At 71.1% G+C, this 900,208-nt stretch carries 831 protein-coding genes, 11 tRNA genes, 11 pseudogenes and 2 riboswitches (2 of these 855 running past the window's edge); of the genes and pseudogenes, 370 read left to right on the top strand and 483 right to left on the bottom strand.

Annotated elements, in window-relative coordinates; genetic code table 11:
* Together ACYQ1L_RS06105 and guaB1 are read right to left on the bottom strand one after the other, a co-directional pair.
* On the bottom strand, positions 1-873 hold the 5' portion of the coding sequence (locus tag ACYQ1L_RS06105; RefSeq protein ID WP_460005767.1) for a hemolysin family protein. 441 nt of this gene lie to the left of the window's left edge; only the first 873 of its 1,314 coding nucleotides appear in the window; its start codon is at positions 871-873; its stop codon lies off the left edge, out of view.
* 158 nt (positions 874-1,031) lie between these two features.
* Positions 1,032-2,495 carry a GMP reductase gene (gene guaB1, locus ACYQ1L_RS06100; RefSeq protein ID WP_460003345.1) on the bottom strand — a complete coding sequence of 488 codons (1,464 nt, stop codon included), beginning with the start codon at positions 2,493-2,495 and terminating at the stop codon, positions 1,032-1,034.
* Between the two features lie 237 nt (positions 2,496-2,732).
* Here guaB1 and ACYQ1L_RS06095 point away from each other — a divergent pair, with 237 nt between their 5' ends.
* Complete coding sequence (locus tag ACYQ1L_RS06095) at positions 2,733-6,431, top strand: multifunctional oxoglutarate decarboxylase/oxoglutarate dehydrogenase thiamine pyrophosphate-binding subunit/dihydrolipoyllysine-residue succinyltransferase subunit (protein WP_460003344.1); 3,699 nt, start codon at positions 2,733-2,735, stop codon at positions 6,429-6,431.
* 7 nt (positions 6,432-6,438) lie between these two features.
* Here the strand turns inward: ACYQ1L_RS06095 and ACYQ1L_RS06090 are convergent, their stop codons facing one another.
* The 4 genes from ACYQ1L_RS06090 to ACYQ1L_RS06075 are packed head-to-tail and all read right to left on the bottom strand — an operon-like array spanning position 6,439 to position 10,123.
* Entirely contained in the window at positions 6,439-7,782 is a 1,344-nt protein-coding gene (locus ACYQ1L_RS06090; protein WP_460003343.1) for an APC family permease, read from the bottom strand.
* Between the two features lie 29 nt (positions 7,783-7,811).
* The gene (locus ACYQ1L_RS06085) at positions 7,812-9,125 is read right to left on the bottom strand and encodes a GNAT family N-acetyltransferase (RefSeq protein WP_460003342.1); all 1,314 of its coding nucleotides are present in this window, start codon (positions 9,123-9,125) and stop codon (positions 7,812-7,814) included.
* A 57-nt stretch (positions 9,126-9,182) separates the two neighbouring features.
* Positions 9,183-9,428 (bottom strand): alpha-ketoglutarate decarboxylase, encoded by a 246-nt coding sequence (locus ACYQ1L_RS06080; protein ID WP_460003341.1) that lies wholly within the window; start codon positions 9,426-9,428, stop codon positions 9,183-9,185.
* Positions 9,425-10,123, bottom strand: coding sequence for a sigma-70 family RNA polymerase sigma factor (locus ACYQ1L_RS06075; protein ID WP_460003340.1), 699 nt, complete (start codon positions 10,121-10,123; stop codon positions 9,425-9,427). The genes ACYQ1L_RS06080 and ACYQ1L_RS06075 overlap by 4 nt, the downstream gene beginning before the upstream one ends.
* Before the next feature lie 63 nt (positions 10,124-10,186).
* Between ACYQ1L_RS06075 and aroA the strand changes: the two genes are divergently transcribed.
* Genes aroA through bcp form a run of 3 tightly spaced genes read left to right on the top strand, consistent with a single transcriptional unit; the run spans position 10,187 to position 13,117 of the window.
* Complete coding sequence (aroA, locus tag ACYQ1L_RS06070) at positions 10,187-11,524, top strand: 3-phosphoshikimate 1-carboxyvinyltransferase (RefSeq protein WP_460003339.1); 1,338 nt, start codon at positions 10,187-10,189, stop codon at positions 11,522-11,524.
* A gap of 5 nt (positions 11,525-11,529) precedes the next feature.
* Positions 11,530-12,603, top strand: a complete 1,074-nt coding sequence (gene rsgA, locus ACYQ1L_RS06065; protein ID WP_460005766.1) for a ribosome small subunit-dependent GTPase A — start codon at positions 11,530-11,532, stop codon at positions 12,601-12,603.
* 37 nt (positions 12,604-12,640) lie between these two features.
* Positions 12,641-13,117, top strand: a complete 477-nt coding sequence (bcp, locus tag ACYQ1L_RS06060) for a thioredoxin-dependent thiol peroxidase (RefSeq protein WP_460003338.1) — start codon at positions 12,641-12,643, stop codon at positions 13,115-13,117.
* Positions 13,118-13,150: 33 nt separating this feature from the next.
* On the opposite strand, the gene ACYQ1L_RS06055 is transcribed toward bcp, so the two are convergent.
* A complete protein-coding gene (locus ACYQ1L_RS06055) occupies positions 13,151-13,555 on the bottom strand; it encodes a hypothetical protein (protein ID WP_460003337.1) in 405 nt (134 codons plus the stop codon).
* 248 nt (positions 13,556-13,803) lie between these two features.
* On the opposite strand from ACYQ1L_RS06055, the gene ACYQ1L_RS06050 reads away from it, so the two are divergent.
* Positions 13,804-14,052 (top strand): WhiB family transcriptional regulator, encoded by a 249-nt coding sequence (locus ACYQ1L_RS06050; protein ID WP_045249333.1) that lies wholly within the window; start codon positions 13,804-13,806, stop codon positions 14,050-14,052.
* 111 nt (positions 14,053-14,163) lie between these two features.
* Here the strand turns inward: ACYQ1L_RS06050 and ACYQ1L_RS06045 are convergent, their stop codons facing one another.
* Both ACYQ1L_RS06045 and ACYQ1L_RS06040 read right to left on the bottom strand, forming a co-directional pair.
* Positions 14,164-15,648, bottom strand: coding sequence for a sensor histidine kinase (locus tag ACYQ1L_RS06045; protein ID WP_460003336.1), 1,485 nt, complete (start codon positions 15,646-15,648; stop codon positions 14,164-14,166).
* A 63-nt stretch (positions 15,649-15,711) separates the two neighbouring features.
* The gene (locus tag ACYQ1L_RS06040) at positions 15,712-16,095 is read right to left on the bottom strand and encodes an Rv3235 family protein (protein WP_460005765.1); all 384 of its coding nucleotides are present in this window, start codon (positions 16,093-16,095) and stop codon (positions 15,712-15,714) included.
* Between the two features lie 138 nt (positions 16,096-16,233).
* Here ACYQ1L_RS06040 and ACYQ1L_RS06035 point away from each other — a divergent pair, with 138 nt between their 5' ends.
* Positions 16,234-16,830, top strand: a complete 597-nt coding sequence (locus ACYQ1L_RS06035) for a hypothetical protein (protein ID WP_460003335.1) — start codon at positions 16,234-16,236, stop codon at positions 16,828-16,830.
* A gap of 76 nt (positions 16,831-16,906) precedes the next feature.
* On the opposite strand, the gene ACYQ1L_RS06030 is transcribed toward ACYQ1L_RS06035, so the two are convergent.
* Positions 16,907-17,185, bottom strand: a complete 279-nt coding sequence (locus ACYQ1L_RS06030) for a helix-turn-helix domain-containing protein (protein ID WP_460003334.1) — start codon at positions 17,183-17,185, stop codon at positions 16,907-16,909.
* 98 nt (positions 17,186-17,283) lie between these two features.
* Here ACYQ1L_RS06030 and ACYQ1L_RS06025 point away from each other — a divergent pair, with 98 nt between their 5' ends.
* Positions 17,284-17,901, top strand: a complete 618-nt coding sequence (locus tag ACYQ1L_RS06025) for an SAF domain-containing protein (protein WP_460003333.1) — start codon at positions 17,284-17,286, stop codon at positions 17,899-17,901.
* On the top strand, positions 17,898-19,148 hold the full coding sequence (locus tag ACYQ1L_RS06020; protein WP_460003332.1) for a CpaE/TadZ family protein: 1,251 nt from the start codon (positions 17,898-17,900) through the stop codon (positions 19,146-19,148). Before ACYQ1L_RS06025 ends, ACYQ1L_RS06020 begins: the two co-directional genes overlap by 4 nt.
* Before the next feature lie 25 nt (positions 19,149-19,173).
* On the opposite strand, the gene ACYQ1L_RS06015 is transcribed toward ACYQ1L_RS06020, so the two are convergent.
* From ACYQ1L_RS06015 to ACYQ1L_RS06005, 3 genes are read right to left on the bottom strand one after another with little or no spacing between them, the layout of a single operon-like run.
* Positions 19,174-20,397 (bottom strand): pyridoxal phosphate-dependent aminotransferase, encoded by a 1,224-nt coding sequence (locus tag ACYQ1L_RS06015; RefSeq protein WP_460003331.1) that lies wholly within the window; start codon positions 20,395-20,397, stop codon positions 19,174-19,176.
* Between the two features lie 35 nt (positions 20,398-20,432).
* On the bottom strand, positions 20,433-21,119 hold the full coding sequence (locus ACYQ1L_RS06010) for a GntR family transcriptional regulator (RefSeq protein WP_460003330.1): 687 nt from the start codon (positions 21,117-21,119) through the stop codon (positions 20,433-20,435).
* Positions 21,120-21,170: 51 nt separating this feature from the next.
* Positions 21,171-22,115 carry a carbamate kinase gene (locus tag ACYQ1L_RS06005; RefSeq protein ID WP_460003329.1) on the bottom strand — a complete coding sequence of 315 codons (945 nt, stop codon included), beginning with the start codon at positions 22,113-22,115 and terminating at the stop codon, positions 21,171-21,173.
* Between the two features lie 146 nt (positions 22,116-22,261).
* Here ACYQ1L_RS06005 and ACYQ1L_RS06000 point away from each other — a divergent pair, with 146 nt between their 5' ends.
* Together ACYQ1L_RS06000 and ACYQ1L_RS05995 are read left to right on the top strand one after the other, a co-directional pair.
* Positions 22,262-23,752 (top strand): cytosine permease, encoded by a 1,491-nt coding sequence (locus tag ACYQ1L_RS06000; protein ID WP_460003328.1) that lies wholly within the window; start codon positions 22,262-22,264, stop codon positions 23,750-23,752.
* Positions 23,753-23,772: 20 nt separating this feature from the next.
* A complete protein-coding gene (locus tag ACYQ1L_RS05995; RefSeq protein WP_460003327.1) occupies positions 23,773-24,258 on the top strand; it encodes a nucleoside deaminase in 486 nt (161 codons plus the stop codon).
* Between the two features lie 67 nt (positions 24,259-24,325).
* Here ACYQ1L_RS05995 and secA read toward each other — a convergent pair whose 3' ends face one another.
* Complete coding sequence (gene secA / locus ACYQ1L_RS05990; protein WP_460003326.1) at positions 24,326-27,127, bottom strand: preprotein translocase subunit SecA; 2,802 nt, start codon at positions 27,125-27,127, stop codon at positions 24,326-24,328.
* Between the two features lie 249 nt (positions 27,128-27,376).
* On the opposite strand from secA, the gene ACYQ1L_RS05985 reads away from it, so the two are divergent.
* Both ACYQ1L_RS05985 and ACYQ1L_RS05980 read left to right on the top strand, forming a co-directional pair.
* Positions 27,377-27,970, top strand: a complete 594-nt coding sequence (locus tag ACYQ1L_RS05985; RefSeq protein ID WP_460003325.1) for a PadR family transcriptional regulator — start codon at positions 27,377-27,379, stop codon at positions 27,968-27,970.
* Positions 27,971-28,060: 90 nt separating this feature from the next.
* A complete protein-coding gene (locus ACYQ1L_RS05980; protein ID WP_460003324.1) occupies positions 28,061-29,395 on the top strand; it encodes a coiled-coil domain-containing protein in 1,335 nt (444 codons plus the stop codon).
* 91 nt (positions 29,396-29,486) lie between these two features.
* Here ACYQ1L_RS05980 and hpf read toward each other — a convergent pair whose 3' ends face one another.
* From hpf to mtrA, 5 genes are all read right to left on the bottom strand, one after another.
* Complete coding sequence (hpf, locus tag ACYQ1L_RS05975; RefSeq protein ID WP_159576459.1) at positions 29,487-30,140, bottom strand: ribosome hibernation-promoting factor, HPF/YfiA family; 654 nt, start codon at positions 30,138-30,140, stop codon at positions 29,487-29,489.
* A gap of 155 nt (positions 30,141-30,295) precedes the next feature.
* Entirely contained in the window at positions 30,296-30,976 is a 681-nt protein-coding gene (locus ACYQ1L_RS05970; protein ID WP_460003323.1) for a ComF family protein, read from the bottom strand.
* 94 nt (positions 30,977-31,070) lie between these two features.
* A complete protein-coding gene (locus ACYQ1L_RS05965) occupies positions 31,071-32,771 on the bottom strand; it encodes an LpqB family beta-propeller domain-containing protein (RefSeq protein WP_460003322.1) in 1,701 nt (566 codons plus the stop codon).
* Positions 32,768-34,465, bottom strand: a complete 1,698-nt coding sequence (gene mtrB / locus ACYQ1L_RS05960; RefSeq protein WP_460003321.1) for an MtrAB system histidine kinase MtrB — start codon at positions 34,463-34,465, stop codon at positions 32,768-32,770. The genes ACYQ1L_RS05965 and mtrB overlap by 4 nt, the downstream gene beginning before the upstream one ends.
* 58 nt (positions 34,466-34,523) lie before the next feature.
* Positions 34,524-35,204, bottom strand: a complete 681-nt coding sequence (gene mtrA / locus ACYQ1L_RS05955; protein WP_460003320.1) for an MtrAB system response regulator MtrA — start codon at positions 35,202-35,204, stop codon at positions 34,524-34,526.
* Between the two features lie 198 nt (positions 35,205-35,402).
* Between mtrA and ACYQ1L_RS05950 the strand changes: the two genes are divergently transcribed.
* From ACYQ1L_RS05950 to ACYQ1L_RS05915, 8 genes are all read left to right on the top strand, one after another.
* Complete coding sequence (locus ACYQ1L_RS05950) at positions 35,403-36,833, top strand: glycerophosphoryl diester phosphodiesterase membrane domain-containing protein (RefSeq protein ID WP_460003319.1); 1,431 nt, start codon at positions 35,403-35,405, stop codon at positions 36,831-36,833.
* On the top strand, positions 36,830-37,528 hold the full coding sequence (locus ACYQ1L_RS05945) for a DUF4129 domain-containing protein (RefSeq protein ID WP_460003318.1): 699 nt from the start codon (positions 36,830-36,832) through the stop codon (positions 37,526-37,528). The genes ACYQ1L_RS05950 and ACYQ1L_RS05945 overlap by 4 nt, the downstream gene beginning before the upstream one ends.
* Before the next feature lie 44 nt (positions 37,529-37,572).
* Positions 37,573-38,754, top strand: a complete 1,182-nt coding sequence (locus ACYQ1L_RS05940) for a DUF4350 domain-containing protein (RefSeq protein ID WP_460003317.1) — start codon at positions 37,573-37,575, stop codon at positions 38,752-38,754.
* A 176-nt stretch (positions 38,755-38,930) separates the two neighbouring features.
* Positions 38,931-39,854, top strand: coding sequence for an AAA family ATPase (locus ACYQ1L_RS05935; RefSeq protein ID WP_460005764.1), 924 nt, complete (start codon positions 38,931-38,933; stop codon positions 39,852-39,854).
* A gap of 19 nt (positions 39,855-39,873) precedes the next feature.
* A complete protein-coding gene (locus ACYQ1L_RS05930) occupies positions 39,874-41,184 on the top strand; it encodes a DUF58 domain-containing protein (RefSeq protein WP_460003316.1) in 1,311 nt (436 codons plus the stop codon).
* Positions 41,185-41,352: 168 nt separating this feature from the next.
* Positions 41,353-41,772: a Fur family transcriptional regulator gene (locus ACYQ1L_RS05925; RefSeq protein WP_460003315.1), complete on the top strand. Its 420-nt coding sequence runs from the start codon at positions 41,353-41,355 to the stop codon at positions 41,770-41,772.
* An 84-nt stretch (positions 41,773-41,856) separates the two neighbouring features.
* Positions 41,857-44,100 carry a catalase/peroxidase HPI gene (katG, locus tag ACYQ1L_RS05920; RefSeq protein WP_460003314.1) on the top strand — a complete coding sequence of 748 codons (2,244 nt, stop codon included), beginning with the start codon at positions 41,857-41,859 and terminating at the stop codon, positions 44,098-44,100.
* A gap of 171 nt (positions 44,101-44,271) precedes the next feature.
* The gene (locus tag ACYQ1L_RS05915) at positions 44,272-45,048 is read left to right on the top strand and encodes an aquaporin (RefSeq protein ID WP_460003313.1); all 777 of its coding nucleotides are present in this window, start codon (positions 44,272-44,274) and stop codon (positions 45,046-45,048) included.
* A gap of 24 nt (positions 45,049-45,072) precedes the next feature.
* Here the strand turns inward: ACYQ1L_RS05915 and ACYQ1L_RS05910 are convergent, their stop codons facing one another.
* Complete coding sequence (locus ACYQ1L_RS05910) at positions 45,073-46,065, bottom strand: stage II sporulation protein M (RefSeq protein ID WP_460003312.1); 993 nt, start codon at positions 46,063-46,065, stop codon at positions 45,073-45,075.
* A 16-nt stretch (positions 46,066-46,081) separates the two neighbouring features.
* On the opposite strand from ACYQ1L_RS05910, the gene ACYQ1L_RS05905 reads away from it, so the two are divergent.
* Positions 46,082-46,927: an RDD family protein gene (locus ACYQ1L_RS05905; RefSeq protein ID WP_460003311.1), complete on the top strand. Its 846-nt coding sequence runs from the start codon at positions 46,082-46,084 to the stop codon at positions 46,925-46,927.
* A 49-nt stretch (positions 46,928-46,976) separates the two neighbouring features.
* Here ACYQ1L_RS05905 and ACYQ1L_RS05900 read toward each other — a convergent pair whose 3' ends face one another.
* Positions 46,977-47,183 carry a DUF3499 family protein gene (locus ACYQ1L_RS05900; protein WP_292718085.1) on the bottom strand — a complete coding sequence of 69 codons (207 nt, stop codon included), beginning with the start codon at positions 47,181-47,183 and terminating at the stop codon, positions 46,977-46,979.
* A 49-nt stretch (positions 47,184-47,232) separates the two neighbouring features.
* Here ACYQ1L_RS05900 and ACYQ1L_RS05895 point away from each other — a divergent pair, with 49 nt between their 5' ends.
* Positions 47,233-47,679, top strand: a complete 447-nt coding sequence (locus ACYQ1L_RS05895) for a hypothetical protein (RefSeq protein WP_460003310.1) — start codon at positions 47,233-47,235, stop codon at positions 47,677-47,679.
* Between the two features lie 49 nt (positions 47,680-47,728).
* Here the strand turns inward: ACYQ1L_RS05895 and ACYQ1L_RS05890 are convergent, their stop codons facing one another.
* The 3 genes from ACYQ1L_RS05890 to ACYQ1L_RS05880 form a co-directional block, all read right to left on the bottom strand.
* A complete protein-coding gene (locus ACYQ1L_RS05890; protein ID WP_460003309.1) occupies positions 47,729-49,129 on the bottom strand; it encodes a DUF5719 family protein in 1,401 nt (466 codons plus the stop codon).
* The gene (locus ACYQ1L_RS05885) at positions 49,126-52,347 is read right to left on the bottom strand and encodes a glycosyltransferase (protein ID WP_460003308.1); all 3,222 of its coding nucleotides are present in this window, start codon (positions 52,345-52,347) and stop codon (positions 49,126-49,128) included. The genes ACYQ1L_RS05890 and ACYQ1L_RS05885 overlap by 4 nt, the downstream gene beginning before the upstream one ends.
* A 124-nt stretch (positions 52,348-52,471) precedes the next feature.
* Positions 52,472-52,786 (bottom strand): WhiB family transcriptional regulator, encoded by a 315-nt coding sequence (locus ACYQ1L_RS05880; RefSeq protein ID WP_159576474.1) that lies wholly within the window; start codon positions 52,784-52,786, stop codon positions 52,472-52,474.
* 211 nt (positions 52,787-52,997) lie between these two features.
* Here ACYQ1L_RS05880 and ACYQ1L_RS05875 point away from each other — a divergent pair, with 211 nt between their 5' ends.
* The 5 genes from ACYQ1L_RS05875 (at position 52,998) to ACYQ1L_RS05855 (ending at position 59,261) form a co-directional block, all read left to right on the top strand.
* Positions 52,998-54,404 carry an O-antigen ligase family protein gene (locus ACYQ1L_RS05875; RefSeq protein WP_460003307.1) on the top strand — a complete coding sequence of 469 codons (1,407 nt, stop codon included), beginning with the start codon at positions 52,998-53,000 and terminating at the stop codon, positions 54,402-54,404.
* On the top strand, positions 54,401-55,696 hold the full coding sequence (locus ACYQ1L_RS05870; RefSeq protein WP_460003306.1) for an O-antigen ligase family protein: 1,296 nt from the start codon (positions 54,401-54,403) through the stop codon (positions 55,694-55,696). The genes ACYQ1L_RS05875 and ACYQ1L_RS05870 overlap by 4 nt, the downstream gene beginning before the upstream one ends.
* Positions 55,697-55,822: 126 nt before the next feature.
* A complete protein-coding gene (locus ACYQ1L_RS05865; RefSeq protein ID WP_460003305.1) occupies positions 55,823-57,709 on the top strand; it encodes a glycosyltransferase in 1,887 nt (628 codons plus the stop codon).
* Complete coding sequence (locus tag ACYQ1L_RS05860) at positions 57,706-58,668, top strand: glycosyltransferase family 2 protein (protein WP_460003304.1); 963 nt, start codon at positions 57,706-57,708, stop codon at positions 58,666-58,668. The genes ACYQ1L_RS05865 and ACYQ1L_RS05860 overlap by 4 nt, the downstream gene beginning before the upstream one ends.
* Entirely contained in the window at positions 58,668-59,261 is a 594-nt protein-coding gene (locus ACYQ1L_RS05855) for a hypothetical protein (protein ID WP_460003303.1), read from the top strand. Before ACYQ1L_RS05860 ends, ACYQ1L_RS05855 begins: the two co-directional genes overlap by 1 nt.
* A 38-nt stretch (positions 59,262-59,299) precedes the next feature.
* On the opposite strand, the gene ACYQ1L_RS05850 is transcribed toward ACYQ1L_RS05855, so the two are convergent.
* Genes ACYQ1L_RS05850 through ACYQ1L_RS05820 form a run of 7 tightly spaced genes read right to left on the bottom strand, consistent with a single transcriptional unit; the run spans position 59,300 to position 66,990 of the window.
* A complete protein-coding gene (locus tag ACYQ1L_RS05850; protein WP_460003302.1) occupies positions 59,300-60,040 on the bottom strand; it encodes an ABC transporter ATP-binding protein in 741 nt (246 codons plus the stop codon).
* On the bottom strand, positions 60,040-60,834 hold the full coding sequence (locus tag ACYQ1L_RS05845; RefSeq protein ID WP_460003301.1) for an ABC transporter permease: 795 nt from the start codon (positions 60,832-60,834) through the stop codon (positions 60,040-60,042). Before ACYQ1L_RS05845 ends, ACYQ1L_RS05850 begins: the two co-directional genes overlap by 1 nt.
* A 52-nt stretch (positions 60,835-60,886) precedes the next feature.
* Positions 60,887-62,839 carry an acyltransferase family protein gene (locus ACYQ1L_RS05840; RefSeq protein ID WP_460003300.1) on the bottom strand — a complete coding sequence of 651 codons (1,953 nt, stop codon included), beginning with the start codon at positions 62,837-62,839 and terminating at the stop codon, positions 60,887-60,889.
* A 50-nt stretch (positions 62,840-62,889) separates the two neighbouring features.
* Positions 62,890-64,026 (bottom strand): UDP-galactopyranose mutase, encoded by a 1,137-nt coding sequence (gene glf / locus ACYQ1L_RS05835; RefSeq protein ID WP_460003299.1) that lies wholly within the window; start codon positions 64,024-64,026, stop codon positions 62,890-62,892.
* A gap of 56 nt (positions 64,027-64,082) precedes the next feature.
* Complete coding sequence (locus ACYQ1L_RS05830; protein WP_460003298.1) at positions 64,083-65,399, bottom strand: nucleotide sugar dehydrogenase; 1,317 nt, start codon at positions 65,397-65,399, stop codon at positions 64,083-64,085.
* Positions 65,399-66,490 (bottom strand): non-hydrolyzing UDP-N-acetylglucosamine 2-epimerase, encoded by a 1,092-nt coding sequence (wecB, locus tag ACYQ1L_RS05825; RefSeq protein WP_460003297.1) that lies wholly within the window; start codon positions 66,488-66,490, stop codon positions 65,399-65,401. Before wecB ends, ACYQ1L_RS05830 begins: the two co-directional genes overlap by 1 nt.
* 47 nt (positions 66,491-66,537) lie before the next feature.
* Complete coding sequence (locus ACYQ1L_RS05820) at positions 66,538-66,990, bottom strand: acyltransferase (RefSeq protein WP_460003296.1); 453 nt, start codon at positions 66,988-66,990, stop codon at positions 66,538-66,540.
* Between the two features lie 89 nt (positions 66,991-67,079).
* Here ACYQ1L_RS05820 and ACYQ1L_RS05815 point away from each other — a divergent pair, with 89 nt between their 5' ends.
* Genes ACYQ1L_RS05815 through ACYQ1L_RS05795 form a run of 5 tightly spaced genes read left to right on the top strand, consistent with a single transcriptional unit; the run spans position 67,080 to position 72,943 of the window.
* The gene (locus tag ACYQ1L_RS05815; protein WP_460003295.1) at positions 67,080-68,045 is read left to right on the top strand and encodes a dTDP-glucose 4,6-dehydratase; all 966 of its coding nucleotides are present in this window, start codon (positions 67,080-67,082) and stop codon (positions 68,043-68,045) included.
* A complete protein-coding gene (locus tag ACYQ1L_RS05810) occupies positions 68,042-69,157 on the top strand; it encodes a DegT/DnrJ/EryC1/StrS family aminotransferase (protein ID WP_460003294.1) in 1,116 nt (371 codons plus the stop codon). Before ACYQ1L_RS05815 ends, ACYQ1L_RS05810 begins: the two co-directional genes overlap by 4 nt.
* Positions 69,154-69,786 carry an imidazole glycerol phosphate synthase subunit HisH gene (gene hisH / locus ACYQ1L_RS05805; protein WP_460003293.1) on the top strand — a complete coding sequence of 211 codons (633 nt, stop codon included), beginning with the start codon at positions 69,154-69,156 and terminating at the stop codon, positions 69,784-69,786. The genes ACYQ1L_RS05810 and hisH overlap by 4 nt, the downstream gene beginning before the upstream one ends.
* Positions 69,786-71,774, top strand: a complete 1,989-nt coding sequence (locus ACYQ1L_RS05800) for an N-acetyl sugar amidotransferase (protein ID WP_460003292.1) — start codon at positions 69,786-69,788, stop codon at positions 71,772-71,774. Before hisH ends, ACYQ1L_RS05800 begins: the two co-directional genes overlap by 1 nt.
* Positions 71,771-72,943 (top strand): glycosyltransferase family protein, encoded by a 1,173-nt coding sequence (locus ACYQ1L_RS05795; protein WP_460003291.1) that lies wholly within the window; start codon positions 71,771-71,773, stop codon positions 72,941-72,943. Before ACYQ1L_RS05800 ends, ACYQ1L_RS05795 begins: the two co-directional genes overlap by 4 nt.
* Here ACYQ1L_RS05795 and ACYQ1L_RS05790 read toward each other — a convergent pair.
* The gene (locus tag ACYQ1L_RS05790) at positions 72,918-74,072 is read right to left on the bottom strand and encodes a glycosyltransferase family protein (RefSeq protein ID WP_460003290.1); all 1,155 of its coding nucleotides are present in this window, start codon (positions 74,070-74,072) and stop codon (positions 72,918-72,920) included. The genes ACYQ1L_RS05795 and ACYQ1L_RS05790 overlap by 26 nt on opposite strands.
* A gap of 113 nt (positions 74,073-74,185) precedes the next feature.
* Between ACYQ1L_RS05790 and ACYQ1L_RS05785 the strand changes: the two genes are divergently transcribed.
* Genes ACYQ1L_RS05785 through ACYQ1L_RS05770 form a run of 4 tightly spaced genes read left to right on the top strand, consistent with a single transcriptional unit; the run spans position 74,186 to position 78,968 of the window.
* Positions 74,186-75,418, top strand: a complete 1,233-nt coding sequence (locus ACYQ1L_RS05785) for a glycosyltransferase family protein (RefSeq protein WP_460003289.1) — start codon at positions 74,186-74,188, stop codon at positions 75,416-75,418.
* Complete coding sequence (locus ACYQ1L_RS05780) at positions 75,402-76,577, top strand: glycosyltransferase (protein WP_460003288.1); 1,176 nt, start codon at positions 75,402-75,404, stop codon at positions 76,575-76,577. The genes ACYQ1L_RS05785 and ACYQ1L_RS05780 overlap by 17 nt, the downstream gene beginning before the upstream one ends.
* Before the next feature lie 2 nt (positions 76,578-76,579).
* Complete coding sequence (locus ACYQ1L_RS05775) at positions 76,580-77,746, top strand: glycosyltransferase family 4 protein (protein WP_460003287.1); 1,167 nt, start codon at positions 76,580-76,582, stop codon at positions 77,744-77,746.
* A gap of 1 nt (position 77,747) precedes the next feature.
* Positions 77,748-78,968 (top strand): glycosyltransferase, encoded by a 1,221-nt coding sequence (locus tag ACYQ1L_RS05770; RefSeq protein ID WP_460003286.1) that lies wholly within the window; start codon positions 77,748-77,750, stop codon positions 78,966-78,968.
* On the opposite strand, the gene ACYQ1L_RS05765 is transcribed toward ACYQ1L_RS05770, so the two are convergent.
* Positions 78,969-80,075 carry an acyltransferase family protein gene (locus ACYQ1L_RS05765; RefSeq protein WP_460003285.1) on the bottom strand — a complete coding sequence of 369 codons (1,107 nt, stop codon included), beginning with the start codon at positions 80,073-80,075 and terminating at the stop codon, positions 78,969-78,971.
* Between the two features lie 130 nt (positions 80,076-80,205).
* Here ACYQ1L_RS05765 and ACYQ1L_RS05760 point away from each other — a divergent pair, with 130 nt between their 5' ends.
* Together ACYQ1L_RS05760 and ACYQ1L_RS05755 are read left to right on the top strand one after the other, a co-directional pair.
* Complete coding sequence (locus ACYQ1L_RS05760) at positions 80,206-81,267, top strand: glycosyltransferase family 2 protein (RefSeq protein WP_460003284.1); 1,062 nt, start codon at positions 80,206-80,208, stop codon at positions 81,265-81,267.
* Between the two features lie 59 nt (positions 81,268-81,326).
* Positions 81,327-82,415, top strand: coding sequence for a glycosyltransferase family 2 protein (locus ACYQ1L_RS05755; RefSeq protein ID WP_460003283.1), 1,089 nt, complete (start codon positions 81,327-81,329; stop codon positions 82,413-82,415).
* 13 nt (positions 82,416-82,428) lie between these two features.
* Here ACYQ1L_RS05755 and ACYQ1L_RS05750 read toward each other — a convergent pair whose 3' ends face one another.
* Genes ACYQ1L_RS05750 through ACYQ1L_RS05735 form a run of 4 tightly spaced genes read right to left on the bottom strand, consistent with a single transcriptional unit; the run spans position 82,429 to position 86,927 of the window.
* Positions 82,429-84,225: an ABC transporter ATP-binding protein gene (locus ACYQ1L_RS05750; RefSeq protein WP_460003282.1), complete on the bottom strand. Its 1,797-nt coding sequence runs from the start codon at positions 84,223-84,225 to the stop codon at positions 82,429-82,431.
* A 10-nt stretch (positions 84,226-84,235) separates the two neighbouring features.
* Positions 84,236-85,222 carry a Gfo/Idh/MocA family oxidoreductase gene (locus tag ACYQ1L_RS05745; RefSeq protein ID WP_460003281.1) on the bottom strand — a complete coding sequence of 329 codons (987 nt, stop codon included), beginning with the start codon at positions 85,220-85,222 and terminating at the stop codon, positions 84,236-84,238.
* The gene (locus ACYQ1L_RS05740; protein ID WP_460003280.1) at positions 85,222-86,319 is read right to left on the bottom strand and encodes a DegT/DnrJ/EryC1/StrS family aminotransferase; all 1,098 of its coding nucleotides are present in this window, start codon (positions 86,317-86,319) and stop codon (positions 85,222-85,224) included. The genes ACYQ1L_RS05745 and ACYQ1L_RS05740 overlap by 1 nt, the downstream gene beginning before the upstream one ends.
* A complete protein-coding gene (locus ACYQ1L_RS05735; RefSeq protein ID WP_460003279.1) occupies positions 86,316-86,927 on the bottom strand; it encodes an acyltransferase in 612 nt (203 codons plus the stop codon). Before ACYQ1L_RS05735 ends, ACYQ1L_RS05740 begins: the two co-directional genes overlap by 4 nt.
* 83 nt (positions 86,928-87,010) lie before the next feature.
* Here ACYQ1L_RS05735 and ACYQ1L_RS05730 point away from each other — a divergent pair, with 83 nt between their 5' ends.
* Together ACYQ1L_RS05730 and ACYQ1L_RS05725 are read left to right on the top strand one after the other, a co-directional pair.
* A complete protein-coding gene (locus tag ACYQ1L_RS05730) occupies positions 87,011-87,697 on the top strand; it encodes a glycosyltransferase family 2 protein (protein WP_460003278.1) in 687 nt (228 codons plus the stop codon).
* 5 nt (positions 87,698-87,702) lie between these two features.
* Complete coding sequence (locus tag ACYQ1L_RS05725; protein ID WP_460003277.1) at positions 87,703-88,062, top strand: DUF2304 domain-containing protein; 360 nt, start codon at positions 87,703-87,705, stop codon at positions 88,060-88,062.
* 15 nt (positions 88,063-88,077) lie between these two features.
* Here ACYQ1L_RS05725 and ACYQ1L_RS05720 read toward each other — a convergent pair whose 3' ends face one another.
* The 5 genes from ACYQ1L_RS05720 to rfbA all read right to left on the bottom strand — a co-directional run bounded on the left by ACYQ1L_RS05720 (position 88,078) and on the right by rfbA (position 95,087).
* Positions 88,078-90,006: a DUF6541 family protein gene (locus tag ACYQ1L_RS05720; RefSeq protein ID WP_460003276.1), complete on the bottom strand. Its 1,929-nt coding sequence runs from the start codon at positions 90,004-90,006 to the stop codon at positions 88,078-88,080.
* A complete protein-coding gene (locus tag ACYQ1L_RS05715; RefSeq protein WP_460003275.1) occupies positions 90,003-90,740 on the bottom strand; it encodes an ABC transporter ATP-binding protein in 738 nt (245 codons plus the stop codon). The genes ACYQ1L_RS05720 and ACYQ1L_RS05715 overlap by 4 nt, the downstream gene beginning before the upstream one ends.
* Positions 90,737-91,642 carry an ABC transporter permease gene (locus tag ACYQ1L_RS05710; RefSeq protein WP_460003274.1) on the bottom strand — a complete coding sequence of 302 codons (906 nt, stop codon included), beginning with the start codon at positions 91,640-91,642 and terminating at the stop codon, positions 90,737-90,739. The genes ACYQ1L_RS05715 and ACYQ1L_RS05710 overlap by 4 nt, the downstream gene beginning before the upstream one ends.
* A gap of 103 nt (positions 91,643-91,745) precedes the next feature.
* Positions 91,746-94,151 (bottom strand): FG-GAP-like repeat-containing protein, encoded by a 2,406-nt coding sequence (locus ACYQ1L_RS05705; protein WP_460003273.1) that lies wholly within the window; start codon positions 94,149-94,151, stop codon positions 91,746-91,748.
* Positions 94,152-94,217: 66 nt separating this feature from the next.
* Positions 94,218-95,087 (bottom strand): glucose-1-phosphate thymidylyltransferase RfbA, encoded by an 870-nt coding sequence (gene rfbA, locus ACYQ1L_RS05700; protein WP_460003272.1) that lies wholly within the window; start codon positions 95,085-95,087, stop codon positions 94,218-94,220.
* Positions 95,088-95,175: 88 nt separating this feature from the next.
* Between rfbA and rfbB the strand changes: the two genes are divergently transcribed.
* Positions 95,176-96,174 carry a dTDP-glucose 4,6-dehydratase gene (gene rfbB / locus ACYQ1L_RS05695; protein WP_460003271.1) on the top strand — a complete coding sequence of 333 codons (999 nt, stop codon included), beginning with the start codon at positions 95,176-95,178 and terminating at the stop codon, positions 96,172-96,174.
* On the top strand, positions 96,174-97,604 hold the full coding sequence (locus ACYQ1L_RS05690) for a sugar nucleotide-binding protein (protein ID WP_460003270.1): 1,431 nt from the start codon (positions 96,174-96,176) through the stop codon (positions 97,602-97,604). Before rfbB ends, ACYQ1L_RS05690 begins: the two co-directional genes overlap by 1 nt.
* A gap of 23 nt (positions 97,605-97,627) precedes the next feature.
* Here ACYQ1L_RS05690 and ACYQ1L_RS05685 read toward each other — a convergent pair whose 3' ends face one another.
* The gene (locus ACYQ1L_RS05685) at positions 97,628-98,698 is read right to left on the bottom strand and encodes a glycosyltransferase family protein (RefSeq protein ID WP_460003269.1); all 1,071 of its coding nucleotides are present in this window, start codon (positions 98,696-98,698) and stop codon (positions 97,628-97,630) included.
* Between the two features lie 139 nt (positions 98,699-98,837).
* Here ACYQ1L_RS05685 and galE point away from each other — a divergent pair, with 139 nt between their 5' ends.
* Complete coding sequence (galE, locus tag ACYQ1L_RS05680; RefSeq protein ID WP_460003268.1) at positions 98,838-99,866, top strand: UDP-glucose 4-epimerase GalE; 1,029 nt, start codon at positions 98,838-98,840, stop codon at positions 99,864-99,866.
* 79 nt (positions 99,867-99,945) lie between these two features.
* On the opposite strand, the gene ACYQ1L_RS05675 is transcribed toward galE, so the two are convergent.
* From ACYQ1L_RS05675 to ACYQ1L_RS05640, 8 genes are all read right to left on the bottom strand, one after another.
* Positions 99,946-101,394, bottom strand: a complete 1,449-nt coding sequence (locus ACYQ1L_RS05675; RefSeq protein ID WP_460005763.1) for an LCP family protein — start codon at positions 101,392-101,394, stop codon at positions 99,946-99,948.
* A 5-nt stretch (positions 101,395-101,399) separates the two neighbouring features.
* Complete coding sequence (gene purE / locus ACYQ1L_RS05670; protein ID WP_460005762.1) at positions 101,400-101,867, bottom strand: 5-(carboxyamino)imidazole ribonucleotide mutase; 468 nt, start codon at positions 101,865-101,867, stop codon at positions 101,400-101,402.
* A 155-nt stretch (positions 101,868-102,022) separates the two neighbouring features.
* Entirely contained in the window at positions 102,023-103,147 is a 1,125-nt protein-coding gene (locus tag ACYQ1L_RS05665; RefSeq protein ID WP_460003267.1) for a 5-(carboxyamino)imidazole ribonucleotide synthase, read from the bottom strand.
* Positions 103,148-103,244: 97 nt separating this feature from the next.
* The gene (locus ACYQ1L_RS05660; RefSeq protein ID WP_460003266.1) at positions 103,245-103,802 is read right to left on the bottom strand and encodes a PH domain-containing protein; all 558 of its coding nucleotides are present in this window, start codon (positions 103,800-103,802) and stop codon (positions 103,245-103,247) included.
* Between the two features lie 77 nt (positions 103,803-103,879).
* Positions 103,880-104,548 (bottom strand): O-methyltransferase, encoded by a 669-nt coding sequence (locus ACYQ1L_RS05655; protein WP_460003265.1) that lies wholly within the window; start codon positions 104,546-104,548, stop codon positions 103,880-103,882.
* A 31-nt stretch (positions 104,549-104,579) separates the two neighbouring features.
* Complete coding sequence (locus ACYQ1L_RS05650; protein WP_460003264.1) at positions 104,580-105,620, bottom strand: CPBP family intramembrane glutamic endopeptidase; 1,041 nt, start codon at positions 105,618-105,620, stop codon at positions 104,580-104,582.
* A complete protein-coding gene (locus ACYQ1L_RS05645) occupies positions 105,613-106,686 on the bottom strand; it encodes an SdpI family protein (protein WP_460003263.1) in 1,074 nt (357 codons plus the stop codon). Before ACYQ1L_RS05645 ends, ACYQ1L_RS05650 begins: the two co-directional genes overlap by 8 nt.
* Before the next feature lie 46 nt (positions 106,687-106,732).
* A complete protein-coding gene (locus ACYQ1L_RS05640) occupies positions 106,733-107,092 on the bottom strand; it encodes a GntR family transcriptional regulator (RefSeq protein ID WP_460003262.1) in 360 nt (119 codons plus the stop codon).
* Between the two features lie 156 nt (positions 107,093-107,248).
* Here ACYQ1L_RS05640 and ACYQ1L_RS05635 point away from each other — a divergent pair, with 156 nt between their 5' ends.
* Positions 107,249-107,719: a DUF4442 domain-containing protein gene (locus tag ACYQ1L_RS05635; protein ID WP_460003261.1), complete on the top strand. Its 471-nt coding sequence runs from the start codon at positions 107,249-107,251 to the stop codon at positions 107,717-107,719.
* Between the two features lie 51 nt (positions 107,720-107,770).
* The gene (locus ACYQ1L_RS05630) at positions 107,771-109,039 is read left to right on the top strand and encodes an APC family permease (protein WP_460003260.1); all 1,269 of its coding nucleotides are present in this window, start codon (positions 107,771-107,773) and stop codon (positions 109,037-109,039) included.
* On the opposite strand, the gene ACYQ1L_RS05625 is transcribed toward ACYQ1L_RS05630, so the two are convergent.
* The gene (locus ACYQ1L_RS05625) at positions 108,993-109,796 is read right to left on the bottom strand and encodes a helix-turn-helix domain-containing protein (RefSeq protein ID WP_460003259.1); all 804 of its coding nucleotides are present in this window, start codon (positions 109,794-109,796) and stop codon (positions 108,993-108,995) included. The two genes, ACYQ1L_RS05630 and ACYQ1L_RS05625, sit on opposite strands and share 47 nt — an antisense overlap.
* 229 nt (positions 109,797-110,025) lie before the next feature.
* On the opposite strand from ACYQ1L_RS05625, the gene ACYQ1L_RS05620 reads away from it, so the two are divergent.
* The gene (locus ACYQ1L_RS05620) at positions 110,026-110,565 is read left to right on the top strand and encodes a VOC family protein (protein ID WP_460003258.1); all 540 of its coding nucleotides are present in this window, start codon (positions 110,026-110,028) and stop codon (positions 110,563-110,565) included.
* Between the two features lie 43 nt (positions 110,566-110,608).
* Here the strand turns inward: ACYQ1L_RS05620 and ACYQ1L_RS05615 are convergent, their stop codons facing one another.
* From ACYQ1L_RS05615 to nhaA, 4 genes are all read right to left on the bottom strand, one after another.
* Complete coding sequence (locus tag ACYQ1L_RS05615) at positions 110,609-111,493, bottom strand: SGNH/GDSL hydrolase family protein (protein WP_460003257.1); 885 nt, start codon at positions 111,491-111,493, stop codon at positions 110,609-110,611.
* 84 nt (positions 111,494-111,577) lie between these two features.
* Positions 111,578-112,846, bottom strand: a complete 1,269-nt coding sequence (locus tag ACYQ1L_RS05610) for a histidine--tRNA ligase (RefSeq protein ID WP_460005761.1) — start codon at positions 112,844-112,846, stop codon at positions 111,578-111,580.
* A 48-nt stretch (positions 112,847-112,894) separates the two neighbouring features.
* Complete coding sequence (locus ACYQ1L_RS05605; protein WP_460003256.1) at positions 112,895-113,620, bottom strand: nucleoside triphosphate pyrophosphohydrolase; 726 nt, start codon at positions 113,618-113,620, stop codon at positions 112,895-112,897.
* A complete protein-coding gene (gene nhaA, locus ACYQ1L_RS05600; protein ID WP_460003255.1) occupies positions 113,610-114,821 on the bottom strand; it encodes a Na+/H+ antiporter NhaA in 1,212 nt (403 codons plus the stop codon). The genes ACYQ1L_RS05605 and nhaA overlap by 11 nt, the downstream gene beginning before the upstream one ends.
* Before the next feature lie 177 nt (positions 114,822-114,998).
* Between nhaA and ACYQ1L_RS05595 the strand changes: the two genes are divergently transcribed.
* Positions 114,999-117,620, top strand: coding sequence for a phosphoenolpyruvate carboxylase (locus tag ACYQ1L_RS05595; RefSeq protein ID WP_460005760.1), 2,622 nt, complete (start codon positions 114,999-115,001; stop codon positions 117,618-117,620).
* Positions 117,621-117,698: 78 nt separating this feature from the next.
* On the opposite strand, the gene ACYQ1L_RS05590 is transcribed toward ACYQ1L_RS05595, so the two are convergent.
* From ACYQ1L_RS05590 to ACYQ1L_RS05565, 6 genes are all read right to left on the bottom strand, one after another.
* Entirely contained in the window at positions 117,699-120,677 is a 2,979-nt protein-coding gene (locus ACYQ1L_RS05590) for an aminotransferase (protein ID WP_460003254.1), read from the bottom strand.
* A 51-nt stretch (positions 120,678-120,728) separates the two neighbouring features.
* Complete coding sequence (locus ACYQ1L_RS05585) at positions 120,729-121,325, bottom strand: gamma carbonic anhydrase family protein (protein ID WP_460003253.1); 597 nt, start codon at positions 121,323-121,325, stop codon at positions 120,729-120,731.
* 43 nt (positions 121,326-121,368) lie between these two features.
* On the bottom strand, positions 121,369-121,527 hold the full coding sequence (locus ACYQ1L_RS05580; protein WP_460003252.1) for a hypothetical protein: 159 nt from the start codon (positions 121,525-121,527) through the stop codon (positions 121,369-121,371).
* A gap of 112 nt (positions 121,528-121,639) precedes the next feature.
* Positions 121,640-122,392: an NUDIX hydrolase gene (locus ACYQ1L_RS05575; protein WP_460003251.1), complete on the bottom strand. Its 753-nt coding sequence runs from the start codon at positions 122,390-122,392 to the stop codon at positions 121,640-121,642.
* Complete coding sequence (mfd, locus tag ACYQ1L_RS05570; protein ID WP_460003250.1) at positions 122,389-125,967, bottom strand: transcription-repair coupling factor; 3,579 nt, start codon at positions 125,965-125,967, stop codon at positions 122,389-122,391. The genes ACYQ1L_RS05575 and mfd overlap by 4 nt, the downstream gene beginning before the upstream one ends.
* A gap of 193 nt (positions 125,968-126,160) precedes the next feature.
* On the bottom strand, positions 126,161-127,702 hold the full coding sequence (locus ACYQ1L_RS05565; protein ID WP_460003249.1) for an HNH endonuclease signature motif containing protein: 1,542 nt from the start codon (positions 127,700-127,702) through the stop codon (positions 126,161-126,163).
* A gap of 267 nt (positions 127,703-127,969) precedes the next feature.
* Here ACYQ1L_RS05565 and ACYQ1L_RS05560 point away from each other — a divergent pair, with 267 nt between their 5' ends.
* The gene (locus ACYQ1L_RS05560; RefSeq protein ID WP_460003248.1) at positions 127,970-128,566 is read left to right on the top strand and encodes a hypothetical protein; all 597 of its coding nucleotides are present in this window, start codon (positions 127,970-127,972) and stop codon (positions 128,564-128,566) included.
* Positions 128,567-128,620: 54 nt separating this feature from the next.
* Here the strand turns inward: ACYQ1L_RS05560 and pth are convergent, their stop codons facing one another.
* Both pth and ACYQ1L_RS05550 read right to left on the bottom strand, forming a co-directional pair.
* Positions 128,621-129,202, bottom strand: a complete 582-nt coding sequence (gene pth / locus ACYQ1L_RS05555; protein ID WP_460003247.1) for an aminoacyl-tRNA hydrolase — start codon at positions 129,200-129,202, stop codon at positions 128,621-128,623.
* A gap of 94 nt (positions 129,203-129,296) precedes the next feature.
* Positions 129,297-129,920, bottom strand: coding sequence for a 50S ribosomal protein L25/general stress protein Ctc (locus ACYQ1L_RS05550; protein ID WP_460005759.1), 624 nt, complete (start codon positions 129,918-129,920; stop codon positions 129,297-129,299).
* A gap of 36 nt (positions 129,921-129,956) precedes the next feature.
* Here ACYQ1L_RS05550 and ACYQ1L_RS05545 point away from each other — a divergent pair, with 36 nt between their 5' ends.
* The gene (locus ACYQ1L_RS05545) at positions 129,957-130,091 is read left to right on the top strand and encodes a hypothetical protein (RefSeq protein WP_268892371.1); all 135 of its coding nucleotides are present in this window, start codon (positions 129,957-129,959) and stop codon (positions 130,089-130,091) included.
* Positions 130,092-130,107: 16 nt separating this feature from the next.
* Entirely contained in the window at positions 130,108-130,233 is a 126-nt protein-coding gene (locus ACYQ1L_RS05540; protein WP_460003246.1) for a hypothetical protein, read from the top strand.
* Between the two features lie 72 nt (positions 130,234-130,305).
* On the opposite strand, the gene ACYQ1L_RS05535 is transcribed toward ACYQ1L_RS05540, so the two are convergent.
* The 11 genes from ACYQ1L_RS05535 to ACYQ1L_RS05485 form a co-directional block, all read right to left on the bottom strand.
* Positions 130,306-131,019 carry an ABC transporter ATP-binding protein gene (locus ACYQ1L_RS05535; protein ID WP_159576530.1) on the bottom strand — a complete coding sequence of 238 codons (714 nt, stop codon included), beginning with the start codon at positions 131,017-131,019 and terminating at the stop codon, positions 130,306-130,308.
* Positions 131,006-131,929 carry an ABC transporter ATP-binding protein gene (locus ACYQ1L_RS05530; protein ID WP_460003245.1) on the bottom strand — a complete coding sequence of 308 codons (924 nt, stop codon included), beginning with the start codon at positions 131,927-131,929 and terminating at the stop codon, positions 131,006-131,008. The genes ACYQ1L_RS05535 and ACYQ1L_RS05530 overlap by 14 nt, the downstream gene beginning before the upstream one ends.
* Complete coding sequence (locus tag ACYQ1L_RS05525; RefSeq protein WP_460003244.1) at positions 131,926-133,131, bottom strand: branched-chain amino acid ABC transporter permease; 1,206 nt, start codon at positions 133,129-133,131, stop codon at positions 131,926-131,928. The genes ACYQ1L_RS05530 and ACYQ1L_RS05525 overlap by 4 nt, the downstream gene beginning before the upstream one ends.
* Positions 133,128-134,144: a branched-chain amino acid ABC transporter permease gene (locus ACYQ1L_RS05520; RefSeq protein ID WP_460003243.1), complete on the bottom strand. Its 1,017-nt coding sequence runs from the start codon at positions 134,142-134,144 to the stop codon at positions 133,128-133,130. Before ACYQ1L_RS05520 ends, ACYQ1L_RS05525 begins: the two co-directional genes overlap by 4 nt.
* Positions 134,145-134,238: 94 nt before the next feature.
* Entirely contained in the window at positions 134,239-135,462 is a 1,224-nt protein-coding gene (locus ACYQ1L_RS05515; protein WP_460003242.1) for a branched-chain amino acid ABC transporter substrate-binding protein, read from the bottom strand.
* A 297-nt stretch (positions 135,463-135,759) separates the two neighbouring features.
* Positions 135,760-136,803: an alcohol dehydrogenase catalytic domain-containing protein gene (locus tag ACYQ1L_RS05510; RefSeq protein ID WP_460003241.1), complete on the bottom strand. Its 1,044-nt coding sequence runs from the start codon at positions 136,801-136,803 to the stop codon at positions 135,760-135,762.
* A gap of 63 nt (positions 136,804-136,866) precedes the next feature.
* Positions 136,867-137,595: a fumarylacetoacetate hydrolase family protein gene (locus tag ACYQ1L_RS05505; RefSeq protein ID WP_460003240.1), complete on the bottom strand. Its 729-nt coding sequence runs from the start codon at positions 137,593-137,595 to the stop codon at positions 136,867-136,869.
* The gene (locus ACYQ1L_RS05500; protein ID WP_460003239.1) at positions 137,595-138,389 is read right to left on the bottom strand and encodes an SDR family oxidoreductase; all 795 of its coding nucleotides are present in this window, start codon (positions 138,387-138,389) and stop codon (positions 137,595-137,597) included. Before ACYQ1L_RS05500 ends, ACYQ1L_RS05505 begins: the two co-directional genes overlap by 1 nt.
* Positions 138,386-139,798: an MFS transporter gene (locus tag ACYQ1L_RS05495; protein ID WP_460003238.1), complete on the bottom strand. Its 1,413-nt coding sequence runs from the start codon at positions 139,796-139,798 to the stop codon at positions 138,386-138,388. The genes ACYQ1L_RS05500 and ACYQ1L_RS05495 overlap by 4 nt, the downstream gene beginning before the upstream one ends.
* Before the next feature lie 202 nt (positions 139,799-140,000).
* Positions 140,001-140,792 (bottom strand): IclR family transcriptional regulator, encoded by a 792-nt coding sequence (locus ACYQ1L_RS05490; RefSeq protein ID WP_460003237.1) that lies wholly within the window; start codon positions 140,790-140,792, stop codon positions 140,001-140,003.
* Positions 140,793-140,836: 44 nt separating this feature from the next.
* On the bottom strand, positions 140,837-141,898 hold the full coding sequence (locus ACYQ1L_RS05485; protein WP_460003236.1) for a D-2-hydroxyacid dehydrogenase: 1,062 nt from the start codon (positions 141,896-141,898) through the stop codon (positions 140,837-140,839).
* Between the two features lie 127 nt (positions 141,899-142,025).
* Between ACYQ1L_RS05485 and ACYQ1L_RS05480 the strand changes: the two genes are divergently transcribed.
* Both ACYQ1L_RS05480 and gndA read left to right on the top strand, forming a co-directional pair.
* Positions 142,026-142,931 (top strand): NAD(P)-dependent oxidoreductase, encoded by a 906-nt coding sequence (locus tag ACYQ1L_RS05480; protein ID WP_460003235.1) that lies wholly within the window; start codon positions 142,026-142,028, stop codon positions 142,929-142,931.
* A gap of 48 nt (positions 142,932-142,979) precedes the next feature.
* Positions 142,980-144,434 (top strand): NADP-dependent phosphogluconate dehydrogenase, encoded by a 1,455-nt coding sequence (gene gndA, locus ACYQ1L_RS05475; protein WP_460003234.1) that lies wholly within the window; start codon positions 142,980-142,982, stop codon positions 144,432-144,434.
* Positions 144,435-144,491: 57 nt separating this feature from the next.
* Here the strand turns inward: gndA and ACYQ1L_RS05470 are convergent, their stop codons facing one another.
* The 4 genes from ACYQ1L_RS05470 to ACYQ1L_RS05455 all read right to left on the bottom strand — a co-directional run bounded on the left by ACYQ1L_RS05470 (position 144,492) and on the right by ACYQ1L_RS05455 (position 148,155).
* Positions 144,492-145,187 (bottom strand): ABC transporter ATP-binding protein, encoded by a 696-nt coding sequence (locus ACYQ1L_RS05470; protein ID WP_460003233.1) that lies wholly within the window; start codon positions 145,185-145,187, stop codon positions 144,492-144,494.
* 27 nt (positions 145,188-145,214) lie between these two features.
* Positions 145,215-146,747 carry an ABC transporter permease gene (locus ACYQ1L_RS05465; RefSeq protein WP_460003232.1) on the bottom strand — a complete coding sequence of 511 codons (1,533 nt, stop codon included), beginning with the start codon at positions 146,745-146,747 and terminating at the stop codon, positions 145,215-145,217.
* Positions 146,748-146,878: 131 nt separating this feature from the next.
* Positions 146,879-147,502: a BBE domain-containing protein gene (locus tag ACYQ1L_RS05460; protein ID WP_460003231.1), complete on the bottom strand. Its 624-nt coding sequence runs from the start codon at positions 147,500-147,502 to the stop codon at positions 146,879-146,881.
* A gap of 11 nt (positions 147,503-147,513) precedes the next feature.
* The gene (locus ACYQ1L_RS05455; RefSeq protein ID WP_460003230.1) at positions 147,514-148,155 is read right to left on the bottom strand and encodes an FAD-binding oxidoreductase; all 642 of its coding nucleotides are present in this window, start codon (positions 148,153-148,155) and stop codon (positions 147,514-147,516) included.
* A 76-nt stretch (positions 148,156-148,231) separates the two neighbouring features.
* Here ACYQ1L_RS05455 and ACYQ1L_RS05450 point away from each other — a divergent pair, with 76 nt between their 5' ends.
* Both ACYQ1L_RS05450 and ACYQ1L_RS05445 read left to right on the top strand, forming a co-directional pair.
* On the top strand, positions 148,232-148,966 hold the full coding sequence (locus tag ACYQ1L_RS05450) for a response regulator transcription factor (RefSeq protein ID WP_460003229.1): 735 nt from the start codon (positions 148,232-148,234) through the stop codon (positions 148,964-148,966).
* A gap of 28 nt (positions 148,967-148,994) precedes the next feature.
* The gene (locus ACYQ1L_RS05445; RefSeq protein WP_460003228.1) at positions 148,995-150,593 is read left to right on the top strand and encodes a sensor histidine kinase; all 1,599 of its coding nucleotides are present in this window, start codon (positions 148,995-148,997) and stop codon (positions 150,591-150,593) included.
* Positions 150,594-150,609: 16 nt separating this feature from the next.
* Here the strand turns inward: ACYQ1L_RS05445 and ACYQ1L_RS05440 are convergent, their stop codons facing one another.
* From ACYQ1L_RS05440 to ACYQ1L_RS05415, 6 genes are all read right to left on the bottom strand, one after another.
* Complete coding sequence (locus ACYQ1L_RS05440; protein WP_460003227.1) at positions 150,610-152,133, bottom strand: FAD-dependent oxidoreductase; 1,524 nt, start codon at positions 152,131-152,133, stop codon at positions 150,610-150,612.
* A complete protein-coding gene (locus ACYQ1L_RS05435; RefSeq protein WP_460003226.1) occupies positions 152,130-152,993 on the bottom strand; it encodes an FAD:protein FMN transferase in 864 nt (287 codons plus the stop codon). The genes ACYQ1L_RS05440 and ACYQ1L_RS05435 overlap by 4 nt, the downstream gene beginning before the upstream one ends.
* Before the next feature lies 1 nt (position 152,994).
* Positions 152,995-153,474 (bottom strand): FMN-binding protein, encoded by a 480-nt coding sequence (locus ACYQ1L_RS05430; RefSeq protein ID WP_460003225.1) that lies wholly within the window; start codon positions 153,472-153,474, stop codon positions 152,995-152,997.
* A gap of 70 nt (positions 153,475-153,544) precedes the next feature.
* Positions 153,545-154,582, bottom strand: coding sequence for a ribose-phosphate diphosphokinase (locus ACYQ1L_RS05425; protein ID WP_460003224.1), 1,038 nt, complete (start codon positions 154,580-154,582; stop codon positions 153,545-153,547).
* Between the two features lie 9 nt (positions 154,583-154,591).
* Entirely contained in the window at positions 154,592-156,019 is a 1,428-nt protein-coding gene (gene glmU / locus ACYQ1L_RS05420; protein WP_460003223.1) for a bifunctional UDP-N-acetylglucosamine diphosphorylase/glucosamine-1-phosphate N-acetyltransferase GlmU, read from the bottom strand.
* 1 nt (position 156,020) lies between these two features.
* Positions 156,021-156,092: transfer RNA gene (locus tag ACYQ1L_RS05415), tRNA-Gln, on the bottom strand.
* A gap of 113 nt (positions 156,093-156,205) precedes the next feature.
* On the opposite strand from ACYQ1L_RS05415, the gene ACYQ1L_RS05410 reads away from it, so the two are divergent.
* From ACYQ1L_RS05410 to ACYQ1L_RS05400, 3 genes are all read left to right on the top strand, one after another.
* Positions 156,206-156,742 (top strand): GNAT family N-acetyltransferase, encoded by a 537-nt coding sequence (locus ACYQ1L_RS05410; RefSeq protein WP_460003222.1) that lies wholly within the window; start codon positions 156,206-156,208, stop codon positions 156,740-156,742.
* Positions 156,743-156,749: 7 nt separating this feature from the next.
* Positions 156,750-157,259: a MarR family winged helix-turn-helix transcriptional regulator gene (locus ACYQ1L_RS05405; protein WP_460003221.1), complete on the top strand. Its 510-nt coding sequence runs from the start codon at positions 156,750-156,752 to the stop codon at positions 157,257-157,259.
* A gap of 80 nt (positions 157,260-157,339) precedes the next feature.
* A complete protein-coding gene (locus ACYQ1L_RS05400) occupies positions 157,340-158,089 on the top strand; it encodes an SDR family oxidoreductase (protein WP_460003220.1) in 750 nt (249 codons plus the stop codon).
* A 69-nt stretch (positions 158,090-158,158) separates the two neighbouring features.
* On the opposite strand, the gene ACYQ1L_RS05395 is transcribed toward ACYQ1L_RS05400, so the two are convergent.
* Both ACYQ1L_RS05395 and ACYQ1L_RS05390 read right to left on the bottom strand, forming a co-directional pair.
* Positions 158,159-159,115, bottom strand: coding sequence for an NADP-dependent oxidoreductase (locus ACYQ1L_RS05395; RefSeq protein ID WP_460003219.1), 957 nt, complete (start codon positions 159,113-159,115; stop codon positions 158,159-158,161).
* A gap of 17 nt (positions 159,116-159,132) precedes the next feature.
* Positions 159,133-160,086 (bottom strand): aldo/keto reductase, encoded by a 954-nt coding sequence (locus ACYQ1L_RS05390; protein WP_460003218.1) that lies wholly within the window; start codon positions 160,084-160,086, stop codon positions 159,133-159,135.
* Positions 160,087-160,202: 116 nt separating this feature from the next.
* On the opposite strand from ACYQ1L_RS05390, the gene ACYQ1L_RS05385 reads away from it, so the two are divergent.
* Complete coding sequence (locus tag ACYQ1L_RS05385; RefSeq protein WP_460003217.1) at positions 160,203-161,159, top strand: pseudouridine synthase; 957 nt, start codon at positions 160,203-160,205, stop codon at positions 161,157-161,159.
* Here ACYQ1L_RS05385 and ACYQ1L_RS05380 read toward each other — a convergent pair.
* The 5 genes from ACYQ1L_RS05380 to ACYQ1L_RS05360 form a co-directional block, all read right to left on the bottom strand.
* On the bottom strand, positions 161,146-161,805 hold the full coding sequence (locus tag ACYQ1L_RS05380; protein WP_460003216.1) for a methionine ABC transporter permease: 660 nt from the start codon (positions 161,803-161,805) through the stop codon (positions 161,146-161,148). The two genes, ACYQ1L_RS05385 and ACYQ1L_RS05380, sit on opposite strands and share 14 nt — an antisense overlap.
* Positions 161,805-162,878, bottom strand: coding sequence for a methionine ABC transporter ATP-binding protein (locus ACYQ1L_RS05375; RefSeq protein WP_460003215.1), 1,074 nt, complete (start codon positions 162,876-162,878; stop codon positions 161,805-161,807). The genes ACYQ1L_RS05380 and ACYQ1L_RS05375 overlap by 1 nt, the downstream gene beginning before the upstream one ends.
* A 115-nt stretch (positions 162,879-162,993) precedes the next feature.
* Positions 162,994-163,905: a MetQ/NlpA family ABC transporter substrate-binding protein gene (locus tag ACYQ1L_RS05370; RefSeq protein WP_460003214.1), complete on the bottom strand. Its 912-nt coding sequence runs from the start codon at positions 163,903-163,905 to the stop codon at positions 162,994-162,996.
* Positions 163,906-164,020: 115 nt separating this feature from the next.
* The gene (locus ACYQ1L_RS05365) at positions 164,021-165,829 is read right to left on the bottom strand and encodes a Na+/H+ antiporter (protein ID WP_460003213.1); all 1,809 of its coding nucleotides are present in this window, start codon (positions 165,827-165,829) and stop codon (positions 164,021-164,023) included.
* A gap of 111 nt (positions 165,830-165,940) precedes the next feature.
* The gene (locus tag ACYQ1L_RS05360) at positions 165,941-166,525 is read right to left on the bottom strand and encodes a helix-turn-helix domain-containing protein (RefSeq protein ID WP_460003212.1); all 585 of its coding nucleotides are present in this window, start codon (positions 166,523-166,525) and stop codon (positions 165,941-165,943) included.
* Between the two features lie 75 nt (positions 166,526-166,600).
* On the opposite strand from ACYQ1L_RS05360, the gene ACYQ1L_RS05355 reads away from it, so the two are divergent.
* Positions 166,601-167,563, top strand: coding sequence for an NAD(P)/FAD-dependent oxidoreductase (locus ACYQ1L_RS05355; RefSeq protein WP_460003211.1), 963 nt, complete (start codon positions 166,601-166,603; stop codon positions 167,561-167,563).
* Here ACYQ1L_RS05355 and ACYQ1L_RS05350 read toward each other — a convergent pair.
* Positions 167,544-169,364, bottom strand: coding sequence for an ABC-F family ATP-binding cassette domain-containing protein (locus ACYQ1L_RS05350; protein WP_460003210.1), 1,821 nt, complete (start codon positions 169,362-169,364; stop codon positions 167,544-167,546). The genes ACYQ1L_RS05355 and ACYQ1L_RS05350 overlap by 20 nt on opposite strands.
* A 43-nt stretch (positions 169,365-169,407) precedes the next feature.
* Positions 169,408-170,175 (bottom strand): biotin--[acetyl-CoA-carboxylase] ligase, encoded by a 768-nt coding sequence (locus ACYQ1L_RS05345; protein WP_460003209.1) that lies wholly within the window; start codon positions 170,173-170,175, stop codon positions 169,408-169,410.
* 135 nt (positions 170,176-170,310) lie between these two features.
* Between ACYQ1L_RS05345 and ACYQ1L_RS05340 the strand changes: the two genes are divergently transcribed.
* Both ACYQ1L_RS05340 and ACYQ1L_RS05335 read left to right on the top strand, forming a co-directional pair.
* Entirely contained in the window at positions 170,311-171,900 is a 1,590-nt protein-coding gene (locus tag ACYQ1L_RS05340) for an acyl-CoA carboxylase subunit beta (protein ID WP_460003208.1), read from the top strand.
* On the top strand, positions 171,897-172,121 hold the full coding sequence (locus ACYQ1L_RS05335) for an acyl-CoA carboxylase subunit epsilon (RefSeq protein WP_460003207.1): 225 nt from the start codon (positions 171,897-171,899) through the stop codon (positions 172,119-172,121). The genes ACYQ1L_RS05340 and ACYQ1L_RS05335 overlap by 4 nt, the downstream gene beginning before the upstream one ends.
* 246 nt (positions 172,122-172,367) lie before the next feature.
* Here ACYQ1L_RS05335 and ACYQ1L_RS05330 read toward each other — a convergent pair whose 3' ends face one another.
* The 5 genes from ACYQ1L_RS05330 to ACYQ1L_RS05310 form a co-directional block, all read right to left on the bottom strand.
* Positions 172,368-173,375 carry a hypothetical protein gene (locus tag ACYQ1L_RS05330; protein ID WP_460003206.1) on the bottom strand — a complete coding sequence of 336 codons (1,008 nt, stop codon included), beginning with the start codon at positions 173,373-173,375 and terminating at the stop codon, positions 172,368-172,370.
* A complete protein-coding gene (locus ACYQ1L_RS05325) occupies positions 173,372-174,598 on the bottom strand; it encodes a sensor histidine kinase (protein WP_460003205.1) in 1,227 nt (408 codons plus the stop codon). Before ACYQ1L_RS05325 ends, ACYQ1L_RS05330 begins: the two co-directional genes overlap by 4 nt.
* Before the next feature lie 61 nt (positions 174,599-174,659).
* The gene (locus ACYQ1L_RS05320; RefSeq protein ID WP_460003204.1) at positions 174,660-175,325 is read right to left on the bottom strand and encodes a response regulator; all 666 of its coding nucleotides are present in this window, start codon (positions 175,323-175,325) and stop codon (positions 174,660-174,662) included.
* A 100-nt stretch (positions 175,326-175,425) separates the two neighbouring features.
* Positions 175,426-176,685 carry a class I SAM-dependent RNA methyltransferase gene (locus tag ACYQ1L_RS05315; RefSeq protein WP_460003203.1) on the bottom strand — a complete coding sequence of 420 codons (1,260 nt, stop codon included), beginning with the start codon at positions 176,683-176,685 and terminating at the stop codon, positions 175,426-175,428.
* A gap of 40 nt (positions 176,686-176,725) precedes the next feature.
* Positions 176,726-178,786: a phosphocholine-specific phospholipase C gene (locus ACYQ1L_RS05310; protein ID WP_460003202.1), complete on the bottom strand. Its 2,061-nt coding sequence runs from the start codon at positions 178,784-178,786 to the stop codon at positions 176,726-176,728.
* Between the two features lie 175 nt (positions 178,787-178,961).
* Here ACYQ1L_RS05310 and ACYQ1L_RS05305 point away from each other — a divergent pair, with 175 nt between their 5' ends.
* Positions 178,962-179,621, top strand: a complete 660-nt coding sequence (locus tag ACYQ1L_RS05305) for a Maf family protein (RefSeq protein ID WP_460003201.1) — start codon at positions 178,962-178,964, stop codon at positions 179,619-179,621.
* Positions 179,622-179,746: 125 nt separating this feature from the next.
* Positions 179,747-181,516, top strand: coding sequence for an acetyl/propionyl/methylcrotonyl-CoA carboxylase subunit alpha (locus tag ACYQ1L_RS05300; RefSeq protein ID WP_460003200.1), 1,770 nt, complete (start codon positions 179,747-179,749; stop codon positions 181,514-181,516).
* Positions 181,517-181,589: 73 nt separating this feature from the next.
* On the opposite strand, the gene ACYQ1L_RS05295 is transcribed toward ACYQ1L_RS05300, so the two are convergent.
* Positions 181,590-183,038: an NAD(P)H-quinone dehydrogenase gene (locus tag ACYQ1L_RS05295; protein WP_460003199.1), complete on the bottom strand. Its 1,449-nt coding sequence runs from the start codon at positions 183,036-183,038 to the stop codon at positions 181,590-181,592.
* 95 nt (positions 183,039-183,133) lie between these two features.
* Between ACYQ1L_RS05295 and ACYQ1L_RS05290 the strand changes: the two genes are divergently transcribed.
* Genes ACYQ1L_RS05290 through ACYQ1L_RS05280 form a run of 3 tightly spaced genes read left to right on the top strand, consistent with a single transcriptional unit; the run spans position 183,134 to position 185,909 of the window.
* Positions 183,134-183,964 (top strand): purine-nucleoside phosphorylase, encoded by an 831-nt coding sequence (locus tag ACYQ1L_RS05290; RefSeq protein WP_460003198.1) that lies wholly within the window; start codon positions 183,134-183,136, stop codon positions 183,962-183,964.
* Complete coding sequence (locus ACYQ1L_RS05285) at positions 183,961-185,652, top strand: phospho-sugar mutase (protein WP_460003197.1); 1,692 nt, start codon at positions 183,961-183,963, stop codon at positions 185,650-185,652. Before ACYQ1L_RS05290 ends, ACYQ1L_RS05285 begins: the two co-directional genes overlap by 4 nt.
* Positions 185,653-185,654: 2 nt before the next feature.
* Positions 185,655-185,909 (top strand): HPr family phosphocarrier protein, encoded by a 255-nt coding sequence (locus ACYQ1L_RS05280; RefSeq protein ID WP_460003196.1) that lies wholly within the window; start codon positions 185,655-185,657, stop codon positions 185,907-185,909.
* Positions 185,910-185,921: 12 nt separating this feature from the next.
* On the opposite strand, the gene ACYQ1L_RS05275 is transcribed toward ACYQ1L_RS05280, so the two are convergent.
* On the bottom strand, positions 185,922-187,856 hold the full coding sequence (locus ACYQ1L_RS05275) for a BglG family transcription antiterminator (protein ID WP_460003195.1): 1,935 nt from the start codon (positions 187,854-187,856) through the stop codon (positions 185,922-185,924).
* A 159-nt stretch (positions 187,857-188,015) separates the two neighbouring features.
* Between ACYQ1L_RS05275 and ACYQ1L_RS05270 the strand changes: the two genes are divergently transcribed.
* The 9 genes from ACYQ1L_RS05270 to ACYQ1L_RS05230 are packed head-to-tail and all read left to right on the top strand — an operon-like array spanning position 188,016 to position 196,441.
* Entirely contained in the window at positions 188,016-188,321 is a 306-nt protein-coding gene (locus ACYQ1L_RS05270) for a PTS sugar transporter subunit IIB (protein ID WP_460003194.1), read from the top strand.
* A complete protein-coding gene (locus ACYQ1L_RS05265; RefSeq protein WP_460003193.1) occupies positions 188,318-188,599 on the top strand; it encodes an HPr family phosphocarrier protein in 282 nt (93 codons plus the stop codon). Before ACYQ1L_RS05270 ends, ACYQ1L_RS05265 begins: the two co-directional genes overlap by 4 nt.
* Positions 188,599-190,248, top strand: coding sequence for a phosphoenolpyruvate--protein phosphotransferase (gene ptsP / locus ACYQ1L_RS05260; protein ID WP_460003192.1), 1,650 nt, complete (start codon positions 188,599-188,601; stop codon positions 190,246-190,248). Before ACYQ1L_RS05265 ends, ptsP (ACYQ1L_RS05260) begins: the two co-directional genes overlap by 1 nt.
* Before the next feature lie 54 nt (positions 190,249-190,302).
* Entirely contained in the window at positions 190,303-191,859 is a 1,557-nt protein-coding gene (locus ACYQ1L_RS05255; protein ID WP_460003191.1) for a PTS mannitol transporter subunit IIBC, read from the top strand.
* Positions 191,860-191,886: 27 nt separating this feature from the next.
* Complete coding sequence (locus tag ACYQ1L_RS05250) at positions 191,887-192,318, top strand: PTS mannitol transporter subunit IIA (RefSeq protein ID WP_460003190.1); 432 nt, start codon at positions 191,887-191,889, stop codon at positions 192,316-192,318.
* Entirely contained in the window at positions 192,318-193,466 is a 1,149-nt protein-coding gene (locus ACYQ1L_RS05245; protein ID WP_460003189.1) for a mannitol-1-phosphate 5-dehydrogenase, read from the top strand. Before ACYQ1L_RS05250 ends, ACYQ1L_RS05245 begins: the two co-directional genes overlap by 1 nt.
* Positions 193,467-193,519: 53 nt before the next feature.
* Positions 193,520-194,137: a GNAT family N-acetyltransferase gene (locus ACYQ1L_RS05240; RefSeq protein ID WP_460003188.1), complete on the top strand. Its 618-nt coding sequence runs from the start codon at positions 193,520-193,522 to the stop codon at positions 194,135-194,137.
* Positions 194,138-194,186: 49 nt separating this feature from the next.
* The gene (locus ACYQ1L_RS05235; RefSeq protein ID WP_460003187.1) at positions 194,187-195,491 is read left to right on the top strand and encodes a flavin-containing monooxygenase; all 1,305 of its coding nucleotides are present in this window, start codon (positions 194,187-194,189) and stop codon (positions 195,489-195,491) included.
* Entirely contained in the window at positions 195,488-196,441 is a 954-nt protein-coding gene (locus ACYQ1L_RS05230) for an NAD-dependent epimerase/dehydratase family protein (protein WP_460003186.1), read from the top strand. Before ACYQ1L_RS05235 ends, ACYQ1L_RS05230 begins: the two co-directional genes overlap by 4 nt.
* Before the next feature lie 15 nt (positions 196,442-196,456).
* Here ACYQ1L_RS05230 and ACYQ1L_RS05225 read toward each other — a convergent pair whose 3' ends face one another.
* The 11 genes from ACYQ1L_RS05225 to ACYQ1L_RS05175 form a co-directional block, all read right to left on the bottom strand.
* The gene (locus ACYQ1L_RS05225; RefSeq protein ID WP_460003185.1) at positions 196,457-196,777 is read right to left on the bottom strand and encodes a DMT family transporter; all 321 of its coding nucleotides are present in this window, start codon (positions 196,775-196,777) and stop codon (positions 196,457-196,459) included.
* A complete protein-coding gene (locus ACYQ1L_RS05220) occupies positions 196,774-197,187 on the bottom strand; it encodes a DMT family transporter (RefSeq protein ID WP_460003184.1) in 414 nt (137 codons plus the stop codon). The genes ACYQ1L_RS05225 and ACYQ1L_RS05220 overlap by 4 nt, the downstream gene beginning before the upstream one ends.
* Positions 197,174-198,052 carry a carbohydrate kinase family protein gene (locus ACYQ1L_RS05215; RefSeq protein WP_460003183.1) on the bottom strand — a complete coding sequence of 293 codons (879 nt, stop codon included), beginning with the start codon at positions 198,050-198,052 and terminating at the stop codon, positions 197,174-197,176. The genes ACYQ1L_RS05220 and ACYQ1L_RS05215 overlap by 14 nt, the downstream gene beginning before the upstream one ends.
* Entirely contained in the window at positions 198,045-199,160 is a 1,116-nt protein-coding gene (locus tag ACYQ1L_RS05210; protein WP_460003182.1) for an adenosine deaminase, read from the bottom strand. Before ACYQ1L_RS05210 ends, ACYQ1L_RS05215 begins: the two co-directional genes overlap by 8 nt.
* 66 nt (positions 199,161-199,226) lie before the next feature.
* Positions 199,227-200,522 (bottom strand): thymidine phosphorylase, encoded by a 1,296-nt coding sequence (locus ACYQ1L_RS05205; protein WP_460003181.1) that lies wholly within the window; start codon positions 200,520-200,522, stop codon positions 199,227-199,229.
* A complete protein-coding gene (locus tag ACYQ1L_RS05200; RefSeq protein ID WP_460003180.1) occupies positions 200,519-200,914 on the bottom strand; it encodes a cytidine deaminase in 396 nt (131 codons plus the stop codon). The genes ACYQ1L_RS05205 and ACYQ1L_RS05200 overlap by 4 nt, the downstream gene beginning before the upstream one ends.
* Positions 200,915-200,923: 9 nt before the next feature.
* Positions 200,924-202,210, bottom strand: coding sequence for an ABC transporter permease (locus ACYQ1L_RS05195; protein WP_460003179.1), 1,287 nt, complete (start codon positions 202,208-202,210; stop codon positions 200,924-200,926).
* Complete coding sequence (locus tag ACYQ1L_RS05190) at positions 202,207-203,586, bottom strand: ABC transporter permease (RefSeq protein WP_460003178.1); 1,380 nt, start codon at positions 203,584-203,586, stop codon at positions 202,207-202,209. The genes ACYQ1L_RS05195 and ACYQ1L_RS05190 overlap by 4 nt, the downstream gene beginning before the upstream one ends.
* Complete coding sequence (locus tag ACYQ1L_RS05185; RefSeq protein ID WP_460003177.1) at positions 203,583-205,100, bottom strand: ABC transporter ATP-binding protein; 1,518 nt, start codon at positions 205,098-205,100, stop codon at positions 203,583-203,585. Before ACYQ1L_RS05185 ends, ACYQ1L_RS05190 begins: the two co-directional genes overlap by 4 nt.
* 117 nt (positions 205,101-205,217) lie before the next feature.
* Positions 205,218-206,336 (bottom strand): BMP family lipoprotein, encoded by a 1,119-nt coding sequence (locus ACYQ1L_RS05180; protein WP_460003176.1) that lies wholly within the window; start codon positions 206,334-206,336, stop codon positions 205,218-205,220.
* Between the two features lie 232 nt (positions 206,337-206,568).
* Entirely contained in the window at positions 206,569-207,684 is a 1,116-nt protein-coding gene (locus tag ACYQ1L_RS05175; RefSeq protein WP_460003175.1) for a mannose-1-phosphate guanylyltransferase, read from the bottom strand.
* Positions 207,685-207,909: 225 nt separating this feature from the next.
* Here ACYQ1L_RS05175 and sdhC point away from each other — a divergent pair, with 225 nt between their 5' ends.
* From sdhC to ribH, 13 genes are all read left to right on the top strand, one after another.
* Positions 207,910-208,344: a succinate dehydrogenase, cytochrome b556 subunit gene (gene sdhC, locus ACYQ1L_RS05170; protein ID WP_159576596.1), complete on the top strand. Its 435-nt coding sequence runs from the start codon at positions 207,910-207,912 to the stop codon at positions 208,342-208,344.
* Positions 208,344-208,799 (top strand): succinate dehydrogenase hydrophobic membrane anchor subunit, encoded by a 456-nt coding sequence (locus ACYQ1L_RS05165; protein WP_460003174.1) that lies wholly within the window; start codon positions 208,344-208,346, stop codon positions 208,797-208,799. Before sdhC ends, ACYQ1L_RS05165 begins: the two co-directional genes overlap by 1 nt.
* A gap of 87 nt (positions 208,800-208,886) precedes the next feature.
* Positions 208,887-210,713 carry a succinate dehydrogenase flavoprotein subunit gene (sdhA, locus tag ACYQ1L_RS05160; RefSeq protein ID WP_460003173.1) on the top strand — a complete coding sequence of 609 codons (1,827 nt, stop codon included), beginning with the start codon at positions 208,887-208,889 and terminating at the stop codon, positions 210,711-210,713.
* Positions 210,713-211,486 (top strand): succinate dehydrogenase iron-sulfur subunit, encoded by a 774-nt coding sequence (locus tag ACYQ1L_RS05155; protein ID WP_460003172.1) that lies wholly within the window; start codon positions 210,713-210,715, stop codon positions 211,484-211,486. Before sdhA ends, ACYQ1L_RS05155 begins: the two co-directional genes overlap by 1 nt.
* A gap of 87 nt (positions 211,487-211,573) precedes the next feature.
* Positions 211,574-212,563, top strand: coding sequence for a YihY/virulence factor BrkB family protein (locus ACYQ1L_RS05150; protein WP_460003171.1), 990 nt, complete (start codon positions 211,574-211,576; stop codon positions 212,561-212,563).
* Between the two features lie 9 nt (positions 212,564-212,572).
* Positions 212,573-213,466, top strand: a complete 894-nt coding sequence (locus tag ACYQ1L_RS05145) for an exodeoxyribonuclease III (RefSeq protein ID WP_460003170.1) — start codon at positions 212,573-212,575, stop codon at positions 213,464-213,466.
* A 48-nt stretch (positions 213,467-213,514) separates the two neighbouring features.
* Complete coding sequence (gene trpS / locus ACYQ1L_RS05140; protein WP_460003169.1) at positions 213,515-214,519, top strand: tryptophan--tRNA ligase; 1,005 nt, start codon at positions 213,515-213,517, stop codon at positions 214,517-214,519.
* 26 nt (positions 214,520-214,545) lie between these two features.
* Positions 214,546-215,115 carry a GNAT family N-acetyltransferase gene (locus ACYQ1L_RS05135; protein ID WP_460003168.1) on the top strand — a complete coding sequence of 190 codons (570 nt, stop codon included), beginning with the start codon at positions 214,546-214,548 and terminating at the stop codon, positions 215,113-215,115.
* Positions 215,116-215,159: 44 nt separating this feature from the next.
* Positions 215,160-216,035 carry an Fpg/Nei family DNA glycosylase gene (locus ACYQ1L_RS05130; RefSeq protein ID WP_460003167.1) on the top strand — a complete coding sequence of 292 codons (876 nt, stop codon included), beginning with the start codon at positions 215,160-215,162 and terminating at the stop codon, positions 216,033-216,035.
* 81 nt (positions 216,036-216,116) lie between these two features.
* Positions 216,117-216,266, top strand: a riboswitch (FMN riboswitch).
* Positions 216,267-216,317: 51 nt separating this feature from the next.
* A complete protein-coding gene (gene ribD, locus ACYQ1L_RS05125; protein WP_460003166.1) occupies positions 216,318-217,400 on the top strand; it encodes a bifunctional diaminohydroxyphosphoribosylaminopyrimidine deaminase/5-amino-6-(5-phosphoribosylamino)uracil reductase RibD in 1,083 nt (360 codons plus the stop codon).
* Positions 217,400-218,074 carry a riboflavin synthase gene (locus tag ACYQ1L_RS05120; protein ID WP_460003165.1) on the top strand — a complete coding sequence of 225 codons (675 nt, stop codon included), beginning with the start codon at positions 217,400-217,402 and terminating at the stop codon, positions 218,072-218,074. The genes ribD and ACYQ1L_RS05120 overlap by 1 nt, the downstream gene beginning before the upstream one ends.
* Positions 218,071-219,360, top strand: a complete 1,290-nt coding sequence (gene ribA / locus ACYQ1L_RS05115; RefSeq protein ID WP_460003164.1) for a GTP cyclohydrolase II — start codon at positions 218,071-218,073, stop codon at positions 219,358-219,360. The genes ACYQ1L_RS05120 and ribA overlap by 4 nt, the downstream gene beginning before the upstream one ends.
* Entirely contained in the window at positions 219,357-219,830 is a 474-nt protein-coding gene (ribH, locus tag ACYQ1L_RS05110) for a 6,7-dimethyl-8-ribityllumazine synthase (RefSeq protein WP_460003163.1), read from the top strand. The genes ribA and ribH overlap by 4 nt, the downstream gene beginning before the upstream one ends.
* Positions 219,831-219,857: 27 nt before the next feature.
* Here the strand turns inward: ribH and ACYQ1L_RS05105 are convergent, their stop codons facing one another.
* From ACYQ1L_RS05105 to ACYQ1L_RS05085, 5 genes are all read right to left on the bottom strand, one after another.
* Positions 219,858-220,844: a Gfo/Idh/MocA family protein gene (locus ACYQ1L_RS05105; RefSeq protein ID WP_460003162.1), complete on the bottom strand. Its 987-nt coding sequence runs from the start codon at positions 220,842-220,844 to the stop codon at positions 219,858-219,860.
* Complete coding sequence (locus tag ACYQ1L_RS05100; RefSeq protein ID WP_460003161.1) at positions 220,841-222,556, bottom strand: alpha-glucosidase; 1,716 nt, start codon at positions 222,554-222,556, stop codon at positions 220,841-220,843. Before ACYQ1L_RS05100 ends, ACYQ1L_RS05105 begins: the two co-directional genes overlap by 4 nt.
* Positions 222,553-223,425 carry a carbohydrate ABC transporter permease gene (locus ACYQ1L_RS05095; protein WP_460003160.1) on the bottom strand — a complete coding sequence of 291 codons (873 nt, stop codon included), beginning with the start codon at positions 223,423-223,425 and terminating at the stop codon, positions 222,553-222,555. Before ACYQ1L_RS05095 ends, ACYQ1L_RS05100 begins: the two co-directional genes overlap by 4 nt.
* 2 nt (positions 223,426-223,427) lie before the next feature.
* Complete coding sequence (locus tag ACYQ1L_RS05090) at positions 223,428-224,351, bottom strand: carbohydrate ABC transporter permease (protein ID WP_460003159.1); 924 nt, start codon at positions 224,349-224,351, stop codon at positions 223,428-223,430.
* Positions 224,352-224,412: 61 nt separating this feature from the next.
* Positions 224,413-225,708 (bottom strand): ABC transporter substrate-binding protein, encoded by a 1,296-nt coding sequence (locus ACYQ1L_RS05085; protein ID WP_460003158.1) that lies wholly within the window; start codon positions 225,706-225,708, stop codon positions 224,413-224,415.
* 226 nt (positions 225,709-225,934) lie between these two features.
* On the opposite strand from ACYQ1L_RS05085, the gene ACYQ1L_RS05080 reads away from it, so the two are divergent.
* From ACYQ1L_RS05080 to ACYQ1L_RS05035, 10 genes and pseudogenes are all read left to right on the top strand, one after another.
* Positions 225,935-226,963 carry a LacI family DNA-binding transcriptional regulator gene (locus ACYQ1L_RS05080; protein WP_460003157.1) on the top strand — a complete coding sequence of 343 codons (1,029 nt, stop codon included), beginning with the start codon at positions 225,935-225,937 and terminating at the stop codon, positions 226,961-226,963.
* Positions 226,964-227,010: 47 nt separating this feature from the next.
* Positions 227,011-227,373, top strand: a complete 363-nt coding sequence (locus ACYQ1L_RS05075) for a Fe-S protein (protein ID WP_460003156.1) — start codon at positions 227,011-227,013, stop codon at positions 227,371-227,373.
* A 158-nt stretch (positions 227,374-227,531) separates the two neighbouring features.
* A complete protein-coding gene (locus ACYQ1L_RS05070) occupies positions 227,532-227,846 on the top strand; it encodes a hypothetical protein (protein WP_460003155.1) in 315 nt (104 codons plus the stop codon).
* A gap of 18 nt (positions 227,847-227,864) precedes the next feature.
* Complete coding sequence (locus ACYQ1L_RS05065) at positions 227,865-228,233, top strand: hypothetical protein (protein WP_460003154.1); 369 nt, start codon at positions 227,865-227,867, stop codon at positions 228,231-228,233.
* Positions 228,223-228,555 carry a hypothetical protein gene (locus ACYQ1L_RS05060; RefSeq protein ID WP_460003153.1) on the top strand — a complete coding sequence of 111 codons (333 nt, stop codon included), beginning with the start codon at positions 228,223-228,225 and terminating at the stop codon, positions 228,553-228,555. The genes ACYQ1L_RS05065 and ACYQ1L_RS05060 overlap by 11 nt, the downstream gene beginning before the upstream one ends.
* 22 nt (positions 228,556-228,577) lie before the next feature.
* On the top strand, positions 228,578-229,171 hold the full coding sequence (locus tag ACYQ1L_RS05055; protein ID WP_460003152.1) for an RNA polymerase sigma factor: 594 nt from the start codon (positions 228,578-228,580) through the stop codon (positions 229,169-229,171).
* Between the two features lie 203 nt (positions 229,172-229,374).
* Complete coding sequence (locus ACYQ1L_RS05050; protein ID WP_460003151.1) at positions 229,375-230,205, top strand: hypothetical protein; 831 nt, start codon at positions 229,375-229,377, stop codon at positions 230,203-230,205.
* A 179-nt stretch (positions 230,206-230,384) separates the two neighbouring features.
* Positions 230,385-231,843: pseudogene (locus ACYQ1L_RS05045) on the top strand (MFS transporter).
* 176 nt (positions 231,844-232,019) lie between these two features.
* On the top strand, positions 232,020-233,549 hold the full coding sequence (locus ACYQ1L_RS05040; protein ID WP_460003150.1) for an APC family permease: 1,530 nt from the start codon (positions 232,020-232,022) through the stop codon (positions 233,547-233,549).
* A 79-nt stretch (positions 233,550-233,628) separates the two neighbouring features.
* Positions 233,629-235,572 (top strand): primary-amine oxidase, encoded by a 1,944-nt coding sequence (locus ACYQ1L_RS05035; protein WP_460003149.1) that lies wholly within the window; start codon positions 233,629-233,631, stop codon positions 235,570-235,572.
* A 25-nt stretch (positions 235,573-235,597) separates the two neighbouring features.
* Here ACYQ1L_RS05035 and ACYQ1L_RS05030 read toward each other — a convergent pair whose 3' ends face one another.
* Complete coding sequence (locus ACYQ1L_RS05030; RefSeq protein ID WP_460003148.1) at positions 235,598-236,521, bottom strand: LysR substrate-binding domain-containing protein; 924 nt, start codon at positions 236,519-236,521, stop codon at positions 235,598-235,600.
* Positions 236,522-236,634: 113 nt separating this feature from the next.
* On the opposite strand from ACYQ1L_RS05030, the gene ACYQ1L_RS05025 reads away from it, so the two are divergent.
* From ACYQ1L_RS05025 to ACYQ1L_RS04995, 7 genes are read left to right on the top strand one after another with little or no spacing between them, the layout of a single operon-like run.
* A complete protein-coding gene (locus tag ACYQ1L_RS05025) occupies positions 236,635-237,915 on the top strand; it encodes a flavin-containing monooxygenase (protein ID WP_460003147.1) in 1,281 nt (426 codons plus the stop codon).
* Entirely contained in the window at positions 237,915-238,367 is a 453-nt protein-coding gene (locus ACYQ1L_RS05020; RefSeq protein ID WP_460003146.1) for a RidA family protein, read from the top strand. Before ACYQ1L_RS05025 ends, ACYQ1L_RS05020 begins: the two co-directional genes overlap by 1 nt.
* A complete protein-coding gene (locus tag ACYQ1L_RS05015; protein ID WP_460003145.1) occupies positions 238,364-239,038 on the top strand; it encodes a DUF1028 domain-containing protein in 675 nt (224 codons plus the stop codon). Before ACYQ1L_RS05020 ends, ACYQ1L_RS05015 begins: the two co-directional genes overlap by 4 nt.
* Positions 239,031-240,239, top strand: coding sequence for a M20 family metallopeptidase (locus ACYQ1L_RS05010; protein WP_460003144.1), 1,209 nt, complete (start codon positions 239,031-239,033; stop codon positions 240,237-240,239). The genes ACYQ1L_RS05015 and ACYQ1L_RS05010 overlap by 8 nt, the downstream gene beginning before the upstream one ends.
* Complete coding sequence (locus ACYQ1L_RS05005; RefSeq protein ID WP_460003143.1) at positions 240,236-241,717, top strand: aldehyde dehydrogenase family protein; 1,482 nt, start codon at positions 240,236-240,238, stop codon at positions 241,715-241,717. Before ACYQ1L_RS05010 ends, ACYQ1L_RS05005 begins: the two co-directional genes overlap by 4 nt.
* 8 nt (positions 241,718-241,725) lie before the next feature.
* Positions 241,726-242,181: a hypothetical protein gene (locus ACYQ1L_RS05000; protein WP_460003142.1), complete on the top strand. Its 456-nt coding sequence runs from the start codon at positions 241,726-241,728 to the stop codon at positions 242,179-242,181.
* A 44-nt stretch (positions 242,182-242,225) separates the two neighbouring features.
* Positions 242,226-242,429: an AsnC family protein gene (locus tag ACYQ1L_RS04995; RefSeq protein ID WP_460003141.1), complete on the top strand. Its 204-nt coding sequence runs from the start codon at positions 242,226-242,228 to the stop codon at positions 242,427-242,429.
* A 16-nt stretch (positions 242,430-242,445) separates the two neighbouring features.
* Here the strand turns inward: ACYQ1L_RS04995 and ACYQ1L_RS04990 are convergent, their stop codons facing one another.
* The 3 genes from ACYQ1L_RS04990 to ACYQ1L_RS04980 form a co-directional block, all read right to left on the bottom strand.
* Positions 242,446-243,396, bottom strand: coding sequence for a hypothetical protein (locus ACYQ1L_RS04990; protein WP_460003140.1), 951 nt, complete (start codon positions 243,394-243,396; stop codon positions 242,446-242,448).
* 64 nt (positions 243,397-243,460) lie between these two features.
* The gene (locus ACYQ1L_RS04985; RefSeq protein ID WP_460003139.1) at positions 243,461-244,846 is read right to left on the bottom strand and encodes an HNH endonuclease signature motif containing protein; all 1,386 of its coding nucleotides are present in this window, start codon (positions 244,844-244,846) and stop codon (positions 243,461-243,463) included.
* A gap of 238 nt (positions 244,847-245,084) precedes the next feature.
* Positions 245,085-246,953 carry a phosphoenolpyruvate carboxykinase (GTP) gene (locus ACYQ1L_RS04980; protein WP_460003138.1) on the bottom strand — a complete coding sequence of 623 codons (1,869 nt, stop codon included), beginning with the start codon at positions 246,951-246,953 and terminating at the stop codon, positions 245,085-245,087.
* Between the two features lie 111 nt (positions 246,954-247,064).
* Between ACYQ1L_RS04980 and ACYQ1L_RS04975 the strand changes: the two genes are divergently transcribed.
* Complete coding sequence (locus tag ACYQ1L_RS04975) at positions 247,065-248,504, top strand: helix-turn-helix domain-containing protein (protein ID WP_159576615.1); 1,440 nt, start codon at positions 247,065-247,067, stop codon at positions 248,502-248,504.
* Positions 248,505-248,517: 13 nt separating this feature from the next.
* Here ACYQ1L_RS04975 and ACYQ1L_RS04970 read toward each other — a convergent pair.
* A pseudogene (locus ACYQ1L_RS04970) lies at positions 248,518-249,512 on the bottom strand (winged helix DNA-binding domain-containing protein).
* A 221-nt stretch (positions 249,513-249,733) separates the two neighbouring features.
* On the opposite strand from ACYQ1L_RS04970, the gene ACYQ1L_RS04965 reads away from it, so the two are divergent.
* Genes ACYQ1L_RS04965 through ACYQ1L_RS04955 form a run of 3 tightly spaced genes read left to right on the top strand, consistent with a single transcriptional unit; the run spans position 249,734 to position 252,604 of the window.
* A complete protein-coding gene (locus tag ACYQ1L_RS04965) occupies positions 249,734-251,146 on the top strand; it encodes a ferredoxin reductase family protein (protein WP_460003137.1) in 1,413 nt (470 codons plus the stop codon).
* Positions 251,147-251,183: 37 nt separating this feature from the next.
* The gene (locus tag ACYQ1L_RS04960; RefSeq protein ID WP_460003136.1) at positions 251,184-251,723 is read left to right on the top strand and encodes an FMN-binding protein; all 540 of its coding nucleotides are present in this window, start codon (positions 251,184-251,186) and stop codon (positions 251,721-251,723) included.
* Entirely contained in the window at positions 251,720-252,604 is an 885-nt protein-coding gene (locus ACYQ1L_RS04955; RefSeq protein ID WP_460003135.1) for an FAD:protein FMN transferase, read from the top strand. Before ACYQ1L_RS04960 ends, ACYQ1L_RS04955 begins: the two co-directional genes overlap by 4 nt.
* A gap of 27 nt (positions 252,605-252,631) precedes the next feature.
* Here ACYQ1L_RS04955 and ACYQ1L_RS04950 read toward each other — a convergent pair whose 3' ends face one another.
* The 6 genes from ACYQ1L_RS04950 to ACYQ1L_RS04925 all read right to left on the bottom strand — a co-directional run bounded on the left by ACYQ1L_RS04950 (position 252,632) and on the right by ACYQ1L_RS04925 (position 258,555).
* Positions 252,632-253,648, bottom strand: a complete 1,017-nt coding sequence (locus tag ACYQ1L_RS04950) for a sensor histidine kinase (protein WP_460003134.1) — start codon at positions 253,646-253,648, stop codon at positions 252,632-252,634.
* Positions 253,645-254,313, bottom strand: coding sequence for a response regulator transcription factor (locus ACYQ1L_RS04945; protein ID WP_460003133.1), 669 nt, complete (start codon positions 254,311-254,313; stop codon positions 253,645-253,647). The genes ACYQ1L_RS04950 and ACYQ1L_RS04945 overlap by 4 nt, the downstream gene beginning before the upstream one ends.
* A gap of 72 nt (positions 254,314-254,385) precedes the next feature.
* Positions 254,386-255,837: a glyceraldehyde-3-phosphate dehydrogenase gene (locus ACYQ1L_RS04940; RefSeq protein WP_460003132.1), complete on the bottom strand. Its 1,452-nt coding sequence runs from the start codon at positions 255,835-255,837 to the stop codon at positions 254,386-254,388.
* 231 nt (positions 255,838-256,068) lie between these two features.
* Positions 256,069-257,034, bottom strand: a complete 966-nt coding sequence (murQ, locus tag ACYQ1L_RS04935; protein WP_460003131.1) for an N-acetylmuramic acid 6-phosphate etherase — start codon at positions 257,032-257,034, stop codon at positions 256,069-256,071.
* Positions 257,024-257,917, bottom strand: a complete 894-nt coding sequence (locus tag ACYQ1L_RS04930) for an N-acetylglucosamine kinase (RefSeq protein WP_460003130.1) — start codon at positions 257,915-257,917, stop codon at positions 257,024-257,026. Before ACYQ1L_RS04930 ends, murQ begins: the two co-directional genes overlap by 11 nt.
* A gap of 62 nt (positions 257,918-257,979) precedes the next feature.
* Positions 257,980-258,555 (bottom strand): hypothetical protein, encoded by a 576-nt coding sequence (locus tag ACYQ1L_RS04925; protein ID WP_460003129.1) that lies wholly within the window; start codon positions 258,553-258,555, stop codon positions 257,980-257,982.
* Positions 258,556-258,648: 93 nt separating this feature from the next.
* On the opposite strand from ACYQ1L_RS04925, the gene ACYQ1L_RS04920 reads away from it, so the two are divergent.
* Both ACYQ1L_RS04920 and ACYQ1L_RS04915 read left to right on the top strand, forming a co-directional pair.
* Positions 258,649-259,233, top strand: a complete 585-nt coding sequence (locus ACYQ1L_RS04920; RefSeq protein WP_460003128.1) for a TetR/AcrR family transcriptional regulator — start codon at positions 258,649-258,651, stop codon at positions 259,231-259,233.
* A gap of 91 nt (positions 259,234-259,324) precedes the next feature.
* On the top strand, positions 259,325-261,328 hold the full coding sequence (locus ACYQ1L_RS04915) for a primary-amine oxidase (RefSeq protein WP_460003127.1): 2,004 nt from the start codon (positions 259,325-259,327) through the stop codon (positions 261,326-261,328).
* Positions 261,329-261,341: 13 nt separating this feature from the next.
* Here the strand turns inward: ACYQ1L_RS04915 and ACYQ1L_RS04910 are convergent, their stop codons facing one another.
* A complete protein-coding gene (locus ACYQ1L_RS04910) occupies positions 261,342-262,268 on the bottom strand; it encodes a LysR family transcriptional regulator (protein WP_460003126.1) in 927 nt (308 codons plus the stop codon).
* 77 nt (positions 262,269-262,345) lie between these two features.
* Between ACYQ1L_RS04910 and ACYQ1L_RS04905 the strand changes: the two genes are divergently transcribed.
* Both ACYQ1L_RS04905 and ACYQ1L_RS04900 read left to right on the top strand, forming a co-directional pair.
* On the top strand, positions 262,346-264,112 hold the full coding sequence (locus tag ACYQ1L_RS04905; protein ID WP_460003125.1) for an FAD-binding protein: 1,767 nt from the start codon (positions 262,346-262,348) through the stop codon (positions 264,110-264,112).
* A 134-nt stretch (positions 264,113-264,246) separates the two neighbouring features.
* Positions 264,247-265,203: an AraC-like ligand-binding domain-containing protein gene (locus tag ACYQ1L_RS04900; RefSeq protein ID WP_460003124.1), complete on the top strand. Its 957-nt coding sequence runs from the start codon at positions 264,247-264,249 to the stop codon at positions 265,201-265,203.
* Positions 265,204-265,215: 12 nt separating this feature from the next.
* Here the strand turns inward: ACYQ1L_RS04900 and nirD are convergent, their stop codons facing one another.
* On the bottom strand, positions 265,216-265,602 hold the full coding sequence (gene nirD / locus ACYQ1L_RS04895) for a nitrite reductase small subunit NirD (protein ID WP_460003123.1): 387 nt from the start codon (positions 265,600-265,602) through the stop codon (positions 265,216-265,218).
* 183 nt (positions 265,603-265,785) lie between these two features.
* Here nirD and nirB point away from each other — a divergent pair, with 183 nt between their 5' ends.
* From nirB to ACYQ1L_RS04880, 3 genes are read left to right on the top strand one after another with little or no spacing between them, the layout of a single operon-like run.
* Positions 265,786-268,410 carry a nitrite reductase large subunit NirB gene (nirB, locus tag ACYQ1L_RS04890; RefSeq protein WP_460003122.1) on the top strand — a complete coding sequence of 875 codons (2,625 nt, stop codon included), beginning with the start codon at positions 265,786-265,788 and terminating at the stop codon, positions 268,408-268,410.
* A complete protein-coding gene (gene cobA, locus ACYQ1L_RS04885; RefSeq protein WP_460003121.1) occupies positions 268,407-269,189 on the top strand; it encodes a uroporphyrinogen-III C-methyltransferase in 783 nt (260 codons plus the stop codon). Before nirB ends, cobA begins: the two co-directional genes overlap by 4 nt.
* Entirely contained in the window at positions 269,189-270,328 is a 1,140-nt protein-coding gene (locus ACYQ1L_RS04880; protein WP_460003120.1) for a uroporphyrinogen-III synthase, read from the top strand. Before cobA ends, ACYQ1L_RS04880 begins: the two co-directional genes overlap by 1 nt.
* 101 nt (positions 270,329-270,429) lie before the next feature.
* Here the strand turns inward: ACYQ1L_RS04880 and ACYQ1L_RS04875 are convergent, their stop codons facing one another.
* The 3 genes from ACYQ1L_RS04875 to ACYQ1L_RS04865 are packed head-to-tail and all read right to left on the bottom strand — an operon-like array spanning position 270,430 to position 275,706.
* Complete coding sequence (locus ACYQ1L_RS04875) at positions 270,430-271,992, bottom strand: FAD-dependent oxidoreductase (RefSeq protein WP_460003119.1); 1,563 nt, start codon at positions 271,990-271,992, stop codon at positions 270,430-270,432.
* Positions 271,989-274,271, bottom strand: coding sequence for a molybdopterin oxidoreductase family protein (locus ACYQ1L_RS04870; protein WP_460003118.1), 2,283 nt, complete (start codon positions 274,269-274,271; stop codon positions 271,989-271,991). Before ACYQ1L_RS04870 ends, ACYQ1L_RS04875 begins: the two co-directional genes overlap by 4 nt.
* A 10-nt stretch (positions 274,272-274,281) precedes the next feature.
* On the bottom strand, positions 274,282-275,706 hold the full coding sequence (locus ACYQ1L_RS04865) for an MFS transporter (protein WP_460003117.1): 1,425 nt from the start codon (positions 275,704-275,706) through the stop codon (positions 274,282-274,284).
* Between the two features lie 136 nt (positions 275,707-275,842).
* Here ACYQ1L_RS04865 and ACYQ1L_RS04860 point away from each other — a divergent pair.
* The 8 genes and pseudogenes from ACYQ1L_RS04860 to ACYQ1L_RS04825 all read left to right on the top strand — a co-directional run.
* Positions 275,843-276,181 (top strand): annotated as a pseudogene (locus tag ACYQ1L_RS04860) (nuclear transport factor 2 family protein); the annotation flags it as partial.
* A 69-nt stretch (positions 276,182-276,250) separates the two neighbouring features.
* Positions 276,251-277,414, top strand: a pseudogene (locus ACYQ1L_RS04855) (ABC transporter substrate-binding protein).
* 117 nt (positions 277,415-277,531) lie between these two features.
* Positions 277,532-278,392 (top strand): ABC transporter permease subunit, encoded by an 861-nt coding sequence (locus ACYQ1L_RS04850; RefSeq protein ID WP_460003116.1) that lies wholly within the window; start codon positions 277,532-277,534, stop codon positions 278,390-278,392.
* Complete coding sequence (locus ACYQ1L_RS04845) at positions 278,379-280,178, top strand: branched-chain amino acid ABC transporter ATP-binding protein/permease (RefSeq protein ID WP_460003115.1); 1,800 nt, start codon at positions 278,379-278,381, stop codon at positions 280,176-280,178. Before ACYQ1L_RS04850 ends, ACYQ1L_RS04845 begins: the two co-directional genes overlap by 14 nt.
* Entirely contained in the window at positions 280,175-280,867 is a 693-nt protein-coding gene (locus tag ACYQ1L_RS04840) for an ABC transporter ATP-binding protein (protein WP_460003114.1), read from the top strand. Before ACYQ1L_RS04845 ends, ACYQ1L_RS04840 begins: the two co-directional genes overlap by 4 nt.
* Positions 280,868-281,039: 172 nt before the next feature.
* Positions 281,040-281,468, top strand: coding sequence for a VOC family protein (locus ACYQ1L_RS04835; RefSeq protein ID WP_460003113.1), 429 nt, complete (start codon positions 281,040-281,042; stop codon positions 281,466-281,468).
* A 75-nt stretch (positions 281,469-281,543) separates the two neighbouring features.
* On the top strand, positions 281,544-282,341 hold the full coding sequence (locus ACYQ1L_RS04830; RefSeq protein ID WP_460003112.1) for a potassium channel family protein: 798 nt from the start codon (positions 281,544-281,546) through the stop codon (positions 282,339-282,341).
* A gap of 195 nt (positions 282,342-282,536) precedes the next feature.
* Positions 282,537-283,931, top strand: coding sequence for an HNH endonuclease signature motif containing protein (locus tag ACYQ1L_RS04825; RefSeq protein ID WP_460003111.1), 1,395 nt, complete (start codon positions 282,537-282,539; stop codon positions 283,929-283,931).
* Between the two features lie 38 nt (positions 283,932-283,969).
* Here ACYQ1L_RS04825 and ACYQ1L_RS04820 read toward each other — a convergent pair whose 3' ends face one another.
* Both ACYQ1L_RS04820 and ACYQ1L_RS04815 read right to left on the bottom strand, forming a co-directional pair.
* Positions 283,970-284,506, bottom strand: a complete 537-nt coding sequence (locus ACYQ1L_RS04820; RefSeq protein ID WP_460003110.1) for a DUF3465 domain-containing protein — start codon at positions 284,504-284,506, stop codon at positions 283,970-283,972.
* A gap of 36 nt (positions 284,507-284,542) precedes the next feature.
* Positions 284,543-284,947 carry an SDR family oxidoreductase gene (locus ACYQ1L_RS04815; protein WP_460003109.1) on the bottom strand — a complete coding sequence of 135 codons (405 nt, stop codon included), beginning with the start codon at positions 284,945-284,947 and terminating at the stop codon, positions 284,543-284,545.
* Here ACYQ1L_RS04815 and ACYQ1L_RS04810 point away from each other — a divergent pair.
* The 4 genes from ACYQ1L_RS04810 to ACYQ1L_RS04795 all read left to right on the top strand — a co-directional run bounded on the left by ACYQ1L_RS04810 (position 284,895) and on the right by ACYQ1L_RS04795 (position 290,044).
* Positions 284,895-286,013, top strand: a complete 1,119-nt coding sequence (locus ACYQ1L_RS04810; protein ID WP_460005758.1) for an APC family permease — start codon at positions 284,895-284,897, stop codon at positions 286,011-286,013. The genes ACYQ1L_RS04815 and ACYQ1L_RS04810 overlap by 53 nt on opposite strands.
* An 84-nt stretch (positions 286,014-286,097) precedes the next feature.
* Complete coding sequence (locus ACYQ1L_RS04805; protein ID WP_460003108.1) at positions 286,098-286,940, top strand: MoaF C-terminal domain-containing protein; 843 nt, start codon at positions 286,098-286,100, stop codon at positions 286,938-286,940.
* 1 nt (position 286,941) lies between these two features.
* A complete protein-coding gene (locus ACYQ1L_RS04800; RefSeq protein WP_460003107.1) occupies positions 286,942-288,591 on the top strand; it encodes an amidohydrolase in 1,650 nt (549 codons plus the stop codon).
* A 163-nt stretch (positions 288,592-288,754) separates the two neighbouring features.
* A complete protein-coding gene (locus tag ACYQ1L_RS04795) occupies positions 288,755-290,044 on the top strand; it encodes an MFS transporter (protein WP_460003106.1) in 1,290 nt (429 codons plus the stop codon).
* Between the two features lie 98 nt (positions 290,045-290,142).
* Here the strand turns inward: ACYQ1L_RS04795 and ACYQ1L_RS04790 are convergent, their stop codons facing one another.
* Together ACYQ1L_RS04790 and ACYQ1L_RS04785 are read right to left on the bottom strand one after the other, a co-directional pair.
* The gene (locus ACYQ1L_RS04790; protein ID WP_460003105.1) at positions 290,143-290,643 is read right to left on the bottom strand and encodes a hypothetical protein; all 501 of its coding nucleotides are present in this window, start codon (positions 290,641-290,643) and stop codon (positions 290,143-290,145) included.
* A 137-nt stretch (positions 290,644-290,780) separates the two neighbouring features.
* Entirely contained in the window at positions 290,781-291,113 is a 333-nt protein-coding gene (locus tag ACYQ1L_RS04785; protein ID WP_460003104.1) for a PadR family transcriptional regulator, read from the bottom strand.
* 167 nt (positions 291,114-291,280) lie between these two features.
* On the opposite strand from ACYQ1L_RS04785, the gene ACYQ1L_RS04780 reads away from it, so the two are divergent.
* Genes ACYQ1L_RS04780 through ACYQ1L_RS04770 form a run of 3 tightly spaced genes read left to right on the top strand, consistent with a single transcriptional unit; the run spans position 291,281 to position 295,295 of the window.
* Positions 291,281-292,813 (top strand): class I adenylate-forming enzyme family protein, encoded by a 1,533-nt coding sequence (locus ACYQ1L_RS04780; protein ID WP_460003103.1) that lies wholly within the window; start codon positions 291,281-291,283, stop codon positions 292,811-292,813.
* Positions 292,810-294,126 carry a beta-ketoacyl-[acyl-carrier-protein] synthase family protein gene (locus ACYQ1L_RS04775; protein WP_460003102.1) on the top strand — a complete coding sequence of 439 codons (1,317 nt, stop codon included), beginning with the start codon at positions 292,810-292,812 and terminating at the stop codon, positions 294,124-294,126. The genes ACYQ1L_RS04780 and ACYQ1L_RS04775 overlap by 4 nt, the downstream gene beginning before the upstream one ends.
* Positions 294,123-295,295: an acyl-CoA dehydrogenase family protein gene (locus ACYQ1L_RS04770; RefSeq protein ID WP_460003101.1), complete on the top strand. Its 1,173-nt coding sequence runs from the start codon at positions 294,123-294,125 to the stop codon at positions 295,293-295,295. The genes ACYQ1L_RS04775 and ACYQ1L_RS04770 overlap by 4 nt, the downstream gene beginning before the upstream one ends.
* 73 nt (positions 295,296-295,368) lie before the next feature.
* Here ACYQ1L_RS04770 and ACYQ1L_RS04765 read toward each other — a convergent pair whose 3' ends face one another.
* A complete protein-coding gene (locus tag ACYQ1L_RS04765) occupies positions 295,369-296,841 on the bottom strand; it encodes a DHA2 family efflux MFS transporter permease subunit (RefSeq protein WP_460003100.1) in 1,473 nt (490 codons plus the stop codon).
* 92 nt (positions 296,842-296,933) lie between these two features.
* On the opposite strand from ACYQ1L_RS04765, the gene ACYQ1L_RS04760 reads away from it, so the two are divergent.
* On the top strand, positions 296,934-297,629 hold the full coding sequence (locus tag ACYQ1L_RS04760) for a winged helix-turn-helix transcriptional regulator (protein ID WP_460003099.1): 696 nt from the start codon (positions 296,934-296,936) through the stop codon (positions 297,627-297,629).
* Positions 297,630-297,644: 15 nt separating this feature from the next.
* On the opposite strand, the gene ACYQ1L_RS04755 is transcribed toward ACYQ1L_RS04760, so the two are convergent.
* The 3 genes from ACYQ1L_RS04755 to ACYQ1L_RS04745 form a co-directional block, all read right to left on the bottom strand.
* Positions 297,645-299,150: a GMC family oxidoreductase gene (locus ACYQ1L_RS04755; RefSeq protein ID WP_460003098.1), complete on the bottom strand. Its 1,506-nt coding sequence runs from the start codon at positions 299,148-299,150 to the stop codon at positions 297,645-297,647.
* A 4-nt stretch (positions 299,151-299,154) separates the two neighbouring features.
* A complete protein-coding gene (locus tag ACYQ1L_RS04750) occupies positions 299,155-300,588 on the bottom strand; it encodes an aldehyde dehydrogenase family protein (RefSeq protein ID WP_460003097.1) in 1,434 nt (477 codons plus the stop codon).
* 116 nt (positions 300,589-300,704) lie between these two features.
* Entirely contained in the window at positions 300,705-301,871 is a 1,167-nt protein-coding gene (locus ACYQ1L_RS04745) for a DUF998 domain-containing protein (RefSeq protein ID WP_460003096.1), read from the bottom strand.
* Between the two features lie 34 nt (positions 301,872-301,905).
* Between ACYQ1L_RS04745 and ACYQ1L_RS04740 the strand changes: the two genes are divergently transcribed.
* Positions 301,906-302,556 (top strand): HAD-IA family hydrolase, encoded by a 651-nt coding sequence (locus ACYQ1L_RS04740; RefSeq protein WP_460003095.1) that lies wholly within the window; start codon positions 301,906-301,908, stop codon positions 302,554-302,556.
* A gap of 11 nt (positions 302,557-302,567) precedes the next feature.
* Here ACYQ1L_RS04740 and ACYQ1L_RS04735 read toward each other — a convergent pair whose 3' ends face one another.
* From ACYQ1L_RS04735 to dhaK, 4 genes are read right to left on the bottom strand one after another with little or no spacing between them, the layout of a single operon-like run.
* Positions 302,568-303,212: a DUF6226 family protein gene (locus ACYQ1L_RS04735; protein WP_460003094.1), complete on the bottom strand. Its 645-nt coding sequence runs from the start codon at positions 303,210-303,212 to the stop codon at positions 302,568-302,570.
* A gap of 20 nt (positions 303,213-303,232) precedes the next feature.
* Positions 303,233-305,728 carry a phosphoenolpyruvate--protein phosphotransferase gene (ptsP, locus tag ACYQ1L_RS04730; protein WP_460003093.1) on the bottom strand — a complete coding sequence of 832 codons (2,496 nt, stop codon included), beginning with the start codon at positions 305,726-305,728 and terminating at the stop codon, positions 303,233-303,235.
* Between the two features lie 51 nt (positions 305,729-305,779).
* Positions 305,780-306,418, bottom strand: a complete 639-nt coding sequence (gene dhaL, locus ACYQ1L_RS04725) for a dihydroxyacetone kinase subunit DhaL (RefSeq protein ID WP_460003092.1) — start codon at positions 306,416-306,418, stop codon at positions 305,780-305,782.
* 24 nt (positions 306,419-306,442) lie between these two features.
* Entirely contained in the window at positions 306,443-307,438 is a 996-nt protein-coding gene (gene dhaK / locus ACYQ1L_RS04720; RefSeq protein ID WP_460003091.1) for a dihydroxyacetone kinase subunit DhaK, read from the bottom strand.
* A 279-nt stretch (positions 307,439-307,717) separates the two neighbouring features.
* Between dhaK and ACYQ1L_RS04715 the strand changes: the two genes are divergently transcribed.
* From ACYQ1L_RS04715 to ACYQ1L_RS04705, 3 genes are all read left to right on the top strand, one after another.
* Positions 307,718-308,485, top strand: coding sequence for an IclR family transcriptional regulator (locus ACYQ1L_RS04715; RefSeq protein WP_460003090.1), 768 nt, complete (start codon positions 307,718-307,720; stop codon positions 308,483-308,485).
* 94 nt (positions 308,486-308,579) lie between these two features.
* Positions 308,580-309,179 carry a TetR/AcrR family transcriptional regulator gene (locus ACYQ1L_RS04710; RefSeq protein ID WP_460003089.1) on the top strand — a complete coding sequence of 200 codons (600 nt, stop codon included), beginning with the start codon at positions 308,580-308,582 and terminating at the stop codon, positions 309,177-309,179.
* Entirely contained in the window at positions 309,176-310,966 is a 1,791-nt protein-coding gene (locus ACYQ1L_RS04705; protein ID WP_460003088.1) for an alpha/beta fold hydrolase, read from the top strand. Before ACYQ1L_RS04710 ends, ACYQ1L_RS04705 begins: the two co-directional genes overlap by 4 nt.
* 28 nt (positions 310,967-310,994) lie before the next feature.
* On the opposite strand, the gene ACYQ1L_RS04700 is transcribed toward ACYQ1L_RS04705, so the two are convergent.
* Both ACYQ1L_RS04700 and ACYQ1L_RS04695 read right to left on the bottom strand, forming a co-directional pair.
* Complete coding sequence (locus tag ACYQ1L_RS04700; RefSeq protein WP_460003087.1) at positions 310,995-311,504, bottom strand: phosphoribosyltransferase; 510 nt, start codon at positions 311,502-311,504, stop codon at positions 310,995-310,997.
* Between the two features lie 65 nt (positions 311,505-311,569).
* Positions 311,570-312,007 carry an Lrp/AsnC family transcriptional regulator gene (locus tag ACYQ1L_RS04695; RefSeq protein ID WP_201298646.1) on the bottom strand — a complete coding sequence of 146 codons (438 nt, stop codon included), beginning with the start codon at positions 312,005-312,007 and terminating at the stop codon, positions 311,570-311,572.
* A gap of 151 nt (positions 312,008-312,158) precedes the next feature.
* On the opposite strand from ACYQ1L_RS04695, the gene ACYQ1L_RS04690 reads away from it, so the two are divergent.
* The 7 genes from ACYQ1L_RS04690 (at position 312,159) to ACYQ1L_RS04660 (ending at position 320,714) form a co-directional block, all read left to right on the top strand.
* Positions 312,159-313,301: a thiamine pyrophosphate-dependent enzyme gene (locus ACYQ1L_RS04690; protein ID WP_460003086.1), complete on the top strand. Its 1,143-nt coding sequence runs from the start codon at positions 312,159-312,161 to the stop codon at positions 313,299-313,301.
* Complete coding sequence (locus ACYQ1L_RS04685) at positions 313,298-314,356, top strand: alpha-ketoacid dehydrogenase subunit beta (protein ID WP_460003085.1); 1,059 nt, start codon at positions 313,298-313,300, stop codon at positions 314,354-314,356. The genes ACYQ1L_RS04690 and ACYQ1L_RS04685 overlap by 4 nt, the downstream gene beginning before the upstream one ends.
* Complete coding sequence (locus ACYQ1L_RS04680) at positions 314,353-315,843, top strand: dihydrolipoamide acetyltransferase family protein (protein WP_460003084.1); 1,491 nt, start codon at positions 314,353-314,355, stop codon at positions 315,841-315,843. The genes ACYQ1L_RS04685 and ACYQ1L_RS04680 overlap by 4 nt, the downstream gene beginning before the upstream one ends.
* Positions 315,844-315,895: 52 nt before the next feature.
* Positions 315,896-316,315 (top strand): pilus assembly protein CpaE, encoded by a 420-nt coding sequence (locus tag ACYQ1L_RS04675; protein ID WP_460003083.1) that lies wholly within the window; start codon positions 315,896-315,898, stop codon positions 316,313-316,315.
* Positions 316,316-316,392: 77 nt separating this feature from the next.
* Positions 316,393-317,916, top strand: a complete 1,524-nt coding sequence (locus tag ACYQ1L_RS04670; RefSeq protein WP_460003082.1) for an ATP-dependent DNA ligase — start codon at positions 316,393-316,395, stop codon at positions 317,914-317,916.
* 228 nt (positions 317,917-318,144) lie between these two features.
* Positions 318,145-319,791 (top strand): thiamine pyrophosphate-binding protein, encoded by a 1,647-nt coding sequence (locus ACYQ1L_RS04665; protein WP_460003081.1) that lies wholly within the window; start codon positions 318,145-318,147, stop codon positions 319,789-319,791.
* 59 nt (positions 319,792-319,850) lie between these two features.
* Positions 319,851-320,714 (top strand): PhzF family phenazine biosynthesis protein, encoded by an 864-nt coding sequence (locus ACYQ1L_RS04660; RefSeq protein WP_460003080.1) that lies wholly within the window; start codon positions 319,851-319,853, stop codon positions 320,712-320,714.
* Here the strand turns inward: ACYQ1L_RS04660 and ACYQ1L_RS04655 are convergent, their stop codons facing one another.
* Both ACYQ1L_RS04655 and ACYQ1L_RS04650 read right to left on the bottom strand, forming a co-directional pair.
* Entirely contained in the window at positions 320,715-321,161 is a 447-nt protein-coding gene (locus ACYQ1L_RS04655) for a VOC family protein (RefSeq protein ID WP_460003079.1), read from the bottom strand. It lies immediately after the preceding gene.
* 106 nt (positions 321,162-321,267) lie between these two features.
* Positions 321,268-323,136 (bottom strand): FAD-dependent monooxygenase, encoded by a 1,869-nt coding sequence (locus ACYQ1L_RS04650; protein ID WP_460003078.1) that lies wholly within the window; start codon positions 323,134-323,136, stop codon positions 321,268-321,270.
* Between the two features lie 154 nt (positions 323,137-323,290).
* On the opposite strand from ACYQ1L_RS04650, the gene ACYQ1L_RS04645 reads away from it, so the two are divergent.
* On the top strand, positions 323,291-324,016 hold the full coding sequence (locus ACYQ1L_RS04645) for an IclR family transcriptional regulator (protein WP_460003077.1): 726 nt from the start codon (positions 323,291-323,293) through the stop codon (positions 324,014-324,016).
* A 139-nt stretch (positions 324,017-324,155) separates the two neighbouring features.
* Here ACYQ1L_RS04645 and ACYQ1L_RS04640 read toward each other — a convergent pair whose 3' ends face one another.
* Positions 324,156-325,553 carry an MFS transporter gene (locus ACYQ1L_RS04640; RefSeq protein ID WP_460003076.1) on the bottom strand — a complete coding sequence of 466 codons (1,398 nt, stop codon included), beginning with the start codon at positions 325,551-325,553 and terminating at the stop codon, positions 324,156-324,158.
* Positions 325,554-325,709: 156 nt separating this feature from the next.
* Between ACYQ1L_RS04640 and ACYQ1L_RS04635 the strand changes: the two genes are divergently transcribed.
* The 9 genes from ACYQ1L_RS04635 (at position 325,710) to ACYQ1L_RS04595 (ending at position 334,965) form a co-directional block, all read left to right on the top strand.
* Positions 325,710-327,242, top strand: coding sequence for a fumarylacetoacetate hydrolase family protein (locus tag ACYQ1L_RS04635; RefSeq protein WP_460003075.1), 1,533 nt, complete (start codon positions 325,710-325,712; stop codon positions 327,240-327,242).
* Positions 327,239-327,946: a GntR family transcriptional regulator gene (locus ACYQ1L_RS04630; protein ID WP_460003074.1), complete on the top strand. Its 708-nt coding sequence runs from the start codon at positions 327,239-327,241 to the stop codon at positions 327,944-327,946. Before ACYQ1L_RS04635 ends, ACYQ1L_RS04630 begins: the two co-directional genes overlap by 4 nt.
* Before the next feature lie 82 nt (positions 327,947-328,028).
* Positions 328,029-329,579 (top strand): 5-carboxymethyl-2-hydroxymuconate semialdehyde dehydrogenase, encoded by a 1,551-nt coding sequence (gene hpaE, locus ACYQ1L_RS04625; RefSeq protein ID WP_460003073.1) that lies wholly within the window; start codon positions 328,029-328,031, stop codon positions 329,577-329,579.
* A 38-nt stretch (positions 329,580-329,617) separates the two neighbouring features.
* Positions 329,618-330,784: a 3,4-dihydroxyphenylacetate 2,3-dioxygenase gene (gene hpaD / locus ACYQ1L_RS04620; RefSeq protein WP_460003072.1), complete on the top strand. Its 1,167-nt coding sequence runs from the start codon at positions 329,618-329,620 to the stop codon at positions 330,782-330,784.
* Positions 330,781-331,569 carry a 2-keto-4-pentenoate hydratase gene (locus ACYQ1L_RS04615; protein WP_159576680.1) on the top strand — a complete coding sequence of 263 codons (789 nt, stop codon included), beginning with the start codon at positions 330,781-330,783 and terminating at the stop codon, positions 331,567-331,569. The genes hpaD and ACYQ1L_RS04615 overlap by 4 nt, the downstream gene beginning before the upstream one ends.
* Positions 331,554-332,357, top strand: coding sequence for an HpcH/HpaI aldolase family protein (locus ACYQ1L_RS04610; protein ID WP_460003071.1), 804 nt, complete (start codon positions 331,554-331,556; stop codon positions 332,355-332,357). Before ACYQ1L_RS04615 ends, ACYQ1L_RS04610 begins: the two co-directional genes overlap by 16 nt.
* Before the next feature lie 58 nt (positions 332,358-332,415).
* The gene (locus ACYQ1L_RS04605; RefSeq protein ID WP_460003070.1) at positions 332,416-332,820 is read left to right on the top strand and encodes an MFS transporter; all 405 of its coding nucleotides are present in this window, start codon (positions 332,416-332,418) and stop codon (positions 332,818-332,820) included.
* Positions 332,821-333,012: 192 nt separating this feature from the next.
* On the top strand, positions 333,013-333,744 hold the full coding sequence (locus ACYQ1L_RS04600; protein WP_460003069.1) for a DUF6882 domain-containing protein: 732 nt from the start codon (positions 333,013-333,015) through the stop codon (positions 333,742-333,744).
* Between the two features lie 18 nt (positions 333,745-333,762).
* Entirely contained in the window at positions 333,763-334,965 is a 1,203-nt protein-coding gene (locus tag ACYQ1L_RS04595; protein WP_460003068.1) for a HupE/UreJ family protein, read from the top strand.
* 59 nt (positions 334,966-335,024) lie between these two features.
* On the opposite strand, the gene ACYQ1L_RS04590 is transcribed toward ACYQ1L_RS04595, so the two are convergent.
* On the bottom strand, positions 335,025-335,915 hold the full coding sequence (locus ACYQ1L_RS04590; protein WP_460003067.1) for a bifunctional methylenetetrahydrofolate dehydrogenase/methenyltetrahydrofolate cyclohydrolase: 891 nt from the start codon (positions 335,913-335,915) through the stop codon (positions 335,025-335,027).
* Complete coding sequence (glyA, locus tag ACYQ1L_RS04585; RefSeq protein ID WP_460003066.1) at positions 335,912-337,186, bottom strand: serine hydroxymethyltransferase; 1,275 nt, start codon at positions 337,184-337,186, stop codon at positions 335,912-335,914. Before glyA ends, ACYQ1L_RS04590 begins: the two co-directional genes overlap by 4 nt.
* Positions 337,187-337,220: 34 nt before the next feature.
* A riboswitch (ZMP/ZTP riboswitch) is annotated at positions 337,221-337,303 on the bottom strand.
* Positions 337,304-337,549: 246 nt separating this feature from the next.
* On the opposite strand from glyA, the gene ACYQ1L_RS04580 reads away from it, so the two are divergent.
* The 6 genes from ACYQ1L_RS04580 (at position 337,550) to ACYQ1L_RS04555 (ending at position 345,329) form a co-directional block, all read left to right on the top strand.
* Complete coding sequence (locus tag ACYQ1L_RS04580) at positions 337,550-339,064, top strand: APC family permease (RefSeq protein ID WP_460003065.1); 1,515 nt, start codon at positions 337,550-337,552, stop codon at positions 339,062-339,064.
* A 153-nt stretch (positions 339,065-339,217) separates the two neighbouring features.
* Positions 339,218-340,393, top strand: a complete 1,176-nt coding sequence (gene nagA / locus ACYQ1L_RS04575; protein ID WP_460003064.1) for an N-acetylglucosamine-6-phosphate deacetylase — start codon at positions 339,218-339,220, stop codon at positions 340,391-340,393.
* A gap of 509 nt (positions 340,394-340,902) precedes the next feature.
* Positions 340,903-342,918, top strand: a complete 2,016-nt coding sequence (locus ACYQ1L_RS04570) for a sigma-70 family RNA polymerase sigma factor (protein WP_460003063.1) — start codon at positions 340,903-340,905, stop codon at positions 342,916-342,918.
* Between the two features lie 135 nt (positions 342,919-343,053).
* Entirely contained in the window at positions 343,054-343,488 is a 435-nt protein-coding gene (locus tag ACYQ1L_RS04565) for a YrdB family protein (protein WP_460003062.1), read from the top strand.
* Positions 343,489-343,495: 7 nt separating this feature from the next.
* Positions 343,496-344,917 (top strand): FAD-binding oxidoreductase, encoded by a 1,422-nt coding sequence (locus tag ACYQ1L_RS04560; protein WP_460003061.1) that lies wholly within the window; start codon positions 343,496-343,498, stop codon positions 344,915-344,917.
* On the top strand, positions 344,910-345,329 hold the full coding sequence (locus tag ACYQ1L_RS04555) for an NUDIX hydrolase (RefSeq protein ID WP_460003060.1): 420 nt from the start codon (positions 344,910-344,912) through the stop codon (positions 345,327-345,329). Before ACYQ1L_RS04560 ends, ACYQ1L_RS04555 begins: the two co-directional genes overlap by 8 nt.
* 37 nt (positions 345,330-345,366) lie before the next feature.
* Here the strand turns inward: ACYQ1L_RS04555 and ACYQ1L_RS04550 are convergent, their stop codons facing one another.
* From ACYQ1L_RS04550 to ACYQ1L_RS04540, 3 genes are read right to left on the bottom strand one after another with little or no spacing between them, the layout of a single operon-like run.
* Complete coding sequence (locus ACYQ1L_RS04550; protein ID WP_460003059.1) at positions 345,367-346,146, bottom strand: glucosamine-6-phosphate deaminase; 780 nt, start codon at positions 346,144-346,146, stop codon at positions 345,367-345,369.
* Positions 346,139-347,191, bottom strand: a complete 1,053-nt coding sequence (locus tag ACYQ1L_RS04545; protein WP_460003058.1) for an ROK family protein — start codon at positions 347,189-347,191, stop codon at positions 346,139-346,141. The genes ACYQ1L_RS04550 and ACYQ1L_RS04545 overlap by 8 nt, the downstream gene beginning before the upstream one ends.
* On the bottom strand, positions 347,188-348,339 hold the full coding sequence (locus ACYQ1L_RS04540; RefSeq protein ID WP_460003057.1) for an ROK family transcriptional regulator: 1,152 nt from the start codon (positions 348,337-348,339) through the stop codon (positions 347,188-347,190). Before ACYQ1L_RS04540 ends, ACYQ1L_RS04545 begins: the two co-directional genes overlap by 4 nt.
* Before the next feature lie 283 nt (positions 348,340-348,622).
* Between ACYQ1L_RS04540 and ACYQ1L_RS04535 the strand changes: the two genes are divergently transcribed.
* Complete coding sequence (locus tag ACYQ1L_RS04535; RefSeq protein ID WP_460003056.1) at positions 348,623-350,107, top strand: L,D-transpeptidase; 1,485 nt, start codon at positions 348,623-348,625, stop codon at positions 350,105-350,107.
* A 67-nt stretch (positions 350,108-350,174) separates the two neighbouring features.
* Here the strand turns inward: ACYQ1L_RS04535 and ACYQ1L_RS04530 are convergent, their stop codons facing one another.
* The gene (locus ACYQ1L_RS04530) at positions 350,175-352,394 is read right to left on the bottom strand and encodes an NADP-dependent isocitrate dehydrogenase (RefSeq protein WP_460003055.1); all 2,220 of its coding nucleotides are present in this window, start codon (positions 352,392-352,394) and stop codon (positions 350,175-350,177) included.
* A gap of 210 nt (positions 352,395-352,604) precedes the next feature.
* Between ACYQ1L_RS04530 and ACYQ1L_RS04525 the strand changes: the two genes are divergently transcribed.
* Both ACYQ1L_RS04525 and ACYQ1L_RS04520 read left to right on the top strand, forming a co-directional pair.
* Positions 352,605-353,057 (top strand): GNAT family N-acetyltransferase, encoded by a 453-nt coding sequence (locus tag ACYQ1L_RS04525; protein ID WP_460003054.1) that lies wholly within the window; start codon positions 352,605-352,607, stop codon positions 353,055-353,057.
* 393 nt (positions 353,058-353,450) lie between these two features.
* Positions 353,451-354,296, top strand: coding sequence for an endonuclease domain-containing protein (locus ACYQ1L_RS04520; RefSeq protein WP_460003053.1), 846 nt, complete (start codon positions 353,451-353,453; stop codon positions 354,294-354,296).
* Between the two features lie 120 nt (positions 354,297-354,416).
* On the opposite strand, the gene ACYQ1L_RS04515 is transcribed toward ACYQ1L_RS04520, so the two are convergent.
* From ACYQ1L_RS04515 to ACYQ1L_RS04485, 7 genes are all read right to left on the bottom strand, one after another.
* Entirely contained in the window at positions 354,417-356,225 is a 1,809-nt protein-coding gene (locus ACYQ1L_RS04515; RefSeq protein WP_460003052.1) for an ABC transporter ATP-binding protein, read from the bottom strand.
* Positions 356,222-358,129, bottom strand: a complete 1,908-nt coding sequence (locus tag ACYQ1L_RS04510) for an ABC transporter ATP-binding protein (RefSeq protein WP_460003051.1) — start codon at positions 358,127-358,129, stop codon at positions 356,222-356,224. The genes ACYQ1L_RS04515 and ACYQ1L_RS04510 overlap by 4 nt, the downstream gene beginning before the upstream one ends.
* A 523-nt stretch (positions 358,130-358,652) precedes the next feature.
* On the bottom strand, positions 358,653-359,159 hold the full coding sequence (locus tag ACYQ1L_RS04505) for a methylated-DNA--[protein]-cysteine S-methyltransferase (protein ID WP_460003050.1): 507 nt from the start codon (positions 359,157-359,159) through the stop codon (positions 358,653-358,655).
* A 1-nt stretch (position 359,160) separates the two neighbouring features.
* Complete coding sequence (locus ACYQ1L_RS04500; protein ID WP_460003049.1) at positions 359,161-360,735, bottom strand: AlkA N-terminal domain-containing protein; 1,575 nt, start codon at positions 360,733-360,735, stop codon at positions 359,161-359,163.
* Between the two features lie 368 nt (positions 360,736-361,103).
* Complete coding sequence (gene purH, locus ACYQ1L_RS04495; protein ID WP_460003048.1) at positions 361,104-362,711, bottom strand: bifunctional phosphoribosylaminoimidazolecarboxamide formyltransferase/IMP cyclohydrolase; 1,608 nt, start codon at positions 362,709-362,711, stop codon at positions 361,104-361,106.
* A gap of 23 nt (positions 362,712-362,734) precedes the next feature.
* Positions 362,735-363,331, bottom strand: a complete 597-nt coding sequence (gene purN / locus ACYQ1L_RS04490; RefSeq protein WP_460003047.1) for a phosphoribosylglycinamide formyltransferase — start codon at positions 363,329-363,331, stop codon at positions 362,735-362,737.
* Positions 363,332-363,386: 55 nt separating this feature from the next.
* Positions 363,387-364,649 carry a cell division protein PerM gene (locus ACYQ1L_RS04485; RefSeq protein ID WP_460003046.1) on the bottom strand — a complete coding sequence of 421 codons (1,263 nt, stop codon included), beginning with the start codon at positions 364,647-364,649 and terminating at the stop codon, positions 363,387-363,389.
* A 170-nt stretch (positions 364,650-364,819) separates the two neighbouring features.
* Between ACYQ1L_RS04485 and ACYQ1L_RS04480 the strand changes: the two genes are divergently transcribed.
* Entirely contained in the window at positions 364,820-366,286 is a 1,467-nt protein-coding gene (locus tag ACYQ1L_RS04480; protein WP_460003045.1) for an NCS2 family permease, read from the top strand.
* Between the two features lie 86 nt (positions 366,287-366,372).
* On the opposite strand, the gene ACYQ1L_RS04475 is transcribed toward ACYQ1L_RS04480, so the two are convergent.
* A complete protein-coding gene (locus ACYQ1L_RS04475; protein ID WP_460003044.1) occupies positions 366,373-367,128 on the bottom strand; it encodes an MBL fold metallo-hydrolase in 756 nt (251 codons plus the stop codon).
* A 70-nt stretch (positions 367,129-367,198) separates the two neighbouring features.
* On the opposite strand from ACYQ1L_RS04475, the gene ACYQ1L_RS04470 reads away from it, so the two are divergent.
* Positions 367,199-368,149 (top strand): GlxA family transcriptional regulator, encoded by a 951-nt coding sequence (locus ACYQ1L_RS04470; protein ID WP_460003043.1) that lies wholly within the window; start codon positions 367,199-367,201, stop codon positions 368,147-368,149.
* 84 nt (positions 368,150-368,233) lie between these two features.
* Here ACYQ1L_RS04470 and sucD read toward each other — a convergent pair whose 3' ends face one another.
* A complete protein-coding gene (gene sucD, locus ACYQ1L_RS04465; protein ID WP_460003042.1) occupies positions 368,234-369,136 on the bottom strand; it encodes a succinate--CoA ligase subunit alpha in 903 nt (300 codons plus the stop codon).
* A gap of 28 nt (positions 369,137-369,164) precedes the next feature.
* On the bottom strand, positions 369,165-370,331 hold the full coding sequence (gene sucC / locus ACYQ1L_RS04460; RefSeq protein WP_159576719.1) for an ADP-forming succinate--CoA ligase subunit beta: 1,167 nt from the start codon (positions 370,329-370,331) through the stop codon (positions 369,165-369,167).
* 199 nt (positions 370,332-370,530) lie between these two features.
* Here sucC and ACYQ1L_RS04455 point away from each other — a divergent pair, with 199 nt between their 5' ends.
* Together ACYQ1L_RS04455 and ACYQ1L_RS04450 are read left to right on the top strand one after the other, a co-directional pair.
* Positions 370,531-371,202 (top strand): TetR family transcriptional regulator, encoded by a 672-nt coding sequence (locus ACYQ1L_RS04455; RefSeq protein ID WP_460003041.1) that lies wholly within the window; start codon positions 370,531-370,533, stop codon positions 371,200-371,202.
* A 114-nt stretch (positions 371,203-371,316) separates the two neighbouring features.
* Positions 371,317-372,549: an acyl-CoA dehydrogenase family protein gene (locus ACYQ1L_RS04450; protein WP_460003040.1), complete on the top strand. Its 1,233-nt coding sequence runs from the start codon at positions 371,317-371,319 to the stop codon at positions 372,547-372,549.
* Between the two features lie 278 nt (positions 372,550-372,827).
* Here the strand turns inward: ACYQ1L_RS04450 and ACYQ1L_RS04445 are convergent, their stop codons facing one another.
* Complete coding sequence (locus ACYQ1L_RS04445) at positions 372,828-373,331, bottom strand: hypothetical protein (RefSeq protein WP_439903018.1); 504 nt, start codon at positions 373,329-373,331, stop codon at positions 372,828-372,830.
* Between the two features lie 58 nt (positions 373,332-373,389).
* Here ACYQ1L_RS04445 and ACYQ1L_RS04440 point away from each other — a divergent pair, with 58 nt between their 5' ends.
* A complete protein-coding gene (locus ACYQ1L_RS04440; protein WP_460003039.1) occupies positions 373,390-374,841 on the top strand; it encodes a phytoene desaturase family protein in 1,452 nt (483 codons plus the stop codon).
* 116 nt (positions 374,842-374,957) lie between these two features.
* Positions 374,958-376,001 carry an ATP-dependent DNA ligase gene (locus ACYQ1L_RS04435; protein WP_460003038.1) on the top strand — a complete coding sequence of 348 codons (1,044 nt, stop codon included), beginning with the start codon at positions 374,958-374,960 and terminating at the stop codon, positions 375,999-376,001.
* 51 nt (positions 376,002-376,052) lie between these two features.
* Here the strand turns inward: ACYQ1L_RS04435 and ligD are convergent, their stop codons facing one another.
* A complete protein-coding gene (gene ligD, locus ACYQ1L_RS04430) occupies positions 376,053-377,108 on the bottom strand; it encodes a non-homologous end-joining DNA ligase (protein WP_460003037.1) in 1,056 nt (351 codons plus the stop codon).
* Between the two features lie 47 nt (positions 377,109-377,155).
* Positions 377,156-378,046 carry a LysR family transcriptional regulator ArgP gene (locus ACYQ1L_RS04425; RefSeq protein ID WP_460003036.1) on the bottom strand — a complete coding sequence of 297 codons (891 nt, stop codon included), beginning with the start codon at positions 378,044-378,046 and terminating at the stop codon, positions 377,156-377,158.
* 71 nt (positions 378,047-378,117) lie between these two features.
* Here ACYQ1L_RS04425 and ACYQ1L_RS04420 point away from each other — a divergent pair, with 71 nt between their 5' ends.
* On the top strand, positions 378,118-378,795 hold the full coding sequence (locus ACYQ1L_RS04420; protein WP_460003035.1) for a LysE/ArgO family amino acid transporter: 678 nt from the start codon (positions 378,118-378,120) through the stop codon (positions 378,793-378,795).
* Positions 378,796-378,813: 18 nt separating this feature from the next.
* Here the strand turns inward: ACYQ1L_RS04420 and ACYQ1L_RS04415 are convergent, their stop codons facing one another.
* On the bottom strand, positions 378,814-379,398 hold the full coding sequence (locus tag ACYQ1L_RS04415; RefSeq protein WP_460003034.1) for a MarR family winged helix-turn-helix transcriptional regulator: 585 nt from the start codon (positions 379,396-379,398) through the stop codon (positions 378,814-378,816).
* A 97-nt stretch (positions 379,399-379,495) separates the two neighbouring features.
* Between ACYQ1L_RS04415 and idi the strand changes: the two genes are divergently transcribed.
* The 7 genes from idi to ACYQ1L_RS04380 are packed head-to-tail and all read left to right on the top strand — an operon-like array spanning position 379,496 to position 385,117.
* On the top strand, positions 379,496-380,050 hold the full coding sequence (gene idi, locus ACYQ1L_RS04410; protein WP_460003033.1) for an isopentenyl-diphosphate Delta-isomerase: 555 nt from the start codon (positions 379,496-379,498) through the stop codon (positions 380,048-380,050).
* Positions 380,047-381,102 carry a polyprenyl synthetase family protein gene (locus tag ACYQ1L_RS04405; RefSeq protein ID WP_460003032.1) on the top strand — a complete coding sequence of 352 codons (1,056 nt, stop codon included), beginning with the start codon at positions 380,047-380,049 and terminating at the stop codon, positions 381,100-381,102. Before idi ends, ACYQ1L_RS04405 begins: the two co-directional genes overlap by 4 nt.
* Entirely contained in the window at positions 381,099-381,992 is an 894-nt protein-coding gene (locus ACYQ1L_RS04400) for a phytoene/squalene synthase family protein (protein ID WP_460003031.1), read from the top strand. Before ACYQ1L_RS04405 ends, ACYQ1L_RS04400 begins: the two co-directional genes overlap by 4 nt.
* Entirely contained in the window at positions 381,989-383,536 is a 1,548-nt protein-coding gene (crtI, locus tag ACYQ1L_RS04395; protein ID WP_460003030.1) for a phytoene desaturase family protein, read from the top strand. The genes ACYQ1L_RS04400 and crtI overlap by 4 nt, the downstream gene beginning before the upstream one ends.
* Positions 383,536-383,865 (top strand): lycopene cyclase domain-containing protein, encoded by a 330-nt coding sequence (locus tag ACYQ1L_RS04390; protein WP_460003029.1) that lies wholly within the window; start codon positions 383,536-383,538, stop codon positions 383,863-383,865. Before crtI ends, ACYQ1L_RS04390 begins: the two co-directional genes overlap by 1 nt.
* On the top strand, positions 383,862-384,227 hold the full coding sequence (locus tag ACYQ1L_RS04385; protein ID WP_460003028.1) for a lycopene cyclase domain-containing protein: 366 nt from the start codon (positions 383,862-383,864) through the stop codon (positions 384,225-384,227). Before ACYQ1L_RS04390 ends, ACYQ1L_RS04385 begins: the two co-directional genes overlap by 4 nt.
* Positions 384,224-385,117, top strand: coding sequence for a prenyltransferase (locus ACYQ1L_RS04380; protein WP_460003027.1), 894 nt, complete (start codon positions 384,224-384,226; stop codon positions 385,115-385,117). The genes ACYQ1L_RS04385 and ACYQ1L_RS04380 overlap by 4 nt, the downstream gene beginning before the upstream one ends.
* A 25-nt stretch (positions 385,118-385,142) precedes the next feature.
* Here ACYQ1L_RS04380 and ACYQ1L_RS04375 read toward each other — a convergent pair whose 3' ends face one another.
* The 7 genes from ACYQ1L_RS04375 to poxB form a co-directional block, all read right to left on the bottom strand.
* On the bottom strand, positions 385,143-385,502 hold the full coding sequence (locus ACYQ1L_RS04375; protein ID WP_460003026.1) for an iron chaperone: 360 nt from the start codon (positions 385,500-385,502) through the stop codon (positions 385,143-385,145).
* Positions 385,503-385,585: 83 nt separating this feature from the next.
* On the bottom strand, positions 385,586-386,275 hold the full coding sequence (gene rplA / locus ACYQ1L_RS04370) for a 50S ribosomal protein L1 (RefSeq protein ID WP_159576730.1): 690 nt from the start codon (positions 386,273-386,275) through the stop codon (positions 385,586-385,588).
* An 11-nt stretch (positions 386,276-386,286) separates the two neighbouring features.
* Positions 386,287-386,718, bottom strand: a complete 432-nt coding sequence (gene rplK, locus ACYQ1L_RS04365) for a 50S ribosomal protein L11 (RefSeq protein ID WP_045250755.1) — start codon at positions 386,716-386,718, stop codon at positions 386,287-386,289.
* Positions 386,719-386,967: 249 nt separating this feature from the next.
* Positions 386,968-387,993, bottom strand: coding sequence for a transcription termination/antitermination protein NusG (gene nusG / locus ACYQ1L_RS04360; protein ID WP_460003025.1), 1,026 nt, complete (start codon positions 387,991-387,993; stop codon positions 386,968-386,970).
* A gap of 55 nt (positions 387,994-388,048) precedes the next feature.
* Positions 388,049-388,324 carry a preprotein translocase subunit SecE gene (gene secE / locus ACYQ1L_RS04355; protein WP_159576732.1) on the bottom strand — a complete coding sequence of 92 codons (276 nt, stop codon included), beginning with the start codon at positions 388,322-388,324 and terminating at the stop codon, positions 388,049-388,051.
* A gap of 39 nt (positions 388,325-388,363) precedes the next feature.
* Positions 388,364-388,436, bottom strand: a tRNA-Trp gene (locus ACYQ1L_RS04350).
* A gap of 190 nt (positions 388,437-388,626) precedes the next feature.
* Positions 388,627-390,351 carry a ubiquinone-dependent pyruvate dehydrogenase gene (gene poxB, locus ACYQ1L_RS04345; RefSeq protein WP_460003024.1) on the bottom strand — a complete coding sequence of 575 codons (1,725 nt, stop codon included), beginning with the start codon at positions 390,349-390,351 and terminating at the stop codon, positions 388,627-388,629.
* Between the two features lie 116 nt (positions 390,352-390,467).
* Here poxB and ACYQ1L_RS04340 point away from each other — a divergent pair, with 116 nt between their 5' ends.
* On the top strand, positions 390,468-391,118 hold the full coding sequence (locus ACYQ1L_RS04340; RefSeq protein WP_460003023.1) for a hypothetical protein: 651 nt from the start codon (positions 390,468-390,470) through the stop codon (positions 391,116-391,118).
* 93 nt (positions 391,119-391,211) lie between these two features.
* On the opposite strand, the gene ACYQ1L_RS04335 is transcribed toward ACYQ1L_RS04340, so the two are convergent.
* Positions 391,212-392,069 carry a LysR family transcriptional regulator gene (locus ACYQ1L_RS04335; RefSeq protein WP_460003022.1) on the bottom strand — a complete coding sequence of 286 codons (858 nt, stop codon included), beginning with the start codon at positions 392,067-392,069 and terminating at the stop codon, positions 391,212-391,214.
* Between the two features lie 75 nt (positions 392,070-392,144).
* Here ACYQ1L_RS04335 and ACYQ1L_RS04330 point away from each other — a divergent pair, with 75 nt between their 5' ends.
* The 3 genes from ACYQ1L_RS04330 to ACYQ1L_RS04320 all read left to right on the top strand — a co-directional run bounded on the left by ACYQ1L_RS04330 (position 392,145) and on the right by ACYQ1L_RS04320 (position 393,480).
* Positions 392,145-392,831 (top strand): LysE family translocator, encoded by a 687-nt coding sequence (locus ACYQ1L_RS04330; protein ID WP_460003021.1) that lies wholly within the window; start codon positions 392,145-392,147, stop codon positions 392,829-392,831.
* Positions 392,832-392,900: 69 nt separating this feature from the next.
* A complete protein-coding gene (locus tag ACYQ1L_RS04325; protein ID WP_460003020.1) occupies positions 392,901-393,257 on the top strand; it encodes a dihydrofolate reductase family protein in 357 nt (118 codons plus the stop codon).
* Entirely contained in the window at positions 393,250-393,480 is a 231-nt protein-coding gene (locus ACYQ1L_RS04320; RefSeq protein WP_460003019.1) for a dihydrofolate reductase family protein, read from the top strand. Before ACYQ1L_RS04325 ends, ACYQ1L_RS04320 begins: the two co-directional genes overlap by 8 nt.
* Positions 393,481-393,579: 99 nt before the next feature.
* On the opposite strand, the gene ACYQ1L_RS04315 is transcribed toward ACYQ1L_RS04320, so the two are convergent.
* The 5 genes from ACYQ1L_RS04315 to gabT form a co-directional block, all read right to left on the bottom strand.
* Entirely contained in the window at positions 393,580-394,941 is a 1,362-nt protein-coding gene (locus tag ACYQ1L_RS04315) for an NAD-dependent succinate-semialdehyde dehydrogenase (protein WP_460003018.1), read from the bottom strand.
* 64 nt (positions 394,942-395,005) lie between these two features.
* Positions 395,006-396,469: an NAD-dependent succinate-semialdehyde dehydrogenase gene (locus tag ACYQ1L_RS04310; RefSeq protein ID WP_460003017.1), complete on the bottom strand. Its 1,464-nt coding sequence runs from the start codon at positions 396,467-396,469 to the stop codon at positions 395,006-395,008.
* A 56-nt stretch (positions 396,470-396,525) separates the two neighbouring features.
* Positions 396,526-397,413 (bottom strand): universal stress protein, encoded by an 888-nt coding sequence (locus ACYQ1L_RS04305; protein ID WP_460003016.1) that lies wholly within the window; start codon positions 397,411-397,413, stop codon positions 396,526-396,528.
* Positions 397,413-398,819, bottom strand: a complete 1,407-nt coding sequence (locus ACYQ1L_RS04300) for a flavin monoamine oxidase family protein (RefSeq protein WP_460003015.1) — start codon at positions 398,817-398,819, stop codon at positions 397,413-397,415. Before ACYQ1L_RS04300 ends, ACYQ1L_RS04305 begins: the two co-directional genes overlap by 1 nt.
* Positions 398,820-398,942: 123 nt before the next feature.
* Entirely contained in the window at positions 398,943-400,304 is a 1,362-nt protein-coding gene (gene gabT / locus ACYQ1L_RS04295) for a 4-aminobutyrate--2-oxoglutarate transaminase (RefSeq protein WP_460003014.1), read from the bottom strand.
* 112 nt (positions 400,305-400,416) lie between these two features.
* Here gabT and ACYQ1L_RS04290 point away from each other — a divergent pair, with 112 nt between their 5' ends.
* Entirely contained in the window at positions 400,417-401,907 is a 1,491-nt protein-coding gene (locus ACYQ1L_RS04290) for a helix-turn-helix domain-containing protein (protein ID WP_460003013.1), read from the top strand.
* A gap of 5 nt (positions 401,908-401,912) precedes the next feature.
* On the opposite strand, the gene ACYQ1L_RS04285 is transcribed toward ACYQ1L_RS04290, so the two are convergent.
* Complete coding sequence (locus tag ACYQ1L_RS04285; protein ID WP_460003012.1) at positions 401,913-402,611, bottom strand: MBL fold metallo-hydrolase; 699 nt, start codon at positions 402,609-402,611, stop codon at positions 401,913-401,915.
* A gap of 90 nt (positions 402,612-402,701) precedes the next feature.
* On the opposite strand from ACYQ1L_RS04285, the gene ACYQ1L_RS04280 reads away from it, so the two are divergent.
* The gene (locus ACYQ1L_RS04280; RefSeq protein ID WP_460003011.1) at positions 402,702-403,265 is read left to right on the top strand and encodes a TetR-like C-terminal domain-containing protein; all 564 of its coding nucleotides are present in this window, start codon (positions 402,702-402,704) and stop codon (positions 403,263-403,265) included.
* A gap of 109 nt (positions 403,266-403,374) precedes the next feature.
* The gene (locus ACYQ1L_RS04275) at positions 403,375-404,034 is read left to right on the top strand and encodes an amino acid deaminase (RefSeq protein ID WP_460003010.1); all 660 of its coding nucleotides are present in this window, start codon (positions 403,375-403,377) and stop codon (positions 404,032-404,034) included.
* A 64-nt stretch (positions 404,035-404,098) separates the two neighbouring features.
* Here ACYQ1L_RS04275 and ACYQ1L_RS04270 read toward each other — a convergent pair whose 3' ends face one another.
* Entirely contained in the window at positions 404,099-405,550 is a 1,452-nt protein-coding gene (locus ACYQ1L_RS04270) for a helix-turn-helix domain-containing protein (protein WP_460003009.1), read from the bottom strand.
* A gap of 245 nt (positions 405,551-405,795) precedes the next feature.
* Between ACYQ1L_RS04270 and aceB the strand changes: the two genes are divergently transcribed.
* Together aceB and rraA are read left to right on the top strand one after the other, a co-directional pair.
* Positions 405,796-407,400, top strand: coding sequence for a malate synthase A (aceB, locus tag ACYQ1L_RS04265; RefSeq protein ID WP_460005757.1), 1,605 nt, complete (start codon positions 405,796-405,798; stop codon positions 407,398-407,400).
* Positions 407,401-407,516: 116 nt separating this feature from the next.
* On the top strand, positions 407,517-407,981 hold the full coding sequence (gene rraA, locus ACYQ1L_RS04260; RefSeq protein WP_460003008.1) for a ribonuclease E activity regulator RraA: 465 nt from the start codon (positions 407,517-407,519) through the stop codon (positions 407,979-407,981).
* A 5-nt stretch (positions 407,982-407,986) separates the two neighbouring features.
* Here the strand turns inward: rraA and ACYQ1L_RS04255 are convergent, their stop codons facing one another.
* Positions 407,987-408,457, bottom strand: a complete 471-nt coding sequence (locus tag ACYQ1L_RS04255) for an Lrp/AsnC family transcriptional regulator (protein WP_460003007.1) — start codon at positions 408,455-408,457, stop codon at positions 407,987-407,989.
* A 165-nt stretch (positions 408,458-408,622) separates the two neighbouring features.
* Between ACYQ1L_RS04255 and kynU the strand changes: the two genes are divergently transcribed.
* Together kynU and ACYQ1L_RS04245 are read left to right on the top strand one after the other, a co-directional pair.
* Positions 408,623-409,891 carry a kynureninase gene (kynU, locus tag ACYQ1L_RS04250; RefSeq protein WP_460003006.1) on the top strand — a complete coding sequence of 423 codons (1,269 nt, stop codon included), beginning with the start codon at positions 408,623-408,625 and terminating at the stop codon, positions 409,889-409,891.
* Positions 409,892-409,942: 51 nt separating this feature from the next.
* Positions 409,943-410,392 carry a hypothetical protein gene (locus ACYQ1L_RS04245; RefSeq protein ID WP_460003005.1) on the top strand — a complete coding sequence of 150 codons (450 nt, stop codon included), beginning with the start codon at positions 409,943-409,945 and terminating at the stop codon, positions 410,390-410,392.
* 36 nt (positions 410,393-410,428) lie between these two features.
* Here ACYQ1L_RS04245 and ACYQ1L_RS04240 read toward each other — a convergent pair whose 3' ends face one another.
* Complete coding sequence (locus tag ACYQ1L_RS04240) at positions 410,429-410,860, bottom strand: MarR family winged helix-turn-helix transcriptional regulator (protein ID WP_460003004.1); 432 nt, start codon at positions 410,858-410,860, stop codon at positions 410,429-410,431.
* Entirely contained in the window at positions 410,853-411,275 is a 423-nt protein-coding gene (locus ACYQ1L_RS04235) for an SRPBCC family protein (RefSeq protein ID WP_460003003.1), read from the bottom strand. The genes ACYQ1L_RS04240 and ACYQ1L_RS04235 overlap by 8 nt, the downstream gene beginning before the upstream one ends.
* 198 nt (positions 411,276-411,473) lie before the next feature.
* Here ACYQ1L_RS04235 and ACYQ1L_RS04230 point away from each other — a divergent pair, with 198 nt between their 5' ends.
* The 3 genes from ACYQ1L_RS04230 to ACYQ1L_RS04220 all read left to right on the top strand — a co-directional run bounded on the left by ACYQ1L_RS04230 (position 411,474) and on the right by ACYQ1L_RS04220 (position 416,363).
* The gene (locus ACYQ1L_RS04230) at positions 411,474-412,676 is read left to right on the top strand and encodes a pyridoxal phosphate-dependent aminotransferase (protein ID WP_460003002.1); all 1,203 of its coding nucleotides are present in this window, start codon (positions 411,474-411,476) and stop codon (positions 412,674-412,676) included.
* A 39-nt stretch (positions 412,677-412,715) separates the two neighbouring features.
* Entirely contained in the window at positions 412,716-413,723 is a 1,008-nt protein-coding gene (locus ACYQ1L_RS04225; RefSeq protein WP_460003001.1) for a LacI family DNA-binding transcriptional regulator, read from the top strand.
* 126 nt (positions 413,724-413,849) lie between these two features.
* Entirely contained in the window at positions 413,850-416,363 is a 2,514-nt protein-coding gene (locus tag ACYQ1L_RS04220; RefSeq protein ID WP_460003000.1) for a GH32 C-terminal domain-containing protein, read from the top strand.
* Between the two features lie 61 nt (positions 416,364-416,424).
* On the opposite strand, the gene ACYQ1L_RS04215 is transcribed toward ACYQ1L_RS04220, so the two are convergent.
* The 17 genes from ACYQ1L_RS04215 to paaA form a co-directional block, all read right to left on the bottom strand.
* Positions 416,425-416,823 (bottom strand): VOC family protein, encoded by a 399-nt coding sequence (locus ACYQ1L_RS04215; protein WP_460002999.1) that lies wholly within the window; start codon positions 416,821-416,823, stop codon positions 416,425-416,427.
* A 154-nt stretch (positions 416,824-416,977) separates the two neighbouring features.
* Positions 416,978-418,114: a UDP-N-acetylmuramate dehydrogenase gene (locus ACYQ1L_RS04210; protein WP_460002998.1), complete on the bottom strand. Its 1,137-nt coding sequence runs from the start codon at positions 418,112-418,114 to the stop codon at positions 416,978-416,980.
* A 1-nt stretch (position 418,115) separates the two neighbouring features.
* A complete protein-coding gene (locus tag ACYQ1L_RS04205) occupies positions 418,116-418,517 on the bottom strand; it encodes a MaoC/PaaZ C-terminal domain-containing protein (protein WP_460002997.1) in 402 nt (133 codons plus the stop codon).
* Positions 418,514-418,996: an FAS1-like dehydratase domain-containing protein gene (locus tag ACYQ1L_RS04200; protein WP_460005756.1), complete on the bottom strand. Its 483-nt coding sequence runs from the start codon at positions 418,994-418,996 to the stop codon at positions 418,514-418,516. The genes ACYQ1L_RS04205 and ACYQ1L_RS04200 overlap by 4 nt, the downstream gene beginning before the upstream one ends.
* Positions 418,997-419,081: 85 nt before the next feature.
* Positions 419,082-419,813, bottom strand: coding sequence for a GntR family transcriptional regulator (locus tag ACYQ1L_RS04195; protein WP_460002996.1), 732 nt, complete (start codon positions 419,811-419,813; stop codon positions 419,082-419,084).
* 49 nt (positions 419,814-419,862) lie between these two features.
* Entirely contained in the window at positions 419,863-420,780 is a 918-nt protein-coding gene (locus ACYQ1L_RS04190) for a PfkB family carbohydrate kinase (RefSeq protein ID WP_460002995.1), read from the bottom strand.
* Positions 420,777-421,619 (bottom strand): carbohydrate ABC transporter permease, encoded by an 843-nt coding sequence (locus tag ACYQ1L_RS04185; RefSeq protein WP_204964627.1) that lies wholly within the window; start codon positions 421,617-421,619, stop codon positions 420,777-420,779. The genes ACYQ1L_RS04190 and ACYQ1L_RS04185 overlap by 4 nt, the downstream gene beginning before the upstream one ends.
* 1 nt (position 421,620) lies before the next feature.
* The gene (locus tag ACYQ1L_RS04180; protein ID WP_204964628.1) at positions 421,621-422,502 is read right to left on the bottom strand and encodes a carbohydrate ABC transporter permease; all 882 of its coding nucleotides are present in this window, start codon (positions 422,500-422,502) and stop codon (positions 421,621-421,623) included.
* A gap of 62 nt (positions 422,503-422,564) precedes the next feature.
* Positions 422,565-423,851, bottom strand: coding sequence for an ABC transporter substrate-binding protein (locus ACYQ1L_RS04175; RefSeq protein WP_460002994.1), 1,287 nt, complete (start codon positions 423,849-423,851; stop codon positions 422,565-422,567).
* A gap of 35 nt (positions 423,852-423,886) precedes the next feature.
* Complete coding sequence (locus ACYQ1L_RS04170) at positions 423,887-424,891, bottom strand: SIS domain-containing protein (protein WP_460002993.1); 1,005 nt, start codon at positions 424,889-424,891, stop codon at positions 423,887-423,889.
* A gap of 242 nt (positions 424,892-425,133) precedes the next feature.
* The gene (locus ACYQ1L_RS04165) at positions 425,134-425,919 is read right to left on the bottom strand and encodes a sulfite exporter TauE/SafE family protein (protein WP_460005755.1); all 786 of its coding nucleotides are present in this window, start codon (positions 425,917-425,919) and stop codon (positions 425,134-425,136) included.
* Between the two features lie 109 nt (positions 425,920-426,028).
* On the bottom strand, positions 426,029-426,814 hold the full coding sequence (locus ACYQ1L_RS04160) for an enoyl-CoA hydratase/isomerase family protein (RefSeq protein ID WP_460002992.1): 786 nt from the start codon (positions 426,812-426,814) through the stop codon (positions 426,029-426,031).
* 57 nt (positions 426,815-426,871) lie between these two features.
* Positions 426,872-428,098, bottom strand: a complete 1,227-nt coding sequence (gene paaE / locus ACYQ1L_RS04155) for a 1,2-phenylacetyl-CoA epoxidase subunit PaaE (RefSeq protein WP_460002991.1) — start codon at positions 428,096-428,098, stop codon at positions 426,872-426,874.
* Positions 428,098-428,592 carry a 1,2-phenylacetyl-CoA epoxidase subunit PaaD gene (gene paaD, locus ACYQ1L_RS04150; protein WP_460002990.1) on the bottom strand — a complete coding sequence of 165 codons (495 nt, stop codon included), beginning with the start codon at positions 428,590-428,592 and terminating at the stop codon, positions 428,098-428,100. Before paaD ends, paaE begins: the two co-directional genes overlap by 1 nt.
* The gene (paaC, locus tag ACYQ1L_RS04145; RefSeq protein ID WP_460002989.1) at positions 428,589-429,422 is read right to left on the bottom strand and encodes a 1,2-phenylacetyl-CoA epoxidase subunit PaaC; all 834 of its coding nucleotides are present in this window, start codon (positions 429,420-429,422) and stop codon (positions 428,589-428,591) included. The genes paaD and paaC overlap by 4 nt, the downstream gene beginning before the upstream one ends.
* Positions 429,419-429,724: a 1,2-phenylacetyl-CoA epoxidase subunit PaaB gene (gene paaB / locus ACYQ1L_RS04140; RefSeq protein ID WP_460002988.1), complete on the bottom strand. Its 306-nt coding sequence runs from the start codon at positions 429,722-429,724 to the stop codon at positions 429,419-429,421. The genes paaC and paaB overlap by 4 nt, the downstream gene beginning before the upstream one ends.
* The gene (gene paaA / locus ACYQ1L_RS04135) at positions 429,721-430,689 is read right to left on the bottom strand and encodes a 1,2-phenylacetyl-CoA epoxidase subunit PaaA (RefSeq protein WP_460002987.1); all 969 of its coding nucleotides are present in this window, start codon (positions 430,687-430,689) and stop codon (positions 429,721-429,723) included. The genes paaB and paaA overlap by 4 nt, the downstream gene beginning before the upstream one ends.
* A 171-nt stretch (positions 430,690-430,860) precedes the next feature.
* Between paaA and paaI the strand changes: the two genes are divergently transcribed.
* A complete protein-coding gene (gene paaI, locus ACYQ1L_RS04130; protein WP_460002986.1) occupies positions 430,861-431,298 on the top strand; it encodes a hydroxyphenylacetyl-CoA thioesterase PaaI in 438 nt (145 codons plus the stop codon).
* On the top strand, positions 431,295-432,596 hold the full coding sequence (paaK, locus tag ACYQ1L_RS04125; RefSeq protein WP_460002985.1) for a phenylacetate--CoA ligase PaaK: 1,302 nt from the start codon (positions 431,295-431,297) through the stop codon (positions 432,594-432,596). The genes paaI and paaK overlap by 4 nt, the downstream gene beginning before the upstream one ends.
* Before the next feature lie 23 nt (positions 432,597-432,619).
* Here the strand turns inward: paaK and ACYQ1L_RS04120 are convergent, their stop codons facing one another.
* Both ACYQ1L_RS04120 and ACYQ1L_RS04115 read right to left on the bottom strand, forming a co-directional pair.
* Positions 432,620-434,206 carry a 5-oxoprolinase subunit B/C family protein gene (locus ACYQ1L_RS04120; RefSeq protein ID WP_460002984.1) on the bottom strand — a complete coding sequence of 529 codons (1,587 nt, stop codon included), beginning with the start codon at positions 434,204-434,206 and terminating at the stop codon, positions 432,620-432,622.
* Positions 434,203-434,958: a 5-oxoprolinase subunit PxpA gene (locus ACYQ1L_RS04115; RefSeq protein WP_460002983.1), complete on the bottom strand. Its 756-nt coding sequence runs from the start codon at positions 434,956-434,958 to the stop codon at positions 434,203-434,205. The genes ACYQ1L_RS04120 and ACYQ1L_RS04115 overlap by 4 nt, the downstream gene beginning before the upstream one ends.
* Before the next feature lie 288 nt (positions 434,959-435,246).
* On the opposite strand from ACYQ1L_RS04115, the gene ACYQ1L_RS04110 reads away from it, so the two are divergent.
* The gene (locus ACYQ1L_RS04110) at positions 435,247-435,633 is read left to right on the top strand and encodes a hypothetical protein (RefSeq protein WP_460002982.1); all 387 of its coding nucleotides are present in this window, start codon (positions 435,247-435,249) and stop codon (positions 435,631-435,633) included.
* Here ACYQ1L_RS04110 and ACYQ1L_RS04105 read toward each other — a convergent pair.
* Positions 435,630-435,773, bottom strand: a complete 144-nt coding sequence (locus ACYQ1L_RS04105) for a hypothetical protein (RefSeq protein ID WP_460002981.1) — start codon at positions 435,771-435,773, stop codon at positions 435,630-435,632. The genes ACYQ1L_RS04110 and ACYQ1L_RS04105 overlap by 4 nt on opposite strands.
* A 240-nt stretch (positions 435,774-436,013) precedes the next feature.
* Here ACYQ1L_RS04105 and ACYQ1L_RS04100 point away from each other — a divergent pair, with 240 nt between their 5' ends.
* The 4 genes and pseudogenes from ACYQ1L_RS04100 (at position 436,014) to ACYQ1L_RS04085 (ending at position 438,715) form a co-directional block, all read left to right on the top strand.
* The gene (locus ACYQ1L_RS04100) at positions 436,014-436,331 is read left to right on the top strand and encodes a transposase (protein WP_460002273.1); all 318 of its coding nucleotides are present in this window, start codon (positions 436,014-436,016) and stop codon (positions 436,329-436,331) included.
* Between the two features lie 5 nt (positions 436,332-436,336).
* Positions 436,337-437,278, top strand: coding sequence for a transposase (locus tag ACYQ1L_RS04095; protein ID WP_460005739.1), 942 nt, complete (start codon positions 436,337-436,339; stop codon positions 437,276-437,278).
* A 21-nt stretch (positions 437,279-437,299) separates the two neighbouring features.
* Positions 437,300-438,142, top strand: a pseudogene (locus ACYQ1L_RS04090) (ApeA N-terminal domain 1-containing protein); the annotation flags it as partial.
* A complete protein-coding gene (locus ACYQ1L_RS04085) occupies positions 438,143-438,715 on the top strand; it encodes a HEPN domain-containing protein (protein WP_460005754.1) in 573 nt (190 codons plus the stop codon).
* Positions 438,716-438,723: 8 nt separating this feature from the next.
* Here the strand turns inward: ACYQ1L_RS04085 and paaZ are convergent, their stop codons facing one another.
* The 4 genes from paaZ to ACYQ1L_RS04065 are packed head-to-tail and all read right to left on the bottom strand — an operon-like array spanning position 438,724 to position 443,681.
* On the bottom strand, positions 438,724-440,847 hold the full coding sequence (paaZ, locus tag ACYQ1L_RS04080) for a phenylacetic acid degradation bifunctional protein PaaZ (protein ID WP_460002980.1): 2,124 nt from the start codon (positions 440,845-440,847) through the stop codon (positions 438,724-438,726).
* A 16-nt stretch (positions 440,848-440,863) separates the two neighbouring features.
* Positions 440,864-441,742 carry a 3-hydroxyacyl-CoA dehydrogenase family protein gene (locus tag ACYQ1L_RS04075; RefSeq protein WP_460002979.1) on the bottom strand — a complete coding sequence of 293 codons (879 nt, stop codon included), beginning with the start codon at positions 441,740-441,742 and terminating at the stop codon, positions 440,864-440,866.
* A complete protein-coding gene (locus ACYQ1L_RS04070; RefSeq protein WP_460002978.1) occupies positions 441,739-442,494 on the bottom strand; it encodes an enoyl-CoA hydratase/isomerase family protein in 756 nt (251 codons plus the stop codon). The genes ACYQ1L_RS04075 and ACYQ1L_RS04070 overlap by 4 nt, the downstream gene beginning before the upstream one ends.
* Entirely contained in the window at positions 442,494-443,681 is a 1,188-nt protein-coding gene (locus ACYQ1L_RS04065) for a thiolase family protein (RefSeq protein WP_460002977.1), read from the bottom strand. The genes ACYQ1L_RS04070 and ACYQ1L_RS04065 overlap by 1 nt, the downstream gene beginning before the upstream one ends.
* A gap of 148 nt (positions 443,682-443,829) precedes the next feature.
* Between ACYQ1L_RS04065 and ACYQ1L_RS04060 the strand changes: the two genes are divergently transcribed.
* On the top strand, positions 443,830-444,471 hold the full coding sequence (locus ACYQ1L_RS04060) for a TetR/AcrR family transcriptional regulator (protein WP_460002976.1): 642 nt from the start codon (positions 443,830-443,832) through the stop codon (positions 444,469-444,471).
* A 76-nt stretch (positions 444,472-444,547) separates the two neighbouring features.
* Here ACYQ1L_RS04060 and ACYQ1L_RS04055 read toward each other — a convergent pair whose 3' ends face one another.
* Positions 444,548-445,189: an MIP/aquaporin family protein gene (locus ACYQ1L_RS04055; RefSeq protein WP_460002975.1), complete on the bottom strand. Its 642-nt coding sequence runs from the start codon at positions 445,187-445,189 to the stop codon at positions 444,548-444,550.
* Between the two features lie 236 nt (positions 445,190-445,425).
* Between ACYQ1L_RS04055 and ACYQ1L_RS04050 the strand changes: the two genes are divergently transcribed.
* Both ACYQ1L_RS04050 and ACYQ1L_RS04045 read left to right on the top strand, forming a co-directional pair.
* Complete coding sequence (locus ACYQ1L_RS04050) at positions 445,426-445,605, top strand: hypothetical protein (protein WP_460002974.1); 180 nt, start codon at positions 445,426-445,428, stop codon at positions 445,603-445,605.
* A gap of 55 nt (positions 445,606-445,660) precedes the next feature.
* On the top strand, positions 445,661-446,884 hold the full coding sequence (locus tag ACYQ1L_RS04045) for a DNA polymerase domain-containing protein (protein WP_460002973.1): 1,224 nt from the start codon (positions 445,661-445,663) through the stop codon (positions 446,882-446,884).
* Positions 446,885-446,960: 76 nt separating this feature from the next.
* On the opposite strand, the gene ACYQ1L_RS04040 is transcribed toward ACYQ1L_RS04045, so the two are convergent.
* Positions 446,961-447,179 carry a hypothetical protein gene (locus ACYQ1L_RS04040; protein WP_460002972.1) on the bottom strand — a complete coding sequence of 73 codons (219 nt, stop codon included), beginning with the start codon at positions 447,177-447,179 and terminating at the stop codon, positions 446,961-446,963.
* 394 nt (positions 447,180-447,573) lie between these two features.
* Here ACYQ1L_RS04040 and ACYQ1L_RS04035 point away from each other — a divergent pair, with 394 nt between their 5' ends.
* Together ACYQ1L_RS04035 and ACYQ1L_RS04030 are read left to right on the top strand one after the other, a co-directional pair.
* On the top strand, positions 447,574-448,239 hold the full coding sequence (locus ACYQ1L_RS04035; protein WP_460002971.1) for a GntR family transcriptional regulator: 666 nt from the start codon (positions 447,574-447,576) through the stop codon (positions 448,237-448,239).
* Positions 448,240-448,416: 177 nt separating this feature from the next.
* On the top strand, positions 448,417-450,993 hold the full coding sequence (locus ACYQ1L_RS04030) for a PEP/pyruvate-binding domain-containing protein (RefSeq protein ID WP_460002970.1): 2,577 nt from the start codon (positions 448,417-448,419) through the stop codon (positions 450,991-450,993).
* Between the two features lie 78 nt (positions 450,994-451,071).
* Here the strand turns inward: ACYQ1L_RS04030 and ACYQ1L_RS04025 are convergent.
* The 6 genes from ACYQ1L_RS04025 to ACYQ1L_RS04000 form a co-directional block, all read right to left on the bottom strand.
* Positions 451,072-451,145 (bottom strand) — tRNA-Met (locus tag ACYQ1L_RS04025).
* Positions 451,146-451,169: 24 nt separating this feature from the next.
* Positions 451,170-451,241 (bottom strand) — tRNA-Thr (locus tag ACYQ1L_RS04020).
* Between the two features lie 109 nt (positions 451,242-451,350).
* Positions 451,351-452,145, bottom strand: a complete 795-nt coding sequence (locus ACYQ1L_RS04015; protein WP_460002969.1) for an inositol monophosphatase family protein — start codon at positions 452,143-452,145, stop codon at positions 451,351-451,353.
* Positions 452,142-453,212, bottom strand: coding sequence for a hypothetical protein (locus ACYQ1L_RS04010; RefSeq protein WP_460002968.1), 1,071 nt, complete (start codon positions 453,210-453,212; stop codon positions 452,142-452,144). The genes ACYQ1L_RS04015 and ACYQ1L_RS04010 overlap by 4 nt, the downstream gene beginning before the upstream one ends.
* Positions 453,213-453,338: 126 nt before the next feature.
* Positions 453,339-454,130: an enoyl-CoA hydratase/isomerase family protein gene (locus tag ACYQ1L_RS04005; RefSeq protein ID WP_460002967.1), complete on the bottom strand. Its 792-nt coding sequence runs from the start codon at positions 454,128-454,130 to the stop codon at positions 453,339-453,341.
* Positions 454,131-454,239: 109 nt separating this feature from the next.
* Positions 454,240-454,731, bottom strand: coding sequence for an FBP domain-containing protein (locus tag ACYQ1L_RS04000; protein WP_460002966.1), 492 nt, complete (start codon positions 454,729-454,731; stop codon positions 454,240-454,242).
* A gap of 125 nt (positions 454,732-454,856) precedes the next feature.
* Here ACYQ1L_RS04000 and ACYQ1L_RS03995 point away from each other — a divergent pair, with 125 nt between their 5' ends.
* Positions 454,857-455,237 (top strand): VOC family protein, encoded by a 381-nt coding sequence (locus ACYQ1L_RS03995; RefSeq protein ID WP_460002965.1) that lies wholly within the window; start codon positions 454,857-454,859, stop codon positions 455,235-455,237.
* A 59-nt stretch (positions 455,238-455,296) separates the two neighbouring features.
* Here the strand turns inward: ACYQ1L_RS03995 and ACYQ1L_RS03990 are convergent.
* The 5 genes and pseudogenes from ACYQ1L_RS03990 to ACYQ1L_RS03970 all read right to left on the bottom strand — a co-directional run bounded on the left by ACYQ1L_RS03990 (position 455,297) and on the right by ACYQ1L_RS03970 (position 460,178).
* Positions 455,297-455,378: transfer RNA gene (locus ACYQ1L_RS03990), tRNA-Tyr, on the bottom strand.
* A gap of 109 nt (positions 455,379-455,487) precedes the next feature.
* Complete coding sequence (locus tag ACYQ1L_RS03985) at positions 455,488-456,492, bottom strand: LacI family DNA-binding transcriptional regulator (RefSeq protein WP_460002964.1); 1,005 nt, start codon at positions 456,490-456,492, stop codon at positions 455,488-455,490.
* A gap of 89 nt (positions 456,493-456,581) precedes the next feature.
* Positions 456,582-457,355, bottom strand: coding sequence for an alpha-L-rhamnosidase-related protein (locus tag ACYQ1L_RS03980; RefSeq protein ID WP_460002963.1), 774 nt, complete (start codon positions 457,353-457,355; stop codon positions 456,582-456,584).
* Between the two features lie 49 nt (positions 457,356-457,404).
* Positions 457,405-458,688: pseudogene (locus ACYQ1L_RS03975) on the bottom strand (family 78 glycoside hydrolase catalytic domain); the annotation flags it as partial.
* A 185-nt stretch (positions 458,689-458,873) separates the two neighbouring features.
* Positions 458,874-460,178 (bottom strand): MFS transporter, encoded by a 1,305-nt coding sequence (locus ACYQ1L_RS03970; RefSeq protein ID WP_460002962.1) that lies wholly within the window; start codon positions 460,176-460,178, stop codon positions 458,874-458,876.
* 9 nt (positions 460,179-460,187) lie between these two features.
* Between ACYQ1L_RS03970 and ACYQ1L_RS03965 the strand changes: the two genes are divergently transcribed.
* On the top strand, positions 460,188-460,472 hold the full coding sequence (locus tag ACYQ1L_RS03965; protein ID WP_460002961.1) for an FGGY-family carbohydrate kinase: 285 nt from the start codon (positions 460,188-460,190) through the stop codon (positions 460,470-460,472).
* Positions 460,473-460,611: 139 nt separating this feature from the next.
* On the opposite strand, the gene ACYQ1L_RS03960 is transcribed toward ACYQ1L_RS03965, so the two are convergent.
* Both ACYQ1L_RS03960 and ACYQ1L_RS03955 read right to left on the bottom strand, forming a co-directional pair.
* On the bottom strand, positions 460,612-461,016 hold the full coding sequence (locus ACYQ1L_RS03960; RefSeq protein ID WP_460002960.1) for a hypothetical protein: 405 nt from the start codon (positions 461,014-461,016) through the stop codon (positions 460,612-460,614).
* Positions 461,013-461,366, bottom strand: a complete 354-nt coding sequence (locus ACYQ1L_RS03955) for a hypothetical protein (RefSeq protein WP_460002959.1) — start codon at positions 461,364-461,366, stop codon at positions 461,013-461,015. Before ACYQ1L_RS03955 ends, ACYQ1L_RS03960 begins: the two co-directional genes overlap by 4 nt.
* Positions 461,367-461,561: 195 nt before the next feature.
* Between ACYQ1L_RS03955 and ACYQ1L_RS03950 the strand changes: the two genes are divergently transcribed.
* The gene (locus ACYQ1L_RS03950; RefSeq protein ID WP_460002958.1) at positions 461,562-462,179 is read left to right on the top strand and encodes a hypothetical protein; all 618 of its coding nucleotides are present in this window, start codon (positions 461,562-461,564) and stop codon (positions 462,177-462,179) included.
* Between the two features lie 147 nt (positions 462,180-462,326).
* Here ACYQ1L_RS03950 and rpoC read toward each other — a convergent pair whose 3' ends face one another.
* The 3 genes from rpoC to ACYQ1L_RS03935 all read right to left on the bottom strand — a co-directional run bounded on the left by rpoC (position 462,327) and on the right by ACYQ1L_RS03935 (position 471,601).
* The gene (gene rpoC / locus ACYQ1L_RS03945) at positions 462,327-466,193 is read right to left on the bottom strand and encodes a DNA-directed RNA polymerase subunit beta' (RefSeq protein ID WP_460002957.1); all 3,867 of its coding nucleotides are present in this window, start codon (positions 466,191-466,193) and stop codon (positions 462,327-462,329) included.
* 49 nt (positions 466,194-466,242) lie between these two features.
* Positions 466,243-469,743, bottom strand: coding sequence for a DNA-directed RNA polymerase subunit beta (rpoB, locus tag ACYQ1L_RS03940; protein WP_460002956.1), 3,501 nt, complete (start codon positions 469,741-469,743; stop codon positions 466,243-466,245).
* 268 nt (positions 469,744-470,011) lie between these two features.
* Positions 470,012-471,601, bottom strand: a complete 1,590-nt coding sequence (locus ACYQ1L_RS03935) for a glycoside hydrolase family 3 protein (RefSeq protein ID WP_460002955.1) — start codon at positions 471,599-471,601, stop codon at positions 470,012-470,014.
* Between the two features lie 120 nt (positions 471,602-471,721).
* Here ACYQ1L_RS03935 and ACYQ1L_RS03930 point away from each other — a divergent pair, with 120 nt between their 5' ends.
* The 4 genes from ACYQ1L_RS03930 to ACYQ1L_RS03915 all read left to right on the top strand — a co-directional run bounded on the left by ACYQ1L_RS03930 (position 471,722) and on the right by ACYQ1L_RS03915 (position 474,455).
* A complete protein-coding gene (locus tag ACYQ1L_RS03930) occupies positions 471,722-472,588 on the top strand; it encodes a spermidine synthase (RefSeq protein WP_460002954.1) in 867 nt (288 codons plus the stop codon).
* 161 nt (positions 472,589-472,749) lie between these two features.
* Complete coding sequence (locus ACYQ1L_RS03925; protein ID WP_159576796.1) at positions 472,750-473,277, top strand: hypothetical protein; 528 nt, start codon at positions 472,750-472,752, stop codon at positions 473,275-473,277.
* 81 nt (positions 473,278-473,358) lie between these two features.
* A complete protein-coding gene (locus tag ACYQ1L_RS03920) occupies positions 473,359-473,847 on the top strand; it encodes a SprT-like domain-containing protein (protein ID WP_159576797.1) in 489 nt (162 codons plus the stop codon).
* Positions 473,844-474,455, top strand: coding sequence for a hypothetical protein (locus ACYQ1L_RS03915; RefSeq protein WP_460002953.1), 612 nt, complete (start codon positions 473,844-473,846; stop codon positions 474,453-474,455). Before ACYQ1L_RS03920 ends, ACYQ1L_RS03915 begins: the two co-directional genes overlap by 4 nt.
* Here the strand turns inward: ACYQ1L_RS03915 and ACYQ1L_RS03910 are convergent.
* From ACYQ1L_RS03910 to ACYQ1L_RS03890, 5 genes are all read right to left on the bottom strand, one after another.
* Positions 474,379-475,839 carry an ABC transporter permease gene (locus ACYQ1L_RS03910; RefSeq protein WP_460002952.1) on the bottom strand — a complete coding sequence of 487 codons (1,461 nt, stop codon included), beginning with the start codon at positions 475,837-475,839 and terminating at the stop codon, positions 474,379-474,381. The two genes, ACYQ1L_RS03915 and ACYQ1L_RS03910, sit on opposite strands and share 77 nt — an antisense overlap.
* A complete protein-coding gene (locus ACYQ1L_RS03905; protein WP_460002951.1) occupies positions 475,836-476,624 on the bottom strand; it encodes an ABC transporter ATP-binding protein in 789 nt (262 codons plus the stop codon). The genes ACYQ1L_RS03910 and ACYQ1L_RS03905 overlap by 4 nt, the downstream gene beginning before the upstream one ends.
* Positions 476,625-476,735: 111 nt before the next feature.
* On the bottom strand, positions 476,736-477,515 hold the full coding sequence (locus ACYQ1L_RS03900; RefSeq protein WP_460002950.1) for a permease prefix domain 1-containing protein: 780 nt from the start codon (positions 477,513-477,515) through the stop codon (positions 476,736-476,738).
* Position 477,516: 1 nt separating this feature from the next.
* Positions 477,517-477,864, bottom strand: a complete 348-nt coding sequence (locus ACYQ1L_RS03895; protein ID WP_460002949.1) for a PadR family transcriptional regulator — start codon at positions 477,862-477,864, stop codon at positions 477,517-477,519.
* A gap of 89 nt (positions 477,865-477,953) precedes the next feature.
* Positions 477,954-478,454, bottom strand: a complete 501-nt coding sequence (locus ACYQ1L_RS03890) for a carboxymuconolactone decarboxylase family protein (RefSeq protein ID WP_460002948.1) — start codon at positions 478,452-478,454, stop codon at positions 477,954-477,956.
* Positions 478,455-478,539: 85 nt separating this feature from the next.
* Between ACYQ1L_RS03890 and ACYQ1L_RS03885 the strand changes: the two genes are divergently transcribed.
* Positions 478,540-479,421, top strand: coding sequence for a LysR family transcriptional regulator (locus ACYQ1L_RS03885; protein ID WP_460002947.1), 882 nt, complete (start codon positions 478,540-478,542; stop codon positions 479,419-479,421).
* Positions 479,422-479,477: 56 nt separating this feature from the next.
* Here ACYQ1L_RS03885 and ACYQ1L_RS03880 read toward each other — a convergent pair whose 3' ends face one another.
* Genes ACYQ1L_RS03880 through ACYQ1L_RS03865 form a run of 4 tightly spaced genes read right to left on the bottom strand, consistent with a single transcriptional unit; the run spans position 479,478 to position 483,464 of the window.
* A complete protein-coding gene (locus ACYQ1L_RS03880) occupies positions 479,478-480,116 on the bottom strand; it encodes a response regulator (protein ID WP_460002946.1) in 639 nt (212 codons plus the stop codon).
* A 56-nt stretch (positions 480,117-480,172) separates the two neighbouring features.
* Positions 480,173-481,366 (bottom strand): sensor histidine kinase, encoded by a 1,194-nt coding sequence (locus ACYQ1L_RS03875; RefSeq protein WP_460002945.1) that lies wholly within the window; start codon positions 481,364-481,366, stop codon positions 480,173-480,175.
* 32 nt (positions 481,367-481,398) lie between these two features.
* Positions 481,399-482,544: an AMP-binding protein gene (locus tag ACYQ1L_RS03870; protein WP_460002944.1), complete on the bottom strand. Its 1,146-nt coding sequence runs from the start codon at positions 482,542-482,544 to the stop codon at positions 481,399-481,401.
* Between the two features lie 2 nt (positions 482,545-482,546).
* Positions 482,547-483,464, bottom strand: a complete 918-nt coding sequence (locus ACYQ1L_RS03865) for a 1,4-dihydroxy-2-naphthoyl-CoA synthase (RefSeq protein WP_460002943.1) — start codon at positions 483,462-483,464, stop codon at positions 482,547-482,549.
* Between the two features lie 174 nt (positions 483,465-483,638).
* On the opposite strand from ACYQ1L_RS03865, the gene ACYQ1L_RS03860 reads away from it, so the two are divergent.
* A complete protein-coding gene (locus ACYQ1L_RS03860; protein WP_460002942.1) occupies positions 483,639-484,622 on the top strand; it encodes an o-succinylbenzoate synthase in 984 nt (327 codons plus the stop codon).
* A 12-nt stretch (positions 484,623-484,634) separates the two neighbouring features.
* Here ACYQ1L_RS03860 and ACYQ1L_RS03855 read toward each other — a convergent pair whose 3' ends face one another.
* On the bottom strand, positions 484,635-485,255 hold the full coding sequence (locus ACYQ1L_RS03855) for a TetR/AcrR family transcriptional regulator (protein WP_460002941.1): 621 nt from the start codon (positions 485,253-485,255) through the stop codon (positions 484,635-484,637).
* A gap of 138 nt (positions 485,256-485,393) precedes the next feature.
* Between ACYQ1L_RS03855 and ACYQ1L_RS03850 the strand changes: the two genes are divergently transcribed.
* Together ACYQ1L_RS03850 and ACYQ1L_RS03845 are read left to right on the top strand one after the other, a co-directional pair.
* Entirely contained in the window at positions 485,394-488,198 is a 2,805-nt protein-coding gene (locus ACYQ1L_RS03850; protein WP_460002940.1) for an MMPL family transporter, read from the top strand.
* Entirely contained in the window at positions 488,195-490,174 is a 1,980-nt protein-coding gene (locus tag ACYQ1L_RS03845; RefSeq protein WP_460002939.1) for a YhgE/Pip domain-containing protein, read from the top strand. The genes ACYQ1L_RS03850 and ACYQ1L_RS03845 overlap by 4 nt, the downstream gene beginning before the upstream one ends.
* A gap of 185 nt (positions 490,175-490,359) precedes the next feature.
* Here the strand turns inward: ACYQ1L_RS03845 and ACYQ1L_RS03840 are convergent, their stop codons facing one another.
* The 7 genes from ACYQ1L_RS03840 to ACYQ1L_RS03810 all read right to left on the bottom strand — a co-directional run bounded on the left by ACYQ1L_RS03840 (position 490,360) and on the right by ACYQ1L_RS03810 (position 498,458).
* Positions 490,360-491,538: an SLC13 family permease gene (locus tag ACYQ1L_RS03840; protein WP_460002938.1), complete on the bottom strand. Its 1,179-nt coding sequence runs from the start codon at positions 491,536-491,538 to the stop codon at positions 490,360-490,362.
* Positions 491,539-491,596: 58 nt separating this feature from the next.
* Complete coding sequence (gene ccsB / locus ACYQ1L_RS03835; protein ID WP_460002937.1) at positions 491,597-492,589, bottom strand: c-type cytochrome biogenesis protein CcsB; 993 nt, start codon at positions 492,587-492,589, stop codon at positions 491,597-491,599.
* A 9-nt stretch (positions 492,590-492,598) separates the two neighbouring features.
* Positions 492,599-494,380 carry a cytochrome c biogenesis protein ResB gene (gene resB, locus ACYQ1L_RS03830; RefSeq protein ID WP_460002936.1) on the bottom strand — a complete coding sequence of 594 codons (1,782 nt, stop codon included), beginning with the start codon at positions 494,378-494,380 and terminating at the stop codon, positions 492,599-492,601.
* 37 nt (positions 494,381-494,417) lie between these two features.
* The gene (locus ACYQ1L_RS03825; RefSeq protein WP_460002935.1) at positions 494,418-495,179 is read right to left on the bottom strand and encodes a cytochrome c biogenesis CcdA family protein; all 762 of its coding nucleotides are present in this window, start codon (positions 495,177-495,179) and stop codon (positions 494,418-494,420) included.
* A 10-nt stretch (positions 495,180-495,189) separates the two neighbouring features.
* Positions 495,190-495,864 carry a TlpA family protein disulfide reductase gene (locus tag ACYQ1L_RS03820; protein ID WP_460002934.1) on the bottom strand — a complete coding sequence of 225 codons (675 nt, stop codon included), beginning with the start codon at positions 495,862-495,864 and terminating at the stop codon, positions 495,190-495,192.
* An 89-nt stretch (positions 495,865-495,953) separates the two neighbouring features.
* Complete coding sequence (locus tag ACYQ1L_RS03815; RefSeq protein ID WP_460002933.1) at positions 495,954-496,964, bottom strand: 1,4-dihydroxy-2-naphthoate polyprenyltransferase; 1,011 nt, start codon at positions 496,962-496,964, stop codon at positions 495,954-495,956.
* A gap of 174 nt (positions 496,965-497,138) precedes the next feature.
* Positions 497,139-498,458, bottom strand: a complete 1,320-nt coding sequence (locus ACYQ1L_RS03810; protein ID WP_460002932.1) for an aminotransferase class I/II-fold pyridoxal phosphate-dependent enzyme — start codon at positions 498,456-498,458, stop codon at positions 497,139-497,141.
* Positions 498,459-498,660: 202 nt separating this feature from the next.
* On the opposite strand from ACYQ1L_RS03810, the gene ACYQ1L_RS03805 reads away from it, so the two are divergent.
* Genes ACYQ1L_RS03805 through ACYQ1L_RS03795 form a run of 3 tightly spaced genes read left to right on the top strand, consistent with a single transcriptional unit; the run spans position 498,661 to position 500,457 of the window.
* Complete coding sequence (locus ACYQ1L_RS03805; protein ID WP_460002931.1) at positions 498,661-499,713, top strand: DUF222 domain-containing protein; 1,053 nt, start codon at positions 498,661-498,663, stop codon at positions 499,711-499,713.
* Positions 499,707-500,084: an HNH endonuclease signature motif containing protein gene (locus ACYQ1L_RS03800; RefSeq protein ID WP_460002930.1), complete on the top strand. Its 378-nt coding sequence runs from the start codon at positions 499,707-499,709 to the stop codon at positions 500,082-500,084. Before ACYQ1L_RS03805 ends, ACYQ1L_RS03800 begins: the two co-directional genes overlap by 7 nt.
* Positions 500,065-500,457 (top strand): hypothetical protein, encoded by a 393-nt coding sequence (locus tag ACYQ1L_RS03795; RefSeq protein ID WP_460002929.1) that lies wholly within the window; start codon positions 500,065-500,067, stop codon positions 500,455-500,457. The genes ACYQ1L_RS03800 and ACYQ1L_RS03795 overlap by 20 nt, the downstream gene beginning before the upstream one ends.
* Positions 500,458-500,509: 52 nt before the next feature.
* On the opposite strand, the gene ACYQ1L_RS03790 is transcribed toward ACYQ1L_RS03795, so the two are convergent.
* The 3 genes from ACYQ1L_RS03790 to ACYQ1L_RS03780 are packed head-to-tail and all read right to left on the bottom strand — an operon-like array spanning position 500,510 to position 501,932.
* The gene (locus ACYQ1L_RS03790; protein ID WP_460002928.1) at positions 500,510-500,908 is read right to left on the bottom strand and encodes a hypothetical protein; all 399 of its coding nucleotides are present in this window, start codon (positions 500,906-500,908) and stop codon (positions 500,510-500,512) included.
* A gap of 51 nt (positions 500,909-500,959) precedes the next feature.
* On the bottom strand, positions 500,960-501,442 hold the full coding sequence (locus ACYQ1L_RS03785) for a hypothetical protein (RefSeq protein ID WP_460002927.1): 483 nt from the start codon (positions 501,440-501,442) through the stop codon (positions 500,960-500,962).
* 37 nt (positions 501,443-501,479) lie between these two features.
* Positions 501,480-501,932 carry an Lrp/AsnC family transcriptional regulator gene (locus tag ACYQ1L_RS03780; protein ID WP_460002926.1) on the bottom strand — a complete coding sequence of 151 codons (453 nt, stop codon included), beginning with the start codon at positions 501,930-501,932 and terminating at the stop codon, positions 501,480-501,482.
* A 72-nt stretch (positions 501,933-502,004) separates the two neighbouring features.
* Here ACYQ1L_RS03780 and ACYQ1L_RS03775 point away from each other — a divergent pair, with 72 nt between their 5' ends.
* Positions 502,005-503,432 carry a DUF6421 family protein gene (locus ACYQ1L_RS03775; RefSeq protein ID WP_460002925.1) on the top strand — a complete coding sequence of 476 codons (1,428 nt, stop codon included), beginning with the start codon at positions 502,005-502,007 and terminating at the stop codon, positions 503,430-503,432.
* A gap of 139 nt (positions 503,433-503,571) precedes the next feature.
* Positions 503,572-504,273: an SDR family NAD(P)-dependent oxidoreductase gene (locus ACYQ1L_RS03770; protein ID WP_460002924.1), complete on the top strand. Its 702-nt coding sequence runs from the start codon at positions 503,572-503,574 to the stop codon at positions 504,271-504,273.
* A gap of 13 nt (positions 504,274-504,286) precedes the next feature.
* Here ACYQ1L_RS03770 and ACYQ1L_RS03765 read toward each other — a convergent pair whose 3' ends face one another.
* The gene (locus tag ACYQ1L_RS03765; protein WP_460002923.1) at positions 504,287-504,955 is read right to left on the bottom strand and encodes a TMEM175 family protein; all 669 of its coding nucleotides are present in this window, start codon (positions 504,953-504,955) and stop codon (positions 504,287-504,289) included.
* Positions 504,956-505,098: 143 nt separating this feature from the next.
* On the opposite strand from ACYQ1L_RS03765, the gene ACYQ1L_RS03760 reads away from it, so the two are divergent.
* On the top strand, positions 505,099-506,166 hold the full coding sequence (locus ACYQ1L_RS03760) for a threonine aldolase family protein (protein WP_460002922.1): 1,068 nt from the start codon (positions 505,099-505,101) through the stop codon (positions 506,164-506,166).
* Positions 506,167-506,216: 50 nt separating this feature from the next.
* Here ACYQ1L_RS03760 and ACYQ1L_RS03755 read toward each other — a convergent pair whose 3' ends face one another.
* Positions 506,217-506,843: an NUDIX hydrolase family protein gene (locus tag ACYQ1L_RS03755; RefSeq protein WP_460002921.1), complete on the bottom strand. Its 627-nt coding sequence runs from the start codon at positions 506,841-506,843 to the stop codon at positions 506,217-506,219.
* Positions 506,844-506,963: 120 nt separating this feature from the next.
* On the opposite strand from ACYQ1L_RS03755, the gene ACYQ1L_RS03750 reads away from it, so the two are divergent.
* The gene (locus ACYQ1L_RS03750; protein ID WP_460002920.1) at positions 506,964-507,656 is read left to right on the top strand and encodes an alpha/beta hydrolase; all 693 of its coding nucleotides are present in this window, start codon (positions 506,964-506,966) and stop codon (positions 507,654-507,656) included.
* On the opposite strand, the gene ACYQ1L_RS03745 is transcribed toward ACYQ1L_RS03750, so the two are convergent.
* Positions 507,620-507,931 carry a hypothetical protein gene (locus tag ACYQ1L_RS03745; protein WP_460002919.1) on the bottom strand — a complete coding sequence of 104 codons (312 nt, stop codon included), beginning with the start codon at positions 507,929-507,931 and terminating at the stop codon, positions 507,620-507,622. The genes ACYQ1L_RS03750 and ACYQ1L_RS03745 overlap by 37 nt on opposite strands.
* Before the next feature lie 342 nt (positions 507,932-508,273).
* Between ACYQ1L_RS03745 and ACYQ1L_RS03740 the strand changes: the two genes are divergently transcribed.
* From ACYQ1L_RS03740 to ACYQ1L_RS03730, 3 genes are all read left to right on the top strand, one after another.
* The gene (locus ACYQ1L_RS03740) at positions 508,274-509,980 is read left to right on the top strand and encodes an ABC-F family ATP-binding cassette domain-containing protein (RefSeq protein WP_460002918.1); all 1,707 of its coding nucleotides are present in this window, start codon (positions 508,274-508,276) and stop codon (positions 509,978-509,980) included.
* Between the two features lie 119 nt (positions 509,981-510,099).
* Complete coding sequence (locus ACYQ1L_RS03735) at positions 510,100-510,741, top strand: NADPH-dependent F420 reductase (protein ID WP_460002917.1); 642 nt, start codon at positions 510,100-510,102, stop codon at positions 510,739-510,741.
* A gap of 38 nt (positions 510,742-510,779) precedes the next feature.
* Positions 510,780-510,962 carry a PspC domain-containing protein gene (locus ACYQ1L_RS03730; protein ID WP_159576823.1) on the top strand — a complete coding sequence of 61 codons (183 nt, stop codon included), beginning with the start codon at positions 510,780-510,782 and terminating at the stop codon, positions 510,960-510,962.
* Between the two features lie 24 nt (positions 510,963-510,986).
* On the opposite strand, the gene ACYQ1L_RS03725 is transcribed toward ACYQ1L_RS03730, so the two are convergent.
* Positions 510,987-511,397 (bottom strand): DUF6157 family protein, encoded by a 411-nt coding sequence (locus ACYQ1L_RS03725; protein WP_460002916.1) that lies wholly within the window; start codon positions 511,395-511,397, stop codon positions 510,987-510,989.
* Between the two features lie 116 nt (positions 511,398-511,513).
* Between ACYQ1L_RS03725 and ACYQ1L_RS03720 the strand changes: the two genes are divergently transcribed.
* Genes ACYQ1L_RS03720 through ACYQ1L_RS03710 form a run of 3 tightly spaced genes read left to right on the top strand, consistent with a single transcriptional unit; the run spans position 511,514 to position 517,960 of the window.
* Entirely contained in the window at positions 511,514-516,379 is a 4,866-nt protein-coding gene (locus ACYQ1L_RS03720) for an ATP-dependent helicase (protein WP_460002915.1), read from the top strand.
* A 47-nt stretch (positions 516,380-516,426) separates the two neighbouring features.
* On the top strand, positions 516,427-517,194 hold the full coding sequence (locus ACYQ1L_RS03715) for an EI24 domain-containing protein (RefSeq protein WP_460002914.1): 768 nt from the start codon (positions 516,427-516,429) through the stop codon (positions 517,192-517,194).
* Positions 517,187-517,960 carry a DNA-formamidopyrimidine glycosylase family protein gene (locus ACYQ1L_RS03710; RefSeq protein WP_460002913.1) on the top strand — a complete coding sequence of 258 codons (774 nt, stop codon included), beginning with the start codon at positions 517,187-517,189 and terminating at the stop codon, positions 517,958-517,960. The genes ACYQ1L_RS03715 and ACYQ1L_RS03710 overlap by 8 nt, the downstream gene beginning before the upstream one ends.
* A gap of 121 nt (positions 517,961-518,081) precedes the next feature.
* On the opposite strand, the gene ACYQ1L_RS03705 is transcribed toward ACYQ1L_RS03710, so the two are convergent.
* Together ACYQ1L_RS03705 and ACYQ1L_RS03700 are read right to left on the bottom strand one after the other, a co-directional pair.
* Positions 518,082-518,489 (bottom strand): transferase, encoded by a 408-nt coding sequence (locus tag ACYQ1L_RS03705; RefSeq protein WP_460002912.1) that lies wholly within the window; start codon positions 518,487-518,489, stop codon positions 518,082-518,084.
* A 172-nt stretch (positions 518,490-518,661) separates the two neighbouring features.
* A complete protein-coding gene (locus tag ACYQ1L_RS03700; RefSeq protein WP_460002911.1) occupies positions 518,662-519,093 on the bottom strand; it encodes a hypothetical protein in 432 nt (143 codons plus the stop codon).
* Positions 519,094-519,178: 85 nt separating this feature from the next.
* Between ACYQ1L_RS03700 and ACYQ1L_RS03695 the strand changes: the two genes are divergently transcribed.
* Positions 519,179-519,886: a helix-turn-helix transcriptional regulator gene (locus ACYQ1L_RS03695; RefSeq protein ID WP_460002910.1), complete on the top strand. Its 708-nt coding sequence runs from the start codon at positions 519,179-519,181 to the stop codon at positions 519,884-519,886.
* A gap of 39 nt (positions 519,887-519,925) precedes the next feature.
* Positions 519,926-520,708, top strand: coding sequence for a LysR family substrate-binding domain-containing protein (locus tag ACYQ1L_RS03690; RefSeq protein WP_460002909.1), 783 nt, complete (start codon positions 519,926-519,928; stop codon positions 520,706-520,708).
* An 84-nt stretch (positions 520,709-520,792) separates the two neighbouring features.
* Here the strand turns inward: ACYQ1L_RS03690 and ACYQ1L_RS03685 are convergent, their stop codons facing one another.
* From ACYQ1L_RS03685 to ACYQ1L_RS03670, 4 genes are all read right to left on the bottom strand, one after another.
* A complete protein-coding gene (locus ACYQ1L_RS03685; RefSeq protein WP_460002908.1) occupies positions 520,793-523,345 on the bottom strand; it encodes an ATP-dependent Clp protease ATP-binding subunit in 2,553 nt (850 codons plus the stop codon).
* 108 nt (positions 523,346-523,453) lie between these two features.
* Positions 523,454-523,891: a VOC family protein gene (locus tag ACYQ1L_RS03680; protein ID WP_460002907.1), complete on the bottom strand. Its 438-nt coding sequence runs from the start codon at positions 523,889-523,891 to the stop codon at positions 523,454-523,456.
* Positions 523,892-523,894: 3 nt separating this feature from the next.
* Positions 523,895-524,365, bottom strand: a complete 471-nt coding sequence (locus ACYQ1L_RS03675; RefSeq protein ID WP_460002906.1) for an SRPBCC family protein — start codon at positions 524,363-524,365, stop codon at positions 523,895-523,897.
* On the bottom strand, positions 524,362-524,724 hold the full coding sequence (locus tag ACYQ1L_RS03670; RefSeq protein ID WP_460002905.1) for an ArsR/SmtB family transcription factor: 363 nt from the start codon (positions 524,722-524,724) through the stop codon (positions 524,362-524,364). Before ACYQ1L_RS03670 ends, ACYQ1L_RS03675 begins: the two co-directional genes overlap by 4 nt.
* A gap of 164 nt (positions 524,725-524,888) precedes the next feature.
* On the opposite strand from ACYQ1L_RS03670, the gene ACYQ1L_RS03665 reads away from it, so the two are divergent.
* Complete coding sequence (locus ACYQ1L_RS03665) at positions 524,889-525,617, top strand: glutamine amidotransferase-related protein (protein ID WP_460002904.1); 729 nt, start codon at positions 524,889-524,891, stop codon at positions 525,615-525,617.
* Between the two features lie 38 nt (positions 525,618-525,655).
* On the opposite strand, the gene ACYQ1L_RS03660 is transcribed toward ACYQ1L_RS03665, so the two are convergent.
* Positions 525,656-526,138, bottom strand: coding sequence for a glutaminase (locus ACYQ1L_RS03660; protein WP_460002903.1), 483 nt, complete (start codon positions 526,136-526,138; stop codon positions 525,656-525,658).
* A 212-nt stretch (positions 526,139-526,350) separates the two neighbouring features.
* Here ACYQ1L_RS03660 and ACYQ1L_RS03655 point away from each other — a divergent pair, with 212 nt between their 5' ends.
* The 3 genes from ACYQ1L_RS03655 to purU all read left to right on the top strand — a co-directional run bounded on the left by ACYQ1L_RS03655 (position 526,351) and on the right by purU (position 529,760).
* The gene (locus ACYQ1L_RS03655) at positions 526,351-527,613 is read left to right on the top strand and encodes a discoidin domain-containing protein (protein WP_460002902.1); all 1,263 of its coding nucleotides are present in this window, start codon (positions 526,351-526,353) and stop codon (positions 527,611-527,613) included.
* A gap of 36 nt (positions 527,614-527,649) precedes the next feature.
* Complete coding sequence (locus ACYQ1L_RS03650; RefSeq protein WP_460002901.1) at positions 527,650-528,744, top strand: hypothetical protein; 1,095 nt, start codon at positions 527,650-527,652, stop codon at positions 528,742-528,744.
* A gap of 164 nt (positions 528,745-528,908) precedes the next feature.
* Positions 528,909-529,760: a formyltetrahydrofolate deformylase gene (purU, locus tag ACYQ1L_RS03645; RefSeq protein ID WP_460002900.1), complete on the top strand. Its 852-nt coding sequence runs from the start codon at positions 528,909-528,911 to the stop codon at positions 529,758-529,760.
* A 100-nt stretch (positions 529,761-529,860) separates the two neighbouring features.
* On the opposite strand, the gene ACYQ1L_RS03640 is transcribed toward purU, so the two are convergent.
* From ACYQ1L_RS03640 to ACYQ1L_RS03630, 3 genes are all read right to left on the bottom strand, one after another.
* Entirely contained in the window at positions 529,861-530,904 is a 1,044-nt protein-coding gene (locus ACYQ1L_RS03640) for an NAD(P)H-dependent flavin oxidoreductase (protein WP_460002899.1), read from the bottom strand.
* A 30-nt stretch (positions 530,905-530,934) separates the two neighbouring features.
* Positions 530,935-531,864 (bottom strand): EamA family transporter, encoded by a 930-nt coding sequence (locus tag ACYQ1L_RS03635; protein ID WP_460002898.1) that lies wholly within the window; start codon positions 531,862-531,864, stop codon positions 530,935-530,937.
* A 196-nt stretch (positions 531,865-532,060) separates the two neighbouring features.
* Positions 532,061-533,218 carry an alcohol dehydrogenase catalytic domain-containing protein gene (locus ACYQ1L_RS03630; protein ID WP_460002897.1) on the bottom strand — a complete coding sequence of 386 codons (1,158 nt, stop codon included), beginning with the start codon at positions 533,216-533,218 and terminating at the stop codon, positions 532,061-532,063.
* A gap of 410 nt (positions 533,219-533,628) precedes the next feature.
* On the opposite strand from ACYQ1L_RS03630, the gene ACYQ1L_RS03625 reads away from it, so the two are divergent.
* On the top strand, positions 533,629-534,420 hold the full coding sequence (locus ACYQ1L_RS03625; RefSeq protein WP_460005753.1) for a tryptophan 2,3-dioxygenase: 792 nt from the start codon (positions 533,629-533,631) through the stop codon (positions 534,418-534,420).
* Between the two features lie 4 nt (positions 534,421-534,424).
* On the top strand, positions 534,425-535,297 hold the full coding sequence (locus tag ACYQ1L_RS03620; protein WP_460002896.1) for an amidohydrolase family protein: 873 nt from the start codon (positions 534,425-534,427) through the stop codon (positions 535,295-535,297).
* 25 nt (positions 535,298-535,322) lie between these two features.
* On the opposite strand, the gene ACYQ1L_RS03615 is transcribed toward ACYQ1L_RS03620, so the two are convergent.
* Both ACYQ1L_RS03615 and ACYQ1L_RS03610 read right to left on the bottom strand, forming a co-directional pair.
* Positions 535,323-535,946 carry a histidine phosphatase family protein gene (locus ACYQ1L_RS03615; RefSeq protein ID WP_460002895.1) on the bottom strand — a complete coding sequence of 208 codons (624 nt, stop codon included), beginning with the start codon at positions 535,944-535,946 and terminating at the stop codon, positions 535,323-535,325.
* An 18-nt stretch (positions 535,947-535,964) separates the two neighbouring features.
* Complete coding sequence (locus tag ACYQ1L_RS03610; RefSeq protein ID WP_460002894.1) at positions 535,965-536,360, bottom strand: DUF5684 domain-containing protein; 396 nt, start codon at positions 536,358-536,360, stop codon at positions 535,965-535,967.
* A 137-nt stretch (positions 536,361-536,497) separates the two neighbouring features.
* On the opposite strand from ACYQ1L_RS03610, the gene aspS reads away from it, so the two are divergent.
* From aspS to ACYQ1L_RS03595, 3 genes are all read left to right on the top strand, one after another.
* Positions 536,498-538,297: an aspartate--tRNA ligase gene (aspS, locus tag ACYQ1L_RS03605; protein ID WP_460002893.1), complete on the top strand. Its 1,800-nt coding sequence runs from the start codon at positions 536,498-536,500 to the stop codon at positions 538,295-538,297.
* Between the two features lie 7 nt (positions 538,298-538,304).
* Positions 538,305-538,826, top strand: coding sequence for a GNAT family N-acetyltransferase (locus ACYQ1L_RS03600; RefSeq protein ID WP_460002892.1), 522 nt, complete (start codon positions 538,305-538,307; stop codon positions 538,824-538,826).
* A gap of 135 nt (positions 538,827-538,961) precedes the next feature.
* On the top strand, positions 538,962-540,017 hold the full coding sequence (locus ACYQ1L_RS03595) for a MerR family DNA-binding transcriptional regulator (RefSeq protein ID WP_460002891.1): 1,056 nt from the start codon (positions 538,962-538,964) through the stop codon (positions 540,015-540,017).
* Between the two features lie 28 nt (positions 540,018-540,045).
* Here the strand turns inward: ACYQ1L_RS03595 and ACYQ1L_RS03590 are convergent, their stop codons facing one another.
* Complete coding sequence (locus ACYQ1L_RS03590) at positions 540,046-540,498, bottom strand: hypothetical protein (protein ID WP_460002890.1); 453 nt, start codon at positions 540,496-540,498, stop codon at positions 540,046-540,048.
* 175 nt (positions 540,499-540,673) lie between these two features.
* On the opposite strand from ACYQ1L_RS03590, the gene ACYQ1L_RS03585 reads away from it, so the two are divergent.
* The 4 genes from ACYQ1L_RS03585 to ACYQ1L_RS03570 are packed head-to-tail and all read left to right on the top strand — an operon-like array spanning position 540,674 to position 544,621.
* Positions 540,674-541,819, top strand: coding sequence for an ABC transporter substrate-binding protein (locus ACYQ1L_RS03585; RefSeq protein ID WP_460002889.1), 1,146 nt, complete (start codon positions 540,674-540,676; stop codon positions 541,817-541,819).
* Positions 541,816-542,733: an ABC transporter permease gene (locus ACYQ1L_RS03580; RefSeq protein ID WP_460002888.1), complete on the top strand. Its 918-nt coding sequence runs from the start codon at positions 541,816-541,818 to the stop codon at positions 542,731-542,733. The genes ACYQ1L_RS03585 and ACYQ1L_RS03580 overlap by 4 nt, the downstream gene beginning before the upstream one ends.
* Entirely contained in the window at positions 542,730-543,527 is a 798-nt protein-coding gene (locus ACYQ1L_RS03575) for an ABC transporter permease (protein ID WP_460002887.1), read from the top strand. Before ACYQ1L_RS03580 ends, ACYQ1L_RS03575 begins: the two co-directional genes overlap by 4 nt.
* Positions 543,524-544,621: an ABC transporter ATP-binding protein gene (locus ACYQ1L_RS03570; protein WP_460002886.1), complete on the top strand. Its 1,098-nt coding sequence runs from the start codon at positions 543,524-543,526 to the stop codon at positions 544,619-544,621. Before ACYQ1L_RS03575 ends, ACYQ1L_RS03570 begins: the two co-directional genes overlap by 4 nt.
* Before the next feature lie 94 nt (positions 544,622-544,715).
* On the opposite strand, the gene ACYQ1L_RS03565 is transcribed toward ACYQ1L_RS03570, so the two are convergent.
* The 11 genes from ACYQ1L_RS03565 to ACYQ1L_RS03515 form a co-directional block, all read right to left on the bottom strand.
* A complete protein-coding gene (locus ACYQ1L_RS03565; RefSeq protein ID WP_460002885.1) occupies positions 544,716-547,184 on the bottom strand; it encodes a bifunctional lysylphosphatidylglycerol flippase/synthetase MprF in 2,469 nt (822 codons plus the stop codon).
* The gene (locus tag ACYQ1L_RS03560) at positions 547,181-548,482 is read right to left on the bottom strand and encodes an alpha/beta hydrolase (protein ID WP_460002884.1); all 1,302 of its coding nucleotides are present in this window, start codon (positions 548,480-548,482) and stop codon (positions 547,181-547,183) included. The genes ACYQ1L_RS03565 and ACYQ1L_RS03560 overlap by 4 nt, the downstream gene beginning before the upstream one ends.
* A gap of 151 nt (positions 548,483-548,633) precedes the next feature.
* Positions 548,634-549,389, bottom strand: coding sequence for an amino acid ABC transporter ATP-binding protein (locus tag ACYQ1L_RS03555; protein WP_460002883.1), 756 nt, complete (start codon positions 549,387-549,389; stop codon positions 548,634-548,636).
* The gene (locus ACYQ1L_RS03550) at positions 549,386-550,177 is read right to left on the bottom strand and encodes an amino acid ABC transporter permease (protein ID WP_460002882.1); all 792 of its coding nucleotides are present in this window, start codon (positions 550,175-550,177) and stop codon (positions 549,386-549,388) included. Before ACYQ1L_RS03550 ends, ACYQ1L_RS03555 begins: the two co-directional genes overlap by 4 nt.
* A gap of 19 nt (positions 550,178-550,196) precedes the next feature.
* Complete coding sequence (locus tag ACYQ1L_RS03545) at positions 550,197-551,018, bottom strand: basic amino acid ABC transporter substrate-binding protein (protein ID WP_460002881.1); 822 nt, start codon at positions 551,016-551,018, stop codon at positions 550,197-550,199.
* A gap of 254 nt (positions 551,019-551,272) precedes the next feature.
* Positions 551,273-551,575, bottom strand: a complete 303-nt coding sequence (locus ACYQ1L_RS03540) for a Dabb family protein (RefSeq protein ID WP_460002880.1) — start codon at positions 551,573-551,575, stop codon at positions 551,273-551,275.
* Positions 551,572-551,889, bottom strand: coding sequence for a glutaredoxin family protein (locus ACYQ1L_RS03535; protein ID WP_460002879.1), 318 nt, complete (start codon positions 551,887-551,889; stop codon positions 551,572-551,574). The genes ACYQ1L_RS03540 and ACYQ1L_RS03535 overlap by 4 nt, the downstream gene beginning before the upstream one ends.
* On the bottom strand, positions 551,886-552,188 hold the full coding sequence (locus ACYQ1L_RS03530) for a rhodanese-like domain-containing protein (protein WP_460002878.1): 303 nt from the start codon (positions 552,186-552,188) through the stop codon (positions 551,886-551,888). The genes ACYQ1L_RS03535 and ACYQ1L_RS03530 overlap by 4 nt, the downstream gene beginning before the upstream one ends.
* Positions 552,189-552,337: 149 nt before the next feature.
* Positions 552,338-552,436 (bottom strand): 30S ribosomal protein bS22, encoded by a 99-nt coding sequence (locus ACYQ1L_RS03525; RefSeq protein WP_003792170.1) that lies wholly within the window; start codon positions 552,434-552,436, stop codon positions 552,338-552,340.
* Positions 552,437-552,571: 135 nt separating this feature from the next.
* Complete coding sequence (locus ACYQ1L_RS03520; protein WP_045272966.1) at positions 552,572-552,766, bottom strand: helix-turn-helix domain-containing protein; 195 nt, start codon at positions 552,764-552,766, stop codon at positions 552,572-552,574.
* Between the two features lie 153 nt (positions 552,767-552,919).
* Positions 552,920-553,342, bottom strand: a complete 423-nt coding sequence (locus ACYQ1L_RS03515) for an ArsR/SmtB family transcription factor (protein ID WP_460002877.1) — start codon at positions 553,340-553,342, stop codon at positions 552,920-552,922.
* Between the two features lie 75 nt (positions 553,343-553,417).
* Between ACYQ1L_RS03515 and ACYQ1L_RS03510 the strand changes: the two genes are divergently transcribed.
* Together ACYQ1L_RS03510 and ACYQ1L_RS03505 are read left to right on the top strand one after the other, a co-directional pair.
* Positions 553,418-554,848: a TrkH family potassium uptake protein gene (locus tag ACYQ1L_RS03510; RefSeq protein WP_460002876.1), complete on the top strand. Its 1,431-nt coding sequence runs from the start codon at positions 553,418-553,420 to the stop codon at positions 554,846-554,848.
* A complete protein-coding gene (locus ACYQ1L_RS03505) occupies positions 554,841-555,512 on the top strand; it encodes a potassium channel family protein (protein ID WP_159576867.1) in 672 nt (223 codons plus the stop codon). The genes ACYQ1L_RS03510 and ACYQ1L_RS03505 overlap by 8 nt, the downstream gene beginning before the upstream one ends.
* Before the next feature lie 40 nt (positions 555,513-555,552).
* On the opposite strand, the gene proC is transcribed toward ACYQ1L_RS03505, so the two are convergent.
* A complete protein-coding gene (proC, locus tag ACYQ1L_RS03500; RefSeq protein WP_460002875.1) occupies positions 555,553-556,389 on the bottom strand; it encodes a pyrroline-5-carboxylate reductase in 837 nt (278 codons plus the stop codon).
* A 110-nt stretch (positions 556,390-556,499) separates the two neighbouring features.
* Between proC and ACYQ1L_RS03495 the strand changes: the two genes are divergently transcribed.
* Positions 556,500-557,471, top strand: coding sequence for a cation diffusion facilitator family transporter (locus ACYQ1L_RS03495; RefSeq protein WP_460002874.1), 972 nt, complete (start codon positions 556,500-556,502; stop codon positions 557,469-557,471).
* A gap of 15 nt (positions 557,472-557,486) precedes the next feature.
* Positions 557,487-558,377: an alpha/beta hydrolase gene (locus ACYQ1L_RS03490; protein ID WP_460002873.1), complete on the top strand. Its 891-nt coding sequence runs from the start codon at positions 557,487-557,489 to the stop codon at positions 558,375-558,377.
* An 85-nt stretch (positions 558,378-558,462) separates the two neighbouring features.
* On the opposite strand, the gene ACYQ1L_RS03485 is transcribed toward ACYQ1L_RS03490, so the two are convergent.
* Positions 558,463-558,894, bottom strand: a complete 432-nt coding sequence (locus ACYQ1L_RS03485) for a nucleoside deaminase (protein ID WP_460005752.1) — start codon at positions 558,892-558,894, stop codon at positions 558,463-558,465.
* 252 nt (positions 558,895-559,146) lie between these two features.
* Here ACYQ1L_RS03485 and ACYQ1L_RS03480 point away from each other — a divergent pair, with 252 nt between their 5' ends.
* From ACYQ1L_RS03480 to upp, 3 genes are all read left to right on the top strand, one after another.
* On the top strand, positions 559,147-559,734 hold the full coding sequence (locus ACYQ1L_RS03480; protein ID WP_460002872.1) for a hypothetical protein: 588 nt from the start codon (positions 559,147-559,149) through the stop codon (positions 559,732-559,734).
* Positions 559,731-559,931 (top strand): DUF6186 family protein, encoded by a 201-nt coding sequence (locus ACYQ1L_RS03475; protein WP_460002871.1) that lies wholly within the window; start codon positions 559,731-559,733, stop codon positions 559,929-559,931. The genes ACYQ1L_RS03480 and ACYQ1L_RS03475 overlap by 4 nt, the downstream gene beginning before the upstream one ends.
* 79 nt (positions 559,932-560,010) lie before the next feature.
* A complete protein-coding gene (gene upp, locus ACYQ1L_RS03470) occupies positions 560,011-560,643 on the top strand; it encodes a uracil phosphoribosyltransferase (protein WP_460002870.1) in 633 nt (210 codons plus the stop codon).
* Positions 560,644-560,856: 213 nt separating this feature from the next.
* Here the strand turns inward: upp and ACYQ1L_RS03465 are convergent, their stop codons facing one another.
* Together ACYQ1L_RS03465 and nadE are read right to left on the bottom strand one after the other, a co-directional pair.
* Positions 560,857-564,504, bottom strand: a complete 3,648-nt coding sequence (locus ACYQ1L_RS03465) for a TM0106 family RecB-like putative nuclease (RefSeq protein ID WP_460005751.1) — start codon at positions 564,502-564,504, stop codon at positions 560,857-560,859.
* A gap of 128 nt (positions 564,505-564,632) precedes the next feature.
* A complete protein-coding gene (gene nadE, locus ACYQ1L_RS03460; RefSeq protein WP_460002869.1) occupies positions 564,633-565,451 on the bottom strand; it encodes an NAD(+) synthase in 819 nt (272 codons plus the stop codon).
* A gap of 74 nt (positions 565,452-565,525) precedes the next feature.
* On the opposite strand from nadE, the gene ACYQ1L_RS03455 reads away from it, so the two are divergent.
* The 5 genes from ACYQ1L_RS03455 to ACYQ1L_RS03435 all read left to right on the top strand — a co-directional run bounded on the left by ACYQ1L_RS03455 (position 565,526) and on the right by ACYQ1L_RS03435 (position 571,176).
* Complete coding sequence (locus ACYQ1L_RS03455; RefSeq protein ID WP_460002868.1) at positions 565,526-566,083, top strand: phosphorylase family protein; 558 nt, start codon at positions 565,526-565,528, stop codon at positions 566,081-566,083.
* Positions 566,084-566,173: 90 nt separating this feature from the next.
* Positions 566,174-567,778, top strand: a complete 1,605-nt coding sequence (locus ACYQ1L_RS03450; protein WP_460002867.1) for a carboxyl transferase domain-containing protein — start codon at positions 566,174-566,176, stop codon at positions 567,776-567,778.
* Positions 567,779-567,782: 4 nt separating this feature from the next.
* On the top strand, positions 567,783-569,819 hold the full coding sequence (locus tag ACYQ1L_RS03445) for an acetyl/propionyl/methylcrotonyl-CoA carboxylase subunit alpha (protein ID WP_460002866.1): 2,037 nt from the start codon (positions 567,783-567,785) through the stop codon (positions 569,817-569,819).
* Entirely contained in the window at positions 569,816-570,334 is a 519-nt protein-coding gene (locus tag ACYQ1L_RS03440; RefSeq protein WP_460002865.1) for a MaoC family dehydratase, read from the top strand. Before ACYQ1L_RS03445 ends, ACYQ1L_RS03440 begins: the two co-directional genes overlap by 4 nt.
* Positions 570,334-571,176, top strand: coding sequence for an HpcH/HpaI aldolase/citrate lyase family protein (locus ACYQ1L_RS03435; protein WP_460002864.1), 843 nt, complete (start codon positions 570,334-570,336; stop codon positions 571,174-571,176). The genes ACYQ1L_RS03440 and ACYQ1L_RS03435 overlap by 1 nt, the downstream gene beginning before the upstream one ends.
* A gap of 30 nt (positions 571,177-571,206) precedes the next feature.
* On the opposite strand, the gene ACYQ1L_RS03430 is transcribed toward ACYQ1L_RS03435, so the two are convergent.
* The 4 genes from ACYQ1L_RS03430 to ACYQ1L_RS03415 form a co-directional block, all read right to left on the bottom strand.
* Positions 571,207-572,823, bottom strand: coding sequence for an alkaline phosphatase family protein (locus ACYQ1L_RS03430; protein WP_460002863.1), 1,617 nt, complete (start codon positions 572,821-572,823; stop codon positions 571,207-571,209).
* 166 nt (positions 572,824-572,989) lie between these two features.
* A complete protein-coding gene (locus tag ACYQ1L_RS03425; RefSeq protein WP_460002862.1) occupies positions 572,990-574,624 on the bottom strand; it encodes a phospholipase C in 1,635 nt (544 codons plus the stop codon).
* A gap of 161 nt (positions 574,625-574,785) precedes the next feature.
* Positions 574,786-575,910, bottom strand: coding sequence for a DmpA family aminopeptidase (locus tag ACYQ1L_RS03420; RefSeq protein WP_460002861.1), 1,125 nt, complete (start codon positions 575,908-575,910; stop codon positions 574,786-574,788).
* Complete coding sequence (locus tag ACYQ1L_RS03415; protein ID WP_460002860.1) at positions 575,907-577,229, bottom strand: APC family permease; 1,323 nt, start codon at positions 577,227-577,229, stop codon at positions 575,907-575,909. Before ACYQ1L_RS03415 ends, ACYQ1L_RS03420 begins: the two co-directional genes overlap by 4 nt.
* Here ACYQ1L_RS03415 and ACYQ1L_RS03410 point away from each other — a divergent pair.
* Positions 577,201-577,818 (top strand): TetR/AcrR family transcriptional regulator, encoded by a 618-nt coding sequence (locus ACYQ1L_RS03410; protein WP_460002859.1) that lies wholly within the window; start codon positions 577,201-577,203, stop codon positions 577,816-577,818. The genes ACYQ1L_RS03415 and ACYQ1L_RS03410 overlap by 29 nt on opposite strands.
* A 9-nt stretch (positions 577,819-577,827) precedes the next feature.
* Here the strand turns inward: ACYQ1L_RS03410 and ACYQ1L_RS03405 are convergent, their stop codons facing one another.
* Positions 577,828-578,406 (bottom strand): TetR/AcrR family transcriptional regulator, encoded by a 579-nt coding sequence (locus tag ACYQ1L_RS03405; RefSeq protein WP_460002858.1) that lies wholly within the window; start codon positions 578,404-578,406, stop codon positions 577,828-577,830.
* 34 nt (positions 578,407-578,440) lie between these two features.
* On the opposite strand from ACYQ1L_RS03405, the gene ACYQ1L_RS03400 reads away from it, so the two are divergent.
* From ACYQ1L_RS03400 to ACYQ1L_RS03385, 4 genes are all read left to right on the top strand, one after another.
* Positions 578,441-579,664, top strand: a complete 1,224-nt coding sequence (locus ACYQ1L_RS03400) for an acyl-CoA dehydrogenase family protein (protein ID WP_460002857.1) — start codon at positions 578,441-578,443, stop codon at positions 579,662-579,664.
* A gap of 81 nt (positions 579,665-579,745) precedes the next feature.
* A complete protein-coding gene (locus ACYQ1L_RS03395; protein ID WP_460002856.1) occupies positions 579,746-580,006 on the top strand; it encodes a hypothetical protein in 261 nt (86 codons plus the stop codon).
* A 61-nt stretch (positions 580,007-580,067) separates the two neighbouring features.
* On the top strand, positions 580,068-581,888 hold the full coding sequence (gene glmS, locus ACYQ1L_RS03390; RefSeq protein ID WP_460002855.1) for a glutamine--fructose-6-phosphate transaminase (isomerizing): 1,821 nt from the start codon (positions 580,068-580,070) through the stop codon (positions 581,886-581,888).
* Positions 581,889-581,968: 80 nt separating this feature from the next.
* Positions 581,969-583,141 (top strand): thiolase family protein, encoded by a 1,173-nt coding sequence (locus ACYQ1L_RS03385; RefSeq protein ID WP_460002854.1) that lies wholly within the window; start codon positions 581,969-581,971, stop codon positions 583,139-583,141.
* A gap of 64 nt (positions 583,142-583,205) precedes the next feature.
* Here the strand turns inward: ACYQ1L_RS03385 and ACYQ1L_RS03380 are convergent, their stop codons facing one another.
* The 3 genes from ACYQ1L_RS03380 to ACYQ1L_RS03370 all read right to left on the bottom strand — a co-directional run bounded on the left by ACYQ1L_RS03380 (position 583,206) and on the right by ACYQ1L_RS03370 (position 587,832).
* On the bottom strand, positions 583,206-586,208 hold the full coding sequence (locus ACYQ1L_RS03380; protein WP_460002853.1) for an AAA family ATPase: 3,003 nt from the start codon (positions 586,206-586,208) through the stop codon (positions 583,206-583,208).
* 15 nt (positions 586,209-586,223) lie between these two features.
* Positions 586,224-587,396: an exonuclease SbcCD subunit D gene (locus tag ACYQ1L_RS03375; RefSeq protein WP_460002852.1), complete on the bottom strand. Its 1,173-nt coding sequence runs from the start codon at positions 587,394-587,396 to the stop codon at positions 586,224-586,226.
* Positions 587,397-587,523: 127 nt separating this feature from the next.
* Positions 587,524-587,832, bottom strand: coding sequence for a GNAT family N-acetyltransferase (locus ACYQ1L_RS03370; protein WP_460002851.1), 309 nt, complete (start codon positions 587,830-587,832; stop codon positions 587,524-587,526).
* Between the two features lie 325 nt (positions 587,833-588,157).
* Here ACYQ1L_RS03370 and ACYQ1L_RS03365 point away from each other — a divergent pair, with 325 nt between their 5' ends.
* The 5 genes from ACYQ1L_RS03365 (at position 588,158) to ACYQ1L_RS03345 (ending at position 591,338) form a co-directional block, all read left to right on the top strand.
* A complete protein-coding gene (locus ACYQ1L_RS03365) occupies positions 588,158-588,889 on the top strand; it encodes a winged helix-turn-helix domain-containing protein (protein WP_460002850.1) in 732 nt (243 codons plus the stop codon).
* Positions 588,890-588,965: 76 nt separating this feature from the next.
* Entirely contained in the window at positions 588,966-589,913 is a 948-nt protein-coding gene (locus tag ACYQ1L_RS03360) for a DNA-3-methyladenine glycosylase family protein (protein ID WP_460002849.1), read from the top strand.
* A 43-nt stretch (positions 589,914-589,956) separates the two neighbouring features.
* Positions 589,957-590,373 carry a VOC family protein gene (locus ACYQ1L_RS03355; RefSeq protein ID WP_460002848.1) on the top strand — a complete coding sequence of 139 codons (417 nt, stop codon included), beginning with the start codon at positions 589,957-589,959 and terminating at the stop codon, positions 590,371-590,373.
* A 41-nt stretch (positions 590,374-590,414) separates the two neighbouring features.
* A complete protein-coding gene (locus tag ACYQ1L_RS03350; protein ID WP_460002847.1) occupies positions 590,415-590,828 on the top strand; it encodes a VOC family protein in 414 nt (137 codons plus the stop codon).
* A gap of 93 nt (positions 590,829-590,921) precedes the next feature.
* Complete coding sequence (locus tag ACYQ1L_RS03345) at positions 590,922-591,338, top strand: VOC family protein (RefSeq protein ID WP_460002846.1); 417 nt, start codon at positions 590,922-590,924, stop codon at positions 591,336-591,338.
* Positions 591,339-591,374: 36 nt separating this feature from the next.
* Here the strand turns inward: ACYQ1L_RS03345 and ACYQ1L_RS03340 are convergent, their stop codons facing one another.
* Positions 591,375-592,097 (bottom strand): MarR family winged helix-turn-helix transcriptional regulator, encoded by a 723-nt coding sequence (locus ACYQ1L_RS03340; protein WP_460002845.1) that lies wholly within the window; start codon positions 592,095-592,097, stop codon positions 591,375-591,377.
* 94 nt (positions 592,098-592,191) lie between these two features.
* On the opposite strand from ACYQ1L_RS03340, the gene ACYQ1L_RS03335 reads away from it, so the two are divergent.
* Positions 592,192-594,360, top strand: a complete 2,169-nt coding sequence (locus ACYQ1L_RS03335) for an MMPL family transporter (protein ID WP_460002844.1) — start codon at positions 592,192-592,194, stop codon at positions 594,358-594,360.
* A 25-nt stretch (positions 594,361-594,385) separates the two neighbouring features.
* Here ACYQ1L_RS03335 and ACYQ1L_RS03330 read toward each other — a convergent pair whose 3' ends face one another.
* Together ACYQ1L_RS03330 and ACYQ1L_RS03325 are read right to left on the bottom strand one after the other, a co-directional pair.
* Positions 594,386-595,849 (bottom strand): MFS transporter, encoded by a 1,464-nt coding sequence (locus ACYQ1L_RS03330; protein WP_460002843.1) that lies wholly within the window; start codon positions 595,847-595,849, stop codon positions 594,386-594,388.
* Positions 595,850-595,954: 105 nt separating this feature from the next.
* On the bottom strand, positions 595,955-597,286 hold the full coding sequence (locus tag ACYQ1L_RS03325; RefSeq protein ID WP_460002842.1) for a M20/M25/M40 family metallo-hydrolase: 1,332 nt from the start codon (positions 597,284-597,286) through the stop codon (positions 595,955-595,957).
* Positions 597,287-597,423: 137 nt separating this feature from the next.
* On the opposite strand from ACYQ1L_RS03325, the gene ACYQ1L_RS03320 reads away from it, so the two are divergent.
* Positions 597,424-598,185 (top strand): SDR family NAD(P)-dependent oxidoreductase, encoded by a 762-nt coding sequence (locus ACYQ1L_RS03320; protein WP_460002841.1) that lies wholly within the window; start codon positions 597,424-597,426, stop codon positions 598,183-598,185.
* Between the two features lie 125 nt (positions 598,186-598,310).
* On the opposite strand, the gene ACYQ1L_RS03315 is transcribed toward ACYQ1L_RS03320, so the two are convergent.
* Both ACYQ1L_RS03315 and ACYQ1L_RS03310 read right to left on the bottom strand, forming a co-directional pair.
* Complete coding sequence (locus tag ACYQ1L_RS03315; RefSeq protein ID WP_460002840.1) at positions 598,311-599,585, bottom strand: HNH endonuclease; 1,275 nt, start codon at positions 599,583-599,585, stop codon at positions 598,311-598,313.
* 117 nt (positions 599,586-599,702) lie between these two features.
* On the bottom strand, positions 599,703-600,215 hold the full coding sequence (locus ACYQ1L_RS03310; protein ID WP_460002839.1) for a methylated-DNA--[protein]-cysteine S-methyltransferase: 513 nt from the start codon (positions 600,213-600,215) through the stop codon (positions 599,703-599,705).
* Positions 600,216-600,354: 139 nt separating this feature from the next.
* Here ACYQ1L_RS03310 and ACYQ1L_RS03305 point away from each other — a divergent pair, with 139 nt between their 5' ends.
* From ACYQ1L_RS03305 to ACYQ1L_RS03290, 4 genes are all read left to right on the top strand, one after another.
* Positions 600,355-600,813: a carboxymuconolactone decarboxylase family protein gene (locus ACYQ1L_RS03305; RefSeq protein WP_460002838.1), complete on the top strand. Its 459-nt coding sequence runs from the start codon at positions 600,355-600,357 to the stop codon at positions 600,811-600,813.
* A gap of 33 nt (positions 600,814-600,846) precedes the next feature.
* The gene (locus ACYQ1L_RS03300; RefSeq protein ID WP_460002837.1) at positions 600,847-601,749 is read left to right on the top strand and encodes a sigma-70 family RNA polymerase sigma factor; all 903 of its coding nucleotides are present in this window, start codon (positions 600,847-600,849) and stop codon (positions 601,747-601,749) included.
* Between the two features lie 139 nt (positions 601,750-601,888).
* Positions 601,889-602,251, top strand: a complete 363-nt coding sequence (locus ACYQ1L_RS03295; RefSeq protein WP_460002836.1) for an ArsR/SmtB family transcription factor — start codon at positions 601,889-601,891, stop codon at positions 602,249-602,251.
* Positions 602,248-603,423: a cation diffusion facilitator family transporter gene (locus ACYQ1L_RS03290; RefSeq protein WP_460002835.1), complete on the top strand. Its 1,176-nt coding sequence runs from the start codon at positions 602,248-602,250 to the stop codon at positions 603,421-603,423. The genes ACYQ1L_RS03295 and ACYQ1L_RS03290 overlap by 4 nt, the downstream gene beginning before the upstream one ends.
* Before the next feature lie 98 nt (positions 603,424-603,521).
* On the opposite strand, the gene ACYQ1L_RS03285 is transcribed toward ACYQ1L_RS03290, so the two are convergent.
* Positions 603,522-603,659, bottom strand: coding sequence for a hypothetical protein (locus ACYQ1L_RS03285; RefSeq protein WP_460002834.1), 138 nt, complete (start codon positions 603,657-603,659; stop codon positions 603,522-603,524).
* A gap of 112 nt (positions 603,660-603,771) precedes the next feature.
* Here ACYQ1L_RS03285 and ACYQ1L_RS03280 point away from each other — a divergent pair, with 112 nt between their 5' ends.
* Positions 603,772-604,380: an endonuclease/exonuclease/phosphatase family protein gene (locus tag ACYQ1L_RS03280; protein ID WP_460002833.1), complete on the top strand. Its 609-nt coding sequence runs from the start codon at positions 603,772-603,774 to the stop codon at positions 604,378-604,380.
* A gap of 124 nt (positions 604,381-604,504) precedes the next feature.
* Here ACYQ1L_RS03280 and ACYQ1L_RS03275 read toward each other — a convergent pair whose 3' ends face one another.
* Together ACYQ1L_RS03275 and ACYQ1L_RS03270 are read right to left on the bottom strand one after the other, a co-directional pair.
* Positions 604,505-605,107: a hypothetical protein gene (locus ACYQ1L_RS03275; RefSeq protein ID WP_460002832.1), complete on the bottom strand. Its 603-nt coding sequence runs from the start codon at positions 605,105-605,107 to the stop codon at positions 604,505-604,507.
* A 4-nt stretch (positions 605,108-605,111) separates the two neighbouring features.
* Positions 605,112-606,380 (bottom strand): ammonium transporter, encoded by a 1,269-nt coding sequence (locus tag ACYQ1L_RS03270; protein WP_460002831.1) that lies wholly within the window; start codon positions 606,378-606,380, stop codon positions 605,112-605,114.
* A gap of 200 nt (positions 606,381-606,580) precedes the next feature.
* On the opposite strand from ACYQ1L_RS03270, the gene ACYQ1L_RS03265 reads away from it, so the two are divergent.
* Together ACYQ1L_RS03265 and ACYQ1L_RS03260 are read left to right on the top strand one after the other, a co-directional pair.
* The gene (locus tag ACYQ1L_RS03265) at positions 606,581-607,624 is read left to right on the top strand and encodes a zinc-dependent alcohol dehydrogenase family protein (RefSeq protein WP_460002830.1); all 1,044 of its coding nucleotides are present in this window, start codon (positions 606,581-606,583) and stop codon (positions 607,622-607,624) included.
* 142 nt (positions 607,625-607,766) lie between these two features.
* Positions 607,767-608,879 carry a fatty acid desaturase family protein gene (locus ACYQ1L_RS03260; RefSeq protein ID WP_460002829.1) on the top strand — a complete coding sequence of 371 codons (1,113 nt, stop codon included), beginning with the start codon at positions 607,767-607,769 and terminating at the stop codon, positions 608,877-608,879.
* A gap of 13 nt (positions 608,880-608,892) precedes the next feature.
* Here the strand turns inward: ACYQ1L_RS03260 and ACYQ1L_RS03255 are convergent, their stop codons facing one another.
* The 6 genes from ACYQ1L_RS03255 to ACYQ1L_RS03230 all read right to left on the bottom strand — a co-directional run bounded on the left by ACYQ1L_RS03255 (position 608,893) and on the right by ACYQ1L_RS03230 (position 618,165).
* Positions 608,893-610,113 (bottom strand): RNA polymerase sigma factor, encoded by a 1,221-nt coding sequence (locus ACYQ1L_RS03255; protein ID WP_460002828.1) that lies wholly within the window; start codon positions 610,111-610,113, stop codon positions 608,893-608,895.
* The gene (locus tag ACYQ1L_RS03250) at positions 610,110-610,469 is read right to left on the bottom strand and encodes a YciI family protein (protein WP_460005750.1); all 360 of its coding nucleotides are present in this window, start codon (positions 610,467-610,469) and stop codon (positions 610,110-610,112) included. Before ACYQ1L_RS03250 ends, ACYQ1L_RS03255 begins: the two co-directional genes overlap by 4 nt.
* A gap of 220 nt (positions 610,470-610,689) precedes the next feature.
* A complete protein-coding gene (locus tag ACYQ1L_RS03245) occupies positions 610,690-611,100 on the bottom strand; it encodes a pyridoxamine 5'-phosphate oxidase family protein (RefSeq protein WP_460002827.1) in 411 nt (136 codons plus the stop codon).
* An 18-nt stretch (positions 611,101-611,118) separates the two neighbouring features.
* The gene (gene mgtA / locus ACYQ1L_RS03240; RefSeq protein WP_460002826.1) at positions 611,119-613,770 is read right to left on the bottom strand and encodes a magnesium-translocating P-type ATPase; all 2,652 of its coding nucleotides are present in this window, start codon (positions 613,768-613,770) and stop codon (positions 611,119-611,121) included.
* Between the two features lie 37 nt (positions 613,771-613,807).
* The gene (locus tag ACYQ1L_RS03235) at positions 613,808-616,240 is read right to left on the bottom strand and encodes a phosphoketolase family protein (protein ID WP_460002825.1); all 2,433 of its coding nucleotides are present in this window, start codon (positions 616,238-616,240) and stop codon (positions 613,808-613,810) included.
* Positions 616,241-616,242: 2 nt separating this feature from the next.
* Positions 616,243-618,165 (bottom strand): heavy metal translocating P-type ATPase, encoded by a 1,923-nt coding sequence (locus ACYQ1L_RS03230; RefSeq protein WP_460002824.1) that lies wholly within the window; start codon positions 618,163-618,165, stop codon positions 616,243-616,245.
* A 129-nt stretch (positions 618,166-618,294) separates the two neighbouring features.
* Here ACYQ1L_RS03230 and ACYQ1L_RS03225 point away from each other — a divergent pair, with 129 nt between their 5' ends.
* On the top strand, positions 618,295-618,735 hold the full coding sequence (locus ACYQ1L_RS03225; protein ID WP_460002823.1) for a universal stress protein: 441 nt from the start codon (positions 618,295-618,297) through the stop codon (positions 618,733-618,735).
* 36 nt (positions 618,736-618,771) lie between these two features.
* On the opposite strand, the gene ACYQ1L_RS03220 is transcribed toward ACYQ1L_RS03225, so the two are convergent.
* Together ACYQ1L_RS03220 and ACYQ1L_RS03215 are read right to left on the bottom strand one after the other, a co-directional pair.
* Entirely contained in the window at positions 618,772-619,413 is a 642-nt protein-coding gene (locus tag ACYQ1L_RS03220) for a response regulator (RefSeq protein ID WP_460002822.1), read from the bottom strand.
* A 52-nt stretch (positions 619,414-619,465) separates the two neighbouring features.
* A complete protein-coding gene (locus ACYQ1L_RS03215; RefSeq protein WP_460002821.1) occupies positions 619,466-620,212 on the bottom strand; it encodes an SDR family NAD(P)-dependent oxidoreductase in 747 nt (248 codons plus the stop codon).
* Between the two features lie 261 nt (positions 620,213-620,473).
* Between ACYQ1L_RS03215 and ACYQ1L_RS03210 the strand changes: the two genes are divergently transcribed.
* The 6 genes from ACYQ1L_RS03210 to ACYQ1L_RS03185 all read left to right on the top strand — a co-directional run bounded on the left by ACYQ1L_RS03210 (position 620,474) and on the right by ACYQ1L_RS03185 (position 626,703).
* A complete protein-coding gene (locus ACYQ1L_RS03210; RefSeq protein WP_460002820.1) occupies positions 620,474-620,914 on the top strand; it encodes a universal stress protein in 441 nt (146 codons plus the stop codon).
* Positions 620,911-621,306, top strand: a complete 396-nt coding sequence (locus ACYQ1L_RS03205) for a pyridoxamine 5'-phosphate oxidase family protein (RefSeq protein WP_460002819.1) — start codon at positions 620,911-620,913, stop codon at positions 621,304-621,306. The genes ACYQ1L_RS03210 and ACYQ1L_RS03205 overlap by 4 nt, the downstream gene beginning before the upstream one ends.
* An 85-nt stretch (positions 621,307-621,391) precedes the next feature.
* Complete coding sequence (locus tag ACYQ1L_RS03200) at positions 621,392-623,047, top strand: GAF domain-containing sensor histidine kinase (protein ID WP_460002818.1); 1,656 nt, start codon at positions 621,392-621,394, stop codon at positions 623,045-623,047.
* Positions 623,048-623,133: 86 nt separating this feature from the next.
* Positions 623,134-625,719 carry a zinc-binding dehydrogenase gene (locus tag ACYQ1L_RS03195; RefSeq protein WP_460002817.1) on the top strand — a complete coding sequence of 862 codons (2,586 nt, stop codon included), beginning with the start codon at positions 623,134-623,136 and terminating at the stop codon, positions 625,717-625,719.
* Between the two features lie 85 nt (positions 625,720-625,804).
* Positions 625,805-626,251: a universal stress protein gene (locus ACYQ1L_RS03190; RefSeq protein WP_460002816.1), complete on the top strand. Its 447-nt coding sequence runs from the start codon at positions 625,805-625,807 to the stop codon at positions 626,249-626,251.
* Between the two features lie 2 nt (positions 626,252-626,253).
* A complete protein-coding gene (locus tag ACYQ1L_RS03185; protein WP_460002815.1) occupies positions 626,254-626,703 on the top strand; it encodes an SHOCT domain-containing protein in 450 nt (149 codons plus the stop codon).
* 28 nt (positions 626,704-626,731) lie between these two features.
* Here the strand turns inward: ACYQ1L_RS03185 and ACYQ1L_RS03180 are convergent, their stop codons facing one another.
* Entirely contained in the window at positions 626,732-627,664 is a 933-nt protein-coding gene (locus tag ACYQ1L_RS03180; RefSeq protein ID WP_460002814.1) for a LysR family transcriptional regulator, read from the bottom strand.
* Between the two features lie 78 nt (positions 627,665-627,742).
* Between ACYQ1L_RS03180 and ACYQ1L_RS03175 the strand changes: the two genes are divergently transcribed.
* Positions 627,743-629,311 carry an aminotransferase class I/II-fold pyridoxal phosphate-dependent enzyme gene (locus ACYQ1L_RS03175; RefSeq protein ID WP_460002813.1) on the top strand — a complete coding sequence of 523 codons (1,569 nt, stop codon included), beginning with the start codon at positions 627,743-627,745 and terminating at the stop codon, positions 629,309-629,311.
* A gap of 4 nt (positions 629,312-629,315) precedes the next feature.
* Here ACYQ1L_RS03175 and ACYQ1L_RS03170 read toward each other — a convergent pair whose 3' ends face one another.
* Complete coding sequence (locus ACYQ1L_RS03170; RefSeq protein WP_460002812.1) at positions 629,316-630,017, bottom strand: NADPH-dependent F420 reductase; 702 nt, start codon at positions 630,015-630,017, stop codon at positions 629,316-629,318.
* 158 nt (positions 630,018-630,175) lie between these two features.
* The gene (locus tag ACYQ1L_RS03165; RefSeq protein ID WP_460002811.1) at positions 630,176-630,703 is read right to left on the bottom strand and encodes a hypothetical protein; all 528 of its coding nucleotides are present in this window, start codon (positions 630,701-630,703) and stop codon (positions 630,176-630,178) included.
* Between the two features lie 76 nt (positions 630,704-630,779).
* On the opposite strand from ACYQ1L_RS03165, the gene ACYQ1L_RS03160 reads away from it, so the two are divergent.
* Entirely contained in the window at positions 630,780-631,427 is a 648-nt protein-coding gene (locus ACYQ1L_RS03160; RefSeq protein ID WP_460002810.1) for a hypothetical protein, read from the top strand.
* Between the two features lie 25 nt (positions 631,428-631,452).
* Here the strand turns inward: ACYQ1L_RS03160 and ACYQ1L_RS03155 are convergent, their stop codons facing one another.
* From ACYQ1L_RS03155 to ACYQ1L_RS03140, 4 genes are all read right to left on the bottom strand, one after another.
* Positions 631,453-632,373 (bottom strand): S1C family serine protease, encoded by a 921-nt coding sequence (locus tag ACYQ1L_RS03155; RefSeq protein WP_460002809.1) that lies wholly within the window; start codon positions 632,371-632,373, stop codon positions 631,453-631,455.
* An 84-nt stretch (positions 632,374-632,457) separates the two neighbouring features.
* The gene (locus tag ACYQ1L_RS03150; protein WP_460002808.1) at positions 632,458-632,715 is read right to left on the bottom strand and encodes a DUF6510 family protein; all 258 of its coding nucleotides are present in this window, start codon (positions 632,713-632,715) and stop codon (positions 632,458-632,460) included.
* A complete protein-coding gene (locus tag ACYQ1L_RS03145) occupies positions 632,715-633,479 on the bottom strand; it encodes an FAD-binding oxidoreductase (RefSeq protein ID WP_460002807.1) in 765 nt (254 codons plus the stop codon). Before ACYQ1L_RS03145 ends, ACYQ1L_RS03150 begins: the two co-directional genes overlap by 1 nt.
* A complete protein-coding gene (locus tag ACYQ1L_RS03140; protein WP_460002806.1) occupies positions 633,467-634,066 on the bottom strand; it encodes a molybdopterin-dependent oxidoreductase in 600 nt (199 codons plus the stop codon). Before ACYQ1L_RS03140 ends, ACYQ1L_RS03145 begins: the two co-directional genes overlap by 13 nt.
* Before the next feature lie 242 nt (positions 634,067-634,308).
* On the opposite strand from ACYQ1L_RS03140, the gene ACYQ1L_RS03135 reads away from it, so the two are divergent.
* From ACYQ1L_RS03135 to ACYQ1L_RS03120, 4 genes and pseudogenes are all read left to right on the top strand, one after another.
* Positions 634,309-635,880 carry a Na+/H+ antiporter gene (locus ACYQ1L_RS03135; protein ID WP_460002805.1) on the top strand — a complete coding sequence of 524 codons (1,572 nt, stop codon included), beginning with the start codon at positions 634,309-634,311 and terminating at the stop codon, positions 635,878-635,880.
* A gap of 111 nt (positions 635,881-635,991) precedes the next feature.
* Positions 635,992-636,933 carry a GlxA family transcriptional regulator gene (locus tag ACYQ1L_RS03130; protein ID WP_460002804.1) on the top strand — a complete coding sequence of 314 codons (942 nt, stop codon included), beginning with the start codon at positions 635,992-635,994 and terminating at the stop codon, positions 636,931-636,933.
* 316 nt (positions 636,934-637,249) lie between these two features.
* Positions 637,250-638,365 (top strand): DJ-1/PfpI family protein, encoded by a 1,116-nt coding sequence (locus ACYQ1L_RS03125; protein ID WP_460002803.1) that lies wholly within the window; start codon positions 637,250-637,252, stop codon positions 638,363-638,365.
* A 114-nt stretch (positions 638,366-638,479) separates the two neighbouring features.
* Positions 638,480-639,294 (top strand): annotated as a pseudogene (locus ACYQ1L_RS03120) (amino acid permease); the annotation flags it as partial.
* 77 nt (positions 639,295-639,371) lie between these two features.
* On the opposite strand, the gene ACYQ1L_RS03115 reads toward ACYQ1L_RS03120, so the two are convergent.
* The 3 genes from ACYQ1L_RS03115 to ACYQ1L_RS03105 are packed head-to-tail and all read right to left on the bottom strand — an operon-like array spanning position 639,372 to position 642,702.
* Positions 639,372-640,217, bottom strand: coding sequence for a transglutaminase family protein (locus ACYQ1L_RS03115; RefSeq protein ID WP_460002802.1), 846 nt, complete (start codon positions 640,215-640,217; stop codon positions 639,372-639,374).
* Positions 640,214-641,143, bottom strand: coding sequence for an alpha-E domain-containing protein (locus ACYQ1L_RS03110; RefSeq protein WP_159576958.1), 930 nt, complete (start codon positions 641,141-641,143; stop codon positions 640,214-640,216). Before ACYQ1L_RS03110 ends, ACYQ1L_RS03115 begins: the two co-directional genes overlap by 4 nt.
* Entirely contained in the window at positions 641,137-642,702 is a 1,566-nt protein-coding gene (locus ACYQ1L_RS03105) for a circularly permuted type 2 ATP-grasp protein (protein WP_460002801.1), read from the bottom strand. The genes ACYQ1L_RS03110 and ACYQ1L_RS03105 overlap by 7 nt, the downstream gene beginning before the upstream one ends.
* Positions 642,703-642,922: 220 nt before the next feature.
* Here ACYQ1L_RS03105 and ACYQ1L_RS03100 point away from each other — a divergent pair, with 220 nt between their 5' ends.
* The 3 genes from ACYQ1L_RS03100 to ACYQ1L_RS03090 all read left to right on the top strand — a co-directional run bounded on the left by ACYQ1L_RS03100 (position 642,923) and on the right by ACYQ1L_RS03090 (position 644,176).
* Positions 642,923-643,351 (top strand): Hsp20/alpha crystallin family protein, encoded by a 429-nt coding sequence (locus tag ACYQ1L_RS03100; protein ID WP_460002800.1) that lies wholly within the window; start codon positions 642,923-642,925, stop codon positions 643,349-643,351.
* Positions 643,352-643,368: 17 nt separating this feature from the next.
* Entirely contained in the window at positions 643,369-643,659 is a 291-nt protein-coding gene (locus ACYQ1L_RS03095; protein ID WP_460002799.1) for a hypothetical protein, read from the top strand.
* A gap of 199 nt (positions 643,660-643,858) precedes the next feature.
* Positions 643,859-644,176, top strand: a complete 318-nt coding sequence (locus ACYQ1L_RS03090) for a hypothetical protein (protein WP_460002798.1) — start codon at positions 643,859-643,861, stop codon at positions 644,174-644,176.
* A 42-nt stretch (positions 644,177-644,218) separates the two neighbouring features.
* On the opposite strand, the gene ACYQ1L_RS03085 is transcribed toward ACYQ1L_RS03090, so the two are convergent.
* The gene (locus tag ACYQ1L_RS03085; RefSeq protein ID WP_460002797.1) at positions 644,219-644,551 is read right to left on the bottom strand and encodes a carboxymuconolactone decarboxylase family protein; all 333 of its coding nucleotides are present in this window, start codon (positions 644,549-644,551) and stop codon (positions 644,219-644,221) included.
* A gap of 130 nt (positions 644,552-644,681) precedes the next feature.
* Between ACYQ1L_RS03085 and ACYQ1L_RS03080 the strand changes: the two genes are divergently transcribed.
* Positions 644,682-645,578, top strand: coding sequence for a helix-turn-helix transcriptional regulator (locus tag ACYQ1L_RS03080; RefSeq protein ID WP_460002796.1), 897 nt, complete (start codon positions 644,682-644,684; stop codon positions 645,576-645,578).
* Between the two features lie 2 nt (positions 645,579-645,580).
* Entirely contained in the window at positions 645,581-646,567 is a 987-nt protein-coding gene (locus ACYQ1L_RS03075) for an aldo/keto reductase (protein WP_460002795.1), read from the top strand.
* 74 nt (positions 646,568-646,641) lie between these two features.
* On the opposite strand, the gene ACYQ1L_RS03070 is transcribed toward ACYQ1L_RS03075, so the two are convergent.
* Positions 646,642-647,166 carry an NADPH-dependent FMN reductase gene (locus ACYQ1L_RS03070; RefSeq protein ID WP_460002794.1) on the bottom strand — a complete coding sequence of 175 codons (525 nt, stop codon included), beginning with the start codon at positions 647,164-647,166 and terminating at the stop codon, positions 646,642-646,644.
* A 564-nt stretch (positions 647,167-647,730) separates the two neighbouring features.
* On the opposite strand from ACYQ1L_RS03070, the gene ACYQ1L_RS03065 reads away from it, so the two are divergent.
* Positions 647,731-648,159, top strand: a complete 429-nt coding sequence (locus ACYQ1L_RS03065; protein WP_460002793.1) for a MarR family winged helix-turn-helix transcriptional regulator — start codon at positions 647,731-647,733, stop codon at positions 648,157-648,159.
* 58 nt (positions 648,160-648,217) lie between these two features.
* A complete protein-coding gene (gene hrpB / locus ACYQ1L_RS03060) occupies positions 648,218-650,821 on the top strand; it encodes an ATP-dependent helicase HrpB (RefSeq protein WP_460002792.1) in 2,604 nt (867 codons plus the stop codon).
* Here hrpB and ACYQ1L_RS03055 read toward each other — a convergent pair.
* The 9 genes from ACYQ1L_RS03055 to mmuM form a co-directional block, all read right to left on the bottom strand.
* Positions 650,818-651,552: an ABC transporter permease gene (locus ACYQ1L_RS03055; RefSeq protein ID WP_460002791.1), complete on the bottom strand. Its 735-nt coding sequence runs from the start codon at positions 651,550-651,552 to the stop codon at positions 650,818-650,820. The genes hrpB and ACYQ1L_RS03055 overlap by 4 nt on opposite strands.
* Complete coding sequence (locus ACYQ1L_RS03050; RefSeq protein WP_460002790.1) at positions 651,549-652,322, bottom strand: ABC transporter ATP-binding protein; 774 nt, start codon at positions 652,320-652,322, stop codon at positions 651,549-651,551. The genes ACYQ1L_RS03055 and ACYQ1L_RS03050 overlap by 4 nt, the downstream gene beginning before the upstream one ends.
* A gap of 154 nt (positions 652,323-652,476) precedes the next feature.
* Positions 652,477-653,067 (bottom strand): TetR/AcrR family transcriptional regulator, encoded by a 591-nt coding sequence (locus tag ACYQ1L_RS03045; RefSeq protein WP_460002789.1) that lies wholly within the window; start codon positions 653,065-653,067, stop codon positions 652,477-652,479.
* Positions 653,068-653,076: 9 nt separating this feature from the next.
* Positions 653,077-654,576, bottom strand: a complete 1,500-nt coding sequence (locus ACYQ1L_RS03040) for an L-serine ammonia-lyase, iron-sulfur-dependent, subunit alpha (protein ID WP_460002788.1) — start codon at positions 654,574-654,576, stop codon at positions 653,077-653,079.
* The gene (locus tag ACYQ1L_RS03035; RefSeq protein WP_460002787.1) at positions 654,573-656,180 is read right to left on the bottom strand and encodes a sensor histidine kinase; all 1,608 of its coding nucleotides are present in this window, start codon (positions 656,178-656,180) and stop codon (positions 654,573-654,575) included. The genes ACYQ1L_RS03040 and ACYQ1L_RS03035 overlap by 4 nt, the downstream gene beginning before the upstream one ends.
* Positions 656,177-656,989, bottom strand: coding sequence for a response regulator transcription factor (locus ACYQ1L_RS03030; protein WP_460002786.1), 813 nt, complete (start codon positions 656,987-656,989; stop codon positions 656,177-656,179). The genes ACYQ1L_RS03035 and ACYQ1L_RS03030 overlap by 4 nt, the downstream gene beginning before the upstream one ends.
* Positions 656,990-657,014: 25 nt before the next feature.
* Positions 657,015-659,090 (bottom strand): glycosyltransferase family 39 protein, encoded by a 2,076-nt coding sequence (locus ACYQ1L_RS03025; protein ID WP_460002785.1) that lies wholly within the window; start codon positions 659,088-659,090, stop codon positions 657,015-657,017.
* Positions 659,087-660,358 carry a glycosyltransferase gene (locus tag ACYQ1L_RS03020; protein ID WP_460002784.1) on the bottom strand — a complete coding sequence of 424 codons (1,272 nt, stop codon included), beginning with the start codon at positions 660,356-660,358 and terminating at the stop codon, positions 659,087-659,089. The genes ACYQ1L_RS03025 and ACYQ1L_RS03020 overlap by 4 nt, the downstream gene beginning before the upstream one ends.
* Before the next feature lie 99 nt (positions 660,359-660,457).
* Positions 660,458-661,378: a homocysteine S-methyltransferase gene (mmuM, locus tag ACYQ1L_RS03015; RefSeq protein ID WP_460002783.1), complete on the bottom strand. Its 921-nt coding sequence runs from the start codon at positions 661,376-661,378 to the stop codon at positions 660,458-660,460.
* Between the two features lie 101 nt (positions 661,379-661,479).
* On the opposite strand from mmuM, the gene ACYQ1L_RS03010 reads away from it, so the two are divergent.
* On the top strand, positions 661,480-662,334 hold the full coding sequence (locus ACYQ1L_RS03010; RefSeq protein ID WP_460002782.1) for an IclR family transcriptional regulator: 855 nt from the start codon (positions 661,480-661,482) through the stop codon (positions 662,332-662,334).
* On the opposite strand, the gene ACYQ1L_RS03005 is transcribed toward ACYQ1L_RS03010, so the two are convergent.
* The 3 genes from ACYQ1L_RS03005 to ACYQ1L_RS02995 form a co-directional block, all read right to left on the bottom strand.
* A complete protein-coding gene (locus tag ACYQ1L_RS03005; protein WP_460002781.1) occupies positions 662,328-663,080 on the bottom strand; it encodes an IclR family transcriptional regulator domain-containing protein in 753 nt (250 codons plus the stop codon). The two genes, ACYQ1L_RS03010 and ACYQ1L_RS03005, sit on opposite strands and share 7 nt — an antisense overlap.
* Positions 663,081-663,154: 74 nt before the next feature.
* Positions 663,155-664,282 carry an alanine racemase gene (gene alr, locus ACYQ1L_RS03000; protein WP_460002780.1) on the bottom strand — a complete coding sequence of 376 codons (1,128 nt, stop codon included), beginning with the start codon at positions 664,280-664,282 and terminating at the stop codon, positions 663,155-663,157.
* A complete protein-coding gene (locus ACYQ1L_RS02995; protein WP_460002779.1) occupies positions 664,279-665,826 on the bottom strand; it encodes an amino acid permease in 1,548 nt (515 codons plus the stop codon). The genes alr and ACYQ1L_RS02995 overlap by 4 nt, the downstream gene beginning before the upstream one ends.
* 287 nt (positions 665,827-666,113) lie before the next feature.
* Between ACYQ1L_RS02995 and ACYQ1L_RS02990 the strand changes: the two genes are divergently transcribed.
* Entirely contained in the window at positions 666,114-667,169 is a 1,056-nt protein-coding gene (locus ACYQ1L_RS02990; protein WP_460002778.1) for a homoserine dehydrogenase, read from the top strand.
* 85 nt (positions 667,170-667,254) lie between these two features.
* Positions 667,255-668,619: an aldehyde dehydrogenase family protein gene (locus ACYQ1L_RS02985; RefSeq protein WP_460005749.1), complete on the top strand. Its 1,365-nt coding sequence runs from the start codon at positions 667,255-667,257 to the stop codon at positions 668,617-668,619.
* Between the two features lie 69 nt (positions 668,620-668,688).
* Here ACYQ1L_RS02985 and ACYQ1L_RS02980 read toward each other — a convergent pair whose 3' ends face one another.
* Positions 668,689-669,117 carry an Lrp/AsnC family transcriptional regulator gene (locus ACYQ1L_RS02980; RefSeq protein ID WP_460002777.1) on the bottom strand — a complete coding sequence of 143 codons (429 nt, stop codon included), beginning with the start codon at positions 669,115-669,117 and terminating at the stop codon, positions 668,689-668,691.
* A gap of 104 nt (positions 669,118-669,221) precedes the next feature.
* Between ACYQ1L_RS02980 and ACYQ1L_RS02975 the strand changes: the two genes are divergently transcribed.
* The 7 genes from ACYQ1L_RS02975 to ACYQ1L_RS02945 all read left to right on the top strand — a co-directional run bounded on the left by ACYQ1L_RS02975 (position 669,222) and on the right by ACYQ1L_RS02945 (position 673,929).
* Positions 669,222-670,421, top strand: a complete 1,200-nt coding sequence (locus ACYQ1L_RS02975; RefSeq protein ID WP_460002776.1) for a trans-sulfuration enzyme family protein — start codon at positions 669,222-669,224, stop codon at positions 670,419-670,421.
* Positions 670,422-670,582: 161 nt separating this feature from the next.
* The gene (locus tag ACYQ1L_RS02970; protein ID WP_460002775.1) at positions 670,583-671,680 is read left to right on the top strand and encodes an IS1249 family transposase; all 1,098 of its coding nucleotides are present in this window, start codon (positions 670,583-670,585) and stop codon (positions 671,678-671,680) included.
* 284 nt (positions 671,681-671,964) lie between these two features.
* Positions 671,965-672,228 carry a hypothetical protein gene (locus tag ACYQ1L_RS02965; protein WP_460002774.1) on the top strand — a complete coding sequence of 88 codons (264 nt, stop codon included), beginning with the start codon at positions 671,965-671,967 and terminating at the stop codon, positions 672,226-672,228.
* The gene (locus ACYQ1L_RS02960) at positions 672,225-672,386 is read left to right on the top strand and encodes a hypothetical protein (RefSeq protein WP_460002773.1); all 162 of its coding nucleotides are present in this window, start codon (positions 672,225-672,227) and stop codon (positions 672,384-672,386) included. The genes ACYQ1L_RS02965 and ACYQ1L_RS02960 overlap by 4 nt, the downstream gene beginning before the upstream one ends.
* Positions 672,386-672,727 (top strand): hypothetical protein, encoded by a 342-nt coding sequence (locus ACYQ1L_RS02955; protein ID WP_460002772.1) that lies wholly within the window; start codon positions 672,386-672,388, stop codon positions 672,725-672,727. Before ACYQ1L_RS02960 ends, ACYQ1L_RS02955 begins: the two co-directional genes overlap by 1 nt.
* Before the next feature lie 462 nt (positions 672,728-673,189).
* The gene (locus tag ACYQ1L_RS02950) at positions 673,190-673,648 is read left to right on the top strand and encodes a tyrosine-type recombinase/integrase (protein ID WP_460002771.1); all 459 of its coding nucleotides are present in this window, start codon (positions 673,190-673,192) and stop codon (positions 673,646-673,648) included.
* 17 nt (positions 673,649-673,665) lie between these two features.
* Entirely contained in the window at positions 673,666-673,929 is a 264-nt protein-coding gene (locus ACYQ1L_RS02945) for a hypothetical protein (protein WP_460002770.1), read from the top strand.
* Here the strand turns inward: ACYQ1L_RS02945 and ACYQ1L_RS02940 are convergent.
* From ACYQ1L_RS02940 to ACYQ1L_RS02860, 17 genes are all read right to left on the bottom strand, one after another.
* A complete protein-coding gene (locus tag ACYQ1L_RS02940; RefSeq protein WP_460002769.1) occupies positions 673,926-674,138 on the bottom strand; it encodes a hypothetical protein in 213 nt (70 codons plus the stop codon). The two genes, ACYQ1L_RS02945 and ACYQ1L_RS02940, sit on opposite strands and share 4 nt — an antisense overlap.
* A complete protein-coding gene (locus tag ACYQ1L_RS02935; RefSeq protein ID WP_460002768.1) occupies positions 674,135-674,344 on the bottom strand; it encodes a hypothetical protein in 210 nt (69 codons plus the stop codon). The genes ACYQ1L_RS02940 and ACYQ1L_RS02935 overlap by 4 nt, the downstream gene beginning before the upstream one ends.
* Positions 674,341-674,988 (bottom strand): M15 family metallopeptidase domain-containing protein, encoded by a 648-nt coding sequence (locus ACYQ1L_RS02930; RefSeq protein ID WP_460002767.1) that lies wholly within the window; start codon positions 674,986-674,988, stop codon positions 674,341-674,343. The genes ACYQ1L_RS02935 and ACYQ1L_RS02930 overlap by 4 nt, the downstream gene beginning before the upstream one ends.
* A complete protein-coding gene (locus tag ACYQ1L_RS02925; protein ID WP_460002766.1) occupies positions 674,985-675,746 on the bottom strand; it encodes a hypothetical protein in 762 nt (253 codons plus the stop codon). Before ACYQ1L_RS02925 ends, ACYQ1L_RS02930 begins: the two co-directional genes overlap by 4 nt.
* Before the next feature lie 13 nt (positions 675,747-675,759).
* The gene (locus ACYQ1L_RS02920; RefSeq protein ID WP_460002765.1) at positions 675,760-677,433 is read right to left on the bottom strand and encodes a hypothetical protein; all 1,674 of its coding nucleotides are present in this window, start codon (positions 677,431-677,433) and stop codon (positions 675,760-675,762) included.
* On the bottom strand, positions 677,430-677,804 hold the full coding sequence (locus ACYQ1L_RS02915; RefSeq protein WP_460002764.1) for a hypothetical protein: 375 nt from the start codon (positions 677,802-677,804) through the stop codon (positions 677,430-677,432). The genes ACYQ1L_RS02920 and ACYQ1L_RS02915 overlap by 4 nt, the downstream gene beginning before the upstream one ends.
* On the bottom strand, positions 677,792-679,048 hold the full coding sequence (locus ACYQ1L_RS02910) for a hypothetical protein (protein WP_460002763.1): 1,257 nt from the start codon (positions 679,046-679,048) through the stop codon (positions 677,792-677,794). Before ACYQ1L_RS02910 ends, ACYQ1L_RS02915 begins: the two co-directional genes overlap by 13 nt.
* Before the next feature lie 27 nt (positions 679,049-679,075).
* Complete coding sequence (locus tag ACYQ1L_RS02905; protein ID WP_460002762.1) at positions 679,076-679,582, bottom strand: hypothetical protein; 507 nt, start codon at positions 679,580-679,582, stop codon at positions 679,076-679,078.
* Positions 679,583-679,624: 42 nt separating this feature from the next.
* Complete coding sequence (locus ACYQ1L_RS02900; protein ID WP_460002761.1) at positions 679,625-680,041, bottom strand: hypothetical protein; 417 nt, start codon at positions 680,039-680,041, stop codon at positions 679,625-679,627.
* A 2-nt stretch (positions 680,042-680,043) separates the two neighbouring features.
* Entirely contained in the window at positions 680,044-680,403 is a 360-nt protein-coding gene (locus ACYQ1L_RS02895; protein WP_460002760.1) for a hypothetical protein, read from the bottom strand.
* Positions 680,400-681,068 carry a hypothetical protein gene (locus ACYQ1L_RS02890; RefSeq protein WP_460002759.1) on the bottom strand — a complete coding sequence of 223 codons (669 nt, stop codon included), beginning with the start codon at positions 681,066-681,068 and terminating at the stop codon, positions 680,400-680,402. Before ACYQ1L_RS02890 ends, ACYQ1L_RS02895 begins: the two co-directional genes overlap by 4 nt.
* 20 nt (positions 681,069-681,088) lie before the next feature.
* Positions 681,089-682,693: a phage major capsid protein gene (locus ACYQ1L_RS02885; RefSeq protein WP_460002758.1), complete on the bottom strand. Its 1,605-nt coding sequence runs from the start codon at positions 682,691-682,693 to the stop codon at positions 681,089-681,091.
* A complete protein-coding gene (locus ACYQ1L_RS02880) occupies positions 682,690-683,772 on the bottom strand; it encodes a hypothetical protein (protein WP_460002757.1) in 1,083 nt (360 codons plus the stop codon). The genes ACYQ1L_RS02885 and ACYQ1L_RS02880 overlap by 4 nt, the downstream gene beginning before the upstream one ends.
* A gap of 59 nt (positions 683,773-683,831) precedes the next feature.
* Positions 683,832-685,538: a hypothetical protein gene (locus tag ACYQ1L_RS02875; RefSeq protein WP_460002756.1), complete on the bottom strand. Its 1,707-nt coding sequence runs from the start codon at positions 685,536-685,538 to the stop codon at positions 683,832-683,834.
* The gene (locus ACYQ1L_RS02870) at positions 685,526-685,846 is read right to left on the bottom strand and encodes a hypothetical protein (RefSeq protein ID WP_251439158.1); all 321 of its coding nucleotides are present in this window, start codon (positions 685,844-685,846) and stop codon (positions 685,526-685,528) included. Before ACYQ1L_RS02870 ends, ACYQ1L_RS02875 begins: the two co-directional genes overlap by 13 nt.
* Complete coding sequence (locus ACYQ1L_RS02865) at positions 685,843-686,130, bottom strand: hypothetical protein (protein WP_460002755.1); 288 nt, start codon at positions 686,128-686,130, stop codon at positions 685,843-685,845. Before ACYQ1L_RS02865 ends, ACYQ1L_RS02870 begins: the two co-directional genes overlap by 4 nt.
* A 279-nt stretch (positions 686,131-686,409) precedes the next feature.
* Positions 686,410-686,586, bottom strand: coding sequence for a hypothetical protein (locus ACYQ1L_RS02860; protein WP_460002754.1), 177 nt, complete (start codon positions 686,584-686,586; stop codon positions 686,410-686,412).
* Positions 686,587-687,223: 637 nt separating this feature from the next.
* Between ACYQ1L_RS02860 and ACYQ1L_RS02855 the strand changes: the two genes are divergently transcribed.
* Entirely contained in the window at positions 687,224-687,487 is a 264-nt protein-coding gene (locus ACYQ1L_RS02855) for a helix-turn-helix domain-containing protein (protein ID WP_460002753.1), read from the top strand.
* On the opposite strand, the gene ACYQ1L_RS02850 is transcribed toward ACYQ1L_RS02855, so the two are convergent.
* Together ACYQ1L_RS02850 and ACYQ1L_RS02845 are read right to left on the bottom strand one after the other, a co-directional pair.
* Positions 687,453-687,525, bottom strand: a tRNA-Arg gene (locus ACYQ1L_RS02850). The two genes, ACYQ1L_RS02855 and ACYQ1L_RS02850, sit on opposite strands and share 35 nt — an antisense overlap.
* Before the next feature lie 113 nt (positions 687,526-687,638).
* Entirely contained in the window at positions 687,639-688,280 is a 642-nt protein-coding gene (locus ACYQ1L_RS02845) for an asparagine synthase (RefSeq protein ID WP_460002752.1), read from the bottom strand.
* 133 nt (positions 688,281-688,413) lie between these two features.
* Here ACYQ1L_RS02845 and ACYQ1L_RS02840 point away from each other — a divergent pair, with 133 nt between their 5' ends.
* Complete coding sequence (locus ACYQ1L_RS02840) at positions 688,414-689,265, top strand: SDR family NAD(P)-dependent oxidoreductase (RefSeq protein WP_460002751.1); 852 nt, start codon at positions 688,414-688,416, stop codon at positions 689,263-689,265.
* A 10-nt stretch (positions 689,266-689,275) separates the two neighbouring features.
* On the opposite strand, the gene ACYQ1L_RS02835 is transcribed toward ACYQ1L_RS02840, so the two are convergent.
* From ACYQ1L_RS02835 to ACYQ1L_RS02825, 3 genes are all read right to left on the bottom strand, one after another.
* A complete protein-coding gene (locus tag ACYQ1L_RS02835) occupies positions 689,276-690,067 on the bottom strand; it encodes a GntR family transcriptional regulator (RefSeq protein WP_460002750.1) in 792 nt (263 codons plus the stop codon).
* A gap of 100 nt (positions 690,068-690,167) precedes the next feature.
* On the bottom strand, positions 690,168-690,698 hold the full coding sequence (locus ACYQ1L_RS02830) for a gluconokinase (protein WP_460002749.1): 531 nt from the start codon (positions 690,696-690,698) through the stop codon (positions 690,168-690,170).
* Positions 690,699-690,715: 17 nt separating this feature from the next.
* A complete protein-coding gene (locus tag ACYQ1L_RS02825; protein ID WP_460002748.1) occupies positions 690,716-692,176 on the bottom strand; it encodes a GntP family permease in 1,461 nt (486 codons plus the stop codon).
* 136 nt (positions 692,177-692,312) lie between these two features.
* On the opposite strand from ACYQ1L_RS02825, the gene ACYQ1L_RS02820 reads away from it, so the two are divergent.
* The 3 genes from ACYQ1L_RS02820 to ACYQ1L_RS02810 all read left to right on the top strand — a co-directional run bounded on the left by ACYQ1L_RS02820 (position 692,313) and on the right by ACYQ1L_RS02810 (position 695,334).
* Positions 692,313-693,035 (top strand): FadR/GntR family transcriptional regulator, encoded by a 723-nt coding sequence (locus ACYQ1L_RS02820; RefSeq protein ID WP_460002747.1) that lies wholly within the window; start codon positions 692,313-692,315, stop codon positions 693,033-693,035.
* Between the two features lie 104 nt (positions 693,036-693,139).
* Entirely contained in the window at positions 693,140-694,414 is a 1,275-nt protein-coding gene (locus tag ACYQ1L_RS02815) for an alpha/beta fold hydrolase (RefSeq protein WP_460002746.1), read from the top strand.
* An 89-nt stretch (positions 694,415-694,503) separates the two neighbouring features.
* Positions 694,504-695,334 (top strand): VOC family protein, encoded by an 831-nt coding sequence (locus ACYQ1L_RS02810; protein ID WP_460005748.1) that lies wholly within the window; start codon positions 694,504-694,506, stop codon positions 695,332-695,334.
* A gap of 59 nt (positions 695,335-695,393) precedes the next feature.
* On the opposite strand, the gene ACYQ1L_RS02805 is transcribed toward ACYQ1L_RS02810, so the two are convergent.
* The 3 genes from ACYQ1L_RS02805 to ACYQ1L_RS02795 are packed head-to-tail and all read right to left on the bottom strand — an operon-like array spanning position 695,394 to position 700,599.
* Positions 695,394-697,382, bottom strand: coding sequence for a DUF2264 domain-containing protein (locus ACYQ1L_RS02805; protein WP_460002745.1), 1,989 nt, complete (start codon positions 697,380-697,382; stop codon positions 695,394-695,396).
* Entirely contained in the window at positions 697,379-698,551 is a 1,173-nt protein-coding gene (locus ACYQ1L_RS02800; RefSeq protein WP_460002744.1) for a LacI family DNA-binding transcriptional regulator, read from the bottom strand. The genes ACYQ1L_RS02805 and ACYQ1L_RS02800 overlap by 4 nt, the downstream gene beginning before the upstream one ends.
* Positions 698,548-700,599, bottom strand: a complete 2,052-nt coding sequence (locus ACYQ1L_RS02795; protein WP_460002743.1) for a heparinase II/III domain-containing protein — start codon at positions 700,597-700,599, stop codon at positions 698,548-698,550. The genes ACYQ1L_RS02800 and ACYQ1L_RS02795 overlap by 4 nt, the downstream gene beginning before the upstream one ends.
* 142 nt (positions 700,600-700,741) lie before the next feature.
* Between ACYQ1L_RS02795 and ACYQ1L_RS02790 the strand changes: the two genes are divergently transcribed.
* The 7 genes from ACYQ1L_RS02790 (at position 700,742) to ACYQ1L_RS02760 (ending at position 707,306) form a co-directional block, all read left to right on the top strand.
* Entirely contained in the window at positions 700,742-701,761 is a 1,020-nt protein-coding gene (locus ACYQ1L_RS02790) for a hydroxyacid dehydrogenase (protein ID WP_460002742.1), read from the top strand.
* A 60-nt stretch (positions 701,762-701,821) separates the two neighbouring features.
* Complete coding sequence (locus ACYQ1L_RS02785; protein ID WP_460002741.1) at positions 701,822-703,108, top strand: ABC transporter substrate-binding protein; 1,287 nt, start codon at positions 701,822-701,824, stop codon at positions 703,106-703,108.
* 145 nt (positions 703,109-703,253) lie between these two features.
* On the top strand, positions 703,254-704,186 hold the full coding sequence (locus ACYQ1L_RS02780; protein WP_460002740.1) for a carbohydrate ABC transporter permease: 933 nt from the start codon (positions 703,254-703,256) through the stop codon (positions 704,184-704,186).
* Positions 704,186-705,097, top strand: coding sequence for a carbohydrate ABC transporter permease (locus ACYQ1L_RS02775; protein ID WP_460002739.1), 912 nt, complete (start codon positions 704,186-704,188; stop codon positions 705,095-705,097). The genes ACYQ1L_RS02780 and ACYQ1L_RS02775 overlap by 1 nt, the downstream gene beginning before the upstream one ends.
* Entirely contained in the window at positions 705,094-705,816 is a 723-nt protein-coding gene (locus tag ACYQ1L_RS02770; RefSeq protein WP_460002738.1) for a DUF624 domain-containing protein, read from the top strand. Before ACYQ1L_RS02775 ends, ACYQ1L_RS02770 begins: the two co-directional genes overlap by 4 nt.
* Before the next feature lie 44 nt (positions 705,817-705,860).
* Positions 705,861-706,256, top strand: coding sequence for a VOC family protein (locus ACYQ1L_RS02765; RefSeq protein ID WP_460002737.1), 396 nt, complete (start codon positions 705,861-705,863; stop codon positions 706,254-706,256).
* Between the two features lie 81 nt (positions 706,257-706,337).
* Entirely contained in the window at positions 706,338-707,306 is a 969-nt protein-coding gene (locus ACYQ1L_RS02760; protein ID WP_460002736.1) for an aldo/keto reductase, read from the top strand.
* 22 nt (positions 707,307-707,328) lie between these two features.
* Here ACYQ1L_RS02760 and ACYQ1L_RS02755 read toward each other — a convergent pair whose 3' ends face one another.
* The 3 genes from ACYQ1L_RS02755 to ACYQ1L_RS02745 all read right to left on the bottom strand — a co-directional run bounded on the left by ACYQ1L_RS02755 (position 707,329) and on the right by ACYQ1L_RS02745 (position 709,618).
* Positions 707,329-708,141 (bottom strand): isocitrate lyase/PEP mutase family protein, encoded by an 813-nt coding sequence (locus ACYQ1L_RS02755; RefSeq protein WP_460002735.1) that lies wholly within the window; start codon positions 708,139-708,141, stop codon positions 707,329-707,331.
* A 67-nt stretch (positions 708,142-708,208) separates the two neighbouring features.
* Positions 708,209-709,306 (bottom strand): FUSC family protein, encoded by a 1,098-nt coding sequence (locus ACYQ1L_RS02750; RefSeq protein ID WP_460002734.1) that lies wholly within the window; start codon positions 709,304-709,306, stop codon positions 708,209-708,211.
* 102 nt (positions 709,307-709,408) lie between these two features.
* The gene (locus ACYQ1L_RS02745; protein WP_159577006.1) at positions 709,409-709,618 is read right to left on the bottom strand and encodes a DUF1653 domain-containing protein; all 210 of its coding nucleotides are present in this window, start codon (positions 709,616-709,618) and stop codon (positions 709,409-709,411) included.
* Between the two features lie 164 nt (positions 709,619-709,782).
* Between ACYQ1L_RS02745 and ACYQ1L_RS02740 the strand changes: the two genes are divergently transcribed.
* Entirely contained in the window at positions 709,783-710,394 is a 612-nt protein-coding gene (locus ACYQ1L_RS02740) for a TetR/AcrR family transcriptional regulator (protein ID WP_460002733.1), read from the top strand.
* Between the two features lie 149 nt (positions 710,395-710,543).
* Here the strand turns inward: ACYQ1L_RS02740 and ACYQ1L_RS02735 are convergent.
* From ACYQ1L_RS02735 to ACYQ1L_RS02720, 4 genes and pseudogenes are all read right to left on the bottom strand, one after another.
* A pseudogene (locus tag ACYQ1L_RS02735) lies at positions 710,544-711,667 on the bottom strand (Gfo/Idh/MocA family protein).
* Entirely contained in the window at positions 711,664-712,488 is an 825-nt protein-coding gene (locus ACYQ1L_RS02730) for a sugar phosphate isomerase/epimerase family protein (RefSeq protein ID WP_460002732.1), read from the bottom strand. Before ACYQ1L_RS02730 ends, ACYQ1L_RS02735 begins: the two are co-directional and overlap by 4 nt.
* 257 nt (positions 712,489-712,745) lie before the next feature.
* Positions 712,746-714,944, bottom strand: coding sequence for a carbohydrate-binding module family 20 domain-containing protein (locus ACYQ1L_RS02725; protein ID WP_460002731.1), 2,199 nt, complete (start codon positions 714,942-714,944; stop codon positions 712,746-712,748).
* 303 nt (positions 714,945-715,247) lie between these two features.
* Positions 715,248-715,958: a lysophospholipid acyltransferase family protein gene (locus ACYQ1L_RS02720; protein ID WP_460002730.1), complete on the bottom strand. Its 711-nt coding sequence runs from the start codon at positions 715,956-715,958 to the stop codon at positions 715,248-715,250.
* Positions 715,959-716,321: 363 nt separating this feature from the next.
* Here ACYQ1L_RS02720 and ACYQ1L_RS02715 point away from each other — a divergent pair, with 363 nt between their 5' ends.
* Positions 716,322-716,702, top strand: coding sequence for a helix-turn-helix domain-containing protein (locus ACYQ1L_RS02715; protein ID WP_460002729.1), 381 nt, complete (start codon positions 716,322-716,324; stop codon positions 716,700-716,702).
* A gap of 60 nt (positions 716,703-716,762) precedes the next feature.
* Complete coding sequence (locus ACYQ1L_RS02710) at positions 716,763-717,278, top strand: PIN domain-containing protein (RefSeq protein ID WP_460002728.1); 516 nt, start codon at positions 716,763-716,765, stop codon at positions 717,276-717,278.
* A gap of 143 nt (positions 717,279-717,421) precedes the next feature.
* Here the strand turns inward: ACYQ1L_RS02710 and ACYQ1L_RS02705 are convergent.
* Positions 717,422-717,535, bottom strand: a pseudogene (locus ACYQ1L_RS02705) (SDR family oxidoreductase); the annotation flags it as partial.
* Positions 717,536-717,574: 39 nt separating this feature from the next.
* Positions 717,575-718,767 (bottom strand): IS3 family transposase gene (locus tag ACYQ1L_RS02700; RefSeq protein WP_460002727.1). Its coding sequence is split into 2 segments (ribosomal slippage): positions 717,575-718,480 and positions 718,483-718,767, totalling 1,191 coding nucleotides; the frame shifts between segments, so codons are not numbered across the junction.
* Positions 718,768-718,919: 152 nt separating this feature from the next.
* Between ACYQ1L_RS02700 and ACYQ1L_RS02695 the strand changes: the two genes are divergently transcribed.
* Positions 718,920-719,309 (top strand): hypothetical protein, encoded by a 390-nt coding sequence (locus tag ACYQ1L_RS02695; RefSeq protein ID WP_460002726.1) that lies wholly within the window; start codon positions 718,920-718,922, stop codon positions 719,307-719,309.
* Positions 719,310-719,350: 41 nt separating this feature from the next.
* Here the strand turns inward: ACYQ1L_RS02695 and ACYQ1L_RS02690 are convergent, their stop codons facing one another.
* Both ACYQ1L_RS02690 and ACYQ1L_RS02685 read right to left on the bottom strand, forming a co-directional pair.
* Positions 719,351-719,944 carry a cadmium resistance transporter gene (locus ACYQ1L_RS02690; protein ID WP_460002725.1) on the bottom strand — a complete coding sequence of 198 codons (594 nt, stop codon included), beginning with the start codon at positions 719,942-719,944 and terminating at the stop codon, positions 719,351-719,353.
* A gap of 138 nt (positions 719,945-720,082) precedes the next feature.
* Complete coding sequence (locus ACYQ1L_RS02685) at positions 720,083-720,748, bottom strand: Chromate resistance protein ChrB (RefSeq protein WP_460002724.1); 666 nt, start codon at positions 720,746-720,748, stop codon at positions 720,083-720,085.
* Between the two features lie 1,078 nt (positions 720,749-721,826).
* Between ACYQ1L_RS02685 and ACYQ1L_RS02680 the strand changes: the two genes are divergently transcribed.
* A complete protein-coding gene (locus tag ACYQ1L_RS02680; protein ID WP_460002723.1) occupies positions 721,827-722,786 on the top strand; it encodes a LysR substrate-binding domain-containing protein in 960 nt (319 codons plus the stop codon).
* 471 nt (positions 722,787-723,257) lie between these two features.
* Here the strand turns inward: ACYQ1L_RS02680 and ACYQ1L_RS02675 are convergent, their stop codons facing one another.
* Genes ACYQ1L_RS02675 through ACYQ1L_RS02660 form a run of 4 tightly spaced genes read right to left on the bottom strand, consistent with a single transcriptional unit; the run spans position 723,258 to position 726,814 of the window.
* A complete protein-coding gene (locus ACYQ1L_RS02675) occupies positions 723,258-724,400 on the bottom strand; it encodes an amidohydrolase (RefSeq protein WP_460002722.1) in 1,143 nt (380 codons plus the stop codon).
* On the bottom strand, positions 724,393-725,064 hold the full coding sequence (locus ACYQ1L_RS02670; protein WP_460002721.1) for a DUF1028 domain-containing protein: 672 nt from the start codon (positions 725,062-725,064) through the stop codon (positions 724,393-724,395). Before ACYQ1L_RS02670 ends, ACYQ1L_RS02675 begins: the two co-directional genes overlap by 8 nt.
* Positions 725,061-725,498: a RidA family protein gene (locus tag ACYQ1L_RS02665; RefSeq protein ID WP_460002720.1), complete on the bottom strand. Its 438-nt coding sequence runs from the start codon at positions 725,496-725,498 to the stop codon at positions 725,061-725,063. The genes ACYQ1L_RS02670 and ACYQ1L_RS02665 overlap by 4 nt, the downstream gene beginning before the upstream one ends.
* Positions 725,495-726,814: a flavin-containing monooxygenase gene (locus ACYQ1L_RS02660; protein WP_460002719.1), complete on the bottom strand. Its 1,320-nt coding sequence runs from the start codon at positions 726,812-726,814 to the stop codon at positions 725,495-725,497. The genes ACYQ1L_RS02665 and ACYQ1L_RS02660 overlap by 4 nt, the downstream gene beginning before the upstream one ends.
* 213 nt (positions 726,815-727,027) lie before the next feature.
* Between ACYQ1L_RS02660 and ACYQ1L_RS02655 the strand changes: the two genes are divergently transcribed.
* Positions 727,028-728,392, top strand: a complete 1,365-nt coding sequence (locus ACYQ1L_RS02655) for an MFS transporter (RefSeq protein ID WP_460002718.1) — start codon at positions 727,028-727,030, stop codon at positions 728,390-728,392.
* Here the strand turns inward: ACYQ1L_RS02655 and ACYQ1L_RS02650 are convergent.
* Positions 728,358-729,236 (bottom strand): LysR family transcriptional regulator, encoded by an 879-nt coding sequence (locus tag ACYQ1L_RS02650; protein WP_460005747.1) that lies wholly within the window; start codon positions 729,234-729,236, stop codon positions 728,358-728,360. The two genes, ACYQ1L_RS02655 and ACYQ1L_RS02650, sit on opposite strands and share 35 nt — an antisense overlap.
* Before the next feature lie 119 nt (positions 729,237-729,355).
* Between ACYQ1L_RS02650 and ACYQ1L_RS02645 the strand changes: the two genes are divergently transcribed.
* The 3 genes from ACYQ1L_RS02645 to ACYQ1L_RS02635 all read left to right on the top strand — a co-directional run bounded on the left by ACYQ1L_RS02645 (position 729,356) and on the right by ACYQ1L_RS02635 (position 731,898).
* Positions 729,356-730,243, top strand: coding sequence for a PfkB family carbohydrate kinase (locus ACYQ1L_RS02645; RefSeq protein ID WP_460002717.1), 888 nt, complete (start codon positions 729,356-729,358; stop codon positions 730,241-730,243).
* A 74-nt stretch (positions 730,244-730,317) separates the two neighbouring features.
* On the top strand, positions 730,318-731,226 hold the full coding sequence (locus ACYQ1L_RS02640; RefSeq protein ID WP_460002716.1) for a pseudouridine-5'-phosphate glycosidase: 909 nt from the start codon (positions 730,318-730,320) through the stop codon (positions 731,224-731,226).
* Between the two features lie 69 nt (positions 731,227-731,295).
* Positions 731,296-731,898 carry a phosphoribosylanthranilate isomerase gene (locus tag ACYQ1L_RS02635; RefSeq protein WP_460002715.1) on the top strand — a complete coding sequence of 201 codons (603 nt, stop codon included), beginning with the start codon at positions 731,296-731,298 and terminating at the stop codon, positions 731,896-731,898.
* Positions 731,899-731,927: 29 nt separating this feature from the next.
* Here the strand turns inward: ACYQ1L_RS02635 and ACYQ1L_RS02630 are convergent, their stop codons facing one another.
* Positions 731,928-733,160 (bottom strand): amidohydrolase family protein, encoded by a 1,233-nt coding sequence (locus ACYQ1L_RS02630; protein WP_460002714.1) that lies wholly within the window; start codon positions 733,158-733,160, stop codon positions 731,928-731,930.
* Between the two features lie 138 nt (positions 733,161-733,298).
* Between ACYQ1L_RS02630 and ACYQ1L_RS02625 the strand changes: the two genes are divergently transcribed.
* Both ACYQ1L_RS02625 and ACYQ1L_RS02620 read left to right on the top strand, forming a co-directional pair.
* Positions 733,299-733,922, top strand: a complete 624-nt coding sequence (locus ACYQ1L_RS02625) for a hypothetical protein (protein ID WP_460002713.1) — start codon at positions 733,299-733,301, stop codon at positions 733,920-733,922.
* A complete protein-coding gene (locus ACYQ1L_RS02620) occupies positions 733,922-734,365 on the top strand; it encodes a hypothetical protein (RefSeq protein ID WP_460002712.1) in 444 nt (147 codons plus the stop codon). The genes ACYQ1L_RS02625 and ACYQ1L_RS02620 overlap by 1 nt, the downstream gene beginning before the upstream one ends.
* Positions 734,366-734,382: 17 nt before the next feature.
* On the opposite strand, the gene ACYQ1L_RS02615 is transcribed toward ACYQ1L_RS02620, so the two are convergent.
* From ACYQ1L_RS02615 to ACYQ1L_RS02565, 11 genes are all read right to left on the bottom strand, one after another.
* Complete coding sequence (locus ACYQ1L_RS02615; protein ID WP_460002711.1) at positions 734,383-735,309, bottom strand: ribokinase; 927 nt, start codon at positions 735,307-735,309, stop codon at positions 734,383-734,385.
* A 156-nt stretch (positions 735,310-735,465) separates the two neighbouring features.
* The gene (locus ACYQ1L_RS02610) at positions 735,466-736,269 is read right to left on the bottom strand and encodes an SDR family oxidoreductase (RefSeq protein ID WP_460002710.1); all 804 of its coding nucleotides are present in this window, start codon (positions 736,267-736,269) and stop codon (positions 735,466-735,468) included.
* On the bottom strand, positions 736,266-737,234 hold the full coding sequence (locus tag ACYQ1L_RS02605; protein ID WP_460002709.1) for a nucleoside hydrolase: 969 nt from the start codon (positions 737,232-737,234) through the stop codon (positions 736,266-736,268). The genes ACYQ1L_RS02610 and ACYQ1L_RS02605 overlap by 4 nt, the downstream gene beginning before the upstream one ends.
* Complete coding sequence (locus ACYQ1L_RS02600; RefSeq protein WP_460002708.1) at positions 737,231-738,196, bottom strand: nucleoside hydrolase; 966 nt, start codon at positions 738,194-738,196, stop codon at positions 737,231-737,233. Before ACYQ1L_RS02600 ends, ACYQ1L_RS02605 begins: the two co-directional genes overlap by 4 nt.
* A 197-nt stretch (positions 738,197-738,393) precedes the next feature.
* Complete coding sequence (locus ACYQ1L_RS02595; protein WP_460002707.1) at positions 738,394-739,371, bottom strand: nucleoside hydrolase; 978 nt, start codon at positions 739,369-739,371, stop codon at positions 738,394-738,396.
* A 1-nt stretch (position 739,372) separates the two neighbouring features.
* Positions 739,373-740,317 carry an ABC transporter permease gene (locus ACYQ1L_RS02590; protein ID WP_460002706.1) on the bottom strand — a complete coding sequence of 315 codons (945 nt, stop codon included), beginning with the start codon at positions 740,315-740,317 and terminating at the stop codon, positions 739,373-739,375.
* A complete protein-coding gene (locus ACYQ1L_RS02585; RefSeq protein ID WP_460002705.1) occupies positions 740,314-743,115 on the bottom strand; it encodes an ATP-binding cassette domain-containing protein in 2,802 nt (933 codons plus the stop codon). Before ACYQ1L_RS02585 ends, ACYQ1L_RS02590 begins: the two co-directional genes overlap by 4 nt.
* Before the next feature lie 106 nt (positions 743,116-743,221).
* A complete protein-coding gene (locus tag ACYQ1L_RS02580) occupies positions 743,222-744,265 on the bottom strand; it encodes a BMP family lipoprotein (RefSeq protein ID WP_460002704.1) in 1,044 nt (347 codons plus the stop codon).
* On the bottom strand, positions 744,262-745,344 hold the full coding sequence (locus ACYQ1L_RS02575; protein ID WP_460002703.1) for a LacI family DNA-binding transcriptional regulator: 1,083 nt from the start codon (positions 745,342-745,344) through the stop codon (positions 744,262-744,264). The genes ACYQ1L_RS02580 and ACYQ1L_RS02575 overlap by 4 nt, the downstream gene beginning before the upstream one ends.
* Before the next feature lie 110 nt (positions 745,345-745,454).
* A complete protein-coding gene (locus tag ACYQ1L_RS02570; RefSeq protein ID WP_460002702.1) occupies positions 745,455-747,095 on the bottom strand; it encodes an adenine deaminase C-terminal domain-containing protein in 1,641 nt (546 codons plus the stop codon).
* Between the two features lie 206 nt (positions 747,096-747,301).
* Positions 747,302-748,479, bottom strand: a protein-coding gene (locus tag ACYQ1L_RS02565) for an IS3 family transposase (RefSeq protein WP_460002701.1) whose coding sequence is annotated in 2 segments (ribosomal slippage) — positions 747,302-748,210 and positions 748,213-748,479 — 1,176 coding nt in all. Because the reading frame shifts where the segments join, the coding sequence is not laid out codon by codon here.
* Between the two features lies 1 nt (position 748,480).
* On the opposite strand from ACYQ1L_RS02565, the gene ACYQ1L_RS02560 reads away from it, so the two are divergent.
* Positions 748,481-749,542, top strand: a complete 1,062-nt coding sequence (locus ACYQ1L_RS02560; protein ID WP_460002700.1) for a tyrosine-type recombinase/integrase — start codon at positions 748,481-748,483, stop codon at positions 749,540-749,542.
* Positions 749,543-749,582: 40 nt separating this feature from the next.
* Here ACYQ1L_RS02560 and ACYQ1L_RS02555 read toward each other — a convergent pair.
* From ACYQ1L_RS02555 to serS, 6 genes are all read right to left on the bottom strand, one after another.
* Positions 749,583-749,671: transfer RNA gene (locus tag ACYQ1L_RS02555), tRNA-Ser, on the bottom strand.
* A 64-nt stretch (positions 749,672-749,735) separates the two neighbouring features.
* Positions 749,736-751,004 (bottom strand): LCP family protein, encoded by a 1,269-nt coding sequence (locus ACYQ1L_RS02550; protein WP_460002699.1) that lies wholly within the window; start codon positions 751,002-751,004, stop codon positions 749,736-749,738.
* Between the two features lie 32 nt (positions 751,005-751,036).
* Entirely contained in the window at positions 751,037-752,311 is a 1,275-nt protein-coding gene (locus ACYQ1L_RS02545) for an LCP family protein (RefSeq protein ID WP_460002698.1), read from the bottom strand.
* Between the two features lie 53 nt (positions 752,312-752,364).
* Positions 752,365-752,449, bottom strand: a tRNA-Ser gene (locus tag ACYQ1L_RS02540).
* 135 nt (positions 752,450-752,584) lie between these two features.
* Positions 752,585-753,424 (bottom strand): HAD family hydrolase, encoded by an 840-nt coding sequence (locus ACYQ1L_RS02535; RefSeq protein WP_460002697.1) that lies wholly within the window; start codon positions 753,422-753,424, stop codon positions 752,585-752,587.
* Positions 753,421-754,725 (bottom strand): serine--tRNA ligase, encoded by a 1,305-nt coding sequence (gene serS / locus ACYQ1L_RS02530; protein WP_460002696.1) that lies wholly within the window; start codon positions 754,723-754,725, stop codon positions 753,421-753,423. Before serS ends, ACYQ1L_RS02535 begins: the two co-directional genes overlap by 4 nt.
* A 114-nt stretch (positions 754,726-754,839) precedes the next feature.
* Between serS and ACYQ1L_RS02525 the strand changes: the two genes are divergently transcribed.
* On the top strand, positions 754,840-755,835 hold the full coding sequence (locus tag ACYQ1L_RS02525) for a diacylglycerol/lipid kinase family protein (RefSeq protein WP_460002695.1): 996 nt from the start codon (positions 754,840-754,842) through the stop codon (positions 755,833-755,835).
* A gap of 78 nt (positions 755,836-755,913) precedes the next feature.
* Here the strand turns inward: ACYQ1L_RS02525 and ACYQ1L_RS02520 are convergent, their stop codons facing one another.
* The 3 genes from ACYQ1L_RS02520 to ACYQ1L_RS02510 all read right to left on the bottom strand — a co-directional run bounded on the left by ACYQ1L_RS02520 (position 755,914) and on the right by ACYQ1L_RS02510 (position 758,579).
* Entirely contained in the window at positions 755,914-756,615 is a 702-nt protein-coding gene (locus tag ACYQ1L_RS02520; protein WP_460002694.1) for a hypothetical protein, read from the bottom strand.
* A 70-nt stretch (positions 756,616-756,685) separates the two neighbouring features.
* Positions 756,686-758,146: a cardiolipin synthase gene (gene cls / locus ACYQ1L_RS02515; RefSeq protein ID WP_460002693.1), complete on the bottom strand. Its 1,461-nt coding sequence runs from the start codon at positions 758,144-758,146 to the stop codon at positions 756,686-756,688.
* 256 nt (positions 758,147-758,402) lie between these two features.
* Entirely contained in the window at positions 758,403-758,579 is a 177-nt protein-coding gene (locus tag ACYQ1L_RS02510; protein ID WP_201298663.1) for a hypothetical protein, read from the bottom strand.
* A gap of 157 nt (positions 758,580-758,736) precedes the next feature.
* Between ACYQ1L_RS02510 and ACYQ1L_RS02505 the strand changes: the two genes are divergently transcribed.
* On the top strand, positions 758,737-759,957 hold the full coding sequence (locus tag ACYQ1L_RS02505; RefSeq protein WP_460002692.1) for a DUF4192 family protein: 1,221 nt from the start codon (positions 758,737-758,739) through the stop codon (positions 759,955-759,957).
* A gap of 49 nt (positions 759,958-760,006) precedes the next feature.
* Here the strand turns inward: ACYQ1L_RS02505 and lysS are convergent, their stop codons facing one another.
* The 11 genes from lysS to hpt form a co-directional block, all read right to left on the bottom strand.
* Positions 760,007-761,560 (bottom strand): lysine--tRNA ligase, encoded by a 1,554-nt coding sequence (gene lysS / locus ACYQ1L_RS02500; protein ID WP_460002691.1) that lies wholly within the window; start codon positions 761,558-761,560, stop codon positions 760,007-760,009.
* A gap of 218 nt (positions 761,561-761,778) precedes the next feature.
* Entirely contained in the window at positions 761,779-762,489 is a 711-nt protein-coding gene (locus ACYQ1L_RS02495) for a DUF2520 domain-containing protein (RefSeq protein ID WP_460002690.1), read from the bottom strand.
* On the bottom strand, positions 762,486-764,378 hold the full coding sequence (locus ACYQ1L_RS02490) for a PH domain-containing protein (RefSeq protein ID WP_460002689.1): 1,893 nt from the start codon (positions 764,376-764,378) through the stop codon (positions 762,486-762,488). The genes ACYQ1L_RS02495 and ACYQ1L_RS02490 overlap by 4 nt, the downstream gene beginning before the upstream one ends.
* Positions 764,375-765,019, bottom strand: a complete 645-nt coding sequence (locus ACYQ1L_RS02485; RefSeq protein ID WP_460002688.1) for a PH domain-containing protein — start codon at positions 765,017-765,019, stop codon at positions 764,375-764,377. Before ACYQ1L_RS02485 ends, ACYQ1L_RS02490 begins: the two co-directional genes overlap by 4 nt.
* Entirely contained in the window at positions 764,982-765,494 is a 513-nt protein-coding gene (locus ACYQ1L_RS02480) for a DUF3180 domain-containing protein (protein WP_460002687.1), read from the bottom strand. Before ACYQ1L_RS02480 ends, ACYQ1L_RS02485 begins: the two co-directional genes overlap by 38 nt.
* Positions 765,491-766,048: a 2-amino-4-hydroxy-6-hydroxymethyldihydropteridine diphosphokinase gene (gene folK, locus ACYQ1L_RS02475; RefSeq protein ID WP_460002686.1), complete on the bottom strand. Its 558-nt coding sequence runs from the start codon at positions 766,046-766,048 to the stop codon at positions 765,491-765,493. The genes ACYQ1L_RS02480 and folK overlap by 4 nt, the downstream gene beginning before the upstream one ends.
* Positions 766,045-766,470, bottom strand: a complete 426-nt coding sequence (gene folB, locus ACYQ1L_RS02470; RefSeq protein WP_460002685.1) for a dihydroneopterin aldolase — start codon at positions 766,468-766,470, stop codon at positions 766,045-766,047. The genes folK and folB overlap by 4 nt, the downstream gene beginning before the upstream one ends.
* A 144-nt stretch (positions 766,471-766,614) precedes the next feature.
* Entirely contained in the window at positions 766,615-767,406 is a 792-nt protein-coding gene (gene folP / locus ACYQ1L_RS02465) for a dihydropteroate synthase (RefSeq protein WP_460002684.1), read from the bottom strand.
* The gene (gene folE, locus ACYQ1L_RS02460; protein WP_460002683.1) at positions 767,403-767,996 is read right to left on the bottom strand and encodes a GTP cyclohydrolase I; all 594 of its coding nucleotides are present in this window, start codon (positions 767,994-767,996) and stop codon (positions 767,403-767,405) included. The genes folP and folE overlap by 4 nt, the downstream gene beginning before the upstream one ends.
* Positions 767,997-767,999: 3 nt before the next feature.
* The gene (gene ftsH, locus ACYQ1L_RS02455) at positions 768,000-770,000 is read right to left on the bottom strand and encodes an ATP-dependent zinc metalloprotease FtsH (RefSeq protein ID WP_460002682.1); all 2,001 of its coding nucleotides are present in this window, start codon (positions 769,998-770,000) and stop codon (positions 768,000-768,002) included.
* Between the two features lie 115 nt (positions 770,001-770,115).
* Positions 770,116-770,667 (bottom strand): hypoxanthine phosphoribosyltransferase, encoded by a 552-nt coding sequence (hpt, locus tag ACYQ1L_RS02450; protein ID WP_460002681.1) that lies wholly within the window; start codon positions 770,665-770,667, stop codon positions 770,116-770,118.
* 121 nt (positions 770,668-770,788) lie between these two features.
* Here hpt and ACYQ1L_RS02445 point away from each other — a divergent pair, with 121 nt between their 5' ends.
* Positions 770,789-771,388, top strand: coding sequence for a DUF937 domain-containing protein (locus tag ACYQ1L_RS02445; RefSeq protein ID WP_460002680.1), 600 nt, complete (start codon positions 770,789-770,791; stop codon positions 771,386-771,388).
* 89 nt (positions 771,389-771,477) lie between these two features.
* On the opposite strand, the gene tilS is transcribed toward ACYQ1L_RS02445, so the two are convergent.
* Positions 771,478-772,467 (bottom strand): tRNA lysidine(34) synthetase TilS, encoded by a 990-nt coding sequence (gene tilS / locus ACYQ1L_RS02440; RefSeq protein ID WP_460002679.1) that lies wholly within the window; start codon positions 772,465-772,467, stop codon positions 771,478-771,480.
* Positions 772,468-772,562: 95 nt separating this feature from the next.
* Here tilS and ppa point away from each other — a divergent pair, with 95 nt between their 5' ends.
* Positions 772,563-773,054: an inorganic diphosphatase gene (gene ppa / locus ACYQ1L_RS02435; RefSeq protein WP_460002678.1), complete on the top strand. Its 492-nt coding sequence runs from the start codon at positions 772,563-772,565 to the stop codon at positions 773,052-773,054.
* Positions 773,055-773,154: 100 nt separating this feature from the next.
* Here ppa and ACYQ1L_RS02430 read toward each other — a convergent pair whose 3' ends face one another.
* Together ACYQ1L_RS02430 and ACYQ1L_RS02425 are read right to left on the bottom strand one after the other, a co-directional pair.
* A complete protein-coding gene (locus ACYQ1L_RS02430) occupies positions 773,155-773,937 on the bottom strand; it encodes a M23 family metallopeptidase (RefSeq protein WP_460002677.1) in 783 nt (260 codons plus the stop codon).
* An 18-nt stretch (positions 773,938-773,955) separates the two neighbouring features.
* Positions 773,956-774,519, bottom strand: coding sequence for a hypothetical protein (locus tag ACYQ1L_RS02425; RefSeq protein ID WP_460002676.1), 564 nt, complete (start codon positions 774,517-774,519; stop codon positions 773,956-773,958).
* A 256-nt stretch (positions 774,520-774,775) separates the two neighbouring features.
* Between ACYQ1L_RS02425 and ACYQ1L_RS02420 the strand changes: the two genes are divergently transcribed.
* From ACYQ1L_RS02420 to ACYQ1L_RS02410, 3 genes are all read left to right on the top strand, one after another.
* A tRNA-Glu gene (locus ACYQ1L_RS02420) sits at positions 774,776-774,848 on the top strand.
* A gap of 27 nt (positions 774,849-774,875) precedes the next feature.
* Positions 774,876-774,949: transfer RNA gene (locus ACYQ1L_RS02415), tRNA-Asp, on the top strand.
* 78 nt (positions 774,950-775,027) lie between these two features.
* A tRNA-Phe gene (locus tag ACYQ1L_RS02410) sits at positions 775,028-775,100 on the top strand.
* Positions 775,101-775,979: 879 nt separating this feature from the next.
* Here ACYQ1L_RS02410 and ACYQ1L_RS02405 read toward each other — a convergent pair.
* Positions 775,980-776,300: a hypothetical protein gene (locus ACYQ1L_RS02405; protein WP_460002675.1), complete on the bottom strand. Its 321-nt coding sequence runs from the start codon at positions 776,298-776,300 to the stop codon at positions 775,980-775,982.
* A gap of 258 nt (positions 776,301-776,558) precedes the next feature.
* Here ACYQ1L_RS02405 and ACYQ1L_RS02400 point away from each other — a divergent pair, with 258 nt between their 5' ends.
* Positions 776,559-776,774, top strand: coding sequence for a hypothetical protein (locus ACYQ1L_RS02400; protein WP_460002674.1), 216 nt, complete (start codon positions 776,559-776,561; stop codon positions 776,772-776,774).
* A gap of 329 nt (positions 776,775-777,103) precedes the next feature.
* On the opposite strand, the gene ACYQ1L_RS02395 is transcribed toward ACYQ1L_RS02400, so the two are convergent.
* The 7 genes from ACYQ1L_RS02395 to ACYQ1L_RS02365 form a co-directional block, all read right to left on the bottom strand.
* Positions 777,104-777,916 (bottom strand): glucosamine-6-phosphate deaminase, encoded by an 813-nt coding sequence (locus ACYQ1L_RS02395; RefSeq protein ID WP_460002673.1) that lies wholly within the window; start codon positions 777,914-777,916, stop codon positions 777,104-777,106.
* 90 nt (positions 777,917-778,006) lie between these two features.
* A complete protein-coding gene (locus ACYQ1L_RS02390) occupies positions 778,007-778,708 on the bottom strand; it encodes an SGNH/GDSL hydrolase family protein (protein WP_460002672.1) in 702 nt (233 codons plus the stop codon).
* 8 nt (positions 778,709-778,716) lie between these two features.
* Positions 778,717-779,712, bottom strand: coding sequence for a DUF4862 family protein (locus ACYQ1L_RS02385; protein ID WP_460002671.1), 996 nt, complete (start codon positions 779,710-779,712; stop codon positions 778,717-778,719).
* A complete protein-coding gene (locus ACYQ1L_RS02380; RefSeq protein WP_460002670.1) occupies positions 779,709-780,398 on the bottom strand; it encodes an N-acetylmannosamine-6-phosphate 2-epimerase in 690 nt (229 codons plus the stop codon). The genes ACYQ1L_RS02385 and ACYQ1L_RS02380 overlap by 4 nt, the downstream gene beginning before the upstream one ends.
* On the bottom strand, positions 780,395-781,372 hold the full coding sequence (locus ACYQ1L_RS02375; protein ID WP_460002669.1) for an ROK family protein: 978 nt from the start codon (positions 781,370-781,372) through the stop codon (positions 780,395-780,397). Before ACYQ1L_RS02375 ends, ACYQ1L_RS02380 begins: the two co-directional genes overlap by 4 nt.
* A complete protein-coding gene (locus ACYQ1L_RS02370; RefSeq protein WP_460002668.1) occupies positions 781,365-782,492 on the bottom strand; it encodes a Gfo/Idh/MocA family protein in 1,128 nt (375 codons plus the stop codon). The genes ACYQ1L_RS02375 and ACYQ1L_RS02370 overlap by 8 nt, the downstream gene beginning before the upstream one ends.
* Positions 782,489-783,430, bottom strand: coding sequence for a dihydrodipicolinate synthase family protein (locus ACYQ1L_RS02365; protein ID WP_460005746.1), 942 nt, complete (start codon positions 783,428-783,430; stop codon positions 782,489-782,491). The genes ACYQ1L_RS02370 and ACYQ1L_RS02365 overlap by 4 nt, the downstream gene beginning before the upstream one ends.
* 263 nt (positions 783,431-783,693) lie before the next feature.
* On the opposite strand from ACYQ1L_RS02365, the gene ACYQ1L_RS02360 reads away from it, so the two are divergent.
* The 8 genes from ACYQ1L_RS02360 (at position 783,694) to ACYQ1L_RS02325 (ending at position 793,175) form a co-directional block, all read left to right on the top strand.
* On the top strand, positions 783,694-785,295 hold the full coding sequence (locus ACYQ1L_RS02360; protein ID WP_460002667.1) for an ABC transporter substrate-binding protein: 1,602 nt from the start codon (positions 783,694-783,696) through the stop codon (positions 785,293-785,295).
* Positions 785,296-785,363: 68 nt separating this feature from the next.
* A complete protein-coding gene (locus tag ACYQ1L_RS02355) occupies positions 785,364-786,323 on the top strand; it encodes an ABC transporter permease (RefSeq protein WP_460002666.1) in 960 nt (319 codons plus the stop codon).
* Positions 786,323-788,284: a dipeptide/oligopeptide/nickel ABC transporter permease/ATP-binding protein gene (locus ACYQ1L_RS02350; protein ID WP_460002665.1), complete on the top strand. Its 1,962-nt coding sequence runs from the start codon at positions 786,323-786,325 to the stop codon at positions 788,282-788,284. Before ACYQ1L_RS02355 ends, ACYQ1L_RS02350 begins: the two co-directional genes overlap by 1 nt.
* Entirely contained in the window at positions 788,281-789,288 is a 1,008-nt protein-coding gene (locus tag ACYQ1L_RS02345) for an oligopeptide/dipeptide ABC transporter ATP-binding protein (protein WP_460002664.1), read from the top strand. The genes ACYQ1L_RS02350 and ACYQ1L_RS02345 overlap by 4 nt, the downstream gene beginning before the upstream one ends.
* A complete protein-coding gene (locus ACYQ1L_RS02340; protein WP_460002663.1) occupies positions 789,285-790,388 on the top strand; it encodes a Gfo/Idh/MocA family protein in 1,104 nt (367 codons plus the stop codon). The genes ACYQ1L_RS02345 and ACYQ1L_RS02340 overlap by 4 nt, the downstream gene beginning before the upstream one ends.
* A complete protein-coding gene (locus tag ACYQ1L_RS02335) occupies positions 790,385-791,383 on the top strand; it encodes a Gfo/Idh/MocA family protein (RefSeq protein WP_460002662.1) in 999 nt (332 codons plus the stop codon). The genes ACYQ1L_RS02340 and ACYQ1L_RS02335 overlap by 4 nt, the downstream gene beginning before the upstream one ends.
* Positions 791,380-792,444, top strand: a complete 1,065-nt coding sequence (locus ACYQ1L_RS02330) for a Gfo/Idh/MocA family protein (protein ID WP_460002661.1) — start codon at positions 791,380-791,382, stop codon at positions 792,442-792,444. Before ACYQ1L_RS02335 ends, ACYQ1L_RS02330 begins: the two co-directional genes overlap by 4 nt.
* Before the next feature lie 50 nt (positions 792,445-792,494).
* On the top strand, positions 792,495-793,175 hold the full coding sequence (locus tag ACYQ1L_RS02325) for a FadR/GntR family transcriptional regulator (RefSeq protein WP_460002660.1): 681 nt from the start codon (positions 792,495-792,497) through the stop codon (positions 793,173-793,175).
* A 274-nt stretch (positions 793,176-793,449) separates the two neighbouring features.
* Here the strand turns inward: ACYQ1L_RS02325 and ACYQ1L_RS02320 are convergent, their stop codons facing one another.
* Positions 793,450-794,346 (bottom strand): transposase, encoded by an 897-nt coding sequence (locus ACYQ1L_RS02320; RefSeq protein WP_460002659.1) that lies wholly within the window; start codon positions 794,344-794,346, stop codon positions 793,450-793,452.
* Positions 794,347-794,396: 50 nt separating this feature from the next.
* Positions 794,397-794,714 (bottom strand): transposase, encoded by a 318-nt coding sequence (locus tag ACYQ1L_RS02315; RefSeq protein ID WP_460002658.1) that lies wholly within the window; start codon positions 794,712-794,714, stop codon positions 794,397-794,399.
* Between the two features lie 378 nt (positions 794,715-795,092).
* On the opposite strand from ACYQ1L_RS02315, the gene ACYQ1L_RS02310 reads away from it, so the two are divergent.
* On the top strand, positions 795,093-795,608 hold the full coding sequence (locus ACYQ1L_RS02310; RefSeq protein WP_460002657.1) for a GyrI-like domain-containing protein: 516 nt from the start codon (positions 795,093-795,095) through the stop codon (positions 795,606-795,608).
* A gap of 53 nt (positions 795,609-795,661) precedes the next feature.
* Here the strand turns inward: ACYQ1L_RS02310 and ACYQ1L_RS02305 are convergent, their stop codons facing one another.
* Positions 795,662-795,907: a hypothetical protein gene (locus ACYQ1L_RS02305; protein WP_460002656.1), complete on the bottom strand. Its 246-nt coding sequence runs from the start codon at positions 795,905-795,907 to the stop codon at positions 795,662-795,664.
* Between the two features lie 173 nt (positions 795,908-796,080).
* On the opposite strand from ACYQ1L_RS02305, the gene ACYQ1L_RS02300 reads away from it, so the two are divergent.
* Positions 796,081-796,686: a GNAT family N-acetyltransferase gene (locus ACYQ1L_RS02300; protein ID WP_460002655.1), complete on the top strand. Its 606-nt coding sequence runs from the start codon at positions 796,081-796,083 to the stop codon at positions 796,684-796,686.
* 6 nt (positions 796,687-796,692) lie between these two features.
* Here ACYQ1L_RS02300 and ACYQ1L_RS02295 read toward each other — a convergent pair whose 3' ends face one another.
* The 3 genes from ACYQ1L_RS02295 to ACYQ1L_RS02285 all read right to left on the bottom strand — a co-directional run bounded on the left by ACYQ1L_RS02295 (position 796,693) and on the right by ACYQ1L_RS02285 (position 798,192).
* Positions 796,693-797,019, bottom strand: a complete 327-nt coding sequence (locus tag ACYQ1L_RS02295; protein WP_460002654.1) for a DUF7882 family protein — start codon at positions 797,017-797,019, stop codon at positions 796,693-796,695.
* An 8-nt stretch (positions 797,020-797,027) separates the two neighbouring features.
* The gene (locus ACYQ1L_RS02290) at positions 797,028-797,726 is read right to left on the bottom strand and encodes a response regulator transcription factor (RefSeq protein WP_460002653.1); all 699 of its coding nucleotides are present in this window, start codon (positions 797,724-797,726) and stop codon (positions 797,028-797,030) included.
* Positions 797,727-797,880: 154 nt separating this feature from the next.
* Entirely contained in the window at positions 797,881-798,192 is a 312-nt protein-coding gene (locus tag ACYQ1L_RS02285; RefSeq protein WP_460002652.1) for a DUF7882 family protein, read from the bottom strand.
* 231 nt (positions 798,193-798,423) lie between these two features.
* On the opposite strand from ACYQ1L_RS02285, the gene ACYQ1L_RS02280 reads away from it, so the two are divergent.
* Positions 798,424-799,794 (top strand): MFS transporter, encoded by a 1,371-nt coding sequence (locus tag ACYQ1L_RS02280; RefSeq protein WP_460002651.1) that lies wholly within the window; start codon positions 798,424-798,426, stop codon positions 799,792-799,794.
* A gap of 134 nt (positions 799,795-799,928) precedes the next feature.
* Here the strand turns inward: ACYQ1L_RS02280 and ACYQ1L_RS02275 are convergent, their stop codons facing one another.
* The 9 genes from ACYQ1L_RS02275 to ACYQ1L_RS02235 all read right to left on the bottom strand — a co-directional run bounded on the left by ACYQ1L_RS02275 (position 799,929) and on the right by ACYQ1L_RS02235 (position 806,549).
* Entirely contained in the window at positions 799,929-800,567 is a 639-nt protein-coding gene (locus ACYQ1L_RS02275) for a helix-turn-helix domain-containing protein (RefSeq protein ID WP_460002650.1), read from the bottom strand.
* A 69-nt stretch (positions 800,568-800,636) separates the two neighbouring features.
* On the bottom strand, positions 800,637-800,786 hold the full coding sequence (locus ACYQ1L_RS02270) for a hypothetical protein (protein WP_460002649.1): 150 nt from the start codon (positions 800,784-800,786) through the stop codon (positions 800,637-800,639).
* Between the two features lie 5 nt (positions 800,787-800,791).
* Positions 800,792-801,214, bottom strand: coding sequence for a hypothetical protein (locus ACYQ1L_RS02265; protein WP_460002648.1), 423 nt, complete (start codon positions 801,212-801,214; stop codon positions 800,792-800,794).
* A complete protein-coding gene (locus tag ACYQ1L_RS02260; RefSeq protein ID WP_460002647.1) occupies positions 801,211-801,810 on the bottom strand; it encodes a TetR/AcrR family transcriptional regulator in 600 nt (199 codons plus the stop codon). The genes ACYQ1L_RS02265 and ACYQ1L_RS02260 overlap by 4 nt, the downstream gene beginning before the upstream one ends.
* Before the next feature lie 51 nt (positions 801,811-801,861).
* Positions 801,862-802,773, bottom strand: coding sequence for an NAD-dependent epimerase/dehydratase family protein (locus tag ACYQ1L_RS02255; RefSeq protein ID WP_460002646.1), 912 nt, complete (start codon positions 802,771-802,773; stop codon positions 801,862-801,864).
* Entirely contained in the window at positions 802,770-803,414 is a 645-nt protein-coding gene (locus tag ACYQ1L_RS02250; protein WP_460002645.1) for a dihydrofolate reductase family protein, read from the bottom strand. The genes ACYQ1L_RS02255 and ACYQ1L_RS02250 overlap by 4 nt, the downstream gene beginning before the upstream one ends.
* 174 nt (positions 803,415-803,588) lie before the next feature.
* Positions 803,589-804,686: an ABC transporter substrate-binding protein gene (locus tag ACYQ1L_RS02245; protein ID WP_460002644.1), complete on the bottom strand. Its 1,098-nt coding sequence runs from the start codon at positions 804,684-804,686 to the stop codon at positions 803,589-803,591.
* Positions 804,687-804,762: 76 nt separating this feature from the next.
* The gene (locus ACYQ1L_RS02240) at positions 804,763-805,695 is read right to left on the bottom strand and encodes an ABC transporter permease (RefSeq protein ID WP_460002643.1); all 933 of its coding nucleotides are present in this window, start codon (positions 805,693-805,695) and stop codon (positions 804,763-804,765) included.
* Positions 805,692-806,549, bottom strand: a complete 858-nt coding sequence (locus ACYQ1L_RS02235) for an ABC transporter ATP-binding protein (protein WP_460002642.1) — start codon at positions 806,547-806,549, stop codon at positions 805,692-805,694. Before ACYQ1L_RS02235 ends, ACYQ1L_RS02240 begins: the two co-directional genes overlap by 4 nt.
* 189 nt (positions 806,550-806,738) lie before the next feature.
* On the opposite strand from ACYQ1L_RS02235, the gene ACYQ1L_RS02230 reads away from it, so the two are divergent.
* Positions 806,739-808,397, top strand: a complete 1,659-nt coding sequence (locus ACYQ1L_RS02230; protein ID WP_460005745.1) for a sensor histidine kinase — start codon at positions 806,739-806,741, stop codon at positions 808,395-808,397.
* Positions 808,394-809,107, top strand: a complete 714-nt coding sequence (locus tag ACYQ1L_RS02225) for a response regulator (RefSeq protein WP_460002641.1) — start codon at positions 808,394-808,396, stop codon at positions 809,105-809,107. The genes ACYQ1L_RS02230 and ACYQ1L_RS02225 overlap by 4 nt, the downstream gene beginning before the upstream one ends.
* Positions 809,108-809,307: 200 nt before the next feature.
* On the opposite strand, the gene ACYQ1L_RS02220 is transcribed toward ACYQ1L_RS02225, so the two are convergent.
* The 5 genes from ACYQ1L_RS02220 to ACYQ1L_RS02200 all read right to left on the bottom strand — a co-directional run bounded on the left by ACYQ1L_RS02220 (position 809,308) and on the right by ACYQ1L_RS02200 (position 816,779).
* Positions 809,308-811,227, bottom strand: a complete 1,920-nt coding sequence (locus ACYQ1L_RS02220; protein WP_460002640.1) for a S53 family peptidase — start codon at positions 811,225-811,227, stop codon at positions 809,308-809,310.
* Positions 811,228-811,391: 164 nt separating this feature from the next.
* Positions 811,392-812,954, bottom strand: a complete 1,563-nt coding sequence (locus ACYQ1L_RS02215) for an aldehyde dehydrogenase (NADP(+)) (protein WP_460002639.1) — start codon at positions 812,952-812,954, stop codon at positions 811,392-811,394.
* Positions 812,954-814,144, bottom strand: coding sequence for an acyl-CoA dehydrogenase family protein (locus ACYQ1L_RS02210; protein ID WP_460002638.1), 1,191 nt, complete (start codon positions 814,142-814,144; stop codon positions 812,954-812,956). Before ACYQ1L_RS02210 ends, ACYQ1L_RS02215 begins: the two co-directional genes overlap by 1 nt.
* Positions 814,141-815,298 carry a CaiB/BaiF CoA transferase family protein gene (locus ACYQ1L_RS02205; protein ID WP_460002637.1) on the bottom strand — a complete coding sequence of 386 codons (1,158 nt, stop codon included), beginning with the start codon at positions 815,296-815,298 and terminating at the stop codon, positions 814,141-814,143. Before ACYQ1L_RS02205 ends, ACYQ1L_RS02210 begins: the two co-directional genes overlap by 4 nt.
* Positions 815,299-815,309: 11 nt before the next feature.
* Positions 815,310-816,779 (bottom strand): flavin monoamine oxidase family protein, encoded by a 1,470-nt coding sequence (locus tag ACYQ1L_RS02200; protein ID WP_460002636.1) that lies wholly within the window; start codon positions 816,777-816,779, stop codon positions 815,310-815,312.
* 178 nt (positions 816,780-816,957) lie between these two features.
* Here ACYQ1L_RS02200 and ACYQ1L_RS02195 point away from each other — a divergent pair, with 178 nt between their 5' ends.
* Positions 816,958-817,632, top strand: a complete 675-nt coding sequence (locus ACYQ1L_RS02195; RefSeq protein ID WP_460002635.1) for a TetR/AcrR family transcriptional regulator — start codon at positions 816,958-816,960, stop codon at positions 817,630-817,632.
* 95 nt (positions 817,633-817,727) lie between these two features.
* Here the strand turns inward: ACYQ1L_RS02195 and ACYQ1L_RS02190 are convergent, their stop codons facing one another.
* The 4 genes from ACYQ1L_RS02190 to ACYQ1L_RS02175 all read right to left on the bottom strand — a co-directional run bounded on the left by ACYQ1L_RS02190 (position 817,728) and on the right by ACYQ1L_RS02175 (position 820,386).
* A complete protein-coding gene (locus tag ACYQ1L_RS02190; protein ID WP_460002634.1) occupies positions 817,728-818,069 on the bottom strand; it encodes an SHOCT domain-containing protein in 342 nt (113 codons plus the stop codon).
* Positions 818,070-818,201: 132 nt separating this feature from the next.
* Positions 818,202-818,864 carry a response regulator transcription factor gene (locus tag ACYQ1L_RS02185; RefSeq protein WP_460002633.1) on the bottom strand — a complete coding sequence of 221 codons (663 nt, stop codon included), beginning with the start codon at positions 818,862-818,864 and terminating at the stop codon, positions 818,202-818,204.
* The gene (locus ACYQ1L_RS02180; RefSeq protein ID WP_460002632.1) at positions 818,861-820,075 is read right to left on the bottom strand and encodes a sensor histidine kinase; all 1,215 of its coding nucleotides are present in this window, start codon (positions 820,073-820,075) and stop codon (positions 818,861-818,863) included. Before ACYQ1L_RS02180 ends, ACYQ1L_RS02185 begins: the two co-directional genes overlap by 4 nt.
* Positions 820,076-820,194: 119 nt before the next feature.
* Positions 820,195-820,386, bottom strand: a complete 192-nt coding sequence (locus ACYQ1L_RS02175) for a hypothetical protein (RefSeq protein WP_460002631.1) — start codon at positions 820,384-820,386, stop codon at positions 820,195-820,197.
* 102 nt (positions 820,387-820,488) lie between these two features.
* Here ACYQ1L_RS02175 and ACYQ1L_RS02170 point away from each other — a divergent pair, with 102 nt between their 5' ends.
* From ACYQ1L_RS02170 to ACYQ1L_RS02140, 7 genes are all read left to right on the top strand, one after another.
* Positions 820,489-820,887 (top strand): RidA family protein, encoded by a 399-nt coding sequence (locus tag ACYQ1L_RS02170; protein ID WP_460002630.1) that lies wholly within the window; start codon positions 820,489-820,491, stop codon positions 820,885-820,887.
* 275 nt (positions 820,888-821,162) lie between these two features.
* Entirely contained in the window at positions 821,163-822,650 is a 1,488-nt protein-coding gene (locus ACYQ1L_RS02165; RefSeq protein ID WP_460002629.1) for an HNH endonuclease signature motif containing protein, read from the top strand.
* 152 nt (positions 822,651-822,802) lie between these two features.
* Entirely contained in the window at positions 822,803-823,753 is a 951-nt protein-coding gene (locus ACYQ1L_RS02160) for an ABC transporter ATP-binding protein (protein WP_460002628.1), read from the top strand.
* Positions 823,754-823,755: 2 nt separating this feature from the next.
* Positions 823,756-824,574, top strand: coding sequence for an ABC transporter permease (locus ACYQ1L_RS02155; protein WP_460002627.1), 819 nt, complete (start codon positions 823,756-823,758; stop codon positions 824,572-824,574).
* A gap of 1 nt (position 824,575) precedes the next feature.
* On the top strand, positions 824,576-825,832 hold the full coding sequence (locus ACYQ1L_RS02150) for a sensor histidine kinase (protein WP_460002626.1): 1,257 nt from the start codon (positions 824,576-824,578) through the stop codon (positions 825,830-825,832).
* Positions 825,829-826,488: a response regulator transcription factor gene (locus ACYQ1L_RS02145; RefSeq protein WP_460002625.1), complete on the top strand. Its 660-nt coding sequence runs from the start codon at positions 825,829-825,831 to the stop codon at positions 826,486-826,488. The genes ACYQ1L_RS02150 and ACYQ1L_RS02145 overlap by 4 nt, the downstream gene beginning before the upstream one ends.
* 52 nt (positions 826,489-826,540) lie before the next feature.
* Positions 826,541-827,704, top strand: coding sequence for a polysaccharide deacetylase family protein (locus ACYQ1L_RS02140; protein WP_460002624.1), 1,164 nt, complete (start codon positions 826,541-826,543; stop codon positions 827,702-827,704).
* 33 nt (positions 827,705-827,737) lie between these two features.
* Here ACYQ1L_RS02140 and ACYQ1L_RS02135 read toward each other — a convergent pair whose 3' ends face one another.
* A complete protein-coding gene (locus ACYQ1L_RS02135) occupies positions 827,738-828,910 on the bottom strand; it encodes a glycosyltransferase (protein WP_460002623.1) in 1,173 nt (390 codons plus the stop codon).
* A gap of 170 nt (positions 828,911-829,080) precedes the next feature.
* On the opposite strand from ACYQ1L_RS02135, the gene ACYQ1L_RS02130 reads away from it, so the two are divergent.
* The 3 genes from ACYQ1L_RS02130 to ACYQ1L_RS02120 all read left to right on the top strand — a co-directional run bounded on the left by ACYQ1L_RS02130 (position 829,081) and on the right by ACYQ1L_RS02120 (position 832,586).
* Positions 829,081-829,344, top strand: a complete 264-nt coding sequence (locus ACYQ1L_RS02130) for a glutaredoxin family protein (protein ID WP_460002622.1) — start codon at positions 829,081-829,083, stop codon at positions 829,342-829,344.
* Positions 829,345-829,412: 68 nt separating this feature from the next.
* On the top strand, positions 829,413-830,789 hold the full coding sequence (locus tag ACYQ1L_RS02125; protein WP_460002621.1) for an MFS transporter: 1,377 nt from the start codon (positions 829,413-829,415) through the stop codon (positions 830,787-830,789).
* 57 nt (positions 830,790-830,846) lie between these two features.
* Positions 830,847-832,586 (top strand): aldehyde dehydrogenase family protein, encoded by a 1,740-nt coding sequence (locus tag ACYQ1L_RS02120; RefSeq protein WP_460002620.1) that lies wholly within the window; start codon positions 830,847-830,849, stop codon positions 832,584-832,586.
* A 33-nt stretch (positions 832,587-832,619) separates the two neighbouring features.
* Here the strand turns inward: ACYQ1L_RS02120 and ypfJ are convergent, their stop codons facing one another.
* A complete protein-coding gene (gene ypfJ / locus ACYQ1L_RS02115) occupies positions 832,620-833,510 on the bottom strand; it encodes a KPN_02809 family neutral zinc metallopeptidase (protein WP_460002619.1) in 891 nt (296 codons plus the stop codon).
* Between the two features lie 84 nt (positions 833,511-833,594).
* On the opposite strand from ypfJ, the gene ACYQ1L_RS02110 reads away from it, so the two are divergent.
* Positions 833,595-834,587, top strand: a complete 993-nt coding sequence (locus tag ACYQ1L_RS02110) for a malate dehydrogenase (RefSeq protein WP_460002618.1) — start codon at positions 833,595-833,597, stop codon at positions 834,585-834,587.
* Between the two features lie 264 nt (positions 834,588-834,851).
* Here the strand turns inward: ACYQ1L_RS02110 and ACYQ1L_RS02105 are convergent, their stop codons facing one another.
* Together ACYQ1L_RS02105 and ACYQ1L_RS02100 are read right to left on the bottom strand one after the other, a co-directional pair.
* Positions 834,852-835,082: a GIY-YIG nuclease family protein gene (locus tag ACYQ1L_RS02105; protein ID WP_460002617.1), complete on the bottom strand. Its 231-nt coding sequence runs from the start codon at positions 835,080-835,082 to the stop codon at positions 834,852-834,854.
* Between the two features lie 146 nt (positions 835,083-835,228).
* Positions 835,229-836,269 (bottom strand): NAD(P)-dependent alcohol dehydrogenase, encoded by a 1,041-nt coding sequence (locus ACYQ1L_RS02100; protein WP_460002616.1) that lies wholly within the window; start codon positions 836,267-836,269, stop codon positions 835,229-835,231.
* A gap of 139 nt (positions 836,270-836,408) precedes the next feature.
* Here ACYQ1L_RS02100 and ACYQ1L_RS02095 point away from each other — a divergent pair, with 139 nt between their 5' ends.
* The gene (locus tag ACYQ1L_RS02095; RefSeq protein ID WP_460002615.1) at positions 836,409-836,894 is read left to right on the top strand and encodes a recombinase family protein; all 486 of its coding nucleotides are present in this window, start codon (positions 836,409-836,411) and stop codon (positions 836,892-836,894) included.
* Between the two features lie 15 nt (positions 836,895-836,909).
* On the opposite strand, the gene ACYQ1L_RS02090 is transcribed toward ACYQ1L_RS02095, so the two are convergent.
* From ACYQ1L_RS02090 to ACYQ1L_RS01980, 23 genes are all read right to left on the bottom strand, one after another.
* Complete coding sequence (locus ACYQ1L_RS02090; protein ID WP_460002614.1) at positions 836,910-837,572, bottom strand: hypothetical protein; 663 nt, start codon at positions 837,570-837,572, stop codon at positions 836,910-836,912.
* 31 nt (positions 837,573-837,603) lie between these two features.
* Positions 837,604-838,185, bottom strand: a complete 582-nt coding sequence (locus ACYQ1L_RS02085) for a hypothetical protein (protein ID WP_460002613.1) — start codon at positions 838,183-838,185, stop codon at positions 837,604-837,606.
* A 35-nt stretch (positions 838,186-838,220) separates the two neighbouring features.
* A complete protein-coding gene (locus tag ACYQ1L_RS02080; protein WP_460002612.1) occupies positions 838,221-839,432 on the bottom strand; it encodes a hypothetical protein in 1,212 nt (403 codons plus the stop codon).
* 5 nt (positions 839,433-839,437) lie between these two features.
* Positions 839,438-839,776, bottom strand: coding sequence for a hypothetical protein (locus ACYQ1L_RS02075; protein ID WP_460002611.1), 339 nt, complete (start codon positions 839,774-839,776; stop codon positions 839,438-839,440).
* A 205-nt stretch (positions 839,777-839,981) separates the two neighbouring features.
* Positions 839,982-840,755, bottom strand: coding sequence for a hypothetical protein (locus tag ACYQ1L_RS02070; protein ID WP_460002610.1), 774 nt, complete (start codon positions 840,753-840,755; stop codon positions 839,982-839,984).
* Positions 840,756-840,838: 83 nt separating this feature from the next.
* Positions 840,839-841,126, bottom strand: coding sequence for a WXG100 family type VII secretion target (locus ACYQ1L_RS02065; protein ID WP_460002602.1), 288 nt, complete (start codon positions 841,124-841,126; stop codon positions 840,839-840,841).
* Between the two features lie 115 nt (positions 841,127-841,241).
* Positions 841,242-842,132: a hypothetical protein gene (locus ACYQ1L_RS02060; RefSeq protein ID WP_460002609.1), complete on the bottom strand. Its 891-nt coding sequence runs from the start codon at positions 842,130-842,132 to the stop codon at positions 841,242-841,244.
* Positions 842,129-842,764, bottom strand: coding sequence for a hypothetical protein (locus ACYQ1L_RS02055; protein ID WP_460002608.1), 636 nt, complete (start codon positions 842,762-842,764; stop codon positions 842,129-842,131). The genes ACYQ1L_RS02060 and ACYQ1L_RS02055 overlap by 4 nt, the downstream gene beginning before the upstream one ends.
* Positions 842,751-843,299 (bottom strand): hypothetical protein, encoded by a 549-nt coding sequence (locus tag ACYQ1L_RS02050; protein WP_460002607.1) that lies wholly within the window; start codon positions 843,297-843,299, stop codon positions 842,751-842,753. The genes ACYQ1L_RS02055 and ACYQ1L_RS02050 overlap by 14 nt, the downstream gene beginning before the upstream one ends.
* An 8-nt stretch (positions 843,300-843,307) precedes the next feature.
* Positions 843,308-844,567 carry a hypothetical protein gene (locus tag ACYQ1L_RS02045; RefSeq protein ID WP_460002606.1) on the bottom strand — a complete coding sequence of 420 codons (1,260 nt, stop codon included), beginning with the start codon at positions 844,565-844,567 and terminating at the stop codon, positions 843,308-843,310.
* 2 nt (positions 844,568-844,569) lie between these two features.
* Positions 844,570-844,911, bottom strand: coding sequence for a hypothetical protein (locus ACYQ1L_RS02040; protein ID WP_460002605.1), 342 nt, complete (start codon positions 844,909-844,911; stop codon positions 844,570-844,572).
* The gene (locus ACYQ1L_RS02035) at positions 844,866-849,530 is read right to left on the bottom strand and encodes a type VII secretion EssC family protein (RefSeq protein WP_460002604.1); all 4,665 of its coding nucleotides are present in this window, start codon (positions 849,528-849,530) and stop codon (positions 844,866-844,868) included. The genes ACYQ1L_RS02040 and ACYQ1L_RS02035 overlap by 46 nt, the downstream gene beginning before the upstream one ends.
* Positions 849,531-849,594: 64 nt before the next feature.
* Complete coding sequence (locus ACYQ1L_RS02030) at positions 849,595-850,881, bottom strand: RDD family protein (protein ID WP_460002603.1); 1,287 nt, start codon at positions 850,879-850,881, stop codon at positions 849,595-849,597.
* Positions 850,882-850,993: 112 nt separating this feature from the next.
* Positions 850,994-851,281, bottom strand: coding sequence for a WXG100 family type VII secretion target (locus ACYQ1L_RS02025; RefSeq protein WP_460002602.1), 288 nt, complete (start codon positions 851,279-851,281; stop codon positions 850,994-850,996).
* 107 nt (positions 851,282-851,388) lie between these two features.
* Positions 851,389-852,144, bottom strand: coding sequence for a hypothetical protein (locus ACYQ1L_RS02020; protein WP_460002601.1), 756 nt, complete (start codon positions 852,142-852,144; stop codon positions 851,389-851,391).
* Entirely contained in the window at positions 852,132-853,901 is a 1,770-nt protein-coding gene (locus ACYQ1L_RS02015) for a serine/threonine-protein kinase (protein WP_460002600.1), read from the bottom strand. Before ACYQ1L_RS02015 ends, ACYQ1L_RS02020 begins: the two co-directional genes overlap by 13 nt.
* Positions 853,898-855,391 carry an FHA domain-containing protein gene (locus ACYQ1L_RS02010; protein WP_460002599.1) on the bottom strand — a complete coding sequence of 498 codons (1,494 nt, stop codon included), beginning with the start codon at positions 855,389-855,391 and terminating at the stop codon, positions 853,898-853,900. Before ACYQ1L_RS02010 ends, ACYQ1L_RS02015 begins: the two co-directional genes overlap by 4 nt.
* Positions 855,391-856,215, bottom strand: a complete 825-nt coding sequence (locus ACYQ1L_RS02005) for a PP2C family protein-serine/threonine phosphatase (protein ID WP_460002598.1) — start codon at positions 856,213-856,215, stop codon at positions 855,391-855,393. Before ACYQ1L_RS02005 ends, ACYQ1L_RS02010 begins: the two co-directional genes overlap by 1 nt.
* On the bottom strand, positions 856,212-857,564 hold the full coding sequence (locus ACYQ1L_RS02000; RefSeq protein ID WP_460002597.1) for an RDD family protein: 1,353 nt from the start codon (positions 857,562-857,564) through the stop codon (positions 856,212-856,214). Before ACYQ1L_RS02000 ends, ACYQ1L_RS02005 begins: the two co-directional genes overlap by 4 nt.
* Entirely contained in the window at positions 857,561-859,969 is a 2,409-nt protein-coding gene (locus ACYQ1L_RS01995) for a transglutaminase TgpA family protein (protein ID WP_460002595.1), read from the bottom strand. Before ACYQ1L_RS01995 ends, ACYQ1L_RS02000 begins: the two co-directional genes overlap by 4 nt.
* The gene (locus ACYQ1L_RS01990) at positions 859,966-861,234 is read right to left on the bottom strand and encodes a DUF58 domain-containing protein (RefSeq protein ID WP_460002594.1); all 1,269 of its coding nucleotides are present in this window, start codon (positions 861,232-861,234) and stop codon (positions 859,966-859,968) included. Before ACYQ1L_RS01990 ends, ACYQ1L_RS01995 begins: the two co-directional genes overlap by 4 nt.
* Positions 861,235-861,317: 83 nt before the next feature.
* A complete protein-coding gene (locus tag ACYQ1L_RS01985) occupies positions 861,318-862,289 on the bottom strand; it encodes an AAA family ATPase (protein WP_460002593.1) in 972 nt (323 codons plus the stop codon).
* 69 nt (positions 862,290-862,358) lie between these two features.
* Positions 862,359-868,439 (bottom strand): Ig-like domain-containing protein, encoded by a 6,081-nt coding sequence (locus tag ACYQ1L_RS01980; RefSeq protein ID WP_460002592.1) that lies wholly within the window; start codon positions 868,437-868,439, stop codon positions 862,359-862,361.
* A gap of 208 nt (positions 868,440-868,647) precedes the next feature.
* Here ACYQ1L_RS01980 and ACYQ1L_RS01975 point away from each other — a divergent pair, with 208 nt between their 5' ends.
* Complete coding sequence (locus tag ACYQ1L_RS01975) at positions 868,648-869,181, top strand: hypothetical protein (RefSeq protein ID WP_460002590.1); 534 nt, start codon at positions 868,648-868,650, stop codon at positions 869,179-869,181.
* A gap of 25 nt (positions 869,182-869,206) precedes the next feature.
* On the opposite strand, the gene ACYQ1L_RS01970 is transcribed toward ACYQ1L_RS01975, so the two are convergent.
* The 4 genes from ACYQ1L_RS01970 to recQ all read right to left on the bottom strand — a co-directional run bounded on the left by ACYQ1L_RS01970 (position 869,207) and on the right by recQ (position 877,199).
* A complete protein-coding gene (locus ACYQ1L_RS01970; RefSeq protein ID WP_460002589.1) occupies positions 869,207-869,773 on the bottom strand; it encodes a DNA-3-methyladenine glycosylase I in 567 nt (188 codons plus the stop codon).
* Between the two features lie 139 nt (positions 869,774-869,912).
* On the bottom strand, positions 869,913-871,973 hold the full coding sequence (locus ACYQ1L_RS01965; RefSeq protein WP_460002587.1) for an acyl-CoA dehydrogenase family protein: 2,061 nt from the start codon (positions 871,971-871,973) through the stop codon (positions 869,913-869,915).
* A gap of 157 nt (positions 871,974-872,130) precedes the next feature.
* Positions 872,131-874,821 (bottom strand): aminotransferase class I/II-fold pyridoxal phosphate-dependent enzyme, encoded by a 2,691-nt coding sequence (locus tag ACYQ1L_RS01960; RefSeq protein WP_460005744.1) that lies wholly within the window; start codon positions 874,819-874,821, stop codon positions 872,131-872,133.
* A gap of 299 nt (positions 874,822-875,120) precedes the next feature.
* Complete coding sequence (gene recQ, locus ACYQ1L_RS01955) at positions 875,121-877,199, bottom strand: DNA helicase RecQ (protein ID WP_460002586.1); 2,079 nt, start codon at positions 877,197-877,199, stop codon at positions 875,121-875,123.
* A 154-nt stretch (positions 877,200-877,353) separates the two neighbouring features.
* Here recQ and ACYQ1L_RS01950 point away from each other — a divergent pair, with 154 nt between their 5' ends.
* The gene (locus ACYQ1L_RS01950; protein WP_460002585.1) at positions 877,354-877,665 is read left to right on the top strand and encodes a GNAT family N-acetyltransferase; all 312 of its coding nucleotides are present in this window, start codon (positions 877,354-877,356) and stop codon (positions 877,663-877,665) included.
* Positions 877,662-878,603 carry a pirin family protein gene (locus ACYQ1L_RS01945; RefSeq protein WP_460002584.1) on the top strand — a complete coding sequence of 314 codons (942 nt, stop codon included), beginning with the start codon at positions 877,662-877,664 and terminating at the stop codon, positions 878,601-878,603. The genes ACYQ1L_RS01950 and ACYQ1L_RS01945 overlap by 4 nt, the downstream gene beginning before the upstream one ends.
* 137 nt (positions 878,604-878,740) lie before the next feature.
* Here ACYQ1L_RS01945 and ACYQ1L_RS01940 read toward each other — a convergent pair whose 3' ends face one another.
* The 7 genes and pseudogenes from ACYQ1L_RS01940 to ACYQ1L_RS01910 form a co-directional block, all read right to left on the bottom strand.
* Positions 878,741-879,505, bottom strand: a complete 765-nt coding sequence (locus ACYQ1L_RS01940; RefSeq protein ID WP_460002583.1) for an ABC transporter permease — start codon at positions 879,503-879,505, stop codon at positions 878,741-878,743.
* Positions 879,506-879,548: 43 nt separating this feature from the next.
* Positions 879,549-880,316 (bottom strand): annotated as a pseudogene (locus ACYQ1L_RS01935) (ABC transporter ATP-binding protein); the annotation flags it as partial.
* A 2-nt stretch (positions 880,317-880,318) separates the two neighbouring features.
* Positions 880,319-880,684 (bottom strand): DUF1048 domain-containing protein, encoded by a 366-nt coding sequence (locus tag ACYQ1L_RS01930; protein WP_460002581.1) that lies wholly within the window; start codon positions 880,682-880,684, stop codon positions 880,319-880,321.
* Between the two features lies 1 nt (position 880,685).
* Positions 880,686-881,042, bottom strand: a complete 357-nt coding sequence (locus ACYQ1L_RS01925) for a PadR family transcriptional regulator (protein WP_460002579.1) — start codon at positions 881,040-881,042, stop codon at positions 880,686-880,688.
* Between the two features lie 182 nt (positions 881,043-881,224).
* Complete coding sequence (locus ACYQ1L_RS01920) at positions 881,225-881,674, bottom strand: hypothetical protein (protein ID WP_460002578.1); 450 nt, start codon at positions 881,672-881,674, stop codon at positions 881,225-881,227.
* Between the two features lie 139 nt (positions 881,675-881,813).
* A complete protein-coding gene (locus tag ACYQ1L_RS01915; protein ID WP_460002577.1) occupies positions 881,814-882,977 on the bottom strand; it encodes an acyl-CoA dehydrogenase family protein in 1,164 nt (387 codons plus the stop codon).
* Between the two features lie 163 nt (positions 882,978-883,140).
* On the bottom strand, positions 883,141-884,106 hold the full coding sequence (locus tag ACYQ1L_RS01910; RefSeq protein ID WP_460002575.1) for a M15 family metallopeptidase: 966 nt from the start codon (positions 884,104-884,106) through the stop codon (positions 883,141-883,143).
* Here ACYQ1L_RS01910 and ACYQ1L_RS01905 point away from each other — a divergent pair.
* The gene (locus ACYQ1L_RS01905; protein ID WP_460002573.1) at positions 884,039-885,721 is read left to right on the top strand and encodes an Rv2578c family radical SAM protein; all 1,683 of its coding nucleotides are present in this window, start codon (positions 884,039-884,041) and stop codon (positions 885,719-885,721) included. The genes ACYQ1L_RS01910 and ACYQ1L_RS01905 overlap by 68 nt on opposite strands.
* A gap of 15 nt (positions 885,722-885,736) precedes the next feature.
* Here ACYQ1L_RS01905 and ACYQ1L_RS01900 read toward each other — a convergent pair whose 3' ends face one another.
* Positions 885,737-886,570, bottom strand: a complete 834-nt coding sequence (locus ACYQ1L_RS01900) for an aggregation-promoting factor C-terminal-like domain-containing protein (protein ID WP_460002571.1) — start codon at positions 886,568-886,570, stop codon at positions 885,737-885,739.
* A gap of 277 nt (positions 886,571-886,847) precedes the next feature.
* Between ACYQ1L_RS01900 and ACYQ1L_RS01895 the strand changes: the two are divergent.
* Positions 886,848-887,291 (top strand): annotated as a pseudogene (locus tag ACYQ1L_RS01895) (GNAT family N-acetyltransferase); the annotation flags it as partial.
* A gap of 21 nt (positions 887,292-887,312) precedes the next feature.
* On the opposite strand, the gene ACYQ1L_RS01890 reads toward ACYQ1L_RS01895, so the two are convergent.
* Positions 887,313-889,304, bottom strand: a complete 1,992-nt coding sequence (locus tag ACYQ1L_RS01890; RefSeq protein ID WP_460002570.1) for a DEAD/DEAH box helicase — start codon at positions 889,302-889,304, stop codon at positions 887,313-887,315.
* Between the two features lie 320 nt (positions 889,305-889,624).
* Here ACYQ1L_RS01890 and ACYQ1L_RS01885 point away from each other — a divergent pair, with 320 nt between their 5' ends.
* The 5 genes from ACYQ1L_RS01885 to xdhC all read left to right on the top strand — a co-directional run bounded on the left by ACYQ1L_RS01885 (position 889,625) and on the right by xdhC (position 896,474).
* Complete coding sequence (locus tag ACYQ1L_RS01885; RefSeq protein WP_460002569.1) at positions 889,625-890,527, top strand: aldose 1-epimerase family protein; 903 nt, start codon at positions 889,625-889,627, stop codon at positions 890,525-890,527.
* A gap of 87 nt (positions 890,528-890,614) precedes the next feature.
* A complete protein-coding gene (locus tag ACYQ1L_RS01880) occupies positions 890,615-891,370 on the top strand; it encodes an IclR family transcriptional regulator (protein ID WP_460002568.1) in 756 nt (251 codons plus the stop codon).
* A 315-nt stretch (positions 891,371-891,685) separates the two neighbouring features.
* Positions 891,686-893,260 (top strand): xanthine dehydrogenase small subunit, encoded by a 1,575-nt coding sequence (locus ACYQ1L_RS01875; RefSeq protein WP_460002567.1) that lies wholly within the window; start codon positions 891,686-891,688, stop codon positions 893,258-893,260.
* Positions 893,257-895,644, top strand: coding sequence for a xanthine dehydrogenase molybdopterin binding subunit (gene xdhB, locus ACYQ1L_RS01870; protein ID WP_460002565.1), 2,388 nt, complete (start codon positions 893,257-893,259; stop codon positions 895,642-895,644). The genes ACYQ1L_RS01875 and xdhB overlap by 4 nt, the downstream gene beginning before the upstream one ends.
* Before the next feature lie 2 nt (positions 895,645-895,646).
* Positions 895,647-896,474 carry a xanthine dehydrogenase accessory protein XdhC gene (gene xdhC, locus ACYQ1L_RS01865; RefSeq protein WP_460002564.1) on the top strand — a complete coding sequence of 276 codons (828 nt, stop codon included), beginning with the start codon at positions 895,647-895,649 and terminating at the stop codon, positions 896,472-896,474.
* Positions 896,475-896,492: 18 nt separating this feature from the next.
* Here xdhC and ACYQ1L_RS01860 read toward each other — a convergent pair whose 3' ends face one another.
* From ACYQ1L_RS01860 to ACYQ1L_RS01845, 4 genes are all read right to left on the bottom strand, one after another.
* Positions 896,493-896,993, bottom strand: a complete 501-nt coding sequence (locus tag ACYQ1L_RS01860) for a tetratricopeptide repeat protein (RefSeq protein ID WP_460002562.1) — start codon at positions 896,991-896,993, stop codon at positions 896,493-896,495.
* A 45-nt stretch (positions 896,994-897,038) separates the two neighbouring features.
* A complete protein-coding gene (locus ACYQ1L_RS01855; protein WP_460002560.1) occupies positions 897,039-898,256 on the bottom strand; it encodes an endo-1,4-beta-xylanase in 1,218 nt (405 codons plus the stop codon).
* A gap of 146 nt (positions 898,257-898,402) precedes the next feature.
* Positions 898,403-899,932, bottom strand: a complete 1,530-nt coding sequence (locus ACYQ1L_RS01850; protein WP_460002559.1) for an NCS2 family permease — start codon at positions 899,930-899,932, stop codon at positions 898,403-898,405.
* A 25-nt stretch (positions 899,933-899,957) separates the two neighbouring features.
* A protein-coding gene (locus ACYQ1L_RS01845; protein WP_460002558.1) for a nucleoside deaminase crosses the window boundary here: on the bottom strand, positions 899,958-900,208 show its end. 280 nt of this gene lie beyond the right edge of the window; 251 of the gene's 531 nt are visible here — the last part of the coding sequence; its start codon lies beyond the right edge, outside the window; its stop codon occupies positions 899,958-899,960.

Genomic DNA, 900,208 nt, shown 5'->3' with positions numbered 1-900,208 from the left:
GCGCAGCGGCTCGGAGGAGAGGGCGCCGACCGGCACCTCGGTGCGGCGGTCCCTGGGCACCGACACGGCGGCCTTCAGATGCACCACGCCGGTGATGTCGTCCAGATCCTCGGCGTACACCGGGAAGCGACTGTGCCCGGTGCGGCGGGCCAAGCCGATCACGTCGTCGGCGGAATCGGCCGCGGCGATCGCGTGCATGCTGGGGCGCGGAGTCATCACGTCGCCCGCGGTGAGTCGGGCGAACCCGAGGCTGCGGTCCAGCAGCGTCGCCGTGTCCTCCTCGAGCACGCCGGCGCTCGCCGAGCGGCGCACGAGCGAGCTCAGCTCCTCGGCGGAGCGGGCGCCGCTGAGCTCCTCCTTGGGCTCGATGCCCATCGCCCGCAGCACCGCGTTGGCGCTGCCGTTCAGCAGGGCGACGACCGGGCGGAACACCCAGGTGAACGCGGTTTGGAACGGGATGACGAGCTTGGCGGTCGCGACGGGCAGCGCCATCGCGAAGTTCTTCGGGACGAGCTCGCCGAGGATCATCGACAACATCGTGGCGACCGTCATGGCCGCGACCACCGCGATCGTGACGGTGACCGGCTCGGGGATCCCCCAGACCGTCAGCACCGGGCGCAGCAGGTTCGACAGCGCCGGCTCCATCGTGAAACCCGTGAGCAGGGTCGTCAGCGTGATGCCGAGCTGGGCCGAGGACAGGTGCGTAGACGTGATCTTCAACGCCGCGATCGTCATGCTCAGCCGGCTCTCGCCGCGCTCCCGCCGGGCCTCCAGGTCCGCGCGGTCGAGGTTGACCAGAGCGAACTCGCTGGCCACGAACAGCCCCGTTCCGATGATGAGCAGAAGCCCCACGCCCAACCAGATGTAGTCCATCACGGTGTCACCTCCGCCGAAGCGGAGAGCGGGCAGTGGGGCGAGGTACTACTGGAGGGAGGGTCGTCCATGGTGCGCACGAGTCTACTGGCACCGCGCGGCCGCGAACCTGCGCGATCGCCCGATGCCGCACGACGAGGGCGTCGGCCGCGCGGGCGTCACCAGCTGACCGGGAGCGCCTTGCCCTCCTCGTACCCGGCGGCCGACTGCAGCCCGACCAGGGCACGCTCGTGGAACTCCGGCACCGACGAGGCGCCGGCGTACGTGAAGGAGGAGCGCACGCCGGAGGTGATCATGTCCAGCAGGTCCTCGACGCCGGGCCGCAGCGGATCCAGGTAGATCCGCGAGGACGAGATGCCCTCCGCGAACAGCTCCTTGCGCGCCCGCTCGTACGCGTCGAGACGACCGAAACGCGCCTGCACGGCCTTCGTCGAGGCCATGCCCCAGGACTCCTTGTAGATGCGGCCGTCCGCGTCGGTCTGCAGCTCGCCCGGGGCCTCGATGGTCCCGGCGAACCAGGATCCGATCATCACCGACGCCGCGCCCGCGGCGAGCGCCAGCGCGACGTCGCGCGGATAGCGCACTCCCCCATCGGCCCACACGTGGGCGCCTGCCTCGGCGGCCGCCTGTGCGGTCTCCAGCACGGCGGAGAACTGGGGGCGCCCGACCGCGGTCATCATCCGCGTGGTGCACATCGCGCCCGGCCCCACGCCGACCTTGAGGATCGATGCGCCCGCCTCCACGAGGTCGCGCACGCCGTCGGCGGTGACGATGTTGCCCGCCACGATGGGGATCCCGAGCTCGAGCGCCGCCACCGTGCGCAGCGCCTGGAGCATACCCGCCTGGTGGCCGTGCGCGGTGTCGACCACGAGCACGTCCACCCCGGCGGCGGCGAGGGCCTTCGCCTTCGCGGCGACGTCGCCGTTGATGCCGACCGCGGCGGCGACCGCAAGACGGCCCGACGCGTCCACGGCCGGGCGGTAGAGGGTGGAGCGCAGCGCGCCGCGCGCGGTCTGCGTGCCCACGAGACGCCCGTGCTGCAGCACCGTCACCATCTCGGCCTCGACGGCGGTGATCGCGTCGAACGCGGCGCGCGGGTCGGCCACGTCCTCCGCATCCAGCGACGGCGAGTCGGCGCGGGTCAGGTCGCCCAGCTGCGCGTCGCGCAGCGCCGTCGCGAGCCGGGTGGCCGGCAGGACGCCGTGGATGGCGTCGGCGTGCAGTCCGTCGGGGCCGCCGGGCGCATCGGCGACGACGATGCCGCGCCCCTCGGTGGCAGGCATCAGCCGGAGCGCGTCCTCGACGGTGGCGAGGGGCGACAGCACGATCGGCGTGTCCCACGCGACGGGCTGGCGCTTGACCCAGCGGATCGCCTCGTCCAGCTGCTGCAGGGGCATGTCCTGCGGCAGCACGCCGATCCCGCCCCGGCGGGCGAGCGTCGCGGCGAGCCGCGGACCGGTGACCGAATTCATGTTCGAGGACACGAGCGGGATGGTCGCCGGGGTGCCGTCGTGGGGCGCGAGATCCACCTGCAGCCGGCTCGTCACATCGGAGTGACGCGGCACCAGGAACACGTCGGAATACGTGAGGTCGACCATGGGGAGCTCGCCGGAGAACTGCATGGTCTCAGGGTAGCCGTCCGGTCTCCTCTCCGTCCGGCGACCTGCCACGGCACGGCCCGCGAGCGCGCCGGCGGAGCGGTCCTCGGAGCCCCGGCGGATCGGACCCGCCGGAACCTCCGCGCGGGGGCCCGGTACGGGTCGTCGACACGTTAGGCTTGACACCCGGATGAGTGGCCATACCCGGAGACCACCGGGGACGGATCCCACCGATTCAGCGATGAAAGAGGGCGATCGAGCGTGTCGAGCCAGGTGACCGGCGTCGGGACTTCTGGAGATGGAGAGTTCGGGGCCAATTCCTGGCTCGTCGACGAGCTGTACGAGCAGTTCACGGTCGACCGCAACTCCGTCGACAAGGAGTGGTGGCCGGTTCTCGAGAACTATCGTCCGTCCGAGGCGGCGACCGCCGCTCCGTCCGCACCCGCGGCCCCCGGCACCGCCACGCCTGCGCCGGCGTCCGGTGCGCACCCGGTGACCGCACCGGTGCCGGTGATCGGCCAGCAGCCGGTCGCCCGCACCACCACGAAGCCGGCGCGTCAGGCGCCGATCCCCGCGCAGGCCCAGGACCGCGCCACCGGCGAGCCCGGCGCCGAGCAGCACGAGGACGTCGTGACGCCGCTGCGCGGCATGCCGAAGACCCTCGCCGCCAACATGGACGAGTCGCTGACCGTCCCGACCGCGACGAGCGTGCGCACCGTCCCGGCGAAGCTGATGATCGACAACCGCATCGTCATCAACAACCACATGTCCCGCACGCGCGGCGGCAAGGTCAGCTTCACGCACCTCATCGGCTGGGCGCTGATCCAGGCGCTGAAGGACTTCCCGAGCCAGAACGTCTACTACGCCGAGGTCGACGGCAAGCCCAGCGTGGTCGCCCCCGCGCACATCAACCTCGGCATCGCGATCGACATCCCCAAGCCCGACGGCACCCGCGCCCTGCTCGTCCCGTCGATCAAGCGCGCCGAGACGCTGACCTTCAGCGAGTACCTCTCCGCCTACGAGGACCTCGTCGTCCGCGCCCGCGGCAACAAGCTGACCGCCGCCGACTTCCAGGGCACCACGCTCTCGCTCACCAACCCCGGCGGCATCGGCACCGTGCACTCCGTGCCGCGCCTCATGAAGGGCCAGGGCTGCATCATCGGCGCCGGCGCGCTGGAGTACCCGGCCGAGTTCCAGGGCTCCAGCCAGAAGACGCTGGATGTGCTCGGCATCGGCAAGACCATCACGCTCACCAGCACCTACGACCACCGCGTCATCCAGGGCGCCGGATCCGGCGAATTCCTGAAGAAGGTGCACGAGCTGCTCATCGGCGAGCGCGGCTTCTACGAGGGCATCTTCCGCGCCCTCCGGATCCCCTACGCGCCGATCCGCTGGAACAAGGACATCGCGGTCGACCTGGCGGAGCGCATCGACAAGACGGCGCGCGTGCAGGAGCTCATCAACTCCTACCGCGTGCGCGGCCACCTCATGGCCGACATCGACCCGCTCGAGTACGTGCAGCGCACCCACCCCGACCTCGAGATCGAGACGCACGGCCTGACGTTCTGGGATCTGGACCGCGAGTTCGTCACCAACGGCTTCGGCGGCCAGCGCCAGCTCAAGCTGCGCGAGATCCTCGGCGTGCTGCGCGACTCGTACTGCCGCACGATCGGCATCGAGTACATGCACATCCAGGATCCGGAGCAGCGTCGCTGGTTCCAGGGCAAGGTCGAGGTCAAGTACGTCAAGCCCGGTCACGACGAGCAGCTGCGCGTGCTCAGCAAGCTCAACGAGGCGGAGGCGTTCGAGACCTTCCTGCAGACCAAGTACGTCGGCCAGAAGCGCTTCTCGCTCGAAGGCGCGGAGTCGCTCGTCCCGCTGCTCGACGAGATCCTGCAGGGCGCGGCCGGTGCGGGCCTGGACGGCGCCGCGATCGGCATGGCGCACCGCGGCCGCCTGAACGTCCTCGCGAACATCGCGGGCAAGACGTACGGCCAGGTGTTCCGCGAGTTCGAGGGATCCACCCTCCCGGGCAACCAGCGCGGATCCGGCGACGTCAAGTACCACCTGGGTAAGGAGGGCACGTTCATCGCCGACGACGGCGCCGAGCTGCCGATCCTCCTCGCCGCGAACCCGTCGCACCTGGAGACCGTGGACGGCGTGCTCGAGGGCATCGCGCGCGCCAAGCAGGACCGCAAGCCGATCGGCACCTTCACCTGGCTGCCGATCCTCGTGCACGGCGACGCGGCCTTCGCCGGCCAGGGCGTCGTCGTGGAGACCCTGCAGATGTCGCAGCTGCGCGGCTACCGCACCGGCGGCACGATCCACGTGGTCGTGAACAATCAGGTCGGATTCACCACGCTGCCGAACGACTCGCGCAGCTCGGTGTACGCCACCGACGTCGCCAAGACGATCCAGGCCCCGATCCTGCACGTCAACGGCGACGACCCCGAGGCCGTCGTGCACGTCGCGCAGCTCGCGTTCGAGTACCGCGAGCAGTTCCACCGCGACATCGTGATCGACCTCGTCTGCTACCGCCGTCGCGGGCACAACGAGGGCGACGACCCGTCGATGACGCAGCCGCTCATGACCGACCTGATCCAGGCCAAGCGCTCGGTGCGCAGCCTGTACACCGAGGCCCTCGTCGGCCGCGGCGACATCACCCAGGAGGAGTACGACCAGGCCAAGGCCGACTTCCAGAACCGCCTGGAGATCGCCTTCGCGGAGACGCACGCGGCGGAGACCGGCGCCACGCCGATCGCCCCCGACCTGCCGCCCGTGGACGAGCAGATCGGCACCCCGGAGGTCACCGGCGTCCCGCTCGAGGTCATCCACCTCATCGGAGACGCGCACGCGAACAAGCCCGAGGGCTTCACCGTGCACCCGAAGCTGCAGCAGGCGATGGACAAGCGCGTCGACATGAGCCGCAACGGCGGGATCGACTGGGGCTTCGGCGAGCTCCTCGCGTTCGGCTCGCTGCTGGTCGAGGGCACGCCGGTGCGCCTGGCCGGCCAGGACTCGCGCCGCGGCACGTTCGTGCAACGGCACGCCGTCCTGCACGACCGGGCGAACGGCCAGGAGTGGCTGCCGCTGGCGAACCTCTCGGACAACCAGGCCCGCTTCTTCGTGTACGACTCGCTGCTCAGCGAGTACGCCGCGCTCGGCTTCGAGTACGGCTACTCGGTGGAGCGCCCCGAGGCCCTGGTGCTCTGGGAGGCGCAGTTCGGCGACTTCGTCAACGGCGCCCAGTCGGTCATCGACGAGTACATCTCCGCGGCCGAGCAGAAGTGGGGCCAGCAGTCGAGCGTCGTGCTGCTGCTGCCGCACGGCTACGAGGGCCAGGGCCCGGACCACTCCTCCGCCCGCATGGAGCGCTTCCTGCAGCTGTGCGCGCAGGACAACATGACCGTGGCGCGTCCGTCCACCCCGGCGAGCTACTTCCACCTGCTGCGGCGTCAGGCGTACGCGAAGCCGCGCAAGCCGCTCATCGTGTTCACCCCGAAGGCGATGCTGCGTCTGCGCGGCGCGACCAGCGCGGTGGAGGACTTCACCCAGGGCCGTTTCGAGACGGTCATCGACGACACCCGCGAGCTGGACCGGAATGCCGTCAAGCGCGTCATCTTCCACTCGGGCAAGGTGCACTGGGATCTGCTCGCCGAGCTCGAGAAGAACCCCAACCCGGAGATCGCCCTCGTGCGGGTCGAGCAGCTGTACCCGGTGCCGCTGCGCGCACTCAAGACCATCGCCGACACCTACCCGAACGCCGAGATCGTCTGGGTGCAGGAGGAGCCGGAGAACCAGGGCGCCTGGCCGTTCCTCGCCCTGCACTTCCAGACCGTGCCGGGACCGCGCGTGGTGCGCCCGATCACCCGGCCCGCCTCGGCGGCGCCGTCGACCGGATCCTCGAAGGTGCACGCGCGCGAGCAGGCCGACCTGCTCGCACGAGCCCTGACCCTCTGAGCCCGGCTCAGGCCACCGACGCGGTGTCCCGGTTCTCCGGGGCACCGCGTCGTCGTTCCCGCCCGCGGCGCACGAGCGTCACCGCGACCGCGATGCCCGCGACCACGACCGGCACCACGAGGGCGGCCCCGGCGAGCAGCAGCAGGCCGATCGTGCACAGCGACGCGATCACGGCCATCCACCAGCCGGGCGTGCGCCGGGGCAGGATCCGGATCGCGGCGATCATGCCGATCGTGTACACGGCGACCATGCTCGCGGTGTGGATGAGGATGAACGGCTGCAGGTCGAAGCCCGTCGCCCACGACACCGCGAAGTAGGCCAGCACCAGCACCATCGACAGCATCAGCGCCCGGCGCGGGACGGCGCCGGACTCCACGCCCTTCGCGAACCAGCGCGGCAGGTCGCGGTTGGACGCGAGCGACGCCCCCAGCTTGCCGAACGCCGCGAGGTACACGTTGAGCACGCCGAGCGCCACCACGGCCGACACCACGCCGATGAGCGTGGGCGCGGCGCGCACCCCGCCGGACTCCGCGAGGTCCAGCAGGACGACGTCGCCCCTGCCCGCCCCCTCCCCCAGCGCGCCGACGGTGACGAGCTGCAGCGCGAGGTAGCACCCGCCGGCGAGCACCAGCGTGATCGCGGTCGCCAGCGGGATGGTGCGCCGGGGCCGGGCGAACTCGCCGGAGATGTGGGTGCCCACCTCCCATCCCGCGAACGCCCACACGAACATGACGATCGCGGTGCCGACGCCGCCCCAGCCGTGCGGCAGGAACGGCGTGAAGCTCTCCGGCCGCACCGCGGGCGCCGCGACCGCGACCACCACGACCACGATCGCGAGCAGCAGGCCGGTGAGCAGGAGCTGCAGCCATCCGGTGAGCCGCACCCCGAACAGGTTCGCCACGAACGGCACCAGGAGGAACCCGAGCGCCAGCCATGGGATGCCGGCCCGGTCGATCCCGACGACTGTCGCGATGTAGCGGGCGCCGAGGACCGCGACGACGGGACCGCCGGCGGCCACGCCGAAGAGGAACCAGTATCCGGTGGCGCGGGCGGCCGTGGGGCCCAGCGCGGTGCGCGCGTAACTGGCGACGCCGCCGGGGTCGGGATGGCGTGCGGCGAGGGCCGCGAAGGCGCCGGCGAGCGGCACCGCGAGCAGGGTGATCACCCCGACCGCGATGAGGCTGGCGGGGCCTGCGGTCTTCGCGGCGAGTCCCGGCAGCACGAGCAGGCCGGTCCCGAGAACGGACGCCAGATAGAGCGCGATGCCCGGCGCGAGACCCAGGCCCGCGCGCCCGTCCTCCGGGGTCAGTCCGGTGCCGTCGGCGCCCTCTGCCGGGCGGATCGCAGTCATGGCTCGACGGTAGCGGGGGCGTCGGACATTCAGTACCAGATGCTGAGCGAGGGGGCCGTGGGGAGACCGAGGGCGTTCTCGAGCTGCGCCGCGGTCCGGAACGTCGCACCGATGCGACCGGCCGCGTGCAGGGTCGTGGCGCTCACCCCGCCGAGGCACAGCGAGCTCAGGGCGTCCACGCCGAGCTCGACGTCCGGGTCCTCGGTCGTGGACTCGACGGTCGCCGTGCCGTCGGCCGCGATCCGCAGACGCCAGGAGCCCTCCGCCAGGCCGAGCGGATCCGTCACGCGCAGGACGGCGTCCAGAGGCGCGCGATAGCCGCGGGACCGCAGCACCACCGGGACATCCAGGATCCGGAGCCACCCGTGGTCGTGCACGACGGTCTGCACCGCGCGCTGGTCCGCCACCAGCCACGGCAGCGGGTCGTCCACCGGGCGGAGATCGGCATGCACGGTCCGGATGAGGTCGTGGTTGACCGCGAAGGCCCACAGCGCGCGCAGCGCCTCCGGCGTCTCCGCATCGAGGTGTCGCACCAGGAGGTCCGCGCCGAACTCGTCGCGCAGTTCGTCGAGCGTGTAGGCGAGCACGCCGCAGGTGCTGCCGTCGGCGTCGACCGCGCGGACGCCGCGCACCGCGCGGGCCTTCTCGTCGCCGGGCACGAGCCCCGCCATCCGCCGCCAGCGCAGCGGCCAGCCCGGGATGTCGCCGACGCGGGTGCGCCGGGTGCGCTCGTGCACCTCGTCGAGCGCCGTCATCAGTGCGTCCGGCTCGAGGTACTCGACCGTCACTGCGTCGCCTGCGGGCAGGGCGATCCCGCGGGCACGCCGCGCGTCGACCTGCAGGCAGGCGACCGGGACCGCGGCGCCGAATCCGTACCGGCCGTAGATCGTCGCCTCGGTGGCGGTGAGACCGGCGATCGGCACCCCGGCGTCCGCGGCCGCGCGCAGCTCGCCCTCGAGCAGGTTCCGGGCGATCCCGCGGCGGCGGTGGGTCGCCGAGACGGTGACCGCGCTGATCGCCCACAGGGGCAGGTGCGCTCCGGCCGATCCCGGCACGGTCATGGGGGTGATCCAGGAGCTGACCGTCGCCACGGGAAGCGCGTCCGCACCGGCATCCGCGGCGAAGACCCCGATGTTGCGCCGCTCAGTCATCATCTCGCGCATGAGCGCGATGTTCTCGTCGCGCGGCTCGCTGTCGAGGAAGCCCCGGGCGTCGGCGCGCGCGAAGGCACGGGCGGCGACCGGATCCGTCATGTCCACCGCGCGGTAGTCGAGCCCGGCGACGCTCAGCCGCTCCTGGGAGCGGGGGTCGGCCGGGACGGTGCGCGCGTCGGAGGTGTGCATGATCTCAGCGTATCCAGGCGGCAGACGCCCGGGATCGCCGTCGACGACAGGACGAGGTCAGTGGACGGCGGCCTGCACGGCGCGCAGACGCGCCAGCACCTGGTCGCGCAGCTCCTCGGGCGCGGTCTCCTTGCATGCCCGCGACACGACCTCGGTAAGCGTGGTGGCGACCAGAGCCTCCTCTGCGCACGACGTGCAGTGCTCGAGATGCTCGCGGATGTCGGAGTGCTTCGTCTTGCACATCTCGTTGCGGAGGTACTCCTCCAGGTCCTGCCGCGCCTTGGCGCACCCGCAGTCCGTCATTTCGTGCTCCTCGTGCCGGCCGCGGCGATGCCTCGCTCCGCGGCGTACTCCGCCAGCAGCTCTCGCAGCATGCGGCGCCCGCGGTGCAGGCGGCTCATCACGGTGCCGATGGGGGTCTTCATGATGTCGGCGATCTCCTGGTAGGCGAAGCCCTCGACGTCGGCGAGGTACACCGCCAGCCGGAAGTCCTCCGGGACCGCCTGCAGGGCCTCCTTGACGACGGAGGCGGGCATGCGGTCGATCGCCTCGGCCTCAGCCGAGCGACTGTGCGTGGCCGTAGTCGACTCGGCGCCGCCGAGCTGCCAGTCCTCGAGCTCGTCGATCGTGCCCTGGTAGGGCTCGCGCTGCCGCTTGCGATAGATGTTGATGTAGGTGTTCGTCAGGATCCGGTAGAGCCAGGCCTTCAGGTTCGTACCCTGGGTGAAGCTCGACCACGAGGCGAACGCCTTCACGAACGTCTCCTGCACCAGATCCGCGGCGTCGGAGGGATTGCGCGTCATGCGCATGGCGGCGGCGTAGAGCTGATCCATGAAGGGGATCGCCTGCTCCTCGAATTCCCGGCGCGCGGAGGACTCCGCGTCGGGCTGCGCGTCCAGCGGTGCCTGATCGTTCATCGCCAGCCAGTCTAGGCCGTCGAGATCGAGGTGCACCGAGCCGTCCAGGTCGAGGGGCACTCGCTCGAGCGTCGCCAGCATGGGCCCGTCCTTCTCCGTCTTCCCGCGGTCTCCGATCGGAGGCCTTCAGTAGGGTAGGAACCGATGAGCGCTTCGACGTATTCCCCCGCACCGCGCGGCCGCTGGTCGGCGCCGCGTGCCGCCGGTGTCCTGCACGCGCAGCTGCGCGTGCCCGGATCCAAGTCGCTCACGAACCGCGAGCTCGTCGTGGCCGCGATCGCCGACGGTCCTGGCCTGGTCACGGCTCCCCTGCACTCCGACGACTCCGCCCGCATGATCGACGCCCTGCGCGCCCTCGGCATCGGGGTCGAGGAGGAGCGCGGCTCCGGCGAGTTCGGCCCCGACCTGCGGGTCACGCCCGCGCACCTCACCGGCGGCGGCACGGTCGACTGCGGTCAGGCGGGCACGGTCATGCGCTTCATCGCCCCGCTGGCCGGCCTCGCCGACGGCGACGTGCTGCTCACCGCGCACGAGTCCGCCCTGCACCGGCCGATGGGCGCCATGATCCACGCCCTGCGCGATCTCGGCATCGACGTGGAGGACCACGGCAGCTGGTCGCTGCCGTTCACGATCCGCGGCCGAGGCCACATACGCGGCGGCCGGGTGGAGATCGACGCCTCCGCGTCCAGCCAGTTCGTGTCCGGCCTGCTCCTCGCCGCCCCCCGCTTCGACGTGGGCCTGCACCTCGTGCACACCGGGGCGCGCCTGCCCAGCATGCCGCACATCGACATGACCGTGGAGTCGCTGACCCGCCGCGGCATCAAGGTCACCCGGCCCGCGCCCGGCGAGTGGATGGTGGAGGCCGGCTCCCCGCGCGCCCGCGAGACCGCGATCGAGCCCGATCTGTCCAACGCCGCGCCGTTCCTGGCGGCGGCCCTCGTCGCGGGCGGAGAGGTGTCGATCGCCGGGTGGCCGAGCCGCTCCACGCAGCCGGGCGCGCTGCTGCCGGAGCTGCTGGCACCTCTCGGCGCCGCGGTCCACCGCAACGGCGACGTGCTCACGGTCCGCGGCACCGGACGGATCCGCGGCGGCGAGTTCGACCTGTCGGCCGCGGGCGAGCTCGCACCCACCTTCGTCGGGCTCGCAGCCCTGGCCGAGGCGCCGACGACGATCACCGGGATCGGGCACATCCGGCTGCACGAGACGGACCGGATCGCGGCGCTGGCGGGGAACCTCCGGGCGCTGGGCGGCGAGGCGGAGGAGCTCGAGGACGGCATCCGGATCATCCCCGCCGAACTGCACGGCGGAACCTGGCCGGCCCACCACGACCACCGCATGGCGACCACGGGAGCGCTCATCGGCCTGCGCGTGGCCGGCGTCGAGATCGACGAGATCGGCACCACCGCGAAGACGCTCCCGGAGTTCACCCAGCTGTGGGAGCGGCTGCTGGCCGGCGTCGCCCCGGGGAGCGAGAGGGCGTGAGCTGGATGGACGGCGTCTGGGACGACGGGGACGGCGAGGACGACCTCGACGACTTCGACGAATCCCAGATCCGGACCCGGCCGAACCCCAAGGCCAATCGCCCGCGCACCAAGCGTCGTCCCGCGCACGCCGACGCCGAGATCGGGCGCGTGCTGGGCGTCGACCGCGGACGCTACGCCGTGCTGCTCGGCGAGGGGACCGACGAAGAGCGCACCATCACCGCCGCGCGAGCGCGCGAGCTCCGGCGCACCGCGATCGTCACCGGCGACGCCGCCCGGGTCGTCGGCGACACCTCGGGCGAGGAGGGCACCCTGGGCCGGATCGTCGGGATCCTGGAGCGCTCCTCGCTGCTGCGCCGGAGCGCGGACGACACCGATCAGGTGGAGCGCGTCATCGTCGCCAACGCCGACCAGATGCTCATCGTGGTCGCGGCCGCGGATCCCGAGCCGCGCGAGCGCCTCGTCGACCGCTACCTGGTGGCGGCGCTCGACGCCGGTATCCGCCCGCTGCTCGTGGTCACCAAGACGGACCTGGCCGATCCGACCGAGTTCCTCACGCACTTCGCCGGTCTGGATCTGCAGGTCTTCACCAGCGCTCAGGGGCGCATGCCGGTCGACGAGATCGGCGCCGCGCTCATCGGGCACTCCACGGTCTTCGTGGGGCACTCCGGGGTCGGCAAGTCGACGCTCGTGAACGCCCTGGTGCCCGGGGCGGGCCGCGCGACCGGCCATGTGAACGAGGTCACCGGCCGGGGCCGGCACACCTCGTCGTCGACGGTGTCGCTGCGCTACGTCGCCCCCGCCCTCGCGCCGGGTTCGTCCCTGGGCTCCGGGTGGGTCATCGACACGCCGGGCGTGCGCTCGTTCGGCCTCGGGCACGTGGATCCGCAGAACATCCTGGCCGCGTTCACGGAGCTGGCGGCGATCGCGGAGAACTGCCCGCGCGGCTGCACGCACCTGCCCGACGCGGAGGACTGCGCGCTCAACGAGGCCGCCGCCGACGGCGCCCTCGGGGACGCCGGACTGGCGCGCCTGGAGTCGCTGCAGCGGCTGCTCGCCACGTTCGCCGACAAGCTCTGACCGCTCCCCCGGTCGCGCGGACGGGTAGCCTGGAGGAGTGACTGCACAGCGCCTCGAACCCGGCACCACCGCGCCCGACTTCACCCTCCAGGACCAGGACGGAGCTTCCGTCTCCCTGCACGATCTCCGCGGGCGCCGGGTGATCCTGTACTTCTACCCTGCGGCGATGACCCCCGGCTGCACGACCGAGGCGTGCGACTTCCGCGACAGCCTCTCCTCCCTCCAGGGCGCCGGCTACTCGGTGCTGGGCGTCTCCCGGGACGACGTCGCGAAGCTCAAGCAGTTCGCCGAGCGCGACGGCCTCTCGTTCCCGCTGCTCAGCGACGCCGATCTCGCCGTGCACCGCGCCTACGGCGTCTGGGGCGAGAAGAAGAACTACGGCAAGGTCATCGAGGGCGTGATCCGCTCGACCTTCGTCATCGACGAGGACGGCGTCATCGAGCACGCGCTCTACAACGTCAAGGCCACCGGCCACGTGGCTCGGATCCGCAAGCTGGTCGGCCTCGCGGCCTGACGCCAGACGGTCCGCACCTTCGAGCGGACGACGTCACTCCTGCTCGGCGTCGGCCTGTCGGCGCGCCTCGGCGCCCGCGCGCCGCGACAGCAGGAACAGCAGCACCACGCCGATCGCGGCCGGGATGAGCAGCGACAGCACGAACAGCGTCGGGAACGGCCGCAGGCCCACGGCGCTGAGCGCCACGGCGATGGCGAGGATCTGCCCCACCATCCCGCCGCTACGGCCGTATGAGCGGCCGCGCAGCACCGCGTACGCGAGCACCGCGAGTCCTGCGGCGCCGATCAGGCTGAGGCCGATGAGCCCCAGCGCGGACGGCAGCGATCCGGCGTCTCCGGCGCTGAGGTCGAAAACCTCGATCAGCGTGATCACGAGCAGTGCGACCGCCTCCAGGGCGAGCAGGGCCGCCGCGGCGATGGTCAGTCTCGACGGGCGCATGGCGGCTCCTGGAGTCTCGGGGTCGGCGGCGGTTCGCTCGCGGTTCCGCTGCCGTTCACACGCGGTCCAGAAAAACCTTGATCGTTAGCCTTTCATGTAAGAGAATAGATGACAGCCATGTGCTCCCACAGCGGCGTGGGGCGAGCATCTGCTCGCATCACCGATGGGCGTCGGCCCCCGAACGCCGCCTATGCATTCCGGGCACGCGAACGTCGCGCGCCCACGACATTCCACACCGAGGAGCCCCCATGGATTGGCGCGACAAGGCCGCCTGTCTCACCGTCGACCCCGAGCTGTTCTTCCCCGTCGGGAACACCGGTCCGGCCGTCGATCAGATCGAGAAGGCGAAGGCCGTGTGCGCCCGGTGCACCGTCACCGAGGTCTGCCTGCAGTACGCCCTCGAGTCCAGCCAGGACTCGGGCGTCTGGGGCGGTCTCAGCGAGGACGAGCGACGCGCCCTGAAGCGCCGCGCCGCGCGCGCCCGTCGCGCCGGCTGATCCTCCGCTGCTGAGCCGTCGGCCGCTGAGCTCGTCGAAGCGCCCGACGCCCGAGGCGTCCGATGCCCATCCGATCCGGGCCCTTCGACGGGCTCAGGGACCGGATCCGGCTCAACCGTTGACCCAGCGCATCGGGATGTCGATCGTGACGGTGGTCCCCTCGCCGTCCGATCCCTCCCAGACGATCGTGCCGCCCAGCTCACCCTGGATGAGGGTGCGGATGATCTGCGTGCCGAGTCCCTGACCGATCCGCCCCTCGGGCAGCCCGTGTCCGGTGTCGCGGACGATCACCCGCAGGTTCTCGTCGGTGCGCTGCGCCTCGATCGTGACGAGCCCCTCCTGGCCGGCCAGACCGTGCTCGACCGCGTTTGTCACGACCTCGGTCAAGGCCAGCGCCAGCGGGGTCGCGTACTCGCTCGGCAGCACGCCGAAGCGCCCTGTCGACTGCGTGCGCGCCCGCGTGCTCGGCGCCGAGGCCACCTCCGCCACGAGCTTGAGCACGCGCGCGAACACCTCGTCGAAGTCGACCTTCTGCGCGAGCCCCCCGGCGAGCGTGTCGTGCACGACCGCGATCGACTCCACCCGGCGCATGGCCTGCGTGAGCGCGTCGCGCGCCTCCTCGGAGTGCGTGCGCCGCGCCTGGATCCGCAGCAGCGACGCGACCGTCTGCAGGTTGTTCTTCACGCGATGGTGGATCTCGCGGATCGTCGCATCCTTGGTGATGAGCTCCTGCTCCTGATGGCGCAGCTCGGAGACGTCCCGGCACAGCACGATCGCGCCGATCCGGGTGCCGTGGTCCTTGAGCGGGATCGCCCGCAGCGACACCGTGACCCCCCGCGCCTCCACGTCGGTGCGCCAGGGCGCGCGGCCCGTCACGACCACGGGCAGCGATTCGTCGACCTGCCTCGACGGCGGGACGATCCGCGTGGTCACCTCGACCAGGGACTCCCCCTCGAGCTCCTCATCGAAGCCCATCCGGTTGAACGCGCTCAGCGCGTTCGGGCTCGCGAAGGTCACGACGCCGTCCACGTCGATGCGGATGAGCCCGTCCGACGCGCGCGGGGCGCCGCGGCGCGGCGACGTAGGGGCGGACGGGTCGGGGAACTCGCCCACCGAGATCATGCGGAACAGGTCGTCGGCGGCCTCGTTGAACGTGATCTGCTGGCGGGACGGCGTGCGCGCCTCGCCGAGGTTGGTGTGACGGGTCAGCACTCCGATCGGCGGGGCCGGCTCCGCGTCCTTTCCGCGCGCCCGCACGATCGGCACGGCCCGCACCCGCGTCGGAGTCTCCTCGAACCAGTCCGGATTGGCGGAGTCGACGATCTCCGCCGTGTCGAACGCGCCCTGCACCTGGGTGCGCCACTGCGGCCGCACCCGCTCCCCCACGATGTCGCGGTAGAACAGCGTCGCCGCGCCGCTGGGCCGGGTGTGCGCGACCGCGATGAAGGATCCGTCGGCCGTCGCGATCCAGATGACGATGTCCGCCGAGGCCAGATCGGCCAGCAGCTGCCCGTCGCCGGCGAGACGATGCAGCCACTCGACGTCTTCGTCGTCGAGGCAGCCCTGGGCGTGGGCGAGATCACTGAGTGTCGACACCCTGACAGCCTAGGGCGTGTGCGGCGTCCTCATCGGCGCGCCGAACCCGGCCGGCGCGCGCTGTCAGAGGATGGCGAGCGACGTCGCGCGCCAGCGCCGGTCGAGGCCCTCCAGGCGCACCGCCACCGCGCGGGCGCGCCCGGGCGTCTGCACGATCAGCGCGGCCTCGACAACGCCGTCGGCGGGCTCCGACACGTGCGTGGACAGGATCCGGAACACCGGGCGCGCCGGGGCGACGCCCCGCGCGCTGCGTGCCCGCGCCGACAGGTTCGCCCGCGCCGTGAGCACGAGGAATGCGTCCTCCGTGAGCCATCGGGCGAGCTGATCCGCCTCGCGCACCCCGGCGAGCACCTCGAGGACGCCGCGCGTGATGCTCTGCAGCAGCGGCGCCGGATCCGGCAGCTCCGCGCTCGGCGTGGGCTGCGGCGCGAAATCCTCGAGCGTCATCATCTGCGTATCCCCCCTTCGCCACGGAACATGGCGTGTCTGGCATTCGAGCACATCCGCACGGCGTTCGGGGCGCACGCGGCGAGGAATGTGGATAACCCGTATATCGGGCGCGCCGGTTCCCGTACGCTCGTCGGCATGGAATGGGACCGGCTCTTCGAAGACCTCGAGGATCAGATCGCCTCGGGCTGGGAGGCCGAACGCGCGGCGCTGGACGCCGAGACGGAGCGGCTGCGCATCGCGCGGCTGGATCTGCGCACCCGGCTGGGCGTGCTCGCCGACGAGGGGTCGACCGTCACCGCGGTGCTCACCGACGCCACCCGGGTGCGCGGCCGGCTGCGCGCCGTGGGCGCCGACTGGGCCGCCGTGCAGCCGCACGAGGCCGCGGGGCTGTCGCTGCTGCCCGCGCACGCCGTGGAGCTGTGGTCGCTCGATCACGGGGCGCTGCTCACCAGCGGCGCCGCCGCCGAGCCGCTGTCCCCGCTGCGGGAGCGGATGACCTTCGGGTTCGTGGTCCGCGACCTCGCCCGCCGTCGCAGCGGGGTCACGCTGAGGACGCGTTCGGGGGCGGTGCTCGCCGGCACGATCGACCGCGCGGGCGCCGACCACCTCGATCTGGCGCTGCACGACGCCGGGTCCCCGCGGCGAGCCAGGGCGGTCACCGGCTTCCGCGTGGTGCCGTTCGCCTCGGTGCTCTCGATCGGCACCGACGCCCCCGCTCCCGGCCTCTCCTGAGCGCCGCCGGGCTGCGCAGGTCACGAGCAGCAGCGGTGGAAGACCACCGGGAATCGGGTCGCGGCGGGCCCCGTGCTCACTCCCCGCGGCGCACCGGAGGACCCCACAGCTCCGGGAAGCTCGCGGCATTCGCCTGCCGCCACAGCGCCCGGCGCCGGGCGTCCTCGGCCTGGTCCGCGAGGTACTCGGCGATCGAGTCCTCCTCGACCCGCCAGGCTCCCGGAGCGCCGAGGCGCGCGCCCCGCAGACGGCCCTGCAGGATCAGTTCGACGATCTCCTCCGCCTGCACGCCGAGGAGCTCGGCGACCTGAGCCGGAGCGAGATAGCGCGGGGCAGCAGCGGAAGCGTCGGGCATGCACCCCATTGTGCTCCGCGCGGGCCCTTCGGCGGCGCGGCGCCGTGCGCTGTGGATAACTTTTCCGGCACGGATCCGGATTCTGTGACCATGGCCCCATGAGCACCGCACGAGCAGGGCGCCGGCCCTGGACCGATCTGCGCTTCTTCATCGGCCTCCTGCTGATCGTCGCGTCCGTGGCCGGGGTGTGGCTGATCGTGGGCGCGGCCAAGCAGACCAGCCCTGTCCTTCAGGCCGTGCGCACGATCGTCCCTGGCGAGCCGCTCACCTCGGCCGATGTCCGCGTGGTCGATGTCGTGCTCGGGTCCGCAGGCGCCGGGTACCTGACCCCGGCGACTCTCGAGCCCGGGCTCATCGCCACCCGCACGATCAGCGAGGGGGAGCTCGTGGCGTCGGCGGCCGCGGCGGACGCCGACGAGGGGCGCACCACGTCGGTCGTCGTGCGCAGCACGGTGCCGGTGCCCGCCGCGGTCGCGACCGGCTCGACGGTCGAGCTGTGGGAAGCCGAGCCCCTGGCCGAAGGCAAGGGTTTCGCCGAGCCCCGGGTGCTGCTCTCGGAGGCCACCGTGGCCTCCGTGGACCGCGACGACGGCCCGCTCTCGGCGAAGGCCACCACGCTCGAGCTCGTGGTGAGCCGAGCCGAGGTCGGAGAGGTGCTCGCCGCCATGACCGGCGGCTCGTCCCTGTCCGTCGTCCCGGTGGGAGCGCGCTCGTGACCGCCGTCGTCCTCGCCCTGCCATCCGAGCGGGCGGAGCTCCTGGCGGAGGAGCTGCAGCTCGCCGGCGTCGAGGTGCTCGCACGCATCGCGCCGGAGCACGCTGCACGCCTCACGGCGCGCGCCGAGGAGCTGCGCGACGCCGACGCACTCCTGCTTCCCGCCGAACGGGCGTGGCTCAGCGGCGCCCTGCGGAACGCCTGCGACCGCGCAGGGGTGCGGATCGTGACGCTCGGCGACGGACCCGCCGCAGCGCGGATCGCACGCCGGCACGGTCTCGGCACGCCGCTGCCGGCCGGCGCGAGCGGATGGGATGTCGCGGACGCGCTGCGCCCCCGGGCCGACCGCGGCGAGACGGTTCCGGAGGCGGCGCCCGAGGATGCGCGGACCGAGAGCCGCCTCGTCGCGGTGTGGGGCCCGCACGGCGCACCGGGCCGCAGCACGGTGGCCGTGCAGCTGGCCGCGCTCCTGGCCGCGCCCGACCGCGGCGTCGCGCTCGTCGACGCGGACACGCACGCCCCCGCGATCGCGCTGATGCTCGGGCTCACCGATGACGGTCCCGGCATCGCTGCGGCATGCCGGCGCGCCGACCTCGGGCTGCTCGACGGCGCCGAGCTCAGCCGGCTCGCCACCCCGGTCGAGACATCCGGGGGCACCGTCGACGTCCTGGTCGGGATCAACCGGCCGGCCCGCTGGCCCGAGCTCTCCCCCGCGCGCCTGCGGGCCGCCCTCGAGGCGTGCCGGCGCTGGAGCGCGATCACGGTGGTCGACGTCGCCGCCTCCCTCGAGGCCGACGAGGAGATCGTCAGCGACCTGGACGGCCTGCGCCGCAACGCCGCCACCCTGACCGCGCTGCACAGCGCCGATCGCATCGTCGCCGTCGCCGCGGCCGACCCGCTCGGCATCGCCCGCTTCGTCCGGGGCTACGCCGAGCTCCGTGCGGAGGTCGGCGACGTGCCGGTCACCGTCGCCGTGAACAAGGTGCGCCCCGGTCCGCTCGGCATCGACGCACGCGGCCAGATCCGCCGCGCCCTCGACCGCTTCTCGGGCATCCGCGACGTGCACTTCCTTCCCTACGACCAGCGCGCGCTGGACGCCGCGGCGCTGCACGCACGCCCGGTCGCCGACGTCTCGGGTCGCTCGGCGTTCACTGCCGCCATGCGCACGCTCGCGGGAGCTCTGCAGCGCGACGAGCAGGCGGGGCCGGCGACCACGCGCAGGGCGCGGCGCGAGGCCGCCACGATGTGAGCACCGGGCGGCCCCCGATCGCCGGCTACTGCTTGTAGCTCGCCAGGAAGTTGCCCAGCCGCTCGATCGCCTCGGTGATCACGCGCGGCTCCGGCAGAGTCACGACCCGCAGGTGATCCGGCGTCGGCCAGTTGAAGCCGGTGCCCTGCACGAGCAGGATCCGCTCCGCGACGAGCAGGTCGTAGATGAGCTTCGCGTCGTCGTGGATCTCGTGGACGTTCGGATCCAGCCGCGGGAACGCGTACAGCGCCCCCGCCGGCTTGACGCACGTCACACCGGGGATGGCCGAGAGGCCCTCCCACGCCGCGTCGCGCTGCAGGTGCAGCCGACCGCTCGGCGCGATCAGCGCCTCGATCGACTGCACCCCTCCCAGCGCGGCCTGCACGGCGTGCTGCGCAGGCACGTTCGGGCAGAGCCTCGTCGACGCCAGCAGCGTGATGCCCTCGATGAAGCCCTTGGCGTGCTGCTGCGGGCCCGTGATGACCATCCAGCCCGACCGGAATCCGGCGACGCGATACGTCTTGGAGAGCCCGTTGAACGTCAGGCACAGCAGGTCGGGCGCGAGGGTCGCGGTCGAGATGTGCTGCGCGTCGTCGAACAGGATCCGGTCGTAGATCTCATCGGAGAGCAGCAGCAGATCGTTCTCTCTCGCGACCTGCACGATGCCCTCGAGCACCTCGCGGGAGTACACCGCCCCGGTGGGGTTGTTGGGGTTGATGACGACGATGGCCTTGGTACGGGGGGTGACCTTGGAGCGGAGGTCCTCCAGATCCGGGTTCCAGCCGTTCTCCTCGTCGCACAGGTAGTGCACGGGGGTGCCGCCGGCGAGGCTCGTCATCGCGGTCCACAGCGGGTAGTCCGGTGCGGGGATGAGCACCTCGTCCCCCTCGTCGAGCAGGGCCTGCATCGTCATCGTGATGAGCTCGGAGACGCCGTTGCCGAGGTACACGTCCTCGGGGTCGACGAGCGGGAAGCCCTCGACCTGCTCGTAACGGCTCACCACCGCGCGACGTGCGGAGACGATGCCCTTGCTCTCGCTGTAGCCGTGAGCGGTGGGCAGTGTCGCGAGCATGTCGCGCACGATCTGCTGCGGGGCCTCGAACCCGAAGATGGCGGGATTGCCCGTGTTCAGCTTGAGCACCGTGTGACCTGCTGCCTCCAGCCGTGCCGCCTCGGCGAGCGCGTTTCCGCGGATCTCGTACAGGACGTTCTTCAGCTTGGAGGACTGGTCGAAGGTTCTCGGGGTCATCGGGCAAGATTACCGCCCGCGGGAGCCCCGGCCGGTCACGCCGGGTTCGACGCCGGTGCCGTGCGGATCGTCCCGGTGCGCAGCGCCTCGGCGTGCGCAGCCCGTTCGCGACGGCTGCTCTCCACATGCGCCGCGGCGAGTTCGGCGGCACGCTCGCCGTCGCGCATCCGGATCGCCTCGAACAGCGCGACGTGCTCCTCGCTGATGTGCTGGAGATCGTCGTGCTGCGACAGCGCCCAGCGCAGCCGGCTGCGGATGCCGCGCATCATGTCGCTCAGCAGCCTGTTCTCGGCGAGCTCGGTGACGATCTCGTGGAAGTCCGCGGCGGCACGCCGGGATCCGATTCCGTCCCCGGAGCGCGCCCCGGTCTGCTCCGCCTCGAGCGAGAGCTCCAGCCGCGCGAGCCCGTCTCGGCGATGGCGCTCCGCCGCGAGGCGGAAGGCCAGCGGCTCGAGCACGGCGCGCACCTCGTCGAGGTCGGCGAGATCGGCATCGGTGAAATCGCGCACGACGGCCCAGGTGTGCGGGCGCAGCTCCACGAGCCCCTCCGCCTCGAGCACCTTGAGGGCGTCGCGCACCGGCACTCTGCTCACTCCGGACTCGGCGGCGAGGTCGCGTTCGATGAGACGGCTGCCGGGAGCGCGCACGCCGTCGAGGATCGCGTCGCGCAGCCACGTCACGATCCTCGCGGATTCGAGCTGCCGTTCATCCTTGCTGGTCACGGCACCATTCTTCCATCGAACCGGCGGACGCCCCCGACGGCGGCGCGCCGGTCAGACCTTCGCCGGCTCCACCCAGCGGATGCCCTCCTTGAGCGTGGGCACGATCTCCGTGCCGATGCGCCGGGCGAGCAGGTCGTCCAGCCGGTCCAGCGGACCGATGAGCGCACGCCCGCCGGCGCGGGCCACCCGGATGGCGGCGTCGATCTTCGGCTGCATCGAGCCCTCGGCGAATTTCATCGCGGCGACGGCGTCGGCCGAGGCGGTGTGGATGTCGCGCTGCTCCGGGGTGCCCCAGTTCTCGCTGACGTAGTCGCCGTCGGTGAGCATGATGAGCGTGTCGGCCTGGATGTCCTCGGCGAGCGCGGCGCTGGCCAGATCCTTGTCCACGACGGCCTGCACGCCGATGTGGCGGCCCTTGGAATCGATGCGGACGGGCACGCCGCCGCCGCCCACGCACACGGCGAGGCTCCCGGCCTCGAGCAGGCGACGGATCAGCGGAGCCTGCACGATCGAGAGCGGCAGCGGCGAGGGCACGACCCGACGGAACGAGTTGCCGTCCTTCGCGATGGTCCAGCGGTACTCCGCGGCGGCCTCGGCGGCGTCGTGCGCGGAGTACTGGGGACCGATGAGCTTGGTCGGGCGGACGAAGGCCGGGTCGGCCTCGTCGACGACGGTCGTGGTGATGACACCGGCGACCTCGCGCTCGCCGCCCAGCGCGTTGGAGAGCTCCTGCTGCACCACGTAGCCGATCATGCCCTGCGTCTCCGCACCGAGGAGGTCCAGCGGATACGCCGCGACGTCCTGGTAGGCGAGGTTCTGCAGCGCGAGGAGGCCGACCTGGGGCCCGTTGCCGTGGGTGATGACGACTTCGTTCTCCCGCGCGAAGGATGCGAGCGCCTCGCAGGCGGCCTTCACGTTGGCGCGCAGGTATTCGGCCGTCATCGGCTCGCCCCGGCGGGCGAGGGCGTTGCCCCCGAGTGCGACTACGACACGCATCTGGTCTCTCCCTCTGATGTGGCCTCTCGGCGTCGACCCCGCCCGCTCCCCGGACCCTCCGCGGACGGCGGCGCCTGCCGCCTCCGCTGCCGTCCGCACTCCCCCGCCCGCACGTGCCCCTGCCGTGCCGACAGATATGGATGACGATGTCCACAACCCCCATCGACCCCGCCCTGGTGGATCCCGGCGCCGAGCGCGTCGCAGAGTACTCACGGCGCGGGTACGCGGATGACGTGCTGCCGATCCGCCCGCAGGACCGCACCTGGCGGACCACGCAGTTCATCACCGTGTGGATGGGCCCGATCCACAACATCCTCTCCTACTTCACCGTCGTCGGCTTCTTCGCGCTGGGGCTCTCCGCCTGGCAGGTCGTCGCCGCGATCATGATCTCGGCGGTGATCGTCTCGATCGGCTACATCCTCAACGGCCAGGCGGCCGCGAAGTACGGCGTGCCGTTCGCGATGCAGCTGCGCGAGGCCTTCGGACACAAGGGAGCACTGCTGCCGACGTGGATCCGCGGCATCATCGCCGGGGTGGTGTTCTTCGGGCTCACCACGGTGTCGTCGGCCAAGGCCTTCGACGTCGTGTTCGCCACGATCTTCCCGGGCTACATGGACATCGGAGGCGGCGGGACGATCCTGGGCCTCGCGATCCCGACCGCGATCTCCTACCTGGTCACGTGGGTGATCACGGTCGCGCTCTTCCTCGGCGGCCAGAAGTTCCTCGGCCGGTTCAGCACCTGGGCCAACCCGGCCGTGTTCGTGCTCGTCGTGATCGCCGTCGTGCTCGCCGTGGTCAACGCGGGCGGCTTCGGCCGGGTGTTCGCCTTCCAGGCCGTGCACAGCGCCGTGACCCCGCTGATCTTCATCAGCTGCGTGTCCGCGCTGGTCTCGAACGGGGCCGGTCCCATCGTCAACACCGGCGACTACACGCGCAACGCCACGTCGATGCGGGCGCCCGCCATCGGCTTCCCGATCGGCGTGATCGGCTCGTACATCCTGTTCACCCTCGTCACCGTGTCGTTCATGGCGTCGCTGCAGGTCGCGACCAGCGGGAAGTTCGACATCAACAGCCCCGGCGTCTTCGTGCAGGCCATCAACTCGATAGGCAACCCGTTCGTCGTGGTGCTGCTCATCCTCGCCATGAACGTCGGCGCCATCGCCTTCTGCGTGTTCGGCAACATGCTCCCGGCGGGCCTGCAGCTTACGGCGCAGATGCCGAAGGTGTTCACCGTCAAGCGCGCCGCGGTGCTGTCGGCCGTGCTCGGCACGCTGATGCTGCCGTGGGTCTTCCTGGAGAACACCGCGGTGCTGTTCCTGTTCTACTCGTTCATCGGATCCATGTTCGGCCCGATCGCCGGCATCATGCTCGCGTCCTACTTCATCGAGCGCCGCAGGACGCTGGACCTGGACGGCATCTACGCCGACTACAAGGGCGGGCAGAAGGGATCCCTGCCCCCATACAACTGGCGGGCCGTGGGGCTGCTGATCGTCAGCTTCCTCGTCACCATGGCCGGCACCGTGCTCACGAACGTCGACTTCCTGGTGCAGATCAAGAACCTCGCGTTCTTCTCCGGCCTGCTCATCGGATTCGCCGGATACACGATCCTCACCCTCGCCGCCCGTCCGCGGCGCTGACCCGCACGAAGGAGACACCCATGAGCACCACTCCGCCGGCCGACGTCCTGGACCGCTACTTCGGTCCGGCCGTGCAGGCCACCCTCGACGGACTGCGCGCCGGAGACGGCGGCCCCTTCGGCGCCACTCTCGTCGACCCCGAGGGCGAGATCGTGGTCGCCGTCGGCAACACGGTGCTGCGCGAGACCGACATCTCCGGGCACGCCGAGATGGTCGCCGTGCGCGAGGCGTGCAGGAAGCTGAACACGCTGGACCTGTCCGGCCATGTCATGTATGCGACGTGCGAGCCCTGCCCGATGTGCGTGGCGGTGATGATGTGGGCGGGGATCACCACGTGCTATTACGCCTCCACACACGTCGACGCCGGCGAGCACGGGTTCAGCGACCTGCATCTGCGCCGCTACCTCGACGGCAGCGACACCTCGACGCTCGACATGATCCACCTCCGCAGCGGACGAGACGACTGCGCCTCGATCTGGACCGAGTTCGAGCGTCTCAACGGCTGACGCAGGACGACGCAGAAGGCCGGCACCCGAGCGGGTGCCGGCCTTCTGCGCGTCCTGACGGGACGGGTTACTTCTTGCGGCCCTGGGCGCGCCGCTCCGCACGGTTGGCCGGGGCGGCGTCACCGCCATCCACGCGCTGTCCGAACGCACCGCGAGCGGCCGGCTGGGCGGCCTCCTCGCTGTCGGCCTGGGCGCGCGCGGCGGCCTGGCGGAGGCGGTCCGTGGCGGCCTGCTGCACCTGGCCGCGCTCGTTGCGCACCTCGACGTCGCCCGCGTCGTTGGGTGCGGAGTACTCCAGGCGCTGGTCGCCCGCCGACTCGGCGAGCCCCTTCGCCTCGACCTCGGTGATGCCTTCGTCGCCGGCCTGGCGCACCTCGACCTCGAGGTTGTAGAGGTAGCCGACCGACTCCTCCTTGATCTGGCCCATCATGGCCTGGAACATCGCGTAGCCCTCGCGCTGGTACTCGACCAGCGGGTCGCGCTGCGCCATCGCCCGCAGACCGATGCCGTCCTTGAGGTAGTCCATCTCGTAGAGGTGGTCGCGCCAGCGGCGGTCCAGCACCTGCAGCACCACGCGGCGCTCCAGCTCGCGCGTGGCAGCCTCGCCGAGCGCCGCCTCGCGCTTCTCGTAGGCGACCATGGCGTCGGAGACCAGCTCGCGCTTGAGCCCTTCGGCCGTGATGCCGCCCTTGCGCCCCCCGGCCTCGGCGACGACCTCGTCGATCGTCACGTCGACCGGGTAGAGCGTCTTCAGCTCGGTCCACAGGCTGTCGAAGTCCCAGCTCTCGGTGTGCCCCTCGGAGGTGTGGTCGTCGACGATCGCGCCGATCGCATCCTCGATGAAGTGCTTGACCCGGTCGGCGATGTCGTCGCCCTCCAGGATGTGCCGACGGTCGGCGTAGATCGCCTCGCGCTGGCGGTTGAGCACGTCGTCGTACTTGAGCACGTTCTTGCGCATCTCGGCGTTGCGGGCCTCGACCTGGCTCTGCGCGCTGCGGATCGCACGGGTCACCAGGCCCGACTCGATCGGCATGTCCTCGGGGAAGTTCGTGCGAGCGAGGATGGCCTCGGCGGCGCCTTGCTGGAACAGCCGCATCAGGTCGTCGGTGAGGCTCAGGTAGAACCGGCTCTCGCCCGGGTCGCCCTGGCGGCCGGAACGACCGCGGAGCTGGTTGTCGATGCGGCGCGACTCGTGCCGCTCGGTGCCGAGCACGTAGAGGCCGCCGGCCTCGACGACCTTCGCGCCCTCCTCCTCGACCTTGGCCTTCATGGCCTCGTAGGTCTCTTCCCAGGCCTGCTCGTACTCCTCCGGCGTCTCGACCGGATCCAGCCCGCGGGACTTCAGCTCCTGCACGGCGAGGAACTCGGCGTTGCCGCCGAGCATGATGTCGGTGCCGCGACCGGCCATGTTCGTGGCCACCGTCACGGCGCCGAGGCGTCCGGCCCGGGCGACGATCTCGGCCTCGCGGGCGTGGTTCTTCGCGTTCAGGACCTCGTGCTTGATGCCGCGCTTGCTCAGCAGCCGGGAGAGGTACTCGCTCTTCTCGACGCTGACGGTGCCGACGAGCACCGGCTGGCCCTTCTCGTGACGGGCGGCGATGTCCTCGACGACCTGCGCGAACTTCGCCGTCTCGTTCTTGTAGACGAGGTCCGGCTTGTCCTGGCGGATCATCGGCTTGTTCGTGGGGATCGGCACCACGCCGAGCTTGTACGTGGACATGAACTCGGCCGCCTCGGTGTCGGCGGTACCGGTCATGCCGGCGAGCTTCTCGTACAGGCGGAAATAGTTCTGCAGCGTGACGGTGGCGAGGGTCTGGTTCTCGGCCTTGACCGGCACGCCCTCCTTGGCCTCGATCGCCTGGTGGATGCCCTCGTTGTAACGGCGTCCGACCAGGATGCGGCCGGTGTGCTCGTCGACGATCATGACCTCGTCGTTCATCACGACGTAGTCGGTGTCGCGCTTGAACAGCGCGAGCGCCTTGATCGAGTTGTTCAGGAACGAGATGAGCGGGGTGTTCGCCGACTCGTACAGGTTGTCGATGCCGAGGTAGTCCTCGACCTTCTCGATGCCGGGCTCGAGCACGCCGACCGTGCGCTTCTTCTCGTCGACCTCGTAGTCGACGTCGGGCTCGAGGGTGCGCGCGATCTTGGCGAACTCGGCGAACCAGCGGTTGGCCTCCCCCGACGAGGGGCCGGAGATGATGAGCGGCGTGCGCGCCTCGTCGATGAGGATCGAGTCGACCTCGTCGACGATCGCGAAGAAGTGGCCGCGCTGGACGAGGTCCTCCTTGCGCCAGGCCATGTTGTCGCGCAGGTAGTCGAAGCCGAACTCGTTGTTCGTGCCGTAGGTGATGTCGGCGTTGTACTGCTCGCGACGCACCTCCGGCGTCTGCCCGGAGACGATCACGCCCGTGGTCATGCCCAGGGCGCGGTACACGCGGCCCATGAGCTCGGACTGGTACGAGGCGAGGAAGTCGTTGACCGTGATGACGTGCACGCCCTTGCCGGCGATCGCATTGAGGTAGGACGGGAAGGTCGCCACCAGGGTCTTGCCCTCACCGGTCTTCATCTCGGCGATGTTGCCCTCGTGCAGCGCCGCGCCGCCCATGATCTGCACGTCGTAGGCGCGCATGCCCAGCGTCCGCTTGGCGGCCTCGCGGACGGCGGCGAAGGCCTCCGGCATCAGCTGGTCGAGCGTCTCGCCCTTCTCGAACCGCGCCCGCAGTTCGGCGGTCTCATTGCGGAGGTCCTCGTCGCTGAGCTTCGCGAAGTCGTCCTCGAGCGCGTTGACGGCCTTGACGACGCCGTTCAGGCGACGCAGGATCCGTCCCTCGCCCGCGCGCAGCAGCTTCTCAAGAGGATTCGCCACGGATTCCATCTCCCTAGGGGTTCTGTGCCCGATCTGTTTCGGGGCCCGCGCACGTCGCGCGCACGGCATACGGGTTCATGTTACCGGCCCGTGACCTCGGGATCCTGTGCACGGGCGTCGGCCCGGCTGCGTTCGCTGCGAGCGTCATGGAAGCCCTGACGTGCGGCGGTGACACGCCGCACCTCGGGAGCGCTCCAGGGTTTCCGCGTATGCATATACTCGGCAACAGATTCCGGAAGGGACAAGCCGATGTCGGTGCGCCAGAGCCTCCTCGCCATCCTCGACCAGGGCCCGTGCTACGGGTACCAGCTGCGGGCGGAGTTCGACCGCCGTACCGGCTCGACCTGGCCCCTCAACGTCGGGCAGATCTACAACACCCTGGAACGCCTGGAGCGCGACGGACTCGTGGAACGCAGCGAGGCGGACGACCAGGGGCACGTGTACTGGGCGATCACCGACGCCGGGTCCGCAGAGGTCGCCGGGTGGCTCTCCTCCCCCGTCGAGCGCGGAGGCGGCGCCAGGGACGAGCTCGCGATCAAGCTCGCCGTCGCGGCGACCCTGCCGGGCGTCGATGCGCCCGCCGTGTTCCGGACGCAGCGGGCGGCCTCGCTCGCCCGGCTGGAGGAGTTGCGCCGCGCAGCCCCGGCGGACGCCGCCGCAGACGGCCCGGAGGACCTCGCCAGGGCCCTCGTCGCAGACGCCCTGATCCACGCGGCCGAGGCGGAGGTGCGCTGGCTCGACCGTGCCGAGCAGCGCCTCGCGGCGCATCCGCAGCACACCCTGGCGCTGGAGCTCTCGACCGAGCGCCCGAAACGCGGGCGGCCGGCGCGCGCCGTGGTCTGACCCCGCGGGAGGCCTCGCCGTCCCCGACTGATCGCCGAGGGCGTAGCGGATCCACAGCCCCGCCACGGTCCGGGACCATAGGATCGGCCCATGGCCGGTTTCTGGGGCAGACGCAAACGTGAACAGGAAGAGCTGCAGGCTCAGGACGCGGATCTGGCGCGCCGTGCCGAACAGGCGATCGTCGCCGCGGACGAGCGGATCCGCACCGCGGCCGACGAACTCGCCTTCGCCGCCGCCGAACTCGGCGACGAGATGACCGCCGACTTCCGGGCAGCCCTGGACGCGGTGCGCACGCACATGGGCGAGGCGTTCCAGCTGCATCAGCTCAACCACGATGAGATCCCGGACACGGCGGAGGAGCTGCGCACCCGCCACGCGCGCATCGTCCAGCTGTGCCAGTGGGCTGAGGACCTCATCGACGAGAAGTCGGCCGCGATCGCCGACGCGGTGACCCGAGTGCGCAACGCGCCGCAGGTGGTCGCCAAGGTGCGCGCGGACGCCGCGGCCCTCGAGGCGAGGGTGCCGCAGGCGCAGGCGACCGTGGACCGCCTTGCGACCCGCTACTCCGACACCGCCATGCAGCGCATCGCCAAGAGCGCCGAGGAGGCCGCCCAGCTCGTGGTGTTCGCGAACCACGGCGCCGATGTGTTCGAGCGCCGCCGCGACGCCGGCCGCAACCAGGAGGCGGTGCTCGCCCTCGAGACCGCCACCGAGGCCACGCGCCGTGCGTCCGCGCTGCTCGACGCCGTCGACGACTTCGAGATCGAGGCGCTGCGGGCCGAGTCCACCCTGGCCGAGGTCGTCGCCGACTCCCGCAACGACCTCGCGGCCCTGCCGAGCGCGCCCGACGCGCCGGCGGTCGCGGCTGCGGCGCTCGCGCTGCAGCAGGCCCTCGACGCACTGGCACCGGCCGGGAGCCGCACCGACCCGTTCGGCGAGCTGACCCGGCTGCGCGCCGCGAACACGGCGCTGGATGCGGCGATCGCCGCCGCCCGCTACCGCGCGGAGCACCCGCTGCCCACGATCGACGCCGTCCGGCACGCCCTCGACGACGCGGACCGACAGCTGGGCATCGCACGCGGGCTGATCGAGGGGCACCGCGGCTGGATCGGCGCCGACGCCCGCACCCGTCTCGCCGAAGCCGAGCGCCTGCGCGTGGACGTGCCCTCCCTGCTGCCCGCCGAGGAGACCCGCGAGGAGGCCCTGAGCACGGCGCGGCGCATCGCCCAGCTGGCCGCCGAAGCGCTGCAGCTGGCACAGCGGGACATCGACTCCTCCCGCCCGAACCAGGGCTGGGGCGGCGGCAACGGCTGGGGCGGCGGGAACGGCTGGGGCGGCGGTCGCGGCTCCGGCGGCGGCGACATCGTCTCCGGCGTGCTCGGCGGCCTCGTCATCGGCGGCCTGCTCGGCGACATCTTCGACTGACCCACCGGACACGAAGGAGCGGCCCGGAACCGAAGTCCCGGGCCGCTCCCCTGTCAGCGGATCCTCTCTCCGGGGACCCTCGCCCGCAAGCTCAGCCGACCAGCTCCTCGGCGGGAGCCGCCTGCGTGGTGAGCGAGATCACGCCGTAATCCCAGCCCTTGCGGCGGTAGACGACGCTCGGGTGGTCGCTGCGCGCGTCCACGAACAGGAAGAAGTCGTGGCCGACGAGCTCCATGCGGTCCACGGCCTCCTCGACCGTCATCCACTCCGGCTCGAACTTCTTGGTGCGGATCACGACCGGGGAGTACTCCTCCTCGACCTCCACCGTCGGGATGGATCCGGTGGACACCGCACGCAGGGTGTCGACGGAGACCGGGTGCACGTCGATGCCGGAGAGCTCGCCGGTGCCCTTCTCGAAGCGCGCGCCGCGCGGGTGGTGCCGTCCGTCGATGCGGCGCTCCTTGGCCCGTCGCACCTGCTCGATGAGCTTGTCGACGGCGAGGTCCAGCGCGACGAACTTGTCCGCGTCGCGCGCCTCGGCCCGGACCAGCGGGCCCTTGCCGATCAATGTGAGTTCGACGGTCTCGTCCTCGACATGACCGCCGCGATAGGAACGATGAGTGACCTTGACGTCCAGGCTCTGCGCCTTCGTCGCAATCGTCGCGATCCGCGCGGTCTTCTCCTCGACCACCGCTCGGAATCGATCGCTGATGCCGACTCCGACACCGACGATGTTCGTTTCCATCCTGACCTCCTTGTTCCGGTCCGCCCGGCCAAGGGCGGACCGTGGTCGCCTTTGTGAGTCCCCACCGTAGTCGCCGTTTCCCGCGATGTCATCCACTATTCATCTGTGTGTCGTAGGGATCCGCTGCGCACCTCACCCGACCCCCGCTCGCCCCCTCATCCCCGCCGTGGCGTCGCGGCGACGGCGACCGCTCCCACCACCCGGAAACCGGCGGCCCGCAGCGCGCGCACGGCCTCGGCGGAGGTCGCGCCGGTCGTGACCACGTCGTCCACGACGAGCGCGGTGAGCCCGGCCCCTGCGCGAGCCGCGACCAGGGCGCCGTCGAGGTTGCGTCGTCGTTCCCGTTCGCCGAGACCGCGCTGATCCTGCATCCGGCGGGCCGGGACGAGGGCGCGCCGCACCGGGATGCCGGTGGTGCGCGCCAGCGCATCGGGCAGGCGGAATCCGCGCCGTCGGAACGCCGCCCGCGATGTCGGCACGGGGACCACCAGGTCGATGCGCCGGGGTCCGCCGACGTCGGCGCGCACCGCCTGCACAGCGGCGGCGAGCGCCGGGCGCAGCAGCCGGATGAGCGACGTCTGGCCGTCCTCCTTGATGGTCCGCAGCACAGCGGCGGCCGGCCCCTGGAACGCGAGACCCGCGCGCAGCGGCACGTCGCCCGCCCGCACGCGGACGGGGCACGGCGCGAGAGCGGCCTCGCATGCCGGGCACAGTGCCGTCCCGGCGACTCCGCATCCCGCGCACACCGAGGCGAAGACGAAATCGGCGACCTCGCGGATCAGCCGGAGAGCCCTGTCGCGGGCTGCGGGCGCGAGGGACGGGATCGTGGAAGGCATCCTCCGAGCATGCGCCGCTCCCGCCGGGCAGCGGAGCGCCGGCCGCATCCGGTGCGCAACGCGCCCGACGTCGCTCCTGTGCAGGGCGATCGGGTCAGCCGCCGAGCTGCACGGCGAGCACCTTGACGCCCGTTCCCTCCTGCTGCCAGTTGGGCCCGCTGCGCTGATACAGCACTCCCCCGCCCAGGACGCGCACGTTCGCGGTCGGCGACGCGGGCGCGAGCGTCTGAGCGGCATCGGGCGCGTCGATCGTCTTGGCGGGTCCGCCGACCTGCTGCTCGCGCAGCACCAGGTTCGAGCCGTCGGCACCCAGCACGCCCACCGTCGTGTCGTCGAGCCACGCGACGTTCACGGCGCCGCTGGGCCAGGCGATGACGTTCACCTGACCCAGCGCGGTCGGCGCGCCGCGGTCGTCACGCGTGATCGCGAAGACCTCCACCCGGAACTGGCCGCCCGCGACGACGGCCATGGCCAGCCGCGCACCGTCACGACTGACCGCGAACGAGGTGGCCTGGGCCGCATCCTGGGGACCGGCGATCGGCCGGGGCGCCACCGACGTGGACCAGGCGTCGATCGATGCCGGCGACTGCGCCGGAACGGTCCAGATGTAGCCGAACGGGTCCAGGGTGGGCGCGATCAGCCCGCCGCGGCCGTCGATCTGGTCGATCTTGCCGTCGGCGATCGCGTACACGACGCCATCGGCACCCTGCACCGCCACCCGCTGCGCGCCGCTGGCGGCGCTGATCGATCTGATCGGCTGCGGGAACCCCTGCACCTGGGCGGAGACGCCGCCGATCGGCGCGAGGGCGCCGCCGGCGAGGAAGCCGAAGCCCTTGTCGGTGAGCACGAGCGGCCGGGGATCGACGGCGGTCGACGCGGCGGGGATGGTTCCGGCGTTCGTGTCGCGGCCGGCGATGGTGATCTTGACCTGCTGCACGCCGATGCCGATCAGGCTGTGCTCGAGCTGCGTGCGCATCCGCGACAGCGTCACGGGATCCACGTCGAGCGCCGCATCGGTGAGCACGATCTCGGCGACCTGCGACTCCGGAGTGACGGTGTTGCGGGCGAGCGCCACATCGCCGGTGAACGCCGTGCGCACGCCGTTCGCGAGCCACGGGCTGGGCTTGCCGCCGACGAGCGACTGCACGATGCGGCTCGCCGTGTTCTCCCGCTTGGGGAACCACCGCACGTCGGGCACCAGATACGTCCAGGTCGGGTCGAAGTACTGCAGCGAATAGGGCGCGAACACGTCGGCCGCCGCGAAGGAGTCGGCGTCGAGCACGATGCCGTCCGGAGCCTGCGAGATCCGCCACTGGCCGTTCTTGTTCTTCTCCAGGGCGAACGGGAGCTCTGCGGCACGGCCGACGGGCTGCCCCGAGTACGCACCGGTCTCGTCGACCGTCGCCGTCTGCTGCAGCGCCAGGTGCACCGTGGTGGAAGTCGTCTCCTTCGTGACTTCCGGCGCGTCGTAGCGGCGCTCCGCCGAGCCCGTGTCGATCGTCACCCCGGCATCCGGCTTCCACTTCTGCGCCTCGCCGGATGTGAGGAACTGCCGGGCGATGCCCCAGCTGTCCTTCGGACTGGATGCGGCGTCGATGAAGCCGCGGACGATCTCCTTGGGATCCATCCCGTCGGACGGCCCCTGGGGCACGAACGCGAGATCGGAGCCTCCGTCGCTCTGATTCGCGGCGAGGCCGGGGCGCACGTCGCCGGTGACCGGGAGCGACGCGCAGGCCGTCAGCGCGAGCAGCGCGAGAGCGACCGCGGCGCCGCGGACGATCCGTACGATCCTCATGACTCCTCCTCGCCGTCCTCCGACTGCCGGGCCGATGCGCGCGCCGCGCCCGCCGGCGAGATGGTGATCGGGTCGGTGCTCACGCCGATCTCGGCGATCGCGTCGATCGGCTCCAGAGGCACCGGTGACGCCCCATCGAGCGGCCGCGATCCGCGCGGCAGGGTGAGCACGAAGTTGGTGCCCTCCCCCGGGCGAGACCACACCGTCAGCGTGCCGCGGTGCAGCCGGGCGTCGCCCAGGGCGATCGAGAGTCCGAGCCCGGTGCCTCCGATCGTGCGCTGCCGGGACGGATCCGCCCGCCAGAACCGGTCGAACACCCGCTCGGCGTCCTCGGGCCTCATCCCCAGGCCCTGATCGCGCACGCCGACCGCGACCGCGTTCTGATTGCTGTCCACGGTGATCACGATCGGGCGCCCCTCGCCGTGCTCGATCGCGTTCCCGATGAGGTTGCGGAGGATGCGCCGCACGCGTCGCGGATCGAGATCGACCGGGGTGTGGCCACCGGGCGCGACGAAGCGGAGCTCGGTGTCGTGCGTCTGCGCGAGCGGGCGCATCTCGTCGACCAGGTCCTCCGCGAGATGGGCGAGGCTCGTCGCCTCGGTCTCCAGCTGCACGGATCCGGCGTCGTAGCGGCTGATCTCCAGCAGATCGGCGAGCAGAGTGTCGAACCGGTGCACCTGGGTCTGCAGCAGCTCCGCCGTGCGGGCAGTGGTCGGGTCGAATTCCTCACGGCGGTCGTTGAGCATCTCGGCCGCGAGGCGGATGGTGGTCAGCGGGGTGCGCAGCTCATGCGAGACGTCGGAAACGAACCGCTGCTGCATGAGGGACAGCTCGCCGAGCTCCTTGATCTGGGCCTCGATGCTGTCCGCCATCGCGTTGAAGGAGCGCCCGAGCGTGGCCAGCTCGTCCTGGCCGTGGACGGGCAGGCGCACGTCGAAGTCGCCCCCGGCGAAGCGGGCGCTCGTGTCCGCCGCCTCGGTGATCGGCTGCACCACGGTGCGCAGGGAGAACCAGGCGATCAGCCCGATCAGCGCGACGAGCACGATGCCCGCGATCCACAGACTCCCCTGGACCAGCACGAGCGTCTGCTCCGTGTCCGTCAGGTCGTACGCGATGTACAGCGCGTACGACCCCGTCCCCGAGCCCGCGGCGGTCAGCTGCTGTCCGACGAGGAGCCCGGCGTGCTGGGATCCGTCGGCGTCGCGCAGCGCGACCGGCTGCCACCACTGCTTGGTGCCGTCCTTGGCCACGCGCTGCTGCAGCTGGTCGGTGACGAGCGCGTCCCTGTCGAAGCCGTTGAGCGTGAATCCGGCCGACGACGGTCCGGAGTCGAGCGGGAAGACGCCGACCACCCGCGACGACGACACCGTCTGGACGGTGTCGCTGACATCGCGCAGGAGCCCGATCACGGCGGTCTGCGTGCCCTGCGTGTTCGCCGAGCTGAGGACCGCCTGCGCCGACTTCGCCGCGCGCTGCGCGTCGTGCAGCGCCTGATCCTTGCGCGCCTCCCAGAGGTTGTTCTGCACCGCGAGCGCCATCAGCACGCAGGTCACGAGCACCGCGACGCTGGTGAGCGCCAGGGCGATGACCAGGGTGCGGAAGCGGAGCGACTGGCGCCAGAGCCGCGCGATCCGCCTGCTGCTGCGGCGCGCACCGCGCACCGCCGCATTCGCGAGCGCCACGGTGTTCGTCATCGGCGGATCTTCATCGACGGAAGTGCTCTGCAGCGGTGGTCGCGGCGGACGTGCCGGGTCAGACCACGCTCCCTGCGCGGTATCCGACGCCGCGCACCGTGGTAACGATGCGGGGGTTGTCCGGGTCGAGCTCGACCTTGGCGCGCAGGCGCTGCACGTGCACGTTCACCAACCGAGTGTCGGCCTTGTAGTGGTAGCCCCAGACCTGCTCCAGCAGCATCTCCCGGGAGAACACCTGCTGCGGCTTGGAGGCCAGGGCGACCAGCAGCTGAAACTCCAGCGGCGTCAGCGCGATCGGTGTTCCCGCCCGCCGCACCTCGTGCGCGTCGACGTCGATCGTGAGATCCCCGATGCGCAGCACCTCGCTCGTGGACTGCGGCGTCGGACGTAGCCGGGTGCGGATGCGCGCGACGAGCTCCTTCGGGTTGAACGGCTTGACCATGTAGTCGTCGGCGCCGACCTCGAGTCCGCGCACCACGTCCGCGGTGTCGCTGCGGGCCGTGAGCATGATCACGGGAACGCCGGACTCGGCGCGGATGCGGGTGCAGATCTCGATGCCGTCCATACCGGGCAGCATGAGATCGAGCAGCACGAGGTCGGGACGCTGGCTGCGCCATTCTTCCACGGCCTTGGCGCCGTCCGCGCAGAACACGGGCTCGAAGCCCTCCGTGCGCAGCACGATGCCGATCATCTCGGCCAGGGCCGTGTCGTCATCGACCACGAGGATGCGTGAGGTCATGGGCGGGCAGTCGTCTTTCGGATCTCGTTTGTTCGGATCGCTTCGGGCGCGTGCGAGGCGCGGATCGGCGCCCCCCACGTCGGACCAGCGTACTTCACCGCTCGCCGAACTCGTCGGATCCTGCCGCGGCGTCCATCGCGGCCGGATCCCGGTCCCGGTGGTGTGACACGATGGACCCACACGCGAACCGGAGGACTCGTGAGCCAGCAGAGTGTGAACGCGCAGGGCTGGACCCCTGCCCCCAAACCGGGCCTGATCCCGCTGCGCCCGCTGGGTTTCGGCACGATCCTCGGCAAGTCGTTCGCGGCGCTGCGGCACAACCCGAAGGTGCTGTTCGGCTTCGCGGTCGTCGTGCAGCTGCTGGTCGCGATCGTGATCCTCGCCGTCATCGGATCCGTCGCATTCGCGACGCTGAGCCGGCTCGAGACCGTGCAGCCCGGCAGCGAGGAGTGGACCACCCTGTCCATCGGCTCGGCGGCCTTCATCGGGCTGGCAGGCCTGGTCATGGGACTCTTCTCCGTCGCCTTCACGGCGATCGTGCAGGGGATCGTGGCGGCGGACGTGCGCGCCGCCGTGCTGCGCGAGAGCGCGACGCTCGGCGCGCTCTGGTCCCGCGTGCGCCCGGCCGCCTGGCGCCTGATCGGCTACACGCTGCTGTACGGCGCCGGCGCTGTGGTCGCGGTCCTGCTGATCCTGGGCGTGCCGGTCCTCGCGATCGCCGTGCCCACCGGCTTCGACAGCACCGGCATCGGCATCTCCGTGCTCGTCATGCTGCTCGGCATTCCGGTGCTCCTCGCGCTCTCTGCCTGGATCGGCACGAAGCTCATGCTGGTGCCGTCCCTGCTGGTGCTGGAGCGGGCCCGCGTGCGGGAGGCGATCGTCCGCTCCTGGCGGCTCACCCGCGGTCGGTTCTGGTTCGCGTTCGGGATCGTGTTCCTGATCGGTCTGATCATGTACATCGGAACCCAGGCCATCAGCTTCATCGGGAACCTGATCACCGGCCTGTTCGGTCCGGTGCTCAACCCCACCGGGATGACCCAGATCTCCTTCACCGCGAGCGCGATCGTCGGTCTGGTGATCACCCAGATCCTCGTCGTGGTCCTGCAGTCCATCAGCGCGGTGGTGCAGTCGACGGCGGGCGCGCTCGTCTACATCGACTGCCGGATGCGGTACGAGGGGCTGGACCAGGATCTGATGGCGGCGATGGAGCGCCGCGCCGCGGGCGTCGATGACGGTTCGGATCCGTTCCGCACCGATCCGGCGCGGGCCATCCGCGCCGGGTTCCGTCCGCCCCGGGCGGTGCCGTACCCGCTGCCTCCGGGTCCCGCGCAGGGGTACCCGGCGCCCGCGGGATACGCGCCGCCACAGGGGTACGCCGCACCGCAGGGGTACGCGGTGCCGCAGGGGTACCCGGTGCCGCAGGGGTACGCCGCACCGCAGGGATACGCCGCACCGCAAGGCTCTCCTGCACCGCAGGGGTACCCGGCAGCGCCGCCGCCGTACGCCGCTCCGGCCTCCGCGCCCGCCGCGCCGCCGCCTCGCGTCGCCCCGATCCCGCCCGCGCAGGACAGCCCGTGGGCGCCGACACAGGATGACGGCTGGGCCGCGCCCGGATCCGATCGGCCATGACCCGAGCCTCCGCCCGTCTCGCGCGACTCGCCCACCCCGGGGCCTACGGGATCGCTCTCGCCGTGATCCCGCTGATCCCGGACGGCGACGCGGCGCGCGAGCTCGCGGAGAAGGAGCTCGCCAAGCCGGAGTACCAGGCGGCGAAGCCCACGCTCATCGATCAGTGGGCGCGCGCGATCGTGGACTTCCTGATCCGACTGTTCACGCCCCAGCACGCGACCGACCTCGGCCCGTGGGCGGCGATCGTGCTCGGGGCCATCCTCGTCGGGGCGCTGATCGTGGTGCTCCTGATCTGGGGGCGCCCGCGGCGCTCGCAGTCGCGCCCGTCGCGCTCGGTGCTGCTCGGCTCGGCCGACGACCGCTCCGCCGCCGAGCTTCGCGCCGATGCGGACCGCGCCGCGCGGGACGAGGACTGGTCGGAGGCGATCGTGCTGCGCTACCGCGCGATCGCGCGCTCCCTCATCGAGCGCGACCTCATCGCGCCGGCGCCGGGCGCCACAGCGCAGACCATCGCCCGTGAGGCGGCCGTGCCGTTCCCCTCCGAACGGGAGGCGCTGCACGACGCCGCAGTGGCCTTCGACGACGTCCGCTACCTCGGCCGCGCCGGAACCGCCGAACTGTACCGGGCGCTCGCCGGCACGGACGACCGGCTCCGCGCCCTGCGCCCCGTGCTGCCCGAGGCGGTGCCGGCATGACGGCCGCGCCACCGGCAGCTTCGGCACGCGCCGAAGGCGGTGCGATGGCGGCCGCCGCGGCAGCGGGCACGCTCGTGCGCGTCCCCGGCCGCGGGCGGCGGGTGCTCGGCTGGATCGTCGTGATCGGCCTCGTCCTCGTCGCCACCGCGGCCGGGCTGCTGCTCAGCGCGCCGTCGGTCGCACAGCGCGACAGCCTGGATCCGGAGCGTCCCGGTCCCGGCGGCATGCAGGCACTCGCCCAGATCCTGCGGCAGCAGGGTGTGACGGTCGACGTCGTCCGCAGCCGCGCCGACGCCGAGCACCGGCTCGACGACCGCACCACGCTCGTCATGAGCGATCCGTATCCGCTCACCGACGCGGCCGCCGGGAAGCTGATCGACGCGGCGAGCGACGTGGTGCTGGTCTCGCCGAGCGCCCGCATGCTGCGGATGCTGGATCTCGGCGCGTACGCGTTCCCGTCCTCCCCGCCGACCGTCCGCCCCGACTGCTCCGTCGCCGCCTTCGCGCACGTGGGCACGATCGCGCCGGGACAGCTGTTCGCTCCGGCGCCGGGCGTCACCGCCTGCTTCGGGGACGACGACGGCGCGGCCGTGCTGATCGCGGACGCGGACGGCGGACGCCGCGCGATCGTCGACGGCGCCGCGCTGTTCACCAACGAGCGGCTCGCCCAGCACGGCAACGCAGCGCTCGGCCTCGCCCTGCTCGGGCATCGTCCGCACGTGATCTGGTACGTGCCCTCGTACGACGACACCGACCGCGAGGACGTCGACGTGCCGAAGAGTCTCGCGGATCTCACCCCCGGCTGGGTGACCCCAGTGATCGTGCTGGGCATGTCCACGGCTCTGCTCGCCGCCGTGTGGCGCGGGCGCCGGTTCGGTCCGCTCGTCGCGGAGACCCTGCCGGTGACGGTCCGCGCCTCCGAGACGATGCTCGGCCGCGCCCGGCTCACCGCGAAGGCGGCCGACGCCGCACACGCCGCGGAGGCACTGCGCGCGGGAACTCTCGCCCGCCTGGCCTCCCGGCTCGGGCTCGCCGCCCGCGCGGACCCGGGGGCGGTCGCCGACGCGGCGGCGGACCGGATCCGCGTCGATCGCGCCGCCTGCCGCGCCCTGCTGGCGGGCGGGCTGCCGGGCACCGACGCCGAACTCGTGCCCTACGCCCGCCGCCTCGCCGAGCTGGAGACCGCCGTCGAGAACGCCGTCCGCATCGAAAGGAGCAGCCCGTGACCGACCGTGAGGGCTACCGCCCCGCATCCACCGCCGCGCCGGGATACCCGCCGGCGCCGCCCGCACCTCCCGCCGCGCCGGCGCCGGCCGTGCAGACGGGTGCGACGACGGCCGCCGCATCCGCCCCGTCGACGCCCGCGGCGCCCGGATCCGAGGACGCGGCACTGCGGCAGGCCATGCAGCGCGTGCGCGCGGAGGTGGACAAGGCCGTCGTCGGCCAGGCCGGCACCGTGACCGGGCTGCTCGTCGCCCTGCTCGCGCGCGGCCACGTGCTGCTGGAGGGTGTGCCCGGCGTCGCGAAGACGCTCGTGGTGCGCTCGTTCTCCCGGGCGCTCGGCCTCGACACGAAGCGCGTGCAGTTCACGCCCGACCTGATGCCCGGCGACGTCACCGGGTCCCTCGTCTACGACGCGCGGACCGGTGAGTTCGAGTTCCGCCGCGGCCCGGTGTTCACGAACATCCTGCTCGCCGACGAGATCAACCGCACCCCGCCGAAGACGCAGGCCGCGCTGCTCGAGGCCATGGAGGAGCGCCAGGTCTCCTCCGACGGCGCCAGCCTGCCGCTGCCGGACCCGTTTCTCGTCGCGGCGACGCAGAACCCGATCGAGCACGAGGGCACCTACTCCCTGCCCGAGGCCCAGCTCGACCGCTTCCTGATGAAGCTCGTCGTCGGGATGCCCGAGCGCGACGCCGAGGTGTCGGTGCTGCGCCGCCACGCCGACGGCTTCTCCCCTCGCGAGCTCACGGATCTGCATCCCGTGGTCACCGCCGAGGAGATCCTCGCCGCGCAGCAGGCCGCCGGGAGGGTGCAGGTGACGGACGACGTGCTCGGCTACGTGGTCGACCTCGCCCGCGCCACCCGGCAGTCGCCGTCGGTGCAGCTCGGTGCCAGCCCTCGCGCGTCCACCGCGCTGCTCGCCGCGGCGAAGGCGTGGGCGTGGCTGAACGGCTCGACCGCGGTCACCCCCGACCACGTGCAGACCATGCTGATCCCCGTGTGGCGGCACCGCCTGCAGCTGCGTCCCGACGCCGAGATGGAGGGCGTCTCCGCGGACGCCGTGCTGACGAGCGTGGTGCAGCAGACCCGCGTGCCGATCTGAACCCCGGAGCCGCCGCATCATGTTCCTCACCGGCCGCCTGGTGATTGTCGCCGCGTTCGGCGTCGTGCCGATCGTGCTGCTCGGCATGCTCGGAGCGCCGCCGTGGTTCGTGCTGCTCGGCTGGCTCGCGCTGTGCGCGGTGCTGGTCGGGATCGACGTGCTGCGCGCCGCCGCGCTCGGGGCGCTGCGCATCACCCGCGAGGTGCCGAACCGCGGCCGCCAGCTCGAGCCGGTCGCCGCGGCGGTCATCGTGCAGAACCTCGGCGAGCGCCCCCTGCGCGGGTGCCTCCGCGACGCTTGGCAGCCGACCGCCGGTGCCGCCGCGCGCGGCCGCGCGCGGCTGGACGTGCCCGCGGGCGAGCGGCGCCGGCTGACGATCGCGCTGCTCCCCCGGCGCCGCGGGGAGCTGAGCAGCGAGTTCGTCGCCGTGCGCTCGACCGGACCGCTGGGGCTGGCCGGGCGCCAGGGCCGGCACAGGGTGCGCGGCGCGATCCGGATCCTCCCGCCGTTCACGTCGCGCCGGCACCTCCCGTCGCGCCTGGCGCGGCTGCGCGAGCTGGACGGCAACACCAGCGTGCAGGTGCGCGGCCAGGGCACCGAGTTCGACTCGCTGCGCGAGTACGTGCGCGGCGACGACGTGCGCTCGATCGACTGGCGCGCCACCGCCCGCGCCGGCACGACCATGCTGCGCACGTGGCGGCCGGAGCGCGACCGCCACGTGGTGATCCTCATCGACACGGGCCGCACGGCGGCCGCCCGCGTCGGCGATGGCACGCGGCTCGACGCGGCGTACGAGTCGGCGCTGCTGCTGGCCGCGCTGGCCCAGCGCGCCGGCGATCACGTGCACCTGCTGCTGTTCGACCGCGCCGTGCGCGCCCGCGTCAGCGGCGTCGAGGGACCGGCACTGCTGCCCGCGCTCTCGGACGCGATGGCGCCGGTGCACGCGCGCCTGGTCGACACCGGCTGGGGTGCGGCGTTCGCGGCGATCCGCACCGTCACGACCCGCCCCTCCCTCATCGTGGTGCTCACCGCGCAGGACGCGGTGGAGGGCGCGCGCTCCTTCCTCGGCGCGTTCCCGAACGTCTCCCGCGCGACGACGATCCTCGTCGGATCCGCGACCGACGTCTCGATCGACGACCTCGTGCGGGCCCGCGATTCCCGGGAGGACGTGTACCTCGCCGCCGCGGCGGAGCGGACCCTCGCCGACGCCGCCCGGGTCGCCGATGCGATCCGTCGCGCGGGGGCCGAGCCGCTCGCCGCGGATCCCGACGACCTGCCGCCGCGCATCGCCGACCGCTATCTCGAGCTCAAGGCCGCCGGCCGCCTCTGACGCCGGCCCCACCGCGTCCCCCAGATCGCGAGACTGCAACGGAGCGACGAGACCGCGACAGTCTGCTGCAGTCTCATAGCGTGGGTGCAGTCTCGCGGATCCAGCGGGGCGACACGCCCGCGCACCCACCTTTTCCTGAATCATTCAGAAAAAGACTACGGTGGGCGCATGGACACCTCGGCGATCATCCGCGGCGCAGGGCTGCGGGTCACGGTGCAGCGCATCGCCGTGCTGCAGGCGCTGGCGCTCGCGCCGCACAGCTCGGCGGACCGGATCCACAACGCGGTCGCCGGTGCCGACATCGCCCTGCCGACCGTGCACGCGATCCTCGGTGATCTCGCCGCGGCGGGGATCATCCGCCGGGTGAGCCTGCCCGATGCCGACCGCGCGCTGTTCGAGGTGGAGCCGCACGACAACCACCACCACATGCAGTGCGTGCGGTGCGGCCGTCTGGAGGTCGTCGCGTGCGCCGTCGGCGCTTCCCCGTGCCTGCACCCCTCCGAAGACCACGGCATGCGCCTGTTGGAGGCGTCCGTCACCTATCGCGCGATCTGCGCCGCCTGCGACGAGGTGCACACCGCCGCCTGACCGAGAATTGCGCCGCCCGCTCCGGATGCGTCCGGAGCGGTGACCGCCGCACCGTGACCGACCCCAGAAGAGAAAGGATCTGCGATGTCACTCGACACTGCATCCGAGATCAGCACCGCATCCGCGAACGCCGCGGAGTGCCCGATCGATCACGCCGGCACGTCCCGGCCCGCCGGCCGCCGCACCGGCAACACCGACTGGTGGCCCGAGCGCCTCAACCTGCGCCAGCTCGCGAAGAACCCCGCGGTCGGAGACCCCTACGATGAGGACTTCGACTACCGCGCCGCGTTCGAGGCGCTCGACCTCGACGCGGTGAAGAAGGACATCGCGGCCCTGCTCACCGAGTCCCAGCCGTGGTGGCCCGCGGACTTCGGCCACTACGGCCCGCTCATGATCCGGATGGCCTGGCACTCTGCGGGCACCTACCGCGTGTTCGACGGCCGCGGCGGCGGCGGAACCGGCCAGCAGCGCTTCGCCCCGCTGAACAGCTGGCCCGACAACGTGGGCCTGGACAAGGCCCGCCGCCTCCTCTGGCCGGTGAAGAAGAAGTACGGCAAGGCGCTGAGCTGGGGCGACCTGATGATCCTCGCCGGCAACGTCGCGCACGAGGAGATGGGCATGCCCACCTTCGGCTTCGCGGGCGGCCGTCCGGACGTGTGGGAGCCGGACGACGACGTGTACTGGGGATCCGAGAAGATCTGGCTCGACTCCAGCGCCCGGATCTCGACCGACGAGCAGGGCGAGCGCTCGCTCGAGAAGCCCCTCGCCGCCACCATGATGGGTCTCATCTACGTCAACCCGGAGGGCCCCGAGGGCAACCCGGATCCGCTTCTCGCCGCGAAGGACATCCGCGAGACGTTCGGGCGCATGGCCATGAACGACGAGGAGACCGTCGCCCTCATCGCGGGCGGGCACACGTTCGGCAAGACCCACGGCGCCGCCCCCGAGGCCGGCAACGTCGGCGAGTCGCCCGAGGGCGCCCCGATGGAGCAGATGGGCCTGGGCTGGAAGAGCAGCCACGGCACCGGCCACGGCATCGACGCCATCGGATCCGGTCTCGAGGTCACCTGGACCTACCACCCCACCCGCTGGGACAACGAGTTCTTCCACATCCTGTTCGCCTACGACTGGGAGCTCACCACCGGCCCCGGCGGCGGCAAGCACTGGAAGCCGAAGGACGGCGCAGGCCTCGACATGGTCCCCGAGTCGCAGGGCGGGGGCCGCCGCGAGCCGCGCATGCTCACCACCGACCTGGCGCTGCGCGAGGACCCGATCTACCGCGAGATCTCGCTGCGGTTCAAGGACGACCAGGCGGCGTTCACCGACGCGTACAGCCGCGCCTGGTTCAAGCTCACCCACCGCGACCTCGGCCCGAAGAGCCGCTACCTCGGCCCCGAGGTCCCCGCCGAGGACCTGCTCTGGCAGGATCCCGTGCCGGCGCACACCGGCGCGCTCATCGGCCCCGCCGAGATCGCCGATCTGGAGCAGCGCATCGCCGCCACGGGCCTCAGCGTCTCCGACCTCGTCTCCACCGCCTGGGCCGCGGCCGCGTCCTTCCGCGGCAGCGACAAGCGCGGCGGGGCGAACGGCGGCCGGATCCGCCTCGAGCCGCAGCGCAGCTGGGAGGTCAACCGCCCCGCCGAGCTCGCGCGCATCATCCCGGTGCTCGAGGGCGTGCAGGAGGCGTTCAACGCCGCCGGCGGCGCGCAGGTCTCCTTCGCCGACCTCGTGGTGCTCGCCGGCAACGTCGGCGTGAAGCAGGCCGCCGCCGCGGCCGGACGCGCGGTCGAGATCCCGTTCACGCCGGGGCGCACCGACGCGACGCAGGAGCAGACCGATGTCGAGTCCTTCATGTACCTGAACCCGCAGGCCGACGGCTTCCGCAACTACGTCAGCGACGTGGCGCGCGCCATCCCGGCCGAGCAGCTCCTCGTCGACCGCGCGAACCTGCTCACGCTGTCCGCGCCGGAGATGACGGTGCTCGTCGGCGGTCTGCGCGTGCTCGGCACCAACTGGGACGGATCCGCCTACGGCGTGCTCACGAAGACCCCGAGCGCGCTCACGAACGACTTCTTCGTGAACCTGCTCGACCTGAACACGACGTGGAAGCCGCTGGATCCCGGATCCCACGCGTTCCAGGCGACCGACGACGTGACCGGCGAGAAGACGTGGGTGGGCACGCGCGCCGATCTGGTGTTCGGCTCGAACTCCGAGCTCCGCGCGCTGGCCGAGGTCTACGCCAGCGACGACGCCCGGGAGAAGTTCGTCGACGACTTCGTGAAGGCGTGGGTCAAGGTCGCCGAGCTCGACCGCTTCGACGTCCGCTGACCTCGAGGATCGATCCGGATCCGGTCCCTGAGCCCGTCGAAGGGCCTGGATCCGGAACCACGACGGCCCGTCCCGATCCGGGGCGGGCCGTCGCCGTTGCCGGGCGCGCCGCGGCTTCGCCGGTAGTCTCGCTCACGGACGGCGCCGCGGCGCCCGAGAGCAAGGAGTCCCATGTCCTCCCCCATCGACGCATCGGCGGCCCCCGCGTCGCCGCTCGTGCCGCGCCTCGTCGCCGAGGGGCTGGGCACCTTCCTGCTCGTCGCCGCCGGAATGGGCACGGCCCTTTTCGCGTCGGGCCGGTTCACGGATCCCGGGGCGCAGAGCGCGGTCTACCTCGCCGTGGCGTTCGCCGTCGGCCTGTCGGTGCTGGTGGGCGTCTACGCGTTCGGTCCGATCTCGGGCGGTCATTTCAACCCGGCCGTGACGCTCGGCGCGGCTGCGGCGGGCCGCATCGCCTGGAAGGACGTCGGGCCGTACATCGTGGCGCAGTGCGTCGGCGGCGTCGTCGCGTCGACGGTGCTCACCCTGATCGGCACGTTCGGGCCCGACGGCTGGCTGCCCCGCGCGCAGGACGCGGGCTTCGCGAGCAACGGCTGGGGGACGCTCTCCCCCGGCGGCTTCGGCGCCTGGGCGGCGATCATCGCCGAGGTCGTCTTCACCGCCCTGTTCCTGTTCGTGATCCTCGGGGTCACCCACCCGGTGCGCGGCACGCCTTTCGCGGGCATCGCGATCGGCCTCACCCTGTCCCTGGGCGTGCTGGCGACGCTGCCGATCGACAACGCCTCCCTGAACCCGGCCCGCTCGCTCGCCACCGCGATCTACGGCGGCGTCGGCCCGCTCGCGCAGCTGTGGGTGTTCCTCGTGTTCCCCAGCGTCGGGGCCCTGATCGCGGGCTTCGCCTACCGCGCCCTCTTCGACGGGCGCGGCCCCGGCGAGATCCGGAGCTGACGCCACCGGCTCGCCGGAACAGGCTCAGCCCGCGGTGAGCGTCGGCGTGCCCGCCTCGAACTCGGTGAGGTCGCCCGTTTCGCCGAGGTGCTGCGCGCGGCGCCCCAGGATCAGCATGTAAGCGAGGAACACCGCCAGGGCGAGCGCGCCGATCCCGATCTTCACGGGCCAGGGCAGCCCCCATCCGGTCACGAATCCCTCGACCAGGCCGGAGAGACCGAGCGCGAAGACGAGGCCCAGCGCCACCGTGCCGAGGGAACGTCCGGCGGCGGCGAGCGCCTCGCCCCTGCTGCGCTCCCCGGGCACCAGCCATGCCCAGAAGATCTGCAGGCCCGCCGCGGCGGCCACGAAGATGCAGGTCAGCTCGAGCATGCCGTGCGGCAGCAGATAGAGCACGACGACGTCGCCGCGCCCGTAGGCGAACATGACGCCGACGGCCAGGCCGACGTTCACGGCGTTCTGCATGAGGACCGTGACCGGCCAGATCCCGGTGATGCCGAGCAGCACGCACTGCGCGGCGATCCACGCGTTGTTCGTCCACACCATGCCCGCGAACTCCGCCGCGGGGTTCTCGGTGTAGTAGTCGGTGAAGGCGTGCTCGGTGTAGTGCTTCAGGTCGGCCTTGGATCCGAGAGCCGCGACGAGAGCCGGATCCGAGGTGATCCAGATCGCGACCACGACGATCACGGCGAGGCTCGCGAGCGCGATGACGAGGGTGGTCCAGCGCAGCCGGTACAGAGCCGCGGGGAGCTGACGTGTGAAGAAGCGACCCGTCTGGCGCAGCACGTTGTCGCCCTGCCCGGTCAGGCGCAGCCGTGCGCGGGCGAGGATCGTCGACACGTGAGCGCTCTGCGGCGAGGAGCCGACGGAGCTGCGAAGGTCCGCGAGATCGGCGGACGCGGCACGGTATCGCGTGATCAGCTCGTCGACGCCGGCGCCGTCCAGTCGCTCCCGGCTGAGCTCGTCCAGGCGCGCCCACTCGCGGCTCCTGGCATCGGCGAGTGCGTCGGCGTCCACCTGCTTTACTGTACTCATGTCGGATGCCGCGCTCCCGAGCACCGCCGCGAGCGCGCACTCGGCGGCCCTCGACCGCGACGATGAGGTGCTCTCCGGCGAGGCGGTGGCCATCGAGGTGCAGCCGGTCGGGCTGTTCTTCCGGGCGCTGGGCGCGCTCATCGACGGTGCGCTGTGCTGGGCCGTGTTCGCCGGCTACCTCGTGGTGCGCCTCTGGCTCATCGTCACCGTCGGCGACCCCGCCCTCGACCGGATCCTGAGCGTCCTGGCGCTGGTGACCGCGTTCGTCGTCCTGCCCTGCGCGATCGAGACCCTCACGCATGGACGCAGCCTCGGCCGGCTCGCCGTGGGCGGCCGGATCGTGCGGGTCGACGGCGGTGCCGCCGGGTTCCGGCACGCCTTCATCCGCGCCCTCGTCGGCGTGTTCGAGACCTATCTCACCTTCGGCGCCGTCGCCTTCCTCACCGCGGCGTTCACGGCGCGCTCGCAGCGCCTCGGCGACCTCGTCGCCGGCACGTACAGCCAGAAGGTCCGCACCCCGCGGCTGAACCCGCGCCCGATCGCGATGCCGGCGGGGCTGGAATCCTGGGCCGCGATCGCCGACGTCGCGCGCATGCCCGATCGCCTCGCCCGACGCATCTCGCAGTTCCTCGACAGCGCGCCGCAGCTGCTGCCCGCCGCGCGCGCCCGGATCGCGTACGAGCTGCTCGCGGAGGCATCGGCGTACATCTCGCCGGTCCCGACGGCGCCGCCCGAGGCCGTGCTGGTCGCCGCGACCGTGCTGCGCCGGGAGCGCGAGAGCCGCGCGCTGCGCATCGCGGACGAGCGCGTGCGGAAGCTCAGCGGCGTGGACGTCGGCGGCTGAAGGTCGCGCCCAGGAACCGCCTGTGGATCGACGCTCTTCGGCGGATCCGTCAGGCCTGCAGCGTCTCGTGCCGGACGACGATCCAGCCGGCCGGCACGGAGAGACGCTCGGCGTGGATGGCGCACAGGTCGTGCGCGTGCGGGTCGTTCTCGACGCCGAGGGGGCCGAGCGCGGCCATCTGGTCGCCGTAGTCGTAGGTGAGGGTCGCCACGGCCTCGCGCGCGCAGCCCACCTTGGAGCAGAGTCGTCCGTACATCCCCTTCAGGGTAGCGGCCGGCATGCCGCCCGCCGCTTAGACTTGCCGCATGCGCCGTGCCCGTGGAACCCGTCGTGCCGCCGTCGCGCCGCGCCGCGGTGACCGCCACGGCCGGCACGGCCGCCTGGGCCGGAGTTCGGTCGTCCGCCCGCCGCTGCCGCCGCTGGACAGCCGCCTCGACACGTTCGATCTGCACGTCGGATCCGCGGTGGAGCTGCTGCGCTCGATGTGGCCCGAGCTGCGTCCCGTGCGCATCGAGATCGCCGCGATGCCGGCCCACGCCGATCCGGACGGCCTGCCCCGCTGGCTCGTGGACACCGCCGCGCAGCGCATCGTGCTGTTCCGGGTGCCGATCGAGCGGCTGCTCGAGCCCGGGCACGACGACGCGGCCCACCGCCGGGTCGCCATCGAGGGCGCGGTCTTCCGTGCCGCTGCGCAGTACATCGGACGCGAGCCGTGGGAGCTGGACCCGCGCGGCTTCGACACCGACGAGTGACGTCTCCGGTCGGCGCGCTCGACGCCCCGGCGGCCGCGCCCGCAGTCGGCTAGCGCTGATACACGGTGATGGGCGCCGCGGCGGCGTCCGCCGCCCACACCGGGTAACCCGCCAGCCGTCCGGTGCCGGAGTAGACCACGGCCGCCCGCACTGCCGTCGGCGACGTCAGCGTGTACACGGTGGAGGCGCCCACCGCGACCGTGGCCGCGCCGCCCGCCTTGAGGGCGATGCTCTGCGCCTTGCCCCCGCCGACGGGTGAGACCTGCACGGTCGTGGGCTGATCGGATGCGTTCTGCAGATGCAGCTGCGGCGACGGGCCGTCCGCCACGGCGAACGCGGTCTCCCCGGTGATCACCGGCGCGGGCGTCATCCAGGCGAAGTCCGAGCCCTTGACGAACCCGGTCGTCTGCCAGGCCGCGGCGACGACCGGCGAGGTCGCCGTCACGTCGATCGCGTACAGTCCGGGCTTCAGCGCGGAGAAGTTCACGGATCCGACCTGACCGGCGCGGAGCTTCACCGTCTTGGGATCCCCCACCCGCGATCCGTCCGCGGCGCTGCGGGCCTGCAGCGTCACCGCGGCGTCGGCATCCGGCGCCAGCAGGCGCACGGCGGTGGAGGCGTTGTCGTCGTCGTCGGAGCCCACGACCGCGTGCACGCCCAGCAGCGAGAAGTCCTTGAGCGGCTGCGCGATCGCCTCCTGCACGTCCACCCCGACGGGGTCCAGTGTGCGGATCAGGCTCGATTGCAGCGCCGCCCGCACCGGCGCTCCGCTGGAGGTCACCTTGACGACGGGGCTGCTCTCCCCGGCGGAACCCGCGACCAGGGGCACGGTCGACTGCGTCCGCGGGGGGACGACGAGCTCGGACGAGTGCGTACCGCCCTGGGAGCCGTACTCGGTGAGCACCACGTTCGCGGTCACCGCGCCCGGGTTCGCGATCATCAGGATGTCGCCCGAGCCGGTGGTGCCGGCCCCGCCCACGATCCACGACTCCATGCTGGGCGGCCGGCACGGCGAGGCCGCGAAACCGGCGAGGTCGTCGGCGCTCACCGTCAGCGACTGCGCCGCGGCGGCGAGCGCGGGCTTGCGGCCGTCCGGCGGGGCGCTGAATCCGGGAGCGGCGCCACCGTCCTGCACCCCGGACATGCCGAGCTGGATCGGGGTCAGCGTGGAGGATCCGGCGGCGCCGCTGACGAGCCGGGGCGTCGCCGCCACGCTGAGCTGCGTCGCCTGCGTGGCGTCGCGCCCGATGGCGAGGAAGGATCCGGTGCAGCTGAGCAGCGTGTCGCCGGCGACGGGCGTGACCCTGGCGTGCTGCGGAGCGTGCGCGATGGTGGGCCAGGCGGTCGGGATCGCGACGGCGGCACCCGCCACGCACGCGGCGGAGACCACGGCGCCGGCGATGAGACGGGCACCCGTGGCGATGACACGGGCGGAGGTCCTGGTGCTCATTCGTCGCCCTCCTTCGCGGACGCGGATCCGGGATCCCCGTGGGCGGCGCGCGCCACCTCAGCCGGTTCGCCGTGCTCGATGTCGGCATCCGCCGGGGTGTGTTCCTGGGGCTGGGCCTCGGAGGGAGCCGCCTCGGGTTCCTCGGGCGCGCTGCCCTGCGGTTCCTCGGGCTGCGGCTCGGAGGGAGCCGCCTCGGGTTCCTCGGGCGCGCTGCCCTGCGGTTCCTCGGGCTGCGGCTCGGGCGCGGCGTCCTGTGTCTCCTCGGGCCGCACCTCGGCTCCGTCCTGCGCCTCTTCGGCTGCGGCCCGGTCCGCCTCGCCCGGAGCGACCGCGCCGGGGATCACCAGCGACGCCGCGGGGGCCTTGCGCTTCCGGGGCGTGCGCACCGGTCGTTCGCGTTCCGGCTTGGACTTCGCCGGCCGGGGTGCACGCTCGGGGAGTACGCCGATCGCGCGCGGGACGCCGCGTGCCGCGCGGCGGGACGCACGGGTCGGGATGGACAGCAGCAGCGCCGCGATCAGCACGACGAGCTCGACCGTGACGACGAGCTGCGCGGTGGCGCGCTGGCCCGTGCTGAGCTCGGCGCGGGGCGAGGGCTCGGCCTCCATGCGCCAGAGCACGCCGCGGGGCGTCTCCCCCACCCGCACGAATCCGGTGCGCTGGTCCAGCGCGGTCGCCGACTGCAGCCGCAGCGTCCGTGCGGCCGAGGTCTCCTTCTCCGCCGCGGATTCCACGAGCACGAAGCGCACGCCGAGCGCGCCCAGCGCCTTGGGAGCATCGAACTGCCGCGGCGACACGAGATCCACGGAGAGCTCGGAGATGTCCGCGCCCTGCACGGCGGTCGCCGTGGTGAGCATCGTCGCCTGCGCTCCGAGCGTCGCGCTCGCGCCCCAGACCACGGTGGTCGCGAGGGAGCCGTTGGGCTGCGCGCTCAGCACCAGGGTGCCCAGCTCTCGATCGGCGCGCGCCTGCGCGTTCACATAGGCGGGCAGAGTCGTCAGGGCGCCGCGGTGGATCGCCGCATCGCCGGTGACGAGCGCGACGCCGGTCGGCACCGCGCAGACCACGACCCCGACGGCAGCGACGACCGCGGCGAGACCGCGCCACGCGGGGCGCGTGATCGCGCAGTCCAGCGTGACGAGCGCACCCCCGAGTGCACCGATCCAGGCGAGGCTGAGCGCCGTCCCGGGCCAGATCGGCACCGGCTGGGATTGCGTGAACGCGACGGCGATGCCCACGACCGCGAACGCCGTGGCGAGTCCCGCCGCGGCGACGAGAAGGGAGCCGATCCCGACGCTCCAGCGCCGCGTGATCGTCGAGACGAGCGCCAGCAGGCCGAGCGGGGCGACGAGCCAGAGCACCCAGGGAGCGCTCTGCACCTGCAGAAGCGCCGGCCAGCCGGCCTGGTCCATCGTCGGCAGCCCGCTCAGCAGCGCCAGCCGACCGGCGGCATCCGGGGTCGCCTGCGGCGCGGCCACGATCGCTCCCGGATCCGACAGCAGGCTCCACAGCGTGCCGTGCGCCGCCTGCCAGATCGCCAGCGGCGCGAAGACGACCACCGCCGGGATCAGCACCCACACCATACGCACGGCGCCACGCACCGAGCGACGGGCCAGCAGCCACACGATCGCGATCAGCCACAGCAGCACGAACGCCGGGGCGAGCGATGGAGCGCAGGCGAGCCCGGCCGCGATCAGCAGCGACGCCGCGCCGGCAGCGCCCCAGGAGCGGTGGGCGACGAGGGCGGTGTGGAAGACCCAGGGCAGCAGCAGGTGCAGCAGCACGGCGGCGGGACGCCCTTCGGAGAGCGCCGCGAGGAACGTCGGGGCGAGCGCCCACACGGTGCCGGCGAGGATCCGCAGTCCCGGACGATCGGTGATCCGTGTGGCGGCGAACCAGCCGCCAAGCATCGCGAGCGGGAACGCGGCGACCCACAGCAGGACCAGCGCGAACGAGGGCGACCCCGGCCACAGCGACCCGAGCATCGCGATGACGCCGGCGAACGGATCCGCGGGGCCGACTACATCGACTCCGAAGCCGCGCAGGCCGTAGGCGGCGTCGCGCCACAGCGCCGCGACGGTCTGCCGCAGCGGCAGCAGGGCGCCCCCTCCGAGGGCCGGCCACGCCAGCAGCGACGCGAACAGCGCCACGCCGGCGACCAGCGCCGCGAGCACCGCCCAGGCGCCGCCGCCGGAGAAGAAGCCGAGCTCCTCGTGCACGCCCGCCTCGGTGCCGTGGCCGTCGTCGAGGCGCTCGCGCAGCTGCGACCGCGTCATCCGCAGCGGTGCGATGCTCGCCCACGTCGCGCTGCGCTCCGCGCGGATCGCCCGGCGCGAGCGAGCCACGGCGGCGCCGGAGGCCATCGCGACCGCGGCCGCGCCCCACTCCGGCAGCACCGCGGCGGGACGCTTGCCGGTGAGATGCGTGATGGAGCGCCAGAGCGCGAGCGGCAGCAGCGAGAGCCAGTGCAGCGGAACGGCAGCAGCGGGCGCATAGCTCAGGCGGCGGTGCAGCTGCGCACGACGTCGGGCGAACGCATCGGCAGCCGTGCCCTCCGTCGCGGCGGCGTCGTCGACAGCGATGCGGGCCCCCGCCGCCAGCACCATGCGTCCGCCGGCCAGACGCGCACGGATGCCGAGGTCGAGGCCCTCGTCGCGCCCGCCCAGGCCGGGGTCCGGACGCAGCCCGCGACCCGCTCTCACCAGCATGCCGCGCACGTCCGCGCCGAGCGCGTCGTCCTGTCCGTCGTGCTGGCCCTGATCGAGCTCGCCGCGCGCGGGATCGACCGCGCGTCCGAATCGCGTCATGCTCTGCCCGAAGGACGCGATGCGGTGCTCGTCGACATCGCTGAGCAGCTTCGGCGCCGCGATCGCCGCGGCGGGCGAGCGCTCCAGTGCGCCGGCGAGCTGCTCGAGGGCGGCGGGAGCGGGCGCGCAGTCCTCGGTGAGGATCCACAGGGCCGCATCCTTCGCGACGCGGGGAAGGGCCAGCGCCACCGCCGAGGCGAGCGTCGTCGACGCCTTGGTCTCGATCACGGCTTCCGCCGCCTGCGCGACGCGCGCACTGCTGCGGAGCGCTGAAGAGGGCCCGCAGGCGACGATCGTCAGCGCGTCGGGCCGACGCGTCTGCGCCGCAAGCGCATCGAGGGCGCGCAGCAGGCGCGCGAGGGAGGTCGACCCCGGACGGGCGACGAGGACGGCGTGTACACGGGCAGACATGACGGGGTCAGCCTAAGCGGGCAGGCGTGGCGGGTCGGATTCCGGCTGGGCGCGTCCCCGATTTCCCGGCGGACGCATCAGTGCGCAGCGGATCCCGTCCCGGTCGACGGGCCCCGTCGACGCCTCAGACGGCGCGGCGCTTGAGCTTGCGGCGCTCGCGCTCGGACAGGCCGCCCCAGATGCCGAAGCGCTCGTCGTTGTTCAGCGCGTACTCGAGGCACTCCCCTCGGACGTCGCAGGAGGTGCAGATCCGCTTGGCGTCGCGGGTCGATCCGCCCTTCTCCGGGAAGAAGGCCTCCGGGTCGGTCTGGGCGCACAGCGCCTCGCTCTGCCAGGCGAGGGCGTTGTCATCCTCGGTCGGACGGCGGACGCCCGGCACCCCCAAGTGGACCGGATCGACGAACCAGTCGTCGGGAACGTCTGAACGGTAAGCCGTCATGTCGCCCTCTCCCTCGTTTCCCCCCGGGTGCCCCGCGGGCCGCGTCGCATAACTAATTACACCCGTGTCATTCCCGTGGGTCAAGTCGCGGATCGTAAACCCTCAAGCATCCGTTGAACGTTCTTCGACGCACCCGGCGTGTCGCATCGGCGTGTCGGAGACCGGCTCGTGCTCCCGCCCGGCGAAGGCCCGCGGGGTACTCTGAACCACGATGGCGCAGCACTCCCGACTCTCCACGGCACCCCCGCCGAGCGCACCGGCACGCGAGTCCACCGGGCACCTGCTGCTGCGCGCGCACATCGTGCTGCTGCTGTTCGGCGTGTTCGCGCACACGGCGGTGTTCAACCTCCTCGGCCTCGACGGGGCAGCGGTCGTGCTCGGCGTGCTGCTGCTGGGCACCCTGGGCCTCGCCGTGCCGCGGATCGTGCTGGCGCGCCCGGTGCGGTTCCCCTGGCGGCGGCTGCCATGGACCGCCCTCGGATACCTGGCGCTCGCCCTGCTGTCCGTGCTGTGGTCGGGCTGGCCGGCGGCGACGCTGCTCACGTGGGCGCTGAATGCGCCGATCACCGTGGTGGCGCTGTTCATCGCGTTCACGCTGAGCTGGCACGAGATCGCGCGCGCGCTCGCCAGCGCGCTGAAGTGGGTGATCGGCCTGTCGCTGCTGCTCGAGCTGTGGGTCGCCCTGGTCCTGCGCCATCCGCTGCTGCCGTTCTTCTCCGACCTGCCGCCGGGCAGGCCGGATCCGCACTGGTACTGGGTGCGCGGGGATCTGCTCGACGGCGGACGGGTGCAGGGCATCGTCGGAAACTCCAACACCCTGGGCATCCTGTGCGCGATCGCGCTCGTGGTCTTCGCGCTCCTGTACGCGCAGGGGGCGCGACGGCGGCCCGCGCTGCTCGTCTGGATCGTGCTGGCGGGGTTCCTGCTCCTGCGCGCCGGATCCGCCACGGCGTACGCCTCCCTCGCCGTGGGGGCGCTGGTGCTCGGCGCCGCGCTCCTCATGCGCCGCGCGGAGACCCCGCGTGGCCGGGGCAGGATGTACGCCCTGTTCAGCGTCGTGGCGCTCGTCGGGGCAGCGGCGATCTGGCTCGCACGGGACGCGATCTTCGGGGCCCTCGGCAAGTCGAGCGACCTCACCGGCCGCGTCGAGATCTGGCGCAAGGTGTGGGAGCGCGCCGTGCAGCACCCGGTGTTCGGCAACGGCTACTCCTCCCCCTGGGTTCCCTGGGACCCGGCGTTCCACGGCTGGATCGTCGACCATCGCATCACCGTGTTCATGGCGCACAACATGTGGCTGGACGCGTTCCTGCAGCTCGGCGCGGTCGGCGTCCTGCTCATCGCCATCGTCTTCTTCGCCTTCGCGTGGCGGGCGTGGTTCTTCGCCGTCGACCGGCCGCGATGGGATCTCGTGCGCGACCGTCCGTACGCTGCGCTCTCCCTGCTGCCGACCGTGCTCGTCGCGATGCTCCTGGTGCTCGGCCTCGCCGAATCCACGCCGATCATGCTGTGGGGCTGGCTGCTCGTGATCCTGCTGTCGTTCAAGATGAAGATCTCGCCGTTCGTGGGATCCGGTCCTGGCGAGGGCGCGCCGCCGCAGTCGCGCCGGCGGACCGCATGACCACTCCCCGGCGGCGATTGGCGAGGACGCTCGCCTCGGTCGAGATGGCCCGCGCCTACACGACCTGCGCGCTGCTGTCGGTGTTCGGCTCGTTCGCGATCGGCGCGTTCACGTCGCCGGCCACCCGGAACACGATCATCGCCGTGCTCTGCGTGATCGGCCTCGGGATCCTGTGGGTGCGGCGGGAGGAGCTCAGCCCGCTGCGCATCGCGCCGTCGACCCTGCTCGCCTTCCTCGCCTGGACCCTGACCAGCACGCTCTGGTCCACCGCGCCCACCGCGACCGTGAAGGGCTGGGCCGCCCTCGCCGGCTACGCGATCATCGCCGTGGTCATCGGCCACATCAGGGACACCCTGCAGACCGTGCGGGCGCTCGGCGACGCCCTGCGGATCCTGCTCGCCGCGTCGGTCATCGCCGAGATCATGAGCGGCATCCTCCTCGACATGCCGTTCCGCTTCCTCGGGATCCAGGGCAGGCTGGCCGAAGGCGGACCGATCCAGGGGCTGTTCGGCACGCGCAACATGCTCGGGCTCATCGCGGTGATCGCGGTGATCACGTTCGTCGTGGAGTGGCGTTCGCAGTCGCTCGCCGCGGCCATCGCGATCCCCTCGGTCGTCGTCGCCGGGTTCCTCGCCCTGTTCTCGGCCTCCCCCACCGTGCTCGTGCTGGCCACCGTCGTGGGCATCGCGAGCGTGGCTCTCGTGATGGTGCGCCAGACGGCACCCGCGAAGCGCCGCCCGCTGCAGTGGACGATCGGCACCGGCGTGCTGGTCGCCCTCATCGCGGCGGCGGTGCTGCGCCAGCGCATCATCGCCCTGCTCGACGCCGGGAGCGACTTCAACAATCGGGTCGAGCTGTGGACGACGCTGCTCGGCTACGTGCAGCAGCGCCCGTCGCAGGGATGGGGCTGGTTCGGACTGTGGAACGACGACCTGTATCCGTTCAACAGCATCAACTACTTCACGAACGACCATCACGGCAGCGCACTGAACGCGTTCTTCGACGCCCTGCTGCAGGTCGGCGGCGGGGGCCTGCTGCTGTTCAGCCTGCTCGGCGGCATCGCGCTGGTGCGGGCCTGGCTCGTCGCGAGCGTGCGCCGCTCGGTCGTCTACGCATGGACTCCCCTGGTGCTCGTGGCGCTGGCGGTGGACTCGGCGTTCGAGAGCTTCACGCTCACCGGCCCCGGCTGGTTCCTGCTCGTGCTGTGCGCGCTGCGCGCCGGGCAGTCGCGATCCTGGCGGGAGAACATCGACGCGGTGCAGACGAGCTCTACGCCGCTGCCCGATCGCTGAGGCGTCGGCACCGCGCGAGGCACGGCGGAACACGAAGGAGCGACGGGTAGTCTGGTTGGAGCCGCGGTTCAGCGCGCAACTCACCTCATTGGAGCCTCCGTCTTGACCCACGTTCTGCAGAATGTCGTGTTTCCCCTGGAACGGGACCCAGACCTTCTTCCGCTCTACACGGATCCCGAGACTTGGTCGGTCATCGATGACGCGCCCGTGCGCTTCTCCGCGCGCGCTCACCTCGGCGACGTGCTGGGGCGGTCTCGCGCACGGATCGGCGCCGGACGCCGGATCTCCTTCGCGTCCTATTTCAACGCCTTCCCCGCCTCCTACTGGCAGCACTGGACCGAGGTGCGCACTGTCCGGCTGACGGTGCGCACCCAAGGGCGCGCCACGGTGGTGGTGTACCGCTCGACCGGAACCGGAATTCGGCAGCGCATCGCAACGCGCGAGGTCGACGGCACCGCCGAGAGCGCTTTCGACCTCACCCTGAACCAGTACAGCGACGGTGGCTGGATCTGGTTCGACATCGTGACCGACCGCAACGAGGCCACGTTCGAGGGCGGCGAATGGACGACCGAACACGAGCCGGTGCGCGTGGGCAAGGCATCTTTGGGGATCACGACGTTCAACAAGCCCGACTATTGCGTACGAACCCTCCGTGCGCTGATCGACGCCCCGGACGCCCTCGAGGTCATCGACCGCATCTTTGTCATCGATCAGGGCACGCAGCGCGTGGACGAGCGGGATGAGTATCCGGCGATCGCTGAAGATCTCGGGGATACGCTGCAGATCATCACACAGCCGAACCTGGGCGGATCCGGCGGCTTCTCGCGAGCGATGCTGGAGACTCTGCAGCGCCCGGATAGCGATTTCGTGCAACTGCTCGACGACGACGTCCGGATCGAGCCGGAGTCGCTGCGCCGCTCGATCACGTTCGGTCGCTTCGCCACGGTGCCGACCCTGGTCGGGGCGCACATGTTCGATCTGCTCGACCGGCCCAAGCTGCACGCGTGGGCGGAGGTCGTGGACCAGGCGCCGTTCATGTGGCGCACCCTGTTCCAGGAGGACATGCCGCACGACTTCTCGGCGACGAACCTCCGCCAGGACCCGATCCTGCACATGCGCTTGGACGCGGACTACAACGGCTGGTGGATGTGCCTCATCCCCGTCGAAGTGATCCGTGCTGTCGGTTTGTCCCTGCCGGCGTTCATCAAGTGGGACGACGCCGAGTTCTGCCTCCGCGCCGGCGAGGCCGGATTTCCGACGGTGTCGCTGCCCGGCGTCGCGCTCTGGCACGTGTCGTGGGTCGGCAAGGACGACTCGATCGACTGGCAGGCCTATTTCCACGCCCGCAATCGGATCGTGAGCGCACTTCTGCACTCGCGCGTGCCGCAGGGCGGCACGCTCATCCGGCATAGCCGTCGTGTCGACCTCAAGCACTTGATGATGATGCAGTACTACCCCGTCGCTCTCCGGATGAAGGCGCTCCGCGACGTGCTGTCCGGACCCCGACACCTCCGCGAGAACCTCGGCACCGCGATGCCCGAGGCGCGTGCTCTCGCCTCCTCGTTCCCGGAGACGCGGACATACAGCGATACCGGGGTGCCGATGCGCACTCGCCAGGGGCGTATCGAGCTGCGGCCCACCAAACCACAGGATCTCGACAATCCGACCGGTCTGCGGCTCCGGTGGTTCACGGCCTACACGCTGCTCGCGCACTGGTTCCGCGGCAGCAGCCCCCGCGACGAGGAGATGCCCGAAGTCGAGTTCGGCAAGGGAGACGCGCACTGGTGGCGGGTACCGTGCTTCACGAGCGCCCTCGTCAGCGCCGCCGACGGTTCGGGGCACAACGTCTACATCCGCGACCGCCGGAAGTTCCGCTCCCTGCTGATGCAGAGTCTTCGCCTGCACCGCGAGCTGCAGCGCCGCTGGCCTCAGCTCCAGCAGGAGTACCGGGACGCCCTGCCCGAGCTCGTCTCGAGCGAATCGTGGCGGTCGACCTTCGAGGAGAGCGCATGACCCCGGTCGGTACCGGCTTCGACCCGTCCACGGCGACGATCGTGATCGTCACCTTCAACCGCTCGCATCTGCTGCAGGGACTGCTGGAGAGCATCGTGCGGATGGACCCGAAGCCCGGCAGAGTCGTCATCATCGACAACGCCTCCTCGGACGACACCACCGACGTGGTCGACAGCTTCCGCTTGCGCATCGGCACCGAGATCGTGTACCGCCGCCTGGAGACGAACACAGGAGGATCCGGCGGGTTCAGCGAGGGCATGCGCACCGCGTACGAGCTCGGATCCGAATGGATCTGGATGATGGACGACGACGTGGAGGTGCTTCCGGACGGCCTCGCCCGCATGGGCGCCTGGGCGCCGCGCTTCAAGAGCATCCAGGGCCGGCGCTACGACTACGACGGCAGCGCGTTCTACTGGCAGTACCGGATCGCGGAGAGGATGGGCATCCCGATCCCGTTCGCCCCGGCGGGCTTCGACGCCACGGGCTTCAAGCCGATGAACAGCGGCTGCTTCGAGGGCATGTTCATCCACCGGTCGATCGTCAAGGAGATCGGGCTCCCCGATCCGCGCTTCTTCATCTACTGGGACGATCAGATGTACGGCTGGCTCGCCTCCCGCCGCACCCAGGCCGTGATCGTGGACGAGTTCGTGCTCCGCCGCACGCGCGAGATCCGGCAGTGGGACATGGGCATCCGGCACATGAACGCCTCCAGCAACGCGTACCGGTACTACATCATGCGCAACCGCGCGTACCTGAAGCAGTACTACCGCGTGCACGAGGTCTACAACCCCGTGCTGTTCGGGCTCGGCACCGCGATGACCTTCGCCAAGGAGCTCATCCGCCTGATCTTCGTCGAGCGCACCGTGCGCGGCACCAGCAACCTGTTCCGCGGTCTGCGCGACGGCGGGAAGATCGGCCGCGACCGCAGCTGGCGCCCCATGCCGGCCCTGGAGGACTGATGAGCGAGCAGAAGCCGGAAGCCGTCTGGATCTTCCCGGAGGAGCCGAAGCGGCGCGGCGGCCGCATCGCCCTGATCATCGGGCTGGTCGTCGCGGCGCTGATCGCCGCCGCCGTCGTGGTGCTCTTCCTCATCCCGCACGGCGACGGAGCACCGGCGCCGACGCCGACCCCCTCGGCCTCCGCGTCGACGTCGGCGACCCCGACCGTCTCGCCCCGTCCGACGACCACCCCGACCGCTCTGCCGACGACCCCGGCGACCACGCCGCCGCCAGTTCCGGATCCTTCGGTCGACCAGTTCCGCACCCAGGTGCAGCCGCGTCTGGACGATGCGTCCCGCGGTCTCGGCATCGCGCAGGGCCAGAGCGGCGACACGGCCGTGCAGGTCATCGACTCGCTGCAGACCGACGCCCAGTACCTCGCCGGGCAGGCCCCGCCGTCCTCGATCGCCTCCGCCTGGGGCCAGGCGGTCAACACCTACGCGACGAAGCTGCAGGCGCTGCGCGCGGCGTATGCGGGCGGCACGGATGCGTCCGCCGCGCTCGCCGACGCGCGATCCGCTCTCGAAGGGCTCCGCGGGCTCGTCGGGCTCTGACCCCGCGACGGCTCCTGGGCGATCGTCATGACGAGCGCTCAGGAGTTGTCGGCGTTGTACCGGTCCAGCACCTCGGCGATCGGCGCATCCAGCACGAGGGCGCCCTTGTCCAGATACAGCCCCCGCGTGCAGAAGCGACGCAGGTCCTTCTCGTTGTGCGAGACGAAGAACAGCGTGCGACCGTCGGCGAGCAGCTCGTCGATGCGCCGGTAGCACTTGTCCCGGAAGGCCTTGTCGCCCACCGCGAGCACCTCGTCGACGAGCAGGATGGGCTCCTCGAGCTGCGACACCACGGAGAACGCCAGGCGCACCTTCATGCCGTTGGAGAGGTGCTTGTACGGGGTGTCCTGGAACTTCTCCAGCTCGGCGAAGTCGATGATGTCGTCGTAGCGCGCGGAGACCTCGGCGCGCCCCATGCCGTGCAGCCCCGCCGTGAGGCGGACGTTCTCGCGCACGGTGAGGTCGCCGACGAACCCGCCGGTGAGCTCGATGAGCGGTGCGACGCCCCCGTGCACGCGCACGTGCCCCTCATCGGGCAGCAGCACGCCCGCGACGAGCTTCAGCAGCGTCGACTTGCCCTGTCCGTTGCGGCCGACCACTCCGATCGCCTCGCCGTGGCGCACGCGGAACGACACGCCCCGCAGGGCCCAGAACTCCCCCGGGCGATTGCGCCGCTTCTTGCCGGCGAAGAGGTCCTTGACACTGCGCCGGCCGCGTCGGCCCAGGCGGAACCGCACGCCGAGCCCGTCGACCTCGATCGCGGTGCGCTCCTCGGCCATCACAGCTCCTTCAGCACGTCGCGCTCGAGCGAGCGGAAGGTGAGCAGGCCGAGCGCGAGGAAGACCAGGGTGACGACGGCGCCGATGATGACCGGCTCCGGTTGCCACTGCCCCGGGAACAGGCCCACGCGGTACAGCGTGAAGATGCCGGACAGGGGGTTGAGCGCGCCGAGGAAGTGCAGCTGGTGCGGCAGGTCCCGGAAGCCGTAGATGATCGGCGAGACGTAGAACAGGGCGCGCAGGATCAGGGCCGTGGTGCGCTCGAGATCGGTCCAGAGCACGCACAGCGGGGCGATGAGCAGGCCGAGCCCGATCAGCAGCACGGTCTGCCAGATCATCGCGACCGGGAACAGCAGCAGCGACCAGTTCGCCTGCGCGCCGGCGAACACCGCGAAGAGCACCAGCACCGGGATCGCAAAGGTGAACTCCAGGCCCTTGGTGAGGATGACGCGGACCACCCAGATCGACCGCGGGATCGCCGTGGAGCGGATCAGCCGCGCATCCTTCTTGAACGCCCGGGTGAACTCGCCCACCGCCGTGTTGAACCACACCCAGGGCAGCAGCGCCGTGATGAGGAAGACGATGTAGGGCTGCTCCCCGACCTGACCGCGGTGGAACACCTGGGTGAACACGAACCAGTAGATGGCGCTCATCACGAGCGGATCCAGGACCGACCACAGGTATCCGAGCACGCTCGTCGCATACCTCACCCGGAGGTCGCGCGCCGACAGCAGCCAGAGGGAGTGGAAGTAGCGTCGGGAGATCCCGCCTCCGCGCACTTCGGTCACCGTCACGCTCCGATCCTATCGAGGCCCGGGACGGCCACCCGGCGCCGCCTCGCGGCGATCACGACAGCCTCGTCAGCTGGGCCCGCAGAGGACCGGCGAGCCGGGTCGTGAAGGCATGGGTGAGGTGGTTGTCGTCCAGGTAGAGCGCGAGGTTCCCCGAGCGCGTGATGCAGCGGCCCTGCGGGCAGATCCACGGGGTGAAGTCCACCGGGATCACGCGGTCGCCGAGACCGTCCACCGGGTTGCTCGCGGCGAGCGCGGACCCGACGGCCCGGTCGCAGTCGAGCCGGTCCAGCGCGCACTGGTACAGATCGGACTGCGAGCGCGGGTTGTCCCGGACGGCGATCACCGCGATGCCGGCAGCCTGGAACTCGTCCACGAGGTCGGACGCGCCCTCGATCAGCTGCTCCCCCGGGTCGTCGGCGACGGCCGCCGTCATCACCGTGTAGACCGCGGCGGGCTTGAGCGCGACGACCTGATCGATCGCCGCCCTCCGCCAGTCCGCGCACTTGTCGGCGAGCTCGGTCCCGGGCGGGTGATCCGCGAGCGAGCAGCCGCCGTGCAGGAGCGAGACGAGGCCCCACCCCTTCTGCTCCGCGACGGGCATCAGCGCGCCGAGCATCTGCTCCGTGTGCGAATCGCCGACGGCGACGACGAGCGTGGCCGCATCGGCCGCGCCCGGAGTCTGGGCGCAGCCCTCCTGGAGCGACTCGTCCTGCGGCGCCAGCCGTCCGGAGCACGCCTCCTCCAGGGAGACCCACTCGTCGTCCAGGTCGATCGGCTGCGGGACGAGCGGCCCGGTTCCCGGCGGCGCTGCGGTCTTCGCCACATCGCTCGTGTCGCGCGCTGCGGCGGCGGCCTCATCCGCCTGGATCCGGGTGATCGTCTGCCACGGGACCAGGACGGCCGCGACGAGCACCACGCACGCGAGCAGCACGCCCGCGTTGCGCTGCCACGCGCGCGGTGCGCCCGCCCTCGGCATGAGCGGCTTCTCGACGCACACGCGCAGGATCCGGGCCATCACGAAGGAGGCGGCCACGACCGCGGCCCCGGTGAGGATGTCGGCCCGCGTGCGGCCCAGCACGGTCAGGGTCAGGATGAGGATCGGCCAGTGCACGAGGTACAGCGCGTAGGCGTCCTTGCCCATCGCGCGGATGGGCCGGGCCCCGAGCAGACGCGAGGGTCCCCAGCCGCCGTCGTCCGCGCCGCCGATGATGACGAACGCCGTGGCGAGGACCGGCCACAGCGCCAGATAGCCGGGGAAGCCCCCGCGGACGTCGATCACGATGCCGCAGATGAGGATGGCGATGAGCCCGATCCAGCCGAGCACGGCGCGCACGGCCTTCGGCAGCCGGATGCTCGGGAGCGCCAGCGCCACCAGCGACCCCGCCGCGAACTCCCAGAGGCGGGTGCGGGTGTCGAAGTACGCGAGCGTCTGGATCTCCTGCGTCTCGATGATCGAGAAGGTCAGCGAGCCGGCGAAGACCATGCCGAACAGGATCGCGAGGATCACCGTCGGCGAGCGCTTCAGCCGGCGCGCGAGGACGGCGCCGAGGAGGAAGATGAACGGCCAGAGCACGAAGACCTGGCCCTGCACGGAGAGGGACCAGAAGTGCTGCAGCGGCGAGGGCAGCGCCTGATCCCGCGCGTAGTAGTCCACCCCCGTCGCCGCGAGCACCCAGTTCTGCACGTAGCCGACGCTGGCCCATCCCTCGCGCCACAGCTGCGGCCAGGCGGTGGCCGGCATGAGCAGCCAGGCGGCGCCCAGGACCGCGGCGATCGTCACCGCGGCGGCGGGCATCAGCCTGCGGAATCTCGCGAGCAGGAACGCCGGGATCCGCAGCGCCTCGCCGTCGCGGACGCGCCGGGCGAAGCTGAGCGTCAGGAAGAAGGCCGAGACGATCAGGAAGACGTCGACGCCGCCGGAGACCCGGTCGAACCAGACGTGGTAGACGACGACAAGGACGACGGCCACGGCCCGCAGACCGTCGATGTCGTTGCGGTACGCCATGCTCGGCGCGGAGTCCCCCCGACCTCCGCGAAGGGCGGAAGTCGACGCCGTCATGCGAGCTGGTTGTTCCACATCGACAGTGCGGACCCGATGGCCATGTGCATGTCCAGGTACTGGTAGGTGCCCAGGCGACCGCCGAAGAGCACGTCCTGCTCCCCCTTCGCGAGCTCGCGGTACGCGAGCAGCCCGGTGCGGTCGTTCGCGGTGTTGACCGGGTAATAGGGCTCGTCGCCGCGCTCGGCGAAGCGGGAGAACTCGCGCATGATGACGGTCTTGTCCGTCGGGTAGCGGTCGGCGCGCTCCGGGTGGAAGTGCTTGAACTCGTGGATGCGCGTGAAGGGGACGTCGGCGTCGGGGTAGTTCATCACACTCGTGCCCTGGAAGTCGCCCACGTCGAGCACTTCCTCCTCGAGGTCGATCGTGCGCCAGCCGAGCTCGCCCTCGGCGTAGTCGAAGTAGCGGTCCACGGGGCCGGTGTAGACGATCGGCACCTGGCCGACGGTCGCCTTCTTGTTCAGCGGCTGCGTCTCGTCGAAGAAGTCGACGTTGAGCCGCACGTCGATGTTGGGGTGGTCGGCCATCCGCTCGAGCCACGCGGTGTAGCCGTCGGTGGGAAGCCCCTCCCACGTGTCGTTGAAGTAGCGGTTGTCGTAGTTGTATCGCACCGGGAGCCGGCTGATGATGGACGCCGGCAGCTCGCGTGCATCGGTCTGCCACTGCTTGGCGGTGTAGTCCTTGATGAAGGCCTCGAACAGCGGTCGGCCGATCAGGCCGATTCCGCGCTCCTCGAGGTTCTTCGCCTCGTGCGCGTCGAACTCCCCGGCCTGGGAAGCGATCAGTGCCCGCGCCTCGTCCGGCGTGTACGCGGCGCGGAAGAACTGGTTGATGGTGCCGAGGTTGATCGGCAGCGGGTACACCTCGCCCTTGTGCGTCGAGTACACGCGGTGCACGTAGTTCGTGAAGGTCGTGAAGCGGTTCACGTACTCCCACACCGTCGGGTTCGACGTGTGGAAGAGATGAGCTCCATAGCGGTGGACCTCGATGCCGGTGGTCGGCTCGTCCTCGCTGTACGCGTTGCCGCCGATGTGATGACGGCGGTCGATGACCGTGACCTTGCGGCCCGCCGCGGCGGCGCGCTCGGCGATGGTGAGGCCGAAGAAACCCGACCCGACGACGAGAAGATCCATTCCCCCATCGTATCGGCGCGTACCTGAGCGCCGGTCTCAGGGGCGCGCGAGCGGGGTCAGACCACGGCCTCCGCGACGACCTCCGCGGCGCCGAGCACGAGGCGGGGCGTGCCCGCCCAGAGGGACGCGTCCGTGGCGGCACGCCCGTCCACGAGCAGTCGGACCCCGGGGACGTCCTGGGGGCTCAGCGCGCGGTACTCGGCGTGGTCCGTGTGCAGGATCGCCAGGTCCGCCTCCGCACCCATCGTGTGGGGCTCGAACCCGAGACGCGTGAGCTCGGCGTCGGTGTACAGCGGGTCGTGCACGGTCACCTGGGCGCCGCGCTCGCGCAGCGCCTGCACGAGCGGGAAGACGCCCGAGAACGCCGTCTCCTTGACGCCGCCGCGGTAGGCGGCGCCGAGCACGACCGCCCGCAGGCCGGCGAGCGGGCCGAGCACGCTCGCCGCCTGCGACACCATGCGCTCCGGCATGGACTCGTTCACGGCGCGGGCCGTGCGCACGATGTCCGCGTCGGGATCGGTCGAGAGGTAGAGCTTCGGGTAGACCGGGATGCAGTGACCGCCGACCGCGATCCCCGGCCGGTGGATGTGACTGAAGGGCTGCGAGTTGCAGGCGTCGATCACCTGGTAGACGTCGATGCCGTGGGCGGCGGAGAACAGCGCGAACTGGTTGGCCAGGCCGATGTTCACGTCCCTGTACGTGGTCTCCGCGAGCTTGGCCAGCTCCGCGGCCTCGGCGGTGCCCAGATCCCAGACGCCGTTCGGCCGGGCGAGGTCGTCGCGCGGATCGAACTGCAGCACGCTCTCGTAGAACGCCCTCGCGCGGCGCGCCCCCTCTGCGGAGAGGGCTCCGATCAGCTTCGGGTACTTCCGGAGGTCGGCGAAGATCCGCCCCGAGTAGACCCGCTCGGGCGAGAAGACGAGGTGGAAGTCCTCCCCCTCGGTCAGGCCGGATCCCTCTTCCAGCATCGGCGCGAACCGATCGCGCGTGGTCCCGACCGGCAGGGTCGTCTCGTAGCTGACGAGCGTCCCCGGCGTGAGCTCCGCCGCCAGGGCGCGCGTCGCGGCGTCCATCCAGGCGAAGTCGGGGAGGCTGGTCACCTCGTCGACCACGAGCGGCACCACCACGACCACGGCGTCGGCGCCCGGGACGGCCTCGGCGTAGTCGGTGGTCGCGCGCAGCCGGCCCGCGGCGACGACCGCGGCCTGCTTGTCGGCGAGCCCGGCCTCGCCCGGGAAGTGCGGGACGCCGGAGTTCACCGCCTCGACGGTCTCCGCGCTGACGTCGACGCCGATGACGTCGTGCCCGGATTCGGCGAACTGGACGGCGAGGGGGAGCCCGATCTTGCCGAGGGCGACGACGGCGATGCGCATCAGTTTCCTTCCGTCTGCGAATGGGCTTGCCGCGCATTCCGCAGTATCTCGACGACCCGCTCGGCGGCGTGGCCGTCTCCGTAGGGCTCAGCCGCGGTTTCAGCCGGTCGGCTCCGCGACGCCGCTGCCGCGATCTCCTCGGCGGTTCCGGTAAGAATATTCCATCCCAGCTCGACCGTCTCCACCCACTCCGTCTCGGTGCGGACCGTGGTGCACGGGATGCGCAGCAGGAACGCCTCCTTCTGCAGACCGCCGGAATCCGTGATGACACCCGCGCTGGACAGCACGGCGGCGATGAGATCGGGATACGCGAGCGGTGCGTGCGCGATCAGGGACCCGGTGCTCAACGCGATCCCGTGTTCGGCCGCCTTCGCGACGACCCGGGGGTGCGCGAGGAGCACGACCGGACGGTCGAGAGCGGCGAGACCGCCCACGATCTCCGCGAGGCGCGCCGGGTCGTCGGTGTTCTCGGCTCGATGGATGGTCGCGACATGGAACCCGCCGGGCGTGAGGCCGAGCTCGCGCACGAGGGCGGAGGGCGACCCCTGCAGCTCGTCACGGACCTGCAGGAGGACATCGGTCATCACGTCACCGACCAGCACCGTGCGCTCGGCCAGGCCCTCCCTGGTGAGGTGCTCCACCGCGACGCGGGTGGGCGCGAGCAGGAGGTCCGCGGCGTGGTCGGTCATCACCCGGTTGTGCTCCTCGGGCATGCGTCGGTTGAAGCTGCGGAGCCCGGCCTCGAGGTGGGCGACCGGGATGTGCATCTTCACGGCGCTCAGAGCAGCGGCGACCGTCGAGTTCGTGTCGCCGTAGACGAGGACCCAGTCCGGTCGATGCTCATCGAGCACCCCGTCCAGCGCCGCCAGCATCGCCCCGGTCTGCACTCCGTGGCTGCCGCTGCCCACGCCGAGATGCACGTCCGGGGCGCCGATGCCGAGGTCCTCGAAGAAGACGTCCGAGAGCATCGGGTCGTAGTGCTGTCCGGTGTGCACGATCACGTGCTCGACGCCCGCCGCGACGGCGGCGCGGTGGATGGGAGCGAGCTTGACGAACTGCGGGCGCGCACCGACGACGCTGACGATCTTCACGGATCAACTCTATGCAATGCCCGCCTCCGCCCATCGGCGGTCGCGGTTCACTCCGCCAGTCGCCGCGCCGCGCCCTCGAAGACCCGCGCCGGGACACCGCGCAGCACGCTGAACGGGGGCGCCACGGTGTTCTCGGTGACGACGGCCCCCGCCGCGACCACGCTGTGATCGCCGATGTCCGCGCCCATCAGGATGACGGCGTTCGCGCCGACGTGCACCCAGCGGCCGATCCGCGTCGGCCTGCGCACGATGGTCTTCGCGCGCTCGCTCACGCAGCGCTCCACCGTGGAGTGCGTATAGATCTGCGCCCCCGCCGAGACATCGCAGCCCTCGCCGATCGTCAGACCGCCGCTCCCGTCGATCACCGTGAACGCCCCGATCCAGACGTCGGCGCCGATGACCGGCTCTCCGACGATCCAGGCATGCGGATTGAACCTGTTCCCGGACAGCCCGTGCCACTCCGGCACCTCCGGCGCCGCGTCCGTCCTGCCATCGCTCACGGGGGTCTCCCTCTTCATCATCTATGCTACGTACGGGCCGGTCCGACCCGACGGTCGGAGGCAACGATCTCCTGGGAGTCTTCACGTCCATGTCTGTGCGTTCCAAATCGATCCTGATCACCGGCGGGGCCGGCTTCATCGGCAGCCATCTGGTGGACCGGCTCATCAAGGACGAGCCGCGCCGGATCACGGTCGTGGACAACTTCTTCCTCGGCAGCCTGGACAACCTGGCCCAGGCCCGCGCCGCCCGCGACGACATCGACATCATCCGCCTCGACGCCGCCGACCTCGCCGCGATGCAGGACGTCGTCACCAGCCACGAGATCGACACCGTGTTCGATCTCGCGGTGATCCCGCTGCCCACGTCGCTCACCTACCCGGCGTGGACCGTGCAGACCAACGTCGGCATCGCGACGACGTTCTGCGAGATCGCCCGCCGCGGCCTGGTCGAGCGCCTCATCCACCTGTCCAGCTCGGAGGCCTACGGCTCTGCCCGCTACATCCCGATGGATGAGGGCCACCCGCACGACGCCATCACGCCTTACGCGGCGAGCAAGTCCGCGGCCGATCACATCATCGAGTCGTACGTGCAGACGTTCGGGATCGACGCGACCGTGATCCGCCCGTTCAACAACATCGGGCCGCGCCAGAACCCCGGCTCGTACGCCGGCATCGTGCCGATCATCGTCCGCCGTGTGCTGGACGGCCAGCCGATCGAGATCTTCGGCGACGGCGAGCAGACCCGCGACTTCATCTTCGTGAAGGACAGCGCCGACCTCATCGCCCAGGTGCACGACTCACCCGCGTGCCGCGGACAGGTCCTGAACGTCGCGACCGGCGTCGAGACCTCCGTCAACGAGCTGATCGCCCGCATCCTCGCGCAGATGGGCCGTCCCGATCACCCCGTCTTCCACACGGAGGAGCGTCCGGGCGACGTGCGCCGCCACCTCGCGGACGTGTCGAAGCTCGAGTCGCTGCTCGGGCATCAGTCGCCCCGCCTGACGGACGAAGCCCTCGGCGAGACCATCGACTGGTATCTCTCCGTCCTCTCATGAGACTCAACATCCCGCTCACCGGCGCCCCGGAGGTCGAGGCCGTCCGTGAGGTCATCGAGTCCGGCTATCTGACGCAGGGCGCGAAGACCGCCGCGTTCGAGGCATCCATCCGCGACTACACGTCGGCCCGGCACGCCGCGGCGGTCAGCTCCGCGACGACCGGCCTGCACCTCGCTCTGGTCGCGCTCGGCGTGCAGCAGGGCGATGAGGTGATCATCCCCGGGTTCAGCTTCCCCGCGACGGCCAACGCCGTCGTGCAGCAGGGCGCCGTCCCCGTGTTCGTGGACATCGAGGAGAGCACGTTCAACCTCGATCCGTCGCAGCTCGACGCCGCCGTGACCGAACGCACCCGCGCGATCATGCCGGTGCACGCCTTCGGGCTGTGCGCCGACATGGATCCGATCAACGCCGTCGCGGCCCGGCACGGCCTGCCCGTCCTGGAGGACGCGGCGTGCGCCCTCGGCGGCACGTATCGCGGCCGGCACGCCGGGACGCTCGGCACGGCCGGGGTCTACTCCTTTCACCCGCGCAAGATCATCACGACCGCCGAGGGCGGGATGATCACGACCGACGACGACGATCTCGCCGCGCGCATCGCCGTGCTGCGCGCGCACGGCGCGGTCCGAGGCGAGCTGTTCATGGAGTTCGTCGACGCCGGCTTCAATTACCGTCTGAGCGACGTGCACTCGGCGATCGGCCTGGCCCAGATGCAGCGGATCGACGAGATCGTCTCCGGTCGCCGGGAAGCCGCCGCCGCCCTGCGGGATCGGCTCGACGGCATCGCAGGCGTGACGCTCCCGCACGCGCCCGAGGGGATCGCGCACACGTACCAGTCGTTCGTCGTCCTGCTCGACGACGACATCGATCGCGACGAGGTGATCCGGAGGATGCGCACGCGCGACGTCGAGACCACGCTCGGCACGTACGGCATGCACCTGCAGCCGTACTTCCGCGAGCGTTTCGACATCCCGGATGAGCGCCTGCCGCACACCACGCGCGCCCACCACCAGGCGCTCACGCTGCCGCTGTATCCGCAGCTGGAGGAGGGCGACATGGATCGGATCGCCGTGGCGCTCCGGCAGAGCATCGCCGAGAGCGGGAGGAACCGGTGAGCGCCGCGGATGTGACGATCGTCGACTACGGCGTCGGGAACCTGGGGTCGCTGCGCAACGCCCTCGCGAAGGTGGGCAAGCAGGCAGACGTCACCGGGGACCCCGCGGCCGTCCGCTCCGCCCGCCGCCTCATCCTGCCGGGCGTCGGGTCCTTCGACGCCGCGGTGGAGCGACTGACTTCGAGCGGTCTCGCGGACGCCATCGCGTACGCCGCCCGCGAGCGCGCGATCCCCGTCGCCGGCGTGTGCCTCGGCATGCAGCTGATCATGGACGGCAGCGACGAGGGCGTGCTCCCGGGGCTCGGCCTGATCGCGGGCCGAGCGCGGCGCTTCCCCTCCGAGATCGACGGATCGCGTCTGCTGGTCCCGCACATGGGCTGGAACACGGCCGTGTCCGCGAAGGCATCGCGTCTGGCTCCGTCGCTCGGCGAAGGAGGACGCTTCTACTTCGTGCACTCCTACGCGGTCTTCCCGGAGCACGAGTCCGACGTGCTGACGTGGAGCGACTACGGGATCCGCTACGCGTCCTCCGTGGAGCACGAGAACGTCATCGGCATCCAGTTCCATCCGGAGAAGAGCCACCGCTACGGGCTCACTCTTCTCGGCGAGTTCGCGTCGACGGAGGTCTGATGCACGTCTATCCCCGCGTGATCCCGGTGCTCCTCCTCGACGGGGAGCGTCTGGTCAAGACACGCACGTTCGGCGATGCCCGCTACGTCGGCGACCCCGTGAACGTGATCAGCATCTTCAACGACCTCGAGGTCGACGAGCTGATGATCCTCGACATCGGCGCGGCGCGCGGGCGCACGCCCGCCCCCCTGGAGCTGCTCGAGCGCATCGCGACCGAGGCGTTCATCCCCCTCGCCTATGGCGGCGGGGTGGAGACGGTCGCGCAGGCGCAGGCGATCGTCGCCGCCGGGTTCGAGAAGATCGTCGTCAACACCGCAATCCTGACCGCACCGGACGCCGTCAGGGAGATGGTCGCCGCTCTCGGCTCGCAGGCGATCGTCGGCTCCGTCGACGTGCGCGGCGCGCACGGCGAGTACATGGTGTACACGTCAGGCGGCAGCGAGCAGGCCGAGATCACTCTCGAGGAGTGGGTGTCGCTGGCCGGACGCCTCGGCGTGGGCGAGATCCTCGTGACGAACATCGATCGCGAAGGCACCCGCGAGGGCATCGACCTCGACGCGGTGCGGATCGTGGCCGACCTCGCCACCGTTCCCGTGATCGCCCACGGCGGCGCCGGCGCCCGCACCGATCTCGTCGCACCGATCGAGCACGCGGGCGCATCGGCGGTCGCCGCCGGCACGGCGTTCGTGATGCAGTCCGGACACGAGAGCGTGCTCATCAACTACCCGACGCGTCCGCAGATCGACGAGCTGTTCGGGCACCTCTTCGACGGTCGCGGCGAGGTCGTCGCCACCACGGCGGGCACGCACGAGTGGGATCTCGAGGCCGCACAGCGATTCCTCGACTCCCCCGAGGTGTGCACCCGCTGCCTCATCACGAGCGACGTGCCGGGCGCCGCGTTCGACGCCGACGGCGTGTGCTACTACTGCCACCTTCACGACTCCTTGGATCGGCAGTACCCGATCGGCCCGGAGAGCGAGAAGGCGCTCGACAAGTTCGTCGCCGAGCTCAAGGAGGCCGGTCGCGGCAAGAAGTACGACTGCATCATGGGCGTCAGCGGAGGAACCGACTCGTCGTTCCTGGCGCACCTGCTCGTGTCGAAGGGCGTCCGCCCGCTCGCGGTCCACTTCGACAACACGTGGAACTCCCCGACCGCGACGTCGAACATCTTCGCCGTGCTGGACAAGCTCGGCGTGGACCTCGAGACGTACGTCGTGGACAACGCCGAGTACGACGACATCTACCACTCGTTCATGCTGGCGGGCGTCAAAGACATCGAGGCTCCGACCGACATCGGCTTCATGGGGGTGCTCTACCGGGCAGCCGAGAAGCACGGCATCCGGCACATCGTCGAGGGACACTCGTTCCGCACCGAAGGCGTCTCCCCGATGGGGTGGCTCTACATGGACGGCGGTTACATCAAGGGCGTTCACCAGAAGTTCGGCCGGCTTCCGATGAAGACCTACCCCAACCTCGACTTCGCGCACTTCGTCAAGTGGTCCGCGTTCAGCCGCATCCAGCGGACGCGCCCGCTGTACTGGATCGACTACAACAAGGAGGACGCGAAGCGCTTCCTGGCGGAGCGGTTCGGCTGGCAGTGGTACGGCGGACACCACCTGGAGAACCGCTTCACGGCCTTCTACCACACCTACTTCCTGCCCACGCGGTTCGGGATCAACTTCCGTCAGATCGAGCTCTCCGCGCTCGTCCGCTCGGGCCAGATGGACCGCCTCGTCGCGGCCGCCCAGTTCATCGAGCCGAGACACGGCGATCCCGAGCTCATCGCGATGGTCAAGAAGCGCCTCGGCTTCGACGACGCCGGATTCGAGCACGTCATGACCATGCCGAAGAAGGAATACACGGACTATCCGACCTATAAGCGGCGCTTCGAACTGCTGCGTCCGTTCTTCTGGCTGATGTGGAAGCTCGACCGCGTTCCGAAGAGCTTCTACGTCAAGTTCTGCATCCCGCGGCGCGACCGGCGATGAGCGACCCGGCGACGGTCGTCTTCCGACGGCAGAAGGCCCTCCTGCGCGTCTGCTCCGTGCTGTTCAAGCCCTTCGCCTTCTTCACCCGCAGGATCGACTGGGTGGTCGGCCCCGAGGACATCGCATTGATGGCCACGCACATCGCGGGCGCGCTTCCGCGCAGCTACACCGCGATCCACGCACGCAATCCGTTCTACTCTGTCGCGTATGACGCCGTGATCCAGAAGCCGTCGCGCGCACTCGGCGGCAGGCTCGAGGTGTGGCGTCGGCTCTACGGCGGCCCGGTGCTGCTGGCGTGGCTGATGAATCGTGCGCGCGGTTTCATCTACGTCGGCGGAGGCGCGTTCCTGGAGGGCCACCACGACGAGCGCGACTTCGAGTTCTCCTTCATCCGATCGCATGGCCGCCGGCTCGTCTGCTACTTCACGGGCAACGACATCCGGTCGCCGAAGCTCTCGCTCGAACGCGCCGCCCGCACCGGGCGGCCCAACATCGGATCCATCCTGACCACGATCGACCCGGTGTTCGCGACGCCGGAGTACGACGAGGCCCGCCGGCTCCGCGCCGAGGTCGCGGAGCGTCACGCGGAGGCGATCTTCACCGCCCGGGTCGACCAGCTCGGCTACATCTCGGGCCCCACGCACCCGTTCCTCTACTTCTACCCGGATGAGCAGTTCGTCGACGAGACAACGAAGTTCGACGCCCCGGAGACCATCGTCGTCGTCCACGCGCCGTCCAATCCCCGGCTCAAGGGGACGGACGCGGTACGGGATGCGATGGCACGGATCGTCGCGGAGAATCCTCACGTCGAGTACCGCGAGCTCATCGGCGTCCCGCACGAGCAGGTGCTGGCGGCGCTCGACGACGCGCACATCGCCCTCAACGAGTTCTACGCTTCCGTCCCCGGAGTGTTCGGCGTCGAGGCGATGGCACGCCGATGCGTCCTGGTCACCAGCGCCGACGTCGCGGACGAGCCCGACCTGGGCGAGGACGCCGTCGGAGCGTGGGCGGTCGCCGACGTGGCGAATCTCTACGACGTGCTCTCCGCCGTGATCGCGCATCCCGAGCGGATGGCCGCGCAGGCGGAGCGAGGCCTGCAGTGGGCCCGCCGCCATGCCTCCGCGACGGCGAGCGCCCGGCAGCTCAGCGAGGTGCTCGGCTCGAGATGATCGCCTGCACCGCGTCGGCCCAGGTCTCGACCTGCGACTGAGCGGACTGCGCGCGCGCGGACTCGTGGACGGCCGCCTTGAACGCGTCCACGCGGTCCGGGGTCAGCCCGTCGAGCGCCGCGCGGATGCTGGCCTCCTCGAAGTCCGAGGTGACGATCCCGGCCCCCGTCTCGCGCACGATGCGCGCCATCTCGATCGACGGACCGACGATGATGCCCAGACGCGCCTGCACGAAGTCGAAGAACTTGTTCGGCAGTGCGAGCGCGTTGTTCTCGCTCGTCGGCGGGAGCACATGGATGCCGACGTCGTAGGCCTGCAGCTGCCCGATCAGCTCCGACTGCGGAACCGGCTCGTGGATCGTGATCCTGCTCCCGAGTTCCGCCGCGAGCCGCTGCAGCTCCGCACGATCCGTCGGCGGGTTGTACGTGAGGTACAGGTCGAGGGTGACATCGGCCGAGGAGGCGGCGACGGCCCGCATGATCTCCGCGAGACCGCGCTCCTTGAACGGGTTCCCGCTGTGGACGAGGCGGATGGGAGCGCCCGTCGGAGTCGCCTCGGCCTCGCGATACGGCGCCGCATTCGTGACCACGCCCGGCGCGAGACCGTAGTCCCGGTATCTCTCCGCGATCGCCGCGCCGACGGTCGTCGATGACACGGCCCGTGAGGCGAAGCGGCGGATCAGCCAGGTCCAGTAGCGGCGCTGCCTCTGGCCGAGCGTCGAGTCGTCGACCGGCAGCCCGGGATAGAACTCGTGCAGGTCGGCGTGCACCCGGGACGGCCCGGCGATCGCGAGCGCGACGCCGATCGTCTCGGCGTCGTTCGCGAGGACGGCGTCGAAGCGCCGACCGGAGAGGAGCGTCCGTGCCTGCTTCACGAGCGGGTGCTGCCGGTACGTCCAGCCGAACCACTCGCGCTCCCGCGCCACGCCGTCGACGAGGTCGCCCAGCCGGCCCCGGGGCCGCGCCCGCGAGAGATCCAGCTCGACATGATCCGCCACACGAGGGTCGGGCTTCGGACCCGGTGAGCAGGTGGTCACGTCGTACTCGTCGACGAACCGCCGCACCTGCTTGATCACCCGGGGATCGATGCTGATGTCGTCGAACGAGAGGATGAGCAGCCGCGCACGCATGCCCGAGAGTCTACGGGCCCGCCCCGGCGTCCGTGGCGGCTCGGCTCACGCCCCCACGGTTCCGGATAGACTCGACCCATGCCCGGCACGCGACAGGAACATTCGGGGGCCGAGTGAACCGCAACGGCTACCCCGCGTGGCTCAACCGCCTGATCGACCGGATCGCGGACTCGCCCACCAGCCTGATCGGGAAGGTCGCGGCCCGTCGCATGGGCCGTCCGGCACCGCGCGGCACCGTGCCGGCGACCCGTTTCGATGACCGCCCGACCCGCGTGCTGATCGCGCCCGTCAACTACTCGGGACAGGCCCTCGCCTGGGCTCGGGCCCTCGAGAAGGCCGATCCCCTCATCTCGGCGCGCAGCATGGCCGTCGACGTTCCCGGTGGGTTCTCCTTCGCGTCGGATCTCGTCGTCCCCGTGGGCACGTACCACAACGATCCGGATTGGCAGCGTCGGCAGTTCGCTGCGGCGACCTCCGCCACGCATGTGCTCATCGAGGCGGAGGAGCCGCCGTTCGGACGCCTCCTGGGGCGTTCCGTCCAGGCGCAGGCCGACGCCCTGACGGCAGCGGGCGTCGACGTCGCCTTTCTCGCGCACGGCACCGACGCGCGCCTTCCGTCGCGCCACATCCGCAACAACCCCCTCTCGTACTACCTGGACGACAGCGTGTATCTGCCGCGTGCCGAGGAACTGGCGGCCAGGAACATCGCGCTGCTCGAGCGCAGTGGCCGGCCGGTCTTCGTGTCCACGCCCGACCTGCTGGTCGACCTGCCCGGCGCGGTGTGGTGCCCGGTCGTGATCGATCCCGAGCGGTGGAGGACGGATCGTGCGACGACCAGTCGGTCGCGGCCGCTCCGCGTCGCCCACGCTCCCTCCGTCGCCGCCACCAAGGGCACCGCGATGATCCTGCCGGTGCTCGAGCGTCTCGCCGCCGAGGGCCTGATCGAGCTCTCTCTGATCCAGGGCGTCCCGTCCGCCCAGATGCCCGCGGCCTTCGCACGCGTCGACGTGCTGCTCGACCAGTTCCGGGCAGGCTCCTACGGCGTCGCGGCATGCGAGGCCATGGCAGCCGGATGCGTCGTCGTGGGGCAGGTGTCCGATCAGGTCCGCGAGGTCGTGCGTCGCACGACGGGCCACGACCTCCCGATCATCGAGGCGGATCCGGACACCCTGGAGCAGGCGCTGCGGGAACTCGCCGCGCGCACCGACCTCGACGGACTGCGCGCGCAGTCCGTGGCGTTCGTGCGGGCCGCGCACGACGGGACGCTGTCGGCGCGGGCTCTGAAGGACGCGTGGCTGACCGGCTCGACGATCCCGGGAAGGGGAGCGGATGCACAGCGCGGCTGAGGCGGCATGGAAGCGGCTCCCCAAGCCGGCGCAGGACGCGATCGCCTCGGGCGTGGATCGCCTGCGAGGGGTGCGGATCCCCGCACCCCCGGTCCCCGATCTCAGCAAGCCGTACCGCATGCTCGTGGGGCCGGTGAACTATGCGGGCCAGGGCTTCCGATGGTCCCGCGCCGCGGAGACGTCCGGGCTGGTCTCCGCGCGCAACTACGTCCACGCCGCGAACAACCCCTTCGCGTACGGCGCCGACCATGTGGTCTCGTGGCGCACCGCCGAGCATTCGCGAGCCTGGCAGCGCGCGATGCTCGACGACATCCGCGACAACTACACCCACGTGATGATCGAGGCCTGCTTCCCCCTTCTCGGAGGCATGTTCTCGGGCGATGTGCGCCGCCAGGTCGAGGTGATCCGGAACGCGGGCGTCCGCGTGGGCATCGTCGGCCATGGCAACGACGTCCGGCTTCCGTCGACGCATGTGCAGGGCAATCCGTGGTCGCAGTTCCGCGACAACGAGGAATGGGTGGCCGCGCACCTCGTCGAGGACGTGGTCGAGAAGAACCTCGCCCTGATCAAGGATCTCGACGCCCCGACGTTCGTGTCGACCGCCGGGCTGCTCGTCGATCTGCCTCGCGCCGACTTCCTCGGGGTGGTCATCGAGCCGGAGCGCTGGGCGTCGGATGCCGGGCTGCTGCAAGGGAAGCGGCTGCGCGTCGTGCACGCGCCCACCAACCCGGCCGTCAAGGGCACGGATCTGATCGCCCCCGCCGTGTCGAGACTGGTCAACGACGGCGTCATCGAATTCACCGAGATCCGCAACGTTCCGAATGAGGAGATGCGCCGGGTCTTCGCCGAAGCGGATGTGATCCTCGATCAGTTCCGGGTCGGCGACTACGGCGTGGGCGCCTGCGAGGGCATGGCCGGCGGCAGGCTCGTGCTCACGTACGTCACCGATCAGGTTCGGCAGGAGGTCGAGAGTCATGCCGGCATGCCCCTGCCCATCCCCGATGTCACCGTCGACACCCTCGAAGACGTGCTGCGCGACATCGCGTCCGACCGCGATCGCTACCGCTCGCTCGCCGCGACGGGCCCCGAGTTCGTCCGGCGGCTGCACGACGGCGCGTTCTCGCGGGACGTCCTGATGCGCCGTTTCTTCGAGGCCTGATCGTGCGCGTCCTCATCGCCTCTCGGATCTACCGCCCCGAGCCCTCCGCCGCGTCCCAGTTCCTCGGCGCCGTCGCCGACGCCCTGACGGAGAACGGCGACGACGTCACGGTGCTCACGGCCAGGGCTCCGCGAGGCATGCGCGACGGGAAGCGCGTCGAACAGGTGCGCACCTTCCCGGTTCTGCGTGATCGCGAGGGGTACGTGCGCGGCTACCTGCCCTACCTGAGCTTCGACGTGCCGCTCGCGCTCCGGCTCCTCGTCGCCCCCAGGCCCGACGTCGTCTTCGTCGAGCCTCCGCCCACGACCGGCGCGGTCGTCCGCGTCATCTGCGCCCTTCGGCGCATTCCGTACGTGTACGACGCCGCTGACATCTGGTCGGATGCGGCGCACATGGCGACGAGTTCCACCCTGGTGGTGCGTGCGCTGCGCGCCCTGGAGCGCTTCGCCCTGCGCGGGGCGGCGCACCGCGTGACGATCTCCGCCGGTGTCGTCGCGCGGCTGCGGGAGCTCGGTGTCGACGGCCCGGTGACGGTGACCGGCTTCGGCGCCGACACCACCGAGTTCTCCTACCGACCTGCCCCCTCGGGCAGGACGTTCGTCTACGCCGGCAGCTACTCCGTGTGGCACGGCACCGAGATCCTGATCGACGCGTTCGCGGATTTCAGCCGCTCGCACCCCGGCTACACGCTGACGTTCATCGGCAACGGCACAGAGCGCGCCGTGCTCGAAGAGCGCGCCCGGCAGCACGGCGTCCTCGACGGCATCACGTTCCTGGACGCGGTCCCCGCGCCCGAGCTCCTCCCCCACCTCTCGTCCGCCGTGGCGAGCCTCGCCACGCTCCGTCCTGGGACGGCATACGCATACGCGTTCGCGACGAAGACGTACTCGTCCCTCGCCGCCGGCTGCCCCGTGATCTTCAGCGGACCGGGTCCCACCGGACCGTTCCTGCGCGAGGCCGACCATCATGTGCGCGCCGGGTGGGCGTGCGCCTACGACGCCGGCCGTATCGCGGAGGCGATGCGCAGCGCGGCCGATGATCCCGCCACACCGCAGCAGCGTGAGGATCTGAGCCGTTGGACCGACCGCACCCACTCCCTCCGCGCGGTGGCCCGACGTGTCGCGGATGTCCTGCATGCCGCCGCCCGACGCAAGAGAAGGAACGCGTGAGATGCCGTCCCTGATCTCCCGCACCGCGGGCTGGCTGGTGCGTCATCGCTCCGCTCTGCCCCGCTGGGCGACCGCGCTCATCGAAGCCCCCGCCCGGAACCCCGACGGGCTCGCCGCTCGGCTGGCGCTCCGGGTCCTCGGCGGCGGTCCCGCGCCGCACACCGACGTGCCCACGACGCCGATCCGCGTGCTGATCGCGCCGACGAACTACTCCGGGCAGGCGTACCGGTGGGCGCGTGCGCTGGAGGCCGCGGACCCCGCCATCGGCGCCCGCAACCGCGCGGAGCAGATGCCCGGCGGATTCGACTTCCCGGCCGACGTCCTGGTCCCCTATGCCGCGTCGCAGAGCTCGCGGTCCTGGGCCGATGACGAGTACGAGGCGGTGCGCGGGTTCACTCATGTCCTCATGGAGGCGGAGCGACCCCTCTTCGGAAAGAAGTTCGATCGTGACCCCGCCGCCGAGCTGGCGGCGCTCGCCCGCGACGGCATCTCGACCGCCTATCTGTGCCACGGCACCGACATCCGCGATCCGGACCATCACGCCGCCCGGACGCCGTGGTCGATGTACCCGGAGGATCCGCGCACCGCCGTTCTCCGGGACGACGCGCGTGCCAACCTGGATCTGCTCACCCGGCATCGTCGGCCGACGTTCGTGTCCACGCCGGATCTTCTCGCGGACGTTCCCTGGGCGACGTGGTGCCCCGTGGTGGTCGACACCGCGACCTTCCGACCGGGACCCGAGCCGTTCCGCGGCGAGACCGTGACGGTGATGCATGCGTCGAGCAACGCGGTGCAGAAGGGGAGCCACTGGATCGAGCCGGCGCTGCGCCCGCTGATCGAGGACGGGCGGATCGCGTACCGCCTCCTCACCGCGACGCCCGCGGCCGAGATGCCCGCCGCGTTCCGCGCCGTCGACATCGTCATCGACCAGTTCCGCGTCGGCTCCTACGGCGTCGCCGCCTGCGAAGCGATGGCGAGCGGGCGCGTGGTCGTCGGTCACGTGCTGCCCGAGGTCCGGGCGCATGTCGAAGACGCGACGGGGCTGGATCTGCCGATCGTGGATGCCACGCCCGACACGCTGCTCGACGTCGTGTCCGCGCTGCTGCGCGACCCGGAGAGGGCTCGTCGCATCGCTGCCGAAGGACCGGCGTTCGTCGAGGCCGTGCACTCCGGCCCGGCCAGCGCTCGCGTGCTGATCGAGAACTGGATCGAGCGCGCCTGATCAGACGGCGGCCGAGTCGAGACGAGCCGCGGTGCGCCGGTCCTTCCATCGGCGCATCCGCTTCTCCAGCGGGCGCTCGACGAACGAATGCAGCGCCCACGCGAGGGTGATGTCCACCGCGAGGATCGCGGCGAACCACAGCACGTTGTGCCATGCGGGTCCCTGCGGGCCGAAGATCCGCAGTGCGAGGTAGATCACGGTCGCGTGAACGAGGTAGAACGCGAACGACCACTCGCCCAGCTTCACCTGCAGCCTGGACTCGAACCAGGAGCGCTTGCCCGCGAGCGTCTTCTGCGCGAGGGCGACGATCGCGACGGCGCAGGCCAGGGTGAACAGCTCGTTCCCGAACGCGGGGATGAGCGAGATGAGAGGCACGGTGAGGCCGGTGTGCGACACGAACACGATCGCGAACACGACGCCGATCATCGCCGCGATCCCGACCGCGGGCGGGATCCGCAGCCGCCAGCCGGATCGGATCGCCCACGCCAATGCCATGCCGAGCGCGAACTCCGACACCCGCACGATCGGCAGCGGCAGCGCCGCGAGTGCGGAACCGGGCAGGAGCAGCGCCAGGCCGCGGTAGGTGAACGCGCAGACGATCACTCCCCCGGCGAAGATCAGCGCGCCTCGCCGCGAAAGCCGCATGAGCACGCGCGAGATCCAGGGATGCAGCGCGTAGAAGAAGGCCTCGCAGGTCAGCGTCCATGCGGCGGGATTGCCCGAGAAGAGGATCTGAGGCGCGTTCCACCAGCCCTGCAGCAGGACGACCGACAGCAGCAGGATCCCGACGTCGAACGGCTTCAGGAAGCTGCCCTGCGGAATCGCGGCCATCGTGTAGAACACCGGGATGGCGAACACCAGAGCGACGATGTGCGACGGCCAGATCCGCGCGAAGCGGCGCCAGTAGAACGTCGACGTCGACACGTCCGGACGAGCCGACCAGGTGAGCACGAAGCCCGACAGCACGAAGAAGAAGGTCACACCGAAGTACCCCTGCGCGAAGACCGTCGAGATCACGCCGGGCAGCGGGGCGAACACGAGCATGTGGTACAGGAAGACCAGGAACGCCGCCCACCAGCGCAGTCCCGTCAGGCCATCGAGGCGCACGGTGCGCTGCGAGAGTATCGACCGCGTGTCCAGGATCCGGCTTCCTTCCAGGGGGAGAACCGCGACTGCGGCCCCGCCAGTCTACCCGGGGGCGACAGGAAGCCGCCGGAACGCGAACTAGGATCGACGGATGGGCACCCCGGACGTCGACGTCATCATCGCCGTGCACTCTGCGACACGGCCCATCCGACGAGCGGTCGCTTCCGTGCTGGCCGGCGGCACCGCCTCGGTGCGGGCGATCGTCGTCGCCCACAACATCGATGAGGAGATCATCCGGCGCAATCTCGCCGACCTCGCCGATGACGAACGGGTCGTGCTGCTGCACCTCGCCGACGGGATCCCCTCTCCTGCCGGTCCGATGAATCACGGGCTCGACCACGCGACCGCGGACTACTTCTCGTTGCTCGGCTCGGACGACGAGCTCGCCCCGGGAGCGATCGACCGATGGCTGGCCATCGCTCGGAAGCAGCACGCGTCGACGGTTCTGGCGCGGATCGACCGCGAGCTGAGCGGCCCGGATCCGATGCCGCCCACCCGCCGACGACGCACGGCAGACCTGGATCCGGTCAAGGACCGCCTCGCCTACCGCTGCGCGCCCCTCGGCCTGGTCTCGCGCGAGCGTTTCGGCGACCTGCGCTTCACGCCCGGGCTGCACTCGGGCGAGGATCTCGAATTCACCGCGCGGCTGTGGTTCACGGGTGAGCACATCGCCTACGCCCGCGCCGTCGCCGGGTACGTGGTGCACGAGGACGGCACGGATCGTGTGACCTCCGCCGCACGACCGGTCGCCGAGGATTTCGCCTTCTTGCGTGCGATCGAGGATTCGTCCTGGTTCGCCCGACTCGGCCGCCGTGCGCGGCGCGCACTCGGGGTGAAGAACCTCCGCCTGCACGTCTTCGATGCGATCCTGCTCCGGCTGCGCAGCCCCGAGGGCCTCGCGCCGCACAGGGATGCGCTGATCGCGGTCATCGCCCAGATCGAGCGCATGTCGCCAGGGGCCATCGCGCTCCTCTCGCGGGCCGACCGAGCGGTCTTCGACGCCCTTCGGGCGGAGAGCCCGGACCCGGAGCGCATCGAGCAGCTCCTCGGCTCCCGCTGGGCCGGCGGCGTCGACGCGCTGCTGACCCGCAATCCGCTGCGCAGCCTGCAGGCGCAGGCCCCCCTGCGCACCCTGCGCGCGATGACGCCCTGAGCGATGACGCCCTGAGCGATGACGCAGGAGGCCTCCGCGCCGCGGCTATCATCGAAGGCGTGGGAGCGCCTGTGGTCGACGTGTGCATCGCCGTCCATGCGGCGACCCGGCCGATCGCGCGCGTCGTCGGCTCGGTGCTCGACGGCACCGCGGCGCCGGTGCGCGTCACGGTCGTGGCGCACAACATCGATCCGGCCGTCATCGGCGAGAATCTCGGAGCACGCCTCGACGATCCCCGCGTGCGCCTGCTGAGTCTGCGCGACGGCATCCCCTCCCCGGCGGGACCGCTCAATCACGGTCTCGATCACGCCGACGGCGACTTCGTCGCGGTCGCCGGCTCGGACGACGAGTTCGCCCCGGGCGCGATCGACTCCTGGCTCCGGGTCCAGGCGCGCACCTCCGCCGAGATGGTGATCGGAAGGGTACGGCTCGCGAACGGTCGGACGGACCCCTACCCTCCCGTCCGCAACGGACGACGCCTGGCGTCCCTGGACGGGCGCAAAGACCGTCTCTCCTATCGGAGCGCGCCGTTCGGCATCGTCGACCGGCGCCGTTTCGGCGCATTGCGGTTCACACCGGCTCTGGCTTCCGGCGAGGACATCGCGTACAGCGGGAGGATCTGGTTCTCCGGTGCGCGAATCGCATACGACCTCGAGGGTCCGCCGTACATCATCCACGGCGATGCCGGCGATCGGGTCACGCACGCGCCTCGGCCCGTGGCCGCGGACTTCGGCTTCCTGGACGCCGTGGACGGTGCCGACTGGTTCACGGCGCTCGACGCGCCCTCCCGGACCGCGATCGTCGTGAAGTACCTCCGGATGAACGTCATGGACGCGATCGCCGTGCGTCTGACCGACGTCGACGGCTTCGAGTCGCATCGTCGCCCGCTGATCGGCGTCATCGAACGCCTGCACCGGATGAGCCCGGACGCGTTCCGTGTGCTGTCCCGAGCCGACGCGATGCTCCTGCGGGCCGTGCGGGACGAGGACACGACCGTGGAGCGGCTGCACGCCCTCGTGCGCGCCCGGGCGGACCATCGGCGCCCTGAGGCCCTGCTCACGAGCAGCCCCCTGCGCCTCTTCGATCGACAGGCTCCCCTGCGCACCCTCGTCGCCGGCGTGCGTGCGATGTCGACGCCGCAGCGCTGACGCCGCGCCGACGTCAGAGGTCGAGTTCGCGCGCGAGACCGGCCAGAAGCACCTGCTCCGCGAAGGCCGGCAGCGACGAGGCCACCTCGAGGAACGTGCCCGACGACGCGATGACGCCTTCGTCGACGTAGCAGATCCGGTCGTAGTCCTTGATGGTCGACAGGCGATGCGCCACAGAGATCAGCGTCACCTCGCCCTGCAGCTCGCGGATCGACTTCGTGACCTCGTCCTCGGTCTTCGTGTCGAGCGAGCTCGTCGCCTCGTCCAGCACCAGCACCAGCGGGTCGGTGTACAGCGCACGGGCGATGCCGAGGCGCTGCTGCTGACCCCCGGAGAGCGACACTCCGCGCTCCCCGATCCGCTCGTGGATGCCACCGGCGCGCGCGTCGACGAGGGAGCCCAGCTGAGCGCGCTCGAGCGCGTGCAGGACCTTCGCCTCGTCGATCTCGTCGGTCCAGGTGAGAGCCACGTTCTGAGCGATCGTGCCGTCGAAGAGCGCGACGCGCTGCGGCACGTAGCCGACCCGGCCGCGCCATTGCCGCAGCACCGACTTCAGCGGATCGCCGTCGATCGTGATCTCGCCCTCGGAAGCCTGGCTGAGACCGAGGAGGAGATCGATCAGGGTCGACTTCCCGGCGCCCGACGGCCCGACGATGCCCAGGGAGCTGCCGAGCGGAATCGTCAGCGACATCCCGCGGATCACGTCCTCCTCCGCGTTCGGATAGCGGAATCGGACGTCGTCGAGTCGCAGCTCCCGCGGGTTCTCGGCGAGCACCGCCGTGTCGGCGGGCGCCTGGGACACCTTCATGTCCGCTTCCGCCGCCGTGAGATCGCCGATGACGTCCTGCGCCGAGGGGATGCTGGCGACCGCCTGCACGAGTCCGCCCTGAATGCCGTTGATCGCCGGGATGAGCCGGAAACCCGTCGCCGCGAAGAGCGCGACCGAGGAGAGCGCGCCGGCAAGACCGCCCTGCACGAAGGCGAAGCCGCCGATGAGGATCACGCCTCCGATCAGGGCGGCCTCGAACACGAAGCCGGGGACGACTCCGAGGAAGGATCCGTTCGCCCGCGCGCGGACCGAGCGGTGCCGGTTGGTCGTCACGAGGTCGGCGACCTCGGACAGCCGGTTGCGCAGGCTCAGCTCCTTCAGCGCCTCGATCATCTCGGTCATCAGGATCGCGACCCGATAGCTGTAGGTGAGGTTCACCTGGGCGGCCTCGAGAGCTCGCTTGGTCACGACCAGGTGCACCACCACCGCGATGAGGGTCAGATACACCAGCGCGATGATCGACGTCATCGGGTTCGCCGCGAAGAGCACCGCGATGATCAGCACGAACGTGAGCGCGGAGCTCGGGACCCTCATCAGCGGCAGGATGAAGCCCGCCATCGTGTTCGCGATGCCGCTGTCCGCGATCCGCGTGATCTCCGCCACCGAGCGCTTGGAGCGCTCTTCCCAGCTCGAGTTGATGTACGCCTTGAACATCCGGTCGCCGATCTCGAGCTCGTACTGCGCGAACCGACGAGTCGCGAACCAGTGCACGATGACCGTGAGCGCGGACTTGACGATGATCAGCACGCAGGCTCCCAGGCCGACGAGAGCGACGCTCCCCGAGGGGATCTCGCCGATCACCGGCAGGCGCAACGACCCGCCGGTGAGGGCCGGGCCGATCATCACCGCGAGCAAGGACATGGCGGCCACGTCCAGGATCGTGATGAGGCTCGTGACGACCATGTAGCCGATGAAGTACTGCTGGGCGCCCTTGGGCAGCAGCGGAATGAGGCTCCGGAGAACCGGCCAGATCTGCTTCATCGCGAGACGCTCAGAACGCCACGGAGGCGCCGGACGTGGCGGACGCGAGAGCGCCCTCCACGACGGTCAGCGTGTGCTGGCCCTGCGCCATGGTGACGACGTCGCTCGGCTTGCCGAGGACGGCGTCGCGGAACGCCTCGTGCTCGGCCTTCAGCGGCTCGCGCTTGGCGAACGCGAACCGGGTGATGTCGCCCTCGGAGACGCCGCGGAAGGAGGAGATCGACTCCCACTCCAGCGGGATCGTGCCATTGGCGAAGAAGGTGAGGTCGCCGGTCGCCGTGTCCGCGATGAACGTGCCGCGGTCGCCGGTGACGACGGTGACGCGCTCCTTCATGGGCGAAAGCCAGTTCACCAGGTGGTTCACGATCACGCCGTTCGCCAGGCGTCCGGTCACGGTGATCATGTCCTCGAACTCGCGTCCGCTCTTGTGCGCGATCTGCGCGAAGATCGTGGCGTACTCGCTCTGCGCGACCCAGCTGGTGAGGTCGATGTCGTGGGAGGCCAGGTCCTTGCCCACGCCCACGTCGGCGATGCGCGCGGGGAACGTGCTCTGGCGGCGCGTCGCGATCTGGTAGACGTCGCCCAGCTCGCCGGCCTCGAGCCGGCGGCGCAGCTCCTGCAGGGCGGGGTTGAAGCGCTCCACATGGCCCACGGCGCCGACGAGACCGCGGGACTCGAACGCCTCGACCATGCGCTGGCCGGCCTCGACGCTGTGCGCGATCGGCTTCTCCACGAGCGTGTGCACGCCCGCCTCCGCCAGCTTCAGGGCCGCGTCCTCATGGAACCGGGTCGGCACGGCGACGACGGCCATGTCGATCCCCGCCGCGATCAGCGATTCGATGTCCGGCAGCACGCCCAGATCGCCGCCGACGCCGTGCGGGTCGCCGCCCGGGTCGGCGATCGCGACGAGGTCCAGGCCCTCCACCTCGCGCAGCACGCGGGCGTGGTGGCGCCCCATCATGCCGACGCCGAGAAGGCCGACGCGCAGATCCCCCATCAGGCGCCCGCTCCCGCGACGGCGTTCACGGCGGCCACGATCCGCTCCAGGTCTCCCTGGGACAGCGACGGGTGCACCGGCAGCGACGCGACCTCACGGGCCGCCCGCTCGGTCTCCGGCAGCTCCAGGCCGGGAGCGTACGGGGCCAGCGACGGCAGGCGGTGGTTCGGGATCGGGTAGTACACGCCCGCGCCGACGTTGTGCTCCTCCTTGAGGGCCTTCACGAAGCCGTCGCGGTCCTCGGGCACCCGCACGGTGTACTGGTGGTACACGTGCACCGCGCCGTCGGCGACGGCCGGCACGACCACGCCTTCGAGGTGCGCGTCCAGGAACGCGGCGTTCGCCTGACGCGTCTTCGTCCAGGCGTCGACCTTGGTCAGCTGGACGCGGCCGATCGCCGCGTGGATGTCGGTCATCCGGGCGTTGAAGCCCACGACCTCGTTCTCGTACTGCCGCTCCATGCCCTGGTTGCGCAGGAGCTTGACGTTGCGGGCGATCTCGTCGGTCGCCGTGGAGACCATGCCGCCCTCGCCGCTGGTCATGTTCTTCGTCGGGTACAGGCTGAACATCGCGAACTCGCCGAAGGTGCCCACCGGGCGCCCGTCGAGCGACGCGCCGTGCGCCTGCGCGGCGTCCTCGTACAGCGCCACGCCGCGCTCCGCGGCCAGCGCCTCCAGCTCGCGCATGCGCGCCGGGTGCCCGTACAGGTGGACGGGCAGGATCCCCTTGGTCTTCGAGGTGATCGCGGCGGCGACCGCCTCCGGGTCCAGCGTGAAGGTCTCCGGCTCGATGTCCACGAACACCGGCGTCGCGCCGGTCAGCGCCACCGAGTTGCCGGTGGCGGCGAAGGTGAAGGACGGGACGATGACCTCGTCCCCCGGTCCCACGCCCGCGGCGAGCAGACCCAGGTGGAGGCCCGCGGTGCCGGAGTTCACGGCCACGGCCGGACGGCCCTGGACGAAGTGCTCCGAGAACTCCGCCTCGAACGCCGCGACCTCGGGGCCCTGGGCGACCATGCCGCTGCGCAGCACGCGGTCGACCGCCTCCCGCTCCTCGTCGCCGATGATCGGCTTGGCCGGGGGAATGAACTCGCTCACGCGTTCTCCTTTGTCAGAATGCCATCCTGCTCGACATAACGGTCGCCGCTCTGCGGGCAGATCCAGATGCCCGGCTCATCGCCGGCGGCCAGCGGGACGCCGGCCTCGCCCACCCAGCCCAGGCGCTTCGCGGGCACGCCCGCGACCAGCGCGTAGTCGGGCACGTCCTTCACGACGACGGCGCCGGCGGCGACCGTGGCCCAGGCGCCGATCGTCACGGGCGCGACGCACGTGGCGCGCGCGCCGATCGCGGCACCCTTCCCGATCGTGACGCCGACCGGCTCCCAGTCGTGCGCGCTCTTGATCGTCCCGTCCGGGTTGATCGCCCGCGGATACGTGTCGTTGGTCAGCACGACGGCCGGACCGATGAACACGCCGTCGCCGAGGCGCGCGGGCTCGTACACGAGGGCGTAGTTCTGCACCTTGCAGTTGTCGCCCATGACGACGCCGGTGCCGATGTACGCGCCGCGCCCGACGATGCAGTTCTCTCCCAGCTGCGCCTGCTCGCGCACCTGCGCGAGGTGCCAGATCGAGGAGCCGTCGCCGATGACGGCATCGGCGGACACATCGGCGGATTCGACGATCCGCACACCGGGACGGGAGCTCACGCGGCTTTCTCCTCGCTGTCGAGCATTCGGGGTACCGAGTCATCCTAACGGGCGCGTCCAGCGATTCCTGCGAAGATGGTGGGGTGACCCCACCGACGAAACCCGACCCTCACACCTGGGTCGTCGTCCCCCTGTACAACGAGGAGTCCGTGATCGCGGACGTGATCGCCGGTCTTCTGCCGTTCTTCCCGAACATCGTCTGCGTCGACGACGGCTCGACCGATCGGTCCGCGGCCGTCGCCCGCGCAGCCGGCGCACGTCTGGTCGAGCACCCGATCAACCTCGGACAGGGCGCCGCGCTGCAGACCGGCATCGAGTTCGCCCTCGCGCACCCGTCGTGCGAGTACATCGTGACCTTCGACGCCGACGGCCAGCACCGGGTCGTCGACGCCATCGAGATGGTCGCGGCCGCGCGCTCGCAGGACGTGGGCATCGTCTTCGGGTCGCGCTTCCTGGACGACCGGACGAAGCCGGGCTGGGTCAAGCGCGTCGTGCTGAAGACCGCGGTCTGGGTCACGAACCTGACCACGAGCATCAAGCTCACCGACGCCCACAACGGCCTCCGCGTGATCCGCCGGGACGCCGCCTCCCAGATCCGGCTGAAGCAGGATCGCATGGCGCACGCGACCGAGATCGTGCTGCAGCTCGGCCGCACGGGGCTCCCCTGGACGGAGTACCCCGTGGAGCTGCTGTACACCGACTACTCGAAGTCCAAGGGGCAGTCGGTGCTGAACTCCGTCAACATTCTCGTCGATCTGCTCGTGAGGTGACCGCCATGTGGATCCAGATCCTGCTCATCCTCGGCGTCGTGCTGATCGGCGCCGTCTTCATGCGCCGCACCGGCGCCGACAGCCACCTCGCCATCCGGCGGATGGTGTACGGCGTGTTCATCCTCGTCGCCGTGCTCTCGATCCTGTTCCCGGCGTGGCTGACGTGGGTGGCGAACCTCGTGGGGGTCGGGCGGGGCACCGATCTGCTGCTCTACGCCCTCGTCCTGATGTTCCTGGTCTTCGTGTACACCCAGTCGCGACGCAACTCGGCGCAGCAGCGCCGGCTCACCCTCCTGGCCCGACGCATCGCGCTCCTCGACGCCCTCGAGCACGAGAAGCCGGCCGATGAGGACGCGCAGGGCTGAGCCCGGACGGGGACGTCAGCGGCAGGCCGTGATGCGCCAGAGCGACGCGTCGCCCTCGTGCGCGACCCTCTCGAACCCGTCGCGGCCCGCGAAGTCCGTCATGCCCGGCATGACGTACTGGCCCGGCCCCGTCGATCCCGGACCGAAGTCGAGCACGTAGCCGGGGTCGCCGTATGCGTGCAGCGCCGCGCACACCTTCGGGTCCTCCGCCGCGTCGCGCAGGCCCTTCGCCAGGGTCTGCCACGCCTCCGTCTGCGGGGGCGACCAGGTCCGGACCACGATGTCGCGGGTCGAGATCAGATACGCGAAGCCCGTCCCGGTCGAGGGGTTCCCGATGAGCAGGGCGTCGGCCGGGACGAGATCCGGCAGCCGCTTCAGGAGCCGGTCCTCGTCCGTGCTCAGATAGCTGCGGGCGTTCATGGCGTAGCGCGACTGCAGATCCACGTCCGCGCCGATCCGGAGCTGGACGACGGGGACGGCGACGACCACGGCCGCTCCGAGGACCGCCGCCGCGGCCAGCGCCGCGCCCGGCAGCAGCGCGCCGCGGCGCACCGGCAGACGCCCGGCCACCGCGCGGATCCCCGCCGCGAGGCCGATCGCCGCGAGCGGGACCACGACGAGCGGCGCGAGCGCGGCGATCCGGAAGGAGTCGCCGTACCAGGGGCCGGTCAGGATCCGCTTGACGACCGGCAGGTCGGTCGCGACGGCGAGCACGTAGAGCAGCGCGAGGATGCCCCACAGCGCCACGAGCCATCGCGAGCGGCGACGACGCGCCGCGTCCACCAGGCCGAGGAGCATCAGCACGCTCATGGCGAGGGCGCCGGGCACCCCCGACTGGCTGTTCGCGAGCACGTCGAGCGCCGCGCCCGGCACGGAGCGGTAGGAGCGCCAGAGCACCGGGCCGAGCGACCACGCGAAGTAGGTCCAGGTCGCCGCCAGCGCCGAGCCGCCGAGGAGGAGGCCGCCGGTGGCGACCAGGTGCGCACGCCTGCCCACGACGCCCGAGAGGCCGAACAGCCCCCAGATCCAGACGAACAGCCCCCAGACCAGCACCGAGGACGGCTGGGCGAGGGCGATGCCGACGACGATCCCGGACGCGCCGACGAGCAGCGCGACCGACTGCTCCACGGACACGGGGATCCGGCGGATCCCGTCGATCGTGAGCGCCACCGCCGAGGGCACGAGCGCGACCGAGAGCGCGTACGGGTAGAGCACGCCCCACTCGAACATGAGCTGCGGGAACACGAGGAGCCCGCCGGAGAGCGCGGCGGCGAACGCGGCGGCGCTCCGGTCGGCGATGCCGAACGCGCGCGTCGCCGCGGCGATGCCCAGCGGCCACACGAGCGCCGCGATGACGAGCGCGACCATGTTCGCGGCGATCGGGGCGCCCGCCGCGTCCGTGCCGACGAGCGACGCCACGGCGTGCCACCCCGCCGGGTAGAACCCGGTCGCGCCGACCAGCCCGTTCAGCGTGAACGACGAGGCGGATCCGGTCTCGGCGATCCAGCGCAGCGCGTTCAGGTGGAATACCGCGTCGTTGGTCTGCGAGATCGCCGTCGGCAGGCCGACATAGGTCATCAGCCGCGCGGCGTTCAGCACGAAGCCGACCGCCAGGCCGGCCAGCAGAAGGGCGCGGCCCCGGCGTCCGTGGTCCTCCTCGGCCTGAGGGCGTCGACGTCCGCGATGCAGCGCGAGGGAACCGATCCAGACGGCCGCGGCGATCACGAGCACGCCGATCGCGACGGCGGGGAGGCGCCAGGCCACGCCGAGCCACGAGTACACGACCGCCAGCACTGCGAGGAGGCCCACGGAGATCCCCGGGGCCGAGGACCAGAGCCGGAGCCCGCGCAGCCCGAGGCCCGACCCGATCAGCGCGCCCGGCCCGAAGAACAGCGCCGCCGTGAGCGCGAACGGCGCTGCCTGCGCGAGCCAGTCGCCGATCATTCCTCGACCAGCGCGATCGCGCCTTCCACGTCGCCGTCGTAGACGAGCGATCCCTTGTTGATGACGACCGCGCGGGTGCACAGCTCGCGCACCATCTCCATGTCGTGGCTGACCACGACGAGGGTCTTGCCCGCGGCGATGAGCTCGATGAACTTGAGCCGGCACTTCTCGCGGAACGGCGCATCGCCGACCGACAGGATCTCGTCGACCAGCAGCACGTCGAGCTCGACGTGGATGGCGACGGAGAAGGCCAGGCGCATGAACATCCCCGAGGAGTAGTGCTTGACCTCCTGGTCGATGAACTCCTCGATCTCGCTGAACGCGACGATCTCCTCGTAGCGCTCCTCGATCTCCTTGCGCTTCATGCCGAGGATGGCCGCGTTCAGGAACACGTTCTCGCGGCCGGAGAGCTCGGGGTGGAACCCCGCGCCGACCTCGATGAGGCCGGCGACGCGGCCCCGGGTGAGCACCTCGCCCGCATCGGGCTCCATCACGCCGGAGATGAGCTTGAGCAGCGTGGACTTGCCGGATCCGTTCCGCCCGAGGATCGCGACCGACTCGCCCTCGTTGATGACGAGATCCAGCCCCTTGAGCGCCTCGAACGTGGAGGTGGTCTTGCGTCGACGGATCCACGAGACCACGGTGTCCTTGAACGAGAACGCGTGGTTGAGCGTGAACTTCTTGTGCACCGCGTCGACGACGACGCTGGGGCGCAGCGTGGGTTCGGTGATCATAGGTCCTGCGCGAACCTTCCCTCGAGACGGCGGAACACGAGCTGGCCGATCAGGATCGTGCCCACGGAGATGAGGAACGCCCAGAGCGTGTTCCAGCCGAGCCCCGGCGGCAGGGGGATCACCGGGTCGGTCGTCGTGGGCCGCCAGAAGGCGTAGTGGAACAGCTCGACGCCCTGCGTGATCGGGTTGAGCATGTAGAGCTCCAGCACCCAGCGCGGCCATCCGAGCTCGTGCACGGCCTTCTCGACCATCGGCCAGGCATAGAGCACCGGCGACGCCCAGGTGGCCAGCAGCAGCAGGAGCTCCACGATGTTCTCGGCATCGCGGTAGCGCACGTTGAGGGCGCCGAAGAACAGGCCCAGGCCGAGGGCGAACAGGCTGACCACGGCCACGCCCGCGAGCATCGCGCCGAGCATGAGCAGCGTCGCATGGCCGACCCAGCCGAGCAGGAGCACGACCACCGCGAGGAGGGCGACCTGCGGCAGGAAGTGCACGAGGGAGACGATCACGGCCGACACCGCGAACAGCTGACGCGGAAGGAACACCTTCCGGATGAGGGCCGCGTTGCCGACGATCGACGTCGTCGCGTTCTTGAACGCCTCCGAGAAGAGGTTGATCACGATGATGCCCGAGAACAGGTACACCGCGTAGTTGGGGATGCCCCTCTGCAGCGACAGGAAGATGCCCATGACGATCCAGAACACGAGGAACTGGGCCGCGGGACGGACGTAGGACCACGTCCACCCCAGCACCGAGTTGCGATACCGGGTCGTCACGCCCGTGCGCACGAGCAGCTGCAGGAGGTACCGCCACCGCACGACGTCCAGCAGGCCATGGCTGCGTCCCGGGACGTCGAACGCCGTCCGCGGGACGGTCGAGAAGAGATCGGGTGTGCTGTTCAACGAGGGCTTTCTCTGGGTTCGGGCGCTTCGGCGAAGCCTCACCATTCTAGGTGAGGGCTCCCGCGCTTCCGCTGCGGGCACGGCCGGGCGGCCGCGGGAGCGCTCAGCCGAGCTGGGTGAACATCTGCCAGCCCCACCCGATGAGGCGGGGCGCCTTCCACGTCGCTCCGCCCGCCCCGGCGTAGAGCCACAGCTGCCCGTTCCCGTCGCGCGCCAGAAGATCGGGGGCGCCGTCGCCGTCGAAGTCGCCCGGCGCGACGAGCGCGGTCATCCCGCCCCAGCCGTTGCCGACCTGACGCGGCGCCAGCCAGCCGCCCGCGCCGCTGGTCGGATAGATCCACAGGGATCCGTCCGTGCGGCGCATCAGGACGTCCGAACGCCCGTCGCCGTCGATGTCGCCCGCGTTGAGGAGCGCGGTCGCGATCCCCCAGCCGTTGCCGATCGTGCTCGATCCGATCCAGCCCCCGTGCCCGTCCCCGCGGAACAGGATCAGGGAGCCGTTGGAGGCGCGGCCGATCACGTCGAGGCCGCGATCGCCGTCGAAGTCGATCCCGCCGACGAGCATGTCGATGCCGCCCCATCCCTGCCCGATCTGCCGGGGCGTCCCGTACGTGCCGTCGCCGGCGCCCGGGTAGAGCCAGAAGCTGCCGTCGGGCCGGATCGCGCCGACATCGGGTCGGCCGTCGCCGGTGAAGTCGCCGAGCGGGATCAGCCGGTCGTTGGCGCTCCAGCCGCTCGACGCGGCGATCGTCCCCCGCCATCCCCCGGCGCCGTCGCCGCGGTAGAGCGTGAGCGCGCCCGCCGAGCTCAGTCCCACCACGTCGCGGGCGCCGTCGGAGTCGACGTCCCCGACGCCCGCCGTCGCCGGGAGGGAGCGCGCACCGGTCACGACGGGCCCTGCTCCGCTCACGGACGCCATGACGCCCCAGCCGTTCCCCGACACGGGGCCGTTGGCGATCGATCCGCCGCCCACGCCGTTGTACAGGGCGACCGCGCCGGCCGAGGTGATGGCGACGACGTCGGTGATCCCGTCGCCCGTCACGTCGCCGCTCTGGAAGATCGAGGGCATGCCGCCGAAGCCGAAGCCGACCTTCGCGCTGCCCTTCCAGGTCGATCCCGCGGCGCCGTAGTAGACGAAGAGGCTGCCCGCCGCGTCGCGCGCGTACAGATCGGGCACCCCGTCCCCGTCGACGTCCGCTCCGCCCGAGATCGGCTTCATCGTCGACCAGCCGTTGCCGACCTGGCGGGGCGCGCCGAAGTCGCCGTTCACGGTGCCCGGCCAGAGCCAGAGCAGGCCCGCGGCGTCGACCGTGAACACGTCGGGGATGCCGTCGCCGGTGAAGTCGCCCGCCGCGGTGATCTGAACAGCCCGGGACCAGTCGACGGACAGTTTGCGCGGCGCCGCGAACCCGCCGCTGCCGTCGCCGTTCAGCACGAACGCGCCGCTCGCGGTGGTGACGACGAGGTCGCGGTGGCCGTCGCCGTCGAGATCGCCGACCGGGATCACGCGCGTCGCGCCGGCGACGGTCGCGAGGCTGACCGGAGAGCCCCACCGTCCGCTGCGGTACGGGTAGGCGTAGATCCCCCCGGAGCCGTTGGCGGCCACGATGTACGCGTCGCGGTCGAACGATCCGATCGTGGGCGGCGCGGATCCGCCGAGCTGGGTCGACCCGAACCAGTCCGTGAAGTAGTTGTAGAAGTTGCGGTTGCCGTAGGCGCCGCAGGCGTCGCTCTCGCCGTAGCCCGCGGCGAGCGCCGCGGCGTTCGGCTGATAGGGCGTGTAGTAGTAGAGCGCGGAGGTGGCCTTGTTCGCGACGTACACCGGCGAACTGCCGCACGCCGTGTTCGGGTTGTACAGGATGTTCCAGGTGTTCCCGGGCGCGTACCAGGTGAAGTAGCGGCCCTCCATGTAGATCTGCATCTGCCGCGCGGCACCGTAGACCTGCTGGAAGAACCCGGCGAACGAGGGGTCACAGGGCGCCGTGTCCGGGCACGCCTGCCCCATCGCCTGCGCATACCACCAGGCGCTGGGCCAGACGTGCGTGACCAGACCGGATTCCTTCTGCAGCATCACGATCAGCACCTGCGGGTTCATCCGGCAGGACTGCGCCACCTTGTAGACGATCTGGGCGGCGGTCTCGCCCGACGTGCCCGAGTATCCGCTGCAGTAGTTGTCCGCGGCCCGGGTCGGCGTGTCCTGGCGGAAGTCCTTGAGGCAGACGATCGGCCCGTACTGATCCGATCCTCCGAGGCAGGTCGGCACCTTCGCGTTGAAGAAGGCCTGGATCTGCGCGGCCGACATCGTGGACGAATCCGTGAACACGGCGTCGCTGATGATGTTGCCCGGGGTGAAGCCGACCAGGGTGCTCTTCACCGGCCCGCCGACGGCGGTGGCGGGCGACGCCACCGCGGAGACGCCGGCTGCGAGCAGCACGACGGCGAGCACGCCCGTCACGACCCGTTGGGTCCAGGGCATGAGTCGGGGGCGTCGGGGGGCACGACGAGTCATGTGACAAGTGTGACGGATGTCGCCTCATGTTGCCAGTGGTGGAGCGACTCCGCTGTTCGTGTCGCGTCAGCGCCCCTGAGCGACGATCTTGAGCAGATAGCCGCCGTAGCCGCTCTTCCGCAACGGCTCGGCGCGCTCCCTGAGCTCATCATCGCTCAGGAATCCCATCCTCCAGGCGACCTCCTCCGGCGCGCCGATCGACAGCCCCTGCCGTTTCTGCACGGTGCGGATGAAGTCCGTCGCCTCGGCGAGGGAGTCGAACGTCCCCGTGTCGAGCCAGGCCGTTCCCCGGGTGAGCACCTGCACCTGGAGCCGGCCGCGGGCGAGGTACTCCCGGTTGACATCGGTGATCTCGAGCTCGCCGCGCGCCGAGGGGCGCAGGCCCTTCGCGATCTCGACGACCTCGTTGTCGTAGAAGTAGAGCCCCGGCACCGCGTAGTTGCTCTTCGGGCGGGCGGGCTTCTCCTCGAGCGACACGACGCGGCCCTCGTCGTCGAACTCCACCACGCCGTAGGCGGAGGGGTCGTCGACCCAGTAGCCGAAGATGACGCCGCCGTCGGGACGGGCGAATCGGCGCAGCTGGGTGCCCATCCTCTGGCCGTAGAAGATGTTGTCACCGAGCACGAGCGCGACGGGCTCGGCGCCGATGTGCTCCTCGCCGAGGAGGAAGGCCTGGGCGAGCCCGTCCGGCGAGGGCTGCGACCGGTAGGTGATGGAGACGCCGAACCGGGAGCCGTCGCCGAGCAGGCGCTGGAACGCCTCGGCGTCGTGCGGAGCCGTGATCACGAGGATGTCGCGGATGCCCGCGAGGATCAGCGTCGACAGCGGGTAGTAGATCATCGGCTTGTCGTATACCGGGACGAGCTGCTTCGAGGCTCCCAGCGTGATCGGATGCAGCCGCGAGCCGCTCCCGCCGGCGAGAATGATTCCACGCATGCGGCCCATTGTCCTGCATGGCATCTACGGTGCACCCCATGAAACGCGTCGCCGAGCAAAGTCGTCCGCCGCCACTACCCTGTAACTCATGCGGAGACTGCTCGTGACCGGGGGCGCCGGATTCATCGGTGCGAACTTCGTGCACCACGTGGTGGAGAACACCGACGATCACGTCACTGTGCTCGACGCGCTGACCTATGCCGGCAATCGTGCGTCCCTGGACGGCCTGCCCGAGGACCGGGTGACGTTCGTGCACGGCGACATCACCGATGCGGAACTCGTCGACACGCTCGTTGCCGACTCCGACGCTGTAGTGCACTATGCCGCCGAATCGCACAACGACAACTCGCTGCACAGCCCGCGCCCGTTCCTGGATACGAACATCATCGGCACGTACACGCTGCTCGAAGCGGCCCGCAAGCACGACCGCCGCATCCACCACATCTCGACCGACGAGGTCTACGGCGACTTGGAACTCGACGACCCGGGGCGGTTCACCGAGAGCACACCGTACAACCCGTCCTCTCCGTATTCCTCCACGAAGGCCGGATCCGACCTGCTCGTGCGCGCCTGGGTACGCTCGTTCGGGGTGCAGGCGACGATATCGAACTGCTCGAACAACTACGGCCCGTACCAGCACGTGGAGAAGTTCATCCCCCGCCAGATCACCAACGTGATCCGCGGCACCCGCCCCAAGCTCTACGGCGCCGGCGAGAACGTGCGGGACTGGATCCACGCGAACGACCACTCGTCTGCGGTGCTCACGATCCTCGAGAAGGGGCGCATCGGTGAGACCTACCTGATCGGCGCGGATGGAGAGCGCAGCAACAAGGACGTCGTCGAGCTCATCCTCGAGCAGATGGGCCAGCCGCGCGACGCGTACGATCATGTCACCGACCGCGCGGGCCATGACCTGCGCTACGCGATCGACTCGACCAAGCTTCGCAGCGAGCTCGGCTGGGCCCCGCAGTACGTCGACTTCGCGTCGGGGCTCGCCGCCACGATCGACTGGTACAAGGCCAACGAAGCCTGGTGGGCGCCGTCGAAGGACGCCACCGAGGCGTTCTACGCCACCAAGGGGCAGTGATGGTGGTCGAGTTCGGCAAACAGCTCCAATTCGTCGACACGCCGATCCCTGGCATGATCGTCGTCGAACTGCCGGTGCACGGTGATGCGCGCGGATGGTTCAAGGAGAACTGGCACCGCGACAAGATGGCGGCGCTGGGCTTGCCGGACTTCGGTCCGGTGCAGAACAACATCTCGTTCAACGACGCCGTGGGCACGACGCGAGGCATTCACGCAGAGCCGTGGGACAAATGGGTCTCGGTCGCGACCGGCCGGATCTTCGGCGCGTGGGTGGACCTGCGCGAAGGCGCAACCTTCGGCACGGTCTTCACGACGGAGCTGGATCCGTCGCGGGCGGTCTTCGTCCCGCGAGGCGTCGGCAACTCGTACCAGACGCTCGAGCCCGACACGGCATACACGTATCTGGTGAACGATCACTGGTCACCGGACGCGTCGTACTCGTTCCTCAATCTGGCTGACGAGACGGCCTCGATCGCCTGGCCGATTCCTCTCTCCGCGGCAGAGATCTCCGAGAAGGATAAGCACCATCCCCGCCTGGCGGAGGTGATCCCGATCGCGCCTCGCAAGACTCTCGTGATCGGTGCTGACGGGCAGCTCGGGCGGGCTCTGCGGGCCGAACTCGGCGAAGCTCCCCGCATCGAGTACGCCACCCGTGCCGACCTCGATCTGACCGATCCCGCCTTGCGCAACGCCCGTCGCTGGCGCGACTACGCCACGATCATCAATGCCGGCGCGTACACCGCCGTCGACTTCGCAGAGACCCCGGAGGGTCGTCGCGACGCATGGGCCGCCAACGCGGAGGGGCCGGCGCGGCTCGCACGGATCGCCGCAGAGAACGGCATCACGCTCGTGCACGTGTCGAGCGACTACGTCTTCGACGGCACAGCCGACCGCCCCTACCGGGAGGACGCCCCTCTGACACCGCTCGGCGTGTACGCGCAGACCAAGGCCGCTGGCGACATCGCCGCGACCACCGCTCCGCGGCACTACGTTGTGCGCACGTCGTGGGTGGTCGGCGAGGGGAAGAACTTCGTGCGGACCCTCGCCGCACTTGCCGAGCGCGGGGCCGATCCGAAGGTCGTGAACGACCAGACCGGGCGCCTCACATTCGCGCCGGAACTGGCTGGGGCGATCAGTCATCTGCTGAAGTCGAATGCGCCTTATGGCGTCTACAACGTCACGGGATCCGGTGCTCCCGCCACGTGGGCGGACATCGCTCGCGCAGTCTTCCGAGCGACGGGTCACGACCCCTCACGGATCTCTGAGGTCAGCACCGAAGAGTACTTCGCGTCCTCGCCGACCCCGATAGCTCCGCGCCCGCGCTGGAGCGTGCTCGACCTCGCCCGTCTCGAGGCCGCGGGAGTCACGACCGCGGACCACCTCGAGTCGCTGGACCGGTACCTGCGGCACCTGCGATCGACCACGGACTGACGGCCGTCACGACATCGAGGCCGTCACAGCTCCGCATGCAACGTCCAGACGCGCTCGGCGGATCCGGTCCACGAGTACGCGCGCGAGCGATCCGCCGCAAGCACCGACAGTCGCCGCGCTCCCTCCCCTGCTGCATCGCGCACGGCCGCGGCGAATCCGTCAGCTGTCACCAGCAGCCCCCCCTCGGCGAGCACGTCATGGTGCACTCTGCTGTCCGCGGCGATCACGGGGACCCCGAGGGTCAGAGCCTCGATCATGCGCCACGGCCACGCCGCCGAGCCGTCGGCAGCCGTGAACGCCACGGCCCCGGCGAGCAGGGCGGCTCGGTCCGGCGTGTCGAGCCGCGCCGTGATGTGCACGCGGGGCGCCTCGAGCCCGACTGCCACCGCGACCTCGGCGATCGAAGGAGCCGCCCCGTCCGGCGCGTCCAGGACGAACACATCGGCATCGACCGCGGCGGCAGCGGCGAACACCGGCTCCAGAGTGTCCGCGCTTCCCGTGGCGACCAGGTAGCGAGCCGGAGCACCGAGGGCGTCACGGCGCTCGGCGCCATCGAGCGGAATCGCGAAGCCTTCCGCCGCGGCTCCGGGAATCACTCGCACGCGGTCCCCGAAAGCGCCCAGGTCGGTGAGCTGATCGGCCATGGCGTGGGTGGGAACGACGACGGCGTCCGCATGTCTGGCCGCTCGCTTCAGCATGCCGCGCTGCCACAGCACGCTCGCGCGCGGGAGCTGCTCCGGCGCGGTCCACGGGCGCAGATCCCAGACGGTGACCACCGTCTGGTCGTAGTCGTTGATCCGGTCGTGCTTCGCGAGCGGGGCGAACAGCGAAGGAGCGTGGATCATCCCGCCGCCGACGCCCGCGACCATCCCGAGCTGCCAGGCGACGCCGAGCTCTCGGCGCGGGAGGGCGAGTCGATGCACGGTGTCTGCGCCGTCGACGACGCCGTCACCGCCGGACGGGACGATCGCCTCGATCTCGCATTTGGGGGGGGAAGTCGCCGCGAGCGCCAGAACCAGCGAGCGAGCGGCGTCCGCCTGATCAGGATCCACGACGTCGTTCTCCTGATCGAGCACCACCCGCAGCACAGCCATGCGATGAGCCTATCGAGCGGCAGCGGCGCGCCACCGAGGCGCTCCACGGAGCCGCCGATCCCGTCGCCGCCGGTGCGCCTCGGGGGCGTGGATACGGACCCAGTAGCATCGAAGAACCGTCCAGAGCCAAGGAGCACACGTGCGCGTTCTCGTCACCGGCGGGGCCGGCTATATCGGATCCCACACCGTCCTCGCCCTGCTCGAGCGCGGAGACGACGTCATCGTCGTCGACAACTTCGCCAACAGCTCGCCAGTCTCGCTCGAGCGCGTCGCCGGGATAGCCGGACGAGCGCCGCGCGTGCATCGCTTGGACCTTGCCGATGAGGGGTCCCTCGAATCGGTCTTCGCAGCGGAGCGACCCGAGGCCGTCATCCACTTCGCCGGTCTCAAGGCGGTCGGCGAGAGCATGGCGGATCCTCTGCGCTATTACAGTGAGAACCTCGGCACGACCTTCGCGCTGCTGAACGCGATGCAGCGGCACGAGGTGCGCACCCTCGTCTTCTCCTCCTCGGCGACCGTCTACGGCGACCACCAGAGCGTCCCCTACCGTGAGGACGGTGGTCTGCTCGACGCTGCGAACCCGTACGGACAAACCAAGGTGATGATCGAACGGATCCTCACCGACCTCGCGCAGGCGGATCCGCGGTGGCGAATCGCGCTGCTTCGCTATTTCAATCCGGTGGGCGCACACGAGAGCGGGCTCATCGGCGAAGATCCCCGCGGTATCCCAAGCAACCTCGCGCCCTACGTCGCACAGGTCGCGGTCGGTCGTCTCGCCGAGGTCGGCGTCTTCGGTGACGACTACCCGACCGTGGACGGCACCGGCGAACGCGACTACATCCATGTGGTCGACCTCGCTGAGGGGCACGTCGCAGCGCTGGAGCACTTGCGCACTCATGACGGCGTCCGCGCCTGGAACCTTGGAACGGGGCGCGCCACATCCGTACTCGAGCTCATCGCCGCCTTCGAGCGCGCCTCGGGCCGATCGATTCCGCACCGCGTGCTTCCCCGTCGCGAGGGCGACCTGGCTCAGGCGTGGGCGGACACGACGCGCGCCGAGAAGGAACTGGGCTGGCGCGCACGGCGTGGCATCGCGGAGATGGCCGCGGACACCTGGCGCTGGCAGTCTGCGAACCCCCGCGGATACGAGCCGGCCGAAGCTCCCTGACCGCCACCACAGGGAGCGGATCCGGCCCTTCGACAGGCTCAGGGACGGGATCCGGCATTCACATCGCCGGATCGTCCCGTCAGTTGGTCGGCGTCGGCGTCGGCTCCGGGTGCAGGGCCTGCTTCACCATCGCGTGGATCTGATTCCAGTCGGGCTCGAACTCGTCCACGCCGTTCGCGGGGGTGAGGTCGATCGTCGTGAGCTTCTGCTTCTTCGCCTTCATCATGAGGTCGAAGAACTCGGGCAGCTTGTCCTGCGGCAGGTCGGTGTCGACCGCGGAGGTGCCCGCCGCGGCGATCTCGTTGAAGTGCGTGAGCACGTTCTGCGGCGTGAACTGCTTCAGCAGTGCGTCCTGCAGCTCGCGCTGGCGACGCATGCGGTCGAAGTCGCTCGTGGTGTAGCGCGAACGCGCGTACCACTGGGCGGTGTCCCCGTTCATGTGCTGCGGCCCCGGCTCGATCCACCCCGTCGCCCACTCATCGGCGTTGTCCGGACCGCCCCACTCCGGCACGTTGCCCTCGGGGAGTCGCTCCTTCACGGTGATGTCGACGCCGCCGAGCGCATCGATGAGCTTGGCGAAGTCGTTCATGTCGAGGAACACGTAGTACGGGATCTTGATGCCCAGTACGCCCTCGGCCGCATCTTTGGTCGCCTCGACGGCGGGACGGGATCCATGCTTCTTCGCGTCCGGATAGAGGGACGGTCCGGTGTGGCAGGTCTCCACGGCGTTGGTGAGCTGGTTGATCCCGCTCCCCCAGCCGCAAGTCTCGTCGTCGTGCGCCTGCAGGCCGTTCGGGTAGAGGTCGTGCATCGGCCCGGGCGCGAACGGCACATGCGGCATGTCGCGCGGGATGCCGAAGATCGTGGTCTTGCCCGTCTCCGCGTTCACCGAGACGACCGAGATGCTGTCGTAGCGCATCGAGTCGCGCCCCAGACCGCTGTCCGCGCCGAGCAGCAGCACGTTGTAGTAGCCGTCGCTGGGCGGCAGGCTCGGCCCGCCGGATCCGAACAGCGTGCTGATCGCCGTACGACTGGAGCCGACGATGTTCGCGGCGGACGCGGTCGCGCTGCCGCAGAGGCCGAGCACCAGCACGGCCACGAGCGGGATGGCGATCTTCGCGTAGTCCTTGGTGCGCACGAGCCGCACCAGGCGCAGCGTGTCGAAGGTGAGCACCACCCACAGCACGATGTACCCGAAGCACAGCACCTGGATCAGGGTCAGCACGATCCAGCTCACCCAGCCGCCGCCCACGGTGAACCACAGCAGCGCCTGGTGCCAGAGCAGAGCGGTCAGCGCGGTCACCACGACCAGCGCCCACATCACCAGCGTGGCGCCGAGACCGAACCGGCCGAGCCGGCGGTTGCCCGCCAGCACCTGCGCGGATCCGGGGATGAGCACGTTGAGCACGACGAGCCACCAGCCGCGGCGGGTCATCACCGCGGGTGAGCCGAAATCGGGGTCGCGCATCGGCCGGGTGCGGATGAGTCCCGCGCTCGAGGCGGAGACCACGCCGGGCCTGGTGAGCATCTGGGTCACAGGCTGTCCTTCAGCCGCCGGTTCTTCTCCTCGACCTGCGCCTCGAGATCCCGCGCATAGGACTCGATCCGGTCGGCGAGGGCGGGATCGGCGGTGCCGAGGATCCGCGCGGCGAGGATGCCCGCGTTGCGTGCACCTCCGATCGAGACCGTGGCGACGGGGATCCCCGCGGGCATCTGCACGATCGACAGCAGCGAGTCCATGCCGTCCAGGTACGCGAGCGGCACGGGCACGCCGATCACCGGAAGGGCCGTGACGGAGGCCAGCATCCCGGGCAGGTGCGCGGCGCCGCCGGCGCCGGCGATGATCGCCTTCAGGCCGCGCTCGCGCGCCTCGGTGCCGTAGCGGTGCAGCTTCTCGGGCGTGCGGTGGGCGGAGACGACCTCGACCTCGTGCGGGATGCCGAAGTCGGTCAGCGCCTCGGAGGCGGCGCTCATCACGCGCCAGTCGGAGTCGGATCCCATCACGACGCCGACGAGGGGCGCGGCGGATGCGTGCAGTGTCCCAGTCACCCGTCCAGGGTACGGGGGCCGGCTGTGAGAACCCCGCTGCGGCGCGCTGGGGCGTGGAAGCGTCGCCTCCGGTCCTTCGACAGGCTCAGGGATCGGTGCTCAGCGCGTCAGGCGAAGGCCGCCGCCGCGGCGCGGGCCTCGGCGAGCACGGCCTCGAGGTCGGATCCGTTCAGGTTCACGTGCCCGACCTTGCGACCGGGGCGCGGCGCCTTGCCGTAGGTGTGCACCTTCGCGTTCGGGCTGGCGGCGAGCGCGGCGGGGACGCGATCCAGCATCTCCGCCCCCTCGGGTCCGCCCAGGATGTTGATCATCACGGACCAGTCCGCATGCGGGGCGGTGTCCCCGAGCGGCAGATCGGCGACCGCACGCAGGTGCTGCTCGAACTGTCCGGTCACGGCGCCGTCCTGGCTCCAGTGCCCGGAGTTGTGCGGGCGCATCGCGAGCTCGTTCACCAGGATCCGCCCGTCCGCGGTCTGGAACATCTCCACGGCCAGCATGCCCGTGACGTCGAGCCCCTCGGCGATCTCGCGGCCGATGCGGGCGGCCTCGGCGAGGTGCGCGGCGTCGACGCCGGGCGCGGGCGCGATCACCTCGGCGCAGACGCCCCCCTTCTGCACGGTCTCCACGACGGGGTACGACACCGACTCGCCGCCCGGGCGCCGGGCGACCTGCTGGGCGAGCTCGCGCACGAACGGCACCAGCTCCTCGACGAGCAGCGCGTCGCCGTCCGCCAGAGCGGCGAACCAGTCGGCTGCCTCCTCGGCGGCCGACACCACGCGCACGCCCTTGCCGTCGTAGCCGCCGCGCGGGGTCTTGACCACGCCGCGTCCGCCGTGCGCATCGAGGAAGGCCTGCAGCTCGGCGAGGTCCGTGACCCGGGCCCAGTCGGGCTGCGGGGCGCCCAGCTCGGCGAGGCGGGCGCGCATATCCAGCTTGTCCTGGGCGAACCGCAGCGCATCGGGCCCCGGGTGCACGGCCACCCCGTCGGCGACGAGGGCGCGCAGCACCTCTTGCGGCACGTGCTCGTGGTCGAACGTGATGACGTCGACGTCGGCGGCGAAACGGCGCACGGTGTCCAGATCGCGGTAGTCGCCCACCGCGGTCGCGGCGAGCTGGGCGGACATGCCCTCATCCTCCGCGAGCACCCGGATGTCGATGCCCAGCTCGACCGCCGGAGCGATCATCATCCGCGCCAGCTGTCCGCCGCCGATCACACCCACACGCAACGCCATCGGATCTCCATTCCTCGGCATCCATTCTTCCGCATGCGCGCAGGCGGCCGGTTCCCCCGGGGAACCCGCGATCGCTGGTCGGGCGGAGCGTTCGCGCTCAGGCTCCGAAGCTCGCGGCCTGCGCGTCGCGGTGCGCGAGGATCTGGCCCACCTCGATCTGGTCGGCGAGGGTCTCCTGCACGAGGGCGACGTTCGGCACGTCGCGCAGGCGCAGCGGCGCGTCCACGCCGTTCGAGAGCAGGATCGTGCCGGCGCCCACCATGCGCTGCAGCGGGCCCCGGCGCACCGTGATCGTGTAGCCGCGGGTGTGCGACATCTCGGTGCTGCTGCGGGATCCGATGCCGTCGCGCACGATCACGCGGCGTGTGGTGATCGTGACCTGGCGCGCCAGCCACGAGAAGTACGGCACGACGACGAGAAGCAGCACGATCACGCCTGCCGCAGCCCACAGCATCCAGTCCTTCGCCCAGCCGGCGATGGGCGCGGGAAGGTTCCCGGTGAAGTAGCCCGTCGCTCCGGCGACCGCGATGAGCACGAGCGCGGACCAGAACAGATGCCGGGCGTGCGGGTGGAACCGCGCGATCAGGCGCTCCTCGGCCGGCACGCCGGGCGGCGGCGTCAGAGGCCGCCCGCTCAGGCTCACCGGTTGGGTCACGCGTCCATTCTGACCCGTTCCGGCGCCATCGGCGCCGCCCGGGGAGGGCGTGTCCGGAGCCGGCGCGGGTCCGCGGGTCAGACCACGAGCGCGATCGCGACGCCGTCCCAGCCCTTGACGCCGACGGTCTGCAATGCGGTGGCGTCGAAGCGCGGGTCGCTGCCGAGCAGTTCGAGCCCCGCCCTCGTGCCGACGACCTTGGAATCGGCGGACGCGGGGTCGACGATCTCGCCGTCGCGTCCGATGTTGTCGACGATCACGACGGTCCCGGGGTGGCCGAGGCGGGCCGCCCAGTCGAGGTAGATCGTGTTCGACTCCTTGTCCGCGTCGATGAACACGAGGTCGAAGGGTCCCGGATCCGCGAGCCCGGGCAGCACGTCCGCCGCTCGCCCGACGAGGATCTCGACCCGGTCGCCGACGCCCGCGGCATCGATGCTCGCCCGCGCGACGGCCGCGTTGGCGGGTTCCGCCTCGATCGTGACGACGCGTCCGCCGTCGCCGACCGCCCGCGCCATCCAGATCGTCGAGTAGCCGCCGAGCGTGCCGATCTCGAGCACTCGCCGCGCACCGGAGATCCGCACCAGCAGGTTCAGCAGCTTGCCGCTGACGGGAGCGACCTCGATCGCCGGCATCCCCGCCTCCTGCTGCGCGGTCAGCGCGGCCTCGAGCGCGGGGTCGTGGCCCACCAGGGTCTCAGCGAGGTAGTCGTCTGCGGCGCGCCAGTTCGCGAGGGTCGGTTCAGCCATGCGCCCAGCTTCACCGCTTCCGGCATGAGGATCAAGAGCCTCGGGCGGGCGGGAGCGTCGATGGCATGGTTCGCGGGCGGTCTGCGGCGAGCGCGGGCTGCCGGCGGAACTGGCCGATCGCGATCAGGACGACGATGACCGCGGTGCCCACGATCCAGCCGGAGACGCCGAGAGGCAGTACCAGAGCGGGATCCGGCTTCGACCCGGCGGCGAAGAACCAGAGGTGCATCGCGGCCGACGCGTTGAACGCGCCATGCGCGAAGACGGCAGGCCAGAGCGAGCCGGACCGCAGGCGCAGCCAGCCGAACAGCACGCCGAGCACCACGCATCCGCCCGTCATCAGCAGCACGCCCGTCACGTCAGCGCGCTGGAAGTTGTACCCGAGCAGGATGAGCGGCGCGTGCCACAGCCCCCAGATCATCCCGCTCGCCACGAGCGCCGGCCAGGTGCCCCACCGGCGCAGCGCCGGCACGAGGAAGCCGCGCCAGCCGAGTTCTTCGCCGAAGGCGGCGATGGCGTTGACGGTGGCTCCGGCGATCGGGATGCTCGCCGCCTGCGCCGCGATCAGCACGCCGGTGGCCGGCAGCGGCGTGCCCGCGGGGACCTTGGCGGCGAGGAGTCCAGCGAACCCGGAGAATCCGGCGAGGTCGACCGTCAGCCATCCGCACAGGACCGAAAGCGCGGTGCCGGCGAGCACGAGCACCGGCGGCCCCAGCAGGCCGATCACGGCCATCCCGACGACGCGCTTCGCGGGTCGGAGCGGCCACAGCCCCAGGAAGCGCAGCCGGGAACCCCTCGGGATCGGGCGCAGCACCGCGAGCACGATCAGCACCGCGAGTGCCGGGGTGTACATCACCCCCGCCATGAGGGGCACCGCATAGGGCTCCCGCAGCCCGTCGCCGAGCCAGAGCGGCAGAACGGCCAACCACGCCAGACCGCACGCCAGCACCACGTAGGCGACGATCGGGCCCGCGCCGATGCGGACCGGCTCTGCTGCGTCGGTCGCTGTTCCGGCGTCGCTCGCTTCTCCGGCGTCGGTCGGGGCGCTCTTCGCCCGCAGCTCGTCAGTCATGATCCGCACCGCCCTTCTCACGCCCGGCGGTCGTCTGCGCGCGATCCAGATACGCATCCAGCACCGCCGCACCCACCGCGGCGCCGTCGACCGTGACCACGAGCGGGCGCCTGCCGCGGCGCTCGACCTCGATCGCGGGCCCTCGGCGCAGCACGATGCCGGTGCGCCCGTCGAGGCCGAGCCGCCAGCCGAAGCCGCCGAACTCGCCGAACGGGTTGCCGTCGACGGCGCGGACCGAGACGACGTCCTCGAGCGGCACGTGCACGCGCGGGAAGCCGATCCGCGAGCGGACCGACAGCCCGTCGGGCCCGACCCGCACCCGGAACGACGCCGACGAGGCGAACGCTCCGCCGATGAGCACCAGTGTGAGCACGGGGATCCAGATCCGATCGGTGAATCGGATCGCCATCACCGCGGTGACGCCGACCACGAGCACGACGATCAGCGAGACGAGGATCACCGCCGGCCGGGACAGGCTGGCTGTCGCCAGCCACACCACGCGCTCCCCGCGGGCGATCGAGTCGATGTGCACGGGTTGCAGCGGAGCCGCAGGGGCCGGATGCACGTGCGGCTGCACCAGCCACCCGACGCCGATGAGCACCACGAAGGCCGCGAACGCGCCGACCATCCACCACCCCGCATCGGGCGCACGAGCGGCGTCGGCGAGACCGCGCTGCATGCCCACCGCGCTGAGCGCGATCACCGCGCTCAGACCCGAGATCCCCAGTCCCATCGAGGCCATCAGCCGTGCGGCGCCGCCCCAGTGGTCGCGCACGCCGAGCAGGGTGACGACCGTCATCGTCGCGGGCAGGACGAAGCCCAGCAGCACCGCCAGCCACACGAAGGTGACCGGCGGACCGTAGCCGTCGGGACCGGCCGGGCCCCAGTGCGTGACGGCGGGAGAGGGCAGCTCCGGCAGCCAGGACAGGATCAGCACGATCACGGCCCCGGAGAGCAGCAGCGGGAGCGCCACGCCCACGACCAGCGCGATCAGTCGCGCACGCCTCAGCTCCTGACTCGGAACGGCCGTCACGTCCTGCGTGACGGGATCCGTGCGATCGTTCATGCCCGCTTCCTCTCTCTGCGTCCAGGCGCTCGACCCGGCCGGGCGCTCATCGCTCCCCCGCCCCTTGCGCGGCGACGAGCGCGGCGAGCGTCGCGGGGGTGAGCCCGAGCGCTGCGCCGCGCCGGACGAGCTCCGTGATGTCGTCGGCGACCTCGACGAGAGGCGCCGCGCTGGCGGAGAGCACGGCACCACGACCGCGCCGGAGGTCCACCAGCCCCTCGTCGCGGAGCTCCTGATACGCGCGCAGCACGGTGTGGACGTTCACGTCGATCGCGGAGGCCAGTTCGCGCGCAGCAGGCAGACGGTCACCGGGACGCAGAAGCCCCGCCAGCACCTCCGCGCGCACGGATGCCGCGATCTGCTCGAACAGCGGGCGCGCGCTGTCGGCGTCGATCCGGATCAGCATCCCGCACCTCCCGCCATGATCTCTCGTACGCAGTTATTCTATTACAACTAGATCAATTGTGGGAGGGATCGCGTCGAATCCGCACGGGCGGGGCCGATTTGTGGAAGGGGTCCCGTCGATTCCGCCTCGGCATGGCGCAGCACCGACACTGGCAGCATGCGCATGACACCCCGTCGCCTGGCCCTGGGCATGAGCCTCTGGATCCCCAATCTCTTCAGCGGCATCCGCGTCCGCGGCTTCAGCGAGGACTGGACCGGCGCGACTGTCGAGCTGCACGTCAACGTCTTCACCCGCAACTACGTGAAGACCGCGTTCGGCGGATCCATGCAGGCCATGACGGATCCGTACTTCTTCATGCTGGTGATGCACCAGCTCGGCCGCGACTACGTCGTGTGGGACACCCGCGGCGAGATCGAGTTCCTCAAGCCCGGCCGCGGCGTGCTCACCGCGCGCTTCGAGGTGCCGAAGGAACGGGTCGCCGCCATCCGCGCCCGCGCCGAGGGCGGCGCCAAGGTGCTGGAGTGGTTCGAGACGGAGATCACGGATCGCTCGGGCGACGTCGTGGCGCTCGTGCGCCGCGAGGTCTATGTGCGGGAGAAGAGGCGCGTCACCGCGGCCAAGGCGTGATCGAGCGCCGCGCGGATCCTGGATGCCCCCCCGATCCCGGATGATGGAGGCATGCCCCTCGCCCGCCGCCTGACCCTCGCCGACGCCGTCGCGATCGGCCTCGGATCCATGATCGGCGCCGGCGTCTTCACCGTGTGGGGTCCGGCGATCGGGACCGCCGGATCCGGCCTGCTCATCGCCCTGGTGATCGCCGGGATCGTGGCGTACTGCAATGCGACCTCGTCCGCCCGGCTCGCCGCCGCGCACCCCGTCTCGGGCGGCGCCTACGCGTACGGGCGCGCGGAGCTCGGCCCGTGGTGGGGCTTCGTCGCAGGCTGGTGCTTCGTGATCGGCAAGCTCGCGAGCTGCGCCGCGATGGCGATGACCGTCGCCGCCTACGTCGCGCCCGCGGCGTGGCAGAAGCCCGTCGCGATCGGCGTGGTGGCGCTGCTCACCGCGGTCACGTCCTTCGGCGTGACCCGCACCGCCCGCCTCACCCAGGCGCTGGTCGCGGTGACGCTGCTCGGCCTCGTGGTCGTGCTGGCCGCGGCGGGCGCAGCCCTGCCGGCGGCCTCCCCCGCACCGCTCCCGGGCGGCACCGGATACGGCGTGCTCCAGGCCGCGGGGCTGCTCTTCTTCGCGTTCGCCGGATATGCGCGCATCGCGACCATGGGCGAGGAGGTGCGCGATCCCGCGCGCACCATCCCCCGGGCCGTCGTGCTCGCCCTGTCCGCCGTGCTGGTGATCTATGCGCTGGTCGGCAGTGCGGTCGCGCTGACGCTCGGCGGGGCGGCCGCGGGCTCCTCCGCGCCACTCGTCGGCGTCGTCGACGCGGCCGGCTGGGCGTGGGCCGCTCCGGCCGTCCGGGTCGCCGCCGCTGCTGCGGCGACGGGGGCGCTGCTGGCCCTACTGTCGGGAATCGGGCGCACGTCGCTGGCGATGGCGCGGGAACGCGACCTGCCGTCGGCGCTGGCCGCGATCGATCCGCGGCACCACGTGCCCCGGCGCGCGCAGCTCGCGGCCGGGGTCGTCGTGATCGCCGTCGTGGCCGTCGCGGATCTGCGCGGCGCGATCGGGTTCTCCTCGCTCGGCGTGCTGCTGTACTACTTCGTCGCCAACGTGAGCGCGCTGGCCCGGGACCGGGCGGCGACGCGCGAACGGCGGACCCGGTGGTGGCCGGCGCCGCTGCCCGTCACCGGCGCGCTCGGCTGCATCCTCCTCGTCGCGACGCTCCCGCCGGGTTCCGTGCTGATCGGGGCCGGGGTGGTCGCCGTGGGCGTCGCCCTCCGGGCGATCAGGATCGCCCGGGACCGGCGGCGGAGCGGTACGACGAAGGCGTGAAGCCCAGCACCGCGCGGAAGTCGTTCGCCAGATGCGCCTGGTCGGCATAGCCCAGCTCCGCCGCGACGTCCGCCAGTTCCGCCTGCGGATCCGTGCGGATCAGCTCCGCCGCCTCCTGCAGCCGACGCCGGCGGATGATCGCGGCGGGTGAGAGGCCGACGTGGCGGTGCGCCATCCGCTGCAGGGTGCGCACGGAGACGGCCAGTCGGGCTGCAGCCTGCTCGGGGGTGCGCACCGACGGGTCGGACATCAGCAGCTGCGCCATCGCGTTGGCGTGCCGCGCGGGCGCGGGAACCTCGCCGACCCGGCTCCGCAGCCAGGCGCACAGCACGGCGACCGCGCGCTCGCGGTGCCCCTCACCCGACGCCATGGCCCGGGCCACCGCCTCGGGCAGGCCTGGCGCGGGGAACGGCTCGAGCCGGTCGAGCAACGCGCTCGGCGCATCCGTGAGCGCCGCGACGGCTGCCGGCCGCAGCAGCGCGCCGACGGCCCAGCCGCGGCCGGTGAGGTCCCGCGAGGTGGCGCGCGTGGTCGCGCCTGACAGCACCGCGCGCGGCTCCCCCACGGTGTCCGACTCGACGACGAGGTTCAGCGCCGGGTACGAGACGAGCTCCTGGCGCGAGGAGCGACCGGGCTCGATGTCCCACTCGGGGATCCAGCACCACTCCACGACCTCCGCAGCGTCCGGGGTCGGCGGCAGCCGGTGGAACTGCGGCAGACGCGCCGGATAGAGCACGCCGCGCGTGGGGTCGACCATGCCTCGAGCGTAGAGGGCAGCGCGGACACCGCGAAGGACGCCCGGCCACCCGATCCTGCCGCGACCTTCGCTCAGGTCGCACTTTCTGCGCCAAGATCCGGGGTTTGGGACCGAAACTGCGACCTGAACGATACGGACGCGCCCCATCCGCTCCCCCTCGGCGACCGCCCCCGGCATGTGGCGCGAATCTGCAAGCGTCCCGGCTGCGCGGCCGCCTACCGTCGGAGGCATGAGCGAAGACACCCCCACCACGAACCCCACGGCCGCCGGCACCACGGGCGTGACCGGCCGGTACACCACGAACGGCCGTCCGAACTCAGCGACCTCCCTCACCCCGTTCCTGGCGATCCCCGACTCCCGCCGTGCGATCGAGTTCTACCGCGACGTCTTCGGCGCCCGCGTCGTCGACGTCACCGAGTTCGGCGGCGTGGTCGCGCATGCCGACCTCGACTTCGGCCTGGGCGTGCTGCAGCTGGGCGACCCCAACCCGGAGTACGGACTGATCGCTGCCCCGGCGGGCGATGCCGACTGCTACTCAATGGGCCTCTACGTGCCCGACGTCGATGCGGTCGTCGAACGGGCGGTCGCCGCCGGCGCCACCGTGCGCGAGGCGCCGTCGACCTTCGTCTCGGGCGACCGCTACGCGAGCATCCGGGATCCGTTCGGCGTGCGCTGGTCGATCATGACCCGCGTGGAGGACCTCTCGGAGCAGGAGAGCGCCGCGCGCGTGGCCGAGTGGGCCGCGTCGTTCAGCGCCCCGCAGAGCTGAGCGGCGCCGAGCCGGGCGGCGCCGCTCCGACCGCTGCAGCAGGTCAGCGCGTCGCGGCGCGGACCGCGTCCTCCGCCGTCGCTGAGGCTGCCGCGCGGCCGGCGGCGCCCGGCCCGCCCTGGGCGAGCGCCTCCTCGGCTGCCGCCGTCACCGCGGGAAGCAGCGCGTCCGCGGTGCGGCGGTAGCCGAGCGCGCTCGGGTGGAACCGGTCCAGGCTGAACATCTCCTCGGGCTCGTCGAAGAACATGGTGCCGACCGCCCTGCGCAGATCCACCGCGGTGGCGCCGTGCTCGATCGCCGCCTGCGCCTGGGCCGCGGCCAGCCGGCGCGACATCCGCGAGGCGATCGACCGCAGCGGCTGCGGCACGGGCCGGAGCGCTCCGAGGTCGGGGCAGGTGCCGACCACGACGCCCGCACCGAGGGCGTGCAGCCACCCGATCGCGTCCTCGAGGTGCTGCACCGAGAGCGAGACCGGGATCCGATGCGTCACATCATTGCCGCCGACCACCACGACGGCGACGTGCGGCAGGTAGTCCGCCTCGAGGGCGGCGAGCTGAGCGTCCAGGTCGGTCGACTCGGATCCGACGATCGCCGCCGTGCGCAGGCGCACCGGCCGGTGGATGCGACGAGCCAGCCCCTTGGCGAGCCGACCGCCGAGGGTGTCCTTGCGCCGCTGGGCGCCGAGGCCCGCCGCGAGGGAGTCGCCGAGGAGCAGGAGGTCCACGGGTTCCCCGGGCAGGCGCGGACGCCACACCCGGTCGGCGTCGAGGGCGTCCTCCCCCAGCGGCTTGCCGATCCGGCGCCGTGCGATGCGCGCCTGCCGCGCGAGCGCGATCCGAACCGCCACCACGGTGCCGGCGATCGCGAGCCCGGCCGCACCGGAGGCGACGGACGCGGAGCGGATCCGATCGGCGTCGCGCGCGTGCATGCCCCGATCACACCGCATCCGGGTGAACGGCGCGTGACCGCGCGGCGACGAATCCGGGGCGCCCTTCGTCGCGAGCGGCCGCCCTCAGGACAGCGGTTTGACCTCGAGCGTCCCCACCGTGTCTCCCGCGCGCACGGCGGCGAACGCCGTGTAGCCGTCGGCCGCGGCGCGCTCCAGCAGCGCCTTGAGGTTCTTCGTCCGCCGCTCCAGCCGCACGCGGGCCCCGTCCGCGATGAGCGCGGCCTTGTGCGCCACGAGCTCGGCCACGGGCACGTCGGCGTCATGCACGAGCACGACGGCCTGACCGGCCGCGTCGTCGGCGGACTCCAGCAGGTCCACGATCCGCTCGAAGCCGATCGAGAAGCCCACCGCCGGAACCTGCTGCCCGAGGAAGCGGCCGATCATGCCGTCGTAGCGGCCGCCGCCGCCCAGGGAGTAAGGCACGGAGGGGTGCGCGAGCTCCATGATGGTGCCGGTGTAGTAACCCATCCCGCGCACGAGGAACGGGTCGAACTGCAGCGGGATCGGGTCGATGCCCTCGGCCGCCGGGCGTGCGGCGGCGACCGCCTCGCCGAGGCCGACGAGGTGGGCGACGAGCTCATCGGGCGCGTTCTCGGGCAGCGCCTTGCGGATCTGCTTCTCCCCGTACGGGTTGTACTCGAGGGTCTGCGGGCGGCGCAGGAAGGCCTGGAACGCGTCCACGGCGGCCGCCGTCGCACCGCGCTCGCGGAGTTCCGCGACGATCCCGTCGGGCCCGATCTTGTCGAGCTTGTCGATCGTGATGAGCACACCGGGCCGCTCCGCCTCTTCGAACCCGAAGGAGTCGAGCATCCAGTCGAGCGCACGGCGGTCGTTCACCCGCACCATGCCGCCGGTGAGCCCGAGCGCGTCGATCGTGTCGAGCGACGCCACGATGAGCTCGGCCTCGGCGCGCGCCGAGTCATCGCCGATGATGTCGATGTCGCACTGCACGAACTGGCGGTAGCGGCCCTTCTGCGGCCGCTCGGCGCGCCAGACCGGACCGATCTGGATCGAGCGGAACACGCCCGGCAGCTGGCCGCGGTTGGTCGCGTAGAACCGGGCGAGCGGAACGGTCAGGTCGTACCGCAGGCCGAGGTCGCTCAGCGCCGCGGGGTCCTCGGCGGCCGCGCTGATCGCTTCGGCATCCAGGCCGCGACGAAGGATGTTGAACGAGAGCTTCTCGTTGTCGCCGCCGATGCCGGCATGCAGGCGGTCGTGCTCCTCGACGACGGGCGTCTCGATCTCGTCGAAGCCATGGGCGCGGTAACGCTCGCGGATGACGGAGAGCACACGCTCACGACGCGCCTTGTCGGCAGGGAGGAAGTCGCGCATCCCGCGCGGAGGATTGACCGTTGCCACGGATCCATTCTTCCAGGTCGGTCAGGGCTGCTCGGATCCCTCGGCGGCGCGCACCTCGTCCTCCAGCGCCCGGATCCGCACGCGCAGGGCGCGCTCGGCGTCCCAGCCGTGGGCGCGGGCCTCCGCCACCAGCTCCAGCAGGCGGTCGCCCAGCTGCGCCTCGTCGAGCGGCGCCGCCTCGAGCACGGGCGCCGGCGTCGGCCCCACGATCGCCGACGGCGGCTCCTCGTGCGCGTGAGCGGCGGGGTCCTCGACGACCTCGATGCCGGCCTTGGCAGCGCGGCCCAGGATCTTCTGCGCGCGTGCGAGCGCGGGCATGCCCGGGGGGATGCCGTCCAGCACGCTGCGACGCTCGTGCTTCTCGGCGGCCTTCGCCGCGTTCCAGTGCACGAGCACCTCCTCCGGCGTGTGCGCGATCGCGTCGCCGAACACGTGCGGGTGACGCCGGGTCATCTTCTCGGTGAGCGCGCGGGCGACGTCGTCGATGTCGAACGGGTCGTCCGGATCCTGCGCCGCGATCGCCGCGTGGAACAGCACCTGCCAGAGCAGATCACCCAGTTCCTCGCGGAGCTCGGAGCGGTCATCCCGCTCCACGGCGTCGATGAGCTCCGCCGACTCCTCGACGAGGTACGGCACGAGCTCGCGGTGCGTCATCGCCTGCGACCACACGCACCGCTCGCGCACCTGGCGCATGACCTCTGCGGCCGCGCGGAGCGGATCCGCGCCCGCTGCGGCATCAGCGTCCATCTCCGCCCTCCTCGACCTCGTGGGGATCATCTTCCTCCGCATCCCCGAGAGCGCGGTGTGCCTTCGCCCGCCACGACACGAGCACCGCCGCGACCAGCAGCGCGATCACCGAGCCCAGCAGCACCGCCAGGATCGCCTGATCCCGCACCGCCGGATCCGCGGCGAAGGCCAGATTGGCCAGCAGCAGGGAGACCGTGAACCCGATGCCGCCCAGGGCGCCCGCCGCGAGCAGGTCGGGGAAATGGATCGCCGGCGGGGCGCCGCGAGGGCGGATCGTCTGGGCGACCGCGCCGAACGCCGCGATGCCGACGAGCTTGCCGACCGGCAGCGCGACGAGGATCGCGAAGAACGCCGGGGAGAGCTCGCTCAGGGGCACCTGCGGGATCACGACGAACGCGGCGACGAACGCGAACAGCGGCAGCACGAGCCCGTTCACCCAGGGCTCGAGGGTGTGCCGGGTCGGATCCGCGACGCGCGGGGCCATCACCAGCCCGAGCATGACTCCGGCGATGGTCGCGTGCACCCCGGACGCCGCGAACAGGCACCACGTCACGATCCCGACGACCACCATGAGGACGACGACCACGGGCCGGGACCATCCGTCCCGCCGGCGCAGGCGGCTGAGCACCGCGAACACGGCAACGGCGACGACGCCGAGCGCGAGCAGCAGCAGGTTCAGGCCGTGCGCGAACAGCACGGCGATGAACACGATCCCGACGATGTCATCGAGGATCGCGAGCGCGAGCAGGAATGCGCGCACCGCGGACGGCAGCCCCCGTCCGAACACGGCCAGCACGCCGAGGGCGAAGGCGATGTCGGTCGCGGTCGGGATCGGCCAGCCGGTGGCGCTGGGACCGCCGCTCGCGATGAGCAGGTACAGCGCGATGGGCACGAGGATGCCGCCCGCCGCCGCGATCGCGGGCTGGACGGCGACGCGCACGCTGTTCAGCTCGCCGCGGGTCAACTCGTACTGCAGCTCGAGCGCGACAACGAAGAAGAAGATCGCGAGCACCCCGTCCGACACCCAGTGCGACACGGACAGATCCAGGGGCGTGCCGGAGACGCCCAGATGCGCGTGGAGGACCCCCGCGATCGCGTCGTGCGTGGGCAGGTTCGCCAGCAGCAGTCCGAGTGCGGCTGTCGCGAGCAGCAGGATCGCGGGGAACTGCGGGGATCTCAGGAGGCGAGTCGTGCGGCTCATCCCTGCCACCGTATCGCGCCCGGCCCGCACGCGCAGGGCCTCGTGGACCCCGTTCGTCACGCGTTCGTCGCGCGCGCCGCGTCGGTTTACGCTCGAGGAGTGACCCCCGACACAACCCATACCGAAGCCATCCGCATCATCGGCAGGTTCGAGGCAGGGCGCGAGCTGCCCGAGGCGATGCGCGCGGACGTGCGCATGCTCGGCGCGCTGCTCGGCCAGGTGCTGCGCGAATCCGGCGGCGACGACCTGTTCGACGACGTCGAGCGCCTGCGCCAGGCCACGATCGAGGCCTACACCGACGAGTCCGCCGAGGCGTTCGACCGCGCGACCCGCATCGCCGAGGAGTTCTCGGTGCAGCGGGCCGACGAAGTCGCCCGCGCGTTCACCGCCTACTTCCACCTCGTGAACCTCGCCGAGGAGCACCAGCGCGTGCGCGTGCTGCGCGAGCGCCGCGACGGCCCTTCGACGGGCTCAGGGACCGAGGTGCGGACCGACACCGTGGCCGGCGCCTTCGCGCAGCTCACCCGGGAGGTCGGCGAGGACGAGGCGCGGCGCCGGCTGGGCGGTCTGCGCTTCCACCCCGTGTTCACGGCGCACCCGACCGAGGCCCGCCGTCGCGCGGTCTCCTCGAGCATCCGGCGCCTCGCCGAGCTGCTCAGCGAGCACGATGCGGCCACCCCGGGCGGCCCCGAGGCGCACCGCGCCCGCCGCCGCATGCTCGAAGAGGTGGACACGCTGTGGCGCACCGCGCCGCTGCGCGCGCAGAAGCCGGAGCCCACCGACGAGGTGCGCACCGTGATGGCCGTGTTCGACGAGACGCTCTTCACGACCGTCCCGCACGTGTACCGGCGGATCGACGACACCCTCCGCGGCGAGGAGTCCGGATCATCGGCGCCGATCGTGCCCGCGTTCGTGCGCGTCGGCACCTGGGTCGGCGGCGACCGCGACGGGAACCCCTTCGTGACCGCTGCGGTGACGCGCGAGGCCGCGGCGATCGCCTCCGACCACGTGCTGCGCGGGCTCGAGCGCGCGATCGAGCGGATCGGCCGCACCCTCACGCTCGACGCCGAGGGCACACCCCCGTCGGCCGAGGCGACCGCCCTCTGGGAGTCGCTGCAGGCCGGCGATCCCGACCTGGCGGCCGAGGTCGCCACGCGCTCGCCCGGCGAACCGCATCGCCGCATCCTGCTGCTGCTCGCGCACCGCGTGGGCGCCACCCGGCGCGGCGAGGAGGGCGGCTACACCGACCCCGAGCAGCTGCTCGCGGATCTGCGCGTCGTGCAGTCCTCGCTCGACGCGGCGGGCGCGCACCGCCACGCGTTCGGCGGGGTGCAGCACCTCATCTGGCAGGTGGAGACCTACGGCTTCCACCTCGCCGAGCTGGAGGTGCGCCAGCACTCGCAGGTGCACGCGAAGGCTCTGGCCGAGCTCGAGGCCGCATCGAGCGGGTCCGACGGCGGGACGGTGAGCGCCCAGACCGCGGAGGTGCTCGCGGTCTTCCGCACGATCCGCGAGATCCAGCGCGCCTACGGGCCGCGCGCGGCGGGGCGCTACGTGGTGTCGTTCACCCAGTCCGCCCAGGACCTCGCGAACGTGCACCGGCTGGCCGCGCACGCCTGCGGCGACGACGTGCCCGTGCTCGACGTCGTCCCCCTCTTCGAGACGTTCGCCGACCTGCAGGCAGCTCCCGGGATCCTCGCCGAGATCGTGGAGCATCCGGCCTTCGCCGCGCGGCTCGCCGCGACCGGCCGGCGTCTCGAGGTCATGCTCGGCTACTCCGACTCGTCCAAGGACGTCGGACCGGTCGCCGCCAACCTGGCGCTCTACGAGGCTCAGGCCGAGATCGCCGCGTGGGCGCAGCGCGAGGGCATCGAGCTCACGCTCTTCCACGGCCGCGGTGGTGCGCTCGGCCGCGGCGGAGGGCCCGCGAACTCGGCGATCCTGGCCCAGCCGCCGCACTCCGTCGACGGCCGGTTCAAGCTCACCGAGCAGGGCGAGGTGATCTTCGCCCGCTACGGCGAGCCCGCGATCGCGATGCGGCACATCGACCAGGTGACCGCCGCCACGCTGCTCGCCTCCTCCCCCGGCGTCGAGCAGCGCAACAGCGCCGCGGCCGCCCGGTTCGCCGACGTCGCCGCCACCATGGACCGCGCGTCGCGGGAGCGCTTCTTCGCCCTCGTCAAGGCGCCGGGCTTCGCGCCGTGGTTCGCCACGGTCACGCCGATGGAGGAGATCGGGCTGCTCGCCCTCGGATCCCGCCCGGCCCGCCGCGGGCTCTCGGTCGAGTCGCTCGAGGACCTGCGCGCGATCCCGTGGGTGTTCGCCTGGACCCAGGCGCGGATCAACCTCGCCGGCTGGTTCGGCCTCGGCAGCGCGCTGGAGGCCGTGGGCGACGAGGAGCTGCTGCGCACCGCGTACCGCGAGTGGCCGCTGCTGCGCACCATGGTCGACAACGTCGCGATGAGCCTCGCGAAGACGGATCCGCGGATCGCCCGCCGCTACCTCGAGCTCGGCGACCGCGACGACCTGGCCGCCCTCGTGCTGGAGGAGATGGAGCTCACGCGCTCCTGGGTGATCCGGCTCACCGGCGGCGAGCGCCTGCTGGAGAACAAGCCGATCCTGCAGCGCGCGGTCGCGATGCGCAGCCCGTACGTGGACGCCCTGTCGCTGCTGCAGCTTCGCGCGCTGCGCGCACTGCGCGCCGCCGACGAGCAGGCCCCGGCGCCGGATCCGGAGCTGCAGCGCCTCCTGCTGCTCTCGGTCAGCGGCGTCGCGGCCGGCCTGCAGAACACCGGCTGATCCGGCTGCGCTCCGGCCGGACTCCGGCCGATCTCAGGCGCCGGTCCTCTCGCCGAGGGCCGGCGCCTGCGTCTCTGCTCACCAGCCCTCGGTGAGCACCCGGTCCAGTGCGGCGACGACCATGTCGGCGCTGGCGGCGGTCAGGCACAGCGGCGGCTTGACCTTCAGCACGTTCGAGCGCTCCGACGTGGTGAGCACGATCACGCCGAGCTCCCGCAGCCGCTCGCAGATCGCCGCGGCCTCGGCCGCCGCCGGCTCCATGCTGTGCCGGTCGCGCACGAGCTCGACGCCGAGGTACAGCCCCTCGCCGTGCACCGGCCCGATCAGCGCGTGCTTCTCGGCGAGCGCGCGGAACCCGTCCGCCAGGCGTGCACCCACGACGCGCGCGTTCTCCTGCAGGCCCTCCTCCGCCATCGCGTCGAGCACGGCGATGCCGACGCGGCAGCTGAGCGGGTTGCCGCCGGCGGACGAGAAGAACTGCCCCTGCGTGGCGAGCGCGTCGGCGACCCGCTGCGAGGTGATGACGCCGCCGATGGGGAATCCGTTGCCCATGGGCTTGGCGATCGTGATGATGTCCGGCACGACGCCGGACTGCTCGAATCCCCAGAACGTGGATCCCATCCGGCCGAATCCGACCTGCACCTCGTCGGCGATGCACAGTCCGCCCACGGCGCGCACGCGCGCGTACACGTCGGCGAGGTATCCCTCGGGCAGCACCACGCCGCCGGCGTTGCCGAGCACCGACTCGCAGATGAACCCGGCGACGGGCCGGCCCTCCGCCGCCAGCCGATCGAGGTCCGCCCCCAGGTCGGCGGCGTACCGCGCCCCGGTGCCCTCGCCCCGATACGTGCCGCGGAACCGGTTCGGCACGTCGGCGACGTGCACCCAGTCCGGCCGTGTGGCGAGCGCATCCGGGTTGTCGTAGGCGCTCGTCGTCACGGCATCGCTGGCCATGGTCCAGCCGTGGTAGGCCTCCCGCAGCGACACCACGGTCCTGCGCGCCGTCGCCGCCTGGGCCAGCCGCAGCGCGAGGTCGACGGCCTCAGATCCGCTGTTCACGAGGAGCACCGTGTCGAGGGCGTCCCGGTCGGCGCCGGCACGGCGCGCCTCGTCCGGGAGCAGCGCGATCAGCCGCTCGCTGTACTCGGCGAGCTCGCGGTAGAGGAACCGCGAGTTGGTGTTCAGGATCCGGATCTGCCGGTTCACGGCGTCGGCGACACCCGGGTGCCCGTGCCCGAGGCCCGTGACGTTGTTGACCATGTCGATGTAGGCGCGGCCCGTGGTGTCGACGAGGTGGTGCCGCCAGCCGCGTTCGATCTGCGGCGGGCGCTCGTAATAGCGCTCCTGCGCGCTCGCGAAGATGCGCTCCCGGCGCGCGAGCTCGGCGGGCGCCTCATCGTCCTGGGCGAGGGACGGCAGACCAAGCCACGGCGCGGGATCCACGCTGAGCCGGCGCCAGGCGGGCACGAGGTCCGGGACCAGGAACGCGGCGTCGCCGGGGGCCGGCACCGCTACGGGGGCGTCGTCCCGCAGGATCGACACGACGACGGTGCGGGCTGTCGCGCTCTCGGGAACGTCACCGATCCCCTGCCCTGCCTCGACCGCGGCGCCGACATCGGGCGCCGCGGCGACGCCGCGGATCTCGCACGCCCAGCCGTCGAACGCGATCCGCACCGTGCCGTCCCCGGATCCCTCGATCCGCCCCGAGAGCGGGGCCGTGAGCCGCTGCGGAGCACCCGCGGGGAGGTGGATCACCGTGCCGATGGGCCAGGTCGCCGCCGGGTCGGGACTGTCGACGCGCGTGCGGGTGAGCCGGAAGACACCGTAGGGCATGACGGCCGCCGCCGCGCCGCCATCGAACGCGACGCGGACGAGTGCTTCCTCCGCGTCGGGTGCGAGCCAGGTGCCGGACGCGAGGTCCTCGGACTCCACACCGGGATCCAGGATCGCGATTTCGCCGTCGAGTCCGGGCAGCAGCGACGCGAGCGGGGATCCGTCCCGGGCCGGCGGCGGGGGAACCGGAGCCGTCGCAGCGACTCCGAGCCGGGCCAGGACGAGCTCCACGGCCTCGCCGAGAGGGACGGCCGTGGCTGCGTCGAAGATCGCCTGCTCTCCGGCGATGCGCTCGCACGCGTAGTCGTTGCCCCCGTCGATCTCGAGCTGGCGCCAGCCGCTCGCCACCAGCAGAGCCGCGCGCAGCACGATCAGCGGCCAGACCGCGCGCGCCTCGGATTCGCTGAGCGGAGCATCGGCATGGAAGGCCGCGATCGTCTCGAGCACCCGCCACGGCCGTTCCGGCTCGTGGTGCAGCATGGACGAGGCGCACACGGCGAGCTCCGCGACCCGCCATCCGAGTGCGAGGTCGCCGAGGTCGAGCACGGTACGCGGATGCAGCCGCGTGTCCGCACCACGCTCCCCCATGACGTTGTCGTCGGTGAGGTCGCCGTGGATCGGCTGCACGGGGAGGTCCGTCGCGACCCGCCGCAGCAGGCCTTCCGCTGCGGCGATCGCAGCGGCGACCCGCTCCCGCAGTTCCGGTTCCGCGATCGACGGCAGCAGGCGCCGGGCCTCTTCCGCGGCCACCCGCATGTCCCACATGTGCGGGCGGTCGAGGCCCGGATGAGCCAGCCCGGCGAGGGCGTTCACCGACGCGGCCGCGAGGGATCCGAACTCCTGCAGCACGACGGGCGCGAAGTAGCCGGCGTCGACCATCGGCTCCCCGTCCGCGAAGGCGCTGCGCCGCACGGAGAGGCCGTGCCAGCGCTGCGTGAGAGCGCCGTCGAGGCCGGGCAGCGCGGCCGGCACCGTGACGCCGGCGGACCGGTAGGCGTCCAGCGCCGCGTGCTGCGCGTCGCGGGCGCTGTCGCCGAAGACGGGGTTGTCGACGCGGAGCACGCTGCGGGTGCCATCCGCCTCAGTGAGCAGGAAGTTGCGGTCCTGGTTGCTGCCGAGCTCCGACGCGGTGACGGCGATGCCCCAGTGCTCGCGCGCGATGGCGATGGCGTCGGACACGGTGACATCGGGGCGCACGAGACCCCCGGCGGGCTGTTCGGGCACAGCGGTCCCTTCGTTCGAGCGGGAGGAGCGCGGGAGGAGGGCGGTGGTCGCTCAGAGCGCGTGGTCGTCGGCGTGCCGGGCGAGCGACCGCGCATATCGCTCGGTGAGCTGCACCATGAGATCGGGCGTCGAACGGTCCACGCCGAACACGTACCCGGGGAAGTCGAGCTCGTGCTGCGCCTCCCAGATCTCCTCGTGGCGCTCGGGCGAGAGGATCCGCACCGGGTCGCCGACGGCGACCCAGCCGATCGGCACGACGGTCTCGGGCGGCAACGTGGTGCGCAGGTGCACGACGGCGTTGATGCGCACCTCGCTGCGCTCGCCGATCACCGCGCCGTTGAAGATCCGCGTGCCGGTCGCCAGGAACACCTCGTCCGCGATCGTGGCGCCGGAGATGCTCGCCATCGGCCCCACCAGCACGTGGTCGCCGATGTGCACCGGGTTCGCGGCGGTGGCGCGGATGAGGGCGTTCTCCATCACGATCACATGCTCGCCGAGGGTGATCGGCCCGCCCTCTGCCGTGATCACGGCGCCGTGCAGCACCTGGCAGTTCGGGCCGATCGTCACGTCGCCGGAGATCACGGCGGACGGAGCCACGACGGCCGTGTCGTGGATACGGGGCCGAGCCCCGAGGTGCTCGTACATCATGCCGCCAGACTAGCGGCGGTTGCCCGGGACCGGCGGGGGTTGCTCAGGTGCGGCTTCGGTTGCCGCGGATGAGGCCGATCACGAGGGTCGCGAGGAACAGCACGATTCCGAGCACGGCCAGCCAGATCAGCCCCTTGACGACGAAGCCGAGGATCGAGAGCCCGAGCCACACGATGAGCAGGATGATCAGGAGTGTCCACATGCCATGACTCTCCCGCATGCGAGGAGCACCGGCCACCCCGTTGACGTGCCGGGGCCGGTGCGCTAGCGCCGGGGCTCTCGCACTCCGCTCGCGTCACCCCTCGGCCCGCTGTTCAGGCGCCGACGGGCGGGAGCAGGCCCTTGGCCGCGGCCATCGTGCGGGCGATGAGCAGCGCCGGATCCGTGATCTCGCCGTCGACGAGCAGCCGGTCAAGTTCCGCGAGCGGCATCCGCACGGGCTGCACTCGCTCGCCCGGATCCGCGAGAGCACGGCCCTCGTGCACGCCCGGCGCGAAGAACAGGTGCGTCGCCCATACGCTGCGTCCCGGGTTGGCGAAGAACGTGTGCAGCGGGATCAGCTCGGTCGGGACGACGCCGAGCTCCTGCTCGAGTTCGCGGCGTGCCGCCTGCTCGGGCACCTCGCCGAACTCGCCGCCGCCACCCGGGAGATCGAGGATCCAGCGATCGACCGGGTACCGGTACTGGCGCGCGAGCAGCAGCACCGACCCGTCCTGCACGAGGGTCGCGACCGTGAAGGGCACGCTGCGGTCGACCTCGAACGTGGTCCGCTCCCCGGAGGGCAGCTGCACCTCGTCCACGTCGATGCGCACCCGCCCCCGGTGCGTCTCGCGCGTGGAGATCCAGCGCCAGCGCGGATGCTCGCTCGGAGCGGGACGCTCCCGGGAGCGGCGCGGCGCCGCAGGCGCCTCGGCTCGGAGTGGGACGTGATCCGCCGCCACCGCCGCCGGCGCCTCCGAGCGCGGCACAGCACGCCGGCTCTGCATGAGCTGCTCCACGAGGGCGCGCCCCTCGGCCGCCGACAGGGCATGCCCGCGCCGCGAGCGCGCGATGGAGTCGGCGTTCACGAGGCGGCTCCTGCGGCGACGGGAACCTCGACGGGCGCCGATTCGGGGAACAGCGCGGTGAGCAGCTGGCCGGTCCACTCGACCGGATCCGCCCGGTCGGCGCCGGGCATCGGCACCACGAGCGCCTCTCCCCCGCCGACGAGCTTGGCCTGCGGGTACAGCCGCTGCAGCCGCACCTTCATCGAGTCCTCCAGGCGGGCGGGCGCGATGCGCAGGTTCGAGCCCATCGCGACGACGTCGGTGAGGCCGGCGCGTGCCGCGCGACGACGCAGCCGGGCGATCGCGATGAGCCCCTCGACCTCGGCCGGCGGCGTGCCGTAGCGGTCGGCGAGCTCCTCGACGACGTGGTCGATCGCATCCGCCGGCGCGGTCGCGGTGGCCGCGCTGGACAGCTTCTGGTACGCCTCCAGGCGCAGACGCTCGCTGTCGATGTAGGAGTCGGGGATCCGTGCATCGACGGGCAGCTCGAGGCGCAGCTCCGCGCCGGTCTCGGTCTCCTCGCCGCGGAACGTCGCCACGGCCTCGCCGATCATGCGCAGGTACAGGTCGAAGCCGACGCCGGCGATGTGCCCGGCCTGCTCGGCGCCGAGGAGGTTGCCGGCGCCGCGCAGCTCGAGGTCCTTGAGCGCGACCTGCATGCCGGATCCGAGGTCGTTGTTGATCGCGATGGTCTGCAGACGGTCGGCGGCCGTCTCGCTGAGCGGCTTGCTGTCGTCGTAGAGGAAGTAGGCGTAGGCGCGCTCCCGGCCGCGGCCGACGCGCCCGCGCAGCTGGTGCAGCTGGCTGAGGCCGTAGCGGTCCGCGCGGTCGATGATGATGGTGTTGGCGTTCGAGATGTCGAGGCCCGTCTCGATGATCGTGGTGGAGACGAGCACGTCGTACTTGCGCTCCCAGAAGTCGTCCACCACCTGCTCCAGCTGGTGCTCGCCCATCTTGCCGTGCGCCACCGCGATCCGCGCCTCGGGCACCAGCTCGGCGAGCTCGGCGGCCACGCGCTGGATCGACTGCACCCGGTTGTGCACGTAGAAGACCTGCCCCTCGCGAAGGATCTCGCGGCGGATCGCGGCGGCTACCTGCTTGTCGCTCTTGGGGCCCACGAAGGAGAGGATCGGATGCCGGTCCTCCGGGGGCGTCTGCAGGGTGGACATCTCCCGGATCCCTGTGACGGCCATCTCCAGCGTGCGCGGGATCGGCGTCGCGCTCATGGCGAGGATGTCGACGTTCGTCTTCATCTTCTTCAGCGCGTCCTTGTGCTCGACGCCGAAGCGCTGCTCCTCGTCGATGATCATGAGGCCCAGATCCTTGAACATCACCTGATCGGTGAGGATCCGGTGCGTTCCGATCACCATGTCGACGGATCCGTCCAGCAGGCCCTCACGGACGAGTCGGGCCTCCTTGTCGGTCTGGAAGCGCGAGAGCGGACGCACCTTGACCGGGAAGCCGGCGAAGCGCTCGGTGAACGTCTCCAGGTGCTGCTTGACGAGGAGGGTCGTCGGCACGAGCATCGCGACCTGCTTGCCGTCCTGGATGGCCTTGAACGCCGCGCGCACGGCGACCTCGGTCTTGCCGAAGCCGACATCGCCGGACAGCAGCCGGTCCATCGGGATCGGCCGCTCCATGTCGGCCTTGATCTCGTCGATCGTCTGCAGCTGGTCAGGTGTCTCGGCGAACGGAAACGCCTCCTCGAGTTCGCGCTGCCAGGGGGTGTCGGCGCCGAAGGCGTACCCCTTGGCCGCCATGCGGGCCGAGTACAGCTTCACGAGCTCGATGGCGATGTCGCGCACCGCCTTGCGGGCTTTGCCCTTGGCGGCGGCCCAGTCGCTGCCGCCCATCTTCGAGAGGGTCGGCGCCTCGCCGCCGACGTACTTCGAGAGCAGGTCGAGCTGATCGGTCGGCACGTACAGCTTGTCGCCGGGATAGCCGCGCTTCGACGGCGCGTACTCCAGCACCAGGTAGTCACGCGTGGTCTTCACCGCGTTGCGGCCGCCCGACGAGACCTCGCGCTGGGTCATCTCGACGAACCGCGCGATGCCGTGCGTCTGGTGCACGACGTAGTCGCCCGCCTTGAGCTGCATCGGATCCACGACGTTCTTGCGCCGGGAGGCGAGCTTCTTCACGACGCGGGTGTCGCCGCCGATGGTGCGACCGTAGAACTCGTTCTCGGTGATGACCGCGATCCTGGCGCTCGCGATCTGGAAGCCGGACTCGATCGTGCCCGTGACGAGGGTCGCGACGCCCGCGTCCGGGGCGTCCGGCAGCGTGTCGACGACGCGAGCGGCGATGCCGCGGTCGGCGAGCACGTCGCGGGCCCGGTCGACCAGGCCCGCTCCCGACGACACCAGCACCACGCGCCAGCCGTCGGAGACCCGGCCCGCGGTGAACTCGATCGCACCGTCGACGTTGCCGTGGAACGACGGGATGGGCGCGGCGCTCACTCCGTCGGCGCCCTGCTCGAGCGTCGCGTCGTCGGAGCCGGCGTCGAAGGCGCTCAGTCGCCACCACACGCCGCCGCGGTCGTGCACCGCCGTGCGCAGCTCGGCGACGGAGAGGAAGTCGCCGGTCTGCAGGTCGATCGGCGCGGACGCCCCCGCGGTGGCCGCACTCCACGCGGCCTCGAGGAACTCCCGGTTGGTCTCGCCGAGGCTCGCGGCGCGCGCGCCGCTGCGCTCCGGGTCGACGAGCGCGACCGCGGCTCCCTCGGGAAGGTAGTCGGCGAGGGGCACCACCGGTCCGGCGACAACGGGCAGGAGCGACTCCATGCCTTCGACGGGGATGCCCTCCGCCATCTTCTGGAGCATGCCCGCGATGCCGGGGAACGCGTCGACGAGCGTCGCGGCGCGCTCGCGCACCTCGGCGGTGAGCAGCAGCTCGCGGCTCGCCGGCAGGGCGACGGTGCGCACCTCTCCGGGCAGCGAGCGCTGGTCGGCGACCGAGAAGAGCCGGATCTGGTCGATCTCGTCGCCGAAGAACTCGACGCGGGAGGGGTGCTCCGCCGTGGGCGGGAACACGTCGAGGATCCCGCCGCGCACCGCGAACTCGCCGCGGCGGGACACCATGTCCACCCGCGAGTAGGCGCGCTCCACCAGCGAGGCAGCCACGCCGTCGAGGTCGTAGCCGCGCGCACCGACGGTGAGCTCGAGCGGCTCGACGTCGCCGAGCCCGGACGCCACGGGCTGCAGTGCGGCGCGGACCGAGGCCACGACGACGAGCGGGCGCTCCCCCGACCAGACGCGCATCCGGCGCAGCACCTCGAGGCGCCGGCCGACCGTGTCGGGGCTCGGACTCAGGCGCTCATGCGGGAGCGTCTCCCATGCCGGGAAGGCCAGGATCTCGGCGTCCGAGAGGTACGAGCCCAGCGCGGCGGCCAGGGATTCCGCGCGCCGACCGGTCGGCGCGACCACGAGCAGCGCCGCGGGCTTTCCCCCGGCGGCACGGCGCTCGAGGAGGCCGGCGAGCATCGGCGCGTCCATCCCCGCGCTCGCGAGCAGGTCGGCATCGGTCTGCGCCCAGGTCAGGGCGTCGCGGAAGCCCGACGCCTCGTCTTCCAGCGCGCGCACGATCCCCTGCACAGTCACCGAAAAAGTCTACGTGGATCCACCGACACCGGATGCCCGCGTTCGGGGTCCGGCTCTCCGGCATTGAGCGCAGGGGGGGGCGCGACCCGTGACATCTCCGGCACCGGATGCCCGCAGCGAACCGGGCGATGACGATAGCCGGCTGTTCGAGCGGGTGCGGGCGTCAGGGAGCTGAGCTGACCTGCGCCGCGTGTCATCCGGGTGGTGTTCCGGCGTGGGTGAGGTCGCTGTGGATGTGGTGGGGGTCGCCGGTGCGGGTGCGGGGTCGGTGCCAGTCCCGGTAGGGGTCCCACCATGCGGGGCCGCGGAGTTCGGGGACACCGTGGTGCATGCGGATCTGCCAGCCGGAGGTGTCGAGGGTGCGGTGGTGGTGCCAGCACAGGGCGACCCCGTTGCTGGTGTGGGTGGGTCCTCCGTCCGCCCATTCCCGGACGTGGTGGATCTCGCACCAGGTGGCGGGGATGTGGCAGCCGGGGATGATGCATTCCCGGTCGCGGAGCTGGATGGCGCGGCGTTGCAGGGCGGTGAAGATCCGGGCGGTGGTCCCGATGGACACGATCTGCCCGTGCTCGTCGAACAGCACCCGTTGGATCCCACCGGCGCAGGCGGTGTGCCGAGCCACGGTGAGGGGGACGTCGTCGCCGGTGCCTTCGATGAACGCCCGCCCGTGTCCGGTCGCGTACGCCTCCGCCGTGACCGACACCACCAGGGTCGGGGCGGCACCACCCAGGTCCGGCATGCGGCCACTCGCGGCGGCCGCGGTGAGGATCATGGCGAGGTTGTCGTGGTTGCGTTGCGCGCGGGTGCGGAAGTCCTCCGGGACCGGAAGCCCACCGATGTCGTCATCGTCGGGGTCGCTGTCGGGTTCGAAGCGGACACCGCCCACGCTTGGCGAGCTCACCGCGCCGTCACCGCAGCCTTCGGCCGCAGCCGCGTCCGATCCAAGATCCGGGGACCCGGCCGCCGCGGCCGGGTTGTTCAACGCGTCCAACAGCCGTTGCAGCAGCCCGGCGACTTCGGGGAGCAGCCCACCGCCGATCGGGTGCACGCCGCCGCGGAGTCTCCCGATCCAGAACCCGCGGTTGCGGTCGGCTTTCGCGTCCTCGGGCTCGGCACCGTCCGGATCCAACGCCAGCATCACCGCCCGGGCGTATTCGGCCAGCTCATCCGTCGACGGCGCAGGTCCCGGACGGCCCCGCTCGTCGCGGAGATCCTCACCGCGGGCGGTCGCGGCGAGCAGCGCGTCGACCGCTTCCCGTTCCTCGGCGGTGATCCGGTTCCCGGCGCGTTCCACCGGCCCGGTCGCGGCCAGCAGCCCCGGCACCGACACCACCCCGTCCCGCAACGCTTCGGCCATCGCCGGGTACCGCGCCGGTGTGAGATCACCGCTGGACAGCACCACGTCCCGATGCGTGGCGTGCGCGGCTCGGACGAACTGACGGGCGGTCCCGACGTCGGTGCGCAGTGCCCGCCGCAGCAGTTCGGTCACATCCCGGCATCCCACCGTCGGGGACACCCGTTCGGTGGACAGGCGCCGGTCCCGGTCCTCGACCTGCCCCACCAGCCCGGTGATCACCGCGTCCAGCAGACGTCGCACGGCCCCCGCGGCTTGCAGCGCCGGCACCAGATCCGCGCCAGTGAGACCGTCGAAACAGGATCCCATCTCCGGCGACGCGCACAGCTCTTCCAGCGGCCCGTCCAGCTGCTCGAGAACCCGTGCCGCGGTCGATGTCATACCCCCATTCAACCCGGGGTCACCGACATTCGAACACCAGATCAGACCTTAAAACGCAACCTGTGCACAACTCGTTCGGACACTCGCCTGTGGAGGACAATCGACCGCCACCCACGGGCCAGCACAGTCGCATCAAGGCACCCGTGGGAGCACCGCGCTGTCCCCTCGACTAGCTCGGGGACCGATGGGCGGGCAGCCGGGTGAGGCGACGCACATATATGTCCCGCGACCGATCACGCCGGCGGTCCCCGCGCCTAGGATGAACGCGTGACCGATCCGCAGCAGCCCCGTCCCGTCCCACCGCCGGGATACACGGCTCCCCCGGCCGCGCCCGGCGGATACGCAGCTCCGCCGGTACCCCAGCCCGAGACGCAGACGTCGTACCCGCAGCCCCCGCAGGCGCCCCCCGGTGCGTTCGCCGGCCCTGCGGGCGGATACGCGGCACCGTTCCCCGCTCCCGCTGCCCGTCGAGGCGGCGCCGCGATCGGCCGCGTCGCGCTGATCCTCGCTCTCGTCGCCACCGTCCTGCTCACCGTCCTCAACGCGGTTCTCGCCTGGCAGATCGGCTACGGCGCGGGTTCCGGCACGACCCTCCCCGAGCTCGAGAAGCAGCTCGCCGCGGAGGATCTCTCGGCGTTCACGCCCGTCCGGGAGCTGGTGCTGTGGTGGGAGATCACGGCGTGGGTCGCGAGCGGTCTGGGCATCTGGGCGCTCGTCCAGGGCATCGTCGCGATCGCTCGCCGCCGCGGCCGCGGATCCGGGATCGCCGCCGTGATCATCGCGGCGCTCGGGCCGTTCGTGTTCTTCTTCGTCGCCTACGTCGTCCTGGCGATCGCGCTCGGGGTCGCCGCGACCACGCGCTGAGGCGCGAAGAACGAAGCGGCGTCACCGCGCCCGCCTCGAGAATGCCACGGATGGTCAGCGCGGCGCGTGGTGCTTCTGCTGGGCCGCGAGCAGGCCCTCCTCGACGAGCTGCTCCACGGCGTCCGCCGCGTCGGAGATGAGGATCGGGAGGTTCGGGCGCTCCGCGGCGCCGAACGGCGCGAGCACCCAGTCGGCGGGATCCTGCCGACCCGGCGGGCGGCCGATGCCCACCCGCACACGCGGGAAGTCGGGCGTGGTCAGCACCCGGGCCACGTCGCGGATGCCGTTGTGCCCGCCGTGGCCGCCCCCGATCTTGAGCTTGATCGTGTCGAACGGGATGTCGAGCTCGTCGTGCACGAGCACGATCCGCTCCGGGTCCACGGAGTAGAACCGCGCGAGGGCGCCGACCGGAGCGCCCGACACGTTCATGAAGCTGTTGGGCTTGGCCAGCACGAGCTTGTCGCCGCCCGGACGCACCCAGGTCTCGACGACCCGAGCACCGGCCTTGTGCTCGCGGAACGCCTCGCCCCGGCGGGAGGCCAGCTCGTCGACCACCATCTGCCCCACGTTGTGCCGGGTCGTGGCGTACTTCGGCCCCGGGTTGCCGAGCCCCACCACCAGCCACGTCTGCGCCATGGATCCATCCTCCCGGATCGTGAAGAAAGAAGAGAGACAGGAAAGGGGGCGCGAACCCGTCGCGCCCCCTTTCCGGAGTTCTACAACCGCAGGATCACTCCGCGGCGGCCTCCTCGGACTGCGCCTCGGCGACGGCCTCATCGGCGGCGGCGATCTCCTCCTCGGCGGCGATGGCCGCAGCGGGGACGGAGACGGCGACGACCAGCGTCTCCGGGTCGGCGACCAGGGAGACGCCCTTGGGCAGAGTCACGTCGGCCGCGGTGATGCGCGCGCCGTCCTCGAGACCCTCGACGGAGACCTCGACGTGCTCCGGGATGTGGGTCGCCTCGGCCTCGACCGACAGGTGGGTCGCGTCGAGGTTGGCGATGGTGCCCGCGAACGGCTCGCCGACGAGGACGACGGGGAGCTCGACGGCGACCTTCTCGCCCTTCTTCACGACGAGCAGGTCGATGTGCTCGATGATCTGGTGCACCGGGTCCTTCTGCACGTCCTTGACCAGGGCGAGCTGGCTCTTGCCGGCGATGTCCAGCTCGAGCAGCGCGTTGGCGCGGCGGATGAGCAGGGCGACCTGGTGGCCGGGCAGCGCGACGTGCACCGGCTCGGTGCCGTGTCCGTAGATGACGGCCGGGATCTGGCCCGCGGCACGCAGACGGCGGGCGAAGCCCTTGCCGAAGCTGGTGCGGAGCTCGGCGACAACCTTGTTGTCTTCGGTCATGATGTTCTCCTCGTTCACACGCGGCTCAGGTGCCGTGCGGTGGTCTGGGTTCGTCGTCTCGACACGACGGAAGGAGAGCCAGAGCTCACCGCGTCGATCACGGATGCGCGCACGCAGGCGCCATCCCTCGCCGAGGACCACACCATGCTACCCGAGTTCGGCGCGGCCTTCTGACGATAGGCTGTGGACCATGTTCGATGCCGCATTCATCTCCGAGGGGATCGCCTGGCTGATCGGCCTCATGGCGGTCGCCGCGACCGTGCTCACCTTCGGCGCGCTGTTCTCCATGGGCCGCTCCGGCTACCGCAAGGACTGACCGCCTCCACGAAGAACCGCGCCGCCCTCTCGGACGACGCGGTTCTTCTCGTGTACGCGGATCCGCGCGGGTTCATCCCACGCCGAGGTACGCCTCCTTGACGGCCGGGTCCGCGAGCAGCTCCTTGCCGGTGCCGGTGCGGGTGATCGCCCCGGTCTCCAACACGAACGCACGGTGCGCCCTTGCCAGGGCCTGGTTCGCGTTCTGCTCGACGAGCAGCACGGTCGTGCCCTGCGCGTTGATCTCCGTGATGATCTTGAAGATCTGCCGGATGAACTGGGGCGCGAGTCCCATCGAGGGCTCGTCCAGCAGCAGCACGCGGGGCTGCGACATCAGCGCGCGACCGATGGCGAGCATCTGCTGCTCGCCTCCGGACATCGTCCCGCCGAGCTGCTTCTTACGTTCGTCCAGCCGCGGGAACAGCGAGAACACGCGCTCGTACGACTCGGCGACGCCGGACTTGTTCTTCAAGCCGAACGTGCCCATGTCGAGGTTCTCCAGCACCGTCATGCCGGGGAAGATCCCCCGCCCCTCGGGCGACTGCGAGATCCCCTTGACGACCCGCAGGTGCGCCTTCATCTTGGTGATGTCCTGGCCGTCGAACAGGATCGATCCGCTGGACGGCTGCAGGAGCCCGGAGATCGTGCGCATGGTGGTCGTCTTGCCCGCGCCGTTCGCGCCGATCAGCGAGACGATCTCGCCCTCCTCCACGGAGAAGGAGATGTCGTGGATCGCCTTGATCCGCCCGTAGTGGACGGAGACGTCCTTCAGTTCAAGCAACGTCATCTTCAGGCACTCCCAGGTAGGCGGCGATCACGCGCGGGTCGTCACGGATGACCGCGGGCACGTCGTCGGCGATCTTCTTGCCGAACTCGAGCACCACGATGCGGTCGGTGACGCCCATCACGAGCTTCATGTCGTGCTCGATGAGCAGGACGGTGTACCCCTCGTCGCGGATGGACCGGATGAGCGCCATCAGGTCCTCCTTCTCTGCGGGGTTGAACCCGGCGGCCGGCTCGTCCAGGCACAGCAGCTTCGGATCCGTCGCGAGGGCGCGGGCGATCTCGAGGCGGCGCTGCGACCCGTAGGACAGATCGCGCGACCGCTTCTGCGAGTGCTGCGCGATGCCGACGAAGTCCAGGAGCGCCATCGCCCGGTCCACCGAGCTCCTCTCCTCGCGCACGTGCCGGGGCAGCCGGAGCAGGGCGCCGGGGACCGAGGTGCGGTGCCGCGCGTCCAGGCCCACGACGACGTTCTCCAGAGCGCTCATCTCGCCGAAGAGGCGGATGTTCTGGAACGTGCGCGCGAGCCCGAGCCTGGTGATCTGGTGCTGCTTGCGCCCCTTCACCGACTGGCCCTCCAGCAGCACGTCGCCGCTGGTCGGCTTGTACACACCCGTCATCGCGTTGAAGCACGTCGTCTTGCCGGCGCCGTTCGGGCCGATGAGGCCGAGGATCTCGCCGCGCTTGATGTCGAACGAGACGTCGTCGAGGGCCGTGAGGCCGCCGAAGCGGATCGTCAGGTTCTTCACCTCGACGAGCTTCTCGCCGACCGCGACGTCGATCTCGCGCTCGGACTCCGCACCCTCGACGAGCGGCGGGTCCTGCCCGGGCACGATGTCCGGCTCGGCGCCCGCGGCCGTGGGCTCCTCCGGCGCCACGTCGTCCGGGGTCCGGTTCTCGTTCGCATCGGTCATGACGCACCTCCCTCGGTGCTCGGCGTCGTGGTTCGGGGCGGTTCAGCACCGCGAGGCTGCTTCGGAGGTGCCACCCACTCCAGAGCCTTCCGCGAGTACGCCATGAGACGCATCTTCGCGGGGACCAGGCCCTGTGCGCGGTAGATCATCAGGATCACCAGGGCGACGCCGAAGATCAGGTACTTGTACTCGGCGATCGCCGTGAACCGCAGCGGGATGTAGGCGACGATCGCTCCGCCGAGGAGCGCACCGACCTTGTTGCCGGTGCCGCCCAGGACCACGGCGGCGAGGAACAGGATCGAGGTCTGCACGTCGAACTTCTGGTTGTTCACGAAGCCGATCTGCCCGGCCATCAGCGCGCCCGAGAGGCCGCCGACGCTCGCGCCGATCGCGAACGCCCACACCTTGTACTTGAAGGTGGGCACGCCCATCGTCTCGGCAGCGTCCTCATCCTCGCGGATGGCGATGAACGCGCGGCCGACCCGCGAGCGCTCGAGGTTGCCCACCAGCAGCAGCACGATGATCAGGATCGTGATGGTCAGCCAGTACCACGGCACGCCGTTGGAGTTCGCGAAGATCGGCACGCCCGACGCGGTCTGCCCCGGAGGACGGCCGATGTTCTGGAAGCCGACCTGCCCCTTCATCGCCGGGATGATCGTGGCGAGGATGCGCACGATCTCACCGAAACCGAGCGTGACGATCGCGAGGTAATCGCCGCGCAGCCGCAGGGTGGGAACACCCAGCACGACGCCGAAGACCATCGCGACGATCATGGCCGCCGGCAGCGTCCACAGATACGGGATCTTCAGGTAGGGCGAGTCGGGGCTGGTGAACATCGCCGCGGTGTACTGCCCCACCGCGAAGAAGGCCACATAGCCGAGGTCGAGGAGGCCGGCGTAGCCGACGACGACGTTCAGGCCGACCGCCACCAGGGCGTAGACCGCCATCGAGAACAGCGCGATGGACCAGTTGGTGCCCGGCGAGGTGCTGATCGGGAAGAAGTCCAGGTACGGCATCGCATATGCGATCGCGACGACGGGCAGCATCCATGCCCACTGCATGGGCCGCGACAGCTCGTTCCAGCGTTCGCGGAGTCCGCGGAACGGACCGCGGCGGACCGCCGCGATCGACTCGGTCTCGATCGCCTCGCGGGCCGACTCGGCCGTGGGCAGCGGGCGCGGCCCGTCAGCGGAGGTGCTCATGCCTTGCTCCTTCCGAGGGTGGTGCCCAGGATGCCGGTCGGGCGGACCAGCAGCACGAGGACGAGGATGACGAAGGCCACGACGTCGGCCCACTGCGCGTCACCGAGGAGGATCTGCCCGTAGTTGCCGACGATGCCCAGCAGGATGCCGCCGAGCAGCGCCCCGCGGACATTGCCGATGCCGCCGAGGACCGCCGCGGCGAAGGCCTTGACGCCGAGGATGAATCCGCCGTTGTAGATGACGCCGGACGGCACCAGCATCACGTAGAACAGAGCGGCCGCACCGGCGAGCAGACCGCCGATGATGAACGTGATCACGATGGTGCGCTCCTTCGAGACACCCATCAGCGTGGCGGTGTCCGGGTCCTGCGCGACGGCGCGGATCCCGCGTCCGGTGCGGCTGCGCCGGATGAAGAGGTCCGTTCCGACCATGAGCAGGATCGCGGCGACCACGATGATGATCTGCTGGTTCGTGATGATCGTGCCGAAGACGTCGAAGACCGGATCCGGGATGAACATCGTCACGGCGGGCTGCGCGTTCGCGCCGCCGACGAACGGCAGGAAGATGATGTACTGGATCGCGAACGACACGCCGATCGCCGTGATCAGGAACGCCAGTCGCGGCGCGTTGCGTTTGCGCAGCGGTCTATAGGCGACGCGTTCCACGAGGAACGCGGTGACGGCGGAGGCGAGCATGCCGACGATGAGCGCCAGCAGCAGATCCATGATGATCTCGGCCGGCCCGATGGTCGGGGCACTGGGACCGAAGCCGAGGGTGGTGAGCGTGACGACCACGCCGTACGCACCCACGATGAAGACTTCGGAGTGCGCGAAGTTGATCAGGCTGAGCACGCCGTAGACGAGCGTGTAGCCGACCGCGATGAGGCCGTACACGGCCCCGAAGGTGAGGCCGTCGAACGTCGCACTCCAGAAGTTCTGGAAGAGCGCGTTGACGTCGAAGTTGATCCAGGAGTTGTCCGCGTGCACGACGGAGAGGGCGAGGAGATCCAGCATTCGGGTTCGCTTCCACAGGGGGCGCTCGTGGCGCCGGGAAAGAGCAGGGGGAAGAAGGCCCCGCGACGCGATTGCGCGTCGCGGGGCCTATGGATCACTTACCGATCGGTCCGACGTAGACGATCTTGCCGTTGTCGACCTTGTAGCCGTACACCGCGGGGGCCTGCAGCTCACCCGTGGCGTCCCACTTGTAGTGCTTGCTCAGGCCGTCCTTGTCGTAGTTCTTCACCCAGTCCTTGAGGTCGGCGCGGGTCTGCTTGCCCGCATCGATGCCGGCCAGCAGCACGGTGGTCGCGTCGTAGCCCTCGATGGAGTAGGTGCCGGGAGCCGCGTTGGACGCCGCCTGGTACTGCTTCGCGAAGTCGGTCAGCAGCTCGCCCGGGATGCAGGGGCAGGTGAAGTACGCGTTCTTGGACGCGTCACCGGCGAGCTTGATGAACTGGTCGTCCTTCACGCCGTCGGGGCCCACGAAGGCGCCCTTGTAGCCCTTGGCGACGAGCTGCTGGTCGAACGGCGCGCCCTCCGCGTAGTAGCCGGCGTAGTAGACGGCGTCGGGCTTGGCGTTGAGGATCTTGGAGATCGTGGCCGAGAAGTCCTTCTGGCCGGTGGTGACCTTGTCGGTGCCGACGAGCGCCTTGCCGAGCGCGTCGCTGGTCGCCGTGCCGAGGCCGATGCCGTAGTCGGAGTCGTCCTGGACCAGGTAGACCTTCTTGGCCTTCAGGGTGTCGGTGACGAACTTCGCCGCCGCGGGGCCCTGCTGCGAGTCGTTGCCCAGGGCGCGGAAGAACGTCGTCCAGCCGTTCTTGGTCAGGCCGGGGTTGGTCGCCGACGGCGTCAGGTGCACGAGGCCCTGCTGCTCGAAGATGTTGCCGGTGGCCTTCGACTCGCCGGAGAACGGAAGGCCGATGACGCCCACGATGTCGGCCTCGCCGACGGCCTGGGTCACCGGGCCGGTCGCCTTGTCCGGCGTTCCCTCGGTGTCGAACTTCTTGAACTGCACCTGGCAGTCGGGGTTGGCCTTGTTGTGCTGGTCGATCGCGAGCTGCACACCGTTGTAGATGTTGATGCCGAGCTGGGCATTCGCGCCGGTCTCCGCCCCGATGTAGGCGATCGTGGTGGTCGGCGCGCACTTGCCCTTGCCGTCGCCCGCCGGGAGGACCGCGTCCTTCGGGGTGTCGACCGAGGTGACCGCCGGAACGTCGATCCCGCCGCCGCCGCTCGTGCTGCTCGGGCTGCCGGCCTTGTTGGCGCAACCTGCGAGCAGAAGCAGTGCCGCTGCCGCCGCGACGCCCGCTGTGAGGGCCTTCTTTCGCATCATTTTTGTGATTGCCTTCCGATTCGGGTCATCGACCGCTCCTTGCGAACGTCGATGTCATCAAGGGTGTGGTGAGCGTACCTCTTTGCACGCGCTCCGCGAACCACACTAGTCCGACGGCGTCCAGTTTTTCGCTCCCTGAGGCCGAACGGGTATTCGGATCGTTACACGTTGTTCTCGGGCACGACATATTGGATGCGCGGCGCGCCCGACGCGCGCATCGCCGATGACGGGCCGTCCGGCCGGCGCGCCGCGCGACGTGCCCCGTCGCCGTGTCCGCGGGATGCCGCCCCGGGCCGCTCAGCCCGCAGGCCGTGCCGTGAAATCCAGCAGCACCTTGGACGAAGCGCCCGGGTCCGCCGCGACCCGGAAGGCCTCGCGGGCGTCTTCGACGCGGAAGGCGTGGGTGACGATCCCCGTGACGTCGAGGGATCCGGCCGCGAGCGCGGCGATCACCTCGTCGAGCTCGTCGCCGAAGCGGAACGAGCCCACCAGGCGCAGTTCGCGCGTGATCGCCGTCGCCAGGGGCGCGGGAACCTCCCCCGCGCGCTGCAGGCCCAGCATCACCACGGTGCCCCCTCGGGCGGCGGCGGAGACCGCGGCGGTCAGGCCGGGCACCGTGCCGCTCGACTCGACCACGACGTCCGCATGCAGCGCGGCGATGCTCGACGCGTCGCCGGCCTCGACCGCGCGCACCCCGCGACGCGCGGCGATCGCGAGCGGGAGCTGCTGGAGATCGGTGAGAACGACCGAGCGCGCGCCGTGGTGCTGCGCCACCGCGGCGACGAGCTGCCCGATCGGCCCTCCCCCGATCACCGCGACCGACGCACCGCGCACGTCACCGGCCTGAGCCAGCCCGTGCCAGGCGACGGCGGCCGGCTCGGCGAGCGCGGCGGTGCGCAGGTCGAGCCCCGCCGGAAGCGCACGGAGCATCCGTGCCGGCAGGCTGACGCGGCGTGCGAACGCGCCCTGCGTGTGCGGCAGGTGCAGCGCCGAGCCGAGGTACGTCGACGCGGGCGCCAGGTTCGGCCGGTCCTGCGGCCACGGCGTGACCCCGTCACCCTGCGGAGTGAGCGGGTGGACCGCGACGTCGACGCCGGCGGCGGGCCCTGACCCATCGGCGGCGGCGACGAGCACCGTGCCGCACACCTCGTGGCCCAGCACCATGGGCTCGCGCAGCACGGAGGCTCCCGCAGCGCCGTGCTGCCAGTAGTGCAGATCGGAGCCGCAGATGCCGCCATAGGCGATCTGGACGATCGCCTCGTCGTGCTGCGGGACCGGCTCCGGGATGTCCTCCACGCGCAGGTCCTGTGCGGCGTGCGCGACGACGGCCGTGTTGCCCATGCGTCGGTGTCCTCTCTCTCTTCTCCGCCGCGACCCGCACGGCACGGGGATGCTCCCCGGTCCTCAGCGCAGCGGCGTCTCCAGCCGCATGCCGCCCACGAGGACCGCCACGGTCTGCCCCGGACGCACCGGCGCCTGGGAATGCGGCGCCCCCGTCATCACCACGTCCCCCGGTCCGAGCGTGGACCACGCCGCGATGTATGCCAGGCATTCCCGGATCGGGATCGGCAGCGCGCTCGCGCCGGTCGTCGCGACCGTCTCGCCGTCGACCTCGACGGCGAGCGCGACGTCGTCCAGACCGAGCCTCGTGTCGATCCACGGCCCGAGCGGGTTGTATCCGTCGCCCGACTTCGACTCGAAGTTGCGCGGATCCAGCGCCGCGCGCTCGGGGCTGGACAGATCGTTCACCGCCGTGATGCCGAGCACGTAGGCGTGCGCGTTCGCGGCGGTCAGCCCGTCCGTGCGCCGCCCGATGATCACGGCGATTTCCCCTTCCGCGACCGCCGTGCCGGCGTCCCGGCGCAGGCGCACCGGAACCCCGGATCCGACCACGGAGCGCGGACTCTTCAGCCACGCCTGCACAGGCGAGGCATGCCCGGGTCCGTTCTGCGCGATCCCGACGACGACCGTGGGCGCGGCCGGCGCCTGCACCGCGCCGTGGACCGGACCGAAGTCGGCCGGGACCCGGCCCTCGGCGAACGCGGCGTACGGATCCTCGATCCGCACCCAGCCGTCGCCCTCGCGCCGGGCGGGCACGACGCCGTCCGCGGTGAGGATCCGTCCCAGCAGCATCAGACCACCGCGGTCATTCCGCCGTCGACGTACAGCGTCTGACCGTTGACGAAGTCGCTCGCGGCGCTGGCGAGGAACACGGCGGCGCCGACCAGGTCCCGCGGGTCGCCCCAGCGCCCGGCCGGCGTCCGTCCGCGCACCCAGGCCGAGAACGCCTCGTCGTCGACGAGCGCGCGGGTCAGCGCGGTCTCGAAGTAGCCCGGGGCGATCACGTTCGCCTGCACGCCGTGCGGGCCGAGGTCGGCGCACAGTCCGCGGGTGAGCATCACGATCGCGCCCTTGGTCGCCGCGTAGGCCGCGATCGACGGCCGCGCGAGCTGCGACTGCACGGATCCGATCTGGATGATCTTGCCCGATCCCCGGGCGATCATGCCCCGCGAGACCCGGCGACTCAGCGCGAACACGGCGCCGAGATTGATCTGCACGAGCGCGTCCCAGTCCTCGTCGCGGAACTCGTCGATGCGGGCGCGGCGCTGGATCCCGGCGTTGTTCACCAGGACGTCGATCCCGCCGAGCTCGCGCTCGATGCGGTCGACCCCGGCGTCGACCTCGCCGGCGTCCGCGACGTCGAAGGCGGCGGAATAGATCGTCGAACCCGTGGCGTCGGCGATCTCGGCCGCCACGATGTCGGCCTCCTGCGCGCTGCGTCCGTGCACGACCACGGTCGCGCCCGCCGCAGCCAGTCCCTCGGCGATCGTGCGGCCGAGGCCGCGCGTGGATCCGGTGACGAGGGCTGTGCGACCGGTGAGGTCGAACGCCGCGAGACCCGCCGGCAGGTGCGCCCCTGTGCTCACGGGCGCACCGCGAGGATGGACACCGTGGTGGCGTCCACGCCGTCCCCGCTCTCCTCCCGCGACACCTTCACGGCGTCGTCCACGCGCGTGAGGTCGCGACGCAGCGTCTCCGGCGCGAGGAACGTGGAGGCCGTGGTGATCAGTGCCAGGACCGCCATGTAGGTCGCGAGCAGGATCCAGTTGTTCCCGCTCACGGCGAGAAGATACGCGCCGAGGACACCGGCGAGCCCGCCCGCGAGCACCGCGGAGATCTCGCGCGCCATCGCCACGCCCAGATAGCGGTGCCGGTTGCCGAACAGCTCCGGCAGCATGGCGCACTGCGGGCCGAGCATCGAGTTCACCGCCACCCCGATGCCCACCGCGATCACCGCGATCGCGAGGAACGGGTTCCCCAGCGACAGCAGCCACCAGGCCGGGAAGGCGTAGGCGAGCATGAACACGGCGCCGAAGCGGTAGACCGTGCGGCGTCCGAAGCGGTCGGAGAGGTGCCCGGTGAACGGCACCGAGAACACGCCGATCAGCGAGCCGAGCGACACGCCCCAGGTGAGCAGGCTCTTGTCGGCGTCGGGGCCGACCACCGCCACGAAGAACGCAAGCCCCAGGGTCTGGAACATGTAGGAGCCGCCGTTCTCCGCCATCCGCAGGCCGATGCCGACGATGACGCCCGGCAGGCCGTGACCGAAGATCTCCCGGAACGGGTGCTCGGAGACCTGCTCGTGCTTCTCGAGCTCGACGAAGGTCGGCGTCTCGCGCAGCCGCATCCGGATGAACAGGGCGAGCAGGATCAGCACGAACGAGCACAGGAACGGCACCCGCCACCCCCAGCTCATCAGCTGTTCCTTCGGCAGCGCCGAGATCGCGGCGAAGACGAGCGCGGCCAGCACGGTGCCGGCCTGGATGCCGATGAACGGCAGCGCCGAGAAGTAGCCGCGACGACGCACCGGCGCGTACTCCGCCATGAGCACGGTCGCGCCGGCCTGCTCCGCACCGGCCCCGAATCCCTGCAGCAGGCGCATCAGCACGAGCAGGATCGGCGCCCAGATCCCCACGGCCGCATAGGTCGGCAGCAGGCCGATCGCCGTCGATGCGCCGCCCATCAGCACGATGGTGGCGACGAGCACCCACTTGCGGCCGAGCTTGTCTCCGAGGATCCCGAAGAAGAGACCGCCGTAGGGGCGCGCCAGGAACCCCACGCCGAAGGTCGCGAACGCCGCGACCGTGGCCATGCCCGGGTTGCCCTGCGGGAAGAACAGCACGTTGAAGATCAGTGCGGTGGACAGCCCGTACAGCGCGAAGTCGAAGTACTCCAGCGCGCTGCCGATGCTCGATGCGAGCGTCGCCCGGCGCAGATTGGCCGCGTACTCCGGATCATCCGACGGGGTCTGCACGGCGGGGTGCGTGGTGGTCATGCCATCTCCTTCGATCGGCTCGCATCGGCGTCAGGGACGACAGCACCAACCTGTTGGCCATTGTTCAACTCCTTGTACGCCCAGTTCCAATGGGACCGCCCACTGTGCGCGCCGACGCCGCGCACGGGGACCTCCCTGCACACGGACGCCCGGAAGCGGGCACACCGAGCACCCCCGACCGGGGGGAATCCGCTCCCGCGCGTCAGGCGCGGGCGGCCGCGCTGAAGGGGTTGGTCAGCTGGCGCGCGGCGTCCTGCAGAGCGCGCCCGACCCGTTCGATGCGCTCGTACCCCGCGTCGGCCGCGGGGATCGCGACGCCCAGCGCGAGCTGGGGGTCGGCCGGCGACCAGCCGTCCAGAGGGACGGCGACGCCGATGATGCCCCGGAAGGACTCCTCGCCGTCGATCGCCCAGCCCCGCTCGCGTCCGGCCCGCAGCGCCTCGAGCAGCGCGGGAAGGCCCCGCGCGCTGCGCTCGGTGAGCGCGGGGAAGGCGACGTCGGCCCCGAGCAGCGCCTCGACCTCGGCGTCGGTCCTGGTCATCAGCAGAGCACGCCCGGTCGCGGACAGTGCGGCGGGAAGGCGGGAACCGAGCGGGGTGCCGATCCGCATGGTGCGCGAGCCTTCGTGCCGGGCGAGGTACAGCGCATCCGCACCGTCCAGCATCGCCACCTGGACGAGTTCCGAGGAGAGCACGGGCGACGCCTCGCACACGGCGTAGAACTCGCGGATCTGGTTGAACTGCGCGGCGAAGGCGCCGCCCAGCTCCGCCGTGCGCAGCCCCAGGCGGTACCCCTGGGCGACGCGCTCGATCATGCCGCCGGCCTCGAGCGCCAGGCACAGGTTCGCCGTCGACGACTTGGCCAGCCCGAGGCCAGTCGCGAGCTCGGTGAGCGTCCGCGGACCTCCGGCCTCGGCGAGCAGGCCCAGCAGGCGGATGCTGCGCGTCACCGCGGGTGCGGGGTCGCGTCCCTCGCGGGCGTCATCGTCTGACATGCCGAACCCTTCGTCGTGCGGACCCGCGACGCGACTGCCGCGGGTCAGTAGAACTCGACCGTATCGACCACGGCATGCAACGGCGAGCCATCCAGCAGGCGCGTCGCGTCCGCCGCGAACCGCCGCGCGATCCGCTCCTCCTCCTTGGTGCTGAGCGCGGCCGTATGAGGGCTGACCAGCACGCGGGGGTGGCTCCACAGGGCCGAGGACGCCGGCAGCGGCTCGACCTCGAACACGTCCATCGCGGCGAACGAGATCCGCCCGTCCTCCAGGGCCTGAAGCAACGCGGACTCGTCGATCACGGTGCCGCGCCCGACGCTCGCGAGGATCGCCCCCGGCCGCACGGCCGCCAGCACATCCGCTCCGATGAGGTGACGCGTCTGCTCGGTACCGGGGAGAGTGACCACGATCGCATCGACGTGCGCGACGGCCTCGGCGAGCTCGTCCAGCGGGATCAGGCGGTCGACGCCCGGGACGGGCGTGCCCGTGCGGCTGGTCCCCCAGACCCGGGCGCCCAGCGCGTGGAACTTTCCCGCGCACTCCGCGCCGATCCCTCCCAGGCCCACCACGAGCACGGTCATCTCGTCGACCTGGCGCATGGTGAAGCGCTCGGACCAGCGCTGCTCGCGCTGATCCGCCTGCAGCCGGGGCAGGTCCTTGGCGCCGGCGAGCACGCCGAACACCGCGAACTCCGCGAGCGGGGCGCCGTGCACCCCGGCGCTCGTCGTGAAGACGATGCGATCGAGCTCCGCGCGGTCCAGGCCGGCGGCCTTGATCTGCGCCCCGCCACCGGCGGCGGTCGTCATCACCCAGCGCAGGCGGGGATTGGCGCGCACCGTGCGGGCGAGTGCCTGCGGATCCACGTCGGGGATGCCGAAGAGCGCGTCGGCCGAGTCGACCATCGCCTCGAACGCGCGCTGCTGCTCCGGCGTGCGCACGTGGTCCGGATCCCCTGACCAGTCGGCGGGTCCGCGCATGGGGTGCGTGAGCGTGTGGTCGCGCACCACCTGCACGCGCGGCTCGAGCTCCTCGATGAGCCGGCACAGCGGCTCCGCCAGCGGCACCGCCGCGACCGCGCGCAGCCTCGGTTCTGTCGCCTCGACCATGTCGCCTCCTCGTCGTCGTTCCGTCGTCTGCTCTGGAGGCGCAGTCGACGGTCCTTCCATTCAGGATATCGCAAATCCAACCAATTGGATACTGTTCCATATGTTGAATACGCGCTACGATGGCCGCATGGACGACACGCACGATGATGTCACGGTCGGGATGCTGGGCCTGGGCGCCATCGGCCTGCCGATGGCGCAGCGGCTGCTGGAGGGGCACGGTCGCCTTCTCACCGCCTCGCGGCGGCCGCAGCCGGAGCTCGCCGCCGCCGGCGCCACGGCGCTGGCCACGCCCCGCGAACTGGGCGCCCGCGCCGATGTCGTCCTGACCGTGCTGCCCGATCTCCCGGAACTCGAAGAGGCGCTCTCCGGGCCGGACGGCCTGCTCGCGGATGCGGGCGATCTGCTCCTCCTGATCGGCTCCACCTCATCGGCGCCCGGCGTGCGCGCCCTGGCAGCGCGCATCACGACCCAGACCGGAGGACGTGTGCGCATTGTCGACTGCCCCGTCTCCGGCGGTGTCGACGGCGCGTCCGCCGGGACGCTGTCGATCATGCTCGGCGGCGACCCGGCCGATGCGGAGCTCGCGGCCCGTGTGCTGGCTCCGTGCGGCACCCCGGTCCATCTCGGCCCGCTGGGCGCCGGCGAGGTCGCCAAGGCGTGCAATCAGCTCGTCGTCGCTGCGACGATCCTGGCGCTCGGGGAGGCCACGGTGCTCGCGGAGCGGTCCGGACTCGACCTCGACGCCCTGTGGACGCTGCTGTCCCGCGGTTACGCCGGATCCCGACTGCTGGACAGCCGGCGCCAGCAGCTCGTGGCCGGCACCGACGAGCCCAGCGGGATCGCCCGCTACATGGTGAAGGACCTCGGGTTCGCGGCGGACATCGCGCAGGCGACGCAGACGGATCCTGCCCTTCTCCCCGCCCTGCGCACCGCCTTCGACGGGATCGTGTCGGCGGGACTCGGCGAGCGCGACATCTCGGTCACCCGGCGGTATGTCTCGGGGCGTGACTCACAGCCCGGAGCGCCGCAGTAACAGCGATACGCTGAACCCATCCCCCATCGGAGACACGAGGAGATCACCGTGCCCACAGCCGCTGCCAACATCGGAGTCGTCGGACTCGCCGTCATGGGCTCGAACCTCGCCCGCAACCTCGCCAGCCGTGAGGGCAACACCGTGGCGATCTTCAACCGCAGCTACGAGAAGACGCAGTCGGTGCTGGACGCGCATCCCGAGGCCGGCTTCATCCCCGCCTCCACCTACCAGGAGTTCGCCGACAGCCTGCAGAAGCCGCGCACGGCGATCATCATGGTCAAGGCCGGTGCGGGCACCGACGCCGTGATCGACGAGCTCGTCAAGGTCTTCGAGCCGGGCGACATCATCGTCGACGGCGGCAACGCGTACTTCCCCGACACGATCCGCCGCGAGAAGGCCGTGCGCGAGACCGGCATCAATTTCGTCGGCGCCGGCATCTCGGGCGGCGAGGAGGGCGCGCTCACCGGCCCCTCGATCATGCCCGGCGGATCCGACGAGTCCTGGGTCACGCTCGGCCCGATCCTCAAGTCCATCGCTGCCATCGCGGAGGGCGAGCCGTGCGTCACGCACGTCGGCCACGACGGCGCGGGCCACTTCGTGAAGATGGTGCACAACGGCATCGAGTACGCCGACATGCAGCTCATCGCGGAGGCCTACGACCTCATCCGCCGCGGCACCGGCAAGACCCCGGCCGAGATCGCCGAGATCTTCGCCGAGTGGAACAAGGGCGAGCTGGAGTCGTACCTCATCGAGATCACCGCCGAGGTGCTGCGCCAGGTCGACGCGTCCACCGGCAAGCCGCTCGTGGACGTCATCCTCGACCAGGCCGGCGCCAAGGGCACCGGCGCGTGGACCGTGCAGACCGCGCTGTCGCTCGGCGTCCCCGTCTCCGGCATCGCCGAGGCGACCTTCGCCCGCTCGCTGAGCTCGCACCCCGAGCAGCGCGCGGTCGCGGCGGCCCTGCCCGGCCCGGCCGACGAGTTCACGGTCCCCGCCGACCAGGCCGAGGCGTTCATCGAGGACGTGCGCCTGGCGCTGTACGCGTCGAAGATCGTCGCCTACTCGCAGGGCTTCGACGAGATCCGCGCCGGCGCCGCCGAGTACGGCTGGAACATCGACCTCGGCGCGATCAGCAAGATCTGGCGCGGCGGCTGCATCATCCGCGCCCAGTTCCTGAACCGCATCGCCGACGCGTACGCGCAGACGCCGGATCTCCCCGTGCTCATGACCGCGCCGTACTTCGCCGAGGCCATCGGCCGCGCCCAGGCCTCCTGGCGCCGCGTCGTGGTCGCCGCCGCGCAGGCCGGGATCCCCGCACCCGCGTTCTCGTCGTCGCTGTCGTACTACGACGGCATCCGCGCCGACCGGCTGCCCGCAGCGCTCGTGCAGGGCCAGCGCGACTTCTTCGGCGCCCACACCTACAAGCGCATCGACAAGGACGGCACCTTCCACACCCAGTGGTCCGGCGACCGCACCGAGATCGCGGCCGTCGACACCCACTGACCGCACGGTGAAGCGCCGTCCCCGATCGCCGGGGGCGGCGCTTCGCCGTTCCGCGCCTCAGACGGCGCTCAGACGACCGTTCTTCAGCCGCAGCCGGCGGTGCGCGCGCTTGGCGACCGCGGAGTCGTGCGTGACGACGACGAGGGTCAGTCCCTCGGCGCACAGCGATTCCAGCAGCGTCAGGATCTCATCGCGCATCTCCTCGTCGAGGTTTCCCGTCGGCTCGTCGGCGAGCAGGACCCGCGGTCGCTTCACGATGGCGCGGGCGATCGCCACTCGCTGCTGCTGACCGCCCGACAGCTCGCCGGGGAGGTGATCTCCGCGATCGGCCAGCCCGACGTGCGCGAGCGCCTCCTCCACGCGGGCGGCCCGCTCGGCCGGCGCCGTCCTGCCGGGAACCAGCGCCATCGCCACGTTCTCCCTGGCGGTGAGGGTGGGGATCAGGTTGAACCCCTGGAAGACGAAGCCGACATCCTCCGCCCGGATCCGACCGAGCTCCTTGTTCGACGCGGACGACAGCTCGGTGCCGGCGAGCACGAGGGATCCCGCGGTCGGCCGGTCGAGCGCGCCGAGGAGCTGCAGCAGGGTCGACTTGCCACCGCCGGTCGGGCCCTGGATGGTGACGAACTCGCCGGCGCCGATCTCCGCAGTGACACCGGTCAAGGGCGTCACTGTGCGGCCCTTCGCGGTGTAGGTGCGGGTGACGTCGTTCAGGACGTAGAGCGGCTGGGGTGCGGTCTCGATGGTGCTCATGGTGTTCTCTCCTGTTCCGGATGCGTCTCAGGCGGCGGACCGCAGTGCTTCAGCGGGGCTCAGGCGCGCGGCACGCCATCCGCCGATGGCGCCCGCGATCAGACCTCCGAGGATCGCGAGGCCGACGGCGGCGACGAGGATCCCGACACTGAGCGGTGCGTGCAGCACGACGTCCTGCGCGGCGCCGCCGATGCCCCGGAATGCGCCGCCGCCACCACCGAAGCCCCCGCCGCCGAAGCCCCCGGCCGCACCACCGCCGGGCCCGGCCGCCTCCGCGCCGCCGGCCGTGCGGCGCGCAATGCCGGACGCTCCGGAGATCGTCGGGTGCACGAGGTTGACGACGAGGATCCCGACCAGGCCGAGCGCGAGCCCGGCCGCGCCGCCGAGGAGCCCCTGGACGAGCGACTCCCCCGCGACCTGGCGCACGATGCGGCCGTTGGACCAGCCGATCGCCTTGAGGGTGCCGAACTCCCGCGTGCGCCGTGCGACACCGGAGAGCGTGAACAGGACGGCGAGGAGCACGGCCACGGCGAGCACGATGATCGACAGCCAGGTGCCGAGGCCTTCGATCATGGCGGCGGCGCTGGAGAGGGATCCGGAGACCGTGGAGGCCAGGTCGGCCTGCGAGTTCACGGTCGCGTCGGGCAGCGCCTTCGCGAGCGCGCTCTGCACCGCGGGGATGCCCGCCGCAGTCGACGCCTTGACGTAGATCGCGGAGACGACATCGCCCGTGCCGGCGATCTTCTGCGCCGTGTCCAGCGGCAGGTAGACGTTCGCCGCGGTGTCCGCCGAGGCGGAGGACGAGGTCACGATCCCGACGATCTTCACCGTGGATCCGCCGACGTCGACCGTGTCGCCGACGTTGAGGCTCTTGGACGTGGCGTACGTGCTGTCCGCGAGCGCCACCATCCCGCCGGCGTCGCCCGCGCTCAGCGCGCGGCCCGAGGAGACCTTCACCGAAGACATCGGCCCCACACTCGTGTCCGCGGCGGGGTCGACGCCGAGCACCGTGAACGAATCGAGTCCGAACCGGCCGCCGCCGAAGCGCGGCCGCTCCCCCTCGCCCTGGCCGCCGGTCTGGCCCTCGCCTGCCCCGGTCTGCCCGTCGGGCCGGCCCGCGCCGGTCTGCGCGCCCTGCTGGGCGATCTGGCCGTCGAAGGTCAGGTTCGTCAGGCTCAGAGCGCCCGTCGCCGCGGCGACCCCGTCGGCGGAGGCCGCGGTCTTCACCTCGGACGCGGCGAGCGTGCCGCGGGCGGGCGAGGCGCGCAGCACCGACGTCTTCAGCGAGGTGCTGCCGTCGCTGCCCGTCGCGCCACCGCCCGCGCCGAAGTCGAAGCGCTGGCCGGTGTCGCTGCCCCGCTGCGCGGGTGCGCCGGTCACCGTGAGATCGGTGCCGACACCGTAGACCCGGGCGAGGGCCTCGGCCTGCGCATCCCGGACCCCCGCGGACAGGGCGTTGACGACGATGACGAGGGCGATCGCGATCGCCAATCCCACTGCGACGATCACCGTCTGCTTCTTCCGCCCGGCCAGCTCGCGGCGCAGATACGTCCCGTACATGCTTCTCCTCTTCGGTCACGCTTGTGCTGGTGACGCTAGGAGCGCGTTCTGGGCCGAGGTGATGGCGTTGCTATGCGCACGCTAAGCACCCGCGCCGACCTCGGGCCGGCGTCGGCGTCGCGAGGACGCGATCAGCCCGCGGGCGGGATGTTGTGGTTTCCGGAGAACAGGTTCCGCGGATCCCATTGCGCCTTCAGCGCGCGCAGGCGGGACCACGCCTCCGGCGCGTAGAACACGGCGGGGTCCGGATTCGAGGCGGGATCGGCGAAGTTCGCGTACGCGGCGAGCCGGCCCTGCGCGATCGCCTCGAGCTCCGTCCGCACGGTCCCGCGCTCCCTCTCATCGAGCATGCCGGGGAAGTCGAAGGCGACAGCCATCACGAACCAGGTCGCCGCACGCGCCGGGAACGCGGTCGCATCGTCCGCGAGGTCGCCGTAGGCTCCGCCGAGCGAGCGCAGGAACACGACCGAGCCGGCGTGCGCGCGGCGGAACGCGACCAGGCGGTCGATCAGCGCGTCGTCGAGCTCGGCGAACAGCCCGTTGACCGACAGCATCGGCGGCACCGGATCGTCCACGTCATGCGGCATCGGGCTCAGCGCGTCCGCGTACGCCGTGCGCGCCACCTCACCGTCCACGCCCTCGACCGCCGTGATCGGCCGCAGCACGGGTTCGAGCGCGGCGGCGTCGGTGCCCGCCCAGACGACAGCGAGGCGGGCGCCGGCCGGAGCGCTGGGATCCATCGCCGGAACGTCCATGTAGGTGACGGTCAGCTCGCGCGGTGCGGTCGCCAGGGTGTCCGCACGACGCGGAGCAGCGCGGCCTGGTCGCCGTCGGCCGTCAGCTCGCCGGCCAGGACGCCCGCGAGCGGCGCCGCCTCGAAGTCGAGCCGGGTGACGATGCCGAAGTTGCCGCCTCCGCCCCGGATCGCCCAGAACAGGTCGGCGTTCTCCGCGGCGGACGCTTCGACCACCCGGGCGTCCGCGGTCACCACCTGCGCGCCGCGGAGCTGGTCGATCGCGAGACCGCGGTCGCGCACGAGCAGGCCGATCCCGCCGCCGACGGCGAGGCCGCCGACCCCGACGCTCGCGGTGTCGCCGGAGCTGATCGCGACGCCGTGCGGGGCGAGCGCCGCGGCCACCTCGCCCCAGAGCGCGCCCGCGCCGACGCGGACGAGGCGGCCCCGCTCGGTCTCGTCGCCGACCTCGATCGACGCGAGGGCGCGGACATCGATCGTGAGTGCGCCCGCCGCGGGCTTCCAGAAGCCGTGACCACCGCCGCGCACGATCACCGGCCTGCCCTCCTCGACCGCGCGACGCACGGCCGCGGCGACCGCATCGGCATCCGCGGGATGCACGATCTCGGGCTGGTTCTGAGGGGCGGCGGATCCGGATTCGCTGGATGAGCTCATGCTTCCGACGGTAGCCACGGCCACAGACATCTCAAAGCTCATAGGCGGCTCATAGGAACCTGAGGAGAATGGATGCATGAACGATCACGCCACTGAGCTGCGCCGCCCCGATGGCTCTCCCCTGCGGATCCTCGCGGTCGACGACGAGCCGATGCTCACCGACCTCCTCGCCATGGCCCTGCGCATGGAGGGCTGGGAGGTGCGCACCGCCGGGTCGGGACTGGAAGCGCTGCAGGTCGCCCGCGACTTCGGCCCCGACGCCCTGGTCCTCGACGTCATGATGCCCGACCTGGACGGGCTCGGCGTCCTCAAGCGCCTGCGCGAGCAGGGCAACATGGTGCCGGTCGTGTTCCTCACCGCCAAGGACGCGGTGAGCGACCGCATCGCCGGGCTCACCGCCGGCGGCGACGACTACGTCACCAAGCCGTTCAGCCTCGAGGAGGTCGTGGCGCGGCTGCGCGCCGTCATCCGCCGCTCGGGCGGCGCGACCACCGACGCGAAGGACTCCATCCTGCAGGTCGGCGATCTCACCCTCAATGAGGACAGCCACGAGGTAATCCGCGGTGGCGACGAGATCGAGCTCACCGCGACGGAGTTCGAGCTGCTGCGCTTCCTCATGCGCAACGAGCGCCGCGTGCTGTCGAAGGCGCAGATCCTCGACCGGGTGTGGAGCTACGACTTCGGCGGCCGCTCCAGCGTCGTCGAGCTCTACATCTCGTACCTGCGCAAGAAGCTCGACGCCGGACGCGAGGTGCCGCTGATCCACACGGTCCGCGGTGTGGGCTACATGATCAAGGCTCCCCAGCAGTAAGTCAGCGCACGATGGAGTCCTCCCGCCGATGAACCCGTTCCGCCATGGCCCGCGCGGCCCCCTGTCGCTGCAGGCGCGGCTCATGGCCGCCGTCACCGGCTTCGTGTCGCTGATCCTCGTGGTCATCGCCATCGCGACCAGCGTGGTGCTCGGGAACGTGCTGAACGGGCGGCTGCAGGACGAGCTCGCGACGATCGCGAAGAGCGTGGGCACCACCGCCCGTCCGGCCGCCGTCATCGGACATTTCGTCCCGAACGCCTCGGACCTCGTCGTCGGCCCGACCGGGGTCCCCAACGGGACTCTCGTGATCGTGGTCGCGCCGAACGGCGCCGCGACCGGGACCGTGGTCACCTCCGATCGCGTGGCGCAGGATCTCAACGCCCTGCAGATCCATCAGGTCGTGACCGCGCTGTCGCAGGGCCGCTCCTCGGACGAGATCTCACGGCTCGGCGACTACCAATTCGTGCACCAGCCCGTCCCCCCGACCGGAGATGCGCAGTTCGAGGTGATCACGGGCCTCCCCCGCGCCTCGGTCGAAGCGCAGATCACGACGCTGTTCTCGATGATCGCGCTCACCACGATCGGCGGCCTGATCCTGCTCGCCCTCTCCACCGCGATCACCATCCGGCTCGCCCTGCGCCCGCTGCGCGAGGTCGCGGCCACCGCGAACCGCGTCGCGAACCAGCCGCTGGACCGCGGCGACGTGTCGATCACCGAGCGCGTGCCGGCGGCGGAGGCGGATCCGCGCACGGAGACGGGACTGGTGGGCGCCGCCCTGAACACCCTGCTCGACCACGTCGACGCTTCGCTCGCCGTGCGCCAGCGCAACGAGGAGCGGATGCGGCAGTTCGTCGCCGACGCGAGCCACGAGCTGCGCACCCCGCTGTCGTCGATCCGCGGGTACTCCGAGCTCTCGCTGCGGGCGCTGTCGACCTCCACCGCCCCGGAGGATCCGGCGACGGCATCCGCGCACACGGCCCTCGAGCGCATCCAGGCCCAGTCGCTGCGGATGACGCGCCTGGTCGAGGATCTGCTGCTCCTGGCGCGGCTGGAGGAGGGCAGGGAGCTGTCGCTGTCGACCGTGGATCTCTCCCGCCTCGCGATCGAGGGCGTCGAGGACGCGCGGCCCACGGCGCCCGACCACGTGTGGACGATCGACGTGCCGGAGGAGCCGGTGGAGCTCATCGGCGACACGGGGCGGCTGCAGCAGGTGGTCGCCAACCTCGTCGCCAACGCGCGCACGCACACTCCCGCAGGCACGCGCGTCACGGTCGAGGTCGCCGTGGACGGCGACGACGCGGTGCTCCGGGTGCGCGACGACGGACCAGGCATCGACCCGCAGGTGCGAGACGAGCTGTTCAGCCGGTTCGCCCGTGGCGACCGCTCGCGCAACCGCGCCACCGGCGGATCCGGGCTGGGCTTGTCGATCACGAAGGCGATCGTGGAGGGCCACGGCGGCACGATCTCGGTGCAGAGCGAGCCGGGCGACACCGTGTTCACCGTGCGCCTGCCGCGCATGCCGCACCCGCCGGCGGGCTCCCGCTCTGCCGCCCCTGCCGCCGCGCCCCGCGAGGATCCCGCCGCCGAGGGCGGCCACGAGATCGGCCGCATCATCGGCGGGCACTGAGCGCCGCCCGGCCGGCTCAGTAGCCGGCGAAGGCGTCCGTGGTGAGCCGGCGCGCGCCGCGCAGCGCCGGCGCGAGGTCGGCGATGAGCCGCGGCGGCCCCGAGACGTACGCATGGCGCCGATCCAGATCCGGCACCAGCTCGCGCAGCATCGCGGCGTCGAGCCGACTCCCGCCGGCCCACACGGCCCCGCTGGGGAGGTCGGGGCGATCCGGGGTCACCACCACGACGCGCGCGCCGGAAGCGGCGACCTCGTCGAGGTACGCGCACTCCTCGGCGGACGTGGCGACCAGCACGAGCACGGCGTCCGACCGATCGGCCGCGGCCAGCTGCGACACGAACGGCGTGACACCGATCCCGGCGGCCACGAGCAGCACGGGCACATCCCGCGCGGGGAGCACGAAATCCCCCCAGACGCCCGTCGCGGTGAGCGCGTCGTCGGTCTGGACGACCTCGAGCGCACGCTTGTACGTCGATCCGGATCCGGTCTCGCGGTACGCGATCCGGACGAGGGGCAACTCGGCGGGCGCGGAGGCGATGCTGAACTCCCGGCGCGTGCCCCGGGAGTCCGGCCGGCGGTGCGGCACCTGCAGTTCGAGGTACTGCCCCGGCGCGAAGCGGAATCCGCGCCGCGCCCGGAAGGTGAGCTCGTGCACGGTCGGTGTCAGCGACCTGCGGCGTACGAGCCGGAGCCGGATCCCCGCACGGCCCGCCAGCAGCGCCGCGATCAGGTTGCCGATCAGCAGCGCGCGCTCCTGGCCGAGCGTGACGACGCCGAGGTTCAGCGGCCATCCGGCGAGCACCCCCACGACGCCGGCGACGAGCAGCCGCTGCCAGCGCCGCGACGGCAGCGTGAGCGGCTCGGTCAGCATGAACGCGCCGAGGAAGAGCACCGGCGACTGCAGCAGCACCGACGAAAGCAGCGTCGCGGGATCGACGGCGAGCCCGGCCGCAGCCGACTGCACCGACAGCCGCGCCGAGGACACCACCGCGTACACGGCGAGGAACAGCAGCACCATCCCGGACCGCTCGGTGCGCCACAGCACCAGCAGTCCGAGCAGGATCACGGGCACCGCCAGCGCGGGCGTGCCGACCCACCAGGCCGAGAACCCCAGGCCGGTCACGGTCAGCACGGTCGCACCGACGGCCGCGGGGTTGTACAGGTGGCGGCCGCGCCACACCAGCAGGTACTTCGACGCGCTCGCCACAACGCCGGCGAGTGCGATGCCGCCGATCTGATCCGGGTTCGCACCCGGCTGCACGACGAACAGCAGGATGAGCGCGGTGATCAGCGATGACTCGATCCGGCGCGGCACCCGCAGCAGCGCCTGCGCCACCGCATCCGTGCAGAAGGTCGCGAGCACGAGCAGCGCCAGGCTCGCCACGAGGTCGAGCGGCGTGACGCCGATCCACCCGAGGGCGGATTCGACCACGGCGACCGCGGCGAGCGCGAACAGCGCGTAGAGCGTGAGCCGGTACATCGACAGCCGGCCCAGCGGCGCGAGCACCCGCTGGCGAAGCCCCACCAGCGTCGCGATCATGCGAACACCTCCATCCGCGTCCCTGCAGACCACTCCACGCCGCCGGCGGTGGTCATCCGCACCCATTCCACACCGAATCGGGCGGCGAACTCCGGACCCCCGTCGAAGAACAGGGCCGTGGCGGCCGCGTCCGCCAGCATCGCCTCATCCGCGATCGCCCAGGCCGCGGCGATCATGCGCACCGGCTCGCCCGTCCGCGCGTCCAGCACGTGGTGCAGGCCGCCGTGCTGCCCCGGCCACGCGCGCCGGTTCACGGCCGATCCGCACAGCGCCGCATCCGCGACGACGGCGACCCCGATCGCGCTCGTCGCGTCGAACGGATGCTCCAGCCCCACGCGGATGGGCCCGCCGCTCAGCCGGAGGTCGCCGCTCGCATCGACCACGCGCTCGGCGTGGCCGAGGGAGCCGAGCAGGTCGTGCACCACGTCGACGAGCCGCCCCTTGCCGACGGCGCCGACGTCGATGAGCGCGGGCGCGTGCAGCGCCAGCGCGGTGTGGTCCCAGGCGAGCAGCCCCGTCCAGTCGTGCGGAGCGGGACGAGCGCCGCGGTCGCGCATCGTGTACCCGGCGTCGTACCCCCGGGCGGCCAGGCTGTCGCCGACGAGGGGCTGCACGGCGCCGTGCGTCGCGTCCGAGAGCGCCCGGTACAGGTCGAGCATCGGCGCGGCGTCCGGCGGGGCCGGAACCTCCTGGGGAGCCTCTGCCAGCGCCGTCACGAGGGAGTCTCCGCGGAAGCGCGACCAGGTCTGGTCGAAATCGTCGATCGCCTCGCCGACCGCCTCGCGCTCATCCATCGTCAGCGGATGCGCCGTCTCGATCTCCCAGACGGTGCCGATCGCCTCGAACCGCCAGGCGTGCACGTCACCCCTTTGCTTCGGTGCGGATCGTGTCGAGCGCCTGGGTGAAGCCCTTGCTGGTGAGCGAGGATCCGGAGACGCGGCTCACGGAGATGTCGTCGAGCTTCTTGCCGACCACCTGTGCGGCGATCCCGCCGATGAACTGGGCCTGATAGTGCCGGGTCTCCGCCGCCTGCGGATCTCCGGTCACCTTCACCGCGGTCACCGTGTCGTCGTGGATCGTGAGCGAGACCGAGATCTTCTCGACCGTCTCCGGCGTCTGATACGAGCCGCCGGCGGTGTAGGTGCCGTCCCGGTACGCGCCACCGGAGCCGCTGTCCGCCGATGCGGTCGAGCTCGCGGAAGCCGTGGCGGTGCGCTGCGGCGCGGGGGCGTCCTTGGTCGTCTCGGCGGAGGACGCCTCGGCCGCGCATCCGGCCAGGAGGAGCGCTCCGGCGATGCCGACGAGGGCGGATCCGCGACGTGCCGTGGGCGAGAGCTGCATGGATCCACCCTTCCGCACCGCGCCTATGCGTCTCCCTGGAGGCCGCAGGGCGCGGCGCGCGGTCCGCGCCTCAGGCGGCGCCGTCGAACATGCTCGTGACCGAGCCGTCCTCGAACACCTGCCGGATCGCAGTGGCCAGCAGGGGTGCGATCGGGAGGATCCGCAGGCCCGGGAAGCGACGCGCCTCGGACAGCGGGATCGTGTCGGTGACGACGACCTCGTCGATCGCGGAGTCCTGCAGACGCTCGCTGGCGGGATCCGAGAAGATCGCGTGCGTGGCCGCGACGATCACCTTGCGCGCGCCGTTGGCCTTGAGCGCCTGGGCCGCCTTCACGATCGTGCCGCCGGTGTCGATCATGTCGTCGACGAGGAGGCAGGTGCGCCCGTCGACGGTGCCGACGATCTCGTGCACGGAGACCTGGTTCGCGACCTTCGGATCCCGGCGCTTGTGGATGATCGCCAGCGGGGCGCCGAGGCTGTCCGACCAGGTGTCGGCGACGCGCACGCGGCCCATGTCCGGCGAGACGATGGTGAGGGTCTCGCGATCCTCGGCGGTCAGCGTCTCCTCGAAGTGCTGCAGCAGCACGGGCTTGGCGAAGAGGTGGTCGACGGGGCCGTCGAAGAAGCCCTGGATCTGCGCGGCGTGCAGATCCACGCTCATCACCCGGTCGGCGCCGGCGACCTTGAACATGTCGGCCACCAGGCGGGCCGAGATCGGCTCGCGACCGCGGCCCTTCTTGTCCTGCCGCGCGTAGGGGTAGTACGGGGCGACGACCGTGATGCGCTTGGCCGAGGCGCGCTTGGCGGCGTCGAGCATGATGAGCGTCTCCATGAGCCACTCGTTGATCGGCTGCCCGAAGGACTGCACGATGAACAGGTCGCAGCCGCGGATCGAGACCTCGAAGCGGGCGTAGAGCTCTCCGGAGGCGAAGGTGCGGTGCTCCACCGGGGCGATCTCGGTGCCGAGCGCCGCGGCCACCGCCGCGGTCAGCTCGGGGTGCGATCGACCGCCGGCGACGACGAGCCTCTTCTTGGTCTTGGCGACCAGTCCTGGCGCGATGTCGTTCTCGCGATCCAGCTCGACCGTCGTGTTCTTCTTGCGCCCCATCGGACCCGCCTATTCCGCCGAATCGGCACGCGCCGCTTCTGCTGCGGCCGTGCCTGCCCTGTTCTTCTCGACCCACCCCTCGATGTTGCGCTGAGGTGCGACAGTCATCGCGAGAGCACCGGCGGGGACGTCCTTGCGGACGACGGCTCCGGCGCCGGTCTTCGCGCCGGCTCCCAGCCTAACGGGCGCGACGAGCACCGTGTGCGAGCCGGTGTGCACCTCGTCCCCGATCTCAGTGCGGTGCTTGTTCACGTCGTCGTAGTTCGCGGTGATCGTGGACGCGCCGAGGTTGACGCCGCGACCGACCGTCGCGTCGCCGACGTAGGACAGGTGCGGCACCTTCGATCCGTCGCCGATCTGCGCGTTCTTGGTCTCGACGTAGGCGCCGATCTTCCCGCCCTCGCCGAGGGTGGTGCCGGCGCGCAGGTAGGAGAACGGTCCGACGGCGGCGCGGGCGCCGATCACGGCGAGCGTGGCCTCGGAGCGGCGCACCTCCGCGTCCTCCCCCACCTCGGTGCTGACGAGCGTGGTGTCCGGGCCGATCGTGGCCCCCGCGGCGACGGTGCTGGCGCGGAGGATGTGCGTGTTCGGCAGGATCGTGACGTCGGGCGCGAGCGTCACGTCGTCGTCGATCCAGGTCGTGGCCGGATCCTGGATCGTCACGCCCTCGCGCTGCCAGCGGCGCACGATGCGGTCGTTGAGCGTGCGCGCGGCCTCGGCGAGCTGGATCCGGTCGTTGATGCCGAACGTGGCCGCGGTGTCGGCGGCGATCTCGACGGCCACCTTCTCGTCGTTCTCGCGCAGCAGGCCGATCACGGTGGTGAGGTACATCTCGCCCTGGGCGTTCTCCGTGGTCACCTGGGCCAGGCGGGCGCGCAGCGGGCCCACCCGGAAGACGTACACGCCGGCGTTGATCTCGCGGTTCGCCTGCTCGGCCTCGTCCGCGTCCTTCTGCTCGACGATGCGGGCGACGTCTCCGTCCGCATCGCGGATGATGCGGCCGTAGCCGGTCGGGTCGTCGACGATCGCGCTGAGCACGGTCGCCGCGGCGGACGCAGCGCGGTGGCCGTCCACGAGCGCCTGCAGCGTCTCCGCCTCCAGCAGCGGCACGTCGCCCGAGAGCACCAGCACGTCGCCGTCGAAGCCGGAGGGCAGCGCGTCCAGCGCCACCTGCACGGCCCGCCCGGTGCCGGGGATCTCGTCCTGGTCGACGATCACGACGTCCGGGTGCTCGGCCTGCAGCGCGGACACGACCTGGTCGCGCTCGTGGCGCACGACGACCTCGATGGTCTCCGCGCCCAGCCGCGAGGCGGTGGCCAGCACGTGCCCCACGAGCGTGCGCCCGGCGATCGGGTGCAGCACCTTGGGGAGGCGCGACTTCATGCGCGTGCCCTGGCCGGCGGCGAGCACGATGATGGCGAGTGCGTTCTGCGTCATGCTCCGCCGCCAGGATTCGAACCCGGACCTCACAGCTCCAAAGGCTGTCGTGCTGCCATTACACCACGGCGGACCGCGGCCCCTGAGGGCGGGGCCGCCCGACAAGTCTGCCAGACCGCGCCGAGCGTGACCGGCTCGGAACCGCTCGGCAATACCGCTGTAACGTCGCTGCGCGACGCTGGGACGATGAACATCCGCATCACCCGGGTGCACACCCCGACGCCCGAGCTCGAGCGCTTCCTGACCGACCACCTCCGGGACATGGAAGCGACCGCGCCGCCCGAGAGCCGCCATGCTCTCGAGATCACCCGCTTGCTCGCACCGACCGTGCGCCTGTTCGCCGCGACCGTCGACGACGTGCTCGTCGGCACCGGCGCGCTGGCCGAGCTCGAGCCCGGCCATGAGGAGCTCAAGTCCATGCGGACCGCGCCGTCGATGCGCGGGCGCGGCGTGGCATCCGTGATGCTCACCGCACTGCTCGACGACGCGCGCGACCGCGGGATCACCCGGATCTCGCTGGAGACCGGAGCGGACGACTTCTTCTGGCCCGCGCATCGCCTGTACGCCAAGGCGGGATTCGACGAGTGCGAACCGTTCGGGACGTACACCGACGATCCGCAAAGCCTGTTCCTGACGATCCGGGTCACGCCCCGGACGCTTCCGGTGAGCATCGCCACCGGTCCGCTGCCGGTGCCGGGGACCTACGCCCTGAGCCCGCGATAATGGACGGGTGAGCAACGGCGAGGAGCGGGCAGGCGACGAGGTCGACCGCATCGTCGCGGCGTGGAACACGCAGCGACCGGACCTGGACTTCTCCCCCCTCGAGGTGCTCTCCCGCGTCGACCGGCTCTCCCGCCTGCTCGACCGCGCCCGCCGCGACGTGTTCCGCCGCAGCGACCTGGAGACCTGGGAATGGGACGTGCTTTCCGCACTGCGCCGCGCCGGCGCCCCGTTCCAGCTCAGCCCGAAGCAGCTGCTGCAGCAGACCCTCGTCTCCAGCGGCACCATGACGAACCGCATCGACCGCCTGGTGGGACGCCGGCTGGTGCGCCGCGAGGCGGATCCGGACGACGGACGCAGCGTCCTCGTGACCCTGACCGACGACGGCAGGGTGCGCGTGGACGCGGCGATCACGCGCCTCGTCGACGCAGAAGCGACCCTGCTGTCGGCGCTGGGCCGCAGCGACCGCGAGCGCATCGCCGCGCTGCTGCGCAAGCTCAGCCTGAGCTTCGACGTCTGACGCGGCCGTGCGGGCGCGGCCGTCAGCGCTGCGTCCCTGCTTCTATCGTGGAGGCGGACACCGACGAGCGAGGAGGCGCGATGAGGATCGCCGTGGCGGGCGGAACGGGACGGATCGGACGGCTGGTCATGCGCGAGCTGGCCCGGCGCGGCGATGAGGCGGTCTCCCTGAGCCGCCGGGAGGGCGCGGATCTGCGTTCAGGCGCGGGCCTGCCGTCGCTGCTGGCGGGCGCCGACGCCGTGATCGATGTCACCAACCCGCTCGCGGCGACGCCCGCGGCCGCCGAGGAGGTCTTCACCGCGGTCACGGGGACCCTCCTCGACGCCGAGCGGGAGGCGGGGGTGCGCCACCACGTCGCGCTTTCGATCGCCGCTCTGGACACGGTGCAGGGCGGTCCGCACTACTTCGGCAAGCGCGCCCAGGAGCGCGCCGTGCGCAACGGCGGCCATCCCTTCTCGCTCCTGCGGGCGACCCAGTTCCACGACTTCCCGGTCATGATCGCGGAGCGTGCGATCATCGACGGCGAGGCGATCGTGCCGCCGCTGCTGCTGCAGCCGGTCGCTCCCGCCGACGTCGCCGGCGCCCTCGTGGACCTCGCGCTGGCCGAGCCGGCCGACGGGCTCGTCGTGCTGGCCGGCCCCCGCACCGAGGACGCCGTCGACATGGCGCGGCGCACGTTCGCCGCCCGGGGCCAGGAGCGTCGGATCCGGGCCGCCTGGCAGGGCGCCGCGCTGGGCCTGGAGTTCGCGGGCGAGGTGCTCCTGCCTCCGCAGGACGCGCGCCTCGCCCCGATATCCTTCGACGACTGGCTCTCGTCCGGCGCCCCCTGACACGCCGTCGCGCGATCTGCACGCGGCGGGCCCGGTGAACGCGGCCGCTGATCGACGGCGCGGCGGTGCTCAGTCCTTCGACTCGACCACGACCACGACCTTGCCGGCGACCCGCCCGGTCTCCACGCGCTCCTGCGCGGCGACGAGGTCGCCCAGGCCGTACTCGGCGTCGACGTGCACGGTGAGCAGACCCGCCTCGGCGAGCGCGAAGATCTCCGCGAGCTGCGCGCCGTTCGCGGCGACGAGGATCCGCTGCACCGGATCCGCTCCCCACGCGCGCAGCTGCGCCTCCTCGTCGGCGGTGAAGCCGGTGATCGTGATGACCGACGTGCCCTCGCGGACCGCCCCGCGCGGCGGGAGCGTGCCGGAGACCGTGACGATCACCGTGTCCACCGGAGCGACCGCCCGGAGCGCGTCAGCGTCGCGGTAGTCGATCACCTCGTCCGCACCCCAGGAGGCGACGAGCGCCTGCTTCGCCGGGCTCGCGGTGGCGATGACGTGCGCTCCCCTGGCCTTCGCGAGCTGCACCGCGAAGTGCCCGACGCCGCCGGCGCCCCCGAGCACGAGCACGCGACCGCCGTCCGCACCTGCCCGAGGTCCCGCGTGCGCGGCGTCCAGCGCCTGCCACGCCGTCAGCGCCGCGAGCGGAGCCGCACCCGCCTGAGCCGGGCTCCACGCGCGCGGCGCCCGGGCGAGGTCCCCGGCGGGAACCGCGACGAGTTCGGCGAGGGTGTGCGCCGCATCGGGGAAGCGGGCCAGGCCGAACACCGCATCGCCCTCGGCCCATCCGGTGACGCCGGGGCCGACGGCCGCGACCGTGCCTGCGACGTCCCATCCCGGACGGTCGGAGTACCGGATCGGGCCGAAATCGTGCCCCGCGGCGCGGATCTTGACGTCCACGGGGTTGAGCCCGACCGCGGCGACGCGGACGAGGACCTCTCCCTGGCCCGCGACCGGGGCGTCGACCTCGCGGAACGCGACGACGTCCGCCGCATCTCCCGGACCGGTGTAGACCGCTGTGCGCATGTGCTCTCGTCCTCCCGTCAGACCTGGGCCGGCGTCCACTCGGAGACGCTGCTGAGGCGCGCGATCTCCGCCGCGGAGAGCTCGAGGCGCGCGCCGGCGAGCAGGTCCGGCACCTGGTCGGCCGTGCGCGCGCTGGCGATGGGCGCGACCACGGTCGGCTGGGCGCGCAGCCAGGCGAGCGCCGTCGCGGTGACCGAGGCGCCGTGCGCGTCGCCGATCTCCTGGAGCGCGTCGATGATCCGCAGGCCGTGCTCGGTCGCGTACTTGGCGGCGCCCGCGGCACGCGGGGAGGACTGGCCGGTCGCGTCCGTGGACCGGTACTTGCCGGTGAGGAAGCCGCTCGCGAGCGCGTAGTACGGGACGAGGCCGAGGTCGAACTCGGTCGCCACGGGGATGATCGTCTCCTCGACGTCGTTGCGGTGCACGAGGTTGTAATGCGGCTGCACGGCCACCGGCAGGGCGACGCCGCTCGCCTGCGCGATCCCGACCCATTCGCGGATCCGCTCGGCCGAGTAGTTCGACACCCCGATGTACCGCACCAGGCCGTCCGCGACGAGCCGCCCGAAGGCGGCCACGGTCTCCTCCAGCGGCACCGTCTCATCGTCGAAGTGCGCGTAGTACAGGTCGATCGCGTCCACGCCGAGGCGGTCGAGGGACGCCTCCGCCGCGCGACGGATGTTGCCGGCCGACAGACCGCGGAACTGCGGATGCTGGCTCACCTTCGTCGCGACCACGAGTCCTTCGGGGCGTCGCGAGGCGAGCCACTCCCCGATGATCGTCTCGCTCTCCCCGCCGCTGTTGCCCGGCACCCAGGCGCTGTACGCGTCGGCGGTGTCGATGAAATCCCCGCCTCCCGCCACGAACGCGTCGAGCACGGCGAACGAGGCGTCGCGGTCGGCGGTCCAGCCGAACACGTTGCCGCCGAGCGAGAGCGGGAAGACGGACAGGTCACTGGATCCGATGCGTGTCATACTCCGGGGCAACCGAGGATCGGCGAGGACTATTTCCGGGTGACGTCGCGTGTCGTCGACCGGGCGCCGGCTGCCGCGCCGCTCCCGCACAGGTCGCGCGAACTAGGCTGGGGCGAATGGCGATGCCCTCTCCCCTGCCCGTGCGCGACGGCGTCGGCGCGACGCGTCTGCGCGTGCCCGCCGAGGGGCCGTGGCCGACCGTGGGCGCCTACATGGCCGAGCGCTTCTTCCACCTCGACCCGGAGCGGCTGCTGAGCCGGTTCGACCGCGGGGAGATCGTGGCGTTCGACGGGTCCGCCCTCAGCCGCGCCACCCCGCTGGGTGCGCACGACTTCGTCTGGTACTACCGCGAGCCGCCGGTCGAGAAGCAGATCCCCTTCGACGTGGAGGTCCTGCATCAGGACGCGGATCTCGTGGTCGTCGACAAGCCGCATTTCCTGCCGACCACCCCCGGCGGCAAGTACCTGCAGAACTCCGCACTGGTGCGGCTGCGCAACGCCCTCGGGATCCCGGACCTCACGCCCATCCACCGCCTGGACCGTGCGACGGCGGGCCTGCTGATGTTCTCCGCGCGCCCGGCCACCCGCGGGGCGTACCAGCTGCTGTTCGAGCGCCGCGAGGTGGAGAAGGTCTACGAGGCCGTCTCGCTGCTGCCGGCCGACTGGGACCCCGACGCTCCTGCGCTGGCCCGATCCGCCTTCCCCCTCGTGCATCGCAACCACATCGCCAAGCTCCGCGGCAGCGTCTGCGTGCAGACGGATCCCGCCAGGGAGCCGAACGCGGAGACGCTCATCGAGCTGCGCGGCTTCGACGACCGTGTGCTGCACACGCTGCTGCGGCCGCACTCCGGACGCATGCACCAGCTGCGCGTGCACCTCGCCGAGCTCGGCGCGGGGATCCTCAACGACGGCTTCTACCCGGAGCTGCTGCCGGAGGAGCCGGACGACTTCACCCGTCCCCTGCAGCTGCTCGCCCGCGAGCTGCGCTTCATCGACCCGCTCTCCGGTGCGCCGCGCGAGTTCACCACGCGGCGCACGCTGCAGGAGGCGCCGAGGCCCGTCAGCGGCGCATGATGCGCCGGGCCAGCCACGTCCCGAGCGTCTGCACGAGGTGCACGAAGACGACGATGAGGATGATCGCGGCCCACATCACGACGGGCTCGAACTGCCGGAAGCCGTAGACCTGCGCGAAGGCGCCGAGCCCGCCGCCGCCGACGAGACCGGCCATCGCCGTCATGTCGATGAGGGCGACGACGATGAACGTGTAGCCGAGGATCAGCGGGCCGAGCGCTTCGGGCATGACCACCGTGAACAGGATGCGCCATGGGCCCGCACCCATCGATCGGGCGGCCTCGATCACGCCCGGCGACACCGAGACGAGGTGCTGCTCGACGATGCGCCCGATCGCGAACGACGCCGCGACCCCGATCGCGAACGCGCCCGCGTTGATGCCGATGCCGGTGCCGATCACGATCCGGGTGAACGGCTGCAGCACGGCGATGAAGATCACGAACGGGATGGGTCGGACGAAGTTCACGAGGAACGAGATCAGCAGGCTCACCGGACGGTTCGGCATGAGCCCGCCGGGCCGCGTGACGTAGAGCCCGATGCCGATGACGGTGCCGATCACGCCCGACATGACGAGCGCGATGGTCGTCATGTACAGCGTCTCGGCGGCGGCCTGCCAGAAGTCCGGCAGCAGCTCGATGAGGCGGTCCATCAGCGCACCTCGCCTTCCGCAGGGGCCTGCGCGTCGGGCGCATCGGATCCGATCTCCGTCACCGTCGCGTGAGCCCGGATCCGGCTCAGGGCCGCGTCGATCGCCGGATCCGCGCCGCGGATCGCGAGCGTGAGGTGCCCGAATGCGCGGCCGCGGATGTCGTTGATGCCGCCGTAGACGAGCTCGAACTCCAGCCCCGCCTCGGCGAGGTCGAGGAACACCTGGGCCTGCGAGGAGTCCCCGTCGCGGAACGAGAAGGTGACCAGTCTGCCGACGTGACGCGCCTGGAGGGCGGACTGCTCCGCGGGGCTCGGCACGCCCTTGATCACGGTTCCCACGAACCGCTGCGACGCCGGGTTCTGCGGGTTCGAGAACACCTCGAACACGTCGCCCTGCTCGACGACCCGGCCGTCCTCCATGACGGCCACCTTCGTGGCGAGCGTCTGGATCACATCCATCTCGTGGGTGATGACCACGATCGTGACGCCCTGCTCGCGGTTCACCCGGCGCAGCAGCTCGAGCACCTCGTGGGTGGTCTGCGGATCCAGCGCGCTGGTCGCCTCGTCGGCGAGCAGGATCGCCGGCCGGGTGGCGAGGGCGCGTGCGATGCCGACGCGCTGCTTCTGACCGCCGGAGAGCTGCTCGGGATACGCCTTGGCCTTGTCGGAGAGGCCGACGAAGGCGAGCAGCTCCGCGACCCGCGCGTCGATGTCGGCCTTCGCCCAGCCCGCCAGACGGAGCGGATAGGCGATGTTCGCCTTGACGGTCTTCGCCGCGAACAGGTTGAACTGCTGGAAGATCATCCCGATCCCGCCGCGGACGCGGCGCAGCTCGCGCTCCGACAGCGTCGTGATGTCGACGCCGTCGACGATCAGGCGGCCGCTCGTGGCCGGCTCCAGGGCGTTGATCAGGCGCACCAGGGTCGACTTGCCCGCGCCGGAGTACCCGATGATGCCGAAGACGTCGCCCTGGGCGATGTCGAGGGACACGTCGTCGACCGCGACGACGGGTGCACCGTCGCGCGCGGTGGGCGGATAGGACTTGGTGACGCCCTGCAGGCTCACGATCGGCATGGGTTCTCCGGTTTCGGTTCTGCATCCGGGTTCTGCGGACGCGGAGTCGGGCGACGCGGATCAGCGTCGCCCGACTCGGTCACCGCGGGGCGGGTTCGCCCCGCGGTGGAGGCGATCAGCCCTTGTGCGAAGCGACGTCGCCCTCGACCTTGGTCAGGGTCTTCTGCAGTTCGGCGGCGTCGATCTTCAGCGGCACGCCGGTGTCGCCGGATGCCTCCGCCAGGCCCTTCTGCACGCCCGGGTCGGTCTGGAAGATCTCGACGAGCTTCTTGAACGTGGCGTTGTCCTTCTGCTTGGCCGGGGCGGCGAAGATGTTCACGTAGGGCAGCGCGTTCGGATCCTTCGGGTCGTCCTGCGCGATCGCGTCCTTGAACGTGAGCCCCGCGTCCTTGACGAAGTCGTTGTTGATGATCGCGGCGGCCACGTCGGGCAGGGAGGTCGGGATCAGCGCCGCCTCGAGAGCCGTGACCTTGACCTTCGACTTGGCGGTGTCGACATCGGCGAGGTCGGAGAAGATGGTGCCGCCGCTCTTGAGCTTGATGAGGCCGGCCGACTGCAGCACGAGCAGACCGCGCGCCTGGTTGGAGGCGTCGTCCGGCACCGCCACGGTCTCGCCCGCGGGGATGTCCTTCACGCTCTTGTACTTCTTCGAGTACAGGCCGAGCGGGTAGATCGCCGTGGATCCGATGGGCTGCAGATCCTTGCCGGACTTCACGTCGTACTGCGCGAGGTACACGATGTGCTGGAACTGGTTGAGGTCGATCTCGCCCTCGCTGAGGGCCGGATTGGGCTGCTCATAGGAGCCGAAGTCCACGATCTCGACCGTGATGCCCTCCTTCTTGGCGGCCGCGACGAACGCGGGCCATTGCGGGTCGCTCTTGCCGACGACGCCGATCTTGACGGGCTTGCTGGACGCGTCGGTCGGGTCGGAGCCCGCACCCGTGGCGGACGAGCAGCCGACGAGGGAGAAGACGAGCGCGGCGGCCGCGGTGGCGGCGGCGAGCGCAGTGGTGAGCTTGCGAGACATGGCTGTGAGTTCCTCTCTTGGGGGACGTCACAACGCTAGGAGCGGGATCGCACGGCGTCCGAATCAACCCGTCACACGACGTCACAGCGCCGGAGCCGACCGCGGGTGCTGCCGTTCAGTCGAGATCCTCGAGGCCCTGAAGACGGAGCTGCTCGAGGTCGAGCCGCGCGGAGATCCGGCGCACGATGAGGTCGTCGACCGTACCCGAGCGGCGCAGGCCCAGCAGCACCTCGCGCTTGCGGTCCAGCAGTGCGAGCTTGAGCCGGATGAGCTCCTCGTGCCGGATCAGCGGCGAGCGCTGCAGGAGGTCGACGTCCTCGGAGGTCGCGATCATCTGCAGCGTCGTCGCCCCCTCGATGATCGTGCCGCGCGCGCCCGCTCCGGAGCCGTCCGCGCTCGGGTCGACCGTGTCGGAAGCCGTGCCCGCGGAGAGCGGATCCGCGCCGTCCTCCCGGGCGCCCGTGCCCGCTGCGAGCGGATCGGGCTGGCCCAGCATCTCGTCGAGCGCCTTGACCTCCGCGTCCACGAGGGCCTGCTCGCGGGCCAGCGTGCGCGCGTTCGTGTACTCGAGCATCTGGTACCCCTCGAAGCGGATCCGGTCGCGCACCTCGTCGCTCACCCGGTGCCGCACGGCCAGATCGTCCAGCGCGGCGAGTGCGGCGCCCGAGATCGTGCGCTCGGCGAGCTCGTACTCCTCGACCTCGCCCTGGTCCGCGGGGATCCGCGCCCACCGCACCATCGCCGGAAGCAGCGTGCCCTGCACGAGCAGACTCAGCAGGATCACGCCCGCGGTGACGAACACGATCTCGTCGCGGCCGTCGACCGCTCCGCCGGCGACCGCACCCGCGGGAACCGACAGCGCGATCGCGAGGGATACCGCGCCGCGCATGCCGGCGAACGTGCTGAGCACTCGCGAGCGCGCCCGTACGCCGCGAGGCGGCTGCGGGCCGGACCGCGCATAGAACGGCACGCTGAGCAGCTGGAACAGGTAGCGCACGACCAGCAGCACCACCCAGACCGCGACCGTCACGAGCACCAGCCGTCCGATCGCGCCCGCCGAGATGTGGTGCACGACGTACTGCACCTCGAGCCCGATGAGCACGAACAGCGCGCCGTTGAGCAGGAACACCCCGAACGGCCAGGCCGACTCGGCCTGGCGGCGGGACTGCGCGGTGGTGACGGTCGGCGACACGTACGCGATGATCACTCCTGCCACGACGACCGCCAGCACCCCCGACGCCGTGATGAGCTCCGCCAGGAGGAAGGCGACGAACGGGACGAGCAGCAGCGCGGTGTTGATCACGATGGTCGAGGCGACCACGCGCAGGAGCAGGTACGCGAGCGCGGCGACCGCGACGCCGGCCGCGATTCCGCCGAGGTACGAGACGAGCACCGACCAGGTGACGGTGAGCGGGGTCACGTGCCCGCCGACGGCGAGAGAGATCCCGATCGCGTACAGCACCAGGGCGGTGCCGTCGTTGGTGAGGCTCTCCGCCTTGAGCTTCATGAACATGCGACGCGGCAGCAGGCGGCCGAGGGCCGCGACGGCCGTCGCGTCCGGCGGTGCGACCGCGGCGCCGAGGATCAGCGCGCTCTCCCAGGGCAGTCCGAACAGCAGTCCGATGCCGGCGACGGCGAACGCGGACGCCACCACGAGCAGGGTGCTCATCGGCAGGATGTACCGGAAGTCGCGCCGGATGGCGCGCAGCGAGGTGGTGAGGCTCTCCCAGAACAGCATCACGGGCAGGAACAGCAGCAGCACCGTCTCGGGCGGGAGCTGGATCTCCCGCAGCGCGGGCACGAAGCCCAGCGCGAGACCGAGGACGACCAGCACCAGCGGCAGCGCGAGCCGCAGCCGTGGCGCGAGCAGCGCCCCCGTGAGGATCGTGAGTCCCAGCAGGACGGTCACCTCGAGACCTTCCATGTGCGGCCTCCTCTCGTCATGCGACGCGGATCGTGCGCGGCGTTCCGCGAAGTGCCACAGCGTCGGATGACTCCACGGTATTCCCCGGCGCGTCCGTGCGACAGGCGCGAGTCAGCGCCCTGCCTCGATCCCCTCTGCCGCCGGGTCCGCGACGTGGGTGTGCATCCGCACGCCCTCGTCGTTGAAGATGCTGATGATCTGCGCCGGTCTCCCTCCGGTCGCCGACATCGCGTGCGGGGTGCGGGTGTCGAACTCGGCGGCCTCCCCGCGCGTGAGCACGAGATCCTGACCGCCGAGGCGCAGCCGCAGCCGGCCGGAGATGACCGAGAACCACTCGTAGCCGTCGTGCACCCGCAGAGCGGGAAGACGGGTCACCGGCGGGTAGGTGATCCGGTAGGTGTGCACCGGCGAGCCTTCCGGGGAGAGCGGGACGATGACGACGCCGTCGCGGCGGATCACCGGGCGGCGGATGCGGGGATCGGGCGTCTCCTCCGGCAGGAGGTCCTCGATCCGGATGCCCAGGGCCCGGGTCAGCGGCAGCAGCAGCTCGAGGCTCGCCTGACGCTTTCCCGATTCCAGGCGGGACAGGGTGCTGGCCGACATCTCCGCCCGTTCGGCCAGTTCGTCGAGGGTCCACCCGCGGGCGCGCCGAGCGGCGCGCAGCCGCGGTCCCACCTGGGCGAGCTCGTCCTGCATGGCTTCCCTTCCCGCCTTCTTGCCAAAACCGCAAGGTCGCTTGCGTTCCTGCGAGCATAGCCCTGCACTGGATGCATGGAAACCGTGAACTCATCCGCCTCCTGGGACGCGATCGTCATCGGCGGTGGCGCTGCCGGCCTCTCCGCCGCGCTGCTGCTCGGGCGGGCGCGCCGTCGCACGCTCGTCATCGATGCGGGCAGCCCGCGCAACCGCTTCGCCGCGCACATGCACGGCGTGCTCGGCAACGAGGGCGCGTCGCCGTCGGACCTCCTGCGGCGCGGCAGGACGGAGGTCGCCGGCTACGGCGTCGAGACCCGCGCGGGCGCCGTCGCGGATGTGCGCGAGGAGAGGGACGTCCTCGTCGTCTCCGTCGACGGCGCCGAGCAGCGCACCCGAGCGCTCGTGGTCGCCAGCGGCATCAGCGACGATCTCCCCCCGGTCGCCGGGCTCGCCGAGCGCTGGGGCACGAGCGTGCTGCACTGCCCGTACTGCCACGGCTGGGAGGTGCGCGACCGGCGGCTCGCGGTGCTCGCGACCTCGCCCGCGTCACTGCACCAGGTGAAGATGGTGCGGCAGTGGAGCGACGACGTCGTGCTCTTCTCGGCCGGGCTCGGCGGCCTGGACCCTTCCGACGAGCGTCTGCTGCGCGCCCGCGGCATCGAGATCGTCGCCTCCCCGGCGGTCGAGGTGCTCGGCGAGGGAACCGCGGTCGCCGCGATCCGCACGGCCGACGGTGCCGAGATCCTGGTCGATGCGGTGTTCACCGGCGGCCGCCCCGTGCCGCACGACGGCTTCCTCGACGACCTCCGCCTCGCCCGGGCCGAGCTCCCGTCGGGGCTCGGATCCTTCCTGCAGGCGGACGCCACCGGCAGGACGTCGCACCCGCGCATCTGGGCGGCCGGGAACGTGGTGAACCCGATGGCGACGGTGCCGATGGCGATCGGCGCGGGCGCCATGGCCGGCGCCGCGGTCAACGGCGCTCTCGTCGAGGAGGGCTTCCGTCTCGTGGACGGCGCGCTCAGCCCAGCTGCTCGGTGAGCTCGAACCAGCGCAGCTCGAGCTCGTCCACCTCGTCCTGCTGCGCCTGGATCGCCTTCATCTTCTCGCCGAGGCCGGCGTAGTCGGACTGATCGTGATCGGCGAGCGCGTGCTTGGCGCGGTCGATCTGCTCGGCGAGCTTCTGCATGCGCCGCTCGAGCGCGGAGATCTCCTTCTCCGCCGCCCGGCGGTCCGCGCCGCTCAGCGCGGGTTCGGCGGTGGCCGGAGCGGTTCCCGCCCGGGTCCCCGAGTCCTTCGGCGCCGCCTGCTCGAGCGCGCGCAGGCGCAGGTACTCGTCGACGCCGCCGGGCAGGTGCCGAAGGCGGCCGCCGAGGATCGCGTACTGCTGGTCCGTCACGCGCTCGAGGAAGTAGCGGTCGTGGCTGACCACGAGGAGCGTGCCCGGCCACGAGTCGAGGAGGTCCTCGATCGCGGCGAGCATGTCCGTGTCCATGTCGTTCGTGGGCTCGTCGAGGATCATCACGTTCGGCTGGTCGAGCAGGACGAGCAGCAGCTGCAGCCGGCGCTGCTGGCCCCCGGAGAGGTCCTTGACCGGGGTGGACAGCTGCGCCGAGGAGAAGCCGAGGCGCTCCAGCAGCTGGCCCGGCGTGAGCTCGGCGGCCTTGGATCCGGTGCCGAACGTGTAGGTCGTGCGCAGGCGCCCGATGACGACGCGGACGGGCTCGTCCCACACGTCCTGCAGCTCGTCCAGGCGCTGGGTGAGGGTGCGCACCTGCACCGTCTTGCCGTGCTTGACCCGGCCGCTGGTGGGCTCGACGGTCCCGGCCACGAGGCCGAGCAGGGTGGACTTGCCCGCGCCGTTGACGCCGAGGATGCCGGTGCGCTCCCCCGGGGCGATCCGCCATTCCACATCGCGCAGCACTTCGCGCTCGGGCGTCGTCGCCGTCGCCGGGAACGTCACGCCCGCATCGATGAGGTCCACGACGTCCTTGCCGAGGCGCGACACCGCGAGCGACTGCAGCGCGATCCGGTCGCGGATCTCGGGCACATCGGCGATGAGCGCGTTCGCCGCGTCGATCCGGAACTTCGGCTTCGACGTGCGAGCGGGGGCGCCCCGACGCAGCCACGCGAGCTCCTTGCGGGCGAGGTTCTGCCGCTTCGCCTCGGTCGCCGCCGCCATGCGGTCGCGCTCCACGCGCTGCAGGATGTAGGCGGCGTAGCCGCCCTCGAAGGGCTCGACGATCCGGTCGTGCACCTCCCAGGTCTCGGTGCACACCTCGTCCAGGAACCAGCGGTCGTGCGTGACGACCATGAGCGCGCCCTGGCTCGCCGGCCAGCGCCGCTTCAGATGCTCCGCGAGCCAGCCGATGGCCTCCACGTCGAGGTGGTTGGTGGGCTCGTCCAGAGCGATGATGTCCCAGTCGCCGGCGAGGAGCTTCGCCAGCGCGACACGGCGCCGCTGACCTCCGGAGAGGTCGGCGACCGACGCGTCCCAGTCCAGGTCCCCGACGAGCCCGTCGATCACGTCGCGGATCTTCGGATCCCCGGCCCACTCGTGCTCCGCGGCGTCGCCGACGATGGCGCGGCCCACGGTGAGCGCGTCGTCCAGGACGTCGGCCTGGTCGAGCACCCCGATCGTCGTCCCGCCGCGCACGGTCACCCGGCCGGCGTCCGGCTCCAGGCGGCCGGCGAGCATCGCCAGCAGGCTCGACTTGCCGTCGCCGTTGCGGCCGACGATGCCGATCCGGTCGCCCTCCTCGATGCCGAGGGTGACGGAGTCGAAGACGACGCGGGTGGGGAATTCGAGATGGAGCCCTTCGGCCCCGAGAAGATGTGCCATGTCGGATCCAGGGTAGTCGCGCGCGGTCCCGGCCCGGCCCGGCTCAGGTCGCGCGCACGTGCACGACGTCGCCGGCCGCGATACGGTGCACGGCCCCGCCGGCCCACACCAGAAGGCAGCCGTCCTCGCCGAGGCCCGTCGCCGCGCCGACGAGGTCGTCGCCGGCCGGGAGCATCACGCGCACCGTGCGGCCGAGCGTGACGCAGCGCGCGGCGACGGCGTCGCGCAGGCCGCTCGCCACGGCCGAGCCGTGCTCCGCGAGGCCGTCGATCCAGCCGTCCAGCCGGGCGAGGTAGCCCGCCGCGAGCAGGTCGACGTCGACGTCGGCGCCCTCGACGGCGAACGACGTCGCCGTCGGTACCGGCAGCTGCTCCTCGGTCATCCTCGTGTTGACGCCGGATCCGACGATCACGACGTCCGGCCCTGAGGCCTCCGCGAGGATCCCGCAGATCTTCCGCTCCCCGACGAGCACATCGTTCGGCCACTTCACGCCGACCGGGCGTCCGGGGAGCTGCGCCGCGACCGCATCCGCCATGGCGAGGCCGGCCGCGAGCGGGATCCAGCCGCGCTCAGCGCCGGGGATCCGCGGCACCCGCAGCAGCACGGAGAGTGCGACGGCCGACCCGGCCGGGGCGGTCCAGACGCGATCCAGCCGGCCCCGCCCGGCGACCTGGTCCTCGGTGAGGATCGCGGACAGGTGCGGCCATCCCGCCTCGTCATCGACGTGCGCCCGCAGGTCCGCGTTCGTGGATCCGGTGGACGCGACGACGTCGAGCCGCGAGGCGGCCGCGGTGCTGTGCGGGAAGGTCATGCGGTCACCCTATCCGGGGCCCTCCGGAGCCCTCGCGACCGCGAACCGGCTCAGAGGGTCCGCACAGAGGATCCCGCCGGGGAGTTGTGCCTCTCATCCAACGGTCGCGAGGGCCCCGGCGCTAATGTGGAGACCGTGACGGACACGCCTGACCTCTACACGACCGCCGGCAAGATCGCCGACCTCCGCGCCCGCTACGACGAGGCCGTCGTCTCGGCAGAGGCGAAGGCGAAGGAGAAGCAGCACGCCAAGGGCAAGATGACGGCCCGCGAGCGCATCGAGCTGCTGGTGGATCCGGGCAGCTTCGTCGAGTTCGACGAGTACGTGCGGCACCGCACGACCGCGTTCGGGATGGACAAGAACCGCCCGTACGGCGACTCGGTCGTCACCGGCGTCGGCACCATCAACGGGCGCACAGTGGCCGTCTACTCGCAGGACTTCACGACCTTCGGCGGCTCGCTGGGCGAGGTCTCCGGCGACAAGATCATCAAGATCATGGAGTTCGCGCTGCGCAGCGGCGTGCCGATCATCGGCATCCTCGACTCCGGCGGGGCGCGCATCCAGGAGGGCGTGCTCGCGCTCAGCAAGTACGGGGAGATCTTCCGCCTCAACACCCGCTCCTCCGGCGTCATCCCGCAGATCTCGATCATCATGGGCCCGGCCGCGGGCGGCGCCGTCTACGGCCCCGCTCTCACCGACTTCGTCATCATGGTCGACAAGACCAGCCAGATGTTCGTGACCGGCCCCGACGTCATCAAGACCGTGACCGGCGAGGACGTCGGCATGGAGGAGCTCGGCGGCGCCTACACCCACAACACCCGCTCGGGCGTCGCGCACTACCTCGCCGAGGACGAGGACGACGCGATCGACTATGCGCGCACCCTGCTGAGCTTCCTGCCGGACAACAACATGGCGGAGCTCCCCGCCTACGCGAGCGGCTTCGAGTTCGAGACCACGGACGCCGACCGGGCGCTCAACACGCTGATCCCGGACTCCCCGAACCAGCCCTACGACATCCACACCGTCATCGAGCATGTCGTCGACGACGGCGAGTTCCTCGAGGTGCAGCCGCTGTTCGCCCCCAACATCGTGATCGGCTTCGGCCGGGTCGAAGGGCACTCGGTCGGCATCATCGCCAACCAGCCCTCGCAGATGGCCGGCACCCTGAACATCGAGGCCGGCGAGAAGGCCAGCCGCTTCGTGCGCTTCTGCGACGCGTTCTCGATCCCGATCGTCACGCTCGTCGACGTGCCCGGCTACCTGCCCGGCACCGACCAGGAGTGGACCGGCGTGATCCGCCGCGGCGCGAAGCTCATCTACGCCTACGCCGAGGCGACCGTGCCGCTCGTCACCGTGATCCTGCGCAAGGCCTACGGCGGCGCCTACATCGTGATGGGCTCCAAGCAGCTGGGCGCCGACGTTAACCTCGCCTGGCCGACGGCCGAGATCGCGGTCATGGGCGGCCAGGGCGCCGTGAACATCCTCTACCGCGGTGAGATCAAGCGCGCCGAGGAGGCCGGCGAGGACGTCGCCGCCGTCCGCACGCGCCTCGCCAACGAGTACACCTACAACGTCACGAGCCCGTTCCTCGCCGCGGAGCGCGGCGAGATCGACGGCATCATCGAGCCCGCGAACACCCGCGTCTCGATCGCGAAGGCGCTGCGGGCGCTGCGGGGCAAGCGCGCCGAGCTGCCCCCGAAGAAGCACGGGAACATCCCGCTGTGAGCGCGGAGGACGCGGCCGACGCGGTCGAGATCCAGGTGCTCCGCGGCTCCGCCACCGAGGAGGAGCTCGCGGCGCTCATCGCCGTGCTCTCCGAGGCGTTCGCCGCCGAGGAGGCCGACGCCGTGGCCGTCCAGAAGCCCGTCTCCGCCTGGGAGCGCAATCAGCGCGGGCTGCGCACTCCGCTGCGCCGCGACATCCCCTGGGGGCGCTTCTCCGGCTGACGCGGAGCCCGCGGAGACGGTGACGGATCCGGGAATTTCGCCTCCGTATGAATTTGTCCCCCAAAATACCTACAGACATCCTCTGCACGACCCGGAAGACTCTTTCTTGCAACGCTTCGCGTTCGACCGGATCTCCGCCACAGGGTAGGCAGACGATCTCCGGTCTTTGCGGACGGTTTTCGGGTAACTGTTCCGCACCTGGCGAGGGGCGGGCGGCTTCGCCGCCCCTCGCCCTTTCTTTTGCCCTCAGTCCGCGTGGGTGCGCGGGATCTCGTGCCAGAGCTCGACCGAGTCCTCGTCGGACGAATCCCCCGCCGCCGACCGGCCCACGACCGTCACTGCGACGCGCGGATCCTTCGGGGCGCGGATGATGAGCCGTGCCGAGGAGGAGCCGGAGAGCACGTCGGCGAGCTCCTCGCGGATCCGGCTCTTGGTCTGCTCGTCGAGGTCGTTCAGGCCGCCGTCGTCGAACACCGTCACCGATGCGCCCCGCGCCCGCGCCGACTCGATGGCCGCGCGCGCCCGCTCGTTGAGCAGCTCGCCGCCGCGGATCTCGTCCCGCAGCCGCCCTTCGGCCAGGCGCGCGGTGCGCCGCTCCTCCGCCGAGAGCTCGCCGCGCGTCTCGATGACGCGGCTGAGCACGGGACCCGCCACCGTGAGGGCGTACTGCACGCGCTCCCGGCGCTCCCGCTGACGCACGGTCTGCGTCGCCTGCCAGGCGGATGCCGCCTGCTGGATGCCGGCGAGACGATCGGTGTCGCGCACGGCGCGGCGCCAGAACGCGACGAGCAGCTGGGCGATCACCATCCACACGGTGGATCCGACCAGGCCCAGCCCGAGCGCGCGGAGGAAGCCGATCCACGCCGTCGAGGCGATGGTCAGCAGGACCAGCACGAGCCACCCCGCGAGCGGACGGCGCCGCACGATGCAGACGACGCCGATCAGGCCGACGGATCCGATGTACCAGGTGGCGTAGGGGGCGAGCAGCTGAGCCGGATCCAGGCCGAGGTTGCTCAGCTGCGGGATCGCGATCGCGGAGGCGAGCGCGAGGGCGGCGCCCCAGCGCGGCATCTGCACGGCGCGCCCCGCACCGACGATCGCGATCACCGCGAACGAGACGAGGTAGATGACGACCGCGAGCAGCACCAGCAGCGGCCGCGGGGGCGGCGACGTCCAGGCCAGCGCACGCGCGGCGAAATAGCAGGCGAACACGAGCGCCAGTCCAGTCGCGACGATGCGGACGGTGAGTCTCATGAGTGCGACCATCCCAGTGTCACGACGGTGCCATGGCGATCGGAGTCGATGGTGGCGACCCCGCCGACGGCCGCCATCCGGGCGAGGATGGAGGCGCGGATGCCGAGACGGTCCGCGCCGACCTGTTCCGGATCGAATCCGCCGCCCGTGTCGCTGACCTTGACCGTGAGGCCGGTGCCGCCGTGCCCTTCCACGACCACGGCGAGCCCGCGGCCCGAGGCGTGGGCGACGGCGTTGCCGATGGCCTGCCGCGCGGCGAGCGCCATCGCCCGGGCGACCCGGTCCGGCACGGCGCCGTGCCCGAAGTGCTCGACCTCGATCGACAGTCCCATCTGCTGCACCGCGCGGCGCAGATCCTCCACGAGGAGCTCGATCTGCACCGGCTCCTCGCTGCCCTCCTGCGCGGGCGCCTCCGCATTGGCGAGACGGGTGAGCGCCTCGCGCGCCATGTCCACGGCGAGGGCGCGCGCCCGGTCGGTCTCGGCGCGCTCCGCCGCGATGAGCGCGGCGAGCACGCTGTCGTGCATGAGGGCGGCGACGGCGACCCGCTCGTGCTCCGCGGCTTCGGCCGCCGCCGCGGCGGTGTACAGCGCGACCGCTCGGCCGCGCGCGTCGTCGACGCCGTTGGCGACCGACCGGAACATCCACCCGAGCGCCACCAGCACCAGCCCGAGGATCAGGGTGAAGGACACGTCGAAGGCGGTGACCACCCAGAAATCGGCCCGGAACTCGCCCTGCAGGAGCCGGACGGTGCCGTAGAGGAAGGGACCGACGAGCGCCCACGCCACCTGCACCCCGAGCGGGAAGGCGACGACGGCGGCGACACCGGCCACGTTGACCAGGAAGAAGATCCACGGCTGATCCGACGGCACGAGATTCCGGTGCGTGGCGACGAAGGGCCACAGCACGAGATCCACGATGTACGCGACGAAGAACACGCCGGCGGTGAGGCGCACGGCCCGCCCGATCGCGCAGCACACGAGCATCGCGACCCACGGCACGAACACGAGCGCCATCATCGCCACATGCGGGACGTCGACGACGGTCAGCTTGACGAGGGCGTTGACGAGCGCCTGGGCGCCCAGGGCGAGCGCACCCACGCCCACGACGATCGCGATGATGCGCTCGATCCGCCGTCCGGCGAAGCGCTCCAGCTCCTGCCCGACCTCGCCGGGCGTGGGGATCTTCTCCCAGGCCTCCCTGAGGCCCTGGTCCGCCGACATGCCCTAGCCCGCTCGCTGTGGCGCCGGGGCCGCCGGACGCCTCATCCGGAGCGCGGTGCGCTCAGCCGACACCCTGCGGATCCTCCTGGGCCGTCTCCACGATGCCGTCCTCCATCGCCCGGCGCAGCAGGTCGACCTTGGTCGGCGCGGGCCGCCCCACCTCGACGTACTTCACCCGGATCCGGGTGATGTTCTCCTTGGCCGTGGAGTAGGCCACGCCGAGGCGCTCCGCCACGACCTTCAGCGGCAGCCCGGTCGCGTACAGGCGCAGGACCTCGCGCTCGCGGGTGGAGAGCTGCGCATCGGCGAAGGCCGTGTCGCCGTCGACGGCGTTCGCCCATTCCACGTTGTTGAGGGCCTCGCCGCGCGCGACCGTGCGCACCGCGGCGATCACGTCGTCCAGCGGGGAGGACTTGCTGATGACGCCCGCGGCTCCTGCGACGAGGGCCTCGCGCACGGAGACCGGGCGATCCGCGACGCTGTGGATGACCACGCTCGAGCCGTCCGCGACCAGTCGGGTGACGTTCTCGGTCACCGTGGTGCCGTCGCCGAGGGTGAGATCGAGCAGCACGACGTCGGCCGGGGCGGGCAGGGCGCGTCCCCGCGCGTCGAGGTACTCGGCGACGCCGGCGCCCGAGAACACGACGTCGAAGTCGGCCCGCTCGAGCGCGGCGGCGAGTCCCAGACGAACGGACTCGTGGTCGTCGATCAGGGCTACGCTGCTCACGGTCTCACCTTATCCGGTGCGGCCGCGCGATTCCGTCGTGCGGCGACGTGATTGCGCCGTGCCGCGACGTCCCGGGCGCACGCGGGCGCACCGCGCGGGCTCAGCGGGTCAGCAGGGCGACCGTCTCCAGATGGTGCGAGTGCGGGAACAGGTCGAAGGCGCGCATCCGCCGCGGCTCGTAGCCCAGACCGCGGAAGGTGGCCAGGTCGCGCGCGAGCGCGACAGGATCGCAGGCGACGTAGGCGATGGCGGACGGATGCAGCGCGGCCACGTCCTCCACCACGGCGCGGCCCGCGCCGGAGCGGGGCGGGTCGAGGACGACCGCACCGCCTGCGACATGGGCCAGGTCGGCGTCACCAGACTTCAGGAAGCGGTCGACGCGAGCCGTCACGGCCCTGACCCCCAGGTCGCGCAGGTTCTCCGCCGCGTGCCGGGTGGCGCGCGGCGCGGACTCGACGGTCGTGATGCGGCGCCCGCCGAGGCGCGCGAGCGTCGCGGAGAACAGCCCGACGCCGCCGTAGAGGTCGAGGGGCGCGGCGGATGGGTCGACAGCGGCGTCGAGCAGCTCCGCCACGGCCCCGTCCAGGAGGCCTGCCGCGGCCGGGTGGATCTGCCAGAAGCCGTCGACGTCCAGGGCGAACGACCGCCCCGCCGCCTGCTCGACGATGGTCGCGGGAGCACGGTGGCGGGCGCCGCGGCGCCTGCCCCGTCCCTGCGGGTGCTGCTCGGCAGCCGGGCGCAGCACCTGGCGCACCTCGCCGTCGGCGGGCTCGACGAGCTCGATCCGGCCCTCGGGCAGCCCCCGGAGCTCCCGCGCCACGGCGTCGATCGCCGGACGCGCGAGCACGTGCTGGGCCACGGGCACGACGCGGTGGCTGCGCGCCGCGAAGGGCCCGATCCGCCCCTCGTCGTCGATGTGCAGGGTGACCCGGGTGCGCCAGTTACCGTCGGTCCCGGTGGGCTCCACCTCGGGAGCCTCGATGCCGCCACCGGCAAAGCGGTCCAGCGCCTCCTGCAGCACCCGGCGCTTCAGCACGCGCTGGTGCCCGATCTCGATGTGGCCCAGGTCCGCGCCGCCGGGGCGCTGCTCCGGAGCGCGTGCGACGTCGGCCTCGGGCCACACGTGCGGACGCCGGTGCGGCGAGGCCTCGAGCACCTCGACGGTCTCGGCACGCCAGAACGAACGTGTGTCCGCGCCGTCCGCGGGGTCGCTGAGCCGCGCCCGCACGCGCTCCCCCGGGATCGCGTCGGAGACGAACACGACGCGCCCCTCGTGCCGGGCCACGAACACCCCGCCGTGCGCGATCGCGGTCACGTCGAGGTCGAGAAGGGCGCCCTCGGACGCGTCGGAATCGCTCACCCCTCGATCATCCCAGACCGCCGAGGCGGCGGATCCCGGATCAGCGACCCAGCTGCGGATCGCTGGTGAGGGGACCGGCGTTCTCGAGCCGTCCCGCGAGCACGCGCACGAGAGCGGCATCGCCGGAGGAGGTCACCGTGAGGTCGTACCAGCCTCCCGCCGTCGGGATCACCACCGTCTTCTCCTGACCCGGGTTCAGCGCGAGGGTCTGCCCGCCGTTCCCGTACGCGTCGGCCAGGGTCAGGTCGACGCGCGCGGAGCCGGTGTTGGCGATCCGGAACCGGGCGTGCGCGGCCGCGCCGTCTGCGGACACCGCGACCCGGATGTCGGTCCCGGCGGTCGTGCCGGCGAAGCGCCGGTACCAGCCGCTGGGGCCGTGCATCTGCACGTCGTACTCCGCGCCGAGGGACCAGGAGGCGTCGAGCGTCGCGCCCGCCCCGATCGTGTAGGAGTAGGGCCCCGCCGAGAGCAGGTTGGAGCGCACCTGCACGTGCGCGCCGACGGTGCCGCCGTTCGTCCAGCGCGCGGCGAGCGCGCCGGAGGCGACGGTGGCGTCGACGTCGAGCGCGTAACCGAGCGCGCGGGACGGGCGGGTGCCCTTCTCCTGGACCGGCATCGCGTTCGTCGCCGGCGGCGTGGGCACGTAACTGGGGTGGCGGAGCTGGTCCGCGGGCTTGTATGCGGATGTGGCGGGCAGCGCCGGGACCGCTGCGCCCTTCGCCGAGAAGTCGAACGCGCTCGTGAGGTCGCCGCAGACGGCGCGGCGCCACGGCGTGATGTTCGGCGACGCCACCCCGAACCGGGTCTCGAGGAACCGGACGATCGAGGTGTGGTCGAACGTCTCCGAGCACACCCAGCCGCCCATGCTCCACGGGGAGACCACGATCATCGGCACCCGGACGCCGAGCCCGAACTGACCGGCGACATCCTTGTCGCCGAATGTCGTCGGCGTGCCGTCGTACCACTCGCCGTCGGTGCTCACCGTGGACGCACCCGGGATCTGCGGCGTGTGGGGGTGCGGCGGGACGACGTGGTCGAAGAAGCCGTCGTTCTCGCCGTACATGAACAGCAGCGCGGTCCTGCTCCACACGTCGGGGTGGGAGGTCAGGATGTCCAGGATGTTCGCCGCGTACCAGGCGCCGAAGTTCGGCGGCCAGTTCGAGTGCTCGGTGTAGGCCTCCGGCGCCACGATGTACGACACCTGCGGGAGCGTTCCGTTCGCGACGTCCTCGCGGAAGATGCGGAACAGGTCGTCGCCGTCCTTGGCCTGCGTGCCGGTGCGCGCCTTCTCGTACAGCGGGCTGCCGGGCGCGGCGTTCTGGTACTGGGTGAAGTACAGGAGTGCGTTGTCTCCGTAGTTGCCGATGTACGCGTTGCCGGTCCAGCCCTCGTAATGCGCCGGATCCAGGCCCTCGCCGATGTCCTGGTAGACCTTCCAGCTCACCCCGGCCTTCTCCAGCTCCTCGGGGTACGTGCTCCACGAGTAGCCCTTCTCGGCGTTCCACAGGTCGGGGCCGCCACCGGTGCGCAGCGGGTCGTCGCCGCCGGTGAACATGTAGTAGCGGTTCGGATCCGTCGGGCCGAGCACCGAGCAGTGGTACTGGTCGCAGACGGTGAAGGCGTCGGCGAGGGCGAAGTGGAACGGGATGTCACCACGCTCGTAGAAGGCCATGGTCGCGTCGGACTTCGCCGGCAGCCACCGGTCGTACCGGCCCGCGTTGAAGGCCTCGTGGGTCATCTTCCACGAGTGGTCGAGGTCCTCCATGAACTGCATCCCGAGATCCGGCGCCGTCGGGTGATACGGCAGGACGTCGCGGCTTCCGTTGTTCTGAGTGAAGGCGTTCGCGCCGCTGGGCAGGATCGCCGGGTGCGGATCGCCGAAGCCGCGGACACCCTTGAGCGTGCCGAAGTAGTGGTCGAACGCCCGGTTCTCCTGCATGAAGATCACGACGTGCTCGACGTCCTGGATCGAGCCGGTCGCGCGGTTCGCCGGGATCGTCGCGGCGCGCGCGATGCTCTCGCCGAACAGCTGCGAGATCGCGGCGCTCGCGGCCCCGGCGGCCGAGAGCTGGAGGAAACGTCGACGGTTCACGCGGTTCATGAGCTGCTCCTCATCGAGAGCGGGCCGGATGCCCTGGGGCGGACGAGAGGCCCCGGATCTCCCCCGCAGCACTGCTCCAGGCTAAGGACCCGCCGACCCCGGGACGAGCGGCACGGGCGAATGTTGGCGCGCGCTTCCCCCGTTGTTCACCGGGTGGGTGGCATAGCGTGGATCCATGCGCGTGTGCCTCGCCTCCACCTCTCCGGCTCGTCTCGCCCTGCTGCGCCAGAGCGGCATCGAGCCGATCTGCCTGAGCCCCGGCGTCGACGAGGACGCGGTCGCCGCCGCGGAGGCGCAGCGCCTCGGCCGCGCGCTCGCCCCGGAGGAGGTCGTGCTGCTGCTCGGACGCGCGAAGGCGGCGGACGTCGCCGCGCGCATCCACGACGCCCACCCCGGGTTCGAGGGGATCGTGATCGGCGGCGACTCCATGTTCGAGCTCGACGGCGAGGTGCACGGCAAGCCGTACGAGCCCGAGCGCGCGATCGCCCGCTGGCACGCGATGCGCGGACGCACGGGCGTGCTGCACTCGGGGCACAGCGTGATCCTGGTGCGCCCGGATGCGCCGCCTCGCGAAGTGCACGCGGTCGCCGAGGCGGCTGTCACGTTCGCCGCCGACATCGACGACGCCGAGCTCGAGGCGTACGTCGCCACGGGCGAACCGCTGCTCGTGGCGGGCGCCTTCACCGTGGACAGTCTGGGCGGCGCCTTCATCGAGCGCGTGGAGGGAGACCCCTCCACGGTCGTCGGCATGTCCCTGTCCACCCTCCGCCGGCTCGCAGGGCGGCTCGGCATCCGCTGGACCGATCTCTGGAACGCCGTTCCCTCCGCGTCCTGACCCGCGCAGGCGCCGCGGCGACGCGGGTGCGCATCCGCGCTTCGTAGATTCCAGGAAGCGATCTCCGCGGATTCTTGTGGAGGGTCGTCAAAAATATCGGGACCGCTGTCGATAGGCTGACATCCATGCCTGCCATCGCCAAGGTGCTCGTCGCCAACCGCGGCGAGATCGCCGTCCGCATCATCCGCGCCGCGCGCGACTCCGGTCTCTCCTCCGTCGCCGTGTACGCGGACCAGGACCGGGACGCCCTGCACACCCGGCTCGCCGACGAGGCGTACGCCCTCGACGGCGCCACCAGCGCCGACACCTACCTGCAGATCGACAAGATCCTCTCGGTGGCCCGCCGCTCCGGCGCCGACGCCGTCCACCCCGGCTACGGCTTCCTGGCCGAGAACGCCGGCTTCGCCCGTGCCGTGATCGACGCCGGGCTCGTGTGGATCGGCCCCTCCCCCGAGGCCATCGAGGCGCTCGGCGACAAGGTCACCGCCCGCCACGTCGCGGAGAAGGTCGGCGCGCCGCTGGCACCCGGCACCCCGGGACCGGTGGAGACCGCCGAAGAGGTCGTCGCGTTCGCCGAGAAGGTCGGTCTGCCCATCGCGATCAAGGCCGCTTACGGCGGCGGCGGCCGCGGCCTCAAGGTCGCCCGCGAGCTCGACGAGGTCGCCGAGCAGTTCGAGTCGGCCACCCGCGAGGCGATCGCGGCCTTCGGCCGCGGCGAGTGCTTCGTGGAGAAGTACCTCGACAAGCCGCGCCACGTCGAGACGCAGTGCCTCGCCGACGCGGAGGGCAACGTCGTCGTCATCTCGACCCGCGACTGCTCGCTGCAGCGCCGGCACCAGAAGCTCGTCGAGGAGGCCCCCGCGCCGTTCCTCACGGAGGAGCAGAACCGCGTGCTCTACGAGGCGTCGAAGGCGATCCTCAAGGAGGTCGGCTACGTCGGCGCAGGAACCTGCGAGTTCCTCATCGGCGCCGACGGGACCATCTCCTTCCTCGAGGTCAACACCCGCCTCCAGGTCGAGCACCCCGTGTCCGAGGAGGTCACCGGGATCGACCTTGTCCGCGAGCAGTTCCGCATCGCGGCCGGCGGCACCATCGACTACGACGACCCCGCCCCGCAGGGCCACTCGATCGAGTTCCGCATCAACGGCGAGGACCCGGGACGCGGCTTCCTGCCGCAGCCGGGCCCGATCCACGTGTTCAAGACCTTCGGGGGCCCGGGCATCCGCCTCGACTCCGGCGTGACCGCGGGCGACGTGGTCTCCGGCGCGTTCGACTCCCTGCTCGCGAAGATCATCGTCACCGGCAAGGACCGCGCCGAGGCGCTGGAGCGCTCCCGCCGGGCCCTGGACGAGTTCGAGGTCTCCGGCCTGCCCACCGTGCTGCCGTTCCACCGCAAGGTCGTCAACGACCCCGCCTTCACCGCCGAGAACGGCGAGTTCGGCGTCTACACGCGCTGGATCGAGACCGAGTTCGCAGGCGACATCCCGGCGTGGGACGGCGAGCTCGAGCCCGCCGCCGAGCCGAAGGGCCGGCACACGGTGGTCGTCGAGGTCGCCGGCAAGCGGCTCGAGGTGAGCCTGCCCGATCGCGTCGCCGCCTCGGTCGTCGGCACCGGCGGACGTCCCGCCGCGGTGCCGCCGTCCCGTCGCAGCCACGCGAAGACGGTGAACGCCGGCGCATCCGGCGACGCGGTGAAGTCGCCCATGCAGGCCACGGTCGTCAAGGTCGCGGTCGAGGAGGGCCAGCAGGTCGTCAAGGGCGACCTCGTCGTGGTCCTCGAGGCGATGAAGATGGAGCAGCCCCTGCAGGCGCACAAGGACGGCGTGATCGGCAACATCAACGCGGACGCCGGTGCGACCGTGTCCGCCGGTCATCAGCTGCTCACCATCAGCTGACCGGATCCGGATCCGCAGTGACGAAGAAGCGGCGCTCTCCCGAGGGAGGCGCCGCTTCTTCGCGAGCCGGGGCTCAGCCGGCGATGTAGACCTGGTGCATCGCGCGGGTCGCGTCGGTGATGCTGCTGGTGATCGATGGGTACGCGGCGAACACGCGCGACACCTGGTCGACGTTCAGGCGCCGCTCCACGGCGATCGCGAGCGGGTAGATCAGCTCCGAGGCCCGCGGGGCGACGATCACGGCGCCGATCACGGTGCCGGAGCCCTTGCGGGCGAGGATCTTCACGAAGCCGTCGCGGATCCCCTGCATCTTCGCGCGCGGGTTGGCGGCCAGGGGCAGCTTGTAGGCGATGCCGTCCGCCACGCCGTCCTCGATGTCCTTCTCGGAGAAGCCGATCGTGGCGATCTCCGGCGCGGTGAAGATGTTCGCGGTGATCTTGCGCTTCTCCAGCGGGATCACGATGTCGCCGAGGGCGTGGAACACCGCGGTGCGCCCCTGCATCGAGGCGACCGAGGCGAGCGGGAAGAAGTTGGTGCAGTCGCCGACCGCGTAGATGTTCGAGACCGAGGTGCGCGCGACCCGGTTGACCCGGATGTGGCCGGAGTCGGTGAGCTCGACGCCGGCGGCCTCGAGGCCGATCCCGGCGGTGTTCGGGATCGACCCGACCGCCATCAGGCAGTGGCTGCCGTCTACCGTGCGGCCGTCCGAGAGCGTCACCCTGACGCCCGCGTCGGTGCGCTCCACCCGATCGGCGCGGGACTTGGAGAGCACCTGCATGCCGCCGCGCTTGAAGACCTTCTCGAGCACGCGCGCCGCGTCCTGGTCCTCCCCCGGCAGCACCTGGTCGCGGCTGGAGATCAGCGTGACCTTCGCCCCCAGGTTCATGTACGCCGAGGCGAACTCCGCGCCGGTGACGCCGGAGCCGACCACGATGAGGTGCTCCGGCAGCGTCTTCATGTCGTAGAGCTGCGTCCAGGTGAGGATGCGCTCGCCATCGGGCTTGGCGGAGTCGAGCTCGCGCGGCGACGCGCCCACGGCGACGACGAGCGTGTCGGCCTCGATGCGGTCGAAGTCGGTGCCGTCCTCCGAGGTGGACACGACGATCGCGTTCGGACCGTCCAGACGCCCGTGGCCGGAGAGCATGGTCACGCCGGCGTCGAGCAGCGCGGTGCGCATGTCCTCGGACTGCTGCCCCGCGAGCGCCATCAGCCGCTTGTTCACGGCGGCCAGATTGATCGCGATCTGCGGCTTGAGCGGCTTGCCCTCGGCGCCCTTCGCGTAGAACTGCACGCCCAGGTCGCTGGCCTCGCTGATCGCGACGGCGGCGTCGGCCGTGGCGATGAGGCTCTTCGAGGGCACCACGTCGGTGAGCACGGCGGAGCCGCCGACGCCGACCCTCTCGACGAGAGTCACCTCCGCACCGAGCTGGGCTGCGGCGAGCGCCGCCTCGTAACCGCCGGGGCCGCCGCCGAGCACGGCGACGCGCTGAGAGCGCTCGAACATCAAGGTCATGGGATCCATTCTTCCGCATCCGCAGGATGCCGTCGGTCCGCCCACCCGCTGCTCTTCCGAGCCCGCCTCCCCGGGGGCGAGCACGGAGCCGTATCCTCGTTCTCATGGCTGATCAGACCCACCCCCTCGACGACCCGAACGCCGACCCCTTCGCGATCGCCGCAGAGGCGGCCGCGGACATCCACCGGCTGACCGGCGTCGATCACCACGACATCGCGGTCACCCTCGGCTCCGGCTGGAGCAAGGCCGCGGAGCTCATCGGCGAGACCGTCGCGACCATCCCCGCCACGGAGGTCACCGGCTTCTCGAAGCCCGCGCTCGAGGGCCACGTCGGGACGCTGCGCAGCATCGTGACCCCCGGTGGGAAGAACGTGCTCGTGATCGGCGCCCGCACGCACTACTACGAGGGCCACGGCGTCCGCCGGGTCGTGCACAGCGTGCGCACCGCTGCGGCCACGGGGGCGAAGACCATGGTGCTCACCAACGGCGCCGGCGGCATCCGCGAGACGTGGAAGCCGGGCCAGCCGGTGCTGATCAGCGACCACATCAACCTCACCGCGGACTCCCCGCTCGAGGGCGCCACGTTCATCGATCTCACCGACCTCTACAGCGCGCGCCTGCGCGACCTCGCCCGCACGATCGACCCGATGCTGGACGAGGGCGTCTACACGCAGTTCCGGGGACCGCATTACGAGACTCCCGCGGAGGTGCAGATGGCGAAGGCCATCGGCGGCCACATCGTGGGCATGTCCACGGCGCTCGAGGCGATCGCCGCCCGCGAGGCCGGCATGGAGATCCTCGGCTTCTCGCTCATCACGAACCTCGCCGCCGGGATCCAGAAGACCCCGCTCAGCCACGACGAGGTGATCGAGGCGGGCCGAGAGGCCGAGCCGGTCATCTCGGACCTGCTGGCCCGCGTGATCGGGGCGCTGTGAGCGGCCGGGAGGCGGCGCTGCTCACGCAGGCGCGCGCCTGGCTGCGGCAGGATCCGGATCCGGAGACCCGCGACGAGCTCGCCGGGCTCATCACCCGCGCCGCTTCCGGCGACGACGCGGCGCTCGCCGACCTCGATGACCGGTTCCGCACCCGTCTCGCGTTCGGCACCGCCGGGCTGCGGGGCGAGCTCGCCGCGGGATCGAACCGGATGAACCGCGTGCTCGTGGCGCAGGCAGCGGCCGGCTTCGCGGCGTACCTGACCGAGAGAGCCGCCGGCACCACGCCCACCGTCGTCATCGGCTACGACGGGCGCAGGAACTCGCGGGTGTTCGCGAAGGACTCCGCCGAGATCTTCGCCGGTGCGGGGCTCCGCGCGATCCTGCTGCCGCGCCTGCTTCCGACGCCCGTCCTCGCGTTCGCCGTGCGCCACCTCGGCGCGGACGCGGGCGTGATGGTGACCGCGAGCCACAACCCGCCCAACGACAACGGGTACAAGGTCTACCTCGGAGGCGCAGACCAGGGGTCGCAGATCGTGTCCCCCGCCGACGCCGAGATCGCCGCGCACATCCAGCGCGTGGCCGACCGGGGGGACGTGCCGGCGATCCCCCGCTCCGACGCGTACGAGACCGCCGGCGAGGACGTCGTCGACGCCTATGTCGCCGCGACCGCCGCCGTCGCCCCGGCCCCCGTGGGCGCTGCCGGGCTGCGCTGGATCTACACGGCCATGCACGGCGTGGGCTGGGAGACCTTCTCCCGCATCATCGCCGAGGCCGGCTATCCGGCGCCGTGGACCGTCGGCGAGCAGCGCGACCCGGATCCGACCTTCCGCACCGTCGCCTTCCCGAACCCGGAGGAGCCGGGCGCCATGGATCTCGCGTTCGCGAAGGCCCGCACGCTGGGCGCCGAGCTTGTGATCGCGAACGACCCGGATGCGGACCGGCTCGCGGTCGGCATCCCCGATGAGAGCGCCGAGGGCGGCTGGCGCCGGCTCACCGGCAACGAGGTGGGCCTGCTGCTCGGCTGGCGCGCCGCGCGCCAGGCCACGGCCGAGGGCCCGGCGGCGCCTGGCACCTCGCTGGCGTGCTCCCTGGTCTCCTCGCCGGCGCTCGGCGCGGTGGCGGAGCGCTACGGACTGGACTTCCACGAGACGCTCACCGGCTTCAAGTGGATCTCGCGCGCACCCGGCATCGCGTTCGGCTACGAGGAGGCGCTGGGCTACCTGGTCAACCCGGAGACGGTGCGCGACAAGGACGGCATCTCGGCGGCGGTCGCCCTGCTCGGCCTCGCGGCGGAAGCCCGCGGGCGCGAGGTCACGCTGGCCGATCTGCTCGACGAGGTCGCCGCAGAGGTGGGCCACTTCGCCAGCGGCCAGGTGTCGATCCGCGTCGACGACGTCGCCGTGATCGGCCGCATCATGGCGGCGCTGCGCCAGGATCCGCCCTCCGCGTTCGGGGACAGGGCGATCACCGCGTCCGAGGACCTCCTCTCCGCGGACTCCGGCGTCCCCGCGGGGGACGTGCTGCGGTACCGGCTCGCCGACGGCTGCCGCGTGATCGTGCGTCCCAGCGGCACCGAGCCCAAGCTCAAGGTGTACCTCGACGCGCGCGCCGACTCGGCCGAGGCGGCCCGCGCCGCGGTGGCGGAGCTCGACGCGGCGATCCGCGCGCTGCTCGCCCGCCTGGGCTGACGATGCCGTCCCGCTCCGTCGTGATCCGTGCCGAGGGCGGGGCGCACGCGCGCCCCGTCGCCGAGCTGGTGCGGCTCGCCCTGGCGCATCAGGGTCCGGTCGGGCTCACGACGGCGGGCGGACGCAGCGTGGACCTCGGCAGCGTGCTGGCGGTGATGGACCTCGCGCTCGTCCCGGGCGACGAGGTGGTGCTCACCGCCGAGGGACCCGGTGCCGAGCGGCTGCTGGAGACCCTCGCCGGCGTGCTGGACGGCTGAGCGCGCGCCCGCTCAGCCGTCGATGACGGCGACGAGCTCGTCCAGGAACCCGGTGAAGGTCGTGCCGCGGCGCACGATCCGCTGCACGCTCTCGCCCTCGCCGAAGACCTCGACGAGCTGCTCGAACACCGTCTGGAACGCCTCGCGGTCGTGCTCGCTGAACGCGGCGAGGGCGACGACCTGCACCCGGCCGCTCCCCCACGCGACCGACCCGGCCGCGACGCCGACGGCGATCGCGGTGCGCCGGGCGGTCATCTGCAGGGCGTGCGGGACGGCGAGCGCATCGCTGAACGCCGTCGACGAGAGCCGCTCGCGCTGGATCGTGTTCTCGATGTAGTCCTCGCCGATGAGTCCCGCATCGACCAGCCGGCCGCCGAGCAGGCGGATGATCCCCTCCTCGCCGACGTCCGGCAGGGGATGCACGAAGGCGTCCTCGGAGAGGTAGCGGGACAGCTCCTCGCGCAGCCGGGCCAGCCGTCGTGCGCGGCGCAGCCGGGCGGCCGTCTGCTGCACGCGCTCCACGTCGGCGTCGGTGAGGAACGGCTGGATGAGCACCGCCCGGTCGGCCGCGGCCGGCAGGGGCACGGTGGTGAGCACGAGGTCGCTGTCGATCTCGGACTCCCGGGGATCCATCGCGGTGATCACCCGGACCACCTCGATCCCCTGGCCGAGGGAGTGGTCCACGCGGGAGCGGAGCACCTCGTGCAGCTCGTAGTAGCCGGGGCAGACGATCGTGGCCGTCAGCAGGGTCTCCGCCCGGCGGCTGCGCTCCAGGCGTCCGCCGATGTGCATCGCGACGTACGCGATCTCGTCGTCGTCCACGCGGAGTCCGAGCCGCTCCTGCAGCCCGCTGACGACCGAGACGGCGACCTCGAAGATCATCGGGTACGCCGCCTTCAGCGACCGGGTCAGCGGGTTCCGCGCGCGCGACTCCTCCTGAGCCCGGCGGCGCAGGTTCTGCACGTGCAGGGCGAGACGCAGGATGAACGCGTCGTCCACGAGGTCGACCTGGTAGTCGGACGACGCCTGCACCACCTCGGCGCGCACCGCGGCCTCGACCTCGGCGTCGAGTCCCGCACGCGCGAGCTGGGCGGGGTCCGCGCCGCCCGGCGTCACGATCCGGGTCAGCACGAGGCGGGCGAGGTGCGCGAGGTCCTCGGTGCCGAGCTCGACCCCGAGCTGCTCCCGTGCAAGGGCGCGGATCGCCTCGGCCACCGGATCGGCGGCGTTCCGGGACTCGACGCCAGCGGAGCGGTCCGCGCCGTCGAGGGCGCGTCCGGCCGCGACCCGGTCCGCGGCGATCGCGATGTGCAGCAGCACGTCGGCGATCGCGAGCTCGTTGACGTAGTAGCCCAGCCTGCCCAGGGCGGAGACCAGCCCGTCCTTGAACGGGCCCACCGCGTCCGGCGGGATCGTCCCGCCCGCCAGCGCCAGGCGGAACGGATCCACCGGGAAGTCCGCGGCATCCATCTCGTCGTGCGCGAGCCTGCTCAGCAGCCGGCGCTGATCGCGCTCCGCGCCGCGCAGCCGCACGACGTCCCTGTCCCGCTCCAGGGTCAGCCGCGTGCCGTCCAGCAGCGACCGCACCCGGGCGAGGTCCGCCTCCAGCGTGGCCTCGCTGACGTGCAGCCGGTCCGCGGTGTCGAACACGTTGATGCCGGCCTCGTCGTCCAGCAGGGAGCGGACCAGGCCGTGCAGCCGCGCCCGCGGCGTCGACTCCGCACCCGCCTTGGCGGCGAGGGCCGCCCGGGCCGAGGCGCCCGCGCGGTAGCCCGCAGCCCCGGAGACGACGGCCTCCCCGTCCGGCACCCGCGCGTTCAGCGCCGTCACGTACGCCCGGACGCTGCGCGGCGTCACGCCCAGCAGATCGGCCAGCCGCGGGCCCGTGATCCACGCTTCCTCGCGCAGCAGCACGCTCAGCAGCCGGTCCTGCCGTCGAGTCGACACCCGTTGTCCCTTCACCCGCCCGCGCACCGCACGGTCACCCTCATGATGCCAGGATCCGGACCCCGGGGTCGCGGAACGGGTGTTCCGCCCGGGCGGAAGAGTTCCTGGTGGCCTCCGCCGCCGGGGCCGTCGAAGAATGAGCATCGGAGGAACGAATCGATGAGGATCCAGGTCATCTGCGGCGCCGGCGCATCCAGCACCTTCGTCGCGGCCCGGCTGCGGCGCGCCGCGCTCGCCGCCGGCTCCGAATGGGACGTCTCCGCGGCTCCGGCCGACGGGGTGGACGCGTTCGCCGACGTCGTCCTGCTGGGCCCCCACATCGCCGCGCTCCAGGAGGACATCGGCCGGCGGGCGCCGCGCGCGCTCGTGGTCGTGCTTCCCGAGGACGCCTTCACCGACCTCGACGGCAGCCGCATCCACACGTTCGTGGCGGCCGCCGTCTCCGCACCGAAAGGAACGTCATGACCGCGCAGACCCGCACCGTCCGCATCGGCTCATCCCACGGGCTGCACGCCCGCCCGGCGAAGATCTTCGCCCAGGCCGCGAAGGAGACGGGCATCCCCGTGACCATCGCCAAGGACGCGGGCAAGGCGGTGAACGCCGCGAGCATCCTCGGCGTCATCGCTCTCGGCCTCGAGCAGGGCGACTACGCGACCCTGACCGCGGAGGGCGAGAGCGCCGAGGCGGCCCTCGACCGGCTCTCCGAGCTGCTGTCCACCGACCACGACGAAGGCGCCGCGTGATGGCCGTGCTGCGCGGCGTCGGGATCGGCCAGGGCGTGGCGACCGGCCCCGTCCGGCACATGGCGGAAGCGCCTCCCGCGCCCGAGAACATCCCGAGCGCCATCGGCGCCGACGCCGAGCGCTCCCGTGTGCAGGACGCCGTCGCCGCGGTCGCCGCCGAGCTGAACGGTCGCGCGGAGGCCGCCGGCGGCGCCGCTCGCGAGGTTCTCGAGGCGCAGGCGATGATCGCCGAGGATCCGACTCTCGCCGACGAGGTCGAGGAGCGGATCGCGGCGGGAGCCACCGCGGAGTGGGCCGTGCACGACGCGTTCGCGGGCTTCCGCGCCTCCCTCGAGGCCGTCGGCGGCTACCTCGGCGAGCGCGCGGCGGACCTCGACGACATCGCCCAGCGCGTGATCGCCCGGCTGCGCGGCGTCGCCGCCCCCGGCGTCCCCGACTCCGAGCATCCGTTCGTGCTGGTCGCGCGCGACCTCGCCCCCGCCGACACCGCGCTGCTCGACCTGGAGAAGGTCCTCGCCCTGGTCACCACGGACGGCGGTCCGACCTCGCACACCGCGATCCTCGCCCGGGAGAAGTGCATCGTCGCCGTGGTCGGCGCCGCCGACGCGGCCACCGTCGCGGACGGCGAGACCGTGATCGTGGACGCCGCCGCGGGCACCGTCACGACGGGGCCCGCGGCAGACGAGATCGAGCGTGCCCTGACCCGCGCCGCGGACCGCCGCGCCGCCGACTCCGCACCGGCGACGCCGGGCGCGCTCGCGGACGGCACGCCGATCGCGCTGCTCGCGAACCTCGGCAAGCCCGGCGACGCCGCCGACGCCGTGGCCCGCGGTGCGGAGGGCGTCGGGCTGTTCCGCACCGAGTTCCTGTTCCTCTCCGCCACCCAGGCGCCCACCGTGGCCGCGCAGCGCGACGCGTACCGGGAGCTGCTCTCCGCATTCCCCGGCCGCAAGGTGGTCGTGCGCGTGCTCGACGCCGGTGCGGACAAGCCGCTGCCGTTCCTCAACGACGCGCACGAGGAGAACCCCGCGCTCGGGCTGCGCGGCCTGCGCGCGCTCCGCGCCAGCGAGGACATCCTCCGCGAGCAGCTGACCGCCCTCGCCGAGGCGGACGCCGAGACCGACGCAGACCTGTGGGTGATGGCGCCGATGGTCGCGACGGTCGAGGAGACCGCCTACTTCACGGCACTGGCCCGCGAGTACGGGCTGCGCACGGCCGGCATCATGGTGGAGGTCCCGGCTTCCGCCCTCCTCGCCGACCGACTGCTCCCACATGCGGACTTCGCCTCCATCGGGACGAACGACCTCACCCAGTACACGATGGCCGCCGACCGGCTGCTCGGTTCGGTCGCGTCCTTCCAGGACCCCTGGCATCCGGCGGTGCTCCGCCTGGTCGCCGAGGTCGGCCGTGCCGGAGCCGCGCTCGGCAAGCCCGTCGGGGTGTGCGGCGAGGCGGCGGCCGATCCCCTGCTCGCCGTCGTGCTCGCCGGCCTCGGCGTCGGCTCGCTCTCGATGGCGCCGGCTGCGCTGGCCGATGTGCGTCGCGCCCTCGCCCAGCACACGCTCGAGGACGCGCAGCGCCTCGCCGCTGCCGCGCTCGGCGCCGACGACGCCGACTCCGCCCGCGCCGCGGCGCAGAGCGCCGGCTGAATCCCCCTTCCCGACAGATCCCTCCCCCGAATCCACACAGAAAGCGATGACATCATGACGACGACGTCACCCACCGCCAAGCAGCCCGGATCCACGCGCGTCGCGGTCCAGCGCTTCGGCACGTTCCTCTCCGGCATGATCATGCCGAACATCCCCGCGCTGATCGCGTGGGGCATCTTCACCGCGTTCTTCATCCCGGTCGGCTGGACCCCCAACGCCGACCTGTCGACGATCGTCGGCCCGATGATCCACTACCTGCTGCCGATCCTGATCGCCTACACCGGCGGGCACATGGTGCACGGACTGCGGGGCGCGGTGGTCGGTTCGATCGCCACCTTCGGCGTGATCGCCGGCTCGGACAACCTCATCGCGCTGTACAACGCGGCACTGCTCAAGGCGGATCCGAACGCGGCCCCGCTCGGTCAGATCCACATGTTCATCGGGGCCATGATCATGGCCCCCCTCGCGGCGTACACCATGAAGTGGCTCGACAGCCTGTGGGACGGGAAGATCCGCAGCGGGTTCGAGATGCTCGTCAACATGTTCTCTGCGGGCATCTGGGGCTTCGTGATGGCGGTCATCGGCTTCTACCCGATCGCGTGGCTGGTCAACGGACTGATGAACCTGCTCAGCGCAGCCGTGAACTGGCTCGTGTCGAACCACCTCCTGCCGCTCACCAGCATCCTCATCGAACCCGCGAAGGTGTTCTTCCTGAACAACGCCATCAACCACGGCGTGCTCACCCCGCTCGGACTGGAGCAGGCCGCAGGCCCGCAGCACAAGTCGATCCTGTTCCTGCTCGAGGCCAACCCCGGCCCCGGAGTCGGGCTGCTGCTCGCGTTCACGATCTTCGGCATCGGCGCCGCACGGGCATCCGCACCGGGCGCGGCGGTCATCCAGTTCGTCGGCGGCATCCACGAGGTCTACTTCCCCTACGCGCTCATGAAGCCGACCCTGATCCTCGCCCTGATCGCGGGCGGAATGACCGGAGTCACGACCAACGTGCTGTTCAACGACGGTCTGCGGGCGCCCGCGGCGCCGGGAAGCATCATCGCCGTCATCGCGCAGACCTATCAGACCGATTACGTCGGCGTCATCCTCTCGGTGATCCTCTCGGCCGCTGTCACGTTCATCATCGCCTCGATCATCCTGCGCGCCTCCCGCAAGCGGGACCTCGCCGCGGAGGCCGCCGGCGAGGGCGGCTTCGCATCGGCGATCGCGCAGACCGAGGCGAACAAGGGCAAGGAGTCGGCTGCGCTCGCGGGCCTGCGCCAGCAGGGTGCATCCGCGTCGTCCGCCGTCGCCACGGACCGCCGCGTCTCCAAGATCGTCTTCGCCTGCGACGCCGGCATGGGCTCGTCCGCCATGGGCGCGAGCGTGCTGCGCAACAAGATCAAGAAGGCGGGGATCGAAGGCGTCGACGTCACCAACAAGGCGATCGCGAACCTCGACGGCAGTGAGGACCTGATCATCACGCAGCAGCAGCTGACCGACCGCGCCCGGGCGCGCAACGGCGAGGCGATGCACGTCTCCGTGGACAACTTCATGAACTCGCCGCGCTACGACGAGGTCGTCGAGCTCGTCCGCAAGCAGCACGACGGCGAAGCCTGACCCGACCGGAACGAGAGGAACACGACGATGAGCATCCTGACCCCCGACCGCGTCCGCATCCACGCCGGCTCCGCCACCCAGGAGGAGGCGCTGCAGGAGGCCGCGGGCCTCCTGGTGACCGCAGGCGCGGTGACCCCCGCCTACCTCGACGCCATGCGGCAGCGCGAGCAGACCGTCTCCACGTACATGGGCAACGGGCTCGCCATCCCGCACGGCACGAACGACGCGAAGGGAGAGATCCTCGCCTCCGCGCTGTGCGTCATCCGCTACGACGGCGGCGTGGACTGGGCGGGTGACCCGGTGACCTTCGTGATCGGCATCGCGGGCCGCGGCGACGAGCACCTGGAGATCCTGTCCCAGATCGCCATCACGTTCTCCGACGAGGACGAGGTCGCCCGCCTCGCCGCCGCCGGCTCCGCCGAGGAGCTGTACGACCTGCTGGCGGGGGTGAACGGCTGATGCCCGTCGCGGTGCACTTCGGCGCGGGCAACATCGGGCGCGGCTTCGTCGGCCTGCTGCTGCACGAGGGCGGATACGAACTGGTGTTCTCGGACGTCGCCGCCGAGCTCGTGAACGCGATCAACGCCGCGCCGGAGTACACCGTGCACGAGGCGGGTCCCGGGGGCGTCGACCACGTCGTCACCGGGTACCGGGCCGTGGACAGCCGCACCGACCCCGAGGCCGCGGCGGCCGCGGTCGCCACGGCCGACGTCGTCACGACCGCGGTCGGCCCGACCGTGCTGCGGTTCGTGGCGCCCACGATCGTGGCGGGGCTGCGGCTGCGCGACCCCGACCGGCCGCCGTTGCAGGTGATGGCCTGCGAGAACGCGATCGGGGCGACGGATCTGCTGCGCACCGAGATCGCCGCCGCCGCGGGCGAAGACGCGCCGCCCCTCCTCGCCCGCGCGGTCTTCGCGAACACCGCCGTCGACAGGATCGTGCCCGCGCAGGCGCCCGGGCAGGGCGTCGACGTCACGGTGGAGCCGTACTTCGAGTGGGCCATCGAGAGCGGGCCGTTCGGCGAGGATCCGCCACACATCCCGGGTGCGCACTTCGTCGAAGACCTCGCCCCGTACATCGAGCGCAAGCTGTTCACGGTGAACACCGGGCACGCGGCGACGGCGTACTTCGGCGAGCGCGCCGGGGCGATCACGATCGCCGAGGCCCTGGAGGATCCGGCGACCGCCGCCGCGGTCGAGGCGGCGCTGCAGGAGACCTCCGGTGTGCTGTCCGCTGTGCACGGCCTGGATCCGGAGGAGCTCTCCCAGTACCGCGCGAAGATCCTGGACCGGTTCCGCAATCCGCTCCTCCCCGACACCGTGCGCCGGGTGGGCCGGCAGCCGCTGCGCAAGCTCTCGCGGCACGAGCGGTTCATCGGCCCGGCGGCCATGGCCGCGGAGCGCGGACTCGGCACGTCGGCGCTGGTCGCCGCGGTCGGCGCCGCGTTGTCCTTCGACGCGCCCGAGGATGAGGAGTCGGTGCGGCTGCAGGAGCTGCTGCGCACCCTCGACGCCGACGCCTTCACCGTCGAGGTCACCGGCCTCGATGCCGCACATCCGCTGTACGCCCCGGTGCGCGACGAGGTCGCCCGGCACCAGGACCGGTAGTTCGGCGGGCCCGGCCGCGTCCGCGAGGATCTCGGCGCGGCTAGGCTCGTGCCATGGATTTCGCGACCCCGGTCACCCTCGAGAACGACTTCGTCCGGCTGGAGCCGTTGAGCGCGGGGCACGCCGAGGACCTCGCCGCCGCGACCGCCGGCCTCGAGGACCGCTGGTTCACGAGCGTCCCGTCCGCCGCGGGCGTTCCCGCCGAGATCGCACGCCGTCAGCGGATGCACGCGGAGGGATCCATGAATCCGTTCGCGATCGTGTCGCTGGACACGGGCCGCGCGGTCGGGATGACGACCTACTGCGACATCGATCAGCCGAACCGCACCGTCGAGATCGGCTACACCTGGCTGGCGCCCGAGGTGCACGGCACCGCGGCGAACCCGTCCGCCAAGCGCCTGCTGCTGGGACACGCCTTCGAGCAGTGCGACGCGATCCGCGTGCAGTTCTGCACCCACTTCCACAACCGTCAGTCGCGCGCGGCGATCGAGCGGCTCGGCGCCAAGCTCGACGGGATCCTGCGCAATCACCGCTTCGGCCCCGACGGCTCGCTGCGGGACACCGTGGTGTACTCGATCCTCCCCCACGAGTGGCCGGCGGTGCGCAACGGCCTCGACGCCCGGCTCGACCGGCGCAGGGCGCTCCTCCCGTCGTTCTCAGCCGACCGATAGGATCGGGGCACTACGTGCGGCGCCCTGGGACCGCGCGGATGGGGAGGACATGGCGACGAGGTCCTATGCCGTGATCGGCGCCGGCCCGTCGGGCCTCGCGGTGATGCGCGCCCTGCAGAAGGCGGGCATCGCCGCGACCGGGTTCGAGGCCTCGCACGACGTCGGCGGCCTGTGGGACATCACGAACCCCCGCAGCACGGTCTACGCCTCGGCGCACCTCATCTCCTCGCGCACCACGACCGAGTTCGCCGAGCTCCCCATGGGCACCGATGTCGACTATCCCGGCCACCGGCTGCTCAAGCGCTACTTCGACGACTACGCCGAGGCCTTCCGGCTGCGCGAGCGCTTCCGCTTCCGCACCCGGGTGGACCGCCTGGTGCGCGACGGCGAGGGCTGGATCCTGCACGCCACCGCCCACGGCGCCGGTGGAGCCGACAGCGCCGTGGTGGAGCGCTACGACGGCGTGATCCTCGCCAACGGCACCCTCGCCGAACCGAACATCCCCGCCTTTCCCGGTGCCTTCTCCGGCGAGCTGCTGCACACCAGCGCCTACAAGGATCCGGCGCAGCTCGCCGGCCGCCGCGTGCTCATCGTCGGCGCCGGCAACTCGGGCTGCGACATCGCCGTCGACGCCGTGCATCACGCGGCGAGCGTGGAGATGAGCGTGCGCCGCGGCTACTACTTCGTCCCGCGCTACCTGTTCGGCCGCCCCAGCGACACGCTCAACCAGGGCAGGCCGCTGCCGGCGCGCCTCAAGCAGGCGGTCGACTCCCGGGTGCTCCGCGCGTTCACCGGCGATCCGGTGCGCTTCGGCTTCCCGAAGCCCGACCACCGCATCTACGAGTCGCACCCGATCGTGAACACGCTCGTGCTGAACCATCTCGGCCAGGGCGATCTGCGCATCCGCGCCGACGTCGACCGGTTCGACGGATCGACCGTGCACTTCCGCGACGGGTCGAGCGGCGACTACGACCTGGTGCTGCTCGCCACCGGATATCTGCTCGACTACCCGTTCGTCGACCGCGAGCACCTGCACTGGACCGGCGCCTCGCCGCGGCTGTTCCTGAACATCTTCCCGCCGTCGTTCAACGGCCTCTTCGTGTGCGGGATGATCGAGGCCAGCGGCATCGGCTGGCAGGGCCGTTACGAGCAGGCCGAGCTGATCGCGGCGTACCTCGCCGCGACGGAGCAGGATCCTGGCCGCGCCGCAAGGTTCCGGCATCGGGTTGGGACGCGGCCCTGGCCCGACCTCACCGGCGGGTACCGCTATCTGGGCCTCGACCGGATGTCGTACTACGTGAACAAGGACGCCTACCGGCGCGCCGTGCGCGTCGAGAAGGAGGCTCTGCGATGAGGCGCGTCCTGGTCACCGGCGGTGCCGGCTTCCTCGGCACCAGGGTCGCCGATCTGCTGGTCGACCACCCCGACGTCGACGTCGTCCTCTGCGGCGACCTGCGCGAATCCGCCGTCCCGGGGGTCGTCTCGGTGCGGGTGGATGTCACCGATCCGCTCGCTCTGCCCGACCTGCTGCGCCTGCACCGCATCGACACGGTGGTGCATCTGGCCGCCATCGTCAACCCGGGTCGCGATGTGCAGGCCGAGTTCCGCGTGGACGTGCAGGGCTCGTCGAACGTCGTGGCCGCGTGCGTCGAGGCCGGCGTGCGCCGTCTCGTGGTGTCCAGCTCCGGCGCCGCATACGGCTACCACGCGGACAATCCGGACTGGATCGACGAGACGGACGCGCTGCGCGGCAACGACGAGTTCCCGTACTCGCGGCACAAGCGCATGATCGAGGAGCTGCTCGCCGCCGCCCGCACCACGCACCCGGCCCTGGAGCAGGTCGTGTTCCGGATCGGCACCGTCCTGGGACCGACGGTCCGCAACCAGATCACGGCGCTCTGGGATGCGAAGCGGATCCTGCGCATCGCCGGATCCGACTCCCCGTTCGTGTTCATCTGGGTCGACGACGTGGCGGCGGCCATGGTGCGCGCCGCGGTCGGCGACGGTCCGCCCGGGATCTACAACGTCGCAGGCGACGGCGCCCTCACCGTGCCGGAGATCGCGCGCCGGCTGCGCAAGCCGCTGCTGACGCTGCCGGCGCCGCTGCTCGCGGTCGCACTCGCGATCGGCAGTGCGCTGCGGATGACCGAGAACGGGCCGGAGAAGATCCGCTTCCTGCGGCACCGTCCGGTGCTGCGCAACGCCCGCCTCAAAGAAGAGTTCGGCTACGTGCCGCGGCTCACTTCGGCGGAGGCGTTCGAAGCGTACATCCGCACCCATCCGGACGTCGTGCGCGGAAGCTGACGGGCCCGTCCCCCGTCAGCGCGTGCCGGCTTCGACCAGGACCACGCCGCCGACGATGATCGCGAGGCCGAACGCCGTCATGACCGAGATCCGGTCGCGGAACAGCACCCGCCCGAGCACGGCCGTCGCCGCGACGCCCAGCGCCGCCCAGACGGCGTAGGCGATGCCGACGGGCATGCCCAGCGCCAGCGTCGCGCCCAGCAGCACATACGAGACCAGGTAGCCGACGACGATCGCCGGGATGTGGCGGCGGCGCCGGAAGCCCTCGGAGGCGCGCAGGCTCAGCGTGGCGGTCACCTCGGCGGCGATGGCGCCGAGCAGCAGCAGCCAGGTCACCCCGCGCCCCCGCGGTCTCCTCGGACGTGCCGGGTGCCGAGCTCGGCGAGCAGGACGCCGGCGATGATGACCCCCAGCCCGGTGAGCGAGAGCGGGCTGAGCGCCTCGGCGAAGAGCGCCGCCGCGGCGAGTGCGGTGAGCGCCACGCCGATCGCGGACCAGATGCCGTAGGCGACGCCCACGGGCATGCCGCGGGTGAGCACCACGCCGAGGAGCCAGAACGAGCCGCCGTATCCGACCGCGACCACGCAGAGCCACCACCAGGATCCGCCGGTCGACACCGCGCGCAGGCTGAGCGTCGCGCTCACCTCCAGCACGATCGCGAGCAGCAGGGGCGGCCACGCGCTGCGCGGCCCGTCTCCGGCCGGCGTCCGATGCGGTGCGGGAGCGGGCGGCTCAGACGAGGACATCGTCGAGCAGCGGGTGCAGGTGCCGGGTGCCCAGCACGCCCGCGGCGGTCTTCGCCCCCGCTGCCAGGGCCTCGTCGAGCCCCAGGCCCGACAGCGTCGCGTCCAGCACGCCCGCGAAGAACGCGTCCCCGGCCCCGTTGGTGTCCACGACCTCGACCGGCTCTGCCGCCACGCGGTGCAGCGCCCCATCGCGGTCGATCGCGATCGCGCCGTCGGCACCGAGCGTGCACACGGCCAGCACGGCGCCGGCATCGATCCGGCCGCGGAGGAAGCCCTCCGGATCGTCGAGGCGGTCCGCGCTGCAGAACACCACATCCGCGGCATCGAGGAACGGCTGGTGGAACGCGGCGGATCCGTCGTAGTCGTGCGCGTCGACCCAGATCGGCGCACCGGTCGCACGCGCCTCGTCGATCGCGTCGAGCCCTTCGGCCGAGAGATCGAGCACGATCGCGGACGCGCCGGCGAGCCCCTCGTCGCGGGCCGCGTCGTGGCCGTCGCCTGCGGCGGGCTCAGGCGAGGACAGATAGAGGGACACCCGCTCCCCGGCGCCGGTCATCAGGTTCAGGTGCCGCTCCGAGGCGTCCGCGGGGCGCAGGCCCGCCAGCGGCACGCCGGCGCGCTCCAGCGCCTCCCGGATCCGGTCCCCGGCCTCGTCCGCGCCGACGCGGGCGCGCAGGGACACCGCGCGCCCGAGCCCGACCAGACTCAGCGCCTTCCCGGCGCTCGTGCCGCCCACGGTCTGCCAGTCCGACTCGGCGAACTGCATGTGCGGCGTGGGATCGGGGAGCCGGTCCAGCAGCACGATCGTGTTCCACGACACCGCCCCGACGATCGCGACGCGTCCGGATCCCGAGACCTCACTCATCGAAGCCCTCTGCGATCATCTCGACGAGCTCCTCACGCTCCTCGACCGGGAGGAAGGCCCCGGCCGCGGCGTTGAACTGCAGCGACTCCAGGTCCTCCAGGTCGTAGCCGAAGGCGTCGACGAGGAGCGCCATCTCCCGCGTCAGCGACGTCGCGCTCATCGTGCGGTTGTCGACGTTGACGGTGACGGCGAAGCCGAGCTGGTACAGCAGGTCGAACGGGTGGTCGGCGAACTCGCTGCCCCACGCCGCGATCGCCCCGGTCTGCAGGTTCGACGACGGCGACAGCTCGAGCGGGATCTCCCGGTCCCGCACCCAGCGGGCGAGGTCGCCGAAGCGCACCTGCACCTCCTCGCCGTCCCGGTTCACGATCTCCAGGTCCTCGGCGATGCGCACGCCGTGGCCGAGGCGCAGGGCGCGGCCGTCGATGAGCGCGGAGCGGATCGAGTCCAGGCCCGCTGCCTCGCCCGCGTGCACGGTGGTCGGGAACATCTGCCCCGCCAGGTACTCGAAGGTGTCGCGGTAGCGCGAGGACGGGTACCCCGCCTCGGGGCCGGCGGTGTCGAAGCCCACCACCCCGCGGTCCCGGTTCGCGACGGCGAGCTCGGCGATCTCGCGCACCCGATCGGTCTGGCGCATCGCGGACAGGAGCTGGCCCACCCGGATGCTCTTGCCGCTGCGGTCGGCGGCGTCCTCGCCCTCGTCGATGCCGTCCTGCACCGCGTCGACCGCCTCCTGCAGGGTGAGCCCGGCGGTGAGGTGCAGCTCGGGCGCCCAGCGCACCTCGCCGTACACGACCCCGTCGCGCACCAGGTCCTCGACGAACTCGCGCGCGATCCGGCGCAGGTTGTCCGCGGTCTGCATCACCGACAGCGACACGTCGAAGGTCTTGAGGTAGTCGACCAGCGATCCGGCCGAGGCCTGGGTGCGGAACCACATCCCGAGCGCGGTCGCATCGGTGTGCGGCAGCTCGATCCCCGCCGCATCGGCGAGCTCGATGATGGTGGCGGGGCGCACCCCGCCGTCGAGGTGGTCGTGCAGCGAGACCTTGGGCAGTCCGCGGAGGGACAGGCCCTCGACGTCCAGGTCGCCGTTCGCGTCGATGGGCATGACGGATCCTTCCTCGGCGGGCGGATGGGGAGGGTTTGTCGAGGCGGCGCACCGCCCGGCATCAGCCTAGGCCGTGATCCGCTCGCGCACGAGGGGGCCGCGCGCGATCGGCGCGGCGCCGATCTCCCAGGCTCCCGCGACGGCCTCGAGGGCGCGCTCGAAGCGTGCCGGGTCGTCGGCGGACAGGGTGAACACCGGATCCCCGGCGCGGACGGAGTCGCCGGGCTTGACGTGCAGGTCGATGCCCGCGGCGAACACCACGGCGTCCTCCGCGCGCGCCCGTCCGGCGCCGAGCCGCCACGCGCCGATCCCGAAGGGCAGCGCGTCCATGCGGGTGATGAGGCCGTCGGCGTCCGCGGTGACCGTGTGCGTCTCGCGCGGGAGCGGCAGAGCCGCATCCGGGTCGCCGTCCTGGGCGCGGATCATGGCCTTCCAGGAATCCATGGCCCGACCGTCGTCCAGCGCCTTCTCGACATCCGCGTCGGGCTGGCCGCTGAGCCCCAGCATCTCCCGGGCGAGCGCGAGGGTGAGCTCGCGCACATCGGCGGGACCGCCGCCCGCGAGCACCTCGACGGATTCGCGCACCTCGTTCGCGTTGCCGATCGCGAGGCCCAGCGGCACGTTCATGTCGGTGAGCAGCGCGGTCGTCGACACGCCGGAGTCGGTGCCGAGCTCGACCATGGTGCGCGCCAGCTCGCGCGCCCGGTCGATGTCCTGCATGAACGCCCCGGATCCGAACTTCACGTCCAGGACGAGCGCGTCCGTGCCCTCGGCGATCTTCTTCGACATGATGCTCGACGCGATCAGCGGGATCGCCTCGACCGTGCCGGTGACGTCGCGCAGGGCGTAGAGCTTCTTGTCGGCGGGGGCGAGGCCGGATCCGGCCGCGCAGATCACCGCGCCGACGTCGCCCTGCAGCTGCGCGAACATCTCCTCGTTGCTCAGGGCCGCGCGCCAGCCCGGGATCGACTCGAGCTTGTCGAGCGTGCCGCCGGTGTGACCGAGGCCGCGCCCGCTCAGCTGCGGCACCGCGACCCCGAAGCTCGCCACGAGCGGCGCGAGGGGCAGCGTGATCTTGTCGCCGACCCCGCCGGTGGAGTGCTTGTCGACGGTCTTCTTGCCGAGGGCGGCGAAGCTCATCCTCTCCCCCGACGCGATCATCGCGTCGGTGAGCACCCGGATCTCGTCGCGCTGCATGCCGCGCTGGAACACGGCCATCGCGAACGACGCCATCTGCGGATCCGTGACGTAGCCGCGGGTGTACGCGTCCACCATCCACCGCAGGGCCGGCTCCGGCACAGCCCCGCCGTCGCGCTTGATGCGGATGACGTCCACTGCGTCGAAAGGCTCCACCGTGCTCATCGCGCATTCTCCAGATCTCTCGGCCCGAACGCATCGGGCAGCACTTCATCGATCGTCCTGATGCCGGAGACGGTCTCCAGCAGCATGCCCGGTGCGGAGTGCTCGTAGAGCAGCTGCCGGCACCGGCCGCACGGCATGATCGTCTCGCCCTCGCCGTTCACGCAGAGGAACGCGATCAGCCGTCCCCCGCCCGACATGAACAGATCGCCCACCATCGCGCACTCGGCGCACAGGGTGACGCCGTAGGACGCGTTCTCGACGTTGCAGCCGGAGACGATCCGTCCGTCGTCGACGAGCGCGGCGGCTCCCACCCGGTAGTGCGAGTAGGGCGCGTAGGCCTTCCGCTGCGCCTCGTCCGCGACGCGACGCAGCTCATCCCAGTCGATGTCCACCGGATCCTCCTAGGACTTGATGTACGGCTTGCCGGACGCTGCCGGCCCGCGGATCTGCCCGACGAACCCGACGACGGCGAGCACGGTGACCAGGTACGGCAGCATGAGCATGAACTCGCTGGGGATGGGCGTCTTCAGCACCGACAGCAGGTTCTGCAGGTTGGTCGCGAAGCCGAAGAGCAGCGCGGCCAGGGTCGCGCGCACCGGATCCCAGCGGCCGAAGATCACGGCGGCGAGGGCGATGAAGCCCAGGCCCGCCGTCATGTCCTTCGTGAACTGCGGCACGGAGACCAGCGTGAAGTACGCACCGCCGACGCCGGCGATCGCGCCCGCGAGCAGCACGTTCCAGAACCGGGTCGGATTGACCTTGATGCCCACGGTGTCGGCCGCCTGGGGGTGCTCGCCCACGGCGCGCAGCCTCAGGCCCCACCGGGTGCGGTACATGCCCCATGCCACCAGAGCGACGGTGAAGTACATGAGGTACACGAGGAACGTCTGGTTGAACAGCGCCGGGCCGATGACCGGGATGTCGCTGAGGATCGGGATCTTCACCAGGGAGAAGCGCGTCGCCGTGTTCAGGGTCTGTCCGTTGGGTGCGAGCACGGCGCCGTAGAGGAAGCCGGTCAGGCCGGAGACGAAGACGTTCAGCACGACGCCGACGATGACCTGGTCGACGACGTACCGGATGGCGAACGCCGCGAGCACGAAGGCGACCACCACGCCGCCCAGCATCGCGCCGATGAGGCCCACGAAGGCGTTGTGCGTGACGGAGGACAGGATCGTCGCGGTGAACGCGCCGAGCAGGAACTGGCCTTCGATCGCCACGTTGACCACGCCCACGCGCTCGCCGATCACGCCACCGAGGGCGCCGAACACGAGCGGCACGGCGAGGGAGACGGATCCGCCGAGGAGCCCTGCCAGGGTGATCGCGCCCGATGCACCCGCCCCGGACCAGGTGAGGAACGCGGTCATGGCGAGCGCCGCGTACACGATCGGCAGCCACAGCCCGAACCGGCGGTAGCCGAGTGCGGCGACCAGGGCTGCGACGGCGAGGGCGACGGCGAGCGCCCAGGTGACCCAGATCACCGGGCCCGCCGGCACCGCCACGTCGCCGAGCGCGATCACGGCGCCCTTGTCGGCGAGCCGGTAGGTCGTGGTGCCGTAGCGCGGCACGAGGAGGAACAGCAGCCCGAGCAGGGCCGCGATGATCAGCAGGGTGACCGGGGACTTCAGCGAGCGCACCTTGATGACGGTCGGCTCTTCGATCGCCGCGGGCGAGGACAGGGAGGTGCTCATGCGGCCGCCGCCTTCGAGTCGGAGGAATCGGTACGATGCGCGGCCCGCCGCGCCGCGCGACGCGCTCGCGCACGGGGCGAGAGCTCCGCGTCGTCCTTGGGCAGGAAGAAGATGGCGCGCACCAGCGGCGGCGCGGCGATGAACAGCACGATCAGCGACTGCACGACCAGCACGATGTCGACCGGGATCGACTGCAGCGCCTGCATCGGGAAGGATCCGGCCTTGAGCGCACCGAAGAGCAGGCCGGCCCAGAACGTGCCCCAGGCGCGGCTGCGGCCCAGCAGCGCGACGGTGATGGCGGTGAAGCCGATGCCGGCGTCGATGCCGCCGTCGAACCCGCTCGTGATCGTGCTCTGGATCTGGATCATGCCGGCGAGGCCCGCCAGGCCGCCGGAGATCAGCATCGCGTAGATGTAGATCCGAGGCACGCTGATGCCCGCCGCCCGCGCGGCGTGCGGGTTCTCGCCCACCGCGCGCATCCGGAAGCCGAGGCTGGAGCGCTCGATCAGCCACCACACGAACACCGTCGCGACGATGACGAGCACGATGCCCAGGTCGAGGTCGCCGAGGCCGGGCAGTTTCGGAAGCTGACCGCTGGCCGGCGTGGGCCGCGAGATCGGCTGGATCTGGTTCGGCTTCTGCAGCAGCTCCGGGACGCGCACCATCCAGGTGACGAGGTAGAACGCGATGTAGTTGAGCATGATCGTGAGGATCACCTCGTGCGCTCCCGTGCGCGCCTTGAGCAGACCCACCAGGCCGCCCCACAGCGCGCCCGCGACGATGCCGACGATGAGGGTGAGCGGCACCTGGATGATCGCGGGCAGCTGGAGCTGGAACGTGAACAGCGCGGCGGCCGCGCAGGCGATGAGCATCTGCCCGCGTGCACCGATGTTGAACAGGGCGACCCGGAACGCGACAGCGACGCCGAGCCCCGCGGCGATCAGCGGCACGGCGAAGCCGATGGTGTTGCCCAGCGGCTTGATCGCCGAGGCGAAGTCGGGCGCGGAGAAGTCGATGACGGATCCGGTGAACAGTGCCGAGTAGCCGCCCCACACCGCCGTCCACGCGGCGCCGAGGGTGTCGGTCGGCCGCGCGAAGAAGTAGCCGGACGCGGTCTGCACGTCGGGGTTGGTGACCGCGATGAGGACACCGCCGACGATCAGCGCGAGCAGGATCGCGAGCACGGTGGTGACGGCGCTGCCCCGCAGGATCTCGCGGAGCACCCGGTTCGACACCGGGATCTCCTGGATGTTGCGCGTCGGCGGGGCCGCGGAGATCCGCGGCTCGTCGGGGGCGGGCGCCACGGGTCCGCCGTCGGCGCTCGGCGCCGGCTCGGGCGCCGGCGTCCCGGCGGTGGGCTCGGATGCGGTGCTCATGCGGCTTCCTCCGTCGGGTTCTCGCCGGCCATCATCAGACCGAGCACATCGCGCGGGGTGTCCGCCGGGACGATCCCGACGACGCGACCGCGGTACATCACCGCGATGCGGTCGGCGAGCGCCACCACCTCGTCCAGCTCCGTGGACACCACGATCACCGGGATGCCGGAGTCACGGGTGGCGACGATGCGCTTGTGGATGAACTCGATGGATCCGACATCGACGCCGCGCGTGGGCTGCGAGGCGAGCAGGAGCTTGAGCTCGCGGTTGAGCTCTCGCGCGATGACGACCTTCTGCTGGTTTCCGCCCGACAGGGAGCCCGCGGCCTGGCCGGGGCCCTGCGTGCGGATGTCGAACTCGGTGATGCGCTCGCGGGCGAACTCGTCCAGGACGCCGCGGCGGATCGTGCCGGCACGAGTGAAGAACGGATCGTCCGAACGATCGAGCATGAGGTTCTCGGCGACCGAGAACGCGCCCACCAGGCCGTCCTCGTTGCGGTCCTCCGGGACGAAGCCCACACCCGCGGCGAGCACCTGGTTCACGGTGCGCCCGACGAGCTCGACGCCTTCCAGGCGGATCGAGCCGGTGGTGCGGGTGTCGAGGCCCATGATCGCCTCGGCGAGCTCGGTCTGACCGTTGCCCTGCACACCCGCGATGGCGAGCACCTCCCCGGGGCGCACCTGGAAGCTCACCCCGTCCACGATCACCACGCCGTCGGCGCCGATCACGCGGAGATCGCTGACGACCAGCCCCTGGCCCTCCCCGATCCGCGGCGGGTCCTTGTGCACGGTGAGCTCGACCGCCCGGCCGACCATCATCGATGCGAGCTCGGTGTTGGAGGACTGCGGGTCCGCCTCGCCGACGACCTTGCCCAGCCGGATGACCGTGATCCGGTCCGCGATCGCGCGGACCTCGCGCAGCTTGTGGGTGATGAAGACGATCGCCGTGCCCTCGTCGCGCAGCTGCTTCATGATCCCCATGAGCTCGTCGGTCTCCTGGGGTGTGAGCACCGCGGTGGGCTCGTCGAACACGAGCACCTTCGCGTCGCGGCTCAGCGCCTTGATGATCTCCACGCGCTGCTGCACGCCGACCGGCAGATCTCCCACGATCGCGTCGGGGTCGACCTCGAAACCGAAGCGCGCCGCGACGGAGCGCACGTGCTCACGCGCGGCGGCGATGTCCAGCACGCCGAGGCCCTTGGACTGCTCGTGCCCGAGCATCACGTTCTCGGCGACGGTGAACACGGGGATCAGCATGAAGTGCTGATGCACCATCCCGATGCCTGCGGCCATGGCGTCACCCGGACCGCGGAAGTGCTGCGGCACGTCGTCGAGCAGGATCTCGCCCTCGTCGGCCTGGTACAGGCCGTAGAGCACGTTCATCAGGGTCGATTTGCCGGCGCCGTTCTCGCCCAGCAGGGCGTGGATCTCGCCGGGCTCGACGACCACGTCGATGTGGTCGTTGGCGACGAGGGATCCGAAGCGTTTCGTGATGCCGCGCAGCTCAAGCTTCATATCAGTGACCTTATCCGGGGGCCTCGGAGGCGGGAAAGAGCGCGGGACGCCCCACCCCGGCCGTCGCGCCGGAGCGACGACGGCGGAGCGGAGACGTCCCGCGCCAGGTGAGGGTGATTACTTCGGCGAGCTGGGCGAGGAGACCTTGATCTCGCCCTTGATGATCTTCTCCTGCAGGGCCTTCAGCTCGTCGGTGAGGCCCTTCGGGAGCTTGCTCTCGAAGTCGTGGAAGGAGGACAGGCCGACGCCGTTGTTCTCCAGGGTGCCGACGTACGGGGTCGCGTCGAACGATCCCTTCGCGGTCTCGGTCACGGTGGTGTACACCGCGTCGTCGATGCGCTTCATGATGGACACCAGGATCTGGTCGGCGACCGACGGGTCGGCGACGGCGAGGTCGGAGTCGACGCCGAGCATGACGGTCTTCTTGCCGCTGTCCTTGATGGCGGCGCTCGCGGACAGGTAGATCGGGCCGCCGACGGGCAGGATCACGTCGACGCCCTGGTCGAGGATGCCCTGCGCGGTCTGCTTCGCGGTGTCGTTCGCCTTGAACTCACCGGTGAAGGAGCCCTTCTGCGCGTCCTTGTCCCAGCCGAACGACTCGACCTTGACGCCCTTGTCCTCGTCGTACTTCTTCACGCCGTCGACGAAGCCGTCCATGAAGATCGTCACCGGCGGGATCTGCATGCCGCCGAAGGTGCCGACCTTGTTCGCACCGGCCTGAGCCGACCATGCCGCGGCGGCGTAACCGCCGAGGTACGCGGCCTGAGCGGTGTCGAACAGCAGCGGCTTGATGTTCGGCGCGTCCGGCTTGCCGTCGTTGTTGGTGTCGGCGATGGAGTCGATGATGCCGAAGTCGATCTTCGGGTTCGCCTGCGCGGCGGCCGAGATCGCGGCGTCGAGCTTGAAGCCCACGCCGATGATCAGCGTGCACTTGCCGGCGATCAGGGAGTCGATGTTGCTCTTGTAGTCATTGTCCGACTTGGACTCGGTGGTGATCGGCTTGACGCCGAGCTCCTTGCCGGCCTTCTCGATGCCGTTCTTGGCCGACTCGTTGAAGGACTTGTCGTTGAAGCCGCCGCTGTCGGAGACGAGGCAGGGCTTGAAGTTCGCGTCAGCGGGCTTCGCGCCGCCGCTCGAGCCGGCCGGAGCAGGCGCGGATCCGCATCCTGCCAGGGCGACGATGACACCGGCAGCGACGGTCGCGCCGATCAGCTTCTTGGTGAGGGAGATGGTCACTCGGGCCTCCAGAAAACGAGCCCGCGGCCATCGCGGGACACTTGAAAGTTACCGACTATGACGAAGATCGGGCATCCTCGTCCGCGTCGCTGGACTCAATGGTTACAAACATGAGATCACATGCGCTTGCCGCTGCTCAGATGAGCACGGGCATCAGACGTCTTCCGCTTTTGTGCAGGCGAGTGCGCATCTGCAGGCGCGACCGGACGCCTCGGCGCACCGGGCGGACGCGTCAGAGCACGTCGCCGCGCCCGTTGAGCTTGAGCGACTCCACCACGCCCTTCACCCGCTGCGCATGCTCGGTGGTGGTGACGAGAAGGGCGTCGGGCGTGTCCACGACGACGATGTCCTGCACGCCCACGAGGCTGATCACGCGCGAGGTCTGGCTGACCAGGATCCCGCTGGCCGCGTCGGAGAGCACCCGGGCCGAGGGGCCCAGCACGGCGAGGTCGTTCTTGCGCCCGTTGAGGATGAGCTTGGTGAGAGAAGCGAAGTCCCCCACGTCGTCCCAGTCGAAATGGCCGGGCACCACGGCCAGCCGGCCGCTCTCCGCCGCCGGTTCGGCGACGGCGTAGTCGATCGCGATCTTCGGGAGCGCGGGCCAGACCCTGTCGACCACGGGACCACGGCGTTCGCGGTCGTCCCACGCCTCCGCCAGCTCGAGGAGCCCGGCGTGCAGAGCGGGCTGGTGCCGCTCGAGTTCGGCCAGGAGCACGTCGGCGCGACTGATGAACATGCCGGCGTTCCAGAGATAGCTGCGATCGGCGACGTACGTCCTCGCGGTGGCCAGATCGGGCTTCTCGACGAAGCGCTCCACCAGAGACGCCTCCCGGGCGCCCTCGACGACGATCTCCGCGCCCTGCTTGATGTATCCGAACCCGACGGCCGGCTCGGTCGGAGTGATGCCGATCGTGACGATGTATCCCCGACGCGCCACCTCGACGGCGTCGCGCACCGCGAACTCGAAGACCCGGGTGCCGCGGATGACGTGGTCGGCGCTGAAGGATCCGATGATCACGTCCGGATCGCGCCGGTGCAGGATCGCTGCCGCAAGGCCGATCGCCGCGGCAGACTCGCGCGGCTCCGACTCCAGGAAGACGTTCCTGTCGGGGATGCCCGGGAGCTGCGCCTCCACGGCGGCACGATGGGCTCGTCCGGTCACCACGGCGATCCGGTCAGGGCCCGCGAGCGGCTCCAGGCGATCCCAGGTGTCGCGCAGCAGGGACTGTCCGGAGCCGGTCAGATCATGCAGGAACTTCGGCGCGTCCGCGCGCGACAACGGCCACAGCCTGCTTCCGATGCCTCCGGCGGGGATGACGGCGTAGAAGTCGGGGATGGGCTCGCGCATGACCCCAGGCTAGCCGGGGCCGCTCGGATCCGATGAGAAGCGACGGCGCGCCCGCAGCCGGGGTTCCGCCGCCCGGCTCGATCGCATCCGTGCATGGAGACGATCGCAGATGCGCATACCCGCTAAGGGTCGCCTTCGTCGCTCCCAGGGAGATGACAGGAATAGGATGAGGGGGATCGGACGCCAGCGCGCCGCGATCCGCCGCTTAGATCAGGGAGGACGACTGTGTCCGCAAGCACGCGCTTGACACCTTCGATTGCGGAAACCACGTCCAAGACGCCGCGCGGCACCCTCTACCGGGGTCGCGAAGGCATGTGGTCGTGGGTTCTGCATCGCATCACCGGAATCGCCATCTTCTTCTTCCTCCTGGTGCACGTGCTGGACACGTCGCTCATCCGGGTGTCGCCGGAGGCGTACAACGCGGTCCTCGGCACGTACAAGAACCCGATCATGGGTCTCGGCGAGACGGTCCTCGTGGCGGCCATCGTGTTCCACGCGCTGAACGGCCTGCGGATCATCCTCGTCGACGTCTGGTCGAAGGGCGCGCAGTACCAGAAGCAGATGTTCTGGATCGTGATCGGCCTCTGGCTGGTGCTGCTGGCCGGCTTCGTGCCGCGCCACCTGATCAACGTGTTCTCTCACGTGGGAGGTGCGAGCTGATGGCCGCCGACGTCTTCACCACGCAGCACCTCGCCGCTCCGCGCCGCAACAAGGGCGTGAACTGGGAGAAGTGGGGCTGGATCTACATGCGCGTGTCGGGCGTCGTGCTCGTCGTGCTGATCTTCGGCCACCTGTTCGTCAACCTGATGCTCGGCGAGGGCATCCATGCGCTGGACTTCGCCTTCGTCGCCGGCAAGTACGCCACGCCGTTCTGGCAGTGGTGGGACGTGCTGATGCTGTGGCTGGCCCTCATCCACGGCGCGAACGGCATGCGCACGGTCGTCAACGACTACGTGGGCCACGCCGGCGTCCGCAAGACGCTGCTCGTCGTGCTGGGTCTGGCCGCCGCGCTGCTCATCCTCCTCGGCACCCTGGTCGTGTTCACCTTCGACCCGTGTAACGGCGTGTTCGAGAGCGGCGCCATGTGGGACACCTGCAAGGCGCTGGGCAAGTAGCCGGCGGTTCCGAGCGATCAGCGGCGAGAGATTCAGACAGCCTCCAGCGGCAGCGGCGAGATGAGTAAAGAGTGAGGGCAGGAACCAGTGACCACTGAGACCCAGGATTCCGTCGTCAAGAACGGCGTGCACCACCATCAGTTCGACATCGTGATCGTCGGCGCCGGCGGTGCCGGCATGCGCGCGGCGATCGAGGCCGGTCCCGGCGCCAAGACCGCGGTGATCTCGAAGCTGTACCCCACGCGCTCCCACACGGGCGCGGCGCAGGGCGGCATGGCCGCGGCGCTCGCGAACGTCGAGGAGGACAGCTGGGAGTGGCACACGTTCGACACCGTCAAGGGCGGCGACTACCTCGTCGACCAGGACGCGGCGGAGATCCTCGCCAAGGAGGCCATCGACGCGGTCATCGACCTCGAGAACATGGGCCTGCCCTTCAACCGCACGCCCGAGGGCAAGATCGACCAGCGCCGCTTCGGCGGGCACACGGCCGAGCACGGCAAGACCCCCGTGCGCCGGGCCTGCTACGCGGCCGACCGCACCGGCCACATGATCCTGCAGACGCTGTTCCAGAACTGCGTCAAGCTCGGCATCAACTTCTTCAACGAGTTCTACGTGCTCGACCTCATCACGGTGAAGGACGAGGCCGGCAAGACGGGGATCGCGGGCGTCGTCGCCTACGAGCTCGCCACCGGCGACCTGCACGTCTTCCACGCCAAGGCCGTGATCTTCGCGACCGGCGGCTTCGGCAAGATCTTCAAGACCACCTCCAATGCGCACACCCTCACCGGCGACGGCGTCGGCATCGTGTGGCGCAAGGGCCTGCCGCTGGAGGACCTCGAGTTCTTCCAGTTCCACCCCACCGGCCTCGCCGGACTCGGCATCCTGCTCACCGAGGGCGCCCGTGGTGAGGGTGCGATCCTGCGCAACGCCTCGGGCGAGCGCTTCATGGAGCGCTACGCCCCCACCATCAAGGACCTCGCCCCCCGTGACATCGTCGCCCGCTGCATGGTGCAGGAGGTCGCGGAGGGCCGCGGCGCCGGCCCGCACAAGGACTACGTGCTGCTGGACTGCACGCACCTGGGCGCGGAGGTGCTGGAGACCAAGCTGCCCGACATCACCGAGTTCGCGCGCACCTACCTCGGCGTCGACCCGGTCGTCGAGCCCGTTCCGGTGATGCCGACCGCGCACTACGCGATGGGCGGCATCCCGACGAACAACAACGGCGAGGTGCTCGCCGACAACGACACCGTCGTCCCCGGCCTGTACGCCGCGGGCGAGTGCGCCTGCGTCTCGGTCCACGGCGCGAACCGCCTCGGCACGAACTCGCTGCTGGACATCAACGTGTTCGGCAAGCGGTCGGGCCGCAACGCGGTCCAGTACGTCAAGACGGCCGACTTCCTGCCCCTCCCGGAGCACCCGGAGAAGGACGTGCAGGACATGCTCGAGGGCCTGCGCAACAACGCCGGCACCGAGCGCATCGCCGTGCTGCGCAAGAAGCTGCAGGAGGAGATGGACCGGGGCGCCCAGGTGTTCCGGACCCACGACTCCCTCCAGCACGTGCTGGGCGTGATCGCGGAGCTGCGCGAGCGCTACAAGAACGTGCACGTCGACGACAAGGGCCATCGGTTCAACACCGACCTGCTCGAGGCCGTCGAGCTGGGCTTCCTGCTCGACATCGCCGAGGTCGTCGTCTATGCGGCGCAGAACCGCGAGGAGAGCCGCGGCGGCCACATGCGCGACGACTTCCCGAAGCGCGATGACGAGAAGTACATGAAGCACACGATGGCGTATCTGACCGGCGACCCGCACTCGTCGACGCCGAGCGACCACATCAAGCTCGACTGGAAGCCGGTCGTCTTCACGAAGAACGAGCAGGGCGAGTTGAACTACCCGCCGATGGAGAGGAAGTACTGATGTCCGCGGAGGTCGTGGAGGAAGTCGTCACCGAGACCGTCGTCGAGGACACCGGGGTGCAGTCGTTCCTGGTGACGTTCAACATCCGTCGCTTCGACCCCGAGGTCGACAGCGAGCCGCACTGGGTCGACTACGACGTGGAGTTGTACTCGACCGACCGGGTGCTCGACGCGCTGCACAAGATCAAGTGGGAGGTCGACGGATCCCTCACGTTCCGCCGCTCCTGCGCGCACGGCATCTGCGGATCCGACGCGATGCGCATCAACGGCCGCAACCGCCTCGCCTGCAAGACGCTGATCAAGGATCTGGACATCTCCAAGCCGATCTACGTCGAGGCGATCAAGGGCCTGCCGCTGGAGAAGGACCTCGTCGTCGACATGGATCCGTTCTTCGCCGCCTACCGCGAGGTCAAGCCGTTCCTCCTCGCCAAGAGCGAGCCGGAGAAGGGCAAGGAGCGCGTGCAGTCGATCGCCGACCGGGCCATCTTCGACGACACCACCAAGTGCATCCTCTGCGCCGCATGCACCTCGTCGTGCCCCGTGTTCTGGACCGACGGGCAGTACTTCGGTCCGGCCGCGATCGTGAACGCGCACCGCTTCATCTTCGACTCCCGCGATGACGCCGCCGATGTGCGCCTGGACATCCTCAACGACAAGGAGGGCGTCTGGCGCTGCCGCACGACCTTCAACTGCACCGAGGCCTGCCCGCGTGGCATCGAGGTCACCAAGGCGATCGCGGAGGTCAAGCAGGCCATCCTGCGCGGCCGCCCCTGAACCCGAGGTCTCTGAGCCCGTCGAGGAGGCGCCTTCCCCTAGGGGACGGCGCCTCCTCGCGTTCCACGGCCTCGCTAGGGTGAGTGCGTGGCGGATTCCGAAGCGGAGCTGAGAGCGCGGCTCGAGGCGCCGATCGAGCGCGCCGCGGCCCTCACCCGACGCACGATGCGGGCGTTCCCGATCCGGCTGTGGCGTCGGTTCCTGCAGCAGGGCGGCTTCCTGCTGTCGGCCGGCATGAGCTATCAGGGCCTGTTCGCGGTGTTCGGGCTGCTGTACATCGCGTTCGCCTCGGCCGGAATCTGGCTCGGCGGCAGCGAACGGGCGATCGCCCTGCTCACGGCGGTCGCGAACAGCTACATCCCCGGGATCATCAGCGATCACGGCCTCGTCCATCCCGAAGACGTGCAGTCGCTCGCCGCCGACGCCGGCGGAGTGCTGAGCATCACCGGCGTCGTGGCGGCCGCCGTCGTCGCGTGGACCGCCGTCACCGCGATCACCTTCACCCGCCGGGCGGTGCGGGACATGTTCCGGCTGCCGTACGACGATCGCAGCATCGTGCTGCTGAAGCTCCGCGACGGGCTGGCCGGGATCCTGTTCGGGCTGGCGCTGCTGGTCGGATCGGCGCTGGGCTTCGGCGGGGTCTGGGCGCTGCGTCAGGTGCTGGATCGGTTCGGATGGCATCTCGGCACCGTCGCGTTCGATGTGCTCACCCGAGGGGCCTCCGTCGTGGTGATGTTCGTGATCGCCTCCGCCGCGATCGCGCTATTGGTGCGCTTCCTCACCGGGACCGCCCTCGTCTGGCGCACGATCCTGCCCGGGGCGATGCTGGGCGGCGCGGCGGTCACGGTGCTTCAGCTCGGTGCCGGCCTGCTGCTCACGCACACCCCCGGCAATCCGCTGCTGGCGACGTTCGCGGTGATCGTGGCGATGCTGCTGTGGTGCCGGTGGGTGTCGATCGTCATCCTCGTCGCCGCCGCATGGATCGCGCTGACCGCGGAGGACCGCGGCCAGCCCGTGCAGGTTGCCGGCGAGGACCCGGCTGCTCCCCCGCGTCGCCGTGTCCGACGCCCTCGTTAGGCTGGATCCATGCCCCACCTGCGTATCGCCACGGTCAACGTCAACGGGATCCGCGCCGCGGTCCGCAATGGAATGCACACCTGGCTCGACAGCGCAGACGTCGACGTGCTGACCCTGCAGGAGGTGCGCGCCCAGGACGAGCACCTCGAGGCGGCCTTCCCCGGCTGGTCGATCCTGCACGACGAGGCCTCTGCGAAGGGGCGCGCGGGCGTCGCCGTGCTGAGCCGCGAGCCCGCGCTCGCCTCGCGCACGGCGCTCGGTCCCGACGACTTCGATTCGAAGGGGCGCTGGCTGGAGGCCGACTTCGTGCTGGGGGGCGTCCCGCTCACCGTCGTGAGCGCCTACGTGCACAGCGGCGAGGCCGACACCCCCAAGCAGGACGAGAAGTGGAAGTTCCTCGACGCGATGACCGCGCGCATGGGCGAACTCGGCGCCGACGGGGCGCTGGCGCTGGTGACGGGCGATCTGAACGTCGGACACAAGCCGCTCGACATCCTGAACTGGAAGGGGAATGTCAAGAAGGCCGGCTTCCTCGCGCGTGAGCGGGCCTACTTCGACCGGTTCCTCGGTGCCGCCGGCGAGCCTGCCGTGGGCCAGGAGGGCATCGGCCGGGGCATGGTGGGCCAGCTCAGCGACACGCGCCCGTACGTGACCGAGGGCGGCGGCACGGGCCTCGGCTGGGTCGACGTCGGACGCGTCGCGGCCGGCGAGGTCCCCGGTCCGTACACCTGGTGGACGATGCGCGGCCAGGCGTTCGACAACGACGCCGGCTGGCGGATCGACTATCACCTCGCGACCGCGCCGCTCGCCGCGCGCGCCACGAACTACCGCGTCGCCCGCGCGGCCACCTACGCCGAGCGCTGGAGCGACCACACTCCCGTCATCGTCGACTACACGTACTGACGCGGGCGGCGGTCGGGCCGCCTGTCGCGCCCCCCCTAGGATTGATCCGTGACGAAGCCCCGCCTCTACTCCGGAATGCAGCCCTCCGCCGACTCCCTCCAGGCCGGCAACTACATCGGGGCGCTGCTGCAGTGGCGGGACCTGCAGAGCTCCTACGACGCCTTCTTCTCCGTCGTCGACCTGCACGCACTGACCCAGCCGAACGATCCCGCCGAGCTCCGGGAGAAGACCCGGCGGACGGCCGCGCAGTACATCGCCGCGGGAATCGAGCCGTCGAAGTCGACGCTGTACGTGCAGTCGCACGTGCGCGCGCACGCCGAGCTCGCCTGGATCCTGTCCACCATCACCGGCTTCGGCGAGGCTGGCCGGATGACGCAGTTCAAGGACAAGTCGGCGCGGTACGGCACGGACGCGACCTCGGTCGGCCTGTTCACCTACCCGGTGCTCATGGCCGCCGACATCCTGCTCTACCAGACCGACGTCGTGCCCGTCGGCGACGACCAGAAGCAGCACGTCGAGCTGACCCGCGACCTCGCGGAGCGCTTCAACTCGCGCTACGGCGAGGCGTTCGTGGTGCCGATCCCGGTGATCCAGAAGGACACCGCGCGCATCTACGACCTGCAGAACCCGACGTCGAAGATGTCGAAGTCGGCCGAGTCGGACGCCGGCGTGCTGTGGCTGCTCGACGACCCGGCGAAGTCGGCGAAGAAGATCATGCGCGCTGTCACCGACAACGAGGGGTCGGTCCGCTACGACCGCGAGAACAAGCCCGGCGTCTCGAACCTGCTGACGATCTATGCGGCGCTCACCGGGCGCCAGATCGCCGCGATCGAGGACGAGTACGCGGGCCGCGGCTACGGCGACTTCAAGAAGGGCCTGGCCGAGGTGGTCGTGAACGAGTTCGGCCCGGTCCGCGAGCGGGCGAACGAGCTGCTGGCCGACCCCGCCGAGCTGGACCGGATCCTCGCCGCCAACGCCGCCCGTGCCGACGAGGTCGCCGACAAGACCCTGGCCGACGTGTACGACCGGGTCGGCCTGCTCCGCCGGGTCTGAGGCCGGGGCGCCCCGAGGCTGAACCGATGGAACCGGTCGAACTGCGCACATCGCGTCTCACCCTGCGGGCGCCCGCATCCGCGGATGTCGACGCGATTACGGCGGCATGCCAGGATCCGGACATCGCCCGCTGGACCACGGTCCCGAGCCCCTATTCGCGCGCGGACGCCGAGTACTACGTCCGCCACGCCGCCGAATGGTGGGAGGACGGTTCCCAGACGGTATGGATCGCGCACGCCGGCGCGGAGCTCGTCGCGTCGATCGGGCTGCACCACATCGTCGCGCATCCGACCGGCGGCGACGCGGAGCTCGGCTACTGGGTCGCCGCATCCGCGCGCGGCAGGGGCTACCTCACCGAGGCCGCGCGCGCCGTGATCGACTGGGGCTTCGCCGACGTCGGCCTCGCCCACATCCGCTGGCGGGCGGTGGTCGGCAATGTCCCGTCAGCGCGGAGCGCCCGCGCGCTCGGGTTCCGCTACGAGGGGCTGCTGCGGCAGGGGCTGGCCGGCCCGCGCGGTCGCGACGACGGCTGGAGCGCCGCGCTCTTGCGCACCGACGACCGCGGCCCGGTCGAGTGGCCGATCGATCTCGGCTGATCCGCAGCGGCCCCGATGTCGTCGACCGGTGGCAGGATGAACCCATGCCGGAGATGCCAGAGGTGCAGGGGCTGGTCGACTTCCTCGCTCAGCGCGCGGTCGGGCTGACGATCACACGCGCCTCCGTGTCGGCGATCTCCGCGCTCAAGACGTACGATCCGCCGATCACGGGCCTTCCCGGATCCACCGTGCGCGCAGCCGCGCGGCGCGGCAAGTTCCTGGACCTGACGCTGGAGAACGCCGCCGAGCTGCAGCTGCACCTCGTGTTCCACCTGGCCAAGGCGGGCTGGCTGCGCTGGTACGACGAGCTGCCGACGACGCTGATCCGGCCGGGGAAGTCCCCGATCGCGCTGCGGGTCGCGTTCGACGACGGCAGCGGGTTCGACCTCACCGAGGCCGGCACGAAGAAGTCGCTCGCCGTGTACGTCGTGCGGGATCCGGCGGATGTCCCCGGAATCGCCCGGCTCGGTCCGGATCCGCTCGACCCCGTCTTCACCCGCGACGCGTTCGCCGCCCTGCTCGCGGGACGCCGCACCCAGATCAAGGGCCTGCTGCGCGACCAGGGCGTGATCGGCGGGATCGGCAACGCCTACTCGGACGAGATCCTGCACGCGGCGCGGATGTCGCCGTACGCGCCGGCCGGCGGTCTCGACGAGGACGACGTGACGCGGCTGTACGAGGCGATGCAGGCGACGCTGCGCGAGGCGGTGACCGCGGCGAGCGGCAAGCCGCCGTCCGACCTCAAAGACGCGAAGCGCCGCGGCATGCAGGTGCACGCCCGGCGCGGCGAGAAGTGCCCCGTCTGCGGCGACACCGTGCGCAGCGTGTTCTTCGCCAACCGCTCGCTGGAGTACTGCCCGACCTGCCAGACGGGCGGCAAGTTGCTCGCGGACCGCCGGCTGTCGCGGCTGCTGAAGTAGCCGGGGACGACATGAGCCGTCACAGATGCATCCGCCGGAATGAAACCGGCATATGCGCGTTGACTAAGCTGAGAGCAACACAACGTGCTCCGGGGTCGGTGAGAATCCGAACCGGCGGTGACAGTCCGCGAACCGAAGATCCGACAGGGATCCGAGGCCGATCCGGTGGAAATCCGGAACCGACGGTGATGCGAGCGAGCGCTCGCGAGTCCGGATGAGAGGCAGCACGCACGATCCTCGTGCGCCCGACCCCGATGACCTGGATCTGGACGAGGAAACGACATGACGGCGACAGCGGCGGAGCGCGCGGCGATGACGCACGCCCTCGAGATCGCGCGCCGCGGCCCGCGGGGGCTGAACCCGCAGGTCGGGGCCGTGATCCTCTCCCCCGGCGGCGACGTCCTCGCCGAGGGCTGGCACCGGGGCGCCGGCACCCCGCACGCAGAGGTCGACGCGCTCTCGAAGCTCACGCCCGCCGAATTGCGCGGCGCGACGGCGGTCGTCACCCTCGATCCGTGCAACCACACCGGCCGCACCGGACCCTGCGCTCAGGCGCTCATCGATGCCGGAGTGGCCCGCGTCGTCTACGCGCTGGACGACCCCGGTCTCGTCTCCGGCGGCGGTGCCGAGCGGATGCGCGCGGCCGGCATCGACGTCGAAGCTGGCGAGCAGGCCGACGCCGCGCATGCGCTCATCCACGACTGGCTGACGGTGCAGCGCCTGGGGCGCCCGCACGTCACCGTCAAGTGGGCGCAGAGCCTCGACGGCCGCGCCGCCGCCGCGGACGGGTCCAGCAAGTGGATCACCGGTCCCGACGCGCGCGCGGATGTGCACCGCCGCCGTGCGGCCGCAGACGCGATCGTGGTCGGCACGGGCACCGTGCTCGCCGACGACCCGGCGCTCACCGCGCGCGACGGCGACGCGCTGCTGCCGCACCAGCCGATCCCTGTCGTGATCGGCACCCGCGAGACCCCGGCCGACGCCGCCGTGCGCCGGCATCCGCACCAGCCCCTGTTCTACGGCGGCCACGACCTCGGCGCAGTGCTCGCCGAGCTGCGCGAGCGCGGCGTGCAGCGCGTGTTCGTCGAGGGCGGGCCGACGCTGGCCAGCGCGTTCCTCGCCGCCGGATTGGCGGATGAGGTGCTCGCCTACCTGGCGCCCGTCCTGCTCGGCGGCCCCCGGCTCGCACTCACCGACATCGGGGTGGCCTCGATCGGCGAGGCCCGGCGCCTGGCGGTGACCCAGTGGCTGCCGCTCGGAGAAGACCTGCTGGCGATCGCGCGGCCCACCACGACAGACAGCATCGCGGACGCCACGACGGCACCCGCCGATGGCAAGACCTCCAGGAACGAAGGAGACGCCTGATGTTCACCGGAATCATCGAGGAGATCGGCGAGATCACCGCGATCGCACCCGCCGGCGACGGCTGGCGGCTGACCGTGCGCGCCCCGAAGGCCGCGGCCGACGCGGTGCACGGCGAGTCGATCGCCGTGAGCGGCGTGTGCCTCACCGTGGTGGGCTCGACCGCGGACACCTTCGACGCCGACGTGATGAAGCAGACGCTCGACGTCGCCGCTATCGGCGCGGCCACCGTGGGAACTCGCGTCAACATCGAGAAGGCCATGCCGGTCGGCGCGCGCCTGGGCGGGCACATCGTGCAGGGCCACGTCGACGGAGTCGGCGAGGTGCTCGAGGTGCGACCCGGCGCGCAGTGGAGCGTGCTGCGCATCTCGCTGCCCGCGGATCTCGCCCCCCTCGTCGTCGACAAGGGCTCCATCTCCGTCGACGGAACCTCGCTCACCGTCAGCGCCGTGAGTGAGCCCGCCGCCCCTTCGACGGGCTCAGGGACCGGGCATTGGTTCGAGGTGTCCCTCATCCCGGAGACCCTCGCCGCGACCACACTCGGATCCCGCGCGGTCGGCGACCGCGTGAACCTCGAGACCGACATCCTCGCCCGGCACGTCGAGCGGCTGCTCGCCTTCCGTGCCACAGGCTCCGGCGCCGACCGCGCCGCCACACCGGAAGGAGGCTCGCGATGAGCCTTTCCACCATCGAAGAGGCGCTGGAGTCGCTCCGCGCCGGCCGTCCCGTGCTCGTCGCGGACGACGAGAACCGCGAGAACGAGGGCGACGTCATCCTCTCGGCCGAGCTCGCGACGCCCGAATGGGTCGCGTGGACAGTGCGCTGGACCTCGGGGTACCTGTGCGCGCCGATGCCTGCGGACATCGCGGACGGGCTGAACCTGCCCCCGATGGTCGAGGCCAACGAGGACGCGCGCAGCACGGCGTACACCATCAGCGTCGACGCGGCATCCGGGGTCACCACGGGCATCAGCGCGGCCGACCGCGCCCGCACGCTGAACGTCCTCGCGGATGCGTCGTCGACGCCGGCCGACCTCATCCGCCCCGGCCACGTTCTGCCGCTGCGTGCGGTCGACGGCGGGGTGCGCGAGCGCGGCGGTCACACCGAGGCCGCGGTGGAGCTGATGCGCCTCGCAGGTCTGCGCCCGATCGGCGCGATCGCCGAGGTCGTGGCCGAGGACGGCAGCATGATGCGCCTGCCCGGCCTCCTGGAGCTGGGCGAGCGTGACGGGATCCCCGTGATCACGATCGAGCAGCTCATCACCCACCTCAACGAGGTCGACCCGCGGGACGAGGCCGACTGCGTGGCGAACAACACCCGCCGCCGGGTGAGCCTGCGCGCCGATGCGACCGTCCCCACCACGCACGGGGTGTTCCGGTTCCTCGCCTACAAGGACCGCATCACCGGCACCGACCACATCGCGGTCGTCTCCGGCGAGCCCTCCGAGACCGCGCTCGTGCGCGTGCACTCCGAGTGCCTGACCGGCGAGGCGTTCGGATCCCTCAAGTGCGAATGCGGACCCCAGCTCGACGCGGCGATGGACGCCATCGAGCAGGAGGGCGGCATCGTCATCTACATGCGCGGGCACGAGGGACGCGGCATCGGCCTCATCAACAAGCTGCGCGCGTACGCGCTGCAGGAGGAGGGGCTCGACACCGTCGACGCCAACCTCGCCCTGGGCCTGCCCGCCGACGCCCGCGACTACGCGGCCGCGGCCGGGATCCTGACGGACCTGGGCGTGAGGAAGGTGCGCCTGCTGACGAACAACACCGACAAGGTCGCGCAGCTGCGCGAGCTCGGCCTCGACGTCATCGAGCAGGTGCCCCTCATCGTCGGCGTCGGCCCCAACAACCACCAGTACCTGGAGACCAAGCGCGACCGCATGGGCCACATCATCGGTGAGACCGAGCTCGCCGCCGCCCTGGCCGCGAACGGCGCAGACCACGGAGAGGACCACGCATGAGCGGCGCAGGCGCACCCCGCACCGGAGGATTCGACGCGAGCGGCCTGAACGTCGTGATCGTCGCCGGCACCTGGCACGAGACGATCACGAACGGCCTCATCGCCGGCGCGCAGCGCGTGCTCGAGGAGACCGGGGCGAACCACCGCCTGGTGCGGGTCCCCGGCTCGTTCGAGCTCGCCGTGGCCGCCCAGGCGGCGTTCGCCGGGGGAGCGGACGCCGTCGTCGCCCTGGGCGTGATCATCCGCGGCGGCACGCCCCACTTCGAGTACGTCTCGGCGGCCACCACCGACGGCCTCACCCGGGTCTCCCTGGACGCCGGCAAGCCCGTCGGGTTCGGCGTGCTGACGCTGGACGACGAGCAGCAGGGTCTCGACCGCGCAGGGCTCGAGGGCTCCAAGGAGGACAAGGGCGCCGAGGCCGCCGACGCCGCTCTGCGCACGGCGCAGGTCATCCGGTCGCTGCGCGGCTGAGCCGGTCGCACCGTCCGTGCGATCGCCCTAGGCTGGGGTGGGAAAGCGCACCCCGATCTGCGCGCGCACGTCGTCGAGCACTGCCATGATCCCGATGCTCTCATCCAGCGGCAGCAGCTCGCTCTCGGTTCGTCCGGCCCGCACCACGTGCTCCAGCTCGCGTGCCTGATACTGCATGCCGCGACCGCTGGTCTCGCTCCGGAACCGCTCGATCACCCGATCCGACGGGTCGAGCACCGTGAACCCCGTCGAGTTGTACCACCAAGGATCGATCTCCACGCGCGCATCCGTGCCGACGATCGCTGCCCTGACCGGGCTCCGTGCCGACAACCCGGCATAGGACAGCGCCTGGCGGCCGCCGGCGTGTACCGTGATCACCGCGGTCTGCCGGTCGACCCCCGTCGGCCCCAGCGCGGCATGCGCAAGAACCCGCTCGGGCAGCCCCAGGAAATCGACGGCGAACGAGAGGGGATAGACCCCGAGGTCGAGGAGCGCTCCCCCTCCCAGCCGCGGATCGTTGACCCGATGCGTCGGCGCGGCCGGCAACAGCTGGCCGTGATCTGCGAACACCGACCGGATGTCTCCGAGGACCGTCGACTCCGCGATCTCCCGCAGCCGCATCATGTGCGGGAGGAAGCGCGTCCACATCGCCTCCATGACGGCGACACCGGCTGAACGCCCGGCGGCGACGATCTCCGCCGCCTCCGCGGCGTCCAGGGCGAACGGCTTCTCCACCAGGACGTGCTTGCCTGCATCGATAGCCAGCAGCGCATGCTCGCGGTGGAGCGAGTTCGGCGTGGCGACGTAGACGATATCGACCTCAGGATCCGTCACCAGTTCCTCGTAGCCGCCGTGTGCCCGGTCGATACCCTGTGCCGCCGCGAACGCCTGAGCCGAGCCGGCGGTGCGGGATCCCACGGCGGCAATACGATGACCGTCGATACGGAGATCGTCGACGAAGATTCCGGCGATCAACCCCGTGCCGAGGATCCCCCACCCCGGAGACGGCGTCATACCGCGCGCTCCGACGGACTCCGAAGTACGCGCACCTCCCATGGCGCGAGCTCAGCACCGACCGCGTCATCACGATTGCGGAGCACCAGGTCGCCGTCGAGCATCTGGGGATCGGGCAAGACGGCGGGTGTGGAACTGAGATTCGCAATGACGGAGAGCCGGACTTCCCCGTCCGTGCGCCGATAGGCGAAGAGCTGCTCGTCGGCGGGGAACAGCATCTCGAAGTCGCCATGTGCGATGACCGGGTCCTCATGCCGCAGCCGGATCAATGCCCGGTAGAAGTTCATCACCGAATCTGGATCCAGGTCTTGAGCCGCAGCGTTGATCTCGGTGTGGTCGCGATTCACCCGCATCCACGGCTCGCCATCCGTGAACCCGGCGTTCTTTCCCGCCGTCCACTGCATTGGCGTTCGCGCATTGTCGCGGCTGATCGCGTTCATCGCGACCATCAGCCCCTCCGGGTCATCCCCCGCCGACAGCGCGTAGTGGTAGTAGTTGATCGATTCGATGTCGCGCATCTCGTCGACCGACGCGAAGCGGGCGTTGACCATTCCCAGCTCCTCCCCCTGATAGAGGTACGGTGTCCCGCGTTGCAGGTGCAGCACGGCGGCGAGTGCCTTGGCGGACGCTTCGCGGTAGCGCTCGTCGCCGAATCGCGATACCGCCCGCGGTTGATCGTGATTGTTCCAGTACAGACTGTTCCAACCGCGTTCCGCGAGACCCCGCTGCCAGCGGTCCACGCTCTCCTTCAGCTCCGCGAGCCGCAGCGGGCGCACATCCCACTTGTGATCTCCCTGGTCGAGCATCACATGCTCGAAGTGGAACACCATGTCCAGCTCGCGCCGCTCCTGGTCGGTGAACAGCACGGCCTGCTCGACGGTCGCGCCCAGCATCTCTCCCACCGTGAGCAGTCGCTCTGGGCGATCCGCGAACACCTCGCGGTACATCTCCTGCAGGAACTCATGATTGCGCGGCCCCGCCGTGTAGAAAGCGCTGCCGTCGCCCCATGGCGGCAGCACCACCGGGCCGTCCGGGAAGGACTGCACCTTGGAGATGAAGTTGATGACGTCCATGCGGAACCCGTCGACGCCGCGATCGAGCCACCAGCGCATGACGTCGTAGACCGCCGACCTGACATCCGGGTTCTCCCAGTTCAGGTCGGGCTGCTTCTTGGAGAAGAGATGCAGATAGTACTCATCGGTGTGCTCGTCGAATTCCCACGCGGAGCCTGAGAAGAAGGAGATCCAGTTGCTGGGCTCGCGGCCGCCGGTGTCCGCGCGGACATCGGGCGCGGGCGGTCGCCAGATGTACCAGTCCCGCTTGGGGTTGTCCCGGCTCGAGCGCGACTCCTGGAACCAGGGGTGCTCGTCGGACGTGTGGTTGACGACAAGGTCCATGATGAGGCGGATGCCGCGCTCATGCAGCGCGGCGACCAGTTCGTCGAAGTCGGCCAGGGTGCCGAACACCGGGTCGATGTCGCGATAGTCGCTGATGTCATAGCCGTTGTCGTCCTGCGGCGACCTGTAGACCGGGCAGAGCCAGACGACGTCGACGCCGAGCGACGCGATGTAGTCCACCTTTCCGAGGATCCCGCGGAGGTCGCCGATCCCGTCGCCGTTCGAGTCGGCGAAGCTGCGCGGATAGATCTGATACACGACGGCGCTGCGCCACCAGGGCGCGTCGACGACGGTCGTGGTGTCGCGGAGTGTCATTTCACGGCCCCTACGGTGATCCCCTTGGTCAGGGTGCGCTGGAAGATGAGGAAGAAGATCAATGTGGGCAGCATGCCCAGCAACGATGCTCCGGCGGTCGTCGTCGGGTCACTGGTCATCTCGCCTTGGAGGACACCGAGGGCGAGGGTGACCGTCTGGTTCGCGTCCGAGACGAGCAGCACGAGCGGGAGGAAGAACTCGTTCCACGTCCAGATGAAGAAGAACGTCGCCAGCACCATCAACGTCGGCCGCAGCATCGGCAGCACCACGGAGACGAGAACCCGGAATCGGCCCGCCCCGTCGATGCGCGCGGCTTCGAGCACCTCGTGCGGAAACGCGGTGAGCACGGATGCGATGAAATAGGTGCCGAAAGCGCTTTGCAGCACCGCGAACAGGATGATGATCGCCAGCGGGGAGTCGTAGAGTCCCGCGGCCTTCGACATCGTGTAGAGCGGATACACCAGCGCCTCCTGCGGAAGGGTCAGCCCGATGATGAACAGGGTGAGGAGCACGCGGCTCCCCCGGATCCGGCCGATTCCGATGGCGTAGGCCGAGAGCACGCTCAAGCTGACTCCCAGGACCGCGACGCACGTGCTGATCAGGATGCTGTTCCACAACTTGGCGCCGAAGTTGACGCTGTTCCAGAACGAGACGATGCCATCCCAGGTGAACGATGTCGGCCAGGCGATAGGACCGTGCGCGGCATAGTCGGCCGCGGTCTTGAACGCATTCAGGAACGCCAGGGCGACGGGGAGCAGTATGGCGACGAGCAGTAGCAGCAAGAACCCGAAGACGACCCATCGCAGTGGGCGCGGAGCGTGGCGCCGTACCTGCACGCCGCCTGACGCCGAGAGAGTTGGCGCGGTCATGGTCAATCCTCCTGTCCGCGGGCCTGAGCCCGCTGGAACACCAGCGCGAGCACGATGATCACGATGGTCATCACGGTCGAGATCGTCGCGCCGTAACCGACGTCGTTCCGGGCGAAGAAGGCCTGCCACGCCAGATACGAGGGAACCGTCGTCGCCGTACCGGGCCCGCCTTTGGTGAGGACGTAGATCGGCGCGAAGACCTTCAGCGCCGTGATCGTGGTGGTCAGCAGCACCACATAGATCTCGGGCTTGAGCTGGGGGATGATCACGGAGGTGAACCGCTGGCGCCAGGAAGCGCCGTCCAGTGATGCCGCCTCGGTGAGGGAGGGATCCGTTCTCGCCAGGCCGGCCATGAACATCACGAGGCAGTACCCGATCTGAAACCAGATCATCACCACCATGACCGCGGGCATCGCCGTCGACGGCGAGCCCAGCCAGTTCGCGGCCAGTCGTCCGAGGCCGATGGCCTTGAGCGCGGTGTTCACCACGCCGCCCGTGGGCATGAGCATCCAGCCCCAGAGAATTCCGACGACTGTGATCGGGATGATCTGCGGTATGTAGAAGCCGGCACGGAAGAAGCTGGCAAGCCGCGGGCCGAACACCGTGCCCACATAGTCGTAGAGAGCCGCGGCGAGAACCAGGGTGACGACAGTGGGGATGACCGCCATCGCGACGATCATCGCAAGACCGTTGAGCAGCGACGACCAGAAGGTTCCGTCGCCGAGCAGTCGCGCATAGTTCGCGGCCCCGATCATCCGCGGATCGCCGATCCCCGCCCAGCTCGTGAAGCTCAGCGCGACGTTGGTCACGGTCGGAATAGCGATGACGATGAGGTAGCCGACAAGTCCGGGGATGAGGTACGGCAGGTAGCCGAGGCTGAATGGCTTTCGCCGTGGGCGGATGCGTGCGGATGGTGCAGCGGTCATCTCGATGAGTCCCTCCATTGGGACCGGGGCACGATCGGCAGGCGACCGCACCCCGGTGCGATCAGCCGATCTGCGCGGCGTAGTCCTGGTAGAACTTGGCGATCGCGTCGTTGAACTGAGTCACCGACATCTCGCCGGTGAGCAGGCTCTGGAGGCTCTTCACCTGGAAGTCGTAGTAGCCGGGCGCGGGCCAGTCCGCGTAGTACGCGAGCCCGTTCGCATCCGCGATCGACTTGAACATCTCCGTGGAGGCTTTCGCGTGCTCATCGGTGACCTTGGCAGGATCCGCGGCCACCGCGGCTGCCCCGGCGTTGGCCAGCACCGTCTGGGCGCCCTCCTTCAGGGTCAGGTCGATGAACTCCGTCGCGTAGTCCTTCTGCTTCGACTTCGTCGGGACGACCCAGATGTTGCCGCCGCTGCCCTCGGTAAGCGATGCTCCAGGGAACACGAACTTGCCCCAATCCAGCTTGCTCGCCGAGAGCTGACCGTCGAACCACGAGCCGGAGACCATCATCGGATTCTTGCCGGTCGTGAAGTTGGACAGCATGTCCGCCGCCTTGAGCCCGGTGGCATCGGAGCTGAAGTAGCCCTTCTTCTGCCAGTCGACCATGGTCTGGGCAGCGTAGGTCCAGGCCTTGTCGTGGAAGTCGACTTTGCCCTTGAACAGCTGGAAGTCATCGACTTGCGCACGGTCGGCCTGGGTCAGCGCGAGCTGATACCACAGGTGGTTGGCTCCGTACTCGGCACCGGCAACGGACAGGGGCGTGATGCCCGCCGCCACGAACTTATCCATCGCGGTCTGGAACTCCGCCATCGTCTTCGGGATCGCAAGGCCCTGCTGAGCGAAAGCCGCCTTGTTGTAGTAGACGCCGACGAACTCGCCGTAGTTCGGCACACCGTACAGCGGGCCGAGGCCCAGGACGCCGCGCTTGTCGTAGTGGCCGACGGCGGCAACGCTCGACGACATCACGTCGTTCCAGCCGTTCTTCTTCGCGGCCTCGGTGAGGTCTTCGAGCAGCCCGGACTTCGCGGCCAGCCCGGCCGTCGCGGATCCCTTGGTGAACTCCATGACGTCAGGGGCCGTGTCGGAGTTGAGGATCATCGTGCCGGTCTGCTGCATCTGCTCGAAGCTCTTCTGCTGGAAGACGACCTTGACGTTCGGGTGCGCCTTCTTGAACTCGTCAAGCGCGTGCTGCGCGGCCTGGCCCATCGCGCTCTCCGGGGAGTCGAACCACCAGACGTTGAACGTGTCGCCCGCCGACGGCTGTGCGGCAGACGAGCAGGCGGAGACCGACAGCGCGACGGCCAGCGCCGCAGCAACAGTCGCGCCGATGCGGCGTGTACGAGACAGGATCACGAATCGATTCCTTTCCATCGGCCACAACCTCGTGGCGCAGGAGCTCTGGATGCGCGAGATTGCGCAAACGTTTTCGTTCACGATAGTCAAGTATTCATGGCCATGTCAAGTGGCCAATTGATACCGAGGAACAGAACAACGCAAACGTATGCGTCAACGTCGCGCGTGGTTTCCCCAACGTCGCGGAAGGCCGCGCTTTAATGGCGGTGTGGAGAAACCGCCGAACATGATCGACGTCGCGTCGGCCGCCGGAGTGTCCCTGAGCACGGTCTCGCGCTCACTCTCGGGCAATGCCGGGGTCTCTGAGACGACACGGAACCGGATCAGGAAGATCGCCGAAGAGCTCGGGTACGTCGTCAGCCCCGAGGCCTCGCGGCTGAGTTCCGGCCGGACCGGGAGAGTCGGGTTCGTGACACCGACGATCAACGAGTGGTTCTACGCGAGCGTCATCGCCGGAGCGACACTCGTGCTGGCGGCCCATGGCATCGATGTGATGCTCTACCCCGTCACCGACTCGGCGTCGCGGGCGGCCTTCTTCGACGAGCTGCCGGCGCGGCGCAAGGTCGACGCGCTGATCGTCATCGCCTTCCCGTTGACGGACTATGAGTGGGAGCGCCTGGACTCCATGCACGTTCACGCGGTCGTGGTAGGGATCCTGGACCCCCTGCGGCCCTCGGTGGGCGTGGATGACGAAGAGGTCGGCCGTCAAGCCGCCCACCATCTGCTCGCACTGGGTCATGTCCGCCCTGGCATGATCACCTGCGTCGACCCGGAGGGCTTCCACTACTCGTCGGACATCAGTCGAGAACGCGGGTTCCGCGTCGCACTCGCCGAGGCCGGGCATGCCATCGACGAAGACCTCGTCGTCTCCGTTCCGTGGGGCATCGACGGCGGCGCCACGGGTATGAATCGTCTCATGTCTCTGCCACGTCTCCCGAGCGCCGTGTTCGCATTCTCCGACGAAGTCGCGTTCGGAGCCCTGCGGAGTCTTCGACGCGTGGGCCTGGAGGTTCCAGAAGACATCTCACTCATCGGAGTCGATGATCACCCGATGGCCGAGTCGGTCGATCTGACGACCATCAGACAGGACCCGATAGAGCAGGGCCGCGCCGCGGCTCGGTTGTGTCTTGACCTTCTGAACGGCGACAGTCCGCTGCAACAGATTCGGCATGAGACGAGCCTGATCCCGCGCCGTTCCACCATGCCGCCACACGGAAGAGATCCGGAACTGCGCGGCAGGGTGACGGCACCGTAGGTTCGCCTACCTGGTGGGTGCGGACGGCGCGGGCATAGCCTGAGCAGATGCAGACCCTCCGCGAGATCGTCGTCTTCATCCACCTGATCGGCTTCGCCACGCTCTTCGGCGCCTGGCTCGCCCAGGCATTTGGCGGCAAGCGTCAGTTCACGCAGCTCATGAACATCGGCCTGGCCATCGCGGGTGTGGCGGGCCTCGCACTCGCGGCACCGTGGGGCATCGACTGGACGCCCGGGATGAGCTTCTACATCAAGATCACAGTGAAGCTCGTCGTCCTCATCATCATTGGCGCCCTGCTCGGCATCGGCATGGGGCGCCAGAAGCGCGGCGAGGTCGTGCCCGCGGGCATGTTCTGGGCAGTCGGGATCCTCGCCCTGCTGAACGCCGGCCTCGGCTTCTTCTGGCACTGAACCGCCATCGACACAACTCCTCGACGCGGGATCCGGCCATCCGGGTCCCGCGTCCTGGTGTCTGTGCAGATGTTCGTCGGAACCGGATGTCAGGATCCGGCCGCCGGAGCAACCTCTACGGTGAGAGTCGAGAACGGCTCGGGAAGAGAGGGGCTCCCATGACCCGCATCGCGACGAAGCACCACCGCCGCGCAATCACCGTCCTGGCCGTCGCCGCCCTGGTCGCGCCGATCGCGGGGTGCGCAACGCCACCCGCGAGCGCGAGCAGGCCGACGTCCGGGCACGCGACGGGGGCGATGCCCGACCTTCTGGAGAAGGACATCACGCACTGGGTGATGCCGACCGATCAGTTCACTTCACCCACGCTGCCCGAGCTGCCGAACTACGCGCTTAACCGGCAGATGGAGACCTGTATGACTCGAGACGGCTTCAACTGGCCGATCCCGGTCGAACCCACAGACGATGCGAGCTAGCTGACGTACCCGGCGAACATGTCCGCGTACCCGCTGCTGACTGTTGATATCGCGAAGCAGTACGGGTATCGGGCAAGCTACATGCCGGGAATCCGACTGCCAGATGACCGCAAGACCTTCACGATGCTGAACCGTATCGCGGAGTCCCAGGCGGGATTCGAACCCGTCTTCCAGGCGTGCACCGAAGCGAGCCGAAAGGTCTTCGACGACACGAAGGGGGGCGACATCTTCAACACGATGAATATGTGGCGGTCGGAGGCAGCCAAGGGCGTGGACAAGACCCCTGCGGTGCAGAAATCGGGCGCGGCGTGGAAGAAGTGCCTCGCCGACGCCGGATACCAGGTCGACATCGACCCCGAGTGGCGAGGGCGGCTCGATGCCCACTGAGAAGCTCGGTATTGCGATCGGCTTGTACACGCCCCGACCCACAATGCCTCCGCGCGCTGACGGAGGCACCTACGGCGACACCGAGGCGGATCCTGACGCGGAGCGGCCCACTCCGACCTCGGCCGAGATCGAGCTTGCCGTCGCCGACGCCACCTGCCGCGATTCCAGCGGCTGGACGAAGGCGGTGTACGACGCGATGTGGGACGCCGATGTCGACGTCGTGCGGAACCACGCCGGTCAGCTGAAACAGATGAAGCTCGACGCAGACGCGCTGGTCGCCCAAGCTCGTCAGATCATCGCCGACAACCCGCCGCTGCACTGACCGGATCCGAAGAGAACCGACCATGCACGCCACCCGCCCCGAAGGCCCGCCTCCGCGCACCGACGCCCGCCGCACCGCCTTCGAGACCCCCTTCGCCGAGCATCACACTGCCGTGCTGCGCTACATCGAGCGCCGCGTCGATGACCGCGAGCACGCCAGGGAGCTGGCCATGGACTGCTTCGAGATCGCCTGGCGGCGCTTCGACGCGCGCGAACCGTACCGTCGCCCGTGGCTGCTGCAGACTGCCCGCAACCTCGTCGGCGACGCGTATCGCAGGCGCGACCGTGAACGCGAAGACCTCCGGGATCTCGCCACGGCGAGCCGGCCGAGCGATGACCTCGCGCACGTGGAGCTCCGACACGCGCTCTCTCTGCTGCGCCGAGCCGACCGCGAGGTGCTCGAGCTGCACTACTGGGACGGGCTCAGCGCCGACGAGATCGCGGAGGTCGTGGGATGCCGCACAGCGACCGCCTGGAAGCGGCTGAGCCGGGCCCGCGCCTCCTTGCGCGCCGTGCTGCAGGAGCCCGCTCCGCCCCCGCGCCACGCGCTCGCACCCGACGCAAGACCGTCCGCATCGACACCCGGGAAAGGGGTGATGACGTATGCCGTTGACTGATGACCTGGTCGAGACGCTGATCCGCGAGGCGGATCCCGCGACGACGCCGCGCGATCTCGAACCGACCGCCGCCGACTGGGCACGACTGCACCGGATGCTCGATGCAGCAGCGCCGTCGCCCGCGCGCCGGACACCACAGCGCGCGCTCCGTGACCGCATCACGGCGCTGCGCCGACGGGCCCGCGCCTCTCCCGCTCCGGATCGTGCTCCGCACCGCCTGGGCCGTCCCCGTGCTCGCCGCTGTCCTCGCGATCGGGCTGACCGTCGGCCCGATCGCCGCGGCACCCGCCTACGCGGTCACCCCTCCGGCGCTCGTCGCACAGCCGATCGCGCAGACCGCCGATGAAGTGCTCGCCACGTCGATCGCCGCGCTGCAGGCGGCGCCTCCCCGTGCCGCCACCCGCGACGCACTGGTTGTGCGCTGGGCACTGCGCGACGACGGCAAGCCGGATCCGGTGATCGTGCCGGAGTGGCAGGAATGGGTCTGGGATGCCGACGGCACCGGTCACCTGGAATCGCGGACCGGGGCTCCCTACTCGGTGACGAAGGACGGCACCATCGTTGCTCCGGCCGGCACGGCTCCGAAGGAGGGAACGGCGCTGCCGGGCACCGGGCATCACAGCTCCAACCTGTTCTTCGCCGAGCCGCCGTCCGACGCGGCGGGGCTGCGGGCCTACATCGAGGATCGCGTCGGGCTGACCGCGAAAGCCGACGCGCTCGCGATCTGGGGCGTGGTGAGCTCCATCCGCGACAGCTGGGCGCTGGATCCGGCCCAGCAGGCGGCGGCCCTTCAGTTGCTCCGCGACGCCGGCGGGTTGAGCGTGCTGGGCTCCGTCACGGATCGCTTTGGCAGAGCGGGCATCGCCCTCAAGATCACCTCGGCGAAGCGCCCGCAGTTCACCGCTACCGTGGTGCTCGAAGCCACGACGCACGAGATCATCGCCGCCGACACCATCTACGCCGGCGGATCCACGATGAAGCTCAACATCGCCCCGGGCTCGGTGATCGAGTACAAGGCCTGGTTGTCGCGCTGAGGGGACGGACTCGGATCCGGTCGGAGGGGGACGACCGGATCCGCGCCTCTCATCGTCACACTCCGCCGCGCACGCGTGTCCGCCTGTGGATCCGCTGAACGCCCGGCGTAGACTCCCTCTGCTCGCCGCGCACCTGGGGAAGACGGCGAACGCATTCGACGCACCGACCGGAGGACCGCATGAGCACCGCCACGACCGCACCCGCCAATCCGAGATCGCGGGTGATCCTCGCCAGCCTCATCGGCACGACGATCGAGTTCTACGACTTCTACGTCTACGCCACCGCCGCCGTGCTCGTCTTCCCGATCCTGTTCTTCCCGACGGGCAACGACACCACGGCCCTCCTCGCCTCGTTCGCCGTGTTCGGGGCGGCGATGATCGCCCGCCCGATCGGCGCCATGGTGTTCGGGCACTTCGGCGACCGCTACGGGCGCAAGGCGACCCTGGTCGCATCCCTGCTCACCATGGGCATCGCGACGTTCCTGATCGGCGTGCTGCCGACCTTCCAGCAGATCAACTGGTGGGCGGCGCTGCTGCTGCTCATCCTGCGGCTGGCCCAGGGCTTCGCGCTCGGCGGGGAGTGGTCGGGCGCGGCGCTCGTGGCGACCGAGAACGCGCCCGAGGGGAAGCGCGCCTGGTACGGGTCCTTCCCGCAGCTCGGCGCCCCGCTCGGCTTCATCATCGCGAACGGCCTGTTCCTCATCATCAACGCGCTCCTGCCGCACCCCGAGGATCCGACGCAGAAGTCCGAGGCGTTCCTGAGCTGGGGCTGGCGCGTTCCGTTCCTCTTCTCCGCGGTCATGGTCGTGATCGGCCTGTGGGTGCGGCTGAAGCTCGTCGAGTCCGAGACGTTCAAGCGCGCTGAGGACTCCGGCGTGATCCGCAAGCTGCCCCTCGCGACGGTCTTCCGGCATCACTGGAAGCACCTGATCCTGGGGACGTTCGTGATGCTCGCCACCTACGTGCTGTTCTACCTGATGACGAACTTCACGCTCTCCTTCGGCACCAAGCCGTTCTCGGTCGAGGTCGCCTCGGCCGCCGCGCAGAAGGCGGCGGAGGCCAAGGGCGCTCCATTCGATCCGGCTGCCTTCGCCGCCCAGTTCTATCCGGGCCAGGGCTTCGGCTACACCGACTTCGTGGTGATGCAGATCGTCGGCGTCGTGTTCTTCGGGATCTTCACGCTGGTATCCGGCCCCTGGGCGGACCGGGTGGGACGCCGCAAGCTGCTGATCTGGACCACGGTCGCGATCATCCTGTTCGGCTTCACCTTCCCGCTCTTCCTGGGCCAGCACGCCGGTGAGCCGTTCGCCGTCATCCTCACGCAGTCGTTCCTGATCCTCGGCTTCCTGCTGATGGGCATCACCTTCGGCCCGATGGGGGGCGCTCCTGCCCGAGCTGTTCCCGACGAACGTGCGCTACACGGGTTCCGCCGTCGCGTACAACGTCTCCTCGATCCTCGGTGCGGCCGTGGCCCCGCTCATCGCCGTGTGGCTGTGGCAGGTCGCCCACGGCTCCCCGGTGCTCGTCGGCATCTACCTCTCGGCCATGGCCGTGCTGACCCTGATCGCGCTGATCCTGATCCCGGAGACCAAGGATCACGCCTACGAGGACGACCTCGGCGTGCCCACGCTTCCCTGAGCGCGCGGCCCCGGTACGCGGCGCTGCATCATTTCGATTGATGCAGCGCCGCGTATCTGTGTATTGGCGTGATGAGAGTCTCCACGGTTGACTGTGGGCATCACCCGAGCGGCTCGGAATCGCGTCCGCGACCCCCCGCCGCGAAGAACCGCACGGCTCACCCAGAGGAGTCCCCGATGAGCGTTGAGATCGCTTCGTCCGCGATTCGCACCCAGAACTTCCGCAAGACGCTGGGCAGGCTGGACATCGTCCTGCTGTCGATCAGCGCGATCATCGCGATCGACACCGTCGCCGCGATCGCCGCAGGCGGCGGCGCCCAGGCGTTCACCTGGACGCTCGTGATCGGCATCACCTTCCTGCTGCCGTACGCGCTCGTGGTCGCCGAGCTCGGCAGCGCGTTCCACGAGGAGGGCGGCCCCTTCGTCTGGGTGCGCCTCGCCTACGGCAAGCTCGCCGCGTCGATCTCGACGATGTTCTACTGGATCACCAACCCGCTGTGGATGGGCGGCTCGCTCGTCTTCATCTCCGCCGCCACGTGGAACGCCTACATTTCGCCGCTGCCGGACGGCTCGCCGATCGACCTGGTATTCAAGCTCGCGTTCATCTGGATCGCGATCGCCACCGCGATCATCGGCCTGCAGTACGGCAAGCACGTCGTCGCCGCGGGCGGCATCGTCAAGGTCGCGCTGCTGGTGATCTTCGTCGTGACGGTCATCGTCTACGCCGCCAAGAACGGCGTGCACGGCTACGCCGCGGGCGACTTCTCCCCCACCGTGGGCGGCTTCCTCGCGGTCACCCCGGTGATCCTGTTCGCGGTCGTCGGCTTCGAGGCCCCGAACGGCGCCGCCGAGGAGATGCGCGACCCGCAGAAGGACGTGCCCCGCGCCGTCGCGACCTCGGGCCTCGTCTCGATCCTCTGCTACCTCGTGCCGATCTTCGCGATCCTCGCGGTGCTGCCGGCGGAGAAGGTGCAGGGCGCGAGCGGCCTGCTGGACGCGTTCAAGGAGGTCTTCACCGTGTACGGTGCGGCCTCCGGCCCGCTCATGTTCATCGCCGCGCTGCTGTTCGTCTTCGTCGTGCTGACCCAGGCGAGCGCCTGGATGATCGCCTCCGACCGAGTGCAGGCCGCCGCCGGCGCCGACGGCGCGTTCTTCCGCTACTTCGGGAAGTTCTCCCCGCGGCTGGGCACCCCCGTGCGGATGAACCTGCTCTCCGGCATCGTCGCGACCGTGTTCTGCGTCGCCGCGACCCTGCTGCTCAAGGGCGACGCCGCCGACATCTTCAACGTCGTGCTGATCATCGCGATCTCGACCCTGCTGCTGTCGTACCTGGTGATCTTCCCCACGATCATCACACTCCGCAAGAAGCACCCCGACGTGCCCCGCCCGTTCCGCGTTCCCGGCGGGCGCGCGGGCCTGTGGATCTGCACCGTCGTCATCTACGCGTGGGTGCTGCTCGGCTCCTGGGTCGCGGTGTTCCCCGGCACCCTCGAGGGCCTGCTCGGCATCGACTACGACTTCCACAAGACCTGGGGCGTCGACCGCCTCACGTTCGAAGCGTTCACGATCGGCACGCTCGTGGTGATCGCCCTGCTCGCCCTCGTCGGCTACCTCTACGAGCGACGCCGCCCCGGGCATGTCGCCGCCGATCCGGCCGCCGCTTCCGCCGCCGAGGTGGACGCCCTCGCCGGCGCCGGCGGGGCGTGACCGCCGGGACCGCGTCGCCCTGCCCATCCGTCCGAACTGTTCGCCCCGAGCTGCACCGGCTCGCCCGAAGGAGAATCCGTTGAGCACCACCCCGAACGCCGTCGCGCCCGCGCACCCGCTGGATCCGCTCAGCGCCGCCGAGATCACCGCCGCACGCGACCACCTGGTCGGCGAGGGCCGGCTCGGGGAGACCGTGCGGGTCGCATACCTCTCGCTGCACGAGCCGGCCAAGGCCGCCCTCCGCGCCGGCGGACCGGTGCCGCGGCAGGCGCGCGCGATCCTGCTCGACACGGCCACCGGAGGGACGACCGACGTGCTGATCGACCTCGGCGCCGGGCGCACGATCTCGGCCGTCGACGTCGACCCCGCACTCAGCGGCCAGGCTCCCGTGCTCTTCGAGGAGTTCGAGGCCATCGAGGGGATCCTGAAGGCCGACGCGGGCTGGCAGGCCGCACTCGCCTCCCGCGGACTCGCGCCGGACGACGTGCGGGTCGCGCCGCTGTCGGCGGGCATCTTCGACTACGAGGGCGAGGAGGGCAGGCGGCTGCTGCGCGGGCTCGCCTTCGTGCAGCGCGACGCGCACGACTACGCCTGGGGGCACCCGGTCGATCAGCTGGTCGCGTTCGTCGACATGATCGAGCGGAAGGTCGTCCGGATCATCGACGACGGGCCTGCCGCGATCCCGATGGCGAACGACGACTACGAGGATCCCGAGGTCACCGGCCCGTTGCGCACCGACCTCAAGCCGCTGCACATCACGCAGCCGGAGGGGCCGAGCTTCACCCTCGACGGCAACGTGCTGCGCTGGCAGAAGTGGGACCTGCACGTCGGCTTCGACGCCCGCGAGGGCCTCGTCCTGGGCCAGATCGGCTTCGACGATCACGGGGTGCGCCGCTCGATCATCGAGCGCGCCTCGATCGCCGAGATGGTCGTGCCCTACGGGGATCCCGCGCCCTACCGCTCGTGGCAGAACTACTTCGACACCGGCGAATACCTGGTCGGGCGCGACGCGAACTCGCTCGAGCTCGGCTGCGACTGCCTCGGCGAGATCACCTACCTCTCGCCCGTCGTCGCCGACGACTTCGGCAACCCGCGGGAGATCGCTCAGGGCATCTGCATCCACGAGGAGGATTTCGGTCTGCTCTGGAAGCACACCGACGAATGGGCGCAGCACCGCTCCTCGCGCCGCCAGCGCCGACTCGTGGTGAGCTTCTTCACCACGGTCGGCAACTACGACTACGGCTTCTACTGGTACTTCTACCTGGACGGCACGATCCAGTTCGAGGCCAAGGCGACGGGCATCGTGTTCACCGCCCGCTACCCCGGCGAGGGGTACCCGTACGCGTCGCAGATCGCTCCCGGGCTGGCCGCGCCGTTCCACCAGCACCTGTTCTGCGCCCGCCTGGACATGGCCGTCGACGGCGAAGCCAACGCGGTGCACGAGCTGGATCTGCAGCGCGTGCCGCAGGGCGAGGGCAACCCGCACGGCAACGCGTTCACCCGTTCCCGCCGCGTGCTCGCTTGCGAGTCTGAAGGGCGCCGCCGCGCGGACGGCTCGCTGGGGCGGGTGTGGGAGGTCGTCAACACCGAGAAGCGCAACCACGTCGGCGAACCCGTCGCCTACACGCTGTTCCCCGAGGGTCAGCCCACTCTCGCCGCGGCGGACGGATCCTCGATCAGCCGACGCGCGGCCTTCGCGACCGAGCACCTGTGGGTCACCCGGTACGCGGAGGGCGAGCGTTACCCGGCCGGCGACTTCGTGAATCAGAGCGTGGGATCCCCGGGCCTGCCCGAGTTCCAGAAGGCGGACCGCGCGATCGATGGCGAGGACATCGTGCTGTGGCACAGCTTCGGGCTGACGCACTTCCCGCGCACCGAGGACTGGCCGATCATGCCCGTGGACTACACCGGCTTCACCCTCAAACCGACCGGCTTCTTCGATCAGAACCCCGCGCTGGACGTGCCGCCGTCACCGAGCGGGCACGCCTGCGGACACTGCGCCGAAGGCGCCTGCCACTGCTGACCTGAGGCGGCGCTGGCCGCGGCGCTCAGTGCGCCTCGGCGCCGAACAGCTCCCGGGCCAGGACCGCGACGGCCCTGGTCCGGGCAGTGGGCCGCACCCGCGCGACGCGGGCGAAGCACACGTCGAGCGCCGGCGCGTCCCCCGCGATCCGCACGGTGCGCAGTTCCCCGCCGTCGTACGTGAGCGGCGCGAGCGGCACCTGGTTCAGGATCGAGTACCCGTGGCCGCGGGCGACGAGCGACCGCACGGTCTCATAGCTGTGCGAGCTGTACCGCACCCGCGGCACCACGCCCGCAGCCTCGAGCATCCCGAGGAAGTACTCCCGCGACTGCGGAAGATCCAGCAGCACCAGTTCGGAGTCGGTGAGTTCCGTGAGCGCCACCTCGTCGCGCTCGGCGAGCGGGTGGTTCGCGGCGAGCACCACATGCGGAGGAGCAGGGAACAGCGGATCGAACGCGAGATCGTGCACCCGGCCGAAGTCGTAGACGATCCCGCCCTCGACCGCGCCCGACAGCAGCAGGTCCGTCGTGCCCTCCATGTCTGTCTCGATGATCTCGATCCGAAGCTCCGGGTGCTCCTGCTCGACCCGCGAGATCAGCCGGGGCAGGACGAACGGCGCGAGCGTGACGAAGCACGCCAGCCGCAGAGTGCCGCGCACCTGGTGGTGATGGCCGCGGACCGTGTCGGTCATCTCCTCGACCTGCGCGAGCAGCGACTGCGCATCCCTCAGCAGCTGCTCCCCCGCCTCGGTCAGCGCCAGGCCCTTGCTGCGCTGCCGCACGAAGAGCTGCACGCCCAGCGAGCGCTCCAGCTGCGCGATCGCGGTCGACACCGCCGACTGCGCCACGTGCAGATCGATCGACGCCTCGGTCATCGAGCGGTGCATGGCTGCCGTGACGAAGTACCGCAGCTGGACGAGGGTCAGATCCGCACTCTGCAGTCGTGCCATGCGGACACTGTATCAACTCATCAGATGCAGTTCTTCGGATCTGTGAAGTGTACAGATATGACGATCCTCGGAAGCATGAAGGAGCAGCAGAACCCGATGCAGTGGAGGAACGGATGTCGCACGAGGACGTGGAGGTGCTGGTCGTCGGCGCCGGCCAGGCGGGCATCGCGATGAGCGAGCACCTGGGCCGGGCGGGCGTCGAGCACCTCGTCGTGGAGCGGGAGCGCGTCGCGGAGCGCTGGCGCTCCTGGCGCTGGGACTCGCTGGTCGCGAACGGCCCCGCGTGGCACGACCGGTTCCCCGGCCTCGAGTTCGACGGGGATCCGGACGGATTCGTCGGCAAGGAGCAGGTCGCCGACTATCTCGTCGCGTACGCGGAGAAGTTCCGCGCCCCGATCCGCACGGGCGTCGAGGTGCACAGCGCGCGTCGGCACGACGGCCGGCCCGGCTTCCGCGTCGAGACGAGCGAGGGCACGATCGACGCCCGCTACCTGGTCGCCGCGACCGGACCGTTCCAGCGCCCGATCATCCCAGCCGTCGTGCCGCAGGACGCGGGGATCCACCAGCTGCACTCGAACCAGTACCGCAATCCGGCACAGCTGCCCGAGGGCGCGGTGCTCGTGGTCGGCGCCGGCTCCTCGGGCGTGCAGATCGCCGACGAGCTGCGGCGCTCCGGCCGCGAGGTCTACCTCGCCGTCGGCCCGCACGACCGCCCCCCGCGCCGTTACCGGGGCCGGGACTTCTGCTGGTGGCTCGGGGTGCTGGGCAAGTGGGACATGGCCACGCCTCCGGCCGGCGCCGAGCACGTCACCATCGCCGTGAGCGGCGCGCACGGCGGTCACACCGTCGACTTCCGCGCCCTTGCCGCCACCGGGATCACCCTGCTCGGCCGCGCCGGCACCTACGACGACGGCGTGCTCTCGATCGCACCCGATCTGCGCGCGAACATCGCCGCGGGCGACGCGAACTACCTGTCGGTGCTGCGGGAGGCCGACGCGTACGTGGAGCGCAACGGGCTGGATCTGCCCGAAGAGCCCGAGGCGCACGTCATCGGCCCGGATCCGGAGAGCGTCACGAACCCGATCCTCTCGCTCGATCTGAAGGCGGCGGGCGTCACCAGCATCGTGTGGGCCACCGGGTTCGCACTGGACTACTCGTGGCTGCAGATTGACCCGGCGGCGTTCGACGAGCGCGGTCGCCCGCGCCACCAGCGCGGAGTGTCCGCCGAACCCGGTGTCTATTTCCTCGGCCTGCCGTGGCAGTCCCGCCGCGGATCCAGCTTCCTCTGGGGTGTCTGGCACGACGCCCGCTACATCGCCGATCAGATCGGCATCCAGCGCGGCTACGCCGCGTACCACCCCGCGCCCGCCCTCGCAGAGACTGGAATCGCCTGATGCCCACGCACACCCGTATCCGCCCGTTCAACACCAAGGTCACCTACCCGGAGCAGAACCTCGACAACGATCTCTGCCAGGCGGTCGTCGCCGGCGGTGTGGTGTATCTGCGCGGCCAGATCGGCCAGGACCTGGAGACGCGCGAGTCGGTCGGCATCGGCGACGTCGAGGCGCAGGCGGAGAAGGCGATGGCGAACATCGCGATGCTGCTCGAGGAGGCCGGATCCTCGCTCGAGGACATCGTCAAGGTCGTCGTCTACATCATCGACCCGCGCTACCGGGAGACCGTCTACCGCGTCATGGGCCGCTGGCTCAAGGGGGTCTTCCCGGTCTCGACCGGCCTCGTGGTGAGCGCGCTGGCCCGCCCGGAGTGGCTCGTCGAGATCGACGCCACCGCGGTGATCTCGAGTCCCGCCGACCGCGGGTCCGCCGCCGAGGGCGAGGCCGCATGATGACCTTCTCGATCGTCGCCCGCGACGAGACCGGCGCCTTCGGGTCCGCGATCTCGTCCTCCTCCCCCGCCGTCGCAGCGCGCTGCGTGCACCTGGCCGACGGCGTCGGCGCGGTCAATTCGCAGAACGTCACGGATCCTCGTCTCGGCCCGATCCTGCTCGACGCTCTGCGCGACGGCGCCTCGGCAGCCGACGCCCTCGACGCCGTGACCGCCGCAACCCCGCACATCGCATTCCGCCAGCTGCTCGTCGTGGACGCGCAGGGCGGCTCGGCCGTGTACTCGGGCGAGCGGGCGCTCGGCACCGTGGGCGCGGCCCGAGGAGCGGGCGTGGCCGCGGGCGGCAACATGCTCGCCTCGAGCGAGATCCCGCAGCTCATGGTCGATGCGTTCGCGGCCGCCGAGGGCGACCTGGAGCGGCGCCTGCTCGCGGCCGTGCAGGCCGCCGTCGCCGCGGGCGGCGAGGAGGGCCCGGTGCACTCCGCCGGCCTCTCGGTCGTGCGCGACGCCGGCTGGCGGGTCACCGATCTGCGCGTGGACTGGACGGAGGGCGACCCGATCGCCGAGCTCGGCGACCTGCTCAAGGTGTGGCTGCCGCAGCGCGACGACTACGTGACCCGCGGGATCGACCCGTCCGCGGCGCCGAGCTACGGGGTGCCCGGCGATGAGTGACCTCGCTGCGGGCTTCGACGTCGCCGTGCTCAAGGCCGCCGCGGATGCGACCGTCGCTGCGGCCGCGGCCGACCTGATCCGCCTCTCGGAGACCCTGCACGCGAACCCTGAGACCGCGTGGCAGGAGCATCGGGCCGCCGCGTGGGTCGGCGAGGCCCTCGCTGCCGGCGGGTTCCGCGTGACGCCCGGATACCTCGGCCTGGAGACAGCGCTGCTCGCCGAGACCGGCTCAGGTTCCACAGTGATCGGGATCATGGCCGAGTACGACGCGCTGCCCGGGCTCGGGCACGCGTGCGGACACAACCTCATCGCCGCGAGCGCGGTCGGTGCGGGCCTCGCGCTCGCCCCGCTCGCCGACGCGCTCGGGATCACTGTGAGGGTCTACGGCACCCCCGCCGAGGAGGGTGGCGGCGGCAAGATCGAGCTGATCGAGACCGGTGCCTTCCGGGACCTCGACCTCGCGATGATGGTGCACCCCGCGCCGGTCGACGTCGCCGAGGCACGGCCGTTCGCGGTCTCGCACAGCCACATCGCGTACGACGGGGTGTCGGCGCACGCCGCCGCCTACCCCGACCAGGGCGTCAACGCGAACGACGCGTTCCTCGTCGCCCAGGTCGCGATCGGGCTGCTCCGCCAGCAGCTCCCCGCCGACACCCGCGTGCACGGCGTGCAGACCGTGGGCGGGTACGCCCCGAACGCGATCCCGGAGCGCACCGAGGGCCGCTGGTACGTCCGGGCGAACTCGCTCGCCGAGCTCGAGGTGCTCGAGGAGCGCGTGAACCGCTGCTTCGAGGCCGGGGCGCTCGCTTCGGGCGCGACGCTCAGCATCACGCCCGAGAGCAAGCCGTACTCGGAGTTCCGCACCGACGAGCGGGCCCTGGACTTCTACCGGACCAACGCTCTCGCCCGTGGCCGCGCGTTCGCGGATCCCGAGGTCGCCGGCCGGATGAACCGGGCCTCGACCGACATGGGCAACGTGTCGCAGCTCGTCCCCGCGATCCACCCGTACATCGGCGTGGATTCGCTCCCGTACGGCAACCACCAGAAGGAGTTCGCCGCCGCCTGCGTCGGACCCGTCGCCGAGAAGGCGCTGATCGACGCCGCCGTCCTCATGGCCTGGACCGCGATCGATGTCGTCGCGGAGAACGCGAAGGCCCCGAACGCTCAGAGCCCGAACGCTCAGAAGGAGAGTGCCGTATGACCGCCATCGACTGGACCGCGCGCAGCCGCGAGCTCACCATCGACGGACGCGCCGTGATCGACGGCCGTCGCGTCGACGCCTCCGACGCCGGGACCATCGCCGTGCACAGCCCCGGATCCCTCGCGCACCTCGCCGACCTCGCCGCGGGCACGCCCGACGACGTCGACCGCGCGGTCGCGATCGCCCGGCGCGCGTTCGAGGAGGGGTCGTGGAGCCGTCGCAGCGCCGCCGACCGCGGGAAGGCCCTGATCCGCCTGGCCGACCTGATGATGGCGCACCTCGAGGAGCTCGCCCTGCTCGAGACCCTCGACTCCGGCAAGCCGATCGCCCAGACCCTGACCGTCGACGTGCCCGGCGCCGCCGAGACGTTCCGCTGGTACGGCGAGCTCGCCGACAAGCGGTTCGACGAGATCCCGGCGACGCCGCCCGGTGCGACCGCGCTCGTGCGCCGCGTGCCGCTCGGTGTCGTGGGGGCGATCACGCCGTGGAATTACCCCCTCGAGATCGCGGCGTGGAAGCTCGCCCCGGCCCTGGCGAGCGGCAACAGCGTCGTGCACAAGCCCGCCACCGAGACGTCGCTGACTGCGCTGCGGCTCGCCGATCTGGCGCTCGAGGCGGGAATCCCCGCCGGCGTGCTCAACGTCGTGCCGGGACGGGGATCCGTGGTGGGCGAGCGCATCGCGCTGCACCCGGACATCGACGTACTCGCGTTCACCGGCTCGACAGCGGTCGCGAAGCAGCTCATGGTCAGCGCGGGCAACTCGAACATGAAGCGGGTCGCGCTCGAAGCAGGCGGGAAGAGCTCGAACCTCGTGTTCGCCGATGCCGACCTCGAGGCGGCCGCGGCGAAGGCGGCGTTCGGCGCGTTCTACAACCAGGGCCAAGTGTGCTCGGCGAACTCGCGGATCCTCGTCGAGCGCTCCGTGCACGACGAGTTCGTGGCTCTGCTCGCCGCCGCGGCGCGGGGGTACGCTCCGAGCGACCCGCTCTCGGGCGCCGACGGCAATGGCAGCCTGATCAGCCGTGCACACGCCGACGAGGTCTCCGCCGCGATCGCAAAGGCGGCCACGGACGGCGATCTGGTGGCGGGCGGCGATCGCGTGACGATCACCGGTTCCGACGCATACCTGCGCCCCGCGATCGTGACCGGCCTCGGCGCCGACCACGACCTGCACCGCGTGGAGGTGTTCGGCCCGCTGGTCGCCGTGCTCGGTTTCGACGACGAGGACGAGGCCGTCCTCCTCGCGAACGACACGGAGTACGGTCTGGCTGCCTCGCTCTGGACGACCGACTTTGGCCGCGCCCATCGCGTCTCGGAGCGCCTCGTCGCCGGCACCGTGTCGGTCAACACCGTCGACGCGCTGGGCCTCACCACGCCGTTCGGCGGATTCCGCCAGTCCGGGTTCGGCCGCGATCTGTCGCGGCACGCGCTGGACAACTACACGGATTGGAAGACCACCTGGTTCCAGCACGGGTGAGCACCTCGATGACCGCTCTCGCGAGGCACGTCCCCGCCGCCCGCGCGGCCCCCGGGCGGGCCGTCGCCCGATGGGCCGCGTTCCTCGTCACCCTGGGGTGCGCCGCCGCGCACATCGCGCTGCTGCTGCGCGGCCCGTCCGTGTTCACCGTCGTGATGACACTTCTCTCGTCGTTGTGCGTGGCCTGCCTGGCACCGGGCCGCCGTCCGCTGTACCCCGGCGCCTGGGGTGCCGCGATGGTCATGTCGGCGGGGATGATGCTGCTCCACATCCGCTCCGGCGGCGGCATGGACGGCCATGCGCATGCCGGGCTCGCTGCGACGGCCGGCCTCGACGGTCTCCCCGGTGTGGCGCTCCTGCTCAACGGCGTCGAGCTAGCCCTGCTGATGGGTGTCGTCATCGCGATCGGGGTGCTGCGGCGCCTGTCCGCCGACAGCGGAAGCGGATCCGTCAACATCGATTGACACGTCGGTCTCACGTCAACAAGCATTGACATGAGGAGGCCTTCATGATGAAGACGGCGAACGATCTGGATCCCCTCGGCGAACCCCTCGCCGAGCTGCATCGGCTGGTGGCGGAGCGACGCGAGATCGCCCGCGCCGAGGAGGTGCAGGTGCGCCGCGCCCGCGCCGCCGGCTATTCCTGGCAGGCGATCGCGAGCGCACTGGGCACCACCCGGCAGGCGGCGCACCGCCGGTTCGGCCGCCGCTGACGCTCGCACGCTTGGGTCAGCCGATCGAGTCGCCGGCCCAGCGCAGCACGCGCAGCGCCCGCAGGGTGACCCAGCGGCTCGGGAAGCCCTCGAACTCGCCCTCCATCGCGAACGACGTCGGCCCCTCGTGGGTGTTCTCCAGCAGCCACGAACCGTCGGGGCGGCGCTTGGACCGCAGCAGTGCGAGCGCTTCGGCGCAGCGGTCGTCGCCCTCGGGGCGGGTCTGCCGGAAGTAGTCGAGCGCGCGCAGCACGTCGTAGTACCAGCGCACCGGGTAGGACGTCATCGTGAATCGCGGGTCGATGACCTCGCCCGTGGTGCGCCGACGGAACAGGTGCCGCTCCAGCAGGTACTCCTCGCCGGCGACCCGGGCTCGACGCACGTCCTGGGATCCGCCGGCGGCCTGCTCCCACGCCCACAGACCCTCGAGCACGCAGATCGTGGAGTGGAACGAGGAGACGGTCGCGCCGTGGTCGTCCCAGCAGTTCCAGCCTCCGTCTGCGAGCTGGCCCGCGAGGAGCTTCGCCAGCACGATCTCGCCCGGCTCGCCGAAGTAGGCGGCGTTGCTCAGCACCACGCCGTTCACGCAGGCCTCGGTCTCGCCCTCGAAGTAGCTCCCGCCACCGTCGATGTCCCACCGCACCCGCTCGCGCAGGAGGCGCACCGCGTCGCGCACCCGGTCGTCCACCGGATCCACGCCGTACTCGACCAGCTGCTGCACGCTGAAGTGCGTCGCCGTCCAGGCGTCGTACATCGGACGGTCCGGATCGACCCAGCCGGGGCGGTAGACACCGCCATCCCACAGCCCGTCCTCCGTCTGCAGCGCCAGCAGCCGCGCACCCCAGCCTTCGTCCGCCACCCGGGCGCGCTCCGTCGCCACCGCGTCCGGCGCGGCGTCGGTCAGATCCCGCATCGCCTGCCAGCGGATCGCGGGGTCGCCCTGCAGCAGGTACTCGAAGACGTCCATAGTGCGACGCTACTCGTACGCACACTCCGCACGAGAGCGAGCCCAGCCGAAACAACTGCCCGGCTCAGAAGGGTGGTGGGTCGGTGGTGCGGAATCGCGTGGGTGTGGTGACTTCGACGGTGCGGTCTTCTCGGCTGCGGTAGATCATCCGGGTGCGGTGGTTGCGGGTGTGGTCCGCCGGGCACAGCGGACGCAGGTTGCTGATGTCGGTGGCGCCGCCGCGTGCCCACATGCGTTCGTGGTCGAGGTCGGCGTCGATGGCGAGCCGGGTGCAGCCGTCGCGGGCGCAGGTGCCGTGCTGCAGCACCAGCCAGTCCCGCTGCGCTTTCGTGGGCCGGTACGTGCGGCGGTCCATATCGAGCACGATCCCCCGGACCGGGTCCGTGATCACCCGGCGGAACCCGGTCGCGTCGAAGAACGCCTGCCGGGCGGTGGCCGCATCGATCGGCCCGTGCCCGACCAGCTGCGCTTCAGTGGCCGACGCGGCCGGGTTGCCGGACGCGACCGCGTGGACGGCGGCGGCCGGGGCCGCGTCGCCGGCAACCCTGCCGGCAGCGGGACCGAACCCCGAAACCGGGGCCCTCCCGCAGCCGCAGCCGGCACCGGTGAGCAGCCTGACCGGAATCGTGACGAACACGGTCGTGGTCACCGCCTTGTCCGTGCCGGCACCGGTGAGCCAGTCGCAGAACAGATCCGCGCGGATCTGATCCCGGGTCCGACCTTCCCGCTGGTCCTTCTGCAGATGCTTCGCGGCCGAGGTGAGCCGGCGTTTGATCGCGACCGCCTTCACCGTCGGAACCAGCGCCATCAGCCAGGTCATCCCGTCATCGGACTCCTCGAGCACGACGCGCCGATCAACCATCCCGCGGGCATGCTGCCGCTCCGCCGGAGTCGGATCCAACCGAGCCACGAGCACCTTCAGCCGCCGCCGGAACGCACCGACCGGCAGATGCAGCGCCCACCCCGAAGCCGCGCGATCCACCAGTCCGATCGCCTCCGCCACATACTCCCGCGCCGCCGCATCCGCGCCGTCCGGAGCCCGCAACCGCAGCGCGGCCCCGACGGCGGCTTCCACGAACCGCAGCCCGACCAGGCCGTCCCGCGCGTGTTCCCACAGCAGCGGCAGGTGCTCCCGGGCGGTCTCCGCGGTGCACAGCAGCGACCGCACCTCGTTCTCCGAGACCTGCAGCCTGAGTGCGATGTCGAACACCACCGCCCGCACCGCATGACCGAGATCATCCGGGCGGTCGCCGACCGTGTAGATCTCCGGATGCCGACGCGTCAGCGCGACCGCCTCCACGATCCCCTCCGCCCGCGCCGCGGCGCGCCGGTTGATCGCGACGTCATCCTCCTGCAACCGATCCAGCAGCACCCGCGCGACCACATCCTCGCCCACGACCTCACGCACACCCGCATCGCGCGGATCCGGAATCGTGGTGGAAGAGGCCATGCCCCAGTTTAGCACTTATGTTCGAAGAACGGGAGAGCGGAACCGCAGAATGCCGCGGAATCTCACGGGGATCCTCCGCAGGCGATGGCATGCTCAGCCCGATATGCCGAAAGACGAACGCGGCGGCAGGATGCCGGGGACCACTCAGCTTTTCGTCCCTGGCATCCCGCCGCCGCGGGTCTTGGTGGATCCGGCTCCCGCCCGTTCTGGGCGAGGAGCCGGATCACGTCTCGATGGATCAGGCGTTCGCGAGGCGGTAGCGCAGCGACGCGAGCTCGCTCGACAGCGCGGCCGGCAGGCGGTCGCCGAAGGTCGCGAAGAACTCCTCGGTGGCGTCGGCCTCGCGGCTCCACGACTCCGGGTCCACGCTGAACAGCTCGGCCAGATCCTCCTCGGTCACCTGCGCACCCTCGAGGTTCAGGTCCTCGATCTTCGGCAGACGCCCGATCGGGCTGTCGACGGCGTCGACCTCGCCCTCGATGCGACGGATGATCCAGTCGATGACGCGGGCGTTGTCGCCGAAGCCGGGCCACAGGAACCGGCCGTCGGCACCGCGGCGGAACCAGTTGACCTGGAAGATCCGCGGAGCCTTGTCGAAGCGGACCGCGCGACCCATCTTCAGCCAGTGCGCGAAGTAGTCGCCCATGTTGTAACCGCAGAACGGGAGCATCGCGAACGGGTCGCGGCGGAGCTCGCCGACCGTGCCCTCAGCCGCGGCTGTGCGCTCGGACGAGATGGTCGCGCCGAGGAACACGCCGTGGCTCCAGTCCGTCGCCTCGACGACGAGCGGGACGTTGGTGGCGCGGCGGCCTCCGAAAAGGATCACGTCGAGCGGCACGCCCTCCGGGTCCTCCCAGTCCTCCGCGATCTGCGGGCACTGCGCGGCGGACACGGTGAAGCGGGAGTTCGGGTGCGCTGCGGGGCGGCCGGAGTCCGGCGTCCACGGGTTGCCCTCCCAGTCGATGAGGTGCGCGGGCGCCTCGTCGGTCAGGCCCTCCCACCACACGTCGCCGTCCGGGCGCAGCGCCACGTTCGTGAAGATGGTGTTGCCCCAGAGGGTCTCCACCGCCGTGACGTTCGTGGACTCGCCGGTGCCGGGAGCGACGCCGAAGAACCCGGCCTCGGGGTTGATCGCGCGCATGCGTCCGTCCGCACCCGGACGGATCCAGGTGATGTCGTCGCCGAGCGTCTCGACCTTCCAGCCCGGGATCGTCGGGCGCAGCATGGCGAGGTTGGTCTTGCCGCAGGCCGACGGGAACGCGGCAGCAACGTGGTAGGCCTTGCCCTCGGGCGAGATCACGCGGATGAGCAGCATGTGCTCGGCCATCCACCCCTCGTCGCGGGCGAGCACCGAGGCGATGCGCAGCGCGAAGCACTTCTTGGCGAGGATGGCGTTGCCTCCGTAGCCGGATCCGTAGGACCACACCTCGAGCGTCTCGGGGAAGTGCACGATCCACTTGTCGTCGTTGCAGGGCCAGGTGGTGTCCGCCTCGCCGGGCGCGAGCGGCGCGCCGACCGAGTGCACCGTGCGCACCCACGGGGCACCCTCCGCGATCTCGCGCGCGACGGCGGTGCCGACCCGGGTCATGATGCCGATCGAGACGACCGCGTACGCGCTGTCGGTGATCTGCACGCCGATCTGCGAGATCGGGCCGCCCACGGGTCCCATCGAGAACGGCACGACGTACATCGTGCGTCCGCGCATGGATCCCTCGAAGAGATCGGTCATCTTCGCGTGCATCTCGGCGGGGTCCGCCCAGTTGTTCGTGGGGCCGGCGTCGATCTCCTTCTCCGAGGCGATGAAGGTGCGCGCCTCGGTCCGGGCGACGTCGCTGGGGTGCGAGCGGGCGAGGTAGGAGCCCGGGCGCCATTCCGGGTTGAGCTTGATGAGCTTGCCCTCATCGACGAGCTCGTGCAGCAGGGCGTCGTTCTCGGCGACGGATCCGTCGACCCAGTGCACGCGGTCGGGCTGGGTCAGGGCGCGGATCTCCTCGACCCACGCGGTGAGCGCGGCGAAGGCCGGCGTGTCGTACTCGGGGGCCGCACCGTACTCGCGCACGGGTGCGAGGGGGGAGGTCCGCGGGGTGGACGTCTCGGCGATAGCCATTGGTCTGCTCCTTAAAGAGTGGGGCGATACAGCCATTCTGAACGGCTAAACGTCACTCTTCCGGCGATATCCAGGTGCAAGAAGTGAAATTCTTTCGCTAGGATCAAAAGCATGGCTTCAGGACTCGAGCTCACCACCCTCGGACATCGCATCAGACACCACCGCACCCGCAGCGGCATGACGCTCGACGAACTCGGCGCCGCCGTCGGAGTCGCCGGATCCCAGCTCAGCCTCATCGAGAACGGCAAGCGCGAGCCGAAGCTCTCCCTGCTGCAGGCGATCGCCGACGCGACGGGCACCGAGGTGAGCGACCTCATCTCCGGCGAGCCGCCGAACCGGCGCGCGGCCCTGGAGATCGAACTGGAACGCGCTCAGTCGAGCTCGGTGTTCCGCCAGCTCGGCATCGCGCCGGTGCGGGTGACGAAGGGCATGCCGGACGAGACGATCGAGTCGATCCTGGGCCTGCACCGCGAGCTGCACCGCCGCGAGCGGGAGGCGATCGCCACCCCGGAGGAGGCACGCCGCGCGAACACCGAGCTACGCCTGAAGATGCGCGCGCTCGACAACCACCTGCCCGAGATCGAGGCGCTCGCGGAGAAGCAGCTGAAGGCGGCGGGGCACACCACCGGGGCGCTCACCCACCGGACCGTGAGCATCATGGCGGAGCAGCTCGGCTTCGAGCTGATCTACGTCGACGACCTGCCGCACTCCACCCGCTCGGTCACCGATCTGGAACACGGCCGGATCTACCTGCCGCCCGCCTCGATCCCCGGCGGTCATGGCCTGCGGTCCATGGCGCTGCAGGCGATGGCCCATCGGCTCCTCGGGCACACCCCGCCCACGGACTACGCCGACTTCCTGCAGCAGCGCCTGGAGATCAACTACTACGCGGCGTGCTGCCTCATCCCGGAGACCGCGGGCGTCGCGTTCCTGCAGCAGGCGAAGAAGGACCGCAACCTCGCCGTGGAGGACTTCCGCGACGCGTTCGGCGTGACCCACGAGGCGGCCGGCATGCGCATGACCAACCTCATGACCACGCACCTCGACATGCGCCTGCACTTCCTGCGCGTTGACGAGTCGGGCGCCCTCACCCGCGTGTATGAGAACGACGACCTGCCGCTGCCGATGGACGTCACCGGTTCCGTCGAGGGTCTCACGGTGTGCCGCAAGTTCTCGGCTCGCGCCGCGTTCAGTCAGCGCAACCGCACCACCGAGCACTACCAGTACACCGACACCCCGTCCGGCACCTTCTGGTGCTCCACCCAGACCGGATCCACCGACGGCGGCGGCTTCTCGATCACGGTCGGCGTGCCGTTCGACGACGCCCGCTGGTGGCGCGGCCGGGAGACCACCGACCGTGCGCAGTCCACCTGCCCCGACGAGGCGTGCTGCCGCCGTCCTCCGGCCGCGATCGCGGAGCGGTGGAGCAGCAAGGCGTGGCCGAGCGCGCGCGTGCACACGCACATGTTCTCGCCGCTCCCCCGCGGCGCGTTCCCGGGCGTGGACGACAACGAGGTGTACGCGTTCCTCGACCGGCACGCCGGGCAGTAGCGTTGCCCGCGTGTCAGTGCGCGGACACGAAGTCCGCGTAGCGGCGCATCGCCGCGGCGACGGCGGCGGGATCCGGACCCGTGCCGGTCTCGGTGGCGAAGAGCTCCGGCACGGGGTCGTCGCGATGCCGGCCGACCGCGGCGGAGTGCATCCAGGCGCCCACGATGCGGCCCGCGGCGAGCAGGCTCGCCCGCACCATCCCGTTCTTGCCGGGCCCGATGAGCGCCATGCTCTCGGGGGATGCCACGGGCGTGCGGTCGGCGTAGGAGATGTAGTACTCGTCGAACATCGGCAGCGCCAGCACGGCGGCGTCATCGGCTCCTGCCGCGCGATGCGGGCGCGCGGCGCCGACGAACACGCCCTCGGCCTGCTCCGTGACGCGCTCCCGCCCGCGCTCCGCGGCCTCGCGCGCCGCCGTGATCGGCAGGCCGGACCACCACGCGAAGTCTTCCGCGGTGGCTGGGCCGTGCCCGTCGACGTAGCGGACGAAGAGCTCCGCGAGCGGATCCGCGGGCGGCGGCGTCTCGGGGATCCAGTCCTCCGCCAGCACGAACAGCTGCTCGCGCGACACCGCGTCGTCGCGATGCACCACCGGCCCTTGGACGAGGATGCCGCGCACGTCGAGCGCGTAGATCAGGTGCACGCCGCGCTGCCCCGAGGGGTCGACGCCGATGCCGGCGAGGTCGTCGAACAGCTGCGCCCTGGTGCGGCCGCCGTCGCGAGCCGCTCCCGGAACGTCTTCTCGACGCGGGCGATGAGGGCCCCGTCGATCCCGAGCTGGCGATGGCGCGCGGCGGCCTGGCGGAACTGCCGTTCCCCGGTCACCGACAGCACCCAGCGCACGTCCTCGGCCGGGACGATGTGCAGCGTCCCCCGCATGGTGTGTGTGCGGACCAGCGCGCCGCGGGCGAACGCGGCGTCGACAGCCGTAAGCGTGGGCGCCCCCGCCGAGCGGATGCCCAGGGCCCACCGCCCCGCCAGGAACTCCTGCGCCTGCACGGCGAGCATGTGCCGGGCGGCGGCCACCGGGGTGCGGGCGGGGGCGGTGAGCCGGTGCGAGCGCAGCCGCTCGCGCAGGAGTGCCGTCATGGCTCCATGATGCCGTGAGGCGCCGACATGCGGTCCCCGCATCGCCCCGGAACCGGCGGGATCCGATGAGTTCCCTATGACCGCGCTCAAGGGAGCCGATTCTTGGACTTCTCTGTCAGAACGGCGCCGACGATGGTGCCATGGCAACGCTCAGCACCCTCGCCCCGGCACCTCGACCGCTCAGCGCGCCGGCGCGCCGGCTGCGGCCGACCCTGTGGCGACTGTCCGCGGTGACCCTGATCTGGGCGACCAGCCTGTTCGTGCTCGCGCTGTGGGTGAGCGGCGCCGGGATCCAGTCGCTGCTGGCCTTCGACGGCGACACGCTCACGACCCTCGGGCGCCTGACCGGTCTGGTCTCGGCGAACCTGCTGCTGTACCAGGTGCTGCTCATGGCGCGCGTGCCCGTGTTCGAGCACGGGTTCGGGCGGGACGGCATCACGCGCCTCCACCGCCTCGTCGGGTTCTGGTCGTTCTGGCTGCTGATGGCGCACCTGGTGCTCATCACGGCCGGATATGCGGTCACCTCGCACACCGACGTGCTCGTGCAGGCATGGGACTTCGTGTGGGACTACCCGGGCATGCTGCTGGCGACCGCCGGCACGGCGCTGCTGATCCTCGTCGTCGTGACCTCGATCCGCCGCGCCCGCCGCCGGCTGCGGTACGAGTCATGGCACCTGCTGCATCTTTACGGCTACCTGGGCGTGGGACTGGCGATCCCGCACATGCTGTGGACCGGCGCCGACTTCACCGCCTCCGCGGGCGCGACCATGTACTGGTGGGGACTGTGGGCCGTCACCGCCGCGTGCGTGCTGTGGTTCCGCGTGGCCGTGCCGCTGATCCGCAGCGCGCGTCATGGCCTGCGGGTGGTCGCGGTCTCCCGCGACGGTCAGGACGGCGTGTCCGTCCGCGTCGCCGGGCGCGACGTGCACCGGCTGCGCGCCCGGGCCGGGCAGTTCTTCATCTGGCGCTTCCTGGACGGACCGGGTTGGACGCGCGGGCACCCGTTCTCGCTCGCCGCGGATCCGGCGGGCAGCGAGCTGGTCATCTCCGCGCGCCGGGTCGGCGACGGCACGGATCGCCTCGCCGAGCTCCGCCCCGGCACCCGGGTCATGGTCGAGGGCCCCTACGGGCACATGACCGGCGAGCGCAGGAGCGGATCCCGGCTGCTCATGCTCGGCGCGGGGGCCGGCGTCGCGCCGCTCGTCGCCCTTCTGGAATCCGAGCTCTACGCGCCGGGCGAGGCGATCCTCGTGACCCGCGACCACTCCGCGGGGCACGGCCTGCGCCGCGCGGAGATCGACCGCCTCGTGCTGGCCCGCGGAGTCGTGCACTACACGCTGCACGGCCGCCGCGCCGCGGGCGGCACGAGCTGGGTGCCCGCGACTCATGCGCAGTGGGACGGCGCCCGGCTGCTGCAGCGCATCGCCGGGGATCTGTCCGCGTACGACGTGTACCTGTGCGGACCGATCCCGTGGATGCAGAGCATCCGCCGCGACCTCCGCCGGGCGGGCGTCGACGCCTCCCGCATCCACAGCGAGGCCTTCGCCGTCTGAGCGACCGACCGGCCCGACCCGACCAGGAGAGAGCATCATGAAGAAGATCGTCTACGGCATCCTCGCCACCATCACGGGCCTGGTGCTGCTGTTCAGCTACCGCACCTCGCTGGAAGCCGTGGCGCCCGCAGCGAGCGCGGCCACGACCAGGAACACGGCCGGCAGCACGTCGACCGGCTCCGCAGCGGGATCGACGTCGAGCGGATCGTCGGGATCAGGATCCACGGGATCCGGATCCACGGCGTCCGGATCCACGGCGTCCGGATCCGCTTCCGGGACGACGACCTCGACGGGGCTCAAGGACGGCACGTTCACGGGCCAGGCGGCCGACACCCGCTACGGTGCCGTGCAGGTCGCGATCACGGTCTCCGGCGGGCAGATCACCGATGTGGCGGTGCCGCAGTATCCCAACACGGAGCGCCGTGACGAGGAGATCAACGCGCAGGCGCTCCCGATCCTCATCGACGAGACGAAGAGCGCGCAGTCCGCCCAGATCGACATGGTGTCCGGCGCCACCTTCACCTCCGACGGCTACACCCAGTCGCTGCAGAGCGCGATCGACCAGGCGAAGGCATGAGCGTGCCCGCCGCGGTGTCCGGCAGCCGTTCCGGCACGCCCGCTCCCGCACGTCCCGCCGCCCCGCACCGGCAGGTGCGCACCGCAGAACTCATGGGCACGGTGGCGAGTGTGCACGTGCTCACCGTCGACCGCTCCCCCGCGCCCGCACTCGCAGTCCGGATCTCCGCGGCGCAGGATGCCGCGATCGCCCAGCTCCACGAGATCGATGCGCTGTTCTCGCCGTTCCGCCCGGACTCCCAGATCTCGCTGCTGCGCGCCGGCGAGCTGCGCGCAGGCGACGCCGACCCGCGCATCGCAGAGGTCGCGGAGGCGTGCGCACGGCTCGCCGAGGCCAGCGGCGGCCGCTTCGACGCGCACCGGCAGGGATGGTTCGACCCGACCGGCTACGTCAAGGGGTGGGCCGTCGAACGCGCCGCCGTGCGGCACCTCGCGCCGCTTCTCTCGGAGCCGGGGGTGGTCGCCGTGGCGCTCTCCGCGGGCGGCGACATGCAGCTGCTCACCGCGGCGGACGCCGACTGGACGTGGAGCATCGGCATCGCGGACCCCCACCGCGCCGGCGAGCTGCGCGCGCGGATACCCCTGCGCGAGGGCGCGGTCGCGACGTCCGGGCCTTCCGAGCGCGGTGCGCACATCGTCGATCCGCGCACGGGCGCCGCCGTGGCGGACGCCCCGACCGCGACGGTGATCGCGGACCGGCTGAGCGACGCCGACGCCTGGGCGACCGTCGCCGTGGTCGCCGGGTTCGACGACCTGACCTGGCTGCGCGCGGCGCCCGACTGCTCGGGGATGCTGATCGCGCCCGACGGCCGGATCCGCCGCTGGACGCACGGCGTGGAGGTCGTCGCCGCCGAGGATCCGGGTCCCTGCGCTCCTCGGTGAGCGCGGGGCGCCGACGGGCGGCCGCCGTCAGTGCGCGCCCGGCGCGACGGGGAGCCGCAGCAGGAACGTCGTGCCCTCCGCAGAGGAGCGCTCCACGGCGACCGAGCCGCCGTAGCGGGTCGCCATGTCGCGGACCAGCGCGAGCCCCAGCCCGAACCCCCGACGCCGCCCGGTCTCCGGTCCGCGGGCGAAGCGGGTGAAGATGCGCTCGCGCTCCGCCTCCGGCACGCCGGGGCCGCGGTCGGCGACGCGCAGCTCGGCGCTGCCGTGTCCCGCGCCGTGGCCGGGGACGAGCGACAGGTCCACGGCGGTGCCGACCGGCGCATGCTGCACGGCGTTGTCGAGGAGCGCCGTGCAGAGCCGGGTCAGGGTTACGGCGGGTACGGCGACCGCGATGCCCGGGGCGAGCTCCGCCCGCAGCTCCACGCCCGCGCTCTCGGCGATCGGGCGGACCAGCTCGAGGGCCGAGCGCGCCGCGTCGGCCGCGTCCGTGGTCGCCGTCTCCACCGGCCCCTGGTCGGCCTGGGCGGCGAGCAGCAGCTCCGTGAGGATCGCATCCATGGCGGCGGTGTCCCCCCGCAGGCGCTCCAGCGCGTCCTCGATGCCCTCGCCGCGCGCCACACGGCGCTGCAGTATCTGCACGCGACTCGAGAGCGCCGTCAGCGGTGTTCGCAGCTCGTGGCTCGCGTCGGCCACGAAGTCGCGCTGCGCACGCAGCGCCGTCTCCAGCGGCGCCACCGCGCGCCGGGCCGTCAACCAGGCGATGACACCGAGCAGCGCGACGCCGATCGCGCCCAGCACGATCACCCAGGGCAGCACCCGGTCGACGTCCACGACGATGTGGTCCGGGTTCGCCCCGAGAGCGCCGGCGCGGAACCGGTCCGGCCGGCCGCCGTCGTCGTCCTGCGGGCGCGATGTCGAGAGGATCACGGCGACGAGGATCCCGACGCCCGCCGCCATCACGAACGCCGAGGCGACGCCGGTCCACACGCCGATCTGACGCGCGGACCGGCGCACGCGCTCGCGGTCGGCCGAGGCGCTCACGCCGGATTCCCCGCGCGATAGCCGCGCCCGCGCACGGTGTCGATCATCTCCGGCGTGGTCTTGCGCCGGATGTAGTGCACGTAGGTGTCGACCGTGCCGATCCCGTCGGCCGAGGTGAACACGCCGCGGAGGATCTCCTCGCGGCTGAACACGCGCTCCGGACTCGCGGACAGGAACTCGAGGAACGCGGACTCGGTCGCCGTGAGGGAGACGCGTGCTCCGGTCGGCGAATGCAGCACCCAGGAGTCCGGGATGAAGGTCCACTCGCCGATCGACCGCCGCCGCCCCTGCGCCTCGAAGCCCCGCCGCAGGGCGCGCAGGCGCGCCAGGAGCTCGTCGAAGTCGAACGGCTTCGTGAGGTAGTCGTTCGCCCCCGCGTCCAGTCCCTCGACGCGGTCCGGAACCGCGCCGAGGGCCGTCAGCATGAGCACCGGTGTGGTGATCCGCGCCGTGCGGACCGCCTCGACGAGACTCGCCCCGTCCAGACCCGGAAGCCGCCGATCCACGAGCATCACGTCGTAGCGCTCGTCCAGTGCGCGGCGCAGCGCGACCTGCCCGTCGGTCACGTGATCGACGGCGTAGGTCTCGCCGAGCACCTCGAGGGTCATCTCGGCGATGTCGGCGTCGTCCTCCACATAGAGCAGCCGCGGCCGGGTGTCGATCATGCGGGCCTCCTGTCCCCAGGATCACACCACACGGACTCCAAGACGAGACCCAGGAAGCGCCCGCGGCGCGCGTCAGCCCTGCAGCGTCACCTCGCGGCGCACCGGCAGCACGACCGGGTGCGAGCCGGCCATGACCTCGAGCACGCGGATCACCTGGCTCGAGTAGCCGAACTCGTTGTCGTACCAGACGTAGAGGATGACGTCGGTGCCGTTCGCGATCGTGGCGAGCCCGTCGACGATGCCGGCGCGGTGCGAGCCGACGAAGTCGGTCGAGACGACCTCGGGCGACTCGACGTAGTCGATCTGCTGGCGCAGCTTCGAGTGCAGCGACACGCGGCGCAGGTAGTCGTTGATCTCGGTCTTCTCGGCGGGACGCTCGAGCGTCAGGTGCAGCACCGCGAGCGAGACATCGGGCGTGGGCACCCGGATCGCGGATCCGGTGAGCTTGCCGGCGAACTCGGGGAGGGCGCGGGCGACGGCCTTCGCGGCGCCGGTCTCAGTGATCACCATGTTCAGCACGGCGGAGCGGCCGCGGCGGTCGCCGGAGTGGAAGTTGTCGATGAGGTTCTGGTCGTTGGTGAACGAGTGCACCGTCTCGACGTGGCCGCGGACGATGCCGTACGCCTCGTCGACGGCCTTGAGAACCGGCGTGATCGCATTGGTCGTGCAGGACGCGGCGGACAGGATCCGGTCGCCGTCCTCGATCGTGTCGTGGTTGATCCCGTGCACGATGTTCTTCAGGTCGCCCTTGCCGGGGGCCGTGAGCAGCACCCGCGCGACGCCGGCGGACTCGAGGTGGCGGCTCAGGCCCGCCTCGTCGCGCCAGCGTCCGGTGTTGTCCACCACGATCGCGTCATGGATGCCGTAGGCGGTGTAATCGATCGTCGCGGGGTCGTTCGAGTAGATGACCTGGATCCGGGTGCCGTTCGCGATGATCTGCGAGTTCTCCTCGTCGACGTCGACGGAGCCCTCGAACCGTCCGTGCACCGAGTCGCGCAGCAGCAGCGAGGCGCGCTTGACGAGATCGTTCTCGGCGCCCTTGCGCACCACGATCGCGCGCAGGCGCAGGCCGCTGCCGCCGCCGGTGTGCGCGATGAGGATGCGCGCGAGGAGGCGTCCGATGCGGCCGAAGCCGTAAAGCACCACATCCGTGGGCTCGGCGGGAGCGGTCTCGGCGAGGGCCGGGGCGAGCTCGACGCGCAGGCGCTCCACGAGCCCCTCCGGGCCGTCCTTCACGTGCTCCGCGAGCCGGCCCAGGTCGAGGGAGGACGCGGAGGGCTCGAGCTCGCGCAGCGCCTCGAGCACGGCCAGCGTGTCCTCGAGCGCGAGCTCGTCGTGGCCGAGGGCCGCGACGCGCTCATGCACCTCGAGGATCTCGGTCGTGCCCAGGCCGAGCAGGCGGTGCCCGTGCAGCGACGTCACCACGTCGCGGCCGCGGTTCAGGCCGCCGATCAGCGGGATCATCCGCTCGGCGAGTTCTTCTCTGGCCTTCCAGTCGTCGCGGCGCGCGGCGAAGTCGTTCATCGGGGTCCTTGCACACAGTTGCGCCACGGATGCGTGGCGTGGGAATCGGGAGGGGCGGATCCGCCCTCCTCCAGGCTAGACGGCGTGGTCGCCGCCACCCGGCCGTTGCGGGGCGCAAGAAACGCCGTTCTTGACGCTCCGCTCAAGGCGAGCGCCGACATTCACCGCCGGCCGCATGCAAGATCGTCGGTGATCCGGCCGGCGGATCCGGCGCAGGCACCGGCGCGGACGTCAGCCGAGCGCGGCGATCGCGTCCCGGAGCACGCCTCCCGCAGCCTCCAGCGCGGGGGCCGCGATGTCGGCGGAGGCACCGGTGAAGAGCATCAGCAGCGCGAGCTTGACGGATCCGCCGGCCTCGGCGAGTGCCCGCACGGCGTCGTCCTGCGCGGCGCCGGTGAGCTGGATGAGGGTGCGCACGGAACGAGCGCGCAGCTTCTCGTTCGTGGCCTGCAGATCCACCATGACACCGCGGTAGGTCTTGCCGAGGCGGACCATCGACAGCGTCGAGAGCATGTTCACCACGAGCTTCTGCGCCGTGCCCGCCTTGAGGCGGGTGGATCCGGTCACGAACTCGGGCCCCACGACGACCTCGATCGGCACGTCGGCCGCCGCGCCGATCGCGGAGTGGGCATTCGCGGCGATCGCGACGGTGAGCGCTCCGGCCTCCCGCGCGTAGGCGAGCCCGCCGAGCACGTACGGCGTGCGTCCCGAGGCGGAGATCCCGACGACCGTGTCGTCCGCGGTCAGGCCGAGGGCGCGCAGGGACTCCGCCGCCGCGCGATCGTCGTCCTCGGCGTTCTCCACGGCGTCGCGGATCGCAGCGTCCCCGCCGGCGATGACGCCGACGACCATGCCCGGGTCGGTGCCGAACGTGGGCGGGCACTCGGAGGCGTCGAGCACGCCGACCCGGCCCGCCGTGCCCGCTCCGATGTAGATGAGCCGGCCGCCGCGGCGGAAGCGCTCGGTGATGCCGTCGACCGCCTGGCCGATCCGCTCGGCCTGCGCGCCGACCGCTTCCGGCACGCGCCGGTCCTCGGCGTTCATCGCGCGCACGAGCTCCATGGTGGGCAGGAGATCGAGGTCACCGCGCGCGGTGTCCGCCTGCTCGGTGGCGAGCCCGGACAGCTCGCCGATCAGCGCGGCCAGGCGCGCGTCCTCGGCCGCGGCATCCTCCGCGGGCGTGTTCTCATCCGGCACGGTGCACGAACCTTTCGTGGAGAGGGGCGCGCCGCTCGGCGATCATGGCGGCGCCGTCGAGCGCGTCGCCGCGGGCGGGGACCGCCTCGAGCCCCCGTGCCGCCAGCGCGGACGACAGCGCGCCGTGGAAGCCCTCGTGCGAGGTCAGGCCGCCGTGCAGGGCGACGACGGCGGATCCTCCGGACGCGGCGAGCGCGGTCTCGGCGAGGAGCCGCGCGGCGTCGTCCCGGATGGCGAGAGCAGCCGCATCGCCGTGGTCGGCTGCGGAGAGCACTGCGGGGGCGAACGTGGCAAGGAGCCGGGCGGGTGCCGTCGCTGCGCCCACCCAGGCGATGGGCGAGGTGCCGTCCCCGATGAGCGCGGCCAGGTCGTCGGACAGCATGGTCGCGGGGCCGAGCCCGTCGCGGGCGCGGAGCACCGCCCGCACGCCCTCGCGGCCGAGCCAGGAGCCGCTGCCGAGGTCGCCGAGGTCGGGACCCCAGCCGTCGACGCTGCGGTGCGCGTCGGCCGTGATGCCGAGGGCGACCGCGCCGGTCCCGGCGATGAGCAGCACGCCCGCCTCGCCGCCGAGCGCGCCGGCGTGCGCGGTCACCACGTCGGACGTGACGGCGACCGGTGCACCGCGGTCGGCCGCGAGCGCGCGGGCGAGGGCGTCCGCCTCGGCCTCGGCGTACAGGGCGCCGGCCGCGCCGACGCCGATCCGCTCCGGACCCACGTCGGCCAGCAGCGGCAGGATCGCGTCCAGGGCGAGGGCGACGCCGTCGCGTGCGGCGAGGCCCGGCGCTCCCCCGCCCTCGCGGCGGACGGATGCGCCGTCGACCGTCAGGCGGGCCCGGCACAGCGACTTGCCGAGGTCGATCGCGGCGGTGCCGGAAGAGGTCATGCACAAAATGTACGGGATCCGAACGATCTGGAGAAGCAGCCGGGCCGTCCCCGTCGGCGCGGTCACCGCACCAGCAGCATGGCGGCCATGACAACGAGCGAGAGCGCCATCGCCGCGCCCTCCGTCTCGAGCAGGATCCGGCCGTGCGCGCGCCGTCGACCCATCGCCACGGCCACTCCCCCGTGCCGCACCCGGGCGACGACCATGAGGCCGAGCAGTGCCGCGGCGGCGACCACGGCGACGACGGTCATGGGCACGAGGACGCCGTGCGCTGCGTGGCTCGTCACGGTCACGGCCGAGCCGACCCAGGGGCCGCGGGCGTCGAGCAGAGCGAGTGCGCACACCGCCATCACGATGCAGCCGAGCGCGCGGTGGAAGCATGCGCCCGCGTGGACGCGGCCGCGGATCCCGACGACGCCGAGCATGGCCGAGCCGATCCCGCTTGCCGTGACGAGCAGCAGCAGTCCCGCGTCCCCGGCCGCGACGCACAGCGCCACCATGCCGAGCGCCATGACGACGGCGCTCTGCCGCGACTGCCACGGCACGACGCTCGGCGCGACCCGCCCGGCGATGAGGCAGCAGGCGGCGGCCGTGATGGCGGATCCGGCCATCAGCAGCATCACCGCCGCATGGAGCATGCTCGCAACTTTATTGATCGACCGCTCAAAATCAATACCCCAGGGAGGGATCGGATCCGCACGATCGGGCGCGGACTGCGCGAGGATGGACCCATGCCCCGAGTCGTCGACCACGATGCGCGCCGGCGCGACATCGCCGCAGCGCTGCTCGCCGTCGCCGCGCGCGATGGCCACGAGGGCGTGAACTCGCGCGCCGTGGCGCGGGAGCTCGGCGTCGCCGTGGGGTCGCTGTGGCACTACTTCGACGGCTTCGACGACGTGATCCGCGCCGCCGCCGCCGAGGTCACCCGGCGCACCGAGGAGCGCATCCGCACCGCCACCGACGGGCTGCGCGGGCTCGCGCGCCTCGACGCGATCATGCGCGAGGTCCTTCCGATCGATGCCGTCACCCGCACGGAGGCGCACATCGTCGTCGGCTTCTGGGGGCGACTCGCTTCGCTCGCGCCGGCGTCGGACGCCTCGTCGGCGACCCTCCCGCTCTGGCGCACCGAGACCGCCGAGGCGCTCGCGCAGGCGGTCGAGGACGGCGAGCTCCGCCCGCACACCCCACTGGAGGACCTGCTCGCGCTCCTGCGCGCGATCACCTACGGACAGCAGATCGTCGAGGTCGCCGAACCCGCCGACGCCGCCGCCCACCTGCGGGTGCTCGCCGCGATCCTGGATCCCTGGCGCACCTGAAGCCGGGCCATTGCGAGCGTCCGCTTCCGGGCGTACCATCGTCGCAACCCGTTTCTTGAGCGTTCGCTCAACTAAACCGCAGAGGTCGACGATGTCCCACCACGCCCCGCAGCCGCTCATGCTCGAGACAATCCCGGCGCCGCATCCGCTGGATCCGCTCACCGGATCCGAGATCGCCGCCGCGCGCGCGGTCCTCGAGACGGCCGGGCTGCTCGGCGACACCGTGCGGGTGCCGATGCTGCTGCCCGACGAGCCGACCCGGCAGGAGCTCGCGTCGTGGCGACCGGGCGCGCCGATCGACCGCCGCGTCGACGCCACCCTGCTCGACACCGCGACCGGCGTCGCCACCGAGGTGATCGTCTCGATCACGCGCGGCGAGGTGCTCCGTGCCGAGCGGGTGCCGAACGACGCCCCGCCGTACGGGCAGCCGCAGTACCTGTTCGAGGAGTACGAGCGCGCCGAGGCCATCGCGAAGGCCTCCCCCGAGTGGCGCGCCGCGATGCAGCGCCGCGGGCTCGCCGAGCACATCGACCTCGCGTTCTGCTCGCCGCTCGCCCCGGGCTTCACCGGCCGCGCCGACGAGGTCGGCCGCCGGGTCATCCGCTCGCTCACCTTCCTGCGCTACGACGAGCTCGACTCGCCGTGGGCGCATCCCGTCGAGGGCCTCATCGTGCACATCGACCTCACCTCCGGCAGCGTGATCCGAGTCGAGGACATCAGCGACGTGCCAGTGCCGGCGGGCCACGGCAACTACTACCCCGAGGTGCAGGGCGGGGCGCGCGCGAGCCTCAAGCCGATCGAGATCGTCCAGCCCGAGGGGCCGAGCTTCTCCGTCTCCGGATCCCTCGTGAAGTGGGAGAACTGGTCGATGCGGGTGAGCTTCAACGCCCGCGAGGGCCTCGTGCTGCACGACGTGCGCTTCGACGGCCGTCCCGTCCTGAACCGCGCGAGCGTGCCCGAGATGGTGGTGCCTTACGGCGACACGGCGCCGGGACGCTTCTGGATCAGCTACTTCGACGCCGGCGAGTACCTGCTCGGCAAGAACGCCAACCACCTCGAGCTCGGCTGCGACTGCCTCGGCGTGATCCGCTACCTCGACGGCTACGTCGCCGACGACCGGGGCCACCCGGTGCGGATCCCCAACGTCATCTGCATGCACGAGGAGGACACGGGGATCCTCTGGAAGCACACGAACCTCGAAGGCCGCAGCGACGTGCGCCGCGCCCGCCGCTTCGTCGTCTCCTACTTCTCCACGATCGGCAACTACGACTACGGCTTCTACTGGAACTTCGGCCTGGACGGCACCATCGAGGTGATCGCGAAGGCCACCGGCATCGTGTTCGTCGGCGCCGGCGAGCCCGGCATCCCGCAGCGACACGCGACCGAGCTGGCCCCAGGAGTGTTCGCACCGGTGCATCAGCACCTGTTCTGCGCGAGGCTCGATGTCGCGGTCGACGGATCCGACAACCGCCTGGTCGAGGTCGACGCGCAGCGCGTGCCGATGGGTCCGGAGAACCCGTTCGGCAACGCCTTCAGCTGGACCGAGACCCCGCTCGCCTCGGAGGCCGCGGCGCAGCGCGAGGCCGACACCTCGGTCGCCCGGGTGTGGGAGGTGCAGAGCGCCTCGCGCACGAACGCCGTCGGCCGCCCCACCGCCTACCAGCTCGTGCCGCAGCCGACGGCGCTGCTCATGGCCGACCCTGCCTCCTCGGTCGCCGCCCGCGCCGCCTTCGCCACGAAGCACCTCTGGGCGACCGTGCACCGCGAGGGCGAGCACTGGCCCGCGGGGCGCTACCCGAACGCCCACCAGGGCGGCGCCGGACTGCCCGCGTACACGGCGGGTGATGCCCCGCTGGACGGCCCGGACGGCGCCGACCTCGTGCTCTGGCACACGTTCGGGCTCACGCACTTCCCGCGCCCCGAGGACTGGCCCATCATGCCCGTGGACACCGCGGGCTTCGCGTTCCGCCCTTACGGCTTCCTCGACCAGAACCCCGGCATGGACGTCCCCGAGTCGTCGCAGGCGCACGCCGTGGCCGGCGCCTCGGCCGGATCCTGCTGCGGCGGCGGAGACGCCTGCACCTGCGGGCACTGATCCGCAGGGCGCCTCAGCCGGCCCGGGCGACGAAGTCCTCCGAGGCGGCGAGCGCGTCGGCCGCGGCGATGATCGTGTCGCGCAGGGCTGCCGCCGCCCGCGTCGGCGCCATGTCGGCGCGGTGGGTGAGGCTCAGCGTGCGGGTGAGCTTCGACGCGAGCGGCACCGTGCGCAGGCCGGGGCGCCCGAGCGCGACCATGGCGGGCACCAGAGCGACCCCCACGCCGCGCTCCACGAAGCGCAGCACGGTGTCCATCTCCGGGCCCTCCACGACCACCTCCGGCACGAGGCCCGCCGCGGCGAACGCGGCGTCGGTCGCGACCCGCAGTTCGTAGCTGCGCGGGAACGCGATGAGCGGCAGATCGGCGACGGCCGCGAGCGCGATCTGGTGACCGTGGCTGACCGGCGGCCGCGCGGCGGACGACGCCAGCACGAGATCCTCCTCCAGCAGCGCGGTGCGACTGAGGCTCACCGGCGAGGCCGCCGCCGCATCCGACGAGGCGAGCAGGGCGAGGTCGAGCCCGCCTTCGGCGAGCGCGGCGACGAGACGACGCGACCCGCGCTCCGTGATCTCCAGCTCGATGCCCGGGTGCGCCTGGTGGAAGGAGCTCACGACGTCCGGCACGATGCTGGCGCACAGCGAGGGCGGCGCACCCAGGCGCACCCTGCCCCGGCGCAGCCCGGCGATCTCAGCCATCTCCCGGCGCACCGAGGCGGCGTCGGCGAGCATGCGGCGCGCGTACGGCAGCAGCACCTCCCCCGCCGCTGTCAGCGAGATGTGCCCGCGAGCGCGATGGAAGAGCTCGGATCCGAACTCGCGCTCCAGCGTCGAGATCTGCCGGCTCAGCGAGGGCTGCGCGAGATGCAGCTCCTCCGCGGCGCGCGTGAAGTTGCCGAGGCGGGCGATCTCGACGAAACCGCGGAGCTGCTCGAGGTTCATGGCCATAGCCTAGGCGCATTCTTTCAAGCGGGATTATGCATTGGAGGAATCATGAGCGGATTCCTAGCGTGGAAGGCATGACACAGAACCTCTCCCCCGAGCGCCTCGTCGCCACGTCGGTGCTCGTGATCGGCACCGGCGGATCCGGCCTGCGCGCGGCCATCGAGGTCGCCGAGCAGGGCGTCGACGTGCTGGCCGTCGGCAAGCGGCCGCGCCACGACGCGCACACCTCTCTCGCCGCGGGCGGCATCAACGCCGCGCTCGGCACCATGGATCCCGAGGACTCCTGGCAGCAGCACGCGGCCGACACCATCAAGGAGAGCTACTTCCTCGCCGACCCGCGCACCGTCGAGATCGTGACGCGCGGCGCCGAGGAGGGGATCCGCGACCTCGAGCGCTACGGCATGTCCTTCGCCCGTGAGGACGACGGCCGCATCTCGCAGCGCTTCTTCGGCGCGCACACCTTCCGCCGCACCGCGTTCGCGGGCGACTACACCGGGCTGGAGATCCAGCGCGCGCTCGTGGACCGGGCGGAGCGCCTGGAGATCCCGATCCTCGACACCGTCTACATCACGCGCCTGCTCGTGGACGAGGCGGCCGCCGCGGACGGCACCGCCGCGCCCCGGGTCTTCGGCGCCTACGGCTTCGATCTGCTCGACGGCACCCGCTACCTCATCCACGCCGATGCCGTGATCCTCGCCGCCGGCGGCCACAACCGGATCTGGCGGCGCACCTCGTCCCGGCGCGACGAGAACACCGGCGACTCCTTCCGGCTCGCGGTCGAGGCGGGCGGACGCATCCGCGACCCGGAGCTCGTGCAGTTCCACCCCTCGGGCATCCTCCAGCCGGAGAGCGAGGCGGGCACGCTGGTCTCCGAGGCGGCGCGCGGCGAGGGCGGCATCCTGCGCAACGCGCTCGGCGAGCGCTTCATGCAGCGCTACGACCCCGAGCGGATGGAGCTGTCCACCCGCGACCGCGTCGCGCTGGCCGCGTACACCGAGATCGCGGAGGGACGCGGAACGCCGAACGGCGGCGTCTGGCTCGACGTCTCGCATCTGCCCCGCGAGACGATCATGATCCGGCTGCCGCGCGTCTACCAGACGATGCTCGAGCTGCAGATGCTCGACATCACGAAGGATCCGATCGAGATCGCCCCGACCGCGCACTACTCGATGGGCGGCGTGTGGGTGCGCCCCGAGGACCATCGCACCGACGTGGACGGGCTGTACGCGATCGGCGAGGCCTCATCGGGCCTGCACGGCGCGAACCGGCTCGGCGGCAACTCGCTCATCGAACTGCTCGTGTTCGGCCGGATCACGGGACGCGCGGCCGTCGCGCACGCCCAGGGCCTCGACGCGCAGCGCCGCTCGGCAGAGGCTGTGCACCGCGCCAGGGCCGAGGTCGACGACCTCCTCGCCGCCGACGGGCCGGAGAACGTGCGCGCCCTGCAGCGTGCGATCCGCGACACGATGACCGCGCACGCCGGCGTGGTCCGCGATGAGGAGGGCCTGCTCGCCGGGCTCCGCGAGCTCGACGCGATCGAGGAGCGCATGACGCGGATCGGGATCCACCCCGACATCGCCGGATTCCAGGACCTCGCGCACGCCTTCGACCTGCGCTCCTCCGCGCTCGCCGCCCGGGCGACGCTCGAGGCCGCCCTGGAGCGGCGGGAGACGCGAGGCTGCCACAACCGCAGCGACTACCCCGACCTGGACCCGGCGCTGCAGGTGAACCTGGTCTGGTCGCCGTCGACCGGGGTGGTGCGCGAGGAGATCCCGCCGGTCCCCGCCGAGATCGCCGCGCTCATCCGCGACGTCGACACCGCCGGCAAGCTCGTCGAATAGGAGCGCGCGCGGCTCCGCGCACGGGCCCGGCGGCGGACTGCTCATCCGCCACCGGGCCTGCGGTGGTAGAGTGCCGCAACGGATCGTATACAAAGTCGTCGATCCACCCCTTCATCCTCCCGAGGTGATCAGCCGTGGCAGCAGTTCCCGTCGCTCCCGCAGACTCCGTCTCGACGCTCGTCGCGCGCAGCATCAGCGAGTTCCGTGCAGCCGTCTCCGACTCGTTCGTGCCGCTGCAGGTGAGCCGCGACGGATCCGATCCGTTCCGCGGCATGATCCGCGGCGCCGCCGTCGACGAGGTCCATGTCACCGACCTGCGCGCGTCACGGCACGTGGTGGAGCGCACGCCCGAGCTCATCGCCCGCGGCGACCGTTCGTACTTCAAGGTGAGCCTGATGCTCGCCGGCACCGGCCTGCTCATCCAGGACGACCGCGAGGCCGTGCTCAGCCCCGGCGATCTCGCGGTGTACGACACCGACCGCCCGTACTCCCTGGTGTTCGACGAGGACTTCCGCACCATGGTCGTGATGTTCCCGAAGCACCTGCTCAGCCTGCCGCCGGAGATGGTCGGGCAGCTCACCGCCGTGCGCATCTCGGGCCAGGAAGGCTTGGGCGGCATGGTCGTGCCGTACCTGCGCCAGCTGGCCACGAACCTCGATCAGCTGGCCGGCGCCACCGGTGCGCGCCTGGCGCACAGCGCCCTCGACCTCGTCTCCACGGTGTTCACGCGCGAGCTCGGACTCGACGAGGCCGCCGCCGATCCGCATCGCGCGCTCGTGCAGCGCATCCGCGGCCACATCGACCGCAACCTCGCATCCACGCATCTCGGCCCCGCGTCGATCGCGGCGGCGCACTTCATCTCGGTGCGTCACCTGCACGGCCTGTTCCAGGAGCAGGGCACGACCGTGTCGACCTGGATCCGCACCCGCCGCCTCGAGCAGTGCCGACGCGATCTGCTCGATCCGGTGCTCGCCGAGCGCCCGGTCGCGGCGATCGCCGCCCGCTGGGGGTTCGTGGACGCGGCGCACTTCAGCCGCGCGTTCAAGACCGCCTACGGCGTCTCCCCCAGCGAGTACCGGGCGACGCACTGAGCAGCGGACGCCTCAGTCGTCGAGCTCGATGTCGACGACCTCGATCTCGATGAACCCGCCGACGACGCGCGTGCGGAAGGTGCGCAGCATGAGCGACGGATCCGTGAGGCACTCGCCGGTGCCGAGGTCGTAGACCTCCTTGTGCAGCGGCGAGGCGACGGTCGGCCGGTCGCCGCGCGAGCCGACGATGCCGCGCGCCATGACGGGGGCGCCGTCGGCGGCGGGATCGGTGTGCTCGACCGCGTACACCTCTCTCGGGGAGAGCAGGAAGAGCGCGATCTGCCGCATCCGGATGAGCACGGCCTCGCCCCAGGAGGGCTCGAGGTCGTCGACGCGGCAGGCGCGCTCCCACACGGTGCGCGGAGCGGCGGGGCGAGGAAGAGTCTGCGTGATCGTCATGCCGCGACAGTAGGCGCCGGATGTTTCGGGAAACGTCGCCGCGCATGACGGCCGTGTGAAAGACGTCTCACACGTTCGCACCGTCCCTGTGCGAACGGCGTCATCCCCCGGTTACATAAGCGAAACGGGAGGGAAACGGCGCCCTCATACGCTCGGGATCCACCGACACGGAGGAGGGCACGCATGACGACCCGACACACGCTGATCGCCGGAGGCGGTCCCGCCGCGCACCGTCTCGTCGAGGCGCTGCTCTCCCGCTTCGCCGACGACCCGCGGGTCGCGCACCGCATCACCGTCCTCGCCGAGGAGCCCCACCTGCCGTACGACCGCGTGCAGCTGAGCAAGCGCCTCGCGGACGGCACCGTGGATCTCACGCTCGAGCCCGCCTCGTGCTGGGAGGAGCCCGCCGTCGCGCTGCGGGTCGGCGAGGCGGCGGTCGCCATCGATCGCGCCGCGAAGACCGTCACCACCTCGGCCGGCGAGGTCATCGGCTACGACGACCTCGTGCTGGCGACCGGCTCCTCCGCGCCTGTACCGGACATCCCCGGCGCCCCCGCCGCACGCGTCTACCGCACCATCGCCGACGTCGACGCCCTCGTCGCGGAGATCGCCGCGCTGCGCACGACGCTCGGACGCGCCCCGCGCGTCGCCGTGGCCGGCGGCGGCCTGCTCGGGCTGGAGGCCGCCGGCGGCGTCGCCGCGCTCGGCGCGGAGGCCGTCATCATCCACTCCGGCGGCTGGCTGATGTCGGCCCAGCTGGACGAGGGCGGCGGGCAGGCGCTCAGCCGCCTCATCGCCGCGCGCGGGATCGACCTGCATCTCGGCACCCGCCCGCAGCGGATCCTCCTCGACGAGGACGGCCGGCCGACCGCGGTGCGCTGCACCGACGGGCGCACCGTCCCCGCCGACATCGTGGTGTTCGCGATCGGCATCCGGGCGCGCGACGAGCTGGCGCGCGAGGCCGGGATCGACACCGCCGAGCGCGGCGGAGTGGTCGTGGACGACGCGTGCCGCAGCTCGGATCCCTCGGTGTGGGCGATCGGCGAGGTCGCCGCGATCGACGGCCGCACGGTCGGCCTGGTGGCGCCCGCGAACGCGATGGCCGAGACCGTCGCCGATCGCCTGGTCGGCGGCGACGCGACCTTCACCACGATCGACGATGCGACCAAGCTCAAGCTCTCCGGCGTCGATGTGGCGAGCTTCGGCGACGCCCTGGCCAAGGAGCCCGGCGCCCTGGAGATCGTGTACGCGGATCCGGCTCGCGGCCTGTACCAGAAGCTCGTCGTGAGCGACGACGCGAAGACCCTGCTCGGCGGCGTGTTCGTCGGCGATGCCGCGCCGTACGCCGGGCTGCGTCCGCTGCTCGGCCGCGCGCTGGACGCGGAACCCGCGGCCTACCTCTCCGCCGCCGGCGCCGAGCCGCCGGCGGGAGGCGCCCTGCCCGATGACGCGTTCGTGTGCTCCTGCAACAACGTGACCGCGGGCGCCGTGCGCGAGGCCGTGGGCGGCGGCTGCCACGACCTCGGCGAGCTGAAGGCGTGCACCCGGGCGGGCACGCAGTGCGGCTCCTGCGTGCCGCTCGTGAAGAAGCTGCTCGAGGCGGAGCTGACCGCCGCCGGTGCGACGGTGTCGCGCGCGCTCTGCGAGCACTTCGACCTGTCCCGGCAGGAGCTCTTCGAGTCGATCCGGGTGCTCGGCCTCACCAGCTGGGACGACACCCTCACCCGCCTCGGCCGCGGGCTGGGCTGCGACATCTGCAAGCCGGTGGTCGCCTCGATCCTGGCGAGCCAGCACGGGCAGTACCTGCTCGACGACGGGCGCGGTCCGCTGCAGGACACGAACGACCGCGCACTCGCGAACATGCAGAAGGACGGCACGTACTCGGTGGTCCCGCGGATCCCGGGTGGCGAGATCACGCCCGACAAGCTCGCCGTGATCGCCCGCGTCGCGCAGGACTTCGGGCTCTACACGAAGATCACCGGCGGGCAGCGCATCGACATGTTCGGCGCCCGCCTGGAGCAGCTGCCGGAGATCTGGCGCGAGCTCGTGGACGCCGGCTTCGAGTCGGGCCAGGCCTATGGCAAGTCGCTGCGGAACGTGAAGAGCTGCGTGGGATCGACCTGGTGCCGCTACGGCGTGCAGGACTCCGTCGGCATGGCGGTGGCGCTGGAGCTGCGGTACCGCGGCCTGCGCAGCCCGCACAAGCTGAAGTTCGGCGTCTCGGGCTGCGCCCGCGAGTGCGCGGAGGCGCGCGGCAAGGACGTGGGCGTGATCGCGACCGACAAGGGGTGGAACCTGTACATCGGCGGCAACGGCGGCTTCCAGCCCGCGCACGCCCAGCTGCTGGCCTCCGACCTGGACGACGAGACCCTGGTGCGCTACATCGACCGCTACCTGATGTACTACATCCGCACGGCCGACCGCCTGCAGCGCACGGCGCGCTGGATCGAGGAGCTCGAGGACGGGCTCGACCATGTCCGCGACGTCGTCGTGCACGACTCGCTCGGCCTCGCCGAGGAGCTCGAGGCGGCGATGGCCAAGCACGTCGACACCTACGAGGACGAGTGGGCCGCGACGTTGCGCGACCCGGAGCGGCTGCGCCGGTTCCGCTCGTTCGTGAACGCTCCGGGCGAGGCGGATCCGTCGATCGCGCGGGTCGAGGAGCGCGGCCAGCTCCGCCCCGCGACCCCCGAGGAGCGGGCGGCGGGGGTGGTGCCGATCGCGGGCACCCGCATCCCGGTGCGGACGCCGGAGCCCGCTCCCACGGGACGGCGCCTGCCGGCGTTCAGCACGGAGGAGCGGTCGTGACCGCGCGGCGCGGCAGCGTCGTGCTCGTCGGCGGCGGCCCCGGGGATCCCGAGCTGCTGACGGTGGGCGCCGTGCGCGCGCTGGCGGCGGCGGACGTCGTGCTCTACGACCGGCTCGCGCCCTACGAGCTGCTCGCCGAGCTCGCGCCCGGGGCGGAGCTCATCGATGTGGGCAAGCGCCCCGGGCACCACCCGATCGCGCAGGAGGAGATCGAGCGGATCCTCGTGGAGCGCGCGCTGGGCGGCGCCCGCGTGGTGCGCTTCAAGGGCGGCGACCCGTTCGTGTTCGGTCGGGGCGGCGAGGAGCTCGAGGCGTGCCGGCGCGCGGGGGTTCCCGTGCGGGTGATCCCGGGCGTGACGAGCGCCATCGCGGTTCCCGCCGCGTCGGGCGTGCCCGTCACGCACCGCGGGATCTCCCGGATGTTCACCGTGGTGTCGGGGCATGCGCCGTTGTCCGCCGCGGAGCTCGAGCACCTCGCGCAGCTCGGCGGCACCATCGTGGTGCTCATGGGCGTGACGAACCTGCCGTCGATCGCCGCGGGACTGCTGCGCAGCGGGATGAGCGCCCGCACCGGCGTCGCCATCATCGAGCGCGGCTGCTCGGCGGCGCAGCGGACCACCATCGCGGATCTCGCGGAGATCCGCGCCGTCGCCGAGCGCGCCGGCGTCGCCTCCCCCGCCGTGATCGTGATCGGCGAGGTCGTCCGGCTCGCGCAGCAGGGCGACGCCGCCGCGGCCGCCATGCTCGCCGACGTCGGCTCGACCGGCGGAGCGCCGTGATGCACGAATCCGTCGATCCCTGCCCGCCGGCGCCGGTGACGGGGTTCGGCCCGGACCAGCTGGCCGGCTTCCGGATCGGTGTCACGAGCGACCGCCGCTCGGCCGACCTCATCGACGCGTTCGAACGACGCGGCGCCACGGTGCTGCACGCGCCGACCGTGCACATGCGGCACGCGGAGGACGACGCGCCGGTCATCGCCGACACGCAGCGCGTCATCGCAGAGCAGCCGGACGTGCTGCTGGCCACGACCAGCTACGGCATGCGGCGCTGGTTCGAGGTGGCGGATGCCGCGGGGCTCGGCGAGGCGCTGCAGCGCACGCTCGCCGCCTCGGCGATCCTCGTGCGCGGCCCGAAGGCGCGCGGCGCCGTCCGCGCCGCCGGACTCGACGATCGGGGCATGAGCGACGAGGAGACCACGGCATCGCTCGTGAGCCTGACCATCGCCGAGTTCGCCGCCGGCGCGACCGTCGCGGTGCAGCTGCACGGCCAGCGCGACGAGGCGCAGCTGCGCCGCCTGCGCGACGCCGGGATGCGCGTGGTCACCGTGGCGCCCTACGCCTGGTCGACCGCGGGGGACGACGACGAGCGCGTCACCCGGCTGGTCGACGCGATCGCCGCACGCCAGCTCGACTGCGTGACGTTCACCAGCGCCCCCGCGGTCGAGGGCCTGTTCCTCGCGGCGCTCGCCCGCGGCCGCCACGACGAGGTCGTCGAGGCGCTGCGCGAGGGCGTGGTCGCGGGCAGCGTGGGCCCGGTGACGTCGGCACCCCTGCAGCGGGCGGGGATCCCGGCGCTGCAGCCGGAGCGGTTCCGCATGGGCGCGCTCATCCGGCTCGTGTGCGAGCACCTGGAGGAGCGCGCCACCCTGCGGGTGCGCACGCGGCACGGCGAGGTGCAGCTGCGCGGCAGCGTCGCGGTGGTCGACGGGGCGCCGGTGCGGCTGACGCCGAACTCGCTGACGCTGTTCCGCGCGCTCGTCACCGCGAACGGGGCGGTCGTGTCGCGGCGCGCCCTCGCGAGCGCGCTGGACGGCGACGAGCACACCATGGAGGTCTCGCTCAGCCGCCTGCGGCAGAGCCTCGCCGCGCCCGGTCTCGTGGCGACCGTCGTCAAGCGCGGGTACCGGCTCGACGTCTGAACCGCCGGCGGCCCCTTCCCCTCGGCCGTTGCAGGCGTGCTCGCTCAACGACCGGGGAGGCGGCCGTCAGACCACCCTTCCCCGCGGCCGTCGAGCGGCCGTCAGGCCACCGGAGCGGCGGCGAGCAGGGCGGCGATGCGGCCCCGGCATCCGCCGCAGCCGGTGCCGGCCCTCGTGCACCGGCCGACCTCCTCCACCGTGCCGCACCCGTCGTGGACGGCCTCGGCGATGCGCCCGGCCGTCACGCCGTTGCACCAGCACACCGTCGCCTCCGGTCCGAGCGGATCCTCGTCCGGTGCCGCGGCGGTGTCAGGCGCATCCAGGCGCAGCAGCGCGGCGGGATCGGTCAGCAGCGCTCCCCCGCGCTCGTACCGCAGCGTCAGCTCGGCGCCGGCCTGAGGCAGGCCGACCGACACGAATCCGGCGAGCACGCCGTCACGGACCACGGTCTTCAGGTAGGCGCCGCGCGCCGGGTCCACCCAGACGCTCACCTCGGCGTCCGTCGACCACGGCTCCGCCGCGCAGTCCCCGCCCGAGACGACGTCGATCCCCCGGGCCTTGAGCATGACCGTCGTCGGCCGCTCGTGCAGCGCGACGGAGGCGTCGGCCCCGACCGGCGCTCCTTCCGCCTCGGCGCGCAGACCGGCGGCGACCGCGGCGGCCTGCCGCCAGCCGGGCCCGATCAGCCCGCTCGGCGCGCCGGCGACGCGCCCGGCGGCATCCGCCGAGCCCGGCTCGGCGATCTGCGCACAGTCGCCGATCGCGAACACGTCAGGATCCGTCCAGGTGCGCAGTGCGGCGTCCACGAGCACGCCGGTCGCGCAGGCCAGGCCGGCACTGCGCGCGAGCTCCACCCGCGGGGCGACCCCGCAGGAGAGCACGAGCAGATCGCCGCGCGTGTAAGTTCCGTCGGCGCAGAGGATCCCGCCGAAGACCGGCCCTGCCGGGGTCTCCCGGAACTCGACCGCCTCCGCGCGGGAGTGCGCCGCCATCCGCAGCCCGGCGCGCTGCGCCGCCCGGCCGAGCATGCGCCCGCCGCCCTCGTCGAGATTGCGCGCCATCGGCGCGGGCCCGTGGTGCACGACGGTCACGCGTGCTCCGTGCTCGGCCGCGAGCAGGGCGAACTCCATGCCGAGCACCCCGGCGCCGAGCACGACGATCGACCCTCCCCCGGCGACGATCGGGGCGACCGCCTCGGCGTCGGCGAGGTCCCGCAGCGCGAGCACGCCGGCGGGCAGCGGAGCGCCGTGCCCGTCCTGGCCGGGCGCGGCTCCGCGCACGGGCCGGCTCCCCTCGAGCCCGGTAAGGGTCGGCACGTTCGCCCGGGCGCCCGTGGCCAGCACGAGCCGGTCGTAAGGGACGTCCTCGCCCGCCGCGGTGCGCACCAGGTGGCGCTCGCGGTCGATCGCGACCGCGGTCTCGGCGAGCCGGATCCGTACCCCTGCCGCGCGTGCGGCCGCGGTGTCGGCGATCTCGAGGCGGGCGCGATCGGTGGCCCCGACGGCGTACTCGGCCAGGAGCACCCGGTTGTACGCGTCCTCCGCCTCGGCGCCGAGCACGACGAGCGAGATCCGCCCGGCCGCGACGGCGGGCAGCATCTCCTCGACGAACCGCGCCCCGACGGGGCCGTAGCCGATCAGGACCACTCGCATCGCACAGGTCATGCCGCCTCCTCCTCGTACGTCCCGGCACCCGGGTCGCCCTCGCGCGGGCCCTCCGCTGTCGCGGCAGGGGCCGCGCTGACGACGACCGTCGTGCGCTTGAACTCCGGCATCCCGGAGACCGGATCCGTCGTCGCCGCGGTGAGCAGGTTCGCGCACTCGGATCCGGCGAAATGGAACGGCAGGAACACGGTGTCCATCCGGATCCGGCTCACCAGTCGCGCCACGGCCTCGACCGTGCCCCGGCGGTTGGCGACCCGCACGCGGTCGCCGTCCGCGATGCCCAGGCGCGCCGCCGTCGCGGGGTGCAGCTCGGCGTGCGCATGCGGCTGCGCGTCCAGGAGTTCGGGAACCCGCCGCGTCTGCGCGCCGGACTGGTAGTGCTCCAGCAGGCGGCCCGTGACGAGGGTGAGCACGGCGCTCGGTTGCGGCGCCTCCGCGGCGGCGCGGCGCGCGTCGTCGGCGTCGCGGTCGGAGCCGGCGACGTCGGCAGTCGCGGCGAGGTCGTCGGCGTCGCGATCGGCGGCCGTGAGGTCGCGGGGACGCACCGGCACGAGCCGCGCCCGGCCGTCGGCATGCCCGAAGCCCTCGGCGAACAGCCGCGGCGTGCCGTCGGATCCGGGCCGGTACGGCCAGTGCGCCGCCTGCCCCTCCGCGAGCCGCGCATCCAGCGTCGCATGGCTGAGCCCGGAGTAGTCCGCGATGCCGCCCGCTGAGGCACGGGCGAGCTCGTCGAACACGACCGCCGGATCCGTGGGCCACTCCGACGGGGCGCCCAGCCGTGCGGCGAGGTCGGCGAGGATGTCGAGCTCGCTGCGCACGCCGTCCGGGGCGGGCAGCGCGCGGCGGCGCCGGAGGACCCGGCCCTCCAGGTTGGTCATGGTGCCCTCCTCCTCCGCCCACTGCGTCACCGGCAGCACGACGTCGGCCAGCGCCGCGGTCTCGGAGAGCACGAAGTCGCACACCACCAGCAGGTCGAGGCGCTCCAGCCCCGCGCGCACCGCGGACGCGTCGGGGGCGGAGATCACGACGTTCGCGCCGTGCACGAGCAGCGCCCGCACGCCGTCCGGGCGACCGAGCATGCCCAGCAGCTCCACGGCCGGGACACCGGGGCCGGGGAGGACGTCGGGGTCGACGCCCCACACCGCGGCGACCGCGGCGCGGTCGGCCGGGTCGGCGATCTTCCGGTACCCGGGCAGCTGGTCGCTCTTCTGCCCGTGCTCGCGGCCGCCCTGGCCGTTCCCCTGTCCGGTGAGCGTGCCGTAGCCGGAGCCCCGCCGGCCGGGCAGACCCAGCAGCAGGGCGAGGTTGATCGCCGCGGTGGCCGTGTCGGTGCCGTCGGCGTGCTGCTCCACGCCGCGTCCGGTGAGGATGTAGGTGCCGCGGCCGCGCGCCAGGCGGTGCGCGACCTCCCGCAGCTGCGCCACGGGGATGCCGGTGACCTGCTGCACCCGCTCCGGCCACCACGAGGCGACGCTGCGCCGCACCTCGTCGAGGCCGACCGTGCGGGCGGCGAGGTCGTCGAGGTCGGCGAGCCCGTCCGCGAGAACGAGGTGGGCGAGCCCGAGCAGCAGCACGAGATCGGTGCCCGGCGCCGGCTGCAGGTGCGTGCCGCCGCCGTCGGCCGTGAGCTCGGCGGTCTGCGAGCGGCGCGGATCCACCACGATCAGGCCGCCCGCGGCGCGGGCGCCTGCGAGGTGCGAGAGCAGCGGGGGCATGGTCGCGGCGACGTTCGAGCCGAGCAGCAGGATCGTGTCGGCGTCGTCGAGGTCGGTGACGGGGAACGGCAGGCCCCGGTCGACCCCGAAGGCGCGGTTGCCGGCCGCGGCCGCCGAGGACATGCAGAACCGGCCGTTGTAGTCGATCCGGGAGGTGCCCAGCGCCAGCCGCGCGAACTTGCCGAGCAGGTACGCCTTCTCGTTCGTGAGACCTCCCCCGCCGAACACGGCGACGGCGTCGGCGCCGTGATCGCGGCGGATCCCGCTCAGCTCCGCGGCGATCCGGTCGAGCGCCTCGTCCCAGGTGGCCGGCTGCAGGACGCCGTCCCGGCGGATCAGGGGCGTGGTCAGCCGGCCCGGTGCGGCCAGGAGCTCGGCCGAGGTCCAGCCCTTCTTGCACAGCCCGCCGCGGTTCGTGGGGAACATCCGCGGGGCCACCCGCACCGGGGCGGGACGGCCGGGGTCGGGGGTGAGCGTCATCGCGCACTGCAGGGCGCAGTACGGACAGTGCGTGTCGACGCCGTCCTCGGTGGTCGTCGCAGAGCCGGTGCTCGGGGCCGTCATCCCCGCCGCCTCAGATCCGGACCCCGCGGCGGCGTCCGCGGATCAGCACGGCGACGGTCACCCCGAGCAGCACCGCGTAGGCGACCACGAACCAGCCGAGGCCCGCCGCGTACCCGCCCGTCGCGGCCTTGGACAGGCCGAGCGCCTGCGGCACGACGAACCCGCCGTAGGCGCCGAGGGCCGACACGATGCCCAGCGCGGCGGCCGCGGCGCGCTGGGCACCCGCGTCTCCCGAGCTCGCCTGCCCGTCGGCGGCGCCGGCACGCAGAGCGAACAGGGTCGGGATCATCCGGTAGGTGGCGCCGTTGCCCGCGCCGCTCGCGACGAACAGCAGCAGGAAGAAGCCGAGGAACAGCCAGAACGAGTGCAGCGGCAGCGTGAGCACCACGGCCAGGGCGCCGAGCGCCATGACCGCGAACGCGGCGATCGTGACGGTGCTGCCGCCGAAGCGGTCCGCCAGGCGTCCGCCGAACGGGCGGGCGAGGGATCCGACCAGCGCGCCGACGAACGCGAGCGAGAGGGTCGCGCCACCCAGCGGGAACGCGCTGTACGCGGGGAACTGGTCGGCGATGAGCTTGGGGAACACGGCCGAGAAGCCGATGAAGGATCCGAACGTGCCGATGTACAGCAGCGCCATCAGCCACAGGGCGGGGGCGCGCAGGGCCGCGAGCGAGGCCTTCACGTCGGCGCGGGCGCTGGTGAGGTTGTCCATCCGGAACCAGGCTCCGATCGCCGCGACCAGGATGAACGGCACCCAGATCAGTCCGGCGAGCGGCAGCTGCAGCGTCGCGCCCGCCCCGAGCGTGATCACGGTCGGCACGACGAACTGCGCGACCGCGGCGCCCAGGTTCCCGCCCGCGGCATTCAGGCCGAGCGCCCAGCCCTTCTGGCGCTGCGGATAGAAGCTCGTGATGTTCGCCATAGAGCTCGCGAAGTTTCCGCCGCCGAGGCCGGCCAGCGCCGCCATGATCAGCATCACCGGGAACGGCGTGCGCGGATCCGCCACGCAGATCGCGAGCCCGATCGCGGGGATCAGCAGCAGCGCCGCCGACACGATCGTCCAGTTCCGGCCGCCGAACCGCGGCACCATGAACGTGTACGGGAAGCGCAGCGTCGCGCCGACGAGACTGGGGATCGAGATCAGCCAGAAGGTCTGCGTCACGGTGAAGTGGAACCCGGCGTGGGGCAGGACGACCACGACGATCGACCAGAGCTGCCAGACCACGAACCCGAGGAACTCGGCGAAGATCGACCAGCGCAGATTGCGCCGGGCGATGGCCGCCCCTGCCGCGTCCCACTGCTGCCGATCCTCGGCATCCCATCCCGAGATCCATCGTCCGGGGTGGAAGACGAGGCCGCCGGTGGCGGCGTCGGGCGTCCGGGGCTCCGTGCGATCGTCGAGCGGAGCGGTGCGGATCGTCGCGGTGCTGGTCATGGCGAACCTCCTGTCGGTGTGTGCGCCTCACGCTAGGGACCCTGTGTTTCCGGCTCTCGCGCACCCGGTGACACCTGTGTGTCGAAGTCCTCTCGGCGGCCGCAGCGCGCTGTGAGGCGTCGCCAGCGACCGCGGCGACCTCGACGGCATGCTCGCGCCGCTGGCCGCAGACGTGCGCTGGACCGAGGCCGCGGGCTTCCCGTGCGCGGGCACGTACGTCGGCCCGGCCGCCGTCGCGGAGAACGTGTTCGAGCGGCTCCAGGAGGACTGGGACGACTACACGCTCGCCGTGGACGAGGTCGTGGACGGCGGCGACACCGTGATCGGAATCGGCACCTACTCCGGCACCAACAAGCGCACCGGACGCTTCTTCGCCGCCCGCGTCGCGCACGTGTGGCGGCTCTCCGGCGGCGAGGTCGTCGCCTTCGAGCAGTTCACCGACACCGAGATGATCTCCCGCGCCCTGCGCGACTGAACGCGCCGGGCCGCACCGGTCTGCACCACACCGCGGGGTCCGCCCGCACCCGAGAAAGACAGGAATCACATGAACAAGCGCATCACCGCCGCAGCAGCGCTGCTCGCCGCGGGCATGCTGGCCCTGGCCGGCTGCTCCGGATCCGGCGGAGGCGGATCCTCGGATCCCATCGTCGTCGGATCCGTCAACACCATCTCGGGACCTGCGACCTTCCCCGAGGCCTCGCAGGCCGCGAAGGCCGTGTTCGACCAGTTCAACGCCGACGGCGGCCTGAACGGCCAGAAGATCGACTACAAGGCCCTCGACGACAAGGGCGACCCTGCCACCGCGACCGCGAACGCCCGCGAGCTCGTCGGCAGCGACAACGCCGTGGCGATGGTCGGCTCGGCGAGCCTGATCGAGTGCGACCTGAACAAGAAGTACTACGAGCAGGAGGGCATCCTCTCGATCCCCGGCATCGGCGTCGACACGGGCTGCTTCGACAGCAAGAGCATCTCGCCCGCCAACGTCGGCCCGTACAACGACCTCACCCTCACGCTCACGTACGGCTCCGAGGTGCTGAAGCTCGACAACATCTGCGTGCTGCTGGAGATCGCCGGCTCCACCCGCCCGACCTACCGGGCCGCGATCGACAAGTGGACCAAGGCGACCGGCAAGAAGCCGTCCTACGTGGACGACACCCTGCCCTACGGTGCGAGCGACTACACGCCGTACATCGTGAAGGCCCGCCAGGCCGGCTGCAAGGCCCTCGCCGTGAACCCCATCGAGCCGGACGCGATCGGCCAGATCAAGGCCGCCAACGCGCAGGGCTGGAACGACGTCACGTTCCTGTACCTGACCAGCGTCTACAGCGACAACTTCGCCCAGGCCGTGGACAACGCCGGCGCCGGCGTCTACGTCCCCGCCGAGTTCTAACCGTTCACCGATGACAACGCCATCAACAAGGGCTGGCGCAACCTGATGACGAAGAACAAGATCCCGCTCACGTCGTTCAGCCAGGGCGGCTACCTCGCCGCGACGCACTTCATCCAGGTGCTGAAGACGATCAAGGGCGACATCACCCGCGAGAGCGTCACCGCGGCGCTGAAGAGCATGAAGCCCATCGACGACAAGATGATCGGCACGCCGTACACCTTCGGCGTCGACAACACCGCGGGCTGGCCGATCGTGCTGAAGAGCGGCACCCACAAGTGGGAGAAAGTCTCGGACGACTGGCTGCGCCTGACCAAGTGACCTGAGGATCCGGTCTGTTCGGTCCTGAGCCCGTCGAAGGGCCCGAACAGGCCGGATCCGTCCCCTTCCCGGACGCGTCCACTGGCTCAGCGACCGGAACAACGAAAGGACGACGCCATGTTGCAGGGCGCCATCGCCGGTCTCGCCGCCGGCGGCCTCTACGCGGTGCTGGGCGTGTGCCTCACCCTGATGTCACGCCTGGTGCGGGTGGTGAACTTCGCCCAGGCCGCCACCGGCATGTTCGGCGCGTTCAGCGCCGTCTGGCTGGTGCGCCAGGCCGGGCTGCCGATCTGGCTGGGCTCCCTCCTCGGCGTCCTCTTCGCGGGGATCCTCTCCGTCGCGATCGGCTGGATCGCGGCGACCTGGCTGTCGGAGGCGTCCACCACGACGCGCTCGGCGATGACGGTCGGGCCGCTGCTGCTGCTGATCTCGCTGTCGTTCATCCTGTTCGGCAACAAGCCGCAGCCGTTCGACCCGATCATCGCGGGCCCCGCGTTCTCGGTCGGCGGCGTCGTCGTCAGCCAGGTCACCGTCGCCACCGTGCTGATGGCGATCGTGACCGCGCTGCTGGTCAAGCTCGTGCTCAGCCGCACCCGGGTCGGCGTGCAGCTGCGCGCGCTGTCCGAGCGGCCCACTACCGCGGAGCTCCTCGGCATCCGCTCCCGCCCGCTGTCGATCGCGGTCTGGTTCGTGACGGGCGTGATCGGCGCGATCGCGATCATCATCGTCGCCCCCTGGCAGTCCAACGACGCGACCGGGCTGGCGATGCTGATCATCCCCGCGGCCGCCGCTGCGCTGCTCGGCGGGTTCAAGCGTCTCGACCTCACCGTCGTGGGCGGGCTCGTCCTCGGCGTGCTCGGCGGCCTCGTCGCGCAGATCAACCAGGTCGCGCTCGTGCGCAACTTCCTGCCGTTCCTGTTCATCGTGATCCTGCTGCTCTGGACGCAGCGCAAGGAGGTGTGGGATGCCGCGCGCTGACCGCCCGCTCGCCTCGGGCCTCACCCGGAATCCGCTGTTCCGCAACACCTGGCCGTTCGCGGTCGCCGTGGTCTGCGTGCTCGTCGGACTCGTGCTGTCGAACGTGCTCTCCGGATACTTCGTCTTCCTCGCGATCAGCGCCGTCACGGCCGCGATCGCGATCCTGGGACTCGGGATCGTGACGGGCTCCGCCGGCATGATCGCGCTCTGCCAGCTCACCTTCGCCGCCGTGGGCGCCTGGATCGTGGCGCTGTGCAACCTCCGGCACGTGCCGGGCGGCTTCATCGTCTGGCTCATCGCCGGCGGCATCGCGGCGGGCCTGGTCGGCATGCTCGTGGGGCTGCCCGCGCTGCGCCTGCGCGGGGTCAACCTCGCCGTCGTCACCCTGGGCTTCGCGGCGGCGGCCGACGTGACGCTCGTGCAGATCCAGTTCCCCGGATCCGCCGACAGCATCTCGATCGACCGGCCCGCCGGCTTCACGAGCGACAAGCAGTTCTTCTTCCTCTCGATCATCGTGCTCGTGGTGTGCGCCCTCGGCGTCTTCTTCCTGCAGCGCGGTCGCTGGGGCGCGAGCTGGAAGGCCGTCGCCTTCTCGGAGCGCGGCACGGCCGCGGCCGGGCAGAGCGTGCAGAGCGCCAAGCTCACCGCGTTCGCCGTCTCCGCAGCCCTCGGCGGGATCTCCGGCGGCCTGCTCGCGGGCCAGGTGCAGCTGCCGTTCGCCTCGAGCTTCACCCCGCTGCAATCGCTCGCGCTGTACGTGCTCGCGATCATGTCGGGCGCGCACCTCATCGACATGGCGGTGCTCGGCGGCATCCTGTGGGTCCTCGTGCCCGAGCTGCTCAAGCGATGGGGCATCCCGCAGGAGTGGGGCTTCGTCGTGTTCGGCGTGCTGGGCGTGCAGGCGCTCACGAGCGGCTCGAACCTCGGCCAGACCATCCGCTCGGCGATCTGGAAGCGGCAGGATCGCAAGACCGCGAACGCCGTGCTCACCGCTCTCCCCCCGGACGCCGGCGAGGGCGTCGAGGAGGTCCGCACCACGACGACCGCAGCCCTCGACCCCGCGGCGCTGACCGGCGAATCCGTGCTCACCGTGGAGGGCCTGACCGTGCAGTTCGGCGCGCTCAAGGCGCTGGACGACGTGTCGTTCCAGGTGCCGGCCGCGTCGATCATGGGCCTCATCGGCCCGAACGGCGCGGGCAAGTCGACCTTCGTGGACGCGATCAGCGGATTCCTGCCCAAGCACGGTGGCCGGGTGCTGCTGGGCGGCCGGGATCTCGCCGGGCTCTCCCCCACCCGACGCGCCCGCCTCGGCCTGCGCCGCACGTTCCAGCAGGACCGGGTGCCGCCGCTGCTCACTGTCGGCGGGTATGTGCGCTTCGTCGCGCGCCGGCGGCTGTCGCCGGCCGACATCGAGGAGACCCTCGCGTTCTTCGGCTGCCCGCCCGCACTCGCCCGGCTGTCGAGCGTCGACGTCGGCACCCGTCGCCTCGTGGAGGTCGCGGCGGCGGTGCTGTCGCAGCCGCGGCTGCTGATCCTGGACGAGCCGGCCGCAGGCCTCTCGCACGAGGAGCACCTGACCCTCGCCGCCCGCCTGCGCGAGCTGCCGGACCGCTACGGCACGGCGCTCATCATCATCGAGCACGACCTCGATCTGGTCCGCTCGGTGTGCCCGATGCTCACGGTGCTGAACTTCGGCAAGGTGCTCGCCACCGGCCCGCAGCACGAAGTGCTCGCGAACCCCGACGTCGTCAAGGCCTACATGGGAGAGACGGAGCTGCTGTCATGAGCGAACTGGTGCTGGACGGCGTCACCGTCAGCCGCGGTGCGGGCCCGGTGATCTCGGACGTCTCGCTGACCGTGCGCGGCGGCGAGGTGCTCGCACTCGTGGGCCCGAACGGAGCCGGCAAGACGAGCCTCATCGAATCGATCTCGGGAGTGACCGGGCATTCGGGCGGATCCCTGACGCTGGACGGCGAGCGCATCGACAAGCTCTCCCGAGTCTCCCGGGCGCGCAAAGGCATCGTGCACATCGAGCAGGGCCGGGCCGTGTTCCCGTCGCTCACGGTGCGCGAGAACCTGTCCCTCACCGCGCGCACCCCGGCCGAGATCGATGCGGCGCTCGCGCAGTTCCCCGAGCTCGAGAAGCGGATCGACTCCCCCACTGCGCTGCTGAGCGGCGGCGAGCAGCAGATGGTGGTGCTCGCACGGGCGTTCGCCGCGAAGCCGAAGGTCCTGCTCATCGACGAGATGTCGCTGGGCCTCGCCCCCGTCGTGTTCATGCGCCTCGTGCCCATCGTGCAGTCGATCGCCGAGTCGGGCGTGGGCGTGCTGCTCGTGGAGCAGTTCACGCATCTCGCGCTCGGGATCGCCGGGGAGGCGGTGGTCGTGGCGGGCGGGCGGGTCTCGTTCCAGGGCACGGCGAAGGAGCTGCAGGCGGATCCGCAGCTGCTGCACCGCGCCTATCTCGGCGGCTGACGACTCGACGCGAGTCCCGCTGCCGCGCATACCGGTCGACGTCCTTGCGCGTCTTTCGTCGCCCGGCACGGGGAGGTACAATCCGCACGGGGCCCGCTTTCGCACGCCCTGATCGCCGTAGCGCCGCTGGGCCGGCGCGAGGAAGACCGCGCCCCCGGACTGGGGATTCATCATGTTCGAGAACCTCATGGCCACGGCCGTCCTCCCGGCGGCGGACCTCGATCGCGCGAAGGGCTGGTGGCACGACGTGCTCGGCCGCGACCCGGTCTTCGCCGACACGGCATCGGGCAATCTGTTCTACGACGTGGGCGGCGTCATGGTCCTGGTGTACCGGAGCGACTTCGCCGGCACCGCGCAGAACACGGCGCTCAACCTCGTCACCGACGACCTCGATCGCGACGTGACGGCCCTGCGCACGCACGGAGTGGTGTTCCACGACTACGACCTGCCCGGGCTGAAGACCGTCGACGGGATCGCCGATCTCGGGGGCCTCCGCGGGGCGTGGTTCAGCGATACCGAGGGAAACATCATCGCGATCGGCCAACCTGCGCCGGAGATGATGGCGATGGTGAAGAAGACGGCGGCCGGCGCGGCCGGCTGATCGGGACACTCGCCACACCCCTGAGGCACCCGCACGGGCGTCCCAAGGGCACCCGCGCGGGCGTACGATGCGCGCATGACGTTGGAGCGCTGGCGGCGGATCGCCGAGTGGCCTCTCATCGTCGCGTCCCTGCTGTTCCTCGTCGCCTACTCGGTGCAAGTGATCGCGGATCCGAAGGGCGAGGCGGGGGTGCTCCTCGAGGGTCTGCTGTGGGTGTCGTGGGGGACGTTCCTCATCGACTACATCGTCAGTCTGGTGCTCGCGCCGCGGCGCGGTCACTGGTTCCTGACGCACCTGTTCAACCTCGCGACCGTCGTGCTGCCGATGCTGCGCCCGCTCCGGGTGCTGCGGGTCGTGACGCTCCTGTCGGTGCTGCAGCGCACCGCCGGGCGAGCGGTCCGGGGACAGATCCTCATCTATGTGACGGGCGCAACCCTGCTGGTCGTCTATGTGGCGGCCCTCGCCGAGCTCGACGCCGAGCGCATGGGCGGCGGCACGATCACCACGTTCGGCGACGCGATCTGGTGGGCGTTCACGACCATCACGACGGTCGGCTACGGGGACCTCGCGCCGACCACGCCGGAAGGGCGGACGATCGCGGTGGGACTCATGCTCAGCGGCATCGCCCTGCTCGGTGTCATCACCGCCACCTTCGCCTCATGGATCGTCGAGCAGGTCTCGGCCGAGAACACCAGCCGCCAGGCCGCGACAGTCGCGCATGTCGACGCCCTTCGCGCCGAGCTCGCGGAGATGCGGGCGGTGCTCGCTGCACGGGACGCCGCAGAGGGCGCTCCCTCGGACGGCCGCGACGAGCCACGGCCCGAAGGTGCGGCAGACCCGGACGAGCCGGGCTCGGCGCGCCCTGGTCCCTGAGCGGGGCATGCGTCCGGCCCCTGAGCTTGTCGAAGGGCCCGGATCCGCGACCCGCCGGTCCCTGAGCGAGCCGAAGGCGAGACGAAGGGCGTCGCACGCGCCCGTCGAATCTTGTGACCTTGTTGTGATCTTTTCTGGATCCGATCAGGTCCTTTTCGCCCCTGGAATGTCGGTGGCCCCGAGTTGACTAAGGGCATGACGAACACGGTCGGCATCGTGGAGGATCCCGGGGTGGACCCGGTGGATCCGGTCGCCGTGCTGGCCATGGTCACGTCCGGGCTCGCGGCGACCGAGGCGTCGATCATCCGGCTGCAAGCGGTACGGGACGCGCACCTGGCCGTCGCGCAGCGCCTCGCCGAAGACCTGGCCGCAGCGTCCGGGCCCGTGCGCGGCGAGGCGGCGGACCTCGCCGCACGCAGCGTGGCTGCCGAACTGGCCGCCGTGCTGCACATGTCCGACCGGGTGGTGCAGGGGCGGATGGCACGCGCGGCGGAGCTGATGTCCCGGTACCCGATCACGATGGAGGCGTTCAGCGACGCGCGGATCAACACCGCCCACGTCCGTCTCATCCAAGACACCGCCGCCCGCCTCGACGACGAGGCGCGGGCCGAGTTCGAACAGGCGGCGGTGGCGGCGTGCGAGGGTGAGACCCCGCATCGGGCGAAGCGGATCGTGGAACGCATCGCCGAACGCCTCGCCCCGCGCAGCCTCACCGAGCGGCACCGCACCGCGCAGGAGAAGCGGACCGTGTGGCGGGAGGAACTCCCCGACGGACAGAAGGCGCTCGGACTCATCCACTCCGCGGCGGTGATCGACGGGATCTTCGACCGGCTCACCCAGCAAGCCCGCCTGATCAAGACCGCCAACGCGAAAGCCGCGAAGGACGCGGCCTCGGGAGTCGCCCCGGACCCGGACGGCATCGGCGACCCGGACGACGACCGCACCCTCGACCAGCTGCGCGCCGACCTCTGCGCCGACACCCTCCTCACCGGCACCCCGTCCGGACACGACACCACCGCCGGGCTGCTGTCCGCGATCCAGGCGCGGGTGGAAGTCACCGTCCCCGCATTCACGGCGATGGCGGCCGACACCGGCAACAACCCCGGCACGGCGTTCGGGGTCCGCACCGAACAGCCCGCGGAACTCGCGGGCGGGCAGCCCATCGACACGGATACCGCCCGGCTCCTCGCCGGCGGCGCCACCGCATGGGAACGGGTGCTCACCCACCCGGTCACCGGGGCGATCCTCGCCGTCGACCACTACCGACCCAACGCCGACCTCCGCCGGCTCCTCCATGCAAGGGATGCCCGGTGCCGGTTCATCACCTGCGGACTGCCACCCATCACCCAGGACCTCGACCACACGATCGACGCCGCCTACGGCGGACCGACGGAGGAAGGCAACCTCGGCGGACTGTGCCGACGCCATCACGTTCTGAAGCACCAGACCGCGTGGACCGTGAAACAGCGCGGCGCCGGGATCCTGGAATGGACCAGCCCGACCGGTGCGAGCTACATCGACCAGCCGCCCCCACCGGTGACCTTCACCATCGACGAACCGGATCCACCCGACCAGCCGTCACCGTTCTGACCGTGGGTCAGACTGCGAGCTCGGCGGATCGGCACGCTTCAGGCGTACCGGCGCCCGTTCCAGGAGAGCCAGCCGTTCTGGTGCTGACCCGAGGGGTCGTGGTGCGTCCAGTGCACGGTGCCGCCCTTGTCACTCCACTCGTAGTCGCCGAGGAAGTCCACGCGGTCCCCGACCGCCAGGCCGTCGAGGCGCGGAGCGAGATCGATGTTGTGCGCGATGAGGATCGACACGCCGCCGGGCGTTCTGAGGATGAACTTCTGGTGCCGCGACCCGTCATCGTCGTCGGGGAGGATCCTTGCGACGACGCCGGTCCCCTGCACCTCCACGCCGCTGCGGTGCTTCTCGAACAGCGCGCGGACCGGGTCAGCGGCAGGATCGGAGGCCGTGCCGGTACCGGGCGCCGTGCCGGTACCGGGCGCCTTGCCCGCGCCGGGCGAGGCCACGGCCGACGGCCTCGGCGCGACCGCGGTGCCTGCAGGAGCGCCGGAGATCCAGCCCTGACCGCCCGCGAGCACCCCGAGCGCGATGAGCGCGATCACCACGACGACCGTCGCCCACTTCGTCCTCCGCGTCACGGCGCCCAGCCTAGATCACCGGAGAAGGCCCGCCCGTCACATGCCGGCGTGCTCGAACGCGGTCGTGGGCAGGTCCACGATATGGGCGCCGCCGTCGACGACGAGCACGGATCCGGTCATGTACGACGACTCGTGCGACCCGAGGAAGCGCACCACCGACGCGATCTCCGCCGGCTGGGCGGGGCGGTGCAGCGGCACGTCCGCCGTGACCGTGGCGTACGCCTCCTCACGGGAGGTCAGCCCCGCGTGCGCCGCGAACTCGTCCATCTCCTCGTCGGCCATGGGCGTCTGCACCCATCCCGGGCACACCGCGTTCACGCGCACGCCGTGCTTGCCGTAGTCGCGCGCCAGGGTGCGGGTGAGGCCGATGAGCGCATGCTTGCCGACCGTGTACCCGGCGACCGAGGGGCCCGCGAAGAGCCCGGCGAGCGAGGAAATCATCAAGGACCTCACCGGGTTCGACCTCAGCTGGATCGTCTGGGGCCTGCTCTCGATCGCGGTCTGCTTCGTGCTCGCCCGGATCGGCGTGGACTTCTCCTCGAAGGTGCTCGGCGTCTGCCTGGTGCTGGAGACCACGATGCTCGTCGTGTTCGACATCTCGGTGCTCGTGCAGAAGGGCTACGACTTCGCGGCCTTCAGCCCCGAGTGGGTGTTCTCCGGATCCCTCCCGATCGGCATGCTGCTCGCGGCGACCGGCTTCCTCGGTTTCGAGGCCACGGCCCTGTTCGGCGAGGAGGCGAAGGATCCGCTGCGCACGGTCCCGCGCGCCACCTACACGGCGATCATCGCGATCGCCGTCATCCTCGGGGTCACCGCCTGGGCGGTCGTCAGCGCGATCGGCGTGCCGAAGGCGCAGAAGGTCGGGCTCGACCACCTCGCGAACGGCGACCTGATCTTCTCCCTCGCGCAGCGCTACCTGGGCGGACCGCTGACCACGGTCATGATGATCCTGCTGCTGGTCAGCCTGTTCGCGGCCATGCTCGCCTTCCACAACTCCGCCAGCCGCTACCTGTACGCCCTCGGCCGAGCCCGGGTGCTGCCGAGCGTGCTCGCCCGCACCCGGGAGAGCGGATCCCCCGCGGTCGCCGGCATCGTGCAGGCCGGCTTCGCGGCGATCGTCGCGCTGATCTTCTTCTTCGCGGGAGCGGATCCGATCCTCACCGTCGTGCCCGCGATGCTCGGCTTCGGCACCCTCAGCGTGCTCATCCTGCAGGGCCTCGCCGCGCTGTCGATCGTCGTCGCGTTCCGCCGGCAGCAGGACGGCCGCTGGTGGAGCACGTTCGTCGCGCCCGGCCTCGGCTTCCTCGGCATCACCGCGATCTCGATCCTCGCCATCGTGAACTTCGACATCGTCGCCGGATCCGACGCCCTCGCCATCCGGCTGATGCCGCTGCTGCTCGTGCTCGCCCTGATCGGCGGCATCGGATATGCGGCCTATCTCAAGCGCGCCAAGCCCGCGGTCTACGACGGACTCGCCACCGACCTGGAGCGGATCAGCGCGGGCTGATCCCAACCCTCCGACCGACTTCCGGCTCCCGGCGCGAGAGCGAAGGCGCCGGTGACGAGAACAACCACCCCATCAAGGAGCATCATGACGACCATGAACCCCGCCGACACCTCGACCTGGCTGCCGCTGGACGGTCTGGCCCCCGGCTTCGACGCGAACAAGGAGCCGCACACCACCGCGCTGTCCGGACGCGAGATCAACCTCACCGCGCCGAACGGCACCCGCATCGCGCACGTGTTCGGCGACGACGAGGTCACCTGGACCTACACCCCCGGCGACGGCGATGAGACCGCTCCCGCCAGCGACACCGACGCGTACGAGGCGATCGAGGTCGACGACGACCTGTTCTACGTGCAGTTCCACCACCGCTATCTGCCCAACGAGGCCGTCTCGCTCGTGATCGACCTGCGCGCCGGCCGCGTGCTGTCGAACATCAGCGAGATCCTGGCGACCGCCGAGCAGGGCCGCACGCGGGTGCAGCACCACTTCGCGACCGCGACGATCGACGGCGTCGAGGAACTCGGTCCCGAGCTGCACCCGACGACGGCGCTCATCGGCCGCCGCGTCGAGTGGGTCTACAGCGACATCCACGCCTACGAGCACGTGTACCTCTCCGAGCGCTGGTACACCTGGCAGTGCCTCGCCGGCCCCGAGCGCGGCCTCGCCGACACCGACGAGAACAGCGTGTGGGAGATCCGCCCCGGCATCTACATGTTCGCGTGGCGTGAGAAGGTCATCCCGTGCGCGTCGATCACGGTCGCCGACCATCGGGACATCAACAAGATCCGCTCGCACGGCGTGCTGTTCGGCCTCGACGAGACCGGCGAGATCCCGACGCACTTCACGTTCGGCGCCTGGGGTCGGCTCATCTCGGTGACCCACCACACGCCGGCGCTGGAGCCCGCGAACTTCGGAGCCGGGGCCTGACATGACCGCCGTCCCCGCTGAGCTCATCGTCGTCGCCGACCTCATCCGCACGCTCGACCCCGCGCAGCCCGCGGCGGAGGCGTTCGCCGTGCGCGACGAGCGCATCGCCGCGATCGGCACGCGCGCCGAGGTCGACGCGCTGCGCGGTCCGGGCACGCGGGTGCTCGAGCTCGGCGGGGCCGCGGTCTACCCCGGCTTCGCGGACGTGCACAACCACCACGCGCTGGCCGGGCGTACCGACGTGTTCGAACTGTCGCTGCCGACCTCGCTCACGCTCGACGAGATCCTCGAGCGGGTGCGCGAGAAGGCGGCCGCCCTTCCCGAGGACGCCTGGATCATCGGGGGCGCGATCGCGAGCACGATGCTGCACACGCTCGCGAACACCGGCTCCCGGCTGCGCCTCGACGAGGCGGCCGGCGGCCGGCCGGTGATGCTCATGGAGGACTCGCGCCACAACCGCTGGGCGAATACGCGCGCCCTCGAGCTCGCCCGGATCGGCGTCGGCTCGATCCCCTCCGGCGGCGTCACGATCCTGGATCCGGAGGACGGCACGCCCACCGGCGTGCTGCTCGAGGCGGCCGGGATCCCGGTGCAGGAGGCGTACGACCGCTCGGGCGGACTGACCGCCGCGCAGCACCGCGCGGCCTCGGCCCGCGGCGTGCAGCTCGCGAACTCCTACGGCATCACGGCGTTCCAGGACGCCGGGGTCTCGACCGACATCCTGGGCGCGCTCGCCGCGCTCGACCGCGACGGCGCGCTCGACGCCTGGGTGGTCTCATCGCTGCTCGTCAACGACGAGATCTTCGGGTTCGACCCCGTCGGATCCCCGCTGATCGAGCGCGGCGAGGAGTTCCGCACCGCGCACCACCGGCCCGACTTCGTGAAGATCTTCCTCGACGGCGTGCCGCCGGCCCGCACCGCGTCGTTCCTCGAGCCGTACGTCCCCGACGCCGCGCACGGCGCCCACTACCACGGCGAGACCACGATGACCTTCGACGAGCTGCACGGCTGGATGAGCGCGGTCGCGGCACGCGGCCTGGGCGCCAAGGTGCACTGCACCGGCGACGGCTCCGCCCGGCTCGTGCTCGACGTCGCCGAGAAGCTGCGCGGCGAGGGCGTCACCACGCCGATCCAGATCGCACACGGGCAGTTCCTCGCCGACAGCGACATCCCGCGGCTGGCCGCGCTGAACGTCGTCGCCGACATCTCGCCGTTCCTCTGGTTCCCCGGCGTCATCCCGACGATGCTGACCGAGGTGCTGGGCGAGCGCGCCGAGCACTCCCAGCCGAACCGCACGCTGATCGACGCGGGCGCGCTCGTCGCGGGCGGCTCGGACTGGCCGGTGAGCGAGTCGCCGAACCCGCTCGAGGGCATCCAGGGGCTCGTCACCCGCGCGGATCCGCTGCGCCGCGCCCCCGGCACGCTGTGGCCGGAGCAGGCGATCACGGCGGAGGAGGCGCTGCAGGTCTTCACCCGCAACTCCGCGGTCGCGATGGGACTGGAATCCGAGACCGGCACGCTGGAGGTCGGCAAGTCGGCCGACTTCGTCGTCCTCGACCGCGACGCGATCGCGGGGCCTGCGGACGCGATCATCGACGCACGGGTGCTGTCGACCTGGTTCGCTGGACGCGAGGTGTACACCGCGGGCTGACCATCACGTCGTCGTCGCGCACCCCGCAGGGAACGGGTTCCCGGCGGGGCGCGCGTCCGTGTCCAGAGGGGGATGGCGCACACCGCCCCGATGGCTTAGAATTGTATACCAAACGCGCGTTCGGTCTACCGTCGTGCTCCCGCGCCGCACGACAGGAGACCGGATGACCGCCGAGGACCTCGCTCCCGAGCTCCCCGAGCCCTCCGCCGTCCCCCGTCGCATCGGCGCCGCACTGCTGCGGCCCTTCTCGTCCCTGCACGGCAACCCGGGCTTCCGCGCGCTGCTGCTGTCGAACATCGCGTTCTTCGGCGGCACCTGGACGCTCTCGTTCGTGCTGGGCTGGATGGTGTTCCAGGAGACCGGATCCACGATCCTCGTCGCGGTGTTCACGACCGTCCGGCTGCTGCCGCTGCTGCTCGGCCCGATCTCGGGCGTGATCTCGGACCGGATGGATCGCAAGCGTCTGCTCGTCATCGCGTGCATTCTCGCGATCACCACGGTCGTCGTGCTCGGCGGCCTCGCGCTCGTCGGACTCGCTTCGTTCGGGGTGCTCACGGCCGGCGGCCTGCTGGTCGGTCTCGCGCACTCCCCCTCGCAGCCGGCCCGCGCGGCCCTGGTCGCCGGCAAGGTGCCGGCGGCGCAGCTGAGCAACGCGAACGCGCTCAACGCGATGGCGATGAACACGACACTCATGATCGGGCCGGCGGTCGGCGGCCTCACGATCAGCGCGTTCGCTGCGCCGGCGGCGCTGTGGATCGGCAGTCTGTGGTTCGTCGCCTCCCTGATCGCGCTGCGCGGCGTGCATGGCGGATACATCGCGCCCGAGACCCCGCACGGCTCGGTCTGGCGCATGCTCGCGGCCGGCGTCCGCGCGATCGTGCGGCTGCCGGTCGTGCCTGCCGTCCTGCTCATCACGATCGCCGTGAACACGATGATCTGGTCGATACACCAGGGGTTCATGCCCGTGTTCGCGAAGGACATGCGCCTCGACGCCGCCGGCCTCGGCCTGCTGCTCACCGGCTTCGGGCTGGGCGGGATCGTCGGCTCCCTCGTGATCGCCGCGATCGGCGACTTCCGCTGGAAGGGCGCCGTATTCGTGTGCGGGATCGCCGGCATGTCGGTGTGCTGGATCCTGTTCGCCCTCGCACGGCCGCCGGCCCTCGCCGCGGCGATCTTCGTGGCCGCGGGGCTCATCTCCTCGGTCTTCGGGGTGCTGCAGAACACGCTCATGCTCTCCGCCACCCCTCCCGGGCTGCAGGGGCGCGCGATGGGCCTGCAGGAGCTCGCGATCGGGGCGCAGCCAATCGCCGCGCTCGCCATCGGCGCGGCCGCGCAGGTGATCGGGATCGCCGCCACCACGGTGATCAGCGCGGGACTTCTGCTGCTTTTCCTCGCGGCGATGGCCCTCGCGTCTCCCGCCCTGATGCGCTACCACGGCACCGCGGGCGCCTGAACGGATCCGGATCCGCGCGGCGAGCCTCGGGGATCGCTCGCGCACGACTGCGGTGGTGAGCGCACGCTGCTCCGCGAGTCAGCGTCAGAGGCCGTTCGTCATGACAGCGGCTTCTCGCGCCCGCGCAGGCGCCAGAGGAGCCAGAGCGTACCGATGGGGACCGCGAGGATGACGAGGAATCCGAGACTCCACACCTCGTAGGACATCGGGAGCAGCGGATTGCTCGCACCGCCGTCGGCCGGCGACGCCACCCAGATCCACTTCGCCACAGCGCCGACCGCATAGACCGTCGCCCACACGGCGAACGGCAGCAGGATGGCCAGCGTCTTCTCCCACCGCCGCCAGAACCGGCTCGACGTCACCAGCGCGACGCCCACGACCCACCCGCCGATCGGCAGGAGGAACGTGCCGAACCCGAGCACCAATGCGCCGGCGATGGCGAACCACTTCGTGTCGACCATCGGCGGCTTCAGCGCGGGAACCGTCGGCCGAGCCGGAGCGACGACCACCACCGGGCCGGGCTGCGACGGCTGCGACTCCTCCTGCGCCGCCGCTGCGACCACCTCCGGATCCCCGATCTGCGCGATCCTGTCACGCATCCCGAGGGCGTCGAGTCCGTCGAACTCCTCGATGATCCCAGCGCGCAGCTCGTTCGCGATCCGCCACGGCAGGTCCGCTATCGCGGCGTCGAGCCGCTCCAGGTAGTCGTCGCGCAGGCGCTACGCCTCGAGATCGATCATGTTTCCCCCTCTGCGGTGAGCGCGGCCACGCTGCGGGCGAAAGGAGCCCACGACGCGCGGAATCGTTCCAGTTCGGCCTGCCCGCCGGCCGTCAGCTCGTAGTAGCGGCGCACCGGCCCGGATCCCGACGGCTGCTCGAACGTGCGCACCCAGCCGCTCTGCCGCAAGCGCGAGAGCAGCGGGTAGAGCGTCCCGATGCTCGCGATCAGTCCCTCGGCTGAGAGTCGCTCCGCGAGTTCCCAGCCGTACATCGGTCCGCGCGCGAGGAGGCCGAGCACGCAGTACTCGACGACTCCTTTGCGCATCTGAGCCCCGACGTCCGGTGTCATGCCTGACAAGCTAGCTTGCATAGCAAGGCGATTCAAGGATCGTGCTGCGGCGCAGCGCACCCGGTGACGAGCGCCGCGCGGCTACCCGCCCGGTCGCAGCCCGGTCCTGTCCGGCGCGCCGGTCCTAGACTGGATCCGGCGCGCCGGCGCCACGGGAAGGGTGCGGGATGCCGATCACGGGGACGGTACTGGAGACCGCGGCGCGGCATCCGGATCGGCCCGCGATCGTCGGCGAGGGCGGCGCACTCAGCTACGCCGAACTGGTCGAGGACTCCCGCCGCGTGTTCGCGGTCGTCGACGCCGCGCATCGTGCGCAGAGCGCTCCCCCGGTGCCCGCGCCGGAGACCGCCGGCATCCCGATCACGGCGGTCAGCGTCGGGAGCGCATTCCACGCCGCGCGGATCGTCGCCGGCCTGGCCGGGTACCGCGCCGTGTCGGCCACGATCGATCCGCAGTGGCCGCTCGCCCACCGCGTCCATGTCGTCGTCGCCGCGGGGATCGGTCTCCTGATCAGCGACGATGCCGCGCTCGCGGAGGCTCTCCACGACGCCGGATGGACGGGGACCGTCCTCACACTCGACGAGTTCCGCGCCCGTGAGACCTCGACCGAGCCCGCGGATCCGCCCGCCGTGCGCGACGGCGACGAGGCGTTCCTGCTGCTGTTCTCCTCGGGCACGACGAGCAATCCCAAGGCGTTCCTGAAGACCCGTCGGCAGTACCGCGAGAACGTCGCGGTGTCGAGCGCGCATCTCGAGCCGCACCCGGGCGTGCAGACCCTGGCTCCGGGCCCACTGTCGTACAGCCTCACCCTGTACGCCCTCATCGAGTGCCTCGCCACCGGCGGAGGCGCGCACCTCGCCGACGTCTTCGACCCGGGCCGGCTGGCGCGGCGCGTCGCCGCCGAGGGCATCACCCGCATCGTCGCCGTGCCCGCCGTCGTGCAGGTGCTCATCGATGCGGCCCGGCGGGACCCGGGCGCCTTCGCGCGCCTGGAGCTCGTCGTCACCGGCGGCGCGAACCTGCCCGCCGCGCTGCGCGACGGGCTCGCCGCGGTGCTCCCGCAGGTGCGGCTGATCAGCTACTACGGCGCCGCGGAGATCGGGTTCATCGGCGACAGCCGCGGCGGCGACGGCACGCTCCTCGACGTCTACGAGGGGATCGGCGCCGAGATCCGCGACGACGCCGGCCACCGCGTCCCGGACGGCGAACTCGGCACGCTCTGGATCCACGCGGCGGCGTGCTCGGACGGCTACCTCGCCGCGACCACCGACGCCGTGCTGCGCGGCCCCGACGGGTGGGCCACCGTGCACGACGTGGGGCGGATCGTCGACGGGAGGCTGCAGCTGGCCGGGCGCGCCGGGGACATCGTCGCGACGGGCGGCCACAAGGTCTCGCTCCCCGAGGTCGAGCGCGCCTTCGACGGGATGCCCGGGGTGGGCGCCGTCTGCGCCGTGGCGCTGCCGGATCCGCGGCTCGGCAGCGTGGTGGCGCTCGTCATCGAGAGCCCGGTCGCTGAGCCCGCCGAAGCGACGACCCCGGACAAACGCACGCTGCAGGCGTGGGCGCGCGCCCGGCTCGCGCCGCAGTTCGTGCCGCGACGGTGGTACCTGCTCGATCAGCTGCCGCGCACGGCGGGCGGCAAGATCCGGCGCCCCGCGACGACGGAGCTCATCGCGCGCGGCGAGGGGATCCGGCTGTGACCGGCGGATCCGCAACGCTCCCGCGTCCGACGGGCCGCCGCGTCGTGGTGACCGGCCTCGGCGCTGTCACCCCGAGCGGGCTCGACGTCGCCGCGCTCTGGGACGCCGTCACGACCGGGCGCAGCGCCGTCACCGCGCTGGACGATCCGGAGTTCGCCGGCCTCGCCGTGCGGATCGGCGGGCGCATCCGCGGCTTCGACGCCACAGGCCTCGTCGAGCCGCCGCTCGCCCGGCGCCTCAGCCCCTCGCAGCTGTGGGCCGTCGCCGCCGCCGATCAGGCCCTCGCGCACGCGGGCGCCGATCCGGCGCGGATCCGCGACGGCGCCGGGCTGCCCTGGGACGCGACCCGCACCGCGATCCTCACCGCGACCGGATCCGGACCGATCGACCAGATGCAGGCCGCGACCCGCGCGCTCGACGCCCGCGGCCCCCGCGGCGTGCCGCTGAGCCTCGTCGTGCACGGCGCGCCGGACGCGGTCGCCGCCCTGCTCAGCGAGCGCTACGGAGCGCGCGGCACCGCGCACGGCGTGACGGCGACGTGCGCATCCAGCGCGATCGCGATCGGCGAGGCGCTCCGCCGCATCCGGCACGGCTACGCCGACGCGGTGCTCGTGGTCGGCGTGGAGGACTGCCTGAACCCGGTCAACCTCGCCTCGAACGCCAACCTGCGCGCCCTTGCGAGCGGCTACGAGGCCGATCCGACCTCCGCGAGCCGGCCCTTCGATCGCGGTCGCCGAGGATTCGTCATGGCGCAGGGCGCCTCCGCCCTGCTGATCGAAGCCGAGGACGTCGCCCTGGCACGCGGCGCCGACCCGCTCGCCGTGCTGGCCGGATTCGGCGAGTCCAGCGATGCTCACCATCCGACCGCGCCGCACCCGGCCGGCCGCGGAGCCGCGGAGGCCGTCGCGGCGGCCCTGGCCGATGCCGGGCTGGATGCCGACGATCCCGATGCCGTCGACCACATCAACGCGCACGGCACAGGCACGCCCGCGGGCGATGCCGCCGAGCTCGCCGCCTACGCCGCCGTGTTCGGCGACCGGGCCCGGCGCATCCCGATCACGGCGACGAAGTCGAGCACGGGGCACCTGCTGGGCGCCTCGGGCGCGATCGAGGCGGTCCTCGCGATCCGCACCCTGCAGACCGGCGTGATCCCGCCCACCATCAACCTCGACGACCCCGAGTTCGACGGCTGGGACATCGTTCGCGGTTCCGCGCGCGATCTCGGCCGGATCAGCCGGGTGCTGTCGCCGTCGTTCGGCTTCGGCGGCCACAACGGCGCCCTCATCTTCACAAGCACCCAGGAGGCACGATGACCGACAGTCTCACCCGCCACGCCGAGCTCGCCGAGCGCTACCTCCCGGACGAGCTGCTGGAGCGCCTCCGCGAGCGCGCCGCCGGGTACGACCGCGAGAACCGGTTCTTCGACGAAGACCTGGCCGACCTCGCCGACCGCGGCTACCTGCTGCTGTTCGTGCCCGAGGAGCACGGCGGCCCGGGACTGAGCCTCGACGAGGTGTCGCACCTGCAGCAGCGCCTCGCGACCGCCGCGCCCGCCACCGCGCTCGCGGTGAACATGCACCTGATGTGCACGGGCGTCGCGAAGGCCCTGGCGGATCGCGGCGACCACTCGCTCGATCACGTGTTCGCCGAGGCGATGGCCGGAGAGATCTTCGCGTTCGGCATCAGCGAACCGTCGAACGACTGGGTCATGCAGGATTCGACCACCACCGCCACCCCGCAGTCCGATGGCGGCTACCTGCTCACCGGGGTCAAGATCTTCACGTCCCTCTCCCCCGTCTGGACCCGCCTCATCACCCACGGCCGCGACGACACGGATCCGGAGAACCCGATGCTGGTCTACGGCTTCCTGACGCGGGATGCCGACGGCATCACCGTCTCCGACCAGTGGGACGTGATGGGGATGCGCGCCTCGCAGAGCCGCGCCACGATCCTCACCGACGTGCGCATGGCGCCCGAGCGGGTGAACCGCCGGATCGCCGTCGGGCGCGTGCCGGATCTGCTCACGTTCGCGATCACGAGCAACTTCCAGCTCCTCATCGGATCCGTCTACGCCGGGATCGCCCGCCGTGCCCTCGAGCTCGGCGCCGCAGGGCTGAAGAAGCGCCGCTCGGCCAAGTCGGGCACGACCTACGCCGAGGTGCCGGAGTCGCGCACCCGCCTGGCGGACGCCCACCTCGAGTACCTGGCGGTGCCGGCGCAGCTGGAGGCGTACTGCCGCGACTTCGACGAGCTCGTCGACCACGGCGCCCGCTGGCCGCTGCTGCTCGTGAGCGCCCGGCTGAACGCCGCGACGGCCGCGCGCCGCGCCGCGGAGACGGCGCTCATGTGCACCGGCGGCGCCGGCTTCGGCAACGGCCACGAGCTGAGCCGGCTCTACCGCGACGCGACCGCGGGGCTGTTCCACCCGCCGAGCGCCGACGCCGCCCGCCCGATGTACGCCGCGGCGCTGCTCGACGACTGAACCGCGCGATCGGCACAGACGGCGGCCCCGGGCACCATGTCCCGGGGCCGCCGCCGTGAGGGGGACCCTGCGATCAGTGCTCGGGCGCGACCGCGGCCGCGGGCCGGCGCACGCACAGGGCGAGCGCGACGACCGCGAACGACAGCACCGCACCGGCGAGGAACGCGAGGTGCGACCCCTGCGCCGCGGCCGCGGGCGAGGGCAGCTCGGGGTTCGACCCCGTCGCCGCGACCCCGGTGGCGTAGAGGGCGATGAAGATCGCGGTGCCCGCGGCGCCCGCCACCTGCTGCAGCGTCGCGATCGTCGCGCTGCCGTGGGAGTACAGCTTCGGGGCGAGGGATCCGAGCGAGGCGCTGAACGCCGGCGTGAACAGGAACGCGAGCGACAGCATGAGCACGATGTGCGCGCCCAGCAGCACGACCCAGGAGGAGTGCTCGCCGAGGCCGAGCGCGAGGGTCCACAGCGAGGCGGCGAGACCGAGCGAGCCGGGGATCACGAGCGGACGCGGCCCGAAGCGGTCGTACAGGCGCCCCACCGTGGGGCCCGCCAGCCCCATCAGCAGCCCACCGGGAAGCAGGATGGCACCGACCCAGAGCGGGTCGAGGCCGAGCGTGTAGCGCGCGAACTGCGGCAGCACGATGAAGGCGCCGAACAGCGACACCATCCCCGCCGTCATCATGGCGACCGCGATCGCGAAGTCACGCGACAGGAAGGTTCGCAGGTCGAGCAGCGCGGCGTCGGTGCGCTGCAGCACGAGCTGCCGCCACCCGAACAGACCGAGGGTCGCGAGGCCGACCACGACCGGGATCCACGGCTGCACGGACGCCTGCCCGACCGCCGCAGCGCCGATCTGGCTCAGCCCGAACACCAGCGCCGAGAACGCGACCGCGGCGAGCACGACCGAGAGCACGTCCAGCGGCACCGGCCGGGTCTCGGAGACGTTCGGAATCCGGCCGATGCCGATCGCGAGCATCGTCAGCGCGATGGGCAGCATCACCCAGAACAGTCCCTGCCACGGCAGCACCTGGATGAGCGCACCCGAGACGATCGGCCCCACGGCGGGCGCCACGGACATCACGATCGACACGCGCCCCATCACCCGGCCGCGCTCCTCGGCGGGGACCACCGTCATCACGGTCGTCATCATGAGCGGCATCATCACGGCCGTGCCCACGGCCTGGATCACGCGGCCGACCACGAGCAGCTCGAACACCGGGGACAGCGCGGCGACGACCGTGCCGACCACGAAGCTCGACATGGCGACGGTGAACACCGCGCGGGTGCGCAGCCGCTGCATCAGCCAGCCCGTGGTGGGGATGACGACGGCCATCGTCAGCGCGAACGCCGTGGTCAGCCACTGCCCCCGCGTCGCGTCGATGTGCAGCGACTCCTGGATGCGCGGCAGGGCGACGGCCATCATCGTCTCGTTGAGGAACACGACGAAGACGGCGGCGAGGAGCAGCCGCAGCGCCGTGCGGTTGCGCGCCTCCACGGGGGCGGGTGCCGGTGAGGCGTCGACCTCGGCCGGTGCGATGGTGGCGGTCATGTCCTTCTCCTTCTGGTGCGATCCCCGGATCCGGATACTTCAAAAAATAAAGCACACTGCAAATAGTGAAGTCAAGTGGTAATCTGAGATCCATGACGAACCAGCACTACGGTCAGTTCTGCGGACTCGCGCGCGCGGCGGAGATCGTCGGGCAGCGCTGGACGCTGCTGATCCTGCGCGACCTCACGGTGGGGCCGCGCCGTTACTCGGATCTGGTCGCAGGTCTTCCGGGCATCCCGACGAACACTCTGGCGACCCGCCTGAAGGAGCTCGAGGAAGAGGGCGTGGTCGCTCGCACCGCTCCGCACGGCGCCGAGCGCTCGGTCGTCTACGCGCTCACTCCGCGCGGTGAGGAGCTGCGGCCGGCACTGGACGCGCTGGGACTCTGGGGCGCGGGAGGGATGCGCGAGCCCCGCGAGGGCGAGATCGTGACCACCCCGTCGATCACCGCCGCCCTGCGCGTGGCCGCGGGCGACGGCGTCGTGCCCGCCGACTGGGACACCACGTACAACGTACGCGTCGGCGACGTGGAGACGCACGTCGTGATGCGCGGCGGCCGGATCACCGCCGACCCCGGCCTCGCCGAGGACGCGGATCTCGAGATCATGGCGGGCCCGGGGATCCGCGACCTGCTCGCCCGCACGCTGACTCCGCAGGACGCGCTCGCTTCCGGAGCCGTGCAGATCCAGGGCGACCCCGCCCTGTTCGACCGGTTCGCCGAGACGATGCACGTGCCCTACAGCGCGCACCTACCCGGATCGGACGCTCCGGCCGCCGTCGGCGGCTGAGCACCCGGCGAGACCTCAGGCGCTCGCGTCCTCGAGCGCGAACCGCGCGCCGAGCTCGCCGATCACGGCGGCGGGTGCGTTGGTATTGCCCGTGGTGATCGTCGGCATCACCGACGCGTCGATCACGCGCAACCCGACGATGCCGTTCACGCGGAGCCGCGGATCGACGACCGCTTCCGGATCCGATCCCATCCGGCACGTGCCGACCTGGTGGTGGTAGGTGATGGCGGTGCGGCGCACCCAGTCCTCGACGTCGGCATCCGCGACCTCCGGTCCCGGGTAGGCCTCAGTGGCGCCCCACGCGTCCGCGAGGGCCGGCTGGGCGCCGATCCGTCGCGCCTGGCGCACGGAGGCGGCGAGCGCCGCGAGGTCGCGCTCGTCCGCGAGGGCGGCGAGGTCGATCAGAAGCGGATCCGCGACGCCGGGACCCGAGATCCGCAGGGACCCCCGGCTGCGGGGCGTGACCAGACCTGCCATGAGCGAGAAGCCGTCGCCGGGGGCGTGCGCGCCGGGGCGCGGTGCGAGCTCGCCCCACATCGGCACGGAGAAGTGGATCGGCTGGGTGTCGGGCTGGGCGAGGTCGTCGCGCGAACGCCAGAACAGATGCGTCTGGGTGACGGAGACGCCGGGCTGCGGCGGGCCGACCGGCCGGGAAGTCGTGAAGATCACGGGTGAGAGCAGGTGGTCGTGCAGGTTCGCACCGACCCCCGGCGTGTCATGGACCACGTCGATGCCCAGCGCCTCCAGGTCGGCACGGGGGCCGATGCCGCTGCGCAGCAGGATCGCGGGGCTGCCCAGGGCGCCCGCCGCGAGGATCACCTCGTCCGCGCGGAGATCGGACCCTTCGACGAGCTCAGGGACCGAGGCGAGACGCACGCCCACGGTCGCGCCGTCCTCGACGATCACCGAGTGCACCTCGGCACCGGTGACGATGCGCAGGTTCGGTGCGTCCTCGATGGGGCGCACGTACGCCATCCACGTGTTCACGCGGCGGCCGTCCCGCATCGTGACCTGCTCCTGCGAGACGCCGTCGAGACTGCCGCCGTTGTAGTCGGGATTGAAGACCAGCCCCTCCTCGACCGCCGCATCGACGATCGCCTGCTGGATCGGCACGAGCGGGTAGTCGCCGGTGACGGGGAGCAGGTCGTTCTCGATGGCCTGGTACACGGGCTCGACCTCGGCCCAGCCCCAGCCGGTCGCGCCCGCGGCCTCCCAGCCGTCGAAGTCACTGGCTGCGCAGCGCACCCAGATCATCGCGTTGAGGGCGTGGGATCCGCCGGTCACCTTGCCGCGCGGCAGATGCAGGCGACGTCCGGCCGCGTGCTCCTGGCGCACCGTGACGTGATCCCAGTCCTCGGCGGCATGCCACAGCTCGCCGGCGCGGGACGGATCGCGGATCGCGGGGTTCGTGTCGTACCCGCCGGCCTCGACGAGCGTCACATCCCACCCGGCGTCCACGAGACGCCGGGTGACGATGCTGCCCGAGGTGCCGGCGCCGACCACGATGGCGGAGCGGGTCATCGGCTCAGCTCTTCCGGCCGGGCCCGGAGACGACCTGCGGCACCGCGACCGACTTGAGGCCGGCGACGCCGAACTCGAGCCCGTAGCCCGAGCTCTTCACGCCGCCGAAGGGAACCATCGGGTGCAGGCCGCCGTGGGAGTTGATCCACACGGTGCCGGACTGCATCCGTGTCGCCGCCTCCCGCGCAGCCTCGGGATCGCTCGACCACACCGAGGCGCCGAGGCCCACGTCCACGGAGTTGGCGAGCGCGAAGGCCTCGTCCACGTCGGAGTATCGGATGATCGGCAGCGCCGGCCCGAACTGCTCCTCCTGCACCAGCGCGGCGTCGTTCGGGATGTCGGCCACGATCGTCGGGCGGTAGAAGAGCTCGCCCAGCTCCGGAGCCGCCTCGCCGCCGGTGGCGATGCGGGCGCCGCGCGCCTTCGCGTCCTCGACCAGGCGCGAAACGATGTCGAACTGCTGCTTGTTCTGCAGCGGCCCCAGCACGTTGCCCTCGTCGAGGCCGTTGCCGATCGGCACGTTCGCGGCGATGCCGGCCAGTGCGTCCACGACCTGGTCGTAGAGCGAGTCGTGCACGTAGAGGCGCTTCATGGCCGCGCACGTCTGACCCGTGTTGATGAAGGCGCCCCAGAACAGGTCCTCGGCGATCGCGGCCGGATCCGTTCCCGGCAGGACGATGCCGGCGTCGTTGCCGCCGAGCTCGAGCGTGAGGCGGGCCAGGTTGCCGGCCGAGCTCTCGATGATCTTCCGTCCGGTCGCGGTGGATCCCGTGAACATGATCTTGTCGATGTCGGGGTGGGAGGCGAGCCGCGCGCCCACCTCGCGGTCACCCGAGATCCCGATCAGCACATCCGCGGGCAGCACATCGTTCATCACGGCGAGGAGCGCGAGCACGCTCAGCGGGGTGTACTCGCTGGGCTTCGCGACGACGGTGTTGCCCATCCGCAGCGACGGCCCGATCTGCCAGATCGTGATCATGAGGGGCCAGTTCCACGGCCCGATCGCGCCGACCACGCCCGCCGGCTTGTAGACGAGCTCGGCGTGCAGGTTCTCGTCGTCCACGAGCACCTCGGGCTCCAGCACCGTGGTCGCGTTCGTGCGCAGCCACGCCGAGCACGCGCCCAGCTCGAAGCGCGCGTTCGGGCCGTTCAGCGGCTTGCCCTGCTCCCGGGAGAGCAGCACGGCGAGCGCCTCGGCGTTCGCGTCGATCGCGTCGGCCGCGGCGAGCAGCAGCTCGCTCCGCTTCTCGTGCCCGAGGGCGTCCCACCCCGGCTGCGCGGCCTTGGCGCGCGCGATGGCGTCGTCGAGGTCGGCGACGGTCTGCACCGGGGCACGGCCGATGATCTCGCGCGTGGCGGCGTCGGGGATCTCCCGTCCTGCCCCCTCCGGGGCCTGGATGCGGTCGAGCAGCGCGGACGCGGCGGACAGGTCGGTCATCGGTCTCTCCTTCGAGTGTGCGGACGACGAGGCGTCACCCCATTGTCGGCAGGCGCAGGGCTCGGCGGCTTGTCGTGCAGCGCACGGCGCTCGTCCCCCCGCGAAGGATCCGCGGCTCAGCTCCGAACAGCGGCCTCCTGACGGCCGGCGCGCTCCGCATCCCACGCCCCGTGATCGGCTGCGGCCGTGCGCAGGAACACGATGATCCAGCTGAAGATGAGCACGGCGGCGATGAGCTCGACCGCGGTGAGGTTGTAGTAGCCGGTCGCGAAGAACACCCCGAGCAGCGCGATCACGAGCACGTACACCCAGCCCAGCACGACGAACACCCGGGAGATCCGCCGCAGGAACCACGGCAGCCCGACCACCACCACCGCGAAGCACACGGCCATCCCGGTCGCGACCGTGTTGTGCAGCAGGAAGAAGCGGTCCACCGGGAAGACCCCGACGCACGCCAGCAGGACCCCGATCAGCACGAGCCCGACCCGGACGATGGTGCGACCGCGGTCGTCCCGGGGCTCCGGAACGGGCAGCGCCGCCGTCGCGTAGCGGGCGATCGTGGTCACCATGACGCCCGCCACGATGAGGGTGCCGTTGAACGCCGGGGAGGACGCGTTCGTCGACATGCCCAGGGCGGAGAGGTTCGTGCGCCACCAGTGCGGATCCGTCGCCTCGAGCATCGCCGTGAATGCGCCGATCACGAGGTAGATCGCCAGGATCAGCGACACCGCGGTGGGGCTCAGCGCCATCGCGCTGAGGTAGCAGACGTACGCGGTGAGGGCCAGCGCGACGCCGACGAGCACGGCCCCCGGGAACGGGAACACCGGGGCATCCCGGAAGGCCGCTTCGAGAAGCGTGGCCAGCCCGAGCAGGGCGAGCAGCGCGACGGCGCCATGTGCGAGCGCGATCGCTGTCAGCTCGTACCAGCGCAGTCGCTGGCCCGGCGTCGCGAAGCCGTCGTCGCCCGCGCGATCGTGCCGCGTCCCAGGTGCGTCGACGCGCTCGAGGCGCAGGCCGATGCGACCTGCGAGGAAGCTCAGCACGGCGACCAGCGCTCCGCTGTACGCGGCGACGTCGCCGACCGACCACGGGCCGGTGATCGCGAGGGTGCGGTTCCAGAAGATCACGAGGGCCGCGAGGAAGCCCAGCACGAACGCGACCACGCCGGTCAGCAGCGCGTCGCTCTCGCGGACCTGACGCAGCGTCGCGATCGCGCGGGCGGCGCGCAGCCGCCGGGTCAGCCGGTCCCACTCGGCGCGCATCGTTCCCCGCTCCCGTGTCACGTCTCCACCCTAGGGGCGCGGATACCCTGGCATGATGACCCAGACGTTCCGCGCCCGCGCCGCCCTGCTCGACATGGACGGCACCCTCGTCGACTCGACCGCCGTCGTGGAGCGGCTGTGGCTGGCCTGGGCGGAGCCGCACGGCCTCGACCCCGAGTTCGTGCTGAGCGTGGTGCACGGCCGGCAGGGCCACCAGAGCATGGCGATCATGCTGCCCGACCGCCCGCACGAGCAGAATCTCGCCGAGAACCGGGAGATGCTCGCCCGCGAGAGCGATGACATCGACGGCGTCGTGGAGGTGGCGGGCGCCGCGGCGTTCCTGGCGGCGCTCGCGCCGTTCCCGCACGCGATCGTGACGTCGGCCGACGACCGGCTCATGCGTGCGCGCATGGGCGCCGCCGGACTCGACGTGCCCGACGGTCCGGTCACGGCGGAGTTCGTGACCGCCTCCAAGCCGGATCCGGAGGGCTTCCTGCTCGGCGCCCGGCGCCTGGGCGTGGATCCGGCGGACTGCGTCGCCTTCGAGGACTCCGAGGCCGGGATCCAGGCCGCCCAGGCCGCCGGGATGCGCGTGATCGGCGTGGGCGTGGGATCCGCGGCCCACTCCCCCGACGCCGTCGTCCCCGACCTGACGCACGTCACCGTCTCGCCCGACGGCGACGGGTTCCTGCTCACGATCCACTGAACCCTCGCGGGTCAGGATCCGGATCCAGTCCGCAGCGGCCACGGCGCCCAGCCGTCCGGAGGATCGCGGAGGATCGGAAGGGCGGCGGTCAGACGCTCCGCGGGAAGATCCTCGGCGCGCGTCTGCCCGGTGGTCGAGCCGTTCGGGAAGACGAGCCGGAATCCCACCTCGGACCGGCCGTTCACGCTCTCGACGTCGTCTCCGGAGACGACGGCGAGCACCGTGCGCTCCAGTTGGCCCACCTCGTACTCCCACGGGGAGTCGCACGCGTCGCATCCGCACACGGGGTACGCGAAGTCGTGCAGCAGCCCGGCGTGCACGATGACGCCCGGGAAGGTCGTGAAGACGAACGTCAGCGCCGCGGAGGCGGCACCCGCGGGCCGCACGCGTACCGCGCGCTGAACCTCCGGGCGCGGGCGGAGCAGATCGTCGGCGGCCTCGGGGCCTTCGTCGAGCTCGACGTCGTAGGTCGCTCGCAGGTGGCCGATCAGGGCATCCGCGACGGTGTGCAGCGGGAGATACCGCTCCGGGTGCGACACGACCGAGTACGTCTCCTCCGGCGGGGAACCGGCCCAGCGGCGGCCGTAGGGGATCACCCGCCCCTCCGCATCGCGGAACACGAGTGCGTCGATCGCCGGCCGCACGTACGCGCTCATGCCTCGATCCTGCCGCAGCCTCAGGCCAGCGCAGCCGCCACGGCGGTGCGGGCCTCGGCGGCGGTCGCCGCGCCGAGCGCCGCCGAGGCCGCGCGGCGGCAGTCCTCCGCGGTCACCGTGCGCAGCCGCGCCGCCACGCGGGGAACGGAGCGCGCCGTCATCGACAGGCTCGTGACGCCGAGGCCGACGAGCACGGGGGCGATCGCCGGGTCGCCCCCGGCCTCGCCGCACACGCCCACCGGCTTGCCCAGGGTGCGCCCGGCGGCGCCGACCGTGCCGATCAGGCGCAGCACCGCCGGCTGCCACGGATCGTTGAGCGCGCCGAGCGGCGCCGACAGCCGGTCGGCCGCCATCGTGTACTGGGTGAGGTCGTTGGTGCCCAGGCTCACGAAGTCGACGACGTCGAGCAGTTCCGCGGCGAGCAGGGCAGCGGCGGGGGTCTCGATCATGATGCCGGCCCGCGAGATCCCGGCCGACCGGCACGCCGCCACGAAGTCGCGCGCCTCGTCGACGGTGGCCACCATCGGCGCCATCACCTCGACGTCGGCGCGCTCCTCTGCCGCCGCGGCGGCGATCGCGGCGAGCTGGTGCGCGAGCAGGGCGGGGTGCGCCTGCGCGACCCGGAGACCGCGCACGCCGAGGGCGGGGTTCTCCTCGTCCACCGCCGTCGCGAACGGGAGGGGCTTGTCGGATCCGGCGTCGAGTGTGCGCACCACGACCTTCCGTCCGGAGAACGGCGCCAGCACACCCCGATAGGCGTCCGTCTGCTCGGCGACGGTGGGCTCCGTCGCGCGGTCGAGGAAGCAGAACTCCGTGCGGAACAGGCCGATGCCCTGGGCATGCGCCTCCGCCGCCGCGCGCGCTTCGGCGGCCCCGCCGACGTTGGCGAGCAGCGGCACGGGCGTGCCGTCGGCGAGCGCCCCCGCACCGTCGAACGCAGGCACCGTCTCGGATGCCGCGGCGCGACGCTGCTCCGGCGGGTCGAGCTGCACGACGCCCGCCTCGCCGTCCACGAGCACGACCGTCCCCACCGCGATGCCGGTCGCGCCTGCCGCACCCACCACGGCGGGAAGTCCGAGCGCGCGAGCGAGGATCGCGGTGTGCGAGGTGGGGCCGCCCTCCTCGGTCACCAGCGCGACGCACCGGCTCCTTCCGAGCGCCGCGGTCTCCGCCGGGGCGAGGTCGCGCGCGACGAGCACGAACGGGTCCGCACGATCCGGGATCCCCGGGACCTCGCGCCCGGTCAGCCGTGCCACGATGCGGTCGCGCACGCTGTGCACGTCCGAGACGCGCTCCGCCATGCGGCCGCCGAGGCCGCGCAGCAGCTGCGCCTGCGCCTCGGCCTCGTCCCACACGGCGCGGTCGGCAGGCACGCCCTCGGCGCGCACCCGCGCGGCTGCCGCCGAGCCGAGCTCCGGATCCTCGGCCAGCAGCGCGGTCGCCTCGAGGATCTGCGCCGCCTCGCCGTCGGCGCGCGCGGCGTCCGCGCGCAGCGCTGCGGCCACCTCCGCGGCGGCCGGCGCGATGCGCGCGGCCTCGGCCTCGCGGCGGTCGCCCGGCAGCCGGTCGGCGGCGGGCGGCTCGGCGATCGCGGCCCCGAGCTGCGCGACCGGGGCCACGGCGACCCCCGGGCTCACCCCGAGACCGGTGAGCGTCGCGCCCGGTGACTTCGGGGCCGTTGACTGCGACTCCGTCAGAACAACGCCCGCGTCCGCACCCGGCGCACCCTCCATCTCGCCGAAACCGTCGTCGAACAGCGCGGCCACGCGTTCGACCGCTCCAGGATCGCCCTCCAGCTCGACCTCGTCGCCGGCACGCGCCCCGAAAGCGAGCAGGCGCATCATGCTCGCCGCCGGGACCGCGTCCCCGTCCGGCAGCCGCCGCAGCGTCACCGCCGCGCCCTGGGCCGCCTGCGCGATCAGGGCGGCCGGCCGCGCGTGCACGCCCGCGGGGTTGCGCACCACCACGGTGCGCACGGCGGCCCCCTCCGGCCGCGAGACCGCAGACGCCGGCGTGCTCTCCTCGCGCGCGCTCGTCTCCGGCGCGCCCGCGTCGAGCCCGAGGCCCCCCGACCCGGCCTGCGCCTGCGGCTCGTCCTCCAGCTGCGCCGACTTCGCGATCAGCGCGCTGTTCGCCTCCGCGGCGACCTGCTCCAGCGACGCACCCTGCGCCGCCGTCACCGCCGCCGCGAGCAGCCCTTCCACGAACGGCGCGGACGCGAGCCGCACCGGAACCTCGCTCGCCCGCAGCTCGAGGGCGAACTCGGCGCTCATCACCGCGGATCCGAGGTCCATCAGCACGAGCACGCCGTCGCAGGAGGCCGCCAGCTCGTCGATGGCCTCGGCCACCCGGGTCGCGTCCGTACCCAGGATCGGCGCACCGTCGGCGTCCACGCCGGCGCCCGCGGCGAGCGCGATCGGCACCGCCGCCCCCGGCACCATCTGCGCGGCGAGCTCCTGCGCAGCCTCTGCCAGGCGCAGGCTGTGCGACACCGCGACGATCCCGACGGCCCCCATCAGCGCACTCCTCCTCGGTCCGGCGTTCTGCCCGGCGGTGGACTCCGGCGCTCAGCCGGCGACGGCCGCCGCGAGCGTCTCGAACAGCAGGGTCGCGGAGGCGGATCCCGGATCCATGTGCCCGGCGCTGCGCTCGCCGAGATAGCTGGCCCGGCCCTTGCGGGCGACGAGATCGATCGTGGCGTCGCGTCCGGCGGCGGCCGCCGTGGCGGCATCCGCGGCAGCCGAGGCGGCGGATGCTCCGCCGGCCAGCGCGGCGTCCATCGCGTCGAGCGCGGGCGCGACCGCGTCGAACAGCGTCTTGTCGCCCGCCTCGGCCTTGCCGCGCGCCACGATGCCCTCCAGACCCGCGCGGAGCCCCGTCGCGAGGGCGGCGGGCTCGACGTCGGTCACCGCACCGAGCGTCGCGCCGAGCCTCAGGAAGAACGTGCCGTACAGCGGCCCGCTCGCCCCGCCCACCGTCGACACGAGCGTCATGCCCACGGTCTTGAACAGCTCTTCGGCGGTCGCGGGTGTCGTCTGCTCGACCTTCTCGACCGCCGCGGTCATACCGCGCGCCATGTTGGCGCCGTGGTCGGCGTCGCCGATCGCGGAGTCGAGCTCGGTGAGCCAGTCGCGCTGCGCCACGACGGCGTCGCGGAAGCGGCCGAGCCAGTCGACGAGGACGGTGAGCGGGATGGTGTTCGACATGCAGGTGTTCTCCTTCGGCGGTTCTCAGGCGCCCCAGCGCAGGCCGGGGGTCACCACGGGGGCGTCCCACAGCCGGATGAACTCGTCATCGGCCTTGAGCACGGTCACCGAGCAGCCGGCCATGTCGAGCGAGGTGATGTAGTTCCCGACGAGGTTGCGGGCGATGCTCACGCCGGCCTTCTGCAGCAGCGTCGCCACCTCGCCGTACATGAGGTACAGCTCGATGAGCGGCGAGGCGCCCATGCCGTTGAGCATCACGATCGTCGGGGATCCGGTGAAGTCCATGTCGGCCAGGATCGGCTCCACCAGCTGAGCGGCGATGTCCTTCGCCGGCGCGAGCGGCACGCGATGGCGTCCGGGCTCGCCGTGGATGCCGATGCCGATCTCCATCTGGTCGTCGGGCAGGTCGAACGTCGGCTTCCCTGCGGCGGGCACGGTGCAGCTCGTCAGCGCCATGCCCATCGAGCGCCCCTGCCCGTTCACGCGGGCGGCGAGGTCCGCGACCGCGGCGAGATCCTGTCCCTCCTCGGCGGCGGCGCCCACGATCTTCTCCAGCAGCACCGTGAGGCCGACGCCGCGGCGCCCCGCCGTGTAGAGCGAGTTCTGCACGGCGACATCGTCGTCCACCACGACCGAACGCACGTCGATGCCGTCCATCGCCGCGAGCTCCGCCCCCATCTCGAAGTTCATGACGTCGCCGGTGTAGTTCTTCACGATGTGCAGCACGCCCGCGCCGCGGTCGATCGCCTTCGTGGCCACCTGCATCTGATCGGGCGTCGGCGAGGTGAACACCTCCCCCGCGCAGGCCGCGTCGAGCATGCCGGTGCCCACGAAGCCGCCGTGCAGCGGCTCGTGTCCGGATCCGCCTCCCGAAAGCAGCGCGACCTTGCCCTCGTCCTTGCGCACGGCGCGCAGGATGACGCGGTTCCCCAGGTCCACCTCGAGCTCCGGATGCGACAGGGCGAGCCCGCGCAGGGACTCCGCGAGCACGTCCTCCGGGGCGTTGATGAGCTTCTTCATCCTGCGACCTCCTTGTTGCAGTTCACCGAGCACCGTTGCGGTTCGACCCGCACCGTCGCCGTCCGGCCGGCACCTGACGGGCGGATCGGGGTCCGATCGGCATTCCGCGTCATGTGGCGACCATCGACCGGGAAGCCCTTGCGTCCCGCAGAGCCGCACTCCAGAATCGGAATACTTTTCGTTAATGTCGAATATGCGATGAGGATGTCGGATTGTCAAGGATCCGCCGCCGGAACCGCACCGCCGTCGCCGAAGTCGTCGAGGAGGGAGCCGAAGCCGATGATCCAGGCCATCGATCGCGCCGCGAAAGTGCTCGAACTGCTGCAGGGCTCCCGCCACCTCGGCATCACCGACCTCGCGACCGCCCTGCAGCTGCCGCCGTCGACCGTGCACGGGATCGTGTCGTCGCTGCGCGAGCACGGCCTGGTGGCGAAGGAGCGCGGCGGGCAGCGGTACATGCTGGGCCCGACGCTGCTGAAGCTCTCCAGCGTCTATCTCGATTCCCTCGACGTGCGGGCTCGCGCCATGCGCTGGACGCAGGACCTCGCCCGCCGTACCGGCATGGCGGTGCGCCTGGGGGCTCCGCACTTCGCGGAGGTGCTCGTGATCCACCATGTCCTCCGCCCCGACGACAGCCCGCAGATGCTGGAGACCGGAGCCGCCCTGCCCGCGCACGCGTCCGCGATGGGCAAGGTGCTGCTCGCACACGACCTGGGCTTCCAGCGCGCCGTCTTCGCCGACCCGCTCCCCAGCCTCACCGGCGACACCGTCACCGACGCGGCCGCGCTGCTGGGCGCGCTGCCGACGATCGCGGAGCACGGGTTCGCGACCGAGACCGACGAGGCGGTGCTCGGCGAGTCGTCGCTCGCGTCGCCGATCGCGGACGCCCGCGGCGACATCGTCGCGGCGGTGGCCGTCGTGTTCCCGACGGCGGACGGGCCCGCCCCCGACGCGGCATTGCACGCGCTGCGGGACACGGCGCGCAACATCTCGCGCGAGCTCGGCGCCACGGCCTGGCCGCCGCGGATCGCCCCCGCCGACGACTGAGGAGCGGGCACCCCGACCGGTCGCACTGGAGCGCCGACTCCGGGCGGTCGTCGCGTGGTTGCAGAAAATATATAGACCGGTCTATTCTGAGTCCATGACAACCAAAGGGGACCTGACCAAGGCACGGCTCGCGGAGTCGATGCTCGAGCTCATCCAGACCAGCGGGTACAGCGGCACCGGGCTGAACGCCGTGATCGACCACGCCGCAGCGCCGAAGGGATCCGTGTACTTCCACTTCCCCGCCGGGAAGGAGGGCCTCGGCGTCGCCGCGGTCGACCTGGCCGCGAAGCAGTTCGAGGCGCTGATCGCGGAGGCGGCGGAGTCGGCGGGCGGTCCGGCGGCGGCCGCCCGTGCCGTGATCGAGGCACTGGCGACGATCGTCGGCGAGAGCGACTACCGACTCGGATGCCCGGTGTCGGTGGTCACGCTCGAGATGGGCGCGGAGAGCGAGCGCCTGCGGCAGGCCTGCGCCTCCGCCTTCGAGTCGTGGATCTCACCCACGGCGGCCCTGCTCGAGACCGGCGGTGTCGAGCCCGCCCAGGCCCGCACTCTGGCGACGGTCGTCGTCGCCACGATCGAAGGAGCGGTCATCGTGTCCCGCGCCACGCGGAGCACCCAGCCCCTGCATGCGGCCGCTGACGTCGTCGCGGATCTCATCGAGCAGCTCCTCCAGACCGCGGGAGGCAGGCGATGACCGCTCAGGAGACTCGCCATGCCCTGGTGTTCGGCGCGTCGGGGCTGATCGGCCGGCATCTCGTGCTGACCCTGGCGCAGGCCGACGCGACCGTCACGGCCGCCGTCCGAACCGCCGAGTCCGGAGCCCGCGTCGAACGCTGGCTCCGCGAGCACGGTCTCACACGGAGCATCCGCACCACGATCGTCGACTTCGATGCTCCGGAGATCGTCGAGGGCGGCGCGGCGGCCTTCGTGGACGTGACCGAGATCCACTGCTGCGCCGGGGCCTTCCGGTTCGGCATGTCCGCCGAGGAGGCGCGCAGCGCCAACGTCGGCATCGCGGAGAAGGTCGTCGACTTCGCGGCGGAGCTTCCGGGGCTGCGGCGGCTGGTCTACATCTCGGGCTACCGCGTCGGCGGACAGGATCCGACGGCCGTTCCGTGGTCCGAGGAGCATCGCGCGGCGGTCTACAAGGAGCTCGGCGGCTATGAGGCCTCCAAGGTGGAATCCGACGCCGTCTTCCAGGCCCGGGCCCTCGAGCGAGGGGTGCCCTGGACCGTCATCAACCCGGCCACGGTGATCGGAGACAGCGCGACCGGGGAGACCGAGCAGTACATCGGCATGACCAAGACCATCGAACAGATCTGGGACGGCACGGCCACGGCACTCCCCGCCGGCGATTCGACGTTCCTCCCGGTCCTCACGGTCGACTACATGGCGGCCTTCATGGCAGCCGCCGCGGTCGATCCCGAGGCCGTGGACAGAGCCTTCTGGGTCATGGACGACGCCACCCCGCCGCTGCAGGAACTGCTCACCCAGGCCGGCAGGCGTCTCGGCGCGAAGGTCCCGCGCCTGCGGATCCCGGTCAGCGTGATCAAGCGACTCCCGGCGCGGATCACCAAGGCGGATCCCGAGACGCTCGGTTTCCTGTCCTCCGACCGCTATCCGACGGGAGCCGCCGTCGAGCTCGCCGCGAGGCATGGCATCCCGATGCCCGACGTGAGGCTCTCCATCGACCGGTGGGTCGACTACCTGGCCGCGCATCGCTTCGGCGCCGCGACGGCCGGCGACCGCCGATTCGTCGATGCCGGCGGAGTGCGCACCTTCGAGCTCGGCGCACCCCGATCCCCCCGGGTGATCCTGCCCGGGCTGCCGGTCAACGCGGACACCTGGGCCGACGTGGCCTCGGCGCTCGGCGCGCGCGCCGTCGACCTGCCCGGTCTCGGCCTCAGCGGCGGCACCGGCGTCGAGGACTGGCAGCGGTGGCTGCCCGCGGTGCTCGGCGAGGAACCCGGCGATCTCATCGGCCACTCGATCGGCGCGGCCGCAGCCGTCGTCGCGGCCGAGCGCTTCCCGAGGCGGGTCGCGTCGCTCACCCTGGTCGCGCCGTTCTTCCTGCAGGGCCCGGCGAGCGCCGCGACCAGGCTTCGCCCGTTCGTGTCGGCATATCTGCGGCGGCTCGATGCGCCTCGGCTGTCTCGGCAGCTGACCGGATCGGAGCAGAGCGCGCCGGCCCTCGAATCGAGCGTCAGCGACCTCAGGCGCGGCACCGCCTCGCGGGTGGCCGCACAGCTCGCTCGCGCCGGCTCGCCGCGGTGGCGTGCCGAGCTGCGCGATGCGCTGGGCCGGTTCGACGGACCGGTCCGCATCGTCACGGGAAGCGACGATCCTCTCGCGCCCGACGCCGCCGAATGGCTCGCCTCGCTGCCGAACGCGGAGCTGATCTCGATCCCCGGTGCGGGACACCATCCGCAGCTGACCCACGGCCGCGCACTCGCCGCGCTGCTCGAGACAGCGCGGGTGTGAGACGGCCCCGGGCCCTGCCGTCGACGGTTCAGGCCGTCGGCGGCAGGCCCTGGTCCTCTTCGCGCACGGTGCCCTTGGCCGACCACGGGAAGTCGATCCAGCGATCGGTGTCCTTCCACGCGAAGTCGGGCTGGATGATCGTGGTGGGCTTGGTGTAGATCGTGACCGAGCGCACATCGGCGCCCTTGTCCTTGAGCAGCTGGACGGCGAGCGCGAGCGTGCGTCCGGAGTCGGCGACGTCATCCACGAGGAGGACGCGGCGCCCGTCCAGGTAGTCCATGTCGAGCGCCGGGGGCAGCACCTCGGGAGCGTCCAGCACCGTGCCGATGCCGGTGTAGAACTCCATGTTGATGGCGCCGCAGTTCTTGGCACCCAGGCCGTAGGCGATCGCGCCCGCCGGCAGCAGCCCGCCGCGAGCGATCGCGACGACCACCTCGGTCTCGAAGCCGGAATCGAGGATCCTGCGCGCCAGATCCCGCGTCGCGCTGCCGAAACCGTCCCAGGTGAGCACTTCGCGCTCGATCGCCCTATCCGTCATGGATCCATTCTGCCGTGCGGACGGGTCCGAGCGGACCATGGATCCGCCGCCGGTGCAGGATCCGCTCAGCGCTGGTCGAAATCCTCGAAGATCAGCGTCGTGCGCGTGGAGCGGACGGCGGGGATGGCCTGGATGTCCTCGAGGACGATCCGGCGGAGGTCGCGCGCGTCGCTCGCCCGCACCAGCAGGATCACGTCGAAGTCACCGCCGACGAGGGCCATGTGCTCGATCTCGGGGATGCGCTGCAGCCGCTCCTGCACCTCCTGCCACGCCGGCTGCTCGAGCGCGAGCATCACGTAGGCCGAGGCGTGATGGCCGAGCAGCACGGGATCCGTGCGCACCGTGTAGCCCGTGATGACACCGGAGTCCGTGAGGCGCTTGATGCGGGCGTGCGCCCCTGCGCGGGAGATGTGCACCGCCTCGGCGATGCCGGTCATCGAGGCGCGCGCGTCGCGGCGCAGTTCGTCGAGGATCGCGCGGTCGACGTCGTCCAGCTCCGGCATGGGCGCCCTCTCCTGTCGTGATGATGTTGACACTCTGCATCATTCTGACGTCATGGATGTTCAATCGTCCACATCCATCGCGATCCCATTGGACGAGTGCGCGCTGCGACGCACACTGGAGACATCACGTTCGGCAAGGAAGGCGGACCCGATGCAGCACACGAAGCCTGCCCGCAGCGACGCGCGCGACGCGGATCCCCGCGCGCTGCTCCCCCGCGACGAGCCGGTGCGCCTCATCGACGAGATGGGCGCCGCGCACGTCGACGACCACTATCCGATGCCTGCGGACGAGCTGCTCGGCCGCGCCTACCAGGGCCTCGTCGAGGGCCGCCGCATCAACGACCGGGCGAACTCCCTCGTCCGACAGGGGCGCCTGGCGGTGTACCCGTCCTCGCACGGGCAGGAGGCCTGCCAGATCGCGGCATCCCTGGTGCTCGGCGATCACGACTGGCTCTTCCCGACCTACCGCGACTCCGTGGCGGTGATCGCACGGGGCGTCTCCCCCGCCGACGCCATGGTGCTGCTCAAGGGCGATTGGCACTCCGGCTACGACCCGCACGAGCACCGGGTGTCCCCGCAGACCACGCCGCTGGCGACGCAGCTGCTGCACGCGGTCGGCTTCGCCCAGGCCGCGAAGCACCGCGGCGAGGACACGGTGGTGCTGGCGATGTGCGGCGACGGCTCCACGAGCGAGGGCGACTTCCACGAGGCGCTGAACTTCGCGGCCGTCTTCCACGTGCCGGTCGTCTTCTTCGTGCAGAACAACGAGTTCGCGATCTCCGTGCCGCTCTCGCGGCAGACCGCGGCGCCCTCGCTCGCGCACAAGGCGATCGGCTACGGCATGCCCGGCCAGCGCGTCGACGGCAACGACGTCGCCGCGCTCCTCGCCGTGCTGGGCGAGGCCGTGGATCGCGCCAGGACGGGCGGCGGGCCCTCGCTCATCGAGGCCCACACCTACCGCATGCAGGCGCACACGAACGCCGACGACGACACCCGCTACCGCGAGCGCGCGGAAGTGCAGGCGTGGACGGCGAAGGATCCGCTCACCCGCCTGCGCACTCACCTGACCGCACGCGGCCTGCTCGACGGGGCCCGCGAACAGGAGCTCGCCGAGGGCGCCGAGGCCATCGCCGCCGCGCTCCGCGACGCGCTCAACACGGATGCGGACCTGGACCCCGAGGACCTGTTCCGGTTCGTGCGCAGCACCCGCACCTCGCAGCTGCAGGAGCAGTGGCACCAGCTGCGCGACGAGCTGGAGCGATCCGCATCCGCCGTCGAAGGAGGCACCCGATGACCATCGCGCACGAGGACGTCCGCGTGGACGCCGCTCACCCCGAGAACACCGCGACCTCGACCGCGCAGACGATGACGATGGCCGCGGCCCTCAACCGCGCTCTCGCCGACGCGATCGAGGCGGACGACGCCGTGGTCGTCTTCGGCGAGGACGTGGGCGCGCTCGGCGGCGTCTTCCGCATCACCGACGGACTCACCGAGCGCTACGGCGAGGACCGGTGCTTCGACACCCCCCTCGCCGAGTCGGGCATCGTCGGCACCGCCGTGGGCATGGCGATGAACGGGATGCGCCCGGTGGTGGAGATGCAGTTCGACGCGTTCGCGCTGCCCGCGTTCGAGCAGATCGTGAGCCACGTCGCGAAGATGGGCAACCGCACCCGCGGGGCGGTGCGCCTGCCGATGGTGATCCGCATCCCGACCGGCGGCGGCATCGGCGGCGTCGAGCATCACTGCGACTCCTCCGAGGCGTACTACGCGCACACACCCGGCCTGACCGTGGTGTGTCCTTCGACGCCGCAGGACGCGTACTCGCTGCTGCGTGCGGCGATCGCCTCGCCGGATCCGGTGGTCTTCCTGGAGCCGAAGAAGCTGTATTGGACCAAGGGCGAGGTCGACACCTCCGTCGTCGCCGAGATCGGATCCGCACGGATCGCCCGCGCCGGCACCGACGTCACCCTCCTCTCCTACGGGTCCTCGGTGGCCACGTGCCTCGAGGCCGCCGAGATCGCGGGCGGCGAGGGTCGCAGCGTGCAGGTGATCGACGTGCGCACGCTGACCCCGTTCGACGACGCGACGGTCACCGCCGCGGTGCGCTCGACCGGCCGCGCCGTGGTCGTCGCGGAGGCCCCTGGGTTCGCGAGCGTGGCGAGCGAGATCCAGTCCCGCGTGTTCGAGCGCTGCTTCGAGTTCCTCGAGGCGCCCGTGCGTCGGGTCACCGGCTTCGACGCCCCGTACGCCCCGCCGAAGCTCGAGCACTGGTACCTGCCCGACGCCGACCGCGTGCTCGATGCGATCGACACGCTGCACTGGCTCGACGAGCACGGAGAAGAAGCATGACCACCGCGACGACGAAGGTCTTCCGGCTGCCCGATCTCGGGGAGGGCCTCACCGAGGCGGGCCTGGTGCAGTGGCTCGTGCAGGTCGGCGACACGATCCGCACCGACCAGGCGATCGCCGAGGTGGAGACCGCGAAGAGCGTGGTCGAGCTCCCCTCGCCGTACGCGGGGGTCGTCGTTGCTCTGCACGGCGCGCCCGGCGACACGATCGACGTCGGCGCGCCCGTGCTCGAGGTCGCCGATCCGGACGCCGTCCCTGACACCACCGAGCGGTTCCTGAGCGAGCGCAGCGAGACGAAGGACGCTCCGGTCGACGGCGGGCACGTCGAGAAGGAGGCGTACCGCGCCGAGGAGCGGGCCGGATCCGGATCCGGGAACGTGCTGATCGGCTACGGCACGACCGAGCGCGCCGGCTCAGGCCGCCGCCGGGCGCGCCGCACCGCGGGGCCCGTTCGGGGAGACGGTCAGCCCGCGGGGCGGCCGAGCACGGCCCCGGTCGTCGATCGAGCCCCGGCGCACCCGGAGCGAGACGAAACGCCGCGCCCGCACCAGACGGCGGAGCCCGTCCGCCCGGTCGCCGTGCGCTCCCCCATCGTCCGCCGGCTCGCCCGAGACCTCGGCCTCGATGTGCGCCGGATCACCCCGACCGGCGCGGACGGCGCGGTCACCCGTGCCGATGTGCTGCGCGCCGCCGTGGACCAGGCGGTGGACGGTCTGTCCCTGCACGGGCTGTCCGCACCGGGAGCCGGCGTCCACTCGGCGCCCGCGCCCGGTGAGACGGTCGACGGGCTCGCCGTCACGTCGCGCGAACGCATGTCGCCGTTGCGCAAGGCGGTGAGCGCCAAGCTCACGCGCAGCAGGGCCGAGATCCCCGAGGCGACCGTGTGGGTCGACGTCGACGTCACCGAGCTCTGGAACCTGCGCGCCGCGATGGCGCCCGAGGGCGGGCGCGCCCCGTCGATCACGGCCCTCGTCGCGCGGTTCGTGCTCATCGCGCTCGCCGAGCATCCGCTGCTGGCGGCCCGGCTCAGCGACGACGCGACGGAGATCGTGTCCTTCGACGGCGTGAACCTCGGCGTCGCGGCCGACACCGACCGCGGCCTGATGGTGCCGGTGATCCCGCGGGCGCACGAGCTCAGCGTGGACGAGCTCGACGCGGCGCTGCGCGAGCTCGCCGCGACCGCCCGCGCCGGATCCATGCCGCCGGAGCGGCTGCGCGGATCCACGTTCACGCTCAACAACTACGGCGGCCTGGGCGTGGACGGATCCGCCGCGATCATCAACCACCCCGACGTCGCCATCCTCGGCATCGGCCGGATGATCGAACGCCCCTGGGTCGTGGACGGCGCGATCGTCGCCCGCCGCATCGCGCAGCTCTCCCTCGTGTTCGACCACCGGGTGTGCGACGGCGGCTACGCAGCCGCGTTCCTGCGTCGCGTGATGGAGCTGCTGGAGCATCCGGCCCGCGCCTTCGGCCGCGTGCGCTGAACGCTGCGGGTCCTCGATACGCTCGATCGATGAGCATTCCGAGGATGCGACCGTGATCACTCGCGAACTGGCGCTGGAGCTGCGCGACGCCGGTCTCGTCTGGCACCCCGCCGAGGGCGACCGCTTCCAGCTGGACCTCCCCGAGGAGGTGGAGCTGGAGGTCGAGGCCGACGTCTACACCGTGAGCGGGATGACGATCGATGCGCGGCGCACCCCGAGCGGCATCCATCTCGCCTTCAACGGCACGACCGAGTGGGCCCTCGATGCGGTCCCCCTATCCGGAGCCGTATGGCTGCCGCGCGAGGACCAGCTGCGCGAGCTGCTGCGCGGGACGTTCCGCCGCCTCGTCCGGGAGGAGGACACCTTCCGCGTCGAGATCGAGATCGCGGGCGAGCTGCTGGAGTTCGAGCATCCGGATCCGGCGGAGGCGTACGGACGGGCGCTTCTGGAGCTGATCTCGCGTTCCCTCTGAGCACCCCGCGCGGGCGGTCGCCGGGGTGTGAGCCCGGGAGCCGCCGCGATGTCGGCCGCCGGTGCGAGAATGCCGACATGAAGCTCGCGGAGCTGGTCACGGCGACCGATGAGGTGGCCGCCACGTCGTCGCGCCTCGCCAAGATCGATGCGCTGGCGCGGCTGCTCCGCGCGGCCGATCCGAGCGAGCTGGCGCCGCTGATGGGCCTGCTGCTCGCGTCGCCGCGGCAGGGACGGCTCGGCGTCGGCTGGCGCGGACTCATGGCCGTCGACGTGGTGCATGCCGCCGAGCCGACCCTCACCATCGCAGAGGTCGATCACACGCTGGACGAGTTGGCCGCGGTCTCCGGATCCGGATCCGCCGCCGCGCGGAGCAGCCTGCTCGCGGGCCTCGCCACCCGTGCGACCGCCGCGGAGTGGGACCTGCTCGCCCGGGCGATGCTCGGAGAGCTGCGCACCGGAGCGCTCGCCGGCGTGCTGCTCGACGCGGTCGCAAAGGCGTCCGAGCGCCCCATCGCTGCGGTGCGGCGGGCCGCGATGCTCTCCGGCGATCTCGGAGCGACCGCCGTGGTCGCCCTCACCGGCAGCGCGGAGGACCTCGAGGCGGTCGGGCTGGCGGTGGGGCGCCCGGTGCTGCCGATGCTCGCCGCGACGGCCGCGACGCCGACCGCGGCGCTGGAGATCACCGGCGAGGCGTCGGTCGAGTACAAGCTCGACGGCGCCCGTATCCAGGTGCACCGGCGCGGCGACGACGTCGGCATCTACACGCGCAGCCTGGCGGACGTCACGCACCGGCTGCCGGAGATCGTCGACATCGTCCGGGCGCTGCCCGCGCACGACCTCATCCTCGACGGAGAGACGCTCTCGCTCGACGAGGACGGCGGCCCGCGTCCGTTCCAGCAGACCATGTCCCGCTTCGGCGCCGAGGTGTCGCGCGAGCTCGTGCTGCGGCCGTGGTTCTTCGACGTGCTGCACGTCGACGGCCGCGACCTCATCGACGAGCCCCTGTCGGTGCGACTCGCCGAGCTCGACCGCATCGCCGGCGACTGGCGGATGCCGGGGGTGGTCACCGCCGATCCGGGGGCCGCCGAGCAGCTGTCCCGCGAGGCGCTCGCGGCCGGGCACGAGGGCGTGGTCGTCAAGGCGATCGGATCCGCCTACACCGCCGGCCGCCGCGGCAAGAGCTGGGTGAAGGTCAAGCCCGTGCTCACCTACGACCTCGTCGTGCTCGGCGCGGAATGGGGATCCGGCCGGCGCCGCGGCTGGCTCTCCAACCTGCACCTCGGCGCGCGCGATCCGGAGGGCGAGTTCGGCGAGCCCGGTGGCTTCGTCATGGTGGGCAAGACCTTCAAGGGGCTCACCGACGAGCTGCTGCGCTGGCAGACCGAGACCTTCCCCGCCTTCGAGGACCATCGCACCGCCCACGCGGTGCTGCTGCGGCCGGAGATCGTCGTCGAGATCGCGATCGACGGAGTGCAGCACTCCCCGCGCTACCCCGGCGGCATCGCGCTGCGCTTCGCCCGCGTCAAGGGCTACCGCCCCGACAAGACGGCCGCCGAGGCGGACACGATCCAGACGCTGCGTGCCCTGCTCCGCGAGTAGACCGAGTCCGGCGTGCGCGCCCGCGCGCGGCACGACCGCGAGCCCCGGTTCGGCCCGCCGCCGCGATACAATCTCCTCGTCCGGCGCCCGCGCGTCATCCGCCTCCGCGCGCCGGTGCTCGAAAAAGGGGCACGAAGCCCGCAGCGACCCGCCGACGAACGCCGGGATCCGCTCCGGCGAGACACATACGGATCCTGTCTCCGTTGTCGTCTCGAAAGGACGTTCCGCATGCCCACCGTCTCCGCCCACGTCGCCCTCACCCTCGCTCAGCACATCGACGCCGTCTTCGGCGTGATGGGCAACGGCAACGCCTATTTCCTCGACGCGATCGAGAAGCAGACCGGGGTCGGTTTCACCGCCGTCCGCCACGAGCAGGGCGCCGTCGTCGCCGCCGACGCGCACTACCGCGCCTCCGGGCGCATCGCCGCCGCCACCAGCACCTACGGCGCCGGCTTCACGAACACGATCACGGCGCTCGCCGAGGCGGTGCAGGCGCACATCCCGCTCGTGCTCGTCGTCGGCGACGAGCCCACGAGCGGCCCCCGCCCCTGGGACGTCGACCAGATCGCCCTCGCCTCGGGCGTCGGCGCCCGCACCTACACCGTTGGCCGGGCCGATGCCGCCGCCACCACGGTCATCGCCATCGAGCACGCCCTCACCTACCGGGTGCCGGTGGTCCTGGCGATCCCCTACGACGTCGCCGCCCTGGAGGCCGGTGAGGTGCCCGCCGCGCCCCAGCCGCAGGTCCCCGCGGCGCCGGCCCCGAAGGGCGAGTACGCCGAGGGCATGCTCGACCGGATCGCCAAGGCGCTGCGCTCCGCCGAGCGACCGTTCCTGCTCGCCGGCCGCGGCGCCTGGCTCGCCGGCGCCGGCGACGCCCTGGGTGCCCTCGCCGAGGCGACCGGCGCGCTGACCGCCACCTCTGCGCTCGGCCGCGGCGTCTTCCCCGACCAGCGCTTCGATCTCGGCGTGACGGGCGGTTTCGGCGCCGAGGGCGCGATGGAGCTCGTGCGGACCGCGGACGTCGCCGTCGTGTTCGGCGCGTCGCTCAACCAGTTCACGATGCGCTTCGGGGCGCTGTTCGCTCCCGGTACCCAGGTGTTCCAGATCGACGTCGCTCCGGCGGCGACGCACGCGCACGTCGGCGGCTTCGTCCGCGCCGACGCGCGGCTCGCGGCCGAGGCGCTGGTGGCCCGGCTAGAGGGCGCCGCCGGCTCCGGCTGGCGCGAGAGCGTCGACGTCGCCGCCGCCCGTGCGTACGAGCCCGGCGACGAGGCTGCACCCGACGGCCGGCTCGACCCGCGCTCCGCCGCCCGCCGCATCGCGGAGCTGCTGCCCGAGGACCGCGTCGTGGTGTCCGACGGCGGGCACTTCATCGGCTGGGCCAACATGTACTGGCCGGTCGCGTCGCCCGACCGGATGATGATGATCGGCACCGCGTTCCAGGCCATCGGCCAGGGCTGGCCCAGCGTCGTCGGCGCCACCCGCGCCCGTCCCGAGGCGACCGTCGTCCTGACCTCCGGCGACGGCGGCGGCCTCATGGCGATCGCCGACCTGGAGTCGGCGGTCCGCTCCGCCGCCGGGCGTGGCATGGCCGTGATCTGGAACGACGCGGCCTACGGCGCCGAGGTGAACCTCTACGGCCTCAAGGGTCTCGCCCGCGAGCCCATGCTCATCCCCGAGGTCGACTTCGCGGCGTTCGCCGCCGCAGTGGGCGCCGAGGGCGTCGTCGTGCGCACCCTGGCCGATCTGGAGAGGCTCGCCACGTGGACCGCCGAGGACCCCGCGACCCGCCGGTTCCTCGTGCTCGACCTGCGGATCTCGGGTGACGTGATCGCGCCGTACCAGCAGGAGATCATCCGCGTGAACTCCTGACGCGGCATCAGCCAGGACGCTTGCGGTCCGGCACCCGACTGCGGCTCTAGGCTCGAGCCATGACCTCTGAGCCGCCGCCCCAGATCCTGCGTTACGCCGCCTTCGCCGACGCGCCCGGCGGAGGAAATCCCGCAGGGATCGTCCTCGACGCGGGTGCCCTGACCGACGCGGACATGCAGAGGATCGCGGCCGACGTGGGCTATCCCGAGACCGCCTTCCTGCTGGGCACGGAGACCGTCGACGGCGTCCGCCGGCATCGCCTCCGGTACTGGTCTCCCGAGGAGGAGGTGCCCTTCTGCGGACACGCCACCGTCGCCACGGCCGTGGTGCTCGCCGAGCGCGACGGAGCGGGGGCGATGGTGTTCGACACCCCGGCCGGCGAAGTGGCGATCACCGCGTCCGCCGTCGGCGGCGCGGTCGCAGTGTCGTTCACGAGTGTCGAACCGATCGTGCGAGAGCTGGATCCGGCAGTGCTCGAACACGCCCTCGGACTGCTCTCGCTACGCGTCGACGACCTGCATCCGGCCTACCCACCACGCGAGTCGTTCGCGGGCAACTGGCACCCGATCCTGGTGCTCGAGGACCCGGAGATCTTCCATCAGTTCCGCTTCGCGCCCGATCCGATCGCCGCACTGATGCGGGAGCAGGGCTGGACCGGCACCATGACCGTGCTGCTCCCCCTCGCCGACCACGAGTTCGCCGCCCGCAACATCTTCCCGGTCGCGCGCATCACGGAAGACCCGGCCACAGGATCCGCTGCCGCCGCCACGGGTGCCTATCTGCGGGCGATCGGGCGGGTGCCGGCATCGCGCGCCGTGCGGATCCACCAGGGCGCGCACGTGGGCCGGCCGAGCCTGCTCACGGTCGATGTCCCGGAGGAAGGCGGGATCGTCGTCACCGGCGGGGCTGCGCCGATCGGCTGATCAGCGAGGCCACGGCATGTGCTGCAGGGTCCAGGTGTTGCCATCGGGATCCGCGAATCCCGCATAGAACACGCCGCCCAAGTCCACGACGGGGGCGACGTCGACGCCGCGCCCGACGAGCTCTGCACGAGCAGCCTCGATGTCGGCGACGACGAGGTGCAGACCGCGCAGCGAACCCGGGTCCATACGGCTATCCGGTAGGCCTTCGGTCAGCGTGATCGAACAGTAGGAGCCGGGCGGCGTCAGCTGCACGATGCGGACGCCCTCGTGCGGGCGGACGTCCACGTCCACGTCCACGTCCACGTCCACGTCCACGTCCACGTCCACGGTGAAGCCGAGTTGCTCGGCGTAGAACTCCTTGGCCCGGTCGAGGTCGCTGACGGGTACGAGCACCAGCTCCAGCATCATCGAACCCGGCAGAACCTCCGGCACGGGAGTGTCGGTCATGATCACTCTCCGAGCGCGTCAGGGTGCGCACCGCCGACGCTACCGAAACGCCCCGCCCCGCACCAGGCTCCCGCGTTTTCGGCGCGCGGACGCCGCGCTGCCTTCGTCAGGCCTCGAGGAACGCGCCCTCGAGGAACGACTCCAGCTCGTCCACGCCATCCAGCGGAAGGATGGCCGCGACGTACTGGTCGGGACGGACGAGGACCACGACGCCGTCGCGGGACAGCTCACGCTCCTCGAAGATGTCGCTCTTGGACCAGTGCGAGGGGGCCGCGGCGTACACCTTCTCCCAGTCGGTGAGACCCAGCGGTCCGGTCTTCGGCTGGAACAGCTCCGGGGCCGTCGTGACGTCCAGGTCCTCGTAGGACTGCTGGTAGACCGCCTTGACATCGAACACCGCGTCGACGTCGCCGTCGGCGGGCGTGAAGCGCGCGAACAGGGGCGCGGCGGCCGCCGCCCAAGCGTCCAGGCCGTGGCCGGAGGCGTCGCCGAACGCGTACACGCGCCAGCGCCCATCGGCCCGCGCGTGGTGCCCGAGGTGGATGACGTTGCCGTCGGCGACCCGGGTGACCTCGGCGCTCTTGAACCGCTTCCCGAGCGGGAAGCCCGCGGCGAGCGCCTGATGCGCGTCGGATCCGATGATCATCGACGAGCCGTACTGCGTCATGAAGCCGGACGGGAACTCGGCGGTGCCCAGGTAGAACGTCGCGAGCTCCTGCGGATCCGAGATCTCCTCCGGCTTGCGGGCCATGAGCGAGGACCACTCGCGGTCGAAGTCGATGAGCTGCTGCGCGACCGGGTGCCGCTCCGCGCCGTAGGTGGACAGCAGCTCCGCCGGCGCGCGGCCGGTCAGCACCGAGCCGAGCTTCCACCCGAGGTTGAAGCCGTCCTGCATCGACACGTTCATGCCCTGCCCGGCCTTCGCGCTGTGCGTGTGGCAGGCGTCGCCGGTGAGGAACACCCGCGGGTGGCGCGTGGCGTCCTCCCCGGTGTCGTCGAAGCCGTCGGTGATCCGGTGGCCGACCTCGTACACGCTGTGCCAGGCGACCTGCTTCACGTCGATCGCATAGGGGTGCAGGATGTCGTTGGCCTTCGCGATGATCGCCTCGATCGGGGTGGACCGCACCGCGTGGTTGTCGTCGGCGGCGACCTCGCCCAGGTCGATGTACATCCGGCTCAGGTACCCGCCCTCGCGCGGGATGTGCAGGATGTTCCCCGCTTCCGCGTTGATCGCGCACTTGGTGCGCCAATCCGGGAAGTCGGTGTTGACGAGCACGTCCATCACGCCCCAGGCGTGCGCGGCCATCGCGCCCACGTGCGTGCGGCCGATCGCCTCGCGCACGCCGCTGCGGGCGCCGTCGCAGCCGGCGACGTACTTGGCTCGGATCGTGCGCTCCTCGCCGAGCCGCTCCCCCGCCGAGTACCGCACGCGCACCTCGACCGGGTACTCGCCGTCCTCGTGCACGGTGAGCCCGAGGAACTCGACGCCGTAGTCGGGGCGGATGCGCCCGGGGCCGTCCCCGGCGGCCTCGGCGAAGTAGTCGAGCACGCGCGCCTGGTTCACGATGAGGTGCGGGAACTCGCAGATGTCGTAGGCGTAGTCGGCGGTGCGGGCGGTGCGGATGATGTTCTGCGGGTTCTCCGGATCCGGGCCCCAGAAGTTCATCCAGCCGATGTTGTAGGCCTCGGCGATGATCCGCTCGGCGAAGCCGAACGCCTGGAAGGTCTCGACGCTGCGCGGCTGGATCCCGTCGGCCTGGCCGAGCACGAGCCGGCTGGCGCGCTTCTCGATGATGCGCGTGGTGAGGCTCGGGTACTGCGACATCTGCGCGGCGAGCAGCATGCCGGCGGGGCCGGAGCCGACGATGAGCACGTCCATGGTGTCGGGGAGCTCGTCGGGCCGGTCGACGCCCGTGCCCGCGGCGGGGAGCACCCGAGGGTCGTGGGACACGTATCCGTGGTGGTGGAACTGCATCGTCGTCGATTCCTTCCTGACGGCGCCGTCGGGCTTGGCACGGTTTCGCGGAGATCCTTGCAGACTCCGCGATCGCGTTCTATATTCGAACACAACGTTCTACTATTGAACACAGACTAGCCGAGGTCGCGATCGCGATCAAGACGGGAGACCCATGGCCGACGCCCCCGCCGCACCGGCGGCCAAGCCCGCCGCCGCCTCGCAGACCCTCAGCCGCGGCATCAGGATCCTCGAGATCCTCGGCGACGAGCACGGCCCACTCTCGATCGACGAGATCGCCGCGCGCCTCGGCGTGCACCGCTCGATCGCGTACCGGCTCCTGCGCACCCTCGAGGACCACCGCCTGGTCGGGCGCGACGCGGCAGGCCTCGTCGCGCTGGGACCGCGCATGGCCGCGCTCGCCGCCGGGGTCGCGCACGATCTGCAGGCGGAGGCCCTGCCCGAGCTCACCGCCGTCGCGAACGAGCTCGGCATGACGTGCTTCCTCGCGGTCCTGGACGGCACCGAGTGCATCACCCTGGTCAGCGTCGAGCCGCGCCACACCGTGGCGAGCGTGGCGCAGCGCCCCGGCGCACGGCACGCCGTGACGGTGGGCGCTCCGGGCAAGGCGATCCTCGCGCAGTTGCCCGAGGCGGAGTGGCCCTCCGACGCCCCCTCCGCGCTGCACGACGCGGTCGTCCGCTCCCGGCTGGCCGGGTTCGCGACGAGCCACGACGAGGTCATCCCCACGGTGCAGTCGGTCGCGGTGCCGCTCGCGCTGCGCGGGCAGCGTCCTGCCGCGATCGCCGTGGTGCACGTGGCGACCGACCGCACCGACACCGAGATCGCGGGTCGGCTGCAGCGCTCGGCCACGACGATCCGCGAGGCGCTCGGCGGCTGACGCGCTGATCACAGAACGCGGCGCCTGAGGGGGATCCCCAGGCGCCGCGTTTCTCAGGACGGATGCAGTTCTGGAGGACGGTGCCGGCGGAATCGTCCTCCAGAATTGCAGGGATCCTGCCGAGTGGGCGGCGCGGGCGTCAGGCCTTCGACAGGCCGCGGATCGGGCTGACCGCCTGCTCCGCCTCCGCCTCAGGGCCGAGCGGCATGCCGCTGCGGTCGCGCAGGAGCAGCGTCGCGAGGAGGCCGATCACCGTCATCCCCGCCAGATACCAGGTGATGCCGACCGTGGAATGCGTGTTCTGGAAGATCGCCTGGGCGATGAGCGGAGCGAACGCGCCGCCGAGGATCGCGCCCAGCGCGTAGGAGATCGACACCCCGGAGAAGCGGATCGACGCCGGGAACAGCTCGGCGTACAGGGCCGCCTGCGGACCGTACGTGAAGCCGAGGCCGATCGAGAGGATCACGAGGGCCGCGGCCAGTGAGGCCGCGGTGCCGAGGTTCGTCAGCGGGAAGAGCAGCACCACGCCGACGAGCTGCAGGATCCAGCCGATGATGTAGGTCGTGCGCCGGCCCAGCTTGTCGGAGAGCCAGCCGCCGAACCAGGTGAACAGCAGCCAGCTCACGCCCGAGAGCGCCACCACCCAGAACACCGGGCCGGGGTTGAGCTTGATCGGCCCCTCCGGGTCGGTCGCGTAGTGCTGCACGTAGCCGCCGGTGGTCATGTAGCCGACGGCGTTGTTGCCGGCGAACACGAGGGCCGCGACGATCACGAGCGGCAGGTGGTGGCGCAGCAGCTGCACGATCGGCATGCGCGTCTCCTCCTTGCGCTCGGCGATCTCGGTGAACACCGGGCTCTCCGACACCCGGCGGCGCACCCAGTATCCGACGCCGATGAGCACGATCGAGAGCAGGAACGGCACGCGCCAGCCCCACTCCAGGAACGCGTCACCGTGCGCGAGCTGCGCCATGAGCGCGAGAACCATCGAGGCCAGCAGCAGGCCGATCGGCACGCCGATCTGCGGGGCGGCGCCGAACAGGCCGCGCTTGCGCTTGGGCGCGTGCTCGACGGCCATGAGCACCGCGCCGCCCCACTCGCCGCCCGCGGAGATGCCTTGGAGCACGCGCAGCAGGATCAGCAGGATCGGCGCCCACACGCCGATGACGGCGTGAGTGGGGAGCACGCCGACGAGAGTGGTCGATGCGCCCATGAGGAGCAGCGTGATGACCAGCATCGGACGCCGACCGAGCTTGTCGCCGAAATGACCCGCGAGGAAGGCGCCGAGCGGGCGGAACAGGAAGCTCACGCCGACGCTGAAGAACGACACGATCTGCGCGAACTCCTTGCCCATCGGCTCGAAGAACAGGTTCGCGAAGACGACACCGGCCGCGAACGCGTAGATGAAGAAGTCGTACCACTCGACCGTGGTGCCGATGACGGTGGCGAAGACCACCCGGCGCCGATCGGCGGCCGACGCGATGGTGCCGGTGGGGGTGAAACCCTCCACGGATGGGGGTTGTGAGGATTCTGCGGACATTGCGTTCTCCTTGTCGTGACGACGTCGTCGTGGCCTCTGCGAATCGGCAGGGTGGATCCGGGATCCGACGCTTGCCGGGCTCGGCACGATGATATACGATTTCGGATACGACGCCAAGGGATCCGCCCTCGGCACGCACCGCGCGAGGAGGCGCCCATGCCCGCACCGGTCGAACGGCCCGGCAAGATCATCGCGATCCACCTCAACTACCGCTCCCGCGCAGAGCAGCGCGGCCGCATCCCGGCGGCGCCGTCCTACTTCTTCAAGCCGTCGTCGTCGATCGCCGGCACCGACGGCGTGGTGGAGCGCCCCGCCGGCACGGAGCTGCTCGCCTTCGAGGGCGAGATCGCTCTGATCATCGGCACCGCCGCGCGACGGGTGAGCGTGGCGGACGCGTGGTCGCACGTCGCCTGGGTCACCGCGGCGAACGACCTCGGACTCTACGATCTGCGCGCGAACGACAAGGGCTCCAACGTGCGCTCCAAGGGCGGCGACGGCTACACCCCGCTCGGACCCGACCTCATCCCGGCCGCCGAGGTGGACCCCGGCGCGCTGCGCGTGCGCGCCTGGGTGAACGGCGACCTGCGCCAGGACGGCGAGACCGGCGACCTGCTGTTCCCGCTGCCGCAGCTCATCGCCGACCTCTCCCAGCACTTCACCCTCGAGCCGGGAGACGTGATCCTCACCGGCACGCCGGCCGGCTCCAGTGTGATCGTCCCCGGCGACGTCGTCGTGGTCGAGGTCGATGCACCGCACTCCTCGCAGACCTTCACGTCGGGCGAGCTGCGCACGACCGTCGTGCAGGGCGAGGTGCCCTTCGACGGGACGCTCGGATCCCTGCCCGCCGTCGACGACCTGCAGCGCGCGGAGGCCTGGGGCTCGCGCGAGGAGGCGGGCCTTGAACCGGTCGCTGAGCCCGTCGATGCGACGACCACCGGCCAGGGCCCTTCGACGAGCTCGGGGACCGGAAAGCTCGACGCCGCCCTCCGGGACAAGCTCCTCGCCGCCCCGACGGCGGGCCTCAGCGCCCAGCTGCGCAAGCGCGGACTGCACGCGTGCTTCATCGACGGCGTCTCCGCCAATCTGCCCGGGGCGAAGATCGTGGGCACCGCGAAGACGCTGCGCTTCGTCCCGGCCCGCGAGGACCTGTTCCAGACGCACGGCGGCGGCTACAACGCGCAGAAGCGCGCCTTCGACGCGGTCGCGGAGGGCGAGGTCATCGTGATCGAAGCCCGCGGCGATGCCACCACGGGGACGCTCGGCGACATCCTCGCCCTGCGCGCCAAGGCCCGCGGAGCGGCCGGCGTGGTGACCGACGGCGGCGTGCGCGACTTCGCCGCCGTCGCAGAGATCGGCCTCCCGGTCTTCTCGCAGGGCGCGCACCCCTCGGTGCTCGGGCGCAAGCACGTGCCGTGGGAGGTCGATGTCACCGTCGCCTGCGGAGGCGCCGCGGTGCAGCCGGGCGACATCATCGTGGGCGACAGCGACGGCGTGATCGTCATCCCCCCTGCTCTGGCCGAGGAGGTCGCCGACGCGGCCCTCGCCCAGGAGGAGGAGGACGCGTGGATCGCCGAGCAGGTCGAGGCCGGTCATCCCGTCGACGGGCTGTTCCCGATGAACGCCGAGTGGCGCGCGAAGTACGACGCCGCGCACGCGACGGGCTCAGGCACGGAGAAGGACGCCCGATGAGCGACCGGCTCCTGAGCGAGCACAGCGGGACGAAGGGCGCCGGCAGCAAGTCTGAGCAGGCGTACGCCTGGATCCGCGCGCGCATCGCCTCGCACGCCTTCGGCCCCGGCTTCCGGCTCGTGCTGGGCACGATCGCCGACGAGCTGGGCATGAGCGTGGTCCCCGTGCGCGAGGCGATCCGCCGGCTCGAGGCCGAGGGCCTGGTCACGTTCGAGCGCAACGTCGGCGCCCGGGTCACGCTCGTCGACGAGAGCGAATACGCGCACACGATGCAGACCCTGGGGCTCGTCGAGGGCGCGGCCACCGCGCTGTCGGCGCCGCTGCTCGATGAGACCGCGCTGGACGCGGCGCTCGAGATCAACGACCGCATGGCGCGCCTGCTCGACAGCTTCGACGCGCACCGCTTCACCGAGCTGAACCGCCAGTTCCACTCCGTGCTGTACGAGCCCTGCCCCAACCCGCACATCCTGGATCTCGTGCAGCGCGGCTGGGCCCGGCTCAGCGGGATCCGGGAGTCGACCTTCGCGTTCGTGCCCGGACGGGCGGAGCACTCCGTCGAGGAGCACGCGCAGATCGTGGACCTGATCCGCAGCGGTGCGGATCCGCTCGAGATCGAGCTGGCGGCCCGCAACCACCGCTGGCGCACGCTCGACGCCTTCCTCGCCGCCCGCCATCCCGAGACGGCCGTCGAACCCCCCGCCTGACCCGCAGCCGGTCGCTGAGCCTGTCGAAGCGACCGCCCCCGCGAGACACCCAGACCACCACACACCACCCGGAAGGACGATGATGACCGAGGCCTACACCCCCGCCGACCTGCCCACGAGGATCCAGCACTACATCGACGGCGAGTTCGTCGACTCGATCGACCGCGACACCTTCGAGGTGCTCAACCCCGTCACCAACGAGACCTACGCGCACGCCGCGGCCGGCAAGAAGGCCGACATCGAGAAGGCGGTCGCGGCCGCGAAGCGCGCCTTCGACGAGGGCCCGTGGCCCCGCATGCTCCCCCGCGAGCGCTCCCGCGTGCTGCACAGGATCGCCGACATCGTCGAGTCGCGAGACGCCCGCCTCGCCGAGCTCGAGTCGCACGACTCCGGTCTGCCGATCACCCAGGCCCTGGGTCAGGCCCGTCGCGCCGCCGAGAACTTCCGCTTCTTCGCCGACCTGATCGTCGCCCAGGCCGACGACGCCTTCAAGGTGCCGGGCAAGCAGATGAACTACGTCAACCGCAAGCCGATCGGCGTCGCGGGCCTCATCACGCCGTGGAACACGCCGTTCATGCTCGAGTCGTGGAAGCTCGGCCCCGCGCTCGCCACCGGCAACACGGTCGTGCTCAAGCCGGCCGAGTTCACGCCGCTGAGCGCGTCGCTGTGGGCGGGCATCTTCGAGGAGGCCGGCTTGCCCAAGGGTGTCTTCAACCTCGTCAACGGCCTCGGCGAGGACGCGGGCGATGCCCTCGTCAAGCACCCCGACGTGCCGCTCATCTCCTTCACCGGGGAGAGCCGCACCGGACAGATCATCTTCGGCAACGCGGCGCCGTTCCTCAAGGGCCTGTCGATGGAGCTCGGCGGCAAGAGCCCGGCGGTCGTGTTCGCGGACGCCGATCTGGACACCGCGATCGACGCCTGCATCTTCGGCGTGTTCTCGCTGAACGGCGAGCGCTGCACCGCCGGATCCCGGATCCTCGTGCAGCGCGAGGTGTACGACGAGTTCGTGGAGAAGTACGCGGCCCAGGCGAAGCGCGTCAAGGTCGGCCACCCGCACGACCCGTCCACGGAGGTCGGCGCACTGGTGCACCCCGAGCACTACGAGAAGGTGATGAGCTACGTCGAGATCGGCAAGACCGAGGGCCGGCTGGTCGCCGGCGGCGGGCGCCCCGAGGGCTTCGATGAGGGAAACTACGTCGCCCCGACGGTGTTCGCCGACGTCTCGCCCGATGCGCGCATCTTCCAGGAGGAGATCTTCGGCCCGGTCGTCGCGATCACGCCGTTCGACACCGAGGAGGAGGCGCTCGCGCTCGCGAACAACACCAAGTACGGCCTGGCCGCCTACATCTGGACCAACGACCTCAAGCGCGCGCACAACTTCGCCCAGGCCGTCGAGGCCGGCATGGTCTGGCTCAACTCGAACAACGTGCGGGACCTCCGCACCCCGTTCGGCGGCGTGAAGGCGTCCGGACTCGGCCACGAGGGCGGCTACCGCTCGATCGACTTCTACACCGATCAGCAGAGCGTGCACATCACGCTCGGCGCACCGCACAACCCGACCTTCGGCAAGCAGGACCCGGGCTCGGAGGCGCACACCGAGACCGACATCGACGACCCGGATCCCCGCTGAGCCGGATCCCGAGACCGCCATCTAGCAAGGACGCTGATATGACCAACCGCGCCGACATGACGCTCACCTCCTCGGGCTTCTACACCAGCCAGGAGGCGCCCATCACCACCGACAACCCCATCCCGACGCCCCAGGCGAGCCCGCCGGACGTGCTGCGCTGCGCGTACATGGAGCTCGTCGTCACCGACCTCGCCGCCTCGCGGGTGTTCTACGTGGACGTGCTCGGCCTGTACGTGACCGAGGAGGACGAGGACACGATCTACCTCCGCTCCACGGAGGAGTTCATCCACCACAACCTCGTGCTGCGCAAGGGCCCGGTCGCGGCCGTCGCGGCGTTCTCCTACCGGGTGCGCACCCCCGAGGACCTCGACCGCGCGGTCGAGTTCTACACGGAGCTGGGCTGCGAGGTGCGCCGCAACCCCGACGGCTTCGTGAAAGGGATCGGCGACTCGGTGCGGGTCGTGGATCCGCTCGGGTTCCCTTACGAGTTCTTCCACCAGACCGACCACGTCGAGCGGATGAGCTGGCGCTACGACCTGCACATCCCCGGAGAGCTCGTGCGCCTGGACCACTTCAACCAGGTCACCCCCGACGTGCCGCGCGCCGTGAAGTACATGCAGGATCTCGGCTTCCGTGTCACCGAGGACATCCAGGACGAGGAGGGCACGGTCTACGCCGCCTGGATGCGCCGCAAGCCCACCGTGCACGACACCGCGATGACCGGCGGCGACGGCCCCCGCATGCACCACGTGTGCTTCGCCACCCATGAGAAGCACAACATCCTCGCGATCTGCGACAAGCTCGGGGCGCTGCGCCGCTCCGACGCGATCGAGCGCGGCCCGGGCCGCCATGGCGTCTCCAACGCGTTCTACCTCTACCTTCGCGACCCCGACGGGCACCGCGTCGAGGTGTACACGCAGGACTACTACACCGGCGACCCCGACAACCCGGTCGTCACCTGGGACGTGCACGACAACCAGCGCCGCGACTGGTGGGGCAACCCCGTGGTGCCCTCGTGGTACACGGACGCGTCGCTCGTGCTCGACCTCGACGGCAACCCGCAGCCGGTCGTCGCCCGCACCGACTCCAGCGAGATGGCCGTCACGATCGGCGCCGACGGGTTCAGCTACACCCGCGCAGACCAGGGCGAGGAGTCCATGCCCGAGTGGAAGCAGGGCGAGTACAAGCTCGGACACCAGCTGTGAGCCTCGCGCCGGAGACGATCGCCGAGCTCGCCGCCGAGCTCGCCGAGGCCGACCGCACGCACGGCGTGATCCCGCGCATCACGGCGCGCCACCCCGAGGCGACGGTCGAGGACTCCTACGCGATCCAGGGCGTCTGGCGCGACGCCCAGGTCGCCGCCGGGCGCACCCTGGTGGGGCGCAAGATCGGCCTCACCTCGAAGGCGATGCAGCAGGCGACGGGCATCACCGAGCCGGACTACGGCGTCATGTTCGACGACACGGTGTACCCGTCCGGATCCGAGATCCCCACCGAGAACTTCTCGAACGTGCGGATCGAGGTCGAGCTGGCGTTCGTGCTCAAGGAGCCCCTCTCCGGTCCCGACTGCACCCTCGAGGACGCGCTGGCCGCGATCGACTACGCCGTCCCCGCGCTCGAGGTGCTGAACTCGCACATCGAGCTCGAGGGGCGCACGATCGTGGACACGATCAGCGACAACGCCGCCTACGGGGCGATGGTGCTCGGCACCGTGCACAAGCGCCCGGACGAGATCGACCTGCGCTGGGTGCCCGGGGTGCTCAGCCGCAACGGCGAGATCGAGGAGACCGGCGTCGCCGCGGGCGTGCTCGGCCACCCCGCGACCGGCGTCGCCTGGCTCGCGAACAAGTTCCACCAGCACGGCGCGCGCCTGGAGGCCGGAGAGATCATCCTGGCCGGATCCTTCACCCGGCCGATGTGGGTGTCGCGCGGCGACGAGGTGCGCTGCGACTATGGGCCCATGGGAGTCATCGAATGCCGCTTCGTCTGAGCCCGACGTTCCGCGATCGCCTGGCCGACGCCGACCGCCCCTTGATCGGCATGTGGGCGTGCACCGGCAGCCCGCTCGTCACCGAGATCGCGGCCGGATCCGGCCTGGACTGGCTGCTGATCGACGGGGAGCACTCGGCGAACACGCTGGACACGCTGCAGGTGCAGCTGCAGGTCGCGGCGGCGTACCCGATCGCGCCGCTCGTGCGGGTGCCGTGGAACGACCCGGTCATCGTCAAGCAGGTGCTCGACCTCGGCGCGCAGAACCTCATCGTGCCGATGGTGTCCTCCGCCGAGGAGGCACGCGCCGCCGTGGCGGCCACCCGGTATCCGCCCGAGGGGGTGCGCGGGGTGGGCTCGGCCCTCGCTCGCAGCGCCCGCTGGAACCGCGTCGACGGCTACCTCCGCGACGCCGCGCAGCACGTGTCGCTGACGGTGCAGATCGAGACCGCGGCGGGCGTCGCCGCGGCCTCCGAGATCGCCGCGGTCGACGGCGTGGACGCGGTGTTCGTCGGGCCGTCCGACCTCGCCGCCTCCATGGGGCTGCTCGGCCAGCAGACGCACGCCGACGTGGTCGCCGCCGTCGAGGGCGTGTTCGCGGCAGTGACCGCCGCCGGCAAGCCGGTCGGCGTGAACGCGTTCGATCCTGCGGCCGCTGACGCGTACATCGCCGCCGGCGCCGCGTTCGTCGCGGTGGGCGCGGACGTGGCCCTGCTCGCCCGCGCCTCCGAGGCCCTCGCCGCCCGGTTCCTGCCCTCCCCCGGCTCCGGTCCCGCCGCCAGCTACTGACGGTCCCCGTTCCCCGCCCCACCGCCTTCGACGAGGCCGGGAGCGGAGACCTGGCAGGATGGCACGGGTGAGGGTGGGCGTCGCGGCACTGCGGGATCGGGGATTCCGCTGGTTCTTGCTGGCGCGCACGGTCACCCTGATCACGGGCTCGATGTCGTCGATCGCCCTCGCGTTCGCGGTGCTCGGGATCGACAACGACGCGGGCGCCCTCTCGATCGTGCTCACGGCGTTCACGGTCGCCAACATCGTGTTCCTGCTGCTCGGCGGCGTCGTCGCCGACCGCCTGCCGCGCGCGGTCGTGATCCAGACGAGCTATGTCGTGGACATCCTCTCGATCGGCGCGACCGCGGCACTGCTCTTCACGGGCACCGCCACCGTGCCGGTGCTGGCCGCCCTCGCCGCCGTGAACGGGGCCTCTGCCGCGTTCGTGATGCCGGCGATGCAGGGGCTATCCCGCAGCTGACCGCCCCCGGCCATCTGCAGCAGGCGAACGCGCTGCTGTCCTTCGCGCGCTCCGCGACGACGATCGCCCGAGCATCTGGCGTGGGCCGGCGGGTCGTCGCGGCCGCCGAGCACGCGCCCGTCGCCTGACCGCGCCCGCCCCGCGACACGGTCGAACTGGCGCATTCATAGGCGGGGACGGCAGGATGAACGCATGACTTTCCCCGCTCTCGCGCCTCTCGCCGACCGCGCGGCATTGTTCGCCGCCCTCCGCCAGGACCAGCTGGTCGCCGCGACCGACGCGCTGGGCGAGCACCGCTGGGACGTCGATCTCGCGGCGGGCACCCTCACCTTCACCTCCGAGGCGGATCCGAACCGCCGCATCGTCGCGCGCGCCTCCCTCGTCGCGACGATCGCCCCCGGTCCCCGTTCCCTGATGTGGGCCTGGGCGCATCCCCAGGGCGGATCGGACCCGCAGATCGCCGGCCTGCGCGAGTACGGCACCACCTACTCGATCGCCGAGCTGTCGCAGGCCGAGCTGCCGTTCCCGGCCGAGGCCGACGCGGACCTGGACGGCTGGATCTCGCGCGCCGCGCACCAGGTCGGCGCGATCGCCGAGGAGATCACCGGGCGCTCGCCGTACTACTCGGCGCCGGTCGGCAGCGGCACCCGTGCCGTGTTCCTGCTGGACGCGCCGCTGCCCGCCCTCACCGTGGCCGACGCCGTGACCGCCCTGCCCCGGATCCTGCCGGAGCTGTCGCTGTCCGATGCGCGCTCCTCGGTCTGGGATCTGGCGCGTCTCGCGGGCTGGAGCATGCAGTGGACCGACGAGGCCTACTCGGGCGCCGTCGTCAGCGACGCGAGCGGCAGCGCCACGTTCCGCTTCGACGAGTACGCGCGCATCGCCGGGGTCGACTCCACGCTCGGCCAGACTCCGCAGGGCTGATCCGGATCCGGCGCCCGGATGCGCACCGTATCGCGCGGCGCGCTGCTTCTGGTGCTCATCGCCACGGCGGTGCTGCTCCTGCCCCGCCCCGCCGACGCGCATGTGACGACCGTCGCGTACGCCGACCTGTCCGCGGCGAGCGCGACCGACGTCCGGGCGCGGTTCGACCTGCAGTACCCGCTGCTCAGCGCCTCCGCCGCGAAGGCCGAGAAGGATCCCGGGCTGTTCGCCGATGCGATCGAGCACCCTCGGGCCGGCGCGGAGGATCAGGTGCTGGCGGAGCACGCGTCGACGATCCTCGCCTACACGACCGCGCGCTTCACCGTCGCCCCGGAAGGCGGTCGCCCCTGCCGCCCGCACGCCGAGGGCGCCGCCGCGTTCCACAACCGGGACGCCACCGACTACGCCCGCTTCACCGTGCGCTACACGTGCGACACCGCACACCATGGCGCGCTCGTGGTGCGCAGCACGCTGTTCCCCGACGCGGAGGGCATGGTCACGGACACCAAGACGATCGTGACCTACGCTCTGGCCGGCCGCAGCGGCAGCGCCGTCCTGGACCGCACCCATCCGCAATTCTCCACCGCGCAGCCGTGGACAGAGCGCTTCGCCGAGTTCTTCCTCCTCGGCGCGGAGCATCTGCTCACCGGCCTCGACCACATCCTCTTCCTGGTCGCCCTCATCATCAGCTCCCGGCGGCTGCGCGACCTCGTCTTCGCGGCCACCTGCTTCACGGCGGCGCACACGATCACGTTCCTGCTCGCCGCCCTCGGGTTCGTGCACATCGGCGCGAACGTCGTGGAGCCCGCGATCGCGCTGTCCATCGCAGCGGTCGCCGCCTGGCACCTGTGGGAGGAACGACTGCGCCGGGCCGCGGTGCGCCGCGGGATGCCGGCCCCCGTGCCCTCCCGCGGCGCATCGCTGCTGCGGCTCGGGATCGTGTTCGGCTTCGGCCTCATCCACGGGCTCGGCTTCGCCAGCGCGCTGCACATCACCGAGCCCTGGTCGTGGACCCTGCTGTGGTCGCTGCTCGTGTTCAACCTCGGCATCGAGGCGGTCCAGCTGGCGATCATCCTGCTCGTCTTCCCCCCGCTGACGCTGCTGCGCCGCCGGATGCCGCGCACCGCGACGGTGCTGGGCATCGTGGTCACCGCGGCGGTGCTGCTGCTGGGCCTGCTCTGGTTCGTCATGCGCCTGCTCGGGATCCCCGGCACGCCCTGAGCGGGGATGCAGAACGGGCGGACCCGACGAGGTGTCGGATCCGCCCGTTCTGCAGGTGATCAGCGGGTGATGCCCACGGCGCGCTCGGCGGCCTCGACCACGTTCGTCATCAACAGCGCGACCGTCATCGGGCCCACGCCTCCCGGGTTGGGCGAGAGCCAGCCGGCGACCTCGGCGACTGCCGGATCCACGTCGCCGTACACCTTGCTCTTCCCGGTCTCCGGGTCGGCCTCGCGCGTCACGCCCACATCGAGCACGGCCGCGCCCGGCTTGACGTCCTCCGCGCGGATGAGGTGCTTGACGCCCGCCCCCGCGACGATGACGTCGGCCTCGCGCAGGTACGGCGACATGTCCGGCGTGCCGGTGTGCACCTGAGTGACGGTCGCGTTGATGTCGCGGCGCGTGAGGAGGAGCCCGATCGGACGACCGATCGTGACACCGCGACCGACCACCACGACATGCTTGCCCTTGAGGTCGTAGTCGTTGCGCAGCAGCAGCTCGATCACGCCGCGCGGCGTGCACGGCAGCGGGGTGTGAATCGGCGCGTTCACGTTGAGCACCAGCCGGCCGAGGTTGGTCGGGTGCAGCCCGTCCGCGTCCTTGGCCGGGTCGATCCGCTCCAGGATCGCGTCGGTGTCGAGGTGCTTCGGCAGGGGCAGCTGCACGATGTAGCCGTGGCACGCCGGATCCGCGTTGAGCTCGTCGATGACCGCCTCGACCTCGGCCTGCGTGGCATCGGCGGGCAGCTCGCGCTGGATCGAGTTCATCCCGATCGCCTCGGACTGCCGGTGCTTCATCCCCACGTACAGCTGCGAGGCCGGATCGGCGCCGACGAGCACCGTGGCGATGCCGGGGACGACGCCCTTCTCCTTGAGTGCGGCGACGCGCTCGGTCAGCTCCGCCTTGATCTGGGCCGCAGCGGCCTTGCCGTCGAGGATCCGAGCCGTCACTGCACGAGGTCCGGGTAGAGCGGGAAGGCCGCGGCGAGCGCGTCCACGCGGGCCCGCAGCGCCTCGACGTCCGCACCCGGCTGCAGCGCGAGCGCGATCACGTCGGCGACCTCGGTGAACTCGGCGTCGCCGAAGCCACGGGTGGCCAGGGCCGGGGTGCCGATGCGCAGACCCGAGGTGACCATCGGCGGGCGCGGGTCGTTCGGCACCGCGTTGCGGTTCACCGTGATGTGGATGTCGTGCAGCAGATCCTCGGCCTGCTTGCCGTCGATCGCGGCGTCGCGCAGGTCGACGAGCACGAGGTGCACGTCGGTGCCGCCCGAGCGCACGGCGATGCCGGCGTCCTTCACGTCCTGCTGCGAGAGGCGGTCGGCGATGATCGCCGCACCGCGCAGCACGCGCTCCTGGCGCTCCTTGAACTCGGGGGTGCCGGCGATCTTGAACGCGGTGGCCTTCGCGGCGATCACGTGCATGAGCGGACCGCCCTGCTGGCCCGGGAAGACCGCGGAGTTGATCTTCTTCGCGATCTCGGGGTCGTTCGTGAGGATGAAGCCGGAGCGGGGGCCGCCGATGGTCTTATGCACCGTCGAGGACACCACGTGCGCGTGCGGCACCGGGTTCGGGTGCAGGCCGGCCGCGACGAGACCGGCGAAGTGCGCCATGTCGACCCAGAGCAGGGCGCCGACCTCGTCCGCGATCGCGCGGAACGCGGCGAAGTCGAGGGTGCGCGGGTAGGCCGACCAGCCCGCGATGATGACCTTCGGCTTGTGCTCGATCGCGAGGCGGCGCACCTCGTCCATGTCGATGGTGGAGGTCTCCGGGTTCACCCCGTAGGCGACGATGTCGTAGAGCCGGCCGGAGAAGTTGATCTTCATGCCGTGCGTGAGGTGGCCGCCCTGGTCGAGGGAGAGGCCGAGCAGGGTGTCGCCGGGGCGGGCGATCGCGTGCAGCACCGCGGCGTTCGCGGTCGCGCCGGAGTGCGGCTGGACGTTCGCGAACTCGGCGCCGAACAGCTCCTTGGCGCGGGAGATCGCGAGCTCCTCGGCGACGTCGACCTCCTCGCAGCCGCCGTAGTAGCGGCGGCCGGGGTAGCCCTCGGCGTACTTGTTGGTCAGCACCGAGCCCTGTGCCTGCAGCACGGAGACGGGGACGAAGTTCTCCGAGGCGATCATCTCGAGGAAGGTCTGCTGGCGCTTGAGCTCCCGGTCGAGGACCTGGGCGATCTCGGGATCCACCTCGGCGAGAGGCGCGTTGAAGAAACGGTCGGTCATGGCGTGCTCCTTTGACGGTTGCGAGAGAAGGGTGCTCATCGGCCCAGGCGCGCGGTCGAATCCATGACGGTCGCTCCCCGGTGGTGACCCACCCAGACGCCAGTCGCGACATCACGAGCCTACCCGATCGGGATGCGGATCCCGAGGGTGATGACACGCCAGGGCCGCGCGGGCCCGCACCGCGGGATTCAGCGGATTGATAGGCGCCGGCCGTTGCGTCCGATCTAAACCTCTGGAACTATATGTTTTGCGCCGACAGGGTCGCAGCCCCGCCGGCGCCCGGCCGTGCGGATCGCCCCGCTCCCCGGCAACCGCTCCACCGCACCATCCCCCGAAAGCGCAGCGTCGCGCGAAAGGAAGACGATGTCCCGCAACACCGACAAGCCCGCCGTCCTGGAGGACGGAGAGCACCTCAGCGTCCTCGGCTACGAAGACCACTTCAACCGGTCGATGAGCTTCTGGGCCAACTTCGCCCTCGGCTTCACCTACCTCTCGCCGCTGGTCGGGGTGTACTCGCTGTTCGCCACGGCCCTGGCCGTCGGCGGTCCGCCTTCGATCTTCTGGATCTTCATCGTGGGAGCCGGCCAGCTGCTCGTCTCGCTCGTGTTCGGCGAGGTGGTGTCGCAGTACCCGATCCACGGCGGCATCTACCCGTGGGCGCGACGCCTCTGGGGACGGCGCTACGCGTGGATGGCGGCCTGGGTGTACATCTGGGCGATGATCGTCACGATCACGGCTGTCGCGGAATACGGATCCGGATTCCTCGCCAGCCTGTTCGGCATCGAGATCACGCCGCTGTCGACGCTGCTGCTCACCCTCGCTCTCCTGCTGGTCGCGCTGGCGCTGAACTTCTCCGGCACGAAGACCATGGCACGCGTCGCCCAGATCGGCCTCGCTGCCGAGCTCGTCGGCGTGATCGGCGTCGGGCTGTACCTGCTGATCTTCCAGCGCAAGCAGCCGTTCAGCGTGTTCTTCGACACCATGGGCGTGCAGGGCGACGGGAGCTACGCGACCGCGTTCTTCGGTGCGGCGCTGGCGGGCCTGTTCCTGTTCTACGGCTTCGAGGCGTGCGGAGATGTGGCCGAGGAGGTCGAGCGTCCCGCGCACCGGATCCCCCGCGCCATGATGCTGACGATCGTCGTCGGCGGCGTCTCGGCGCTGTTCTCGTTCGGCGGCTACGTGCTCGCCGCGCCGGATCTGCGCGCGATCGTCTCCGGCAAGGACGTCGACCCCATCCCGCACATCCTGGAGATGACCCTGGGCCCCGTCGGCGCGAAGGTCTTCCTCGTCGTCGCCGTCACCGCGTTCCTGTCGTGCGTGCTGAGCCTGCAGGCGGCAGCGAGCCGACTGCTCTACTCGTTCGCGCGCGACGGGATGCTCCCCGGCCACCGCTGGCTGTCCCAGGTGACGCCGCGCACGAAGGTCCCCGCGAACGCGCTGATCGTGGCGTGCACCGTGCCCGTGCTCCTCGCGCTGCTGATCTTCGTGAACGAGGATCTGCTGAACTCGGTCACGGCGTTCGCGGTGCTCGGGATCTACGTCGCGTTCCAGATGGTCGTGCTCGCCGCACTCCGCCAGCGGATCAAGGGATGGCGCCCGGCCGGCCCGTTCTCGCTCGGCCGCTGGGGCGTGGTCGTGAACGCGCTGGCCCTCGCTTACGGGGTGTTCGCGATGTACCTCCTCGCGAAGCCCGGCGCGTCCGGCAACCCGTTCACGGACTGGATCGTGCTGATCGGCCTGGGGATCGTGCTCGGCACGGGGCTGCTGTACCTCTTCCTCGCCCGCCCCGACCGCAAGTCCACCGCTGCCGCGGGCGATGCGATCGCCGTCGCCGAGGAGATCCGCGCCCGCACCGGAGCGGTGCGCACGCTGTCCTGAACGCTGCGGGAACGGGTCGGATGGCAGGCCCGTTCCCGCAGTGCGCACGCGCGCCGCGGCGCGGTAAGTTTTGTTCATGGTCCTGCATGATGCACCGGCGCTCGCCCCGCTCTCGCACCGACCGGCCACGACCATCCGTTCCGAGGAGATCGCATGACCGCCCGCATCGAGAGCTCCGCCCAGGGCCCCCTCGTCATCCACTCCGCCCGCATCGTCTCGGGCGGATCCCTCGTCGAGGACGGCTGGATCCGCGCCGAGGACGGATCCGTCGTCGCGCGCGGAACCGGATCCGGCTGGGCGCCGGCCGACACCGTGGTCGACGCGCGGGAGGCCGCGGGAGCGGGCGCGATCCTCGCCCCCGGCTTCGTCGACATCCACGGCCACGGCGGTGCGAACGCGGCCTTCGACGACGGCGCCGACGCGATCCGCACCGCACGCGCCATGCACCGCGCGCACGGCACCACCCGCGCGGTCGTGTCCCTGATCACGGCGACCCTCGATCAGCTCGCCGAGCGCGTCGGCATGGTCGCCGACCTCATGGACACCGAGCACGACCTCCTCGGCTCGCATCTGGAGGGCCCCTTCCTCGATCCCGGCCACAAGGGCGCGCACGATCCCGAGCTGCTGCGGCTCCCCGAGCCGGCCGACGTGGAGCGTCTGCTCGACGCCGGGCGCGGCACGGTGCGCCAGGTCACGCTGGCACCGGAGCTCCCCGGCGGCATGGCGGCGATCCGGCTCATCGTCGCCGCGGGCGCGGCGGCCGCCGTCGGGCACACCGACGCGGACGACGACACCCTGCGCGCCGCCTTCGACGCGGGGGCGACGATCCTCACGCACGCCTTCAACGCGATGCGGCCGGTGCACCACCGCAACCCGGGGCCCGTGCTCACCGCGGCGCACGACGAACGCGTCACGCTCGAGGCGATCGCCGACAACATCCACCTGCACCCGCACGTGATCAAGCTGCTGTTCGACGAGGCGCCGGGGCGGGTCGCGCTGGTCACCGACGCCATGGCTGCGGCGGGCGCCGCGGACGGCGACTACATGCTCGGCTCCCTGCACGTCACGGTGCGGGAGGGCGTCGCACGCGTGGACAGCGGCTCCATCGCGGGCTCCACGCTGACGCAGGACGTCGCGCTGCGCCGCGCCGTCGAGGCCGGGGTGCCGCTGCCGGACGCGGTCGATGCCCTCACCCGCACGCCCGCGCGGGCGATCGGCCTCGACGCGCAGCTGGGCGAGCTCGCGCCCGGCCGGCTGGCCGACGCGGTGCTGCTCACGAGCGGCCTCGACGTCGCCATCGTCTGGACGGGCGCGGCGCCGCGCCGCTGACCCGCACGGGAACGACCCGGGTCGGAGGCCGCCTTCTCCCCAGCGGCGGCCTCCGTACCCTCGGCCTTTCCCAGGTCCTCGCAACCCGACTGCGAGGATCCCCCCGTGTTCAGAGCGGGGCGGCCCGGGACTCCTCCCCCGAGGCGCCGGGCCGACCCCGCCGGCGGATCCCCATCCGCCGGAGTCCGTGTTCGCCGCCCCCGGTGGATCGCTCAGACTGTCTCTGACAGGAGAGATGGGGCTCGCTCAGACTGTCTCTGACAGGAGAGATGGGGTCGGACGGGATCCATTACGCGACTTCGCAAGATTTCTTCAGAAAAGTTCTGACACCCTGTCTCACGGATCCCGGAACCGAGTCCGGCGCCGCTCTCCTCCCGAAAGGACGCGGCGATTTCGTTCGCACCCTGGCGCGTTCCCCTGCCGAGGGTGAAGAATGGATAGTCCGCGTGATGGAAAGCCTGGGTCCGCGTCTCCTCCTGTGAGAGCGCTTCCGACCCGAGAACCGAGAGATGACCGACCACATCGAACAATCGCACGATGCCGCGGCGGCGTCGGCGCGCAGCGACGCCGATCTCGTGCTGCGTACGCGCTCCGGCGACCCCGACGCCTTCGCGCAGCTGTGGCGTCGGCATTACGCATCGGGAATCGCGGTGGCACGGTCGATCACGAGCGCTTTCGACGCCGACGATCTGGTGCAGGAGGCCTTCGCTCGGATCTATCAGGCGATCCAGAAGGGCGGCGGCCCGACCGGATCCTTCCGCGCCTACCTGTTCACGAGCATCCGCAACACGGCCGCAGGATGGGGCCGTGCGCGTCGCGAAGCGCCGATCGACGAGCTCGACACCGTCGCCGACCCGTCCTCGACCGAGCAGGCCACGAACGACGCCCTCGACCGCAGCCTCTCCGCACAGGCGTTCCGCAGCCTGCCGTCCCGCTGGCAGGAGGTGCTCTGGTACTCCGAGATCGAGCAGATGAACCCTGCCGAGATCGCGCCGCTGCTCGGCATGACCCCCGGTGCGACGGCGCAGCTCGCCTTCCGAGCCCGCGAGGGTCTTCGTGAGGCGTGGATCCAGGCCCATCTGAGCACGGCCGTGCCCGGCTCGGTCTGCGAATGGACGATTGCTCGGCTCGGCGCGTACGCGCGCGACAACCTCGGATCCCGCGATCGCGCGAAGCTGGACGCCCACCTGTCGGAGTGCGCCCGCTGCCTGATCGTGGCCGCGGAGGCCAAGGAGGTCTCGCACCGTCTCGCCTTCGTGCTCCTGCCCCTCGTGCTCGGCGTCAGCGGCTCGGGCGCCTACCTCGCCATGCTGCAGAGCGGCACGCTCCCGGCCGTGGCCCTCGCCGCGATGCCCTCCAGCGTCGTGGAGGGCGCGGTCGTCGCAGGCACCGCCGGTGCCGGTGCGGCAGGCGTGGGGGCGGCGCACGGCGCGGCGGCGGCCGGATCGGCCTCCGGCGGCGCAGGCGGCTCGTCCGGCGGCTCCGTGGGCGGGTTCGGTGCGCTGGTGGGCGCAGGTACCGCGGCGCTGGTGATCGCCGGTGCGATCGTGGCCGCGGCGGTCGTGCCCGGGCTCACGGCGAACCCCGCGTCGACCTCGGCGCCGTCCGCCTCGGACCAGGGGGACTCCGGCATCGTCGCGCAGGTGTCGCAGCCGAAGACGACGCCCGCCACGCCGCCGGCGCCGACGGAGCCGCCGGCCGAACCCGCGCCGCACGTCGACGCACCGAAGCCCGCGGTGCCCGCGCCGGTCGTGACCCCGGCGCCGCCCGCTCCGGCAGCCGACACGGCACCGGCCGCAGCTCCTCCGCCGCCCGCGGAGCCGCCGCCGACGACCGACCCGGGCACGGACCCGGGGACCGATCCCGGAACGGGTCCGTCGACTCCTCCCGTCGCTGCGCCTGCGCTCGGCACCGCCACCCTCGAGTGCGGGGTCCTGTCCGCGATCTGGGGAGTGCGCGTCACCGTGCCGGTCGACGGCACTCCGGGGGCGACCGTCACCGCGGTCGGCGACCAGGGCTCCGGTCTCACAGCGAGCACCGTCCTCGACGAACACGGCTCGGGCACGATCACCCTGTACCCGTCCTGGGGGCAGGTCCAACGCGCCACGATCGTGACGTTCACCGCTGTTCTGGGCGACGTCACCAGCACAGCCACGACGTGGAGTCTTGGCTCGTTCGGGTCCGTGACGTGGCACGAGTGCGTGATCGCCGACCCGCCCGTGACGACGCCGCCCGCCGACGCACCTGTGACGGACCCGACTCCCGCCCTCCAGACCCCGGCTCCCTCGGGCGCCCCAGCGCCGACGGACGCGCCCGCGCCCACCCAGCCGGCTACGGCGGCTCCCGCGACGACGCCCGCCGATCCCGCGCCGACCGATCCCGCGCCCGCGCCGACGAATCCCGCGCCCGCGCCGACCGCTCCGGCGCCCGCGCCGACCGATCCCACGCCCGCGTCGACCGCGATCCTCTCGCTCGAGCCGGTGCCGGGGCTCACCGCGGTCACGCTGTCCGTTCCGTCGCCCTGAGCCGGCACCGCTCCGCAGCGCTGAGCCCGGCTGCAGTACCGACATCCGACGAGCCCGCGCTCTCCACGAGCCCGCGCTCTCCCGGTGCCCGCCCTCCCGGGAGAGCACCGATCCGCGACGCGTAGAATCGTCCTCATGCCCGCCGACATCCCCGCAGCTGAGACTCCCCGGGCGACCGCGTCCCTCTCCGACTCCCGGGCGACGACCGCCCAGGGCACCGAGCCGCTGGGCTTCCGCCCCCGTGCCACCGCGCTGGACATCGTCCGCGTGGTGGTGCTGATCGCCGCGCTGGCGTCACTCGCACTGTGGGGCCTCGTCGTGTGGACCCTGCCGTGGAACCTCGTCGCCGCGATCGGCGCGCCCGTGATCACGCTGCTGATCTGGGCGCTCTTCCTCTCGCCGCGCCCGGTGCTCGTCGTGCACCCGTTCCTGCGCGCCGCGGTAGAGCTCGTGGTGTACGCCGGCGTGACGGTCGCGTGGTGGACCATGGGGCAGGCCTGGATCGGTCTCGGTTTCGCCGTCGTCGCGATCGCGACGGGGCTCATCGCCGGCCGGCGCACTCTGTCCTGAGGCCCCCGTGGGCACCCCCGTGCTGGACCGGCTGCACGCAGCGCTGGGCGACCGCGTCGACACCACGGCCGCCGCGCTCGACGCCGCCAGGGCCGACCGATCCGGCCACGCCGCCGTGGAGCCGCCGCTGGCCCTGGTGCACGCGGAATCGGTCGCCGACGTGCAGGCCGTCCTGCGCATCGCGCATGACAGCGGTACCCCCGTCGTCGTGCGGGGAGCCGGAACCGGCCTCGCGGGCGCCTCGATCGCCGGCGCCGGGGAGATCGTGCTCTCCACGCTGCGGATGCGGCGCGTGCTCGAGGTGCGCCCCGACGACCTGCTGGCCGTCGTGGAACCCGGGATCCTCAACGCGGAGCTCGATGAGGTGCTGGCCCCGTACGGACTGTGGTGGCCGCCGGACCCGGCGAGCCGCGACATCTCCACGGTCGGCGGCAACATCGCGACCGGCGCGGGCGGCCTGCTCTGCGCGAAGTACGGCGTGGTGCGGGACGCCGTACTGGCCGTCGACCTCGTGCTCGCCGACGGGCGGCTGCTGCATCTCGGCCACCGCAGCGTCAAGGGGGTGACGGGCCTCGACCTCACCTCCCTCGTGATCGGATCCGAGGGACGGCTCGGCGTCATCGTCGGCGCCACCCTCAAGCTGCGGCGCATCGAACCCGGCACACCGTGCACGATCGTGGCGACGTTCCCCACCGTCCGAGAGGCCGCCCGCGGTTCGGCGGCGGTCACCGCCTCCGGAGCGCAGCCGGCGATCATGGAGCTCATGGACGCGCGCTGCCTCGCCGCCGTGCACTCCCTGCTCGAGCGGGATCCCCCGGCCGAGGGCATCGCCCAGCTGACGATCCAGACGGACGGCCTGTCCGCCGCCGTCGAGGCCGGGCAGATCGCCGCCGTGCTGCGGCAGGCGGGCGGCGCCGTCACCGTGACCGACGACCCCGCCGAGGGCGAGGAGCTGCTGCGGATCCGCCGGTCGATGCACGCCGCGATGGCGCGCCTGGGCACCACGCTCATCGAGGACGTGTCGGTGCCACGCAGCGCCCTGCCCGCGATGTTCGACGAGATCGCTCGCATCGAGCAGGCGTACGGCATCGAGATCCCGACCGTCGCCCATGCCGGCGACGGCAATCTGCACCCGAACTTCATCGTCCAGACCGCGGAGATCCCGGAGCGGATCTGGCAGGCGGCCGACGAGCTGTTCCGTGCCGCCCTGTGCCTGGGCGGCACGCTCACCGGGGAGCACGGCATCGGCACCCTGAAGAGCCGCTGGCTCGCCGACGAGCTCGGCGAGGACCAGTGGCAGCTGCAGCGCGAGATCGTCCGGGTCTTCGATCCCCGCGGCATCCTGGCGCCGGGCCGGGTCTTCGCGCAGCGTCCCTCCTCCGATCCGCACGACGCCGAACCGCATCCCGCCGAGGAGCCCCATGCCTGACATCCACGTCTCCGCCGCGATCATCACCGACAGCGCAGGACGCGTGCTCGTCGTGCGCAAGCAGGGCACCGAGCGGTTCATGCAGCCCGGCGGGAAGCCCGAGCCCGGCGAGACCGCCGCGCAGACGCTCGCGCGCGAGCTGCACGAGGAGCTCGGCCTGCGCATCGCCGAGCACGACCTGCGCCCTCTCGGCGTGTTCGTCTCCGCCGCGGCCAACGAGCCAGGACACCGGGTCGTCGCCACGGCGTTCGCGACGACGGCCGAGCCCGCCGACGTGCAGGTGCAGGCGGAGCTCGCCGAGCTGCGCTGGATCACCCCGGCCGACGCGGACACGCTGCCCCTGGCGCCGCTCAGCGAGGAGTATCTGCTCCCGCTGGCGTGGCCGGAACGAGCCCGTTCTCTCGGTTCCTGAACGGGCGCGCCTCAGCCGAAGGGCCGTGGATCGCGGGTCAGATCCCCTGCCAGGACGGCTTGTTGGCGAACGTGTAGCGGTAGTAGTGGGCGAGCTTGAGCCGCGACGCGGCCGCTTCGTCGACGACCACCGTGGTGTGCGGGTGCAGCTGGATCGCCGAGCCCGGAACGAAGGCCGAGAGCGGGCCCTCGACCGCGTCGGCGACCGCCTGCGCCTTGCCCTCGCCGTAGGCGAGCAGCACCAGATGCCGCGCCTCCAGGATCGTGCCGAGCCCCTGGGTGATGCAGTGCATCGGCACCTGATCGAGGGAGTCGAAGAACCGGGCGTTGTCCTTGCGGGTCTGCTCGGTGAGGGTCTTCACGCGGGTCCGGGACGAGAACGAGCTGCCTGGCTCGTTGAAGCCGATGTGACCGTCTGTCCCGATGCCGAGCAGCTGCAGGTCGACCCCGCCCGCCGCGCGGATCTTCGCGTCGTACTCGGCGCCCGCGTGCTCGATACCGTCCAGGGATCCGTCCGGCACATGCACCAGCGACGGGGTGAGGCCCAGCGGCTCGACGACCTCGCGGGTGATCACGGAGCGGTAGCTCTCCGGGTGCGCCGGGTCGATGCCGACGTACTCGTCCAGGGCGAACCCGCGCACCTGCGACACGTCGACGCCGTCGAGCTGCGTGCGCAGGGCGGAGTAGACCGGCAGCGGCGTGGATCCGGTCGCAAGGCCCAGCACCGCGTCGGAGCGACGGGCGATGAGCCTCCCGATCTCCGCGGCGACCAGGGCGCCGGCGGCCGCCGGATCCTCGACGATGACGACTTCAGCCATGGAGGGCTCCTTCTGATTCGATCAGGGGCGTTGCGGGCTCGGGAGTTGCACGCTCGGCGGATGCGGGCCCGGCGGATGCGCCTGTCGCCCGGTCGGCCGTGACGACGACGCGCCCCGTGTGCGGATCCTCGCCGTGCAGCAGCGCGGCACCCACCAGCGCGGCGCCCAGCGAGGCGGCCGGCGACCCCGCGGGCAGGAGCTCGATCCGCTCGTCGAGGCGCAGCGACGCGATGAACGGCGACTCCGCGTTCTCGCGGCGGAGGCGTCCGATGAGGTCGCCGAGCAGGCGGTCGCCGAGCGCCGTGACGCCGCCGCCGATCACGACGGTCTCCACGTCGGCGCTGAGCACGAGCGCGCGCACGGCCGAGGCAGCACCGAACGCGATGCCCTCGCGCAGCTCGACGGCGAGCGGATCCCCGGCCTCGGCCAGGTCGAAGATGTCGCGGATGGGCAGCTCCCCGCCCCGGCCCCAGGCCTTCATCACGGCGCCGCCGCCGCAGAACGTCTCGATGCAGCCGCGCTGTCCGCAGCCGCACACGCGCCCGGCCGGATCCACCGACAGATGCCCGACCTCGCCGGCGGTGCCGCGCGCCCCGCGCCAGAGCGCGCCCTCGATGAGGATGCCCGCCGCGACCCCGGTGCCGAGGTTCAGATAGGCCACGGAATGCGCGTCCCCGCGGAGGGATCCTGCGCCCACGGCCGCGGCCTTGACGTCGTTCTCGACGGCGACCGGCACCGGGATGCGCGCGCGGATCGCGGCTGCGAGGTCGAGCTCCTCCACCCCCAGGTTCACCGCGTGCAGCACTCGGCCGTTCGCGGCGTCGACGAGGCCGGGGATGCCGATCCCGATGGAGATCACGTCGGCGACGGCGAAGCCCGCCTCACCGGCGAGCGCGTCGATCGCTGCGAGCGCCGCCGCGGTGACGGCGTCATCGCCCCACCCCGTGGGGATCCGCGTGCGGCCCAGGATCGTGTCGTCCTCGCCGAGCGCCAGCGCCTCGATCTTCGTCCCGCCGACGTCGAGGCCGACCCTGATCGCGCTCATGACACTCCCAACTGCCCCGACAGGACCATGACGGCCGTTCCCCGCAGCACGATGTCGTCCTGCGCCGTGAGACGGATAACCAGGTCGTCGAAGACGCCGTCCAGCGTCCGCGCGGTCAGCGTGCGACGCGCGGCGTCGATGAGCGTGCCCGCGAGCAGGTCGGCCGGACCCGAGAGCACGATCTCGGAGAGGTCGAGCGCCGCGACGATCGGTGCGATGGCCACGCCGAGCCGGATCCCGGCCTCGCGCAGCTGCTCCGCCTCGGACGCGGGGTCCTCGGCGATGCGGGCGCGCAGGCTCGAGGCGTTCAACCACGCCTCCAGACAGCCGTCCTTGCCGCACGCGCACCGTGGGCCGCCGTCGGTTCCGACGACGACGTGCCCGATCTCGCCCGCGGCGAAGCGGCTGCCGACGAGCGGCTGGCTGTCGGAGATGAGACCCGCCCCGACGCCTCGTCCGATCTTGATCAGCAGCATGTCAGGGCGCCCCTGACCGAACGTGTACTCGGCGAGCACCGCGGCATTCGCGTCGTTGCGCACGAGCACCGGCAGGTCGAGCGCAGCGCTCAGCAGGCGCTCGAGCGGGAAGTCGCTCCACCCCAGATTCGGCGAGTTCAGCACCATGCCGTCGGGGCGGACGATGCCCGGCGCGCCGACACCGACCCCGAGCACGGGAACGGTGGACAGCGCGATCAGCTCCTCGGCGAGGGCGCGCACGGCCTCGTAGGCGGCCGTGCCGCCGTCCGGTCGCGGCACCTCGCGGCGCTCGAGCACGACGCCGTCGAGGCTCATCAGCGCCCCCTCGAAGGCGCCGGTGCTGGACAGGTCGAGGCCGACGATGCGGTGCCCCTCGCGGTCGATGTCGATGAGGATGGGCGGCTTGCCCGGGCCCGTCGTCTCGCGGATCCCCCGCTCCACGACGATGCCGTCGTGGATGAACTCCCCCACGAGATCGGAGATCGTGACGCGAGTGAGCCCGGTCTCCCGGGAGAGGTCTGCACGGCTCATCGCGCCGGAGTGGTAGAGCGTCTGCAGCACGAGCGCCCGGTTGTGCCCGCGCGCGTGCTCGGGGAGCACCTTGGTGCTCGTGCGCAGCTTTCGCGCGGAGCCGAACCGGTGCGGACTCGCGCCGCCGTTCTCCGTGCTCACAGGACGACCCTGCCCATCCCTGACACCATGTTTGTTAGTACACCTTACGAACGGGGTGAAAATCAAGCCCTCTCACGCGGACCGCGAGTCGGGGCCCTGCAAACGTTACCCGATCCGGGCGCTCCAGCACCTTCCGGCGGCGCCGGAGCGCATGGATCCGAGGACGCGGATCCGCCACCCCGAGCGTCCGGGGTGCTTCCGTTGCCGTTTTGTGATATGGCATCCCCTATCCTTGAAAGACTGACAACGTTCTGAAGCAAGGCTGAACCAAGGGGGTGTGCACGTGACGGATCTGGCAACGGCAGCGGGGGCTCCGACAGAGGAGAACGCCATCGTCGACGGCACGGACGCGACCACGGTCGGTGAGACCGTGGGCGATGACGGCACGGGCGATCGCCCTGTGGCATGGGCTCCCACGGAGGAGCCGCCCAGGAAGAAGCGCCACATCGGACGCTGGGTCGGCATCGGCCTCGGTGCGGTGGCGCTCGGCCTCGGCGCCGCATCCACGATCCTGATCGCCCCGGGCACCGCCATCGCCGGCGTCCAGGTGGGCTGGATGACCCCGGGGGCCGCGGCCGAGGCCGTGAGCAACCACCTCAACAGCATGCAGGTCACGCTCACGGGCGAAGGCGACGGCAAGCGCGTCACCGGATCCGATCTGGGTGCCCGCATCGACGCGACCAAGCTCGCCGACAAGGCGTTCGCCGAGCGTCCGATGTGGAACCTCACGAGCTGGATGGGCGCCCCCATCACCGCCCCCGTCACTCTCGACGACCGTGCCGCCGATCACGCGCTGCGCGCGCAGGTGCCGACGGTCTACCAGGACGCCGCCGACGCCGGTGTGACCTTCAACGGCACCGGCTATGTGGCGACCCCGGCGAAGAACGGCTCGGGCATCGATCTGAAGGCGCTCGCCTCCGCGATCACCGCCGCAGCCGAGAAGGGCAAGGGCACGGTCTCGTTCGCCGCCGAGCCGGTGACCGCCGCTCCGGCGATCAGCGACAAGGACGCCTCCGCGACGGCCGGCAAGCTCAACACGCTGCTCTCCACCATCGGCTTCTACGTCGGCAGCGAGCGCACCGTCCCGATCGATGCGGCAACCGCCTCCAAGTGGCTCACGGTCACGCCCGAAGACGGCAAGCTCGCGATCCACGCCGATCAGGCGGCGATCCAGAAGTCCGTCGACGCCCTTCCCGCGCTCGTCAACCGCGCTCCGGTCAACGCGACGAGCATCGTCGACTCCTCGGGCCAGGTGCTCGACGACCTCACCCCCGGCGTCACCGGACGTCAGCTGGGCGACGTCTCGGGTGCTGCCGCCGCATTCGCATCGCAGCTCGCGGAAGGGAACGGCAGCTTCGCCCTCCCCGTCAAGGACACCCCGTTCAGCTCGACCACCCTGCTGCGCAAGATCGACGTCAACCTCAGCACGGAGACGCTGACGGTCACCGAGAACGGCAACGTGGTCGACTCGTGGGCGATCTCGTCGGGCCGCGAGGGCTTCGCGACGCACACCGGCTCGTTCGCGGTGAACTGGAAGCTCGAGACCCAGAACATGGGCAACACCGACCTCACGAAGGCGCCGTACTACTACCAGCCCGACGTGAAGTGGATCATGTACTTCAACGGCGACGAGGCCCTGCACGGCGTGTACTGGCACGACAACTGGGGCACCCCGATGAGCCACGGCTGCGTCGGCATGCCGGAGTGGCGCGCCGAGTGGCTGTTCGACTGGAGCCCGCAGGGCACCGAGGTGAACGTCCACTACTGAGCCGGATCCGATCCGGACACGACGAAGGGGGCGGGTGCCGCAGCACCCGCCCCCTTCGTCGTCCCGATCAGACCAGGCCGTCGATGACCGCGTTGAGCGTGGCGGAAGGGCGCATGACCTTGGCCACCAGCGCCCCGTCGGGACGGTAGTAGCCGCCGATCTCCGCGGGCTTGCCCTGCACGGCGAGCAGCTCCGAGACGATGCGCTCCTCGTCCGCCGCGAGCGCCGCGGCCACCGGCGCGAAGGCGGCGGCGAGCTCGGCGTCCTCCGTCTGCTTCGCCAGCTCCTGCGCCCAGTACAGGGCGAGGTAGAAGTGGCTGCCGCGGTTGTCGATCGTGCCCAGGGCACGGCCCGGCGAGCGGTCGTTCTCGAGGAACGTGCCGGTCGCGGCGTCGAGCGTCTTCGCGAGGATCGCCGCCTTGGCGTTGCCGGTGCGGTCGGCGAAGTGCTCGAACGACGCGGCGAGGGCGAAGAACTCGCCCAGCGAGTCCCAGCGCAGGTAGTTCTCCTCGACGAGCTGCTGCACGTGCTTGGGGGCGGATCCGCCCGCGCCCGTCTCGAACAGCCCGCCGCCGGCGAGGAGCGGGACGATGCTCAGCATCTTCGCGCTGGTGCCGACCTCGAGGATCGGGAACAGGTCGGTGAGATAGTCGCGCAGCACGTTGCCCGTGACGGAGATGGTGTCCTCGCCCTTACGCATCCGGGCGAGCGAGTAGCGCGTCGCCTCCTCAGGGGTGAGGATCTCGATCGTGAGGCCCGTGGTGTCGTACTCCTTGAGGTACTCGGTCACCTTGGCGATGAGGGCGGCGTCGTGCGAACGCGCCGGGTTCAGCCAGAACACGGCGGGAGCACCGGTGGCACGGGCGCGGCTCACGGCGAGCTTGACCCAGTCCCGCACCGGGACGTCCTTCGTCTGCGTGGCACGCCAGATGTCGCCCTTGTGCACCTGGTGCTCGAGCACGACCTCGCCGGACGACGTCACGACCTGGACGGCGCCGTCCGCCGCGATCTCGAACGTCTTGTCGTGGCTGCCGTACTCCTCGGCGGCCTGCGCCATGAGCCCGACGTTGGGGACGGTGCCGATCGTCGCCGGATCCAGCGGGCCGTTCGCGATCACGTCTTCGATGGTCGCCTGGTACACGCCGGCGTACGACGAGTCCGGGATGACTGCGAGAGTGTCGTCCTCGCCGCCGTCCTTGCCCCAGAGCTTGCCGCCGTTGCGGATCAGGGCGGGCATCGACGCGTCGACGATGACGTCGCTGGGCACGTGCAGGTTGGTGATCCCCTTGTCGGAGTTCACGTAGCTCAGGCGCGGTCCGTTCGCCATCGCACGGCTGAAGGCCTCCGCGATCTCCTCGCCGCCCTCGAGGCCGGAGAGACCCGCCAGGATGGATCCGAGTCCGTCGTTCGCGGTGAGGCCCGCGGCGGCGAGCTGCTCGCCGTACTGGTCGAAGACGTCCTTGAAGTAGGCGCGCACGACGTGACCGAAGATGATCGGGTCGGAGACCTTCATCATGGTCGCCTTGAGGTGAACGGAGTACAGCACGTCCTCCGCCTTCGCCTCGGCGAGCGTCTCGGCGAGGAAGGCGTCGAGGGCGGCGGCGTTCAGGAACGTCGCGTCGACGATCTCGCCCGGGAGCACCTTGAGGTTCTCCTTGAGCACGGTGACCTGGCCGTCGGCCGACACGTGCTGGATGGTCAGCACGTCGTCTCCGGGCGACACCCAGCTCTTCTCGTTCGCCTTGAAGTCGTCGTGACCGAGGGTGGCGACGTGCGTCTTGGATCCCTCGCCGAACGCCTTGTTGCGGTGCGGGTGCTTCTTCGCGTAGTTCTTCACGGCGAGAGGGGCGCGACGGTCGCTGTTGCCCTCGCGCAGCACGGGGTTGACCGCGGAGCCCTTGATGCGGTCGTAGCGGGCCCGGATGTCCTTCTCCTCGACCGTGGTCGCGTCGTCCGGGTAGTCGGGGACGTCGAAGCCCTTCTGCTGCAGCTCGGCGATGGCCGCCTTCAGCTGCGGGATGGACGCCGAGATGTTCGGCAGCTTGATGATGTTGGCCTCGGGCGTGGTCGCGAGACCGCCCAGCTCGGCGAGCGCATCGCCCACGGCCTGACCGGCGCTCAGGCGTTCCGGGAAAGCTGCCAGGATGCGACCGGCGAGCGAGATGTCGCGGGTCTCGATGTCGACGCCCGCCTGGTGGGCGAACGCCTGGACGATCGGCAGCAGCGAGGCTGTCGCCAGTGCCGGCGCCTCGTCCGTGTAGGTGTAGATGATGGCGTCGTCGGTCACCGGGGTCTCCGTTTCACGCAGGAAGGGTTTCAAGACAGCGGCCCGCGCAGAGGATCACGCGGGGAAACGCACACGATTTGTCTCGAGACCAAGATACCTGCCGCGGCTCGCGCGCGTGGATCCTGCGGATCCGGGAACACCGCAGGTGAACTTCTCCCCACGTTTCGACGAGGCCCCGCACGCGGGCCGTCCGTGGTTTAGCCTTGGTCCATGACGGAACTGCGACTGGTTGAACTGTCCGCGGCGACGATCGTCGCCGTCAACAACCTCTCCCTCAAGCCCGGGCAGGAGCAGTACCTCGCGCCGGTGTCCTACGGGATCGCGGCGACCGTCATGAACCCGCAGACCAGCTGGCAGCGCGTCGTGCTGGACGGCGACGAGGTCGTCGGCTTCGTCAGCGCCAACTTCGACCACGACGCCCTCGAGGAGCATTTCCGCTCCGTGCTGTGGCGCATCAACGTCGACGCGGACGATCAGGGACGCGGCATCGGCCGCTTCGCCGTCGAGAGCCTGGTCGAGGAGGCGCGCAAGCGCGACTTCGAGCACGTGAACGTGATCTACGAGGCCGGCGACGAGGGGCCCGAGGCCTTCTTCCAGCGCGTGGGCTTCACTCCGGTGGGCGAGACGGAATACGGCGAAGTGATCGCGGAGATCCGTTTCTGACACCTGCTGAGGCGGGTTGCACAGTACGCTGAGATCGGCGGCGGGGTTTCGAATCCCCTCCCCCATCGAAGCCCCGTCGTCATCAGTCTGTTCGCGCATCACCCGGTGTCGCCCACACGTCGGCACACCGCCGGAACCGACTGCCGACGGTCCTCGGCCGCCCGCTCACGCCCCGTCTCTCGCGGCCTCCCTCCTCCCTTCATCCTCCTCCCCTCCGGATGGAGGATGCCCGCCACTTCTCAGGACGATTCCTCCGTTTCCGTCCTGCAGAGTTGCGGGCGTCCTGCGAAGCAGCTCGGGACATCGTCCTCCACATGTTGCGGGGCGGACGAGATCTCCCCGGATCCTTGTACGCGACTCCGCGCCGCGCACACGCCTGCGCATCATGGGCGCATGCATCTGGAGCAGTGGCTCGCCGCGCGAGGCGGCATCGGACATCGTGAAGACGCGGCGGCCGCGGGGTTCTCGCCGGCGCACGTGCGCGCGGCCATCCGCGAAGGCGCCGTGCGAAGGATCAGGTCCCGGTGGATCGCGACCTCGTGGGCTCCGGAAGATCTGGCGCGCGCTGCCGACACCGGCGGCAGCATCACGTGCGTGTCGCTGGCACGCCGCCGCGACTGGTGGGTTCCGCCCGAAGCCGACGACCGGCTCCATGTGCATCTGCCCCGACACGCATCCGTGCGCGGCGAGGGGCTGCTCGTGCATTGGGCGAAGCCGCTGGGTCCCGTGCGCTCGCGCGTCCTCGAAGCGAGCGTCGAGGACGCACTCGCCCATGCGGCGCAGTGCTTCGAACTCGACCAGGCCGCGGCCATCTGGGAGTCGGCGATCCGCAAGGAATCCATCGCACTGGAGTCGCTGCGGCAGGTGGCCTGGCGCAGCTCATCGGCCCGGCTGGTCGCTGACCACGTGCGCGGCGGAACCGGATCCTCTCTCGAGACGATCTTCCACGTCCGGCTGAGCAGCTGGGGCATTCGGCTGCGATTCCAGGTGCGACTCGCCGGCCATGATGTCGACTTCCTCATCGGCACGCATCTGGTGGTTCAAGTCGACGGCTGGGCCTACCACTCATCGTCTGCGGACCGGTCCCGCGACATCGCGCACGACGCCGAGCTCCGGATGCGCGGTTACACGGTCCTGCGCTTCTCCTACGCGCAGATCATGCACGACTGGGCCGGCGTCGAGCGCATCCTGGTCGCGGCCATCGCGCGCGGAGCGCACCGCGCGCCGTCCTCGTGGTGACCGGGATCGCGAACCGCGCATCGCGCAGGACGACCGCGACTCTGGAGGACGTTCCATGGGATCACGTCCTCCAGAGTTCCGAGTGTCCTGCCGACGAGCAGCCGCCGGCCGCTGGCGTCCCTAGACCAGGGTCTGCTGCCAGGCCGCGTGGAGCTGCGCGAACTTGCCGGTGCCGGCGATGAGCGCGGCGGGGGCGTCGTCCTCGATGATGCGGCCGTGCTCCATCACCAGCACCCGGTCGGCGATCGCCACGGTCGACAGCCGGTGAGCGATGATGATCGCGGTGCGGTCGGCGAGGAGCGTCTGCAGCGCGTCCTGGATCAGCCGCTCCGACGGGATGTCCAGCGAGGCGGTCGCCTCGTCGAGGATCAGCACGGCGGGATCCGCGAGGAAGGCGCGCGCAAACGAGATCAGCTGCCGCTGCCCCGCCGAGACGCGCCCGCCCCGCTTGTTCACGTCGGTCTCGTATCCGTCGGGGAGCGACTCGATGAACGCGTCCGCGCCCACCGCACGCGCCGCCGCGCGGACCTCCTCCATCGTCGCGTCGGGCTTGCCGAGCGCGATGTTGTCGGCGACCGTGCCGCTGAACAGGTACGCCTCCTGCGTCACCATGACGATCGCGCGACGCAGGTCCTTCGGGTGCAGATCGCGCAGATCCACCCCGTCCAGCGTCACCGAACCGGCGGTGGGGTCGTAGAAGCGCGACACCAGCTTCGCGAGCGTCGACTTCCCGGCCCCCGTGGTCCCCACGAGCGCGATCGTCTGCCCCGCCGGGATGTCCAGGGAGAAGTCGGGCAGGATCACCCGGTCCGCCGCGTAGCCGAACTCGACGTCGTCGAAGCGGACGTGCCCCTTCGCCTCCCAGAGATCGACCGGTGCGACCGGGTCCGGAACCGTGGGCACCTCCTCCAGCACGCCGGACACCTTCTCCAGCGCCGCCGTGGCGGACTGGAACGAGTTCAGGAACATCGCGATCTCCTGCATCGGCGCGAAGAAGTTGCGCACGTACAGGACGGCGGCGAGCAGGATGCCGACCTGGATCTGCCCATCCGCCATGCGGACGCCGCCCCAGACCACGACCACGCCGAGGGTGAGCGCGGCGACCGCCATGAGCCCGGGCTCGAACGTGCCGAACAGCAGCATCGAGCGCCGGTTCACGTCGCGGTAGTCGCCGGCGACCTCCTGGAAGGAGACGTCGTTGCGGGGCTCCTTGCGGAACGCCTTGACGGCGCGGATCCCGGTCATGGTCTCGACGAACTGCACGATCACCTTCGCGCTGATCACCCGCGACTCGCGGTACACGAGCTGCGAGCGCTGGTAGAACCAGCGCATCAGGTACACCAGCGGGATCCCGGCGAGCACGAGCACCACGCCCGACTGCCAGTCCACGAGCACCAGCGCGATGAAGGTGAACACCCCGTACAGCAGGCCCGAGACGAGCTGGTTGAGCCCGCCGTCGAGGAGCTCGCGGATGGAGTCGAGATCGCTCGTCTGCCGGGAGATGATCCGCCCCGACGTGTAGCTCTCGTGGAACTCGAGGCTGAGCCGCTGCGTGTGCAGGAACATCCGCTTGCGCAGATCCAGCAGCACCGCCTGCGTGATGCGCGCGGTGAGCACGGCGTACCAGCCGATGAGCGCGGATCCCAGCGTGCCGACGACGAGGTAGACGATGCCGACGGCGACCGTCGGGATCCAGTCCGCGTGCTTCAGCACGGCGGGCAGGGCGGTGTTCAGGCCGTAGGCGACGAGCGCCGGGCCCGCGACCTGCGCGGCCGTCGAGATCACCAGCACCAGCGCGGTGAAGGTGATCTGCACCTTCAGCGGCGCGATCAGCGACCCGAACAGCCGCAGCGACCGGCGACGGATCGCCCTGCTCTCCTCGCGCGTGAGGTCGGAGCGGTCCTCGTCCTGTGTTCCGACGACGCTCATGCCTGCACCTCCTCTGCTTCGATGCTGTCCTCGTCCGTGCGGGATGGCGTCCCTTCGACAAGCTCAGAGACCGGCGCCGCGACGACCGGGATCGCCCCGGTGCGCGCCGCCTCCTCCGCCTCCAGGCTGGAGATCACGTGGCGGTAGTGCGCGCTCGTGCGCAGCAGCTCCGAGTGCGTGCCGACCGCCGTCACCTTGCCGTTCTGCAGCAGCGCCACACGATCGGCGAGCGCCACGGTCGAGGGCCGGTGCGCCACGATGAGCGCGGTCGTCTCGGCGAGCACGTGCCGCAGCGCCTCCTCGACGAGGGCCTCGGTGTCGACGTCGAGCGCCGACAGCGGGTCGTCCAGCACCAGCACCTTCGGCTTCGCTGCGACGGCGCGCGCCAGGGCGAGCCGCTGGCGCTGCCCGCCGGACAGGCTCAGCCCCTCCTCGCCGATCATCGTCTCGACGCCGTCCGGGAGCGTGTCCACGAATCCGGCCTGGGCGACGTCGAGCGCCTCGCGGAGCACCCGCTCGGCCTCGGGGCTGTGGATGTCGAGGTCTGCCCGGCCCAGCAGCACGTTCTCGCGCACGGTGGCCGAGAACAGCGTCGCGTCCTCGAACGCCATGGCGATGTGGGTGCGCAGCTCGGCCAGGCTGAGGTCGCGCACGTCGACGCCGTCGAGCGTCACGCGCCCGCCGGTCACGTCGTACAGGCGGGTGGGCAGCGTCGTGAGCGTGGTCTTGCCGGATCCGGTGACGCCGACGAGCGCCATGGTCTCGCCGGGGCGCAGGACCAGGTCGATCCCGTCGAGCAGGTCCCGCTCGTGCGGACGGGCGTCCTGGTAGCGGAACCGCGCGCCCTCGAATGCGAGCTCACCTCGGGGCTCGGCGATCGTGACGGGCTTCGCCGGATCCGTGATCGTGTTCTGCTCGTCGTAGATCTCGAACACGCGGTCGGTGGCCGTGCGCGCGTCCAACATGAAGGAGAACAGGAACCCGATCGACTCGATCGGCCAGCGCAGCACGGTCGCCATCGCGAAGTACGCGAACAGCTCGGGTGCCGTCAGAGCGCCCTGGGCGATCAGCCAGATCCCCGCGACAAGGTTCAGCGCGAACGCGATCTCCGGCATGAGGACGAGCCAGAACCAGATCCAGCCGACGGAGCGGGCCTTGCTGAGCTCGGTCTCGCGCAGGGACTCCGCCTGGCGCGCGAACTTCACGAGGGCGTGCTTGCCCCGGCCGAACGCCTTGAGCACGCGGATGCCGTGCACGCTCTCCTCGACGCTCGTCGCGAGGTCGCCGGCCTGGTCCTGGCTGCGGCGCGTGAGCACACCGTAGCGCTTCTCGAACAGGAAGCCGGAGATCCACAGCGGCACCGCGGTGAGCAGGAAGATCGTGCCGAGCAGCCAGTGCCAGCGGAACAGCAGCACCGCGCCGATGAGCATCGTCAGCAGGTTGACCACCAGCAGGACGAGCCCGAACGCCAGCCAGCGCCGGATCAGGCCGATGTCCTGCATCATGCGGCTGAGCAGCTGGCCCGACTGCCAGCGGTCGTGGAACGCGACCGGCAGCCGCTGCAGGTTCGAGTACAGCTGCGTGCGCATGCGGTACTCGACCTGAGTCGCCGGGTTCAGCACGAACTGCCGGCGCAGCCACACCATCAGCGCCTCGCCGAGGGCGAGCACGGTGACCGCGATCGCGCCCCAGATGATGGCGCCGATCTCGCCGGTCGCGATGGGCCCCTCGAGCACCACCTGCAGGAGCAGGGGGACGCAGAGGGCGATCACGGCCGCGGCGAGCGCGGAGACGCCGCCGCCGACGAGGCGCCAGGCGACCGGCTTGACGAACGGCGCGAGGCGCGCCAGCGCGCGGGGCGTGGACAAGGTGGAGGCTGAGGAGGACGAGGATTCTTCAGACATGGTTCTCAGCAGTGACGTATCGCCTCAAGGGACGGCAGGGGACGAGAAGGAGCGGATGCGAGGCATCCGTGCGATGAGCGGCCGGTGTCGTTTCGCAGCACCCGGGCCGGGGAGGAACCGGAGCGGTTCAGTCCTCGGCCGGAGCGAGGGGCGAACCGGCGACAGCGCTGATCGACGACGCAGTGGTGATCGTGGGCATGGTGTCCTCCTCGGTTCGACGGCCGCCGGGTCGGTTGACGCGACAGCCGTTCAGCCTACGTTTGTGAAGCGTCTGTACGCAAGCGTTTTCCCGAAATCGATCTCACGATCGTCGTGACACCTCCTCGGACTGCTGCGACCGGAGGATCCTCCGGCACTGACACCAGCACGGGACGGCGCCCGTGCATTCCCGGGCGGCGGGATCGGCACGCTCGCACCCGTCGAAGCCCGCTCCCCGACGGCGTCCCCGCGAACAGCGCGGCGTCATCGAGGGAGCGCGCTTCGCGTGATCGAGCGAACGGGCTTCGCGCGAAACGGGATCCCCTCATGCGGCGGTCGCGTGCGCGGCCTCCCGGTCGAGCAGACGGTGCTTCACGTCCTCGCCCCAGGCGAAGCCGCCGAGGGTGCCGTCGGTGCGGAGCACCCGGTGGCAGGGCACGAACAGCGCGGGCGCGTTGCGCGCGCAGATGGAGGCCGCAGGACGCACCGCCCCTGGCTTGCCGAGGGCGACGGCGAACTCGGTGTACGTGAGCGGCTCGCCCGGGGTGATCCGGCGCAGCGCCTCCCAGCCGGCGGTCTGCATGTCGGTGCCGAACTGGCGCACTTCGACCGTGTCGATCGCTGCGAGGTCGCCGGCGTAGTACGCGGCGACAGCGGCCGCCGCGGCAGTGCCGCCCTCCTCGACGTCCGTGGGACGGTTCTTCTCCGCGAGACGCTGCAGGATCGCGTCGTGATCGGCCGTCCAGCCGGAGGCGAGCACGCGGTCGTGCTCGTCGGCCAGGATCGTGAACGGGCCGTCGGGGGTGTCGATGGTCTGGATGATGGCGGTCATCTCAAGGGTCCTTCCGTGGTCGTGATGTCGGCACGTCATTCGCCGCACCCGGAGCGGCGCCGAGCGCGGTCGCACGAGCGCGCCGGGTCCTCCCCGGCCGCGCCGGCGCCGCGCGCCACAGATGCGCGGTGAGGTAGCTGCGCCACGGCGCCGTGCGCGTCACCCAGGCCGTGAGCGGTCCCGCCTCCGACGGGAGGCCGGCCGCACCGGCGCCCGCACGCGCTGCCATGTCGCCGGGCAGGAACACGTCGGGGTCGCTCAGCACGCGCATGCGCACGTAGTCGGCGGTCCACGGCCCGATTCCCGGCATGGCGAGCAGCGCCGCCCGCTGGGCCGCGCCGTCGTCGCCGGCGGTCAGCCGCAGCGAGCCGTCGGCGAGCGCCGCCGCGGCGCCCGTGACGGCCCTGATCCGGGCCGCCGGGCCGCGCAGCACCTCGTGCCCGCGCTCGGCGATCGCCGCCATGGTCGGGAAGAGGATCCCCTCTCCGGTCCCCTCGGAGCCGGATCCGACCCGCTCCCCCAGCTCCTGGGCGAGCTGCGTCAGCGCGGTGCGTGCGGCGGCCACCGTGATCTGCTGGCCGATCATCGCGCGGATCAGCATCTCGTGCGGATCCGCGGCGCCCGGCACGCGGATCCCGGGCACGGCGGCGACCAGCGGCGCCAGCGGCTCGTGCGCGGCGAGCGCGGCGTCCACGGCCTCGGGATCCGCGTCGAGGTCGAACAGCCGGCGGGCACGGGTGACGAGCGGGGCCAGGTCGCCGAGCTGGGTCAGCCGGGCGCGCAGGTGCAGGCGGTCTGCGTCGTCCAGGCTCAGCGCGAACCAGGCCGGCCCGCCGCCCAGGCGCAGGTGCCGGGCGAAGCTGCGCTCGCCGGCCTCCTCCACGCCGGGCAGCGCCCTGGCGCGCATCCAGGCGAACAGGCCCGCCGCGTCGAAGGGCTTCCGGTACGGCAGCAGCAGATCGATCTCACCGGGGACAACGGCCGCCGTGGCGCCCGCCTCGCGAGCATGCCGTCGTGCGCGCAGCTCCCCCGGGGCGAGGCCGAACACCTCGCGCACCGTGTCGTTGAACTGGCGCACGCTCGCGAAGCCCGCGGAGAACGCGACGTCGGCGACCGGCAGGTCGGTGCCGACCAGCAGCATGCGGGCGGTGTGCGCACGGTGCGCGCGGGCCAGCGCCAGCGGTCCCGCGCCCAGCTCCGCGGCCAGCAGCCGGGTGAGGTGCCGTGTCGAGTAGCCCAGGCGGGTGGCGAGACCCGGCACGCCCTCGCGCTCGACCACGCCGTCGGCGATGAGGCGCATGGCCCTCGCCGCGACGTCGCCGCGCAGGTTCCACTCCGGCGAGCCCGGCGCGGCCTCGGGCAGGCACCGCTTGCACGCGCGGTACCCCGCCTCATGCGCTGCCGCGCTCGTCGGGAAGAACGTGACGTTCTCCGGCTTCGGGGTGCGGGCGGGGCAGCTCGGGCGGCAGTAGATGCCGGTCGAGCGGACCGCCGTCACGAACTGCCCGTCGAAGCGGGTGTCACGCGCGTCGATCGCGCGGTACCGCTCTTCGAAGGTCATCCCGGGGAAGCTCATGCCTCCACTCTGGCACGTCCGATTCCCGCAGGCTCGCGGAAATCGGACACGACAGTGCCCGGCTTCTGACCCCGCACCGCCGGCATGCGGGATCCCCCACCCCTTGCGCGCCCTTGCGCGCCGAAACCCCCACAGCGCGCCGAAACCCCCACAGCGCGCCGAAACCCCCACAGCGCGCCGAGACCCCCACAGCGCGCCGAAACCCCCACAGCGCGCCGAAACCCCCACGCAGCGACGTCTCCCCGTGGGGGTTTCGGCGCTGCGTGGGGGTCTCGCGCAAAGGAGCCGGGCCGGGATCGGGCCGGGGATCCGGGAGGATCCGGCACGGGCGGCCGGGCGGCCGGGCCGGGGATCCAGACCGGGATCGGTCAGTGGAAGAAGTGGCGCTCTCCGGTGAAGAACATCGTCACGCCGGCCTTGCGCGCGGCATCCACGACCTCCTCGTCGCGCACGGATCCACCGGGCTGCACGATCGCCGTGACGCCGGCGTCGATGAGTACCTGGGCGCCGTCGGCGAACGGGAAGAACGCGTCGGAGGCGGCGACGGATCCGGCCGCACGGTCTCCCGCGCGCTCGACAGCGAGACGGCAGGAGTCGACGCGGTTGACCTGGCCCATGCCGACGCCGACCGTGGCGTTCGCCTTGGAGAGCACGATCGCGTTCGACTTCACGGCGCGGCACGCCTTCCACGCGAAGATGAGGTTCTCCATCTCCTGGTCGTCGGGGCGCTCGCCCGAGACGAGCTCCCAGTTCTTCGCAACGGAGACGATGTCGTCCGGGAAGCGGTCCGCGTCCTGCAGCAGCAGGCCGCCGGACACGAGGCGCACGTCCATGCGCTCCTGCTGCCAGTCGTCGGGCAGCTGCAGCAGGCGGAGGTTCTTCTTCGCCTTGAACACCTCGAGCGCGGCGGGCTCGAACGCCGGCGCCACGATGACCTCGGTGAAGATGTCCTTCAGGTTCTCCGCCATCTTCAGGGTCACGGTCCCGTTCGCGGCGATGACACCGCCGTAGGCCGAGACGGGGTCGCACTCGTGTGCGCGCAGGTGAGCGCTCGCGATGGGATCCAGGGCGTTCGGCGCCGTCGTGGCGATGCCGCACGGGTTGGCGTGCTTGATGATCGCGACCGCCGGATGCACCATGTCGTACGCCGCGCGCAGGGCCGCGTCGGCGTCGACGTAGTTGTTGTACGACATCTCCTTGCCCTGCAGCTGCGTCGCCTGGGCGATGCCGTGTCCGCCCGCGCGCGTGTAGATCGCACCGCGCTGATGCGCGTTCTCGCCGTATCGCAGTGTGGCCAGGCGCTCGGCCTGGATCGTGAGGTGGGCGGGCAGGTCGCCCTCATCGATCAGCGTGCCCTCCGCGAACCAGGACGCGACGGCCGCGTCGTAGGCAGCGGTGTGCGCGAAGGCCCGCGCGGCGAGCTCCCGGCGCTGCGCCAGCGTGGTGCCGCCGGCCGCGACCGCGTCGACGATCGCGGGGTAGGACTCCGGGGACACGACGATGGCGACGTTCGCGTGGTTCTTCGCCGCCGCGCGCACCATGGCCGGCCCGCCGATGTCGATCTGCTCGACCACGTCGTCGCCGACCGCGCCGGAGGCCACGGTCTCGACGAACGGGTACAGGTTCACCACGACGAGCTCGAACGGCTCGATGCCGAGGTGCTCGAGCTGGCCCTCGTGATCCTCCAGACGCAGGTCGGCGAGCAGACCACCGTGGATGGCCGGGTGCAGCGTCTTGACGCGTCCGTCGAGCATCTCGGCGACGCCCGTGACGGCGGCCACGTCGGTGACGTCGATGCCCGCGTCGCGGATGGTCTGCGCGGTGGATCCGGTCGACACGATCTCGACGCCGTTGTCGGCGAGCGCCTGGGCGAGCGGCACGAGGCCCGTCTTGTCGCTCACCGAGACGAGCGCGCGGCGGATGCGCACCGCATCGCGGGGACGGTAGAGGGACGGGTCGTGGGCGGGACCGGCCATCGGGGGTTCCTTCCGGGTAGGCGTCAGTTCGGGGAGGGACGGGCGCCGAGGTCGAGCTCACCCTCGGCAATGCGGCGGACGACGTCGATGAGCAGTCGTCGCTCGACGGGCTTGATGCGCTCGTGCAGGGAGGTCTCGGTGTCGCCCTCGATGACCGGCACGCGCTCCTGGGCGAGGATCGGCCCGCTGTCGACGCCGTCGTCGACCACGATCACGCTCGCCCCGGTCTCCGTCACGCCCGCGGCGAGTGCGTCGCGCACGCCGTGTGCTCCGGGGAACTCGGGCAGGTAGGCGGGATGGGTGTTGATGATGTTCGGAGACCATGCGGCCACCACGTCGTGCGGCAGCAGGCGCATGAGACCGGACAGCACGATGAGATCGGGATTCCAGACCTTCAGCTGGGCGTCGAGCTCGGCGCCCCACGCCTCACGGCTGGCGAAGCGCTCCCAGGGCACGACGAAGGAGGGGATCCCGAAGGCCTCGGCATGAGCGAGACCGTCGGCTTCGCGGTCGGCTCCGATCACGATGATCCGGGCGGGGAATCCGGGGTCGTCAGCCGCGTCGAGGAGGGCACGAAGATTCGAGCCGGTGCCCGAGATGAGTACGGCGACCGTCAGCACCACAACAGTCTAGCCGGGCGGGCGCTGCCGCCCGTCCGCCGTGACACCGCCCCGCTCAGACGCCCGTGGCACGGAGCGCGTCCTCGTCATCCTCGGCCGGCCAGGCGTCTCCTGTCGCTGCGCGACGCCGCGGCGCGAGCAGCAGGATCGCGGCACCGACGAGCACCTCGAGCCCGAGTGCGAGCGCGACGGGACCCGGCTCGGGGCCGGCGACCGCGAGCCGCCCGGGTCCGAGGGATCCGCGGGACAGCGCGGCGAGCAGCGCGCCCGCACCGCCGGCGAGGATGGCGATCCCTGCCGCGATCGCGACCCGGGCGCCGAACGCCGCCTCCGCCCCGGCGGACACCTGGCGGGAGCGGATCAGCCACCCGGCGAAGCCGCCCGCGGCGATCGGCACGAGCACCACGATGAGCCACCACGGCGACGAGCTGTCCGGCACGAGTCCCAGCAGGGGCACCCCGGGCACGACGCCGAGCACGGTACCCGCAGGCGACACGGCGGTGCCCGCGCCGATCGCGAAGCCGGGGCCGGCGATCCAGGCCACGGCCCACGCCACGAGCGTCGGCAGGTAGGCGAGCTGCGCCAGCCCGATCACGACGACCCCGAGCCCGTCGGCGCGCAGCGCTTCGAACAGCGCCACCGTCTGACCGCCGCGCACCAGCGCGGCGATGGCGACGGCGAGTCCCGCCGCGCCCACGACGGCCGTGGTCGCCGCGGCGGCGCCCCGCACCACGTCGCCGGGCACCTGCGCCCAGTCCGGAAAGCGGTCCAGCGCGTCCTGCGCCCGGTCGACGAGCCCGCCGTCGCCCTCGGCCCATGCGGTGGCCACGGCGCCGGCCAGCGCGCCGCACAGGAACACGAGCGGCGGGAACAGCATCGCCATCCACAGCGGCGTCCGCAGACCCCCGAGGCCGCCGGTCAGGGCGGCGAGGGCGGAGATCGCCGCGAAGACGACGGTGCCGCTGATCACGCCGGCCGGCCAGGATCCGGCCAGCGCGGCACGGCGCCCCGAACGGGCCGCGAAGATCGCGGTGAAGCCGAGCAGCAGCAGCGGGGTGACCGACAGCGCGAAGCGTGCCGCGGACGGATCCAGCCCCGTGGCACGCACCAGGGCGTCGGGCAGGGCGACAGCGAGCGGCACTCCGTGCCCGAACTGCCACAGCGTCGCGGTCGCCGGCCACAGTGCCCCCCAGTCGGCCCGCGGCCCGAACGCGATCGCCCAGATCACGGTCAGCGGTGCGAGCAGGACGGCGAGGCCGATCGCGGCCGCCACGACGGCGTCGACCGCGGCCAGGAGCACGATGAGGAGGCGTTGCATGACGGCTTCGAGCCTACGTGCTCCGCCTCGGGCTCCCCTGCGGGCGCGCGGACGGGCCCCCGGCGCAGCACCCCGCTCGTGCGTGCGGTCCCCGCTCGCGGCGGCGCACGGACGTGTGACGGCCGGACGGCGTCCACGACGCGATACGGTTTTCGACGGAGGTCCTGCCCATGTCATCTGTCCCCCCGACCGCATCCGACCAGACCGCAGCCGAGCCGAAGAACGCACTCGACCGCTTCTTCGAGATCACCCGCCGCGGATCCAGCGTGGGCGCCGAGGTCCGCGGCGGCGTCGTGACCTTCGTGACGATGGCCTACATCGTCATCCTCAACCCGATCATCCTGTCCAGCTCCAAGGACATCGCGGGCACCCAGCTCGGCTTCGTCCAGCTCAGCGCCGTCACCGGCTTCACCGCCGCGGTGATGACGATCCTGTTCGGCCTGATCGCACGCCTCCCGTTCGCGTTCGCCGCGGGCCTCGGCATCAACGCCTTCCTCGCGTTCTCCGTGGTGGGCGAGGTGACCTGGGCCGAGGCGATGGGTCTCGTCGTCATCAACGGCCTCATCATCGTCCTGCTCAGCGCCACCGGGCTGCGCCGGATGATCTTCGAAGCCGTCCCCATGCAGCTCAAGCTCGCCATCACGGTCGGGATCGGCCTGTTCATCGCGTTCATCGGGCTCGTGAACGCCGGGTTCGTGACCTCCACCAAGAGCGATTCGCCGCCGGTCGGGCTGGGCATCGGCGGCTCCGTGGCCACCGCGCCCACCCTCGTCTTCGTGATCACCCTGCTGCTCACCGCGATCCTGGTCGGCCTGCGCATCAAGGGCGGCATCCTCATCGGGCTCGTCTCGGGCACGGTGATCGCCGTGATCGTCGAGGCGATCTGGCACCTCGGCCCGAAGGTCGACGGCGACAAGGTCCACCCGGGAGGCTGGGGCCTCACCGTGCCGACGCTTCCGAAGAACCTCGTCGCCGTCCCCGACCTGTCGCTCATCGGCCACGTCGACCTGTTCGGCGCATTCGGCCGGATCGGCGCCGTGTCGGCGCTCATGCTCGTGTTCACGCTGGTGTTCACGAACTTCTTCGACGCCATGGGCACGATGACCGGGCTCTCGAAGGAGGCGGGCCTGGCCGACGACAAGGGCGAGTTCCCGCGGCTGCGCTCGGCGCTCATCGTCGAGGGCGTCGGCGCCGTCGCGGGTGGACTGACCTCCGGATCCTCCAACACGGTGTTCATCGAATCGGGCGCCGGCATCGGCGAGGGCGCGCGCACGGGCCTGGCCAACATCGTCACCGGCCTGCTGTTCCTGCTCGCGATGTTCTTCACGCCGCTCGTCTCGATCGTGCCCACCGAGGTGGCGGCGGCCGCGCTCGTGATCGTGGGCGCGCTCATGATGAGCCAGATCCGCCACATCGATCTCACCGACTTCACGGCGCTGTTCCCCGTGTTCATCACGGTCACGATCATGCCGCTCACCTACTCGATCGCGAACGGCATCGGCGCCGGCTTCATCAGCTGGGTGCTGGTGCGCGCATTCTCCGGTCGGATCCGCGGGATCAGCCCGCTGCTGTGGATCGTGACGGCCGGCTTCGTGATCTACTTCGCGCGCGGCCCCATCGAGGCGCTGCTGCACTGAGGCGACCGCGCTCCGACCCCCGAGGCCCCTCGCCCACCGCCGCTGCGCGGGCTGCGGCGAGGGGCCTCGTCGTCGGTCGCGGAGACTCAGAGCGCGAGGGGGACGCCCGCCTCCGGCACGCGCAGGCGCCCGGCCAGGTCCGCGTAGCCGAACTCGCGCACCAGGCGCTCCCGCGTCTCGGTGAAGTGGTGCCAGCCCTCGGCGTGTACGGGCACGATCACAGCCTCCCCCAGCTCCCGGGCGGCCTCCACCGCGGTGCGCGCGTTCAGGGTGAGGTCGGCGTCGCCGAAGCGGCCCACGTTCGCGGCGCCGGCGAAGAGCATCGCGATGTCGATGCGACCGATCCGCTCGACGATCGCCGACACCACGTCGACGGAGGCGTTGTCGCCGGACACGTAGAGCACGGGCTCGCCGGGTGCCGACAGCACGAACCCGGTCACGGTGCCGGACAGCGCCTCGGCCCCCTCCGGCCCGTGCAGCGCGGGCACGGCGGTGATCTCGACCGGCCCGGCGTGGTGCATCTGCCACGGGGCGAGCCCGGTCACGCCGTCGATCCGCGCTCCCGCCTCGGGCGTGGAGAGCACCGCGCCCGCTCGCGGCAGGAACGCGCGCCCCGCCTCGTCGAGGTTGTCCGGGTGCTGGTCGTGCGAGAGCAGGACCACGTCGATCGCGCCCACCGCGTCGGCGGCGACCGCCGGGCCGGTGAGCTTGTGCAGCGGGATGCCGCCCGGGTAGGTCCGCGGGGCGTCGAAGGTGGGATCGGTGAGCAGGCGCAGGCCGGCGTACTCGATGAGCGCGGTCGGTCCGCCGATGAGCGTCAGGGTCACGGTGTTCTCGGTCATGGCTCCATCGTGCCGTCGCCGTCACTCGATCGGGAGTGGCCCTGATGACACCTTCCGATAAGATCGGGCCATGCGCACCGCCGCGGTCCTCGCCTTCCCGGGCATCAGCCCGTTCCACCTGTCCGTGCCGCTCATGGTCTTCGGCGGCGTCGGCGTGCGCTCGGTCGAGGCCGCCTATCGCACGGTGACCGTCGCGGAGGAGCCGGGGCCGGTGCGCACGGCGGCCGGACTGGACCTCGTCGTCACCGACGGCCTGGACGCCCTCGCCGCCGCCGATCTCGTGGTGATCCCGAGCTGGGATCCGGATGTCGCGCCGAGCGAAGCGCTCCTCGACGCGGTGCGCACCGCGCACGGCAACGGGGCGAAGGTGCTGGGCCTGTGCCTGGGCGCCTTCGTCGTGGCCGCGAGCGGCATCGCGACCGGACGTGAGGTCTCCACGCACTGGTCGGCGGGTCCGCAGCTCGCCGCACGTCACCCGGAGCTCACCGTGCGCTGCGAGGCGCTGTGGACCGACCTCGGCGACGTCGTGACCTCCGCGGGGGTCGCCGCTGCGCTGGACTGCTGCCTGCACATCGTCCGCACCGAGCTCGGCAGCGCCGTGGCCGCCGACCTGGCCCGGTCTCTGGTCATGGCGCCGCACCGGGAGGGATCCCAGGCGCAGTTCCTGTCCCGCCCGCTCGCTGCGGAGCGGGACGGCGACGAGATCGACCGGGCGATCGCCTGGGCCCTGGAGCGGCTCGCAGAGCCTGCGCCGCTCGATGCCTGGGCCGGCGCCGTGCATCTGTCCCGCCGCACCTTCACGCGGCGGTTCCGCGCGCGCACCGGCAGCAGCCCGGGAGACTGGCTGCTGCAGCGCCGGCTGGACGAGGCGCGCCGCCTTCTGGAGGCGTCGGATCTGCCCGTCGACGCCGTGGCGCAGCGCACCGGGTTCGGCAGCGCCGTGACCCTGCGCCACCACTTCCGCGCGCGCTTCGGCACCACCCCCGGGGCGCACCGCCGGGCGTTCGCGGATCCGGCCTGAGGACAGGCGGGCCCCGCGCGCGCGGCGACGGCACGACGAAGGGCTCCAGGCGCGAAGCCCGGAGCCCTTCGTGTACAGCGGTGGTTACAGCGCGGCGTAGACCTCGCGCAGCAGCGCGGCCGTCTCGGACGGCGTCTTGCCGACCTTGACGCCGGCGGCCTCGAGGGCCTCCTTCTTCGCCTGCGCGGTGCCCGCGGAGCCGGAGACGATGGCGCCGGCGTGGCCCATGGTCTTGCCCTCGGGGGCGGTGAAGCCCGCAACGTAGCCGACGACCGGCTTGGTGACGTTGGCCTTGATGAACTCGGCCGCGCGCTCCTCGGCGTCGCCGCCGATCTCGCCGATCATCACGATCGCCTTGGTCTCGGGGTCGGCCTCGAACGCGGCGAGCGCGTCGATGTGCGTGGTGCCGATGACCGGGTCGCCGCCGATGCCGATGGCGGTGGAGAAGCCCAGGTCGCGCAGCTCGAACATCATCTGGTACGTCAGGGTGCCCGACTTCGAGACCAGGCCGATCGGGCCCTTGCCCGTGATGTTGGCCGGGGTGATGCCGGCGAGGGCCTCACCCGGGGTGATGATGCCGGGGCAGTTCGGGCCGATGATACGGGTCTTGTTGCCCTTCTCGGTCGCGTACGCCCACGCCTCGGCGGAGTCGCCGACCGGAACGCCCTCGGTGATGACCACGAGCAGCGGGATCTCGCTGTCGATGGCCTCGATCATCGCGTCCTTCGTGAATGCCGGCGGCACGAACGCGACCGACACGTTCGCGCCGGTCTTCTCGATGGCCTCGGCGACGGAGGCGAAGACGGGCAGCTCGACGGCGTTGCCGTCCTTGTCGGTGTGCGAGACCGTGGTGCCGGCCTTGCGCGCGTTCACGCCGCCGACGATGTTGGTGCCCGCCTTCAGCATGAGGGCGGTGTGCTTGGTGCCCTCGCCGCCGGTGATGCCCTGGACGATGACCTTGGAGTCCTTGTTGAGGTAGATCGACATGTTCCTTGTCCTTGTCTCGGGAGCCGGGTCAGGCGTTGGCCAGCTCGGCGGCCTTGTCGGCGCCCTCGTCCATGGTGGCGGCGAGCGTGACGAGCGGGTGGTTCGCGGCGGTGAGGATCGCGCGGCCCTCCTCGACCTGGTTGCCGTCGAGACGGACGACCAGCGGCTTGGTGGCCGCGTCGCCCAGGATCTCGAGCGCCTTGACGATGCCCTCGGCGACGGCGACGCAGCTGGTGATGCCGCCGAAGACGTTCACGAAGACGCTCTTGACCTGCTCGTCGCCGAGGATGACGTCGAGGCCGCTCGCCATGACCTGCGCGTTCGCGCCGCCGCCGATGTCGAGGAAGTTGGCGGGCTTCACGCCGCCGTGGTTCTCGCCGGCGTAGGCGACCACGTCGAGGGTCGACATGACCAGGCCCGCGCCGTTGCCGATGATGCCGACCTGGCCGTCGAGCTTCACGTAGTTCAGGCCCGACTCCTTGGCCTTCGCCTCGAGCGGGTTCTCGGTGGCCTTGTCGGCGAGCTCCTCGTGCTCTGGGTGGCGCACCTCGGAGGCGTTGTCGTCGAGGGTGACCTTGCCGTCCAGGGCGATGATGTCGCCCTCCTCGGTCTGCACGAGCGGGTTGACCTCGACCAGGGTCGCGTCCTCGCCCTTGTACACGTCGTAGAGCTTCACGAACACGTCGGAGACCGCGTCGAGCAGGTCCTCCGGGAAGTTCGCGGCCTTCGCGATCTCGAGCGCCTTGTCCTTGGTGATGCCGGTCAGCGGGTTGACCTCGACGCGAGCGAGCGCCTCGGGCTTCTCGACGGCGAGCTGCTCGATCTCCATGCCACCCTCGACCGAGCACAGGCTCAGGTAGGAGCGGTTGGCGCGATCCAGCAGTACCGAGAAGTAGAACTCGCGCGCGATGCGTGCGCCCGCGGCGACCATGACGCGCTTGACGACGTGGCCCTTGATGTCCAGGCCGAGGATCGCCTTGGCGGCCTCGTACGCCTCGTCCGGGTTCTTCGCGACCTTCACGCCGCCGGCCTTGCCGCGGCCGCCGGTCTTGACCTGCGCCTTGACGACGACGACTCCGCCGAGCTTCTCCGCGGCTGCCTTCACCTCCTCGGGGGTGTCGGCGACGATGCCGGCGAGGACCGGCACTCCGTACTTCTCGAAAAGGTCTCGTGCCTGGTACTCGTAGAGGTCCACGTGCAGTCCTTCGCTGGTTGCGACGAATGGGACGCGACAGGAATTCTGTCGGGTGTCGATGTGATTCGACCCGGTCAACCAGCCTACTACCGCGGAATCGCGCTTCCTGACCGCCGTCTTGGCCGCCGAAGAAGGCGGCGACGGCGTGCCTTGACGCACAACGGTGCGCGCAGGAGCAGGGGAACTAGGCTTTGCTGCTATGACAGAGCACGCCGACGTGTCCCCCGCCCGCACCGCCGTGGTGCGAGCGGCGCTCGAGCTGTTCTCCGCCCAGGGCTTCGACTCGACCTCGGTCGAGCAGATCGCCAAGGCCGCGGGCATCTCGCGCTCCACCTTCTTCCGCCAGTTCGGCGGCAAGGACGACGTCGTCTTCGCCGATCACGAGGAGCTGCTCGAGGGGCTGCGCCGCTACCTGGACCGCCCTCACGCCAATCCGTGGACGGCCGTGTGCGACGCGTCGATGATGGTGTTCCGTGCGTTCGCGGCCGACCCGGAGCTCGCGCGTCTGCGCTACCAGGTCGTGCGCGAGGTGCCCACGCTGCGCGACCGTGAGATCGTCGCGGTGTTCCGGTACGAGCGCCTCTTCGACGAGTACCTGCGCCGTTCCCTGCCGGACCTGGATCCGCTCGACGCGGTCGGGTTCGCCGCGCTCGTCACCGCCGTGCACAACCATGTGCTCCGCCGTCTGCTGCGCGGGTCGCGCACCTCCGCGGCCGCGCTCCGCCGCGCCCTGGACGACGTGCTGCGCCGTTACGGCGTGCACCCGGACGGCATGAAGGAGCCCGGCGAGGATGCGGTCATCGTGGCCGTGTTCCCCCGCTCGATGCCGATGGCGGAGATCACGCGGCGCCTGCGCGACGAACTGGAGTGAATCCCGCGCGCCTCTCACGGTTCCGGCCGGATCCGGTGTCGGTCGCGGGCGCGAATCGCGGTACGCTGTCTCATGATTTCTGAGACTCAGTCTCATGCCTCGGATGGAGACCTCATGAGCAACGACGCCCGCTTCCCCGGCGAAGCCGTCACCTCCTACGACCTGACCGGCCGTCAGGGCACCGACTACTACGAGGTCTTCTCCGACATCCCCGCCGAGGACCGCGCGCACTGGGAACGGGCGCAGGCGTACGTCGACGAGGTCGCACCGCGGATGCTCGACGCGTGGGACCGCGCCGAGTACCCGCTCGAGGCCGCCCGGCGCATGGGCGAGCTGGATCTCGTGGTCGACGGCATCGAGCACCCCGCCCTCACCCGGATGAGCCCCCTCGCGGCGGGCCTGGTGAACATGGAGATCTCCCGCGGCGACGGCTCGCTCGGCACGGTCCTCGCTGTGCAGGGCGGCCTCGCACTGCGCACCCTCGCGCTGTTCGGCAGCCCGGAGCAGCAGGAGCGCTGGCTGGTGCCGCTCGCCGACGGCTCCGTGCTCGGATCCTTCGCGCTCACCGAGCCGGACCACGGATCCGACTCGGTCTCCCTGGAGACCGTCGCTCGGCGCGACGGCGACGAGTGGGTGCTGCGCGGGGCGAAGAAGTGGATCGGGAACGGCGCCTCCGGTGGGATCACCTTCGTGTGGGCGCGCGTTGACGACGAGGGCACCGCCGAGCACGGCGCCGTGCGCTGCTTCCTCGTCGAGCAGGACCGCCCGGGCTATCAGGGCACCGTCATCACCGGCAAGGTGTCGCTGCGCGGGATCCACCAGGCGCACATCCGCCTCGACGACGTGCGGATCCCTCGGGATGCGGTGCTGCCGGGCACGCACAGCTTCAAGGACGCGTCCACCGTGCTCTACGCGACCCGCTCGGGCGTGGCCTGGTCGGCCCTCGGGCACGCCACCGCCTGCTACGAGGCGGCGCTCGCGTATGCGAAGACCCGGATCCAGTTCGGCAAGCCGCTCGCGAAGTTCCAGATGGTGCAGGAGCGCCTCACGCACATGCTCGAGGAGCTCACCGCGATGCAGCTCTACTGCCGGCGGATGGCCGACATGGACGAGGCAGGCACGCTGCGACCGACGCAGGCCTCGCTCGCGAAGTTCCACAACACCCGCGCCGCTCGGCGCATCGCCTCCGCCGCTCGGGACCTGCTCGGCGGCAACGGGATCCTGCTCGAGAACGGCGTCATGCAGCACATGGCCGACATCGAGGCGATCCACACCTACGAGGGCACCGAGAGCGTGCAGGCGCTGCTCATCGGCCGCGACATCACCGGGATGAGCGCGTTCGCCTGAGCGCGTTCGCCTGATCCGACGCCGTGCCGAACTCGGCCACGCCTTGCTGCAGGGCACGGCCGCCGTTCTGCAGGGCGCGGGCGCCGTTCTGCAGGACGGAATCCGCCGTTGCGGTCACTCCCGCACGCGGCCGCCGTGGCACGCCCGGCCTGGACCTACGGCACGACCAGAGGACCCTGCAGAACGCCCCGGGCTCCCTGCAGAACGCCCCGGGCTCCCTGCAGAACGGTACGGGATCCCTGCAGAACGGCGCGGGATCCCTGCTGAACGGCTCAGGCTCAGGTGCAGGCGCAGCCGCCGGAGGGCGTCTTCACCATGAAGCACACGTCGCACACCCCGTAGTCGCGCTCGTCCAGCGGGGTCGTCTTCGGCGCGCGGGGCTCGGCCTTGGGCTTCGCCGGAGCACGGGTCCCCGCGGTGCGCGAAGGACGCGCGACACCGGCCGGCGCGCTCTGCAGCTCGCTCGGATGCGTCACGTAGAAGTAGGGTGCGCGGCCCTCACTGGGCGCGAGCGGCAGCGCCCGCCCGCCGACGACGACGATCTCGTCCTCGGTGAAGCCGTTCGTGTAGGTGCGCCCGATGTGCAGGGCCGCGCCGTCGCCGCGACGGATCGCCTCGATGTAGCGGCCGCGGTCGATGAAGGTGCTGACGCCGACGGCGTCCACGATCGCGCGGATGAAGTCGTGATTCACCGGGTCGATGCGCTGACCGCGCAGAGCCTCGGTGAGCGACTTGTAGGGACGGGAGGTGCCGGTGGGGGTCGGGCCCTGGACTTCGTTCATCCCCTCTAGGATCCCACGTTCTGCTCGGAGCGACCTGCCCGCGTGCGAGACTGGCCGCATGCCCCGCGCGACCGTGATCGGCAGCGGACCGAACGGCCTGACCGCCGCGGTCTCGCTCGCCCGTGCCGGATACGCGGTCGAGGTGATCGAGGCCGCATCGACGATCGGCGGCGGCGTGCGCAGCGACACGTCGACGCTCCCCGGATTCGTGCTCGACGTGTGCTCGGCGGTGCACCCCGCGGCCTACTCGTCGCCGTTCTTCCGCGCCTTCGGACGCGACCGCATCGACTGGATCATTCCGGAAGCGGCATATGCCCATCCGCTCGACGGTGGGCGGGCCGGGATCGCCTGGCACGACCTCGAGCGCACCGCCGACGCGCTCGGCCCGGACGCCCGCGCCTGGCGCGCCCTGCTGCGTCCGCTGAGCTCGCACATCGACGGGCTCCTCGACTTCACGAGCGGCTCTCTGCTGCGCCTCCCGGACGACCCCGTCACCGCCGTCCGCTACGGGCTCCGCGTGCTCGAGCAGGGATCGGCGATGGCCGAGCGCACCTTCCGCACCGCGGAGGCGGCCGCACTCGCAGCAGGCGTGGTGGCGCACGCCAACTCGGCGCTCCCCTCCCTCAGCGGCGCCGCGGCCGGCCTGCTCCTCATGGCGCAGGCGCACGCCGGCGGCTGGGCTTATCCGCGCGGCGGGGCCCAGCGGATCGCGGACGTGCTCGCCGACGACCTGCGGGCGCACGGCGGCAGGATCCGCACCGACGCGCCCGTCGCCGACCTGTCGGCGCTGGACTGGGGGGATCCGCGGCAGGGCGACCTGCTGCTGCTCAACACGGCGCCCCGGCTCGCGCTGACCCTGCGCGACGTTCCTGCCCGCTACGCCGACGCCGTGCGCGCCTATCGTTACGGCCATGCCGCCGCCAAGGTGGACTTCGCCCTGGACGGTCCGGTGCCGTGGACGAATCCCGGCGTCGCCCTGGTGCCCACCGTACACGTCGGCGGCACCCGCGAGGAGGTGTGGGCCAGCGAGAACGCGGTCGCCCAGGGGCGGATCTCCGAGCGACCTTATGTGCTCGTCGTGCAGCCGTCCGTGCTCGACGACTCGCGCGCGCCCGCGGGCAGGCAGGTGCTGTGGGCGTACATCCACGTGCCCGCGAACTCGGACGCCGACGCGACGGAGCTGATCGTGCGGCAGATCGAGCGCTTCGCGCCGGGGTTCCGCGATCGCATCCTCGCAAGCCATGCCGTGACCGCCCGGGAGCGTGTGCACCTGAACCCGGCGGAGATCGGCGGCGACATCTTCGGCGGCGCGTTCACGATGCGCCAGGCCTTCGTGCGGCCCGTGCTGTCCCGCACCCCGTGGCGCACGCCGATGCCCGGCGTGTATCTCGCGTCGGCGGCCACGCCGCCCGGCCCCGGGGTCAACGGCATGGCCGGCTGGCACGCCGCGCGCACCGCGCTCGCCGACGCCGGCGAGCGCGTCGCCCTCCCCGACCTGTTCGGCCCCTGATCCCCGGCTCGTCGCTCCGTCTGTTTGCGTCAAACGGTGGGCTCAGGGGGCGAAACGCCACGGTTCGGCGAAAATAGACGGACCGACGAGGCGGGCGGACGGGCAGGATGGGATCCATGCGTTACGAGATCCCTGCACCGATGCTCGCGAAGGCCGCCGCCGCCGTGCCGGATCCGGCGAAGTTCCCGGACGGCCTGCTGTACGAGCCCAAGTGGGACGGGTTCCGCGGGCTCGTGTCGTGGGACGGTGAGACGGTCGAGATCGGCTCCCGCGGGGCGAAGCCGCTCACCCGCTACTTCCCCGAGCTCGTCGACGCGATCCCCCGCCTCCTTCCGGGACCGTGCCTGCTCGACGGCGAGATCGTCGTCGCCACCGGCCCTGCGGGATCGCAGCGGCTGGACTGGGAGGCGCTGAGCCAGCGGATCCACCCCGCCGCGTCCCGGGTGCAGAAGCTGTCGGCGGAGACGCCGGCGATGTTCATCGCGTTCGACCTGCTCGCCGAGGGCGACGAGGATCTGCAGCCGCTCCCGTTCGGCGAGCGCAGGGCGCGGCTCGAGCGACTGCTCGCCGAGGTGCCGCACCCGCTGCACCTCACGCGCACGACCACGGATCCGGACCTGGCACGGCGCTGGCTCGCCGAGTTCGAGGGCGCGGGTCTCGACGGTGTCGTCGCGAAGCCGCTGGACCAGCCGTACGCGCCGAACAAGCGCACCCTGTTCAAGGTGAAGCACGCGCGCACGGCGGACGTGGTCGCGCTCGGCTACCGCATCCACAAGAGCGGCTCGGGCGTCGGATCCCTCCTCGTGGGCCTCTACGGCGACGACGGCGTGCTGCGCCAGGTGGGCGGAGTGGCGGCGTGGAGCGACGCGATGCGGCAGCAGCTGGTCGAGGATCTCGCGCCCCTCGTGGAGCGCGACGAGTCCGGCGCCGCCGTCACCGGCGAGGGCGAGCGATCGCGATTCAGCGGGAGCAAGGACACGTCGTTCGTGCGGCTGCGCCCCGAGCGCGTGCTCGAGGTGCGCTACGACCAGCTGGAGGGCTGGCGGTTCCGGCACACCGTGCAGTTCGAGCGCTGGCGCGATGACCGCGAGGCGCGATCGTGCACCTACGAGCAGCTCGAGACCGTCGCCGGATACGACCTCGCCGACGTGATCGACTGACGCCCCTCGCGGCAGACGCGCACCCGGGTCCCCGATCGAGGACGCCCCGCCCTAGCGAGGCTCGCCGTTCTCGTCCCAGTTCGCCGCGACCTTCTTCGAGGGCTGCACGCGCGGGGGCTCGCCGGGCATCTTCGGGAATTCCGGGGGGAACGGCATCTCGCCGAGCCCGTCCTCCACGTCGCGCTCCCACCAGCCCAGCAGCGTATCGATCCGCCCCGGAGCGTCCTGCATGTTCGCCCACGGGTCCCCGATGTCGGCGAGGCGCCGCGGGACGGTGCGCACGGTGAACCGCGTTGGATCCACCTCGTCCAGCTCGTCCCAGGCGATCGGCGTCGAGACGGTCGCACCCGGCAGGGCGCGGGGACTGTAGGCGCCCGCCATCGTGCGGTCGCGGTTGGCCTGGTTGAAGTCCACGAAGATCCGCTGCCCGCGCTCCTCCTTCCACCATGCGGTGGTCACCCGGTCGGGCATCCGCCGCTCCAGCTCGCGTCCCGCGGCGATCACGGCGTGCCGCACCGTGAGGAACTCCCACTCCGGCACGATCGGGCAGAACACGTGCAGCCCGCGGTTCCCGCTGGTCTTGATGAACGCCTCCAGCCCCGCCTCGCGCAGCACCGCGCGCAGCTCGTGCGCGGCCGGGACCGCCTCGGCGAAGCCGGTGCCCGGCTGCGGATCCAGGTCGATGCGCAGCTCCACCGGGTTGTCGGTGTCGGACGCGAGCGACGCCCACGGATGGAACACCACCGTGTTCATCTGCACCGCCCACACGATCGCGGCCGGCTCGGTGAGCACGATCTGCGGGTGCGAGCGACCGCTGTTGTACGTGCACATCACGCTCTGCACGAAGTCCGGCGTGCCCTTGGGCGGGTTCTTGGAGAAGAAGCTCTCCCCGCCGATGCCGTCGCGGTAGCGCTCGAGCGACACCGGCCGGTCGCCGGTCGAGGTGAGGAACGGCGTCGCCACGGTCTGCACGTACTCGGCCAGCTCCGCCTTCGTGATCGGGCCGCCCTCTGCCTCCGGCCAGACCGCACGGTTGGGGCTGGACAGATCCAGCGAGCGGTCCCCGTCGGGGCCGGGGATGGTCAGCGTGATGCGCTCGGATGCCATGACTCGACCCTAGGGTGCGGCGCGGACGTCTGGCCAGGCCCGCGGGCTCAGCGCAGCACGCGTCCTGCGGCGGCACGGATCTCGGCGGCGATGGCGTCCAGCAGCTCGGAGCGCAGGTTCCACTGCTGCCAGAACAGCGGCGACGTCGTCTCCGCGTCGTCGAGGCGCACCAGCCGCCCGTCCGCGAGGCCGGGCTCCGCGTGCGGCACGGGCAGCAGCGCCCACCCCAGGCCCAGCTCCACCGCGACCGAGAAGTCCGCCGACGCGGGCACGTGGTGACGGGGCACGGGCCAGGGATCCACGCCGCGTCCGCGCAGCCAGTCCTGCTGCATCAGATCGCGGCGGTCGAAGTCGACGAACGGCGCGAGCGAGAGCGCCTCGGCGGTGACGCCGTCCGGGAACCAGCGCCGCGCGAACGCCGGTGAGGCCGCCGCCACGTAGCGCAGCGCACCCAGCGCCTCCACGCGGCAGCCGCCGACCGGCTCCGACTCGCTGGTGACGGCGGCCATCACCGTGCCGGATTCGAGCAGGCGCGCGGTGAAGTTCTGATCGTCGCGATGCAGGTCGAACTCGACGTCGTGCCTCTCGGACAAGCGTGCGAGAGGCGTGAGGAACCAGGTCGCCATCGAGTCCGCGTTCACCGCGAGCGGGATGCGCACGCGAGCGCCCTCGGCTTCGCCCGCGAGGCCGAATCCGGCGATCGCATCGCGCTCGAGCAGGGCCACCTGCCGGCCGAAACGCGCGACCGCCTCCCCCGCCTCGGTCGCGCGCGCCGGCTTGCTGCGCACGAGCAGGATCCGCCCGAGCTGCTGCTCGAGCGTCTTGATCCGCTGGCTGACCGCGGAGGGTGTGAGCAGCAGACGCCGCGCCGCCCCCTCGAAGCTGCCCTCGTCGAGCACAGCGGCCACGGTGCGCGCCGATTCCGGATCCACCTGCACATCAGAGATCCTAATCTTGATTAAGGAATCTTCGCTGGTGTTGAAGAGGGCGGGGACCGTATCGTCGATCCGTGCTCACCCTCCTCTCCGGCCTCGGCCTCATGTTCTCGCTCATCATCGCCGTCGGCGCGCAGAACGTGTACGTGCTGCGCCAGGGGCTGCGTCGGGAGCACGTGCTGCCGGTCGTGCTCATCTGCGCCACCTCCGATGCGGCGCTCGTGCTCGCCGGGACGGCCGGACTGGGCTACCTCGTGAAGACCCTCCCCTGGCTCATCGTCGTCGCACGCTGGGCCGGTGCGATCTCCCTCGTGCTGTACGGGATCCTCGCCGCGCGGCGGGCATGGCGCTCCGGTGGCGAGGCCCTGATCGCCGACGTCGCGGAGAGTCCCGCCGAGGGTGCGGCCGGCGCGTCCTCCGCCCCCGGCCGCACCGCGACGCTCGCGCGCACGGCGCCGCTGGCTCCGGTGATCCTCGCGACGCTCGCGTTCACCTGGCTGAACCCGAACGTGTACCTCGACACGGTGCTGCTCATCGGGTCGATCGCCGCCACGCACGGCGATGCGGGGTGGCTGTTCGCGGCGGGCGCGATCACCGCGAGCGTGGTCTGGTTCTTCGGGCTCGGCTACGGCGCGCGCCATCTCGGGCGCTGGCTGCGCACGCCGCGCGCCTGGCGGATCCTCGACACGGCGATCGCCGTCCTGCTCGTGGTGATGGGCATCGGCCTCGTGCTCCCGCTCTTCGTCGGCTGATCGGAGCGCCGGCGCCGGTCACTCCGCGGCGTCGGCGCCCGCCGGAGCGTCCTGTCCGCTCTCGGGATGCTCGGTGGCCGCGAGCGCACGCAGGAAGCGCGTCACGATCGACCGCTCGGCGGACGACAGCCCCGCGGCGACCTCGAACCGCCGCGCGTGCACGCGCCCGACGCTCTCCCGGGCCGCCCGCCGCGTCTCCGGCGTCACGCTCAGCGTGATCGCGCGTCGATCCACCGGATGCGGCCGGCGCACCACGTGACCGCCGCGCTCGAGGCGGTCGAGCATCTTCGTCGTCGCGGCGCTGCTGACGTGCAGGTGCTCGGCGACGGCCCGGGCCGTCGCGATCTGGCCGGCGTTCTCGGCGGCGATCATGAATCGCAGCGCGCGCATGTCGTTCTCGTTCAGCTTCATGTACCGCCGCGAGGCCTCGCTCATCCGTGCGGCGGCCCCGTGCCACGCGCGCAGCGCCGCCATCAGCTCCACGATCTCGTCGACCTCGGCGTCCGAGAGATCGGCGCGGGGCACGAGCTCGCGTCGCGGATCGATCACGCGCGGATCGATCATCGCCCGGCCGAGGCGATCGTCAGGCGCGAAGTCTTCCACGGGAGGACTCTATGCCATATCGTTATGGTTAACTACCTTAGTAATATTTTCCCTAACTTGGTTAGTAATATCTTCGGCGAGCAAATGGAGGCCTTCGATGATCCCCGACACTGAGATGGTCGTGCTCCTCGACGCCGAGGGGGAACGGATCGGGATCGCTCCGAAGAGCAGCGTGCACGGAGCCGACACCCGCCTGCACCTCGCGTTCTCCTGCCATGTCTTCGATCCGCGCGGTCGGCTGCTGGTGACGCGCCGGGCCCTGACCAAGACCGCGTGGCCGGGCGTCTGGACCAACTCGTTCTGCGGGCATCCCGCGCCGGGCGAGGAGCTGCTCGCCGCGGTCCGCCGCCGCGCCGAGCACGAGCTCGGCATCGCCCTGGACGGGATCGATCCGGTGCTCCCCTTCTTCCGCTACCGGGCGACCGACGCCGCCGGGATCGTGGAGAACGAGATCTGCCCCGTCTATCTGGCCGTCACGTCCGACACTCCGCGACCGCATCCGGACGAAGTCGTCGAGCACCGCTGGGTGGACCCCGACGACCTCGCCGAGTCCATCCGTCGCGCGCCCTGGGCCTTCAGCCCCTGGCTCGTCCTGCAGGCGAAGCTCCTCCCCTTCCTCGGCGGCCGCGGGCTCGAGGAGATCGCCTCGTGACCGACAGCGCCGTGACGAAGGACCTGCTCTCCGAGGTCGGAGCCGTGATCGACGAGTGCTTCCGCGACGCGGCGACCCGCCTGGGCGATCTCGCCGGATTCGGCGCCGTCTGGGAGGAGACGCGTCGCGCCGCCGAGGGAGGCAAGCTGCTCCGTCCGCGCCTCCTCCTCGCAGCGCACCGCGCCTTCGACGCGGGATCTCCGGAGGACGCGATCCGCGCGGCCGCGGCGCTCGAGCTGCTCCACCTCGCCTTCCTGCTGCACGACGACGTGATCGACCGCGACGTGCTGCGCCGCGGCGCACCGAACCTGATCGCCCGTCGCCGCGACGCCGCACGCGCGATGGGGGCGGACGAGGCGGAGGCGCTCCACTACGGGGACAGCTGCGCGATCCTCGCCGGCGACGTCCTGCTCTCGGCGGCGCACCGGCTGATCGCCGAGCTGGACGCACCGGCGCCCCGGCGCAGGGCGCTGTGGGCCGTACTGAGCGACGCGATCGGCGCTGCGGCCGTGGGCGAGCATGCGGACGTGCTGCTGGGCCTGCAGGGCGGCGCCGACGAAGAGGCGGTCCTTCGCACCATGGAGCACAAGACGGCGCGCTACTCCTTCAATGCTCCCCTGCGGATGGGCGCCATCCTCGGCGGGGCGGATGCGACCGCGGTCGAGACGCTCGGCGTCGTCGGCACGACGGTCGGGATCGCCTTCCAGGTGCGTGACGATGTGCTCGGCGTGTTCGGCGACCCGCAGCACACCGGGAAGTCGGCCCTCTCCGACCTCCGCGAGGGCAAGATCACCCTGCTCGTCGCGCACGCCGCCGCGGATCCCTCCTGGCAGAGCGCCTCCGCGCTCTTCGGAGACCCCGGTCTCGACGAACGCGGGGCGGCGGTGCTCCGCGCCGCGATCGAGAGGTCCGGCGGCCTCGCACGGGCTGAGGCGGCGATCTCCGGCCTCGTCGCCGAGGCGCGCGCCGCCCTGCTGCTCTCCGCGCTCCCGGCCGTCCTGATCGACGACCTCGAGAACATCATCGCGAGCGCGGCGGAGCGGGTCCGATGAGTGCGGACACCGGACTCGCGCTCTACGACCGCGCGGCCGCACGGGGCTCCGCGCAGGTCCTGGACAGCTACTCGACCTCCTTCCGCCTCGCCAGCCGGCTCTGCTCGGGCCCGGTGCGCGTCGATCTCGCCGCGATCTACGCGCTCGTGCGCGTCGCCGACGAGATCGTCGACGGATGCGCGGCGGATGCGGGCCTGTCCCCGGCGCAGTGCCGTGAGGTGCTGGACGGCCTCGAGCGCGAGGTCGGCGCGGCCCTCGACACGGGATACAGCGCCAATCTCGTCGTGCACGCCTTCGCGACGACCGCCCGCGCGACCGGGATCGGCGAGGATCTCACCCGTCCCTTCTTCGCGTCGATGCGTCGCGATCTGAGCCCGCTCGCGTTCGCCGACGAACGGGAGCTCGACGACTACGTGCACGGGTCGGCCGAGGTGGTCGGCCTCATGTGCCTGGCCTCGTTCCGTCGCGGAATGGATCCGGATCCGGTCCGGGACGCGCGGTGGGACCGCGGCGCGATCGCCCTGGGCTCGGCGTTCCAGCGAGTGAACTTCCTCCGCGATCTCGGCGCCGACGCCGACGGGCTCGGCCGGCGCTACTTCCCCGGCGTCGATCCGCACTCCGTCACCGATGCGCAGCGCGACCGGATCCTGGACGGGATCGACGCGGAGCTGGCGATCGCCGGCGCCGTCATCGGCGAACTGCCCTCCTCGTCGCGCCGCGCGGTCGCCGCCGCGCACCTGCTGTACTCCGAGCTCTCGGCACGGCTGCGACGCACCCCGGCGCGGGTGCTCGCCGACCGCCGGGTCCGCGTTCCGGCCCCGCGCAAGGCGGCGCTGCTCGCGCGCGCGGCCCTGCGCGGACTCGAGCCGGGGCTCGGAGCGGCACGATGAGCCGGGTGGCCGTGCTCGGCGGTGGGATCTCCGGGCTCGCGTCGGCCGCTCTGCTCGCCGCCGACGGGCACGACGTCTCGCTCTTCGAGCAGTCCTCGCGGCTCGGCGGCAGGGCGGGCAGCTGGGAGAGCGACGGCTTCCGCTTCGACACCGGGCCCTCCTGGTACCTCATGCCCGAGGTCTTCGACCACTGCTTCCGGCTGCTCGGCACGAGCGCCGCGGCCGAGCTCGATCTCGTCCGGCTCGATCCCGCCTATCGGGTGTTCGCCGAGGGGGCCGAGTCGCTGGACGTGCACTCGGAGCGGGAGCGCTCGCTCGCGCTGTTCGAGTCGGTGGAGCCGGGCGCGGGCGCCGCCCTCGCCCGTCACCTCGACTCGGCTGCGCGCACCGCGCGGATCGCGAGCGACCGCTTCCTCTACACGGACTTCTCGCACCCGGGGGCCTTCCTGCCCGGGAGCGAGCTCCGCGAGCTCCCCCGGCTCGCCGCGCTGCTGGGCACGTCCCTGCAGGGGATGGTCGAGGCGTCGTTCTCGGACCGCCGGCTGCGCCAGATCCTGCAGTACCCGGCGGTGTTCCTCGGCGCAGCCCCCGGCATCGCCCCCGCCCTGTTCCATCTGATGAGCTCGTTCGATCTTGAGGACGGAGTGCTCTACCCGCGCGGCGGCTTCACCACGGTGATCGACGCGTTCGCCCGGCTCGCCCGCGAGGCGGGCGCGCGGTTGCACACCGACGCGCGGGTGCACCGGATCCTGGTCGGGGGCGGAGAGGTGCGCGGCGTCATCGTCTCCCAGGACGGCGTCGCGCGCGAGGAGCCGTTCGACCGCGTCGTGAGCACGGTCGACATGCACCACAGCGACACGGCCCTGCTGCCGAGGCGGGCGCGCGAGCGCCCGGCGTCGCACTGGCGCCGGGCCAACCCCGGCACGGGCGCCGTCCTTGCGATGCTCGGCGTCCGCGGAAGGCTGCCGGGCCTCACCCATCACAACCTCGTGTTCACCGAGGACTGGGACGAGAACTTCGACGCGATCTTCGGATCCGCGCCGCGCGTGCCGGAGCCGGCCTCGTTCTACGCCTGCATGCCCAGCGCGACCGACGACACCGTGGCGCCGCAGGACCACGAGAACCTGTTCCTGCTCATCCCCGTGCCCGCGGATCCGGCGATCGGCGGCGGCGGGATCGACGGCCGCGGGGCCGCGGAGGTGGAGCGCATCGCAGATCGCGCGATCGCAGAGCTGGCCGTGCTGTCCGGCAGCCCCGATCTCGCGGAGCGGATCGTGCTGCGGCGCACGGTGGGCCCGGCGGACTTCGCCCGCGACCTGCACTCCTGGCGGGGCTCCGCGCTGGGGCCGGCGCACACGCTGCGGCAGAGCGCGTTCCTGCGCGGCCGCACGCGCTCCCGCACGACGCGCGGGCTGTTCTACGCGGGGGCGACCACGCTGCCCGGCATCGGCCTGCCGATGTGCCTGATCAGCGCAGAACTCGTGCTGAAGGCGTTCCGCGGAGACCGCACCGTCGGCCCCCTGCCCGTTCCGGCGGAGGCGTGATGGGTCTGCTCCACCTCGCTCTCCTGCTCACCGCGATCCTGTGCATCGGGCTGGTCGACGCGCGCTGGCGACTGTTCGTCTGGGCGCAGCCGGGACGGGCGCTGCTCGTGCTTGCCGCGGGTGTCGCGTTCCTGCTGCTCTGGGACGCGGCGGGCATCGCCACGGGGATCTTCTCCCGCGAGGGAAATCCGTTCTCGACGGGGATCCTCCTCGCGCCGCATCTGCCGGTCGAGGAGCCGGTGTTCCTGCTGTTCCTCGTGCAGCTGACCATGGTGCTGTACTCGGGAACGCTGCGGATCCTGCGGCGACGGGCGGAGCAGCGCCCGTGAACGCGACCTACCTGATCGTCGACGCCCTCTTCCTCGCGCCCTGCGTGCTCGCGCAGGCGCTGACCTGGCGGCGTCGGCCGCGCGGGCACGGCACGGCGCTCGCCGCGGCCGTCGTGGTGCTCGTGCTGCTCACGGCCGTCTTCGACTCGCTCATGATCGCGGCGGGCCTGTTCACGTACGCCCCCGACCGCATCAGCGGGATCCGGATCGGGCTCGCGCCGATCGAGGATCTCGCCTATCCCGTCGCTGCGGCCCTGCTCGGCTCGGCCCTGTGGAACGCACGTCGTCCGGCGCCCGCCCCGGCGCCGAGGCCCGCTGCGCGCCCGGATCCGTCAACCGTCCCGGAGGAGCCCCGGCGATGAGCACATCCCTCGCATCCTCGCTTCCCCGCGACCTGCTGCTCGCCTCGCGCCCGGTGAGCTGGATCAACACCGCCTACGGCTTCGCGGCGGCCTACCTGCTCACCTCCGGACGCGTCGACGCGGCCTTCGTGATCGGGACCCTGTTCTTCCTCGTGCCGTACAACCTCGCGATGTACGGGATCAACGACGTCTTCGACTACGCGTCGGACCTCGCGAACCCCCGCAAGGGCGGCGCGGAGGGCGCGATCCTCTCCCCCGCCCGTCATCGGGTCGTCCTGACGTGGTCGACGCTGCTCCCCGTCCCGTTCGCGGTGGCGCTCGTCATGCTCGGCGACCCGGTGTCCTGGCTCGTCCTGGCCCTCAGCCTGTTCGCGGTGGTCGCGTACTCCGCCCCGGGGCTGCGGTTCAAGGAGATCCCCTTCGTGGACTCCCTCACCTCGAGCACGCACTTCGTCTCGCCGGCGGTGTACGGCCTCGCGCTCGCCCACGCGACGCCGACCGTCCCGCTCGTCCTCCTGCTGCTGGCCTTCTTCGCCTGGGGCGTCGCGAGCCACGCCTTCGGGGCGGTGCAGGACATCGGTCCGGACCGGGAGGCGGGGATCTCGTCGATCGCGACCGCCCTGGGCGCGCGCCGGACCGTGCGCTTCGCCCTGTCGATGTGGGCCGTCGCGGGGGTGCTGATGCTGTTCACCACGTGGCCCGGTCCCCTGGGCGCGTTCCTCGCGGTGCCGTACCTCGTCGCGGTGTGGCCGTTCCGCTCGGTGACGGACGCCGAGGCGGCGAGCACGAACCGCGGGTGGCGGCGGTTCCTGCTCCTGAACTACGTCTGCGGCTTCCTGGCGACGATGCTGCTGATCTGGTGGGCGCTCCTGGGCGGCGCCGCCTTCTGAGGCCGCGCCGCGGTCGCGCTTCTGCTCAGCGCTCGTCGATCTCCGCGAGGCGGAAGGAGACGAGGTCGCGGATCAGATCCTCGGGGATCTCGGATCCGGGGGCGAAGCGGAGGGCGCCGGTGCTCGCATCCGCACCCGGGATCGTCGCGACGCGGCCCGCGACCGCGGCGACGGCCGCCGCGCTGAACGGGTAGACGCCGAGGTGCTTGGCGGCGCGGATGGCCGAGATCAGCACTTTTCCGTCGTATTTGAGCGCGGGCATCCGGTATCCGGTGCCCTGCTCCGCGTCAGGGGCGAGCTCGCCCGCGATCTCATAGACCCGCGCGAGGGCGGCCCGATCCGCCGGATCCGAGACGGTCGCCAGGTAGTCGTCCACTGCACCCATGCGCTCATCCTGGCACGCGGACCGGGAACGACGAAGGTCCGCCCCGGCGAACCGGAGCGGACCTTCGTGACGCGACGTCAGCCTCAGATGGCGTTGACGTCCAGCGGGATGCCGGGGCCGAACGTGGTCGACACGGCGCCCTTCTGGATGTAACGGCCTTTCGAGCTGGACGGCTTGAGGCGAACGATCTCCTCGAGCGCGGCCTTCATGTTCTCACCGAGCTGCTCGGCCGAGAACGACGCCTTGCCGACGACGAAGTGCACGTTGGCGTGCTTGTCGACGCGGAACTCGATCTTTCCGCCCTTGATCTCCTCCACGGCCTTGGCCGGGTTCGGGGTCACGGTGCCGGTCTTCGGGTTCGGCATCAGGCCACGGGGACCGAGCACCTTGCCGAGACGGCCGACCTGGCCCATGAGCTCCGGGGTGGCGACGGCCGCGTCGAACGCGGTCCAGCCGCCGGCGACCTTCTCGATGAGCTCGGCGCCGCCGACCTCGTCCGCACCCGCGGCGATCGCGGCCTCAGCGGCCGGACCCGTCGCGAACACGATGACGCGGGCGGTCTTGCCGGTGCCGTGCGGGAGGATGACGGTGCCGCGCACCATCTGGTCCGCCTTGCGCGGGTCGACGGAGAGCTTCAGCGCGACCTCGACGGTGGAGTCGAACTTCGCGGAGCCGGTCTCCTTCGCCAGGGCGACGGCCTCAGCAGGGGTGTAGAAGCGGTCTGCCTCGATCTTCGCGGCAGCAGCGTTGTAAGCCTTGGACTTGGTAGCCATTGTTATCTCCCTCAGCCCTCGACCGTGATGCCCATGGAACGGGCGGTTCCGGCGATGATCTTGGACGCGGCGTCGATGTCGTTCGCGTTCAGGTCGGCCTGCTTCTGCTCGGCGATCTGACGGACCTGCTCGGCGGTGATCTTCGCGACCTTGACGGTGTGCGGAGTGGCGGAGCCCTTCTGCACGCCCGCAGCCTTCTTGATCAGCTCGGCGGCCGGCGGGGTCTTCAGGATGAACGTGAAGCTGCGGTCCTCGTAGACGGTGATCTCGACGGGGATGACGTTGCCGCGCTGCGACTCGGTCGCCGCGTTGTACGCCTTGCAGAACTCCATGATGTTGACGCCATGCTGACCGAGCGCGGGGCCGATCGGCGGCGCCGGGTTGGCAGCGCCGGCGTTGATCTGGAGCTTGATCAGGCCGGTCACCTTCTTCTTCGGTGCCATAGTGATTCCTTTCTCGAGCGATTCGGGCCCTTCGTGCTTCGACAAGCTCAGCAGGCTCAGGGACCGATTTCCTCTCCCGCAGATCCGGCATCTCCGGAACGCGGTGCCGTCTGCACGCACGACGAACGCACGCACAAACCCTAGGAGTCTACCCGATCCGCGACCCCGGCGCACATCGACGGTCCCGGACAGACGAGGAACGGCCGCCCCCTCGGGGACGGCCGTTCCTTATGCGCTTCGGGAGAAGCGTCAGATCATCTTGGTGACCTGGTCGAACGACAGCTCGACCGGCGTCTCGCGCTCGAAGAGCGAGACGAGCACGGTGAGCTTGCCGCTCTCCGGCTTGATCTCGGAGATGGATCCGGGCAGGCCCGCGAACGAGCCCTCCTTGATCGTGATCGTCTCGCCGATCTCGAAGTCGACCTCGGCGGCGAGCGGACGCGCCACGGCGGTGCCGCCCTTGGCTGCGACAGCCTTGGCGGTCGGGACGTCCTTGACCTCGACGAGCGACTTCAGCATGTTGAAGGCCTCTTCGAAGCGCAGCGGCGTCGGGTTGTGCGCGTTGCCGACGAAGCCGGTGACGCCGGGCGTGTGCCGCACGACGGACCAGGTGTCCTCGTTCAGCTCCATGCGCACGAGCACGTAGCCGGGGATCCGGACGCGCGTGACCATCTTGCGCTGGCCGTTCTTGATCTCGACGACGTCCTCCATCGGGACCTCGATCTGGTAGATGTCGTCCTCGACTTCGAGCGTCGACTTGCGCTGCTCGATGTTGGCCTTCACCTTGCGCTCGAAGCCGGCGTAGGAGTGGATGACGTACCACTTGCCGGGGAGCATGCGCAGGTCTGCCTTGAATGCCTCGTACGGGTCCTCCTCGGCGTCCTCCGCCTCGGCGGCGTCATCCTCGCCGTTCACGTCGGGACCGTCATAGGGCGTGACCTCGTCAGCCGCGGCAGCCTCGCGCTCAGCGGCCTCCTCGGCCACGGAGTCGTTGAGCACCTCGGCAGCGGCCTCGGACTCGGCCGCCTGGTCCAGGTTGAGAGCGTCGTTCACGATCGCGTCTGCCTCCGGGTCTTCTTCGAATTCGATGTCTTCGTCGTCCGCGTCTTCGTCGTCGTCGCCCTCGATGTGCAGGGCGACGCGCTCCGCGGGGGTGACGGCGCGCTCCTCGAAAGCGAGGATGTCGCCCTCCTGGGCCTCGTCGTCCTCGCTGGACTGCTCGGCGGCGGTCGCCCAGTCGACGTCGTCTCCGAGGTAACGTTCGCGTTCGGACACTTGTTCTTCTCTCCTTCAGGTTCGGCCCGGGGTCAGCTGCCGCCGGGCCGCGGGATCACGCGGTTTTCCCGGGAACCCCGAAGACTTGCGTCGTCAGCCACGAGAAGGCCATGTCGAGCCCGTACACGAGCGCCATCATCACGATGACGAACCCCAGGACGACCAGGGTGTACTTGACGAGCTCCTTGCGCGTGGGGGTGACCACCTTGCGGAGCTCCGCGATCACCTGACGGAAGAACAGCGCGATGCGGCCGAAGAAGCCCAGCTTCTTGTCGCGTCCCGCGCCGCCGTTCGCCGTGGAGACCACAGCGCCCGATGCGTCCTGAACCATCCTCGAGTACCTTTCGTGTGCCGGCTGCGCGCCGACGCGCAGGGCGGACAGGAATCGAACCTGCAACCTGCGGTTTTGGAGACCGCTGCTCTGCCAATTGAGCTACCGCCCTAGAGGTCCGGAGACCTCTGTCCGCCTCCCCCCGTCGTTCCGGGAGACCCGGGGCACGGCGAAAGAATGCAGACAACAACTGCTCGTCCAGTGTACGGCATGCGCAACGGGCCTCCGAACCGGGCGCGCATCCCGGGCGCGGCGCAGGGGGGTGCAGCGCCCCTCCGGCGCATCCGCGAGGACGCGCCGGCTCAGAAAAGCTGGCGCCAGTTCGCCTTCGCGAGATCGAGCAGCTCGTCGCCCCGGCCGGAGAGCACGGTGCGGATCGCGTACAGCGCGAAACCCTTGACCTGCTCCGCGTTCACGGCGGGCGGCATCGACAGCTCCTGCCGCTCGGTGACCACGTCGAGCAGCGCGGGTCCGTCGTGCGCGAGCACCTCGGCGAGTGCGTCGGGGAGGTCCTCGCTGCGCTCCACCCGGCGGCCGAAGATCCCCATCGCCCCGGCGACGGCGGCGAAGTCGGGGTTGATCAGCTCCGTGCCGTAGTTCACGAATCCGGCGGCCTTCATCTCCAGTTCCACGAAGTTCAGGGACGAGTTGTTCACCACGATCGTCTTCACCGGCAGCCGGTTCTGCGTGAGCGAGACCAGCTCGCCGAGCATCATTGTGAGCCCGCCGTCGCCGGCCAGCGCGATGACCTGCCGCCCGGGCTCCGACGCCTGAGCGCCGATGGCGTGCAGCAGGGCGTTCGCCATGGAGCCGTGGTTGAAGGATCCGATGAGGCGCCGCTTCCCGTTCATGTGCAGGTAGCGCGCAGCCCACACCGTCGGCGATCCCACGTCGGCGGTGAACACGGCGTCCTCGGCGGCGGCCTCGTCCAGCAGTCGCGCCAGGTACTGCGGATGGATGGGCGCCTTCCCGCGGGAGGGCACCGCGAGCTCGTCGAGCTTCGCGCGGGTCTTCCGGTAGTGCGCCGTGGCGTCGTCGAGGTGGGCGTGCCGACGGTCTCCCTTGAGGCGCGGCAGCAGCGCGGCCGCGGTCGCACCGACGTCGCCGACGAGGCCGAGGTCGAGCGGGTGCCGGCGGCCGAGGTGCTCGCCGCGGATGTCGACCTGGATCGTCGTCGCCTTCGCCGGATAGAACTGCGGGTAGGGGAAGTCGGATCCGAGGATCAGCAGCGCGTCGGCCGCCTCCATGGCGCGGTAGCCCGACGCGAAGCCGAGCAGGCCGGTCATGCCGACGTCGAACGGGTTGTCGTACTCCACGAACTCCTTCCCGCGCAGAGCGTGCACCACTGGCGCCGCCAGGCGGTCGGCGAGTGCGACGACCTCGTCATGGGCGCCCTCCGCGCCCGCGCCGGCGAGGATGGTCACCTTCGAGGCGGCGTTCAGCAGGGTCGCCGCGCGCTCCAGCTCCTGCGGCGCGGGGGTGACGATCGGGCGGCTGCGCTCGATCACCGTGACGCGCTCGTCCACGGCTTCGGCGAGCGCGATGTCGCCGGGGATCACGAGCACGGCCACGCCCCGCCGGGCGATAGCCTGCCGCATCGCGACCTCGAGCAGCCGCGGCATCTGCACCGGATCCGAGACGTACTCGACGTACACGCTGCACTCGCGGAACAGCTCCTGCGGGTGAGTCTCCTGGAAGTACTGGGTGCCGATCTCGCTGGTGGGGATGTGCGCGGCGATCGCGAGCACGGGCACGCGCGAGCGGTTCGCGTCGTAGAGGCCGTTGATGAGGTGCAGGTTGCCCGGGCCGCAGGATCCGGCGACGACCGCGAGGTCGCCGCTGAGCGCCGCCTCCGCCGCGGCGGCGAAGGCCGCGGTCTCCTCGTGGCGCACGTGCACCCATCGGATAGTGCCGTCCTTGCGCAGCGCGTCGGTGAAGCCGTTCAGGGAGTCCCCGGGGATCCCGTACACGCGCTTCACCCCGTTCGCGTGGAGAGTGGAGACGATGTTCTCGGCGACGGTGGTCATGGCGGCCTCTCGTGAAAGCGATCAGGACCCTTCGAGGCTACGCTCGCCGGCGCGGACGGGGGCCGGGTGCGCGCACGGGTATTGACCCACCCAGCGGTGACGACCACCCTGAGTGCATGCGCTCCGCCTCCCCCATCCCCGGCAACTCCTGGCCGCATGACATGTCGATCCGCGTCGAGGATGAGCCGCATGCGCTGCTCGAGCTGCTGTGGGTGCGCGAGGTCTACGGGCTGCGACCGCCCGGCGACGTGCCACCTCCGCTCGAGGAGCCTCCCGTCGAGCGGCTCGCCTCCCCCGATGCCGCGTCCTGGTCAGCGGCGTGGTCCGAGCTGTGGCGGGACGTCCTGACGCATGCCGCGAGTGTGGACAGGCAGCCGCTTGCCGCGCAGATCGACGACGCCCCGCCAGGCTCACCGGAGCGGCTCGCCCTGCTCAAGCAGCTCGTCGGGCCGACGTGGCGGGACCGCTTCGGCGGGGAGGGTCTCGTCGCCTCGTTCTCCGGGTGGTGCACCCGTCGGGTGCAGCGACGTATCGCGGGATACCGCAGCGGACCGTTGCAGGAGCACCCGGAGTGGCGGGCCCTCGACGCCTTGATCCCGGCCTGGAAGGCCGGACTGACGCTCGTGATCGAGATCCCGTGCCGCGGCGAGTACACCCGCGTCGCCGGGGCGTCCGCTCTGCTCGTGACTGGGGAGACCCGGGCGGATCCGGAGCGCTACGCCGAGGCGCTGACCGCGTTCGCCGCCCGAGCCGGGAACGGCTCCTGACGCTCACCCGACGCGCATGGTCACCTGAGCCGCCTTCCGTCGGGGCGGCGTGGTCGTGCTCGATGGCCGCGATGAGCTGCCCGCGCGACCCCCTCAGGCGCCGCGGGCGAGGGCGGCCCGGAGGGCGGCGATCGGCGGCGGATCGGGCGGATCCCCGTACGTCGCGAGGAAGATGTGCCGTTCGGCGCCGGGGAGCTCGGTGGCGACGATGTCGGGGTGGCGGTGGGCGGCGAGCGCGAGCCCGGGGATCGTGGCCGCCCCCATCCCCGCGGCGACGAGCGCCTGTATCGCGACCATGTCGTCGGTCGAGTAGCGGATCCGCGGCTCGAAGCCCTCGCGCGCGCACAGCTCGACGAGGTGCTGCGTGCACCGCTCGCATCCGCCGACCCACGTCTCGTCCGCGAGCGCACGTATGCTCCCGACCGGATCCCGGGTGAGCACGTATGTCGGATCGTCCCGCAGGTGCTGCAGCCGGATCGGCCCCTCCTCGCGGTCGTCGTCGTAGCGGAACACGACGGCCGCGTCGACCGCGCCCCTGCGCAGCATCTCCAGAGCCTCCGGCGGGTGCGTGTCGACGATCTCGAGCTGCAGACCGGGGTGCTCCCGGCTCAGCCGGGCCGCTACCGGCGGAAGGAGGGCCACCACGGCCGTCGAGTAGGCGGCGATGCGCAGCCGGCCCGCGCCCAGGCTGACGTAGCTGGCGAGCTCCGCGCCGGCGGCGTCCAGGCGGCCGAGGATCTCCGACGCACGCTCCGCCAGGACCCGGCCCGCCTCCGTCAGGCGGACGCCGCGTCCGACGCGCTGGAGCAGCTGGGCGCCGCTCTCGCGCTCCAGGCGCGCGATGTGGTGACTCACCGACGGCTGCGAGTAGTTGAGCTCGCGCGCTGCGGCGGTCACGGATCCCGTTCGCGCGATCGCGTCCAGGACGCGCATCCTCGTCACATCCAGCATTCATCGATGGTATCTATCGGTCGGCCAGAATATGGGCATTGAACGTCATGAACGACGCAGGGCAGGCTGACGGTCATGGACACCGTTTCGACCTCCGCCGCGATCATGGGGGCGGTGTCGGCGTACGCCGTCGCCGCGGGACTGCTGACCGTGCTGCCCGGCCCGGATACGGCGATCGTGCTGGCGACGGCGCTCGACCGGGGCCGCCGGGATGCCGTGGCCGCCGCCTTCGGCGTGGCCGTCGCGCTGCTGCTGTGGGCTGCGGCGGCGAGCGCCGGAGTGGCCGCGCTGCTCCGCGCCTCCGCCGAGCTCTTCACGGTGTTCCGCATCGTGTGCGTCGCGTATCTGGTGTGGCTGGCGATCCGCGCTCTGCGCAGCGCCCTCCGGCAGCACCGCGCCGCGCCCGCGTCACCCGGCGCCGGCGGCCCGGACGCCGACGAGACCGCGCTCGCCCCCGCGCCGCGTCGGAAGGGCGGCGGAATCCGGCGGGCGCTGGTGACCGGGCTGCTGAACCCGAAGCTCGGCGTCTTCTTCGTCGTGTTCCTGCCGCAGTTCGTGCCGAGGAATCTGCCGACCGTCCCCATGACCATGCTGCTGGGAGCGGTGCAGGCCGCCGATGCGCTGGTCTGGTACCTGCTCGTCGGCGCGATCGCGACGGCCGCCAGCCGCCTGCTCAGCAGGCGCAGCGTGCGCCGCGCCATCGAGGGCGCGACGGGCGCCGTCTTCCTCTTCTTCGCCGGTCGCCTGGCGCTCGACGCCTGACGAACCCGGCGGATCCGTCCACCGCCTCACGACCACCGGGGAACCGGCCATCAACCGAAAGGAACGCACATGCGCAAGCTCATCGCTCAGCAATGGGTCACCCTCGACGACATCGTCGCGGAGGAGGACGGCGGGCTCGGCTTCGTGACCCCCCTGCCCTTCGACGACGCGCACCCGACCCCCTTCCAGGACCGGATCATGGCGATGATCGACTCCGTCGACACCCTGATCCTCGGTGCCAACACCTACCGCCAGTCCACCGGCTGGCCAGTCCACCGGCTGGGCGGACGCGACAGACCAGGGCAAGTAAGGGCGGAAACTGAACGAGCTCACCAAGTACGTCGCCTCCACCACGATGGACGAAGCGCCCTGGGGAGCCTTCCCTCCCGCGACCATCCCCGTCGATCCGCTGGCGACCGTGAGTGAGCTGAAGGAGCAGGACGGCAAGGACCTCTGGCTGTGGGGCAGCCTGACGCTTATGCAGTCGCTGTTCGAGGCCGGGCTGATCGACGAGGTGCTCCTGCTCGTGTGCCCCACGACGCGCGGTCGCGGACGCCGCTTCTTCCAGGACCGGCGCGACCTGGCCTTGCGCGAGGCGACCGGGTTCGACCACGGCGTGGTGCTGCTGCGCTACGCGGTGAAGCACTGACGCGGCGCGGAACGACGAAGGGGCGGGCGCCGCAGGATGTGCGACGCCCGCCCCTTCTCCTCCCGCTGAGTGCGGCGGGATGGGATCCCGTGGCCGGGCTCAGGCCACGCGGATGAGCTTCCTGTTCACGAACTCGTCCGCGGCGAGCAGGCCCAGCTCACGCGAGGTGCCGCTGCGCTTGACGCCGCCGAACGGCAGCTCGGGGCTGTCGGCGAGGACGACGTTCACGTAGACCATGCCCGCGTCGATCGCGTCCGCCACGCGCTGGGCCTGCTCCTCGTCCGTGGTGAACACGTAGGAGCCCAGGCCGAAGGACGTGTCATTCGCGAGGGCGACCGCGGCGGCCTCGTCGGCGACGCGATAGACCACGGCGGCCGGGCCGAACAGCTCCTCGCGATACACGTCCATCTCGGGCGTGACGTCGGCGAGCAGCGTCGGGGCGTAGAACGCACCGTCGCGGGTGCCTCCGGTGAGCAGCTTCGCGCCCTGCGCGACGGCGGTGTCGACCTGCTTCTGCAGGTTGATCGCGGCCTGCTCGGAGACGAGCGGGCCCAGCACCGTGTCCTCCTGGGTCGGGTCGGACGGCTTCACCGCGGAGAGCGCGGCGACGGCCTTCTCCACGAACGCGTCGTACAGCTCGTCCACGACGATGAAGCGCTTGGCGCCGTTGCAGGCCTGGCCGTTGTTGTCCAGACGCGCGTCCACGGCCGCCTGCACGGTCGCGTCCAGGTCGTCGGTCGAGAGCAGGATGAACGGGTCGGATCCGCCGAGCTCGAGAGCGACCTTCTTGAGGTTGCGGCCGGCGATCTCGGCGACGGCCGCGCCGGCGCGCTCGGAGCCGGTCACGGACACGCCCTGCACGCGCGGGTCGGCGATGATCGTCGCGGCCTGCTCGTTCGTGGCGTACACGTTCACGTAAGCGCCGTCGGGCAGACCGGCGTCGCGGTATATCTCCTCGAGGAACGCCGCGGACTCCGGGCACTGCGGGGCGTGCTTGAGGATGATCGTGTTGCCGAGCACGAGGTTCGGGCCCGCGAAGCGCGCCACCTGGTAGGCCGGGAAGTTCCACGGCATGATGCCGAACAGCACGCCCAGCGGGGCCCGGCGGATGACCGCGGTGCCCTCGCCGAGGATGTCGAGCGGCTGATCCGCCGTGATCTTCTCCGCGTTGTCGGCGTAGAACTCGATGATGTCGGCGGCGAAGTCCACCTCCCCCGCGGCGGCGGCGAGCGGCTTGCCCATCTCCCGGGTGATGATCGCGGCGAACTCGTCGCGGCGGGCGCGGTGCCCCTCGGCGATCCGGCGCACGACCGCGGCGCGCTCGGCGACAGGCGTGCGGCCCCAGACCGCGGCGGCCGCGTGGGCGCGCGCGACGGCGTCGTCGATCTGCGCGTCGGTGAAGGTCTCGTAGGTGGCCAGGGTCTCGCCCGTGGCCGGGTTGACGACGGCGTAGTCGCTCATTCCGGTTCCTTTCGTTGGTTCGATGCGACCGGCCCCCGCGGCGGACGCGGGGGCCGGTCGAGGCTCAGTCGACGGGGATCAGCGTGTACTTCGTGGAGAGGTACTCGTGGATGCCCTCGAAGCCGCCCTCGCGGCCGACGCCGGACTGCTTGACGCCGCCGAAGGGGGCCGCCGCGTTGGACACGACGCCCACGTTCAGACCCATCATGCCCGTCTCGAGCGCGTCGATCATGCGGTGACCGCGCGCGAGGTCCTGCGTGAAGACGTAGGACACCAGGCCGTACTCGGTGTCGTTCGCGAGGCGCACGGCCTCCGCCTCGTCCGCGAAGGTCGCGATCGCGAGCACCGGCCCGAAAATCTCCTCGCGGAGGATCTCGCTGCCGGCCTGCACGTTCGCGAGCACGGTGGGCTCGTAGAAGGATCCGACGCCCTCGACGGCCTTGCCGCCGGAGAGCAGCGTCGCACCGCGCTCCACCGCGTCGCCGACGAGCTCCGCGGCCTTGGCGACGGCGTCCTGGTCGATCAGGGGGCCGATCGTGACGCCCTCCTCGGTGCCGCGGCCGATCTTCATCGCGTTCACGCGCTCGGTGATGCGGCGGGCGAACTCGTCCGCGACGTCCTGGTGCACGATGAAGCGGTTGGCTGCGGTGCACGCCTGGCCGATGTTGCGGAACTTCGCCGCCAGCGCGCCTTCGACGGCCTTGTCCAGATCCGCGTCCTCGAACACCACGAACGGGGCGTTCCCGCCGAGCTCCATGGACACGCGCAGCACGCCCTCGGCCGCCTGGGCGATGAGCTTGCGGCCGACCTCGGTGGAGCCGGTGAAGGAGAGCTTGCGCAGACGCGGGTCGGCGATGATCGGGGCCGACAGCGCCGACGAGCGCGAGGTCTGCACGACGTTGACGACGCCGGCGGGCAGCCCTGCCTCCTCGAGCAGCTTCACGAAGTAGATCGTGGTGAGCGGCGTCAGTGCCGGGGGCTTGATGACCACGGTGCAGCCGGCCGCGAGCGCGGGCGCGATCTTGCGGGTCGCCATCGCGAACGGGAAGTTCCACGGCGTGACGAAGAACGACGGGCCGACCGGGCGCTGCGAGACGACCATGCGGCCGGTGCCCTCGGGGTTCAGGCCGTAGCGGCCGGAGATGCGCACGGCCTCCTCGCTGAACCAGCGCAGGAACTCGCCGCCGTAGACGACCTCGCCACGGGCCTCGGCCAGCGGCTTGCCCATCTCGACGGTCATGAGCAGCGCCAGGTCCTCCTTGTGCGCCTGCACGAGGTCGAAGGCGCGGCGGAGGATGTCGCTGCGGGTGCGCGGCGGGGTCGCGGCCCAGGCGTCCTGCGCGGCGACGGCCGCGTCGAGCGCGCGGATGCCGTCGGCCGGGGAGGCGTCGGCGATCGTGCGCACGATCTCGTTCGTGGCGGGGTCGCGCACGTCGAAGGTCTTGTCGCCTTCGGCGGCGACCCACTCGCCTGCGATGTAGAGCCCGGTGGGGACGCTCTCCAGCAGGGTCTTCTCCAGATCGGTCATGCGATCCTCCTTGTCAGATGCTTCGATTCTCTTGCAGTCGGGTGGTGCGGGTCCGGTCAGGACCCAGAGTCTGCGCTGTCGTCCAGGCGTGTGCGCGGTACGACGATCATGGGCACGGGGATGACGTCGAGCATCTTCGCCGCGGTCGAGCCGAGGAACAGCCGCCGCGGCTGCGCGAGCCGACTCGAGCCGACCAGGATCAGCTCCCCCGGCAGCCAGGCCAGGCGCGCCACGGCCTCCTCGACCGTGTCACCCGGCGCGCGCTCGAGCTCAGCGCGCACACCCTTCGGCAGCTCCATCTCCGCACGGGCCAGCACGTCGTCGCCGTGTGCAGCGCTGACCAGGCGGATGGCCTGGGGGTCGAATCCGCGCGGCACGTCGAAGGCCACGAGCGAGATCAGCCGCAGCGTCGCCCCGGTCGCGGCGGACAGCGCCACCGCGGCCTCGAGCAGCGCGTCGGCGCCGGGACGATTGCCGATCGCCGCGGTGATCCGCGGAATCGGCGCCTGCACGTCGACGCTGTGCGCGAATCCGGCGGGCGCCAGGGCCACCGGGATCGGCGAGGAGTGCAGCAGCGCCTGCGCGACGCTGCCCATCCGGTGCAGGCCGATCGTGGCGCCGTTGGCCGCTCCGACCACGATCAGCGCTGCGTCGAGCTCTTCGCCTGCGAGCACGAGAGCCTCCGCGAAGGAGTCGTGCGTGCGTACGTGCGTCGTATGAGAGACCCCGGTCGGGATCATCGCCTCCGCGTCATCGAGCCACTGCTTCGCCTGGCCCGCGATCGGGCTCTCCTGCCCCGCACCGGCGGATGCATCGCCGTGGCCGGGCAGGACCAGGAGCACGTGCAGGTGCCGCCGCGTGGCGCGGGCGAGTCTCACGCCCAGCGCCAGCGCGTCGGAACCGGTCTCCGTCGCCGTGTAGCCGACGACGATGGAGGTGGTCATCAGCCCTCGGCCGCCAGGGCGAGCTCGGCCGCGTCGTCGGCGACGCCGGTGCCGCGGTCGGCCTCGAGGATCTGCGCGGCGGCGAGGCGGCCCATGCGGATAGCGCCGTCGACGTGCTGGTAGCCGGCGCCGGCCAGGTCGGAGCAGGCGAAGTGGATCGGGCCGACCGCGGTGCGCAGGTCCTTGCCGTAGCGGTGCAGGCCGCCCATGTCGAAGCTGGCCGCGTACGCGCCGCGGGTCCACTCCTCGGTGCCCCAGTCGCTCTCGTAGTACACGACGGGATTCTTCGCCTCGGGGCCGTAGTAGTGCGACAGCGACTCGAGGATCCGCTCCTTGCGCTCCTCGGCGCTCAGCTCGAACACTCCGTCGGCGTTCTGGTCGCTGACGAAGCCGACCAGGGTGCCGCGCTCGTCGCCGTGGTTGGTGTTGTCGTACGCCTCGTGGCACAGCTCGTAGGGGCTGAAGGCGGTGCCGGACAGGCCCTGCTCGCGCCAGAACGGGCGGTCGTAGACGGCGTGCACCTTGATCACGAAGCCCATCGACAGGTGCTGGTGCATCTGGTGCTGGCGGCGCGGCAGCGGCGGCACGAACGAGATCCGGTTGTAGAGCACCGGGGCGTGCGCGAGGATCGCGTGGCGGGCGCGCACGGTGAGCGTGTCGGTGACGGCGGTGACGCCGTTCTCGTCCCACTCGAGGGTCCGCACGGGCTGGTTCAGCAGCACGTCGTCGCCGAGGCGCTCCGCGAGCAGCAGCGGCACCTGCTGCAGACCGCCCACGACGCGCTTGTCCAGGATGAAGTCGGCGTCGACGAGGTGCGAGTAGGAGCCGGCCGACGCCGCCATGAGCAGCGACTGCAGCAGCGAGAACGCGTGCGTCGGCTTGGTGAGCATCGCGGATCCGGTCGCGAACGCGAGGTTGCGCACGGCCTCGTCGTCGTCGGTCTGCTGGCGCAGCCATGCGTCCCAGGTGATCGAGTCCCACTCGGCGGCCTTCGGGTGCGCGTACGGACGGTCGGGATCGATCTCCGCGACCATCGCGTCGAGGCGGTCGGTGATCTCGGCGATGACCTTCTCGGTCTCGGCCGAGACGGGGAACATCTCGCCCGTGAAGCGGTGCAGCACGCCGTCGGGTCCGACGTAGACGCTGTCGCCCTCGCGGTAGCGGCTGAAGGTCTCCAGCCCGAGCTCGTCGATCGTCTCGATCAGCGCGTCCTGGTCGGGCGACACCCACTGGCCGCCGATCTCGAGCATCGCGCCGTCGATGACGTCGGTCCAGAGCCGGCCGCCGACCCGGTCACGGGCCTCCAGCACCACGACCGACAGACCCGCCTTGCGCAGTTCGTTCGCGGCGGTGGTGCCTGCGGCGCCCGCTCCCACGATGAGCACGTCACGGGTGATATCGGCCAATTTCGACTCCTTCATCGGTCTCGCACCGTCCGGTGCGCTGTGCAGGTCTCCCTGCGGTTGTTTCTTCAGGAAAGTTGCCGGGCGCGATCCAGCATCCCCCGATCCCGATCGCGCCCGGACGTCTCAGTGCGCCGCGAGCGCGGCGGCGACGATGTCCAGACCCTCGTTGAGGAGGTCGTCGCCGATCGTCAGCGGCGGGAGGAAGCGGATCACGTTGCCGAACGTGCCGCAGGTGAGGACGATGACGCCCTGGGCGATCGCGGCCTTGGCCACCGCGCCGGTGAGCGCGGCGTCCGGGGCGCCGGTCGTCGGGTCGACGAACTCGGCGGCGATCATGGCGCCGTGCCCGCGGATGTCGCCCAGGCGCGGGTCGGCCGCCTGGATCTCGGCGAGACGGCCCTTGAGCAGGGCCCCGATCTCGGCCGCGCGCTCGACGAGGCCGTCGTTCTCGTAGGCGTCGATCGCGGCGAGCGCGGCGGCGCAGGCGACGGGGTTGCCTCCGTAGGTGCCGCCGAGGCCGCCGCTGTGCGACGCGTCCATGATCTCGGCGCGGCCGGTGACCGCCGCGAGCGGCATGCCGCCGGCGATGCCCTTCGCGGTGGTGATCAGGTCGGGCTCGATGCCGAAGATCTCGCTCGCGAACATCGCGCCGGTGCGGCCGAAGCCGGTCTGCACCTCGTCGGCGATGAAGACGACGCCGTTCGCGCGGCACCAGTCGAGGATCGCGGGCAGGTAGCCGTCGGCCGGGACGATGAAGCCGCCCTCGCCCTGGATCGGCTCGATGATGACGGCGGCCAGGTTGTCCGCGCCGATCTGCTTCTCGAGCTGCAGGATCGTGCGGGCGGCCGCCTCGGCGCCGGACAGGCCGTCGCGGAACGGGTAGGAGGCCTGGGCGCGGTACACCTCGGGGGCGAACGGGCCGAAGCCGCTCTTGTAGGGCATGGCCTTGGCGGTGAGGGCCATGGTGAGGTTGGTGCGGCCGTGGTAGCCGTGGTCGAAGGCGACGACCGCCTGGCGGCCGGTGTGCTTGCGGGCGATCTTGATCGCGTTCTCGACGGCCTCGGCGCCGGAGTTGAACAGCGCGCTCTTCTTGGCGAAGTCGCCCGGGGTGAGACGGTTCAGGGCCTCGGCCACCTCCACGTAGGACTCGTACGGCGAGACCATGAAGCAGGTGTGCGTGAACTGCGCGGCCTGGGCGGCGATGGCCGCGGCGACCTTCGGGTGAGCGTTGCCGACGGTGGTCACGGCGATGCCGGATCCGAGGTCGATGAGCGAGTTGCCGTCCGCGTCGACGACGACACCGCCGCCGGCGGCGACGGCCGCGACGGGGACCGTGTGACCGACGCCGGCCGCGACCGCGTCGGCCTTGCGGGCGAGGATCTCAGCCGAGCGGGGACCGGGGAGCTCGGTGACGAGGCGGCGCTCCTGGGGAAGGGAGGGTCCGCCGAGGGGAAGCGTGTCTGCCTGTGCGTCGATGGTGCTCATGGCCACGAGATTACGGACGTCATGGCCCCGAGGCATTCGCCGGTGCGTACAATCTGGGTGACGAATTCGCCGGTACGTCCATGCCTGCGTCGACGAGGAAGGCACCCCGCCGATGGAACTGGAGCCCACCCTGCGCACCCTGCTGGGGCGACGCGACCTGCATCTGCGCCTGGTCGGCGACGAGGCGGCGCTGCCGGCCGGATCCCTCGACCACCCGCTGCGCTGGGTGCACAACTCCGACCTCACCGATCCCACGCCGTTCCTCACCGACGACCTGGCGCTGCTCACGACCGGCACGCAGTTCGCGGATGACGACAGCGCGGGCGTGCACGCCTACGTGCACCGGCTCGTGGACCGCGGGGTGGTCGGCCTCGGCTTCGGCACCGAGGTGCACCGCAGCGGCATCCCGGCCGACCTCGCCGACGCCTGCGCGGCCGCGAGCCTGCCCCTGTTCGAGGTGCCCTACGGCACGCCGTTCCTCGCCGTCGCCCGGGCGCACGCCGAGGCGATCGCCGCCCAGACGTACGCGCGGCGCACCTGGGCACTGGAGACGCAGCGCGCTCTGTCCGTGGCCGCCCTGCGGCCCCGCGGCCTGGAGTCGACGCTCACCGAGCTCTCCCGGCGATTGGGATGCTGGGTGGGCATGTACGACGCAGCGGGGCAGCTCGTGCACGAGCATCCGGTCGGCGGCTCCTCCCCCGCCGTCGACGAGGCGGCCGCGGACCTGCTCGCCCGCGGCGGATCCGCGAACCGGGTCGTCGAGGCCGGCGACGCGGCGCACACGCTGCTGACCGTGGGCCGCGCCGGGCACCTCCGCGGAGTCGTCGCGATCGCGACGGGGACCCTGGACCCGGAGACCCGCGGCGTGGTGACCTCGGTCATCGCGATGGCGGGCCTGTCGCTCGAGCAGAGCGAGCAGCTCGCCCGCAGCCGCCGCCGGCTGCATCGTCAGCTGCTGGCCTCGCTGCTGGCCGACGATCCGACGCTCGCCCGCCGCGTGCTCGGCTCGCTCCCGCCGGCGCCCATCGTGGTCGCCGTGGCGGCGGGCGAACGCCAGGGGACGGTCGTGGAGTGGTGGGAGCGGCAGACCGCGGAGGTGCCCGCCGCCTTCCTCGCGGAGTCGGAGGACGGGCTCGTGATGTGCCTCGCGGTGGCCGACGCCGGGGTGCTGGACGAGGTCGTCGCCCGCACCGGGGTGCGCATCGGCGTCTCCGCGCCCGAGGAGTACGCCGGGTTCTCGCGCGCGCACGCGCAGGCGCTCACCGCCCTGCGCCGCGCGGGCGAGGGCGTGGCGCGCTACGCCGACACCGCGGAGGACAGCGTGCTCGCGGCGTTCGCGACCGACGAGGCGCGACTCATCGCGGAGTCGCGGCTGGCACCGCTGCGGCAGCACGACGCGCAGGAGCGCACGGAGCTCGAGCGGTCGCTGCGGGTGTGGCTGGAGCACGACACCCGGCTGGAGCCGGCCGCGGCCGCGCTCGGCGTGCACCGCCACACCCTGCGCACCCGGATCGCGCAGGCGGCGACGATCCTGGATGCAGACTTGACGTCGTTCCCCGCGCGCGCCGAGCTCTGGGCGACGCTGCGCACCGCCGGCGACTGAGTCCCTCAGCGCTTGAGCACCGCGAGCATGTCGGCGGCGGTGCCCTGGAAGATCGGGCCGTGGCCGACCACGATCGTGCGCTCGGGCAGGTCGCGCAGACGCTCGAGGCTGGCCGGGGTGACCTCGGGATCGTCGCTGAACGGGCCGACCTGCACGTCCGACGAGCCGTTGAGCACGTGCCGGGTGGTGATGGCGTCGCCCACGAAGATCGCGTCGACCGCGGGTACGCGGATCGCCACGGATCCGGCCGAGTGCCCGGGCATGCCGATGATCTCGGGGGATCCGGGCAGGTCGAGCACGTCGCCGTCCCGCACCGTGCGCACCGCACCGAGGTGCTTCGGGCGCAGGCCGCCGCGGCGCAGTGCGGCGGCGAAGAACTGCAGCGTGGGACCCAGGCGCATCGCGCCGCCGGAAGCGGAGGGCGTCTTCTCCCCCTGCGCCCGTCCCGCATCGGCCTCGTGCACGTACGTCGGCACGCCGTGCTCGGTGCGCAGCCACTCGGCGACGCCGATGTGGTCGCTGTCGCCGTGAGTCAGCACGACGCCGCGGATGTCGGCGACACTGCGCCCGGCGGCGGCGAGCGCCTGCTGCAGGATCCGGCGGTCGCCCGGGAGCCCTGCGTCGATGAGCGTGACGCCCTCGTCCGTGACGACGGCGTGCATGGCGACGATGTCGTCGCCGATCCGGAGAAGTTCTGCGTTCATGATGGCTACGTTATATAGCTATCATGGCTACTGTCAATAGCCTTATGATGAAGTCTTCCTGATCGGGACGTCGTCGCAGAGGAGGAGAGCATGCCCGCACCGCAGCGCGTCACGCGCGCCGCACTCACCGCCGCCGCGCGCGCGATCGCCGAGCAGGACGGGATCGACGCCGTCACGATCAGCGCCGTCGCCGCGGCCGTGGGCGTCCGGGCCCCGAGCCTGTACAAGCACGTCGCGCATCGCCACGACCTGCTGCGCCTCATCGCCGACGACGCGGCCCGCGAGCTCGGCGAGGACATCGCGGAGCTCACCGGATCCGCCGGGGATCCCGCCGCAGCGATCCGGGCGATCGCGCGCGCCTTCCGCGCCTTCAGCCGCCGCTCGCCGCGATCCGCGTCGCTGCTGTTCGCGGGCGCCGCCCTGAGCGACGAGCCGCCGTCCGACGGGATGCGCGCGCTGACCGCGACGCTTCTCGACGCTGTGCGCGCCGCCGCCCCCGGCGATCCGCTTGCCGCCGCCCGGACGCTGACCGCGTGGGCGCACGGCTTCTGCACCATGGAGCAGGCCGGGGCGTTCCAGCTCGGCGGTGACGTGGACGCCGCCTTCGAGTTCGGGCTGACCACGCTGGTCGAGGGTCTCACCTCCGGCGGCTGACGGCTCTCCCGCGGGGCGCGCATCCCGCGGTCCCTCGTCGCGCCCGGTGCGGCGGACCCGGCGCCGTGGCTCCTGCCCCCGAGGCGGGTACGCGGCGTAGGGTGTCGTCATGGCACGGATCGAGGATCTGGATCGCGTGGCTTCGGCCGCCGCGGACGTCGCCCCGGACGCCGCCGCAACGCAGCTGGCCGCGCTGGAGGAGCTCGTCGCGGCCGTCGACGCGGACCGCGCCGCCGGGACGTTCACTCGCTGGGGCCGCGCCGTGGTGCGGGACCCGCGCACGGGCGCAGAGCTGCTGCCCCGGCCGCTGTTCGAGGCGCTGCACGACTGCGCCGGGCTCGACGCATCGTGGCCCGTCGGCAACGCGGGGCTGCTGCAGACCTATGGGTCGCTGCTCTCGCCGGATGCGCCGGCGGAGCACAGCCGGGAGCGCTGGTTCGGCGGCGCGCTGGCCACAGCCCTCGGACTCGACCCCGGCGCCTTCGCACCATGGGCCGGCCAGCGCACGCTGCTCAGCCGCGCGACGGAGGCGGCCGCCGTGCTGATCGCCTCGGGCGGCGAGTTCTCCTGGTACTCCCTCGCCGACGGACGCGCCACCCGCGCGGTGCTCAGCCACGAGCGCGCCGGATCCCGAGCGTTCGCCTACGCCGTCGCCCCGGAGCCGGGGTTCGCCCCGCTCCTGGTCGCCCTGTTCCCGGTGGCGGACGCCGAGCCGCTCCGCCGGGAGCTGGACGAGGCGTCGTCGCGGCTGCGCTGGGGCGCTGCCTGAGCGGGCACGCGCCTGAGTCGCCGGGGCCCGACGGCGCAGCGCCCGAAGCCGCCACGCCCGCAGCTCAGGCCGGTGCGTGCGCCTCGAGAAACTCGTAGACGTCGGTCGTGTCGACGCCCGGGAACGCCCCCGTCGGCAGCGTCGCCAGCAGGGTGCGCGGGGTGCGCACGTTCGGCCACGCCTGATCCCTCCAGCGCGCCTCGAGCTCGGCGGGCGCGCGCCGGCAGCACACCTCGACGGAGTGCTTGGAGACGCCGCGATTGGGGGTGTCCCGCCCGATGAACCACTTGGTGTCGTCGAAGCGCACGCCCACGCTCACGGAGTGCAGGCCCTCGCTGGACGGCTCGACCCGGGCGGTGCACCAGTACGTGCCGTTGCCGGTGTCGGTGTACTGGTAGTACGGGTTGAACCGGTCCTCGACATCGAAGACGACCCGGCTGGTCCACTTGCGGCAGCACATCTGCCCCTCGATGGATCCGAGCCGGTCGGTCGGGAAGTTCACGTCGTCGTTCTCGTACGCCTTGGTGATGGTGCCCGACTCGTGCACCTTGAGGAAGTGCACGGGGATGTCGAGGTGCCGGGTGGCGAGGTTCGTGAACCGGTGCGCTGCGGTCTCGTACGACACCGAGTACGCGTCGCGCAGGTCCTCGATCGAGATCGCGCGACGCTGCTTCGCATCCTTGAGCACGGGGACGAGATGCTCCTCCGGCATGAGCAGCGCGCCGGTGAGGTAGTTGGTCTCGACGCGCTGGCGCAGGAACTCGGCATAGCTGCGCGGCTCGGAATGCCCCAGGATCCGGCTCGACAGCGCCTGCAGCACCGCGGTGCGCGCATCGCCCTTCCCGGGCACGCGGCTGGACAGGTACAGCCGCCCGTGCGCGAGGTCGGCCACACTGCGCGTGGACTGCGGCAGGTCGGGCGCGTAGTGCAGCGTGAACCCGAGATGCGCGGCGATGTCGCTCGCCGTGCGCTGCGTGAGGGGCCCGCCCGGGTGGCGCACCGCCGCCAGGATCTCCGCCGCCTTCTGCTCGAGATCCGCGAAGTGGTTGTCCTGGCTGCGCATGAGGTGGCGCAGCTCGAGGTTCGCCCGGCGCGCCTCCTCGGGCGTGGCGGAGCGCTCGTCGCGCAGCCGCTCGATCTCGCCGTGCAGCGCGAGCAGCGCCCGGAGCGCCTCATCCGGCACGGTCTTCGCGATGCGGAACGGCGCGATGCCGAGGGCCTGGAACGTCTGCCCCTTCATCGCGCGTTCGACGGCGATCTCCATGCCGCTGCGCTCGTCCAGCGGAGCCTCGGCGAGGATCTGGTCGATCGTCGTGTCCAGGGCGCGGGCGATCGCGTGCAACTGGGTGAGCTTGGGCTCGCGCTTGCCCGTCTCGATCATCGACACCTGGCTGGGCGCGCGGTCGATCTCGGTCGCGAGCTGCTCGAGCGTCATCCCCCGGGCGGTGCGGAGCTGCCGGATGCGCCGTCCGATGGTGAGGGCATCGACCTCTTCTGCCGTGTCTGCGGTGACCATGCGGCCGATTCTGTCATGAAAACAGAATTCTGAACAAACTTCTCTCCGAAATTGGTCGGCCATGCCGGCGAACTTCACCCAGAGTGGTCTCACACACCACCAGCCGCTTCGCCGGTCCCGGAGCTCGCCGAAGGGCCGTGCCGACCGACATCTCACGGAGGAGACAGATCATGACCATTCCCACGGCGTCGCCGACCGCCCCGATCCGGATCGTCGGCACCGTCCCGTCCGCCGAGGGCCCCTCGATGCGCATCACGGGCCCGATGCACCAGCGCTACGCGGAGATCCTGACCCCCGCAGCGGTCGCGTTCCTCACCGAGCTGCACCACCGCTTCGCCGGCCGCCGGCACGACCGTCTGGCGGACCGCATGCGCCGCCGCTTCGAGATCGGCAACGGCCACGACCCGCGCTTCCGCGACGACACCCGGCACATCCGCGAGGACGCCGACTGGCGCGTGGCGGGCGCCGGCCCGGGGCTCGAGGATCGCCGGGTCGAGATCACCGGCCCCACGGATCCGAAGATGACCATCAACGCCCTGAACTCGGGCGCGAGGGTCTGGCTGGCCGACCAGGAGGATGCGACGAGCCCCACCTGGCGCAACGTCATCGGAGGCCAGCTGTCGCTGCGCGACGCGATCCGCGGTCGTCTGACCTACACGAGCGAGGACGGCAGGGAGTACCGCGTCACCGCCGAGCAGACCCCGACGATCGTGATGCGCCCGCGTGGCTGGCACCTGGTCGAGAAGCACCTCGAGTTCACCGACCGCACCGGCCGCCGCATGGACGCCTCGGGATCCCTGGTCGACTTCGGCCTCTACTTCTTCCACAACGCACAGGCGCTCATCGAGGGCGGCCGGGGGCCGTACTTCTACCTCGCCAAGATCGAGTCGAGCGAGGAGGCGAAGCTCTGGAACGACGTGTTCACGTTCAGCGAGGAGTACTTCGGGATCCCCCGCGGCACGATCCGCGCGACGGTGCTCATCGAGACGCTGCCCGCGGCGTTCGAGATGGAGGAGATCCTGTTCGAGCTGCGCGAGCACTGCGCGGGTCTGAACGCCGGCCGCTGGGACTACATCTTCTCGATCATCAAGAACTACCGCGGCCGCGGCGCCCGGTTCGTGCTGCCGGACCGCAGCGAGGTCACGATGACGGTGCCGTTCATGCGGGCCTACACCGAACTGCTCGTGAAGACCTGCCACAAGCGGGGCGCCTTCGCGATCGGCGGGATGAGCGCCTTCATCCCCAACCGGCGCGACCCCGAGGTGACGGCGCGGGCGATCGAGAAGGTCGCCGCCGACAAGAAGCGGGAGGCCGGCGACGGCTTCGACGGCACCTGGGTGGCGCACCCCGACCTGATCCCCACCGCGCAGGCGGAGTTCGACGCGGTGCTGGGCGACCGCCCCAACCAGATCGACCGGCAGCGCGACGACGTGCAGGTGCGTGCCGAGGACCTGCTGGACGTGCACATCGGACGGCCCATCACGGCCGAGGGCGTGCGGGACAACGTCTCCGTGGCGATCCGCTACATCGAGGCGTGGCTGCGCGGGATCGGCGCCGTGGCGATCGACAACCTCATGGAGGACGCCGCGACCGCCGAGATCAGCCGCTCGCAGGTCTGGCAGTGGATCCACCAGGGTCAGTCCACGCAGGACGGCACGCCGATCACCGCAGACTACGTCGAGGGGCTGATCACCGCCCTGCTCGCGGAGATCCCTCGCCCTTCGACAGGCTCAGGGACCACCGACCGCTTCGACGATGCGGCCGACGTGTTCCGCGAGGTGGCGCTGCGACCGGAGTTCCCTGCGTTCCTCACACTGAACGCGTACGCCCAGCACCTCGTCGAGGACTGACGATCGCTTCATCCCCCGCCGAGACTCAGTCGATTCGGCGCCTGCAGGATCCTTGACCGGATCCGAACGGCGCGATCGACTGAGTCTCGGCATGTCCAGAGCATGAAAGGGCCCCCATGACCTCCACCGCCGACCTCTACGACGAGCACGGCGACGCACTGCAGTCCCTCGCCCTGCAGCTGCGCGACTTCGGCGGGCGCGTCGCCTTCGAAGGCCCCCTCCGCACCGTGCGCTGCTTCCAGGACAACCAGCTCGTCAAGGAGCTGCTCGCCACGGACGGCGAGGGCGCCGTGCTCGTGATCGACGGATCAGGCTCCCTCGGCACCGCACTCATGGGCGACATGATCGCGGAGAGCGCGGTCGCCCACGGCTGGGCCGGCGTGGTCGTCCACGGCGCGATCCGCGACAGCGCCGCGATCGGGCGCCTCCCGATCGGCGTGAAGGCGCTCGGCACCAACCCGCGCAAGAGCGGCAAGACCGGGACCGGCGAGACCGACATCGTGCTGCGCTTCGGCGACGTCGAGTTCCGCCCGGGCGCCCGGCTGTACGCCGACGAGGACGGCGTGCTCGTCGAGCGCTGACCCGGTCAGGAGGGGATGACGGCGGCGCCGGGGTGCTGTTCGAAGATGAGCTGCGTCTGCGTCTGCCCCAGCGCCGGATCGGATCCGAGGTGCGCACGCAGGAAGTCGCGGAGCGCCGGAACGCTCTCGCAGGCGACGTGGATGACGAGGTCGTGCACGCCGCCGATCAGGAACACCCGCTGCACGCCGGGGACGTCGCGCAGGCGCGCCGTGATCGAGGGCACGTGGTCGCGCGCATCGTCCTTCACCGCCACGAGGATGAGCGCCTCGACGCCCGCGCCCGCCGCTACCGGATCGAGCTCGGCGTGGTAGCCGCGGATCACGCCGGCGTCCTCGAGCGCACGGACGCGGCCATGGCAGGTGGAGCGGGGCAGCCCCACCCGTGCGGCGAGCTCCTTGTTCGAGAGCCGCCCATCGCGGGCGAGCTCGTCCAGGATCCGCCGATCCGTCGGCGTGAGCCGGATCGCGTTCGCCATGATGCCCTCCCTGGCGCCACTTCTCCGGTCGCGAGCCGTTGTCGGTGCGAATTCTCGGAGATCTGACGAGATTCTAGGCGCCAGCCCGAAGAATCGTCATGATGGATGCCAGCTGTGCGGATCCCGATCCTTCCGCGCAGTCGGCCGAACCAGGAGGACCATGCCATGACGAACCCGGCGCCGCTCAGCACCCGCGAGCAGTGCGTCCAGGCGGACGCGAACGACCCGCTCGCCTGGCTGCGCGAGCGCTTCGCGCTGCCTGAAGGAGTCGTCTACCTCGACGGCAACTCGCTCGGCGCGCGGCCCCGCGATGCCGCGGCGCGCGCCGCCTTCGTGGTGGAGCAGGAGTGGGGCACCGACCTCATCGGCAGCTGGAACAAGCACCACTGGTTCGACCTGCCGACGCGGATCGGGGCGAAGATCGGCCGCCTCATCGGCGGCGGCGACGGCGAGTGCGTCGCCACCGACACCACTTCCGTGAACGTGTTCAAGGCGGTCTCCGCGGCTCTGCGGATCCAGCAGGACGACGCGCCGTCCCGACGGGTGATCGTCTCGGAGCGGGAGAACTTCCCCACCGATCTGTACATCGTCGAGGGCCTCATCGCGCTGCTCGACCGCGGTTACTCGCTGCGACTGATCGACGCGCCGGAGGACCTCGACGCCGCGCTCGACGAGGACGTCGCGGTGGTCCTGCTCACCGAGGTGAACTACCGCAGCGGGCATCTGTGGGACATGGCGGACACCACGCGCCGCATCCACGACGTCGGCGCTCTGGCGGTGTGGGACCTCTGCCATTCCGTCGGAGCGGTGCCCGTGCAGGTCGCCGCGGCCGGCGCGGACTTCGCCGTCGGCTGCACCTACAAGTACCTGAACGGGGGACCCGGCTCCCCCGCCTTCGCGTGGATCGCCGGCCGCCACCTCGACCGCGTGCAGACGCCGCTGACCGGCTGGTGGGGGCACGACCACCCGTTCGCGATGACCGACTCGTACGCCCCCGCGCCCGGCGGGCGCCGGTTCCTCGTCGGCACGCAGCCGATCCTGTCCCTGGCGACCATGGAGGTCGGCGTGGACATGCACCTCGAAGCGGATCAGGAGGCCCTGCGGCGCAAGTCGCTCGCGCTGACGTCCCTGTTCATCCAGCTCGTGGAGTCCCGGGTCGCGCATCACCCGCTCACCCTGATCACACCCCGCGAGGACGCCCGTCGCGGCAGTCACGTCTCGTTCCGCCACCCGGAGGGCTACGCGGTGATGAAGGCCCTGATCGCGAACGGCGTGATCGGCGACTACCGCGAGCCCGAGGTCCTGCGTTTCGGGATCGCCCCGATGTACATCGGCTACGCCGACGTGTGGGACTCCGTGGAGACCGTGCGCCGCGTGCTCGACGAGGAGCTGTGGCGCGCGCCCGAGTTCCAGGAGCGCGACGCGGTCACCTGAGCCGTCCGCTCGCCCGTGCCGGCCTGAGTGCGCAGCGCCTACGCTGGGGGCATGCCCTCCTCCGCCGGCCACGCCTCCGTGTTCGGGGACGTCGCGGATCAGTTCCTGCGCGACTATCCCCGTGGCGCACGCCTGTTCGCGGTGGCGAGCACGGACGCGCAGCGCTCCGCGAAGTTCGCCGATGTCGTGGCGGCCGAGCTGCGTACCCGCGGCGTCTCGGCGTCGATCGCCGCACAGGACGACCGGGGAGAGGATGCGCTGCGCGACGCGGTGGTCACACCCTTCCGCGGCGCGCGGGACGATGCGGTGCTGATCATCTCCGGCACGACGAGTATGCTCGCCGGGCGCACCCGGGGGCTGTGGCACTACTCGGTGTGGCTGATCGACGGCGACGAGGTGCCGCACACCGGCGCGACCGCGCTCGTCGACGTGACGGATCCCGATGCGCCCGCCCGGCGTCTCGCGGACTACTGCGCCGTGCCGCCGTCGTTCCTCACCTGAACCGGGACTGCGGGCGACCGCCGCCGGACGCCGCCGTCATCGGCCGAGGGTCCTCAGCACCTCCAGGAGCGCCTGCTGATCCACGGCAGCGGCGAAGAAGTCGCGGTCGGTGTCCTCGACCACGCGCACCGCTCGTATCGCCAGCTCCGCGCCGTCCGGGGTGATGTCGAGGATGCGCGCGCGGGAGTCCGCCGGATCCGCCGTGCGCCGCAGCAGGCCCCGCTCCGCGAGGACCCGCACGACCTGCGAGGTCATCATGGGGTCCGTGTTCGCGTGCTGGGCGAGCCGTTTCTGGCTCGGGTGCTCGCCCGCCACCTGCGTGAGCCACCACGTGCTGGCGAGCAGCACGAACTGAACGTGGGTCAGCCCCAGCGGCTTGAGAGCCGCCGTGATCCGGCGCTGCCAGTTCAGCGTCGCCCGCCACAGGAGCAGCCCCGGGCTGTCCCCGGGCTGCAGCGACTCAGCCACGCTGCGTCTCCGCGCGCGTCCCGAGCGCCGCGATCACGTCGCCGAAGTCCGCGCTCACCGCGGCGCCCACCTCGCCGGCCGCCTCGTCCGGACCGTCCACCGTGCATCGATAGGTGATGCGGGTGCCGCTGCCGACGGGCTCGAGCTCGTGCCTCACCCGCACCCGGACGCCGGCGTCGGCCACCTCGGTGACGTCCTCGAAGCCGCGCCCCTCCTCGACCCAGGCCAGGTGGAACGGCAGCTCCGTGCCATCCGGCAGGACCATCACGGCCGTGGTTCCGGCCCGGAACGGTCCGTCCATGCGGATCTCCGCGACACCGTCGTTCCATTCGGACCACGACCGCGGCTCCGCCAGAATCGCGAAGACCTCCGCCGGCGTCGCCGCGCACTCCCCCGTGACCTCCGTGGACCACATGTCTGCTCCTTCCGTCAAATACTATGTGCGCATATTATTGCACGGGATCTCTCTCGCCGCCACCCCTCGAGCCCGCTCTCGGAAGACCCGCCGCCGCGACGAGGCCGGTTCCCTTCTGTTCGCCGGGCCGGACAAGTCGGCAGGCTCTTTGTACGTCATGGCCATTTCGCGCCAGGGGCTCCCGAGTACGCTGGGAGCGTGACCGAACGCGCGCCTCTCTCCCGCAAACTCTCCGCCATCGCCGAGTCCGCCACGCTGAAGGTGGATGCCAAGGCCAAGGCCCTCAAGGCCGAGGGCAAGCCCGTCGTCTCGTACGCCGCGGGCGAGCCCGACTTCGCCACGCCGCAGTTCATCGTGGACGCGGCGGCCGAGGCTCTGGCGGATCCGGCGAACTACCGCTACACGCCCGCGGCGGGTCTTCCCGAGCTGCGCGAGGCGATCGCGGCGAAGACCCTGCGCGACTCCGGCCTCGAGGTGTCGCCGAGCCAGGTGATCGTCACCAACGGCGGCAAGCAGTCGGTGTACCAGGCGTTCCAGGCCGTGGTGAACCCGGGCGACGAGGTGCTGCTGCCCGCGCCGTACTGGACCACGTACCCCGAGGCGATCCGCCTCGCCGACGGTGTTCCCGTCGAGGTCTTCGCGGGCGCCGACCAGGACTACAAGGTCACCGTCGACCAGCTCGAGGCGGCCCGCACCGACCGCACGACCGTGATCGTGTTCGTCTCGCCCTCGAACCCGACCGGATCCGTCTACTCCGCCGAGGAGACGAAGGCGATCGCCGCCTGGGCGCTCGAGCACGGGATCTGGATCATCTCGGACGAGATCTACCAGAACCTCACCTACGAGGGCGTGAAGGCGACCTCCGTCGTCGAGGCGCTGCCCGAGGTCGCCGGCCAGACGATCCTCGTCAACGGCGTCGCCAAGACCTACGCGATGACCGGCTGGCGCGTGGGCTGGATGGTGGGTCCTGCGGACGCGATCAAGATCGCGGGCAACCTGCAGTCGCACCTCACCAGCAACGTGAACAACGTCGCCCAGCGCGCCGCGATCGCCGCCCTGAACGGCCCGCAGACCGAGGCCGAGCAGATGCGCGAGGCGTTCGACCGCCGCCGCCGGCTCATCGTGTCGGAGCTGTCGAAGATCGACGGCCTCGTCGTGCCCAACCCGACCGGCGCGTTCTACGTCTACCCCGACGTGCAGGGTCTGCTCGGACGCACCTGGGGCGGCGTGACGCCGACCACCTCGCTCGAGCTCGCCGACCTCATCCTCGACCAGGCTGAGGTCGCCGTCGTGCCCGGTGAGGCGTTCGGTCCGTCCGGCTACATCCGCATGTCGTACGCGCTCGGCGACGACCAGCTGCTCGAGGGCGTCCAGCGCCTGCAGCGTCTGTTCGCCTCCTGAGCCGCGATGGCGCATGACGGCACCCCCCGCCGCCCGACGATGCGAGACGTCGCTCGCGCGGCGGGGGTGTCGCCGACCGCGGTGTCCTTCGTGCTCAACGAGCGCAAGGACGGCCGCATCTCCGCGGCCACTCAGGCCAAAGTCCTGGAGGCGGCGGCCCAGCTCGGCTTCCGACCGAACCTGACCGCACGCCAGCTGAGGCTGCAGCAGACCCACTCCATCGGGATGCTGACCGACGGCATCGCGTCGTCCCCGTTCGCGGGCCAGATCATTCGCGCCGTGGAGGACGCGGCTCGTCGTTCGGGGCGGGTGCTGCTGCTGGTCAACACGCAGGGCGATCCCGACCTCGGAGGCTCGGCGGCGCGCGAGCTGCTCGATCGTCGCGTCGACGGTCTCATCTTCGCCTCCACGGTGACGCGCGAGATCCTGCCCCTGCCCGAACTGGCCTCGGTCCCCTCCGTGCTGGTGAACTGCTTCCCTGCGCCCGGCGGACCGCGGATCCCCTCGATCCGGCCCGCGGAGCGCTTCGGCGGCGTGCTGGCCATCCGGCGCCTGCTCGCTGCGGGCCACCGCGACATCGTCGCGCTTCCCGGTGACGGCGACTGGGCGGCACGGGAGCGCACGACCGCGTTCCGCAAAGAGATGCGCGTCGCGGGCCTGCCGGTGCGACCCGGCAGCATCATCTCAGGGCCGTACACGATCGATTCCGGATACGACCGTGCGCTCGCGCTGCTGCAGGCCGAGGACCGCCCCACCGCGCTGCTGTGCGGCAACGACCGCATCGCGCTCGGCGCCCTCCTTGCCGCGCAGGCCCTGGGGCTCGATGTGCCCGGTGACCTCTCTCTGATGGGTTACGACGACCAGGAAGAGCTCGCCGGGAACCTCCGACCCGCCCTGACCACGGTGCGCCTTCCGTTCTACGAGCTCGGGTCCAGAGGTGCCGACACGCTGCTCGGCCTGATCTCCGGCTCGCCCGTTCCGTCACGCCAGGACGTGCCCGGCGAACTCGTCGAACGGGATTCGGTCGCCGCCCCGCGACGCGCTTGATCCGAGTCCTTCGACGATCCCGCTCTTGCGCCGAGCGCGAAAAAGGTCCACGATAGGGTCGCGCTGAATCGAATTAGCGTTGCCCCGATTCTCCCGCTCCCCGGTTCCGAACAAGGAGGTTCCCCGATGTCGCTTTCCCCCCGACGGCGTCGCACCGCCGTCACCGTGGCGTCCGTACTGGTCGCCGCAGCCCTCACCGCACCGGCGCTCAGCGCCGCTGCCGCTCCGCCCACGTCTGGCTCCGGCGGATACGACGAGCCCTACCGCCCCCAGTTCCACTACACCCTGCCGACCGGATGGATCGGCGATCCGAACGGACTCGTCTACGACGCGGGCCAGTACTACCTGTTCAGCTTCGGCACCTGGAAGGGCGCGACCAGCAAGGACCTCGTGCACTGGACGGACATCCCGGTGACCGGACCCCAGCACGATGCCGGCAGCAGCACCTTCTTCTCCGGCAGCGCCGTGATCGACACCCAGAACACGAGCGGCTTCGGCACGACGAAGAACCCCCCGATGGTCGCGATGTACACCAGCGTGCAGGACGGCACGAACATCGAGAAGCAGTCCATCGCCTACAGCACGGACAAGGGCCGCACGTGGACGCGATACGACGGCAACCCTGTGCTCGACCTGAACTCGGTGAACTTCCGGGACCCGAAGGTGTTCTGGTATGAGCCGACGCACGACTGGCGGATGGTCGTCAGCCTCTCCGACCAGCACAAGGTCGCGATCTACTCCTCGCCCGACCTGAAGAGCTGGACGCACCTCAGCGACTTCGGTCCGGGTGGCTCGGTGAGCGGTGTCTGGGAGTGCCCCGACCTGTACCCGATGCCGGTCGACGGCGACAAGAAGAACGTCAAGTGGGTGATGAGCGTGAGCGTCGGCAGCACCGGCGTGCAGTACTTCACCGGCGGATTCGACGGCACGACGTTCACGTCCGATGACCCGGCCACCTACACTCCGCCGACAGGCACGGCCCTCGACGGCTTCGATTCGGGCAGCTACGGCGACTGGACGACGACGGGCGCGGCGTTCGGCGACGCCCCGGCGACCGGGGCCCTGCCCGACCAGCAGCCCGTCACGGGCTTCGACGGCACCCACCTCGTCAACAGCTTCAACGGCGGCGACGGCGGCACCGGAACCCTCACCTCCCCCGCTTTCACGATCACGAAGAACCACCTGAACTTCCAGGTCGGCGGCGGGAACCACCCGTATATCCCGGGCGCGGTGCCGGCGGGCACCCTGCCGACCCACACGGTGTTCGCCGACTGGTCCACCCCGGGAACGAGCACCTATGCCGACCTCGGCTGGACGGGCACCGGCTCGTTCACGAACTCCGGTCCCTCCACCGGCCCGCTGGGCGGTCAGATCGCCGCGAAGGCGCTCGACACCTGGCCGCCGGACGGCGACGGCGGCACCGGCACGATCACCTCGCCGACGTTCACGGTGTCGAGCCCGTTCATCGATCTGCAGACGGCCGGCGGCGAACATCCCTGGGGCGGCGCCAACCCGACCGCCGTGAACCTGCTCATCGGCGGCCAGGTCGTGGCCACCGCGACGGGGAACAACAGCGGCTCGTTCGGCTGGAACAACTGGGACGTGTCCTCGTACCAGGGACAGCAGGCCCAGATCCAGGTGGTGGACCAGAGCGACGGCTCGACCGGCTGGGGCCATCTGATGGTGGGCGACATCCTGTTCGCCGACAGCGCAGTGCAGCCCTGGGACGTGCAGACGAGCGTCAACCTCCTCGTCGATGGCGAGGTGGTCCGCTCTGCCACCGGTGCGAACAGCGAGGCGCTCGACTGGACGTCGTGGAACCTCGCTGACCTGCAGGGCAAGCAGGCGCAGATCCAGATCGTGGACGACAACACCGGCGGCTGGGGCCACATCCTCGCGGATGACTTCAGCCTCGCGGACCAGCCGGCCCTGAGCACCAACCAGCGGGCGCACTGGGTCGACTTCGGCTCCGACTTCTACGCCTTCGCGACATGGGACGGGGCACCGAAGGGCCAGCGGATCGGCGTCGCCTGGATGAGCAACTGGGACTACGCCGGCCAGGTTCCGACCGACCCCTGGAAGGGTGCGGAGAGCGTTCCCCGCTCGATGCAGCTCGCCACGGTCGACGGCGCGGTCCAGCTGGTGCAGCAGCCGGTCGCTGCCCTCGACTCGCTGCGTGACGGTGCACCGGTGAAGCTGAAGGGGATCACCGCCTCCGATGCGTCGACCCCGCTGAAGCTGAGCGGCACCACCCTGGACGTCACCGCCCACCTGACCGCAGGCACGGCCAAGACCTTCGGGTTCGACGTGCGCACCAGCAACGGCCAGTACACCCGGATCGGCTACGACACCGTGAACGGTCAGCTGTTCGTCGACCGGACGCATTCGGGCAACGTCGGCTTCAGCTCAGCCTTCCCGAACGTGAAGACGGCGCCGCTCGCACTGAACCAGGGCGGCGTGACGCTGCGGATCCTGATCGACCGCGACACTCTCGAGGTCTACGCCGATCAGGGCCAGGTGTCGCTGACCGACCAGGTGTTCCCGGATCCGACGAGTGACGGCGTGAGCTTGTTCGCGACGGGAGGCTCGGCGACGCTCGACAACCTGAGCGCCTGGCACCTGAAGTCCATCTGGAAGTAGTTACCCCTCCCTTCGTCCGGTCGGGCAGCCCCGGCCGGACGACGGGAGCACGTTGGAGCCCTCAGGCCTCGTAGCCGATGAGCCACCTCACCCCGAAGCGGTCCACGAGCGTGCCGTCGTGCGCACCCCAGGGGCGCTCCTGCAGCGGATCGATCACCCGACCGCCGTCGCCGAGCTGCGCGAACCAGCGAGTCAGCGTCTCCGGACCCGCCGTGCCGAGCAGGGAGAAGAACATCCCGTTCATGTGCACCGCGTCTTCGTCGGGGGCCGCGTCGGCGGCCGCGAGTTCGACCGGGCCGCCGACGAGCATGCCGTGCGCGATGGCGTCGCCGGGACCGTCGGCTCGCCCGAACTCGGCGTACGTGTGCAGCACCGCCTCGCCTCCGAAGATCGCCTGGTAGAACGGCAGCGCATCCGCCGCGGTTCCCGGAAAGAGGAGGTAGGGCACGAGTCCGGTCATGTGCGCGATCCTACGCGGACGGGCCCGGCGCACCGAGCACGCGCTGACCGTGCAGCGAGATCCCGTAGCCGATCAGCAGCACCGGAACACAGGCGTTCGCAAGCAGGGTGACCGGCTCGAACACGCCGGTGCTGCCCCGCCAGACGGGCGCAGGCTAGAGCTCGACGTCGACGAGCACGGGCTCGGGCTGCAGCACCAGGCCGAACTCGGAGTGCACCCTGTTCTGGATGAACCGCGCGAGTTCGGCGACCTCCCCCGCCGTCGCTCCCCCGCGGTTCGTGAGGGCGAGGGCGTGCTTGGTGGAGACGCCGGCGCGCGAGCGCGGCAGCCTGAAGCCCTTGCGGATCCCCGCGTGCTCGATGAGCCAGGCCGCACTCACCTTCACGTCGCTCGGCGGCGCCTCGGGCTTCGGCACCAGGCCGTAGTACGAATCCAGCGGGATCACCGTGACCGTGTCGAGGTCGGGCGTGACCGGCCAGCGCGGGCACTCCGAGGGCAGCGTGCGGGCGACCGACTCGGGAACGATCGCATTCTGGAAGAAGGATCCGGCGCCGTGCGTGTCCGGATCCGCCGGGTCGAACAGCATCCCCTTGGCGGCGCGGGTGGACAGGATCCGCTCACGCACCCAGGCCAGCGGCACCGGGTCGTCGGTCGTGAGTCCGAGCGCGCGTCGCAGCTGCTCGCCGCGCACCACGCGTCCCGCCTCGCCGGTGACCGCGAGGTCGAGGGTGACCGACAGGATCACCGCGCGGCGCTCGGCGACCGATCCGTAATGGTGCTTGAGCACCGAGGTGCGGAAGCCGAGCCCGAGGTCTGCGGCCGGGGTCGTGACGACCTCGCCGGTGTGCTCGTCGAGCAGCTCCACCTCGACCAGCGTCTCCTGGATCTCCTGCCCGTACGCGCCCACGTTCTGCACTGGGGCCGCGCCGACCGTCCCGGGGATGCCCGACATCGCCTCGATGCCGGCGTAGCCCCGCTCCACGGCGTAAGCGACGAGCGCATCCCAGTCGTGCCCCGCCTGCGCGCGCAGCCGGATCCGGCCCGGATGCGGCGACGGGAGCTCTTCGATGCCGCTGGTGCGGATCCGGATCACGGTGCCGTCGAACGGCGTGTCCCCGGCGAACAGGTTGGATCCGCCGCCCAGCACGAACCACTCGTCATCGCTCGCCCAGACGTCCTGCAGCACGGCGACGAGCTCATCCGTCGTCTCGGCGTCGATCATGCGCGCGGGCGCGGCGCCGGTCTGCAGCGTGGTCAGCTCGGCGAGGCGGATCGGCGGGATCTCCGGCATGTCAGAGCGAGTCCGCCGCGATCCGCAGCTGCGCCTTGACCAGCACCGTGGTGCCGGCGTGCTTGACCACGAGATCCACGCGCACCGCCGTCTCGTCCACGGCGCCCACCTTGGCGGTGATCGCGACGTCGGCGCCGTCCTGCGGGTCGACCACCACGGGGCGGGCGAAGCGCACCCCGTAGTCGAGGATCCGCGCGGTGCCGGGCAGCGCGGCCACCACGACCGACGAGGCGACGCCCATGGTCAGCATGCCGTGTGCGAGCACTCCGGGCAGCCCCACCTCGGCGGCGATGTCGTCGCGGTAGTGGATCGGGTTGAAGTCGCCGGACGCCCCGGCGTAGCGGACCAGCGACTCGCGCGTGAGGTGCACGGTGCGCTCGGCGATGATGTCTCCGACGTTCACGCGGTGGCCTCCTCGGCGTTCTCGGCGCCCTCGGACGCGACGGGCGCGTCGCTGACGAGCAGGACGCTGGTCGCGGTCACGACGTGCTCGCCGGCGGCGTCGCGGATCTCGGCGTCGCTGGTGATCATCGACGCCGGGCCCATGGCCCGGATGCCGGTGACCCGCAGCTGCGCGGTGAGCTCGTCGCCGGCCACGATCGGCCGGGTGTAGGTGAAGCGCTGCTCGGCGTGCACCGTCCGCGCCAGCACGATGCCGGAGTCCTCGAGGCTCAGCAGCTGCTGCAGGGTGAGGTCCTGGATGACCATCGCGAAGGTGGGCGGCGCGACGAGGTCGGCGAAGCCGAGCGCCTGCGCGGCGGCGACGTCGGTGTGCTGCGGGGCGTCGGCGAACACGGCGCGCGCGAACTCGCGCACCTTCTCGCGGCCGACGAGGTACGCGGGTGTCGGCGGGAACTCACGTCCGACCAGTTCAGGATTCACGGGCACCCCTCGATCCTAGCGAGCGGTTCCGACCGGCCGCCGAGAGCCGCCGTGAGGCATCCGGCGGGGGCTCCGTCCGGCGGGGTCAGCCGTCGACGTCGGCGCGGGTCACGACGTTGAGCGTGACCCGGCTCGGCACCACGCGCACCTTCGAGGTGTGCACGACCTCCCCGCCGCGCCCGAGGGCCACCTTGCGCACGACGAGGAGCGGGTCCCGGACAGGCCGCTCCAGCCATCCCGCGGTCTGCGCGGTGGTGAATCCGACGCCGATCTCGCGCTCCATCTGGGAGAACTCCACGCCGTACTCCTCGCGGAGCACCTGGTAGGTCGAGGTGCCCTCGGTGATGCGGGTGTCGAATCCCGGGTACCTCGTCAGGGAGTAGCGGCTGTCATCGATCGCGAGCGGCACCCCGTCGAGCGCGAACACCCGGATGAGATGGAAGACCGGGTCGCCGACCGGCACCTCGAGGCGGGCCGCCTGCTTCTCGTCCGCGGGCACGGTCTCGGATCTCATGATCCGGCTCTCCTTGACGCCTTCCCCCACGACCTTGTCCGCGAACCCGCTGACAGCCATCGTGCCCATGATCTGCCGGCGCGGGGAGACGAACGTGCCCCGTCCCTGCTGGCGGCGCACGAAACCGAGCCGCTCCAGATCCGCGACCGCGCGACGGATCGTGATCCGGCTCACGCCGAACCGCTCGCAGAGCTCCGGCTCCGCGGGGAGCCGCTCCCCCTCGGCGTAGCGGCCGCTCTCGATCTCGTGCATGAGGGAGCTGCGCACCTGCTCGTGCAGAGGCGTCGATGCCAGTGTGCTCACGGGACTCCCCCTCGTCGTGCGTCCACCGGCCGCGCCCGGGCGGGCCGCCTCAGACGCTCGCGTACCGTCGCAGCATCTGCCGGCGCGCGTCCTCACCCGCCTCAACAGGGTAGCCGAACGCCCCGCGCAGCGTGCAGGCGAGCGCGCCCGCGGTCGCCGCCGTCTCGAGGCACTCCGCGAGCTCGGCCCCCGCGGCGCGCGCGGCCAGGAACCCGGTGATGAAGGCGTCCCCCGCGCCGAGCGCGTCGACGGCCTCGACCGGGCGCACGGCGACCTCGCTGCGCACGTCCGGCGCGAAGGCGCGCGCGCCGCGCGAGCCCTGCGTCACGACCGCGCACCCCATGCCGCCGTCCAGGGCGAGCGCCGCGAGCTCCTCGATCTGCGCGTCCGTGAGCGCGCCCCCGGAGAAGAAGCCGATGTCGACGTGCGCGGCGGTGCGGCGCACCACGTCGGCCGGCACGTCGTCGGAGTAGTCGTAGGAGATCCGCGTCCCGTGCTCGGCGATGCGGGGCAGCTCGCCGTCCAGGGCCGAGTACACCGAGGTGTGCACCCGGGCGAACCCGGCGATGTAGGCCAGGTCGTCGGCGCCGAGCCGCAGCCGCAGCCCCTCCTGCACCCCGCCGCGGTTCGAGGCCACGAAGCGGCGGTCGCCGTCGGCGTCCAGCGACACGAACGCCATCCCGTTCGCGCCGTGGACGGTGCGGGCGCGGGAGCGGTCGACGCCGATCTCGTCGAGCACGCCCTGCAGGTGGACGCCGAAGCGGTCGTCGCCGAGGATGCCGAGGAAGCCCGCCGTGCCTCCGAAGAACAGCCGGCTGTAGGCGGCGACGTTCAGGGCGTTGCCGCCGGGATACGCGAGGTCCTCGTGCAGGTAGCAGTCCAGCACGTTGTCGCCGATGCCGAGCAGCGAGGGCGCCGGGGTCGCCGCCAGCGCGGCCTGCAGTTCCTCGGTGGTGTACATGGTCATCCCTTCACGCTTCCCGCCGCCACCCCGGCGACGAAGTACCTCTGCATCATGATGAACACCGCGACGATGGGCAGCGCGGCGATCGTGAGGCCGGCCAGCAGCACGCCCCATTCGGTGGACAGCGAATCACGGAACGACATCAGCCCGGCGGGGATGGTGCGCAGCTCGTCCGCGTCGATGTAGACGATCGCGAACAGGAACTCGTTCCAGGCGAAGTACGCCGTCAGCACGGCGGCCGTCGTGAGCACCGACCGACTCAGCGGCAGGTAGACGTGCCTCAGCACGCCGAGCGAGCGGCACCCGTCGATGGTCGCGGCGTCCACGAGCTCCCGCGGGATCCCGAGGAACATCGACCGGATCAGAAGGATCGCCATGGGCAGCCGGAAGGCGACGTAGGGCAGGATCATCGCCGCGTAGGTGTTCAGCAGTCCCATCGCGTCGAGCAGGCGGTACAGCGGGATGAGGCTGACCTGAGGGGCCACCACGAGCCCGCCCATCGCGACGACGAGGATCGCGTTCGCGACGCGTCCCGGGAGCCGCACCATGCCGTAGGCGCACAGCGCCGCGATCACGACCGTCGCGGCGGTCGAGACGATCGTCACCACGAGCGAGTTGAGGAAATAGGCGGAGATCCCTCGATCCCACGCCTGCGCGTAGTTCTGCACCAGCCAGACCGAGGGCATCCCCCACGGATCCGCGAAGATCTCGGTCGACGACTTGAAGGACGAGATCACCATCCACAGCAGCGGGTAGGCGATCACGATGGCGTACACGAGCAGCAGCACGTAGACCGGCAGCTGCCGCACGCGCTCCACGGGTCGCATCATCGAAGAGCTCATGTCAGGACCTCCCGCTGCGGAACGACAGCATCTGGACGACGGACAGCACGAGGGTGATCAGGAAGATGAGGCTCGCGATCGCCGAGGCGTAGCCCATCTGGTTCTGGAAGAACCCCTGGTTGTACATGTAGGTCGCGAGCACCTGACTGGCGTTGCCCGGACCGCCCTTGGTCAGGATGTACGGCTCGTTGAACACCGTGAACGCGCCGGAGACCGTGAGGATCATGGCGACGAAGATCATCTCCTTCGCCTGCGGCACCGTGATGCTGAAGAACTGGCGGATCCGGCCCGCGCCGTCCAGCGACGCCGCCTCGTAGTACTCCTGGGGGATCTGCTGCAGGGCGACGACGTAGAGCATGCACACGTAGCCGATGCTCTGCCACTGCGAGACGGCGATGACGGATCCGAGGGCGGTGTGCGGATTCGCGAGCCAGGCGGTCTGCAGCGCGCCGAGACCCACGTCCTGGAGCAGCTCGTTGAGAAGTCCGCCGCGCGCGTTGAACACGAAGGTGAACAGCAGGGCGATCACCGTCATCGAGATCACGGCGGGCAGGAAGTACACCGATCTCAGGAACGCGCCCATGCGCCGCCCGAGCAGATGCGTGAGCCACGCCGCGACCACGAGCGCGCCGCCGACCTGGCACACGACCGAGACGACCGCGTAGACGAGGTTGTTGCGCAGCGCCGTCGCGATCACGGGGTCGGTGAAGAGCCGGGTGACGTTGCCGAGGCCGACCGGATCCATCGCGCCGCTGCCGGCGCGGAAGGAGAAGAAACTGAACACGATGTTCGCGCCCAGCGGGTAGTAGACGAACAACCCGATCAGGGCGATCGCGGGGAGGACGTAGAGCGCATTGCCGATGGCGCGCCTGGTCGATGACATAGCGGGGGGATCCCTCCGACGAGAGGTGCCGGGGCGGCCGTGCCGCCCCGGCACCGATGGGGTCAGGACGCGTCGCGCACGCGCTGAGCGGCCTCCTGCACGGCCTTCATCACGCCTTCGGGCGTCTGCTGGCCGCTGAGCATGAGCTGGGTCTCGGACAGGTAGGCCTGCACGATCTGCGGATCGTAGGCGTTGTCCAGCCAGGTCGTCATGGCTGAGGCGTCCACGATGCCCTTCGCCAGCTCCTTCGAGATCTCCGGGACCTTCGCCTCCTCCACGGCCCCCTTGACCGGGCTCAGCTCCCCCGCCTTCTCGGCATAGGCGGTGCCGTTCTGCTTGCTGAGCAGGAACTCGAGGAACTTCTTCGCCTCGGCCGGGTGCTTGGTGTTCTTCGAGATCGCGAAGCCCTCGGGCGCGCCGGTGAGCTCGCCCGCGTCCCCCTTCCCGCCGGCGACCGACGGGAAGTTGAACGTGCCGTAGTCGAAGGTCACGTCCTTCAGGTAGCCGACCTCCGCGCTCTGCAGGTACATGATCGGGGCGTCGCCGGCGATCCAGGCGTTGCGGGCGACCTCGTGCCCGACCGCCGTCATGTCGCTGTTCATGTACCCCGCCAGCTCCTTGAAGCGCTCCAGCGCCTCGACGTAGCCGGGATCCGTGAAGGTGCCCTTCTTCGGATCCTGGTCGGCGGCGAACACCTTCGGATCCACCGTTCGCTGGTTCAGCGTTCCGACGTAGTGCGCGATGGTCCACTGCTCCTGGGCGCCGTACTCGATGGGCGTCTGCCCCGACTTCTTGATCGTCTTGAGCACGGTCATGAACTCGTCCCAGGTCTTCGGCGGCTGCAGGCCGAGCTTGGCGAACGCGTCCTTGTTGTAGAAGAACAGCTTGGACTGCATGCCCACGGGCAGGCCGTACTGGGTGCCGTCCACCTGGAACGGGGTGAGCTGGCTCGGGTAGAAGCTGTCGGCGAACTGCTTGTCCTCCTTCAGCCACGGGCCGAGATCCATCAGGGCGTCGCTCTTGACGAGCTCGCCGGCGAAGGATCCGCTCCACGTGAACATCACGTCCGGCGCGTTGGCGGATCCGGCGACGACCTTGATCTTGTCCTTGTAGGCGTCGTTCAGGACATTCTCGACCTTGACGGTGATGTTCGGGTTCTCCTTCTCGAACTCCGCCACCACGTCGGCGTAGTACGAGTGCTTGGGCTCGTTGGGCCAGCGGTGGAAGAAGCTCAGCTCCACGGTGCCGTCGCCGGATCCGGACGAGCCGGATCCCGCGCAGGCCGACAGCGGGAGGACGAGGGCCGCGGCCGCGAGAGCGGCGATCGCGATCCGGGAGGTTCTGCGCATCGTTGCGTGTTCCTTTCCTGAGGGAGGGATAGGGCTCAGTACTCCATGCGCCACATGTAGCGGCGCACGGACAGGGGGTGGCCGCGGTGGTCGGCGAGGGCGTCGGCGTAGGTGCGGAGCACGACGTTGAACAGCAGGTGGGCGAACACGCCCTGCACTTCGGCGGCCACGCCGTCCAGGCCGAACTCCTTCGCGTCGATGACGAGGGCGCGGTCGGTGTGCTTCGTGAGGAAGTCGACGGCGCGCTGCTCGACCGGGCGCGTCTCGTCCAGGCCCAGCAGGGCGATGAACGGCACATCCACGTCGGTCACCTCGAAGGGGCCGTGGAAGTACTCGCCGGCATGGATCGCGGCGGAGTGCACCCACTGCATCTCCTGCAGCAGGCAGATCGCGAAGGAGTAGGCCGTGCCGTAGTTCGAGCCCGCGGCCATCGTGTAGATGAGCGGCTCGCGGCGGGTCTGGAACGCCCAGGCGTCGGCGGCCTCGGTGTGGGCCGCGCGCGCCGCGGGGACCAGGACGGGAAGCTGCGCCACGGCGGCGTCGATCGCCGGCGACAGCGATGCACCCTCGCGCTCGTCGAGGATGGCCGCGACGAGGCGCAGGATGAGCGCGCCGCCCACGTACGACTCGCTCTTGCCGTCGCCGTGCTGGTAGGCGATCACGTACTCGGCCTCCTGCGCGAGCGGCGAGGCGGGGTCGAAGGTGAAGGCGACGGTCAGGGCGCCGCGCGAGCGGGCGTGCGCGGCGGCCGCCACGGTTTCGGGGGTGGTGCCCGAGTGCGAGCAGAGGATCACGACGGTGTCGGCGTCGACGCGGGACGAGCCGCGGGAGGTGAACTCGGCGGCGTTGAGCGCGACGCTCTCCAGGGTGGTGGCGCGGTTGCCGAGGAAGTACTCGTTCGGCTGCATGTTGGCGAACGAGCCGCCGCATGCGGTCAGCACGACGCGCGAGACGGTCTCCCGGTCGGCGATCGCGGCGCGTGCGGTGGCGAGCTGCTCCTCGATGGTGGCGGAGTCTACGAAGGTGGCGGTGGCGGTCACGTCTGGCCTTTCTGGGCTTCTGTTCTAGACGTCATATCACGTTATATGACGACATGAGATGACTGTAAAGGATCCGTGCGCCGGGTGTCTAGAGCGGAACGGAAAATCGCAGGCTGCTGCGGCCGGCTCGGGTCACGGGTTCGCGGCCCGAGCATCCGCCGCGACTCAGGGCGCGGTGCCGGCGCGGCTCAGCGAGCGGTGCGAGCGGCGCGGCCGCCGCTCAGGCGCAGTGCCGGCGCGGCTCAGCGAGCGGTGCGGGCGCGGTGGCCCCGGATGGCCTTGAGCGCCATCTGGATCGCGATGAAGACGAGATAGACCGCGAACAGCACGTTGCCCACGAACGGATCCACGAGCGTGGCGATCCACGCTCCGAGCGCGGTCGTGGTGCACGCCGCGAGCCCGACAAGGGCCGCCGCGACGAGGTCGACGTTGTGATGACGCAGGTTGCCGATCGTGCCGGAGATGGCGGTGGGGATCATCATCAGCAGCGACGTGCCCTTCGCGACGAGGTCGCTCGTGCCGAACGCGAGCATGAGCACCGGCACGACCACGATCCCGCCGCCGACCCCGATCAGGCCCGCGAGCACCCCGGTGAAAAGACCGAGCACGAGCAGCAGCAGGCCGGTCACCCAGGTCAGTTCGAGCACCGCGCCGCGCGACGGGATCACCAGGAACAGGCTGACGATCACGATGACGAGGAATCCCACGAACCCCCAGCGCAGCGCCGTCTGCGAGATCCGCGGAAGCAGCCTGGTGCCGATCTGCGCCCCGATCACGGATCCGATCGCGAGCAGGAGCGCAGGGATCCACGCGACCGCGTCGTGCACGGCGTACGAGATCACGCCGACCGCCGCGGTGGGCACGATCGCCGCGAGCGACGTGCCGGCGCCGAGGCGCTGATCGAAGCCGAGCAGCAGCACCAGGAGCGGCACGATGACGGTGCCGCCGCCGACGCCGAAGAGGCCGGAGAGCAGGCCCGCGGCGAGCCCGACCCCGATGAAGGATACGTATGCCCGCGGCCCCCGCATCCGTTCGACGACGCCCTCGCCCACACCCGCTCCTCGCCGCTCGCGCGTCGAAAGCGCAGCTCCATCCAGCCTAGTCCGGGCCGAGCGCGGGCCCCGGTCCACGACCGGGTCAGTGCCCCTCGAACCGCGGGGTCCGCTTCTCCTGGAACGCGGCGAAGCCCTCGCGGTAGTCGTCGGTGTCGCACAGGGCGGCCTGCGCCGCGTTCTCCTGGCGCATCGACTGCCACAGCCCCAGCCGGTCGTCCCGCAGCGCGGCCACGAGACGCTTGCTCGCGACGAACGCGGCGGTGGCGCCCTCCGCGGCGCGAGCGGCCGCGGCGAGCGTCGCGCCGACGACGTCATCCGCCGGCAGCACCTGCGAGAACAGTCCTGCGGCGACGGCTTCGGATCCGCTCATCAGCCGCCCGGTGTAGATGAGGTCGAGGGTGCGGTGCGCGCCGAGACGCTCCACGAACAGGGCGTGGCCGCCCGAGTCCAGCGTGGCGCCGAGGGCGGCGAAGGGGGATCCGATCTTCGCGGTGTCGGCGACGTACACGACGTCGGTCGCGATGAGCAGGCCCAGCCCCACGCCGAGGCACGCGCCCTGCGCAGCCGCGAAGGTCGGCGCGGGGAATGCCGACATCCGCTGCAGCACGGGCGTGACCAGGCCGTCGAGGTACCCCATCACGTCGTCGTCACGCGGATCGACGCCCGAGATGTCGCGGCCGGCGCAGAACGCCCGCCCCTCCCCGCGGAGCACGAGCGCGCGCACCCCCGCGCGCTCGGCCTCGGCGTAGGCGTCTCCGAGGTCGCGCACCGCCTGCTCGTCGAGCGCGTTGAGCTTCGCGGGATTGTCCAGCACGACGTGCGCGACGGCGGCGCCGGCCGCGGTGGTGACGATGTCGAGGTCGATCACGGTTCCTCCTTGGTCCCTGAGCTTGTCGAAGGGGCGGGCCGGGTGGGGTGGGGTGCCTCAGACGTCGTAGTCGACGACGACGCGGTCAGAGGTGGGGTGGGACTGGCAGGTGAGCACGTAGCCGCGATCGAGCTCGTCCTGCTCGAGCGCGTAGTTCTCGGTCATCGTGACGGATCCGTCCACGAGGCGCGCCCGGCAGGTGCCGCACACCCCGCCGGCGCACGCGAACGGCACGTCCGGACGCACGCGCAGCGCGGCGTTGAGGATCGACTCGTTCGCGGACACCGGCGTCTCCACGGAGCCGGACTGGCCGTCGAGGGTGAAGTCGATCGTGCGCACCGGCTCGTCCTCGCGCACCTCGATCGGGCGCCCCGCATCCGGCCGCTCCTGCCCGGGCTCGCCCGTCGTGAACAGCTCGTAGCGCACGTGCGCGGGCTCCACGCCGATGTCGGCGAGGGTGTCGCGGCACAGCTGCACGAGGTCGAACGGCCCGCACAGGAACCACTCGTCGACGGTCGCGGGCAGCACGAGCGCGTCGAGGATGCCCCGCAGCCGCTCCTCGTCGATCCGGCCGGACAGCAGCGGGGCGGAGCGCTGCTCCCGCGTGAGCACGTGGTGCACGGCGAAGCGGGTGGGATAGCGATCCTTCAGGTCCGCGAGGTCGTCCAGGAACATGACGTCGGTCGCGCGGCGGTTCGTGTAGACCAGCGTGAACCGGCTGCTCTCCGAACGCGCCAGCACCGTCGCGGCGAGCGCCATGAGCGGCGTGATGCCCGCCCCCGCGGCGATGCCGGCCACGTGCGCCCCGTCGAGGGCGGCGAGCGCCGAGGTGAACGTGCCCTGGGGGCTCATCACGTCGACCCGGTCCCCCGCATGCAGCTCGGTCTGCGCCCAGGTCGAGAAGCGACCGCCGCGGTCCCGCTTGATCGCCACGCTCACGGATCCGCGCGCCGGCGGGCGGCAGAGCGAGTACGAGCGGCGCACCTCGCGCCCGTCGAGCTCGGCCCGCAGCGCGACGTGCTGCCCGGCGAGGTAGTCGAACTCCCCTGCGAGCTCGTCCGGCACCGTGAAGGTGACCTCGATCGCGTCGGCGGTGAGCGGGCGCACCTCCTGCACGGTGAGCGTGTGGAAGCGGGCTCGCCGGCGGGGCGCGGCGCCGTCCCCCGACGAGCCTCCGACGACGCTGTGCAGCAGCGCGCCGGCGATGCGCTCGGTCTCCACAGCGGTGTCGGCGGGCGGAGTGCTCAGGTGCCACAGCCCGTGGCTGCGCGCGGGGAGCGCCATCAGATCGCCTTGAAGTGGTCGAAGGGCTCCTGGCACGCGCGGCACTCGTACAGCGCCTTGCACGACGTGGAGCCGAAGCGGGAGATCTCGCGGGTGTCCAGGGATCCGCAGCGCGGGCAGCGCACCCCGAGCGCGATCCGCACCGGTCCCTGAGCCCGGCGCACGGCGGCGCCGCCGGTCGGCGGCGCGATGCCGTACTCGGTGAGCTTGCGCTTGCCCGCGTCGCTCATCCAGTCCGTGGTCCAGGCGGGCGAGAGCACGAGGCGCACCTCCACGTCGTCGAAGCCGGCGCGAGTGAGGGCGAGCTCCACGTCGTCGCGGATCGCGTCCATCGCCGGGCAGCCGCTGTAGGTCGGCGTGATGTCGACGCGGATCCGATCGCCGTCGACAGCCACATCGCGCAGCACCCCGAGGTCCTCGATGGTCAGCACCGGGACCTCCGGATCCTTCACCGCGGCGGCCGCCTCCCAGGCGCGCTCGCGCAGCCCGGTCACCACGTCGCCCCCGGGTGACGCCGGGCGAGCACCTGCATCTCCGACAGGATGTGCCCGAGCGGGGTGGCATGGGATCCGTGGCGTCCGCCACCCGCCGAGGTGGGACCTGCGGGGATCTCGAGCTCGGCCTCGGCGAACACCGCGGCGATCACGGCGTCGAAGCCGGCCCGCAGCGTCGACGGGCGCACGGCCGCGTCGCCGAGGCGGTCGATGAGCGGCTCATCGCGGAACAGCTCCGCGGCGTAGGGCCACACGTCGGCGACGGCGCGGATCATCCGGCGGCGCGACTCGTCGGTGCCTCCGGCGAGACGGAGCGTCCACTGCACGGCGTGATCCCGGTGGTAGTCGACCTCCTTGACCGCCTTCTCGGCGATCGCGGCGAAGGTCGGATCCGTGCTGCCGCGCAGCGCGGAGTACAGCTCGAACATGTACGTGCTCGCCAGCAGCTGCCGCGCGATCGTCTGGGCGAAGTCGCCGTTGGGCTGCTCCACGAGCCAGCAGCTGCGGAACTCGCGCTCGTCGCGGAAGTAAGCCAGATCGTCCTCGCTGCGGCCGTCCCAGGATCCGGCGTAGCGGAGGAAGGAGCGGGCGTGCCCGAGCAGGTCCAGGGCGATGTTGCCGAGCGCCACGTCCTCCTCGAGCTCGGGGGCGTAGGTGATCCACGCCCCGAGCTGCTGCGAGAGGATCAGGGCGTCGTCGCCGAGCCACAGCGCGTACTCCGCGATGTCGGCCGAGGGTGCGCGCTCCCCGGAGCCGGCGAGCTCCGCGCTGAGGGAGAGCTCGTCGACGGAGACGTCCCCGTGCGGGTCGAACTCGTCGTGCGCGCTCACAGGTGCGGCACCCCCTCGGACGCCGTGTAGTACACGGCGTGGCGGTAGTTCTTGCCGGCGGGGCTCTCGAAGAACGCGCCCTTGTCGTCGGGGTCGCTCGTGGTGATGGCGTCGGCCGGCACGACCCACACGGAGGTGCCCTCGTTGCGCCGGGTGTAGAGATCGCGGGCGTTGCGCAGCGCCATGTCCGCGTCGGGGGCGTGCAGGGATCCGACGTGCACGTGGCTGAGCCCGCGGTTCGCGCGCACGAACACCTCGTACATGGGCCAGGTCTCCTCGGGGGATGCGCCGGGGGTCGTCATGCCGCCACCTCCTGCCGCAGTGCCTGCTTGCGTGCGTACTCTGCGGCCGCCTCGCGCACCCATGCGCCCTCCGCGTGCGCATCGCGACGCCGCTGCAGGCGCTCCGCGTTGCATGGGCCGTTGCCGCGCACCACCTCGAAGAACTCGTCCCAGTCGATCTCGCCCATCGCGTACTGGCCGGTCTCCTCGTCGTAGCGGAGCTCGGGATCCGGCAGCGTGACGCCCAGGATCTCGGCCTGCGGCACGAGCATCCCCATGAAGCGCTGGCGCAGCTCGTCGTTCGAGAAGCGCTTGATCTTCCACTGCATCGACTGCGCCGAGTTCGGCGACTGGTCGTCCGGCGGGCCGAACATCGCCAGCGCCGGCCAGTACCAGCGGTTCACGGCGTCCTGCGCCATCGCGCGCTGCTCCTCGGATCCCTGCATGAGCGTGAGCAGGATCTCGAAGCCCTGGCGCTGATGGAACGACTCCTCCTTGCAGATGCGCACCATGGCGCGCCCGTAGGGGCCGTAGGACGCACGGCAGAGCGGCACCTGGTTGCAGATCGCGGCGCCGTCGACGAGCCAGCCGATCGCGCCCATGTCGGCCCAGGTGGGCGTCGGGTAGTTGAAGATCGAGGAGTACTTGGCCTTGCCGTCGATGAGCTGCTGCATCATCTCGTCGCGGGTGATGCCGAGCGTCTGCGCGGCGGAGTAGAGGTAGAGACCGTGGCCCGCCTCGTCCTGCACCTTGGCCATCAGGATGGCCTTGCGCTTCAGGCTCGGGGCGCGCGTGATCCAGTTGCCCTCGGGCTGCATGCCGATGATCTCCGAATGCGCGTGCTGGGAGATCTGGCGGATCAGGGTCTTGCGGTACGCCTCGGGCATCCAGTCGCGCGGCTCGATCCGCTGCTCGTTCGCGACGAGCTCGTCGAAGAGGGCCTGTGCGTCCACGTCTTCGGCCGCCGTCACCGGTGGAACAGTCATCGTCGACTCCCTGTGCTCGTTCATCCGCGTGCCCGCCGACCCGCGGAATGAATTACCTACCGTTCGTACAGTAATTATGGCACACTCGTATCGTTCGAAGAAGGACAGCCCTTCGCGGACGGGATCCGGCCCTCGATTCCGGATCCTCGTGCATCGTTCGAAGGAGAGCCGATGTCCCAGCCCGCCGAGCTGCGGCCCATGATGCGCCGCGATCGCGCATCCAACGCCCTCGGCATGCGCGTGGAGGTGGACGAACCGGGCCGCGCCGTGGTCTCGATGACCGTGCGCGACGACATGCTGAACGGCTTCGACATCACGCACGGCGGACTCGTCTTCGCGCTGGCCGATACGGCGTTCGCGATCGTGTGCAACGAGGACGAGAAGGTGACGGTCGCCGCAGGCGCCGACATCACCTTCCTCAAGTCCACGCGCGCGGGCCAGGTGCTCACCGCCACCGGATCCCGTCGTGCGCGCAACGGCCGCACCGGCCTGTACGACATCACCGTGACCGACGAGACCGGCGATGTCGTCGCCGAGTTCCGCGGCCGGTCGATCACCACGAACCGCCCGCTCCCGGCAACGGGCTCCGGGGCCGAGGAGGACGCATGACCGACATCACGACGCACCCGACGACGAACGCCGACGCCGTGCACCTCGATCCGGAGCGACTGCGCGCCCTTCAGCTCGAGCGGCTGCAGTGGTCGGTGCACCACGCGTACGAGAACGTGCCGTTCTACCGGCAGGCGTTCCAGCAGGCCGGGATCCACCCCGACGACGTCCGGTCGCTGGCCGATGTCGCGCGCCTGCCGTTCACGACGAAGAACGACCTGCGCGAGTACTACCCGTTCGGGATGTTCGCGGTGCCGATGGCCGACGTGCGGCGGATCCACGCGTCCTCCGGCACCACCGGCCGGCCCACCGTGGTCGGCTACACGCAGACCGACCTCGACAACTGGGCCGACCTCATCGCCCGGTCCCTGACCGCCGCCGGGGTGCGACCGGGCTGGAAGGTGCACAACGCCTACGGCTACGGCCTGTTCACGGGCGGGCTCGGCGCACACGCCGGCATCGAGCGGCTGGGCGCGACCGTGATCCCGATGTCGGGCGGGCAGACCGCCAAGCAGGTGCAGCTGATCCGCGACTTCGAACCCGATGCGATCATGTGCACGCCCACGTACCTGCTCACCATCGCCGACGCGATGGAGGAGGCCGGGATGGATCCGCGTGCCACCTCGCTCAAGGTGGGGATCCTCGGTGCGGAGCCGTGGACCAACGAGATGCGCCACCAGATCGAGCAGCGGCTGAACATCGACGCGGTCGACATCTACGGGCTCAGCGAGGTCATGGGACCCGGCGTGGCGATGGAGGCCGCGGCCACGAAGGACGGCCCGCACATCTGGGAGGACCACTTCCTGCCCGAGATCATCGACCCGGAATCGGGGGAGCCGGTGCCCGACGGCGAGCCGGGCGAGCTGGTGTTCACCTCGCTCACGAAGCAGGCGTTCCCGGTGATCCGCTACCGCACCCGGGACCTCACCCGACTGCTGCCCGGATCCGCGTACCCCGCCATGCGCCGCATCGAGAAGATCACCGGCCGCGACGACGACATGATCATCCTGCGCGGGGTGAACCTCTTCCCCACGCAGATCGAGGAGATCGCGCTCGGGATCGAGACGCTGACGCCCCACTTCATCCTCGAGCTCACCCGGCAGGGACACCTCGACGCGCTCACCGTGCGGATCGAACGGCACCCCGAGATCGACGCAGCGAGCGCGGTCGCCGCCGCCGAAGTGCTGAAACTGCGGATCAAGACGTCGATCGGCACCTCCGTCGATGTCAGGGTCGAGGACCCCGGATCCCTCCCCCGCAGCGAAGGAAAGTACAAGCGCCTGTACGACCTCCGCTGAGCCGGGATGCGGCGTTCGTCGCGTCAGCGGGCATGACGGAAGCGGATGCGGGTGCCCTGGCGCGCCTGACCGAGCAGGTCGAGCGCGGAGTCGGCCACGACCGCGATCACCGGATACCCGCCGGTGACGGGCCCGTCGGCGAGGAGGATCGTGACCCCGCCCTTCGGCGGCACCTGCATCGCTCCGGGCACCATGCCCTCGCTCGGCAGCTCCTGCTCCGCCCCGTGCGGGCCGTCGCCCGTGCGCTCGAGCGCGGGACCCTCGAGGCGGATGCCGACCCGGTCGGCCTGCGCGCCCACGGTCCAGACGTCCTCGAACAGGGCCGACAGGGCGGACGGCGCGAACCAGTCGGCGCGCGGGCCGAGCGTCACGGCGATGACCAGTTCCTCCGGCGGCGGGCCCCACGGCGCGAGGTCGTTGGCGGGGATGGGGGTCGGTGGCTCGGCACCCACCGGCACCACAACGCGGGCGCGCAGCGGCGCAGGACCCAGGCCTGCGAGCGTGTCGCAGCTGCGCGAACCGACGGCGGGCGGGACGTCGAGCCCGCCGCGCACCGCGAGATACGCGCGCGCACCCCGGGCGAACCAGTCGAGGTGCAGTTCTGCGCCGGCGGGCCAGGCGTGCGCGACGTCGGGGTCGATCCGCTTCCCGTCGAGGACGGCCTCGCCCCATGCCCCGGTGACGGCGAACCAGGCGTCGGCGGTCGCGGTGGCGCGGAACCCGCCCATCGCGATCTCGAACGCGGCGGCATCCTCCGGGTTGCCGACGAGCCGGTTCGCCCGGCGGAGGGCTGCCCGGTCCACCGCGCCGGACCGCGCGATGCCCAGGTGCGCACGGCCGGGCCGCCCCAGATCCTGCACAGTCGTGAGCAGGCCGGGCTCGAGGATCCGCACCGTCGGTCGCGTCGCCGACGGGGCCGTCCCAGATGCGCTGGGCTGCGCCGAACCCGGCGGAGCAGAGGAAGCGAGCGCGGCGGCCGGGACGGCGCGGAACCGCACCTGCGCCCCGGGCGCGAGCAGCACCGGGGATCCGCTGTCGGACGCCGCATCGGGGTCGAAGAGGCGCGCCGAGGTGCGCCCGATGAGCCGCCAGCCGCCCGGCGTCTCCCGCGGATAGGCGCCGGAGAACTCCGCGGCGAGCGCGACCGAGCCGGCCGGCACCCGCGGGCGGGGCGAGGCGAGCCGCGGCACCCGGTACGGCCAGTCGGCGCTCACGAGGTAGCCGAACCCGGGCGCGAACCCGGTGAAGGCCACCCGCCAGCGCGCCGCCGTGTGCGCGGAGACGAGCGCGTCTCGCGACAGCCCGAGCAGCTCCGCGGCATCGTCGAGATCGGCCCCGTCGTACACCACGTCCAGCACGACCGAGACCGGATCCGCGACGACCGCCGGTCCCGCCTCGGTGGCCGTTCGCTCGATCCAGGTGCGGGCGGCGGCGAGCGGCAGGCGCGCCGGGTCGACGCGGACGAGAACGGTGCGGGCCGCGGGCACCAGCTCCATCACGCCGTCGGGCCGGGACGCGCTGAGCGTCGCGTGCAGGGCGAGCACCGCATCCAGCGAGTCGACCTCGGCGAGGAGTGCGGCATCTCCCATCGGCCGCACGATCGTGCTCACCAGAGCGCCTCGACCGCGATGCCGGCAGCGTCGAGCGCGGCGCGGACGGCCCGCGCCATCGCGACGGCTTCGGGCGAGTCCCCGTGCACGCAGAGCGAATGCGGAGCCACGCGCACGATCGTCCCGTCGACGGCGACGACCTCGCCGGCGCGGGCGAGCCGCACGGCCCGCTCCGCGGCGGCCTCCGGGTCGTCGAGCACCGCCCCCGGCTCGCCGCGCGGCACGAGCGTGCCGTCCGCACGGTAGCCGCGATCGAGGAAGGCCTCGCGCCGGAACGGCAGACCGTGCGCCGCCGCCTCGGCCTCGATCGCGGCGCCGAGGCCGAGGATCGGGACGGCGCGACCCAGCTCCCCGGCGAGGTCCGCGACCGCCGAGGCGACGGCGCGGGCCGTCCCGGGATCGGATCCCGCCGCGTGGTACAGCGCGCCGTGCGGCTTCACGTAGCGGATATCGGCCCCGGCGGCGCGCAGGGCGGCGAGCTGATCCGCGACCTGCACGCGGAGGGTCACCGGATCGACCGGCACGACGACCCTGCCGAAGTTCGCGCGGTCCAGGTAGGACGGGTGCGCGCCGATGGCGACGCCGGTGCAGGCGGCGCGATCCGCGGCGGCGGCCATCGACGCCGCGTCGCCCGCATGCCCGCCGCACGCGATGCTCGCGCTCGAGACCACGGCGAACATCGCGTCGTCGTCCGCGGTGGGACGGCCGTCCACGGTCTCACCGAGGTCGGCGTTCAGATCGATGCGGCGCATGGCTCCAGGCTACGGATCGCGCGGCCGGGTCGCACCCGTGTCGGCGGCCCGGTCGAAGAAGGATTTCACCGCCCCGGGGGCTCCTGGAGCGGCGAAATCCTTCTCTGAGGTGCGCGAGCGGAGTGTGATCGCGGGCGAGGCGAGGCACACCTTTGTGCTTTGTTCTACCGCCGAGACACAGCCCCGGCTGCAAGAGCATCCAGTGGGCGCAGGCGGAGCAGATCAGTTGGCGGCGGTGCTACATCAGCGACCATGCGCATGCCCGCGGACCTGACCTACCCTCGGGGCATGCTTGCGTTCCTCGGTGCCCTGATCCCGGTCCTCGCCTCGTTGTATGTCGGTATCGGGACGCTAGTCGACTTATCTGCCGCGGCGCACAAGGCTCGAGTAGTCAAGCGCGTCTGGGCTCGATTCAAGGAGGAACGCGCTCAAATCGACGACAAGGATCCCGAGCTGGGGGCGAAGGTCAAGCGACTGACTGACCAACGCATGCGCCTGCTGGAAGCGAACGGTCTCGATCCAATGATCGGCACGATCCGAGCATTTAGCGAGAGTGTGTTGCCTGCTGCGCCCTTGTTGAAGGAGTTTCGTAGGCAGTGGGTCCTGATCTTCGGCGCCGTAGTGGGTGTGGTTCTCGTGGGGATCCAGGTCGGTATCGATTCGCTCGCTAGCTAGCGAGGTCGACGTGCGGCCCAGGGCTCGGCGTTGGACCGGGTGCCCTTCGAGAGTGCGCCCCAGCCGAGCAGGGCGTCGATCTGCTCCCGGGACCGGAGATAGCTCGGCATTCCGAGGAAGTCGCGCACGCTGAGAGCCATGGTCTGCTGGCCGACTCCTGTGCTCGGTCGATCGCCGCATCGCAACGAGGGCATGAGGCGTGATCGCACAACGATCGGCCTCGCTCACGAGCGTGGCTCGCGTGCACAATCATGGCGTCATGAGCGATGAGCCGGACCTCAATGTGCCGCGACGTTGGAGCGGTCAATGGTGGTTGCCCGTGTCGCGCGTCAGACTTTGTGGCAGGACGATTGATTGAGTCCTGAGCGGAGTGTTTGACGATGGGTAGACCACCAGTGATCCCGGTGGAGAAGAAGACGAGGATCGTGCTGAGCATCCTCGCCGGCGAGATGACGATCGCTGAAGCGGCTCGGCGTGAGAAGGTCAGCGAGCAGTCGATCGGCCGGTGGAAGGCGGACTTCCTCGAGGCTGGCAAGACCGGCCTGGCCGCTGGCAAGACGGGGCCGTCGACCCGGGAGCAGCAGCTCGAGGCGGAGGTCGCCGATCTGACCCAGGCGCTGGGCGAGGCGGCCGTCGAGATTCGGGTGTGGAAGAAGAGTGCGGAGGGCCGGTTGGGCCCTTCGAGGACCTCGAGGTGATCCGCATGGAGGCGGGCATGTCGACCTCGAGGTTCTGCCGCCTGATCGACATGCCCGAACGCACCTGGCGGCGCTGGCAGGCCAAGGCGAAGCAAGACCGGCCGACGAAGGGGCCCTGGCCGCAGCCTGCAAGGGACGCCGCCCGCCCGCTGGTGACGGGGCATGCGTTGGCGAAGCCGGCGTGGGGGCATCGGAAGATCTGGGCGCTGACTCGGCACGACGGTCACAAGGTGTCGCAGGCGACCGTGCTGCGCCTGATGCGCGATGACGGGCTGATCCTGCCGTCGGAGTACCAGAAGCAGCGCCGCGAGCTGGCAAAGGAGCGGAAGGCAGCGTTCGCGCGGAACCCGACCGGACCGAACCAGGTCTGGCAGCTGGACTTCAGCGAGTTCGAGACCACGACCGGTGGGACCTGGCGGATCGCGGGGTGCCGGGACTGGTACTCGAAGCTCGAGTACCCGTTCCACGTGTCGCCGACCGCGAACCAGTACGACGCGATCGCCGCGATCGAACTCGCCCTCGCCGACTACGAGCAGATGTTCGAGCACCCGCTCGTCGACGAATGTCAGGTCGATGAAGAGACGGGTGAGGTGCTGCCGGTGGTGACGATCGTCACCGACAACGGCGGCCCGTTCCGGTCGCTGAACTTCGAGCTGTTCATCATGCGGCACCCCGAGCTGCGGCACGTCCGCACGAGGGTGCGCTCGCCCGGGCAGAACGGGTCACGCGAACGCGGGTTCGGGACGCTGAAGTACGAGCGATTGTTCCTCGATGAGATCCCCGACGCCTTGACGCTGATCGAACGCGCCGAGGACTACCGGGTCGAGTACAACACCGAGCGGCCGCACGAGGCGATCGCCTGGAACAGGCCGATGCAGGTGCACCTGGGCCTGGCCGACCCCACCATCCCCACCTTTGAAAGAGAAGAAATCCTGCCAACTACTTGACGCGGGACACCCGAGAACCCTGAGGAGAAGGTCGCAGGCGTACTGTCGTACGACCCGGGCGACGGCCTAACGCTGACGCTGATCGGTGGTTGGGACTACCGCGTGCTCAGTCACCCCGCCCCTGGTGCCACCGTCGTCTCGGAAGAGATGCGCGAGTGGGCGGTGATCCACGGGCGCGCGGAGAACAAGCTCTTGACGCTCCTGGACGCGAGTGTTCGTAGCGCTCGAACGTTCAACTTGGCCCGCATGTTTGACGGCGGCCCGGATGAGCTTGAACTGCGCGCCGAGACGCTGTTGGTTGGCTGTCACCTCGAAGGGCGAGGTCAGCCTGCCTTTGAGTCGGCGATCGTGACTGCCGAGAATCTGGCGACGTGGTCGCGCCAGACGAACCTCAATCAGTCCATGGAGTTCGATGACGCGTCGGGCATGCGAACAACCGGGATCACGGCTGTGGCGGTCCCGCCTTTGATCGCCGAGTTGGGGGACTTTACGGCCAAGCTCCACACGTTGAGTTGGACACCGGGATTCAAATACCAACGCTGGGGCACGACTGCTGAGGTACGGGAGCGCGCAACTATCGAGTTTGAAGCAGCCGCTCCCCGCCCGCTCCTCGAGTGGACTCGCTTGATGGCGATGGTGGAAGATCTCCTCTCGCTGTCAACGCTGAGCGCGTGTGCGCTCATTTGGATGCGTGTCTTCCTTCCGGCCACACCTGACGACGACTGGCCGGTGGGACATCCGCTTCACATGCGTCGACACGAGGTGCAGGTGTATCAGCAACGGATACTCAAGCCGCGTCCCGATGAGGAGGCCATCACTCGCGATTTTGTGCTGACGCTCGACGATCTGCCGTTCGAGAAGCTGATGCCGAAGTGGATGAGTATCGACGCTAAGTTCTCCGCAGCTCGCAGCATGATCTTGGGCTTGCGCTACGTCACGGGCGGCTACCTCGAATCGAAGGTTGTGACTGCGGTTGCGGCCGCCGAGTCGATGAGTCGAGAGCTCAACGAGCCAGCGCCCGTCATGACGAGGCGGCAGCTGAGGGATCTCAGAACGACTGTGGTTGAGGCAGCTCCCGAGCAGTGGCAGCCGTGGGTTCGCGAACGATTCGCCAATGCCGAACCCACGCTGAAAGAGCGGCTGGAAGTACTCGCCGCGCGACCCGGCGAGTTCATGTCGCTGCTCGTCCCAAATGCCTCCGCCTGGGCTACTTCAGCAGCGAACGCTCGCAACAAACTCGCCCATGCGGGAAGCTCCAGCCACACCGGGCACGAGTTGTATGCGGTGGTGGAAATCACGTCAGCGGTCGTCATCATGAACTTCTTGTTCGAACTCGGCGTCCCGGCCGATCGGATGAAGACTGCGCTGGCCGAGCATTGGCGTCTCAAGGCCGCTGCCCGCCTGGCTCAGGAGTTGTTCCCGGCTGACTCGCGCTGAATCGGTCGCTATCGCGTGGAGGCGGCGGCTCCCTTCGTCTCGTCGCTGCGCTTCTCGCTCAGGGACCGCTGCTCCTCGCTCGGGGACCGCTCCTTCTCCACGAGCGTCAGCACGTCGTAGGTCGCGACGACCTCGTCGCGCTGGTTGTGGATCACGGCGTCCCAGCGCACCTCGCCGTAGTCGTCGGTCTCACGCGGCGTGATCTGCTTCGCCGTGAGCGTGACCCGGATCGCATCTCCGGGCTTCACCGGGGTGAGGAAGCGCAGGTTCTCCAGTCCGTAGTTCGCGAGCACGGGCCCGGGATCCGGCGAGACGAACAGGCCCGCCGCCCACGACACCAACAGGTAGCCGTGCGCGACCCGGCCGCCGAAGAACGGGTTCGCCGCGGCCGCCTCCTCGTCCATGTGCGCGTAGAACGTGTCGCCCGTGGAATGCGCGAACGCCTCGATGTCCTCCAGCGACAGCGGACGCAGCCCCGACTCCACCTGGTCGCCCAGGCGCAGCTCGGCCAGCGACTTGCGGAACGGGTGCACGGCGCGGTCGGTGCCGGCGCCGGTGTGCCAGACGCCCGTGATCGCGGTGAGGATCTCCGGAGTCCCCTGGATCGCCGTGCGCTGCATGAAGTGCATGACGGCGCGGATCCCGCCGAGCTCCTCCCCGCCCCCGGCGCGGCCGGGACCGCCGTGCACCAGGTGCGGGACCGGGGAGCCGTGGCCCGTCGAGGTGCGCGCATCGTCGCGGTTGAGGAACAGCACGCGCCCGTTGTACGCGGCGATGCCCGACAGCAGCTCGGCCGCGACCGCCGGGTCCTTCGTCGCGACGCTCGTCACGAGCGACCCGCCGCCGCGCCCGACGAGCTCGGCCGCCTCGGCGACCGTGGCGTACCCGAGCACGCTGGAGACCGGTCCGAACGCCTCGACCTCGTGCACCGCCGGTGCGGCCGTGTCGGCGAACCCGACGAGCATCGGCGCGACGAACGCGCCCTCCGGGGCCGGGCCGACGCTGCCGTCTGCATGCAGGACGGACGGCGCCTCGATCGAGCCGAGCAGCAGCTCTCCGCCCGCGGCCTGCAGCGCGGCGACCTGCCGCAGCACCTCGTCGCGCTGCTCGACGGAGACGAGCGGGCCCATGGTCACGCCCTCGGCGTGCGGGTCTCCGATCACGACCCGCTCGGCGATCTTCGCCCGCAGCGCGTCGACGAGCGGATCCACGAGCGGCGCCGGCACGATCGCGCGACGGATCGCGGTGCACTTCTGGCCGGCCTTCGTGGTCAGCTCGATCATGAGCTGCTTCACGTAGGCGTCGAACTCGGGGGTGTCCGGCGTCGCGTCAGGGCCGAGCACGGAGGCGTTGATCGAATCGGTCTCGCTCGTGAAGCGCACCCCGTCGGCCGCCTTCGCGCGCAGCCCGGCAGCCGTCGACGCGCTGCCGGTGAACGCGACGAGGTCGCCCAGGCGGAGCAGGTCGAAGATTCCGGGCAGGGATCCGCTCACGAGCTGCAGGGATCCGTCCGGCAGCAGACCGGATTCGACGAGGATCCGCACCCACGCCTCCGCGATGTACGCGGTCGGGGTCGCCGGCTTCACGATCGACGGGACGCCGGCGAGGAACGCCGGGGCGAACTTCTCCAGCGCGCCCCACATCGGGAAGTTGAAGGCGTTGATCTGCACGGCGACGCCGGGCAGGCGCGTGTAGACGTGCCGGCCGAGGAAGGACCCGTCCTTGGACAGCGGCTCGACCGGCCCGTCCAGGATCACTTTCGCGTTCGGCAGCTCGCGGCGCCCCTTCGACGAGTACGTGAACAGCACGCCGATGCCACCGTCGACGTCGGCGTAGGAGTCGCGCACGGTGGACCCGGAGCGCTTGGAGAGCTCGTACAGCTCCTCCTTGTGCTCGGTGAGCACCATCGCCATCTGCTTGAGCAGCAGGGCGCGCTGGTGGAAGGTGAGCGCGCCGAGGCCGCGCTGCCCCACGGTGCGCGCATAGTCGACGGCACCCGCGAGATCGATGCCGGCGGAGTCGACCCGCACGATCTCCTCCCCGGTGGAGGCGTCGCGTACGACGGTCCCGCCGTCGGACGCTGCGGACGTCCACCAGGATCCCTGCAGGTAGCTCGGCAGCAGGTCGGTCATCTCACGGTGCTCCATCTCACTCGCTCCATTCGTAGAATCCGCGGCCGGTCTTGCGCCCCAGGTGCCCGTCGGCGACGAGGCCGCGCAGCAGCTGCGGCGGCGCGAACCGCTCGCCGAGCTTCGCGTGCAGCTCTTCGGCGATGCCCAGGCGCACGTCGAGCCCGACGATGTCGGTGGTGCGCAGCGGCCCCACCGGGTGGCGGTAGCCCAGCTCCATCGCGGCGTCGATGTCGGCCGCGGTCGCGATGCCTTCCTCGAGCATCCGGATCGCCTCGAGCGCCAGCGCCACGCCGAGGCGGCTCGACGCGAATCCCGGGGCGTCGGCGACGACGACCGGGGTCTTCCGGAGGGCGGCGGTCCAGGCACGGGCGTCGTCGACGAGCTCCTGGTTCGTGGACCCGCCGACGACGACCTCGATGAGCGACGAGGCCGGCACGGGGTTGAAGAAGTGCAGCCCGAGGAAGCGCTCGGGGTGCTCCAGGGCGGCCGCCAGGTCGTCGATCGAGATGGAGGAGGTGTTCGAGGCGATCGCGGCGGTGCGGGGCACGACCGCTTCGATGCGGCGCAGGCTCTCGATCTTGAGGGCGCGGTCCTCGGGCACGGCCTCGATCACGAGCCCGGCGTCGGCGAAGGCTGCCGCGTCCACGCTCGTCTCCAGAGCCCCCTCGAGGGCGGCGATGCCCTTCTCGGTGCTGCCCCGGTCGACCGAGCGCTGCAGGCTCTCCCGGATCCGCTCTCCGGCCGCTGCCGCAGCGGATTCGTCGCGTTCCACGACGACCACCTGGGATCCGGCGAGCAGGAAGGCGTGCGCGATGCCCGCTCCCATGCGGCCGCCGCCGAGCACGCCGACCCGTGCGGGGATCGCCGATGTCGCTGTCGGATCCGGTCCGCTCATCGGCGGGTCCTCCGTTCCAGGAAGGCGGTCATCCGCCGGTGCTTCTCGGGGCTCTCGAACAGTTCGGCCTGCAGCTCCAGCTCGATCTCGGGGTGCCGGTCGGCCGGCGCGAGCAGGGCGGTCTTGGTGTGCCGGGTCGCCAGCGGGTCGTTCGCGGCGATGCGGTCGGCGATCGCGTGGGCCGCGGCGAGCAGATCCTCGGGCTCGTGCAGCGACGACAGCAGTCCCCAGGCGAGGGCCTCCTCCGCACCCAGCTGGCGTCCGGTGAGCAGCAGCTCGGCCGCCCGCGCCTCGCCGACGATCTGGGGCAGCCGCCAGGTCGCGCCTGCCGCGGCGATGATGCCGAGCCCGGGCTCCGGGTTCCCGATGCGCACCGCCGGGGTGCCGATGCGGATATCGGCGGCGTAGGCGAGCTCGGCGCCGCCGCCGAGGGCGTAGCCGTCGATCGCGGCGATCACCGGCATCGGCAGCTGCCGGATCCGGCGGAACGCCATGGTGTTGATTCCGGCTCTGGCGTCCTGCGCGCGGCGGTCGCGGAGCTGGGCGATGTCGGCGCCGGAGGCGAACACCCGGCCGGATCCGATGAGGATCAGGATCCGCGGATCCTCCTCGAGCTCGGCGCAGAGCGCGTGCAGCTCGTCGATCATCGCGCGGTCGATCGCGTTGCGGGTCTCCGGGCGATCGAGGGTCGCCGTCACCCGGTCGTCCGTCCGCTCGATGCGCAGGCGCGGGGCCGTCGACGCGTCGGCCATCACACGCGCTCCACGATCATCGCGGTGCCCTGACCGACGCCGACGCACATCGTCGCCAGGCCGTAGCGCGCACCCTCGCGCTCCATCCGGCCGAGGAGCGTGAGCAGGAGCCGGCTGCCGCTCGAGCCGAGCGGATGGCCGAGGGCGATCGCGCCGCCGTCGGCGTTCACGATCTCGGGGTCGAGCCCGAGCCGCCGCATCGAGGCCAGCGACTGGCTCGCGAACGCCTCGTTCAGCTCGACCGCGCCGAGGTCCGCGACGGTCAGTCCGGCCTTCGCGAGCGCCTTCTCGGTCGCCGGGACGGGCCCCAGCCCCATGATCTCCGGGGCGAGGGCCGCCGAGGCCGACGCGACGATGCGCGCCCGCGGGGTCAGCCCGTGCCGCGCCACGGCGTCGGCTCCCGCGACGACCAGTGCGGAGGCGCCGTCGTTCAGGGAGGAGGCGTTGCCGGCCGTGACGACGCTGCCGCCCGCTACCACGGGGCGCAGGCCCGCGAGGATCTCCAGCGTGGTGTCGCGGCGCGGGCCCTCGTCCGTGTCCACGACCGCGCCGCGCGGTGCGGGCACCGCCACGATCTCCGGGGCGAGCCGGCCCGCGTCGATCGCGGCGATCGCGCGCCGATGGCTGCGCAGCGCGAAGGCGTCGGCATCCTCGCGCGTGATGCCGTCCAGGCGTGCGACCTCCTCCGCGGTCTCCGGCATGGAGTAGGTGGCCTTGTCGCGCGCGGCGAGGCGCGGGTTCGTGAACCGCCACCCGATCGAGGTGTCGAACGTCTCCCCCGGCTTCGCCCATGGCCGCTCGGGCTTGGCCTGCACCCAGGGCGCGCGGGTCATCGACTCCACGCCGCCGGCGATCATCACGTCCGCATCGCCCGCGCGGATGGCCTGGGCCGCGAGCGCGACCGCGGTCATGCCCGAGGCGCACAGCCGGTTCACCGTGAAGGCCGGCAGCGCGTCGGGAAGACCGGCGAGCAGCACGGCCATCCGCGCGACGTTGCGGTTGTCCTCCCCGGCCTGGTTCGCGGATCCGAGGATCACCTCGTCGATCGCATCGTCGGCGATCCCGGCCCGCCGTGCGGCCTCGCGGATCACGAGCGCTGCCAGGTCGTCGGGGCGGACGCCGGCGAGCGCGCCGCCGTAGCGGCCGACCGGTGTGCGCGCTCCGTCGATGAGAAAGGCCTCCGGCATTGCTGCTCCTCCGGGTCGTCGTCGACGGGATGCTGCCGGCCGGATCGACGCTCTTGTTTTTCCGACCGATCGTTCAGTAAAAAGGATGACAGACGGATCCCGCCCGGGCAAGTCCGCGGCGACGGAGCCGTAGGAGAGAATGATCCGGATGAGCACCCCGCCTGCGAGCGCCCCCGCGGCAGCCGACGAGGCCGTTCCGCGCTCGCGCCGCGGGCGCCCCGGCTACGACCGCGCGCAGGTGATGGAGATCGCGGTGCGCCTGTTCAACGAGCAGGGCTACGACGCCACCAGCGTCTCGTCGCTCGCCACGGAGCTCGGCCTCAGCAAGGCGGCGCTGTACCACCACTTCTCCTCCAAGGAGCAGATCCTCCAGATCGCGCTCGACGACGCGCTCGGCGGCCTGGAGGCCGTGCTGGAGGAGGCGCTCTCGGACGACGACCGACCGACGGCGGCCCGGCTGGTCGCCGTGATCCAGGGCGCCGTGCGGGTGCTCACGAGCCGACTGCCCCAGGTCACGCTGCTGCTGCGCGTGCACGGCAACAGCGAGATCGAGCGGGCGGCGCTGGAACGACGACGACTGTTCGATCAGCGCGTCGCCCAGCTGGTCACTAAGGCGCAGCACGAGGGCGCGCTGCGCGGCGACATCCGCCCCTCGGTCACGACACGGCTCATGTTCGGCATGATCAACTCGATCATCGAGTGGTACCGCCCCGCACACACCTCGCTGACCCCGGACGAGCTCGTCGAGGACGTCACACGCGTGATCTTCGACGGCCTCCGCGCCCGCTGACCGGATCCGCCGATCCCGCCGGACAGCAGAACGCCCCGTGCTCCGGAGAGCACGGGGCGTTCCACAGACGGATGGATCAGGCGGTCTTCTTGCTGTCGTTGCTGCTGAGCACCCGGAACAGCAGCGCGGCGACCGCGGCGCCGATCAGCGGCGCGACGATGTAGAGCCCCAGGTTCGCCCACGCGAACTGGCCGCTGATCGACAGGCCCAGCCCGACGGCGGGGTTGAAGCCGCCGCCCGAGATGCCGCCGACCGCGGTGGCGCCCACGAACACGGTGCCGCCGATGGCGAGGCCGTAGAACGAGTTGTTCTCGTTGTCCTTCGAGGTGGCGACATTCAGCACGACCCACACGAGGACGAAGGTGAACAGCGCCTCGACGAGGAACGCGGGGCCGATCTCGATCTTGACGGCCTTCGCGGCGTGCGGCCACACCGCGAAGCTCACGAGGGCGGCGAGTGCACCGCCGACGAACTGGGCGATGATGTAGGCGAAGAAGTCGACGACGCTTATGCCGCCGCGCAGCAGCACGCCGAGCGAGACCGCCGGGTTCAGGTGCCCACCCGAGATGTGGCCCGAGGCGTAGATGAGCACGGCGAGCGCGAGGCCGATCGCCAGCGGCGTGAGCGGGCTGCCGCTGTTGACGGCCCCGATGATCGCGAACACGAACAGGAACGTGGAGATCGCTTCGGTGAGCGCCTTTCCTGCGATGCCAGTCATTTTCGAATGCCTTTTCTGTCAGGTCGAGGATGGGGCGGAGAATCCCGCACGCCGGTCGGCGCACCCTGGATTGCCGAGCCAGAATACCGGCTTCCTGTCAATCAGCTGGGAACGTGGCCCGCTATTGCGGTGGATCGGAGGCGGAAATCTCTTGACCCGGGGTCATCCTCATTCCATGATTTCATTATTCGATAGAGCAATTCCATAATTCGGAATCTAGACCGAGAGAAGAGGCGATGATGCCCCAGACCCCCGACACCGTCGATCGCCGTCCGGACGAGGCGGGCGTCACACCGCGCCGCGCGTCGATCTACCCGCTCATCGATGTCGACCCGGATTTCCACATCCCCGCTCGCCGCGAGGGCGCCATCACGCGAATGCTCGTCGCACTGCGGATCCTGCCGCAGGCGTCCTGACCCCGTCCTCCGCGCGGACCTCGCCATGGAGCGGCGCACGATCTAACGTGGGTCCATGGCAGGGCGAGCCGAGACGTTCATCGAGGTCGCGGGCGAGGAGGTGCGCGTGTCGCACCCCGACAAGGTCGTCTTCCCCCAAGCGGGGCTGACGAAGCTCGATCTCGTGGAGTACTACCTCGCGGTCGCGGACGGCGCCCTGCGCGGCGCGGGCGGACGCCCCATGGTGCTGAAGCGGTTCGTGAAGGGGATCGACGCCGAGCCGTTCTTCCAGAAACGCGTTCCGTCGCATCCCGGCTTCATCGGCACGGCCGTGCTCCGCTACGCCTCCGGCAGCTCCGCGGAGGAGGCCGTGGTCGCCGATCCGGCGGGGCTCGCGTGGATCGTCAACCTCGGCTGCATCGACCTCAACCCGCACGCCGTCCGCGCCGGCGACCTCGAGCATCCCGATGAGCTCCGCGTCGACCTGGATCCGATGCCCGGCGTGGAGTGGGCGCAGATCGTCGACACGGCCTTCGTCGTCCGCGAGGTGCTCGACGACTGCGGCCTCGTCGGCTGGCCGAAGACGAGCGGATCCCGCGGCATGCACATCCTCGTCCGCATCCGCCCCGAGTGGGACTTCGCCGCGGTGCGCCTCGCGGCCGAGACCCTCGCCCGCGAGGTCGAGGCACGCGCGCCCGGCCTCGCGACCGCCCGCTGGTGGAAGGAGGAGCGCGGCGAGAGCGTCTTCGTCGACTTCAACCAGAACGCGAAGGACCGCACAGTCGCCTCGGCCTACTCGGTGCGCCCGCTGCCGGATGCGCGGGTCTCCACGCCGCTCCCCTGGGACGAGGTGCGCCTGCGCCGCCCCGAGGAATTCACCGTGCCGACGGTGCGCGCGCGGTTCGCGGACATCGGCGACCCGCATCAGGGCATCGACGAGGCGGCGGGCTCACTGTCGGACCTGCTCGCCCTGGCCGACGAGCTGGGGCCGGCGGAGAAGCCGCCCCGCGGATCCGACGGATCCGGCCGGAGGACCTCCACCATGCCGCTCATCGAGATCGCGCGCACGAAGACGAAGCCCGAGGCGCTCGCCGCCCTGGAGCAATGGCGCGGGGCGCACGCCTCCGTGGCGGCCCTGCTGCACCCCGCCGACGTCCTCGTCGACGGCATGCGCGGCTCGAGCTCGCTCTGGTACCGGGTGCGGGTGAATCTCCAGCACGTGCCGGAGGAGCTGCGCCCACCGCAGGAGCCCCTGATCGCGGACTACGACCCGTGGGCGGGGAAGGTCTGGCCCGGCTGAGGTCACGGGTCACCGCCGTCTCGCGCCGGCCGAGCAGAGACGCGCGCGCGGCGTGCGACAGTGCGCGGAGGAGCCGCTATCCCGGATCCTCGCTCGCATCCTCCTGCTCGCGGCCTTCCTCCCGGCGCGCGTCCCGGAGATCGGGAGCGAGTGGCGCATCGGTCGCCGCGAGGATGACGGGAATGCGCCACGCCGCGCTGAGGATGATGGGTCGGCGGCGGCGCGCGACGCTCTCCGCAGGTTGTTCGTCGTCGCCACCCGGTGGTGGGGCCTCCGCGGCATCGTCATCGCTCATGGGATGGCCGCAGCATGACGCGGTCTTGCGGTGACTCGGCGGCAGCGAACGAGGTACGCGGGCATTCGTATGACCCTTCGCGAGCGGACTGACTTCACGATGCTGTGAACGCAGACGTGATTCGGAACGGGAGTCCCGGTGGCCCGTCGGTTCCCGTCGCCGCCAGACCACCGGGTCCCGCGCACCGTGGATGCGCAGGAACGGGCAGCACGCGCGATAGCTGGGGACAAGCGCTCAATCTGCCCGTGCAACCGCCGGGATATCGGTGCGAGTCGAGGGTAACACGCCCGGACTCTAACATCTAGGATTTCAATCCGGCCCAGCCCGTACACTGGAGCCTGTGGCGCCCGCTGCCTGAGGCACCACAGCTCGGCAGTCGCGATCTGGGGGTACCATGCCGATTCCAAAAGGCGACGACCTTCCGTCGCGCACGCTCATCCGCGATCGCGTGTATGCGCAGATCAAGCAGGCAATCCTCGACGGCACCATCCAGCCCGGCGAGCGCCTGGACGACGGAGAGCTCCTCGAGTGGCTGGGCGTCTCGCGCACGCCCATCCGCCAGGCCCTCTACGTGCTGACCGTCGAGGGCCTGGTCGAGACCGCCCCGCAGTCGTACACGAGGGTGGTGACACCCCAGCGCGAGGAGGCGATGGACTACCTCCGCGCGATCGGCACGCTCGTCGCAGGCGTCATGGACTTGTCGTTGCCCTCGGCGGAAGCCGCTGACGTCGATCGACTCGCCGCTCTTGTCGACGCGATCTGCGAACGCGTCCGTCGGCATGACCTCGAGGGCACGCTGGCAGCATCGGACGCCTACCACGCGGCACTTCTCGACCTCTGCCCGAATCGCCCGATGCGGCGCCTCGTCGAGCAGAGCGGGATGTCCCTCGCCTACTACGTCCTCGCCGTCTACCGGGCGCTCGTGATCGATTGGGACAGCGTGCTCACCCGGTATCAGGGAATCGCAGAAGCTCTTCGGCAACGGCGCTACGAAGAGGCCTCAGCACTCACGAAGACGCTCTACGGGGTGTCGGGCTCGGAGCATCCCATCGTGAGCTGAAGGCCGGCCACGCACTCGCGCGCATGCTGGACAGCGACGGAGCCACGGCGTCCATAGCCTGTGGCACGGTGCGCGGAGCCGCGCGTCGCTGATGCCCGCGGGCCTTGCGGTCCGTCCCGCGAGGTGCGATCCTTCCATTAATTCCTCGCTTGATGAATTAATTCGGAAGGACCGCCCGTGGACCGCGACGAAGCCCAGCCCGGCGAACCCCTCGTCCTCGATCTCGCGCAGCTCTCGGCCGCCGAGCTTCCGGCAGTGGGCGGCAAGGCCGCCAATCTCGGCGAGCTCATCCGCGCCGGCTTCGACGTGCCCACGGGGTTCTGCCTCACCACGGAGGCGTACCGCCGCGCGGTGCGCGGCACCGTCGTGGAGGACGGGACGATGCGCGACGCCGCGGCCGCGCGCGCCGCCATCATCGCGGCACCGGTTCCTGCAGAGGTGGAGAGCGCCGTGCGCGCGGCGTATGCAGGGCTGGGCGCGGGACCGGTCGCCGTGCGCTCGTCCGCCACCGCGGAGGACCTCCCCGGCGCGAGCTTCGCCGGCCAGCAGGACACCTACCTCGGCATCACGGGCATCGACGACGTGCTCGACGCCGTGCGGCGCTGCTGGGCGTCACTCTGGACCGACCGCGCCGTCGCGTACCGCGCAGCGCACGACATCGACGGCGCGTGCGTCACCCTGGCCGTCGTGGTGCAGACCATGATCGACGCAGAAGCCGCCGGGGTGCTGTTCACCGCGGATCCCGTGACGGGCCGGCTGCGGCAGGCCGTGCTCGACGCCGCGCGCGGCCTCGGCGAGTCGGTCGTCTCCGGATCCGTGGACCCCGACCACTTCGTGATCGACACCGCCACCGGCCGGATCCTCGACCGCCGGCGTGGCAGCGGTGTGGTCGTGAGCGTCACGGACGCGCAGGTGGTGGCGCTCGCCTCCCTCGGCGATCGCGTCGAGCGCGGGTTCGGCGCCCCGCAGGACATCGAGTGGGCCATCGACGGCGACGGCAAGCTGTGGCTCACGCAGTCACGCCCGATCACGACCCTCTACCCGGTGCCCGTGCGCGATGCGCCCAAGCCGCCGGACGAGATCCGCGCCTTCTTCTGCATCAGCCTCGCCCAAGGGCTGCACCGGCCCATCACGCCGATGGGGATCGCGGCATTCCGCGTGATCGGCACCGGTTTCCTGGACCTCATCGGCCGCCGTCCCGCACGGATCGTCGACGGCCCCGGAGGCCTCGCCGTCGGCGGCGAGCGGCTGTTCGTCGACGCGACTCCGATCGTCCGCTCCGCGGCGGGTCGCGCGATCTTCCCGCGGGCGCTCGACGTCATGGAGGCGCGGTCCGCGGTGGTGCTGCGCGGCCTGTTCGGCGACCCGCGGTTCGCGGTCCTCCCCGGATCGCGCCGGCGCTTCCTGCGCGGGTTCCTTCATCTCGCCGCCCGGATCCGCGCTCCGTTCGTGATCGCGCAGGCGCTCACGGATCCGCGCACGGCGCAGCGTCGCGTGCGCCGTCTCGAGGCCGAGGTGCGCGCGTTCGATGCCCCCTCCGGCGCGATCGCGGACCGCGTCGACGGCGTCGTCGACCTCATCTTCCGGGCGATGCCGTACGCGCCCCGCAGTCTTCCCGGTGCCGCCGCCGGCTGCGCGATGCTGGGCCTCGCACAGCGCCTGCTGGGCCCGACGGTCCGGCCCGGCGACATCCAGACGGTGCTGCGCAGCGCGCCCGACAACGTGACGACGCAGATGGATCTCGACCTGTGGGACCTCGCCGTGCGGGCGCGCGCGGACGCCGACTCAGCCGTCGCCCTGGAGACCCGCTCCGCGCGAGACCTGGCCGACGGCTTCCTCGATGGCGAACTGCCGATGACGCTGCAGCGCGCGATGAGCACCTTCCTCGATCGCTACGGTCATCGGGCCGTCGCTGAGATCGATCTGGGGATGCCACGCTGGGCCGACGATCCGGCGCACCTGTTCGGCGTGCTGTCCGGCTATCTCCGACTGGATGCGGACGCGGACAGCCCCGCCCAGCATTTCGCCGACGGAGCTGCCGCGGCGACGGCGATGATCGAGACACTGTACCGTCGCGCACTCCCGCGCCGGCGGATTCGCGCCCGCATCGCGCGCGGATGCCTGCGGCGAGCGCGCGCCCTCGTGGGGATGCGCGAGATGCCGAAGTATCTGGTGATCCTCGCGCTACGACGGGCGCGTGAGACGATGCTCGGGGTCGGGCACGAGCTCGCGGAGACGGGTTCGCTCGCGGATCCACAGGACGTGTTCTTCCTCGATTTCGAGGAGACGAAGCGGGTCGCCGCAGGCGAGGACCTGCGCGCCGTGATCCGCGAGCGGCGAGCCGGCTACGACGCCGAGCTGCAGCGCCGGCATGTGCCGCGCGTGCTGCTGTCGGATGGGACCGAGCCCGAGGCGGTCGGCACCGCCGCAGCGGCTGCGGAAGGCTCGCTGCGCGGCACGCCGGCATCGGCCGGAACAGTGACGGGCACCGCCCGCGTCATCCTGGATCCGGTCGGCGCCGAACTGCAGCCGGGAGAGATCCTCGTCGCACCCTCGACCGACCCCGGGTGGACGCCGCTCTTCCTCACCGCGGGCGGCCTCGTCATGGAGATGGGCGGCGCGAACAGCCACGGCGCGGTCGTCGCACGCGAGTACGGCATCCCCGCGGTGGTCGGCGTCGCCCGCGCGACCGAGCTGATCTCGACCGGGGACGAGGTGACCGTCGACGGCGCGGCCGGGGTTGTCAGCCGCTAGCGCGGGTCATCCATCCTCGCGCGGCCGGGGCTAGTCCGGATACGAGAAAACCCCCGGAGATCCGGGGGTTTCGATCGGTAGCAGGAGCGGGGCTTGAACCCGCGACCTCACGATTATGAGTCGTGCGCTCTCACCAACTGAGCTACCCTGCCGCACGGCATCCGATGGATACTGCGAGCCCCGAGTCAGGATTGAACTGACGACCCCTTCCTTACCATGGAAGTGCTCTGCCACTGAGCTATCGGGGCGTGCTGCCCTGAGCGGGCAACCAGACGAGAATACCAAAGATTCGGCGCGTCGCCGAATCGGGGCGGCTCTCGCGTAACACGGGCGTGTCCGCGTGCCGGCACGCCCCGTTCAGGCGGTCTCGAGGATCCTGAGCCGCAGCTCTTCGACGACTCGGGAACCGCCCGCGAGGTTCAGGCGACGGGTGACATCGCGCCCTTCCGGACGCAGGAACACCCCGCCCGCCTCCTGCACGAGGAGCGCACCGGCGGCGAAGTCCCACGGCGACAGGCCGCGCTCGAAGTAGCCGTCGAGGCGTCCCGCGGCGACGTACGCGAGGTCGGTCGCGGCGCTGCCGCCACGACGCAGATCCCGCGCCATCGGCATCACGCGCCCCACCGTGGCGAGGTCGCCGGCGTGCGTGCTCGAGTCGTATCCGAACCCCGTGGCGAGCAGTGCGCCGGCCGGCCCGGGCTCGGCGATCCGCAGGCGCACCCCGTTGACGTGCGCTCCCTCGCCGCGCGCCGCGGAGAACGTCTCCCCGATGACGGGCGACCGCACGACGCCGGCGAGCGCGGTCCAGCCGTCCGGGTCGGCTCCGCCCTCGACCGCGGCGATGCTCACGGCGTACAGCGGGATGCCCGACGCGTAGTTGACGGTGCCGTCGATCGGATCCACGACCCAGGTGATGCCCGTCGTGCCCTCGCCGCCGCCGGACTCCTCGCCGAGGAAGCCGTCACCCGGGCGCTCCGCGCTCAGCCGCGCGCGGATGAGCGCCTCGACCTCGCGGTCGGCCTCGGTGACGATGTCGGCGAGCGTCGACTTGCTCGCGGCGATGGAGACGCCCTCTTCACGTCGGCGGCGGGCCAGCTCCCCTGCCTCGTGCGCGATGTCGACCGCGAGATCGCGGAGATCTGCGGCGGTCACGACGCGGACGAGGACGCGGTCGGCGGGGCGGGCGGGGCCTGCGGGAACCCCGAAGGTTCGCCGGCCTGGGCGACGCCGGACGGTGCGGCGCCGTCGAAGCCGTGCCCGCCGGAGAGCGGGTCGTGCACCGGCGCAGGCTGAGCCGCGGTCGGCGCGGGCTGAGCCGCGGTCGGCGCGGGCTGAACCGCGGTCGGCGCGGGCTGAACCGCAGCCGGCGCGGGCTGGGCCGGTACCGCCTGCCCCGGGACCGTGGCGCCCGGAGACGGCACGCCCGTGTAGTACGCGTTCCAGTCGGGGCTGCCGTCGGGAAGGATCGGCAGCGGCGTGCGGGCGTCCGCGTACGTCGGCCACGGCTGCAGCGCTGCCGCCGGAGTCGCCGTCGCGGCGAAGGCGGCCGGCGCAGGTCGCTTCGGGGCGAAAAGCACGTTCAGCAGCGGGATGAGCATCGTGCCCACCGCGACGAGGATCGTCAGCGCCACCACGATCCGCCAGTACAGCTCCTCGTAGTGGAACGTGTGCGGGAAGGTCAGGTAGAACACCAGCATGCCGACGAGCACCGCGAGGAACGCGAAGGTAGCCCAGACGATCGCGCGCGTGAACCCGGTCACGTAGCGCGCCGCGGCCTTGCGGAACAGCCGCACGTGCAGCAGGGCGAGCTGCAGGATGGCGACGACTCCGACCAGCTGGAAGAACCGTTCCGGGCCGTCGAAGTAGGAGAAGTAGGTGCCGTCGTCGGGGAGCCAGATCTTCACCGCCCCGACCAGCAGCGCCAGAATCCACGAGATCATGCTGAGCAGCGCGAGCCAGTCCTCGCGGTTGGGCGCCAGGCTCGCCTCCAGGATCGCGATCGCGGCGAAGCCCGCGAGCAGCAGGATCGTCAGGAACGCGCGGCCGATGAGCCCCTGCTGGTCGCCGATCAGCACCCAGACCACGCAGACCAGCGCGGCCGCGATGAGCGCGCCGATCGCGATCCAGATGGCTCCGCGGATGAGCAGGGACGTGTTCGCCCCGGATTTCGCCGGTGTCGTCGTGTTCGCCATGGGGTCCCCCGTCTGTCGTGCCTTCATCCTCGCATGATCGGGCGCGCGGTCCCGGCGCACTCCGTCGACGGTGGAGAACTGCACGCGTGCCCGGGGCTGTGCGGATGGATACCGTGCCGGAGCCGGTCGCTCACGCCCGCGCGGACGAATGCCTCAGCGGGTGCTCGAGCGGCTCGCGAACGCCGCGATCAGCTCCTGCGCCTCGGCCCCGCGGAACGCCGCGGCGATGCTGCGCGCCTCCTCGTCCAGCTGGCCCGCGAACGTGCGCTCCGGGCGGGAGCGGACCAGGCGCTTCGCCTGCCCGTACGCCCGGAACGCTCCGGACAGCCAGAATCGGGCGATCTCCTCGGCACGGCTGCGGACCGCCGCGGCGATCGCCGGCGCATCGCCCTCCCCCACGGCTTCGGCGGCGATGCCCCACTCCACGGCTTCCGCAGCAGACAGCATGCGATCGGTGAGCAGCAGCTGCAGCGCGCGGCGCTCGCCCACCGCCGCGGCCAGCTGCGCGCTCACGGAGAGATCGGGAGTGAGGCCGACGTTGGCGTACAGACTGCCGAAGCGCGAATCGGATCCGACCACGGCGTAGTCGCTCGCGAGCAGGATCCCCAGCCCCCCGCCCGCGGTGGTGCCGTGCGCGGCGGCGACGACCGGCACCGCGGAGGACACGAGCGATGCGATGCCCGAGTGGATCACCTGGGCGAGGCGCTCGATCTCCTCGGGCCCGCCCATGCCGGTCGCCATGTCGATGACGTCGCCTCCCGCGCAGAAGGCGCGCCCTTCGCCCTCGATCAGGATCGCACCCACCGTGCTGTCACGGACGGCGGCCGCCGTCGTCTCGGCCCAGGCGTGCGCGAGCTCGGCGTTGAACGCGTTGAGGCGCTGCGGACGATTCAGTGTGATCCGGGCGAGCCCGTCCTCGACACGGTAGAGCAGCGGGTCGGACATGGGACTCCTTCGGGGATCAGCGGCGATCGGGCGGCGTGAGCCGCTCCTCCAGGGTACGCGCGTCGACGGCACTCGTGACACGGAGTCTCAGCGCGAATGAACCTGAGGATCAGGCGTCGCCGAGGACCGATGCCACGAAGGAGTACACCCGGCGGTGCGTGCCGTCGAGGCGGCGATCGGCCAGGCGCTCGGCCCGGATCTCGTTCGGCGCGAGCGGCGGGGCGAGCCGCACGCTCTCGTGGCAGGAGAGGTCGGCGCAGATGTACGTGCCGACCACGGAGCCCTTGCGTCCCTCCGCGCCCCCGCGGCGCGCCGCGAACAGGGCGACCTGATTGCCGGGCTGCATCGTGTGGCAGAGATTGCACATGCCCGAGCGCACCCGCGAGGGATCGGCGGCGCGCAGCACGATGCCGACCGCCTCCCCCTCCTGCTCGATGACGATGTAGCCGCTGCGCGAGGCGATCGGATCCCGCCACGCGAAGAAGTCGAGGTAGTCCCACTCGGCCAGGAGCAGGTCGTGCGGCATCGCGATCTCGGCGACCTCATCGGGCTCGGCGTTGCGGAACGACGCCCGGATCTGGTCTTCGGTGAGGGCACGCATGACCACCAGTCTAGGAAGGGCACGCGTGGTGGGCACCGGATCCCGCATCGGCATGGCCGGCGATGTCGGTGGCCGCACCGAGGATGAACCTCGTCGCGCCGCACGGCCCGACGGAGAGGATTCCCTTGGACTTCGCATCGATCCGCATCATCACCGACGACGTCGACCGTCTCACGAGCTTCTACGAGCAGGTGACAGGGGCGACGGCCACCCGGCCCGCCCCGGTGTTCGCCGAACTGAGGACCGGGACCGGAACTCTCGCGATCGGGAGCACGGCGACGGTCGCCATGCTCGGCGACCGCGCTCCGAAGCCCGGGAGCAACCACTCCGTGATCATCGAGTTCCTCGTCGAGGACGTGGACGCGGAGTTCGCCCGGCTTCGCGATGTGCTGGACGACGTCGTGCTCGCGCCCACGACCATGCCCTGGGGCAACCGGTCGACGCTGTTCCGCGACCCCGACGGCAACCTCGTCAACCTCTTCGCCCGGCCCACGTCGCGCGACTGAGGCGTCAGCACCCCATGAGACGAGGGAAGGCCCCCGCTTTCGCGAGGGCCTTCCAGGGGTGGCGAGTGAGGGATTCGAACCCCCGAAGCATTCCGCGGCTGATTTACAGTCAGCTCCCTTTGGCCGCTCGGGCAACTCGCCATGCACGCCCGTCCCGCTTTTCCAGCCGACCGGGGGCGCGAAGATCAAGCATACCCGGCGGATCCTGACACCGGAAATCGAGGCGGCGAAGCGGTCGCCGTCCGCGTGTTCACGCGCCGAGCGTGGACGCGCGCGCGACCAGCTCGGGACGGTAGAGCACCCGCTCCGCGGTCGCCGCACGTCCGTCGGCGGCGCCGAGGAGGAGGTCGACGGCCGTGGATCCGATGAGGCCGGCGGGCTGCCGGATCGAGCTCAGCGGGATGACCGCCGCCTCAGCGAAGTCGAAGTCGTCGTAGCCGATGAGCGCGATGTCCTGCGGCACCCGGACATCGCCGACCATGACCAGGCTCTGCAGGATCCCGAGAGCCAGCAGGTCGTTCGCGGCGAAGATCGCGTCGGGCCGGTGCGCCGGGGGACGCTCCATGAGGAGGCGGCCTGCGCGGCGGCCCTCCTCCACGCTGAGCGCGCCGGTGGCCATGAACTCGAGGCCCACGCCGGCCTCGGCCGCGACCGCCTGCGCACCGCTGAGACGATCCGAGACCTGTCGGAGCGAGACCGGTCCGCCGACGAAAGCGAGGCGGCGGCGCCCTGTCTCGAGGAGATGCGCCGCAGCGATCCGGCCGCCCTCCACATCGTCCACGGCGACGGAGGAGAATCCGGGGTCGCTGGTGTCCCGGTCGACGAGCACGCTGGGGGTGCCCCGCTCGCGCATCTGCTGCAATCGGGGCAGGGCGTCGGCGACGGGAGTGATGAGCACGCCGGCGACGCGCTGCTCCTCGAAGAGGTCGAGCAGCATGCGCTCACGCCCCGCGTTCTCGTCGCTGTTCGCGACGAGAACCGACAGCCCGTGCTCGTCTGCACGCTGCTCGGCGCCCCGCACGACTTCGGCGAACAACGGGTTGCGGATGTCGAGCACCACCAGGCCGATGGTGTGACTGCGTCCCGCCCGGAGCTGGCGTGCCGCGTCGTTGCGCACGTAGCCGAGGCGCGCGATCGACGCCTGCACGCGGGCGACGGTCTCCGCGGAGACGCGTTCGGGGCGGTTGAGGACGTTCGAGACGGTGCCCACGGACACGCCGGCGTCCTCGGCCACTTCCCGGACGCTCACGACCATCGCCGCCCCCTTCTCTCGCACAGGGAGCCTAGGGCATGGCCTGGACGGAGCCTCGGCGGGCCGCGCCCGAGGCAGAGGCACGGCTCCTCTCACACGGTGAAGCGGTGCTCGCCCCCGACGACCTCGTGCGTCGCCCCTCCGGGCAGCACGATCTCCGCCGGGAGCCCTTCGGGTATGCGCGCCTCGAGGACGAACCCGTCATCGCCGGTGCGCCAGTCGACGGTGATCTCGCCCGCCGCGGTCTCGTACCGGGTGCGGGCCCAGGTGATCCCCGGCCCGGGAACCGGCTCGACGCGCACCGTGGCGTAGCCGGGCTCCCCCGGACGGATGCCGCCGACGACCTGGTGGATCCAGTCCACGACCGCGCCGAGCGCGTAGTGGTTGAAGCTCGTCATCTCGCCCGGGTTGATGGATCCGTCGGGGAGCATCGAGTCCCAGCGCTCCCACACCGTGGTCGCCCCCATCGTCACGGGATAGAGCCAGGACGGGTTCTCCTTCTCGAGCAGCAGCCGATAGGCGTCCTCGACGTGGCCCGTCTCGGAGAGCGCCCACGTGACGAACGGAGTGCCGGCGAAGCCGGTCGTGACCCGATAGTCCCCGGCGCGCACCAGCTCGGCCAGCCGCTCGGCCGCCCTCTCGCGATCGGCGTCGCCGAGAAGACCGAAGCAGATCGCCAGTGCGTAGACGGTCACGCAGTCCGAGCGCACGCGACCGTCCTCGACGTAGTGCTCCTGGAACGCTGCGCGCGTCCGCTCGGCCAGCCGCTGCCAGCGCTCCGCCTCGGCGGTCAGCCCGAGGACCTCCGCGGCCTCCGCCGCGAACGACGCCGAGCGGTAGAGGCACGCACGCCGTCGCCACGACATGCGGATCCGCCTTCGCCGCAGCGGGGTTCTCCGGCGGCGCATCCGGATCCAGCCAGTCGCCGAACTGGAACCCCTGATCCCAGAGCCCCGTCGGCGAGAGTGCGCGCTCGACGGACTCGAGGTGCAGCACCATCGCCGGGTAGTGCGCCGCGAGGCGGTCCCGATCCCCGTAGGCGCGCCAGAGCGCCTCGGGAGCCCAGACCGCGGCGTCGCCCCAGATCGCCGTGGCGCCGAGGGCGGGGAACGCGAAGTCCTCCCCGAAGTGCGCGTACTTCAGCACGTCCGGGACCACGATCGGCACGACCCCCGCCTCCGAGTGGCGGGTCTCCGCATGCAGATCCTCGAGCCAGTCGTGCAGGAAGTCGGAGGTGTCGAACTGGAACGAGGCCGACGCCGCATAGGCGGCGATGTCGCCCGTCCAGCCCAGCCGCTCGTCGCGCTGCGGGCAGTCCGTGGGGACGCTGAGGAAGTTGCCCTTCTGCCCCCACACCGAGTTGTTCACCAGCTGGTTGACGAGCGGCTCCGAGCACTCGAAGGATCCGAGTCGGCGCATCTCCGAGTGCACGACCACCGCCTCCAGGTCCTCCGCGCTCAGCTTGCCAGGCCAGCCCGTGACCTCGGCGTAGCGGAAGCCGTGGAAGGTGAGCGTGGGCTCGAAGACGTCCTCGTCGCCCGACAGCACGAACACGTCGGTGGCCTGCGCGGCGCGCAGCGGCCGGGTGCCCAGCTCTCCGCTCTCGAGCACCTCGGCGTGACGCAGCACGATCTCGGTCCCCCGGGGTCCCTGCACGGTCGCCCGGATCCATCCGACGAGGTTCTGCCCGAAGTCCACGAGCGTGCGCCCTGCCGGCGACGTCCAGATCCGCACCGGACGCAGCGTCTCCTGACGGCGCACGGGCGGACCCGCCTGCGCGACGAGCCGGCTGCGATCGACGTCGACGGTCGAGACGGCGACCTCCTCCCCCGGTTCTCCGCGCAGGCGGGCATCGATCGTCTCGCCGTTGTACAGCGAGTTGCGCAGCACTTCGCTCGTCTCCGCGCGCCACTCGTGGCCGGTCGTGACCGTCTGGACGGATCCGTCGTGGAACACGAGCTCCAGGACGAGGGCGAGCGCGATCTCCTCTCCGTAGTTCGCGTTCGCCCCCTCGAAGCCCAGGTCGCCGCGGTACCAGCCGTTGCCGACGAGGACGTCGATCGCAAGCTCCCCTGCCCCGCCGCGCACGGCATCCGTGACGTCCCAGTTCTGGAACGGAAGACGCCACTCGTAGGCATTCCAGCCCGGGTCGAGCACGGAGTCCGAGACCGGTGCCCCGTCAAGGCGGGCCTCGTACACGCCGAGGGCGGTCGCGAGGAGCCGAGCGGATGCGACCGCGTCGCGCGGCTGCGCCGGCGCGACCGTCCGGCGGAAGCGGATCGCGGCGTCGCGCGGAGCGTTCGCGGTGATGAAGGCTGCCTGGTGCAGCGGGGTGTCATGTCGGTCCTTCCGGATCGTGGGCGTGCGGTGGGCGGACTGTGGGGTCAGGACTCGATCGGGGCCGCGTCCGCCTCGGGCTCGACGGCGATCGTGCTGAGCGACTCGGTGACGAACTGGCTCTCACCGGCCTTGCGGAAGGCGAACCAGGCCACGATCAGTCCGATCGCGACGACCCCTCTGAGCACGGCGTACAGCCCCTGCGGGCTCACGGCGATCAGAGCGGGCGTGACGAACGCGAGAAGCGCGGCGACGACTCGGTCCACGGCGATGACCGCTCCCTGCGCGGTCGTGCGCAGCAGCGTCGGGAACGATTCCTGCGTCCACACCTTCATGATCCCCTCGAAGGCGAACGCGCCGCCGACTCCCATGAACAGGTTCATCGCGATGATCGTGGGCAGGCTGAACCCGAGCACGGCCGGCGTCAGATATCCGAGCAGCAGCACGATCGCTCCGAAGACGAAGTAGGTCATGCGGCGCTTGCCGTCGACGATCCGCATGAACCAGAGGCCGGCCAGCAGCCCGATCGGGAACGACGCCAGGCCGATCGCAGAGTTCAGCGCGACGGGGATCCCCGCGACGTTGACCGCGAGATAGGTGCCGAACTGGCCGCCGGTGTTCGCACCGACGTTGGTCAGCGCGTAGAAGACGAGCAGCGCGAGGAACGGCCCCAGGTACGGCTTGCGGAGGAGGTCGCGCACCGTGGCGCGGTCGGCACGCACCGTGACCACGCCGCGACGGCGCTCGTCGCGCGCCGCCAGCCAGAACGGCGACTCCGGAATCGTGAGCCGGGCGAGGAACACGAGAGCCGCCACGATGCCGACCTGCCCGAACAGGAGCTGGCCGCCCACGCGGCCCATGCCGCCGGCGAAGGTCGCGATCACGATCGTTCCGAGGATGCCCACCACCCAGAGGATGTTGGACAGGCCGATGATCGCGCCGCGGTTCTTCTCGCTCGCGGCCTCCGAGATGGTCGAGAGCGAGACCGGCAGATCGGCGCCGGTTCCGAGCCCCGCGAGGATGACGCCGATCAGCAGGGCGGGGAATGACGATCCGAACACGAGCAGCGCGATGCCGATGATGACGATGAGCATGGTCACGAGGAAGATCCGGCGACGTCCGAACGCGTCGCCCAGCCTCCCGCCGAAGATCGCGCCGATCGCGATCGAGAGCGTGAGCAGACCGGACAGGATGCCGATCTGGTCGGGCGTCACGCCGATCGTGTGCTGGTAGATGACGAGGGCGATGCCGGTCGCGACGATCGTGGCGGCATCGATGTAGGACGCCATGCCGCACACGATGCCAACCCACCACGGGTTCGGGTGGCGGACGGCGGAGGATTCGACAGTCATGGTTCTCCTTTGAACGGGACGAGACGGTGCGCGGCGGCCGGGAGGCTCACGGGGCGCCCCGTCGCGGCGATCAACCTCATCGGCGGCGGCGCGCTGAACGAGCTGCTCTGCCAGGAGACGTCCGACCGCACGGGCCTGCCGGTGCTCGCGGGTCCCGTCGAGGCGACGGCGCTCGGGAACGTGCTGGTGCAGGCGCGGGCGGCGGGCGTGTTCGGCCGCGACGCGTCACTGGAGGATCTGCGCGAACTGGTCCTCCGCACGCACGCGCCCGCACGGTACACGCCGCGCGGCTGACCGCCGCGGTCGGGCGGCGACACGGGCGCCGCGCGTATGGCGACACGAGCAGGCGGCGACACGGGCCCCGCGCATATGGCGACGCGAGCCGGCGGCGACACGGCCAGTCAGGTCGGGCGCCGACGCGGAGCGCGCCTGCTCAGGTGGCGACGCGGGCGATCCGCTCCTCGAGGCCGTGCCAGTCGGGCGCGGGTGCGGCGGGCGGCTCGGGAAGCAGTCTCACCGGGGCATGGCGGAACGCGTCGGCCGCGACCGGCGCGGGCAGGAGCACGGCGCGCCGCGCCGGCGGGACGGCTGCCAATGCGGCGGTGTCGGCTTCGGCGATCGGTGCCGTGGACGCGGTGTCGCCCTCCGCCTCGGGTGTCGCGGCGGCCGCCGACAACGCCGCCCCCGCAGCGGCGTCCGCCTGCGCACCCGCTTCACCGCCGATGCCCCCCTCCGCGCCGGACGGGCTCGCGGCGCCAGACAGACCCAGCGCGCGCAGCACATCGTCCCGCTCCTCGGCGACGGTGCTGGGGATGCCCTCGCGGAGGTCCACGATCACGTCGGCGTCCGCCTGCGCCGCAAGGGACCGCCGTGTGTCCGCGAACCCGCTCTCCCCGCGGCGTCGCTCGAACTCGGCCCCGCCGCGATCGCGCACGAGAGAACGGCGATGCGTGCCTTCGAGCGCGGGGCCGCCACGACGCGGACTCCCCGATCCTCGAGCACCGTGCGGATCCGCTCGCCGTCGGGGTCATCGCCGAGGGGCACGACGACGGTCAGCGCCAGCCCATCGCCGATCAGTGCGCACGCCAGCTCAACGGCGTCGCCGCCCACGCTCTCGCGCATTCCGCCGGGGTCGCGGATCTCCTCGATCCACGCATCGCCCAGGATCACCACCCGGTGCTCGGTCATGCCGCTCCCTCCCAGAAGTCATCCCAGGCTACTCCGGCCCCCGTCGCGGGCCCGGCCGGGCCTTCGGCTCGGCGCCGGGCGACGCCCGGCCGCGTCCCCCGCATCGCACCGCCACCACGCGGCACGGTGCGGCGCACCCTCGGCGGACGGTCGGCGCTACGGCGTGCCGGATCCGCGGAGGCCTATCCTTGCGCCATGAAGACTCGCAGCGTCGCGATCGCCGCGGCCGCTCTCAGCCTGGTCGCGGCGCTGACCGCGTGCACTCCGACAGCGCCCCCGTCCTCAGGCGGGGGAACGGCCGGCACGTCCGCCTCAGCGACGGGTACCAGCACTCCGTCGCCGGCCAAGAGCTCACCGCCGAGCACGAGCTCGCCCTCCCCCAGCCCGACGTCGACCCCGGTCGCCCTGCCGACCGACTGCAAGGCGATCCTCTCCGCCGACGTGCTCGCGCAGCTCGGCAGCACGCCGTTGAACTCGCCCGTGTTCGGGCCGAGCGGCGTGCAGGCCGACGGCAGCCTGATCTGCATCTGGGCGGATCCGGGCGCGGACACCACGAACATCACGACGAGGATCTCCCGCAAGTACCGCGGCGAGGCGCTGGACATGCTCAACGACCTCGTGAAGACCCAGGGCTTCACCTGCTACACGCCCGACAAGGGAACCCGCTGCGAGAAGGAATGGCCGGATCCGAAATACCCGGTGACCGACGGACGCACCCTGTTCTGGCGCGACGACGTGCTGATCGACACCCGCTACTCGAACCTCGCCCCCACCGGCTACACGTCCAGCATCGTGGCGAGCATCTTCCACTGAGAGCAGTCGGCTGACGCAGAAGGACCCCGGATCCGAAGATCCGGGGTCCTTCTGTCAGACGATCAGTCCGTCACACGCGGCACTCAGTTGTGTCGCGACTTCAATCGGCTCGGCCGAGCGGGCAAGCCCGCTCGGCTCTCGCCTCAATCAGTTGTAAGTGCCGGGCGTGATGTCGTCGGTCGAGAACGCGTCGAAGTCGACGTAGCCGAAGTCGCCGTCGGCGTACGCCCCGTCGGATGCGAAGATCCGGTTCGGGTAGCGCTCGCTCTTGGCCTCCTCGGTCGCCTCCACGGTGATGTCGCGGTAGCGGCGCAGACCGGTTCCGGCCGGGATGAGCTTACCGATGATGACGTTCTCCTTGAGGCCGACCAGCGGGTCGCTCTTGCCCTCCATGGCGGCCTGCGTGAGCACGCGGGTCGTCTCCTGGAAGGACGCGGCCGACAGCCAGGACTCGGTCGCCAGCGACGCCTTGGTGATACCCATCAGCTCCGGGCGGCCGGACGCCGGGCGCTTGCCCGCCGCGACGGCCTCGCGGTTGATGTCCTGGTAGCGACGGCTGTCCACCATCTCACCGGGCAGCAGGGTCGTGTCGCCGTGGTCGACGACCGTGACCTTGCGCAGCATCTGGCGCACGATGACCTCGATGTGCTTGTCGTGGATCGGCACACCCTGCGAGCGGTAGACCTCCTGCACGCCGCCGACGAGGTACTTCTGCACCTCGCGGGCACCCTGCACGCGCATGACCTCCTTGGGGTCGAGCGTGCCGACCTGCAGCGGGTCGCCGACCGAGACGTGCTGACCGTCCTCGACGAGGAGCGTCGCACGCTTCAGCACCGGGTAGACCACTTCCTCGTCGCCGTTGTCGGGCGTGAGGATGACCTTCTTGGACTTCTCGGTCTCCTCGATCGTGATGCGGCCGTCCGCCTCGGCGATCGGGGTGGCACCCTTCGGGGTGCGCGCCTCGAAGAGCTCCTGCACACGGGGCAGACCCTGCGTGATGTCACCGGCCGAAGCGAGGTGGAAGGTACGCATCGTCAGCTGGGTGCCAGGCTCACCGATCGACTGGGCCGCGATGATGCCGACGGCCTCGCCGATATCCACCGTCTTGCCGGTGGCCAGCGAGCGGCCGTAGCACTGCGCGCAGACACCGACCGCCGAGTCGCAGGTCAGCACGGAGCGGACCTTGATCGACTCCACGCCGGCCGCGACGAGCTTGTCGATGAGCACGTCGCCGACGTCCTCACCGGCGGTGGCGAGAACCTCGCCGGCCTCGTTCACGACGTCGGACGCGAGCGTGCGGGCGAACACGGAGTTCTCCACGTTGGCGTCGCGCACCAGCTCGCCGGCGCTGTTCGGCGCGGCGATCGGCAGCTCCAGGCCCTTCGACGTGCCGCAGTCGTCCTCACGGATGATGACGTCCTGCGAGACGTCGACCAGACGACGGGTCAGGTAACCCGAGTCGGCCGTGCGCAGAGCGGTGTCGGCGAGACCCTTACGGGTACCGTGCGTCGCGATGAAGTACTCCGCCACCGACAGGCCCTCGCGGTACGAGGAGATGATCGGACGCGGGATGAACTCACCCTTGGTGTTGTTCACCAGACCGCGCATACCGGCGATGTTGCGGATCTGCAGCCAGTTACCACGGGCTCCCGACGACACCATGCGATTGATGGTGTTGTCCTCCGGGAAGTGCGCCTGCATCGAGGCCTGGACATCGTTGGTCGCCTTCGTCCAGAGCTCGACGAGCTCCTGACGACGCTCGGCGTCGGTGGTCAGACCCTTGTCGTACTGCGCCTGGATCTTCTCGGCCTGCTTCTCGTAGCCCGCGACGATCTCCGCCTTGTCCGGCGGGGTGATGACGTCGCTGAGCGCGACGGTCACGCCCGAACGCGTGGCCCAGTAGAAGCCGGCGTCCTTGATCCGGTCCAGCGACGCGGCGGTCTCGACCTTCGGGTACTCCTCGGCGAGCTTGTTGACGATCTGCGAGAGCTTGCCCTTGTCGGCGACCTCGCGCACGAACGGGTAGCCCTTCGGCAGGGTGTCGTTGAAGATCGCCTGGCCGAGCGAGGTGTCCACGAGGCCGTGGCTCTCGTAGCCCTCGGGGGCCTCACCCTCGAGGAACGTCAGACCCGGGATGCGGATGCGGACCTTGGCCTGCAGGTCGAGGGTGCCCTCGTCCTTCGCCAGGATCGCCTCGCCCACGGAGCCGAACGCACGACCCTCGCCGAGCGCGCCCTCCTTGACCGTGGTCAGGTGGTGCAGACCGATGATCATGTCCTGCGAGGGCAGGGTGACCGGGCGGCCGTCGGACGGCTTGAGGATGTTGTTCGAGGCGAGCATCAGCACGCGGGCCTCGGCCTGGGCCTCGACCGACAGCGGCAGGTGCACGGCCATCTGGTCACCGTCGAAGTCGGCGTTGAACGCCGCGCACACGAGCGGGTGCAGCTGGATGGCCTTGCCCTCGACGAGCTGCGGCTCGAAGGCCTGGATGCCCAGGCGGTGCAGGGTGGGGGCGCGGTTCAGCAGCACAGGACGCTCGCGGATGATCTCCTCGAGCACGTCCCAGACCTCGGGACGCATCCGCTCGACGGCGCGCTTGGCGGCCTTGATGTTCTGCGAGTGACCCAGGTCGATGAGGCGCTTGATCACGAACGGCTTGAACAGCTCGATCGCCATCGTCTTCGGCAGACCGCACTGGTGCAGCTTGAGCTGCGGACCCACGATGATGACCGAACGGCCCGAGTAGTCCACGCGCTTTCCGAGCAGGTTCTGGCGGAAGCGACCCTGCTTTCCCTTCAGCATGTCGCTGAGGGACTTCAGGGCGCGGTTGCCGGTGCCGGTGACGGGACGACCGCGGCGGCCGTTGTCGAACAGCGCGTCGACGGCCTCCTGCAGCATGCGCTTCTCGTTGTTGACGATGATCTCGGGCGCGCCGAGGTCGATCAGACGACGAAGACGGTTGTTGCGGTTGATCACGCGGCGGTACAGGTCGTTCAGGTCGCTGGTCGCGAAGCGGCCACCGTCCAGCTGCACCATCGGGCGCAGCTCCGGCGGGATGACCGGGACGACGTCGAGCACCATGGCGGCCGGGCTCATGCCCGTCTCCAGGAACGAGTTCACGACCTTGAGGCGCTTGATCGCGCGGATCTTGCGCTGGCCCTTGCCCTCGGAGATCTGCAGGTGCAGCTTCTCCGACTCGGCCTTCAGGTCGAACGCCGCGAGACGCTTCTGGATGGCCTCGGCGCCCATGTGGGCCTCGAAGTACTGGCCGAAGCGGTCCTGCAGCTCGTGGAACACGTCGTCCTCGGGACGCAGCGCGCCCACCTCGAGGGTGCGGAAGTCCTCCCACACGCGCTCGAGCTTGGCGATCGCCTCGTCGGCGCCCTTGCGGATCTGCGCCATCTCCTTCTCGGCGGCGTCCTTGACCTTCTTCTTGGCGTCGGCCTTGGCACCCTCGGCCTCGAGGGCCGCGAGCTCCTCCTCCAGCTTGGCCAGGCGCTCCGCGATCTTGGCGTCGCGGCGGTCGCCGAGCGTCTTCAGCTCGAGGCGGATGTTGTTCTCCTGGGTGGCCAGGTCGCGGTGACGCGCGTCCTCGTCGACCGAGATGACCATGTACGCGGCGAAGTAGATGACCTTCTCGAGGTCCTTCGGCGCCATGTCCAGCAGGTAGCCGAGGCGCGAGGGCACGCCCTTGAAGTACCAGATGTGGGTGACGGGCGCGGCGAGCTCGATGTGGCCCATGCGCTCGCGACGGACGGAGCTCTTGGTGACCTCCACGCCGCAGCGCTCGCAGACGATGCCCTTGAAGCGGACGCGCTTGTACTTGCCGCAGGCGCACTCCCAGTCGCGGGAGGGGCCGAAGATCTGCTCGCCGAAGAGGCCGTCCTTCTCCGGCTTCAGCGTGCGGTAGTTGATGGTCTCGGGCTTCTTGACCTCGCCGTAGGACCACTTGCGGATGTCGTCGGCGGTCGCGAGGCCGATGCGAAGCTCATCGAACGTTGTTGCGTCGAGCACTAGTTCTCCTGTGTCGATTCTGAAATCTGTAAGTTATGTGCGCGCGAGATCAGATCTCGTCGATGGATGCGGACTCGAAGCGGCTGGAGATGTTGATTCCCAGCTCCTCGGCGGCGCGGAAGGCCTCGTCGTCGGTGTCGCGGAGGTTGACCGCGGTGCCGTCGGCCGAGAGGACCTCGACGTTCAGGCAGAGCGACTGCATCTCCTTCATGAGCACCTTGAACGACTCCGGGATGCCCGGCTCCTGGATGTTCTCGCCCTTGACGATGGCCTCGTACACCTTGACGCGGCCGAGGATGTCGTCGGACTTGATCGTGAGGAGCTCCTGCAGCGCGTACGCGGCACCGTAGGCCTCGAGCGCCCACACCTCCATCTCACCGAAGCGCTGGCCACCGAACTGGGCCTTACCGCCGAGCGGCTGCTGGGTGATCATCGAGTAGGGGCCCGTCGAACGCGCGTGGATCTTGTCGTCGACCAGGTGGTGGAGCTTCAGGATGTACATGTAGCCCACGGAGATCTGCCCCGGGAACGGCTCGCCGGAGCGGCCGTCGAACAGGGTGGTCTTGCCGGACGAGTCGATCAGGCGCACGCCGTCACGGGTCGGCAGGGTGGAGTCGAGCAGACCCTCGATCTCCTCCTGGTGGGCGCCGTCGAACACCGGGGTCGCGACCTTGGTGCCGGGAGCGACGTCGAACGCCTCCTTCGGCAGCTGCGCTGCCCACTCCGGGTTGCCCTCGATCTTCCAGCCCTGCTTGGCGACCCATCCGAGGTGGGTCTCCAGCACCTGGCCGAAGTTCATGCGGCCGGGGATGCCGAGCGGGTTCAGGATGACGTCGACCGGGGTGCCGTCGGCGAGGAACGGCATGTCCTCGACGGGCAGGATCTTCGCGATGACACCCTTGTTGCCGTGGCGGCCGGCGAGCTTGTCGCCCTCGGTGATCTTGCGCTTCTGGGCGATGAAGACCACGACGCGGCGGTTGACGCCGGAGCCGAGCTCGTCGTCGCCGTCCTCGGCGTTGAACTCCTTGACCGCGATGACGGTGCCCTGCTCGCCGTGCGGCACCTTGAGGGAGGTGTCGCGGACCTCGCGGCTCTTCTCGTTGAAGATCGCGCGGAGCAGACGCTCCTCGGCGCTCAGCTCGGTCTCACCCTTCGGGGTGACCTTGCCGACGAGGATGTCGCCGGGGCGGACCTCGGCGCCGATGCGGATGATGCCGCGCTCGTCCAGGTCCTTCAGGAGCTCCGGGCTGACGTTGGGGAGGTCACGGGTGATCTCCTCCTTGCCGAGCTTGGTGTCGCGCGCGTCGACCTCGTACTCCTCGATGTGGATCGAGGAGAGGGTGTCGTCCTTCACCAGGTCCTGGCTGAGGATGATCGCGTCCTCGAAGTTGTGGCCCTCCCACGTCATGAAGGCGACGAGGAGGTTCTTGCCGAGCGCGAGCTCGCCGTTCTCGGTGGCGGGGCCGTCGGCGATGACCTCGCCGACCTCGACGCGCTCACCGGCCGAGACGACGACCTTCTGGTTGTACGAGGTGCCGTGGTTCGAGCGGTCGAACTTGCGCAGGTAGTACTCCTGCGTGCCGCCCTCGTCGAGCATGACCACGACGCGGTCGGCGGAGACCTCGGAGACCACACCGGCCTTCTCGGCGGTGATCACGTCACCGGCGTCGATGGCGGCGTAGCCCTCCATACCGGTGCCGACGAACGGCGACTCGGAGCGGAGCAGCGGCACGGCCTGACGCTGCATGTTGGCGCCCATGAGCGCGCGCTGCGCGTCGTCGTGCTCGAGGAACGGCACGAGCGAGGTCGCGACCGACACCATCTGGCGCGGGGAGACGTCGATGTAGCCGATCTCCTCGGGCAGGAACATGTCGACCTCACCGGATCCGCCCTTCGGGCGGGCCAGGACGTGCGCCTCGGTGAAGCGGCCGTCCTTGTCGAGCGGGGCGTTCGCCTGCGCGATGTTGAAGTCGACCTCCTCGGCGGCGGTCAGGTAGTCGATGTGCTCGGTGACCCGGCCGTTCTCGACCTTGCGGTACGGCGTCTCGATGAAGCCGAACGAGTTGATCCGCGCGAACGTGGCGAGCGAGCCGATCAGACCGATGTTCGGGCCTTCAGGGGTCTCGATCGGGCACATGCGGCCGTAGTGCGAGGGGTGCACGTCGCGCACCTCGACGCCGGCGCGGTCGCGGCTGAGGCCACCGGGGCCGAGGGCCGAGAGGCGGCGCTTGTGGGTCAGACCCGCGAGCGGGTTGTTCTGATCCATGAACTGCGACAGCTGCGAGGTGCCGAAGAACTCCTTGATCGCGGCCACGACGGGGCGCACGTTGATCAGGGTCTGCGGGGTGATCGCCTCGATGTCCTGCGTGGTCATGCGCTCGCGGACCACGCGCTCCATGCGGGAAAGACCCGTGCGGACCTGGTTCTGGATGAGCTCGCCGACGGCGCGGATGCGACGGTTGCCGAAGTTGTCGATGTCGTCGGTCGCGAGACGGATCTCGGCCTTCTTGCCACCGCGGATGCCCTCGAAGGTCTCCACGCCGGCGTGCAGGCGCACCAGGTACTTGATGGTCTCGACGATGTCCTTGACCGTGAGGACGGACTCGTCCAGCGGCAGGTCGAGGCCCAGCTTCTGGTTGATCTTGTAGCGGCCGACCTTGGCGAGGTCGTAGCGCTTCGGGTTGAAGTAGAAGTTGTCCAGCAGCGCGCGGGCGGCCTCGGCGGCGACCTGCTCGCCCGGACGGAGCTTGCGGTAGATGTCGCGGAGCGCGTCCTCCTTGGTGAGGATCGTGTCCTTCGCGAGCGTCTCCTCGATCGAGGTGAAGCCGGCGAACTCGGCGAGGATCTCCTCGCTGGTCAGGCCCAGCGCCTTGAGGAAGACGGTGACGGACTGCTTGCGCTTGCGGTCGATGCGCACGCCGACCTGGTCGCGCTTGTCGATCTCGAACTCGAGCCAGGCGCCGCGGGACGGGATGACGCGCGCGGACACGATGTCCTTGTCGCTGGTCTTGTCCGGGGTCTTGTCGAAGTACACGCCCGGGGAGCGGACGAGCTGCGACACGACGACGCGCTCCGTGCCGTTGATGATGAACGTGCCCTTGGCGGTCTGCAGCGGGAAGTCGCCCATGAAGACCGTCTGGGTCTTGATCTCACCGGTCTGGTGGTTCATGAACTCGGCCTCGACGTAGAGCGGGGCCGCGTACGTCTTGCCGCGCTCCTTGCACTCCTCGATGGAGTACTTCTCGGGCTCGAGGTACGGGTTCGTGAACGAGAGCTGCATGGTCTCGCTCAGGTCCTCGATCGGGGAGATCTCCTCGAAGATCTCCTCGAGGCCGCTGGCCTCCGCGATGTCCTTGCGGCCGGCCTTCTTGGCCTCCGCGACGCGCTGCTTCCAGGCCTCGTTGCCCACGAGCCAGTCGAAGGACTCGGTCTGCAGGGCGAGCAGGTCGGGGACCGTCAGCGTGTCGGAGATCTTGGCGAACGAGAGGCGGGAGTGGCCGCGTCCGTTCTTGGTGGTGGTGGGAGTGGATGCGTTGGGAGCAGCAGCCAAGGGAATAACCTCCGTGAGCCCCGAAGGGCGTCTCGATTCCTCGTCGTCAGGTGGAGTGCGCCGCGTCACACGGCCGCACGCTGAAGGCGCTCTGTCGAAGAGCGAGGAACGTACGGAGTCTGCCGACCACCATATGAGGGCAGGGAGGAGCGAGGCGCAAAGATCAACTATAGTTCCGAAATCACGACATGGCAAGCGCGATTCTTGACCAATCGCGCCGACAGCGGTATAACCCGGGCGCGCACCCGTTCAGAGCGGCACCCCGGGGTCATCGGGAGCCTCCGACGAGCACCTCCCGGGCCAGCTCGGCTCCGATGCGACTGCTCGCGCGCACGTCCAGCACCGGCAGCGCGACCGCGGCCCCCGGGAGGCCCACGTTCACGACGACGGCGCCCGGATCCGCCGCCGCGACCGCGCCCACGAACCGGCGCTGCGCCTCATCCGTGTCGATCCGGTCCACCAGCGCCACGATCCGGGATCCGCTCGCCGCGGCCGCGGCACGGGCCTCGGCGATGGCGTCCGCGACCTCGGCGTCGGTCGCGCGCTCCGCGTCGACGCGGTGCGACCAGCCGCCCGCGGTCAGCGCGTCGACCACGTATGACGCCGCGCTGTCGACGGCGAGGGTCGCGCGGCGGCGCGCGTCCAGGACCACGAGCCCCGACGCCGGCGCACCGAGGTCGCCCTGCACGGTGATCGCACGGCGCACGATCCCGCGCAGATCCGCGGGCGCCGCCGGGTGCGCGTGCGCCCGCTCGGCCGCGAGCTCGTCGGCGAGCCGCGCGACGCGCGCGGCCGCCTCGGTGACCCGCTGCACGCTCAGGGTGCCGTCGGCGAGCGCCTGCACGATCGCATCCTTCGCTGCGTGGAAGTCGCGCTGGTCCTGGTCGACGGCCGCGCCGTCGCCGGGGTTGGTGGGGTTGCCGACGCAGAGGAGGTCGGCCCCCGCGGCGAGCGCGCGCACGGCTCCCCCGCCGATGCCGACCGACTCCCGGATCGCGGCCATGTCGAGGGCGTCCGTCACGATGACCCCGTCGAAGCCCGCGGTGCGCAGCATCCCGAGCACCCGCGGGTTGAGCGTGGCGGGCTCCTCGCCCCAGGCCGGCACCACGATGTGCGCGGTCATCACCGAGCGCGCCCCCGCGGCGATCGCGGCGCGGAACGGCTCGACGTGCACGCGGTCGAACTCGGCCGGATCCGCCGCGATGCGCGGCAGCCCGTGGTGCGAGTCGAGGTGCGTGTCTCCGTGGCCGGGGAAGTGCTTGACGCACGCGGCGACGCCGGTTCCCTGGATGCCCTCGACCTGCGCCGCCGCATGCCGCGAGACCAGCGCGGTGTCGGCACCGAACGCGCGCACGCCGATCACCGGGTTGCGCGGGTCGGTGTTGACGTCGGCGACCGGGCCGATCAGCACGTCTGCGCCGGCCTCGCGGATCCGGCGGACCAGCTCGGCGCCGGTCGTCCTGGTGGCGTCGACGTCGTCGAGCGCGCCGAGCTGCGCAGCGCCGGGGGCGGTCGATCCGGTGCGCGCCTCGAGGCGGGTGACACTGCCGCCCTCCTCATCGACGCCGATGAGCGCACGGGGGTTCGCCTCGTGGATCGCCGCACTCAGCCCGTCGAGGCGGGGCGACAGGTTCTGCGCGAAGTAGACGACGCCGGCGAGTCCGTCCCGCAGCTCCGCGGCGAGCCATTCCGGCAGCTCCGTGCCGAAGAACCCGGGCCACAGCACGCCGTTCGCGAGGCGGGCGAACTTCGCGTCCCGGTCGGTGGCCTCGGAGGTCGCTGCGTTCGGCGCGGCCGCGGCGTCCGAGGCGGCGGCGCCGTCTGCGGCGGGGCGTTCGGGCGTCACGTCGAGCGTCATGAGGTCTCCTCGTCGAATCCGTCGGCGCCGGCGCGCCCCATTAAGCATGCACTACTAACAAACCTGCGGCAAGCGGCGCCCCGTCCGCCGCGCCGCGCCGGATCCGCCTACGCTCGTCGCATGGGCAGAGCACGCGCGAAGGACACCGAGCACCCCGCCGCACGGCTGGGATCCGGAGGGATCGCCCGCGTGGTCCCCGCGGAGTTCGGCGGCGGGTTCGAGCTCCTCATCGATGAGACGCCGCAGTCGCACGTGGATCCGGCCGATCCGACCCATCTGCACTTCGAGTACATCGTGCGGATGGGTGCGCTGATCGACCAGCTCTCGTCCCCAGGCGCGCCGATCACCGCCGTGCACCTGGGCGCCGGCGCACTGACCATCCCGCGCTACATCGCCGCCACCCGGCCGGGCTCCCGGCAGCAGGTGATCGAGCTGGAGGCGCCGCTCGTCGAGCTCGTGCGCGAGCACCTGCCGCTGCCGCGGGGAGCTGCGATCCGGATCCGGATCGGCGATGCCCGGGAGGGCGTGCGGCGGCTGCCGCCGGCGATGACCGGGGCCGTCGACCTGGTGGTCGCCGACGTGTACTCGGGGGCGCAGACGCCCGCGCACCTGACCAGCGTCGAGTTCTACGGCGAGCTCGCTCAGCTGCTCGCCCCGGCGGGCGTGCTGCTCGTGAACGTCGCCGACGGTCCCGGCCTCGCCTTCGCGCGACGGCAGGTGGCGACGATCCGCGCGGTGCTGCCGGAGGTCGCGATCCTCGCCGATGCGCAGATCCTCAAGGGCCGCAGGTTCGGCAACCTCGTGCTCGCGGCATCGGCCGCGCCGCTGCCCGCCGACGCGCTGCCGCGGATCCTCGGCGCAGGCCCGCATCCGGCCAAGCTCGCGCACGGCGCCGAGGTCGCGGCGTTCGCGAAGGACGCGTCCATCGTCACCGATGCGACGGCGGTCGCGTCCCCGCGGCCGGACGCCGGGGTGTTCCTGCGCTGACGTCCGGTCGCCCCGCTTGCGCCGAGCCCCCTCTGGAGGCGATTCGCCCGACGAATGCGGACGGATCCGCGGCACGCCCCGGCTCCTTCGGCGATGCCCGGGATCCGCAGGCAGACTGGAAGGCACACGGCGAGCGGTGCAAGCAGTACAGGAGGGCGCGCGTGGGCTACATCAAGGGATACGACCCGGACTCTCTGCGCGAGCTCGTTGATCCCTCGGAGTGCGAGGCGCGACTCGAGGAGATCGGCGACCAGCGCAGTCTCCCCTCGATGCTCGAGCGGGTCTGGCTGCTGAAGGTGCTCGGCCGCCTCGACGACGCGCTCGTGCTGGCCGACGAAGCGGTGCGCCAGGCGCGCATGGCCGGCACCCGCAAGGACCTCATCCGTGCGCGCGTGCTGCACGCGACCGTGCTGCAGTACCGCCGTGCGCACGGCGCCGCCGATCACGAGCTCGCGACCTGCGTGGCCGAGGCGGAGGGCCAGGGCTGGGTGCCGATCGCAGCGTTCGCGCACCAGCACCGGGGCCGCAACGCGTTCGAGGCCGGCGACTACGAGCAGGCCAGGGAGAGCTTCAAGCGGACGCTCTTCCTGCGTCGTGAGGCGGGCGCGACCGACGACGAGCTCGAGGCGGCGCTGCTCGCGATCGAGGCCGTGGAGCGTCGCCGCGACCCGATCGCCGTCAACGGCTGAGCGTTCCTCGCCAGCCGCGTGCGGTGCGCGCGCGGCGCCGCCGTGCGCCGGAATGTCCCCGGCGTCGCCTAACGTGAGTGCATGGCCGAGTTGGAACGAGTCCGGGTCTGGGGCGAGGCGCTGATCCGGCTGCATCTGGATCCGGGCTGGTCGTTCGGCTTCGACAACGCGAAGCGCCGCGCGGGCGCCTGCAACTACCGCGACAAGCGGATCACCGTCTCCCGCTACCTCGCCGCACGGTTCGAGGACGACGAGATCCACCAGGTGCTGCTGCACGAGGTCGCGCACGCCCTCGCCGGCCACGACGCCGCGCACGGCGCCGCCTGGAAGCGCGTCGCCCGTTCGCTCGGCTACGTCGGCGGCACCACGCATCGCGGTGAGACCGCGACCGAGCTGGCGCCCTGGGTGGGCCGCTGCCCCACCGGGCACGTGACCTACCGGCACCGCCGCCCCACGCGGGCGTCGTCGTGCGCACGCTGCTCGCGCCGCTACGACGAGCGCTTCCTGCTGGTCTGGACCCGCCGCGAGATCACCGCCGCCGACCGCCGCGCGGCCGTGGTGCCACGATGACCGCCCCGCCGGGACTGCACGAGGTGCAGCTGAGGTTCCGGATCCGCGCGAGCGCCGACGCGGCCTGGGCGGCGCTGCATTCGCCGGCGGTGCTGGCCGCGCTCTACGCCCCCGTGCTGGTGGTCGAGCCGCTCACGCTCGCCGACGAGGAGTCGCTGCTGCACTCGGCGGTGCGGTTGCGCCTGTTCGGCGCGGTGCCGGTCGGCACGCAGCTCATCGGCGCGTACGACGAGACGCGGGAGCACCAGGGCGAGACCGTGCGGATCCTGCGCGACAGCGGCATCCCGCTGACGGGCCCGCTCGCCTCGCTCGACGTCTGGGACCACCGCATGGCCGTCTCGCCGCTGCCGGACGGCCGCACGCTCTGGCGGGACCGCCTCGTGTTCGGCGGACCCGGATCCGCCCTGCTCCTGCCCGTGCTGTGGGCGGCGTGGCAGTGGCGCGGCTGGCGGATCCGCCGCCTCGCCCGCGGCTGGGACAGGGCCGCCGCCCGCTCGGACGACGGCCCCGCCGCGGCCCACCCCGCTCCGATCAGTCCGCGGCGAGCGCCTCGACGGGCGCGACACGCGTCGCGAGGCGGGTCGGCGCCACGGACGCCACGAGCGTGAGCACGGCCGTGGCCGCGACGATCGCGGCGACGGGGGCCCAGGGCACGACGGGCAGGATGAAGCCCGCCGGGTGGAAGTCGGGCAGCGACGGCACGGATCCGAGCAGCGACTGCGCCGCGATCCACCCGTAGGCGATGCCGAGCACCAGCCCCGTCGCGGTGGCGGCGATCGTCACGTGCGCCGCCTCGAGGAGGACCATCCGGCGCACCTGACGGCCGCTCAGCCCGATCGCGCGCAGGAGCCCCAGCTCGCGCCGGCGCTGCACGACGCCGATGGTGAGCAGGTTCACCAGCCCGACGGCGGCGATCACCGCCGACACCGCGACGAGCACCATCATCACCGTGGCGAACGCGTCGAAGGGGGCGAAGAAGCCCGCCGGGAGCTCCTCGGCGCTCGTGCGCAGCATCAGCGCCTTGGCCGACTCCATCGCCACCGCGAACATCGTGACCAGCGTGACGCCCATGACCACGCCGATCGCCATCCGGCTGGACCGCTCGGGGTGGCGCAGCGCGTTCTCCGCCGCGAGCCGCGCGGTGGCGCTGCGTCCGAACAGCCGCCCGACCATGCGCAGCACCGGCGGCATGATCAGCGCCGAGCCGATCGCGAGCCCCGTGAACGAGAAGACGCCGCCGAAGAACGCGACCACGACCCCCAGCGGCGACGTCAGCCCGTAGACGACGCCGGCGGCGAGGAGCGCGCCGCCGAGCACGAACATCGTGATGGCGCCGAGGTGCCGCGAGGAGACTGAGCCGATCTCCGCGGCGCTGCGCTCGGCGGATCCGGCGAGCGCCTGCAGCGGGGTGACGGTCAGGACTCGCCGGGACCCCGCCCACGCCGCGACCCAGGTGGTGAGCGCCACCCCGACAGCGGGGATCAGCACGCCGGGCTGCAGCGGCGAGAAGCCGAGCGGAGGGTGCGCGAACGCCGCCGACCCGATCGCGATCCCGGCCCAGCTCAGCAGCACTCCGGCGACGAGGCCGAGCACCGATCCCAGGACGCCCACAGTGAGGCCCTGGCCGGCGACCTCGGCCCGCTGCGCACGCGCCGAGGCGCCGATGAGGCGCAGCAGCGCGATCCGGCGGGTGCGGCCGGCGACGATGGTCGAGAACGTGTTCGCCGTGACGATGGCGGCGACGTACATCGCGACCGCCGTCAGCAGCACCGACAGGATCTGCACGACGTACGCGAGCGTGCCGCTGTCGCCGATCGTGGGGTCGCTCTGCAGCAGTGCGCCGAGGTATCCGGTCGTGTCGACGAGGATCACGCCGAACGCGGTGGTGAGCGCGGCGACGAACACGCTCGCGCCCATGCCGCGCTCGCGGAGGAAGGCGATCCGCGACGGGGTCAGCGGCGTCTCCATGAGGGTCGGCGCGACGGCGGTCATGCCGTCACCCCCGCGGGCACGGCATCGGCCGCCGCACCGCCGGACAGCATGAGCCCGGCGATCTCGTCGGCGCTGCGACGGGGATGGTCGGCCACGATGCGCCCGTCCCCGAGGAACAGCACCCGGTCGGCGTAGCTGGCGGCGACCGCGTCGTGGGTGACCATGGCGATAGACTGCCCCTGCTCCCGGCTCGCGGTCGAGAGCAGCTGCAGCACCTCGCGGCCGGACGCGGAGTCGAGGTTGCCGGTGGGCTCGTCGGCGAAGACCAGATCCGGCGCGGTGGCCAGCGCCCGGGCGATCGCCACCCGCTGCTGCTGCCCGCCGGAGAGCTGGTGCGGACGGTGCCGCAGCCGCGGCCCGATCCCGAGGATCTCGACGAGCGAATCGATCCGGGCCCGCTCGATCGCCGACGGACGGCGCCCGTCGAGCTCGAACGGCAGCAGGATGTTGCCGAGCGCGTCGAGGGTGGGCACCAGGTTGAACGCCTGGAAGATGAACCCGACGCGGCGTCGGCGCAGGATCGTGAGGTCGAGGTCGCCGAGGCCGGTGATCTCGGTGTCGCCGATCCAGGCGCGGCCGCGGGTCGGAGTGTCCAGGCCCGCCATGATGTGCATCAGGGTGGACTTGCCGGAGCCGGATGCGCCCATGATCGCGGTGAACTGGCCACGGCGGATGCCGACGCTCACGTCGTCGAGGGCACGCACCGCGCCCTCCCCGGATCCGTAGGTCTTGGTGAGGTGCTGGACGCGGGCAGCGAGCCCCAGGTCGGTCGTCGTGATCTCCATGGCTTCGACGCTACGGATCCGGATCCGGCCGGCGCGTCGGCCTCCGGGAGCATCCGCCTACATCTGCAGGATGATCCCTGGCCACGGCCACAGGCACGGGCGCAGGGCGGGTCAGACGGTGGGCCGGACCGCCAGGCCTCGGCGGAGGAACCGCACGAGCAGAACCAGCGCCACGACGCCGGCTGCGAGGGCGATCGCGCCGTCGCTGAGCCGCACGCCCACGCCGGCGACCGCCAGGCCGCGGACGAGGTCCAGCACGACGGACAGGGCGCCCCAGCCGAAGGCGAACGCTCCGACGCCGCAGAACGCCACCGCGCTCGCGACGAGCAGCAGACGCCGGTGCTCGCGCGCGATCGGGACGGCGCCGCGGATGCTCCGCACGAGCAGCCACACCAGCAGCAGGAGCAGTCCGAGCACCCCGGCCGCGAGGCGCTCCGAGACGATCTCATCGGAGTGGTGCATCGCCGCGGCTGCAGCGCAGCTGCCCGCCTGCGGGAAGAAGCTCAGGAAGTCGGCGCAGCGCGTGGCCGTGTAGGTCACGCCGTAGGCGTCCCCCGCGAGGAAGGCGGGGCCGAAGAGCGCTTCGAGCGCCCACGAGACCAGCCCGCTGACGCCGATCACGACGAGCCCGAGCGCCACCACGAGCCACCCGCCGCCGAGGAGGCCGAGCGCACGCCGGCGCGGGGAGGGCGCCTTCGCCGCGGCCGCCGGGTCGCCGAATCGCGCGACCGCGGACTCCGCGGCGGCCTCCGGATCCATCCCCTCCGCCTGCAGCGCGGCCTGCGCGTCGCGCAGGTGCGCATCCGTCTCGGCGAGGAGGCGCCAGGCGTCGCGGCCGGCGCCGAGCCGGTCGGCCAACGCGGCGACATAGCGATCGATCGCGTCGCTCATCTCACGCCCCCTGCCCGGCCGCCGGGAGCGCCGCGCCGGCGGCCAGCGTCGATGCGACGCCGTCCGCGAAGCGGCGCCAGGCGCTCGTCTCGTGGGCGAGCCGGGTGGCGCCGGCGGCGGTGATCGCGTAGACCCGCCGCCGCCGGCTGTCGTGCACCCATTCGCTCGCGATCGCGCCACTGCGCTCCAGCCGGTGCAGCGCCGGATAGAGGGAGCCCTCCGGCACGTCGAACTCGCCGCCGCTGGCCGCGCGCAGCGCCTCCGCAAGCGCGTAGCCGTGCGCGGATCCGCGTGCCAGCGTCGCCAGGATCAGCATCTCGAGGTTGCCTCGAAGTCGGTCGTCTGCCATGCCGCCGACATTACCCAGATCATCGATGCATAGACAGTCTAGACTTCTGAGAGTCCGCTGAGACTTCCGGCGGCATCAGGCGACCCGGGTCACATCGAACCGGTCCAGGCGTGGGTCGAGACGCCGACGGCGTTCCAGGCGTTGATCACCACGATCAGGGAGACGAGGGCGCCGAGCTCCTCCGGGGAGAACCGGGTGGCGGCGGCCGCCCAGTCCGCGTCGGGCACGCGGGTCTCCGCGACCCGGGTGATGCTCTCGGTGAGCTGCAGCGCAGCCCGCTCGCGGGCGGTGAAGAACGGCGACTCCTGCCAGACCGCGACCGCCGCGATCCGCGCGGCGGTCTCGCCGGCCTTCGCCGCGTCGCCGGAATGCAGGTCCACGCAGTAGCTGCAGCCGTTGATCTGCGAGGCGCGCAGGCGCACCAGTTCGCGCAGCCCCGCGTCGATGCCCGCGGCGTCGAGCTCGCGGACCATGGCGGCGTCCAGTCCCGCGAGCGCGCGGGAGAAGCGCGGAGCGACGGTGTCGATGTCGAGCCGGACGGGCACCGGGACGGTCTCCTCGCGGACGGCGGTGTTCTCGGTCGTGTTCATGGTGTTCCTTTCGTCCCCCTCAGACTCGCGCCCGCGGTTTCATATGTCCAACAGCTGGATCCGATCGCTATCATCTGCGGGAGAGATGGAACTTCATCAGCTGAGATATGTCCTCGCCGTCGTGGAGACGGGCTCCTTCACCGCGGCCGCGGACGTGGTGCACGTGAGCCAGTCGGGCGTGAGCACACAGGTGCAGAAGCTCGAGCGCGAGCTCGGGGTCGCCCTGTTCGACCGCAGCGCGCGCCGGGTCGCTCTCACCGACGACGGAGAGCGCCTGCTCCCGGTCATCCGCGCCGCGGTCGAGGCGGTCGGCGAGATCGCCGCCACCGCCGCCGACCTGCGCGGGCTGCTGCTCGGATCCCTGCGCGTGGGGACGGTGTTCGGCCTCACCTGGCCCGTCTTCTACGACGCGCTCGCAGAGATCGGGGCCGCCCACCCCGGGCTGGACCTGCGCCTGCGGGAGGACACCTCGAGCCGTCTGGCCCGGGCCGTGCGCCGCGGCGAGCTCGACGTCGCCCTCGTCGCCTGGGCCGAACGGCCGCCGGAGGGCCTTGAAGCGAGGGCGATCTTCGACGATCCGCTGGTGGCAGTGGTCTCCCCCGACCACCCGTGGGCGGCGCGGCGCACGATCCGCCCCGGCGAGCTGACCGGCATGGACCTCATCGCGCTGCCCGAGGGCACGGGCGACCGCGCGGCGCTCGACGCGCTCCTCGCAGGCCTTCCCCGCGGAGGCGGGCCGCGCTGGGAGGTGTCCACGCCGGCGGTCCTGGAGAAGCTCGCCGTCCGGGGGCTCGGTGTCGGCGTCGTGAGCGCGGCGACCTGTCGTCGCTGGGTCGGGATCCGCGCGATCCCCATCGACGCGCCCGGGGTGCGATCGCGGCTCGGCGTGGTGTGGCGGCCCGGGCCGACGCGGGCCGCGCGTGCGCTGCTGGAACAGCTGCACGACGGCGAAGGCGCAACCGCGTAGAGCGCCCCGGCGCCTCCCGAACCGCCTCCGTCGCGCCGCAGCGTCGCGCTCGCGGTCTAGTTCAGGCCGTGCTCGAAGGCGAACACGACGAGCTGCACCCGGTCGCGCAGCGCGAGCTTCGTCAGGATGCGGCTGATGTGCGTCTTCACCGTGGCCTCGGAGAGGAACTCCCGAGCCGCGATCTCGGCGTTGGACAGGCCGCGGGCCGCCAGCGCGAAGATCTCCTTCTCGCGTTCGGTGAGGTCGTGGTAGCTCGGCGGCACGGGCACCCGCGCGGGGCCCGCGAAGTGCGCGAACAGCTCGCGGGTCGCCGACGCCGCAATCACGCTGGACCCGGAGTGCACGGTGCGGATGGCCGCGAGGAGGAACTCGGGATCCGCGTCCTTGAGCAGGAAGCCGCTGGCGCCCTGGCGGATCGCCCTGGCGGCCGCCTCGTCGAGGTCGAAGGTGGTGAGCATGACGATGCGCGGCGGATCCGGCTCGTCGAGGATGTGCGCGGTGGCGGTCAGGCCGTCCATGACCGGCATCCGGATGTCCATCATCACGACATCGGGCCGGGTGGCGCGCACGACCTGAATGGCCTCCTGCCCGTCTCCGGCCTCGCCGACGACCTCGAGGTCGGGCTGAGAGGCGACGAGCATGCGAATCCCGGCGCGGAACAGCGCCTGGTCGTCGACCAGCACGACCCGGATCATCCTGCCTCCCCCTGGGCGCCGCTCGCCGCGGCCCCCGCTCTCGAGTCTGTCATCCGTCACGCCGCGACCGGTGCGACCGGGAGCGCGGCGCGCACGACGAAGGCCCCGTCCTCGGGCTGCGCGCTGAAGGTGCCGCCGACGAGCTGGGCGCGCTCGCGCATGCCGATGAGGCCGTGCCCGTCGGGTGACGCCTGCCGGGGCGCCGGGGGAACCGCGTTGCGCACCTCGAGGTGCACCGCGTCGGCGTACCAGCTCAGCCGCACGTCGACGTCGCCTGCGCCGTGCCGGATGGCGTTCGTCAGCGCCTCCTGCAGGATCCGGTACACCGCCAGCTGGATCGAGGCGGACGGCTCCCCGGGCGGGGTCGGGTCGACGGTGACCCGCGGCTCGACCCCGGCGGCGCGCACCTGCGCGTAGAGGGTCTCCAGGTCGGCGAGCGTCGGCTGCGGCCCCTCCCCCTCGCTGTGCCGGAGCTGCGCGAGAAGCAGCCGCACATCGGAGAGGGCCGCCCGCGCGGTCTGCCCGATCGTGGTGAGGGCCGCCGTCGCCTGCGCCGGGTCGGCGGCCGCGGCGTACCGGGCGCCGTCGGACTGCGCGATCACCACGGCCAGGGAGTGCGCGACCACGTCGTGCATGTCACGGGCGATCCGCACCCGCTCCTGCTCGGCCATGGCGATCGCCTCGGCGCGCACCTGCGCCTCCCTGGTGCTGCGTCCCCGCAGCACCAGCCGCCAGAGCACACCCGCACCCCAGGCCATCACCAGGGTGAGCACGGAGACGGCTCCGAGGAGGCCGGCCAGGACGGCCACCCTCAGCCCGGTCGCCGCGTCCTGGATGAGGTCCTGCTCGTTGACCAGCGACATGTACAGGCCCGCGATGAGCCCGCCGCCGAGCGCGGACCCGCCGCCGAGCCACAGCAGTCGCATCGATCCCCACGCCGAGGTCGCGAACAGCACGCCGAGGATCGCGAGATCGTAGGCGCCCGGCGAGAAGCCGCACGCCATCTGCAGCAGCGCGCCGACCCAGGCCACGATCAGGGCGAGCGGGGGCGCGATCCGGCTGATCGCGGCGGCGCCCCAGAGGATCACCGCGACGAGCAGCACGAGCGCGTACGAAACGATGCCGTCCGGGACCCAGCGGCTCATGGTGCCCGCGGCGAAGGCGAAGGTCAGCGGCAGCGTCAGCAGCAGCCCGACGGCGCTGCCCACGATGTCGAACAGGAGCCAGAAGCGCGGGACGGGGCGAAGCACTCCCTCACGGTACGCGACCGGATCCGGCTTCCTCATCCGCCGGGAGATGTATCCCTGGCACTGCGCGCGCCGGCGAGGGCGGCGATCGCGCGACGGTCGGGCTTGCCGGAGGGCAGCACGGGAAGCTCGGCGAGCATCAGGATCCGGGCGGGGCGTGCGGGCGCCCCCACGTCGGCCGCGACCCGGTCGCGCGCGGCGGCCAGCAGCGCCTTCGCTGCGTCGTCCGGCCCCGTGGCGACGATCGCCGACGCCTGACCCCAGCGCGCGTCGTCCACGGCGACGACCACGGCACCCTCGAGACCCGGCACCGCGTGCACGGCATGCTCCACCCGGTCGAGGGAGACGTTGATGCCGCCCGACACGATCACGTTGTCGGTCCGGCCGGTCACCGTGACGCGGCCGCCGGCGACCGTTCCGGCGTCGCCGCTGCGGTACCACCGTGCTCCGATCGTGTCGGTGACGAACACGCGTGCGGTCAGCTCCGCGTCGCCCAGGTACCCGTCGGCGAGAGTGGGCCCGGTGAGGCGGATCTCACCGTCGACGGAGACGGCCTCCACGCCGTCCAGCGGAACGCCGTCGTACACGCAGCCGCCCGCGGTCTCGCTGGATCCGTACGTGCGCACGATGCGCGCGCCGGCATCGGCTGCGCGTTCGCGCAGGGCCGGCGACAGCGCCTGCCCGCCGATGAGCAGCGCCTCGTAGGAGCCGAGTGCGGCGCGCACGTCGCCGTCGTCGGCCGCGTCCAGCAGGGTCGCCAGCTGCGCCGGCACCAGCGAGGTGTACCGGGGCCCTGCACCGAGCTCGCGGGTCCCCGCGACGAACGACGCCGGCGTGAACCGTCCGTCCAGCGCCACCGGCTCCGTGCCGGCAAGGTGCGCGCGCACGAGCACCTGGAGCCCGGCGACGTAGCCCGCGGACAGCGCGAGCAGCCAGCGGCCCGATCCGATGCGCTGCGCGGTCGCCGCCGCGCTCGCGCGCAGGGCTCCGGCGGAGAGCACGACCCGCTTCGGAACGCCGGTGGATCCCGATGTCGCGATGACCGCCGCCGTGCCCTCCGGCACGACATCCCCGGATCCGGGCACGAAGCCGAGCGCGAGCGGGGCCGTGCCGTCGATCGCCGCCGGCACCGCCCGGTGCACGGCGCGAGGATCCTCGCCGACGAGGGGCAGGAGTTCCATGCTCAGTAGTGCCAGGGGTACGGAGACCAGTCGGGCTCGCGCTTCTCGAGGAATGCGTCGCGGCCCTCGACCGCCTCGTCCGTGCCGTAGGCCAGACGCGTCGCCTCGCCCGCGAACACCTGCTGGCCGACCAGACCGTCGTCGACCGCGTTGAAGGCGAACTTGAGCATGCGGATCGCGGTGGGCGACTTCGTGAGGATGGTCCGGGCCATCGCGATCGCCTCCCGCTCGAGCTCGGCATGCGGCACGACCCGGTTCACCGCGCCCGCCTGCATCGCGCGCTCGGCGGAGTACTCCTCGGCGAGGAAGAACACCTCGCGGGCGAACTTCTGTCCGGTCTGGCGTGCCATGTACGCGGATCCGTACCCGGCATCGAAGGATCCGACGTCGGCATCGGTCTGCTTGAACCGGCCGTGCTCGGCGCTCGCGATCGTCAGATCGCACACGACGTGCAGGGAGTGCCCGCCGCCGGCCGCCCACCCCGGGACCACGGCGATGACGACCTTCGGCATGAAGCGGATGAGCCGCTGCACCTCGAGGATGTGCAGCCGGCCGGCGCGCGCCTGCGCCTCCGCCGGCACCGCCGTCTCGTCGTCCGAGTACTTGTACCCGTCGCGGCCGCGGATGCGCTGGTCGCCGCCCGAGCAGAACGCCCAGCCGCCGTCCTTCGGGCTCGGGCCGTTGCCGGTCAGCAGCACCACGCCGATCCGCGGATTCTGACGCGCCTCGTCGAGCGCCCGGTACAGCTCGTCGACCGTGTGCGGCCGGAAGGCGTTGCGCACCTCCGGGCGGTCGAAGGCGATCCGGGCGATCCGCCCGTCGTTCGAGACGTGCGCGGTGATGTCGGTGTACTCGCCTGCGCCGGGAGCGAGGGTCCACTCGGCGGGGTCGAACAGGTCGGAGACGGGCTTCTCGGTCACGGCCTCCAGCCTATTCCCGGTCGTGATCCCGCCCCGACCCCTGCGACGATCTGCACACCTCGTCACGATCTGCACACGGATCCACGCCGACACCTGTGCGGATCGTCGCATCCTGTGCGGATCGTCGCAGCCGAGGAGCCCGAGGCGCGCGCTCCGCGGGTGCATGATGGGGGCATGACGGACCTGCCCGCCCTCGCCGAGATCCTCGACACCGCACGGGTGGTCGCGCTGCCGATGCACACCCGGTTCCGCGACGTGGACGTACGGCAGGCGCTGCTGTTCGAGGGGCCCGAGGGGTGGGCCGAGTTCTCGCCGTTCGTCGAGTACGGCGATGCCGAGGCCGCGACCTGGCTCGCCGCCGCGATCGCCGACGCCTGGCATCCGCGACCGGCCGCGCTGCGCGACCGGATCCCGGTCAACGCCACGGTTCCGGCGGTGCCGGCCGACCAGGTGCCGGCCGTGCTCGCGCGCTTCGACGGGTGCCGGACGGCGAAGGTCAAGGTCGCGGAGGCGGGGCAGGCGCTCGCCGACGACGTCGCCCGCGTCCGCGCGGTCCGGGCGGAGATGGGACCGGAGGGGCGGATCCGGGTCGACGCGAACGCCGGCTGGAACGTCGACGAGGCCGAACGCGCGATCCACGCCCTCGCACCGTTCGACCTGGAGTACGTCGAGCAGCCGTGCGCGAGCATCGCCGAGCTCGCCGAGCTGCGCGAGCGCACCGCCTATCTCGACATCCCGATCGCGGCCGATGAGAGCGTGCGCAAGGCGACGGATCCGCTCGCGGTCGCCAGGGCCGGCGCCGCCGACCTGCTGGTGATCAAGGCGCAGCCGCTGGGCGGGATCCGCCGAGCGCTCGAGATCGTCGCCGACGCCGGCCTGCCCGCGGTCGTCTCGAGCGCACTCGACACCGCCGTCGGACTCTCGCTCGGAGCCGCCCTCGCCGCTGCGCTGCCGACGCTCGACTACGACTGCGGCCTCGGCACCGCCTCGCTCTTCGCCGATGACGTCGCCGACGCCCGCCCGCGCGACGGCGCCGTGTCCGCTGCCCGCGTCACGCCGGATCCCGCCGCGCTGGAGCGCTTGCAGGCGTCCACCGAGCGCCGGGACTGGTGGATCGATCGGCTGACGCGCTGTCACGCGGTGCTGGCGCAGCGCTGACGCACGTGCTGCTCAGCCGAGCAGCAGGGACACCAGCCGGCCGAGTTCGGCGCTGCCGGTGCGGCGCAGCTGCGCGTCGTCCAGGCCCGCCATCGCACCGCGCACGCTCATGCCCTCCCAGACGATGAGGAGCATCCGCGCGGCGATCTCGGGCTCGAGCCGCAGCGACATGGTGCCGCTCGCGACGATGTCGTCGATGATGCGGGCGATGCCGGCGACCATCTCCTGCTCCTGCTTGAGGTAAGCGGCGCCCCAGGCCGGGTCGCGCAGCGCCCGCAGCCGGATCTCGCTGAGCAGCATGACGCCCAGGCGGTCGTCGCTGCCCGAGTCCATGACCTGCTGCACGAGCGTGGTGGCGTCGCAGTCCTGCGCGAGCGCACCGGACTCGGTCAGCTCCGCGACCCGCGCCCGCACGGCCGCCAATCGTTCGGCGCCCACGGTGCTGGCGAGCTCGAGGAACAGCTCGTCCTTGGACTCGAAGTTCGAGTAGAACGCGCCCCGCGTGAAACCGGCGCGCTCACAGACGGCCTCGACGGTCGCACCGTCCAGCCCCGCCTCGGCGAACACCAGCGCCGCCGCCTCGAGCAGCCGCGCCCGCGTGTTCTCCCGGCTCCTGGTCGCACTGCCGGTCATCCGCACCTCCGTCATCGCGCGCCGCTGCGCGATTCACATCCCGCGCACAGATTATCCCGCGCTCGTCGTTCTACGATACATTCACGTATCGAATACACAAGTGTATCGAACTCGACTCGCGCAACCTCGGAGGAACCCGTGTCCACACTGCTCTCCTCGCTCGGACGCTGGTCGTTCCGTCACCCCTGGCGCGTGCTCGTGGCCTGGCTGCTCGTGCTGGGCATCGCCGGGGGCGCGGCACTCGCCCTGGGCAAGGGCACCGACAACACGTTCACGATCCCCGGCACCGAGTCTCAGGCGGGGCTCGAGCAGCTGGAGCGCACCTTCCCGCAGGTGAGCGGCACGAGCGCGCAGTTCATCGTCGTCGCCGCCCCCGGCGATCGGGTCACGGACGCGGACTACAAGGATCCGATCTCGCGGACCGTGAAGGAGCTCGGCGACGTGCACGGCGTGCTGGCCGCGACGAGCCCGTACGACGAGCACGTGACGGGCATGGTGAGCGACGATCGTTCTGCGGCGATCGTGCGGATGCAGTTCGACGGCCAGGCGTCCGACGTCTCCGCCGCCACCAAGGACACTCTGCGCACGGCCGTGAGCGAGCTCGAGAAGGAGCTGCCGGACGGATCCCGCGCGGTCATCGGCGGCGATCTGTTCTCGATGTCGATCCCCGCGATCTCGATCACCGAGGCCGTCGGGCTCGTCGTCGCGCTGCTCGTGCTGATCGTCACCTTCCGCTCTTTCGTCGTGGCGGGGATGCCCCTGCTCACCGCGGTGCTCGGCGTGGGCGTCGCGATGGCGGCGATCTTCGCCGCCACGGCGTTCGCCCCGGTCTCCTCGACCACGCCGCTGCTCGCCCTCATGCTGGGGCTGGCCGTCGGCATCGACTACGCGCTGTTCATCACCGCGCGACATCAGGACCAGGTGCGCGCGGGGGTGGATCCGGAGGAGTCCGCATCGCGGGCCACAGGCACGGCCGGATCCGCCGTCGTCTTCGCCGGGATCACCGTGCTGATCGCCCTCATCGGGCTCGGCTTCGCCGGGATCCCCTTCCTCACGACCATGGGCATCGCTGCAGCGGCCGCGGTGCTCATCGCCGTGCTGATCGCGGTGACCCTGACGCCCGCGATCCTGGGCTTCCTGAAGGGGCGGGTCGCCGGCCGCGCCGTGCGGCCCCGTCGTCCTCGGAAGGGCGAGACGGAGGCGCGCCCGCGCCGCCGCTTCTCGGAGCGCTGGGTGACCGGCGTCACGAAGCATCCGGTGCTCGTCGCGATCGCCATCGTGCTGGGGCTCGGCGTCGTCGCCGTGCCCGCGACGAACCTGGCGCTCGCGCTGCCGAACTCCGGCGTGCAGCCGCAGGGATCCGAGGCGCGCGAGAACTACGACCTCACCGCGGAGCATTTCGGCCCGGGCTTCAACGGCCCGCTCATCCTCACCGGCACGATCGTCACGTCGACGGATCCGGTCGGGTTGATGAAGGACCTCGGCGACGCGGTCGGGAAGCTGCCCGGCGTGGCCGAGATCGCCCTCGCCACCCCGAACCAGACCGCCGACACCGGCATCGTGCAGGTGATCCCGACCACCGCCCCCGACGCGCCGGCGACCGCCGACCTGGTGCGCGAGCTGCGTTCGCACCACGACGAATGGCTCAAGAAGTTCGGCATCGACGTGAAGGTGACCGGCTTCACCGCGGTCGCGATCGACATCTCCGATCAGCTGGGCGCGGCCCTGCTGCCGTTCGGGATCTTCGTGATCGGCCTGTCACTCGTGCTGCTCACGATCGTGTTCCGCTCGATCTGGGTGCCGATCACCGCCGCGCTCGGCTACCTGCTCTCCATCGTGGCCGCGTTCGGCGTCGTGTCGGCCGTGTTCGAGTGGGGCTGGTTCGCCGACGCGCTGCACGTGGCGCGGGTCGGCCCGATCATCAGCTTCATGCCGATCATCCTCATGGGCGTGCTGTTCGGACTCGCGATGGACTACCAGGTGTTCCTGGTCTCCCGCATGCGGGAGGACTACGTGCACGACGTCGACTCCCGCAGCGACGACCGCTCGAAGCGTCGTGCCGCGGCCCTGCGCGCGGTGCGCAGCGGCTTCACGGGCTCCGCGAAGGTCGTCACCGCGGCCGGGCTCATCATGTTCGCCGTGTTCGTGGCGTTCGTGCCGGAGGGCGACTCGTCGCTCAAGCCCATCGCGCTGGGGCTCGCCGCGGGCATCGCGATCGACGCCTTCCTGGTGCGCATGACGCTGATCCCCGCGCTCATGGCGATCCTCGGCGAGCGCGCCTGGCGCATCCCCGCCTGGCTCGAGCGGATCCTGCCCAGCGTCGACATCGAGGGCGAGGCGGTCGAGCGCGAGCGGCACCTGGCCGACTGGCCCGGCGACGACTCCGTCGTGGCCTCGGACGAGCTCACCGTCCCGGGGGCCGTGCGGGGCCTCACCCTGCGCCTCCCCGCCGGTGCGGCGCTGGTGCTCACCGGCCGCAGCGACGTCGCGCGGCGCGCCGTGGCGCTCGCGATCGCCGCCCGCGTGCCCTCGGAGGGACGCCTGCGCGTCGCCGGGCACCTGCTGCCCGGACGGGCCGCGTGGGTGCGCGCGCACGTCGGATGCGTGCTCGTGGACGCCGCGTCGAACGCGCCGGCGGCCGCCGCCGATCCGCTGCGCGAGCTGCGCGACGCTCTGCACGGCCGCACCTCGCTCGTGGTGATCGACGGCATCGATCGTCTCACACTGGCGCAGACCGAGCAGGCGGCGGCCATGCTGCGCGACGCTGCACGGCGCGGCCCGCTGGCCGTGCTCGCCACCTCCGCCGACGCCTCCGCCGCCGCCCGCCTGCTCGCCGACGCGGGCTGGGCGGATCCGCAGACCCGCGATCTCGACGCGCCCCCGCCCTCGCCGGCGTCGGCTGCGCCCGCACCCACCACCGACCTGGACGAGGTGACCGCATGACGAACCGTCTGTCCGCACTGATCGAGCGCGCACGTTCGCACAAGCCGATCACGGCGCTCACCCTGATCGGGGTGCTCCTGCTGCCCGCGATCCTCGGCGGGGTCCTGGTCGCCGCGCTGCAGGATCCGACGCAGCGCCTCGACAGCATGACCGCCGCGGTCGTGAACGACGACGAGCCCGTCACCGTGAACGGGCAGCTCGCGCCGCTGGGCCGCCAGCTCTCGGCCGGGCTCGTGAAGGGCACCGGGAAGAAGGACGAGAACCTGACCTGGGTCGTCTCGAACGAGAAGGACGCCGCCGCGGGCCTCAAGGACGGCACCTACCAGGCGGTCGTGCGGATCCCGAAGGGGTTCTCCGCCGCCGCGGTCTCCGGCGGCAGCGCGGTTCAGGATCCCTCGAAGCCTGCGGAGAAGGCGACGATCTCGGTGACGACCGCCCCGCAGGCCCGTGCCGCGGACGGCCTGATCGCCAATCAGATCGCGGACACCGCTGCGGCGACCATGGGCACCGAGATCTCGAAGAGCACGATGAAGAACGTGCTCGTGGGCTTCAGCACGCTCGGGGACAAGATCGGCGAGGCGGCGGACGGCGCCGACAAGCTCGCGAACGGCGCGACCTCGGCCGCGACCGGCGCCGCAGCGCTGCCCGACGGCGCGACCAAGCTGGCGGACGGCGCGGGGCAGCTCGCCGACGGCGCCTCCCAGCTGTCCGACGGACTCGGCACCATCGCGAACGGCATCACGTCGGCGCAGACGGGCGCCAACCGGATCGGTGCGGGGCTTTCGCAGGGTGCGGACCAGCTGCAGGCGCAGGGGCTGGTGCCCGCGAAGCTGCAGGATGCCGCGAACAGCGCCGCGCAGGCGACCGCCGGCGTGAAGCAGGCCATGGACCAGCTCGAGCCCGGACTCGCCACGGCCAGCGGCATGTGCGATCCCGCGAAGCAGCCCGAGCTGTGCACGTTGCTGAGCCAGCTGTCTGCCGGGGCGACCGAGGCCAAGCCCGCCGCGGATGGCGCTGCACAGGCCGCAGCAGGAACCTCGGCGGGCCTCACTCAGCTCAACAGCGACGGCACCGCGACCCTGGCCGGCAAGCTCCGCGCCGCGGCCGATGGCGTCAACCAGCTCTCCTCCGGCCTCGGTGCACTCGCCGACGGCACGACGCAGAGCGCGACCGGTGCCGGAAGCCTCGCCACCGGCGCCTCGGGGCTGCAGTCCGGTGCGGCCCAGCTCGCCGACGGCGCCACCCAGCTCAGTACCGGGATCGGATCCCTCGCGACCGGCACGGCGAGCCTCGCCTCCGGACTCCACCAGGCGGCGGACTCCCTGCCGAAGCGCACCGACAGCGAGGCGTCGTCGCTCGCCGAGGTCGTCGCGGATCCGGTCAAGGCCGACACCTCGGGCGGCATGTTCGGCCCCACGGCCGTCCCGCTGCTCGCGGCGGTCGTGCTGTGGTTCGGCGGCCTGGTGTCGTTCCTCGTGATGCGCGCGTTCACGTCGCGCGCGCTCACCTCGCGCCGCCCCTCCGCGCTGCTCGCCCTGGGCGCGTTCGCGCCCGCGGCGGCGCTCGGGGCGGGACAGGGCCTGCTGGTCGCGCTCGTGGTGCAGATCATCGCCGACTACGACCCCGCGCGCTGGTGGGGCTTCGCCGGCGTCGCGGTGCTGGCCGGCGTGGCCTTCGCCGCCGTGAACCAGGCGCTCGTCGCCGTCCTCGGCGGGGTCGGCCGGTGGATCGCCGCGATCATCGGCGTCGCCGCGCTCGGCGCGGGGATCATCTCGACCCTGCCCGGATGGCTCGCGACGATCGCGGGCTTCCTGCCCACGTCCTCGGCCACGACCGCGCTTCTCGGCGATCAGGGCACCGGGTCCGCGATCGCGGCGCTCGTGGTGTGGACGCTGCTCGCGCTCCTCGCCACCACGCTCGCGGTGACGGCCCGGCGGACGACGAGCGCGAAGGCGGTGCTCGCGCTCGCGGCCTGATCCCGACCGGCAGGTGCGACCCCGCCTCCCCCGGGGTCGCACCTGTCGTTCTGCGCGGGTCCGATGCGGGGGCCGCACGGCGCCTCGCGCACGACGGCGGCCCGGGACGCGCATACCCGGACGCGCGTGCCCAGACGCCATACCCAGACGCCTGTACCCGGACGCGCCGCACCCGGATCGCCGGATCAGGCGACGATCGCGAGAGCGAGGGCGGCGGCGACCACCGTCGACGTCGCGGCCACGAGACCCCACAGCGCGAACCGCCCCCACGGCACGGACACCCCGAGCGCGGTGATCCGGTGATGCCAGAGCAGGATCGCGAGCGACGCCCACGGCGTCACGAGAGGGCCGAGGTTCACGCCGATGAGCAGGGCCATCAGCGCGACGGGATCGTGCGACGCGAGCGGCTCCAGCACGAGGTAGGCGGGGAGGTTGTCGATGCCGTTCGCGGCCAGAGCCCCGATGCCCGCCACTCGCAGCAGCTCCCCCACGCCGTGCCCGTTCGCCGCGAGCGGGGCGAGGAGCGCGGCGAGCCCGCGGGCGTGCGCCGCCTCGACGATCACGAACAGCGCGCCGGCGAGGCCGAGCGCCTGCCACGGCACGAGGCCGAGCCGCAGCGCCGGACGCCGCCGGAACGCGAAGAGCAGCACCAGGACGATTGCGGCCGCCGCAGCCGGGATCCACACATCGCGTACGAGCGCCAGCAGCGGCAGCAGCGCCACCAGCACCGCGGCGGACACCAGGAACAGCACCCGGTCGGTCGGCCGGGCTGCCGGCGGCGCCGTGTAGCGGCCCCACAGCGTGCGCCGGTGCGCGACCGTGAGGATCAGCACGGGCACGAGCACGCCCGCGAGCGCGGGCGCCCAGCTGAGGGCGAGGAACGCGCCAGGATCGGCCCCGATCCGCGAGGCGGCGAGCAGGTTGGTCAGATTCGAGACCGGCAGCAGCAGGGATCCGGTGTTGGCGAGCCACACCGTGGCGAGGGCGAACGGCAGCGGCGAGACGCCGACCCCCTGGGCGAGGAGCACCACGACCGGGGTGACGATCACCGCGGTCGTGTCCAGCGACAGGAAGACGGTGCTGACCACGGCGAGCAGGATCACCGCGCCCCACAGCGCGAGCACCCGCCCGCGGCCCCAGCGCGCCAGATGCTGGGCGACCACGTCGAACACCGCGGCGTCGCGGGCCAGCTCGGCGACGATTGTGATCGCGACCACGAAGCCGAGCACGGGGACCGTCCGCCCCGCCAGCGCTCCGACATCCGCGGCGGGCAGGATCCCGGTCGCCACGACCGCGATCGCGATGACCACGAGGGCGATCACGAGCAGCGCTCCCGGGCGGAGCCTGCGCGCGCCGGCGCTCACCGGCCGCACCTCGAACCGCGGGGCCTTCTCATGGCGACGCGCCGAGCGTCCCGGCGGTTCAGCTCAGACCCGAGTAGACGTGCAGGCCCTTGAAGAACAGGTTCACGATGGTGAAGTTGAACAGCACCGCCGCGAAGCCCACGATCGAGAGCCACGCCGAGCGGGATCCGCGCCAGCCGCGCGTCGCCCGCGCGTGGATGTACCCCGCGTAGAGCACCCAGATGATGAACGTCCAGGTCTCCTTGGTGTCGAAGCCCCAGTAGCGTCCCCAGGCGTCGTTCGCCCAGATGGATCCGGCGATCAGCGTGAACGTCCACAGGATGAATCCGACCGTCGCGAAACGGTAGGCGAGGCTCTCGAGCCGGTCCGCCGTGGGGAGCGTCGCGAGGAAGCGCGGGCCGGGCTTGGCGGCCTCGGCGAGGATCCGGGACTCGCGGCGGGCCTGCATGAGCTGGAAGACGCTCAGGGCGAAGGCCAGCGCGAAGAACGCCGTGCCGAGCGAGGCGACGAACACGTGGATCACCAGCCACACGCTCTTCAGCGGATCCGCCAGCGGCACGACCTGCGTGTAGAAGCCCGTGGCGGCGCCGCCGAGCAGCACCACGACCAGGCCCACGATGAACGTGCCCAGGTACTTCAGGTCGTACCAGATGTTCACCGCGATGTAGACGGCGATGATCAGCAGCGTGCCCGTCATGGAGAACTCGTACATGTTCGACCACGGCACCCGGCCCGCGGCGATCCCGCGGAGCACGACCCCGGCGAGGTGGAAGAGGAAGCCGAGCGTGGTGAGCGCCGTGCCGATGCGCGCCATGACGTAGCGCGGCGCGGGCGCCGTCGCCACATCGGCGCCGCGGCCGGACGCGGTGCCGCCGGTCGGGGCGGAGCCGCCCACGGCGGCCCCGACGAGCTCGCGCTCCGGCACGGCGACCTTGGCGTCGGCCGCCGCCTGGGAGCGCCGGGCGAGGTCGAGCGCGTACGCGATGAACGCAGCCGCGTAGATCGCGACGGCCGTCCAGATCGTCAGGATCGACATGGAGTCGAAGTTCATGGTGTCAGCCTACTTCCGCGGTTTTCCGCTGTCATCGGGCTCAGAGTCATGGCTGGTCTCCGCCGCCGCAGTGGTCCCGGCGGCGTCGAGCAGGCGGGCATGTCCGTCGCGCAGGTCGTCGACCGCCGCAGCCAGGGTCGGATCCTCACCGCGCGCGAGACCGGCGTACTCCAGGTGCACGGCCCCGTCGACGACGACGGCCTTCACCCACATCCGGCGGCGCGGCACGAACAGCGCCAGCACGAGTCCGAGTACGGCGAGCGCCGCGAACACGAGCACCCACTGCTCGGAGGGATCGTGGTGGATCTGCAGCGACACGTAGCGCTTCACCGACTGCGCGTAGTCCTTCGCCCCCTGCGGCGCCTCGTTCTCGAACGTGATGGTGCCCATGCCGTTCGGCAGGGCGGTGGTCTCCCCCGGCGCCAGCTCGATCGGCTTCACGCCGGTCTTGCCGCCGGTGAGCTGGGTCATCCCGGCCGTGTCGAGCACATACACCGATCGGGGCGTGCCGTCGTCGATGCCCAGGTCTCCGGCGTACACGTTGAGTGTGAGCGTCGGGTTGATCAGGGCCGGATAGACCGAGGTGAGCGCGCCGGTCGTCAGCGGTGCCGCGGTCGGATAGAAGAAGCCCTGCAGGCCGAGCTGCTGCGGCAGCCCGTCGGTGACCTTGACGATCCCGATCGACATCATGGTGCTGTTGTTCTGCGGCAGGAACGGGACGGAGTCGTGGTACACGACCTCGCCCTTCGCGTTCTTCACGGTGATCGTGGGCGCGTAGCCGTTGCCGAGCAGGTAGACCCGGTCCCCGGCGATCCCCAGCGGGTGATTCACCCGCACCGAGGCATCGTGCGGCTTCTGGCCGGGCTCCGAGACGGTGACGTTCGCGGAGAAGTCGCCGGCGAGGCCCGAGGACGGACTGCCCTGCTCGAACGGCTGATACGTGACGTCGAACGAGTCCAGCGTCATCCGGTAGGGCGCGAGGGCGTCGTCGGAGACGAACCGGCCGCGGTTCATCGACGAGTAGTCCAGCAGCGTGTTCACGAAGCTCGTGCCCTGCACGACCACCCGCTGCCCCGTGTAGGCGAAGCTGCCCCCCACGCCCACCGAGATCAGCACGCCGACGAGGGCGAGGTGGAACAGCAGGTTGCCGGTCTCCCGGGCGTAGCCGCGCTCGGCCGAGACCGAGAACCCGCGCTTGTCGTCATAGCGCTCCACGCGGTAGCGCAGCGCGCGCAGCTGCTTCTCCGCGATCGCGATCGCCTCGGCTGCGGCCGCCTGCGCATCGGATCCGGAGACCGTCCGCACCGCCCGGCGGTGATCGTCGAGCCGGGACAGGTGCACGGGGGTGCGGGGCGGGCGGGAGCGCAGCGCCTTGAAGTGGTGCTTGATGCGCGGGATCACACAGCCGACCAGCGACAGGAACAGGAGCAGGTAGATCGCCGAGAACCATGCCGACAGGTAGACGTCGAACAGCTGCAGCGAGTCCATGACCGGGAACAGATCCGGGTGGTCGACCTTGTACTGCGTGACGCCGTTCGGATCCGCCATCCGCTGCGGGAAGATCGAGCCGGGGATCGCCGCGATCGCGAGGATGAGCAGCAGCACGAGGGCGGTGCGCATGCTGGTGAGCTGCCGCCAGCCCCAGCGCAGCCAGCCGACCACCCCGAGGCGGGGCGATTCGATGCCGTCGCCGGATCCGTCGACGTGGTCGCTGGGGCGCAGCGGATCCGCCGCGCGCTCCTCGGCCGGTCGCTGAGCCTGTCGAAGCGTCTTCGGGTCGTTCTTCTTCACGTTCGGCCCCTGCGGGTCTCGGAGGGTCGCGGACTGGTCAGAGCGGGAGTTCGACACTGCCGACCACCGCCCCGATGCTCGACATGATCGCCTTCCAGATGCCTGTGACCATGAGCAGGCCCAGCACGATGAGCAGCGCGCCGCCGACGATGTTCACGACGCGCACGTGGCGGCGCAGGAACGACACCGACCGCGTCGCCCAGCCGAAGCCGAGCGCGACGAGCAGGAACGGCACGCCGAGCCCGAGCGAATAGGCCACGCCCAGCCACACGGCGCGGCTCACGTCGCCGACATTCACGGACAGCGCGACGATCGCCGACAGCGTGGGGCTCAGGCACGGGCTCCACCCGATGCCCAGCGCGATCCCGAGCAGCGGCGCGCCGATGAGCCCGGCCTTGCCCGACACGTTCATCCGGATGGTGCGCTGCGCGACGCCGAAGACGCCGATGAAGACGAGGCCCATCACGATGATGACCGCGCCGAGCACGCGCGTGATCACGTCGCCCCAGCGCAGCAGGAACACGCCGGCGGCGCCGCCGACGACCGCCATGAGGATGAACACCACGGTGAAGCCCAGGATGAACAGCAGCACGCCGAGCACCATCTGCCGACGGGTCGGCGCGTCGGTCGTCCCGTCCTGACGTCGGGCGGATCCGCTCACCGCACCGCCGACGAAGCCGAGATAGCCGGGCACGAGAGGCAGCACGCAGGGCGAGAGGAACGACAGGAGCCCGGCGAGCATGGCGACGGGCACGGCCGCCCAGAGCGCGCCGGTTCCGACGATGGCGTCGATGTTCACGACTGGGTGCTCACTTCTCGTCCAGCGCGTCCTGGACGAGGGTCTCCAGGATGGAAGCGGATCCGATCGGGCCGATCACGCGCGCCGCGACGCGGCCCTGCTTGTCGAGGACGAGGGTGGTCGGGGTGGCCTGGATCGAGGTGACCTCTGCGAAGGCGAGCTTCGCGTCGCCGGTGTTCACGTCGATGATGCTCGGATAGGTCACGCCGTACTTCTCGTTGAACGCGGAGGCTGTGCCGGGCTGGTCGTAGGTGTTGACGCCCACGAACGAGACGCCCTTCCCGTCGAACTTCTGCCAGACGCTCTGCAGATCCTTCGCCTCCACGCGGCACGGGCCGCAGGCGGCGTACCAGAAGTTCACGACGGCGACGTCCCCCGCGATGTCCGTGCTGCTGAACTTCTTGCCGTTCTCGAGCGTGCCCCCGAACGTGACCGGCTTGCTGCGGTCGGCGGGCTTGATCTCCTCGACGCGCATGCCATCGGATCCGATGTAGCCCTTGTTGTCGCCGCTGCGGTACTGGTCGGCGACCGGATCGCTCGAGCAGGCGGCGAGCCCGCCGGCGAGCGCGGCGCCGATCACGATCAGGGCGCCTGCCTTCGCGATGCCGCGACGGATGCGACGCGTCCGTGAGTGATCAGATGCAGTCTCCGGGGGCGCGGACGGGCGCGACGAACTCAGAGGCATGCTCTGAATCCTACGAAAGGACTCTATGCACCTGGTGGGCGCAGCCTGGACAGCATGCTCCGCCGGCGCGCTGAAGCCCTCGCGCGGCGTCACACGGCCGGGGTGATGAAGGCCCAGAGCAGCGCCCCGGCGTACAGCAGCGTGCCGAGCGACGTGAGCGCGAGCGCGATCACCAGCTCCATCGGCTTACGGTACGCCCACACGATCACCAGGGCGGGCAGCACTGCGAGCAGGGCCAGCAGGCCGACCCACGCGACCGGATAGAACAGCGCCAGCAGCACGAGCCCCAGGAACGGCAGGATCACGAACAGCGTGTACAGGACCTGCGTGGCGCGCCGGCCGATCACGACGGTGAGGGTGCGCTTTCCGACGAGGCGATCCTGGTCGATGTCGCGGAGGTTGTTGGCCAGCAGCACGGCGCAGGCGAAGAGTCCGACCGCGACGGCCCCGATCCAGGCTTCTTGAGGCAGCTTCAGCGACTGCACCCACGTGGTGCCGAGCGTCGCGACGAGGCCGAAGAACACGAAGACGAAGACCTCGCCGAGCGCGTTGTAGCCGTACGGGCGCTTGCCTCCGGTGTAGAACCAGGCCGCCACGATGCACACCGCGCCGACCGCGATCATCCACCACTGCTGCGTGCGGATCACGATGCCCAGGCCGACGATCGCCGCAAGCGCGAAGAAGGCGAGGCCGGTGTACAGCACGCTCTTCGCGCTCACCCGGCCCGAGGCGGTGAGCCGGGCGGGGCCGACTCGGTGCGCGTCGGTGCCGCGCACGCCGTCGCTGTAGTCGTTCGTGAAGTTGACGCCGATCTGCAGGCACACGGCGACCGCGAGGCAGGCGAGCGCGATCACCCAGTGGAACTGCGGATCGCCGAGGCGTGCGGCGCCGGTGCCGACGAGCACGGGCGCGACGGCGAGGGGCAGGGTGCGCGGGCGGGCGGCGCCGATCCAGTCCCCCAGCGTGACCGGGCGCAGCTGCTCCACCGGGCGCTTGGCCGGGTTGCCGGACTTTCCGCGCGTCGCCGGGCGCGCGGACGCCGGGGCGGTCTTCTTGCTCTTGCCGTTCTTCGTGCTGCGGTTCGTGTTGCGGTTCGCCACGCCCGAATCCTAGCGGCGGCGGTTATGGCCCTCGCCGAGCCGCTCGCCCGGATCCGGCGTGCTTCGCGCTTCCAGCCCGCGAGACTGCAACTGAGCAACGAGACTGCAGCACCGTGTTGCAGTCTCGTCGTGTGGTTGCAGTCTCGCGGTCAGGGATCCGGATCCGCCGAGCCGTCAGCGGCGGCGGGCGTCGTCGATCGCGGCGCGCAGGTCGTCGGCGAGCGTGCGCAGCTCCGCGTCGTCGAGGGTGTGCGCGGTGAGCCGGATCTGCGGCGACGCCTCGTCCGGTTCGAGCAGGAACCCGCCGCCCGTGCGCACCAGCCAACCGCGGCGCATCATCGCCTCGGACACGGAGCGGGCGTCCACGCCGCACTCGACCCACACGTTGAGCCCGTCGTCGCCGCGCACCGTGATCCCTCGCTCGCGCAGCAGCGCGCGCAGGGCGTCGCCGCGTTCGGCGTAGTGCGCGCCGGCGCGCTCGAGCGCGGCGGGGGTCTCCGGGTGATCGAGCATGCCGACCGCGACGCGCTGCAGGATCCGGCTCACCCACGTCTTTCCCGGTGACAGCCGCGTGCGCAGCTGGGCGGCCGTGTCCGGATCCGATGCCAGCAGCGCGAGCCGCAGGTCGGGGCCCAGGAACTTCGACATCGAGCGCACCAGCGCCCAGCGCGGATGCCCCTCCGGGATCACCGAGTGATAGGGCCGTCGCGACAGCAGGGAGTAGTGGTCGTCCTCGATGATGAGCACGTGCGGCGCTTCGGCGAACACCGCGCGCAGCTCAGCCGCGCGTGCCGCGGTGAGGCTGATCCCCGTGGGGTTGTGCGCTCGGGGCGTGCAGACCACCGTGCGGGCGCCGGCATCGATCGCGGCGCGCAGGCCCGCGACGGTCATGCCCTCGTCGTCGAGCGGGATCCCGACCGGGCGGTACCCGCCGAGCCGGACGACGTTGATGCTGGACAGGAAGCACGGATCCTCGAGGCCCACCACGTCGCCGTGCGCCAGGGAGGCGACGAGCAGCCGCTCGAGTGCGTCGACCGCCCCTGACGTCACCGACAGTTCGAAGGGGCGCCCCGGCTCCGCCTCCTCGAGCCACGCCGTGGCCCAGGCCCGCAGGCCCTCGTCGATGAGGGCGTCGCCGTAGAGCGCCGGGGTGCGCAGGTCGACCTCGGCGAGCACGGGCAGCGGCAGAAGATCCGGATCCGGGTTGCCGCTGCCGAGGTCGCGCAGCACGGTCTCCGCCGCGAACCCCTCCTCCTCGGTGCGGAGGGGCTCGGTGACCACGGTGCCGCCGCGGCCGCGGCTCTCCACGGCGCCGGCCCGGGCGAGAGTCCGGTACGCCGCGGCGACCGTGTTGCGGTTCACGCCCAGGCGGTCGGCGAGGCCGCGCACGGTGGGCAGGCTCTCCCCCGGCGCGAGCACGCCGGACGCGATCAGGGCGCGGATGGAGTCGGCGATCTCGTGCGCCGTGCTGCCCTGGATCGCCGTGTCCGTCACGGACCCAGCCTATGGGCCCCGATCGACGCCGGGTCTCGTGACGTCCGAGGCGGGATCCGGTGGCGGATCTGACTGCCGTGCGCGCGTGATCGCGAGGATCTCCCGAGAGGCTCCTGCGTTGTGATGGAACTGTGATGTTTCTCAGATCTGATCTGGTACTTTTCCGGCCTGGAATGTCGGTGGCCCCGAGTTGAATGGGGGCATGACGAACGCAGTGGGCATGGTTCAGGATCCCGGGGTCGACCCGGTGGATCCGGTCGCTGTTCTGGCCATGGTCACGTCGGGTGTGGCGGCGACGGAGGCGTCGATCATCCGGTTGCAGGCGGTGCGGGACGCGCACCTGGCCGTCGCGCAACGCCTCGCGGAGGACCTCGCTTCGGCTTCCGGCCCGGTGCGGGGTGAGGCGGTGGATCTGGCCGCTCGCAGCGTGGCGGCCGAGTTGGCGGCGGTGCTGCACATGTCGGACCGGGTCGTGCAGGGGCGGATGGCACGCGCGGCAGAGCTGATGAGCCGGTACCCGATCACGATGCAGGCGTTCAGCAACGCGCGGATCAACACCGCGCATGTCCGGCTGATTCAGTACACGGCGGCGCGCCTCGATGATGAGGTGCGGGCGGAGTTCGAGCAGGCCGCGGTGGCCGCGTGCGAGGGTGAGACGCCGCATCGGGCGAAGCGGATCGTGGAACGCATCGCCGAACGGTTGACGCCGCGCAGCCTCACTGAGCGGCATCGGGAGGCGCAGGAGAAGCGGATCGTGTGGCGGGAGGAACTCCCCGACGGACAGAAGGCGCTGGGGATCGTGCACTCGGCGGCGGTGATCGACGGGATCTTCGACCGACTCACCCAACAAGCCCGCCTGCTGAAGACCGCCAACGCGAAGGCCGCGAAAGACGCCGCCGCGGGAACGGCCCCGGACTCGAGCGGTGTCGTCGATCCCGAAGGGATCGGCGATCCGGACGACGACCGCTCCCTCGACCAGCTGCGGGCCGACCTCTGCGCGGACACCCTCCTCACCGGCACCCCGTCCGGCCACGACACCACCGCCGGACTGCTGTCCGCGATCCAGGCGCGGGTGGAAGTCACGATCCCCGCATTCACGGCGATGGCACCCGACACTGGCACGCCCCACTCCTACCTGCGGTCGCCGTTCCGGGTCCGCACCGAACAGCCCGCCGAACTCGCGGGCGGGCAACCCATCGACACCGAGACCGCCCGCCTCCTCGCCGGCGGGCCGCGGCGTGGGAGCGGGTGCTGACCCATCCGGTGACAGGGGCGATCCTCGCCGTCGACCGGTACCGGCCCAACGCCGACCTGCGGCGGCTCCTCCATGCCAGGGATGCCCGGTGCCGGTTCATCACCTGCGGACTCCCACCCGTCACCCAGGACCTCGACCACACGATCGACGCGGCGTTCGGCGGCGCCACGGAGGAGGGAAACCTGGGCGGGCTCTGCCGACGGCACCACGTCCTGAAACACCAGACCGAATGGAAGGTGAAACAGCTCGGCGCCGGGGTCCTCGAATGGACGAGCCCGACCGGGGCGAGCTACATCGACAAACCACCCCCACCGGTGACCTTCACCATCCACGAACCGGATCCACCACCCGATGAATCCGCCCCGTTCTGACACCGAGGCTTCTGTCACCGAGGCGGTGACGCGCTCTGAAAGACTGCCCACCATGAGCGAGCGGCCTGAGATCGTCTGCATCTGCGGTTCCACCCGGTTCGTCCAAGAGATCCGTGCGGCGAATCGCGAGCTGACTTTCGCGGGCTTCATCGTCCTCGCACCAGAAGAAGCGGACACGACCATCTCGAACGAACAGAAGACGCTGTTGGGCGCGCTGCACCTCTCGAAGATCGACCTGGCCGACAGAGTCCTGATCGTCAACCCCGGCGGGTACGTCGGAGAGTCGACCCGCAGGGAGATCTCGTACGCCCGCGCCGCAGGAAAGCCCGTCTCGTTCACCGACCCATGGGCTGACGAGAATCAGGCGCCGTAAGAAGCCTGACGAACCACGAGCGCGCGGCGAACCACTTCAGGAAGTCGAGAACTCACGAAGATGCCGATTCTCGGCCTGCACTCGCGCGGTGCGCGAACACGGCCTGGACGATCGGATCGATCACTTCGCGCAATTCGCTCGTGGCTCCTCGGTCGGTGAGACATGCGGTCAGCGCCCGCTTCGCCGCCGGCCGGTGGACGTCATCCGCTAGCTCGAACGCAAGGACATCGAAGTCCCGCTCGTCGTACCCGGGCACCGTTGCTCGCACACGCCCGATCTCAGGATCCTCACTCGTGACATGCAGGTAGGCGCGCAGCTCCGGATCGACGCCCGTGCCACCCACGTAGGCGACTTCGCCGGTGTCGACATCGATCCAGACGTAGAGCCAGGACCCGCTGTGCTGCACTCGCCCGTTGCGAACGGCCACGACACGCGGGGAGTTCGAGCTCATTCAGCCACCCTATTGGCCCCTCGCGAGCGTCGTCAGCCTCGTCCCCGGCGTCTAGTGCCCGCGGAGGTCGACGTCTGCGTGGAACCAGCTGGGCGGAGAGCCCCAGGCGTACACCACGTACTCGTCCGACCGACCGGACACTCCGACGAGGTCTCCCACCACGGCACTGTCGGACGCGCCGAGCTCGACAGACCGGGTCACCGCGATACCGGATCCGACCTCAGGCTGCCCCTCGTAGAACGAGACCACGGTCGCGGGCTCCGCCGCGCTGCGGATGAGCATCGCACCCACGTACTGCATGCCGTTGCCGTTGCCCACGAGCTTGCCCGCCTTCGACGCCACAGCCACGCGCTGCGCCCCCGGCGGCAGCGGCAGGGCCGACAGTCGATCCGCCACGGACCGCGCGGCGGCATCGTTCTGCAGCACGATCGTGGTGCACCCGCCGAGCATCAGCAGAAGCAGCCCGGAGAGGATGAGGACGAGAGCACCCGCGCAGCCGAGCCGGCGGCGCGGCGGCTTCTCCCCTCTATCCATCCCGACACGCTAGCGAACGAGGGGGGCGGATCGGCGGTCAGTCGACGGCCGGCACGATCGGTCGGTGCTCGTAGAACGTCTGCAGCACCACGGTGGTGCGGGTGCTGACGTTCGCGGCGAGGCGGATGTCGCGCACGAGCTGCTCCAGCGCGCGCGGGGAGGCGACCCGCACGAACAGCATGTAGCTCGCGTCGCCCGCGATCGAGTGGCACGCCTCGATGGCATCGAGGTGCTCGAGCAGCTCTGGCGCGTTGTCGGGCTGGGCGGGGTCGAGCGGGGTGATCTCGATGAACGCGGACAGCGGTTTGCCCACGGCCTCCGCGTCGATCACGGGCCGGTAGCCCGTGATCGCACCCCGCGACTCCAGGCGCTTCAGCCGCGACTGCACGGCGGACACCGACAGCCCCGCGGCCTCGGAGAGCTGCGCGAGCGTGGCGCGCCCGTCCCGAGAGAGGGCGGCGAGGATCGCGAGGTCGACAGGATCGTCCATGTCTGGAATAATACCTGAGACAAAGTCATATCGCAGGAATATTTCCTGCCGTTCCCCCGATCGGAGGTCCCGATGTCCCTCATCACCACCAGCAACGCTCTCATCGGCGAGCCCGAGGTCGTCGAGGACGCTTCCACCGCCGAGCAGTCCGCCGCCTGGAAGCTGCTCAAGGACGCCGCCATCGCGATGCGCCCGCTGCAGATCAAGGACGGATCCGTCCCGAACGCCGACGATCACGACGCCGCCCGCGCCCACGTCGCCGCGATCATCGCCGGCATCCGCGCGCTGACTCCCGCGTTCCCCCACGACGCCGAGTACCTCGAGGCCTCGGTCAAGGACTTCCAGCGCTGGGCCGACGAGGGCTTCGGCGTGCCCGACTTCCTCGACTCGCTCGTCGCGTTCCAGCCCCAGCAGCACCGCGTCGACGGGATCCGTCACCTCGTCGTGTTCCCGATGTACACCCAGAACGGCTCGAGCGACCGCCTCGTCGAGGCGCTCATCGTCGAGACCATCTGGCCCGAGTTCATCGCCGACCTGGAGGCGGGCGACTACGGCAACAAGCTGTTCGTGTCGCTGCGCCTGATCGACTTCACGCCCGGATACGACACCAACTCCGCCGTGCTGTTCCCCGAGACGGTCGCGATGCGCGAGATCCCCTCGTTCACCTGGGGCGCCATCTTCCAGGATCGCGAGGCCGCCCGCTACCGCCGCGTCGTGCGCGCCGCGAGCGAGATCACGAACCTCGAACTGCCCGAGCGCGCCGCCGCCATGCTCGACGACCAGGAACTCGCCGAGAAGACGTTCGTGATGTGGGACATCATCCACGACCGCACCCACATGCGCGGCGACCTGCCGTTCGACCCGTTCATGATCAAGCAGCGGATGCCGTTCTTCCTGTACTCCCTCGAGGAGATGCGCTGCGACATGACCGCGTTCCGCGAGTCCGTGAAGATCGAGCGCGCCTTCGACGCCCGGATCGCGGCCGGCGAGCAGCTGACCGCGACCGAGCAGGAGATGCACGACTACGCGCACCTGGTGCAGTACGCCGTGATCTTCGACCGCATCTTCCGGTTCGCGATCACCGGCACCCGCGTGCGCAACTACGACGCCGTCGGCGGCCAGCTGCTGTTCGCGTGGCTGCACCAGCGCGGCGTTCTGCACTGGACCGACACCGCGCTCGCCTTCGACTGGGAGAACGTCCCGGACGCGGTCGTGGCGCTGGGCGACGCGATCGACGACCTGTACTGGCACTCGATCGACCGCCCGAAGACCGCGCACTGGCTCGCCGCCTACGACCTCGTCCGCGGCACCCTGACCCCGCACCCGGCCTCGCAGTGGGCCCGCGGCCTGTCCGACGAGATCCTCGCCGGCGCTCCCAAGGGCTACACCGACGCGGTTCTGGACGACGAGTTCCCGCTGTCGATGTTCTTCGAGACGCTCGACAAGAAGATGAAGCCGGTCATCGAGTCGACCGTCGGCATCCGCGGCACCGACGACTGACCAGGATCCGGATCCTGATCCGGCGCACGATGGCGGGAGACATCCCGGATGGATGCAGAATCGATCCGGGGTCTCCCGCCATCCGCCGTTCCGTCAGCCATCCGCTGAGGCGAGGCGGTCCGACACGAAGGAGCACCGCATGACCGTCGCAGGACGCACCGTCCTCCTCGCCGGGGCCACGAGCCCCTCGGGCCTCGTGATCGCGCGGGCCCTGCTCGCCGCCGGGGCGTGCGTGATCGCCGTCGGCAGGGATCAGGGCAAGCTCGACGCCCTCGCTGCCGCCGCGCGCCCGGCCACGGATGCCTCGGCCGGCTCCGGCACCGGCTCGATCCGCGTCGAGCGCTGCTCCCTGACGAACGAGGCCGAGGTCGCCGCCCTCGCCGACCGGCTCGCGGCCGACGGCGTACGGGTGGATGGACTGGTCCCGCTCGTCGGCGGCTGGCGGGGCGGCGGCGGCCTGGCCGGCCAGACCGAGGAGGACTACCGCGCGCTCGAGCAGGCGTTCACGGCCGTGCGGGTGACGAGCCGCGCCTTCGACGCGGATCTGCGCGCCTCCGAGGCCGGCCGGTTCGCGATCCTCTCCTCGACGGCCGTCGCACGACCGCTCGCCGGGGGCGCGAACTACGCCGCGGTGAAGGCCGCGAGCGAGGCGTGGACCCGCGCGGTCGCCCAGGGGTTCGCCAAGGCCGCGCGGGACACCGGGGAGCCCCTGCGCGCCGCCGCCGTAGTGCTCCGCGTGCGCAGCCTGGACGACGTGATCGGCGCCGTCGCCGCGCGCATCGTCGCCCTGTGGGACGAGGACGCGGCCGAGCTCAACGACCGCATCGCCGACGTGGCCTGACCCGGAGCCGCGCTCAGGCCGGTCGCCGTCGCCCTCCACGACGGCTGATGACCGCCTGCGCCGGGCCCGAGAGCAGCATGAGGAACATCGCGAAGTAGCCGATCGCCGGCACGAGAACGGCGACCGCGAGCGACAGCGCGAACAGGCAGCACAGCACGATCTCGACCGCGATTCCGTAGCGCAGCGCCGCTTCCTCGATGTCATGCAGTTCCGGATGCGCTCGGAGGTAGAGTCGCGTTCCGAGCAGCAGCAGGGCGGTCACGAGGAGAGTGCCGATGTAGAGCACCTTCTGGATGGCGTCCGTCGGCATGGATCCGAGCATCGCGGTGGGGACCGGCAGCCACACGATGGTGAACATCCAGGCCACCTGGAGCCAGACGAGGGCGTTCGTCGTGCGTTCGACCCGATCGAAGATGCGATGGTGCGTGATCCAGAAGGTGGCGATCAGCAGGAAGCTCATGGCGAAGCTGATGAGCTGGCCGTAGTCCTCCCGGAGGTACTCCGGCACGCTGCGGTGCTCCCTCCCCATCTCCACCACGCTCTCCATGAGCGGCAGGATGAGCAGCGTCATGGCGATCGCGACGACGGCGTCGATGAACGCCTTCAGCCGTTCCGCGGACAGGATCTGCGGATCCCTCCGCTCAGGGGTCGGGGGCTGCGGGTCGTCGGCTGCTCGGCTCACGCCTCGAATGCTCCCGTACCCACCGGGACGGGTCAAGGCGCCGCGCCCGCCCGTTCGCGCGCGCGATGCGCGGCACTGTCGTCAGCGTGTCGACGGGCAGCCGACGGCACGGGCCGGGGCACGCCGCCGAATAGACTTGATCGGTGAACATCGAGCACGACCCCGCGATCCGGGGCTTCGCATCCGACAACTACTCCGGCATCCACCCCGAGGTGCTCGCGGCGATCACGGCGGCCAACGGCGGCCACCAGATCGCGTACGGCGAGGATCTGTACACCGAGCGTCTGCAGGAGGTGTTCCAGCAGCACTTCGGCGAGGGTGTCGAGGCCTTCCCGGTGTTCAACGGCACCGGCGCGAACGTCACCGGGCTGCAGGCGATGCTGCCCCGCTGGGGCGCGGTGATCGCGGCATCGACCGCCCACATCAACGTCGATGAAGGCGGCGCCCCCGAGCGCATCGGCGGGTTCAAGATCCTGTCGGCGCCCACCGAGGACGGCAAGCTCACCCCCGAGCTCGTGGACCGCGAGGCGTGGGGGTGGGGCGACGAGCACCGCGCCCAGCCGCTGGTGGTCTCGATCACCCAGTCCACCGAGGTCGGCACCCTCTACACCGCCGACGAGATCCGGGCGCTCGCCGATCACGCGCACGAGCGCGGCATGAAGCTGCACCTCGACGGCGCGCGCCTGTCCAACGCGGCGGCCGCGCTCGATCTGCCGCTGCGCGCCTTCACCCGCGACGTCGGCGTCGACGTGCTGAGCTTCGGCGGCACCAAGAACGGCGCCATGCTCGGCGAGGCGATCGTGGTGCTCACGCCCGGGGCGGCGGACGGCCTCGTCTACTCCCGCAAGTTCAACATGCAGCTCGCCTCGAAGATGCGCTTCGTCTCGGCGCAGCTCATCGCGCTGCTCGAGGGCGACCTGTGGCTGCGCAACGCGCGGCACGCGAACGCCATGGCCCAGCGCCTGCGCTCGTCCCTCGAGGCCGGCATCGCCGACGGATCCATCCAGGGCGTCGGGTTCACCCAGCCGACCCAGTCCAACGGTGTCTTCGCGACGCTCCCCGACGGCGTCGCCGACCGCCTGCGCGAGACCTTCCGGTTCTACGACTGGGATGCGGCCCGCAACGAGGTGCGCTGGATGTGCGGCTTCGACACGGCCGAGGAGGACATCGACGCGCTGGTCGCGCTCGTCGCGCGGGAGACGAGCCGCTAGCCCGGATCCGAGCGGATCCGGATCCCGTCTGAGCGGATCCGGATACGATCTCAGCGCAGCAGGCCGAGGTGGGCGAGCGCCTGACGGATGAGCGTGCCGCGGCCGCCCTCCATCTCGGCGGCGAGCGCGTCGCTCGCGGCCTCCTCGGGGGTGAACCAGGTCACCTCGAGCGCGTCCTGGCGCGGCTCGCAGGTGCCCGTCACCGGCACGACGAAGGCCAGCGAGACGGCGTGCTGGCGGTCGTCGTGATACGCGCTGACGCCCGGGAGCGGGAAGTACTCCGCCACCGTGAAGGGCTGCGGGGACGGCGGCAGCATCGGGAACGCCATCGGGCCGAGGTCGTTCTCCAGGTGCCGGAACAGCGCGTCGCGCACGGTCTCGCCGTAGCGCACCCGCCCGGACACGATCGTGCGGGTGATCTCGCCGAGCGGCGTCGCGCGCAGCAGAATCCCGATGTCGGTGACCACGCCGGATCCGTCCGTGCGCACCGGCACCGCCTCGACGTAGAGCATCGGCAGCCGGCGGCGCGCCTGGGCGAGCTCGAAGTCGGTGAGCCAGCCGGGATTCGCTCCGCCGGAGGCGCCGAGGCCGCCGAACCCGGCGGGCAGCGCACTCGACAGCGCGTCGGGGAGGCCGTCGTCGTCGGCCGGATCGGGGTCGGGTGTGCGTACCGCCATGGTCCCTTTCTATCAGCGTCTCCCGTGGACGACGACGTGGCCGCGCCCATGGCCTCTCCCGCGACCACGGCCTCCCGGCCCGGCGACCGCGACGTCGGCGCCCTGGGGCAGGATGGAGGCATGGCCGAACCCGTGGACATCGATCGCGAGGCGGTGCGCGGGGCGCGCCGTGACGAGGGGCTGCCGCTGCTCGTGCTGCTGCACGGGTACGGATCCGATGAGCGCGACCTGTTCGCCCTCGTCCCGTTCCTGCCCGAGGGAGCTGCGGTCGCCTCGCTGCCCGCGCCGCTGCCGGCGCCGTGGCCGATGCCGGGCCGCTCGTGGTACCCCATCGACGAGCTCGAGCGGCGGGATCCCGCCTCCGTGACCGCCGCCGCTGATGCGGTCCTGCGCTGGCTCGAGAGCGAGGCCGGGTCGGCGCCGTCGATCGCGCTGCTCGGCTTCTCGCAGGGCGCCTCCGTGGCGCTGCAGGCGATGCGGCGGGCGCCGGAGCGCATCGCGGCAGTCGTGAATCTCAGCGGCTATGCGGCCCCCGGCGACCTCGCCGGCGACGACGCGCTGCGCGAGCGCCGCACGCCCGTCTTCTGGGGTCGGGGCACGCATGACGACGTCATCCCGCCCGCGCTCGTGGACCACACCGCGCAGTGGCTGCCCGATCACGCCGAGCTGACGGGACGGGTGTACCCGGGCCTCACGCACAGCGTCTCGGAGGACGAACTGGCCGACGTGCGGCGGTTCCTCGACGGCTGGCTGGCCTCGGTTCAGGCGCCGGCGTCTCAGGCGCCGTCGTCTCGGGGGCCCGCGGACGGCTGATCCGGCTCCGCGTCGGAGGGATCCGCCGCGACGCCCGGTTCGGCGGTGCTGGCTGCTTCCGCGCGCCGCCGCTGCTCCTCCCGATCCCGGCGCGTGCCCGCCCACGTGGACAGCACCATGACGGCGGCACCGAGAACGAGCCCGACCGCGACCCCCGTGCCGGTGTTGTGCAGCGCTCCGCCGAGACCCACTCCCACGCCGATGCCGATCGCGAGCCCGGCGCCGAGCCCCACCGGTCGCATCGTCTCGCCGGATCCGGGTCGCTGCTCCACCATGGCTTCAGGCTACGTCCACTCTCGGCGGTCGGCATCCCCGCACGACGGATCCGGGGCCGAGCCAGCCCCTGCGTCGAGCCGCGACACGCCCGGGTTGCATCCGGATCGTCCTGCCGGTATCGTCATCCGGGTCCTGTCCGCCGTGTTAGGAAGTCCCTTGATCTGAGTCGTCGCCTCCGCGTTCCATCCACGCGCTGATCCGACGCTCCTTCCTGCCCCTCGCTTGCTGCGGCACAGGCATCTCCGATCCGAGAGATCGTCCCCTTCGTGACGACCCGCCCGACGGCGACCTCCCGGACGGATCCGGCATCAGCGCACCCGAACACTTCCGGGAGTCGCCCCATGTCATCACCGATTCTGTCTTCCGCGGTCGTGCTCGACCGCGTCACCTTCCGCTGGCCCGACGGATCCACCGCGCTCGATGCGGTCTCCGGCGCGTTCGGCACCGGCCGCACCGGCCTCGTCGGACGCAACGGATCCGGCAAGTCGACGCTGCTCCGGCTCATCGCCGGCGAGCTCGCCCCGACGTCCGGCCGCATCACCGCGACCGGCGACGTGGCGTACCTGCCGCAGCGACTCACCCTCGACACGCACGCCCGCGTGGCCGACCTGCTCGGCGTGGCGCGCGCCCTCGACGCGGTGCGCGCGATCGCGGCCGGCGACGTCGACCCTGCCCGCTTCGACGAGGTCGGCGACGACTGGGACGTCGAGGCGCGGGCCGAGGCGGCGCTCGCCGAGGCGGGGCTGGATCCGTCGTTCCTCGACCGCACCGTCGGCGAGCTGTCCGGCGGCGAGGCGGTGCTCGTCGCGATCGCGGGCATCCGCGCGCGCCGGGCGCCGATCACCCTCCTCGACGAACCCACCAACAACCTCGACCGGGACGCCCGCGCGCGACTCGGCGAGATGGTGCGCTCCTGGCGCGGCACGCTCGTCGTGGTCAGCCACGACGTGACCCTGCTGGAGCTGATGGACGACACCGCGGAGCTGTACGAGCAGGAGCTCAGCGTGTTCGGCGGACCCTACTCCGCCTGGCGCGCCTGGCTGGACGCCGAACAGGATGCGGCGCGGCAGGCGGAGCGCGACGCCAAGCAGGCCTTCAAGAAGGAGAAGCGTCAGCGCATCGAGGCCGAGCTGAAGCTCGCGACCCGGTCGCAGATGGCGAAGAAGGCGTACGAGCAGAAGCGCGAGCCGAAGATCGTCATGAACGGCCGGAAGATGGCCGCGCAGGTCTCCGCTGGGAAGCTGCGCACCGAGGTCGCCGAGAAGGAGGGCACGGCCCGCGCCGCCCTCGACGAGGCCGGCCGGCGGGTGCGGGACGACGCCACGATGAAGATCGAGCTGCCGGATCCGGGCGTCTCGCGCAGCCGGCGCATCGCGACGATCGGCGACGCGGAGCGATCCTGGACCATCCAGGGTCCCGAGCGGATCGCCCTGATCGGCCGCAACGGCGTGGGCAAGACGACGCTGCTGCGCCGGCTGGTCCGCGATGCCGGAGCCGACGCGACCGAGTCGCCTGCGGAGCCGCCCGCGGATCCGTTCTCAGGATCGATCGCCCGTTCGACGGACGGCGGCTCCGATCTCCGCGGATCCGAAGAATCCCTCCTGAGAACGGTCGCACACACCGACCGCATCGGGTATCTGCCGCAGCGGATCGACGGTCTGGACGAGAACGCCACCGTCGTGCAGAACGTCGCGGCGCGTGCGCCGGAGATCCCGGAGAAGGAGCTGCGCAACCGGCTCGCCCGGTTCCTCATCCGCGGTGCGGCGATGGACCGGCCGGTCGGCGCCCTGTCGGGCGGGGAGCGGTTCCGGGTCGCGCTGGCGGCGCTGCTGCTGGCCGATCCGGCTCCGCACCTCGTGGTGCTCGACGAGCCGACCAACAACCTCGACCTCGACACGGTCGACCAGGTGGTGCAGGCGCTGCGCGCGTATCGCGGGGCCGTGCTCGTGGTGAGCCACGACGACGCGTTCCTGCGCCGGCTGGAGCTGGATCTCGCGCTCGAGCTCGGACCGGACGGCCTGCTCACCGAGGTGACGCTCGGCTCCTGACCGCTGACTCCGTGCGACGTGCGCACCCGACCGGCCTCTCGGGCCCGGCCGGGTGCGCATGTCGGAAACGGGCCGACACATCGGGAATGCGGTCGCGGCACCCTGCTGTTGGCCCCGTCATGACGACTATCGGAATCATCGGAGCAGGACACATCGGCAGCGCCCTGGCGGAGGCCTTCGCGGGACTCGGCTACGACGTCGTGATCGCGAACTCGCGAGGTCCGGAGACGCTCGCCGATCTCGTGGAACGGCTCGGACCGCACGTGACCGCCTCCACCGCGACGGGAGCGGCCGAGGCCGCGGACATCGCCGTGGTCACGGTGCCGCTCAAGGCGCTGAAGGACGTGCCCGTCGCTCCGCTCGCCGGGAAGATCGTGCTCGACACGAACAACTACTACTTCGAGCGCGACGGTCACATCGATGCGCTCGACCGCGGCGAGACCACCACGTCGCAGCTGCTGCAGGAGCACCTGCCCGCCTCGAAGGTCGTGAAGGCGTTCAACCAGATCCGCGCCGGAGAGATCCTGACGACGGGTTCGCCGGCGGGCACACCCGATCGACGCGCTCTCGGCACGGCGAGCGACGACGATGAGGCGGTCGCGTTCGTGACCGACCTCTACGACCGCCTCGGGTTCGACACGGTGAGCGCGGGTCCGCTGAGCGAGTCGTGGCGGCTCGAGCGCGACCGCCCCGCCTACGTCACGCGGCAGAACGCGGAGGAGCTGCGCGCCAACCTGGCCATCGCCAACCGCCTGCCCTGATCCAGGCGCCGCCCAGGAGGCGGGGGCAGGATGAGGCCATGAGCGACCTCGTCCGCCCCCGCAAGGGCCGTTTCATCGCCGGCGTCTGCGCCGGCCTCGCCCGCCGCTTCGGCATGCCCGTCGCGCTCGTCCGGATCATCGCGATCATCGCGATGGTGTTCGCCGGGCTCCCGCTGTGGGTCTACCTCGTTCTCTGGATCATCATCCCGAACGAGCGCTGACCCCGCGGAGGCGCGCTGTCCGTCTCAGGCGCGCTTCGACCGCATCGCTCTGGTATGCCCCAGGTCCGGGTCGGCCGCGAGCAGCGCATAGTCCTCGGATTCCCGGGGTACGAGGGCGACGCGCCCCTCGGCGTCGCTGAGCACGCCCCAGCCGTAGCGCTTGCCGAGCGGCGAGGAGCGCAGGCAGGCCTGCCCTCGCGAGAAGAACTGCTTCCTCGCGTCGGAGTCGGTCGGATCCGCGCCGTGCCGCATCGCCCAGGTGGTGAAGACGACGTCGTCCGAGGTGAGCTCGAACGAGTGCTCCGCGATCAGGCGGTAGTGCAGCGCGGCGATCGTCGGCGTCTCGCCGGCGGGCGGCTCCTGGGCGTGGTCCGTGGGGCAGTCCTCCGCCACCTCGATGAACGTGCTCGCGTAGTTCGTCGTGTGCTCGGCCATTCCCCCATGCTCGCACCGCGCTCCGAGACCGGGCTTGGAGATCCGCGACAGCGCACGGGCGTTGCGCCGTAGGCGGATCCGCCCCGAATGTCCCCGGCAGCGGCGAAGATGGACGGATGACGGATGCTTCGACGCGCTCAGCACGAGGCACGGCGACCGGGGCGCGGCACGATGTGCTCGACCGGTTCACGCCCGCGACCCAGGATTGGTTCCGCGGGGCGTTCACCGCGCCCACTGCGGCGCAGGCCGGAGCCTGGGAGGCGATCTCCGCCGGGAAGCACGCGCTCGTCGTCGCGCCGACCGGATCCGGCAAGACCCTGTCGGCGTTCCTGTGGGCGATCGACCGGGTGTTCCGGGAACGCACGGCGGAGGCGGCGGGATCCGAGGCGGGCTCCCCCGGCGCTGCGCCCGCCGGATCGAGAGGCCGGAGGAAGGCTGCGCCGGAGCGCCCCGGCCGCACCCGCATCCTCTACATCTCCCCCCTCAAAGCCCTCGGCGTCGATGTGGAGCGCAACCTGCGCTCCCCCCTGATCGGCATCGGCCAGTCCGCGCGCCGGCTGGGCGAGCCCGCTCCCGCGGTGACCGTGGGCGTGCGCTCGGGCGATACGACCTCGTCCGACCGGCGCAAGCTCGTCACGGATCCGCCCGACATCCTCATCACGACACCCGAGTCGCTGTATCTCATGCTCACGAGCCGCGCCGGCGACACCCTGCGCGACGTGCACACCGTCATCATCGACGAGGTGCACGCGGTCGCGGCGACCAAGCGCGGCGCCCACCTCGCCGTGAGCCTGGAACGGCTCGACCAGCTGCGACGCGCCGCCGGGCACGACACTCCGGTGCAGCGCATCGGCCTGAGCGCGACGGTGCGGCCGATCGATGAGGTCGCGCGGTTCCTCGGCGGCGCGCAGCCCGTCGAGATCGTGGCGCCGCCCGCGTCGAAGACCTTCGACCTGCAGGTGGTGGTGCCCATCGAGGACATGCTTAATCCTCCGCCCCCGCCCGGCACCGATGAGACGCCGCGGCCGCCCGGCGCGGAGCGGATCGATCAGACGACCGGCGGTGCCGACGCGTTCGGCGAGAACACCGAGATGACCGGATCCGTCTGGCCGCATGTCGAGGAGGCGATCGTCGACCGGATCCTGCAGAACCGCTCGACCATCGTGTTCGCCAACTCCCGGCGTCTGGCGGAGCGGCTCACCGGACGCCTCAACGAGATCTACAGCGAGCGCATCGGCCTCGACCTGCCCGCCGCAATGGTGCCCGCGGCGATGATGGCGCAGGCCGGGTCCACCGCGGGTGCCGGCCCGGTGCTCGCCAAGGCGCACCACGGCTCCGTCTCCAAGGAGCAGCGCGCTATCGTCGAGGAGGAGCTGAAGTCGGGCGTGCTGCGCTGCGTCGTGGCGACGAGCAGCCTCGAGCTCGGCATCGACATGGGCGCGGTCGACCTGGTCATCCAGGTGGAAGCGCCGCCCTCGGCCGCCTCGGGCCTGCAGCGCGTGGGTCGCGCCGGGCACCAGGTCGGCGAGATCAGCCGCGCCTCCCTGTTCCCGAAGCACCGCGGCGACGTGCTGCACACCGCGATCGTGACCGAGCGCATGCTCGCCGGCCTGATCGAGGCGATCAGCGTTCCGCGCAATCCGCTCGACATCCTCGCCCAGCAGACGGTCGCCGCCTGCGCGCTGGATCCCCTCGACGTCGAGCAGTGGTTCGACACGGTGCGCCGCAGCGCGCCCTTCGCGGCGCTCCCCCGCTCGGCCTACGAGGCGACGCTCGACCTCCTCGCGGGCCGCTTCCCGTCGGACGAGTTCGCCGAACTGCGCCCGCGCCTGGTGTGGGATCGCGACGCGGGCACCCTGACCGGGCGGCCCGGCGCGCAGCGTATCGCCGTCACGAGCGGCGGCACCATTCCCGACCGCGGCCTGTTCGGCGTGTTCGTGGCCGGCGAGACCACGGGCGCTCGTGTCGGCGAGCTCGACGAGGAGATGGTCTACGAGTCCCGCGTGGGCGACGTGTTCACGCTCGGCACGACGAGCTGGCGGATCGCCGAGATCACCCACGACCGCGTCAACGTGATCCCCGCGTTCGGGCAGCCCGGCAAGGTGCCGTTCTGGCACGGCGACGGGCTGGGCCGCCCCTTCGAGCTGGGCGAGGCCCTGGGGGCGTTCAACCGGGAGGTGCACGGCGCCCCGGAGCCCCAGGCCCGGGAACGGCTCGCCGCCGCGGGACTCGACGCCCTCGCCCAGGACAACCTCCTCGCGCACCTCGACGAGCAGAAGGCCGCCACCGGCACCCTGCCGACGGACCGCACGCTCACCGTGGAGCGCAGTCGCGACGAGATCGGCGACTGGCGGGTGATCCTGCACTCGCCCTTCGGGCAGACCGTGCACGCGCCGTGGGCCCTCGCCGTGAACGCGCGCATCCGCGAGCGCCTCGGCGTGGAGGGGTCGGCGGTCGCGAGCGACGACGGCATCATCGTGCGCGTGCCGGACGCCGACGCCGCGCCGCCCGGCGCCGAGCTGTTCGTCTTCGACCCCCACGAGCTGGAGCGGATCGTCACCGACGAGGTCGGCGGATCCGCCCTGTTCGCCTCGCGGTTCCGCGAATGCGCCGCTCGCGCGCTGCTCATGCCGCGGATGAATCCGAACCGGCGCACGCCGCTCTGGCAGCAGCGGCAGCGCTCGGCTCAGCTGCTCGAGGTCGCGCGCAAGCACCCCACGTTCCCGATCATCCTGGAGACCCTGCGCGAGGTGCTGCAGGACGTCTACGACCTGCCCTCGCTGCGGCGCCTGATCACGGGGATCGCGGAACGGCGGATCCGGCTCGTCGAGGTGCAGACCGCGCAGCCGTCGCCGTTCGCCCGCGACCTCCTGTTCGGCTACGTGGGCGCTTTCATGTACGAGGGCGACTCCCCGCTCGCCGAGCGCCGGGCCGCCGCGCTGTCGGTCGACCCCGCGCTGCTCGGCGAACTCCTCGGCACGGTGGAGCTGCGGGAGCTGCTGGATCCGGACGTCATCGCGCAGTTCGAGCGCGAGGCGCAGCGGTTGGATCCGGCCCGCCGCGCGCGGGGTGTGGAGGGCGTCGCCGATCTGCTGCGGATCCTCGGCCCGCTCGATGCGGCGGAGGTCGCGGCGCGGTTGGAGGATCCGGACGCCGAGTCGGGCCGGTCCCTGAGCGAGGAGCGCAGCGACGAGACGAAGGGCGCTTCGACAGGCTCAGCGACCGACGCTGTGGCCGCCGCCCACCTGGCGGCGCTCGTGGAGGCCCGCCGCGCGATCGAGGTCACGATCGGCGGGGCGCGCCGCGTCGCCGCGATCGAGGACGCCGGGCGCCTGCGCGACGCTCTCGGCGTGCCGCTGCCCGTGGGGATCCCGGTGGCGTTCCTGGAGCCGGTCGCGGATCCGCTCGGCGATCTGATCGCCCGGCACGCGCGCACGCACGGGCCGTTCCTGGGATCGGCGGTGGCGGCGCGGTTCGGGCTGGGCACGGCGATCGTGCGACAGACGCTGCAGCGCCTCGAGGCCGACGGACGGGTCACAAGCGGGTACTTCCTGCCGGACCCCGCCGCCGGCGCCACGGGAGCCCGCGCCTCCGCCACCTCCGCCGGTCCGGACGAGACGGAGTGGTGCGACACCGAGGTGCTGCGCCGACTGCGGATGCGCTCCCTCGCCGCGATCCGGGGCAGCGTCGAGCCGGTGCCCCCGGCCGCGTTCGCGCGGTTCCTGCCGGAGTGGCAGCATGTGGCGCGTCCGCTCGAGGGCATCGACGGCGTCGCGACCGTGATCGAGCAGCTCGCCGGCGTGCCGATCCCCGCCAGCGCCTGGGAGTCGCTGATCCTGCCGCAGCGCGTGCGCGACTACGTCCCGGCGATGCTCGACGAGCTCACCAGCTCCGGCGAGGTGGTGTGGGCCGGCCACGGAGCGCTGCCGGGCCGCGACGGCTGGGTGTCGCTGCACCCCGCCGACCTCGCCCCGTTCACGGTGCCGTTCGCCGACGACGCCCCCGGGGAGGGATCGCTGGAGGCACAGCTCCTCGCGGCCCTCGCCTCGGGCGGTGCGTACTTCGCCGCCCAGCTGCGCGAGACCACCGGGGCCGAGAACGAGGCATCGGTGGTCGAGGCGCTGTGGAACCTCGCCTGGTCGGGGCACGTCACGAACGACACGTTCGCCCCGATCCGTGCACTGCTGAGCGGCGGGAGCCAGGCGCACAAGGTGACGCGCCGCACTCCGCGCGCCCGCACGTTCCGCGGGATGTCCCTGGCCCGCCCTGCCTCGGCGCCGCGCCCGCTGTCCGTCGGCGGCCGCTGGTCGCTGCTGCCCGAGGCCGAGACGGATCCGGCGCGGCGCGCCACGGTCTCGGCGGGACTGCTGCTGGACCGGTACGGCGTCGTCACCCGCGGATCGGTGCAGGCCGAGGGCGTACCCGGCGGCTTCGCGCAGGCCTACCGCGTGCTGGCGGGCTTCGAGGAAGCCGGGCACTGCCGCCGCGGATACGTGATCGAGAAACTCGGCGCGGCGCAGTTCGCCGCCTCCGCCACGATCGACCGGCTGCGCACCTTCGCCGGGCTCGCCGACCCGCCGCCGCGCACGGGGCGCACGCTCGCGGCCACCGATCCGGCGAACCCGTACGGCGCTGCCCTCGGCTGGCCCCGGCTGGACGAGGTCTCGCACCGCCCCGGGCGCAAGGCCGGCGCGCTCGTGGTGCTCGTGGACGGCGCCCTCGTGCTGTACCTCGAGCGGGGCGGCAAGACGGTGCTCGCGTTCTCCGACGACGAGGAGGAGCTGCGCGCCGCGACGGCAGACCTCGCCGCGACCGCGAAGGCGCGGCGCCTGGAGACGCTCACCGTGGAGAAGGTGAACGGCTCCGGCCTGTACGAGCGCGGCGCCGACGGATCCGGACGCGGCCCCCGGCTCGGCCGGCTGCTGCAGGAGGCGGGCTTCGTGGCGACCCCGCGGGGGTACACCCTGCGCAAGACGCTGTGACGACGCTCGGCCGCGACGCCGTCCGCACCCGCACATACCCTGGTGTCATGATCCGCGAGTTCGCCGCCGGCGTCGGCACCCTGCTGCGCGGGTTCGCGCTGTGGCGCACGCGCCCTCGGCTGCTCGCGCTCGGGCTCATCCCGGCGGTGATCAGCTTCCTCCTGCTGACCGCGCTCCTGATCCCCCTCGGCTTGTCGCTCGGCGCGATCACCACCTGGATGACGCCGTTCGCCGACGGCTGGATCGCCGGCTGGCGCGACGCCCTGCGCATCGCGCTCGGCATCGTGCTGTTCATCGCCGGCGCCGTGCTTTCGGCGCTGGTCTTCACTGCTCTGACGCTGACGATCGGGGATCCGTTCTACCAGCGCATCTGGCGCGAGGTCGAGCGCAGCCTCGGCGGGCCCGAGCCCACGGGCGAGACCGGCTTCTGGGCCACGATCGGCGAGGGGCTTCGCCTGGTGCTGCTCGGCGCGCTGATCGCCCTGTTGACCCTGGTGCTGGGTCTCATCCCGGTCGTCGGCGGGGTGCTCGCCACCGTCGTCGGCGTGCTCCTCTCCGGACGCCTGCTCGCGCGGGAGCTCACGGGCCGCGCCTTCGACGCCCGCGGCCTGAGCCGCCACGACCGCGCGCGACTGCTCGCCTCGGGACGAGCCAGGGTGCTCGGCTTCGGCGTCGCCACGCAGCTGTGCTTCATGGTGCCGCTGGGCGCGGTCATCACGATGCCCGCCGCCGTCGCCGGATCCACGGTGCTCGCCCGGGCCCTGACCGAGCGCGCGGCGATCGGGAGTACAACGGAGGCGGCGCCCGGTGCCTGAGGGCGACACCGTCTACCGCGTGGCGCACCGCCTCGACCGGGCGCTGCGCAGCGGCGTGGTGACGCGCTTCGACCTGCGGGTGCCCGATCTGGCGAACGCCGACCTGACCGGATCCGTCGTGCACGCCGTGGTTCCGCGCGGCAAGCACATCCTCATGCGCATCGGCGACTGGACGCTCCGCTCGCACCTGCGCATGGACGGCGCCTGGCACCTGTACCGGCCGGGCGAGCGCTGGCGGGCGTCCGCGCACACCGCCCGCGCGATCGTCGGCACGGCCGACGTCGAGGCGGTCGGCTTCGAGGTGTCGATGCTGGCGCTCGTGCCGACGGTCGAGGAGGCGACCCTGGTCTCGCACCTGGGACCGGATCCGCTCAGCGACGACTGGGATCCGGTGGAGGCCGCACGGCGGCTCGGAGCGGATCCGCGCCCGATCCACGTCGCCCTGCTGGATCAGCGCAACGTGGCCGGGTTCGGCAACGAGTACGCCGCCGAGCTGCTGTTCCTGCGCGGCGTGCTGCCCACGCGTCCAGCGACGGAGGTGGATGTCGCGGCGCTGCTCGATCTCGGCGCACGCACGATCCGCGCCAACCGGGAACGGGTCGATCGCACCTTCACCGGGGTCGCGCTGCGCGGCCGCACCACGTGGGTCTACGGGCGCGCCCGCCGCCCCTGCCGCCGCTGCGGCGCCCTCATCCTGTCGGGCGAACTGGGCGCCGACCCCGCCGAGGAGCGCCGCACGTTCTGGTGCCCGAACTGCCAGCGCTGAGCGCGCGGTGGTGGGGGCGCTGAGCGGTGGTGCGGGCGCTGAGCGCGCGGCGCCGGATCCGCGAAGACGCGCACCTCCGCAGAGATGCGCGTCTTCGGTGCGGCCCTGATGGCCGCGGCGTTCAGGCCGCCAGCCAGAGGCCCTTGCGGTCGGTGTCCAGATTCATGCCGGCGGCGACGGTCTCGTCGTCGCCGATCTTGGCGCCGCGCGCGATGTGCGCGCCGGCGCCGACCTCGGTGCGCACGCCGATCGTGGCGCCGTCTCCGATCACGGCCCGCTGCCCGATGTGGGCATGGGCCTCGATCCGGGCGTTCACGCCCACGATCGCCTCGGGCTCGATCCAGGCGCCGCGCGCGACGTACGCGCCGGCCCCGACCTTCGCCCCCGGTTCGACGTAGGCACCGGCTTCCACGACCGCCTGCGGGTGCACCTTGGCACCGTGCGCGATCAGCCCGCGGCCGTTGGCGTGCTTGCGGTAGCGCAGCGTGCCGCCGTGGCCGTCTTCGATGTCGACGTAGTTCTTACCCACGAAAACCTCCCGTGCCCGGGACTTTCCCCGGATACATCTGCAACCTCGGCCGGGCCGGATCTATTCCCGCGCACGCATTTCGCGCGTGTCGGCCCGTCCGTCGCGCCCAACGACGGCGCTCATCCCGGATGCGCGCCGTCGCAGCCCCCGCCTCGTACAGGCCCGACGCCGATCAGCGCCAGCGCCCGCCGCGCTGCGCGCCCGCGAGGCTGGAGAGCGCGAGCGCACCCACCAGCAGCCCGAAGTCGCGCAGAGCGATGTCGAGGAATCCGCCCGCGGTCACCAGGCTCACGATGATGCCGAGCAGCCACGCGGCGACCACGTAGCCGCCGATCCGGGGCAGGAAGGCGACGAGGATCCCGGCCAGGATCTCGACGGCGCCGACGATGTACATGAACGTGTGCGCGTCCAGGCCGATCATGCCGTTGATCCACGGGGCGAGATACACCTCCCAGTCCGGCTTGAGGATGCGGAGGAACTTGTCGAGTCCGAACAGGATCGGCGCGACGGTGAAGACGGTGCGCAGCAACAGGAAGGCCTGCCGGTTTCCGTCCTGCAGCAGTGGCCGATGAGCCGCGCTTCTGGTGTGTGCCGAGGTGGTCATGACGGATCCCTTCTAACAGGTGATGATTCATAAATTAGAACCATCCATCTCTAAAATCAAGGGATTCTTCAGTTAGAGTGGGGAGATGAGCATCTCGGAGCGGGCCGCGGGGATCGGAGCCCTGGCGGACCCCACCCGGCAGGCGCTGTACGAGCACGTCATCGCGCAGCCGGACGCCGTCACGCGGGAGAGCGCCGCCGAGGCCGTGGGCGTGGCCGCGCACGTCGCGCGCTTCCAGCTCGACCGCCTCGTCGAGCTCGGCCTGCTCGAGGTGGAGTTCCGCCGCCTGACCGGCCGGACCGGCCCCGGCGCCGGGCGCCCGTCGAAGCTCTACCGGCGCGCAGAGCAGACCATCGCGGTCTCCCTGCCGCCGCGGCGCTTCGACCTGGCCGGGCACCTGCTCGCGCGCGCGATCGAGCACGCTGCCGGCGACGTGCCGATCGACGCGGCGCTCCGCGAGGTCGCGCGTGACGAGGGCTGCGCCTACGGCGCCCGGATCGGCGAGGCGGCAGGGCACGCCGACGCCGGTCGCGCCGACGCCGCGCACGAGTACGAGCGGATCCGGCCCGCCCTCGCGGATCAGGGCTACGAGCCGCGCGCGGCCGAGGACGGGCTCGTGCTCGCGAACTGCCCGTTCCACGACCTCGCGCGCGCCCACACGGGGCTCATCTGCGGGATGAACCAGGCATACGTCGCCGGCGTCGCCGAGGGTCTCGGATGCCGCCACCTCGACGCGCAGCTGGCCCCCAGCGCCGAACGGTGCTGCGTCGTGATCCGCGCCGCGGGGTCCTGAGCCCGTGGGCGCCGCAGGCTGCGCCGGTACGCTGAACGCATGAGCAGGCGAGGCGCATCCGGCGGACGCAAGCCCGCGGTGCGTTCCGCCAAGGGCGGTGCCCGCAGCACCGCCGGCGGCAGGAACGCCGGCAAGGCCGCCGCGAAGGGCACCGGCAATGGCGCGCCGCAGCGCGCGGCGAAGAAGACCGAGAAGGTCGTGTTCGACGCTCCCGTCGCGCCGGCCGAGGAGCCGCGCGTCCTGCGGCTCGGCGCGGTGCCGGGCGCCACGCCGGGCCGCTGGATCGACACCTGGAACGCGCGGATGCCGCACGTGACGCTCGAGCTGGTGCCGATCCCGTTCACCGCACAGCGCACCGCCCTCATCGAGCGGAGCGTCGACCTCGCCCTGGTGCGGGATCCGTTCGACCGGAACGGCATGCACGCGATCGCGCTCTACGAGGAGCTGCCGGTCGTGATCGCCTCCGCCGAATCGCACCTGCTCGCCGCCGACGAGCTCTCCCCCGCCGATCTGGAGGGCGAGACCCTGCTCACGACCCGGGAGGACGTGCTCGGAGAGCTGGATCTGCCGGCCCAGGCGGCCGAGATCGGTCCGCTCGACACGGTCGAGGACGCGATCGCGACGGTCGCCGCGGGTGTCGGCATCCTGGTCGCCCCGATGTCATTGGCCCGCCTGCATCACCGCAAAGACGTCGAATACCGGATCCTGCGGGACGCGCCGGTCTCCCCCGTGCTGCTGGCCTGGCCCCGCGACGCGACGACTTCGGACGTCGAGGCGTTCGTCGGCGTCGTGCGCGGCCGGACCGCGAACTCCTCCCGCTGATCTCACGGCGTTTCGAAGCGCGCAAACGGCTGGATCCGGCGTGCGGATGGAGCCAATTGCGCGCTTCGAAACGAGTGGAGACGATCAGGCGGCCTGGGCGACGGGAACCGACGCGCCGACCTGCAGCACGCCGTCGACCGCATCCACCTGCACCCGACCCCCGTCGCGGAGCTCGCCCGAGACGAAAAGGTCGGCGATGCGGTCGTCGACCTCGCGCTGGATCAGGCGACGCAGCGGCCGCGCTCCGTACTCCGGCTCGTAGCCGTGCTCGCCGAGCCAGGCCACGGCCGCGTCCGTCACGTCGAGCGACACCTCGCGACCGGCGAGACGCGCCGCCGTCGCCCGCAGCATCAGCCGGACGATGCGGCTCAGCTCCTCGCGGCCGAGCTTCGAGAACAGCACGATCTCGTCGATGCGGTTCAGGAACTCGGGCCGCATGGCCTCGCGCAGCTTGCCCATCACCCGGGCCCGCAGATCCTCCTGCGAGGCGAAGCCGTTCGCGGATGCGTCCTGCGACGCCACGAACCCGAGCGCGCCCGAGCGCGAGGCGAGGAACTCGGATCCGATGTTCGAGGTCATCACGACCACCGTGTTGCGGAAGTCGACCGTGCGCCCCTGACCATCGGTGAGCCGTCCGTCGTCGAGCACCTGCAGCAGCAGGTTGAACACGTCGGGGTGAGCCTTCTCGATCTCGTCGAACAGCACGATCGAGTACGGGTTGCGCCGCACCCGCTCGGTGAGCTGCCCCGCCTCGTCGTAGCCCACGTATCCCGGAGGGGCGCCGACGAGCCGCGACACCGTGTGCCGCTCGCCGAACTCGCTCATGTCGAAGCGGATCACGGCGGTCTCGTCGTCGAAGAGCCGGTCGGCGAGTGCCTTGGCCAGCTCGGTCTTACCGACACCGGTCGGGCCGAGGAAGAGGAACGAGCCGACCGGGCGGCGGGCATCGCCCATGCCGGTGCGACTGCGCCGCACGGCCCTGGCCACGGCGGTGACCGCGTCGTCCTGACCGATCACGCGGGCGTGCAGGTCGGCCTCGAGGTCGGCCAGACGCTCGCGCTCGCTCTCCGAGACACGACTCACCGGGATGCCGGTCGCGCGGGAGATCACCGCGGCGATCTCGGCCTCGTCGACCACGGCGGCCTCCGCGTTCATCACCACGGCGGGACGTCCGGCGGCGTCGATCCGGCGCTGCACGGCGGCGATCTCGTCGCGGATCCGCGACGCCTCCTCGTAGTGCTCGGCGCCGACCGCGGCGTTCTTGCGCGCCTCCAGATCGGCGAGCTCCGCGAGCAGCGCCTCGACGTCGTCGACCACGCCGAGCCGCAGCCGCAGCCGCGCGCCCGCCTGGTCGATGAGGTCGATCGCCTTGTCCGGCAGCACGCGGTCGGGCAGGTAGCGCGCGCTGAGCTCCACCGCGGCGCGGATCGCGTCCTCCGTGTAGGTCACGGCGTGGTGCTGCTCGTAGGCGGGCTTGAGCCCCTCCAGGATGCGCACGGCGTCCTCGATCGACGGCTCCGCGACCTTGACCGGCTGGAAGCGGCGCTCGAGCGCCGGATCCTTCTCGATCCGCCGGTACTCGGCGAGCGTGGTCGCGCCGACGAGGTGCAGGTCGCCCCGCGCCAGGCGCGGCTTCAGGATGTTGCCGGCGTCCATGCCGCCGCCCTCGCCGGAACCGCCGGCGCCGACGACGGTGTGCACCTCGTCGATGAACACGATGATCTCGCCCTTGTGGGCGGCGATCTCGTCCATCGTCTGGGTGAGGCGCTCCTCGAAGTCGCCGCGGTAGCGGGTGCCCGAGAGCATGGCGGGCAGGTCGAGCGCCACGACGCGGCGGTCCTTCAGCTGCGCGGGAACGGCGCCGTCGACGATCGCGCGGGCCAGGCCCTCCACGATCGCGGTCTTGCCGACGCCGGCCTCGCCGATCAGCACGGGGTTGTTCTTCGTGCGGCGGCTGAGGATCTCGATGGTCTGCTCGATCTCGTCCGCGCGGCCGATCACGGGATCCAGCTCGCCGGCGCGGGCACGGGCCGTGAGGTCCAGCCCGAAGCGGTCCAGCATCGGCGTCTCGGACGCGCCCGCCGCGGTCTCCGCCTCCGGGGCGGCACCCGCAGGCACGGGCTCGCGGAGGCTCTGCGTGAGCGCCTCGGCCGTGACGCCGGCGCGTGCCAGGATCTGGCCCGCGGGCACGTCCTGTCCGAGTACGAGCGCGAAGAAGACGTGCTCCGGCTCGATGTAGGTCGCGCCGGAGGAACGGGCGACCTGGTAGGCGTGGAACAGGGCGCGGCTGGCACCGGGGGTGATGGTGGCGGCGTCCGCGTCCGTCGCCGGCCCCGGGGCGGGCAGGCGCGTCTCGACCGCGTCGATGATCGCCTGCGGCGAGACGCCGATGTTGCGGATCGCCTGGACGACGGCGTCGTCCTCGACGACGGTGCGCAGCACGTGCAGCGCGTCGAGCTCGGTCTGGCCGCGCTCGAGCGCGAACCGGCCCGCGCGCTGCAGGGTCCGCTGAGTGCGTACGGTGAGGAACCGGCTGAGGTCGATCGACCGGGTCTGCCGGGCCTGCTCACCGGCGAGATAGCGCGCCAGGAACTCGTCGAACGAGCCCGAACCCGCGTCGGTGAAGTCGTTGGGCATTTCGCTTCCTCTCAAACTTGAGCGTAGTGCTATCAAGTTCAACAGATGCGTCCCGACCGTATTCCCGATGCCGCCGGTCCCTTTCGATGGTGCCGCCCGCGGGCGCGGTCAGCGCAGACTCTGGGCGAGTCCGACGAGGATGCACTCCGGCCCGCGCACGTAGCAGAGCCGGTAGATGTCCTCGTACTGCACGACGCCGTCACTGACGAGTTCCGTGCCGTGCCTGCTGATTCGCCGCAGGGTCTCGTCGAGGTCCGCCACGTTGAACATGACACGGAGGTAGCCGAGCGCGTTCACCGGAGCCCTCCGATGATCGGCGACGACGTGAGGCGCGAGGAAGCGCGAGAGCTCGAGCCGGCCATGACCGTCCGGCGTGCGCATCATCGCCACCTCGACCCGCTGATCGCCGAGACCGGTGACCCGGCCCGCCCACTCCCCCTCGGCGAAGGCCCGGCCTTCGAGCTCGAGGCCGAGATCGGTGAAGAAGTCGACGACCGCAGTGAGGTCTTCGACGACGACGCCGACGTTGTCCATGGTGATGCTCATGGGTCAGGCCGCCTTCCCGCCCTCGAGATACCGACCGAGATTGGCGAGGCCTTCGTCCCAGCCGTCGTAGACGAACCCGTCCCCGGGCCTGCCGGCGTAGCCGAGCATGTGGAGGACGAGCTCGGTGCGCTCGCCCTGCGGGGTGAACGTGAGCGTGATCACCGGAGTCCTCTCGACGGGCGCGTCCGGGTCGCCCCAGGTGAACGCGAGCCGATCGATCGGATCGACCTGCAGGCACTCGCCCCCGGTCGGGAACTTCTCGCCGGTCTCGTCGTTCGTCATCGTGTAGCGATACCGCCCGCCCACGCGGACATCGGCGCGCACGCTGTCGGCCGAGACGCCGAACGGGCGCAGCCACTGCGCCAACTCGGACTCCTGGGTCCAGGCGCGCCAGACGAGCTCGCGTGGCGCGTCGAGGACGCGAGTGAGGGAGAACTGCGGTGGCTCCTGCTGCGATGGGCCTGTCGTGTTCATGATCCGCCTTCCTGGATGTCGTCGGTGTTCGTTCGGGCCTTCATGACTCCGAGGTGGGCTTCGAGGGCGTCGAGGCGCAGGTTCCACTCGCGGCGCTGCTTCTCGACCCAGGCGGAGGCTTCCTCGAGCGGCTCCGTCTCCATCGAGAGGGTGCGCCACTGCGCATGGGCGGTGCGCGTCACCAATCCCGCACGCTCGAGCACCTTCAGATGCTGGGAGATCGCGGGCCCGCTCATCGAGAACGGCGCAGCGACCTCGCCGACGGTCGCGGGCCCCTGCGCGAGCTTCGAGAGGATCTCGCGTCGCGTCGGGTCGGCGAGCGCAGCGAACACGAGGCTCAGGGCATCGGATGCGACCATTTCATGACGTCCTTATTTAAGCTTTTGCCTCATTAGAGCATGGAGGGATGACCACGTCAAGGGCGGGCGCCCGGCGGCCCGCATCAGCGTTCCGCATACGGGCTGTGTTCCCGACCATTTCATCCGGGCCTCGTGCGGCTCTGCCGCTCCCCTAGAATCCAGGGATGGCCTCGCTTCTGTACGTCGGCGTGCGCCCTGAGCTGGATGCGGCGACGGCGGAGCGCGCCTCCTTCCGCGTCGCCCTCGGCGTCGATGCCGACGTGCTGGACCGGATCGACCTCACCACCGCCGCGCTTCCCGATGACGCCTTCGACCGGTACGCCGGATTCGTCATCGGCGGCTCCCCGTTCAACGTCACCGACGTGCGCAAGTCCGAGACGCAGCTCCGCGTCGAGGCCGACCTGGAGCGCATCGCCGCGCGCGCGATCGACGGCGCGACGACCGCCTTCTTCACCTGCTTCGGGATCGGCGTGGTCACGCGGCTCCTCGGCGGCAGCGTCGGCACGGAGAACCCTGAGGAGGCGACCGCGGCGGAGATCCGGACGACGCCGGAAGGCGCGGCCGATCCCCTGTTCGGACCCGCGGGCGCCACGTTCCACGCGTTCACCGCGCACAAGGAGGGCTCGACCCAGGCACCGCCGGGTGCCGTGCTGCTCGCCGGGAACGACTCCTGCCCCGTGCAGGCGTACCGCGTGGGCGCCGACCTCTACGCGACGCAGTTCCATCCGGAGCCCTCGCCGCGCGACTTCGCGGACCGGATGGTGTTCTACCGCACCACGGGCTACTTCGATCCGGACGCGTTCCACACCGTGCAGGAGGCCGTGCTGGCGTCCGTGGTGACCGAGCCCGCCCGCATCCTGCACCGCTTCGGCGAGCGCGCGCTCGCCCGCTGACCCGCGAGAACCGGCACCCCTCGCTCAGGGACCGGACGTCAGCGCTCTCCGCGCAGCAGCGCGATCCGTTCGTTCAGGTAGGCCTCCAGCGGCATGAGCCCCGCGGCGGGCGACCACCGCACCGACGGCACGCCGTCCACGACCGCGAGGGGTCCGGAGGATCCGCCCGCCGCGACCGCGTCCAGATCGATCCGGGTCCAGCCGACGTGCACGGTCTCGCCGTCGCGGAATCCGCCGCGCGACGCCTCCGCCCGCCGTTCGGCGCGGGCGCGCGCCGACTCCGCGGCGTACCCGCGGCGCACGGGCGCCGCGGCGCGCAGCACCTCCGCCGTGGCGAACACCGCGTCGTCGGCGATCAGCAGCACCCCGACGTGCCAGGCGGATCCGGCGCGCACGATGCGCGGCGCACGCCAGCGCGAGAGCTTCTCGCGGCCGAGCGCCTCCTGCGGCACGTCCCGCAGCGACGCGCGGGCGCCATCGAGAAGCGCGCGGAGTGCCGGGGCGGATGCGGACGAGGTCACGCGTCCAGGCTATGCCTCCGCGCTCGGCACGGCCGCGCCGACCATCGGAGACTCCGCGACCGCCGAACCGCCGAACCGCCGAACCGCATGTTTGCGATATCCGAATCCGATCGCAAATCGCGTATTTCAAGGCCAGACCTTGATGTTAGCGCTAACCCGGGGTTACCGTAGCCGTGTTCTCCCCCGCCTCGACGATGCAGCAAGGACGACCGATGCCCCCAAAGGCCCTGTCCCTCTCCCGCCGCTCGCGCGGTGCGATCGCCGGGGGCGCCGCCCTCGCCGTCGCCGCCACGACGCTGGCCCTCGGCGCGGTCGCGCCGGCGCACGCCGCGAGCGCCCCGCCCGCCGGCGCCGCACTTCCCGACACGGGCTACACGCTGCTCGACGTCGACTCCGAATCGGCGCCCTACCCCGCGCCGCCCTCGCTCGACGGCACGGCGAAGGGAGCGTTCGACGGCGACTACTCCACCCAGTGGGCCTCGAACTACAACGGCGGATCACCGGATCGGATGCCGCACTACCTGACCTTCGACATCGGCGCTCCGCACACGCTCACCGGGCTCGGCTACTCCGTCAAGGTGCAGAACAACGGCCCGGCCAAGAACGTGCAGGTGCTCACCACGAACGACCCCGCCGTCGCGAAGGACGGCAGGAGCAGCGCCTGGACGCCCGCGGGAACCGCCACGTTCTCGCAGCCCACGAGCAACACGCAGATCCAGTACGTGACGTTCGCGCAGCCGGTCTCCGCGCGCTACGTCGATTTCCGGATCCTCGACGCCGTGAACGGATCGAACCACGCCTCGGCCTCCGAGATCGTCGCGTACACGACCGATCCGATCGTCACCCCGACGCCGACCCCGACTCCGACCCCGACGCCCAAGCCGGCCGCCGCGACGGTGACGACCCACTCCGTCGACGACAGCACATGGCAGTACCCCGACGACACTCCGGCGAGCCCCTTCATCGCCGCCGACGGCACGTTCCACTTCGGCGAGTCGCACGCGAACTACTACAACGAGCCCGACGGCAGCAACGGCGACATCCGGCAGTGGATCTGGGACACCGGCACGGACTTCGACACCGCCGCGCCCGACGCCGCACTCAACGCGGCCGGCACCAACCCCGACACCACCGACTTCTGCAACGCCAGCCCGACCGGCGTGGAGTCGACGAAGGCGCCTGCCGGATCCCGCTACACGCAGCCGAACTACTGCGACATCACGCAGATGTGGGTCGACCCCGACACGGGCGACTGGTACGGCCTGGTGCACAACGAGTTCACGCCCAAGACGTTCGGCGACGGCCTGCACTACGACGCGATCGACTACGCGGTCTCGACCGACCAGGGCAAGACCTGGACGATCCCGGGCCACGCGATCACCTCGCCGTACAGCACGACGCGCGGCGACACCACGGCGTTCCCGCAGCAGACCTACTACTACGGTGACGGCGACCCCCGCCTGTACGTCGACTAGGCGTCCGGCTACTTCTACGCGTTCTACGGATCCCGCGTGGTGAACAAGACCGGCAGCTGGGTGGCCCTCTACGAGCACGTCGCGCGGGCCCCGATCTCCGGCAAGATGGCCACCGGCACCTGGCAGAAGTGGTACGACGGCACCTGGACCCAGCCCGGAATCTCCGACAAGGAGAGCAACATGGTGCCCGTCGCCGACGACAGCGAGACCGGGTACACCCCGGTCGACAAGGAGTACGACCCGAACACCCCCGGCACTGCGCAGCAGCAGATCAAGAGGGGGCAGATGCCGCCCACCTCGCCGCTGTTCGTGATGGACGTGACCTACGACGCCTACCTCGGCCTGTACATCGGCGAGCCGCAGAACCCGGACCAGTCGGGCGACGCACCGCAGGAGTTCTACGCCACGAAGAACCTCGCGACGCAGAAGTGGTTCTGTCTCGGCGACACCGGATCCGCGTACACGACGGCGTCCTGGTACCGCTGGTTCGTCGACCCGGCCAACAAGACGAGCTCGGCGATCGTGGGCAAGTCGTTCCGTTCGTACTGCTCGTTCGGCTGCATGGGCGACGCCTCCGCCCAGCTCGCCAACATCACGATCGACGCCGGCCCGTCCGTGACGGCGGCGGCGCCGATCGACACGAGCAAGGCCTACACGATCGCCAACGCGGACGGCCGCAAGCTGTCGGTCGAAGGCGACGGCGCCACGCTGAAGAGGGCCGGGGACGTGAACCGCAAGAACGGCGCGCGGACGTTCACGGCGACGGGTGACGGCGCGTACACGATCGCCACGCAGGCGGGCAGGCTTCTGGGCGTCGACGCCTCGTCGACCGCCGGTCGGGCGTGGGGAGCCGCGCTCACCCTCACCGACGCGGCGTCGGCCGGGGTCGGTCAGCAGTGGTTCGTGATGCCGAACACCGACCCCGCCAGCGGAGAGGCGACCGGATCCATCCGGCTCGTGAACCGCTACTCCGGGCTCGTGCTGGGCATCGACACCTCCGCGGCGGCCACCACCCCCGGCCGCTCGTGGGACAAGCCCGCCGTGCACGGTGCATCGAGCACCGCGCAGGCGGGTTCGTTCACCCGGCCCGGCGACCAGACGCTGACCCTGACAGAGTTCGACGGGAACTGACCGCACGACGACACGGAGGGGATCCGGGCATCGCGCCCGGGTCCCCTCCGTGCGTCTCCCGCCGAGTGCCGCCGGGGCGATTCGTCGTACCGTCGCGCGCGATTCGCCTCCCGCCCGCGGGCACGGCAGAATCGACGCACACCCCGTTGCAAGGAGACGATGCCATGGCGCAGCCCGACACCGCCCGACTGCTGATCACGTGCGCCGATCAGCCCGGCATCGTCGCAGCCGTCGCGGGTGTGCTCGCGGCGCACGAGGTGAACATCATCTCGCTCGACCAGCACTCCACCGACGCGGAGGGCGGGCGCTTCTTCCAGCGCACCGTGATCCACCGCGAGGGTCTCGCCGCCGCCCGCCCCGCGCTCGAGTCCGACCTCGCCGCCGTGGCCGAGCGCTTCGGCATGGAGTGGTCGCTGCACGACGCCTCCAAGCGCAAGCGCGTGGCGATCTTCGTCTCGAAGTACGACCACTGCCTCATGGAGCTGCTCTGGCGCACCCAGCGCGGCCAGCTCGACATCGACGTCACCATGGTCGTCTCCAACCACCCCGACCTCGCCGAGTCGGTGCGCTCGTTCGGCGTCCCGTTCGTGCACATCCCCTCGGGCGACAAGCCGGAGATGGAGCGGCGCCAGCTGGAGCTGCTGCAGGGCAACGTGGATCTGGTCGTGCTCGCCCGCTACATGCAGATCCTCACCGACGACTTCATCGAGCGCCTGGGCGCGCCGGTGATCAACATCCACCACTCGTTCCTGCCGGCGTTCATCGGCGCGAACCCCTACGCTCGGGCCAAGGAGCGCGGCGTGAAGCTCATCGGCGCGACGGCGCACTACGCGACGGCCGACCTCGACGAGGGGCCGATCATCGAGCAGGACGTCACCCGGGTGACGCACGCTGACTCCGCCGCCGAGCTGCAGGCCCGGGGTGCCGACGTGGAGCGCCTCGTGCTCGCGCGCGCGGTGCAGTGGCACGCCGACGACCGCGTCATCGTGCACGGCCGCTCCACCGTCATCCTCTGACGCGCGCGCAGGCGTCGCGACGACAGGCGGCCGCGCGGGGACAGGCCGGGATCCGGCGTGATGGCCTGATCCGGCGCGATCGTCCGTTCCGGCGCGCGGGTCAGTCCCGCGGCACGCCCGCGGCCAGTTCCGCGAACGCCTCGGCCGCCGTGCCGTAGCGGGCGAGCGGGGCCGACTGCCCCATCCACAGCGACTGCAGATCGCCCCGGTTCTGCTCCCCGGCCGGGGTGCGGAAGCGCCCGGTGATCCAGTTCTGGGCCGGGAACGGGGCGATGGATCCGGCGCCCTCGATCTCCGCGACCGCCCGGTTGCGCGCGCCGCGGGCGAGTCGGCCGCTCATCGCGCGCGTCAGCACCGTGCCCTCCGCCGGTGTCGCGCGGATCGCGTCGCGGTGGGCGGCGTTGGCCGCCGACTCCGCGGTGCCGAGGAAGGCCGTGCCCACCTGCACGCCCTGCGCGCCCAGGGCGAAGGCCGCAGCCACGCCCCGGCGGTCCGCGATGCCGCCCGCGGCGATGACCGGGACCGAGACGGCGTCCACGACCTGGGGCAGCAGCGAGAAGAGGCCGACCAGCGACTCCTCCGCCGGTCCGAGGAACGACACCCGGTGCCCCGCGGCCTCGGCGCCCGTCGCGACGATCGCGTCGACGCCGCCCTCTGCGAGCACGCGGGCCTCCGCGACGGTCGTGGCCGTGCCGACCACGCGGATGCCGCGCCGGTGCGCCTCGTCGACCAGCGCCGGTGAGGGCACGCCGAAGACGACGCTCAGCACCGGCGGCGCCGCCTCGAGGATCGCGTCCGCCTGCTCCTCGAGCGGAGGCAGGTAGCGTTCGGGGCGCGCCGGCGGCTCGGCGCCGACCTCGGCGAAGAACGGCGCGAGCGCGGCCGCGTATCCGTCGTGCTCGGGCCCCGGAGCGACCTCGTCGCCCGTGGGCAGCCAGATGTTCACCGCGAACGGCGCCCGGGTCGCCGCCCGCAGCTCCGCGATCGTGGTGCGGATCCGGTCGCTGTCATAGCCGTACAGCCCGTAGGAGCCGAGCCCGCCGGCGTCGCTCACCGCCGCTGTGAGCGGCACGGAGCTGAGTCCGCCGAAGGGTCCGAGGATCACAGGGGTGCGGATGCCGAGGAGATCGGTGAGGGCGCTCATGCTTCCGAGGCTACGCCCGTCGGGATCCGGTCAGTCCGGGACGACGGGGATGGACCCGGTGAGCGGGGACGGCGGCTCCTCGTCACGGCCGGCGCCCCGCCGGCGCGCGCCGGCGGTCACCCCGATGCTCGCGATCACGACGAGGGCGATCGCGACCAGCCGCAGCGGCGACGCGTGCTGGCCCAGCACGAGCAGGCCGGCCAGGGTCGCGAAGACCGGCTCCAGGCTGAGCAGGATCCCGAAGACCCGCTGAGGCAGACGGCGCAGGGCCGCGAGCTCCAGGATGTACGGGATGACCGAGGCGAGCAGGGCGGTGAGCGCGGCGAGTCCGAGCAGGCGCGGATCCCCCACCGCGGTGATGGCGGCCGGCACGCCGAACGGCAGCAGCAGCACCGCCGCGACCGCGAGCGCCACGGCCAGCCCTTCCGTGCCGGTGGTGAGCGCACCGACACGGGTGCTCATCCGGATGTACATGACCCAGAACGCCGCCGCGATGAGGGCGAACAGCACGCCCACCGGATCGAGCGCCGCGGCCCCGGTCAGCCCGTCCACGCCGAGCAGCGCCATGCCGATGAGGGCGACGCCGACCCAGATCGCGTCGGCGAGACGGCGGGTGAGCACGGCCGCCAGCACGAGCGGTCCGAGGAACTCGATCGCGACGGCCGGACCGATCGGGATCCGGTCGATCGCCGCGTAGAAGCAGCCGTTCATGGCGGCGAGCGAGATGCCGAACAGGACTGCGGCCGTCCACTGCGGACGGTTCCAGCGGTTCAGCCGGGGACGGGCGATGAGCAGCACCACGATCGCGGCGATGAGCACGCGCAGCGCCGTGACGCCCCACGATCCGAGCGCCGGGAAGATCATCGTCGCCACGGATGCGCCGAACGGGAGCGAGAAGCAGGATCCGACGACGAGCAGCACCCCGAGCGCGGGCTGCTGCCGCGGTACCTGAGAAGTCACCCCTCCAGCCTGGCACGGACCGGCGCACCGCCCGCATCCGCGGCTCCTCGCGGACCCCACCTGCATCCGCGCTCCTCGCTCGCCCCTCCTGCCGCTCAGAACCTTGCGCTCAGGTCCGTTCTCTCGCTCAGGTCGCAAAAACGGCTGCAAAAGGCGCCCGGACGCGCAGATATTGCGACCTGAACGGATGTGCTCCTCAGCGGAGCGTGAGTCCCACCCGCAGCGGAGCCCCGGGTGCGGCCGCCTCGACGAGGGCGGCATCCACCGCCGCCAGCGGGTGCACCGCGCCCACCGCATCGGCGAACGGATAGGCACGCCCGCGCCCTCCCATGAAGGCGGCCGCAGCCTGCAGCTCAGCCCCCGTGCAGTCGTGCACGCCGGCGACCGCGATGAGGCCGCGCACGATGCGCTCGGCGTCGAGGGGCACCGGCTCCGCCGGGAAGACGCTGCCGAGCAGCACCACCGCACCGCCCACGTCGACGGCGTCGAGCGCCGCACGCACGGCGTGCCCCGATGCCTCCACCACGAGATCGAAGCCCTCCTCGGCGACGTCGTCCGGGGCGAGCGCGGCGAGGCCGAACCGCTCGGCGAACGCGCGCCGGCCCGGGTCCGGATCCGCGATGCGCACCTGTCCGCCCAGCTCTGCGGCGATCACGGCGGCCGTCAGCCCGACCAGCCCCGCCCCCAGCACGAGCACTCGCTCGCACACGAGCACGGCGGTCTCCTCCGAGCCGGTGGCAGAGGGATCCGGGCGACCGCGGCCGCGCAGGGCGGCGCCCCGCGCGATGCCGGCCCAGGCCGTGGCCGTCGCGCAGGAGACCGGCGCCAGGGCGGCCGCCGGGAGCGCCTCGGGCACGCGCACGATCGCCGTGCCCTCCCGCAGGTGCACGTGTCCGGCGAAGCCGCCGGTGAGCTCCCAGCGCGGTTCGATGCGCGCGTGCCCGTACTGCGCGAGCGTGCGGCACTTCTGGGTGAGCCCCGCCAGGCAGCGGTCGCAGTGCCCGCAGGAGACGGTGACCGACCAGACCACCCGGTCGCCGGCGTGCAGCTCCGCACCGTCCACGGCGCGCGCGCCGTCGTCGCCGATCGCGATGATCCGGCCGACGCTCTCGTGTCCCAGGACGAGCGGTGCCGGAGCGTGGCGTCTCCCCTGCACGGTGTCGATGTCGGATCCGCAGATCGTCGACATCTCCACGGCGATCAGCACGTCGTGCGGGCCGAGCGCCACGCCCGGGACGGCGAGCACCTCGTGCGGGATGCCGACGCCGAGCCACGCCATCGCGACGGCGGCGGGCCGCAGGGGCACGTCGTGCCGGTGCACTCCCGCGGCGGGGCGGACCAGGGCCGCGCGCACGTCAGCCCGCCGCGCTCGGCGTCAGCGCCGGGAGCCCGGTCCCGACAGCCGACGAGAACACCACGGAGACGGCGCCGTCGGTCCGGGCGGGGGCGGTGAGAGTGCGAAACGTCATGGGGGCCTTTCGGGTTCCACGTTCGGACGGAATCCTCGAAGACTCTCTCAAGCCGTCCGCAGAATGTGCGCGCGCCTCGGCTTTGTTCCCGCAGTGTTCACTCGCGATTCTTCTCTCGGCCCCGGAAAATCCCGGCCCTCGGTCGCGCCGCGAGCCTCCCCGGACTCAGGCGGCTCCTCAGCGGCCGATGGAATACTGGACGTGTTCACGACGAGGAGGTCGCCCGGTGCCGGACAGCAGGACCGCGAACGAACGCGCGCTCGAGGAGGGCATCGTCACCGACCTCAAGGACCGGATGACGTACGGGTCCTACCTCGATCTGGACCGGCTGCTCAGCGCCCAGCATCCCGTCAGCGTCCCGCAGCACCACGACGAGATGCTGTTCATCATCCAGCACCAGACCACCGAGCTGTGGCTGAAGCTCCTGCTGCACGAGCTCGGCACGGCACGCGACCGTCTCGCCGAGGACGACCTGCGCTCCGCGCTCAAGCACATGGCCCGCGTGAAGCACATCCAGGAGGTGCTCACCCAGCAGTGGTCCGTGCTGGCGACGCTGACGCCCACCGAGTACGCGCAGTTCCGCGGCGACCTCGGCAACTCCTCCGGCTTCCAGTCCGTGCAGTACCGCGCCGTGGAATTCGCCCTCGGCAACAAGAACGAGCGGATGCTGAGCGTGTTCCGCGATCATCCCGAGAACCTCGCGCTGCTCACCGCCGAGTGGGAGCGCCCCACGCTGTACGACGAGTTCCTCCGCTTCGCCGCGCGGCGGGGTCTGCCGATCCCTGCCGAGATCCTCGAGCGCGATGTGCGCCAGCCGTATCGGATGCACGACTCGCTGGTCCCGGTGCTCACCGAGGTCTACGAGCACCCGCACGAGCACTGGGACCTGTACGAGGCGTGCGAGGAGCTCGTCGACGTCGAGGACAACTTCCAGTTCTGGCGCTTCCGCCACCTGCGCACGGTGACCCGCACGATCGGACGCAAGATCGGCACGGGCGGATCCAGCGGCGTCGACTTCCTGCAGCGGGCGCTCGAGCTCACGTTCTTCCCGGAGCTGTACGCCGTGCGCACCGAGATCGGGCGGTGAGCGCATGGCGGAACCCCTCTACATCGGCGGTTTCACCGACCACCACGTGCACCTGCAGCTCGTGGACATCACCCGCCTGGAGTCGACCCGGCTCGGCCGCGGCCTCGACCTCGGGTCCGCCCCCGACGAGATCGCACGGATCGCCGGCGCCGTCTCGGCGCGCTTCGGGCACGACCCCGGCGGCATCTCGATCGCGTACGCGGGCGCCTTCCTGACTCCGCCCGGCGGGTATCCCTCGGATCGCGACTGGGCGCCGGCCGGATCCGTCCGCGAGGTGGCGACGCTCGAGGACGCGGTCGCGGCGGTCGCCGAGATGAAAGCCGCCGGGGCCTCGGTCATCAAGATCGCCAGCAACAGCACGGCAGGGCCCGTGTTCAGCGACGAGACCATCGCCGGGATCGTGCGCGCCGCCGACGAGCACGGACTGCCCGTCGTCGCGCACGCCGAGGGCCCCGGCGAGGCGCAGCGCATGCCGCGGCTCGGCGTGCGGGCCCTTGCGCACGCGCCGTTCACCGAGCGGTTGAGCGACGACGAGGTGGCCCGGCAGGCCGGCCGCATCGCCTGGATCTCGACCCTCGGCATCCACGACGGCGAGGCCCGCGCGATCGCGATCGACAACGTGCGCCGGTTCCACGCCCACGGCGGCACCGTGCGCTACGGCACCGACATGGGCAACGGCGACACCCCGGTCGACCTGAATCCGGGCGAGCTCGACGCGCTGCGGGAGGCCGGCCTCCGCGGCGCGGCGCTGATCCGCGCCCTCGTGCCCGTCGCCGCCACCGAGGGCCGGCGCTTCCGGATGCCCGCGCGCGACGCCGACCCGTTCGACATCGAACCCGTCCATCTCGATCCGGTCGAGCACGAAGGCGTCCGATGAGAGGCCCGGCTGCCGGGCCCCGCGTCTAGACCGCGCCGAGGTCGATGCCGGCGTCCGCAGGCTCGGCGTAGGCGACCTCGCGCCACACGTCGCCGGCCCGTTCGAACGAGGTGACGCTCGACAGCGCGCACCGGCGGGAGCGTGGGTCGTGCCGCAGCGGGAGCCCTGCGACCGACAGGTGCGTGATCCAGATCGGCGCCTGATGCGACACGAACACCACGTCGCCGCCGTCGGCCTCGTGCCAGGCGTCGTCCATGGCGGCGCACATGCGGGCCGCGATCGACGCGTACGGCTCGCCCCAGCTCGGCACCGAGGGGCGGCGCAGGTGCCGCCAGTTCCACGGGTTCATCAGGGCACGGCGCATCCGCGTGCCCTCGAACACGTTCCACGGCTCGATGATCCGCTCCTCGAGGCGCGGCACGAGGCCGTTCGCCGCGGCGAACGGCTCGGCCGACTCCTGCGTGCGCTCCAGCGGCGAGCACCGCAGATCCGTCACCGGTCGGTCCAGCGCCGTGACGTAGTCGGCCGCGGCCTGCGCCATCCGTCGTCCCGCTTCACTGAGGTGGTAACCGGGCAGCCGCCCGTACAGCACGTGGGCAGGGTTGTAGACCTCGCCGTGGCGGACGAGGTGCAGGCGGGATGCGGGCATCGGTTCGGTGGGATCCGCTCAGACGCGGCGGTACTGCGCGGATCCGAACCCGATGATGAAGTACCCGATGAACGAGAACAGCCAGAGCAGGAAGAACGAGAACAGGCCGCCCTTGCCGAAGTTCTTGCCGAGCTTCACCGCCACCACGATCGAGAAGATGATGTTCACGATCGGGATCAGGTAGAGCAGCGCGAACCAGCCGCTCATCCCCGCGACCTTGACGAGGAAGACGAGGTTGACGATCGGGATGATCGCCAGGATCCCCGGGTAGCCGGCCTTGGTGAAGACCTTCCACAGGGCGATCGCGAGGATGACGTAGAAGATCAGCGCCCAGACGCTGGTGGTGCCGGAGAAGAGCGCCGCGTAGACGTTGCCGGCGGCGTCGGTCGGGTCATCGGTCGGTACGAGGTGCATGGTCGGGCCTTCCGGAGCGGTGGATGGTGCTGCTGCCGCGAGTCTAGTGATGCGCCCCGGTCGGCTCCCCCCGAGGCACGCGGCGCGTCCCCGTAGAATGGCCGGTATCCCTTTTCCCTCCTTGGAAGGCGTATTCCGTGCTTCGCACCCACACGGCAGGCTCGCTGCGAGCCGAGCACATCGGTCAGACCGTCACCCTCGCGGGGTGGGTCGATCGCCGTCGTGATCACGGAGGAGTGGCCTTCATCGATCTGCGGGACGCCAGCGGCATCGCCCAGGTGGTCATCCGCGACGAGGAGATCGCGCATCCGCTGCGCAGCGAGTTCGTGCTGCAGGTGACCGGCGAGGTCTCCCGCCGTCCCGCCGGCAACGAGAACCCGAACCTGCCCTCCGGCGAGATCGAGATCGTGGCGCAGGACGTCGTCGTGCTCAACGAGTCGGCGCCGCTGCCGTTCCAGGTGTCGTCGGGCCTCGCCGAGACCGACCCGGTGGGCGAGGACGTGCGGTTCAAGCACCGCTACCTCGACCTGCGCCGCCCGGCTGCGATCGCGCCGCTGCAGCTGCGCTCCCAGGTCTACAAGGCGCTGCGCGACGTGCTGCACGAGCGCGGTTTCACCGAGGTCGAGACCCCGACCCTGACCCGCTCCACCCCGGAGGGCGCCCGCGACTTCGTCGTGCCCGCGCGCCTGCACCCGGGCAGCTGGTACGCGCTGCCGCAGAGCCCGCAGCTGTTCAAGCAGCTGCTCATGGTCGGCGGCGTAGAGAAGTACTTCCAGATCGCGCGCTGCTACCGCGACGAGGACTTCCGCGCCGACCGTCAGCCCGAGTTCACGCAGCTCGACATCGAGATGGCCTTCGTCGACCAGGAGGACGTCATCGAGATGATGGAGGCCGTCATCCGCGCGATGTGGGCCACCATCGGCGTCGAGGTGCAGACCCCGCTGCCGCGCATCACCTACGCGGAGGCGATGGCGAAGTACGGATCCGACAAGCCGGACCTGCGCTTCGGCCTCGAGCTCGTCGAGGCCACCGAGTACTTCTCCGACACCACGTTCCGGGTGTTCCAGGCCGACTACGTCGGCGCGGTCGTCATGCCCGGCGGCGCCTCGCAGCCGCGCAAGGTGCTCGACGCCTGGCAGGACTGGGCCAAGCAGCGCGGCGCCCGCGGGCTCGCCTACGTGCTGTTCAACGAGGACGGCACGCTCGGCGGCCCCGTCGCGAAGAACCTGTCCGAGACCGAGCAGGCGGGCCTCGCCGCCCTCGTGGGCGCGAAGCCCGGCGACTGCGCGTTCTTCGCCGCCGGCTCCGCGAAGGAGTCGCGCGCTCTGCTCGGCGCCGCACGCGTGGAGATCGGCCGCCGGCTGGGCCTGCTCGACCCCGACGTGTTCGCCTTCACCTGGGTCGTCGACGCGCCCATGTTCGAGCCGGCCGCCGACGCGGTCGCCTCGGGCGACGTGGCCGTGGGCGCCGGCGCCTGGACCGCGGTGCACCACGCGTTCACCGGCCCGAAGCCCGAGTTCGAGGACACCTTCGACACCGACCCGGGGTCGGCGCTCGCCTACGCGTACGACATCGTCTGCAACGGCTCCGAGCTCGGCGGCGGATCCATCCGCATCCACCGCGAGGACGTGCAGAAGCGCGTCTTCGCGGTGATGGGCATCTCCGACGAGGTCGCTCAGGAGCAGTTCGGCTTCCTGCTGGACGCGTTCAAGTTCGGCGCCCCGCCGCACGGCGGCATCGCGCTGGGCATGGACCGCGTGCTGCAGCACCTGTCGAAGACGGAGTCGATCCGCGAGGTCATCGCGTTCCCGAAGACCGGGAACGGCTTCGATCCGCTCACCGCCGCGCCGGCTCCGATCACCGCGGAACAGCGCAAGGAGGCCGGCGTCGACGTCGTCGCAGAGCCCGACGAGGCGCTCGAGACCGTCGAGGCCTGAGCCGAGCATGCTGCCGGAGCTCACCCTTCCCGTTCCGCTGGACACCCGGGTCGGGAGGGTGATGCTCCGTCGCGCCCGCCCGGACGACACCGCGGCCATCGTCGCGCTGCTCGCCGACGACGCGATCAGCGCCGCCCGGGGCGACACCGCCTCCGAAGACGACCTGCCCGCCTACACCGCCGGTCTGGAGTCGGTGCTCGCCGACGGCTCCAACGACCTGCTCGTCGCCGAGCACGAGGGCGCGGTCGTCGCCACCTTCCAGCTCACCCGCATCCCCGGGATGTCCCGTCAGGGCTCCACCCGGCTGCTGGTCGAGGCGGTGCGGGTGAGCTCGCGGCTGCGCTCGAGCGGGGTCGGGTCCGCGCTGATGCGCTGGGTCATGGACGTGGCGACCGCCGAGCTCGGCAGTCCGCTCGTGCAGCTCACGTCCGACGCCAAGCGGCTCGACGCGCACCGGTTCTACGAGCGCCTCGGCTTCGCCGGATCCCATCTCGGCTTCAAGTACCGCGCACCCGTCACCGGTCGTTGAGGCGCGCGCCGCGAAGGGTCGTATCTCCCCTAGCGGGAGTTTTCTCGAGCCGAACCGACGAAGAATCTTCCCCAAAGCGGATAAAACCTTCCCATTTCCGGACAAGATCTTCCCATTTCCGGATAAAATCTTCCCATGCGGGAAGATACTGCCGCGGAGTCTCCAGAAGAGCTCGTCGGGATCGGGACGGCCGCCGAGACGCTCGGCCTCTCCGTCAAGACGCTCCGTCGGATGGCCGACAGCGGCATGGTGCCGTCAGTACGCACCCAGGGCGGACATCGCCGCTTCGCCGTGGAGGGTGTGCGCGCGGCCCTCGGGATCGCGTCCCGCCCGTCGGCGCCGGTGGCGGCCGTGGACATCGCCCCGTCGGCTGCCGCCGACTGGCGGCGCGCCCTGCCGCTCAAGGGCCTCGATGAAGCGGAGGTCTGGGCCGAAGCTCGCGCTGCCCTGGACCTGCCCGCCGCAGAGGAGGGAACGCGCATCATGAACTACGCGTTCACGGAGATGCTGAACAACGCGATCGATCACAGCGGCGGGTCCCAGGCCACTGTCGAGGTGTGGACTCAGCCGGATGAGCTCGCGGCGCGCATCAGCGACGACGGTCGCGGCGCGTTCGCTCGCGTCCGGGAGGGGCTCAACCTCGCCTCCGACCTGGAAGCCGCCGCGGAGCTGACCAAGGGCAAGCGGACGACATGGGCGCAAAGGCACACGGGGGAAGGGATCTTCTTCACGTCGAAGGTGGTCACGCTCTTCCGCCTCTCCGCGAACGGCCTGCGGCTCACCGTCGACAACGCCCGTGACGACTACGCGCTGGGCTCGAGCCATGTCCACCGCGGGACCGTCGTGGAGATGCGGCTGACCCTTCCGCCGGCGCGCACGCTGCGATCCGTCTTCGAGGACTTCACCGACGAGGATCTCCGATTCTCGCGGAGCAGACCCAGAATCGAGCTCTTCGGAACCGGGCTCACCTTCGTCTCGCGCTCAGAGGCGCACCGGGTCCTGTCAGGCATGAGCGACTTCGATGACATCGATGTCGATTTCGCCGGAGTCACCGACGTCGGCCAGGGCTTCGTCGACGAGCTGATGAGAGTCTGGCCTGCGCAGAACCCGGGTATCCGGCTCCATCCCATCAACATGAACGAGGCGGTCGCGTTCATGGTCCGTCGTGCCGAGAGGACCGCTTCTCGATGAGTGGGCGCCCAGTCCAGGAGGCGCTGGTTCAGACGTCGTCCGGATCCGAGAGGTCCTCGATCGCGACCGGGGTGCGGCCGGCGAACATCACGCCGATGCCGTACTCGTCGCCGATCTGAAGGCCGGTCTCCGCGAAGCGCATCATCCAGGTGCCGTCCTGCCAGACGACCGCCTCGGGCGCGCCGAACGGCGGCTCCTCGGCCGCCAGCAGCGCGCGATCGTCATCGGACAGGCCGGGATCCTGCAGCTCCTGCACGAGGAAGCGCATCGCGGCGTCGCTGAGCGCCGCGAACTCGGCCACGACGCCCTGAGCCGTCTCGCGTGCGTCGTCGCTCGGCGGCTCCGCCGGCTCGGCCACGATGCTCACCGTCCATCCGCCGTCGCCGCCTGCGACGCCCGCCGTCCAGCAGGCGACGTCCTCCGGCGCGTCGATGCGGATGAGGGTGGCGCCGTCGAGCTCGATCGCATCGGGAAGATCCATGCTCCGATCCAACCACCCCGAGCCGCGACCGCGGCGGTGGACACCGGATCGCGTGAGGGATCGGATCCTCGGCGTTCATCGCGCGTTCACCCGTGTCCGTCACGCCGGTAACCCGCCCGCCGTACATTCCTCTCGACCCGACCCCGGCGCCCGCGCCGGACACCGAGAGGAAACCATGCTCATCAGCAACCGTCGCGCCCGCATCGGCGCCGGCATCGCGCTGGCCGCCAGCGCCGCCCTCCTGCTCTCCGCCTGCTCCGGCTCCGCTTCGGCCGACCCGACCGGCACCGCCGGCACCGGGGCGAAGGCGTCCACCGCGACGTCCCTGAAGGACTTCGGCACCCTCGCCGACCTGCAGAAGGCCGCGGAGACCGAGGGCAAGCTCAACGTGATCGCGCTCCCGCACGACTGGGCCAACTACGGCGAGATCATCGACGCCTTCAAGAAGAAGTACCCGAAGATCGCGATCAACGAGGCCTCCCCAGACGCGTCCAGCGCCGAGGAGATCCAGGCCGCCAAGACCAACGACGGCCTCGACACCGCCCCCGACGTCTTCGACCTCGGCCTGACCGTGACGCTGCAGAACACGGACAAGTTCGCGGCGTACAAGGTCTCGACGTGGGACGACATCCCGGAGAACCTCAAGGACAAGACGGGGCTGTTCACCGGCGACTACGGCGGCTTCATGTCGATCGGCTACGACTCCTCCAAGTTCCCGGAGCCCAAGAAGCTCGACGACCTGAAGAAGTCCGAGTACAAGGGCGCCGTCGCCCTCAACGGCGACCCCACCCAGGCCGGCGCGGCCTTCGCCGCGGTGGGCCTGGCCACGGTGCAGTCGGGTGGGAAGCTCGACGACTACCAGAAGGGCATCGACTTCTTCTCCGACCTGCAGAAGGCCGGGAACCTGCTCAAGGTCGACGTCACGACCGCGACCGTCGCGAGCGGCGAGACCCCGGTCGTCTTCGACTGGGACTACCTGAACGCCGCCCACGTCAAGGACAACAAGAACTGGAAGACGGTGGTGCTGCCGGGCACCGGCTACGCGGGCTACTACAACCAGGCGATCAACAAGTCCGCCCCGCACCCGGCGGCCGCGCGCCTGTGGCAGGAGTTCCTCTACAGCGACGAGGGTCAGAACCTGTGGCTCAAGGGCGGCGCGCGCCCCGCACGCATGGACGCCATGACCAAGGCCGGCACGATCGACAAGACGCTCGCCGCCGCTCTGCCCGCGGCCCCCAAGGAGACCGTCGTGCCGACCGAAGCGCAGAGCACCGCGGCCGGCAAGCTGCTGGGCGAGAAGTGGGCCGCGGCGGTCCAGTGACCTCCACCGCCGCTGCGGCGACCGCCGCCGCCCGTGCCGGGTCGAAGCCTCGCGCTTCGGCCCGGCGCGGCTCATCCGTCCTCGCGGCGCTCGGCCTGGTGCCGTTCGCCGCCTACCTGCTGCTGTTCCTCGCGCTGCCGACGCTGCTCGCCGTGGCGACCGGGTTCTTCACCCGTGACGGCGCGTTCACCTGGAGCAATCTCTCCGCGCTCGGGGATCCGACCATCCTGCTCACGTTCGCGAACTCGGCGGGCCTCTCGCTGCTCACCGCCGCGATCGGCGCCGTCGTCGGCGCCCTCGTCTGCTACGCGCTCCTCGGCCTGAGCCCCACGGGTGCCGTGCGCACCATCGTGGATGCGGCGTCGGGCGTGCTCGCGCAGACCGGCGGCGTGATGCTCGCCTTCATGTTCATCGCCTCGATCGGCCTGCAGGGCGTGATCACGCAGCTGCTCAAGGACGCGGGGATCTCCCTCTACGCCGACGGCCCGTGGATCTATGAGCTGCCCGGCCTGATCCTGCCCTACCTGTACTTCCAGATCCCGCTCATGGTCATCACGTTCATGCCGGCGCTGTCGGCGCTGAAGCCGCACTGGGCCGAGGCCAACCTGACGCTGGGCGGCACGCGCGCCAGCTTCTGGCTGCGGATCGGGATCCCCGTGCTCGCGCCCGCCTTCCTCGCCAGCTTCCTGCTGCTGTTCGCGAACGCGTTCTCGTCCTACGCGACGGCCGCGGCGCTCGCCAGCCAGGGGGCGCAGATCGTGCCGCTGCAGATCCGCGCCGCCCTCACCAGCGAGACCGTGCTGGGCCGGGAGAACCTCGCCGGCGCTCTCGCGCTCGGGATGATCGTGGTCGTGGGGATCGTGATGTGGCTGTACTCGCTGGTCCAGCGCCGCGCTTCGAGGTGGCAGTCATGAACCGTCTCGGCGCCTCCGCCCTCACCCGCTGGATCATCGGGATCGTGGTCGGCCTGTTCTTCCTGATCCCGCTGGTCGCGACCCTGCTCTACACGTTCCGCGCGCAGGACGGGTCCGTCACCCTGAAGCACTGGGCCGCGCTCGGCGATCCCGCGCAGGCCTCGGTCTATCAGCCGATCTGGACGGGCCTGGGCAACTCGCTGGTGCTCGCCGTGGTCACGGCGCTCATCGTGCTGCTCCTGCTCGCGCCCACGATGATCCTGGTGAACCTGCGCTTCCCACGGCTGCGACCGATCTTCGAGTTCGCCGTGCTGCTGCCGATCTCGATCCCGGCGATCGTGCTCGTCGTGGGCCTCACCCCGATCTACCTGCAGATCGGGCGCTCGCTCGGCACGGGCGCCTGGACGCTCGCGTTCGCCTACGGCATCACCGTGCTGCCGTTCGCCTACCGCTCCATCCAGGCCTCGATCGACGCGGTGGACATGACCACGCTCGCCGAGGCGGCGCGCTCGCTGGGCGCCGGCTGGATCACGGTCGTGCTGCGCGTGCTGGCGCCGAACCTGCGGCAGGGCCTGCTGTCCGCATCGCTGCTGTCGATCGCGGTCGTGCTCGGCGAGTTCACCATCGCCTCCCTCCTCAACCGCGAGGTGCTGCAGACCGCGCTCGTGGTCGTGCAGAAGCAGGACGGCTGGGCACCGGCGATGTTCGCCCTGATGGCCCTCGCGTTCAGCTTCCTCCTGCTCCTCATCATCGGACGCGCCGCCGGCGGCCGCTCCGGAAAGGCCGACTCATGAGCGACATCGCGCTCCCCCGCACTGCGGACAACTCCCTGCTCGCCGATCGCGCCGACGGCACCCGCGTGCAGTTCGACGGCATCGTGAAGAGCTACGGCCGCACCCAGGTGCTGCACGGGATCGACCTCGACATCGCGCCCGGCGAGTTCGTCTCCCTGCTCGGCCCGTCCGGTTGCGGCAAGACGACGCTGCTGCGCGTGCTCGCCGGGCTGGAGAGCGCCGACGGCGGCGCCGTGCTGCTGGGCGGAAAGGACGTGTCGGGCGTGCCGACGAACAAGCGCGACCTGGGCATGGTGTTCCAGTCCTACTCGCTGTTCCCGCATCTGCGCGTCGTGGACAACACCGCCTTCGGCCTGCGCCGGCGCCGGGTGGCCACGCCGGAGGCGCGGCGCCGAGCGCTGGACGCCCTCGCCCTGGTCGGCCTGGACGCGCACGCCGGCAAGTACCCGCATCAGCTCTCCGGCGGCCAGCAGCAGCGCGTCGCGCTCGCCCGCGCCCTGGTGACGGAGCCCCGCGTGCTGCTGCTGGACGAGCCGCTGTCAGCCCTCGACGCGAAAGTGCGCGTGCAGCTGCGCGACGAGATCCGCCGGATCCAGCTCCGCCTCGGCATCACGACCGTGTTCGTGACCCACGACCAGGAGGAGGCGCTCAGCGTCTCCGACCGGATCGCCGTGATGAACGCGGGGCGGATCGACCAGATCGGCACACCGGAGGAGCTGTACCTGCGCCCGGCGACCGCGCACGTCGCGGCCTTCGTGGGCCTGTCCAGCGTGGTCCGCGGGGTCGCCGACGGCGCGTCCGTGCGCGTCTGGGGCACCGACCTGCCGCTGCAGACGCCCGCAACGGGGGACGTCGACGTGCTGCTGCGCCCGGAGAACGTGCGCCTCGTCGACGCCGCGGAAGCCGCCGTGACCGGATCCGTCGAGGAGAGCATGTTCCTCGGGAGCATGCGCCGCACGCTCGTGCGCACCGCGGACGGCGCCCTGGTGCGCGTGCAGCACGCCGCGCGGATCCGTCCCGCCTACGGCGACGTCGTGGGGCTCGCGGTCGACGCCGAGCCGGTGGCGGTGCGACGGAGCGACGCCGCCGCGTAGCGCTGCACGACGAAGGCGCCTCCCCTCGGGGCGGCGCCTTCGTCGTATCCGGTCCGCGGCCTTCCTCGTGGTGCCGCTCCGGGGCCGGGGCGGTTCAGCCCGCCAGCGACCGGGCCAGCGCCACGTACTCGGCCGGGGACGCATCCGGCAGGTAGGCGCGGCCGATCGCGAGTCCGATCGCGGGGAGCTGCGAATTGTCGGCGTAGAACAGGTGCATCGGGCGGTACTCCGGATTGAACTTGCCCTTGTACCGCAGCAGCGAGGCGAAGCCGTACGCCGGCTCCAGCACCCGGCTCAGCCAGCCCAGCAGGCGGGTGATGGTGTCCCGGTCCGCGTCGGCGCCGCCGTCGACGGTCTGCGCGAGCGGCGCCCCCGACAGGCTCATGACGGCGAGCCCCTGCTCCTTCATGTGCAGGGCGGCCGTGGCGATCGCGAACTCCATGACGCCCGGCATCGCACCGTCCGCCCGGCGCATGAAGTCGAGGGTCCGGCCGATCAGCTCGCCCTCGCGCCAGACCGGCATCCAGCTGGTGACCGCCTGCAGCTCCCCCTCCGGGCCGATCGCGAGCAGCAGTTCGACGTCGGGATCCTTCAGCTCCTCCACGCCGCCGAGGGTGAACCGCATCTCCGGCAGCGCCTTCTCGGCGATCCACTGCTCGCTCAGCGCGTCGAGCTGTGCGACGAGCCCCGCGGGCAGCTTCTCCCACGTCGTCCAGAGCGTGGTGAGCCCGTCGCGCTGTCCGCGGTTGTACGGCTGGCGCACCTTGGCCCACACCTTGCCGGTGAGCTCGAAGCGATCCAGCGGCACGACGGTCTCCTCGGCCACCGAGATGCTGCGCCAGCCCAGCGCGCGGAAGACCGGCATGAAGTCCTCGTGCGTGCTGTAGAACACGGGCGTCCAGGCGTTCGTGTCGCAGAAGTCGAGGAACCCGCGCACAGTCTGCGCGGCGTCGCCGGGGGTGCACACCGGATCGCCCACGGCGATCGCGATGTCGTTCACGACGCGGTAGGCGACCGCGCCGCGGCCGTCGGGCGTGAACCAGTGCTCGTTGCCCTCCCAGGTGCCGAGGAACCCGAGGGTGCCGCCGTCTGTCTCGCGGAGCTGGGTGCGGAAGCGCTCCGCCTCGTCGACCGTGCTGCGCGAGCGCCCCCACAGCAGTGGGATCAGGGCGACGGCGAAGACGATCCAGAAGAGCGCGCCGACGTCGCGGTGCAGCACGAGCGCGAGCCCGGTGAGCGGGGTGTGCGCGCCGGGGTGGCCGATGATGGTCGGCAGGAAGCGGCGCAGAGTCGTGACCAGCGAGGACCAGAACGACGGCGAGTGCGACGCGACGGTGACCAGGATCATGTTCGTCGCGGTGAGCACCACGAAGGCGATCCCGATCGTCAGGGCGAACTGCCACGCGGCCCGTCGCGATGCCCGCACCGCGAACCGCCCGTGCGTGATCGCCAGCAGGATGCACATCGCCACCGGGACCAGGATCGCGAGCACCGAGAATCCGGGGAACTGCCGGTCGATCTGGATCACGTCGGTGGGCTCCCTCAGGGAGCGCACCGCCACGCTCAGCCCGGTCAGCAGCGCCATCACGGCGTTCACGCCCATCGCGAGGAACCAGGCCGCGCGGCGTCCCGAGCGCAGCCCCCAGGCCGCGATGAGACTGAGCACCAGGGGCACGAGACTCATCAGCACCACGCCGGTGCCGGCGGCGAAGGCCGTCGTCACACCCGCGACGCAGTGGGCGGACGCGTTGTTGCGCGCGCACGCGTCGGCGATGCCCGAGATGTCCACGCCGCGCAGGCCCGCGACCACCGGCGCGAGCGGCCCGATCCCGACGCCGGTGAGCAGAACGATCAGGGGACCGAGCCCCGTCACCGCGACCATGGCCGCGATGAGAGTCCTGGTCTCCCCGTAGGAGCTGCGGTAGACGGCCGGGCGCGGGGTGCCGCTCGTCAGCAGGATGCCGAACAGGAGACCGACGAGGGCCGCGAGGAGCCGGTACACGCTGTCCGCATCGCCGCCGTAGAGCGTGAACGTGACGAGCAGGGACAGGCCGAGGAGGCGGATCCGGCGCCGGTACAGTGCAGGCGCGTAGGCGCTGCCCGCCAGGATCGCCCCGAGGATGCCGATCGACGGGTCGAACACCACGCCGCGCGCATCGACGCGCGCCCACACCTGCCCCCAGGACCAGGCCAGCGACTGGATGCCGACGCCGAGCAGCACGCCCAGGACGCCGGTGACGAAGAACGACACGACGACACGGCGGGTGCCCATGAGTCGCTCCGCGTAGGCGAGCAGGGTGAGCGCGAGCAGCAGCGCGAGCAGCAGGCCGCCCCAGGAGTTCGGCACGAGCAGGGTGGTCAGCGGCGTCCACCACTGGCGCTCCCGGCCGAGCACGAGCGGGCTGACGCCCAGTCCCGCGGGACGCCGTCCCCACAGCGTGCCGGACGCGAGGCCGCTGATCACGAGCAGCGCGCTCAGCGCGACGGCGAACGGATGCAGCCGCAGATAGCGTGCGACCCGGCGTGCCACGGCGCCCGCGGCGACGCGCAGCGGACCGCTCATCGCGCCAGCCCCAGCCGCGGGTACAGCACCTCGAACGCCTTCTCCAGGCCGCCCCTCAGCCCGGGCCCGGTGTGCGTGGCGTTCGGGACCAGGTAGAACGTCGTGGTGAAGCCCGCCGCCTCGGCGAGGTTCGCCGAGGCCCGGTTCGCCGGACCGTACTTCTTGTCGAGCGCGCCCGCCGCGAAGATCGCATAGTGCCCGTCGTACGCGCCGGGGTGCTCGGCGAGGATGGCTTCGGGCTTGCTGGCCGCGAACAGGGCCTTGTCGCCCCGGAAGGCCTTGTCGACCGACTTCGGATCCCCGAAGCCCGCCCAGGGCTCACCGGACGCGGTGGCGATGTTGCCCCAGATGTCGGGGTGCCGCGCACCGTAGATGAACGCGCAGGCCCCGCCGTTGGAGTAGCCCGAGATGGTCCAGTACTTCGGATCCTGCAGCACGCGCAGGTGTCCGCGGATCCAGTTCGGGATGTCGGTGTTGAAGTACGTCTCGACGCCGCCGTAGGCCGCGGAGTCGATGCACCCGGGGTTCTGGTTCTGCGCGCCGAGCTGGTCGGCGATGATCACGATCGGGGCGAGCCCGTCGTGCTTCGCCGCGAACTCGTTCAGGACGTCGACCATGGGGTGCGGGTTGGGGTAGCCCGGCAGTCCCATCATGAAGACGACGACGGGAAGAGCAGGCGGATCCTTCACGAGCGCGGCCGGCGGCAGGTAGATGGTCGCGTTGCGGGGCTTGAATCCCGCGGTGGAGCGCAGCGCGTTCTCCCCGGTCAGCGCGCCGAACCTGCCCCGGGCGGGCATGTCGGCGGGAGCCTTCCAGACCGCCGCCAGCGAGGCGGGCGGATCCTGACCGGGCTTCAGCGGCGGTGCGAAGTGATCCAGCGGCCCGAGCGTGTTGACGCCGATGATGTCGCCGAGGTTGCGGTCGAGCCCGAATGCCAGGTTGATGCCGACGCCCATGGAGAGCAGCGACGCGACCACGGTGACGATCGCGACGACCTTGCGCCACCACCGCGAGTCCCAGAGGCTCACGATCGCCAGCCCGATCGCCGCAAAGCCGCCGATCGTCCACCACTTCACCGCGGCGGGCAACGGAAGCTCGAACGCGTTCGTCGCGTCGGACCACGCCGCCAGGCCCCAGCCGAGGGCGCCGCCGAGCACCAGGCCGATGAGGGCGCGCACCAGCCAGCGCCGCCGCAGCGGCCGGATGAGGAGTGCGATCGCCCCTGCGGACGCGATCGCCCAGATGATCCAGGGGATGGGTCCGTCGGCGAGGTTCAGCTGCAGCAACCAGCGCGGCATGAAGGGCGTGCTCCGTTTCCCGCCTCCGGTCGGGGCGACGACCCATCGTAATGCGTGCCGCCTCGGCGGATCCGGTGCCGACGCCCTGACCGGGCTTGGAGAAGCCTATGAGACGCTCCGAGGCCGGATAAGACCTCGGAGCGTCCCTGCGTCACAGCACGCGCGCGAGGAAGTCCTTCGTGCGCTGATGCTGCGGGTTGGCCAGGACCTCGCGGGGGTCGCCCTCCTCGAGGATGTGCCCGCCGTCCATGAAGATCAGGCGCGAGCCGACCTCCCGGGCGAAGCCCATCTCGTGCGTGACGACCATCATCGTCATGCCCTCGTCGGCGAGCGAGCGCATGACCTGGAGCACCTCGCCGACGAGCTCCGGGTCGAGCGCCGACGTGGGCTCGTCGAAGAGCATCATGTCGGGGTTCATGCACAGCGAGCGCGCGATGGCGACGCGCTGCTGCTGACCGCCGGAGAGGTGGCTCGGGTAGGCGTCGGCCTTGTGACCCATCCCCACGCGCTCCAGCATCTCCTTGGCGACCTTCTCCGCCTCGGCCTTCCCGCGCTTCTTCACCTGACGCTGGGCGATCGTGAGATTGCCGAGCACGCTCATGTGCGGGAACAGGTTGAAGCTCTGGAACACCATGCCGATGCGCGCACGCACCCGATCGATGTCGATGTCGGGATCCGTGATGTCGATCCCCTCGATCACGATCCTCCCGCCGGTCGGCTCCTCGAGCATGTTCACCGAGCGCAGCAGCGTCGACTTGCCGGATCCCGAGGGGCCGATCACGCAGACGACCTCGCCGGCGTTCACGGTCAGGTCGATGCCCTTGAGCACCTCGTTGTCGCCGTAGTGCTTGACGAGCCCTTGGATGTCGATCGCGGGCGCACTCAGATTGATCAGGTCGGTGGTCATCGTTCCCTCGCCATCCGTCGCTCGAGCCATGCCGTCAGCCGCGTCAGCGGGATCGTCACGATCAGGTACAGCAGCGCCGCCATCACCATCGGCGTGGCGTTCGCATAGGTGGACAGGCCGTTGCGTGCGTAGGTCGTCAGCTCGTAGGTGAGCGGCGTCGCCCCCGCGATGAAGAACAGCGAGGTGTCCTTCAGCAGCAGCACGAACTCGTTCGTCAGCGGCGGGATGATGATCCGGAAGCCCTGCGGCAGCACGATGAAGACCATGGTCCTCGTCGGGGACATTCCGAGCGACCGGGACGCCTCGGTCTGCCCCTTCGGGACCGCCTGGATCCCCGCGCGGATCGTCTCGGCCATGTAGGCCGAGCTCACCACGATGAGTCCGAGCGTCGCGGCGCCGACCGGGCCGCCCGGGATCCTGACGTGCAGCGCGATCGGCAGCATGAGCGCGAACCCGAAGATCGTCATCAGCGCGGGGATGCCGCGGAAGAACTCGATCCACACGGTCGCCGCCCAGCGGAAAGGCGGGATGCTGCTGAGCTTCATCAGCGCCAGGATGATCGCGAGGATGAGGCCGCCGGCGAACGACTCGATCGTGAACAGCAGCGTGTTCTTGAGTCCGACGGTGATGATGCCCGGGAGCATCTTCAGCGCGACCTCGGGGTTCGCGAACTGCTTGGCGACCGTCGCCCAGTCGGTGGCGAACACTGCCCACACGACGAGCGCGATGATCACCGCGTAGACGGTGTAGTGGTAGACCCGCGTGCGGGTCCTCTTCTTCAGAGCCATCTCGAGTATCGAGCCCCGGTCACTTGGCCGTGAAGTACTTGTCGTAGATCTTCTTGTACTCGCCGTTGTCCTTGAGGGCCTTCAGCTGCTCGTTGATCGCCTTGCGCAGCGTCTCGTTCTTGCCCTTCGCGAAGGCGAAGCCGTACTGCTCGTCGGTCTTGTAGGTCTCGACGACCTTGTAGGAGGCGTCGTCCTTCTCGTGCTGCAGGTTCACCGGCAGGTCCTGCAGGATCGCGTCGATCTGACCGCCCTGCAGGGCCGGCCACAGCACGCCGTCGTCGGAGAACTGCACGAGGTTGGCGCCCTTGGCGTGCTCCTTCGCGTAGTTCTCGCCGGTCGTGCCCTGCTGCACGCCGACGTTCTTGCCGCTCAGGCCGTTGATGTCCTTGATGCCGGAGCTGGTCTTGACGAGCAGTGACTGCAGGGAGTCGTAGTAGCCGTCGGAGAAGTCGATGTTCTTCTTGCGCTCATCGGTGATGGTCATCGCGGAGGCGCCCATGTCGCACTGGCCCGCGAGCAGGGCGGCGCCCGACTGCAGGGTGTCGAAGTTGGTCACCTGGAACTGGGTCTTCAGGCCCAGCTTGTCGCCGATCGCGGTGAGCAGGTCGACGTCGAAGCCGGTGTACTTGCCCGAGCCGGCCGACTCCTCGTACTCGAAGGGCTTGTAGGGGATGTCCGAGCACACGGTGAGCGTGCCGGGCGTGATGAGTCCGTAGTCCGTGTTGGCAGCGGCGGATCCGCTCGCGGTGGGCGTGGCGCCTCCTCCGGAGCAGCCGGCGAGGGCGAGGGTGGCGGCTGCCGCGAGGGCGAGTCCGTAGGCGATCTTCGAGCGACGTTCCATGTGCGACTCCTGTGTCGAGGACGCGGGCGTCCTGGTGCGGGTTGCCGACAATCTTGACACGGTGCGGTTACCGCCGTGTAACGACGAGAGGCCTGCGGGAGTCTCGGTTCGGTATCGACCGCACGCTCTGCCGCGGAATCACGCGGAACGCGGTCGCCGCGACACGTCCAGAACGTCTGGAATCCGAGACAAGTACTGCCGCGGCGGTGCGGATGGCGACGATCGGTCCGATACCGCGCCGGGTTCCGCGCCGCTCAGACCTCGAAGTCGACGGCCGAGCGCCCGCCGGCGACCGAGCGCACGTAGGCCACGACCTCCTGGTGCGCCGGGTGCACCTGATAGGCGTCCAGGCCCGCCGCATCGTCGAAGTCGGCGACGAGGGTGACGTCCCAGTTGCCGGCGATGTCGAGAGCGTTCACTCCGGTCGACAGCGCCCGGATGGACGGCACCACGCCGACGAGCCCCTGCAGCCGTGCGGCGATGCCGGCCGCGTGCTCCGAACGCTCCGCCGGGTCCTCGGCGGCCATCTTCCAGGTCACCACGTGCCGCAGGGTCATCGCTCCGCTCCTTCTGCCGCGTCCGCGGCCTGTTCCGGGGCCTGCCCGGTTCCGTCGGCCCTCGCCGCGAGCGCCGCCCGCAGCCGGTCGGGTGAGATCCGCCAGTGCGCGTGCAGCTCGCCGTCGATCAGCAGCACAGGGATCTTCTCCCAGTACTTCTCGTACAGCGCCGGGTCGTCGAGGATCGACAGCTCCGTGATCTCCATGTCCTCGGCGAGCGCGTCCGGCAGCTCGGCGACGACGGCGTCGACCACGTCCGAGGCCACGTCGCAGAGGTGGCAGTCGGGCTTGCCGATGAGAGTCAGCGCGATCACGACGCGGGAATCTCGATCTCGCGTCCCTCGGCGATCCATTCCGCGGTGCCGCCCTCGACGTTCGTGACGTCGTAACCGCGGGCCTCCAGCGCCTCCACCACGCGCGCCGAGCGTCCGCCGAGCTGGCAGATCACGTCGAAGGCGCCGTCGGGCAGCTCGTGCAGCAGATCGCCGATCTCCGACATGGGCAGGTTCACGGCGCCGGGCACGTGACCGGCGGCGAACTCGCTGCGCTCGCGCACATCGATGAGGGGCGTGTCGGTGCGCTCGGCCAGCTGGGCGACGGTGATCGACTTCATGGATCCGATTCTTCCAGACCTGTGCGCGCCGCGGCGCGCGCGTGCGCCGGTGCACCGGCCGAAGTGCACGAAGCCCCCGGATGCACGAAGCGCCCCGGCGATCGGAACGATCGGGGGCGCTCAGTGATGTGCGCGCTAGGCGCGGCCGCTCACTTCTTGTTGCGGCGCTGGTGGCGAGTCTTGCGAAGCAGCTTGCGGTGCTTCTTCTTCGCCATGCGCTTGCGGCGCTTCTTGATGACAGAACCCACGGAAACCTCACTACGTCAGGGGCTGGGCGCCGCACACGGACGACGCCCGGGATCGGGCAAGGAAAAATGCCTCGGAACAGTCTAGCGCACGCCGCCGCAGTCGCCCGACGCGCGGATGCGAACCGGATCCGGCGTTCAGCCCACGTCGGCGATGGGCTTCTGCAGCGCGGCGGTGACGGCGGACTCGGGCACGCGGTAGCTGCGCCCGAAGCGGATCGCGGGGAGCTCGCCCGCGTGGACGAGCCGGTACACCGTCATCTTGGACACGCGCATGATGGCCGCCACCTCGGCGACGGTCAGGAACTTCACGTCCGGAAGCTGCTCGGGCATCCCCATCTACCCCCCTCGCTCCGCGGCACCCCTTGTGCGGCGGATGCGACAACTGTAGGGGCTGGCGGTGACGGCTGTAAACCCATGTGATCCGTGTGAAACACGTGACCCGCCGCCTGCCGCACAGGCCGCGTCAGCCGTGGCGGGGAGGACTCAGGCGCCGAGCCGCTTGAGCGCGGTCTGCACCACGTGCTTGGCGCTGGCCGCGGCGCGACCGACCACCTCGGCCGCGTGCGCGGCGCCGTCCGGCAGCGGCGGGACGACCCCGAGCGCGGCGAGGTCCGGGGCCGACTCGCCATAGGCGTCGGCGAGGAACGGGACGAGCCAGTCGTCCACCTCCTCCAGCGGCGCCGCCTCGATGCTGTAGAAGCGGCGCTGGCCGTCCTCACGCACCGTCACAAGCTCGGCCTCGCGCAGCACCTTGAGGTGCTTCGAGACGGTGGGCTGGCTGATCCCGAGCGCGCTCACGATCTGCGACACGCTGGTGCCGGCATCCCCCTCCTCCGACCGCTGGCGCAGGAGCTGCAGGATGTCCCGCCTCGTGCCGTCGGCGATCACGTCGAAGATGTCGGTCATGCCTTCACAGTAGCCGCGCCAGGGGCGGAGTACCATGACGAAGGCTTGGCGGACGGAGGATCGGAGGGGCCGACCATGGCGCGCAGCACTCCCGCGCGATCCTTCTCCGAGATCGCCCGCCGCGCTGCCCGAGTCTTCAAGACGCTCACCACCTCCTCGCCCTCGCGATTCGCGATCATCGTGTTCTCCGCGCTCATCCTGATCACGACCGCTCTGCTGTCGCTGCCGATCGCGACCACCGCTCGCACGGTGACGCCCCTCGCCGACGCACTCTTCACCGCCGTCTCCACGATCTGCGTCACGGGCCTGTCCACCGTCGACATGGCCACGCACTGGTCCGGCTTCGGGCGCACCGTGATCTTCATCGGCGTCAACGTCGGCGGTCTCGGCGTGCTCACGCTGGCCAGCGTGCTGGGGCTCGCGATCTCCAAGCGGCTGGGGCTGCGGGCCAAGCTCATCGCCGCCGGCGACACGAACCCGATGCGCGCGCACGGCGGCCCTGTGAACGAGAGCCAGGCCGTGCGGCTGGGCGAGGTCGGCGAGCTGCTGCGGACGGTCGCGATCTCCGCCTTCACCATCGAGGCGGGGCTGGCCGTTCTGCTCTATCCGGCACTGCTGACCGGCGGAGTGGATCCGCTGACCGCGCTCTGGGAGGCCCCGTTCTACGCGGCGATGGCCTTCACGAACACGGGGTTCACACCGAATCCCGGAGGACTCGAGCCCTTCGCACACGACTACTACGTGCTCAGCGTGCTCATGCTCGGAGTCTTCCTCGGAAGCCTCGGCTTTCCTGTCATCTACACCCTGGCCCGCCAGCGCTGGCATGTGCGGCGGTGGTCGCTGCACGCCAAGCTCACCGTGATCACCACCATCGTGCTCTTCGTCATCGGCGCCGGCGTGTTCCTGCTCCTCGAGTTCGACAACCCGAAGACGTTCGGATCCATGGACGCCGCGGATACGACGTTCCAGGCCTTCTTCCTGTCCGCGATGACCCGCTCGGGCGGCTTCAACGTGGTGGACATGGGTGATCTGAACGGATCCTCGATGCTCGCCGCGTCGATGCTCATGTTCGTCGGCGGCGGTTCGGCGTCCACCGCGGGCGGCATCAAGGTCACCACCCTCGCCGTGCTCGCCCTCGCCGTGGTCAGCGAGGCGAAGGGACGCCCCTCCGTGCAGGCCTTCGGACGCCGGATCCCGTCCGACGTGCAGCGCGTCGCGCTCAGCGTCGTCGCCTGGGGCTCGACGATCGTGGCCGTGTCGACCATCGCGATCAGTCAGATCACCAAGTTCCCGGTGGACGAGGTGCTCTTCGACGTGGTCTCCGCCTTCGGCACCGTCGGCCTGTCCACCGGTGTCACCGGGAACCTGCCGGATCCCGCCACCTACATCCTCGCGGCCACGATCTTCATGGGGCGCGTTGGTACAGTGACACTGGCCGCGGCGGTGGCCGCGACCAATCGGACGCAGCTGTACGCGCTGCCCGTGGAAAGGCCCATCGTTGGTTGAAGTGCTGCGCAACGACGCCCCGGTGCTGGTGATCGGGCTCGGTCGTTTCGGCGCCGCGTGCGCCGGCGAGCTCGACCGGCTCGACCGCGAGGTGCTGGCGATCGACACGAACCTCGAGCTCGTGCAGAAGTGGTCGGAGCGCGTCACGCACGCCGTGCAGGCCGACACCCGGAACATCGACGCCCTGCGCCAGATCGGCGCGCAGGACTTCCAGGTCGCCGTGGTCGCGGTCGGCTCGTCGATCGAGGCCTCGGTGCTCATCACCGCTAACCTCGTCGACCTCAAGGTGCCGCAGATCTGGGCGAAGGCCGTCTCGCAGTCGCACGGCAAGATCCTCGCCCGCGTCGGCGCCAATCATGTCGTCTACCCCGAACGCGAGGCCGGGGAGCGCGTGGCGCACCTCGTCAGCGGCCGCATGCTGGACTTCATCCGCTTCGACGACGACTTCGCCCTGGCCAAGATGTACCCGCCCAAGTTCATCCGGGGCGTGCCCCTGAGCCAGTCGGGTGTGCGCAGCAAGTACAACGTCACGGTCGTCGGCGTGAAGAGCCCGGGCAAGCCGTTCCACTACGCCGAGGCCAGCACCGTGGTGACGAACCACGACCTCATCATCGTGTCGGGCACGAACAGCGACATCGAGCGGTTCTCCTCGCTCGACCGCTGAGACGGCGCTCCCGTCCCTGAGCCCATCGCAGGGCCCGACCTCAGGCGCCGGCGGCGAGTTCCTTCGCCCGGGCGAGGGCGGCGTCGGTCGCTCGGCCGAACAGCGCCGCGAGGTCCGCCTCCTGTAGCACGGCGATGGCGCGCTCCGTGGTTCCCTTCGGGCTCGTGACGCGACGGCGCAGCTCGGCCGGATCCTCACCCGAGGCCTCGAGCAGCGCCGTGGCGCCGATGAACGTCTGCTCCGCCATGAGTCGCGCCTCGGGCTCGGCGAAGCCCTTGGCCATCGCGGCCTTCGTGAACTCCTCGATCAGCAGGAAGACGTAGGCGGGACCGGATCCGGAGATCGTCGAGAGCGCGTCGATCTGCTCCTCGGCCACCTCGACCACCGTGCCGACCGTCTCGAACAGGCGCCGCACGAGCGCGCGGTCCTCGGCCGTGACCCCCGGCGCTGCGGCGAGGCCGGTGACCGCACGGCCCACGGTGGCGGGAGTGTTCGGCATCGAGCGCAGCACGCTCGCCGAGTCCGGCAGGTGCGCGGCGAAGGTCGTCAGAGTGACTCCGGCGGCGATGCTGACCACGATCGCGTCCGCCCGCAGGTGCGGGCCGATCTCGTCGAGCAGGTCCGGCACCATCGCCGGCTTGACGCCCACCACGACGATGCGCGCGGCGGCCGCGAGCGCGTTGCCGTCGGGCTGCTGCTCCAGTGCCATGGAGCGCACGCCGGGCAGGCCGTCGAGCTCCGCCGCGCGTGCGGCGGTGCGGTTGGTGGCGGTGATGCCGCCGTCGACGGGGATCCCGCTGGCGACGACGCCGCGCAGGATCGCGCCTCCCATCGAACCGGCGCCGATGAATGCGAGAGAGGGAAGCGCGTCGACCATGCCGCCATCCTACGAGCCCCGTGCGCGCCCCGACGCCGGAGCCGGTACCGCGCCCGTCGGGCCGTGACGGCAGACCGTCACGCTCGAGCGGCGCGACATAGACTCGTGGCATGAGTGCATCCGGTGGCGGTAAGGCGATCCTGGCGGCGTTCCTCGCGAACATGGGTATCGCGCTCGCGAAGCTCATCGCCTGGCTGCTCTCCGGATCCGCCTCGATGCTGGCCGAGGCGATCCACTCGGTCGCCGATTCGGGCAACCAGCTGCTGCTCATGCTCGGCGGACGCAAGGCGCAGCGCCGCGCCGACCGCGAGCACCCGTTCGGCTACGGCCGCGAGCGCTACGTGTACGCGTTCGTGGTGTCGATCATCCTGTTCTCGGTCGGCGGCATGTTCGCCGTCTACGAGGGCGTGCAGAAGCTGATCCACCCGCACGAGCTCGACAAGACCTGGTGGTGGCTGCCGCTCGCGGTGCTCGTCGTCTCGATCGTGCTGGAGTCGTTCTCGCTGCGCACGGCGATCAAGGAGAGCAACCACGTGCGCCCGAAGGGGCAGTCCTGGGTGGCGTTCATCCGGCGCGCGAAGGCGCCGGAGCTGCCGGTCGTGCTGCTCGAGGACACCGGCGCGCTCGCCGGTCTGCTCTTCGCCCTGCTCGGCGTCGGGCTGACCCTCATCACGCACAACCCGGTGTTCGACGCCCTCGGCACCCTGATGATCGGCCTCCTGCTCGTGCTCATCGCGATCGTGCTGGGCATCGAGACGAAGAGCCTGCTGGTGGGCGAGGGCGCCAGCGAGGCCGACCACGACCGCATCGTGGACGCGATCCACGCGGGTGACGAGGTCGAGAAGCTCATCCACATCAAGACGCTCTACCTCGGCCCCGACGAGCTGCTCGTGGCCGCCAAGATCGCCCTCACCTCGGACAAGACCGTGCGTGCCGCGGCCGACGACATCGACACGATCGAGGCGCGCATCCGCAAGGCCGTGCCGGCGGCGCGGGTGATCTACCTGGAGCCGGACATCTACCGGCCGACGCTGGATCCGACCCCCTCCACCGACGCCTTCGTGCTGCGCGCCGCGGACTGACCGCGGCAATCCCCGATGGTCGACCCGCTCGCAGAGGCGCTGGCCGACCCCACGGTCTCGGCGGAGGCGCGACGGAAGCTGCAGCTCGTGCAGGACGTGCTGCACCGCGATCCGCAGGCGCAGCTGACCTCGCTGTTCTTCGAGGGCGAGGAGCCGCGCGCCGCCGTGGCGTTCGGAGACTTCGACGCGGCCGACCTGATCGTCGTCGTCCTGCACGGCATCGACACGGATCTCGCGGAGTTCCCGGGCTGGGCCGAGATCGCGCAGGATCTGAGCGCGGACACGATCCGCGCGAGCCTGCAGCGCGGCGGGACCGACCGGATCGCGACGGTCGCGTGGTTCGGCTATGACTCCGGCACGCACCTGTCAGCGCTGGCGACCAAGCACGCGACCGTGGGCGCCGCGCGGCTGGCCGGGGATCTCGTGCGCTTGCGGCACAGCCACCCGACCGCGCGCATCGCGGTGATCGCGTATTCGTACTCGTCGACGCTGTTCGGCGAGCTCGTGCTCCTGGACGGAGCGGGCCCCGTGTCGATGGCGTTCTCGATCGCCTCTGCGGGGATGACGCGCATGGCCGCCGACGCCGTCGCCGAGGCGATCTCGCAGAGCGCGTTCTCGTTCTACGCCACCGAGGCGTCCACCGACGCCACCGCTCCCCTCGGCCGGCTCGGTGCGCATCCCGTGGACCCGCGCGACATCGTCGGGGCCATCGTCTACTCGTCCGACGGCGGACCGATCCCCGGCTCGGGCGGCAAGCTCGGCGAAGCCACCGACGGCCATGCCTCGCGCACCGCGATCGACGAGCACGGCGTGCGGCACCGCGGCTACTTCGACCGGCGCGCGCAGGCCTACCTGTTCGCCGTGGAGCGTCTGAGCCGGCTCGCCGCACGGCACCCGAAGGCCTGACCGGGGCAGCGGCGGCACCCGGGCCGAGCCACTCAGGCGCGGGGTCAGGCCATGCCCGAAGGAGCAGCCGGCCGGGCGCGGCGGCTCAGCGCCGATCGGCGAAGAACGCCCGCAGCTGAGCCACAGCCTCGTCCTCGCGGACCCCGCCCACGACCTCGGCGCGATACGGCAGGCGGCGGTCACGCAGCACGTCGTACAGCGAACCGGCCGCACCCGCCTTGTCGTCCCAGGCGCCGAACACCACGCGCCCGATCCGGGACTGCAGGATCGCGCCCGCGCACATCACGCACGGCTCCATCGTGACCACGAGCGTGCAGCCGGAGAGGTTCCAGGATCCCTGCGCTGCCGCGGCGGCGCGCAGGGCGACGATCTCAGCGTGACCGGTCGGGTCCGCGGTCTCCTCGCGGTTGTTGCGTCCCTCGGCGAGGATCCTTCCTGCCGCGTCCAGCACGACGGCGCCGACGGGGATCTCGTCGGCCGCGGCGGCCTCGGCGGCGAGCCCGAGCGCGCGGTCCATCGCCGCCGTCTCCGTCACCGGATCCACCGCTGCTGCCACCGTCGCTCCCGCCGTCGTCCGGGTCGTCCCGCGGGACGAGCCTAGCCGCACCGGCGCGATCCCTCCCCCGGTGTCGGGCACGGGGCGAGGCGCCGATCGCCAGCGGCACCCCGTCTCGGGGCGGCCGCGATTCGGCCTGCGCCCGCTCCCCGGCCTGCGCCCGTTCTTCCTGGCGCGCTGCCTGAGTAGCATGCGAGCGAAGGGGGTGGCCTCGTGGATTCTCGGCCGGACGCACGCCGCGACGCCTCGGGCCGGCGCGCCGTGTCCTGGCCCCTGGCGTGCTGGGTGGCGGTGCTGGTGCTGATCGGGCTCGTGCAGATCGTGCGCGCGCAGTGGTTCGACACGGCGGTCTTCTTCGGGGCGGCGCTCCTCGTCGTGCTCGGGGGCCGGATCCCCCCGCGCGGTACCGGTCGGCTGTCGCCCCGCACGCTGGCGCTGGGTGCGGTGCCGACGGGTCTGGCGCTGTGCCTGCTGCCGCGTCACAGCGTCGGCATGGTCGTCGTGATCACGGTGGTGGGGCTGACCGCGGTCGTGCTGTCGTGGCCGGGAGCGCCTGCCGCTCCGCGTCCGTGGACGCCGGCTCTGCGGCGACTCGCCGGGGTGTGGATCGGGCTGTTCGTCGTGGGGTGCCTCTGGGAGCTGGCGCAGTTCCTCCTCGGCCGGCTTCATCCCGACGACGCGTCGTACGCGCTCAGCGACCTGCTGGATCCGGTGCTCGACGGTGCACCGGGCCGGATCCTGTTCGTCGTCGTCTGGCTGGCAGGCGGGGTCTATCTCCTCCGGAGAGGAGGACGGGGATGACGCTGCTCAGCCTCGGCTTCTTCGGCCTGTGCGCGGTGCTGCTCGGACTGGTGACGTGGCGGATCGGGCGCACGGATCCCGATGCGCGCGTCAGCGACCTCTTCGACCGCCTGCTCGATGACCGCGCGGTGCGGATCGCGGTCATCGTGATCTGGTGGTGGCTGGGCTGGCACTTCCTCGCCGGGACGACGCTCTGACGGCCGGACGCGATCCGCTCCCGCCGTCGTCCCGTCGAACGGGCCTGGCCGGGCAGCCGCCAGCGGATACTCTGTCTCTATGCGCGTTCACGTGGCCGACCACCCCCTCATCACCCACAAGCTGTCGGTGCTGCGCGATGCGCGCACCCCGTCGCCGGTGTTCCGTCAGCTCACCGAGGAGCTCGTGACGCTGCTCGCCTACGAGGCGACGCGTAACGTGCGGGTCACCCCGATCGAGATCACCACCCCGATCACCACCACGACGGGCGTGAAGATCTCGGAGCCGCGCCCGATCGTCGTGCCGATCCTGCGCGCCGGCCTCGGGATGCTCGAGGGCATGGTCAAGCTGCTGCCGACCGCCGAGGTCGGCTTCCTCGGCATGGTCCGCGACGAGACGACCTTCGAGCCGACGACCTACGCCGAGCGCCTCCCGGAGGACCTGAGCGGGCGCCAGTGCTTCGCCATCGACCCGATGCTCGCGACCGGCGGATCCCTCGCCGCCGCGATCCAGTTCCTCTTCGACCGCGGCGCCGACGACGTCACAGCGATCTGCCTCCTCGGCACGCCGGAGGGCGTCGCCGCCATCGAGCAGCTCGTGGGCGAGCGCAACGTGACCCTCGTGCTCGGCGCCCTCGACGAGCGCCTGAACGAGAAGGGCTACATCGTGCCCGGTCTCGGCGACGCCGGCGACCGCCTGTACGGCACGGTCTGACTCTCCGGGGCACGCCGGCAGCCGCTGCGGATCCGTGGATCGTGGTGCGGGCCCGCGGGTCCTGTCCCGTTCCGCCGACGATGTCACGAACGGCCGACGAACCTCACCGATTCGCCCGCTGTCCGAGACATGGTCCGCCGAACGGGACACGTTGGCCACGCGAAGTCGCGCGGGAACCACACCCAGGCCGCGGAGGCGCGAGCGATCTCGGCCTCAGAGTGCATCGGCGCCCTCGGAGGCCCCGGCGGCCACGAGCACCCCGCGCGCATCGGCCGGGACGTCGGCGTCGCGGTCCGCGCCCACGAGATGCGCGAACGCGCTGAGCCGGGCCACACCGTCGGGCGTCCGCGGCAGGTCGTCCAGCAGCGCCGGGGAGTGCACGAGGTACGCGGCGACCTTGGCCCGGGAGATCGCCACGTTCAGCCGGTTCTGCAGCAGCAGGAACTCCGGGCCGCGCGGGGCGTCGCGCCCGCTGGAGGCGGCCAGCGAGGTGATCGACACGACGGCCTCCCGGCCCTGGAAGTTGTCGACCGTCCCCACGGCGACGTCGCCGAACCCGGCCGCGGCCAGCTCGTCGAGGATCAGCTGCTTCTGGGCGTTGTACGGGGCCACCACGATGATGTCCGCCGGACCGAGCGGGCGCGGAGCGGCGCCCTCCATGCCGTCGGTGTAGCTGCGGCCGATGAGATCGCGGACGATGCGGACCACCTCCGCGGCCTCCTCCGGGGCCTGCGTGGCGTTGCCGCGGTGCCGGATGGGCCGCACGTGCAGCCCCGGGTCCACGCCGTCGATCGTGCGGCGCTCCGCTCCGGGCGCCGAGGCGAGCGCACCCGCGTAGGAGAGCTCGGACACCGGGGCCGCCACGGCCGGATGCATGCGCCACGAACGCGCGAGGAAGGATCCGTGGGCCGGGTCGATGACGGCGCGCTCGTGCATCACCCAGCCGAGCGCCGAGGTGTCGACGGGCTCCGGGTGCGTGCCCTGGCTCACCTGGGGCAGCTGCTGCGGATCCCCGAGCAGCAGCAGCCGCTGGGCGGCGGCGGCCACGGCGATGGTCGAGGCGAGGGAGAACTGGCCGGCCTCGTCGATGACGAGGAGGTCGAGCTCGCCGCGCTCCACGCGCTTCGTGTTCGAGAAGTCCCACGCGGTGCCTCCGACGACGCAGCCGAGGCCCGCGGCACGCTGCTCCGCGAGGTAGCCGGCCATGCCGTCCTTGCGGATCGCGGTGAAGATCGGATCCGCCTGCGGATCCTTCGGCGCCTTCACGACCTGGGCCGCGGGCACCCCGGCCTCGACCACCCGGTCCAGCAGGTTCTCCACGATCGCGTGCGACTGGGCGACCACGCCGATGCGGTACCCATGCTCGTTCACGAGCCGGGCGATCACGTGCGACGCGGTGTAGGTCTTACCCGTGCCGGGAGGCCCTTGCACCGCGAGGTAGCTGCGATCGAGGTCGAGCACGCCGCGCACGATGGCGTCCGCCGCGTCGCCGTCGGCGACGGGGATGGGCGCTCCCGAGACGGTCCGCGGCACGGCTCGGCGCAGCACGTCCGTGGCCGCGTCCTCGGGGAACCCGGGCGCCGCATCGAGCACCGCCTGCGCCCACTCCTCGATCGTCGCCTGCAGCGAGTTCACCCGGGGCGGCGCCGCGGGCGTGAGCGCGAGGGGCAGCTCGTCCCAGGTCTGGCCGCCCACGGAGCGCTCGCGGATCCGGTATCCGTCCTCGAGCACCTCGACGATCTCGACCTCGTGCGGCACGTGGATCACGCGCGACGGGAACTCCCCGAAGAACGGCGGCGGAGAGGCGTACAGCGCGAACGGGCTCCCGCCGACGCCGACCGTGCTGCCGGGAGCGACCTCCCCGCGCAGGTCGACGAGCCGGGTGATGGCGCGCGCCCTCTCCTCCTGCCCCCAGTCCTGGACGAGCACCGAGCGATCCGGGTCCACGCGGAGCACGTCACGGGTCGACTCCCACAGCGTCACCGGCTCGCGCAGCCGCTGGAAGTGCGCGATCCAGAAGCTCTTCGCCTCCCGCGGGAAGTAGTCGATCGCGGCCGCGGCCACCCGGTGCGTCTGGCCGGCCTGCTCCAGTGCGGCGCCGGTGGCACCCGCGTCACGGGCGGCGGCGTGCACCCGCTGCGCCTCGGCCTGCAGGGCGAGCGAGAGCGGTGCAGGCTCGTACGCGCGGGTCTCCGGCTCGTCCGGCGGGGCCGGCAGCACGCCGGCCTGGCGGGCGAGGCCGACGAGCCAGTTGCGCAGGCGCCGGGTCGACACGCAGTCGTAGCGGTTGTAATCGGCCAGGTCGGCGAGGATCGCCTCGGCCTCGGCGGAGCGGCCGGCAGCGGCGAGGCCGCGCGCCTGCACGTACTGCACGATCGAGTCGTCGCCCTTCTGCACGTCGCTCGTGCGCACTTCGGCGCCCATGTAGAGCGGCTCGAGCTTCTTGATCGAGTACGACCGGGATCCGACCCGCACCGTGCGCAGCACGAGCGGGTAGAGGTCGACGAAGACGCCCTCGCGGAGAAGCCGGTCGACCTCCGCCTCGCCGACGCCGTACCGCTCCGCCATGTTCTGCAGGTGCGCGGTCTCGTACGGCGCGTAGTGGTAGATGTGCATGTCCGGGTGCGCGGCGCGGCGTGCGGCCACGAAGTCGAGGAAGTCGCGCAGCGCCTGCTTCTCCGCCGCGAAGTCGTGCGCCCACAGCGCCGTGTACTGCTCGGCGTCGTCGACCCAGCCGAAGAGGTAGTCCAGCCCCCAGGGCTGCCCCTCCCCCGGTTCGGTGTAGAGCGGGTCGCCCTCGAAGTCGAAGAACAGGTCGCCGCGGCTGGGGCGCGGCATCAGGCCGATCGCCGCGGCCGAGACGACCTCGAACGGCGGCGCCGGGTGCTCCTCGGTCGCGTCGGCCTCGGTCTCGCCGGCCTCCTCCGCGACCATCGCGGTGAGCTGCAGCCGGGCCTGCGCGCGCAGCGCCTCGAACGTCTCCGCGCTCATGCCCTCCGGAGCATCCGCGGCGGCGGCGAGCTCATCGATGGTCGCGATCCCGGCGGCGCGCAGGCGGGCGCGCTGCACCGGCCGCATGCGGGCGACGAGCAGCAGGTCCCGGTGCGCCACGACCTCGGCCTCGCACGTGGCGCAGCGTCCGCAGGCGACGACCTGCAGGTCGCCCCGGTCGTCGCCCCAGGCGAGCGGCGCGCCCGCGGCGCCCTCGTCCACGCGGCGGTCGGCGATGAGCGCGCGCAGCCGAGCGCGCCGCACGTGGAACAGCGGCAGCAGGTCGCGCACGGCGTGCGTCGAGATGCTGCGATCGCCGAGGATCAGGTCGACCTCGTCCGAGCGGGGGATGCCGAGCCGGTCGAGCTGGTCCACGTATGCCGCCAGCTGCATGAGCGCTGTCACGCGCGCCGTACGGGCGAGCTTGGAGTCCTGCACGCGCCAGCGGCCGTCGTCGTCGCGCCGCAGGAAGTCCGCGAATCCCACGAACTCCGGAGTCGAGAACGCGGCCTGGTAGATCACGGTCGCGTCCGATCGCAGTGCACGCACGGTGTCGGCGACCACCTCCGCCAGCGCCTCGGCATCGGTCGACGACACCTTGGGCAGCGCGACGACACCCGGCCCGCCCGATGCGGAGGACCCGAAGCGGGAGACGTACTCGTCCAGCACGACGAGCTCGTGCGCGTCGCCCATCGCCGCAGCCCGCGCCAGCGTGGCGTCCTCCGGATCCTCGACCGGCGCGACGCGGCCGAGCTTCGCGTCGAGGGCGCGCGCCCAGGCGAACTCGCACTCCGCAGCGAGCTTCAGATCCGACGCGCTCCAGATCACCCGTGGGCGGGCGTCTGCGACGCCGCCGTCGTCCGATCCGATGCCGCCGGATCCGGAAGGGATGATCACACGCACGAAGGCTCCTGTCGTTCGGGGCGACCGATCAGGCCGTCGCTTCGACCCTAGACGGGGGCGGGGACATCACCGGCCGGCGGCCGGGCGGCAGAGGCTCAGCGCCACCAGGTGTCGTCGGGCGTGACCGGCTGGCGGCGCTTGTGCTCGGTGGCGAGGTAGCGCGCCTCGATGCGCTCGGCCACGCTTGCCTCGACCGGCCGCCCCTCCAGGTAGTCGTCGATCTGCACGTAGGTGAGACCGAGCTCGTCCTCGTCCGCGCGCCCCGGCGTGCCGTCGAGCAGATCGGCGGTCGGCACCTTGTAGGCGAGGCGGTCGGGTGCGCCGAGCTCGAGCAGCAGGGCGCGGCCCTGGCGCTTCGTGAGCCCGGTGAGGGGGGTGAGGTCGCACGCGCCGTCGCCGAACTTCGTGAAGAACCCGGTCACGGCCTCCGCCGCGTGGTCGGTGCCGATCACGAGCATGCCGCGCTGCCCCGCGATCGCGTACTGGGTGACCATGCGCAGGCGCGCCTTGATGTTGCCGCGGTGGAAGTCGGCGACGTCCTCCAGCCCGGCGGCCTCGAGGTCGCTCTCGAGCCCGTCGACGCCGTGCTCGATGTTGACCTCGATGCCCTCGTCCGCGGCGATGAACGCCATGGCGGCCGCCGCGTCCTCGGCGTCGTGCTGCACCCGGTACGGCAGGCGCACGGCGATGAACGTCGCGTCGCCGCCCTCGGCGCGGACCTTCTCGACGGCCAGCTGCGCCAGACGCCCCGCGAGGGTCGAGTCCTGCCCGCCGGAGATGCCGAGCACGTACCCCTTCGCGCCCGTGCGCCGCAGGTAGTCGACGAGGAAGCCGACGCGTCGGTCGATCTCGGCGACAGGGTCGATGTCGGGGCGGACCCCGAGGTCGGCGGCGATGTCCTGCTGCAGCGTCATGCTTCTCCTTCGGTCGTGGATCCAGTATCCAACGACGACGTTTCGCGTGTGTGAACATGCGGGAGGATGGATCCATGAGACTCCTCGTCGCCGCCCTCGCCTCCGAACTGCAGGCCTTCCCCGCGGAGCTCCCGGGCTTCGACCGGCTCGTCACGGGCCCCGGCAAGCTCAAGGCGACCTACGGTCTCACCCGCGCGCTCGACGCCACCGCGTACGAGGAGGTCGTCGTCGTCGGCACCGCGGGCGGCGTGGATCCCTCCCTTCCGGGCGGCGTGTACGAGATCACCGCCGCGATCCAGCACGACGTGCAGGACCTCGACGGCGTGATCGGCCAGCACGTCTCGCTGCCGCCCCGCGTGGCGACCGGGCGCGACGGCCTGGTCATCGCGACCGGTGACAGCTTCGTCGACGATGCGGCCGCGGTCGAGCGGATCCGAGGGCTCGGCGGCGTGCTCGTCGACATGGAGACCTACGCGTACGTGTGGGTCGCCGACCAATTCGGCGTGCCGATCCGGGTGCTCCGCGCGATCTCGGACACCGCGCAGGACGGCGCCACTACCGTGTGGGACGAGACGGTGGCGGCCTGCAGCGTGCAGCTGCGCGAGCGGATCCTCGAGGACTACGGGATCTGATCCCGCGGCACCCCTCCGCACCGGCCGTGGACATTTCAGTTAACGCTCGCTAATCTGATTCCGAGTCCACGACCGTTGCGAAGTCGCCCAATGGAGGGTGCCGTGTCCGAATCATCCGCGCCGACGTACCGCGAGCTCGTCGACGAACTGCGGGCGCGTCATGCCGAGGTCGCACTCGGCGGCCCTGAGAAGGCGCGACTGCGGCACACCGAGCGCGGCAAGCTTCTGGTGCGCGATCGGATCGACCACCTGCTCGACACGGGCAGCCCGTTCCTCGAGGTCGCGCCGCTCGCCGGCTACGGCATGTACGACGGCGACGCGCCCTCCGGCGGCGTGGTCGCGGGGATCGGGCTGATCCACGGCCGGCGCGTCATGGTGGTCGCCAACGACGCCACCGTCAAGGGCGGAACCTACTACCCGATCACCGTGAAGAAGCACCTGCGGGCGCAGGAGATCGCTGCGGAGAATCGACTGCCCTGCGTCTACCTCGTCGATTCCGGCGGCGCGTTCCTGCCGATGCAGGACGAGGTGTTCCCCGACCGCGACCACTTCGGCCGCATCTTCTACAACCAGGCCCGCATGTCGCGCGACGGGATCCCGCAGATCGCGGCCGTGATGGGATCCAGCACCGCGGGCGGCGCGTACGTGCCCGCCATGAGCGACGAGACCGTGATCGTGCGCAACCAGGGCACGATCTTCCTCGGCGGGCCGCCGCTCGTGAAGGCGGCGACCGGCGAGTTCGTCACGGCCGAGGAACTCGGCGGCGGCGAGGTGCACACCCGGATCTCGGGCGTGGCCGATCACCTCGCGGAGAACGACGAGCACGCGCTGCAGATCGTCCGCGACATCGTGGCGACCCTTCCGGAGCCCTCTCCCCTGGCCGAGCCGCCGGCAGCGGTCGCGGATCCGCCCGCCGTCGACCTGCTCGACGTGGTCCCCGTCGAGCTCACGGTGCCCTACGACGCGCGCGAGATCATCCGCGGCATCGTCGACGGCGGGGAGTTCGCGGAGTTCAAGCCCGAGTACGGCACCACGCTCGTCACCGCGTTCGCGCGCATCCACGGGCACCGCATCGGGATCATCGCGAACAACGGGGTGCTGTTCGGGGAGTCCGCGCTCAAGGGCGCGCACTTCATCCAGCTCTGCGAGCAGCGCCGCACGCCGCTGCTGTTCCTGCAGAACATCACCGGCTTCATGGTCGGCCGCGAGTACGAGGCGAACGGGATCGCCAAGCACGGCGCGAAGATGGTCAACGCCGTCGCCACCACGTCGGTGCCCAAGCTCACCGTCGTCGTGGGCGGATCCTTCGGCGCCGGCACCTACTCGATGTGCGGGCGCGCGTACTCGCCGCGGTTCCTGTGGCTCTGGCCCGGCGCCCGGGTCTCGGTCATGGGCGGTCCGCAGGCCGCGTCCGTGCTCTCGACGGTGCGGCGCGACCAGATCGAGGCGGCAGGCGGATCCTGGTCGGCCGAGGAGGAGGCCGCCTTCCAGGCCCCGATCCGCGCCGCCTACGAGGAGCAGGGCAGCCCGTACTACTCCACCGCGCGGCTGTGGGACGACGGGATCATCGAGCCCGGCCAGACCCGCGACGTGCTCGGCCTCGCGCTCGACGTGATCCTGCGCACCCCTTCGACCGATGCGCCCGTCGCCGGCGCGGCCGCGCCGCAGCCCGGTTACGGCGTCTTCCGGATGTGACCCGATGACCGACACCGCCCTCCGCCGCACTGAGCCCGTCGACGTGTTCGACACCGTCCTCATCGCCAACCGCGGCGAGATCGCCTGCCGCATCATCCACACCCTGCGCCGCCTCGGGATCCGCTCGGTCGCGGTCTACAGCGAGGCCGACGCCGGATCCCGGCATGTGGCCCTCGCCGACGTCGCGGTGCGGATCGGCCCCGCCCCCGCCGCGCAGAGCTACCTCGACATCGACGCCGTGATCGCGGCCGCCCGCGCGACCGGCGCCCAGGCGATCCACCCCGGGTACGGCTTCCTCGCCGAGAACGCGGCTTTCGCCCAGGCCTGCGCCGACGCCGGGATCGTGTTCATCGGCCCCACGGCGGAGGCGATACGCACGATGGGCGACAAGATCACCGCGAAGCTGGCCGTCACCGACCGCGGTGTGCCGACCGTCCCCGGCCTCGCCCGCGCCGGGCTCACCGATGCCGAGCTCGTCGCCGCAGCGCAGGAGATCGGCTTCCCGCTGCTCATCAAGCCGTCCGCCGGCGGCGGCGGCAAGGGCATGCACGTCGTGACGCAGGCGTCAGAGCTCGAGGGCGCGATCGCGGCCGCCCGGCGCGAGGCCGCGGCGAGCTTCGGCGACGACGCGCTGTTCCTGGAGCGCTACCTCACCACGCCGCGGCACATCGAGGTGCAGGTCCTCGCCGACGCGCACGGGAACGTGGTGCACCTCGGCGAGCGCGAGTGCTCGCTGCAGCGCCGGCATCAGAAGGTCATCGAGGAGGCGCCCTCTCCGCTGCTCGACGAGCGGACGCGCGCGGCGATCGGCGCCGCCGCGTGCGAGACGGCCCGCAGCGTGGACTACCGCGGCGCCGGCACGGTGGAGTTCATCGTGGAGTCCGCACGGCCGCAGGAGTTCTTCTTCATGGAGATGAACACCCGGCTGCAGGTCGAGCACCCGGTCACGGAGCAGATCACGGGCCTGGATCTCGTGGAGCAGCAGCTGCGCATCGCCGCCGGCGCGCCGCTCGCCTTCACCCAGGGCGACGTGCGGCTGCACGGTCACAGCATCGAGGCGCGCGTGTACGCCGAGGATCCGTCGGCCGGGTTCCTGCCCACGGGCGGCCGGGTCGAGCGCGTGATCCATCCGGCCGGCGAGGGGATCCGGATCGACACGGCCATCGCCGACGGCCTCGACGTCTCCACCGACTACGACCCGATGCTCGCGAAGGTCATCGCGCACGGCGCCGACCGCGACCAGGCCCGGCGCCGCCTCATCGCGGCACTCGACGAGACCGCCGTGTTCGGCTTCCCCACGAACGTCGAGTTCGTGCGGGCGCTGCTCGAGCTGCCCGAGGTCGCGGCCGGCGACCTCGACACGGACCTCATCGCCCGGCGCTTCGACGACCTCGCGTTCGCCGAGCCCGACGCCCGGGTCTTCGCCGAGGCAGCCCTGCTGCTCGATGCATCGCACGGCGGGGTCCCTTCGACGAGCTCAGGGACCGGGCCGTGGGCGCGCCGGGACGGCTGGCGCCTGGGCGCAGCCGCGCCCCGGCGGTACGCGCTGGTCTGCGGCGAGCATCGCGCGGAGGTGCTCATCACCGGATCCGGATCCGGTCTGGTCGTCGCGGTCGACGGCGCCCCGGCGGCACCCGCGACGCTGCACGCCGGCGACGACCTCCGCCGCACGATCACGATCGACGGGATCACGCGCATGGTCGCAGGGCTCGCGGCCGGATCCGGCCGGGTCTCGATCGCGCACGGCGGCGCCGTGTTCGAGGTGGCCGTGGAGCGCCGCATGCACGCCGGCGGCGATGCCGCCGAGAGCCGGCCGCACCTGGACTCCCCCATGCCGGGCACCGTCGTGCTCGTGCACGCGGCGGACGGCGCGCACGTCGACGCGGGCGACCCCGTGCTCGTGGTCGAGGCGATGAAGATGGAGCACGTGCTGCGCGCCGGCGTCGCCGGCACCGTGACCCTGCACGCGGCGCAGGGCGACGCGGTGGCGCGCGGCCAGACGCTCGCCACCATCACGCCGGACGCAGAGGAGGCGCCATGAGCCGCACGGAGCGACCAGAAGGAGACGGCGTGAGCGGGAAGCGCATCGAGCAGCGCGGGCTGTACTTCGAGGAGTTCGAGGAGGGCGCCGTCTACCTGCATCGCCCGGGGCGCACGGTCACCGAGGCGGACAATGTGCTGTTCACCACGCTCACCATGAACACGCAGGCGCTGCATCTCGATGCGGCGTGGAGCGCCGGCACCGAATTCGGCGAGCGCCTCGTGAACAGCATGTTCACCCTCTCCACGCTCGTGGGCCTCTCGGTGGCCCAGCTCACCATGGGCACGATCGTGGCGAACCTCGGCTTCTCCGACGTCTCCTTCCCGGCGCCCGTGCGGATCGGCGACACTCTGTACGCGGAGACCCTGATCGTCTCGAAGCGGCTGTCGTCGTCGCGGCCGGGGCAGGGGATCGTCGAGCTCGCCCATACCGGCCGCAACCAGGACGGCGCCGTCGTGGCCCGGGCCACCCGGTCGACACTCATGCAGTGCCTCCCGAAGACGGCGAGCGACTGATGGCCGCTCCCTCCGACGCCCTGACCAGCCGTCCGTTCTCCGGACCCGCGCTGCTGTTCTGCCCGGCCGACCGCGACGACCGGTATGCGAAGGCGCTCGCCGCCGCGGACGGGGTGATCCTGGATCTGGAGGACGCGGTCGCCCCCGACGACAAGCCGGCCGCCCGGGAGCGGCTGGTCGCGTCCGCGCTGGACCCGGAGCGCACGATCGTGCGCGTGAACCCGGCCGGCACCCCCGATCACGTGCTCGACCTCGCGGCCCTCGCCCGCACGCCGTACCGCACCGCGATGCTGGCCAAGGCCGAAGCCGCCGCGGATCTGGACGCGCTGCACGCCGCGGGCCTGCGGGTGCTGGCGCTGTGCGAGACGGCGCGCGGAGTCGTGCACGCCGAGGAGATCGCCGCCCATCCCGCGACGGCCGGGCTGATGTGGGGCGCCGAGGATCTCGTCGCGAGCATGGGCGGACGCTCGAGCCGCCTCACCGCGGGCCCGCGCGCCGGCCGCTACCGCGACGTCGCCCGGCATGCGCGCTCCCGGGTGCTGCTGGCTGCGAAGGGGTTCGACCGGGCCGCGATCGACTCCGTCCACCTCGACATCGCCGATATCGACGGTCTCCGCGCCGAGGTGGCGGACGCCGCGGCGAGCGGTTTCGATGCGACGGCGTGCATCCATCCGAGCCAGGTCGCCGTGATCCGGCAGGGGTACGCCGCGACGCCGGAGGAGCGGGCGTGGGCCGAGCGCGTGCTCGCCGAGGCCGAGCGTCAGCCCGGGGTGTTCCGGTTCGAGGGCCGGATGGTCGACGAGCCCGTGCTGCGTCAGGCCCGGGCGATCCTCGGGCGCTGAGTCAGCGCGCCCGAGGATCACCCCGCCCGGCTAGCCGTCCAGCCCCAGCCGGATCCCCGCGAAGAGCGGGTTCACCGCAGCGTCATGGCTGCCGAGCGGGTCGAGGTGGTACGACTTCTCGATCGTCGCGAGGATCGAGGTCGTGTCGTACTGGGTGTGGTCGACGCTCGATGCGGCGAACTTGCTGCTGATCAGCAGGGCCGGGATCCGGGTGCCAGGGCCCCACTTGTCCACGACGGGCGGTGCGACGTGGTCGGCCTGTCCGCCGAACTCGTCGTAGGTGACGACGATGAGCGTGTCCTTGGCGTCCGGGCCGTTCGTGATCGTCTTGATCAGGTCGACGAGGTGATCGGATCCGTCCGGCTCGCTCGCGTATCCGGGGTGCTCGTTCTCGTCGCCGTAGGGCTTCACGAAGCTCACCGTGGGCAGCGTCCCGTTCTGCGCGGCCGCGATGAAGTTCTTCTCGTCCTGCAGGTGCGCCCGACCGGGCTGGCCCGGCGCGTATGCGGCGAAGTAGTTGAACGGCTGGTGGTGGTACTGGAAGTTCACACCGGGGTGCCCGGCTTCCGCGTCATCCCATCCGCCGGAGTACCAGTTCCATGACAGGCCCGCGGCGGTCAGCCGGTCCCCGATGTTCGGGTACTGGGTGTCGTCGATGAGCGGCAGCCGGGTGCCGTTGTTGTGCGGCGCGGATGCGGGCTGGATCGTGTTGATCGCGAAGTTGCCGCACGCCGCGGCGTAGTCGTTGCCGCCGCCGGGGCAGGCCTGCGTCCACTGCGTGTCCTTGACCGGACCGGTGGCCGTGTACTGCGGGTAGTTGTTCGGCATGCCGTTCGCGTCGAGCACCGAGTTCGCGACCGTGGCCGTGGTGTCGAGCGGCGTGCGTGCGGCGATGAGCCACTGGTGGTTCAGGAAGGATCCGCCGAACGCGGCCTGGAAGAAGTTGTCCGCGACGACGTAGTTCGGTGCGCCGTCGGCGTGCAGGTACTGGTAGATCGGCAGCTTCGTGGTGTCGTACTGTCCCTGGGTCAGACCGACGGCGTCGGATCCGGTGGTGTACCGGTCCATCTTCCCGCCGTCCTGCTGGTACTGCTCCTGGTAGAAGCGGTGCACGAGATCGCGCGTGCAGCCGCCGGGCGCGCCGGTGCCGTTCAGCCATCCGTTGGGCTTGTACGGCGTGCCGGCGACAGCGGGCGGGCAGGTGGTGTCGGTCGGCGCGATGTAGTCGTCGATCGTGAAGGTCTGGTTGTCGAAGTGGCTGGCCGCGATGCCGTGCGTCGCATCCTGACAGGTGTTGGACAGCGGGGGCGAGGTCAGGTTCGCGTCCAGCTGCGGCAGACACGCGTACGGGGTGCCGTCCTGGCCCACCTGGGGCACGCTCTCGGATCCGCGGACGGCGACGCCGCCGACCTCTCCCCACTTGCCGTAGAGGTTGTCGAAGGAGTGGTTCTCCTCGTAGATCACGACGAGGTGCTTGAAGCCGCCGGGGATGGTGCTGGGCCCGCCCTGCGCCGCGCTGCCCTGCCCCGGACTGCCGCCCGGCTTGCCCGGCGAGCCGCCCGGGGCGCCGAGCGCGGCGCTGGCGGGGAGGAGCGAGCCGGCGACGGCGAGAACCGCGACGGCGAGGATGGCGAAGCGCTTGGACACGGATGACCTTGCCTCTGGGTCTGCGCCGGCACAGGCGCCGGACAGAGGGAGAGTAGATCCGCCGCCGCCGGAGGACAAGAGGATCCCCGATCGTTCGCCGAAAGTTCTGCTGCGCCGGGCGCGCGATCCTCGGGCGCAGACCATCGCGCCCGAGGATCGTCCGTGCCTAGTTCTTGGCGCCCGTCTTCGGATCCAGGATCAGCGTCGCGGTCTGCGGGTTCTGGAAGTCGAACAGGTTCGACAGCGATCCGGCCTTGACGTCGAAGGATCCCTGCGCGATCCGGCCCGTGTGCCAGTTGTCCTCGATGAAGCGGAGGATCGACGACTGGTCCGTCTCGGTGTGGTCGACGAAGTTCTGCTTCGCGTAGGGCGAGACCACGATCAGCGGAAGCCGCGGGCCGTGACCGCACTTGCCCTGCTGACCCGCCATCGCCGCGGTGCTCTCGCCGGCGCTCGTGCAGACTCCGTCCCCGTTGAGCGCGTCGAAGCTCGAGCTCGATCCGTTGGTGATCGACGACGCCTGGTGGTCGTACCAGCCGTCCGAGTCGTCATAGGCGATGATCACGGCGGTGCTCGCCCAGTCGGGCGACTGCTGCAGCCGGTTCACCGCGTCGACCACGAAGTTCTGCTCGTCGATCGGGTCGGAGTAGCCGGCGTGACCGTCCTGGTACCCCGGCGCCTTCAGATAGCTGACCGCCGGCAGGTTGTGGGCCGAGACGGCGTTCCAGAAGTCGCTCAGGTCGTACTGGTGATTGGCCTGGTCGGTCTTGCCGATCATGGCGACCGAGGACGGCGGCAGGTGGTGCGGGTTGGAGGTCGACGCGTAGTACTGGAACGGCTCGTGGTGGGGGATGTAGTCGCCCTTCGTGCCGTACGGCAGCGCGCCGGTCTTGCCGGTCCCGCCGAGCGCGGCGCCCACGTTGTGGACCGTGCCGCAGACAGCCGTCCCGTCCGCCTTGCGCGACGACGGTGCGAAGCCGCCCTGGAAGAAGCCCCAGGTCACGCCCTTGTCGTTCAGCAGGTCGCCGATGTTCTTGTTCTTCGGGTCCATGGCCACCGTGTCCCGGGTGGAGCAGTCGTCGTACATCGGCTGCGGGTCGCCGATGACCGTGCCCAGCCCGGCAGCGCCGGCGTTGTCGAGGACCTCGCCCTCGGGGAAGGGCTTGCCGCCCGGCATGGCGGTCTTGGCCACGCCGTAGGTCTGGCCGGACACGAGGTTGAGCGCACCCGGCGTGGACGGGCCGAAGGTCGTGCCGTAGGAGTTGTCGCTCATCGCGAACCGCTGCGCGTAGTTCCACAGACCGGTCACCGAGTTGCCGTCGTAGTAGTCCATGACCAGGCCGTCGGGTCCATAGGTCGGCGCCTTGCACGACGTGCCCGAGCTGACGTTGGTGAACTGGACGAACTTGTCCATTGCGCCGGCGTCGAAGGCCTTCTGCTCGTCGGTGTACTCGTGATCCTGGTCGCAGGTGACCTGCTGGGCGGGCCCGCCGAGTCGCTGGGGGTTCGCCAGGTTCGGGTTGCTGGTCAGGAGCGCCGGGCTCAGGCCGTTCACCGAAGGAGTGTCCGCGGCAGCGTGGAACGTCGTGCCGTCGGTGTTGGCCGCGTTCGGGTAGGTCCCGAAGTAGTGGTCGAACGAGACGTTCTCCTGGAAGATCACGACCACGTGCTTGATCGGGGTCTTCGTGTCCGTGGCCGGCGAGGCCGAGGCCGGTAGGGCCGTGGACAGCAGCAGCGTCGCCGTCGCTGCCGTCGCGAGTGCCACACCCGCCGCGCGGCGGGCTCGGGTGCGTGGGATCATGACAGTCCTCTTCCTGCCCGCGCCGATCGCGGAGCCGACCCCACCCCATCACGCGCCTGTGACGGCCCCGGGGAACTTCGAGTGAACACTCTGTGAACCTGACGGGCCAGGGCTGTTCCGACGGTCGCGCACCCCGGGTGTACGACCGGGCGGGGCCACGGCTACCCGACCTGCAGCAGCTCCTGCACGCGCTCGACCGGCAGGCCTCTCACGCTCTGCTTGTGGCCGACGGTGTCCTCGCCTGCGACGAGCACGTTGAGCACCGCCTCCTCCGTCGCCTCGACCACTGCGGTGTAGAGCGCATCCATCCGCCCCCAGGGCACGGCACGGAGCTCGTCCAGCACGACCGGTTCCCTCTTCACCGGGAACCGACTCGCGAGCGCCCCGGGATTCGCCGTCGAGAACGCGAGGAAGATGTCACCCGAGAAGTGCGACCCCGCCGTCCCGGTGCGGGCGAGGCCGAGCGAGACCCGCCGCGCCATCGCCGTGCACTGACCCGGCAGCAGCGGCGCATCGGTCGCCACGACGACGATGACGCTGCCGGCACCCTGCGGCGGAGCGGCCGTTCCCCCTGCCGGTGCCGGTGCGGCGCCTGCCATCTCCGCGGCCCCCTCGGATTCGAGCACCGACCCCACCGGCACCCCGCGCACGGTCAGCTCCGACATCTCGCCGAAGTTCGCCTGCAGGAGCACGCCGACCGTGTACTCGGCGTCCCCCACGGCGACCCGCCGCGACGCGGTTCCGGATCCCCCCTTGAACCCGTAGCAGATCATGCCGGTGCCGCCGCCGACCGGGCCCTCGGCGACCGCGCCGGCACGGGCCGCGTTCAGCGCGGCGACGGCGTGCTCGGGCCGCACGTGCAGCCCGTTCATGTCGTTCAACCGGCCGTCCCAGGTCTCCGCGACGACCGGCAGGAGCCACTGGTCCGCCGCGCCGGGAACGGTCTCGAGCATCCAGCGGATCGCGCCCTCGTGCGCGGCCCCGACGGAGTGCGTGTTGGTGATCAGCACCGGCGTGCCGAGACTGCCGGACTCGGCGATCCACACGGATCCTGTCATCTCGCCGTTGCCGTTGAGCGAGTGCACACCGGCCGCCACGGGATCCGCCGCGCCGCCGCGGTCGCGCGGCAGGATCGCGGTGACCCCCGTGCGCACGACCGCGGACTCCCGCTGCCCGATGAGCGTGGTGTAGCCGACCTCGACCCCCGGCACGTCGGTGATCGCGTTGTGCGGGCCCGGAACCCCGCTGCCGACCAGACCGAGCTCGCGCGCCCGTGCCCGGCTCATCCGCGCACCTCGTCCTCGAGCTCCTCGTCCGCAGGCAGCGGCAGGGTCCAGCGGTCCGGCTTCCCGCGCAGGTACAGCGCGTAGTAGAGCAGGCCGATCGCGAAGATCCCCACGGCGACGGCGACGGGCACCCAGTCGGCGATCAGGCTCATCACGAGGATCGCGAGGGTGGCGAGCGTCATCAGGATCGGCGCGACGGGCCACAGCGGCATCCGGTACTCGGCAGCGTCGGTGGTGTGGTTGAGCCGCCCGACGAGCGCAGCAAGGCCGACCAGCGCGTAGAGGATGACGATGCCGGCGCTCGTGGCGACGAGCAGGACGGTGAAGGGGACGAGCCAGAGGCAGAGCGCCGCGATCACGCCGACGATGATCGTCGCGACGACCGGGGTGCGCAGCGTCGGGTGGATCCGGCCCAGCGGCCGATTGATCGCGTCGGGCCACGAGCGGTCCCGCGCGGAGGAGAAGAGGGTGCGGCCGAACTGCAGGATGATCGCGAGCACCGCGTTGATCACGGCGACCGCGATCCCGACGCTGACGAGGGTGTTGACGACCGGCCCCGCGCGCTCGGTGAGGAACTGCGTCATCGGCGAGGGCGACGCGACGAGGGCGGCGAGGTCCTTCGACCCCAGGAGCACGGCGATCGTGGGCACGATCTCCGCGACCACCGCGATCAGCAGCGACCAGAGGATCGCGCGTCCGATCGTGGAGCGGGCGTTCTTGGTCTCCTCGGCGTAGTAGACCGCGGCGCCGTAGCCGTTGAACGCGAACAGGGCGGTCGCCGTGTAGGAGACCACGAGGCCGGCGGACGCACTCACGAGCACCCCTCCCGGACCGCTCGTCGCGACCGTCCACAGCGTGGAGATCGGCTGGCTCACGTGCAGGAAGCCCACCACCGTGAGAACGACCAGCGCGCCGATCTCCAGGATCAGGAAGACGCCGGTGACCCACGCGTTGGTCTTGATGCCGAGGCACGCGATCACGGTGGTCACCAGGATCACGACGATCCCGACCCATCCACCACCGAGCGCTTCGGAGAGCACCCCGAGGTACTGCCCCGCACCCGAGGCGATCACGCCGATGATCAGCACACCGCTGACGAGGTTCAGCAGGAACAGCCCGAAGCCCCAGGGTTTGCCGAGAGTGCGCGCGACGAACGCGTACTCTCCTCCGGTGATCGGGAAGGCGCTGGAGAGTTCGGCGTAGCACAGGGCGACGAAGACGCCGACGAGCGCGCCGATGAGGAAGGCGAGGGCCGAAGCTCCGCCGATGCCGTTGATGATGGCGGGGACGATGATGAACACGCTCGACGCCGGCGTCACCGCCGAGAGCGTGATCAGGATGTTCTCCTTGAAAGTCAACCCCCGGGAGAGCTGCGCGAACCTGCGCATCCAGGACGTCGCCGAACGGGCCGGGGTGTCCACCGGCACCGTGCACTATCACTTCAACGATCTCGATCAGGTCATCGACGACGTCTACACCTGGGCGTGCGAGCGGTTCTACACGACACGGCTGCAGGCGCTCGCCGAGATCCCGGACGCCCGGGAGCAGCTGGTCGCGATGATCGACGCGGGCATCCCGAAGAGCGAAGATGATGCGCTCGTCATCGCGATGCACGACATCGACCTGTTCCGCCGGGGCAGCGCCACGATGGGTCCGCTGCTGCAGGCGCTCTACGACCGGCAGGTCGCGCTCTACTTCGCCGCGCTGCAGCTCGGGCTGGCGCAGGGGCACTTCCGCCTCGCCGGGCCCATCATCGATCTCGCGCAGAACTTCGTCTCGCTCGAGGACGCCTACGAGCTGCACATCATCAGCGGCAACCGCTCGGCGAGCCCGCGGCGCGCGCGGGAGCTCGTCCTCGGCTACGCCCGCATCGTGACGGGGTGCGCCGAGCTGTCGCTCGGGCACTGAAGGCGATCTTCAGCCGGCGACGAGCACGCGCCGGGCCGCGTCCGAGAGGATCACGCGCTCGTTCGCCGACCCGGCGACGGTGTTGTGCGCCGTCGAGTTCAGCAGTCCGAACACGGCGTGCATCGTGACCCGCCGGTCGGCCGCCGCCAGCTCGGGCCGGATCCGGCCCAGCACCTCGGCCCACACGTCGAGGTACTGGCGCTGGAGCTTGCGCACCTGACGGTTCGCCGCCTTCGGCAGGGTGCCGAGCTCGCGGTCCTGCACCCGGATGACATCACGGTGCGCCAGGGCGAATGCCAGGTGGAAGTCGATGAGGTCGTCCAGCACCTCCCGGTCGGATGCGTGGGGTGCGGTGACGATCTCGGATCCGCCCTGCAGCAGGAACTCGCTGGTGCCGAGCAGGATCTCCTCGAGCATCGCCTCCTTGCTCGGGAAATGCCGGTACAGCGCGGGCCCGGAGACGCCGACCGCGGTGCCGAGCTCGCCGATCGAGACGGCGTGGAATCCGCGGTCCGCGAAGAGCCGGGCGGCGGCGTCGAGGAAGAGCTGCCTCGTGCGCGCCTTCCCCTGCGCCCTCGCGGTGGTCATCCCGCAAGGATACCGATCCTGGACAGTCGCGTGAATGGTCGCTAACATCTATTTCAGTTACCGATCGTTCACTGAGGAGCTGATCTGCGTGTCCGAGGCGATCCCGTCCGAACTCCCCGAGGAGTACCGCGAACTGTCCGCCACGGTGCGCGACTTCGCCGAGCAGGTGGTGGCCCCGGTCTCCGCTCAGCACGATCGGGAGCACAGCTTCCCGTACGAGGTGGTGGCGGGGATGGCGGAGCTGGGCCTGTTCGGCCTGCCCTTCCCCGAGGAGTACGGCGGCATGGGCGGCGACTACTTCGCGCTCTGCCTCGCGCTCGAGGAGCTCGCCAAGGTGGATCAGAGCGTCGCGATCACGCTCGAGGCGGGCGTCTCGCTCGGGGCCATGCCGATCTTCCGGTTCGGCACGGAGGAGCAGAAGCAGCGCTGGCTGCCGTCGCTCGCGGCAGGCACGTCCCTCGGTGCGTTCGGGCTGACCGAGCCCGACGCGGGCAGCGACGCCGGCCGCACGCGCACCACCGCACGCCTGGGCGGCTCGGCAACGGACGGCGAATGGGTGATCAACGGAGCGAAGCAGTTCATCACGAACTCCGGCACCGACATCACCGCCTTCGTCACCGTGACGGCCGTCACCGGCGAGAACGAGCGCGGCAAGGAGATCTCCACGATCATCGTGCCCTCGGGAACCCCGGGCTTCACCGTGGCGCCCCCGTACGACAAGGTCGGCTGGAACGCCTCCGACACGCACGGACTCTCGTTCGACGACGTGCGCGTCCCGGCGGAGAACCTGCTCGGCGAGCGCGGTCGCGGCTATGCGAACTTCCTGCGGATCCTCGACGAGGGCCGCATCGCGATCGCCGCCCTGGCTGTCGGGGCCGCGCAGGGCTGCGTGGACGACGCGGTGCGCTACGCCAAGGAGCGCCAGGCGTTCGGCACGCACATCGGCGGCCACCAGGCGATCGCGTTCAAGATCGCCCGGATGGAGGCCCGCGCGCAGGTCGCCCGCCGCGCGTACTACCACGCCGCCGCCCTGTTGCTGGCGGGCAAGCCGTTCAAGAAGGAGGCGGCGATCGCCAAGCTCGTCGCCGGCGAGGCCGCCATGGACAACGCCCGCGACGCCACGCAGGTGTTCGGCGGCAACGGCTTCATGAACGAGTACCGGGTGGCCCGCCACTACCGCGACTCGAAGATCCTCGAGGTCGGCGAGGGCACCACGGAGGTGCAGCTCATGCTCATCGCCCGCAGCCTCGGACTCTGATCCGTCCTCACATTCGCAAGGATCTGCCCGATTTCGGGCAGATCTTTGTCATTCGCGTCTCTGGATCCGCATACTCGTCTCATGACGGACGATGACCTGATCCACCGGATCGCGGCATCGACCGGTCTCCCGGCGAGCGTCGCCGCGCGGGTCGTCGACGACGTGCTCGCCTGGTACGACGAGCCCGTGGAGGCCTACGTGCGGCGCCGCCATGCCGAACTGCAGCTCTACGGCACGCGCAACGCGGAGGCGTTCGCGCTCATCGCCGCCGAGCTCCGCGACCGCCGCGTGGCGGCCCCGGAGCTGTCCGAACGGCAGCTGCGCCGCATCGTCTACGGCTGAGCGCGCGCCGTCCCCTTCTTCACCGTCCTTCACCGTCACCGAAACCCTGAGGAGCTCCCCCATGTGCGGAATCGTCGGATACATCGGCCACCAGGCCGCGGCCCCCGTCCTCGTCGAAGGCCTCACCCGCCTCGAGTACCGCGGCTACGACTCGGCCGGCCTCGCCGTCCTCGGCGGCAAGGGCACGACAGCGATCCGCCGCGTGGGCCGGGTGCGCGAGCTCGAGGCCGCGCTGCCCAAGCGCCTGTCCGGCACCGTCGGCATCGGGCACACCCGCTGGGCGACGCACGGCCCCGCCGTCGAGCACAACGCGCACCCGCAGCGCAGCCAGGACGGCCGCATCAGCGTGGTGCACAACGGCATCATCGACAACGCAGCGGCGCTGCGCGCCCAGCTCGCCCAGTCCGGGGTCGAGCTGTCCAGCGACACGGACACCGAGGTCATCGCGCACCTCGTCGCCCAGGCCGACGCCCCCACGCTCGAGGAGGCCGTGCTCGCCGCACTCGGCCGGATCACCGGCACCTACGCGCTGGCCGTGCTGGACGAGCAGCACCCGGACCGGATCGTGCTGGCGCGCAGCGGCTCCCCGCTGATCATCGGGGTCGGCGACAAGGAGATGCTGGTCGCGAGCGACGTGGCCGCGCTCGTGCGGCACACCAACCAGGTGGTGCACCTCAACGACGGCGAGCTCGCGACCGTGACGGCGACGAGCTTCCGCACCTTCGACCGAGGCAACAGCCCGACCAGCTCGGAGCCGGTCGAGATCAGCGTGGCCGCGGAGGATCTGGAGCTCAGCGGCTACCAGCACTACATGCTCAAGGAGATCCACGAGCAGCCCGAGGCCGCCGCGACCGTGCTGCGCGGCCGGCTGGACGAGCGGTTCGCCACCGCCCGCCTGGACGGCCTGGGCCTGGATCCGCGCGAGCTGCGCGGCTTCCGCCGGGTGAAGATCCTCGGCTGCGGATCCGCCTACTACGTCGGCCAGCTCGGCGCCCAGCTCATCGAGGACCTCGCACGCATCCCCGCCGATGCCGAGGCCGCCTCCGAGTTCCGCTATCGCCAGCCGATCATCGAGTCGGACACGCTCTACGTCGCGGTCAGCCAGAGCGGCGAGACCGCCGACACCGCGTTCGCCGTCGAGGAGATCAAGCGCAAGGGCGGCCGCGTGATCGGGGTCGTCAACGTCGTCGGCTCGACGATCGCGCGCACCGTCGACGGCGGGATCTACCTGCACGCGGGCCCGGAGATCTCGGTCGCGTCGACCAAGGCGCTCACGAACATGGCGCTCTCCTTCGCCCTGCTGGCCCTGCACCTCGGCCGCCTGCACGACCTGTCGCACGCGGACGGCCAGCGGATCCTCCGCGGCCTGCAGCGGATCCCGGAGCAGATCCGCGAGATCCTGGACAGCACGGAGGCGATCGCCGCGGTCGCCGACGACGTCGCGAAGGCGCAGAGCGCGTTCTACATCGGACGCGTGCGGGGCTTCCCGGTCGCGCGGGAGGGCGCGCAGAAGCTCAAGGAGATCAGCTACATCCACGCGGAGGCCTACCAGGCGAGCGAGCTCAAGCACGGCCCGCTCGCCCTGATCGACCCCGAGATGCCCACGGTCGCCGTGATCCCCGAGGACGAGCTGACCGATCGCAACCTCGCCGCCGCCGAGCAGATCCTCGCACGCAAGGGGCCGCTGATCGCGATCACGCACGCCGGGGTCGACCTCGGCCACCTCGACGTCCGGACGATCGTCGTGCCGAAGAACGAGCCGGAACTGGATCCGATCCTGCTGACGATCCCGACGCAGCTCCTCGCGTACCAGGCTGCCGTGCTCCTGGGTCACGACGTGGACAAGCCGCGGAACCTGGCCAAGTCGGTCACCGTGGAGTGACGCGCACCCGCTCCGCCGCGCCGGCGCCTCGGGACACGCCGTCCCGAGCCCCGGCGGCGCTGCGGAGGGAGAATGGCTGCATGAGCACGCCTTTCCTCACCTCCGGCCGGGACGCGGTCATCGTCGCCGCGCGCCGCACGGCCGTCGGCATCGGCAAGCCCGAGCGCGGCGTCTTCAGCGGCGTGCACCCGGTGGACCTGTCCACGCACCCGATCCGTGCGGTGCTCGAGGATTCGGGCGTGGATCCCGCGCTCGTGGACGACGTCGTGTGGGGCTGCGTGTCGCAGGTGGGCGAGCAGTCGTTCAACGTGGGGCGCAACGCCGCCCTCGCCGCGGGGCTGCCCCAGCACGTGCCAGGGATGACGATCGACCGGCAGTGCGGATCCTCGCAGCAGGCGATCCACAGCGCGGCCGCGGCGATCATCGCCGGCTACGCCGACATCGTCGTCGCCGGCGGCGTCGAGGTCATGTCGCGGGTGCCGATGTTCTCCAGCGTCGCCGGCGCGGATCCCTACGGCCCGCTCATGCACGAGCGCTTCCCCGACCTCGGCAACCAGGGCGTGGGTGCGGAACTCATCGCCGAGAGGTGGGGGCTCACCCGCGCCGAGCTCGACGAGTTCTCCGTGCGGTCGCATCAGCGCGCCGCCGCGGCGACGGCCGAGGGGCTGTTCGCCGAGGAGATCGTGCCGGTCCCGACTGCCGAGGGCGTCGTGACCGCGGATCAGGGCATCCGCGCGGATTCCACCGTCGTGCGGCTGGCGACCCTGCCGACGCCGTTCCGCGAGGACGGCGTGGTGACGGCCGGGAGCGCCTCGCAGATCTCCGACGGCGCCGCGGCCGTGCTCATGATGACGAGCGCCCGGGCCGCCGAGCTCGGGCTCACGCCGATCGCGCGCGTGCACAGCGTCGCCGTGGTCGGCTCGGATCCGATCCTCATGCTCACCGGACCCATCCCCGCGACGGCGAAGGTGCTGGAGCGGGCCGGCCTCGCTCTCGGCGACATCGGCGCGTTCGAGGTGAACGAGGCGTTCGCACCCGTCGTGCTCGCGTGGCTGCGCGAGACGGGAGCGGACCCGGAGCTCGTGAACCCGCGCGGCGGGGCGATCGCGCTCGGGCACCCGCTGGGCGCGTCCGGCGCCCGGCTGACCACGACGCTGCTGCACCACATGCGGCAGAACGGGATCCGCTACGGCCTGCAGACGATGTGCGAGGGCGGCGGCATGGCCAACGCCACGGTGTACGAACTGGTCTAGCGTCACTGCCGCCCGGTTCCTGAGCGAGCGCAGCGAGACGAAGGACGCTCGAGGACCGAGACCGTCAGGCCTCGATCACGCTCGGGCCGTCGGGGGTCGCCCGCACGGTGATCTGAGCGGGGATCTGCTCCTGCATGGCCTCCACGTGGCTGATCACGCCGACGGTGCGCCCGCCGGCCCGAAGCTCGTCGAGGGTGCGCATGGCGACGTCGAGCGTCTCGCCGTCGAGGGATCCGAACCCCTCGTCGATGAAGAGCGTGTCGAGCTGGATCCCGCCGGCGCGGGCGGTGACCACCTCGGCGAGGCCGAGCGCGAGGGCGAGCGAGCTCAGGAAGGTCTCGCCTCCCGACAGCGACTGCGCGGGCCGGGTCTGCCCGGTGAACGCGTCGAACACGACGATGCCCAGCCCGCTCGCGGCTCCTCGTGCGGCTCGGGCGTCGCTGTGCTGCAGCCGGTAGCGCCCGGACGACATGTCGGCCAGCCGCAGGTTCGCGCTGGCGACGATCTCCTCCAGCTCCGCGGCGAGCACGAAGGTCTCCAGGTTCATCCGGTAGGTGTTGGCACCGCGCCCCGCGACGGTGTCGGCGAGCTGCTGCAGGATCTCGTGCTCCGCGGCCGCCGCCGCACCGCGCGCGTGCTCGGCGGCGGCGGTCTCGATGAGAGACGCCAGCTGCGTCGCGGTCGCGTCCGCGCGGCTCGCTGCATCGACGGCCGCGGTCCACGCCGTGCGGGCGTCGGCCTCGGCCGCCTCGTGCGGCGCCAGGTCGATCGGCTCGTCGGGGAGGGTGCGCAGCTCGAGTTCGAGCAGGATCGCGCGCTCCTTGGTGCGCTCTGCGGCATGAGCGGTGATCCGCTCCTCGAGCGCCGCCTGGTCCGCGGCACCGCGGAGCGCTGCCCGTGCGGCCGTCGGATCGTCGAACGGCGAGGCGACGAGCGCCTCCTCCTGCTCGGCACGGGCGGCCGCCGCCGCGGCGGTCCGGGCTTCCCGCTCCTCCACCGCGGCCGCGAGCGCCTGCGCTGCGGCGATGCGCGCGGAGGCGTCGTCGAGCCGGGCGGCGACGGTCGCGAATCCGCCGCGGGCCTCGGCCACGGCCTGCTCCGCGGCGGCGAGCTCCTGCCGCGCCAGTGCGAGCCGCTCGTTCGTCGTGGCGTGCTGGGCGGCGAGCGCGCCGATCTCCGCCTCCAGCGCACCGTCCTGCGCGCGCAGGGCGGCGAGGCGCCGCTCGGCGTCCTCCGCGGCGGCGACGGCCGCGGCGGCCTCCGCACGCCGCTCCGTCGCCGCCGCCAGCTCCTGCTCCGCGACGTCGACGCTGAGTCCGTCGGCCCGGGCCGTGGCGGCCGCGAGCGCCGCATCGAGCGCGGCGAGCTCGGCCGTCGCCGCGCGCACTCGGTCGGCGGCGCGCTCCCGCGCCTCGGTGGCCTCTGCGACGTCGTCGGCGGAGACCGGATCCGCGAGCGCCGCGGGACTGGGGTGGTCGGTCGAGCCGCAGACGCTGCACGCTTCCCCCGGCACCAGCGCCGCAGCGAGCTCGCCGGCCATCCCGGCCTCCCGGCGACGGCGCAGTTCTGCGGCGTGCGCGAAGGCCTCGGCCGCCTTGCGCTCCCGCTCGGCGACCGCCTGCACAGCCGCGCTGCGCTGCTCGGTGAGCGACACGGTCTCGCGAGCGGCGGACAGTCGCGCCGCGGCCAGGGCGACCGCGGCCTCGCGGTCGGGCAGACGGTCGGCGGTGCGGCGCAGGTCGTCGCGCTCCACGGACAGCGCCTCGAGCGCGGCCGGGAGCGCCGTCCGTTCCTCCTCGCGCGCCGCGCGCGCCGCCGTGATCGCCTCCGCCTCGTCCCGCGCGGCCACCACGGCGGCCTCGAGGGCGCCGAGCCGGGCCTCCGCCTCGGCCGCCTGCTGCCAGGCGCCGCTCGCGCGGGTCAGCGCGGCGGCCCACTCCCGCAGCTCCGGCGCGGAGGAGCCGTCGGGCGCGCCCGCCTCGTCCGCGCCGGCGGCCGCCCACGCGTCTGCGGCGACGGCGGCGGCGGTCTCGGCCGCGGCGGCTGCGTCCACGGCGCGTTCCGCGGCGCTGAGCACGTGTCGCAGCGCCTCGGCGGCGCGCGCCTGCTCCAGCGTGCGGCGGTCGGCGGCGATCCGGTCGGCGGCGGCGTCGAGTGCGGCGAGCGCGGCACGGGCGCGGTCCCGTTCGGCCTGGGCGGCGCGCTCCTCCCGTGCGACGGCGAGGGCCGCCGTCGCGGCACGGTGCGCCGCCTCCGCGAGGTCGCGCTCCTGGCGACGCTGCTCGGCGCGGTAGTCGGCGCGGGCGCCCGCACGGCGCAGGGCCTCGAGGCGCTCGTCGATGGAGGCGCCTGCGGCCTGCGGGGCACCGGCCGCGACATCGGCGCCGCCCAGGTCGTTCGCCGCGACGAGCCGCTCCGCGTCCTCGACACGGGCGAGCACGGCCGCACGTCCGGCGCCGAGGGCCTGCTCCGAGGCGCGACGGCGCTCGTCGAAGCGCGCCTGGTACTCCTCGAAGCGCCCCGTGCCGAACAGCCGGCGCAGCAGCGACTGCCGCTCCCGGCTGTCCGCGAGCAGGAACCGCGCGAACCGCCCCTGCGCGAGCAGGATCACCTGGAGGAACTGCTGCAGGTTCAGCTGCAGGATCTCGTCGAGCGCATGCGCGACGTCGACCTCGCGCGCCGCGCGTCCGATCCACTCGCCGCCGGTGAACTCCTCCAGCGACACCGCCGACGCCTGCTTCGTCAGCCCGCCGCCGCGCTTCGCGGGCCGCTGGTACTCGGGCGACCGGGTCATCCGGAACCGCCCGGCGACCGTGCTGAACTCGACGACGACCTCGGTCGGATCCGCGGGTTCGCAGTGGTCGCTGCGCAGGCGCTTCTCGCCGCCCTCGTAGCGCGGGACGTTGCCGTACAGCCCGAAGCAGACCGCGTCGAGGATGCTCGACTTCCCGGCGCCGGTGCGCCCGCCGATGAGGAACACGCCGTCGTCGGCGAAGGCGTCGAAGTCGATCGTCTGACGGCGCAGGAACGGCCCGAAGCCCTCGATCTCGAGGCGATGCAGTCTCACGGAACGGGCCCCCGGTTAGACGAGAGCCTCGGCGAGCGTGCGGTCGTCCAGCACCTCGCGGATCAGTTCCTGCTCGCGCGGGCTCGCGCCCGCTCCCGCGCGCACGTGGGCGAGGAACGCGTCGATGCGCTCCTCATCCGTGACCGCGGCGCGGAGCCGCTCGCTGTACGAGCGCTCCTCGGGTGCCGTCGTGACGAGGGTCTGGTGCTGCACCAGCGCGCAGAACGGGTACTTCTCGCGCAGCCGCCGCATCGGCTCGGTCTGCGGCAGGTCGTCGGTGTACACCGCGCACACCCAGTCCTCCGCGTGCGCCGCGACGAGGTCGGCGGAGAGGATCTCGGCGAAGGAGCCGGTGAGGGTGACGAGCCGGCGTGGGACCGGGAGCTCGAGCCAGGTGGCGTCGACGGCTCCGCCGGCGTCGAGGTCGACGAGCCAGGATCCGCGCGGCTTGTGCTGCTCGCCGAAGCTGTAGTGCAGCGGAGCGCCGGCGTAGCGGACCCGATCGGTGAGCGCCTGGCGGCCGTGGATGTGGCCGAGCGCCACGTAGTCGAAGCCGTCGAACACCGACACCGGCACCATGTCGATGCCCCCCTGGCGGATCTCCCGCTCGAGGCCGGTCGTGGCGTCGACGCCCGCGGCGAAGCAGTGCGCGATCACGACCGAGCGCCCGGGATGCTCGGCGAGGCCGGCCCGCACGAGCTCCATGGCCCGCGCGACCGTCTGGGACTGGGTGCGCAGGGGGCGCCCGTCGGCGCCGGCCGCGAACGCGGCGTGCTGCCGGACGATCGCGGGCTCGAGGTACGGGACCCCGAAGAACCGCACCGGGCCGTCCGCATCGGCGATCGTGATCGGCTCGCCGATCGTGCGCGGGTCGGTGACCACGTGGATCCCCTCGCGCAGCAGCCGGGCCTGGAACCCGAGCCGGGCGGCGGAGTCGTGGTTGCCGCTCGTGACGATCACCTGCGCGCCGGCGTCGGAGAGCCCCACCAGGGCGTCGGTGAGCAGGGTGTAGGCGGCGGCCGCCGGGGTGGCCGAGTCGAACACGTCGCCGGCGACGATCACCACGTCGACGTCGTTTTCCCGCACCTGCACGATGAGCGCGTCGAGCACCTCGGCGAGCGCCTCCAGGGTGGAATGCCCGTGGAAGCCGCGGCCGATGTGCCAGTCGCTGGTGTGCAGGATCCTCATGCCGTCCACGCTACGGACGGGGTCCGACATTCCCTCCGAGGCGTGCCGGGCATGCCGCACCCCGGTGAGCGGGGCCGCCGCGACCTCGCGTAACAATGCGTCACATCGGGAGCGAGGCGTGTACGGCTCAGCGCACGCGGAGCAGATCCGCCCGTTCGGGATGCGCGTCGAACCAGTCGGCGACGTACCAGCAGACCGCGTCGATGCGCCGGTCTCCGCGCCGGGCGATGTCGTCGACAGCGCCCTCGACGACCCTGGCGGCATAGCCGGATCCGCGGAAAGTCGGGATCGTGAAGGCCCGCGTCAGCGCGATCGTGCGCCCGTCGTCGTGATAGTCCAGCACGCTCACGAGCACGCCGTCGCGGGTCAGCGTGTAGCGCGACGCGTCCGCTTCTCGGGTGAGCGCGAACCGGGAGGAATGTGCAGAGGTACCCACGGTTTCACGCTACGCCCGGACGGTCGGAGCCGGACCGTTTTGACATTGTTGGTCACCGTCGGTAATAATCGGGCCCATGACCACCAACGCACGCCCCATGTCCGCCCAGGAGGCGAACGGGACGACCGGGATGATGATGCCCGGTTGCGTTGGCATGTGTTGCCGAATGTGTCGCTGAAGCCACAGAACCCCGCCTGACTCGCTCGTCGTGATCTTCGCGAGCTGAGTCTCGAGCACCCATCCGCGTGCTCCTTCGCCGGCTCGCCGGTCTCATCGCAACACTCTGAGTCTCCGACTGACTCCTTCCTTTCAAGGACCCATCATCATGTCGAACACCGCCCTCCTCGAGCGTCCCCTCACCGTTCCCGCCGCTTCCCCCGCCGCCGCGCCGCGTCTGCACGCCGTGCCGCGCACCCAGATCGACACCCCGGCGCCCGTCGTCGACGCGCCGCCGGCCCGCACTCCCCGCGGCTTCGCGCTCTACGTCGGCATCGACGAGCTCAAGGCCGCCACGAACGGCGTGAGCCTGCCGCTGCTCGTGGACGCCCTGCGCCGCACCCTCGCCGAGCTGGCCCCGGACGCCGAGACCCACGCCACCGTGGCCCTCGCCCCGCAGGGCACCGGCGGCCGCGACCTCGACGTCGTGCGCCTCGCCCTGCACGAGCCCGGCGCGATCGCCCGCTCCAAGGCCGAGGCCGAGGAGCGCGCCCCGCAGGACGGCGGCGGTGTCGTCGTCGACATCTCCCGCAAGCGCGTCCTCATCGACGGCGAGTCCGCGGCGTTCACGTACAAGGAGTTCGAGCTGCTGCAGTACCTGGTGCTGCGCGAAGGCTCGACCATCGAGCGCAGCGAGCTCGTCTCGGCGCTGTGGCAGACCTCCGACGAGGAGGCCCCCGGCGAGCGCACGATCGACGTGCACGTGCGGCGCCTGCGCGCCAAGCTCGGCCGCTACGAGGACATCGTCCGCACCGTCCGCGGCGTGGGCTACCGCTTCGACCGGCACGCCGACGTCGCGATCCGCTACGGCGTGGGCACCCCCTCCCCCGACCGGTTCTGAGCGTTCCGCCGGATCCGCTCGACGGCGGCTCCGGATCCTGAGTCCTGCTGTCGGACGGCGGATCTAGGGTGTTCCCATGACCCTCGCCGCCGATCCCGCTCCACGCCTGTGGCCGGCGCGGGAGACCGGGTATCGGCCGCGGGGACCTCTGGATCTGCACGAGACGGTCGGCATCCTGCGTCGCGGACCGAAGGATCCCACGGTCGTGCGCGACGGCGCGGTGATCTGGCTCACCCTGCGCACTCCGGCCGGGATCGCCACGCTCGCCCTCCGCCCCGCATCCGGCGAGGTGCGCGCGAGCGCCTGGGGCCCCGGCGCCGAGGAGGCGCTCGTCCGGGTCCCCGCACTGTGCGGCGCCCTCGACGACCCGGACGGATTCGACCCGTCCACCCACCCCGTGCTGGCCGACACCGCACGGCGACTTCCCGGCCTGCGGCTCGCCCGCACCGGTGCCGTGTTCGACGCCCTCGCCGGGGTGATCCTCGAGCAGAAGGTCACCGGCCTGCAGGCGTACGGCGCCTGGCGCGTGCTCGTCACCCGGTTCGGCGACCCCGCCCCGGGGCCCACGCCGCGCCCCATGGCCGTCGCGCCGGACGCCGACGGGTGGCGCCGGATCCCGTCGTGGGCCTGGCACCGCGCCGGCGTGCAGCCGCCGCAGTCGCGCACACTCGTTCGGGCGGCCGAGCGTGCGACGAGCCTCGAGCGCGCCGTGCTCGCCGCCGACGACGGGACGGGCCGCGATGCGGCGCTCACCAGCCTGCCCGGAATCGGCCCGTGGACCGCGGCCGAGACCCGGATCCGCGCGCTCGGCGATCCGGACGCCGTGAGCGTGGGCGACTACCACCTCGCGCACGAGGTCGGCTTCGCCCTCACCGGGCACCGCACCGACGATGCGGGCATGCTCGAGCTGCTCGCCCCGTGGGCGGGGCACCGGCAGCGCGTCGTGCGGCTCATCCGGCTGAGCGGCGCGACCGAGCCGCGGCGCGGCCCCCGCTTCGCCCCCGAGGACCACCGCGCCCGGTGAGGCCGGAACCGGCGGCGCCTGTCCCGTCGGGCAGACTGGATCCATGCCCCTCTTCGATCACCTCGGCCTCACCGTGGCCGATCTCGACCGCGCGTACGCCCAGTGGAACCCGGTGCTGGCGGCCCTCGGCTGCACCAGCAGCGGCGAGGAGTTCGAGGGCGGGATCGCGTGGTCACGGGACGACGAGACCGAGCTGATCCTGTACCGCGCCCCGGAGCCCGGCGGCGAACCGCACCGCTACGGGCGGATCGGCTGGCAGCACCTCGCGTTCGCCCTCGACTCGCACGCGGAGGTGGAGCGCCTGCACGCCATCGCGCTCGCGGCGGGCTGGACGGCGGTGCGCGATCCGAAGGTGTTCACGCGCTTCTCCGACCGCTACTACGCCTCCTTCGTCGAGGACGACAACGGGATCCGGCTCGAGTTCATGCACAACCCGCCGCGGGAGCCGGCCTCGGCCTGAGCCGCCTGGTCGATGTCCGCGGCCTCCGCGATGCTGGGGGCATGGCTTCTCTCGACCACCTCGGCATCAGTGTCGATCACGTGCCCAGCGCCTCGGCGCAGTTCGATCCCGTGCTCCGCGCGCTGGGCTACACCCGCAGGCATGACGCTCCCGACCTCGCGTACTGGCGGCAGGACGGCCAGCCCGAGATCCTGCTCTACCCCGCGCGCGAGAACGCCGACGGACCGCACGAGCACGGCAAGGTGGGCTGGCAGCACCTCGCGTTCGCCGTCGACTCCCGCGACGAGGTCGACCGCGTTCACGCCATCGCTCTCGGCGTCGGCTGGACGGCCGTGCGGGCGCCCAAGGAGTATCCGCGCTTCAGCGACCGCTACTACGCGTCCTTCCTCGAGGACGACAACGGGATCCGTCTCGAGGTCGTGCACAACCCCCCTCGGGACGCGGCCGGCGCCTGATCCGCGACACACCGTTGCCGTTGTCCGTGCCCGGCCCCAGACTGAGTGCGGCGCCGGTCCGGCGTCGTCGATCCGAGCACGGAGAACACACTCATGACCATCCTCAATCCGTACATCTCGTTCCGCGGCGACGCCCGCGCGGCGATGGAGTTCTACCAGCAGGCGCTCGGCGGCGACCTGCAGGTGATGACCTTCGGCGACATGCCGGGCATGGTGCAGGACGAGGCCGAGCAGGCGCTCGTGATGCACTCGATGCTGACCACTCCCGGCGGTCTGGTGCTGATGGCGTCCGATACCCCGGCGCACTACGAGTACAAGGCGCCGCAGGGCGTCTCGGTGTCGCTGAGCGGAACCGACGAGGCCGAGATCCGCGCCGCGTGGGACAAGCTCGCCGACGGCGCGACCATCACGCAGGAGTTCGGCCCCGCGCCGTGGGGCGACCAGTTCGGTATGCTCACCGACAAGTTCGGCATCGACTGGATGTTCTCCGCAGGCCAGAGCCAGGCCTGATCTGCCTCGTAGCGCTGGGTTCGGTGGCTCCCCGGCTCAGCGCTCCGCGCCGTCCGCGTCCGCGCCGGCGGCGCCTTCGGTCGCGCTCGCGTCCTCTGTATCATCCCCCGCAGCGCTCGCGTCGCCCTCCTCTGCGTGAGCGCCCTCCTCCGCCCAGTCGACCCCGTCGAGTCGGAGCTCCTGGGTCATGTCGCGGAGGAAGCGGATGACGACGTCGCGCTCCTCGGCCGAAAGACGCGCGGCCGCGTGGAAGCGGCGGGCCTGCTGGCGCCCGACCGTCTCCATCGCCGCCTTCGCAGTCTCCGGCGTGATCGAGATCGCCAGTGCACGCCGATCGGAGGGGTGCGGCGCGCGCACCACATGCCCGGCGCGCTCCAGCCGGTCGAGCAGCTTGGTGGTCGAGGCGGTCGAGATGCCGAGGTGCTGCGCGATCCCGCCGGGGGTCGCGACCGCGCCCGTGTTCGCGCACACGATGAGATAGTGCAGCGCGCGCATGTCGGTCTCGTTGAGCTTCATGTAGCGGCGGGACGCCTCGGCGAGCCGCTGCTCGGCGTCGCGGAGCTCCGCGAGCGCTGTCATGACGCCGGTGATCTGGCGGATCGCATCCCCATCCACGCCGCTCCGGTCCAGAAGCGTCCCCTCCGGGTCGCTGGCCTCGATGTCGTAGACGACGCTCGCCGGCACGCCGTCCGGGGCCGGGGCGCCGACGCGGCCCACGGCGCGCGGCTCCCCGCTGCCCTTGCGTCGACCCGCTGCCATGCCGTCATCGTACATCCCGCTATATTTCACGCTCGATTTATTACTTGCCAAGCTAGCTAATTCCTCCTATCCTGCCGGAGACGGAAGGATCCCGATGACCGCCCTGCAGCAGCCCGCCCACCCCCACCGCACCCGACGCCTGCTGCGCATCCTGCTGCCGGCGCTGATCATCCTCGCCTGGCTGGCCGCGGCCTCCCTCGGTGGCCCGCTGTTCGGCAAGGTCGACGAGGTCTCGTCCAACGACCGCACGGCCTACCTGCCCTCCTCGTCCGACTCGGCACGCGTCCAGGAGCTGCAGACCCGCTTCGCCGGATCCGAGGAGATCCCGGCGATCGTCGTCGCCGCGTCGGACGGGAGACTGACGGAGGCGCAGCGCACCGCGCTCTCCGAGGCGGTCGCCGCCACGGCGGAGATCGCGGGGGTGGGCGATGACGTCTCGCCTGCACTCGTCTCGGACGACGGGAAGGCGGTGCAGGCGTTCGTGCCGATCCGCGCCGATGCCGATCTCGGCCAAGTCGTGACGGACATCCGCAGGCACCTCGATGACGCGGCGCCGCGCGGGGTGACCGTGTACGTGACGGGCCCTGCCGGCTTCAGCGCCGACCTCGTCGCCGGCTTCGCAGGCATCGACGGGATCCTGCTGGGCGTCGCACTGGCGGCCGTCCTCGTGATCCTCGTGCTCGTCTACCGGTCCCTGCTGCTGCCGGTCGTGGTGCTGGCGACGAGCATGTTCGCCCTGTGCACCGCCCTGCTCATGGTGTGGTGGCTGGCGAAGTGGGGCGTGCTGCTGCTGAGCGGGCAGACCCAGGGGATCCTGTTCATCCTCGTGATCGGCGCCGCGACCGACTACGCGCTGCTGTTCGTCTCGCGATTCCGGGAGGGGCTGCGCGTGGAGGAGGATCGGGGGCGGGCGGTTCTCTCCGCCTGGAAGGGCGCGTTCGAGCCGATCCTCGCCTCGGGCGGCACGGTGATCGCCGGCCTGCTCTGCCTGCTGCTGAGCGATCTCCGGTCGAACAGCGCGCTCGGCCCGGTCGCAGCGATCGGGATCGTGTTCGCGATGCTCGCCGCGCTCACGCTGCTGCCCGCGCTGCTCATGGCGTTCGGTCGCGCGGCGTTCTGGCCGCGGCGCCCGCGTTTCGACCCGGAGGCGGTCGCGGCGGAGGGCGGCATGCCCACGACCGGCGTCTGGGCGCGTCTCGCCGGTCTGATCCGGCGGCGCTCGCGGGTGATCTGGATCGCGACCACGCTCGTGCTCGCCGTCGGGACGCTCGGGGTGCTGCAGCTGGACGCCTCCGGCGTGCCGCAGTCCGACCTCGTGCTCGGCTCCTCGCCGGCGCGCGACGGGCAGAAGGTGCTGGGCGAGCACTTCCCCGGCGGATCCGGCAGCCCGGTCCAGGTCGTCGTGGCGGAAGGCTCCCTGCAGCGGGCGGCCGACGTGCTGCTCGCCGACGAGGGCATCGACGGCGTGACCGTGGTCGCAGCGGACTCGCCGAGCGGCATGGCTCCGGTGACGACTGACGGCGTCCAGCCCGTCGGCCGCCCGGGAACGCCGGTCCCGGAGCCGACCGTGGTCGACGGCGATGTGATGCTGCAGGGCACCCTCACGGCCGCCGCGGACTCTGCGGCGGCGGAGGACACGGTGCGGCGGCTCCGCTCGGCGCTGGCGGGCTCCGATGCGGTCGTCGGCGGGGTCACGGCGACCTCCGTCGATACCGACGACGCCTCGCTGCACGACCGCGCGCTGATCATCCCGGTGGTTCTCGTGGTGATCATGCTGATCCTGATGATGCTGCTGCGCGCGATCGTCGCGCCCGTGCTGCTGATCGTGACGACCGTGCTGTCGTTCGGCACCGCGATGGGGGTCTCGGCGCTCGTGTTCAACGGGATCCTCCGCTTCCCCGGGGCGGATCCGGCGGTGCCGCTGTACGGCTTCGTCTTCCTGGTGGCGCTCGGGATCGACTACAACATCTTCCTGATGACACGCGTGCGGGAGGAGTCGCGCCGGCACGGGACGCGGGAAGGGGTGCGCCGCGGGCTCGCGATCACGGGCGGCGTGATCACCTCGGCCGGTCTCGTCCTCGCGACCACCTTCGCCGCGCTCGCGGTGATCCCGATCCTGTTCCTCGCCCAGCTCGCGTTCATCGTCGCGTTCGGCGTGCTGCTGGACACGTTCGTGGTGCGCTCGCTGCTCGTCCCCGCCCTCGTGCACGACGTGGGTCGCGCGGTGTGGTGGCCGTCGAAGCTGTCCCGCGGGGAGCGCTGAGCGAGCCAGACGAGCCGGGCCCGGCTCAGCCGATCGCCGGATCCGCGGCGGCAGCGTGCGCCGCGCGATCGGTGAACGCCTGCTTCGGCACGAAAAGCAGGAGCACGGCCGCGACCAGGGCGGTCACTGCGCACACCATCCAGACGGTGACGTAGCCGGAGAAGGAGCCGGCGGTGGCCTCCGCCGCGGCGGATCCGGCGACCGCGTGCATGAGCGCGATCCCGAACACGCACGAGGCGATCGCGCCGCCCACCGTCTTCACGGAATTCGTGAGACCCGTCGCGACCCCGGTCTGGGTGTGCGGAGCGGCCGAGGCCGCGGCGGCGGGAAGCGCGGCGACGAGAGCCCCGGATCCGATCCCGACGACGATCATGTTCGTCACCACCTGCAGGTAGGCGCCGTGGAACGGGAGGAAGAGCAGGAAGCCGATCCCGACGAGCACCGAAGCGCCGATGAGGGTGACCCGCGGGGTCGCCAGGCGCGCGATCAGGGGGAACAGCAGTGCGCCGGCGATCATCGCGATGAGGTACAGGCCGATGATCAGCGAGGTCTGGAAGCCGGACGTGCCCAGTCCGTAGCCGTACACGGTGGGATCGGTGCGGGCGAAGGTCGACAGCGGAGCCTGGGCGCCGAGCACGCTCACGCCGAACAGGCCGGCCGTGAGGAACACCGGGCCGAGAGCCGGGCTGCGGAACATCCGCACGTCGATGAGCGGATCCGGCTGACGCAGCTCCCACACCACGAACGGCACGAGCAGCACCACGCCCGCTCCGATCACCAGCCACGACAGCGGGTTCGCCACGCCGCCGGGCAGGCGCAGCAGGCTGAGACCGCCGGTGAGCCCGATGAGCGACAGCGAGATGAGCACGAGCCCGACGGTGTCGAACGCACCGCCGGTCTTCTCAGGCCACTCCCGCACGCCGAACAGGATCACGAAGAAGCACGCGGTGATCAGCACCGGCGGCACCAGCAGCACGACCGTCAGCGGCAGCACGTCGACCAGGGCGCCTCCGGCGAGCGCCCCGATGATCGCGCCGCCCTCGAGCGCGGCGACGAGGACGCCGGCAGCCTTCGCGGTGATCGCGGAACTGCCGTCGAGACGCCGGGCCCGCGACCAGATCAGCGCGATCTCCAGCGGCAGCCACACCACGTAGAACCCCATCAGCGCCCACGCCGCGAGGAAGACGCCGAACACGTCGGTGAACGGCAGCGCGAACCCGGCCAGTGCGGTGAGGGCCGTGGACACCAGGAGCATCCGCTTGCGGCCGACCATGTCGCCGAGCTTCGCGAACGCCGGCACCACGAGGGCCGACAGCATCAGCTGCGCGCCCTCGAACCAGTTCACGTCGGCGTCGTGGATCCGCAGGTGCCGCGCGATGTCGCTGAGCATGGGCGTGTAGTAGCCCTGCAGCACGCCGCTCGTGAACTCGACGAAGGCGAGGAAGCCGACGACGGCGACCAGGGCGCCTCCCATGGCCTTTCGCGACATCGCGGCTCCTTCCCTCCCGATCACCAGCCCGCGGCTCCGCGGGCCTGCCCGTGCCCGACCCACGACTCCGCGGGCTTGCCGACGGCGGCGTCGGGGCGGGTCAGCTCACTGTAGCCGCTGCAGGAGCGCCCGGTGGAACCGCTCCCCGCGCTCCAGCGCAGCGATCTCCACGCTCTCGTCGACGCCGTGGATGGCGGCGCGCTGGGCATTGGACATCTCCAGCGGCGCGAACCGGTAGACGGCGGGCGCGAAGCGGTGGAAATGCCGCGAGTCGGTGGCGGCCATCATCACGTAGGGCACTGCGGGCACCCCCGGGTGTGAGACGGCGAGCGCCTCGGCGAGCAGCGCGAACTGCGCATTGCCGGTCGGCGACTCCGCCGAGGGGTCGCTGCCCTCCAGCACCTCGACCGTCACCCCCGGGTCGGCGATGCGCCGGCGCACGCGCGCGGCCGCGCTCTGCACCGTCTCTCCGAGCGCGATGCGTAGATTCAGCGTCGCCGAGGCCTGCGACGGCAGCACGTTCGCCGCCGTGCCACCGGACTGCATCGTGGGCGCCACCGTGGTGCGAACGAGCGCCGCCGCCTCCCCGCCGAGGGCCGCGAACACCCGCGCCGACAGCGGAGGGAACCCGCCGAGCAGGCGCAGCAGCAGCCGGGCGGGCCCCGGCGCGGATCCGGACAGCTGCGTGAGCATGCGGGAGACCGCCCGTGGCGTGTGCGCTCGGAACGTGCCGGGGCCGAGCCGCTCGACGGCACGGGCGATGCGGCGCACCGCGGTACGGCGGGGCGGGGCCGAGGCGTGCCCGCCGTCGCCGCGAGCCGTCAGCCGGACGGTCATCACGCCCTTCTCTCCGACGCCGATCATGGCGGCGCGGCCCGGCACGAACGGCAGCGGCGCGTCCACGACGGCGCCGCCCTCGTCCAGCACCAGCCACGGAACGATGCCACGCTCCTGCAGCGCCGCGGCGATCGCGATCGCGGCGGCTCCGTACGTCTCCTCGTTGCCGCCGAAGGAGAGGTAGACGTCGCGGGCCGGGGTGAACCCGTCGGCGAGGAGGCTCTCGACGGCTTCCAGGATCACGACGAGCGGGCCCTTGTCGTCGAGCGCACCGCGGCCGTAGACGGATCCGTTCTCGATCACGCCGGCGAACGGCGGGTGCGTCCAGTCGTCCGACTCGTCCACCGGGACCACGTCGTAGTGCGCCATGAGGACGAGCGGCCCATCGGGTGCGGCACGACGCCCGCGCCAGTGGAAGAGCAGCCCGAACTCGGTGTGCCGCTCGAGGGTCAGCGCGGCGTGCACCCGGGGATAGAGCTCGGCCAGGAGCGTCACGAAGTCGTCGAAGGGCGCGGTCCCGCGCTCGCCCAGTTCGGCGGACACGGTAGGCAGCTGGATCATCCGGCTCAGCCGCTCGGCGATCGGGGGCACGTCGTTCATCGCCGCCATGCTAGCCGCGACTGCCCGCTCCGCCGGTGCAGGGCCGGTCGGCGGCTCGTCCCGCCGTCCCGGCGCTCGTCCCGCCGTCCCGGCGGTCGCCCCATCGCCCCGGCGGTCGTCGCGCTTAGGCTGGGGCCATGAGCATCCCCCACTCCGGATCCACCCGCGCGCTCGCCGTGATCAGCGGCGGGGGCACCGGGATCGGTCTCGCCTCGGCCGTCCGCTTCGCGCGGGACGGCTTCGACCTGGCGCTGATCGGGCGTCGCACCGAGGTGCTGGACGCCGCCGCGGCGCGGATCCGCGAGCAGACGCCCGGCGCGCAGGTGCAGACGATCGCCGCGGACCTGCAGGATCCGGCGCAGGTGGAGCGCGCCGCCGGTGAGATCGAGGGGCCGGTGCAGGTGCTGCTCAACAACGCCGGCGGCAACGTGCTGGATCGTGGTGAGGGACTCGCCGGGATCGCCGCGAACTACGAGGCGAACATGCGGCTGAACGTGCTCACCGCCGTGCTGCTCACCGAGGCGCTGCTGCCGCGCATCGTCCGCCCGGGCGGACGGATCATCTCGATCAGCTCCATCGCGGCGCTGCGCGGGGCGAACGGGTACGGCGCGGCGAAGGCCGCGATCCACGGCTGGATGATGGGACTCGCCGCCGACCTCGCGCCGGAGGGCGTGACGGTGAACGCGGTGGCACCGGGCTACGTGCCCGACACCGAGTTCTGGGACGGCCGACGCACGCCGGACATCGTGGCATCGCGCCTCGCCCAGGTGCCGATGAACCGCGCCGGCACGCCCGACGAGGTCGCCGGGGCCGTGGCTTATCTCGCGGGCCCCGAGGGCGGCTGGACCACGGGCCAGATCCTGCAGGTCAACGGCGGCGCCCTCTTCGGCCGCGGCTGAGGGGCGACCCCGGTCCGCGGAGCCGGACCGATCGCGGCCGCAGGGCGAGCCGCATGAGACCGGCATCGAGACACTGCGCAGGACTCGCCGATGCTCGGCGCTACCCTGCCGCTCCCAGGCTCACCTCACGGGGCGGTCTCCGGCGCTGTCGTGTCGGTGTCGATGAACATGACGCGGGGTGGTGGGGTGTCGGCGTATTCGGTTCCGGTGGGGCTGATCCAGATGATCACTCCGCCGGGTCTCTGCTCCGCGTCCCAGCGCCACCGCGGATCCACGTCCGGATGCTTCATCGCGTGATGGGTCTCGCAGAGGCAGGCGAGGTTGCACGGGTCGGTGGGGCCGCCGCGGGCGTAGTCGTGGGTGTGGTCGATCTGGCAGCGGCGGGCCGGCATCCGGCAGTTCAGGAACCGGCAGGTGCGGTCGCGCGCCCGGAGCTGGCGTTTCACTGCTTCCGGAGGCCGGTACGGGCTGGTGCGGACCACCCGGCCGCGGTCGTCGAGTTCGAGACGCTCCCAGCTGACCGCGGATGCGGCGAGTCGGCGGGCGATATCGGGATCCATCGGGCCGCGTCCGTCGAGCTCTGCCATCCGGTCGTCCCGGCCGGTGAGCGTGCTCTCGGCCACGGTGACCTGGACGGTGGCGTGGATGCGGTCGAGGAGGTCGGCGTCGTCGGCGACCCGGCCAGTGAGGACCTTCAGCAGGAACCGGTCGAACCGCACCTGATCCAGCCGCCGCTCGTCGGCCTCACGGCCCGGCTGCTTCGCGTCGTCGAGGATCGCGCGCGCTTCCTGGGTGAGGAGGTCGAACGCGGCATGGATGAGCGCGACCGGTCCGGATGCGTGCATCGTGGCCTGCCCGCGCCCATCATCGGTGACCGTCACCGCGCGATCGTCGTGCGCGCGCCGATGCAGCTCGGTCACGGGCACCGGGGCGACCGCGGCCGCCACTGTCTCGGCGAACGCCCTCGTCCGCGCCCGGGACTCCGCGGCGGCGAACGGCACCACCTGCGCCTCGTACTCCGCCAGTGCCGCCGCGTCGTCGTGCGGGATGTCGTCGGCCGCCTCGATGACCGCCTCCGCGTGCACGAGCGACAGATCCCCCGCCTGCAGAGCCGCGCGCGTGGCAGGGAACCGCTCGTGCAGCGCATACCCGGTGGCGAGAAGCTTCGCGGCCGCGTACCGCGAGAGGTGCAGCGCGGCCGACAGCTCGCTGATCATCGACCTCTCGGCAGGATCAAAACCCGCCTCCCCCGGACAGACCTCCGCGAGCAGCAGCGCGACCCGCTCGTGCGCGAGGGTCGCCTGCCGCGCCTGCAGTCGGGAGATCTCCCGCCCGAGCTCGGCGCACTCCTCGGCGATCTCCGCGCTGCGGCGGAGGTAGTCGTCGAGAGGCTTTTCCATACCTTCAGTTTAGAACAAATCTTCGAAGAAAGGAAGAGTTTCCGCAACTGGATCCGATGAATCAGGAACTCGATCGCCCGGATCCTGATCGATACCCGCGACCGGCCCGGATCCACGTCAGAACAGTGCGGGCGGCAACGCTCCCTCGTGTTCGAGCAGCCAGCGCTTCGTGCGGAGTCCGTCGCCGGGCGCGCCGCCGGAGTAGCCGCCGAGCCCGTCGCTGGCGACCACGCGGTGGCAGGGGACGATGATCGGGATCGGGTTCGCGCCCATGATCGACCCGATCGCCCGCGCGGGCACCGCCGTGCCGCTGCGCTCGGCGAGCTCGCCGTACGTGACGGTCTCGCCGTGCGCGACCGTGTCGTAGAGCGCGTGCAGCACGGCGTTCGTCACGTCCGTCTGCGCCCCGAGATCGAACGGCAGGTCGAAGCCCGCGCGGCGACCGGCGAAGTACGCCTCCAGCTGCGCCAGGGCCTCCGCGAGCAGCGGATCCTGCTCCGCGGCGGACCCCACCCCGCCGACCGGCGTCGCCCGCCCGGGCCGCGGCCAGGTCACCCGACGGATCGCGACCCCGTCGCTGTGCACCTCGAGCACGCCCACGGGCGTCGCGATCGAACCGCAGAACGTCACGCGCCGATCGTACGCCGGGCTTCCGACACGCGGTCCGGGCGGAGGTGTCACACTTCCGAGCCCGGATCCGACATCCCTGATGAGAGCCACACGCAAGCCGACGAGATCCGTCGCGGAGGTGGCCCGGAGAGGAACGACGATGACCCGGATCGACATGGGCCGCACCAACAAGCTCGGCTACGCCGCGGTGCTCGGGCTGGAGGCGTACGCCCGCAAGAGCGTGGAACCCCGGCTGTACGAGCTGATCAAGCTGCGCGCCTCGATCCTGAACGGCTGCGGATTCTGCGTCGACATGCACGCGACCGAGGGCGCCCGGCGCGGGATCCCGCAGCGCACGCTGCATGCGGTCGGCGCCTGGCAGCACGCCAAGGGCCTGTTCGAGGAGCGCGAGCTGGCGGCACTGGCCCTGACCGACGCGGTCACCCGGCTCGGGCCGGACACGGTGACGGACGAGATCTGGAACGCCGCGGCGGAGCACTTCGATGACGGCGAGCTCGGCGCACTCGTGCTGGCGATCTGCACGATCAACGTGTGGAACCGCGTGGCCATCGCCACGGAGATGGCGCCGCCGATCGATGACAAGCACCCGATCGTCTGAGCCGTGGCGGAACCGTGGCGCTACCGTGAAGCCATGACCCTCGTCTCCCCCGCCACCCGCGCATGGCACGCGGAGCGGGGGCGATTGATCGGCATCGCGTACCGCATGCTCGGCGACTACGGCCATGCCGAGGACGTGGTGTCCGAGGTCGCGATCGAGGCGCTCCAGCAGGAGCGCGCCGAAGCCGACGATCCGGTGACCCCGCGGCCGGTGCGCTCCTGGCCCGCGTGGCTGACGACGGTGTGCGTGCGCCGCTCGATCGACCGGGTGCGCGCTCTCGCGGCGGCGCGAGAGGAGTACGTCGGGCCGTGGCTGCCCGAGCCGGTCGCCACGGATCGTCTTCCCGAGGACGCGGTCGCCGACCGGGAGCTGCTCTCCCTCGCGCTGCTGCACATGGCCGAGCAGCTCGCGCCCGAGGCGCGGGCGGCCGTGGTGCTGCACCGCGCGTTCGGGATGTCGGCCGTGGAGATCGGGCGGATCCTGGAGAGGACCCCGGCGTCCGTCCGTCAGCTGATCTCGCGCGGCGAGAGGCGTCTGCGCCTCGCGGACGACCCGGCGCGAGCGCGCACGGCGGATCCGGCCGCGCTCGGGGCTCTGCTCGCCGCCGTCGAGCACGGCGACATCTCCGGCGTGCTCGAGCTGCTCGCCGACGACACCATCCTGTGGAGCGACGGCGGCGGCCGGGTGCGGGCAGCGCGCAACCCCATCTTCGGCGCCGACCGGGTGCGGCGTTTCCTCGTCGGCGTGCTGGAGAAGGCCCTCGCCGACCCGTCGTTCCCCCTCAGCGCTGCGCTGCTCGACGTCAACGGGGAGCCCGCGATCGCCCTGACGCATTCGGGCCGCACCGACGTGCTCGCACTCGAGTTCGGCACCGGCGGTCTGATCCACGGCCTGCGGCAGGTGTGCAACCCCGACAAGCTCTCGCGGGTGCTCTGAGCCCCGGCCTCGCGACGATCTGCACCACTTGAGACGATCTGCACATGGATCCGGCCAGAACGCGAGGCGGATCGTCGCATCGTGTGCAGATCGTCGCGCACGGATCCGTATCCGGATCCGGATGGCTTAGTATCTGCGTATGAGTGCAGATAAGCAGGCATGCGGGTACTCCCCCGACAGCCCCTATGTCGAGCTCGCGGTGGAGGTGTTCTCGATGCTGGCCGACGCCACCCGGGTGCGGATCGTGATGGCGCTCGGAGAGGCCGGCGAGCTCTCGGTGAACCACCTCGCGGACATCGTGGACAAGTCGCCGGCTGCGGTGTCCCAGCACCTGGCGAAGCTGCGCCTCGCACGCATCGTCTCGACCCGGCAGGACGGTCAGCGCGTCTTCTACCGGCTCGAGGACGAGCACGCCTCGCGCCTCGTGGCCGATGCGATCTTCCAGGCCGAGCACTCCCTCGGCGGCACACCGCGCCACCACCACGCCGATCGGGAGGCATGATGCACGACCACGAGCACCCGGAGGATCGCCCCGATAACGCGCCGGACATCCGCACGGACCACGCGGATCCGCACCCGCACGACGGGGACCGCGACCACGACCACCCGCACGACCGCGACCACGACCATGGGCACGGGCACCCGCACGACCACGACCACGACCACCGGCACGACCACGACCACTCGCACGGCCACGACCACGACCACTCGCACGACCATGGGCACGGCCATGGTCATGATCACCACCATCCGACCGGATTCCGCGGCTTCCTCTACGGGCTGTTCGTGCCGCACACGCACGACGCCGCTGACGCCATCGATGACGCGATGGAGGCGTCCAGCGCCGGCATCCGCGCACTGAAGGTCAGCCTCGTGATCCTGCTGGTCACCACGGCCCTGCAGGCGGTCGTGTTCTTCGTCAGCGGCTCGGTCGCGCTGCTCGCCGACACGGTGCACAACTTCTCCGACGCGCTCACGGCGATCCCGCTCTGGGTCGCGTTCGCGCTCGGGCGGCGCGCTGCCACGCGACGGTACACCTACGGGTTCGGACGCGCGGAGGACCTCGCGGGCCTGTTCATCGTCTTCGTGGTGCTGCTGTCGGCGATCGTGGCGGCGTGGCAGTCGATCGAGCGGCTGCTGAACCCCCAGCCGCTGCACAACGTCGGCTGGGTCATCGTCGCCGGCGTCATCGGGTTCCTCGGCAACGAGGCGGTGGCGATCTACCGGATCCGGGTCGGCCGCCGCATCGGGTCCGCCGCGCTCGTCGCCGACGGCGTGCACGCCCGCACGGACGGCTTCACCTCGCTCGCCGTGGTGCTGGGCGGCCTCGGCGTGCTCGCGCACTTCCCGTTGGCTGACCCGATCGTCGGTGTGCTCATCTCGGTCGCGATCTTCGTGCTGCTCATCGGCACGGTGCGCAGCATCGGCCGTCGCCTGCTCGACGGTGTCGAGCCCGAGCTCGTGGAACGCGCCGAGCACGCGCTCGCACACGTCGGCGGGATCCGGGAGGTCGAGAGGGTGCGCCTGCGCTGGGTCGGGCATCGTCTGGAGGGCGACGCCGTCGTCACCGCCGCGGACGACCCCGCCTCGGTCGCCGCGGAGGCCGAACGGAGCGTGCGCGCGCATCTGCGCAACCTCGACGAGTTCCTGGTAGCGGTGCGCGCCGCGCCCTGACCGCATGCCTGCTCGCCGGCCTGCCGCGACCGCGCCGGCGCCGCGCCCGAAGGACGCCGGCTCACGCCCGGCACACGCGGCCGTGCACGCAGCAGGGCTCAGTCCAGCACCTGGGCGACCGCGGGGATGCCGGCCGGCCATTCCGCACTCGGCGCGGGTGCGTCGTCCGCCGGGTGCACGGCGAGGATCGGCTGCTGTCGTCGGCGCCGGCTGCGCGGCTCCCAGAACGGATCCATCTCGCTCCTCGCTCGATCGGGCTCGCCTCCATTCTGCGCGCGACGGCCGACAGCCGACCGCCGACAGGCGGCGGGCGCGGGCGACGGCGGGCTGCTGGTCGCCACGCAGAACGTGGAGGCCGGATCCGGCACCGGAGCCGCATCCGCGCGCACCCTCGCCGCGGACGGCGCAGCGATCCTCGCCTTCACCGAGCTCGACGCCGACTCCGGGTCGGCGATCGCGGACGAGCTCGCCGGCGCCTACCCGCACGCCTACCGCGTGGGAACCGTGGGCGTGTGGAGCCGGTACCCGATCCTCGACCAGGAGTCGCTGGATCTGGGACTGGGCTGGAATCGCGCGCTGCGGGTCGACGTGGACGCGCCGGGAGGCCCTGTGAGCGTCTACGTCGTGCACGCGGCGTCGCTGCGCCCCGGCATGCAGAGCGCCCGCGACGGCATGCTGTCGGCGCTCGGGGAGCGAATCCGCGAGGACCGCACTCAGCGCCTGATCGCGCTGGGCGACTTCAACGCGGTATCCACGGATCCGGCGCTCGCGGGGATCGCCGGCGAGCTCGGGGAGGTGCGATTCGGCGGCCTCGCCCCGTCGTTCACGTGGCCCGCCGCCTTCCCGGCCGTCCGGATCGACCACGTCTTCGAGCGCGGGTTCACCACGGCGTCCGCCAGGACGACCGCAGCCGGCGGCAGCGACCACCTTGCGATCGTCGCCGGCCTGCAGCGCTGAGCACCGCGGTGTCCGCTTCGCGGAGAAGCTGAGCACCGCGGTGCGCGCTTCGCGGAGCAGCGTCCGGGCTGAGCGCTGTCAGGGCGGATCCGTCGGGATCGGGTCCGCCCTCCGCCGACGGCCGTCAGCCGATGACCATGAGGACCCGGGCGTCGTCGGCGACGGCCCCGGGTCCTGAAGCGACGGCGCCGTCGCCCCGAGTCGCGTCCGGCAGCACCAGCGCCTCCATCGCTGTGGCGGTGCTGCCGCCCGCGCTCACTCTCCCCGACCGCACCACGATCGCCCGGACGTCCGCGGGCAGCGGAGCCGTGCCGTGCAGATCGGAGAAGACCAGGGAGGGCGTCGCCCGCGCCGGCACCGACGAGAGCACGAGCACGCGGCTCAGCTCGGCGGCGCGCAGCTGCGGGCGACGCAGCTCCAGGAAGGCTCCCGCGTAGTGCAGGACCCGCTCCTTGCGCAGTCCCACGGCGGCTCCCGGTCCGACGCCCACCTGCGGGCCGCCGATGCCGGCGAGCACGTGGGCCGCGTCCGGCGGCAGGTGGAGCACACCCTCCGGCCCCCGCAGTTCGACGAGCTGCAGCATCCAGTGCAGCTCCCCGTCGACCCCCCACTGGCCGCAGATCTCGCGGACGTGTCCACCCCCCGCGACGAGCCCCCGCCGGGGCAGGTCCCGCAGGCGCGTGAGCCTGGTCGGGGCCGGCCCCGGAACGAAGGTTGCCGTCGTCATCGGATCAGACCCGCGCTCCGATGAGCACGTAGCCCTCTTCACCGTGGACCACTGTGTCGAGGCCGGCGATCTCGTCCTCGTCCTTGACCCGGAAGCCCATGGTCTTCTGGACCACGAAGCCGATCACGAGCGCGAACACGAAGGAGTACACCAGTACCGCACCGGCGGCGAGCGCCTGGGCCGCGAGCTGCGCGAGGCTCCCGCTGTAGATGAGCCCGGTGCCGTTGGCGAAGAACCCGAGGTACAGCGTGCCGATGATGCCGCCGATGAGGTGGATGCCGACCACGTCGAGCGAGTCGTCGAAGCCGAGGTGGAACTTCAGGTCGATCGCGAGCTGGCAGACCGCGCCCGCGAGGAGGCCCAGCACGACAGCCCAGATCGGAGTGAGGGCGGCACAGGCCGGGGTGATCGCGACGAGACCGGCGACCGCACCGGATGCGGCGCCGACGGACGTGGGCTTGCCGTTGCGGATCTTCTCCATCACCAGCCAGCTGAGCAGTGCCGCGGCGGGCGCCGCCAGCGTGTTCACGAAGGCGATCGAGGCGGTGCCGTCGGCGCCGAGCTCGGAGCCCGCGTTGAAGCCGAACCAGCCGAACCACAGCAGGCCCGCGCCGAGCAGCACGAACGGCGGGTTGTGCGGCACGTCGGCGCCCTTCTGGAAGCCGATCCGGCGTCCGAGGACCAGCGCGAGCGCGAGGCCCGCAGCACCGGCGTTGATGTGCACCGCGGTTCCACCGGCGAAGTCGATCGCGCCGACGCCGAGCCACTTCTGCAGTCCGACGGTGGCCCAGCCGCCGTAGGCGTAGCTGCCGTCCTTGTTCAGGCCGAAGTTGAACACCCAGCTCGCGACCGGGAAGTAGACGACGGTCGCCCAGATGCCGGCGAAGACCATCCAGGATCCGAACCGGGCGCGGTCGGCGATGGCGCCGGAGACGAGGGCGACGGTGATGATCGCGAACGTCGCCTGGAACGCGACGAAGGCGAGCGGCGGGTAGGCGGCGCCCTTCGGCACCTCGAGCAGGCTGTTCAGGCCGATGGCCGACCAGTCGATCGTCCACGGAGCGATCAGGCCCTTGCCGCTGGGGACGGCGATCGCGTAGCCGAAGACGACCCACAGCACGCCGATGAGCCCGATCGCGCCGAAGCTCATCATCATCATGCTGATCACGCTCTTGGCCTTGACGAGGCCACCGTAGAAGAACGCCAGACCTGGCGTCATGAGCAGCACGAGTGCTGCACAGATCAAAACGAAGGCGGTGTTCCCCTGATCCATGGGTCCGCTCCTCTCTCAGTGAGAACGCTCCTGCAGCGTCGGGTGCAGCCAGGTTGCCACCGGCGCGTTTCACGTCGACGCGCGCTGTGTTTCCGGGGCGTTTCGGGATGCGCCCGGGACGTGAACACCTCGTTACAGAGCCCGGATCCGGCCGATCCCGTGCCGGCAGGAAGATCGCGGCGGCCTGAGAGGATGAGGTCATGCGTGCAGTGGTGTTCGATGAGGTCCGCGGGGTGCCCGAGGTGAGGTCGGTCCCCGAACCCGCGCTCCCGGCGGACGGCGTGCTCGTGGAGGTGGCGGCCACAGGCATGTGCCGGAGCGACTGGCACGCCTGGGCGGGCCACGACGACATCGCGTTCCCCCATGTGCCGGGCCACGAGCTCGCCGGCACGATCATCGCGGCCGGGCCGGAGGTGACGCGGTGGAACGCGGGCGACCGGGTGACCGTGCCGTTCGTCTGCGGCTGCGGACGCTGCGAGTGGTGCCTGTCCGGGAACGCACAGGTCTGCCCCGACCAGCAGCAGCCCGGCTTCACCCACTGGGGATCGTTCGCCGAAGTCGTCGCACTCCATGCGGCGGATGTGAACCTCGTCGCAATCCCCGACGAGGTGGATTTCGCCACGGCCGCGAGCCTCGGCTGCCGCTTCGCGACCGCCTTCCGCGCCGTGGTCGGGCGCGCCGGCGCGCGGGAGGACGAATGGGTGGCCGTCATCGGCGCCGGCGGCGTGGGGCTGAGCGCCGTGATGATCGCGCAGGCGCGCGGCGCCCGGGTGATCGCCGTGGACCGCAACCCCGAGGCGCTGGCCGTGGCCCGCGAGGTCGGCGCGGAGCACGCGCTCCTGGCCGACGGCGCCGACATCCCCGCCGCCGTGGCGGAGCTGACCGCGGGCGGGGCGCACGTCTCGATCGACGCGGTGGGCAGCGAGCAGACCCTCGCCGACGCGATCCTCGGCCTGCGCCGGCGCGGGCGGCACGTGCAGATCGGCCTGCTCCCGCCGATCGACGGCCACCCGCGCGTGCCGATGGAGCGCGTGATCGGCTGGGAGCTCGACCTCCTCGGCAGCCACGGCATGGCCGCCTCCGACTACCCCGAGATGATGTCGATGATCGCGCAGGGCGCCCTCGCCCCGCAGCGCCTCATCGAGCGCACCATCGGGCTCGATGAGGCGGCGGCGCTCCTGCCCGAGTTCGACCGGACGACCGTGGCCGGGATGACGATGATCGATCCCCGGCGCGTCGACTGACGACGATCCCGTGCCACCGCCGAGCGGTGGCGCACGCATGCCGCTCGGCGTATACGCGTGCGCGTAGCGTGAGGCTCAGCGAACGGCGCCCGCCCTTGGCTTCCGCCCCGGTTACCCCGGACATCAGCAAAGGCCCCGCCGCATGACCTCCGCACCCGTCGACATCCGCCCCTCCCGCCTGGGCCCCGTGCGCCAGACGTACGCACGGCAGGAGGACTTCCCGCCCATCGCCCGGGCTTACGTCGAGATCTCCCGCGTGATGCGTGAGACCGGACTGATGCGCCGCACCCCGCGCTTCTACGCCCTGATCGGCGTCGCGATCGCAGCCGGGTTCGCCGGGGTCGTGACCGGATCCGTCCTGCTCGGCCACAGCTGGCTGCAGCTGCTCATGGCCGCCGCCCTCGGCATCCTGTTCACGCAGGTCGCGTTCCTCGCACACGAAGCGGCTCATCGGCAGATCCTCGCGAGCGGCCCGGCGAACGACCGGCTCGCGCGCGTCCTCGCCGCAGTCGTCGGGATGAGCTACTCCTGGTGGGACTCCAAGCACAGCAGGCACCACGCCAACCCGAACCGCGTCGGCAAGGATCCGGACATCGAGGTCGACACCATCTCGTTCCTGGAGGAGGACGCCGCCGCGGCGCGCGGGCTCCGGCGCCTGATCACCCGCCGCCAGGGATGGCTGTTCTTCCCCCTGCTCACGCTCGAGGGCGTCAACCTGCACTACCTCGGCGTCCGACACCTCGTCAGCCGGCAGCCGGTGAAGGCCCGCTGGGCCGAGATCGGCATGATCACGGCGCGCTTCGCGCTCGTGCTGACACCGATCTTCCTGCTGCTGCCGCTCGGCATGGCAGCCGCCTTCGTCGGCGTCATGCTGGCGGTGTTCGGCGTGTACATGGGCGCCTCGTTCGCTCCGAACCACAAGGGCATGGCTGTGATCGCGCCCGACGCGCGGCTGGACTTCTTCACCAAGCAGGTGCGCACGTCGCGCAACATCCGCGGCGGCTGGTGGGCCACCGCGCTGATGGGCGGCCTGAACCATCAGGTCGAGCATCACCTGTTCCCGAGCATGTCTCGGATGCACCTCGGCAAGGCCCGCGAGATCGTCCGCGACTTCTGCGCCGCGCATGGCGTCCCCTACACCGAGACCTCGCTCTGGCGCTCCTACGCCATCGTCATCGACTACCTGAACCGCGTGGGCCTGGCGGCACGCGACCCGTTCGACTGCCCGATGGCCGCGCAGTACCGGCGGGCGTGAGCGAGACGCCGGTTCAGCGCCGCAGCCGCGCGGCTCGCGCCCGCAGGTAGTCGCGCTCCGGGATCGACAGCGTCGCCCGCGCCGCCGCGAGGTATTCGGCGATGGCCTCGTCGTGGCGACCCGCCCGTTCCAGCAGGTGAGCGCGCAGCGAGGCGATGCGCCGCCGATCGCCGCGCACGCGCGGATCGGAGATCCCGTCGATCACGGCGAGCCCGGACTCCGGGCCGTGCACCATCGCCTGGGCGACGGCGCGGTTGACCGTCGCGACCGCGTTGCCCGTCTCGAACTCGAGAAGGCGGTAGAGCGCCAGGATCTGCGGCCAGTCCGTGGTCTCGGTGCTGGGAGCGTCGTCGTGCAGCGCCGCGATCGCCGCCTGGATCGCGTAGGGGCCGTGCCGCCCTGCGGCCAGCGCTGCGTCGAGGATGCCCGTGCCCTCGGCGATCAGATCCCGGTCCCACCGGGTGCGGTCCTGCTCGTCGAGCGGGATGAGATCGCCGCGGGGCCCGGTGCGCGCGGCCCGGCGGGCGTCGGTCAGCAGCATGAGCGCGAGCAGCCCTGCGACCTCCACGTCGTCCGGGCGTTCGCGGTGCAGCATCCGGGCCAGGCGGATGGCCTCGTCGCTCAACCGCACATCGCCGACCTCTGGCCCCTCTGTCGCGGTGTGCCCCTCGGTGAACATCACGGAGAGCACCGCCAGGACAGGATCCAGGCGATCGTCGACGTCGGACGGCTCCGGGAAGACGGCGCCCGCGGCGCGGATCCGCGCCTTGGCCCGGCTGATCCGCTGCGCGATCGCCGCCTCCGGAAGCAGGTAGGCCCGGGCGATCTGCGCCGTGGACAGCCCGCCGACGGCGCGCAGTGTCAACGCCACCTGCGCCGGCACGCTCAGCGCGGGGTGGCAGCACAGCCGCAGCATCTGCACGCTGTCGTCCGGGTGCGCCGTCTCCGGCTCCGCGAGCGGACGCCAGGCGTCGGCGTAGACGTGCTCGCGTTCGCGCCGCTGATGCTCGCTGCGGATCCGGTCGATCAAGCGACGCCGCGCGACGGTCAGCAGCCAGCCCTTGGCATCGGCGGGAGCGCCCTCGGCGGGCCATTGCTGGTGCGCCGCGAGCAGCGCCTCCTGCACGGCGTCCTCGCACAGGTCCAGCTGCGCGGCTCCGTAACGGCGCAGCAGCGCGGCGAGGACCTGCGGCGCGGTGCTGCGCCACAGGTCCTCGAAGCCGCTGTCGGTCACGCGTCCGGGCCGGCCGAGAACATCACCGGGTGGATCTCCAGCGCGAGCCCGTCGATCGCCGCGTCCGGGATCTGCTGGGCGAGTTCGACGGCGCGCTCCTCCGACTCCACCTCGATCAGGTAGTAGCCGCCCATGAACTCCTTGGTCTCCGCGAAGGGCCCGTCGACCACCTCGGGAACGCCGCCGGCAGCCCGCACGACCTTCGACTGGCTGGGGTCGGCGAGGGCGATGGTGCCCAGCAGCTCGCCGGATGCGGTGATCGCGTCCATGAACGCCTGGTGCCCCTCGCCGATCGCCTGCATCTGCTCCGCGGTGAGCGCATCCAGGACGTCCTGGCGCACCTGCATCAGAATCATGTACTTCACGGCCGTTCTCCTTCTGTTCCGTCGGGCGAGCCGATGCCCGCCTCGGTATGTGGTCGGAGCCGTTGCTCGTTTCTCGACAGCATGATGGCGAGATCTCGACTTCATTCTGCGCGCCACGGTGCGCGGGGGCGCGGCCGCCGGGCCGTGAGCCCGCACGCGGGAGTCGCAGACGCCGGTCCGACGGACGGAGACCGCACGTGCCCGGACGGGATCAGCGGCGCCGGAAGAGGCGCCCGGAGACCGCGGTCGGCGTGATGCGCACCCAGCGATCCTTCGGCTCGGGCGCCCACGGAGTCACTCCGGTCTCCTCCGCTTCCAGGACATCGGCGTCGCGGTCGAACTCCTCCGCCAGCCCCTTCACGACCACGCTGAAGGCCTCGGCGTCATCCGCGCCGTCGACCTCGAACGCCACGCGCTGCCGGATCGTCAGCTCGAGCAGCTTGGTGCCCGCCGCGGTGCGGAAGACGATCGTGCCGTCGAGCACGGCGTGGTTGACGGGGAAGACGTCGATCTCGTCCGCCGCGGCGGCGGCGATGCGCCCGTAGGGCGCAGCGAGGATCCGCTCCCAGCACTCGCTCTCGGTGAGAGCCCGCGTCGGCTCTCGACCCTCTTCGGTGTCCATGCCCCGATCGTGCGCGCGTCAGGCGCCACCGCCCGGGCCCAAAGTCCCACCGGGATCGGGCCGGCCCGATCGGGCCGTGAACCGCGCGGCACGGCGCAGCACCCGTCGAGCCGGCCGACGCGGCGCGCGGGCGGCCCCCGGCGCCGCGCTGAGCCGTCGGAAGTACCAGAGCTTCGCGACCTCGACGAGCACGAGGTACACGATCACCATCCCGACGAGTGCGAGGAAGAAGCCGGCCGGCAGCGGCGTGAACCCGAGGAGCCCGTTCAGAGGCGTGTACGGGAGCACGCAGCCGATCGCGATGGCGAGGAGCACCGTGACGACCAGCACCGGCGCAGGTCGGCTTCGCGTGAACGGGACGCGGCGGGTGCGGATCACGAACACGATGAGCGTCTGCGTCGCGATCGACTCGATGAACCAGCCGGAGCGGAACTCGGGGGCGCCCGCGTGGAAGACGAACAGCATCAGGCCGAAGGTGGCGAAGTCGAACAGGGAGGAGATCGGTCCGAACAGGAGCATGAAGCGCCGCACGGCCGCGATGTCCCAATGCGAGGGCGCACGCAGCTGCTCCGGATCCACCCGGTCGGCGGGGATCACGAGCTGGCTGGAGTCGTAGAGGAGGTTGTTCAGCAGGATCTGCCCCGGGAGCATGGGCAGGAACGGAAGGAACACGGATGCGGCCGAGGCGCTGAACATGTTCCCGAAGTTGCTCGAGGTGCCCATCATGACGTACTTGATCGTGTTGGCGAAGATGCGCCGTCCCTCTGTCACGCCATCGGCCAGCACGTCCAGATCCTTGTCCAGCAGCAGGACGTCGGCCGCATCCTTCGCGACATCGACGGCGGAGTCCACCGAGATCCCGATGTCGGCGCCGTGCAGCGCCAGCGCATCGTTGACGCCGTCGCCGAGGAACCCCACCGCCCGCCCGCGGTGCCGGAGCGCATGCACGATGCGCACCTTCTGCTCGGGCGACACCCGGGCGAACACGGTCGTCCGCTCCGCCGCCTCGACGAGTCCGCGGTCGTCCAGTGCGTCGACGTCGGCCCCGGTGAGCACGCCGTCCACGCGCATGCCGAGCTCGGCGCAGGTGCGGACGGCGACCACCGCGCCGTCGCCGGTGCACACCTTGACGCTGATGCCCAGGGCGGCGAGCCGCTGCAGCGAAGCTTGGGCGGAGGGTTTGACGGCGTCGGTGAACACGAGGAACCCGTCCAGCGCGAGCCCTGTGTCGAGGCCCGCCATGAGCGCCGCCGCCCCGGGCGCCGGGCGTCCCGCGACGGCGACCACGCGGAAGCCCTCGCGGTACAGGGCGTCGAGGTCGCGGGCGGCGCCGTCCGGAACGGTCGTGCACCGCGGCAGCACCGACTCCGCCGCACCCTTGACGAGCACCACCGGATCCTCGCCACCGAACGCGGCGAGCACGGTCGTCGTCCGGCTCTCGTGATCGAACGGGATCGCGTCCAGTCGGCGCCATTGTGCGAGAGTCCCGGGGTCGCCGGCGGCTCCGAGGAGCGCTGCGTCGAGCGCGTTCAGGCCGACGGCGGAGGGGGCGGCGAGATCGGCGCCCGAGGCGATGACCCCCCGTTCCACCAGACGCGCGGACGACCCGCCCGCCATCGGAACGGCTCGGGCGAAGGCGATCTCGCCGGTCGTCAGAGTGCCGGTCTTGTCGGTGACGAGCAGGTCGAGGTCGCCCAGGTCCTCGATGCAGATCATGCGCTTGACCAGGACGCGACGCCGCGCCATCGCCCGGGACCCGGCGGCGAGGCTCGTGCTGACCACTGCCGGCAGCAGCTGCGGGGTGATCCCCACGGCGATGGCCAGCGAGAACAGCAGCGATTCGATCAGCGGCCGCCCGAGCATCACGGCGATCACGAAGATCGTGGCGGTGAGCACGACGGCGACGACGAGCAGGAAGAGCGAGAACCGCCCGAGCCCGCGCTGGAACTCGGTCTGCGGCTCCTGGGCGGCGAGCCCGGCGGCGATGCGCCCGAACTCGGCATCGGAACCCGTCGCCACCACCACGCCGACGCCGCTGCCGGCGTGCACGACCGTGCCCATCAGCGCGCAGCAGGCCAGGTCGCCGACGCCCGCTCCCGCGGGCACGGGCGCCACGCCCTTGGCGGCGGGCAGCGCCTCCCCGGTGAGGATGCTCTCGTCGCACTCCAGCCCCTCGACCCGGATCAGGCGCAGGTCCGCCGGCACGACCGTCCCCACCGACAACGCCACCACGTCGCCGATGACCAGCTCGGTCACGTCGACGCGCTGCACGGCACCGTCCCGATGCACGATCGCGGTATGCCGCAGCCGGTCGTGCATGGCATCGGCCGCGCGCTCCGCGCGGTACTCGTTGACGAAGCCGAGCCCGACGCTGATCATCAGGATCACCCCGATCACCACGGCGTCGGTGACATCGCCCACGAATCCCGCGACGACCGCGGTGCCCAACAGCATCAGCACGATCGGGCTGCGCAGCTGGCGGCCCAGCACGCGCCACGGTCGCGCCCGATGGCCGCGGATCGCGTTCGGTCCGTTCCGCTCGAGGCGTGCTGCGGCGTCGGACGGAGAGAGTCCCTGCTCCCCGGATCCGAGTTGCGCCAGCACCGGGGCGACGTCCCCGCCGGCGCTGCGGCGGACGGCGCTCACGGCGTCCGCTGGGCGCGCGCTCACGACCTCCGACGCAGCCTCTCTCCCGGTCGCGGTCCGCTCAGCGGCCACGACCCCAGCTCCACTGGGCCACCTCGGGGATGTCCTCGCCGTGGTCGCGGGTGTAGGCGCGCGCACGCAGCCGGGCGTCCTGCAGCTCCTGCCGCAGTCCGGCGCACCGCTGGGCCAGCCCCGGCACCCGGTCGATCGCGTCGATCGCGAGCCGGTACCGGTCCAGGTCGTTCATCATGACCATGTCGAACGGCGTGGTCGTCGTGCCGTTCTCCTTGTAGCCGCGCACGTGCAGGTTGTCGTGGCCGTGGCGCTTGTAGGCGAGCCGGTGGATCAGCCAGGGGTAGCCGTGGTACGCGAAGATGACCGGCCGGTCCGTGGTGAAGATCGCATCGAACTCCCGGTCGGAGAGGCCGTGCGGGTGCTCGCTCTCGGATTGCAGGCGCATCAGGTCGACGACGTTGACCACGCGCACGCGCAGGTCGGGCAGCGCCTCGCGCAGGATCTGGGACGCTGCGAGCACCTCCAGGGTGGGGATGTCCCCGGCCGCGGCGAGCACCACGTCCGGATCCTGCCCGGTCACCTCCGTGCCCGCCCACTCCAGGATCCCGAGCCCGCGCGTGCAGTGCGCGACGGCCTCCTCCATGGTCAGCCAGTTCGCGGCCGGCTGCTTCCCCGCCACGACGACGTTCACGTAGTCCACGGAGCGCAGGCAGTGGTCGTACGTGGACAGCAGGGTGTTCGCATCGAACGGCAGGTAGACGCGCACGACCTCGGCGCTCTTGTTCACGACATGGTCGATGAATCCCGGATCCTGATGGCTGAAGCCGTTGTGGTCCTGCCGCCACACGTGGCTGGTGAGCAGGTAGTTCAGGCTCGCGATGGGGCGGCGCCACGGGATCTCCCGGCTGACCTTGAGCCACTTGGCGTGCTGGTTGAACATCGAGTCGACGATGTGGATGAACGCCTCGTAGCAGTTGAAGAGACCGTGGCGGCCGGTGAGCAGGTACCCCTCGAGCCACCCTTGGCACTGATGCTCGCTGAGCATCTCCATCACGCGGCCCACCCGGGCGAGGTGGTCGTCCGAGGGAAGGATCTGAGCACCCCACTGCTTCTGCGTGGCCTCGTAGACGGCGGGGGCGAGCCGATTGGAGGCGGTCTCGTCGGGACCGAAGATCCGGAAGGTGTGCGGGTTGCGGCGGATCACCTCGGCGAGCCAGGCGCCGAGCACCCGCGTCGCCTCGGCGGTGGTGGCACCGGGCGAGGGCACGTCGACGCCGAACTCGCGGAAGTCCGGCAGCTCCAGCGGCGTGCGCAGCAGCCCGCCGTTGGCGACCGGGTTCGCGCTCATCCGCCGCTCCCCCTGCGGCGCGAGGCGCTGGATGAGCGCGACCGGTGCTCCCTGTGCGTCGAAGAGCTCCTCGGGCCGGTACCGCCGCAGCCAGTCCTCCAGGATCCGGAGGTGCTCCGGGGTGTCCCGTGCGCTGGCGAGCGGCACCTGGTGCGCGCGGTACGTGCCCTCCACGCGCACGCCGTCCACCTCGCGCGGACCGGTCCAGCCCTTCGGGGTGCGCAGGATGATCATCGGCCACTCCGGCGTCGCCATCACCGGGTCGTCCGAGTGGTACCGGCCCGCGCGCGCCTCCGCGCGGATCCTCGCGATCTCGTCGAACACCGCCTCGAGCAGCGCGGAGAACCGACGATGGATGCTGATCGGATCCTCTCCGTCGAAGCCGGCCGTGAAGACGAACGGCGTGTAGCCGTAACCCCGGAACAGCTCGACCAGGCGACGCTCGGGGATGCGAGCGAGCACCGTCGGGTTCGCGATCTTGTAGCCGTTCAGGTGCAGGATCGGCAGCACCGTGCCGTCCTGCACGGGATCCAGGAACTTGTTCGAATGCCAGCCCGTCGCCGCCGGCCCGGTCTCCGCCTCGCCGTCGCCCACGACGCAGGTGACCACGAGATCGGGGTTGTCGAAGGCCGCGCCGAAAGCGTGGCTGAGGGAGTACCCGAGCTCGCCGCCTTCATGGATGGACCCCGGCGTCTCGGGCGCGACGTGGCTCGGGATCCCACCGGGGAACGAGAACTGGCGGAACAGCGCCCGCACGCCGTCCTCGTCGCGCCCGACGTGCGGGTACACCTCGGAGTAGGTGCCGTCCAGGTAGGCGTTGGCGACCATGCCGGGGCCCCCGTGGCCGGGCCCGGTGACGAAGATCGAGCTCAGCGACCGGTCGCGGATGACGCGGTTCAGATGCGCGTAGAGGAAGTTCAGGCCGGGCGTGGTGCCCCAGTGTCCGAGGAGTCGCGGCTTCACATCCTCCGGCACGAGCGGCCGGCGCAGGAGCGGGTCGTTCAGGAGGTAGATCTGGCCGGCGCTGAGGTAGTTCGCCGCGCGCCACCAAGCATCGATGCTCGCGAGATCCGCGTCGGTGACGACGCCCTCGGGTGCCGAAGCGGGATTCGTCGCGTGCGTCTCGCTCATGCTCACAGCCTTGTCCTCTCCTCATGGTCGACGCGGGCCTTTGGTCCCGCCTCGGGTTCCGCGGACGCGAACGCGCGTTCCGGAGTGAGCGGTCCGCGCAGCGCCCGCAGCGCGTACAGGATCGTGGCGAGATCCACGAGCTCCTGGATGAGGGCGCCCGCGACCGCCGGGATCACCCCGGTCATGGCGACCAGCATCAGCGCGATGCTGACCGCGATCCCGATCCCGATCGCGGTCAGTGCGACGCGGACGGTGTGCCTGCCGATCTCCACCGCGTGCACGACCTTCGCGAGGGAGTCGACCAGGATCACCGCGTCCGCGGCCTCCCCCGCCGCGGTCGCGCCCTTCGCCCCCATCGCGATACCGATCTCGGCGGCGGCGAGCACGGGCGCGTCGTTGACTCCGTCGCCCACCATCATGAGCGGTCGGGGACGCAGTTCCCGGGCGAGGCGCACCTTGTCGTCCGGCAGGAGCTCGGCGTGCACCTCGGAGATGCCGACCGCCTCCGCGATCGACGCCGCCGTCGCCTGCGCGTCGCCGGTGAGCATCGCCGCCCGGTCGATGCCGTTCCGGGTCAGCCACGCGACCACGCCGCGGGACTCGGGGCGCGGCGCATCGGCGAGCACCACGGCCCCGGCGTGCCGGCCGTCGATCGCGACATACGCCGCCGCCTCGCCGGCCGCGAGATCGGTGCGCGAGAAGTCCGGGACGAGCGAGGCGACGTACGCGGGCTTGCCAACGACCACGAGCCGCCCTCCGATGCTCGCGGCGACGCCGTTCGTGGCCACTTCGCTCGCGTCCTCCGCGGCCACGAGGGCCAGTCCCCGCTCGCGCGCGGCGACGCGGATCCCTTCGGCGAGCGCGTGCGTGGAGTACTGCTCCGCGGAGGCGGCGAGCCGCAGAACGTCGTCGGCGGAGAAGCCGCCGGCCGGGCGGACGTCGATGAGGACGGGGTGCCCACGGGTGAGGGTGCCCGTCTTGTCGAAGGCCGCGGAACGCACCCGCGACAGCGTCTCGACGACCGCGCCGCCCTTGAGCACGATGCCGGCCTTCGCGGACCGCGACAGCCCGCCGAGGAACGCCACCGGCGCGGCGATCAGCAGTGGGCACGGCGTCGCGAGCACCAGCACCTCGGCGAACCGCACGGGCTGGCCGGAGAGCGCCCACGCAAGGCCTGCGAGAAGCAGCGAGACGACCGTGAACGGGATCGCGAACCGGTCCGCGAGACGCACCACCGGCGCCCGCGACTCCTGCGCCTGGCGGACCAGCACCACGATCTGCTGGTACTGGCTGTCGGCGCTGCGGCGCGCGGCCCTGGCCCGCACGATGCGACTGCCGTTGACCGCGCCCGACAGCACGACGTCTCCGGCGCGGCGGGTCACGGGCAGGCTCTCCCCGGTGAGCGACGATTCATCGAAGGACGCCTCGTCGGTGAGCATCTCGCAGTCGACGGGGACGATCTCCGCGGGGCGCACGAGCAGGAGATCCCCTACGGCGACCTCTTCGACGGGCACGTCGCGCACACTCTCCGTCGTGCTCTCCCCCGCGGCCGTCACGACGTGCGCGCTCTGCGGCGAGCGCTCCAGCAGCGCGCTCAGCTCGCGCTTGGCCCGGCGGGCGGCGAAATCCTCCAGTGCCTCCCCGCCCGAGAGCATCAGCACGATGATCAGCGCGGCCACGTACTCGCCGACCGCGAGCGTCGCGACCATCGCGACGATCGCGAGGATGTCGAGTCCGAAACGGCCGCGCAGCATCTCGCGGATCATCCGCACGAGCGTCCAGATGACGAAGGCTGCGACGACGGCCGTCGCCGTCCAGCGGGCGACGGTGCGCTGTCCTGCGGCATCGAGCACGACGACCGCGACGAGCGTGAGAAGGGCGACCGGGATCGCCGGCTGCCGTCTCATCGTCTTCAGCACTGCCATGTGTCCTCGGGTTCTCCCTCGTCGGTGGCATGCGCGCACCGTCCGCTCCTCCACCCTTGCGCGCGCCTTCGACACCCGCAAGTGACTTTCGTCCCCTGCCGTGCGCCGCGTGCGGGACAGGGTGAGGGCATGAACACCACAGCGAACGCCCCGATCCTCGTGGGCGTCGACGGATCCGAGTCCTCCCTCGACGCCCTGCGCTACGCGGCCAAACTGGCCGACGCGCTCGAGTTGCCGATCCGCGCGATCATGACGTGGGACTACGCCGCTCTGATCGACCTGTATCCGATGCCCGGGCGCTCTCCGGATGCCGAGACGGCGGTGATTCTCGATGCCGCCATCAAGGACGTCTTCGGCGAGGATCCGCCCGTCGGCCTCACCGCGGCCGTCATCGCCGGGCCTCCTCCGTCGGTGCTCATCGACGAGAGCCGGCGTGCGGAGATGCTCGTGCTCGGCAGCCGGGGCCACGGAGGATTCGCCGGCCTTCTGCTGGGATCAGTCAGCGCCACCTGCGCGACGCACGCGCACTGCCCGGTCCTCATCGTGCGGCATCAGAAGGACGAGGACTGAGAGGACGCCTTCGGCCGCCGCACCCTGCCGCGGCGGCTAATGCTCCTGACGGTGGCCGCGCTCGATCTCGAACACCGCGGCCTGGGTGCGATGGTCCAGGCCCAGCTTGCTGAGCAGTCCCGACACGTAGTTCTTGACCGTCTTCTCCGCCAGCCCCAGGCGCTCGCCGATCTGCCGGTTGGTGAGCCCGTCGGCGATGAGCGCGAGGATCTGCCGCTCACGCAGCCCCAGGGATCCGAAGCGCGGATCCTCCTCGGGAGCGTCCCGCATGCGCTGCACCGCCGTGCGCTCCGCGGTGGGGTGCAGCAGCCTCCGGCCTGCGGCGACCGCGCGGATCGCCTCGAGCAGCTCCGCAGCGCGGACGTTCTTGAGCAGATAGCCGGCCGCACCCGCCACCACGGCCGCGAACATCGCGTCGTCGTCGTCGTAGGCGGTCAGGATCAGGCACTGCACGTGCGGATGGTCCTGCCGGATCTGCCGGCAGAGGTCGATGCCGTTCCCGTCCGGGAGGCGGACATCGAGCACCGCCACATCGGGCTCTGTCGCCGCGATCCGCGCGAGCGCATCGCGGATGGTGCCTGCTTCGCCGGCCACCGTGAGATCCGCCTGGCCCTCGACCACGCCGGCGAGCCCCTGACGGACGATCTCGTGGTCGTCGACGAGGAACACGCTGCTCATCGGCCCCTCCCCTTCTCGCTCCCGGACCCGACAACGCCATCATGCACCCGGATCAGATGGCGGCCCATCCTCCGTCGACGGGGATGACGGCTCCGGAGACGTCCGCGGCGTCATCGCTGAGAAGCCAGGTGATGGCCGCGGCGATGGCCTCCGGCTGCGCGACCGGCGGCAGGGTCGCCTGCATCACCGGCCCGAGGCGCTCCTGCGCCGCGGCCGAGCGGAACGCGGCTTCGATGTTGGTCGCGACGGGGCCGGGCGCCACCGCGTTGCACCGCACTCCCTGGGGCGTGTAGAAGAACGCCGTGCTCAGCGTGAACCCGTTCACCGCATGCTTCGAGACCGTGTAGGGGGTCCCCGCCGCCGAACCCCTCCGCCCCGCCTCGGAGCTGACGTTGACGATCGCGCCCCGCCCCGCTGCGAGCATGAGCGGCAGCGCCGCTCGCGTCATCCGCATCATGCCGGTGACGTTGACGCCGATGACGCGCTCCCAGGTCTCATCCTGGATCTCCGCCGTCGGCTCGAATCCGTCCATGATGCCGGCGATGTTGGCCAGCCCGTCGATCCGCCCGTGCGCCGCGGCCACCGCGAGATCCGCCGTGAGCTGATGCATGAGGTTGCCGTCCACGCTGACGACGCGCTCTCCGAGTTCCCGCTCGAGATCCTGGAGGCGACTGCGGGAGGCGTCGACCGCCACGACCCGCGCTCCCTCGCGGGCGAGGCGGACCGCCGTGGCCCGACCGATGCCCGAGCCTGCGCCCGTCACGACGACGGTGCGGTCCGCGAAGCGATTCTCGTCCATGCTGGATCCTCTCCCTCGCCCGCGGCGTCACACCGTCGGGCAGATCGTCCGGCGGGCCCGCGTGACGCGGTGCCGCCGTGGATCCACGCTAGGAACCCGCTCCCGCCCCGCTCGGGACCTAGGTCCCGCAGCAGGCTCTCGGCGGATCCCGCAGCGCGAACCTGCCCGACGCTGCCGAGCCGGGAGGCCCGCAGCGCAGCAGCGCAACCCGTATGACTTTCGTCCCGGATCCGCCCGGCTGCAGCGGCGACGCTGGGCCGCATGGACATCGACATGGGACGCATCGTCGTCGGCGTCGACGGCTCCCCTTCGTCCGTCGCAGCTCTGAAGTACGCCGCACGGCTGGCGCGGGCGCTGGACGCCCCGTTGGAGGCCGTCACGACCTGGACCTACCCGCCCATGACGGGTGCAGAACTCGTCATCGAATGGCAGCCCGAGGAGGACGCGAAGGAGCTCCTGGATCACTCGATCGCCGATGCGTTCGGCGACTCCCCGCCGGAGGGGCTGACCCGGACGGTGCTGTCGGGTCCGCCGTCGCCCACGCTCATCGACGTGAGCCGGACCAGCGGCATGCTCGTGCTGGGCAGCCGCGGTCGCGGCGGCTTCGTCGGGCTGCTGCTCGGCTCGGTCAGCGCCACATGCGCCCAGCACGCGCACTGTCCCGTGCTCATCATGCACCGCGACGAGGAGCAAGGGCGATGATCCACACCCTGAGCGAACAGCGGTGCTACGAGCTGCTCATGGCGACCACGGTGGGCAGGATCGGGTTCACCCGGGACGGGGTCGTCGAGATCATCCCCCTGAACTTCGCGATCTTCGGTCACGACCTCATCCTGCGAACCGGATCCGACGGAGTGGTCGGCGCTCTCGCCGACAGCGGCGCGACGGTGGCGTTCGAGGTGGATCACTACGACAGCCTCGGCCGCACGGCGTGGAGCGTGCTGATCAGCGGGTCGCTCACCCGAGCCACCGGCGAGGAGACTGCCGCGCTCACGGTGCGCCTGTCCCCGTGGCCGGGCGGGGAACGCGATCTGACACTCCGGCTCGGCATCGCGCGCATCTCCGGCCGGGCGGTGAAGTACGAATCGCCGTGACGGGCGTGGGGGATCGCCCGCGGTCGAAGACCCCGTCGCGATAAGCGGGTCGCGATAGGATGGCGTCTTCAAGCGCTGGAAGCCGATGGAAGACGATCCGCTCACGTTCCCCGATGTGCCCCGGCTCGAGCTGGAGAAGACCATCGCGGAGCTGATGGCGCGCGCCCAGCATGTGCTCACCGCCCAGGGGCGGTTGCGCGGCCTGCTCAGCGCGACGCGAGCGGTCAGCGAGGATCTCGACCTGGACGCGGTGCTGACCCGGATCGTCAGCGCCGCGATCGAGCTGGTCGGCGCGCGCTACGGCGCGCTCGGGGTGATCGACGAGGAAGGTCTGCTCGAGCGGTTCATCCACAAGGGCATCCCCCCGGACGTCGTGCGCGAGATCGGCGCTCCGCCGAAGGGGCACGGCCTGCTCGGCGCCGTGATCGAACGCGGCGAGACGATCCGCATCCCGCGGATCGCCGACGACCCTCGGTCGGTCGGCTTCCCGGAGCACCATCCGCCGATGGACGCGTTCCTGGGGGTGCCGATCCGCATCAGAGGACGGACCTTCGGGAACCTCTACCTGACGGATCCGGAGAAGGACCTGTTCTCCGACGAGGATCAGGAGCTCATCGAGGCCCTCGCCACCACCGCCGGCGTGGCGATCGAGAACGCGCGCCTGTTCACCGAGTCCCGCCGGCGCGAGCGGCTGGGCACGGCGCTGTCGGAGGTGACGGCCGCCCTCCTGTCGCCCGACGCGGGCGATGCCCTCGCCATCGTCGCCGAGGCGGTCACCACCGTCGTGCCGGCCGAGCTCGTGGCCATCATCACGCCGGATGAGGACGACCGCCTCCACATCGACGTCGCACGGGGAACGGAAGCGGGCAGCATCGAGGGGACCCGCTACCCCGCCGCTGGGGCGCTCGCCGCACGCGCCATCGCCGAGGGCCGCCTGATCGTCGATCAGCTGCCGAAGCCGGCCGACGCCGTCGTCCGGCCGTTCGGACACACCGTCGCCGTGCCCCTCATCGTGGGCGGCGTCGCCGTCGGAGCCCTCTGCGTGTCCCGCAGCAGCAGCACGTACACGCGCATGGAGCTGGACACCATCTCGGACTTCGCCTCGCAGGCGGGCATCGCGATCTCCCTGGCGCGGGCCAGGGAGCAGCGACAGCGGCTCGAGATCGTGGAGGATCGCAGCCGCATCGCGCGCGATCTGCACGATCACGTCATCCAGCGGCTGTTCGCGACCGCGCTCGGGCTCCAGGCGCTCGCGGCGGCGCACCCCGACCAGACGGCCGAGCTCGACCGCCACATCGAGGAGATCGACGCGACGATCTCAGACATCCGGACGGCGATCTTCGCGCTGCGCACCCGGGCGAGCACCGAACCGGGGCTGCGCGGGCGGCTGCTCGAGCTCGTCTCCGGGGTCACCCCGTCGCCGCGGATCACGTTCGCCGGGCCTGTCGACCTGGTCGTCACGGACGGCCTCGCCGACGACCTGGTCGCCGTGGTCCGCGAGTCGCTCGCCAACGTCAGCCGCCACGCCCACGCGTCCTGGGCCTCGGTCGCCGTGGTCGTCTCCGAGACGGAAGCCGTCGTCACGGTCGAAGACGACGGCGACGGGCTTCCCGAACACGTCCACCGCAGCGGCACGGCCAACCTCGCCGCACGCGCGGAGCAGCATGGCGGGACGTACGCCCTCGAACCTCGGGGCGAGGGCGGGACCCGGGTGCGGTGGGCGGTGCCGCTGCCCGCCTGACCCGACCGGGGTGAGGCCGCGGCAGGTGTCGTGAACACGTGACCTAGGTCCCGTCCACGGGCTCCCGCGGGGTGTTGTCTCGCACCATGAGCGCAACCCTGACATTCCTCGGCGCGACCGACACGGTCACCGGATCCCGCTATCTCATCGACACCGGCCAGAAGCGGATCCTCATCGACTGCGGACTGTTCCAGGGGTACAAGTCGCTGCGGGAGAGGAACTGGGCGCGCTTCCCCGTGGACCCCTCCCGCATCGACGCCGTCGTGATCACGCACGCGCACCTGGATCACACCGGCTATCTGCCGGCCCTCGTGCGCGACGGCTTCGACGGACCGATCCACAGCACCACCGGCACCGCCGAACTCAGCACGCTCGTGCTGCCGGACAGCGGGCGCCTGCAGGAGGAGCAGGCGTCCTACGCGGCACGGCGGCACAGCTCCAAGCACGCGCGCCCGCTGCCGCTGTACACCGAGAGCGACGCGATGGCGGCCCTCGAGCGCTTCGCGCCGCATCCGTTCGACACCGCGGTCGAGATCGGGGACGCCAGGGTGACCTTCGTCCCGGCCGGCCACATCCTCGGTGCGGCGCAGGTGCTGCTCGAGGTGGACGGATGCCGCGTGCACTTCACCGGCGACCTCGGCCGCACCGACGATCCGCTGATGCGCCCGCCGCGGGCGCTCGAGGCGACCGACGTCCTCGTGTCCGAGTCGACGTACGGCGACCGCACCCACCCCGGGGTGGACGCGGAGGCGGCGCTCGCCGACATCATCACCCGGGTGTGCGGCCGCGGCGGGGTCGTGCTGCTGCCCGCGTTCGCGATCGGGCGGGCCGAGTCGCTGCTGCTGCATCTGAGCCGTCTGCGCGCCACGGGCAGGATCCCGCAGGTTCCGGTGTTCCTGAACAGTCCGATGGCCGTGAGCGGCGCGGAGATGTACGCCCGGCACCCCGAGGAGCACCGGATCTCACCGGAGGAGTTCCAGCGGATGTACGAGGGGGCCACCCTGGTGCGCAGCGTGGAGGGCTCGAAGGCGCTCAACACCCGCGGCGGGCCGGCGATCATCATCTCGGCGAGCGGGATGCTCGAGGGCGGGCGGATCCTGCACCACATCGCCTCCTACGGGCCGGATCCGCGCAATGCGATCGTGCTGACCGGCTTCCAGGCCGGGGGCACGCGCGGCGACGCCCTGCAGCGCGGCGAGCGCACCTTGCGGATCTACGGGCAGGACATCCCGATCCTCGCCGAGGTGCATTCGCTCGAGATGATGTCCGCGCACGCCGATGCGGGTCAGATCGTGGAGTGGATGCGGACGGCGCCCGCGGCGCCCCAGCAGGTCTTCCTGACCCACGGCGAGCCGACCGCCACCGATGCCCTGCGTCGGCGGATCCGGCGCGATCTGGATTGGAACGTCCGCGTGCCCCGCCTGGACGAGGTCGTCGCACTGAACGCGTTCCGGACGGCGTCTGCGCCGCCCCGCGCCGGAGCCGCACCGGCATCCGCGACGAGCGTCGCAGCGGTCGCCGCAGGCACGCCTGCAGCGGCAGCCGTCGCCGCCGCGCCCGGCGCCGGCAACGCGCCGGCACCGACAGGGAGCACGGCGCCGGTCGCCTCGCCGCCCCGCGCCGCCGCCGCTCCGCCTGCGACGATGCGCGCAGCCGTGGTCTCGTCGTTCACCGAGCCCTTCGCCGTGCAGGAGGTCCCCGTCCCCGTGCCGGGGCCGGGCCAGGTGCTCGTGCGCATCGAGATGAGCGGCCTCTGCCACACCGACATCCACGCCGCCCGCGGCGACTGGCCGGTCAAGCCGTCGCTGCCGTTCATCCCGGGCCACGAGGGCATCGGTCGTGTCGACGGGCTCGGCGAAGGCGTCACGACGCCCGCGGTCGGCACGCGCGTGGCGCTGGCCTGGCTCGGCTCCGCCTGCGGGCGCTGCCGGTACTGCGTGACCGGGCGCGAGAACCTCTGCCTCGCCCAGAAGAACACGGGCTACGCGATCAACGGCGCGCACGCCGAGTACGCGGTGATCGATGCGCGCTTCGCCGTCCCCGTCCCGGATTCGGTCACCTCGCTCGACGCGGCGCCGCTCACCTGCGCCGGCGTGACCACCTACGCGGCGATCAAGGCGGCACGGGTGACGCCCTCGGAGCGGGTGGCCGTGTTCGGCATCGGCGGGCTCGGGCATCTCGCGATCCAGTACGCGCGCCTGGTCGGCGCCGAGGTCATCGCCGTCGATGTGAGCGACGAGAAGCTGAAGCTCGCGACCATGCTCGGCGCGGACCATGTGGTCAACGCCGCCGAGACCGACCCGGTCGCCGCGATCACGGCGCTCGGGGGCGCCGATGCCTGCATCGTGCTGGCCGTCGCGCCCGCGGTGTTCGACCAGTCGTACCGCGCACTCGCGCGAGGCGGGCGACTCGTGCTCGTCTCGCTGCCGAAGGACGGCGCTCTGACGTTCCCCGTGTTCGACACCGTGCTGAACGGCATCGAGATCATCGGATCCATCGTCGGCACCAGGGAGGACCTCGCCGAGGTCTTCCGGCTGCACGCACTCGGCCGCACGACCGTGGTCGCCCAGACCCGGGACCTGTCCGCGGTCGCCGAGTCGATGCAGGAGGTGCTCGACGGCGGAGTCCCCGCGCGGCTCGTCTTCGACTTCGACGTGGAGACGGCCGATTGAGCGGCGCCGGATCCGCTCTCGGCAGCAGCGGATCCGGGTGACTTTCGTCCCGCCGTCGGAGCACCTGACGGAGGAGCGTGGGCACATGGAAACCGACCAGAGCAAGCCCATCCTCGTCGGCGTCGACGGATCGGATTCCTCGATCGCCGCACTCCGCTACGCCGCGCGGCTCGCGGACGCCCTGGACGCGCCGCTCGAGGCGGTCACCACCTGGTACTACTCCTCGCTCACGGGCGCTCGGCTCGTGATGGAGTGGACGCCGGAGCAGGATGCGACGGACACCCAGACGGCGGCGATCGAGCAGGCCTTCGGCGCGACCCCGCCCGCCCGCCTGATCCGCACGGTGGCCGGCGGCCCTCCGGCCCGCACCCTGATCGAGATGAGCCGGACCTGCGAGATGCTCGTGCTGGGCAACCGCGGCCACGGGGGCTTCGTCGGACTCCTGCTGGGATCGGTGAGCGCCGCCTGCGTGCGGCACGCGCATTCCCCCGTGCTGGTGGTGCGCCCGCGCGAGATCCACGCGGAGGCGTGACCATGATGTACTCCTACGGCGACGCCGGCGGGTACTGGACGGCGCTCTGGATGATGTTCGGCATCGTGGCATTCGCCGCCTACCTGTTCGCGCTCTTCGCGGTCGTCGCGGATCTGTTCCGCGACCACACGCTCAGCGGCACGGCCAAGGCCCTGTGGGTGCTCGCCCTCGTCTTCGTGCCGCTCGTGGCCCTGATCGCCTACCTCGTGGCCCGCGGGCCGGGGATGCAGGACCGCGCGCAGCGCGAGACCGAACGTCTCTGGCGCACCACGGACGACTTCCTCCGCCGCATGCCGCGGGCGTCCACGCCGTCCGAGGAGATCGCACGCGCCAAAGCTCTTCGCGACGACGGCACGATCACCGACGCCGAGTTCGACGTGCTGAAGGCGCACGCGCTCGCCGCGCCCCCGCCCGTCTCGGCGACGCAGGCGTGGACGCAGCATCCCGCGTGACGCACCGTTCAGCCGCTCTGCGCCGCGCTCACCGCACCGCGCGCGGGCTCCGTCCGGTCGGCGCTCCTCGGCTCGGCGGAGACGTGCGCAGGGCTCCTTCGAGGGCCGCGCGGGCGGGCGCGCCGACCGTCGGCGCCGTGACCAGGAAGATGCGCCGCTCGAACACGGCGTCGGCGATCTCGACGGTCGCGACGGCATCCAGATGCACCGGCAGGGCGAGCTCCGGCACCAGTGCGACGCCGAACTCCGCGGCGACGTACGCCGCCACGACCGCATAGTCGTCGCTGCGCATCGCGATGCGCGGCGTGAACCCGGCCTGCTCCGCGGCACGGGCCAGCGCGGCGTCGACCGGATCCGCCTCGGTCGCACCCGCGATCCAGCCGTCGTCGCGGAGCTCCGCGAGCGGCACCCCGGTGCGGCCCGCGAGCGGGTGCCCCGCGGGCACGATCACGGAAAGGTGCTCCTGCCGCACCGGGATCATCCGGAAGCCCGGCGGCAGGACCGTCGGCCGTCCTGGCGCGTCGTACACGATCGCAGCGTCGAGGCGCAGGCCGACGACGGCCGTCATCAGCGGATCGAGCTCGGCCTCGACCACGTCGGGCTGGAACCCTGCTTCCTGCAGCGCCCGCACCACCTGCGGCAGCAGCCGCGCGCCGGCCGACGGGAACACGCCGATCGCGATACGCCGCCGGCCCGAGGCGATGAGCTCGGTCATCTCGTCGACGGCCCGCTCCGACCGGTCGAGGATCGCGATCGCGTGCGACAGCATCGCCTCGCCGACCGCGGTGAGCCGGGTGCCTCCGGATCCGCTCGTCACGACCTCGGCCCCGAGCACCCGCTCCAGCCCGCGCAGGTGGTGGGTCACGGTGGGCTGGCTCCATCGCAGCGCCTCGGCGGCGCGGACGACGGATCCGTGCTCCGCTACCGCCTCCAGCGCGCGGAGCTGCCTCAGATCCAGCATCGACGCTCCATAGTGGGTATTGAGGATCACAGAGATCTCTGCATTCCTCATCGTACCCTCGGCGGCCAGAATCGATCCGTGACCACGACCCCGTACGCCGACGCCATCCGCCGATTCGCCGCTCGCGACCTGCAGCGCCTGAACGTGCCCGGACACAGCGCCGACCCCGCGGCCGCCCCGCTGCTGGCCGACTTCTTCGGCGAGGACGTGCTGCGCTACGACGTGGAGCCGCTGCTGGACGGCATCGACAAGGGTGCCGAGAACCCGCTCGAGCAGGCCCGCGAGGCCGCGGCCCGCGCGTGGGGCGCCCGCCGCACCTGGTTCCTCACCAACGGCGCCTCCGAGGCGAACCGGATGACGGCGCTGGCCCTGGCCGCGTTCCGCACCCCGGACGAGATCGTGGTCGCGCAGCGCAGCGCGCACTCCAGCTTCTTCGACGGCATCATCCTCGGCGGACTCGACCCGCGGTTCGTGCAGCCCGCGATCGACGAGCACCACGGCATCAACCACGGCGTGACGCCCGCTGCCATGCGGGACGCGCTCCGCGGCGTGGACGCGAAAGCGGCCTACATCATCAGCCCCAGCTACTTCGGCGCGGTCGCCGACGTCGCCGGCATCGCCGAGGTCTGCCACGACGCGGGCGTGCCGCTCGTCGTGGACGCGGCATGGGCGGCCCACTTCGGGTTCCACCCCGACCTCCCCGCCCACCCGATCGCACAGGGCGCGGACCTCGTCGTCTCGTCCACTCACAAGATGGGCGGCAGTCTGACCCAGTCGGCCATGCTGCACCTGGCCGAGGGGCCGTACGCGGCAGAGCTCGAGCCTCTCATCGACCGCGCGTTCATGTTCACGCAGTCCACGAGCGCGAGTTCGCTGCTGCTGGCCTCACTCGATCTGGCGCGCGCGACGCTCGAAGACGGCCACGACCGCATCGCGGCATCGATCGCCGCCGCCGCCGAGCTGCGCGACGCGGTGCGCGCGACGGGCCGTTTCCCCATCGTGAGCGACGGCTTCGGCGCCTTCGAAGACATCGTCGGCCACGACCCGCTGCGCGTGTCGATCGACGTGGGCGCCGCGGGCCTGTACGGACACGCGGTGCGCGAGGAGCTGCTGCGCACCGCCGGGATCATGACCGAGATCTCGACCGGATCCTGCATCGTCGCCTTCGTCGGCCCCGGCACGACTCCGGATCCGGCCCGCTTCGTCGCCGCCCTCGAGGCGCTGCAGCCGGTCGGCGAGCTCGCCGCCCGCGGCGGCGCCGGAGTCGTCGCGCTGCCGAAGACGGGCGCGGCCGTGATGCGCCCCCGCGACGCCGCCTTCGCGCACACCGAGATCGTGGCCGCGGCCGACGCCGTGGGCCGCGTCTCCGCCGATTCGCTGGCGGCCTACCCGCCCGGGATCCCGAACGTGCTGCCGGGAGAGCTGCTCACCGCCGAGACCATCGCGTTCCTGCGCGGCATCGCGGCGATGCCGGGCGGCTACGTCCGCGGGGCCGCCGACGCGCTGGTCGACGGCGTGCGGGTCGTGGTGGAGACGCTCGGACGGGACATCACGTCGACCCTGGCGCGCGAACGGCACCATGCCCGTGCGCGGGGCATCGCGCGCGTCCACGAAGCGGCGGCAGGAGACGCGGCCCCCGGGCGCTGACCGTTCAGGACCTCGGATCCGTCGCGCGAGCCCGCGCGACGACGATGCCGCGCTGCGAGGTCGGGAAGCGCTCGAGCATCGCCCGCAGCTCCGCCGCGTCGACGTCGGCGCCGAACGCCTCAGACCCCGGCTCCAGCATGATCCCGCTGGCGAGATCTCCGGCGACCACCGGGTCGAAGCCGAGGTCGTCCACGAGCCTTGCCACTCGCGACACGTCGGCCGGGTCGTCTCCGGCGATCGCGATGGCCTTGCGATCGCGGGCGCCCGGCGGGCGGGCGTCGTCCTCGAGGTCCTGATAGCCCATGTGATTGAGCGCCTTCACGACCCGGGATCCGGCGAGGAAGCGCTGCACGATCTCGCTCGTCGACGTGCGCGGATCGTCGAGGTCCGCCCGCAGTCCGTCGGCACCCCACCAGTAGTTCATGGCGTCGATCACGAGCTTCCCGCGCAGCGCCTCCGCCGGCAGCTCCGTGTGCCTGGCCAGCGGCAGCGCCAGCACCACCGCGTCGGCACGGCGGGCGAGGTCGGCGACGTCGACCGCGGTCGCCCCAAGGGCGGTCGCGGTGCGGGCGATCCTCGACGGATCCGAAGACCCCGCGATCAGCACGCGGTAGCCGGCGGCCGCCGCCAGTCGGGCGAGCACGCTGCCGGCGCGGCCGGCGCCGATGATGCCGAGCGTCTCGATCCGGGATTCCGCCTCCGCCACGCCGCCATCGTAGTCAGGGACGCGTCGACGGGATCGATCAGAGCTGCGCCGCGACCTTCTTCGCCGTCTCCTTCGCGGATCCGGGGTTCTGGCCCGTGACGAACTCATCCCCGGGCAGCAGCCTCTCGCCGGTGCGGATCGACGCCTCGGGCATCGGCTCAGCGACGCAGCGCGGCAGGGCGAGGCAGTCCGATCTCCTCGAAGAGGTCGCCGAGGGCGCGATCGAGTTCGGCACCCGCCTGCGCCACCTTGTTGACGCCGAAACCGGCGAGCCGGGCTCCCGGCGCCTCGAAGCTCAGCGTCGTCCCGGGGGCACGCGAGGTGTGCGCCTCGATGCGCACCGGGGCGTAGAGCATCGTGGCGGGGTCGTGCCGGAACAGCCGCGCTCCGATCCCGTGATGCGCGATCAGCCACACGACGCTGCGGGAACCACCGCCGGCGTGCTCCATGAGCGCGTCCGGGCGCCAGGTCCAGACCCGGACGAACCCGCTCGGCGCCTCCCACTGCAGCCCGCGCACGAACGCCGACCAGTCGCCGGCGCGCACCTCCGCGAGCGCATCGTCGTCCGACAGCGCCGGAACCGCGGCTTCGAACGCCCCGACCAGGGCGTCGAACTGCGCGTTCGTCTCGAGCCGGATCCGCCGCCCGGCGTACTCGAAGACGGCCTCGGCCGCGTCGTGGCTCACCAGACCATCCTCTCGCAGTGTCAGCCGGTCGATGCCGCCCCGGCGCGGCTACCCTCGATGCTGGAGAGGAGACGCCATGGCCGACGAGCACACCTCGCGCGTGAACGCCTCACGCCGGCAGAGCTACGCCCGCGTGATCACGATGGCCCGGATCCTGCTGCCGACCTGGGACGGATCCCTCCCCGCGCTGACGGCGGAGTTGCGCCGCGAGGCGGGCCTGAGCGACGGCGCGTTCCGCACGCTCTTCCCCAGCGACCGCGACCTGCTGCACGCGGTCGACCACGAGCTGCTCGAGGAGTGCGCCCAGCGGGTGCGCTCGGCCGCGGAGACCTTCGATCCCGCGCAACACCCCGACGAGGCGCCCGAGGTCGCGATCTCCGCGGCGCTCGCGCGGGCGCGCCCGCTCGACTGGAGCTCGCTGACCATCCGGCTCCGCGAGCGCCAGCTCGCCGCGTCGACGGGCGCGCGCAGCGAGGACGTGATCGAGTCGGAGCGCGCGTTCCTGCCCGCGCTGCTGGAGGCGTTCGAACTGCTGCTGTCGCGCATCGGGCGCCGGTTCGAGTGGCAGCCCGCCCTGGGCGTGCGGGTCGTGATCCTCACGTACGAGCGGTCGTTCGAGTCGTGGATCCTGTCCGGCGGCAACGAGAAGTCGTTCCCCGAGTCGAGCTACGTGCGGCACACCCTCCCGGCTCTGCTGCTCGGCGTGAGCAGCCCGCAGGACTGACGCTCGCCCCGATGCGATCATCGGCTCAGCCCAGCTGCAGCTCCTCGGGCTCCAGCACGAGGTCGATCAGGGCGCCGTTGCGCAGGACCGTCATCTCCATGCGCCGCCCGATCGCCGCCTCGACCATGACGCGCTGCAGACCGGTCGGGTCGAACACCGGCGTGCCGTCGATCGACAGGACGACGTCTCCCGGCCGGGCGCCGGCAAGGGCGGCGGGGCTTCGCGGCACCGTCGAGACGACCTGCATGCCGGTCGCCGAGCCCACCTTCGCGGCGGCCTCCGGGGTGAGCGGCACCTTCGCACCCGCCACCCCGAGCCAGGCCCGCCGCACCCTCCCGACCGTCGCGAGCGTGTCGATGATCTCGAGCGTGGTGACGTTGATCGGCACGGCGAGCCCGAGCCCGACACCCGCGACCGCCGTGTTGACGCCGACAAGCCTGCCGCTGCTGTCGGCGAGCGCTCCTCCGCTGTTGCCGGGGTTCAGCGCGGCGTCGGTCTGGATCACCTCGTCGATCACGCGGCCGGACGCGGTCGGCAGCGAGCGGCCGAGCGCCGACACGATGCCCGCGGTGACGCTGCCTGCGAGCCCCCGCGGATTGCCGAGCGCGACCACGAGCTGCCCGACGCGGAGCCGCGAGGCGTCGCCGAGAGGCACCGGATCCGGCGTCCGCCCACGAGCGCGCAGCACGGCCAGATCGCTCAGCACGTCGGATCCGATCACGTCCGCCTCGATCGCGCTGCCGTCGGCGAACGCCAGGCTCACCTCACGCGCACCCGCGACCACGTGCGCGCTCGTCAGCAGCAGTCCGGAGCGGATCACCGTGGCGCTGCCGGCGCCTGCACCGTTGGCTGTGCGCACGTTCACCGACGCGACCGCCGGCAGCACCGTCTCGGCGACGCGCACCACGATCGTCGAGTACGCGTCCAGCGCTTCATCGTCGTCCATGCCAGCAGTCTCCGCCCGCCCCGGGCGGAGCCGGCGATCGTTCGCCGAAGGCTGACCGTGCCCGTGGCGGGTCGCTGCCGAGCGTCAGGGCGTCGGCACCTCGATCGCACCGGTGCCCGTGAAGTTCACGAACGTGCGGTCGCCCGCCTGCACGATCGTGAGCAGCACCTGTTCGCACGCGAGACAGCGCGCAACGGTCCCGGCGGCGCTGCGGAACACGATCGCCGTGGCGAGCTCGCCGACGTTGCCGCACCCGTTGCATCGCGCCAGAGCGGCGGTCGCATCGAAGGACAGAAGGTCGGCCAGCGCTCCCGCCAGCAGATTCCCGTCGAAGTGCTGCATCAGGTTCCTCCATAGCGTTCGGTGCGGATCGCACGCGGATCGTGTCCCAGATCGACGAGCCAGGACGCCACCCGCTCGACGAACGCCGTGGCCCCGCACACGTAGACGAGAGGTTCGACCTCGGGGCTGAACGTCGTCGCGGCGACGCGCTCGCGGGTGATGCGACCGACCGGCTCGTGGTCGCCGTCCGGTGCGCGCCTCGTGTAGACGTAGTCGGCGACGAACGGGGCGGGCCCCGACGCCGCGGCCGCGAGCTCGTCGGCGAAGAAGACGTCGTCGGGTGTGCGCACCGAGTACAGCAGACGGAACGGCGTCGCATCGGCCGCGTCGATGTGCGCCTGCACGATCGCATAGAGAGGTACGACACCCGATCCGCCGGCGATGAGCTGGACCGGCCGCCCGGCCGTGCCGTCCACCGGGGCGCGCCACACGAAATAGGCGCCGAGGGGACCGTGCACCTCCAGGCGGTCGCCCGTCCTCAGCTCGTCGATGAGGAACGGCGACACCTCGCCGTCCGGGACCCGCGCGACCGCGAGCACGACCTGCGTTCCGTCACCGGAGGAGGCGATCGAGTACGACCGCGTCGCCGTGTAGCCGTCGGGTGCCGTGAGTCGCACGTCGAGATGCTGGCCCGGAAGGTTCCCCGGCCAATCGGAGACCTGGAGCAGGATCCGCGCCGCCGTCGGCGTCTCGCGGCGGACCTCGATGACGTCGGCTGCATGCCAGGGCTTGCGAGGGAGCGCGCGCTCCGTCACGTCGCCCACCAGTAGCGCTCTTCCTTCCAGGGATCCCCGTGCAGGTGGTACCCGTTCTGCTCCCGGAAGCCGGGCTCGTCGTCGGACAGCAGCTCGAGTCCGCGGATCCATTTGGCGCTCTTCCAGAAGTACAGGTGCGGCACGAGCAGGCGGGCGGGACCTCCGTGTTCCGGGTCGAGGGGCTCCCCCTCGAACTCGAAGGCGACCCAGGCCTTGCCGCCGCGGAGATCCTCAAGGGGCACGTTCGTCGTGTAGCCGCCGTAGCTGTGCGCCATCGCGTACTCGTCCGAGGTGTCGACATCGGCGAGCAGCGTGTCGATCGAGACGCCCCGCCAGTGCGTGCCGAGCTTCGACCAGTGCGTGACGCAATGGATGTCGACGACGACGTCCTCGATGTGGAGCTGCTGGAACTCGTCCCAGGTCCAGCGCCGCTCCCGCGCCGCGCTGCGGATCGTGAACTCCCAGTCGTCCGTGGCGATCTGCGGCGTCGGGCGCGCGGAGAGCACCGGGAAGTCGTGCACCAGGGTCTGCCCCGGTGGCAGTCGATCGTCCGGATCACGGCGGCGACCGGTGAACGCGCGGGTGATGAACGACATCGCGAACCCCTCTCCAGGGACGGCGCATACGTGGACCGGCTCAGCCTGTCATCCGCCCGCGACCGACGCCAGTGCACCGGCACAGGTCCGGACAGCGGCGCGAAACCCTTCGCGCCGGCACCCGTAACGGCCGCGTAACACCGGGATGCGACGCTGGGCGCAGGCGAAGCTCCTCGAGTCGGCGTCGCGAAGGCGGGATCCCGGTTTCGCCGCACCGCCCCTGCTCCCGGAGAGGACTGCTGATGGATCCGCTCACCACCTTCGTGCTGGTCGGCGCCCTTGTCGTGGGAGCAGCCTGGCTCGCCCCGCGCCTGCACGTGCCGGCCGCGCTGCTGCAGCTCCTGCTCGGCCTGCTGGCGGGCCTGTTCCCCGAGGTGCGCAGCATCCACCTCCCGTCCGACGCGGTGCTGGTGCTGTTCCTCCCGGCCCTGCTGTTCTGGGAGGCGCTGATGACGCCCCTGCGCGAGGTGCGCCGCGATCTCCGGGTGATCCTGCTGCTGAGCACGCTGCTCGTCGTCGCCACCACGTTCGGCACCGCAGGGATCGGCGTCGCCCTCGGCTGGGGGTGGCTGCCCGCGCTCGTCCTCGGCGCGGCGCTGGCACCCACCGATGCGACCGCGGTGGGTGCGCTCGCCCGCGCGCTCCCCCATCGGAACGTCATCCAGCTGAGGGCCGAGAGCCTGGTGAACGACGGCAGCGCCCTCGTCATCTACACGATCGTGATCGGGCTGGCGGCGAGCGGCGCCCACTACTCCGGGTGGGATGTCACGGGTCTCGTCGCCCTGGCGTACGGCGGCGGGACCGTGGTCGGTCTGCTCGCGGGTCTGCTGGGCACCCTCGCGCTCCGGCGTCTCGACGATCCGCTGCTGCACAACGCCGCGCTCGTGCTGGTGCCCTTCGCCGCCTTCCTCGCCGCCGAGCAGATCCACGCCTCCGGCGTCATCGCGGTCGTCATCGCCGGGTTGTATCTGAGCCGCACCGGACCGCGCTCCGGCACCCCGCAGTCCCGGCAGCAGCGGGACGGGTTCTGGACCCTGGCGACCGCGGGGCTCAACGGCGCCCTGTTCGTCCTCATCGGAATCGAGGCGCAGTCCGCGATGCGGTCCGTGCCGCTGCAGAGCATCCCCACGCTGCTGCTGCTCTGCGTGCTGATCTGGATCGCGATCCTGCTCATCCGCTTCGCGTTCCAGATGATCACGACCTGGGGGATCCGGCTCGTGGACCGCAGCCCTGCCCAGCGTCAGAAGCGGATGACGCACCGGGCCAGGGTGGTCTCGACGGTCGCAGGCTTCCGCGGTGCGATCTCGCTGGCCGTCGCGCTGGCCGTCCCCGCGGACATGCCGGGACGCGCGGAGGTCATCTTCGTCGCCACCGGCGTGATCATCCTCACGATACTCGCGCAGGGCATGCTCCTGCCCGCCGTGATCCGCTGGGCGCGCTTCGAACCCGACACGATGGTCGCCGCCGAGTTCACGCGCGCACACCGCACAGCGCTGCTCTCGGCGATCCACGCGTCCACGGCGCTCGCCCGGGAGATCGACGTCCCGGAGCACATCCGCGAGCGCGTGGTGAGCGAGTACCGCGAGCGCCTGGAGCGGATCGGCGCCGCCCCGGAGCCCGGGCGCAGCACGCGACGGGATCTGGACCATGACTACGCGGCCCTCAACCTCGCCCTCGTGGACCACGCCCGAGACGTCGTGATCCGCCTCCGCAACCACGGCGCGATCAGCGACGCCACGCTGCACCGCCTGCAGACACGGCTCGATCGCGACGCGCTGCACCTCACCCCCGCGTCCGCGGATCGGCACGACTGACGCGTCACGGCTCCGAGCGCGCCGGAAACTCAGCCGGTGATGCCGGATCCGTCCGGTGATCGTGCTCGATGACGCCTCGCGCCGACGCTCCGCCGCCCGTAGATTTCAAGGGTGTCCAAGCGTGTCGTCGTCGTCGTACTGCCCCATGTGAACCTGCTGGATCTGTCAGGTCCGGTGCAGGCTTTCTCCGCAGCGACTCGCTTCGGAGCCGACTACGAGCTGGCGTTCGTCTCCCCGGATCCGCTCGTGACGTCCGCCCAGGGACTCGAGCTGGCCGGCCTCACCGGTCTGACGTCCGTGCGCGACAGTGACCTCGTGCTCGTCCCGGGCACCGATCTGACGATGTCGCTGGAGCTCGCCCCGGATATGATCGGGTGGATCCGCGAGGCCGCGCACGCCGGCGCGCAGATCGCGTCCGTATGCACGGGGGCGTTCCTCCTGGGCGAGGCGGGATTGCTGGACGGGCACCGCTGCACGGCGCACTGGAGCGTGATCGAGCACATGCGCGAGCGCTACCCGCGCGCGCGGGTCGTGGACGACGTCCTGTTCGTCATGGACGGGTCCATCCTCACGAGCGCCGGCATCGCCTCCGGGATCGACCTCTCGCTCGCCATCATCGAGCAGGATCACGGCGCCGCGCTCGCTGCCCGCGTCGCGCGCGAGCTGGTGGTCTATCTGCGCCGCAACGGGACCGCGGCGCCCACCAGCCCGTTCGTGGAGTTCCGCGATCACGTCGTCCCCGAGGTGCAGGCCGTGCAGCAGATCCTGTCCGACGGCTTCTCGGAGCACTACACGCTCGAGGAGCTCTCGCGAGCGGTGCACCTCGCGCCCCGCACGCTGACCAGCAAGTTCGTCCGCACCGTCGGCATGACCCCGCTGCAGTACCAGCAGACCCTGCGCATCGGCCACGCCACAGCACTGCTGTCCTCGACCGATCTCTCGGTCGAGGCGATCTCACTGGCGTGCGGGTACGCCGACGCCCGGCAGCTGCGGCGCGTCTTCGCGCAGGTGCACGGCCTGTCGCCGCGCGAGTACCGCGCCTCCCTCCGGTAGCACGCCCTCTCCTCACGTCCCCCGGCGACAGACCGTCGCCGTCTCCTCCACCGACCCCTTCCTCGGAGCCCTTCATGAACACCTTCCTTCGGCGCGCCCTGCTCACGGTCGGCGGCGTCATCCTCGCGACGGCCGTCTTCGGCGGCGTCGCTGTCGCCGGCTTCACCACGACGATGGCGCAGGACTTCGCGCCGCTCCCCGCCCCCTCCTCCGCGGAGCCGGCGACGACCCGGCCCGCCGCGCCAGACCGGATCCAGGTCGCGATCCTCCTCGGTCGCAACGGCACCGTCGCGACCGACGCGATGGGACCTATGGCGTGTTCGCCGCGTCCGAGCGCTTCGACGTGCGCACGGTCGCGGCATCGCGAACCCCGGTCGCTCTGTCGGGCGGGCTCACCACCGTGCCCGACGCGTCCTTCGCGGACTACGAATCCGGACGGCTGCCCCGCCCCGAGCTCATCGTCGTCCCCGCTATCGCCGACCCGTCAGTGGCAGAGGAGGCGGATCTGCGCGCGTTCATCGAGACGACGCACGATGCCGGCGCCCGCATCATGGGCGTCTGCGCCGGGGCGCGCGTGCTCGTGGAGACAGCGGTGCTCGACGGCAAGCGGGCGACGTCGTTCTGGTCCGACATCGACGGGATGACCTCGACGCACCCGGAGACCACGTGGGTGCGGGGAGAGCGCTGGGTCGAGGACGGAGACGTGCTCACCACCGCGGGTGTGAGCTCGGGCATCGCCGCCAGCCTGCACGTCGTGCAGCAGCAAGCGGGCACGGCCGAGGCGGTGCGGATCGCCGACGAGGTGCGCTATCCGCACTGGAGCCCGGACGCGTCGACGAGCATCCCGGTCAACACGGTCTCGCTCGCGGACTACCCGTATGTGCTCGGCGCCACGATGCCGTGGGGGCAGCCCCGCTACGGCCTCGGGCTGACACCGGGCGTGGACGAGATCGACGTCGGCGCGGCCGCCGAGCTGTACGGCGGAGCCGCGTTCACCGCGCACGTCGTGCCCGTCGCGGAGGGCCCCGAGGTCACCACGCGGCACGGAATGACGCTGCTCGCCACTCCCGTCGCGAAGGCCGGCAAGCTCGACCGTCTCGTCATCCCCGGGGCGACGTCGTCCGTGCCGCTCGCGGACGCGGTCCCCGACGTGCCGGTGTTCCTCCCCGCCGCGGCCGCCGGCACGGGCAACACGAGCTTCGACCCGATCCTCGCTGACATCGCGCGCTCCGACGGGGGCCACGTCGCCCGGACCGCGGCGAAGTACATCGAGTACCCGCTCCCCGCGCTGCCGCAGCAGGAGGTGGCACCCCTGCGCGTCACCGTGATCGCGATCGTCGCCGCGGCGCTCTCGATCGCCGTCGGCCTGGTCCCCGCGCTGATCAGCCGGATCGGGGTCCGGCACCGCGGCGCCGCTCGTCCGCAGGGGTGATGGGGCCGACGCCTCCTGCGAAACCTGCGTGATCTGCGCGAAATGACGGCGAAACGCCGCTCCGTGATACTGGCGCCCTATCGCGGAGCACGGCACGAGCGCCGACGATCCCCGGAGGCCGGGCCCACCGGGTTCTCGGTGATCGCCGACCACGGCGGCGTCTTCCCCACCGGAGCAGTCGCGCCCCTCCTCGCGATCTCGGGCGTCGTGTTCGCCTACGCGGCCATCGAGCTCGTCGGCACCGCGGCAGGAGAGACCGCGGAGCCGGCGAAGGTCATGCCGAAGGCGGTGAACACGGTCGTGATCCGCATCGCGATCTTCTACGTGGGATCCGTCCTGCTGCTGTCACTGCTGCTGCCGTTCAGCACCTACAAGGCCGGGGAGTCCCCGTTCGTGACCTTCTTCTCGCACCTCGGCGGCCCCGGCACCGGGGCGGTGGCGGGCTCGGTACCGCGGCGATGAGCCGCAACGGCGTCCCCTACGGCGGTATCCTGCTCACCGCCGTGATCACCACCGCCGGTGTCGGCATCAATGCGCTGTGGCCGTCGCAGGCGTTCGAGATCGTGCTCGAGGTCTCCGCACTGGGGATCATCGGGGGCTGGGCGACGATCGTGCTCTGCCAGCTGAAGCTGCACTCGCTCATCCGCAGGGGAATGCTGACGGCATCGTCGTTCCGGATGTTCGGGGCGCCCTAAACCGGCTACCTGACGCTGGCATTCCTGCTGTTCGTGCTCGTGACCATGGGCTTCTCCGAAGTGGGTCGCTGGGTGCTGGCGTCTCTCATCGTGATCGTGCCCGCGCTGATCGTCGGCTGGTTCGCGGCCCGCAAGGGGATCCTCGCCGCCGCGAAGCAGCGCGAGGGCTTCACCGGCAAGCACCCCGTGCTGCCGCATCGTCAGGCATCCGAGGCGCTGCGCAGCGACGGCTGATCGGCCTGGCGAGACGCGGCCCCCGGGGATCGGATGAACCCCGGGGGCCGCGTCGTCCGTTCACTCCAGGCGACGCCTCACTCCAGGCGGGTGATGTCGACCGAGACGAACAGCTCGGACGCGCCGGATCCGGCGTAGACGCCGCGCAGCGGGGAGATGTCGGAGTAGTCCCGGCCGACGCCGACGAACACGTGCGAGGGACCGATCTCGACGAGGTTGGTGGGGTCGTAGCCGCGCCACGCGCCCGAGAACCACTCCACCCAGGCGTGCGACTCCCCGGTGACGGTCTCGCCGACCTTCGGATCCGCGTCCGGGTGCAGGTACCCGGACACGTAGCGCGCCGGGATCCCGGCCGCGCGGAGCATCCCGAGCGTCACGTGCGCGATGTCCTGGCAGACCCCCGCGCGCGCCGGCCACGCGTCCCGGGCCGTCGAGTTCACCCCGGTCACGCCGCGGCGATAGGTCATCGCCTCGCCGACGATCCGGCAGATCGCGGTGGCCGCGGCGTCGATGCCGTCGTGCTCGGCTCGCGCCTGCTCCGCCAGTTCGCGAATCTGCTCATCGGGGTCGGTGGCATGCGTCTGGATGAGCATCTCCGCGACGTCGAGCGAGGTCGCAGCCGCGCGCGCGAGCTGGTCCCAGCCGAGCTCCGGGCCGCGCGCAGGGATCGTGCGGGTTTCGACCACGCTCGTCGCCACCACGGAGAGCTCCTCGTGCGGGGTGAGCACCTCGAACGCGGTCACCGGCGTCCCCCAGTGGTCGTTGTACGTGCTCGGATGCGTCGCCGGGCTGGTCTCGACGCGGGCCTGCAGCACGAGCTGGCGGTCCTGCGTGCGCGGCAGCATGCGCGCCTCGTTGTACGAGGCGGTCGCGGGCGAGGCGTACTGGAATCCCGTGCGGTGCACGATCCTGAGCCGGGTCATAGCGTCTCCTCGGTCCAGACGGGGGCGGCGATGGAGGGGAAGTACTGGTCCTGCACCGCGTTGCTGATCGCGGAGACGCTCTCCTGCACGTGGCGCATGCTGCTCTCCAGCAGGAGCACGAGATCGGCCACGGGCCGGTACTCCAGCTCCGACCGCAGCCGGCCGATGGCCCGGCCCACCGCATCGGGCGGCAGCAGGGGCGAGGACTGGCCGATGCGGCGCAGGCTCTCCTCGGCGCGGATGACGCTCGACAGCACCGAGCGCGGGAAGTGCCGGTCGATGAGCAGGAACTCCGTCGCCGACGTCGCGGTGGGCATGGCCCGGTGCACGCGCAGGTGCGCGTCGTACGCATCGCAGCTGCGCAGCAGGGTCATCCAGTTGATCGTGCTGCCGCCGTCCGCCCGTGCCGCGGAGACGAGCAGGCGCGCGGTCATGTCCGCGGCCTCGAGGGCGCGCCCGAGCACGAAGAAGTACCAGGCCTCGTCCCGGCTCATCGACGTCTCGGCGACGCCGTAGGTGAGCGCGGCCCGCTCGCGCACCCACTGGAAGAAGGAGTGCGAGCGCTCGAAGTCCACGCGCAGCGGCAGCCGGGCGTTGGTCGTGTTGAGCACCTCCCACAGGTCCTGGGAGATGACCTCTCGGGCGCGCCGGGCGTTCTCGCGCGCTGAGGACAGCGAGTGTGCGACCGAGATCGCCTGGGTCCGGTCGGTCGCGAGCGCCCGGAGCGCATCGCCTCGGCGCGGGTTGCCGCCGGCGGCATCGGGCACGCCCATCACGGACAGCACCCCGCGGCACACCGACTCCTCGTCTGCCCAGGGATCCTCGAGCAGCAGCTGCAGATGCACGTCGAGGATCCGGGCTGTGCCGTCGGCGCGCTCGACGTACCGTCCGATCCAGAACAGCGCTTCGGCGATCCGGCTCAGCATGACGACACCTCCTGCTGCTGCTGTTGCTGCTGCTGTTGCTGGCGCTGCGGGTCGTCGATCGGCGGCACCGGCAGCGGTGCGACGGCGGCACCGGAGCGCTCCGCGGCCGGCGGACCCGCGATCCGGACGGCGCCGATCGTGGCCGAGGCGCGCGGCGTCGCCGGATCCTCCAGCACCCAGGTGTCCTTGGATCCGCCGCCCTGGCTCGAGTTGACCACGAGCTGCCCTTCCGGGAGTGCGACCCGGGTGAGGCCGCCGGGCAGCACCCAGATCCCGTCGCCGTCGTTGACCGCGAACGGCCGCAGGTCGGCGTGCCGGGGCCGGAACCCTCCCTCCACGAGGGTGGGGATCGTGGACAGCTGCACCACCGGCTGCGCGATCCAGCCCCGCGGATCCGCGGCGAGCGTCTTCCGCGCCGTGTCGAGCTCGGCGCGCGAGGCGGCGGGACCCATGATGAGGCCCTTGCCGCCGGATCCGTCCACCGGTTTCACGACCAGCTCGTGCAGCCGGTCCAGCACCTCCTCGAGTGCACCCGGATCCTCCAGACGCCAGGTGTCGACGTTCGGCAGGATCGGCTCCTCAGCCAGGTAATAGCGGATCAGGTCGGGCACGTAGGTGTAGACGAGCTTGTCGTCGGCGACCCCGTTGCCGACCGCGTTCGCGATCGTCACGTTCCCGAGTCGCGCGGCGTTCAGGATCCCGGCCGCGCCCAGCATCGAGTCCGGGCGGAACTGCTGCGGATCCAGGAACTCGTCGTCCACCCGCCGGTAGATCACGTCGACGCGGCGCGGGCCGGTCGTGGTGTGCATCCAGACCCGCCCGCCCGAGCAGAACAGGTCGCGCCCCTCCACCAGCTCGACGCCCATCAGCCTCGCCAGCAGGGTGTGCTCGTAGTACGCCGAGTTGAACACGCCCGGCGTGAGCACCACGACCGTCGGGTCGTCGGCGCCGGACGGCGCCGCCGCCCGCAGCGCGCCGAGCAGGCGGTTCGGGTAGTCGACCACGGGAAGCACCCGCATGTCCGCGAACATCTCCGGCACCATCTGGGCGAGTGCGCGGCGGTTCGCGAGCACGTAGCTCACGCCGCTCGGCACGCGGACGTTGTCCTCGAGGACGCGCCAGCCGCCGGACTCGTCACGGATGACGTCGATGCCGGCCACCTGGATCCGGACGCCGTTCGCCGCGACGATTCCTGCGGCCTGGCGGTGGAAGTGGCTCGACGAGGCGATGAGCGGCGCCGGGATCACGCCGTCGGTCACGCAGCGCCGTGCGCCGTACACGTCGGCGAGGAAGGCCTCCAGCGCCCGCACGCGCTGCGCGACGCCGAGATCCACCTCGCGCCACTCGTCGGGCGCGATCACCCGCGGCACGACGTCGAGCGGGAACGGGCGCTCCTCGCCGGCGAAGTCGAAGGTCACGCCCTGCGACAGGTACGCCCCGGCGAGCGCCTCGACCCTGCCCCGCAGATCCTCCGCCGACATGTCGCTGAGCGCACGATGGATCCCGCGGTAGGGATCTCGGGCGGCGAGCTCTGCACCTGCGTCGCACGCGTCGAACATCTCGTCCCAGGGCGAGCCGGAGCGGGATCCTGTTGCCTGCCGGCGCTGATTTCGCGCGCGAGTCCGGCGTGCTACGGGCTCGTGTCGTGCAGATCTGGAAGATCCGCTTGCATCGTCTTCACGACGGTGTTATAAAAAATCTACAGCGCAGGGCATAGATCCTGACGAGCGGATCCATGCCCCTGAAGCATCTCTCAACGAGGACATGGAGGTGGTCATGATGCTGATGCGCACTGATCCGTTCCGTGAGCTGGACCGACTCACCCAGCAGATCTTCGGAGCGGACGGAACCCTGGCGAGGCCGTCGGTCATGCCGATGGACGCCTGGCGCGAGGGCGACGTGTTCCACGTCGAGTTCGACCTGCCCGGCGTGGACCGGGAGTCGATCGACCTGGACGTCGAACGCAACGTGGTGACGGTGAAGGCCGAGCGGCCGATCCGGGCGAGCGACGTGGACATGCTCGCCGCGGAGCGGGCTCGCGGCGTCTTCAGCCGACAGCTGGTGCTCGGCGACAACCTGGACACCGGGAAGATCACCGCCAACTACGACGACGGCGTGCTCTCGCTGCAGATCCCCGTCGCCGAGGAGGCGAAGCCGCGCAAGGTCGCGGTCACCAGCAAGTCGGAGAACCTCGCCATCAGCGCCTGAACCGTCAGGAGCAGATCATGATGATCCCATCCCTGCAGGGCGCGAGGGCCGACCGGCTGCTCGATGAGCAGTTCATCGAGCTGATCGTCGCGGACGACGAGCTGATGCAGGCCGAGTTCGACGACATCGTCGCCGCGGAATGGGCCGTGCCGCCGGCACTCGGCAGCACGTGCGAAGCCACCGCGGACGGCCGTGGCACCCGGGGCCACCGGCGCCGCGACGCCGACCGGTCGCGCTCCTCAGCGAGCGGCCCTGCCCGCGCGAGCAGCGGTCTCGTTTTCGCGCGATCGCCGCCTCGCGACCGATGAGCAGTACCCATCGAGGCGTTGCCTCACACCACCGAGGTGACAGCCGCCCCGCCCGCGCATTCGGATTCCGGGGCGTGAGCACCGGAGCCACGCCCGCGCGCGGCCCGCGCATCTCGAAAGCGGGCCGGGTGGCTGCCCTCCTCGCCCGCGCCGTGCGGTGCATCGCGCCGCGCGGCGCACCGATACACCAGGAGCCCAGATGTCGAATGACCGATACGTGCTGCAGCAGCTGACGCCCATCGAGTGGATCGTCGTGGACACGAGCCGCGGACCGGGTGATCCGTACCGCACCGTGGCCTGCGTCTACGAGACGGAGCAGGCGGCATACGACGTGATCTGGCTGCAGGATCTGGGCCTCCCGGCCACCTGGACGTCACCGCAGGACGTGCTCCACGCCATCCGCCGGACCGCCGAGCGCGCGACGCGGATCCCTTCGTCCAAGCCGATCCCCATCCCGCACCGGCCGCCGCTGCGGGTGCCGTCGTTCGTCGAGGGAGCCGCGCCGTCGCTGGTCTGAGCATCGCGCGGTGCGGTTTCGCAGGGCCGACGGCATCGCTCTTCAGCCGTCGCCCTCGACGACTCCCTTCAGCACTCCCGTCGCGCCCATTCCGTTGGGCCAGCCGGCGTAGAACGCCAGATGCAGCAACGCCTCCTTCAGCTCCTCGTCGGTCACGCCGTTGCGACGGGCGAAGCCGAGGTGCAACGTCAGCTGCTCCATCTTCCCCATCGCGGTGAGCGCCGCGACTGTGATCAGAGAGCGGTCGCGGGGTGAGAGCCCCTCCCGCGCCCAGACCTCGTCGAAGAGGACGCGAGCCGTGTAGTGGACCAGTCCTGGGGCGAAGTCCCCGAAAGCTCTCTCGCCGCCGTTCCAGCCCGTGCCCGCGCTGCTCATGTGTCTCCTCTCATCCGCGGCCTCAGACAGCTCGATTCCATCGCAGCGACCGGCGAGGCAGGGAGTCTCTCGTGAAGGGTGCACCAACGGAGACTCCCTGGTCCGGGGTCGGCAGTCCTACCGTGGGGGCATGGACACCAGAGCCGAAGCGCGAGAGTTCCTCATGTCCCGTCGCGCACGCCTCACCCCCGAAGCGGCAGGGCTCACCACCACCGGCCACCGCCGAGTGGAGGGCCTGCGGCGCAGCGAAGTGGCGATGCTCGCGGATGTGAGCCCGGAGTACGACGCGAAGATCGAGCGCGGCAACCTCGTCGGCGTGTCAGAAGCGGTTCTCGAGACGATCTCGCGGGCTCTGCAGCTCGACGATGCCGAGCGCGAGCATCTGTTCGACCTCGCCCGCACGGCGAACGGCGGCGCACGGCCGGTGCGACGTCGGAAACCGAAGACATGGGAGGCGCGAGAGGGGCTCGTGCGCGCCCTCGAGGCGATCACGCAAGGGCCGGCCTTCGTGCGCAACGGCCGCCTCGATATCCTCGCGATCAACGCACTCGGCCGGGCGTTCTACGACGAGGTCTTCGACGGGCCGGGGCAGGGCAACCTCGCCCGGTACTGCTTCCTCGACCCCCGCGCGAAGACGTTCTACCCGGACTGGGAGACGGCCGCGGACATCACCGTGGCGATCCTGCGCACCGAGGCCGGACACGATCCGCACGACAAGCAGCTGCAGGACCTCGTCGGCGAGCTCTCCACCCGCTCCGACGCGTTCCGCACCCGCTGGGGCGCGCACGACGTGCGCCGTCACGGATCCGGGACCAAGCAGTTCCACCACCACGACGTCGGCGAGCTGACCCTCACCTACGAGGGGCTGGAGCTGACGGCCGAACCAGGCCTCTCGTTCCTCATCTACACGGCCGAGGGCGGGTCCGCGAGCCAGGAGCGACTGGATCTGCTCGCCAGTCTCGCCGCCACCACCGCGACGCCATCGCACACCGCCGTGCGGCGCGAAACCACCACGACGAAGGAGTGAGCATGCACACCAGGACTCTCGGACAGGGCCTCGAGGTCTCGGCGATCGGGCTGGGCGCCATGGGCATGTCGCAGAGCTACGGACCCAATCCCGGTGACCGCGGCGAGATGATCGCGGTGCTGCGGTCGGCGCTCGACGAGGGCGTCACCTTCTTCGACACCGCGGACGTCTACGGCCCTTACCTCAACGAAGAGCTCGTCGGGGAGGCTCTCGAGCCGATCCGCGACCAGGTGGTCATCGCCACCAAGTTCGGCTGGGACATCCGGGATGGCCAGAGCGTCGGTCTGGACAGCCGCCCCGAGCAGATCCGCCGCGTCGCCGAAGCCTCGCTCACGCGCCTGCGCACCGAGACCATCGACCTGTTCTACCAGCACCGGGTCGACCCGGCGGTGCCGATCGAAGACGTCGCCGGCACCGTGGCCCAGCTGATCGCCGAGGGCAAGGTGAAGCACTTCGGGCTCTCCGAGGCCTCCGCCACGACGATCCGAGCCGCCCACGCCGTGTGCCCGGTGACCGCCGTGCAGAGCGAGTACTCGCTGTGGACCCGCGACCCCGAGGCCGAGGTGCTGCCGACCCTGGCGGAGCTCGGCATCGGTTTCGTCCCGTTCAGTCCGCTCGGGAAGGGGTTCCTCACCGGCACCGTCGACACGAGCACGACGTTCGCGGAGGGCGACATCCGCGGCCGCGTTCCGCGCTTCGAGGCCGAGAACCTCGCGGCCAATCAGGCGCTCGTAGACCACGTGAAGGCCCTCGCCGAGGCGAAAGGGGCGACACCCGGACAGGTCGCGCTCGCTTGGCTGCTCGCACAGCATCCCTGGATCGTCCCCATCCCCGGCACCCGCCGCACGTCGCGGATCAGGGAGAACGCCGCCGCCACCCGACTCGCCCTCTCTGCCGACGAGCGCGCCGACCTCGACGCGCTCATCCGTCGCCTCGGCGTGCACGGAGACCGCTACAACGCCCAGCACATGGGCTACGTCGACCGCTGAGAACCTCCGGGAGGAGCACCATGACCGACGAGAGATTCGACCAGATCAGATCCTGATGTGCACGGCCGGATCGTTCAGCGCTCCGGCTTCGCCCCGTTGCCGAACGCATGGCGGATCCGCGACCATTCGGATTCGACCCAGTCGCCGACGATCTTCGCCCGGTCCTGGACGGAGGCGGCGGGGAACGCCAGCCCGCGGGTCGGCACGCTCGCGCCGAGCTCCACGAGCAGCGGGCGCAGGGTCGTCTCCACCGCCAGCGCGTGCGTCGGCGCCCCGATCGTGAGCACGGGCACCGCGGTCACGCCGCGCAGCCCGTCGGATCCGTAGCGATCGAGGAACGCCTTCAGCAGGCCCGTGTAGGCGGCCTTGTAGGTGGGGCTCGCGATGACCGCCACGTCCGCGGCCGCGACCCGATCCAGCAGTTCGTCGACGCCCGGCTCCGGGAAGCGGAAGAGGGTCTCCGCGACGTCCGCGAGGTCGATCGTGGCATCGACATCCGCGCCGCCGCGAACACCGAGCACGACAGCCACCTCCTCCGCGACGAGACGGGTGCGAGAGGCGGGCTGGGGGTTTCCCACCAGCACAGCGATCCGGGTCATGAGGTTCCTCCGATGACGTAGCCGCCGACCGAGCGGCGCGGGTCTTTGCACACCGGCCGTGGGCGCTCTCCGAGCACCCGTCAGCCCACGAGCAGACGGTCGCCGACGGTCGCCGGGGTCCGCAGGGCGAGAAACGTCGTGCGCCGACGCAGGACGAATCCCAGACGCTCGTAGACGCGAATGGCGCCGACGTTCGCCGCCGCCGCGGGACAACCGAATCCGGACGCGAGTCGCCACCGGCGAGAAGACGCCGCGGGAGCGTCTCGTCGCGGGTGCCGACGGGCCCTTGCTCGTGGTCCAGTCGGAGGACGGCTGAACAGTGACGGGCGGCGGGTCGCCGAGCGCTCAAGCCGCACTTATGAATCCGCCCAGTTCGTGATCAAACCGTTGCATTCGTTACCCCGCCGTTATACAGTGATCGCACGGTGAAAGTTTTGCTGTGGCTCTCACCGCATGTGATTGCAGGACACTCTTGGTGCAAGGGACAAAGGCCGGTCGGGAGCCTCTCCGACCGGCCTTTACTGTGCCTGAGCCTGTTGTCCGCGGGGCGGATATCCTGAGGCCATGAGCGATCGGAAGCTTGCCCTCTCGGCGTGGGAGAGCCTGTTCCGTGCCCAGCACGAGATCTTCACCGAGATGTCCAACGACTTCGACGGCGCGGAGCTGTCCGCCGCCGAGTACGACGTGCTGCTCACCGTGACGCGCTGCGCCAGCCATACCGCGCGCCTGCGAGAGGTCACCGCGAACATGCTCATCAGCCAGCCCAGCGTCTCGCGCCTCGTCGACCGGATGGTGGCGCGCGGGCTGCTCGAGAAGTGCCCGGACCCGGAGGACGGCCGCGGCGCCCTCGTGCACGCCACCGAGGCGGGCACCCGCGCGTTCCGTCAACTCGCGACCGTGCACGGCCGCTCGATCGCCGAACGCATGTCGACCCTCGATAAGGACGAGCTGCGCACCCTGACGGCACTCACCGAGAAGCTGCGCGCACGCTGACCCGTCTCGGGGCAGGGATCCACGGATCCGGGCCGCGTCGGCACGGCAGACTGGACGGATGACGTCCGCCGCCTTCGACCTCCGCGCGATCGGGGCGGGGTTGTCATTCGCGGCGGCGGTCGACGAGGTCTCCGCGGCGCTCGAGGGCAGTGGTGCGGTCGTGATCACCGCGCCACCCGGCACGGGCAAGACGACGCTCGTGCCGCCCCTCCTGGCCTCGCGTTCCCCCGGCCGGGTGATCGTCACGCAGCCGCGTCGCGTCGCCGCCCGGGCCGCGGCACGCCGACTCGCTCAGCTCGACGGATCCCCGCTGGGCACCAAGGTCGGCTTCACGGTCCGCGGCGAGCGCACCGTGAGCCGCGACACCCGTGTCGAGTTCGTCACGGCGGGCGTGCTGCTGCGGCGGATGCTGGACGACCCCGGGCTGGACGGCGTCGGCGCGATCGTCATCGACGAGGTGCACGAGCGGGCGCTCGAGACCGACCTGCTGATCGGCCTGCTCGGCGAGGTGCGCGAGCTGCGCGACGACCTCACCCTCGTCGCGATGTCGGCGACCCTGGACGCGGAGCGTATCGCGGCCGTGATCGGCTCCGACGCCGCCCCGGCGCCGATCGTCGCGCACACCGCGCCCGCGCACCCGCTCACCGAGCGGTGGGCGCCGAGCCCCGTCCCTCACCTGGACGAGCGCGGCGTCACCCGCGGCTTCCTCGACCACGTGGCGCGCACCGCCGGCTCCGCCGCCCGGGAGCTGCGGCGCGACGACCCCTCCGCCGATGCCCTGGTGTTCGCGCCCGGTGCCCGCGAGGTCGCCGAGATCGCGCGCCGCATCCGCGACGGCGAGCCGGGCTTCGACGTGCGCGAGCTGCACGGCCAGATCCCCGCGGCGGAGCAGGACGCGGTCATCCGCGGACGCGGCCCGGCGGATCCGCCCCGCATCATCGTCACCACGTCGCTCGCCGAGTCGTCGCTGACCGTGCCGGGCGTGCGCCTCGTGGTCGACAGCGGTCTGTCCCGTCACCCGCAGCGCGACGCCGCCCGCGGGATGAGCGGGCTCGTCACCCGCGGCGCGGCGCGCTCCTCCGCCGTGCAGCGTGCCGGCCGCGCCACCCGCCAGGGCCCTGGCACCGTCATCCGCTGCCTCGACGAGCGCACCTACGCGGCGGCCCCGGCTCGCCCGGCGCCCGAGATCGCGACCGCCGACCTCGTCGACGCGGCGCTGCTGCTGGCCTGCTGGGGCGCGCCCGGTGGTGCCGGGCTGCGCCTCATCGACCCGCCGCCGGCCGACGCCCTCGCCGAGGCCCAGTCGGTGCTGCACGACCTCGGCGCCACCGACGCCGACGGCCGCGCCACCGCCGAAGGGCGGGCGCTCGCACGGATACCGGTCGACCCGCGCCTGGCCCGCGCCCTGATCGAGGGCAGTGCGCTCGTCGGCCCCGGACTCGCCGCCGAGGTGGTCGCCCTGCTCGGCGGCGACCTGCGCGTGCCCGATGCCGACGTCGCCGCGGCGATCGCCGGCCTGCGCCGCGGACGCGGGCCGGAGGTGCGTCGGTGGGCGCAGGAGACCGAGCGTCTGCGACGGTTCGTGCCGGCGCCGCCCGCACGGAGTGGCGGCGCGTCCAGGCAGGGCGCCCCCGGCGGCGCTCCCGCCCAGGGCGCCCTCGACGACGTCGGGCTCGTAGTCGCCCTCGCCTTCCCCGGCCGGATCGCACGGCGCGTGGAGCGCACCGCTGACGGTGCGACGTTCCTGCTCGCGTCCGGCACGCGCGCCGGGGTGCAGGGCCCGCTCGCGGGCGCCGAATGGCTGGCGGTCGCCGACGTCGCCCGCGCTTCCGGTCGCGCGGCGGTCGGATCCGGAGCTGTGATCCGAGCCGCCGCGGCGATCACCGAGGCGCAGGTGGAGCGCGCCGCGGATCACCTGGTCACGGATCGCGTCGAAGCGGAGTTCGCGGGAGGCCGGGTCACCGCCCGGCGAGAGCGGCGGGTCGGCGCGATCGTGCGGTCGTCGGTGCCGGTGCGGCCGAACGCGGATGAGGGGCGCCACGCCGTGCGCCGGGCGCTGCACGTCCAGGGGCTCGACGTCTTCACCTGGTCGGGGGCCGCCGACGACCTTCGCCGCCGGCTGGCCCTGCTGCACCACGCGATCGGAGCCCCCTGGCCCGACGTCTCGGACGCCGCGCTGACGGCTGCGCTCGACGGCTGGCTCGCACCCGAGATCGACGCCCTCGCTGCCGGCACGCCCACGGGGAGGGTCGATCTCGCACCGGCCCTGCGCCGCCTGCTCCCCTGGCCCGCCGCGGCGGAGTTCGACGCTCTCGCTCCCGAGCGGCTCGAGGTGCCGAGCGGATCCCGGATCCGCATCGCCTATCCTCCGCACGACGATCCCGCCGCCCGCCCGGTGGTCGCGGTCAAGCTGCAGGAGTGCTTCGGCTGGGCCGCGACTCCGCGCCTCGCCGGCGGTCGCGTGCCGGTGCTGTTCCACCTGCTCTCCCCCGCCGGCCGCCCGCTCGCAGTCACCGGCGACCTCGCATCGTTCTGGTCGGGCCCGTACGCGCAGGTGCGCGCCGAGATGCGCGGCCGCTACCCGAAGCACCCCTGGCCGGAGGACCCCTGGCAAGCCGCACCCACCCGGCACACCACGAAGCGCGCCGCCCGCGGCGACTAGGCCGTGCGCCGGCGCAGGGTCAGCGGCGCGAGCACGAGGAACGCCACCGCGAAGGCCGCCACGATGAGCACGGGGCGCCAGAGGTCCCAGTCGTCGGTGCCCGCGGTCACCGCCTGGATCGCGTCGATCGCGTGACTGAGCGGCAGCCAGTCGGAGATCGCGTACAGCACGTCGGGCATGGTGTCGCGCGGCATGAACAGGCCGCCGAGGATGATCTGCGGGAACACCAGCACCGGCATGAACTGCACGGCCTGGAACTCGGTCTGCGCGAAGGCGCTCGCGAGCAGGCCCAGCGAGGTGCCCAGCAGCGCGTCGACGACGGCGACGAGTCCCAGCTGCCAGAGCGGACCGTCGACCTTCAGGCCGCACACGTACACGGCGAACGCCACCGTGACCACGGCCTGCAGCACGGCCATCAGCCCGAACGCCAGAGCATAGCCGAGCACGAAGTCGGCCTTGCCGAGCGGCGTGGTCATGAGCCGCTCCAGCGTGCCGGAGCGCCGCTCGCGCAGCGTGGTGATCGAGCTGACCAGGAACATCACGATGAACGGGAAGAGTCCGAGGATCGCGCCGCCGAACTTGTCGAACACCCCGGTCGAGTCGGTGAACAGCCAGGCGAACAGGCCGACGAGCAGGCTCGGCGCGACCACCATGAGCGCGATCGAGCGCGGGTCGTGCCGCAGCTGGGTGAGCACCCGCTCGGCCGTCGCGAACAGCCGCCGCGGGTTCATGATCCGACCTCCTGACGCCGCGCCCGCCGCAGATGGGGATGCGCCGCGGCCTGCGCCTCGGCGTCCCGGGCGATGAGCACGAGGAAGGCCTGCTCCGGATCCGTCTTGCCGGTGTCTGCGAGCAGCTCCGCCGGCGTCGTGTCGGACACGATCCGCCCCTCGCGCATCAGCAGCAGCCGGTCGCAGCGCAGTGCCTCGTCCATCACGTGGCTCGAGACGAGCATGGTGGTACCGCCCTCGGCGGTGCGCCGGAACAGGTCCCACAGCTCCGCGCGCAGCACCGGATCCAGCCCCACCGTCGGCTCGTCCAGCACGACGAGCTCGGGCGAGCCGAGCAGCGCCACCCCGAGCGACACCCGGTTCGCCTGGCCGCCGCTGAGGCCGGACACCTGCTGCCGTGCGTACGGCGTCAGCCCCACCTGCTCCATGACGCTGTCGGCCTCCGCGCTGCTCACCCCGAGCACCTTCGCGAAGTAGCGCAGGTTCTGCCGCACGGTGAGGTCGGCGTACACGGCCGCGCCCTGCGTGCCGTACGCGACTCGGCGCCGGAGAGCTGCGGATCCGGCCTTCTCTCCGAGCACCGTGACCTCGCCGGACCGGATCCGCTGCACGCCCACGATCGCCCGCATCAGCGTGGTCTTGCCGCAGCCGGAGGGCCCGAGCAGCCCGGTCACCTCCCCGCGCGGGATGGACAGCGACAGACCGTCGAACACGTCGTGCCGGCCGCGCCGCACCCGCAGTCCTTCGATCGTCACCGCATTATTCATCATGTGGTGAATTATGGATCCGGGAGTGCCGCGGGTCAAGGGATCAGGCGCCTCCGCGATCGTCGGGCGTCCTTCGTCTCGTCGCTACGCTCCTCGCTCAGGAACCGACTACCGAACCGGTTCCTGAGCGAGCGAAGCGAGACGAAGGGCATCCGCGTCAGTCGAACAGGTAGCGCTGGATCGCCGGGCCCACCCGGGCGACGATCTCGTCCACCGGGACGTCGGCGATCGCCGGCAGCTTCACCACGTACCGGGTCACGAGCAGGCCCGCCATCTGCGAGGCCACGAGGGCGGCGCGCAGGGTCGCGTCCGGGGTGTCCAGCCGGGCCGTGATCCGCCCGATCAGCTCGCGGGAGAGGAACCCGACCAGCGGCGGCGACATCACCTTCGAACCGATGGCGACGCGGATCATGGTCACGCCGCGGCGGCGCACCTCCGGCCGCTCGAACGCCTCCAGCACGTACCGCACCACGCGCTCGCCGACCTCCTCGCGCGGACCCTCGAGGATCGCCGGCACGTCGATGTCGGGGCGCAGGGGGATCCCGATCACCTCGGCGAACAGGTCCGCCTTGGTTCCGAAGTAGTGGTGCACGAGCGCCGAGTCCACGCCGGCGCGGCCCGCGATCGCCCGGATCGTGGCGCCGTCATAGCCGTGCTCGCCGAACTCGTGCTCGGCCGCGGTCACGATGAGGTCCCGGGATCCGGACTCCCCCCTGGGGCGGCCCCTGCGTCGTCTCGTCGTGGTCATGCGCCCATCTCAGCACTCGATGACGTTGACCGCGAGACCGCCCTCGCTCGTCTCCTTGTACTTCGTCGACATGTCGAGCCCGGTCTGGCGCATGGTCTCGACGACGGCGTCGAGCGAGACGTAGTGCTGCCCGTCGCCGCGCAGTGCGAGCCGCGCCGCCGTCACCGCGGTCGACGCCGCGATCGCGTTGCGCTCGATGCAGGGGATCTGCACGAGCCCGCCGATCGGGTCGCAGGTGAGCCCGAGGTGATGCTCCATCGCGATCTCGGCCGCGTTCTCGATCTGCCGGTTGGTGCCGCCCATCACCGCGGTGAGCCCGCCGGCCGCCATCGCGCAGGCGGATCCGACCTCGGCCTGGCAGCCGCCCTCGGCACCGGAGATCGATGCGTTGGCCTTGAACAGGGATCCGAGCGCGGTCGCCGTGAGCAGGAACCGGCGGATGCCGCGGCGGCGGTTCGCCTCGGCGAGCGCGTCCGGATCCTCGATCGCGCCGACGGCGACGAGCGACGCCTCCGCACCGAAGCCGAGCAGCGCGCTGCCGACGAGCTCTCCGTACGGAGTGACCGCGTTGCCGGCGCCGAGCCCGGAGTCGGCGAGGAAGCGCCACCAGTACATCGCGACGGCGGGGAGGATCCCGGCGGCGCCGTTCGTGGGGGCGGTGACGACGCGGCCTCCCGCGGCGTTCTCCTCGTTCACGGCGAGCGCGAACGCGCCGAGCCACTCGCCCGGGATCGCGGGGTGCCCCTCGGCCTCGATCTCGTCGAGCTGCGCGCGGATGGCGCCGGCGCGGCGCTTGACCTTCAGGATCCCGGGCAGCGTGCCCTCGGCGTGCAGGCCGGCGTCGACGCACGACGACATCGCGTCCCAGATGGCGTCCAGGCCCGCGGCGACCTCCTCCTCGCTGCGCAGCGCGAGCTCGTTGCGCTTGGCGAGCTCGGCGATCGTGAGCCCGTGCTCGTCGCACAGCTCCAGCAGCGAAGCGGCGTCGGTGTAGGCGAACGGGAACGCCGCCCCGCCCAGGGCGCGGGTGTCGTCGCCGTCACGGCGGATGAAGCCGCCACCGATCGAGTAGTACGTCTCCTGCGCGAGGTGGATCCCGTCTGCGTCGAGCGCGCGCAGGGTCATCGCGTTGGGGTGGCCGGGCAGGCGCGTGCGCGGCTCGAACGTGATGTCGTCCTTGACGAACACGATGTCGTGGGTGCCGTTCATCGCGAGGGCGGATCCGTCGGTCCAGCCCGACCAGGCGCGGCGCACGTCGGCCGGATCGCAGGTCTCCGGAGCGAGCCCGCGCAGGCCCGCGACGACCGCGTCGGGCGTGCCGTGGCCGAGGCCCGTGGCGCCGAGGGAGCCGTACAGCGAACAGGTGACCCGGGCGACCTTGTCGAGCACGCCGTCTGCGGCGAGCCGGGCGGCGAAGTCGACGCCGGCGCGCATCGGTCCGACGGTGTGGGAGCTCGACGGTCCTACACCGATGGAGAACAGATCGAAGGCGGAGACGTACGCTGTCACCCCTCCAGCGTAGTCGTCGCCGGGGCCCCCGGATCCGCGTCAGGACGCGCCGCGGGCAGGGTCACGATGAAGGTCGCGCCGGGCCCGGAGGCGACCTCGATCGTGCCGCCGTGCGCCTCCACGACGGCACGCGCGATGGCCAGGCCGAGACCCGTTCCGCCACCTTCGCGGGAGCGCGAGGTCTCACCGCGGGCGAAGCGCTCGAACACGGTGTCCTGCAATGCTGCAGGGAGACCCGGACCGTCATCCGCGACCGTCAGGCGCACGGACCCTCCGGCGGACCCTTCGACAGACTCAGGGACCGCCCCGGGCCCGGTCCGCACCTCATCCACCCGCACCCGCACCGTCGTGCCGGCGGGCGTGTGCGCGCGGGCGTTGCCGAGCAGGTTGTCGAGCACCCGACGCAGATCCGCCCCATCGCCGCGCACGAGCACCGGATCCTCGCCGAGGTCCAGGATCCAGGTGTGCGCGGAGGCCGTCGCCGACGCATCGGGCGCGGCCGCGTCCGCCGCGCGTGCCGCGAGCACCGCCTCCGCCGCCAGCAGCCGCAGATCCACGAGGTCGCGCGCCCCTTCCGGCAGCGCGTCGAGCCGCGCCAGCACGAGCAGCTGGTCGATGAGCTCCCCCATCCGCACGCCCTCGGCATCGATGAGCGTGGCGTTGCCGCGCACCTCCTGCTCCCCGGCGTCCTCGCGGGAGGACAGCTGCGCGTAGGCGCGGATCGTCGCCAGCGGGGTGCGCAGCTCGTGGCTCGCGTCGGCGACGAACCGCCGCATGGTCGACTCGCTCGCCTCGCGCTGGGCGAGCGCCTGCTCCACGTGGTCGAGCAGGTCGTTCAGCGCCGCGCCGACCTGCCCCACCTCTGTCGTCGAGGCGATGTCGCCGGCACCGACCCGTTCCGCGAGGCGCACCTCGCCGCGGTCCAGGGGCACCGCCGTGACCGCGGCCGCCGTGTGCGCCACGCGCCGGAGCGGACGCAGCGCGCGCCCCATCGCGAGAGCCGCCGCCAGGACCGCGAGCACGATGCAGGCCGCGCCGACGAGCGCCACCACGACCATCAGCCGCCCGGTGACCGAGGTCACCGGCTCCAGCGGCAGGGCCGTGACGACGCCCACTCCGTTCGCCGTGGCGCGCGCCGCGACGCGGTACGCCCCGAGCGCACCGAGATCCACGGTGACCGGAGCGGTGCGGGTGGCGGATCCGGTGGGTCGATGAGCGGCGAGGATCCGCTGCTCCTCAGCGGTGAGGTCGTGCCGCACGCCGTCCGCGGAGATCCAGCCCCCGAACGCGAAGACGCCGTCACGGAAGACCGCCGTGATCGTGCCGGGTGACTGGCCTGGTGCGCCGACCACGTCGTCGCGGCCGGGGCGACTGGCCCGCGGGGTGGGAGCGGGGGACGGCGTCGGCTCGGGGATCCGCGGGCCGCGCCCGTCGGCGATCTCGGCACCGCGGGCGGCCGCGCCGTTCAGGCGGGCGTCGACCTGCCCGAGCAGGTAGTCGTGCAGTGAGAGCACCGCGACCACGCCGACGACGATGCTCACCGCTGCGACGAGGGCCGACGCGATGAGCACCACCTGAAGACGGAGGCTGCGGGGACGTCTCATGCGCCTCCCCCGGATCCATCGGACGGCACCGGATCCTCCGTCACCGCTTCGGCGACGCGCAGCACGTAGCCGACCAGCCGCACGGTCTCCAGGCTGAGCGCCGTCGACGGAGCGAGCTTGCGGCGCAGGCTGGACACGTACACCTCGACCACGTTCGACTCGGTGCCGAAGTCGTAGCCCCACACAGCCTCGAGGATCTGCGCGCGACGCAGCACCCGCCCGGCGTTGTTCGCGAGCAGGAGCAGCAGCTCGAACTCGGTGGGGGTGAGCTCGAGCGCCGCACCGGCGAGCTCAGCCGTCGCGGCGGCCCTGTCCACGGCCAGGTCGCCGACGCGCAGCTGCGCGTCGGCCGGACGCGCGATCGCCGCCGCGGTGCGGGCCAGCACCCGCACCCGGGCCTGCAGTTCGGCGATGGCGAAGGGCTTGGTGAGGTAGTCGTCTCCGCCCGCCCGCAGCCCCGCGACCCGGTCGTCGTGACCGTCGAGGGCCGTCAGGAACAGCACCCGGATCTCGGGCCGGATGGCACGGATCCGCTCGAGCGTGTCCAGGCCGTCGATGCCGGGCATCATGATGTCGAGCACGACCACGTCGGGCTGGAACTCGCGCACCGCGATGAGGGCGCTGCGCCCGCGATGCTCGACGCGCACCTCCCACCCGTCGGCGCGGAGGGACCCGCCGACAGCCGCGGCGAGCGCCTGCTCGTCGTCGACCACGAGGGCGCGCGCGGGGCTGCCGTCCGCGCGCACGACCGGGGGAAGGCCCAGCGACATCGAGGCTGCGGCGCCGGACTCGGTCATGAACTCGTCCATGGTCTGCTCCCCTCGTGGCTGCGATTCACTTCTGTGCGGTCAGATCGTAGATCGTCACGCCGCCCACGGTGGTCGCCGTGAAGTTCGCCTCGACCCAGGTCTCGATCTGGCTGGCGACCCGGCTGCCCGTGCTCGACCCGCCCATCATCCCGCCTCCGGCGATGAAGTAGTGGATCTTGTGGTTCGCGACGTACTGCTCGAACTGCTCGAGAGTCGGCGACGGGTCGCTGCCGTTGAACCCGCCGATCGGCATGACCGCGTATCCCGTGCCGAGCTGGTAGCCCGCGGCGGTCTGAGATCCGATCGATGCCGCGACCCAGGTGTAGCCCGATGCGTTCGCGGTGAGGAGGGCCTTCATCTCGGTGCTCACGGTGGAAGCCTCCAGCAGCCCACCCGCTCCGCCGAATCCTCTCCGCGTGCCGCCGGTGAAGGGCGCCGCCCCGGTGCCGCCGGTCTGCCCGGCGAGCCCGCCCGGACCGCCCTGACCGCCGGCCGCGTTCCCGGGTCCGCCGAAGCCGCCCGCCGCGCCGCCGCCCGGAGCGCCCGCGGGACGACCTCCGGGGAAGCCGCCGCGGAACCCTCCGCCCATGGCGCCCTGCACCGCCGGGCCCGCTGTGACGATGGATCCCGAGTGCGCGGTGCCGACGGTCTCGAGTGTGTACGCCGCCGGCGCCAACAGCGCACCCATGAGCAGGGCGGAGACGGTGGCCGCCGTGAGGACCCGCGAGCGGGGAGGGAGCAGGGCGAGCAGCGCGCCCGCCGCCGACACGATCAGCACGACCACCTTGAGCCAGGGCAGCCAGGTGCTCGCCCGGTCCAGCAGCACCCAGGCCCAACCTGCCGTCACGAGCGCGGCGACCGCGAGCAGGATCCGCACCCACAGCCGCTCCCGATGCCGGAACAGCACCACGCCCGAGGCCCCGATGAGCCCCGCCAGCGGGGCGGCGAGGGCGACCGTGTAGTAGGCGTGGAAGATCCCGGCCATGAAGCTGAACGCCAGGAGGGTCACCAGCAGCCAGGCCGCGAATGTGACGATCGCGATCCGGGGCGCATCGCGGCGCGGGGCCCGGCCGATGACCACCAGGGATCCGATGAGTAGGATCAGCGCCGCCGGGATCAGCCAGGAGATCTGGCCCCCGATCTCGTTCTCGAAGAGGCGGAACAGTCCGGTGGAGCCCCACATGCCGCCTCCGGCGCCCCGTCCGCCGCCGCCGACGCTTCCGGTCTCGTTCCCGGTGATGCGCCCGAGGCCGTTATAGCCGAAGGTCAGCTCGAGGAAGCTGTTCGTCTGCGAGCCGCCGATGTAGGGTCGTGCGGATGCCGGCACGAGCTCGACCACCGCAACCCACCAGCCGGCCGAGACGATGACGGCGCTGAGCGCTGCCAGCAGGTGCCAGATCCGCTTCAGGATCGGCGCTCCAGCGAACGCCAGGTACACCCCGGCGAGCACCGGCAGCACCAGGAACGCCTGCAGCTGCTTGGTGAGGAACCCGAACCCGACAGCGACTCCGGCCAGCAGCAGCCAGCGCAGCCGCTGCCGGTCGATCGCCCGCAGGGTCAGCGCGACCGAAGCGCTGAGCAGCAGGAGCAGCAGCGCATCCGGGTTGTTGAAGCGGAACATGAGCGCCGCGACGGGCGTGAGCGCGAACACGCCTGCGGACACCAGCGCCGCGGCGGCCCCGAAGCGGCGCCGCACGGTGAACAGGATGATCGCGGCGGTCGCGACGCCCATGAGCGCCTGCGGCACGAGGATGCTCCACGAGCTCAGCCCGAAGATCCGCGCCGAGAGCTCCATGACCCACAGGCTCGCCGGCGGCTTGTCGACCGTGATCGAGTTGCCGGCATCACTGGATCCGTAGAAGAACGCGACCCAGTTCTGCGTGCCGGCCTGCACCGCAGCGGAGTAGAACGCGTTCGCCCAGCCGCTCGCCGCGAGGTTCCAGACGTACAGGATCCCGGCGAGCAGGAGCACGCCGGCGTAGGCGGGCGCCTCCCAGCGCGCCCGGATAGGGGCTGCGGCGGCTTCGTGCGGCGCGGCGGGGAGCGAGCCGGTCGGCGGGTGTGCGGGCAGAACGGGCGCGACGGCCACGGATGCGTTCATGAGCGGTTCGCCTCCTGAGCGAGCGTGGTGAGGTGGTGACGGGTGGAGAGCGGTTCGACGGGGTCGGGCGGCGCCTGTCCGCCATCACGGCGAGCCGTGTCGCGGAACACCCAGAGCCGCAGCAGGGCGAAGCGCAGCAGCGTGGCGACGAGGTTCGCGATCGTGAGCACGCCCACTTCGGTGAGCGCCCCGGGATGCGGATCCGTCGCGTGCAGCAGGACGAGGGATCCGCTCGTGAGCGCCCAGGCCAGCCCGAAGACGACGAGACCCTGCACGTGGTGCGTCGCGGCGCCCGCCCTGCCGTGGATGCCGAACGTGAAGCGCCGGTTCGCCGCGGTGTTCGCAACGGCGGTCACGAGCAGGGCGAGGAAGTTCGCCGCCTGGGCAGGCATGAGCGCCTGCAGCACGAGGTAGACGACGGCGTACGCGATCGTGGACATCGCCCCGATGACGCCGAAGCGCACCAGCTGCGTGAGCAGCGGGGTCTTCGGCTGGGCGAACGGATGCCGGCCGATCTCGCGATAGAGGTCGTCGACGGGGAGGCGTCCTGCCGCGAGCGCGCGCCCGACGCGCAGCATGCCCTGCAGATCGGCCTTCGCGGTCGCGACGATGTCGACCGAGCTGTGCGGGTCGTCGATCCAGTCCACGGGGACCTCGTGGATGCGCAGTCCCGCGCGCTCGGCGAGGATGAGCAGCTCGGTGTCGAAGAACCAGCCGGTGTCCTCGACGAGGGGAAGCAGGCGCTGCGCGACGTCCGCACGGATCGCCTTGAACCCGCACTGCGCTTCGCTGAAGCGCACCCCGAACGTGCCGCGCAGCAGCGCGTTGTACGACCGCGACACGAATTCGCGCTTGCCGCCGCGCACGATGCGCGAGGCGTTCGCCAGGCGGGATCCGATCGCGAGGTCGGAGTGCCCGCTCAGCAGCGGCGCGACGAGCGGGCGCAGCGCGCGCAGGTCTGTGGAGAGGTCCTCGTCGAGGTAGACCAGTACGCGCGCCGGCGACGCCGACCACACCGCCTTGAGGGCCCTGCCTCGCCCTTTCTCGGCGAGATGCACCGCCACCACGCCGTCGAGGCGGGCAGCGAGGGCCTCGGCGAGCAGCGCCGTGCCGTCGGTGCTGGCGTTGTCGGCGATCGTGATCCGCCAGGTCGCCGGCTCCTCGGCGCTCAGGTGCGCGTACAACAGCCCGATGCTCTGCTCGAGGGTGTCCCGCTCGTTGTGCACGGGAACGACGACGTCGAGGTCGGGAGCCGGATCCTGGTTCATGGGATCCATGCTCGGAAGCGCCCCGGAGGGGGTGCTTTGGTCCGGCTATGGGCCTGCTAAGGCCTTGCGCTGCTCACGGCTTCCGCACAGCGACGATCATCAGCCGCCGCTGACCCGCTGAGCGAGCACGGCGATGTCGGAGGGGCCGAAGCCGCAGCAGCCGCCGACGTAGCGCGCGCCGGCGTCGAGCCAGGCGTCCACGAGGGCGAGGTCGAGCGGGCGCGCCTGCGACCAGGTCTTGGTCGCGCTGTCCCACACGCCGCCGTGGTTCGGGTAGGCGACCGCGGGCAGGCCGGTCGCCGCCACCGCGGTCCGGACCGCGCCCAGCACGTCTTCCTCGTGCGAGCAGTTCACGCCCGCCGCGATGACGGTTCGGGATCCGGCGAGCACGGCGTAGGCGTCGGCGAGCGGCTGCCCGGCGCACGTCTCGTCGCCGCGCACGGAGTAGCTGAACCAGGCGGGCACGCCGAACTCGTCGAGCAGCGCGGCGAGCACCACCGCCTCGTCCAGATCCGGGATGGTCTCGACGGCGAACAGGTCCGGTCCGGCCTCGGCGAGCGCCTCCAGGCGCGGCGCGTGGAAGTCGCGCAGCTGGGCCGCTCCGACCCCGTAGCGGCCGCGGTACTCGGAACCGTCGCCGAGGACCGCACCGTACGGTCCGACGGACGCCGCCACCAGGAGGCCCTGCCGGGTGGACGCGCACTCGTCGCGCACCTCGACGGCGAGCGCCACTCCGCGCGTGATGAGCGACCGCGCCTCGGCCGGATCCATCCCGGCGGCGACGAAGCCACGCTCGCTGGCCTGGTAGGTCGCGGTCGTCGCGACGTGGGCGCCGGCCTCGAAGAACTCCCGGTGCGCGCGGGCGATCCGCTCCGGCTCGTCGGCGAGCAGGCGCGCGGTCCACAGCGCGCCGCCCACCTCGATGCCCTGCTGCTCGAGGGCGGTCGACATCCCGCCGTCCAGCACCGTCACCGTGCCGTCGTGTCCGACCGGATCCGCTCCGCTGTGCCCCGCGCTCATCGCGCCTCCTCCTGCAGTCCTGCGCCCTGCGGTTTGGTGTCCTCGCGTCCCGTGACCTGCCGCTCCGATTCCGGGTGACGACGGTCGAGTACGCTCGATCCATGCCCACCGCCGAGGACTCCCTGGCCCGGAGCAGCATGGGTCGTGGGTTCGACGTGCTCTCGGCGCTCGCCGGCCTCATGGTCGCCTCGCCCGGCGGAGCGTCGGTGCAGGAGGTCGCGCACGCCCTTGGCCGGGAGCGCTCGCAGATCTCGCGCACCCTGTCGGCGCTCGCGGATCAGCGCCTCGTCGAGCGCGGCGACGATCACCGCTACCGGCTGGCCTGGGGCTGGTACGCCGCCGCCCAGGACCTCACCGACCGCCGGCTGCGCTCGGCCGGCATCGGCGTCCTCGACGAGCTCGCCGCGCGCACAGAGGAGGCGTGCTTCCTCGGCGTGCTGCAGGGCGACAGCACGTTGACGATCGTGGAGAGCATCCCGGACGGATCCCGCATGATCGGATCCTGGATCGGCCGCGCCTATCCCGCCTTCTGCAGCGACGGCGGCCAGGCGGTGCTCTGGGACGCGACCGACGACGAGGTGCGCGCGGTGCTGGCGCAGACCCGGTTCACCAGCCCCGGCCCGAACGCGCCGGCGTCGGCGGACGACTTCCTCGACCGGCTGCACCGCGCCCGCGAACGCGGTTACGCGATCGTCGACCAGGAGGCCGAACCGGAGCTCTACTCGGTGTCGGCGCCGGTGTGGGACTTCCGCGGCGAGGTGGCCGCGGCCGTGCAGATCGTGGGCGAACGCGCCGCGCTGCATCCGCGCACCGACGCCCTGGCGCAGGCCTGCCTCGCCGCGGCCGATGCGCTCTCGGCGGCGCTCGGCGCCCCCGAGGCGCACCATGTCGGGCGCGGCTCCACGGGCGCGGACCGCAAGGAGCGCGCCGGCCGCGGTGGGAACGCGGCTCACTGAGCGCTCGCGAGCGCGCTGAGCCGGTCGCGTGCGCCGTGCAGCGCCGCCAGCGCGGCCCTGGTGCGGCTCGCGCTGCGCGGAGCGCCCGAGACCGCGATCGAGGCGACGACACCGCCGTGGCCCAGGATCGGCAGCGCCAGGTCGGTGACGCCCTCGGCGTACTCGTCCGCGGCGGTGACCACGCCGGCGGCCCTGTCCCGCTCCATGAGAGCGTGCACCTCAGCGATCGTGCGGGCGGCCGCGGGTCCGCCCACGCCCACGAACTGCACGTCGTGCAGCACCTCCTGGAGCCGGTCGGCCGAGTGCTCCCACAGCAGCGCGCGGCCGGCGCCCGTGCACCAGATCGGGGTCGCCATGCCGTGGCGCATTCCGCCGTCGGACGCCCCCACTCCGGCCTCGGTGCGCAGCAGCAGTGCGGCCGCACCATCGGCGGCGCTCACGAGCGCCGTGGTCCCCAGCTCGGCCGCGAGCATGCGCAGCTCGTGCCGCGCGGCGCGCAGCCACGGGGCGTCCAGCGCCGCGGCGACACGGAAGTAGGAATCGCCGGCGCTGAAGACCGCGTCCTCGTCGCGCTGCAGGAACCGCAGTCCGCGCAGCTCCTGGGTGAGGCGCGAGACCCTGCTGCGCTCGATGCCCGTCGCGTCCGCGAGCCGGGAGGCCGTGAATCCGGGACGCCCCGTGCGCTCGCGCGCAACCGCCGAACCGAGCAGAGCCAGCCCCTGCGACAGCGACGACGGCGCAGACATCTTGCTTCCCTCCCTCGGCCGGCCGCTGCGCGGCGAGCCGGATCCGGCCAGCCTACCGGCCGGGTTCGCGGCGCTCACGCTGCGCCTGCACCGAACGCGCGGCGGGGCAGCAGGCGGCCCCAGGCGGTGTAGAGGTCCGCGGCGATCTGCCCCGAGGCGGTCTCCAGATCCTGCGCGGTGATCGCATCGGCGCCCTGCGCACCCGCGAGCACCACCTCGTCCCCCACCTGCACCTCGGGGTGGTCGGTGACGTCGACGAGGAGCGTGTTCATCGCCAGTTTGTCGACCACTGTCGCCCGTCGGCCGCCCACGAGCACCTGGGCGCGGCCGCCGAGCACGCGATGGAACCCGTCGGCGTAGCCGAGCGGGACGACCGCGAGGCGGGAGGTGCGGGTCGTGCGGTGCATCCGGTCGTAGCCCACGGTGCTGCCCGCCGCGTAGACGTTGAGCGCGGCGACGCGGGAGAGCAGCCGCAGCGCCGGCTGCAGGAGCCCCGGCCTGGCGGAGGTGTCCCCGTAGAGCGCCGCGCCGATGCGGACGAGGTCGAACCTCGAGGCGGGCACGGTCAGCGCAGCGTACGAGGTCGCGCAGTGCCGTTCGATGGGGCCGACGGCGCCGGCTCCGAGCAGGGCGACGGCCAGGGCCGACTGCGCGCGGAACTCCTCGGTCCCCTCGGCGACGTCGTGCTCGTCCTCGCAGGGGAAGTGCGCGCAGACCCCGATCGGGCGCACGCCGGGGAGGGCGCCGATGGCGCTGACCTCGTCGCGCCCGCCCGCACGGTGCAGGTCGACGCCGTCCCGGCTGAGGCCGGTGGCGTTGATGGAGACGTGCACCCCGATCCGGCGACCGATCGCACGCGCGGCCGCGTCGATCTCGCGGGCGTGCGCGAGACCGCCCGCCCATTCCTCGACGTGCGCCGACGCGGCATCCTCGATCTCCTCGCGCAGCGCGGGGCGCAGGCGGAGGATCCGTCCGCGGAACCCGAGCCGGCGCGCCCGGTGCGCCTCGTCGTTGCCGGTGACGCCGATCCGGTCGACGCCGGCGGCCATGAGGACCGGGAGGACGAGGTCGACGCCGTGACCGTAGGCATCGGCCTTGACCACCGCGCACAGCGGCGTGGTGCCGAGCTCCCGCCGGACGGTCGCGACGTTGTCCGCGATCGCATCGACGTCGACCTCGATCCATCCCGGTCCGCGGGTCATCGTCCGCTGCCGCCGATGGGCTCGTCGACCGCCGGGGCGATGGGCTCCTCGACCGCGAGGTCCTCGGCGACGCTGACCGGCGCCTCCTCCGAGACGACCTCGACGCGGGCCGCGCCGCGCCGGCCGTAGCGCCACCAGAAGTACAGGTAGCACAGGCCCACGAACGGCAGGCCGAAGTAGAGCGCGGCGACCTGGTTCGGGTCGAAGGCGATCGCCACCACCGAGACGAGCAGGAGCACGAACGCGACGATCGGCACGATCGGGAACAGCGGCGTGCGGTAGGGCAGCGTGCTCAGGTCACCGCCGCGGCGCAGGAACGCGCGGCGGTGGAAGAACTGCGCCGCGACGATCGACATCCACACCGCCACGACCGCGAAGCCCGCGATCGACACGAGCGCGAGGTACACGGTCTCGGCCGCGATCACGCTCGACAGCAGCGAGACGAGGCCGAGCGCCATGCTCACGCTGAGGGCGACGATCGGGATCCCCCGCCGGGTGAGCCGGGTGAACGCCTTGGGGGCGTGGCCCTCCTCGGCGAGCGAGAACAGCATGCGCGCGCACGAGAACAGGCCGCTGTTGCCCGCCGACAGCAGCGCGGTGATGATGACGAAGTTCATGATGTCGGGGGCGAACGGCACTCCCACGTACTGGAAGACGTCGACGAACGGGCTGCTCGTCACACTCGCCTTGTCGTAGGGCAGGATCGCCGCGATGACGGTGATGGATCCGACGAACAGCACGAGCAGCCGCAGCACGGTCGAGCGCAGGGCGCGCGGGATGTTCCGGCCCGGATCCTTCGTCTCACCGGCGGCGACGCCGATCAGCTCGGATCCGCTGAACGCGTAGAACACGGCCAGCGAGGTCATCAGCACTCCGCCGAAGCCGCCGGGGAACAGGCCGTGGGGCGTGTCGAAGTTGTGGAACAGCACCGCGGCCGGGTGCTCGCCGGAGAGGGGCGTGAAGCCGAAGATCGCCGCGCCGCCGAGCACGATGAGCACGACGATCGCGAGCACCTTGATGAGGGAGAACCAGAACTCGGTCTCGCCGAACACGCGAGCGGAGATCGCGTTGATCGTGAACAGCACTGCCGCGAAGACGAGGCACCACACCCACACGGGCACGGCCGGGAACCAGCGCTGCATGAGGATGCCCGCCGCGGTGAACTCCGAGCCGAGGGCCACCACCCAGCACAGCCAGTACAGCCATGCCGTGGTGAAGCCGGTCGCGGGGCCGATGGAGCGGGCCGCGTAGATGTGGAACGCGCCCGACACGGGGTACGCCGTCGCGAGCTCGCCCAGGCACGCCATCACGAGGTAGACGACGAGCGCGCCGATCAGGTACGCGATGATCGCGCCGAGCGGGCCGGCCTGGCTGATCGTGTAGCCGGAGCTGAGGAACAGGCCGGATCCGATCACGCCGCCGAGGGCGATCATGATCAGGTGGCGCGCGTCCATCGAGCGCTGCAGGCGCCGCAGGGGCACCTGCGTCGCGGTGGTGCGGGGCAGAGCGTTGGGGAGTTCCTTCTCCCCGGGCAATGGGCTCATGAGGTCTCGCATTTCAAGGTCGGGTGGGGCAGAGACGAAAGGCTTCGTGCTATATCACCACAGCGGCGTGCCGATGTCGCACGAATTGTTTCGGGACATTACCTCTCCCCTCACCCCTGCACAAGCGATCCGGGCCTCGGGAACGCCGCGCACGGCAGGTCCGGGCAGATCGGCAGCCGCACCGCCGCATCGGCAGCCCGCGGGGGCGGACGGGCAGGCGCGCGCCGCCGCGCCGCGCGCCGAGGATGAATGCCGCAGCATCCGTCCCTCTCCCGAAGGAGTCCGCCGTGCATCGTCACGACCTCGCCCTCATCGGCTTCGGCGGCGTCAACCGCGCCCTCGCCGAGATCATCCACACCCGCGCCGACGAGCTCGCCGACGACCTCGGCTTCGCGCTGCGCGTCGTCGCGATCACCGATCTGCGGCTCGGCTCCCTCATGCAGGCGGACGGGATCGACCTCGGCGCCGTGCTCGCGCTGCCCGAGGGCGCGACCTTCGCCGGCATGCCGGGCGGGGCCGCGGTGCCGCAGAACGACTTCGTGATCCGGAGCACCACGGCGGACATCGTCGTCGAGGCCACCTTCACGAACCCCGTCGACGGCGAGCCCGCGGTGTCGCACGTGCGCGCGGCGCTGGAGAGCGGCAAGAGCGTGACCACCACCAACAAGGGGCCGGTGGCGCTGGCGGGCGCCGAGCTGCGCCGCATCGCCGCCGACCACGGCGTGCGGTTCGAGCACGAGGGCGCCGTCATGAGCGGCACCCCCGTGCTCCGCTTCGCCGCCGACATGCTCCGCGGCAACCGCATCGCGGGCGTCGAGGGCATCCTCAACGGCACGAGCAACTTCGTGCTCGGCCGCATGGAGGCGGGCGCGTCGCTCGCCGAGGCCGTCGCCGAGGCGCAGGCGCTGGGCTACGCCGAAGCGGATCCGACCGCGGACATCGAGGGATCCGATGTGCAGCTCAAGGTCGTGATCCTCGCGAACGAGGTGCTCGGCGCCGAGATCACCACCTCAGACGTCGTGCGGCGCGGCATCTCGGCCATCACGCCGGAGGACATCGCGGCGGCTGCGGCGGAGGGCCGGCGCTGGAAGCTCATCGGCTCCGCGGTCCGCACGGCGGACGGCGACGTGGTCGCCTCGGTGGAGCCGGTGGCGCTGCCGCTCTCGCATCCGCTCGCCGGCGTCTCCGGACCGACCAACGCCGTCTCCTTCGACACCGACCTGCTCGGGACGGTCACCGTGTCGGGCCCGGGTGCGGGGCGCGTCGAGACCGCGTATGCGCTGCTGTCCGACATCATCGCGATCGACGCGCACGCACGCGCCGTCGCGGAGGCGGCGCGATGAGCGCGCCCGCCACGACGCACCAGCATGGTGCCGCACAAGGTGCCGCACGGGTGCCGCACGCACCGCAGACGCGGCCCCCGGCGAGCTGCTCGTCCACGACCCGTACGACGACCGCGTGATCGGAGCCGTGCCGCGCAGCACCCCCGACGACCTGGATCGCCTGCTCGCCCGCGCGCGCAGCGGCTTCGCGGTGGCGCGCGAGCTCACCCGCTTCGATCGGCACGGCATCCTCGAGCGCACCGCCTCCCTGCTGCGCGCCCGCGCCGACGAGGCCGCCGCGCTCATCGTGCGCGAGGCGGGCAAGACCATCCGTCAGGCGCGCAAGGAGGTGCGCCGCGCCGTCACGACGCTCTCGCTGTCGGCCGAGGCGGCGCGTTCGAACGCGGGCGAGGTGATCCCCTTCGACGCGTTCGAGGGATCCGCGAACCGGCGCGGCTGGTTCACGCGCGAGCCGCTCGGCATCGTCGTCGCGATCACGCCGTACAACGACGCGCTCAACCTCGTCGCGCACAAGCTGGGTCCCGCCGTGGCCGCAGGGAACTCCGTGATCCTGAAGCCGTCACCGCTCACGCCGCTCACGGCGCGGTTCCTCGTCGGGCTGCTCATCGAGGCGGGGATGCCGCCGGAGATCGTCACGGTCGTGCACGGCGACCGGGAGCTCGCCCAGGCCCTCGTCTCCGCCCGCGAAGTGCGCCTGGTGTCGTTCACCGGCGGCTTCACGACCGGCGAGGCGATCGCCCGCGGCGCCGGGCTGAAGCGGCTCGCGATGGAGCTCGGCGGCAACGCCCCGGTCATCGTGTTCGCCGACGCCGACATCCCGGCCGCGGTCGAGGCGTGCGTGTCGGGCGCGTTCTGGGCAGCCGGACAGAACTGCGTCGGCGCGCAGCGGATCCTGGTGCAGCGCGAGGTGCACGAGGAGTTCCGCGCCGCGTTCGTGGCGCGCACGCGGGCGCTGATCGCCGGAGACCCCTCCGACGAGGGCACCGATGTCGGGCCGATGATCTCGCACGCGGCAGCCGAGCGCGCCGAGCGGCTCGTCGACGACGCGGTCGCCGCGGGAGCCAACGTGCTCGCCGGGCATCGCCGGGACGGGTCGGTGTACTGGCCGACCGTGGTGGAGGACGTGCCGTTCTCGTGCGCGCTGTGGTGCGACGAGGCGTTCGCGCCCATCGCCGTGCTCTCGGCGTTCGACACCGAGGAGGAGGCCGTCGCCCAGGCCGACGAGATCGAGTACGCGCTGCACGCCGGCGTCTTCACGTCGGACCTGTCCCGGGCGCTGCGAGTCTCGGAGCGCATCGAGGCCGGCGGCGTGATGATCAACGACTCCTCGGACTACCGCGTGGACAGCATGCCCTTCGGCGGAGCCAAGTACGGCAGCATGGGCCGCGAGGGCGTGCGGTTCGCCTTCGAGGAGATGACGCAGCCCAAGGTCGTCTGCATCACGACCTGACGGCCGGTCCATCGATGCGAGCGGATCGGCGGACGGGCAGACCCGGATCCGCCGGTCCGCCGGTCCGGCTCAGGGGCGGTCGATGACGCGCGCGAGCGAGACCGACGTGACCGTGTTCGCCACTCCGGGCAGCGCGGCGATGTGCTCCCAGATCTCGCCGACACGGTCCATTCCCTCGGCCTGCACGATCGCGAGCAGGTCGAACTCGCCGGAGAGCACGTCGCAGCGCACGATCTCCGGGATGCGGGCGAGCTCGGTCACGACGTGCGCTCCGCGCATGCGGTCCTCGCGGTACACGAGCACGATCGCCGTCACCCTGCGACCCGCCTCGGGCCCGGGCACGACGGTGTAGCCGCCGATGACGCCGTCGCGCTCCATCCGCTCGATGCGCTGCTTCACGGCATTGCGGGACAGGTGCACCCGGGAAGCCAGAGCGACCAGCGGCGTGCGCGCGTCCGCGGTCAGCTCCGCGAGGATCCGATGATCCGTGCCGTCCATCTTGCCCCTTCCCTTTCCGTGCAATATAAACAATCGTAGTTGCTGATACAACACATGCGAGGAATGGTCCGGGACTGCCGGCGACCTCGCCCCAGGAGGATCCCATGCCCGAACGCCCCGACCGCACCCGGCCCGCCACGCTGTCCGAGGCGAGCCTCGCCGTGCACGGCGGGATCCACGTCGACTCGACACTGGCTCTGCGCACGCCACTCGTGATGGCCAACTCGTATCAGCTGCCCGACGACCCCAGCGAGATCAGCTGGTCGGCCACGGCGCCCGGCCTGTACACCCGCAACACCGGCGTGAACCAGCAGGCGCTGCAGGAGAAGCTCGCCGCGCTGGACGGCGGCGAGGACGCCGTGGCCCTCGCGTCCGGCGTCGCGGCGCTGCACGCGGTGTTCTTCACGCATGTGCGCGTCGGCGACCACGTCGTCGTCAGCGACATCACGTACGAGGCGACCTGGCGGCTGTGGTCCGAGCTGCTGCCGCAGCGCTACGGCATCGAGGCCACGTTCGTCGACATCACCGACCACGACGCGGTGCGCGCCGCGATACGCCCGAACACGCGCCTGGTGTGCGTCGAGGCGATCGCCAACCCGACGACGCAGGTCACCGACGTCGCGGCGATCGCCGCCATCGCACACGAGCGCGGCGCCCTGCTGATGGTCGACTCCACGTACACGCCGCCGCCCGTGTACCGGCCTCTGCAGGCCGGCGCCGATCTCGTCGTGCACTCGCTCACGAAGTACATCAACGGCCACGGCGACGCGATGGGCGGAGCCGTCGTCGGGCGGCGCGAGCTCATCGAGCCGATCAAAGCCGATGCCATGGTCGACGTGGGCGGCATCATCTCGCCGTTCAACGCGTGGCAGATCCAGCGCGGCTCGGTGACGCTGCCGCTGCGCATGCGGCAGCACCTGGCTTCCGCGCAGGCGATCGCGGAGTTCCTCGAGGCGGATCCGCGGGTCGCCTACATCTACTACCCCGGGCTCCCCTCGCACCCGCAGCACGAGCTCGCCGCCCGCCAGTTCCCGCACGGATCCGGCGGCATGATGGCCTTCGCCGTCGACGGCGACCCCTCGGTGCAGAACCGGTTCGTGGCGAATCTGCGCCTGATCACCTCGGGCTTCTCACTCGGTCACGACGACTCCCTCATCGTGCACACCGGCACCGAGGGTGGCCGCGTCGCCGCATACCCGGAGCCGTTCCGCCGCATGGGGCACCTGCGCCTGTCCGTCGGACTGGAGGACACCGCCGACCTGCTGGCCGACATGCAGGGCGCCCTCGACGAGGCCTTCGCCTGAGCACCCGACTCGGCCGGGACGGTGCACCCGTGCCGGCCGAGTCGTTCGTCAGCACACTCCCCCGGAAACGGGTTATAGGCCAAAACGTGTGGATGGGATGTTGATCTAGCCGCGGAATGGTGCGGTGAAACGGGGATGCGTATGGTCCGCGACGCTTAGGCGTGGACCTTCACTCGAATCAGGCCCTCTGCGTGATATGCGCGGCTCGACTCGTGAAGAACGGCAAGACCGCCGCGGGCACGCAACGGTGGCGATGCCCGGGGTGCGGCGCTTCGTCGGTACGTGAACGCCCAGACGTGACGCAGCGGGAGCAGCTGCGACGCTTCCTGAGATGGCTGACGGGCAAGGCGTCGCAGATCGAAATGACGGGCAACACCGGCCGCTCGTTCCGCCGAGACACCGCCTGGTGCTGGGAGCTCGAGCCCCGCATGCCGGTCACCGGTGAGGTCCACGAGGTCGTGCTGGTCGACGGGGTCTGGATCGGATCCTGGTGCCTGTTGATCGCCCAGTCAGACACCGGGAACGTGATCGCCTGGCAATGGGCGGCCCGTGAATCGACCGCAGCCTGGACGGCCCTGTTCGAACAGATCCCGCCGCCGACCGTGGTCGTCACCGACGGAGGGTCCGGGATCCGTTCCGCGCTCGCGACCTGCTGGCCGGACACAGCGATCCAACGCTGCATCTTCCACCTGCAACTGAACGTGACCCGCGAACTCACACGGAACCCGCGCACACGGGCCGGCAAAGACCTCCGACAGGTCGCCCTCGCCCTGAGCACCGTGACAACGATCGATGACGCCATCACCTGGCGGCTCACCCTCGAAGCCTGGTGGCAGGCACACGGACACCTCACCCGCCAGCGAACCATGTATCCGAACGGACAATGGGGCTTCACCCACGACCGGCTCCGCAAAGCCTGGGGCGTCCTGCACCGCGCCGCCGAATCCGGGCACGTGTTCACGAATCTGCAGCACGAGAACCCGAGAACAACATCACGCTTGGAAGGCCTGAACGGCCAGATCCGACACCTTCTCCGAAACCACCGCGGCATGCCGATCGGACACCGCCGCCGCGCCGTTGAATGGTTCCTCCTTCTGCACGAGATCCCCATCGACCACGCTCACCGGCACGCAGCAAAGCCCACAGGCGCGCCCGAGTTCAACGAGCCCGACGAACCGATCGGCCCCGCCCTCTACGACACCGGCCTCGACGCCAACGAAGGCCTCTGGCACCGCACCGGATGGCTCCGCAACCGATGACACACCCGAGCCATCCACACGTTTTGACCTATAAGCCACAGGGCACCCCCGGAGACAGCGAAACGGCCCGCCGAAGCGGGCCGTTTCTTACTGTCTCAACACAGTGTGCGCCTGGAGGGACTCGAACCCCCAACCTTCTGGTTGGGAGTCGCATGGTCGCGATTCCGCCAGAAGTTCACCCGTTCGGGCGCGTTCTGGACGCCGGAGCGTCGGTCCATTCTCGCTGAGATTGCGTGTCAGTTCCAAACTGACAGCGAAATCCCGAGCGGGTCGGGGTTGGAACTGTGAGCCGTCGCGAGGTTGAAACGCTCGATTACGTGGCGTTCGCGAAGAGGATCATTCGGGCCGCTGGTGAGCGTTGCGCGCAGGGCGATGACTTCGAGTTGGCCGAACTCGCCTCGATCCGTCAGGACATCGAGGATGCGATTACATGCGCCGTGCGCGGCATGCATGATGACCAGGGCTACTCGTGGCAGTACATCGCGGATGCGCTCGGGATCAAGCGCCAGAGCGTACATGCTCGCTACGCCGAGAAGGTGCCCGCATGACAGAGAACGCGTACACGTTCAGGCGGGTGAGCACGGGCGGGATCGCCGTTCACAATCCCGAGGGCGTCAAGGTGCTGTTCGTCCCGCGCTACATGGCCAGAGAGCTTGCCGAGTTCCTGGCTGCGGAGGAAGCGGATCGCACGGATGGGAGTGAGTGATGAGCCACCCACTGCGTGACCTGATCGCCAACCGCGTCGCACAGCGCGATGAGGATCTGATCCCGCTGCCGAAGTACATGCTGGCTGTGACGATCGCGGCGAACACTCTGGACGAGCTGCACAACGCGGTCGATCAGCTTTCGCTCGACTTCATGACCGAGTGGCGCGACCGTGAGCAGATCGAGTCCACGGACGGGCGGATGAGCGTCGTTCTCGATGTGACGAGCCAGCATCAGACGCCGGAGCGTTACGCGGAGCAGCTTGCCGCGTGGAGCAGCCAGCGGCGCACGAACCGCACGATTGGCGCGCCCGGTATACCGTCATGCGGGCGTGTCGAGTGAGCGCGGCTAGCGTTCCCTCTGGGGGAGTTCACAGCAATGCAGGAGACCAGAGGATGAGTGTTGCCGTCGTGCCCGTTGTATGGGCTGAGGCTATCGCGGCGTATAGCACGTGGATGATCGTGGCGAACCGGAGCGCCAACTCAATTCGAGCGCGGCGGGAGCAGCTGCAACACATGGCGCGCCGTGTCGGTGTCGGTCCGTGGGAGATGACGTACACGGCGTTGATCGCGTACGCTGCCGCGCAGTCGTGGGCACAGGAGACACGTCGGAGCCGGTACGCCGGATTCCGGGAGTTCTGGCGGTGGGGCAAGCGGGAGGGCCTGATCGACTCGAATCCGGCTAAGCGTCTACCGCTGATCAAGCCGTCCGCACCCGCCCCCGATCCGGTGCCAGATCCGGTATATCAAGCGGCAGTGAGAAAGGCAGATCCGCGCACAGCGCTGATGATGCGCCTGGCGCACGATGCTGGCTTGCGCCGCGCGGAGATCTCACTCGTGCACGCAGACGACATTCGTGAGGATCTACTCGGTTGGTCTCTGCTCGTGCATGGCAAGGGCAATCGGATGCGGCTTTGTGCCACTCACCCCGCGGCTCGCGCTCGATCTGCGAGCGCTCGGAGAGGGGTACGCGTTCCCTGGCGCGATTGACGGGCACCTGTCCCCCAGGCGCGTCGGCGAGCTACTGGAGCAGGCACTCCCGGGTGCATGGACTGGCCATAAGCTGCGACACAGCTTCGGCACGAACGTGCACGAGGCATCTGGTGGAGACACGCTCACCGCGCAAGGTCTTCTCGGACATGCCAACCCGAACACCACGACGCGCTACGTCCGCCCTTCCGATGCTCGCCGCCGGGCTGCCGTGTATGCGGCGGCAGGCTACGCGACGCCCGAGTCGCCCGCCCGCCACCTGAGAGCTGTGTAGCACCTATGCTCAAATCTATGATCCGCCTTGCACCGCTCGCCGTCCTCGCGCTTGCACTGAGCGGCTGCGCGCCTGCACAAACGCCAGATCAGACCGCTTGGTCGTCGTGCGTCGCGTTCTACGATGAGCACCGCCCGAATGGGACCGTCGAGGACAAGACCGGGGAGACTTACGACAGTGCACGGATGTGTCACAACATGATCGGCCACCGCGGTCAGGAGGCGTTCACAGCTTTCTGGAACGATCCTGACCGGGTGGCCGAGTACGCCCGCGGTTTCTAGTCGAACAAGCCAGGTGGAGCCGCGGGCGGCGGCGGCGGAGAACCCCGATAGATGTGGTCCTGGAGCGCTCGGTTCCAGGACCACAGTCGTTGATTCTCCATCTTCCACTTGATCAGCTGGATGCTGATGGTGACCCCGGCTGCGATGAGACCGGCGAGCACCATGGCGAGCATCGCCACGAGGGCGACTTCGAGCGGGTCGGGTATCACTCGATGTCCTCCGGCGTGCCGTCCGGCTTGACCATGACCAGAGCGAGGATCACCGGGAGGATGACCGGGGCGGCCTCGGCGGGGATCAGCTTGAGGTAGATCCCCAGGGGGATGGCCGCGATAGACACGCTGTAGATCCAGCGTCGGAGGATGCGCCAGCGGCGAGCGGTCATGACGGCGCGCCGCTGCGCCCGCGTACCGCTCATGCCCTACTCCCGCGAACGTCCGCACAGGCCTTGGCGATTGCGTCGAGGTCGGACGGCGTGACCTCGAACGTCGGCCCCGCGAGGTCGTGCCCCCGCGCCTTGCGCGTGTTGTACTCGCCGTTGTTGGACTCCCACGGCTGGTAGTAGCCGCTGCCCGTGTTGTAGATCACGTTCACGATCACGCCGTCAGCGCGGCGCAGCCAGCAGTACTTGTCCTTGTTCATTTCGTCGTCCTCCTCGGGACTCTCGGTGGTGGTCGGTGCGGGGTCGTTGCGGTGGTTGTCGCGGTCTCGGAAGTACTCGCGGTGCCAGGGTTCGTCCTCATCGGGGTCGTCGTAGCGGGCCGTCTGGATCCAGCCGTTGTCCTCCCACACGGCGTCCTCGTGCGGATCCTTGTAGGCGTCGGTATCGGAGGCGTATCCCTTGCAGTGCACGGACTTGCTCCCGGGGAGCGCGAGCGGTGCCCACGGCCCGCGACCCTCGACGTAGGCGCGGTAGGCGGCGTAGTTCTTGTCGGCCTCCTCGATGGATCGCCCAGCCTCTGTGATCTGGGCTGGGCGTCCTAGCTGCTGGTCGATGCGAAAGATGGATGCGGCAGCCTCGTCGGCGGCCCATCCGCGCCCGTGCCCGAGGTCGGTGGTCATGCGCGGCCCTCCAGCCGCTCGATGCGCTGCGTGAGGATGTCGAGCGCCTGGTGCAGCTGCGCGTTCTGCGCGATGAGCAAGCCGATGAAGTCGATGGAATCGGGGAGCGTCTCACCGGTGATGCCTGCGTAGACGACGAACGGGGCGAGGTCGGGGTTCTCGGCGAGCCGCTCCGCGATCCACCCGTATCGCTCGGATCCGTCGCCTCCGACCATCCGGTAGGAGTGAAGAGCCGGCCAGATGTCGCCCAGAGATCCCGGATCGATGGTGTGAACGTCCTCCTTGTAGCGCTCGGAGGACGCGCCCTTGCTGATGCGCCCGTTGCCGTCGATGTAGGCGATGGTCCAACCGGACGTTGCCGGGGTGGTGTTCGGGAGGAGCACGTCCCCGGTCACGGTCCCGCCCCAGAGAGGCAGATAGTTGGCGACAGACGCCGCGAGGGTGCCGTAAGGGACGGCGTGGTTGCTCGCGGCGGGAGCGGCGCAGATGAGTCGACCCGAGCTGTCGTACCTCGGCACCTTGTCGAACACGCTCCCGGTGCCGTCGAAGACTTCAGAGCGCGGAAGGCCTCCGAGCGCGGCGAGGGCTGCTCCGGCGGTGGTTGCTCCGGTTCCGCCCTTTGCGATGGGCTGGACGGCACTTGTGCGCTGCGCGATGTAGTCGCGGGTCTGGTTGATTTCGGTGTGGATGGTGTTGGCCAGGGTGCTCCCGGGCACGATGGCCATTCCCGCTGCTACGGCGTCGTCTCCGATTGCCATGATGGTGGGCCTTTCAGGTGAGGGTTGCGATGGTGCCGGATAGGGCGGCGATGGTGCCGGTCAGGAGTTCGATTGCGCCTGCGGGCACGTCTCTGGTTCGGGACGCGACACGCATGCGGTCGTTGCTGAGGTCGTATTCGAGGCTTTCGACGGCCCCGGCCTGGATGGGCGTTCCGTCGAGGGTTGCCGTCAGGTTCTGGTCCACAACGACGGACCAATCCGCGACCGTGGACAGGTTCAGGGTGCGCCCTCGGCCCTTGGCGCGCTGGACGTTGTACTGCGCTCGCCCTGGGCCGGGATAGATCCCGTCCACCTCGATCAGTCGGACCTTGGTGGGTGGCGTGGTGGCCGCGTAGGCGTCCTCGCGAACCTGCTGGATGCCGTCGCGGTCGGTCCACTTGTAGCGGACTACGCAGGCGTCATACCACGTGTCGTCGTCGCGGGAGGCGTCCTCCCCGGCGTCGATGATGTTGACGCCGTAGCGGAGCGCGACGGCACTGCCAGGTGCGATGTAGTTGACGCCTCGGAGCGTCCAGCGTCGCTGCTCGTCACACACGAGCCGGAAGCCGTTGGCTTGCACGAGCGGGGCGAGGAAGTCGATTGCGCTGACCCCTGCCCGCCACTCGAAGAGTTCCGGCGCGCGCTCGGTGACGGGTAGGCGGGAAGATGCGGAAGCGTGCGCGGCGTCCTGCCATTCGTAGGTGTAGCCGCTGCCCGCTGCGGTCGCGCCGTCGAAGTAGGGCACGACCTCGCGGCCCTCGTGCCACATACACATGGACACGTAGTGCAGGTTCCCCGCTGCGTTCGCGAGCGTCGTCACGAACGGGACGGCCTCCGAGGCTCCGGGCGGGCACTGGGCGATGACGGACACACGCCGGAACGTCGTGGCGTCCGATGTGACTGTCGCGCCATAGAACGTCTTGGAGGCCGAGGAACCGCCCGCCGCCCAGAACTGGACCGCCGCGCCCGCAGTTCGTGCCGTGCCGGAACACACGTACGCGGAGAACACGTACCACTTGCCAGGCGTGACGCGCATCCGAGCCGCCGATGCGCCGATGGGGACGATGTTGGATGTGCCTGCGGCGGCGGTCCACTGGATTGCGTACGGCCCAGCGGTCGGGAGCGGTGCGGTCATCGTGACACGGGCGACGGCGGACGCGCCGGATCCGGCCTGCCAGCCGGTCGCGGTGAGCGCTGCCCGCGGATTGATGACCTCGTTGGTAACCGCCCAGTAGGCAGTTACGTTCGCGTCCTCCGCGCCCGCCTGCAGGGATGCACCGATCTTGCTGAGCACGTAGTTGGTGACGGCCCGGAGAGACGTTTCGGAAGCGCGAGCGCCTGCGTCAAGAGCCAGCGGCGCATAGTCCTGGAGCAGAGCCTCATCCGATTTGAGAGTGAGTTCCACTTCGCCGCCCGCACGATTCGGGCGCATGGCCCGGATGCCGAGATCGAACACGCGGTCTTGTGCGAAGCCAGCAAACTGGGCGTGTGCGGTGAGGGTGACCCGCCGCCCGCCACGCGGATCGAGTAGGGCGAGTATCGCCGGATCCGGCACTGCGACTGTGATCGTTGCTTCGACGTGTGGCCAGCGGGCGGCGTCGAGGCTCACCCGACCGCCCTTGATGCTCAGTGGAGTCACAGTCGGCGCTGTGTTCAGCGTCGCGCTGTAAGTGTGCGTGGAGATCACGCCGTGACCTCCCGGTAGGGAACCGTCACGTGCCAGTGATTCCGGGTCGTGTCGTCCAGCTTGAGTCCGATTCGCTCGCCCTCGGGGATTACGAACGTCATGCCGATCGCGCGCTCGTCAGACGCGAGCGTGAATACGCCTGCGACTGCGAGAGCCGACCATGCCTGGTTTGCCTTCGCTTCGTCGGCGAAGAGGAGTTCCAGGGCGCCGGTGCGTGTTCCGGCAGGTCGAAGCGTGACATCGGGGTTAGCGCGTCCAAGGATCGTGTGCACGATGGCACCGCCCGAGCGCGCGGCCTCGAATCCCTCGACCAGGAGCGGCGTGATGACGGAAGCGCCCGCCGTGATTGTCGTTGCCATTACGGCCCCCATCCATAGCTACCCTTGAGCGGTCCGTACTGCGCCACTACGGGAATGTTGAAGACCGTGTTCGCGAACGCGTCGTTGAGATCGCGGAGCGCGTCCCCGGTTTCAGCGCGTGCCCTGATGACTACCTCGCGCCCGTTCACGTGGTCGATTACGCCGTCCGCATCGGTGCCGAACTTCTGGACATCGAGGGTCGCTTGTCCGGTCTGCGCATCGATGAGGATCTTGGTGTCGCCGTGGTCGGTCTTGAGCGTCACGAGCTTGTTGCCGAGCTCGTCTACTTCTACGCCTGCGTCCTTGGCCGACTGGATCTGCTCGAGGAGAAGGTCCGTGGTGAACTTCACCGAATCGGAGGCTTGCTGGTTGGCATCACGGGCGGTGTCGCCCGTGAGCTTCCAGTAGTTGTTCAGTTCCTGGAGGCCGGAGCTGGTCCTCTGGGTCCAGACGTTGAACTCGTCGCCCGCCTCGGTCGCGCGCTTGTTCGCATCGGACACGGATCCCATGACGACGGCGAGGGCGCCGAGGTCGCCCGCGTTCGCCTTGAGGATCGTGGACATGTCCAGCCCGGTCTTCTTCTGCGTCTCCAGGATCTTGGCGTACTCGTCGGCACGGTCAGGGTTGTTGATGAGGTCTTGCTGGTTGGCGATGATCTGCGCGATATCGAGATAGGCGCGCCCCGCGTCGGAGGCCTCGCGGTAGGCGGCCTGGAGCCGCGCCTTGAGTTCGTCGGCCTCCTGCTGCTGCTTCTCGATCTCTGCCGTGACGAGACCGAGGCCGACCGCGCCCGCGGCGAGGGCTGCGGCCCCGGCGATTCCTGCGGGGCCGGTTCCAGCGATGGTTGCGGCGAGGCCGCCTAGGGTGTCCTGTCCCACCTGGCCGAGGTCCGCCAGGTTGCCTCGAACCGAGGAGACCGCCTCGCCGAGGTTCTGCCCGACCTCCTGCGTTACCTCCTGCGCCGCCTCGCCCATCTTGCCGAATCCGCGCTTGCCACCCTCGCCGATGTCGTCTACGGCACGCTCGGTGCGCTTCGCTTGGCGCTCAGCGTCCTTGAGTGCGTTGCCGAGCTTGTCCATGCCGTCCGCGCCCTGGCGTCCGGCTTCCCGTGCCGCCTTGGTCATTTCGCGGAAGCTGCGCTCTACGCGGTCCCCACCCTTGGCGCTGTCGTCGGCCACGTCATCCAGCGAGTCGGCAACCTTGTCGAGCGCGCCCGAGAGATCTTTGGCCCCGCGCTGCGCCTCGCGCGTGTTCATGGCGATGTCGATGGAGAGTCCCACGGCCTATTCCTGGTTTCCCTTGAGTGCTTCCGCGATGGTGCGGACAGTGGTCTGTACCCACAGGCGGGCGAGCCTGGGGATCATTTCGGATGCAGCGGGGCCGAACACGTAGCCCCGCGCGTTGCGGCGCTTCAGCTGCGCCGCGGTGTGGCGGGTGACGTTGTGCGTGCCGCCCTTGCGGGATCGCCGCTTGTACGTCTGCGTGTCGTCGTCCGCGCCGTACTCGACGGCGGGGAAGTCGGTCTTAGGGCTGAGTCCGCCCGAGAGGGGGCGGCCCTTGTTCGCGGACTGGACGCGAACGTTCTGGTTGGACACCGACACAACTGCGGTGCCCACGATGACTTTCTGCTCTAGCGCGCTGTCGGCCCGCCTCCTGAGCGCTTCGGACCATTCCGGAGCGGCAATGCGCTTGGTCTCCTGGCGAACCATCTTCTGAATGGTCTTGTCCAGGGATCGCACGGCGTAGATCACTGCGAGGAGTTCTCGCGAGTTGGTCACGTCGATACGCATTGCCGCTCCCGATTGATTCGCTGTCAGGCGGAACCTGACGCGCTAGGCGATGACCGGCTGACCGTCAACCGGCAGCGCGACGGACGTGGTGGCGAACGCGCCGACCGCGCCTCCGATGCCGCCCGGCAGGCACGTGATGGTGACCGTGACGGACTTGCCGCCCGCCTTGGGCGTGAACTTGCCGGTCACCTTCTTGCCGACATTCGCGAGCAGGTAGGACGCGAGACTGCCCACGGTCGCGTAGTCCTGCGCGAGGTCGATGTTGCACGTCCAAACGGGCGCGGCAACGTCCTGGAACGTTGCCGTGGGAGTGAGTCCCTGCCACGACTGGACGGAGACGTTCGGCGTGATCTCGACCTTGGAGACGCCCGCCTCGAAGTCGCCGAGGTCGGACGCGCCGTCCTTGATGTTGAGGACGCAATCCCGAAGGACGAAGGGTGCCACGGCGATCTTGGCCATGTCTAGCTCTCTTTCTGTGCGGTGATGGTTGCGGGGATGTCGTACGCGAGCCGGCTGCCGTTCCACCCGACGAGGGAGGCAGGCTCGTGCAGGTAGCGGGAGTCGAGCCAGTCGAGGACGGGGAGCACGCCGTCGTCCAGCTGTTCGGCTGCCGCGTCGAGGTCGAGGAGGGGACTGATGAGCGTGAGCAGGACGCCCACGTTGCGATGCGAGAGCGGCGCGCCGGGGAACACGTCCACGCTCTTGCGGCGGATCAGGAGAGTGAGCTTGCGCACGTCCTGGAGCGGCCCCTCCGTCGCGGTGACGACGAGGGCCGGGAACTCGGTCTTGAGGCTGGCTTCCAGTTCGGTGACGACGCTCATGCGATGGCCCCGAACGCACGCTTGGGGCGGAGCAGTTGCTTAACCTGCCAATCGAGCGGGTGCGCGGTGATGCCGTACCCGCCGCCGTCGAAGTCGCCGTTCCCAGGTGCCGCGTTGTTCGCGTTGAATGCGTTCTGCGCCTGGAGAGCTTGCGCGAGACGCCACCCGTCCGGGATCGTCGGCACTGGCACCGCAGGATCGGCGAGCCACTGCGCCGAGAACGGCGCGTAGGGGGCAGGGCCAGTCGAATTGACGGCGATTCCGGTTCCGCCACCCAGGGTGGTTTCCTGAATCTGCACGTACCATCCCCCGGGGGCTGTGGCGTTCACGCTGGAGAACTGGAATCCATACACGTTCCCGCACGGCGAGAAGTCCGGAGGCATGGGAAGTCTGGTGGTCGCGTCCTTGGCCGGATCGGTGTGTGGTTTCGCGAGCATCGTGACAACGTCACCTTCCCGCGACAGGGCGACGGTGGTCCCGTCGACTGGCCAGGTAAGCGTGACCGGTGCGAACGCGGGCGGCGCGAGCGGCGCGGCGGGAGCGTAGGCGATGCATGCCTCTTTCGCGGCGTTGAGGTACGTGGCGAGCACGGTCGGGCGCAGGAGGTGCGCGTCGGGCCAGAGTTCGTCCAGGTCGTCATCGTCGGGCGTCAGCCAGGTTGCCATCGTCTACGCTCCCGTTCCGCTTAGGCGACCGTGACGGAGCGGATCGCGGCGGCGTTGTTGGCGAGCGTGGCCCAGTAGCCGAACACGGCCACTTCGGTGGCGCCCTGACCCGGCTTCACGCCGTCCACGCGGATGGGCGTGTCGCCGAGCTCGTAGAACGTCATCGCCTCCTTGGCTCCCACGATGACCTTGCCGGTTCCGACGGACGCGGGCAGGATCGCGAACGACTCCAGGTCGCCCTTCTCCAGGCCGAACCCGGCGTTGAGGTAGGCCAGCTTGTCCTTGTCGGCCATCATGATGATGTCCCGCCACAGCTCGGGCGACACGAGCGCGAAGCTCGGACGGTTCTCGGTGCCGATGACGCCCAGAGCGCCATCCACGATGGCCGCGAGGCCCTTCGGAACGCCAGCCGGCACGGTCCCCGGGGCGGTGACCTGCGCTGCCGCCATGATCGCCGCCAGCGCCTTGGCGTCGGTCTTGCGCTTGTAGCTCTCGCCCTGCTGAACCAGGAACGACTGGATGACGGACTGGTCACCGAAGTCGGAGAATCGGCGGTCGATCTGGTGGCCACCCGCCAGGCGGTTCGCATCGAACGAGTACGGGAGCGTATCCACGGCGTTGGACGGGACATCGGACACGTTGCCGCTGTAGTCGTCCATCGCGGGCAGCTTGGACGGATCCCAGCCCCAGCCCTGCATGCGGTAGCTGGTCAGCGGTGCCGTGCTGAGCAGCGGCACGAAGCGCCGGTTGTACGGCAGGCGGAGCCAGAGTTCTCCGAGGTAGCCGGGGGCCTGGGTGTCCGCACCGATGGTGACGGTCGTGGGGCCGGAGTGCTGGATCGTCGCGAGTGCGAAGGCGGCGTCGGCGGCGTCGGCATACTGCTCGCGGCCCTCGCCGGTCGCGATGGCGGCGAACAGACCGGACAGGCTGCGCGTGTCCTTGGTGGGCGCGGCGATCGCGCCGTCGGGGACGATGTTGGTCATTGCGAATGCTCCTTCGGTGGTGACGGGCGCGCCGTCCTGGTTGGCGTTCTCGGTGGTCTCGGTGATGGTGGTCGTGGTGGTGGATCCGGCTGCGGTGTCGGTGGTCTCGGTCTCGATGTCCAGGACGCGCCGCCACGTGACGCCGTTCTCGTCGGTGAACTCGTCCTCGTGGTGCTCACTGGTGGTCTCGGGGGCGCTGTCGCTGGTGGGGACGGCTTCCACGAGGGCGAACAGGCCAGCGGACGGGAATGCGCCAGCGGGGGCGAGGGCCGCGCCGGTCAGGCGGGATCGAACGACCTTCGCGGCTTCGGTCACCATGTCAGTGACTTCGGCAGAGAGCTTTCGGAGCGCGCCGGGGTTGCGGAGGTACTCGTCGCCCTGGTCGGTCTGTGCGACGGCGAACTCCGCGTAGACGCCTTCGCGACGCTTCTCCAGGAACGTCGCTCGCCCGATGGGGTCGTATCGGTTGTGGTTCCTGTTGAGGGTGACGACGGACGGATCCCGCGGCAGTTCGATGCTGTCGGCGGAGAACATGACGCCCTCGTTGCCGGTGATGTTGGGACGCGAGCGCTCCCCGAACGGGAGCAGGATCCCGCGGAGCGTGCGCGTGGCGGGATCGTAAGAGAACTGCGCGTCGGTCATGCCTGTACCTCCTGGGTTGTCGGGGCGTCGGTGCGGCTGGTCGCGCCGAACGTGTCGTTGGGGACGGCGGTCAGGTTGGACCGGTTGACGCGCACTTTCCGCCCGGGCGTGAGCGTCGAGAGCGCGTGCTCATACGGCGCAAGCCAGTACTCCAGGTCGTCCACGACCTGGTTACGGCTGCCCTCCTGGGTGACGTAGGTGAGCGACGACGTGGCGGTCGATCCGTCGAGGTAGGAGACGGGAAGGTTGACCTGGTTGGCGATGTCGATGCGGGAGGCGTTGCGGCCCTTGTCGAACAGGTCTGCCTCCACCGCCCCGTGCACTTCGAGGTTGAGACCGGCTGGAAGGAACCCCACTGCGCCGTTCTCGCTAGTGCGGGCGGCAGCGAAGGCGGAGACGATGGCCTGAGCCTCGTCCTGCGTGGTGCCGTTCTCCTGGGCCTCGTGGATGACGATGAGCGGGATCGGGTTGCGGGCGCGTCCGACCCACGCCTTTTCCATGTACCGCCATCCGCGGATCGAGTCGCGGGCCGTGATGAGCAGCCCCTCGTCGGGGCCACAGATCAGGAGCACGGAGTTGGGGTCGGTGACGGGCGCGCCGTTCGCGGAGACGCCGGTCGGGGACTCGTCGGAGAACGTCCAGTGCGCACGCGGGATGCGCGCCGCCTTGGTGATGGTGCCGAACGAGTCGCGCTCGATGGCCCACAGGCTCCAGCCGGTGAACAGGAGATCGTCCAGGGTCCAGGCGGTGCGATGCCAGACCGTCTGTACGGTTCCCGTGCTGGTGAGCCACTCCGGCTGGGTCGCGTCGGGCACGAACTCGCCGCTCTCGTCGGTGTCGCCGAGTTCGATCGGCAAGTCGGAGAGGCGTCCGACGATGACGGCGCGAGCCTTCTTGACCGGGGAGACCGTCATCGCGACTTCGCGCGTCACCGCGTCTTCGACGGATCCGCCGTAGATGTCCTTGTAGACGAGGGCGGCAAGTTCGGGACTCGGGGCGTAGGGGAGGATCGGCTGCGGGGAGAGCACGTTGTGGGCCGTGCCGGGAGCGCCGAACAGGAGCCGCGAGAACCAGGACATGACCGAAACCCTAACCTTTCTTGTCTACTTCCTACGGCAATCTGTGGATAACTTTGTGGCTAGCTCACAACAATTGGTGCGAACGACTGCCCTGCGCCGGGGCCGGGCAGCTTGTAGATGGCGGCGGCTGCGGCCTCCAGTGGCGTGACATCGAACTCCGGGTTGGTCGCGGGGGCGCCGAACAGGACAGCGCCTGCCGAGAGGCGGCGGACGGCCCCGGCTGCGGCGGTGTCCAGTGGCTCCTGCGCCCAGTGCAGGGTGGTGCCGTGCTTGAGGCCGTTGATGAGCTTGGTGGTGCCGACCTTCTTCTCCGCGAACCGGAGCATGGTGACCTGTGGGCGAGGGCGCGCCTGCCGCATGAGTTGTTGGATGATCTCCTTTTCCTGCGGGCTGTCGTCGTGGATGATCGGGAGCCGGGTCTCCTTCCAGAGCCGCCAGAGCACGGCAGGCATCCCGGCGTTGCCTTCCTGGTGGTGTACGAGCTTGAACGCGACGCGCGGCGGCGCGGCTTCCGTGTCGCCGTCCATCGCCCACGCGGTGCGCGCGAGGTCGCCGCCCTCGTCGGTCATGTACCAGGCGACGGCGACGGAGGCCCAGAGGCCGGACGGGTGCACGGCGAACGCGAGCGCGAGCGGCGTAACGCCTTCGGGCACCGCACCGCCCTGGAGGGTCGCGCCCCACTCGGATCCGAGCACGACATCATTACCGGCTGCGCGCCCGAAGTGGCCCAGGTACTCCAGGCCGAACCGCTCCCATCCGAGGATGACGAAGTTCTTGGCGATCTTCGCCATGTTGGTGAGGCCGTCGAGGCCGGGATGCAGTGCCTCGATGATCGGGCGCACCTGTTCCCAGGTCTGGAGGTCGCTGTCTTCCTGCTCGTCGGGGACGCCGTAGCGGATCCGGCCCGCGGTGAGGTCGTGCAGGGTTGCCCAGAAGTGGGAGCCGTCGCGGTACTTGCCGCCCGTCCCCGCATAGATCAACTGCGCCCCGGGACGGGTGTCGAACGAGGGCACGACGGCACCCACGATGTCATCCCACATGTCCGGCTCAGCCTCGCCGCCCTCATCCAGCACGAGCACGTCATACGCGCCGGAGCGCACGTCATCGCCGTTCGGGGACAGGATGGCGAGCTTCGATCCGTTGGGGAACTCGACGCCCAGCGACCCGTTGGATTCCATGAGCTTGACCGGGCGGCTGTTCTTGTCGCGCCACTTGCGCGTGATCGGGTCGCGCACGTCGAGCTTGAACCGCTCTCCGGCCTTCTTGGCGGTGGTGAGCATGGTGTAGCCGGCCATGTACACGGCGCGCATCCAGCACCGACCGAGCAGGATGCACCACAGCGTCGTGGTCTTGGCGCTGCGCCGCGGTTCCAGGATCGCGTTGAGGAACGATCCCGCGCCTTCCTCGTCGTCCAGTTCTTCGAGGGCCGCGCCGGTCCCGATGATGTCGGCGGTTCGAAGCATCTGCGGTTGCAGGTTCGCGAGCAGACCACCCGGGACGATGCGCTGCGGCACGATCTCGTTGATGATCCACGCGCCGACCAGGAACTCCGCGCGCGACTGGTAGTTGCCGACGAGGGCCGACTCGTCTAGCGGGCGTCGGCCCTCGTCTCGCTTCTCATCCCACGCGGCGGCGTCCAGGAGCGGGTGATCGCGAACCTCTTCGGGAAGCTGCTCCCCGGCCCAGTCCAGGGGGGGGATTTCGCTAGCGGAGGCGGCAGTTGTCGCGCGCTCACTCAAAGAGTCGGTGTCGGTCAGAGTCGCCATGTCGTCGCGTTCTTGGTCGGGATGGTTGGTGTGTGTCGAGCGTTGGTGATGGCCGCGCCGAGCTTGGCCCCGGCTGCTCGGTTGCCCACGCACGCGCCGGTCTTGTGTCGGTGCTCGGGCGCAAGGTCGGACAGCGCGGAGCCAAGCGCCCCGGGCAGGTGCCCCACGTCGAACGGTTGACCGGGTGCGATGGCACCGCGGCAGCGCCAGCACGAGACAGCCCGACCGGCGCGCCACGCGGAGCGCACACGCTCACGGATGATGCGCGCGTTGCGCCGGTACTCGGGCGTCTGGTGCTTTGCGCTCACTGGTGCTGGTTCCTGCCGATGTTCGCGGCGTGCACGGCAAGGTGGTCGGCACCGGCACGGATGAACGCCGCTGCCGCGTCGAGGTAGTCCGCTCCGTCCTCGATCAACTGGACGCGTGCGCCGTCGAGCGTGGCCACGATGCTGCCGAGCGCTCGGGCCGTCGCCACCATGCGCAGGGCGTTGGCCTGGGCCTGGAGCTTCCGGGCCGCTTCGAGCAGGACCGTGAGCCTGTTCGCCGCACGCCGAACCCGTCGCGCCTCCGCGTCGGTCATGGTCGCCGTCATCGCGTCACTTCCTCGCAGATGCCGCACTGATGCGGACCGCTGTGCTCCCACGGGCGCACGCACACGCACACGTGTCCGCCGCGCTGCACGCTCGCCGCGACACACTCGCCGGAGAGCGCCATCGACACGGCCCGCTGTGCCACCTGAACGCGAACAGGACGGGCACGAGCGCCCCTCCGAGCACGCCAGCGAAGATGCCGTCGAGGAACGTAGCCCCGAGGCCCAACAGAGCACCGAGGACGATGGACAGGATGACGATGTGAATGAGCCGTCGCACGGTCATGCCTCGATCAGGGTTTCGTTCCACTTCGGCTCAGTGCGGTGCACTTCCAGGCCGAAGTTGACGTAGGCGCGCGTCGCGGACTCCACGGCCCTGATCGCGTCGTGGATCGTCTCCGCGATGACGAAGTACCAGGGCGAGTCCTTGGCGTTGGTGCTCATGGTGTAGTGCTTCATGTTCTGTCTTTCGGTTCGTAAGCGGGGCCGTACTGGGCGAGTAGTTCTCGGATCTCGGCACGTGTGAGGCGGGGCGGGTTGCTCTGCTCTCGTCGTCCGTCGTCTCTGTGGTGTCCGCATCGGCACCATCCCGAGGCCGTGTACTCGTGCTCCATCGGTCCTGCTCTTTGGTGAAGTTCTGGGAGTGGCTTGACCCTGAGAGCTATCCCGAGGCATGGGACGTCTCTCAGAGGGGTTCAAGCCGATGGGGTCTTGCTCTTCGGAGCCAGCCCGGTCGATACATGACGCTGGGCTGTTGAGGCCCAGCCAGTGCCGGTATGTGCGATCTGGGTTCCGTTGGGGGTCGGTGCCGGGGCCTGCCTTTAGTCACCGCCCAGTCGCTCGCGGTCCTACGTGGTGACGGGCTACAGGCTTCCCGGGTCTCGCCTCGTTCCCCCGAGGTCGTGGTGTGCGCCTGTCTCAGCGCGTATGTGGTTATCCCCTGTCCGGGGTCTGTGATGAGTCGCGAATGCGGTTCGCGACGCGGGTGCGTCGTTTTCTTTCCATGCGGAACACACTGGTGCGCTCGACGCGTTCGGAATCGGATTGATCCCGGCGTGTCGTTTTCTTTACAGCCGCGTCAGTCTAGACTGACGGCATGACGATGATTCAGGTAGAGGCGACTACGGTCCCCGAAATCCTGCGAGCAACGCGGGCACTGTCCGGCCTCACGACTCGCGAGATTGCGCCCAAGATCGGCGTTTCGCACGCGACGGTTGCCAAGTGGGAGCGTGGCATCGGAGAGCCGAGCGTTACGCAGTTCATCCGTTGGGCGCAGGCAACAAGACAGCCCGCCCAGCTGCTGCTGGACGGGCTGTCTGCTTCTGTGCGCCTGGAGGGACTCGAACCCCCAACCTTCTGATCCGTAGTCAGATGCTCTATCCATTGAGCTACAGGCGCATCCGGTCTTTCACAAGACCGCCCGCTCTCGCGGGCCTCGTCAACAATACCCCAGACCCGGGTCGGAACGCGAATCGAGAGCCCTGCCCGGGAATCCGCCGGGCGTGGCGCGCTCAGCCCGCCTGCTTGGCGGCGCGCTTCCCCTCGCGCTCCGCCGCCTTCGCCGCGGCCTTGTTCGCCTTCTCCACGGCCTTGTCGGCCTTCTCGCGGTTCTTCCGCCTCGCGCGCTGCTCGGAGGCGAGCGCCTGCAGGTCGACGAGGCGCAGCGCCTGCATCCGCGCCTCGCGCATGGTGCGGTAGTCGGGGTCCTGGTCGGGACGCATGGCCTCGACGGTGAGCCGGCTCTGCAGGTTGGTCGCGACGTCGCTCCAGGCCGCGGCACGCGCCGCCTCCACGAGGAACCGCAGCGACTCCGGGTCGTCGGCCATCTCGCGCAGCCGGTCGGCGACCGCGGCGGACTGCTTGGCGCGCTTCTTGAGGTTGCGCACGTCGCGATCGCGGTAGTCGTGCGTGCCGTGGGGATCCGAATACCGGCCATGGGCGCGCTTGCGCAGCTTCGTGGCGAGCTCCGCGGCCTCCTGCGACTCCGCCGCGAGCGCCAGCAGTGCCTCGTGCGCGTCGTTCATGTACTTGGCGACGTCGAAGGACCCGCCCTCCGCGATCGTCCCCACGAGGATGTGGTTCTTGATGGTCAGACGGGCGGCCGACGTAGCGATCGCCACGCCTTCGGCGATGGCGTCAGCGCTCTTTCCCACTCCGACCTCCTCCTGCATCGAGCGTACCGGTTCCGGTTCCGCAAGAGCAGGGCGATGGGGCAGGATGAGACCAGCGCTGGGCCCACCCGACGCCCGCGATGTCGCGTGCGAGGGCGCAGCCCTAGGAGGAGCGTTGCCCGTTCTCGACGCAGCAGGGCGCAGCAGTGCCGTCACCGGCGCCGCCAACGGCATCGGTGCCGGCGTCACGCGCGCCCTGGCCCGCCGTGGCGCCCGCCTCGCGCTCGTGGACCGCGATCGTGCAGGGCTGAACCAGCTCGCCGACGAACTGCATGCCGCCGGAGCCGATGCCACCGTGCACGTCGTCGATCTGCGCGACGACGACGCGGTGGCCGCCGTCGGCGAGGAGATCGCGTCGGCGCACCCCGAGCTGCAGACGCTCGTCACGTGCGCGGGATCCTCGATGCTCGGATCCCTCGACCAGCTCACCCTCGAGGAGATGCGCTGGCTCATGGACGTCAACCTGTGGGGCACGGTATCGATCACCAAGGCCCTGCTGCCGGCGCTGCGACGCTCGCCCGCAGCGCACATCACCCATATCGCCAGCATCTACGCGCTCGCCTCCCCGGGCGGCCGCATCCCCTACGCGATGTCGAAGTTCGCGGTGCGGGCGTTCTCCGAAGCGCTCATGCACGAGCTCGAGGGGTCCACGGTGAGCGTGGGCACCGTGTACCCCGCCGGCGTCCGCACGGGCATCATCCTGCACGGACGCTACGCGGCGGCCATCGATCCCGGCGTCGCCGGACGCGCCGCCGCCGCCCAGGCCGCGATGTATCACATGGAGCCGGCCGACGCGGCGGAGCGCATCGTGCGCGCGACCCTGCGGCGCCGCCCGCGCACCCTGATCGGGCGGGAGGCGCGCCTGGTCGATACCCTGGTGCGCCTCGCCCCCGTGCGCTACTGGGGCCCGATGCGGCGGCCGCTGCGCGAGGCGATCGACACCACCACGCCAATGGCGCCGCGCTGAGGGGACGCGCTCACTCCCCCGCGACGGGGACCCTCCGGGACGCGGAGGCCTCCCGGTCCTCGGAGATCGGCGCGTTCTCGGCTTCGGACGTGCGCGCGGCCGCCTGCGAGCGCCCGCGCGCGGCGGCCGCCCGTTCGCGGATCGCCGCCGTCTCGGCGTTGTACTCAGCGAGCTTGCGCAGCGCGTTCTCCGTGCCGCCGCGCAGGTGGCGCTGCACCCGCAGGCGCAGCGTGGCCGTGTCGCGCGCGGCGAAGGACTCGAAGATGCGGGCGTGGTCCTCGGCCATGCCGACGAGGTCGTCGTGCTCGCGGAACAGCAGCAGGAGCCGCCCGCGCATCATGCCGAGGATCTCGTTGACCGTCGCGTTCTCGGCGAGCTCCGCCATCAGCAGGTGGAACTCCGCGGCTGCCATGTGCGCCGCCGCGGCGTCGCCCACGCCGGCCGCCGCGAACTCGCGATTCAGCGCCGCCTCGACCTTCGCGAGCCCTTCGGAGTCGTGCCGCAGCGCCGCCAGCTCGAACACGAGGACCTCGAGCACGTCACGGACCTGGGCGATGTCGCGCACGTCGGCCTCGGTGAACTGCCGCACGACGGCCCACGATCTCGGACGCGCGGTGAGCAGCCCTTCGCTGAGCAGCTGGCGGATGGCCTCGCGCACGGGCAGCCGGCTCACGGCCAGCTCATCGGCGATGTCGCGCTCGATCAGTCGGTCGCCGGAGCGCCGCTGACCCGACAGGATCGAGTCGCGCAGCAGCCGCACGACCCTCGCCGATTCGAGTTCGACGCTCGACGCGTTCCCCATGGGGACATTGTGGCACCGTCGGCGGACGCCGCAACTTGTCGCACCGGGTCCATATACGCCAGCGGGGCGCCGCTCGTGCGCGACGCCCCGCTGCCGATGCTCAGTGGGTGGTGGGGGTCCCGTGCGCGTCGAGCCAGTCCAGCACCTGCTGCACGGCCTCCTGCACGGGCAGTGCGGAATCCACGACGAACCCGGGCTCGTCAGAGCCGAGCGGCTCGAGCGTCTCCAGCTGCGAGTCCAGCAGCGAGGCCGGCATGAAATGCCCGAGCCGGCGCCCCAGACGCTCCGCGAGATCGTGACGCGTGCCCGCCAGATGCACGAACTCCACGCCCGGCAGCGCCAGGATCTCGCGATAGCTGCGGCGCAGCGCGGAGCAGGTGACGATGGCCGACTCCCCCGCGGCGATCCGGTCCGCGATCCAGTCGCGGATCAGGCGCAGCCACGGCCAGCGGTCCTCGTCGGTGAGCGGGATGCCCGCCTCCATCTTGGCGACGTTCTCCGCCGGATGAAGGTCGTCCCCCTCCTGCAGCGGCCAGCCCAGGCGGCCGGCGAGCAGACCCGCGAGCGTGCTCTTGCCGGATCCGGAGACCCCCATCACCACGAGGATCCGGGGCGCTGCCGTGTTCGTCATGATCCGATCCTCCCCGGTCAGCCCACGAAGACGCCGAGGATCATCGCGCCGGCGAGGCCGACCACGGAGATGACGCACTCCATGACGGACCACGACTTCAGGGTCTGCGGGATGCTCAGGCCGAAGTACTCCTTGATGAGCCAGAACCCGGCGTCGTTGACGTGCGAGAGGAAGACGGATCCGGCGCCGATCGCGAGCACCAGCAGTGCGGAGCCCGCCGACGAGAGGCCGAGGTCGTGCACGAGCGGCTGCAGGATGCCGGCGGCCGTGATGGTGGCGACGGTGGCGGATCCGGTCGCGACGCGGATCAGCACCGCGACGAGCCAGGCGAAGAACAGCACCACGGGGAGCGCTCCCCCGATGCCGGAGATCGCGTGGGCGATGACCGTGCCGATCGTGGAGTCGACGAGCACCTGCTTGAAACCGCCGCCGGCGCCCACGATGAGCAGGATCCCGGCGATCGCGGGCAGCGACGACGAGACCGACGCACCGACCTGCTTGGCGCTCATGGCGCCGCCGCGGCCCAGAACGACCATGCCCACGAGCACGGCGATGAGCAGCGCGATCATCGGCTTGCCGAGGAAGTCGATGACGCCCTTGAGGACCGAGGTGTCGTTCGGCGCGGCGATGTCGACGATCGCCGCGAGCAGCATCAGGAACACCGGCAGCAGGATGCTGAACAGCGTCGCGCCGAAGCCGGGGCGCTTGCGGGCCTGGATCGCCGCGGTCTCACCGGGCTGAGCGGTGTCCTCGGCGGTCTGGAACAGAGCGGGCACGGGCACGTCCACCCAGCGGGCGGCGAGGCGGCCGAACAGCGGGCCGGCGACGATGACGGTGGGGATCGCGATGAGCACGCCGAACGCCAGGGTGAGGCCGAGGTTGGCGCCGATCAGGCCGATCGCCGCGAGCGGGCCGGGGTGCGGCGGCACGAGGCCGTGCATGGCGGAGAGTCCGGCGAGGGTCGGGATGGCGATCTTGATGAGCGACACCCCGGAGCGGCGCGCCACGAGGATGATCACGGGCACGAGCAGCACCAGGCCGACCTCGAAGAACATCGGCAGGCCGATGAGGGCGCCGACGAGGCCCATCACCCACGGCAGCGCGGCGGCGCTGGCCTTGGAGACCAGGGTGTCCACGATGCGGTCTGCGCCGCCGGAGTCGGCGAGCAGCTTGCCGTAGATCGCACCGAGGGCGATCAGCACGCCGACGCCGCCGGCGGTGTTGCCGAAGCCGGTGGAGAAGCTCGTGACCGACTGCGTGGCGGACATCCCGGCGACGAGGCCGGTGACGATCGCGCCGATCACGAGCGAGAGGAACGGATGCAGCTTCACCCAGGTGATGAGCACCACGATGGTCGCGATGCCGACGAGGGCGGCGAGGATGAGCACCCATTCGGGGGCGGTCGTCGTGGGCGGCACCGGATCGGCGGCGGAGACGAGCATTCCTGGAACGGGCGCGAGCAGGTTCGACATGGCCATGAGCTTCCTTGGTCTGGCGGAGAGATTTCGCTTCAGCGTACGTCATAAGTAGGACTTAATCAAGAGGCTTGCTGCAATACGCCCTTCTTCTCTGGACCATGCGTGGTACTTGCCGGGCAATCGCCATAATGGCTCCATGAGCGAGGGACCCCGCGACGCCGCCTCCGCGCAGCACCGACGGCTGCTCGACACGATCGGTATGCGCATCGTCGAGGGCGAACTGGCTCCCGGCGCGCGCGTGCTGACCGCCGATGTCGCCGCCGAGCTCGGCGCCTCCCGCTCCGCCATGCGCGAGGTGGTGCGCGTGCTCGAGACCATGGGCATGGTCGAGGTGCGCCGCCGCGCCGGGGTCGAGGTCCTGCCGGTGGACCGCTGGAGCGCGTACGCCCCCGAGGTGCTGCGCTGGCGGCTCGACGGATCCGATCGGCTGCGCACCCTGCATGAGCTGAGCCAGCTGCGCTCGGCGATCGAGCCGCTCGCCGCGCGGCTCGCCGCCACGCAGGCCGGCGCGGAGCAGCGCGCGACCCTCGTGAAGGCCGTGCTGGGCATGGTGGAGCACAGCGACCGCGCGGACGAGCCCGTCTACCTGCAGCACGACGTGGACTTCCACGCCGCCGTGCTGCGCGGCTCCTGCAATCCGTACCTCGCGGCCCTCGCCGACGTGGTCGCCGCCCTCCTGCACGCCCGGACCGCGCACGCGCTCATGCCGAAGCGCGCGGACGAGACCGCGCTCCGGCTGCACCAGGACGTGGCCGCGGCGATCACGGCGCGCGACCCCGAGGCGGCCGCCACCGCGATGGCCGCGATCGTGGCCGAGGCCGACCACGCCGTCGAGGCGATGGCGACGTCAGAGGACTGAGCACCCGGCACGGCGCTCGCGCCGGCGGCGCCGGATCCGCTTCTTCATCCGGCTGATAGCCCAGGGCCAGCGCCCGCCTACGCGGCGGCGCGCATAATCGAGCCATGACCAGAGCGAGCGGCACTCCCGCGCACCGCGCACCGAGCGCCGTGCTGCGGATGATCGCGGCTCCGGTGAAAGGCGTCCGGAGGGTGCGCCGGCCGGCCACCGCCACCGCGCCGGCATTCGACCTCGCCTACGTGCGCAGCGGACCACGCGCGGACATCCCGATCGTGGTGATCCCGGGCGGGCCCGGGCTGGGATCTGTCCTCCCCTATCGGCGGTTCCGGCGCGAGGCGACGGCGCGCGGGCTCGACGTCATCATGATCGAGCACCGCGGCGTGGGCCTGTCCCGTGCGGCCCTGGACGGGCAGAGCCTGCCGCTGTCGGCGATGCGCATGGTCGACGTGGTGGACGACCTGGCCGCGGTGCTGGACCAGGAGGGCGTGGACCGCGCCTGGATCAGCGGCTCCTCGTACGGCAGCTACGTCGCCGCCGCCTTCGGCGCCCGTCACCCGGAGCGCGTCGCCGGGATGCTGCTCGACTCCGCGCTGCAGTCGGCCGCAGATCGCGACGCCGAGCGCGCGATGATCCGGGAGCTGTTCGTCGAAGCGGACACCCGGATCGCGGCGGCGGTGCGGGAGCTGCTCGAGGAGGGATCGGATCCGCGGATCCTGCTGGGCGTGCTGCGCGCCGCCTATGAGCTCGGCGGCGAGGAGTTGCTCGATCCGCTGCTGCGCCAGCGGCTGCACGGGTCGCACCGACGGGCCCGCAGCGACCGCGGCGGCCGCCGCAGCGCGTCGCGCGGCTCCGTCTGGACCGCGCTGGAGGCCTACGTCGACAAGGCGGAGTCGGAGGCGCACGTGCCCGGGTTCTACGAGTTCGACCTCGTCGGCGCGATCGCCTTCCGGGAGCTCGGCTTCGGGCCGGACCCGGACGGCTCCGCCCTCGACCCCTCTCTCACCTACGCCCGCGTGGCCGACCGCTTCCCTCGGTTCGCCGGGGAGTCCTTCGACCTGTCGGCCGCGGCCGCGGGCTTCGACTGGCCGACGGTGCTGCTCACCGGCACACGCGACCTGCGCACCCCCGCCGCCGTCGCACAGCGCGTGGCCGCGACGGCGCCCGACACGGTGCTGGTCGAGATCGACAACGGGCACAGCGCACTCGAGTCGCACCCGCTCGCCCTGCTGCACGCGCTGCAGCGCCTGGCCCACGGGGATCAGCGCCGGCTGCCCGCCGAGAGCGCGCTGATGAGCGCGCTGCCCCGGCGCGGCCTCGTGGCGGGGCTGCCGCGCCTGCTGCACGCGGGCGCGCGCTGGGAGGCGGCGCTGCGGTCCTGACGCGGGCGGCGGGGAATGCCTGCACGGTCCATTCCGTTGCATACATCGTGACGATCCCCTCCGCTGACCTCCTCGCGGCCGACACCGCCATGGGCGCGGTGACGCTGCTCGTCGCCGATCTCGACGCCATGACCGCGTACTACCGCGACGCGGTGACGCTGCGGGTCCTGTCGGCCGACGGCGACCGCGTGGTCCTCGGCCGCGGCACCACCCCGGTCGTGATCCTGCAGCACAGCCCCGACCTGCGTCGCGCGGCGCCGCGGTCGGCCGGGCTGTTCCACACCGCCATCCTGTTCGAGACCCAGGCGGCCCTCGCCGCGGCCCTGTACTCGGTCGCGCGCCGCGCTCCCGGCACGTTCACCGGCAGCGCCGACCACCTGGTGAGCCAGGCCTTCTACTTCACCGACCCGGAGGGCAACGGCGTCGAGCTGTACTGGGACCGCGACCGCACCCAGTGGAGCTGGGCGCATGGCCGCGTCGAGATGGACACCCTGTACCTGGATCCGAACGCGTTCCTCGGGCAGCACCTCACCGAGGCGGGCACCGAGGATCCGGTGATCGGCGGAGCCGTGGTCGGGCACGTGCACCTGTCCGTCGGCGACGTTGCCTCGGCGCGCGAGTTCTACGTGCGCCGCCTGGGCTTCGAGACCACCGCGGAGCTGGGCGGATCCGCCCTGTTCGTGAGCGCGGGCGGTTATCACCACCACATGGCGATGAACACCTGGGGCAGCGCCGGCGCCGGCCCGCGCACCCCGGCGCTCGGCCTCGGCCGCGTCGACATCGTGCTGCCCACGGCGGACGACCTCGGATCCGTCGCCGAGCGCATGACGCACTTCGGCGTCCCCGTGCGCGACGACGGGCAGACGCTGGCGTTCGAGGACCCCTGGGCCAACGCCATCCGCCTCACCGCCGCGGCCTGACGGGCAGAGTCGGTCGCGCGCTGCCCGCCACAGCGAGGCAACGCGCAGCGCTCCTGAGTTCAGTCCGGCAGCGGCACGGCCGAGACCGCGCCGTCGGGCCAGGTGACGCACACGGTCGCACCGCCGTCGGCCGCCGACACGACGGCCGCGCTCGGTGCCTCCTCGGCGCCCCGCCCGAGGCGCACCGCGGCGACGGCCACGTCGCCCTCGGCGACCGCGGTGAACTCCAGCCGAGGGATCGCCGTGACCTCCCCGATCGGCGACGTGCCCGTCTCGGTGCGCACCGAGGCGGTGACGGCGCCGCCCCCGATCCCCGGCAGCACCCGCAGCTCGGACTGCACCCCGTCGAGCGCCACGACGACCGCGTCCCCCTGGACGTCCGCCTCGCCCGCGGCCGCCCCGCTCAGCGGCCACCCGCTCACCCGCACCGGGAGCGGCTCCGCGGAGACGCCGTCGCGGGGCAGGCGCCGGGTCGCGCGCACCTCCCACGAGCCCCGCACGACGCTGGCCGTCGCGAGCAGCGGCCCGTTCGTCACGACGCCGGACCGGCCGGATCCGTGGTCGTACGTCGGGCCGTCGGCGCTCGAGTCCACCCAGTGGGCGTCGGCCACCGAGACCGCGTAGGCGGCCACGCCGTCGTCGCCGATCGCACCGCGCGCGAACCCGGTGCGGTGCGTCGACCGCCCTGCCGCGTCGAGCGCGCCCACCATGCTGTCGACGGGGTCGTCGATGGTGGCTCCGACCAGCGGCGGCAGCGTCGCGCTGGAGTAGCCGAGCCGGGCGTACAGCGGCGAATCCCCGGTGCGGTCGCCCTCGAGCGCGTGGTCGGTGCCGTGGTTGATCACCCGCACGATGCCGTCGGCGCTGGTGCCGCTGACGAGCCAGCCGGCGGCGCGGATTGCGCGGCGCACGTCGCCGCGCTCGATCGGCAGGGGCTCCTCCACCGCGGTCCACACCGGATGGTCGGCGGGCAGCAGCAGCCCGAGGAAGCCCTTCGATCCCCAGTACGGCGAGCCGGCTCCCGAGTACGTCTGCGCCATGGCCGGCCACTCGCCGAACAGACCCATCGTCAGCAGGCCCCGCTGGTCGATCGCCCCGCGCTCCACGAAGGCGCGCAGCTCTGCGGAGGCGGCACGGCGCAGCGTCCCCAGCGGCAGCCGGGTGGCGCCGGTGACCGCCCCCATCCACAGCGGCGCCGCCGTGGCGAACCGGTAGATCAGGCTGCGCCCTTGCAGCAGGGGCATGCCGTCCGCGCCGATCAGGCACGCGCAGTCGTCGAGGAAGTCGGCCAGCCGCCCCCGGAACACCGGGGCGAGTGAGGCGGATCCGAACCCCTCCGAGCCTGCGGATCCGGCCCACAGCAGCGGGTACAGGTGCATCGCCCAGCCGCAGTAGTGATCGTAGTTGCGCATCGGTCCGTCGGCCCACCAGCCGTCGGTGCGGTAGTAGTCCTCGATGCGGGCGAGGTCGGCGGCGATGCGGGCGGGATCGTGCGGGCCGCCGACGGAGGCGAGGAACGTCTCCACGGTGATCCGGAACCACAGCCAGTTGTTGTCCGGGTACCAGCCCACGGGGCTCAGGGCGAGCCATGCCACGATGCGCTGCCGCGCGTCCACGTCGAGCGCGTCCCACAGCCACGGCCGGGTGAGCTGCAGCCCGAGCGCGATGGACGCCGCCTCGACCTCGGCCTGCGCCTGCTCGGCGGGCCGGATCCAGCGCTCCGGGTTGTCCGGATCCGTCCCGGCGATGAGCCCGTCACGGTACCAGTCCAGGAAGCCGCGCGGATCCGCTCCGCCCTCCCCGGCGAGGCGGAACGCGAACAGCAGGAACGAGCGCGCGAACCCCTCGAGGCCGTCGCTGTCGGCGCCGCTGCTGCTCGTCTGCCCGGGCAGGCGCACCTGGCTCCGGGTCGGCGTGAAGTAGGGCCGCAGCGACAGCAGCAGGTGGTCGGCGATGGCCTCCCAGTGCGCGCGCGTCCAGCCGGTGTGCGGCGAGAGCGTGCGGTCCTCGGGAGGCAGGGCCAGGCGTGCGGGGTCGAAGACGGTCACGGGGTGTCCTCCAGGACGGGTTCGGCAGCGGGTTCGGCGGAGTGCGGGGCGGCGGAGTCGACGTCGATGACGGGGCGCAGTGACGACTCGCGCACGTGCAGCTCGGGGCTGAGCTTCACGCGGAACGCGGGTCGCCCGCTGCCCGACTCGAGCCGGGCGACGAGCAGGTTGACCGCTTCCCGGCCGACGTGCTGCTTGGGCGGACGGACGGCGGTGATGGCGGGATCGCCGAAGCGGGCGACGTCGTCGTCATAGGCGACGATCGCGAGGTCGTGAGGCACCCTGATGCCGCGATCCAGGGCATGCTGCTCCAGGGCGATCGCCTGCGGATCCGGCAGCACGATCACGGCCGTGGTGCCGGTCTCGCGGATCTGCCGCAGCGCCTCGTCCATCTCCCGCTCGCGCCCCGGAGCGTCGAAGCGCACGCCGCTCAGCGCGGCCACGTCGAACGGCAGTCCGAGCGCACGCAGCGTGTCGCGCCAGCCGCGGCGCACGTGCCGCCCCGTCGGCATCTCGCTCTCCAGGATGAGGCCGATCCGCTCGTGGCCCGCCTCGTGCAGGTGCCGCACGGCGAGGGCGGCGCCCGCCGCATGGTCGGAGACGACCGACTCCAGATGCGGCGCGGCCGCCGCCGCGCGCACGCGACGCTCGGCGAGCACCACCGGCACCGGGAGGGAGTCGAGCCACTCGAGCATCTGCACGCCCGCTTCGCCGGCCGTGTCGGGGGCGACGATGAGCCCGTGCAGCCCCGGCGTGTTCAGCAGCGCCTCGACCTGGCGACGGTTGTCGCGCAGCTCATAGGTGGACGCGCGCAGCAGCAGCCGGGCGCGCAGCTGGGCGGCCTGCGCCCTGGCCCCGTGCACGATCGGCGGCCAGTAGTAGTCGAGCGAGGGCACGACCATGCCGATCGTGTAGCGGGTGACCCCGGGGTCCTGGCCGGCGAGGGCGGGGCTCAGTCCCGGTTCGATCGCGCTGCGCAGCGTCGCACCGCCGTGCACGCGCGTGACGAGCCCCTGCTGGGCGAGCGTGTTGATGTCGCGCCGGATCGTCAGCTCGCTCACGCCCAGATGCGCCGCGATCGTGGAGACGCTCACCGACCCGCGCTCGCGGATCTCGTCCATGATCCGCTCCCGGCGCTGCAGGGCGAACAGCGGATCCTTCGCGCTCATGAGACCTCCTCGATCACGGTGCGGAGTATGCCGGTGCGCCCGGGGACGGCGTATACGAGACGGGTGAGGCGCGGCCCCCAGATCCCGACGAGCTCCGGGTCGTCGAGCTCCCACACCTCCAGCGCGGGCTCCACGGGCGCGTCGTCGCGGACCGCGGTGATCCGGATCCGGTGCCCGTCGGCGGCGACCTCGATGCCGCCGTCCGTGCGCACGACGTCCCCCGCCGCGATGAGGTGCACCCGGTTCGCGCCCGCCTCGTGCAACCGCCACACGTCGGCCACCTCGATCCGGCGGATGGGCTCCCCCGCAGGGGCCGTTCCGTCGGCGCGGCCGACCCGGAAGGTGCGGCGCCAGGAATCGCCGTCCGGGAGCGGGTACGCGCCCGACAGCTCCAGCTCGAGCGACGGATCGGCCCCGGCCGCCGAACCTGCATCGGCCGCGGGATCCACCCCGGGCTCGCCCCGCGGCGCGGCGATCACCTGCGCGGAGAAGGCGGGCCCCTCGCCCTGCTCGAGGCCGAGCGGAGCAGGCGCGTTGTGCCAGCCGCTCTGCATCGCGCGGATCCCGTACCGCTCGGCGCTGAACGTCTGCGCGGTGTAGGTCGGCTTGCCGACGTCGACGAGCAGCGGCCGCCCGCCGGCCGCGACGATGAAGGATCCGAGGTCCTTGTGGTTGTGGTTCTCGTCGTTCGTGCCGCCCTTCGCGGCGAGCGCGAGCCCCTCCGCGGAGCCCGCCGCTCCCCGGCGCACGAGCAGCTGCACCGATCCCAGCCACACCGCCTCCGGAAGCGGTGCTGCCGCGGGCGCGGCGTCGCGCCAGGCGCCGTCGACGAGTGCGCAGACGAGGCGGGGCAGGCCGCCGGACGCGTCCGCCACAGGCTCCCCTCGCCGGCGTGCGGCGCGCGCCCAGGCGGTGACCCGCGCGTCGCCGATGAGCCCGCCCCAGCGGAACGGCAGCTGCCAAGGCTCGTGCCCGCGCGAGCGGGCCCAGCCGTCGGCCACGTTCACGTACCACTGACCGCCCAGGTGCATGCGCATCGGGAAGCGCAGCGTCTCGGCCACGACGGGGACGGTGCGCGCATCGAGGCCCCCGTCGGTGAGGGACGTCACGAGATCGAGCAGCTCGAGCATCCGTCCCGCGCCGTTCCACCAGTAGGCGACCCCCTCGTCGATCGCGCCGTCGGCGGGCAGTTCGGCGACGTAGCGGTCGAGGCTGTCCAGCGCCCGCGCGAGCAGACGCGCGATGCGTTCCGCGTCGTCGAGCAGCAGCACCGCGGCGAGCAGCACGTTGCCGAGGATCCACGGGTTCCAGTTGTTCACCTCGCGCCAGTATCCGAGCCACCACAGGTCGTCGCGGGTCTCGAACGGGGTGAACACGCGCACCTCGGCCTCGTGCCGGATGCGCTCGCGAAGGCCCGGCCAGCTCGCGTCCCACCGCGGCCCCAGGATGCGGTCGGCGACGGCGAGCTGCGCCACGATCTCGCCGGCGACGAGGTCGAGGTAGGGCGCCGTGACGTCCGGCAGCACGAACCCGCGCCGGGCGTGCGCGTCGTCGTGGGCGGGCAGCGACCAGGTGCTCTGCTCGCACAGCACCACGACGCCGTCGGCCGCCTCGTCGATCCAGCGCTGCTCCTCGGTCGCCGCCGCCGCGATCACGGCGCGGGTGAGCCGCAGCTGGCGCTCCGACACGGCTCCCTCGTAGGTCGCGCGGTCGCCGTCGCGCACATAGCGGGCGAAGAGCGAGCCCAGCGCATCGGGCCAGGGCCGGCCGAGGTCGGCCTGCGCGGCGCTGCGGATCCGTTCGAGCGTGATCGGATCCGTCTGGGTCCACACGTCGCGGCGCGTGATCGGCGGGATCCCCGACCGCTGCCGGAGGCGCTCCGGCGGGACGTCGCCGAGGGCCGCGCGCAGGGCGCCCTCGCGCATGGCCTCCCCCCACGCCGTGAACAGCGGGCCGCGGAATTCCGCGGGCTGCACGACCGTCCCGGCCGGCGGCGTCGCGTGCGCGCTCACCCGGGAGAGGGCGTCCGCCTCGAGGTTCCGCGTCATGACTCAACCTTCGTTTGTGCTGGTATCTGTTCGACTGTGAACGTTTGATTTCGTCTCGAACGAGTCCGAGTATCTACTGAGTCCAGCGACGATGCAATGCCCTGCTTCGTCGGGTTCAGACGAAGGATGGGAACCGCCGGGAATGACCGCATCCACCACCCCCAACGCTCTTGTCGTGATGTCGCGAGAGGTGTTCGAGCGGCAGTTCGACGACGCCCGGATCGCCCGGCTCCGCCGTCTCGCGACGGTGCCGGATCCGGTCTTCACCGACGATCTCGACGACCCCGCGCTCGCCGCCCGGCTGGCCGAGGTCGAGGTGCTGCTCACCGGCTGGGGCGCGCCCCGCCTGGACGCGCAGCGGCTGGCCCGCCTGCCGAAGCTGCGCGCGATGCTGCACTGCGCCGGATCGATCCGGCCTCAGGTGAGCGACGAGTTCTGGGCGCGCGGGATCCGCGCCGCCTCGGTCGCCGACGTGAACGCCGCGCCGGTCGCGGAGTTCACGCTCTCCGCCGTGATCTTCGCCGGGAAGAAGGCGCCCTTCATCGCCGCCGACCCGGCCTCGCGCAGGCTGAACGGTCTGCAGGCGGAGCGCTTCGGCGAGCTCAGCAACTTCGGGCGCACGATCGGCGTCGTCGGCTTCAGCCGGGTCGGCCGCCGCGTCGTGAGCGTGCTCCAGCAGCTCGACGACGTGACCGTGCTCGTCGCGGACCCGTACGCGGATCCGGCCGAGATCGCCGCGGCCGGCGGTGTGCGCACCTCGCTCGAGGCGCTGCTGCCGCGCGTCGACGTGCTCTCCGTGCACGCGCCGGAGCTGCCCTCCACCCGGCACATGATCGGCGCGGAGCAGCTCGCCGCCCTGCCCGACCACGCGACGGTGATCAACACCGCCCGGGGCAGCCTCATCGACACCGCCGCCCTCGAGCGCGAGTGCGGGAGCGGCCGGCTGAACGCGATCCTCGACGTGACCGATCCCGAGCCGCTGCCGGAGGACTCTCCGCTGTACCTGCTGCCGAACGTCATGATCACGCCGCACCTGGCCGGATCCCTGGGATCCGAACTGTTCCGCATGACCGACGCGGCGCTCGACGAGCTCGAGCGCTACGCCGCCGGCGAGCCGCTGTGGGAAGAGGTCACCCTCGACGCCCTGCAGCTGAGCGCCTGACCGATCCCCATCCGCACCACCCGATCCGCATCACCTCATCCGTTCGAAGGAGAACCCCGCATGAAGAGAAGGCTCATCGCCGTCGGCACCGTGGCCGCCGCAGCCCTGATGCTCGCCGGCTGCGCCGGTACGGCCGCGCCCGCGTCCACCGCCACGAGCACGGGCGACAGCGCGCCCGCGACCGTGTCCATCGCGCTGTGGGACCTGCAGAAGACCCCCGAGTTCAACGCGCTGATCACCGCCTTCCAGAAGGCCAACCCGAACATCACGATCCAGCCGGTGGACATCCCGTCCGTGAACTACGAGGACAAGATCACCACGATGCTGGCGGGAGGCGACAGCACCGACATCATCACGGTGAAGAACCTCACCGACTTCGGCGGCTACATGCAGAAGCAGCAGTTCCAGAAGGTGGACGACGTCATCGCGGCCCTGCCGAAGGACAAGATCCCCGCCACCGAGCAGTACAAGTACAAGGGCGCCTACTACGCCGCGCCCTACCGGCAGGACTTCCACGTCCTGTACTACAACAAGGACCTCTTCAAGGCGGCGGGCGTCGAGGATCCGGAGAACCTCACCTGGGACGAATTCGCCGCGACCGCGAAGAAGCTCACCACCGGTGACGGCGCCTCCAAGACCTACGGCGCCTACATCCACACCTGGAACTCGATGGTGCAGGGCTACGCCGCGGCGCAGCAGGACAAGCCGTACGACAAGGCGGACTACTCCTGGATGTCCGACCAGTACGACGTGACGCTGGAGATGCAGAAGGCCGGATCCATCATGGACTGGGCCACCGCGAACAGCACGAAGACCGGATACGCCAACATGTTCGAGACCGGCAAGGCCGCAATGGTGCCGATGGGCACCTGGCTGATCGCGCCGCTGCTGGCCGACAAGAAGGCGGGCACGACGAGCGTGAACTGGGGCATCGCCCCGGTGCCGCAGCGCAAGGCCGGCGGCAAGATCACCACGATGGGCGGACCGACCGGCTTCGCGATCAACAAGAACGCGAAGAACACCGCCGCCGCGAAGAAGTTCCTCGAGTTCGCCGCCGGCCCCGAGGGCGCTAAGGCCGTGGCCGGCGCGGGCATCGTCCCGGCCTACCACAGCGACGACATCACGAAGGCCTACTTCGCGCTGGAGGGCATGCCGCAGGACGCGCTGTCGAAGAAGGCCTTCGCGCCGGACACGATCCGCGCCGACGGCCCCACCGGACCGGATGCCGCAGCGATCGGCGGCGTGCTCAAGCAGGAGCACGAGCTCATCATGACGGGCAGCAAGTCCGTCGACGACGGCCTCGCCGAGATGGCGGACCGCGTGAAGAACGAGGTCCTGCAGCAGTAGCCTTCCGAGGTCGTTGAGCGCCCTTCGTCTCGTCGCTGCGCTCCTCGCTCAGGGACCGGCCCATCCACCGGTTCCTGAGCGAGCGCAGCGAGACGAAGGACCCCGCCGCCCCCGCCAGATCCACCCGACCCGGAGCACCCACACCATGACCACGACCGCAGACCGACCACCCGCCGTGAGGACGCCGTCGCGCGCCGCGGCCGGGCGCCGGATGCGCCTGCGCAGCATCCTCGTCGGCTGGAGCTTCATCCTGCCGAACTTCCTCGGCTTCGCCCTGTTCACCCTGGTCCCCGTGATCGCGGCGTTCGGGCTGGCCTTCATGAAGTGGGACGGCTTCAACGACCCCCAGTTCGTCGGGATCCGCAACTTCACCCGCCTGTTCGGCGACGACAACTTCCGCATCGCGCTGCTGAACACCGTGCTCTACGCCGTCGGGCACGTGCCGCTGACCCTGGCGTTCGCGCTCGGACTCGCCCTGCTGCTGAACCAGAAGCTGCGCGGCATCGCCTTCTTCCGGGTGGCGATCTTCTTCCCCTACATCACCTCGCTCGTGGCGATCGCGATCGTCTGGAACATGCTGTTCAACCCCACGAGCGGACCGATCAACCAGTTCCTGCAGCTGCTCGGCATCGCCCATCCGCCGGGCTGGACGGCGAGCACGGGCTGGGCGCTGCCCGCGGTGATCATCACCGGCGTCTGGCGCGACATGGGGTACTACATGGTGCTGTTCCTGGCAGGACTCCAGGCCATCCCGAACGAGTACTACGAGGCGGCGTCGGTGGACGGCGCCGGCGGCTGGCGCAAGTTCTGGAGCATCACACTCCCGTCGCTGCGCCCCACGACGTTCCTGGTGCTCGTGCTGCTGAGCGTGTCGAGCTTCAAGGTGTTCGACCTGATCTTCGTGATGACTCAGGGCGGGCCGGGCCGGGCGACGCTCGTGCTCTCCCAGCTCATCTACCAGGACGGCATCATCAACGGCCAGTTCGGCTACGCCTCCGCGATCTCGCTCGTGCTGTTCGTGATCGTCCTCGTCGTCACCGTCTTCCAGTTCCGGATCCAGCAGAGGAGGGAACGCTGATGAGTGCTCTCACCACCGACCTCGTGCGCGAGGTCACCGGCGCCGACCGGGCCGTCCCGCGGCCGCCCCGTCGCCGCAGCCGCGCTCGCATGCGCACCCGGATCGGCCAGGCCGCGATGTACGTGCTCCTCGTCGCGCTGCTCGGGATCGTGCTGCTGCCGTTCTTCTGGATGCTGTCGTCCTCGCTGAAGAACGATGTCGACGTGCTGACCGTGCCGATCCAGTGGATCCCGAAGACGTTCGTGTGGACCAACTACGCGAAGATCTGGACCGAGATCCCGATGGCCGGCTACCTCGCGAACTCCGCGTTCCTGTCGATCGTGATCACGACCCTGCAGGTGCTCACCGGCAGCTTCGCCGCGTACGGCTTCTCGAAGGTGCGCTTCCCCGGCCGCGACGCGCTGTTCCTCGCCTACATCGCCACGATCGCGGTGCCGTGGCAGGCCTATATGATCCCGCAGTACGTGATGATGCAGAAGGCGGGGCTCACGAACACGTTCCTGGCGCTGATCCTGCTGCAGGCGTTCGGGGCTTTCGGCGTCTTCCTGATGCGGCAGTACTACATGTCGATCCCGGACGAGCTGACCGAGGCCGCGCGCATCGACGGACTCACCGACTACGGCATCTGGGCCCGCATCGTGCTGCCGCTGTCGAAGCCCGCGCTCGCCTCGCTCGCACTGCTCACGTTCGTGAACACGTGGAACGACTACATGGGTCCGTTCATCTACCTGTCGAGCAATCAGCTGTGGACCGTGCAGATCGGACTGCAGTCGTTCATCGGCCAGTACTCCGCGCAGTACGCGATGATCATGACCGGGTCGGTGATCAGCATCGTCCCGATCCTCGTCATCTTCCTCGCCGGACAGCGCTACTTCATCGCCGGGATCGCCACGAGCGGGATGAAGGGATGAGCGCCGTGCCGGTGGAGCGCGGCCGGACCGCGAGGCCGCGGCGCGGGTTCCTGCGGCTGCCGCAGGAGACCATGGAGTCGATGTTCGGGTACGCGTACGCGATCCTGATGACGGATCTGCTGCTCGTGATCGCGAACCTCCCGCTGGCCGTGCTGCTGTTCGTCGCCCGCGACGCGTTGCAGGCGTGGCCGACCGCCCTGCTCGCCTCGCTCACCCTCGCGCCGTCGCTCGCGGGGGCGTTCGAGGTGTTCCGGCGTCTGCGCGGCGACGAGCCGCCGCGGCCGTTCGCCGCGTTCTGGCACGGCTATCGGCGACGCGGTGCGGCCGCCGCGCTGATCGGCCTCGCCACCGCGCTCGTGGTCGGGTTCGTGCTGTACGACGCCGCGATCCTCACCGGCACGCCGTGGGCCGCGCTCGCCGCTCCGACGCTCGGCCTCGCGGCCGCGTGGGCGGTCGCCACCTGCACCACCGCCGTCGCGGGGCTGGTGCTATACCCGCAGGCGTCGGCGCGGGCGATCGTGAAGGCGGCCGTCTACCTCGCGGTGCGGCGCTGGTACTTCAGCGTGTTCGCGCTTGCGCTGCTCGGGACCGCGGCGGCAGCCGTCCTCGTCCAGCCGGTGCTCGGCGCTCTCGCGCCGGGGCTGCTGCTGTACGTCGTGTTCGCGAACGCCGACTTCGCCTACCGCCGAGCCCTGGAGACGGAGGCCGCTGCGGGCTGAGCGCCGCCCTGGACGCGATCCCTGCCGGGGCGCATGCTGGAGCCATGACCGGATTCCAGACCACCCACGCCTTCAGCGGCTTCAGCGTCGACGACATCGATGCGGCTCGGACCTTCTACGGCGAGACACTGGGCATGAACGTGTCGACGAACGCGATGGGCTTCCTCGACATCGAGCTGCCGCAGGGCGGATCCATCCTCGTGTACGCCAAGCCGAACCACACGCCCGCGAGCTTCACGATCCTGAACTTCCCCGTCGACGACGTCGAGGCGGCGGTCGACGACCTCAACGCCCGCGGCGTCGTCACGAAGATCTACACGGATCCGGACTTCGGCACCGATGAGAAGGGCATCGCGCACGGCGGCCCCGGTCGCGGGCCGGACATCGCCTGGTTCACGGACCCCGCAGGCAATGTGCTGTCGGTGCTCGCGGCGAGCTGAGCGGTGATCGCTTGACTTAGAGCGCGCTCGAAGTCGTAGCGTGGGGCGCGGCCCGTCTCACCTCCACTCCGAAAGGCACTCATGAAGCACGCGACTCTCGGCACCCTCTCCGTCGGACGGCTCGGCCTCGGCTGCATGGGCATGTCGGCCTTCTACTCCGGCGCCAACACGGACGAGGCCGAGTCCATCCGCACGATCCACCGGGCGCTCGATCTCGGCGTCACCATGCTCGACACCGCGGAGATGTACGGTCCGCATACGAACGAGGAGCTGGTCGGACGGGCCCTGGCCGGGCGTCGCGACAGCGTCGTGATCGCCACGAAGTTCGGCATCCTGCCGGGAGACGACGGCGGCCGGCGACTCGACGGCAGCCCGGAGAACGTGCGGCGCTCGGTCGAGGGGTCGCTGCGGCGCCTCGGCACCGATCGGATCGACCTCTACTACCAGCACCGCATGGATCCGCAGACGCCGATCGAAGAGACTGTGGGCGCCCTCGCCGAGCTCATCGCCGAGGGGAAGATCCGGCACTACGGGCTCTCCGAGGCCGGGGAGCAGACGCTCCGCCGCGCGCATGCCGTGCATCCGGTGACGGCGCTGGAGACCGAGTACTCGCTGTGGACGCGGGAGCCCGCCGAGCAGCTGCTGCCGGTGCTGCGCGAGCTCGGCATCGGCCTGTTCCCGTACTCGCCGCTCGGCCGCGGCTTCCTCACCGGCGCGATCCGCTCGGCAGACGCTCTCGATGCCGGCGATTTCCGCCGCAGCAATCCGCGCTTCGTCGGAGAGAACCTCGATGCCAACCTGCGGATCGTGGATGCCGTCGAGGCGGTCGCCGCCGACCTCGATGCCACGCCGGCACAGGTCGCCCTGGCGTGGGTGCTCGCGCAAGGGGACGACATCGCGCCGATCCCCGGCACGAAGCGCGTCTCCCGTCTCGAGGAGAACGTCGCGGCGGACGCGCTCCTGCTCACGGCGGAGCACCTCGCGGCCCTCGATGCGCTCCCGTCCGCGGCAGGCGACCGTTACGCCGACATGTCCAGCATCGGCCGCTGACCGGACGGCGGCGGTCCGCCCTTCAGCCGGCGAAGCGTCGCTGCACCTCGGCGTACGGCAGCGCGCCGTCGAGGAATCCGAGCGTGCCGGTGTCGAGCAGTTCTCGCCCGGCACGCTCGAGCGCGGTGAGGGCCGCACGGGCGAGGCTGCCGCCCAGGCTCACCCGCCTCACCCCCAGCGCGAAGAGCTCCGGCACCGGGATGACGTGCGCGGCGAGTCCGGCGACGATGTTCAGCGGGGCCGGGATCTCCGCGGCGAGGCGACGGACCGTCTCCTCGTCGCCCACCCCCGGCACGAACACGCAGTCGGCGCCGGCCTCGACGTAGCGCTGCGCCCGGGCGACCGTGTCGGCGAACGGATCCGCAGCGCCGGGCACGAAGTACGCGTCCGTGCGGGCGTTGAGCACGAATGTCCCCCGGGGCGCCGCGTCCCGGGCCGCGGCGATCCGCTCGGCCGCCTCGTCGACACCGAACAGGGCGCCGCCGGCGGTGTCCTCGAGGTTGCCGCCGACCGCCCCGACGTCGACAGCGCGCAGCACGGTGCGCGCCACGTCCTGCGGGTCGTCTCCGTACCCGTTCTCGAGGTCGGCGGTCACCGGCACGTCGACGGCCGCGACGATCGCGGCGACCTTCTCGAGCATCGTGTCGAGGTCGAGGGCGCCCCCGTCGGGCACCCCGAGCGACCACGCGATGCCGGCGCTGGTCGTGGCGATCGCGGGGAAGCCGAGCTGGGCGAGGATGCGCGCGGATCCCGGATCCCAGGCGTTCGGCAGCACGAAGCCGCCGCTGCGGTGCAGGGCGAGGAAGGCGGCTGCGCGGTCATCGTTCGAGGTCATGATTCCGGGGTACCCCGCGGGGCTGCGCGACGTCAAGCGCGGCCCGATGGCGTGTCGTCCCGGCCGCTCAGCGCCGCGCGTGCGCGATCGAGCGCGGATGCACGATGCCCGTGGCCGCGCCCAGCACCGCCCCGATGAGCGTGTCGACGACACGCTCCAGGATGAGGGCCCAGGGCAGTCCTCCGCTCACGCCGGCCGCCGAGGAGATGATGAAGAGCACGAGCGGCGTGATGAAAACGAGCGCCAGCGCGTAGTTGCGGACCACGAAGATCTCGACCGCGAACTGCAGCCCCGCCAGCAGGAACGGCAGCACGAAGGACGGGATCGGCACGGATCCGAGCAGCGCGAACGCGCCCGCGCCGACCAGGGTGCCGAAGAAGCGCTGGCTGCCGCGGATGAACGCCACCCGCCGGCCCACGTTGACGCCGATCACGGCGATGGCCGCGCACACCGTCCAGTAGGCCCGCTGCGGATCGACGAACAGCATGCTGAGCAGGGTCCCGACGACGGCGACCAGGGCCACGCGCGCCAGCAGTGCTCGCCCGTCCCGGTCCAGCTGCGGCCGGCGCGCGATCTGCGTGCGCGCCGGAGCCGGCGCTGCGCCGCGAGCTCGCCCGATCAGGAGCGCCGCCACGGCGATCGCGTAGGCGATGACGATGCCCACGGCGAGCGCCCCGAGGTAGCGGAGCGGCTCGACGAGCCGATGCCCGCCGGACACGGCCGTGAGGTGGGTCGCCAACCCGTAGACGAGCACGAAGAACACGGGTCCCGGCGGCCCCAGCCGGAAGCCGTAGTGCAGGCCGGCGGCGATGATCGACAGCACGACGAGCCCGATCGCGGCGGCGAGGGGGAACGGAGCGAGCACGGTGCCGATCGCCGCGCAGACGAAGATCGCCAGCCCCACGACAGGCAGCAGCCGGATCCGCACGCGCGGCGCGGTGCCGACGAGGTAGATCGCGGTGAAGGCGCCGCTGGCCGCCATCATGCCCGCCCCTGGCTGCCCGAGCAGCGTGAACAGCCCGACCGGGATGAGCATCGACATGGCCGCCTGCAGCGCGATCGGCCAGCGCCGCGACGGCGCGGGAGCGAGGAGGAAGTGGCTGCGGGCCCAGACCCGGATCAGCGCGGTCGGCGGGCGCGGGGAGTCCGGAACCTGTGCGGTCATGCCGTCCGCCTCCGTTCCGGCCCGGATCCGGACCTCCTCCAGCCTACGCGCGGAAGGACGCCGACCCCGATGCGGGAGGGCGCCCGGCCCCGATCGGGGAGCTCAGGCGACGCGGACGAACCTCGGGCCGCGGTAGCCGTCGCGATCGACCTGCTCCTCGAACATCGCGAGCGGCCGCGCCCAGAAGCTGTAGTCGTCGTAGAGCTTCCGGTAGAAGACCAGCTGCTCCTCGGTCTCGCTGTGCCGGCCGACGGCGATCACCTCGTATCGGGCGCCCTTGAAATGCTGATAGATGCCGGGTTCGACGGCCATGCCTCGTTCATCCTCCCGTCCGCCCGCACCCCGTGCCGGCGGTCGGCCCGGGCGTCGGCGGCTGCGACTCCGATCACCGAGCCTGGCATGCCCGGCCTGCCGCCGCCAGCGCCCCTCCTCGGACAGCCCAGGGCGCGGAAGGCGGGCCTCGGTATCATCGGGTGATGGCCGATTCCTCCGCAGCGCCCCGCAGCACCGGCCGCTACCGCAAGGGCATCGCCCGGCGCCAGGAGATCCTCGACAAGGCGATCGAGGTGTTCGCCCGCCGCGGCTCGCAGAAGACCAGCCTTCGCGCGATCGCCCAGGAGGTCGGCGTCACGCACGCGGCCCTGACGCACTACTTCGGATCCCTGGAAGAGCTCCTCGTGGAGGTCTACCGGGAGTCCCAGCGACGGCCGAGCGCCGAGCGTCCGCTTCCGCCGGACGCCACACCCGCGATGGCGATGAGCGCCTCCGCCGAGGCGAACCGGCAGATCCCCGGACTCGTGCAGCTGTACTCCACACTCGTGGCGATGGCGATCGAGGACGACCATCCGGTCGCCCAGGAGTTCGCGACGGACCGGTTCGCCCGGCTTCGCGAAGGCATCGCCGAGCAGGTCGTCCGGCTGCAGCAGTCCCGGCACATCCGCACGGACCTCGACCCGGTGCTGGTGGCCGCGCTCGTCATCGCGGCCTCGGATGGCCTGCAGATCCAGTGGCTGCTCGACGAGGGCGTCAACCACGAAGCGGCGCTGGAGATGCTCGACCGCCTGCTCCGCGGCACCCCTCCCGCCTGATCGCGCGACACGCGCACCGCCTGGACGCGGCGCAGGTCTTGCCGCGACATCCCGCATCCCCGCGACATCCTGCATCCCCGCGTTCCCGACATCACGCAGACCGCGGGCCGCCGGCATGGCGCCGGACGACCCGCGGTCTGTGTAATCGGTCAGAGCGTGGCGGCGAAGGGGTCGAAGCCCTCCGGCAGCAGCGGAACAGGGCCGACCGTGCTCTCCACCTCGAGCGACCGGCCCGTGCGCGCGGACTCCTGCGCGGACAGCAGCACGTCGAGCACGTGGAATCCGAGCTCGCGGAGGCCACGTGCGGCCGGTCCGCCGCGATCGCCCGCACCATGTCGAGCGCGCCGAGGCCGCGGCCGACCTGGATGTCGTCGTGGGGGATCTCCACCCACTCCTGCTCGAACGACATGCCGTCGCGCAGGACACCGAGCGGTTTCACGTACGCGATCCGACCCGCGAACTGATTCGGATCCGGGATGACGATGGTCCCCTCGGTGCCGTGGATCTCCACGATCCCGTGGCGCTCCAGCGCGGAGTCGAAGCTCAGCAGGCTCTGCGCCTGCGCGCCCTGCTCGAACGCCGTGACGATCTGGATCGTCGACGGCACCTGCACCGGGAACAGGGTGCCGGCGTTCGGGCCCGTGCGGATCTCGCGCTCCTCCCGCGCCTTGGTGCCGACCGCGGTCACGCTCGACACCGGGCCGAGCAGGCTCACCAGTGCGGAGAAGTAGTACGGCCCCATGTCGAGCAGGGGGCCTGCGCCCTCGGCGAAGAGGAACCCGGGGTTCGGGTGCCACATGTCCGGTCCCTGCGTCTGGAACACCGTCTGCGCGAACAGCGGGCGTCCGATCACGCCGCTGGAGATCGCCCGGCGCGCGGCCTGGAAGCCCGGGCCGAGCAGCGTGTCCGGGGCGGATCCGACGCGCAGGCCGGCCGCGGCGGCCTCCCGCAGCAGCTCGGCGGCGCCCTCGCGGTCGAGGCCGAGCGGCTTCTCGGTCCAGACGTGCTTGCCGGCGGCGATCGCGGCGCGGGACACCTCGATGTGCACGGCGGGGATGGTGAGGTTGATCACCAGGTCCACCCCGGGATGCGCGAGGACGTCGTCCGCGGATCCGAAGGCCGGAACACCGTACTTCTCGGCCTGCGCCTGCGCGCGGTCGAGCAGCAGGTCGCCGACGATGAGCACCTCGGTGTCGGGGAACTTCGAGAGGTTCTCGAGGTACGTGTCGCTGATGACGCCGACGCCGATGACGCCGATCCCGACCGCGCTCATCGGGCGAACCCGCCCTCGACGAGGAACGCATAGCTCGCGGCGATGTCGGCGAACACGTCGCCCGGCGCGTGGTCGTACTCGATCACCGCGTACTCGAGCGCGGTGGCGGCGCGCAGCGCCTCGGCGAGGGGCACGTCGCCGGTGCCGGCGTGGCGCTGGTCGAGGCTGTCTGCGCCGAACGCCGGGGCGTCGGGCGCGAACGGGTTGCTCGCCGGGACGATGCCGTCCTTGACGTGCGCGGCGACGAGGCGGTCCCCGAGGCGCGCGACGAGAGCGGGCACGTCCTGCCCGCCGGTGAGCGCCCAGAACAGGTCGAGCTCGATCTTGACGCGCTCGTCGGTCAGCGCGACGAAGCGCTCGTAGGCGGTCTGCCCGTCGAAGTCGGCGATGAACTCCTGGGCGTGGTTGTGGTAGCCGACCTCGATGCCGAAGCCCGCCGCGGTGTCGACGAGGGCGTTGAGGCGGTCGGCGATGTCGGTGACGCCGTCGAGCGTGAGCCAGCGGGCCGGATCCACGAACGGGTCGATGACGGTCTTGATGCCGATCTTCGCGGCGACCTCGAAGACGACCTCTGGCGCGGGCGTCGGGATGGATCCGTCCGGCGTCCACAGCTCATCCGACAGCAGCGGCGCGTGCCCGGTGGGGGCGGCGAGGCCCGCGGCGTCGAGGGCGGCGCGGATCTCGTCGGGCCGGCGCACGAAGTCGAACGCCTCCACGTTGCGCAGGCCGATGGCCGCGAGCTTGTCGAGCGAGCCCTGCATGTCGGCGGAGAACTCCGCCGCGAGGGTATAGAGCTGTACCGAGGTTTCTGGCAGGGCCACGGTGACCTTCCTTGTCTGTGAGAGGACGGGCGCTCCCGGCCCGTGCGGCCAGGATAGCAGAAACCTCCATGTGGAGGTAATGAGAATTCCGCGGCTCGAGCGGGCCCTGCATCGGTCTGGTGTCGCAGGAACTCCGCGACGGGCGGATGGGACGCACCCGCTGACGCTCGGGAACTCCCGGTCACGCCGTCAGAGCGCAAAGCACCGGCTGCACGGCGCGGGGTCGGGCGCCGTGCAGCCGGTGGGTTCAGCCCGGACTACTTCCAGGTGTCGTTGAGCGTCACCGAGCCGGACGATCCGGTGGTGTAGCTGCGGTTCGATCCGCTCTCCCAGGTGACGGCGCCGTTCGCGTCCTTCACGATGTACTTGTACTGGAAGGCGGTGGACGCCGGAATCGCCACGGTGGTGGACCACACGGGGTACGACGCCGGGTCCATCTTGATGGCGGCGCCGGTGTTCCAGCTGCCGAGCGCCGGAATCGATCCGACCACGTACACATTGCTGCCCCAGGTCGTCGTCTCGTTCTCATTGAACGTGACGGCGACGGTGGGCGCGGGCGGCGGCGTCGCCGTGGTGCCGTTCAGCTGATCCGTGAGGGAGGCGGTCGCCCCGCTGCCCGTGGTCGCCGTGTGGTTGCTGCCGGACTCCCACGTGACGGTGCCCGATGCGTCCTTCTGGATGTACTTGTACTGGATGGCGGTGCTCTGCGGCAGGTTCACCGTGGCGGTCCAGGAGGACCCGGACTGCGTCATCGGGATCGCCGACGCGGGCGCCCAGCTGCCCAGCTCGGCGATGGATCCGACCAGGTACACCGGCGTCGAACCCGTCTCGCCGTTCACGGTGAACGTCTCCGCGACCTGGCCGGCCGTCGGGGTGGGCGTGGGCGTCGGCGTGCTGCTGCCCGTCGGAGTGGGGGTGGGCGTCGCGGTTCCGGTCAGGCCGTACAGGGCGACCGCGTCCTTCGCGGGCACCGTCACCGAGGCGTTGCCGCTGCCGTCGACCGTGATCGACGCGCCGGTGCAGGCGCCGGTGGAGGCGGTGTAGTCGCCGTGGATCACGTCGCAGTAGCTGCCGGCCGGAAGACCGGTCGTGAACGTGCGGGTCTGCGCGGAGGTGCCGTTGTTGATGGCCACCCAGGCCTTGCTGCCGCGGCTGAACGAGATGAGGTTCGCACCGTCGCTGTACCAGTTCGCGACGGCCTGCCCGGTGGCCGCGTTGTGCCAGCCGACCATGTTCGCGATGCCCTGGTTCCGGTCGGTGCAGTACCAGCCGTTCGCGCAGTCGGTGTCGGTGACGAACCCGTTGGCGTCGGCCGGCGGGGAGTCGTCGGACGAGTTCCAGGTGAAGCTGGCGTACACCTGCGGCGTTCCGTACCCCCATGCGAGATGGAAGACGTTCGCGAGCACGTACGTCGATCCGGCCTTGTAGTTGAGGCTCGACCCGTTCCGCTCGGTGTCGTGGTTGGTCACCATCGTGCCCGAGGAGGCGGAGGGCTCGATGCCCCAGCTCTGCCCCAGCGTGGCGAGGTTCGCGATGTTGCCGGTGAACTGGTTCTTCAGTGCGGTGGCGTAGGTGAACTCGATCACCTGACCCATGCCCTCGTAGGCGCTCGGCGCGAGGCCTCCGGATCCGCCCGGCATGACCTCCTGCAGCACGTACGGACGGGATCCGGTCCACGTCGTGTTGTGCACGCCGCTGAGGATCGCGGACAGGTCGTTGGCGTTGATGTGCTTGGCAGCGTCGAGACGGAAGCCGTCGACGCCGAGGTCGACGAGCTGGTTCAGATAGGCGGTCTCGGTGGAGCGGACGTGGCTGCTCTCGGTCTTCAGGTCCTCGAGCGACACGAGCTCGCACTCCTGGACCTGGGTCTGGTTGTTCCAGTCGTTGATCGCGAGGTTGCTGTTGGGGCAGTCGTTCGGATAGGCGTGGAAGTCGCTCGCCGTGTAACCGGGCTGCGCGTAGGAGTGCGAGGATGCGCTGAAGCTCACCCCGCCGTAGGAGTCGGTCGTGGTCTGGTTGTCGCCCGCCATGTGGTTGAGCACCGAGTCGACGTAGACCTTGACCCCGGCGTTGTGGCAGGTGGTGACCATGTCGGCGAACTGCGCCGCCGTGCCCATCCGGCTGTTCAGGTCGTAGCCGACCGGCTGATAGACCTCCCACCACGGGTGCGTCGACTGGTTCAGCCGCACGGAGTCCTGCGGCGGAGCCACCTGCACGGCGCCGTAGCCCTTGGGGCCGAGGACGTTCGTGCACTCGGCGGCGACCGAGTGCCAGTTCCACTCGAACAGGTTGGCGACGACGTCGCCGCTGTTCGGCGTGCTCGCCTGCGCTGCTCCGGACATGGCGAGAGGGACCAGGGCGCCGACGGTCAGCGCGCCGGTCAGGATCCAGGCGGCACGGGTGGCCGTGGTTCGTCTCGAGGGCGCGTGCGCGACAGCTCTGCGGTCGAGGGGCATCGTTGCTCCATCCAGTGCGGGCCGAGGTGTCGTCGCACGGCGGAGGCGGGGCGACGATGCCTGGCAGGTGATCTCGCCCACGGGATCGCGGGCGCGGACACCACAATGAGGCACGAGAGGTACGGCGTCAAGAGAAACTTGGAAGCGCTTGCATTTCTCGGCCGGAGTGAAACACGCTGTAACAGCGCAATTCTGCGGCGCGCGACCGCACTCGCGGACACAATGCGGAATTCACTGGGTTCGGGATTGCAAACGCTTCCATGAATCCTGCGCCCGCCTCGGACCAAACTGGGCGGCGTCGCCTCAGTCCCGGGAGGTGGCGTTGACGCTTCCCGATCGTTCCTGGCCGCTGAGGCGGGCGATCGCGGCCATGAGCCGCTCGGTGATCTCGCGCCGGGCTTTGCCGTCTGCGACGCCGTCGAGATCGGCGAGGTCGAGCGGCTCGCCGAAGCGCACCTCGAGACGCGCTCGCCCCGGGAGCAGATGGCTCAGCGGCTTGGCCGTGCCGGTGCCGATCAGGCCGACGGGCACGACGGCGGCGCCGGTGTCGCGCGCCATCCACGCCGCGCCGCCGTGACCGTCGTGAAGCCTCCCGTCACGCGAACGGGTTCCCTCCGGGAACACCGCGAAGACGCTCCCGGCGCGCAGGATGCCGGCGCCTGCGTCGAGCGCGGCGCGCGCGTCGCGGCCGGTCGCACGATGCACCGGGACCCCGCCGATCGAGCGGAAGAACCAGCGCCTGAACCTGCCGAGCGTCCCGGTACCCGTGAAGTACGACGCCTTGATGAGGAACTGCACCGGACGGGCGGTGGAGGTCGGGATGATGACGGTATCGAGCGATGCGAGATGGTTGCTCGCCAGGAGCACAGGCCCGCTCTCCGGGACGTTCGCACGACCGATGATGCGCGGGCGGTACAGCAGCCAGAACAACGGCCGCAGGATCGCCCGCCCGACGAAGTAGACGACGCCGGGCCGTGGCGCAGGGGTGGAGTTCGGCAGAGCGGGCACAGTCACCTCGAATGAGCTCCCGAGTTTCGCTGCGATATCCGGTAGCCGAAGAATAGCGGCTCATCTGGGAAGAGTGGCGGAGACGGAGGGATTTGAACCCTCGGTCCCCTTGCGGGGACTCCACCTTAGCAGGGTGAAATCGGCCATACAGGCGATCTGCGCCCTGAAGCGAATTCATCCGGGGAATCATGCGGGATTACCTACAAGATCAGGTAATTTCACCCCGACCGACGGCCACTCGTGACGCACTCTACACACGCAGGACTCACCGAGATTCGGGGTCCTCAGGATGCTCGGGGACACCTGGGGGACACCTGGCGCGAATCGGAACCGGTTGCCGTTATTGCAGATGGGAGTATCGTGGTGGACATGGCAGCACATGCTCTCGCGACCGCGCTCGACCCGGTCGACCCCACCGTGCGCGCCGACGCGAAGAGCCTCGCGGCTCGGCTCGTCGGTGACACCCCGGTCGAAGCTGCGGTGCGTTCCATGCTCGACGATGTCGCCCACGGGGCGCGGATCGTGGTGCTGCGGGCCGAGGACGAAGTCACACCCGCTGAGGCCGCCGAGCTCCTCGGCGTGACCCGCCAGTTCGTCGACCGCCTCTGCGAGGATGGCGTGCTCCCTTTCCGCCGTCTGCCCGGCAGCCGGCACCGCCGCATACGCGTGCAGGACGTCCTGGATGTCGCTACCGAACGCGAACAACGACGCGCCGGCGGCGACGCGCTGCGCGCCGCACTCGGCGCATAAAGGATGGCGCGTCAGCAACGGGTCTTCATCGACACCAGCGAGCTGTTCCCGTTCACGATCATGGACGTGCTGCTCACCCTGTCCGAGGACTTCCTCTTCACCTGGGTCTGGACCGACGAGCTCCTGGACGAGTGGGAAGACGTCATCGTTCGCGAAGGCATGCGGACACCTGAGTCCGCGCACTCGGTCACGGATGCGGTGCGTGCGCATTTCGGTCGCTACCGGATCGACCCGGGTCTGTATCGCGACAAGGTCACCGATGACCTCTCCCCCGACCCTGGCAATCGCCTCCACGCCGCGGCGTGCGTGTACGGCGGCGTCGACGTGCTGCTCACCCGGAACCTTAAACACTTCCAGTCTCCGGCCATCGCTCAGGCCGGGGTGCAGGTGATGACCTCAGACACTTTCCTGAGCACCCTGCTCACCCGCCGACGCGCCGCGGTGATCGAGTCCTTCAACCGTGCAGCGGAAGCCAAGAACAACCCGCCCGTCACACCCGTCCAGCTTGCCGACAGGATCGCCGCCGCAGGCGCACCCCGATTCGCCGAACGACTCCGGCCCCACCTCTCACGCTGACACGCAAGGGGACTGTCAGGATAGCGGTGGCGGGCGATGACACCGTCGCCGGCAGCGAACACATACGGGAGCCTCGTGTGGACCAAGGCCCCCGAACAGATCCTCGCAAAAGCGAACCGTCAACCAACTTCAGAAACGCGATACTAGTCCATAAACGCGCCGCCGTTCACAGCGAGGGCTTCGCCCGTGATGAAGTTCGCATCGTCAGACAGCAGGAACGCCACGGCCTTCGCGACATCCCGCGGTCTTTCGAGCCTGCCGAAGGGACTGCTGCACGGATAGGTGACAGGTTGTAGTCACGCCGCCAGTGCGACGGTCGTGTTCATGATGGTCTCGAACTCGATGGGCGTCAAACGGCCCAGGCGGGCCTGGCGTCGGCGACGGTGGTAGGTCCGTTCGATCCAGGTCACCATCGCGATGCGGAGTTGCTCGCGGGTGGTCCAGGTTCGGCGGTCGAGGACGTTCTTCTGCAGCAGCGCGAAGAACGATTCCATAGCTGCGTTGTCTCCGCTGGACCCTACTCTGCCCATGCTCCCGACCATGCGATGCCGGCTGAGGGCGCGGAGCATCTTCCGGCTTCGGAACTGAGATCCCCTGTCGGAATGCACGATGCATCCGGCGACGTCGCCGCGCATCGCAACAGCGTTCTCGAGGGCTTGGACGGCCAGACGGGACTTCATCCGGGAGTCGATCGAGTACCCGACGATCCGTCCCGAGTAGACGTCCTTGATGGCGCAGAGGTAGAGCTTGCCCTCCGCGGTCCGGTGTTCCGTGATGTCGGTCAGCCACAGTTCGTTCGGCGCCTCCGCTGTGAACACGTGCCGCACACGCCCGTCCTCGTCGACGACCGCGCACAGGTCGTCGTGGACGGGAGGGCCGGGTCGGCGGCCCTTGCCGCGCTTGGGCTTGCCGAACGCGCTGAACCAGCCGTTACTCGACGCGATCCGCCACGCCGTCCGATCCGACATCGCCTCTCCGTTGTCGCGGGCCTCGTCGGCGAGGAGCCGGTGCCCGAACTCGGGGTCGTCCTGGTGCGCGTCGAATAGCGCGTTCGCGCGATACGCCTCCACCACCTCACTATCGGTGATGGGGTTCGCCAGCCAGCGGTAGTAGGGCTGGCGGGAGAGCTTCAATACCCGGCACGTCACCGTCACAGGAATCCCTGCGGCGGCGAGCTCCGTCACGAGCGGGTAGAACCTTTTCCCGGCAGGTTCGCCTGCGACAGATACGCCGCCGCACGCCGCAGGACCTCGTTCTCCTGTTCGAGGAGCCGGTTTCGCTTCCGCAATTCGCGGATCTCGGCCGCCTCGGTTCGGGACTGGCCGGGCTTGGCTCCCTCGTCGATGTCGGCGCGACGCATCCACTTCTGCAACGTCATGGGGTGAACACCGAAGTCTTTCGCGATCTGCTCGATCGTCACACCGGGCTCACGATTTCGCGCGACGCGCACGACATCGTCACGGAACTCAGTGGGGTAGGGCTTCGGCACAGCAACATCCTTCCAGGCCGCCCTCCCAGGGCAAGTCAGATCAGATGTCACCTACTCGTGCAGCAGTCCCTTCCTCACGCCCTGCTCCGATCAGATCCGTCTCGCATCTCTTCTGCGGAGTGGAGCCCGACCGTATCGCCAGATTCGAGATGATGGCGATCATGCTGATCAGCGATCTCGGCATGCGCGCTGTTCGGCGAAAAAGCCTCACCGAGCCGTTCCTCGACATCGATACGTCGACGCCGATGGGACAGTCTGTCATCGGCATCAGGGCGGTCCTAACCCAACTGCGTTTGACACCATCCGCGAGAACACGACCCTGCGGTCTGGAGTACCCCCTCCCGCAGGGTTGTGTCGGCGGACGCTCCACAGTCCTGACGTCCGATCGGATCGCGGCCCTACTCGACATGAGCGTCGGCAGGAAGGGCGTCGGTGACATCGAGCAACTACTCAGCGCTCTGTTGCTGATCGATGGTCTCTCCCGTCACAGGATCAATCATCTCGATGACATCGGTCATCGCCTTTCCTCCCGATCAGGCTAGAACCAGATACACCGTTCATCTGACATCCAGACCCGGCCGATTCACCATGGGAGGACGCCTGACTTGGCGAGGATGACAAGCCCGAGGATGCAGAACACGGTGGGGACGAGCCATCCCTCGATGTTCGCGATTTTGAGCACGACCCGCGGATGCGAGACGATGAGTCGGCCAGCGAGGAGCCAGACGCCGATCAGGACCACGAACACGACGAGCGTGAGGATCGTGTCGGCGGTCGGCAGTGCGCGGAACAGAGGCGTGTAGACGGCGATGTTGTCCGCACCGTTAGCGACAGTGACGCCGATCACGCCGAGCAGCCCACCTGGGTTGAGCACCGTCGCTCTCTCCTGCTCGGTGCGGGTGCGGTGGCGGAAGTACTTCACGAAACCCCAGACCCCGAGTCCGAACGGGATCAGGCCGAGCAAGCCCGTCCACCGATCCGGGACGACCGCCAGACCGAGCGTAGCGAGCAGGCTGGCCGCGATCAACGTTCCGACGCCGAGGTACTGCCCGGCGACGATCTTCCACGTGTTCAGCGCACCGCGTCGTGCCGCCAGGAAGAACAGTGTGACGACGATGATGTCGTCAACGTTCGTCCCGGCGAACGCGCCGGTCGCGGCGAGGATAGTGGTCAACACCGCGTCTGACGCTCCTGCCGGGTTATGACGCGGATGCGCCCGGAACGACCGGAACGCTCCCGCCACCGTGGCAGTCGGTGACGCCAGGCTGGGAAGCACGACCCCGTACGCGCGTTCTCGACTGGCAGGCCGCGCGGCTCACCCATTGGGGACGTCCGCGGCGTGGACGGCTGCGGCGAACACCGCGAGCACGTTCGCGCACTGCTCCAGCGCTTCCTCGGCCGCCGCATGACCTGCCGCGTCCGGGCGGTCACGGGCGCGGGCGCGGGCGCGGGCGCGGACCTTGTCGTACCAGCCACGGAGCTTGGTGAGATCCTCGTCATCTTCCTCGAGTTCCCCATAGGTGAAGTGCTGCTTCGCGGTCTCTTCTTCTATCTCTCGGAGGAACCCCTGGCAGCGGTCGTCGATCTCCTTATAGTCGTCATCCCGAGCCGTGTTGGACACCGCCACCATGTCGGTGCCGCCGGCGATCGGATCGGCGTTCAGCAGCTGCGCCGACCCGCCGTCCACACTGGCAATCTGACCGGATCGTGCGCGGGAGCAGCTCGACTCGGGCGAGAGGGACGCTGAGAGCAAGACGCAGTGCGGCATCGTAGATGCCGCACACTTGTCGATGGTCGTGCCTTCCCCGAACCGGTCGTCACCGACGTGCGGGGCGCGCTGAAAGTACCGCGCATGGCGGCCACAGAACCGGTAGTAGTTCGTCGATGCCGAGAACTCAGCGCATGCCTGTTCGTCGTCGACGATGAGGTCGCGGCCAGCCAGGAGCGCGACCTCATCGTCCACAGACAGGCTCTGCTTCACGCTGCACCCCGAGAAAAAAGAGGCCCCTCCCATTTGAGCTTCAGGGAGAGGCTTGGGAGGGGATCGATTGGTTCAACCCTATCGCGAACGACTGAAGGCGCACCAGTTCGAGCTGCACACCGCGCTTCGATTGCATCCACCCAGTTCCATGCCGCGGATTCGCTGCTCATTCGCGATCACCGCGGCCGGTGATCAGTCGGCGGATCCCCGCGGTGCCGCTCAGCCGAGGCGCGCGGGAGCGAGTCGGAGGCAGCTCAAAAGTCCGCGTGGAAGATCACGTTCCGGGGCAGCCCGCCGCGGAGGGCGACGGCCTGCCGCAACACGTGCTCGACGAGGTCAGTATGCATGGTGTCGGCGACGTGACGGAGGCCGAGGGCCGGCTGGTGTGCCCGTCACGGACCACGCACATGTACACCCACTTCTCACCCCCGCGTCCTGCAGGTCCGCAGGGGTCCGCGGCGCCCCGTACGTGCCGTCCGACGCGGTATGGAAGCCGACGAGCTGCGCGGTCAGCGCGACCGTCCGCTGCTGCCGGGGGGGGCGGGCCCGCCGCGACCCGGGCACGCCATTCGTAGAACCGCCGACGGTCCACATCCGGCAGCCAGCACATCCGCGAGACGTCGACGTCGTGTTACTGGTCTTCTCCGCCTCGATCACCGCGAACCGTTCCTCGGGTTCTGCTTCGACGCGAAGAAGGCCGCCACATTTCCCAGGAACTCATCCGCCCCGTATCGATCACCATACGGCGCGGCCTCACGCCGATACTCAGGCGTATGCGTCGCCCTCTTCTGCTTGCTCGCGCCCATCACAGACAACCTCCCCGACAAGCCCGCGAAATGCGGTCTCGCCTGGTCAGTGTCCGGGATCCGGGGTCAACCTCAGTGTCCGGGAATCGGGGGGTCGACCTCACGAACGCGGCATTGGAGGTTCCCCAGCGGACACCCGCAGGAACTTCGACGCCCCGAGCGAATCGTCTTCGAAGGGCTCAGTCTCCGGGAACGTCGAAGATCTGTAAAATGACAATCGTCACAGAACTGCATCTGCTGAGCCGATGCAGTCTCAACGCACGGAGGCAACGATGAGCGTCAAAGCCGACGTCACCCTCGCCCAGCTGCGCTACTTCATCGAAGCCGCCACGCACCTATCGATGACGCGCGCCGCGGAAGAGATGTTCGTCGCACAGTCGGCCGTCTCGTCGGCGATCGCAGCGCTCGAGCAGCAGGTCGGAGCACAGCTCTTCATCCGACAACGGTCCCGCGGACTCGTCCTCACGCCAGCCGGACAACAGTTTCTGGGAGACGCGCGCGCACTGCTGTTGAACCTGGATGAAGCCCTCGACACAGCACGTGGCATCGACAATCAAATCCGAGGCACCATCCGGATCGGCTGCTTCGTCACCCTCGCCCCGTTCATTCTCCCGGCGATCGTTAGCCGGGTGCATTCGACCCACCCGCACGTCAACATCGAGGTCGATGAGCTCGACGCCGATCAAGCTCGGACAGCGCTCAGGAGCGGACGGGTCGAACTGGTCGTCGGCTATGACTTCGGCTTCGGCCACGACATTCGAAAGACGATCCTGTCGAACGCGCCACCGCACGTTGTTCTGCCGGCGAACCACCCGCTCGCAGCGTCGCGGCAGGTGCTTCTACGTGACCTGGTGCACGAGCGGCTCATCCTCCTCGACCTCCCTTACAACAAGGAGTATTTCCTCGGTATCCTCGCTGCCGCGGGGGTTCAACCCGATATCGCGCACCGCTCGATGAACTACGAGACCGTCCGCACGTTCGTCGCTCATGGCCACGGGTACTCGATCCTGAACCAGCATCCCGTGCACGATGTCAGCTATGACGGCGAACCGTTGGTGACCCGTCCCATCGCTGACGAAGTCCCTGCGCTCCCCGTGGTACTCGCCGCGCTACGCTCCGTTCGGACCACCGCCCGTGCGCGGGCCGTCGGGGACATCGCCGCGCAGGTCGTCACCGACACTCTTCAACCGTCCAGGAATCCCGGTAGTACGGCGTCGCGACCTCGCACTTGACTGTTCGAGGATCAGACCTGTTGAATCCAGGTCGCCGGCTTGTGCACCGCGCTGTTGCCGGATGCCGGCGCCGGCGCGAGCTTCGACACGGTGATTTCACCGACAAGCGCAACGTCTCGGCAGACACCGGACACGTCCACTGTGAGGGTCTGCGCGGTCGGTCGCATGAGTCGAGGGCTCGAGCGGGGGGTCGTCGTGATGCGCCATCACGAGGTCGGCCAGCCGGAGCAGCGCCTTACCTCGCTTGGCCCGCCCATGTGGCTCCACGCGCTGGCCTCGAACACGCGCCGGGCGCGGGCGACTGCAGCGACGACGCCCTGCTCGGAGCCAGCGGCGAGATCTGCCCGGCGGGGAAGACAACCGAGGCTTGTAACTGCGATGGTGCGGCCGTCCGCGGCATCCGCCCGCCGCCCGTCGATGGCGTGCGCGCAGGCCCGCTCGGTCCGCTGAAGTGGGTCCAGTCGATGGTGGTCATGATTCCTGCGTTCTGGTGGTGACGTCGATGGCGGTCCACGCCATGAGGACAGCTGCGTCCAGGAGGGCTCGATCGGCGGCGGGTCCGACGCATGCGGCGGCGAACTCCTTCTGATGGTTCGTGTAGGGCAGCGAGTCGACGCCGATGTAGGGATGGATCGCGGGCACCAGCTGCGACACGTTGCCCATGTCGGTGGAGGCCCGGTTCATGCGCCCCGCGACCGCGGGGTCGGCGAACACCCGACCGCGCAAGACCGCATTGGACCGGTAGGCGGCGAGCGCCCGCTCGTCGGTGCGGAACTCCGCGTACGGCTTGCTCTCGGGGGTGATGGTGAGCGTCGCCCCGGAGGCGATCGCCCCCGCTTCGAAGCACGCTTCGACGCGCTTCTCGAGGCGGGCGAGTTCCTCGAGCGTGTTCGCGCGCACGTACCAGCGGCCCTCGGTGTGCTCCGGGATCGCGTTGGGTGCGAAGCCGCCGACGGTCTGGATGCCGTGCACCCGGGTGTCGGGCGGCAGCTGCTGACGCAGCATCCCGATCGCGACCTGCGCCACCACGAAGGCGTCATTCGCGTTGACGCCCTCGTCGGGGTACGCGGCGGCGTGTGCGGAGACGCCGTCGTATTCCACGTGGCTGTGCGCCACGGCGAACGGTCGCGCCTCGGCGACGTCGACGGCGGCGGGATGCACCAGCATCGCCAGGTCGAGGTCGCGGAATGCGCCGGCGTCGATGAGTTCGATCTTGCCGCCGCCGCCCTCTTCGGCTGGCGTGCCGTACACCCGCACGGTGATCCCAAGATCGTCCGCGACGGAGGCGAGGGCCGCCCCCGCCCCGACCGCGGAGGCCGCGATGAGGTTGTGTCCGCACGCGTGCCCGAGCCCGGGGAGTGCGTCGTACTCGGCCATGATGCCGATGATCATCGGTCCACTTCCGGCTTCGGCCAGCAGTGCGGTCTCGTGGCCGAGGTAGGCCGGGGTGACGCGGAAGCCTGCTGCATCCAGCGCTTCGCCCACCCAGCCCGCGGCGCGGTGCTCCTGCCACGCGACCTCGGGGTGGGTGTGCAGGGTCTCGGACAGCGCGATCAATGAGGCGGATGCCTCGGCGACCGAGGCATCCACGGCTTGCTTGAGTCGCTCACTCATCGCCCGGTACTCCGTAGAAGGGTGCGACGGACGGGTCAAGGGCTCGGGTCACGTAGTCGTCCCGCTGCGGCATCCACACCGCGAGCAGGTGACCAAGCTCCGCGATCGGGTCGCCCTCGGTCCAGTCGACCCGCAGGTCGGTGACGCGCCAGCCGGCATCCCGCACCACCGACAGTCCCGCCGAGTGCACCGGGCCGGCCTCCCCGCCAGCCGCGACCGCGGCGTTCATCGCGGCGAGCAGCCGCACCTCGAGTTCGCCGGATGCCGCGGCGAACGCATCCACCATCAGCCGCGGGATCTCCGATGCGGCCAGCATGTTTCCAGCCGCCACCACCCCGGCGCCGGACGCGTCACCGAAGATGCCGAGCGCGCGGGGGCCCGAGTACGCTCCGGTACGGCCCGCCGCGTCCACGACCAGGATCTGCCGGAACTCGATGTGCTCGGCCGCACTCACGATCGCATCGAGCGCCTCTGCGGCGGGCAGACCGGCGTGCAGCCGCGCAAGCACGGCCGGGCCGAGCCGGGGGTCGGTGACGTTCTGCGAGTTCACTCCCCCGACGCCCTCGGCCAGATGCACGCAGCGAGCCGCGACAGCGGGCGACGACGAGCAGATCGCCGATCCGACCGCGCCGGACGCTTCCCGCGCGACGATCGAGAACGTCACTGCCCCACCCCGGCATCCGCCGCTGCCGAGATGACGGCGGTCGCGTCGATCTCGACAAGCCATTCAGGGCGGGCCAGCGCGCTCACCACGATCCCGGTCGACACCGGGAAGACGCCCTTCAACCACCGGCCCATGACCCGGTAGACGGTCTCGCGGTAGCGCGGGTCGATGATGTACACGACGACCTTCACGATGTCCTCGAGCGACGACCCGGCCTCTTCGAGCAGCATGGCGATGTTCGCCATCGCCTTCTCGGCCTGCGCCTCGACGTCGCCGATGCCGACCGACTCGCGGGTCTCGAGGTCCTGCCCGATCTGGCCGCGCAGATACACGACGCCGTTCGCGACGACCGCTTGGCACAGGTCGTTGTCGAGGCTCTGCTCGGGGTAGGTGTCCTTCGTGTTGAACGGGCGGATGCGGGTGTGGTTGGTCATCGGGATGCTCCGGTGGCGGCGAAGGGGGAGGTGGGCCGGTCGTCCGCGGCGGCGCCGCGAGACGTGGGGTGCTGGGCGTCGTATGCGAGGTAGCCGAGCTGGGTGTCAATCTGGTCGGCGATGTACTTGGCGTCGTGCCACACGCCCCAGATGAAGCTCGACCCGCGACGGGATTGCCACGGCAGGCCGAGGAAATAGACGCCGGGCTCTCGGGACACTCCACGCTGGTGGAGGGGGCGGCCACGCTGGTCGAACGTGTCCACCTCGAGCCAGCTGTAATCGGCGCCGAACCCGACGGCCCAGATGATGCTCGCAACACCCGCAGCTGCGAGGTCGAGCTGCAGGATCGGATGCATGACGCTGGCGGGATCCGGGCCGAGCAGGTGGGCCTCAGGTTCTTCGGGGAGGTCCAGACCGTTGCGCGCAACGAAGGCGTCGGCATCCTGCAGCAGGCCCAGGTAATCGGCGTCCCCGGCGGCGATGTTCGCAGCCAGGTCGGGGGCGAACGCCATGACCCCGTCGGCGTAGGCGCCCGCGCGACCGAGCAGGGTGATGCCGGATGCCGCCAGCCGGCGGAAATCGACCGTGCGGCCCCCGTTCGCGCCGGAGACCGCGATGGTCACGTGCTCGGCACCGGCGGCGGGGGTGGCGGCATCCCACTTGCCGAGCACACCCAGCCAGTAGCAGAAGTCCCGGCCGCGGTAGCTCCGCGGGGGCCGGGCATGCGGGCCGACGGCGAGGAACACCTCACGACCGGAGGCGCGCAGCTCGTCGGCGATCTGCACGCCGGACGACCCGCCACCGACCACGAGCACGCCGCCTTCGAGCAGCTGCGCCGGACGGTGGTACGCGCTCGAGTGCAGCTGGTGGAGGCCGGCGGCCTCGGGCACGACATCCGGGATGATCGGGATCTGGAAGGGACCGGTCGCCGCGACGACGTAGCGTGCATCGATCGTGCCCGCGCTCGTCTCGGCGCGGAATCCAGGAGCGCCGTCGTTCTTGCGCACCGAGGTGACCTCAACGCCGGTGCGGATCGCTGCCCCGTACTTTTCTGCGTAGGCCGTCAGGTATTCGGCGACCTGCTCTTTGCCGGCGAACGCGTCGGCATCGAGGTCGAACTCCATCCCGGGAAAGCGATCGTGCCACGCCGGGCCGTTGGCGACCAGCGAGTCCCAGCGCCACGGGCGCCACCGCTCGGCGACGCGACCGCGCTCCACGACGATGTGGGGCACGCCCCCACGCGTCAGATGCTCGCTCACCGCGATGCCGGCCTGGCCGCCACCGACAACGAGTACTTCCGTGTGCTCTGTTGACATCCTGATCTCCGTTGTTCGGTGCTTCTCCGCCCAGGGAACACGTTGTTTCGTTGCCGCGGTCCCAGGCCGTGAAGTTCTCTCGCTCTCTCACGTGGAGGAAACGACCTACGACGAGGAAAGCCGATAACACCTGCATCTGGCCAATACCGGATGTTGCGGAAGTAGATCTGTACAGCTGATGCCGGCTCCCCAGGAGTCGGCCGACGGGATGGGATGCCAGCGACACAGCCGATCTCGTCGCCTGAGACAAATAGACTCAGACAATCAATACGGTCCAATTCTGTATTGAGCCGTAGTAAACCGACACGTAGCGTGGTGGACGTGGCCGACACCGTCCTTTCCCAGAGAAGCCGCACTCGGCCAGGCGTTGTGGCACTGATGGGTACGCGCTACCTCGCGCTCGCGCTGATCGCCCGGCTCCCCTTCGCGATGATGGTCGTGGGCACGCTCACCATGACGGTGGAGCTGGGGAGATCGGTTGCCGAGGGCGGCGCGGTGTCGGCCGTCGCGGGTGTCGGCACTGCCGTCGGCGCACCGCTGCTCGGGCGTGCAATCGAGCGTTTCGGGCAGCGTCCAGTCCTCCTGGCGATCGGCCCCGTGTTCGGGATGCTGCTGGCCGGACTGGCGACGCTCGCGTGGCTCGGCGCGAGCACTGGTGTGCTTGTCCTCGTCGCAGCGCTCGCGGGCGTCGTCAGCCCGCAGGTCGCCCCCCTGTCGCGTTCCCGGGTCGCGAGCGCTGCCACGCAGCAGGATTCGGAATCGGGCCCGCTCATGGATGCTGCGATGGGTTATGAGTCGATGGCCGACGAGTCCGCCTTCGTGATCGGGCCGGTACTGGTCGGAGCGCTCTCCGTTCTGTGGGGCCCGTGTGCGCCACTCCTTGTCGCAGCCGGCCTCACCCTCACGACAGTCATCGCGTTCGCCCTCCATCCGACCGCGAGCGGACAGGCGATGAGCGCCGTCGCGTCTCCTGGAGTACGTCGCCCCCTCTGGTCCTTCCGGTTCATCCTCCTGCTCGCCGGGATGTCTTGCGTGGGTGCGATCTTCGGCTCCACGATCACAGCCCTGACACGCGCGATGGACGTCGCCGGTATTCCCGGCTGGACCGGTCTTGTCTACGGGCTGATGAGCATCGGGTCGATCCTGTCCGCGGCCTCACTGGCGCACATACCGCGGGGGATCCTGCCGCGCCGTGCGAGGTGGATCGTTGCAGGCGCTGTCGCGACTGCCGGACTGGCCGTCCTCGCCATCAGTCCCGTGCTGGTCTGGACCTGCGTCGGCCTCTTCGTCCTCGGCTGCGGCCTGGGCGCGACCCTCGTGAGCATCTTCGCCTCGACAGCCGAGGAGGTCCCCGTCAGTCGCCGCACGACCGCGTTCGCCATGCTCAGCGGCGCTCTGATCCTGACCCAAGCGGTCGTCATGGCCGCCGTCGGATTGCTCGTCACTGCAGAAGGCGCCGAGTCCGGCTATCTCGCGGCCGTGGGAGGTGGGGTGCTCCTGGTCGGATCCGCCGTCGCGCACCGCCTGCTGGCGTCAGATCGCGTCACTGGAGGAGTTGTGACGCCGTCGCGCGGATGAGTCGGATCGTGTCGTGCAGGCTCTCGCGCGGGTCGGACGCCCGGTAGATCATTTCCAGCGGGAGCTTTCCAGGCGGGTCCAAGGGGATGGCCACCACTTCGACCGGCAACGACGAAATCGCGGACCGCGGAACCAGCGAGAACGCCCGCCCCTCACCGAGCAGGTAACTCCTGGATCCCACGATCCGAGGTGGCGACACCAGGACCATCGGGCTGAGCCCACGGTCGTTGCACAGCGCGAGCAGTGCGTCGTAATACCCCGGAGCCTGCTCCCGCGACCAGAGCAGCAGCGGCAGATCGCCGAGATCTGCGAGGTCGATCGATTCTGAACCGGCGAGCGGATGCGCCGCCGACAGCACCGTCAGGAACTCCTCCTCGGCCAGCACCTCCTTGGTGAACCGCGGCGGTGGCGTCAGAAATCGGCCGATGCCGATGTCGGCACCGCGGCGCGCGACCTCCGCGACCACGGCGCCACTGTCTGATGCGATCTCCTCGATACTCGTGTCGACGGATTCGTGCTCCGCACGGCGGATGACCGCGGGAAGCAGTGCGTTCATCACGCTCGGCGATGCGACCACCCGAACCCGCTGCAGGCGCTCCGTGTGGAACAGGCGCGCCGTGTCCGTGAAGTGCTCCGCGGATTCCACCAAAGTGCGGGCGACCTCGATGAGGGCCTCGCCCGCCGGCGTCAGGCTCGCCGTGCGGGTCGAGCGTGTGAAGAGGCGCAAGCCGAGCGCCACCTCCAAGCGCTTCAACTCCTGACTTGCCGTCGCTTGAGCGATGTGCAGGGTCTCGGCCGCCCGGCCGAAATGCAGCTCGCTCGCCAGCGCCAAGAAGATCTCCACCTGACGCAAAGTGATAGCCATAGTCTAAGCCTATCAATTACCGAACTTTTCCACATTGTTTCAATCGCTGACCCTGGCTAGCGTTGACCGTATTGAAGCAAGAGAGAGCAGGAGCAAAGATGCTGGCTGTGGTGGGCGACCTGGTTGAAGACGTCATCGTGTGGCCCGCTGGCGCGCTCCGGCGCGGGACGGATAACCAGGCGGAGATCTATCGCACGCGCGGTGGATCCGCGGCGAACGTCGCCGCGTTCGCCGCGGACCTGTATCCGACGCGATTCATCGGCTGCATCGGCGACGACGCAATCGGTGAGCATGTCAGCCGGCTTCTTTCCCGAGCCGGCGTGGACGTGCGCGTACAGCGCCGCGGGGTCACCGGTACCATCGTCATCCTCATCGAACCGGACGGCGAGCGCACGATGCTTCCCAGCAGGGGCGCAGCGACGCGGCTCGAACGTGTGGTGACGGAGTGGCTGGACGGTGTCGAACTGCTCCATGTCCCTGCGTACTCTTTCGACGGCTCCCCGGTGCGCGAGAGCGTCGAGGAGATGATCGGGGTCGTGCGCGCTCGCGGAGGCATCATCTCGGTCGACGCATCCTCCACGCACGTCATCGAGAACTTCGGGGTCGACCGATTCCGGGCGTACATCGAGCAACTCGCGCCCGACTTCCTCATCGCGAACGCCGACGAGGCGGAGCTTCTCGGCTTCGGCAACGACATCACGACGCAGCGGATCCTGCTCGACAGCCCGTCGACGACCTTCGTCCTCAAGGCTGGTGCGCAGCCCACGCGCGTACTTCGCCACGGCACCCAGCCCCTCTCGATCGACGTCCCGCCGGTCGCGGAGATCCGGGATTCGACCGGTGCGGGCGACGCGTTCGCTGCGGGCTTCTTGAGCACCTATCTCACCACCGGGGACCTGGCCGCCTCCTGCCGCGGAGGTCATACCAGCGCGCAGGCCGTGCTCGGCTCCCCGGGAGCAACAGGCCCCATCCACACCCTCGGTTGACCAGCACCGCGGGCCGGGAAGCCATCCCGAGCGTGAGATCTGTACAGACCGCAACAGAGAAAGCAGGAAGAACAGTGAGCTCCATTCGCATCTCCGCCGAGGTTCGCGAGGCAATCGCCGCAGGCCGGCCGGTTCTCGCCCTCGAGTCGACCATTTTCACTCATGGTCTGCCGCGGCCGCGCAACTTCGAGGTGGCGATCGAGTCGGAGGCGCAGCTGCGCGCGTCCGGCGTGATCCCCGCAACGATCGGCGTGGTTGCCGGTGAACTCGTCGTCGGTCTTTCCACCGACGAGATCCAGCTTCTCTCGAACGACGATTCCGTCGTGAAGGCGTCGATCCGCGACCTGCCGATCGCAGCCGCGAAGAAGCTCAGCGCGGGAACGACGGTCGCCGCGACGGCGTACGCAGCACACGCGGCCGGAATCAAGGTGTTCTCGACCGGCGGTCTCGGCGGCGTGCACCAGGGCGCACCCCAGACCTTCGACGAGTCCGCGGACCTCGGAGCGCTCGCCAGCCTGCCGATCGTCGTTGTGAGCGCCGGCGTGAAGTCGATCCTCGACATCGGTCTCACGCTCGAGCGCCTCGAAACCCTCAACGTGCCGGTCGTCGGCTGGAAGACCACGGACTATCCGGGCTTCTACATCGCGGACTCCGGCTTCGATATCGAGTACGCCGTGGACAGCACGGACGAGATCGCAGCCATCGCCGCCAGTCGAGATGACCTGGGGCTGGCCTCTACGGTGCTGGTGGCCAACCCGGTCCCCGCTGACAAGCAGCTCGCCCCGGAGAAGCTCGAGGCCGTGCTCGTCGAGGCGCATGCCGCGGCGGCCGCCGCCAACATCGTGGGCCACGACACCACGCCTTTCCTGCTGGACTACATTCAGCGGGCGACGGGCGGGGAGAGCCTCGAGGTCAACATCAGCGTCTACCACAACAACGTCGCCCTCGGCGCCGAGATCGCCCGCTCGATCAGCGCCCGCTGAGAGGCGACGCCGAGTCGGTTCGGTGGCCTCGTCGCCTGGCGGGGCCACCGAACTCGAACAGGAGCTCAGATGTACGTGAAGATCTGCGGTCTCTCGACGGTGGAGTCCGCGCGCGCCGCCTTGAACGCCGGGGCGGACGCCGTCGGCATGGTCATGAGCCGCCGCAGCCGACGGAACGTCTCCGTACCGACCGCGCGTTCGATCGCAGACTTCGTCGGAAGCGCCGCGGATGTCGTCCTGGTCGTGGACGCACTCCCGGTCGACGAAGCGGCGTCACTCGCGCGCGAAATCGGCGCGGATGTCCTCCAGCTGCACGGCGATGCCTACGGCCCGCATGATTTCATCGCGGCCGGTGCAGTCATGCCGAGACTCTGGCGAGCGACATCCGCGACCGCACACGCAAAGTTCGAGGTCGGATCGTGGGGGGAAGAAGCCCTCCTCCTGGACTCCCCCGACCCCGGTTCCGGGGTGCGCTGGGATTCCTCAGACCTCCGGGTCGAGCCGGCGGGAAAGTGGCTGCTGGCCGGCGGCCTGAACCCGGACAACGTCTCAACGGCCGTCGCGTCGGCGCAGCCGTGGGGCGTCGACGTCTCCAGCGGCGTCGAATCCGCTCCCGGCGTCAAGAGCAACGCACTCATCGCCGCCTTCGTGACGGCGGCCAGAGGGAGCTGAGGTCCTTCGACCCTGGCGGCCCGTGAACGTCAAGCTGGAAGCGAGCCGGCGACGACCTCACCCCGTGCGACGACGGCGACGACGTTTTCCGCTGTCAGCGCGTCGATGTCGTTCCATGGGCGTCCGCGAACGACGATGAAGTCGGCATCCAGCCCCTCGACCAGCCTCCCCGTCGTCGAGCCCAGCCTCATCGCGTCCGCGGCATCAGAGGTCCCGGAACGGAGCGTGCGCTCGGCGGTCCAGCCGAACATGCGCTGCATCAGCCGCAGTTCCTCCATCTGGTCGCCGAACCTGACGAATACGCCGTTAGCGTCACTGCCGAGCACGAAACGGATGCCCGCGGCCGCGGCCGCAGCGAAGTTCACATCACGGTCGGCTACCACGGCGCGCGCCTTAGCGGCCGCTTCGTCGCCGACCGGCACGCGCCTTTGGGCGATGACGTCGTTGATCAAGAGGGTTGGCGCCACCGGCAGGTCTCGTTCCAGAAGCGCGTCGAAGTGCCGCGGGAGAATGCCGGTGCCGTGCTCGATGGAGTCCACGCCGAACTCGAGTGCGATGTCGACGCCCTCCGCCGAGTGGGTGTGGGCAGCCACGAGCATTCCGAGTGCATGGGCCTCGTCCACGGTCGCCGAGATCTCCTGCGGGGTCTGATTGCGCCAGCCGACCTTGTCGCCCATGGAGAGCACGCCGCCGCTCGTATAGATCTTGATGCCGTCGACTCCGGACCGCGCCCAGGTGCGCACGAGCTTGCGGCACTCGTCAGGCGAATCGGCGACCCGGGGTCGACGATCGTAATGCGGCGGGGTGAACAGATCGCCGTGCCCGGCGGTCATGCCCACCGGGCCGCTGACGAGCACGCGCGGGCCGGGGATCAGCCCCATCGCGAACCCGCGTGCCGCCGCCAGCTGGACCTCGGACCCGGCAAGGTCCCGCACTGTGGTGACGCCGCCCGCGGCCGCGCGCCGCGCCTGTGCGACGACGTGCAGCGATTTCTCGGCCTCCGGCGTGATGAGAGGCCACGTCATCCAGTCGACCGATCCCGGGCCGGCGTAGCCGTCCAGATGGACATGCGTGTCGATGAGGCCGGGGATGACGGCGTACTCCGCGCTCGATGAGGACCTCGGTGCGTCCGGGGTGCCCGACGAGGGATCAGCACGCACCGCGGTGATCCGCGAGCCCTTCCACGACACCGATCCCGTACCGCGGAAACCGTCGCCGTCCCAGATGGCCACACCGTCCAGTGCGTCCGACTTCTCTGTCATGTCGCCTCCGTGCATCCCTTGACATTACCGCCGGATCACCGCTGTCCTCGTTCTCCTCATGCACCGCCCGGACATGGGAGACGTCATTGGTCGACTCGAGGCCGCGCGGGCCACCGCCGCGGGTGCGAGAATGGGGCGATGGTGCGTGAGCGCGAAGCGGTGGCAGTCGGCGAGCAGCCGTGCATCCTGCTCGTCTCGCACTGCATCCTCAACCAGAACGCCGTCGTCCAGCCGCTCGCGCGCAGCTCCGGTGTCCTGTTCGATGCCGCCGACTGGGCGCTCGCGCAGGGCTGGGGTGTCTTCCAGCTGCCCTGTCCCGAGTTCCGCGAGCGCGGACCGCGGCGCGAACGGGAGACATTCGACGGCTACAACACCGAGTCGTTCCACCGCAGCAACCGCGAACTGCTCGGCCCGGTCATTCGTCAACTGACGCGGTATCGCGACGCCGGGTATCGGATCGTCGGCGGAATGCACGTGCAGGGGAGCCCCTCCTGCGACCCCGACACGGGCAACTGGATCACCGACATCCTCGAGGCTGCGGAGATGGCCGGGATCGTCATCGAGACGCAGTGGCAGGTGCCGCAGACGGCGGATGCCGCTTTCCTGCCCGACGACCCCGCGACACTGTTCGGCGACCCGGCGGGACGCCGCACCTACCCCGACGGGGCGACCACGCCGACGGCGCAGGAGCGGACACGCGCGCGACAGCGTCGCCAGGTGTTCCTGGCGGGCGACCGCATTCCGGTACGCGCGGACGCCTGATGCCGAACGCCGACGTCGATCTGCGGCAGTACTCGCTCGTCCTGGTGGGGCACGGGCTTCTCAATCCTCTCCCCGGCGCCGAAGGTCCTTCCGTCGCACAGCGACGTGCGCTGGTGCGCTGGGCAAGTGCACGCGGGCATGGGCTCTACCAGCTTTCCGCGCCTGGCATCCGCCTGGATCCGGACCCGAGCGCGCGTCGGCGGTTGGCCCGGGAGGATACCGCCGCACTGCGCTTCGTCCTCTCGCAGGTGCGGGAGTATCTGAATGCCGGTTATCGGGTGGCCGCAGTCATCCTCGAGGATGCCGACGTGCGCGGACCCTCAGGGCGTGCATGGCTACGCCGGCTCGCGGCCGCGGCCGTCTCCGAACAGGTCGAGTTGCCCACGCCCGTCACCGTCGCGGGGACAGACCTCGAGGACCTGGAGCGACTCGTGCCGGCATGATCCGCCGTGCCGGAAGGTCAGGAGAGCGGCGTCGCCGCCATGAAAGCCTCCACCGCGGAGCGGTCGCGATAGGACGACTGCGCGCCTTTGCCCTGCACCGCCACCGCCGACATCGCGGTCGCGAAGCGAACCGCCGGACGCAGTTCGACACCACGGGCGAGCTCGCACGCGAGCGCCCCGACGAACGCATCACCGGCACCGGTCGTATCCACGACGTCCACCTCGTAGGCCGGCACGACGTCGGTGCCGTCAGAATCCGCGATCAACGCCCCGCACGCGCCGAGCGTGATCACGACCGAGCGTGCTCCGCGCGCGAGCAGCCGCGCGGCCAACTCCTCGAACGAGTCCGCCTCCCTCGCATCCGCGCCGAGCACGATCCGCGCCTCATGCTCGTTCACCACGAGCGGGTCGCACACCGCGATCGTCCGGTCGTCCAATTGCGCGGCAGGCGCGGCGTTGAGCAGCACCCGGACGCCCGCGTCGGCGGCGGCCGGCGCGACGTACGCGACAGTGGATGCCGGGATCTCCAGCCCCAGCACCAGCAGCGACGCTGAGGACCAGACCGAGACCATCGACTCTGCCATCGCGATGTCCACGGAGGAGTTCGCCCCTGGTGAGACGACGATCGAGTTCTCACCATCCGGGGTGAGCAGGATCAACGCCGTGCCGGTGGACCGCTCCCCCGATCGCAGGTCGTCCAGCAGCACACCCGCTTCGCCGAGCCGCGCCCGCAGGAATGCGCCGTTGCTGTCATCGCCGACGCAGCCGAGGAATCGCGTCTGCGCCCCCGCACGCGCGGCTGCCGCGGCCTGATTCGCACCCTTTCCGCCCGCGAACACGTGCAGGTCGGATCCGAGCAGGGTCTCCCCTCCCTCCGGACGCCGGTCAACCTCTACAACCAGATCGGTGTTCGCGCTGCCGAGGATGACGACCGTGCTGCTCATCAGGTTTCTCCGTCCTGCGCCGCAGGCGCATCAGGGGCTTCGTGCCGCTACCGGGTGTGCCGCGTGTGACGGCGTTGGAGTGCATCGACGATTCGATTGCGGTGAGCAGCACCCCGTGGACGATACTTACCGGGCAGCCGATGCCGCCACCGTCCGTCACAGGGTCGCCCCGGCATCCACCACGAGCGTCGTGCCCGTGATGTACCGCGCCTCGTCGGAGGCGAGCCAGCGCACCGCGTAGGCGACATCCATCGGTTCCATACGATCGATCGGCATCGGCAGAGCCAGCGAGTCAGCACCGCCGAATGATGCCTGCCACTCCTCCGCCTTCTGATTCTGGGTCATGAACGTCGAGGTCCCGCCCGGCTCGACGACGACGACGCGCACGCTGTGCTGCGCCAGTTCGAGCGCAAGGGATCTCGCCATCCCGACCAGACCGGCCTTGGCCGCCGCATAATGGCCGATCGTGGCGACCGGGCGGACGGCCGCCGTCGATCCCATGACGACGATAGCTCCACCGCGCCCGCCCGCGAGAATCGCGGGAACGGCGGCGCGGACGGTGTTCCAGGTTCCCGTCAGCACGATGTCGATCATCGTCTGCCACTGGTCGGCATCTGCCTCCCAAGTCGAGCGCGGCCAGGACGCGATCCCCGCGTTGGCGACGATCGTGTCCAGCCGCCCCCACGCCGCTGTGGCGGTGTCTACGGCCGCGCGCATCCGGTCGATGTCGCGCACGTCTGCGGAGAAGGCCAGCGCCTCGCCGCCGGACGCGGTGATCAGTTCGACGGTCTCGTCGAGGTCGGTGGCGCTCGCGGTGTCGTACGTCAGCCCCTCGATCTGGGTGCGAACGTCGCTGACAATGACTTTCGCCCCGGCCTCCGCGAGCGCGAGTGCCGTGGCGCGCCCGATCCCGCGGGCCGCGCCCGTGACGAGGGCGACCCGGCCGGTGAAGTCGATCATCGGTCTTCGCCGGGTTGGCGGTACGCGGCGATCAGTGCGAGGGCGTCGTCTGCGATCGAATCATCGATGTCCAGCAGCACTGTGCAGTGCGCGCCCTCCTGCTCGGGGTATCCGGTGTAGACACCGCGCATGTCGCAGATCGTCTGGCCGTGGGCTGGGCCGCCCGCGGTGTCCACCTCGACACGGACGACGGGCGCGAGGTTGACGTTCAACGTACCCGCGGCGGCCGCCACCGCCAAGGAGTCGTGCATCGTCGCGGACCAGCCGCCGAAACTCTCCCCGATGTAGTCGCCGTAGAACTGCAGAATGCGGGACATGTACTGTGCCACCTTGCCTCCCGCATCCAGCACGGCACGCCGGTCCGACGTGATCAGCACCTTCATGGTGACGTCCAGGCCCACCATGATGATGGGCCACGGCGCGCGGAAGACCGCGGCCGCGGCCTCGGCGTCGTGCGCGATGTTCGCCTCGGCCACCGGGGTCGCATTGCCGGGGGCGAGCGCGGCGCCCCCCATCAGGGAAACTCCCGCGACGAGACTCGGCAGCTCAGGGTCCAGTGCGAGGGCCGCGGCGATGTTCGTGAGCGGCCCCACGGGTACCAGCCATACTTCGCCGGGGTTCGCGTGGACGATGTCGATGATCTGCTGTACGGCGCTGACGTCCGCTGCGGGTCCCACTTCGGCCCCGTCATACGCGTTGCCCTGTCCGTCATCACCGTGGACGAAGTACGCGAAGTAGGTGTCCTTTCCGGTCAGCGGACCCGCGGCGCCCTGCGCCACCGGGATGTCGCCGCGCCCGACCATCTCGAGCGTGTGCAGCGTGTTGCGCGTCGCGGTGGGCACGTCCACGTTGCCCCACACCGTGCCGACGGCGAGCAGGTCGATGTCGGGATGAAGTGCCGCGTACAGGATCGCCATGGTGTCGTCGACACCCGTGTCGCAGTCGAGGATCATCTTCGTGCTCATCGTGCATCCTCGGCGCTGAGGAGAGCGTCCATTGCGGATAGACGCGTGTCGAGCAGTTCGCGGAATCGTGCGACGTCGACCTCGAGCGCGACATCGCAATTGGACTGCCGCCGTGTGTCTCCCGCGCCGTCCCCACCGCGGAAGTCCACCACGGTCATGCCGGACGTCAACCGACCCGTGTTCTCCACGTCAACCGGGAGCAAGCGGGTGGCGATCACGGCGGGGTCGATGACCGCAGCCACCGCCAGCGAGTCGTGCTGGGCCATCGCGCCGCCGTCCTCGCGACTGTCCTGGTAGGTGTCCAGCATGTGGCCGATCATGTCGGCAAGCTTGCCGCCAGAAGCAAACAGCCGCGACAGGTGTGCGCGACCGACCAGCGCGCGGTGCGTCACGTTGAGCCCGACCATGGTGATCGGCACCCCGAAGTCGAACATCTTCGCCGCGGCATCCGGGTCGTAATAGATGTTGAACTCTGCGGCGGGCGTGGCGTTGCCCAGATCACCCTGGGTGCCGCCGCCCATGATCACGAACCGCTCCACCTTGCGTGCCGTTTCCGGATACTCGTTGATGAGCAGCGCGATGTTGGTCATCGGCCCGATCGCGACGACGGTAACGGGCTCGGCACTGGATTCGATGAGACGGACGAGCAGCGGGAGCGCGGGTTCGAGGACCCGCGACGACGACGGCAGCTCGTACCCGCCGAAGCCGTTATCGCCGTGGACCTCGGACGCCGAATTGCGGTCGCGGCGCCACAGCGGGCCCGATGCTCCGCGTCCGACCGGGCAGTCGAGCCTCAGCAGGTCGGCGAGAGCGGCCGCATTGCGCGACGTGTGCTCCAGGCCCACGTTGCCCGCCACCGCCGTGATCCCGAGAATCTCCACCTCGGGGCTGGCCGCCGCGAGCATGATGGCGAGGGCATCGTCGATGCCCGGGTCGGTGTCGATGATGATCGGTCTGACCATGGTTCACTCTTTCTCTTCTGTCGTTGTTTCGATCCCGCACGTGGAGGCGCAGATGCCACAGGGGCGGGCGCTGACACGCTTATCGGCCCACCACTTCGGCCCCTCGATGCCGTCGGATCATGGGTGATCACCTCGCCGTTCCCGTCGGGCGTCCTCGAGTCAGGGCTCGCAGCCGAGGATGCTGCGTTTCCGAAGACCTAGCCCAGCGCCACGGTGAGTCGCTCGACCGCATCGACGACCTGGTCCGCGAAGCGCTCCCACTCGAGGGCCGTGGCGACGTGGGTGCGATAGTCGGTCTGCGCCAGCGCGGTGCCATTGCTGTGATGCATCCCTGGCGCGTCGAGGAAGTTGACGACGGTCATCCCCCGCGTCCACTCTCCCCGTAGTTCGACGCGCACGTCCGCCGTGGCAGTCGTGAACGCACCGGGATCGATGAGGGCTGCGACGCAGCAGGCATCATGCACGGGCGGCGCGTCGAATTCGTACTGCTGCCTGTAGGTGCTGCCCACGAACTCCCAGATATCCAGCACGAAACGGCTGATCGGTCCGCCGACGGCTCGCACCCGCTCCTGGAGTTCTGCCGTTGCCAGCGCCTGGTGGGTGAGGTCGAGACCCATCATCGTGACGTTCCACGGTGCCCGGAAGACCGCCTCGGCGGCCTCCGGATCCACATAGATGTTGAACTCCGCGCCCGGCGTGACGTTGCCGCGAGTATACGCGCCGCCCATCACCACCACGGACTTCACGCGGTCGACGATCCGCGGCTCGAGACGCATCGCCAGCGCGATGTTCGTGAACGGGCCGACAGGCACAAGGCTCACGGAGTTCGGCTCGTGGGCCATCACGGTGTCCACGATGAACTGCGCAGCCGAGCGCGGGTCCAACTCGAACTCGGCCGGCGGCAGATACGGGCCGTCGAGACCCGTCTCACCGTGGATGTCTTCAGCCACGATCTGCTCGGTCACGAGCGGCACCGCAGCCCCACGGGCCACCGGTACCCGGATTCCTGCGACGGCGCAGACCGACAGCGCGTTGGCCGTGACCTTCTCGATCGTCTGGTTTCCCGCAACGGTCGTGATGCCGAGCAGTTCGATGTCGGGATTCCCGGCGGCCAGGAGGATGGCGATCGCGTCGTCGTGGCCGGGGTCGCAATCGATGATGATCTTCTGCGCCATCTCAGACCCCCGCCGCCGCGAGCGCCTTGCGGGCCCTCGCCTTGAACGCGGAGCGGACTCGCAGCGCCGCGAGGACCAGGGCGATGACCGTGATCACGTATGGCGTCGTCAGCGCCAGCGACGAGTTCACGCCGGCGAGGGCGAAACGATCGGCCAGTGCGTCCGCGGCACCGAAGATCAGGCACGCGATCATCGTGAAGTACGGCCTGCCCAGCCCGAATGTCAGCGCGGCGACGGCGATGAACCCACGGGATGCGGTCATCCCCGCCGTGAACGAGCCCACCGTGGCCATCGCGAGCTGTGAGCCGGCGATGCCGCAGAAGACGCCGGAGAGCATGATCGAGATGAACTTGACGCGTGAGACGTTGATGCCGGCCGCGAGTGCGGCGGACTCGTCCTCTCCGACCGCGCGCAGGTGCACGCCGAACGGGGTGCGGTACAGCACGAACGCGTACACCGGCACGAGCAGGAACGCGAGCCAGACGAGGATCGTCTGGTGGTTGAGCATCGGTCCGATGATCGGGATGTCTCCGACCACTCCGAGGTCGATCTTCGGCAAGATGGCCTTCACGTTGCCGGGTGTCACGCCCGCGTTGCCGTAGAGCACGGTCAGCAGCAGCACGGTGATCCCCGCGGCCAGCAGGTTTATGCCGATCCCGACCACGATAAAGTCGGCCTTGAATCTCAGCGTTGCCAGCGCGAACAGCAGTGCCAAAATCAGTGCCGCCGCGATCGCGCCGAGCACGCCGACGAACGGGTTCGTCACCGCACCGACGGCGATGGCCGCGAACGCGCCGACCAGCATCATCCCCTCGAGGCCGATGTTGAGGATGTTGCCCATCTGAGTGAGGGCACCGCCGGTGGCGGCCAGGAGGATCGGCGCCGTCTTGGTCAGGATGACGGCGAGCGTCGCGACGGTGAAGATCTGAGCAATGATCGCGTTCACCGCGAGACTCCTCTCATGTCGGCCTTGTCCCGCTGGACCGGCTCGGGTTTCGACAATCGCTTCTTTCTGCGGCTGCGGTTGATGATGAACGTTGCCGTGATCGTGATGATGATGAGCCCCTGGAGCACGTTCACGATCGGGAAGGGCACTCCGGCGGATTGCAGGCCGGTGGTGCCACCCATCATGGTGGCGTAGAACAGCGCCGCGACCAGTGATGCCCAGGGGTTGAGCCGCGCCAGCAGGGCGACGGTGATGGCGAGGAAGCCGAAGCCGGGTGAGAACGCCTGCAGGAAGCGACCGCCGTTCGGTCCGATGACGTACAGTGCTCCGGCGAAGCCGGCGGCGGCGCCGGAGACCATCAGGACCTGCATCGACATGGCCTTGACGGAGACACCCGTGTATTCGGCGAATCGGTTCATCTCGCCGAGTTGCTTGACCTTCAGCCCCCACGGAGTGCGCATCAAGAGGAGGCCGAGCAGAATTGCGACGATGATGGCGAGGATGAGATCCGGACCGATCCCGTAGGACGGGTTGAACATCGTCAGGTTGTACGCGTCGTCGATCTTCGCGGATGCTGCCGCGCCTGCCGTCTTGTCCTGGAACGGACCCGTCACGAAGAAGTTGGTGATGAGAGTCGCCACGGTCGACAGCAGCAGGGTCGTGACGACGATGTCGACTCGCCAGTACGCGTACAGGACGCCGGGGATGAGGCTCCAGAGTGCGCCGGCGATCGCGCCCACCACGAGGATGAGGACAATGGCCACCACGGGTGGCAGCCCGTGGAATGTGAAACCGACCCAGGCGCCGAAGAAGGAGCCGAAGAAAAGGGATCCCTCACCCGCGATGCTGAAGAATCCAGCGCGGAATGTGATGATCGTTCCCGCCGACATGATCGCCAGGGGAATGAACATCGCGATGATCGTGCCGATGCCGTACGGGGTGCTCCAGCCGGATGCGAACAGCTGGACATATGCGGTGAGCGGATTCTGGCCGATCAGGACGATGATGACCGCGCCGATCGCGAGTGCGACGAGCACTGCGATCACGGGCTGCACCGCGTTGCGCAGGGCGCCCGCTGCGAAGTCCGCGAAGAATCGCGGACGTTCTGCCTGGCCCGTCACGGTCGCCGCTACCGCGGTCGGGAGGGGCGTGATGATGGACGTGGTATCCACTTCCTCGACTTGCGAGACCTCGGCAGGGCGGCTCTCGTCGAGAGTGGCGCCCGTCGCCGCGAGCTCCGCGGCGACGCGCTGGCGCTCGGCCTCCGCTTCCGCGAGGGCCTCCGCTGTCGGCTTGACTCCTGCCATCGCGAGCCCGACGGCGACTTCGGTCATCGTCTCCTGCGTGAACTCGGCGATGATCTGGCCCCGGTACATCACCAGAAGCCGGTCGGAAAGACTCATCACCTCGTTCAGGTCGGCGGAGAACAGCAGCACTCCGGCGCCTGTATCGCGTGCACGGACGATGGAGTTGTGCACGAACTCCATCGCGCCCACGTCGACGCCACGGGTCGGCTGAGACACCATCAGCAGTCGCGGCTGCGACTCGAACTCACGCGCGATGATGACCTTCTGCATGTTGCCGCCGGACAGGGTGCCGATCGGCGTGTCGGGCCGTGCTCCGCGGACATCGAACTTCGCGATCATCATCTGCGCGTAGTCGCGCATCGCCCTCAGCGACAGCCAGCCGCGTCTCGCGATCGGCGGGTCCAGGTGTGTCGCGGCGAGGTTCTCGGCGATGGTCAGGGATGGTCCCGCACCCTCGTCCTGCCTGTCCTCCGGGATGTATGAGATGCCGCTGGCACGGCGAACGCCGACGGATGCCGAGGTGACATCCTTCCCGTCCAGCACCACCCGCCCACGGGGTGGCAGATACATGCCGGCGATGGACGCCGCGAGCTCGGCCTGACCGTTGCCCTCGACCCCGGCGATCCCGACGATCTCACCGCTGCGCACCGTCAGGGAAAGATCGTTGACGGCGATCGCGCCGCGCTGGTCCACGGCATAGACGCCATCGACGTTCAGCACCTCGGCCTGTGGGTTCGGCGGGCTGTGCATGATGCGCAGCAGCACCTCGCGGCCGACCATCATCGAAGCGATGTCGGTCTGCGTGAGCCCTTCGGCGGGCCGCGTGTCGACGACTTCGCCGTCACGGATGACCGTGACCACATCGGCGATCGAGAGGACTTCGCCGAGCTTGTGGGAGATGAACAGCACCGCGCAGCCTTGTGCGGCGAGTTGGCGCACGACGACGAACAGCTCGTCGGTCTCGGCCGGTGTGAGGACAGCGGTCGGCTCGTCCAGGATCAACAGTCTGGTATCGTGCGAAAGCGCCTTGATGATCTCCACGCGCTGACGTTCTCCGACGGAGAGGTCCTGCACGCGGTCTCGCGGGTTGATCTTCAGGCCGAGCGACTGCGACAGCTCACCGACTCGCTTCTCCATCGCGCGCTGGTCGAGTTTGCCGAACGCGTTCGAGGTCTCCTTGCCGAGGAAGATGTTGGCGGCCACCGTCAGCGACGGCACGAGTTTGAAGTGCTGGTGCACCATGCCGATGCCGAGGGCATCCGCCTTGGTGGGGTCGGTGAGGGTGACGGGCTTGCGGTCGAACAGGATCTCGCCCTCTGTGGGCTGCAGGTTGCCCGAGATCATGTTCATGAGCGTCGTCTTGCCCGCCCCGTTCTCGCCCACGATCGCGTGCACGCGGCCGGGCTCTACGACGAGCGAGATGTCGTTGTTGGCTACTTTCGGGCCGAACGACTTCGTGATGTGGCGGAGTTCGAGGATCGCGTTATCCATGCGCGCTGCCTTCCTGGCAGAAGAAGTAGTGATGTGGAGAAGATGCTCGTGGTGGGGGTGACGACCCCCACCACGAGGATTCCGTCGTGACGGACGCGACCTGCGCTTACTGAGCGCCTGCGGCGTGCGGGACAGTGGTCTTGCCGTCGACGACGTCCTGCTTCAACGCGTCGATCTTCTTCTGGATCGCGTCGGGCACGAGGTTCGAGTTGTTCGTGAAGTCGAGTCCGACGCCGTTGTTCGCGAGTCCATAAGAGGTGGTCTTGCCGAAAGCGAGCTTGCCCGCATCCGCCGCTTCCACGGCCAGGACGAGGGAGCTGCCGACGTGCTTGAGCATGGAGGCGAGCACGTGACCGGGCTGCACGGCGTTCTGATTCTGGTCGACGCCGATCCCGTACTTGTTCGCGTCCTTGGCCGCCTGCAGCACGCCGATGCCGGAACCGCCGGCGACCTGGAAGACGACGTCCGCTCCATCCGCGAACATCGCCTTGGCCTGGTCGTAGCCCTTGGCCGAGTCGCTGAACGATCCGACGTAGCTGACGACGGTCTTGATGCTCGGATCCACGGCCTTGACCCCGGCCTTGAATCCTTCGACGAAGTCGTTGATGACGGGAATGTCCATGCCGCCGACGAGCCCGACGGTCTTGCCTGCGGAGGAGAGCGGGAAGCTGGCCTTGTCGGTGGCGGCATAGGCCGCGAGCGCGCCCGCGAGGAACGAGCCCTCGTTCTGCGCGTACGTGATGGATGCGATGTTCGCGCCCGGCACGACATTGTCGAAGCTGATGTACTTCTGGTTGGGGAACTTCTTGGACGTGGCGATCAGGATGTCCGACATCTGGGCGCTGCCGACGACGGCGAGGTCCCAGGACCCGGTCGACAGCGACTCGAGATTGGACTTCCACTGCGCCGGGTTGCTGGCGTCCGCCTGTAGCGTCTGAGTCTTGTGACCCGATGCCTTCAGTTCGTCGAGACCGCGCTGCGCGTCATCGAAGAACCCCTGGTCGCCCAGCGCGCCGTTGACCGCGAATGCGACCGATTGCTTTCCGCTGGTCGAGCCGCTCGAGGACGGGGCTGAGCTCCCGCTGCACGCGCTCAAGCCGAGTGCGAGCACTGCACTGGCGGCGACGACGCCGATCATGCGCTTAATCATCTTGCTCCTTGGTGTGTGGTTGGGGTGTGAGGAAATGTGTGAGCTTGATACGTGGATTCATGGGCGGCCGCATCCGAGGGCGGGCAGCCGCACGACTCTCGGATCACAAGTCGGGTCGGAAGGATGCTCATGCCGGAGTACGCGTTCTGGGGATCCTCGATCCCCTCGAGCAGACGTCCGACGACCGCAGTCGAGATGGCTTCGAAGGGCTGCGCCATCGTGGTCAGACGAGGGCTGATGTAGTCCCCGAGGCGAATACCGTCGAAGCTGACGACGGACACGTCCTGCCCGACGCGCCGCCCTGAGTCCGCAAGAGCGCGGAGCGCCCCGACCGCCTGCATGTCCGATGCCACGAACAGCGCGTCGATGTCGGGGCTGCGTTCCAGCAATGCTCGCGTCGCGGCCCAGCCCGCCTCAGCCGTGAACTCGACGAAGGCGATCTGGTCGCGATCGACCGGGATGCCGGCGTCTGCAAGGGCGTGTGCCCACCCAGTTGCGCGCGCCTGGGCGGTGGAGGTTTCGCTCGATCCGGAGATGCACGCGAACACGCGACGGCCATGCTCGATCAGGTGCTCAGTGGCTACGCGCGCGCCGCCGGCGTGGTCGACTGCGACCGCTGGGACGTCGACGTCCTCGTTGAGCCTATCCGTGACGACGATGGGGATGCGTGCCTTGACGAGTTCTTCGTATGCGTGGGAGGAGTCGTTGTCCGGGCAGACGATCACGCCGTCGACCTGTCGGTCGAGGAATGTCCGCACGTAGGTGAGCTCGCGCTCTGGCTCACCCCCGCCGTTACCCAGCAGCACTGCGTACCCGACGGCAAAGGCCGCGTCTTCGATCGCTGAGGACAGTTCGGCGAAATACGGGTTGGAGGAGTCCGGCAACAGGAGGCCCATCGTGTGGGAGCGGTTGGTCGCGAGGCTGCGCGCGATCGCGTTCGGCCGGTAGTCGAGCTCTTCGATCGCGGCGAGAACGCGCGCACGTGTCGCGCTGCTGACGGGATGCGAGCCGTTCATGACGTACGACACAACGGCAGGACTCACTCCCGCGCGTCGTGCGACGTCGACTCGACTTGCCATGTCATCACCTCACTGTGGATGGACACTCTTCGGGAAAGCGTTACGCGGGTTTCGTTACCCGCATTTCATGACAGAAAACCACCGCGGCGGGCGTGCGTCAAGCGCGTTATTCAATCGTGACGATCTGAAGGCTCGATCGCCGCTGTCACGAATCCACGCGCCAGGACATCGATGAGGCCATAATCCGAGATCTTCAGCTCCGGCGAGACCGGCAGCGTCAGCGTCGAAATGCTCATGAACGGGATCCGGTGATTCCAGCCCCAATCCTTGAGCGCCTCGCGAATGCGACCGGTGGCGGCCGCCACCTCGGGGAGGGGCGCATCCGTCATCACTCCCCCGATCGGCAGCGCCAACTCGGCGTCACCGGTCCGGGCGCGCACCACAATGCCGCCGTCGATCTCCACCGCCCGGACCACCGCGGCCATCATCCACTCCGTCGAGGTTCCGATCACGGTGAGGTTGTGGCTGTCGTGCGCGTAGGTCGTGGCCACCGCTCCCGGAGCGATCTCCATGCCCAGCACTGGGGCATGCGCCACGCGACCCGAGCCCTCGTGACGCTCGATCACCGTGACCCGGGCGCAGTGACCTTCCCACTGCACGACTCCGTCGCGCACTGGGAGCGAGATGGTGTCCGCCCGCGTGGAGGTGTCGACCGGATTGACCCGGATTGCGCGGAACAAGTGCATGCCGTCAGGCAGGTCCGTCGTCCAGTCCAGCGTGGCGAGCGAACCGGCTCCGATTCGGATGCTCCCCGTGAAGCGGCGCGTGGGCGCGGGTTGCTCGTGCACTCGGCGTCCGCCGACCACCACGGCCTGCACACGGAATTCGTCGAGGTCCGTGATCAGCACCAAATCAGCGCGACGACCCGGAGCGACAATGCCGCGATCATGAAGCCGGAGCCTTCGGGCGGGGTTGATCGTGAGTGCGCGCAACACCGTGATCGGCGCCATTCCGGCACCGCGAGCCACGCGGGCGACGTGGTCGAGATGGCCGTCGCGGGCGATGACATCGGCGGCGATGTCGTCGGTGACGATACACAGGTCCGGCGGATAGGGCAGGGCGTCGAGCGCCGCGATGACCTCCGCGGTGAAGGACTTCTCCTGGAGCATGAGTGTCATGCCGAGCCGCAGCTTCTCACCGAAAGGTCCGGCATCGTTCTTGCAGTGGTCGGAGTCGACGCCCGCGAGCAGATAGCGCTGCAGTTCGTCTCCGTCGAGATTCGGGCAATGCCCGTCCACGATGACCCCGCGTCGGCGGGCGACCGCGAGAATCTCCTCCATGCGCTCCGCACCCGCCACGACGGCGCGATAGTCCATGAGCTCGCCGAGGGCGACGACCCCAGGCAGTGCCAAAAGTTCGTCGACTGCGGCGGCATCGAGGATCGCTCCTGCGGTCTCCATGCCGTCGAGGGACGGCACGCATGACGGCACTGCCCAGAACATGCTCTGCTGCGTACGCGAGCCTTCGGACACCATCCATCGCATGGCCTTCGCGCCGGCCACGTTGACGATCTCGTGCGGGTCGGCGAGCACCGTGGTCGTGCCACGGGCGAGCGTCGCCTGCGCGAAGGTCGCAGGCACCAGCATCGAGCTTTCCACATGCACGTGCGCGTCGATGAAGCCCGGCACCACAAGCAGACCTCGCGCGTCGATCTGATCTCGCGCGCGCGCCATGGACCCGGGCTCGATGAGGGCGGTAATCGTCGCGCCATCGATGAGGACGTCGGCGCGCCACATCTCGCCCGTTGCCACCGAGACGACGGTTCCGCCCGAGACCCTCAGATCATGCATATCATCCGCCCTCCACGACGACCGTCGACCCCGGGTCGAACTCCGTCGGCGATCCGTGGTGCTTCCGGGGTGCACCCGACGCCAATAGTGATCTTAGAAGTGCGGCTTGAAGCATCCCAGGTTCTCTGCCGCTTGGGCGTGAAGCAGGAATCGGTGACAGATTCGGTTTAGGCCGCGAGAGATTGCGGCTCGGTTAGCTTGGCTTCGAAGTCGATCGGCGTCAACCCGCCGAGGGTGTCCTGTGCTCGTTGGCGGTGATACTTCCGCTCGATCCAGACGACGATCGCGAGGCGCAGTTCCTGCCGGGTGGCCCACCGCTGCTGGTTGAGGACGTTCGTCTGCAGCAGCGACCAGAACGACTCCATGGCGGCGTTGTCTCCGGCGGCGCCGACGCGACCCATCGATCCAACCATGTCATGACGGCGCAGCTCGCGGGCCATCGCCCTGCTGCGGAACTGGCTGCCCCGGTCAGCGTGCAGGATGCACCCGGCGACCTCACCGCGACGAGAGACGGCGTTGCGGACGGCATCGACGGCGAGCTTCGCGGTCATCCGGTCGCTGATCGAGTAGCCGACGATGCGGTTGGAGAACACATCCTTGATCGCGCAGCAGTAAAGCTTGCCTTCGCTCGTCCGATGCTCCGTGATGTCCGTGAGCCACAGCCGGTTCGGGGCATCGGCGCGGAACACCCGCTGCACGTGATCGTCGAACACCGGCGGGCCGGTCTTCTTGCCCTTCCCACGTCGCCGGCGCTGCGCGGACGAGAGGATCCCGGCCTGCGAGCACAGCTTCCACGCCGTGCGCCGGCTCATCCGCCATCCCGCCCGGCGGGCTTCGTCGGCGAGGTATCGGTATCCGAACGTCGGGTCGTCGTGATGCGCGTCATGCAGCGCGTTGATCCGATACGCGCGGAGCATGTCCGCGTCCCTGACGGGATCGTTTCGCCACCGGTAGTAGGGCTGTCTTGCGAGCTTGAGGACCCGGCACGACACCGTCACGGGAATCCCCGCGTCGGCGAGCTCAGATACGAGCGGGTACGTCATTTTGGGGAGCCACCGAGTCTCAGGTTCGCCTGCGACAGATACGCCGCCGCTCGCCGGAGGACCTCGTTCTCCTGCTCGAGGAGGCGGATCCGCTTCTTCAGTTCACGTGCCTCGGCAGCGTCCGCGGCGGTCTGACCAGGACGGTTGCCTTCCTCGACGTCGGCCTGACGGAGCCAGTTCTGCAACGTCGCCTCGCTGATACCGAAGTCGGTCGCAACCTGCTTGATGGTGACGCCGCTCTCGCGGCTGCGAGCAACCGCGACAACGTCTTCGCGGAACTCTCTGGGATAGGGACCGGGCATGATGACATCCTTCCCGCCAGCGCCTCCCGGCACTAACGATCAGTTGTCACCGATTCGTTCCTCACGCCCTCGCGCCGAAACCGGTCTCCCGCTCCCACCCAAACGCTCCTTCACACTGCAGGAGCTCGTGGACGACTTCCTTGCCGCTCGCGAGACCGGCAACCCGCACACGGTCGACACAGACCGGAACAACATCGCCGCCTTGCCCAAGGCACTACTGCGCCGACCCCTCGCCTCCATTCACTCCGGCGACATCCGAACGCACCTGATTCGAGAGCTGCAGCTCAAGAAGCCCTCTACCGTGGCCCGCGAGAAGACGACGCTGAGCGCGCTCTTCACCTACGCCGCCGAGCTGGGATTGTTGCACCAGCCGCATCCCGTGCGGACGATGAAGAAGATCCCGGAGCTCGGCGCGAGTGCGGTACGTGCGATCAGCGCGAAGGATGTGCCAACACCAGCCAGGCTCGCCAAGGTACTCGCCTCCGTCCGCGAGCGACGCTCCGACGTCGCCGACGTCTTCGAGTTCATGTCCCTCACCGGCATCCGGTGGGGTGAGGCGCGAGCCCTGCGCATCGACGCACTCACCGAAGTGCCGCTCCCGCAACTCCTCGTCGACCGCTCGCACTCCGACCGGTACGACGAGAAGGAGACGAAGACCTGGCGCGGAACCCGCACCCTCCCGCTCTCGCCACGGGCGCTCGAGATCTTCCGGCAATACGCTGACGGGAAGTCTACGAGCGAATATCTCTTCACGAACCAGCGCGGGAGACAACTCTCGGTCGGCACCGTGCGGAAGTTCCCGCTCGGATTCGAACGGCACAACCTGCGCCACTACGCCGCATCGACGTGGCTCCGGCTGGGCACGCCCGTCAACGAGGTCGCCGAGTATCTCGGCGATGACCCGCGCACCGTCCTTGCCGTCTACGCCCACATCCTGGGCGAAGGACAGCGCCGGGCTCACGCGCAGCGACTTGCCCATGCGGAGGCCCGAGAACGGGTGGGGGATACCTGGGGGACACCTGGAGCCGAAAACGGCCCGAAATCTGGAGCGACGCGATTCTGAGCACGCGTTAGAAAATATATCCTGACCAGGGATTCTACGGCGGAGACGGAGGGATTTGAACCCTCGGTCCCCTTACGGGGACTCCACCTTAGCAGGGTGGTGCACTAGGCCTGACTATGCGACGTCTCCAGATGTCCGGCTCACCGAACACCAGGGACCATCCTAACGGGTCCGCACGGGCGCCGCGAACCGACTAGGAATCGCCGCCGTTCGAGCAGGTCTCCTGCTTCGCCGTCTGCCCTGTGATGTTCTCCGGCAACGTCACCGCACCGGCGGTCTCGCCGGGCGCCGGTGTCGCTGCAGGGTCCTGCGTCGCTCCCGGATCCGTCGTCGCCTGATCGGTCGGGGCGGGCGTCGCGGGGACGACGGCGTCGCGCTGAGCACGGACCTGGATCCGCTCGTTGGAGGCGAGAGCGGCCCAGAGCCGGTCGGCGCTCTCGCGATCGGGGATGACCTTGACACGCGGATTGTCGGGATCGTCGAACACGGGGTAGTTCACGAAGACGATCTGATCCAGCGGCACGTCCTTCATCGCCAGGGCGATCTGCACGAGCAGGGTCGGGCTGGTCAGCGTCGTGCTGGGCGTTACATTCGACATCACGGTATTGGCGAGCCTCAGCAGCGTGCCGGGGTTGCCCAGCACCTTCGCGGAGACCATCTTGCGCGCCAGCGACGACATGTACACCTGCTGATTGCTGCCGCGGCCGAGGTCACCGCCATCACCGACGCCGTGTCGAACGCGGAGGAACTGCAGCGCCCAATAGCCCTTCAGCGTGTGCGTGCCCGGAGCGAGATCGAGCCCGGTGTTCTCCGGATCCCTGATGCCATTGGCGACACAGACGTCGACGCCGCCGATCGCGTCGGTGATCTTCATCACCCCGCCCCACGTCACTTTCGCGGCGAACTGGATGTCGAGCCCCGACACCTCGCTGATCGTGCGGTGGACGCACGCAAGTCCGTTCCTCGGCCCTCCGATGCCGATCGCGTCGTTGAGGGGCGCTTTCTCGCGGCGGTCGGTGTCGTTGCCCTCGGAGTCGACGCACGACGGGATCGGAACCATCAGATCTCGCGGGAAGGTGATGACCGTCACGCGGCGAGGGCTGTCCGAGATGTGCAGCAGCAGGTTCGTGTCGTTGCGCTCCCCGCCCGCCTCAGGGTCGGAGCAGCGGTCGCCGAACTCCGCCTTGAAATCGTCTTCGCACACATCACTGCCGACGAGCAGCATGTTCACGCCACCCTTGATCGCTCCGATGTCCGGAGGGATCGATTCCTCGCCGTCGAGCGCGACGGCCCTCTCGCTGAACGTGTGACCGAGGCCGTCGGCGACATAGGCCGCCACGCCTGCACCGGAGACCATGACCACGGCCACGGCGATGCCGAGGATCTTCAGGAGCTGGCTCCACGCACCCGGGCGGCTCAGCTGGCCGTGCCGGGCGACCGGCCGTCGCGCGCGAGGAGTCATCGTCACACGCTAACCCACCGAGGGAAGCAGTCTCAGCCCGAGTAGCCGTTGCCGTTGGAGCAGGTCTGCTGCGCGGCGGACTGACCGGAGATGTTCTTCGACAGCTCGACCGGACCCGAGGTCGCGCCCGGCGTCGGCGTCGCGCTGGGCTCGGTGGTGGCGCTGGGATCCGCGGCCGGATCGGTCGGCGTGGGCGTCGCGGAGATCACGGCGTCGCTGCGCTGTCCGGTGACCTGGATCGGCTCGTTCGCGGCGAGCGCAGCCCAGAGCTGGTCGGCGCTGTCCTCGTCCGGGACCACTTTGTTCGGGTCATCGGGGTCGGTGAACACCGGGTAGTTCACGAAGTTGATCTGGTCCAGCGGCACGTCCTTCATCGCCAGGGCGATCTGCACGAGCAGGGTCGGGCTGGTCAGCGTCGTGCTGGGCGTTACATTCGACATCACGGTGTTGGCGAGCTTCAGCAGCGTGCCGGGGTTGCCCAGCACCTTCGCGGAGACCATCTTGCGCGCCAGCGACGACATGTACACCTGCTGATTGCTGCCGCGGCCGAGGTCGCTGCCGTCGCCCACGCCGTGACGGGTCCGCAGGAACTGCAGCGCCCAGTAGCCCTGCAGCGTGTGCGTGCCCGGAGCGAGGTTGAGGCCGGTGTCGGGATCCGTGATGCCGTTCGCGACGCAGACGTCGACGCCGCCGATCGCGTCGGTGACCTTCATCACGCCGCCCCACGTGATCTTGGCGGCGAACTGGATGTCGAGTCCGGAGAGCTTGCTGATGGTGCGGGCGACGCAGGCGAGACCGTTCTTGGGCCCGCCGGTCTCCAGGGTCGTGTTGATCGCCTGCTTCGAGGCGGGGCTGGTGTCGTTCCCTTCGGAGTCGATGCACGACGGGATCGGAACCATGAGGTCACGCGGGAACGTGATGACCGTCACGCGGCGAGGGCTGTCCGAGATGTGCAGCAGCAGGTTCGTGTCGTTGCGCTCTCCGGCGTTGGCGGGGTCCGAGCAGCGGTCGCCGAACTCGGCCGCGAAATCCGGCTCGCAGGCGTCGCTGCCGACGAGCAGCATGTTCACGCCGCCCTTGATCGCCCCGATGTCCGGCGGCACGGACGCCTCGCCGTCCAGCGTCACGGCCTTCGCCGTGAACGTGTTCGACAGGTCGTACGCGACGTACGCCGCGACGCCGACGCCCGAGACCAGGACCACTGCCATGGCGATGCCGAGGATCTTCAGGAGCTGGCTCCAGGCGCTCGGGCGGCTCAGCTGGCCGTGCCCGGCGACGGGGCGTCGGGTTCGGGACGTCGCGCTCACTCAGTGCCTTTCACGGATCTGCGGGTGAATCGCGCCACCCTGCGCTCGCTCAGCGGAGAGTGTGGGATTCGAACCCACGGAGTATTGCTACTCACTGGTTTTCAAGACCAGGTCCTTCGGCCGCTCGGACAACTCTCCTCGTCGTGCCTGCGCACGCCGATCAGGGGTCGAGTCTAACGGAGAACCGGATCGCGCCCGGTGAGCGCTCCTCCATTGTGCCGCGAACGCCTGGGCGGCCCCTGAGTGAATGCCCAGGTCACGCCCGGGAAGGAGTCAGCCGGCCGCGGGCACCGCGAGCACGATGCGCTCGATCGCTGCGGCGAGACCGCCGTCCGCGACGTCGTCCGTGACCTCGCCCGCCGCCGCCTTGACCTCGTCCGGCGCCTGCCCCATGGCCACCGCGCGACCGCCGATCCCGCGGGCCCAGGTGAACATCCCGACGTCGTTGCGGCCGTCCCCGGCCACGAAGACGCGTTCGCCGGCGTCGCCGCGCCCTTCCTGCACGCGCCGGAGTGCAGTGCCCTTGTCGACGCCGCGCGGGGCGATGTCGAGCCACGCGGTCCAGCCGATCGCGTAGGAGACCTCGTTGAGACCGGCGTCCTGCACGAGACGGTGGAAATCCTCCTCGTCGTGCCCGGGCGAAGCCACGACAACGCGCGACACCTGCTCGGCGCTCAGCTCCGGGAACGCGACCTGGCGCCCGCCGTCGAGGGTCCAGTCGTCGAGCACGGCGGTGTACAGGCGCTGGCCGGATCCGAGCTCCACCATGTACCGCGCGTCGGGCAGCCGGTCGTGCAGGAGTTCGAGCACGGCCGTGGGATCGAACGTCTCCACATTCCAGCGCTCGTAGGCTTCCGACGCCGGGCCGTCGACGGCATCGTCCTTCCGCCGCAGGGTGACCGCGCCGTTGGAGCACACCACGTACTCGGGGCGGATGTCGAGCGCGTCGAGGAAGCGGTGCGTGCCCATCCAGCTGCGCCCGGTGGCGAGCGTCACCTCATGGCCGGCGTCGCGCGCCCGGGCCACCGCCTCGGGCACGCCCGGGCTCATCGTCTCGTCCTGCAGCAGGACCGTGCCGTCGATGTCGAGCGCGATGAGCCAGGGCGCCGTCATGCGTCCGCGCCCTCCGCGGTGGCGCCGAGCGGCCGCAGCACCTCGAGCCCGCCGAGGTAGGGGCGCAGCACCTCCGGCACCCGCACGGATCCGTCCGCCTGCTGGTGCGTCTCCAGGATCGCGACGATCCAGCGGGTGGTGGCGAGCGTGCCGTTCAGGGTCGCGACGTGCTGGGTCTTCGCCGTGCCCTCGGCGGCGTCCGGACGATGCCGGATGTCGAGCCGGCGCGCCTGGAAGGTGGTGCAGTTCGAGGTGGAGGTGAGCTCGCGGAACGCGCCCTGCGTCGGCACCCACGCCTCGATGTCGTACTTGCGCGCGGCACTGGATCCGAGATCCCCCGCGGCGACATCGATCACCCGGTACGACAGGCCGAGCGCGGTGAGCATCTCCTCCTGCAGGCCGACCAGGCGCAGGTGCTCCGCCTCCGCCTCCTCGGGCGTCGTGTAGACGAACATCTCCAGCTTGTTGAACTGGTGCACGCGGATGATGCCGCGGGTGTCCTTGCCGTACGACCCGGCCTCACGGCGGTAGCAGGTGGACCAGCCGGCGTAGCGGAGGGGCCCCCGCGACAGGTCGAGGATCTCGCCGGTGTGATAGCCGGCCAGGGCGACCTCGCTGGTGCCGACGAGGTAGAGGTCGTCGTCCTTGTCGAGGTGGTAGACCTCGTCGGCGTGCTTGCCGAGGAAGCCCGTGCCCTGCATGATCTCGGGACGCACGAGCGTCGGCACGACCATGGGCGTGAACCCGGCGGCGAGCGCCTTGTCGAGCGCGAGGTTCATGAGCGCGATCTCGAGGCGCGCGCCGACGCCGGTGAGGAAGTAGAAGCGGGCGCCGGAGACCTTCGCCCCGCGCTCCATGTCGATCGCGCCGAGCAATTCGCCGATCGCGAGGTGGTCGCGCGGCTCGAAGTCGAAGCTCGGGATCTCGCCGACCCGGCGCAGCTCGACGAAGTCCTCCTCGCCGCCGGCGGGCACCCCGTCGATGACGATGTTCTCGATCGCCGCGAGCGCCTCGGCCGCAGCCTCGGACGCCTCGTTCGACGCGGCCTGGGCCTGCTTCACACGCTCTGCGAGGTCCTTCGCCTGGGCGACCAGGGCGGCCTTCTCCTCCTTCGGCGCCTTCGCGACCTGCTTGCCGAACGCGTTCTGCTCGGCGCGCAGCTCCTCGAACGCGGCGAGCGCGGCACGACGCGATCGGTCGGCCTCGATCGCCGCGTCGACGGTCTCCGGCGCGTTTCCGCGCGCGGCCTGGGACTGACGGACGAGCTCGGGCTCGTCGCGGAGAAGGGCGAGGTCGATCACCCGACAAGTCTAGTCAGGCGCCACGACGCGGAATCCCGGGCCCGATGCCGGGGAGCGCGGTGTGCGGCGGGAGCGCCCGATGGTGCGCACGGATGCGCGGACTAGGCTGACCGCATGACAGACGCCGCCGGACGCCCGCGCGCCGCGCTCGTCGTCAACCCGGTGAAGGCCGACGCGCCGCGGCTGGCCGGGCTGCTGCGCTCGCTGTCGGCCGAGGCCGGCTGGGACGAGCCGCTGATCATCGAGACGTCGGTGCAGGATCCGGGCCAGGGCGCGACGCGCACGGCGCTCGAGCGCGGCGCCGCGGCCGTGCTCGTGGCCGGCGGCGACGGCACGGTGCGCGCGGTCTCGGAGACGATGGCCGGCACGGGCGTGCCCCTCGCGATCGTGCCCAGCGGCACCGGCAACCTGCTCGCGCGCAACCTCGGACTCGCGCTGGACGCGCCGTCGGCCGTGATCGATGCCGTGTTCCGCGGCGACCGCCACCCCGTCGACATCGGCTGGGCGGAGCTGACCCGGGCGGACGGCGATGTGCACGAGCACGGCTTCGTGGTGCTCGCCGGCATCGGCCTCGACGCGCACATGATCGCGAACACCCGTCCGGGGTTGAAGAAGTCCGTGGGCTGGGTCGCCTACGTCGACGGCGCCGCGCGGTCCCTCCCCGGCGCCAAGCCGTTCCGCATCGTGTACGCCGTGGAGGACCGGCGCCTGCACTCCGTCAAGGTGCACAGCATGCTGTTCGCGAACTGCGGCGCGCTGCCCGCCGGCATCGCTCTCGTCCCGGACGCGTCGATCACCGACGGCGACCTCGACGTGGCCGTCATCCAGGCGCGCGGCCCGTTCGGCTGGGTGAAGGTCTGGCGCACCGTGTGGTGGCAGAACTCCGTGCTGCGCCGCAGCAAGGCCGGCCGGCGCGTGATCGAGCTCACCGGATCCAGCGGCTCGATCCACTACCTGCGCGGGCGCGACGCCGAAGCGGCGACCACCGAACCGGCGCCCGTGGAGCTGGACGGCGACGAGTTCGGGGAAGCGGTGCGGATCCGCTGCCGCATCGATCCCGGGGCGCTGCTCATCGCGCTGCCCGCCGGGCACGTGATCAACCCGGCCTGACCTCGGCCCCTTCGACAAGCTCAGGGACCGGTGGACGCCGGTTCAGGGGGCCGGTCGTCGTTCGACGCGATCTGCGCGTCAGCCGACGACCTTCACCTCGCCGTCGAGGTGGTCGCCCTTCAGGGTCAGCGTGTAGTCCGACGGGTCCGCGGGAGGCGTCACGGTCAGCACGGTGATCCGGGGAGCGAAGTCCATGGTGCACATCTGCGTCGCGTCGGTCTGGAAGGTCACGGTCGCGCCCGCCTTCTCCTCCGCGACGCCCGACACGATCGGACGGCAGCTCGAGGATCCCCAGGTGAGCAGGAGGATCCCGCTCGGCGAGAACCAGGCGGCGGTCGGTGCGCCCTGCTTCGGCGCACCGAGAGCGCTGCTCCCCGTCAGGGTCAGCCGCCCCTGGGATCCGACTCCGTCGAACGACAGCGTCACGTCCTTCGCCGGGTCGACGCCTTCCGGTACTGCGACGTAGGTCGCTCGGGGCGCGAAGTCGGCGGTGCAGACAGCCTGCGGATCCGGCTCGGCGAGCGTAACCGTCACGGTCTGTCCGTCGGCGTTCACGTCCTGCACCGCCGGGGTGCAGGCGAGCGAGGACGATCCATAGGTCACCAGGCCAATCCCCCGACCGCCGTCGAGCCAGGCCGCGGCGGGGTCGGTGGACGGCTCCGCGGGCGCCGAGTCGGTCGGGACCGGTGCACCGACCGGCTCCAGCTGCGCACAGCCGGCCAGCGCGATCGACAGCGAGGCGGCGATCGCCGCGATGGCCAGGCCGGTGCGGATCCTCATGGGCACATGGTAGCCAGGCGCGTGTGCGGTGGCCACGACCGCGACCCCGGTCCGGGCACGCTCCGCGCGGCTACTGCAGGGACGACGTGAGACGGGCCAGGTTGTCCAGCACGGTCGAGCGCAGCGGCTGCTGCAGCCACTCGTCGAGGGTGAGCTCGCGGCTCAGCGCGCGGTACTGATCCTCCACTGCGCGCACCTCCTGGACGAACTCCTCGCCGCGCACGAGCATCGAGATCTCGAGGTTGAGACCGAAGGAGCGCATGTCCATGTTGCTGGATCCGATCACGGCGATGTCGTCGTCGATCGTCAGGCTCTTGGTGTGCAGGATGTACGGCTTGCGGTACATCCAGATCCGCACGCCCGCCCGCAGCAGCGCCTCGTAATAGCTGCGCTGGGCGTGGTACACGACGGCCTGGTCGCCCTCCTCTGAGACGAACAGCTCGACCTGCAGCCCACGGTCGCACGCGGTGGACACGGCGAGGAGCAGGGCCTCGTCCGGGACGAAGTACGGGCTCACGATCATGATCTTGCGGCGGGCGCCGTAGAGCAGTCCGAGGAACAGGCGCAGGTTGTTCTCGGCCTCGAATCCGGGGCCGGACGGCACGATCTGGCAGTCCAGGTCGCCGGATCCGCTGCCCTGGGGGACGAAGTCGACGGTCTCCGGCACCGTGTCGGTCTCGCTGTACCAGTCGGACAGGAAGACGGCATTGACGCTCGCGACGACCGGGCCGTCGACGCGCACCATGAGGTCGACCCAGTGCAGCCCGCGTTTGATGTTCTTCGGGAGGTTGTAGGTCGAGTCGGTGACGTTCTGCGAACCGAGGAAGGCCACTTCGCTGTCGACGACGAGGAGCTTGCGGTGATTGCGCAGGTCGGGGCGCTGGGTGCGCCCCCGGAAGGGCTGCACCGGGAGCATCAGGTGCCAGTCCGCACCCATCGCGTCGAGCCGGCGGATGGTCTGCTTGTACCGCGGCTTCCAGCGGTTCGCCCAGTGGTCCAGCAGCACGCGCACCGGCACGCCGCGGGCGGCGGTCTCCTCCAGCGCGCAGAAGAAGTTGTCGGTCGACGCATCCGACTGCAGGATGTAGAACTCCACGTGCACGTACTTCTGCGCGCGCCGGATCGCGTCAGCCATGGCGTCGAGCGAGGTCTGGTAGTCGGAGATCAGGTGCGCTCCGTTGTCACCGGACAGCGGCAGGGCGCCGAGGCGCTGACTCATGCCGATGAGCGAGCTCAGCCACTCCGGGGTGCCGGGGCGAGGCGTGCCCAGGTGCAGCCCCTTGGTGACCTCCGCGATGGTCGCGTTGATGAGCTCCTGCTTCTTGCGCCGTGCACGCGGCAGGCGCGGATTCCCGATCAGCAGGAACAGCAGCACCCCGATGTACGGGATGAAGTAGATGGCCAGGAGCCACGCGGTCGCGGCGGTAGGGCGTCGGTTGCGCGGCACGACGATGATCGCGATCACGCGGATCGTGATGTCGACCGCGATGCCGAACGCGACGAGCCACCAGGGCCACGCATCGGACGTCATGCACGTCCTCCTGAACCGGGGTGCGCCGCCAATCGGCGGCTTCGTCCACAGTAGCGGCTGGTGCGGACAACCTCGGGGAGCGAGTGATCACGGCTCGCGCCGGCCTCGCGGCACGGGAGTCGCGGCGTCGGCCGCAGACTACGGCCGCGGCGTGCCGCCCCTCGCATCGCCGGACGCGGGCAACGGCTGCGGAGCGCCGATCAGGACGAGCGCCGCACTTCGCACCGCCGGAGCGGACTGCGTCCGTGCAGCGCGATCAGGACGAGCGGGGCGGAAGACCGCGGGCGGCGCGCTCCTCGGCCTCGATGCGCGCGTGCGTCTGCCGTTCGGTGCGGTCGAAGCGGATGATCCCGCGGAGGACGAACCAGAACACGATGCAGACGACGATCGTGGGGATCACCGACCACGCGGCTGCCACCCAGAACTCGTCCATGCCCTCGATCCTACCCGCGGCCCTGGTGCGCGGGCTGGGAGCGGTCGGTGCCGCCGGTGCAGTCGATCGATCCGCACATCGCGGATCCGGCGAGGGAGTTTCCCCCGTCCCGTTCCTGACGCGGAACCGGATCCGGCGCGGTGCCGATCGTGGATCCATGACAACGATCGTCCACGCCGCGGGCGCCGCAGAGCTGCTCGCCGCCATCCCCGTGCTCACCGGCTTCACTCCGCGGGACTCCGTGGTGCTGCTGCCCTTCCGGCGCTCACGCACCGCGGGCGCCCTCCGCTTCGACCTGCCGTCCGGCGCGGCCTCCGCGGGGCCGCCACCCGATGCGCACGCCGCGGCGTCGCTATCGGGTGCGGTCTCCGTGGCGTCACCCGCCTCGGCCCCCGCGCGGCCGCGGGTCGCGCCGACCGCGACCGAGTTCGCCACCGCCGCCCTCGCGCTCGTCGGCCGCATCCCCGACGTCGACGGGCTCGCGATCACCGTCTACGCCGAGGGCGGGGCGACGAGCGACGAGCCGATGCCCGCGGCTGCCCTCGTCGAGGCGCTGATCGGCGAGGCGAGCGCCCGCGGCCTGCACGTCGTGGAGGCGCTGCACGTCGGCGCCGGCTCCTGGTCCGATTACCGGGATCCGCAGGGACCGCCGCATCCCCTCTCCGAGGTTCCGGACCCGCCGCGCGTGCCCGGGTTCGCCGGCCCCGCGCCGGATCAGTTCAGCGGCACCGAGCTGCCCGCCCCCGGACTGCTCGCCGCGGAGTCAGTCGGCCGTGCGCTGATCGCCCTGGAACGGGTGCTCGGCCCGGCGGGACCGCTGCGCACGCCCCCGGACGGGTCCGGTCGCGTGGACCCGCGCGCGCACGAGACGGCGCTCCTGCTCGACGATCTGCCCTCGTTCCTGGAGGAGCTGCTGGACACTCCCGAGACGGCGTCACCGTTCGCGACCGCGGCGCTGATCTGGATCCTGAACCGCCCGGCGCTGCGCGACGTCGCGCTCGTGCAGTGGGCGAGCAGCATCGACCACGGCGACCGGGCGCTGGCCGCACAGCTGTGCCACAGCGCGTCCGGGCTGGACGTGCCGCCCGACGTCGGCGGCATCCTGATCGGGCACGGCGCGAGCCCGGACCGCGACCGTCTCGGCGTCGCGCTGACCCTGATGCGCCGCACGATCGCCCTCGCCCCGCGGGCGGCGAGGGGCGGCCCCCTGGCCGCCGCGGCGTGGCTGTCCTGGGCGATCGGGCGCGCGACGCACGCCGCCCGGTACCTGGATCAGGCGCAGGCCGTGGATCCGGAGCTCGGCTTCGCTCAGCTGCTGCGGGCCGTGGTGGAAGCCGGCATGCTGCCGGACTGGGCGTTCCGCGCCGCCGTACCGTGAGCGCCTGGACCCTCCTCCCGAGGCGCAAGGCACCGGGAGGGAGGGCGCGTCACTTGACGAGGGGGAAGAGGATGGTCTCGCGGATGCCGAGGCCGGTGATGGCCATGAGCAGACGGTCGATGCCCATCCCCATGCCGCCCGTCGGGGGCATGCCGTGCTCGAGAGCGCGCAGGAACTCCTCGTCCACGCGCATCGCCTCGAGGTCGCCGCCGGCGGCGAGCTTGGCCTGCTCGACGAAGCGGTCGCGCTGGATGACCGGGTCGACGAGCTCCGAGTACCCGGTGGCCAGCTCGAAGCCGCGCACGTACAGGTCCCACTTCTCCACCACGCCCGGGATCGAACGGTGCTCGCGCACGAGCGGCGAGGTGTCGACGGGGAAGTCCATGACGAACGTGGGCCGCTCCAGTCCGCTCTTGACGAAGTGCTCCCACAGCTCCTCGATCAGCTTGCCGTGCGTGGCATGCGGCGGCACGTCGACGCCGCTCGCCTCGGCGAACGCGATGAGCTCCTCCATCGGGTCGGACGGGGTGAAGGTGCGTCCCGCGGCCGCGGACAGCGAGTCGTACATCGAGATCCGGTCCCACTGGCCGCCGAGGTCGTACTCGGTGCCGTCCGCCCAGGTGACGAGCGTGGATCCTGCCACTGCGATCGCGGCGTTCTGGATCAGCTCCTGCGTGAGGTCGGCGATCCCGTTGTAGTCGGAGTACGCCTGGTACGCCTCGAGCATCGCGAACTCGGGGCTGTGCGTGGAGTCGGCGCCCTCGTTGCGGAAGTTGCGGTTGATCTCGTAGACGCGCTCGATGCCGCCGACGACGGCGCGCTTCAGGTAGAGCTCCGGCGCGATGCGCAGGTACAGCTCCGTGTCGAAGGCGTTCGAGTGCGTGATGAACGGGCGCGCGGAGGCGCCGCCGTGCTGCACCTGCAGCATCGGGGTCTCGACCTCGAGGAAGCCGTGGCTGGTGAAGGTCTGGCGCAGGCTGGCGTTGACCGCGGCGCGGGCGCGCACGGTGCTGCGGGCCTGGTCGCGCACGATGAGGTCGAGGAAACGGCTGCGCACGCGGCTCTCCTCGCTGAGCTCGCCGTAGGCGTTGGGCAGCGGCAGGATCGCCTTCGACGCGATCGCCCAGTCGTCGGCCATGACGGACAGTTCGCCGCGGCGGCTGGAGATGACCTCCCCGTGCACGAACACGTGGTCGCCGAGGTCGACGAGCTCCTTCCAGCGCGCGAGGGACTCCTCGCCCACGTTGGCGAGCGAGATCATCGCCTGGATCCGGGATCCGTCGCCGGCCTGCAGCGTGGCGAAGCAGAGCTTGCCGGTGTTGCGGCTGAACACGACGCGACCGGCCACGCCGACGACGACGCCCGTCTCGGCGCCGGCCTCGAGCTCGCCGTACTCGGCGCGCAGCTGCGGGATCGTGTGCGTCACGGGCACGGAAACGGGGAACGCGCCGCCCGCCGCATCCGCACGGTCGGCGATCAGCCGCTCGCGCTTGGCCAGCCGCACCGCCCGCTGCTCGAAGGTGTCCTCCCCGGCCCCCGAGCCGTTCGACGCGCCCTCCGCGGGGTCGCTGCTGGCAGGGGTCGGCGCGGGCGCGTCAGTCATGAGTGGGGCTCCTCGAAAGTCGCCGACCAGTCTACCGGCGCGCACCTTCGCGCCCGCCGCGCCGGATCCGCCCCGCTCCCCGCCCGCAACGCCAGCGCGACGCGGGCCCGACGTCATCGTCGGGCGCTGACCGCGAGACTGCAACGGGACGACGAGACTGCAACAGACTGCTGCAGTCTCGTCGCGTGGTTGCAGTCTCGCGGTCAGGAGGTCCGCGGTCAGGAGAAAGGGTCGGCGGGCGGCAGGGGATCCGGCGGGGAGGCCTCGCGCAGTGCGCGATCGAACGTCGACGAGACGAGGGCCGACAGGTAGCCTCCCGGGTTCTCCACCCCGATGCCGCGGAGGATCCCCGTCGCCTGGCCGACGATCGAGCGCGCGAACTCGGATGCGGTGGCGATCGCCTCGGCGTACGCGGGGCGGTCGGCTTCGTCGATCACGACGGGTTCGCAGCCGAGTTCCACGGCGAGCGCCTGCGCGATGGGCAGCACCATCGCGGGCGCGGTCACCGCGGCGTACGCCGCCTGCAGCTGACGGAGGTCGAGCGTGGTTCCGGTGAAGGAGATCGCCGGATGCACGGCGAGCGGGATGGCCCCGCTGCGCGTCACGGGCTCCAGCACGTCGGTGCCGTAGCCGGGGTCGGTGTGCAGCACGAGCTGCCCGGGCTGCCACGCCCCCAGCTCGGCGAGGCCCGAGACGAGCCCCGGCAGCTGGTCGTGCGGCACCGCGAGCACGACGAGCTGGGATGCGCGCACGAGCTCGGGCGGATCCATCACCGTGACCCCGGGCAGCACGGCGGCCGTGCGGTCGGGGTCGGATCCCGCCGTCACGCCGACGAGCGCGTGCCCGGCCCCGGCGAGGGCCGCGCCGATCACCGGCCCCACGTGCCCCGCCCCGACGATCCCGACCTCGAGGCGCCCTGCCCGTGTCACGACGCGCTCCCGGCGGCGGTTCCGCCCGCGTCGCCTGCGGCAGCTCCCGCGGCGCTCCCCGCGGTGCGGCCGAGGTCCGCGTTCCCCGCGGTGCCCCCGACGCTCCTCGCGGTCCCACCCAGCTCCGCCGGGAGGGCGTGCCCCTCCGCCGCAGCGTCCCGCTCCGCCTCGCGCTCTTCGGCCCAGCGGTGCGCGCGATCCGCGGCGGCCGCCCGCGCTGCGGCACCGGGCAGCGCATTCAGCATGCCGAGCAGCACCTCGGCGTCCAGCCCGGAGACGCTGCCCCGGACGGGCCCGATGGCGGAGTGCGCCTGCGCCTTGGCGACCCGCTGGGCGCGGTCGATCGGGCCCTGGTGCAGCGAGAAGCCCTGCAGCCGCGCGAGCGGGAACACGGCCAGCTGCCGCCAGATCCGCCCGCGGCGCAGCAGCAGCGCGAAGTCGGTCAGCGCCAGCCCGTGCCGGCGCCAGGACAGCGGCCGGCGCCACCACGCCCGCCGCGGGATGGTGGCGTACGGGTCGTCCGCGACGGGGCCGAGCACGCCCTGCTCCCAGATCAGCGGCAGCACGTCGGCGGGCACATCGGGAAGGATCAGCCCGAGCACCCGCTCGACGTCGGCGCGAACGCCGACGGGCAGCACGATGTTGAACTGCTGGCCCTGGCTGGACTGCTGCTGCGACGCGGACTTGCCGCTCATCCGGTTGATCCGCACCGACCACCAGCCGAACGGACGCCACAGCAGCGGCTGCATCACCTCGACGGCGAAGATCCGCCCTGGCGGGATCGTCTCGGTCACCGTGGTGAACAGGCCGAACGTGATCCGCACGCCGTCCGGCGTCGGCGCGATCGAGTAGCGCAGCGCCCGCGCGATCCGGCTCCAGGTGACCGCGACGGCGGCCAGCAGCAGCGGGATCCCCATCGCCAGCGCGACACCGCCCGCGACCACTCCCCCGGCCGGGCCCACGTCCTGCAGCACGGCGGGCAGCGTGCCGATCATCGCGGCCAGGAAGATCACCGCGAACACGGCGAGCCACACGAGGCCCGACAGCACGTGCGAGCCGACGAGGCGACCGGTGGGGATCCGCAGCACGTGCTCCGGCGCGATGTCGTCGAGGTCGACGCCCGCGATCAGCCCGGTGACCCCCGCGTCCATCGATGCGGCGAGCTGCGCGCGCATGGTGCGGGCCGCCGCGGGATCGGCGACGCCCCTGGTCGCCTCGCGGGCGTGCCGCGCCCCGGACGCCAGGCGCAGGATGTCGGCGCGCACCGCCTCCGCCCGGGCGGTGGAGAGATACTCCAGCGGCACGTTGGCGTCGTTGCCGGCACCGTCGACCTCGAGCTTCGCCAGTCCGATGAGGCGGGCGGGGAACGGCCGGGTGAGGTTGACCCCCTGCACACGATCGAGCGGGGCGCGGCGGTGCGAGCGGAAGATCACGCCCTTGCGCACCTCGACATGCGCCTCGGTGATGCGGAACTGGTGGAAGCGCCACATCAGCCAGAACAGGGCTATGAGGAGCACAGCGAGGGCCAGCACGCCGAGCAGCACCACGATGACGAGGTTGTTGTCGACGACCCAGTCGACCGGGTCGCCGCCGAGCTCGGGCAGATGCGCTGGCGTGACCAGGGAGATGAACCATTCCAGGATCCGCTCGCGCAGGTTCGCGATGAGATAGCCCAGCACGATCACCAGCACCAGCCCGCCCTTCAGCAGCGGGGTGAGGGGATGCATCCGGTGCCACTCGCCGTCCGCGAGCGTCGGAGCACCCGGTCGCGAGGCCGGACCGGACGCCGTCGGCAGAGCCGGGGACGCGGCCGGCACGGAGGCACCCGGCGGCACCGGGGACACCGCGCCCCGACCGTACGCGTCGTGCTGCTGCTCGGGCGTGCTCACAGGCCCGTCCGGCGCATCTCGGCGACGTCGATGAGGGTGTCCCGCAGCGCCTCCGCGGCGTCCTCGGTCATCCCGGGGATCTCCACACCGGTGGTGGCGGCGGCCGTGACGAGCTTGAGCTTCGCGATCCCGAACGCCCGGTCGACGGGACCCCGGGTGATGTCGACGAGCTGCATCCGCCCGTACGGCACGGCGATCATCCGCTGCCAGAGGATCCCGCGCCGGAACACGATGTCGTCGGCGCGGAGCATGTAGCCGATCGCCTTGGCCTGCCGGGGCAGGATCACGAGCTCGATCAGGATCCCGGCCGCGATCACGCCGGCAGCGGTCCACGCCCACGGCCACGGCTGGGACATGAGCGTCGTCGCGGCGTACGCGCCGACCGCGACGATGATCAGCAGGATCACGCGCAGGAGCACCTCGGCGACGACGTACTTGGGCGAGATCTGATGCCAGGACCCGTCCAACCTGAGCGCGCCGGGCCCCTGCGGCGCGCGCAGCGCGGGATAGGTGCCGTCATCCAGCACGGCGGCCGCGGCCGGCGCCGCGTGCACGGCTGGTGCGTCTGCGGCGGGCGCCCACGCGGAGGGCGTGCGGGCGGTGTCAGGATCCGGAGTCTGCGGCGGCTCGGGAATCGTCATCGTCGTCCTCCAGGCGCGGCCCGTTCTGGCCGTCGGGGTCGTGGGGCCCGTTTCCGGGCAGCATGCAGAAGCTTTCGGCGATCACCGCGGCGATCGTGAGCACGAGCGCGGCGGCGGCGGTCGCGATGATCGCGCCGATCGGCGGCGTGATCGGGCGGGAGAGCAGGTACGCGCCGAGCCCGGCGCCGAAGCCGGTGATCACCGCACCCACCAGGCTCGAGGCGCGGGCGAGCATCGCGATCCGGACGGCGCGGAAGGGGTCGACCCGGCGGCGCGTGGCCGAGCGCGTACTGCGGCGGATCGGCCACGCCAGCGCGAGCACCGCGATCGCGAGCAGAGCGAGGAAGATCGGCAGCACGATCGACGGCGTGAACGTCGGCCGCCCCGCGGTGGTCAGCGCGTGGTCGAGGAGGAAGCCCACGGCCGCACCGGCGAGCGCCAGCACGAGCAGCAGCCCCGGGGAGATCCGCTTCATGAGCCGTCCTCGAGCGCGGCCAGCAGGTCGGCGACGCGGCCCCGGCCCGGCAGCACCGCATCCGGATCCACGTCGAGCCAGGGCTCCAGGACGAACGCCCGCTCGAACGCACGCGGGTGCGGCAGCAGCAGGTGCTCGTCGTCGTTCACCACGTCGCCGTACGTGATCAGGTCGAGGTCGAGGGTGCGGTCGCCCCAGCGCTCGGCGCGGATCCGGCCGTGCTCCTCCTCGATCGCGTGCAGCATGCCGAGCAGCACCTGCGGGGCCAGGCGCGTGGTCACGATCGCGACGGCGTTGGCGAACCGCGGGGCGTCAGGATCCGGGCCGTCCGGCCGCAGCGCGACCGTGGTGAAGACGCGTGACACCCGCACGTCGTCGACCAGCGGCAGGCGGCGGATCGCACGCACGGCCTCCTCGATCGTGGCGGCGGTGTCGCCGAGATTCGAGCCGAGCGCGACGACGGCCTGGACCGGCGCCTCCTCGGGACGAGGGTCGAGCGCAGGCAGCCGGCCCCCGCGGGGCACCGGCGGGATCGGACGGATCGGCGGGGTCATGCTCCCCCTGCCGTGGCATGCTCGTGGGCGCCCGTCACCGGGCGCTGCTCGTGGCCGTGCTGCACGCGCTGCACGGTGACCGCCACATCGCCGAAGTTCAGCGGGATCGGGGCCTGCGGCTTATGCACCGTGACCTCGACGATCCGCACCCGCTTGTCCTCGAGCACGGCGTCGGCGATCCGCACCGCGAGCGTCTCCAGCAGGTTCACCGGCTCGCCGGCGACGATCGCGGCGACCCGCTCGGCGAGCTCGCCGTAGTGGACGGTGTCGGCGACGTCGTCGCTCGCGGCAGCGGCGCGCAGCGGAAGGTGCAGGCGCAGATCCACGACGAAGTCCTGCCCGTTCTCACGCTCGTGCGCGTACACGCCGTGGTGCCCGAACACGGTCAGGCCCGTGAGCGTGATGCCGTCGAGGAATTCCATGCCCCCAGCCTACGGCGGGCCGCCGACGGCACGTCAGCCAGCACACGACCGGATTCAGGTTTCGAGGAGCGAGGTCTGCTGCTCGAGCGGCCGAATCAGAGCGGACATCGCTCCTCGAAACAGATCGCCCGAACAGTGATCCTGTCAGCCGTCCCAGGCCCCCAGCACGGCGAGGGCGTCGCGCGTCGCGGCGACGTCGTGCACGCGCACGGCCCAGGCGCCCGCGCGGGCGGCGAGCACGCTCGTCACGGCGGTCGCCAGATCGCGGCGGCGCTCGTCGGCGCCCTCCCCGAGCACCTCGCCGAGGAACCGCTTGCGCGACGTGCCCACGAGCACGCGCGGGCCGAGCGCGACGACGTCGGAGAGCTCCCGCAGCAGCTCCCAGTTCTGGCCGGCGGTCTTGGCGAACCCGACCCCGGGGTCGACGATTATCCGCGACGGCGCGATGCCCGCCGCAGCGGCCGCGGCCACGCGCTCGCGCAGTTCCGCGGCCACCTCGCGCCCGACGCGTGCGTACTCGGCACGCGCGTACATGTCGGCAGACGGGCCGCGCCAGTGCCCCAGGGCGATGTCGGCGCCGGTCTCCGCGACCGCCGCGAGCATGTCCGGATCCGCGAGGCCGCCGGACACGTCGTTCACGATCCGCGCCCCCGCCCGCACGGCGGCGACCGCGGTGGACGCGTTCAGCGTGTCGACGCTCACCGGGATCCCCTCGGCGGCGAGGCGTTCGATCACCGGCAGCACGCGCCGCTGCTCCTCGGCCAGGGGCACCCGTTCGGCGCCGGGACGAGTCGACTCCCCGCCGATGTCGAGCACGTCGGCGCCCTGCTCGCGCAGCAGCAGTCCGTGCGCGACCGCGCTTTCGGCGTCGGCGTAGCGCCCGCCGTCGCTGAACGAGTCGGGTGTGGCGTTGACGATCCCCCAGATCGCGGTCATGCGCCGGACCCCGAGCCGATGAGGGCGATGAGCTCCGAGCGCGCAACCGGATCCGTGTACACGCCGCGTGCGGCGATGGTGAGCGTCGACGCCTCGGTCTGCCGTCCTCCGCGCATGGTGACGCAGCCGTGCACGGCGTCCATGACGACGAGCACGCCCTGCGCGTCGAGGTGGGACGCGATCGCATCGGCGACCTGCTCGCCGAGCCGCTCCTGCACCTGCGGGCGGGACGCGAGGATCTCGACGACCCTCACGAGCGCGCCGAGGCCCACGACGTGCTCCCCGGGCAGGTACGCGATGTGCGCGTGCCCGGCGAACGGCAGCAGGTGGTGCTCGCACACCGAACGGAACCGGATCCCGCGCAGGAGCACCGCGCCCGAGGGCAGGGTGTCCGGGGCGGGTCCGTGCGAGACGCTGATCGTGTGCGCGAGGGGCGCCGCAGGGTCCTCGCCGACCCCGGCGAAGAACTCGGCGTACAGGTCCGCCATGCGCGCCGGGGTCTGCTTCAGCCCCGGTCGCTCCGGATCCTCTCCGATCGCGAGCAGCAGCTCACGGGTGAGCGCGGCGATGCGCTCCGGATCGACGCTCATCGCTCAGGCCGTCGCGGGACGCGGCTTCCCGCCCGTCGCCGGCTTGCGGCCCGCGGCGGTGGACGGAGCGGCCTCGTTCGCGGCGGCACCGGTCTCGGCGCCGCGCTGCGGCATCTCGATCGGGGGCAGCAGCGACACCGGGCGGTCCTCGCTGGAGAGCCACTGCGGGCGCTCCGGGAGCTTCTTCACGTCGGAGAAGATCTCGGCGATCTGGTTGTGGTCGAGCGTCTCCTTCTCGAGCAGCTCGCGGGCGAGCCGGTCGAGGATGTCGCGGTTGGCGCTGAGCACCTCGTAGGCCTCGTTGTGCGCCTGCTCGATGAGCGCGCGCACCTGCGTGTCCACCCGCTCCGCGATGGTCTCGGAGTACTCGCGGCCACGACCCATGTCGCGACCCGCGAACGGCTCGCCGCCCTCGGAGCCGAGCTTGACCGGCCCCAGGTCGGTCGTCATGCCGTACTCGAGCACCATCTTGCGGGCGATCGACGTCGCCTTCTCGATGTCGTTCGACGCGCCCGTGGTGGGGTCGTGGAACACGAGCTCCTCGGCGACGCGGCCGCCCATCGCGTAGGTGAGCTGGTCCTGCAGCTCGTTGCGGGTGACCGAGTACTTGTCGTCGAGCGGCAGCACCATCGTGTAGCCGAGCGCCTTGCCGCGCGGGAGGATCGTGATCTTCGTGACCGGATCCGTGTAGTTCATCGCCGCCGCCGCGAGCGCGTGTCCGCCCTCGTGGTACGCCGTGATGAGCTTCTCCTTGTCCTTCATCACGCGGGTGCGGCGCTGGGGGCCGGCGATGACGCGGTCGATGGCCTCGTCGAGGGCGCGGTTGTCGATGAGCTGCGCATTGGAGCGCGCGGTGAGGAGAGCCGCCTCGTTGAGCACGTTGGCCAGGTCGGCGCCGGTGAAGCCGGGGGTCTTGCGGGCGACGACCTCGAGGTCGACGCCGTTGGCGAGCGGCTTGCCCTTGGCGTGCACCTCGAGGATCCGCTGACGGCCCTTGAGGTCGGGCGCGTCCACGCCGATCTGCCGGTCGAAGCGACCGGGGCGCAGCAGCGCGGGGTCGAGGATGTCGGGACGGTTGGTCGCCGCGATCACGATGACGTTCGCGTTCGGGTCGAAGCCGTCCATCTCGACGAGCATCTGGTTCAGCGTCTGCTCGCGCTCGTCGTTGCCGCCGCCGAGACCCGCACCGCGGTGCCGGCCGACGGCGTCGATCTCGTCGATGAAGATGATCGCGGGCGCGTTCTCCTTCGCCTGCGTGAACAGGTCGCGCACGCGCGAGGCGCCGACACCGACGAACATCTCGACGAAGTCGGATCCGGAGATCGAGTAGAAGGGAGCGCCCGCCTCGCCGGCGACCGCACGCGCGAGCAGCGTCTTACCGGTTCCGGGAGGGCCGTACAGCAGCACGCCCTTCGGGATGCGCGCGCCGATCGCCTGGAACTTGCCCGGGTCCTGCAGGAACTCCTTGATCTCGTGGAGCTCCTCGATCGCCTCGTCGGCGCCCGCCACGTCGGCGAACGTGACGGTCGGATTCTCCTTGTTCACGAGCTTCGCCCGCGACTTGCCGAACTGCATGATCTTGCTGTTGCCGCCCTGGGCGCTCGAGAGGAGCCACCAGAACAGCAGGCCGAGCAGCAGCATCGGGATGAGGATGGAGAGGAAGCCGTCGAACCAGCTGGCCTTCGGCACGGAGTCGTTGTAGCCGTCCTTCGGGGCGGCGTCATCGATCGCCTTCACCACGTCGGCGGCGCGCGCCTGGACGTAGTAGAACTGCACCGCCTCCGCGCCCTTGTACGGCTTGGACAGGGTCATGTCCACGCGCTGGTCGCCGTCGGTGTTGACAACCTTGGTGACCGTGCCGCCCTTGAGCAGATCCAGGCCCTCCTGAGTGGAGACCTGCGAAGAGGATCCGAGGTTCGTGATCAGCATGAATCCGCCGATCAGAAGCAGACCGATCAGCCCCACATAGAGGAAGGGATTGCGCGTGATCTTCTTGACATCCATGATCCGTTCAGCGTAGCGCGGCCCTGCTTGGCCCCTCCTGGGGATTCGCCCACGGCGTACCGCATCCGGTCCCTGAGCGAGCCGAAGGCGAGACGAAGGGCGCCGGCGTGCCGAATCAGGCGTAGACGTGCGGCGCGAGCACCGCGACGTCGCGCAGGTTGCGGTAGCGCTCCGCGTAGTCGAGCCCGTAGCCGACCACGAACTCGGTGGGGATGTCGAAGCCGACGTACTTGCAGTCGATCTGCACCTTGGCCGCCTCGGGCTTGCGCAGCAGTGCGAGCACCTCGATCGACTCCGCACCGCGGGAGGCGAAGTTCTCCAGCAGCCAGCTCAGGGTGAGTCCCGAGTCGATGATGTCCTCGACGATCAGCACGTGCTTGCCGTGCAGGTCCGTGTCGAGGTCCTTGCGGATCTGGACGACGCCGCTCGAGCGCGTGCCCGCGCCGTAGCTCGAGACCGCCATCCAGTCCATCGGCACCGAGGAGGGCAGCGCCCGGGCGAAATCGGCCATCACCATGACCGCGCCCTTGAGCACGCCGACGAGGAGGAGGTCCTTCCCGGCGTAGTCCGCGGCGACGCGCACCGCGAGCTCGTCGAGCTTGGCGCGGATCTCCTCTTCCGTGACGAGGATGTCGGTCAGATCGTCGGCAATGTCCGCAGCACGCATGGATCGATTTTATGCGACCGGATCCGTCGCCCATCCGATCCTCCTGACCGCTACTGTGAGCGATGAGGCGGGGTGGCGCTTGGGGGAGAACCGAGCCTCCGCCGTGGACGGAAGGAGTCCCATGGACATCGACGAGATCCTCAAGCAGGTGCCGATCGGCGATATCGCCCAGAAGCTCGGCGTCAGCGAGGACGTCGCCCGGCAGGCGGTGCAGGAGGGCGGCGCGGCCCTCGTCGGCGGCCTGGCCAAGAACGCGGAGACTCCTGAGGGCTCCGCGGCGATCGAGGCGGCCCTCGCCAAGCACGACGGCTTCTCCGGGGCATCGTCGGTCGACGACGTCGATCAGGCGGACGGCCAGAAGATCGTCTCGCACGTGTTCGGCGACAACGCCGACCAGGTGGCGCAGACCCTGACGAACGACCAGAAGACCGCGGGCATCGACTTCGGCAAGCTGCTGCCGATCCTCGCCCCGATCGTGATGGGTCTCATCGCCAACGGTCACAAGAGCTCCTCGACCGGTACGAGCAGCGGTGGCGGGCTCGGCGACATCCTCGGCGGGATCCTCGGCGGCGGCCAGCAGCAGGGGCAGTCCTCGGGCGGCGGCGGGCTCGGCGACATCCTGGGCGGCCTCGGCGGGCTGCTCGGCGGCGGGAACTCCGGCTCCGGCGGCGGCATCGACATCGGCGGGATCCTCGGCGGACTGCTGGGCGGCCGCAGGTAACGACCGCAGCACGTCCGCTCACGAGACGCGGCTTCCTCCGGGAGGTCGCGTCTCGTCGTCTTCGGGCGGCGGATCCGGATCCGGCGCTGCTAGCGCGCGGCGAACACGATCCGCCCGCCGACGCGCGCGGCGGTGCAGCCGGGCAGGTCGATCGGGCCCTGTCCCGACCAGTCGGTGACGAGCCGGGCGACCTCGACGGTCTGCGTGCGGGTCAGTCCCACCCCGAACTCGCTCTGGACCACGAGGCGGATGATGCGGTTCCGCAGCGCTGCGGGGTTGGCCGCCAGCGCCGCGGCGCTCACCGAGATCCCCGCCTCGGCGTGCTCCACGATGTCCTCGATCGTCTCGTGGATCATCTCGTCGAACGCCTCCGCGTCCTCGCGCAGCTGCTCGGCCGTGCGGGCGAGAGCCTCCGCGACCCCCGGCCCGAGCTCCGCCTCGAGCAACGGCAGCACGCGCTCGCGCACCCGCACCCGCAGGTAGCGGGGGTCGACGTTGTGCGGGTCGTCCCACGGCACGAGCCCCTCCGCCGCGCACGCCGCGCGCGTCGTCTCACGGCGCACTGCCAGCAGCGGCCGGGTCCAGACCGTGCCGTCGTCGTCGGTCCGCACGGGCGCCATGCCCTGCAGGCTGCCGGCGCCGGATCCCCGCGCGAGGCCCAGCAGCACCGTCTCCGCCTGGTCGTCGAGCGTGTGCCCGAGCAGCACGGGGGCGCCTTCGGCCCGCGCGACCTCGCGCAGCGCCGCATAGCGCGCGGCGCGGGCGTCGGCCTCGGGCCCGTCCCCCGTCGGCGTCACGTCCACGCGCTGCACCCGGGCGGCGATGCCCAGCGCCGTCGCGGCGGCCGCGGCATCGGCGGCGACCCCGTCGGAGCCGTCCTGGAGGCCGTGGTCCACGGTGACAGTGTGCACCGCGAACCCCGCGGCGCGGGCCTCGAATGCCGTCGCCGCGGCCAGCGCCAGCGAATCGGCGCCGCCGGAGAGCGCCACCACGACAGCATCGGGCGGGGAGGGCAGGGCGGCCAGCGCGGTGCGCACGGCTCGGCGGACGGCGGCGGTGGCGGGAGAGAGCGACGGCACGCCCCCACGGTACCCACGCGTAAGGGCCACGCGCGAAGATCCGCACGCAAGTAGGCTTGTGCGCGGCATCCACCCGTCTTTTCTGAGGAGTACACATGGGCGCACACGACGCCGTCATCGAGATCCCGCGCGGCAGCCGCGTGAAGTACGAGGTCGACCACGAGACCGGGCGAGTGCACCTCGACCGCGTGCTCTACACGACCTTCGGATACCCGGCCGACTACGGCTACTTCGACGAGACCCTCGGCGAGGACGGCGACCCGCTGGACGTGCTGGTGCTGCTCGACCAGGCGATCTTCCCGGGCGTCGTCGTGAACGTGCGTCCCGTCGCCGTGCTGAAGATGAGCGACGAGGCCGGCGGCGACGACAAGCTCGTGGCCGTGCTGAGCAAGGATCCGCGCTGGGAGCACATCCAGGACGTCGACGACCTCGCCGAGTACACGAAGAAGGAGATCGCGCACTTCTTCGAGCACTACAAGGACCTCGAGCCCAACAAGTGGGTCAAGGTCGATGCATGGGGCGACGCCGCCGAGGCGCAGCGGATCCTCGACGAGGCGATCGAGCGCTTCAAGAACGACGGCCACTGAACGCCCCTCCAAGGCGCCCCGCGACCGTGACGAAGACCCCCGGTGCCGCTCAGCGGCCCGGGGGTCTTCGCGTGGTCCTTCTCGTCAGCACATCCGAGGATCAGCCCATGTAGACGCCCTGGCCCTCCATGAACGTGATGGGGTTGATCGGGCTGTCGTTCACGTAGACCTCGAAGTGCAGGTGACAGCCGAAGGATCCGCCGGTGTTGCCCGCGTACGCGATCACCTGCCCGGCATTGATCCACTGCCCCGACCAGACGTTGAAGCCGCCATCCAGGATGTGGCCGTAACCCGTGCCCATCCCGTCGCCGTTCTCGATCCGGATGTAATTGCCGTAGCCGCCGTTCCAACCGGCGTAGTCGACCGTCCCAGAATGCGCCGCATAGATCGGCGAACCACAACTGCCGTCGGCCAGGTCGACACCGTAGTGGAAGCTTGAGGAACAGTAGCCGCTGGAGTTGCAATCCGGCACTCGGGGCCCGTATCCGGACGACTGGTAACCCCCGAACGGGCGCACCCAGCCGCCGGAACCACCGCCACCTCCGCCACCACCGCCGCCACCGGCGTTGTTGCGGGCCGCTTCTTCGGCGGCCTGGCGCTCCGCGGCAAGCTTCGCCTGACGAGCAGCCTCCGCAGCGGCACGCGCGGCCTCACCGGCTTGATACTGTGCGACGGTCTTCGCCGTGGTGTCCTTGAGAGCGGCGAGCTGCGCCTGCAGCTGCCCCAGATGCGTCTGCTGATCGGCGAGGGCCGCCGCGGCGGCGTCGGCCGCGTCCTGCGCCTTCTTCATCTTGTCTTGGGCGATCTTCGCAAGGCGGTCGCGCTCGACCTTGGCGGCAGTGGCCTGGTCCGTGAGCGACTGCGCAGTGTTCTTCGCCTCCACCGCCTTGTCGTAGATCGCCTACGTACCCGCGAGAACCCGATCCATCTGGCCGAGCCGCTGCAGCAGCTCATCCTTGTTGGCCGTCGACTTGGAGAAGAACAGCTGCAGAGCGGTGGTGTCCCCGCCATCGCGCGAGAGCTGCGCGGCGATCTGCCCCGCCTTGCTGGCGGATTCGTCCGCGAGCTTCTTCTGCGCATCGGCCTGAGCCTGCAGATCGGCCAGCCGGCGCGCCTGCTCGTTGACGGCCTGCTGCGCGGCGAAGTACTCGTTGCCCGCGGCCTCGGCCGCGGCCTTGGTGTCGGCGACGTTCTGGGTCAGTGTCGCGATCAGGCCCTGGATCCGCGAGACCTCGTTGGCGGCGGCCGCCTCGTTGGCCTTCGCCGCCTGCACGTCGTCCCAGCTGGGGTAGTCGTCGGCGTACGCCGCAGGCGCGCCGAGGAGCAGGCTGCCGACCAACGCGGCAATGGCCGTGATGCTCAGAGCAGCGCCGCTGCGGAGCGTGCGCCGGCGGGCGCGGGCACGCGGAACGTCGGACGTCCGGCTTGGATCGCGGCGGGCGCCACGGATGTTGAGATTGTTCACGCGGCTCCCTTTCGCCGGTTTCACTCATGTCACATTAGCAACATCAGTCCCATGCGCAACCATCGGATCCGGGTCGGGATCGGGAATTCTTCGGATCTTCGGGTGCTGGTCTTGTTCAAGGGGACGGAACGGGACCGCCTTCCATCATCCTCCTGGACACGCCCGGGATCCAACCCGACTCGCCCTCGATTGGCGTTTTGCCTGCCGAACCCCTTATGCTTGAGCGTCGGCAAGGGAACCCCCGAGGTTCGCCTCCGGCCCCATCGTTTAGCGGCCTAGGACGCCGCCCTTTCACGGCGGTAGCACGGGTTCGAATCCCGTTGGGGTCACTCTTTCCGATACAATTTCATAGTTCTGGCCCTGTAGCGCAGTTGGTTAGCGTGCCGCCCTGTCACGGCGGAGGTCGCGGGTTCAAGTCCCGTCAGGGTCGCTCCAAGCGACGGGCCTTTCTTCGGAAAGGCCTTTCGTCTAGGACACAGGTCAGAAGCTTCCACCTTCCGGCCTGTGCGGCTCTGTAGCTCAGTTGGTAGAGCGTTCGACTGAAAATCGAAAGGTCACCGGATCGATGCCGGTCGGAGCCACAAGGGTGATCGTTACAATCACCCCAGGAACCCTCGCGTAGCTTCTACATCGCGGGGGTTTCGTCTTTTTTCCCGGTGAGGTGCGGTTTCTGGGCCTCGTTCCTGGGCTGTCTGACCGGTCGTAGAGCGAGCGAAGCTCCCGGTCGCGGAGCGAACGAAACGAGGCGAAGCGCACCGCCCGCGGGGCCTGTGCCCGTTTTGTGCCGGTAGGCAGCGACGAGTCAGGTCCCCCTCGCCAAGCCCCCTAAGGTGGCCGAATGACCACGGGGGAAGCCGCTGCCTTGACCGTCGCGATCATCGCTCTCGTCGTTTCTGTGGTGGCCGCCGCGTTCATCGGACGGGAAGCGGTCACGGCGCACCTGGTTAGAACTCGCCCCCGCCCCGGCGGCCTGGGCGATCAGTATCCGGTCCAAGGAAGGTCGTTGGACGCTCCACAACATCGGCGGTTCGACTGCCACGTTCGTGAAGATCCGCGTGGACCCATCGTTGGCAGGGAAAAGGGCAGTCCCGAGCCGTACCGATCTGCGGTATTCGAAGGTCCGATATCCGCTGGAGACGAGGTCATCGTGCCATGGGCTCGAGGCTGGTTGATCCGCGCGCACTCTTTGTGCCAGTTCCGGACTCGACTATATGGCGACCGCTAGAAGAGTGGGAAGAAGCCTCAGACGCTCGTTCCGTCACGGATCCGGACGCCCTTGTGACCTGGACGGATTGAGCGAGCCTCTGGCGGCGCGAAGCAGCCCGCGCCCACTGGAGCGTGCCTTAGTGCGCGCATCGGCGTCTGAAAGGACATTCGTCACCAACAGCCGACGAAGCCAGGCTTCCCCACGACGTCGAGACTCGCGGCCTCCGAGTTGGGCCCGTGCTTGAGGATATTCGTCACGGCCTCGATGACTGTATCTGCGAGAGCCCGCTCGCCTGCCGGCGTGACGCTGAGTGCGCCCCTGTGGGACTGACACCCTGGTCGGGATCCCCGTCTCCTTCAACAAGGTGGCCCGAGAGGTCACGGCTTCGATCACGTGGCCGTTGTACCGCCGCAGGGCACTCATCTGCGCCTTCAGGCCTCGTCACGCGCATCAGCGACAGGAGCGATTGGATGCTCTGCAGCGCGTTCTCGGCCGATTCCTCGATCGTGGTGAGTGACACCTGCCGTGATGCCTCGTCGGGTTGTCTCGGCAGTGCGCGCGCATTGAACAGCACGAGGGCGAGGTCATGCGCGATCGCATCGTGCAGTTCGTCCGCGATCCGCTCCTGCTCTTCTCGTGCCAGAGCTAGGCAACGGCGCCGACGGGAGACATCGACGCGTTCCGGTTTATGTGCAGAAACGCGAGATCCGCTCGTAATTGAGTGCCGAGCGCGTTGAGCTCAGACTCAGCCCCATCTCATTTCAAGGGGTGTCGATCTAAGCGCCGATATTCAGATTCATGCGAACTATCGGCGCCAAGCCCCATTTGCGGGTTGAGAGCGAAACGCCGGGAACGCGCTCGGCGCAGACAGCCCAGCACCACTCATGGGAATTCCACCCGGCGGTCGACGCGTGACGAGGAAGCCACCAAGACGGCGCTCCTCACCTCCACGGACGCGACCAAGGACTTCGCCTATGCCGGCGGCAAGGTGAGCTACAAGGTGACGGCGATGGGCGTTACCAAGACGATCACGCTCGTCAAGAAGTAGCAGCCGCGCCCGCCGCCAACCAGCACCCGGCTGGACGCGGCCAAGAAGCCCCGACGTCCCTCGAACGGTCGGGATTTCTTGTCGACCTTGAACGTGTCCTAGCCCCGCCGAGCTTCGGGAGAGTCCTCACGGTCCGGCTCCCAAGGCGGAGCTGAAGTTCGCTCGCATTCGCACGACGCACTTCGGGTGGCATCATCCGAACGCTCGCCGTGATGACCGAGAGGTTCCGTGCTGCGCTCGACTTGATCCGACGCTGATTTGGTGTTCGTTTGCATGTCGATTCGTCGATGTGGGGAGGATCTTGACGTCGCGTGGTTGCGGTGCAGAAGTCACCGATCAACGGGGTTGCCCACCCAGGCCTCATCATCGTAAATACGCCAGTCCCGCACCACAGCGAAGGAGCTCAGCAGCGCAAGGTCGAGCTCGGCCGCCGCGGCGCCGTCTAGGTACACGCGCAGGCGCGGATGCCGTTGCAAAATCGAAGCAGGCATGCCGGGGTCGACCGCCCCGGTGAGGGCCGCGCGGACCGCCGGCGCCTTGCCAGACCCGGTGGCGATGAGCGCGATCGATCGCGCGCGGAGGATGGTCGCGAGCCCCTGACTTATCGCGGTGGCAGGCACCTCGTCCGGATCGTCGAAGAAGCGCGCATTAGCACTGCGGGTTGAGGCGGTCAGTTCAACGGGCCTAGTCACCGAGCGGAAGTCGCTGCCGGGCTCGTTGAATCCGATGTGGCCGTTGCCGCCGATGCCCAGGATCTGCACGTCGATCCCGCCGGCGAGCAGAATGCTGCGCTCGTACTCAGCCGCGGCGGCGGCTGTGTCTGCTGCGGCTCCGTCCGGGACGTGCAGTCGCGCTGCCGGGATCCCCAACGGTTCAGCGAAAACACGTTCGAGCACCCGTCGGTAATTCTCGGGATGCTCCGCCGGCAGTCCGACATACTCGTCGAGGGCGAAGGCACGCAGCGAGTCCGTGTTGAGCGACCCGCGCAGTCGGCGCTGGGCCAGACGCTGATAGAGCGGTTCGGGAGTCGATCCTGTCGCGACGCCGAGCACGGGCGCTGCGATGTCCAGCAGCTCTGCTTCGATCACGCAAGCGGCGAGATCCCCCACAGCGTCGGCGTTCGGCAGCACATGGACGATCACGATGTCTCCTTCGTACGTTCTCGGTGTTCCCCGGGGCCTGGCTGGCGTTCGGGGATGGGGATGCTGCTCACGCCGTCCGCTTGAGGCCGGTCACCGAAGTCGGGCCGCAGCGACATCGGCGCGCAGCTTCGGCAGCACCCGCGAGCTCTCCGGGTCCAGCCCGAGCACGGTGGCGAGTTCGAGCGCGAGGGCCTCGTGCCCCGCCGCGTTCGGGTGGAACGGGTCGTTCATAAGGCCCCACGGCACGCCGCCGGCTCCGAGTTCGGCGAAGCGCGCGAACTGGTCCACGAGGATCGTCCGCTCCGCGGCCGCGACGTCGCGCACCGCCTGGGCGAACCGGGCGATCCTGCCGCGTTCGGGGGCGTTCGGAACGTCGACCGCGGGAGGTGTCAGCAGCACGGGGAGCGCGTCGAGCGCGCGCACGCGGTGTACGAACACGGTGAGAGATGCGGCGAACTCCGCGGGTTCGATGGTGGGGAACACGCCCTCGTCGGAGCAGTCGTTGGTGCCGATCATGAGCGTCACGATCTGAGGGCGCCAGGTGGCCACGCGCCGGTCGAAGTCGTCGAGGATCTGAACGATCCGCCATCCGCTGATTGCCGTGTCGATGAGCGCGTCGTGCACGCGGCCGAGCTCGCCGCGGACGATCTCGTGCAGGTGCTCGGCGTAGGTGCGACCGCCCTGGGTGTGCACCAGGCCATGCGTGATGGAGTCCCCGGTGAGCACCCAGGTGAGGGGTCTGGCGGAGGAGACAGCGCGGGCGAGGACGTCGGCGTCTGCGGAGGCGGTCATGGGATCCATCAAGCCGCTTCCTGCCTCTGCGACCCGCCGGCGAATTCCGCGGCGAGGAGCCGCGCGGCGGAGCTGATCATGGCGATGCGTGGGGCGGTCGGCCCGGCGGGATCAGGCCAGCCGAATTTGAATCCGCGCCACACGGCATCTCCGGCGGCATCGATGGCCTGTCGGACGAGGTCGAGCGTCAGAAGCGACGTCGGCTCTCCCATCGGGAAACCGGCGCTGTCCGTCGTCCCCGCCACAGGAGCAAGCGGGAGGTGGGCGTCCGACCAGGCTGCCCCGTACCGTGATGGCAGGTCGGACGCCCCGGACAGGATCAGGCCTCGCAGGCGGCCGCTGTCCGACACCTGCCGGATCTGCGTCGCGACGCGATCCGCGTTCCGCAGTTCGATCGCTGATCGCCCCCAGTTCATCGACATGCCGACGGCGGAAGAGAGTCCCTCCAGCGCGGCGAGTTCCTCGTCTATCGTGAGGAACCCCTTCTCGGCGGTCTGGCCGGCGACGGCGGCGTCGCAGTGCTCGATCACCAGCGCGGCATCGTCCCACCCTCCGGACTCGACGAGATCTTCGAGCGAGGTGCGCAGGGCGTCGACCGTCCCGCCGGTGGGGCGGCCCAGCGACGGGGCGCTGTGCAGCTCCACGGCGATGACCGCGCGACGTCCACAGGCGTCATCGAGCCGCCGCACCGCATCGCGCATCGCGAGAGCGTCGCGCACCGCCGCGGCACGGCCGATCGGGTCCTCTGAGGCGAGCCCGAACGCAGGCTGATCGCGCAGACGAGTCATGGTCCCCGGAATGGAGGTCAGGACGGCGTCGAACCGGCGGGGGAAGTGCGTGTGCAGCCAGCGGTCGTCATGCGGGTGCACGGATCCGGTCCAGGGCAGCTCCAGCCCGCGCACCTCCGGAATCGCCTCGAGTCCCTCGAAGAACTCCTGCTCCGCGGCAGGATCCCAGCGCGCATGGCCAGGAGAAGCCGCATAGGCGCCGACGATCAAGCTCATCCGCGCACCGCGTCTGCGAACCAGCGCGTGATCGACGCCGGATGCGTGATCGCGGTGCCCACGACGACGGAGAACGCCCCCGCCGCCATCGCCTCCGCAGCCTGCGCCGGCGTGTGAATGCGACCCTCCGCAATGACGGGCAGCTCCACAGCGTCCGCGACGAGGGCGATCAGCTCGAGGTCGGGACCAGCGAGCTTCGGCCGATCCGGCGTGTAGCCGGCGAGCGTCGTCCCGATGCAGTCCGCCCCGGCGTCGACGGCAGCGAGCGCGTCGTCGAGCGAGCCAGTATCGGCCATGACGAGTGCACCGGTCTGATCCTTGAGCCGGCGGATCGTCTGGGCGAGGGTGAGGCCGTCCGGACGCTCCCGCCGAGTGCCGTCGAGAGCGATCACATCTGCGCCGGCCGCGTGCACGCCGATCGCGTGGCGCAGGGTCGGCGTGATGAACACGTCGGCACTGCCGGCCTTCCACAGGCCGATCAGGGGCAACGCGACGCGGTCGCGGATGAGGGCGATGTCGCCGGGGCCCTGCGCGCGGATTCCCGCGGCGCCGCCGATCATCGCGGAGGCAGCGACCTGGGCCATCGTCTCGGGGCTGCGCATCGGCTCGCCCGGGTACGCCTGGCAGGAAACGACGACCCCGCCCGCGAGAGCGGTGAGAGGTGGGGGCAGGGGAGTGGATGTCACGAGAAGGCTCCTGTTGAAGCGGTTTGCGGTTTGGCTCCGACGTCGTCCAGCGCCAGCATCGCGGCTCCGACGATCGCTGCGTCCGAACCGAGCTCCGCCGGTACGACCGGGCACCTGCGGACGAGATCGATCGTCTCGTCCGTGAATCCGGCCCGCAGCGGATCCCACCACAGGTCCGAGGTGCCGGAGAGTCCACCGGCGATGATGACGATCTCGGGATCCAGGGCGTTCACAAGACCGCCGACTGCGCGACCAAGTGCCCTGCCCGCGGTGGCGATCACGGTGCGGGCGACGGCGTCGCCGGCCTGAGCCAGGGCGAAGACGTCGCGGGTATCCTTCTCGCCGGCGGGTTCCCCGTCCGACGCGCTCCGCGCCCGCTGGTACGCGGCGAGCACGGCAGGGCCGGCCGCGATCATCTCGAGGTGCCCTGATCCTCCACAGGTGCAGGGCAGTCCCTGGGCCTCGACGCTCGGGATGTGGCCGAAGTGGCCCGCAGCGCCGGCGGCTCCGGTCAGGGGCCGTCCGTCGAGGACGAAGGCGCCGCCGACCCCGGTGCCGGCCGCGATGACCAGCGCTGACGCACGTCCGCGGCCTGCACCGTGTCGAGCTTCGCCGACGGCATGCGCGCGCACATCGTTGTCCACGGCGACCGGAAGCGCCAGGGAGACTTCGAGCCGCCGGCCGATCTCGGTGCCGGCCCATCCGCGCAGCGTGTCCGTGGCGGAGAGCACCACACGCTGCGCCGGTTCGATGACGCCGGCGGACCCGACGCCGACCGCCTGAACGGGCTCGTCCGCGTCCGCGATGATCCGCGTCGCAAGCATGGACGCCGTCGCCAGCACCGCGTCCGCCCCCGCCGCGGACGGCGTCCGAGCTTCGGCGCGAGCGATGATGGTGCCGTCATCGCGGACCAGCCCGACCGCGGTCTTGGTGCCGCCGATATCGATGCCGACCGCGATCCGCGTCTCACTCATCGCGGCGGCCCTGCCGTATCTCCGCCACGTCGACCGTTCTGCGCTCGTGCAGGGAACGGGTGAGCGCGTCCGCGGTGGCGAGAGCGGAACGGGCCGCGCTGCCATCGGCGAGCGGGCGGAACTCCGCATCGAGCTGACCGGTCTCGACGAGTCGGTGGAAGCTCGCCGTCTCCTCGTCGAGGATCCCGGACAGCCACAGCGGGACATCGGTCTCGGGAGTCCCGAACAGGCCCGCCGCGTCGTCGTCGCCGGCGCGATAGAACGCTGCCCTGCTCTCCTCTTCTTCGACCGAGCGATGGAGGGGGAAATGTTCGACCTTCCCGGGTGTGCGCAGCGTGCAACCGTCCCCTTGGAAGCCGAGGCGAATGGCACCCTCCGTGCCTTGGATGAGCACGTGGTGCTCCGGCCAGTGGAACGCGGATCCGTACTCGAGGGCCGCGAAGCGGGTGCCATCGAACTCCAGGAGCATCGCCATCAGGTCCGCTTCGTCGCCGTCGTCATCATCATGGTGTGCGACATTGCCGCCGATCATGGTGGCGCGTGTTGCGGGGCCGAGCAGCGACTGCACCAAGTCGAGTTCATGGATGTGGTGATAGAGGTGACCGCCGGAAAGCGCGGTCTGTTTCTTCCAGCTGTGTCCGCCGCCATGGCCCTCCCACGTCGTGCGGACGGCGCGCACGAATGTGAGATCGCCGATCCGACCGGCTGCGATGAGTTCCTTCGCGCGTCGCACGCCCGCCATGTAGGTCGTGACGTGCCCGGCGAAGAATGTGGTGCCCGCCTCCTCGCAGGCGCGGATAATCTCGTCCGCGTCGCGATAGGACAGCGCCACCGGCTTCTCGCAGAACACATGCTTGCCAGCGCGCGCGGCGCCGAGCACCTGCTCGTAGTGGGCCCAGTTCGGCGAGGCGACGACCACCGCATCGATCTCGGGAGCGGCGAGGAGCTCCGGCAGCGATCCCGCGGTCCAGGCTGAGAACTCGGCGGCGAGCGGTCCAGCATTCCCGGGGTCGTACACCGCCACGATGCGCGCTCCGGGCTGAGCCGCGAACCCGCGTGCCAGGGCTTTGCCGAGGTAGCCGGCACCGACGATGCCGTACCCCACGGTGGTCTCGCTCACAGCAATCCCGCGTGGTCGAGGATGCCCCGGATCCGATCCGCCTCCGCGGCGCCCAGCGACCGCATCGGCTCGCTCATCTTGTTGCTTTCGATCACGCCCATGATCTGCAGCGCCGTCTTGAAGGCACCGAGGCCGGCTGCGCCGGCGGAGATGCCCGGCTCCGACACGTCGACGATCCGGAACAGCTGCGCCAGTCGGTCCTGCTCGATCTTGGCGGCTGTCCAGTCTCCGGAGTTCGCGGCCGCATAGAGGCGCGCGTAGCCTGCAGGGTCGACATTGGCGAGTCCGGGCACGGCGCCGTGGGCACCGCCGAGCAGCGCGCCGTCGACGACGACCTCGTGACCGGTGAAGACGCGGAACTCCGGAAGGTGAGCCGTGGCGAGCAGCACCTTGCGGAAGGCGACGTCGTCTCCTGAGGAGTCCTTCAGGCCCGCGATGACTCCCTCTTCAGCGAGCTCCACGATCAGATCGATCCCGAGCTTGAGATGCGTGCGCACAGGCACGTCGTAGGCGAAGACGGGCAGCCCGGTGCTGTCCTTGACGGTCCGGAAGTGCGTTGCGACTTCGGCCTGGTCCGACAGCGCGTAGAACGGGCTGGTCACGACGAGCCCGTCGATGCCCAGATCGGCGAGCTTCTGCGCCTCCGCGACGACACGAGGAGTGGTCTGCTCGTTCGCTCCGACCAGCACCGGCGCGCGTCCGGCAGCCTCGTCCACGATCGTCGTGACGACGAGCTCGCGCTCCTGCTGCGTCAGGTACGGGACCTCGCCGGAGGAGCCGAGCGCGAACAGCCCATCGACGCCACCGGCCAGCTGATGCGCGACGACTCGACGCAGCGCCTCTGCATCGACGAGCCCCGAGGCGGTGCGAGGAGTGACGACGGGCGGGATGATGCCCTGGTAGCCCCGCGCCTCGTTCTTCTGGTCCGCGGATGACATCGGTGCGGTGGTCGCGTTGGTCACAATCTTCCTTCGAATCTCTTGGTGATAGGACGTGGGATGTCCTTGTGGCTTGAAGTATGACAAAGTCGCATGCCGCCGTCAACGCTTCGTTTCGATCCGGAAGAATCTCTTCTTGACGAAGCGACGCAAAAGTGGTTACGGTCTCTCATCAAGGAGGTGGGACGTCCTATGTGGATCGTCCTCCTTGCACCCGCCCCGCACACATTCCGAGAGGAACAGCAGTGGAATCAACAACGAAGTTGCAGAGATCCCGAGTCCGCAGGTTCGCCAAACTGACCGGCCTGGTCGCCGCAGTCGCCACCGTCTCGCTGATCACCGCCTGCTCCGGCCCGCAGTCCAGCACGTCGGTCGGACAGGCTGCCGCGAAAGGCCACGTCGACGTCGCCATCGGCTACAACAACAACAGCTCCTGGGACCCGCTCAACACGGGATCCGCGTTCGCGATGTCGGCAGAGAACCACATCTACGAGGCGCTCTGGGACTCTTCGCCGGTCGACCGCAAGCCCTACGCCGCACTCGCCGCGGAGCTGCCGAAGGACACCAAGTTGCTCAGCTGGACGGTGAAGCTCCGCTCGGGAGCGAAGTGGAGCGACGGGAAGCCGGTCACGGCCGACGATGTGGTGTTCTCCGTGAATCGGGTGCTGAACGCACAGAAACCGGTCATCACCACGGCGTTCTTCTCCAGCTGGCTCAAGGACGCGGTCAAGGTCGACGACCACACCGTCAAGCTCGACCTCAAGAACGCGTTCCCGTACGCGCTGGACCGTTTCTCGATCCTGAAGATCATGCCGAAGCACGTCTTCGACGGCAAGGCCGACGATTTCTACGCCGACGCCAAGAACCAGCTCGGGTCGGGGCCGTTCGAGATCAAGGCCACCGAGCCCACCTCGTTCACCTCCTTCGTGCTGAACAAGGACTACAACGGTCCCCTCCACCCGAAGATCGACTCCATGCAGTGGAACGTGTCCGTGGACGCGGCCGCACGCACCAGCCTGCTCACGTCGGGCGTCTCGGGTGTGCAGATCGCCGACAACATCCCGCAGGACACCGTCGACACGCTCAAGGGCAAGGGCCTCACGGTGCAGGGCGCGAGCAGCATGAACCTGCTGGGCCTCGCCTTCAACACGAGCAAGGCGCCGTTCAACGACAAGCGGGTCCGCCAGGCGCTGCGCATGGCCATCGACACGAAGAAGCTCATCGACGTGTCCATCGCCGGCAAGGGCACCCCGGCGACGAGCTTCCTGCAGGAGTCGAGCCCGTATTACTCCAAGGCGGACACGCAGTACGACTACAACCCCACCGAGGCCAAGAAGCTGCTGGCGGAGGCCGGCGTCAGCAACCTGAGCCTGACGCTGCTGTCGACCAACATCTCCTGGACCACGACCGCGGTCAACGCGATCAAGCAGGACTGGGCGGCCGTGGGCGTGACCACGAACCTCGATGTCGTCGAGACCGCCACCTTCAACACCAAGGTCGCCCAGGGCGACCCGGCTGACGTGCTCACGTTCTCCGGAAACCCGAACCAGTTCGGCACGGATGCGGACCTCAACGTCCGCTGGTTCTACTCCAACACGAACACGTTCATGAAGTGGAACAAGTGGGGCACGACGCCCGAGTACGCCGCGCTCGATGCGCAGTTGACCGCCGCCGAGCAGTCGGATTCGAAGAAGACCACGGATGCCGACATGACGAAGGCGCTGAACGCCATCGCGGATGAAGGCGTCATCTACCCGGTCATGCACATGCAGCTGTTCACTGCATGGGACGCGAAGAAGCTGAGCGGCGTCAAGGCACTCAACATCCCCGGCGTCTACATGATGGACGCCCAGGCCAAGGGCTGACCCGTCGATCGGGGTGCGCCGCCCGAACGGCGCACCCCGATCCGCCCGAACTCTGTTAGGAATCCATCGTGACCGTCGTCCTCAGAATGATCGGCAGACGCCTGCTGACACTGATCCCCCTGCTCCTCGGGATCGTGCTGTTCGTGTTCACCGTGATGCAGTTCTCGTCCACCGACCCGGCCGTCGCGGTCTTCGCCGACGCCCCTGTGAGCGCCGACCAGCTTGAGCAGTTCCGTGAGGCACACGGACTCAACCAGCCGTTCCTCATCAAGTACTTCGCGTTCCTCGGCCAGATCGTCACCGGCCACCTGGGCAAGAGCCTCGCCACCGGCCAGGACGTGACGACTCTCATCTCGACCGCGCTGCCGCTCACGCTGCAGCTGACCTTCCTCGGCCTTCTCATCGCCGTGGTGATCTCGTTCACCCTGGGCACGGTCTCGGCGGTGTTCCGCGACCGCTGGCCTGATCAGACCATCCGGATCCTGACGCTCGGCGGTGTCGCCGCGCCGTCTTTCTGGGTCGCCCTGCTCCTCGTGCAGTGGTTCTCGATCACCTTCCCGATCTTCCCGTCGTCCCGCTATGTGAACCCGGCCGACTCCGTCTACGGCTGGCTCATGACGATGACGCTCCCCTCTCTCGCGCTCGCACTGCCGCTGGCCGCGCAGATGACCCGCATCGTGCGCACCTCGATGGTCGAGGAGCTCGACCGGGACTACGTGCGCACGGCCCGCGGCGGAGGTCTTCCCCCGTTCGTCGTGGTCGGCCGCAACGTGATGCGCAACGCCCTCATCAACCCCCTGAACGTGCTCGGTCTGCGCATCGGCTACCTCCTCGGCGGCGCCGTCGTGATCGAGCAGATGTTCAACCTCCCCGGCATGGGGCAGCTCATGATCGAGGCCGTCAAGAACAACGAGCCCGCGATCGTGCAGGGCGTGGTGCTCACGATCGCCCTCGGATTCGTCGTGATCAATCTGATCGTCGACATCCTCTCCATGCTCGCCAACCCGAGACTGCGAACGAGCCACTGATGCGCAAGAACCTCACCAAGACCCTCACCCGTCCCGGGATCCGCCTCGGGCGTCTCACGCTCGGCGCCTGGATCGCCGTCGCCGTGCTGGCGCTCATCGTGCTCGCCGTGGTGTTCGCGCCGCTGCTCACCGCGTTCGACCCGAACATGCAGACCGCCGCGGCTGACAAGGCGCCCAGCGCCGCCCATCTGCTGGGCCTGGACAGCCAGGGCCGCGACATCCTCAGCCGCCTGCTGTACGGCGGTCGCTGGTCGCTGGCCATCGGTCTCGGCGCGACCGTGCTCGCTCTCGTCGCCGGCGCCGTCGTGGGCGCGTTCGCGGCGACCAGCCGCCGCGCGATCGACGAGACCGTGATGCGGATCCTCGACATCATCATGGCCTTCCCCGGCATCGCGCTGGCCGCTGTGCTCGTCGCCGTCTTCGGCCGGGACGTGTTCGTCCTGATCCTCGCCATCGGCTTCCTGTACATGCCGTCGATCGCGCGGATCGTGCGCGCGAACGTGCAGGCGCAGTACGGGGAGGACTACATCGCCGCGGAGCAGATCATCGGCGCCCGGCGGTTCTTCATCGTGACCCGGCACGTCGCGGTCAACGTCGCCGCGCCGATCCTGGTGTTCTGCACCGTCATGGTCGCCGACGCCATTGTGTTCGAGGCGTCCCTGTCGTTCATCGGCGCCGGCGTGCAGCCGCCGAACCCCTCCTGGGGAAGCGTGATCTCGGACGGCAAGAACCTGCTGCTCACGGGCGGCTGGTGGGCGACCCTGTTCCCGGGCCTCGTCATCTTCGCCACCGTGCTCTGCCTGAACATCCTCGCCGAGGGGCTCACCGACGCGATCGCGGCCCCGTCCGCGAAGTCGTCGAAGGCGGCGGCCCAGGCCGTGACCGAGGAGGCGGAGGACGTCGACCGCGGCGCCGAGGCCGTCCCTGAGATCGTCGGCCTGCGCGAAGCGGGCGCGCGGATCCGGCGACGGGTCCAGCCGATCGCGGATGTCGCGCCCGTGCTCTCGGTCGACAGCCTGACGATCGCGTTCCCCGACCGTCACAACGGCGTCAACGTCGTCAACGGCGTCTCGTTCGAGGTGCGGCCCGGAGAGGTCCTCGGTCTGATCGGCGAGTCCGGCTGCGGCAAGTCGCTGACGAGCCTCGCCGTGATGGGCCTCGAGCCGCGCGGCGCGCAGATCGGCGGCAGCATGGTCTTCGACGGTGCCGAACTCGTCGGTATGCGGGCCAAGGACCGCCGGGCGCTCATGGGGCGCGGTATGTCGATGATCTACCAGGACGCGCTGAGCTCGCTGAACCCCGCGATGACCATCCGGCAGCAGTTGACCCAGCTGACCCGCCGCGGCGGGCACCGGACGCCGGCTGAGCTGCTCGAGCTGGTGAACCTGGATCCGGCCCGCACGCTCAAGGCCTACCCGCACGAGCTCTCGGGCGGACAGCGCCAGCGCGTGCTCATCGCCATGGCGCTCTCGCGCGACCCGAAGCTGATCGTCGCCGACGAGCCGACGACCGCGCTCGACGTGACCGTGCAGGCGCAGGTCATGAAACTACTGCTGAGGCTGCAGGAGGAGCTCGGCTTTGCCCTGATTCTGGTCTCGCACGACCTCGCCCTGGTGTCGGACATCGTGAACCGCGTGGTCGTCATGTACGGCGGAGAGGTCGCCGAGACCGGGGGCATCGCCGATGTGGTCGGTGCGCCCGCGCACCACTACACCCGCGGGCTGCTGTCCGCTGTGCTCTCCCTCGAGTCCGGCGACGCGGAGCTCACCCAGATCAAGGGTGTCGTGCCGTCTCCGGCCGCGTTCCCCGCCGGCTGCCGGTTCTCGGATCGCTGCCCGGCTGCGACCGCGGTCTGCAGGCGCGAGGATCCGGTGCTGCTCGGCATCCCCCTCATCCACGAAGTCGCCTGTCACCATCCCGCGCGCGATGTCGCGCAGGAACGAACGGAGGTCCCGGCATGACCGAACCGGTCATCTCGCTGCGGGACGTGCACGTCCAGCACCGGATCAACTCGGAAAAACTCTTCGCGAAGGACACCGTCTACGCGCTCACCGGCGCCGATCTCGACCTGCACGCCGGTGAGACCGTAGGCGTGGTCGGCGAGTCCGGATGCGGCAAGTCCACGCTCGCGAAGACCATCGTCGGGCAGCAGCGACCGACGATGGGCGAGGTGCTGTTCCGCGGCGAGTCGCTGTGGAAGATGTCCACGGCGAACCGCCGCACGCAGTTCGGCCGCAACGTCGGCATGGTGTTCCAGGATCCGTCCACCGCGCTCAACCGGCGCATGCCGGTCAAGACGATCCTCCGCGACCCGCTCACCGTGCACGGCGTGGGCGACGCGGCCTCGCGCACCGCGCGGGTCGCCGAGCTGATGGATCTGGTCGGGCTTCCCACCAGCGCCGCGGACGCGCTGCCTGCGCAGCTGTCCGGCGGTCAGCGCCAGCGTGTCGCGATCGCCCGGGCGCTGGCGCTGCAGCCGTCGGTGCTGATCGCCGATGAGCCCACGAGCGCGCTCGACGTCTCGGTGCGCGCGCAGATCCTCAACCTGCTGCTCGAGCTGAAAGCAGAGCTCGACCTCGCCATGGTGTTCATCTCGCACGACATCCAGACCGTGAAGCGCATGAGCGACCGCATCGTGACGATGTACCTCGGCCGCATCATCGAGGAGGCCCCCGCCTCGGCCGTCCCCGACCGGGTGCGCCACCCGTACACGGAGGCGCTGCTGTCGGCGACGCCGAGCCTGGTCGAGGAGATCACGCCGATCACTCTCGAGGGTCCGGTGCCGTCGGCCGTGCGCCCGCCGTCCGGCTGCCCGTTCCGCACCCGCTGTTGGAAGGCCACCGAGCAGTGCGCGACCGAGATGCCACCGGTGAGCCGCTTCCAGGAGCTGCCGCTGCACACCGCGCGCTGCTACCACCCGCTGACCCCCGCGCCCGTCGCGGCGGGGATGGGAGGCACCGCATGACCACGCCCATCCGCGTCGGCGTCGTGGGCGCCGGCTTCTTCGGCGCCATGATCACCTCGGCCTGCGCCGAGCACGAGGCCTTCGTCGTTGTCGCCGTCACCGACATCGCACCCGATGCGGCTCGGCGTCTCGCCGAGCCGCACGGCGCCCGCGTGCACGCCTCCGCCGACGACCTCGCGGCCGATCCCGACGTCGATCTCGTGGTCGTCGCGACGCCGAACCATCTGCATGCGGATCCGGCGCTCGCGGGGCTCCGCGCCGGCAAGCACGTGTTCGTGGAGAAGCCGCTCGGGATCGATGAGGAGTCCATTCGCGGGATCGTCTCCGCGGCGCAGGGCGCCCCCGGGCGTCTCATCGTGGGGCACGTGATGCGCGCCTTCCCCGGTGTGCGCCGCATGGTCGCACAGGCTCGCTCGGGTGAGCTGGGCACCGTCGTCGAGGCCGCGGGCGCCCGCCGCCGCATCGTGCACCTGCCCGCCGATCCCGGCGACTGGTGGAAGCTCGACCGGCGCCGCAGCGGCGGTGAACTGCTGCACGAGATCCACGAGCTCGACCTCGTGGTGTGGGCGCTGGGCGAGCCCGCCGCGGTCGTGGGCGTCGCCGGAGCACCGCTGCCGCACGGCGCTCATGTCGCGGACAGCGTCACGGAGACCGTGCTGCGCACCGCGTCCGGCGCGCTCGGGCGGCACAGCGTCGCCACGTCGGCGCATAGGGCCGAATGGTGGTTTCGGATCTCGGGCTCCGCAGCGAGCCTGGAGGCCGACTTCCGTGCGGGAACCGTGACGCGGTTCGTCGACGGGGCGTCCGCCGAGGTGACCGGCGTCTTCGACGACGACGCCTCGAACGAGTCACTGCGCGAGGCCGCCCGTGCCGCACAGGCCTACAACACGGGCGGCCCAGGACCGCTCTGGATGCGCACGGCCGTCACCTGCGAGCTCGATGAGGTCGCCGCCGCGGTGCGCGGCGCCTCGACTACGCTCACCGAGCTCCCGGCCGCCGCCGCGCTCGCCGCCATCCGCTCCAACGCCAACGCCGCGGAGCGCCAGGTCTCCTTCGACGCGGGCGCGGCCGATTCCTCCTCCATGGGGATGCTGCGATGACCCGGGTCGCCATCGCGGGCTCGGGCGTCATCGCTGCCGACCACGTGCGTGCGCTGAGCGCGCTGCCTGGCGTGGAGATCGCGTACGTGCACGGATCCGATCTCGCCCGTGCGGGGCGCGTCGCGGCGCTCGCGCCCGGCTCGATCGCCACGGACGACTACGACCGGATTCTCGCCGACCCGACCGTCGTCGCCGTGGACGTGTGCAACGCCACCCCCGCCCACGCACCGTTCACGATCGCGGCCGGCGCGGCGGGCAAGCACGTGCACGTCGAGAAGCCCGCCGCCCTCGCGCTCGCCGACTTCGACCGCATGGTCGCCGCCACCGAGGGCGCCGGCACCTCGCTCATGGTGGGCCAGACCGTGCGCTTCCAGCCCGCGGTCACCGCCCTCGCGTCCGCGATCCACGGCGGGACCATCGGCCGGCCTCGCCTCGCGCACGTCAGCTGGTACACCGGGTACGTGTGGCCCGGAGGATGGCGCGGCTGGCAGCTCGACCGGGCACGCTCCGGCGGGCATCCAGTGCATAACGGCACCCACCTCCTCGACGTCGCCACCTGGCTCCTCGGCGCCCGCCCGGTGCGCGTCTTCGCTCGTTCCTTCCCGAGCTTCGCGGCCGGCATGCCCGTGCATGACTCCTTCCAGCTGCTCGTCCGTTTCGAAGACGACTCCCTCGCCACCCTGGAGATCTCGTATTCGCTGGCCCAACCGCGCGACATGTTCCGGCGGATCGTCGTCGCAGGCACAGATGGCACGGTCGCGCATTCGACCGACGATGACCCGGTGCTGCACTCGTCCGCCGCATCCGCCGCGTTGCCATCCGTCGAGGACGCGATGCAGCATCAGCTCGCGCACTGGATCGACGTGGTCGACGGTCGTGCCGAGCCCATCGTCCGCACCGAGCAGGTGAGAGCCGCGCTGGCGGCCGCCCTCGCCGCACAACGGTCACTGGACACCGGCCAGCCGGTCGACCTGCGCACAGAGGAGATCACATGATCAAAGTCGGATTCTTGTCCGCGGTGCGACACGCGGAGTCATACCTTCCGACGTTCCTCTCGGACCCGCGCACCACCGTCGTCGGGGTCGCTGAGGCAGAGGACGCGGCCGAGTGGATCGTCGCCGACTCCCGGCGATTCGCGCACCAGCATGAGCTGCCCCAGCTCTCCGTTGCAGAACTCCTCGCCCCCGGCGTCTGCGACCTCATCGTGGTGTGTAGCGAACCCACCCGGCATGCGGAGCTGGCGATCGCGGCGCTCGAGGCCGACCTTAACGTGCTCGTGGACAAGCCCGTCGCAGTCACCGTGGACGAGGTCGACCGGATCATCGCCGCGGAGAAGCAGTCACGAGGCACAGCCTCGGTCGTCAACCGTCTTCATTCCCCGGCGGTGCAGCGCCTGCGCCGCTGGGTGGACGCCGGTCACCTCGGCCTGCCGCTGCACGTCGACGTCGAGTGGTTCGCATCCGGCGCCCACTTCGCCACCTCCGTAGAACGCCCCGAGCTCGTCACGGATCCGGCGCTGTCCGGCGGCGGCGAGCTGCTGAACTTCCTCCTGTACCCCGCCGACTACGTGCGCTACCTGACGGGCCTGGAAGTCGTCGACGTCTACGCGGAGGTGGCGACCCTCTTCCAGGAAACCCACCGCGCGTCCGGGGTCGAGGACACCGCTGTGGTGTCCCTGCTGCTCGAGCGCGGGGTCACCGCGACCGTCACGCTCGGCCGCGTCGCCGCCGCCCCGGGGCATGGGCCTGTGTCCTCCTCGATCCGGCTCCTCGGCTCGCATGGGCACGCCATCTCGGATGACGACAAGCCCGCCGTCTCGATCTTCCGTACCGACGGACTGCAGGGCGCCGAACCCGTCTTCGGCGCCAGCTCCGTGATCGCCGTCGAGCTGTTCCTCGACTCCTTGATCGGCGCAATCGCCGATCGCCGCTCCCCGAGCTACACCCTCGCCGACGCGCGCGCCAGTCTTGCAGTCACACACGCTTCCTACGAAGCGGTCAGGACGGGCCGGACCGTTACATTGATGGACAAGCCGACAGTGAAGGACGAATCGTGATGACGGAAACGGCAATGATGCGGCCGGCGCGTTTCGGTGCTCAGGAGCGCATGCGCACCCTGCAGAACGACATCATGGACATCATCCTGAACAGCGGCCTGGATGTCGGTGACCCGATGCCGACCGAAGGCGACCTCTGCGCTGCGCTCGGCGTGGGCCGCAACACTGTCCGAGAGGCACTCAAAGTCCTCCAGGCCCTCGGCGTCGTCGAGATCCGGCACGGTTTCGGCACCTACGTCGCTTCCACCAGCTTCGAATCGCTCAGCGCGAGTCTCGCGTTCCGCGGTCGCCTGTCGCTACAGCACGGCGGCCGGGAGGCGCTCGAGCTCGTCGACGTCCGGCAGGCGCTGGAAACGGGACTCATCGGCCTGGCCGTCGACGCCATGACACCCGCCTACCTGACCGCTCTCGAGGCCCGGGTGACGGAGATGGAGCAAGCAGCCGCCGCCGGCCGGCACTTCATCGACGAGGACCAGGACTTCCACCGGCTCCTCTACATCCCTCTGCAGAACGAGCTACTCTCCAGCCTGCTCGAAGTGTTCTGGAACGTCTACCGGCAGATCCATGAAGAAGCCGGGATCGAGCCTCACAGCCTGACCGAGAACGCGCACGCGCACCGGCTGATCCTCGACGCCCTCCGCGCGGGGGACAAGGCGCTCGCGGCGGAACGACTCAATGAGCACTTCCGCGGCATCCGCGAGCACCTGGCAGCCCTCGGACAGCAGCGCTGAGACCGCAACGCCATGGCGCGAGCCCCACCCGACGCAAGACATCCCACGTCCGACATCCATTAACCTCATCGGCGAAGGCCGCTGTTCTGGCCGGAGCCGCGCAACTGAACATCATCAAATGCCAACCGTTTCAATGATGAAGGCAGGTCCACTGATGAAATCCCCCCGCACAGCATCCTTGCTTCTGGCTGGGCTGCTCGCGACCGGGTTGCTGCTGGCGTTCCCCGCGTCTGCTTCCGCAACCCCACCCGCACCGGTCCTCGACTGTCCCGCGTCAAGTAGTTGGCAGGATTTCTTCTCTTTCAAAGGTGGGGATGGTGGGGTCGGCCAGGCCCATGTGCACCTCCAGGGGCCGGTTCCAGGCGATCGCCTCGTGGGGGCCCTCAGTGTTGTACTCGGCGCGGTAGTCCTCGGCCCGTTCGATCAGGGTCAATGCGTCGGGGATCTCGTCGAGGAACAGCCGCTCGTACTTCAGTGTCCCGAACCCGCGTTCGCGTGACCCGTTCTGCCCGGGGCTCTTGACCCGGGTGCGGACGTGCTTCAGCTCGGGGTGTCTCATGATGAACAGCTCGAAGTTGAGCGACCGGAATGGGCCGCCGTTGTCCGTGACGATCGTCACCACCGGCAGCAGCTCGCCCGTCTCAGGATCGACCTGACATTCGGCGATGAGCGGGTGCCCGAACATCGCCTCGTAGTCGGCGAGGGCGAGCTCGATCGCCGCGATCGCGTCGTACTGATTCGCGGTCGGCGACACGTGGAACGGGTGCTCCATCTTGGAATACCAGTCCCGGCACCCGGCGATCCGCCAAGTCCCACCCTGGGTGGTCTCGAACTCGCTGAAGTCCAGCTGCCAGACCTGGTTCGGGCCGGTCGGGTTGCTCGCGAACGCCACCTTCCGGTCCTTCGCCAGCTCGCGCCGCTGCTTCTGGTACTCGGACGGCAGGATCAGCCCGTCATCGCGCAGCAACCGCAGCACCGTCGCCTGCGACACCTTGTGCCCGTCGTGGCGGGTCAGCGCCCAGATCTTCCGGTGGCCCCACGCCGGGTGCTTCAGCGCGTGCTTGGTCGCCAGGTCGCGGGCGGCGTCCCGCGCCGGCTGCGGCCAGGGGCCCTTCGGCGGTTGCTCCTGGCGCGCTTTGGCCTGCCAGCGCCGCCAGGTCCGTTCGGGCATGTCGATAAGCTTCACGAACCTCGAAGTCGACATGCCCGCCTCGACGCGGATCACCTCGAGGTCTTCGAAGGGCCCAGGCGGCCCTCCGCCGATTTCTTCCACACTCGGATCTCGACCGCGGCCTCGCCGAGCGCCTGGGTCAGCTCGGTGATCTCCGCTTCGAGCTGCTGCTCCCGCGTCGACGGCCCGGACTTGCCTGCGGCGAGCCCGGTCTTGCCCGCTTCGAGGAAGTCCGCCTTCCACCGGCCGATCGACTGCTCGCTGACCTTCTCACGCCGAGCCGCTTCAGCGATCGTCATCTCGCCGGCGAGGATGCTCAGCACGATCCTCGTCTTCTTCTCCACCGGGATCACTGGTGGTCTACCCATGGTCAAACTCTCCGCTCAGGACTCAATCAATAGTCCTGCCACAAAGTCTGACGCGCGACAGCCGAGCCTCAGCGGGTCTACACCTGCTACCGGATCGACGTCGCGTTCACGAACGGTGTGTTCTCCGGCTTCTTCCGCGGCAGCGACTCCGACGAGCGTCGGCTCGACTGCCCGCAGGAGCTGGTGGACGCGCTCGGCGATCGGTCGCAATACCGAGAGCCCTGGCTGTTCGACGGATAGCGCAGGCGGAGCCTTGGGTTCATCGGGCTCCTGCCGCGAAACCGCTGTCGATGCAGGTGGAAGACGGGACCAACGACCCGACTCGACCGTCCCGCTCGACGGATGCTGTGAGCGCCACAGATCCGAAGGAGCAGGACCATGAGTGCGGACATCCATGTCGTCGAACATCAAGCAGTCGACACCGCCGTCGTTCGTGAGACCGTACCGATCGCGGAGCTGCCGGGGTTCTTCTCGCGGGCGTTCGGCGCGACCATGCGAGTTCTCACCGCACAAGGGGTCCATCCCATCGGCCCGCCTTTCGGGGAGTATCACGGCATGCCCGGCGCCGTCGTCGACGTCGAGGCCGGCTTCCCGGTCCAACGGCCCATCCAGGCCTCCGGCGAGGTCTCGCCGGGATCGCTGCCGGCGGGCATGATCGTCGAGGCCCTGCACGTGGGGTCCTACACGAGCATCGGCCAGGCATACGCCGAGATCGAGCAGTTCATCGCCGGACACGATCTGATCCCTGGCGCGATCATGTGGGAGAGCTACCTGAGCGATCCATCCGTGGATCGCGACTCATCGCAATGGCGCACACTCGTGCAATGGCCCGTCACCGCTCGTGGAGCGGCCGAGGCCGAGCCGGCGAACCCCGAGGCCGCGCCCGAGAGCTGAACCTGTCAGGCGAGCCCGCGGTCGGAGTCGCCCCGCGGCGCGCCGGCCGGGCGCTACTGGTCGTGGCGGGTGTACTTCCCCGGGCGATCGTGGACGGAATGACTGGGCGTGGCGGAGTGGTCCGCGTGCTCGGCGTCCGTGTACGCGCCCTTGGTCTCGAGGTCCGGCCCGCCGCCGTCCGTCCGCGTGTACCGGCCGCGCAGGGAGCGGCGCGTCACGGGCTTGCCGTCGACGTCGGTGTACCGTCCCTCGTTCTCATCGCGCAGGTCGCCGCCTGCGTTCGGGACTTCCTCGCTCATGCTTCCTCCTCGGATGCTGACGTGCCACTGATTCCAGGGTACGTCCGTGTCGGCGAGGTGTGTCGGGATCCGGACAATCGCATGACCGCACCAGTAACCCGGCGCGCTGCGCATCTTCCCCCTTTCGCAAGGCTCACTGGATCCATCCCCACCCGCGGTCGCAGAATGAAGCGGTGAGCGGCATCCTCCACCAGACCTCCGGCGGGTTGAGCGTCCGGCTGCTCGGCGAGGACACCTGGAACGCGTTCGCCGCCCTCGTCGAGGCCAAGGGCGGCGTGTGGGGCGGATGCTGGTGCATGGGCTTCCACGTGAACGTCAACGACCCCTCACGCAGCGCGGAGCGGAACCGCGCCGAGAAGCAGGAGCGGGTCGCCGCCGGCACGACTCACGCGGCGCTGGTGTTCGAACACGACGCCTGCGTGGGGTGGTGCCAGTGCGGCAGCCCGGCCGAGGTGCCGCGGATCAAGAGCAGCCGTGCGTACGAGAAGGGGCTCACCGCTCTTCCCGACTGGCGCGTCACCTGCTTCTTCACGGGCAAGGGCCATCGCAAGCGAGGTGTCGCCTCCGCGGCGCTCGCGGGTGCGCTGACCGCGATCGCGAACCTCGGCGGAGGCACCGTGGAGGGCTACCCCGAGGAGACCGACGACCGGCGGGTCTCCGGATCCTTCCTGCACACCGGCACGATGCCGACCTTCGAGAGGTGGGGCTTCCAGCGCATCCGCCCGATCTCGCCGCATCGCTGGGTGGTCGCGCGGATGGTGCAGCCGGCGACTCGCTGACGGTCGCTACGGATGCGACTCGCACACGCAGCGCTCCAGGTCCTCCACGGTGAGGTGGATGCCCCCTGTGGAGTTCGCCGAGTTCGCCAGCGCGGCCAGGTATTGCCGGTCCAGTTCCGGGCCCACCGGTTCCTCGAACACGAACCGCAGCGGCACCGCCGGATGCAGCCAGATCGAAGTGCGTCCGGCAGGCTCGTCATCACGATGCGGCCAGGACATCGTGAAGCTCTCGCCACGGCGGAGTTTGGTCGTGATCACGACCTTCAGATGCGCGAGCACGCGATCCTCGATGTGGATCGGAGCGGCGGACCCGCCGTAGTGCATCGTCCCCACGTGGCCTCCTACTCCTCGTGACCGACCGACCCGGTCTCCGCGACCGAGCCGGTCTTCGGGAGCTCCGGGATCTCGGGGGCGTGCACGCGCAGCCGGTCCGGACGGAATCCGTGCTCCACGCCCCACAGCACCGCCTCCGTGCGGGACGGGGCACCGATGCGCCGGTAGGCGGATCGGATGTAGGTCTTGACCGAGTTGATCGACAGGTGCGTGCAGTCGGCGATCTGCGCGTTCGACAGGCCTTGCGTGATCAGGGCGAGTACCTCCGACTCGCGCGCGGTGAGCCCCTCCTCGCGGCCAGGCCAATCGCCGGCCGTGATCGCCGGCGTCCTCTGGTCACCGATCCACACCTTCCGGCCTCCCGCGGCGATCTCCTGCAGCGCCGTGACGAGTTGCCGCGCGGGGATGCCTTTGGAGACGTACCCGGCCGCACCATTCGCGATCGCGGCACGGACCAGGACCTCATCCAGCGCCCACGAGTACACCACGACGCGACTCACGCGGGGGTTGCCCGCCAGGTCGTGGACGTCGGCACGGTCGCCCTGGGTGGACGCGAACGTGTCGTAGAGGGCGATGTCGACCGGGTTGGCGACGGGCTTGTTCAGGTCCATCTCGACGATCCGGACGACATCCTGATATGCCCGCAGCATCGCCGCGAGGCCGCGGACCACGACCTCGTAATCGTTCACCAGCGCGACGCGCAACATGTTCACTCCTGTCTCGGCCAGTAGGCAGGCGATCCAGGAATGGCCGTGCCGTGACCGTCACCACGCTAGGCGGAGAGCGGGCCATGTGTCTTCACCCCAAGGGGTGAAACGCAGACCGCCCCGCCTCGCGGGAGACGGGGCGGTCGCGGGGTTCTCAGACGGGCGCGAGCGTCGCCTCATCCGGCAGCAGGATCCCGCCGGACGTGTTCGCCGAGTTGGCGATCGCCTGGATGCGGGCCGGATCCAGCTCCGGAGGGTTGGGGTCGTCGAACTCGAACCGCAGCTGGATGGAGGGGTGCAGCCAGATGGTGGAGCGACCCAGCGGCTCGTGGCCGTTGTGCCGCCAGGACAGGGTGAAGCTCTCGTTGCGCCGGAGCTTCGTCGCGATCACGACCTTGACGTGGGCGAGGGCGATGTCCTCGATCTCGATGGCGTGTTCGGAGCTTCCGTAATAGAGAGTGCTCATGCCTGGACGCTACGCCGCTTCGCCGGGCGGGGCGCGGATCCAGCGCTTCTCCCACGCGATGCCCAGTGAGGCTCACATGCCGCATCCAGGCTCGGTGGCAGTCGTCGGACCCAAGAACAATTGTGTGCGTTTCTGCACACCTCGTTCGCCGCGAATGGGCATTGTCGCGTGGGCGAGGTCGGGATCAGGCTAGGAGCACCGGCAAGCATCCGATCGTGCAAAGGAGCACACATGGCATACGAGACAGCCTCTCCCTCGGGCCTGCGCAGAGTGGTCGCGGCCTCGATGGCGGGCACGGTCGTCGAATGGTACGAGTTCTTCCTCTACGCCTCGGCCTCGACGCTCGTGCTGGGCACCGTCTTCTTCCCTCCGTCCGACGACCCGTTCAGCGGCATCATCGCCGCCTTCGTCACCTACGCGATCGGGTTCGTCGCGCGTCCCCTCGGCGGCATCGTGTTCGGGCATCTCGGCGACCGCTACGGGCGCAAGCGCCTGCTGCAGGCGAGCATCCTCATCATCGGAGCGGCGACCTTCCTCATCGGGTGCCTGCCGACCTTCGCCCAGATCGGCTACCTGGCGCCGGCCCTGCTGGTGCTGCTGCGGTTCGCGCAGGGCTTCGCGATCGGCGGCGAATGGGGCGGCGCTGTGCTCCTGGTCGCCGAGCACAGCCCGCGCGAGCGGCGCGGCTTCTGGGCCAGCTGGCCGCAGGCGGCGGTCCCGGTGGGCAACCTCCTCGCCACCCTCGTGCTCTTCGTTCTCTCCTCGACGCTCACGCAGGACGCCTTCCTCGGCTGGGGCTGGCGGATCGCGTTCTGGCTGTCCGCGGTGATCGTGCTCATCGGCTGGTACATCCGCACCAAGGTCGCCGAGGCGCCGATCTTCCTGGAGATGAAGGAGCAGCAGGAGCGGGAGGCCTCGAAGAGCTTCGGGCCCCTCGAAGTGGCGCGCCGCTACCCGCGCGGTGTGCTCGTGGCGATGGGCCTGCGCGTCGCGGAGAACATCCTCTACTACGTCGTCGTCACGTTCTCGATCGTGTACCTCACCCAGACGGTCAAGGAGGCGACCTCGGCGACGCTGCTCATCCTCGCCGGCGCGCACGTCGTGCACTTCCTCGTGATCCCGCTGTGGGGGCGACTGTCGGACACGTGGGGCCGCAGGCCGGTGTACGCCACCGGTGCGATCCTCGGCGCCGCCTGGGGCTTCTTCGCCTTCCCGATGATGAACACGGGAAACCCGGTCATCATCTGGGCGGCCATCGCCCTGGGGCTGGTCTTCCACGCCGCGATGTACGCCGGCCAGCCGTCCCTCATGGCCGAGATGTTCCCGACCCGGATGCGGTACTCGGGGGTCAGTCTCGGCTATCAGGTCACGTCGATCTTCGCGGGCTCGCTCGCGCCCATCATCGCCACCAGCCTGCTCGGGCAGTACCACTCGAGCATCCCTGTCGCCGTGTACGTGGCGATCGCCTGCGCGATCACCCTCGTCGCGGTCGCCGCCGCCCGGGAGACGAAGGGCGCGGATCTTCGCGCCCTGGATGCGGACGACCGGTCGCGGCTGACCTCGCAGGCCGGATCCGCGGACCCCGCCGTCGCGCGGCGCTGAGAACGCAGGCCAGAACGGCGGCACCTCTCCGGGGGCGCCGCCGTTCGGCGTCCTTCGTCTCGCTTCGCTCGCTCAGGAACCGGCGGCCGGCTCAGGGACCGGACAGGGGGCGCACTCCGGGCCCTTCGACGAGCTCAGCGACCGGAGCCGATGCCGGGTCTGCCAGATCCGACGCCGAGGCGCCCGGCGAGGAACGGGCGGAACGAGGCGGAGTGGTCGTGGCCGCAGGCGCAGCGCTCGACGTCGCCGTGCAGCAGCTCCCGGGGCGTCTGCCCCGCCAGGCGCAGGCACTCGCGGCTCAGATGCGCCTGATCCGCGTACCCGGCGTCCACGGCGAGCCCGGCGATGCCGTCGCGACCGCGCCGTCCGCTCGGCGCGGCGCCTGCCTGGGCGAGCGCGAGGAAGCCCTGGAACCGAAGAGTGCGCTGGAGCACCTTGGGGCTCAGCCCGACCGCGCTCAGCGAGCGGCGCCGCAGCTGGCTCTCGGACAGCCCCACCCGGGCGGCGACGGAGCCGACCTCGAGCGGACGCCACGGCATGAGCGCCTCCACGGCGGCCCGCAGCAGCGGATCCGCCGGACGACCCACCCGGTACCGCTGCAGCAGGAACGCCTCCAGCGCGCGGATGGCTCCCCCGGCGACCCCGATGACGGCGATCTCGTCGAGCAGGCGGTCGGCCAGCCCGCCCCAGAGGTCCGCGAGCGGCACCCTCCGGTCGACGAGCTCGTCGAGCGGCATCGGCATCGGCGGCGTCCCGCCGGGCCGGAACCGCACACCGAGGATCGTGGTGCCCGGCGGGATGACCTCGAGACGGTGCGTCGTGAGCGGGCCGAGCAGCCACGCTCACCGGTCGAGCACCACGTGGAGCTCCGCCCCGCCCGTGGGCAGATGGCGATGGACCGTCGGCGCATCGCCGGTGCGCTGCACCCAGATCGTGCGCAACGCGCCGGCCAGCGCCGCACTCGGCGCCTGCTCGCGGTACGTGTCGGTCATGGCCGTCAGCTCTCCTTGGGGAAGGCCGCCCGGGTCGAGCGCCGGTTCAGCAGCACGGCGATCGCGACGATGAGGATCCCGATCAGGCCCTGCTCCAGCTTCATCCAGAGCGGGTATCCCGAATCGGGTGAGACGATGATCAGCCCGATGCCGATCGGCGCGAGGATCGAGATCCAGCGCATCCGGGTGAACGCGCGGCGACTGCCGCGCGAAGCCGCCCGAGTCACGGCGACGAACACGAGACTCGCCGCCGCGACGACGGATGCGCGCAGCCACACGACCCAGTTGACCTCCACCGGGTCGACCATCGCAAGCACTGCGGCCACGGCGAGCGCGATCAGCGAGACCGCCGCGCACAGCCACCAGAGTCGGCGCACGGTGTCGAAAGCGGGGCGGACCGCGACGAGGCGGTCGGCGGTGAGGGTCACGAGGAGGCTCCTTCGGTGCGTGTTGCTCGGTGATAGAGGGCGACGATCTCGTCGATCGCGGCAGCGGTGGCCGCCTCGTCCGACGGCATGGTCATGGCGAATGCGTCGATGGTGGCGCGCATCGAGCGCGCCACCACGAGGGTGTCGAAGGCGTGGAACTCCCCCGCCTCCTGGCCCTGCGTCAGGAGCAGCGAGAGCAGCAGCGCCGAGGTGTCCTCGCGCAGGTCGTTGTCCGCCCGCGGGGCGTTGCGGATCACCTCGATGACCGCACGGGCCGCGAGTCGGTTCTCGGCGAGGAAGCGCAGGTTCATCCTCAGGTATGCCGCCAGCTTGCCCGTCCAGGTGGGCTCGGCCTCCATCGCGGGCACCATCACAGCGGCGGCCTGCTGCACGACGTGCTCGACGAGGGCCGCCATGAGCGCCGCCTTGTCGGCGAAGTGGTACGAGATCATGCGCGTGCTGCTGAGTCCCGCGGCCTCCCGGATCCGGGCGAAGGACGTGCTCGCGAAGCCCTGCTCCGCCAGCACCCGAACGGTCGCCTCGATGATCTCGGCGCGGCACTCCTCGGTCGTGCGATAGCTGCGCGTCTGGGCCATGCGTCCATATCTACTTAACTGAGTAAATAGGGCAAGACCCTCTGGAGAACTTCACCGCGGATTCTCGCGACGCCAGTCGACGTAGTGCCCCACGGCCGCGGAGACGTCGAATGCGGGCTCGAAGCCGGTCTCGGCGCGCAGTCGACCGATGTCCAGGTACGGCGCCTCACCCGACGGCTCGCCGGGTGCGAGTTCGATCCCGGATCCCGGCAGCGCGGCGTTCAGCGCGTCGACGAGTTCGCGGGCGTAGAACGGCATACCGCTCGACACGTTGTACGCGGCGTGGGCGAGCGACGGCGCCGTCATGAGCAGGGCGATCGCGCGACCCGAGTCCGGGGCGTAGCCGAAGTCTCCCCCTCCCGCGGGCAGCGGTCGAGGTCGCTCCCCGCGCAGCACCGCGCTCACCGTCGCCGGGACCGGGTTGAACGGGGACTCCGGATCCATCAGCGGACCCCACGTGCTGCCGATCCGCAGCAGCACCGGCTGCACGCCCGTGCCGGCCAGCGCGAACAGGGTCAGCGGCTCGACCGCCTTCTTGAAGGCGGCGATGGGATGCGGCGGCACCGCGAGCGGCAGGGCGAGATCCTCGGTCCACGGCCGCTCGTCCCGCCCCTCATAGGAGCTGATGCTGCCGGCGACGGCGAATCGCGCCACCTCCCAGTTGCGCGCGGCCTCGAGCGCCGTGAGCAGCGCGGCCGTGTCGCGTCGGAAGTACGGGATCGGATCCGCTTCCGGGATGCTTCCGGCGAGGTGCACGATGCCGCCGATGTCGTACCGCTCGCCGAGGGCGAGGAACACGTCGCGGTCGGCCACGTCGACGACCTCCACGGCGACCCGGCCGGCCAGGAACGACGGCACGTCCGTGCGGCGGTGCGCCGTGATCACCACGTCCTCGCCGAGATCGACGAGCGCCGCCGCCGTGTGGGCGCCGATCATCCCGAGGCCGCTCGTGACGAGGATCATCGCGCATCCCCCTGCGCGGTCGCGGACGCGGACGGCTCGGCCGGCGGTGTCTTCTCGACCAGGTAGTGCAGGTGCGTCACGTCGGGCGCGGACACGACCTCGTGGATCCGCAGCGCGATGTGCCGCGGCAGCTCGTGGAAGAACTGCCGGCCGGCGCCCAGCAGCACGGGCACCTGGTGCAGGATGAGCTCGTCGACGAGCCCCGCGGCGAGCGCCTCGGTGACGAGGACGCCGCCCATGAGCCCCACGTCCTTGCCGGCGGCGAGGCGCTTGGCCTCCGCGACGGCGTCGGCGAGGCCCGTGCTCACGATCGTCTGCCGCTCGTTCGCGGGCGGGAAGCCCTCGTGCGACAGCACCACGAGGGGTGCCATGGGATGCGGCGCCCCGCCGGCGAAGTCGTCCGAATCGGTATAGGTGGTGTGCCCCGCCAGGCTTGCGCCGACGCGCGACGCGAGCGCATCGAACACCCGCACGCTGGGCGCCGACAGCCGGAAGCCCGCGAACACGGTGCTCGGCACGTCGCCGCTCCCGTACCAGTCGAAGAGCACCCCGCCGTCGCCGAGCCCGTGGCCGGGACGGGGGTCGCGCCCCGTGATGAAGCCGTCGACCGAGACGGACAGACCGCAGATGACCTTGCTCATACCGAACCTCCTGCTCAGGGGATGCCTCCGACGCTACGGACGCGGCAGGCGCGGGGATTGAACAGAACGCGCATGGCGCACGGAAAGGGCCGGGCGCTCCTGTGCGGGAGTGCCTGGCCCTTTCCCTTCGACAAGCTCAGGGACCGGGTGTGCGGCTCAGGGCCCGGATCCGGATCAGCCGTCGGATCCGGCGGGGGTCGTCGTCACCTTGGTGCCGGCGTCCTTGTTCGCCTTCTGCGCGTAGTCGTTCGTGAACGTCTTGCTCAGGTCGATCTTGGACGTGTCGAGGCCGAGCTGCTTCTCCATGTCGAGCACGGTCTTGGGGCCGCCGGCGGGCATGATGCCGTCGGGCAGGAACTGACCCTTGTCGGTGGTGAGGCCGGCGATGTACTGGTCCTTGGTGATCGTGGCGTTGTTCACGTACTCCGCGGGCAGCTTGTTCGCGATGTCGGCCGCGGAGTGCTCGTCGATCCAGTGCATCGTGGCGACCAGGGCGTTCACCACGCGCTGCGTGGCGTCCTTGTGCTTGTTCACCCAGTCTGCACGGCCCAGCAGGCCGGCGGCAGGCCATGCGCCGCCGAGGGCCTTCTTGGCGCCGTCGGTGGAGGCGAGGTCGACGACCGTGTCCGCGACCTTCTGGCTCGTGAGCGCGGTCACGGTCGGCTGCGTGGTCATCGCGCAGTCGGCAGCGCCCTGCTTCAGCGCGGCGATCGCGGTCGCACCGGCGTGGACGGCGACCGTGTGGTAGTCGCTCGTGGACAGGCCGGCCTTGTGCGCGATGAACTGGGTGAGCTTGTCGGTGCCCGACCCCAGGTCCGTCACGCCCATGTTCTTGCCCTTGATGTCCTCGGGGCTCTTCACGCCGCTCTTGTCGGTGCACATCAGGCGCTCACCGGGGGCGCCGGACAGCTGCACCACGTCGATGACCTCCTTGCCCTTGGGCTGCAGCTCGATGGTGTGGTTGTACCAGGCGCCCGCGAAGTCGACCTGGCCGGAGATCATCGCGTCCTCGGCGCCGACGCCGCCGTTCTGCTCCGTCGAGAGCTCGACGTTCACGCCGAACTTCTTGTAGAAGCCGAGCTGGTCGGCGAGCTTGTACGGCAGGTAGATCTGCTTGTCGATGCCGCCGACCATGATCTTCACGGTCTCCGGCGTGCTGTTGGTGGCCGCAGCGGAGCTGGATCCGCCGGCGGATGCTCCGCCGCTGCAGCCTGCGAGGCCGAGCGCCAGTGCTCCGGCCGCCGCGACGGCGACGATGCCGCGCTTGTTCATGTGGGTTTCCTTTCGTTGCGCCGATCGGGTCGGCGTTCCTGGTGGGGGGAAGGGTCTTTGCGAGTGGCCGGGGCCGTCAGATCGACGACGCCTCGGACCGGGTCGGCGGGCGCCAGCGCAGCACGCGCTTCTCGAGGAGTGAGATCAGGTACTCCGCGACGAGGGTGAACGCGGCGATGATGACCATGCAGGCGAACACGGTGTTCGGGTCGAACGATCCCTGGGCCTGGCTGATGATGAGGCCGATGCCGCGCTGGGCGCCGAGCACCTCCGCGACCAGCGCGCCGATGATGGCGAAGCCGAACGCGGTGTGCAGGCTCGCGATGATCCAGGTCATCGCCGAGGGGATCGTGACGTGACGCGCCACCTGCAGCGGCGACGCACCCAGCACCCGCACGTTCGAGATGAGGTTCGGATCCACTTCCCGCACGCCCTGGAAGGCGTTGAAGAAGACCGCGAAGAACACCAGCACGGCGGCCAGCAGCACCTTGGCGGGCATGCCGAGCCCGAACGCGACGATGAAGATGGAACCGAGCACGATGCGGGGGATCGCGTTGACGATCTTGATGTACGGCCCGCACACCTCGGCGAGGTAGCGGTTGCTGCCGAGCAGGATGCCGACGATCATGCCCGCGATGGTGCCGACGGCGAAGCCGAGCAGCGCCTCCTGCACCGTGACCCAGAGGTTCTCCCAGATGGATCCGAAGGCCGTGCCCTGCGTGAACAGGTGCACGAGGCTGTCCCAGACGGCGGTGGGCTGGCCGAAGAAGAACTTGTCGACCCAGCCGAGCTCGGTGAACAGCTGCCAGCCGCCGAACACGATGACGGCGAAGCCGATGCGGCCGATCCAGACCCACGTGGTGTGGCGCCGGCGGGCGCGGCGACCTGCCGCCTGGAGCTCGGCCTCGGTCTGGGCCTCGGGACGGAAGAAGTTGCGCTGGTCGTCGGCCGCGTAGCCGAGCTGACCCGTGAGGTCGGTCTGGGGCGGGGTGGAGAGGACGTCGTTCATGCTGCCACCGCCGCCGTCTGCGCGTACGCGCGGTCGACCTCTTCGCGCAGCGACTCCCAGATCCGGCCCTGCAGCTCGAGGAAGCGGCTCTCGTGCCGGATCTGCTGCACGTCGCCGCGCGGGCGGGGCAGGTCGATGTCGAACACGTCCTTCACGGTGCCGGGACTCGAGGTCATGATGACGACCCGGTCGGCGAGGGCAACGGCCTCGTCGAGGTCGTGCGTGATGAACAGCACCGAGGGACGCAGCTCCTCCCAGAGCTGGAGCAGCTCGGTCTGCATGATCGCCTTGGTCTGCACGTCGAGCGCGCCGAACGGCTCGTCCATGAGCAGGATCCGGGGCTCGTTGATCAGCGCGGCCGCCATGGCGACGCGCTTGCGCATGCCGCCGGAGAGCTGGTGCGGGTAGCGGTCCTCGAAGCCGGCGAGGCCGACGCGGCGCAGCCAGTCCCGGGCCAGCACGGCGGCCTTCTTCTTCGGGGTGCCGGTGAGCACCGGGCCGGTCATGACGTTGTTGAGCACCGTCTTCCACGGGAACAGCGAGTCGGCCTGGAACATGTAGCTCACGCCGTGCGTGACGCCGTCGACGATGCGACCGCCGACGCTGACGGATCCGGCGCTCGGTCGCTCGAGGCCCGAGACCTGCGCCAGCGTCGTCGACTTGCCGCATCCGGTCGGCCCGACGATCGCGCAGAACTGCCCCGGCTCGATGCTCAGCGTCACATCGCGGATGGCGGTGAAGGTGTCGCCCTTCGGGGTGAGGAAGCGCTTGGTGAGGCCGACGATCTCGATGCCCGCGGCGGGTCCGCCGGCATCGGGGGCACGGCCGGCTCCCGGGGTACGTGTGTCACTCATGGCACGAAGACCTCTCTGTCTGTGTCTGCTCGCCGCGGCGACGACGCCCGGCGATGGGATCGATGTTCGCCTCCCCCCGGTGCGCCTGTCGCGCTTGCGCGCATTGCCCGCCGTTTCGGGCGTTGCGGCACCTTTTGGGCGTTCTGTGCACGGCGGGCATCGAGGCGGCGATGAGAGAATCCGGAGGTGATGCGACGACGGATCCGAAGACTGTCGAGCCTGATCCTGCTGGCTCAGGTCGCGATCCTCAGCGCCTCCCTGCTCATCGGCTTCGTGCTGTTCGCCGTCACCGCACGCGCCAACCTCACCAGCGACTATCAGGACCGCGCGGCGGACATCGCCCAGACGTTCGCGGAGATGCCGGCCGTGCAGCGCTGCCTCTCCGCGGGGAACTCGTCCTGCGACGGCGACGTGCAGCAGCTCGCCACGGCGACCGAGCAGCGCACCGGCGCCGCGTACGTCGTGGTCATCGACCTGGACCGCGTGCGCCACTCGCACCCGAACCCGGACCTCGTCGGCAAGAAGGTGGCCGAGCCGGTCGTCGCGCGCGACGGCAGAGTGCACCGCGGCACCGACATCGGCTCCACCGGCACGACTGCGAACGCGCGAGTCCCCGTCTTCGACGGTGCGACGCCCACCGTGATCGGCGAGGTGTCGGTCGGGATCCGCGAATCGAGCGTGGCCGCGGAGCTGCTCGGGCAGCTCCCGATCTACGCGACCTGGATCGTGCTCGCCTTCGCGATCGGCACCGGCGTCTCGTTCGGACTGGCAGCGCTGCTCAAGCGCCGCACGTTCGGTCTCGAGCTCGACGAGATCGCGCACCTGCTGCAGGAGCGCGAGGCCACGCTGCACGGGATCCGCGAAGGGGTCATCGCGATCGATCCGGCGGGCCGGATCACGGTCGTGAACGACGAGGCGCAGCGCCTGCTGCGGCTGCCCGAGGGCGCCCGCGGGCGCCGGCTGGACGATGTGCTCGTCGCGAGCCCGATCCGCGATGCGCTGACCGGCACCACCGAGGTGAAGGACGCGATCGCGGTGACCGACTCCGGGGTGCTCGTGCTCAACCGGATGCCGGTGACGCTCGGCGGCCGGCCGCACGGCGCGGTGCTCACCCTGCAGGACCGCACCGAGGTGACCGGGCTCACCCAGGAGCTCGACGGCGAGCGCAGCTTCGCCGAGTCGATCCGCGCCCAGCAGCACGAGTTCTCGAACCGCATGCACGCCGTCGCAGGCCTTCTGGAACTGGGCCGCGGCGAGGAGGCGCTGCAGTACCTGAACGAGATCCGCGGCACCTCGGCCGACCTGGACCGCACGCTGCGCACGCACATCGAGCCGCCGATGATCGTCGGCCTGCTCCTCGGCAAGGCCGCCGAGGCCAACGAGCGCGGGATCGAACTCGTGATCGCGCCGGAGACGGAACTCGGATCCGCATCCGATCGCCTGCAGGCGCTCGTCACGATCCTGGGCAACCTCATCGACAACGCCTTCGACGCCCTCGCCGACTCCCCCGCCCCGCGCCGGGTGACCGTCGGGATCGTGGAGACGCCGCAGGCGCTGACCGTGCGGGTCGCCGACAACGGGCCCGGCGTGCCCGACGGGTCGGTGCCGCGCATCTTCGAGAGCGGCTACACGACGAAGCGCGGATCGCTCGCCCGGCACAGCGGACTGGGACTCTCGCTCGTGCACACCACCGCGTCCCGGCTGGGCGGCACCGTGTCGGTCACCCGCGACGGCGGCGCGGCGTTCACCGTGGTGATCCCGCGCGATCGGGACCGGACGCCTGTCGACCCGGTCCCTGCGCCCGTCGAAGGACCCGGATCGACGCAGACGAAGGAAGGATCGCGATGACGTTGGGAGAGTCCACGGTGCTCGTGGTGGATGACGACTTCCGCGTCGCGAGCGTGCACGTCGGCTTCGTCGAGGCGGTGCCCGGCTTCCGCGTGGTCGGACAGGCGGGTTCGGCGGCGGAAGCGCTGCGACAGGCGCGCGAGCTGCGCCCGGACCTCGTGCTCATGGACGTGTACCTGCCCGACGGCGACGGCCTGGACGTCGTGCGGCAGCTCCTGGCGGATCCCGACCCTTCGAGCGATGCGGGCCCGGGGCCGGCGGTCATCGTGATCTCGGCGGCGAACGACCTGGCGACCGTGCGCCGCGCGGTGCAGTTCGGCGCCCTGCACTACCTGGTGAAGCCGTTCGGGTTCGCCGAGCTGGCCGAGCGGCTCACGGCGTTCCGGCAGGCGCAGGAGCGGATCGCGGCGCTCGGCGAGGAGGCCACGCAGGAGGACGTGAACCGGCTGTTCGACCTGCTCCGGCCGGCGCCCGTGTCGGTGCCGGAGGAGGGGCGCCGGCTCGCCCCCACCCTGCAGGCCGTGCTGGATGCGGTGACCGCACGGCGCACCGACGCGTCGGCGCAGGAGATCGCGACCGCCATCGGGATCAGCCGGACGACGGCGCAGCGCGCGCTCACGCAGCTCGAGCAGTCGGGTCTCGTGCGCCTCGAGCTGCGCTACGGCAGCACGGGGCGCCCCGAGCACCGGTACGCCGTGCGGCGACGCTGACGAGGCGCACGAAGGGGGCGGGGCGCCGGGGCCCTTCGTCTCGCTGCGCTCGCTCAGGGACCGGGGAGTGCGCTCGCTCAGGGACCGAGAGGGCACGCTCGCTCAGGGACCGGGCAAGGCTGGTCCCTGAACGAGCGCAGCGCCCTTCGTCTCGCCTGCGGCTCGCTCAGGAACCGACGAAGGGCGCCGCGGTCGAACGGTTACTGCACCCAGCCGGCGCGGGCGCTGCCCCAGCCGGTCTCGGTGTCCCAGCCGGTGCCGACGGTCTGGGACGTGGTGGCTCCGTTGAAGGTGCGCACGGAGTAGACGTACCCACCTGTGGCGTCGAGTCCGTTGGCGAAGTCGACGCGGATCGCGCCCTCGTCGATGCCCGCACCGGTGACGTCGTGGAAGCCCTGGCCGTGCGTTCCGTAGATCGTCGGGTTCAGCAGGCCGAGACCGCTGCCGCCGTTCGCCTGGATCTTGAGCGCCGTGATGCCGGCGAACAGCGGAGACGCGAGGCTCGTGCCGCCGATGCGGTACGTGTCATACGCCGCGCTTCCGGTGAACGTCTGCGTCTGGCCGACGAGCATGCCCGTGGTCGGATCGCCGTCCATCGAGACGTCCGGCACCGCGCGCCCGCCGTTGGGGCTGACGATCCCCGCGTCCTTCTGGTACTGCGGCTCCGCGATGTTCGACGAGTAGCCGCCGCCCCCGCCGTAGAGGAAGGAGGTGCTCTGCGTCCACGCGCCGTCCTTCAGCACGTACTTCGACGTCTGCCATCCGGTCTCGCCGGTGAGCCCCGCCTCGGTGATCGCGGTCGAGGTGCCGCCGACAGCGGTGACGTACGGGTCGGAGGCCGGGTAGTCGGTCTGCGGTGTGCCGAGGCGGGTCGCCTCGTCGCCGTCGTCGCCGCTGGAGAAGACGTAGCTGATGCCCTGGGCGGCGCCCTGCAGGAACGCCGTCTGGTAGGCGAGCAGCAGCGACGGCTTCACGACGTCGCCCGTCCCGCCCCACGAGTTGGTCACGACGTCCGCGACGTTCTCGTCGTTGATCCGGGTGAAGGTGTCGAGCAGATCCGGATCCATGCAGCTCTTGCCCGCGTAGTAGCGGATGTTGGCGCCCGGGGCCATCGCGTGCACGGCCTCGACGTCGAGGGTCTCCTCGCCGTACCAGCCGGCCGCGCCGCACTGGTGGTTCGAGTTGGTGCTGTTGACGTTCGTGAACGCGTTGGGCAGGCTCTGCGAGAACTGGCCCGCGGCGAACGGCTTGTCGCCGGTGTCGGCGGCGTACCGGTTCGCGTCGGCCTCGATGGTCGGCGACGCGTAGGCGTCGGTGACCGCGACGGTCACCCCGGTGCCGTCCCAGCCGCCGGTGAGGCCGGCCTCGTAGGCGCTGCGCAGCTGGGGGCCGGTGTACCCGCACGGCGAGTACGGCAGCGTCTTGCCGTCGAAGGGCGGGAGAACGGTGCCGTCGGGCGTCGCGAGGTTGCTCGGGGTCGCGGATCCGTACGTCGTGCCGCAGATCGGCGAGTTGCGGAAGCCGCCGTCCGGCGGGGCCGGCTTCTGCGTCTTCGGCTCCACGAGCGACGGGGTGGTGTCGAGGCCGCCGACCGCGATGACGGCACCGGCGAGCGCAGCAGGGGTGCTCGCCGCGCCGTCGGGCGCCTGCACCGTCAGCCCGTCGTGGCTGTAGTTCGAGATTGTGACGCCGAACGCCTTGTCGGCGTTGCCGACGCCGCCCTTGACGTCCACGTAGCGGTGGTTCGGGTCGACCGTGGTCTTCAGTCCCGCGCCCTGCAGCCAGGCGGTGACGGCGTCGACGGTCGCCTGCGGCGCGTCGAACTTCGCGTGGTACTGGTCGGCGGTGAGGAACTGCCGGTACTGCGCGGATCCCGGCGTCGACACCGCGTTCGCGAACGCCGCGAGCGCATCCATGCCGCCTGCCGGCGCCAGGTACACGCGGGCGCTCACCGCGCCGCTCGCCGGTCCGCCCTTGGTCGCGTGGCTGAGCCAGCCCGGTGTCGAATTCGGGATCGGGCTCGTGGGCGGGGGCGCCGCGTTCGCGGCTCCCGCTCCGGCGAACGTGGCGGCGACGGTGGCGACGACCGCGAGGGTGACGCCGAGGACTTTTCTACGCATCCGGGATCTCCAGACTCTGATTCGGCCGCGGCGGTCGCCGCTGACCGAGGGCGATGCTATTCCCGCGCGCCCGAGCGACGCGAGAGGCGGCAGCGCGGCGAAGCCCGGCTCACAGCGGACGCATCAGGTTCTCCCAGCCCGCTCATGAGCGCGGTTCGAGAGTCTTAGGATCCGGATCCGGGGTGCGACGCGATCAGCACGCCGTCCTCGCGCCGCGGCACTGCCAGAGGGTTTCCGTCGCGGAGCTCCTCGGGGAGCACGGCCGCCGGGGCGTCCTGGTAGGTGAGCGGCGTGAGGAACCGGCGGATCGCGCTCGCGCCCACCGAGGTGTGCACCGATGCGGTCGATGCCGGCCAGGGCCCGCCGTGATGCTGCGCCCAGGCGATGGCGACGCCCGTCGGCCAGCCGTTGTAGAGCACTCGTCCGGCCACGCGGGACAGGGCGTCCGTCAGCGACCGGAGCAGCTCGGGATCCTCATCGGCCGCGTGCCAGACCGTGCCGGTGAGGCTGCCCTCGAGCACCCCGAGCGCGCGACCGAGCTCCGCGCGGTCGCGGTAGTTCACGAGCAGCGTCAGCGGGCCGAAGTGCTCCTCCTGGAACGTGTCGGGGTCGGCGAGGAACCGCTCCGCGGAGACCGCCGCCACCACCGGGCCGCTCTCATCCCCTGCGCCGGTCAGGGCCGCCAGCGTCCGCACCCCGTCCCGGCCGAGGAGCGCCGATCCGCCGGCCGCGAAGGCCGCGGACATCCCGACGGTGAGCAGCCGCTGCCCGGGCGCACCCGACAGCGCCGCGACGAGCGCCTCGTCGAAGCCGGCCGAGCCCTCCGGCACCTCCGGCACGAAGACGAGCCCGGGCTTGGTGCAATACTGGCCGCCGTCTCGGGTGAACGACGCGGCGAGGCCCTGCGCGATCGCCGCTCCCCGCTCGGCGATCGCGGAGGGCGTCACCACCACGGGGTTCACCGAGCCGAGCTCGCCGTAGAACGGGATCGGGTCGGGGCGGGCGCCGGCGAGGTCGAACAGGGCCCGTCCGCCGCGGGTGGACCCGGTGAAGCCGACGGCGCGCACGAGCGGGTGCCGCACGAGCGCGGTCCCCTCCGCCATGCCCTCCACGAGGACGAGCGCATCCGCCGGACCGCCCGCCGCCACCAGAGCCTCCCGGGCGATCGCGGCCACGCGGCGCGACAGCTCGGGGTGCCCCGGATGCGCCTTCACCACGACCGGGCACCCCGCGGCGAGCGCGGAGGCGGTGTCGTTGCCCAGCACGGAGAAGGCGAACGGGAAGTTCGATGCGGCGAACACGGCCACCACGCCGAGCGGCCGGAGCAGCCGGCGCAGGTCGGGCCGAGGCGGGACGAGCGTCGGATCCGGACTGTCCAGGGTCGCCTCGAGGTACGTCCCCTCCTCGATCACGTCCGCGAAGAAGCGCAGCTGCGTCGCGGTGCGCACCACCTCGCCGCCGAGCCGCGCGGCGCTCAGGTGGGTCTCGGCGTGGGCGAGCGCTACCAGGTCGTCGCTGTGGGCGCTCAGTGCGTCCGCGAGGGCGCGCAGCCAGGCGGCGCGTGAGGAGCGGGAACTCCGCTCGAGACCGGATCCCGCCGCCGCGCGCACGGCGCGATCCACCGCGTCGGTCGCCGTGTGCGCCGCCTCCTCGGCGGTGCGCGCCACGGTCGCGAGGTCCGGCTCGGCCGCGCCCGCGCCCGCCGGGTTCTGCACCGGCCCGCCCATCAGAAAGCGCTTAGTCCGGTGAGCGCGCGGCCGAGCACGAGCTGGTGGATCTCGTCGGTGCCCTCGTAGGTGCGCACGGACTCCAGGTTGGCGGCATGGCGCATCACCGGGAAGGCGTCGGTGATGCCGTCGCCGCCGAGGATGGTACGCGCCTGGTGCGCGATCTTCAGGGCCTCCCGCACGCTGTTGAGCTTGCCGACCGAGATCTGCGCGGGGGTGAGCGCGCCGCGCTCCTTGAGCCGGCCGAGGTGCAGGGCGAGCAGGATCCCCTTCTCCACCTCGACGAGCATGTCGGCGAGCTTGGCCTGGGTGAGCTGGTTCGCGCCGATCGGCTTGCCGAACACCTCCCGGGTCGTGGAGCGCTCCAGCGCCGCCTCGAGGCAGCTGCGTGCCGCGCCCATCGCGCCCCAGACGATGCCGTACCGCGCCTCGTTCAGGCAGCCGAACGGCCCGGAGAGCCCTTCGGCGCCGGGGAGGATCGCGTCGCCGGGAAGGCGCACGCCCTCCAGCGAGACGTCGCACTGGATCGATGCGCGCATCGACAGCTTGCCGGCGATCGGCGTCGCGGTGAACCCGGGCGTCGTCGTCGGCACGAGGAAGCCGCGCACCGCGCGCCCGCCCGTGCCGAACGCGGGATCGTCCACACGTGCCCAGATCACGGCGACGTCAGCGATCGATGCGAGCCCGATCCAGCGCTTCGCCCCGTCGAGCACCCAGTCGTCGCCGTCGCGGCGGGCCGTGGTGGTCATCGCCGCCGGATCGCTGCCGCCCTGCGGCTCGGTGAGCGCGAAGCACCCGACGGCCTCGCCTGCCGCCATCCGCGGCAGCCACCACTGCTTCTGCTCCTCGGATCCGTACTTCGCGATCGCACTCATCGCGAGCGAGCCCTGCACCGAGACGAACGTGCGCCAGCCGCTGTCCGCGGCCTCCAGCTCGAGGCAGGCCAGGCCGTATGAGACGGCGCCCGCCCCCGCGCAGCCGTAGCCGCTGAGGTGCATGCCGAGGAAGCCGGCTGCGCCGAGCTCGCCGACCAGCTCGCGGCGGAAGTGCGCGTTCTCGAAGTCCTCCTCGATCACGGGCAGGATCCGCTCCTGCGCGAACGCGCGCGCCTTCTGCTGCCAGGCGCGCTCCTCCTCCGTGAGCAGGGCGTCGAAGTCGAACACGGCGTCGATGCGGGGGGCGAGGGTCATGGCGTTTCCTTCCGAGGGATCCAGTCAGCGCCGGTGTCGGCGTCGAGCGCCCGCGGGGAGGTGCGGTAGCGCGCGGGGGTGTCGCTCAGCCCGATGGGGCTGGCGACGGTGCGGGACGCGCCGAGCGCGACCACGGGTTCGAGGCCGAGCGCCTCGGCGAACGCGATGGCCTCCGTCACATCGTTCACGAGGCCGGCCGGGATCCGGGCGGCGCGGAGCCGCTCCACCCACTCCGCCGCGGACGCCTCGGCGAGCGCCTCCTCCAGCACGGCGGTGAGCACGTCCCGGTGCACGACCCGGTCGGGGTTCCCGCGGAAGCGCGGATCCTCTGCGAGCTCCGGCCGGCCCAGCACGGCGGCGAGCGCGGCGAACTGCCGGTCGTTGCCGACGGCGATCACGAGGTCGCGATCCGCGACACGGAACAGCGCGTAGGGCGCGATCGACGGGTGCGCGTTGCCGAGACGGCGCGGCGGGATCCCGGTGGCGAGGGTCGACGCGGCCTGGTTCGTCAATGCCGAGAGCAGGCTGTGCAGCAGATTCACCTCGACGCGCTGGCCACGGCCGGTGCGATCCCGCTCGCGCAGCGCGAGCAGGATCCCGTTCACCGCGTTCTGACCGCACAGCACGTCGACGAGCGCGACGCCGGCCTTGGCCGGGGCGCCGTCGGGTTCGCCGGTGATCGACATCAGACCGCCGACCGCCTGCACGAGCAGATCGTAGCCGGCGAGCTCGGCTCCGGCGCCGCCGCCGAAGCCGGTGATCGAGCAGTACACCGCACCCGGGTTCACCGCGCGCACGGCCTCCGCGTCCAGTCCGAACCGCGCCATCACACCGGGGCGGAAGTTCTCCACCACGACGTCGGCGGATGCGGCCAGCCGCAGGGCCTCCGCGCGTCCCGCCTCCGTGGTCAGGTCGAGCACGACCGAGCGCTTGTTGCGGTTCACGCTGCCGAAGTACGTGGCCATGCCGTCGGCGTCGACGGGCGGTGTCCAGTTCCGGGTGTCGTCGCCGGCCGGCGACTCGATCTTGATCACATCGGCGCCGAAGTCGGCCAGCGTCATGGTGGCGTAGGGGCCGGCGAGCACGCGGGAGAAGTCGGCGACCCGCACGCCGTCGAGCGGACCGCGCCCGCCTCCCGTCCCCTGCTGATCCATGGCGTCCAGCTTCACACGCCGGCGGGCACGGCGACAGGCGCCGCGTCCGCTGCGGCGGCCGTCTCTCCGGACGCCGTCCCGCCTGCTGCCGCGAAGCCCTCACGGATCCGCCGCGCGGTGTCGGATCCGATCCGCACGCCGCCGTCCACGTGCATGTAGCCGGCGCCCGCGATGTCGCTGCTCGCGAAGAACAGCGGACCGACGGGCTGATTCTGCAGGTGCCCCCAGCGGCTGAGGCCGCCGAGGTCGTAGCTCGACGCGTAGGCGCCACGGGTGTACTGCTCGCTGCCCCAGTCGGAGAGGTAGAAGGCGAGCGGGCTCAGCGCCTCGTCGCCGAAGTACGCCGCAAAGGATTCCAGCACGGCCTGGCGGCGCTCGGCCTCGGGCAGCGCCCACGCCTCCTCGGCCCGGGGGCCGGCGATGAAGCCGACGATCGTGCCGCGGGTCTCGTGCGGGGAGCTGTTGTCGTACACCTCGCAGACCAGCTGCTCCGAGCCGAACCCCGTGCCGCTGAGCCCCTGCTCCCGCCAGAACGGGCGGTCGTAGGCGGCCTGCGCCTTGATCACGAGGCCCATCGACTGGTGCTGGTGCGCGACCTGCTGCAGCCGGGGCAGCGCCGGCGCGTACTCGATCGTGGCGTACAGGTTCGGCGGCACGGCGACCACCGCGTACCGGGCGCGCACCTCGACGTCGTCGGTGTGCGCGACCACCGACCCGGGGACGGCGTCGCCGCCCTCCTGCGACGCCGTCCACTCCAGGCGGCGGACGGGGGCGGACAGGTGGAGGGTGCCCGCGTCCAGCTCCGCCGCGATCTGCTGCGAGACGGACTGCATCCCGCCGACCACCCGCTCGTCCAGCAGCAGATTCTCGTCGATGAGGTTCTCGAAGTTCTCGGCCGAGGCCACCATGAGCATCGCCTGCAGGACCGAGAACACGTGCGAAGGCTTGGTGAGCATGCCCGCCGCGATGTAGTGGTCGACGATGCGGATCGCCTGCTCGTCGTCGGTGAGCGAGGCAAGCCACGAGGCGAACGGGATCCGGTCCAGCTCGGCTGCGCGCGGGTGCGCCCACGGCGCGTCGACGTCGAGTCCGGCGGCGAGCGCGTCCAGCGCCTCGACCAGCCGGTCGATCTCGGCGAGAGTGGCCTCGCCCACGGGGAAGGATCCGGAGAATGTGCGGCGCTCGCCGCTCGACGAGAGGTGCACGGAATCGCCGTCGCGGTAGCGCGAGAAGGTCTGCTTGCCGAGCTCGGCCAGGAGGTCCTTGAGGGCGGTCTGCTCGGCCGAGATCCACTGCCCGCCCAGCTCCAGGAACGAGCCGTCGACGGTCTCGGACCAGGTGCGTCCGCCGACGCGGTCGCGCGCCTCGAGCACGGCAACGGTGCGCCCCGCCTGCTCGAGCCGGCGGGCGGTCACGAGGCCCGTGATGCCGGCGCCGATCACGACGACATCGCGGTCGATCCGGGTGCGGGTGGAGGTCATGGGAGGTCCTTTCCTGCCGATCCGACACCACCTGGCGCGCGGCGCTGCGCGGGTCTGCGGACGACGTGACGATGCTAGGTTTCGCGGTGCCGGCACGGCGAGCGCGGAGGCGCCGGTGTCCATTTATCGCCATCTGCGCCCTTGCCGAGGCGCCCCGCAGATCCCCTACTGTTCATTTATGACCTCCGAATCGCGACGCCCCGGCCGGCCGAGGGAACGCATCCTCGATCGGGACCGGATCGCAGAGGCGGCCCTGGCGCAGATCCGCAGCTCCGGGCTGTCCGGCATGACCATGCGCGCGCTGGCCCGCCGGCTCAAGGTCTCGCCCAGCGCGCTGTACAACCACGTCCCCTCGCGGGCGGCGGTCCTGGCGCTGCTGCAGGAGCGGTTCGCCGCCGGCATCGACACGTCGGGATTCGGATCCGAGCCGCTCCGCGAGGCCCTCTCGCGCTGGGCGTGGAGCTACCTGACCCGGCTGCGGGAGCGCCCGGAGCTCGTGCCGCTGATCGTGGCCGTGCCGCTCGCGCACACCCCCTACACGTCGCTCGTCTACCAGCGCGTCGTGGCGGGGTTTTCGGCCGCGCACTGGCCCGACGAGAGCATCATCGCGTCGCTCAGCGTGCTCGAGACGTTCATCTTCGGGGCGGCACTCGATTCGCCCACCCCGGAGGGCGTGTACGAGCCGCGGGATCCGGAGCGCTCGCCGCTGCTCGCCCGCGCGTCCGCCGCCTTCGCCGCCACCGCCGCCGAACGCGGACTGCCGCCGGGCGACCTGCTGTTCGAGATCGGCCTCGACGCCCTGCTCACCGGTATGCACCAGCTCTGGGGGGCCACCCGGCGCACGCGCGGCTGACCGGGAACGCACGCATCGTTCTCGCGCTCGCACCCTTTGGCCGCACGCACGCCGCAGGCCCGCCGCGGGATGCGACGGGCCTGCGGAGGAGCGGCTCAGGCCTCGGGCCGGTTGGCGCGCAGCACCTCGAGCCGCGCGCGGTACTCGGTCTCGTCGACGTCGCCCTTGGCGAAGCGTTCCGCCAGGATCTGCTCGGCTGTGCGGCTCTGCGCGGGCCCCGCCCACGGAGGAGTCGCACCGGTCGCACCCGGGCCGCCGGGAGCGCCGTGCCAGCCCCACGGGCCAGGTCCGCCCCAACGCCGACGACGCACCAGGATCGCGATGAGCAGGCCGACGATGATGAGGAACATCAGCGGCCCGATGATGAAGAAGGGCCAGAACGGGTGGAACCCCCAGTGCCCGGGATGTGCGGCGAGGGCCGCGACGGTAGCGATCATGAGTGACCATCCTTGAATCGGTTCGGTCGCATCTCGACCGATGGATCCAGCTTCGCGATCCGCGGCCGCCGGCGAATCCGGCCCGGGGAGTGATTCGCGGTGCTCCCCGGGGAGTAGCGGATCCGCGCCGGGTCACTGCCACCCGGGCGCGACCAGCCCGGTCTCGTAGGCGAGCACGACCAGGTGCACCCGGTCCCTGGCGTGCAGCTTCGCCATGATCCGCGACACGTGCGTCTTGGCGGTGAGCGGGCTGAGGAAGAGCCGCACCGCGATCTCGTCGTTGGTGAGCCCCTGCCCGACCAGGCGCAGCACCTCGCGCTCCCGCTCGGTGATGCCCTCGAGCAGCCGCTGGTCGGGCGCGTCCCGCAGCCCGACCGTGAGGCGTTCGAGCAGCCGCCGGGTGACGCCCGGGGAGAGCAGCGCCTCGCCGGCGGCGACGACCCGCACGGCCCGCACGAGATCGGCGGGCTCGGTGTCCTTCACGAGGAAGCCCGCGGCTCCCGCGCGCACCGCCCGCACCACGTACTCGTCGAGCTCGAACGTCGTCACGATCACCACGTGCACTCCGGCGAGCGCCGGATCCGCCGCGATCTGCTCGGTGGCCCAGAGCCCGTCGCCGTTGGGCATCCGGATGTCCATGAGCACGACGTCCACCGGCGTCTCTCGGATCCGCTCCAGCAGCTCGCGGCCGCCGGACGCCTCCACGGCGACCTCGATGCCGTCCTCCGCATCCAGCAGGGCGCGGAACCCCGCCCGCACCAGCAGCTGGTCGTCGGCCAGGGCGACCCGGATCACGAGGCCCTCCCCCACGGCAGCGTCGCGACCACGCGCGCCCCGCCGTCCGCACCGTCGCCGACCTCGACGCTGCCGCCGAGCAGCGCGGCGCGTTCGCGCATGCCGAGCACGCCGCCGCCCCCGGAGGCACCCGGATCCACATCGCCGAAACCGCGGCCGTCGTCGGCGACCGTCACGACGAGCAGGGGCTCCGTTGCGTCACAGCGCTCCAGCGTGACGCGCACGTGGGAGGCCTGCGCGTGCCGCACCGCATTGGTCAGGGCCTCCTGCACGATGCGGTAGGCGGCGAACTGGGTCGCGCGGCTCGGCGCGGTGCTCTGCAGCCGGTCATCCAGCGCGATGTCCAGTCCGGGGGTCTGCACGCCCGCGATGAGCCGCGGCAGTTCGGCGAGCTCGGCCTGCGGGACGAGCGGCACCTCGCCTTCGCGGAGCACGCCGAGCACGCCGCGGACCTCCTCGAGCGCGAGCTTGGAGGTGTCCTTCACGTTCTGCAGCGCCGCCCGCGCCTGCTCCGGATCCCGGTCGAACAGGTGCAGCCCGACGCTGGCCTGCACGTTCATCTGCGACAGCGCATGGCCCAGCACATCGTGCAGCTCGCGGGCGATGCGCACCCGCTCACGCTCCTCCGCGCTGCGCCGATGACGCTGCGCATCGGCGCGCATCGCCGCCATGCGTGCGCCCCGGGTGCGCACGAAGGCGCCGACGGCGAAGCTCGCGGCGAGCCCGACCGTCGCGATCACGATGAGCCCGGGGTGCCAGATCCGCCCGATGGCGACGCCGATCAGGATGGCGGCCGCCCAGCCTGTGGCGACGGAGGCGGCAGCCCAGATCACGGCGCCCCGGGCGACGGCGATCGCGATCGCGAAGGCCAGCGCGAGGTACGGCGGTCCGTAGACCGGTGCGGTGAGGACGTCGAGCAGCGCGAACGCCGAGACGACGGCGACCGTGGGGCCCGGGAAGCGCCGTGCGGCGAGCAGAGCGAGGGGGCCGGCGACGGCGAGAGCGAGGTGCAGGGCGATACGCCAGTGCAGGCCGTGGCCCTGCACGTGCGCGGCGACCCACGCGCTGGCCGGCACCTGCACGAGCAGGCACAGCACGACCGGCGCGATCAGCCGCACGCGCTGCGGCGGCCCCACTGGGATGCGGCCGGTGTCCGGCCCGAACCACGCCGCCGTCGGGCTCGAAGCGCTGTCGTGGAGCTGCTCGGGCATCCTTCGATGCTACGCGCGGACGCGCCGCCGCGGATCCGTCCGCGAGGCGCACGCCGCGTACTCCCCGGGGAGTACGCGGGCGCGAGGAGTGAGCGCCTGGGCGGCCAGGCGCGCGAGGCTCAGTTCTCCCAGTTGCGGGTGCGCTTGGTGGCGCCGCCCCGCTCGCGCATCATGTACGCGAGGGCGAGGCTGATCGCCAGGATGCCCGCGACGAAGATCGGGCCCTGCCACGAGGGCAGACCGGGAGCGATGCCCAGCAGCGCGAAACCGCCGAGGAACAGAATTCCGAACACGATGTAGTGAAGGATCACCGGGCAACCTCCTGTTGAGCCTCTCGAGTCTATCGCGCGCGGCCCGGCGGCCTCGACCGGCCGCGTCGCTGCGGTGTCCGACCCCGTCGCTTCTCTCGCGCCATGAGCATCTCCTATCCCCCGGTGCCCGGGCTCGTGAACAGCCCCGGCTTCAGCCACGTCGCCGTCATCCCGCCCGGATCCACCCTGATCCACGTCGGAGGGCAGAACGGCGTCGATGAGACCGGCCTGGTCGTCTCCGACGACGTGGCCGTGCAGTCCGCGCGCGCCCTCGAGAACGCCGAGGCGGCCCTCGCCGCCGCCGGCGCGACGCTCGCCGATGTCGTCGGCTGGACCGTGCTGATCCACCAGGACGCGGATCTGCGGGCGGCCTACGGCGCAGTCGGGCCGAAACTCGCGCGCGAGGGCGCTCCCCCGCTGGTCACCGCGGCGCGCGTCGTCGGGCTCGGCGTTCCCGGGGCGCTCATCGAGATCGGCGCCGTCGCCGCCCTCGCGCCCTGAGATCGCGCCTGCTCAGGCCCCGCGCCGGGTCATGCGTCCGGTCCCTGAGCGGGCCGGAGGGCCCGTGGGGGCGAACGCTTCGACAGGCTCAGCGATCGACCGTCTCACACGCCCGCTCCCTGAGCTTGTCGAAGGGCCCGGGTGTGCACGTGTGATCAGCGCCGTCACGACGCGGGTGGCGACCCGAGGTTTCGTGATTTGTTCGTGACCTTTTCCCCATCCGAATTGGTCCTTTTCGACGCTGGAATGTCGGTGGCCCTGGGTTGAATGGGGGCATGACGAACGCAGTCGGCATGGTTCAGGATCCCGGGGTGGACCCGGTGGATCCGGTCGCCGTGCTGGCCATGGTCACGTCCGGGCTCGCGGCGACGGAAGCGTCGATCATCCGGCTGCAGGCGGTGCCGGACGCGCACCTCGCGGTCGCTCAACGGCTTGCTGAGGATCTCGCTGCGGCGTCCGGGTCTATGCGGGGCGAGTCGGTGGATCTGGCCGCGCGCAGTGTCGCTGCGGAGTTGGCGGCGGTGCTGCACATGTCGGATCGCGTCGTACAGGGGCGCATGGCGCGCGCCGCGGAACTGATGACCCGGTACCCGATCACGATGCAGGCGTTCAGCGACGCGCGGATCAACACCGCCCACGTCCGTCTCATCCAAGACACCGCGGCCCGTTTGGACGACGAGGTGCGGGCCGAGTTCGAACAAGCCGCGGTGGCCGCGTGCGAGGGTGAGACGCCGCATCGGGCGAAGCGGATCGTGGAACGCATCGCCGAACGGTTGACGCCGCGCAGCCTCACCGAGCGGCATCGGGAGGCGCAGGAGAAGCGGAGCGTGTGGCGGGAGGAACTCCCCGACGGGCAGAAGGCGCTGGGGCTGGTGCACTCCGCGGCGGTGATCGACGGGATCTACGACCGGCTCACCCAACAAGCCCGCCTGATCAAGACCGCCAACGCGAAAGCCGCGAAGGACGCCGCCTCGGGAACCACCCCGGACCCGGACGAGCTCGGCGACCCGGACGATGACCGCACCCTCGACCAACTCCGCGCCGACCTCTGCGCCGACACCCTCCTCACCGGCACCCCGTCCGGGCACGACACCACCGCCGGGCTGCTCGCGGCGATCCAGGCGCGGGTCGAGGTCACCATCCCGGCGTTCACCGCCATGGCGCACGACCGGGCCCCGCACTGCGGATCGCCTGCGGGCCTGGGATCCGCGCTCGGGGCCCGCACCGAACGGCCTGGCGAGCGCGCCGGCCTCTGGGCCGCATTCGGTGTCCGCGCGGAGCAGCCCGCGGAGCTCGCCGGCGGGCAACCCATCGACACGGACACCGCCCGCCTCCTCGCCGGCGGCGCCACCGCATGGGAACGCGTCCTCACCCACCCCATCACCGGGGCGATCCTCGCCGTCGACCACTACCGCCCCAATGCCGACCTCCGCCGGCTCCTGCACGCCCGCGACGCACGGTGCCGGTTCATCACCTGCGGCCTGCCGCCCATCACCCAGGACCTCGACCACACGATCGACGCCGCCCACGGCGGGCCGACCGAGGAAGGAAACCTCGGCGGACTCTGCCGGAGACACCACGTCCTCAAACACCAGACCGCGTGGACCGTGAAACAACTCGGCGCGGGAGTCCTGGAATGGACCAGCCCCACCGGGGCGAGCTACATCGACCAGCCACCCCCGCCCGTGACCTTCACCATCGACGAACCGGATCTGCCGGGACCGGATCCGCACACGTCACCCGACCAGCCGCCACCGTTCTGATCGCGACTCCGACCGCCCGCCGCACACCGCCCGCGACCCACCGCCCTCCATGCAGGCAGCCCATGACGGATGTCATAGCGGATCCATGACATCGTTCATCGTGCCCCGCGCGCGCCGCGGAGCAGACTGGAAGACATGAACGAGGCGACATCATGAGCGACACCCGGACGGCCCCGTCCGTCACCCGCACTCCCGCAGCACCTCCGGCGGCGATCTCCGCGCACGGGCTGACCAAGCGCTTCCGCGGTTTCACGGCCGTGGACGGCGTGGACATCGAGGTCGCGCAGGGCGAGGTGGTGGCGTTCCTCGGCCCGAACGGGGCCGGCAAGACCACGACGATCGACATGCTGCTCGGGCTCTCCCAGCCCGACGACGGCGACGTCTCCCTGTTCGGGCTCTCGCCCCGTCAGGCGATCGGGCGCGGCTTGGTCTCCGCGGTGATGCAGACCGGCGGCCTGCTCAGCGACGTCACGGTGCGCGACACCATGAAGCTCACCGCCTCGCTGTTCGCGCACACCACGAGCATCGACGCCGCACTCGAGCGCGCCGGCATCGCCGACATCGCCGACCGCAAGGTGCAGAAGTGCTCCGGCGGTCAGCAGCAGCGCCTCCGCTTCGCGATGGCGCTGGTGTCGGATCCGGGTCTCATCGTGCTCGACGAGCCGACCACCGGAATGGACGTCGAGGGACGCCATTCGTTCTGGCAGGCGATCCACGCCGACGCGCAGCGCGGCCGCACCGTCCTGTTCGCGACGCACTACCTCGAAGAGGCCGACCAGTACGCCGACCGGATCATCCTGATCCGCAAGGGCCGGATCGTCGCCGACGGCACGACCGCTGAGATCAAGGCGATGGCGTCGGGCCGCACGGTCGAAGCCGAGTGGGACGATGCGACCGGATCCGCGCAGGCGGAGATCGCGGCTCTCGCCGGAGTCGACTCCGTCGAGGTGCGGGGCCCGCGCATCATCATCCGCGCGAACGACTCGGACGCCGTGGCGCGCCACCTGCTCACCCGCACGAACGCGCACGACGTGACCATCACCAGCCAGAACCTGGAGCAGGCGTTCCTCCGCCTGACCGGCGACGACACGGAAGGGGAATGACCATGACCACCGCTGCAGAGCGCCTGGATCGGATCGATCCGTCCACGCGCCGCGTGCCGCCGCTGGGCGGCTTCAGCCTCACCTTCCTCGGCGTCGAGCTCAAGCGCATCTTCCGCAACTCGAGCGTGGTCGTCTTCACGCTGATCTTCCCGATCGCCATGCTGGTCATGATCGGGCTGCCGAACAAGCACACGGCGATCACGAACGTGCCGGTCAGCCAGGGCGGCATGTCGGCCGCGGTGCCGATCATGATCTCGATGGCGGTGTACGGCGCGATGGTCGCGAGCACCATGACGGGCGTCTCCGTCGCCGCCGAACGCGCACAGGGGTGGAGCCGTCAGCTGCGGCTGACGCCGCTGAACCCGGTCGTCTACATCCTGGTCAAGGTCATCTGCGGCCTCGTGCTCGGCGGGATCGCCGTGCTGGTGACGCTGATCGTCGGCGCCGCGCTGGGCATCACCGCCCCGCTGGGCAACCTCCTCGCCGCGGGCGTGCTCGCGTGGCTGAGCTCGCTCATGCTGACCAGCCTGGGCCTCGCCGTCGGCTATGCGTTCCCCGCGCAGAACGCGATGCGCTACCTGGGCCCGATCCTGCCGATCCTGAGCTTCATGGGCGGTCTGTTCGTCCCGCTCGCGGTCATGCCCGAGGCCGTCCAGATCGGCGCGAAGTTCACTCCGCTGTGGGGCATCGCGGAGCTCTCCCAGTCGGCCATCGTCGGCGTCACGCCGAACGGCTGGGCGGTGCCGAACCTCATCGTCTGGTTCCTCGTCTTCACGGGCCTCGCGGTGCTCATGTTCCGCCGCGACACCAAGCGCGTCTGACGTGACCGACGACATCCGCGACAGGCAGGGCGCGGCGGCAGCGGCCGCCCGCCCCGTCTGGCGTGAGCGCCGGTTCGGAGTCCTGGGGCCCTTCCACATCGGCGAGGGCGGGTTCCTCGACGCTCCATCGCTCGACGGCGTCACCGGCTGGGCGCGGCTGCGGCTGACCCTCGGCGCCCCCGGCGCGAGGCGCTGGTATCCCGGCGCTCTGATCAGCCAGCTGTTCATCGTCGGGTTCATCCTGGTGCCGCTGCTCACCCAGCTGCCGCCGCCGGGGTCGTGGATCTGGGGATTCGCCGTGCTCGTGTACGGCGCGCTGTTCACCGTGTCCTTCCCGGCAGCGATGGCCCTGCCCGATCGATGGCGGTGGGCGCCGCCCGCGGCCCTGCTGCTGCTGTCGCTGCCGTTCATCCTGGTGCTCGGGCCCGACCTCTCCGGGCTCTGGACGTACGTCGCGGTGTCCGCGGCGATGTGCTTCGGCGGCGACCGCCGCGCGGTGTTTTCCGTGTTCGGGCTGGCTGTGGCCGCCCTCCTGATCAACCTGATCGACGCAGCGCTGCAGCCGTCGAACACCCCGCCGTGGACGATGCCGCTGATCATCCTCTCCATCGGCACCCTGATGGCCGCGTTCACCCGCAACCTGCAGACCCTGGCCCAGCTGCGGCGCACGCAGAAGGAGCTGGCCACGGTCGCCGTCGAGGAGGAGCGCAACCGTCTGGCCCGAGACATGCACGACATCCTCGGGCACTCGCTGTCGGCGATCGCACTGAAGGCCGACCTCGCCGCCAAGCTGGCCGAGCGAGATCCGGTCGCGGCCTCCGCCGAGATCCACGAGGTGCAGACCCTCGCCCGCGCCACCCTCAGCGACATGCGCGCCGTCGTCTCCGGCTACCGCCAGGTGCGGGTGGCGAGCGAGCTGGCCTCGCTGCGCACGCTCCTGCCCGCCGCGGGCATCACCGCCCACCTGCCCACCACCACCGACGAGGTGCCGGAGCGCAACCGCGAGCTCTTCGGCTGGGCTCTGCGCGAGGCCGCCACGAACGTGATCCGCCACGCCGCCGCGACCCACTGCTGGGTGACGCTCGCTCCCGGTCGCATCACGATCGAGGACGACGGCGTGGGCCCCTCGCCGCGCACGGCGGACGACGCCGTGGGCACCGGTCTGGCGGGCCTCGCGGAGCGGGCGGCCGACGCCGGCGGCGCCCTCACGATCGGCCGCTCCCGTCACGGCGGGTTCCTCCTGGAGGTCACCGCATGACGCCCGACGACAGCACGGTTCCCGGGAAGGCGGCAGTCTCGAGCGACAGGATCCGGATCCTGCTCGCCGATGATCAGGCGCTCGTGCGCGGCGCTCTGGCGACGCTGCTCGGTCTCGAGGACGATCTGGACGTCATCGCTCAGGTGGGCCGGGGCGACGAGGTCCTGCCCGCCGCCGAGCGACACCGCCCGGACATCGCCCTTCTCGACGTGGAGATGCCGGGGGTCGACGGCCTCACCGCTGCCGCGCAGCTGCGCCGGACCCTGCCCGAGGTGCGGATCGTCATCGTCACCACGTTCGGCCGGGCCGGGTATCTCTCCCGCGCCCTCGCCGCCGGCGTGGCCGGGTACGTGGTCAAGGACACCCCCGCCTCCGAGCTCGCCGACGTCGTGCGCCGGGTGATGCGCGGCGAGACCGTCATCGACGCGGCGCTCGCCACGGACGCGCTCACGGCCGGGCCGTCGCCGCTCACGCCGCGCGAGGCGGAAGTGCTCACCGCCGCGCGGGACGGCGGCACCATCTCCGACATCGCCCGCGCGCTGCACCTCTCCGAGGGCACGACGAGGAACCATCTGTCCTCCGCGATGCAGAAGCTCGAGGCGCGGACCCGTGCCGACGCAGCGCGCATCGCGCAGGAACGCGGCTGGCTGCTCTGACCCATCCCATCGCTTCAGGATCCGGTCCCGCCGATCGCCTACACTCAGCACCATGACCGGAGGTCCCCCTGCTTCGTCGCGCCTGCGGCGCCCCTCGCCGGCGGTGATCCGCCGACGGCGGCTCGTGGTCGGACTGATCGGCGTCCTCGCGGTCGCGCTCGTCGCCGTCGTCACGACCACCGTCGTCCACACCGCCCTCGGCGGCGGCGATCCGAAGGCGGCCGTCGCCGGCGCCAAGGCCACGCCCACCCCGACGTCCACGCCGCTCACGCCGGCCCAGCAGCTGCTGAAGACCGCCGCGGATCCGGCCAAGGCCTGCGCGGTCTCCTTCTCGGGCGACGGCATCGCTCAGGCCCCCCTGCTGCAGACCGAGGGCGTGCTCTACACCGGGCTGCCGATCCCGGAGAAGGCCGGCGCGGTGTTCGCCGGCTGGTACCCGACCCCGGAGGCCGCGCAGGCCCAGGTGCAGACCGATCGCGTGAACGGCTCGCAGCTCACCGCGTGCACCGACCACCAGCGCACCCTGTACGCGGCGTGGACCACGCCCGAGCAGAACGTCGCCACCGCGGCGAAGATCCCGATTCTGATGTACCACCAGTTCACGACCAAGCCCGGCGGCGAGGACAACTGGCTGCGCAACAACTACGTGTACATCGAGGACTTCAAGGCGCAGATGGATTACATCGCGAGCGCGAAGTTCTACATGCCCACCTGGGACGAGCTGAACGCGTTCATCGATGGCAAGCTCTTCCTGCCGCAGCACTCCCTCATCATCACGGACGACGACGCGGATCCGACCTGGCTGCAGCTCGCGGTGCCGGTGGTGACCGAGCGGAAGCTCCTCACCACCTCGTTCGTGATCACGTCGGTCCGCAAGGAGGGCTCCCCCTCGCCGTACGTGCTGCAGCGCTCGCACACCAACGACATGCACCGCGCCGGCGACAACGGCAAGGGGCGCATGGTGAACCTGTCCGCCGACGAGGTCGCCGCGGACCTGGAGGAGTCGGCGAAGGTGCTCGGGGTCAAGGAGGTCATCGCCTACCCGTACGGCCACTACAACGCGACCGCCGAGGAGGGCGTGACCAAGGCCGGGTTCCTGCTCGCGCGCACGATCGAGTACGGCTACGTGAAGATCGGCACGAACAAGCTCGAGCTGCCGGTGATCCGCATCAACTACGGCGACACGGTCCAGGGACTCAAGGACAACATCGGCTGACGCTGTCTCGGCCCGTGGTGACGCGGCCGGGCGTCACTCCGCGGCCGCGGTCTCCGCCTCGAGCCGCACGCGCCGGCGCTCCTCTGCCCTGCGTGCCTGGCGCACCGAGCGACGAGGCGCGTAGACCACCAGCGAGTGGAACAGGAAGCGCACGAAGAACGCCGCGATCAGCGTGATCGCCGCCGCGAGGATGCTGGAGATGTGCCAGGTCTCGACCATGAGCGCGAGGACCGGGATCCGCACGGCCGCCTCGACGTTGTTGAAGGTGAAGGACTGGGCGAAGCGCACGCCGATCGCGGCGGCGTCGCTGCGCATGTCGTTGAAGACGTAGCGCTCCTGCAGGAGGAAGTTGCCGATGATGGTGACCTCGGCCGCGATGATCGCCGCCCAGACGTACTCCATGCCGAGGTGCGTCAGCGCCCACATGATGGCGAGGTTCGCCAGCGCGCCGACGCCGCCGATAATCGCGAACAGCGACATCTTGCCGAACCGCAGCCGCGCGAGGTGCTGGAGGAACTGCATGCCCTGCACGAACGACGCCTTGGACTGACCGTGCAGCCGCTCGCCGAACTCCATCGGCACCTCGGCGATGCGCACGTCGGAGCGGACGAGGATCTCGAGCAGGATCTTGAACCCGTTCGGGCGCAGGGCGCTGGGGTCGATCCGGCGACGGTCCACGAGGAAGTATCCGGTCATCGGATCCGAGGCGCCGGAGAGCCGGATCGGGAACATCGCCTTGGTGAGCAGGGTCGCGCCGCGGGACACTCCGACGCGAACGGCCCCGGCGAGGCCGCCGTTGTCCCCGCCGCCGATGTACCGGGAGGCGATCACGACGTCCGCGTCGCCGTCCTCGAACCGCTCGATCATGTCGGGCAGGAGCTCCGGCGGGTGCTGCAGGTCGCCGTCCATGACGATGCAGACGTCGTACGCGGCGGCGCGGATGCCCTCGACCACGGCGCCGCCGAGACCGCCGACCGGCTTGTCGCGATGCAGCAGCCGCACGGGCACGGGAGCGTCGGCGGCGATCCGCCGGATCACGTCGGGGGTGTCGTCCGAGCTGTCGTCGACGAACAGGATCTCGACATTGCGGTCCACGAGGGCGGCGGAGACCCGGGAGACGAGGGCTGCGATGTTGTCGCGCTCGTTGTAGGTCGGGATGATGACCGTGGCGCCGGGTACGGGGTCCCCGGCAGACATGTCCTCCATGCCCCTCCTCCGTTCGCCTGAGTCGCCATGATCCCATGCGAAACCATGCGGAACCTGCGCGTTTGGTGTCAGACACTCTTCCCCATGCAGGCTAACGGCGGGTGAACGCGGGGCAAGGCCCTTGCGCCCGCGCCGCCCTTCACCCCTCGGATCCGCCGTACCCTGGATACATGACGACTCCTGCCTCCGACTCGATCACCATGTTCGGCGCCGACTGGTGCCGCGACTGCATCCGCACCAAGAAGCAGCTCGACGAGCTCGGCATCGAGTACACCTACATCGACCTCGTCGCGGATCCCGCGGCCGCCGACGTCGCCAAGGAGATCTCCGGCCGCACCAACATCCCCGTGGTGGTGTACCCCGACGCCTCGCACCACGTCGAGCCGTCGAACGCCGACGTCGAGGCGAAGCTCCGCGAGCTGTCCCTGATCTGACGCCCTAGGGACGCTGGGTCCCTGAGCGAGCCGAAGGCGAGACGAAGGGCGCCGATACACTGACGCGCATGAGCATCGCCGCTCGGGCCGGACGGGCCCCCACGCGCCTTCCCGCACGCACGGTCGCCCGCTATGCGGCCGGGTCCCTCGGAACCGGCGGGTTCGCGACGCTGCCCGGCCTGGTGCTCGCGTACTTCCTGACGGACAACCTCGGCGTCGCCGCGATCGTCGCCGGCACGATCGTGACCCTGGCGAAGATCTGGGACGTCGTGATCGACCCGGTGATCGGCGCCTGGTCGGATCGCAGCCTCATCCGCACCGGCAGCCGCAAGCGCTTCATGCTGATCGGAGCGTGCACGCTGCCGGTGTTCTTCGCGCTCACGTTCGCGGTGCCGCCCGTGTTCGGCCCGGTCACGGGCGTCATCTGCGTGCTGGTCGCGTTCCTCGCTACCGCCACCACGTTCAGCCTGTTCCAGGTGCCGTACATCGCACTGCCCGCCGAGCTGACGTCGAGCTACGACGAGCGCACCCGGCTGCTGAGCTGGCGCGTCATCGTGCTCACGGTGACGATCCTGCTCTTCGGCGGTGGCGGGCCGGAGCTGCGCCGCCTCACCGGCGACCCCGTCACCGGCTATCTCGTGATGGGCGTGGTCGCGGGCATCGTGATCGGCGTCGGCATGCTCATCGCCGCGCGCACCGCAGACGACGCCGTGGTCGCGCCCGCGACGGTCGAGCACGTCGGCATCCGGGCGCAATACGCCGCAGGATTCGCCGCCGTACGCCGCTCGCAGCCGTTCCGCGCCCTGCTGGGCACCTACCTGCTGCAGGCGCTCGCGACCGGCACCATGCTGGCCGGGGCGCAGTACGTGGCGACCTGGGTGATGCGCTCCGAGAGCGCGGTGACGCTGCTGTTCGTCGCGCTCGTCGCCCCGGCCGTCGTCGCCACGCCGGTGTGGGAGCGGGTGTCGCGGCGGATCGGCAAGGAACGCGCGTTCCGGATCGCCTCGGCCCTCTTCCTCCTCGCCTCCGCCTCGATCGTGATCGCCCTGTGGGTCCCCGGATCCTGGATCTACGCCTCGGTCGCGATCGCAGGCGTGGCCTACGCCGGGATGCAGGCCCTTCCGATGGCGATGCTTCCCGACGTGATCTCGCACGACGAGCGCACCAGCGGCCCCGGACAGGCCGGCACATTCACGGGGATGTGGACCGCCTCGGAGACGGTCGGCTTCGCCCTCGGCACCACGATCGTCGCGATCGTGCTCGCGGTCACCGGGTACGTCTCGCGCACGACCGGCGCAGCGACCGCCATCGTGCAGCCGGCGAGCGCGGTCACGGGGATCGTGCTGACGTTCAGCGTCGTGCCGGCGGTGCTCATGCTGCTGAGCCTGGCCACCCTGGCCCGCTACGGACTGCGCCGCCGAGACATCGACGGCGCCGATCACTGAGACTCAGTCCCACACGGACGGCGTACGCTGAAGCCAGACCGCGCCGAAGGAGACCCGATGCCCGACACCCTCGCCGACGACGTCCGCGCCCCGATCGAGGAGGACATCGCCGTCCTGCGCAGGGGTTCCGCCGCGTGGTCCGCGCTGACCATCGGCCAGCGCGTCACCCTGCTGCGCGGGGTGCGCCGCACGGTCGCGGCGAACGCGCGCACCTGGGCCCGCACCGCGGTGCGCTCGAAGCAGCTGGGCGACGATCATCCGCTCCGCGGCGAGGAGTGGCTGAGCGGCCCGTACGCGACGCTCGGCGCGCTGGACGCCTACATCGAGACGCTGGACCGCATCGCGAACGGGCGCAACCCGCTCGACGACATCCGGATCGACCGCACCGCGAGCGGCCAGACGCGCGTGCACGCCTTCCCGCTCCTCGGCATCGACAAGCTGCTGCTGTCCGGCTTCACCGGCGAGGTGTGGCTCGCGCCGGGCGTCACACCGGGCGATGCCCGCGCCCGCGCCGGACTGGCCCAGCGCTCTCCGGAACCGGGCGACGGCGGCATCGGACTCGTGCTCGGCGCCGGCAACATCACCTCCATCCCCGTGCTCGACGTGCTGTACGAACTGCTCGCGCACGACCGCGTGGTGCTGCTGAAGGTCAATCCCACGCAGGATGCGCTCGTGCCGGTGTTCCAGAAGGCGCTCGCTCCGCTCATCGCGCCCGGGTTCCTGCGGATCGTGCGCGGCGGCCCCGACGTCGGCGCCCACCTCACCGCGCATGACGCCTTCGCGCATGTCCACATCACCGGATCCGCGCCGACCTTCGACGCGATCGTGTGGGGGCCGTCCACGGGCTCCGGGGCCGCGCAGGCGAAGCGCCGCAAGCGGGAGAACCGTCCGCTGCTGAAGAAGCCCATCACCGCCGAGCTCGGCGGGGTCTCGCCGATCATCGTGATGCCGGGCACGTGGAGCGACGAGGATCTCCGCTTCCAGGCCGAGCACGTCGCCACGATGCGGCTGCAGAATGCCGGCCACAACTGCATCGCCGGCCAGGTCGTGATCCTGTCGAGCGACTGGGCGCAGAAGGATCAGTTCCTCACCGAGCTGCGCCGCGCCTACGCGATCGCTCCGGAGCGCCCCATCTGGTACCCCCGTTCCGAGGAGCGGATGGCGCAGGCCGCGGAGGCGTATCCCGAGGCGCTCGTGCTGGCCGACCGCCTCCTCGTCGAGATCCGCGAGGGCGACGACGCCACGGCGCTGGAGCGGACCGAGTACTTCGCGCCCGTGCTGGGCGTGGAGCAGCTCCCCGGCACCGGTCAGGCGTTCCTGGATGCGGCGGTCGCGCATGCGAACGAGAAGCTGCAGGGCACGCTCGGCGCGAACGTGCTGATCGACCCCGCCACCGAGGCCTCCCTCGGCGCAGGCTTCGAGCGGGCGATCACGGCGCTGCGCTACGGATCCATCGCGATCAACACCTGGACCGCATTCGGCTTCATCACGCCCACGGTCACCTGGGGCGCCTTCCCGGGCAACACGATCGCCGACGTCGGCAGCGGGATCGGCGTCGTGCACAACGCGCTGCTGCTCGCCGATGTGGAGCGCTCGGTGGTGCGCGGGCCGTTCCGCCCGTTCCCCCGAACGGCGTCGATCGTGCGCGACGGCGGCCGTCTCACGATCCTGCCGAAGCCGCCGTGGTTCGCCTCGTCCCGCACCGGCGCCGAGGTCAGCGAGGGGCTGACCCGGTTCCGCGCACAGGGCGGGGTGCTCGCGCTGCTCCGCACGCTCGCACAGGCGATGCGGGCGTAGCCGGACCGCGAGGTCACGACATCGGGGCGAGCGCTACGGCGTGGCCACCGAGAAGGTGTCGCACTGGCCCAGGCCGTTCTTGTAGCCGTTCGCGAACCAGTACTCACGCTGCTTGCTGGATCCGTGCGTCCAGCTCTCGGGGTTCGTGTATCCGGCGGACTGCTGCTGGATGTGATCGTCTCCGACGGCAGCCGCCGCGTCCAGGGCGTCCTTGATCTGCGCCTCGGTCGGCTTCTGGAAGTAGGCGACGCCGTTCTTGTCCTTCTGGTCCGTCAGATCGGCGATGAACGCCCCCGCGTAGCAGTCGGCCTGCAGCTCGGTGCGCACGCCGTTGCTCGTCGGGCCGGTGCCGTTGTTCGGGTACTTCTCCATCGTGCCGGTGATGTTCTGGATGTGGTGCCCGTACTCGTGCGCGACGACGTACACCTGGGCCAGATCGCCGGCCTCGGCGCCGAACTGCTGGTGCAGCAGCTGGAAGAAGGTGGGGTCGATGTACACGGTCTGATCCGACGGGCAGTAGAACGGACCCACATCGTTCGAGGCCGTACCGCAGGGGGTCGAGGTGGAACCGTCGACGCTGACCTGGCCGGGCTTCACGTATCCCTTCACGTGCTTCGACCAGTACTGGTTCAGGGCGAGCGAGGTCGCCGCGACGCGGCAGTCCACGCTGCTGTTGGCGTCGCTGCCCGTCTTGCAGCTCTGCACGGATCCCTCGGTCGGCCCCGCACCCTGCTGCTGGCTCTGCGACGTGCCGGTGCCTCCGCCGAGGAGACCGGTGAGGTCGACACCGGTGAACGCGCTGATCAGCAGCACCACGACCGCGCCGAGGCCGACCACGCCGCCGCCGGCGATCGCGGCGGTGCGCCCGCCGCCACGCCGCTGCACGTTGTTGTCTGAGACATCGGCATCCGGGTTGAACGTCATGAGCACAGTTTTCCACGGTCTGCACCCCGGCGGCGAGGCATAGGCTCGCACTGAGATGGGATCCACGGCGGAAGGGAGCCGAAAGTGACCACGACGGTGACTCTGACCGGAGCCGGCGGCCAGATCGGGTACGCGCTGATGTTCCGGATCGCGGCCGGCGACATGCTCGGCCCCGAGGAGAAGGTGCGACTGCGGCTGCTGGAGATCCCCGCGGGGATCGCCGCTGCGGAGGGCGCCGCGCTGGAGCTGCAGGACGGCGCGTTCGAGCTGGTCGAGCACGTCGAGGTCACGGACGATCCCGCGGTGGGCTTCGACGGCGCCGACCACGCCCTGCTCGTGGGCGCTCGCCCACGCGGCCCCGGCATGGAGCGCGGCGACCTGCTCGCGGCCAACGGCTCGATCTTCGGCCCGCAGGGAGCCGCGATCGCCGCGCACGCCGCCGCCGGGGTGCGCGTCACGGTGGTCGGCAACCCGGCGAACACGAACGCGCTGATCGCCGCGGCATCCGCCGACGGCGTGCCGCCGGAGCGGTTCAGCGCCCTCACCCGGCTCGACGAGAACCGCGCGCGCGGCCAGCTCGCCGCGGCGCTGGGCGCCCCCGTCGCCGACATCGCCGGGGTCACCATCTGGGGCAACCACTCGGCGACCCAGTTCCCTGACGTGGCGCACGCCACGGTCGCCGGGCGTCCGGTGCCCGAGGCGCTCGCCGAGCAGACCGCGGACGTGCGCACCTGGCTGGAGAGCACCTTCATCCCCCGCGTCGCCGAGCGCGGTGCGGAGATCATCCGGGTGCGTGGGTCGTCCTCGGTGGCCTCCGCCGCGAACGCGACCATCGACCACGTGCGCGACTGGGCGCTCGGCACCGGCGAACGCCGCACGAGCGCCGCCGTGGTCTCGCACGGCGAGTACGGCGTGCCCGAGGGGCTGATCAGCTCCTTCCCGGTGCGCTCGGTCGACGGCGAATGGCGGATCGTGGAAGGACTGGATCCGGATGCGTGGGCGCGGGAGCGCATCGACCGCTCGGTCGCCGAGCTCGTCTCCGAGCGCGACGCCGTCCGCGCCCTCGCCCTGATCTGACGGCTCCCCATCGGTCCCTGAGCGAGCCGAAGGCGAGACGAAGGGCGCCAGAAACGCCCAAGGGCCTACCGGTCCCTGAGCGAGGAGCGAAGCGACGAGACGAAGGGCGCTCGGATTCCAGGGTGCGGGCGTCCTTCCTCTCGCTGCGCTCGCTCAGGAACCGGTGTGGCGCGGCGCTCGCTCAGGAGTCAGGGCGCGCCACCCGGCGTCAGCGTCCCCGCGAACGCCGACTCCAGCCCTGCAGGTCGTCGAGCCGGCCCTCGATCAGCGCCCAGCTTCTTGGCCCCGGTTCCAGCGATGGATCCGCCGCTCCCATGCGAACGCTTCATCGACGCGCTCGAACTCCGCGACCCACACCAATTGCACAGGGCGCCTGCGACGCGTGTAATCCCCGCCGAACCCCTGCTGATGCTGTTCCAGCCGCCAGGCGAGGTCTGTCGTGCTGCCCGTGTAGAAACTGTCATCAGCGCATCGGAGGATGTAGACATGCGGCATGTCGGTCACAGTATCGACCTGCCCTCAGCGGCTCCTCCCCTTGTCCACAGGCGTCCTTCGTCTCGCGCAGCGGTCCCTGAGCGAGGAGCGCAGCGACGAGACGAAGGGCGCTCAGGAACCGGAAGGGCGCCCGCGATCCCGGCGAATCAGATCGTGGCGGCGTCGATCACGAAGCGGAACTTGACGTCGCTGGCGAGCACGCGCTCGTAGGCGTCGTTGATACCGCTCGCGTCGATGAGCTCGATCTCCGCGGCGATGCCGTGCTCGGCGCAGAAGTCGAGCATCTCCTGGGTCTCCGCGATCCCGCCGATGGCGGATCCGGCCAGCGACCGGCGGTGTCCGAGCAGCTGGCTGATCGAGAGCGACATCTGCTCCGGCGGCGCGCCGACGCACACCAGGACCCCGTTCGTGTCGAGCAGGCGCAGGTAGTCGTCCAGCGGCAGCGGGGCGCTCACCGTGTTCAGGATGACGTCGAAGGCGCGCTTGTTCTCGGCGAACGTGGCGGGGTCCGACGTGGCGAGATAGCGGTCGGCGCCGAGCCGGATCCCCTCGTCCTGCTTGCGCAGCGACTGCGAGAGCACGGTGACCTCGGCCCCCAGGGCGTGCGCGATCTGGACGGCCATGTGCCCCAGGCCGCCGAGGCCTACCACCGCGACGCGCGTGCCCGGCCCGACCTTCCAGTGCCGCAGCGGCGAGTACGTGGTGATGCCGGCGCACAGCAGCGGGGCCGCGCGATCCAGCGGGATCGCGTCGGGGATGCGCACGACGAACCCCTCCGTGACGACCACCTGACGCGAGTACCCGCCCTGGGTCACCGTGCCGTCGCGGTCGATCGAGCCGTACGTGCCCACGGATCCGCCCGTGCAGTACTGCTCCTCGCCGCGCCGGCAGGCGCCGCATTCGCCGCACGAGTTCACCAGGCAGCCGACGCCGACGCGGTCGCCCACGGCGAAGCGCGTGACGTCGGATCCCACCGCCGCGACCGTGCCGGCGATCTCGTGTCCCGGCGCGAGCGGATAGTGCTGCGGGCCCCAGTCGCCGCGCACCGTGTGGATGTCGGAGTGGCAGATGCCGGCATACGCGATGTCGATGACGACGTCCAGAGGGCCGGGCTCCCGGCGCTCGATCGTGGTGGGCGCGAGGGGTGCTCCCTCGCTCGGTGCGGCGTAGGCGGCGACGACGGGCATGACACTCCTCAGCGGACTGCGGACGGGGGACACGTGCGAGCGTACCCCGCTGCGGGGGGGGGTCGGCGCGAGGACGCCCGATGCGGCCGGCACGCCGGCGTCCGCGGGAGCAGGCACAATAGACACGGAGGTAGGCGACATGGAAGCGACCACGCACGCGCACGGCGAGTCCGAAGGCACGGCCGGGGCGCCGCTCGATGTCGCTCTCACGAGCCCGCTGCACCTCCCGCACGCCGCCGCCGAGTGCCCCAAGTGCTTCACGGAGCTGCAGCAGAACCGCGACTGGTGGTCGGCCCGGCCCGACGGCGCACGCCTGGTCGGTCTCGTCGTCGCCCGTAAGGGCATGCCCTCCGTGGTGCAGCAGCGCGACGACCTCACCCGTTTCGGCGTGCCGATCGAGGGCTTCCGTCATCCCGCGCCCGACATCCTGGAGAGCTGGAGCGACCGCATCGCCCGGCTCATCGACACGCTGCAGGCCGGCGACGTGCTCGTCGTCGCCAACATCCACGCCCTCGGCCGCGACCTCGATGAGGAGACCCGCACCGTCGCCGCCCTGCGACGGCACGGCGTGATGGTGAAGGTGCTCAGCCACGACGCTCGCCACCTCGCCGACGCCGGCCGCTGACGCGGGAGCTGCCTCTCAGGCGGTCGGTGCGGTGCCTGCCGGAACCCAGGCCAGGGTCGACACGCACAGGTCGAAGAGCGCGCGCATCGCCACCAGCGGCGGGTCGTCCAGCGGCACGTCGTCCGGCCGCATCAGCACCAGCGTGAGCCGCAGTGCCCGTCGCCGCTTGGACCCCGGGATCGGCGTGATGTAGACGACGGTGGTCACACCGACCCGTTCCCCCTCGACGGTCTGCACGTCGTCCCGCTCCATGCGGAGGAACCGGCGGTCCTCGAGCAGCGCCGTCGCGCCGTGCTCGCGGATCGCGGCGCGGACGAAGTCGTCGAGGTTCTCGCCGGAGTCGCTGCGCTGGATGCTGGCTGTCAGCGACGCCGGGAGGAAGAGCGCGTGCTCGGCATCATCCGTGGGGATGAACATCGCGATGACCGAGACCTTGCGCATCTGCACGAACGCCTCGCGGACGAGCCTGTCCATCTGCGCGTACAGGTCGGGCCGATGGGCGGTCATCAGACGTCCTCGCAGCGCGCCCAGCATGCTGCGTTCGGTGGACTCGTCGACGCTGCGTCGCTCCCAGCCGGGCGGCAGGATGAGCGTGAAATCGGGGTCGGGGGTTCCGCCGAGCTGTTCCCGCAGGCTCACCCGCGTCGGCGGGGAGTCGGGGAGCTGCGATTCGGTCATCGTGGTCCTTCCGGATCTGCGGTCGGCGAGATCATGCGTCCTCGAGAGCCCAACCTTCGCCTGCCCCGAGCAGGGCAGGGGTCTCGGCGCGGAACGGAGTGCCGTCAGGCAACGTCACCGTCACGCGCTGGAGCATCGAGTGCAGGGCAGGCGTCAGCGCCACCAGCTCGTCGAGCGTCGTGGGCTCGACGTCCACCACCAGTGCGCGGCCGTGTCCGGCGAACACATAGCGCGACCCGTAGTAGTCGCCGCCCGCGGTCGCCTCGACCAGCGGGAGATGGACTCCCTGGCCTGGTGCGCCCTCATACAGGATCCCCGATCCCGGCTCGAAGGCGACGTCGTCCGGATCGACGAGACCGAACGCCACGTGCACATAGACGCTGATCGGCTGCGCGGACGGCCAGACCTGGAACACGAGAGCGTCCTCGGGGCGCACGTGCGCGAAGGCGTCGCGGAAGACGGTCGTCAGGTACTCGTCGAAGGAGGTCGGCCACTGCTCGGTCCCGGCCGCGCGCACGCGGGTGAGACGCTCCTGCACCCACCGCTCCCGTTCCTGGTCGGTGTCCGCCTCGGGGATCAGGACCCATCCCTGCTCGGGAGTCTCGACATCCACCCGCCACTCATGACCGTGCCCGCTCTCCACCGGCGTCACATCAACGCCCCGATGACGGGGAACCGCTTGGAAAGCCCGGAGTCGGGCTGTCCCGTCCACTTGGTGACGTTGTCGGCCAGCTTCCACGGTCCCTGCACCATCTGATACGCCAGCTGGTAGACGGCCGATCCTCGGGCCGCGCCGGTCTTCGTCGCGATGTCCGTGGCGATGTCGGTGAGTTGCTTGGTGTCCTTGTTCAGCATGAGGCGGGTGATCGCGTCGGCTGGGCCGGCAGGATTGTTGGCGAGGTAGTTGCCCTTGAGCGCGTTGAGCGTGCCCCGGACGCCTCCCCCGCCTTCCGCGAACAGCGTCTTGATGCTGCGGCCCTCGGCGCCCCACTTCGCGAAGTTCGACTTGGAGACGATGTCGCCGAGGAAGTCGAGCCGCTTGCCCGCTTGGAAGAGCTTGCCCGCACTGCCGAACGGTATGACGCCGACGATGGCGAGCGCGAGATCCCATCCGTTCGCGTCTCCGCGCGAGAACTGGTATGCCGTGCCGATCAGCGTGAGCAGTCCGACGGCGACGGCGATCGCCGCAAGGATCGGGCCGCCGATGATGATCGCGGCGATGCCGACGATGATGCCGACCACCTTGAGCACCTCGAGCGCTCCGGCGACGAAACCGTCGACGTCATCCCAGAAGCCGTCTTTGATCTTCCCGCTGGTCGCCTGGGTGATGCCGTTGACCGCTGTGTCGAAGGCCGTCTCCCAGGTGTCGTACTCGCTGTCGAACACGCGAGCCTCCTCGAGGAAGGCGTCATGCTTCTGCTTCTTGTCCGCGTCGGCTTCGGTGTTCGCCGTGGCCTCCGGCGTGCCCTCCTTGGGTGCCCCGTATGTCGGCCGCGCTCCGGGCATGTAGCCGTCCGCACCGTCGAACGCGGCCCATCGCGTGACGCACTCGCGGGCGGCCGCGTTGAGCCGCGGCTGCACCTGACCGAGGGTCTCGCCGTACGCCTTGAGCACGGGCCCGGTGGGCTGATAGAGCTCGCCGGCGAGCTTGAGCTGCTTGTAGGTGTCGCCCACCACCTCCTGCAGCTTCTTGATCGCCTCGCCCTTCTGACCCGAGGCCTGATCCGCGAGTGATTGCAGGAAGGTGGCGCTCTCGATCATCTTGTTGCCGAGCTTCTCGATCGCGTCGCCCCGGTCGGAGATCGTCCGCGGTGAACCGATGAGCTCGCCGATCTGGCGCCCCTTCGGAGACTTCTCCATGAACATCACTTGCCTCCGATCGGACGCGGCTGGCTCGCCCCGGTCGCATCGACTTCGAGGTGCTTGGCCGTCTCCTCGTCCCACTTCTTGCAGCCGTCCAGCACGCCCTGGACGTGCTTCTGAACCTTGTCGATGTCGGAGGCGAGATGCTTGCGCTTGTCGTCCCAGCGGGATTCGAAGTCGTCCGCCTTGTCCCGCAGCCTCCCGTCGTAGAACGGCGTGCCGATGGCTTCGCACAACTCGTCCGTCCGGGAACCCGCGTCGTTGAGCTCGGAAACGATGTCCTTCAGCTTGCCGTTCACCGCTTCGAGCTCCGTGTATTTGATCCAGATCGCGTCAGCCATGATCTCCGCACCCAATCCCTGCGCCGTTCGGCGCACCACCCCTCGTCGCGGACTTCTCCTCCGCGACATCTCTCCGGTCGTTCGACATCGTTCAGCGGCCCGCCCGACCGCACCTCGGCTGAGCAGCCGAGCCGGATCCGTCGGTCCGATGACTCCAACCTACGAAAACGCGCATGCACCGTCGATGGGGAGAAGTCCCCATCGACTACTGGTCCGCCTCGACGCCGTCGAGCCGTCGCCAGACCTGCTCCATCCGCCGCAGCTCCCCGAGGGCCGAGCCCGACGCGGAGACGCGGCGTGCCTCCGTGATCAGGCCACGATCGGCGAGATCGCGGATCGCGGCATCCCGCCTGGCACGGAGCGCATCGCGCTCGCGTTTCGGCAGCGCAGCGACAGTGCGCCTGACCCGCTGCCACCCGGTGACGTGTGCCGGGACCCTTGCGCGGGCGCCGACCCGGGCGAGCACCGCGAGAACGGTCGCGCCGCCGCAGACGGCCGCCGCGACGATCGGCGTGCGCCAGCCTGTCGGGTCGTATCCGGCGGCCGCGGCCACGTTCGCCGTACCGAGCGCGGCGAACAGCGCGAGCCCTCCGGACCAGAGCCCGTACAGCAGCACCGGAACCGACCAGAGCGCGCCACGGCGCAGCCACACGGCGGCGATGACGAGCTGCGCGAGGACGACCACGGCGAAGCACGTGCCCGCGAGCGGCACCGAGGTCGACGCCGGTGTGGTCGGCACGTTGCCCAGATAGGGATGCTCCCCGTAGATCGCGACGCCGAGGAGCGGGGCGAGCAGGATGACGGCCATCACGAGGACGGCGCCGATGTTGCGCACCGCCGATCCGCCCCCCGCCTGAGTGACATCGTCGGCATCGATCGCGGCGACGACATCAGGGTGTCCCGCCAGGATCTCCCGCTCGAGCGCCGCCAGGTCGGGACGTCCTCCTGCCGTCGGGGCAGAACCCTCACGTTCCGTCATGACTTCGAACCTATCAACGTCGGCGCGCGCGGACGGGTGGGGGCCGGCGGACAACCCCACCGACCCCCACCCCGCCACACGACTCAGTGACCCGCGAGCTGCTGATCCAGCTCCTGGATCTTGTGCATCATCCCCGTCAACGACTCCGACATGCTCTGGATCCCGTCCACCGCATGCTTCAGACCCGTCGTCAGCTCCGTATACCCCTGACCGAACTTCCCCGACGCATGCTGCGTCTTGAAATCCTCACCCAGCAGGTTGTCCACCTGCCCCTTCAGCTTGTCCAGCTGACCCTGAATATCATCACGAGCCTGCGACAACGACGACGCCACCTGCTCCATCTCCGCATAAGACGCACCGAAATCAGCCATCACGCACTCCTAGAAATCTCTACGGATCCCGTACCCCTCCGGCCGGGACATCTTCAACCTAACGAACGATCGAGGCGCGGGTCGATGGGGAGTTCTCCCCATCGGTCCGGGCCCGTCAGATCCGCGGCAGCACCGAGCGGATCTCGATCTCGCCGTCGTAACCCATCCATGCCAGCCACGCTGCGGGGGTCAGAGCCTTCGCCTGCGCGATCGTCTCCGGCGACGTGCCGGCCTCGGCGAGGCGGTCGAGTCGTCGCTGCCAGTCCTGCTGCTGCGCCGGCGAGGGCTTCATCGCGGCGATGCTCTCCGCCGTGCGCCGCAGATCGCGCACCGGTGCGTCCGCCCCATCCGGCTCAGCGGTCGACGCAGGCGGCGTGAGCGCCCGGCCTCTCCGTCGTGCGAACTCGCCCCGCAGCGCCACGATGACCATCAGGACGAGAATCGCCGCGGTGACCGGGATCCACCACCTCAGCGCCTCGGCGGGCAGGCCGCGGCGGTCGCCCACGCCCACGACGAGCCGGTAGAGCAGGATGCCTCCGGTGATCACGGCGATGAGAGCTGCGCTCAGCCCCCCGACGGCACCGCTGCGGGCGTCGGGAACGGGCAGGAGCGCGGCGACCAGCAGAAGCAGGCCAGCCGCCGCAGCCGCGACCAGGGCGATCCCGACGCTCAGCCGGGGGTCGCTGAACGCGTTCTTGCGATCGGCGGGACCGAACTCGACGGCGAGCACGAGCGCGGCGAGCAGGCCCGCCGTGACCAGTGACGCCCAGATCACGCGCCAGGCGCGTGCGGTCGCCGTGGCGGCGCGATCCGCGGGAGGGACGACCCGCGCCGCAGGAGCGGAGAGGGCGCCCGCGGCGACCTGCTGGCGGCGACGGCGGTGCAGGTCGCTCACCGCGGCGAACAGCGCGGGCGCGTCTTCGGCGCCCTTCAGCGCCTGCACGGCCTCACGGCCGACGGCGCGCACGTCCGCATCGGCGCCGTGCAGGCGGACGACCGGTTTCATGACGCGGTCGCGGCGGGGGCGTCCTCGTCCGCCTCCGCCGCGATCCAGGTCACCGTCGAGGCCATGGCGTCGAACAGCGCCCGCACCGCGGTCGGGTACTCGTCGTCGTCCGGTGTGTGCGTGCCGATGATCGTCGTGCCGGTGAGGATCAGCGCCTTCTGCCGTCGGCTCCCCGGGACCGCGATGACGTAGGTGCTCTGCGAGCGCTGAGTCTCGCCGTCCAGCCCGGGTCGGCGCTCACGCCAGTACAGGATGCGTCCCTCGGCATCCAGCAGTTCGGCCCCCGCCCGCACCTTCGCCATCACCCAGGCGTCGAGGGCGTCATCCGCAGCCTCTGCGTATGTGGCGATCATCGACAGCGCCAGCGGATCCTTGCCCTCCTCGCGCTGGGACGGCAGGAAGACGTACTTCGCCCCGGAGCGCAGCAGCCCGTCCATCGCCTGCTGCAGCTGCCCGCTGAAGACGGCGTCGAGATCCGGGCGACCGGCGCGTGCGAAGACGGCGCTCGCCTGCTGCTCGAACTGCCTGCCGAGCTCCGGGGTGACGGGGAAGCTCTCCCATTCCGGCGGCAGCAGAATCCGGAATCGGGGCACGGTGGGGGCGAGCCCGAGCAGTTCCTCACGCAGGGACACGATGCGAATCCTCCGGGTCGTGGACGACCATGCGTTCGATCAGCTCCTCGAAGACGGGCATGCCGCGGCCCAGGCTCTCCAGGCGGGGGCTCGTGACCACGACCTCCAGAAGCACCCCGTCACGGAGCAGTTCGTACTGCAGAGTGCCGACCACGCCGACGTCGGGCACCTGCGTCAGGGTCGAGATCATCCTTCCGACCGCAGGGTCGTGGTCGCGCAGCGGCAGGATCTGCCGCGGCAGCGCCGCAGGTGCGAGCTCCGGCAGGTCTTCCAGCGAGGCGAACGGCGCCTCGGCGCCGTAGATCGCGACGAGCGCGTGGCCGGGCAGCCCGTCCGGGCAGAACAGCAAGGACGCGAACGCGGAGGGATCCGCCATGCCTGCCAACTGCCGGAGCGACCGCGCGGTCTCCTCACGCGGTCGCTCGGGGTCATCGGACAGGAGCGTGGCGACGCACTGCTCGGCCCAGGCCTCGCGGTCGTCGGCCGGGATCGGGAGGAACCAGCGGTCGTCGAGCTCGCCGTCGATTCGTCGCACCGGCGCGCTCACCATCCTCCGGTGGCACGGTCGTAAGCGAATCCGGCACTCGCCTTGCCCATGCCGTCCAGGAAGTCGGTGACCCTGTTCCCGCCCGACAGCATCTCCTGCATCATCCCGCCGTTGCGCGCATTGCCGAGGAACTGATTCAGGTTGTTGAATCCCTTGTTGGACAGGCCCGATGCCGCGTCGCTGATCGTCTGCGTCCAAGCCCCCTCCTTGCCGCGCAGCAGTCGGGTCAGCACCGAGGGCGACTCCAGCCCGTTGAAGAAGCCCTGCATGACCCGCGTGCCGTTGCGGTTGAGTGCACCGCTCGCGTGGAAGACCTGGCCGAACCTGCCCGCGCCGATGAGGCCGGTGAGCTTCGATCCGTTGCGCCATCCGGCGCCGACGACGTCTCCGCCCATGCTGAGCAGACCCCGGCCGAGCGTCGACATCGCCGGCGCCGCGCGCAGGCCCTTGGCCAGGGCGAACGCCTTGCCGAAGGGGAACACGCCTACCGCCGCCATCACGATGTCGAGCGCGGTGCCACGGCCGCAGGACACCTTCCAGACGGTCACCGCGAGCGCCGCGAGACCGACGATCGCGCCGATCAGGATGAACGGGCCGCCGATGATGCAGGCGAGGACGGCGAGGACGATCCCGGCGTAGGAGAGGATCGTGCCGAGCGCCTCCAGGAACGGCAGGGCGTCGTCCCAGAACGAGTCGTGAACCCCGTTGTCGTTCGCCGACTTGATGTCCTTGCGCGCCTGCTCGTATGCGCCCCACCACGAGTCGTACTGGTGCTCGTACTCCACCGCCTTCGCTTCCCACGCCGCACGGGCGGTGTCGACGTCGCCCTGGGTGGTGCGATCGTCGGCCGGCGGATCGCCCTCCTTGGGCGGCGGCAGCTTCGAGTCGTGATCGTAGGATCCAGCAGCGGTGGTGTACGCCGTCCACGCCGTCTCGATCTCGGGCATCAACGTGTTCAGCCGGGTCTGGACCTTGTCCAGGGTGCGGGCGTAGTTCACGAACGCGGTGCCGCTGGGCTTGTAGCGCTCGCCGGCCTTGCGCAGATCCCCCTCGACGTCCTCGATGTCGTCTTTGAGGGCGTCCAGGCTCTTTCCGCGGCATTCCGCTCCGAGCTTCATCTTCGCGATGATGTCGGACGAGGCGATCATCTGCTCGCCGAGGCTCTCGATCTCGAGTCCTCGCCGCTCGATGGCGTAGGCGTCTCCGGCGATCGTGGTGATCTCGTAGTGCTTGCCCGCCGTGGGGGTCCTGTCCATCTCTACTGCGGCCCCTTCTGCTTCTTCGACACCTGCGGAGGATTGGCGCTCGTGTCGAGCTTCTTCGCCGCCTCGAGGTCGAAGTCCTTCCATGCCTTCACGAAGTCGGCGACACGTTCCTGGGCCTTCTGAAGCTTGTCCTTCAGCGTGTCGCGCTTGTCGTTCCAGTCGCCTTCGAAGCGATCGGCTTCGTGGCGCAGTTCGCCGTGCCCGTGCGGGGATCCGATCGCGGACTCCAGGGCGTCACTGCGTGCGGACGCGTGATCGAACTCGTCGACGATGTTCTTCAGGGACGTGTTCATGGATGCGAGCTGCTCGAGCGGGATGTCGATGTCCTTACCCAACGTGACCCTCCTTCACGACGTCGATGAAATCTAACCGCTCCCCTCGACACGGTCGATGGGGAGCACTCCCCATCGACCCTGTGTCCAGAGGCGGTCGTCCGGCCGCTCACGCGAGACGGTCCCCCCCCCACCAGCGGCAGCTGCAGGATCACCTGGCGACCGGCCTGCACGAAGATGCCGCGGCCTTCGGGGAAGTCAGTGCGCTTGACCTTCGGGAACGGCACCTTGAACACGGCGTCGCCGTCGAAGGCGTCGGGCTTGAGCACGATGCCCTTGCGTCCGCCCTTGAAGTCGCCGATGTAGCCGAATCCGCTCGTCGCCTGGGTCACATCGAGGTCGCCGACCAGGAGGTGATCGCTGCGGTTGATCGCCTGGAACAGGGCCTTCATGTCGCGTTCTGCAGGGGTGTCCGCGAACTGCGGCACATCCTCGACGACGATGAGCAGGCGCACCGGCACCGACTCATCCGCGGCGAGCTCGGCCAACTCCGCCGCGAGCTCCTTCGCCGCCTCCACGGTGGTGGCGCTTCTCGTCCAGTCGGCATAGTCCTTGAGCTGCGACCGGCGGCCGCCGAAGTGGAACAGCGTGACCTCGGGGTCGAACCGGCGCATCGACGTGACGATGCCCTTGAGCGCGGTGGTCTTGCCGGACAGCGGCGGCCCCGCGACCAGGAACGTTCCGATCGGGTCGAACTCGCGCGGTGCCAGCGTGTCCTCTGCGACGCCGAGAACGGGGAACTCGCCGATGCGGTCGGGCAGCGACGACACCGCCAGGCGAGTCGGGAGGGATCCGATCTCGGCCACTTCACGGGCGCCGGCAGCACGAAGCTCGGCGGCCATCGCCTCGAGCAGCTTGGTCTGCTCGGCGACGTTCGGCGTCCCGCCCAGCGTGGCGATCTGCGTCTCCAGTCCGTCCACGATGGCCCGCCCCGGCGCGGAGCGCTCGTCGAGCACGTCCTTGGGCACGTTCAGCATCGCGTAGCCCGAGTCGTCGGAAAGGCGCAGCACGACCTTGCGCGACACGTTGGCGCTGACCGCCGTCGGCACCGAGCCCGAACGATCGGCCGTGGCGACCACGTGCACGCCGAGCGGACGGCCCTCGCCCAGGATCCGCATGAACGTCTGGTAGAACGGCATCCGCGCCGTGGTCGACTCCCACTCGCTGCGGAACTGCGGGAAGCCGTCGAGCAAGAACAGGATGCGCGGCTCGTCGATGCCGGTCAGCTCGCGATACTCGGTGAGACTGGCCGCGTTCGCCGCGCTGAACCGCTTGCCCCGGTCGTCGAGCACGCGCGCGAGCGAGCGCAGGATGCGCTGCACGCGCTCCGCGTCGTCGCCGGCGATCACGGATCCGACCTGCGGCAGGATCTCCAGGCTCTTCAGCGCCCCGGATCCGAAGTCGAGGGCATAGACCTCGACGTTCGTGCGGGCATCGGATCCCGCGACGATCGCGAGCGTGCGCAGAACCGTCGACTTGCCGGCGCCGCTCGTGCCGTACACGAGCAGGGAACCGTCGCGATCGGGAACGAAGTACGTCGGCTCCTGCAGCTGGCGGGCCGGGACATCGGTCTTGCCGAGGAGGATCTGCCCGTCGCCGAGCGTCGGCAGGTCGCGGATGTCGACCGCCTGCTCGAGATCGTCGAGCCATGGCCGGCGCGGGGCGGGGATGCCGGCCTGGTGGGCCGCCGCCACGAGGGTCGCCACGATGCGCTTCTGGTCGTTGGGCCCGAGGTCCCCGTCGTGACTGTCCGACTCCGGCTCCTGGTCGGGCTCCCAGAGCTGGGTGGAGCCGAACCGCAGCTCGGCGACGCGCACATCGGCGGTCTGCACCTCGTCGGTGGACCAGCCGCCGGCGTACGCAGACTGGAACGGCACGAGACGGCCGGGGCCGGTCTTCGCGATGCCGCGCCCCGGGATCGATGGCGGGAACGACGCGGCGACGGGATCGTCCACGACGTCCTTGGAGTCGGACTCGTCGGCCATGCGCAGCGCGACCCGCAGGTTGGTGTTGGCGCGCAGGTTGTCCTTGATCACGCCCGCCGGGCGCTGCGTCGCCATGATCAGGTGGATGCCCAGCGAGCGACCGCGCTGGGCGATGTCGACGACGCCGTCGACGAACTCCGGCACCTCTCCGGCGAGCGCGGCGAACTCGTCGATCACGAGCACGAGCGCGGGCGGAGTGTCGGGGTCGCGACGCTTCTCCAGCTCGAGCAGGTCCTTCGCCTTCTTGCGGTTGAAGAGGTGCTCGCGGTGGTGCAGCTCGGCGCGCAGGCTGGTGAGGGCGCGGCGCACCAGGTGCGGGCTCAGGTCGGTGACCAGACCGACGCAGTGCGGCAGGTCGACGCAGTCCGCGAACGCGGATCCGCCCTTGTAGTCGACGAACAGGAAGGTCACCCGATCGGGGCTGTGCGCGGCGGCCATGCCGAGCACCCACGCCTGCAGGAACTCGCTCTTGCCCGCGCCGGTGGTGCCGCCGACGAGGGCGTGCGGCCCCTGCGTGCGCAGGTCGAGGGTCATCGCGTCGGTCTGCGCCTGGCCGATGATCGCGCGCAGATTGCCCGCCTTCTTCAAGCGCGGCTGCGGGGCCCCGGAGCGGTCGAGGATGGTGTTGTTCTGCCGCCAGCGGTCGATCACGGCCGTCGGATCCGATGCCGTCTCGGATCCCACGAGCGACAGGAACATCACCGAGTTCGGGATGTCGGAGGAATCCTCCACCACCGTCGAGGCGTCGACCACCGGCGCGAGGCGCTTGGCGAACATCGTCATGTAGGCGTGCGAGACGCCCTCGACGCGGACGTCGGAGTAGGCGACGCCGCTGCGAACCGTGCCCACGCGCGCCTGGTCGAGACCGGCCGTCACGTCGATGAAGCTCCGGCACGCGGCGGGCAGGGCCTCCACGACCGGGGCGACGAACAGGGCGTATACGCCGACCTCGGCGCCGCGCTCGAGGATCTGGGTGAGCCGGGCGCGGTCGACGGGGGCGTCGTTGGTGACGATGACGACCACGGCCGCCTTGCCCTCGAACGCGGTCTCCTCCGCGGCGCGCTTGACGTCGGTGCCGTAGCGCATCGGGTTCCAGTCCTCGCCGTAGGGCAGCCGGCGCGCGCCCGCCCCCTTGGAGCGGCGCAGCACGATCTCCTCCAGGCCGTTCAGCAGCGCGGTGCCGGTCGAGGCCGAATCGGCGAGAGCCATCTCCTTGAACGGGTTCCGCTCGCTCGACGTGTGCGGGAGCCAGGTGAGCCAGTCCAGCTCGTGCGCCCAACCGGGCTCGGTGAGGGCGACCGCCACGAGCTCGTTGGGCGAATGCAGGCCGAACAGCTGCACCGCGAGACCGCGCAACGCGTCGCCGGCGGCCGAGGTCGGCCCGGCCACGCCGATGGATCCGGCGCTCTGCAGCGACTCCAGGATCGGCACGTCATCGATCATGCGGTACCGCTCCACGAGCCGATCGACCCGCTCGACGTACTCGGGCAGCGCCTCGTCCGCCTCCGCGCGCCGGATCACGGTGCGCGACAGATCGGCGCAGCTGCCGAGCCGTACGCTGAGGAAGTTCCAGTGCTCGGGACGGCGCGTCCACAGGAGCGGTCCGAGCTTCATCGCCTCGTCGAACACGACGGCGACGGCGGGCACCTCGCTGTTGCGCACCGCGTGCTCCCTCGGGCGCGCGTGATACAGCTTCTCCTCGAGGCGCTCGAACTGGTCCTCGAACAGCTCCGCCTCCTTGCGCAGCCGCTGGCCGATGTGGGTCTTCTGCGAGATGAAGTTGCCGAACATCATCATCGGCGAGGCGGCCGCCATGAGCAGCGACATGGGGCGCTGCGTGACGGCCCACATCGTGATGGCGAGAAGGATCGGGGCCACGAGCATGGGCCACGGGAACAGCCGCTGCACCTCGTCGCGCGGGTACCGCGGCTCCTCGATCTCCTCGCCGGCGAAGCGCTCCTCCACCCGCGGGCTGCGGTTGAACAGCAGCGCACCGCCGCGCTCCAGCACCGGGTCCTGATCGGCGGCGGTGCCGTCGAAGTCGCTGACGACGCGCACCACGATCTCGCTGTCGCCGAGCGTGAAGGGCTGACCGGGGATCACCCGGAGGCGCTGCACGAGACCGCCGTCGACGAGGATCCCGTTCGCCGAGTTCAGGTCGACGAGCTCCACGAAGGTGTTCGCAACCTCGATGCGGGCGTGCCGCTTGGACACCAGCGGATCCGCGAGATGCACGTCGGCGGACACCTCGCGGCCGATCACGAAATGGCCGACCGGCAGGGAGAACTCCTGGCCGGCGGCGGGGCCGGAGAGCACCTGGAGGTGCGCAGCGGGGCGCGCGCCGGCGGTGCCCGTCGCGATGCGGTCGGTGCCCAGGTTCACGACCTCGGCGAGGAAGCCGGAACCGACCGGGGCGTCGCCGATCGCGAGATCGGGATTGAGGGTGACCAGGCGCTGGCTCGTGGGCGGCGCGACCGAGAGCGACAGCGTCTCGCCGGGAGCGACGCGGATCGACCGCAGCGGGTCGGTCGTCGCGATGCGATGGGCGACGTCGGCGACCGTGGCCGTGGAGTCGGCGGTGACGACGATGTCGGTGAGCGGCGCGCCCGGCCGGCGCAGAGTGAGCTTGACCTTCATCGATGATCCTCCGGGCGCGACGGACGCGCGTTCGTGGCTGCGGCGGCCGCGCGGTCGCCGTGAGTCATACCTGCTCCACGCGCAGGCTGCGGTCGCCGAAGCGCAGGGTGTCCCCCGCGCGGAGCTCGGCCGGGTGTCCCGGTGTCAGCGGGTGCTCCGCGCCGTCGCGCACGATCGAGCTGCCGTTCGTCGAGCCGCGGTCGACGGCGACCACGCCGCGCCGGGAGAGCAGGATCGCGATGTGGGTCTTCGAGACCGAGCGCGTCTCATCGGGCACCCGCACCAGCTGCACCTCGCCCTCGCCGCCTCCTTCGCGGGCCGCCGATGACTCCTCTCCCGTGGCGGCCACGGGGGCGCGCCCGATCAGGGTCGTCGTGCGGACGTCGATCCGTTCGCCGTTGTCGATCAGGAGCACCGCCCGGGGGACGGGGACCGCGGGGGGTGCTACCGGGGCGGGTGCGGACGCGGGAACCGCTGGGGCGCTCTCCACGGGAGCGATCACGGGAGGCTGCCAGGGGTCGGGCGCCGGCGCCGCGGACGCGGCGGGAGCTACTGCCGCCCCGGAGGCCTCGCTGCGCGATGCGGAGACCGGGGCAGCGCGATGCGCCCCCACGACGCCTCCCGAGAATCGGCCCGTCGGCACGTAGACCGCGGGAGCGTCCCGGTCGACGGGTGTGGCCAGCGACGGCAGCTCGGGCGCGGCCTCATGCACCTCCGCCGTGTACTGCTTGCGGGCGATCCGCATCCGCTTGGCGTCGTACGGGTTGAGGCCCTGGCGTGCGTCCACCATCCACGTCGCCGCGATCCGGTCGGGCCAGCCGCGACCGCGCCGCTCGACATCGAACAGCGGCGACAGGGCGACCACGAGCAGCGGTCCGATCAGCGGGATCAGGAACGACGCCGCGAGGATCAGATAGCGCACCACGGCGCCGCGCCAGAATCCCGGCTTCTCCAGGGTGCGCACGTTGACCGTGCGGATCCCGAACACCGCCTTACCGAGCGTGACCCCCTTGAGACCGTGCAGGATGAGCTGGACGAGCGTGAACACGACGATGAGCACGTACGAGATGATCACCGGGATCAGGATCCAGATCAGATCCTTGCGCGCCAGCAGTCCCTGCGGATCCGCCGCGCCCATCAGCACCAGGTTGGTGCCGGCGATCGTCCCGGGCAGGGCGAGGAGGAGCGCCACCAGCCCTTCCAGGAGCGTGGAGGCAACCCTCCGGCCGCCGCGAGCAGGACGCAGTCCGATCGCCTGCGCGTAAGCCGGATCAGGTCGCCCGTCCGCGTCCAGACCCTCGACGTCGGTGGTCTGGGCCGGAATCTCCCAGATGTCGTTCGACAGGCTCATATCCCCTCACGCTATCAAGCCCGGGTGCGGCCGCCCCACGGCAGCGGGACCGCACAGCGGACGGGGTGGGGGCCGGCGGACAACCCCACCGACCCCCACCCCGCCACACAACTCAGTGACCCGCGAGCTGCTGATCCAGCTCCTGGATCTTGTGCATCATCCCCGTCAACGACTCCGACATGCTCTGGATCCCGTCCACCGCATGCTTCAGACCCGTCGTCAGCTCCGTATACCCCTGACCGAACTTCCCCGACGCATGCTGCGTCTTGAAATCCTCACCCAGCAGGTTGTCCACCTGCCCCTTCAGCTTGTCCAGCTGACCCTGAATATCATCACGAGCCTGCGACAACGACGACGCCACCTGCTCCATCTCCGCATAAGACGCACCGAAATCAGCCACGTCACACCTCCGATAATCCAAGAACCGGACCCCACCGGCCCGACCACGACAACGCTAACAAGGCCCCTCGCACGGCGTCGATGGGGACAACTCCCCATCGACCGGCGTCACTCCGGCTCGGCGTGCTCCGGGTCTCCGACGTCCAGCAGGGCGAGATCGCCCTTGCCGACCAGACGCGACGCGATCACATGCTCGACCAGGCGGGCGCGTCGGTTCGTCGCGGATCCGCCCACGCCGCCGCGCATGCCCGGCACCCCGATGCGGTCGAACTTGTCGCAGACGTTGTCGAGCTTGCGGTTGAACCGCGTCACCGTCCAGCCCAGGCGGGCGGCGGCGTCGGCGCTGGACGGGATGGCGCTCATGCCGGTGCCGTCCCGGCGCAGCAGCGGCTCCGCCAGGGCGACGAGCAGCTGCTTCTGGCTGAGCGTCAGCGGCACCTCTCCGATCGTCGAGTCGCCGTCGATCTCGCGCTCGCGGCGCGTCTCGCGGAACGTCGGCTCGGCGGCGTGGATCGTGAACTCGTACGTGGTCGGCCCGGCGGAGAAGACGACGCTCGTGGTCGCGAACACGATCGGGAGGCGCGCCCCGGGAGCCAGCCAGGCCTGGACGCCGCCGGTCGCGTCGGTCACAGTGGCCTGCAGCCGCGCACCGATGTTCGCGAGCCACCACAGACCCCCCGATTCCGCGATCTCGAGGAAGTGGCGGTGCAGGAACAGATTGTCGTCGATGGCGAGGTCGCCTTCGCGTCCCACCACGAACCTGCCACCGGGCTCGATCGGGAAGTACTCCCCGGCGAACTCCACCGTCACGCGCGCGCGGGACGGATCCTGCGTGACCTCCGGATCCTGCGTCATGGGGTGCATCCCTTCGCTTCGGACGATGCGGAGCCGTTCTCCCTGCGCAGGGCGACCTTGATGCAGGTCTTGCCGCCCGGCTGGGCGGGAACGGCGATCTCCGGCACATCCACCTTGGTGACATCGCCGTCGCCCTCGGCGGTGATCGCCGTGACCAGGTACGAGTCGCCCTTCTCCGGCTTCGGGTTGGTCCACGTGAAGCGCACCGACCCCGCACCGTCGGGCGTGCCGGTGATGTCCTTCGGCGACGCCGTCATGTCTCCGAGCGGATCCTGCGGATCCGCGGTCGCGGCGTCCGTCCGCACGGGCTTCGGCGGGTTCGTGTTGAGCAGGTTCACCGTGAGGACGGAACCGCCGATGAGCACCACGACGGCCGCTGCGGCGACGAGGCCCCAGACGAGGCCCCGACGGGACCGGCCTTCGTCCGGTGCGGACGGCGGCGCGGACGGCGCCGGGGGCGCGACGTCAGGGGGCGCCGGAGCGGGTGCGTGCGCGGGGCCCGCCGGGACTCCGCCTCCGGCGACCGGGCTCACGGTGCGGGGAGCGCGCAGCAGCGTGGGGGCGTCGTCGCCCTGCTCGGGCGGGGCGGGCGCGGTGGGCGGGGCGGGCGCGGTGGGCGGGGCGGGCGCGGTGGGCGGGGCGGGCGCCGCGGACACCGGCGCCGCCGCGGTCGCGTCCTGGGGCGTCCGGATGACGGTCTCATCGGACGCGGTCGCCTCCGCGTGCGCCGAGGCGGCCGTCGCGTCGAACCGCGGCCCGGGGGCCGGCGGCGCAACGGGCGGCAGCACGGGGCTCGTCGTCGCCGAGGGGCGCGTGGCGGTGTGGCTCGGGTCGATGCTGACGACCTCGCGCACGCGGGTCAGGCCGTCGTCGTCATCGTCGTGGTCGGGTTCGGGCTGATGGTCGTCGACGATGTCGATCGGGGTGACCGAGTGCGACAGCTCGATCTGCACCTTCTGCAGTGCGCGGGCGAACGCCACGGCGCTCCCGAACCGGTCCTCGGGGTTCTTCGCCATGCCGCGCTCGAGGACGCGGGTGAGGCTCTCCGGCACGTCGGCGCGGCCCAGTGGGGGCAGCGGCTCCGACTCGATGCGCGAGATCAGGTCGGCGCCGCTGTTGCGCTGGCCGGGCTTCTCGAACGGGCTGCGCCCGGTGAGCAGCGTGTACAGCGTGGCGGCGAGCGCGTACACGTCGGAGCGCACGCCGCCCTGCGGCGGGTCGCCGAACGACTCCGGCGGCGACCACGGAATGGACATGCCCGCGGCCTCGCTCACGGCGCCGGTGGTCGAGGCGATGCCGAAGTCGGTGAGCGCCGGCCGGTTGTACGCCGTGACGAGGATGTTCGCGGGCTTGATGTCGCGGTGCAGCACCCCGGCCCGGTGCGCGGTCTCCACGGCGCCGGCGACCTGCACGCCCACCCGGAGCGCCTCCGCGACGCTGAACGGCTCCTTGCGCGCCCGCTGCTGCAGGTTCGGGCGCGGGCAGTACTCCATGACGAGGTAGGGGCGACCATCGGCCGCGACCCCGGTCTGGTAGATCGTGACGATGGCGGGATGCGTCGAGAGCATCGCCATGACGTTCGCCTCGTCGGCGAACTCCTGCGCCGCACCGGACGCGAGGCGGTCCGCGAGCAGCACCTTGACCGCTACGCGCCGGCGCGGCTGCTGCTGCTCGTACAGGAACACGTCGGCGAAGCCGCCGGTGCCGAGCGGCTCGACGTAGTCGAAGCCCTCCAGCTGCGGCGGCGGGGACGGCGGACGGCTCACGGCAGCTCCTCGAACGCGACGGTCACGCCGTCGCCGAGGTCGATCACGTCTCCGGTGACCACGACGGTCTGCTCGCCGGGATGCAGCCGCACCGGCTCGGCGCCCGGGCGCAGCAGCGTGGATCCGTTCGTGGTGTGCAGATCCAGCACGACCACGGCATCGGCCTCGGGACGGATCTCGAGGTGGCTGCGGGAGATGTCCTGCTGCGGGCTGTCGACCGCGACGAGGTGCGGCAGGGTCGCGCCGCTGGAGCGTGTGGCGCGCGGGCGTCGGCCGATCACCACGGTGCGGTCGAGGGCGATCACCTGCCCGGTGGACAGTCGCACCCGTGGGCCGGAGGCCGCGACGGTGCCGGGCGCCGGGACCGGCTCGGCCGCGCGCTCGGGCTCGACGGTGATCCCGGGGACGGCCGACACCGGCACGGGCACGGACTCCGCCGCGACCGGGTCGCCGGCCGGCCCATCGGGAAGACCGCGCAGCGCCCGCGCCTGGGCGAGAGAGATCGTCGCGCCGTCGTGATCGCCGTCGTCGAAGGCGTCCTGGCCGGCGCCGACCGTCAGGGGCGCGGCCGCCGCCGGGGTGAAGTCGAGGGTGTGCCCGCCGAGCGGCGCGGCGATGGTGTCGGCCGGCGGGAGCATCGTCTCCACCGCGGCCGGCGCACTGAGCACCGTGTCGTCGATGTCCTCGTCGTCGCCGAGGTCCGCCGCGCGGTGGAGCGCCGGCTCGGCGCCGTCGGGGGCCCCTTCGACAGGCTCAGGGACCGGAGAGCGCTCAGGGACCGGAGAGGGCTCAGGGACCGGAGAGGGCTCAGGATCCTCCGTGGAGGTCCCTTCGACAGGCTCAGGGACCGGGGAGGGCTCCGACGCCGGGGTGGGATCGGAAGCGGGAGTCGGATCCGGATCCTGGGTCGTGATCCCGGTGGTGGTGCTCGTCGAGGCGACGTCGACGGCCGCGGGCTCATCGGACGGCCCCTCGGTCGCTGAGCTCGTCGAAGCGACCTCACCCGTCGTCTCGTCGCCCCGCTCCTCGCTCGGCCGATCGAGGTCGGCGGCGGCGGCGCCGGCGGCGACCACGCCGGCGCGCACGACGCCGGCGACGATCGGCAGCGCCGGATCCTCCCCGGCGTCCTCGACGCGGATCTCGATCCCGGTCATGGTCGGAACGAAGCGCTCGCTCCACGTCGTGACCTCGGCGCCGCTGATCTCGCGCTCGTCGTCCGCGGTGACCACGCGCGCGAGCACCCGCCCGCGCACGGCGATGCGGGCGTCGTCCCCCTCACGCACGACGGCGGCGAACGGCGGGATGGCGGAGAAGGATCCGCCTCCGGCGGCGGTCAGCGCGTCCACGACCTCGGCGAACGACACGTCGTCGGCGACGACCCGCTCCCACAGGCCGGCGACGAGCGCGGCGGCCGCATCCGGCGGCAGCGCAACCACGGCCCGCGGGCCGATCAGCGCGTACCAGGACCCTGCGCGGTAGACGGTGTTCATCAGCGCATCCCTCCCATGGCCTCGGCACGCGGTCGCGTGTCGGAGTCGATGTCCTCGTCGTCGATGCCGACCGTGCCGTCACTGCCGGGGCGCGTGGTGACGTGCACCGCGTCCACGACGACGGCGGTCACGTTGTCGCGCCCGCCGAGTTCGAGGGCCCGGTCGATCAGACGGTCCGCGGCGGTCTGCGGATCCTCGTGGACGGTCAGCAGCGTGCGGATCTCGTCGTCGTCCACCTCGCTGCTGAGCCCGTCGGAGCACACCAGGATCCGATCGCCCACCCGCGCCGGGATCATCCAGTAGTCGGCCTCCCCGGTACTGCCGGCGCCGATCGCCCGGGTGATGATGTTGCGGCGGCGGTCCTTCGCGGCGTCCGCAGCGAGGAGCTCGCCGGAGTCGATGAGCTCCTGCACCACGGAGTGGTCGACGGAGATCTGCTCCAGCGCACCGCCGGAGAGCCGGTAGGTGCGCGAATCGCCGATGTTCAGGGCCAGCCAGTATCCGACGCCGTCGACGGCGGCGATCGTCACACCGCTGAGCGTGGTCCCGGCCTTCGACGCGCCGGGCCCCCCGATCACGTCGACGGCCGCGCGCACCCGGGCCAGCGTGAAGCTGACGTCGTCGATCGTGAGCACCGGCCGGCCGCGCAGCTGCGCGAAGCCGTCGATCACGGTCGTGCTGGCGATGTCGCCCGCCTGGTGCCCGCCCATGCCGTCGGCGACGAGGAACAGGGGGGCCTGCGCGAGCAGCGCGTCCTCATTGAGCGAACGGCGCAGCCCGGTGTGCGTCGCCGCTCCCGCCCGGGCCACGATCGGCGGCGTCATGCGTAGCCGCCGACGGTCACGATCCGGTCGCCGATCTCGATGGCGTCGCCGAGGCGGATCCGCACGCGCTCGCCGGGCGGGCAGGCGATCCGCACGCCGTCGCGGACGATCGTCATGCCGTTGGTGGAGTGCCGGTCCATGACCCACCCGCCGGCGGCCTCCGCGGCCGCTTCGAAGTGCGTCTTGGACAGCGACAGCGTCTCGTCGCGGACAACGACGACCGTCGCGCCGGCCTCGGGTGCGGGGTTGCGGCCGAACAGCGTGCGCCCTGAGACGGTGGCGCGAGCGCCGTCGTCCCAGACGAACTGCAGGCGGTGCCCCGGGATCGAGATCCGGGTCTCCTCGGGGTCGTCGTCCTCTGCGGGCTGCACGACCGGCGTCTGCGCGAGAGCGTCTGCGACGGACGCGGGAGGGGCGCCCGGCGCCGGCGGGCGTGCCGGCGTCACGGTCTCGGGCCCCGAGACGACGGGCGCGGCCGGCGCGGGCACCGAGGGGCTCACCCCCGGGACGACCGTGATCATCGCGCTCTCGTGCGCGGCGTCGGCGGCGGCCTGCGCGACGGGCGACAGCACCGTGGCGTCGTGCGGATCCACCTCGGCCGCCGCGTCGGCGACGGGAGCGCCGGTGCTCGGTGCGTGCGGCAGGGTGTGCCCGGCGGCGCCCCGGGGTGCGGCCGGGGTGGCCGGCGGCGCGAACGAGGCCGCGGGGGCGGGCGACGACGCGGGGGCGAACGGGCCCGCGGGCGACGCCGCGGCGGGCGCAGGAACGAACGGGTTCGCCGGTGCGGCACCGGGGACGGTGGCGTTCGCCGGCGCGGTGCCGGGGACGGTGGCCAGGGACGGGGCGGCGGGCGCAGCCGCGGTACCGGACGCCGCGGGGGCGGGGACAGCCGCGCCGCGCATGTCGCGCACGAGCGCGCCCGCGGCGCGGTCGTGCCAGCCCTGGAACCGTCCGGATCCGTCGAACAGCGGCGTGAAGTAGCCGACCACGATCGCCGTGCTCAGCCCGAACACGATGTTGCGCAGCAGCGCCCGGCCGAAGCCGAGCGCCGCCTCACTGCCGTCGCGCACGACCCGCAGGCGCATGATCCGCATGCCGACCGAGGCGCCCGCGCCCTGCAGGAACGTCGAGACGACGAACCAGATGGTGGCCAGCCCGAACGTCACCCCGAGGCCGAGCAGCATCGTGGTCAGCAGGCCGGTCAGCGTGTCCGACTTCGCGGACATCGCGATCGCTCCGGAGACCGCGTAGCCGACGATGAGGATCACCGCGGAGATGGCGAGGTCGATCCCGCAGGCGATCGCGCGACGAGAGACGGGAGCGATGGGTCCCACCGGGTTCGTGGTCATGGTGTCTCGCACTCGGATCCGGGGCGTGCGGCTCGGGTGCCGCCCTGCTGCCCTGCAGTGCTCTCGATCGTGCCAGGTGCGCCCGAACTCGCGCCAGAGCCGCTGCCGGGCCGGCGGATGCGCTCGGAAGCGGCATCGCGCAGCCCCTGCACCCCGGCGGACAGCCGGGATCCGCCGAGCAGCGAGCGCAGGCTGAGTCGTGCGAGCATGCGGCGCCGCCAGCTCGCCTCCTTGCCCATCCCGGCCACGATGCCGTCGACCTCGCGCCAGAACGCGTCCACGTCCTCCGCGGTGGGCTCGGTGGGTCCGAACACCTGGGCGTCGGCATGGTCGGCCAGCGCGGTGACGGCGGGAACGGTGAGAGCGGTGGCGACGGTCCGCGCCTCCTCGGCGCGGGTGGCGCCGACGGGAAGCCGGGCGCCGTAGTCCACGGCGCGGTCGGTGAGCTCGTCCCAGCCGCCGCTGATGCGGTCGGCGGCGAGCGCGGCCGCGCGTCGCTTGCGCCGGCGGGCCGCCTTCCACGCGCCGATCACGACGAACGGCGACGCGAGGATCGCGAGGACCAGCAGCACGCTGCCGGCGATCCCGAGAACCGTGCCGATGATGCCGAGCAGGTCGTTCGGGCCGTCCTGGTTGCCGCGCTGATCGGGCACGCTCGGCGGGAGCTCCACCGGCTCCTGCGGCGGGGGCGGGGGCTGCAGCACCTGCGGCTTGGGCACGACCTTGGGCTTGGTGATCTGGTCCTGCGGCACCTTGTCCTTCGGCGGAGTCGGGTCGAACGGCACCCAGCCCGCCTTCTCGAAGTTCACCTCGACCCAGGCGTGCAGGTTGTCGCCGTTGGCGGAGAAGGCGCCCTTCTGCCCCTTCTCCGGATAGAAGCCCATGACCACCCGCACCGGGATGCCCAGCGAGCGCGCGGCGAGAGCCATCGCGACGGCGTACTGCTCGTCGTCGCCGATCATCTGCTCACCGCCGATCAGCGTGGAGATGCGCTCCTCGGTGTGCCCCGCGCGGCTGAGCGCTTCGCCTTCCAGGCCGTGGCTGAAGAAGCCCTCCTCGGAGAACTTCTTCACCAGGGCGCGCACCTGCGCGATCGGGGTCTTCGCGTCGGCGACCGTGTCGGACGCGAGCGCGGCGAGCTTCTCCGGAGCCTCCGCCGACTTCGGCATCGCGACCGCGCCGAAGTCGAGCCCCTCCAGCTCCCTGTCGGTCCAGGTCTTGGGAATCGTGGTCTCCACGGTGTAGGCGTCGCCCTTGCGCAGCTTCGGGGTGGCGACCGCTGTGCCGGTGGACTCGTTGTAGTACGTGCCCCGGCGCAGGACGTCGGCGTCGGATCCGTGGAACGAGATCCTGCTCACCTGCCCGGCGTCCGGCAGCCACACACCCTTGTACTGGTCCATCGTGAAGTCGAGCCTCGCCGAGGCCCCGGTCGCACTCGCCGACATGTTGTCGCGGATCGGGCTGAACGCCCCCGACGACCCCACGCCCTTGTCGGAGACGTCGTAGACGACCCCGTTGTACGCGTCCATCGTGCCGACCCGGATCCTGGCGCCCTCCGGCAGCCCCTTCACGGTGAACAGGGTGTCCTTGCGGTGGTCCTTCACGTACCCGCGGTACGACTGCAGCGGGCTCGCGTACTGGTGCACGTCGAACGGCGGCAGCACCACGTCGCGGAACACGTGCCGCGGTTCGGCGAGCGTGGTGGCGGCAGCCACGCCGGTGCCGGCGAGGGCTGCGACCACGAGCACGGCGGATCCTGCGAGGATGCGGCGGCGGCGCAGAGCGGTGGAGCGGGATCCGTCGGCGGCGACAGAGACGGCGGCGTCCGCGGTCTCACCCGTGCCGCGCAGGGCGAGCCAGCCGACCACCACGAGCGCGAAGGCGACACCCTGCGCGATCGGCGCGGCCGGGGCCGGCACGCCCATCGCGATCACCAGCATCAGATGCGCGGCGGCCGGGATCAGCGCCCACACCGCCCTGCGCAGCCGGAGCGCGAGTGCGGCGGCGACCACGCCGAAGACGAGGGCCGACAAGAACGGCACCAGCGCATAGCCGTCGCCGACGGCGACCGGTGCGACGGTGGTGAGCATCGCCTTCCAGCTCGTGATCGCGCCGGCCGACAGCGCGCCGAGCGTCTGCCCGGTGGGAACGACGCCGAAGAGCGTCGTCTGCGGCAGCGCCAGCGCGCCGCCGAACAGGTAGTAGGCGAGCAGAGTCAGCCCGGCGGTCGGCAGGATGCCCCAGCCGCGCCAGGCGCAGAGCAGGGCGATGCCGAGGCCGAGCACGAGCCCGCCGATCGCGGCCGGCAGGAAGGATCCGCCCGCGAACGACGGCCACCAGCCGACGATGCCCGCACCCATGAGCAGGGCGACCGCGACGAGGTCGACGACACGACGGCGCATCATGCGAGCACCTTCCCGAGGGCGAGCGGCAGCTGTTCGAGAGCCCCCACCGTGATCACGTCGGCGTCGCCGATGCGGCGCAGCGAGGGAGTCTCGCCGAGATCGGCGACGATCGCGAGCACGCGCGAGCCGAACGGCAACCGGGCGCACGCGGCACGCAGCTCCTCGGGGGAGGTGCGGCTGCCGCCCACGAGCACCACGACGCTGGACAGCGGCATGTGCGCCGCCACCGTGCCGGCGAGCGCGGAGAGGGTCCCGTCCTTCGCGCGGCCCTCCTCGACGCCGGCGAGCGAGTCGAGCAGCTGCTTGCCCGTGCCCGACGGCAGCGCGCGCCCCTGCACCCGCAGGTCGACGTGCTGCGAGTCGCGGATCGCACGCAGGCCGACGGATCCGGCCAGCGAGATCGCCAGCTCGAATTCGTCGGGCTCGGCGTACTCGGCAGCGTTGCGGCTCAGCCCGATCACGAAATGCGACCGGCGGGTCTCCTCGTACTGCCGCACCATGAGCACACCCGTGCGCGCCGAGGAGCGCCAATGCACGCGGCGAAGATCGTCGCCCGGCTGGTACTCGTTCAGCGCATGGAACGAGACGTCGTCGCGGGAAAGATCCGAGGCCGGCAGGCCCTCCAGGTCGCGCAGGAAGCCGAGCGACTGCCCGTCGAAGACGATCGTCCGGGGGTGCACGAACAGGTCGATGGGCTCGTCGCGGCGGTGCGCACGCTCGAAGAGCCCGAGCGGGTCGCCGCGCACGACGCTGACCGGGCCGACCGAGACGACGCCGCGCCGGTGCGTCGGGATCGCGAAGAGCTCCTCCGCCTCCTCGCCCGGGGCCAGCCGCTTGATGCCGAACTCGCCGCGGCCGGCGCCGACCGGCAGCACCACGCGGGACGGCAGGATCGCTCGCGTGCCGCGGTTCGCCAGAGTCAGCGCCCCCACCGCCCGCTCACCGACGACGACGCGGGTGCGGGCGAGGTCGAGGCTGACGTCGTAGGCGGTGCGCCCGATCAGGAACAGCGCGCACAGCGCCAGCACCACCGCGATCACGAGCGCGATCACGGCCAGTTCGATCCAGCCGAGCGGCAGGGCGACCACGAGGCAGCCGAGAGCGACGGCGCCGAGCACCCACGCCAGCGGACGCACGGCGGAGGCGATCAGGCGCAGCCGTGCACCCGCGCGCGCGAGCACCAGGGCGGCGATGTCGCGCCAGCCGGCCTCGCGGTCGGATCCGGCCGTGCGGTCGGTGCCGCGCGACGGGGCGGTCGTGGTCATACGTGCTCTCTGTCTCGGGGTGCTGTCATGGTCTCTTCGACAGGCTCAGGGACCGGGGGGGGTGGGGCTCAGGGACCAGGCGGTCAGGCCGCGGTGCGCGCCTGAGGAGCGGCGACCTTCTCGACCACCCGGGCGATCACGGTCTCGGCGGTGGTGCCGGCGAACTCCGCCTCGGGGTCGAGCAGCAGGCGGTGCAGCCACACGGGGCGGGCGAGCGCCTTCACGTCGTCGGGCAGCGCGTAGTGGCGGCCGTGCGCGGCAGCCCACACCTTGGCGATGCGCACCATCGCCAGCGCACCGCGCACGGAGACGCCGAGACGGATCGCGGTGTCGGCGCGGGTCGCCTCGACGAGTTCGGCGATGTAGCGCAGCACGGCGGGCTCGACATGCACGGCGGCGGCGAGGTCGGCCATGTCGGCGACCGCGCTGGTGGTGATCACCGGGGAGAGCTTGGCGGAGGGGTTGCGCTCTGCGGCGCCCGCGAGAATCGACGCCGTGACGTCGAGGTCGGGGTAGCCGATCGAGGTCTTGATGAGGAAGCGGTCCAGCTGCGCCTCAGGCAGCTTGTACGTACCCGCCTGCTCGATCGGGTTCTGCGTCGCGATCACGAGGAACGGGCGGCCGGTCTCGTGGGGGACGCCGTCGACGGTGACGCGGGACTCCTCCATGACCTCGAGCAGCGCCGACTGCGTCTTCGGCGAGGCGCGGTTGATCTCGTCGGCGAGCACGATCGACGCGAACACCGGGCCGCGGTGGAACTCGAACGTGTGCGTGTTCTGGTCGTAGATGGTGACACCGGTCACGTCCGACGGGAGGAGGTCGGGCGTGAACTGGATGCGCGAGCTGGTGCCCTGCACGGTCGCGGCGAGAGCCTTGGCGAGGCTCGTCTTGCCGGTGCCCGGTGCGTCCTCCAGGAGCACGTGCCCCTCAGCCAGCATCGAGGCGAGCACGAGGCTCACGACGTCGCGCTTGCCCTGCAGCGCCCGGTCGACGTTGTCGGTCAGGCGGCTGAAGGTGCCCTGGAACCAGGCCGCCTGTTCGGGGGTCATCGTCATGTCTGTGTGTTCCTCAGGAGTGGTGGGCTCGACTCGAGCCGCTGTCGGTGGTCGTCGTGGGTCTTGCGTCTACCAATGTCCCTTTGGCCAGAAGGTCTTCTCGGTATCGACGCTCCCGCCCCAGTTGAGTATGTCGATCCAGACGTAGATACCGTCCTGCCCCTTCGCGCAGGGGATCACCTGAGAGCCATTGCCGTCGAAGTTGACGGTGTATGTCCCCCCGATCTGACCGTCGACGCTCGAGTGGCATGTGACCTGCCTGTTCCCCAGCGAGAGGTTCTGGAAGTTCACTTTGAACAGCTGGCAGGGACCGTTGACGCATCGACCTGTGTACTGGCTGCCGTCGCCGCCCTCGGTCACCCACACGCGTGGCGCCGGCGGACTGCTGGTCTTGGCGGAATCCGACACGACGCTCGACTGCTGCCCGGCGGTGTCGAATGCCTGCGCCTGGATGGTGTGGGTCTGGTCGTAGCCGTTGCCGACCACCTTGGATCCGCTGTTCCCGAGCGACTGCCACCCGCCGCCGTCGATGTTGACCTTCACGGTGACGTCGCGTCCGTTCCGAGGGGGCGCGTTCCAGCTGAGCGTCACGCTCTGGCCGTTGTTCACGGCGTTGACGGTCGGGTTTCCGACCGGACCGTACGGCGCCAGCCCGCTCCTCGAACCGGCTGCTCCGGGCTGGGACTCCTGCCCGCCCACCACGGAGTAGGCCCGAACAGAGACCGTGTAGGTGTTGTTGTTCGTCGCCGGGATGTTGTGGCCGTCCCAGTTGCGGCTCCATCCACCACCGGTCGAGTACTCGTAGTGGACCTCAGTGGGACTTGCGCCGTTCGTATCGGAGAGCGAGTAGTCCACCCAGATGTTGTTGTTCTCCTCCCTGGAGGAGGTGATCGTGGTCTGCCCCGGCTGTCCGAACGCGCGCTGCGCGTTGGAGACCGCCGACCACGCACCGGCGCCGGCCTTGTTGTTGCCGCGCACCTGGAAGGTGTAGTCCGAGGTGGAGTTGCCGACGGTGACGTTCTGGCTGAGCGTGGTGCCGGGGATACCGGTGACCGTGCGCACGACCGATCCGCCCTGCATCACCTGCAGGTCGTAGCTCGAGACGGCATCGCCGTTCGCTCCCGCTGCCGTCCACGTGACGGTCATCTGCGACTGACTGCCGACCGACGGCGCGCTCTGCGCCTGCGGGGTCCCGGGCGCGGTCGGCGGACCGGCGGGCACCTCCGGGGCGGACCAGGCCGACCAGCTCGACGGCTCCGGCGCGTCGTTCACGGCCTGGATGCGCACCTGGTAGTTGGCACCGTTCTCCAGACCGTCCCACCTCAGGGAGTTGCCGGTCACACCGGTCTTCGTCGCGACCCCGCTCGGCGGCGCCGGCGAGATCTCCAGGTTGAACGCCTTCACCGGCGAGCCCGGCGTCGTCGGAGTGGTCCACGACACGTTCAGGGACTTGTCGCCGAACTTCAGCGTGGGCGGGTTCGGGGTGTCCGGTCGCGCGTCCGGGCGCGCCGGCGCCGAGGTGGGCGACGGCTTGCCCTCGCCCACGCGGTTCGTCGCGGTCACCGCGAACGTGTAGGTGACGTTGTTGGTCAGCCCGTCCAGGGTGCACGTCGTCGACGCGCACTGCTTGGTGTAGCTGCCCCCGCTCGTGGCGCGCACCGTGTAGCCGGTGATCTCGGCGCCGTTGTTCGACGGCGGGGTCCAGTTCAGCACCACTGTGCGGTCCTGCACGCTGGTCACCTGCGGCGCGCCCGGCGCGTCGGGAACGCCCTGCACCGTGACGACGATGCGGCCGTCGACCTCGCGGTCCGGATCCTTCGTCGCGTCCTGCACGCGATAGGTCGCCACCACCTGGCCGACGAACCTGCTCTCCGGGGTGATCACGACCTTGTCACCCTGCACGGAGGCGTTCGCGTTGCCGGTCTGCACATCGACCGAGCGGATCTTCAGCGGCTTGTCCGGGAACGGGTTGACGTCGTTCTCCAGGACCGGGATCGTGACGGGCTTGCCCTGATCGGCCTGCGGCACCGTGTCCTCGTTGGCGACCGCGAGCGGCCGCGTCGACGCGGCGACCGTCACGGAGACCGTGCCGGTGACCGGATCGGACTTGCCGTCGGTGATGCTCAGCTGCACGGTGGATCCGGTGCCCTTGGGGGTCGACGAGTCGGCCTCCACCTTCAGCGTAGATCCGTCCAGGCGCGCCTTGATCCCGTTCTCGGGCTGACCCGTGATCTTGTAGCTGATCTTCTTGGCGTCGCCGGGATCCGGATCCTTGGTGAGCGCCGCGAGATCGACCTTCTGCGCCTCCTCGCCCGGCGCGACCGACACCTGCGCGTTCGTGAACGCCGGAGGCTGGTTGTCCGGCGGCAGCACGGTGATCGGCAGGCTCAGGGTGGCCTTGCGGCCCTTCGGATCGTCCGGACCGGTGCCGTCGGTCACCTCGAAGGTGAGCGCGTCGTCGCCGAAGTAGCCCGGCTTGGAGGTGTAGACGAGGGTGTGCTCGTCCTTCAGCAGCGGCGCGCCGTTGCTGTTGACCGCGCTGACCTTGGCGGCCTCGGTGATGCGCACCTCGCCGCCGCCGGCCACGGCGACGTACTTCGACAGCGGCAGGTCGATCGTCTGGCCGCTCTTCACTTCGACCGGCTTGGTGGAGCGCAGGGTCGGAGCGAGCTCGGAGAGCGCGGGGACGAAGATGAAGGCCGACGCGGTCTGGTCGTCCTGGTCGGTCACGGAGTACTGCACCAGCTGGCGCTTGCCGGTGACCGTGACCTGGATCTTCCGATTCGACAGCACCTTCGCGGACGCGTCGGACACGCTGAGCTTGAGGGCGTCGACCGTGCCGTCCGGGTCCTCGTCATTGTCCAGCACCGGCACGTCGACCTGCAGGCTGTCGCCCTTCACGTCGGAGGCCTGGATGCGGTCGTCGCGGGCGATCGGCGCGACGAGGGGCACGTCCTCCGCTACCGTGATCTGCACCGGGGCGGTCGCCGTGGCCCCGCGCGAGTCGGCCACGGTGTACTGCACCGAGGTCTGCACCGGGTGGTTCGGGGCGGTGATGAGCACCCGGTCGCCGGACACGGAGGCTTTGAGCCCGTCCACGCCGGCCGCGGTCTCGATGCCGTTCTTCACCAGGCCGATGGTGTCGCCGTCGGGATCCGAGTCGTTCGTCAGCACGGCGACGGCGACGGTGCGACCAGGCCGCATCACGATCGAGTCCTTGACGGCGTAGGGCGCCTGGTTGATGTTCGCACCCGGGGCGATGCCGACGCGGATGGTGGCCGTCGCCTCCTTGCCGAGTCGGTCGCGCACCTTGTATGTGAACGTATCGATGCCGCTGGACTTGCCGAACGCGTCGTAGGTGAGGAAGTTGGAGCCGATCTCGGTGACCTGGCCCTGCTTCGGAGCCGAGTCCAGGCCGACGAGCTCCACCGAGTCGCCCTCGGCGTCGAGCCCGTCCAGCGGCACCGGGATGCGCACGCTCGTGCCGCTCAGGGCGCGCACGGTGATGTCGTGCGGCCGCGGTGCGGTGTTGGTCTTCTCGTCGACCGGGAGGATCTGGATCGTGATGTAGCCGGCCGCCTTCTGACCGTTCGAGTCCACCGCCTCATACGTGGCGTAGACGGTGCGCGGCGTGTCACCCGCGCGGAAGCGCACGGTGTCCTGCGACACGAACGCCTCGCCGTACTTCGGATCCACGAGCGGCTCCACCAGCTTCGGCGCCACGTGCAGCGTGGTGCCCGGCGCGTGCTTGTCGTTCGCGAGCACGGGGATCGTCACGACATCGCCCGCCCGGACCACGGCCGTGTCGTCGTTCGCGGTCGGCGGATCGAGTTTGGCGGGAGCCGGGATCGGGATCACGATCACATCGCCGTCCGCGGACTTGGATCCGTTGGAGATGCGGTAGCTGATCCGCACCGCCTTGTCGAGGTTGCCCTGGTCGGTGATCCGCAGGGTCTCGTGGTTCAGCACGGACACGCCCACGCCGCTGTGCGGCGGCACGGTCACGGACTGCACGACGAGGATCCCGCCGGCAGGGTCGATGTCGTTGTTCAGCACGCCGACGAGCACGTCGCCGCCGCTGGGCAGCAGCGCCACGTCGCGCACCGCGATCGGCGGTGCCGCTTCGGCGGTCTTGTCCAGCACGTCGATGCGGACCAGGCCCGGCACGGCGTTGGGCCCGGCGCTGACCAGGTACTGCATGTAGTAGGTGCCGGGCGCCTGCGACTGGAAGGTGAAGGTGCCCTCGGCGAAGTTCGGGGTGATCACGGCGCCCGGGGTCTCATCGACGCGGGTGAGGCGCAGCGGCTCCTTGCCGGAGCTGGAGTCGTTCAGCAGCGGCGTGGCCGTGACCTGCTCGCCGGCACGGGTCACGTAGTGGTCGGCGTTCGTCTTCGGCGCCGTCGTCCCCGCCGGGCGGATGTCCAGGTGGATGGTTCCGCTGGTGAGCTCGCCCAGCGCGTCGGCGACCTGGATCCGAATGTCCTTGCGCCCCGGCAGGCTCGCGACCGCACGATAGGTGAGCTGGCCGTCGGGCGTGAAGTCGACCTGGTCGCCAGGCGCGGCCTCGACGTCCTTGAGGTACATGTCGTCGCCGTCCGGGTCGATCCAGTCGGGCAGGGCGTTGTACGTCACCGTGCCGCCGGCCTCGACGAGCAGCGAGGGTGTGCGCTTCTGCTTCGGAGCCCCGTTCACGCTCCAGTCGTGCACGCTGACCGACGCGGTCGCCGTGGCCTTGCCGCCGCGGCCGTCATCGGCCTGGTACTGGAAGGATGCGGATCCGGTCGCCTTGTCCGGCACCGCGATCTGCAGCGCGCCGCCGTTGTTGATGGGCTGCACGTCGCCGATCGACGGCTGCTCCTGGGCGAGCGAGGCGACGAGCACGTCGCCGTCGGCGTCGGTGTCGTTGTCGAGCACCGGCAGCATCGTGGTGCGCCCGGGGCGCACGCCGAACTCGTCGTCGTGCGCGACGGGCGGCGTGTTCTCGGGTCTGCGCTTGGGGAGCGTGGTCTCGACCTGGTCGTCGGTCGTCTCGTCCTGCTTCTCGGTGTCGCCCTCCGGCGGGATGATGTCCTGCCAGTTGTCGACGCGCTGCAGGTTGTCGGTGGCCATCCACGCCGCGCCGCTCGCGGTGTCGTTGAGCACGACGACGTCTCGGTTCACGCGGAACACGAGCGTGGAGCTGTTCTCGGCCCCCTCGATCGAGGTCTTCAGGTCGTTCGCGGACCCGACGCAGTCCCGCAGGAACTTCGCGGATCCGCCCCAGGCGCCGTAGGTGCAGCCGTTGAGATACACGGGGGCGGCCGGTGCGCCTGTGCCCCCCGCGTCCTGGACCGCGGGCGCGGAGCCGTCGAGGGGCACCGAGATCAGGGCATTCGCCGTCGCCAGCACCGCGGCGTCGTTCTCGGCGGACGGCTGCTGCAGCACGGCAGCGTCGAGGTTCTTCACGTCCGCACCGTCGAGCACGGTGCGGTGACCGGCGGCGAACACGGTCTTGGCTTCGGCATCGAGGACCACCGGGGTGCTGCCGACCACCGTGATCGTGGGCTTCGCGTCCGCGCCGAGATCGATCTTCTCGGTGGAGGGGGACTCCGGCCTGCCCTGACCGTCCACGTGCACGGTGACGACCGTGCTGTCCTTCGCGGAGACCGCGTAGACGGTGCCGTCGGTGCCGACGGCGACGTCGGCCCGCGCGCCCAGGGTCGCCGACGGCTTCTCGCTCGCGGCCTTGAAGCCGCTCAGCGACGAGGCCGGGCGCACCCAGAGCTTGCCCTCCTTGGGGTCGAGGATCGCGACGGTCGTGCCGCCGAGGGCCGACTTCGCGCCTCCCGGAACCAGCACCGCGTCGCTGAGCACGACACGCGCAGGGTCGACGCTCGTGAGCGTGGACGCCATGTGATCCGTGACGAGCACGGTGCCGCCGGACTGCAGAACGTCGTAGTTCTCACCGCCGGTGCGCAGGCCGCCGTCGAGCACGCGGGACTCGTTGTTGAAGTGCCCGACGAGCAGACTCGAGGTCTTGGTGAGCCAGACGCCGCCGTCGTGCAGATCGACCTCGGCGGTGGGGTTGCCCTCGTAGGCGAAGGCCATGCCGGTGACGGCGAGGGCGGCGGCGGTCACGCCGGCCGCGGAGGCGAGAGTCTTCGGTCGCATCCGCAACCACGCGAAAGACTTCACGACGATTTCCCCCCGAACATCGAGCACAGCCGTCCCATGAGAAATTGTCAGGGGACCGTAAGAGTGTAAACCGGGACCCTGAATGCGGCGATGGGGAGTACTCCCCATCCATCCTTCGATCGATTTCGCGCCCGGGAGCCCGGATCCGCGCCTTCCGCATAGGCGCGAGACGTACCCTCGGAGCATGTTCCTCGACCCCGTGCTGCAGCGCGTCGAGCCGCTGCTGCTGCGCGTCGACCGCATCGCCGGCGGCCGCAACGCGCACGAGAAGATCGTCGAATCCGACCGCGATCACGTCCGCACCGTGCGCGCGTTCCGCTGGGTGTTCTGGCTGCTCGCACTCGAACTCCTCATCGGTGTCGCCGCGGTCGTCGTCGCCGTGGTGATCGCCGTGCAGGCGCGTTCGATCGCCGCCGTGCCGTTCTCCGTGTGGATGCGGGCGCTCATCGTCCTTGCCATGACGATGACGCTCTTCTACTTCGCCTGGCGTGCGGCGCTCGGCTGGCGCTGGGCGTATCAGCGGCTGCGGCTGTTCGCGCAGATCTTCCCGGTGATCACGCTCGTGATGGCCGCGATCCCGGGCCTGTACCCCGCATGGATGGTGACGGAGCAGATCGTGTTCAGCCTGATCATGATCGGCGTCGCCGACTTCCTCACCAGCGACCACATGCGCCAGGCGTTCCGGAAGCCGGACCCGGATCCCGCGCCCGCCGGCTGACCCGCACCCCTCCCGCCGAACCGGCCTATCCCGCCCGCCAGCACCCTGCGACGTGATCGTCGACCATGCCCGCGGACTGCATGAGCGCGTACATCGTGGTCGGGCCGACGAACCGTAACCCGCGCTTGCGCAGCGCCCTGCTCATGGCTTCGGACTCCGGAGTGACCGCGGGGACCTCCGCCATCGACCGCGGACGGGCCGCGGGCGCCGACGGTGCGAACGACCACATGAGCGCGTCGAGCTCGCCGTCGGCCATCTCGCGCACCAACGCGGCGTTGCCGATGGTCGCCTCGATCTTCGCCCGATTGCGGATGATGCCCGGATCCGCCATCAGCCGCGCGATGTCGTCGTCGCCGAACTCCGCCACGATCTCCGGATCGAAACCGGCGAACACCTCCCGGAACCGCGGGCGCTTGCGCAGGATCGTGATCCAGCTGAGCCCGGCCTGGAAGCCCTCCAGCGACAGCTTCTCGAACAGCGCCCGGTCGCCGTGCAGCGGACGCCCCCACTCCTCGTCGTGGTAGCGCCGGTACTCGGGGTCGTCCCCTGCCCAGGCGCAGCGCGGACGGTCGTCGGCAGCGAGGGTCGTCATGGGTCCAGGCTAGGGGCGGGCGCCGACACGGGGCGCCGAACCGGTCCCTGAGCGAGGAGCGCAGCGACGTCCTTCGTCTCGCTGCGCTCGCTCAGGAACCGGGAACGGGTGCTCGCTCAGGAACCGGCATTGCGCGGGCTCAGAGCTGGCGCGCCTTTTTCAGGGCCTTCTCGTCGACCGGAGCCTGGCCGGAGGCCTTGAGGTCGGCGTAGTAGGCGCGCGCCTCGTCCTGGCGGACCTGTTCCGCGCCCGAGGCGAGAGGTGCGCGCACGTGCTCGGGCTCGTAGCCGAACGCGTTCACGAGGTCGACGGCGTGCGGGCGCAAGCGCGCGCAGAGCCGGTCGATGTAGCGAGAGACCGAGGCCGCGCGCTGGGCGGAGAGGCGGCCGTTGATGAGATACCAGGCGAGGTGCTTCTCGATGAGCTGAAGGCCGAACAGGTCCCGCAGCCAGGTGAGCACCGTCTTGCTGTCCTCGTCCGCGACGCGGCCCACGGCGTCGGTGAACGCCTCCCACTGGAGCAGCTCGCCGTGCGCACGTGCCGCCTCGATGAGCTCGGCCTGGTTCTCGTTGAAGAGCTTCTCGCCGAGCACCTTGTCCTTGCCTGCCGCGCGCAAGCGGCCCGCGATGTCGGCGACCATCTGCTGCACCCGGTCGGTGAGCAGCTCGTGCTGCTGCTCGGCGCGCAGTCCGTTCTCGACGGAGCGGGCGGTGGATCCGAGATCCGCGACCGCCTGCCCGAACTGGCGCAGCCCCGCGCCGTGGAAGACCTTGCCCGCGGTCTGCCCGACGGCGTACCGCGCCAGCGTCTTGGCGTCGGCACCCTGGAACTGCTTCGCGAAGTCGGTCAGCAGGCGCTTGCCGACCAGCTGCAGCAGGACGTTGTTGTCGCCCTCGAAGGTCACGTAGATGTCGAGGTCCTGACGGAGGCCCACGAAGCGGTTCTCGAACATGAACCCCGCGCCGCCGCACGCCTCACGGCACTCCTGCAGCGTGTCGAGGGCGTGCCAGGTCGACAGCGGCTTGAGGGCGGCCGCCAGCGTCTCCAGGTCCTCGCGGTCGTCCGGGGTGTCGGTGCGGCCGGAGAAGACGCCGTCGAACTTCTGCAGGAACTCGTCGTGCGCGAACAGCTGCGCGTACGTGGTCGCCAGCCTCGGCAGCAGTCGGCGCTGGTGCTTGCCGTAGTCGAGCAGCGTGGTCTCCTCGCCGCTGACGCCGTTGAACTGGCGGCGCTGGGTGGCGTAGGTGATCGCGATGTACAGGCCCAGGGCGGACGCCCACGACGAGGCTCCGTCGAGCGAGACGCGGCCCTGCACCAGGGTTCCGAGCATGGTGAAGAAGCGACGGCCGGGGCTGTCGATCGCACTCGTGTACGTGCCGTCGGGGGCGACGTCGCCGTAGCGGTTCAGCAGGTTGGTGCGCGGGATCCGCACGTGGTCGAAGCTCAGCCGGCCGTTGTCGATGCCGTTCAGGCCGCCCTTGAGGCCGTCGTCCTCGCGGCCGATGCCGGGAAGGTCCACGCCGTCCTCGCCGCGCAGCGGCACGTAGAAGCAGTGCACGCCGTGGTTCACGCCGTTGGTGATCAGCTGCGCGAACACCGTCGCCGCCACCCCGTGCAGCGCCGCGTTGCCGAGGTACTCCTTGGTCGCCGCGCGGAACGGCGTGTTGATGACGAACTCCTCGGTCTCCGGGTCGTACGTCGCCGTGGTGCCGATCGAGGCGACGTCGGAGCCGTGCCCGATCTCGGTCATCGCGAAGGCGCCGGGGATCTCCAGGCTCATGATGCCGGGCAGCCACTTGTCGTGGTGCTCCGCGGTGCCGAGCTGCAGCACGGCGGATCCGAAGAGCCCCCACTGCACGCCCGACTTGATCTGCAGGCTCGGGTCGGCGACGACGAGCTCCTCGAACCCGGCGATGTTGCCGCCGTTGTTCTCCTCGCCGCCGAGGCGCTTCGGGAACGCGCGGTGCACGGCGTTGTTCTCGACGAGCAAGTGCAGCTGCGTCAGCACGCGCTCGCGGTGCTCGTCCTTGCCGAGCGAGTCGTCGCGCCAGAACGCCGGGTCCTTGATCATCTCGCGCGCCTCGCGGCGGGTGTCGGCCCAGGTACCGAGCAGCAGGTCGCCGACGGCATCGACGTCGATGCGCGGCGTGGTGTCGTCCTGGGCGGTTTTCGCGGTGGTCCGAAGGGCGGCGTCGACCATGAGGATCCTCTCGTGAGGTTTCTGGGATGCGTTCATGGTAGGTCGCGGACAACGCATGACGAAGGCGGCTGTAGGACTCGTCCAACTCGCCGCGCCTCCGAGGCCGCGCCGGATTGTGCCGAAGCCACAGCAGGGCCTCTGGCAGCCGCGAGCACCCTCAGCGGATCAGCCGGTACCCCTGCACCGGATCGAAGCCGTGGATCTCCCGGGTGTCCAGCGCGGCCATGAAGTCGAGCACCTCCGCGGTGACGATCTGGCCGGGCACGAGCACGGGGAACCCCGGCGGGTAGGGCGTCACGAAGCCGGCCGAGACCGGGCGCTCCCCGGCCGCGACCCGCTCCCGCAGCGCCCCGGGCGTCGCGTACTCGATCCGGGGCCGCCGCTGCCCGTCGTAGAACGCCGCACGCAGATCGCCGTCGGGAAGCCCGGATCCGGCGGCATACGCGGGAGCGAAGGCGCTGAAATCGGGCAGCGGCGGCATGGCGGGCCCGTCCTCGAGCGGAGGGCGCTCCCCGGACGCCCGCTCGCGCTCGAAGCGCTGCGCCAGCTTGACCAGCACCTCGACGAGGTAGGCGATCGCGCTGCGCGAGGTGCCGATGTTCGTCATGAACAGCACCGTGTTGCGGCTGGTCTTGTTGACCTGGATCCCGTAGTGGTCCATCAGGTGCGTGTGCTTGAACGTGTCGCCGTCGACGCCCGTGCCCGAGATCTCGATCGTGATGCGGCTGGGATCGATCACGAACTCGTCCTGCGCCCAGGCGCGCCACATCTCGGCGAACCCGTCGCGCAGCGGCATCGGCCGCCGGGTGCGCCGGTACTCCTGCGGGATCAGGTCGCGCGCGGTGAGCACGCGGAACGTGCGCCGCCGCAGCGGGTGCCGCGCGACCGATCGGGCCAGGCTCGTCGCCAGGTCGAGCTGGCGCTGCACGAGCTCGTACCCTTCGAGCTCCACCTGACGCCGGCCCAGGTCGAGCGAGGCGAGGATCTGGTAGTTCGGCGACGTGGAGGTGTGCGTCATGAACGCCTCGTGGAAGGCGTACTCGGCCTCGACCGCCCAGTCCTGGTCGTAGACGTGGATCATGGATCCCTGCCGCAGCGCGGTGAGCGTCTTGTGGGTGGACTGGGTGGCGTAGACCCGGATCCGCGCGTCCGGCGGCGGGATCAGCTGCTCGCCGATCCAGGCGGCGTCGTCGCGGGGCTCACCGGTCTCCGGGTCGACGAGGCGCTCCTGCTGCGCGCGGTAGGCCGCCGCATGCTCGGCGGAGCGCAGCCGCTCCTGGAGGCGCTTCGCCGCGGCCATCGCCGTGCGCTGACGGGTGACCGGGTGGAACGCGGCGAACGCGAACCACGCCTCATCCCAGAGGAACACCAGGTCGGGCTTGATCGCCAGGCACTCGGCCATCACCCGGGCCGGGTCGTAGACGATGCCGTCGAAGGTGCAGTTGGTGAGGGTGACCAGCTTCACCTCATGCAGCCGCCCCGCGGCCCGGTAGTCGAGCAGCACCTGCTTTATGCGGTCGATCGGCACGGCGCCGTAGAACGCGAAGTCGTTCAGCGGATAGGCCTCGAGGTACGCGGTGCGCCCGCCCGTGAGCATGAGCGCATGGTGGTGCGACTTGTGGCAGTTGCGGTCGACGAGCACGACGTCGCCGGGCTGGACGAGCGCCTGGTGCACGATCTTGTTCGCGGTCGAGGTGCCGTTGGTGACGAGGAACGTGCGCTGCGCGCCGAACGCGCGCGCCGCGAGATCCTGCGCCTTCTTGATCGCGCCGGTCGGGGCGAGCAGCGAGTCGAGCCCGCCGGAGGTGGCGGAGGTCTCGGCCAGGAGCAGGTTCATGCCGTAGAAGTCGGCGAGATCCCGGATCCATCTCGAGCTGACCACGGATCCGCCGCGTCCCACCGGGAGCGCGTGGAAGACGCCGACGGGGCGGCGGGCGTGGTTCTGGATGGCGGCGAAGAACGGCGCGTCGTAGAGGTGCGATACGCGCCGCAGCAGGGACAGGTGCAGCTCGAGCTGGTCTTCGCGCCGGAACACGCGGCGGAAGCGGTGGGTGAGGGCACCCGCGAGGTCCTCGATGTGCGCGCCGGCGACGAGGTACAGGTCGACCTCGGGGCGCAGTGCGTGCAGGGTGTCGGCGAGGCGGAGCACCCGCTGCACCGAGGGGATCGCGCTGCGCGCCGCCGCGGGCGCGGCGGCGGCCTGGTCGTGGGCGAGCTCGATCGTGGCGCGCAGGTCGGGGCTCAGCGGCTGCCGGCTGCGGTCGCTGTAGCCGGGGCGCACGATGCAGGCGAGGATGTGGGGGTTCGTCAGCAGCGCGGCGATCGCGTCGTCAGCGGAGGGCACGATCACGAGGTCGTAGATGAAGTCGTCGGCGTCGGTGCGCAGCCGCCGCATCTCGGCGTGGATCGCATCGCGGTCCGACTCGGTGGTCTCGTCGATCCAGAGCACCTCGAAGCGCGTGCGCGGATCCCGGTCGTCCTGCTGCTCCGCGAGCTCGACGTCGTCGACGGTCGTCTCGGTCGTCCCCGGCACCGAGCTGCCCCGGAGGCGGTGCACCACCCGGCCGATGCGATCGAGGGCGCCGGCGGGGTCGCCGTGCTCGATGAGTTCGCCGATGCGGCCCACGAAGCGCTGCCCGAAGCCGGCCCAGTACAGCTCGATCGACTCGAGCGCACGGAGGTTGCGGCGGATCTCCTCGGCGTTGGCGACGGCGTCGCGCGCCTCGCCCTCGAGTGCGAGCCGCTTCACGGCGAAGCGCAGGAACTCCCAGGCGTCGGCGCGCAGCCGCCAGGTGCTGACGGGCATGCCGGGGTCGGGTTCGAGCGGCCTGTCGGCGATGCGGATCATCGTCGGCACCCCATCGTGCTGCTCATCGCCGGGCTCCTTCCGTCGGTCCACCGGGCCGCTCGTGCGCCGTCGGTCGGGCGCCGCCAATGATGCTCGGCCACGGGCCGACTGGAGTGCGGCGACCCGTCGCGATCGGCACCGATCACGGCATATCCTGCGGGCAGGATCCGTCGGACCGGCCCTGCGGGTCTCCTATCGTGCCACCCGGGTGCGCCCGGCGGGACCCCGAGTCAGGCCTCGCGTCTGGGATTCCAGACCGCCGCCCGTTCGTGGGCCCGCGACGCACAAGGAAGCGGTGGTCAGCCCGCCGCGGCGATGACCTCGAGCACGGCCTCGCCGTAGGCCTCGCGCTTGCGCTCGCCGATGCCGCTGATGCCGACGAGGTCCTCCGCGCGGGCCGGCCGGTGCTCCGCGAGGGCGCGGAGCGTGGCGTCGCCGAACACGACGTACGCGGGCACGCCCTGCTCGCGGGCGGTCTGCGCACGCCAGGCGCGCAGAGCCTCGAACAGCTCCCGGTCGCCCTCGGCGAGCGCCTCCGCGGCGCTCCGCTTGGCCATGCGCGTGCCGGCCGCGCCCGCCCTGGCCACCACGTCGTGACGCAGCTTGACCGGGGTGGTGCCGGCGAGCACCCCGCCGCTGGCCTCGCTCACAGCGAGGGTGCCGTACTCGCCCTGCGCCTGCATGAGGCCCTGCGCGAGCAGCTGCCGCACGACCGAGCGCCACTGAGCATCGGTGAGGTCGGATCCGATCCCGTAGGTGGCGAGCTCGTCATGACGGAACTTGCGGATCTTCTCGGTGGATGCGCCGCGCAGGATGTCGATGAGATGCCCGGCGCCGAAGGACTGGCGCCGCTCGCGCTGCAGTCGCACGATCGTGGAGAGCAGCTTCTGCGCCGGGATCAGCCCGTCCCAGCTGTCCGGCGGGGTGAGGCAGGTGTCGCAGTTGCCGCACGGCTCCGAGGACTGCCCGAAGTAGCCGAGCAGGTTCTGGCGGCGGCAGTCGACGGTCTCGCACAGCGCCAGCATCGCGTCGAGGTGCTGGTTCTGCCGCTGCTTGATGCCGCGGTCGCCGTCGGACTGCTGGATGAACCGGCGCTGCTGCACGACGTCGCCGAGCCCGTAGGCCATCCACGCCACGGACGGCTCGCCGTCCCGGCCGGCGCGCCCGGTCTCCTGGTAGTACCCCTCCACGGACTTGGGCAGGTCGACGTGCGCGACGAAGCGCACGTCGGGCTTGTCGATGCCCATGCCGAACGCGATCGTGGCGACGACGATCACGCCGTCCTCGCGGAGGAAGCGGGACTGATGCGCGGCGCGCGTGGCGGCGTCGAGCCCCGCGTGGTACGGGATGGCGTCGAGCCCCTGCGCCTGCAGATACTCGGCGATCTGCTCGACCGAGGAGCGGCTGAGCGCGTAGACGATGCCGGCGGATCCGGCGGGCTGGCTGCGGATGAACGCGACGAGCTGCTTGCGGACGTCGACCTTGGGATCGATCCGGTACTGGATGTTCGGCCGGTCGAAGCTCGTGACGAAGTGCTTCGCCTCGGGCAGGTGCAGCCGCTCGGTGATCTCGCGGTGCGTCTCGCGGGTTGCGGTCGCGGTGAGTGCGATGCGCGGGACACCCGGGAAGCGCTCCGCGAGGCCGCCGAGCGCGAGATAGTCAGGGCGGAAGTCGTGGCCCCACTGCGACACGCAGTGCGCCTCGTCGATGGCGATGACGCTCAGTGTTCCGCGCTGCAGCAGCGTCAGCGTCTGCGCGTTGGAGAGGCGCTCCGGGGCGACGTAGATGAGATCGAGCTCGCCGGCGAGGTACGCCTGCTCGACCTCCGCGCGATCGGATGCGGTCTGCGTGGAGTTGAGGTAGGCGGCGCGCACGCCGTTGGCGCGCAGGGCGTCGACCTGGTCGTGCATGAGGGCGATCAGCGGGCTGACCACGAGCCCGGTGCCCTCGCGCACGAGCGCGGGGACCTGATAGCAGAGGCTCTTGCCGCCACCCGTGGGCATGAGCACGACCGCGTCGCCGCCGCTGACGACCTGGTCGATGATCGCTGCCTGGTCACCGCGGAACGCGTCGTAGCCGTAGACCGTCCGCAGCGCCTCCAGGGGCGTCGCGAACCGGCTCGGGGCGGGAGCGGCGGGTCGGGCCGTCGCGGCGCGCGGCGGTGCGGCGGTCGCGGTGCGCGAACGAGAGGGAGCCGCCGGTGCCGGGAAGCTGCCCTGCGGCACGGCACCCGGGGAACCGAGCCACTCGCCCTCCTCAGGAGGGGGCGCCGCGTCCCACGGTTCGTCGGGATACGGCACGTCGGCGTAGGGATCGTCGAGCGGCGCATCGGACCACGGCAGATCCGCATAGGGGTCTCGCGGATCGTTCTGGGGCATGCCTCCAGCGTAACGAGCGGCGCCGACACCGCGGGCCGCCGTCCACAGCGCGCCCGAAGGCTGAAGAGACCGCGAAGGCGACCGGATGCCGCCCTGCACCCCACCGGCGGGCATAGGTTGGACGCGAACCGCCACACCCGCACGAAGGAGCGTCATGCCTGAGACCGCTGTGACCCTGAACGAGTCCGAGTCCCGGTACGAGATCAGCGTGGACGGCGCGCTCGCCGGGTTCGCGGAGTTCCAGCGCCGCCCCGGAACGATTCTGTTCATCCACACCGAAGTGGATCCGGCCTTCCAGGGCCAGGGCCTCGCGTCGCAGCTCGCTGCAGGGGCCCTCGCCGACGCCGTCGCGAGCGGCGACACGATCGTGCCGTACTGCCCCTACATCAACCGGTACCTGCGCACCCACGAGGTGCCGGGCGCGAAGGTGCGATTCCCGGCGGCGACGCCCGAGGAGTCGGAATGACTCTGCACGGGCCGCGCGCGGCCGTGCTGGAGGCGCGCGAGGTGCCGCTCGGCGGCGTGCGCGCGATGAACGTGATGCGCGTGCTGCCGAGCAAGGACGTGCCGACCATCGGCGCGTGGTGCTTCCTCGACCGGTTCGGCCCCGCCGAGGTGCGCATGCGCGTGGAACCGCACCCGCACATCGGCCTGCAGACCGTGACCTGGCCGCTCGTCGGCGAGATCCGCCACCGCGACACGATCTCCAGCGACGTCGTGCTGAGGCGCGGACAGCTCAACCTGATGACCGCCGGCAACGGCATCGCTCACTCCGAGTACTCGGTGGGCGAGGATGCGGTCCCCCTCGACGCGCTGCAGCTGTGGGTGGTGCTGCCCGACGGCGCGGCGACCGGCGCGCCGGGCTTCGAGCAGCACCTGGCGCTGCCCGGGCTGGCGCTGCCTGCCGAGGAGGGATCGGATGCCGATGTGACGGTGGTGATGGGGTCGTACGCCGGCGTCGAATCCCCCGCGACCGCGTACACGCCGATCCTCGGGGCGGAGATCCGCCTCGAACCCGGGACACGGGTCCCGCTCCCTCTCGATCCGGCCTGGGAGCACGGCCTGCTTCTCGTCACCGGCGACGCCGCGGTCACCGGATCCGAACTGGCCTCGACCGCCCTGTCCGCCGACGACATCCTGTTCCTCGGCGACTCGCGCGAGGCGGTGACCGTCACCAGCGGAGGCGGCGCCCTGCTCTTCCTGCTCGGCGGCGAACCCTTCGAGCAGGACCTGGTGATGTGGTGGAACTTCGCCGCGCGCACCCACGAGGAGATCGCCCAGGCCCGCGAGGACTGGGAGGCGGGATCCGATCGGTTCGGCCACGTCGTCGGTCACGGCGAGGAGCGGGTGCCCGCGCCGCCGATCCCGCCGGTGCGCCTGATGCCCAGGCGTCGGCGCATCTGAGCGGGCGGATGCCGGGCCCCGCACGAACGGCATCGGCTGCCCTTCCGAACCGCCTCGAACCGCCTCCGGGCGCGCGGGGCGCCGAAGGCGGTTCGATCCGGTTCGGACCGGAGACGAGTTCATGACAGCCCGTCCGGTCAGCTGATCTTCTTCCGGTAGATGGCGATCGCAGCGGCGTACGCGACGATCAGGATCCCGACCATCCAGGCGAGCGCGATCCAGATGCTCGAGCCCACGGGCGTGCCGGCGAACAGGGCGCGGATCGTGTTCACGATCGAGGTGACCGGCTGGTACTCGGCGAACCAGGCCACGGGTCCCGGCATCGAGGACGTCGGAACGAAGGCCGAGCTGATGAACGGCAGGAAGATCAGCGGGTAGCTGAAGGCGCTCGCGCCGTCCACGGTCTTGGCGCTGAGCCCCGCGATCACCGCGAGCCAGGTCAGGGACAGGGTGAACAGGATCAGGATCCCTGCCACAGCGAGCCAGGCCCCGAACGAGGCGCCGGTGCGGAAACCCATCGCGAACGCGACGCCCACGACGATCGCGACCGAGACGATGTTCGCGACGACCGAGGTGAGCACATGCGCCCACAGCACGCTGGAACGCGCGATCGGCATCGACTGGAACCGCTCGAAGATCCCGCCCTGCAGATCGAGGAACAGCCGGTACGACAGGTACGCGATGCCCGAGGCGATCGTGATGAGCAGGATCCCGGGGAGCATGTAGTCGATGTACGACTGGTCGGATCCGGTGTGGATCGCCCCGCCGAGCACGTAGACGAACAGCAGCATGAGGGCGATCGGGGTCACCGCGGTGGTGATGATCGTGTCCGGGCTGCGCAGGATGTGCTTGAGCGATCGGCCCGTCAGGGTGCCGGTGTCGCTGAGGACGTGACTGGTCATTTCGATGCCTCCTTCTCGGCTGCGGCGCGTGTCGCCGTCGCTCATCGGCCGCGGACGGGCCGACGAGGGCGAGGAAGACCTCCTCGAGGGTGGGCTGCTTCTCGACGTACTCGACCGTCGTCTGCGGCAGCAGCTTCTTCAGTTCGGCGAGGGTGCCGTTCTGGATGATGGTGCCCTGGTGCAGGATCGCGATCCGGTCGGCCAGCTGCTCCGCCTCGTCGAGGTACTGCGTGGTGAGCAGCACCGTGGTCCCGCCGTTCGCGAGCTCCTTCACGGTGTCCCAGACCTCGATCCGCGCCTGCGGGTCGAGACCGCTGGTCGGCTCGTCGAGGAAGATGATCGGCGGGTTGCCGATCAGGCTCATCGCGATGTCGAGCCGACGGCGCATGCCACCCGAGTACGTGCCCGCGCGGCGCCCTCCGGCGTCGGTGAGCGAGAAGCGGGCGAGCAGGTCGTCGGCGACGGCGCCGGGATCCTTCAGGTGACGCAGCTTCGCGACGAGCACGAGGTTCTCCCGTCCTGTGAGCACTTCGTCGACGGCGGCGAACTGCCCGGTGAGGCTGATCGCCTCGCGGACGTCGCCGGGCGCCGTCGCGACGTCGAAACCCTGGATCGTGGCGGATCCGCCGTCGGCCTTGAGCAGCGTCGACAGGATCCGCACCAGCGTCGTCTTGCCGGCGCCGTTCGAGCCGAGCAGGGCGAAGATGCTGCCCCGCTCGACGTCGAAGTCCACGCCGCGCAGGACCTGCAGGTCCTTGAACGCCTTGGTGACGCCCTGCACGCGGATCGCGGGGGCGAGGGTGGTGGTCATGGTCACTTCTCCTTTCCTGCGGCCTTGTCGATGGCCGTGGTGAAACGGCCGCGCTCCTTGTCGATCCACTCGCGCCCGGCGTACGCCTTGGCGAAGGTGTCGGCGAAGTCGACCGGATCGTCGCCGACGATGTCGCGCACCGGGGTTCCGTCGACGGCGGCGCGCTCCCAGAGGTCGGCCAGGTCGGTGTACATCCGGATCAGGGTGTCGCCGTCGGTGATCCCGCCGGCGTACATCAGGTAGCGATGCATCGCCATGGCGGCCTCGGCGTAGGGCGCCGGAAGCGCCTCCATGCGGGCCTTGTCCTGCTTGTACTGCTTCTTCTGCTCGAGGGATCCGGTGAGGGCTTCGATCCACTTGGCGGCCATGTCAGGCTCCTTCGTTCGTGTCGGTCGTGCTGCTGTCGGTGTGGCGGAGCTGTTCGATGTGCTCTGCGAGGAAGCTCCAGGTCCTCCAGAACTCGGCGAGCTGATCCCGCCCCTGGCTGTTGAGGGAGAACATCTTGCGCGGCGGGCCCTTCTCGGAGGGCACCTTCTCCACGTCCACGAGGCCCCTCTGCTCGATGCGGACCAGCAGCGCGTAGACGGTTCCCTCCGCGATGTCGGCGAAGCCTCCGTCCCGCAGCCGCGTGGTGATCTCGTATCCGTACGCCGACCGCTCGGCCAGGATCGCCAGGACGATCCCTTCGAGAGTGCCCTTGAGCATCTCGGTCATCTGATTCGCCATCGCGATCACCACCTTCTACTCAGTGTTGTTGACTACCGGTAGACAGTAACACTGAGTACCGGTACATAGCAACACTGAATAGCAAGAAATCTTCCCGGCGATCCGGACGCAGCAGAACGCCCCCGGATCCATGGATCCGAGGGCGTTGCAGGTCAGAGCGCGAGATGTGTCCGGAGCGCGGCTCACACCCAGTCGTCCGCGTGCAGCTGGCGCGCGCCGCGGTCGTGCAGGAGGAACTGCGCACGCAGGGGCAAGCCGAGAGACGCTGCCTCACGTCGCATGGCCCGTGCCCATGACCGGACGTCGTCGTCCTCGCCGCCCACGGCGTCGCCGCCGAGCCGCTCCCACACGAGCACGACCGCGGCGTTGCCGGTGAGCTCTCGGAGCAGCGCCATCCGGTGCATGAGGAGCTGCGCCTGGCGCACCTCGCCGAGGTCCTCCACGGTCACCGTCTCCAGCGGTTCGCTCGGGTAGTCAGCCATGGGCATGATGGGCTCGCCGAGCTTTCCCCGGCCGTCGATGAAGAGCAGCCAGAGCTGCCGCCGGTTCGCGCGCTGGAGCAGGAGCTCCACCGCATCGCGGAGGTCGTCGTCATCGGTGAGCACGTGGTCACGCAGAGTCTCGGAGTCCATGGGGCCAGCCTGACGCCGGCGCATGCGCGACGGGACCGGTTCACGTGTTCCGTGCGGAACTCGGTTCAGCACCCGCCTGCGGAGGACGAACGCCCCCGGATCCGTGGATCCGGGGGCGTTCGAGAAGCGAGGCGAGCGGTCAGCGCTTGCCGGCGATCTGGCGCGAGACGATGTCGCGCATGATCTCGTTCGTGCCGCCGTAGATGCGGTGCACCCTGGCGTCGAGGAAGGCGCGCGCGATCGGGTACTCGGTGATGTAGCCGTAGCCGCCGTGCAGCTGGACGCCGGCGTCGAGCACCTCCCACTCGCGCTCGGTGGCCCAGAACTTGATCTTCGCGGCTTCCTCCGCGGACAGCTTCTTGTCCTTGTACGCCAGCAGCGCCCGGTCGACGTAGGCCCAGAGCGCGTCGACGGTCGCGGACATGTCGGCGATCGTGAAGCGCGTGTTCTGGAAGTCGATGATCCGCTCGCCGAAGGCCTCGCGGTCCTTGGTGTAGGCGACCGTCCAGTCGTAGCCGGCCTGCGCGGCCGCCGCGGCGGCGACGGCGATCGAGAGGCGCTCGAGCGGCAGGTTCATCATGAGCTGCACGAAGCCCATGCCCTCGCTGCCGCCGATGAGATTCTCCTCGGGCACGAACACGTCGGTGAAGCTGAGCTCCGCGGTGTCATGCCCTTGGAAGCCCATCTTGTGCAGCTTCTTGCCGTGGTCGAAGCCCTCCATGCCGTTCTCGATCAGCACCAGACTGAACGCGTCGGGACGGTTGCCCTCGCCCGTCTTCACGAAGGTGACCACGAGGTCGGCGGTCTTGCCGGAGGAGATGAAGGTCTTCGCACCGTTGACGAGGTAGCCGCCGTCGACCTTCTTGGCGGTGGTCTTGATGCCGCGCAGATCGGATCCCGCGCCGGGCTCCGTCATCGCGAGCGCGCCGATGACTTCGCCCGTCGCCATCCGCGGCAGCCACTTCGCCTTCTGCTCCTGAGTGCCCATGTGCACGAGGTAGGGGACGGCGAGGTCGTCCTGGATCCCGAATGCCCCCGCGAGGGATCCGGCGCCGGCGGCGATGACCTCCTCCATCACGACCGTGCGGAAGCGGTAGTCCTGCAGCATGCCGGCCCCGCCGAACTCCTCCGGCACCGAGAGGCCGATGAGACCGGCCTCTCCCGCGGCGAGCATGGTCGCGCGGTCGATCTCGCCCTCCGCGTTCCAGCGCTCGATGGCCTCGTTCGTGACGTAGCGGCCGATGAAGTCCTTGACGAGGCCGCGGAAGGCCTCGTGATCCTCGTCGTAGATGTCGCGTTCCATCGCGCTCCTCCAGATCGTGTGTGCGTCTTCGCACTCGTGATCCTATGCGGGATCCTGCGGATCCCGGCCTCCATTGTGGGAATGCATCCCACAGCAGGTGAGACTCCGTGTCACGGTTTGTGCGATCGTGCCATACCCGCGCCGAGGGCCCCTCCGGCCGAGCTCAGCCGGGATAGGCGGGCGCGGGCGGGAGCCCGAAGAACTGCTCGAGGGTGCTGTAGCCGCCGTCGTGATACGCGGTCGCGAGCGGCACGCCGATGTAGCGCAGGTGCCACGGCTCGGCGTCGTAGCCCGTCACCTCCGTCTGGCCCGGCGTGTAGCGGACGATGAAGCCGTACTGCCAGCCGTTCTGCGCGACCCAGGCGCCGGCGGCGGTGCCGCCGAACGAGTCGATGTCGCCGCACCCGCCCGCACAGGAGACGACGTCGGCGGCGAGGCCGGTCTGATGCTCGCTGTGGCCGGGGCGGGCGGAGAGCGCGTCGCCCTGCGCCTGCCCGTACTCGGCGATCTGGCCGGAGTACGTCTGCACCTGCGTGTCGTAGGAGCGGTAGCCGCTCGCCAGGGCGATCGGACCCACGCCCGCGGCATCGGCTGCCGCGGACAGGCGATCCAGGGCCTGCGCCGCGTCGGCGCGCAGGGCTCCGGCGCCGTCCACCGTGAGTCCGGGCTCGCCGAACGGCGACGGCGCGAACGTCACCGGATTCAGCGGGCGTGCCTTGTTCACCACGACCCAGTCCCGGCGCGGGTCGGCCAGGTCGATGCACGGCGCGCTGCCCGCCGTCACGGCGGTGCGGAACGCGGCGCCCCCGCCGAACGCATCGATCACGGCATCGTCGCCGCCCGCTGCGAGGGCCTGCTGCACGGCCGGCTGCGCGCACGGGTCCGCGGCCGCCACGGCGCGCAGGCGCACCGCGGGCAGGCTCGTGGCCGCTGCGGGCATCGCGACTCCAGGGTCCGCCATGGCCGGAGCCTTCGCCCCCGCGCCGCCGGGTCCGTGCTGCGCCGAGCCGTCGGCGAGGGACCAGAGCGCGCCGATCAGCGCGACAGCCAATCCGATCGTGATGGACAGCAGAAGCACCACGCGCGGATGCATGCCGCGAGCGCGCGCCGGGTGCCTCGGGAATGCCACCGTCCCATTCTCACCGCAGGACCTGAAGATCGGCCACCTTCGAACTTTCGACCGATTGAGGCTTGACCCACTCTCGTTCTTATGTTCGAATTTCTCCATGCGATGGCAGGGACAGAGGATCGACGACACAGACGATCAGGCGCTGCCGGGCATGGAGAACCGCACGGGCTTCCTGCGCACCGTGACGACGCCGGAGTTCGCCGGGATGACGTTCCACGAGGTGCTCGCGAAGTCGGCGCTGAACCACGTGCCCGGCCCGTCGAAGATGCCGTTCTCCTGGACGATCAACCCCTACCGCGGCTGCAGCCATGCGTGCGTGTACTGCGTCTCCCCCGACACGCTGATCCTGTGCGGAGACGGCAGGCAGCGGCCCATCCGCGACCTTCGGGTCGGTGACGAGATCTATGGCACGCGGGTCGATGGCGCGTTTCGGCGGTACGTGCGCACACGGATCCAGGCGAAATGGTCGACACGGAAACAGGCCTTCCGGGTGACTCTGGCCGACGGCACCGAGCTCATCGCCAGCGGCGATCACCGATTCCTGACAGGTCGTGGATGGAAGCACGTCGCCGATGCTGAGACGGGCCAGCGCCCGCATCTCACGACGAACAACCGGCTGATGGGCTTCGGCGCTGCCGCTCTCGATGCCTCTGATGTCCGCGATATCGCCGGAAGGGCTGTCAAGACCGTTTCTGACCTCCGAGTGGTCTCCATCGAGCCGTTGGAAGGCGAGCACGACCTGATCGATGTCACCACTGGAACCGGTGACTTCATCGCCAACGGTGTGATCAGCCACAATTGCTTCGCCCGGGGCACGCACACCTACCTCGACCTCGACGCCGGACGGGACTTCGACTCGCAGATCGTCGTCAAGGTGAACGTGGTCGAGACGCTCGAGAAGGAGCTGCGTCACGGATCCTGGCGGCACGAGACCGTCGCGCTCGGGACGAACACGGATCCCTACCAGCGCGCCGAGGGCCGGTACCGGCTGATGCCGGGGATCATCCGCGCACTCGCCGACTCCGGCACGCCGTTCTCCGTCCTAACGAAGGGCACGTTGATCCGTCGCGACATCCCGGTGCTCGTCGAGGCCGCCGCGCACGTGCCCGTCGACGTGCAGCTGTCGATCGCGATGTTCGACGAGACGCTGCGGGAGGCGATCGAGCACGGCGCCCCGTCGACGCAGGCGAGGCTCGACACGGTGCGGGCGCTCAGCGACGCCGGATTCCGCGTGGGCGTGTTCCTGATGCCGATCCTGCCGCACCTGACCGACTCCGTGAACGCGATCGACGGCGCCCTGCGCCGCATCAAGGAGGCGGGCGCCGACCATGTCGTGTACGGAGCGCTGCACCTGCGCGCGGGGGTGAAGCCGTGGTTCTTCCAGTGGCTCTCGCAGCACCGGCCCGATCTGCTGTCGTCGTATCGGGCGCTGTACCCCGACGCGGCCGCCGAGGCGCCCAAGGACTACCGCCAGTGGCTCGGGCGCCGCGTCAAGCCGCTGATCCGGATGCACGGACTGGAGGCGCTGCACTCCGACGACCGCCCGGCCCGGGCACGCAGAACGGCCCCGGACCGCGCCGTGCGCACCCCGGAGCCGTCAGCGACCCTGTTCTGAGAGCGGACCTGCCGCTCAGTACCAGTTGGTCGCCTGCGAGTGGCCCCACGCGGAGCAGGGGGTGCCGTAGACGCTGGAGATGTAACCGAGCCCCCAGCGGACCTGGGTGACGGCGTTGGTCTCCCAGTCGTCGCCGGCGCTGGCCATCTTGCCGCCGGGCAGCGCCTGCGGGATGCCGGTCGCGCCGGACGGGTTGTAGGCCTGGTAGTCCCAGCCGGACTCCTTGTTCCACAGCGAGTTCAGGCACTGGAACTGGTCGTCGCCCCATCCGTACTCGCTGGCCATGATCTGCTGGGCCGCAGCACGGGCGCCGTCCGGGGTGTTCGCAGCGGCCTGCGCCTCGGCGGCGGCCTGCGCGGCAGCGGCGGCCTGGGCGGCGGCCGCGTCGGCGGCCCGCTTCGCGGCGACGGCGTTGTTCAGGTTCGCCCGCACCTCGGCGACCTGCGACTCGATCTTCTCGGAGTAGTCGGTTACCGCGACGGCGAGCGCTGTGTGGGCGGCGCCCTTGTCAGACGCCGCGTCGGACAACACCTCGTGCGCCGAGCGCAGGCCGGTCACGTCGACGAGCTTGCGCGCCTGGCCCAGGTCCAGGCCGGAGGCCTTCACGTCGGCGTTGACCGCGGCCGCGTCGGTCAGCGCGGTCTTGGCGGTGTCGAGCGCAGCGCGCACCTGGACCTGCTGGTTGTACGCGGTGACGTCGTCGACCTGTCCGGCCGAGGGAGCAGCCGCCGCGACGGCGGGGGCGACGAGCACGGCAGCGCCGACGGCGAGCGCGCCGAGAACGGCGGTAGCCCCGACGATGGTGGCGGCCTTGCGGCGGGCAGAGCGGAAGAACGGGTTTCTCGACATGACGAAGTAACGATCCTTGAAGTCCTCGGCGCCACTCGGGTAGTGACGTCAACACCCTTGACCGGGCGTACAAGGTAACGATCCTGCATCACTGAGTCTGGGAGGTCCCCGAGCATCGACGGATTCGACTATGTTTTTGGACCCGATTCTCAGGTTGGGCGTTCTGGGCTTTCAGGATCCGATAATCGTCGTGCGCTGAGGCCGGCGTTGCGATGTCGGCACCCGGGGCTAACGTGGCCGCATGGTGACACTCCGGCCATGACAGGACGAGGATCGTCCGCTGCTCGACGCCTTCAACACGCCTGAGATGACAGCGCACCTCGTCGCGTCGGAGAGCGTCGAAGAGCTCGATCGGCGGCACCTCCGCTATCTGAAGGACGACCTGCCCGGGCGGATGCTCGTGATCACGGACGGATCCGCGCCCGTCGGCACGATCGGCTACTGGGAGGTTCAGGAGGCAACCGGCGAAGTCGCCTGGGAGACGGGCTGGAGCGTGCTCCCGCAGCACCAGGGCCACGGCTACGCCGGCCAGGCGCTGCAGGAGCTGCTCACGGTCGTCCGCGCCGAAGGACGGCACAGCGAGATCCACGCATATCCCTCGATCGACAATGCGCCCTCGAACGCGCTCTGCCGTCGCGCCGGGTTCACGCTGCGCGAGACCCGGTCGTTCCCGTTCCGCGGCGGGGAGCTCGTGGTCAACGACTGGGCGCTGACGCTCTGACTCTCCGCCGCGGACGCCGGCTCAGGAGGTGAGCTCGGCCGAGGACGGCATGCGCCCGGCGATCTCCTCGATGAGGTCGTCGCCGAGGCGCGCCTCCTCGAACGGCGCGTCGATCTCGGCGCGATCCAGCAGCTCCGCCATGCGACGGCGACGCTGACGGGTGATGAGCGTGACCACGCGGCCCGCGTTGCCGGCACGACCCGTGCGGCCCGCACGGTGCAGGTACGTCTTGTACTCGTCGGGCGCATCGGCCTGCACGACGAGGTCGATGTCGTCGACGTGGATCCCGCGCGCGGCGACGTCGGTCGCCACGAGCACATTCACCCGACCCGAAGTGAGCTTCTGCAGGTTTCGCGTGCGCTTCGCCTGGTTCAGATCGCCGTGCAGTGAGACCGCGGGGATCCCGGCGTCCTCGAACTGCTCCGCCAGCATCTCCGCGTATGCGCGGGTGCGGGCGAAGACGAGCGTGCGGCCATCGCGGTCGACGAGGGAGGAGAGGACCTCGGCCTTGTCGCGGTGCTCGATCACGAGCACGCGGTGCTCGATCGTGCCGGAGTCCTGGGTCTCGCCCGCGACCTCGAACACAGCCGGATCCACCAGGAACTCGTCGACGAGCGCGGCGACCTCGCGATCCAGCGTCGCCGAGAACAGCAGCTTCTGGCTGGACGCGCCACCGGGCAGCGCCGTGCCGGTGTGGCGCAGGATCCGCTGCACGGGCTCCACGAAGCCGAGCTCGCACATGTGGTCGGCCTCGTCGAGCACGGCGATCCGCACGTCGGAGAGGTCGAGCTTGCCCTGATTGATCAGATCCTCGATGCGGCCGGGGGTGCCGATCACGATGTCGACGCCCTTCTTCAGCGCGCCGACCTGGCGCGCCTGCGGGACGCCGCCGTAGATCTGGGTGGTGAACAGGCCGACGCTGCGCGCGATCGGCTGGATCGTGCGGTCGATCTGCAGGGCGAGCTCACGGGTCGGCGCGAGCACGATCGCCCGCGGCGAGCGCCCGAACTCGCGCTTCTTGCCCTTCTGCGACTGCAGGATGCTCTCCACGAGCGGCGCGCCGAAGGCGATGGTCTTGCCGGATCCGGTGCGTCCGCGGGCGAGCACGTCACGCCCCTCGAGCACGGCGGGGATCGAGGCGGCCTGGATCGGGAACGGCGTCTCGGCGCCCATGTTCCGCAGGATCTCGACGATGTTGGATCCGAGTCCGAGGTCGGCGAACGTCACATCCGCGACCTCGGCGGCCTCGACGGTCTGCGCCGCGAGGCGCTCGTGCACGACGTCCTCGATGGGCTCGTGCTTCGGAGCGCGATCCGTACCGCGGCTCCAGTCGTCGCGGGAGGGACGCTCGGCGCGCCGGTCGTCGCGGCGCGGCCGGTCATCCCGATCGAAGCGAGGACGCTCGGCCCGGTCGTCCCGACGCGGACGGTCATCCCGATCGAAGCGAGGACGCTCGGCCCGGTCGTCCCGACGCGGACGGTCATCCCGATCGAAGCGAGGGCGCTCGGCACGCTCGAAACGGGGGCGCTCGGTCCGCTCATCGCGACGGAAGCGGTCGCTCTGGTGGGCACGGTCATCGCGACGCGGACGCTCGTCGCGGTCGAAACGCGGACGCTCGTCGCGACGGTGCGGGGCGTCGACCCGCCCGGATCCGACGCGGTTGCGGATCGTGCGCGCCTCGTCGCGGCCGGCCCGCTCCTGCGCCGACCAGCGCTGCTTCGGCGCACGCTCGCCCGCGGCGGGCTCGGGGCGGTAGCCGCGGTGGTTCGGGGAACGGCTGCCGGGACGCGGGTCCACGCGCCGGTCGTCGCGCGCCGGACGGGTGTCGCGGTCGTATCCGCGGGCGTCGCGGTCGAAACCGCGCGCGTCGCGGCCGGCGGAAGCGCGGCCGGACTCCCCGTCACGGGCCGGGCGTCCCTGGCGGTGCCGGTCGTGGAAGGAGGTCTTCTTCGCGTAGCGGGGCTCGAAGTTCGCGGCGGGGCGGCCGCCCTTGGGCTTGTGGTTCTTGGGCACGGGGTTCGTCCTTGTCTGGTTCTCGCACGAGAACAGCGCCCCGCCGCCCTCGTGGGGCGCGGGGAAACCCGGGCAGTCGTCGGCCGGGGGCCATTCAGGTGATGGATGTCGCGCCCGACGACGTCCGCCGGGTTCACCATCGGCCCTGGGCCGCTTCCCGGAGGAAGCTCACACACATTCGCACACACCCGCGCACCACCGGGGATCCCGGAGGCCGCGGTCACCCGAAGCCGACGGATCCATCGTACCCGAGCCACCTGGGAAGCACCCCGGCCGCAATCCGCCGACACGGCGCCGCCGGACCGCTCTACGATGGCGGCATGCACACTCCGACCGGCGTCCAGATCCACCTCGACGCGGGCGGCGTCCACGCCCAGATCTCCCAGGTCGGCGCCTCGCTGCGGCACCTCGTCGTCGACGGCACCACCGTCGTCCCGCCCTACGCCGACGACCTCCCCGCTCCCTCCTGCGCGGGCGTGGTGCTGGTGCCCTGGCCCAACCGCATCCGGGACGGCATCTGGATCGACGGGGACGAGACCCGGGCGCTGGCGATCACCGAGCCGAAGTTCCGCAACGCGATCCACGGCCTGCTCCGCTACACGGCGTACGAGATCGCCGAGCAGAGCGACACCACGGTGCTGCTGCGCGCCGACGTGGTGCCGCAGATCGGCTACCCCTACCTGCTCGAGACCAGCGTGCACTACACGCTCACTCCCGACGGCATCACCGTCGCGCACACGATCACCAATCGATCCGGATCCGCCGCGCCCGTCGCGATCGGCACGCATCCGTTCCTCACCCTCTCCGGGGCGGATCCGAAGACGCTGCTCCTGCAGGTCCCTGCCGCGACGTACTTCGAGACCGACGATCGGATGCTGCCGATCGGGGAATCGCCCGTGTCCGAGGGCACCGACCTGCGCACCCCGCACCGCCTCGGCGATCTGCGGCTGGACACCGGGTTCGCCGCGCTCCGCCGGGACGACGACGGGAAGGTGCGCAGCACCCTGTCCGCGCCGGACGGCCGCACGGTCACGCTCTGGCAGGGCGAGGGGCTCGACTTCCTCCAGGCGTTCACCAGCACGGGCTATCCCGGTCAGGAGCTCGTGGTCGCGCTCGAGCCGATGTCCGCGCCCGCCGAGGCCTTCAACTCGGGTCGCGGCCTGCGCCGCCTCGCACCGGACGAGACGTGGTCGGTCGAGTGGGGCGTGACCTTCTCCGGCTGAGCGTCCGGCGGATGGGATACTCTGCTCGGGAATGATCTTTCCGGCATGCGGATAACTCCCGCCGGATCGCGAGGCGAGAGGATCCGCATGGCCGCGGACAGCACAGAACGCGTCAAGTCGGTATCCCGCGTCTTCGATGTGCTCGAGCTCATCGCCGACGCCGGCGGCGATGTCACCATCAGCCAGCTCGCAGCGGCGGCCGACCTGCCGATGACCACGATCCACCGGCTCCTGCGCACCCTGGTGGCCGAAGGATATGCGCGCCAGCTCGCCAACCGCCGCTACGCGCTCGGGCCCAAGCTCGTCCGCCTGGGCGAGGTCGCGAACCGGCAGTTCGGCCAGATGGCGATGCCGCAGCTCAAGTCGCTCGTGGCGCGCCTCGGCGAGACGGCGAACCTCGCCACCATCGACGGCGACAGCGTGGTGTACGTCTCCCAGGCGCCGTCGCCGCACGCGATGCGCATGTTCACCGAAGTGGGCGGCCGTGCCGCGCTGCACTCCACGAGCGTCGGCAAGGCGATCCTCGCCCAGCTCAGCGACGACCAGGTGCGCGAGATCATCGGCCGTGCGGGCATGCCGCACTCCACGGAGCGCTCCCTCAGCACCATCGATGAGCTGCTCGCCGACCTGGCAGTGAGCCGCGAGCGCGGATACGCGGTCGACGACGGCGAGCACGAAGTGGGCGTGCGCTGCTTCGCGATGGCGGTGCCGGACATGCCGGTGCTCACCGCCGTCTCGGTCTCGGGCCCGATGTCGCGCGTCGGCGAGGACTTCGCCGATCAGGCGATCCCGGTGCTCCGCGAGGTCGTGGCGGATATCTCCGCCGCCGCGAACGCGTACTGACCCGAGCGGCGCGCCCGGTCCCGGGACGCGCAAGGCGGCGATCAGCCGCCTGGCCGAATCGTCGCACTTCCCCTCTTGACGGCTTCCTTTCCGCCATCTTAGGCTGTCGATGTTTTCGGAACACGGATTCCGTATATCGGAAACAGCGCGAATCTACTGGCGGTAAGGCCGAGGCGACAACGCCTGACCACACAGCGTTGCGCTCCTCTCAACAAGGAGAAAGACCCCACGCGGAGGCCTTCGGGCCTAGGCTCCGTCTCACAGAGTCGGAGCCGAGCCGCATCGCACACTGTCGCCGGAATCGAGGAGATTCGCATGACCGAGATCGCCGTCACCGTCAATGGAGAACAGCGCCCGCTCGCCGGCACGCCCACGCATGCCACCGCTCTCGACTGGCTGCGCGACGTCGGACTCTCCGGAAGCAAGGAGGGCTGCGCCGAAGGCGAATGCGGCGCCTGCGCGATGCTGCTGGCCACGCCCACCGCCGATGGCGGCACCGCGTGGACGCCCGTCAACGCCTGTCTCGTGCCGGTGTACGCCCTGGACGGCCAGGAAGTCGTCACGGCCGAGGGGCTCGGTTCCCCCGACGACCTGCACCCGGTGCAGGCGAAGCTCGCGGAGGCCGGTGGCTCGCAGTGCGGCTACTGCACCCCCGGCTTCGCGTGCAGCATGGCGGGCGAGTACTACCGCGCCGACCGCACGGCCGTCGCGGACGCTTCGACAGGCTCAGCGACCGACACGGGCTCAGCGACCGACACGGGCTCAGCGACGGACGCTTCGACAGGCTCAGCGACCGACGCGTGTCCGGTGCACGACCGGGAGCACGGGCCGAACGGGTTCGACCTGCACGCCCTGAGCGGCAACCTCTGCCGCTGCACCGGCTACCGTCCGATCCGCGACGCGGCCTACACGCTCGGCTCCCCCGATGCCGACGACCCGCTGCAGCAGCGTCTCGCGCAGCCGGCTCCGCAGCCGGTCGCCACCGACGCGGCGGTCGGCGGGGCGCGCTTCGTGCGCCCCGGGACGTTCGCCGAGGCGCTGCGGATCCTGCACGACGAGAAGGATGCGCTGCTCGTCGCCGGATCCACCGACTGGGGCGTCGAGGTGAACATCCGCGGCCGGCGCGCCCCGCTCGTCGTCGCGATCGAGCAGCTGCCGGAGCTGCGCACGCTCACGATCGGCGACGAGTACGTCGAGATCGGCACCGCGCTGCCCCTGTCCGAGGTGGAGAAGCGCCTGGACGGCCGGATCCCGCTGCTCGCGCAGCTGTTCCCGCAGTTCGCGTCGCGCCTCATCCGCAACCGCGGCACGATCGGCGGCAACCTCGGCACCGGCTCCCCCATCGGCGACACCCCGCCGGCGCTGCTCGCCCTGCGCGCGAGCGTGGTGCTGGCCTCGGTCGACGGGGAGCGTGAGGTCGAGCTGGCCGAGTATTTCACCGGCTACCGGCAGACGGTCAAACGGCCCGACGAGCTGATCAAGGCCGTCCGGATCCCGCTTCCGCTCGCATCCACGACCGCTTTCCACAAGATCGCCAAGCGCCGCTTCGACGACATCTCCAGCGTCGCCGTCGCGTTCGCCCTCGACATCGACGGCGGCGTGGTGACCGGCGCGACCATCGGCCTCGGCGGCGTCGCCGCCACCCCGCTGCGGGCGCGCGCGACCGAGGAGGCGCTGGTCGGCAAGCCCTGGAACATCGCCACCGTGAAGGCCGCCTCCGAGGTCCTGCGCGCGGAGGGCACCCCGATGTCCGATCACCGCGCGAGCAGCGAGTACCGCTCGCACATGCTGGGAACGTCGCTGCTCAAGCTCTACAGTCAGACAGCCCTCGAGGCGAAGGAGGTGCTCAAGGCATGCGATGCACTGAGCGACCGGAGGGAGTCGAAGTGAGCACGCTCGCCGACCGCCCGGAGAACCCCGTCGTCGGCCTGCGGGCCGCGCACGAGAGCGCCGCCCTGCACGTCACCGGCGCAGCCATGTACACCGACGACATCGCCGAGCACACCCGCGGGGTGCTCACCGCCTGGCCGGTGCAGTCCACGAACGCGCACGCCAGGGTCACCGTCGACGTGTCCGGCGCCTACGAGGTGCCCGGCGTGGTGCGCGTGCTCACCGCCGATGACGTGCCGGGCCTCAACGACGCCGGCATCCGCAACGACGAGCCGCTGTTCCCGAGCGAGGCCATGTTCTACGGACACGCCCTGGTGTGGGTGCTCGGCGAGAGCCCGGAGGCCGCACGCCTGGGCGCCGAGCGGGTGACGGTCGAGTACGAGCCGCTGCCTTCGCTCATCACGATCCAGGACGCCCTCGACGCGCAGTCGTTCCAGGGCACCCCGCGCACGGTGCAGCGCGGCGACGCGGCTGCCGGCCTCGCCGGATCCGCCCACGTCTTCGAGGGCGTCACGGAGTTCGGCGGCCAGGAGCACTTCTACCTGGAGACGCACGCGTCGTTCGCGACCCGCGACTCGGAGGGGCAGTACTTCATCCAGTGCTCCACCCAGCACCCCACCGAGACCCAGGATCTGGTCTCGCACGTGCTCGGGATCCCGGCGAACGAGATCACGGTGCAGTGCCTGCGCATGGGCGGCGGCTTCGGCGGCAAGGAGATGCAGCCGCACGGCTTCGCGGCGATCGCGGCCCTCGGCGCCAAGCTCACCGGACGCCCGGTGCGGCTGCGCCTGAACCGCACGCAGGACATCACGATGACCGGCAAACGCCACCCGTTCCACATCGCGTGGAAGGTGGGTTTCGACGAGAACGGCCTGCTGCAGGCGCTCGACGCCACCCTGACCTGCGACGGCGGCTGGTCGATCGACCTGTCCGAGCCGGTGCTGGGCCGCGCGCTCTGCCACCTGGACAACTCGTACTGGATCCCGAACGTGCACGCCTACGGGCAGATCGTGAAGACGAACAAGACCTCGAACACGGCCTACCGCGGCTTCGGCGGGCCGCAGGGCGTCTTCCTCATCGAGGACATCCTGGGCCGGGTGGCACCGAAGCTCGGCATCGATTCGCTCGAGCTGCGCCGACGCAACTTCTACGCACCGGGTCAGACCACGCCCTACGGCCAGCTGGTGAAGGACGCCGGCCGGCTGGAGACGATCTGGGGCCAGCTCTCCGACGAGGCCGACGTCGCCGCACGCCGCGCCGAGATCGCCCGGTTCAACGAGACCAGCCCGCACACCAAGCGCGCCCTCTCGATGACGCCGATCAAGTTCGGCATCTCGTTCAACTTCGCCGCGTTCAACCAGGCCGGCGCCCTCGTGCACGTCTACAAGGACGGCTCGGTGCTCGTCAACCACGGCGGCACCGAGATGGGCCAGGGCCTGCACACGAAGATGCTGCAGGTCGCGGCGACCGCGCTCGGCGTGGAGCTGCACCAGGTGCGCCTCGCCCCGACCCGCACCGACAAGGTGCCGAACACCTCCGCCACCGCGGCGTCGTCCGGCGCCGACCTCAACGGCGGTGCCGTGAAGAACGCGTGCGAGCAGATCCGCGAGCGCCTGACCAAGGTCGCCGGGCGCCTGCTGGACGTCGACGAGCGCGACGTGCGCTTCGGCGGCGGCCGGGTCACCGCGCTCGCCGCGCCCGCGCGCAGCCTGTCCTTCGCCGAGGTCGTGAAGGCCGCGTACTTCCAGCGCGTGCAGCTGTTCGCCGCGGGCTACTACCGCACCGAGGGCCTGCACTGGAACCCGGAGATCATGCAGGGATCCCCGTTCAAGTACTTCGCGTACGGCGCCGCGGCCACCGAGGTCGAGGTGGACGAGTTCACCGGCGCCTACCGGGTGCGTCGCGTCGACATCATCCACGACGTGGGCGACTCCCTGTCCCCGATGCTCGACATCGGCCAGATCGAGGGCGCCTACGTGCAGGGCGTGGGCTGGCTGACCCTGGAGGAGCTGCGCTGGGACACCAGCGACGGCCCGCACCGCGGCCGCCTGCAGACCCAGTCCGCGTCGACGTACAAGCTGCCGAGCTTCTCCGAGATGCCGGAGGAGTTCCACGTGCGGCTGTTCGAGAACGCGCGCGAGGAGGGCGCCGTCTACGGATCCAAGGCCGTGGGCGAACCGCCGTTCATGCTCGCGTTCAGCGCCCGCGAGGCACTGCGCGACGCCGTGGCGGCGTTCGGGCCGGCCGGGCATTCGGTCGACCTGGCCTCGCCGGCGACACCCGAGGCCGTGTTCTGGGCCGTCCGCGCGGCGCAGGAGGCAGGAGCTCCGCAGAGCACCGCCGGCGCGGGTGCTCACGCCCTGGCGGCGGTCGCCGCCGACTGACGATGGACTGGCTGGACGCGCTGCAGGAGCTGCGGTCGCGGCGGATCCCCGCCGTGATCGTGACCCTGGCGACCGTGCGCGGGCACGCCCCGCGCAACGGCGGCGCAAAGATGGTGGTCTCCCCCGACGCCGTGCACGGCACCGTCGGCGGCGGCAACCTCGAGCAGACCGCGATCGAGCAGGCGCGACGGATGCTGTCCGCCGGCACCGCCGAGCCCGAGCTGCTCGCGCTGACGCTCAGCGACAAGGCCGTGACGGAGTACGGCGTGCAGTGCTGCGGAGGAGAGGTCACCATGCTGCTGGAGCCGATCCGGGTCACCCCGGCCGTCGCGGTGTTCGGCCTCGGCCACGTCGGTCTCGAGCTGGCGCGCATCCTCGCCCGCCACGAGCTCGAGCTCACGCTCGTCGACTCCCGCTCCGAGATGCTGGCCGAGGAGCGGATCGGGGTCCCCGGCCGCAGCGGCGTGCTCGGCGACGCGGTCGCCCGGGTGCGCGTGGTGCACGCCCCGGTTCCGGAATCCGCGCTCGCCGGCCTCACCCCCGGTGCGCATGTGCTGGTGATGACGCACGATCACGTCGAGGACCTCGCGATCATCGACCAGGCCCTGCGCACGGAAGGCCTCGGATCCGTCGGCCTGATCGGATCCGCCTCGAAATGGGCGCGGTTCCGCACCAAGCTGCACGAGCTGGGCCAGACCGACGCCGACCTCGCCCGCGTGACGACGCCGATCGGGATCCCCGAGGTCTCCGGCAAGCAGCCCGCCGTGATCGCGGTGAGCGTGGCCGCCCGGATCCTGCAGCTCATCGACGAGGCCGCCGCCGCGGAGTAGCCGCTGGCCACGCGCCTTCTAGGCGTCCAGCGACGCGAGGTAGGCGGCGTTTCCCCGGAGCGCCGCCTCGTAGCGCTGCACCTCCGCGGTCGGGAAGCGGTCGGCCACCACGGTGAGCACCGCACCGAGCGCTGCGCTGGGCCGTCCCATCGCGTGCAGGGTGAGCGCGCGGAACAGGCCGAGCGACTCCGATTCGGGGAAGCGGGCGATGCCCTCGTCGAACGCGGCGAGGCTCTCGTCGAGACGGCCGAGGTTGCGCAGTGTGCTGCCGTACTGCAGGTAGCACTGCCGCAGCCAGCGCCCCTCCAGGCCCGCGGACATCGCGCGGCGGTAGTAGCCCAGCGCGGTCTCCTCCTGGCCATCGGTGTCGTACGCGCCCCCGACCTCGTAGAGCACGCCGGCGTCGTCGGGATGCTCTGCGAGCACCTCGAGGAACGCCGCGATGGTCGGCGCCATGTGCGAGCGGTCGCGGGCGGCGAAGATCGCGTCCAGCCGGGCGCGCAGATCGGGGTCGGTCATGGATCCTCCACGGTCCACGCTAGCTTCGGGTGCCGGACAGAGGGCTCAGCTCAGCACGACCCGCGCGCCGGAGTCGCCGACGGCGAGCGACACCTCGCCGCGGAGGTCTCCCGAGGTCACCGCGAAGTCGCCGGCGAAGGCTCGCAGCGGCACCCGCCCTTCCGCGTCCGTCCGCAGCACGGTCGGCGGCAGCCACCAATCGCCGCGCACCAGGTCGCGCAGCGCGCGGTACGCGGGCTTCTCCGAGCCATCCGGCCGCACCAGCCCGCTCGGCGCGTTCAGCCAGGCCGTGGCGTCGTCGAAGCCCCAGTAGGTGATGGCGGCGACGGCCGGGTGCTCCACGAGGGTCCGGTAGTGCCGCACGATCTCGTCGGCCTGACGCTGCTCGCCCTCGGGCGTGGACGGCCAGGAGTCCACGACGTAGTCGTTGAGGTCGTCGATGTGCGCCGGCATGAGATCGCCCGACACCAGCGAGGTCTCGGTCCAGTGCAGCGGCAGGCCGAACCGCGCGAAGCGCTCGCAGATCTCGTGTACCTGCTCCTCGCCGCGGAAGCCCTGGTGCATGTGTGACTGCAGGCCGATCGCGTCGATCCGCACGCCCGCATCCAGCACCTCGCCGATGAGGCGCTCGTACTCGGGGCCGAGGTCGAAGTCGTTCAGCACCAGCTCCACATCGGGATTGACGGCGCGCGCCTCCTCGACCGCCATCCGGATGAACTCGACCCGGCCGTGCTTCTCGCACAGCCGGGTGATCGCGTTGCGAACCCCGTCCGGCTCGTTCTCGAAACGCGGCATGATCACCGCCTCGTTGACGATGTCCCAGGTGTCGATGACTCCGGCGAAGTCGCGCACCTCGCGGCGGATGCGGTCCCGCAGCGCACGCTCCGCCTCGTCCAGCGGCAGCCGGTCGACCCACGGCGCCTTCACCGTGTGCCAGACGAGCGGATGCCCCTTCAACCGCACGCCGTGGGCGGCGAACTCGCCCGCCCGGCGCATCAGCTCCTGCACCTGCGGCCGACCGCGCTCCGGTTCGTACCGCCCCCAGTAGAGGGTGAGCGTCGCCGCGTCGAAGACGTCGAGCCACTGGCGCAGCATGTCCTCGCCCGGGACGCCGGGCGCCGTGCATCCGAACCGGAGCGCGTGCCGCAGCTGCGACACCGTCACGTCCTGGTTGCGCAGCGGCTGCCCGGCGGCATCGACCAGGAGGAGGCCGGCATCCACCTCCCGGTGACGAGGACGAGCGGAAGGGCGCAGATCGGTCATGCTGTGGACCTCGATGGAGACGGTGACGGTGGGCTGACCCCGCCGATCCGCAGGCCCTGGGGCGACGGGGCCCCTGCAGATTACGGTCGCAAGAAATAAGTTGTCAATACCTACAATTGATGCAACCGTCACCGCCCACCGGGTGATCAGTGCCCGAGCAGCTGCTCCACCGGGCCGCGCACGAAGTACAGCGCGAAGCCGGCCGCGACCACCCACATCAGCCAGTGCACCTTGCGCGCCCGGCCGGAGAGCGCGTTCACCAGCGCCCAGGAGATGAAGCCGACGCCGATGCCGTTCGCGATCGAGTAGGTCAGCGGCATCGTCACGATCGTGAGGAACGCCGGCAGCGCGACGGCGAAGGTGTCGAATCTGATCTCGCGGATCTGCGCCATCATCATCGCGCCGACGACGACGAGCGCGGCGGATCCGACCTCGATCGGGACGACCAGGGTGAGCGGCGTGACGAACATCGACAGCAGGAACAGCGCACCCACCACGAGCGAGGCCAGTCCGGTGCGGGCACCCTCGCCGATGCCGGAGGCGCTGTCCACGTACACCGTGTTCGACGAGGTCGAGGTCACGCCTCCGGCGACGGCGCCGAAGCCCTCGACGACGAACGCGGAGCGCAGGCGCGGGAACGTGCCGTCCTTGTAGGCGAGGCCCGCGTTCTTGGCGAGTCCGGTCATGGTGCCCATGGCGTCGAAGAAGTTCGAGAACACCAGCGTGAAGACGAGCATCGTGGCCGACAGCGCGCCGATCCGGCCGAAGGCGCCGAACAGGTCGAACTGCCCGACCAGCCCGAAGTCCGGCACGGTGATCCACGTGCTCGGCAGCTGCGGGATGGTCATGTGCCAGCCGTTCGGGTCCTTGAAGGAGGGCCCGAGGTGCAGCACCGCCTGCGCGATGAGCGCGACGATGGTGGTCGCGACGATGCCGATCAGGATGCCCCCGGGCACCTTGCGGGCCACGAGGATCGCGATGACGACGACGCCGAGCAGGAAGATCAGCGTGGGGACGGATGTGATCGATCCGCCCTCGCCGAGCTGCACCGGCGGACCGGCGGGGGTGCGGTTCACGAACCCGGAGTCGACGAAGCCGATGAAGGCGATGAAGAGGCCGATGCCGACCGTGATCGCGGCCTTGAGCGCCTGCGGCACGGCCTTGAAGATGGCGGTGCGGATGCCGGTGGCTCCGAACAGCACGATGAGCACGCCGTTGATCACGACGAGCCCCATGGCCTCCTGCCACGTGACCTGGCCGACCACCGACACGGCGAGGAAGGAGTTGATGCCCAGGCCCGCGGCGAGCGCGAACGGGAGCCGCGCGATCACGCCGAACAGGATCGTCATCACCCCGGCGGTGAGCCCGGTGGCGGCGCCGATCTGAGCCGCCTGCAGTGCGTGGCCGGCGACGTCCTTGGCACCGCCGAGGATCAGCGGGTTCAGGATCACGATGTAGGCCATCGTGACGAAGGTGACGATGCCGCCGCGCAGCTCGCGGCCGATCGTGGATCCGCGACGCGTGACCTCGAAGAACCGGTCGACCGCGTTGCGCGGTTCGGCGTCGACGGTGGTGCTGGTGCCGGTCTTCAGCGGCGGCAGGTTCTCCGCGGTGCGGGAGAACGGAGAGCGCTCGGGAGCGCCTTCGGCTTCGGGGGTGGGAGTGTGCGACGTCATTGTCTGCTCCTGATGTTCGGTTCGGTCAGTACTCGATGCGGGTGGTGTTGCGGCTCCACTCGGTGAAGGGCGCGACGCGCTGCTCCGCCGGCAGAGTGATGTCGGTCACGGGCATGATCGCCCGGTCATCCGGTCCGCCCTCGAAATAGCGGTAGAACACCGCGTCATCGAAGCCGGCGTCTGCGGCGTCGTCACGGTTCGCCGCGAAGTAGACGCGATCGATGCGCGCCCACAGCGAGGTGGCGAGGCACATCGGGCACGGCTCGCAGCTGGTGT

This window comes from Microbacterium xylanilyticum, assembly GCF_054654695.1.
This window is presented reverse-complemented; position numbering and strand designations above follow the sequence as displayed.

Excerpts from the sequence above, each read along its gene's own strand:
- guaB1 (WP_460003345.1), bottom strand. The coding sequence starts at position 2,495 with ATGCAGTTCTCCGGCGAGCTCCCCATGGTCGACCTCACGTATTCCGAC.
- ACYQ1L_RS06090 (WP_460003343.1), bottom strand. The coding sequence starts at position 7,782 with ATGACTGCGATCCGCCCGGCAGAGGGCGCCGACGGCACCGGACTGACC.
- ACYQ1L_RS06085 (WP_460003342.1), bottom strand. The coding sequence starts at position 9,125 with ATGCACACCTCCGACGCGCGCACCGTCCCGGCCGACCCCCGCTCCCAG.
- ACYQ1L_RS06080 (WP_460003341.1), bottom strand. The coding sequence starts at position 9,428 with ATGACGGACTGCGGGTGCGCCAAGGCGCGGCAGGACCTGGAGGAGTAC.
- ACYQ1L_RS06075 (WP_460003340.1), bottom strand. The coding sequence starts at position 10,123 with ATGCTGGCGACGCTCGAGCGAGTGCCCCTCGACCTGGACGGCTCGGTG.
- aroA (WP_460003339.1), top strand. The coding sequence starts at position 10,187 with ATGAGCGCTTCGACGTATTCCCCCGCACCGCGCGGCCGCTGGTCGGCG.
- rsgA (WP_460005766.1), top strand. The coding sequence starts at position 11,530 with ATGGACGGCGTCTGGGACGACGGGGACGGCGAGGACGACCTCGACGAC.
- ACYQ1L_RS06055 (WP_460003337.1), bottom strand. The coding sequence starts at position 13,555 with ATGCGCCCGTCGAGACTGACCATCGCCGCGGCGGCCCTGCTCGCCCTG.
- ACYQ1L_RS06050 (WP_045249333.1), top strand. The coding sequence starts at position 13,804 with ATGGATTGGCGCGACAAGGCCGCCTGTCTCACCGTCGACCCCGAGCTG.
- ACYQ1L_RS06040 (WP_460005765.1), bottom strand. The coding sequence starts at position 16,095 with ATGACGCTCGAGGATTTCGCGCCGCAGCCCACGCCGAGCGCGGAGCTG.
- ACYQ1L_RS06035 (WP_460003335.1), top strand. The coding sequence starts at position 16,234 with ATGGAATGGGACCGGCTCTTCGAAGACCTCGAGGATCAGATCGCCTCG.
- ACYQ1L_RS06030 (WP_460003334.1), bottom strand. The coding sequence starts at position 17,185 with ATGCCCGACGCTTCCGCTGCTGCCCCGCGCTATCTCGCTCCGGCTCAG.
- ACYQ1L_RS06025 (WP_460003333.1), top strand. The coding sequence starts at position 17,284 with ATGAGCACCGCACGAGCAGGGCGCCGGCCCTGGACCGATCTGCGCTTC.
- ACYQ1L_RS06015 (WP_460003331.1), bottom strand. The coding sequence starts at position 20,397 with ATGACCCCGAGAACCTTCGACCAGTCCTCCAAGCTGAAGAACGTCCTG.
- ACYQ1L_RS06005 (WP_460003329.1), bottom strand. The coding sequence starts at position 22,115 with ATGCGTGTCGTAGTCGCACTCGGGGGCAACGCCCTCGCCCGCCGGGGC.
- ACYQ1L_RS06000 (WP_460003328.1), top strand. The coding sequence starts at position 22,262 with ATGTCCACAACCCCCATCGACCCCGCCCTGGTGGATCCCGGCGCCGAG.
- ACYQ1L_RS05995 (WP_460003327.1), top strand. The coding sequence starts at position 23,773 with ATGAGCACCACTCCGCCGGCCGACGTCCTGGACCGCTACTTCGGTCCG.
- ACYQ1L_RS05985 (WP_460003325.1), top strand. The coding sequence starts at position 27,377 with ATGTCGGTGCGCCAGAGCCTCCTCGCCATCCTCGACCAGGGCCCGTGC.
- ACYQ1L_RS05980 (WP_460003324.1), top strand. The coding sequence starts at position 28,061 with ATGGCCGGTTTCTGGGGCAGACGCAAACGTGAACAGGAAGAGCTGCAG.
- hpf (WP_159576459.1), bottom strand. The coding sequence starts at position 30,140 with ATGGAAACGAACATCGTCGGTGTCGGAGTCGGCATCAGCGATCGATTC.
- ACYQ1L_RS05970 (WP_460003323.1), bottom strand. The coding sequence starts at position 30,976 with ATGCCTTCCACGATCCCGTCCCTCGCGCCCGCAGCCCGCGACAGGGCT.
- ACYQ1L_RS05965 (WP_460003322.1), bottom strand. The coding sequence starts at position 32,771 with ATGAGGATCGTACGGATCGTCCGCGGCGCCGCGGTCGCTCTCGCGCTG.
- mtrB (WP_460003321.1), bottom strand. The coding sequence starts at position 34,465 with ATGACGAACACCGTGGCGCTCGCGAATGCGGCGGTGCGCGGTGCGCGC.
- mtrA (WP_460003320.1), bottom strand. The coding sequence starts at position 35,204 with ATGACCTCACGCATCCTCGTGGTCGATGACGACACGGCCCTGGCCGAG.
- ACYQ1L_RS05945 (WP_460003318.1), top strand. The coding sequence starts at position 36,830 with ATGACCCGAGCCTCCGCCCGTCTCGCGCGACTCGCCCACCCCGGGGCC.
- ACYQ1L_RS05940 (WP_460003317.1), top strand. The coding sequence starts at position 37,573 with ATGGCGGCCGCCGCGGCAGCGGGCACGCTCGTGCGCGTCCCCGGCCGC.
- ACYQ1L_RS05935 (WP_460005764.1), top strand. The coding sequence starts at position 38,931 with ATGCAGCGCGTGCGCGCGGAGGTGGACAAGGCCGTCGTCGGCCAGGCC.
- ACYQ1L_RS05930 (WP_460003316.1), top strand. The coding sequence starts at position 39,874 with ATGTTCCTCACCGGCCGCCTGGTGATTGTCGCCGCGTTCGGCGTCGTG.
- ACYQ1L_RS05925 (WP_460003315.1), top strand. The coding sequence starts at position 41,353 with ATGGACACCTCGGCGATCATCCGCGGCGCAGGGCTGCGGGTCACGGTG.
- katG (WP_460003314.1), top strand. The coding sequence starts at position 41,857 with ATGTCACTCGACACTGCATCCGAGATCAGCACCGCATCCGCGAACGCC.
- ACYQ1L_RS05915 (WP_460003313.1), top strand. The coding sequence starts at position 44,272 with ATGTCCTCCCCCATCGACGCATCGGCGGCCCCCGCGTCGCCGCTCGTG.
- ACYQ1L_RS05905 (WP_460003311.1), top strand. The coding sequence starts at position 46,082 with ATGTCGGATGCCGCGCTCCCGAGCACCGCCGCGAGCGCGCACTCGGCG.
- ACYQ1L_RS05900 (WP_292718085.1), bottom strand. The coding sequence starts at position 47,183 with ATGTACGGACGACTCTGCTCCAAGGTGGGCTGCGCGCGCGAGGCCGTG.
- ACYQ1L_RS05895 (WP_460003310.1), top strand. The coding sequence starts at position 47,233 with ATGCGCCGTGCCCGTGGAACCCGTCGTGCCGCCGTCGCGCCGCGCCGC.
- ACYQ1L_RS05890 (WP_460003309.1), bottom strand. The coding sequence starts at position 49,129 with ATGAGCACCAGGACCTCCGCCCGTGTCATCGCCACGGGTGCCCGTCTC.
- ACYQ1L_RS05885 (WP_460003308.1), bottom strand. The coding sequence starts at position 52,347 with ATGTCTGCCCGTGTACACGCCGTCCTCGTCGCCCGTCCGGGGTCGACC.
- ACYQ1L_RS05880 (WP_159576474.1), bottom strand. The coding sequence starts at position 52,786 with ATGACGGCTTACCGTTCAGACGTTCCCGACGACTGGTTCGTCGATCCG.
- ACYQ1L_RS05875 (WP_460003307.1), top strand. The coding sequence starts at position 52,998 with ATGGCGCAGCACTCCCGACTCTCCACGGCACCCCCGCCGAGCGCACCG.
- ACYQ1L_RS05870 (WP_460003306.1), top strand. The coding sequence starts at position 54,401 with ATGACCACTCCCCGGCGGCGATTGGCGAGGACGCTCGCCTCGGTCGAG.
- ACYQ1L_RS05860 (WP_460003304.1), top strand. The coding sequence starts at position 57,706 with ATGACCCCGGTCGGTACCGGCTTCGACCCGTCCACGGCGACGATCGTG.
- ACYQ1L_RS05855 (WP_460003303.1), top strand. The coding sequence starts at position 58,668 with ATGAGCGAGCAGAAGCCGGAAGCCGTCTGGATCTTCCCGGAGGAGCCG.
- ACYQ1L_RS05850 (WP_460003302.1), bottom strand. The coding sequence starts at position 60,040 with ATGGCCGAGGAGCGCACCGCGATCGAGGTCGACGGGCTCGGCGTGCGG.
- ACYQ1L_RS05840 (WP_460003300.1), bottom strand. The coding sequence starts at position 62,839 with ATGGCGTACCGCAACGACATCGACGGTCTGCGGGCCGTGGCCGTCGTC.
- glf (WP_460003299.1), bottom strand. The coding sequence starts at position 64,026 with ATGGATCTTCTCGTCGTCGGGTCGGGTTTCTTCGGCCTCACCATCGCC.
- ACYQ1L_RS05830 (WP_460003298.1), bottom strand. The coding sequence starts at position 65,399 with ATGCGCATCGCCGTCGTCGCCCTCGGCAAGATCGGGCTCCCCCTCGCC.
- ACYQ1L_RS05815 (WP_460003295.1), top strand. The coding sequence starts at position 67,080 with ATGTCTGTGCGTTCCAAATCGATCCTGATCACCGGCGGGGCCGGCTTC.
- ACYQ1L_RS05810 (WP_460003294.1), top strand. The coding sequence starts at position 68,042 with ATGAGACTCAACATCCCGCTCACCGGCGCCCCGGAGGTCGAGGCCGTC.
- ACYQ1L_RS05800 (WP_460003292.1), top strand. The coding sequence starts at position 69,786 with ATGCACGTCTATCCCCGCGTGATCCCGGTGCTCCTCCTCGACGGGGAG.
- ACYQ1L_RS05795 (WP_460003291.1), top strand. The coding sequence starts at position 71,771 with ATGAGCGACCCGGCGACGGTCGTCTTCCGACGGCAGAAGGCCCTCCTG.
- ACYQ1L_RS05790 (WP_460003290.1), bottom strand. The coding sequence starts at position 74,072 with ATGCGTGCGCGGCTGCTCATCCTCTCGTTCGACGACATCAGCATCGAT.
- ACYQ1L_RS05780 (WP_460003288.1), top strand. The coding sequence starts at position 75,402 with ATGCACAGCGCGGCTGAGGCGGCATGGAAGCGGCTCCCCAAGCCGGCG.
- ACYQ1L_RS05770 (WP_460003286.1), top strand. The coding sequence starts at position 77,748 with ATGCCGTCCCTGATCTCCCGCACCGCGGGCTGGCTGGTGCGTCATCGC.
- ACYQ1L_RS05760 (WP_460003284.1), top strand. The coding sequence starts at position 80,206 with ATGGGCACCCCGGACGTCGACGTCATCATCGCCGTGCACTCTGCGACA.
- ACYQ1L_RS05750 (WP_460003282.1), bottom strand. The coding sequence starts at position 84,225 with ATGAAGCAGATCTGGCCGGTTCTCCGGAGCCTCATTCCGCTGCTGCCC.
- ACYQ1L_RS05745 (WP_460003281.1), bottom strand. The coding sequence starts at position 85,222 with ATGGGGGATCTGCGCGTCGGCCTTCTCGGCGTCGGCATGATGGGGCGC.
- ACYQ1L_RS05725 (WP_460003277.1), top strand. The coding sequence starts at position 87,703 with ATGTGGATCCAGATCCTGCTCATCCTCGGCGTCGTGCTGATCGGCGCC.
- ACYQ1L_RS05720 (WP_460003276.1), bottom strand. The coding sequence starts at position 90,006 with ATGATCGGCGACTGGCTCGCGCAGGCAGCGCCGTTCGCGCTCACGGCG.
- ACYQ1L_RS05715 (WP_460003275.1), bottom strand. The coding sequence starts at position 90,740 with ATGATCACCGAACCCACGCTGCGCCCCAGCGTCGTCGTCGACGCGGTG.
- ACYQ1L_RS05705 (WP_460003273.1), bottom strand. The coding sequence starts at position 94,151 with ATGACTCGTCGTGCCCCCCGACGCCCCCGACTCATGCCCTGGACCCAA.
- rfbA (WP_460003272.1), bottom strand. The coding sequence starts at position 95,087 with ATGCGTGGAATCATTCTCGCCGGCGGGAGCGGCTCGCGGCTGCATCCG.
- rfbB (WP_460003271.1), top strand. The coding sequence starts at position 95,176 with ATGCGGAGACTGCTCGTGACCGGGGGCGCCGGATTCATCGGTGCGAAC.
- ACYQ1L_RS05690 (WP_460003270.1), top strand. The coding sequence starts at position 96,174 with ATGGTGGTCGAGTTCGGCAAACAGCTCCAATTCGTCGACACGCCGATC.
- ACYQ1L_RS05685 (WP_460003269.1), bottom strand. The coding sequence starts at position 98,698 with ATGGCTGTGCTGCGGGTGGTGCTCGATCAGGAGAACGACGTCGTGGAT.
- ACYQ1L_RS05675 (WP_460005763.1), bottom strand. The coding sequence starts at position 101,394 with ATGCTCACCAGGCCCGGCGTGGTCTCCGCCTCGAGCGCGGGACTCATC.
- purE (WP_460005762.1), bottom strand. The coding sequence starts at position 101,867 with ATGGGATCCGACTCCGACTGGCGCGTGATGAGCGCCGCCTCCGAGGCG.
- ACYQ1L_RS05665 (WP_460003267.1), bottom strand. The coding sequence starts at position 103,147 with ATGGCGTTGCGTGTGGGTGTGATCGGCGGCGGACAGCTGGCGCGGATG.
- ACYQ1L_RS05655 (WP_460003265.1), bottom strand. The coding sequence starts at position 104,548 with ATGGCTGAACCGACCCTCGCGAACTGGCGCGCCGCAGACGACTACCTC.
- ACYQ1L_RS05650 (WP_460003264.1), bottom strand. The coding sequence starts at position 105,620 with ATGACTGACGAGCTGCGGGCGAAGAGCGCCCCGACCGACGCCGGAGAA.
- ACYQ1L_RS05645 (WP_460003263.1), bottom strand. The coding sequence starts at position 106,686 with ATGAACGATCGCACGGATCCCGTCACGCAGGACGTGACGGCCGTTCCG.
- ACYQ1L_RS05640 (WP_460003262.1), bottom strand. The coding sequence starts at position 107,092 with ATGCTGATCCGGATCGACGCCGACAGCGCGCGCCCGCTGTTCGAGCAG.
- ACYQ1L_RS05635 (WP_460003261.1), top strand. The coding sequence starts at position 107,249 with ATGCGCATGACACCCCGTCGCCTGGCCCTGGGCATGAGCCTCTGGATC.
- ACYQ1L_RS05630 (WP_460003260.1), top strand. The coding sequence starts at position 107,771 with ATGCCCCTCGCCCGCCGCCTGACCCTCGCCGACGCCGTCGCGATCGGC.
- ACYQ1L_RS05625 (WP_460003259.1), bottom strand. The coding sequence starts at position 109,796 with ATGGTCGACCCCACGCGCGGCGTGCTCTATCCGGCGCGTCTGCCGCAG.
- ACYQ1L_RS05620 (WP_460003258.1), top strand. The coding sequence starts at position 110,026 with ATGAGCGAAGACACCCCCACCACGAACCCCACGGCCGCCGGCACCACG.
- ACYQ1L_RS05615 (WP_460003257.1), bottom strand. The coding sequence starts at position 111,493 with ATGCACGCGCGCGACGCCGATCGGATCCGCTCCGCGTCCGTCGCCTCC.
- ACYQ1L_RS05610 (WP_460005761.1), bottom strand. The coding sequence starts at position 112,846 with ATGCGCGACTTCCTCCCTGCCGACAAGGCGCGTCGTGAGCGTGTGCTC.
- ACYQ1L_RS05605 (WP_460003256.1), bottom strand. The coding sequence starts at position 113,620 with ATGGACGCTGATGCCGCAGCGGGCGCGGATCCGCTCCGCGCGGCCGCA.
- nhaA (WP_460003255.1), bottom strand. The coding sequence starts at position 114,821 with ATGAGCCGCACGACTCGCCTCCTGAGATCCCCGCAGTTCCCCGCGATC.
- ACYQ1L_RS05595 (WP_460005760.1), top strand. The coding sequence starts at position 114,999 with ATGCGCGCGGACGTGCGCATGCTCGGCGCGCTGCTCGGCCAGGTGCTG.
- ACYQ1L_RS05585 (WP_460003253.1), bottom strand. The coding sequence starts at position 121,325 with ATGATGTACGAGCACCTCGGGGCTCGGCCCCGTATCCACGACACGGCC.
- ACYQ1L_RS05580 (WP_460003252.1), bottom strand. The coding sequence starts at position 121,527 with ATGTGGACACTCCTGATCATCCTGCTCATCGTGTGGCTCGGGCTCTCG.
- ACYQ1L_RS05565 (WP_460003249.1), bottom strand. The coding sequence starts at position 127,702 with ATGACATCGACCGCGGCACGGGTTCTCGAGCAGCTGGACGGGCCGCTG.
- pth (WP_460003247.1), bottom strand. The coding sequence starts at position 129,202 with ATGGCGCAGACGTGGCTGGTGGTGGGGCTCGGCAACCCGGGGCCGAAG.
- ACYQ1L_RS05540 (WP_460003246.1), top strand. The coding sequence starts at position 130,108 with ATGTTCGATGCCGCATTCATCTCCGAGGGGATCGCCTGGCTGATCGGC.
- ACYQ1L_RS05535 (WP_159576530.1), bottom strand. The coding sequence starts at position 131,019 with ATGACGTTGCTTGAACTGAAGGACGTCTCCGTCCACTACGGGCGGATC.
- ACYQ1L_RS05530 (WP_460003245.1), bottom strand. The coding sequence starts at position 131,929 with ATGACCGATGCGAACGAGAACCGGACCCCGGACGACGTGGCGCCGGAG.
- ACYQ1L_RS05525 (WP_460003244.1), bottom strand. The coding sequence starts at position 133,131 with ATGAGCACCTCCGCTGACGGGCCGCGCCCGCTGCCCACGGCCGAGTCG.
- ACYQ1L_RS05520 (WP_460003243.1), bottom strand. The coding sequence starts at position 134,144 with ATGCTGGATCTCCTCGCCCTCTCCGTCGTGCACGCGGACAACTCCTGG.
- ACYQ1L_RS05515 (WP_460003242.1), bottom strand. The coding sequence starts at position 135,462 with ATGATGCGAAAGAAGGCCCTCACAGCGGGCGTCGCGGCGGCAGCGGCA.
- ACYQ1L_RS05510 (WP_460003241.1), bottom strand. The coding sequence starts at position 136,803 with ATGGGCAACACGGCCGTCGTCGCGCACGCCGCACAGGACCTGCGCGTG.
- ACYQ1L_RS05505 (WP_460003240.1), bottom strand. The coding sequence starts at position 137,595 with ATGCTGCTGGGACGGATCCTCACCGCGGACGGCGTCGTGCCCGCCCGG.
- ACYQ1L_RS05495 (WP_460003238.1), bottom strand. The coding sequence starts at position 139,798 with ATGACCACCACGCACCCCGCCGTGCAGACCCCGTCGGATGATCCGGAG.
- ACYQ1L_RS05490 (WP_460003237.1), bottom strand. The coding sequence starts at position 140,792 with ATGTCAGACGATGACGCCCGCGAGGGACGCGACCCCGCACCCGCGGTG.
- ACYQ1L_RS05485 (WP_460003236.1), bottom strand. The coding sequence starts at position 141,898 with ATGGTCGAGGCGACAGAACCGAGGCTGCGCGCGGTCGCGGCGGTGCCG.
- ACYQ1L_RS05480 (WP_460003235.1), top strand. The coding sequence starts at position 142,026 with ATGGACGACACGCACGATGATGTCACGGTCGGGATGCTGGGCCTGGGC.
- ACYQ1L_RS05470 (WP_460003233.1), bottom strand. The coding sequence starts at position 145,187 with ATGAGCACCATCGAGACCGCACCCCAGCCGCTCTACGTCCTGAACGAC.
- ACYQ1L_RS05465 (WP_460003232.1), bottom strand. The coding sequence starts at position 146,747 with ATGTACGGGACGTATCTGCGCCGCGAGCTGGCCGGGCGGAAGAAGCAG.
- ACYQ1L_RS05460 (WP_460003231.1), bottom strand. The coding sequence starts at position 147,502 with ATGGACGTTCCGGCGATGGATCCCAGCGCTCCGGCCGGCGCCCGCCTC.
- ACYQ1L_RS05455 (WP_460003230.1), bottom strand. The coding sequence starts at position 148,155 with ATGAGCTCATCCAGCGAATCCGGATCCGCCGCCCCTCAGAACCAGCCC.
- ACYQ1L_RS05450 (WP_460003229.1), top strand. The coding sequence starts at position 148,232 with ATGAACGATCACGCCACTGAGCTGCGCCGCCCCGATGGCTCTCCCCTG.
- ACYQ1L_RS05445 (WP_460003228.1), top strand. The coding sequence starts at position 148,995 with ATGAACCCGTTCCGCCATGGCCCGCGCGGCCCCCTGTCGCTGCAGGCG.
- ACYQ1L_RS05440 (WP_460003227.1), bottom strand. The coding sequence starts at position 152,133 with ATGATCGCGACGCTGGTGGGGCTTCGCCAGCGGGTGCTCGCGCCGCTG.
- ACYQ1L_RS05430 (WP_460003225.1), bottom strand. The coding sequence starts at position 153,474 with ATGCAGCTCTCGCCCACGGCACGTCGCGGATCCGCCCTCGTCGGCATC.
- ACYQ1L_RS05425 (WP_460003224.1), bottom strand. The coding sequence starts at position 154,582 with ATGGGGCGCAAGAAGAACACGACGGTCGAGCTGGATCGCGAGAACGAC.
- glmU (WP_460003223.1), bottom strand. The coding sequence starts at position 156,019 with ATGACGCAGAACGCACTCGCCATCATCGTGCTCGCCGCCGGCCAGGGC.
- ACYQ1L_RS05410 (WP_460003222.1), top strand. The coding sequence starts at position 156,206 with ATGAACATCCGCATCACCCGGGTGCACACCCCGACGCCCGAGCTCGAG.
- ACYQ1L_RS05400 (WP_460003220.1), top strand. The coding sequence starts at position 157,340 with ATGAGGATCGCCGTGGCGGGCGGAACGGGACGGATCGGACGGCTGGTC.
- ACYQ1L_RS05395 (WP_460003219.1), bottom strand. The coding sequence starts at position 159,115 with ATGCGCACAGCGGTCTACACCGGTCCGGGAGATGCGGCGGACGTCGTC.
- ACYQ1L_RS05390 (WP_460003218.1), bottom strand. The coding sequence starts at position 160,086 with ATGACACGCATCGGATCCAGTGACCTGTCCGTCTTCCCGCTCTCGCTC.
- ACYQ1L_RS05385 (WP_460003217.1), top strand. The coding sequence starts at position 160,203 with ATGGCGATGCCCTCTCCCCTGCCCGTGCGCGACGGCGTCGGCGCGACG.
- ACYQ1L_RS05380 (WP_460003216.1), bottom strand. The coding sequence starts at position 161,805 with ATGGACCGCCTCATCGAGCTGCTGCCGGACTTCTGGCAGGCCGCCGCC.
- ACYQ1L_RS05375 (WP_460003215.1), bottom strand. The coding sequence starts at position 162,878 with ATGCCGATCGTGAGCCTGCAGGGCGTCACCAAGTCCTATCCGCCCACC.
- ACYQ1L_RS05370 (WP_460003214.1), bottom strand. The coding sequence starts at position 163,905 with ATGTCTCGCAAGCTCACCACTGCGCTCGCCGCCGCCACCGCGGCCGCC.
- ACYQ1L_RS05365 (WP_460003213.1), bottom strand. The coding sequence starts at position 165,829 with ATGGAAGGTCTCGAGGTGACCGTCCTGCTGGGACTCACGATCCTCACG.
- ACYQ1L_RS05360 (WP_460003212.1), bottom strand. The coding sequence starts at position 166,525 with ATGCAGGACGAGCTCGCCCAGGTGGGACCGCGGCTGCGCGCCGCTCGG.
- ACYQ1L_RS05355 (WP_460003211.1), top strand. The coding sequence starts at position 166,601 with ATGGAAACCGTGAACTCATCCGCCTCCTGGGACGCGATCGTCATCGGC.
- ACYQ1L_RS05350 (WP_460003210.1), bottom strand. The coding sequence starts at position 169,364 with ATGGCACATCTTCTCGGGGCCGAAGGGCTCCATCTCGAATTCCCCACC.
- ACYQ1L_RS05345 (WP_460003209.1), bottom strand. The coding sequence starts at position 170,175 with ATGACCTTCCCGCACAGCACCGCGGCCGCCTCGCGGCTCGACGTCGTC.
- ACYQ1L_RS05330 (WP_460003206.1), bottom strand. The coding sequence starts at position 173,375 with ATGAGACTCACCGTCCGCATCGTCGCGACTGGACTGGCGCTCGTGTTC.
- ACYQ1L_RS05325 (WP_460003205.1), bottom strand. The coding sequence starts at position 174,598 with ATGTCGGCGGACCAGGGCCTCAGGGAGGCCTGGGAGAAGATCCCCACG.
- ACYQ1L_RS05310 (WP_460003202.1), bottom strand. The coding sequence starts at position 178,786 with ATGAACCGCGTGAACCGTCGACGTTTCCTCCAGCTCTCGGCCGCCGGG.
- ACYQ1L_RS05305 (WP_460003201.1), top strand. The coding sequence starts at position 178,962 with ATGCGCGTGTGCCTCGCCTCCACCTCTCCGGCTCGTCTCGCCCTGCTG.
- ACYQ1L_RS05300 (WP_460003200.1), top strand. The coding sequence starts at position 179,747 with ATGCCTGCCATCGCCAAGGTGCTCGTCGCCAACCGCGGCGAGATCGCC.
- ACYQ1L_RS05295 (WP_460003199.1), bottom strand. The coding sequence starts at position 183,038 with ATGGATCCCATGACCTTGATGTTCGAGCGCTCTCAGCGCGTCGCCGTG.
- ACYQ1L_RS05290 (WP_460003198.1), top strand. The coding sequence starts at position 183,134 with ATGGCTGATCAGACCCACCCCCTCGACGACCCGAACGCCGACCCCTTC.
- ACYQ1L_RS05280 (WP_460003196.1), top strand. The coding sequence starts at position 185,655 with ATGCCGTCCCGCTCCGTCGTGATCCGTGCCGAGGGCGGGGCGCACGCG.
- ACYQ1L_RS05270 (WP_460003194.1), top strand. The coding sequence starts at position 188,016 with ATGAGGATCCAGGTCATCTGCGGCGCCGGCGCATCCAGCACCTTCGTC.
- ACYQ1L_RS05265 (WP_460003193.1), top strand. The coding sequence starts at position 188,318 with ATGACCGCGCAGACCCGCACCGTCCGCATCGGCTCATCCCACGGGCTG.
- ptsP (WP_460003192.1), top strand. The coding sequence starts at position 188,599 with ATGGCCGTGCTGCGCGGCGTCGGGATCGGCCAGGGCGTGGCGACCGGC.
- ACYQ1L_RS05255 (WP_460003191.1), top strand. The coding sequence starts at position 190,303 with ATGACGACGACGTCACCCACCGCCAAGCAGCCCGGATCCACGCGCGTC.
- ACYQ1L_RS05250 (WP_460003190.1), top strand. The coding sequence starts at position 191,887 with ATGAGCATCCTGACCCCCGACCGCGTCCGCATCCACGCCGGCTCCGCC.
- ACYQ1L_RS05245 (WP_460003189.1), top strand. The coding sequence starts at position 192,318 with ATGCCCGTCGCGGTGCACTTCGGCGCGGGCAACATCGGGCGCGGCTTC.
- ACYQ1L_RS05240 (WP_460003188.1), top strand. The coding sequence starts at position 193,520 with ATGGATTTCGCGACCCCGGTCACCCTCGAGAACGACTTCGTCCGGCTG.
- ACYQ1L_RS05235 (WP_460003187.1), top strand. The coding sequence starts at position 194,187 with ATGGCGACGAGGTCCTATGCCGTGATCGGCGCCGGCCCGTCGGGCCTC.
- ACYQ1L_RS05230 (WP_460003186.1), top strand. The coding sequence starts at position 195,488 with ATGAGGCGCGTCCTGGTCACCGGCGGTGCCGGCTTCCTCGGCACCAGG.
- ACYQ1L_RS05220 (WP_460003184.1), bottom strand. The coding sequence starts at position 197,187 with ATGTCCTCGTCTGAGCCGCCCGCTCCCGCACCGCATCGGACGCCGGCC.
- ACYQ1L_RS05215 (WP_460003183.1), bottom strand. The coding sequence starts at position 198,052 with ATGAGTGAGGTCTCGGGATCCGGACGCGTCGCGATCGTCGGGGCGGTG.
- ACYQ1L_RS05210 (WP_460003182.1), bottom strand. The coding sequence starts at position 199,160 with ATGCCCATCGACGCGAACGGCGACCTGGACGTCGAGGGCCTGTCCCTC.
- ACYQ1L_RS05205 (WP_460003181.1), bottom strand. The coding sequence starts at position 200,522 with ATGAGCACGGTGGAGCCTTTCGACGCAGTGGACGTCATCCGCATCAAG.
- ACYQ1L_RS05195 (WP_460003179.1), bottom strand. The coding sequence starts at position 202,210 with ATGAGCACCTCCCTGTCCTCGCCCGCGGCGATCGAAGAGCCGACCGTC.
- ACYQ1L_RS05190 (WP_460003178.1), bottom strand. The coding sequence starts at position 203,586 with ATGAGCACCGCATCCGAGCCCACCGCCGGGACGCCGGCGCCCGAGCCG.
- ACYQ1L_RS05185 (WP_460003177.1), bottom strand. The coding sequence starts at position 205,100 with ATGAAGCTTGAGCTGCGCGGCATCACGAAACGCTTCGGATCCCTCGTC.
- ACYQ1L_RS05175 (WP_460003175.1), bottom strand. The coding sequence starts at position 207,684 with ATGCGCGAGCCCATCCCCGACTTCTACGCCGTCATCCCCGCCGGAGGC.
- ACYQ1L_RS05165 (WP_460003174.1), top strand. The coding sequence starts at position 208,344 with ATGGCCGCCGACGTCTTCACCACGCAGCACCTCGCCGCTCCGCGCCGC.
- ACYQ1L_RS05155 (WP_460003172.1), top strand. The coding sequence starts at position 210,713 with ATGTCCGCGGAGGTCGTGGAGGAAGTCGTCACCGAGACCGTCGTCGAG.
- ACYQ1L_RS05145 (WP_460003170.1), top strand. The coding sequence starts at position 212,573 with ATGCCCCACCTGCGTATCGCCACGGTCAACGTCAACGGGATCCGCGCC.
- ACYQ1L_RS05135 (WP_460003168.1), top strand. The coding sequence starts at position 214,546 with ATGGAACCGGTCGAACTGCGCACATCGCGTCTCACCCTGCGGGCGCCC.
- ACYQ1L_RS05130 (WP_460003167.1), top strand. The coding sequence starts at position 215,160 with ATGCCGGAGATGCCAGAGGTGCAGGGGCTGGTCGACTTCCTCGCTCAG.
- ribD (WP_460003166.1), top strand. The coding sequence starts at position 216,318 with ATGACGGCGACAGCGGCGGAGCGCGCGGCGATGACGCACGCCCTCGAG.
- ACYQ1L_RS05120 (WP_460003165.1), top strand. The coding sequence starts at position 217,400 with ATGTTCACCGGAATCATCGAGGAGATCGGCGAGATCACCGCGATCGCA.
- ribA (WP_460003164.1), top strand. The coding sequence starts at position 218,071 with ATGAGCCTTTCCACCATCGAAGAGGCGCTGGAGTCGCTCCGCGCCGGC.
- ribH (WP_460003163.1), top strand. The coding sequence starts at position 219,357 with ATGAGCGGCGCAGGCGCACCCCGCACCGGAGGATTCGACGCGAGCGGC.
- ACYQ1L_RS05105 (WP_460003162.1), bottom strand. The coding sequence starts at position 220,844 with ATGACGCCGTCTCCGGGGTGGGGGATCCTCGGCACGGGGTTGATCGCC.
- ACYQ1L_RS05100 (WP_460003161.1), bottom strand. The coding sequence starts at position 222,556 with ATGACACTCCGCGACACCACGACCGTCGTCGACGCGCCCTGGTGGCGC.
- ACYQ1L_RS05095 (WP_460003160.1), bottom strand. The coding sequence starts at position 223,425 with ATGACCGCGCCAACTCTCTCGGCGTCAGGCGGCGTGCAGGTACGGCGC.
- ACYQ1L_RS05090 (WP_460003159.1), bottom strand. The coding sequence starts at position 224,351 with ATGACCGCTGCACCATCCGCACGCATCCGCCCACGGCGAAAGCCATTC.
- ACYQ1L_RS05080 (WP_460003157.1), top strand. The coding sequence starts at position 225,935 with ATGATCGACGTCGCGTCGGCCGCCGGAGTGTCCCTGAGCACGGTCTCG.
- ACYQ1L_RS05075 (WP_460003156.1), top strand. The coding sequence starts at position 227,011 with ATGCAGACCCTCCGCGAGATCGTCGTCTTCATCCACCTGATCGGCTTC.
- ACYQ1L_RS05070 (WP_460003155.1), top strand. The coding sequence starts at position 227,532 with ATGACCCGCATCGCGACGAAGCACCACCGCCGCGCAATCACCGTCCTG.
- ACYQ1L_RS05065 (WP_460003154.1), top strand. The coding sequence starts at position 227,865 with ATGTCCGCGTACCCGCTGCTGACTGTTGATATCGCGAAGCAGTACGGG.
- ACYQ1L_RS05060 (WP_460003153.1), top strand. The coding sequence starts at position 228,223 with ATGCCCACTGAGAAGCTCGGTATTGCGATCGGCTTGTACACGCCCCGA.
- ACYQ1L_RS05055 (WP_460003152.1), top strand. The coding sequence starts at position 228,578 with ATGCACGCCACCCGCCCCGAAGGCCCGCCTCCGCGCACCGACGCCCGC.
- ACYQ1L_RS05040 (WP_460003150.1), top strand. The coding sequence starts at position 232,020 with ATGAGCGTTGAGATCGCTTCGTCCGCGATTCGCACCCAGAACTTCCGC.
- ACYQ1L_RS05030 (WP_460003148.1), bottom strand. The coding sequence starts at position 236,521 with ATGGCACGACTGCAGAGTGCGGATCTGACCCTCGTCCAGCTGCGGTAC.
- ACYQ1L_RS05025 (WP_460003147.1), top strand. The coding sequence starts at position 236,635 with ATGTCGCACGAGGACGTGGAGGTGCTGGTCGTCGGCGCCGGCCAGGCG.
- ACYQ1L_RS05020 (WP_460003146.1), top strand. The coding sequence starts at position 237,915 with ATGCCCACGCACACCCGTATCCGCCCGTTCAACACCAAGGTCACCTAC.
- ACYQ1L_RS05015 (WP_460003145.1), top strand. The coding sequence starts at position 238,364 with ATGATGACCTTCTCGATCGTCGCCCGCGACGAGACCGGCGCCTTCGGG.
- ACYQ1L_RS05010 (WP_460003144.1), top strand. The coding sequence starts at position 239,031 with ATGAGTGACCTCGCTGCGGGCTTCGACGTCGCCGTGCTCAAGGCCGCC.
- ACYQ1L_RS05005 (WP_460003143.1), top strand. The coding sequence starts at position 240,236 with ATGACCGCCATCGACTGGACCGCGCGCAGCCGCGAGCTCACCATCGAC.
- ACYQ1L_RS05000 (WP_460003142.1), top strand. The coding sequence starts at position 241,726 with ATGACCGCTCTCGCGAGGCACGTCCCCGCCGCCCGCGCGGCCCCCGGG.
- ACYQ1L_RS04995 (WP_460003141.1), top strand. The coding sequence starts at position 242,226 with ATGATGAAGACGGCGAACGATCTGGATCCCCTCGGCGAACCCCTCGCC.
- ACYQ1L_RS04990 (WP_460003140.1), bottom strand. The coding sequence starts at position 243,396 with ATGGACGTCTTCGAGTACCTGCTGCAGGGCGACCCCGCGATCCGCTGG.
- ACYQ1L_RS04985 (WP_460003139.1), bottom strand. The coding sequence starts at position 244,846 with ATGGCCTCTTCCACCACGATTCCGGATCCGCGCGATGCGGGTGTGCGT.
- ACYQ1L_RS04980 (WP_460003138.1), bottom strand. The coding sequence starts at position 246,953 with ATGGCTATCGCCGAGACGTCCACCCCGCGGACCTCCCCCCTCGCACCC.
- ACYQ1L_RS04975 (WP_159576615.1), top strand. The coding sequence starts at position 247,065 with ATGGCTTCAGGACTCGAGCTCACCACCCTCGGACATCGCATCAGACAC.
- ACYQ1L_RS04965 (WP_460003137.1), top strand. The coding sequence starts at position 249,734 with ATGGCAACGCTCAGCACCCTCGCCCCGGCACCTCGACCGCTCAGCGCG.
- ACYQ1L_RS04960 (WP_460003136.1), top strand. The coding sequence starts at position 251,184 with ATGAAGAAGATCGTCTACGGCATCCTCGCCACCATCACGGGCCTGGTG.
- ACYQ1L_RS04955 (WP_460003135.1), top strand. The coding sequence starts at position 251,720 with ATGAGCGTGCCCGCCGCGGTGTCCGGCAGCCGTTCCGGCACGCCCGCT.
- ACYQ1L_RS04945 (WP_460003133.1), bottom strand. The coding sequence starts at position 254,313 with ATGATCGACACCCGGCCGCGGCTGCTCTATGTGGAGGACGACGCCGAC.
- ACYQ1L_RS04940 (WP_460003132.1), bottom strand. The coding sequence starts at position 255,837 with ATGAACGACTTCGCCGCGCGCCGCGACGACTGGAAGGCCAGAGAAGAA.
- ACYQ1L_RS04930 (WP_460003130.1), bottom strand. The coding sequence starts at position 257,917 with ATGACCTCTTCCGGCACCGCCGCGATCGACCTCGGCAAGTCGCTGTGC.
- ACYQ1L_RS04925 (WP_460003129.1), bottom strand. The coding sequence starts at position 258,555 with ATGCTCCATGCGGCGGTGATGCTGCTGATGGCCGGATCCGCCATCACG.
- ACYQ1L_RS04920 (WP_460003128.1), top strand. The coding sequence starts at position 258,649 with ATGCCCCGAGTCGTCGACCACGATGCGCGCCGGCGCGACATCGCCGCA.
- ACYQ1L_RS04915 (WP_460003127.1), top strand. The coding sequence starts at position 259,325 with ATGTCCCACCACGCCCCGCAGCCGCTCATGCTCGAGACAATCCCGGCG.
- ACYQ1L_RS04910 (WP_460003126.1), bottom strand. The coding sequence starts at position 262,268 with ATGAACCTCGAGCAGCTCCGCGGTTTCGTCGAGATCGCCCGCCTCGGC.
- ACYQ1L_RS04905 (WP_460003125.1), top strand. The coding sequence starts at position 262,346 with ATGACACAGAACCTCTCCCCCGAGCGCCTCGTCGCCACGTCGGTGCTC.
- nirD (WP_460003123.1), bottom strand. The coding sequence starts at position 265,602 with ATGACGATCACGCAGACTCTTCCTCGCCCCGCCGCTCCGCGCACCGTG.
- nirB (WP_460003122.1), top strand. The coding sequence starts at position 265,786 with ATGACGACCCGACACACGCTGATCGCCGGAGGCGGTCCCGCCGCGCAC.
- ACYQ1L_RS04880 (WP_460003120.1), top strand. The coding sequence starts at position 269,189 with ATGCACGAATCCGTCGATCCCTGCCCGCCGGCGCCGGTGACGGGGTTC.
- ACYQ1L_RS04875 (WP_460003119.1), bottom strand. The coding sequence starts at position 271,992 with ATGACCTGTGCGATGCGAGTGGTCCTGATCGGCTACGGCCCCGTCGGG.
- ACYQ1L_RS04870 (WP_460003118.1), bottom strand. The coding sequence starts at position 274,271 with ATGACGGCCCCGAGCACCGGCTCTGCGACGACCACCGAGGACGGCGTC.
- ACYQ1L_RS04865 (WP_460003117.1), bottom strand. The coding sequence starts at position 275,706 with ATGACCAGCACCGCGACGATCCGCACCGCTCCGCTCGACGATCGCACG.
- ACYQ1L_RS04850 (WP_460003116.1), top strand. The coding sequence starts at position 277,532 with ATGTTGCAGGGCGCCATCGCCGGTCTCGCCGCCGGCGGCCTCTACGCG.
- ACYQ1L_RS04845 (WP_460003115.1), top strand. The coding sequence starts at position 278,379 with ATGCCGCGCGCTGACCGCCCGCTCGCCTCGGGCCTCACCCGGAATCCG.
- ACYQ1L_RS04840 (WP_460003114.1), top strand. The coding sequence starts at position 280,175 with ATGAGCGAACTGGTGCTGGACGGCGTCACCGTCAGCCGCGGTGCGGGC.
- ACYQ1L_RS04835 (WP_460003113.1), top strand. The coding sequence starts at position 281,040 with ATGTTCGAGAACCTCATGGCCACGGCCGTCCTCCCGGCGGCGGACCTC.
- ACYQ1L_RS04830 (WP_460003112.1), top strand. The coding sequence starts at position 281,544 with ATGACGTTGGAGCGCTGGCGGCGGATCGCCGAGTGGCCTCTCATCGTC.
- ACYQ1L_RS04825 (WP_460003111.1), top strand. The coding sequence starts at position 282,537 with ATGACGAACACGGTCGGCATCGTGGAGGATCCCGGGGTGGACCCGGTG.
- ACYQ1L_RS04815 (WP_460003109.1), bottom strand. The coding sequence starts at position 284,947 with ATGATTTCCTCGCTCGCCGGGCTCTTCGCGGGCCCCTCGGTCGCCGGG.
- ACYQ1L_RS04805 (WP_460003108.1), top strand. The coding sequence starts at position 286,098 with ATGACGACCATGAACCCCGCCGACACCTCGACCTGGCTGCCGCTGGAC.
- ACYQ1L_RS04800 (WP_460003107.1), top strand. The coding sequence starts at position 286,942 with ATGACCGCCGTCCCCGCTGAGCTCATCGTCGTCGCCGACCTCATCCGC.
- ACYQ1L_RS04795 (WP_460003106.1), top strand. The coding sequence starts at position 288,755 with ATGACCGCCGAGGACCTCGCTCCCGAGCTCCCCGAGCCCTCCGCCGTC.
- ACYQ1L_RS04790 (WP_460003105.1), bottom strand. The coding sequence starts at position 290,643 with ATGCGTGACAGGATCGCGCAGATCGGGGATCCGGAGGTGGTCGCAGCG.
- ACYQ1L_RS04785 (WP_460003104.1), bottom strand. The coding sequence starts at position 291,113 with ATGACACCGGACGTCGGGGCTCAGATGCGCAAAGGAGTCGTCGAGTAC.
- ACYQ1L_RS04780 (WP_460003103.1), top strand. The coding sequence starts at position 291,281 with ATGCCGATCACGGGGACGGTACTGGAGACCGCGGCGCGGCATCCGGAT.
- ACYQ1L_RS04770 (WP_460003101.1), top strand. The coding sequence starts at position 294,123 with ATGACCGACAGTCTCACCCGCCACGCCGAGCTCGCCGAGCGCTACCTC.
- ACYQ1L_RS04765 (WP_460003100.1), bottom strand. The coding sequence starts at position 296,841 with ATGACCGCCACCATCGCACCGGCCGAGGTCGACGCCTCACCGGCACCC.
- ACYQ1L_RS04760 (WP_460003099.1), top strand. The coding sequence starts at position 296,934 with ATGACGAACCAGCACTACGGTCAGTTCTGCGGACTCGCGCGCGCGGCG.
- ACYQ1L_RS04755 (WP_460003098.1), bottom strand. The coding sequence starts at position 299,150 with ATGACCCGCTCCGCCATCGTGGTCGGCGCCGGCACCTCGGGCAGCATC.
- ACYQ1L_RS04750 (WP_460003097.1), bottom strand. The coding sequence starts at position 300,588 with ATGACCGACCTGTCCGCCGCGTCCGCGCTGCTCGACCGCATCCAGGCC.
- ACYQ1L_RS04740 (WP_460003095.1), top strand. The coding sequence starts at position 301,906 with ATGACCCAGACGTTCCGCGCCCGCGCCGCCCTGCTCGACATGGACGGC.
- ACYQ1L_RS04735 (WP_460003094.1), bottom strand. The coding sequence starts at position 303,212 with ATGAGCGCGTACGTGCGGCCGGCGATCGACGCACTCGTGTTCCGCGAT.
- ptsP (WP_460003093.1), bottom strand. The coding sequence starts at position 305,728 with ATGGGGGCCGTCGGGATCGTCGCGGTGTCGCACAGCCTGCGCCTGGCA.
- dhaL (WP_460003092.1), bottom strand. The coding sequence starts at position 306,418 with ATGTCGAACACCATCCCGCTCACCGTCCTCGTCGACTGGCTCGGCCGC.
- dhaK (WP_460003091.1), bottom strand. The coding sequence starts at position 307,438 with ATGAAGAAGCTCATCAACGCCCCGGAGGACGTGCTCGCGGAGTCCCTG.
- ACYQ1L_RS04715 (WP_460003090.1), top strand. The coding sequence starts at position 307,718 with ATGATCCAGGCCATCGATCGCGCCGCGAAAGTGCTCGAACTGCTGCAG.
- ACYQ1L_RS04710 (WP_460003089.1), top strand. The coding sequence starts at position 308,580 with ATGACAACCAAAGGGGACCTGACCAAGGCACGGCTCGCGGAGTCGATG.
- ACYQ1L_RS04705 (WP_460003088.1), top strand. The coding sequence starts at position 309,176 with ATGACCGCTCAGGAGACTCGCCATGCCCTGGTGTTCGGCGCGTCGGGG.
- ACYQ1L_RS04700 (WP_460003087.1), bottom strand. The coding sequence starts at position 311,504 with ATGACGGATAGGGCGATCGAGCGCGAAGTGCTCACCTGGGACGGTTTC.
- ACYQ1L_RS04695 (WP_201298646.1), bottom strand. The coding sequence starts at position 312,007 with ATGCCGGAGCTGGACGACGTCGACCGCGCGATCCTCGACGAACTGCGC.
- ACYQ1L_RS04690 (WP_460003086.1), top strand. The coding sequence starts at position 312,159 with ATGCAGCACACGAAGCCTGCCCGCAGCGACGCGCGCGACGCGGATCCC.
- ACYQ1L_RS04685 (WP_460003085.1), top strand. The coding sequence starts at position 313,298 with ATGACCATCGCGCACGAGGACGTCCGCGTGGACGCCGCTCACCCCGAG.
- ACYQ1L_RS04680 (WP_460003084.1), top strand. The coding sequence starts at position 314,353 with ATGACCACCGCGACGACGAAGGTCTTCCGGCTGCCCGATCTCGGGGAG.
- ACYQ1L_RS04670 (WP_460003082.1), top strand. The coding sequence starts at position 316,393 with ATGAAGCTCGCGGAGCTGGTCACGGCGACCGATGAGGTGGCCGCCACG.
- ACYQ1L_RS04665 (WP_460003081.1), top strand. The coding sequence starts at position 318,145 with ATGCCCACCGTCTCCGCCCACGTCGCCCTCACCCTCGCTCAGCACATC.
- ACYQ1L_RS04660 (WP_460003080.1), top strand. The coding sequence starts at position 319,851 with ATGACCTCTGAGCCGCCGCCCCAGATCCTGCGTTACGCCGCCTTCGCC.
- ACYQ1L_RS04655 (WP_460003079.1), bottom strand. The coding sequence starts at position 321,161 with ATGACCGACACTCCCGTGCCGGAGGTTCTGCCGGGTTCGATGATGCTG.
- ACYQ1L_RS04650 (WP_460003078.1), bottom strand. The coding sequence starts at position 323,136 with ATGCAGTTCCACCACCACGGATACGTGTCCCACGACCCTCGGGTGCTC.
- ACYQ1L_RS04645 (WP_460003077.1), top strand. The coding sequence starts at position 323,291 with ATGGCCGACGCCCCCGCCGCACCGGCGGCCAAGCCCGCCGCCGCCTCG.
- ACYQ1L_RS04640 (WP_460003076.1), bottom strand. The coding sequence starts at position 325,553 with ATGTCCGCAGAATCCTCACAACCCCCATCCGTGGAGGGTTTCACCCCC.
- ACYQ1L_RS04635 (WP_460003075.1), top strand. The coding sequence starts at position 325,710 with ATGCCCGCACCGGTCGAACGGCCCGGCAAGATCATCGCGATCCACCTC.
- ACYQ1L_RS04630 (WP_460003074.1), top strand. The coding sequence starts at position 327,239 with ATGAGCGACCGGCTCCTGAGCGAGCACAGCGGGACGAAGGGCGCCGGC.
- hpaE (WP_460003073.1), top strand. The coding sequence starts at position 328,029 with ATGACCGAGGCCTACACCCCCGCCGACCTGCCCACGAGGATCCAGCAC.
- hpaD (WP_460003072.1), top strand. The coding sequence starts at position 329,618 with ATGACCAACCGCGCCGACATGACGCTCACCTCCTCGGGCTTCTACACC.
- ACYQ1L_RS04610 (WP_460003071.1), top strand. The coding sequence starts at position 331,554 with ATGCCGCTTCGTCTGAGCCCGACGTTCCGCGATCGCCTGGCCGACGCC.
- ACYQ1L_RS04605 (WP_460003070.1), top strand. The coding sequence starts at position 332,416 with ATGGCACGGGTGAGGGTGGGCGTCGCGGCACTGCGGGATCGGGGATTC.
- ACYQ1L_RS04600 (WP_460003069.1), top strand. The coding sequence starts at position 333,013 with ATGACTTTCCCCGCTCTCGCGCCTCTCGCCGACCGCGCGGCATTGTTC.
- ACYQ1L_RS04595 (WP_460003068.1), top strand. The coding sequence starts at position 333,763 with ATGCGCACCGTATCGCGCGGCGCGCTGCTTCTGGTGCTCATCGCCACG.
- glyA (WP_460003066.1), bottom strand. The coding sequence starts at position 337,186 with ATGACCGACCGTTTCTTCAACGCGCCTCTCGCCGAGGTGGATCCCGAG.
- ACYQ1L_RS04580 (WP_460003065.1), top strand. The coding sequence starts at position 337,550 with ATGTCCCGCAACACCGACAAGCCCGCCGTCCTGGAGGACGGAGAGCAC.
- nagA (WP_460003064.1), top strand. The coding sequence starts at position 339,218 with ATGACCGCCCGCATCGAGAGCTCCGCCCAGGGCCCCCTCGTCATCCAC.
- ACYQ1L_RS04570 (WP_460003063.1), top strand. The coding sequence starts at position 340,903 with ATGACCGACCACATCGAACAATCGCACGATGCCGCGGCGGCGTCGGCG.
- ACYQ1L_RS04565 (WP_460003062.1), top strand. The coding sequence starts at position 343,054 with ATGCCCGCCGACATCCCCGCAGCTGAGACTCCCCGGGCGACCGCGTCC.
- ACYQ1L_RS04555 (WP_460003060.1), top strand. The coding sequence starts at position 344,910 with ATGCCTGACATCCACGTCTCCGCCGCGATCATCACCGACAGCGCAGGA.
- ACYQ1L_RS04550 (WP_460003059.1), bottom strand. The coding sequence starts at position 346,146 with ATGGCTGAAGTCGTCATCGTCGAGGATCCGGCGGCCGCCGGCGCCCTG.
- ACYQ1L_RS04545 (WP_460003058.1), bottom strand. The coding sequence starts at position 347,191 with ATGAGCGCGATCAGGGTCGGCCTCGACGTCGGCGGGACGAAGATCGAG.
- ACYQ1L_RS04525 (WP_460003054.1), top strand. The coding sequence starts at position 352,605 with ATGACGGAACTGCGACTGGTTGAACTGTCCGCGGCGACGATCGTCGCC.
- ACYQ1L_RS04520 (WP_460003053.1), top strand. The coding sequence starts at position 353,451 with ATGCATCTGGAGCAGTGGCTCGCCGCGCGAGGCGGCATCGGACATCGT.
- ACYQ1L_RS04515 (WP_460003052.1), bottom strand. The coding sequence starts at position 356,225 with ATGAGCGTCGTCGGAACACAGGACGAGGACCGCTCCGACCTCACGCGC.
- ACYQ1L_RS04510 (WP_460003051.1), bottom strand. The coding sequence starts at position 358,129 with ATGTCTGAAGAATCCTCGTCCTCCTCAGCCTCCACCTTGTCCACGCCC.
- ACYQ1L_RS04505 (WP_460003050.1), bottom strand. The coding sequence starts at position 359,159 with ATGACCGCCATCATCCAGACCATCGACACCCCCGACGGCCCGTTCACG.
- ACYQ1L_RS04500 (WP_460003049.1), bottom strand. The coding sequence starts at position 360,735 with ATGAGCTTCCCCGGGATGACCTTCGAAGAGCGGTACCGCGCGATCGAC.
- purH (WP_460003048.1), bottom strand. The coding sequence starts at position 362,711 with ATGGCCGGTCCCGCCCACGACCCGTCCCTCTACCGTCCCCGCGATGCG.
- ACYQ1L_RS04485 (WP_460003046.1), bottom strand. The coding sequence starts at position 364,649 with ATGCAACGCCTCCTCATCGTGCTCCTGGCCGCGGTCGACGCCGTCGTG.
- ACYQ1L_RS04480 (WP_460003045.1), top strand. The coding sequence starts at position 364,820 with ATGTCATCTGTCCCCCCGACCGCATCCGACCAGACCGCAGCCGAGCCG.
- ACYQ1L_RS04475 (WP_460003044.1), bottom strand. The coding sequence starts at position 367,128 with ATGACCGAGAACACCGTGACCCTGACGCTCATCGGCGGACCGACCGCG.
- ACYQ1L_RS04470 (WP_460003043.1), top strand. The coding sequence starts at position 367,199 with ATGCGCACCGCCGCGGTCCTCGCCTTCCCGGGCATCAGCCCGTTCCAC.
- sucD (WP_460003042.1), bottom strand. The coding sequence starts at position 369,136 with ATGTCGATCTACCTCAACAAGGACTCCAAGGTCATCGTCCAGGGCATC.
- ACYQ1L_RS04455 (WP_460003041.1), top strand. The coding sequence starts at position 370,531 with ATGACAGAGCACGCCGACGTGTCCCCCGCCCGCACCGCCGTGGTGCGA.
- ACYQ1L_RS04450 (WP_460003040.1), top strand. The coding sequence starts at position 371,317 with ATGAGCAACGACGCCCGCTTCCCCGGCGAAGCCGTCACCTCCTACGAC.
- ACYQ1L_RS04445 (WP_439903018.1), bottom strand. The coding sequence starts at position 373,331 with ATGAACGAAGTCCAGGGCCCGACCCCCACCGGCACCTCCCGTCCCTAC.
- ACYQ1L_RS04440 (WP_460003039.1), top strand. The coding sequence starts at position 373,390 with ATGCCCCGCGCGACCGTGATCGGCAGCGGACCGAACGGCCTGACCGCC.
- ACYQ1L_RS04435 (WP_460003038.1), top strand. The coding sequence starts at position 374,958 with ATGCGTTACGAGATCCCTGCACCGATGCTCGCGAAGGCCGCCGCCGCC.
- ligD (WP_460003037.1), bottom strand. The coding sequence starts at position 377,108 with ATGGCATCCGAGCGCATCACGCTGACCATCCCCGGCCCCGACGGGGAC.
- idi (WP_460003033.1), top strand. The coding sequence starts at position 379,496 with ATGATCCCCGACACTGAGATGGTCGTGCTCCTCGACGCCGAGGGGGAA.
- ACYQ1L_RS04400 (WP_460003031.1), top strand. The coding sequence starts at position 381,099 with ATGAGTGCGGACACCGGACTCGCGCTCTACGACCGCGCGGCCGCACGG.
- crtI (WP_460003030.1), top strand. The coding sequence starts at position 381,989 with ATGAGCCGGGTGGCCGTGCTCGGCGGTGGGATCTCCGGGCTCGCGTCG.
- ACYQ1L_RS04390 (WP_460003029.1), top strand. The coding sequence starts at position 383,536 with ATGGGTCTGCTCCACCTCGCTCTCCTGCTCACCGCGATCCTGTGCATC.
- ACYQ1L_RS04380 (WP_460003027.1), top strand. The coding sequence starts at position 384,224 with ATGAGCACATCCCTCGCATCCTCGCTTCCCCGCGACCTGCTGCTCGCC.
- ACYQ1L_RS04375 (WP_460003026.1), bottom strand. The coding sequence starts at position 385,502 with ATGGGTGCAGTGGACGACTACCTGGCGACCGTCTCGGATCCGGCGGAT.
- rplA (WP_159576730.1), bottom strand. The coding sequence starts at position 386,275 with ATGGCTACCAAGTCCAAGGCTTACAACGCTGCTGCCGCGAAGATCGAG.
- rplK (WP_045250755.1), bottom strand. The coding sequence starts at position 386,718 with ATGGCACCGAAGAAGAAGGTGACCGGCCTGATCAAGCTCCAGATCAAC.
- secE (WP_159576732.1), bottom strand. The coding sequence starts at position 388,324 with ATGGTTCAGGACGCATCGGGCGCTGTGGTCTCCACGGCGAACGGCGGC.
- poxB (WP_460003024.1), bottom strand. The coding sequence starts at position 390,351 with ATGACCACCGTCGCCGAGAACATCGTCTCCACTCTCCACGCGAACGGG.
- ACYQ1L_RS04340 (WP_460003023.1), top strand. The coding sequence starts at position 390,468 with ATGCGCTCCGCCTCCCCCATCCCCGGCAACTCCTGGCCGCATGACATG.
- ACYQ1L_RS04335 (WP_460003022.1), bottom strand. The coding sequence starts at position 392,069 with ATGCTGGATGTGACGAGGATGCGCGTCCTGGACGCGATCGCGCGAACG.
- ACYQ1L_RS04330 (WP_460003021.1), top strand. The coding sequence starts at position 392,145 with ATGGACACCGTTTCGACCTCCGCCGCGATCATGGGGGCGGTGTCGGCG.
- ACYQ1L_RS04325 (WP_460003020.1), top strand. The coding sequence starts at position 392,901 with ATGCGCAAGCTCATCGCTCAGCAATGGGTCACCCTCGACGACATCGTC.
- ACYQ1L_RS04315 (WP_460003018.1), bottom strand. The coding sequence starts at position 394,941 with ATGAGCGACTACGCCGTCGTCAACCCGGCCACGGGCGAGACCCTGGCC.
- ACYQ1L_RS04310 (WP_460003017.1), bottom strand. The coding sequence starts at position 396,469 with ATGACCGATCTGGAGAAGACCCTGCTGGAGAGCGTCCCCACCGGGCTC.
- ACYQ1L_RS04305 (WP_460003016.1), bottom strand. The coding sequence starts at position 397,413 with ATGACCACCTCCATCGTCGTCGGCTACACGGCGACGGAGACCGGTTCC.
- gabT (WP_460003014.1), bottom strand. The coding sequence starts at position 400,304 with ATGAGCACCATCGACGCACAGGCAGACACGCTTCCCCTCGGCGGACCC.
- ACYQ1L_RS04290 (WP_460003013.1), top strand. The coding sequence starts at position 400,417 with ATGGAACTGGAGCCCACCCTGCGCACCCTGCTGGGGCGACGCGACCTG.
- ACYQ1L_RS04285 (WP_460003012.1), bottom strand. The coding sequence starts at position 402,611 with ATGAACGCAGAACTTCTCCGGATCGGCGACGACATCGTCGCCATGCAC.
- ACYQ1L_RS04280 (WP_460003011.1), top strand. The coding sequence starts at position 402,702 with ATGCCCGCACCGCAGCGCGTCACGCGCGCCGCACTCACCGCCGCCGCG.
- ACYQ1L_RS04275 (WP_460003010.1), top strand. The coding sequence starts at position 403,375 with ATGGCACGGATCGAGGATCTGGATCGCGTGGCTTCGGCCGCCGCGGAC.
- ACYQ1L_RS04270 (WP_460003009.1), bottom strand. The coding sequence starts at position 405,550 with ATGGTCACCGCAGACACGGCAGAAGAGGTCGATGCCCTCACCATCGGA.
- aceB (WP_460005757.1), top strand. The coding sequence starts at position 405,796 with ATGCGCATCACGGGCCCGATGCACCAGCGCTACGCGGAGATCCTGACC.
- rraA (WP_460003008.1), top strand. The coding sequence starts at position 407,517 with ATGACCTCCACCGCCGACCTCTACGACGAGCACGGCGACGCACTGCAG.
- ACYQ1L_RS04255 (WP_460003007.1), bottom strand. The coding sequence starts at position 408,457 with ATGGCGAACGCGATCCGGCTCACGCCGACGGATCGGCGGATCCTGGAC.
- kynU (WP_460003006.1), top strand. The coding sequence starts at position 408,623 with ATGACGAACCCGGCGCCGCTCAGCACCCGCGAGCAGTGCGTCCAGGCG.
- ACYQ1L_RS04245 (WP_460003005.1), top strand. The coding sequence starts at position 409,943 with ATGCCCTCCTCCGCCGGCCACGCCTCCGTGTTCGGGGACGTCGCGGAT.
- ACYQ1L_RS04235 (WP_460003003.1), bottom strand. The coding sequence starts at position 411,275 with ATGTGGTCCACGGAGGTCACGGGGGAGTGCGCGGCGACGCCGGCGGAG.
- ACYQ1L_RS04225 (WP_460003001.1), top strand. The coding sequence starts at position 412,716 with ATGCGAGACGTCGCTCGCGCGGCGGGGGTGTCGCCGACCGCGGTGTCC.
- ACYQ1L_RS04220 (WP_460003000.1), top strand. The coding sequence starts at position 413,850 with ATGTCGCTTTCCCCCCGACGGCGTCGCACCGCCGTCACCGTGGCGTCC.
- ACYQ1L_RS04215 (WP_460002999.1), bottom strand. The coding sequence starts at position 416,823 with ATGACCGGACTCGTGCCCTACCTCCTCTTTCCGGGAACCGCGGCGGAT.
- ACYQ1L_RS04210 (WP_460002998.1), bottom strand. The coding sequence starts at position 418,114 with ATGCCGGAGATCCCGCCGATCCGCCTCGCCGAGCTGACCACGCTGCAG.
- ACYQ1L_RS04190 (WP_460002995.1), bottom strand. The coding sequence starts at position 420,780 with ATGACCATGTACACCACCGAGGAACTGCAGGCCGCGCTGGCGGCGACC.
- ACYQ1L_RS04185 (WP_204964627.1), bottom strand. The coding sequence starts at position 421,619 with ATGAGCTCTTCGATGATGCGACCCGTGGAGCGCGTGCGGCAGCTGCCG.
- ACYQ1L_RS04180 (WP_204964628.1), bottom strand. The coding sequence starts at position 422,502 with ATGTCATCGACCAGGCGCGCCATCGGCAATGCGCTCTACGTCCTCCCC.
- ACYQ1L_RS04175 (WP_460002994.1), bottom strand. The coding sequence starts at position 423,851 with ATGCGCAGAACCTCCCGGATCGCGATCGCCGCTCTCGCGGCCGCGGCC.
- ACYQ1L_RS04165 (WP_460005755.1), bottom strand. The coding sequence starts at position 425,919 with ATGCGGGGGCCGCGGGCATACGTATCCTTCATCGGGGTCGGGCTCGCC.
- paaE (WP_460002991.1), bottom strand. The coding sequence starts at position 428,098 with ATGGCGCTCCCCGCGCGCAGCCACGGGCTGTGGCACCTGAGCACTCCG.
- paaB (WP_460002988.1), bottom strand. The coding sequence starts at position 429,724 with ATGACGACCCCCGGCGCATCCCCCGAGGAGACCTGGCCCATGTACGAG.
- paaA (WP_460002987.1), bottom strand. The coding sequence starts at position 430,689 with ATGACTGTTCCACCGGTGACGGCGGCCGAAGACGTGGACGCACAGGCC.
- paaI (WP_460002986.1), top strand. The coding sequence starts at position 430,861 with ATGTCCCAGCCCGCCGAGCTGCGGCCCATGATGCGCCGCGATCGCGCA.
- paaK (WP_460002985.1), top strand. The coding sequence starts at position 431,295 with ATGACCGACATCACGACGCACCCGACGACGAACGCCGACGCCGTGCAC.
- ACYQ1L_RS04115 (WP_460002983.1), bottom strand. The coding sequence starts at position 434,958 with ATGCGCCGCATCGATCTGAACGCCGACCTCGGTGAGACCGTGGACGGC.
- ACYQ1L_RS04110 (WP_460002982.1), top strand. The coding sequence starts at position 435,247 with ATGCTTGCGTTCCTCGGTGCCCTGATCCCGGTCCTCGCCTCGTTGTAT.
- ACYQ1L_RS04105 (WP_460002981.1), bottom strand. The coding sequence starts at position 435,773 with ATGGCTCTCAGCGTGCGCGACTTCCTCGGAATGCCGAGCTATCTCCGG.
- ACYQ1L_RS04100 (WP_460002273.1), top strand. The coding sequence starts at position 436,014 with ATGGGTAGACCACCAGTGATCCCGGTGGAGAAGAAGACGAGGATCGTG.
- ACYQ1L_RS04095 (WP_460005739.1), top strand. The coding sequence starts at position 436,337 with ATGGAGGCGGGCATGTCGACCTCGAGGTTCTGCCGCCTGATCGACATG.
- ACYQ1L_RS04085 (WP_460005754.1), top strand. The coding sequence starts at position 438,143 with ATGCCGAAGTGGATGAGTATCGACGCTAAGTTCTCCGCAGCTCGCAGC.
- paaZ (WP_460002980.1), bottom strand. The coding sequence starts at position 440,847 with ATGACCGACCTGCTGCCGAGCTACCTGCAGGGATCCTGGTGGACGTCC.
- ACYQ1L_RS04075 (WP_460002979.1), bottom strand. The coding sequence starts at position 441,742 with ATGAGCGGACCGGATCCGACAGCGACATCGGCGATCCCCGCACGGGTC.
- ACYQ1L_RS04070 (WP_460002978.1), bottom strand. The coding sequence starts at position 442,494 with ATGGCCGACGCGTCGACGGCCCCGCGCCTGCGCATCGAGCGGACGGAC.
- ACYQ1L_RS04065 (WP_460002977.1), bottom strand. The coding sequence starts at position 443,681 with ATGCCGGAGGCCTTTCTCATCGACGGAGCGCGCACACCGGTCGGCCGC.
- ACYQ1L_RS04060 (WP_460002976.1), top strand. The coding sequence starts at position 443,830 with ATGAGCACCCCGCCTGCGAGCGCCCCCGCGGCAGCCGACGAGGCCGTT.
- ACYQ1L_RS04055 (WP_460002975.1), bottom strand. The coding sequence starts at position 445,189 with ATGACTGGCATCGCAGGAAAGGCGCTCACCGAAGCGATCTCCACGTTC.
- ACYQ1L_RS04050 (WP_460002974.1), top strand. The coding sequence starts at position 445,426 with ATGATGCCCCAGACCCCCGACACCGTCGATCGCCGTCCGGACGAGGCG.
- ACYQ1L_RS04045 (WP_460002973.1), top strand. The coding sequence starts at position 445,661 with ATGGCAGGGCGAGCCGAGACGTTCATCGAGGTCGCGGGCGAGGAGGTG.
- ACYQ1L_RS04040 (WP_460002972.1), bottom strand. The coding sequence starts at position 447,179 with ATGAGCGATGACGATGCCGCGGAGGCCCCACCACCGGGTGGCGACGAC.
- ACYQ1L_RS04035 (WP_460002971.1), top strand. The coding sequence starts at position 447,574 with ATGCCGATTCCAAAAGGCGACGACCTTCCGTCGCGCACGCTCATCCGC.
- ACYQ1L_RS04010 (WP_460002968.1), bottom strand. The coding sequence starts at position 453,212 with ATGAAGGCACGACAGACGGGGGACCCCATGGCGAACACGACGACACCG.
- ACYQ1L_RS04005 (WP_460002967.1), bottom strand. The coding sequence starts at position 454,130 with ATGTCCGACCCGCTGCTCTACCGTGTCGAGGACGGGCTCGCCCGGATC.
- ACYQ1L_RS04000 (WP_460002966.1), bottom strand. The coding sequence starts at position 454,731 with ATGCGTGCCCTCACCGAAGACCAGATCCGGGCGTCGTTCCGCAACGCC.
- ACYQ1L_RS03985 (WP_460002964.1), bottom strand. The coding sequence starts at position 456,492 with ATGGTCGTGAGCGTCCGGGAAGTGGCCGAGGACGCCGGCGTGTCCGTG.
- ACYQ1L_RS03980 (WP_460002963.1), bottom strand. The coding sequence starts at position 457,355 with ATGTCGTGGCGACGGCGTGCGTGCCTCTACCGCTCGGCGTCGTTCGCG.
- ACYQ1L_RS03970 (WP_460002962.1), bottom strand. The coding sequence starts at position 460,178 with ATGACTGTCGAATCCTCCGCCGTCCGCCACCCGAACCCGTGGTGGGTT.
- ACYQ1L_RS03955 (WP_460002959.1), bottom strand. The coding sequence starts at position 461,366 with ATGACCGAGCACCGGGTGGTGATCCTGGGCGATGCGTGGATCGAGGAG.
- ACYQ1L_RS03950 (WP_460002958.1), top strand. The coding sequence starts at position 461,562 with ATGAAGACTCGCAGCGTCGCGATCGCCGCGGCCGCTCTCAGCCTGGTC.
- ACYQ1L_RS03935 (WP_460002955.1), bottom strand. The coding sequence starts at position 471,601 with ATGACGCTCGACGTGACGCCCGAACGCCCCGCCGCAGACGGCGCCGCC.
- ACYQ1L_RS03930 (WP_460002954.1), top strand. The coding sequence starts at position 471,722 with ATGGGCAGAGCACGCGCGAAGGACACCGAGCACCCCGCCGCACGGCTG.
- ACYQ1L_RS03920 (WP_159576797.1), top strand. The coding sequence starts at position 473,359 with ATGGCCGAGTTGGAACGAGTCCGGGTCTGGGGCGAGGCGCTGATCCGG.
- ACYQ1L_RS03915 (WP_460002953.1), top strand. The coding sequence starts at position 473,844 with ATGACCGCCCCGCCGGGACTGCACGAGGTGCAGCTGAGGTTCCGGATC.
- ACYQ1L_RS03910 (WP_460002952.1), bottom strand. The coding sequence starts at position 475,839 with ATGACCGCCGTCGCGCCGACCCTCATGGAGACGCCGCTGACCCCGTCG.
- ACYQ1L_RS03905 (WP_460002951.1), bottom strand. The coding sequence starts at position 476,624 with ATGGAGATCACGACGACCGACCTGGGGCTCGCTGCCCGCGTCCAGCAC.
- ACYQ1L_RS03900 (WP_460002950.1), bottom strand. The coding sequence starts at position 477,515 with ATGAGCGACGCGATCGATCGCTATGTCGCCGCGTTGGCCGACCGGCTC.
- ACYQ1L_RS03895 (WP_460002949.1), bottom strand. The coding sequence starts at position 477,864 with ATGGCAGACGACCGACTTCGAGGCAACCTCGAGATGCTGATCCTGGCG.
- ACYQ1L_RS03890 (WP_460002948.1), bottom strand. The coding sequence starts at position 478,454 with ATGAACACGACCGAGAACACCGCCGTCCGCGAGGAGACCGTCCCGGTG.
- ACYQ1L_RS03885 (WP_460002947.1), top strand. The coding sequence starts at position 478,540 with ATGGAACTTCATCAGCTGAGATATGTCCTCGCCGTCGTGGAGACGGGC.
- ACYQ1L_RS03880 (WP_460002946.1), bottom strand. The coding sequence starts at position 480,116 with ATGATCCGGGTCGTGCTGGTCGACGACCAGGCGCTGTTCCGCGCCGGG.
- ACYQ1L_RS03870 (WP_460002944.1), bottom strand. The coding sequence starts at position 482,544 with ATGGAACTCCTGCCCCTCGTCGGCGAGGATCCTCGCGCCGTGCACCGG.
- ACYQ1L_RS03860 (WP_460002942.1), top strand. The coding sequence starts at position 483,639 with ATGACGGACCTGCCCGCCCTCGCCGAGATCCTCGACACCGCACGGGTG.
- ACYQ1L_RS03855 (WP_460002941.1), bottom strand. The coding sequence starts at position 485,255 with ATGACCGGCAGTGCGACCAGGAGCCGGGAGAACACGCGGGCGCGGCTG.
- ACYQ1L_RS03845 (WP_460002939.1), top strand. The coding sequence starts at position 488,195 with ATGACGAACCGTCTGTCCGCACTGATCGAGCGCGCACGTTCGCACAAG.
- ccsB (WP_460002937.1), bottom strand. The coding sequence starts at position 492,589 with ATGAACTTCGACTCCATGTCGATCCTGACGATCTGGACGGCCGTCGCG.
- ACYQ1L_RS03820 (WP_460002934.1), bottom strand. The coding sequence starts at position 495,864 with ATGCCTCTGAGTTCGTCGCGCCCGTCCGCGCCCCCGGAGACTGCATCT.
- ACYQ1L_RS03805 (WP_460002931.1), top strand. The coding sequence starts at position 498,661 with ATGACGAACGCAGTGGGCATGGTTCAGGATCCCGGGGTCGACCCGGTG.
- ACYQ1L_RS03795 (WP_460002929.1), top strand. The coding sequence starts at position 500,065 with ATGAATCCGCCCCGTTCTGACACCGAGGCTTCTGTCACCGAGGCGGTG.
- ACYQ1L_RS03790 (WP_460002928.1), bottom strand. The coding sequence starts at position 500,908 with ATGAGCTCGAACTCCCCGCGTGTCGTGGCCGTTCGCAACGGGCGAGTG.
- ACYQ1L_RS03785 (WP_460002927.1), bottom strand. The coding sequence starts at position 501,442 with ATGGATAGAGGGGAGAAGCCGCCGCGCCGCCGGCTCGGCTGCGCGGGT.
- ACYQ1L_RS03780 (WP_460002926.1), bottom strand. The coding sequence starts at position 501,932 with ATGGACGATCCTGTCGACCTCGCGATCCTCGCCGCCCTCTCTCGGGAC.
- ACYQ1L_RS03775 (WP_460002925.1), top strand. The coding sequence starts at position 502,005 with ATGTCCCTCATCACCACCAGCAACGCTCTCATCGGCGAGCCCGAGGTC.
- ACYQ1L_RS03770 (WP_460002924.1), top strand. The coding sequence starts at position 503,572 with ATGACCGTCGCAGGACGCACCGTCCTCCTCGCCGGGGCCACGAGCCCC.
- ACYQ1L_RS03755 (WP_460002921.1), bottom strand. The coding sequence starts at position 506,843 with ATGGCGGTACGCACACCCGACCCCGATCCGGCCGACGACGACGGCCTC.
- ACYQ1L_RS03750 (WP_460002920.1), top strand. The coding sequence starts at position 506,964 with ATGGCCGAACCCGTGGACATCGATCGCGAGGCGGTGCGCGGGGCGCGC.
- ACYQ1L_RS03745 (WP_460002919.1), bottom strand. The coding sequence starts at position 507,931 with ATGGTGGAGCAGCGACCCGGATCCGGCGAGACGATGCGACCGGTGGGG.
- ACYQ1L_RS03740 (WP_460002918.1), top strand. The coding sequence starts at position 508,274 with ATGTCATCACCGATTCTGTCTTCCGCGGTCGTGCTCGACCGCGTCACC.
- ACYQ1L_RS03735 (WP_460002917.1), top strand. The coding sequence starts at position 510,100 with ATGACGACTATCGGAATCATCGGAGCAGGACACATCGGCAGCGCCCTG.
- ACYQ1L_RS03730 (WP_159576823.1), top strand. The coding sequence starts at position 510,780 with ATGAGCGACCTCGTCCGCCCCCGCAAGGGCCGTTTCATCGCCGGCGTC.
- ACYQ1L_RS03725 (WP_460002916.1), bottom strand. The coding sequence starts at position 511,397 with ATGGCCGAGCACACGACGAACTACGCGAGCACGTTCATCGAGGTGGCG.
- ACYQ1L_RS03720 (WP_460002915.1), top strand. The coding sequence starts at position 511,514 with ATGACGGATGCTTCGACGCGCTCAGCACGAGGCACGGCGACCGGGGCG.
- ACYQ1L_RS03715 (WP_460002914.1), top strand. The coding sequence starts at position 516,427 with ATGATCCGCGAGTTCGCCGCCGGCGTCGGCACCCTGCTGCGCGGGTTC.
- ACYQ1L_RS03700 (WP_460002911.1), bottom strand. The coding sequence starts at position 519,093 with ATGACCACCTCGGCACACACCAGAAGCGCGGCTCATCGGCCACTGCTG.
- ACYQ1L_RS03695 (WP_460002910.1), top strand. The coding sequence starts at position 519,179 with ATGAGCATCTCGGAGCGGGCCGCGGGGATCGGAGCCCTGGCGGACCCC.
- ACYQ1L_RS03690 (WP_460002909.1), top strand. The coding sequence starts at position 519,926 with ATGAGCAGGCGAGGCGCATCCGGCGGACGCAAGCCCGCGGTGCGTTCC.
- ACYQ1L_RS03685 (WP_460002908.1), bottom strand. The coding sequence starts at position 523,345 with ATGCCCAACGACTTCACCGACGCGGGTTCGGGCTCGTTCGACGAGTTC.
- ACYQ1L_RS03680 (WP_460002907.1), bottom strand. The coding sequence starts at position 523,891 with ATGAGCATCACCATGGACAACGTCGGCGTCGTCGTCGAAGACCTCACT.
- ACYQ1L_RS03675 (WP_460002906.1), bottom strand. The coding sequence starts at position 524,365 with ATGAACACGACAGGCCCATCGCAGCAGGAGCCACCGCAGTTCTCCCTC.
- ACYQ1L_RS03670 (WP_460002905.1), bottom strand. The coding sequence starts at position 524,724 with ATGGTCGCATCCGATGCCCTGAGCCTCGTGTTCGCTGCGCTCGCCGAC.
- ACYQ1L_RS03665 (WP_460002904.1), top strand. The coding sequence starts at position 524,889 with ATGGCCTCGCTTCTGTACGTCGGCGTGCGCCCTGAGCTGGATGCGGCG.
- ACYQ1L_RS03655 (WP_460002902.1), top strand. The coding sequence starts at position 526,351 with ATGCCCCCAAAGGCCCTGTCCCTCTCCCGCCGCTCGCGCGGTGCGATC.
- purU (WP_460002900.1), top strand. The coding sequence starts at position 528,909 with ATGGCGCAGCCCGACACCGCCCGACTGCTGATCACGTGCGCCGATCAG.
- ACYQ1L_RS03640 (WP_460002899.1), bottom strand. The coding sequence starts at position 530,904 with ATGAGCGCCCTCACCGATCTCCTCGGCATCCGCACCCCTGTGATCCTC.
- ACYQ1L_RS03625 (WP_460005753.1), top strand. The coding sequence starts at position 533,629 with ATGACGTACGGGTCCTACCTCGATCTGGACCGGCTGCTCAGCGCCCAG.
- ACYQ1L_RS03620 (WP_460002896.1), top strand. The coding sequence starts at position 534,425 with ATGGCGGAACCCCTCTACATCGGCGGTTTCACCGACCACCACGTGCAC.
- ACYQ1L_RS03615 (WP_460002895.1), bottom strand. The coding sequence starts at position 535,946 with ATGCCCGCATCCCGCCTGCACCTCGTCCGCCACGGCGAGGTCTACAAC.
- ACYQ1L_RS03610 (WP_460002894.1), bottom strand. The coding sequence starts at position 536,360 with ATGCACCTCGTACCGACCGATGACCCGACCGACGCCGCCGGCAACGTC.
- ACYQ1L_RS03600 (WP_460002892.1), top strand. The coding sequence starts at position 538,305 with ATGCTGCCGGAGCTCACCCTTCCCGTTCCGCTGGACACCCGGGTCGGG.
- ACYQ1L_RS03595 (WP_460002891.1), top strand. The coding sequence starts at position 538,962 with ATGCGGGAAGATACTGCCGCGGAGTCTCCAGAAGAGCTCGTCGGGATC.
- ACYQ1L_RS03590 (WP_460002890.1), bottom strand. The coding sequence starts at position 540,498 with ATGGATCTTCCCGATGCGATCGAGCTCGACGGCGCCACCCTCATCCGC.
- ACYQ1L_RS03585 (WP_460002889.1), top strand. The coding sequence starts at position 540,674 with ATGCTCATCAGCAACCGTCGCGCCCGCATCGGCGCCGGCATCGCGCTG.
- ACYQ1L_RS03575 (WP_460002887.1), top strand. The coding sequence starts at position 542,730 with ATGAACCGTCTCGGCGCCTCCGCCCTCACCCGCTGGATCATCGGGATC.
- ACYQ1L_RS03570 (WP_460002886.1), top strand. The coding sequence starts at position 543,524 with ATGAGCGACATCGCGCTCCCCCGCACTGCGGACAACTCCCTGCTCGCC.
- ACYQ1L_RS03565 (WP_460002885.1), bottom strand. The coding sequence starts at position 547,184 with ATGAGCGGTCCGCTGCGCGTCGCCGCGGGCGCCGTGGCACGCCGGGTC.
- ACYQ1L_RS03560 (WP_460002884.1), bottom strand. The coding sequence starts at position 548,482 with ATGCCGCGCTGGTTGCTGCAGCTGAACCTCGCCGACGGACCCATCCCC.
- ACYQ1L_RS03555 (WP_460002883.1), bottom strand. The coding sequence starts at position 549,389 with ATGACCACCGACCTGATCAATCTGAGTGCGCCCGCGATCGACATCCAA.
- ACYQ1L_RS03550 (WP_460002882.1), bottom strand. The coding sequence starts at position 550,177 with ATGGCTCTGAAGAAGAGGACCCGCACGCGGGTCTACCACTACACCGTC.
- ACYQ1L_RS03545 (WP_460002881.1), bottom strand. The coding sequence starts at position 551,018 with ATGGAACGTCGCTCGAAGATCGCCTACGGACTCGCCCTCGCGGCAGCC.
- ACYQ1L_RS03540 (WP_460002880.1), bottom strand. The coding sequence starts at position 551,575 with ATGACCCTGCGGCACGTGGTGACCTGGAAGATGGCCGCCGAGGACCCG.
- ACYQ1L_RS03530 (WP_460002878.1), bottom strand. The coding sequence starts at position 552,188 with ATGAAGTCGATCACCGTCGCCCAGCTGGCCGAGCGCACCGACACGCCC.
- ACYQ1L_RS03520 (WP_045272966.1), bottom strand. The coding sequence starts at position 552,766 with ATGCCCGAGCAGCTTCCGGACGTGAAGTTCCTGACCGTCGCCGAGGTG.
- ACYQ1L_RS03515 (WP_460002877.1), bottom strand. The coding sequence starts at position 553,342 with ATGACCGACATCTTCGACGTGATCGCCGACGGCACGAGGCGGGACATC.
- ACYQ1L_RS03510 (WP_460002876.1), top strand. The coding sequence starts at position 553,418 with ATGGCGCGCAGCACTCCCGCGCGATCCTTCTCCGAGATCGCCCGCCGC.
- proC (WP_460002875.1), bottom strand. The coding sequence starts at position 556,389 with ATGGTCGACGCGCTTCCCTCTCTCGCATTCATCGGCGCCGGTTCGATG.
- ACYQ1L_RS03495 (WP_460002874.1), top strand. The coding sequence starts at position 556,500 with ATGAGTGCATCCGGTGGCGGTAAGGCGATCCTGGCGGCGTTCCTCGCG.
- ACYQ1L_RS03490 (WP_460002873.1), top strand. The coding sequence starts at position 557,487 with ATGGTCGACCCGCTCGCAGAGGCGCTGGCCGACCCCACGGTCTCGGCG.
- ACYQ1L_RS03485 (WP_460005752.1), bottom strand. The coding sequence starts at position 558,894 with ATGGACCGCGCGCTCGGGCTCGCCGCCGAGGCCGCCGCGGCCGACGAG.
- ACYQ1L_RS03475 (WP_460002871.1), top strand. The coding sequence starts at position 559,731 with ATGACGCTGCTCAGCCTCGGCTTCTTCGGCCTGTGCGCGGTGCTGCTC.
- upp (WP_460002870.1), top strand. The coding sequence starts at position 560,011 with ATGCGCGTTCACGTGGCCGACCACCCCCTCATCACCCACAAGCTGTCG.
- nadE (WP_460002869.1), bottom strand. The coding sequence starts at position 565,451 with ATGACGCTGCAGCAGGACATCGCCGCCGACCTCGGGGTCCGCCCCGAC.
- ACYQ1L_RS03455 (WP_460002868.1), top strand. The coding sequence starts at position 565,526 with ATGAGACTCCTCGTCGCCGCCCTCGCCTCCGAACTGCAGGCCTTCCCC.
- ACYQ1L_RS03450 (WP_460002867.1), top strand. The coding sequence starts at position 566,174 with ATGGAGGGTGCCGTGTCCGAATCATCCGCGCCGACGTACCGCGAGCTC.
- ACYQ1L_RS03445 (WP_460002866.1), top strand. The coding sequence starts at position 567,783 with ATGACCGACACCGCCCTCCGCCGCACTGAGCCCGTCGACGTGTTCGAC.
- ACYQ1L_RS03440 (WP_460002865.1), top strand. The coding sequence starts at position 569,816 with ATGAGCCGCACGGAGCGACCAGAAGGAGACGGCGTGAGCGGGAAGCGC.
- ACYQ1L_RS03435 (WP_460002864.1), top strand. The coding sequence starts at position 570,334 with ATGGCCGCTCCCTCCGACGCCCTGACCAGCCGTCCGTTCTCCGGACCC.
- ACYQ1L_RS03425 (WP_460002862.1), bottom strand. The coding sequence starts at position 574,624 with ATGATCCCACGCACCCGAGCCCGCCGCGCGGCGGGTGTGGCACTCGCG.
- ACYQ1L_RS03420 (WP_460002861.1), bottom strand. The coding sequence starts at position 575,910 with ATGAGCCGGGCACGGGCGCGCGAGCTCGGTCTGGTCGGCAGCGGGGTT.
- ACYQ1L_RS03410 (WP_460002859.1), top strand. The coding sequence starts at position 577,201 with ATGATGAACACGCTCGACGCCGGCGTCACCGCCGAGAGCGTGATCAGG.
- ACYQ1L_RS03405 (WP_460002858.1), bottom strand. The coding sequence starts at position 578,406 with ATGACCACCGCGAGGGCGCAGGGGAAGGCGCGCACGAGGCAGCTCTTC.
- ACYQ1L_RS03400 (WP_460002857.1), top strand. The coding sequence starts at position 578,441 with ATGGTCGCTAACATCTATTTCAGTTACCGATCGTTCACTGAGGAGCTG.
- ACYQ1L_RS03395 (WP_460002856.1), top strand. The coding sequence starts at position 579,746 with ATGACGGACGATGACCTGATCCACCGGATCGCGGCATCGACCGGTCTC.
- glmS (WP_460002855.1), top strand. The coding sequence starts at position 580,068 with ATGTGCGGAATCGTCGGATACATCGGCCACCAGGCCGCGGCCCCCGTC.
- ACYQ1L_RS03385 (WP_460002854.1), top strand. The coding sequence starts at position 581,969 with ATGAGCACGCCTTTCCTCACCTCCGGCCGGGACGCGGTCATCGTCGCC.
- ACYQ1L_RS03375 (WP_460002852.1), bottom strand. The coding sequence starts at position 587,396 with ATGAGGATCCTGCACACCAGCGACTGGCACATCGGCCGCGGCTTCCAC.
- ACYQ1L_RS03365 (WP_460002850.1), top strand. The coding sequence starts at position 588,158 with ATGTCGAACACCGCCCTCCTCGAGCGTCCCCTCACCGTTCCCGCCGCT.
- ACYQ1L_RS03360 (WP_460002849.1), top strand. The coding sequence starts at position 588,966 with ATGACCCTCGCCGCCGATCCCGCTCCACGCCTGTGGCCGGCGCGGGAG.
- ACYQ1L_RS03355 (WP_460002848.1), top strand. The coding sequence starts at position 589,957 with ATGCCCCTCTTCGATCACCTCGGCCTCACCGTGGCCGATCTCGACCGC.
- ACYQ1L_RS03350 (WP_460002847.1), top strand. The coding sequence starts at position 590,415 with ATGGCTTCTCTCGACCACCTCGGCATCAGTGTCGATCACGTGCCCAGC.
- ACYQ1L_RS03345 (WP_460002846.1), top strand. The coding sequence starts at position 590,922 with ATGACCATCCTCAATCCGTACATCTCGTTCCGCGGCGACGCCCGCGCG.
- ACYQ1L_RS03340 (WP_460002845.1), bottom strand. The coding sequence starts at position 592,097 with ATGGCAGCGGGTCGACGCAAGGGCAGCGGGGAGCCGCGCGCCGTGGGC.
- ACYQ1L_RS03335 (WP_460002844.1), top strand. The coding sequence starts at position 592,192 with ATGACCGCCCTGCAGCAGCCCGCCCACCCCCACCGCACCCGACGCCTG.
- ACYQ1L_RS03330 (WP_460002843.1), bottom strand. The coding sequence starts at position 595,849 with ATGTCGCGAAAGGCCATGGGAGGCGCCCTGGTCGCCGTCGTCGGCTTC.
- ACYQ1L_RS03325 (WP_460002842.1), bottom strand. The coding sequence starts at position 597,286 with ATGAACGACGTGCCCCCGATCGCCGAGCGGCTGAGCCGGATGATCCAG.
- ACYQ1L_RS03320 (WP_460002841.1), top strand. The coding sequence starts at position 597,424 with ATGAGCATCCCCCACTCCGGATCCACCCGCGCGCTCGCCGTGATCAGC.
- ACYQ1L_RS03315 (WP_460002840.1), bottom strand. The coding sequence starts at position 599,585 with ATGGAAAAGCCTCTCGACGACTACCTCCGCCGCAGCGCGGAGATCGCC.
- ACYQ1L_RS03305 (WP_460002838.1), top strand. The coding sequence starts at position 600,355 with ATGACCCGGATCGACATGGGCCGCACCAACAAGCTCGGCTACGCCGCG.
- ACYQ1L_RS03300 (WP_460002837.1), top strand. The coding sequence starts at position 600,847 with ATGACCCTCGTCTCCCCCGCCACCCGCGCATGGCACGCGGAGCGGGGG.
- ACYQ1L_RS03295 (WP_460002836.1), top strand. The coding sequence starts at position 601,889 with ATGAGTGCAGATAAGCAGGCATGCGGGTACTCCCCCGACAGCCCCTAT.
- ACYQ1L_RS03290 (WP_460002835.1), top strand. The coding sequence starts at position 602,248 with ATGATGCACGACCACGAGCACCCGGAGGATCGCCCCGATAACGCGCCG.
- ACYQ1L_RS03285 (WP_460002834.1), bottom strand. The coding sequence starts at position 603,659 with ATGGATCCGTTCTGGGAGCCGCGCAGCCGGCGCCGACGACAGCAGCCG.
- ACYQ1L_RS03275 (WP_460002832.1), bottom strand. The coding sequence starts at position 605,107 with ATGACGACGGCAACCTTCGTTCCGGGGCCGGCCCCGACCAGGCTCACG.
- ACYQ1L_RS03270 (WP_460002831.1), bottom strand. The coding sequence starts at position 606,380 with ATGGATCAGGGGAACACCGCCTTCGTTTTGATCTGTGCAGCACTCGTG.
- ACYQ1L_RS03265 (WP_460002830.1), top strand. The coding sequence starts at position 606,581 with ATGCGTGCAGTGGTGTTCGATGAGGTCCGCGGGGTGCCCGAGGTGAGG.
- ACYQ1L_RS03260 (WP_460002829.1), top strand. The coding sequence starts at position 607,767 with ATGACCTCCGCACCCGTCGACATCCGCCCCTCCCGCCTGGGCCCCGTG.
- ACYQ1L_RS03250 (WP_460005750.1), bottom strand. The coding sequence starts at position 610,469 with ATGATTCTGATGCAGGTGCGCCAGGACGTCCTGGATGCGCTCACCGCG.
- ACYQ1L_RS03245 (WP_460002827.1), bottom strand. The coding sequence starts at position 611,100 with ATGGACACCGAAGAGGGTCGAGAGCCGACGCGGGCTCTCACCGAGAGC.
- ACYQ1L_RS03235 (WP_460002825.1), bottom strand. The coding sequence starts at position 616,240 with ATGAGCGAGACGCACGCGACGAATCCCGCTTCGGCACCCGAGGGCGTC.
- ACYQ1L_RS03230 (WP_460002824.1), bottom strand. The coding sequence starts at position 618,165 with ATGGCAGTGCTGAAGACGATGAGACGGCAGCCGGCGATCCCGGTCGCC.
- ACYQ1L_RS03225 (WP_460002823.1), top strand. The coding sequence starts at position 618,295 with ATGAACACCACAGCGAACGCCCCGATCCTCGTGGGCGTCGACGGATCC.
- ACYQ1L_RS03220 (WP_460002822.1), bottom strand. The coding sequence starts at position 619,413 with ATGAGCAGCGTGTTCCTCGTCGACGACCACGAGATCGTCCGTCAGGGG.
- ACYQ1L_RS03215 (WP_460002821.1), bottom strand. The coding sequence starts at position 620,212 with ATGGACGAGAATCGCTTCGCGGACCGCACCGTCGTCGTGACGGGCGCA.
- ACYQ1L_RS03210 (WP_460002820.1), top strand. The coding sequence starts at position 620,474 with ATGGACATCGACATGGGACGCATCGTCGTCGGCGTCGACGGCTCCCCT.
- ACYQ1L_RS03205 (WP_460002819.1), top strand. The coding sequence starts at position 620,911 with ATGATCCACACCCTGAGCGAACAGCGGTGCTACGAGCTGCTCATGGCG.
- ACYQ1L_RS03200 (WP_460002818.1), top strand. The coding sequence starts at position 621,392 with ATGGAAGACGATCCGCTCACGTTCCCCGATGTGCCCCGGCTCGAGCTG.
- ACYQ1L_RS03195 (WP_460002817.1), top strand. The coding sequence starts at position 623,134 with ATGAGCGCAACCCTGACATTCCTCGGCGCGACCGACACGGTCACCGGA.
- ACYQ1L_RS03190 (WP_460002816.1), top strand. The coding sequence starts at position 625,805 with ATGGAAACCGACCAGAGCAAGCCCATCCTCGTCGGCGTCGACGGATCG.
- ACYQ1L_RS03185 (WP_460002815.1), top strand. The coding sequence starts at position 626,254 with ATGATGTACTCCTACGGCGACGCCGGCGGGTACTGGACGGCGCTCTGG.
- ACYQ1L_RS03180 (WP_460002814.1), bottom strand. The coding sequence starts at position 627,664 with ATGCTGGATCTGAGGCAGCTCCGCGCGCTGGAGGCGGTAGCGGAGCAC.
- ACYQ1L_RS03160 (WP_460002810.1), top strand. The coding sequence starts at position 630,780 with ATGGCCGACGAGCACACCTCGCGCGTGAACGCCTCACGCCGGCAGAGC.
- ACYQ1L_RS03155 (WP_460002809.1), bottom strand. The coding sequence starts at position 632,373 with ATGGACGACGATGAAGCGCTGGACGCGTACTCGACGATCGTGGTGCGC.
- ACYQ1L_RS03150 (WP_460002808.1), bottom strand. The coding sequence starts at position 632,715 with ATGCAGCACTTCGACGGGAATCTGCTGGCGGGAGCGCTGGCCGACCTT.
- ACYQ1L_RS03140 (WP_460002806.1), bottom strand. The coding sequence starts at position 634,066 with ATGTCGTTCATCACCCGCGCGTTCACCGGTCGCCGCCGTGATCCGGAC.
- ACYQ1L_RS03135 (WP_460002805.1), top strand. The coding sequence starts at position 634,309 with ATGGATCCGCTCACCACCTTCGTGCTGGTCGGCGCCCTTGTCGTGGGA.
- ACYQ1L_RS03115 (WP_460002802.1), bottom strand. The coding sequence starts at position 640,217 with ATGACCCGGCTCAGGATCGTGCACCGCACGGGATTCCAGTACGCCTCG.
- ACYQ1L_RS03110 (WP_159576958.1), bottom strand. The coding sequence starts at position 641,143 with ATGCTGAGCCGGATCGCCGAAGCGCTGTTCTGGATCGGACGGTACGTC.
- ACYQ1L_RS03105 (WP_460002801.1), bottom strand. The coding sequence starts at position 642,702 with ATGTTCGACGCGTGCGACGCAGGTGCAGAGCTCGCCGCCCGAGATCCC.
- ACYQ1L_RS03100 (WP_460002800.1), top strand. The coding sequence starts at position 642,923 with ATGCTGATGCGCACTGATCCGTTCCGTGAGCTGGACCGACTCACCCAG.
- ACYQ1L_RS03095 (WP_460002799.1), top strand. The coding sequence starts at position 643,369 with ATGATGATCCCATCCCTGCAGGGCGCGAGGGCCGACCGGCTGCTCGAT.
- ACYQ1L_RS03090 (WP_460002798.1), top strand. The coding sequence starts at position 643,859 with ATGTCGAATGACCGATACGTGCTGCAGCAGCTGACGCCCATCGAGTGG.
- ACYQ1L_RS03085 (WP_460002797.1), bottom strand. The coding sequence starts at position 644,551 with ATGAGCAGCGCGGGCACGGGCTGGAACGGCGGCGAGAGAGCTTTCGGG.
- ACYQ1L_RS03080 (WP_460002796.1), top strand. The coding sequence starts at position 644,682 with ATGGACACCAGAGCCGAAGCGCGAGAGTTCCTCATGTCCCGTCGCGCA.
- ACYQ1L_RS03075 (WP_460002795.1), top strand. The coding sequence starts at position 645,581 with ATGCACACCAGGACTCTCGGACAGGGCCTCGAGGTCTCGGCGATCGGG.
- ACYQ1L_RS03070 (WP_460002794.1), bottom strand. The coding sequence starts at position 647,166 with ATGACCCGGATCGCTGTGCTGGTGGGAAACCCCCAGCCCGCCTCTCGC.
- ACYQ1L_RS03065 (WP_460002793.1), top strand. The coding sequence starts at position 647,731 with ATGAGCGATCGGAAGCTTGCCCTCTCGGCGTGGGAGAGCCTGTTCCGT.
- hrpB (WP_460002792.1), top strand. The coding sequence starts at position 648,218 with ATGACGTCCGCCGCCTTCGACCTCCGCGCGATCGGGGCGGGGTTGTCA.
- ACYQ1L_RS03055 (WP_460002791.1), bottom strand. The coding sequence starts at position 651,552 with ATGAACCCGCGGCGGCTGTTCGCGACGGCCGAGCGGGTGCTCACCCAG.
- ACYQ1L_RS03050 (WP_460002790.1), bottom strand. The coding sequence starts at position 652,322 with ATGATGAATAATGCGGTGACGATCGAAGGACTGCGGGTGCGGCGCGGC.
- ACYQ1L_RS03045 (WP_460002789.1), bottom strand. The coding sequence starts at position 653,067 with ATGACCACGACGAGACGACGCAGGGGCCGCCCCAGGGGGGAGTCCGGA.
- ACYQ1L_RS03035 (WP_460002787.1), bottom strand. The coding sequence starts at position 656,180 with ATGAGACGTCCCCGCAGCCTCCGTCTTCAGGTGGTGCTCATCGCGTCG.
- ACYQ1L_RS03030 (WP_460002786.1), bottom strand. The coding sequence starts at position 656,989 with ATGGACGAGTTCATGACCGAGTCCGGCGCCGCAGCCTCGATGTCGCTG.
- ACYQ1L_RS03025 (WP_460002785.1), bottom strand. The coding sequence starts at position 659,090 with ATGAACGCATCCGTGGCCGTCGCGCCCGTTCTGCCCGCACACCCGCCG.
- ACYQ1L_RS03020 (WP_460002784.1), bottom strand. The coding sequence starts at position 660,358 with ATGAACCAGGATCCGGCTCCCGACCTCGACGTCGTCGTTCCCGTGCAC.
- mmuM (WP_460002783.1), bottom strand. The coding sequence starts at position 661,378 with ATGAGCGCGGGGCACAGCGGAGCGGATCCGGTCGGACACGACGGCACG.
- ACYQ1L_RS03010 (WP_460002782.1), top strand. The coding sequence starts at position 661,480 with ATGCCCACCGCCGAGGACTCCCTGGCCCGGAGCAGCATGGGTCGTGGG.
- ACYQ1L_RS03005 (WP_460002781.1), bottom strand. The coding sequence starts at position 663,080 with ATGTCTGCGCCGTCGTCGCTGTCGCAGGGGCTGGCTCTGCTCGGTTCG.
- alr (WP_460002780.1), bottom strand. The coding sequence starts at position 664,282 with ATGACCCGCGGACCGGGATGGATCGAGGTCGACGTCGATGCGATCGCG.
- ACYQ1L_RS02995 (WP_460002779.1), bottom strand. The coding sequence starts at position 665,826 with ATGAGCCCATTGCCCGGGGAGAAGGAACTCCCCAACGCTCTGCCCCGC.
- ACYQ1L_RS02980 (WP_460002777.1), bottom strand. The coding sequence starts at position 669,117 with ATGGACGGCACGGATCATCGGATCCTCGCGGAGCTGACCGCGGACGCG.
- ACYQ1L_RS02975 (WP_460002776.1), top strand. The coding sequence starts at position 669,222 with ATGCCCGAACGCCCCGACCGCACCCGGCCCGCCACGCTGTCCGAGGCG.
- ACYQ1L_RS02960 (WP_460002773.1), top strand. The coding sequence starts at position 672,225 with ATGACAGAGAACGCGTACACGTTCAGGCGGGTGAGCACGGGCGGGATC.
- ACYQ1L_RS02955 (WP_460002772.1), top strand. The coding sequence starts at position 672,386 with ATGAGCCACCCACTGCGTGACCTGATCGCCAACCGCGTCGCACAGCGC.
- ACYQ1L_RS02950 (WP_460002771.1), top strand. The coding sequence starts at position 673,190 with ATGCTGGCTTGCGCCGCGCGGAGATCTCACTCGTGCACGCAGACGACA.
- ACYQ1L_RS02945 (WP_460002770.1), top strand. The coding sequence starts at position 673,666 with ATGATCCGCCTTGCACCGCTCGCCGTCCTCGCGCTTGCACTGAGCGGC.
- ACYQ1L_RS02935 (WP_460002768.1), bottom strand. The coding sequence starts at position 674,344 with ATGAGCGGTACGCGGGCGCAGCGGCGCGCCGTCATGACCGCTCGCCGC.
- ACYQ1L_RS02930 (WP_460002767.1), bottom strand. The coding sequence starts at position 674,988 with ATGACCACCGACCTCGGGCACGGGCGCGGATGGGCCGCCGACGAGGCT.
- ACYQ1L_RS02925 (WP_460002766.1), bottom strand. The coding sequence starts at position 675,746 with ATGGCAATCGGAGACGACGCCGTAGCAGCGGGAATGGCCATCGTGCCC.
- ACYQ1L_RS02915 (WP_460002764.1), bottom strand. The coding sequence starts at position 677,804 with ATGGGGGCCGTAATGGCAACGACAATCACGGCGGGCGCTTCCGTCATC.
- ACYQ1L_RS02910 (WP_460002763.1), bottom strand. The coding sequence starts at position 679,048 with ATGAACACGCGCGAGGCGCAGCGCGGGGCCAAAGATCTCTCGGGCGCG.
- ACYQ1L_RS02905 (WP_460002762.1), bottom strand. The coding sequence starts at position 679,582 with ATGCGTATCGACGTGACCAACTCGCGAGAACTCCTCGCAGTGATCTAC.
- ACYQ1L_RS02900 (WP_460002761.1), bottom strand. The coding sequence starts at position 680,041 with ATGGCCAAGATCGCCGTGGCACCCTTCGTCCTTCGGGATTGCGTCCTC.
- ACYQ1L_RS02895 (WP_460002760.1), bottom strand. The coding sequence starts at position 680,403 with ATGAGCGTCGTCACCGAACTGGAAGCCAGCCTCAAGACCGAGTTCCCG.
- ACYQ1L_RS02890 (WP_460002759.1), bottom strand. The coding sequence starts at position 681,068 with ATGGCAACCTGGCTGACGCCCGACGATGACGACCTGGACGAACTCTGG.
- ACYQ1L_RS02885 (WP_460002758.1), bottom strand. The coding sequence starts at position 682,693 with ATGACCGACGCGCAGTTCTCTTACGATCCCGCCACGCGCACGCTCCGC.
- ACYQ1L_RS02880 (WP_460002757.1), bottom strand. The coding sequence starts at position 683,772 with ATGTCCTGGTTCTCGCGGCTCCTGTTCGGCGCTCCCGGCACGGCCCAC.
- ACYQ1L_RS02875 (WP_460002756.1), bottom strand. The coding sequence starts at position 685,538 with ATGGCGACTCTGACCGACACCGACTCTTTGAGTGAGCGCGCGACAACT.
- ACYQ1L_RS02865 (WP_460002755.1), bottom strand. The coding sequence starts at position 686,130 with ATGACGGCGACCATGACCGACGCGGAGGCGCGACGGGTTCGGCGTGCG.
- ACYQ1L_RS02860 (WP_460002754.1), bottom strand. The coding sequence starts at position 686,586 with ATGAAGCACTACACCATGAGCACCAACGCCAAGGACTCGCCCTGGTAC.
- ACYQ1L_RS02855 (WP_460002753.1), top strand. The coding sequence starts at position 687,224 with ATGACGATGATTCAGGTAGAGGCGACTACGGTCCCCGAAATCCTGCGA.
- ACYQ1L_RS02835 (WP_460002750.1), bottom strand. The coding sequence starts at position 690,067 with ATGGGGAACGCGTCGAGCGTCGAACTCGAATCGGCGAGGGTCGTGCGG.
- ACYQ1L_RS02830 (WP_460002749.1), bottom strand. The coding sequence starts at position 690,698 with ATGACGAACACGGCAGCGCCCCGGATCCTCGTGGTGATGGGGGTCTCC.
- ACYQ1L_RS02825 (WP_460002748.1), bottom strand. The coding sequence starts at position 692,176 with ATGGCCATGTCGAACCTGCTCGCGCCCGTTCCAGGAATGCTCGTCTCC.
- ACYQ1L_RS02820 (WP_460002747.1), top strand. The coding sequence starts at position 692,313 with ATGAGCGAGGGACCCCGCGACGCCGCCTCCGCGCAGCACCGACGGCTG.
- ACYQ1L_RS02815 (WP_460002746.1), top strand. The coding sequence starts at position 693,140 with ATGACCAGAGCGAGCGGCACTCCCGCGCACCGCGCACCGAGCGCCGTG.
- ACYQ1L_RS02810 (WP_460005748.1), top strand. The coding sequence starts at position 694,504 with ATGGGCGCGGTGACGCTGCTCGTCGCCGATCTCGACGCCATGACCGCG.
- ACYQ1L_RS02800 (WP_460002744.1), bottom strand. The coding sequence starts at position 698,551 with ATGAGCGCGAAGGATCCGCTGTTCGCCCTGCAGCGCCGGGAGCGGATC.
- ACYQ1L_RS02795 (WP_460002743.1), bottom strand. The coding sequence starts at position 700,599 with ATGACGCGGAACCTCGAGGCGGACGCCCTCTCCCGGGTGAGCGCGCAC.
- ACYQ1L_RS02790 (WP_460002742.1), top strand. The coding sequence starts at position 700,742 with ATGACCGCATCCACCACCCCCAACGCTCTTGTCGTGATGTCGCGAGAG.
- ACYQ1L_RS02785 (WP_460002741.1), top strand. The coding sequence starts at position 701,822 with ATGAAGAGAAGGCTCATCGCCGTCGGCACCGTGGCCGCCGCAGCCCTG.
- ACYQ1L_RS02780 (WP_460002740.1), top strand. The coding sequence starts at position 703,254 with ATGACCACGACCGCAGACCGACCACCCGCCGTGAGGACGCCGTCGCGC.
- ACYQ1L_RS02775 (WP_460002739.1), top strand. The coding sequence starts at position 704,186 with ATGAGTGCTCTCACCACCGACCTCGTGCGCGAGGTCACCGGCGCCGAC.
- ACYQ1L_RS02770 (WP_460002738.1), top strand. The coding sequence starts at position 705,094 with ATGAGCGCCGTGCCGGTGGAGCGCGGCCGGACCGCGAGGCCGCGGCGC.
- ACYQ1L_RS02765 (WP_460002737.1), top strand. The coding sequence starts at position 705,861 with ATGACCGGATTCCAGACCACCCACGCCTTCAGCGGCTTCAGCGTCGAC.
- ACYQ1L_RS02760 (WP_460002736.1), top strand. The coding sequence starts at position 706,338 with ATGAAGCACGCGACTCTCGGCACCCTCTCCGTCGGACGGCTCGGCCTC.
- ACYQ1L_RS02755 (WP_460002735.1), bottom strand. The coding sequence starts at position 708,141 with ATGACCTCGAACGATGACCGCGCAGCCGCCTTCCTCGCCCTGCACCGC.
- ACYQ1L_RS02750 (WP_460002734.1), bottom strand. The coding sequence starts at position 709,306 with ATGACCGCACAGGTTCCGGACTCCCCGCGCCCGCCGACCGCGCTGATC.
- ACYQ1L_RS02745 (WP_159577006.1), bottom strand. The coding sequence starts at position 709,618 with ATGGCCGTCGAACCCGGCATCTATCAGCATTTCAAGGGCGCCCGATAC.
- ACYQ1L_RS02740 (WP_460002733.1), top strand. The coding sequence starts at position 709,783 with ATGGCCGATTCCTCCGCAGCGCCCCGCAGCACCGGCCGCTACCGCAAG.
- ACYQ1L_RS02725 (WP_460002731.1), bottom strand. The coding sequence starts at position 714,944 with ATGCCCCTCGACCGCAGAGCTGTCGCGCACGCGCCCTCGAGACGAACC.
- ACYQ1L_RS02715 (WP_460002729.1), top strand. The coding sequence starts at position 716,322 with ATGGCAGCACATGCTCTCGCGACCGCGCTCGACCCGGTCGACCCCACC.
- ACYQ1L_RS02710 (WP_460002728.1), top strand. The coding sequence starts at position 716,763 with ATGGACGTGCTGCTCACCCTGTCCGAGGACTTCCTCTTCACCTGGGTC.
- ACYQ1L_RS02695 (WP_460002726.1), top strand. The coding sequence starts at position 718,920 with ATGGCGATCATGCTGATCAGCGATCTCGGCATGCGCGCTGTTCGGCGA.
- ACYQ1L_RS02680 (WP_460002723.1), top strand. The coding sequence starts at position 721,827 with ATGAGCGTCAAAGCCGACGTCACCCTCGCCCAGCTGCGCTACTTCATC.
- ACYQ1L_RS02675 (WP_460002722.1), bottom strand. The coding sequence starts at position 724,400 with ATGAGTGAGCGACTCAAGCAAGCCGTGGATGCCTCGGTCGCCGAGGCA.
- ACYQ1L_RS02665 (WP_460002720.1), bottom strand. The coding sequence starts at position 725,498 with ATGACCAACCACACCCGCATCCGCCCGTTCAACACGAAGGACACCTAC.
- ACYQ1L_RS02660 (WP_460002719.1), bottom strand. The coding sequence starts at position 726,814 with ATGTCAACAGAGCACACGGAAGTACTCGTTGTCGGTGGCGGCCAGGCC.
- ACYQ1L_RS02655 (WP_460002718.1), top strand. The coding sequence starts at position 727,028 with ATGCCAGCGACACAGCCGATCTCGTCGCCTGAGACAAATAGACTCAGA.
- ACYQ1L_RS02645 (WP_460002717.1), top strand. The coding sequence starts at position 729,356 with ATGCTGGCTGTGGTGGGCGACCTGGTTGAAGACGTCATCGTGTGGCCC.
- ACYQ1L_RS02635 (WP_460002715.1), top strand. The coding sequence starts at position 731,296 with ATGTACGTGAAGATCTGCGGTCTCTCGACGGTGGAGTCCGCGCGCGCC.
- ACYQ1L_RS02630 (WP_460002714.1), bottom strand. The coding sequence starts at position 733,160 with ATGACAGAGAAGTCGGACGCACTGGACGGTGTGGCCATCTGGGACGGC.
- ACYQ1L_RS02625 (WP_460002713.1), top strand. The coding sequence starts at position 733,299 with ATGGTGCGTGAGCGCGAAGCGGTGGCAGTCGGCGAGCAGCCGTGCATC.
- ACYQ1L_RS02620 (WP_460002712.1), top strand. The coding sequence starts at position 733,922 with ATGCCGAACGCCGACGTCGATCTGCGGCAGTACTCGCTCGTCCTGGTG.
- ACYQ1L_RS02615 (WP_460002711.1), bottom strand. The coding sequence starts at position 735,309 with ATGAGCAGCACGGTCGTCATCCTCGGCAGCGCGAACACCGATCTGGTT.
- ACYQ1L_RS02610 (WP_460002710.1), bottom strand. The coding sequence starts at position 736,269 with ATGATCGACTTCACCGGCCGGGTCGCCCTCGTCACGGGCGCGGCCCGC.
- ACYQ1L_RS02605 (WP_460002709.1), bottom strand. The coding sequence starts at position 737,234 with ATGAGCACGAAGATGATCCTCGACTGCGACACGGGTGTCGACGACACC.
- ACYQ1L_RS02600 (WP_460002708.1), bottom strand. The coding sequence starts at position 738,196 with ATGGTCAGACCGATCATCATCGACACCGACCCGGGCATCGACGATGCC.
- ACYQ1L_RS02595 (WP_460002707.1), bottom strand. The coding sequence starts at position 739,371 with ATGGCGCAGAAGATCATCATCGATTGCGACCCCGGCCACGACGACGCG.
- ACYQ1L_RS02585 (WP_460002705.1), bottom strand. The coding sequence starts at position 743,115 with ATGGATAACGCGATCCTCGAACTCCGCCACATCACGAAGTCGTTCGGC.
- ACYQ1L_RS02580 (WP_460002704.1), bottom strand. The coding sequence starts at position 744,265 with ATGATTAAGCGCATGATCGGCGTCGTCGCCGCCAGTGCAGTGCTCGCA.
- ACYQ1L_RS02575 (WP_460002703.1), bottom strand. The coding sequence starts at position 745,344 with ATGGCAAGTCGAGTCGACGTCGCACGACGCGCGGGAGTGAGTCCTGCC.
- ACYQ1L_RS02560 (WP_460002700.1), top strand. The coding sequence starts at position 748,481 with ATGACATCCTTCCCGCCAGCGCCTCCCGGCACTAACGATCAGTTGTCA.
- ACYQ1L_RS02550 (WP_460002699.1), bottom strand. The coding sequence starts at position 751,004 with ATGACTCCTCGCGCGCGACGGCCGGTCGCCCGGCACGGCCAGCTGAGC.
- ACYQ1L_RS02535 (WP_460002697.1), bottom strand. The coding sequence starts at position 753,424 with ATGACGGCGCCCTGGCTCATCGCGCTCGACATCGACGGCACGGTCCTG.
- ACYQ1L_RS02525 (WP_460002695.1), top strand. The coding sequence starts at position 754,840 with ATGACAGACGCCGCCGGACGCCCGCGCGCCGCGCTCGTCGTCAACCCG.
- ACYQ1L_RS02520 (WP_460002694.1), bottom strand. The coding sequence starts at position 756,615 with ATGAGGATCCGCACCGGCCTGGCCATCGCGGCGATCGCCGCCTCGCTG.
- cls (WP_460002693.1), bottom strand. The coding sequence starts at position 758,146 with ATGACGTCCGATGCGTGGCCCTGGTGGCTCGTCGCGTTCGGCATCGCG.
- ACYQ1L_RS02510 (WP_201298663.1), bottom strand. The coding sequence starts at position 758,579 with ATGGACGAGTTCTGGGTGGCAGCCGCGTGGTCGGTGATCCCCACGATC.
- ACYQ1L_RS02505 (WP_460002692.1), top strand. The coding sequence starts at position 758,737 with ATGACAACGATCGTCCACGCCGCGGGCGCCGCAGAGCTGCTCGCCGCC.
- lysS (WP_460002691.1), bottom strand. The coding sequence starts at position 761,560 with ATGACTGACGCGCCCGCGCCGACCCCTGCCAGCAGCGACCCCGCGGAG.
- ACYQ1L_RS02485 (WP_460002688.1), bottom strand. The coding sequence starts at position 765,019 with ATGACGATTCCCGAGCCGCCGCAGACTCCGGATCCTGACACCGCCCGC.
- ACYQ1L_RS02480 (WP_460002687.1), bottom strand. The coding sequence starts at position 765,494 with ATGAAGCGGATCTCCCCGGGGCTGCTGCTCGTGCTGGCGCTCGCCGGT.
- folK (WP_460002686.1), bottom strand. The coding sequence starts at position 766,048 with ATGACCCCGCCGATCCGTCCGATCCCGCCGGTGCCCCGCGGGGGCCGG.
- folB (WP_460002685.1), bottom strand. The coding sequence starts at position 766,470 with ATGGAATTCCTCGACGGCATCACGCTCACGGGCCTGACCGTGTTCGGG.
- folP (WP_460002684.1), bottom strand. The coding sequence starts at position 767,406 with ATGACCGCGATCTGGGGGATCGTCAACGCCACACCCGACTCGTTCAGC.
- folE (WP_460002683.1), bottom strand. The coding sequence starts at position 767,996 with ATGAGCGTCGATCCGGAGCGCATCGCCGCGCTCACCCGTGAGCTGCTG.
- ftsH (WP_460002682.1), bottom strand. The coding sequence starts at position 770,000 with ATGGATGTCAAGAAGATCACGCGCAATCCCTTCCTCTATGTGGGGCTG.
- hpt (WP_460002681.1), bottom strand. The coding sequence starts at position 770,667 with ATGCGTGCTGCGGACATTGCCGACGATCTGACCGACATCCTCGTCACG.
- ACYQ1L_RS02445 (WP_460002680.1), top strand. The coding sequence starts at position 770,789 with ATGGACATCGACGAGATCCTCAAGCAGGTGCCGATCGGCGATATCGCC.
- ppa (WP_460002678.1), top strand. The coding sequence starts at position 772,563 with ATGGGCGCACACGACGCCGTCATCGAGATCCCGCGCGGCAGCCGCGTG.
- ACYQ1L_RS02390 (WP_460002672.1), bottom strand. The coding sequence starts at position 778,708 with ATGACCGCCTCCGCAGACGCCGACGTCCTCGCCCGCGCTGTCTCCTCC.
- ACYQ1L_RS02385 (WP_460002671.1), bottom strand. The coding sequence starts at position 779,712 with ATGAGCTTGATCGTCGGCGCCTATGCGGCTTCTCCTGGCCATGCGCGC.
- ACYQ1L_RS02375 (WP_460002669.1), bottom strand. The coding sequence starts at position 781,372 with ATGAGTGAGACGCGGATCGCGGTCGGCATCGATATCGGCGGCACCAAG.
- ACYQ1L_RS02365 (WP_460005746.1), bottom strand. The coding sequence starts at position 783,430 with ATGTCATCCGCGGACCAGAAGAACGAGGCGCGGGGCTACCAGGGCATC.
- ACYQ1L_RS02350 (WP_460002665.1), top strand. The coding sequence starts at position 786,323 with ATGCGCAAGAACCTCACCAAGACCCTCACCCGTCCCGGGATCCGCCTC.
- ACYQ1L_RS02345 (WP_460002664.1), top strand. The coding sequence starts at position 788,281 with ATGACCGAACCGGTCATCTCGCTGCGGGACGTGCACGTCCAGCACCGG.
- ACYQ1L_RS02340 (WP_460002663.1), top strand. The coding sequence starts at position 789,285 with ATGACCACGCCCATCCGCGTCGGCGTCGTGGGCGCCGGCTTCTTCGGC.
- ACYQ1L_RS02335 (WP_460002662.1), top strand. The coding sequence starts at position 790,385 with ATGACCCGGGTCGCCATCGCGGGCTCGGGCGTCATCGCTGCCGACCAC.
- ACYQ1L_RS02330 (WP_460002661.1), top strand. The coding sequence starts at position 791,380 with ATGATCAAAGTCGGATTCTTGTCCGCGGTGCGACACGCGGAGTCATAC.
- ACYQ1L_RS02325 (WP_460002660.1), top strand. The coding sequence starts at position 792,495 with ATGCGCACCCTGCAGAACGACATCATGGACATCATCCTGAACAGCGGC.
- ACYQ1L_RS02320 (WP_460002659.1), bottom strand. The coding sequence starts at position 794,346 with ATGCCCGAACGGACCTGGCGGCGCTGGCAGGCCAAAGCGCGCCAGGAG.
- ACYQ1L_RS02315 (WP_460002658.1), bottom strand. The coding sequence starts at position 794,714 with ATGGGTAGACCACCAGTGATCCCGGTGGAGAAGAAGACGAGGATCGTG.
- ACYQ1L_RS02310 (WP_460002657.1), top strand. The coding sequence starts at position 795,093 with ATGAGTGCGGACATCCATGTCGTCGAACATCAAGCAGTCGACACCGCC.
- ACYQ1L_RS02305 (WP_460002656.1), bottom strand. The coding sequence starts at position 795,907 with ATGAGCGAGGAAGTCCCGAACGCAGGCGGCGACCTGCGCGATGAGAAC.
- ACYQ1L_RS02290 (WP_460002653.1), bottom strand. The coding sequence starts at position 797,726 with ATGTTGCGCGTCGCGCTGGTGAACGATTACGAGGTCGTGGTCCGCGGC.
- ACYQ1L_RS02285 (WP_460002652.1), bottom strand. The coding sequence starts at position 798,192 with ATGAGCACTCTCTATTACGGAAGCTCCGAACACGCCATCGAGATCGAG.
- ACYQ1L_RS02280 (WP_460002651.1), top strand. The coding sequence starts at position 798,424 with ATGGCATACGAGACAGCCTCTCCCTCGGGCCTGCGCAGAGTGGTCGCG.
- ACYQ1L_RS02270 (WP_460002649.1), bottom strand. The coding sequence starts at position 800,786 with ATGACCGACACGTACCGCGAGCAGGCGCCGAGTGCGGCGCTGGCCGGC.
- ACYQ1L_RS02260 (WP_460002647.1), bottom strand. The coding sequence starts at position 801,810 with ATGGCCCAGACGCGCAGCTATCGCACGACCGAGGAGTGCCGCGCCGAG.
- ACYQ1L_RS02255 (WP_460002646.1), bottom strand. The coding sequence starts at position 802,773 with ATGATCCTCGTCACGAGCGGCCTCGGGATGATCGGCGCCCACACGGCG.
- ACYQ1L_RS02250 (WP_460002645.1), bottom strand. The coding sequence starts at position 803,414 with ATGAGCAAGGTCATCTGCGGTCTGTCCGTCTCGGTCGACGGCTTCATC.
- ACYQ1L_RS02245 (WP_460002644.1), bottom strand. The coding sequence starts at position 804,686 with ATGAACAAGCGCGGCATCGTCGCCGTCGCGGCGGCCGGAGCACTGGCG.
- ACYQ1L_RS02240 (WP_460002643.1), bottom strand. The coding sequence starts at position 805,695 with ATGAACGACGTCCTCTCCACCCCGCCCCAGACCGACCTCACGGGTCAG.
- ACYQ1L_RS02235 (WP_460002642.1), bottom strand. The coding sequence starts at position 806,549 with ATGAGTGACACACGTACCCCGGGAGCCGGCCGTGCCCCCGATGCCGGC.
- ACYQ1L_RS02230 (WP_460005745.1), top strand. The coding sequence starts at position 806,739 with ATGCGACGACGGATCCGAAGACTGTCGAGCCTGATCCTGCTGGCTCAG.
- ACYQ1L_RS02225 (WP_460002641.1), top strand. The coding sequence starts at position 808,394 with ATGACGTTGGGAGAGTCCACGGTGCTCGTGGTGGATGACGACTTCCGC.
- ACYQ1L_RS02220 (WP_460002640.1), bottom strand. The coding sequence starts at position 811,227 with ATGCGTAGAAAAGTCCTCGGCGTCACCCTCGCGGTCGTCGCCACCGTC.
- ACYQ1L_RS02215 (WP_460002639.1), bottom strand. The coding sequence starts at position 812,954 with ATGGGCGGGCCGGTGCAGAACCCGGCGGGCGCGGGCGCGGCCGAGCCG.
- ACYQ1L_RS02210 (WP_460002638.1), bottom strand. The coding sequence starts at position 814,144 with ATGACCCTCGCCCCCCGCATCGACGCCGTGTTCGACTTCGACGCCCTG.
- ACYQ1L_RS02205 (WP_460002637.1), bottom strand. The coding sequence starts at position 815,298 with ATGGATCAGCAGGGGACGGGAGGCGGGCGCGGTCCGCTCGACGGCGTG.
- ACYQ1L_RS02200 (WP_460002636.1), bottom strand. The coding sequence starts at position 816,779 with ATGACCTCCACCCGCACCCGGATCGACCGCGATGTCGTCGTGATCGGC.
- ACYQ1L_RS02195 (WP_460002635.1), top strand. The coding sequence starts at position 816,958 with ATGACCTCCGAATCGCGACGCCCCGGCCGGCCGAGGGAACGCATCCTC.
- ACYQ1L_RS02190 (WP_460002634.1), bottom strand. The coding sequence starts at position 818,069 with ATGATCGCTACCGTCGCGGCCCTCGCCGCACATCCCGGGCACTGGGGG.
- ACYQ1L_RS02180 (WP_460002632.1), bottom strand. The coding sequence starts at position 820,075 with ATGCCCGAGCAGCTCCACGACAGCGCTTCGAGCCCGACGGCGGCGTGG.
- ACYQ1L_RS02170 (WP_460002630.1), top strand. The coding sequence starts at position 820,489 with ATGAGCATCTCCTATCCCCCGGTGCCCGGGCTCGTGAACAGCCCCGGC.
- ACYQ1L_RS02165 (WP_460002629.1), top strand. The coding sequence starts at position 821,163 with ATGACGAACGCAGTCGGCATGGTTCAGGATCCCGGGGTGGACCCGGTG.
- ACYQ1L_RS02160 (WP_460002628.1), top strand. The coding sequence starts at position 822,803 with ATGAGCGACACCCGGACGGCCCCGTCCGTCACCCGCACTCCCGCAGCA.
- ACYQ1L_RS02155 (WP_460002627.1), top strand. The coding sequence starts at position 823,756 with ATGACCACCGCTGCAGAGCGCCTGGATCGGATCGATCCGTCCACGCGC.
- ACYQ1L_RS02145 (WP_460002625.1), top strand. The coding sequence starts at position 825,829 with ATGACGCCCGACGACAGCACGGTTCCCGGGAAGGCGGCAGTCTCGAGC.
- ACYQ1L_RS02140 (WP_460002624.1), top strand. The coding sequence starts at position 826,541 with ATGACCGGAGGTCCCCCTGCTTCGTCGCGCCTGCGGCGCCCCTCGCCG.
- ACYQ1L_RS02135 (WP_460002623.1), bottom strand. The coding sequence starts at position 828,910 with ATGGAGGACATGTCTGCCGGGGACCCCGTACCCGGCGCCACGGTCATC.
- ACYQ1L_RS02130 (WP_460002622.1), top strand. The coding sequence starts at position 829,081 with ATGACGACTCCTGCCTCCGACTCGATCACCATGTTCGGCGCCGACTGG.
- ACYQ1L_RS02125 (WP_460002621.1), top strand. The coding sequence starts at position 829,413 with ATGAGCATCGCCGCTCGGGCCGGACGGGCCCCCACGCGCCTTCCCGCA.
- ACYQ1L_RS02120 (WP_460002620.1), top strand. The coding sequence starts at position 830,847 with ATGCCCGACACCCTCGCCGACGACGTCCGCGCCCCGATCGAGGAGGAC.
- ypfJ (WP_460002619.1), bottom strand. The coding sequence starts at position 833,510 with ATGACGTTCAACCCGGATGCCGATGTCTCAGACAACAACGTGCAGCGG.
- ACYQ1L_RS02105 (WP_460002617.1), bottom strand. The coding sequence starts at position 835,082 with ATGCCGCATGTCTACATCCTCCGATGCGCTGATGACAGTTTCTACACG.
- ACYQ1L_RS02100 (WP_460002616.1), bottom strand. The coding sequence starts at position 836,269 with ATGCCCGTCGTCGCCGCCTACGCCGCACCGAGCGAGGGAGCACCCCTC.
- ACYQ1L_RS02095 (WP_460002615.1), top strand. The coding sequence starts at position 836,409 with ATGGAAGCGACCACGCACGCGCACGGCGAGTCCGAAGGCACGGCCGGG.
- ACYQ1L_RS02090 (WP_460002614.1), bottom strand. The coding sequence starts at position 837,572 with ATGACCGAATCGCAGCTCCCCGACTCCCCGCCGACGCGGGTGAGCCTG.
- ACYQ1L_RS02080 (WP_460002612.1), bottom strand. The coding sequence starts at position 839,432 with ATGGAGAAGTCTCCGAAGGGGCGCCAGATCGGCGAGCTCATCGGTTCA.
- ACYQ1L_RS02075 (WP_460002611.1), bottom strand. The coding sequence starts at position 839,776 with ATGGCTGACGCGATCTGGATCAAATACACGGAGCTCGAAGCGGTGAAC.
- ACYQ1L_RS02070 (WP_460002610.1), bottom strand. The coding sequence starts at position 840,755 with ATGACGGAACGTGAGGGTTCTGCCCCGACGGCAGGAGGACGTCCCGAC.
- ACYQ1L_RS02065 (WP_460002602.1), bottom strand. The coding sequence starts at position 841,126 with ATGGCTGATTTCGGTGCGTCTTATGCGGAGATGGAGCAGGTGGCGTCG.
- ACYQ1L_RS02060 (WP_460002609.1), bottom strand. The coding sequence starts at position 842,132 with ATGAAACCGGTCGTCCGCCTGCACGGCGCCGATGCGGACGTGCGCGCC.
- ACYQ1L_RS02045 (WP_460002606.1), bottom strand. The coding sequence starts at position 844,567 with ATGGACAGGACCCCCACGGCGGGCAAGCACTACGAGATCACCACGATC.
- ACYQ1L_RS02035 (WP_460002604.1), bottom strand. The coding sequence starts at position 849,530 with ATGAAGGTCAAGCTCACTCTGCGCCGGCCGGGCGCGCCGCTCACCGAC.
- ACYQ1L_RS02030 (WP_460002603.1), bottom strand. The coding sequence starts at position 850,881 with ATGAGCCTGTCGAACGACATCTGGGAGATTCCGGCCCAGACCACCGAC.
- ACYQ1L_RS02020 (WP_460002601.1), bottom strand. The coding sequence starts at position 852,144 with ATGCACCCCATGACGCAGGATCCGGAGGTCACGCAGGATCCGTCCCGC.
- ACYQ1L_RS02010 (WP_460002599.1), bottom strand. The coding sequence starts at position 855,391 with ATGAACACCGTCTACCGCGCAGGGTCCTGGTACGCGCTGATCGGCCCG.
- ACYQ1L_RS02005 (WP_460002598.1), bottom strand. The coding sequence starts at position 856,215 with ATGACGCCGCCGATCGTGGCCCGGGCGGGAGCGGCGACGCACACCGGG.
- ACYQ1L_RS02000 (WP_460002597.1), bottom strand. The coding sequence starts at position 857,564 with ATGACCACGAACCCGGTGGGACCCATCGCTCCCGTCTCTCGTCGCGCG.
- ACYQ1L_RS01995 (WP_460002595.1), bottom strand. The coding sequence starts at position 859,969 with ATGATGCGCCGTCGTGTCGTCGACCTCGTCGCGGTCGCCCTGCTCATG.
- ACYQ1L_RS01990 (WP_460002594.1), bottom strand. The coding sequence starts at position 861,234 with ATGACCACGACCGCCCCGTCGCGCGGCACCGACCGCACGGCCGGATCC.
- ACYQ1L_RS01985 (WP_460002593.1), bottom strand. The coding sequence starts at position 862,289 with ATGACGATGACCCCCGAACAGGCGGCCTGGTTCCAGGGCACCTTCAGC.
- ACYQ1L_RS01980 (WP_460002592.1), bottom strand. The coding sequence starts at position 868,439 with ATGCGACCGAAGACTCTCGCCTCCGCGGCCGGCGTGACCGCCGCCGCC.
- ACYQ1L_RS01975 (WP_460002590.1), top strand. The coding sequence starts at position 868,648 with ATGTTCCTCGACCCCGTGCTGCAGCGCGTCGAGCCGCTGCTGCTGCGC.
- ACYQ1L_RS01970 (WP_460002589.1), bottom strand. The coding sequence starts at position 869,773 with ATGACGACCCTCGCTGCCGACGACCGTCCGCGCTGCGCCTGGGCAGGG.
- ACYQ1L_RS01965 (WP_460002587.1), bottom strand. The coding sequence starts at position 871,973 with ATGGTCGACGCCGCCCTTCGGACCACCGCGAAAACCGCCCAGGACGAC.
- ACYQ1L_RS01960 (WP_460005744.1), bottom strand. The coding sequence starts at position 874,821 with ATGATCCGCATCGCCGACAGGCCGCTCGAACCCGACCCCGGCATGCCC.
- recQ (WP_460002586.1), bottom strand. The coding sequence starts at position 877,199 with ATGCCCCAGAACGATCCGCGAGACCCCTATGCGGATCTGCCGTGGTCC.
- ACYQ1L_RS01950 (WP_460002585.1), top strand. The coding sequence starts at position 877,354 with ATGCCTGAGACCGCTGTGACCCTGAACGAGTCCGAGTCCCGGTACGAG.
- ACYQ1L_RS01945 (WP_460002584.1), top strand. The coding sequence starts at position 877,662 with ATGACTCTGCACGGGCCGCGCGCGGCCGTGCTGGAGGCGCGCGAGGTG.
- ACYQ1L_RS01940 (WP_460002583.1), bottom strand. The coding sequence starts at position 879,505 with ATGACCAGTCACGTCCTCAGCGACACCGGCACCCTGACGGGCCGATCG.
- ACYQ1L_RS01930 (WP_460002581.1), bottom strand. The coding sequence starts at position 880,684 with ATGGCCGCCAAGTGGATCGAAGCCCTCACCGGATCCCTCGAGCAGAAG.
- ACYQ1L_RS01925 (WP_460002579.1), bottom strand. The coding sequence starts at position 881,042 with ATGGCGAATCAGATGACCGAGATGCTCAAGGGCACTCTCGAAGGGATC.
- ACYQ1L_RS01920 (WP_460002578.1), bottom strand. The coding sequence starts at position 881,674 with ATGGACTCCGAGACTCTGCGTGACCACGTGCTCACCGATGACGACGAC.
- ACYQ1L_RS01915 (WP_460002577.1), bottom strand. The coding sequence starts at position 882,977 with ATGGAACGCGACATCTACGACGAGGATCACGAGGCCTTCCGCGGCCTC.
- ACYQ1L_RS01905 (WP_460002573.1), top strand. The coding sequence starts at position 884,039 with ATGGACAGCAGAAGCACCACGCGCGGATGCATGCCGCGAGCGCGCGCC.
- ACYQ1L_RS01900 (WP_460002571.1), bottom strand. The coding sequence starts at position 886,570 with ATGTCGAGAAACCCGTTCTTCCGCTCTGCCCGCCGCAAGGCCGCCACC.
- ACYQ1L_RS01885 (WP_460002569.1), top strand. The coding sequence starts at position 889,625 with ATGCACACTCCGACCGGCGTCCAGATCCACCTCGACGCGGGCGGCGTC.
- ACYQ1L_RS01880 (WP_460002568.1), top strand. The coding sequence starts at position 890,615 with ATGGCCGCGGACAGCACAGAACGCGTCAAGTCGGTATCCCGCGTCTTC.
- ACYQ1L_RS01875 (WP_460002567.1), top strand. The coding sequence starts at position 891,686 with ATGACCGAGATCGCCGTCACCGTCAATGGAGAACAGCGCCCGCTCGCC.
- xdhC (WP_460002564.1), top strand. The coding sequence starts at position 895,647 with ATGGACTGGCTGGACGCGCTGCAGGAGCTGCGGTCGCGGCGGATCCCC.
- ACYQ1L_RS01860 (WP_460002562.1), bottom strand. The coding sequence starts at position 896,993 with ATGACCGACCCCGATCTGCGCGCCCGGCTGGACGCGATCTTCGCCGCC.
- ACYQ1L_RS01855 (WP_460002560.1), bottom strand. The coding sequence starts at position 898,256 with ATGACCGATCTGCGCCCTTCCGCTCGTCCTCGTCACCGGGAGGTGGAT.
- ACYQ1L_RS01850 (WP_460002559.1), bottom strand. The coding sequence starts at position 899,932 with ATGACGTCGCACACTCCCACCCCCGAAGCCGAAGGCGCTCCCGAGCGC.